We start from the raw sequence: 764,218 nt of genomic DNA, 5'->3' as shown, positions 1-764,218 counted from the left end.
CAAGGCGCGCCCTCGGCGCGGCTGTTTTATTGCCGGCTTCGCGGGGCCGCGGATGGGCCCGGGCTTGGCAACTCCGGCTCGAGGGCAAGGCGCGCCCTCGGCGCGGCTGTTTTATTGCCGGCTTCGCGGGGCCGCGGATGGGCCCGGGCTTGGCAACTCCGGCTCGAGGGCAAGGCGCGCCGTCGGCGCGGCTGTCTTATTGCCGGCACCGCCGGGCCGCGGGACCGGACCGCTGGCGCATGTCCCCGCGTGCGGTTAGCTGTAGTTCGCGGGCAGGGGGCCCGCCGTCGGCGCGGCTGTTTATTGCTGGCTTCGCCGGGTGCCGGGTGCGGCCCACGGCTGCCGCCTCGCCGAGGGCTTCTGCGGTTGGCGAGCAAAGGACGCGTCTGTGGCGCGGCTGTTTGTTGCCGGATTCGCCGGGGCGGGAACTGAGAGTTGCCGCGCTTGGCGGGTGACTGCGGTTTGCGGGGTGTGGCGGGCGAGCTGCGGGCCCTGGACCGAGACTGCGCACAGCTGGTGGGGACTGTGAACAGGTCATAACCTGTTCACAGTCCCCGCGGCTTGTTTACAAGGCCTACGTGGTGTGCGAGGTCGTTAGCCAAGGCGGCTTGGGAAGACTGCAGGTGACGGCGGGCATCTTCGGTGCGGGTCGGCCTATGGCGGGCGTCGGCCGGAGTGCCTTCGGTGGTGCGGGTGGATCCCCCGGCTGCTCGCGCGTCTTGACGCCGTGCGCGAGGCGACGGCGACAGCCGACGTCGGCGTTGGCCAGGTCGCCTGGGTATCGCCTGGGCAGCGGTGCGTCGCCTGGCTGGGGTGGGTCGCCTGCCGCCTGCCGCCTGCCGCCTGCCGCTTGCCGCCTGCCGCCTGCCGCCTGCCGCATGGCGCTTGTTGGTTGTCAGTCGAGGGCGGTGGTGCGGAGGTGGGTCAGGCGGGCTTGGAGGGTGGGGTGGGCGGACAGGACTTCTGCGTTGGCCTCCAGGAGGTCGCGTTCGGCGCGTAGGAGTTCCTTCATCCGGCGTTCGACCTCCTCGAGGTGGGCACGCAGCTCCGTGGCGGTCAGCGTGGAGACGTCGGTGTTGACGAGGCGGTCGGTCTCGGAGGCGTCTGTCATCCGGTGAAGATATCGGTGATCGCGCCCGGAAAAGCAAGCAGCCCTCGGCAACCGGGTGGTTGCCGAGGGCTGCTTGTTCGGAGTTACTCGCCGACGAGTTGGTCGTAGTACGACGTCTCGCGGACGGTGTCGACGCCGTTGAAGACGACGTCGTGGATCGGGCCGTAGCCGGTCAGCGCGGTGGCCGCGCCGTTGGCCTTGCTCATGGCGTAGAGCGTGCCGGTCTGGGTGTTGTTGTCGACGCCCACGATCAGCAGACCGCCACGGTTACCGCAGTTCTCGACGACCAGGGACTCGAAGTTCTGCCAGCCGCCGGTGCGGATCCGCTTGAGAATCGGCTTGGTGGAGGCGGCGGTCGGGATCCGCACGGTCCACAGCGCGCCGGCGGTGGTCGTCATCAGCAGGGTGTCGTACGCCGCGTTCTCGCTGATGACGGTCATCGTCTTGAAGCCCTTGAAGCCCGGGAACGAGCCGTACGACTTGATGCCGGCGCCGACGATCGAGTACCGGTACAGGCTGCCGTTGCTGTTCAGGCCGTACAGGAACGCGTGGCGGGCGTTGTAGGTGTTCAGGTTCGACGTGGCGATCGTCTTGAAGCTCGTCCAGCCACTGCCGACCTTCTTGAAGGTCGCCAGCGGGGCGCGGTCGTCCTCGTAGATGTACGTCGTGTGGCGGTAAAGGTTCCCGCCCTGCAGCAGCAGGCCGTAGTAGTAGAACTGGGTGAGCGCGGCGTTCGACGCCAGGTACCAGGTGGCGTTGGCGCGGGTTCCGACGAACTTGAACGCGTCGTACTGGAGCCCCTGCGCCGGCCGTCCGGCGATCGCGTCGGCCTCTGACACGGTGCCCGCCGCGCTCGGGAAGGCGGTCGAGACCAAGCAGGCCGAGCCGGCTTTGGTGGTGTTCGTCTGCTTGGTCCGGTCGGACCAGGGCTTCGAGTCGGTCGTACCGGCGGTGGCCGGCGCAGACACGACGGACGCAGCGAGCAGGCCCATCCCTGCCATCGCGAGGGCGAGTCGTTGCAGCCTCATGGGCGGATCCTCTTTCAGGAGAAGTCTTTCAGGTCACTTCTCGTCCCATCGCGCCGCGAGTACCCGCCGTTACATCGACCACTGAACGTGACCAGATCGAGATCGCCTTCAGCACCAGCTGAAGGACCCGTCGTAACAAAAGTGCCCCCGGCAACCAATGGTTGCCGGGGGCTACGGAAATCGGAGGGGGTCAGTTGCCGTTCGGGTTCGGCGCGGAGGCGCCTGCGCCGGAGCCGGCCGCCGTGCCGCCGATGGCTACCGGGAGCTCGCCGGTGACGAGGTAGACGACGCGGCGGGCCATGGCGACCGCGTGGTCGGAGATGCGTTCGTAGTAGCGGCTGAGGAGGGCCATGTCGACGGCCACCTCCACGCCGTGCGGCCAGTCCTCGTCCATCATCAGGCGGAACTGGTTGGAGCGGAGCTTGTCCATCTCGTCGTCGCTGGCTTCGAGCTTGCCGGCGGCCTCGACGTCGCGGGTGGCGATCACGTCGCCGGCGGCGTCGACCATCTTGCCTGCGACCGAGCCCATCGACTCGATCACGTCGTGCAGCTCGGCCGGGATCGCCGGGGCCGGATAGCGCATCCGGGCGATCTTCGAGACGTGCGCGGCCAGGTCGCCCATCCGCTCGAGGTCGGCGACCATCCGCAGCGCGGCGACCAGCATCCGCAGTTCGTTGGCGACCGGCGACTGCCGGGCCATCAGCTCGAAGACCTTCTCCTCCACGCCTTCGCCGGCGGCATCGAGCTGGATGTCTGCCGCGATGACCTCCTCGGCCTTGCGGATGTCGGCCTCCAGCAGCGCGGCGGTCGACCGGCGTACGGCGGTGGACACCGTCCGCGTCATCCGTTCCAGTTCGGCGAGGATGTCGTCGAGCTGCTCGTGGTAGGTGTCACGCATGGTGTTCGAATCCGATCTGTGGTGTCCGGTGCCGCGGCCGGGCACCCGCACGGTGCCCGTCCACCGGTGACCGTATGCCGTCGAGGTTGCCGGACGGCGACGAGTGGTGAACGACCGATGAACAGTTAGGTCGTGTCCCGGTCATCCGGTGCTCATTCGGTCTTTCCCTGCTGGTTGCCCGCGTAGCATCGTTGCCGTGGACCCCACGCTGGCTGCGGTGCTGGGCGGCGTCATCGGCGCGGCCCTGGCCCTGCTTTCGCTCGGTGCGATGATGCTTTCGGAGCGGGCCCAGCGCAAGATCCCGGAGACCTCGGACCCGATCGTCCCGGCCGGCGTCGCCACCGTCTTGTCGGTACTGCGTTCGTCGGCGGTCGTGATGGGCCCCGAGGACCAGGTGCTGCAGGCCAGCGCCCCGGCGCACGTGCTCGGCATCGTCCGCGGTGAGCGGCTGGTGGTCGACGACATCCTGACGATGGTCCGCCAGACCCGGCGGGACGGCGAGATCCGCCAGCAGGACCTGGAGATCGTCCGCGGCCGGCTCGGCGCCACGCAGTACGTCAGCGCCCGGGTTGCCCCGCTGGGCAGCCAGCTGGTGCTGGTGCTGGTCGAGGACCGGACCCGCGAGCGCCGGCTCGAGGCGATCCGGCGGGACTTCACCGTCAACGTCAGCCACGAGCTCAAGACCCCGGTCGGCGCGCTGATCCTGCTCGCCGACGCGGTCTCGGAGGCGTCCGACGATCCGGAGGCGGTGCAGCGGTTCTCGGACCGGATGCGGATCGAGGCCTCCCGGCTCAGCCGCCTGGTCAAGGAGATCATCGAGCTGTCCCGGTTGCAGGGCGACGACCCGCTGGAGAACCCGGGCCCGGTCGACGTCAACGCGATCATCGAGACCGCGGTGGACCGCTGCCGGATCGACGCCGACGACCGCGACATCAAGATCGTGGTGAAGACCGAGCCGGACCTCGAGGTGATGGGCAGCGAGGACCAGCTGGCGATGGCGATCGGCAACCTGGTCGAGAACGCCGTCAACTACAGCCCGGACGGCACCCGGGTCGCGGTCGCCGCGCACCCGATCGGCGACCTGGTCGAGCTGACCGTGTCGGACCAGGGCGTGGGCATCCCGAGCAGCGACCTGGAGCGTGTCTTCGAGCGCTTCTACCGGGTCGACCGGGCCCGCAGCCGGGAGACCGGCGGCACCGGCCTGGGCCTGTCCATCGTCAAGCACATCGCCTCCATCCACGGCGGCGACGTACGGGTGTGGAGCGTCGAGGGCCAGGGCTCCACCTTCACCGTGAGACTCCCGCTGCGGCTCGAACCCGCGCCGGGCCAGACCGACTCCTCCAGCCAGGAAGAGCCGGCCGCCTACCTGCCGCCTACCCCCGCAGGTCAGATCGCAAAGGAGACAGCTTCGTGACCCGAGTGCTGGTCGTCGAAGACGAAGAGAGCTACAGCGACGCGCTGTCGTACGTGCTGCGTAAGGAAGGCTTCGAGGTCGCCGTCGCGGAGACCGGGCCGGACGCGCTGGACGAGTACGACCGCGCCGGTGCGGACATCGTCCTGCTCGACCTGATGCTGCCGGGTCTGTCCGGCACGGAGGTCTGCCGGGCGCTCCGCAGCCGGGGCAACGTCCCGGTGATCATCGTGAGCGCCAAGGACACCGAGGTGGACAAGGTCGTCGGGCTCGAGCTGGGCGCGGACGACTACGTGACCAAGCCCTACAGCCCGCGCGAGCTGCTCGCCCGGGTGCGCGCCGTACTGCGGCGTGGGCAGGACGTCGAACTGCTGCCGGACACGCTCGAGGCCGGGCCGGTCCGGATGGACGTCGAGCGGCACGTGGTGACGGTGTCCGGGACCGAGATCCGGTTGCCGCTGAAGGAGTTCGAGCTGCTCGAGATGCTGCTGCGGAACACCGGCCGGGTGCTCACCCGCGGTCAGCTGATCGACCGGATCTGGGGCGCCGACTACGTGGGCGATACCAAAACCCTGGACGTGCACGTGAAGCGGCTGCGCTCGAAGCTCGAGAAGGACCCGTCGAACCCGGCGCATCTGGTCACAGTGCGTGGCCTGGGCTACAAGTTCGAGTCCTGAGTCACATCCCCGCAGGTCGCGACGATCGGCGAGGTTAGCTTAGGCTCTCCTTAGTTGAGGCAATTGGTCTAAGGAGAGTTCATATGTCCTGGTCCCGTACGCGGGTCGCACGAGCTGCCACAGGTGCGGTCGCCGCCGTGCTGCTCGCTACGACCACGCTGGCCGCCTGTGGCAGTGACGGCGACAAGCAGGCCGACACATCGGCCGGTACGGCCGGTTCGTCACAGTCCGGGTTCCCGGTCACGCTGAAGAACACGTTCGGTGACACGACGATCACCAAGAAGCCGGAGCGGATCGTCACGCTCGGCTGGAACGCGCAGGACGTGGTCTACGCGCTCGGCGAGACCCCGGCCGGGATGCCGAAGGTCACCTACGGCCCGACCCCGGACGGTGTCACCGCGTGGGACGCGGACAAGTTCGACAAGTCGAAGACGACGCTGCTCGACACCGGGGACAAGTACCCGTTCGAGAAGATCGCGGCGTTGAAGCCGGACGTCATCCTGGCCCCGTACGAGGGGTTCGACGAGGCGACGTACAAGACCCTGAGCGGGATCGCGCCGACCGTCGCGTACCCGGGAGCTCCGTGGCAGACCACCTGGCAGGACCAGACGCTCCTGGTCGGTGAGGCGCTCGGCAAGAAGGCCGACGCGGAGAAGCTGATCTCCGGCATCGAGGACAAGATCAAGCAGGTCGCCACCGAGCACCCGGAGTTCAAGAACAAGACCATCACGGTCGGCTCGTTCGGCGCGGACAACTACGTCTACATGCCGGGTGACCCGCGCGTGCAGATCCTGAACGAGATGGGCTTCAAGAACGCGCCGGGCGTGGAGGCGCTGGAGAAGACCAACACCAAGAAGGAGTTCTCGCTCGCGATCAGCAAGGAGAAGGTCGCGGACGTCGACGCCGACGTGCTGGTCGCGTACGTCGACGGGATCGGGACGCAGAAGTTCCTCGCCGACCCGGTCTACTCGTCGCTGAAGGCGGTCAAGAGCGGCGGGGCGTACGCGATGCAGGACCAGCAGGTGATCTCCGGGATGAGCGCGGTCAGCGTCCTGAGCGTCCCGTGGGTGCTGGACAAGATCATCCCGGGCCTGTCCAAGGCGGCCTCGGCCGGTAAGAACTGAGCAAGAACTGAGCTTGTACGGCGAGCCTCGGCCACCGGCTCGGCGTACCAAGCAGAACGGGCCGTCCCGCGCCGGGGCGGCCCGTTCTGTCGTGCTGGTGGACTACTCGTTGCCCGCCGGGGAGGGGGAGTAGTGGTCGTCGGTGAGGACCGGGATGTACGTCGAGATCGGCGCCGCGTTGCCGAAGGTGATGGTCACGTTGACCATCTGGCCCGGCTTCGCGCCGGTGACGATGATCGCCGGTCCGCCGTCCTCGGCGCCCGGGCTCGGGGCCGACGGAGTGTCGGTCGGCGCCGCGGTCGGGGTCTCGGAGGGCGTCGCGCTCGGCGTCGCGCTCGGCGTGGCGCCGGCCTCGGCGATCGGCGGCGAGTCGGTGGCCGGCAGCCGGAGCGCGGTGTGCGGCTCGAGCTCGACCGGCTGGGTGAGGCCCTCGAACTTCACGTCGGCCGGCTGGTCGGCGCCCGCCTGGCCGTCCTGCGTCCCGGCCGGAGCCTGCGCGATGCTGACCAGGGTGTCCGCGTCGTCGCTGTTGTTGACGATCACGCTGTGCAGTTCGCCCTTGCCGTCGGCATCGGCCAGCACCAGCATGTTGCGGACCTTGAGCTGCCCGGACTCGACGTTCGTGCCCTCGGCGGCCTGGTAGGGCTGCAGGGTCGGCGCATCGAAGCTCGCGCTACACGCCGCCAGCGCGATACTGAGAGTGGCGGCGGCACCAGCCAGCGCAGTACGCCGGGCGAACCGCGAGGACAACGTGATCGGCACTGGAATCCCTCTCGTGCAAGCTGTTTCGACACTGTCTACGACAGTTCGTGACGCCGTCAGGCGGCCGCCTCCGGCGCCCCACAGCGTAGCCCTCGGGTGTCCAGGCCCTCACGGCGGGATGCCGGCAACGGGGGCAGTAGGCAACTGCTCACGCGCGTACGAGGCACGCAAGAGAGCGTTTGTCAAGGCGAGAAGTGGCCCCTGACCAGCGCAAACGCCAGAACCGGACCACCGACTGCGTGGTAGGATAGATCTTGGAAAGGGGCACTTCACACATGACTTTCACAGTCGGCGAGACGGTTGTTTACCCCAATCACGGAGCGGCCGTCATCGAGGACATCGAGACCCGTCAGATCAAAGGTGAGGACAAGACCTACCTGGTCTTGAGGATCGTCGCTCAGAACGACCTGGTCGTCCGGGTCCCCGCGTGCAACCTCGATCTTGTCGGCGTGCGTGACGTCGTGGATCAGGCCGGCCTGGAGCGCGTCTTCGACGTGCTGCGCGCACCGCACACGGAGGAGCCGACCAACTGGTCGCGTCGCTACAAGGCGAACCTGGAGAAGCTGCACTCCGGTGACGTGCTGAAGGTGGCAGAGGTCGTCCGCGACCTGTGGCGCCGTGAGCGTGACCGCGGTCTGTCCGCCGGTGAGAAGCGGATGCTGGCGAAGGCTCGCCAGATCCTGGTCTCCGAGCTGGCCCTGGCTGAGCACACCAACGAGGACAAGGCCGAGGCCATCCTCGACGAGGTCCTCGCCTCCTAAGACTGTTGACACAGTCTGAAGTTGTAGTCCTGGGATGACTAGCGCGGTCGTGATACCCGCGGCCGGCCTGGGGCTGCGACTTGGTGGAGAGACACCGAAGGCATTTCGAGAGGTCGGTGGCGATTCGCTGCTGGTCCACGCGGTGCGTGGGCTGAAGGCAGCGACCGCCGCCGACCTCAGCTGTTTCGTGGTCGCCGTGCCGCCCGGTGCGGAGGAGGCGGTCGCGAAGGAGCTCGCGCCGTACGTCGGGGACGCGGAGCTCCTCGTCGTCGCGGGCGGCGCCGAGCGACCCGACTCGGTCCGGGCTGCCCTCGAGGTGGTGCCGGTCGACGGGATCGACTGCATCCTGGTGCACGACGCGGCGCGGGCGTTCGTCCCCGCCGACGCCATCGAGCGGGTGGTCGCCGCGGTGCGGTCCGGTGCCGACGCTGTCGTGCCGGTGGTGCCGGTGACGGACACGATCAAGCGGGTCGGGCCGGGCGGCGAAGTCGTCGACACGCCCGACCGTTCGACGTTGGTCGCCGTTCAGACGCCGCAGGGGTTCGCTCCTGAGGTGCTCCGTCGCGCGCATGCCGCCGGCGCCGACGCGGGTGTGACCGACGACGCGATGATGTGCGAGCGGCTCGGCGTGAAGGTGCAGACGGTCGAGGGCTCGCCGGACGCGTTCAAGGTGACCCGCCCGCAGGACCTTCTGCTGGCCGAGGCTCTGTTGGCGGAGAGGCGGCTCGGGTGAAGATCCCGCGAGTCGGCAACGGTGTCGACGTACACCCGTTGGAGGACGGCCGCCCGATGTGGCTGGCCGGTCTGCAGTGGCCGGACGAGCCCGCGGGGCTGTCAGGTCATTCGGACGGCGACGCGGCGGCACATGCCATCTGTACGGCATTGCTCACCGCGGCGAAGCTCGGTGACCTGGGTTCGAACTTCGGCACGGCCGAGCCCGAGTGGGCCGGCGCGGCCGGGGTCGTGCTGGTCGCGGAGGCCGCGCGCCGGGTGCGCGCCGCCGGCTTCGAGATCGGGAACGTCGCAGTACAGATCGTCTGCAACCGGCCGAGAATCGGCGCCCGCCGCGAAGAGGCCGAGAAGGTCCTCTCCGCCGCCTGCGACGCCGACGTATCGGTAAGCGCCGCAACCACCGACGGCCTCGGCTTCCCCGGCCGCGCCGAAGGCATCGTCGCCATCGCAACCGCCCTCATCTACTGATCTTTGGGCACCCGCCAACCGTTTTCAGGCGCTGTCGGTGGTTGGTGGGTGCCCAAAGTCGACCGGATCCGGGGAGAAGCGGGCGGCGCGGGGATCGAGCTCGTTGCCTTGGCGTTCGGTGAGTAGGGAGTAGAGCTCGGGGCGGCGTCCACGGAGCCAGCGGCGGCCCGTTGCCAACGGCACCAGATCCAGGTCGAGATCGGCGACCACCACGGCCTCGGCGGGTACGGGCGTCTCGGCGACGATGCGGCCGTACGGGTCGAGGATCATCGCGTTCCCGGTCCGGAGTTCGTCGTCGTCCCGGCCGACGCCGTTGCTGAACAGGACGAACATCCCGTTGTCGTGCGCCCGCGCCGGCAGCCACCGCATCAACCACCCCCGCCCGCTCGGCCCGTTGAACGCCTCCTCGATCCGCGCGCGATCCCCGCTCTCCCAGACCGACAGCGGGATCGGCTTCATCCCGTGCGGGCTGCGCGAGTTCGTACCGCCGGTCTGGTGCGGAGCGATCAGAACCGTTGCGCCGAGCAACGCGGTGATCCGGACGTTCTCGACCAGGTTGTTGTCCCAGCAGATCAGCACCCCGGCCCGGAAGCCCCACGGCGTGTCGAACACCGTGTACGACGCTCCGCTCGCGATCTCCTCGTGCTCGAACGCATGCAGCTTCCGGTGCACGTGGACGGTCCCGTCCGGCAGGCACACGGCGTACGCGTTGAACAGCGTGCCGTCGGCATCCTCCAGGAACCCGACCCCCAGGCCGGCGCCCAACTCCTTGGCCAGCGCAACGACCCGCCCGATCAGGGCGCCGTCGGCCGGCTCCGCCAACTCGCGCAGCCGCTCCGCGGTCTGCCGCCGAAGGTGCCAGTAGCCGAGCAGACACATCTCCGGGAACACCACCAACCGAGCGCCGTCGGCAACGGCCTGCCGGGCGAGCCGCTCGACGGTGGCGAGATTGACCTCGGGCCGATCCGGGGTCGGCTCGAACTGGACAACGGCAGCGCGGAAGGGCGTCATACCCCTATCGAAACGCCGCGGCATACATGACGTCCAATAGGCACTCGGTGTCATTCCATATCCTGGGGTTATGGATCTCCGTCTGCTCCGGGCGTTCGCCGCCGTGGCCAGGCTGCGAAACTTCGGCGCCGCGGCCGATGAACTGTCGACCAGTCAGCCCGCGTTGACCAAGCAGATCCAGGTGCTCGAACGCCGGCTCGGTTCGGTGCTGTTCGTCCGCGGCCGGCACGGCGCCCGCCTGACCCCGGCCGGCGAGTTGCTCCTTCCTGACGCTCTGGAGTTGCTCGAGCGGTCCGAAGCCTTCGAACGGCGGGCCACGCAGGTCTCGTCCGGGTCCGAGGGATCGCTCGCGATCGGGTTCGGACTGTCCGGGATCGTGCTGGCCCCGCGGGCAGTGGCGCTGTTCCGGAGCCGGTGGCCGGGAGTGACGATCTCGCTCGAGGACATGTCGTCCGCGACCCAGTGCGAACGGTTGCTGGCCGGCAGCCTGCAGATCGGGTTCGTCCGGCTGCCGGTGCCGGCCGGGCTCGAGCACCTTCGGTTACGACGCGACCGCCTCACTCTCGCCGTACCGGCCGCGCTGGAGGTCCCACGCGATCTGGTCAGCTGGATCGACGCCAAGCCGTTGGTCCGCCTGACGCCCGCCCGCGGCCCGGGCCTGACCGCGCAGATCAACAGCCTGTACGCCGAGCTTGGTTGCCATCCGCAAATACTTCAGGAGGCCGGCGATCTGCAGACGGTGCTGGCGCTCACGGCAGCCGGCGCCGGGCCTTCCGTCGTACCGCAGTCTGCCGAGCGGATCGCACCGCCGGAGGTCCGGCTGGTGCCGCTGCCGGGACGGGCGGCGACCTGGTGGATGGGGACCGCCTGGGCGACCCGGACGCCACTCACCGAACGCTTCGTGAAGGCTGCCGCCGAGGTGGCCCGGCAGGGCGGGGTGTGAGGGTGCGGTGTTCCGGCTGAGGCTGCCTAGGGACCGGAGCTGAAGCCGGGATTGACGACGTGCCGGACATTGCCGTGCAAGCGGCGATTGTGGACGGCCGCGGCCGCGATGATGCCGGCGGCAACGAGCAGGCAGAGGATGCCGCCGACCAGGTCCGCCGTCACGTTCTCCTCGCCGGCGAACTCCGGCTGCAGTACGCCGTGCTTGTCGAGGATGACCGGCACCTTGCCGCCGGGGAAGTCGTGCGAGCCGTGCTTGGTGAAGTCGTAGCTGTGGCCGTTCGGGCAGTCGGCGGTGAACTCGTACACCGGGTCGCCGTCGTACCCGCGGACCTGGCAGGTGATCGTCGTACCGACCTGGGAGAGCGCGACCGGCGTCGGCGTCATCACGAACGGCACCGCCGCGAGTCCGCCGGCCAGCGCGCCGAAGTACCCGAAGTTGCCGCCGCCCAGGGTCGCGACGCCCATCACCAGGAAGCCGACGCCCAGCACCAGCACCAGCACCGACAGGACGATGTCGTGCGGCGGGAACGTGTACAGCGCGCCGGCCGCCACCAGCAGCACCCAGCCCAGGACGATGTGATGCCAGGTCGGTCCTTTCGGCGCCCCCGGCCGCCGGAGATGCCGCCCGGCGACGATGACGATCACGATGATCGCCGCCATCCCGCCGAAGAACTCGATCCCGATCCGCATCGACTAGCGCCTCCGGGGCAGTGGGGGGAGTTCGTAGGAGTCGAGCCAGGCGGCGAAGAGGTGGCGGAGGGCCTCCTCGTCGGGGCTGAACGTCATTGCCAGGGCGATGAACTCGGCGGTGGTGACCGAGCCGTGACGATGGACCTTGGTCCAGGTGTGCAGGAGCTCGAAGAACGCGTCGTCGCCGAGGTGCTTGCGCAGTACGTGCAGGGTGATCGCGCCGCGCTTGTAGAGCCGGTCGTCGAACATCAACTCCGGGCCGGGGTCCGACAGCATCAGGTCCTGCGGGAGGCCCTTCAGCCGCGAGTGCGCTTTCGAGACCTGTTGGTCGGCGGTGAGGCCGCGCGACTCCTCCGACCACAGCCACTCGGCGTAGCAGGCGAAGCCTTCGTTCAGCCAGATGTGCTGCCAGCTCGCCGGGGTCAGGCTGTTGCCGAACCACTGGTGCGCCAGCTCGTGCGCGACCAGCCGCTCCGAGCCGCGCCGGCCGTCGACATGGTTGCTGCCGAACACCGAGATGCCCTGCGCCTCGAGCGGGATCTCCAGCGGGTCGTCGGTGACCACGACCGTGTACCCCCCGAACGGGTACGGCCCGAACTGCCGGCAGAACAGCTTCATCATGTCCTGCTGCCGCGCGAAGTCATGCCGGAACTCACGGTGCTGCCGGCCCGGCAGCACGCCCTTGATCGTCACCGGCGACGTGGCCAGATCCACCTCGTCGTACGGCCCGATCTGCACGGTCGCGAGGTACGTCGCCATCCGCGCGGCCTGGTCGAAGACCCACGTGGTGCGGCTCGCCTTCACCCGGCGCGACACCAGCCGCCCGTTCGCCACGACCTGGTACGGCGAATCGGTGGTGATCGCGATCCGGTAGTGAGCCTTGTCGCCGGGGTGGTCGTTGCAGGGGAACCAGGTAGCCGCGCCGCTCGGCTGGCTCGCGACGATCACGCCCTCGGTGAGCTCCTCCCAGCCGAGCTCGCCCCACGGACTGTCCTCGGGCTTCGGGTTCCCGCCGTACTGGATGTCGACGGTGAACTCGGCGCCGTCCGGGAGGTTCGCGGTGATGTAGAGCTTGCCCCCGCGCTGGGTGAAGCGCTGCGGGCGGCGGCCGTTGACCTGCACCTTCGACGCCCTCAGCCCGGAGAGGTCCAAGCTGAACCGGGACAGCGGCTGGGTGGCGAGGGCCGTGATCGTCGCCTTGCCGGTCAGTCTGTTGCTGTTGACCCGGTAGTCGAGCTCCAGGTCGTACGACTCGACCTTGTAGCCGGGGTTTCCGTGGGTGGGCACATACCGGTCAACCATCAGCCCTGCCAGGGAGCGATCGGGTTCCCGGCCCAGCGCGTACCCGCCGGCACACCTTCACCACGCATCACGAGAGACACCGGGCCGATGGTAGCTCCTGCTCCGACCGCGGCGGCCGGGAGGACGATGCCGTGGGGCCCGAGGGTTGCTCCCGGCCCGAAGGTGACTGTGCTCATGGAGAGAACTCGATCATGAAAAAGGTGCGTCTGCAGCACACAGCCGCGATTCACCGTGGCGCCGTCGCCCAGGGTGATCAGATCTGCCTCCGGCAACCAGTACGTCTCGCACCAGACGCCCTTGCCGATCCTGGCGCCGAGCGACCGGAGCCACAGGTTGAGAACCGGGGTGCCGGCGGCGGCGTTCGCGAACCAGGGCGCGGCGACCAGCTCGACGAAGCTGTCGACCACCTCGTTGCGCCAGACGAACGAGCTCCACAACGGGTACTCGACCGCGCGCGTGCGGCCCACGATCAGCCACTTGGCGACCGTCGCCATCCCGCCCGCGACCGCACCGGCGGCCAGGATCACCGCGCCGGACAGCAGCAACGCCGGCAACGGGCCGAGCCAGATGCCGAGCGCCTGCAGCGCGAACAGCACCCCGAGCGCGATCAGCACCGTGCACATCATCGGGACGAAGCGGCACAGCTCGACCAGGGCACGCGCGACCTTGAGCTTGTACGGCGGGTTGAACGTCCGGCTCTGATCGCCCGCAACGGCCTGCCGGCGCAGCTTCACCGGCGGCGAGCCGAGCCACGACGTACCGGCCTTGGACTTCTTCGGGGCCGCGGACAGGACGGCGACCAGCCCGTTCTTCGGGACGCTCCGGCCGGGCGCGGTCATCCCGGAGTTGCCGAGGAACGCGCGCTTGCCGACCTTCGCGCCGGCCACGTGCAGCCAGCCGCCGCCGAGCTCGTACGACGCGATCATCGTGTCGTCGGCGAGGAACGCACCCTCACCGACGGTCGTCATCTTCGGGAGCAGCAGCACGGTCGACGCCTCGACGTCGCGGCCGATCTTCGCTCCGAGGGCGCGTAGCCACCACGGGGTCAGCAGGCTCGCGTACAGCGGGAAGAGCAGCGTGCGTGCCGAGTCGAGGAGCCGCTCGGTCGCCCAGACCTGCCAGCCGATCCGGCTGCGGACGGGGTAGTGCCCGGGCTTGATCCCGATGCCGAGCAGCCGTACGCCGATCAGCGTGAGGATGGCCGTCGTCGCGAAGCCGACGAGCGTCATCAGCGGGGTCGCGGCCAGCGCCTTGAGCGCGGCATCTCCGAGGGTCTGCGTGCCCTTCACATACTGTCCGAGCACGACAAGCGCCGCCGCCGCGGCCGCCACCGGGATCAGCGACATGACGGCGGATTGGACGCCGTACGCCGCGACCCACCACGGTGCGGGGGCAGGTCGATGATCGGGCCACGGGTGCCGGGCGCGACCGATCCGCGCCGCGGGGGAACCGGACCAGCGCTCGTTCGGCGGGACCTTGCCGGAGACCGCCGACCCCGCCACGATCTCGGCGTTGCGGCCGATCTCCGCGCCCGGGAGCAGCGTGCTGCGGGAGCCGACGACGGCCTCCGCGCCGACGCTCACCGGGCCGACGTGCAGCCGGTCGCCGTCGATCCAGTAGCCGGCCAGGTCGACCTCGGGCTCGACCGAGGCGCCCCGGCCCATCGTGAGCATGCCCGTCACCGGCGGCAGCGTGTGCAGGTCGACGCCGCGGCCGACCTTCGCGCCGAGGGCACGGGCGTAGTACGCGATCCAGGGCGCGCCGGCGAGGTTGGCCGCACCGGCGGCGTCGGCGAGGTTCTCGGCGGCCCAGAGGCGGACGTGGACGTTGCCGCCGCGTGGATACGTGCCCGGCTTGAGGTTGCGGAGCAGGATGCGGGCGCCGAGTACTGCGATCCCCATCCGGCCGGCCGGGCTGATGAGGATCAGCCAGCCGGCCAGGATCCACCACCACGACACGGTCCGGGCCCACGGCAGGGGCTCGATCAGCTCGGCGAGCAGGTTGTTCAGCGTGAAGACGTACACCAGCCAGCGGACGCCGACGACTGTCTGGAGGATCAGGGTCAGCGCGGTCTGGAGGAGCTGGGTGCTCTTCGGCGTCGGCCGGATGTCCCGGAGCTCGACCGGCTCGACCGCGGCCGGCTTGAACTCGTCGAGCCGCTCCGCGAGCGCGCCCAGACGTGGGTATTCGTAGATGTCGCCGACGGTGACTTCCGGGTACCCCTCGCGGAGGGCGGAGACCAGTTGGGCCGCGGCGAGGCTGCCGCCGCCATGCAGGAAGAAGTCGTTGTCGGGGCTGGTGACCTTCGCGCCCAGAACTTTGGTCCAGCGCTCGGCCAGCCAGCCTGCGGTGCCGATCAGCTCGGCGGCCGGTCCTTCGCTGTCCATGCCGGGCAGCGGCCAGGGCAGCGCATTGCGGTCGACCTTGCCCGACGTCCTGGTCGGCAGCGTGTCGACGACAGCGAGCAACGGCACCAGCGCCGCCGGCAGTGCTTCCCGCAGCCGCTCGGTCGACTTGGCGTTGTCGAAGGACTCCGGCTCGTCCGGTACGACGTACCCGACGAGGAGCTGATTGCCGGCGGCGCTGTTGCGGACGGCGGCTGCGGCGCCCGAGATGCTGGGGAGCGCCTGGAGCGCGGCATCGACCTCGCCGAGCTCGATCCGCCGGCCGCCGAGCTTGACCTGCTCGTCGGCGCGGCCCTGGAACAGCAGCCCCAACGGGTCGGACCTGACCAGGTCGCCGCTGCGGTACGCGCGCTCCCAGCCCAGGGTCGGCATCGGGGCGAACTTCTCGGCGTCCTTGACCGGGTCGAGGTACCGGGCCAGGCCGACGCCGCCGATGATCAGCTCGCCGATCTCGCCGTCGGCGACTTCGTTGCCTGCGGCATCTACTACGGCGAGGTCCCAGCCGTCCAGGGGAAGCCCGATCCGGACCGGGCCTTCACCGGTGAGCCGCGCGGCGCAGGCCACGACGGTCGCCTCGGTCGGGCCGTAGGTGTTCCAGACCTCGCGGCCGTCGACCGCCAGCCGCTCGGCAAGCTCGGGGGGACAGGCCTCGCCGCCGAAGATCAGCAGCCGGACCTGGTCCAGCGCGTCCGGCGGCCACAGCGCCGCCAGCGTCGGCACGGTGGAGACGATGGTGATGCCTTGGGCAACCAACCACGGGCCGAGGTCCATGCCGGTCCGCACCAGCGAACGCGGAGCCGGCACGAGGCAGGCGCCGTGCCGCCAGGCCAGCCACATCTCCTCGCAGGACGCGTCGAACGCGACCGACAGACCGGCCAGGACCCGGTCGTCAGGACCGATCGGCTCCGCCTGCAGGAACAGCCGGGCCTCGGCGTCGACGAACGCCGCGGCCGAGCGGTGGCTGACGGCGACACCCTTGGGTACACCGGTCGAGCCCGAGGTGAAGATGATCCACGCGTCGTCGGTGGGCTCGGGGCCCGGGGTGCTCCTCGGCGAATCCGTCGTACTCCCGGCGTCCATGCGGGCGGAGTACGGATAGTCGAAGGCGCCGTTGGCTGCGTCGTTGTCGACGATCGGCCGCTGTTGCGGGCGGGTCACCGTCAGCTCCAGCTCGTCGCCGACGGTGGCCGCGACCGCTGCCTCGCCGAACACCAGTTCGGCCCGCTCGTCGGGGTCGTCCGCGTCCACCGGTACGTACGCCGCGCCGGCTTGGAGCGTGCCGAGGATCGCGACGTACAGATCGTTGTGCCCGGACGAGATGCGGACCCCGACCCGGTCGCCCGGGCCGATCCCGGCGGCGGTCAGACGGTTGGCGAACCTGGTCGTCTGCGCCACGAGTTCGCGATAACTCAGGCTGACGCTGCCGTCGTCCAGCGCCGGCTCGTCGGCGTACCTGTCGGCCGTCTCCTCCAGCACATCCCACAGCGTCCGCGCGGCCGTCGCCAACTCCCCGCGTCGCAACGTCACGGGCGGATACTACGCCGCCTGGTTAGCACCTGGATAACTCGAAGGAAACACGTGGGTGTGTCCATCAATCGCTTGTTGCGCTCCAATCCTGCGCGAAAGCCTTGAAAGTACGGGCCGGCCGGCCGAGCGCCTGCTCCACATCCGTGGTCGGTTCGCCCCCGTAGCCGTTGGCGATCGAGGCGAGGATGCTGGTGAGAAGTTCGGCGCCGGCGCGCGGAACGCCTTGTGCTACTTGCTGTTCGGTGTAGTCGGCCGGGGCGACGGCGACGTACTCGACCCGGTGGTTGCCGGCCTCGGTGAGGTGACTGGTGGCTTCGGTGAAGGTGATGGCTTCGGGTCCGGTCAGTTCGTAGGTGCGCCCTCGGTGCTCGCTGGTGGTGAGGGCGGCCGTGGCTACGTCTGCGATGTCGTCGGCGTCGATGAACGGCGTACGGCCGTCGCCGGCAGGCAGGGCGAGAGTGCCTCGGCGGACCGCGTCCTTCCACGGGCCTTCGGTGAAGTTCTGCGCGAACCAGTTGGGGTGCAGGATCGTCCACTCTGCCCCGGAGTTGCGCACGGTCTGTTCGACGGTGTGGAGGGGATGGGCGGGGTCGGAGGCGCGGGAGGCCGACAGGAGTACGAGCCGTCGTACGCCTGTTGACAGCGCCCGCTCGGTGAAGCGGGCCAAGCGGTCGCCGGGGCGGACGGTGGGCTCCATCAGATACGCGGCGGTGATGCCGTCGAGTGCCGGGGTCCACGTGGACGGGTCGTCGAGGTCGAGCCGTACGTCGCTGCCGGTGCGCGACGCCGTACGGACGAAATGGCCGGCGGACCTTAGCCGGTCCGCTACGCGGCGGCCGGTCGTACCGGTGGCGCCGAGGACGAGGAACTTGTGCATGACGTCCAGCCAACCGGAGTTCGTCCAGACGATCCATGGGAGAGCGTCGCCGATCCATTTGTGATCGTCTAGCTTGTACGGGTGGACGTTCTCAGCGACCTACTGCAGCGGGCGCAGGCGACGGATGCGCTGGTCCGGCAGATCATCGCGCGCGGGCCGTGGTCGGTGACGTACGCCGACGCGCCGTCGCTGTCGGTTGTCGCGACGCTTGGCGGCAGTGCGTGCCTGCGGCTGGACGACGGCGTACCTCGTCATTTGGCTGCTGGTGACATCGCGTTGATCACGGGAGTCGGCAGTTACACGATCGCTGACGATCCGGCGACGCCGGCGTACTACGTGATCCGCGGCGGGCAGAAGTACACGATCGACGGCGATCCGGTGGACTGGCAAGGCGAGTACCTCGCGCCGCGGACGTACGGCGACGGGCTGCCGGGCGCGACGACCATGGTGCGTGGAGCGTACGACCTGCGTGGTGACGTCGGCCGGCGGGTGCTCGCGCTGCTGCCGCCGCTGGCGGTGGTGTCTGCGACGCCGCAGACGCGTCCGGCGCTGGATCTCCTCACCACGGAGGTCGCCCGCGAGGAGCCAGGGCAGGACGCCGTACTGCGTCGGCTGCTCGACTTCGTCCTTGTGCTGGCATTGCGCGCGTGGTGCGCCAGTCCGGAGGCGGAGCTGCCGTCCTGGTACCAGGCCCTCACCGCACCCGGCGTCGGCGATGCACTCCGCCACCTCCACGAGGACCCCACGCACCGCTGGTCCGTCGCCGAACTAGCCGCCAAGGTCGGTCTGTCCCGCGCCACCTTCGCCGCCCGCTTCACCAAGCTGGTCGGCCAGCCGCCCCTCACCTACCTCACCGCCTGGCGGATGACGCTGGCAGCCGACCTCCTCCACACCACAACCGCCACCATCGCCACCGTCGCGCACCAAGTCGGCTACGAAGACCCCTTCGCCTTCAGCGTCGCCTTCAAACGCACCCACCACCAGTCACCCACCGAGTGGCGCAACAACCGAAAGGATTGAACGGGTTATCAGGCTGGGTTGGTCTTTCTGGATGTAATGGGCGCCTTGGGTGGCTATCAGGTGGGTGCTGCCGAGGGTGTTGGCCAGGTGGTGGTGGACTTGTTGCCAGCGGGTGCGTAGGTCCTCGAGGGTGAAGGGCTTCCAAGGGGTGGGGTCTTCGAGCTCCAGCCAGGCGTCCGGGCGGCTGGTTACGACGACGCTGGGCATTTCCAGGCGGCGCTGGCTTGCGGTTACGGCGGGGAGGCTGGCGAGGGTGTCGAACGTCGTGCAGTCTTCGCGCTCGCCGTCCCTGAGGAACAGGGTCTGCTGCTCCACGTCCAGGTCCAGCTGAAGGTCGGTCGGGTCGACGAGGACCAGTCCGGCAAGTCCTTCGGGCGGATCCGCGGCGACGATCAGTGCGATCAACGCTCCGATCGAATGGCCGATCACGACGTACGGCGTGGGTACACCCGCCAGCAGACGCCGAAGCTCGTCGGCCGAGGTCCGCGATGACGGCCTCCCACACGTCGCCACCGTCGCCCAGACCGGAGCAGAACACCACCGTGGACGGGCCGTCACCTGCGTGGTCGACTGTCAGTTCGTAACCACCTACGTCAATGCGCATGCCTAGTAGCTATACCGGAACGTTGATGGCGTTGTCTCGGGTCATGGCGGGACGCTAAGTCGGGTCGCCGGGGACCCCTCCCGAGCTCAGTCGTCCAGTATGTCGAGGTCCGCCGGGACCAGGGTGGTTGACAGCAGCAGCGCCCGGAACAGGTTGTCGTTCAGTGCATTGCCGACCGGCTCCCCAACCTCCTCGCGCGTCAGACCCGGTACGCCGTCCCGCGACAGCCGAGTGCGCACATTCGACACCAGGTGCTCGACCCGCTTGGCAGTCCAGCCGTCTGACGGCTGCAGCTCGGCCACCTGGTCCGCGGCCTGTCGCCAGGACAGTGGCAGCGGATGCAGGTCGTGCAGCAGGTAGCGCTGGCCGACGACGGTCAACGCCAGCTTCTCGGCCGGAGACAGCTGCCAGATCCGGGGCGGCTGCGTCGGATCACGTGGCCGCAGTACGGGACGTGCTCCGCTGTCTCCGACGACGTACACCTCCAGCAGGTGCTCACGACCGCTGGAGCCCTGAACGAAGAGCGGCGTGTACCCGGACGCGAGCGGCATCGGATCCTCACCCGCGAACAGCGTCCGCTCGCGTGGGAACCGTACGGGCAGCCGTCCGGTCACTGCGACCCACCACTGCCCGGTCCGGTAGCTGATCGACCCGTGCATCCGGCTGACTCGCGGATCGTCCTCACCGACGCACACATGTACCTCAGGCCGGTTCCGCCCGAACAGGACCGTCCGGTGCGGTCCGGGGTCGACAGCTAGACCACCGCCGACGCTCAGCACGAACATGGTGCCCGGCTGGGCGTCAGGTACGCCGCGTGCCAGGCTCGCCTGGTCCTGGGGAAGTCTCCGGATCGGCTCCATGTCAGGCCTTCGGCAGCTTCGCCCCGGCAGCTTGGCCGAGTTTTGTCACCAATCCGCACAGCGAAGTCTGTGTACCTGGACCTGTCGCCGTCACGGTGACGAGCTCAACCCCATCCTGCCCGTGCGTGTCGACGAAGGTCCGATACACGATCAGCGCGGCGCAGGTCCCCGGACCGTCGTACACACTGGCCACGAACGCGGAGCGCCCGGCGAGCGTCACCCGACGGCCGTCGGAGGCGCCGAGCGGCTGATCCCGGTCGAAACGTATGTACACGGACAGTTCGCTGGTCGTGCTCTCCCAGCCGCACGACCAACCGCCGAACGACGTGTCCGGATCCGCTGCGTCCACGCCGGGGATCAGCTCGAGTTCCTGGTTGTCGAGCAACGCGCAGGCATCGACATGCGCCAGCGATGCCGCCGGCAACGGCTGGGTGCGACGCGGGATCGGGCCGGCCTTCAGTACGCCGATCGCCTTCTGCGTAACGGCTTCCGCCATCGCACACACGTCCATCCCGGACCCGCGGTTGTGCCGCGCCTCGACCTGAACCTGCGTCTGGTCCGACAGCACCAGGACCCGGGAGCAGTCGCCGTCGTCGGCCTTCTGCCGCACCACCGCCATCAGGTTGCCGGTGAACTTCTCCACCACACCCTGCGGCACATCTTCGGGCTCGTTGAGCTCGGCCCGTACGTCGACCTCCTGGTCGCCCTGCCCGGTCACCACGACGTCGCACCGGTCGAAGTTGCCGTACTCCGGTTCTAGCGTGGCGTCTCCGAACCGGCTCAACGTCGCCGCGTCGATCAACGCACACGGGTCCACCGTCAGCGGATCACCGACCGGGCCGGCCTTGGGTGTCGTGGAACTGGACGGCGCCGATGCCGGCACGTCCGACCCGGACAAGACATGCGCCAGCACCAACGCGAGAACGACAGCCCCCACGACTCCGGCAGCTGCGGTCGGGATCAGCCACCGTCTCCGTCGAGGGCGGCGAGGTGGCGCAAGCGCAGCACCACCAAGCTCCTCCACCACGTCGGCAGCGGATGGCCTGTCGCGTGGGTCGATGGCCAGCATGCGCGTGACCAGCGGCGTCAGCTCACCACCCCGGCGGAGCGGCTCGAGCTCACCTCGCGCTGCGCGCCGCAGTACTGCCAGCGGGTTGGGGTCGCTCCCGAACGGCGAGTGGCCCTCCAGCGCTGTGTAGAGCACCGCGCCGAGCGAGAACACGTCGGATGCGGTCGTAGGTTCGTTGCCGTTGGCTACTTCCGGGGCGAGGTGGGCCGGCGTGCCGATCGTTGAGCTGTCGGTGAGCGTGGCATCGGCCCACAGGCGACGGGAGATCCCGAAGTCCGCGAGCTTCGCCGTACCGTCCGCGGTCACGAGGACGTTGGCCGGCTTGAGGTCCCGGTGGATGATGCCGGCCGCATGGACCGCCTGTAGTGCCGAGGCGATCTGTACGCCGATGCGTGCGACCTGATCGGGTGGCAGCGTGCCCAGCGCGTCGAGGCTGCGCGACGGCAGGTACTCCAGCACCAGCCAGTGCTCGTCCCCGTCCGACACCACGTCGAAGATCGTCACCACGTGCGGATCGTGCAGCCGGGCGCCGGTCCGGGCCTCGCGGCGCAGCCGGCGTCCGTCCGGGTCGTCCACACCGGGGTGCGCACGCTTCAGTGCCACCACGCGGTCGAGTTGCTGGTCGTGGGCACGCCAGACCGAGCCCATACCGCCGGATCCGAGCGGTTCCCCCAACTGGTAGCGGCCCCCGATCAGCCGGTCGGTCACTTCACCAGGTCCGCCGATACCGCGAAGGTGTCGCACGCCTTGTTGGCGCCGATGTTGAAGCCGTTCTGGATCCAGAAGCCCTGGCTGGTGGCCAGGCCGTGTGTCCGCTCGTCCTCCGGAGTGTCCGCCGACTCACCGAAGCTGTTGCTGGACTGCTCCTTGAACTCGTCCAGCCGCTTCGTCAACGGATACGACTTCTCCACGGCCTTGCTGAACACACCGCCGAAGCAGGACGCCTGCAACTCGTTCCGCCGCGAGCTCTCCAGCTTCTGGTCCGGGTGGTCCTGCAGATAGACCGCACGGGCGTAGAACAGTCCGGTGACGCCTTGCACGTGGTGCCCGTACTCGTGCGAGATCGTCATCAGGTACGCCAGGTCCTGCTGTGGTCCGAAGGCCCGGTTCATCTGCTTCACGTCGACGTACATGACCTGATTGCCGTAGCAGTAGAACGCGAGGACACGTCCGGACAGCGGCTGGAAGTTGCCGCACGCGGTCTGGACCGGCTGGTCGAACACGACCAGCCCCGGGTCCGGCTTGTCCTGGCCGAGCTCGTGGAAGATCGGCCGCCACGCGTCGTTCAGGCACTTGAAGAGCCGCTGGTAGTAGACCTTCTGCGCGGCCAGGCTGGCGCTACCGAGGTTCGCCGCCGGGCAGTTCTGCTCCGGGAGCGGACCGGTCCGGTAGACGTCGGCGTTCAGCAGGTAGTCCTCGGCGGACCCCTTCTGCGGGTTCGTGGTCGGGGTCGGCACGATCGACGGACCGGTCACGCCGGGGTCCGCGGTGTCGTCCGTGCTTTTGCCCAGCAGGGTGGACGCGACCGCGAACGTGACGCCGAGGAAGATCAGCAGGACGAAGCCGAAGAGGATGAGCCGCAGTGGGCCGCCGCGCTTCCGCGGTGGCTGGAATCCGTTGAAGTGGCCCGGAGGTCCGTAGTACGGCTGCGCCCACTGACCGGGGTACTGCTGTGTCGGAGCGCCCTGGGTCGGGCCGGGCGGGTACTGGCCCTGCTGCGGCGGCCACGGGGCTGCCTGCGGCGGGGGCAGGATGCCGGGCGGCGGGCCGGGTGGCCGGCCCTGCGGCGGGCCGCCGTACCCGTACGGGCTGCTCACTACTCTGGCCTCCAGGCTTGGTCGGTCGAGTTCGCTGCACGAACCGGCACGAGACTACTCTCGACCCATGTCACCGAAGCGCCGCCTCCTCCCGGCTGCCCTGCTGATCTCCCTGACCGCCCCGGTCGCAGGCCTGTTCGTTGCCCTGAGCCCGGTGCCGGCCCAGGCAGCGGGTCGGGCCGACGACCAGATCACGGCGTACAACGCGGACGCGACGCTGACCAAGGACGGTCAGCTCCAGGTCAAGGAGACGGTCGACCTGACCGCCGGCGGTACGACGTTCAGCCGGACGCTGACCACCCGGGTCCGGTCCGACTCCGATCGCGACCGCACGTACGACCTCAAGGACGTCTCGGCGACGGTGAACGGTCAGCCCGCACAGGGCTTCCAGAACCAGAGCACCGACGACGGCCGCAAGCTCACGCTGAACGTCTCCGGTCAGTCGAAGATCGTCTACAGCTACACCGTGGACAACGTGGTCGCCGACTCGACCGAGGGTCGTGAGGTGAGCTGGCCGATCGTGCAGGGCTTCGGTGTGTCGGTCCCGACGGCCAATCTGAGCGTCAGCGTCCCGTTCGCGACCTGGGTGACCTGCTTCGCCGGCCGGACCGGTTCGAGCATGCCGTGTACGTCGTCCCAGCTGGGCGAGTCGGCCGACCTCCAGATCCAGCAGAACGGCGTACCGGCGGGTGGCCGGCTGACCTTCCTGACCGGACTGAGTGACCAGGCGACGGTGAAGGCGAACGCGCAGTTCGCGACCCGCTGGTCGCTCGGCCGCGCGTTCACCGTGGACTCGAGCACGATCGGCCTGGCCGTGATCGTCTTCGGCCTCGGACTGCTCGGCGCGGTCGGCCTGTGGTTCTTCCGTGGCCGCGACGCCGCGAAGGTCGGCGAAGGCGCGCCGGAGCGCCCGGTGCTCGACGGCGCCGACGGGCCGCGGTTCGCCGCGCCGGACGGCATCCGGCCCGGTCAGGTCGGCACGGTCGTGGACGAGACGGCCGACGTCGTCGACATCACCGCCACGCTGCTGGACCTTGCCGTGCGCAACTACCTGACGATCGTCGAGCAGCCGCGCGAGTCGCACTTCGGCAAGCTGGACTGGGAGCTGCAGCGGCTGCACCCGGGCGGTCCGGAGCTGCTGCCGTACGAGAAGGCCTTGCTGGACGCCGTGTTCGCGGACGGCGACTCGGTGCTCGTGTCCGCGCTCGGCCCCTCACTGCGGCCACGGCTCAACCTCGTCCGCGAGCAGCTGTACGCCGACGTCGTGACGCAGGGCTGGTTCAACAACCGCCCGGACGCCGTGCGGAACCGCTGGACCACCGCGGGCGTGGTGCTGCTCGGTGCCGGCGTCATACTGACCATCGTGCTCGCGATCGTCACCAAGTTCGGACTGGTCGGGTTCGCGGTCATGGCTGCCGGTCTGGTGCTCGCACTGGTCGGTCAGGTCGCACCGGCCCGCACTGCGCGCGGTGCAGCGGTACTGGGCCGAGTGGCCGGCCTGCAGCACTACCTGGCCAACGAGTCCTCCGCCAACCTGCCGGAGAGCCACCGGCTCGAGTTCGCGTCCCGCTGCCTGCCGTACGCCGCTGTGCTCGGGCTGACCGAGAAGTGGGCGCTGGAGATCGCAGCCACCGATGACGACGACGACCCCGACGCAGGCATCGGCTGGTACTCCGGTCCGGAGAACTGGCACCTGTCCGACATCGGGGAGTCGCTCAGCAACTTCGTCACCTCGTTCGGCGGCTCGCTGACCACCGCCCGCCGGCTCTTCGGCTGACGGGCGGCGGCCTGCGGCTGCTGCGGGCCTAGTTGAGCCGTACGTCTGCTGCGGCCCACCCGACGGCATTTGAGGGGTTAACCACTCGCGTTGTCCCTTCACCACCCGCACACCGGGGGGTGAAGGGACAACGGCGGAGGTTAACCCCTCAAATGGTTCTAGTTGAGCCGTACGTCGGCTGCGGTGAAGGTGTTGCAGGAGTCCGGCTTCTTGGTGTTGAAGCCGGTGATCGACCACTGGTAGTTGCTCACCCGGTTGCCGTGGTCGTGCACGCGCGGCCGGGCGTAGTCGTCACCGGAGTGGGAGATCAGGAACTTCCAGTTGGCCAGCAGCGGGCCCCGCATCGGAGTGAACGTCGCGTCCGCGCCGAGGTAGACGGCGCCGAGACAGGTCGCCTGCAGCTCACGCCGGCGGCTCTCGAGGAGCTTCTGGTTCGGCGTCATCGACTGCTGCCGGGACATCGACGAGGCGAGGATCCCGCTCAGCTTCTGCACGTGGTGGCCGTACTCGTGGGCGAACGTGTTCAGCATGATCGCGCGCGTGTAGACCGGGTTGGTCTTGTAGTACCGGTTGTCGACGCTGAACGGCAGGTAGATCGTCTCGTTCGCCGCGCAGTACGCCGCGCGGACGCTGCGCTGGATGCCGCACGGTGAGGGCTGCTTGCCGACGTACACGACTGCCTTCGGGTTGCGGAACGGCAGGTTCGCCTTCTTCATCGCCAGCCACCAGGTGCGGTTCAGGCAGGGCAGCAGACGGTTGTAGTACTGCTGTGCTGCGGCGACCGTGACCGGTGCGAACGGCGGCTCCGCGCACTTCGAGGCGGCGACCGGGCCGATCTTGTAGAGCGCGCTGCCCTTCACGACCTCGTCGGCTGTCGGGCCGCGGGGTGTGGACGGGCTCGGCGATGTCGACGGGGACTCGGACGGCGACGAGGACTCCGTCACCGGCGCGGTCGGGCTGTCCTTGGCCTGCGGGTCGTCTCCGCCGCCGACGCTGCGGACCAGCAGGGTGATGCCGCCGCCGACCACGACCACGGCGAGCGCGACCAGAATGATGAGCAGATTGCGGGAGACCTTCTTCTTCCGGCGGCGCCGGCCGCCCGGTGGCTGCGGGATCGGGATCGGCGGGTACTGCCAGGTGGGCGCCTGCTGGACAGGCTGGCCCATCGGACCGGTCTGCCCCGGACCGCCTTGCGGGGCGGCGTGGCGGGGGCCGGACTGCTGTTGCTGTGGGGGGAGCGCGTTGCTCCAGGGGGAGGACGGTTGCTGGCTCTGGTTCGCGGGGCCCCAGAGGTAGGAGTCCTCGGAGCGCGGGCCGCTCTGGTCTCGCTGGGCCGGCTGGGACGGCGCCGATTGCCAGGCACTCGACTCCGACTGACCGGTCGCAGACCACCCTTGCCCGGCGCTGGACTGGTTGGAGTTGTCTGAGTCGGACGGCTGACCCTGGGCGCCGCCGTCGGTCTCAGGGTCCAACGTCCACGACCGCGACGACCAGGTCGGCTCGGACTGGGTGGGGTCGTCGGAGCTCGGCTGGTTAGGACCTGGTTGGCCGGACTGCGACCAGGACGGACCGGACTGCTGTGAGGCGGCCGGCGTCGGACTGGTCTGCCACGGATCGACCACCGGCGGCCCGGACTGCCACGGGCCCTGCTGCCCGGGACCTGACTGCCCGGGACCCACCTGGTGCGAACCGGACTGGTTGGGGCCGGACTGGCTGGAACCGAACTGGCTGGGGCCTGACTGGCCGGGACCCGGCTGGTTGGAACCGGACTGGCCGGGGACTGGCTGGTTGGGGCCGTACTGCTGCGGCGCGGACTGCCACGGCCCTTGCTGGGTGGGACCCGACTGGCTGGGGCCGGACCCGTGCGGGCCGTACTGCGGACCGGACTGCTGGGAACCACGCTGCTGAGGCCCGGCCTGGTTCGGGCCGGGCTGGTTCGGGCCGGCTTGGTCAGGGCCCGCGTAGGTAGGGCCGTACTGCTGCGGGCCGGACTGTGGGCTCGACTGCTGAGGGCCGCGCTGCTGAGCACCGGACTGTGGGCCCGACTGCTGAGGGCCGCGCTGCTGAGCACCGGACTGTGGGCTCGACTGCTGAGGGCCGCGTTGCTGGGGACCGGGGTGGTTCGGGCCGGACTGCTGGGGGCCGCCCTGTCGGGGGCCGCGTTGGTTCGGGCCGGGTTGGGCGGGCTGGTCGGGGTGTTCCCGGCGGTTGGGGTTCCAGCCGCCGGCGAACCAGTTGTTCGCGGGCTGCTCGGTCTGGGACGGGTTCTGGAACTCGCGCTTGGCGTCGGTGTCTCCGCTCCACCAAGACTGCCCCGGACCTCCCTGCCCCTCTTCAGGACCGCCCTGACCGTCGCCGGCACCACGCTGCCCCTGCTGAGAACCAGCCGGACCTGCCCCCTGCCCGGACCGACCGCCCGCCGGACCGGACCGGCCGGAGCCAGGACCGCTCGCACCGCGACCGCCCGCACCTGGACCGTCGGCACTAGAACCGGCAGCACCAGGACCGCCCGCACCGCGACCGCCCGCACCGCGGCCGCCCGCACCTGGACCGCCTGCACCTGGACCGCCTGCACCGCGACCGCCCGCACGCGGACCGCTCGTGCCTGGGCCGCCCGCGGCTTGGTTGCCGGGGGTGGGGTGGGGGTGGTGGTCTGCCCCGGGACGGTGGGGGTTCTGCCCGGGACCGTGCTCCGGTGGGCGGTCCGGCTGATCGTCAGCCGGGTCGCTCCCCGGGGGCTGGTTCCAGTTGTCCGACATCGATACTCCTCACGACCTTGCTGGGTGTAGCTCGCCGGGGGTGCCGAATGCCGCCGCCCCCGGACATACTTTGCGCGATCCGGACCCACCAGGCTAGCTACCCCGGCCAGTCGTCTCGAACTAGTTCCGCCGCTAGCTCACCTGAGCCGCCGATGCCGCCCAGGTGTTGCAGGCGTTCGGGTTGCGTCCGTTCCATCCCCGCAGCGCCCAGAGGTTGTGGATCGCCGGGGCGCCGTGGTCGTGACCGTTGTCGATCGTGTTGGCGATCAGCCACCGCCACTGGACCAGCGACTGCCCGGTGATCGGGTAGCTGCGCCGGTTCGAGCCGATGAAGATGTCGGAGAAGCAGGACGCCTGCAGCTCCAGCCGCCGGCTGTCCTGCAGCTCCTGGGTGTACGTCGCCCGCTCGTACCGGATCCGCGCGTACGCCGCCAGCATTCCGGTCATGCTTTGCACGTGGTGCCCGTACTCGTGGGCGAACTGGTGCAGCATCCACATCCGGGCCCAGACCTTGCTATAGGACTGCGGGTACTTGTTGTAGTTCCCGACGTCCTCGCTGAGGTTCATGTAGATGGTGTCGTTGGTGCCGCAGTAGAACGGCGGCCCGCTGTCGCTGTGCGATCCGCACGGCGACTCGACCGTCCCGCTGAACGTCACCACGGACGGCGACCGGTTCCGGCTACCGGCCTTGGCGATCAGCGGCGACCATGCCTTGTTCAGGCAGCCGAGCAGGTTCTTGTAGTTGGCCCGCGCGCCCGCCGCCGTGGCCGGACGCGACTTGGACTCCTTGCAGCTCACCGAACTCATCGCGCCGGCCTTGTACAGCTTGTTGCGCAGCACCAGGTCGGTGTCGCTCGGGCCGGGGTTGGTCTTCGGCGTGCTGCTGGTCGAGCGGGTCGTCGTCGGCCGCGGCGCCTGTGTGGTCGGCTGGGTCGTGGTCGGCCGGACGGTGGGCCCGGTGGTCGGCTGGCCGGACGGTTCGCTCGACGCCTCGGGCGTGGGGCTGTACGACGACGTCGTGGTCGGCTCGGCGTACGACGGGTCGCCGTCCCCCTTCAGGATCGACGAGACGATCTTCAGCCCGGTCACCCCGACCACGAGCACGCCGAGGATGACGAACACCGCGATGACCCCGCCGCGGCCCTTCTTCTTCGGCGGTCGCGGCCCACCGGGCGGAGCGCCCCAGCCGAACTGCGGCTGCCCGTGGAGCGGCTGCCCCTGGAACGGTTGCCCAGGCCCCTGATAACGCGGCCCCTGGTACGGCGGGCCAGGCTGACCTCGGTACGGCGGGCCAGGCTGACCTTGGTACGGCGGGCCAGGCTGACCTTGGTACGGCGGGCCAGGCTGACCTTGGTACGGCGGACCAGGCGGGCCCTGGGGCGGCCCCTGCTGCCACCCGGGTGGCTGCTGCGGCGGGTACTGCTGCCCGGGCGGAGGACCCCATTGGTTGCCTGACACAGTCGAGACGCTACCGGAGCCCAGGCTCAACTTACCCGGGCGGGTGACGCCGACCAGGTGTTGCAACTGGCCGGGTTGCGACTCGCGAAAGCCGCCCGGCTCCAGGCCCCGTGGTTGGTCGTGCTGCCGTGGTCCCGCGGGTACGGCGGCCGGTCGCCGCTGCCGTTCACGTCGTACAGCCACATCTGGTACGCGTACCCGGTGATGTGGTAGCTGCTCCGGTTGGCGCCGAGGAACACGTTGCCCAGACACGAGGCCTGTAGCTCGAGCCGTCGGCTCAGTTGCAACTGCCCGTCGCTTGACGCGTCGTACCGGAGTTTGTCGTAGGCCTGGCCAATGCCTGTCATCCATTGCACCGAGTGCCCGTACTCGTGCGCCATCGTGAAGCTGTCGGCCATCCTGCCGAAGGTCGGATTCTCCTTGTAGTACGAGACGGCGGAGGGTACTTCCATGTAGATGGTGTGGGTCGCCGAGCAGTAGAACGAACGCCCGGGTCCAGCGCTGCCGCACGGTGTGTCGACCGTGCCGCCCCAGAGAACCAGACCGGGTCGGTCGAACCTACCCCCAGCCGCCGCGACCTGTTTCGGCCAGGCCCGGTCGAGGCACGCCTTGATCGACTTGAAGTACGCCAGAGCCTGCGCGCCGTTGCCCGGACCGGTCTTGGCCTGCTTGCAGTTCACCGTTCGCATCGCCCCGGTCTTGTAGAGGCGGTGCGTCGCGTTGTACGTCGCCGGGTTGACTGTCCGCGCCGGCTTCGTTGGCGTGGTAGTTGTCGTCTTCTTGGTGGGCACAGCACGCGTCGGCCGGGGGGCCGTGGTCCTGGTGGTCGGCGGTGCGGCCGCGGTAGGTATGTGGCCGTTGCTGTGCTTCAGCTTGATCACCGTGAAGACGCCGCCGGTCGCGACCGCGGCGATCAGGGCAACGATCAGGACTGCCGTGCCGCCGGACTTCTTCTTGCGCGGCGGCTGCGGAGGCATCGGCCCCCACCCGAACTGCGGCCCGGGCGGTGGCGGCGGTGCGTAGTACTGCTGGGGCGGGGGAGGAGCGGCGTACCGCTGCTGCGGTGGTGGGCCGAATTGCCCGGGCGGCGGTCCCCATTGGTTGCCTGACACCCCGCAGACGCTATCGTGCCCGGTGTCAACCTCCCCTCTTTCTACGGTGTGATTGGGCGATGCGTCTACGTCTCCTCGGGCTCTCGCTGTGTGCCCTCGGCCTGCTCGGCCTGTCGACTGTCCCGGCGGGCGCGGCCGCAACCAGCGCTGCCGCCGACCCGGTGGTGACCAACTACGACAGTCAGGTCCGGGTCGAACGTGACGGCCTGCTCCGGGTCGCGGAGACCTGGAAGCTCAGCAACGTGAACGGGACCTTCACCCGGTTCATCGTCACGCGGGACCACCTGCCCGACGACATCGACCACGTCCAGGAGATCGGTGACCTGCAGGTCAAGGCCGGCGGCCAGGACAAGAAGGCCGAGGTGAAGACCGACGGCGATGTCACGTCGATCGCCGTCCCGGACGTCAGCAGCGGTACGACGGAGCTCGACTTCTCGTACACGGTCAAGGGCGCGGTGGCCACGGTCCTGGACGGCACCGAGGTGCGGTTCGCGCCGCTGACCGGGATCAGCATCCCGATCCAGCAGGCGAACGTGGTCTACAGCGTCCCTGAGGTTTCGCACGTGTCCTGCTTCGCGGGCCCGATCGACAGCAACATCCCGTGCACCTTGGCGCAGATCGGCGAGACGTCCGGCCCGACCTTCCAGCAGGCGAACCTGCCGCCGGGCAACACGGTCCGGATGGCGGTCGGCTTCCCGAAGGGCCAGATCGCGGCCAACTCGATCGTCGAGTACCGCCACACCTTCAAGCGCGCGTTCTCCACCGACGCCGCGCAGCTGATCACCGCGCTGGCCGTGCTGTTGCTCGGTGCGATCGCCCTGTTCGCCCTGTACCGCCTGCGTGGCCGTGACCAGGTCGACCCGCGCCGCGTCGTACCGGCGTCGCTGTTCAGCCTCGGCACGGACGCGCGGATCAACTTCTCGCCGCCGTCCGACCTGCGGCCCGGCGAGGTGGGCACGCTGATCGACGAGCGGATCGACCCGGTCGACGTGACCGCGACGATCATCGACCTGGCCGTCCGCGGGCACATCACGATCATCGAGCAGGACCACAGCACGGAGTACGCGCGCCCCGACTGGGAGCTGCGCCGCGTCTCGAACGCACCGTCCGAGGAGCTGCAGCGCTACGAGAACGTGCTCATCCGCGCGATCTTCGGCGACGCCGACTCGGTGCTGGTCTCCGAGCTGGGCCGTCAGGTCCGGGCGAATCTCGAGCAGGTTCAGGACGCTCTGTACGACGGTGTGGTCAAGCGCGGCTGGTTCAGCGAGCGCCCGGACCGGACTCGGTCGCTGTGGGCAACTATCGGCATTGCCACCACTGTGATCGGTGTCGTGGCCACCGTCCTGCTGGCGCTGCTGTCGACCTGGGGTCTGCTCGGTGTCGCGATCACCCTGGTCGGTGTTGGCCTGCTCGTCGTCGGTCGCTACATGCCGGCCAAGGCTCCGGCCGCGGGCCGCGTCCTCGGTCAGGTCGCCGCGATCCGCGGTGAGCTGCTGGAGATGGACGTCAGCGAGCTGCCGACCGACCAGCACGCCGAGCTCTGCTCGCGCGCTCTGCCGTACGCCGTCGTACTGGGCGGCTCGGAGCGCTGGATCGACGCCCTGGTCGCGACCGACTCGACGCCGGACGAAGAGGACGAGGGCTTCACCTGGTACCGCGGTCCGCGCGGCTGGCACCTGCAGTACCTGCCGGACTCGCTCCGCAACCTCACCACGAACCTGACGGGCGCACTGTTCGCCCGCTAGCCGTTCAAGGAACAGAGCCCGCCACGCCGCCCCGGCGTGGCGGGCTCTGTCGTTTCTTGGGGCCGTCTACCAGTTGTGCTGCGGACCAGAAGTCGGCGGAAGCGCCAGGCCTTCCGGGTGGATGACGTAGACCAGCCCACCCGAGTGCGGCACCCAGGCGTTCTCGAACGCTGCCCGGTCGTACGTCGTACGCACCTGGTCGTCACTCGCGATCAGATGCGAGGCCGGGTCGTTCACCACCACGTTGCCGGCGGCATCGAAGCCGACGATCACCATCAGGTGCCCGTTGGTCCCGTACCCCGCACCGGGCAGGTCACCCTTCTTGAACGACAGCGAGGCAACCAGCGGGATACCTGCCTTGATGAACTGCTCCGCCTCGGTCAGCGACCGCAGCCGGGTGATGAACCCGTCCACGCCACGACTTCCGGCGTACGCCGTGTTGAACGGCCAGTTGCCCGCGCCGTCGTAGGAGTAGTCGAAGACGGACCGGGCCGAGTTGTCCACCTGTGGATCCGGATCGGACGGATCGACCCACGCCGTCTCGGCCGCGGTCGGACCGGCGCCCCAGTAGTCGAGCACCATCGCGGTCGACGTCGCCGAGCACCAGGCCTCGCCACCGCCGTCCCACTGCGGGTAGTGACCGATGTGCGTCTCCTGCGAGTACGTCGGTACGTCGAGCACCATGCCCTCCGCGCCGCCGAGGGGGCTCGCGGCAACCTTCTTGTCGGACGGCAGCCGGGAGGCCATCGCCCCGACGGACCGGACCACCGGCGTCTGCGTAGTACCACTGAGCCGGTACAGCGTGACCTTCAGCTGCCAGCGATCCAGCCAGTGACCGGTGGCTGCCTGGAAGGTGTCGACGGCAACAGATCCGTTCGCATCACCCTGGCTCGGCACCGACGTCCGGTGGATGTCACCGGCCGCGGTGTCGTCGCCGCTGTTCCAGCGACCCATCACGTACCACTTGGTCGTGGCGCCGGTGTCGGTGACGCCGGCCATCGAGACTTCGATCCAGGTCCCGGGCGGGGTGGTCGCGTTCCAGGACGCGACCAGCTCGGTCAGCCCGAACCCGGTGCTGACGTGGGGCGAGATCCAGCTGGTCTGGTCGTAGGTCTTGGCGGTGCCGTCGCCGAACGGATCGACGTACGACGTGGTACCGGTCGACGTGCCGAAGGTGAGGGCGCCGTCGGTGACGTCGGTGCCGAACCGGTCGCCGGACAGGAAGTCGGTGGTCGACGTCCAGGTGCGATAGGCGATCTCCCGGTCCGGGGCGACCTTGACGGCTTCGCTCGGCAGAGTGCCGGCGCTGAGCACAACCGCCCCGACGATCAGGGCGGTGACGGAACGGGCGCTGGTCATGGGGCCTCCCGGCCTGGACTGAGGAGCGGAGGGAGCGCAGCGACCGGAGCGACGAGGGAAGGCCGGGAGTCACAGCCCCATGACCCGCCGCGCCGGAGGCGTGGCATCAGCACAGTCATATTCCGACGTTAGACCCGACGGCAGTCGTTGTCATCGCGAACGCGCGCCGCGGCAAAATACTTACGAACGCTTGTCCCATTCGTCGTGCAGCATCGCGAAGACGAGTTCGTCGGTCCACTCGCCCTTGAGGTACTCGTTCTGCACGAAATGCGCCTCCTGGCGCAGGCCGAGGCGCTTGAGCAGATTGGCCGAGCCGTCGTTGCGGGCGTCGAGCCGGGCGATGATCCGATGCATGCCGAGCTCGTCGAATCCGATGCGGAGCAGCTCGACCGCGGCCTCGCTGGCGTACCCGTGGCCGTGCGACTCCGGGTGGAAGACGTACCCGAGCTCCCCGGTGCGCTGCTCGACGCTGTTCATGAACAGCACGACCTCGCCGAGGTGCCGGCCGGTGTCGCGGAGGACGACCGCGGCGGTGAGCGCTTGACCGTCGCGGTCCATCGGCACGTCGGCCATCCGGCCGGCGAGCGCCTCCCTGACCTGCTCGGGCGTCCGTGCGTCGTACAGCAGGTAACGGGTGACGTCCGGGTTGGACTGCATCTTCAGCAGGTCGTCGTAGTCGGTCTCGACATAGCGGCGCAGTGTCAGGCGGTCGGTCTCGATCGGCAGCATGGAGCTCACCGATCGAGACTATGCGACCTCCGCAACCGGTTTAGCCGTTGGCGAGTGCCTGCAACCGGGACATGTCGCCGTTGAAGCGGTCCTGGTCGATCGGCGTCGAGCTGTACTGCCAAATGGTGTGGAACGGCCACGCGCCGGGCAGCGTCCCCGGCGAGGACGCGTACTTCGCCACCCACAGCGGGTTGGTGGAGTTGAAGGCGGTGCTGTTGCCGGTGCAGCGGGTCCACCAGTCCAGGTTGGTGTAGATCGGCACGTCCCGGCCGGTGCGCGCCTTGTAGGTGTTGGCGAAGTCGCGGATCCAGCTGACCATGGAGGCCGCGCTCAGCCCGTAGCAGGTGGCGCCGTACGGGTTGTACTCGATGTCGAGCGCGCCCGGCAGCGTCTTGCCGTCCCTGGACCAGCCACCGCCGTGGGCCAGGAAGTACGTCGCCTGGTTCGCGCCGCTGGAGTCGTTCGGAGTGGCGAAGTGGTAGGCGCCGCGGATCATCCCGACGTTGTAGGACCCGTTGTACTGCTGGGCGAAGTACGGGTTCGTGTAGTAGTTGCCTTCGGTCGCCTTCGTGTAGGCGAACCGCCTGCCGGCGTTCCACTGCGCGGCCCAGTCGACGTTGCCCTGGTGGCTGGACACGTCGATGCCCTCGACGGTCGCGTCCGGCGCCATCACGGCCGGAGCGGCGGTGGTCATGGTGGTGTTCTGCACCCAGCCCATGTAGGCGTCGCCGGCTTTCTCGATGCCGTGCTGACGGGCCTGGGCGGTCGGCTGGTGGGACGAGGTGCTGCCATCGGTGTCGATGGTGCTTGCTTGGGCGGAGCCGATCGAGGCCAGGAACAGGCCAAGAGTCACGGCGGCACCCGTGAAAAGGGCGGACTTCACGGTTTCCTCCAGAGCGATGAGGGGCGGACAGAGCGCTCGGAACTCATTCTTACCCGACTCCGGAAAGAATCAACCTTTGAAGCTGTGGTGCAGGTGATTATTTACCTACGTCACCTCCCGTTACCCTTGACCGGTGACACTTCGTTTGTACGACACCGCGACGGCAGCAGTGCGAGATTTCGAGCCGGTCCACCCGGGCAAGGTCGGGATCTACCACTGTGGGCTGACGGTGCAGGGTGCCCCGCACATCGGGCACATCTACAAGGAAGTGGTCTTCGACGTACTGCGGCGCTGGCTGGAGCGCTCCGGCTACGAGGTCACCGTGATCGCCAACGTCACCGACATCGAGGACAAGATCCTGGCCAAGTCGGCCGACCGCGGCGTCCCGTGGTGGGCGCACGCCTACGAGTTCGAGCGCGAGCTGCACTGGGCGTACGACGTGCTCGGCTGCCGCCAGCCGACGTACGAACCGCGCGCGACCGGGCACATCCCCGAGATGCTCGAGCTGATCGAGCAGCTGATCGAGCGCGGTCATGCCTACGTCGCCCCGGACGGATCCGGTGACGTCTACTTCGACGTGAAGTCCTGGCCGTCGTACGGCGCCCTGTCGCACCAGAAGATCGACGACATGGAAGCCGCCGAGGACGCCGACCCGCGCGGCAAGCGGGACCCGCGCGACTTCGCGCTCTGGAAGGGCTGGACCGAGGCCACGCCGCGGACCGCCTCCTGGCCGGCGTCGTGGGGCCGCGGCCGGCCCGGCTGGCACATCGAGTGCTCGGCGATGGCAGGCAAGTACCTCGGCGAGGAGTTCGACATCCACGGCGGCGGGCTCGACCTGCGCTTCCCCCACCACGAGAACGAGCTGGCCCAGTCGACCGCGGTGGGGCAGAAGTTCGCCCGGTTCTGGATGCACAACGCGCTCGTCACCACGGCCGGCGAGAAGATGTCGAAGTCGATGGGCAACGGCGCCGTCGTGCGCAACGTGGTCGAGCGGGTCCGCCCGATCGAGCTGCGCTACTACCTGGTGCAGTCGCACTACCGGTCGGTGGTGGAGTTCTCCTTCGAGGCGCTCGACGAGGCCGCGAAGAGCTTCCAGCGGATCGACGGTTTCGTCACCCGGGCCGTCGAGGTGACCGGCGGGGTCGAGCCGGCCGCCGAGCTGCCGGCGGACTTCGTCACCGCGATGGACGACGACCTGGGTACGCCGGCCGCGGTCGCCGTACTGCACAACACGGTCCGGGACGGCAACAAGCTCGTCGCCGACGGGGACTCGGTCGCGCTGCGCGACGCGCTCGCGTCGGTGCGCGGGATGCTCGCGGTGCTCGGGCTGGACCCACTGTCCGAGCCGTGGGTATCGCGGACCGGCGGCAGCGACGAGCTCACCGAGGTCGTGGACGGGCTGGTGAAGGCTCTGCTCGAGCAACGCCAGTCCGCCCGGGAACGCAAGGACTTTGCCGCCGCGGACGCCGTCCGCGACCGGCTGAAGGCGCTCGGCGTCGTCGTCGAGGACACCCCCCAAGGACCGCGATGGTCCCTTGGGGGTGACTGACGGCGTGCAACCGTCAGTCACCCCCATGCATCTACAGACGAAGGAAGCTGAAGTGCCAGGCAGTAGTCAGCGCAAGGGAGCCATCCGGAAGAAGCCGAAGGGCAACCCGACGGCCGGATCCGGCGGGCGGGTTCGCCGCGGTCTCGAGGGCAGGGGCCCGACGCCGAAGGCGGTGGACCGGGTCAAGCACCCCGCGCACAAGCGGGCGAAGGCGGCCGAGCGGGCCAAGGACCGGGAGCGCAGCCCCCGTCGCCAGGCGCGCAAGGACGGCGACTCCACCGTCGAGTGGGTGTACGGACGCAATCCGGTGGTCGAGGCGCTGCGAGCCGGCGTACCGGCCGCGGCGCTGCACGTTGCCGAGGGCACCGAGCGGGACGCCCGGCTGCGCGAGGCGCTGCTGGTCGCGGTCGAGACCGGTGTCTCGGTGCTCGAGGTGCCGCGGACGGAGCTGGACCGGGTCACCGCGGGTGGTTCGCACCAGGGCGTCGCGCTGCAGATCCCGCCGTACGAATATGCGCACCCGGACGACTTGGTGACCCGGGCGCACGACTTGGGCGAGGTGCCGCTGATCGTCGCGCTGGACGGGGTGACCGACCCGCGCAACCTCGGCGCGATCACCCGCTCGGCGGCTGCGTTCGGCGCACACGGCGTCGTCGTACCCGAGCGTCGTACGGCGTCGATGTCCGCGTCGGCCTGGAAGACGTCCGCCGGCGCCGCGGCCCGCATCCCGGTCGCCCGCGCGGGCAACCTCAACCGGGCGCTGAAGTCGTACAAGGACGCCGGCCTGCTGGTCATCGGCCTCGACATGGACGGCGCCATCGAGCTCCCGGAGTTCGAGGCCGCCACCGAGCCCGTCGTCCTGGTCATCGGCTCCGAAGGCAAGGGCCTGGCCCGCCTGGTCCGCGAGAACTGCGACCTCATCGTCTCGATCCCGATGACCAGCGCGACCGAGTCCCTGAACGCCGGCATCGCCGCCGGCGTGACCCTCTACGAAATCTCCCGCCGCCGCGCGAGCTGAACATGAGTGTGGGGCCGGGAGAGCTTCCCGGCCCCACAGTCATGTCTGGATCAGTAGACGCTCACGCCGTAGCGGGAGAGCGCCTCGGTGACGGGCTGGAAGTAGGTGGTGCCGCCGGAGGAGCAGTTGCCGGAGCCACCGGAGGTGAGACCGAGGGCTACCGAGCCGGCGAACAGCGCGCCGCCGGAGTCGCCGCCTTCGGCGCAGACGTTGGTGCGGATCAGGCCGGTGACGGTGCCCTCGGCGTAGTTCACCGTGGCGTTCACTGCCTGGACCGTGCCGCTGTGCACACCGGTGGTGCTACCGCTGCGCTTGACCGCCTGGCCGACAGACGCGTTGCCGGCGGACGTGATGTCCTGCGAGGAGCCGTTGTACAGATCCACCGTGCCGGGGTGGTTCGTGTACGAGGTGCTGTACTTGACGATCGCGTAGTCGTTACCCGGGAAGCTCGACCCGTACGTCGTACCGAGCAGGGTCGTCTTGCTCGAGTTCGAGTACCAGCTGGATGCGATGTTGCCGCAGTGACCCGCGGTCAGGAAGTAGTACGTGCTGCCACTGCGCACGTTGAAGCCGAGCGAGCAGCGGTACTGCCCGCCGTAGATGGCGTCGCCGCCGGCGATGTACTTCGTCAGCTTGCCGGACATCTTCTCCAGCGTGACCCGGTTGCCGAACTGCTTGGTCACACCGGTCAGCTGTGACAGCTTCGCGCCGGTGACCGTGTCGTCGTAGGACACGATGATCCGGCCGTTCGGGTCGGTCTGCCACGCCGTACCCGGGATCGTCGCGTCCTTGCTCAACGTGGACGTGATCGCGGATGCGGACAGGGTGGCGGGATTGACCGGCGCGGCCGAGGCCTGCGACGCCAGAAGTCCGGCGGCAGCAAGCCCGGCCGCGGCCAGGAGAGCGGTGGTACGGCGGAACGGGGACATGTTCACGGTTTCAGCCTCCTCACGATGAGGACGCCTTCGGGGCGGGGCGTCCTTGACTTCAACCGTGTCCAGTCCTACCCCGTATCTCCCTGAGTATTCAAGAGGTTCCGGAGAGTAGGGGAAACCCGCACTCAGTAGCCCGCACTCAGTAGATCGAGACGCCGTACACGTTGAGGGCCTCCACCACCGGCTGGAAGTAGGTCACTCCACCCGTCTTGCAGTCGCCGGAACCACCGGAGGTCAGGCCGAAGGCCCACTGCCGGTAGAACAGCGGACCGCCGGAGTCGCCCGGCTCGGCGCACACGCTGGTGCGGATCAGGCCGGCCACGCGTCCGTCGCCGTAGTTCACGGTCGCGTTCAAGCCGGTAACTCGGCCGCTGTGCAGGCCACTGGTCGCGCCGGAGCGGTACACCAACTGATTGAGGCCCGGGTTCATCGCGGTGGTGATGTCCTGCGAGTGCCCGTTGTACAGGTACACGCTGCCGCCCGGGGGCTTCATCTTGATGTCGGTGCGGTAGACGACCAGGGAGTAGTCGTTCCACGGGTAGCTGGCGTTGACCACAGCGCCGGTGTACACAGCGTGGTTCTGGTCCTGGTACCAGCGGGCCGCCGCGACCCCACAGTGACCGGCAGTGAGGAAGTAGTACTTACCGCGCCGCTGGACGTTGAAGCCGACGGTGCACTTGTACTCACCGCCGAACGTCGCCATGCCGCCGCTGATGTACTTCTGCAGCTTGCCGGGCAGCTTCTCCATCGTGATGTTCGAGGCGAGCTGCTTGGTCAGGCCGGTCAGCTTGGTCAGCTTCGTGCCGGTGACGGTGGAGTCGTACGAGACCACGACGGTGCCGTCCGGCTTGGTCATCCACGCCGTACCGGGAGTGTTGATCTGGTCGTTCAGCGTTTCGGTGATCGCTTTGGCGGAAAGTCGGGGTGGCTTCACCGGGTCCGCCTTGGCCGGTACGGCGGCGGCCAGGGCGAGCGCGGCGGCCGCTACCACGGCCGCAGTTCGTCGCAGAGTTTTCATAGTCATCAGCCTTCCGGGGCGTACGGCTCTGATGCGCAAGATGGCAGCAAGAGGACGAGCCCCAACCTTAGAGGTGCATGGGTGCGCCCAGTGGTTCAGTCCAGGCGCAGGGAGTGCAGGACGAACGAGGCCAGTTCGCGGTACGCCTCGGCATCGTTCAGGCCGGTCCGGCGGGCGATGTCGCCGCGCTGGATGGCCTGCATCGTGTGCGCGATCATCTCGGCCGCGAACGCGATGTCGACCTGCCGGAAGGTCTTGTGGTTGATGCCGTCCTCGATCAGCTGCCGGACCCGCTCGGCGGCGATCCGGGTGTTCCGCTCGTACACCGACCGGGCCGGCGCGAACGTCGCCACGTCGTCGAGGAATGTCCGGCTGGCCGGCCGCAGCGCGTCCGCGACCGCGTTCAGGTACGCCGCGATCCGCCGGTCGTGCCGGGTCTGGCGGGCGACCGCGGACTCCACCTGGGCGGTGGCGTTCTTGAAGTAGTGCTTGACCACCTCGACGGCGAGCTGTTCCTTGCTCGGCGCCAGCGCGTAGAGGGTCGTCTTGCTGCAGCGCAGCTCGGCGGCCAGGTCATCCAGGGTGAAACGGCTGAACCCCTGCTCGAGGAACAGGGACAGGAGCCGGTCGAGGAGCTCGGACTGACGGCGGGTCCGCCGCCCCGGAACGACTGTTGTCATATTGAGACAGCATAGAACGATACGGGATTATGTGCGCCAGTATCGTCAGTAGTATCATTTCGTCAGCTGTTGAGAGGGGGTTCTGATGGCTGTCGACCGACTTCTGCCCACTGACGAATCCATTGACCTGCTCGCCCTCGTCCGCGACCTGTGCGAGCACGAGCTCGCCCCGCACGCCGCGCAGGCGGAGGAGAGCGAGACCTTCCCGAGGGATGCGTTCCGCACCCTGGGCAAGGCCGGCCTGCTCGGCCTGCCCTACCCGGAGCAGTACGGCGGTGCCGAGCAGCCGTACGAGGTGTACCTGCAGATGCTCGAGGAGATCGCGTCCGCCTGGATGTCGGTCGGCGTCGGCGTCTCCGTGCACACGATGACCAGCTACGGCCTCGCGACGTTCGGATCCGACGAGCAGAGGGCCCGGCTGCTGCCGGACATGATCGGCGGCGAGTTCCTCGGTGCCTACGCGCTGTCCGAGCCGCAGGCCGGCTCCGACATCAGCTCGCTGACCACCAGGGCCGTCCGGGACGGCGACTTCTACGTCCTCAACGGCACGAAGGCGTGGATCAGCCACGGGTCGCACGCCGACTTCTACACCACCTTCGCCCGGACCTCGGAGGACCCGAAGCACGGCATCTCGGCGTTCCACGTGCCCGCCTCGGTCGAGGGGCTGAGCTTCGGCGCGCCCGAGCGGAAGATGGGCCTGACCGGGTCGACCACGACGCTGGTCAACTACGACAACGTGCGGATCCCGGCCGCCAACCTGATCGGCGCCGAGGGCGACGGCATGCGGATCGCGTTGTCCGCGCTCGACTCCGGCCGGCTGGGGATCGCCGCGTGCGCGATCGGCCTGGCGCAGGCGGCGCTCGATGTCGCGGCGTCCTACGCGAAACAGAGGCAGCAGTTCGGGCAGGCGATCGCGGACTTCCAGGGGATGCAGTTCCTGCTCGCCGACATGGCGGCCGCGGTCGAGTCCGGCCGGGCGACGTACCTGCACGCCGCGCGGCGACGTGATCTCGGCCGGACGTTCACCCGCGAGGCGGCGATCGCCAAGCTGATCTGCACGGACGCGGCGATGAAGGTCACCACCGACGCCGTCCAGGTCCTCGGTGGGTACGGTTACACCCGGGAGTTCCCGGCCGAGCGGTACATGCGCGAGGCCAAGGTGACCCAGATCTTCGAAGGCACCAACCAGATCCAGCGACTGGTCATCAGCCGCGAAGTCCTCAGGAGCGTGTAAATGAAGTTGAGCCCGTCCGACGTCGCGCTGGTCACCGGTGGTGGTTCCGGGCTCGGAGAGGCGACGGTGCGACGGCTTGCCGCCGACGGACTGGGTGTCGTGATCGTCGACCTGGCGTCGTCCGCGGGCAAGGCGGTCGCGGACGAGCTGGGCGACCGGGTGGTGTTCGCGCCGACCGACGTCACCGACGAAGCCGGCGTCACGGCCGCGCTCGACACGGCCGGATCGCTCGGCACCCTGCGGGTGGTCGTGAACTGCGCCGGTATCGCCACGCCCGGCCGGGTCGTCGGCCGTAAGGGTTCGTTGCCGCTGGCAACATTCCGGCAGGTGATCGAGGTGAACCTGATCGGCACGTTCAACGTGCTCCGGCTGGCCGCCGAGCGGATGAGCTCCTCGGAGCCCGGCGACGACGGCGATCGCGGCGTCGTGGTGATGACCGCGTCGATCGCGGCGTACGACGGTCAGGTCGGCCAGGCGGCGTACGCGTCGAGCAAGGGCGGCATCGTCGCGCTCACGCTGACGGCCGCGCGAGACCTTGCGGACAAGGGGATCCGGGTCGTCACGATCGCGCCGGGCACGATGGAGACGCCGATGCTGGCCGGTCTTCCCGAGGAGACGCGGACGGTGCTCGAGCAGCAGGTCCCGCACCCGTCGCGCCTCGGCAGGCCGTCGGAGTACGCCGCCCTGGTGCGCCACATCCTCGACAACCAACTGCTGAACGGCGAGGTCATCCGCCTCGACGGCGCCCTCCGGATGCCGCCGCGCTGACGCGCGTGCCCGCGATCCTGCTGCGCGCGGGCTCGCCGTTCGCGCAACTGTGGTTCCGCATCCGCAGACCAACGACGTCCGGCGCGAAGGCCCTGCTGCGCCAGGCGGACGGCCGCTTCCTGGTCGTCCGCCACTCGTACGCCGACACCCGCCGCTGGGCACTTCCGGGCGGCGGTTACAAACCCGCCCGCGAAACCCCGGCCGAGGCAGCCGCCCGCGAGATCCACGAGGAACTCGGTCTCCGTGTGTCAGCTGACGCCTTCACCGAGCTCGACACGACTGTCACCACGTTGGAAGGCAAACACGACACACTGACGATCCTCACCGCATTCGCATCCTCTGACGCGCTGAGCCTGTCCCCGGAGATCGCCGAGGCCCGCTGGGTGACGAGTCTCGAGGAGTTGGGTGATGCCCCGCTCTCCCAGTAGCTGCTCAGAGCGCTGGATCGAACCGCGGCTGGTTGAGGATCGTCACCACTCGGCGAAGGAGCCGTCATCGTGGCGGAGGATGGGGGACCGCCAGCGGTGCGGTTGCGCGGCGGCCGCGCGGACGACGTCCTCGTTGACCTCGATCCCCAGTCCGGGCCCGGTCGGGCGCTCCACATACCCGTCGGTGAAGGCGAAGACGGCCGGATCCACCAGGTAGTCGAGCAGCTTGTTGCCGCCGCCGTACTCGATGCCGAGGCTCTGCTCCTGGATCAGGAAGTTGGGGGTGGAGAAGTCGATCTGCAGGCTCGCCGCCAGCGTGATCGGACCGAGCGGGCAGTGCGGTGCGACGCTCACGTCGTACGCCTCGGCCATGGCGGCGATCCGCCGCACCTCCGAGATGCCGCCGGCATGCGAGATGTCCGGCTGCGCGACCGCGATCCCGGTCGTCAGCACGTCCCGGAAGTCCCAGCGGGAGAACAGCCGCTCGCCGGTCGCGATCGGGATGCTGGTGGACTCGACCACCCGGCGCAGGTCGCGGGCGAACTCCGGGAGCACCGGCTCCTCGATGAACATCGGCAGCAACGGCTCGAGCAACGGCAGGATCTGGCGCGTGGCCGCCGTACTGAACCGGCCGTGGAAATCGAGGGCGATGTCGACACCGTCACCCAGAGCGTCGCGCAGCGCCTCGACTCGGCTCACCGCGGCGCGGAGTTGCGCGGCCGACGGAATCGGCGGAAGTGCCTCGGAGAGATTGAGCTTGAGCGCGGTGAATCCCTTGGCCACCCTGGCGTGTGCCTCGTCGACGAGCTGGGCGTTGTCGCGGCCGTGCACCCACGTGTACATCCGAACCTTGTCCCGCACCGGACCACCGAGCAACTCGTGCACCGGCACCTCGTGGAACCGCCCCTTGATGTCCCACAACGCCTGGTCGATGCCGGCCAAGGCGCTCGAGAGCACCGGCCCGCCGCGGTAGAAGCCGCCCTTGGCCATGACCTGCCAGTGCTCCTCGATCCGCAAGGGATCGGTGCCGATGAGCTGCTCCATCAGTGCTGTGACGGCGCCTTGGACCGCCTCGGCCCGTCCCTCGACGATCGGTTCGCCCCAGCCGCTGAGGCCTTCATCGGTGTCGACGCGCAGGAACTGCCAGCGCGGCGCCACCAGAAACGTCTCGTACCCGACGATCTTCAAACTGCCTCATTTCGGACCTGGGACTGTCGGTCCCGGCTGATTGGGTAGTTGGCATGTCCCGGTTCCGGCTGTACCCGACCGCAAGGCAGCGAGTTGCTTTGCTGGAGCAGTGCGGGCATGCCCGGTACGCGTGGAATCTGGCGCTTGAGCAGTGGTCGATGTGGACCCGCGACAAGGGCCCGACGCCGGGCTTTGCTGAGCAGTGCCGGCAACTGACTCAGGCACGCGCTGCGTTTGGCTGGCTGTGGGCTGGGTCGCAGACCGTGCAGCAACAAGCGCTCCGAGATTTCGACCAGGCCGTCAAGAACTTCTACGCCGGTACTCACGGGCGGCCGACCTGGCGCAGAGCCGGGCGACACGAGGGAGTGCGGATCGTCGGTCCCCAAGCGTCCCGGATCGTCAAGCTCAACCGCAAGTGGTCCGCGGTCAAGGTGCCGAAGGTCGGCTGGGTCCAGTTCCGGCAGTCCCGGGTCGTCCCGAACGCCAAGTCGTACCGCATCACCCGCGACCGCGCGGGCCGTTGGCACATCGCCTTCGCTGTCATCCCAGAGCCGATCCCCGCACCGGGCACGGGGGAGATCGTCGGCGTGGACCGCGGCGTCGTCGTCTCGGCAGCCTTGTCCACCGGCGAGCTCCTGACCTGCCCCGGCCTGTCGGATCGCGAGCAGGTACGGCTCCAGCAGCTGCAGCGTCGCCTGGCCCGGTGCCATCGCGAGTCCAAACGTGGCCTGCAGGTGAAGGCCGCAATAGCCAAGCTGTACGGGCGCGCCGCCGACCGGCGCAAGGACTGGGTGGAGAAGACAAGCACCGACCTGGCGCGGAAGTTCGACGTCGTCCGTGTGGAAGATCTGCGGATCGCCACGATGACCAAGCACCCCAGGCCAAAACTCGACCCTGAAAGACCCGGGAGGTACCTGCCCAACGGTCGCCGTGCCAAGGCCGGACTCAACCGCGCCATCTTGGCCAACGGCTGGGGTGACCTGGTACGTCGTCTGGAGCACAAGGCGCCGGGACGAGTCGATAAAATCAACCCCGCTTACACGTCGCAGACCTGTAGTATCTGCGGGCATTGCGCGCCGGAGAACCGCGAGAACCAAGCGGTCTTCCGGTGCGTCGCCTGTGGACATCAGGCGCACGCGGACGTGAACGCGGCAGTCAACATCGCGGCCGGACGGGCCGTCAGCGCACGCCGAGAGACGCCTGTACCGGTCTCGCTGACGCGTGAACCTCAACTCGCTACCTCCGCGTAGTTGTTGGAATCCCTGTCCGTAAGGGTGGGGAGGACGTCAAACTGCCTCATTCGGTCGAAGGTCCGTGCCGGCCAGGAGCGCGGCGACGAGCTGATCGGTCTGCCGGAGCACCAGGGCGGACGCGCCGGACGCGCCGGCTCGCACGCCGAGATCGAGTTGTGCGGCGACCACCTCGGCGTCGCGGGTCAGCGCCATCGCGGAGCGCCGCAGCGTGGCGCGGATCGGCTCCAGAATGAGATCGCCGGTCCGGGCGAGCTCGCCGCCGATGATGATCAGGCCGGGGTTGAGCAGGTTGCAGATGTTCGCGAGCACCCGGCCGGTCACCTCGCCCGCCGCGCGCAACGCGCGCACGGTGTCCGGGTCGCCGGCCTGCGCCGACGCGAGCAGTTGGTCGATGTCGTCCAGGTGCAGCGTGTCGAGCACGGCGTTCAATGACGCGTACTGCACCAGGCAGCCGCGGTTCCCGCACGGGCACTGCGCGCCGGCCGGGTCCGCCGAGATGTGACCGGCCTCGCCGCCACCGCCGCGCGAGCCGCCGTGATGAAGGTTGCCGCCCACAAGCATTCCGGCGCCGATCCCCGTCGACAACCCGAGGAACAGCACGTCCCGCGCACCGCGCCCGGCGCCCCAGGTGAACTCGGCAACCGCCTCGAGTCGCGTGTTGTTGTCCACCAGCAGCGGCACGTCGAGATGCCGCCCGAACTCGGCCGACACGTTCACTCCCGCCCACGCCTGCCCCGGCAACGACGGGCCGACCACTCCGGTCTGCAGGTCGAGCGGACCCGGTACGCCGACGGCGACGCCGAGCAATGCGCTGCGATCGACCCCGGTCTGCGCGAGCAAGGTGTCGAGCAGACCGACGCCGGCCGTGAGCCGCTCCTGCCAAGGCGTGTCCCGGTCCATGCTGACGCCGTCGCTGGCGAGCGTCCGTCCGGCCAGATCGGTGACGTGGCACCAGACGCGCTCGAGCGTGAAGTCGAGACCGGCAGCAGCACCGGCCGCCGGATTGGCCCGCAGGAACCCGCGGGCGCGGCCGTCCACCTCGGAGGCGTCGATGCCGGCCCGGGCCACCTGGTCGCCGACCGCCTCGATCACGACGCCACCGGTGATCAGGTCGGCCACGATCGTGGACACCGTCGTGCGCGACACCCCGCAGATCCGCGCCAGCTCGGCCCGGTGCAGCGCCCCGTGCTCCATCAGGGCGGCCAGCATCCGTTCCGAGTTGGTACGCCGCAGCGCACGCAGTGATCCGGTGTCCTTCGCAGCCACGAGGACGAGTATCGACGGAACCACGGGCAGCCGTCAACAAAACTGACAGAGTGCGTTCATACTCTTGACACAAACCCGGAAGTGCTCGAACAATTTCGCCCACAGTCCGGGAATCGACCCGGGCCCGGCGACGTGGATCAACGACATGGACGCTGTGGAGAACGAGAGCGCACCGCTGCTGGTGGTCACTGGCGGACTGGGGCGGGTGGCGATGGTTGTGCTGCCCTGGCTGCGCAAGCACTACCGGCTGCGCCTGGTAGATCGAGCACCCGCCGACGGTGTCGTCCAGACCGACATCGGCGATCCCGAGGCGGCGTACCGGGCGCTCGAGGGAGCGGAAGCGGTCCTGCATCTGGCCGGGAACAGCAGCCCCTGGCAGACCTGGGACAGCGTGTACGCCGCCAACGTGCGGACCACCCAGAGCGTGCTCGAGGCGGCCGCGGCACACGCCGTACCCAAGCTGGTCCTCGCCAGCTCGCTGCATGTGATGGGCGAGTACAACCGCCCCGCCTACCGGCCGGTCGATCCGCGGCTGGATCCGCGGCCGTGCTGCCCGTACGGCCTCGGCAAGGTCGTGCTCGAAGCGCTCGGCCGGACGCACGCGGAGCGGACGGGTGCGTCCGTGACCTGTCTGCGGCTCGGTCTGACCGGCTGGCCATTGACCGAGCGGCGCTACCTCGGGCAGTGGCTGTCCGACGACGACGCCGGCCGGCTGGTGCTCGCGGCGCTGCAGGCCAAGGAGCGGTACGGCGTGCATTTCGGGGTGTCGGCGAACACCCGTGACCACTGGGACATCGCCTCGGCCCGGCACGAGCTCGGCTACCGGCCCGAGGACGACAGCGAAGCGTTCGCAGACCGGGCCGGACCCTCCTCCGGCCCGGTCTGCCGGCTCTTCGAAACCGAGACTTCAGATTGAGAGGCTGGCCATGACCACAACGAACTCAGGGCTCTCCCGCCGGCGGTTCCTGGCGCTCGGCGGCGTGGCTGCCGGCGGCGCGCTGACGGTGGGCTGCTCGCCCGCGTCCTCCACGAACACCCCGGTCGCGACCGGCACCGGATCGACGGCCAAGGGCGCCGTCACCGTGATGTCCCAGTCGGGGGAGTTCGGGCCGAAGGAGGCCAAAGCAGCTTCGCAGGCGCTCGGCCTGACCGTGAAGACGGTCGAGTACGACCTGACCAAGCTGACCGCGATGCTTGCCAGCGGCAACCCACCGGACGTGGTCCGGGGCATGGGCGCGACGGACACGGCGTACCTCGCCGCCCGGGAGGTCGCCGAGGACCTCGATCCGTACTTCGCCAAGAGCACGCTGATCAAGGCCGACGACATCGACCCGGTGAACGACCTGTGGCGGTTCGACGGGCAGAAGCAGGGCGCCGGCCCGCGGTACGGGTTCGCGAAGGACTACTCGCAGGACGCCATGCTCTGGTACAACTCCGCCCTCTTCGACGCCGCGAAGGTGGCGCATCCGAGCTCGGCCGAGCCGCTGTCGTTCGACGAGCTGCTCGACCTCGGCAAGCGGCTGACGAAACGGCAGGGCGCCAAGGTGAGCGCCTACGGCCTGAACGCGAACGGTCTGAGCGTCTTCATCACGCTCTGCGGGATGACTGCCTCCGCGGGCGGCAAGGTGCTCGCCGACGACCTCGCATCGGTCGATCTGAGCAGCCCGGAGGCGCTGCGCGCGATCACCTGGTACCTCGACTACGCGAAGGCCGGCATCGGCCCGACCGTGCTCAACCCGGATCCGAACGGTTGGGACGGCCCGACGTTCCAGGCCGGCCGGATGGCGATCGCGACCGACGGCTACTGGTTCGGCGGTGTGTTCAGCGCCGACGCGAAGAACGCCAAGCTGGCGCATCTGCTGCCGGCGCCGCAGTTCGGCACCGGTGCGCGGATCAGTCCGTGCTACGGCGCCACCGGGCTCTGGATGCCGAAGGCCGGCAAGAACAAGGACGCGGCCTGGGCGGTGATGGAGTGGTTCCTGGCCGGCGACCCGGCCAAGGCGCGGGCGAAGGGCGGCTGGGGGATCCCGCCGCTCAAGTCGCTGCAGAAGCTGATGCCGCAGACCCAGCCGTTCCAGAAGGAGGCGTACGAGGTACAGCTGGCCGAGCAGAAGTACTTCTCGGTGATGACGTTCACGCCGTACCTGCGGCTGGACGCGATCGACGGCATCATCGGCCGCGAGTTGCCCAAGGCAATCAAAGGTACGACGACCGCCGCGCAGTTCGCGGACACCGTGATGAGCCAGGTCAACACGCAGCTGGCCGACGGAAAGAAGCGGCTGCGATGAGCTCGGTCCTGACCGAGGTACGCCGCCCGGCCGCGCCGGCTGCCGTGGACCGCCGGAAGAAGCCGCCCGGCCTGCGGAAGGCGCGGACGTTCTACCTGTTCGTCGCCCCGTGGATCATCGGATTCGTCGCGTTGACGGTATTCCCGCTCGGGTACGCGTTCTGGCTCAGCCTGACCGACTCCGACGGGCTGTCACCGCGGACCCATTTCGTCGGCTTCGAGAACTATGTGGCGATCTTCCACGACCCCCTGACGCTGAGTTCGCTGGGCAAGACCGGGCTGTTCGCGCTCGTCACGGTGCCGCTGTCCATCTTCGCCGGGCTGCTGCTCGCGGTGATGCTGAACCAGCCGATCAAGGGCCGTGGACTGCTTCGCGGGCTCATCTATCTGCCGGCCGTGGTCCCGCCGGTGGGCGCGGCGCTGACGTTCCGGTTGATCTTCGACCGGGACGCCGGCGCGGCGAACGGCGTACTGAGCGGCCTCGGGGCGAATCCGATCACCTGGCTGGTCGATCCGAACGTGCGCTACGTGCTGTACGCGCTGGTGTTGTGGGGCTGTGGCGGATCGATGATCATCTCGCTGGCCGGCCTGCAGGACATTCCGCGTGAGCTGCTCGAAGCAGCTCAGGTCGACGGGGCGTCGTACTGGCAGTCGTTCACGCGGATCACGGTGCCGTTGCTGTCGCCGGTCATCCTGTTCCAGGTGATCACCGGGGTGATCGGGTCGCTGCAGTCGTTCGCGCCGTTGCTGTTGTCGTCCGGGTCGCTGAGCGGCGCGGGGACGGTGCCCCAGGGCAACTACCTCTACATGATCCACGTGTTCGCGCAGTACTTCAGCGCATCCCGCTTCGGCTATGCGTCGGCGATGTTGTGGATGCTGTTCGCGGTCATCCTGCTGGTCACGTTGCTGATCATCAAGGTGAGCGCCCGGACCGTCTTCTACACCGTCGAGCCGGAGGGCAAGAAATGACCCGGACCTACCGGTGGGCGCTCTACATCGTGCTGCTGGCCGTCGTCCTGTTGATGCTCAGTCCGATCCTGTGGCTGGTGTCGACGTCGCTGAAGTCACCGGCCGAGATGGCGTCGTTCCCGCCTTCGTGGTGGCCATCGGCACCGCGGTTCGCCAACTACACCGACGCGATCAGCCAGGTGAACTTCGTCGGCGCGACGCAGAACTCGCTGACGATCGCGTTCATCAGCACCACCTTGACCACCTTGAGCTCGGCCTGGGTCGGATTCGGGTTCGCGCGGCTGACCGCGCCTGGGAAGAAGCAGCTGTTCGTCGTGCTGCTCGCGACGATGATGCTGCCGGGGATCGTGACGCTGGTTCCGACGTACCTGATCTTCGCGAAGCTGCACATGGTCAACACGTACTGGCCGTGGGTGGCGTGGGGGCTCGGCGGGAGCGCGTTCCTGATCTTCTTGTTCCGTCAGTTCTTCGCCGGCATCCCGCGGGAGATGGAGGAGGCCGCGATCATCGACGGCTGCGGGTACGTCGGGATCTTCTGGCGGATCTTCCTGCCGCAGTCGTGGCCGGTGATCGCGGCGAGTGTGATCCTCTCGTTCACCCACGCCTGGGGCGACTTCGTCGGACCCGCGATGTTCCTCAGCCAGGACAGCACGACGCTCGCCGTCGCGATGGCCACCGGCTACGTCAACGACAAGGGCCTCCCGATGAACAACCTGGTCGCGGCCGGCGCCGTCATGTACGTCCTGCCGGTCCTGGTCCTCTTCCTGTTCATGCAACGCCGCTTCGTCAGCGGCTTCTCCACGTCCGGCTTCAAATAGCGAGGAAGTCACCGCGGCAGGGAGGGGATCGGCTTGACCGAGTCGAAGAGGTCGGCGCCTTGGATTTGCTGATGGGGGCCCGACCGGATGAGGTCGAGGCCCGGCCAGTTGTCGATGGAGCAGACGGTGTACCGGACGTGGACCGGCCACGACTGGTTGTCGGCGCGGAGGTGGATGACGTACTCGCGGGCCTCGTCCTGGCAGCTGGCTGGTTGGGGGGCCGGACGTGGCGTGGAGGCGTTGAGGAGTTGGTCGGCCAGCGCCAGTGCCTTGTCGGACGGGACGTCCGAGCCGGCGATCAGCGAACCGTTCCAGTACTCGCAGATCGAGGCTGCGGTGATCTGGGCCGTCGGCTTGCCGGTCGGTCCGTCGGCGGGCTGCCGGGCGGTGCAGCCGTAGTAGTCCGTGCCGGTGATGGGTCGGGCCGAGTCGAGGATCGTTCGGCGGAGCGAGTCGTCCTTCGTCAGCACGCTGAGCTTCACGCCGCCGACCATGCGCGTCTCCTCGGTCCAGCCACCGTCGTACCGCTTGATGCCTGGCGCCTGGACGTCGTTGAACCACAGGTATGGCTGCCGCCGAGCCAGCGGGAGTACGGCCGTGTTGCAGGTGTAGACCTTGCTGGCCGGCCAGCCGTTCAGTCGCCCGATGGTGGGAACTGCCGAGTTGCCGAGGAAAGTGCATGGCGCCGGTCCGGACACGTACTGCGTCCAGCGTGCCGGGACTTGTACCTGGACTGTTCTGAAGGACTCCCATCGCCAACCGGGTTGCGGGTTCTGGGCGATCTGCGGATCGGTGCGCAGTTGCAGGTGGGTTGCGGTGATCGCGGTCGCGACGGCAGCCGCGGCGATGACGACTGCGCCGATCGTGCGGCCGGTACGGCGGCGGCGTAGGCGGGCGTGGACTCCCTCCAGGAGGCGGTCGTCCGATGGAGCGTCCGCCGCGTGCTTCGACAGGCTGTTGGCGATGAGTCGTTCGGAGCGGTCCATCAGTGCTTGACCTCCTCGGTAGTGATGGTGGTGCGCAGGCTCGCCAGCGCACGGTGGATCTGCGAGCGGACGGTGCTGGGCGAACAATCCAGGATCACAGCGATGTCCGCGTCCGGGAGATCCTCGTAGTACCGCAGTACGACGGCGGCTCGTTGTTTCGCGGGCAGCGTCGCGCAGAGCGCCCACACCGCGTCGTGTTCGGCCTGTGTGACGGCATGATCCGGCGCGGCGTCGGAGGTATCGACGTCCTCGGCCGGGGTTTCGCGGCGGAAGAAGCGGCGCCAGCGGGAGATGTCGGCGTTGACGATGGAGCGGCGTACGTAGGCCTCCGGATCCTGGACGCGACAGATCTTCGTCCAGCGCGAGTACGCGGCGATCAGTGCGTCCTGGACCGCCTCCTCCGCGCGATTGTGGTCGCGCGTGACCAGGTACGCGAACCGCAGCAGCGCGGCGCCGCGCTGGGTGACCCAGTCGTCGAAGTCTGGCGTCTCCATCCGGCACCTCCCACCCTGATCACGTCAGGGAGGGCCGGAACGTTGCAAACCTCAGTCGGGCTCGGGGAGGGACGGCGTCGGCAGCGCCAGCTTCTCGTCGGGCTTGGCGGCCAGTACGTCGTTCACGTACGAGCGGGCCGCTTCCATCGTGTCGATCTCGTGGCCGGCCTGCTCGGACAGGAACCAGCGGTGCTCGAGGACCTCGTGGAAGACCTCGGCGGGCTCGAGCTTGCGGTTCAAGTTGCGCGGGACCGAGCGGACGACCGGCTCGAAGACGTCGGTCAGCCACTGGTGGGCAACGATCTCCTCGTCCTCGTTCTGCTGGTCGGTGGCGGCGGCGAACGCGTCCAGGTCGTTGAGCAGTCGCCGTGCCTGGTTCTCCTCGACGTCCAGGCCGGTCAGCCGGAGCAGGCGGCGGGAGTGGTGGCCGGCGTCCACGACCTTCGGCTGGATCCGGACCTGGCTGCCGTCCCAGTCGGTGATGATGTCGATCTCGGCGACGTCGAAGCCGAGCTCGTTCAGCCGCCGGATCCGCGAGTCCAGCCGGTGCATCTCGTCGGTGGCGAACTCCTCCGGCGCGGTCAGCTCCGCCCACAGCGCCTCGTACCGCTTCTGGATCGACTCGACCGTCTCCTGCGGGTCGATCGACTCGTCGAGCAGACCGCCCTCCTGCAGGTCGAGCAGCTCACCGAACAGGTTGATCTCCGCGGTGTAGAGATCGTGCGCCCGCTGCCCGTCGGAGATGTCCTGGTGCAGCTCGCCGGTCTCGGCGTCGACCAGGTACGCCGCGAACGCGCCGGCGTCGCGCCGGAACAAGGTGTTCGAAAGCGAGCAGTCGCCCCAGAAGAACCCGAGCAGGTGCAGCCGCACGATCAGCGCGACCAGTGCGTCGATCAGCCGGTTGACCGTGTCGGGCCGGAGCGTGCTGGAGAACAGCGCGCGGTACGGCAGGGAGAACTGCAGGTGCCGGGTGATCAGGATCGAGTCGATCGGCTCGCCGTCGCGGTCGACCCGGTCGGTGATCACGCCGACGGGCTCGACGGACGGGGCCTCCAGGCGTTCGAGGTCGCGGAGCAGGCGGTACTCGTGCATCGCCAGGTGCTCGAGGACCTCCTTGATCGCGTACACCGTGCCGTTGACCCGGACGAAGCGGACCACGTGCCGGGAGATACCGCGCGGCAGCGCGACCAGTTGGTCCTCGGGCCAGTCCTCCAGCGGGACGTCCCAGGGGAGCGACAGCAGGCCGGTGTCCGGGCGGGTGGCGACGAATCGGGGCACGGCCAATAGTCTGTCAGGAATCCTGAGGGTTCAGCTGTCTACTTCCGTCCTTCCTCTCCTTCTCCTCCCGGCCGCGCGAGATTCCGCGCAAGCCGTTGCAAGAACTTGCGTGATAAGGCGTAGAGTTTGCGCCATGACACGACGACTTGCAGAGGTGGCGAAGAAGGTCGGCGTCAGCGAAGCCACCGTCAGCCGCGTCCTGAACGGGAAGCCCGGAGTCTCCGAGGCGACCCGGGAAGCGGTGCTCACCGCACTCGACGTCCTCGGGTACGAGCGTCCCACGCAACTGCGCGGTGATCGCGCCCGGCTCGTCGGTCTGGTCCTGCCGGAATTGCAGAACCCGATCTTCCCGGCGTTCGCCGAGGTCGTCGGCGGCGCGCTCGCGCAGCAAGGTTTCACGTCCTTGCTCTGCACCCGGACGGTCGGCGGGGTGTCCGAGGCCGACTACGTCGATCTGCTCCTGCAGCAACAGGTGTCCGGGGTGGTGTTCGCCGGCGGGTTCTACGCGCAGGCGGACGCGCCGCACCAGCACTACGAGCTGATCCAGGAGCGCAAGCTGCCGACCGTGCTGGTCAACGCGGCAGTGGACCACCTCGGCTTCCCGCAGGTGTCGTCGGACGACTACGTCGCCGCCGAGATGGCGATCGGGCACCTGCGGGCGCTCGGGCATCAGCGGATCGGGATGGTGCTCGGCCCGCGTGACCACATCCCGTCGCGGCGGAAGCTGGAGGCCTACCTGGCCGCGGACGAGGCCGATCCGAAGCTCGTCGAGCACACGATGTTCTCGCTCGAGGGTGGCCACGCCGCCGCGACCCGGCTGGTGAACTCCGGCGTCACCGGCATCGTCTGCGCCAGCGACATCCTCGCGCTCGGTGCGATCCGCGCCGTCCGCCGGGCCGGCCTGAGCGTCCCGGGCGAGGTGTCGGTGATCGGGTACGACGACTCCGCGATGATGAACTGCACCGACCCGCCGCTCACCACCGTCCGCCAGCCGATCGACGCGATGGGCCGCGCCGCCGTCGACATGCTGGTCGCCCTGATCGAGCGCGCCGTCGTACCGGCCGACGAGCTGCTCTTCGAGCCCGAACTCGTCGTCCGCGCCTCGACCGCGAGGGCCCGCATCTAGGGCGTGTCTCAGTACCCCGGCAGCCGCTGACCGATCTGGTCGGCGGCTGCTGTCGTTTGTCCTCCAGCAGGCAATCTCCCATGAGAAGTCACGTTTTTGCAATCTCAGATCGAAGTATTGCGATCATGCGTCCAGTTCCCTACGGTGTCCACACGATCCGAGGGAGAGGGTGGAAATGACGACAACGCGCCGCGGGCTCAGCCTGCTGCTGGTTGCGGGACTCGGGCTGGTGGCCGCGTCCTGCGGGTCGGACGACGGGAACAAACCGGCCGCCGGGGGAGCGTCGGACGGGCCGGTGACGATCACGGTCGGCTGCGAGCCGCCCAAGAGCAATCCGAAGGAGCGCGAGGCCTGGGAGGCGGACGTCGCGACGTTCCAGAAGGCGCACCCGAACATCACCGTCCAGGGCAAGGACGCGTTCCCCTGCATCAACCCCGACACGTTCCAGGCGAAGCTGGCCGGCGGGACGCAGGAGGATCTCTTCTACGTCTATTACACCGACGTCCGGAAGATCATCGAGAAGAAGCAGGCCGCCGACATCAGCCAGTACGTCGGCACCGTCGGCGCGGTCAAGGACCTGCGTCCGGACGTGATGGGCGTGTTCAAGGACGGCGACAAGACGTACGGCCTGCCGCGGAACAACTACAACATGGGCCTGGTCTACAACCGGAAGCTGTTCACCCAGGCCGGCCTCGACCCGGCCAGCCCGCCGAAGACGTGGGACGAGGTCCGCGAGGCGGCGAAGAAGATCGCGGCGCTCGGGCCCGGGTACGTCGGGTACGGCGAGTACTCCGCCGGGAACACCGGTGGCTGGCACTTCGCCGCCGAGCTGTACGCACGCGGCGGGTCGATGGTGAGCGACGACGGCAAGACCGCGGCGTTCAACAGCGACGAGGGCAAGGCCGTCCTGCAGAACCTTAAGCAGATGCGTTGGGACGACAACTCCATGGGCACGAAACAGCTGCTCCAGTGGGAGGACCTGATGCGGATGATGGGCGGCGGCAAGCTCGGGATGATGATCGGCGCACCGGACGTGGTGCAGTCGGTGAACAACGACTTCAAGGGCAAGTTCGAGGACTACGGCGTCACCGCCGTACCGGAGTCGGACGGGAAGTCGTCGCTGAGCGGTGGCGACGGGTACATGTTCAACCCGAAGGCGTCGCCGGAGAAGATCAAGGCGGGGCTGCAGTGGCTGGAGTTCCACGAGCTCACGCCGGGCAAGGGCCAGTTCGACTACGCCCGCTCGAAGGAGCAGGGTCGTCCGGTCGGTCTGCCGATCCCCGATCTCTACGGGACCAGTGCCCCAGGCAACGAGATCACCTCGCTGCGCAAGCAGTACGCGACGGTCCCGGTCGACAACTTCACGCCGTACGTCGCTGCCCAGGGCAACATCACCAACAAACTCGAGCCCCCCAAGGCCCAGGAGCTGTACGCCGTCCTCGACGTCGCGATGTCCGCCGTCCTCACCCGCAAGGACGCCGACATCAACAAACTCCTCAGCGACGCGGAGAGCAAAGCCAACAAGATCCTCGCGAAGAACACGTAATGACGGTGACCGAGGAGCAGGTCCGTCGTCCCCAAGCACTGGGATCGACGGACCCGCGAATCCCAGCTGGCCACGGCGCCCTGCGGCGAGCCTTCGGGCGGAACCTCACGGCGTACGGGTTCTTGTGTGCGGCGCTTGTCTGTTTTGCCTTGTTTTCCTGGTATCCGATGGTTCGGGAAGTTGTGCTGAGCTTTCAGCAGAACAACTTTGTGGATCCGGGGGTGTGGGTAGGGTTCGACAACTTCCGGACGGTGATCGCGGATCCGGCGTTCCGGTCCGCGTGGCTGAACACCGCGGCGTTCAGCGGGCTGGCGCTGGTGATCGGGTACGCCGTCCCGTTCGTACTGGCCGTTGTCCTGAACGAATTGAAGCACGCCAAGGCCTACCTGCGGTTCGTCGTGTACCTGCCGGTGATGCTTCCGCCGGCGGTCGCCGTACTGCTGTTCAAGTGGTTCTACGACCCGGGCGCCGGCTTGTTCAACCAGGCGCTCGACGTCGTGCACATCCCGCCGCTCAGCTGGCTGGATTCGACGAGTACGGCGCTGGTCAGTCTGGTGATCGTGTCGACGTGGATGAACCTCGGCACCGGCACGCTCATCTACCTCGCCGCGCTGCAGAGCATCCCCGGCGATCTGTACGAGTCCGCGGAGCTCGACGGCGCCGGGCTGTTCCGGCGGGTGTGGCACGTGACGGTCCCGCAGACCAAGCTGATCCTGCTGGTGATGCTGCTCCTGCAGGTCGTCGCGACGATGCAGGTCTTCATCGAGCCGTACCTGCTGACCGGCGGCGGCCCGGAGAACGCGACCGTGACGGTCGCCTACCTGATGTACCAGTACGCGTTCAACTTCGGCGACTTCGGCGGCGGCTCCGCCCTCGGGCTGATGCTGATGATCGTGCTGCTGGTCTTCTCGACGATCTACCTGCGTGTATCGCGCGAGGAGGATGCCCGATGAGGACGTTGGTCTCGCCGCTCGCGCTCCGCACCCCGCATGGCCGGATCATCTACTGGACGATCCTGACGGTGACGGTCGTCGGCTTCACCGGCGCGTTCGTGTTCCCGCTCTACTGGATGGTGACGGGCGCGCTGAAGTCCCCCGACGAGCTCGCGCAGATCCCACCCAGCTTCTTCCCGAAGCACTTCGACCTGCACGTGTACGCCGACGCGTGGGAGCAACTCCAGCTCGGCGTCTTCCTGAAGAACACCGTCCTGTACGCCGGTGGCGCGTGGCTGTTCACGCTCGCGGTCGACGTCAGCGCGGCGTACGCGTTGTCGAAGCTGCGCCCGGTCTTCGGCAAGCTGGTGCTCGGCGCGATGCTGGCGACGTTGATGATCCCGCCGATGGTGCTGCTGCTGCCGACGTACCTGGTCGCGAAGGACCTGCCGATCTTTCACGCCAATCTGCTGAACACTCCGTGGGCGATCTGGTTGCCGGCGGCCGCGAACGGGTTCTTCGTGTTCCTGCTGAAGCGGTTCTTCGACTCGATCCCGCGGGAGCTGCTGGAGGCCGCGGAGATCGACGGCGCCTCCCCGGCCCGGATCCTGTGGTCGATCGTGCTGCCGGTGTCGCGGCCGATCATCGGGGTGGTGTCGATCCTGTCGGTGGTGACGGTGTGGAAGGACTTCGTCTGGCCGCTCCTGGTCCTCCCGGAGACGGACAAGATGTCGATCAGCGTCGGCATCGCGTCCCTGTCCGCCCAGATGCCGCAGAACGTCCTCATCGCCTCCCTGGTCATCGCCAGCCTGCCCACCATCCTCGTGTTCTTCATCTTCCAGCGAAGCATCATGGCAGGCCTCACGGCCGGAAGCCTCAAAGGATAAGGAGATTTGATGGTCGACGAGTGGTGGCGTGGTGCTGCGATCTACCAGGTTTATTTGCGGAGTTTCGCTGATGGGAACGGGGACGGGGTTGGGGATCTGGCGGGGTTGCGGGGGAAGCTGGGGTATTTGAGTGAGCTGGGTGTGGATGCGATCTGGTTGAACCCCTGGTATCCGTCGCCGATGGCTGATGGTGGGTACGACGTCGCTGACTATCGGGCGATCGACCCGGCGTTCGGGACGTTGGCGGAGGCTGAGGCGTATATCGCGGAGGCGCACGCACTGAACATCCGCACGATCATCGACATCGTGCCGAACCACGGCTCCGACCGGCAGGAATGGTTCGTGCAAGCGGTCGCCGCCGGCCCGGGGTCGCCCGAGCGCGAGCACTTCGTCTTCAGGCCGGGGCGCGGTGACCAACCGCCCAACGACTGGCAGTCGATCTTCAACGGGCCCGCGTGGACCCAGGTCGAGGACGGTGAGTGGTACTTGCACCTGTTTGCGCCCGAACAGCCCGACTTCAACTGGCGGAACCCGGAGGTTGTCGAGGAATTCCACGACATCCTCAGGTTCTGGCTCGACCGTGGTGTCGACGGCATCCGGATCGACAGCGCCGCCGTACTGTTCAAGGACCTGGACAGCGTCGAGGAGTCGTACACCGACCACGACGAAGTACACGAGGTCTATCGCGGCTGGCGGCATATCACCGACTCGTACGACGACCGGTTCCTGGTCGGTGAGATGTGGATGCCGGACCAGGAACGCTTCGCGCTGTACCTGCGGCCGGACGAGATGCAGACCGCGTTCAACTTCGACTTCCTGTCGCGCCCGTGGGAAGCCGACGAGCTCAAGGCGTCCATCGACCTCACCCTCTCCACCCACGTGCCGATCGGCGCCCCGCCGACCTGGGTCCTGTCGAACCACGACGTCACCCGCCCGGTCACGAAGTACGGCCGCCCCGACACGTCGTTCTCGCACCAGGACCGCAAGCACGGAATGCAGACCGACCTGGTTCTCGGCGAACGCCGCGCCCGCGCCGCCGCGCTGCTCGCTATGGCGCTGCCCGGCAGCCTCTACGTCTACCAGGGCGAGGAACTCGGCCTCCCCGAGGTCGAGGACCTTCCCGACGAGCTGCTCCAGGACCCGATCTTCATCCGTTCCAAGGGAACCGACCGCGGCCGGGATGGTTGCCGTGTGCCCCTACCGTGGACCGGTAAGGAACCACCCTTCGGATTCGGCGACGGTACGCCGTGGCTCCCGCAACCGACCGACTGGAAGAACCTGACGGTCGAATCCCAGCAGCACGACCAGAACTCGATGCTCGCCCTGTACCGGACCGGACTACGGCTTCGGCGTGAGCTGCTGGGCGACGGAACGCTGACCTGGGTGGACTCGCCTGCCGACGTATTGGTCTTCCAGCGCGAAACCCTCACTTGCATCACCAACCTGAGCGACTCGCCGATCGAGCTGCCGTCGCACGAGGAGGTGCTGCTGAGCAGCGTCCCCGTCGACGACGGCAGGCTTCCGACCGACGCGACCGCCTGGATCAGGTGAGTGAACGGAATCGGCGCAACCGCAGGCTGTTCGACACCACGAAGACCGAGCTGAAGGCCATCGCGGCGCCGGCGAGCATGGGGTTCAGCAAGCCGGCGGCGGCGAGCGGCAGGGCCAGGACGTTGTAGGCGAAGGCCCAGAACAGGTTGCCCTTGATCGTGCGCAACGTACTGCGGGACAGCCGAATGGCGTCCACAGCCGCCCGCAAATCGCCGCGTACCAACGTCAGGTCGCTTGCTTCGATCGCCACGTCGGTGCCGGTGCCCATGCTCAGGCCGAGATCGGCCTGAGCGAGGGCGGCCGCGTCGTTGACGCCGTCACCGATCATCGCGACCACGCGCCCCTCGTCCTGCAGCTTCTTCACCACATCGACCTTGCCGGCCGGCAGTACCTCGGCGATCACCTCGTCGATACCGACCTCGCCGGCGACCTTCGACGCAACCGCTTCGTTGTCTCCGGTCAGCAGCACCGGCCGGAGCCCGAGCTCCCGAAGCTCCCGGATCGCCTGCACCGACGTCGGTTTCACCGTGTCCGCAACAACCAGCACAGCCCGCGCAACCCCGTCCCAGCCGACCGCAACCGCCGTACTGCCTTCTGCCTCAGCATGCTCCTTCGCATGCGCGAGCTCGTCAGGCAGGTGCTGGCTCCACTCCTCCAGCAACCGCGTCCGCCCGACGAGGACGGCGTGTCCGTCGACGATCCCTTGCACCCCGAGACCTTCGACGTTCCCGAAGTCCTCGACCTCGGGCAGTTTCCCGGCGGCCGATGCGGCGCGGGCGACGGCCTGCGCGATCGGATGCTCGGACGAGTGCTCCAGCGCGCCGGCCAACCGCAGTACCTCGGCCCGGTCCTGACCGGGAGCCAGCAGTACGTCGACCAGCTCCATCCGGCCCGTGGTGACGGTGCCCGTCTTGTCCAGTACGACGGTGTCGACGCGCCGCGTGGACTCCAGCACCTCCGGGCCCTTGATCAGGATGCCCAGCTGCGCGCCGCGGCCGGTCCCGACCATCAACGCGGTCGGTGTGGCCAGCCCCAACGCACACGGGCAGGCGATGATCAGTACGGCGACCGCCGCCATGAACGCGACCTCCACCGGCGAACCGTTGCCCAGCCAGAAGCCGAGCGTGGCCAGCGCAAGCCCGATCACGATCGGCACGAAGATCCCGGACACCTTGTCGGCAAGGCGTTGTACGGCGGCCTTCCCGTTTTGTGCGTCCTCGACCAGCCGCGCCATCTGCGCCAGCTGAGTATCCGCACCGACGCGCACAGCCCGTACGACGAGCCGGCCGCCCGCATTGATGGTCGCACCAACGACTGCGTCACCAGTGCCGACCTCGACCGGCACGGACTCACCGGTCAGCATCGACGCGTCGACCGCGCTGCTCCCGGTCACGATCACACCGTCGGTCGCGATCTTCTCGCCCGGCCGGACGACGAACTCGTCACCCACGACCAGTTGATCGGCTGGGATCCGGGTCTCCGTACCGTTCCGCAGTACGGCGACGTCCTTCGCGCCGAGCTCCAGCAGAGCGCGCAAGGCGGCGCCGGAGCGACGCTTGGCGCGCGCCTCGAAGTACCGCCCGGACAGGATGAACACGGTGACGGCGGTCGCCACCTCGAGGTAGATCTCCTCGGCCCCGCTGCCCCGGGACGGGATCAGCGTGAACGGCATCTTCATCCCGGGCTCTCCCGCGCTGCCCAGGAAGAGTGCGTACAGCGACCAGAGGAACGAGCTCACCACGCCCAGCGAGATGAGCGTGTCCATCGTCGTGGCGGCGTGCCGCAGGTTCGTCCAGGCTGCCTTGTGGAACGGCCAGGCCGCCCACGTCACCACCGGGAACGCCAGCGTCAGCGACGCCCACTGCCACGAGTCGAACTGCAGCGCGGGGATCATCCCGAACGCGACCACCGGCACCGTGAGCGCGATGCTCGCGATCAGCCGGTCCCGCAGGGGCTTCAGCTCATCAGGCTCCTCGGCATCCGCGGCGACGGCCGGTGTCGGCAGGGCCGCCGTGTAGCCGGTCTTCTCGACCGTGGCGACCAGGTCGTCGGTCGAGACGCCCTCGGGGTACGACACCTTCGCCTTCTCGGTGGCGTAGTTGACGGTCGCCGTGACGCCGTCCATCCGGTTCAGCTTCTTCTCGACGCGGGCGGCGCAGGAGGCGCACGTCATCCCGCCGATGATGAGCTCAACGGACTGGTTGCTCATGTTCGTGTGCCTCCTCCTCGTGCGTCGGTACCGCGGTCGGCGGCACGATCGTCGTACCGGTCGAGCTGACCTTCACCGTGAACTCCGCGGTGTGCACCGCGCCCGCGTGCTGGAAGTCCAGGAACAGGCTGTACGTGCCCGCGGTCGGGAAGGTCGTCATGAAGTCGATCGACGGCCCGCCCTTCATCCCCGGATCGGCGTGCTGCGCCGGATGGTTGTGCAGGTAGGCCAGGTCGCCGCTGCGCAGCGAGACCAGGTGCCCGAAGGCGCCCAGGTACGGCTGCAGATCGGTGACCGGCTTGCCGTCCTTGCTGACCGTGAACGCGAGCTGGGACTCCTTGCCCGCGACCGGCGTGCCGGCCAGCGTCACGTCGTACCCGTCGATGCTGTTGACGGCGGCCGGGTCGTTCAGCGGGACCGGGACATACAGGCCGGTGACGTTGACGTCCGTGCCGAGGGTGATGTTCCTGTCCAGTCCGGCCGGCTGGAAGTCGGCGTACATCCGCCACGTCCCGCCAGCGGTGAACGTGAACGGGATGCTCCACGTCCCGTCGGCGGCCAGTGTCGGATGCACATGGTGGAACCCGGACAGATCCCGCCGGACCACGATCAGATGCAGGTCCTTCTCATGCGTCTTGGTGTACTTCGTGACCGGCTTGCCGTCCGGGCCCTTGATGGTGAAACGCAGTCCGGTCTTCGCGCCGGCGGTGAAGAACGTCGTCGCCGGTGCGAACGTGTACCCGGCGTCGGACACCGCCAGCCCCGGCAGTTGCCCGCCGGCGTCGTGGCCGCCCATCTCGCCCATGCCCATCTCCTGCGACTGCGAAGGTGTGTCGGCCGCCGCGATCGGGTCGACCGCGGAGCCGATGCCGTACGCCGCCCCGAAGGCGAGCGCAATCGCACCGGCGAACGCGCCGAGCCGGAGCGCAGCGGCCCGGCTCACGACGCGGCCAGTTCGTAGCCCGCCTCGTCGACAGCCTCGCGAACGGCGGACTCGTCGAGCGCGGACTCACTCGTCACGTGCACCGCGGAGGTGCCGCCGGCAACGAGGTCGATCTTCACGTCCTGCACACCGACGAGCTTGCTGAGCTCCTCGGTGACGGCGGACGTGCAGTGGGCGCAGGTCATGCCGGCAACGGAGTACGTGGTGGTGGTCATATGAGTGCTCCTTCAGCGACTGGCTGGTGATCAGCCAGGGATTCAGTGACAGGTTGGTGATCAGCTACGAACGAGGCGGGCGATCGCGTCGGAGGCCTCGCGAACCTTCTCCTCGGCCTCGGGACCGCCCTTCTGCGCGGCCTCGACCACGCAGTGTGAGAGGTGCTCGTCGAGCAGCTCCAGCGAGAACGACTGCAACGCCTTGGTGGCCGCCGACACCTGGGTCAGGATGTCGATGCAGTACTTGTCCTCCTCGACCATCCGCTGCAGGCCGCGAATCTGCCCCTCGATCCGACGCAGCCGCTTCAGGTGGCTGGTCTTCTCGGCGGTATATCCGTGTACGTGTTGGTCGGTCATCTCAAGCTCCTCAGCTACCCCTCGGGGGTATGTCGACACCTAAAAAGTACCCCCTCCGGGTATCAGAGGCAAGTCTTGCGCCGATACCCGAAGGGGGTATTTGTGATCAGGTGCCGTCCGGCTGCCGCCGGCGTTGTTTGCGGCCGCCAGGGTGGCGAGCTGCCGCCCGCGGTCGTGGTATGCGGAGACGAGACGTTGTGACTGGGGACCTGTAATAGCAGGTACCCGGTTACCTGTTCAGGTCTCCGGTTCGCCGCCGCCGTCGTCGTACCGCGCCGAGCAGGACGATCCCGAGCGTGAGTACGGCGGCGGCCCCGCCGATCGCGAGCCCGCGCCGCAGCCCTGGGGGCACGAAACTGCAGTCGATCCGATCCGCCGTGCCGGTCAGCGGTACGGCGATCAGTCCGCCGTAGTCGCGCGGGACCTGCGCCTTGCCGCCGCCCACCGAGCACATCCAGCCGTCGATCTTCGGTACGGCGACGACTGCGTACCCCGTGCTGCCCGGACGCAGGGTCGCGTGCAGGGAATGGCCGCCGGCCTCCACGTCGGTCGCGCCGCTCATCCGCAGCCGTCGGACCGCTTTGGCCAGCGCCTGCTGGTCGAGGCAGCCGATGGCGTTGGCCGGCGAGATGCCCTGCGGAGCGTCGCCGAAGTCGAGCTCGATCAGCACGACGCCGGTCTTGGGGACCGTGCCGAGGCTGATCATCGCGCTGCTCGTGTTGATCCCTGGCCGCCGCGTCGCGTTCAGGGCGTGCCACTGCCCGTCGGCGAGCCGGGCCCGGCCGCCGACCCGCGGCATGAACAGGTACGCCGATGTACCGGGCGTGCACGCTGCGACGAGCTTGACGTCACCGGTCGCGAACCGCGTGCCCTTGTACTTCGGGACCTCGTACACCGTGCTCCCGAGCAACCGCTCCTGGATCGCGTACGCGTTCGGGGCATTCGTGTCGACAGCTGTCTCCGCGCCGAGCCGCCGCCGCACCGTGACGAGCGGCGGGGCATCGGACCGGGTGATGCTCGGTGCGCCGTCGGCGACGAGCCGCATCCGGGCGCCGACCGAGAAGATCGCGTCGGTCACCGGGTTGTCGAGGGAGTGCGACGCGCGGCCGTACCCGGACCAGCCGAAACCGAGGCTGGTCAGCATCTCGTTGACCGAGTGCGGAAGCAGGCTGCTGTACAGCCCGGCGCCCTGCCCGCCGAGCAGCATCGGATCGTTCGGCGTGATCGACGTCCCCGGGTCGGTGCGGTACCGCGGCCACTGGCCGGCCGCCTGAAGCGCGTCGTACCGGGCTGTCTGCTTCTCGTCCCACGCCGCGGCCGAGGTACTGAGCACCCGCGCGCGCCGCTCGTCGGTGATCACCGCGGTCCAGGTGGTCTCCACCGCCACGACCACCAGCAGTACGGCGAATGCTGCCGCCACCGGCCACTTGACCCGCCGCGTCCTCGGGATCCGGCGCAACACCCAAATGGTGCCGAACGCAACCACTGTCACGGCCGCGGACCCGATCAGCACGGGCATCCAGTGCTCGGTCAGAAGCGGGCTGCCGTCGGACAGCACGGTGATCACCACCAGCAGGGCAGCCGCGCCCAGCAGGGCGATCGGGCCGGGCAGCTTGTGCGCGACCGAGACCCACGCGATCACCACGATGACGCCGCAGAGCACGAATGCCTCGCGGTACTGGCTGCCGTTCGGGGTGTCGAACGCGTGCCAGAACTTCTGCGTGGGCGGCCATCGGAACGACAGCGCGACCAGGACGGTCGTGATCACCCACACGGTCTTCGTCCGCCACGGCACGAACTTGTTGAACGGCATCGTCAGCGCGAGCAGGAGGGCCGCCGTGCCGACGTACAGGCTGGCGGTCCGGCCGACGCCCTCGCTCAGCGGCAGCAGCCGGGACAGGAAGATGTCCAGCGCGGACGGGTGGAAGATCCCGGACGGAGACGGCGTTGCGGCGCGGTTCGTGGTGATGATCGGTAGCAGGATGGGCGCGACCAAGGCCATGCCGAGCACGAACGAGATGCCGTGCCGCACGATCGCCCGCAGCCGCAGCGACCAGCTGAGGTCGCTGGTCAGCACTCGGGCGAGCAGGTAGATCCCACCCGCGATCGTTGCCATGTAGGCGGTGTAGAAGTTGGACAGCCAGAACAGGCCGACCACCAGCACACTGAGCAGCCGGTTGGTACGGCGCAGTGACCACTCGGCGACGAGGAAGAACATCGGCACCGCGATCAGGCCGTCCAGCCACATCGGCACGTACGACCCGTCGTCGAGCGCCCAGCCGCAGACGCCGTACGAGACGCCGAGCATCGCTGCAACCCAACGGGGGCCCGGACGCATCTTCATCAGTAGGGTCGCCATCGCGGCCGCGGCCAGGCTCAGCTTCAGGGTGGTGATGACGTAGACGGCCAGGTCGATCCGGTCGCGGGGGAACAGACCTACCAGCAGGGACAATGGGCTGCCGAGGTCCACACCGAGGTCGGCCAGGAAGCCGACCCCGAACGCGCTCTGCCAGTTGAACAGCAGGTCGCCCTGGGCCCGGCCGTGCAGGACGTCCCACAGGTGGGCGAAGAAGGGGATGTACTGCGTGCCAAGATCGTTGGTACTGCGCGACAGCGAACCGAAGGGATAGGTACCGCGGATGATGCCGGAGGCGGCGAACACCGCCGCCACCAGGACGAAGGCGACGACGGCGGGCAACAGTGCCGAGCGTCGCCGCTGCGCTCCTGGTGAATCGCCGTCCTCGGAAGCCACCGACCGTCCCCCTGCCCTTCCCGGATGTTGCGCATGAGCCCGATAACGCGCCTGAGCCTAGTGGTGCCGTGTTACAACGAGGTCGAGGTGGTCAGCCGTTTCCACGAGGCGCTCAGCCGTGAACTGACCGCCTCCGGCCGGCCGTACGAGGTCGTGTACGTCGACGACGGCAGCAGTGATGGGACGCTCGAGGCCCTGATCGGGTTGGCAGCCACCGACGACACGGTCCGCTATCTGTCCTTCAGCCGCAACTTCGGCAAGGAATCCGCGATGCTGGCCGGCCTGCGGTACGCCACCGGCGACGCGGTCGTCATCATGGACGCGGACCTGCAGCACCCGCCGGAGCTGATCGGCCGGATGCTGTCGGAGTACGAGCGCGGTTTCGACCAGGTCATCGCCCGGCGGAACCGCACCGGCGACCCGGCCACCCGGACCCTGGCCGCGCGGGCGTACTACTGGCTGATCAACAAGTGGGCCGACGTCGAACTGATGGACGGGGTCGGTGACTTCCGGCTGTTGTCGCGGCGCGCGGTCGACGGCCTGCTCGAGCTGCCCGAGTACAACCGGTTCTCCAAGGGATTGTTCGCCTGGATCGGGTTCGAGTCGATCCTGTTCGAGTACGACAACGTCAAGCCGCCGCCGGACCGCAAGAGCCGCTGGACGTTCCGCCGGCTGCTGGAGTATGGGCTCGACGGGCTGCTGTCGTTCAACAACAAACCGCTCCGGATGGCGATCTACGTCGGCCTGCTGCTGACCGCGGTCGCCGCCGGGTACGCGGTCTGGGTGCTCGTCGCCGCGATCCTGCACGGGGTCGACATGCCGGGGTACGTCACGCTGATCGCGGCGATCACCGGGCTCGGCGGGCTGCAGATGGTGATGCTCGGCGTGATCGGCGAGTACATCGGCCGGATCTACTACGAGACCAAGAAGCGCCCGCACTACCTGCTCAAGCAGACCAACATGGACCCGGCGGACCGGCTGGAAAAGCCACCGGCCCCCGGTGGAAGAACCACCAGGGGCCGGTAGAAACCGCTACTGCGGACGAGATCAGGCGGTCAGCCGCTCGTCGGTGGAGGTGGAGAACAGGTGCAGCTTCTCCGGCACCGCCGCCAGGCGAATCGTGGAGCCCTTCTCGACCGGCATGCGGGCGTCGATGCGGGCGACGATCTGCTGGTGCTCTTCACCGTGCTCCGCGGTGCCGTACAGGTACGCGTCGGCGCCGAGCTCCTCGACCACGGCGACCTTCACCGGCAGGCCCTCGTCGGCGACCTTGAAGGCCTCCGGGCGAACGCCTACGGTCAGGGTCTTGTCGCTGCCGGCCTTGGCCAGCACCGCGCGGTCGATCGGGATGGTGTAGTCGCCGAGCCTGGCGCCACCATCGGTGATGTCCGCGGTGAGCAGGTTCATCGCCGGCGAGCCGATGAAGCCCGCGACGAACTTGTTCTTCGGGTTGTCGTACAGGTTCAGCGGGGTGTCGACCTGCTGGAGCAGACCGTCCTTCAGAACGGCCACCCGGTCGCCCATCGTCATGGCCTCGACCTGGTCGTGCGTGACGTAGACGGTCGTGACACCGAGACGCTGCTGCAGCTCGGCGATCTGCGTACGGGTCTGGACCCGCAGCTTGGCGTCGAGGTTCGACAGCGGCTCGTCCATCAGGAACACCTGCGGGTTACGCACGATCGCGCGGCCCATGGCGACACGCTGACGCTGACCACCGGAGAGGGCCTTCGGCTTGCGCTCGAGGTACTCCTCCAGGCCGAGCAGCTTGGCGGCCTCCATCACGCGCTTGGCGCGGTCCTCCTTGGACACGCCCTGCATCTTCAGCGCGAAGCCCATGTTGTCGGCGACCGACATGTGCGGGTAAAGAGCGTAGTTCTGGAACACCATCGCGATGTCCCGCTCCTTCGGCGGACGGTGCGTGACGTCGCGGTCGCCGATGTAGATGGAGCCCTCGTTGACCTCTTCGAGGCCGGCGAGCATCCGCAGCGAGGTGGACTTGCCACAACCCGACGGGCCGACGAGCACCATGAACTCGCCGTCCTCGATCTCGAGGTTGAGCTTGTCGACAGCGGGGGTGTCGCCGCCCGGGTAGATCCGGGTTGCGGACTTGAACGAAACAGTAGCCATGACGATTTCTTCCCTTCACCGGCAGGAACGTGCCGGACGATCCGAGTAAAGGCCCCCCAAGCCGGGGGAGTGCGCCTATCCTCACCTGGCGCGCTCGTCCTGACAAGGTATGCGGCGTGTGACGTGTCCGTTCTGTTCACGTTGTGGACATCTGTGTGCATAAAACGCCTCACCCCGGGCGGCGTTCTGCAAGTTCTTGCAGGATCTTGCTGAAATGTCAGGCGTGGGCTGGGTACAGTGCCGGGCGTGAGTAGCAGAGCGCGGCTGGCGGACATCGCGGCCAAGGCGGGGGTCAGTGAGGCGACGGTCTCACGGGTGCTGAACGGCAAGCCGGGGGTCGCGGAGGACACGAAACAGTCCGTGCTGACGGCGCTCGACGTACTGGGGTTCGAGCGGCCGACCCGGTTGCGGCGGCGGTCGGCGGGGCTGATCGGGCTGGTGATGCCGGAGCTGATCAACCCGATCTTCCCGGCGTTCGCGCAGGTGATCGAGTCGGCCCTGTCGCAGCGCGGCTTCACGCCGGTGCTGTGTACACAGTCCCCGTCCGGCGCGACGGAGGAGGAGTACGTCGAGATGCTGCTCGAGCGCGGCGTCTCCGGCATCATCTTCGTCTCCGGCCTGCACGCCGACACCGGCGCGGATCACGCCCGGTACCAGGCGCTGGTGGAGCGGCGGCTGCCGGTGGTGTTCGTGAACGGCTGGCTGCCGTCGGTCGAGGCGCCGTTCGTGTCGTCGGACGAGTACGCCGCGATGGAGCTGGCGGTCACCCATCTGGTCGCCCTCGGCCACCGGCGGATCGGGTTCGCGTCCGGGCCGGAGCGGTTCATCGTCGTACAGCGGAAACTGGCCGGCTACCGGACCTCGATGAAGGCGCAGCTGGCGGTGTCGGACGAGGACCTCGACCCGGTGGTCGCGCTGAGCATGTTCGGCGTCGAGGGCGGCGAGGCGGCCGGCCGGCAGTTGCTCGACGCCGGGGTCACGGCGGTGGTGTGCGGCTCCGACATGATGGCGCTCGGCGTCATCCGCGCGGCCCGCCAGCGCGGCCTCGCCGTACCCGGCGACATCTCGGTGGTCGGGTACGACGACGCCCCGATGATGGAGTTCACCGACCCGCCGATGACGACCATCCGCCAGCCGGTCCACGCGATGGGCCTCGCCGCGGTCCAGTCGTTGCTGGAAGAGGTCCGCGGCCACACCACGCCCCACACCGAGTTCTTGTTCCGGCCCGAGTTGGTGGTTCGCGCCTCCACCGGACCCGCCCGCTGAGAAGGGCTCCGGCCCGGGAACCGTCCCCTGCCGGGCGGCTCCGGGCCGGAGGTTCGGGGTTACTTGGAGATGTGGAAGGCGGCCTTGCCTGCTGCAGCGGCGAAGCCGTTGGCCCACAGGGAGTTGACGGTGGAGCGCTCGGTGGCGTCCGGGTAGGGGTTGGTGCAGGACGGGCCGGGGCCGCCACCGGACATCAGCTCGGAGCACGGACCGGAGTAGTGGTCGGGCAGGCCGAGCACGTGGCCGGTCTCGTGGGCGACGATGCGGGTCTTGTCGTACTGCTGGGACTGGGCGTAGTCGATGAAGACGTAGCCGCTGCCGTGGCCGTCGGTGGAGGCGTACGAACCGCGGGGGTCGTTGCCCTCGGTGTAGTAGAAGTCGTAGTTGCTGCCCTCGACGAGCTGCACGTTGCTGACGCTGGAGTTCCAGATCGACGAGCTGGACGCGATCTGGGACGCGAACGTCGGCGCGTCGACGGCGTACGTGACGGTGACCGAGGTGACCTTCTGGCCGGCCTTGGCCTGCTTGGCCATCTTGGCGCGGGCGGACTTCATCACGGCGTCGTAGAACGCCTTGGTGGCGGCTTCGTCCTGCGGCGAGCCGACGTACGCCGCGCGGGTGGCGGCGGTGGAGACGTGCGAGTCGGTGGCCGGCGCGGCAGTCGAGGGGGACGCTGCCAACGCGGGGACAGCCAGTGCCGCGGCGGCAAGCCCCGCGAGACTGGTCAGGATACGGCGATGCGACATGGAGGGCCTCACTCCGGATCGGTGGCGGATAGCGACGGGCGGGTTACCGATCGCCACCATCGGATGCTGCCAAGAGAACCCGGATCTCCGCACCCCGTCAGGAAAAACTGAGGGGATAACCCGCGAATGACCGTCGCCGTTCTATGCCGGACATAACTCCGGGACTATGTGTATTCGAGCAGGAACGCGCGCAGGTCGGCTGCGATCCGATCGGGGTACTCACCGCTGATCGCGTGCGACGCGTCCGGATAGAACGCGACGGTCTTCGTGCGCAACGCCCGCTCCGCCGTACTGCGAGCTGCCGCGGGCCGGTGCATCACCGAGCGACCGGCGATGATCGCGAGTACTGGTGTGGGTAGGCCGGCCAGTTGTTCCTCGGTGATCCGGCGTGGTTGGGGCTGACGCATCGTGTAGTTCTTCATGCCCGACTCGATCATGTCCGCGACCGGCACGTGTTCCACCGGCTTGCCGCCCGCGGTGTAGGAGTTGAAGCTGTCCCGCCACGAACGGGGCAGCCATTTCACCGCGGCCGGGAGCGAACGAAGAATCGTGCCGAGCGGTATTCCGTCGTACACGTTGACGGCGTCCAAGGTGGTGACCGTCGCGATCCGCTCCGGATGCCGGACGGCGAGATTCATCGCGGTCCAGCCGCCGATCGACAGGCCGAGGAGGTTGAATCGCTGCTCCGGCAGGGCTTCGAGCGTCTGCTCCAGCCAGGCCGCCTTGTCCTCGTCGGAGCTGATCGGCTTGGTCTGGACGCTCATCCCCGGCTCGCCGAGCAGGTCGATCGCGTAGACATCCGTGATCGCCAGCAGGTGCTTCAGGAGGTCGGCCCACACCGGAGTCCCCGATGACGTGCCGGGAAGGAGGACGAGCGGATCGAGCTGTCCCTCGGCGCCGGCGAACCTGTACACGCGGACGTCGCCGTACTGCGTGCTCACGTCGCGAACGGCTGCCGGCGTGGGGAGATCCCGCATCGCAGCGTCGTACTTGGCGCGGTAATCGTCGCGGCCGGCCGTGCTGTTCCAGTTGCCGATCTGTGGCATGAGCTGTCTCCTAACCGAGTGGTAGGTAATCCAACCATACGATAAGTTGGAGCCATGCCCTCAGCCCGTGGCCGGAATCTCACCTTCACCGAGGAGGCGCGGCGGGCGCAGCTGATCGACGTCACGACCGAGCTGGTCGCCGACCTCGGGTACGCCGCGACGTCGCTCGGGCGGATCGCGGACAAGGCCGGGATCACCAAGGCCGGTGTGCTGTATCACTTTCCGTCGAAGCAGGCCCTGGTCGAGGCGGCCCACGCGGAGGTGCTCTCGGAGCTCGTGCAGGCGGTCGCGTCGGCCGTCGACGCCGCGGGTCCGGCCGCGGCGCCGGCGGCGTACATCCGGTCGATGATCGGGCATCTGCGCGAGCGGCCCCGGCATGTTCGGATGATCGTCGAGGCGATGACGTCCGTTGCGCCGCTGGCCGATCCGAAGGCGCGCTGGTCGTCGGTCGCCGACCTGCTGTCCGCGGCGCGTGCAGCGCGCGGGATCAGCGGAGAGGTCGATCTCCGGACCGCGGCGCTGGTGATCGGCGGCGGGATCGACGCGATCGTGTCCGAGTCGCTGAGCGATCCGGAGTACGACGCGACCGCCGCGGCCAAGCTGCTCGTCGGCGTCGTCGAGCGTGGGTTGTTATGACTCGCCGGGGATGCCGACGTTGAGGAGGCGGGCGCCCGGGCCGCGGGTGGCCAGGCGGTCCTCCTTGTTGTAGAGGTTGCAGCGCTGGAGGCTGAGACAACCGCAGCCGATACAGGAGTCCAGGTCGTCGCGGAGGCGTTCGAGCTCGGCGATCCGCTCGTCCAGACGGCTGCGCCACGTCTTCGAGAGCTTGCTCCAGTCGGCGCGTGTCGGCGTACGGTCCTCGGGCAGCGAGTCCAGCGCGTGCTTGATCTCCGCGAGTGCGAGGCCGACCCGCTGGGCTGCCTGGACGAATGCGATCCGTCGCAGCGTGCTCCGCTGGTACTGACGCTGGTTGCCGGCCGTGCGCCGGGACGCGATCAGGCCCTGGTCCTCGTAGAACCGCAAGGCCGACGCGGCCACCCCGGACCGATGTGCGATCTCCCCGATCGAGAGCCAGTGCTCCTTGCTCGGGCCGACGTCCCCCTTCAATACTGCCTCCTCCGCCATACCGCCACCCTAGGACGGCGTTCCAAGAACTCAACTGCCCTTGAAGTGTGGAGGGGCGGATCTCCAGCACTCGTCAACTGCCGGATCTGGCCGCCGCTGAGCGGGGCGCGCGGCCGGCGGTGAGGTTGGTGAGTGCTGGAGGTCCGCAAGACCAGTCGGGGCGGTGGTCTTGCAGTCGGGTGGGTGGTCAGGGCAACGGTCACGATCGGTTATACTTTTGTGGTGTCGGTGCGCGCGTCGCGTCACCAGAGATGTTCCCAGGCGCTCCGACCCGTCGGTTTCGGCATCCGCTGAGAGTCCGGCGACATGGGTGCAACGCGATAGCACCCGCAGGTCGATGCCCGTCTCCTGCTGAGCACGTTGTCCGGTCCCGTTTTCGTGACCGGACCTTCGTTGCGGCTGCGATCCGGCGCCATTCGTCCGTGAATCCGAGAGAGAGTTTGCGTGACCCAGCACCACCAGCACGACGAGTCCGCCGACGGGCGGGCCAAGAAGCCCCGGCACAAGAAGTACCAGAACCAGTCGTACGGCGAGCGCCTCGCCGCGAACGCCTCGTACGACGCACCGCGCGAGGACAAGCCGGTCAAGGGCTACCGCTCCGAGCAGCCCCGCCCGGACCGCGGCCAGCGCACCGACGACCGTAGCGACCGCACCGAGCGCCCCCGCTACGAGAACCGCAACCGCGACGACCGTCCGCAGTACAACCGCGACGACCGTCCGGCCCGCCGTGACGACCGCCCGCAGTACGACAACCGCGACGAGCGCCCGCGTTACAACCGGGACGACCGGCCGCAGTACAACAACCGCGACGAGCGTCCGGCGTTCCGTCGCGACGACCGTGCGCAAAGTGACCGGACCGAGCGTCCGCGTTTCAACCGCGACGACCGTGGGTCGTACCGGCGCGACGACCGCGACCGGGGCGACCGGACCGAGCGTCCGCGCTTCAACCGCGACGACAAGCCGTTCGTGCGGCGTCCGTCGCAGGAAGCCCGCCGCGAGGAGCAGCCCCGCCGCGAAGAGCCGGTCGTGGACCTCGGCACTGTTGCCGATGACAACCAGTTCGCCGCGCTCGGGATCGCGCCGCGGCTGGTGCAGCGGCTGGCCCGCGACGGCATCACCGCGCCGTTCCCGATCCAGACCGCGACCATCCCGGACGCGCTGGCCGGCCGGGACGTGCTCGGCCGCGGCCAGACCGGCTCCGGCAAGACCCTCGGCTTCGGTCTCCCGACGCTGATGCGGCTGGCCGGCGGACACACCGAGTCGCGCCGTCCGCGCGGGATGATCCTGGTCCCGACCCGTGAGCTCGCGATGCAGGTGCACGACGCCCTCGAGCCGCTCGCGCACGTGATGAACGTGTCACTCAAGCTGATCGCCGGCGGTCTTCCGTACCCGAAGCAGATCGACGCGCTCCGTCGTGGTGTCGACCTGCTGATCGCCACCCCGGGCCGCCTGATCGACCTGTGCGAGCAGGGTGCGGCCGACCTCGGCGCCGTCGAGGTCGCGGTGCTCGACGAGGCCGACCACATGTGCGACATGGGCTTCATGCCGGCTGTCACCACGCTGCTGGACATGACGCCGCCGGAAGGTCAGCGCCTGCTGTTCTCGGCGACGCTGGACAACGACGTCGACAAGATCGTGAAGACCTACCTGAAGGACCCGGTGCAGCACTCGACCGAGTCCGGCCAGGCGTCGGTGAGCACGATGGAGCACCACCTGTTGGTGATCGAGCCGGGTCACAAGCAGTCGCTGACCGCCGAGCTCGCCAGCCGGGACGGCCGGACCATCGTATTCGTCCGGACCAAACTGGGCGCCGACCGGATCGCGACCCAGCTGCGCGACCGTGGCGTGATGGCCGCGGCGCTGCACGGCGGCCTGACCCAGGGTGTCCGGAACCGGACGCTGGACCAGTTCAAGGACGGTTCGGTACCGGTGCTCGTGGCAACCGATGTCGCGGCCCGCGGCATCCACGTCGACGACGTCGGCCTGGTGGTTCAGGCTGACCCGCCGGCCGAGCACAAGGACTACCTGCACCGCGCCGGTCGTACGGCGCGGGCCGGGGGCAAGGGCGCCGTCGTCACGCTCGTCCTGCCGCACCAGCGGCGCGGGATGATGCGGATGGCCGAGACCGCCGGCGTCAAGGCCGAGCCGGTTCGCGCCCGTCCGGGTGACGAGCTGGTCACTGAGCTGACCGGCGGCACCAAGCCGTCGGGGTACCCGGTGAAGCTGCCGGCCCCGAAGCCGCAGCGGTTCGCCAAGGGCGGCAAGCGGTTCGGCGGCAGCAGCCGTCCGGGTCGCGGTCACGGCGGCAGCGGCGGTCCCCGCCGCAACGGCCCGCGCCGTACCGACGGAAAGTCCTACCAGCACTGAGTGCGGACGGCCCTGATCTCCCTGGAAAACAAGGGGGATCAGGGCCGACTCATGTCAGGACGGCCCACAGCCGCGCCAGGACGGTGGCGATCTCCTCGGCGTCCAGTGGGATCAGCTCGAGCATGAGTTCGCCCTCGGCCATGCGATCTGTCATCACGTAGATCGACGGCGTGCCGGCCTCGAGCTCGGTGGCGACACGCTTCGCGTCGGCCACCTTGAGCAGGACGCGCGAAACCTGCAGGCCGGTCGGGTCCTTGACCACCTCGGCGGTCACGTCCGGGATCCGGGACGCCGCGTCGACGAACGCGTCGACCTTTGCGAGCTCGTCCGCCTCCCACTTGACCCGGTCGAACGCCTGCCACTCCTCCAGCGCCGCGAGTACGCCGACGATCGCTTCCTTCGTCGGCTTCATCACCCGCCCGATGCCCTTCTCCTGGGCCCGAACCGCCTGCACGAGCGGCCAGGTCCCCGCGACCAGTCCGGCCGTCGGCGAGCCGAGGTACTTCTGCCCGCTCACCAGCACCAGATCCGCGCCCGTTGCCAGCAGGTCCGCGATCCGCGGGAACTGCGCGGCCGCGTCGACGATCGCCGGTACGCCGCGACGATGCGCGGCCCGGATCGCGGCGACGAGGTCGATCGGCTCGCCGCGGGTCAGCCGGGACGCGACCAGCATCAGGCACGCCACATCCGGTCCGTCGAGCTCGTCCTCGAGGTCGGCGATGGTGCAGCCGTTCTCGTCGCCGGCCAGGTCGACCTGCGCGCCGGCGAGCCGGATCCCCTGCAGGTTGGTGTGTCCGTAGTCGATCACCTGGCAGGCCGGCAGCACCACCCGGTTGTGCATATCCGTTGCGTCTGGCAACGCTGCGATACGCCGTGGGTCGCCGCCGGTCATCGTTGCCGCGACCGCGAGGGTGATGCCGGCCGCGGTGCAGTGCACGACCGCGCCGGCCTGGGCTCCGGTTACCTGTGCGATGGCCTCGCTGGCGCGGTCGCCGAGCTCGTCCATCACGAAGAATTCGGGCAGTGCCTGTGCGACAGCCTCCGCCACCCCGTCGGAACTCCGGGACACCCCGAGCGGGGTGAACGTCCCCTTGGCGTTGATCACCACACTCAAGCGATAACGCTCGAACAGGCTTCCGCTTCGCTCCAGCCTGCCCTGAGCGTTGTGCGCCCTGTCCCCTTGCATCAACTCGCTCCGCTCGTTGATGGAGAGATTGTCATGGTGAGCTGAGCGTAGTGGTCACGGACAGCAATTGGCGAGAGTGTGGACGTGAGTTCTTGACCCGAATGCTACTGGTGAGTCATTCTCACTTTTACCCGACCTGAGGAGGGAACCGTGCCCCGCCCCGCACTCCGAACCCGCCTTCGCATCACGATCGCCGCCGCTGCCGTCACCGCCGTGTTCGCCGCCCTTCCGGCGCCGACGCAGGCGAGCCCACAAGCCGTTGCCGCGAGCCCGACGGACTATTGCCTCGAGCAATGTCGTGACATCCTGCCGCCGGGTCAGAACGGCAACGCGACCTTCACGGATCTCCTTGCTTTCAAGGCGTTGGGGATCAGACCGGCCCATTTCAGCGACACGGTCAAGCCCTATCAGGACCTGGTCTGGAACTCCCAGGGCATCACCGACGACGGCCTCGCGCCGTACTACGACGACTCGTCGTTCGGGGTGAAACCGGACGACGTGGCAAGCACGATCCATCCGCGCAGCGACGTCACGATCGTGCGGGACAAGTCGCGCGGCATCCCGCACATCACCGGTACCACGCGGCTCGGCACGATGTTCGGCTCCGGGTACGCCGGGGCGCAGGACCGGCTGTTCGTGATGGACGTGTTCCGTCACCTCGGTCGCGGCCAGCTGACCCCGTTCGCGGGTGGCGCGGCGGCGAACCGCGAGTTCGAGCAGGAGTTCTGGCGCACCGCGCCGTACACCGAAGCCGATCTCCAACGGCAGTTCGACGACGCCGACGAGCTGTACGGCGCCGACGGCGTGAAGATGCAGCAGGACATCCAGGCCTGGGTGGACGGCGTCAACCACTACATCGACACGGTCGGCATCGCGTACCCCGGTGAGTACGTCGCGCTCGGTCTGCAGTGGCCGACTCCGCACTGGACGGTGACCGACGTCGTCGCCACCGCGGCCGTTGTCGCCGGCATCTTCGGCACCGGCGGCGGGGCGGAGGTCACGTCCGCGCTCGCATTGCTCGAAGCACAAGCGAAGTACGGCGTTGCCCAAGGCACCAAAGTCTGGGAGTCGTTCCGCTCCCAGAACGACCCCGAGGCCAGTACGACGGTGCACAACGGCACCTCCTTCCCGTACGGCACGACCGGTCCGAGCCCAGCAGGCCGCGCGATGCCCGACCGTGGATCGGTCACGGCCGAGCCCGAGGTGATCGACCAGACCGCGAACAAGACCGCGGCGGCCAAACCCGCGCCCAAGGGCTCGGACTCACTCAAGGGGATCTTCGACGACGGCCTGTTCCCGGAGAGCTTCGGCAAGAAGGCGATGTCGAATGCGCTGGTGGTCTCCGGCGCGCACACGCAGAGCGGCAACCCGATCGCGGTCTACGGCCCGCAGACCGGGTACTTCGCGCCGCAACTGCTGATGCGCCAGGAGCTCCAGGGCCCGGGTGTCAGTTCGCGCGGCATCGCCTTCGCCGGCCTCAACTTCTACACGCTCATCGGCCGCGGCCCCGACTACTCGTGGAGCGCCACGTCGGCGGGCCAGGACATCACCGACACCTTCGCCGTACCGCTGTGTGAGCCGAGCGGCGGGACCCCGACGAAGAACTCGCAGTACTACGAGTTCCGCGGGGAGTGTGTCCCGATCGAGCGGCTCGAGCGGCACAACGCGTGGTACTCCAGCCTCGGCTCGTCGGAGCCGGCCGGGTCGTACACGTTGGTTGCCCTGCGCACCAAGTACGGCATCGTCACCCATCGTGGGACGGTCGGCGGCAAACCGGTGCTGTTCACGAAGAACAGGTCGACGTACGGCAACGAGGCCGGGTCGGCGCTCGGCTTCATGCAGTTGAACGACCCGGACCGGATCCACTCGGCCGCGGACTTCCAGAAGGCCGCCGCGAACATCGGGTACACGTTCAACTGGTTCTACACCGACAAGGACTCGATCGCGTACTTCAACTCCGGCGACAACCCGGTGCGCGCGGCCGGCGCCGACCCGAACCTGCCGACCTGGAGCTCGTACGAGTGGCAGGGCTGGAACCCGGACACGAACCGCGCGACCTACACTCCGCCCGCCCAGCATCCGCAGGTCGTGAACCAGGACTACCTGACCAGCTGGAACAACAAGCAGGCACCGGGGTACTCCGCGTCGGACGGGCAATGGGGGTACAACGCGGTCTACCGCAGCCAGCCGCTCGACGACCGGATCAAGGCGGTCATCAACAGTGGACAGAAGTTCACCCGCGGCAAGCTGGTCGAGGCGATGGAGGACGCGGCCACGGTCGACCTGCGCGGCGACCAGGTTCTGCCCTATCTACTCCGCGTGCTGAAGAGCGCCCCGATCACTGATCCGGCCGTGGCCGACGCCGTCGCCGAGCTGACCGCCTGGCAACAGGCCGGCGCCCACCGCAAGACCCCGAACGCGTCGTCGAAGACCTACGACAACGCCGACGCCATCCGCGTCCTGGATGCCTGGTGGCCGCTGCTCGTTCCCGCCGAGTTCAAGGATCTCGGACCCGATCTCTACGGCGCACTGGTCGCGAACCTCAAGATCGACGAGCGACCGAGCGCCCAGGGCTCGTCGTTCCAGAGCGGCTGGTGGGGTTTCGTCCAGCGGGACATGCGCAAGGTCCTCGGCGACCCGGTGAAGGCATCGCAACCGGTGACCTACTGCGGCAGCGGATCGCTCGCCGCCTGTCGCACGACCTTGACGGAAACATTGCTCGCGGCAACCAAGGCGCCGGCCGCGACGACGTACCCGGCGACCGCGGACTGCGTGGCGGGCGACCAGTTCTGTGCGGACCAGATCGCGCATCAGCCGATGGGCGGCATCACGCAGGACCGGATCGCGTGGGTCAACCGGCCGACGTACCAGCAGGTGGTCGAGTTCCCGGCGCGGCGGGGTGACGACGTCGCCAACCTCGCGGTCGGGAAGACGGCGACGGCGAGCAGTTACGAGACCGGGTGGTACAACTCGCCGCCGGCGCAGGCGGTGGACGGGAAGCCGGACACCAGGTGGGCGAGTGACTGGTCGGATCCGCAGTGGCTGAAGGTTGACCTCGGCAACGAGCAGACGGTACGCCGGGTGGTGCTCGACTGGGAGACGGCGTACGGGAAGTCGTACAAGGTCGAGGTCTCCCGGGACGGGACGACGTGGCAACAGGTCTACGCGACGACGACCGGGAACGGCGGCGAGGACGTGGTGCGGTTCGCGGCCACGCCGGCGCGGTACGTGCGGGTCACCGGGACCCAGCGTGCGACGGCGTACGGGTATTCGCTGTATGAGCTCCAGGTGTTCAGATGGTGATGCCCCCAGGCCTGTCAGGATGAGGGCATGAACCAGAACTTTCCTCCGAACCAGCCGTTCCCGCCGCAGCAGGGCTACCAGCAGGGCCCGCCGCCCGGGTACCAGGGGCCGCCCCCGGGGTACCAGCAGGGACCGCCGCCGCAGGGGTACGGGCAGCAGCCCGGGTACGGCCAGGCGCCGGGCAACTACCAGCCGGCCCAGCAGAGCGCGCCGCATGTCGCGCCGCAGGGTTCGCCGTACCCGGTGCTGGTCTCGACGATGAACGACCTGCCCGGGTACACCGCGGACAAGGTGTTCGGCGAGGTGTTCGGGCTGACCGTACGGAGCCGTGACTTCGGGTCGAACTTCACCGCGAGCTTCCGGTCGCTGGGCGGTGGAGAGGTGCCGGAGTACACCCAGATGCTGGCCGAGTCGCGGCACGTCGCGGTGATGCGGATGTGCCAGATGGCGCAACAGATGGGCGCCAACGCGATCCTCGCGATGCGGTTCGACTGCAACGAGATCGCTCAGACCATGAGCGAGGTGGCGGCGTACGGCACGGCCGTGATCGTGCACAAGGTCGAGGCCCCGCGGCCGCAGGACACCACCCCTGATGAGGATGATGCGAATGACAGCTGAGCTTTCGTTTCCGCCCGGATTCAAGTGGGGGGTCTCGACGTCGGCGTACCAGATCGAGGGCGCCGTGGCCGAGGGCGGTCGCGGCGCTTCCACCTGGGACACGTTCTGCGCCGAGCCCGGCAAGATCCTGAACGGCGACACCGGCGCCCTCGCCTGCGATCACTACCACCGGTACGCCGAGGACGTCGCGCTGATGCGGGAGCTCGGGGTGGACACCTACCGGTTCTCGTTCGCCTGGCCGCGCATCCAGCCGTCGGGGAGCGGACCGGGGAACGCGGCCGGCCTGGACTTCTACGACCGGCTGATCGACACGCTGCTCGGCGCCGGGATCCAGCCGGCGCCGACGCTGTACCACTGGGACACCCCGCAGCCGCTCGAGGACGCCGGCGGTTGGCTGTCGCGCGACATCACCGACCGCTTCGCGGAGTACGCCGCTCTGGTCGGTGCCCGCTTCGCGGACCGGGTGCCGATGTGGATCACGATCAACGAGCCGATGGTGCTGACGCTGATGGGTTACTCGCTCGGCGCCCACGCTCCGGGCAAGGAGTTGCTGTTCGACGCGCTGCCGGTCGCGCATCATCAGCTGCTCGCGCACGGCCGCGCGGTGCAGGCGCTTCGAGCGGCCGGTGCTACGCAGATCGGCATCGCCAGCAACCACGCGCCGACCTGGCCTGCCAGTGACAGCGCGGAGGACAAGGAAGCGGCCGCGCTGTACGACAACCTGATCAACTGGCTGTTCGCCGACCCGATCCTGCTCGGCGAGTACCCGAACGGCATGGGCGACGCGATGCCCGGCCCGGTCGCCGACGACTTGGCGATCATCTCGACGCCGCTGGACTTCTTCGGCATCAACCACTACGCGCCGGCCTCGGTCGGCGTCGCGACCGGTCAGGCCGACACCGCGGCGACCGACGGGGTGTTGCTTCCGCCCGGCCTGCCGTTCGAGCCACGTCAGCTCACCGGCTACCCCACGACCGACTTCGGTTGGCCGGTGGTGCCGGACGCGTTCGGCGAGATCCTGCGGATCTTCAAGGAGCGGTACGGCGACCGGCTGCCACCGATCTACATCACCGAGAACGGCTGCGCGATCAACGACGAGCCGGTCGACGGGGTCGTGGACGATCAGCGGCGGATCTCGTACCTGGACGGATATCTGCGGTCGCTCAAGGCCGCGATCGACGACGGGATCGACGTCCGCGGGTATTTCCAGTGGTCGTTGCTCGACAACTTCGAGTGGGCGGCCGGGTATTCGCAGCGGTTCGGGCTGGTGCACGTCGACTTCGAGACGCAGGAGCGGACGCCGAAAGCGTCGTACCACTGGTTGCGGGACGTGATCTCTCAGAGCCGGCGATGATTCCCGAGCCGGGCGTGGTGCCGTCGGCGCTGGCGGAGCCGACCGTCCGGGTCCGCCCCGGCTGGACCGCGGCCGTCGTACTGGCGAACGTCGGGGTGTTCGCCGCCTGGCTCGGACCGATCCAGGTGCTGCTCGCGAAGCAGTCGGAATCGGTTGCTCCGGGCAACAAGGAGTTCGTGTTCGGGTTGGTGACCGGGGTCGGCGCGGCGGTCTCGGTGTTCGCGAACCCGGCCTTCGGCGCGATCTCCGACCGGACCACGTCACGCTTCGGCCGGCGGGTGCCGTGGGTGGTGGCCGGCGCGCTCGGCGGTGCGGTCGGACTGGGCATCCTGGCCGGTGCGCACCTGATCGCGTTGATGCTGCTCGGGTGGTGCTTGATGCAACTGTTCGGCAACGCGCTGCTCGCGGCGGCCACCGCCGTCGTCCCGGATCGCGTCCCGGTCCTCCAACGCGGCGGTGTCGGCGGCTGGGTGGCAATCTCCCAGGTCCTCGGCGCGCTGGTCGGCACCGCGCTGGCAGCCGCCTTCGACAACTACGCCCTCGGGTACGTCGCCTGCGCGGCGTTCCTGGTGTTGTCGGTCGTGCCGTACCTGTTGCGCAGCCACGACGTACAACTGGCCGAACGGCCGGCGTTCGTGCTGCGCGACTTCCTTCACGGCTTCTGGATCAGCCCGCGGCAGTACCCGGACTTCGGCTGGGCTTGGCTGACCCGGTTCCTGTTCAACGTGGGCAATGCGTTGGGGACGTTGTACCTCTTCTACTACCTGCAGGACGAGGTCGGAGTCGACGATCCGGACACCGGCGTACTGATCCTGACGGCGATCTACAGCGTGTGCGTGCTGGCGACCGCGATCAGCTCCGGCCGCTGGTCGGACCGCTCCGAGCGCCGCAAGGTCTTCGTCACCGCCTCCGGCTGGGTGATGGCGGTCGCCGGTGTCGTGCTGGCGGTCTGGCCGACCTGGCCGGGCGCGATCACCGGCGCGATCATCCTCGGCGCCGGCTTCGGCGTGTACCTGTCCGTCGACTTCGCCCTGCTCACCCAGGTCCTGCCGAGCGCGCGTGACCGCGGGAAGGACCTCGGCGTCATCAACATCGCCAACTCACTGCCACAGGTCCTGGCTCCCGCAATCGCCGCCCCGATCGTCAAACACCTCGGTGGCTACCCAGTCCTCTACCTCCTCGCCTCCGCAGTCACAGTCCTGGCCGGCGTACTTGTCCGCCAGATCCGCTCAGTCGATTGACCGCGGCAACAGTGCGCTGACCAGCGCGATGCCCACCCCGAGCCCGGCAGCGACGAGGAAGACCCGGTCGTACCCCGTCGAACTATTGCCGTTGGCAATGGTCGTGAGCACTGCCAGGCCGACGGATCCGCCGACCTGACTGGCGGTGTTGGCCAGGCCACCGACTATGCCCGCATCTCCTTCGGCTACGTCGGCGGTCACTGCGGCCATGAGGGTTGGAAAGGTCAGCCCGATGCCGATCGCGATGAGCAGCGTCGGCCCGAGCACGTCGGCGACGTACCCGCTGTCGGCGCCGGCCTGGGCGAGCCAGCCGAAGCCGATCAGGAAACAGGTGCTTCCGGCCAGGATCAGCGGGCGTACGCCGGTGCGCGGCAGCAGTGCGGCAGCCAGTCGTGCGACGATCACGAACGTCACCGCCGCGGGAGTCTGCCCGAGCCCGGACCGCAGGGCGCTGTAGCCGAGGATGTCCTGCAGGTACAGCGAGGTGAAGTACCACATGGCGATGGCGATCGCTCCGAACAACAGGAGCATGCCGTTGCCGACGGCTACTTTCCGGATGCTGAACAGGCGCAGCGGCATCATCGGGCGGGTGGCGACCCGTGCCTCGACCCCGATGAAGATCGCGAGCAGGAGCAGACCCACCGCGCCCGGCCCGACGACCCGCAAGGAGGTCCAGCCATGATCGGCGCTCTGCATGACGCCGTAGATCAGGGCCGCCAGCCCCGCGGTGCCGGTGACCGCACCGACGAGGTCGAGCGACTCCCGTCGGCTCGCTCGGGCGCCTGCCAGTGACATCACGGCTGCGCCGATCAGCACCGCGCCGATCGGCACGTTGATCAAGAACACCCAGCGCCAGGAGAGACCGGTTGTGATGGCTCCGCCTGCTACCGCGCCGGCCATCCCGCCCACGCCGCCCGCGGCGGACCAGGCGCCGAACGCCCGGGCCCGCTCGCGCTCGGCAGTGAAGTGGGTGTTGATCACGGCCAGCGTCGCCGGGGCCAGCATCGCGGCCCCAACTCCCTGTACGACCCGGGCAGCCACCAGGACCCCCGGAGTCGAGGCGAGGCCGGCCAGCAGGCTCGACGCCGAGAACAGGAAGAGACCGGCGACCAGCACCCGGCGTTGGCCGAAGAGGTCGGCGGCGCGGCCACCGAGCAGCATGAAGCCGGCGAAGGTCAGCAGGTAGCCGTTCACCACCCAGGCGAGACCGCTGACGGTGAAGCCCAGATCCCGCTGGACCGACGGTAGGGCGACGTTCACGATCGACGCGTCGAGGATCACCATGAACTGGCTGACGCAGGCGAGTGCCAGCACTGCCCAGGTGGATCGCTTGAGTGTCGACGACGAGATTGCAGACATGTCGAAGTACCTTTCGAGCTCAGTGGTCGGCGAGCGTCGGGTAGTCGGTGTAGCCGCGGTGATCGCCGCCGTAGAACGTGGTTCGGTCGGGCCGGTTGTACGGACCCTCAGCGGCGAGGCGGGCGGGTAGGTCGGGGTTGGCGAGGAACAGTGCCCCGAAGGAGATCAGGTCCGCCGTACCGTCGTCGACGAGTCCCAGCGCCTCTGGCCCGGTGGGTTCCGCCGCGGTGTGGGGATTGAGGATGAACGTGGTCGGCCACTGCTTGCGGAGGCGGTTGGTCAGGTCGCGGTCCGGGCCCTCCATGAGGTGCAGGTAGCTCAGCTCCAGCGGGGCGAGCTGCTCGATCAGCGTGTCGTACGTCGTCTCCGCGTCGTCCTCGGCGATGTCGTTGTTCGGAACGCCGGGCGAGATGCGGAACCCGAGCTTGCCGGCGCCGATCGCGTCGGCCACCGCGGTAGCCACCTCGACGCCGAAGCGGACGCGCCCCGTGGCCGGACCGCCCCAGCCGTCGCGCCGTCGGTTGGTGTTCGGCGCCAGGAACTGGTGGATCAGATACCCGTTGCCGCCGTGCAGTTCGACCCCGTCGAATCCGGCCGCCATCGCGTTGCGCGCGGCCGCGGCGAAGTCGTCGATGGTCCGGGAGATCTCCGGTCCGGTCAGTTCCTTCGGTGCGACGAAGTCGTGGGGTCCGTCGTGGGTGAAGACCTGTCCGCGGGCGGCCACCGCGGAGGGAGCGACCGGATGCAGGCCCGCGGGGAGCAAGCTCGGGTGCCCGATGCGGCCGGTGTGCAGGAGTTGTGCGTAGATCACGCCATCGGCCTGGTGTACGGCGTCGGTCACGGTTCGCCAGGCCGCGGTCTGCTCAGCGGTGTGCAGACCGGGAGTGTCGGGATAGCCCTGACCCACGGGCGAAGGCTGAGTGCCTTCAGTGACGATCAGGCCCGCGCCGGCCCGCTGCGCGTAGTACTCCGCGGTCTGTGTCGTCGGGCTGGCGCCGGGCCCGTAGGCACGGCTGCGAGTCATCGGGGCCATCGCGATGCGGTTGGCCAGGCGTTGGCCGCCCAGCTGGTAGGAGTCGAATGCGATTGACATACCTGTTCGAACAGGTAAATGCAGGAAGTGATTCCGGCATTCGCTGTGATTCAGCTCACATGCACGGCTGCTGCCTGCGGAAAGGCCTTTAGTTGGAGGTGGCCCCGCCAGTGGCTGCTTGAACAGCTATACTCGGTGAGGTGAACTCTCAGCCCGCGTCGATGCCGGCCGAACCACTGACCAACGCCATCGTCCGGGTGGCCCGCCTGCACCGGATGATCGCCGCGCAACTGCTGCGCCGCGTCGGCCTGCGCCTCGGGCAGGAGCTGGTGATGATGCAGCTGTGGGAGCGCGGCTCGCAGAGCCAGACGGAGCTCGTCCGGACACTCGGCTCCGACTCCGCCGCGATGACGCGGACCGTCCGGCGCCTCGAGCAGGCCGGCTTCGTGCGGGTCAAGCCGAGCGAGACCGACAAGCGCGCCACCGTCGTCGAACCCACCCCGGCCAGCCAGTCGGTGCGCCACGAGGTCGAACGCATCTGGGCCCAACTGGAAGAGAGTGCGGTCGGCGACCTGACCCCGACCGAACAAGCCGAAGCGCTCGTGGTGCTTCAGCGCATCGAAGACAGCCTCACCCGCGCCGCCGCGCCGCCGGCGTAGTCATCAGCTGGCGACTGCTCGAGCGACGGAGCGGCCGAGAGGGCTGGTGGCGGTCACCTCGATGTGGCCGAGGCCGAGCCAGGTCGCCATCAGGTGGAGCTCGGCCGCCAATGGGGCGGTGCAGTCCGGGGCGTCGGGCTCGAGGGTGAGGGTCGGGACCACGAGGGTGGAGGTTCGGCGATCGGCTTTGAGGTCTACTCGGGCCACGAGGAGGTCGCCCAGCAGGAATGGGAGTACGTAGTACCCGTGGATCCGTTGTGGGGCTGGCGTGTAGATGCTGATCCGGTAGAAGAAGTCGAACAGGTGATGGGTGCGGTCTCGGTTCCAGATCAGTGGATCGAAGGGGGAGAGCAAGGCCTGGGCGTCGACCGGGCGATCCTTCGCCTCATGCCAGCGGTAGCTCTGCCGGCTGATCCCTTCGACGCGCACCGGGATCAGTTCGCCGGTCTCGGTCAGTTCGCCGATCACCTCGCGAGCGGTTGCCGTTGGCAACGGGAAGTGGCCCTGGCCGGAGCCGCAGAGCTCCTTGGCGGTGGCGATGCCGAGCCCGCGCGCCGCGATCCGGACCAGTTCGCGACGAGCTTCGTCGGCCGTGAGCTCGGGTGCGGAGAGTACGTCGGCGGGCAGGACGCGCTCGGTCAGGTCGTAGATCCGCTCGAAGTGCCGACGGCCCGCGATCGTCACCTGGCCCGTGCAGAACAAGTACTCGATCGCGATCTTCGCGTCCTGCCAGTTCCACATCCGGCCAGTGCTCGGATCGGGGTGGGGGTCGGCGCGCTTGCGTCGTACGCCGTCCGGGCTCGCCTCGCCCGCGGTCAACGGGCCTTTCTCGGTGATCAGTTCGAGCACTTGGTCGACGTACCCTGGCCGCTCCGCGGTCAGCCGGCGCATCCCCGCGACGACCGACCAGGGCGCGGTCACCTCCGGGCTCAGTTCCTCGTCCCACACCTGCCGCTCCGCCGCCCGCATCCGCCACCGCATCAACGGGTACGCCGTGAGCGGGATGAGCGCCGCCTTGTGCCCCCAGAAGTACTCGAACAGCTCGCGGTCGTCGCCCCACGCCAACTTGTCGAGCGCCGCCCGCGAATAGTTGCCCACCCGCGCGAACACCGGCAGATAATGCGACCGGCACAGCACGTTGACGGAATCCAGTTGGAGTACGCCGGCCTGCGCGATCGCCCGGCGCATCGCCCGCACGTCACCCCGCTTGGGACGCCCGTCCGCGAACCCCTGCGCATTCAGGGAAAGCCGTCGCGCAACCTCAACCGAGACCTCATCACCCACGGCCGCCATACCCCGAACCATAGCCAGACACTAGGTCGCGACCATCGCGGCGTACGCCGTGCTGAGAGCGTGAAAGACGGCCTTGGGCCTCCAGGCGCCATCCGTGCCGAGGCGGACAACGCCGTACGACGCCAGGTCCAGGTGCTCGGTGAAGTTGTAGCCGGCGTAGGTGAACCAGAAGGCGGTGTCGACACTCTCCTCGTCGAAGACTTCAACGAGTTCACGGAAGTACGTCGCTTGCTCCTCCTCGTCGCGGATGTAGTCGCCGTTGATCGTCCAGGTGCCGCGGTCGACGATCATCCAGCCGCGCCCGCCGTCGGCGGAGGCGCCGCGATACGTGCAGTAGCCGAACTCCGTGATCACCACCGGCAGCCCGTGCCGATGCAGCGCCCGGATCTCCTCCCGGAAGGTCGCCGCGTTGTGCGCGGATCGGTACGCGTCGGACGCGACGTAGTCGAACGGCGTCCAGTCCACCTGCTCGAACGGCAATGACGCGTAGGTGATCGGCCCACCGAACTTCCGGCGTACGGCGTCTGTGGCCTCGCCCAGGAAGGCGTTCAGGCGAGGCGGCACGGCGTTGTGCGACTCGCGGATCGCGGCGCTGCGTTCGAGCAGGTTGTCGCCGGGGAGGAAGCCGTGGGCGAAGATGCTCAGCTCGCCGCCGGCGATCAACCTGACGTCAGCCCCCGTCTGCCGGATGCTCTCGGCGCGCGCGGCGCACTCCTCGAACAACGGCAGCATCTCCGCCGCGGTCAGCTCACAAGGAAAGGGCGAGAGCCAGACCTCGAGACCCAGTGCCGCCGCATGCTCGGCGGCGATCGTCAGCCTGACCGGATCGCTGCCGGAGATGCGTACGGCGGTGCAGTGCAGCTCGTCCGCGATGACGGTCAACTCACGTCGCACGGTCGCGGAGTCGAAGTCGGTCCTGGTCCACCGGGCGGGAAACTGTGCGCCGGTGTCGTAGTTGATGCCCTTACCGCGCATGGGTGCTCTCCGGGAGGTTGCGACGGCGGCCGCGGAGCCAGAAGGCGCAAGCGGCGAGGAGGCCGAGTGCTCCGACGTGAAGGACCGGCGAGAGGTTGGCCATGGTGTCGAGCGGCAGTGAGTAGACCAGCACCAGCCGGACGATCGCGTCGATCAGCAGGACCGTGCCGAACAGTGCTGTCATCAGGGTGAAGTGCTTGCGGAACGACGGGTCGGTTCGCCAGCGGTCGTCCCAGTCGGGAGCCTTGGTGACCTTGCGGGCCAGGGTGAAGACAAGTGGGCGACCGAGCACGCAGGAGCCGACCAGGAGCAGGCCGGCGGCGCCGGAGAGCACGGACTCCTTGGCCAGCAGGATGCGCGGATCGTTGGTGAGCAGCGAGATCGTGAGGAGGAGTGCGAAGGTGCCGCCGACGACGGCCGCGATGGCGTCGAGGCGCCGGTGGACCGCCGCGACGAACGCTACGCGGAGCAGGGCCGCGACTCCGGCGGCGATGAGCGAGGTCTGTACGTCGTACCCGGCGGCGTGCGCGCCGTAGTACACCACGGCCGGCAGCCCGATGTCCCAGAGCAGGCCGATGAGGAGCTTACGCATGATCCGAATCCCTTCAGTTAAGATACTGCTAGTAGCTTAAGAAGGTTTCGGAGCGCTGAAATAGGCCGAATGTCATGGGATACTCTGGGTATCTCTCAGAGGAGGCTGCGTGACACAGGGGACACGCCGGCGGGGCGCCGCGCTGGAGGAGGCGATCCTGCGGGCGGCGGTCGACGAGCTGACCGAGGTCGGGTACCGCGAGCTGACGATGGACAATGTCGCCACCCGGGCCGGCACGGCGAAGAACGTGATCTACCGCCGCTGGCCGAGTCGGGCCGCGCTCTGTATCGCGGCGTACCGGCACATGCTCCCGACCGGTCCCGACCAAACCCCCGACACCGGCTCGCTCCGCGGTGACGCGCTCGCGCTGCTCACGCGCGCCAACGACCGCATGTCCTCGCCGGTCGGTCGCATCCTCCGCCAGCTCCTCGCCGACATCCACTCCGACCCCGAGCGGATGCGTGAGCTCCGCGACCAGGTCGCCCGCGCCGGCGTCTCCCACTGGCTGACCGTCCTGGCCCGCGCCGCGGGCCGCGGTGAGGTCGGCCAGGCGGCGCTGACTCCACGCGTGGCCACGGTCGCCGTCGACCTGCTCCGCAACGAGTACGCCCTCAACGGCGCGACCGCAGTCTCCGCCGACGTCCTCGCCGAGATCGTCGACGAGGTCTTCGTCCCGCTGGCTACGCGGACGTCATGACGGCGCGAAGGGTCTCGAAGTCCTTCGGCGTCAGGGGGACCAGGCCGCGGCGGAGCTGGTAGCCCCAGTTCGGCTGGTCGGTCAGTTCGAGGTCGACCGCGCGGAGATCCGCGCGACGTACGGGCAGGAACTCGATCCGTCGGCGCCACGGCTGGACGGTGCCGTGCGAGCCCATGTCCATCGGTTCAGCCTGGTACGGCTCGGCGTCGGCGACCATGCCGAGGGCGGTGAACGCGCGGAGCGGCTGCTTCTCGCCGTACCGCTCGGACGGGGAGTAGATCGCGAACCCGTCCCCCTGACGCAGTCGCGCGACGCCGTACCGCTTGCCGTGGTTGAGCTGGATGAAACCGCCTTCGACCGCCCGCCGGGTGTGGTCCGCGGAGACCACACCCAGCCAGGCGCGCTGTAGAACCGTCATGCCTCTACTGTCGGCCGGAATATACGACATCTTTCGTCATGATTCTGCGGCGCAGCTTGGCGAGCAACGGCCACGCGATCATCAGCAGGATCGCCGCGTAGATCACGTAGGACACCGGCCCGCCGATCAGCCCGGACGCATCGCCGTTGGACAACTGCAGCGCCATCCGCGCCTGCCGTTCGGCGATCGGGCCGAGGATCACGCCGATGATCAACGGCAGCACCGGCAGACCGAACCGGCGCATCCCGAAACCGAGCAGCCCGAGCATCAGAAGCAGCAACAGGTCGAGCGGCTGCGCGTTCACGGCGTACGCGCCCATCGAGGCGAAGAAGATGATCCCGGCGTACAGGTACGGCCGCGGGATCTGCAGCAGCTTCGCCCACGCCGGCGCCAGCGGCAGGTTGAGCAGCAGCAGCATCAGGTTGCCGATGAACAGGCTGGCGATCAGCGCCCACACCAGCTTCGGCTCGCGCTGGAACAGCAACGGCCCGGGCTGGATGCCGTACGACGTGAACGCGGCCAGCATCACCGCCGCCGTCGCGTTCGTCGGCAGACCGAGGGCGAGCATCGGCACCAACGTCCCGGCGGCCGACGCGTTGTTCGCGGCCTCCGGACCGGCCACGCCCTCGATCGCGCCGTGCCCGAACTCCTCCGGATGCTTGGACAGCTTCTTCTCCGTGGCGTACGACAGGAAGGTCGGGATCTCCGCGCCGCCGGCCGGCAGCGCGCCGATCGGGAACCCGAACGCCGTCCCGCGCAGCCACGGCTTCCACGAACGGCGCCAGTCCGACTTGCCCATCCACGGCCGGCCGACCGGGATCACCGTGCCCGGGTTCCGCCGCAGGTGCGCCGCGACCCAGAGCGCCTCGCCGACCGCGAAGATGCCAACGGCAACCACGACGACATCGATGCCGTCGGCAAGCTGCGGCACGCCGAACGTGAGCCGCTGCTGGCCGGTGACCTTGTCGATCCCGACCAGCCCGATCACGAGCCCGAGCAGTAGCGCCGCGAACCCACGGATCCGGGACGATCCGAGCACCGACGTAGCGCCGGCGAACGCGAGCAGCATGATCGCCAGGTAGTCCGGCGCACCGAGGCTGATCGCGAACTTCACCACCTGCGGCGCGACCAGCACCAGCAGCAACGTCCCGATCGTGCCGGCCACGAACGACCCGATCGCCGCCGTCGCCAGCGCCTGTGCGGCCCTCCCGGCGCGCGCCATCTTGTTGCCCTCGATCGCCGTCACCACCGATGACGACTCGCCTGGCGTGTTCAACAGGATGGACGTGGTCGAGCCGCCGTACATGCCGCCGTAGAAGATGCCGGCGAACATGATGAACGCCTGCACCGGCTCGAGACCGTACGTGATCGGCAACAGCAGCGCGACCGTCATCGCCGGCCCGATCCCCGGCAGCACGCCGACCGCCGTACCGACGGTGACGCCGAGCAACGCAAGCAGCAGATTGATGGGTGTCAGGACATCTGCGAATCCCTGAAGTAGGTCCATCACAAGATCCCTTGCAGTACGCCGGCGGGCAGGCCGACGCCCAGCCCGATCGCGAAGCCGTAGAACGTGATCAGCGCCAGCGCGACGGCGATGAACAGGTTGCGGAAGTGGTGCCGGCTGCCGAGCGCGAACGCGGATCCCCAGAACAGCAGGGTCCCGCTGATCACCCAGCCCAGCGGCTCGATCAGCGCCAGGTTGACCACGAACGCGGCGATCAGCAGCAGCACGGTGCGCCAGTCGACGGCGGACGTCACGTCCACGTCCTCGCCTTCCTCGGCCTCTCCGGTCCCGCCGCGGGCGACGTCCACGGCGTACAGCACGGCGACGACGAGCAGCAGTCCGCCGAGCGCGATCGGCACCGGCTTCGGGCCGATCGGATCGTTGCTGTTGGCAATGTGCTGGAGCCGGGCGGCGTCGACGATCACCAGGACGCCGACCACCGCCAGGAACCCGCACACTCCGTACTGCGCACGATCCGGCCGCCTGACAGCGGCCTCGCTCATGCCGCCAGACCCAGCTTGGTCAGGATGTCGGCGACGGCCTTGTCCTGGTCGGTGAGGAACTTGCCGAACTCGTCACCGGTCACGAACGCGTCCGTCCAGCCGTGCTTGTCCAGCTCGGACTTCCACTCGGCGGAGTCGTGCATCTTGGTCAGCGCGTCGATCCAGACCTTCTTGTCCTCGTCGCTGATCCCCGGCGGCGCGACGATCCCGCGCCAGTTCGTGAACACCAGGTCGATGCCGGAACCCTTCAGCGTCGGCACCTCCTTCAGCGCCTCGATCGGCTTCTCGCTGGTCACCGCGAGCACTCGCACCTGACCGCTCTGGACCTGGTCGAGGAACTCGCCGAATCCGCTGGCCCCGAAGGCGATCTTGCTCCCCAGCAGCGCGGGCAGCAGCTCGCCGCCGCCGTCGTACGAGACGAAGTTGACGTCCTTCGGGTTGATGCCGACCGCCTGCGCGAGCTGCATCGGCAGCAGGTGGTCCGGTCCGCCCGGCGACGAGCCGCCGCCGACCGCCATCCCCTTCGGGTTGGCCTTCCAGGCGGTGACCAGGTCGCCGATCGTCTTGTACGGCGAGTCCTTCGGCACCACGATCGCGCCGGCCTCCTCGATCATCTTGGCGATCGGGGTGGTCTGGGTGAGCGTCGCCTTCGACTTCGAGGTGTACGTCGCCCCGACCACGCCGAGCCCCATCTGCATGGCGAGCTTGCCGTTGCCCTTCTCGTTCACGATCCGCTGCAGGCCGACCGTTCCGCCGGCGCCGGGCAGGTTGAACACCTGCACGCCGGTCGCGATCTTGGCGTCCTCCATCACCTTCGCGGCGACCCGGGCGGTGGTGTCGTACCCGCCGCCGGCCGCGTTCGGCACCATCAGCCGCAGGCCGGTGGCCGGCTTGCCGCTGCCGGAGTTGGACGTGCCGTTCTTCTCCGCGGTCGCACCGCAGGCCGTCAGGCCGAGCACGGCGAGCAGTGCCGTGGCGGCCAGGAGACTGGACCTCATGGCGGAGTCCTTTCGGTGGGGATCAAGTGCCGACGATCGTGGCCCTCCGACGGTTGGCGCGTCTGCGTTGTGGCCGCAGCGGTGGTTGAGTTCATTGTGGTCACAGGCTCAACCTGGGTGAAGTGTGGCACTTGAGGGCCCGACCGGTGATCATGCGGCAAGGCTCGTGGAACCAGAAGGAGGTGAACATGGCGGTACGACTCGGGCGGCGGCCCACGCTCGCCGGGCAGCTGCTGGTGCTGCAGCTGGCGATCGTGGTCGTGGTGCTGGTCGCCGTCGCCGCGGTCTCGCTGGCCCAGTCCGCCGCCACGTTCAACCGGGTCGAGGGCCGTCGGGTGACCGCGCTCGCCGAGCAGCTGTCCGGCAACCAGACGCTGCGGTTCGGCATCCGGCATCCCGCGCCGGCCGAGGTCCTCGCACCGTTGCTCCAGACAACATTGACGCAGTCCGGCATCACCTCGATCACCGTCGCCGACGCCCAGGGCCGGATCATCGCGGCCACGAACCCCACCACCATCGGCAGTTCATTGACGCTCGGTAATCCCTGGGTGGCGCAAGGTCGGGGCTGGTCCGGTGAGTTGCGGCTGGCCGACGGGAAAGAGCTGGTCTCGCAGGTCCCGGTGCTCAGCCAGGGCACCGATTCGGCCGGCCGGCCGGACGGGACCCTCGGCGATCACATCGGCACCGTGATGGTCGGTGAACGGGCCCCGTCGATCTGGCAGCGCTTGCGCGGCGCATCGTCGTACCTGGCCATTTATCTCGGCATCGCCTGTGTGCTCGGGCTGCTCGGGTCGTGGTTGCTGGCCCGCCGGATCAAGCGGCAGACGCTCGGGCTCGAGCCGCGTGAGATCGCGGGGCTGGCCGAGCACCGGGAGGCGATGCTGTACGGGCTGGCCGAGGGAGTCGTTGCCTTGGACCCCCAGCTGCGCGTCACGCTGGTGAACGACGTCGGCCGCCGGCTGCTCGACCTGCCTTCGAGTGCGGTCGGCCGCAGTCTGGACGATCTCGGCATCGAGGGCCGGCTGCGCGAGGTGCTTTCCGGCGAGGACGAGGCGCGCGACGCGGTCGTCGTACGGCGTGGGCGGGTGCTCGTGATGAACCGGATGGAGGTCCTGAAGGACGGACGGTCGCTCGGGTCGGTGACGACGCTGCGGGACCGGACCGAGCTGGCGCAGCTCGAGCGGGAGCTCGGCTCGTTCCGTTCGTCCGCCGAGCTGCTCCGGGCGCAGACGCACGAGTTCGCGAACCAGCTGCACACGATCTCGGGCTTGATCCAGATCGGGGAGTACGACGAGGTCGTCACGTACGTCGGTGCGCTCAACCGTTATCGTGAATCGCTCGACCTGACCGTGACCCGGCGGGTCCACGACACCGCGGTCGCCGCCCTGCTGATGGCGAAGTCCTCGCTCGCGGCCGAACGCCGCGTCGAGCTCCGGGTGTCCGAGCGTACGACCCTGCTCCGGCTCGACCCGGCGCTGTCCGCGGACGTGGCGACCGTGGTCGGCAATCTCGTCGACAACGCGATCGACGCGGCCGCGCAGTCCGGTACGCCGCTGTCGCCCGCCTGGGTCGAGGTCGAACTGCGGCAGGACGCGTCGAGTGTGGAGATCGTGGTCCGCGACTCCGGTCCCGGGGTGGCGCCCGAGCTGGCGCAGGAGGTGTTCGCGCACGGCTTCACCACCAAGGCGGCGGCCGAGGGCGAGCGCGGGATCGGGCTGGCGATGACCCGGCTGATCTGCCGCCGGCGCGGCGGCGAGGTCGCCGTCACCAACATCGCCGACGGCGGCGCGGCGTTCGTCGCCCGGATGTCCGCCCAGCGCACGCCCGAAGGAGCCCGATGATCACGGTCCTCGTCGTCGACGACGACTTCATGGTCGCCCGTATCCACCGCGGATTCGTGGACCGGGTCGACGGCTTCGAAGTCGTCGGTACGGCGAACTCCGGCGACCAGGCCGTCGCGGCGCTGTCCGGGCTCCGCCCCGATCTGGTGCTGCTCGATCTCTATCTTCCGGACGTGTTCGGCATCGAGCTGATCGGCCGCATGCGCGCCGTACAGCCGGACGTCGACATCCTCGTCATCACCGCGGCGCGCGAGGCCGACGCGGTCCGGGGCGCCGTACGCCAAGGGGTCGTGAACTACCTGCTGAAACCCTTCGGCTTCGAGGATCTGCGGGCCCGACTGCAGGAGTACGCCCGCCGCCGCGCCAGCGTCCCAGACCAGGTCACCTCCCAGGCCGACGTCGACCGGGTCCTCGCTCCCGCCCGGCCGAGCGTCAACCGCCTACCCAAGGGCCTCAGTCAGGAGACCACCGACCTGGTCACCGCTGCGCTCCGCACCACACCCGACAACCTCTCCGCGGCCGAATGCGCCGAAAAAGTAGGCATCTCCCGCGTCAGCGCACGCCGCTACCTCGAGTTCCTCTGCACCCAGGGCCAGGCCCAGGTAACCCTGCGGTACGGCACCACCGGCCGCCCCGAACGCCGCTACCACTGGAGAAGCTGACCTGCATCTCGACAAGAGGTATCGTCCCGAGCGGGCGAGCGACACGCTCAACACTTCGACCGCGGCCCCGATCCCGTGGGACACCTCCTGTCGAAATGCAGATCACGCGGCTACTCCTCGACCAGCTCGACCGTGGCGGCGTGGCGCTCGGCGAGGGCGTGGTAGACGGCGGCGTTGTGGTCGACGAAGAGTTTCGCCGTGCCCTCGAGCGGGACGATCTTCTTCGCCGGGCTGCCCATCGCGACCGACTCCGGTGGGATGACCGCGCCCGGGGTGACCGTGGAGCCGGCGGCGACCAGTGAGCGCGGGCCGACGACCGCGCCGTCGAGGACGATCGCGCCGTTGCCGACCAGGGCCTGCGCGCCGATCGTGCAGTCGTGGATCAGGCATTGGTGCCCGACGGTCGCGTTCGGCCCGATCTCGCAGCCGTTGTGGCCGACGTGGATGACGGTGTTGTCCTGGATGTTCGCCCCGGCGCGGATCGTGATCGTGCCCAGATCGGCCCGGATCACCGCGCCGTACCAGACCGAGACCCCGGCCTCCACGACCACGTCTCCCACGAGCGTGGCGGTCGGCGCGATCCACGCGTCCGGGTGCACGGTCGGACGCTTACCTTCGAACGAGTACAACGGCATGCGCCACACCTTAGACGGATCAGCCGACGCCGAACCCGGTGATCGGCGCGAGGCTGGCGTGCGCGGGGGTGAAAGGGATTTGAAAGGACCTCTGGCGAGGCTACGGTGACAAGGTCTAGCTAGGAGGGTGGCATGACGGAGATCGCGAAATCCGGGGCCGCGGTGATCAACCGGGCCGACGGGCGGGACGACGGGGAGGAGTGGACCGAGAACTACACCCAGCTGCCTGGTGGTGCTGGTGTCTCGTTGATTCTCGAGTCGACGACCAAGGAGGGCGCAGGGCCGCGGCTGCACAAGCATCCGTACGCCGAGACGTTCATCATCCGCCGCGGTTCGGCGACGTTCACGGTCGACGGCGAGGAGATCGTCGGCACGGCCGGTCAGATCATCGTCGTTCCGGCGGAGACCCCGCACAAGTTCCGCACCGGCCCGGGTGGCTACGAAGCAGTCCACATCCACGCCAACCCGACGTTCGAGACTGTGTGGCTCGAATAGGCAGGCTGAAATAGTCAGGCTGGAGCGAAGGCGCCCAGCAGCGTCGCGGTGATGTACGGCGCTGCCTGGGCGGATGTGATGCGGCCGGCCTGGAGTTCGCCGGCCGCGCCGTGCATCACGTTGTGCATGACGCTGACCAGCCAGGATGTCGGCAGATCGGTGCGGAAGACTCCTTCGGTACGGCCGCGCTCGAGCAGGCGCTCCACCCGCGTCATCGGATCGGCGTGCAGTTCTTGCACCCGCCCCGGGGGGAGCGCGTCCTGAGCCGCGAGAAGTAGCGCGCGGTACTGATCGACCAGCTGCCAGCTCGACTCGATCAACCGGGCCAGCGCATCGCGCGGATCCCCGGTGAGATCGACCTGCCCGAGCCTGTCCTCGCCGGTCGCGATCGCCTGCACGAACACCGCGTCGACCAACTCGGCCCGGGACGGGAAGTGGCCGTAGAGCGTGACCCGCCCGACTCCGGCCGCCTTCGCGATCTCCGACGTACTCGCGGCCGGATCGCGGCTCAGGCACTCCGCCGCCGCGGTCAGGATCGCCGCGATGTTGCGCTGCGCGTCCGCCCGTCTGGTGGTGACCGCCACATCGGGCCTCCTCATCTTGAACACCGCTGTACGAATTCCTCTTGTCGAACACCAGTGTACGAGTTACGGTACTGGCCTAACCCGTACACACTTGTTCAACTTAAGGATGACGACCCATGGACCAACCAGACCCCCGGCGGTGGCGGCTGCTGGGGCTGCTCGCCGTCGCGCAGTTCATGCTGATCCTCGACGTCACCGTGGTGGCGATCGCGCTGCCCAACATCGAGACCGATCTCCAGCTCGGCCGCGAGACGCTGACCTGGGTGGTCAGTGCGTACACGCTGATGTTCGGTGGCCTGATGCTGCTCGGCGGTCGCGCCGCCGACCTGTTCGGCTCCCGCCGCGTCGTGCTGACCGGCCTGATCGTGTTCACCCTCGCCTCACTCGTCACCGGTCTGGCCGGAGGGCCTGAGCTCCTGCTCGCCGGCCGGGTCGCCCAGGGCATCGGCGCCGCGATGCTGTCGCCGGCCGCGCTGTCCGTCGTCACGAAGACGTTCGACGGCGAGGAGCGCAACAAAGCACTCGGCATCTGGTCCGCGATGGGCGGTGGCGGCGCCGCGATCGGCGTACTGCTCGGCGGCCTGCTCACCGCCGGTCCCGGCTGGCAATGGGTCTTCTACATCAACCTGCCGATCGGCCTGGTCGTGTTCACCTTGCTGATCCGGCTGCTCCCGTCCGACCGCCCGACCGAGCAGCAGGGCCGCCTCGACGTACCCGGCGCCCTGCTCGTCACGGCTGCCACGGGTACGGCGATCTACGCGCTCATCAACGCGGGCGACCGCGGCTGGCTCTCGGCCGCGACTCTCGGCACGCTGGCCGGCGCCCTCGTCCTGTACGGCGTGTTCGCCTGGGTGCAGCGCTCCGTCCGGTCACCGCTGATGGACCTCCGCATCCTCACCCGCCGACCCGTTGCCGCCGGCACCTTCATGCTGCTGGTCGCGACCGCGCTGATGATCTCGATGTTCTTCCTCGGCTCGTTCTACCTCCAGCACTTCGAGCAGTACGGCGCACTGCGCACCGGGCTGTTGTTCCTCCCGGTCGCCGTCGCCGCGATCGCCGGCGCGCATCTGGCCGGTCAGCTCGTCGGACGGATCGGCGCACGGCCGGTCGCTGCCGTCGGGTTCGCGATCACGGCACTGGGCGTCGCTGTCCCCGCGATCTGGGAGGGTGCTGCCGTGATCGTGATCGGGATGACCGTCGGGACGCTCGGACTCGGCGCCGCGTTCGTGGCGGCGTCGACCACGACGTTCGCGCAGATCGATCATCGGGAGGCCGGCCTGGCGTCCGGCATCCTCAGCACGTTCCACGAGTTCGGTGCGTCGCTCGGCGTTGCGGTGGTGTCGAGCGTGGCGGCGGCCAGCCTGGCCGGGACGGTGTCGACCGGGTTCGCTCGTGGGTTCACCTTCGCCGCGATCACGGCCGCGGTGGCGGCTGCACTGGCGCTGATCGTCGTACCGGCGTTCAAGCCTTCGACCGGAGGGGTTCATGTCCATTGAGATCCGCCGCGCGGTGGTCGCGGATGCGGAGACGGTGCTGACCATGCTGGGGGAGCTGGCGACGTACCAGGACCAGCAGCAGTACGTGACAGCAAGCCTGCAGGACTGGCAAGGGTTCCTCGGGCGCGAGGACGTGGTCGTGTTGCTGGCGGAGGTCGACGGCGCCGTCGCGGGGTACGTGTCCGCGCTGCGCCGGGCGTACCTCTGGGTCGGCGGCGATCAGCTCGCGCTGGACGATCTCTACGTCCGCGAGCAGTTCCGCGACGCCGGAGTCGGCCGTCAGCTCATGCTCGGGCTCGCCCGGCACGCATTGCCGGACCGGCTCCCGATCGGCTGGGGGCTGCGGCTCGAGAACACGTCCGGCTACCGGTTCTACGAACGCCTCGGCGCCAACCTGGTCACGAAGACGGCGGCCAGCTGGTCACCGGAGGCGTACGAGCGTCAGCTCAGCGAGTAGGTGGCCGCGACCGGCAGATGGTCGGACGCGAAGCTCACCGGGACGGACACCGCGGTCGGTGCCAGCTGCGCACTGTGCAGCTGGTAGTCGATCCGCTTGGTCGGCAGCGGCACCGGGCTGGTGAGCCCGAGCCCGAAACCCTTCTCCGGCCACGTATCGGTCCAGTGCGTGGTCAGCGTCTTCACCTCGGTCGACGTCGGTACGGCGTTGAAGTCGCCGACCAGCATCGTTGCCTCGGGCGCATCCTTGAGCAAGGCAACGATCGCGTTGACCTGCTCGACCCGCTCGCCGTCGTTGATCGTGGTCAGGTGCGTGTCCGCGAAGCGCAACGGCGTACCGCCGACGTCGATCAGCGTCTCCAGCAGTCCGCGCTGCTCACTGCCCGGGTGCAGCGGCAGCAGACTGTTGCGCGAGTCAACGATCGGGTACTTCGACAGCACCAGCGTCCCGTACTGGCGACGCGGCTTGCCCGGTTCGAGCGGGTCCCAGTCCAGGTTGGCGGCGAACACGTAGTTCATCTTCAACCGGGCCGCGAGCCAGGCCGGCTGGTCGACCCAGTTGCTGCGGGCATCGAAGTACTTGTCGACCTCCTGCAGCCCGACGACTCCCGCGCCGGAGGCCTCGATCGTCTTCGCGACCCGCTCGAGGTCGAGCTTCCCGTCGACACCCGCACCGTGGTGGATGTTGAACGTCAGGGTCTTCACCGTGGTGGCCTCCACCTTCGCTTGGGCGGTGAGTGGCGACACCACGAGGAGCAAGGACCCGGCCAGGGCAGCGAACATCATCGGTCGACGCATTGCCGCAGTATCACATCGGAAAGGATCAGAGGCCGGGACTTACCGAAACGTCATGGTCGCCCGGCGAGCTGCTTTCTACCGTGAACTGATGCGACGGACCGTGCCGCCACAGGCCTATTTCATCGTCAGCGCGGTCTTCCACTACCTGGGGCCGGCGCTGGCGGTGCTGTTGTTCGCGCGGATCGATCCGCTCGGCGTGGCCTGGCTGCGGATCGGGGCGGCCGGGGTGATCTTCTCGGTGTGGCGCCGGCCGTGGCGGGCCTGGCGACTGCTGTCCTGGAGCACACGTCGCCTGGTGATCGGGTGGGGCGCTGTCCTCGCGGTGATGAACTGCTGTTTCTACTTGGCCATCGACCGCATCCCACTGGGCACGGTCGCCGCGGCCGAGTTCGCGCCGGTGATCGTGCTGGCAGCCATCGCGGTGCGCTCGCTGCGGAATCTGCTCGCGCTGGCCCTTGCGGTGATCGGCGTCTACGTACTGACCGACATCCGGCTGTCGCACGACTGGATCGGGCTGGTCTTCACCGCCCTCAACGCGGTGCTGTTCGCGGCGTACGTCGTACTCGGCCATCGGATGTCGCGGGTCGAAGGCCTGCGCCGGATCGACGGTCTCGCCTTGGCGATGGGGGTCGCGACCGTACTCGCGCTGCCGGTCGGTCTGCGCGCGGCCGTCCCCGCGTTCACCGATCCCGGACTGCTCGCCGCAGCAGTCGGAGTCGGCGTCTGCTCGTCGGTGATTCCGTACGTCGCGGACCAGCTGGCGATGGCGCGATTGAAGCGATCCACGTTCGCGCTGATGCTCGCGTTGCTGCCCGCCACGGCGACGGTGATCGGTGCCGTCGTACTGCGGCAGTTCCCGCAGCCGGCCGAACTGGCCGCGGTCGCGATCATCGTCGTCGCGGTCGGGTTGCATCGCGAAGCTAGACAGCCTTGAGGGACAGCTCCTGCCAGTCGGCCCAGGTCTGCAGCCGGTCGGCGTACGCCTGCCGCACGAGCTCGTAGCCCTGGCCGAAGAAGACGTGCAGCGGTGGGTTGGGGGAGTCGGCGAGCTCGAGGATCGCAGGCCCGGCCGCAGCCGGGTCGTCGAAGTCGACCGACGCCACGTAGTCCGTCAGTGCCTTCCGCTGGCCGTCGTACAGCGGGTTCGGCGTGGCGGCCACCCCGCCGGTCAGGCCCTCGGTCGCGTAACCGCCGGGCTCGACCACCGTCACCTTGATGCCGAAGCCCGCGACCTCCTGGGCCAGCGCTTCGCTCAGGCCCTCGAGCGCCCACTTGGACGCGCAGTACCCGCTGCCGAGCAAGAACCCGGTCAGCCCGGCCACCGACGAGATCTGGATGATGTGCCCGCTGCCCTGCTCGCGCAGGTACGGCAGCGCGGCCTGCACCACCCAGACCGGACCGAAGAAGTTCGTCTCGAACTGGTCCCGCAACTGCTGCTCGGTGTACTCCTCGACCGCGCCGGACAGGCCGTAGCCGGCGTTGTTCACGATCACGTCGAGGCGGCCGAAGTGCTCCTTGGCCTGCTCGACAGCCCCGAAGACGGCGGCCTTGTCGGTGACGTCGAGCTCGAGCGGGAGTACTGCGTCGCCGTACGTGCCGACCAACTCGGTCAGGCTCTTGCGGGCCGTCGCGGCCACCCGGTCCCCGCGGGACAGGGCGGCCTCGACGAAGTGACGACCGAGGCCGCGGGACGAGCCCGTGACGAACCAGACCTTGTTGTTCTTCGGGCTCATGCCGGCCTCACGTTGTGGTTGCCGGCGAAGAGGTTCCTCGGGTCGTACTCGCGCTTGACCGCCGCGAGCCGCTCGTACGTCGCCGCCGGGTAGACCGCGGCCACCTCGGCGTCGTCGGCATCGGACAGGAAGTTCGCGTAGGCGCCGGTGACCTGCGGCGTGAGCTTGTCCCAGAGCGCCTGCCGGGCCGGACGGGTCGCCTCGATGACCGGCGGTGGGCCGATCGTGGTCGTGGCGAACATCAACTCCGCCTCGCGGTGCGCGTACGCCGTGGCGTCCGCGGCGACCTCGGACACCGCCCCGCCGACGGTACGGACCGACATGATCGGGGAACCCTGCGAGGCGCCGGTCTCGGCGAGGATCCGCAGTACCTCGGGCACGGAATCCTTGTCGACAAAGGCACTCCGGGTGATCAGCTGGATGCCGGGCGGCGGGACCGCTCCGTCCACCAGCACCTCGGCGTACGGCCGGAGCGCGACCTCGTCGGCGAGCACCGTGCCGAGCTTGCGGATCGGACCGATCGCCCGGGCGGCGAGTTCCGCGTCGTCACCGTCGAACGCGACCTCGATCTCCAGCGGCGCGTCGGGGCCGCCGAGGAACGGGTTGGCGAACGACGCGATCGACGTGAGCTCGGCCGGCGCATCGCGCTGATAGTCCGCCCAGCCCTGGAGCACCTCGGCGATCTCGTTCGCCGGGAAGGCGATCTTGCCGAAGTAGATATCGGTCGTCGGGTGCGCCGCGAACTCGAACGCGGTCACGATGCCGAAGTTCCCGCCGCCGCCACGGACCGCCCAGAACAGCTCGGGGTTCTCGTCCGCCGACGCCCGTACGACGTCACCGGCCGCGGTCACGAGCTCCACCGCGACCAGGCTGTCCAGCGCCAGACCGTATTTGCGGACCTTCCACCCGATCCCGCCGCTCAGCGTCAGGCCGCCGACGCCGACGCTCTTGGTATCGCCCGACGAGATCGCCAGCCCGTGCGGCGCCAGCGCGGCCGCGACCTGCCCCCAGGTGGCGCCGCCGCCGATGCGTACGACGTGGCGCTCCTTGTCGACGAGCTCGATCCCGGCCAGCTTGCCGAGGTCGATCACCACTCCGCCGTCGTTCGTCCCGAACCCGGCGAACGCGTGCCCGCCGCCGCGCACCGCCACCGGCAGCCCGCTCTCGACGGCGTACGCCACCGCCCTCCGGACGTCCTCGACACTCGCCGGCCTGAGGACGTACGCCGGGCTGCCCCCGACCAGCACGGTCCGGCTCGCGGCGTCGTACCCCGCGTCGTCCGGCCCGACGATCTCCCCGCCAAATCCTTCGATTACTGCGCTCATGACGTTCCTTTGCGTTTGTCCTCATCGAACAAACACCTGACGTCGACCGAGCAGGTCATGTGACGTGAACAAACGCACATCACACTTCGCAGGCCTATTTCGTCTGTGGTGTCGAGTCCGCGCGGGGTCGCTCGACGCAGGGGTAATCAGCCTCTTCGCACGGAAGGACCCCTTCGACATGACTACGAACGACTCGACGCTCCCGGCCACCGGCATCTCCACCCGCGCCCTGCTCACCGGCGGTGCCGTCGCCGGTCCGCTGTACGTCGCTGTGTGGCTGGTGCAGGCCTTCACCAGGGAGGGCTTCGACATCACCCGCCACCCCGCCAGCCTCCTCGCCAACGGCGGCCCCGGCTGGATCCAGACCGCCAACTTCATCGTCAGCGGTCTGCTGTCCATCGCGGCCGGGCTTGGCCTTCGCCGGACGATGCGGGGCCGCGGCCGGGTGTGGGGACCCTGGTTGCCGGCACCATCGGTTTCTCCGGGCTGATCGCGGCGTGCCTGGTGATCGCGGCGCACTACCGGTCGCTCGGTCGCCGGACCTACGCGCGCTTGTCACTCGTCACCGGCATCCTGTTCTTCGCCGCCTTCGCTGGGCTCAGCGCCGGCGCCGGTAGTCGCCCCACGATCATCGCGTTCGACATCGCTGTCGTGCTCGGGTGGAGCTGGCTCACCGCGGTCTGCGTCGACAAGCGGGTCTGAAAGCAGCCCTGGGAGCGACGCCGCTCCCAGGGCTGGTTCCTCTCAGTGCAGGCGGATCGTCACCAGGGTCGTCTCGATGTCACTGTCGACCAGGTTGCCCTTGGCATCGAATGCCGCCGGCCCGTCGTGACGTCCTCACCGGGGTCGACCACGCCGACCTTCGGGAAGGCTCAGGCGCGGGAGCGCATTTCCTTGGCGAAGGATTCTTGGAGGTGGTGCATGGTGGCGGCTTCGGTGGGGTCGGCGAAGAGGGCGGGGAGGTCGGCGGGGTCGACGTCGTAGAGGTGGGTCTGGATCCACCAGATGTTGCCGGCCGGGTCTTTGATGCGGGCGCCGCGGTCGCCGACGATCCGGGACGTGGTGAGTTCGGTGATCACGGTCGCGCCGGCGGTGACGGCGCGGTCGACCACGGCGTCCGCGTCGTCGACGTACACGCTCAGGAAGCTCGGGGTGTCCGGCCAGTCGGGTCGGGCGTCGAAGGCCATCACGACAGAGTCGCCGATGGTGATCTCGGCATGGCCGATCGTCCCGTCCTCGTTGGGGACCGCGAAGGCCGGCTTGGTGCCGAAGGCCTCCTGCACGAACTCGAGCCAGGCCGCGGCACCGCGAACGGCGACGTACGGAGTAACGGTCGACTTGCCACCAGGGTTCTTGGTCATGGCTCTACTCTGGCTGCAGTAGCGGCCAGCTTCTGTCCTCTATTCAGGTTGGCGGCGAACAGGCATTCTTTGGCTTCCTGGCGGTAGCAAGCCACGCCTGGATCTTGTGAGATTGCCTCATGACGACGTTCGTGCTGGTTCCTGGCGGTTGGAAGGGCTCGTGGGCTTATGAGGCGGTGATTCCACTGCTGGAGCGGGCTGGGCATGAGGTCCACGCCATGACGCTGACCGGTCTGGGCCCGACTGACGACGCCGCGACGGTGGCGACCGCCAACCTCGACACCCATACCGACGACGTACTGCGACTGCTCGAGCGTGCCGATCTCACCGACGTGACGTTGGTCGGCCACAGCTACGCCGGGATGGTGATCACCGCCGCCGCGGATCGCGCCGCCGGCCGGATCTCGCGACTCGTGCATCTCGATGCCTTCGTACCGCGCGACGGCGAGTCATGGTGGTCCTTGACGAACGACTACTTCCACGAAGTGGCGACGGCGGGCGCCGCAACCACCGGGTACGCCGTACGGCCGCCGGGCGATCGCGATCCGCGTCGCCGTCCTCATCCGCTCGCCTCGTTCATGCAGGGGGTTCGGCTCACCGGCCAGGTCGATCAGATCGCTCGTCGGGAGTTCGTCTACTGCTCGGGTTGGGAGCACCAGACGCCGTTCGCCGAGCTCCACACCCGACTCCAGGCCGATCCCGCCTGGCAGGTCCACGAGATCCCGACCGGCCACAACGTGATGAACGAGGCCCCGGACTTCGTCTGCCAGCTGCTGCTCAGCTAGGGCCGCTCCAAGAAAGTCCGGGTCGGTGCCGGTGGGATCTGCATCTGGACAGGAGGTGTTCGGTGGTCGGGTTTGGTTTCAGGTGTGGGTGAGCGGGTGGTGGCAGGTGGCGGGGGTACACGTCCTGTCGAGTTGCAGTTGGAACCGGTCTGCGGCCGGCCGGACAAGTCGGGGTGGCAGTGACGATCCAACCAACCTGGGCGAAGCACTAGCTCAGGCAGCTGCGAACGGCGTCGACCAGGCGGGTCGATCGGGCGTCGCCATGGCCCACCATTCTGTTCGCGGTGTAGGCGAACGCGATGCCGTGCTCGTCGTCGCCGAATGCGAACTGCCCGCCGGCCCCATCGTTCGCGAGGCTGCGAGGCCCGAGCGTGGGGCGGAAGGGGGAGTCCAGGAGGAAGCCGGATCCCCAACGCGCTCCGGCATCGAAGCCCAGGTAGCTCGTGCCGGCAGACAACTCGCGCGCCGCGTCGGTGACGGTGTCGCGGGACAGCAGCGGATCGGCGCCGTCGAGCCCGGTGATCGCGGCGGCGTACACACCGGCGAGGCCGGTCGCGGAGGCCACGGCTCCTGCGCCGGGCAGCTCCATCGTGAGCAGCGCAGGATCGTTCCAGCCGTGCGGTACGTCGAGCCCGGGGAACACCAAGGACCCGTTCATCGTCACGATGCGCATCAGCAGATGCTCGGGATCCAGCGCCGGCGGCCGGCCCTCGGCCTCCTCCAGCCGGGCCAGGTTCGGCAACTCCGACGTGGGCAACCCGATCCACGCCCGCAGTCCGAGTGGCTCACCGATGACCGAGCGGAAGTATGCCCCCGGCAACTGTCCGGTGATCCGCCGGACGACCTCGCCGAGCACGAACCCGAACACATGCCCGTGGTACTCGTACGTCGTGCCCGGCTCCCACAACGGCTTCTGCTGCTCGATCGCGGTGATCACCGGCGCCCACGCCGCGATCTCCTCGAAGGACGGCGTCCGGTCCAGCACCGGGATCCCGGCCCGATGCCCCAGCACCATCCGGCAGGTGATGGCCTCCTTGCCCTCAGCAACAAAAGAGGGCCAGTACGACCCGATCGGCTCGTCCAGCGACAGCTGCCCCGACTGCGCAAGCAGGTGTACGACGACGCTCACCAGCCCCTTCGCGCAGGAGAACACCGGTACGACGGTCTCCTGCGACCACGGCCGCCCCGGCGCGGCGTCGCCGTCCCACAGCTCGACCACCTTGCGCCCACCGGCGTACACCGTGGCGGCCGCGCCCAGCTCCGGGAACAGCGAGAAGTTCTCCGCGAACGTGTCCGCGACCGCGCCGTACCCCTCGTCCGCCCAACCCTTGCTCATGGGCAAGACGATAGGTCCGGCACGGCCGTCTCAACGACCGAATTACGGCAGCGCCCACCTCTGGTTCGTCGCGCCGGTGCAGGTAGCGAGGATGAGTTTGGTGCCGTTGGCGCTCGCACCACCGGCCGCGTTGAGGCACAGACTGGATGCGGCGTTGACCAAGGTGCCGTTCGCCTGGGGCAGCCAGCGTTGGCCGGGTGAACCGTCGCAGGTCCACAACACCGCCGGGGTGTTGAGCGTGGCGGTGCGGGCCGACAGGCACTTGCCCATCGTGCGCACGGTTCCGTCGTCCGTGGACGGCGTCCACATCTGGTTCACCGACGACTTGCAGGTGTAGAGCGTCGTCGGCGTACCGTCGGCGGTCGCGGCCTGGTACACGTCGATGCACTTGGCGCCGATCCCCGTCGCGAGACCGGTGTCCTGGAAGACCCCGAACTCCCACAGCGAGTAGTAGCTGCCGGCAACAGCACGCTTCGTCGCAGAGATCCGCACGTACCGCGCGTAGTTCGGCGAGAACACGAGGCTGTCCGTCCCGCCGTCGCCACTCACCGTCGACGCAACCGTCTTCCAGGTGCGCCCGCTCCCGGACACCTGGATCTGGTACGACTTCGCGTACGCCGTCGACAGCCAGTTGAGCAACACCCGGTTGACCACCTGCACCGAACCCAGGTCGACGCGGAACCACTGCGGATCGAGCCGCGCGCTCGACCACGCCGTGGTCATCGAGCCGTCGACCGCCTTCGAAGCCTCACGCCCGGCAAGATAGGTGCTAGAGGCAAGGGCCGGCCGACCGCGGGCGAGGTTCCGCTTCACGCCGTACGTCGCCGTGTACGTCGGCGCCGTGCCCGGTGCGACGAGGTTGTGGTTCCGCGCCCCGCCGTCGGACCAGGACGCGAACCGGTACAGCAGATTCGCCGAAGGCTGCACCGGATCCGCCGAGACCGAGACGCTCGACCCGACGATGACCGTGCCCGTGGACGGAGTCTTCACCGTCTTGCCCAGGTACGTCACCGCCAGCCCCGACGGTTGCGTACCGAATCGCAGCCCGACCGTCTTCGGATCGAGCCGCACGCTCTTCGTGTCCGTGAGCCCTTGCGCGTCCGTCGCGGTCAGCTTCAGCTCGAGGTACGACGGATACTCGTGATCCGGCGCCGTGAACGTGCCGCTCGCCCCGGCCATCGACGTGATCGTGTGCGTGTGGCAGTCGCTGGGACAGTGATGCATGATCAGCGTCCAGGTCAGCGCCGACGCCGGCAACGTCCCCTGCTCGGGATCGGTCGCCGACCCCGAGAATCTGATCGTGTCGCCGACCTTCCACGTCGTCGCCGGACCAGGTGAGGTGATCAGCGCTGTCGGCGCCGTGTTCGCCACGTTGATCTGCATCGACGTCGCATTGGTCGTATGACCGTCCGACACCTTCAACCGCGCGACCACTTCTCCCGTCGTCGTATAGGTGTGTTGCACGGTCGCGGCGGTCGAGTCGTCGTACACACCGTCCCCGTCCAGGTCCCAGGCGTACGTCAACGCATCGCCGTCGGCGTCGTTCGAAGCTGTCCCGTCGAACGTCACCGTCAACGGCGTCGGCCCGCTCGACGGGTCCGCGTGGATCACCGCGGTCGGCGGATTGTTCGTCGCGTCGTACACGTAGCGGAGGATCCGCCCGTTGTCGTAGTCGACCGCGAACAGGTCGCCACCCGGACCGGTCTGCAGCTTCGTCGCGCCGTACCCCGAGGCGAACGTCTGGATCTTCGCGGGATCGGGCAGGCCGTTCGCGCCCGGCATCATCGCCCATACGCAGTGCCGGCTGTAGTCCGCGAAGAACAGCGCGCCGTCGTAGTCGGCCGGATAGTTCCCGCCGGCGTAGAACTGCATGCCGGAGATGGACGAGCTGCCGACGGTGCAGGACTCTCCGTCGACGACGTGATCGCTGTGCTTGTACGCGTAGTACGGCGACGCGACCGCGGTCGGGCCGGCGGCGTACAGGTTCTCGCAGAGGTTGACGTTGATCGAGTCGTACCCGGGCTGCCGGCCGGCCCCTTCGTAGCAGGGCCATCCGAGGTTCGTGACCTTGGCGGTCGGATCGACGACCCGGTCGATCTCCTCCCAGGTCGAGTACCCGACGTCGCCGATCCACATCTCCTTTGTTCCCGGCCGGAACGTGAACCGCATCGGGTTGCGCAGGCCGTTCGCGACGATGCGACGGGTGTTGAGGTCCGCGCTGCTCAACGCCGGGTTGCCGGGCGCGGCCTGACCGGTGTCGGGGTCGATGCGGATGATCGAACCGTCCAGGGTGGTCGGATCGCCTGGCGTCCTGACGTCCTGCGCCCGGAGCGCTCCACCTTCGGCGGTCGGCGGCGTCAGCGTCGTACCGACCGCCGCGGGCCCATCACCGCAGGGATTGTCGGGCGTGAGGTCGGACGCCGGGTAGCTGTCCTGGCCGTAGTCGACGTAGTTGAAGCTCGCGCCGTCACCGCCGCCGGCGTACAGCATGCCGTCCGGGCCGAACTCGATCGAGCCGATCGAGTGGCTGGGGTACACCTGGCACCAGTCCTCGACCAGCACCTGCTCGGCGCCGTTCTCGTTGAGCACCGAGAGTCGCGCGCTGGCCTGGCATCCGTCACCGGTCGGCCCCGGTGGCGTCGGACAGGGGTCGTCGGTGGTGTCCGGCGTACCCCACTTCGGCGTCGGCCCGCCGATCAGTCCGTCGTGCGTGTACAGCACGTAGATCCGCGGATCGGTTGGAAAGTTGGGATTCAGCGCCATCCCGAGCAGGCCGCGGTCCCAGTAGTTGTAGACCTCGGTGCGCAGATCGGCGTACACACTCGGCGTCGGATCGTCGAGCGAGTCGAAGACCTTGATCAGTCCGCTCTTCTCGGCGACGAAGACGCGGCCGTCCGGCGAGAACGCGACGTTCGTCGGATTCGTCAGTCCGGTGAACACCGCCTGCTCGCTGAATCCGGTCGGCGCAACAGCAGCCTGTGCCGGTGCGATCACCGCAAGCGGCAGCAACAGCACTACACACAACGCGGGCAGCGCACGACGCAGCCACTTGGCAGAAAACCTCACGAAGCCCCCCAGCCTCCCAAGACCGATGCTCGCCCTCACAGCCCCCTGCGAGCACTCGGATCGCACGCCAGGATGACCTCTGCACACCACCCGCGCAACCCCGGACGTGCATTCGTTTCAAACACTCAACGGATCCATCACTGGTTCGATCCGATCGGGCACACTGGGCTGATGATCAGCGTCCGGGAGTTGCCCACCGGCCCGGGTGTCTACCGCTTCCGCGACGACGCCGGGAAGGTGCTGTACATCGGCCGGGCCCGCAATCTGCGCCGGCGCGCGCAGTCGTACTGGGTGAACGTCGGTGACCGTCCGCATCTGACCCGGATGGTACGGCGGATCGCCCGGGTAGAAGGGGTTTCGTGCGACTCCGAACACGAGGCGGCGTGGCTGGAGCGCAATCTGCTCGAGCATTCCAAGCCACGATGGAACCGCACGGAGGGCGGCCAGGAGGTCGTGGGCTATATCCGGCTCTCCTCCGGATCCAAGCCAGGGTTGAGTTTCTCGCACACAGTCAGCGGTTCGTTACCGCACTTCGGTCCGTACCTCGGTGGGTTGCGGATCCGGCAGGCGATCTCCGGTCTGCACCGGGTGCTGCCGCTGCAGTACACAGTGGAGGGTGACGGGTCGGCCGAGGAGTTCGGTCGGCTGTTCGGGATCGGGCCGGGGGATCGCGCTGCGTTGGCGCGTACTGCGATCGCTGTACTGCAACGGGATCCGGCCGCGGTCGGCACTCTGCGTGAGGAACTCGTCCGTCGGCGGGATCGCGCCGCGGGCGGATTGCGGTACGAGTTCGCGGCCAAGGTGCAGGGGGAGATCGAGGCGCTTGACTGGATCGTCGCGGAGCAGAAGGTTGCTTGGCTCGAGCCGCGGGACGCAGACGTGTACGGGTGGGCGGACGGCGTGCTCGTCCGATTCGAGTTGCGGGCCGGGCGGATGTGCACGTGGACGCAGCGTGCGGTCAGTGAGAGGACGGCTCGGGAGCGGGTCGCGGGGACGCCTGAGCTCTGGCGGGAGTTCGCGCGGCGCAACGCCAAGTTGGCGGCACGTCTGCTCACGGTGACTTCCTGATTACCTAGCATGTCGTTCCATGACCCAGTCGCCTGACCAGCCTGGCCAACCCGGCCAGCCGCAGTACCCGCCGCTCTTCCCGCAGCAGCAGCAACCGCCGAAGCGGTCGCGGGGACCGTTGCTGCTCGTCGGCGGGCTTGTGCTGCTGCTGGTCGCCATCGTCGCGACCGGTGTCGTCCTGGTCATGAAGCGAAGCGACGACAAGCCGGCCGTCGCGCCGGCAGCTCGCACCAAGCCGTCGGATCCGACCGCGGTGGAGTTCCGTCGCGTCCTGTCGGCGAAGCCCGGCACCTGTCCCTCGCCGACGCCTGCAGGAGTCTCGTGCGATGACAAAGGCACTGCCTACACCCTCGGCAAGGTGGAGTTGGACGGCAGTAACGTGTCCGAGGTCAAGGCTGCGATCCAGCAGGACGGAGCCGGCGGTTGGTACGTCGGCCTGACGCTCGACTCGAAAGGCGCCCAGCTGTTCGAGCAGCTCACGGCGACCCTCGCCAAGCAGACCCCACCCGCGAACCAGTTGGCGATTGTGGTTCGCGGGCAGGTCGTCACCGCCCCGACCGTCCAGTCGGCGATCGCCGGTGGCAAGATCGAGATCTCCGGCGGCTACACCCGCGACAGCGCCGAGGGCCTCGCCACCAAGATCACCGGCTAGCCACGTAGTCGCGAGCTTCGGTTGTATCAGCGGTTGGTGACCTCGAAGGCGACGATCGCCGCGGCGACGGCGACGTTCAGGGACTCGACCCCGGCGTGCAGCGGGATCTGCAGGTCGGAGTCCGTCGGCACGGTGATGCCGTTGGTCTCGCCGCCGAGCACGTAGACGGCGCGCGGGGCGAGCTCCGCCTTGAACAGCGAGTCCTGCGAGCGGGCGCTGAGACCGTAGACGTGGTAGCCGGCCGTACGCAGCATGTCGACCGCGGCCTTCGCCGTCGAGGTGTTCACGATCGGTGCCTGAAACGCGATACCGGCCGATGCCTTGATCACGAGCGGCCCGACGTGCGGCGTACCGGCCTTCGGCAGGATCACCCCGTCGAAGCCGGCACCGGTCGCGGTCCGCAGGATCATGCCGACATTGCCCGGGTTGGTGACGCCGTCGAGCAGGAACAGGTTCGTCGGCCGCTTCCCGCGGGTCCGGACGAACTCCTCCAGCGGCGTCATCCGCGGCGCGTTGACATCCGCGACGACGCCCTGGTCGTGCTTGCCGTTCCCGGCCAGCCACTTCACGCGGCTGGCCGTCGCGCGCTCGACGGGTGTCCCGTACTTCTCCGCGGCTCGGAGGATCTCCTGCATCGAGCCGCCGGTCGCGTTGTCCGCGAGCACCACCTTCGCCACCGAGAGCTTCGGATCGTGCAACGCCTCCAGCACAGGCTTCCGCCCGTAGACGGTGATCCACTTGTCCCGCGGCGACTTCTTCGAATCCACCCGCCTACGGTACGCCGAACGCCGTCACGGTCCGGCAACGGCGGGGTGCCGGCATTTTCAAGCAATTGAATGCCGTCACCTAGAGTCGAATTCCAGGCACCTAAAGATTGCTTCGCCGAAATGTCAACTTCTGCTTCCCCGGCTGCATCGAACAGGTGTCTCAAAGGGGGGACAAAATGAAGCTGTTCCATTCGGTCCGAACCACGATCGCCGTACTCGCGGTGGCGGCAGTTCCAGTTGTCGCCGTACCCGCAACAGCCTCGGCAGACACTGGTTGCCAGACCGCCTGGGGTTCTTTGCCGGAGGCAAGCAACAGGGTGAGCAACGCCACGCTGGCCACGGTCCGCGCCGGCCGGCACGCCTGCTTCGACCGCGTCGTCTTCGACGTCACGAGCACACCGACCTCCTACTCCGCGCGGTACGTTCCGGATGTCTACCGCGCCGGCGCCGGCCATCTCGTGCCACTCCGTGGTGGCGCGAAGCTGAAGATCATGCTCGGCGTTCGCGCGTTCGACGACGCCGGCCACTGGGCGTTCCAGCCGCCGAACCAGGAAGAACTGGCGAATGTCGCCGGGTACCGCACGCTCCGCCAGATCTCGTACGCCGGTGACACCGAGGGTGCCGCCTGGGTGGGGATCGGCGTCCGTGCTCGTCTGCCGTTCCGCATGTTCACGCTCGACGGTCCGGGCTCCGGCAGCCGAATCGTCATCGACATCGCCCACCGGTGGTGAGGCGCGATGGCCACCGCTGTACTGCCGGACGGGTACACGGTCCGGCCTCCTGTACCCGCCGATTCCAGGGCGATCTTCGCCCTGGTGTCGGCGTACAACACCGCTGTGATCGGATCCGCCGACTGCACACTGGCCGACATCACCAACGGCATCGTTGACCCAGCCTTCGGCAATGGGTGGCGCGCACGACGGCCGGTTCCGCAGGATCGCGCATGATGTGATGATCGACTGTTTCCGCGGTCAATTCGGTTTTCTCGCCCGCCCGCACGAGGAATGGTTCGAGCCTCGCGCGGCAAACGCCAATTCGGCGCGCGGGCGAGGTCTGGCCACCTACCTGCTCCGCGACTACGCGTTGAGCGGGTTGCTGGCCTTGCCGTCGAGCCAGAGCAGGTTGCTGGGGTCCGAGTGGGTGCCCTTGGTGCCGACGTGCTTGTCGCCGATCTGCGGGCCGTTCTTGATCACGTGCACCAGCGCCATCGCGTGGCCGCGGCCGAGGTCGTAGTCCGCCTTGAGCCAGTCGCAGATCACGCCGGCCTTGACGTCGCTGTATCCCTTGGCTTTCGCCTCGTCGATCAGCTCCCGCGGGGTCCGGCCGGTCTTCTCTTCGATCTTGTCCAAGTACGCCTGGAACGACATGTTTCCTCCTGTGATCGTTCGTACGCCTGTGCGTCGATCGGCTCCGGCGGAAATCGACACGACGCATGGAAGTCGATCCGGTGGGTACCGGTCGCTCGACAATCGAGCGGGTGTTCGACAGGAGGAACGATGACGGTGCACCCAGTCCCGGACAAGGATCCGGAAGAGTGGACGACCGGCGAGGAGCCGATGACAGGGCCGCAGGCGTCGTACCTGCACACGCTCGCGCAGGAGGCGGGCGTCGACGTACCGGACCAACTCTCGAAGGCGGACGCGTCCCGGCTGATCGACGAACTACAGGACCGAACCGGCCGCGGTTAGCACTGCTCCGGCGGAGCGGTCTATGTCGGCCTCGTCGGTGGTCCAGTTGGTCACCGAGATGCGCATGGCGGCCTTGCCCTGCCAGGTGGTCCCGGACATCCAGCAGGTGCCGTCGTTCTGGACTTCCAGGACCACCCGGCGGGTGACGGCGTCGTTGTCGCCGAATCTCACCAGGACCTGGTTGAGGACGACGTCGTTGAGGACCTTTACGCCGTTGGCTTCGAGCCGCTCCGCAAATCGATGTGCCATCGCGTGGCAGCGGTCGACGATCTCAGCGATGCCATCACGCCCCAGCGCGCGAACGGCGGCGTACACCGGGATGCCACGTGCCCTTCGCGAGAACTCGGGGTTGTAATCGAGCGAGTCGCGCTCGCCGTTCTCGTCCTGGATCAGGTACGCGGCCCGGATCGACATCGCGGCCCGGTGCGGCTCGGGATGGGCGCAGAGGACGATGCCCGAGTCGTACGGCACGTTGAGCCACTTGTGCGCGTCGGTCGCCCAGGAATCGGCGCGGTTGATGCCGTCGAGGAGTTGCCTGAGGCCCGGACTGACGGCCGCCCACAACCCGAAGGCTCCGTCCACGTGGACCCACGCGTCGTGCGCGTGCGCGATCTCGCAGATGTCGGCGATCGGGTCGAACGCTCCGGTGTTCACGTTCCCGGCCTGCGCGCAGACGATCGTCGGCCTGTCGATCCCGCTGAGGCCGGTGGTCCGGCCGGGGTCGGCGTCGAGCGCCTCGGCCAGCGCGTCGGCGCGCATCCGGCCTTGGTCGTCGACCGCGATCGGCACGATGCTGTTCGTCCCCAGGCCGAGGAAGCGCAGTGCCCGGTCGATCGTGTCGTGCCGCTCCGCGCCGGCCAGCACCCGGATCGGCGGCGCCCCGATCAATCCGTCCCGCTCCACATCCCAGCCGGCACGTCGCAGTACCTCATGCCTTGCGGCCGCCAATCCGGTGAAGTTGGCCATCTGCGCACCGGTGACGAATCCGACCGAGGTGGTGGGTGGCAGCCCGAACAGCTCGACCAGCCAGCCCGCGGTGATGTCCTCCACCACGGCGGCCGCGGGCGAGGCGGCGTACAGGCCTGCGTTCTGGTCCCAGACCGTCGTCAGCCAGTCCGCGGCGAGCGACGCCGGCGTGGCGCCGCCGAACACGAACCCGAAGAAGCGCCCGCTGCCGCTGGGCAACAGTCCGTCATCGACCCCTTTCGCCAGGTGTTCGACGACCTCGCGCGGATCCGTCGGCCCGGTCGGCAGCGGTCCGCCGAGGGCTCGATGCAGCTCTTCTGCCGTCGCTCGTGGACCGACCTGTCGCTCCGGGAGACCCTTCAGATACGTGAGCGCCCGGTCGTACGCCTCGGACAGCGGCCCCTCCCAATCAACCATTCCTCCTTTGTACGCCAGTCCCGGCGCTACAGTTCGCAGATGCGCATGCGGAGTCAGTGGCCGGCGATCGTCGGCTACTCCCTGGTCGGTGCGGCCACCCAGCTCGTCTGGCTCAACTTCGCCGGCGTCACGACGGTCGCAGCCGCGCGGTACGGCGTCTCCGAGAGCGCGATCGGCTGGCTCGCCCAGGTCTTCCCGCTCCTGTACGTCGTACTCGCGATCCCCTGCGGACTCCTGCTGGACCGCTGGTTCCGCCCCGCCCTGATCGCCGGCGCCGTCCTGACCGCGCTCGGCGCACTCGTACGCCTGATCGGCGACGACTTCACCTGGCTCCTGGCCGGCCAGATCCTCGCCTCGATCGCCCAGCCTCTCGTGTTGAATGCGGTCACCGGCATCACCGGCCGCTACCTCTCCGAGAAGAACCGGCCAACTGGCATCGCCGTCGGCACCGCCAGCATCTTCGCCGGCATGGTGATCGCCTTCCTCCTGTCCGCGATCTTCACCACCGCGTCGTCCCTGCCAACCATGCTGTGGCTCACCGCAATCTTCTGCGTCCTGGCGGCAGCCGTCCTGATCTTCGTCGTACGCCGCCCAGGACCCTTCGAACCCGCCCACCCGGGCGAGTCCGCCTTGCGGCCCGACCGCGGCGCGCTCGCGACCGCGTGGGGTGACCCGCTGATCCGCCGTCTGTGCGTACTCGCGCTGTTCCCGTTCGGCGTATTCGTTGCCATGAGCACCTTCGCCCAGGCCCTCCTCGAACCGGCCGGCGTCAGCGGCGGCACCGCCAGCACCATCCTCCTGGTGAACGTCATCGCCGGCGTCCTCGGCAGCGCGATCATCCCGATCCTCGTCGTACGCCGCCACGCCGAATCCACGCTCCTCGTCGTCAGCCTCACCGCGACCGCTTTGGCCTGCGTTCTGCTCGCGGTCGCTCCCGGCGTCCTGACCGGCTTCGTCGCGATCACCCTGATCGGCCTGCTCCTGCTCCCGGCCCTCCCGATCGTGCTCGAGCTGGTGGAACGCCGTACCGGAGAAGCCGAAGGCACCGCCGCCGGCCTGATCTGGATGGCCGGCAACCTGGGCGGCCTGATCGTTGCAGTCGTCGTCGGCCTGCTGGTCGACCACCCGACCGCAGCATTCCTCGTCATGGCCGCGATCGCGCTCATCGCGGTACCGGGGGCTCGCTCTCTCCGCCGCCCGATCGCCGAACTCCGATCGCAGTCCCAACCGTAGCCAGCAACCCACCAGCGCCCGCGGTGATGAACGTCGTACGCGCGTCTGTGTGCTGGAGGAGCAGACCGCCCAAGACGTACGAGAGCCCCGCCGCCACCCCGATCGCGCCGTACAGATTGCCGAACACCCGACTCCGCAGATGCGCCGGTACGACGCGCTGCAGATGAGTGTTGACCCCGACGTCGATGCCCGCGATCCCGAGCCCGCGGATCACCTGCAACGCGAGCGCCGCCCAGATCGCCCACGCCAGCCCGGTGACCAGGTTCCCCAAGCTGCTCACCGCGAACCCGGCGAGCATCAGTGTCGGCATCTTCATGCTCTTCGCGTACCTCGCCAGGATCATGAACCCGACGATCAGCCCGATCCCCGCCCCGGCGTACAACGTCGCCGCCGCCGAATCGCTCCCGTGCAACTCGTCCTTCGCCAGGAACACCATCGCAACGTCATCCACCCCGTTGAACGCGACCACCGCGAAGAACCCGATCCCGATGACCCGGACCGCCTTGGCTCGCCAGATGTACCCCAGTCCGTCCCGCGCGTCCTTGAGCAGGCTGTGACCCGACGGCACAGCCCGCGGGAGCTGCGGCAAGCGACTCAACAACGTCGCCGAGACGAAGAACGTCGCCGCATCGATCAGCAGAATCCCGCGTACGTCGGTGACGAGAAACAACCCACCGGCGATCAGCGGCCCGATCGCCTCCAGCCCGTTCGTCCCCGCCCCGAGCGCCGAGTTCGCCGCCTCCAGCTCCTCGTCCTTCACCAGCCCAGGCATCGCGTTCCGCGAACTCGCCTGGAACACCGTCGCCGTCACACTCCGGACCGCAACCATGCAGAGCAGGACCGGCAGCGGCGGCAGAACCAACCCCATCACGACCGTCAGCACCCCCTGCACCAGGTCGCAAACCACCATCACCCGCTTGAGATCGAACCGATCCCCGACCGCTCCCGCGAGCGCCCCGAACAGCCCCGGCACAAAGTCCCCCGCCAACAACACCAACGCCACCGCCAGCGCCGCGCCGGTCGACCCCTGCACATACAGCAGCAACGCCACCAGCCCCAGCGAGTCCCCCAGAAACGAGACCGACCGGGCAACCCACAGCCACCGAAACCCCACCGACCCCCGCAGCACCCCCCACACAATCCACTACTATGTACCAACACACCCGCCGGTGTGGCGCAATTGGCAGCGCACCGCTCTTGTAAAGCGGGGGTTAGGGGTTCAAGTCCCCTCACCGGCTCTCTGACCTGGGAAGATAAGTAGCTGCTTATCGTCTGAAGGGCGGCGACTCCAGGTTTACTCGAGGTTTTGCGCCAGAGCGCGCATCGGTTGTCGTCTTCTCGCGTCCTCGATCGCGAGGGCTCGATGGTGCAGGACCTCAGCGGGGCGACGACCTGAGTTGCGTCTCGGCTGCCTGTACTGGTCGCTCAGGCGATAACAGTCAGGGGTCAGTTGGTAACGGATCCGTGCCGGCGACCGATACCCCCAACGGGAGGGAAGCAGACGGGCCGGATACACCAGCCTTCTGCTTGATCGTTGACAGAATCGCGCGCCGCGATTCCACCCGTCTCCGATCGCGCCGGCCGAGAGACCGATCCGCGGTACCCCCAGACAGAGAAGTACTTCTAGCAGGTCTACGGGGAGAGCGCGAAGCGATGCAGGTTCGGCGAGTACGTATCAGGAACTTTCGCGGCATCCAATCGGCTGACATCCGGCTCGATGGACACGCTCTCCTGGTAGGAGGCAACAGCGTCGGAAAATCGACGATCTGCGACGCGCTCGACCTCGCGCTTGGGCCTGAACGCATGTACCGGCGCCCAGTGGTCGATGAGTACGACTTCTACTTGGCGACGTACCTCCCCAGCGAGGAGGGTGCTCGACCTGAGATCAACATCGAGGTTGTGCTAGTCGACCTGTCGGAGACTGCGACGCTACGGTTCGGCGCGCATTTGCGGAAATGGGATGTCGAGAGCGACGACTTTGCCGATGTCGAGGCTGATGCCATCGATGAGGCCGACAACCATCCCTGGTGCTTGCCTGTCCTGTTCGTCGGCCGCTTCAACCCGGCCGAGGACGACTTCGAAGGCGGGACCTTCTTCGCCCACCCGGAGCCCGTCCCGGACGACCTGACGGGCGAGAGTTCCGACCTCGGTGGCGGCAGACGATCGTTTACCCGCGAAGACAAGCGCCATTGCGGATATCTGTATCTCCGCCCGAACCGGACCGGCTCACGTGCCCTCAGCCTCCAGCGGGGATCACTGCTGGACACGATCATCCGCTTGGAGTCGGACACCGAGATCACCCTCTGGGAGAAACTCCGCACGGACCTCGCCGGCGTTGCACTGGTGGGCAAGGACTCCAAGCTCGAGACGATCCTCGGCCAGGTGAAGTCTCGCGTGAGTCAGTTCGTGTCGCTCGGCGGCGCCTCGGATGACGTGCAGTTGCATGCCTCGGAACTCACGCGGGAGAACATCCGCGACGTCCTCCGGGTCTTCATCGCCAACAAGCCAGGTGCGTTCGCAGTTCCGTTCGGCCGCCTCAGCACCGGATCACTCAACCTTCTCGTCTTCGCTCTGTTGACCTACATCGCCGAGCTGAGAGGCGATACATCGGTCATCTTCGCGATGGAGGAACCCGAAATCGCCATCCCGCCGCACGCTCAGCGGCGTCTGGTCGACTTCGTCACCACGCACATGGGGCAAGCGATCGTCACCTCACACTCGCCCTATGTCATCGAGCGATTCGAGCCCGAGAACATCGTGGTCCTGCGACGCGATGACGATGGTGCGCTGGGCAGCGGGCCGATCACCCTGCCTGCGGACTTCAAGTTGAAGCGTTATCGCGAGAATCGGCGTCAGTTCGCTGAGGCCGTTCTCGCCCGAGCCGTCCTCGTCGTCGAAGGCGCCACCGAGGCGTCGCTCATCCCAGTTGCAGCAGACGTCATGGAAGCAGACCCGGCCGTCAAATACACACATATCGACCTGGCCGGTGTCTCGGTGTTCGATGCGCAGAACGACGTCTCGGTGCCGCTTTACGCGCCGCTGTTCAAGAGCATGGGCAAACCCGTCTACGGGATGCATGACACACCGAACCAGCCCTTGAAGCCCGACATCGCCGCGAAGGCACTGGACTTCACGGAGTACAACGTGATTCCGTACTCCGGCGTCGAGGACCTGCTGATCACCGAGATGCCGGTGTCGACCAAGCGACGCTTTCTCGAGAAGGCTGCCAGGCGGAGCGACTATCCGGTCGAATGCGGCGTACTTGGTCCGAGCGCTTCAGACCCGGACGTCGACGCGTTGCTGCGAGAGGTGCTGCTCCATCGCAAAGGCGCCTACTACGGCTATGCAGCGGCTCTGGTCGGGGAGGCGCAGGACACCACGGAGTTGCCTGCGTCCATGGTCAGCCTGCTCAGTCTGATACACCAACACTTGTCAACGCAGCAGTCCAGTCCAGCTGCAGACCGGGCGCCGGATGCTGCTGAGGGTTCTTAAGTGGCCGAAATCGAGTTGAACGAGAAGCGCCGAGCGATTCTGAACTCTCGGGGCCACATCCTCATCGAGGGTGGGCCCGGATGCGGAAAGACGACGATCGCTCTTCTCAAGGCCCGAGCCGCCATCCCACAGCTCAGTCCCGAGCAGCACGTTCTCTTCCTCAGCTTCTCCCGGGCTGCGGTCAGGCAGGTGACCGATCGCATGCCAGGCGTTCTGACTCATGCGGATCGCCGCGTGATCGAGGTGAAGACTTTCCATGCCTTCTTCCTCGACCTCGTACGCAGTCAGGGCCGGTTACTGACCGGCGTGCCGGTCAGGTTCATCACTCCTGAGCGGGAGGCGCAGCGACAAGCAGATCACGATGGTGACTGGCAGGTGGAGATACATCGTCTGGCTCGCGAGGAGTCCGTCTTCGTCTTCGAGACTCTCGCGCCGATCGCCGCAGAACTTCTCGAGCGATCCGCGGATGTGCGGGCGCTGTACAGCGCCAGGTACCCGCTGGTGATTGTCGATGAGTTCCAGGACACGAACCGAGATCAGTGGCGCGTCATCAGAGCTCTGTCAGAACAGAGCACGATCATCTGCCTGGCCGATCCTGATCAACGCATCTTCGATCACCTGCCTGGCGTCGACGAGCACCGAATCCAGGATGTGCGTACTGCACTCGAACCTGACGCATTCGACCTGTCCGAGGACAATCATCGAAGCCCAGGAAGCGGTCTGCTCGACTACGCCAACGCGGTACTGCGGAACCGGCCGTCGGCGCGGTCGGACAATGTCATCGTCAAGTGGTATCGGTACGACAATCTTGAAGCTCTGGCTCATTGGGCTGTGGTAGCGGTCGAACGCAAACTGGTTCAGGAAACAGGCCTCACGCCCACGATCGCCGTTCTTACACGAACGAACGCGCTCGCAGCCCGTGTCTCCGAGGCCCTCGAGCAGGAACGGGCGGCGCCCGACGGCAGCCGACTCGATGCGATCGACCACGTGCTCCAGTTGGATCCGGAGCTGACGGCGGCGGCCGCTCTCGTGGTCGCGAGCGTCCTTGAGTGGCAACTGCTGGATCGGAGCCATGCCGTCATCCACACCTTGCGACTCGTCGCTGACTACTACCGGACCAAGTTGGGCCGCGGGACCAAAGGCGCTCGGCAGACGATCACCACCATCCAGCGTGCAATAGCCGCGATCGAAGCAGGCCGCGGTCCAGTGTCGAAGACAGCAAAGGTGTTGCTCGAGCGGTTCGACACGCCGGCCGAGCTCACCGGACGACCTGTTCGCGACTGGCAGGTCGCACGAGCCAGACTCGCAGGATCCGCAGAGCTGGATGAGATCTTCAAGCAAGTACGGCTGCTTCGGCTGCTTCGTGCCACCGACTCCCTTGCCTCTGCCTTGCAGGGTTCATGGGATGGCGTAGCCGGCTACCAGCAGGCCTCAGACGTCGTGCAGATCTCTCTAGCGCAGGAAACAGTCAACGCCGCGCGGCAGGATCCACCGTTGGTGAGTGTCATGAATATGCACAAATCCAAGGGAAAGGAGTTCGACGCCGTCATCATCGTCGAGGGGCGGCATCAAGGTCAGCTCCTCAGCGACGACCAGAGTGATCAGGACGCGGAGCGCCGCCTGCTCCGCGTGGCCATCACGCGAGCCCGGCGACTCGTCGTCTTCGTGCGCCCTACCGGCGCTCAGCCGTTGACGCCCCAGGCCTGACGAACTGGACCTAAAGGTGCGGGCCCTGTACGTCGTCGGTCCGATCCTGATCATGGACGTGGCGGAGAGCGTCTTCGAGGTGCTTGGCGGCTTCTGGGTTTCGGCGACGGCGCCCGAAGTAGTCGTCGACGGTGGTGGACGTCTGGGCGTGCCCGAGTTGGTCGGCGACCTGGCGTGGTGTTTGGCCCGCGTCTTCCAGGATGGTCGCGGTGGTCTTCCTGAAGGCGTGTGCGGTTACCCAGGCGAGTTCATCTGCCAGTGACTGCAGGCCTGCAAGCTCAGTGAGCTCCAGGAGGGCGGCGCGATCAGCTCTGCTGAGCCCGTAGGCGTCGGCGAGGATGGTCGCCTCGGCGGCTGTCACCTTCACACGTGCCGTTTCGATCAGGCTGATCCGGGTCTTGCGCCATCCGAGCTTGGCGACCGTTTCGGTCTGTGTCAGGCCGGCGTTGCGGCGGTGGCTTCGCAGGAGACTGCCGAGTTCGCGGCGTCGCAGGCTACCGATCGGGCGGCGCGCGTTGCGGATCGCCTTCTGTACGTTGTGCGGATCGCGGAAGCCGCCGTTCGTGTCGGGGAAGATGGGCGCATCCAGTGATGTCTCCGGCACCCACCTGGTGATGAGCATCTCGAAGGCCCAGGGTGGTAGCCCGAGGATGCGGTCGCCTGCGGCGGATTTCACGCGTCGTCGTACGAGTCCCTTGCCCTTGACCCGTTGGATCTGGTGACTGCAGTCGATCTCCGCGGTCCGCCGGTTCAGATCGCGCCAGGTGACGGCGAGCGTCTCCCCGATCCGTTCGCCGGTGGCCAGCATGAACTTACTGACGTCGATCAAATCGGCTCGCACGGCTCGCTCGTCCTTGCGCAGAAGCTCGAACCAGTACTCTCGCTCGGCGTCCTCGAGTGCCCGCGGCGGCTGCTTCTTCGATGTCGCGCGGATGGTGATCTCCCGAATCGGATTCGCCGTCAGCGCGCCGTGCGTCACCGCCAGAGAACAGGTCTTGCTGAGGATGGTCCGGCACGTCTTGGAGGTCGCGGCGCCGACCTCGTCGCGGATCGCTTTGATGACATCGTTCGCGCGCGGCGTGGTCAACTCGTGGAGCCGGAGCTCTGCGACCCGGGGAGCGAGGTTCTTGTCGTATTGGTATCGATAGGTCTGATAGGTGTTGGGCGCGAGAACGTCCTGTTCGATGAGATCGCGGACCTCGGCCAGGAACATCTCAACGGCAGTCGAGACGCGGTCGCTCGACTGGAGTCCGCTCGCCTGGGCCATCCGCCGCTGCCGTGATTTGAGCGCTGTGCGCAGCTTGTTCTCTGCGTCGGTTTTCGAGTTCCCCCACTTCGTTACTGGACGCGTGCGCCCGTCCAGGTCCCGGTACCACGCACGTGCCTCGAACTTCCGCGGTCGCCCCGCCTTGTCGCGACTGACCACGCGCGTCGACACGGATCCCCACGTCCCGAGCGGCAACGCTTCCCGTCCCATCCTGCCTCCTGACGTACGAGCCGTGTCGGGTGACCCGACGTCTGCTCAACGTTTGAGCCAGGGATGTCCCATGTGGGTCCTTCTGGTGGACGATGTCGAGGAGTCCTGGACGTCGAGCTCCGGCAGCCGACTGCCACTCTCATTCCGCCTGGGCAGGGCGTGCTGGTAGTCGCCACGTCGACAAGTCCTGGAATTCGAACTCTGGGTTCATCTCCGTGCTAGCGGGCGTGACGCTCGGACGGGTGAACCGCGTGCGGGTGACGGTAGATGATCTTCGGAGTGCAGCCGAGTCTGACATTCGCCGAAGCTGGTCGGACGGTGCTTGGATCCGATGGCTTGACGCAGCGGCGGATCTTCGGGGCCAGTCGTTCCGGAACGTCGTACTGATCAAGCTACAGATGCCGGAGGCGTTCTGGGTCGACGGACGCCAGGGCTGGCAGCGCCGCGGACGCCGTGTCAGACGTGGCGCATCTGGCATCAGGATTGTTGCCGCCGCAACCGAGGTCGAGCACTCGGCGGATCCGGTCCAGGGGCATGGTGTCACCACGCTTTGGGACGTCAGCCAGACCGACGGTCGGCCACTAGAAGCCTCCGCGAACGTGCGGCCACAAGATGCCTTCGCTGCCTTCGAAGAGATGGCAGTTGCCGGAGGGTATCGGGTTGAGCGCGGGCGAGTTCCGGAGCAGGAGCGTGGTGGGGCGACCGTGCACCGGGCACGGCGGATCGTTGTCGCTGACGATCTCGACGTACCGACGGCCACGATGAGCCTGGCTCACGAACTGGCCCATCTACGGATGCACAAGCACTCTCGCGACTTGCGTTGCCACGGCGTCATCAGAGTCGAAGCTGACGCAGTTGCGTACCTGCTACTGGCGAGGCTCGGCTGTCTGCCTGATCGGCCGTCGGCGGATCTTATAGCCAGGACGTCCGCGGTTGTCGGCAAGAACGCACCAACTCGGATGATCGAGACGCTGGGCGGTCGGGTCGTCTCGACTGGAAATCGGTTGTACGACGCTGCGGACCGGCACCTGTCGGCGAACATTCGTCATGCCGGGCTGGTCGTTGCTTCCAGCGAACTGGCTGTTGACTCAGGTGAACCAGATACTGCCGCCGAGCTTGAACTAGGACCGTAAAGCTGCGCCGTGTCGGCGGCTGATCAGGCGAGCCACGCAGCCGTGCGGGTTCTCGATGACGGATGGGATCGCTCGCGGTTCGACCTGGTCGCATGACGCCATTGCGCTGCGCCCCCATGCGAAGCCGTAGGCGGTCCCCGGCCCGCCGCCTCCGTCCGGTCCGCGGACCGGACGGGACTTGCTCCAACTGGCGACGATCGGGCAGACCCTCGAGATGTCCAGGACTCCTGGACATCTTGTTCTGGGTTCTGACTTCGCCTCCGACGGATGACTGTGGCTCGAGGACGTTGCCGTCAGCAACGCGAGGGAGCGACAACGAGATGCACTGGGCATACGGACCGAGGCCACCAGCAAGCTCATCCGACGGCGAGGCGTCGGATGAGCTCGGACCAGTCAGATGGTCGATCCGGCGCGCTATCGAACTGCTGGACGAAGGAATCGAGCGTGCGGGAGAGCAGCTGATTCGATCGGCCGGTCTCTGGGATGAAGCGCCAGATGAGAAGAAGTCTATGGATGCGGGCGGGATAGGGCGGGTTCGGCGGCGTGATCTAGCCGGTGGCCACGGTCCGCCATTGGAGCACGAGCTCTATAACGCGCCAGGCGGGCCCGAGTTGCCTTGAGGCTCTCGCGGCTGCCGCCCGGCTGAGTCGGCGCTTGCCGTCTGGGACCTCTGGACCTGGAACTCCAGGTTCAACGGCTCTCTGAAGCAACCGACCTTGAACGCGGAGCGGGGTATCGATTCCTGGCGGTGAGTAGCGCGATGAACAGTGAAGACAGCCGGCTAGTAGAGGCAAACCTCGCGGCCGGACACTTCTTTCGTGATCAGCTGCTGGAATCTCCGGCAGGCTGGGCAGCTGGCCACCTCGCAGAGCGTGGCCTTGGGAATGTGCTGAGGACGACTTCACCCTGGAAGATTGGTTACGCTCCAGATGGTTGGTCCTACTTGGTTGATCACCTCAGGTCCCAAGGCTTCGACGACGAAGCTCTGCTGGCTGCAGGGCTGGCGAGTGCGACGAAGACGGGATATCTGATCGATCGGTTCCGTGACCGGATCATGTTCCCTGCCTGGGATGCGGGCCAGGACCTGGTCGGTTTCGTCGGGCGCGGGCGCGGGCGGGGTGGGCGAACGAAATACCTGAACTCGCCGACGACGCGTACCTACCAGAAGTCGCGCACTCTCGTCGGCCTTACGGAGCAGCGTGATCTCTTGGAGGGCGGTGCAGTGCCCGTCTTCGTTGAGGGTCCGATGGACGCGATGGCCGTGGACGAGCTGAGCCGGTCGACGTCTCGCAGCTGGGCGGGCCTTGGTGTGTGCGGGACGGCCCTGTCGCGTCATCAGGTCTCGATGGTCCGCCACTACTCGGATTGCGACACTGTGATCGTAGCAGTGGATGCAGATGGCGCCGGCAGTGTTGCTGGGTCCCGGTGGCTGGATGACTTGTCGGCGTTCTTCAAGCTTGTACAGGTGGCTGAGTTTCCGTTGGGGCAGGACCCGTCCTCGCTGCTTGAGACACCCGCGGGTGCGGATCGGTTGTTCCAGGCCCTCACGTCGCCCAGACCCCTTGCCGAGCTTGCGATTGAGCTCGAGGTAGCTCGATGGTCGCAGGTGCTGGATCACATCAGTGGTCGGGTGAATGCGTTGCGCCGCGTGGCGCCGCTCGTGGCAAGGTTGCCGCAGGGCCACGTGGCAGCCCAGCTGGGTCACCTCGCGAAAGTCTTGCAGCTCGATCAAGCGATCATCTCTCGAGAGGTTCTCGAGTCTCTCGATCGTCGCTCAACGCGCGGGCCCTGGTCCGACTCTCTGCCGGGCCTGGTCGTGAGCGGGGATCCGCCGGACAACGCGCCAACACCCTGACACCTGGACTGCATATTCGGCTAGTCCCCGATGTCGAAAACGGGGTTCATTGCTGAGCCGGCCGAAGCGACCTTCGTAGCCAACGAATGTTGGGTCCACGGAGGTTGGAATGAATGCTGTTTCATCGGATTCCGAGAACACGCTGATCAGTGGTGAGCGCCAGCGCATGATGGTGGCGAACATGGTCGCAGCCAGGTTCTATCGACGAGAGTTGCTCAGGGCAAACGTTGGCTGGCCGGTCGAGCAGGTTCGAGATCGCGGCGTCGGTGGGGTATTGCAGACGGATTCATCGTGGAGGCTCGGCTACGCCCCGGACTCGTTCACGCGGCTCACCGATCACCTGCGGGAGAAGGGTTTCGACTTCCGCACACTGATCCGGGCCGGTCTGTCCGAGTGGACCGAGCAAGGAACTGCGGTCGACGTCTTTCGCGATCAGTTGATGCTCCTTGCGCGGGACGAACGGCTTGACCCGGTCGGCTTCGTCGGCGTCGGCAACGGACCGAAGCCGGCCTACATGGCGTCGCCGACTACGCTGATCCACCGGCCGTCGAACGCACTGGTAGGCATCGAGGAACAGCTCGACATCCTGACTGACGGTGCGTTCGTGGTGGTTGTCAACGACCCCTTGGACGCGGTGGCAGTTGAGAACCTCGGTCGGCTGGCAGGTGAGCGTTGGGCCGGCATTCCGATGTGTGGCGCGCAGATGTCATCGGCACAGGCGAAGACGCTGTACCGCTACACGGTCACCGACACCGTGATCGTCGCTCTGGATGGTGATAAGGACTGGCGTCGTGCCGCGATCGCGTCGCACTCCGACCTGTCCTACTTCTACAAGCGGGTTCGTGCCGTTGAGATTCCGGATGGACAGACGGCGTCGAGCCTGCTGAAGGACGAGGACGGACCGCGGCGTCTGTACGACGCAATGGTGGCGACGCGGCCGTTGGACGACTACAAGTCCGGACGCCAGCAGCTGGCAGAGCTCGACGGTCCGAGTCAGACGCCGACAGGGCCGTCCTTGTGACGAACTCCAGGACTCCAGGACTTCGTACTCCGGGTTCAGATCGGTCCGGCGTTCGCCGAGATTGGTGCCACGAAGCAAGCATCAACTCTCGGGCCGTTGCCCGAGGCATCGGGATTCGGAGAGAGCCCAATGACTGAAGAACTTCAGGCCCTCCTCGCCGACGCAGCGGATTCGGGCTGGGCAGAGGAACCCTCGAAGCGGCTGGCCGCTGCCATCGAGCGTCGCATCGTCGCGGAGTTGCCCGGCCGGCTGCGGGCAGCTCTCGGGAACGATGAGGCAGCGCAGATGGCCAGGGTTGTGGCTTGGGAACGCTGCCGTAAGTTGACCGAGAAGGACGCGGTGAGTCGGGTTACCTGGGGGTACCTGGCGAACATGGTGCGTTGGCGACTGGCCGACGTCGTACGTCAGGAGGCCAGGCGGCGTCAGCGGCATCCGCTGCTGGACTACCTGCCTGAGTCTGTGCAGCCTGGCCTGCTCCCGGAGCTGGGTTTGCTCCTGGACCGCATTGGAGTCCGACTGGAGCTTGCAGGTCTCCCGATCGGTGAGGTGCGGCGCCGCTTGGTTGTCGCGGCCGATGGCCCTGGCTTCTCCAAGCATGCGATCGCGGCACGTGTCCGAGCTGTCGGCGTACCTAGGGATCAGGCTGAGGGCTTGGCCTGGCTCCTGCACAACGGATCGTTCCGGAGATCCGCGTTGTCGCGGCTCGCCGCCGGGCAATCGCCGGATGTGGTCTTCGCGGATCCAACAGTCAGGCAGTGGATCGACCAAGCGGCCGGGAGGTTTCCTGGGCCGGCCTATAGATCGTCCAGGTTCGCTCGGCCGCCGGGCGGGTCGTGGCATGACGGCCTCGGACTGGGACTCGCTCAGGCAGCCTGACCCGAAGTTACTCGGCGGTCACGAGGGCTCGAACGTTGAGCTTCTATGAACAACCTGGACAAGCATCCACGCCGCCGTAACTGGCTGGTTCGGTACTACTTCGCTCAGTTCCGTTTTTACCTGCGCTTGCAGGCGGCGTTCCGAATCATCCCGGCGCCCATCGCGCGCACACTCATCGCTCGGCTCGAGCCAGCGAAATCCCGGAGGGAACACTGACATGCGTCGAGTCACGAACTCGAAGCTCGCCGTACCAATGTCATCCTGATCCTGCTCGTCATCGTGGTCGTGGCATTTGTGATCGGTTGGCGCGACCCGTCTGAAGTGGCTGCGGGCGAACCGGGAAGGTCAAGCCCCAACCAGGTGACTGGCACATCCGCACCGAGCCTGGAGCCGTTGTCGGTCTGGGTGCGGCCGACTACGACGGATCCTGCGCAGTACGCCATCGCCTTTGGCAGGACCATCTGGACCTATGACTCAACCGTTCACACCTACGCTCAGTGGCAAGCGGCAGTCTCGTCATTCGCAGACTCGATGGAGGCGCCCGACTCGGCGGTTGTCGCACGCAGCATGCTGCCGTACGACAGCCAATGGGAGGAGCTGAAGGCTCACGGAGCGCGGGCCACAGTGCGGGACGTGACGGCCAGAACGACACCTGTGCTCGAGGCCCTTGCGCGGGATCCGAGGGCGCCGGAAGGCTGGCACGGTTTCGTCGTCAGCGGAACCCAACTCAGCGTGGTCGATGGCGCATCGACCGAGACTGAACGACAGCTCACAGTCAGCGTCGTCTGCCGGCCGCAATGCTCGTTCTGGTCGGCTTCCAACGAACTACCCCAGTGATCGTCAAGGTCGCGGCGGCCAATGCGCTGCTGGCTACCGCCGCCTGCCTGCTGCCTCCGCTGGCTGCTGCCGGCAGCGGTGCGGACACCTGCACAGCAACGCAAAGCCTGAACGACGTACGCCTTGATGCGGAGCAAGCCTCCAACCTAGCCGTTGTCGCCGGCGTCGGTGATCGATATGCGATGGGCGAGCGAGGCAAGGTCATCGCGGTCATGACAGCCATGACCGAGTCATCGCTGCGGAACACAGATCGCGGAGACGCGGCCGGTCCGGACTCGCGGGGTCTGTTCCAGCAACGTGACAGCTGGGGACCGATCAACGTGCGCATGGACCCTGCAGGTGCCGCGAGCCTGTTCTACACCGCACTCGCCAACGTGCCTGGCTGGGCGTCGATGGAGCCGTGGAAAGCTGCACAAGCGGTTCAACGATCGGCCTTCTCCGACGGCGAGAACTACCGCAACAACTATCAGACGGCGGTCCGACTCGTTCGTGCGACGCCGACCGTTGGTGCCTGCGGAAGTTGGGGAGCCGGAGACACCGAGCAACTACCGGGTGCCGACGAAGCCGTACGTCGAGCGCTCGACCTGGTCGGCAGCCACGGCTACTACCAGCTGTGTGCCCGCCTGGCCTCGAACATCTGGGGTCACCCGCGCTCGGGCTACTACTCCGCGGCCGAGCAATGGGCCCAGATGGTCAGCAGCGGGAACGCCCATCCCGATGATCGCCGGCCGCCGGTCGGCGCGCTGCTGTTCTGGTCGACTGATGGTCCGTATGGACACGTCGCCGTCTACGTCGGCAACGAGCGCATCGTCTCCAACGACATCGGCGATCGCGTTCCTGGTCAAGGCGGCGTGTACCTCGTCGGCGTTGGAGCCGTCGAACAACGTTGGGGTGCCACCTATCTGGGCTGGGCGCCACCGATCTACCCCACCACGTAACTCAACCCGTTGGCGCTGTCCGGCGCCAGGAGGCCAACGCATGCTCAGCTTTTTCTACCTCCAAGACCCCGGCGTGAGTCCGAACTCGAACGGACTCCCGGGCCTCCCCGCATTGCGTCAGATCGTCGGCGCTTTGCAGACGTTCGGTCTCGTCATCTGTGTGGCGGCGTTCGTGATCTCAGCAGTTGCCTGGGCAGTCGGCAGCTTTGGCAGCAACTCGCACTACGCGGGGCGCGGCAAGCTGGGCTGCCTGATAGCCGCAGGCGCGGCCATTTTGATTGCCTCGGCGAACCCGATCATCCGCTTCTTCAGCGGCATTCAGATCGGCTAGGGGACCCGACATGGCTTGGAGTGATTGCCTCCTGAACCCGGTCGGCTGCGCCGTTGGGGACCTGGGCAACAAGGCCGCCAACTCAGCATGGGATTCGTTCCTCAGATGGTCTGCGAACGGTCTGACCGACCTGTCGGTGAGCGTGTTCCAGACGTTCAGTACCAGCACGTCGCCGACGTTCGACCAGGCCTGGTGGAAGGACAACCTTGACCTGATGGTCGAGCTCTCGCTCCCGATCCTCGTTGCGGTCTTCATCCTGCAATGTGTATCGGCTGTGATTCGCCGCGAGCCCTCCCGTCTCGGCCACGCAGTGGTCGGCGCGTTGATCGGGACTGCGGGGGTTCCGCTTGCAGTGGCAGCCATTGCGACCTGTGGCCGCGTCGTCGACGAGATTTCTACGGGCATCCTGGGTGGGAAGGCATCCATGGACGGCATCAAGCGGATGACCGATATCACGGTGTTCCTGACGGCCCCGACCCTGGGGGGAATCCTTCTCCTAGCTGTCCAGCTCGGACTACTCGCCATGTTCTCGTTGTACTTCGTCATGCTCGTCCGCGACGTGGCGTTCATTGCATTCGTTGTCTTTGTCCCGGTTGCGATGGTCAGCTGGACGTGGTCCGCGACGCGGCATTGGCTTCGACGATGGATCGAGATCGTCGGCGCACTGTTGTTCTCGAAGATCCCGATGTCCGTCGTCTTCACCCTTGGGTTCTCTGCAATTGGCGCGCCCGGGCAGGACAAGGCGCCGAACATCGGCACCTTCATCGGCGGCATCCTGCTGGTCGCCATGGCTGCGTTCGCTCCACTGGCTACCTACTCGTTCATTCATTGGGCCGGTGACCAGGGCCAGGCGGCGACGCGGATTCTGCAGCAGGGTGCAGCCGGGGTCGAGGCGGGCAAGGATCAGCTCGAACGGGTCCAGCAATGGGCGGCGGGTGACTTCAGCGGATCGGACAAGGACGATTCATCACCGGTTGTTGGCGGCGACGAGGATCCCGAGGACCCGTCGACTGCCTCGGCTGCCAATGACTCGAGCGAGCAGTCCGACAGGCAAACAGATCCGACCACTGGACGCGAAACTCAAGGCGATTCAGATCCCTCGGCTCAACCCGAACCAGCTGCACCACCGACAGCAGGCTCGGACTCGGGACAAACCAACATTGCGGTCGCCACGAGTGAGGTGTCGATCGACGGTGAGTCAAGCAGCCCAGGAAACGGCCCGAGCCAGGCATCAGAGCAGGGAGATTGACGATGTCGAATGCGCTCTCCGCACGCTTCCCACGACCGCAACGAAACTCGTTGCTGCTCGGTCTGCGACCGATCCAGGTGACACTGGTGATCGTCGGTGTCCTTGTCTCCGTAGTGTCGCTGCTCGCCGGCTGGCCTGTGCCGACGCGCCTCGGAGGAGTGGCCACCACGTTCGTTTGCGGGATCGTCGCATTCGGTCGATTCGAAGGCCTGCCGGCGTACCGGTGGGTTGTCTTACGTGCGGCGCATTTCATCCGCAGCGCACGCAAGAGTCAGTCGTACCGTGCCAATCTGCTTGTTCCTCGACGGCACGGTTATCTGCAGCTGCCCGGAGAAGCAAGTTCCTTACGGATCCTGGACACGCGGTCGTCCATCGGTGCGGTTCACGATCCGCTCCGCCGACGACTGATCGCCGTCGCGAAGATCGAGGGGCCCGCGCATCTGCTCCAGAACTCCGACGAGCAGGAGCGCCGCGTCGCGGCGTACGGCCGCATGATCGCCGGGCTGTGCCAGAGCAATCGGATCGCGCGAGCACAGATTCTCGAACGCACGATCCCGGATCCGGGTGATGGGCTCGGCGAGTGGGCTCGCAAGTGCAACCTGGATGTGTCCACTGCTGCAGGAGCGATCTACCGTGACCTTCTGCAGCACGCGGCCCCTGCGGCAGCCAGGCACGAGACGCTGTTCAGCTTTGCGCTGAACCTCGATGCTGTGTCCAAGGACGTTCGAAAGTACGGCGGCGGACTGGCCGGCGCGATGACAGTCCTTGACTCGGAATCGCGTGCCTTCCAGACGTCGTTCGCGGCCGCCGGGGTAGCTGGTGTCTGGCTCAACGCAGCCGACTTGGCGTCTAGCCTGCGAGTCGCCTTCGACCCTGCGGCGACCCGGACACTCACCGGCGGCATCGATCCGGCAGACGCCGCTCCACTGGCTGTCGATGCCTTCTGGGACCACCTCCGCACCGACTCGTCGTTCCATCGCGTGTACGTCGTCACCGAGTGGCCGCGCCTCCGCGCGATGCCGTCGTTCCTGAGCCCGTTGCTGCTGAGGCCGGGGATCCGCCGGACGTTCTCGCTGGTGCTGCAGCCGGTGCCCATCGGCAAGGCTCTTCGTGATGCCCGTCGCCACCAGGTCGAGCGCGTGACTGACCGCACGACCCGCAAGCGCGTCGGCCAGATGGAGACCGAGGAAGATCGCCAGCTCGACGCTGACGTCGCTCAACAAGAGAAGGACCTGGCTGCAGGCCACGGCGACGTGCGCTGGATCGGCCTGATCGCGGTGTCAGCGGACAGGGAGGACAGTCTCGACGAAGCGTGCACCGAGATCGAGATCGCCGCGTCACAATCGTTGCTCGACGTACGGCGTCTGGTCGGTCAGCAGGTCGAGGGGTTCCTCGCCGCGGCGCTGCCGTTTGGGGTTGGTCTCGGTTGAGGACAACTGCTGGGTGGTTCGAGCCCAATGAGAGCGATCGACGAACCAGGCGCGCCAATCGACGAGCAAGCCGGCCAGTTCGGCGTCGTACACCGTCCACCGGTTCGGCGGATGAACTCGACGAACCAGCGCCGACTGAGACCATCGGCCTACGCCGGCAGCTACCTCTCCTGGTCGACGACCATCGCGCGACCACGAGGATTCTGCGGATCGCCTATCCGTTTCTTGCTGAGGGCGGGCTGGGGGCCGACGGCACCTACATCGGCAACGACGTGTTCAGTGGGGGGTCCTTCGTCTACGACCCCTGGGTCCTCTACCAATCTCGCGTCATTACCAATCCCAACCTGCTTCTGGCAGGAGTCATCGGCAGCGGAAAGTCATCTACCGCCAAGGCTCTGATCACCCGATCGATCGCCCTCGGCCATCGAGCGTATGTGCCGTGCGACCCGAAAGGCGAATGGACCTCGGTCGCAGAGGCAGTGGGCGGTTCGGTCATCAAGCTCGGGCCAGGCTTGTCCACGAGGCTGAATCCACTGGATGCCGGCAGCCGCCCGGGCGGAGTCGCGGACGACGACTGGGACAGGATCGTCAGATCGCGGCGGCGGGCCCTGCTCGGAACTCTCGCCGAGTCGACGCTCGGCCGGCCGATGTCCGCAGTGGAGCACACAGCACTCGATGTATCAATCGACAAGGCAACCCGGATCCCGGTACCGACGATCCCTGACGTCGTCGAAGCATTGTTCTCGCCTGGTCTCGGCGATGGCACGTCAGAGGCTGACAGCCGAGAGCTGGCACACGCGATCCGGCGACTCGTGCACGGCGACCTTGCAGGGATGTTCGACGGCCCATCGACGACGCGGTTCGATCCGTCGCTGCCGATGGTGACGCTCGACTCGTCGTGGATCGGTGCTGGGGGCAATGATCAGGCACTGCGGTTGACGCTGGCGTGTGCCTCTTCCTGGCTCGAGGCAGCGGTGACGGACCCGGCCGGCGGGAAGCGGTTCATCGTGTACGACGAAGGCTGGCGAGTAATGCGGGATCCGGCCCTGCTACGCCGTATGCAGGAACAGTGGAAGCTCTCCCGTGCATGGGGTGTCTCCAACATTCTCATCGTTCATCGCCTGTCGGATCTGGCGGCGGTCGGCGACCTCGGCTCGGAGGCCCGCGCTCTTGCCGAAGGGCTTCTGGCTGACTGCTCCACACGGATCATGCTCCGCCAGGAACCTGACCAACTCGCTCGCACGGCGACACTTCTCGGACTCACCGACGTCGAGATAGCGACCATTGCGAAGCTCCCGAAAGGGCGAGCGCTCTGGCGGCTTCCCAGCCGATCGTTCGTCGTCCAACTTGTTCGTCACGCCCGCGAGGCTCATCTGTTCGACACGGACGGAAGGATGTGACATGGACGGTGGCGGTCGGTCTCCTCGGGACCTGTCGGACCTGATCCTGGCAGGCGGTGTCTTGTTGCTCTGCAGCGATGGGATTCTCTACCTCGCAGGCGGTCTCAGCAGCCTGCTCATGACACACAAGTGGCCGCGTTCCTCGTGGCCCGACGCGCTGAAGGTCGTAGTCGCACCAGGCGACCCCGCGCTGGCATTCGGTCTGCGCAGCGACGCGTTTCACCCGGCCCTGTTCTGGATCGTGCTTGCGGTGCTGCTCGTGATCCCAATCGCCGGTGCAGTTGGTGTCCACGTCCTGTGGACGAGACAGCACGCCAGTGCGGCACGCCGTGCTAGGTCTGTCGGCAAGCGCCCGGGACTCGCTACCGCCGCGGACGTCGACGCCTCCGTTGGACGTGTCCAGGTGCTGCGTCGCGGTCAGTCCGCACGTCCCGCAGTACGCCGACCGAAGCCATCGGAGGTAGGTCGGTACCTCGGACGATCGCGCGGTCGAGAGTGTTGGGCGTCGGTCGAGGATTCCGAGATCGTCCTCGGACCACCTCGCTCCGGTAAGGGCCTTCACCAGGTCGTCGGAGCCATCATCGATGCACCGGGCGCAGTCGTCACTACTTCCACGCGGCCGGACAACCTCGTCGCCACGGTGCGACTGCGTCGGGCCTACGGGCCGGTCGCGATCTTCGACCCACAAGGCCTTGGGCAGATCGAAGGCATTCGGTGGTCGCCTGTTCGTGGCTGCGAGAGTCCCACGACGGCGATCGTCCGTGCCAGCGGACTCGCTGCTGGCGCGGGATTCACCAAGGGCGGTGTCTCCGACGGTGCGTTCTGGCACGGCCAGACCGAAATGGCGCTTCGCGGTCTCCTGCACGCGGCCGCCATCGATGGCGCTGGTGTAGGACAGCTGTACCGGTGGAGCCTCGAACCAGCCTCGGCGATCGAAGCCGTCACCATCCTCAACCGCTCGTCGGACGCCGCCGTAGGCTGGGGCGACACATTGGATGGGATCGTCCGCATGGACGGCCGAACACGAGACGCCGTTTGGGCAGGAGTGCGCTCTGCCCTCTCAGCTCTGGCCGACCCCGCAGTACGAAAGTCGTTCGACCCCGCCGAGGGCGAAGGACTTGACCCGAAGACCTTCATCGCCGAGCGCGGAACGATCTACCTCCTCGGCACGGGTGTCGGGGCGAGTGCCACGTCGGCGTTCATCGCGGCCCTCCTCGAAGACATCACCGAGACCGCCCGGCAACTCGCCGCCGGCAATCCCGGAGGCCGCCTCGAGCCTCCACTCGCGCTGATCCTCGACGAAATCGCCAACCTCTGCGCCGTACCATCGCTGCCCTCATTGATGGCTGACGGCGGAGGATCAGGAATCTCGACACTCGTCGTCATCCAGTCGCTGGCCCAGGCCAGAGACAAATGGGGCGAGCAGGCCGCCGCCGCGATGTGGGACGCCGCAACTCTCCGGCTGATCCTCGGCGGCTCCGCCCAACCCCGAGACCTTCAAGACCTCGCAGCCGTCTGCGGCGATCGCGACGAAGAGATTCGCAACTGGAGCCGCGGCCCTGACGGCAAACGCACCATCTCCACCAGCACACGGAGAATCCCAATCCTCCCGCCTGACGTGATCCGCACCCTCCCACTCGGCACCGGCGTCCTGCTCGCCCGCACGGCCCCGCCGATCCTCCTGAACATGACGCCCTGGCCTGCCCGCGCCGATGCCGATCAGATCCACGCCAGCATCGCCGATGCGACCGGACGTGGAAGGCCCACCGAATGAGCCGCCGCGACGATCTCCTAAGATCCTTCGACCTCGCCACCGAAGATCCGTTCATCATCTGCTGGCGAGACCTGGACGCAACTGCGGCAGCCGACGAGCTCGAGCGACTCAAGACCTGGACCGACTGGCTGGCTGACCGCTACAACATCGACCACAAACAAATCCCGCCCTGCTGGTCCCATCACGGTGCTCTCGTCGAGGAACTCTCCGCCCTCCGCACCCTCTGGGAGGCCTCGTACCTCGAAGACGCCGCCCCCTCCAGCCCACTCGCCTTCCACCGCGAACTAGACCTAGCCCTCCGCCGCCTCCGCGAATGGACCTCCCGCCTAGGCTGCTCTAGAACAGAACATCGCCCCGAAGCCTGAGCGAATCAACCCCTGTTATTAGCTGTGCGACCGTGGTCGACCAGGTGTGTTCGACCCGCTCTCCCGTCATCCACGCCGTCAGCCGAACGGCACCTGTCCTACGGAAACCGTTACGCATCGGGGACGGCAGGACCCGCGGGGGTGGTCTCCGGGGTCGGAAGTGGGAGCCTGGAGCAGTTCCTTCGGCGCATGCTAGTGCTGCGGGTGGTGTGCGGCGGTGCGGGAGATGTGAAGGGCCGAACGTCTCGGCGTCCACACTGGCCCGCCTCCACGACGGGCATGTAATGCCGGGGCGAAGGAATTGCGCAAGGTTCCAACAAGGCCTGCTCACCGTCAGGGACGAGCGTCAGTTCATGACGTCTTAAGGTGTAGCCCCGCGATGCTGCCGATCGCGGTGTCGGCGTAGGTTGCCCAGTATTCTGTCCAGCATCCGGGGATGTCCGGATCGCCGTTGAAAAGTGGGTGTCGCCCGGGCGCACAGTATGGTGAGGTGCCGATGCCCCCCGCGGACAAGAAACCTTGCAGTTCGTAGTAGCTCGATCCGCGAACGATCGGGGATCCGGAGTCTCCGGGCTGAACCCATCCGGTGGCGGGATGGTCGGGGTCGTTACGGTCCGGGTATTCCTCGGCGTAGAAGCCGGGCCCCACCAGGCGGCCGCGGATCGGCCAGAAATCGCCATCGATCGCGACGTACTGGTAGTGCCCGTTCCCTGAGGCTCCACAACTGCAGGCGACCGTGTGGCCGCCTTCGCCGTTTACCGAGGGACGTGCCATTCCGGAAACGCGCAGCGAGGAGGTCGTCTCCCAGTTGCCCGTCCAGATTCTCCCGGTATTGGAGGAGGTCTCGATGAGCATGAAGTCCCTGTAATTCTTGATGTGGTCTGGGGATGCGACAGTTCCGATGACATTCCCGCTGTCGAAGCCGGTGAATGTTCCAGCTCCGTTCGCGCTGCAGTGCCACGCTGTGGTCATGTAGTTATGGGGGCCCGCGTACAGCGAGACACCGGTCGAGCAGTCCCCGACGCCGCGGATTCGGACCAATCCTCCGCCATAGAAGGGAGCCGAGTCTCCACAGCGTGCCGGTACTGGGCAGCCGTTCGTCGATGCCGTTCGGCCGGATTGTGGTGCTCGCGCGTCGAGTGGAGTGGGGTCGCCGGTTCCGCGGAGGATCAGCGGGATGCCGGACTTCGCCTTGAGTTGTGTGAAGGTGCCGGGTGGTGCTTTGGCGCTGATCAAGACGCTGAGGCCGGAGAAGTCGGGGGCACGCCCAACTGCGCCGATCGTGTCGAGGTTGGCGCTCGCGAACGCCTGTGCGGCGGCGAGCAGTTCGGCGCGTGAGTACGCGGCGACCTTGAAGGTCACGGGGACCGCCAGGCTGGCCGCGAGGGTCTGCAGGGCGGCCGGTGCGGAGCCTTTCCAGTAGACCGCGATGGTCTTGTGATCGGGAAGGATTCGAACTCCGCCGGCCGCGGCGTCGTTGGGATGATCCGCGATCCAAGTCCCCAACACATCAGCCGCCTCGCGAACCGTCTGATCGTGGTGTGCGTCCTGCTCCACCAAACCAGACTACAGCCGGCCTCCGGCGCAGGAGCCAGACGACTGCGTCGCTACTCAGGACGGCGCCAAGGGGCACCCGAGTCGGACAGACGCAACTCGGCCTCCGGGATCTAGTTGGCGAGGCTGTCACGGTGACAGAGCCGTCGACCTGCACGGTAGACCCCGACATCCGACTTCCGCAGCGTGAAGTTTGCGGCGACATGAGCGATCAGTGACAGAGGAGACCTTTTGCGGCGACCCGATCTGCCGGTTGCCTTGGTCGCACATTCCAACTCTGCTACCGATGCCACGTTCATTGGTACGGGACCGCTTCAGGAACGATCTCCTTGCTGGGGAGGGAATTTGGAGCTACATCAGGTGTCAGTGGCTTCGAAGCATCGTCACGAAGGACGTCCTGCAATCTCTGCTTGAGGCGGTTGTGATGGCGCAGCTGGACGTGGTCTACGGATGGCGGTGGACCGACGGGATCGGAGCCCTGGACGTGATGGAGCTCGCGGTAAGCAGCGATGTCGCGGATGAGGTGGCGCCGCAGCTCGGTTGGCTCTGAGGCAGAGTCGGCGAGAAGGCAGTACCACGCCTCGTTGGCGGAAGCAGCGTGTTCGAGCAGCCAGTCGGCGCGCTGCAGGATCTGTGACTCGATCTCTTGCAGAACAGCCTTGTAGGTGGGATTGGAGACATAGGTGGAGGGGCTGATCAGGCCGGCGATGAGCGCGGAGGATGTCAGGCGCGTACGTCGTTCGGCTCGCGTGACGAGTCGCTCGACGCGGGCGTGGATCACTGCCGCTATGTCGTTGGCGTTGGTCAGCGATGACTGGGTGACGGCCTCGCGGAGGATGGTCGAGACGTCAAGGCCGGCGTGTTCGGCGCGGCGGAGGGCGGTGATCAGGGGGCCGAAGGCGGCGGAGGACTGGAGGGCGGCTTGGTCGATGGGGTCGAGGCCGCTGTTGGCGATGGCGGGGCGGTAGCGTTCGCGGGCGTCGAGTTGGCAGAGGTGTTCGTGAATCGGGATCAGGCGGTCGAGGCGGGTAGCCTCGTCGAGTTCGTGCGCATGACCTCGTGGGCGGAGCGTTCGATGCCGTCTTGTTCGAGGACGGCCTCGAGGACGTCTTGCATGGTTTGGGGGAACTGGGGTTCGTGCATGTCAGCGGTTGACGTGTGGGTGGCGACGTAGGCGCGGTTGCTGTCGCGGCCGCGGGTCATGCCGACGTACATCAGTGCTCGGGTGAGCTTGTTGGTGATGAGTAGGTGGGCGGTGTCGACGGTGGCACCTTGGGCTCGGTGGGCTGTGGTGGCGTAGGCGAGTTCGACGGATTCTCGGACGTAGGCGCTGGGGAGGGTGACGGTTTGGAGGTCGGCGTCCTGGACGGTGAGAGAACCGTCGTCCCAGCGGTGGATCACAGTCCAGCGGTTGCCGTTTTGAACGAAGCCGCGTTGGCCGATGCGCAGCCGGCGGTTGTTGAGACGTGTGACTATGTGGTCGCCGAGACCGACATGGTTGCCGTCGTGGAGAGCGATGCCGTCTGGCTCGACCTCGCCCGAGTTGAGTCGGTCAAGTCGGGCGCGGGCGTTGAGGCGGGCCACCGTCGCGTTGTCGGCGGCGATGAGCAGGCTGTTCCTACCAGCAGCGATGTCACCCATCCACGCGGTATAGGCGGCGTCCTCCATCTCCTCTAGAGATCCGTGCGAGAGCCGTTCGTGGTCGTCGTACAGGTCAATGACGTTGGATTGTCCCTCGCGGAGTTGCAGGCTGGCGTCGCGTTCCCAGGTTTGGCTGAAGCGCCATACATCGCTGAGTTCGGCCGCCTTGGTGTCGCGCGCAATGAGGCGGAACGCGCCGCCGACGTCCGCGGCGCCGAGCTGCGCGTCGTCGCCGACGAGGAGGAGCTTTGCGCCGGCCTTGTCGGCTTCGCGGGCGAGAGTGGCGAGCTCCATGGTGCCGGCCATCGAGGCCTCGTCGACGATGACGAGTTGGTTCGGGCGGAAGCGCCACCGGTCGCGTTCGGCGTACGCCCGGGCAAGCTCGGCAGTGATCCGCTGGTGACGGCGCCGGCGGCTGGATGCCTCAGCTGCTTGTGCTGCGCGTTCGAGTTCGCCGATCCAGTGGGTGCGCTGATCGGCAGCAACGCCGACCGCCTCGTGGATCCATTTGGCGACGTTGTCTGCAGGAAGCGAGAGAGTGTCGGACAGCACCGTTGCTGCAGCCGACGATGGTGCGAGCGCGACGACGGATCCTTCGCCGTGTTCTGCTTCCCAGCTTGTTCGGAGAGCGGCGAGAAGGCTGGTTTTGCCGGTGCCAGCTGGTCCGACGAGAGCCTCAACCGTTTGGCCGCTCAAGGCTGTTCGGTGGAGTGCTCGGACCTTGTCCTCACTCAGATTCTGAGTTGTTATGCGCCCGCCAGGAACGGTCGGGCCGCCGAACTTCGCTGCGAGATCGAGGAGCAGACGCTCGGCTCCCAAGATGACTGGCGACGTGAAGACTTCACCATTGTGGATCGTGAAGACGCTCTGCCCGTCGGCGCGATCTAGCGGTGAAGTAAAGGTGGCGGGTGGTGTGATGCTGAGCGACTGATGCTCGGCGTCTTGCGCGATTGCCTGGAGGACCTGAAGGCGGTCTTCAGTCGTGGCCAGGCGGAGCAGTCGACTCTGCCGGGATGCCTCAGCGAGGAGATTCCAGCGCGTCCAGGTGGATCGTTTCGTCTGCAGTGCGAGCACGGTCGTGACGCCGTACGCGTGAATCGTCTCGCTGCTCAGGTCGGCGGCGGTGAGTGGACGATCTGTGACCTGGTCGAGGGTCTTCTCGATGATCGCAGCAGCTTGGCCATGCGTTACTCGCTCGGCACGATCGCGCCAGGTACGCATGAGGTCGGCGAGCGGTTTCGCCAAGTGCTTTGCTGGTCTGTTCATCAGGGTTGCTTGTTGTCGTAGGACGTACATCTCGCGCCGGCTGGGTGGATGGATGTGATCGTCACGTTCGGTCAGAAGGTCAGCGAGATTCGCCTCGATCTGGTCGGTCCGTGAGGAGAACTCGCGGATCAGTTCCTCTGGGATCCCGTCTATCTCGAACGCCGGGTTGCGGCGCTGGCCGCGTTCGTGCAGATGCCAAGTCACTCCCAGGCGGCGGCCGAGTTTGTCGGCCAGCAGCGTGTTGTGTACCTCGGACATGGCGACGGCGGCCGCGTACAGGACCCTGCCGTCGATCGTGCGCCACTGGCCGTCCTCGGCGCCTTGGACGCGGTTCGCTACGACGAGATGAGTGTGGAGTTGCGGGTCGCCACTTCTGGTGTCCCAGTGATCGAACGCGGCCGCGACCACGCCGCGAGTGTCGAGTTGCTCGACGCCGTCCCGACCTGAGCGGGTGAAGACCGCCTGCTGTTCGATCAGCCGCAAGACGTCGTCTACAGCCTCGTGGTGGGCTGCGACGACCCGTTCTTGGACGCCGATATCGGCCGTTGCCCACAGAGCCGATACGGACTTAACCGGGGAGAACGTGAGGTCATAGCCGGCCACCGCTTGCCTCGTCTTCTGACGTGCTGCCGCCGCGCGGATCTGCTCGATCGCAAGGTCGCGCTCTGCTGTTGTCATGGCCGGATCAAGTGCGCGCATCTGCTCGGCGACGTAGTCGCTGGTCGTCTTGTAGATGCGGTACGGCTCGCCTAGCGCAGTACCCGTCATCGGGTCTTCTGCTCGCCCGAAGAGCGCCGCCATCTGTTGCTCTTTGACCTCAGCTCCGGCCGTCAACTCACCGCTACCGAGCCCAACCAATCCACGACCGAGCCATCGGCCTGGAGGGTAACCGGATGCTGCGTAGTAGGCCGTCAGCGGTGTAGCCATGCGGCGGTCTACGTCACCAGCGGCAACGTGTTTCAGCAGGTATGTGTAGCCGTCGCCGGCAGTCAATCGGTGAATGCTCAGCACCCGTTGCTACCAACTTCGGCGGCCGCGGCGTGCGGACTTCCGGCCGTGGCGTCCGTTGCTCGACGTGCGGTCTGACGTCGAAGGCGCATGATCTCTCGGTCGAGTTCGGAGAGCCCGGCGATGGCAGTTCGCGCCCGTTCGGCAACAGCGGTTGGCGTCTCAGCGGTCAATAGGTCTAGGAGAATCTCGCGCGCTGTTTGGGTTGGCGACCTGGCCGCAGACTCGTCATCTGCCATCGCGCCAAGGCCCGACTTCAGCAGGCGCCAATGGCGCAAACGACAACGATCCGAGCAGAACCGCCTGTCGGATCGCCGTGCAATGAAGAACGCGGAGCAGTGCTCGCACGCCCTGTCGTGCCCTTGCCCAGATCTGCTCGCTGTGTGCCCCATGAAGGCTCAACGCTGGGGTACCGGCGAGGACGCATCTAGTCGTTTCGGCGACAGAAACGCCTTGGATGCAAGAGGTGTGAACGGTCTGAGGTCCGGCAACCGCGACCCGCCGGCCAGCTGACGTGCGGTCTGGAGTTGGCGCCGAGCTGTAGGTCTGCCTCGAACGTTGAACCTACGGAACGCGTCGCGCCGGCCCCGGATACGGGGCAATTATCCACAGATCTGGTTGCGGGGCGCCAAGAACCGCCAGATCCGGCGCATCTTTCTCTGTGACGGAAGGGATTCCATGAACCAAGTCGAAGTTCCGAGACGTGTGACCGAGCTGGTCGTCCAGGCCGAGGCGATCGTCGAGGCGCTGGAGGCGAGGCGTCCGGGCGAACGCTGGGCTATGACCGCCTTCAGTCGGTTTCGCTGCGTCCAGTTGTTGGGCGCGCCGTACGAGCCGTACGACGGGCAATTGCAGGCCGACCCCGCCGCGCTGTTCGACCAAGCGGCTCGTGTGGTCGACGGGCTCGACGTATCGATCGATCAGTTGAGTTGGCGGCTCGCCTTGGCGGATGCTTTGAGGTCGGCCGCAGCGGACATCCGGATGGTCCAGGATGCGCACGACGTATGAGGACCTGCTTCGAGTCGCGAGACGGGACGCGGTCGTTGCCTACAACCTCGCTGTCGATGACGACACGGACCTAATCGCCGGCTGGCAGGCGACGTTGACCGCGGCTCGCCATCACTTCCGCTGGCTACGGCTCGAGTTGTCGGCAGCCGACTACGCGAGAACCAGTGCCACCAGAGCGGAGGGCCCGTTCGGTGTACTCGCTCGATCGCTCGGTGCTGGGGCCGACCTTCTCGCATCGCAGAACAGAAGCACCAGCGGGGCGTTCGAGGACGAGTGGCTGGTCGCGGCTCGCTCAGAGGTCGCGTCGATCACCGCTCTGGCGGCGCGGGCGGCGGTGACGAGGCTCGCGAGCCAGCGGAGCCGTGATGTTGAGACCAACCGGCGGCTACTCGGACATCTGGTCGATGTGCTCGAAGAACTCGAGTTCCACCGTGTGCCCGGCTCGCCGGGCATAGGCGCGCTGCGTGGGCTGGCCACAACGTTGCCGCAGGCACCTGTCGACGACCAGTCTCGCATTATCCTGCTCGCCGCTCACTGGCAATCGACGCACGACGCAACACACCCTGGCGGTGTGTTGTCGCGCGACCTTCGGTCGACAACAGCACAGCTGCGGACGGTCATCGGATACTGCCTTCACCTCACGGACCTGCTGGATCAGGCGGGTTTACCCATCGAGGCCGTCGGCGATCTGGAGCAGGTCCTGCGTGCGGCGGGCGCAATTACCCAGCGCGTTCCCTACTTATTGCGGACTCGTGTCTCCGACATGGGTGGCCGCAGTGATGCTGCGCCTGAGGCAGCATTCGTCGAACTGCTACAGGCGCTGCGCGGATGGCTGTCCGATGACCAACGGTTGAAGGGACCGAGCGAGATACTCCCCGATTGCCGGGCGGTCGAGACTGCTAGCGACGTGATGGACGAGCTGATGCATGCGGCCGTCCGGGTGGCCGAGGTGCAGCAGAAGTCCGTGGCGTGGCTGATCCTGCATGGCCGGCTCTTCGTCCCGAAGTCCGACCTCGGCAAACGTGATCGTGAGTTTCACACCCGACCTGGTGCGTGGCGGCTCAAGTATCCGCAGCCGTCGTGGGTAAGGACGAATCTGGCGTCGTGCTTCGACCAATTGACGGCAGACATGACGGATCTGACGTATCAACTGTCCGTCGCAGCGCAGGCAGCCCAAAGCATCGCGGGAACATCCTCGCTTCGACGCCCATACGGCCCTGAGCACTTCAGCGCGCCGCCGATCGTACATGCGTCGCGGTGGCGGTGGACGCCGTCGACGTACGACGCACTGTTTTCGGACGTCGGCAGCGATCTGGACGGTCCCGAACGTTGAGCTTTCCCGGACTCAATTTGGAGGATCGATGGAGCGGCCAAGAGTTACCCCCGAGGACCTGCGCGACGCGCTGCACACGCAGATCCGCAAACACAGCTCAGGCGTCGAGTGGGTCCGATGGCTGGATGCTTCAGTTGCTCTACGCAACTACAGCTTCCGGAACGTCGTGCTGATCACGCTGCAGATGCCGTACGCAAGCCAAGTCGCTCGGTCCGACGTTTGGGAGAAGCTCGGGCGATCCGTCCAGAAAGGTCAGCAGGACAAGGAGATCCGCATCCTGGCGCCCGTCATTCTGGAGCGCGGCCGACGACTGACCATCGACGCCGATCAACCGGACGTAGAGCTCGAACGGGCGAAACAAGCTCGTGGTGGCGGACGACTTGTCGGGTTCAGGGTCGCGTCCGTCTGGGACGTATCGCAGACCGATGGCCCATCGCTGCCTCAGCTGACCCCGTCGACCAGCGGCACGTCGACCAGTGAGCTCTGGCAGGCGCTGACACACGAAGTCCGCTCATCGGGCTACTCACTCGTAGAAACCAGACGCGGCAGCGCGAGCCTCGAAGGGTTCACCGACCACCAAGAGCGAACCGTCGTGATCAGGCGCGGCTTGGACGAGGTAACGGCTGTCGCCCGGCTGGCGCACGAAGTGGCTCACTTGCGCATGCACGCCCAGAAGGAGATCGCAGCACCTGGAACCGTCATGTGCCGCGGGATCCGAGAGATCGAAGCGGAGTCTGTTGCTTATCTCCTATTGGCTCACCATGGGTGGTCGACCGGCGGGTCATCCTTCCGCTACATCGCCGCGTGGGCCGCCGAAGTAAACAAGCGCGAGCCAGAGAAGGTCATCGAGAGGACCGGCGCTCGAGTGGTGTCGGTTGCGCGGCGCTTGATCGGGTCGGTCGATGGGCAGCTTCGACGCGGCGGTCTTGGTCACCGACGGCCGGATCTCCGCGCAGTTTCACTTGGCACTCTGACCGACAGCCCCGAAACCGACGGCCGGCCCTTCGAGGGTCCTGAACGGTGATGGAGATCCACGCATGTCGAATACAAGAGTTGCGGCCCTCCGAAGGGCACGACAGCGGCAGGCCCGAATCGAGGCGGCAACAGCTCGCGCGACTCGAGCTCAGGCTGCGCTGGAACGCGCGATCAGTGCGAGGTTACTCGCGGCTGAGCGACACGACGAGAGAGTTCGAGACGCCGAGGAAGTGTCGGCCGCTGAGGCTGCTGAACTTGCCAGGGTGTGTGGTAGCGCTGAAGCAGCAGCCGAGATCCTTGGTTGGACCGGCCGTCACGTCCGCAGCGTCCTCAAGGCCGAGCGGGAGCGGAGTGCCGATCCATCTGGAAAGCAGGAATCCAGGCACATGTCGCGGCCTCATCAGGCGAATCTCCTCTCAGCGGAAGGAGGCGACGATGCCGGCGCCGGAGATGATTGATCCGCTGTGGGACATCGACCAGGTTGCCGCGTACCTCATGGTACCCAAGCGCACTCTCTATCGCTGGCGAACCCACAACTACGGGCCACGAGGAATTCGCGTCGGCCGACATGTGCGCTACCGGCAGAGCATCGTGATCCAGTGGCTCGACTTCATGGAGCACGGAGATGGCCAGTAGACGTTTGATCAGGTGACTCTAGTCGGCCGCCCGTCGACGGTTTTGCGGCGGGTGGAATCCAAGGTCGGTGTCATCTTTTGCGGCGAGGATCAGGCACAGCGCCGCTCGGTACTCCTGGCAGGGCCACCGCACGGCGCCCCGTTCCAGCTTCGCGATGTAATGGCCCGTGATCGGATAAACCTTGGCGTTCACCGCGTACAGCAGTTCGGCCACGCGAAGAGCGAGCTCGCCGCGGCTCATCGGGCGTCCAGGCGCAATACGCGACACTGTCCGCATTCGCGCAGCGGTCAGGAGATGGTTCGCGCCGGGCGGATCTGCAGGCGTCACACTCGGAATCTGCTTGGCTCGCAGTCGGAGAGTTGGAGGCTGGCTCCGTCCTTGGGTTTGGTCCACTCCACTGACGTCCTCCCGAGTTTGTCGGGGCCCTGCCACCGACAGGGGAGACGGTGGCAGGGCCGGGCGCTCGCCGGGTGTACGACGAGCATTGGAAGGGCGTGACCGACGCGGAGGTGAGGACTCGCGCGCCGGCCTCGCCGGTCTACAGGGGTACTTATCCGTGTCGCAGAGTCCGGACCGCCTCAGGGCCTGAGCGGCTACCGGGGTGGCTCGGCGCCGATGTCCGGGCCAATCGCGTTTGGCTCGGGGGTCATCGCTCGGGACTTCGCCGGCGTTGGCTCGGTCGCCGGTACTGGATCCGTAGTCACCCGCAGGCCGGCGAAGCGGCGTTCCATAGAGGCGGCGTACCGGTCGGCGAGGCTGGCAGTCGCGGTGTAGCTGGCAACTACGTGTTGCCCGAACCACACCCTGACGCAGTGGACCGGCTCGAGGCGATCAGGAATCATCATGCGCCCCGAATTTCGTCGTCGATCGCTCGGACGATGTTTACGTAGGTGCTCGCGGCAACGACGGCCATGACCCCGATTGCGAGGGTGCTGTTCCAGCCACGGATGGTGTCCAGCATCGCTGGTAGCGCGTCGAGGTGAACCAGCATGCCCAAGTAGCCTTTCACGTTTGCCTCCCGTGTGAGCCGGGTGGGTTGGCCCGTGAGACGAGCGACATGCCTGGGTCACGGGTAGCGCGGTTCTGCGCTAGGTGACCGAGTGTCGGCGCGTTGACCGTGGTTTGATCAGCCCATCGTGGGGGTTCATCATGGACCCCACGCGATCGCGCCGCCTCGTACAGGCGGACTACTTGAAGCGATGCCAGGTCGCGTCATCTTTCGCGAAGTAGCTGCGCAAGCGATGGCCGAGCTCTTCAGCGACATCTGGTCGGCCCAGCAGTCTCGTGATCACGCTGGTCACCAATTGGAGATCGCGCACGTCACGCAGGACCGGCCAATTGGGGGAGGAGAACAGGTCAAAGCCGTACGCGGACGCGAAGTCGTCGTACTCCCAGCGTGGGTCAGCGAACCGTTCGACCCCGTGCGCCGCCGGAACCAAGTCCCACTCTGGAGGGCCGAAACGAACTGAATCGAGGTCGATCAGAACTACGTGGTCCGGCGCGAGGAGCAGATTTCCAGCATGTGCATCGCCATGGATTACGCCGACTGGCAATGCCCATCGGGCGTCCGCGACGGCGGAGCGCAGCTCGGCAGCGCGCTGCAATAACCGGTCGACAACGTCAAGGATGGGCAGATTCAGCTCACGCTTCGCCCAAGCGTGCAGGTAGTCCATTGACTCGCCAGTTGCATCGGCTACCTTCCGCACGCGGATCTCGCTGCGGTCAATCACGTCCCAATCGGGGATGGAGAGCCCAAGCTGATGGATCGAATGTATGGATAGGAGTGGCGAGGCGAGGTCCACCAGTTGATGCCGATGGCCAGCAGGTTGGGCGAGGTAGGTCCACGCTGTTGCAGCCCATGCCGGGGTTGCGATCGGTTCCTTCAGGCCCGGTGCAAGCCGGACGGTCGGCAGATCCAACTCGGCGAATCGGGTGGCGACCGCAGCGGTTTGACGGACCTCGCCGAGATGGTCGGCCGGTGCGATACGCAGTACGACGTCCGCTGCGGGCACGTAGAAGACTGCGTTCATGGTGTAGCGCAACAGTCTTGCGCCGCTTGGGTCGATGCCTGTGGTGGCAGCAATCTCATGCAGCGCTGTGCCGAGGCGATCGCGTTCGTCGCCGCTGAGAGTGGTCACACCGTAGAAGTTAGCGTTCTGCAGCTTTGAGGGCATGCTCCGCAGAAGATCGGCAGTTCCCATACAGCCTGTGCGACCGCTCCAAAAGCAGACATTTATGTACATTTCCGTGCTACCGTCCAACGGACATCTATAGACATCTGACGGCTGGCAAGGTTGGGCATGGTGAACGAGGCGCTTCGGAAAGCGATGTACGGTGCGAACCTCACTGAGGCGGACGTGGCCACCGAGGTGGCCGTCGACCCGAAGACGGTTCGGAACTGGCTGCGCGGTCAGTTGCCGCACGCCCGGCATCGCGCGAGGCTGACCAAGCTGCTCGGAATCGACGAGGATCTGGCATGGCCTGAGCTGAGTGGAGCACGTCAGCCCGATCTCGTTGCCGTTTACCCTCGTCGGACGGTGCTCCCGTTTGAGTTTTGGCTGTCCCTCTTCGGGTCCGCCGTGTCAGAGATCGGCATTGTCGCCAACGATGCGGCGTTTCTGCTGCAGTATTCGGAGATCCTGCGTTGCCTCCGCGAAAGGTGCGCAACGGGGACCCGAGTTAGGATCGGCCTGCGAGCCCTGGACTTGGCGGCCAGCGCGGTCGGCGACCTCGATGCCGACACTGAGCGGGCAGTCGCGGATCCGCGAAGGGCTCTGGCGCGACTTCAGCCGCTGTTGCCATGCGACGGATTCGAGGTACGCCTGTACAGCATCTCGCTCTACAACTCGCTGTACGTTGCCGATGATCAGCTCTTGGTCAATCAGCACGCCTTCGGTATCGCCGAGGCAGAGTCGCCGGTCTTCCACTACCGTCGTTCGGCGGGCGGCGATCTGTTCCGGTCGTATCTCGCCAGCTTTGAGACGATCTGGTCGCAGGCCGAGTCACCGCGCGCATTCAAGCTCTGAACGCTCAGCCGATGTCGCGGATCTGAGAGTCGGCGCAGGGATCGGCCAGGTCATCCTGGCTGTGCGATCGGCTGGGAACCCTCCCAGACGCGCTCGAAGCTCTCAAGGTAGTGGCTCGCGAGTTGGCCGGCAGGGATCTTACGCAGATGCCACACCGGAGCCTGTGCAGCGGGCAGTCCGTAGACATGAGTGTTGACCAACAGAGCGTCGTCAGCGCGAAAGATCGAGTTGTAGAGAATCGTGCGATGGGTCCGAAACTCGATACCGGGGACCGCGGCTAGGTTGCTGAAGAGGACCATGGAGTTGCGGACCTTTGCAGCTAACGCCTCACCGATGCCCTGCTCGCGCCCACGCTCGGCGACGTGGGAGTCATCAGGATCTCCGAGCAAGATCCGCACCCTCGCGCCGGCCTTGGCCTTCTTGCGGAGGATTCGTTGCAGCTGAGTGCTCTCGGCAACGAACAGACCCGCATATACGAGTATGCCGATGTCGTTGCCGCCGGACTCGAAGAACGTTCGCCACGCGTCCGCCGACACATCGGAGAGTTGCGGGTAGACCCGAACGATCTCGCTCTCGGATACCGCGGCGGCACGCTCGCCTGTCACTGCGGTGGGGAACAGGTAGGACTCGTCCCGTCCGAGCCGGGTGGCCAACCGGTGGCGATTGCGGGGAAACGGGATGTAGTCGTGGGCAACCCATCGCTCGACCGTCTTGACGTTGACGCCCAGTTCCTCGGCGAGCGCCAGGTAGGTGAGGTTGTGCTCGGCGAGCGCGGCGCGCAGTCGTTCGTTAGCCACAGACCAAACCTAGGACATTTCCAGGCATTTCGCCGGGAGGGAAACATCTTCGGACGTCTGTTGATGCCGTGTCGATGTCCTGGACAGTCACGCCATCCTTCCCACGAGAGAAGGAGGAATCAGGTTCATGGCAGATCGGAAGCCGAACAGGCTACTGCGAAAAGCTAGAGGTCCCATGACACAGCGCGAACTGGCTGACCTCGTCAGGGCCGAGATCTACAACGCTACCGGCAAGGAAAGCGTCATCACCGCCAAGTCCATCTCCGACTGGGAGTGTGGCATGTACACCTGGCCGCCGGCGCACGTTCGGCGAGCGCTGTGCCATGTGCTCGAGAAGGCAGACCCCGCCGATCTCGGCTTCTTCAACAGGCGGCGCGTCAGTGAGTCGCGGGGCCCAAATGCCGCCTCGCTTCTCGACCTAACGAACGGCCAACTGCCTCCGGTTGGGTCCAACACCCTGCGTGTCCCAAATGGTCGGTCGTTCTCCGGAGTGGACGTCGAGGCTCACGTTTGCGAGGCAGTGTCGTCAGGGGAGGGATGGTTGATGGTCGACGCCGGGCCTGATGCTGTGCTGAACCGGCCGGATCGTCGTTCCCTTCTCGTGGTCGTTGACGACAAGCAACAGTCGTACATCTTGGATGGGCGCCGGTTCGCTGGCCGTGTCGGAGGCCGTCTCGGCCTGCAACCCGTCTCATCGGCGGTCGCTGTAGATGATCTGACGGTTGGCATCATCTGGGCGGTGACAAATACAGACGTCGCGTTGCTGGCAGACGACGGTCAGATCTCTACTGTTCAGGCGAGGCTCGCGGCGCACGACGGGCGGTACGTGTCGGACGCGTCGTTGACCGAGATGCCTACGCTCACGCCAGTTGCCAGCCACTGGCTGAGGTCGTGGTTCTGCACTCGGTACATCACTTGCAATCTTGAGCGGATGTCTGGTCAGCCGAGCCCGTGGACACGGGAACGGACCGGCGAGGATGCGGCCTCGTGGCTCCTTTGGCGACACAGGTTCGAATACCTCCGACGTAGGTCGCAGTGGTGCCCGGGCCTGCCGCGTGACTTCCACGTCTCGGAGGCGGATGCTTCGAACTCACCGATGTACGAGCGGGTCCTGCTCCTGCTGGCGGTTGCACTGATGGAGGGGTTCGGCATCGCGGCGACCTTGAACTCCGAGTCTGAGCGTTCAGAGCCCGAGCGGACGGCGCTCTGCGATGTAGCTGATCGAGAGCATGGGCTGTCGTCCGTCATCGAGCAGTCCTCGAAACGCAGGCTGGAGACGATCGCGGACCATCTGTACGTGCCTTGGCCGTGGTTCCAGCAGCGATGTGCGGAGCTCGCCGTTCAGGGAGTAGACGACATCGCGCATCCGCGGAGTCGGCTGTTGTCGACACGGGGGTTGAACGCCGCGATTCGCTACGTTGCTCGCACAGCGGACTCCTGAGCAGGCAACGGTGCCTACTTGGTCGGAGCGAAGTAGTCCACGAGCATGTCGGTGGTCCACGCCGGCTGGTGGGTCGCGCCCCTGGGGCCGAACTCGTCGAACCATGGCTTGATGTCCAGAACCGGCGTGCCGTCCACGGCGTCGAGGTCCTCGACGTGGAGGTCGAGTCCGTCGACCTTCAAGAGCCGGCAGCGGGAGATCCCGAGCCAGTTGACCCGGCGCATGTTCCGGTGACCAAATGCGCCGACCTCGGGCCAGGCCGGGTTGTCTCTGGGGCGGCGAGCGCCGAGGTTCAGGTCACTCTGATCGCTGAGGTGGAAGAAGAACACCACTTCAAGGTGAGAGAAGTCCTCCAGCCCGACAGTGGATCGCTCATCGAACAGCTCGCTGTTGATGCGCAAGATGGCGCGCGTGCCGCCCCAGTTGTCGTCGGTTGGTTTGCTCCGGCCGCCGATGACCTGGGCGACGGGCTCGAGCGTGAGGGCGCGGTGCGTCATGGGGGGAGGTCCTTCGATCGACGAGGCTGACGGTGTTGGGGCGACGGGTTCGCTACCTCGCCGCAGAGGCGAGGTAGCGGGAAGCCCGCTGGTCGAGTTCCGTCGCGGTTGGGATGCCGCGAGCTCGGAACGGCGACAGTGCCGCGCGCATATCTACGACGGTTTGACGGGTCCGTCCGGAGTGCACGCCGTCCATCACGTCGAGCGCCGTCGACCAGGTCGAGCAAGCTTCGTCGACAGCGCCCTGACGAGCCTGAACTGCGCCGAGATATCCCAACGTCACGGCGTGCGTGCGGGTGAAGGTCGCGGCCTTGCGAGTTCGGACGCTGTGCCTGAACTGGGACGTCGCCGCGGTCAGATCACCGAGGTCGCGCAGGGTACACGCCGTCTCATGGGCGAGGCTCGCCTCGCCGAAGAAGAACACCCGACCAGGTTCGTCATCGCCCTCGGTTGCGCCGGCAAGATTGTCCTCGGCACGCAGCAAAGCCTGCGCGGCCGCAGTGCCGTCGCCGTTGGCCGCCAGTGCCCTGGCGTGGACGACCTCGAGTAACGCCCGTTCGCGGGCGCTGGCCAGAGCCGATCGCCGCCCGTCCAACGATGCCTTCGCAAGCTGGACGGCTTGGCGTGGGTGGCCGAGATCGACAGCCTGATGAGCCATCGCACGCAGCACGTGGCCGGCCAGCGGTGGGTCGTCAGCCTCGGCCGCGAGCTGTACGGCGACAGTGAAGTACTTTTGTGCGGTCGCGTGCTCGGCATCGTCGAATGCCATCCAGCCGCATAGGTAGGCGAGCTCGCCGGCAACGGAGAACAGGTCGCGGCGAACGGCAGGGCTGGAGTGGCTGGCTCTCAGGGCACTGGAGACATCTGAGCTCAGGTACTGCGCCACGGCGGTACGTGCGTGGCCGCCGCCACGCCGCTGATCGATCCGAGTGAACACGTCCGCCATCTCACGGATCGCTTCGAGATCGCCGGCGCCGATCACCGGGCCTGTCCGGGCAGAGCGCTGGGCTCCCCGGCGCGCCATCGCCTCCCACCAGGTTTGTGACGGTACCGCGAGAGCAGCCACAGAATAGCCAGCGGCTCTCAGCACGGACCTGCGCTCGATGTCCACGTTGCCTCTTCCCAGATCGGCGAGCGTCGTCAGCGTATCTGCGGACCAATCGGGTGCTCCATGCGACACCGGGCCGGACAGGCCGATCTCGTCGACGGTGACGACCCTGCCTAGGCGACGGGAAAGGGTCTCCGCCAAGACGGCTGGCGCGTCACCCGACGGCGTTGATCCCGCGACCCAGTGCGAGACGTGGGATCTGCCCACCGAGACCAGACGTTCGTTGCCGGCCTCAACGGCGACACGACTCACCGCCTGTGCAAGTTGGGCGTGTGACCAACCTGTCTCTGCGATGACGGCCGCGAGCTTGGCGTTGCGGCGTGGTGCAGCGCTCAACTTTCCTGTTCGCTCGTTCACCGCTTTCACCACTCTCGACGTCCGAACTGATGTCCCACCCGAGGGAGCCATGGTTCGCTCATCGTATCCAAACTGAGCAGCAGAGGAGGGCGTGAGAGGTGCACGTGGTACGGCCGGATCCGCAGTGGTGGACCTCGGGAGTGCACGCGGGCCGGCCGCTTCGGGATTGCCTGGCCGAGCAGGACATCAAGACGTTGTTCTTGTTCCTGAGGGACCGCGGTTACAGCAGGAGTGCGCTCGCAGCTGCATCCGGTCTCGCTGAGACCCGAGTGCGGAGCATCTCCCAGGGCAAGCAAGTGGTGACGTCGTACGACGTGCTGGTACGCATCGCGGACGGCTTCGGCATCGACCGCGGTCTGCTGGGCGTCGGATCTCATGTGTCGAGTAGCGAATCCACGGGCGAAACAATGCTGCGAGATCCAGGGGCAGTCCCAGGCTTCGTCGGATCTCTGGCCGCTTTGGCGGTTGGACCGGTTCCGCCTGAGTTGAGCGAATACGCGGCTGCCAAGCATCCCGACGCGTCTGGCCCCCCGGATCGCGTAACTGCAGCCCATGTCGACCTGGTGCGCGCGGTCTGCGATGAACATCGCCAAATCGATGCCACGCGGGGCGGCGGATCCTGCAGAGACTCCGCAGCCAACTACCTGGCGTGGGCGAGCGGCATGCTGAGCAGCCGGTTTGACTCGGATGAGACCGAGGCGGGATTCAAAATCGCGTTGTCCGACATGTACCAGGTCGCCGGGTGGGCCAGTCACGATCTTGGTGACCACGCGGCGGCCCGTCACTACCTGACCGCTGGGCTTGTCCTTGCCCGGGAAGTGAACGAGCTTGCCCTAATTGCCGGTGGTTTCTACCGTCTCGGCCGAGTCTCGATTCACCTGGGCCGGGCGCAGGAGGCCCTGCGGTTATGGCAGCTCGGACAGATCGTTGCTCAGGACAGCGGGAACCTCGCGGCAGTCGCTGTCCTTCATGCCAACGAGGCCTGGGCTTACGCGATGCTCGGTGCTACGAACAGGGTGTCTGACTCGCTCGCACGTGCACAGGACGAACTCGGGCGCGTCGATGAAGGCACGGTCCCGTCGTGGGCGCGGTTCTTCCTCGCGCCGGCGGACTTGGACGGAATCTCCGGCGTGATCTATGGATGCCTTGCCTCACACGTAGAACATCGGCCTCGCTTTGCGGAACGGGCGATCGATCATGCTGAACGCTCGTACGCGACCCGGGGAGCGGGTGAGGAGCGGAGTCGCACGTTCGACGCGATCAGCATCGCTACTGGCTACGTTCTCGATGCACAGTTGGATCGTGCGTCAGCAGCCGCGCATCGGGCTGTTGATATGGCCTTGGCGACCGACTCTGTGCGGGCTGCCGATCGGCTGCATGCAATGGCAGCGCTAGCACGTCCGTACGCAACGCATGACGGGGTGAGCGGGGTGCTCGAGCGCGTCGATGCAATGATCGACTGCTGACCCTGGTGCGAACGCTGAGCCAACCTTCATCATCGCTACTCCAGTCAGCGGGATGTGCATGACGACGCCGCATGACTTCGTTGCTTCGGCCAAGGTTGATCTGTCCTGCCAACCAGATTTCGCAATCGCGGGACTGTTGCCTCATCGTGTGGACTGCGCGGCTGCGATCGGGTCTCAGCGTCCTGCGGCAGTCGGTCCTGAAGTTGGTCACCAGGCATGCGCGACCGTACCGAACTCACCCGCTATGCGATCCGGGCCGGCCTCATCGAGCCTTGACCTCGCGCCCGCACATCGGCGGGACGTTTTGGGTCTATTGGCCCATGGATCAGGGCCGTTCGGTGCGTGGTGGCGGGGAGTGGTGATCGCGAAGACTCGAAGCAACATTCTTCACCACTCTTTGGCCGCGTCGAGCGGCTTGAAAGGAATCGATCATGCGCCGCAAGACGTTCGATGCGTTGCTCACCTCTGCTGGGTTCGTCCTCGCGATCGTTCTGGTCGCGGCCGGCGGTCTGTTGCTGTGGGCCCACAACTTCGTCGACAACCAGGTCCACAGTCAGCTCGCCGCACAGCAGATCTTCTTCCCGAAGGCCGGTAGCGAGTCACTCAACGACCCGGCCGTCAAGCCGTACCTGTCGCAGTACGCCGGCCAGCAGCTGGTGACCGGCGCACAGGCCGAGGCATACGCGAACCACTTCATTGCCGTTCACATCAACGAGATGGCCGGCGGCAAGACGTACTCGCAGCTGTCCCAGCAGTCGCTGGCCAACCCCAACGACGCCAAGCTGGCCGGCCAGGTCCAGACCGTGTTCCGGGGTGAGACGCTGCGCGGCCTGCTGCTGAACGCCTACGCCTTCGGCAAGATGGGACAGATCGCCCTGTACGCCGCCATCACAGCCTTCGCGGCGGCCGGCATCCTGCTGATCCTGTCGGTGCTCGGCTACGCCCACCTGCGCCGGGTCCCCGCCGACGCCGAGGTGATGCCCAAGCTGACGGGCGCGGTACCCCACACCGCCTGACCGCCAACTGGAACCGCCGGCCCGTCCCCGGGCCGGCGGTTCTGCATGTTCCGGCGGCGCGTCCTGGGCTGGACTATCCGGCAGATCGGCTTACCCTGAAGGGAATACCCGACGGTAGCGTCGTCGGTCGTCCGACCTTAGGAGGGCGCGATGCCCACCTCGCCTGCTGAGAACGAGGCGGCTCCTCCCGGCCTGCACTGGTACCTGACCGAGCCAGGCCGCAGCTTCGTGGACTTCGGCCAGCTGGCGGCAGCTCGGTCGGTACTGCGGACTGCGCCGCGTGGCGACGGTCATCCTGTGCTCGTCCTGCCCGGTTTGCTCGCCTCGGACGCGTCGACGACGTCGCTGCGCTGGTTCCTCGGCCGGCTGGGCTATCCCGCCCACCGCTGGAACCTCGGCCGGAATGTCGGTCCGACGCGGGCCGCCGTGGACGGAATCCGGGGCCGGCTTCGAGAGTTGTCGGCGCGGCATGGTCAGGCGGTGAGCCTGATCGGCTGGAGCTTGGGCGGTATCTATGCCCGGGAGCTGGCCAGGGAGATGCCGTTCCTGGTGCGCGATGTGATCACTCTGGGCAGTCCGTACCGGCTGCACGGTCCGGCCGGGACCCCGGCGCACAGGGTGTTCCGATTGTTGTCGCATCTGCACATCCCTGACTCCGAGATGCCACCACCCGAGCACACCAGGCCACCGCTGCTGATGCCCGTCACCTCCGTCTACTCGGAGCGTGACGGAATCGTGCCGTGGCAGGCGTGCATCGAGACCCCTGGTCCGCGCCGCCAGAACGTCGCGGTCACCGGCAGCCATCTCGGGTACGGGCACAATCCCGCCGTGCTCTGGCTGGCCGCCGACCGGCTGGCTCTCGCGCCCGGGCACTGGCAGCCGTTCGTCCCACCGGAGGCGCTGGCCCGTCACTATCCGGCCGACGACACCAGGCGGGTCAGCTGACCGCCGTCAGTTCGTCGAGGCTGCGCTCGATCCCTTCGACGAGTACGGCGAGATCGGACTCGCTGTAATCACCGGTCACACCGAAAGCAATCGAGTCGCAGTAGCTCATGATCGAGACGCCCGTGCGCACGGTCGAGGCGATCGGCACGTACGGGATGATCTCGACGAGCCGGCGTCCCAGCGCGTAGAGCGGCTGCCGAGGACCGGGAACGTTCGTGACGACCGTGACGACGGACTGCTGCGGTGACCGGGCAGCCAGCCGGTAGCCCGACGCGATCAGCGGGAACGGCTCGCGGCCGGCCAGCTCGGTCAGCAGGGCGACGGAGTCGATCTCGTGATCGGACTTCAGCTCGTCCAGCCGAGCCCGGACGGCTGCCAGGCGCTCGACCGGGTCCTCGAGATGCACCGGCAGTTGCGCGAGCATCAGCGAGACGCGGTTGTCTCGGATGCCCTCTTCGCCCGGCGCCCGGAGGTTCACGGGGACGAGTGTCCGGAGCGAGTTCTCCCGCGGGATCTCGCCCCGGGACAGCAGCAGTTCGCGGAAGCCGCCGGCGACGGCCGTCAGTACGACGTCGTTGAACGTACCGCCCAACGCGCGGCGGATCTTCTTGACCTGCGAGACCTTCGCGCGGCCGAAAGCGAACCGGCGGCTCGCGGACAACGAACCCGTCAGCGACGACGGCCAAGCCGGCCAGAGTGCCTCGGACAACGCCCACAGGCCGCGTCCGATGCTCCACGATCGGTAGGCGAGCATCCCGGGCTGTTTCAGGCCGTCGACGGCCAGTCGGACCTGCTGGAGCGGTGTCAGGACGAGCTGACCGAGTGCCGTGGCGGTCAGGCTGATTGTCGTGGGCTGGTGCTGCGGCGCCCAGTCGTCGTGGATCGCCGGCTGTGGCCGCGGCGTGGGATCGAGGACAACGCCGTACAAGTCGGTGCCGGAGACCCCGTCCACCATGCAGTGGTGCACCTTGGAGATGAGTGCCCACCGGCCGTCCCGGAGCCCCTCGACCAGCCAGTACTCCCAGAGCGGGCGGTCACGGTCGAGACGCGCGGACATCAGCCGGGCCATGAGTGCGCTCAGCTCCTCATCGCTGCCGGGCGCCGGCAGCGCCGTGTGGCGGAGGTGGTAGGACAGCTCGAAGTTCTCGTCGTCGTACCAGACCGGCGGCCCGAGATCGAACGGGAGCTGTCGCACCTTCTGCCGATAACGCGGGATCAGTGGCAACCGGCTGGTGAGCAGTTCGGCGAACTCGGCGTACGTCGGTGCGGGGCCTTCGAAGACCGCGATCGAGGAGATCGCCATCGAGACACCGGGCTCTTCGTCCTCGGCCTCGAGGAACAGCGCGTCGAGCGGGGTCATCCGGTCCATGGCTACAGCTCCCGCTTCAGGATCTTGCCCGCCGCCGTGATCGGCAGCTCCGGCCGGATCTCGACCGAGCGCGGGTACTTGTACGGCGCCATCCGTGCCTTCACGTGCGCGATCAGCTCCTCGGGGCTGGTCTCGTGCCCGGGATGCAGCGCCACGAAGGCCTTGACCTCCTGACCGAGACGCTCGTCCGGTACGCCGACGACCGCGGCCTGCGCGACGGCGGGATGGGTGTACATCACGTCCTCCACCTCGCGCGGATAGACGTTGTACCCGCCGCGGATGATCAGTTCCTTCTTGCGGTCGACGATGAAGAAGTAGCCGTCCTCGTCCACGTAGCCCAGGTCCCCGGTGTGGAACCAGCCGCGGGTGAAGGCTTTGGCCGACGCCTCCGGATCACCGCGGTACCCGCGCATCACGTTCACGCCGCGGACCATCAGTTCGCCGATGTTGGTCGCGCCCGGCGGGAGCACGCTGCCCTTGTCGTCCCAGATCTGCACCTGGACGCCCCAGATGGGCCGTCCGACGCTGTAGACCCGGCGGTCGTCGGCGCTGATGTTGAAGGTGGTGGTGGACGCGGTCTCCGACAGTCCGTAGCCCTCCAGGATCACGATCCCGAAGCGCCGTTCGAAGTTGTCGATCACGCTGGCCGGGATCGGCGCTCCGCCGGAGACGCCGACGCGCAACGACGACACGTCGTACCGGCCGAGGTCCGGGTGGGCGAGCAGCGCGATGTACATCGTCGGCACACCTTCGAACACCGTGACGTGGTCGCGCTCGATGGTCGTCAGCACGGTCCCCGGATCGAAACGCGGTACGAGCGTCATCGTCGCCGCGAACCGGACGCACACGTCGAGAATGCTCGACAGCGCGAAGACGTGGAACATCGGCAGTACGACGAGGATGACGTCGTCGTCCTGGACCCCGAACAGCCGGCCCGGGGTGTCTGCGTTCATGAACAGCTGGAAGTGCGTGAGCTCGGCGCCTTTCGGGCGACCCGTGGTGCCCGAGGTGTACACGATCACGGCGGTGTCACCGGGGTCGGACTGATACAGCTCAGGTGTGCTCGGCGCGTCGATCAGCAGTTGCTCGAAGGACGTACCGAAGGCCGGCTGGGGGAGTCCGGGAGTTGTCACCGTCACGAGGTCGTAGACGCCCGCCTCTGCCGCGCCTTTCGCTGCCTCTTCGGCCACTCCGGCCCAGGTGATCAGCATCCGCGCTTGCGCGTCGCGGAGGATGTATGCGACCTCGTCGGCCTTGTAGAGAACGTTCATCGGCACAGTGATCGCGCCCGCCTTCAGCAACCCGAAGTACGCGATGACGAACTGCGGCAGGTTAGGCAACTGGAGGCCGACGGAGTCCCCGGGGTGGATGTCCCGGGCGCGGAGCCCGGCGGCGAACCGGTCGGAGGCCGCGTCGAGTTCGGCGTATGTCATCCGGAAGTCGCCGCTGATCACGGCGATCTTGCCGGCATGCGTACGCGCCGATTCGGACAGGATGGTGGCGAGATTGAAGCTCATGGGAGTGTCTCCGGTTCCGGCCGGGACCAGGCGCCGACCTCGGCCGAGGTGATGGCGTCCGCAACGTCCTGGGCCCAGGCGCCGATCCGGTCCCAGTCGCGGGCGTCGCCTCCGAGTTCGGTGACGGCCATGCGGCGTGCGAGGAAGCCCTTCGCGGTCTCGGGGTCGAGTCGGCCGGCGAAGGTCGTTGCCGGGCCGGCGCCGATGCGATCGGCTAGTAGCCGAACTTTGCGCGGCATCCCCTGCGGCCGGTCGGCGTGTGGTCCGATCGGTCCGCTGTGGAACAGCCACACCTGCCGGTCGTGCAGCGCGGCGGTGTGCTTGTGCAGGAAGTGGACGGCTTCGGAGCGCCACCGCCCCGCGTAGATCGCACTGCCGAGTACGACTGCGTCGTACCCCGCGATCGAGCGAACCTGCGTCACCTCGCGAACGTCCACCAGGTGCCTGTGCTGCCGGATCTCGGCGCCGATTCCTTTCGCGATCTCCGCCGTCGCGCCCATCTTGCTGGCATAGGCGACCAGCACCTTCCGGGACATGACTTCCTCCTCGGTCTAGCGGTCGAGCATGGGGCTGCTGGTGAGCAGCGCGGCGGCGATCTCGCGGGACCAGGCCCGGATCTCTTGCCAGTTGCGGGAGTCGCCGACCAGGCGTTCGAGGTCGCGGTGATGCGTGACCGCGTCGGCCTGGAGCTCACCGGCGAGGGTCTTGACCGGGGCTGCTGCCCCGATCAGACGGACCAAGCGGGCGACGTCGGACGGGACGGTTTGATCCTGGTTCCGGGCGGCGCCCAGTGGGCCGGAGTGGAAGAGCCAGAGCGGACGGGCGCTCAGTTGGCGTTCGTGCCGGCGGAGGAAACGGACCGCCTCCGGCAGCCAGCGGCGCCGGTAGATCGCGCTTCCCAGCACGACGGCGTCGTACGGCGACACCGCCTGGACGGCGCCGAGTTCATGGACGTCGACCTCGCAGCCGGCGTCGCGGAGTTCCGAGCCGATGGCGGCCGCGATGCTCGCGGTCGAACCCATCTTGGTGGCGTAGGCGACGAGAACCTTGACGGTCATCATTCCTCCTTCTGTGGGAGAACGAGCACGCACATCGATCGTCGTTTCGTCGCGTCCGGCGCAGACGATCAAGTGCTCTTGCTTTCATCGTGGCCACGACCCGCGTCGAGTCGCAGAGCCGTCGGACCTGGTTGATCAGGGTCGCGCGGCCCAGGTCCTGCCGAGCGAGGGCCACTGGTCCCGACCGCGTGCGCCGAAGGACCCACGGCGGGTCGCCGGGTGGACCTGTCGGCCGGGGTCCTGTGTCGGCCGGAGACGGGGCTCACGACCGTGGTCCGGCTCACACTCCGCGACAGAGACTCGAACCAATCGAATGGAGGCTGTGATGAGCACGGTGGAGCGGTTGGACGAGGCAGTGCGGTTGACCGGCGTGTCGGCGTACGGCGTGCGGTTCACGGATCTGGTCGTGCGGTACGGCGAGGTTGTCGTCCTGGCCGGTCCGAACGGGTCCGGCAAGAGCACGATCAGCCGGGTGGTCGTCGGTGAGCTGACGTCCGCAGGATCGGTGCAGGTTCTGGGCGCCGACCCGATCACGGCCGACCTGAAGGGGCGGATCGGATATCTGGTGAAGGACCTGGAGACGATGGGTTCGCTGACTTCGCGCGACGTGCTGGACATCTGCGCTGCGGTTCGTGGCTGCGGTACGGCGTACGCGCACCAGCTGGCCGACCGGCTTGGTCTGGAGCTGGATCGTCCGATGGCCACGCTGTGCCGTGGGCAGCTGCGCCGACTGGGCATCGTCCAGGCGCTCATGCACGAACCGGAACTGGTCGTCATGGACGACCCGATGACCGAGCTGGACGACGACGCTCGCAGCGTCGTCCCGGCCGTGCTCCACGAAGCAGCCGAGCGCGGTGCCGCCGTACTGATCACCGCCCAGTCCGAGTCCGACGCCGAGCAGTGCGCCGACCGGATCGTGCCGTTGAGGAGAAACGATGAAGCAGACGCAGAGCCCGACCCGGAACCAGATCTGGAACCAGCTCACCAGGGCATCGTTCGCAGTTCTGAGCTACGTCAGCCCGAATGGTCAGCCGCGGTCGAGTGGCGTGGTGTACACCGCCGGCCACGGCAGGCTGTACGTCGCAGTCGCGCCGACGAGCTGGAAAGCGCTGCACATCCCGGCAACCGACCAGGTAGCGATGACGGTCCCGGTCCGGCGAGGCGGGTTGCTGTCCTTGCTGTTCCCGATTCCTCCGGCCACGATCAGCTTCCATGCCCGGGCGGTGGTGCATCCGGCCGGTCGGCCCGCCGTCGGCTCGCTGCCGCCGGCACTGGCCAGGCTCGTTCCGGCTGAACGACTCGCGGACTGCTGCATCGTCGAGATCTTCCCCGAGGACCAGTTCCTCACCTACGGCATCGGCGTACCGCTCTTGAAGCTCCGCAACCCGGCCGCCTCCCGAGCCCGCATCCCCGTGGCCTAGAAGGTCAGCAGGCGTACGACGGTCAGCGTCACGAAGGCTGCGACCACGGCGATCGCGATGACCCGGATCGCGATCCGCGCCGGACGGCTCCACCACGGTGCGTTCTCGGTGTCGGTATCGGACTTGCGTTCAGTCATCTGACGCTCCTCGATCAGGGCTGAAGTCACCGATCGGTGGATTCGTCGTCGGCCCGTTGTCGGTGGCGGAGGCCTTCTCCGGCGGATGCTCGGCGCGGTGGTGCTCCTTGTAGAGCTCGATGCCGAGGTGGCTGAGGATCGCCTGCTCCGGGTTGGTCGAACCGCGGGAGCGGCGGCTGGCAACGGTACGTCGGGCGTCTCGCTGGACGCGGCCCTTCTCGAGGTCGCTCATGGCCGACTCCTTTCTCACACCTCCAGCACACGCCGTCCCTCGTTCGCCCGACAGGGCAGAAGTTCCCGGGCCCGGTGGACCGGACGGCCCTGGTAGCTGCGCGGCCGGTTTCCGACGATGGCCTCAAGAGCGGAATGCCCAGGGCGGAAGGACGAGACCATGACCACGAGAATCACGAGCCGGCGCTGGCGCGTCGACGTCTTCGTCGACGAGCACGAGGACGACCGGATCACGCACGCCGAGGCACGGCTGCACACCAATGACAAGACCAACCTGATCGGCCGCGGCGCCGCACACCGCAACCCCGACGACAGCGAGATCGCCGAGATCGGCGACGAACTGGCCGTCGCCCGCGCGCTGTCGGACCTCGCCCACCAGTTGCTCCACACCGCCGCATCCGACATCGAAGCGATCACGCACCAGCACGTCCGCCTGCACAGTTGACGACCGTCCCGCTCTGATCGGGACGTAGGTCTCTGGGGAGCGTCGATGATCAGCCGGACCCTCGATTGCACCGCCGCCGTTCGGCGGCAGTGCACAGAGGGGGAGACTGATGCGATTCAATCGAACGGCCGCTGTGACAGTCGGCCTCGCCGTCGTGTTGCTCGGCGCAACCGGGACGGCGACGGGAACGACTCGAGGGCCGGCGGCAGGACCGGGGATCACGATCGTGCCGGCGCCGGCGGATCCGTGGGAGGCGCAGTTCGTGCCGGGTGCGACCAACGTCGTACCGCCGACCGCGCCACCGGCGACGGACATCGGCAAGCAGCCGGTGCAGAGCCTGGCGGCGCTGTTCTATGCGTGCCCGGGTTTCAGTGGGCTGGATGCCCAGAACCCGCTGGCGAATCTCTACCGCGACCAGTTCACCTGGGCGCCGTACGCACCGACCACGGTGGGCAACGGCGGCGGGAACATCAACTGGGCGGCGAATCCGTACAAGAACGCGAGCTGGTACATGTGGTTCCACTCGCTGCGCTGGCTCGGCCAGGGAATCATCGCCGCCGGCAAGGGTGATCTGACCGCGCTGGCCAGGGTGGACACGATCGCGTACGACTGGTACCGCGACAACCCGTACTCCTGGAAGAGCAATGTCGGCGCCTGGGAATCGACCATGCACCGGACCAACGTGCTTATTTGCCTGCGGCAAGCGGTGCTGTCCGGTCTGCAGGTGACGACGCTGCCGGCGCACTACGAATGGATCGACACGGCGCTGCTGAGCCGCGCCCGCTTCCTGACCAACTACTGGAGCGGGGCCTGGAACCACGGCACCGACGAGAGCATCGCGTTGTTCGGTGTCGGCGTGACACTCAACCGGAGCGACTACAGGAATCTTGCCGTCCAGCGTCTGGCGGCCGGTATCACCACGTCGATCGACGCGCAGGGTTCGACGAACGAGCAGTCCTCCGGCTACGCCTCCTTCAACTACTCGCTCTGGGGCCGGGCCATCACCGTGCTGCAGAACGGCGGCGTCGACCCCGGTACGACGATGGCGACCCGGCGGGCGCTGCTCGGAAAATGGCTGGCCCTGGCGACGAACTCGCTCGGCAAGCTGCCGCAGATCGGTGACACCGAGCTGCAAGCGACGTACCCGTGGCCGGGAACGCCGATGGAGTACGCCGGTTCACTCGGCACGAGAGGCACCGTGCCGCCGTGGCGGGTCGGGGTCTACACGGCAGGCTATGTCTTCGGCCGCACCGGCTGGGGATCCGATCCCGCCAGGGGCTTCACGGGCGAGTCGGCGTACAGCATCAGGTTCGGGCCGGCGCGGGCGTATCACGGGCACAGCGACCACATGAGCATCACGTACTCGGCCCGCGGCAGGGACATCATCATCAACGGTGGATATGCGGCCTACTCCGCCGGTGTGTGGCGCACCTGGACGGTCAGCCCGAGTGCGCACAGTGTGTTGACGACCCCGATGTCCACCGACGTCAACCCCGCCACGAAGCTGACGAGCTACTCCGTGAACACGAATTCCGAGGCGTACGCGTTCTCGGACGCCCCCCGCGAGCGGCATCACCCGCGACCGCTCGGTCCTCGTGCTGAACGACCCGGACCTGATCGTGACCTGGGACAGGGGCTCCGCGAAGACGGCGCAGGCGTTCCAGACGTTGTGGCACCTGCCGTCGGACCAGCGCGCGACCGCGTACTCCCGGACCACCGCGGTAGCGGCAGCGCCGGGTGACGCGACTCGAACGGTCGTCTTCCGGGTCCCGTTCCAGCAGGCATTGCCGGCCGGGGCGATCCTCGTGAAGCAGGGGCAGACCAGTCCGATCCAGGGCTGGACCTACCCGACCAGCAACGTTCGCAAGTCGGCGCCGACGATCATGATGGCGCGCTCCGGCAGGACAGCGTCGATCCTGTCGTTCGTCGTACCGGTCCGCGCGTCCGGATCGGTCACGTACACCGCCCGCTACTCCGGTACGACGTTCATCGTCACGCTGAACGTCGGCGGCAAGGTCACCGCGATCGCCATCTCCGGCGGCGGCTCGCTGTACCGTGCCGGCTGAGGTCAGTCGGTCGGCTTGCGGTGTCTGGTGACGATCGTGAGGGCGGGTACGGCGGCGAGCGCGAACGCGATGAGCAGGTCCGCGGGGGACAGCACCGTCAGGCCCAGCAGGCTGCGTAGTGGTCCGACGAAGACCGGGAGGACCTGCAGTGCGAGGGCGCCGGCTATGGCGGTGTCGAGGAACCGGAGCCGGCGGGTGCCGGCGACGCGGGGACGGCGCAGGGCGAGGGCGACGCCGAGTTGGGACAGGCCGAGGACGAGGTAGGCCATGGTCTGCCAGGGCGCGCCGGTGTGGTGTGCCCAGGAGGCGGCGACGAGGGTGACGGCTCCGATCATGGTGCCGGTCACGGCGATCCGTTGCCACAGGCCCGCACCGAGGATCTGTTCCTGCGGCGAGCGGGGCGGGTGCCGCATCGCTCCCGGGTCGGCCGGCTCGGCGCCGATGGCGACGCCGGGCAGCCCGTGGGTGAGCATGTTGATCCAGAGGATCTGGCCGGGAAGCAGCGGTACGGCGAAGCCCAGCAACGGACCGATCAGCATCACCAGGATCTCGGCGAGCCCGCCGCTGAGCGCGTAGCGCAGGAAGGTGCGGATGTTGGTGTAGATCCGTCGGCCTTCCTCGATCGCGGCCTCGACCGTGCCGAGATCGTCGTCGGTGAGGACGAGATCGGCGGCCTGCCGTGCCACCTCGGTTCCGCCGCGGCCCATCGCGACGCCGATGTCGGCCCGGCGCAGCGCCGGGGCGTCGTTGACGCCGTCGCCGGTCATCGCGACGACGTGACCGTCGGCCTGCCAGGCGCCCACGATGTCGAGCTTCTGCTCGGGCCGGATCCGCGCGAACACATGGCCGGTGGTCGGATCGGTCCCGTGGTCGAGGTCCGCGCCGGTGATCACCTGTTCGTCGTGCAGGCCGATCCGCTCCGCGACGGCGAGCGCGGTGCCCGGGGCGTCCCCGGTGATCAGCAGCACGCCGACGCCGGCCCGGTCGAACGACGCGATCACCTGCGCGGCGTTGGGCCGGACGGGATCAGTGATCGCGACCAGGCCGGCCAGGTGCAGCCCGTTCTCGGTCCGGGACGCGCCCGGCGGCAGGAGCTTGTCGGCAACGGCCAGGACGCGGAACCCGGCCGCCGACAGGTCTGCGGCCTCCGCCTTCGCCTGGTCGAGGTCGCCGTACGACGTGACCTCGGGGGTCAGCATCACCTCGGGCGCACCCTTGCCGATCACCAGCAGGTCGTCACAACCGGGTTGCTCGTGGAACGTGGTCATCCGCCTGCGGCTGCTGTCGAAAGGTACTTCGTGCCGCCGCGGGCAGGCCGAGCCGAACTCGTCGGGATCGACTCCACCGCGGTGGGCCAGAGTGAGCAGGGCCGCCTCGGTCGGATCGCCGATCGGCCGCCAGACGGGGTCGTCCCCGGTGGGCGGCCGGAGCGCGGCATCGTTGCATAGGGCAACGTCGCGCAGCAGACGCCGTACGGCCGGGGAGCCGGCGTCCGGTCCGAGCGTTCCGGCCGGGTCGTAGCCAGATCCGGCGGCGGTCGCCTGACCCGACTCGGTCCAGAGCCGCTCGGCCTGCATGATGCCCTCGGTGAGGGTGCCGGTCTTGTCGGTCGCCAGGATGGTCACCGCGCCGAGGGTCTCGACCGCGGGAAGCTTGCGGACCACGGCAGCGCGCTGCGCCATCCGGTGCGCGCCGATGGCCAGTGCGAGTGTGACGACCGCGGGCAGCGACTCGGGTACGGCGGCCACCGTGAGGCTGACCGCTGTGACGACCATCGACGGCAACGGCAGACCGCGGATCAGGCCGGCGACGGCGACGATCGCGGACAGCGCGACGGCCGCGATGCTCAAGCCCCGGCTGAGCGCGGCCAGCCGGCGCTGGAGCGGGGTGGCGCGCGGACGCTGGTTCGACAGCAGCAGAGCGATCTTGCCGAGCGCGCTGCGCGTTGCGGTCCGGGTCACGACGCCGGCTCCGCGACCGCGGGTGACGACGGTACCGGCGTACAGCTCGTCCGTCGGTTCCTTCTCGATCGGAACGGATTCACCGGTGAGTGCGGACTCGTCCGCCTGGAGCCGGATCGCGTCGAAGAGCCGGAGGTCGGCCGGTACGACGTCGCCGGCCTGGAGCAGTACTACGTCGTCTGGCACGACCTCGGCCGAGGGGATGACCATCGTCCGGTCGGCACGCCGTACTGTCGCGTGTGGCGCCGCCAGCCGGTTGAGAGCGGCCAGCGCGTGCTCGGCGCGGATCTCCTGGACGACGCCGACCGTCGTGTTGAGGATGACGACCACCAGGATCACGGTCAGGTCCGTCAGGTCGTGCAGACCGGCCGTGAGCACCGCGGCCGCGATGAGCAGCAGGATCATCGGGTCCCGCAGTTGCGCGAGGACGCGTCGCCAGGCCGACGGCGGCCGGGGCGCTGGAATCGTGTTCGGCCCGTGCTCGGCCAGCGCGAGCGCGGCCTGCCGGGGAGACAGACCGCGCGGTGTCGTGACCTGAACGGTCATCGGAGGGGTGTGGTGTCGCGGTGCGGGCCGCCGCGGTCGAGCAGGTCCAGGGCGAAGATCAGCAGCAGGCTGCAGATGAAGGCGGCGAGCAACAGTTCGGCGGCGGCTGTCTCCGACAGCGCGATCGTCAGCACGTACAGCGCCGCGGCCAGCCCCACCGATCCGCTTTCGGCGCGCCCGAGCCGCGGAGGGCGTCCGCCACCGCGGATCACCACGAACGCGAGTACGCCGAGCAGCAGGCCGGTGGACGCCATTGCGCTCGAGTCGCCGATCAGCGGCATCTCACCGTTCACGAGGTAGCCGACATACGGAACCAGGACGGCGACGACCAGCAGCATCGCCACGACGTCACGGAGACGTAGCTTCATCGCACTCACCTCTGGCCGACCGGCTTGGCCCGGGGGATCGAGACCAGGATCCAGACGATGGCGAACAGCACCACCAGGGTCATCCGGAGGCCCTCGGACCAGTCGCTGGTCCAGACGGCCATGCCCAGGACCCAAGGGAAGAACACCACCCAGGCGAGGATCTCGAGCAGGATCGGCAGGTCGCGGATCCAGGCCGCGACGTCGTCCAGCCGGCCGGCGTTGAGCAGGACGAAGAACGTCACCCACAACCCGACCATCCAGACGAACCAACCGCCCGAAGTGGCCGACGCCCGGCGAACCGGGGGGCTCTGGGTCGATGACTTGGACATGACGACTCCCTTCGCTGGGCCAACGGGGCGGCAGCCGCACGGGACGACGCCGTCCTCGGTTCGAGCATTGCCCGGCACCCGAGTCCGCGCATGGGCCGTTGGCCCCGCTTCGGACAGGTCGTTCAGCCGGTCAGGGCCGCAGTACTCCGAGGTCCTTGCCGATCACCGCGTCGACGCCGAGGCGGCGCGCGTCGGCAATGTCAGCCGCGGTGTCGACAGGCCAGGTGAACACGACGTCCGTGGACCGCCGGAGTTCGGTGACGGTCTCGGGCGTGAGCAGCCGTCGATGGACGCAGGCGCCGTACGCCGGCCGTCGCCGCAGACGGGAACGCAGGCGCCGCAGGCCGCGCCGGCTCCCGGCGGACAGCACCAGCCGGACGTTCGCGGCGTCCTGGAACGCGGCGAGCATCCACCAGTGCTGGGTACAGATGGTCACCCTCAGGTCCGGCACGGCTGTCAGGGCGCGCGCGAGCCGCGGCGCCAGACGTGGATGGATGCCTTTGAGATCGAGCATCAACCGTGGATCACCGCCCGCGGCAGCCAGCAACTGGTCGACCTCGAACACCTCTGCATCGCGGCGCCGGGCGAACTCACCCCGGTCCCACAGCCACCACGGCCCGAGCGTCTTGCGATGACGCACTTCCAGCCGGCCGCGATAGGCGTGGATGTCGGCCTCGACCAGGTCCGCGCCGAGCTCGAGAGCGGCTCGCAAGGTGCCGGGATCGTTGCCGGCACGGTGCGCGACGAGGAGTGGGCCGCTCATGCCGCCGCCGGCCGCCGCTCGGTGAACCAGCCCCGCCAGCGCAGGAAGAGGAACGTGCCGCCGATCAGGAGGGCTGGGATCCAGTACAGCAACGCGGTCAGCGCCACTGCTCCGAAGGCCTCCCGCCACGAGACACCGATCGCGGCGAGCCCCGCCACCAAGGCGCCGTCGCGGGGGCTCGCGCCGTGCACGCCGGGCAGCACACCGGCGATCTGGCTCGCGCCGAAGACCGCGACGAGCTGCAGCCCGGGCACCGGTCCGCCGACCGCGTCGATGGCTCCGATGAGCAGGCCGAGGATCGTCGCCTGGTAGCCGATCGACATCAGCATCCCAAAGGCGAAGACCTTCGGCGACGGCCACGGCCAACGACCCGCGAGGAAGGGCCGGCGACGACGGACGACGAGGGCTGCCACGAGCACCAGTGCGGCAGCGCCGAGCGCGATCGCCAGGACTGTCCCCGGCAGGGTGACGCCGGTGACCACGACGGCGGCGATCAGCCCGACGGCGCCGATGAAACGGTCCAGCGCGACCTCGGCGACTGCGCTGGACCGCCGTACGTCGATGGTCTCGAGCCGGTGCACGCGCCACAGGTCGGCGCCCGCGTGCCAAGGTGTGACCAGACCGAGGATCTCGCTCTCGGCGTACGCCCGCAGGTGCCAGCGCCGGGTCCGGCCACTGGTCGAGATCGCGTGCCAGCGCAGCGGGCACAGGATGTACTTGCCGATCGCGAACGGCAACAGGCCGAGCGCAGCCGGAAGCAGCGCGGTGTGTGGAACGCGGTCGACGTTCCACAGCGACAGCGCGACCGCGGCGATCAGCGCGGCGACGCGCACGCCGCGGTGCCGCGCGATGGTGTGGATGCGGTGCATCGGCCGCACGAGGTGTTTCCGGCCCAAGAGCATGAGGGGGTCCTTCCGGGGGCCTCCGGTCCGGCGCGGTGCGGCGCGCCCTACCGGCGAATCCGATGAATGGACCATAACCGCCCGGTTCAAGCCCCGCACCTCGACGCGGTCCGGACCTTCGTCCCGGCCAGTACGGGTGGTACGGCCCTGGGCGGCTCAGCCCTCCGATTGCGAGCGTGGTGGGCAGGAGGTGGGCCATGGTCGCCGGAAGCGAGACACCAGTGGTGCGAGCGCCGCACCGGACCCAGCAGATCGTCCGCGAGCTGTGCGTGATCGCGACGGCGATCGTGGCGTACTTCGGGGTTCGCGGTCTGATCACGACGCGGATCGACATCGCCTACCGCAACGCCGAACACGTCGTGTCCTGGGAGCGGTCGGCCGGGGTGTTCGTCGAGCCGGAACTGCAACGGACGGTCGCCGGGCACGGCTGGCTGGTCGAGATTCTCGGCGACATCTACATCTTCGGTCACTGGCCGGTGCTGCTCACGACACTGCTCTGGTTGCTGATCCGCCACCGCGAGGCGTACCGCGTGTTCCGCAACGCGATGCTGCTGTCCGGCGCGCTAGGTCTGGTCGTCTTCGCGTTGTTCCCGGTCGCGCCGCCGAGGTTCTTCACCGCGTACGGGTTCGTGGACACGGTCACCGAGCACACCTCGGCGTACCGCGTGCTGCAACCGCCCGCTTTCGTCAACCAGTACGCCGCCGTACCGAGCCTGCACTTCGGCTGGAACCTGCTGATGGGGATCGCGGTGGCGAGTCTGGGCACCCACTGGAGCATTCGTTTGTTCGGCTGGCTGATGCCGGTCCTGATGTTCGCCGCGATCGTGCTGACGGCCAACCACTACATCTTCGACGGGTTCGCCGGCGGAACGATCGCCTTGCTGAGCCTGCTGATCGCCTACCGCCTAGCCAAGAAGCCGCTCTCGGCACGCAGGCTCAGATAGCACAAGCCGGCGACCGGGACCGGCGCCCAGAACTGGATCAGGCGCCACGACAGGACCGCGAGCACTGCCACCTGCCCCGGAACGCCGAAACCGATGAGAGCCGAGATCGCGATTCCTTCGACGACCGCGATGCCGCCGGGGGTGAGCGGTACGACGGCCGCGAGGTTCGCGGCGCAGTACGCGAGCAGCACGGGTACCGGGCCGATCGGTTCGCCGTACGCGGCGAGGAACGTCCAGAGAACCGCGGCGTCGAGAAGCCAGTTCAGCGTTGCCCAGATCAGGAACGCCTTCCGTACCTCGTGCTCGCCCAGGAGGTCGTGAAGACGCTGGGCCACCGTTGCGAGCCATGGACGGACGCGGTGCGGGAGGCGGTGCAGAGCGGCACGGAGCGCGGCCGCGGCGAACCGTTCGAGGGCTGAACGTTCGCGGACGGCGAGGACGCCGCAGGCCACCGCGATCAGGCCGATGACGAACATGGCCAGGTACGCCGGCGTCGCCTGCCGCAGGAACAAGGCTGGGATCGACGTCAGCCAGGCCAGGAGAACCAGCGCGAGCTGCGACCCGATGGCTTCGGCCGTGATGGTCGCCGTGACGTCGGTCGGCCGGGCTCCGCCGTTGGCGAGCAGCCGGAAGCGAAGTGCGGTCGCCGTGGCGGCACCACCCGGTACGACATGGCTCACGCCGTACCCGGTCAGGTCGGAGCGAAGGATCCAGGAGAACCGGACCTGGCTGGCGGCGAGCAGCGCGCGGCTGAACAGCGAGTAGCTGACCAGGCTCGCGGCCTCGAGCATCGCTGCGGCGATGACCCACAGCGGATTGAGCCGGGTGACGCGATCGAGGGACTCGCGGGCAAGGGCGAGCTTCGGGAGTACGACGTACTCGACGAGTGCGAACAGGATCAGCAACGACACAGCTGACCAGGCCCGGCGGTACCAGGCCGGTCGAGTCGTGCCATGCACCGGCCGCACCGCTCGCATCGGTCGCGCTCCCTCCCAGCCCCAGCGTGCTCGGACCGATCGGCGCCCTGGCAGGGCCGAAAGTCAGGGGAGCAGGGTGCGGAGGGCCCTGCTGTCCAGACGTGTCGCGCGCTGAGGTGGAAGTGGAAGGACAACAGGAAGGAGACACCATGGGGACGCTGCAGAGGCGGAACGACCGGCATCAGTTCGCGGACCTGTTCGACTGGGCAGAGGGTTTGCCGAGTCTGTTCACGGTTCCGGCGACGATGCGCGGGGTCCGGATCGAGGAGTTCACCAACGACGACAAGTACATCGTGCGGGCTGAGCTGCCCGGTCTGGATCCGGAGAAGGACATCAAGGTCGAGGTCGCGAACGGGATGCTGACCATCTCGGCGACTCGTCAACAGGAAGAGCGCGACGGAGCCCGCTCGGAGTTCCACTACGGCACGCTCACCCGCCGGGTGCTGCTGCCGGACGGAGCCGACGAGAAGAAGGTCGTCGCGAAGTACGCGGCCGGGATCCTCGAGGTGACCGTGCCGATCTCGGCGAAGCCTGCCGAGACCCGCACCATCACGATCGAGCACACCGACTGACCCTCCACCGGCCCGGCCCGGTGCACCTGGCCGGGCCGGGCCTGAAAGGACAAGAGCATGAGACGGTTGGTGATCCTCGGTGGCGGCACCGCCGGGACGACGGTGGCCAACAAGCTACGGCGCCGGCTGCCGCTCGACGAGTGGCGGATCACGGTGGTCGATCGCGACAGCCACCACGTATACCAGCCCGGTTTGCTGTTCGTACCGTTCGGCGGCGACGAGAAGCATCTGCTCGAGCCGCGCCGGAAGGTACTGCGGAACGGGATCCTGTTGTTGCGGGGCGAGATCGCGAAGGTCGATCCGGAAGCCAAGCAGGTACGGCTCACCGACGGCGACGTGCTTCGTTACGACTACCTCGTGATCGCCACCGGCACCAGCTCGAGGCCGGACGAGACGCCCGGCATGCTCGGTCCGGAGTGGCGCCGCAGCATCCATGACTTCTACACCTACGACGGCGCCTTCGCCCTGCGCGATGCGCTGCAGGGCTTCACCGGTGGTCGAGTCGTCGTGCATGTGGTCGACCAGCCGATCAAGTGTCCGGTGGCTCCGCTGGAGTTCACCTTCCTGACCGAGGAGTTCTTCCGCCGCCGGGGCATGCGGGACCAGGTCGAGCTCGTCTATGTGACGCCGCTGGACGGCGCGTTCACCAAGCCGATCGCCTCGCGGTACCTGGGCCGGCTGCTCGACGAGCGCAAGATCGCGGTCGAGACCGACTTCCTGGTCGAGCGGGTCGACGCGGAGCGCAAGACGCTGGTCAGCTACGACGAGCGCGAGATCGGCTACGACCTGCTGATCACCGTGCCGCTGAACATGGGCGCCGACTTCGTCGCCGCCTCCGGCCTCGGTGACGAGCTGAACTACGTACCGGTCGACAAGCACACCCTGCAGTCGCTCGCGCACGCCGAGATCTTCGCCATTGGCGACGCCAACGATCTGCCGACCTCGAAGGCCGGCTCGGTGGCGCACTTCTCGAGCGAGATCTTCGTCGACAACTTCTGTCGGTACGTCGAAGGCTGCGCGATGACCGGCCGGTTCGACGGGCACGCGAACTGCTTCGTCGAGACCGGCGGCGGCAAGGCGCTGCTGATCGACTTCAACTACGACACCGAACCCCTGCCGGGCCGCTTCCCGCTGGGGCGCTTCGGACCGCTGTCGTTGCTCCACGAAACCAGGGCGAATCACTGGGGAAAGCTCGCTTTCCGCTGGATCTACTGGCACATGCTGCTCCCGGGCCGGCGGCTGCCCGTGCCGACCCTGATGTCCATGAAGGGCAAACACCGACCGGACGAGGAGGTCCGACCATGACCACCGTTCACGTCGATTCCGAAGGTTTCCTCACCGAGTACGACGAGTGGAACGAAGAACTCGGCGTTCAGCTCGCGGCCAAGATCGGGATCGAGCTGACCGACGAGCACTGGAAGGCGATCTGGTTCCTGCGGCAGGACTACCCGAAGCACGGCGAGACCGCCACGCTGCGCCGGGTGTCCACACTGGCAGGCATCCCGATCAAGCAACTGTTCGTCCTGTTTCCGGGCAAGCCGGCCAAGAAGATGGCGTACGTCGCCGGCCTGCCGAAGCCCCGTGGTTGCGTGTGAGAGAGAAGGCACCGACATGACCACCACAGTCCCGCTGGTCGTCCCCGACTTCGGCGACGAGGCAACGCAAGGCCGCAAGCTGGCCATCATCTGCTCGAAGGGCAACCTGGACATGGCCTACCCGGGCCTGATCCTGGCGAACGCGGCCCTCGGCGAGGGCGTGGAGACCCATCTGTTCTTCACATTCTGGGGCTTCGACATGATCACTAAGTCGCGGATGCACGACCTGAAGTTCACGATGCTCGGCAACACCGCGACGCATCTGCCCCAGGGCCTGGGCGGCCTGCCCGGGATGACCGCGATGGCCACCCACCAGATGAAGAAACAGATCGAGGACATCGGCGTCCCCGACGTACCGGACTTCCTCGAGCAGATCGTCGCCTCCGGCGGCCACCTCTGGGCCTGCCGCATGTCGGCCGACATGATGCACCTCGACGAGTCCGACCTCTCCGACGACGTCGAAGGAATCATCAGCGCCGCCGACTTCATCGAAAAGACCGACGGCGCCCAAATCATCTTCATCTGAGTCGACCATGGCCTCGATCGCCCCTCGGGCCTATTGGACTGCATGGTTGTCTCGTGAAGTGTGGGATGCGTGTCGGCGCGTCGATTCCAATATTGTCACGGTCCGCGGGCACACTTGTGGATAAGTCGAGCGACGGTCTCGGCCGTCAGCTCGATCAGCATCACGGGGAAGCATGCGGTTCACCCAGCAGTTCAATATCGCCCAGAGGTTCAGCAACGACGACTGGTTCGACCTCGAAGTCATCGAGGACACGCCCCTGTACGTCGATCCGTTTCTCGTCTTCGAGGATGCCGATCCGTTCTGGTCGGCCTGCCACCAGGACCTGGTCGAGTTCTTCTCGCTCGCGCTTGGGTTCGTACGGCTTGCCGACGGGGACCGGAGTTCGCCCCACTGGCGGAAGGCGTTGCAGATGCTCACCTTCCCTGAGCCGAAGGAGTTCGCCTTCGGTCTGTCGATGGGACATCCCGAGGGCTCCGGTACGGCGGGGGAGTTCGCAGACCGGATGGCCGACGCCCTCGATCTCCTCCGCCGCGACAACGTGGACACGCTGCGATACGTCGAGGTCTTCGTGCTGTTCTGCGACGGCCTCGGTGTCGATCGCATCAGTGACATGTTCTGCAACATCACCAAGGAGCGCTTCATCACCTACACCCAACAGGTGGTTGAGCGGCACGGCATCGCGACGGAGCCGGTCTTGGTGAAGCATCGGCGTTGGAGCAGGCAGTCGGGCCGATGGGACGACGGCCGGGTAGAACTTCCCAGCAGCCCGGCGTTCAAGGGCGGCGTGCTGCTCTGCCCGGACAGGTTCCTCAAGGACATCCCGCGAGTCACGCCGGACGGCTTCTGGTCGTGGGCCGAACTGAACGAGGCCAGCACGCTGCGGTTCGACCTCAACTACGACTTGAGCCTCAGCCTGACGAAGGCGGAGAAGGCGGCAGCCGGGCGCAAGGTCGCGCGGGCACGTCCGAACCTCGCGCTGGCGTATGTCGACAAGGTGGCAGACGAGGACCACCTTCCGTACAACGTGGTTACCGACCAACACCTGCTGGTTGGTTGGGCTGAGGTCGGCCGCGATGCCGCCGGAAGTGCTCCGTTGCTGAAGGCGCCCGAATCGGTGGACGGCTTCTACTCGTGGGTCGGCGGCCTCATGAACGGGTTCAAGCACGCGGTCGAGGAGACGGACCTCTGGAAAGTCCTGTGGAACGAGGGCTTCACCCGCCCCCGGCAGGAAAAGATCGTCCAGGCCATCGCGTCCATGATGTGGCAGACCCAGTGCCAGGCAGCTGGCGTCGACCTGTCACGGGAAGTGAACATCGGACGCGGACCTGTTGACTTCAAGTTCTCCGCTGGCTGGCAGCGGCGCGCGCTCACCGAGGTGAAGCTCATCAAGTCCAGCGGGTTCTTCACGGGTGCGTCGAAGCAGCTGCCGCAGTACCTGGAGTCGGAGCAGATCGACTTCGGGTACTACCTGTGCGTTGGCTTTACGGACCAGGACTTCGGCGATGAGCGTCTCGACCGCGTCCGCAAGACGTGCGCTGCGATTGCGGAGAAGAAGGGAGTGACAATCACGCCTGTCTTCGTGGACGCCCGAGCGTCCAACAAGATCTCGGCGTCAAAGCAAACCGAGTCGGACGACGACTAGATCGGTGTTTTGCGGCTTGCCCAGAACTCGTGTCGGGTGGCCGGCACAGCGAAGGCGAGGGCCGGGATGCACCAGAGCCAGAAGCCCCAGCCGAAGAGCATTAGGGCTAGGTGGAAGGCGATGACGGTGAGGTAGCCGAGGCGGGGGCGCCTGATGAGCAGGATGGCGATGGTGAGCTCGGTGGCGGCGAGGAGGAGGGCCCAGGTGGTTGGGTGGGCCATGAAGATGGTCTGCCAGGCGTCGTGGATCCAGTCGAAGAAGGCCGCGTCGGCGAAGCCGTTGTACGACTGCGGGGTTGTCAGCGCTAGGAGGACGTGTACGGCGGCGCCGGACGCGAACAGCGCGATGAAGCCCCAGTGGATGGCACGCCAGATGGTTGCTGACGGCATCTGAGTGGCGGGCGTGGTCATGTCAGCCTCCGGCTGCGGCGGCGGGGATGACGGCGACGGGGCAGTCGGCGTGGTGGAGGACGGTCTGACTGACGGAGCCGATCAGCATGCCGGCGAAGCCGCCGCGGCCGCGGGCGCCGATGACGATCAGGTTTGCGTCGCCGGACAGGCGGAGGATGTGCTCGGCCGGGTGGCCGGTGATCTGGATCAGCTCGGCGTCGTGGCCGCCGCGTGCGTGGACTGCCTCGCGCAGTTCGTCCTCGGTGATCCGGTGGAGTTCGGTGCCGGTGGGCTGGGCCGCGACGACGCGGACGGGGAGGTTGTGGCGTCGGGCGTAGTCGAGCCCGTAGTCGAGCGCGGTGTCACTGGCCGGTGAACCGTCGTACCCGATGACGACGCGGATGCCGGCCAGGGCTCCGAGGTCGGGGCGTACGACGACGACCGGGCAGTGGGAGTTCGCCGCGAGGTCGAGGCCGGTCGAGCCGACCAGGCCGCCGATCAGGACTCCGAGACCGCGGCTGCCGATCACGACGGCGGCCGCGTCGCAGGACGCCTTCACCAGCGCGGCCGACGGTGAGCCGCTTTGGATCCTGGAGTCGATGACGATCCCGGGCTCCAGCCCACGCGCCTGGGTTACCGCCTCGTAGACGATGTGGCCGGCCTGATCAGGCGATTCACCTGGCGTCATGACACTCACGAGGTGCAGCGGGCTTCGCAGCGCCGCGGCCTCCATGGCGCCCCACTTGACCGCCATGTCGGCGGCCGGTGAGCCGTCGATCCCGACGACAACGGGTTTGTGCTTCACGCGGGTCTCCTCGCGACGACCGGGGACGAGATCCCGTCCCCGGTGACCAGCAGTTCGCGGAGCCGTCCGACGAAGCGGGCGGCAGGGGCGCCGTCGACGACGTCGTGGTCGGCGCTGACGGTCAGCTGCAGGAACTCGCGCTCCACCAGCCGGCCCTGGAAGAGGATCGGCCGTTTGGCGATTCCGCCGATGACGATGCTCAGTGTGTGCAGCTGGAAGCCGATGCCCCAGCCGGCTCCGGCGCCGAACATGCCGACTGCTGTCACGCCCACAGTCCCCGCCAGGGCCCGCTGCCGATGCGGCATCCGGTGCAGCCCGCCGAGCAGCGCGACGCGGACGAAGCCTGGCAGCAAAAGATAGCCACGGGCCCACGGAGCCTTGCGTACCGACGGACTCAGCGACGGGTCGGACTTGACCGCGTGGATCTCCTGGTGCAGATCCTCGACCGTACGCCGGGCCGCATCGCGGAGCACATGAGTGAACGCGAAGGGACTGCCGTCGACGTCGACCTCGACCGGGAGACCGACGTCGACCTCGTCGAAGACGATCTGCCGGCCGCGGAAGTCACGGTAGGCCTGCACACTCGGCTCCTCGGCGACCGCGGTGGCGATGCAATGGATCACGAACGCGGTGAACAGATGAGGGCGCAGAGCCGCTCGTGCCGACGTCACGTCGACCTCGAACAGACCATGGATGGCGTGGCGGCGCTGAGCCGCGCGCCCGGTGTCGATCACGAGCTGCCGAACCCACGGCACCCGTCGTACCTGTCCGTCCCGCACCGGTCCACCTCCTGATCCGAGTTGGCTCAAGCATCCGCGGCGGCACCGGCCGCCCGCATCGGCCGACCGGTCCTCAGACGCGGGTCTTTCGGCCCTACGGGTGTCGGCTTGGCTGTCGTTGGCTCGAAGGGCATGGACTCGTCGAGTCGAAGGAGAAGGATCATGCAGTACGTCGCACCCGGGAAGCCCGGGAGTCCGGTCGAGGTCAAGCCGCGGTACGAGAACTTCATCGGCGGCAGGTGGGTGGAGCCGTCGAAGGGCGAGCATCGGATCGACCTGAGCCCGGCCACCGCCGAGCCGATCACCGAGGTCGCCCACTCGACGCCGGAGGACGTCGAACTGGCGTTGGACGCCGCGCACGCCGCCAAGGATGCCTGGGGCGAGAAGTCCGCGTCCGAGCGCGCCGAGGTTCTGAACGCCGTGGCCGACGCGGTCGAGGCGAACAAGGAGATGCTTGCCGTCGCCGAGAGCTGGGAGAACGGCAAGCCGGTCCGCGAGACGCTGAACGCGGACATCCCGCTGGTCGTCGACCACTTCCGGTACTTCGCCGGCGCGGTGCGGGCCGAGGAGGGCCGGACCACCGAGATCGACAAGGACCTGGTCGCGTACCACTTCCGCGAGCCGCTGGGTGTGGTCGGTCAGATCATCCCGTTCAACTTCCCGCTCCTGATGGCCGCCTGGAAGCTGGCCCCGGCCTGGGCCGCAGGCAACTGCTCGGTGATGAAGCCGGCGTCGCCGACGCCGTGGTCGATCCTGAAGCTGGCCGAGGTCATCGGCGACGTCGTACCGCCCGGTGTACTGAACATCGTCACCGGTCCCGGCGCCGAGATCGGCAAGGCGCTGGCCACCAGCCCGCGGATCGCGAAGATCGGCTTCACCGGTGAGACCGTCACCGGCCGGCTGATCATGCAGTACGCCGCCCAGAACCTGATCCCGTCGACCGTCGAGCTCGGCGGCAAGAGCCCGAACATCTTCTTCGGCGACGTGATGGCACACGACGACAAGTTCCTCGACAAAGCAGTCGAGGGTCTGGTCCTTTACGCGTTCAACAAGGGCGAGGTCTGCACCTGCCCGTCCCGGGCACTGATCCAGGAGGACATCTACGACGAGTTCATGTCCCGCTGCCTGGACCGGATCGCCGCGATCAAGCAGGGCAACCCGCTCGACACGGACACCCAGCTCGGGCCACAGGTGTCGCAGGGCCAGCTGGACAAGATCGCGTCGTACGTCGAGATCGGCCGCGGCGAGGGCGCCGAGGTACTGATCGGCGGCGAGCGCGCCAAGATCGCCGGCGAGTTCGAGCACGGCTACTACTTCCAGCCGACCGTACTGCGCGGCGAGAACAAGATGCGGGTCTTCCAGGAGGAGATCTTCGGCCCGGTCCTCGCGGTCACGACGTTCAAGGACGAGGCCGAGGCGCTGGCGATTGCCAACGACACGCTCTACGGCCTCGGCGCCGGTGTCTGGACGCGGGACGGAAATCGCGCGTACCGGATGGGCCGTGGCATCAAGGCCGGCCGGGTGTGGACGAACTGCTACCACCAGTACCCGGCAGGCGCAGCGTTCGGTGGTTACAAGATCTCCGGCATCGGCCGGGAGAACCACCGGATGATGCTCGACCACTACAGCCAGACCAAGAACCTCCTCGTCAGCTACAGCGACGAGCCGCTCGGTCTGTTCTGATCCCATGTCTGAGACACCTGGCAACCGCATCACCGCCACCGCGGCCGCGCACGATGCGATCCGTCGCCTGTGCGCGGAGCGCGGGCCGGTCATGTTCGTCCAGTCCGGCGGCTGCTGCGCCGGCAGTACGCCGATGTGTTATCCGGCCGGGGAGCTGATCCTCGGCGCGGGCGACGTACTGCTCGGCACCGTCGAGGGCTGCCCGTTCTACATCGACTACGGGCTGGACCAGGCGTGGGGAGAGTCCACGTTCCAGCTCGACGTCGCGCCCGGCGAACCCGAGGGCTTCTCGCTCGCGGCCGGGCCCGGCACTCATTTCGTCACCCGATCCACCAACTGTTCCGTCGAAAGGACCGTCATGAAAGCCGCAGTCGTCACCGACTTCACCAAACCGCTGGAGATCCAGGAAGTTCCGATTCCCGAGCCCGGTCCGGGCGAAGTCCTGGTCCGGATGGAGACCAGCGGGCTCTGCCACACCGACATCCACGCAGCCCACGGCGACTGGCCGGTCAAGCCGACCCCGCCGTTCGTCCCGGGTCACGAGGGCATCGGGATTGTCGAGCAGCTCGGCGCCGGCGTGACCGAGCGGGCCCTCGGCGACCGGGTCGCGATCGCCTGGCTCGGCTATGCCTGCGGCAAGTGCCGGCACTGCATCGGCGGCTGGGAGACCCTTTGCCTGGAGCAACAGAACTCCGGCTACAGCGTCAACGGAAGCTTCGCCGAGTACGCCGTCCTACCTGCGGCCTTCGCGACACCGGTGCCCGACAGCGTGTCGTCCCGCGACGCCGCTCCGCTCACGTGCGCGGGTGTCACGACGTTCAAGGCGATCAAGGTGGCCGGGGTAGCCCCGGCCGAGACGGTGGCGATCTTCGGCGTCGGTGGCCTGGGGCACCTCGCGCTGCAGTACGCACGGATCGCCGGCGGCATCACGATCGGCGTCGACATCGAGGACAGCAAGCTGGAGATGGCCAAGCAGCTCGGTGCGGACCACGTGGTGAATGCCGCCACGACCGATCCGGTGGAGGCGATCCAGGCGCTCGGCGGCGCCGATGTCGCGGTCGCGCTGGCAGCAAACCCGCAATCATTCGACCAGGCATTCCGTTCACTGCGCCGCGGCGGCCGGCTGGTCTGCGTGGCGCTGCCCGGTGACGACGGCGCGCTCAGCCTGCCGATCTTCGACACGGTGCTGAACGGCAAGACCGTGATCGGCTCGATCGTCGGCACCCGCAACGACCTGGCCGACGTCTTTGCGCTGCATGCCGCGGGCCGGACCAGGGTCATCGCCGTCGACCGCAAGCTCGACGACGTGAACCAGTCGATCGCGGACGTGTTGGCCGGCGACGTTCCGGCCCGGATCGTCTTCCAGTTCTGAGAGGTCGAAGTGAACATGCTCGTCGGCTGCCCGGCAGAGACCGCGTGGCACGAGAACCGTGTGGCAGTCACACCCGAGGTCGTAGCGCGGCTCCGCAAGACCGGTCTCGACGTGATCGTCGAGACCGGTGCGGGGCGCGGCGCCTGCTTCCCCGATGAGGCGTACGTCGCGGCCGGGGCACGGATCGCGGATCGGCCGGAGGTGTTCGCGGAGGCGGACATCCTGGCCGTGATCCACCGACCCGATTGCGGCCGGTTGCGGGACGGCCAGGTCCTGATCGGTCTGCTCGAGCCTCAGGAGGCACCGGAGGAACTGGCACACGTCACCGCGCTGAGTTTCGAGGGCTTGCCGCGGACGCTCAGCCGGGCGCAGTCGATGGACGTGCTCACCTCGCAGGCGAATGTTGCCGGTTACAAGGCGGCGATACTCGCCGCGGACACCTTCGGCGGCTTCTTCCCGATGATGATGACCGCGGCCGGGACCGTCCGCCCGGCCAAGGTCCTGGTGCTCGGCGGGGGAGTGGCCGGCCTGCAGGCGATGGGTACGGCGCGGCGCCTGGGCGCACTGGTAACCGGGTACGACGTCCGGGCAGCGGCGCGGGCCGATATCGCGTCGACCGGTGCCTCGGTGCTCGATCTCGGTGTGACAGCCGAAGGGGAGGGTGGCTACGCGCGCACGCTGACAGCCGAGGAACAAGCGGATCAGCAACAGGCGATGGTCGCCGCGATCCGCGACTTCGACGTGGTCATCACGACCGCGCAGGTGCCCGGACACAGTCCGCCGGAACTTGTTCCGGGTGCCGCGCTGGCAGGCATGGCGGCGGGGTCGGTTGTCGTCGATCTGGCGGCGGGTCCACTGGGCGGCAATGTGGCGGGGTCGGTGCCCGACGGGCGCGTCGAGACCGGCAACGGAGTCGTGGTGCTCGGCGCAGGGAACCTGCCGGCGCAGCTGCCTCGGGCCGCCTCGTCCGCCTGGGCGCGCAACGTCGCGGCCTTGCTCGAGTACCTGATCCACGACGGCTCCGTCGTACTCGATCCGGAGGACGAGATCACCGCCGGCCTGCTCGTGCACTCGAAGGAGACAGTGTCATGACACCTGTGCTGCTGGCCGACATCACCGTGTTCGTGCTCAGTGTGCTGGTCGGGTTCGAGGTCATCACCAAGGTCCCGGCCACCCTGCACACGCCGCTGATGTCCGGTGCGAACGCCATCCACGGCGTGGTCGTGGTCGGCGTGATGATCGTTGCCGCGAGCATCGATACGACGGTCGGCTACCTGCTGCTGTTCGTGGCCGCGGTGTTCGCCGCCGCCAACGTGGTCGGCGGTTACGTCGTCACCGACCGGATGCTCGAGATGTTCCGTGCCAAGCCGAAGGACATGTCATGACGACAACGACCCACCTTCTCTACCTGGGTACGGCGGTCTGCTTCGTGCTCGGTCTGCACCTGATGACCTCACCGGCGACGGCGCGCCGGGGCAACCAACTGTCGGCGTTCGGCATGGCGGTAGCCGTCGCGCTCACAGCCGTCGTACTGGTCGACGACGCCGTCATCACCACGACGGCCGCCGTTGTCCTCGCCCTCGGCGTGGCGGCCGGAGCGGGTGCCGGACTGGTCGCCGCGCGGCGCGTGAAGATGACCGCGATGCCGCAATTGGTGAGTCTGTTCAACGCGGTCGGTGGCGGCGCGGCCGCGATCATCGCGTTCACGGACGCACTGCCGGGTTCGGCGGATCAGCCGATCAGCACGACCCTGACTACGTTCCTGGACGTGCTCATCGGCGCCGTGACGTTCTCGGGGTCCTTGGTTGCCGCGGGCAAGCTGGCCGGGCACGTGCCGGGCCGGCCGCTGACCTTTGCCGGTGGACGCGTCCTCAATCTGCTGCTCGCCCTGACCGCTCTCACCGCCGGTGTTCTGTTCACGGCGCACGTCGGCGGGCTGGGGACGCTCGGGGTCGTGACCGGTGCTTCGCTGGCGATCGGCGTACTGATGACGCTGCCGATCGGCGGTGCAGACATGCCGGTCGTGATCTCGCTGCTGAACGCGTGCACCGGTACGGCGGTGGCGATGGCCGGATTCGTGATCGGGAGTACGCCGCTGATCATCGCGGGCGCGCTGGTCGGCGCGGCCGGTGGCATCCTGACGAAGCTGATGGCTGTCGCGATGAACCGCTCCCTGCTGAGCATCGTCGCGGGCGGCTTCGGCACCGGGGACGAGCAGACCACCACCGCGATCGCGGCAACGGGCACGGTCCGATCGGTGAGCGCCGACGACGCCGCCCTGCAGTTGGCGTACGCGAGCAAGGTCGTCATCGTTCCCGGTTACGGACTTGCAGCGGCGCAGGCACAGCACGAGGTCGTCGAGCTCGCGCAGGCCTTGACCGAACACGGCGTCGACGTCAGCTACGGGATCCATCCAGTGGCCGGTCGGATGCCAGGCCATATGAACGTGCTGCTGGCCGAGGCGAATGCGCCGTACCCGCAGCTGAAGGATCTCGACGAGATCAACCCGCAGTTCGCGGCGACCGATGTCGTCCTGGTCGTCGGCGCGAACGACGTCACCAACCCTGCGGCCCGCCGGCCGGGCAACGCCGTGTCCGGGATGCCGATCCTGGACGTCGACAAGGCCCGCAGCGTGATCGTGGTCAAGCGCTCGCTCGGGCACGGCTACGCCGGGATCGACAACGAGCTCTACACCAACGCGCGGACCGCGATGCTGTTCGGCGACGCGAAGGTCGTGCTCACCGCATTGATCAACGAGCTCCAGGCCTACGTCCATTGAGGTGATCAGGATGGAAGACAAGCTGACCCAGGACGATCGCAACGCCCTGCTGTCTGCCGCGGTGGCGGCGCCGTCGATGCACAACACGCAGCCGTGGCGGTTCCGGTTCGTGGGCCGGACGGTCGAGGTGTATCGGGACCGGGAGCGCGAGCTGCCGGCCGAGGATCCGTCCCGGCGGATGTTGTTCGTGTCCCTCGGCGCGGCGATCTTCAACCTGCGGGTGGCGGCCGCGGCTCTGGGGACGGGTTCGGAGGTGCGTCACCTGGTCGATCAGCGGCGGCCGGACCTGGTCGCCGTCGTGGAGCTCGGCGGGCCGCCGAACGGGCCGATGGCCGCGCTCGCGCCGTACCTGACCGAACGCCGGACGAACCGTGAGCCGTTCACCGAGCAGCGTCTGCCGGGACAGCTGCGGGTCCAGCTCGGTCTGTGCGCGCAGGTCGAGGGAGCGGTACTGCAGTGGATCAACAAGCCGACCCGGCGTTGGTGGTTGCGGATAGCAACGAACGAGGCGGCGACAGCCGACGACGAGGATGCGGCCAGGACCGCTGAGCGCCGGCGGTGGATCGGTGGCGACCGGGACGCCGACGGCGTCCCGTCGAGTGCACTGGGCTCGCGCGTTGCGGGTGGGAACCCAGTGGTGCGCGAAATGGCCGCCACCGACGCGGACATGGCCCGCCCGGTGGCCGACTTCGAGCGGGAGCCGCAGCTGGCGGTGCTCGCGACGCGGTACGACGGCCCGATCGAGTGGTTGCGGGCCGGCCAGGCGTTGGAGCACGTGTTGCTCGAGGCGACCGCGCGTGGCGTGTCGACCTCGTTGCTGAACCAGGCGATCGAGCACGAGGAGCTTCGCGGGCAGATCAACGATCCGCTCGGTCCGTGGCAGCGCCCGCAGACGGTGATCCGGTTCGGGTACGGCACACCGGTCCCGCCGACGCCGCGGCGCCCGATCGGCGAAGTGCTGCTCGGCGACTGACGGTGGGCCGAGTGGTCTGCAGGCTCGGGACCTTGGGCCCTGACCACGACCCCGCCGGCTGGGCGAATCTGTAGGTGCAGGGGAGATGACCGGCTCGCCGGAAGCGGACCGACAAAGGTGGCCAGAGGCCACGAGACCCACCGTCGTCAAGACGGACCCGGTCCGGTGAGCCGGTCCCCTGCGTCCAATCGTGAGCGGTATGGGGAGGTCGTCATGAGCACCGTCAAGCAACGTTCCGGGGAGCAGCGGGTGCTCATGCAGGCCCGCCGTCTGAGCTTCGGCCGCAATCCGCTGCGCCGGCCAGTCGACCGGCTCGAAGCAGGTCTGCTGTGGTCGGCGCTCGTCGCCGCGCTGCTGATGGTCGTCGTCGGCGCAGCTGTCGGGACCGGGCTTCGCAACGCGAGTAACGCGTCGGCAGACCAGGAACGTGCGGTGCTGCACGAGACGACGGGCCGCACTCTGCAGAGCACAGAGGGCCAGGTGCCGGCCACTCCGGGCGCCATGGTGACAGTTGTTCAGGTGCGGTACATCGATCAGCAGGGGATCACCCGCGAAGGTATGGCGCCTGTCGTGATCGGCACAAAGGCGGACGTCCCGGTGATGATCTGGCTGGACCGGACCGGAGCCATCGCGTCCGCGCCGCACTCGGCCGCCGACAGCGTGGCCTACGGCGCGACCATCGGATTCATCACCGTCGTCGGGTCCTGGCTTCTGCTCTGGGGCGCGTTCCGCCTGGCCTGCGTACCGCTGAATCGTCGCCGTGCCCGGGCGTGGGAGAGCGAGTGGGACGCCGTCGCTCCCCGTTGGCTCCGCGGCCAGCGCTGACCGTCGTACCCACAGAGAAGGGCCGGCTCGTTCGAGCCGGCCCTTGGGCGTTCGGTCAGCGGCGGCGGGCGATCCGCTCCATCGTGCTGCGGATCGCGGTCTCCGTCGGTTGCGGCCACAGCACGTCCCATGCGTGGAAGACGATGCCGATGCCCCAGGCGAAGATCGGGAAGACCGGCCAGAAGAAGCCGGCTCCGCTGACGTACCAGATGATCACCACGAAGGTGTTCACCAGGACGAACGCGGTCAGGTGACTGGCGAGCTCACGCCGCTTGCGCAGCTCGGTGACGGCCTGTTCGCGCAGCTCGTCGTCGGTCCGCGGGGTCGTGCGATCGACGAGGGTCCTGTCGTCCATGACTGCCTCCTTTCCTCACTCTCACCGTGCGCCGCCGGCGGTCCGCCGGTCAGGGCAGCAAGACGTGCTCCGCGCGGGACCTTCGGCTCTGCTCGAGAGCCCGCTGTGGCTCGAGGCTGGCCTTGAGGAACGAGTGACGGGAGGCTGTGTGATGAGTACGACGACGTACCCCGTCCAGGTGGACGGGAGACTCGACGAGCGGCTGAATCGCTGGCTGTGGTTGGTGAAATGGGTGCTGGTGATCCCGCACCTGTTCGTGCTCGCGGCGTTGTGGATCGCGTTCGCGCTGCTGAGCTTCGTGGCGTTCTTCGCGATCCTGTTCACCGGGCGGTATCCGCGCGGCATCTTCGACTTCAACGTCGGAGTACTGCGCTGGACCTGGCGGGTGCAGTTCTACGCGTACGGCGCGCTCGGTACGGACAAGTATCCGCCGTTCACGTTGCGCGACGTGCCGTCGTACCCGGCGCATCTGGAGGTCAAGTATCCCGAGCACCTGTCCCGCGGACTGGTGCTGGTGAAGTGGTGGCTGCTCGCGATCCCGCACTACATCGTGGTCGGGTTCTTCGTCGGCAGCGGGACCTGGTTCGCGAGTCAGGCGGACAACCAGGCATGGGGCTGGAGCGGCGGGCTCGTTGGTCTGCTGGTCCTGGTGGCGGCGATCGTACTGCTGTTCACCGGGCGGTACCCGCGACCGGTGTTCGACCTGGTGCTCGGGATGAACCGCTGGGCTTTGCGGGTCGCGGCGTACGCCGGGTTGATGGTCGACCAGTACCCGCCGTTCCGCCTGGACATGGGCGGTGACGATCCCGGTACGACGAAGCTGCACGAGCCGCCACCGCCGAGCCGGCCGCCCCGGGAACCGGAGTTGCGGATGTCGGTGGGGCAGACCGTCGCCCTGGTGCTGGGCATCGTGGTGACGCTGGCGTCGGTTGTCGGTCTGACCGTCGGGGGAGCGCTGGCCTGGCTGGACCAGGGCCGTCGGGACGCCGCGGGCTTCGTGACGTCGGACCAGGTGACCCTGAGCACGACGGGATACGCGCTGACGAGTGAGAACCTCACGATCGCCTCGGGCGGCGCCACGCTGCCGCATCGCTGGTTCGGTGACGCACGGGTGCGTGTCAGCGCCACCGACGGCACGCCGGTGTTCGTCGGGCTGGCGAACTCCAGCGATGTGCGCGCCTATCTGGCCGGCGTTGGCTACACGACCGTCAAGGCAGTCGGGCCGCACCGGACGACGTACGACGATCATGGTGGGCAAGCGCCGTCGAGCGCGCCCACCACGCTGAAGATCTGGCGGGTCCAGGCATCCGGCGCAGGCGAGCAGACGATCACGTGGCCGCTGGAGAACGGTGACTGGACCCTGGTCGTCATGGCCGCCGACGGCAGCCCGGACGTCAGTGTGCAGGCGGATGTGGGCGCGACCGCGCCGGCCCTGTCGTGGGCCTGGGTCGCGGTGATCACGAGCGCCGGCATCGTCCTCCTGCTGGGCGTGGCGCTGGTCCTGGTGGCGGCCGTCCGGCAGCCGAAGGCGGGACCTTCGGCCCTGACCGGGCCCCCGCGCCCGCCGGTGGAATGAGTACGACGGACAACACCGACTGAGGGGTCGATCATGAGCGTACGAGTAGGGATCAACGGGTTCGGGCGCATCGGGCGGGACTACCTGCGCTGCGTGCTCGAACGGCGATCCAGCGGCATCGAGGTGGTCGCGATCAACGACGTCGCCGCGCCGGCGACGCTCGCGCACCTGTTGCGCTACGACTCGACGTACGGGCCTCTCAAGGAGGAGGTCGGTCACACCGACGACACGATCACGGTCGGCGGGCACACCCTGCGCGCGACCGCCGAGCGTGATCCGGTCCGGCTCGACTGGAGTGCTGTCGGCGCCGAGGTCGTGATCGAGTCGACCGGCAAGTTCCGCACCCGCGACGCCGCCGGCGCGCACCTGCTCGCGGGAGCCCGCAAGGTGATCCTGTCGGTGCCGGGCAAGGACGTCGACACGACGGTCGTGCTCGGCGTGAACGAGGACGACTACGATCCGGCGCGCCACGACGTGATCTCGAACGCCTCGTGCACGACGAACTGCGTCGCGCCGATGGTGTCGGTGCTGCACCGGGCCTTCGGGATCGAGCGTGGTCTGATGACGACGATCCACAGCTACACCAACGACCAGGTACTGCTCGACTCGCCGCACAAGGACCTCCGGCGTGGCCGCTCGGGTGCCACGAACCTCATCCCGACTAGCACCGGTGCGGCCCGCGCGGTCGGGCTGGTCATCCCCGACCTGGCCGGCAAGATCGACGGCGTCGCCGTACGCGTCCCGGTCGAGGACGGCTCGCTGACCGACTTGTCCGTGCAGCTCGCCGAGGCCGTCACGGTCGAGATCGTCAACGAGGCGTTCGCCGAGGCCGCGGCCGGACGGCTGAAGGGGATCCTGCGCTACACGACCGATCCGATCGTGTCCCGTGACATCGTCGGCGACCCGTCGTCGTGCATCTTCGACGCGCCGCTGACGCAGGTCCAGAACCATCTGGTCAAGGTTTTCGGTTGGTACGACAACGAGTGGGGCTACACGAGCCGCCTGGTCGACCTGACCGAGCTCGTCGCCGCCTCGCTGTGATTCTCGCGGCAACTCTCGCGGTAACAGGAGGAATGATGAACATCGTCTGGCTGTCGGGCGATCTGGATCCGACGCAGGTAGGCGTGAAGACCGCCCGCCTGGCAGAGCTCGCCGACGCCGGGATCAGGATCCCGGAGGGGTTCGTCGTGACCGCGGCGGCGTACGGGGAGTTCGTCCGCGAGGCGAGGCTCGGTCCGTCGATCGCGCAGGCCATCCGTCGGTTCCGGGCCGGTCGCGACCTGGTCGTGGCGGCTGCCGAGATCCGTTCGGCGTTCCGTGACGCGGAGCTGCCGCCTGCTCTGGTCGACGAGATCGTCGCGGGCTACGAGCAGCTCGGCGGGGACGGTGCCGATGTCATCGTGCGCTGCAGTCCGGTCGAGCCGGCCGACGAGCTGCAGGAGGAGGTCTTCCTGCACCTGCGGACGGGTGCTGACGTGGTCGCCGCCGTGCGGCGATGCTTCGCGGCGTTGTTCTCGATGGCTGCTGTCGGCCACCGTGAGGCGACTGGCGACGATCACCTGCGGGCAGCGATGCCGGTGACTGTGCAGACCATGGTGCGTGCCGACATCGGCAGTTCCGGCACCGCCCGTGGCGAGAGCACCTTCGTCCGCGTCCGCGCCCGTTGGGGCCTCGGCGAACCGACGGCGACCGGCGCCGACCAGTACTCCGTGCACCCGGGCTCGCGCCCGCTGATCGTCAAGCACCGCGGCGCCAAACTGACCAAGGTCGTGTACGCCGACCCGCGCGGAACGCAGCGGGTGCCGACCACGCTGGACGAGCGTGGCGGGCTGGTGCTGACCGACGACGAGCTGGTCGAGCTGGCCGATTGGTCCGCGAGAGCTGACAAGCACTTCCGCCGCCCGATGGCCCTCGAATGGGCGAAGGACGGGCGCACCGGCGAGCTCTACACGGTCGAGGTCCGTCCTTGGATGCCGCCGCCGGTGACCATCGCTGCCCGTGGCCGCGCCACAGCCGTCTCCCGGCTCGGGTGACTGCGATGTTCGAGGTGCGGATCCACGGCCGGGGCGGCCAGGGAGTAGTGACGACGGCCGAACTGTTGTCGGTCGCGGCGTTCGCCGAAGGGCGGGAGGCACAGGCGTTTCCGACCTTCGGATCGGAACGAACCGGTGCGCCGGTGGTCGGCTTCTGCCGGATCGACAACCGTCCGATTCGGGCGCATGAGCCGATCGCCGCGCCGGACGCCGTGATTGTGCAGGACGCGACGCTGATCCATCACACCGACGTCTTCGGTGGTCTGAGAAGTGACGGGTACCTCCTGCTGAACACATCACGTTCGCTCGCCGAGCTTGGACTGGACTCGTTCGTGCAGCGGTTCAGGCCGGGGCGGGTGCTGACAGTGCCGGCGACCGAGCTGGCACTGACCCACCTGGGCCGGCCGCTGCCCGGCGCCGTACTGCTGGGCGCCTTCGCGGCGCTGACCGGGCAGGTGCAGGTCGACTCGGTGGTCGCGGTCGTGCAGGACAGATTCTCCGGACCTGTTGCCGCTGGCAACGTCGCGGCCGTGCGCGCCGCCTATGACCGGGCTCGTTCCACCCTCGAGGAGGCCGCTGATGCGCTCACAGATTGCAGGATCGCGGGCCGTCGCCCAGACGGTCGCACGCTGCCGTCCCGAGGTGATCTGCGCCTATCCGATCTCGCCCCAGACGCATATCGTCGAGGCGCTGAGTGTGCTGGTCGCCAACGGCGAGCTTGCGCCGTGCGAGTTCGTGAACGTCGAGTCCGAGTTCGCCGCGATGTCGGTCGCGATCGGCGCGTCGGCGACGGGCGCCCGCGCCTACACCGCAACCGCGAGTCAGGGCCTGCTGTACATGACCGAGGCGCTGTTCAACGCGTCCGGCCTCGGACTTCCGATCGTGATGACGGTCGCCAACCGGGCCATCGGCGCGCCGATCAACATCTGGAACGACCACAGCGATGCGATGTCTCAGCGCGACTCCGGTTGGATCCAGCTGTACGCCGAGAGCAACCAGGAGGCGGCCGACCTGCATGTGCAGGCGTTCCGGATCGCGGAGGAGCTGTCGTTGCCGGTGATGGTGTGTATGGACGGCTTCGTGCTGACCCATGCTGTCGAGGGCATTGACGTACCGTCGCAGGAGCAGGTGGACGCATTCCTCCCGCCGTACCAGCCGCGGCAGGTGCTTGACCCGGACAACCCGATGACTATCGGGGCGATGGTCGGGCCGGACGCCTTCACCGAGGTCCGGTATCTCGCCCACGCGCGGCATCTTGAGGCGCTGAAGGTGATTCCGCGGGTTGCGGACGACTTCGCGCGGGAGTTCTGGCGCAGCTCCGGCGGCCTGGTCACGCCGTATGGATGCCTGGGGGCGGAGACGGTCGTGGTGGCGCTGGGGTCGGTGCTGGGCACGCTGAAGGACACCGTGGACGAGCTGCGGGCCGAGGGCGAGAGCATCGGCGTGCTGGGGGTGACCACGTTCCGGCCGTTCCCCTCAGAGGCCGTCCGGGACGTACTCCGCGGTGCACGACGCATCGTCGTGCTCGAGCGGGCGCTCGCGGTGGGTGTCGGCGGGATCGTGTCGGCAGACGTCCGCGGGAGTTTGCCGGAGGCAACGATTGTCACGGTGGTCGCGGGACTAGGCGGCCGGCCGGTGACCAAGGCTTCGCTGCGCGCGATGCTGACCGAGGCAGTCGCCGATCGGCTCGAGCCGTTGACGTTCCTGGACCTCAAGCACGACGTGGTCGAGCACGAGTTGAGCTGAGAGGACTTCGCCATGCCAGTGCAGCGGATCAAGTTCTACCAGACGGGCAGCTTCGCGGTGGGGAACCGGCTGCTCGATCCTGACCAGCGGGCGGTGCAGGCCGACCCGGAGCGGACGAACTCGCTGACGACGGGCCATCGGGCCTGTCAGGGGTGCGGAGAGGCGCTCGGAGCGCGGTACGTGCTCGACGCGGTGATGCGGGCGGCCGGCAGCCGGGCGGTGACGGTGAATGCGACCGGTTGCCTGGAGGTCTTCTCCACGCCGTACCCGGAGTCCTCGTGGCGGGTTGCCTGGCTGCACTCGCTGTTCGGCAACGCGCCGGCTGTGGCGACCGGTGTCGCCGCGGCGCTGAAGGCCAAAGGACGCACCGACGTTCGCGTGGTCGGGCAGGGCGGTGACGGTGGCACGGTCGACATCGGTCTTGCGTGCCTGTCCGGGATGTTCGAGCGCAACGACGACGTCCTGTACGTCTGCTACGACAACGGCGGCTACATGAATACCGGCGTACAGCGATCGGGAGCGACCCCGCACGGGGCAGTGACGACAACGACGCCGGCCGGGAACTCGTTCGGGCAGGGCAAGAGCCTGCCGCTGATCGCGATGGCCCACCGGATCCCGTACGTCGCCACCGCGACCGTGGCGGACCTGCGCGACCTCGAGTACAAGGCGACCAAGGCGATGGAGTACCACGGCGCGCGATACCTGCATGTGCTGGTGCCGTGCCCACTGGGCTGGCGGACCGCCTCCGACGAGACGATCCGGATCGCGAGGCTGGCGACCGAGACCGGCATTTTCCCGGTCTTCGAGGCGGTCGACGGCGAGGTGACCGACGTGTCCCGGATCCGCCTGGTCCGCCCGGTCGTCGACTATCTGCGACCGCAAGGGCGGTTCGCGCATTTGTTCGGCGACACCCCGCGCGACGACGTGATCAGCAGGATCCAGGCCGAGGCGGACCGCAACATCCGCACCTTCGGCCTGACCGAACCCGACGAGGTGAGTTAGATGCCTGAGGCAAACAAGCACCATCCCTACGCGATCACCCTCGACGTCGGGTCCAGTCTGGCGAACAAGACCGGATCCTGGCGCACCGAGCGGCCGGTCTACTTCGACCGGATGCCGCCGTGCAACGACGCCTGTCCGGCCGGCGAGAATGTGCAGGAGTGGCTGTCGCACGCCGAGGAAGGCGACTACGAGGCCGCGTGGCGTCAGATCATGGTCGACAACCCGTTCCCGGCGATCATGGGCCGGGTCTGCTACCGGCCGTGCGAGACCGCCTGCAACCGGGCCACCCTGGACGAACCGGTCGGGATCAACTCGGTCGAGCGGTTCCTGGGGGACGAGGCGATCAAGCAGGGCTGGTCGATGTCCGTCGAGGGAGCGCCGAGCGGGAAGCGGGTGCTGATCGTCGGTGCGGGTCCTTCCGGGCTGTCCGCGGCGTACCACCTCGCACGGCTCGGCCACGAGGTCACGGTCCGGGACGACTCGCCGCTGGCCGGGGGCATGATGCGCTACGGCATTCCGTCGTACCGGTTGCCGCGGGACGTCGTGGACGCGGAGATCCAGCGGATCGTCGATCTGGGCGTGCGGCTGGAGCTCGGCTCCGCGGTGACCGACCTGAGCGGCGAGCTGGTGGACTTCGACGCGGTGTTCCTGGCCGTCGGTGCGCACGTCGGGCGGCGGGCGGACATCCCGGCCGGCGACTCGGCGCGGATCGTCGACGCCGTCTCGATGCTCGCCGGGCTGGAGAAGGGTGAGCAACCGCTGCTCGGTCGTCGCGTCGCGGTGTACGGCGGCGGCAACACGGCGATGGACGTCGCCCGGACCGCTCGCCGGCTCGGTGCGTCGGATGCGGTCGTGGTGTACCGCCGTACCCGGGAACGGATGCCGGCGCACGACATCGAGGTCCAGGAGGCGCTGGAGGAAGGCGTCCGGATGCGGTGGCTGTCGACCATCGTGTACGCCGGGGCCGACCGCGTGCGGATCGAGAAGATGCGGCTGGACGAGACCGGGTTCCCGCAGCCGACCGGCGAGTTCGAGGAGCTCGACGCCGACTCGGTGGTGCTCGCGCTCGGGCAGCAGGCCGATCTCGAACTGGTGCGGGACCTTGCCGAGGTCACCGTCAGCCATGGCGTGGTCGAGGTCGACCCGGCGATGATGACCGGCCGGCCTGGTCTGTTCGCCGGCGGAGACATGGTGCCCGGCGACCGGACAGTCACGATCGCCGTCGGCCATGGCAAGCAGGCGGCGCGGAACATCGACGCCTGGCTGCGCGGCTCGGGGTACGTGCACCCGGCGCGTCCCGAGCTGGCGACGTACGACCGGCTGAACACCTGGTACTACGCGGACGCGTCGGCGACCATGAGGCCGCAGCTCGACCTGGCCCGCCGGATCACCACCTTCGACGAGGTCACGAACGGGCTGACCGCCGAAAACGCCCTGTTCGAGGCTCGACGGTGTATGTCGTGCGGCAACTGCATGGAGTGCGACAACTGCTTCGGGGTCTGCCCGGACAACGCGATCATCAAACTCGGCCCCGGCAAGGGCTACGAGATCGACCTCGACTTCTGCAAAGGCTGCGGCCTGTGCGCGGCCGAATGCCCCAGCGGCGCGATCACCATGTTCCGCGAGCGCTCCTGACAGCTGCGCCGGTCGCGATGAGGCCGCGGGCGAGGTCATCGACGCGGCCGTCGGCCCCACCGGTGACGGGACGTTCGGCCCTGCTCAACCGTCTGCCCGCGATCGACGGTGGAGATATGAGGGGAGCACGGTTATGAGCGAATCAGGTTCTGGAGGGCGATTCGATCGGGTTGTCCGGGGCGTGCGGGCGCGGTGGGCGATTGCGGTCGCGTGTCTGGCGATTGTGGCGCTGGCTGTGGTGATGGCTGTTGTGGTCAACGATTCGGGTGCGTCGTCCGGCGGATCGCCGGGGCCGACCGTGACTGTTACGGCTACTCCGGAACCGTCGTCGAGCCCGTCTGCGAGTACGCCGGCCCGGCGGATGTTCCGGTACCAGCCGTTGTGGCCGTTCACCTCCGAGGACGCTGCGGCGGCCTGGCAAGAGGCCTACCGCTCCGGCGGCAAACAACCCTGGCACCTCGACCCGGGGCAGACCGCGCTGTCGTTCACCACCGGCTTCCTCCGCTTCGACGAGATCAACCTCGTCGTGTCGCGGTCCGTCCGAGGTGACGAGGCTTTCGTCTCGGTCGGCTACCGGGCCGACACGAACCCGCCATCGGTTGCCGCGGTCATCCACCTCGCCCGGTTCGGCCAGGGGAACGACGCGCCGTGGGAGGTCGTCGGCACCCGCGACACCAGCCTGACGCTGACCCAACCCCGGTACGGCGCGGTGGCGAGCTCGCCGCTCACCGTCGCCGGGCGGATCACCGGCGTCGACGAGGCGATCCGGGTCGACGTACGTCAAGCGTCCACGGCCGATCGGCTCGGCACGTCGTGCTGCGTCGCGGCGGGCGGGCAGAACCAGCCGTGGTCCGCACAGGTGACCTTCCAGGGCGCGACCGATCCGGCCGTGGTGGTCGTCGCCTCCACCGGTGGCCATTACCAGGGCGTCGAGGCGTTCGCGATCACAGCGATCAGCGCGCCCGACTGACCCGACAAGATGAAGGAGAAGTGACATGGATCAGCCCAGGACAGTTTGGCTGACAGACGTGGCCGGCACCGATCTGGCCACTGTCGGCGGAAAGAACGCGTCGCTCGGGATCATGCTGCGGGAGCTCGGTCCGGAAGGCATCAAGGTGCCCGAGGGCCTCGCGACGACCGCTGCGGCGTACCGGGAGTACGTCGACACGAGCGGCCTACGGCCGGTTATCGACCGGCAGATCAGGCGGTATCGCGGCAAGGCGCCGCTGGCTTCGGTCGGATCCGAGATCCGGAGCGCGTTCGCCGCGGCGGAGTTGCCGCCGGAGTTGGTGGCCGAGCTCGGTACGGCGTACGAGCGACTCGGCGGTGACGGAACGGAGGTCGCGGTGCGGAGCAGCGCGACCGCCGAGGACCTGCCGGACGCGAGCTTCGCCGGCCAGCAGGAGACGTTCCTCAACGTCGCGAGCTTCGCGGAACTCCTCGAGTCCTGCAAGCGCTGCTACGCGTCGCTGTTCACCGACCGGGCGATCAGCTACCGCGAGGAGCGGGGCTTCGACCACGCGGCGGTCGCGCTGTCGATCGGCATCCAGCGGATGGTGCGCTCGGACCTCGGCAGCTCCGGTGTGATGTTCACGCTGGACAGTGACAGCGGGTTCCCCGGCGTCGTGCAGATCAGCGCGGCCTGGGGACTGGGCGAGGCCGTGGTTAGCGGCCAGGTCGACCCGGACGAGTACCTGGTCTTCAAACCGCGGATCCTCTGGGACGACCTGCGCCCGATCCTGTCGCGCCGCCTCGGTGCGAAGGAGATCAAGGTCGTGTACGACGACTCCGGCGGCACGAAGACGGTTGCCACCAGCGCGGGCGAACGCAGCCGGTTCGCGCTGGACGACGACGACGTACTGCGCCTGGCCCGGTGGGGGCTCGCGGTGGAGACTCACTACGGGCGGCCAATGGACATCGAGTGGGCGAAGGATGGCCGAACCGGTGAGCTGTTCCTGGTCCAGGCTCGTCCGGAGACCGTGCAGACCCGCCGGGAAGCCGCGTCGCTGCGGTCATACCGGCTGAAGGAGACCGGCCGCCAACTGGTGAGCGGCCTGGCGGTCGGCGAGGCGATTGCCGATGGCAACGTCTGTCTGCTGGACTCCGCCGCGGACATCGGGCGGTTCGTCGACGGTTCGATCCTGGTCACCCGGATCACCGACCCGGACTGGGAGCCGATCATGCGCCGGGCGGCCGCGATCGTCACCGATCACGGCGGGCGGACCTCGCACGCGGCGATCGTCAGCCGTGAGCTCGGCGTACCGGCCATCGTCGGAACCGGGTCGGCCACCAAGGATCTGCGCGACAGCCAGCAGATCACGGTGTCGTGTGCGCAGGGCGAGCGCGGCATCGTCTACGAAGGTCAGCTCGAGTACGACGTTACCGACCTGGACCTCGGCAGCCTGCCGAAGACCAGGACGAAGGTGATGCTCAACCTGGCCGATCCGGCAGCCGCTTTCCGGTGGTGGCGACTGCCGGCCGACGGCGTCGGACTGGTCCGGATCGAGTTCGTGGTGAGCAACCACATCAAGGTGCACCCGATGGCGCTGATCCACTACGACGACCTGGATCCGCAGGAGCAGCGTGCGGTGGACGAGGCCACCGGCGGTGCGGTGGACCGCGAGGCGTACCTGGTCGACAAGCTCGCCCAGGGGATCGCGCGGATCGCGGCGGCCCGCTGGCCCGATCCGGTGATCGTGCGGATGAGCGATTTCAAGACCAACGAGTACGCACGCCTGATCGGCGGCCGGCGGTTCGAGCCGACCGAGGAGAACCCGATGATCGGCTGGCGGGGAGCGAGCCGGTACTACAGCCCGGGCTACCAGGATGGTTTCGCGCTCGAGTGCCGGGCGCTGCGCAAGGTCCGTGACGAAATCGGGCTGACGAACGTGGTCGTGATGATCCCGTTCTGTCGGACGCTCGGCGAGGCGCACCGGGTCCTGACCGTGATGGAGGGCGAGGGCCTGCGCCGCGGCGTGGACGGCCTGCAGGTCTACGTGATGGCGGAGATCCCGGCGAACATCATCCTGGCCGACGAGTTCGCCGAGCGGTTCGACGGGTTCTCGATCGGGAGCAACGACCTGACGCAGCTGACCCTCGGGGTCGACCGCGACTCGGACACGCTGGCGACGCTCTTCGACGAACGCGACCCGGCGGTGACGCGGAGCATCGAGCACCTGATCCGGTCCGCGCACCGACTCGGCCGGAAGGTCGGGCTGTGCGGCCAGCGGCCGAGCGACGACCCCGCGTTCGCGACCTTCCTGGTGCACAGCGGCATTGACTCGATCTCGGTCACGCCGGACAGCTTCTTCGCGGTGAAGACGAACGTGGCCGAGGCCGAACAGTCCAACGGCTTCGTGCCGTTGGCAGCCGAGTTCCCCGGTGATGCGGTCCCGGCGTTCGCGCCGGGCCATTGGTCCAAGGTCCCGGTGGAACCGGGCCGGTCGCCTCTGCACTGAGGGCAGCGACAGGACGAGATTGGAGATGGGCCCCGGGACCACCTGGTCCCGGGGCGTCGAAGGACTGGAGGTGACCATCATGCAGACCCGGCCGTCATTGGGTGAGCTCGGCTTGAACGCCGGCAAGAAGGCACGGTTGCGGCGGATCTTGTTCGACCACGGCCTGCGCAACGGTACGGCGCTGTTCCTGCCGTACGACCAGGGACTCGAGCACGGGCCGCGGGATTTCTTCGCGAACCCGGAGGCCTCGGACCCGGCGTACATCATGAAGCTCGCGATCGCCGGTGAGTTCAACGGGATCGCGATCCAGATCGGGCTGGCGGAGAAGTTCTTCTGGGACTACGCCGGTGAGATCCCGTTAATCCTGAAGCTGAACGGCAAGACCGACATCCCGTCCGACGCAGCGGCGCTGTCGCCGGTGCACGCGAGTGTCGAGGACGCAGTGCGGCTGGGCGCCGACGCGGTCGGCTACACGCTGTACGTCGGATCGCCGGCGCAGGAGACGGACTTCGCGCAGTATCGGAAGATCCGGACTGACGCCGAGCGGCTCGGCATGCCGCTGGTCGTGTGGGCGTATCCGCGCGGCGAGGCGATCGAGGCGAAGGGCGGCAAGGACTCGTTCTACGCCGTCGACTACGCAGCCCGGGTGGCGAGCGAGCTCGGCGCGGACGTGGTCAAGGTCAACTTCCCGCACCCGGACAAACGCGACAACGTGAAGCCGCCGTACGAGGAGATCTTCGCGCCCCAGCAGGCGATCGACGGCGTGGTCCGGTCCGCGAACCGCACGCTGGTGCTCGTCTCGGGCGGCGAGCGGGCCGGCGACGACGCGATGTACCGCAAGGCCGCGCAGGCGATGGACGCCGGCGGTCTGGGCCTGATCTTCGGCCGGAACGTCTGGCAGCGCGGGTACGACGAGTCGCTGGCCTTCGTCGACGGGCTGAAGGAAATCCTCGTCCAGCACCCGAGCTCGTGAAAGGACACAGAGCAATGAAGAAGTACGTGCTTGTGGGTGTGGGGGACACACCCGAGAGCCACATCGCGCTGCGCTGGGCGGTCGAGGCGGCCAAGGCCGCCGAGGCGCCGGTCCGGGTGGTCCGCGCTTACCTCGACGAGGTGAGCCGCTGGCCGGCGATCGGGATGGACGGCTACGTTGCACCGCCGGTGGCGCTGGACAAGTACCAGGGGGAGCTGGACGACGCGGTGCGGTACGCGCGCGACCGGCTCGGGTACGACGGCGGTTCCGGGTGGCTGGCGGACTCCGATCCGACCTCGGCGCTGTTGATCGAGGCGGACAACGCCGAGATGGTCGTCGTCGGAACCCGGTCACGCAACAAGATGTCTGCCGCGGTCCTCGGATCGGTGGCCACCTCGGTGGCGTCGAAGGCGCCGTGCCCGGTGGTCGTCGTCCGGGGCGAACTTCGCGCCGGACCGGTCGTCGTGGGCACCGACGGATCCCCGGACTCCGAGGAGGCCGTGGCCTTCGCCTTCGAGGCGGCCGCCCGGAGCGGTGCGGAATTGGAAGTCGTGCACTGCTGGCATCCGCAGGCCGACCACCACGAGGCGATCGAGAGCACTCACCAGCTGCTGACGGACTGGCTGGCCGAGAGCATCGAGCCGTATCGGGACAAGTGCCCGTCGGTGAAAGTACGCGCGTCGATCCGTGAGGGCCGGGCCAGTACGCAGCTGATCGCGCTGTCGGACACCGCCTCGCTCGTTGTCGTCGGTTCCCGTGGGCGCGGCGGAGTCGCCGGCCTGCTGCTGGGATCCGTCAGCCAGAGCCTTCTCCATCATGCGGACTCGCCTGTTGCGATCGTCCGCCGGCACAAGGAGTCATGATGAGTCACCTACTGACTGTCGCGGACGTGATGACCAAAGAGGTCGTCACGATCGCAGAAGACACGCCGTTCAAGGCGATCGCGGCCGTTCTGGCCGAGCACCACATCAGCGCCGTACCGGTTCGCAGCGTGTATCGCGGCGTCGCCGGTGTCGTCTCCGAGACGGACCTGCTCCGCAAGGAGCAGTACCAGCGGACGACGCGGCGGCCGTGGCTGCACCGCAAGACGCGGGCCAAGGCGGACGCACTGACCGCGCACCTGCTGATGACCAGTCCGGCGGTGACCGTCGAGGGCGGTTGCACGCTTGACGAGGCCGCCCGGCTGATGGCGGCACACGAGATCACCCGGCTGGTCGTGATGGACGGCGACGAGATCGCAGGCATCGTCACGCGGTCGGACCTGCTGCGCGCGTTCCTCGCGCCGGACAAGGAGATTCTGGCCAGGGTACGGCGGGACGTCGTCGACCGGCATCTGTGGGACGACCCGTTCGCCGTGCAGGTCACGGTCCTCGAAGGCGTCGTGACACTGGTCGGCCAGGTCGACAAACGCAGTACGGCCACCTTCGCCGACGAACAGATCTCGGGTGTCGACGGCGTCGTCGGGGTTCGCAACGAGCTGACGTGGCGATTCGACGACACGACCCGCGCCACCGGCGCGACCTTCTACTAGGAGAACAGGCCGGTGACCACGACAGACGTGCCCGCCGCGGATCTGACGAGCGATCCCAGGGAACCGGCCGACCGGCTGTTCCGCGATCTGCGGACCTCCGCGAACGGCCTCACCGGCCGCGAGGCACAGCGCAGGCTCGAGGCCTACGGACCGAACGAGCTGACGCGACGGCGGGGCAATGGCTGGGTGGGTGAGCTGGGGCGGCAGCTCACCCACCCGCTCGCGTTGCTGCTGTGGCTGGCCGCGGTGCTCGCGGCCCTCGGCGGTACCGGCGTACTCGCCGCGGCGATCGTCGTGGTGATCCTGCTCAACGCCGGACTCGCGTTCGCGCAGGAGCGTCAGGCGGAGCGCGCCGTCGAGGCTCTGGCGGCGTACCTGCCGGTGCTGACGACCGTGGTGCGTGACGGCGACGTCCGCACCGTCGAGGCCCGGACGCTGGTACCCGGCGACATCGTGACAATTGCCGAAGGCAACCGGATCTCCGCCGATGTGCGGCTGGTGGCCGGGGCGGTCGAGATCGACAACTCGACGCTGACCGGTGAGTCGGTGCCGGTGGTCCGGTCGGCCGACCAGACAGATGCATCCGGCAACCTTCTGGACGCCTGCGATCTGGTGTTCAGCGGGACGAACTGCACCGCCGGCGATGCCCGCGGGGTCGTGTTCGCGACCGGGATGCACACCGAACTGGGCCGGATCGCGGCGATGTCGCAGCGGGTGACGCGCGAGGACAGCCCGCTGGAGCGGCAGGTCAAGAGGGTCGCCTGGCTGATCGCCGCGGTTGCCGTCGGTGCCGGCGTGTTGTTCCTGGTTCTCGGTACGACGGTCGCTGGGCTGTCGTTGCCGGACGCACTCAACTTCGCGATCGGGCTGCTGGTGGCGAACGTGCCCGAGGGGCTGCTGCCGACGATCACGCTGGCGCTGGCTGTCGGTGTACGGATCCTGGCGCGAGCGGGCGCGGTGGTGAAGCGGCTGTCAGCGGTGGAGACCCTCGGCTCGACGACGGTGATCTGCACGGACAAGACCGGCACGTTGACACAGAACCGGATGCATGTGACGGACGTGTGGACCCCGGCGGGGCCGGTGCCGCTCCGCCCCGCCGAGACGGCTCAGGTACGGCGTCTGGCCGAGGCACTGGCGTTGTGTTCGAACGCGTCCCACGACCCGGCCGGGACCGACAGTGGCGACCCCACCGAGGTGGCGTTGCTTCGGGCCGCGGGCGAGCTAGGCGCGGACCTGGATCCGGCATCGCGGGCCGGCGACGGATCGCCCAGTTCTCGTTCGATCCCGCTCTGCGGTTGATGTCCACGGTCGACGCGGCCGGCGACGACGCAGTGGTCCATGTGAAGGGCGCTCCGGAGGAGGTGCTGGCCCGCTCGACGCAGTATCTGGGGAGCCTCGGGGTCGCCGATGTCACGGACGAGCTCCGGACCGAGTTCGCCCGCAAGTTCGCGGAGTTCGAAGGCCGCGGACTTCGGCTGATCGGCGTCGCCGACCGGCCCGCCGGCCGAACGGCAGCGCGATCCGACGTCGAGCAGGATCTGGTGTTCCTCGGGGTGGTGGCGATGCTCGATCCGCCACGACCCGAGGTGGCGGACGCCGTCCGGCAGTGTCAGGCGGCCGGGATCCGGCTGATCGTCGTGACCGGCGACAACGGCCTGACCGCGGCGGAGATCGCCCGCCAGGTCGGCATCACGCACGACGGCGTCACGGTCGTGACCGGCGCCGAGCTGGACCGGATGAGCGAACGCGAACTGGACGGCCTGCTTGCGTCCGAGCACGAGCTGATCTTCGCGCGCAGTTCTCCCGAGGCGAAGTTGCGGATCGCGGATGCGCTGCAGGCGCAGGGCCACGTGGTCGCGATGACCGGTGACGGTGTCAACGACGCACCGGCGCTGCGCCGGGCCGACATCGGCGTCGCGATGGGTGCCTCGGGCACCGATGTCGCGCGGGAGGCCGCCACGATGGTGCTGACCGACGACAACTTCGCCGACATCGTCACAGCGGTCGAAGCGGGTCGCCGGGTGTACGACAACGTGCGCAAGTTCATCGTCTACATCTTCGCCCACGCGACTCCCGAGGTAGTGCCGTTCCTGATCTACGCACTGTCCGGCGGCCGGGTCCCGTTGCCGCTGACCGTGTTGCAGATCCTGGCCATCGACCTCGGCACCGAGACGCTCCCGGCTCTCGCCCTCGGTCGTGAGCCGGCCGAGCCAGGTCTGATGGACCGGCCGCCGCGGCACCGGACCGACGGGGTGATCGACGGCCCGATGCTGGCCCGCGCGTGGGGCCTGCTCGGCGGCCTGTCGGCAGGGTTGGTCGTCGGCGTCTTCTTTTGGACCCTTCTCGCGGGCGGCTGGCGCCTTGGCGACCCGACGGGCAGCGGCACGGCGTTCCACCATTTGTGGCTTCAGGCAACGACCATGTCCTTCCTCGGCATCGTCGCCTGCCAGCTCGGTACAGCCTTCGCGTCCCGGACCCAGTACGCGTCGCTGCGCTCGATCGGGCTGACGACGAACCGCCTGCTGCTGTGGGGCATCGCGTTCGAAGTGGTCTTCGCTGCCGCGGTAGTGACAGTGCCGGCCCTCCAGAACATCTTCGGCACCGCCGTCCCGCCCGCCTCGCAGCTGTCCGTCCTGGCGGTCTTCCCGTTCGTGGTCTGGGGCGCGGACGAACTCTGGCGCCTGCTCCGCCGCCGACGTACCTGACGTGATCAGGCGAGCGTCGTGCAGACGTACTGTTCGACCAGCTCGAAGGGGTTGTTCTGGATGGAGACCTCGTTGCGCCAGGTCATCGTGTTGTCGTCGACGAGGTGCCACGAGAGCTGGGTGCGGATGGGCGGGCGGCCGATGCTGCGGAAGGTGAGCAGGTCACCCTCGATCCGGCCCGACAGCATCTCGAGGTGTCCGTAGTTGTCGGCGACCGAGGCACGGTACTCACCGGACTGTGGATCCCACCCGGAGACCCAGTGCAACTGCCAGTGCAGGATAAAGGTGCCGTCGGCAAGGAACTGGTCCTGCTGGTAGTCACCGACGATCCACAGCCCCTCCTGGATCGTATGGTGCCGGCCTTCGCCGGTCGCGGTCATCGCCGGGCTGTCGGGCCCCATGGCACCGGCCTCGATCGTCCCAGTCCAACGGACATCGCGCAGGAAGCGCGCGAGCCGCTCCATCTCGTCACCGGCGTGCAGCGGCAGTGGAACCGACAGGGTCATCGTGAGGCTCCTCAGGTGTGGAGAAGGTCAGGTGTTCGGCGAGGCTGACGGACCAGAGAACCACTGCCGCGGCGACGGAGATCGTCGCGAGGACCACCGACGTCGGTAAGGCAATGACGAGGGCACCGGTGGTCGTGGATGCGACCGCAAGGAACGTGATGAGCCAACCTGCGGGATCCGGGCGCAGGGCGGGAGCGAGGACGAGGATGGCAGCGCCGATCAGGAGCAACGACAGGCAGCCCCCCGCTCGGTTGCCTATTGCAACGAAAGGCAGATGGACGGCCAGCAGTGCGACCATCAGGAGCGTGGCCAGCAGGTCGCGGCGGGGCAGTCCGGGCATGGTCAGTGAGCCGTGGAGATGTCGCGGCCGTCGAGTGCCGGGAGGGCGAACAAGGTCAGAACGATCGCGCCGGCGAGGAGCCAGAGGTAGCTGAGTTGGAGGCCGGCGCCGAGGGGGCCGTTGTGGAAGGCCTGGTGGATGGGGGAGTAGGGCTGCCAGGACTCGAAGCGCGGGAGGATCAGGCCGGCGGCGTACACCACGTACGCCGCGGCGGCGGCCGCAGCTGCGATGCCGATCGCCGTGGTACGACGGCCTGTGACGGCGCCGACGGTGAGCGCGAGTACGCCGTACTCGAGGCCGAGCAGCGTCATCGCTAGGGCGCCGCTCGCCGCGGCCGATGCGGAGATCCCGAGACCGAAGATCACGCTGCCGATACTGGTCGCCGCGAAGAGGACGGTGCCCAGGGCAAGGACCGAGACGGCCAGTGCGAGCGCCTTGTCGAGCACGATGCGGGCGCCGGAGACCGGGGTGACGAGTAGCAGCTCGAGGGTGCCGCGTTCTTCTTCACCGGCGACCGTGCGGGCGCCGTGGCCGATGCTGTAGACGAGGAACAGCCCGGGCAGCATCAGCGTGAACAGTTCGGCGTTGAGGAAGCCGTTCCCGGTGGTCATCGCGTCGAGGTTGAAGAACTTGCGCAGCTCCTCGGGGAACGACTGGTACAGCTGCTTCAGGTCCGGCATGTCCCGGACCGACGGCCACAGTGCGCACTCCAGCAGGACCAGGACGGCGATCGCGATCGACCAGCCGATCAGGCCGCGGCGGGCGTCGTACAGCGACTTCAGGAAGACGTTGCGGAACATGGCTTCACCTCTGGCCGTCGTAGTAGTCGAGGAACGCGGCCTCGAGATCGGCCTCGTGGCTGAGCACGTTGGTCACGTCGTACGGCGCGACCGTCCGGATCAGCTCGGCGGTCGAACCGGTCACCGCGACACGAGCGGTGTGCCCGTCGACGGTCACCTCCTGCACACCGGCTACGGCGTGGATCCGGTCAGCCGGCGGGACACCGGCGAAGGTCAGGTCGAGCCGGCGGCGGGCGCGGTCCTTCAACGCCTGCACCGACTGCACAGTGACCAGCCGGCCCGCCCGGAGAATAGCGACCGTGTCGGCAACGGCTTCAACCTCGGACAGCACGTGCGACGACAGGAACACGGTCCGGCCGGCGTCGCGAGTCTCGCGCAGTAGCGCCCGGAACTCACGCTGCATCAGCGGATCGAGGCCGGAGGTCGGTTCGTCAAGGATGAGCAGGTCCGGTTCGTGCATGAACGCCTGCACGATCCCGACCTTCTGCCGGTTGCCGCGCGACAACGCCCGGATGCGTACGCCGAGGTCCAGGTCGAACCGCTTCGCGAGCAGCTTGATGTGCTCCCGGTCGACGTCGCCGTACAGGTGGGCGAAGTACTCCAGGTACTGCGCACCGGTGAGGTCGGGGTAGGGGACGAAATCGCCTGGCAGATAGCCGATCCGCCGCTGCAGCGCGTCGTACTGGTCGGCGGCGTCGAACCCGAACACGACCGCGGATCCGTCGGTGGGCCGGATGAGTCCGGCGAGCAGGCGGATCGTGGTGGTCTTGCCGGCCCCGTTCGGTCCGAGGTAGCCGACGATCGTGCCGGCCGGGACGTCGAGATCCAGCTTGTCGAGAGCGGTCCGGCGGCCGAACCGCTTGGTCAGGCCGCGCGTCTTGATGACGGTCTCCATGTCAGGGTTCCTGGTGGTGTACGACGGCCACCGGGCAGTGCGAGTGGTAGAGCAGCCCGCGCGCCACGGATCCCATCCGCAGTTCGGAGAACGCCGTACGGCCGACACCGCCGACGACCACCAGGTCGGCGTCGTGGGACTCGCGGGCCAGGACGAGAACCGGATGATCGGTGGCGGCGCGGCCGTGGACCGGTACGTCCGGATACTTCGCGGTCCAGCCGTCGAGGGTCTGGGCCAGCAGTTCGTCGGCGGTGTCCATCCATGGCTGCCGCTTCGGGTCGGCCCAGACGTTGGGATCCGGGTAGCTCTCCCGGACCACGATCGCGTGGACGCCGTGGACCTCCGCTCCGGTCTTCTCGGCGAGTTCGAAGGCGAACCGCAGCGCTTCCTGGCCCTCCGAGGAGCCGTCGACGCCGACCACGATCCGCTCGTGGGCGGGCGCCGCCGGGTCCCAGGTGTCCGGGACGACGATCAGCGGCACGTCCGTGGCGAGCGCAGTACAGACCTGCGACGTCGAGCCGAGGACGAGTTCCGCGAAGCCGCCCATGCCGCGCCGGCCGACGACCAGCGCCTGCGATCGGTGCGAGAGTTCGAGAAGCACTTGTGCCGGATGGCCGTGCCGGACCTCGAGTGACGCAGCCTGGAAGCCGAGCTGTTCGAGCTCCTCCAGCGCGTCATCGATCACCTCTGTACCGTCGTCGGGTCCGTCGGGCAGCGCGCCGGTGGACAGGTGCCGTTCGTCGTCGAGGACGTGGACCGCGTGCAGCGGCGCGTCGTGCAGGTGGGCGTACGACGTTGCCCAGGTCAGCGCGATCAGGCCGTCACGGGATCCGTCGATTCCCACCAGGACAGGCAGTTCGGTGGACATGGGACCTCCCGGGGCTCGTACTCCTTGCAGTTCCAGTCAATCCGCCTGTTCGCGTCGCGGGCAGGGCCGAAGGTCCCGCCGAACGGTGATGTTCGGCCGCTGTGGCGCCCGGTCGGGTGGGCCAGTGTCGAAGTGGGAAGTTTCGTCCAGGGAGGTTTGCGATGAAGGCATTGGTCTACAACGGTCCGGGTCAGCGGAGCTGGCGCGAGGTGCCGGATCCGGTGATCCAGGATCCTGAGGACGCGATCGTTCGCGTCGACGCGGTGACGATCTGCGGTACGGATCTGCACATCCTGAAGGGCGACGTGCCGACGGTGCAGCCGGGACGGATTCTCGGGCACGAAGCGGTCGGCACGATCACGGCCGTCGGCAGCGGTGTACGCGGCGTGGCCGTCGGTGACCGGGTGCTGATCTCGTGCATCACGGCCTGCGGGCGGTGCGAGTACTGCCGGCAGGGCCACTACGGCCAGTGCCTCGGCGGTGGCGGCTGGATCCTCGGTCACCTGATCGACGGGACGCAGGCAGAACAGGTCCGGGTTCCGTTCGCGGACCGGTCGGTGTACAAGCTGCCGGACAACGTCAGCAACGAGGAAGCGGTGCTGCTGGCGGACATCCTGCCGACGTCGTTCGAGGTCGGCGTCCTCAACGGCAAGGTCTCGCCCGGTGACACCGTGGTGATCGTCGGTGCGGGCCCGATCGGGCTGGCGGCGCTGGCCACCAGCAAGTTGTTCACGCCGTCGTACGTCGTTGTGGTCGACGCGGCCGACTCGCGGCGCAAGGCCGCACTCGAGCGGGGCGCCGATCTCGCGCTCGGCCCGGACGATGACGTCGTCGCGAAGATCCGCGAGATGACCGGCGGACTCGGCGCGGACGTCGCGATCGAGGCGGTCGGCGTTCCGGCGACGTTCGAGCTGTGCACGCAGGTCGTCCGTCCGGGCGGCACGGTCGCGAACGTCGGTGTCCACGGTGCGCCGGCGACGCTGCACCTCGAGGACCTGTGGATCAAGAACGTCACGATCACGACGGGTCTGGTCGACACGTTCTCCACGCCACGCCTGCTGTCGATGCTGGCCGCCGGCCGGCTGGAGATGCCAGGTCTCATCACCCACCGCTTCGGCCTCGACGAGATGCAGGACGCGTACGACGTCTTCGCCGACCCGGCCACCACCGGCGCCCTGAAAGTCGCACTCTTCGGCGACGAGGGCCTCGAGTAGCACACCCAGAGCCGCGGCCCGCGACAACCTGTCGCGGGCCGCGGCTTCGCATGTCAGGGTCTGTGGAAGCTGATCGGCTGGATGATCTCGATGCGGGTTCCGACCTGGTCGCAGCAGGGCAGGTCGTGGTAAACCTCCCAGCTGTCTCCGGTCGCAACTGCTCCCTCGGCCTGTAACCAGTCCTCGATGGCTTGGTAGGTCGTCGCGAGTTTCTCGTCCGGGTCGGTGTGCCAGGTGGCGAACACCGGACCGCCGGGCAGCACGGACGGCACCACCACTCCGCTGTCCGCGATCGGTGCGGTGACTGGGAAGCCGGCCTCGGCTTCGATCACTCCGTCGGGCAACGGATGGCAACGGGCGAACGGATAACCCGTCGGCGCGATGCCGTGATGCCGTAGATGCTCGGCGACCACGGCACACGCCGACGGCACCCAGTCAGCCAGTTGATCCGGAACGAGCACGGCGCGGCGAACCGCGGTCGCCTGCTCGGTGACGGTTCGGACCTGGGACATGGTGCCTCCAGGGTTGATTCAGCGAACGATGGCGATCGGGCACTGCGTGTGGTGCAGGACGGTCTGGCTCACGGATCCCAGCAGGAGGCCGGTGAAGCCGCCGTGGCCGCGGGAGCCGACGACCATCAGGTCCGCGGTCTCGGAACGGCGCACCAGGGCCTGGCCCGGGGAACCCGACACAAGTTCTGTGGTCCACTCGACATCCGGGTGATCCGCGGCGGCGCCGGCGACGGACTCGGCAACGAGCAGCTCGGACTCGTCCCGCACCTTCTGCTCGTCGAACTGCAGCATCGAACCGCCGTCGTCGTAGGTCAGGAACGGTGAGGTCCAGGCGTGCACCGCGACGACCCTGGCGTGCCGGGCCTCGGCCTGGTCGAAGGCGAAGTCGATGGCCTTGGCCGAGGCCTTCGAGCCGTCCACGCCGACGACGACGGTGGGCTGGTGCTGGGCGTGAGGGCGCGGGTCGTGGGGGATGACCAGCGTCGGGCAGGCCGCGTGGGTGGTGACCTGGACGGCGACGGATCCGACGATCAGTCCGCTCCAGCCGCCGAGGCCGCGCGACCCCAGCACGACGAGGCGCGCGTCCGTCGCGGCGTCGATGAGGGCCTTCGGCGCTTCGCCGCCGACGAGGCTGGTCTCGACGGTGAGGCCCGGGTGATGCAGGCGGATGCTCTCGGCCACGGAGTCGAGGCTTGTCTGGCGAGCGGTCCGCACGGCCTCGAGCGGTACGACGTGTCCGGGCGAAGGGCGGGTGAGGATGACGATCTCGAAGGCCTCGACGATCCGTAACGGTGCCATCGTCCGGACGGCCTCGTCGGTCGCCCAGCGAAGGGCGTCCTGGCTGCCGGTCGAACCGTCGTACCCGATGACGACCGGGGCGGGGTGTGTACTCATGGTTGTCTCCTTGTCTAGAACCATTGGTCGAACGAGTCGCGCCAGTCGCGGCGACCCGGATGTGAGTTGGACTGCGCGGGGTAGCCGATCCGGATGACCAGCTGCGGCCAGGGCCGCCCGCCGATCAGGTCCCGAACCTGATAGCGCGGGCCAGGGTGCTCGAGCAGCTGGTCGAGGAACGACGCGGCCAGGTCGTAGGAGGTGGCCACCAGCAGCGCCCGCTGCAGGGCGGCGCCGGCCTGGACCCAGGCGGTCGCGTCCTCGGCGCGCGTGGTCAGTACGACGATGGCCGGATCGGTCTCGAAGACGGCCTGACTGCGATGTGTTTCGTCGAAGCCCGCGTCGAGATCGCGCACCAGAGCCGGTCGCACGGGGGAAGGGCCCAGAGCGTTCTGGGGGACTCCGTCACGCGATCGGTCGCCTCCGACCCAGCTGTGCCGCTCGTGCAGGCGGTCCTCGTCGTGGAGTTCGAGGTCATCGGTCTGCCGTAACACAGTGCGGAGACTGTTCCTGGCGCCTGCGTCGAGCCATTGCAGCCGCGCGCCTTCGGCGCTTGCTGCGTCGTCGAGTTGACGCCGGACCTGCGGCGGGATCGGATGGTCGAGCAACGGTCCGCGGTACGTGTGCCGCCGGGTGACCTCGCCGTACAGGCTGCTGAGGCCGCAGATCGGCGTATTGCGGTTGGCGAGGAAGATCCGGGCCGTGACTTCTTGCCGCGCCGGATCGGGATGGACCGCCAGGCGCGACTCGTGGCCGAGCATCGCCGCTGCGACCCGGACGTTGAGAGCCGCCGCGCCGACGCCGATGTGGGCGGCGCGCCCGGACGGGTCCTCCACCGAAAGCATCCGCTCCTCGTCGAGCAGGACGTCGATGACCGGCCCGTGCACCTCGAAGCGCCAGGGTTGGGTGTTGTGGATCGAGGGTGCGTGGACGGCGGCGGTCAGCAGGATGCCGATCTCGTCGTCGGTCAGTACAGCGTTCATGGCTTGTCCGTTCCGGTCCGCTCGCCGAAGCGGATCAGTGTGTGGTTCACGCATTCGGCCCGGACGTCGCGCGAGGTGGCGGTGAGCAGGACCCGTTCGAGTGCGATGCCTGCCTGGACCTGGTCCGCGGATTCGCCGCGGTGCGTGACGACGACCGCGAGCGATCCGACCGGGATCCAGGTGAGCTGTGCGTCCTCGATGGCCGCGGCCCGTTCCAGCGCGCGGCGTACCTCCCGGTCCGGGGGAGTCGCGGGCCGGGTGAAGTGCCTGGTCAGGATCGCGACGTACAGCTGCCGCAGCTCCTCGTCGGGCAGCCCTGTCGGTTCGACCAGGATCCGGGCGGCGAGGCCGGGCTCGTCCGGGTAGGGGTAGAGGCTCGCCCAGCTGTCGTAGCTGAGCGAGGCAGCCGCGCAGCGCAGGTTGAAGATCGCCACGCCGGTGGCGATGCGCTGGAGCCTCGCGATCGGGTCGGACCGTGGGCTCTCGTCGAGGTAGACGTCGATCAGGTGACCGTTCGACTCGATGCGCCAGGGGCGCGGGACGTGCAGACCCGGCGCGGCATCGGCAGCGTGCAGCAGCACGCCGAGCTCTGCGGATGTGAGCTGGTCGGTCAGCATCGGCACCTCCTGGGCTGCGGTCCTTCCGATTCCATCGTCTGCCCTGCTGCGCGCGGCGGACAGCGGCATACGTCCCGGAGACGACGGGCCGTTCGGCTCAGGTACGTGGGGTGACAACGGCTCTGACCAGGACGGTCGTGGAACCGCACGATCGAGGTGTCGGAAACCCAGTGAAAGGACGACATCATGACCACCACTCCGAATCGGCAGCACCTGCCGGCTCCGGCGATGGAGCCTGACGGTGATCGGCACCCGATCATCACTACGGCGGCAGGGCGCGCGCTCGCCGTCCTGCGGATCGCGTACGGCCTCACGTTCCTGTGGGCCTTCTTCGACAAGCTCTTCGGCTTCGGCTACGCCACCCCGTCCGGCAAGGGCTGGATCGACGGTGGAGACCCGACCGCCGGATTCCTGGGCAAGGGGACGAGCGGCCCGATGGCCGACTTCTACCACTCGCTGGTCGGTGACTGGTGGGTCACGCCGCTGTTCATGGTCGGCCTGGCCGGCATCGGTCTCGCGCTGACGCTCGGTATCGGGATGCGGATCGCGGCTGTGGCCGGCACGCTCCTTTACGTCCTGATGTGGTCGGCGAACCTGCCGCCGGAGACCAACCCGGTCCTGGACGACCACATCATCGGCGCCATCACGATCATCGCGCTGACACTGGTTGCCGCTGGCAACGTGTGGGGCCTCGGCAAGTGGTGGAGCAGCCTGAACTTCGTCGGCAAGTACCCCTGGCTGCGGTGATCGGGATGAACGTCAAACCGGTCATCCACGTGGGAGTCGACGGCTCCTGGCGTGACACCGGTGCCCTGGAGTGGGCCCTGCAGGAGTCGTTGCTCCGGCAAGAGCCCCTCCAGGTGATGCACGTGATCGACGAGCAGGGCCGGCACGCCCCTGGCTGGGATCCGGACGCCGTGGACGACGCGTCGACGGAACTTGTGAACGACGTCCAGAAGTTCCTGGACGAAAGCCCGGACGCGCTGGACCACGAGGCCGAACTGATGGTCGGCCCACCGGCGCGGACATTGGCCGAGGCAGCCGCGGGCAGCCGGATGCTGGTCGTCGGCCGCCGAGGTCTGGGGGTGTTCAGGCGCCTGCTCATCGGTTCCACCTCGGAGGCGGTCGTGATCCGTGCACAGGTCCCCGTGGTCGTCGTGCCGGCGCATTGGAAGCCGACCGACCATACCGGCCCCGTGCTGGTCGCGCTCGACGATGCCGAGGACAACGCCGCCGTGCTGGAGTTCGCGATCGCCGCGGCTGCTGAGCGGAGCCTGCCGGTCCGAATCTTGCACGTGTGGGACCTGCCGGCCGTCGTCAGCTGGGACGCGATGAACACCGCCGGCGTCGGCGCCGAGTGGGCCGAGAACGCCCAGCGGCACTTCGAGAACGTAGCGGCCGAGTGGCAGGCGAAGTACCCGAACACCACTATCCAGGTCGACGTCCGGCGCGGCCATGCGGTGGACGGCGTCGTCACGGCTGCCGAGGAGTGCGACGCCCAGTTGGTGGTGGTCGGTACCCGTCACCACACGAGGTTGATGTCGGTCTTGCTCGGCTCAGTGACCCGAGGCGTACTGCACCACGCGACGTGCCCGTTGGCCGTCGTGCCAGTTCAAGTGTGAGGTGAAAGAGATGACTGCCTGGAACCGGACCGGATCCGTTGTGGTCGAAGTCGACGGCAGCGCGGAGAACCTGCGAGTGGTGGACTACGCCGCCGTGGAGGCGCTGCAGTCCGGTGCCGGGCTCGTGCTCGTTGCGCCGTACTCGGCACATGGTTCGTACAGTCCGATGGTGCCGGCGTACGCGCCGAAGCCGCCCGCGGAGTTGGCGGATGCCGCCTTGCGGGTCGCGGTCGCGCATGTGCGGCACCATCACGGGTACGGCCTGGAGCTTGCGGCCATCGCCGGTGAGGGGTCGCGGGCCCGAGTGCTCGCGCATGCGGCCCGGACCGCGCGGATGCTGGTGGTCGGCAGATCCCGCAGCCGTGGTCCGCAACGTCTGGTGCACACCCAGGCCAACCTGAACCTGGCGGCACGGGCGGGCTGCCCGGTGGTCGTAGTACCGCTGTCGTGGAAGCCGTCGCTGCTCGACCGGAAGGTTGCCGTCGGCATCGATGGTACGCCGCTGTCGGCCGAGGCGCTGGAGTTCGCGTTCGGGGTGGCGTCCGGGCGGGGCGGCGATCTGACCGTCGTCCATGCCGGACTGCCGGCCGAGCGCCCGTTCAACGACGAGGATGTTGACGGGGCGTGGATCAGCCGGGCGGACTACCTCTTGTCGGAGACGCTCGGCCCGTGGACGAGCCGGTTCCCGAAGGTGACGGTGACCCGGTTCCTGAGCAGCCGGCCACCGGCCGCGGCGCTGGTGCACGAGAGCAGCGACGTCGGGCTGGTCGTCGTAGGCACGCACAGCGGTGCGCTGCCGGTCGACCCGGTCGCGCGGCGTTCGATGGCTGCGATGACCTGCCCGGTGGCGATCGTGCCGCACCACTCGACCGAGACCGGGAAGACGCGTGCCGGCCGGCGCGGCGGCTCCGTCGTACCGGCGCATTGATCGGAGGCAACATCATGTCCGGAAGTGATCGTGCACTCGTGGTGTACGAGTCCATGTTCGGCAACACCGAGCGGATCGCACGGGCGATCCGGGACGGTCTGCGGGACTACCTGCCTGCCGAGACGGTGGCGGTCAACCGCGCGCCGAGCGTCCTGTCCGATGACCTGCGGCTGCTGGTCGTCGGAGGACCGACGCACGCGTTCTCGATGAGCCGCGTGTCGACCAGGCAGGAGGCCTGCAAGCAGGGGGATCTGGTGACGCCGGTCGAGGTCGGCATCCGCGAGTGGCTGGCGGCGCTGGAACCGGCGGAAAGCCGGCCGCGGCCGCCCTCGGTGGCGACCTTCGACACCCGGATCGCCAAGGTACGGCGGCTGCCGGGATCGGCGGCCCGCTCGGCGGCGAAGCTACTGCGGCGCAAGGGCTACCGGATAATCCGGTCGGAGAGCTTCTTCGTCAACGAGTCGACCGGACCGATCCGCGACGTCGAGATCGAGCGCGCGCAGCGCTGGGGCGCCGAACTCGGCCGCCTGCTGACCGGATCCGCCCGGGTCGCGTGAGGAGGACCGATGATGCACTCGATGGCGGGCGCCGCGTTCTGGTCGGTGACCGTGCTCGTCCTGTGGGTCGCGGCAGTCGGCGGTGCGGCCTGGGCGACGGTACGGATGATCAAGCGGCCGCCCGCCCGGCCACCCGCCCTGCCGTCCCCACTGGACATCCTCGAGCGCCGCTTCGCCGCCGGAGAAATCACGCGCGAGGACTTCGACGATGCACGCGCCAGACTGCGCGAGCACGAACTGGATGTCTGACAGCAACGTGGAAGGTCGGCGATTCGAGACCGCCCCTGGCCATCCCCGGTAAGCGTGAACCCGGCCAATCTGGCCTGCGGGCTGGTTCGCATACGTAACGGCTGAGCCGATCTCCCGATTGATCATCAGGGAGAGGGGTGCAGGTGGCAGATCCAGGCCTTGGCAATCAGATCGTTACAACGCTTGGTCCGATCGTTGGTGTTGTGGTGGGCGCCGTTTTCGGTCGGGTCAGTGCCCGTAAGCAGTTCGTCCAGGATCGCTCGATGTCAGAGGTGCAGCATCGCCGAACGGTGTACGCGGACTACCTCCGCGCACTGTGGGCATATCAGTCTCGCGTGTTCCGGGCTAGAGATCTGGCGGCGAGCTTCGAGCGTGCGGAAGCCGAGAATCCAGGTAAGCAACTCACCATCCAGTACAACCTCAACCTCACGATGGAGAAGCAGGCTGAGTGCCGAGATGCACTCGCGAGCATCAATCTGTTCGCGAGTACGCCGGCTCAGAATGCAGCGCGCGACGCGATGACAGCGCTCAGCCTCAGCCACGACGCCATTAGGCAAAGGCTGACGCCTGAATCTGACCGGTACTGGGCGGAGTACGAAGCTGCGCATGAGCGCTTCGCCCTCGCTGTCAATGAGGAGGTCGCGCACATGAACGCCTTGCTGTACGCCTACATGACGCCGGTGTGGCGCGTCGTCGTCGGGAAGGCTCTGCGGAAGCCCTTACCGTTCGAAGTTGGCGGAGCTCCACCCGAGGCACCCACAGATCCACAGCCGAACTCCACTCATGAAGGTGTCGTGGCCCAACCCGGTCAGTGATCGATTCGCGACCTCTTACATCGATGTCCCTAACAGGCACCGTCGTCGGGCTCAGAACCGCCAGCCCTGCACCTGCATCAGGGCCAGTCCCGCACCAGCGAGTGTGATCAAACCTCCAGCGATTGCCCACCACCGCCGCCGCCATGGGCCTTTCTTGTCTCCATCTGCGGCAATCGAGATGTCAGCGCCGGCGTTGTAGATCGTGACGTTCTTGATCTTGCTCCGGTCCCCATAAACCACGAGGGCGACCGATGCTGCGGTCCCCTCTGGGGACGGCAGGTTGGCGGCGGGCGGTGTGACGGCCTCCATCTGTGCCGTCAGGGAGACGAGTGTGGTCCGGACGCCTTCAAGCACCCCAACGAACACCACTGGCGAGACCGACCAGTAGAGGCGCTCGATGTGACCAGTCCACGTCCCCATGCGATTCATGATGGAAACGAGGTCGTCGGCGCCGGGAGGCGACAGTTTCACGACATCACCCCGAGGAGTCTCCTTTGCGAGGTGTTCGATCTCCGAGATGGACATCCGCAACGCGAGGTCGTTTGAGATGTGGTCCTGAGCAACATCGGGTAGGTCGAAAGGGGCCAGTGTTTGCTGCCTGATCTGTGCCGTGGGCGTCATGCCGTCGATCTGTAGAGGCGTGGAGGCCAGCCGGTAGTCGGGCAACGGATCTTCGGGACCGTATCCGTTGAGCTCGCGACGTGCCCAGTCCATAAGCTCCTGGGAGCCAGTGCGTCCACCAAGCGCGATGATTTGTCGGAGCAGGTCAGTGACTGGCTCCCTCCTGTTCATCGCGCCAAGCTGGATCGCACGCAGGGGATGTTTGCGACGACGGTTGAACACAGCGCCAACTTACCGAAGTCGGTGACGGAGCATGTCCGCTATGGCCTCATCGCGGCTACGGCTCGCGCCGAGAATGAGGCAAACCCTTCTCGGTACTCCTGGCACGGGTCACATCGGAAAGGTAGGGGCCGTATCGGGGCCTGCTGTCGCGTTCAGACATGTCGTCACCAGCTGCGGATGCGGCGGCCGGTGATGCGGTGGGGTTCGATGGTCATGTAGGTGTCGCGGGTGCCGCCGGCCCAGGGGTCGACGTGGCCGGTCGCGGTGCGGATCTCCGGCTCGGTGGCGGGGCGGACCAGGCCGTTGACCAGGACGCTCCAGCCGTCCTGCATGCCCTCGTCGAGGCGGTCGACCTCGAACGCGATGGGCGCCAGATCGTACTGCGCTACCGCGCTGTCGGCCGCCGTACGGAAGAGGATCAGCTCGTCGCGATAGCAGTAGTTGACCGGGATCACGACGAGCTCGTCGACGCCGGCGTACGCGATCCGGCCGACGGTGACGGACCGGATCAGGGTGATGCACTCGTCGCTCCGCATCGGCTCGAGGACGGGAGCCAAGGGCGCAGGGTGCGGTGTCGCCGGGCGCTGTGGCCCGGTCAGATCGTCGACCGCGACGCCGAGGGCGTGAGCCAACCGGACCAGCTCCGCGCCGGTGAGCGCGAAGGGACGCGACTCGATGTGGTCGATGCGGGCTGTGGTCAATCCGGTTCGCTCGGCGACTTCGGACGTGCTGAGACCGAGGGCCTGACGGCGATGCCGGATCCGGGTGCCGAGATCGCTCGGCCCGCCTGCGGTCTGTGTGCCCATCGGAGTCTGCCTTCCTGTCGGTCTGTCAGTCCCAGCCAATCAGTCGGACGACTGCGCGGGCAGGGTCCGAGGTCACCGCCGATCGGGCCGGGGTACTTCCTCGGCGGCCGGACGGCCCGGCCGAAGGTCCCGTTGAGGCCGGGACCGTGGTCCCTGGCGAGTAGCGTGGTGGACGCGGGATGCTGAGGGGGCGCCCGGCCGACGGGCCGCGACGCGAGCCAGCCGAAGGAGTCGGTGATGACGATCAAGGTGTTCCTGCTCGACGACCACGAGGTGGTCCGCCTGGGGCTGCACCAGCTGCTGGAGGCGGAGCCGGACATCGAGGTCGTCGGCGACGCGTCGACCGCCGCGGAGGCGATCGCGCGGATCCCCGCCGTACGCCCCGACGTCGCCGTCCTGGACGTCCGCCTGCCCGACGGCGACGGCATCACCGTGTGCCGCGAGGTCCGCTCGCAGATGGAAGAGCCGCCGGCCTGCCTGATGCTGACGTCGTTCTCCGACGACGAGGCACTGTTCACCGCGATCATGGCCGGGGCCTCCGGGTACCTGCTGAAGCAGATCCACGGTCAGGCGCTGGTCGACGCCGTACGCCGCCTCGCGGCCGGCGAATCGCTGCTGGATCCGTCGATGACCGCCAAGGTGCTGGAGCGTCTGCGCCATCCGGCTGAGGCCGAGGATCCCCGCTACGCGTCGCTGACCGAGCAGGAACGTCGCATCCTCGCCGAGATCGCCGAGGGCAAGACCAACCGGCAGATCGCCCAGTCGCTCTACCTGGCCGAGAAGACCGTCAAGAACTACGTCTCGTCGCTGCTGCGCAAGCTCGGCCTCGAGCGTCGCACCGAAGCCGCCGTCTTCGCGATCGAGCACACCAAGAACCATCCGCAGGCGTAGTCAGCCGAGGAAATGCCCGGCCGGGCGATCCGGCGTGGTCGGGCGGTGCCAGCTGCTGCGTTCGATGGCCTCGATGGCAGCGCTGATGTCGGTCGCCCAGGCGCGAACCTCGTCCCAGTCGCGGGAGTCACCGGCGAGATTGCCGGTAGCCATGTGCCGGGCCAGGAACCCCTTCGCAGTGTCCGGTTCGAGGCTGCCGGAGAAGGTGACTGCCGGGGTCGCGCCGATCTCGTGGGCGAGGTGGCGGACAGCCGGCGGCATTGCCTGGTCCTGGTCCTTGTCAGGGCCGACCGGGCCGCTGTGGAAGAGCCAGACCTGGCGCGCACGTAGCTCGTTCACGTTGTGCCGCAGGAACCGGACGGCCTCCCGCCGCCAACGCCGGATGTACAGCGCACTGCCCAGGACGACAGCGTCGTACGGCGCGATGTCCTTGACCTGCTTGACGTCGAGCACGTCGACGTCGTGGTTGTGGGCGCGCAGCTCGGAGCCGATTGCCTGGGCGATCCCGGCGGTCGCGCCTGACTTGGTGGCATAAGCGACCAGTATCTTCTTGGACATCACAGCCTCCCTTCGGGCCGCTTCCAGCACACCAGCTGGACCCGGTGGGATGCAGTGCCGAACGACCCGCCTAGGCGGGACCTTCGATCGCGGCGCGTGGGATGACGGCGACGGGGCAGCCCGCCTGGTGCAGCATGGTCTGGCTCACCGAGCCGAGCAGCAGGCCGGCGAACCCGCCGCGTCCGCGCGAGCCGACCACGAGCAGTTGCGCGTCGGCGGACCAGTCGAGGAGCAGCTCTGACGGATGGCCGGTCACTTCGACGATCTCGGCGTCGGGTGTGTACTGGCGCAGCCCTGCCAGCAGGTCGTGGTCGTCGTCGTCCGCGTCGTCCAGGACCGCGACGATCCTGGCCTGCAGGTCGTGCCTGCGGGCGTAGCCGAGGCCGAAGTCGACCGCGGCGCCGGCCGGCCGCGAGCCGTCGTACCCGATCACGACTTCGTTGCCGAGCAGCGCGTCCTCGGTGGGACGTACGACGACGACCGGGCACTGTGCGTGGGCGGACAGTTCGATCCCCGCGGAGCTGACGACCAGGCTGAGCACGCGTCCGATGAACCGGCTGCCGATCACGACCACCGCGGCAGACCTCGACTCCGCCAGCAGCACGGCGGGCGGGAAGCCGTCGACCCGACGTCCGGTCACCGGCAGGCCGGGCCTGAACTCACGCGCCAGCTCGATCGCGTCAGCGACGATGCGATCGGCGTTGGCCCGAAGTCCGGGCGCCACGTCGCTCGGACCGAGCGGGATCCGGAACTCGGCCCAGACGAACGCGTGCACCAGGTGCAGCTCGGCTCCGCGTGTGGCAGCTTCGGCCGCGCCCCAGCGGATCGCGTTCTCGCAGTCCGGGTGTCCGTCGATGCCGACAACGACTCTCATGGCGTCCTCCGCTGCCCGTTGCGGATGTCGGACAGATCCTCAGCCTCCTGCCGGTCGTCAGTGACGTCCTAGAGGCGAAGGTCCTGCGGGCCGGGACCATCGGCACTGTCCGGCCGTGGGTCTGCCGGGGTGGGCTGGTGGGGTGTCGGAAGGAGACGCGCGATGACGACGATCTATCGGCCGGGAACAGTGCCCGGGGCGGGTTGGGACGTGCTGGCGTCGGATGGATCGGTGGTGCGGATCCGGCCGGTGCGGGAGGACGACGAGCCGGCGCTGGAGGCGATGAACGGCCGGGTGTCGGACGAGTCGATGTACCTGCGGTTCTTCGGCATCAGCCGGACGATGGCCGCCGAGTACACGCATCACCTGGCTTCGGAGCACGACGGCCACGTTGCGCTGGTCGCGGAGTACGGCGGCGACGTCGTCGGGATCGCGAGCTACGAGATCTTGCGGACCGGTGAGGCCGAAATGGCCTTCCTGCTGCAGGACTCGATGCACGGCCGGGGGATCGGCACCCTGCTGCTCGAGCAGCTGGCCGCGACCGCACGGGAGAACGGAATCCAGCGTTTGCGGGCCGACACGCTGGGCGAGAACGCCAAGATGCTCCGGGTGCTCGTCGACTCCGGGTTCGAGCAGGTCCGCAAGCTCGACAGCGGCGTGGTCGAGCTGGTGCTCGACACGGCGTACCATCCGTTGACCCTGGAGCGGATGGCCGACCGCGAGCGGGCGGCCGAGAACCGCTCGCTGCATCGGCTGTTCTCCCCCCAGACGGTCGCCGTGATCGGCGCCGGCCGGACCCCCGGCGGCATCGGCCACGAGGTACTGCGCAACATCGTCAACGGCGGCTTCACCGGCTCGGTGTACGCCGTCAACCCGCACTCCGCGAAGATCGCCGACGTCGCCGCCTACCCCACGATCACGGCGGTGCCGCGCCAGGTCGACCTCGCTGTGATCGCGGTCCCGGCCGAGCAGGTGACCGCCGTGCTGACGAAGTGCGGCGAGGCTGGTGTCGGGGGTGCCGTCGTGCTGACTGCCGGGTTCTCCGAGCTGGGCTCGACCGGTCGGGAGCTGCAGCGGGAGATGTTGGCGGTTGCCCGCCGGCACAGCATCCGCCTGGTCGGCCCGAACTGCCTCGGGCTGGTGAACACGGCTCCCGAGGTTAGCCTGAACGCAACCTTCGCCGAGGTGGCGCCGACGCCCGGAGCGCTCGCGATCGCGGCGCAGTCCGGTGCCGTGGGCATCGCCGTACTGGAGCATGCCGGCCGCACCGGTCTGGGCATCTCCGAATTCGTTTCCCTCGGCAACAAGGTAGATGTCAGCGGCAACGATGTGCTGTTGCACTGGTGGGGCGATCCGCGAACGACCGTGATCGGCCTGTACCTGGAGTCGTTCGGCAACCCGCGCAAGTTCGGCGGGCTGGCCCGGAGGATCGGTCGGACCAAACCGATCCTGGTCGTCAAGGGCGGCCGGTCGGTGGGTGGCCGACGGGCCGGCGCCTCGCATACTGCCGCGGCGGCGACCCCGGAGACCGCTGTGGACGCGCTCTTCGCGCAGTCCGGCGTACTCCGGATGGACACCATCGAAGAGCTTGTCGAGACCGCACGCGTGCTGGCCGTCCCTCCGCTGCCACGCGGCCGCCGGATCGCAGTCGTCGGCAACGCCGGCGGCGCGGGAATCCTCGCGGCGGACGCAGCCGGCCGGCTCGGGCTCGAACTGCCCGAGCTGAGCGACGATGTGCAGCACCGGCTCGAAGTCGCAGGCGCGGTGGGGACGGGGAATCCGGTCGACCTGGGTGCGGCCGCCTCGCCGGCGAGCCTGGCGCAGGCGTTGAAGGCGATCGTGGACAGCGGTGAGGTCGACAGCATCGTCATCAACTACGCCGTGACCCGCGCGGGCAGGGTGGAGGACATCTACGACACGATCGCGACCGCCGCCAACCAGGCCGACCTGCCGATCGTGGTGAACTGCGTCGGTTCGACGCAGGCCACTGCGGAGATCGCGCTGGACGACGGACGCCGGTTGCCGGTGTTCCCGTTCCCGGAGAGTGCGGTTCGCGCCCTGGCCAGCGCCGTTCGGTACGCCGAATGGCGGTCCCGGCCACAGGGCGCCGTACCCGAGCTCGCCCGGGTGGACGCTGCGGGTGCACGAGTAGTGGTCCAGCGGTACTTCAAGCACCAACCCGAGGGCGGCTGGCTCGATCCGCGCCGGGCGTGCCTGCTGTTGCAGTCTGCCGGTGTAGCGGTCATCCCGGTCATCACCGCGCTGAACTGCTCCGAAGCGATCAAGGCCGCGGAGACGGCGGGTTATCCTGTCGCGCTGAAGACCGCGGCGCCCGGCGTGCTGCACAAGACCGACATCGGCGGCGTGCGGGTCGGACTGACCAACGCCGTAGAGGTCGGCATCGCGTACGACGAGGTCACGGCGGCAGCCGGAGACCCGCAGGTCGTGGTTCAGGCGATGGCGCCGGCCGGGACGGAGCTGGTCATCGGCGCGGTGCGGGACCGGCTGTTCGGGCCGCTGCTCATGGCCGGCAGCGGCGGCGTACTCACCGACCTGTTGGCCGACCGGCAATGGCGTGGCCTGCCGCTCACCGATCTCGATGCCGCCGACATGGTCCGTTCGCTCCGGTGCGCGCCGCTACTGGCGGGCTACCGCGGCGCGGACGCCGCAGACCAGGCCGCGGTCCTCGATGTCATCCACCGGATCGCATGGCTGGCAGAGCAGGTCCCGGAACTGGCCGAGCTCGACATCAACCCACTGGTGGCAGGCCCGTCCGGGGCATTCGCGGTCGACGTCCGGATGCGTCTGACCCCCGCCACCCCCGAGCCCGACTGGTACGCCCGCCGGCTGCGCGGCGACTGAGTCCCCGCGGACATCCCTGCTGGACGTCCAGGCCGGACGCCAGAGGGTGGAGGTCACAGGCGGACGCGCTCCTCGTAGGCCGGAGCGACCGCCGTCCAGCCGAGCTCGTCTTCGATGCGCCGGACGAGTTCGGCCCGGGCGTGGTCCTCGCCGTGTACGACGTGGACGACGTCAGGTGCCTGTGCGGACGAGCCGAGCCAGGCGATCAGCTCGTCGGAGTCGGCGTGCGCGGAGAACTCGGACATCCCGACCACCTGCGCCCGGACCGGCACGTAGCGGCCGTGGATCTTGACTGTGCGGGCTCCGTCCAGCAGGGCGCGCCCGCGGGTGCCCGGGACCTGGAAGCCGGGAAGGATCACAGTGTTGCGCTTGCCCGGCAGGAGCCTGGCCAGATGGTGCAGGACACGTCCCCCCGTAGCCATGCCGGACGCCGAGATCACGATCGACGGACGACCGGGGTCGCTGATCCGCATCGACTCCTCGACCGAATGGACCAGGCGCAACGTGCCGGGGTCGAACGGGTCCGGGCCACCCACGATCTCCGCCCGGAGTTCGGGGGACTTCGCGGTGACTGCCGCGCGGTACACGTTCAGCGCGGCCAGGGCCATCGGACTGTTGAGGTACACAGGCAGATGGGGGATCAGGCCGTCGCGCATCAGCCCGGCGAGTTCGTGCAGCAGCACCGCCGAGCGGTCGATCGCGAACGCCGGCATCAGTACTACACCGCCGCGCGCGGCCGTCGAGCTGATTAGACGCCCGAGCTGAGTGTGGTCGAGCGGCTGGTGGTGGCGGTCGCCGTAGGTCGCCTCGATCAGGATCGTGTCGACCGCGGGCCGTGCCTCGGGCGGGCGAAGCAACGGGTGCTCCTGACGGCCGAGGTCGCCGCTGACCAGGAGCCGCCGGTCATCGAGCTCGACCTCGGCGAAGGCCGAGCCGAGGATGTGGCCTGCGCGGTGCAGCGTGATCGCGGCGCCCGGCAGTTCGATCCGGTCGACGGTCGGACGGAACAGCTGGATGGCTCGCTCGGCGTCCTCGGTGTCGAACAGCGGCAGCGGCGGATCGTGCCGCGAGTACCCCTCGGCCCGGGCATGCTGCGCGTCCTCCATCTGCAGGTGGGCCGCGTCGCGCAGCACGATCGCCGCGACGTCCGCCGTACCGGGTGTGCAGACGACCGGGCCACGGAAGCCCTGCCTGACCAGGCCGGGCAGATAGCCGGAGTGGTCAAGGTGTGCGTGTGTTAGTACGACGGCATCGATCGACGCCGGGTCGACCGGGAACGGATCCCAGTTGCGTCGGCGCCACCGGACCTCGCCCTGGAACAGGCCGCAGTCGAGCAGGAACCGTTGCCGGTCCTGCTCGACGAGGAACTTGCTGCCGGTCACCGTCCCGGCAGCGCCGAGGAAGGTGAGCGTGCTCACGACGCGTCTTCGAGGGTGCGATCGAGGCTGGCGGCGACTCGGGCGAGGGCGCGCAGAGCGGTCACCTTCTCCGCGACCTCGAGGTACGAGTTCGGCGGATGGACGGTCCGGTACAGGTCGTCGCGGAGGATTTCGAGGGCGTCCAGGGCCTGCTGGATCTCGGCGACGAGCACGCTGTCGCGCGGTTGCCGAGTGCTCAGCAGCGGGACGATGCGCTCGCGGAAGGCGGCGATCGTGTGCAGAGCTTCGGCCAGGCGCCGCTCCTCCAGGAACCAGTCGTTGCACTGGCTGGCTTCGGCGATGTTCTCGAGGTCGGCCTCCCAACGGTCGATCTCCTGACGCAGTGTGGTCATGATTCCTCCTTGGGAAGGAAGTCGGCGACCGGCCGGCGGGCGGTGCCGCTCTGGTGCCGGCTGCGGCCGAAGCGGATGATCATGTGGGCGTGCCCCGGGCACTGGGTCAGGCGCTGGACCGAGCGGCGCAGGTCGTCGTACTCGAGCGGCTGGTTGAGGAACGACGCGCTGACGCCGGCCCGGGTCGCGGTCAGCAACACACGCTCGAGCGCGGCGCCGGCGGCGACCTGATCGGCGGGCTCGTCGAAGTCGGTGGACAGTACGGCGATGTCCGGGTGGTCCTCGAACCTGGTCTGCCCGCGGATGCGGTCGGCGGGCCGGGTGCCCATGTCGCGGACCGCGGCGGGGTACGTCGCCGAGCGAGGTCCGAGCGCTGCGCTCGGGATCCCGTCCGAGGTGCGTTCGCCGCCGACCCAGTGGGAGCGCTCGGCGCTGCGGTGCCAGTCGCTGATCTCGCGCAGGTCGGTGTCGAGCACGAGGTCGAGAATGGTGCGGATGTCGTCCTCGGCGAGCCACGTCAGCTGGGCGCCCTCGGCGTACGCGGCCCGCAGCAACTCGAGGCGCACGCTCTCGACCAGCGGCTCGGCGTCCGACGGATGGCGATCGGTGTGGCGGTAGGGGATCTGGGCGGCGAGATCCTGCAACTCCTCATCGCAGTCGGCCGTTGGCTCGATCACCACGCGGGCCAGCAGATCGGGCTCCTCCGGGTACGGCGCCAGCCCGAACCAGGTGCCGTACCCGAGGGTCGCCGCCGCGCAGCGCAGGTTGAAGGTCGCGGCGCCGGCCGAGATCCGCATCGCCCGGCCGCTCGGATCCTCGGCGGGCAACGTGCGGGAACCGTCCAGGTACACGTCGATCACGTGGTCCTCGACCTCGAACCGCCAAGGCTGGGTGTTGTGCATGCTCGGCGCGGCCACGGCCGCCGCGAGCAGTACGTCGACGTCTTTCGCCGGCAGCTGATCGGACACTGGGGGCTCCTCCCACTGGTTCTCCTACCTCAGCTTCGCCGCCGGGAGGTGGGCGGCGCTGCGGGCAAGAGTCCCGTTGTGGGAGGCCGTTAGTCAGTAGGTGCGGTGAGCTCGACGATGGTGCCGCGCGGCTCGTTCGGGCCGATCTGCACCGTGCCTCCGAGCGCTTGCGCTCGCTCGGTGAGGTTGCGCAGGCCACTACGGCGGGTGCTCGCACCTATGCCGTCGCCGTCGTCCGAGATACGTGCGACAACCTGCCCGGACCCGACCGTGACTTCGACGGTCGCCCGCGAGGCGTGCGCGTGGCGGACGACGTTCGACAACGACTCCCGGACGGTGGCCAGGATCTGAGGCCGTACGGCAGCCGGAACCGCGGTGTCGATCGGGCCGGTGCAGATCAGCTGCGGGCGGAAGCCGAGCGGTTCGGCGTACTCCGAGACCAATGACTGCAGGTCGCTGCGCAGTGAGCTCGTGTCCGGACCTTGCTGGAGTTCGAAGATCGCAGCGCGGAGGTCGTGAATCGTCGTGTCGATGTCCTCGACCGCGCGGCTGAGGCGCTCCCGGTGCTCGGGCCGGGCCAGTCGGTGCATGCCCTGCAGTTGAAGACCGGTGGCGAACAACCGCTGGATCACCAGGTCGTGCAGGTCGCGGGCGATCCGGTCGCGGTCCTCCAGGACGGCGAGCATGTCCCGGTCGTTCTGTGCCTGGGCGCGCTCGATGGCGAGGGTTGCCTGGCCGGCGAACATCCGGACCAGGTCGGCGCTCTCGCCGACGGGGGCGCTCGATCCCTGTTCCAGCGCAACAACCAGGATGCCCCCGGTGCCGGTCCGGCCGCCCGGCAACGGAGCGATGGTCGTGCGGCCGAGCGCGGCTCCTTCGGGAAAGTCGGTCAGCGCACCGGCGTCCTTGAGAACCTGCGCCAGATCCTCGATGACCACGACCTGCTCGTCGCCGGAGGCGATCCGGCCGAGGACCGGCAGATCGGCAGGAATCCGGCGCCCGAGGTGGCCTGCGAATCCTGCCGGGCCATCGATTGCACGGACGACCAATTCGCCGCCTTCGTCCCCACCGGCGACGAGCACGCCGGACACCTGCGCCCCGGCGATCTCGCGGGCTCGCTGTGCGATCAGCTGCAGGGCCTGATCGGGATCGAATTCGCCGAGCATCAGTTGGGTGATCTCGGCGTTGACCTCGTGCCAGCGGCGCCGTTGCTCGGTGTCGGCGTACAGCCGGGCGTTGTCGATCACGACGCCGGCCGCCGCCGCGAGGGCTGTGACGGTGCGTTCGTCGTCCTCGGTGAAGTCCGCGCCGCCGGTCTTCTCGGTCAGGTAAAGGTTGCCGTAGGCGTGTTCGCGGGTGCGGATCGGGACGCCGAGGAAGCTCTTCATCGGCGGGTGGTTGGCGGGGAAGCCGTACGACCTGGGGTGCTCGGCGAGGTCGTGCATCCGGATCGGCTCGGGGTGTTCGATCAGCAGACCGAGGATGCCGTGCCCCTCGGGGTACGGGCCGATAGCGGAGATCTGGTCGTCGGTCACGCCGCGGGTAATGAAGCGTATGAGTCGTTTGCCGTCCGGGCCGACCACACCCAGGGCGCCGTACTGGGAGCCGGCGAGCTCGCAGGCGGCCGTGACGATGCGGTCCAGGGTGCTGTTCAGGTCGAGATCGGCTCCGATCCCGACGACAGCGTCGAGCAGCGCCCGCAGCCGCTCCTGGTACTCCATGATCTCATCGACCCGGCCGAGGAGCTCCTGCAAGAGGGCATCAAGACGCACCCGGGACAACCCGGCGTATTCAAGCGCCCCCTCATCCCAGGTTCCTCGCTCACTGTGCGAGTCCCCAGTCACGCCCGTCAGCCTACGGGTAACCCCCGCCGATCGGAAGCGCGTTCCGGCGTCAGGCGCCAGCCCGTGGACGCTTGCCCCACGGGACCAGACGCCTCCCGTGCACGGACTCGACGCCCACCCGGACCAGCCGCGGATCGTCCATCGGCAGCCACGAGTGCAACGGCAGAACACGGCGCAGCCCGGCCGCCTCGTCGTGGGTCACGACGGACAGGTGCCCGACCGCGGTGACCGTCCAGCCGTTGTGGCGCTCCAGATCGACCTCGTCGGCCTCGAACGCCACGACATCACCCCGCTCCGCGGCGCGGAACTTGTCACCCTGACCGGAACTGAACACGATCGTGTCCTCGTCCAGGACGAAGTTGACAAGTCGGACCGCGGGCAGGCCACCGATGGTGTAGACCAGGCGACCCAAGGGGGCGGAGCGCAGCAGCCGCAGGCATTCGGCCCGGTCGATGATCTCCAGACGTGAGTGATCGAATCGTTGCGGCATGCTCATGGCGGCCTCCTGACGTGTGCCCCCACTGTCTCCAGTCGTGGCGGTTGCCTGTAGGGCCGAAAGTCCTTGACCGGTGGGAGACTCCGCCCGGGTCGCGGTCTTTGAGCCGAGGGACCTTCGACCTCTGTGCCGGCGACTCGTTGCGGCGCACGCTGGGTGGATGAGTGTAACTGCCGGCAGGCCGGCCGGAGCTCCGCCGGATCCGTGGTTCCGGCAGCACCCCGCAGCCACGCTGACCGTGGCCGGCGGGCTGTTCGCATCGGTGTTCGCGGTACGGCTCTTCGTCGGCGATGCGGTCGATGCGTCGAGTCTGCTGTTCACCCTCCCGGTGGCCCTGATCGCCGTCGCCTTCGGGCTGCGAGCCGGTGTCGCCGCGGGGGCGCTCGCGGTTCTGCTGATCGTGACTTGGGTCGTCGCGACCGACACCACATTCACCCTTGTGGGATGGATATCGCGATGCCTGCCGCAGTTGCTGCTCGGTTGTCTGCTCGGAGACGCCTCGGATCGGCTTCGCCAGGCCGACGAGGAGCGGCGCCGGCTGGAGGCCGGTGCGCTGCTGTACCGCGAGGCGATCGAGATCAACGACTCGCTGGTGCAGGGTATGGCGGCAGCCCGCTGGGCGCTGGAGGCGGGTCGCACCGAGTCCGGCCTGAAGACTCTCGACGACACGATCGGCCACGCGCAGGAGCTCGTGTCCGACCTCATCAGGCAAGCCGGCATGGCCGGACCGACGTCGTCCGCGCCGCCCGATTGAGGTCTTCGGACCCCGCGGACACGCCGTACAAGGCGGTCGTGGCTGTTCCAAGGCTCAGCGCGACTTCCGGTGCCCTGGGACTGGATCGGGCTGGTTGTCACCCGCAACGACACTTTCCGCGGCACGTCGCCGAGGTCCTATCGACAGGCCGTGCCCGCCGATACTTCGGCGAGACGGTGGTAGTACGGATCGGCGGTGTCGTCGGATTCCTCCAGGAGTACGGCGAGTAGGTCGTCAAGGCTCACCGTCCCGACCACCTTGGCTCCATCGATGACCGGCAGGATCGTGGTCGCCGTCGAGCGCATCAGCTCGACCACGGCTGCGATCTCGTCGTCCGGCCGGACGGTGCCCACGTCACGCGCGAGATTCCTCGCGGCGGCAGGTGTCGTCATCACGTCGCGGATCTGGGGTGTCATCGACCGCGTCCCTTCGCTGATCCCCTTGCATCTCCAGCGTTGGCCGGGCGCGTTCGGCGCGGCAGGGCCAGCCGGCCCGTGTGAGCGGCGTAGACGGGGCTGTGCCGCGGGCGGTTCGGCCCTGTGAGCAGGGGTCTTCCGGTCCTAGTGGCGCTCAGGCCGGGTGCGACAGGCTGATGAGCATCAACCGGCTGAGGAACCGCCGAAGCCATGGACCGCGGAGGGGTCGGTCATGAAACGCACCCAGGTGAGAATCCAGCGCCCACAGCGGCCACGCCGGCCGATGACCGTCGACCTGCGGACACCGTCCGGCCGCGTCCTGCGCTTCTGACGCCGGACCGGACCCTGCGGGCCTCGCCGGCACCCGGTCAGCGGCGTACCCGGGACTTTGTCCCTGCCGCCGTACGGGCGGAGAACCACTATCGCCGACCTGGACGCTGCGCACCGACCGGGACCTGACCGCCCAAATTCGCGACCGATCACGACCATCCGCGCGCCGGCACGACGGTCCTCTCTTCGAGAGGGCAAACGGCGGCGATGGCTCACCGGTTTACTCACCGAAATGAACGGGATGTGGTGAGTCATGCCACTGCGCGACGAGCAGTCTCCTTTGGAGAGTGTGCAGGTCAATAGCCACCTTCGACAGCCGATGCGCAATGCCGACAACGATGGCTTGGTAAAGCGGGGGTTAGGGGTTCAAGTCCCCTCACCGGCTCCAAAGATGCGTTGGTGGGGATAGGCCCACGCGCACTACGCGGACGTTCCCCGTCGTTGAAGCTTTCACCGTCTCCCTCGGTCGTACGCCGGTGGCGGGAACCTTTCGGCTTTCTCGGACACAACCCGGATGCAAGCAACCGAGTTCGTCACGAGATGGGAGCGCAAATGCGTGTCGACATGACCGGAACCAGCCTGTGTTAGCCCTGCAGGAGGGGCACGATGGGCAGGCGATGGCGAAGAGTAGCGACCGGAAGCTGTGGGAGCGAGCCGCCGAGGGGGACTCGGCGGCCTTCGCCGAGCTCTACGATCGGCATTCCCGGGCGATCTACAACTTTCTCTACCGCCGCACCGCCTCCTGGAGCGATGCCGAGGACCTGACCTCGGCGGTGTTCCTGCACGCTTGGCGGCGACGTACCGAGGTTGTTCTCGACCGCGAGTCGGCCTTGCCCTGGCTGTACCGGGTCGCGGAGTACACGGCGCGGAACGAATGGCGATCGAAAGCCCGGTATCGCCGGGCGCTCGTGGCGGCCAACCTGCTGGTCGAACATGTTCGCGATCATGCCGACGAGGTGGCCGGGCGGCTCGACGACGACCACCAGCTCAGCGCCGCCCGCGAGGCACTGAAGCGACTGTCCAAGCCGGAGCGCGAGATCGTCGAGCTGTGTTTCTGGGCGGGCCTCGACCAGCAGGCGGCTGCCGTCGCACTGGACGTCCCGATCGGCACGGTCAAGTCCCGCTTGTCCCGAGCCCGCAAGCACCTGCGAGAGCTCAACCTCGTTCCTTTCCTGGAGGCATAGTCATGAACACCCAGCTCACACCCCCACCGGACCACGACCTGCGGCCGGCCACCCGCAGCCGGCAGCGCGACGAGTTGAGCGCCATCATCGATCACGAGTCTGCTCAGGGCGCCCCTCGTCGTCGGCTTGTCCCGCTCGCCGCGGCCGCGGCTGTCGTCGCAGTTACCGCCGGGCTCGCGATCGGCGTACCAGGTCTGCGCGGCGACAAAGGTCAGCCGCCCGCTTCCGGGACGGGCCTTGGCCCGGCGACACCACCTGTCGCGACCCTGACCGCGGCCGAGACGAACAAGTATGGCAAGGCATGTAACGGCGGCAATGCGGCGAATCCCAATCCGGCCGCGCGGGGCTACACCGTGACGGTAGGGTTCAAGTGGGTCAATCCTCCGGCCGGCACCCACGCGCTCGCCTGGGTTGTCATCAAGAACGGCTTCAACAACATGGTCAACGCGTGCGGCTTCGATGCCAAGGGCAAGCAGACCGAGTTCTCCTGGGCGAGCAAGGGCGAGACCAAGATGGACGTGGTCGACAAGACGGCCGCGGGCGGTGGGACATACACGAAGTCCGTTGCCCGCATCACCATCGCCATCGGCACCGGACCGGCCACCGAGGCCGTCCTCCGGAACGGGTTCTTCTTCGCCCCGATGAAGTACGTCGACACCCTGACCCGCCCCGTTCCCAGCGACCCGCCGACGTACACGGTCCGCGCGTACGACGCCACCGGCAAGCTCATCTATTCGAGCCCCAAGACCTACCGGGAACTGAACGCCAAACTCGATGGCTGCTTCACCAACCCCGAGGGCACGAAGGTCGTCTATGTCGGCGGCGGACGGAAGGGTACGCCGCCGGTCAGCCAGTGCCGACGCGGTGTCGCCTGGAACTGGTGAGCTCAGTGCATGTAGAGGCCGCCGTCCACGTTGAGGGTGTGGCCGGTTATGTAGGCGGAGTCTTCCGACATCAGGAAGGCGATGGCGGAGGCTACGTCTTGGGGCTGGCCTAGGTGGTTGATCAGGAGGGTGTCGACCAAGGCCTCGCGGCGTTCGGGGGTCAGGGGGCCGCCCATGATGTCGGTGTCGATGGGACCGGGGGCGATTGCGTTGACGGTGATGCCGTGGGGGCCCAGTTCTCGGGCTAACGCTCTGGTTAGGCCGAGGACGCCGGCCTTGGCTACGGAGTACGGGGTCTTGCTGTAGGTGCCGCCGCCTAGTTGGGCTGAGGTGGAGGAGACGCTGACGATGCGGCCGTAGGCGTGCTTCACCATGGATTGGGCGACCCGGTGAGTGACGTAGTGGACGCCGTTGAGGTTGATGTTGATTACTCGGTGCCACTCGTCGGAGGTCAGTTCCAGGTAGGGGACGGGGGAGGAGACGCCGGCGAGGTTGGCGAGGGCGGCCAGGGGTGGGAGGGCGGCTTCGAGTTCGTCGATCGCGGCGATGACGGCGGGTTCGTTGGAGACGTCGGCGACCACCGCGTGGGCCTTGACGTTGTAGGTCGCAACGATTTCGGAGGCCAGGGAGTCGCCGGGGGTGATGTCGAGGATGCCGATGTTCAGCCTTGGGAGGCGAGGAGCAGGGCGGTGGCGCGGCCGATGCCGCGGGGGGAGGCTGCGCCGGTGACGATTGCGGTGCGGTTCACTTGGCGGCTCCGTAGTCCTGGCCGGGCTTCCAGTCGCTGAAGACGTAGTCGGATTCGGAGACCTTGGCGCCGGCGGCCTTGGCCTTTGTCAGGGCCTGGGCGCGGTCGGCGGACGTGGCGTCGCTGAGCTTCTTCAGTTCGGCCTTGAGGTCCTTGATCGAGCCGGCCAGGTACCCCTGGACGATGTTGCCGACGTGGGGCGTGACCGGCTTGCGGAGGGCGTCGACGCGGGCCTGGGCGGGGTTCTTGACGATGGCCTGCGGCATGAGGAACACGTTCGACTTACAGAACTCGATGCCCTTCTTGTACGCGTCGACCGCGTTCGACGACGCGACCAGATCGAGATTCAGCGGCGGCTGGTCCATCGCCTCGATCATGCCCTTCTGGTAGTCGTCGGTCATGAAGGACGCGATCAGTTGCCCGGCGGCGTCAGGGTTCTTGCTGTCCGCGGACACGAAGTACCCTGAACTCGGCCGGCCGCGGTAACACCACGGGTTGGTACCGGCCGTCGGCACGAGGATCTGGCCGGACGCGAGCTTGTCGACGATCGGCGGTGCGAGTGCCTTCGAGCCGCCGGCGCACCAGACGCCGTCGATGAACGTTCCGACCGCGCCGGAGGCGTACCGGGTCCGGGCGTCGACGACACCGAAGTTGTTCGAGCCGGGCATGATCAGCTTGTCGTCGTTCAGCTCCTTCAAGTACTCGATCACGGTGACGTAGGCGTCATGGTGATAGGCGTACTCGCCGGTGGTGAACTGCAGACCCTGGTACCCCGGGAACCCGGCCGCCTGCGCGAGGTCGTCGACCTGGTCGCGGATCCGTCCGCCGTCCGCGCCGATCGCCAACGTGAGCGGCTGGATCCCGGCCGACTTGAGCTTGCCCAGCGCGTCCTTGAAGGCCCCGAAGTCCTTGGGAATGTTGTTGGGATCGAGCCCGGCCTTGGACCAGTGGTCCTTGTTCGCCCACACCAGCGTCGAGCTCTGCCGCAGGCTGAACATCGGGAACCCGTACAGCTTGCCGTCCAGCTGGGTGATGCCCTCGTTGAAGGCGTCCTTGGGGAGCTTGGCCTTGACGTCTGCCGGAATGTTGACCTCGTGCACCCATTTGCCGCTCACCAGGGCCGGCAACGGCAGCCCGACCACGTTGGAGTAGACGTCCGGCATCTTGTTGGCCTGATGCGCCAACTGCAACGCCTGGGTTGCCTTGGAGGCGTCGTAGTACGTGTGGGCCACGTTTGTCTTCAGTGGCCCTGACTGCTTCTTGGCCCAGTCGTCGTTGAGATGCTTGAACGAACTGAAGTGGTCCCACCAGTCCAGCGTTCCGGTGGCGCCGCTAGTTGTGTTCGAAGTCGAAGAAGAGCTCGAGCATCCGGTCGCCGCCCCGACGGCGGCAAGTACCGATGCGCCGAGCAAACTGCGTCGTGTCATTCCAGGCATGTTTCTACTCCTTAGATCAAGACTTCACTGCTCCGGAGATTCCCTCGACGAAGTAGCGCTGCATGAAGATGAAGAGGACCACCACAGGGACGATCGAGATCACGCCGGCCGCGGCCATTCCGGACCAGTCGGTTGCGGTCTCGCCGACGAAAGCCTGCATGCCGACACTCACCGTCCGGAGATCCGGCCGGCTGAAGGTGAACACCAGCGGCAGGAAGAAGGCGTTCCACGTGGTGATGAAGGTGAGTACTGCGACGGTCGCGGTGACCGGCATTGCCAATGGCAACATCACCGAGAAGAAGGTACGGACGAAGCCGGCGCCGTCGACGAGCGCAGCTTCCTCCAGCTCCCGGGGGATCTGCCGGAAATAGCCGAAGTAGATCAGGATCGCCGATACGTACGCCCCGCCACTGAGCGCCAGGATCATGCCGCTGAGAGAGTCGATGAGGTGCAACTGCATCGAGATCTTGACCACCGGGATGATCGTGTAGCCGGTGGGTACGAACAGCGTCGCGACCAGCACGCCGAGGAAGACCTTGGATCCGCGGAATTTGTAGCGGGCAAGGACGTAACCGGCCGTCGCGCAACGGATCGTGACAATCACGACGGTGATCACGGTGACGACGATGGTGTTGACCAGATACCGGCCGAAGTGGGCGTCGTTCCACGCCCGCGCATAGTTGTCCCACACGAACTTCGACGGCCACAGCTTCAGTCCGCCGCTGAACATCTCCATGTTGTCCTTGAGCGATGCGGACAGCATCCACAGGAACGGGAAGATCCACAGCACCGCGATACCCACCAGGCAGATGGCGGCGATCCACCACGGCAGCCGGTGCAGCACCCGACGGTGCCGGTCCGTGCGTTCGACGACGGCGGTCATCGCTGTTCTCCTCTCAGCCGGCGGCCGGCCCACACGCCCCACAGTTGGACAGCGCCGACGACCACGACCAGCAGCCCGAAGATCACCGCGGCCGCGGACGCGTGCCCGAGCTGCGGGATCGGGGCGGCGAAGGCCCACCGGTAGATGTAGATCTCCACGATCTCGGTGTGGAAGTACGGCCCGCCCGCGGTCAGCGTGTACATCAGATCGAAGTTGTGGAACGTCTCTTCGACCGTCAGCACGGTGATGATGATCAGGAACGGTTTGAGCATCGGCAGCGTGATGTGCCGGAAGAGCTGCCAGGTGCCGGCGCCGTCGATCCGGGCCGCCTCGTACAACTCGTACGGGATCGTCTGCAGCGCCGCGAGCCAGTAGATCATCGTGACGCCGAAGAACTTCCAGATGTACAGCACGGCCGCGGTCGGCAGTGCCAGGTGCTGACCACCCAGGAAGTCGATGCCGCTGCCGCCGAACTTCATCAGCACGGAGTTGATCGGGCCGGTGCTCGGATCCAGGACGAACCGCATCACCACGCCGATGATCGCCGTCGTGGTCACCACCGGGATGAAGAAGGCCGACCGCAGTACGCCGATCAGCGGCAGCTTCGGGGAGTTGAGGACCATTGCCAGCAGCAACGTGAGCAGCACCCGCGCGGGTACGACGAGCAGCATGAAGAGCAACGTGACCTTGAACGAGTTCCAGAACAGCGGGTCCGCGAAGACTTCCCGGTAGTTGCTCAGTCCAACGAACTTCTGTCCGGAGTCGAAGCCGTTCCACTCGACCAGCGAGTACCAGTAGCTCGCGATGATCGGATAGATGGTGTAGACGCCGTAGAGCACCACGGTCGGCAGCAGGAAGATCCAGATCCAGGTGGTCTTCTTCCAGCCGTGGCGGGGCGGTTCGGCCAGGGTCGCGCTCGATCGGCGGGTCTGCCGCCGAGTGAGTTGCACAGATCTGCTCGTCATGGTCCGGCTACCTGATCTGGCTGATGGCCATTGTGCGGGGATCGCTGCCGAGCCGGTTGCCGCTGTCCAGCGCGGTGATCGACGCGAGCTGGTCGTCGGTCAGGGCGAAGCCGTCGAGGTCGAAGTTGGCGCGGATCCGCTCGGGGTTGACCGACTTGGGGATGACGACATGCCCGCGCTGCAGATGCCAACGCAGTACGACCTGCGCCGGCGACACCTGGTGATCGCCCGCGATCGATGCCAGCACAGGATGATCGAGGTCGCCGCCCTGGCCGAGCGGTGAGTACGCCGTGATCGCGATCGAGTGCTCACGGCACAGCTCGGTCAGGTCGTGCTGTTGATAGCTCGGGTGCAGCTCGATCTGGTTGACCGCCGGGACGATCTCGCCCTCCTTGGCCAGCCGGTCGAGGTGTTCGGGAAGGAAGTTGGACACACCGATCGCCCGCACCCGCCCGTCGGTGTAGATCCGCTCCAGGGCACGCCAGCTGTCGACGTACCGATCGGCAGTGGGATTGGGCCAGTGCACGAGATACAGGTCGGCGTACTCCAGCCCGAGACGCTGCAGAGTCTCGTCGTACGCCGTCAGCGCCGACTCGTACCCGTGCTCGCCGTTGCGCAGCTTGGTGGTGACGAACAATTCCTCGCGGGGCAGACCGCCCGCCCGCACCGCCGCACCGACGCCGGCCTCGTTGTTGTACGCCGCCGCGGTGTCGATGTGCCGATAGCCGATCTCGATCGCCTTCTCGACCGCGGCCTGGGTGTCTTCCAGCGGGACCTGGAAGACACCGAAGCCGCGCTGGGGAATCCGTACGCCGTTGTTCAGCGTGATCTCGTCCATCAGCTGCCCGGTTCAAGGATCAGCAACGATGCCGAGGGCAACGGAAGCGTGACGTCGAGGGATACGTCTCCGTCCACCGTGAGGTTGCGCTCGGCATCGAACTCCTCGAGGCCCTGCCGCCCGGTGATCGTGGCCAGCTGCTCGGCGGTCGGGTCCTGGGGCGAGCCGAGCTTCTGCCAGACAGTGAAGGAGTTGCTGTGGTCGGCGTCGATGCGCAGATGCCGCAACCGGTACGACCCGGCCGGCAGGTTGCGCACTGTCACGGTCACCGGCGTCAGGTCCTCGCTGGTCTGATACTGGTCATCGATGTGCCGCCAGATCAGTACAGCGACGCTTCCGTCCTCCGCACGTGAGGCGAGGGCGTCGACCTCCTCGGGCATGCTGCTGCCGTCGGTCTCCTCGAGCTCGCCGACCTGCCAGGCCGCGTCCGAGGTCGCGCGGAGCCGCTCCGGGCCGAGCAGCGACAGCATCCGGTAAGCGTTGAGGAACGGCTTCTCGACACCACCTGCGGTCAGGAAGGACCGTGTGCCTTCGAAGTAGCGTTCGGCCTCGAAATAGAAACTCCAGGACGTTGCGTAGGCGACCTGGGCGGGCTCGGTGGCGTTCAGATCCAGGATCTTCTTCATCAGCTTCGCCTGGAAGACGGGGTAGTACTCGGTGTTCTGGAAGCTGTAGTTGCGGTTGTCGTACCGGCCGAAGTGCGCCGGTACAGCGGCATCGCACTCGTCGACGATCACCGGCAGCTCGGCGTACGCCTCGTACGAACCGATGAGGCGGTTGAACTCGCGCAGGTCGTACAGCATCTTCGTCGACGACGGGCTGAGTTGCTCGGCGGCCTCTTCGGCGAAGGGCTTGTAGTCCCGGGTCGGGAAGTGGCAGCCCTTGGTGTGGTACGAGATGAAGTCCAGCGGCTCGTCGCGCCGCGACGTGTAGTCGAGGAAGCCGCGGAGGAAGTTCAAGCCGCCGCTGGTGACCGCCGGTCCGCCGACCTTTGCCTTGGGCAACACCTCGCGGATCGCTTGCACCGTTGCGGTGTAGAGCTCGTTGTACTGATCGAGGGTGCCGCGCCAATAGCTGATGTCCGGCTCGTTCCACAGCTCCCAGAGCCAGGTCTTCACCTCTGCCTCGCCGTACCGATCGATGCAGTGCCGGACCGTGGCGCCGATGAGACCCGCCCACTTGCCGTAGTCGCTGGGCGGATATCCCCAGGCGCCCGCCTCGTAGTTGGTGTACGCCGTCGGGCTGGGTACGACGGTCAGCTCGGCGGCCTCGGGTGGCAGCAGATCCCGCGGGGTGAAGCCGAGCTCGACCAGGAGGTGATGTCCGGCGCCGACGATCGCGTCGTACGCCTGGTCCAGCAGCGTGAAGTCGTAGTACGGATTGCCGTCCGCGTCTTCGTGGTAGACGTTGCCGGAGCTCCAGTGCGGGATGCCGAAGCCGCTGCCCGAGCAGTACATGTAGTGCGGCCGGACGAAGTAGCCGCCGCCGGAGAAGTCGGTGAAGGTCTGCAGCAGCCGCTTGCCCGTGGGCATGTACGTCCAGTTGAACTCGTCGTAGCCGAAGCTCTCCCAGATGCGCGCGAGCGGGCCCTGGCTCTCCGCGGCGTCGACATCGATCGTCGCCACGGTGACGTGTGGCGCGTCGGGAATCCGGGGAGCGGCCGGCGGGAACGGGCCAAGGGCCGTACGTCCGGTGTGAACCGCTGTGTCGGTGGTCATCGTCGTGACCTCTCTCTGCCCTGGTGATCGGGCTGCCTCACGGGTCGGCCGACTTCGGCGTCGGCGCTGTGCCGCTCTGCCTGAGTGGAGGTTCCGAGTCTGCTTGCAATTGATTTACTGTCAATGACTTACTGTTTACAATCTACAGAGAGACCTGACAGCGGTTAGAGTCGTCCTGCTCGGATACCGGCGGTAACTGCCCTGAGGAGGTGGTCGGCATGATCCCCGACGACGTCGTGTCCCCGCTGCCGTCGCAGCGCGGGCTCGGAGATCTTGTGACTGACGTGCTCCGGGAGATGATCACCGGGGGCAAGTTCCAGCCGGGCCAGCATCTGAAGGAGACCGAGCTGGCGGATGCGCTCAAGGTCAGCCGTGGGCCGATCCGGCAGGCGCTGGCCCGGCTCGAGGAAGAGGGCCACGTCGAGATCCGGCGGCATCGCGGGGCGTTCATCAGCACCCTGACGAAGACCGACGTCGAGGAAGTGCACACGCTTCGCGGCGCCATCGAGAGATTGGCTGCCAGCCGCGCGTGCAGCCGGATGCAGGGCTCGGGATTCGCCGAGATGGATGCGGTCCTGGAGCAGATGAAGAGCGTCGACACCAAGATCGACCCGGAGGACGCCGTCCGGCTGGACCTCCAGTTCCACGACATCATCTACGCCTATTGCGACCACGCCCGGGTGCAGCGGGTCTGGGAGTCCATCCGCGGTCAGGTGACGGTCTTCCTGAGGGCTCGCAACGCGAGCTTCCCGGACTTCCTCGACGTCGGCTACAGCGAGCACAAGGAGTTGAGGGACGCGTTGGCCCTGGGCGATCCGCAGGCCGCCCAGGACGGAATCGACAAGCACATCCTGGGCGCCTACGAACGCCTGAAACGCCTCAACCTGCCCGACCGCTGAGGGCGTTTCGGGTCAGGCCGGTTGGCCGAGCCAGGTTTCGAGGGCCGGCGTCAGGCCGTTGAGGTCCTCGTTGTCGGTGGACCAGGCGATGTGACCGTCCGGGCGGAGCAGGACAGCCGCAGGCGCGCCGGGGGTTGCCGGCTTGGTGCTGACGATGTGCAGGCGGTCGGACCACGGCGTCGCGAGGTCGCGTAGCTGGGTGGAGTCGGTGAGGTTGAAGAGGACGGCTTTGCCGTGGCGGAGGTGATCCCCCAGGCGGGTGCCGTCGGCGAACTCCAGGTCGGTGGCCGAGGTGCCGACGAGGTCGTTGTCGCTGCCGAGGTCGTAGCGTTGCCAGACGCCGGAGAGCTTCGTGCTCAGGTAGGTGGAGCCGTCCGGGGTGCGGAGGAGGGCGTCCACGACCTTGCGGAGGGACCGGGCGTGGCGGTCGGTGCGCATGATGGTGATCTGGGCCCGGGTCCAGTCGAGGACCCATTCGCCGATGGGGTGGCGCTCGGTGGTGTAGGTGTCGAGCAAGCCGTCCGGCGCCCAGCCGTTGATGGTGGCGGCCAGCTTCCAGCCGAGGTTCATCGCGTCGCCGATCCCGAGGTTGAGGCCCTGGCCGCCGAACGGCGAGTGGACGTGGGCGGCGTCGCCGGCGAGGAGGACGCGACCCTTGCGGTACGTCGTTGCTTGGCGGGCGTTGTCGGTGAAGCGGGTCGCGGTGATGACCTTGGTGATCGTGACGTCCGCGCCGGTCACGTTGCGGAGGCTGGTCTGTAGCTCGGCTGCGGTGATCGGTGCGTCGCGGTCGATGGGCGGTCCGTCGAACTCGACGGTGAGGATGCGCCCGGGGAACGGGCCGTACGCGTAGATGCCGGTGCCGGTGCTGTTCCAGCCGAGGGTGAGCTGCTCGGCGCCTTCCAGCTCCACCATCGCCTGGTGGCCGGTGATCTCGGGGTCGGTGCCGACGAAGTCGAACCCGGAGAGTTTGCGAACGACGCTCCGCCCGCCGTCACAGCCCACGAGCCAGCCGGCCGATACCTCGCCGTCGTCCAGAGTGACGCGGACGCCGTCCTCGTCGGCGACGTAATCGGTCAGTTGGACGCCGCGGCGTACCTCGACGCCCAGTTCGGCTGCTCGCTCGGCGAGGACCTGCTCGATGGTCTGCTGGTTGACCAGGAAGATGCTGGAGGCCGGCCCGGCGTCGCGGAACTCCGGGTCGGCGAAGTCGACCTTGTCGGCCCCGACCAGGATGCCGCCGAAGTGCCCGGCGATCGGTGGGCGCTTCGGCAGTGCCGGAGCCGGCGCGCCCGCGGGCCGGGCGAACTGCTCGAGCAGTCGTTGCTGGTGCTCCTGCAGCGCGGGCATCAGGCCCCGGCGGTACAGGGCTTCCGCGGTCGGCAGGTTGATCGAACCAGCCTTGATCGTCAGGTCCGGCTCGGTCAGGCGCTCGACCACCAGAACGCTCACCCCGGCCAGTCGAAGCTCGCAGGCGAGCATCAGTCCTACCGGCCCGGCTCCGGCCACCACTACGTCGTAGTCCATCTCAGCTCCCAGATCGTCGTCATTAAATAGTGTACTCAGTCTAAATTTATGTCCAGTATGCTAAATGTCATGGATCAGCGGCTCGGCCTGCGGGAGCGGAAGAAGCGGGAGAGCCGGCGGCGGATCGCGGACGTGGCGTCGGGGTTGTTCATCGAGCGCGGGTTCGACAACGTGACGATCGCCGAGGTCGCGGAGGCGGCGAACGTCGCGCGGATGACGGTCTTCAACTACTTCCCGCGCAAGGAAGACCTGTTCCTCGATCGGCACGCGGACCTGATCGACGATCTGAGCCGGGCCATCCGCGATCGCACGGCCGGTGAGTCCGTCGTCGCGGCGGTACGGCGTTACCTGCACGAGCTCCTGGCGACACAGCATCCGCTGTCCGGAGCGCGGGACGGGACGGAGTACTTCTACCGGATCGTCGAGGCGAGTCCGGCCCTGGTGCGCCGCACTCTCGAGCACACTCGTGAACTGGCCGAGGCGCTGACCGAGCTGCTGGAGTCCGAGGTGGAGCCGGGGGTCCAGGCCGCCGTCGTCGCCAACCTCCTCGCGACCGCGGTCACGATCGTGCCGCGCGTTGCCGTCGACAAGCTGATCGCCGGTCGGCCGGGTGATCAGGTGCGCCGCGAGCAGGTCGCCGTCATCGATCAGACCTTCGATCTCCTCGAAGACGGCGCCGGCCGCTACGGGAGCTGAGTTGCGGAACCAGTTCCGGAACCGGCAGGGGGTGTTGGTGGGGAACTTCGCAACCTAGAGTCGGCCTGCTTGTAAGGGCTTTCCACTGAGCTTGGAGGGTTTGTGAGGCGGACTCTTGGGTTGGCGGTCGTGGTCGGAGTGGTGGCTGGCGGGTTGGCCGCGGGAGGGACGCCGGCGGTGGCTCACCATGATGCGGGTGCCCGGCACGGGTCGCTGGTGAGCGGGACGTACTCCGGCGGGTCGGCGCAGACGTGGCAACCGTTGCCCGCGACGTACGTCGGGAACGATGACGGTGCGGCCGTGGATGCGACGGTGGTCGTGGATCCGAGCACGCTGCGACAGAAGTACTCCGGTGTCGGGTTCTCGCTGGACGAGACCAGCGTCTCCAACCTGTGGAAGCTGACCCCGGCCGAACGCGAGCGGGCCGTCAAGCTGCTGGTCGATCCGAAGAGCGGCGCCGGCTTCGACCGGTTCCGGCTCACCATCGGGAGCCCTGACCTGATCGAGCACCTGCCGTTCTGGTCGTACGACGACTTGCCGGCCGGCGTGAGCGAGGATCGCAACCTGAAGTACTTCTCGATCAAGCGGGACGTCGATCTGCACATCGTCGACACGGTGAAGCTGATCCAGAAGTACAACCCGCGGGCGACGTTCTTCGCCTCGGCCTGGAGTGCGCCGGCCTGGATGAAGACCAACAACCGGTTCACCGGCGAGGTGGCGTTGAAGCCCGGGAGTACGACGTCGTACTACCAGGTCGGCAAGCTGCGCGACGACTGCATCGACGTGTTCGCGAAGTACTACGTGAAGTACCTGCAGGCGTACGCGCAGCACGGGATCAAGGTCGACGCGCTGACGCTGCTGAACGAGCCGGGGATCGACGTGGTGTACCCGGCGATGGACATCAGCGTCGAGCAGCAGCAGAAGTTGTCGGTGGCAATCAAGCGGGAAGTGCACAGAGCGGGACTGAAGACCGATCTGTACGTGCACGACTTCAACTTCTGGGACTGGCGCGATCCGAACAGCACCGAGACGAAGAACTACTACCGGATCTTCGACGACCCGAAGGCGGAGAAGGCCGCGGATGCGATCGCGTTCCATCCCTACTGGGGCGACCCGACGGTGATGCGGGATGCGTTCGAGGAGTTCGGGAAGCCGGTGCACATGACGGAGACGAGTGACTTGTCCCCGGCAACGATTCTGAACTACTTCCGGCTCGACGCGTCGTCGTACATCATGTGGGCGCAGACGACCGACCAGGACGGCGGCACGCTGCACTGGACGCCGGCGCGGGACAACAACGTCGACTGGGAAGAGGTCGGCCGGACGACGAAGTGGCCGAACCGACTCGTCACCGTCGACACGAACGCGAAGACCTTCACGGTGCGGGACGAGCTGTACGCGATGGGGCAGTTCGCGAAGTACCTCGGGCCGGAGCACACACGGGTCGAGTCGAGTGCGACAGCCGGCGGCATCAGCAACGTGGTGTACAAGGATGCCCAGGACAACTTCGTCGCGATCATTGGGAACGCCAATGTAGCTGCGAGCAAGATCCGGGTGACGATGGCGGGGAAGTCGTTCACCGTGACGGTGCCGGCGAACGCGTACGCGACGTACCGCTGGCATGGTGACGTGCCGCGCCGCGACCACGCGCCGGTGCTGCAGGACGTCCCGGATGTGGTCGCCGACCAGTACGCCACGACTCAGGTCCAGTTGTCTGCGAAGGACCGCGACGGGGATCGGCTGACGTACTACGCGACGGATCTTCCAGCCGGCGTCGCTCTCGACGCGACGAGCGGAGTGCTGAGCATCCATCCGACGGTCGCAGGGGATCAGGACATCAAGGTGCGGGTCACCGATGGCGCGTCGCATGACGAGGCCACGGTGCATGTGACCGTCAAGCCGCACGGGGCGCCGGTCGGCGAGAGGGTGGAGGCGGAGTCGTACGTCGCGCAGCACGGCTGGACCGATGGGGGCGCCAACTTCATCGAGAGCAACCCAGCGGCGAGCGGCGGGAAGAATGTGGGCTGGACCGCGGCCGGGAACTGGTTGCAGTACCGCGTGGACATCGCGCAGGCCGGCACCTACAACCTCGAACTGCGGGTCGCCAACGGCACGGGCGCTCCGGCGCCGGACGCCATCTCGGTCCGCAACGCTGCGGACGAAGTACTCACCAAAGCCACCGTCCCGGATACGGGCGGCTGGGCCAACTACCAATCGACCAGCACCCAACTCACCCTTCCCGCAGGCGACCAGGTCATCACCGTCTACTGCGAGACCGGCGGTTTCAACCTCGACTACCTCCAACTCGACAGCTGACGAACTGGTCAGGAATCGAGAAGCGAGGCGGCTCGCAGGTCCCTAGCTTGGAGGCATGACAAATCTTCAGGGTGTGGTTCTGGAAGTGGCCGACGTTGTGGCGGCCGAGCGATTTCTGACTGATGCCTTCGGGCTGGACGAGCGGGTCCAGGTGCGTGAGTCGGCCGCGGGGACGACCGGTTTCCGCGGCTTCACGTTGTCCTTGACCGTCGGGCAGCCGAGCACGGTGGACAGTCTGTTCGAGACGGCGGTCGGCGCAGGTGCGACGGTGGTGAAGCCGGTGGCCAAGTCGCTCTGGGGGTACGGCGGCACGCTGCAGGCGCCCGACGGGACGATGTGGAAGGTGGCGACCTCGGAGAAGAAGAACACGGGGCCGGCCACGCGGGCGATCGGCTCCGTCGTACTGCTCCTCGGTTGCTCGGATGTGGCCGTGAGCAAGAAGTTCTACGTTGACCACGGGTTGACCGTGGCGAGGAGCTTCGGGCGCAAGTACGTCGAGTTCGACGCCACCGGGCCGGTGAAGCTGGGGCTGTACGGGCGGAAGGCGCTGGCCAAGGACGCCGGCGTACCGGTCGACGGCAGCGGCTCGCACCGGATCGCGTTGAGTGCGGACACCGGGGAATTCGTCGACCCGGACGGATTCACCTGGGAGCCTGCGCAACATCTCGCGGGCCGGTGAGCTACCGAGAGCGTCGTACCCGGTGGTCGGCGGCGGTCATCAGCGCAGCCATCGCGGCGACGGCTGCGGAAGGATCGCCTTGCCCGATGGCGGTGAAGACGGTCTCGTGTTCGGTGAGCGTGGCCTCCATCGTGCCCGGGACGCGGAGGGTTCGCTCGAACCACTCGGTGAGCAGGGACTGCAGGCTCTTCAGGAGGCTCAGCAGTACGTCGTTCTGCGCGATGGTGGCGATCTCCAGGTGGAACGCCAGATCGGCGACCGCGAACGCCTCCACGTTGTTGCCTGCGGCACGCATCTCGTCGACGTGGATCCGGAGACGGTCGACGTCGGTCGAGGTGGCGCGCGTGGCGGCCAGGCGGGCAGCCAACAGCTCGAGATGTTCGCGGACCTCGACGAGATCCGCGACCTCGGGCTCGCCCAGGGCAAGGCTCAGCTCGAGGGCCTTCGTGAGTAGTTGACTGCTGTCCGCGCGGAGATAGGAACCCGAACCAGGCCGTACTTCGACCAGCCCGAGCAGCTCGAGCGCGCTGATCGCCTCGCGCAGCGTCGATCGGCCGACACCGAGCATCTGGGCGAGGTCGCGTTCGGAGGGGAGCCGGGCGCCGACCGGGAAGTCGTCCGCGCCGAGTTGATGGATCAGCTGGCGGGCGACCAGGCTCGCCGTCGACAGCCGCTCGACCGGCCGGAAACGCGTCCGGATGAACGGCGTGTCGGTCACCGCGCCCCCTCAGATCCTCAGCATTCTCGTGATCACCCGATCGAGCTCAGCGTCGTCGAAGATGCGCTTCCAGTCGTCCTTGATGATCGTCTCGCGGCCGTAATCTATCGCGATCTCACACGCCTCCGAGAAGGAATGCGACCCGCGCAACGCGTTCGTCAGCGCGATCTGCACATGCCCGTGGAGGATCGCCCGCGCCGCCGGTTCGGGTACGCCGACCGTATGCACCGTCTCGTGCAACGCATCCCGCAACAGCGTCCCGACCATGCAGGCGACTGTCTCGACGAGAGTCGGCTCGAGCACGGCGAGCTGTTTCACGGTGACCCAATGAACGTCGAGGACCGGGCCGTAGATGACCCGGATCACGGCCTCGACCCGGTCACGACACGAGTCGGCGGCCGCGACGACATCCTGCGGCGCACTGATCCCGCCGAACGTGTCGGCCCACTCCTCCGCACTCGTCCGCTCGAGGAACACGGACGGATGGCACGGATGCGCAACGGCCTGAACGACGCCGGCCCGGGTCGCGAGCAGACCGGCGTACGCCGCGGCCGGGTCGAGGGTGAGGAGAATCGAGCCGTCCCGCATCAACGGAACGAGCTCGTGCGAGACCTGACCGAGCACGGTGTCCGGTGTCGCAAGTACGACGACATCCGCCTGCGGGACCGCCTCGGCGGCGGGGACGACCGTACGGCCGGAGGCGCTCAGCCGCTCGACCGCGGGTGCGGACGTCTCGCAGTACAGAGCGCGGCAGGGGCTGGTGTCGAGATTCGCCGCGACCCGCAGGCCCATCCGGCCGCCCGCTCCGATGACCACGATCGTCTCAGTCATGGCCCGAATGTAGGTGGCCGGTCCGGAACCGGTCAACTGGTTGACCAATTTTGTGAAACGTGTCAATCTGAGCGCTCCTCGAACCCGCCCCCGGGGGTCCTCTTGCCTCAACACGTCACCGCCGTCTACGAGCTCGAGAGCGCGGTCCCGCTGGACCGTGCCGCTGAGGTGATCGCCGGTGAGCAGTCCTGCGGCACCTTCGTCCGGGTCGCCCGGGAGAGCGACGACCTCCGCGCGCGGCACGCGGCGCGTGTCACCGGGATCGAGGAGCTGCCACCCAGCGGACGCCCGCCGCTTCCGGGCATGGCCGGCGATCCCGCGCACGTCAGCCGGGGCCGCGTCACGATCGAGTTCCCGCTGGCGAACTTCGGCCCGTCGATCCCGAATCTCCTCGCGGCCGTCGCGGGCAATCTGTTCGAGTTGCGCGAGGTCGGGGCCCTTCGCCTGGTCGACCTGGAGCTGCCGGGCGCATTCGCCGATCGGTACGCCGGGCCGCGGTTCGGGATCGACGGGACGCGTCATCTGCTCGACCGTCCCGACGGCCCGATGATCGGCACGATCGTCAAGCCCAGCATCGGTCTCAGCGGTGAGCAGCTCGCCCAGCTCGTGACCGAGCTCGGCGACGCCGGCATCGACTTCATCAAGGACGACGAGCTGCAGGGCAATGCGCCGGGCCTGCCGTTGCCGGAGCGGATCCGGGTCGTGACGGACGCCTTGAAGGAGGTTGCCGATCGCAACGGCCGGATGCCGATGTACGCGTTCAACATCACCGACGACATCGATCGCCTGGAGGCGAACCACGACGCGGTGCTCGCAGCCGGCGGGACCTGCGTGATGGTCTGCGTGAACATGGTCGGGCTCGCGGGACTGGAGTACCTGAGCCGCCGTACCCAGCTGCCGATCCACGGGCACCGGGCGATGTACGGCGCGTACGCGCGCTCGCCCCAGCTCGGGATCGACTACAACGTCTGGCAGAAGCTGGCCCGGCTGGCCGGCGCGGATCACCTGCACACCAACGGGTTCGCGAACAAGTTCTACGAGACCGACGACGAGGTACTCGCGTCGATCTCGGCGGTGCGTGCTCCGCTGCTGGGCGGGTACGAAACGCTGCCTGTCCTCTCTTCGGCGCAGACGCCCGGGCTGGCGCATCTGACGTACGAGCGGACGCGGAGCACCGACCTGCTGGTGCTGTCCGGTGGCGGGATTCACGGCCATCCGCAGGGCTCGGCGGCCGGCGTACTGGCGATGCGCGAGGCGTGGGATGCGGCGACGTCGGGTGAGGCGCTTGACGAGCGTGCGATCAAGGTGCCTGCGCTGGCTGCGGCCCTGGACACGTTCGGGAGGCCGACGTGACAGTGGCCGGCTTCTACGGCGACGATTTCACTGGCTCGGTCGATGCGCTGCTGCAGTTCCGGCGCGCCGGGCTGTCCGGCGTTCTGATCACCGGGCCGAACGTCGACGACGAGAGCGCGGATGTGGTCGGGATCGCAGGCACTGCGCGGTCGTTACCGACGGAGCAGATGGCGGACGAGGTCGTGCCTTCGCTGCAAAGGCTTCGCGAGCTGGGGGCGCGGATCGTTCAGTACAAGGCCTGTTCGACGGCCGACTCGGCGCCGCATACGGGCAGCATCGGGCGGGTGCTGGAGTTGGGGGTCGAGCTCTTCCCTGGTGCGCCGGTGCCGATCGTCTTTGCGCAGCCCGATGCCGGCCGGTACACGTTCTTCGGGCATCACTTCGCGCGCGATGACGGCGTCGTCTACCGGCTCGATCGTCAGCCGACGATGAGTTCGCATCCGGTGACGCCGGTGCACGAGTCCGACTTGCGGCTGCATCTGAGCGAGCAGACCGCGTTCGAGTTGGGTGCGTTGCATTGGCCGTCGTACGACGATCTGGGGCGGCTGCTCGACGAGGCGCGCCAGCCGGGTGTGGTCTGTGATGCGGTCAGCGATGCGCAGTTGGACTGTCTGGCGCAGGCGATTCTCGCGAGCCCGGTGCGGCAACGGTTCGTCATCGGGTCGGGTGGGATCAGTGGTGCGCTCGGTCGCTGTGCGGATGTCCCCAGGCGATTGCCGCCTCTTACGTCAGAAGTTGAAGAGCCCGACGGTCCGACGCTTGTTCTGAACGGGAGTCGGTCGAGCCTCACTCGTCGACAGATCGACGCGGCGGCCGAGATCGGATGGGTAGTGCTGGATCTGTTCGCGACTGGCACGCCGGAACGCGTCGAGACCGCGCTGGCGAAAGGCGCAGGGGTCTTGGTGGACTCCTCGATCACCCGGCGAACCGTTCCCAGTGCGGAGGTAGAAGACGAACTCGCCACCATCGCCGACACCGTCCTGCGGCAGCAGAACACCCGCCTCGTGCTGTCCGGTGGGGATACGTCCGGGAACGTGTTGCGGCGACTCGGGATCGAGCGGCTCCGGGTTGTGGCCCAGCCGTGGGGGAATGTCGCGCTTTGTCAGGCCAGCGGTCCGGCGCCGCATCTGCAGAACGTCGAGCTCGTCCTCAAGGGCGGGCAGATGGGACATGTCTCTCTCTTCGACGACATCCGCCTCGGTCGCCCCCTGAAGGAGGCTGCATGCTCACCGACACCGGTGCCAGCGCTCACGCACGAATGACCTCACCGTCCGCCGTGTCACTCGCCGGCGACGGCCCCTTGGCAGCTCTGCACAACCGTGCCCTCGCAGTGACTATCCCCTCGATGGGCGCGATCATGCTCGACCCCGCCACGTCGCACGCGGACGAGAACTTCCGCGTGGCGGCCGGCGACGCACCAGGAGAGCATCAGGGACCGCCGTTCATGGACGGCGACCTCTACAAGTGGCTCGAAGCGGCTGTCGTCACGAAGGATCCTGGGCTGGAGGCGATCGTTGCCGACGCCGCCAAACTCATCGCGCGAGCCCAGCGCGCGGACGGATACCTGCACACCAAGATCCAGATCGCCGGCGTCGAACCGCTTGCTATCGGCACCGACTTCGAGACGTACAACTTCGGTCACCTGATGACGCTGGCCTGCATTCACTACCGCGCCACCGGCGACGACACGCTGCTCGGCGTAGCGACCAGGATCGCCGACTTCCTCGCCGTGCAGAGTCCCGAGAAGGTTGCTGAGTGCAACGTCTGCCCGTCGCACTACATGGGCGTCATCGAGCTGTATCGGGTCACCGGTGAGGCGCGGTACCTCGAGCTCGCAAGGACCCTGCTCGACCTGCACGGCGGCAAGGGCGGCGCGGGTACGGACGACAACCAGGACGTCCTCGCCGTACGCGACCAGCGTCGAGCGGTCGGCCACTCGGTTCGCGCCAACTACCTGTACGCCGGAATGGCCGACTACGCCGTGGAAACAGGTGACGAGGCAATCATCGCGGCGCTGGACGACATCTGGGACGACCTCACCTCGAGCAAGCTCTACGTCACCGGCGGCTGTGGCGCACTGTACGACGGAGCATCGCCCGACGCCGGCCAGGACTACTACTCGGTGACGAAGGTGCACCAGTCGTACGGCCGCCCATATCAGTTGCCTCAGACAACGGCGTACAACGAGTCCTGTGCCTCGCTCGGCCTGGTGTTCTGGGCCTGGCGGATGCTGCTGCGTACCGGCGACGCGAAGTACGCCGACGAGATCGAGCGGGTCCTGTTCAACGCTCTCCCCGCGATGGTCGGGTACGACGGCCAGACATACTTCTACGTCAACCCGCTCCGCCAGGTCCGCGACCTCACGTACCCGCTCCGCCGGCCGGGCGATCCGAAAGACGTGACGCCACCGCCGTCGGACCAGCGCGAGCGCCAGGAGTACATGCAGGCCTGCTTCTGTTGCCCGCCGAACATCGCCCGGGTCAGCGCCGAGCTGCCGTACTACGTCTACGCAGAAGGCGATGACGAACTCTGGATCCACCAGTTCGTCACCAGCGAAGTCCGCACGACCTTCAACGGCGTACCCGTGACTGTGCGGCAGCGGACGGACTACCCGGTGTCGGGTGACATCCAGTTGACCGTCGAGGCAGAGCGTCCCGTGCACGGCCGGCTTCGCATCCGCATACCGGGATGGGCCGACACCATCGAGATCGAGGGGCCGAGGGACCGCGGGTACGTCGTCCTCGACCGCGAATGGCATCGCGACACAGTCACCCTGAAGATCCCGCTCCGCCCCCGCCTGCTGACAGCGCACCATTTCGTGGAGGAGGTCACGAACCAGGTGTGCGTCGTCCGTGGTCCGATCGTCTACTGCCTGGAGTCCGCCGACCTGCCCGACGGCGTCGGTATGGAGGACGTCGCCATCCCGCAGGACGCGAGCATCACGGTCACGCCGGGCAGCGGCATGTTCGCCGGTCACGCCCTGCTGCACGTCGACGCCGCGATCCTCCCGTGCCGTACTCAAGACCTGTACGCCGAGCTCGACCAGACGCCGGCCCGTCCCGCCACCCTGCAGTTCGTCCCGTACGGCCTGTGGGCCAACCGCGGGCACGGCGAGATGACCGTCTGGCTGCCACTCATCCGCACCGTCGAGAGGAGCGTCGCATGACGCGTATCGCCTTCCTGCACACCGGAGCCGTCGTCATCCCCACGTTCGCCGGTCTCGCCGCCGAACTTCTCCCGGACGTCGAGGTGCAGAACCTGCTCGACGACAAGATCGTCGGCGACCTCGGCCGCGGCGTCGCGCCCGAGCAGATCGAGCAGCGGCTGGCCGATCTCGGCGGCGCCGCGGTCGCGGCCGGCGCGGAGGCCGTGCTGTTCACGTGCTCGTCCATCTCGCAGTACGCCGGACCGCTCGCGGATCGTCTCGGCGTCCCGGTGTACCGCGTCGACGAGGCGATGGCGGACGAAGCCGTACAGGCGGGCGAGCGGGTCAGCGTCATCGCCACACTCCAGACCACGATGGCGCCGACTGCCGCGCTCCTGCGCGAGCGGGCCGAATTGCTCGGGCGCACCGTGCAGATCGAGGAGACCGTCGTACCGGATGCCTTCGAGGCCGCCGTTGCGGGTGATCGCGATCGTCACAATGCCCTCATCGCGGCGGCCATCAAGGATCGGGCAGCCGTGAGCGATGTCATCGTGCTCGCCCAGGCCTCTATGGCGTCAGCCGCCGTCGGCCTGGATGTCCAGGTGCCAGTGCTCACGAGCCCGGAGAGCGGAGTACGCCGACTGGCTTCTGCATCTCGACAGGAGGTGTCCGGCGGGCGGGCCAGTTTCGAGGCGTGAGCAGGCGGGCGCAGTAGACAGTGGACGTATACGTCCTGTCGAGATGCAGATGACCGGCCCGGGGCCGGGCTAGCGCCAGTTGGAGCGGTCGGCCGGGCCGCCGGGAACCGGGTCGAAGGAGACGTCCGAGGCCGGCACGCGGGTCCCGGACTCGGTGGTGAAGCTGACGTCGACCAGTTCGCCGGACTTTGCGTGCCGGACGACGGTGGGGCCTTGTTCGCGCGGGACGTGGAGGTCGCCCCACTGCTGAAGCGACGCGAGGACGATCTTGAGATCGTCGCCGGCCTGCGTCAGGTGGTAGTCGGAGCGGGAACGCTCGCCTTCCGCGCGGTACTCGCGCTTCTCCAGCAGGCCGGACTCCACCAGCGAGGTCAGGCGGTTGGTGAGGATGTTCGGCGCGATGCCGAGGTTGTCGCGGAAGGCGGCGAAGCGGGTCGTGCCGAGGTGCGCCTCGCGGAGGATGAGGAAGGTCCAGCGATCGCGCAGCAGTTCGAGAGCCCGGGCGATCGAGCAGTTCGGTCGCGTCGTGGTGTGGGTGGTCATGACACCTCCTTGCGGGTGGCGAGGAGAACGGCCGCCGCCAGGATCAGGATGGCCAGCGTACCGATCACAGTGACGCCGAGGAGCAACGCCGTACTCAGGCCGGAGGCGGTGGCGACCAGGCCGAGGGTGAGGGCGATCGCGCCTTGCAGGATGTACGCGACGAGATAGACGGCCGAGACGGTCGCGCCGCGGTGGTGGGCCGGCGCGTGGGCGGCGACCAGGCCGAGACCGCCGGAGAAGAGCAGGCCGTACGCCGTGCCGCCCGTGATCGTGGTGGCGACGAAGAGCGGGACCGAGTGTGCCGTCGCCGCGAGCTCGAGCAGGCCGAGGTCGACGAGGGTGAGGACCGCGCCGAGCGGGACCAGACGGTGCGCGGGGAACCGGCGGCCGATGATCGCGGTCGTGCCGGTGGCGACCGAGAAGATCGCGAGCAGCAGACCGATCACGAAGATGTTGCCGGTGCCGACCAGGTCACGGACGATCTGGGCGCCGAGCGCGAGGAAGACCGAGCCGAACGCGTACGCGCCGGTGACTGCGAGGGCTGCCGTCAGGTAGAGCACACGGATGCCCTTGGCAACGGTGATGGCGCGCGGGCGCCAGCGGCCCTGCGCTTCGTCCTTGGTGTGCCGCGGCATCCGCCAGACGGCGCCGAAGACGCCCATGATGACTGCGACGAGCACCCAGAAGTCCAGGTGCAACGGAGCGGGTGCGTACTCGATCAGCCCGCCGCCGACGATCGTCGCCAAGGCCAGTCCCGCGGCCGTCGCCACCGTCGTGACCGACGCCGCTCGGTGCGCCTTGCCCCGGGCGCTGAATTCGACCGCGGCTGCAGTCGCTGGGGTCAACGCCAGGCCAACGCCCGCTCCCATGAGTGCTCGGCCCGCGTACACCCAGCCGACCGAGGGGGCGATCGCGAACAGCAGCACGCCGGCGAGCATGGCGCCGACGCCGTACAGCATCGTGGTCCGGCGGCCGATGTAGTCCGAGATCTGGCCGAAGATCAGCAGGAACGCGACCAGCACCACCGGGTAGACCGCGAAGATCGCCGTCGTCGCCGTGGGGGTGAGGTGCCAGGTCGAGGCATAGAGCGGGTACGTCGTGGTCGGGGCCGCGCTGGTCCACAGGCTGATGCCCGCGACGGCGGCCGCCGTCCAGAAACTGCCGCGCCGGCTCAGGACGCGGCGTGACCGCGGAGCGGCTGAGACGGGGAGTTCGAGGGTGCTCACGTGGTGTCCTTCCAAGGACAGCTGAGTTGCTCGGTGAAAGTCAGAACATCTGAGTTGTGCTGAGCAATCCAGATCTGGACGTGATGCCCGTCACATCACTGCGGACCCTTGACGGATCGAGGCCGCTTGCGCCAAGGTTTACAGCGCTGCAATACAGCGCTGTAAAAGCGCAGACCCGCCCCTCGCGTCGCCCGGGGCGGGGTGGTGGGCCGAGCCGAAGGCAGGTAGATGCGTCCCGACATCGTCATTGTGATGACCGATCAGCAGCGGGTGGGGCTGACTCGGCGGAGTGGGTATCCGGTCGACACCATGCCGTTCGTCGACGGTCTGGCGGCCGGCGGGACCGACTTCCGGCAGGCGTATACCGCGGCGCCGGCCTGCGTGCCGGCGCGGACGAGTCTGCTCACCGGGCGGTTCCCGAGCGCGCATCAGGTCCGGCAGAACAGCAACGCCGAGCACGCCCGGTTCTCGCAGGACCTGGTCGACGTACTGCGGGCCGCCGACTACCAGCTGCACTTCGCCGGCAAGCCGCACATGCCGCGCGGCGCAGCCGACTTCGACACCTTCGCCGGTCCCTACTTCCACACCCAAGGACCCGAGCGGGACGCGGAGGAGAAGGCCTTCGACGAGTGGTTGGAGCACCTCGACCACGGTGTCTCCGACGAGCCCACGCCGTACGACGTGCGTTGCCAACTGCCCTACCGGATCACCACCGACGCACTCAAGGCCATGGACGAGGCTGACCCCGACAAGCCCGGCCTGTTCTGGGTCTCGTACCCCGAGCCGCACAACCCGTACCAGGTCCCGCAGCCGTACTTCGACCTGTTCGCGCCGGCCGACATCCCCGAGCGCATCAGCGGGCCCGAGGCAACCGACATCAAAGGCGGCACCTACGCCTGGCTGCGCAAACTCCAGGAAGAGAAGCGCCCTGGGTACGACGACAACTGGCGTCGGTACGCCGCCAACTACCTCGGCATGCTGCGCCTCCTCGATGACCAGATCCGCCGCCTGCACGGGGGCCTGAGGCAACGACCGCGCTTGACGATCGTGCTCGCCGACCACGGCGATTACGTCGGCGAGTACGGCCTGCAACGCAAGGGCGCCGGCCTGAACGACTTCCTCATGCGGATCCCGCTGATCATCACCGGCGACGGCATCGCCGTCCAGCAGCGCGACGAGCCGGTGTCGATCGTCGACGTACTTCCGACGGTCTGCGAGGCCCTCGGCCAACCGATCCCCGACGGCGTCCAGGGCCGCAGCCTGCTCCCACTCGCGCAGGGCGAGGCGGCTCCGGCGGAAGAATTCGGCAGCATCATCGCCGAGCAGGGCTTCGGTGGACGCGCGTACGACGCGACGGCCCGGCCGCCTCTGCACTTCGCGTACGACGGCCCGACCTTCGACGAGCTCAACACAGTCACCCAGTCCGGCGCCGCCCGGATGCTCCGCAGCGGCAATTGGAAGCTCATCGTCCACGCCGACCTCGCCGGCGAGCTGTACGACCTTTCAAGAGACCCGGCCGAGCTCGACAACCTCTTCGACCACGACCGTCACCTAGCCGTCCGGGCTCGGCTGCTGCACCAGCTCGCCCGCTGGCAGGCGCGGCTGACCGACGACCTTCCCAACGGCAACTACGTCCCGCTCCGCCTGCCCCACAACTGGCGCTGGGCCCAACGCAGGGAGAACCAAGCATGACCACATTGACCCGCCGGACCCTGCTGGGTCTCGGCGCCGCGACCGCCGCCGCCACAGTCCTGCCCGGTTGCTCGGGAGGCAAGAGCCCGATGCGAGTCTCCTGGTACGGGCCTGACCCGGTCACGAAGGCGCTCAACACCGCACTGACCGCGTGGAAGTCGAGCGGGGGCGTCGAGTACTCCGCGGAGAGCGCGCCGTTCGACGACTACTGGGACAAGCTGGCCACGCAAACCTCCGGCAACAACGCTCCCGACGTACTGCGGATGTCGATGAGCTACTTCAGCGACTACGCCGGCCGGAGCGCGCTGAAGGACCTTGGCTCGTTGGGGATCGACACCTCGAACCTCGACAAGGACGTCGCCGACAGTGGTGTTGCTGACGGCAAGAACTACGGCATCGGGCAGAGCTCGATCAGCTATGCGATGTACGTCGACGAGGCCGCCGTCAAGCGCGCCGGGGGTACGGTCCCGGCGCAGGGCTGGACGTGGGACGCGTTCGCCGAATTCGCCCGCGACTACAGCGGATCCATCCAAGGCTCCTACGGATCAACCGACCAGGCCGGGAACTTCCAGCTGTTCGAGGTGTTCGCCCGCCAGCACGGCACCGAGCTGTTCTCCGACGACGGCGGAAAGCTCGCCACCAGCAAAGACACGGTCCAGGAATGGTTCCAGTACTGGGCGGATCTGCGCACCGCCAAGGCCGCGCCGCCGCAGAACGTCAGCGCCGAGACGACCGCGATCGAGAAGTCACTGGTTGCCAAGGGCAAGGCTCCGTTGCAGTTCGGCTGGGTTCAGCAGGTCACCTTCTACCAGCCGCTGGTGAAGAGCCCGCTGTCAGTGCTGCCGGTGCCGCAGGACAAGGCCGGCGACCTCAAGGGCCAGTTCGTCAAGGGCCTCGACCTGTGGTGCATCTCGGCTGCGAGCAAGCATCCCGAGGACGCGGCCAAGCTGATCGGGTTCCTGCTGAACGACGAGAAGGCGATCAAGTCGATCGGCATCCTGCTCGGCGTACCGCCGTCCAAGAAGGCGCGTGACCTGGTCTCGGCAGACGCGGGCTCGGCCGGCGCCCGGGCGATCAAGTACGTCGAGGACATCGCCGGCAAGGTCGGTCCTTCGCCGAAGCCGTGGCCGAAGGGGTACGGCGAGCTGCTGACCGGGTTCGGCCGGATCGCCGAGAACATCGGCTTCGGCAAGACCAAGGCGGACGCCGGCGCCCAGGAGTTCGTGGAGCTGGCCAGAAAGACTCTCGGTCAGTGATGGCTCGTCTCCGCCAGGGCCTCCCGGCGTACCTGTTCCTGTTGCCGTGGTTGATCGGCGTACTCGGGCTGACCATCGGCCCGATGCTGTTGTCGCTGTACTACTCGTTCACCGACTACGCGCTGCTCAACACCCCTGAGTGGACCGGGCTGCACAACTACACAGCGCTGTTCCAGGACCCGCGGTACCTGCACTCGTTGCGCGTGACCTTCATCTACGTCGGGGTGTCGGTGCCGCTCGAGATGACGTTCGCGCTCGCAGTCGCCGTACTGCTCAATCGGGGTCTCAAAGGTCTCGCCGTCTACCGGGCGCTGTACTACGTGCCGAGCCTGCTCGGCGGCAGTGTCGCGATCGCCCTGCTCTGGCAGCAGATCTTCGGTAGCGACGGTTTGCTCAACGACATCCTCGGCGTCTTCGGCATCCAGGGCCGTGGCTGGATCTCCGAGCCGGGTACGGCGTTGTGGACGCTGATCGTGCTCCGGGTCTGGCAGTTCGGCGCGCCGATGGTGATCTTCCTGGCCGGGCTACGGCAGATCCCGGACGACGTACTCGAAGCGGCAGAGGTCGACGGTGCGGGCCGATGGCAACGATTCTGGCGGGTCACGTTGCCGCTGCTGTCGCCGGTCGTGTTCTTCAACCTGGTGCTGCAGATCATCGGCGCGTTCCAGGCGTTCACCCCGGCGTTCGTGATCAGCGGCGGCAAGGGCGGTCCGTCGGACTCGACGCTGTTCTACACGCTGTACCTGTACCAGCAGGCGTTCGGCAACTTCCGGATGGGGTACGCCGCCGCGATGGCCTGGGTGCTGCTGCTGATCATCGCGGTCTTCACCGGACTGAACTTCGTCCTCGGCCGCACCTGGGTGTTCTACGGAGACGAAGGGGTACGCCGATGAAGCGCGTGCTTGCGCATGCCGGACTGTCCGTCGGGGCACTGATCATGCTCTACCCGCTGCTCTGGATGGTCAGCGCCTCGCTGCGCAAGAACACCGACATCTTCGAGCACCCGGGCCTGATCCCGGAGCACCCGACGCTCGGCAACTACGCCCTGGGATGGTCGTCGACCGGGACCAACTTCGGCGTCTACATCATGAACTCGCTGATCATCTGCGCCGCGGTCGTGATCGGGAACGTGCTGACCTGCTCGCTGACCGCGTACGCCTTCGCCCGGATGCGGTTCGTCGGCCGGAAGGCGTTGTTCGCGCTGATGCTCGGCACGATCATGCTGCCCGCGCACGTCACGCTGATCGCGCAGTACTCGATCTTCCGGAAGCTGAACTGGATCGACACGTTCTGGCCGATGATCGTGCCGAGCTTCCTGGCGACCGACGCGTTCTTCGTGTTCCTGATGGTGCAGTTCATCCGGTCGATCCCGGTCGAGCTGGACGACGCCGCGCGGATCGACGGCTGCGGGTACTGGGGCATCTACCGGCGGATCATCCTGCCGCTGTTGTCGCCGGCGCTGGTGACGACGGCGATCTTCTCGTTCATCTGGACCTGGAACAACTTCTTCAGCCAGCTGATCTACCTGTCGACCAGGACCAAGCTGACCGTGCCGGTCGCGCTGCGCGGGTTCCTCGACGCCACCGGCAGCTCGGAGTGGGGCGGGCTGTTCGCGATGAGCGTCGTCACGCTGGTCCCCGTGGTGGTGGTTTTCGTGGTCTTCCAGCGCCGCATCCTGGCCGGCATGGCCCAGACCGGTCTCAAATGACAGCATTGCTCCCATGAGACCCCGTTTGACCGATGTCGCCGCGGCGGCCGGGGTGTCGATGAAGACGGTGTCGAACGTCGTCAACGGTGCCGAGCACGTCCGCGAGGAGACCCGCCAGCGGGTGCTCGCCGCGATCGACAAGCTCGGGTACCGGCCGAACATCGCGGCCCGCAACCTGGCCCAGGGCCGCAGCGGGGTGATCGCGCTCGCCGTACCGCAGCTCGACCGGCCGTACTTCGCCTCGCTCGCGGCGCGGATGCTGGACGAGGCGGAGTCGTTCGGCTGGATCGTGCAGTTCCACCAGACCGGCGGGCGCCGGGAGGCGGAGCTCGCGCTGCTCAACGAGCGGCATCCGGCCCGGCTCGACGGGATCGTGATGAGCCCGCTCGGCCTCACGCCGGAGGACGTGCAGAGTCGCGATCAGGCGTTGCCGCTGGTCCTGCTGGGGGAGAAGGCCGGTGCGGAGCATCACGCCGACCATGTCGGGATAGACAACCGGGACGCGGGCCGGGTGGCGACCGAGCATCTGCTGTCGCTCGGACGGCAGACGGTGATGGCGTTGGCGCCGGGGCCGGGCATGGAGGACGAGCGCATCAACGGGTACCGCGACGCGCTCGGCGCGGCCGGGCTGCCCGTCAACGAGGACATCGTGCTGCCGACCGGTGGGCTGCGTGGTCAGGATGCCGAGCGGACTCTTGGCGAGTGGCTGGACTCGGGTCATCCGGCGCCGGATGCGATCTTCGCGGCCACCGACTGGCTGGCAATGGGTGCGATCCGGGCGCTGGTGCTGCGCGGCCTGAAGGTCCCGCAGGACGTCGCGGTGGTCGGCTTCGACGACATCCCGTACGACCTCGCGACCCTGCCCACGCTCACCACAGTCGCGCCGGATCGTGTCGCAATCGCTCGGCTCGCGTTGCAGGCCCTCCGCGACCAGCGGCCGGACGGTGAACCGGTCCGCCTACAGGCCCCCTTCAGCCTTGTGGTTCGCGAGAGCACCACCGGTATCGGTTAGCGCACGCCAAGCGACCGCCAGCAGGACCGCGACCGCCGTGCCGACCAGGCCGAACCAGCCGACGGCCTGAGTCGCGGAGGTCTGATCGGCGATCACCCCGGCGATCAGCGGGCTGATGCCGGTCGCGGTCGTGAGGCCCGCGTTGCCCATCCCGATCGCCTGGCCGCGGCGGGCGTCCGGCAGGCGGGTCGTCAACGCGGTGGTCGTCACCATCACGACGATCGTTCCGAACGCGCCGGCAATGACGAACAGGCCGATCGAGACGACCAGCCCCGGATGCAGCAGACAGATCGCGACCGGTATCGCCGCGGCGATCGACAGCGGTCCGAGCAGACCCTGCCGTCGCGACTCCGGCACGAGCTTGGTGAACACGAACACCCCGACCACGCTGCCGAACGGATCCGCCGCCAGGATCAGCCCGACGACGGTCGCCCCGCCCCCGAACGCAGCGGCGTACGGCGCGGCCATGCCCTCGTAGACGGCGACCAACGCCATCAACCACATCATCAGCACCAGCGTCCGCGTCGTGCGATCCGCGAAGAGCAGCCCCCACGACGGCTGCCTCTTGGTGCTCGGCGATACCGATGCGGAGGCCGGCCGCGCCCGCAGCCGGGAGCGGATGAGTACGGCGGACCCGAAGAACGTCAGCGCATCGAGCGCGAGGACGACGTACGGATCGAACACCGCGATCAGCAGCCCGCCGCCGGCGAACCCGGCCAGCTGCGCGGACTGGATGGTGATGCTGCGGATCGCCATCCCGGTGCCGAACTTCTCCTCGCCGAGCACCTCGGGTAGCAACGCGAGCTGCGCCGACTTGAAGACCGGCTGCAGCAGCGACACGATCCCGACCAGCACACACAGCACGGCGAACGGCATCCCGCGGATCGCAACCAGCAGGACCAGGCAGCCACGCAGTACGTCGACGCAGAAGATCAGTTCGCGCCGCGGGAACCGGTCCGCCAGGCCGCTCAGGAAGAGTCCGCCGAGCAGCGACGGGACGAACGTCAACGCGTACGTCAACCCGGTGAGCGCCGCTGACCCGGTGTCGCTGAACACGAGCACCGACAGCGCGACCCGGGCCAGCTGATCGCCGGCCACCGACTGCAGCTCGGCCAGCCACATCGCCCGGAACTCGGGGACCCGGAACGCATCCCGGTAGGTCGTCGCCATAAGGCGGACCCTAGAGCGCCGTTGCGCTCCAGGGCCCGCCTTCGAAAGTGGTCGAAGCGTTGCTCAGCCGGCCAGCGCCAGCGACAGCGTCGCGTAGTTGATGACCGCGCCGAGCACCTTGCTGTCGGCGGGCGAGCCGGCCGTCGAGATCTCGACATCGGCAGTCTTGCGGCCCTGCTGGCCGACGTAGCGGGTCGCGACCCAGCGGGTGGTGTTGCCGCTCTTGTAGGTGTAGACGACCGTGCTCACGGTCAGCCGGCCCTGGTGGTTGGTCGAGTTCATCCCGACCGTCGAGGTGCCGACGATGTGCAGACCGCGGGTGCCCTTGAGCGCGGCGATCTTCCGGTTCAGGGCCGTCACGGTGCTGATGTTGTAGTCGTAGTTGGTGTCGAACCGGATCATCCGGTTGTTCGCGCTGTCGTCGAAGCGCGTCTGCCAGTTGCCGAGCTCGACCGCCCGCCAGGTGGACGGCAGCACCGCCATGGCGTGGTTGCCCTCGCTGTAGTGCTCGAAGAACCGGGTCTTGTACCGCACCGGCGTCGAGGCCGTGCTGTTGCTCGCGGCAACCGTCCTGATCTGCTCGGTGGCGGCGTTGCTCGGCACCGCCCCGCCCAGCAGCATTGCGCCCGCCCCGGCCAGCGCAGCCACTCCGGAGACAGCCCCCGCAACGATTCCGAACCGCTTCATCTTTCTTTACCCCCAGCTCCTGTCGCTGCCTCCCTGGCCGCGCACCGGATGAGACACCGGTTCGTCGGCAAAAGTTGCCGCCAACTCTCGACGTTCTCCTGCGAGTTGTTGAGACTGGCCGCATGGGTGGGGGAATGGTGTCGATGGTGTTCACCGACATCGAGGGGTCGACGGTGCTGCTGCGCCGCCTGGGGGATCGGTACCTCGATGCGCTGGAAGGACATCGCCGGATCCTGCGGGCGGTCTGGGCGACGTACGGCGGGACGGAGATGGGGACCGAGGGCGACAGCTTCTTCGTCGTGTTCCCGACAGCCGACGACGCGGTACGGGCGGCGGTCGACGGGCAGCGCGGTCTGGCAGAGCACCGCTGGCCGGGCGGCGAGCGGCTGCGGGTGCGGATGGGCATCCACACCGGTACGCCGGGCGTGTACGACGGCGACTACTGGGGCATGGACGTCCACCTCGCAGCGCGTATCGGCGCGGCCGCGCAGGGTGGCCAGATCGTGGTCTCGGCGATCACGGCTCAGCTGGCCCAACTGTCCGACGGTGTGACGCTGCGCGACCTGGGAACCCATCATTTGAAGGACATTCCGGAGCCCGAGCATCTGTTCCAGGTCACGATCGACGGTCTGCAGGCCGACTTCCCGCCACCCCGCTCCCTCGGTACGTCGACCAGCCTCCCGACGCCGGCGACCCCGTTGCTCGGACGGGAGCAGGACCTCGAACGCATCCTCGATCTGCTCGGTCAGCCCGACGTACGGCTTGTCACGCTGACCGGTCCGGGCGGCTCCGGCAAGACCCGCCTCGCGATCGGTGCGGCGTCCAAGGTCCCCGGCGCGGTGTATTTCGTTCCGCTCGCGGCCGCCACGTCCGAGTCGGTGATGTGGTCGACGATCGCCGAAGTACTCGACGTCCCGCCGCGGGAGCGCGGGCGAATCGTCGCGTACCTGGCCCAGCGGACGCTGCTGCTCGTCCTCGACAACCTCGAGCAGCTCCCGGAGGCGGACAAGGTCGTTGCCGAGATCATCGAAGGCGCCGGGCACGTGAAGATCGTCGCCACCTCCCGGCGGGCGCTCGGTCTGGTCGGCGAGTACCAGCACCCCGTGGGGCCGCTCCCCGTCGCGGACGAGGAGTCGGCCGCCGTACAACTCTTCATGGAGCGCGCCCGCGCGGTGCAGCCCGCCTTCGAACTGACCCCCGACGTCGTGGCGATCTGCCGGCGGCTCGACGGGCTTGCCCTCGCGATCGAGCTGTGCGCGCCGCGAGTCCGGCTACTCAGTGCGAAGGAGCTGCTGGCCCGGGTCGGCCAGTCGCTCGACATCGCATCGACGAGCAGCGTGACGCCGGAGCGGCAACGCACCCTGCGGGCCACGATCGCCTGGTCATACGAGCTGCTCGGCCCGGAGCATCGCCGTACGTTCCGTCGCCTGTCGGTCTTCTCTGGCGGCGCCGACCTCGCCGCGATCCAAGAAGTTGCCACCGGCGTCGATCCGCTCGATGCCGTCGCGGAGCTGCACGACGCCAACCTGATCACCCTCGCCGAAGGACCGGAAGGCACCCGGGTCGAGCTGCTGGAGACCATCCATCGGTACGCCACCGACGAGCTGCAGATCACCGACGAGGCCGAAGCCATCCACCGCCATCACGCCGGCTACTACGCGGACCTGGCCGAACGACTCGAGATCCAGAAGAAGACCATGGCCGAGCCGCCTGTCGAGCACGCCCGGATCGATCTCGACAACTTCCGCGCCGCGCTCGACTGGGCGACCGACCACGACCTCCGGACGGCGTTGCGGCTGTGCTCGGACATTGGCTGGGTCTGGCAACTCGGTGCGTACCACGCCGAGAGCCGCCACTGGCACGAACAAGTCGTGGCAGCCGCGGGTACGACGCCCTCGCCCGAGCTGGCCGCCTGTCTTCGTGGATTGAGCAATCTCCTTCTTATGCAGGGCGAAACCGACCGCGGCTACGAGGTTGCCGCCCGCAGCCTGGCCATGGCGCGCGAACTCGATGACGCGGCCGGCATCGCGTTCGGGATGACGGTGCTCGGCTCGGCGCAACGCCAGCAGGGAGAGCTCGACGCGGCCAGGGAGACGCTGACCGAGGCCGTCGAGCGGCTCCGCAACCTTGACGACTCCTGGCGACTGGCTCGGGTCCTGGGACATCTCGGCGGCATCGAGGAGGCGCTCGGACACCTCGATCGGGCCGAGGAGCTGCTCCGCGAATCCCTGAGCATCAGCGAATCTCTCGGGGACGCGTTCGAGGTCACCATCCACGGACAGAACCTGGCCTACCTACTCGCCCTCGCCGACCGCGTCGAGGATGCCGCCGAGCTGGCCCGGCGTCTGACGCCGACCGTGGTGGCGCTCGCCAGCCCGACTCTGACCATGGCGTTCTCGAACACCGCGATGAACATTCTGCTGCGGCTCGGCGATCCGGCCGGCGCGGCGGAGCTGTTCGGCGCGGAGGAAGCGATGGGCGAGCGGCTGGAGATACCGAATCCCTACGCGGAGGAGGAGCTCGCGGAGGCACTTGAATTGGCCGGCGATGCACTTTCCCGCCCGGACTGGGAGCGCCACCGCCTGGCGGGCCGCACCGAACGCCTCGAGGACCTGCTCCTGAGACTGGATTTCTGAGGCGCGCGGTTGTACAAGGCAACGGCGAGTGGTTGACCGCCGTGAAGGTCCCTACCATACTGCTTGCACCGCCATCGGCGGTCTGTGGGGGCAGTTGTTACTGGGGTTCAAATGGGGATGGGGGGCTATTGCTTATGCATGCCTTGAAGTTGTTTCGTGCTGCGCTGGTGACGGCAGTCGCCGGCGCGACACTCGTGACGGTCCCGGTGACCGCGCACGCGGCGCCGCCGACGAGCGCGATCGAGGTCAGTACGACGTCGGTCGCCCGTGGACAGACCTTTACGATCAAGCAAACCGTGTACAACTCGGACTCGTCCACAGTCACGGGCGGCAAGGCGACGTTGTACGCCAAGGACGCGACACTCCCGGACATGGTCGACCTGGTCTCGTGCCCGGAGGCCACGGCGTGTGACACGCTCGGGACCAGCGTCCGGGCCGGAGTCGGCGACGTACCGTCGGGTGAGTCCAGGACCGTGACCTTCACCTTCCGGGTCAAGGACGACGCGCCACTCGGGACGATCCAGCTGCAGCACCAGTTCGTCGGCGAGAACTTCTCGTTCGAGGTCATCGACGGGCCGTCGCTGACCATCAAGGAAGAGCCGGCTGACGTCGCCGTGTCGGTGACCGGGAAGGCCACCGGAGCTCGGATCACCTACACGATCGGCGTGAAGAACAACGGACCGAGCACGGCGACCGGGATCCGCGTGGTCGGCGGCTACCCGCTGAGCACGGCCTTCGTCAGCTCGACCTGCACGCGGGTCGGGACGACGCGGACGGTGAACTGTGACATCGCCTCACTCGGCAGCGGCGAGAGTACGACGCGCACGCTGATCGTGTCCGCGGGGATGCTGACGATCGGCAACGTGACCGGGACCGCGCAGCGGACGGCGAGTTCGCCGATCGACCCGGTCGCCACGAACGACAAGGCGAGCAAGACCTGCCGGGCGCTGACCTGGCTGGTCGTCACGTGCTAGCCACGCGCTGAAACACCTATGACGGCCGGCGGCCGCGGGTTCTCGAGCCCGCGGCCGCCGGCTTCATTTTTGTCTCACGCCTTGCATCCGGTGGTGGCAGAGGTTTACGGTCCAGGTTAACGTTTAAGTGAGTGTTAGTGAGCACTTCTTCGAAACTTGGAGCAACTATGATCAGTCGGCGACGGTTTCTGCAGGTGACCGGTGCGGCGATTGCCACCTCGACGCTGGCGGCCTGTGGTGACGGCGGCACGTCGAGCGGTGGCGCGAAGGCCTCGGGTGAGCTCACGCTCCCGACGTACAAGCCGTTCGAGGGGCCGCACCCGGACTTCCCGGGGGCCGAGTCCGGCCTGGAGCCCGGGTTCCTGAAGTTCCCCGCGGACGCCATCTCGAGCGTGAAGGCGCCGCCGCTGAAGAGCGCGGTGACCGCGCTGACCGAGACGTTCGCGACGCCTCCGCCGCCGATGGGCAGCAACCCGATGTGGCAGGCGCTGAACTCCGCCCTCGGCGGCGAGCTCAAGCTGACCATCGGCACCGACCCGGGCTACCCGGAGAAGTTCGCCACGCTGCTGGCCAGCGACTCGCTGCCGGACCTGATGTGGCTGCCGCCGAACCAGGGCATCCCGAACATCGGCCCGATGCTCGAGGCCAAGTTCCAGGATCTGACGAAGTACCTGTCCGGCGACGCGGTGCTGGAGTACCCGAACCTGGCAGCGCTGAAGCCGGCCTCCTGGCGGACCGCGGTGGTGAACGGGAAGATCTGGGGCGCGCCGATCCCGTCGACGCCGTTCGGCCAGGTGATGATGGGCAACCCCAAGACCTGGGCGAAGGTCGGCGGACTGCAGTGCTCCACGGCCGACGAGTTCTTTGCCAAGTGCAAGGAGCTGACCAACGGCACGAACTACGCGCTCGAGCCGGCGATCATCAACATGCTGCACATGTTCGGCGAATGGTTCGGCGCCCCGAACGGCTGGCGGGTGAACCAGGACCGGTCGCTCACGTACCTCTACGAGACCGACAACTACAAGGCCGCGGTCGAGTACGCCGCCAAGCTGTGGGCGGCCAAGGTGTTCTACCCGGACCTCAACCTGGCCGACGCCACCCCGAAGACCGTGAACGGCCAGATCGCCGCGCAGGTCACGGTCGGCCCGCGGGCGACCGCCGACTTCCGGAACCTGGATCCGACGCTGTTCGTGGACACGATGATCCCGTTCGGCCACGACGGCAAGGCGAAGCCGACCTACGACATGGGCTACGGCACGGTCGGGTTCACGCCGTTCAAGAAGACCGACGAGGGACGGATCCGCGAGCTGCTCGCGCTGATGGACTACCTGTCCGCACCGTTCGGCACCAAGGAGTACCTGGTCAAGAACTTCGGCGTCGAGGGGCAGCAGTACGCCTTGGACGCGGCCAAGAACCCTGTGCTCACCAAGGCCGGCAACCAGCAGGCGCCCGGGCTGGTCAGTGCGCTGCAGATCATGAACTCGCCGGAGAGCGTCATCTTCAACCCGGCGTACCCCGACGACACGCGCAAGATCTACGAGACGGAACAGAAGCTGCTGAAGTACGCGATGCGGAACCCGACCGCGGGCACGTACTCCGACACGTCGAGCAAGCTCGGCCCGAAGCTGACCGCGGCGTTCCGGGACACGATCGTCGACATCGTCACCGGCCGGCAGAAGATGGACGCGTACGACGCGGCGCTGAAGCGCTGGAAGTCCGGTGGCGGTGACAAGATGCGCGACGAGTTCGCGGCCGTGCTGCCGTCGAGCGTGCCGGTCACCGGGTCCTGATCGATGCTGAAATCGAGCTCACGCCGGCGGCAGGTCAAGGCGGGCCTGCCGCTCGCGGCCAAGTGGCGCCGGGACTGGCAGATGGTGCTGCTGATGATCCCCGGCGTCGTCTTCCTGCTGGTGTTCTTCTACCTGCCGGTGCTGGGCAACGTGGTCGCGTTCCAGGACTTCCAGCCGTACCTCGGCATCATGCACAGCGAGTGGAACGGCCTGCAGAACTTCGTCAGCCTCTACGACAACCCGGACTTCTGGGACGCGTTGCGGAACACGTTGCTGCTGGCCGCCGTACAGCTGCTGCTGTTCTTCCCGGTGCCGATCGGGCTGGCGCTGATCGTCGATTCGCTGATCAGCAACCGGATCCGGCGGTGGTTCCAGACGATCGCGTACCTGCCGCACTTCCTGTCCTGGGTGCTGGTCGTGACCCTGTTCCAGCAGTCGCTCGGCGGGGCCGGGTTCGTCAACAACCTGCTGCGGCACGCGGGGCTGGACCCGATCCCGTTCATGACCAACCCGGACACCTTCCCGTTGCTCGTGGTCGCGCAGCTGGTCTGGAAGGACGCGGGCTGGGCGATGATCATCTTCCTCGCGGCGCTGACCACTGTGGATGTGTCTTTGTACGAAGCCGCAGCGGCGGACGGCGCCGGGCGGTGGCGACGGCTGTGGCACATCACGCTGCCCGCGCTGCGGACCGTCATCGTGCTGCTGCTGATCCTGCGGATCGGTGACATCCTCAGCGTCGGGTTCGAGCAGTTCATCCTGCAACGCGACTCGGTCGGGCCGGGCGCCGCCGAAGTACTGGACACGTTCACGTACTACGCGGGCGTGGTCGGCGGCGACTGGAGCAGTGGCGCGGCAGCCGGTTTGGCCAAGGGCGTGGTCGGCGCATTGCTGCTGTGGGGCGCGAACACCCTCGCCCACCGCCTCGGCGAACCGGGCATCTTCCAGAAGCGAGGCGCCTCATGAGGCCAGTGTGGAAAGAGAACCCGTCTCCTGGCTACCAGGCGATCAAGGCCGTCATCCTCGGCGGCTTCGCACTTGTCATCGTCATCCCGATCCTGGTCGTCATCTCGACCTCCCTGGCCAGTGACCGCGACATCATCGATGCGGGCGGGTACGTCCTGTGGCCGTCACATCCGACACTGAAGGCGTACCAAACGCTCTTCGGCGGCGGCCTGATGGGCCGGGCGATCCTGGTCAGCGTCTTCGTCACGGTCGTGGGTACGGCGATCGCGCTGGCCGTCACGATCGCACTGGCCTACGCCACGTCGCGGCCGGTGCTGTTCGGACGGCCGGTGCTGCTGATGGTGCTGTTCACGTTGCTGTTCGCGCCCGGCATCATCCCGATGTTCCTGGTGGTGAAGCAGTTCGGGCTGCTCGACAGCCTCTGGTCGCTGATCCTGCCCGGGGCGCTGGGCGCCTTCAACTTCGTTGTCCTGCGCACCTTCTTCATGAATGTGCCGGGTGAGCTGCTCGAGAGTGCGCGGATCGACGGGGCCAGCGACTTCACCATCCTGCGGCGGATCGTGATGCCGCTGTCGAAGGCGGTGATCGCGGTTGTCGGGCTGTTCTACGCGGTCGGGTTCTGGAACGCGTTCTTCAACGCGTTGCTCTACCTCAACGACACGTCGAAGTGGCCGGTCCAGGTGATTCTGCGGACCTACGTCCTGCAGGGCAAGTCGCTGTCGGCCGATCAGCTCGGCGTACATCCGCCGTCGCAGCCGCAATCCCTGCAGATGGCCGTCGTCGTGGTCGCGCTGGTGCCGATCGCCATGGTGTACCCGTTCCTGCAGCGGCACTTCACCAAGGGCGTCATCACCGGCGCGGTCAAAGGTTAGGCCGTGGCCGAAGATCTCACCTTCGGCGAAGGCTCGATCTGCGACAATCGTCCTATGTCCTCACCTGCGGCCGATCGGCCGACGCTGCGTATGGTGGCGAAGGAGGCAGGTGTCTCGGTCGCGACCGTGTCCTACGTGCTGTCCGGACGCCATCGCAGCCACACGATCAAGGACACGACCGCGGACCGGGTCCGCGAGGCGGCCAGCCGGCTCGGGTACCGCCGCAACGACGCGGCCCGCGCGATCCGCACCGGGAAGTCGGACCTGGTCCTGCTGTCGCTCAATGTGCTCGCGGACCCGTGGTCGCAGGCTGTCGCGGCCACGGTCAGTACGGCGGTGACTCCGCTCGGCAAGACTGCTCTGATCGTGGCCGACGGCGACTGGCGGACCCTGCTGGCGAACCGGACGCCGGACGTCATCTTCATCGACAGCATCAAGCCAGATCCCTCGCAGATCGCCGAACTGGAAGCGTTCGCGGCCCAGGGCGTGCAGATCGTGGTGTTCAGCGAGACGCTCGAGCCGGAGGGCTTCGACGTGATCCGGTCGGGCGCCGAGCCACGCTGCCATCTCGCGGTGGAGCACCTGCTCGAGCATCACGACCGGGTCGGCGCGCTGACCTCCCGGACGATCGGCTTCGCGCGCTTCGACGCTTATCTGAACACGTTGCGCGCGGCAGGCAAGCCGATCCGGGACGAGGACATCGAGGTCTTCGAGCAGCACCCCGAGGGTGCGTACCGGGCCGCGATGGCCTTGCTGTCCAGGCCGGATCGGCCGACCGCGATCTACTGCACGACGGACTTCGCCGCGATTGCCGCCGTACGGGCAGCGCATCGGCTGCGGATCGACGTACCGAGCGAGCTGGCCATCGTCGGCGTCGGCAACACGCTGGAGGGCGAGCACCTCGACCCGTCGCTGTCCACCGTCGGACCGGTCGAGTTCAACGATGCATTGGCACAGATCATCGTGAGCAGGTTGACCGATCGTGAGGGCGCTCCAGGTGAGGTGTTCGACTTCCCATGGCAGCTGATCGTGCGCGAGTCGTCCCGGGTATGACGTGACGCGGCCGAACGTCGTACTGATCTGTGTCGACGAATGGCGGGGCGACGCGTTGTCGTGCGCCGGCCATCCGTACGTCGAGACGCCGCATCTGGACGAGCTCGCGCGGGCGGGGGTGCGGTTCAGCCGGGGCTATTCGGCGACGCCGACGTGTGTGCCGGCTCGGGTCGCGCTGTTCACGGGGCAGTCGCAGGAGCGGCACGGGCGGGTCGGGTACACCGACGGGGTCCCTTTTGACGTTGCGCATCCGGTGACGATCCAGGGCGAGTTCCGTCGGGCCGGGTATCACACGCAGGCGATCGGAAAGATGCACGTGTGGCCGGAGCGGGCGCGGCTCGGGTTCGACGACGTCGTACTGCATGACGGGTTTCTGCATCACTCTCGGCGGAAGTATCGGCAGCAGTTCGGGTTCTTCGACGACTACGTGCCATGGTTGCGTCGGCAGCCGGGGGTGTCGCCGGATGCGGAGTACTTCGATCACGGTGTGAACTGCAATTCGGTGGTTGCGCGGCCGTGGGACAAGGCGGAGTCACTTCATCCGACTTCATGGATCGGGACTTCTACGATCGACTGGTTGTACAGGCGGGATCCGACCCGGCCGTTCTTCTTGTACTTGTCGTTCCATCGGCCGCATCCGCCGTACGACCCGCCGGCCTGGGCCTTTGACCGGTACGACGCGTTGCCGCCGTACGAACGGTCGTTGGGTGATTGGGAGAGCGACTGGGACGAGTTCCGGCGCGACGGGGACTACCAGGCGTCGATCGGGGATCTGCCGGACCGGGTCGTGCATCGGGCACGGGCCGGGTACTACGGGCTGATGGCGCAGATCGACTTGCAGATCAACCGGATCCGCGAGGCGCTGGTCGACTTCGGGGTGTACGACGACACGATCATCGCGTTCACCTCCGACCACGGCGAGATGATGGGCGACCATCGGATGTTCCGGAAGTCGGTGCCTTATGAGGGATCGGCGCACGTTCCGTTCATCGTTGCTGATCGCGCTTCGGCCGGTGATGCCGTTCGTGGCGGGGTGGTTGATCAGGTTGTTGAGCTGCGGGATGTGATGCCGACGTTGCTCGATCTGGCCGGTGTTGCGATCCCTTCGTCGGTGGATGGGTGTTCGTTGGCGCCGTTCCTGCGCGGGTCATCTGTGCCGGTGCGCGAGTGGCTGCATGGGGAGCATCTGCATTTCGGGCAGTCGATCCAGTGGGTGACGGATGGCCGGATCAAGTACGTGTGGGGTTCGGCGCGCGGGGTGGAGCAGCTGTTCGACCTGGATTCGGATCCGGGTGAGTTGCGGAATCTGGTTGCCTCCCGCCCTGATCTGCTCGACTTGTGGCGGTCGCGGCTGATTCAGGATCTGACCGGACGCGAGGAAGGGTTCGTTGCTGAGGGCAAGCTGGTTACCGGGCGACCGGTGACCGCGATTCTTGGTCACACGAGGGAGAGAGTTGCTGCCGCCACTGTCTGACTGGATCCTGGTGGACGTCGGCGAGTCGGATGCGACGGTCTATCGACGTGGGGACGTGTTCGCGAAGTGCTGCGACGCTTCTGGTGTTGCCGAGTTGGCCGCTGAGCGTGATCGGGTGGTGTGGCTCTCCGGAACGGGATTGCCCAGTGCAACGGTTGTGGACTGGATCTCTTCTGCTGATGGTGCCTGCCTGCTGACGTCGGCTGTGCCTGGAGTGTCTGGTGACTCGCTGCCGGCGGACGCACACGAGCGGGCGATGCGGAGTCTGGGTGTGGTGCTGCGCGAGCTTCATGCGTTGACCGATTGCCCCTTCGAGCGGCCGCTGGCGAAGGTGATCGAGACGGCGGCGGACGTCGTACGCCGGGACGCGGTGAACCCGAACTTCCTCACCGACGAGTGGCGCCTGCGGCGGCCGGCCGAGCTGCTCGCCGAAGTTGTTGCTGAGAGCGCCTACATCGAGAGCGTCCTGGAGCCGGTCGTGTGCCACGGCGACGCCTGCTTGCCGAATTTTCTCTTTGATCCGCTGACGCTTGAGGTCACCGGTTTGATCGACCTTGGCCGCTTAGGTGTCGCCGATCGGTACTCGGATCTGGCGCTGACGACCATCCAACTCCACGACGAGTGGTCCGCGGACCCGGCTCCGTTCCTTGATGCCTACGGTCTGGCGGAGGTCGATCCCCGCCGGCTCCACTTCTTCCGCCTTCTCGATCCGCTTACCTGGGGGTGATTCATGGGCATCTCGGTCGAGATCCTCGCGCTTGTCGTGTCCGCTCGGCACGCCTTTGAGGGGCGACCGCAGGACGGACCTCGGGCTGATCCCGAGCCGGTCGCGCGCACTGAGATCGAGGTACGCGCCGGTCTTGGCATCGTTGGCGACAGGTACTACGCCCAGAAGATCCACAAGAACGCCGCCGTCACGCTGATCGATGCAGCGTCGCTCGATGAGGTCGTCCGGGTGCTTGGGCTGCCCGGGCCGCTCGACCCACACCTCACTCGCCGCAACATCACCCTCCGCGGGTACCCGATCGACGAGCTCGCTTCCCGCCGCGCTGCCGACGGCACACGCGTCGACGGCCGCCGGTTCACGCTCGACTCCGGCGCCGGGCCAATCACCTTCCAGTCCAACCGCCCAGCAAACCCCTGCGCCTGGATGGACCAAGTCCTCGCCCCCGGCGCCATGAAAGCACTACGTGGGCACGGAGGCATCCGAGCGACACCCCTGACCTCCGGCACCCTCCACCTCGGCCCAGCCGAACTCACCGTGCTGGACTAACCTCCCCACGCCCTTCACGCTCGCCCCGCCTGCCGCCTGCCGCCTGCCGCCTGCCGCCTGCCGCGTGCCGCGTGCCGCGTGCCGCGTGCCGCGTGCCGCGTGCCGCGTGCCGCGTGCCGCGTGCCGCGTGCCGCGTGCCGCGTGCCGCGTGCCGCCTGCTTTCCGTGGGTGGGCTTATCTTCGGAGGGTGAGGCGGTGGGGTGTGGTTGTGTTGTTGGCCGCGCTGGTTGGGTGTAGTGACACAGCTCCGGCCGGCGGGTCTTCGTTGTCGCCAGCGCCCTCGGCGTCAACCGCCACGAAGTTGCCCACGCCTTCCCCGACGGAGCGGTCGAGTACGCCGCCGTCCAGTCCGACGCCAACGCCGACTTCGACGCCAACACCAACGCCATCCGTGCCGGTTGGGCCGGTGAGTATGACGATTCCGGTGGTTGGGGTGCGGGGGTTGCGGGTGGTGGCGTATGTGGGTACGGCAGACGATCGAGCTGGGACGAAGATTCAGGATCGGGGAGTTGCGGCTAGCCCGCGCGGAAAGGCCGGCGGTGTCGGCCCTGGGGAGATCGGGAACTTCATCATTACCGGGCATCGCGTCAGTCACGGACGGCCGTTGGAGCGAGTGCCTGAGTTGCGGAACGGTGACCACGTCCTGATCGCTGTCGGCAAGACCGTGTACGACTATGCGGTGAGCCGGACGATGACGATCTCGTTTCGCAAATCGGCTGAGAAGGCGCAGCAGAACGCCGCTGTGCCAGGGCAACCGGGGGCCAGCCCGACCCGGGCGATGATCACCATCTCAACCTGCGCCACGATCGAGGACCACGCCGCCGGCAACTATTGGCACGACGAGCTCGGTAACCCCGAACACCGGATCAACAAGATCGGCGTCCTCGTCTCTACTCGTCCGATCTGATCCGATGGGTGCCGGTGGGATCGACCTGGAAGCGGAAGCCGTGGGGTGTGGTCCATTCGAGCGTCTTGCGGTCGGTGCGGCGTACGTCCCAGCCGTGGGCGTGGGTCTTCACCCGGTGGGCGTATCGGCCCAACGGTGCAAGGTTGGTGGTGGCGGTTTGGCCTGGTGGCCCGAGAGGGTCGTAGGGCTCGAGGTGGTCGAGGTCCATCGAGCGGCAGGTTTCCCGGGTGCCGAACGGGAACAACTCGACCGGATGCGCGAGCTTGACCCGTTCGCGGATGCGGTCGGGGATCTCGTAGGCATCGACGCTGACGGCGTCGTTGAGGTCGATGATCGGCTTGACGGTGTAGGGGCCGTGGCCGATGAGTTCAGTGAGCTGGTCGGCGAGCACGGGGCCGAGGGTTTCTGCGCGCAGGACGCCGGTGCCGGTGGCGAGGGTGTGGTCGGTGAGGTGGATGTAGAGCTCGGTCCGGCTGGGGCGTACCTGTGCGCCGGTGCTGGGATTGGTGTAGGCGTCGTTTCTGATCTGGGTCAGGCGCGTGTGCAGCGCCTGTTGGGCGGCAGGGTCTATGGGCTCGCCGTCGTCAGGATCGATAGCCGCGCTGTGGTCGCTCGGGTCATGAGGGTCGAAGGATTCGGCCGGCTGGACGCGTTCGTCAGGCCCGATCGGCTCGATGGCCTCGCCGAGAAGTGGAGTGGGCGGCGTTGGCAGGTCGATGATGCTTGGGTTGGGTGCCCTGTGGTCGGCGCCCGTGGCTCCGGTCGACGTCGATGCTGAGGCGCGTTCCGCGGTACTCATCCCTGTGGTACTCATCCCCGCGGCGTTCGACCCGGCGGCGTCCTCGCTATCAGGCGTGCTGGGGTTGGTGAGGCCGTGTAGGCGGGCCTGCGCGAGCAGCTCCTGGGTGTAGAGGGGATCGGCGATGATGCCGACTGCTTCGGCGCGGCGAGCTTGGACGCCACGCGTGTCGCCGAAGGTCCGGAGGGCGTCGGCGATGGCGGTGATCGTCGCGTTGTTGCGGATGACCGCGCCGGCAGCGGCCTTGATGTACATGGTCTTGGTGCCGTGCTCGTTGGACTGGCCAACGAACACCCCTCTTTCGCGGGCCTTCTCCGCGGCTTCGGCGCGCGCCTGGTCGGGGTCGGCGTGCATCTTCGCGGCCTTGATGATCTTCTCCAGCCGGTACGGCGTGATCGAGTCGATCAGCGGCGCGACGCGACGATCGACGTACGCGGCGGCTTCTTCGGACAGCTTGGCGCAGTCGTCGACGAATCGGCGGGCTTTCCAAGGGGTGGCCTCGCCGGATAGGACCCGGGCCCAGGTGAACGGGAACCGGTGCCGCAGCGCCAAGGCCTGGCCCAGGTAGCCACGAGCCACACCCGGCGAGATCCCGAGCATGACCCCGAACTCGGCGATCGAGAACTCCAGGATCTCCGGGCAGCCGTCGCCGCCGAGCACAACCGCGCGCTCCCGCCCGTCGCACACGCGGCGATCGACGCGGCCGGGGTGAGCCGAGGGATGGAAGCGATCGGCGTATTCCAGGGCGACCTCGAGCAGCCGCGTGTCGGCCCGCTGAGCCACCGCGCGGTACTCGGCGGCCGACTCCAGTAGGTCGACCGTCGACAACAAGCTGAGATCACCTTCGAACATGTGTTCGACAGTACGCCGCGCCAGCATCACGCGCAAACGCGGCAGTGGTCGAGAACTCCTTATCCACAAGGGGAAACGTCACATCAGCATAGTGAGGCAAACGGTGTAGGCGACTCAACGAGCCGGCTGAAGATCCCGGATCAGCGTGCTCGGCTTCCCCGCCAGAGCAGCCGGCAGAAGACTCCGCAAGAGAGGCAGCCGAAGCACTCTCAGCACCCCCCGACGGACGAGCAACTCCGCCCGCGATCCAGGCAGGAACCAGCGAGCCGCCGACCGCCCGACCTTCTGCTTCTCCTCGACCACCGGCCGCCAGACCCGCTCATACTCAGCCAACCCGGCCTCGATCGATGCCGCGCCGACAACCTTCTCCGCCAGCACGAACGCCCCCGCGATCCCGAGCGACGCCCCCTGCCCCGCCAGCAGCGACACCGCACCACAAGCATCACCGACCAGCGCCACCCGCCCCGAGCTCCACCGCGGCATCACGATCTGCGCGACCTGGTCGTAGTAGATCTCGTCGTCGTCCGGACACAACGCCAGCGCCTCCGGCACAACCCACCCCAGCCCGGCGTACGTCGACCTGATCGCCTCCCGCACGTCCTCCGGCACCACGGGATCAGCCGTCCGATGCACCGCGAACGACGCCACCCGCCCGTCCCGCAACGCATAGAACCCGAACTGCTGCCCGATCGTGTCCGTCAGGCAGAACCGCCCGCCTACCTCGTCATGGATCCCCGCAGCGTCGAAGCTGTACGCCGCCGTATGGAACCCCAGGAACCGCAAGTACGACGACCCGAACACCTCCCGCCGTACGACGGAATGGATGCCATCGGCACCGATCAGCAAATCCCCGTCCACCGTCGACCCGTCCGCCAACCCGACCCGCACCCCGTCGTCCCGGTTCGTGACATCGACGAGAGCCGCCCCGTACCGCAGATCAACCGCCGCCGGGAGATGCTCACGTAGCACCCGCTCGAGATCCGGGCGCATCAGACTGAGCAGATCCCCTTCGGCGAACTGCAGGATGTCGATCCCGGCCCGCCGCCGGCCGTGATCGTCCACGAGGACGGCTTCGTCGATGTGGTACGCGACCTCCTCCAATGCCGGCAGGAGCCCCATCGCGCGCATCGCGTCGTACCCCGGCCCGAAGAAGTCGATCATGTAGCCCTGTGTGCGTGGGCCTGGGCTGCGTTCGAGGACGGTGACGTCCTGGCCGAGCGCGGAGAACCGGTTCGCCAGCGCGAGCCCGGCGATCCCGGCTCCACAGATGATGACGTGCATTTCAACTCACCAGCCTTTGCAGAACTGTCGTCAGGGCAGGGGATTCCGGCCCGAGGCTTCGATGCAGCAGGAGACCGTCGATGGCCGCCGCGAGTACGGCGGCGGTCGCGGCCGGCTCGGCGACCTGATGGATAGCGAGCCAATCGCTCAACCGGGTGCGGAACTCGATCATCAGCGAGGCGATCCGCGCGCGGAGGTGCTCGTCCCGGGTCGCGGCCAGGTAGGTCTCGGTGAAGAGCAACGACATCGGATCGGTCCCGTCATACTGCTCGACCGACGCCAGCATCGCGTCGATGGCCGAGGTCGGCGTCGTCGCGGTGGTGAAGTCGGTCGCCGCGAGCACCTGGCGCATCGCTGTGATGGCGGCCTCGGACAGCACGTCCTGGATCGACCTGAAGTGGTAGTGCACGACGCTCGGCGTGACGCCGGCCCGGTCGGCCAGGATCCGCGTGCTGACCGCGGACCAGCCGCGCTCAGGGATCAACTCGGCCGCGGCGGCCAGCAGCCGCTGGCGCACCTCCTGCCCATGGCTGGCAGTCGGGGTCATGTGAAATCCTCCAGGGCGATCGTCCTGTACGATCGCCCTGATTCTAGGGCAGGTCAAACAGCGGTGGCAAGCAGGGGCCGGATCTACTTCCGGCCGAACTTCCACCACTTCGGCTTGTTCATCTTGATCTCGTCCGGCGTCATCGGCGGCGGGACGGGCGGCCGCGACTCCTCGGTGAGGAAGTCACCGGACTCGGTGTCGTACGGCGTGACCCCGAGCTTGCGGCTGATCTCCATCACGATCGGGATCGACCGCGGGCCGTCGTTCAGATAGAACGTGATGTCGCGGACCTCGACGCCCTTGCCGATGGTCATCTCGACGTCGTACTCCGGACTTCGCAGCGCCAGCCAGGACGGCTTGCTCGCGTCGACGTCCGGCACCACTTCCCGGACCGCGGCCACCACGTCGGTCGCCGTACCGACCGATGGTGGCTCGTAGTCGACCGGCATGTCGTCGAGGCGACGTACGCCTCCTGGCCCGCGTAGCGCATAGACAGCCCAGCTCATGCCCCCAGCATGCCAGGTGTCAGCGCTTGCGGGCCGCCAGGATGGCGAACGTCAGATACTCGCCCTGGTCCGCCTCGAGCATTTCGAGCCCACCGTCGCGTCGCTCGTCCCTGTACTCCAAGACCGCGCGCGACCATCTGAGCCAGTCCGACCAGCCGTTCTCCTGGAGCCGGGCCGCGGTGACGTCGACCAGTTCGGTGATCTCCCACTGGAACCGCCACCAGTCCGCAGTGTGCCAGGCGAGCGCCTCCCACCCGACCACCTTCTTGATGTGCTCCGGGATCTGGCCGAGCTCGCGGACCTCCTTCGTCAACGCCGGGGTCGCGACGCCGAACTGCCCGCCCGGCTTGAGGAAGCTGGTGATGTAGGCGAGGTAGTGGTCCGCGGTCCCGAAATACTCGTAGGCGTCGATGCAGACGATCGCGTCGAAGAACTCCTTGGCGAACGGCAGCGTGTGGGCCTCCGCCTTGAGCGTCACCACCCCGTCCTGGGGTGCGATGTAGGCGGCGGCCTCCGTTGGATCGACCCAGAGGTCCGCGGCCCACACCTGTACGCCGTACTCCTTGGCCAGGAAGACCGCGGTGGCGCCCTTCCCGGAGCCCAGGTCGAGCACGCGCATGCCGGGTCGCAGGTCCAGGTCGCGGGCGAGATCCTCCAGCAGCCACAGCGGATTCGGGCCCATGTCGCGGGCCAGCAGCCACTCGGCGTCGTAGGAGTTGGCTCGCGGGTAGTCCTCGTGCTTCAGCTCCGTCACGCGCACAGAGTAGCCGGGGCAAAACGGGATGTGCCTGGGGTTTTTCGCCCGGCACAGTACCCCGCCAAGTCGAGTCCGACCCCAACCTCCGGGCCGCCAGCCTCCACTTCCTGGCCCGTGGCCGGCGTTAGCGCGGCATCCACGGCTCCCACAGCGGCCAGTGCCCTTTCGGGCAGGAGGTGGCTCGCGGGTCCAGGGCGTGTCGGTCGCGAAACGATGTCAATAGCTGCAACCTGGTTTCGGTCAGGCGGTCCAGGCCGTAATATCGGCGGTCGGCCGGCACTGGGGGTGTTCCGGCCGCTCTGGTGGATGGGTGGGACCGGCGTGAGTCCGGTACTGGGGAGAAGCGGGGAAGTCATGGCCGACAAGCCGGCACCCAAGCCTGGTCATTTTCTGCCTGGCGGCGAGGGTGAGCAGGGGGCGACGGACGCTCAGCGACCGATCGCAGCGCCAACCGTGCCGACCACGCCGCTCGGCGGTTCGGCACCGCTGGCCGCGCCGACGCCGCGACTGGGCGGCGAGGCCCCGGCGACACCGCCTCAGCTGCAGGGCACCCGGATCGATTCCCGCCGTACGACGCTGTCCGGCAGCCGGCTCGGCCCGCCGCCGGCCGACGACCGGGCGGCCGCCGCGTACCGGGAGGTCTTCCACCCGCAGCCGATCCCGTTCGAACCGAAGAAGCGGTCCAAGGGCCTGATCGCCCTGGTAGTGATCGCCGCGCTGCTCGTCGTCGGCGGCGGCGTGACGTTCGCGGTCAAGGTGATCGGGTCCGGCGACTTCTCCGTGAACCCGATGGTGACGCCGTCGGTGAAGCCGACCAGCGGGTCGTCGACCAGAGAGCCGATCGGCAAGGGTACGCCGGACGCCGACATCGTCGGCAAGAACGCGATCTACGCCGCCGGGACGATGCCGGTGGTGAAGTGCCAGGAGCCCGCGTTCCGGCCGACGTCGATGGAGAACGTCCGCTCGTACTACCAGGCCGTGATCGCATGTATGGACAAGGCCTGGAAACCGATCGTGACCAAGGCCGGTTTCGAGTTCCACTCGCCGCGGCTGATCATCTATGCCGAGGGCGACGAGACGGCCTGCGGCGTACAGAAGGATCTCGCGCTGTACTGCCAGGACGAGGAGGGCGGCAGCGCCACCATGCCGTGGCAGGAGATCGTCGAGGCCTACCCGAGGAACAAGGCCCAGGTCCGCGCCGCGATGGCGCAGGCGATCGCCTTCGTGTACGGCGTACACGTGCAGAACCTGACCGGCATGGCCGAGGCGTCCGACAACCTGGCCGACACGGCCGCGAACAAGGCCGGCGAGCAGGAGCAGAAGCGGCGCGCCACACTGCAGGCGTACTGCTTCGGCGGGGTGTTCTTCGGGGCGGCCCGGGCGAGCTTCCCGCTCCGTGGTGAGCTCCTGGCGCAATGGAACCAGCTCATCCAGCGCGGCGGCGACGACGTACGCAAGGACAAGGCGCGTGAGCACGGCACCAGCAAGAGCCTGGCGCTGTGGATCAACCAGGGTCTCGCGACAACCAATCCCGGTAGCTGCAACACTTTCGTCGCAGCATCCGCGAAGGTCAGCTGAGCGAGATGGGAATGGCCGATGTCTGACTCCGACGAAGGTACGCCGAAGCCGGGACACTTCCTGCCCGGCGGCAGCGACGAGCCCGCCGCCGGCAGCCGCCCGCTGACCCTGCGGAGCTCACCGCCCGGCGGTCTGGGCAAGGCGCGCTCGGTCGCGCTGGAGGACTCCCCGGTACGCCGGAAGGCCCGCCCGATCCCGACCGAACCGGGCACCACGAGCGAGTACAGCGGCCCGCCGGTCGCTCCGCTCACCGGGGTTCCCGCGCAGCCCCTCACCGGCACCCGCCGCGTCGGCGGCCCGCGCTCGACCGGCTGGCACAAGAATCCGTCCCGCGGCGTTCCGCAGTTCTCGTCCGAGCCACCGCCGGTCAAACCCCCGCGCCACTACTCGCACCGAGTCATCGCGGGCCTGTCGGTCATTGTCCTCGTCATGCTCACCGGCGCCACCGTCGCCGGCTTCAAACTCATCGACTCCTACGACACGAGGGTCGACAACCCGCTCTCCCAACCCTCGGTCAAGAAGTCCCAGGCTCCGCTCCCCGTCCCACCGGACCCGACCGTGACGGTCACCGCCACCACGGTCCCGGACCTGCAGCGGCTCCGGCAGAACGAGGTGTACAAGGCCGGCACGGTCGCGGCTGTGAGTTGCAAGGAGCCGGCGATCAAGCCGGACTCCCAGTCGGCGATCCTGCGCTACTACAAGGCGCTCCTTCCCTGTCTGGACAAGGCATGGGCGCCGGTGATCAAGCGGTCCGGGTACGAGTTCCGATCTCCGAAGGTGCAACTGCAGACCAAGCAGCCGAACTCGACGACCGGCTGCACCGGCGAGGAGGACGTCGCCTACTACTGCGACGCCGACGAGAGCATCAACATCAGCTGGAAGAACGACCTGAAGTTCTACAAGGACGATCCGGTCGCGGCGCGGGTGTGGATGATGGACACGATGGCGCACGAGTACGGCCACCACGTGCAGAACATGACCGAGATGCTCACCGCGGCATGGTCGCGGGAAGGCTGGGCGAAGACCAAGACCGAGGAACTCGAGTGGACCCGCCGCAAGGAGCTGCAGGCGACCTGCTTCGGCGCCGCCTTCCTCGGCGCGAACAAGAGGTCGCTCGGGCTGTCCGGTGAGAAGCTCCGGCTCTGGCAGTGGGAAGCCCAGCACTCCGGCGACGAGTACAACCCGAAGAAGGTCCGCGACCACGGCTCCCGCAAGTCCAACTGGGCCTGGTCCGAGCCCGCCTTCAAATCCACCAACCCGGCCTCCTGCAACACCTTCACGGCCTCTGCCGCCAAGGTGAGCTGATGCCGCGCTCGGCGGCTCTGGTCGGGGTCGTCGGGCTGGCCGTCGCACTTCTGCCGGGTGTGCTCCGTCGGGTCAGCCGTCGGCTGGATCGACAACGTCCGTGGCGACCCCGACGGCGACGCCGAACCACACGCCCAGCCCCATACCCAGGTCGACGCCAAGTCCGGCACCACGTCCCACACCACCTCCCACACGACCTCCCACACCGAGTCCCAAGCCCAGGCCGAAGCCGAAGGTGAAGCCGGTGCCGACGTTGCCGTTCGGGCCGTTGGAGAAGACGTATCTGCAGCGGAACAAGATCTACTCCGCGGGGGCGGTGCCGGCGGTGGTGTGCCGGTTGGCCGACGTCGCGCTGAAGTCGCGCCAGGCGGTGGCGCAGTACGCGAAGGCGGTCCTGGACTGTCTGCGGCGTGCCTGGGCGCCTGTCGTCAAACGTGCCGATGCCGAGTTCTTCCCGGTCGTTCTGCACGCCGTCAAGCGGGGCGACGAGTCACCGTGCGGCACCTTCGGCGCGAACAACGACGCGTTCTACTGCGCGGACGGCTGGGGGATCTACATCGACTGGCAGGACTTCGTCGAGAACAAGGAGTACGACAGGGCGCAGACGGCCGGATGGATCCGGTACACGATGGCGCACGAGTTCGGGCACCACGTGCAGCAGCTGGTCGGGATCTCGACATACTTCGACGAGCGCTCGGGGCGGGCCCGCGGCCAGGTCGCCCTCCAGGAGACCCGGCGGCACGAACTGCAGGCGTCCTGCTTCGCCTCCGCCTTCTTCGGCGCCAACCAGGAGACCCTCGGCCTGTACGGCGACAAGCTCGACGACTACGAGTGGAACGCACACTCCGGCGACGACGATCCGCCCGCGAGCACGCACGACCACGGATCACACCAGAGCAGCACGTACTGGGCCGACACCGCCTTCAAAGCCAAATCCCCGTCCGCCTGCAACACCTGGACAGCCCCACCCACCAAGGTCAGCTGACATGCCCCGTACGCCGAAACACGTGGCCCTCGCAACCGCCGCCACACTCATCGCGCTCCTCACCACCGCCTGCGCGCCGAACACCACCCCCGTAGCCGCGACCCCCACCCCTATCCCGACGCTGACAACAACCAGCACGCCGACCCCGTCGAAGATCAGGACGACACCGACTTCGACGTACACCCCCGAAGACGACGACCTCCTGGTGAGGAATGGGTTGTACACGGTAGGCAAGGTTCCAGCCGTGCACTGCCCGCTCCCGGACGTTGTATCGGCGAAGAGCGCCGACATACTTCGGTACGCCCGGACGGTCGTTGATTGCCTCAATCGTGCCTGGGGGCCGTTGATTCCGCGTGCGGACGCCGTGTTCGTCCCGGCTGAGCTCGTCGCCTTCGGGAGCGGCGGATGCGATCCCGCGGTGGACAGCGACGATCGCGGGGCGTACTACGATTCGGGCGCGGACGCCGTCTGTCTGGGCTGGCACACGTTCGCAGCCGACGAGGCGGCCTGGAGAACCATCTGGCTCCTGTACACGCTCGCACATGAGTACGGTCACCACCTGCAGTTGCTGACCGGGATCTTGACGACCTACGACATGGGTCAATTGCCCTTCAAGTCCGATGAGCTGGAGCGCAACCGCAGGATGGAACTCCAGGCGAGCTGCTTTGCCGCGGCCTTCCTTGGAGCCCAGAGGAAGCCTCTGGGCCTGACCGGCGACCACCTCGACACCTTCAACTACTACGTCACGCACGCAGGCGACGAGAACGCCCCCGAACACGTCCGCGACCACGGCAGCCGCAAGAACCACGGCTACTGGACCCTGCGAGCCTTTCGTTCCACCAACCCCGCGTCCTGCAACACCTTCACGGCACCGGCCAAGCGGGTCAGCTGAGTTTGAGTTTGAAGCCTTCGTGGGAGTTGGTGAAGCCCAGGGTGGCGTAGAAGCGGTGGGCGTCGGTGCGGGTTTTGTCCGAGGTGAGTTGGACCAGGGTGCAGCCTCGGGTACGGGATTCCTCGATGGCCCACTGGATCAGGGTGGTGCCGAGGCCGGCGCCGCGGGCGGAGGCTGCTACCCGGACGGCCTCGATCAGGCCGCGGGTGGAGCCGCGCCGGGACAGGCCGGGGATGATCGTCAGCTGGAGTGTGCCGATCACCTCATCGTTGCGTTCGGCAATTACCAGTAGCTGGTTGGGGTCGCCGTCGATCCGCTCGAAGGCGGCCAGGTACGGCGTGAGGTCGTCGGCGGACTCGCGGGTGGCGCCGAGCTGGTCGTCGGCGATCATCGTGACGATGGGGCCGACATCGGCGGCGGTGGCACGGCGGATCAGGATGTCGTTCATGGTCGCAGCATCTCAAACTTATGCAAACACTTTTCCTAGTGGGACCCGCCGTACCCGGCTGTTTGCCCTACGCAACCAAGGGTACGAGTGATACTGGACACCACTGCATCCGCCCGTGTGCCGGGGTCGTGTGCAGTGCTGCGCGACAGCGGATGCGGGCCAATTCGGAAGGAAGTCCCGATGTCCGCATTAGCGATCGACTTCACCGGGCCGTTCGAAGATGCCTTCAGCAAATTGCTGTCGTTCATCCCGAACCTGCTCGGCGGTCTGGTCATCCTGGTGGTCGGCTACTTCGTCGCCAAGGTGCTAGGCAAACTCGTCGGCAAGTTGCTCGGCCGGGTCGGGTTCGACCAGTGGATGGAAAGAGCCGGCGTTTCCGGTGTGCTGCAACGGTCGGGCACGGGGCTGACCGCTTCGGCGATGCTGGGCAAGGTCGTGTTCTGGTTCGTGTTCCTGATCAGCTTCACGATGTTCGCCTCGGCACTCGGCGTGCCGGAGATCAGCAACTTCATGAGCAACATGCTCGGCTACATCCCGCGGATCTTCGCCGCGATCGTGATCATCTGCCTGGCGGCGCTGTTCGCGAACTTCCTGGCCGCGATCATCCGCGGTGCCACCGGCAACGAGACGCTCGCCAAGGTGGGCAAGTACGCGATCCTCGTGTACGCCGCGTTCGCCGCGCTGACCCAGCTCGGTATCGCGGTCCAGCTGACCGGCAACACGCTGCTGATCGTCCTCGGCGGCGCCGCGCTTGCCCTCGGTCTTGCTTTCGGCCTCGGGGGCCGCGAGATGGCCGGCCGTGCGCTCGCCAACCTGTTCGACCGCGACAAGATGATGAAGCCGGCCGCGGACCCGAACGGGATGAACGGCACGACGGCGTACCCGAATCAGGGCGGCTACGACAACGGCTACCAGCAGCAGCCGACCCAGCCGACCCAGCAGCAGCCCACGCAGCCCGAGCAGCACCCGGCGGCACACAGCGCCGGCTGGTCCAACGGCACCCAGCCGAGCGGCAACTGGCAGTCCGGGCAGTAGGAAGGCAAAGAAATAGAGGGGAGCAAAACCGAGCTCCCCTCTATTTCCAATCTATAACCGAAGACCGGGCTTGCCGCAAGCCCCACCTGATGCCTCACAATCGTCCGCCGTAGCCCTTTCCACGGACTTGTCGAGGTGAAGAAACCCTGTCCACCAGTGCGTTCGACCTTCCCGAACACCTTGCCGCCAAGGCAGATCCGGCGCTGATCGCCGGTGACGAGAAACATTTCGCGGCCATCGCCGAGACCCTCGAGCAAACGATCCGCGAGCTGACCGACCGACTCGAGACCACCCGTAAGGCACCCGGCGGAATCGGCCAGGAAGCAATGGACCGGGATCTGGAGGTCCACCGGCTGACCACCCGCCTCCGCGTCCTCGGCCGCTTCGGGCTCGACCTGTGTCTGGGGCACGTCGTCAGCGCCGACGACCCCGAACAGCCGGTGTACGTCGGACGCCTCGGCCTCACCGACAGCGAGGGCCGCCGCCTCATGATCGACTGGCGTTCCCCGGCGGCCGAGCCGTTCTTCGGGGCGACGCACGGCAACCCGATGGGGCTGGTCAGCCGTCGCAGGTACCGCTGGACGCGCGGCCGGATCAGCGACTACTGGGACGAGGTGTTCAACGCCGACGAGTTCGCGGGGCACGCCGCTGCGCTCGACGACCAGTCCGCGTTCATCGCGAGTCTCGGCAGCAGCCGATCGCCTCGCATGCGCGACGTGCTCGGCACGATCCAGGCTGACCAGGACGCGATCATCCGTGCGAGCTCCCGCGGTGCGCTCGTCGTCGACGGCGGTCCCGGCACCGGGAAGACCGTTGTCGCGCTCCACCGCTCCGCCTACCTGCTGTACTCGGACCCACGGCTCGGTGAGCGGCGCGGCGGCGTACTGTTCGTCGGTCCGCACCAGCCATACCTCGCGTATGTCGCCGACGTACTGCCGAGCCTGGGCGAAGAAGGCGTGCAGACGTGCACCCTCCGGGATCTCGTTCCCGAAGGTGCCACGGCGCAGCCCGAGTCCGACCCGGACGTCGCGCGACTGAAGTCGTCCGCCGAACTGGTGACCGCCATCGAACCAGCCGTGAGGCTCTACGAGGAAGCGCCCACCAAGCGCCTGATCGTCGAGACCCACTGGTCCGAACTCGAGCTCACCAAGGCCGACTGGACCGAGGCGTTCGAGGCGCCAGATCCCGGTACGCCGCACAACGAAGCACGCGACCTGGTCTGGGAAGAGCTGCTGACGATCCTGATCGACAAAGAGGAGGACGAGGACGTCCCGGAAGAGATGCTGCGCAGATCGCTCGAGCAGAACGACGACCTGCGTACCACCTTCGACAAAGCGTGGCCGCTGATCGAACCGAACGACGTTGTCGCGGATCTGTGGTCCGTCCCGGCGTACCTGCGCAGGTGCGCGCCCTGGCTCGAACCCGGGGAGGTCAAGCAGTTGCAGCGCGAGGACCCGTATGCGTTCACGCTGCAGGACCTGCCGTTTCTCGATGCCGCCCGGCTGCGGGTCGGCGATCCCGAGGCATCGCGGCGCGCGCGCCGGCGGAAGGCGACTGCCGCGGCCGAGCGGAAACGTATGGCCGAGGTCGTCGACGACCTGATCGAGGCCGGCGACGACGCGTACGGCGGGGGACTGGTGTCGATGCTGCGCGGTGAGGACTTCACCGAGGCGCTGGTCGACCAGGCCGGGTTGATCACCAAAGACCCGGATCAGCTGGCCGGACCGTTCGCGCATGTCGTGCTCGACGAGGCCCAGGAGTTGACCGACGCCGAGTGGCAGATGCTGCTGCTTCGCTGCCCGTCGCGGAGCTTCACGATCGTCGGCGACCGGGCCCAGGCCAGGCACGGCTTCACCGAGACCTGGCAGGAACGGCTCGAGCGGGTCGGCGTCGACCAGATCAACCTGGCGACCCTGACCGTCAACTACCGGACGCCGGAGCAGGTGATGGCAGCGGCCGAGCCGGTCATCCGCGCTGTTCTCCCGGACGCGAACGTACCGACCTCGATCCGTACGGGTGATCGTCCAGTGGTCCACGGATCGGTTGACGAACTGCCCCCGATCCTCGATGCCTGGCTCGCCGAAGAGGGAGATGGGATCGCCTGTGTCGTCAGCGCCACCGGGGACGCAGTGCCGACGACCTCGCGCGTCCGGTCGCTCACCCCGGAGTTGTCGAAGGGCCTCGAGTTCGACCTCGTCGTACTCATCAACCCGGACGAGTTCGGCGAGGGCATCGAAGGAGCCGTCGACCGATACGTCGCCATGACCCGCGCGACGCAGCAACTGGTGATCCTGACGGCCCCGTGACTACATGGTAGTGGGGAAGCGGCCGCCCAGCAGGCGAGTGGCCTGTTCGGCGGCCTCGATCAGGAGGTCCAGCCAGTCGAGGCAGCGGTCGAGCGGCATGCGGATCGTGGGGCCGCTGATGGTGATACAGCCGGCGAGTTCGCCGTTCGCCTTGAAGACGGGCGCGGACAGGCCGGACGCGCCCTGTTCGCGCTCGCCGATGGTGATCGCATAGCCGTCGGCGCGGGTCTGCTTGAGTACCGCGGCGAGCTCTTCCGCGCTGGTGATGGTGCTGTCGGTGATCGGGCCGAGCGGTTGCGCCAGGATCTCCTCGGCGAGTACGTCGTCCCATGCCAGCAGGACCCGGCTGGCCGACCCCGCGTGCAGCGGCATGATCTTGCCGACGTGCATCTCCCGGCGCAGTGCGTGGTGGGTCTCGGCGAGCGCGACGCAGACCCGATGGCCCTGCTCGGCCCGGAAGAACGCAGCCGTCTCGCCGGTGGCGTCGCGCAGTTGACGCAGGACCGGCACGATCAGGTCGAGTACGTCGACGCCCTTGACCGCGGGCGCCGCCCAGTACGCCATCTTCACGCCGACCCGGACCTGGTCACCCTGCCGGTCGAGAAAGCCGAGCGCGACCATGTTCGTGACGAGGCGTTGCACCGTGGAGACCGGGAACCCGGTGGCGTCGCGGATCTCGCTGAGGGTCAGTGACGGTCGGGCCAGCGAGAACGCGTCGAGAATCCCCCCGATCTTGCCGAGCACCAGTAGAGGCTGCCCATTCCCGCCACCCGGATCCGCTGTCGCCATACGTTCAGCGTAGGCGACCGTGCCGGTCGCGAAATCGTCGCCGTTCATGATGCCCAGGGAAAGGACGTCGTACTGGCGTTGGCCCCGTCGGCCGCCCGGGAGCGGTTCGGTTCACCGAGGTCGGCGAGTACGTCGCTGCCCAGCCGGACGAGCCTGCTGAACTTCGCCGGCGTCAACCACTCCGGCCGCAGCGCGAAGACCAGGTCCTCGGTGGCCGTGTTCCCGGCCGCGCCCGGAGCGAACGGGCACCCACCGAGTCCACCGAGGGAGCCGTCGACCGTGGTCGCACCGGCGTCGAGCGCGGCCAGACTGTTCGCCACGCCCAGCCCCCAGGTGTCGTGTCCGTGGTACACGATCGGGCGGTCGTCGACGGACGCAGTACGACCGACGAGGTGGCGAACCTGCGTGGGGATCGCCTGCCCGAGCGTGTCGCACAGCACGACTTCACTCGTCCCGTCCGTGCGCGGATCGAGCACGATGTCCAGCACCCGATCCGTCGGCACCTCGCCTTCGAAGGGGCACGTGAAGGCCGTCGCGATGCACAACTGCACCTCGCCCGAGACCAGCTCGGCAGCTTCGAGAGCGGCCGGCAACGCGGCCAGGCTGTCCTCGGTGGACCGGCCGATGTTCGCCTGGTTGTGCTTGTCCGAGGCGGACAGGCAGTACTGGAAGTTCCGCGCCCCCGCCTCGGCAGCGCGAGCCACGTGCCGGGGGGTTGCGACCCAGATCCAGCACTTCGCGAGCTCCGCGGGTGTCAGCGCGCGGATGACGTCCAGCGTGTCGGCCACTGCCGGCACCAGGTCCGGCCGGGCCATCGACCCGATCTCGATCGCCGGAACGCCCAGCTCCAGCAGCGACCTGACCAACCAGATCTTCTTTGCCGTGGGCAACGGTTTCCCGGTGAGCTGCAGACCGTCCCGCAGCGTGACATCGCGCAGGACCGTCATGACGCCTCCTCCAGGTGGTCGGGGGACAGGCCGAGCAGCTCGCTCAGCACCTGCTGGGTGTGCTCGCCGAGCTCCGGTCCGAGGCTCCGGATCGGCAGCGACTTCTCTCCGATCACCGGTACGACGCCCGGGAAGCCCACGTTCTTCAGTACGTCGACGCCGTTCGACACGTCGAAGCGCTGGATCATCGCGCGGGCGGCGTACTGCTCGTCCTGGCTGATCTCGCGGGCGGTGTAGATCGGCCCGCACGGTACGCCGGCGTCCTCGAGCTGCTCGATCGCCGTGGCTGCCGGCCGGCCCGCGGTCCAGGCGCCGATCGCCTCGTCGAGCTCGTCGCGGCGCGCCCACCGGCCGGCGTTGGAGCGCAGTTCCGGGTCGGCCGCGAGGTCGACGCGACCGATCAGGGTCATCAGCCGCTGGAAGATCCGGTCGCCGTTGCCGGCCACGATGATGCTGTCGCCGTCCTCGCACAGGTACGCGTTCGACGGCGCGATACCTTCCATCCGGCCGCCGATCCGCTCGCGCAGGACGTCGTACGCCTCGTAGTCGGGGATCAGTGACTCCATCATCGACAGCATCGACTCGTTCAGCGCCACGTCGATGATCCGCTCCGCCAGTGACGCCGGCGGGAGCCCAGCGGTACGGCGTACGTCGCGCTGGTACAGCGCCATCACCGATCCGAACCCGGCATACAGGCCGGCGATCGAGTCGCCGATCGAGATCCCCACCCGGGCCGGCGGCCGGTCAGGGTGGCCGACGAGTTCGCGGAAGCCGCCATGGGCCTCGGCGACCGCCGCGAAGCCTGGCCGGTCCGACATCGGGCCGGTCTGGCCGAACGCCGAGATGCGGGTGAACACGAGCTCCGGGCTCGCAGCCGTCAGCACCTCCGGCCCGATGCCCCAGTCCTCCAGCGTGCCGGGCCGGAAGTTCTCCAGGACGACGTCGCAGTGCCGGACCAGGTCGATCACCGTCCGGCGGCCGAACTCGCTGCGCAGGTCGAGCTCGATCGACTTCTTGTTCCGGTTGATCGTCCGGAAGAGCATCGACGTGGTCCCGGCGTACAACCGCCAGTTGCGGAGCTCGTCGCCGGTGCCGGGGCGTTCGACCTTGATCACCTCGGCGCCGAAGTCGGCCAGCAGACGGCCGGCCGTGGGCGCGGCGATGTAGTTGCCCAGTTCAAGGACCCGGACACCGGCCAGTGGCGTGATCATATCAGCAGTTCTCCAAGGGTTGGTGGATCAGAACAGCAGGCTGAGCGGCATCAGCAGGACGATCGCGACCACCGACGCGACGGACACGCCGATCGTGCAGCTCTTCAACGTGCCGCGGGTGGTCTGTCCCATCAGTGACTGCAGCAACCAGAACGTGTTGCTGGTGACGTGTACGGCGAACAGCGAGCCGGCGCCGGCCGCGAGCGCGATCAGGACCGGATCGAGTCCGAGCGCGGGGGCTACCGGAGCGAGGATGCCGGCGGCGGTGATCGCGGAGATCGTGACCGACCCGACGGCGATGTGCAGGGCTGCGGCCATCACCCAGACCACCAGGAGCGGGGCGACGTGGTTCGCGCTGAAGTATCCGCGCAGGATGTCGCCGAGCCCGCCGGCCGCGACCACCGCCGCGAGCGAACCGCCGACCGCGGTGAGGATCAGGATCTGACCGCTCTCCTTGAACCCGCGGGCGATCGCCTTCTCGACCCGCGGCTGACCCATCGCGAACCGGCCGACCAGGCAGGTGCCGACCAGACCGACCAGCAGTGCGACCACCGGGTCGGAGATCAGCGCGACGACCTTGTTGCTCCAGTCGGCGGCCTCGGCGATGGCGCCGAACCCGATCAGCAGCAGCGCGGACAACAGCGGCACGAACAGCACGAACAGCGGCGGCTGTCCGTTCTCGTCGAACTCCGCGGTGTCACCAGCACCGCCGGTCTTCTCGAGCTGGGCAGTGGTTCCGCCGCCGACGGTGGCAGCTTCCCTGACCGCGACGGTCTCGGCGACTGCCCCTGTGACGGCCTCCGCGACGACGACCTGCTGCTCGTCGACGGCCTCGTTCCAGAAGCCGCGGCGGAACAGGAACGTCATGATCGTGATCGCGATCAGCACGGTCGGAACGATCAGCACCAGACCCCACAGCAGCATCTTCCCGAGCGGCACGTGCAGCAGCGCGGACAACGCCAGCGCGCCGACGCCGGGCACCATCAAGACGATGCCGCACTCCAGGCCGATCGCGAGCGCGGTGGCCATCCGGGCGGTGCCGAGCGGGCCGATCCGCTTCGCCGCGGACTTGGCCAGCGGCGCGGAGATCACCAGCAGCACGTCGAGATAGATCGACTGCAGCAGCGTCGCGATCGTGATCGCCAGCGAGTACGGCAGTCGTTTGGGTCCGAAGAGCTGGAGCAGGTGCTTGACCAGACGCTCGATCGCGCCCAGCTCCTGCAGGATCGAGCCCATCAGGACACCGAAGGCGATCAGCAGGCCGACCTCGGCCATGATGTCGCCGAAGCCCTTGGTGATGGTCTCGGCGGTCTTGTCGAGGCCGAGCTTGGTGGCCAGGCCGAGGTACAGCGAGCCGACCACGAGAGAGATGACCGGGTTCACCCGGAACCGGACGATGAGGACCACGATGGCGAGGATCGCCGCCGCGGTGTTGACGAGGATGCCGACGTCAGAAGTCATGGGCTGAAGTCCTTCGAGGGGGGTCGAGGGGCCGGTACTGGAACCCGTGTGCCCATAATGTGAGCACAGACCCACGATGTAGGCAAGAGGTTGAAGTCGGTACGTTTTGTAGACAGTGGCCACTGAGCGGGAGCGGGCAGAAAAAGCCGCACCCCTCACGCAGGCGTGAAGGGTGCGGCTGGTCAGAGCACAGAAAGTGCGTGCCGGGTGATTCAGCTCTCGGTGTCGGGGCCCGCCTCGCGGACGTCCTCGACCTTGCGCATGGCCTCGCGCAGGTCGGACAGCCAGGTTTCGCTGTGCTGGGCGACCAGCTTGACGCACCACCCGAGGGCGTCGCTGCGGGAGCGCGCCACGCCGGCGTCGACGAGGGTGTCGAGGACCTGGCGTTCGGGCTGGCGGAGCCGGGTCATCACCGGCGCGGACAGTGAGGTGAAGATCGTCCTGGTCTCGCCGCAGCGGACGCCCCAGGCGACCTTGCGGCGGGTGGCCTGCTCGAGCTCGCGGGCGATCTCGATCCGGTGGTCGCGGGTGTCTTCGCGGAACTGCTTCACCCGGCCCGCCTCGGCGGCGGAGCGCTCGGAGTCGCTCACGTCCTTGCTCTGCTCGGGTGCGGGGATCCGGCCGACGATCAGGATCTCGTCCCGGTCGATCGACAGCTCGGTCTCACCCTCGAACCAGTCGCCCGGCAGCCTGCCGGTCAGCCAGCCCCGCACCTTCTCCTGCTCAGTCTGTGTACTCATGTAATCATGATTACACTTCAACAGAAGCGGCTCAAGCAATCAGTGATACTGCACCGTGTACGCCGCGTGCGCGTCGCCCTGTGACAGGCCGACGTTCGACACACCGATCGCCAGCGTGTGCCGGGTGACGTCGTTCCGGTACGTCACGTACGTCGTACCGGCCGCGCCTTCGGTGGCGATGCGCGTCCAGTGCGCTCCGCCCTTCGCGGCGACCTTGTGCAGCTGCGCAGCCGCGGTCGGTGTCGCGTAGTAGGCCGTCCACTTCGTGTCGCCGCGTCCCCAGGCCCGGACCAGGTTGTCCGACCACTGGACCGCGTTCCACGCCTGCGGCTCGCCGCTGAACCTGGCGGTGTACGCCGCGTGCCAGCCGTTCGCCGCGCGCAGACCGACGTTCTGTACGCCGATCGTGAGGTTCCCGCCGCGAGCGTCGTCGTGGTAGGTCACGTAGATCGTCCCTGCGGCGCCTTCGGTGGAGACGCGGCGCCAGTGGATCCCGCCAGGCAACGCCTGTCCGTAGAGCGTGCGGGTGACGGTTGTCGACGCGTAGCAGTTGGCTGTCGCGGTCGAACCGCTGCCCCAGGCTCGCACCAAGCGGTCGGCGTAGGTCGCCGCGGAAATGTTCGTTGCGGACGCCAGTTGGCTGCAGCTCGCAGTCGCCGTCGTCGTGCTTGCATTGACCGGCGCTCCGGCCGCGGTGAGAACGAATGGCGCGCTCACCGCGAGTGCCGTCGTGCCGCCCAGACCTATGATCCTTCGAATCATCATCGACCTCCCGAGTGGATGTGGTCCTATTCGTGGGACGCCACATCGCACCCGGGAGTTTGCATCAGCTGCCAATGAAACATGGCTGCAATATCCCGTCCTCGCTCCGCTCGGGCCGGGGACGGCGGGATCAGGCAGCTGGTGGCGGTGCGAACGCTGCGCGTAAACGCTCCTGGGCGCTCGCCCCGGCGGCCGTGTGGTCAAGTCCGAGCAACGCCGCACCCACGACCGGCGGTACGTCGACCACACGCGGGACTGCCTTCGGAGCGAGGTCGGCGAGCAGCCGCGTCACGCGATCGAGCAGGACGGAGTGGCCCGCGGTCAGAACGCCACCGCCGAGGACGACGGTGACGCGTTCGCCGAGCAGGTCGAGCCGGCGGAGGGCGCTGAGCGCCATCGCGACGATCTCCTCGGCCTGTTGCTGAATGATGCCCAAGGCAACGGTATCGCCGGCGGCCGCGACCCGGAACAGCACCGGCCCGGCCTCCAGTTGCCGCTCGGCCGGGAACTCGCCGAAGTGGAACGCCTCGATCACCGCCGCCAGCGACGGCAGGCTGTAGTGCATCGGCAGCGCGCTGAGCAGTGCGGTCGCCGGACCACGGCCGTCCTCTGCCCGTGACGCCGACCAGAACGCCTCCTCGGCCAGCTGCGCACCACCGCCCCAGTCGCCGGTCAGCTTCCCCAGCGCCGTGAACCGCGCGGTCCGCCCGTCCGGCAACATCCCGGAGCAGTTGATCCCCGCCCCGCACACCACAGCCACGCCACGAGGCTCGTCCACACCTGACCGCAGCAGCGCGAACGTGTCGTTGGTGACGTACACCGACTCCGCCCAGCCGCGGTCCTCGAACACAGCGGTCAGCTGCTCGACTTCGATGGGCAGGTCAGCGTTCGCCAGGCACGCCGAGATTTGCTGCACCAGCGGTACGTCGCCCAGTCGCAGTCCGGCATCAGCCGCCGCAGCACGTACAAGCGGCTCCAGTCCGGCGACTGCGGCGGATGCCCCGAGCTTCTGTGGTTCGAACCCGCCGCCACGCGCCGTACCGAGCACCGTCCCGTCTGCGGCGACGAGTGCGACGTCGGTCTTGCTGTTGCCGGCGTCGAAGGCGAGGACTCCGCCGGGGACTAGCGCGCCCACGGCAGGTACGCCTTGTTGTGCGCCAGCAGTTTGTCGGTCAGCTCCTGTGCGAGGGAGATCTGCCCAACGAGAGGGTGCGCCAGCAGTGCCTTGAACACGCGCTCGGATCCGCCCTTCACAGCGGCCTCGAGTGCGAGGTCCTCGTACGCCGTGACGTGTGCGACCAGTCCGGCGTACAAGGGCTCCAGCGGGGCGACGGGCTCCGGCGTCGTACCTTCGGCGCCCACTGTGGCCGGTACTTCGATGACTGCATCGTCGGCGAGGAAGGGGAGCGTGCCGTTGTTGAGGGTGTTCACCACCTGGACGTCGCCCGTGTTGTTGAGCAGGGACGACGCCAGTGCGACTGCGGCCTCGGAGTAGTACGCGCCGCCGCGCTTCTCGAGCAGGGCGGGCTTCTCGTCGAGCTTCGGGTCGGCGTACATGCCCAGCAGCTCTTTCTCGAGCGCGGCGACCTCAGCCGCCCGAGACGGCTTGGTGAGCAGCTGCTTCACCACTGCGTCGTGTGCGTAGTAGTAGCGCAGGTAGTACGACGGCACGACGCCCAGCTCGCGTACGACGTCGGCCGGAAGGATCAGGTCCTCGGACAGCTCGTCCAGGTGCTCGGCGAGCAGTTTCGGCAGCATGTCCTCGCCGTTGACGCGGACCGCGCGCTCCCAGGTCAGGTGGTTCAACCCCACGTGGTCCAGCGACACCTCCTCCGGCGTCACGCCGAGCATGGCCGCGAACCGTCGCTGGAAGCCGATCGCTACGTTGCAGAGCCCGACGGCCTTGTGTCCGTGGGACAGCAGTGCACGCGTCACGATCCCCACCGGGTTGGTGAAGTCGATGATCCACGCGTCCGGATTGGTACGCCGTACTCGCTCAGCAATGTCCAGCACCACCGGTACGGTCCGCAGCGCCTTCGCGAGACCGCCGGCGCCGGTCGTCTCCTGACCGACACAGCCGCATTCCAGCGGCCACGTCTCGTCCTCGTTGCGTGCCGCCTGACCACCAACCCGCAGCTGGAGCAGTACGGCGTCCGCGCCCTCAATGCCCGCGTCCAGGTCGGACGTGGTGATCACACGGCCGGCATGCCCTTGTTTTGCGAAGATGCGCCGGGCCAGACCACCGACGAGCTCCAGCCGATCCGCCGCTGGATCGACAAGCACCAGCTCCGACACAGGCAACGTGTCCCGCAACCGGGCGAAGCCGTCGACGAGCTCGGGCGTGTAGGTGGATCCGCCACCAACGACTGTGAGTTTCATGCTGTGGCTCCTAGGTGACAGGTGGACCAGCGGTGTCGAAGACCTCGTCGCGGGTTGTGCTCAGTGCGGACTGCAATGCTCCGGAGAGCACGGGATCGGTGCTGATCGCGGTCATCAGCAACTGCGGCCTCGGTACGGTCAGATCGGCGAGCTCGTCCTGGACGAGGCCGCGCAGGCGTTCGCCGCCGGCGGTGATGACGCCACCGGCCAGCACGATCAGCTCGGGATCGACGACCGCGACGATGGCGGCCAGACCGACGGCCAGCCGGTGCGCGAACTCCGTCAGTACGGCGTCGCCGGCGCCCTCGGTCTGCAGCGCGACGGCGATGGCGGCTTCCGGCGTACGGGCCTTCAGGCCGTGTTCGCGGGCGAGGTCCAGGACCGGTTCGCCACCGGCGAGCTCCTGGAAGCCGCCGGCGTTGTTCCGGCCGACGTTGCGGACCAGCGGCGTACCCGGCAGCGGCAGGAACGCGACCTCACCCGCGCCGCCCGTCGCGCCGCGGTGCAGCCGGCCGTTGATCACGATCGCTGCGCCGATGCCTTCCTCGCCCCAGAGCAGCACGAAGTTGTCGTGCTCGCGGGCGTGGCCGACGCGCTGCTCGGCGATCGCGGCCAGGTTGACGTCGTTCTCGACCTCCAGCGGTACGGCGATCGCCGCGGCCAGCTCCTCGAGCAGATGCGGCGCGTGCCAACCGGGCAGGTGGGTCGCGTACCGCAGCCGGCCGGTCGTCGGGTCGAAACCTCCCGGTGTGCCGATCGAGACCCGGTGCAGGCGTTCGCGGTTCAGTCCGGCCTCGCCGGCCGCGCCCTCGATCGCCTTGACCACGCGGTCGACCGTGCCCTTGGCGCTGCGGCCAGGGGTGGCCAGCTCGTACTCGCCGACCACCTTGCCGGTGAGATCCGCGACCGCGGCCCGGATCCGGGCCGGCGTCACGTCCAGGCCCGCGACGTACGCGATGCCGCCGTTGATCTCGTACAGCTGCGCGTTCGGACCGGGGCGCCCGGCGGTGGTGCCGCTCGGACGGACCAGGTGGGCTGCCTCCAGCCGCGCGAGCAGCTGGGACGCGGTCGGCTTGGACAGACCGGTCAGGTTGCCCAGCGTGGTGCGGGAGAGCGGCCCCTGGCTCAGCAGCAGATCCAGGGCGGCGCGGTCGTTCATCGCGCGCAGCAGGCGCGGGGTTCCGGGTGTTGTTGCCATGAGCCAACCCTGCCTCCCTTCGCCGCTCGCGGGTACTCGCCGCGCTGATCGCGCGAACTGTTAGGAAAGTTTCCTATTAACGCGAGACCGTACGGCGGACTTCGGCGGGTGTCAATCGGCGGCGACCGATCGGGGTTGTGCGCCGGCCTTCGCGGGACCGGGACGTCTACGCCTGATCAGCCAGGAGAGCGAACGACACCAGCCAGTGCGTCGACATGAAGTCCCCACCGATGACAGTCGGCAGCACTGACTCGACCTGGCGATCCGCGCCAGCCTTCAGTACGTCGGCAATCTCAGGCAGCGCCGGTGCGATCGTCCGCAACTGCCAAGCCCTGCTCAGCGCCAAGCCGGACAAGTGCGCCAGTTGCCCGTCGCCCGTGGTGTCGGTGATCGGTACCTCGAGCAGGTGCCGGTGCGCATCCTTGCCCAGCCCGGGTAGGAACGCGATCAGCCAGTCCGCGAATTCCGCGTCCGGCAGCACCCGACGCATCAGCTCGGCCTCCGTCAACGCCGGCGACAAGAAGTCCGTACCGGAGGGCTCGAACCGCGTGTCGTACGCCGTGTCCTCCCCGAACCACTCCAGCGCCCGAGACCGGATCGCGTCGACCACGTCGGTGCGGCCCAGCTCGTCGTACGCCTCGAACAACAATGCGAGCGCAAACGCGGTGTTGAGATGTATGCCGTGCCGCACCGGATAGGCCTGCTTCGGCAACCACGCGAGTACCAGGTCCGCGATGGCGTCGCCCAGCGGAGGGAGTGCATCCGCCCACTGCGTCTGACGGCCGGCGGCGACCAGCATCGCCGCCCATGCCCAGCCGTACGGACGTTCGTACCAGGTGGTCCGCCGCAGGTACGCCGCCTCGGTGACGATCGCGTCAGGGGTGAGTCGCTTGTCGAGTACTTCGACCGGGCGGTGGCCGACCTGGTCCGGTGCGAGCGTGAGCAACCGGATCAGGGACCACTGCATGTGTGCGCTGGAGTGCCAGTCGTAGGACCCGTGGAACGCAGGGTGCAGGCGATCCGGGGTCACGTCGACGTCGTCCGGGCCGGTCGACGCATGCGTGGCGCTGTACGGGTACGGCGTTTCGAGCACCGTGCAGGCGATGTCGGCCCAGGCGGCGGCGTACTTCATAGCACTCCTTAGAACGCGAAGATGTACATGATGGCGATGTTGCAAGCCAGCAAGGGGATTGCTGTCGGGATCTGAGCCTTGATCGGTCCGTACTGGTCCTTCATCTCCAACAGCGCTGCTGGAACGAGGTTGAAGTTGGCGGCCATCGGCGTGCAGAGCGTGCCGCAGAAGCCGGCGAGCATGCCGACCGCGAACACCACTGCCGGCGTGCCGTGGAACTGCTGCACCAGCAGCGGCCAGCCGACCGCGGCCGTCATCACCGGGAAGGCTGCGAACGCGTTGCCCATGATGATCGTGAAGATCGCCATCCCGATGCAGTACAGCGCGACGGCAGCGATCAGCGAGCCCTTCGGGATCACGTGATCGGTGACACGGCCGACCGCCTTGCCGACACCGGACGCGGTGAACAGCAGGCCCAGCGTGGCGAGCATCTGCGGCAGGATGGCGGCCCAGCCGATGTGCTCGAGCAGCCGTCGGCCCTCGTGCAGCGGTACGGCCGGAGATTTCGGCCGGAACAGGACCATGCCGACGATCAGCGCCAGGATCGAGGCGACGCCGAGACCGATGATGGTGGCCGAGCCGGTCTCGAGCAGGGGCTTGCCGTTGCCGAGCTTCACCTTGGCGAGCCAGGCGCCGAAGATCGCCGCGACCACCGGGATCACCAGCGCCGGCAGGAACAGCTTGTTGCCGAACTTGTCGGCAAAGCGCGCGCGCTGCTCCGGCGTCGTCGTACGTTCCTGACCGCGGCCGGGGAAGCCCGCGCCGGCGAGGACCGCGATACCGATCACCGCGATGCCGAGGAGCCAGGACGGCGCCTGCTTGTGCACCACGAACGTGCCGTAGCAGAACGACAGTCCGAGGATGCCCCAGAACGCCGCGCTGCCGAGGCGCTTGCGGTTGGTCCGGTCGTTGAAGGCCTGCATCGCGATCAGCAGGAAGAAGATCCCGCACAGCCAGTAGAACCACTCGACCTTGATCACCGGGCCGCCTCCTCGTCTGCGGCCTCGGCGTCGGCCTGAGCGGCCATCTTGTCGAGCGTGCGATCCAGCAACCACAGCCGCGAGCCGTGGATGAGCAGCGCGCAGATGGCGGTCGGGATCGCCCAGACGGCGATGTCGATCGCTTCGAGTTTGAGGCCGTACGTCGTGTCGACGAAGCCGGTGATCAGCAGGATCGAGCCGACCGCGACGAAGATGTCCTCACCGAAGAAGACCCCGACGGTGTCGGAGCTGGCCGCGAAGCCCTTGATCTTCTCCTGCATCTTCTCCGGCAACTTGCCGTACTTGCGCTCGGCCGCACCGGCGGCCATCGGATGGATCAGCGGCCGGACTGCCTGCGCGTAGCCGCCGATGCTGGTCAGGCCGACCGCGGCGGTGCCTTGCCGGATCAGCATGTAGAGGGCCAACAGCCGGCCCGTGGTGAGGACCTTGAGTTTGCTGATCAGCTTGCGGGCCTGGTGTTGCAGGCCGTAGCGCTCGATCAGACCGATGACGGGCAGAGTGACGATGAAGACGGTGACGGAACGGCTACCGGCGAAGCCGTCGCCGAACGCGTTCAGGATCTTGACCGGAGACAGGCCGCCGATGAGGCCGGCCACGATCCCGGCCGCGGTGACGACCAGCATCGAGTTGATCCGGAGCGCGAACCCGACGACCACCACCGCAATGGCGAGCAGAACCCACATGGTTCCTCCCGGAGGGACAGGGCGATTCCGCTCACCATAGGAGATTGTTGAACGATCCTGCAATGCATCATTCGAACAAGTTCGCTACCGGTTCGACCGCGACCATCCCTTCGGCCTTCGCCGCGAGCTCCGGATCGACCGTCACCAGGGCATCCGCCTGCAGCTTCGCGACTGCCAGGTACTCGGCGTCGCGGAGGGTGTTCCAGTCCTGGTCGCGGGCGATCTTCCACGCCGTCCAGCGCGACACCCGGTCGCCCAGCACGCGGATCTTCACCTCGGTCATCCGCGTGTGCAGCCGCCGGGCGTCCTTCTCGGTCCGGGTGCCCTGGCGGACGTCGTGCAGCAGCCGCTCGAGCGCTTCGGAGCGGATCGAGCTAGGAGCCACGAGTTGGTGGGTCGGCCCGACGGTCAGGTCGGCGTCGACCAGGTGCAGAAGTGTGGGTGCATCGATCACAAAGCGGGTCATGCACCTCAGAGTGCCCCTAGGGCAGGCGCCAGTCGACCGGGGTCGCGCCTTGCTGTTCGAGGAGGGCGTTGACGCGGCTGAAGGGGCGCGAGCCGAAGAAGCCGCGGTCGGCGGACATGGGGCTCGGGTGGGCGCTTTCGACGTACGGCGTGGTGCCCAGCATCGGCTTAAGCGTCTGGGCGTCGCGGCCCCAGAGGATCGCGACCAGGGGGCCATCGCGGTCGACCAGTGCATGGATGGCCTGCTCGGTGACGCTCTCCCAGCCCTTGCCGCGGTGCGCACCGGACTTGCCCGGCTGCACGGTCAGCACTCTGTTGAGCATCAGCACGCCCTGCTCGGCCCACGGCGTCAGGTCACCGTTGGACGGGGCCGGTACGCCGACGTCCGCCATCAGTTCGCGGTAGATGTTCGCCAGGCTCCGCGGAATCGGCCGTACGTCGGGTGCCACCGAGAAACTGAGCCCTACGGGGTGTCCGGGCGTCGGGTACGGATCCTGGCCGACGACCAGCACCTTCACCTGCTCCAGCGGCTGCTTGAACGCGCGCAGCACGTTCTCACCCGCCGGCAGATACGGCCGCCCCGCAGCGATCTCGCCGCGCAGGAACTCACCCATCTTCGCGACCGTGTCCTCGACCGGCGCCAAAGCCTCGGCCCAGTCCGGCGCCACCAGATCCGTCAACGTCTTGGGACTCACCCGCCACAGCATTCCAGTTCCGGCAACCGCCGTGCACCCCGGGTTGTCGCCCACTGTTCGCGTGTCGCTCAACCCACGCTTTGCCCGCCCGGGGTAAAAAGGTCGCGGCCCCGCAAAGGTATGAGCTTGCGGGGCCTTTGCTATGGGGTTGCCAGGCGTTGCAGGGCCTTGGTGTAGCGGTGGGCGGCGTACTGCTGGGCCTTGCGGGCGAGCGGGCCGGCCAAGCGGGTGTACCAGGTGGCGCCGCGGCTGTACGCGCGGATGGTGAAGTAGATGCCGTCCGGGTCGCGGGTGATGACGAAGGACTCCTCGCCGGCCTCCGGGTGGCCTTGCAGCGAGCCGTACGCGAAGCCGATGCGGTCCGGCTCGTTGACGATCCAGACGACTCGGCAGGGGACCGGGAGGCCGATGCGTGCGAGCGGCGACCGGCCGATCAGCAGGCCCGGTCCGAGGCGGCCGAGGGAGTTGGTGCCGATCTGTGCGGGGACGTCGGTCGCGGTCGTCGGCAATCCGGCCGCGGGCTGCATCCGCCAGCCCAGCAACGCGTCCGCCGCCCGCCGGAACACCTCGTCCCCGCGGCCGATCCGCTCCCGGTGGTCCAAACGGTGATACCCCTCAGGCGTTTCGTCGTACCGCGTCGACCCCACGGCGTCGTACGACAGCCGCAACCCGGCCAGGTCCTCCAGCTTCATCCATCCACTCCAAGGGCAGGTACGGCGTGTTCACCACATGTCCCAGTGCGTCCCCAGGCTTACCACCGCGTGGACCAGGAGGGTCAGCTGCTCTTCAGGCCGGAGGTGTTGTCCTCCTTGATCGCGTTGAAGAGCGCCTTCGCCTTGGCGGTGTCCCACTTCACGGCGTCGCCCCGGTTGCAGCACAGCTGGTAGTTGTCGTCGCTGACCGGCACGGTCAGTGTGATCCCACCGCTGCCGGAGATCGCCCGCATACCCCGCGCGAACCGGATGAAGTCCAGCAGGCCCATGTCCTTGTCCACGGTGAGCGCGTCGACGCCCTTGGTCGCGACGTTGTAGTACCGGACCGGGTTGAGGAACGTCGAAGGCGAGCTCGCCTTCTTCGCGATCGCGCCGACCATCTGCCGCTGCCGCTCGACCCGGCCGAAGTCGTTCTGGTTGTCGGCGTGACGGGACCGCACGTACCCGAGCGCTTTGACGCCGTCGAGCTTCTGGCACCCGGCCGGCAGGTTGATGTGCGCCTTGTCGTCGCTCATTGCCTTCGGCAAGCACATCTTGATCCCGCCGATGCTGTCGATCACCGACGCGAAGCCGCCGAAGCCGACCTCGACGTAGTGGTCGATGCGCAGCCCGGTGACGTTCTCGATGGTCTGGATCAGCAGCGCCGGGCTCTTGTTGAACGCGGCGTTGATCTTCTGCTTGCCGTCCACGCCCGGGATGTTGACCGCGCTGTCGCGCGGGATGCTGATCAGCACGGTCGGCCCGGACTCCGGGACGTGCATCAGCATGATCGAGTCGGTCCGCGCCGGCCCGGCGTCGCCGCCGGTGTGCAGCCGGGCGCGCTCGGCCCGGCTGAGGTCCTCGCGGGCGTCCGACCCGACCATCAGGTACGTCGTACCGGGTGTGTCGGCCGGCCGCGTGCCGGTGGGCATCGCCTCGATCTTGTCGATCCGGCCCCACGCGTACAGCGGGACCGCGATCAGCATGAGAACGAACAGCAGGACGATCAGTCCGACGGTGCGGAGGAACCAGTTGCGCCGCTTCTTCGGCCTGCCGGCCGACTTGGGCGACCGGTTCGCGTATCGCGGGTCGATGGGCTGCGTTTCACTCATAGCCACGACCGTATCGGTGTCCGGCCCCCGAACACGTCACCCCCCTGAATGGTTTTACACGTCGGAAAGTAGGTCCCGCCTCCCTCAAAGGGAGGAAATCCGCCCCGAGAGCGAACCAGAACGCCGGAACGCGCCCGGCGGCATCCCAACCCTGGCGGTGAAGAGGCGGGTGAAGTACGCCGGGTCGTCGTATCCGACCCGTCTGGCGACCACTGCAACGGGCAGGTCCTCCTCGGCGAGCAAAACCTTTGCATTGCTCAGTCTTGTGGTCAATACCAGTTCATGTGGGGTTGAGCCAGTCGTACGGCGCACTGCATCGCGCAGCTCCTTCACGGTGAGGCCGAGCTCACTGGCGTAGTCCTGAACGCTCATCGGCGTACACGCGAGCTCGGCGAGCCGTGTGGCCACGTCGTCGCCCGTAGCGGTCGCAGCCGCAGCGAGCAGGTCGTAGAGAGCGCCTGTGAGCTGCACGGGGTTGTGTTGCGTGCTGACGCGCAGCAGTCGGCTGAATGCGCGGTCTACAGGCCTGGCGTCTGCGAAGCGACGGACTGGTCGGTTGACGTCCACATGGCCGAGTGTGGTGAGCGCTTCGACAGCTGACCCGCTGAACAGAGTCCACGCCTGGCGCCAGCTTGTTGCCGGTTGGTAGCCGTGGAGGACGCCTGGGAAGAGCCAGAGCATCGCAGGTGCGCGTACCTCGTGCAGCTGCCGATCTGGCCCGTGCAGGAGCTGCCCGCGGCCCTCCTTGAGCCACACGAGGGCGTGGCAACCGAGAGCGCGTTCTCTGGTGTTCTCCGAGCCGTGCGTCTGCTCGCCGGCACCGAGGCAGAAGAGTCCAAGTCGGCGCTCGATAGCTCCCGGAGTCAGGTAGATCGACCAGTCTGGCACGTCACAAGAGTCCAAGAAGGTCCACAGTGTTGTCCATTCCGCTCCTGGCTGGGCACCGGGTGGAATGGACATGTGCTGACGTCTAACGGATACGTGCTGGATGAGCGGCGACTGGGTGAACTGGTCGCTGCGCCCGCGGAAGAGCGTGGCGATCGGGCGAGGCTGCGGTCCCGGTTGCAGCGCGACGGGTACCTGTTCCTGACCGGGTTGCTCGACCCTGCGGTCGTGCAGGAGTTCCGCGAGTACTACTTCGCGCTGACACAGGCTGCGACGGACAGGGCGTCGTACCGGAAGGTGCTGTTCGAGGAGATCGTGCCGGGGCCGGAGTACGCGGCCTTCTGTGCGCAGCCGGCGTTGAAGGGCTGGTTCGAGTGGTTCCTCGGCGGTGAGCCGTTCCTGCACCGCCGGAAGATCATCCGGCAGACAGCGCCGGGGGAGAACGGGATCGGTACGGCGACGCAGGCGCACTACGACCTGGTGTACCTGCGGGACGGGACCGACCAGGTGCTGTCCGCGTGGATCCCGCTGGGCGACTGCCCGGTCAGCCGCGGCGGACTGGCCTATCTCCAGGGCAGTCACCACCGCGTGCTCGAGGAGGAGGCCGCAGGGCGGCTCAAGCGGCCGGCGGCGTCCATCACCGCGGACCTGCCCGCTCTCGCCGCGGAGTACGACGCCGACTGGCTGGTCACCGACTACGCGGCCGGAGACGTGGTCATCCACACCGCGCACACGGTCCACGCCGCCTTGGACAACGTGTCGAGCGAGCTACGGTTGTCCACGGACATCCGGTACCAGCTCGCCGGCGACGCCATCGACGCCCGCTGGCAGAACCACTGGCACGACCGCGACGGTCTCTGACGGCCCTGTGACGGCCCTGTGACGACGCTCCGACGGCGGTCTGACCGGTATGCGGATGACTTCTCGCTAACGACAATCATTTCGGTTAAGGTGCCGCTCGGAAGTGAATCGAGTCGGAGGAGAGCCGTGAACCGGAATGAACTGATCGCCGGCGTGGCACACAAGGCAGGCATCCCGCGGAACCAGGCCGAGAAGGTCCTCGACGCCCTGGGCGACGTCGTCACCGAGGCTGTGCAGCGCGGCGACAAGGTGTCGCTGACCGGTCTGCTCAGCATCGAGCGCGTCCTGCGTGCGCCGCGCACCGGCCGCAACCCGCAGACCGGTGAGCCGCTGTCGATCCCGGCCGGGTACTCCGTGCGTCTGTCGTGCGGAAGCCGCCTCAAGGCCGCCGCCCGGGGCAGCCTCCGCACAGCCGGCTGAGCTACTGCTTCTGCGGCGTCAGGAAGCGGATCTGGTCGCAGTGGCCGTCGTCGACGGAGTGCTTGACGACAGTAGGACCTGACGCCGGCGGTGTGGCGGCAGCCGCGCTCGACGTGGTGATGCCGCCCAGCAGGAGTGCCGACAGCCCGATGACAGCCGTGATGGTGCGTTTGTTCATGTTGCCTCCCCAATCAAGGTAGGACGATCTACCGCACTCGGGAACGGCTCACCGCGGTAACCCAGTACGGCGTGGTAGGAGTTGGTGGCGTCGAGAAGCGGGCGTTCGGCAGGTACAGGCGGTTCCCGAAGGCGGCGACCGTCGTGGGTACGTCGAAGTCCGGGCTGGTGAGCTGGTCGACCACCGTGCCCCTAGTGCCGGACTTGTTCAGCGTGATGACCGAGATCTGGTTCGAGAGGTTCTGGACGACGTACAGCGTGCGGCCGATCAGCAGCAGACCGTCGCCGTTGGTCATCAGTGCGTCGCCGATGTCGATCCGCCTGGCCACGCCGGTGCGCGGGTCGACCCGGAGCAGGAAGCCGGTCGACGACTGAACCATGATCAGGGCGCGGCCGTCCGGCGTGAGTGAGATGCCGTTCGCGTTGTTGCCGGGCAGGTGCTGGTAGTCGCCGCTGAGCGGGACGGTCCGGGGCTTCGCGTTCAGCCGGTGGAGCGACACCTTGTAGAAGACGGGCTGCTGCGAGTCGGTGAAGTACGCCGCATCCTTGCCGAGGATGACGTCGTTGACGAACGTCGGTGTCGCGGTGGTGAACGTGTAGCTCGCCAGGACCTTGCCGGTGCGGGTGTCGATCACCCGGCCGTTCCCGCCGGCGGCGCCGGCGACGAACAGCCGGCCGAAGCGGTCCACCTTCATCCCGAGCGAGCCGGTGCCCGGGCCCTGGCTGATCACCTTGCCGCGTCCGGTCCGCAGATCGGCGGCGTAGATGTCCCCGTCGGCACGTGAGCCGAAGTACGCCGTACCGCGCGCGATCGCGATGCCTTCGGGCTGGAACCCGTCGGGCAGTTCGATCCGGGTGGGGAAGGAGGTTGGAGCAGCGGTCGCTGCCGGGGCACTGACGAGCCCGAGCAGTAAGGCGGGGGCGATGAGCATTGTGGTGAGTCGACGGACGAGGTGTGGCATTTGGCGGGGTCCTCCCTGATCCGTGTTCTTACCTGGGAGAACGGCTGGATCCTGTGGATAGTTCAGACCGGCCTGATCGCGAACCGGGTATGTTCGCTGACAGCAACTGGACATGGGACAAAAGGGGTCAGGGATGACAGCAGGAATCGACAGCTCGGGGCCGGCCGCCGCGGTGCGGCCGCAGGACGACCTGTACCGGTTCGTCAACGGGACGTGGCTGGCGGAGCACGAGATTCCCGCGGACAAGGCGATCCACGGCGCGTTCCACGCGCTCTGGGACACCGCCGAGCAGGACGTCCGCGCGATCGTCGAGAAGACCGCCGCGGCCGGCCACCCCGAGGGCAGCGAGCCGCGCAAGATCGCCGACCTCTACACCAGCTTCATGGACACCGAGACGATCGAGCGGCTGGGTGCCGATCCGATCGCCGAGCAGCTCGCGCTGGTCGGCGACGCCAAGGATCTGGCCGGGCTGGTCTCGGTCCTCGGGCAGCTCGAGCTGCAGGGCGTGCCGGGCGTCTTCCACTACTGGGTCGACGCCGACGCGAAGAAGTCCGACGAGAACATCGTCCACCTCACCCAGGGCGGCCTCAGCCTCCCCGACGAGTCGTACTACCACGACGACAACTTCGCCGAGATCCGTACGGCGTATGTCGCACACGTGGCGAAGCTGCTCGAGCTGGCCGGACTGGCTGACCCGGCCGGGGCCGCGGGGCGGATCCTTGAGCTGGAGACCCGGATCGCCGACGGCCACTGGGACCGGGTGAAGGACCGGGACGTGCAGCTGACGTACAACAAGCTCGACCGGGCCGGGCTGGAGGAGCTCACGCCGGGCTTCGACTGGGCGACCTGGCTGGCCGGCGCGGGTGTGCCGGAGAGCGCGTTCGCACAGGTCGTCGTGCGCGAGCCGGACTTCCTCACCGCCGCAGCGGCAGCGCTGCAGGAGGTCGAGCTGGACCGGTGGAAGGAGTGGCTGAGCTGGCGGGTCGTGCACAGCGCGGCGCCATTGCTGAGCCAGGCGTTCGTCGACGAGAACTTCGCCTTCTACGGCAAGACCCTGACCGGTGCGCCCGAGCTGCGCGAGCGCTGGAAGCGCGGGGTCGGCGCGGTCGAGCAGTCGCTGGGAGAAGCCCTCGGCAGGCTGTATGTCGCCGAGCACTTCCCGCCGTCCGCGAAGGCCCGCATGGTCGACCTCGTGCAGAACCTCGTGGCCGCGTACCGGCAGCGGATCGAGGCGCTGGACTGGATGGGCCCGGAGACCCGGCAGCGGGCGCTCGACAAGCTCGGCACCTTCGTGCCGAAGATCGGGTATCCGGACGAGTGGAAGGACTACTCGGCCCTGGACGTCGACCCGACCGACCTGTTCGGCAACGTCCGCCGCTCGATCGCGGTGGAGACCGCACGGGACCTGGCCAAGCTCGGTCAGCCGGTCGATCGCAACGAGTGGAAGATGACGCCGCAGACGGTCAACGCGTACTACAACCCGCGGATGAACGAGATCGTCTTCCCGGCCGGCATCCTGCAGCCGCCGTTCTTCGACCTGGACGCCGACGACGCGACCAACTACGGCGCGATCGGCGCGGTGATCGGGCACGAGATCGGCCACGGCTTCGACGACCAGGGCTCGCGGTACGACGGCGACGGCAACCTGAACGACTGGTGGACCGACGAGGACCGCGCCGCCTTCGAGCAGCGCACCGACAAGCTCGTCGCGCAGTACAACGCCCTGGAGCCGGCCGAGACCCCTGGCCAGAAGGTCAACGGCAAGCTCACCCTCGGCGAGAACATCGGCGACCTGGGCGGGCTGTCGATCGCCTACGTAGCCTACGAGCTGTCCCGAGCTGGGGCCGAGGCTGATGGCGCGGCCGACGCTGCGGGCAGTGAGAGGTTCTTCGCCGCGTGGGCGCATGCCTGGGCCACGAAGACCCGGCCGGAGGAAGCGGCTCGCCGGCTCACCATCGACCCGCACTCCCCGCCGGAGTTCCGCTGCAACGCAGTCGTGAAGAACATCGACGCCTTCCACAACACCTACCGGACGGCGGACTCGGACGGCATGTGGCTCGCGCCCGAGGACCGCGTCCGCATCTGGTGATCGTGCCCTGCCGACCGGCGCTCTCGTGCCGGTCGGTGGGTCAGCACTTCAACGCGGTCTGGTTGAAGACGTTCTCCGGGTCGTAGGTGTCCTTGAGTTGGTGCAGGCGGGCGAGCTTCTCCGGGGAGTACGCGCGGTGCACGGCGGCCGGGTCCTCGTCGGCGATGGTGTTGACGTAGCTGCCGCTGGTGTAGGGCTCGAGCGCGGCGGCGTAGGTTCGGGCCGCGGCGACGCGGGTCGCGTCCTCGCCGGGATCGGTCCAGTCGTCCCCGGTGGTGAACTCGACCAGCGCATCGCGATGGCTGTACGCCGTCGCGCTGTCCGGCACGTCACCGATGGCGCCGCCGTTCAGCGTCAGCCGTGCGCCCGGGTTGTTGTCCCAGGCAAGGAAAGCGTCGATGGCCGCGTCCGGCAGGGACTGTAGGTAGTGGCCCTTGCAGTAGCGACGCCGGGCGTGGCGCTCGTCGTCGTCGGACTCCGTCTGCAGGTCCAGATAGCTGAGCTCCCGGACCCGCTGTCCGGCCGGCTTGCCGATCCCCTCGTACGACGGGAGCAGCCGGAGCCCTTCCTCCACATCGCCGACCCACACGTATCCGATGCTCGCCATCGGGCGACCGCCGTACTCCTCCCGTCGGCCGACCCGGGCCACCGGCGTCGCCTGCCGCGGCGCGTCCGCGAACAGGTCCCGCCAGCCGCGTAACGCCGTACCGGCATCGTCGAGGTCGTAGAACAGGTCGACGGTCAACGCCTGCGTGCCGACCGGATGCAGACGGAACTCGAACGCAGTCACGACGCCGAAGCTCCCGCCTCCACCGCGCAGTCCCCAGAACAGGTCCGCGTGCTCGGTCTCGGTGACCCGCAGTACGGCGCCGTTCGCGGTGACCAGCTCGTACGACGTGACGTTGTCGCAGGTCAGGGCATGGGCTCGGGCCAGCCAGCCGACCCCACCGCCCAGGGTCAGTCCGCCTACGCCAGTGTGCGAGACGTTCCCGGCGGTGGTGGCCAGCCCGTACCGCTGACTGGCCAGGTCGAGGGCGCCCAGCAATGCGCCGCCACCGACCCGGGCCCGGCGGCTGACCGGATCCACCTGCACTGAGTTCAGCGCAGACAGGTCAAGCAGCAGACCGCCCTCCACCACAGGGAGCCCGAGGAAGCTGTGCCCGCCGCCCCGGACCCCGATCTCCAGCCCGGCCGCCCGTCCGTAGCGGAGCGCGGCCACCACGTCCGCTGTGCTCGCACACCGCGCGATCAGGGCCGGCCGGCGGTCGACCATCGCGTTCCAGACCGCCCGGCCGGCGTCGTAGGCCGGATCCCCGGGCCGGGTCAGCAGCCCGTCGAACGCCGCGATCGTCATCGCCGGACCGCCACTCGGATCGACGCCCGCCGGAACCACGCGATGGCGGCCGCGACCAGCAGATAGCCGATCGGAATGGCCGGCGACGCACCTAGCGCGAAGATGTTGGTGAGACTCGCGCCGACGAGCAGCAGCGCCAAACCGCCTGCGGCCAGACCACACAGCCGCGGCACCAGTAGTCCGATCGCCCCGGCCAGTTCCAGCACACCGACCACGTACCGCAGCCACTGACCGGCACCCACCGCGCCGAACATGTCGACCATCACCGGGTCCCCCGACAGTTTCGGCAGGGCCGCCATCACGAACATCGCCGCCAGGACCACCTGCACCACCCACAGCGCAACCGTGCCGGGCCGGACCCTTCGCGTCACCGTCGTTGTCCTGGTCATCGCTGTACTCATCGCTGCCTCCAAAGAGTTGTTCTGGTACGACGACCTTCGCGCCGGCGACCCGCGGCCCACATCCGTGCTGACCACGGATCCACCACGCAAAGCCCCACGGATCGGTCATGATGGGCGCGTGAACGAGGTGTCCGCGCGGGAGGCCGAAGTACTGGAGGCTGTGGCCGAGCACCGGTCGAACGCGCAGATCGCCCGCGCCCTGCACATCTCCGTCCGGACGGTCGAGAGCCACGTCTCGTCGTTGCTCCGCAAGTACGGCGTGACCGACCGGCGCGAGCTGGCCGACCTGGCGGGACCACAGCGCGGTGCGGGCAGTCAGGGCGGTCAGGGCGGTGCGGGCGGTGCGGGCGGTGCGGGGATGAGTGGGCTGCCGGCCGGTCGGACCAGCTTCGTCGGGCGGTCCAGCGAGACCACGGCGGTGCGAACCGCGCTCGGCCAGTCCCGCCTGGTGAGCCTGCTCGGCCCTGGTGGCATGGGCAAGACGCGGTTGGCAGCCGTCGTGGGGGCCGAGCTGGGCGCCGGCGGCGCGTTCGTGGACCTGGTTCCGGTCCGGGACGGGTTGGTGACCCGGGCGGTGGCGACCGCTGTCGGGCTCAGCGAACGCCCGCCGCAAAGTCTGGAACAAGTCCTGATCGAGCACCTGCAGCAGCGCCGGTCGCTCCTGGTCCTGGACAACTGCGAGCACGTGGTCGACGAGGTCGCCGCACTGGCCGAACAACTGCTCCGCACCTGTCCCGAGGTGACGATCCTCGCGACCAGCCGTGAGCGGCTGGGTGTACCGGCCGAGACGACCGTGCTGCTACCGCCGTTGGACGACGCGACGAAGCTGTTCGCGGATCGGGCCCGTGCCGTCGATCCGGACTTCACCGCGCCGGACGACGACCTCGCCGAGATCTGTGCGCGACTGGACGGCATGCCGCTGGCCATCGAACTCGCCGCGGCCAGGATCGGCTCGCTCGGAGCCGACGGAGTGCGGGCGGCGCTCGACGACAGACTCCGGCTCCTGGCCGGCGGGCGTGGCATGGACGCTCGGCACCGGTCGCTCGGCGCCGTGATCGGATGGAGCCACGATCTGCTGGACGATCAGGAGCGGCTGCTGTTCCGGCGGCTGTCCATCTATGTCGGCGGCTTCGACCTGGATGCCGCCAGTGTGACCAGCCCGGAGCTCAGCCGCGGTGAGGTCGCCGATCTGCTCGGAAGGCTGACGGACAAGAGTCTCGCCGTCCGCCGGGGAACGCGTTGGCGTCTGCTCGAGACCATCCGGGAGTTCGCGCGCGAGCAACTCACCGAGGACGAACTGGCGACCGCTCAGGACCGCTGTCTGCACTGGGCCGCGGACACGGCCGCCGCGCTGGAGAGCAGGCTGGACGACTCCGACTGGCAGCCGCTGTACGACGAGGTGGCCGGTGACCTGCGGGCCGCACTCGCTGCGACCTCTGCCGGGCCCGATCCGACGGCGCACCGGCTCGCGCGCTCGCTCGGCCATCTCGGCTTCGCCCGGCGGGAGTTCCTGGAGTCTGTCGGCCACTACCGGTCGGCGGCCGAACGCGCCGCGGACGGCGTCGGCGCCGCGCTGGACCTCCGGTCGGCCGCCGATGCCACGCTCGCGATCTCGGACGCGGAGACCGGGGTACGGCTGCTGCTGGACGCGGCCGACCGAGCGGTTGCCGATGGCAACGTTCGGGCGACGATGCTCGCGCTGGCCGTGATCGCGGTGAACCGCTACCCGACCGGCTCGCTGTACGACGTACCTGCCGAGCGCAGCGAGCAGTTGCTCCGGCAGGCTGTGGACAGCGCGCGACCCGGCGACGCACAGGTGACCGCGCTGCTCGCGACCGCCAAGGCCTGGGAGCACGGCGGCCGGCGGATCGGCGCCGATCCGGAGCTTGCCGGCGAGGCCGTCGAGGCGGCCCGGCGGACCGGTGATCCGGTCCTGATCGCGGGAGCACTCGACGCGTCGACCGTGGCCGCCGGGAATGCGGGACGGCTGCGCGAGGCCCGCTCGTACGCGGTGGAACGGATGCGGCTGGTCGGGCCGCTCCCGCGGCACGAACCGTACGCCGCGGCCGAGATCATCGACGCCTTCCATGTCGCGCCGACGACGGCGACCGCGGTGGGTGATCTGCCCGCGGCGCTCGCGGCCGTGGGGTCGCCGGACGATCCGGTCGGCGATCATCCGTACATCTCACTGCCGCGACTGATCCGGGTCTGCGCGCTGACCGGGCAGTTCGACGCCTGCGTGGAGCACGCGGACGCACTCTGGGAGCGATGGCAACGCGCCGGCGCTCCGCCGATCGAGTGGATGGCGTCCGCGCTGTCGGCGGCCGCGATGGTGCACGGACTGCGCGACGACGGTCTGTTCGAGGTCTGGCAGGCTCGTGCGCTCGAGGTCGCCCAGTGTGCGGACCTGGAGGATGCGCCATGGCTGGCCGCCCCGTACACGTTCGCGCGGGCGCGGGTCGCCGTACAACTGGGCGCCGTCGAGCAGGCGACTGATGTCGTCCGGCGGGCGTTCGCGGAGTTCGGCGAACGCTGGTGGGCGCCGTACGCGCGCACCGCCGCGGCGGAGCTGGCCGTGGTCGCGGGCCTGCCCGACGCACCCGACCTCCTCGCCTCGGCCGCGGCGGAGGCCGCCGAGAACGACTGGGCCGCGGCCTGCCTCGCCCGGGCCACGGCCCGATCGACGGGCGACCTCGATGCCTTGGGCTCGGCCGCCGAGGCCTTCGATCGCATCGGCGCGCGCTTCGAGTGGGCCTGCACCCTCGCGCTGCTGCCCGACCGCGCCGCCGAGGGCCGTACCGAACTCGCGCTTCTGCAAGTTCCGTAGCGCGGATGCCGGCCGGACGCCTCTGGAGCCAGGCTTGGGACAGGTTGACGTCCCGTGTTTCGTCCTGACCCATCAGCCGCCGGCCGATGCGCCGAAGGTGAAGGCTGTCGCCGGGGACCGTACGGTCCGCATCCACGGCGCGACCGCGTTGTCGAGGCGGGCAGCGGCGTCACTCACCTGCGGTTCCGGGTCGCCCGGTAGTACATCGCACCGGACGACCCGGCAGGTCAGGAGGCCATCCAGCTCTGCAGGCCCTCGACGGTGCGGGGCATGGCGTCGGAGAGGTTCTCGGCGCCGTCGGCGGTGATGAGGACGTCGTCCTCGATGCGGATGCCGATGCCGCGGAGGTCCTCGGGCACGGTGAGGTCGTCGGACTGGAAGTACAGGCCGGGCTCCACGGTGAGGACGTAGCCGGGCTGAACGGCGCCTTGGCGGTAGGTCTCGTTGCGGGCCGAGGCGCAGTCGTGGACGTCGAGGCCGAGCATGTGGCTGACGCCGTGCAGCGTGTAGCGCTGGTACAGGCGGCTCTGGGGATCGAGCGCCTCCTCGGCAGACACGGGCAGCAGCTCCATCGCGTCGAGACCGCGCACGATCACCTCCATCGCCGCCTCGTGGCCGGCGCGGAAGGCCGCACCCGGCTTGAGCGCGTCGATCCCGGCGTTCTGCGCGTCCAGCACCAGCTGGTACAGGTCCCGCTGGCGCGGCGTGAACTCGCCGCTCACCGGCAGGGTGCGGGTGATGTCGGCGGTGTACAGCTGCCGGTTCTCCACGCCCATGTCGAGCAGCATCAGCGTGCCGTCGTTCACCGGGCCGTCGTTCTCGATCCAGTGCAGCGTCGTCGCGTGCGGGCCGGCCGCGGCGATCGACGTGTAGCCGACATCGTTGCCCTCGGCCCGTGCCCGGCGCCAGAACGTGCCCTCGATCCAGCGCTCGCCGTACTGCCGGACCTTGTCCATCTCCGCGAGTACGTCGGAGAACCCGCGGTGCGTGATCGCGACCGCGTCCCGCAGCTGATCGAGCTCGTACGCGTCCTTGACCAGCCGCAGCTCCGACAGGGTCGCCGCGAACTCGCCGTCCTTCAGCTGATCCGTCCGGGCGCCGCTCAGCAGCGCGGCGATCGACTCGTCCTCGTCGCGGCGGACACGGGTCGGTACGTCGCCCTTGAGCGCGTCGGCGAGCTGGTCGACGTGGCGCGTCTCGAGGCCGAACTCCTTGGCGGTCTCCGTCAGCGAAGGACGCCGGCCGGCCCAGAGCTCGCCGTACATCCGGTCGCGCCAGAATTCCTCGCCCTGGGCGCGGTCGGCGCGCGGGCGGAAGTACAGGACCGCGTCGTGTCCGGTGGTGCCGTTCGGCTCGAGGACGAGGACGGCGTCGGAGGTCTGGTTGCCGGTCAGCCAGACGTAGTCGGTGTGCGGGCGGAAGACGTAGTCGGTGTCGTTGGAACGAACCTTGTACGTGCCGGCCGGGATGACGAGCCGCTCGCCCGGGAACGCCTGCGACAGCGCGTCCCGCCGCTTCGCCGCCCACACGCCGACATCGCTCAGCTCCAGGTCGTGCCGCTCGGAGTCGGCCCACCCCGAGTTCATGAAGGCCCGCAGCTTCGGACTCGGCTCGTTGTCGTGCGAGGCGGTCTTCGGCGCTGCCGCGTCGGTGGTCTCGGTGGTCTCAGCGGTGTTCTCGGTCATCCTCGACCAGTCCTCATCTCAACGCGGGGTGTGCAGTTGGTCGCCGCGGAGCGTGCCGCTGTCGGGAAGCGCCTCGGCGGGGTCGGAGCCGATGCGGGTGATCGCATTGTGCTCGTCCACGAAGACTACGCTCGGCTCGAAGACCTTGGCCTCCGCGGTGTCGAACATCCCGTACGCGATCAGGATGACCAGATCACCCGGATGGATCAGGTGCGCCGCGGCCCCGTTGATCCCCACCACCCCGGACCCGCGCGGCCCCTCGATCAGGTACGTCGACAGCCGCTGCCCGTTGGTGACATCGACGATGTCAACCTTCTCGCCGGGCAGCAGATCCGCCGCGTCCATCAGATCCGCGTCGAGCGTGCACGATCCGACATAGTGCAGGTCCGCCTGCGTCACCGTCGCCCGGTGGACCTTGGACTTCATGATCTCGCGCCACATGCCGGTCATGATCCGGTCCCGGCGGCGCGTTGTCAGTGGCCGCGATCACGGCTGGCCAGTTCGGGTTCGCGCGGCTCGGGGGCGGGCGGGAGGTGACGGCGCAGCGTCTCGCCCTCGATGTCGACGTTCGGGAGGAGGCGGTCGAGCCGGCGCGGGAGGTACCAGGCGCGGCGGCCGAGGAGGGCCATCACGGCGGGGACGATGGTCATCCGGACGACGAAGGCGTCGATCGCGACGGCGAGCGCGAGGCCGAACCCCATCTCCCGGATCAGCGTCTGGCCGGACAGGATGAAGCCGGAGAAGACCGCCGTCATGATCACGGCCGCCGCGGTGACCACCCGGGCGCCGTGGGCGAACCCGTCGACGACGGCGGCTCGCGGCTCGCCGCCGTGAACGTGTTCCTCCCGCATCCGGGTGACCAGGAAGATCTGGTAGTCCATCGCGAGCCCGAAGACCACGCCGATGAGGAAGATCGGCAGCATGCTGATCACCGGACCGGTCTGCCCCTCGATCCCGAACAGCCCGGCCAGCCGGCCCCACTGGAACACCGCGACCACCGCACCGAACGTCGCCGCGACGGTCAGCAGGAACCCGAGCGTCGCCTTCAACGGCACCAGCACCGACCGGAACACCAGCATCAGCAGCAGGAACGCCAACCCGATGATCAGCGACAGATAGGGCACCAGCGCACCGCCGAGCTTGTCCGAGATGTCGATGTTGACCGCGGTCGCACCCGTGACGGACACCTCCGCGCCGCCGGCGTCGGGCAGCGCCCGGATCGCCTTGACCAGCTCGTGCGTCTGCGTCGCGCTCGGACCGGTCGCGGGAATGACCGTCAGCAAAGCCGTGTTCCCAGCCGGGTTGAAGGTCGGCGGCGTCACCAAGGTCACATCCGGCAGCCCGCGTACGGCGGTCGCCGTTGCCCCCGCCGCAGCGGCAGGGTCGGCGGATGCGCCGGCGTCGACCACGACCATCAGCGGACCGTTGAATCCGGCGCCGAAGCCCTCGGAGAGCAGCTCGTACGCCTTGCGCTGGGTGGAATCAGGGGCCGCGGTGCTGTCGTCGGGCAGCCCGAGCTCGAGATCGGTCGCCGGGAGTGCCAGCGCGCCGAGACCGATCACCGTTACCAGCAGCACCGCGACCGGCCGTCGGGTGACGAGCCGGCCCCACCGCCGTCCGGCCGAAACCCGGCCCGCGGCCTCGGGATCGCCGGCCCGCAGCCCTGGGATCCGGCCGCCGAGCACCCGGCGCCCCGCGAATCCCAGCAGCGCGGGCAGCAGGGTCAGCGCGATCGCCACCGCGAGTACGACGGTGAACGCGGCGGCCAGCCCCATCTGGGTCAGGAACGGGATGTCGACCACGAACAGCCCGGCCAGCGCGATCACCACGGTGAGTCCCGCGAACACCACCGCGGATCCGGCCGTGCCGACCGCGCGACCGGCCGCCTCGTCCGGCTCCAGTCCGGTGCTCAGCTCGTGCCGGTACCGCGACATGATGAAGAGCGAGTAGTCGATCGACACGGCCAGCCCGATCATCAACGCCAGGATCGGCGTGCCCGAACCGATGTCGATGAACCCGCTGGCGGCCGAGATCGCGGTCACGCCGATGCCTACGCCGATGATTGCCGACAGCAACGGTAGGCCGGCCGCGATCAGCGAGCCGAAGGTGATCAGCAGGACGACGGCGGCCACCCCGATCCCGATCACCTCGGTCAGGCTCTGGCTGTCCTGCGCCTGCATGGCGTCGCCGCCGTACTCGACCGTGAGTCCGGTCGCACGTGCCGGCTCCACCGCGGTGGCTACCGCGTCCTGCGCCTCCGGGCTGACCTCCTGCGCCGTGACGTCGTACGTCACCTGGGCGTAGCCCGTCCGGCCGTCGGCGGAGATCGCCTTTGCGGCAAAGGGGTCCACGACCCTGGCGACCTGGGGCGCGTGGTCGATCCGGCCGAGGGTCTGCTGCACCTGCGCGGTGTTCGCGGCGTCGGTCAGCTTCTGGCCGGGTGGCGCCTGGAAGACGATGCGGGCGGTCGCGCTGTCGGCACCGGCCTGCGGGAACCGGTCCTGGAGCAGGTCGGCCGCCCGCTGCGACTCGGTGCCCGGGATCGAGAAGCCGTTGGCAGTCGGGCCGGACAGTGCGGCCGCGCCGGCGATGCCGGCGGCGAGGAGCCCCAGCCACACCAGAACCACCAGCCGGCGACGGCGGAACGCGAACCGGCCGAGCCGGTACAGATAGGTAGCCATGCGGCCGATGCTTCCGGCCGCGCTCCGTCACGCGCGTCGGCCAGCCGCGGGCATCTCGCCGTACTGCGTCCGCCGTACGGGCTACTGCGCTCGCGGTACGACGGCGCCCGGCCGAACCAGTCCGGTCTGGTAGGCGAGCACGACCAACTGCGCACGGTCACGGCAATCGAGCTTCACCATGGCGCGATTGACGTGCGTCTTCGCGGTCGACGGCGAGAGGACGAGGCGCACGGCGATCTCGTCGTTGGACAGACCCAGCGCGACCAGGCCGACGATCTCGCGTTCGCGCTCGGTCAGTACGTCGAGCACCGACGGGCCGATGGTCTGGCTGGTCTGCGGCTCGGCCAGGAAGCGGTTCATCAGGCCGCGGACCGCCTTCGGGGAGAGCAGAGCGTCACCGCGGGCGACCACGCGGATGGCGTCGATCAGCTCGGCCGGCTCGACGCTCTTGCCGAGGAAGCCGCTGGCGCCGGCGCGGATCGCGTCGAACACGTATTCGTCCACCTCGAACGTGGTCAGGATCAGCACCTTCACGCCCGCGAGCGCCTCGTCCTCACTGATCATCCGGGTCGCCGCGAGGCCGTCGACCTCCGGCATCCGGATGTCCATCAGCACCACGTCGGCCCGCTCGGTCCGGGCCAGCTCGACCGCCTCCCGGCCGTTCGCCGCCTCAGCAACAACCTCCAGATCGGGTGCTGAATTCACCAGCACCCGGAACCCGCTGCGGATCAGCGTCTGGTCGTCGGCCAGCAGTACCCGGATCGTCACCCACAACTCCCGTCTCGAGAGGAAGAACCGCATGGACACCGAACCCGCCACCCGGCTCCGGCCCTGTCGTCAGCTGACCGCCCACGGCGGCCACGCGCTCTCGCATGCCGACAAGTCCGTGACCCGCGCCCAGGTGGGAGGCGGTGGGGTGGAGCGGGTGCCCCCAGCCTGCTGAGGCGGCTGCTGCGCTCTGCGTCGCCGCTTCGCCGGCGTGCGCCGTTCGGCCGGCGTCGGCTACGTCGATCGTGAGGGCGTCGGTGGAGCGGGTGAGGCGGACTCTGGCAGCCGCTCCGGTCGCGTGTTTCAGCACGTTGGTGAGGGACTCCTGGACGATGCGGTACGCAGTCAGCTCTATGACGTCCGGAAGGTCGCCGATGGAGTCGGGCGGGACCCAGTCGACCTTCACACCTGCTGCGGTGAAGGAATCGACCAGGGCGCCTAGCTCGTGCAGGGACGGCGTCGGCGCTGTCGGCAGGGGAGAGCCAGAGCGGCGGAGCACGCCGAGTAGGACGGTGAGCTCCTGCAGCACCGTGCGGCCGCCGGATCGAACCAGCGCCAGGGCTCGCTCGGCCTCGTCCGGCTGAGTACGCAGTACGTGCGCAGCGACACCGGACTGCACGTTCATCAGTGCGATGTGGTGAGCGATCACGTCGTGCAGCTCGTGCGCGATCCGCAGTCGTTCCTCGATCACCCGGCGCTGCGCTTCCTCGTCACGGGACTGCTCGGCACGCAGAGCCCGCTCCTCCAGCTCCCGCAGGTACGCGCGCCGGTACTGCGTCGCCTCACCGATGCATGCGCCGACCAGCACGACCAGCCCGTTCACCAGGTTCGCGAACAGCTCGCCGTCGGTGTACACGGCCGCCGCGACCACCGTCACCGCCACCACCGACACGATCGCGGCCGCCCGGGTACGACGTTCGGTCCGCTGGACCACCATGTACGCCGCGCACGCCATGAACAGCCCGATCGGGCTCTTGGCCTGCTGCGTGATCGTGTACGTGACCCCGACCAGCGTTGTCAGCGCCAACGCGACCACAGGCGCCCGCCGCCGCAGCAGCATGAACACAGCGCCCGCAATCGCCAGCACCGCCCCGGACAGGGTCAGCTCGGTGTGGCCGTGCTGCCGCTGCCCCAGCGCGACCCCGTTGAGCACGAGAATCGTGGCCGCCAGCACGCTGTCCAGCACCAGCGGGGGCACCCGGAGCTCCCGCCACCGCCGTGACACCGCGTCCATGCCTTCACAGTACGTGGCGACCAACCCGCCGGCGTCGTCCTCAGGCTGTATCCACGCCGTACCGCGAACGCAGTACGACCAGAGCGTCAGGCCGGGTCTTTGGACGCTTGTACGGCGAGGTCCCGCAGCGCCTCGTAGCGCGGGCGCATGGCTGCGACTCTGGCGACCTCGGCATCGACCGGCGTCAGATGTTCCCCGCCTGGCGACGGGGAGAGCCCCAGTGCCACGGCCGCAGCACCACGGGCGCCGACCTCGGCCTCCGCACACACAGTGGTCGGGCGGGCGAACGTCGCGGTCAGGCAGCGTCGCCACCACTCGGACGCGTCGATGCCGCCACCACCCAGTACGACGTCCAGCTGCCGGCCGAACAGCGTGTCGAGCCTGCGCAGCCCGAGATCGACCTCCAGCGACGCACCCTGCAACGACGCCGCCAGCAGGTCCGCGGCCGTGTCGTCGAACGACAAGCCGAAGAACACCCCGGACCCGCTCGGCACGGTCGCCGGCGGCCTGGTCCCGGCCATGAACGGGATCGCGATCGCCCGCGACGCCCCGACCTCCACGCCCGCCAGCTCGTCGGACTCCAGCCGCAGTACGCCGGTCAGCCACGCGTGCAGGTTCCCAGCCGCGGAGAACGCCATCCCGGTCACCGCGCGCTTGTCGTCGACCCGGTACCGCCACAGCTCCCACGGCAGCTCGGGTGCGTCGTCGATCGGATGCACGACGCGTACCGCGGCCGACGTCCCGACGGTCACCGCCGCGGTACCCACGTCGTACCCGCCCGTCCCCACATTGGACGCCGCACCATCACCCGTCGGCGGATGCACGGGTACGCCGACCAGCCCGGGCCAGCGGCGCGAGTACTCCGCGGACAACGACCCGGTCCACCCGGTCGGCACGATCGACGGCAGGCGGTCCGCGTGTACACCGGCGATGTCCAGCGCCTCGTCGTCGTACGTGCCGGTGGCCAGATCGAGCGTCCCGGTTCCGGAGGCGATCGAAACCGAGGTGACCCGCTCGCCGGTCAATCGCTCGAGCACGAGATCGGGCAGCCCGGCGAACTCGGCCGGTGAGCCGGTCGCCAGCAGCCACGGGATCCGGCGCGTCCAGTACAGCCGGTGCAGCCACGTGCCGGTGCGGGCGTGGAAGGCGCGCTCGTCGAACGACGGATCCAGGTCCGGGTCGACCGAGCGCGTGTCGGCCCAGGTGACCACCGGCGTCAGCGCGTCGCCCTTGTTGTCCAGGGCAACGATCGAGTGCCACTGCGAGGACAGCACGATCGCGCCGATGTCCTCGAGATGGCCGTTCTGCTGCAGCTCGTCCAGGCAGCCGAGCAGCCCTTCGACGTACTCGTGCAGGTCGAGCGTCGCGGATCCGTCCGAGCCGTACGCCGGCGCGATCTTGTGCCGGGCCAATGCGCCTGGGATCGGCGACGCATCGTCGTCGGACAGCACCAGTGCGCGCGCCGACGACGTACCGAGATCGAGAGCGAGGACGCGCCCCTCAGTCTTCGTCATGGAGGGCCTTGAGGAACGTCTGGGCCCAGACATTCACGTCGTGCGCGGCGAGGTGCTTGCGCATCGCCTTCATCCGCCGGCCGAGCTGGCGGTCATCGGTGTTCATCGCGTCGACGATCGTGTCCTTCATCCCGTTGATGTCGTGCGGGTTCACCAGGAACGCCTGCCGGAACTCGTCCGCGGCGCCGGCGAACTCGCTCAGCACGAGCGCGCCCGTGTCGTCGTACCGCGTCGACACGTACTCCTTCGCGACCAGGTTCATGCCGTCCCGCAGCGGCGTCACCACCGCCACGTCGGCGGCCCGGAACAGCGCCGCCATCTCGGTCCGCGAGTACGACGTGTGCAGGTAGTTGATCGCCGGCGTGCCGATCCGGCCGTGCTCCCCGTTGATCCGGCCGACGAGCAGCTCGATCTCGTCGCGGAGCACGCGGTACTGCTCGACCCGCTCGCGGGACGGCGTCGCCACCTGGATGAACACCGCGTCGTCGACGGAGATCCGCTTCTCGTCCAGGAGCTCGCCGAACGCCCGCAGCCGCTGCCGGATGCCCTTGGTGTAGTCGAGCCGGTCGACCCCGAGCAGGATGTGCGTCGGGTTGCCGACCTCTTGGCGCATCTCGGCCGCGCGGGCCGTGGTCTCGGGCTGACGGGCCAGGTTCTCCAGCTCGTTGACGTCGATCGAGATCGGGAAGGCCTTCGCGCGGACGATCCGGTCGTCCGGCAGGTGGATGCGGTCGCCGCGGGTCCGCAGGCCCATCCGGTTGCGGGCCAGCCGGGCGAAGTTGGAGGCGGCCCCCGGTCTTTGGAAGCCGACCAGGTCCGCGCCCATCAGCCCGTCCAGGATCTGCCGCCGCCACGGCATCTGCGCGAACAGCTCGGTCGGTGGGAAGGGGATGTGCAGGAAGAACCCGATCCGTACGTCGGGGCGCAGCCGGCGCAGCATCGCGGGGACGAGCTGCAGCTGGTAGTCATGCACCCAGACGTCGGCGTTGTCGTCGGCGGCGTCAGCGGCCGCCTCCGCGAACCTGCGATTCACCGCGACATACGACTCCCACCACTCGCGGTGGAACTCCGGCGCCACGATCACGTCGTGGTACAGCGGCCAGAGCGTCGCGTTGGAGAAACCTTCGTAGTACAGCTGGACGTCCTCGGCCGACAGCATCACCGGGACCAGGTGCATGCCGTCGTTGTCGAACGGATCCACCTTCTCGTCCGGGCTGCCGGTCCAGCCGATCCACGCGCCGTGGTGGTTCTGCATCACCGGGGCCAGTGCGGTGACCAGGCCGCCTGGGCTGCGGCGCCACGCCGTACTGCCGTCGGGCATCTCGATCCGGTCGACCGGCAGCCGGTTGGCCACCACTACGAAGGAACTCCTACCGTTCGGCATCTTCAGCGTCATCCACTCAGGTCGTCGTCGTCACCGGGGTAGCGGACCCCGATCTGTCTCCGGGTCTCGTCGAGCAGGTCGAGAATCTCGAGGGTGGCGGCGTGGGGCAACGCAGCTACTTCGATCGCCCCCGCACGCAGCGCATCCATCACCGCGCTTGCCTCGTAGTGGTACCCACGCCCATGCGTCGGTACGTCGATCCGCTCCGCTCCGGCAGCGGTCGTACGCACGTAGTACTCGGGGTGGTGGAAGCGGTGCGGCAGCTGCAGACTGCCCTCCGGACCGCTGATCGAGGCGACCCACGGGTTCTGCGAACGCAGACCGCAGGTGAGCGCCGCGACCGCGCCGGAGTCGTACCGCCAGGCCATGGCGACGTTCAGGTCGACGCCGTCTTCGTTGAGCGAGCCGACGGCCTTCAGCTCGGCCGGACGGCCCAGTGCCAGATAGGCGAACGTCATCGGGTAGATGCCGCCGTCCATCAGCGAGCCGCCGCCGAGTGCCGGGTCGAGCAGCCGCGACGGCAGGGACGGTTTGTGGAACGCGAAGTCCGCAACGACCTGCTGCGGCTCGCCGATCACGCCGCCGGCGAGGTCCTCGAAGACGGCCTCGATCACCGGGTTGGTCCGCATCCACATCGCCTCGGCGAACAGCGTCTTGTGCTCGGCCGCGACCGCGACCAGATCCCGCGCCTGCTTCGCCGTCAGTGTGACCGGCTTCTCACACAGCACGGCGACACCGGCCTGCAACGCGGTCCGCGCGATCGCGTAGTGCTGCGGATGCGGCGTACCGATGTAGATGACGTCGACGTCGCCGGAGTCGATCAGCTTGCGGTAGTCGTCGTACGCGCCCGGAATGCCGAACTCGGCGGCGAAACGGTTCGCGCTGTCCTGGGACCTGGACGCGACCGCCGTGGCGACGGCGTCGTCGGGGAGCAGCCCCAGATCGTGCGTGAACTGGGTCGAGATGTTGCCAGTAGCAACGATGCCCCATCTGACACGGTCTATACCCACTGGGTTAACTCCGGGGTCGGGAACGGTCCGTCTGCTGCGATTCTCGCGGTTTCGAACGCGTGAGCCAAGCGAATGAGCGTGACCTCACTCCGCGCGGTACCGCTGAACGTGAGCCCGACCGGCAGTCCGGAGACCATCCCGGACGGCATCGAGAGCAGCGGATAGCCGGCCAGGGCGGCGTGCGAGGACGAGCCGCCGAGGACGTGGTCGCCGTTGACCAGGTCGATGGCCCAGGCCGGGGAGTACGACGGACTGACCAGCGCGTCGAGCTGGTTGTCGCGGAGGAGGTCGTCGATACCGTCCCGGCCGGCGCGGAGCGCGGTCAGGCGCGCGGCGACGTACACCGGGGAGCTGAGGCCCTCCGTGGTCGCGGCCCGTTCGAACAGCTCCTGCCCGAACCACTGCAGCTCCTGGTCTGCATGCTCCTTATTGAAGGCAATCAGGTCGTCCAGCGTGCGCGGGCCGCCGGGAGCGCGGGTGGCCAGGTACGCGGCCAGGTCGACCTTCAGCTCATGCGCCAGCACCTGCAGCTGGTCCTCGTCGCCACCGGGCGTCGGCAGGGACAGGTGGTCGACCAGAGTGGCCCCGCAGCGGCTGAGGATCTCCAGCGCGTGTTCGGTGGCCTGGTCGAGTCCGGTCGAATAGCCCCACAGCGGACCCCGCGGTACGCCGATGCGCACGTTGCTGAGGTCTGTGCCGCGACAGTGCTCGGTGTAATCGATCTGCCCGCCGGTGAGGACCGTCAGCAGTGCTGCCGCCTGGGTGACGGTCCTGGTCATCGGACCGGCGGTGTCCTGCGAGTGCGAGATCGGGACGATGCCCTGCTGTGGGATCAGGCCCACGGTGGGCTTCAGGCCGACGATGCCGTTCAGTGCGGCCGGGCAGACGATCGAGCCGTTGGTCTCGGTGCCGATCGCGTAGTCCGCCAGCCCGGCGGCGACCGCGGCGCCGGAACCGGACGAGGAGCCGCCCGCGGAGCGGTTCAGGGCGTACGGGTTGCGGGTCAGGCCGCCGTACGCGCTCCAGCCGGAGGAGGACGCCGCGCCGCGGAAGTTGGCCCACTCGCTCAGGTTGGTCTTGCCCAGGATCACGCAGCCGGCCTCGCGGAGCCGCCGTACCAGCGGGGCGTCGTCCGGCGGCGGTGGCTGGTCGGCCAGGGCCAGCGAGCCGGCTGTGGTCGGCAGGTCGGCGGTGTCGATGTTGTCCTTGACCAGGACCGGTACGCCGTGCAGCGGGCCACGGACACGCCCCTCGTCACGCTCGGTGTCGAGGCGGGCGGCTTCGGTGAGAGCGGCGGGGTTGGGCGTGCAGATGGCGTTGACCAGCGGGTCCACCTCACGAATCCGGGTCTGCAGCTCGTCCACCAGCGCCACTGACTTGAATTCCTTGCCCGCCCCACCGCCCCGGTCGGAAAGAGTTGAGCTCACTCCGCTGATCCTGCCAGAGTTGGTGACACCCGGCCGTCCCCGTACGACACGCTCCGTGTCGTGTCACGGGTGAATGACATCGCTGTTGTTCAACACGTACAGTGGAGCGCGGACGGACGATCACCGACCGCACAGGAGTTACCAGCAGATGGACAGCGCCAACGCCAGCTCTTCCGGCCCCGCCGAAGCTGCGCAGCCGGCCGTTGCCGGGCTCTCCGAACGGGACGGAGCCATCCTCGCGTTCGAGCGGCACTGGTGGAAGTACGCCGGTGCCAAGGAGCAGGCGATCCGGGATCAGTTCCAGATGTCGGCGACCCGGTACTACCAGGTTCTGAACGCACTCATCGACCGGCCCGAGGCCCTCGCGCACGACCCGCTGCTGGTCAAGCGCCTGCGCCGCCTCCGTGCCGCCCGCCAGCGCGCCCGCTCCGCACGCCGACTGGGCATCGAGGTCTGACCATGTCCCGCCCACGTGGCGACCGGGGTCAAGTGCTGTCTTCCCTCGTCGCGGTGGCTGCCGTCGTCGCGATCGTCGCCGGCCTGCTGGTGCTGTTCGGGACACGCGGGCACGACGACAAGGCCGACGAGCCGAACGGCGCGGCGTCGAAGCCGAGCACCAAGCCGCCGGCCAAACCGTCGGTCAAACCGTCGGAGGGCCCTTCCACGGTCGCAGCGAGCATCCCGCGGCCCTCGACGCAGACCACGACGCCGCCGGAGGTCACGCCGTCGAAGGCGCCGACGAGCGCACCGTCGTCGACCGCGCCCACCGAGCCGACGTCGCAACCCACGCAGCCGCCCGGGACCCAGCCGGTGACCATTCCGGTGGAGGAGCGGCCGGCGATCGAGGTGTACAACAACACGCCGCGCAAGGGCCTGGCCGACGAGGTCGCGGGCCGCGCCCGGCAGGCCGGGTGGACGGTGGCCGGCTCGCCGGACAACTGGCACGGCAAGGTCGCCGAAAGCACCGTGTACTACCCGCCCGGCATGCTCGAAGCCGCGAACCAGCTCGCCCACGACATCGGCGTCGGCCGGAGCAAGGGCGCCCTGGACAACATGAAGAAGGATCGCCTGACCGTGATCCTCACCTCGGACTACGCCGGATGAGTACTCCGGTCATCCAGACCGACTCCGGACGCGCAGGCTGGGAAGCCATCGTCGCCGATCCGGCCACCGCAGTGATCTCGACCGACTTCGACGGTGTGCTCTCGCCGCTCGTCGAGGACCCGGCACGGGCCCGGCCGGTCGAGGGTGCGCTGGACGCGCTGGCGCGGCTGGCCCGCTCGGTCGGCCAGGTGGCGATCGTGACCGGGCGCCCCGCCCTGGTGGCCACGGAGCTGTCCGGCGTCACCGCTCACCCCGGACTGGGCAGGCTCGTGGTGCTCGGCCACTACGGGCTGGAGCGGTGGGACGCGACGACCGGCAAGGTGACGACCGCCCCGGTGCCGGCGGGGGTCTCGACGGCTCGGGATCGCCTGCCGGGTCTGCTGAGCGAGGCCGGCGTGCCGGATGCGTTCGTGGAGGACAAGGCCAGCTCGCTGGCTGTGCACACGCGTCGGCTGGACGATCCTGCTGGGGCGTTCAACCTGCTCAAGGGCCCGATGACCGCGCTGGCCGAGGAGACCGAGTTGCGGCTGGAGCCGGGCAACCTCGTCCTCGAACTACGACCGCCGGGTATCGACAAGGGCGTCGCGATCCGCAGCCTGATCGAGTCGGCCGGGGCCCGGTCGATCCTGTACGCCGGGGACGACCTGGGCGACCTCGCCGCATTCCAGGCGATCAACGAGCAGCGCGGGAGCGGGCTGAACGCGGTACTGCTGGCGACGCGGTCGTCGAACGCGACCGAGCTGATCGAGGCCGCGGACATCGTCGTCGACGATCCCAGCGGCGTGGTCACCGTCCTCACGGCCCTTTCGGACGCGATCTCAGCACGCTGAACGCCTGCGTGACGGTCTTGCCGAGCGGCTGGATCGGCCGTTCGACGTACCCGCCCTCCTTCAGGTTGGCGAGCCGCTCGAACGGGTTCCGCGACGCCGGATCGCCGGTCAGCAGGAACGAGATCACCACGCCGACGACGTACAGCGGCAGCATCGGCAGGCCGATCAGGCAGAAGTACTGCCAGGAGTGCCGCTCCTCGTGCCGCACGAGAGCCGGGTCGTCGAAGTAGGAACGGTCGTGCTTGCTCAGGATGACGTTCCCGATCGTGAACGCGCCCGCGACCGGGAAGCCGAGCTTGTAGCCGTTGGCGAAGAACAGGCCGCGCGGGCCGCGGGTGAATCTGGCACGCCCCAGCACGCCGACGAGAACGCCGGCGAGGGTCGACAAGTTGAGGAAATTCCCCACAAGCTTCACCCTCTGCCAGCCGGTCATGGGGCTCAGTATCGGCGTGCGGGCCGCGTTTGTCTCGATGTCGCAATCATCAGGACATCGCAGTAAGATGTCCTAAGAATTGCGACATTAGGACATGGGGTCGATGACTACTTTCAGTACACCGGAGCCGGACGTCGAGGACCGACAGGTTCTCGAGCAGATTCACGCGTTCCGGTCCGAGCTGACCGACGTACTGCGTGTGCCCCGGCGATGGGCGGGCGGCCTGCGGCGGAGCATGCTGGCGCGGGCGATCCAGGGGTCGAACAGCATCGAGGGGTACGACGTCAAGCTCGACGACGCCGCGGCTGCGCTGGACGACGAGGAAGCACTGAGTGCCGACGAGCGTACGTTCGCCGAGATCCGCGGGTACCGGCAGGCGCTCGGTTATGTGCTGGCAATGGCCAAGGATGCGGACTTCAGGCTCGATGTCTCGGCCGTTCGCGGGATGCATTTCATGATGCTCAGCCACGACCTGTCGAAGAGCCCGGGGAGCTACCGGCCCGGTGTGGTCTACGTGCATGACGAGGCAACAGGTGAGAACGTCTATCAAGGTCCGCCGGCCGAGGACGTCCCTGCGCTTGTCGCCGAACTGATGGACGATCTGGCGGCCGACACCTCAACCGATCCGCTGGTCCAAGCGGCGATGGCCCACCTGAACCTGGTCATGATCCACCCGTTCCGCGACGGGAACGGCCGGATGGCCCGCGCCCTCCAGACCCTCGTGCTGTCGCGCGGCGGTATCGGTGAGCCTGCGTTCTCCAGCATCGAGGAGTGGCTGGGCGGCAACACCGAGGAGTACTACCGGGTGCTGGCAGCCACCGGCGCCGGGGCATGGCATCCCGACCGATCGGCGGCGCTCTGGCTGAAGTTCAATCTGCGCGCACATCACATTCAGGCGCAGACGGTACGGCGCCGGTATCGCGAAGCCGGCCGGCTGTGGCTGGCGTTCGACGAGCTGATCGAGAAGCACGGCCTGGCCGATCGCGTCGCCGACGAGCTGTTCGACGCGTCCTTGGGATTCCGCATGCGTCGAGCGACCTACGTGCGCCGTGCCGGGATCGAGGAGCGGACCGCGTCCCGCGACCTTGCCCGGCTGACTGACCTGGAGCTGTTCCGTGCGGTCGGCGAGACGAAGGGCCGGCACTACGTGATGGGCGATCGGCTCGCCGAGGTTGTTCAGGAGGTCCTCTCCACCCGAGATCAGTTGGTCGATCCGTATCCCTGGATGCCTGAGAGGTTGGCAACAGCGCCGAGGCCGGTCCGCTAGTTGTCGGTGGGGTGGGTAAGACTTGGCGCGTGAGTTCGGTGGTGCGGGTCTGGCGCGCGGGGCGGGTGGTGGATCCGCATTCGGTGATCGGTGGGCTGCGCAAGGGGCCGGGCGATCCGGCGTACGTGTTCGATGCGGCGCGGCGGACGGTCTGGCGGGCTACCCGGACGCCGGACGGGCCGGTGCTGTTGCGGTTGACGCCGCACGCCGGCGGTGTGGAGGCCGAGGCGTGGGGAGCTGGGGCCGGGTGGGCGCTCGACGGGGTGCCGGAGTTGCTGGGGGATCGCGACAGCTGGGACGGGTTCGAGCCACTGCCGGAGCATCGGGCGTTGGTGGATGCGGCGCGACGGTTCCCGCATGTGCGCGTGCCGCGGACGCGGGCGGTGTTCGAGGCGCTCGCGGCGGCGGGGATTGAGCAGGTGGTGACCGGCAAGGAGGCGTTCCGGGCGTGGCGGTTGCTGCTGCGTGAGTACGGCGAGCCCGCGCCGGGGCCGCATCAGCAGGGCAACCGGGTGATGATGGTGCCACCGGCGCCGGAGGAGTGGCGGCTGATCCCGTCGTGGCAGTTCTTGCGGGCCGGAGTCGAGAACCGGCGGTCGCGGGTCGTGCTGACGGCGGCTTCCCGGGCGAAGGCGCTCGAGCGGACGCTGGAGCTGACGGACGGGGCAGAGATCGAGCAACGGCTGCGATCCCTTCCGGGGGTCGGGGTGTGGACGGCGGCCGAAGTACGGCAGCGGGCTCATGGGGACGCGGATGCGTTCTCGTTCGCGGACTACCACGTGTCGCGGAACGTTTCGTACGCCTTGATCGGCGAGGAGCTGGACGACGACGGCTGTGCGGAGCTGATCGAGCCGTACCGCGGCCATCGCTTCCGGGTGCAACGGCTGTTGGAGCTGGCCGGCATCGGTCATCCCCGGTACGGCCCGCGCATGGCGCTGCCTACCCACACTCCGGGCGCGACGCATCGGCTGCGCTAGCCCGGGCACTGGGTTCCCACCATGACCATCAACGGGGACGGCCTGTATCTCGTGGCGGGCCTGGCGCTGCTGCTCGGCGCCGTTCTGCCCCGCCTGCTCCGCCGGTACGCCGTGTCCGCGCCGATCGGCTTCCTCGGCGCCGGCCTGCTCCTCGGACTCGCGGTCGACCAGTCCCACCTCAGCCCGATCGTCGAGTCCGGCCTGACCGAGCACCTCGCCGAGCTGACGATCCTGGTCGCCCTGATGGGCGTCGGCCTGGCGATCGACCGCCCGATCGGGTGGCACCGGTGGAAGGTGACCTGGCGGCTCCTGCTGGTCGGAATGCCCGCTTGTATCGCCGCCGTCGCCGGTGCGGGCTGGCTGCTCGGCCTGGCTCCGGCGACCGCCCTGCTGCTCGGCGCCGTCCTCGCGCCGACCGATCCGGTCCTCGCCTCGGACGTACAGGTACAGGGGCCGTCGACCGGTGCGGAGGCCGAGCCGGAGGAGGACGACGAGGTCCGCTTCGCGCTGACCTCGGAAGCCGGCCTGAACGACGGCCTGGCCTTTCCTTTCGTCTATGCGGCGGTGTTCGGGGCCACCAAGGGTGCGGTGGGCGGCTGGGCGCTCGAATGGTTCGCCTGGGATCTGGTCGGGCGGACCGTGATCGGCGTGCTCGTCGGCCTTGGCGTCGGCTGGCTGCTCGGCAAGATGGCCTTCTCCGCGCCGTCGCGCACCTTCCGCCTGGCCGACTCGCGTGAACCCGTGCTGGCGCTAGCGATGACGCTGGGCGTCTACGGGCTCGCCCAGGTGCTGCACGGGTACGGGTTCGTCGCCGTGTTCATCGCCGCACTGACGCTCCGCGCGGCCGAGCGGCATCACGACTTCCACGAGGACCTGCACGGGTTCGTCGAGCAGCTCGAACACATCCTGACCTGGGGGATCCTGCTGCTCCTCGGATCCGCGATCACCGCCGGGCTGCTCCGGCCGCTGACCGTCGCCGGTGCCGCGCTGGGCGTCCTGCTGGTGCTGGTGATCCGTCCCCTGACCGCCTGGGTCGCCTTGGCCGGTACGCCGCTGCGTCGCTCCGAGCGCTGGGTGACTGCCGCGTTCGGTATCCGCGGCGTCGGATCGGTGTTCTACCTGGCGTACGCCGGTGCCGATTTCGGCGCCGACCTACCGTGGTTGTGGGCGACCGTCGGCTTCACCGTCGTGCTGAGTGTGGTGGTCCACGGCGTCGCCGCGACGCCCCTGATGCGGATGCTCGACGTACGCCGGGACCGGGCCGCCTGAGCGCTCCGCAACTGAGATCGACCGTCTCGGATGGTGGGATCACAAGACACAATATGGACCCGATTGGGTAATCTCGGGGGCAGCTCATCCAGAGGGACTGAGGGAAACGGCCCGTTGACGTCCCGGCAACCCTCCCCGCCGTACGCCCGTCCGGGCCGAAAGCGAGGGAACGGTGCCAAATCCGTCCCGCGCCGAGATCCGGCTCCCGGGGAAGATGAGAGGGGAACCTCACTCATGAGCCTGACCGCCACCCACACGATCCGTGAAGGTGCCTTCGGCAACGGTACGCACCTGAGCTGTCGCGCCTGTGGGGCGAAGTCGCCGCTCGGCCCGTTCTACGCCTGTATGGAGTGCTTCGGTCCGCTCGAGGTCGGGTACGACTACCCGACCATCACCCGGGCGCAGATCGAGGCCGGTCCGAAGAACATCTGGCGCTACCAGCCGCTGCTGCCCGTCCCGGTCGACGTGGCCAGCTACCCGAACACCGAGCCGGGGTACACGCGGCTCATCGACGCCCGCAACCTGGCCCGTGAGCTCGGCCTCCGCAAGCTGTGGGTGAAGGACGACTCCGGGAACCCGACGCACTCCTTCAAGGACCGCGTCGTGGCCTCCGCGCTGAGCGCGACCCGCGAGCTGGGTATGAAGGTCTTCGCCTGCCCCTCCACCGGCAACCTGGCCAACGCCGTCGCCGCGGCCGCCGCCCGGGCCGGGATCCGCTCGGTCGTGTTCATCCCCAAGGACCTGGAGCGGCCGAAGATCATCACCACCGCCGTGTACGGCGGGACGCTGGTCGCGGTCGACGGCAACTACGACGACGTGAACAAGCTGGCCTCCGAGATCGCCGGCGAGGAGGAGGGCTGGGCCTTCGTCAACGTCAACGTCCGGCCGTACTACTCCGAGGGCTCCAAGACGCTGGCCTTCGAGATCGCCGAGCAGCTCGGCTGGCGGCTGCCGCAGCAGATCGTGATCCCGGTCGCGTCCGGTTCGCAGCTCACCAAGATCGACAAGGGCTTCACCGAGCTCGGCAAGCTCGGGCTCGTCGACGCCACCGACTACAAGGTGTACGGCGCGCAGGCGACCGGCTGCTCGCCGGTGGCGCAGGCGTTCCGTGACGGCCACGACGTGGTCAAGCCGGTCAAGCCGGACACCATCGCGAAGTCGCTGGCGATCGGCAACCCGGCCGACGGGCCGTACGTCCTGGATGTCGCCCGCCGGACCGGTGGCGCGATCGAGGACGTCAGCGACGAAGAGGTCGTCGAGGGCATCCAGCTGCTGGCCCGGACCGAGGGCGTCTTCGCCGAGACCGCGGGCGGGGTGACCGTCGCGACGCTGAAGAAGCTGATCGCGACCGGCCGGCTCGACCCCGAGGCCGAGACCGTCATCATCAACTCCGGCGACGGGCTGAAGACGCTCGACGCCGTGGCCGACCGGGTCGGCCCCAAGGTGACCATCCCCGCGTCGTACGACGCCTTCGTGAAGGCAGGCCTGCAGTGAGTGTGAGCGTTCGGGTTCCGACCATCCTGCGTCCGTACACCCAGGGCGTGTCCGAGGTGTCCGCGGAGGGCTCGACGCTGACCGAGGTGCTCGACTCGCTGGACGCGTCGTACCCCGGGATCAAGGGGCGCGTCCTGGACGAGTCGGGTGCGCTCCGCCGGTTCGTGAACGTGTATGTCGACGACGACGACGTCCGCTTCGCCGACGGCCTGCAGACTTCGATCAAGGACGGCGGCCAGGTCTCGATCATCCCGGCGGTCGCGGGCGGCTGATTAAGCTGCGGTAATGCGCGCGGTTGTGGTGGAGCAGTACGGCGTCGTGCCTGTCGTACGGGAGGTTCCGCAGCCTGAGCCGGCATCCGGTGCGGTCGTCCTGCGGGTCGAGGCGACCGGCCTGTGCCGCAGCGACTGGCATGGGTGGATGGGGCACGACCCCGACATCGTGCTGCCGCACGTCCCCGGCCACGAGCTGGCCGGGACGATCGCGGCGGTCGGTGCCGGGGTGACCGGCTGGCGGGTCGGCGATCGGGTGACGACCCCGTTCATCTGCGCGTGCGGCGAGTGTGAGCAGTGCCTGGAGGGCAACCAGCAGGTCTGTCCGAACCAGCTCCAGCCTGGGTTCAACTACTGGGGCTCGTTCGCCGAGTACGTCGCCGTACCGTATGCGTCGGTGAACCTCGTCCGCCTTCCCGACGAGATGGACTTCGCCACCGCCGCGGGATTGGGGTGCCGGTTCGCCACGTCCTTCCGTGCCGTTCACCAGGTCGGCCAGGTTGTCGGGGGCGAACGTGTGGCCGTCTTCGGGTGCGGCGGGGTTGGCCTGTCCGCGGTGATGATCGCTACTGCTCTGGGTGCTTCAGTTGTCGCGATCGACACCAACCCGGCCGCGCTTGGGTTGGCCCGCGAGTACGGCGCCACGCACACCCTTCAGGCCTCGGACCAGGTCGCCGCCCAGATCCACGATCTCGGCGGGGCTCACGTCACCGTCGACGCCCTGGGCTCCAGCGAGATCGTCCAGCAAGCCCTCTCGTCCCTGCGCCCCCGAGGCCGCCACGTCCAGGTCGGCCTGCTCCCGTCCGGCGTCCAGCTCGACGTGGGCCGCCTGATCGGCCAGGAACTGTCCTGGCTGGGCAGCCACGGCATGCCCGCCCACGCCTACCCCGAAATGCTCGCATTAGTTGCTTCCGGCAACCTCCAGCCGGCCGAGCTCATCACCCGCACCATCACCCTCGCCGAAACCCCCGCCGCCCTTGCAGCTATGACCAACGGCACTCCGGCAGGCATCACGGTCATCACCCCGGGCGTTGCCTGACGAGAGCCGGGCAAGCGGATTGCCTACAGGCGGATCAGGTAGACCGTGGGTGGGCGGCCTGTTCGGCCGTGTTGTTGGGTGCCGGTCGGGGCGGCCAGGCCGGCTCGTTCGAGGCGTTTGAGGACTCGGCGGGCGGTGCGGAGTTGGACGGCCAGGTGGTCGGCTACGTCTTGGGTGGTCAGGCCGTCGGGGAGGGTAGCGGTGAGTTCGCGCATGCGGGCGAGGGTTTGGGTGTTGAGGCCTACCCGGCGGGCGAGCAGGGGAAGGCTTTCGGTGCCGCGGGCGGCGGTGGGTTGCTCGCCGGAGGGTTCGATGACGATCTCGACGTCGTCGGACATGGAGACGACACCGGCGACCGCACCGATCGACGCGGCGCGGCCGACGGCTCGACGGGCGAGGGCCTCGGCTTCCGCGGCGGTGCGGCCGACTCCGAAGCCGACGTACGCCGTGCTGTGCCGCGCCGCGAGGTGGTCGAGCAGCGGCATCCGGGAGAACTGCTCGGTCGCCTGCTCCAGCAGCCCGCGCGTGGTGACGACCAGGTGCCGGCCGTCGGGCAGGGCGGCCAGGCTGCCGCCCAGCGTGATGAGATCCGCGGCGAGCGCTTCGTCGGGCTCGGGTAGATCGATCACCCCGAGCGCGACCTGGGCGTCGCCGACGTGCTGACCGGTGGTGGTGAGGATCAGTGCCTGCAGTGTGGAGCGGATCGAATACCGCGACGGTGCGAGCCGGACCGACGGCATCTCGTTCTCGATCAGGTGGAACGCCGAACCCAGGCAGCTGATCGCGACCTTCGTGTCGTGCTTCTCGCGCGCGGTGCGGTGGAACTCGACGATGTCGTCCGACGTCAGCCCGGGCCGGTACGGCAGGACGTGGATGTGCTCGGTCGGCAGCTTCGCCTCGATCAGGGTCTCGATGACCTCGGACCGACGCAGCGTGTCGATCGAGAACTGCGTGACGTTGTGCCCGAGCCGCAGCAGCTCGACAAGTGCGCGCAGCAGCGTCGCGCCGTCGTACGACACGTACATCGCGGGCCGGTCGATCACCCCGGCCTCGGTGGCGATCGTGTACGGGACGACGCCGGTGAACAGGAACGCGTCGACGTCGGAGTGCGCCTGCGAGACCAGCTCGACCGCCTCGGTCTCGTGCCGGTAGGCGAGCGGGAGGAGGGTGGTCCCGCTCGGTGCGCCGACCGCGGTCACGCGCTGGACCAGATCCTCCGGTCCGACGACGCCGACCGTGAGCGCCATCAGGTCACCGGGCCCGAAGCTGAGCAGATCCTCACGGCATCCTCCGACGACTTCTGGTCTGGCCCTCAACTCGCAGAATAGCGCAGCGGAGCCCTGGACTCTTGACGTTCAGGTCTACCTCTCCTAGTTTCGGTCAAGACCACAATTGCCGCTACCCCCTGAGCGGCCCGCAGGCGGTAGCGGTGTGGTGGAGCGTAGGAGGGAGCGCGCCACCCCACTGCCCGTGCTAGGCGTGGAGCTCCTCGAGGCAGCGGATCACCAGTTCGCGCTCGCCCGGCGGCAGATCGGGGCCGTAGGGATCGTGCGCGGCCTCGGCCGGCACCAGGCCCTCCCATTCGGCCGCCCACAGCATCCGCTGCACGTACCCCTCGATCGGCGCATAGAACGTGGCCGCCGCGAACCGGTCCAGCCGGTCCGACGCGGACAGGAAGCCGGAGTGGTCCCCGGCCGTCCAAGCCCGCAGTACGGCGGCTGACAGCTCTACCTGCGCCGACGCGATCCCGACGAGGGCCGTGTCCGCACCCCACATGAACGACGGCCCGTACATCCGGTCCTCGCCGGTGATCAGCAGCTTGCCGGTGTCACGCCCGGCCCAGATCGCGTCCTGGCAGCCGATCGCCCGGTCCAGCGTCGCCGTCTTCACTCCGAGCATCGCGTCCAGCGCCAGCAGCTCGCGGATCAGCGAAGGCGAGTACGGGTACCCGCCGGCCTCGCCATGCAGATAGAACCCGACCAGCGGCAGCCCGCTCTCGGCCGCGACCCGCTCGTGCAACGCCACCGCCTGTGCGTCCCCGTCCGGCAGATCGCCGAGCGCTGCCAGCGGGTAGACCATCACTGCATCGGCCCCACCCGCCGCGGCGGCCAGCGCCATCTCCACAGTGGCATCGGCCGCGTCCTGCAAGCCGTCAGCGTCAGCAGAGCGAGGTACGCCCACGCCTGCGACGATCGGCACGTCGGTGGACTGCCGCCACGTCTCCAGCACCTTCGCGCGGTCACCGGGTGACAGGTACAGTCCGCGCCCGGTGTGGGCCCACACCGCGATCCCGCCGACGGACTGCGTCGTCAGCGCACCGGCGTACGCGGTTAAAGCGTCGTACGCGACGACGCCGTCGGAGTCCATCGGAGTCACGACCGCCGGGAGCAGCGTGCCGCGCAGTCGCGAGACGAGTGGATGCATCATGACCTTTCAGACAGCGTCAGACGGAGTGCCCGAGACCGGGCCCCTGCGGTACGTCGATCCAGCCGTCGCAGTCGGCGAACACACTCGGGGCCAGCGGGTCCTCGTCGACCATCAACGGCCCCACCAGGTCGGCCGCGACGGTTGCGCCCGGCACGGCGGCGGCCAGGTGTACTGCGGCCAGCGTGGCCACGCCCAGCTCTGGCATCGAGCCTACCTTCACCGCCAGCCCGGCGGCCTCGGCCACGTTCGCGATCTGCAGCGCGCGATGGAGTCCGCCGACCTTGAGGATCTTGATGTTGAGTACGTCGGCCGCACCGCGCCGTGCGATCTCCATGGCGTCGTGGAGCGAGTGCATGCTCTCGTCGACCATCACCCGTACGTCGAGGCGCTCCCGCAGCCGCACGAGTCCAGCGAGGTCCCAGCGCGGCAGGGGCTGCTCCAGCAGGGTCAGACCGGCTGTGCTCATCTTGGCGAGGTACGGAAGGGCTGTGGTCGCGTCGTACCCCTCGTTGGCGTCCAGGCACAGCTCGGCGTCGGCGGGGATCGCGGCGCGGACCGCGCGGATCAGCTCGAGGTCCTTGGCCGGGTCCTGGCCGCCCTTGACCTTCAGGTGCGTGAATCCGCGATCGGCGTACTCCGCTGCCTCGGCGGCCATCTCGTCGAGCGTGCCGAGGCCGACGACCCACGTGGTCTGGACGCGGTCGCGGACGCTGCCGCCGAGGATGGCGTGCACCGGCCAGCCGCTCAGCCGGCCGGCCAGGTCGTAGAGCGCGATGTCGAGGCCCGACTTGGCGACCTGCTGGCCGCGCAGTACGCCGTCCATCACGACGTGCGCACCGGCCCGGTCGAGCGGGTCGCGGCCGATCAGGGCCCGGGCGAGGTGCTCCTCGATGGCGGCCTGTACGCCGGCCAGCGTCTCGCCGGTGTACGCGGTCATCGGTGAGGTCTCGCCGATCCCGACCGCTCCGTCGGCGGTGTGCACCTCGACGACCAGGCTGACGAGCTCGGTGCTGATCCCGCTGCTGATCTGGAACGGGCGGCGGTACGGCGCGCTGACCACCCGGGTCTTGATCGCGCTGATCGGCGCCGAGGACGCCGGGGACGCCGTCCCGGCCGGGCCGGATGCCGCTGGTGCCCCGGCCGCCAACCCTGCCGGTTCTGCTGCAAGACTCATTCCGGCTCCTAGGGTCGCAATCTCGGCGGAAAGCATTTACGGTCAAGACCGTAAATACCCTGAGCGCTCTCTGTCAACGGAAGGTGGCACCCCGATGCGGCTGGGTCTGTATCTGAACCTCTACGGCACCCCGGGCGAACGGCCCCGACTGGCCGACGCGGTCGAGCAGGCGCGGCTCGCCGAACAGGCCGGTTTCGAGTGGGTCGTGCTCGGCGAACGGCACCTGCACCGGCCCGGGTACCACGAGATCCTCACGTCGATGACGTGGCTGGCCGCGCACACCGAGCGGATCGGGATCGCGACGGCCGGGATCGTGGCCCCGCTGTACGACCCCGTCGTACTCGCGGAGACGCTGGCGCACATCGACGTACTGTCGGGCGGGCGGCTGACGGCCGGATTCGTGCTCGGGTACCGGCCGGAAGAGTTCGCGCTGTACGGCGTGACGCAGTCCGAGCGGGTGGCGCGGTTCGAGGAGGGACTGGAGATCCTGACGCGGCTGTGGACGTCCGACGGGGTCACGTACGACGGCAAGTTCACGAGCATCCAGGACGCGTACCTGTCGCCGCGCCCGGTCCAGTCGCCTCGGCCCCGGTTGTGGAACGGCGGGCGGGTGTCCGCGGTGCTGGAGCGTACTGCGCGCATGTGCGACGGGTGGACCACGTCCTTCAACGAGCTGGACGCGGACCTTCCGGCGAAGATCGCGGAGTACCTGTCGTATCCGCGCGGCGCGGAGACGCTGGGGCAGGAGGTCATCCTCTGCCGGGAGGGGTACTGCGCTCCCACGTCGCAGGACGCCCGCACGGCGCTGGAGGAGCCCCTGCGGGACCTGTACGACGCCTACACCGGCTGGAAGCGCACCTCGACGGACGTCAGCCGCTACACCCAGGGCTGGGACGACATCGTCGACCGCAGCGTGATCGGCTCCCCGAGCCAATGCGCCGACCGCCTGGCCCACTACGAGCAGATGGGCGCCGACGGCATCATCCTGCGCATCCAGCCGCCCGGCATGCCCCAATCCGATGCCCTCAAGTCCATCGAAGCCTTCGGCGAGCTCATCGGCTAGTCGCCGTTCGGGACGAGCCCGTTCACCCGGCGGCATCACGCGTCCTGGAGGAGGCGGCGGCGGGCGTCGTACGTCAAGGGTGAGCCGGTCCTGCCGGCGGCGCAGACCGGCCGTTGGGAAGGGTGAAGCCCGCGGGGCGGTTGCGGTCGTAGCCTGAGCGGACGGAGCGGGGCGGATGGACGTCCACGTGGTGTTCTGGGCCATCGCGTTCTTCCTGGTGCTGAACTCCGCGATCAAAGCCGTGAGCTAAGGAGAGCGCCATGCCTGAGCCCGAGGAAGCCGCCGGCGGAAGCCATCGACGGCCCGGAGAGGTCGAGGTCCCGGAGTGGCCGAGCCGCTGGGTCGGCTGGACCCTGTTCGCCGGGGTGATGATGATCGTGCTCGGGATGGTCCACGGGTTCCAGGGTTTCGTGGCGATCTTCGACGACACGTACTTCCTGGTCCGCCCGTCCCGCCTGACGATCCACCTCGCCTACGACACCTGGGGCTGGATCCACCTGGGCGTCGCCGTCTTGGTCCTGATCGCCGGCATCGCCCTCCTCAACGGCCGGGTCTGGGGCCGCGTCGTCGGGGTGATCGTCGCGATCGCGAGCATCCTGCTCAACATGGCGTTCCTGGCGGCGTACCCGATCTGGTCCACGATCACCATCGCCGTCGACGTCCTCATCATCTGGTCGCTGACGGTCCACGGCGACGAACTACGTCAGATGCTCAACCGCGAGTAGCCCTCAGACTTTCAGGCCCGACATGGCTATCGAGTCGGTCAGGTAGCGCTGCAGCAGGCCGAAGACGAGCAGGCTGGGGACCACCGTGATGGTCGCGCCGGCCATGATCTGGTTGATCGGGACCGCTTGGGTCTGGAGGGTGGCCAGGCCGACGGTGAGGGTCTGCATCTTGCCGGACTGGCCGATGACGAGTGGCCAGAGGAAGTCGTTCCAGTGCCACAGGAAGACGAAGATCCCGAGCGTCGCCAGGACCGGCCGGATCAGCGGTACGACGATCGTGGTGAAGATGCGCCACTCGGACGCCCCGTCGATCTCAGCGGCCTCGAAGAGCTCGTCGGGGAGTTGCCCGATGAACTGGCGCATCAGGAAGACGGCCTGCGAGTTCGCCAGCGTGGGGACGATCAGGCCCCAGTAGCTGTCCACCCAGTCCAGCCGCGAGACCAGGATGTACGACGGGATCAGCGTCGCCTGGAACGGCACCATCAGCGTCGCGAGGAACGCCCAGAACATGATCTCCCGCCCCGGGAACTTTTTCTTCGCGAACGCGTACCCGGCCATCGACGCGAACAGCAGTACGCAGACGACCGAGATCAGCGAGTAGAGCAGCGAGTTCACCGTCCACCGCGGGATATCCGAGCTGGAGAGCACCCGCGAGAAGTTCTGCAGGGTGAAGTTCGCCGGGTTCAGCGCGTCGGGGAAGGTCCGTCCGCTCGGCGGTGCGAACGCGACGAGCACCATCGCGGCGAACGGCACGATCGTGACGATCGCGGTCAGCGTGAGCAGCGTCGGCAACGTCAACCGGGCCGCCGTACGCCGGCCCGCCGCCGGGGACTCGCTGACCGCCCGGACCGGTGGGCGTTCGAGCACGTTCACCATCAGTCGTCCCTCCCGACGAGCCGGCGCTGTACGAGCGAGACGATCAGCACGATCAGGAACAGCACCAGACCGATCGCGCTGGCGTAACCGAAGTCGAAGTACTTGAAACCGCTGTCGTACAGGAAGTAGACGAGCGAGTAGCTGGAGCGCACCGGGCCGCCGCCGGTCATCACGTACATCGCGTCGAAGACCTGGAACGACCCGATGGTCTCGATCACCAGTACGAAGAACAGCACCGGCCGGAGCTGCGGCAGCGTCACGTAGCGGAACCGCTGCCAGGTGCCGGCGCCGTCGATCATCGCGGCCTCGAGGTACGACTTCGGGACCGCCTGCAGGCCCGCGAGCAGGATCAGCATCGAGTACCCGAAGCCCTTCCAGGCCGAGGTGACGGCGATCGACGGGAGGACGGTGCTGGACTGGCTGAGGAAGTCGAACGGGCCGATGTTCACCAGCCCGAGTACAGCGTTGAGCAGGCCGTCCTGGGCGTCGTAGATCCACTTCCAGATGACCGCGGCGAGCACGATGCTGGTGACGTACGGCAGGAAGAAGACGCCGCGGAAGAAGCCGCGCTTCCAGACCACCTGATGCAGGAGTACGGCGGTGCCGAGCGAGAGCAGGACTGTCAGCGGTACGAAGATCACTGTGTAGGTCACGGTGACCAGCAGGGCTTCGTGGAAGATGCCGTCCGACAACAGGCGCGTGTAGTTGTCGAGGGCAATGAAGTCCCACTTGCCGCTGAGCCGGTAGTCGGTCAGCGAGAGCAGGAACGCTCCGACGGCCGGCAAGAACCGGAACAACAAGAACAGCACGAGCATCGGGGCGACGAACAGCAGGCCGACCCACGGCCGCCGGATCGACCTGCGCCGACCGGACACGGGTCCCGCCCGACCCGTGCCCGGCACCTGGCGTGCCTCCGTCAACGCTGTCTCGACAGGAGGTCGTTGGCTTGTTTGGCGGCGTCGTCGAGGGCCTGCTGCGGCTGCTTCTTGCCGGTGAGGACGGCCTGGATCTCGGTGCTCAGGAAGGACATCACCTGTCGCGCCGACGCGTTCGGCTCGCCCGGTACGGCGTACTGCAGGGCGTCACGGAACTTGGCCGCGTTCGGGTCGGTCGACTCGGACTTGGCGTCGGTCCGCGGCGAGTAGAACCCGGACGCCTTGCTCAGCGGGTCCAGCTGCGCCGCCTGCATCATGAACGACAGGAACTTCTTCGACGCGTCGACGTTCTCCGACGCGGCGTTCAGCACCAGGCCGCCCGGCAGCCCGAACCCGACCTGCTTCTTGCCGGTCAGCGGTGAGCCGATCTCGACGTTCGCCGCGCCCCAGGTCTTGGTCACCGTCGCGACGTCGGCCGGCACGCTCGTCATCGCCATCGCGACCTGACCCTTGCCGAACGGCGAGTCGGCAACCACGTTGCCCGCGTTGATCGCGGTCTTCGGGATCGCGCCCTCGTCCCACAGCGACTTCAGGAAGGTCAGCGCCTCCAGGCCCGGAGCCTGGTTGAACGTCACGGACTTCCCGTCGTCGGCGAACACCTTGCCGCCGGCCTGCCACAGCAGCGGGTAGAAGTTCAGGTTCAGCGTCGCCGCCGGCGAGGCGGAGTAGTCCAGCGTGGAGAAGCCGGCCGCCTTGAGCTTCGGCGCGGCCGCCTTGATCTCGTCCCAGGTCTCCGGCGGCTTGCTGATCCCGGCCTTGGTCAGCACCGCCTTGTTGTACATCGTCGAGGTGACGGTGTGGTAGATCGGTGCGCCGTACACCTTGCCGTCGACGCTCAGCCCCGGGATCGCGGCCGGCAGGAATTTGTCCTTCTCCGGCGCGACCACGTCGTCGATCGGCTCCAGCGAGCCGCTCTTGACGTACTGCGGGATCTGGTCCGGGATCATCAGCAGGACGTCCGGGCCCTTCTTGCCGGAGAACGCCGCCGCGACCTTCTCCTCGCGGTTCGCCCAGGGCTGCATCTCCAGCTTCAGGTCGATCCCGGAGTTCGCCGCCTCGAAGTCGGTCTCGACCTTCTTCCAGTAGGCGTCGCTGGCCGCCTGGTCGGCGATCACCGGGTACATCCAGAGCGTGACGCTCTTCTTCGAGTCCGAGGAGCCCGAGTCGCCTCCGCCGCAGGAACTGAGCGCGGCGGCGAGAACGAGCGCCGTGAGTGGTGCCGCGATGCGGCGGACGGTGGAAATCATCGCACCCCCAGGGTGTCCGGAAGTCAGGGCCGGAAGTAGTTGCACCGAATAACGGTCAGGACCGAAAGTAGCCGGGGTGAATTTCCGCTGTCAACGGCTGATATCAATCCGGAACAGCTCGGAACCGCTCGTCATCAGCAGTTGGTGGTCTCCCCGGACGCCGAGCCGCCGGTGCGCGTGCTCGACGAACAGCGTCGGGACCGCCTTCTTCCCGGGCTCGATCCGGTAGATCTTGTTCAGGTCGATGCTCACGTACACCGCCTCCCGGGTGGACACGATGTCCCCGCTGGAGGTCGTCGTACCGAGCGTGAAGGACTTCTTCAGCTTGCCGCTGTCCGGGGCCACCGCGAAGACCGTCTTCCCGGCCACGCCCCAGAGCAGGCCGTCCGGGCCGATCGTGACCGACGACACAGTCGCCGCACCGGGCACCGGCACGGTCTCCCAGAGCTTCTTCTTCTTGGCCACGTCCCACGCGAATACTGTGCCCGCCTCCCGGGTCGGCGGTGTGGTGGTCAGCCCGCCGGCGATCGACGTGCCGCCGTACACGATGCCGCAGTTGGCGGTCAGGCCGAAGACCGACTCGTCCTGTACGACGTTGCGGTACTTCTCCGCCGTACCGGTCTTCGGGTCGTAGATCACCAGTGCGCCGCCCAGCCGGTCGCCGTCCGGGACGGTGCCGACCGCGATCTTGCCGTTCACCTCGGCCAGCGCCCGGGCGCGGGTCTGGAACAGGTCCGGCTTGAGGTTGAGCGCCTGCACGGGGTTGTCCGGCGTCCCGGGCGGGCCGGGGGAGTACTCCGGGCTGCTCCACGGCTTCGACGTGTCGTAGGAGTAGAGGCGGGCCTCCGGATAGGCGCCGATCCAGACCTTCCCGTCGGAGCCCTCCATCAGCGCCTCGACCTGCGAGAACCGGTTGAACGTCGTCGCGCCGGTGTCCGGGTTGACGACGGACACGCCGCCGTTGAGGAAGCCGCCGGCGTAGATGTTGTTCTTGCCGCCGGCGACGGACAGGATCTCGATCGGCTCCCGCCGTACCTTGGTCTGGAAGATCTCGGACTTGCCGGTCTGCGGGTTGTACCGGAACTCCTCGCCGCGCCACAGGGTGCCGACGACGCTGGTCCCGGGGTAGTCGGGCAGGTCGAGGTCGGCGTACCCGATCGAGCGGGCGTTCTGGATCCGGCCGGTGAAGGTCAGGCCGGTCCCGGTCAGGGTCTTGGTGGCCGGGTCGTACTTCTTCAGCTCACTCGCCTGGATCATGTAGAGCGAGCCGTCGGCGCCGATCGGCGAGATGTCCAGGCCGTGCTCGTTCTGGATCTCGTCGACCCAGGTCCTGGACGCGATGTCCCAGACGTACATCGGGCCGGGGAACGCGGTGCTGACCCGGGTGTACACACGGCCGCCGCGGACGTTGAGGTCGTACACGACCTTGTCCTTCGGGTCGCCCATCGTGGGCGGCGCCGGTATCTCGGTGACCGCGCCGGTGGCCACGTCGACCTCGGAGAAGTACGCGTCCGGCTCGGTGCCCGTGTAGAGCTTGCCGTTCGCGTAGTCGATGCTCTTCACATAGCCCTGGCCGGCCTTGATCGTGCCGTAGTCGCGCACCGCGCCGGTCTGGTGGTCGTAACTGAACACCCTCCCGTGCGGGTACGTGCCGCCGTACACGTTGCCCTGCTCGTCGACGGTGATCCGCAGGATGAACGTCTCGGAGGCGAGCGGCCGGCCGAGGTCCTCCGCGGTGGTCGCGCCGGGCTTCAGCCGGTACAGGTGGCCGTTGTTGTAGGTGCCGGCGTAGATGGTGCCGTCCGGCGCGGCGGCGACCGCGTAGCTGCCGTCGGCCCCGGGCAGCGCCGCGGACAGCAGGCTGTCGCCGGTGGCCGGGTCGATGGCGTTCAGGTACGCCGGGCTGCCGCTGGACACGTTCCAGATCGCGGTCTTGCCGTTCGGGCCGGGTGCGACGGTGCCGCCGATCAGCAGTACGTCGGACAGCGGAACGCCCAACGAGGTCACGGTGGCTGTCGGCGGGTGATGGCCGGCCTGGGCGGCGGGAGTGGTCAGAGTGGTGACGAGTACGGCGGCGAGTGCCACCGCGATGAGCGAGCGGGCTGATCGCATGCGATGCCTCCGGGGTGCCGTATTTACGGTCCTGTCCGAAAGTGAAGCGCTGACGGCATCGGGAAGTCAACGCTTCGCCGCAATTTGCCACTTCTGGCAGCAGAAGCTCCGGTTTCGGCCTCAGCCGTTAAGCCGGCGGGAGGTTCGCGAGCAGGTGCTGCAGCTTCTCCCGAGTGGCGGCGAAGTAGCTGTTCTCGCGGTGCAGCGCGCGGTGGAAGGCGGCCAGCTCGGCCGGTGAGATCGTGTTCGAGAAGGTGCTGATCTCGGTCAGGTCGAGTCTGCGGTTGAACAGGTGGACGGTGTCCCGCCAGCGGTGCAGCAGTCCGACCAGGTCGGCGTCCCGGCGCAGTCCGAGTGCGCCGGACACCAGCGCGAGGTCGACCGCGGACACGACCAGCCGCGGATACACCTGCCGCGAGGTCGGCGCGTCCGGCGAGAACCGGTCGTCGTTGAGCAGCCTGGTGTTCTCCTGCAGCTCGTCCACGACGGCCCGCAGTACTTCGGTACGCCGCTCCGCCTCCGCCGTGAGGCGCTCGACGAAGATCCCGGTCAGCCCCGCGACGAGAGTGAGTGAGTTGACGGCCGGCTCCCAGTGCGAGTTCTCCGGCCAGAAGAACCAGATCACGCCGAGCACGAACGCCACCCCGAGCAGCCCGTACGTCACCACGCTGACGACGGTCCGCCGGTACGCCGTCCAGAACGGACGGGTCATGTCGCCCAGATGTCGTCGGCGAGGCTGTGCGCCGTCTGGCCGGCCGCCTCCGGGGCGAGCAGCAGGAGCTCGAGGCCGAACGGGTTCGGACGGCGGGTGTACCGGAACTGGGACTGGATCGCCTCGACCGGGGTGAGCTGGCAGGCCTCGGTGAGCCGCTTCAGCCGGTTGGTGGAGTACTTGCGGGTGGTATAGAGCCGGATCGTGTCGCCGATCGGCAGCACGACCTCGGTGTGGTCCGGCAGCTCCATCCGGATCTCGTCGTCGGTGTCGTTCTGCCAGAGGATCTTCACCAGCAGCGCGTCGTCGTCCTCGACCTGGCCGATGAACTTGACCCGGTCGTTGTTGATCTTGAGGTCGGTGTTGTAGCGCAGGGCGCTGGTGACGAACTCCGCGAACGCCCGGGTCTGGTGGTACTCGTCGGCGGCCGCGTCCGCCGACGCCTGGTCCAGCCGGGTGGTGCTGGCCACCTCGAGCAGCAGCCGGTCCTGCGGCCGCAGCACCCGGGTGAGAGTGCTGAGCAGCTCCTCGTCGCTCTCGAAGTTGGCCAGCGTGTTGCCGGTGAGGGTGAACAGGATCGGGTCGTCGCCGACCAGCCGGGCCAGCATCTGCGCCAGCTCGTCCATGTTGTCGGTGATCGAAAAGTCCAGTTGCACCGGCAGCACCTGGGACACCGGGAACCGGGCGCTGCGGACGGGCTCCAGGGTGCCCATCCGCAGCATCTCCGAGCTCATGTCGACCGGGATGTAGTACATGTCCCGGTTCTGCCGGCGCATGTCGCTGAGGATCGTGCGGTCCTTCACGCCGGTGCCGACGCCGAGGCTGACCAGGTGGAAGCCGCCGTTCTCGACGTGCGGGCGGACCTTGCGCCAGTGCCGCAGGAACGACTCCGCGCCCGCCTTCATGACCAGGTAGAACGGGTCGTTGGTGGCGTTCGCCCAGGCGATGGTCGGGCCGATGCCCCAGTACGAGAAGCCGGAGGTGATCTGCTTGCCGTCCCCGGAGTCGGAGAACGGGCCGCGTAGATCGCCGGTCAGGGTCGCGAGCTTGTCGGTCTGATCCTCGCCGACGAGCAGCAGGGACCAGGCGAAGTCGTCGTCGGCCAGCGCATGCTCGAGCTTGCGGATCACGGGTACCGGCTCTGTCACGTCTCAACCCCTCACCTGGTGAGACGTCAGGTTATCGGTTGGCGGACCGGACCGCCGGTCAGATCGGGGTGACGGCGTCGGCTTCCCGGCCCTTCGGCCCGTCGACGATCTGGAACTCGACCGGCTGGCCGTCCTCGAGGGTCTTGTACCCGTCGGAGACGATCTTGCTCCAGTGCACGAACACGTCGTCGACGTCGTTGCCGTCGCCGCCGGTCTCGACGGCAAGAAAGCCGTAGCCCTTGTCGGCGTTGAACCACTTCACGGTGCCGCGCACCATCAGAACTCCTCGACCACGGGACCGCTTATCCAGGCCCCTCGCGGTGAACAAGCCTAACCGAGCCGCCCGCCACACATACCGCCGTGCCCACGAGCGTTGCGCTGACCCACAGCGGCCCGCGGTACCCGGCCGCCCCGATCGCGAGCCCGCCGAGGACGGGCCCGGCAGCGGCTCCGACGTTCAGCGCCGCGGTGGCGAGTCCACCTGTCAGGACGGGTGACTCGGCCCCGGCGTACAGCGCGTACGCGATCAGCGTCGAGCCGACCGCGAAGGACAGCGCGCCTTGCAGGAAGGCCAGAACCACGGTCGGTACGACGTGTGCGGCGGTCAGCGCGAACGCGCACCATCCGAGCAGCAAGATGCCACCGGCAACCAGTGTGAGGAGCCGGCTGCCGCGATCGGCGTACCGGCCGGCGACGGTCACGCCGGCGAACGAGCCGAGCCCGAAGACCGCGAGCATGGGTGGCACCCAGCCCACGCCGAGACCGGTCACCTCGGTGAGCACCGGCGCCAGGTACGTGAACGAGCAGAACGTCGCCCCGTTGACGAGGGCGCCGAGGAGCAGCACTACGCCGAGCCGCGGACCGATCCGGAACCGCCCGATCGTGGTCGGGCCGGTGCCGCGGGCCGGGACCGAACGCCGGATCGCGATCAGCGTCGGCAGCGAGATGATCGCCACCGCCCAGAACGCGGATCGCCAGCCGAGATGCGCGCCGAGCAGGGCGCCCGCCGGTACGCCGACGATGCACGCGAGCGTCGTACCGCCGAGCAGGACCGACGTCGCGCGACCCTTGGCGTCCGGACGGACCAGGCCGGTCGCGGTGGCGAGTGCGATGGCCAGGAATCCCGCGTTCGCCAGAGCGGCCAGGACCCGGGTGATGAGGAGAACCGTGAAGCTGGTGGTCAGCGCGCCGATCACGTGGACCGCGAGGAACACGGTCAGCGTCACCAGCAACGTCCGTCGGCGAGGCCAGCGGGCGCCGAGGAGGGCGATCGCCGGGGCGCCGACGATCATGCCGAGCGCGAACGCGGACGTCAGCCAGCCTGCAGCCGGGATCGAGACGCCCAGGTCCTGGGCGATGTCCGGGCCGAGCCCGGAGAGCATGAATTCAGAGGTTGCCTGGGCGAACACGGCCAGGCCGAGCAGGTACAGCACGAAAGGCATGGAAATACTCCCGTGAACCATCGATGGAACAAGTCATCGGTGGTTACGGTCTGTCGGCCTCCGGGCTGGTCATGGCGGTGAGCCTAGGCAACGGCGTACGCGCCGTCGATCGAATTAGTTGCGGTGGGAGGCGGCCAGGCCGAGCAGGCCCGCGGTGACCAGGAGCAGGGCGCTGGTGACGCCGAGGTCGTCGGTCTGCAGGACGCCGTTCTCGGTCAGCATCCAGATCGTGGCGGCGCCGGTCAGGACGGTCCCGGCCACCACGCCGGGCACATCCGCCTTGGTCTTTCGTGGCTGCTGGCTCATCCGCGCTCCACCTTGATACTGCCCAGCCTGACGTCCAGGTCCAGGGTGACCTGCTGCGGGCCGGCCTTGCCGTCCGTGCCGAGGTCGTTGAGGTTCAGCTCGGCATTATGGCCGTCCTGGTTCTGGTCGAGGAAGGCCACGTCTCCCATTTCGGCCGACAGGTTGCCGGTCACGTCGACGTTCGGGGGCAGCTTGACGATCACTTCGCCGGCGCCGCCGTGCACGTCGACCTTCGCGCCCGGGCCGAACTTCGCCTGGGTCAGGTCCAGGTGCACCGACCCGGCGTCGAACTGGTAGCTCGTCCCGGTCGCGGTGATGGTCTGGCTGGCGGGCGCGACGTAGTTGGTGTCGGCGAAGTTGCGTGGCACGTTCGGGAACACCGTGCTCGCCACCGCGCCGACCGCGAGCAGGATGCCCAGCGGTAGCAGCGCCAGCGTGCGGCCGACGAAACCGCCGAGCAGCATGCCCGCGCCGAGGGTGGCCAGGCCGATCACCAGCATCGTCGCCGTGGAGGCGCCCGCCAGCGCGGCGATGCCGATGGCGAGACCCGTCAGCACGACGACGATCGACTTGATCCCGCGCATGCCCTTGGCGGGCGGTCCGCTGGGCTTGGTGCCGACCGGCGAGGTGGCGCCGGCCGGCTCGTCGACGTACAGGCCGAGAGGGTCGTCCTCGGTCCACACAGGCTGGACCGGTTCGACGGTGCGGTCCTGGGGTCGCTGTGTGGCCGAGGACGACGGACCCGTCGGGGGAGCTGACGGGTCGTACCGGGGCGCCTCGGGAGGCGTGTACGCCGTGGTGGTCTGCTGACCGGCGTCGGCCGGGGGCGTGGTGTCCTGCGGGCGACCGGTCCAGTTCGTGCCCTGGCCGGTCCAGTTGGCGTTCGGGCCGCCCGTCCACTGCTGGCTCCGGCGGCCGCGACCGCCGTTCTTGCGCTGCTTGGCGATCACCCAGATCACCGCGAGCACGATCAGCGGCCCGGGCACGAACCGGCCGAAGTCGAACGACGACATCATCGCGATCGCGGCGAAGATGCAGGCCCCGATGACGACCGGCCACAGCCACGGGTGGTCGGGCCGGATCCGGTCACCGAGCAGACCCTGCGCGGCGGAGCGGTCGCTGCCCTCGTCCGGCATCAGGACCCAGGCGGCGATGTAGAAGATGATCCCGGGGCCGCTGATGATCAGTACGGCCATCACCACGCGGATCAGCACGGGGTCGATGTTCAGCGCGCGGCCGATGCCGCCGCAGACACCGGCGACCCAGCGGTCCGACCTGCTGCGCCGCCAGGTCTGCGGGTTCTGCAGGCGGTCGCGGTCGAACCCACCGGGTCCACTCTGGTTCTGCTCCATGTCATCGATACTCACACCCCGGTCCGGCGCGGAACATCGGGATGCACCCTGACGGCCCCCCGAGTCCGGCCGGGGCCGGACGGGGTTTCGGGGTTCTCCCCGAGCCGACCCTGAGCCAAGCGGGCGGTCGCTGAGGAGGCGGCCCGGGACAAGCCTGCTGGTGTGCGGCCCGTCCACATGTGACGATCGTGGTGATGAGCCAACCAGCAGCCGCGCCGCCGGGCGGGACCTCCACGAACGGAGGCCGGCCCGAGCCGACGCCTGCGCAGGCGGGTCAGGCGGGGCAGGCGGGTGAGTCCGGGCAGCCTGGGCAGTCTGGACAGTCCGGTCAGGAGTCGTGGCGCTACAAAGGCTGGGGTCCGGAGGGCCCGGGGCAGTACCAAGGCCCGTACGCCGCCTACGCCGCGCGGATGGCCGCGGAGTATGCCGCCCGTGGCCCATGGACGCCGCCTCCCAACGGCCAGTCCCATCAGCCCGGTCCGACGTATCCGCCCCGGCAGCCCGCCGACCCGCCGCGCCGGGCGTACCGGCGTACCGAGGGTCGTGTCGTCGCCGGTGTGGCAGGCGGGATCGCGGACCACCTGGGCGTGTCGGACACCGTCGTACGGCTGGTGCTGATCGCGACCACGGTGTTCGGCGGCTTCGGCGTACTGATCTATGCGGCGTTGTGGTTCCTGATGCCGCTGGCGCCGGAGACCATGCCGGCCGCGCCCGGCCTGGCCGCGCACACGCGCAGCGGAATGCGCTCCGACGAGCCGCCCGCGCCGGTGACCGAGGCGAAGGAGCGGAAGCGGGAGAAGAGCCGCGGCCAGCTCCCCGCGCTCGTAGCCATCGGGATCGGGCTGCTGATCCTCCTGCAGGTGGCCGGGTTCGGGATCGCCGGCAAGCTGTTCTGGCCGCTGGTGTTCGCCGCGACCGGTCTCGCGCTGATCTGGCGGCAGGCGGACGAGAACCAGAAGGACAAGTGGACGCAGGACATCCGGGTCCCGATCCTCGGCCTGGTGCTCGGCAAGGGCGGCTGGAAGTCGCTGATCCGGATCGCCGTCGGCCTGATCCTGATCGGCACCGCGGTCACCCTGTTCCTGGTCCAGAACGGCCGGCTCTCGATGGTCGGCGACGTACTGATCGCGCTGCTGCTCGCCGTCGTCGGTATCGGCGTCATCGCCGGGCCGTGGGTGCACCGGCTGAGCCGCGACCTGAACTCGGAGCGCGCCGAGCGCGTCCGCTCCCAGGAGCGCGCCGACATGGCAGCGCACCTGCACGACTCGGTGCTGCAGACGCTGGCGCTGATCCAGAAGCAGGCCGACGACCCGAAGGCAGTGGCCCGGCTGGCGCGCTCGCAGGAGCGCGAGCTGCGGTCCTGGTTGTACGACGAGGACGACACGGCCGACCAGACCATCGCCGGCGCGGCGAAGCGGGCCGCGGCCGAGGTCGAGGACTCGCACGGCGTGCCGATCGAGGTGATCACGGTCGGCGACTGCGACCTGACCGAGCCGCTGTCGTCGATGGTGCGGGCCGCGCGCGAGTCGATGGTGAACGCGGCCAAGCACTCGGGCGCCGCCAAGATCGACGTGTTCGTCGAGGTGGACGGCGACCGGGTGGAGATGTTCGTCCGCGACCGGGGCAAGGGGTTCGTCGTCGACGAGGTGCCGGACGACCGGCTCGGCTTGCGGCACAGTGTGATGGGCAGGATGGAACGGCACGGCGGCCGCGCAACAGTGCGGTCCGATCCGGAGACTGGCACCGAAGTGCGACTGGAGATGGACAGATGAGCAGCAGGCGCGTTGTCGTCGTCGACGATCACGACATGTTCCGGGCCGGGGTACGCAGCGAGATCGGCGCCTCGGTCGACATCGTCGGGGAGGGATCCGACGTCGACACCGCGGTCAAGGCGATCGTCGGCGCCGAGCCGGACGTCGTGCTGCTCGACGTCCACCTGCCCGGCGGCGGTGGCACCGAGGTGATGAAGCAGGTGCACCAGCGGCACCCGGACATCAAGTTCCTCGCGCTGTCGGTCTCGGACGCGGCCGAGGACGTGATCGGGGTGATCCGGGCCGGCGCTCGCGGGTACGTCACCAAGAACATCTCCGGCACCGAGCTGATCGACGCGATCAACCGGGTCGCCGACGGCGACGCGGTCTTCTCGCCGCGGCTGGCCGGCTTCGTGCTGGACGCCTTCTCGGGCGCGATCGACATCGCCTCGGTCGACGAGGACCTGGACCGCCTGTCGCAGCGCGAGCGCGAGGTACTGCGCCTGATCGCGCGCGGCTACGCGTACAAGGAAGTCGCCCGGGAGCTGTTCATCTCGGTGAAGACGGTCGAGACCCACGTCTCCTCGGTACTGCGCAAGCTGCAGCTGTCCAACCGCCACGAACTGACCCGCTGGGCAACCGACCGCCGCCTGGTCTGATCCGCGGTCCGGCTGAACCAGGGGTCAGCGGCCGGCGGAGGTGTAGGGCAGGAGGGCCATCTCGCGGGCGTTCTTGATCGCGCGGGCGACCTGCTTCTGCTGCTGGACCGACAGTCCGGTGACCCGGCGGGAGCGGATCTTGCCGCGGTCGGAGATGAATTTGCGCAGCAGCGCGGTGTCCTTGTAGTCGATGTAGGTGATGCCGTCGCGGTCCAGCGGATTCTGCTTCGGCTTGCGCTTGCCGGTCGGGGCCGGGCGTCGGGCCATCGCGCTGCTCCTTTGTTGAATGTCGTTTTCAACTAGCGTAGCGCAAGCGTCCAGCGGTGGCGTGTTTCGGCCAGGGCATGGATTCGCCACCCCGGTTCCGGCGGTCCCGGCTTGGCGGCTGTTATACCGTCGACTCTTATGGAGCGGAATCTCACAGCCGATCAGCTCGCGCTCTTCGAGAAGGAGTTCGCGTCGAACCCGCAATACCGGGTGATGCAGAACGCCGTCACGCAGACGCCGGTCAACAGCATCGCCCTCGACCGTCAGGTCGTCACCTCGATCGACCATTCGGTGTCGAATCTTCTCGACGACTGGAAGGTCACGAACCAGAAGAAGAGCGGCCGGTGCTGGATGTTCGCCGGGCTGAATCTGCTCCGGGTCGGCGCGGCCGGGAAGCTCGGGGTCAAGGACTTCGAGTTCTCGCAGAACTACGTGCTGTTCTGGGACAAGTTCGAGCGGGCCAACTTCTTCCTCGAGGCGATGATCGAGACCGCCGGCCGGGACGCCGACGACCGGACGGTGGCGCACCTGCTGTCCGACCCGATCAGCGACGGCGGCCAGTGGAACATGTTCATCGCCATCGTCCGCAAGCACGGCCTGGTGCCGAAGGCGGCGATGCCCGAGACCGAGAGCTCGTCGGCGACCGGCCAGCTCAACGACGCCCTGCGCAAGGTGCTCCGCCAGGGCGCGCGCGACCTGCGGGCGCTGGAGGGTGACGAGGCGCGCCGCGAGCGCAAGCGGGAGATCCTGACCACCGTGCACCGGGTGCTGAGCATCCACCTCGGTACGCCGCCGCAGAAGTTCCTGTGGCAGTGGAAGGACTCCGACAAGGGCTTCCACCGCGACGGGTGGACCACGCCGCTCGAGTTCGCGGCGGCGTACGTGCAGCTGCCGGTCGACGACTACGTCTGCCTCGTGCACGACCCGCGCTCGACCAGCCCGGCCGGCAAGACCTTCACGGTCGACTACCTCGGCAACGTCGTCGACGCCCCGCCGGTGGTGTACCTGAACGTCGAGATCGACCTGATGAAGCAGCTCACCCAGGACGCGATCGTCGGCGGCGAGCCGGTCTGGTTCGGGTGCGACGTCGGCAAGCAGATGAACTCCGACCTGGGCTTCTGGGACGCCAAGCTGTACGACTACGGCTCGGTCTACGACACCGAGTTCACGCTGGACAAGGCCGAGCGCCTGGTGCACCACGAGACGCTGATGACCCACGCGATGCTGTTCACCGGTGTCGACCTGGTCGACGGCAAGCCGCGGCGCTGGCGGGTCGAGAACAGCTGGGGCGACGAGAAGGCCGACAGCGGCTTCTGGACCATGAACGACTCCTGGTTCGGCGAGCACGTCTTCGAAATCGCCGTCCGCCGCTCCGCGCTGCCTGCCGAGCTCCAGGCCCGCCTGGACGACGAGCCCATCGTCCTCCCGGCCTGGGACCCGATGGGCGCCCTGGCCGACTGACCAACCACTCAACAGACGGACCCCGGCCCTCGGCCGGGGTCCGTCTTACATTCAGACCTCTTCGGTGAGGGCTGTTCGGATGAGGGTGGTGGTTTCGGTGGGGCGTTCCAGGAGGGGGAGGTGGCCTGCCCACGGGAGGTCGATGCGTTCTGAGGTGGGGAGGCGCTCGGCGAGGTAGTCGGCGCTGTCGGTGAAGAAGCGGAAGTCGTGGGAGCCGGTGACGAGCCAGACGGGAGCGGTGATCCGCTCGGGCTCGACCGGCCACTCCTCGTTGTCGACGTCCCCGGCGGGGATCTGCACGTCGTACGCATGGCGTTGCATGGTGCGGAGGAGGTTGCGGGCGTCGGCAGTGGCGTCGGGGCCGATCCAGCGATTTACGGTCAGCTCGGTGGCGGCGGCTACGTCGCCGGCGTCGATCAGGGCGTTCTCCTCGGCCCAGAGGGCGCGGAGCTCCTCGTCCGGCTCGACGTTGTCGGTGGGTGCGCACAGGAGGACGACGCGGGCGAACCGCTTCGGTTCCCGGCTCGCCACCTGCTGCACGACGTATCCGCCGTACGACGCCCCGACGGCAGACACCGCGCCGGCGCCGACCTCGTCCAGGACCGCGAGCACGTCACTCGCATCGGAGTACTTCGCTCCCGCCTCGAGCGGCGTCTCGCCGTACCCACGCAGGTCGAGCGTGATCACCTGGTGGTCGTCGCGGAGGTCTTCCACCAGGGCGGACCACATGCGGGCGTCGGCGACCCCGGCGTGCACCAGCAGGACCGCCGGCCCGTCGCCGACCACGGTGTAGGAGATAGTCATGGTCGAACCATCCCGGCTGGAACCGGCCCCGGCAACCGATTAGCGCATCCGGATGACGGTGAACGCTTCGGCGTAGTGGTTGGGCGGGAAGCCGGCGGCGGCGGCGACGCGGGCGAAGTTGGCCCGGATCCCCGTCAGCAGGCCCTCGGGGTCGCGGTGCTGGCTGGTGTGGGACATCAGCGCGGCCAGCTTCTGGTCGAACGTGTCGGTGATGTCGACGTGGTGATTGATGTCCGGGTGGTCCATCATCCACAGCTCGCCGACGTCCCAGGCCTCTTCGGCCAGATCGGTGTACGCGTACGGGTTGCCGGCCGCCGGGTAGAACGCCCGCACCGCCGCCTCGGCCGCGGCCAGGTGGTCCGGGTGGGAGACCTGGAGACGGGACCACACGCGCTCCGGCGACTGCGTGAGCAGCCGCTGCGGACGGACTGTGCGGATCACCCGGCTGATGTCGCGCACCAGCTCGGCCGTCGGCTCGACCGAGCCGTCGATGTGCCCGAGGAAGTGCAGGTCGTGAACCCCCACATGCTCCGCGGCGGCCGTCTGCTCGGCCCGTCGGACGGCGGGAATCTCGGCGCGATCGCGCTCCGGCTCGAAGCCACCCGCCTGCCCGTCGGTGACGATGCAGTAGTGCACCTCGATACCGGCCTTGGTCCACAACGCGACCGTCCCGGCCCCGCCGAAGTCGATGTCGTCCGGGTGCGCGACGACCACCAGCACCCGCTCGATCTCACTGTCCGGCCGCGGATTCGCCTCAGGCACTGTCACGTTCACGACCCTAACCGTTTGCCCGGACGGGCACAGTTGAATTCATGGAGTTCGGTGGCACGTGCGATCCGCAGGACGCCGGCCTCGATCCCGCCGGGCTGATACAAGCGATTGAGTTGATCGAGGCTCGCGGCGCTGTTGGGCAGCTGTGCGTCGTTCGCCATGGTCAGGTGGTCGTCGACCGGTCCTTCGGATGTGCACCGAGCGCATTGTTCTGGCTCTTCTCCGCGAGCAAGCCGTACCTCGCGGTGGTGATCCACCAGCTCGTCGAGTCCGGGCGGCTCCACCTCGACGACGCGGTCGCGGCGTACTGGCCGGAGTTCGGGGAGAACGGGAAGCGGGAGATCACCGTCCGCCATGTACTGCGGCACCGGTCCGGAGTCTCGCACGCCGGCTCGTACGTCGGTGAGGCCCGCGCGATGACGGACTGGAACCGTTCGCTCCGGCGGATCGAGGAGGCCAAGCCCCGCTGGCCGCTCGGCACCGTCGCGTACAGCCCGCTCGCGTTCGGGTTCATCCTCGGCGAGGTCGCGCGGCGTTGCAGCGGGGTCCCGATCCACGAGCTGGTAGGACGATTCGTCCTGGAGCCGCTCGGCGTCAGCGACACGTACCTCGGACTGCCCGCCGACGGCTGGGACCGGTACGTGCCGATCCGGGCCGCCGGTCCGCTCGGGCCGTTCATCCAGTCCGTCGTGAATCGGCGCAGCACGCGCGAGGCCGTCGTACCCGCTGCCGGGATCTCGACCACCGCGCGCGACCTGGCCACGTTCTACCAGGCCTTGCTCGGCGGCGGACTGCTGAGGCCGGAGACGCTCGCGGTGGCGTGCGAGCCGAGCAGCGAAGGCGATGTCGACCGGACGGCGCGGGCGCCGATCCGTTGGTCGCAAGGGTTCCAGCTAGGCGGACCGCGGTGGATCGAAGGCGCGTCGACGTCGCTCGGCTCGCTGAGCAGCCCGCGGACGTTCGGTCACAACGGAAGCAACTGCTGCATCGGGTGGGCCGACCCGGATCGCCAGATCACGTACGCGTACCTGACCAACCGGGTCGGCCGTCCCACCGCCGACCAAGCCCACCACGCCGCCGTCGCCGACAAGGTGCTCGAGGCCGCCGGCTAGGCGAGCGCGGGGACCGCGAGCCGCTCGCTGATCACGTGATCGACGAGCCCGTACGACTTGGCGCCTTCCGCGGTCAGCACGTGGTCGCGATCGGTGTCGTGGCGCAGTTGCTCGATCGTCTGCCCGGTGTGCCGCGCGAGGATCGTCTCGACCTGGCTGCGGACCCGCACCACCTCGTCGGCCTGCAGGATCAGGTCCGGGATCGTGCCCTGACCACGCGCGGCCGGCTGGTGCAGTACGACCCGGGCATGCGGCAGTACGGCGCGACGCCCGGCGGCGCCTCCGGCCAGCAGCACCGCCCCGGCCGAGATCGCCTGGCCGACGCAGAACGTCGCGACCGGCGACTGGATGTACTGCATGGTGTCGTAGATCGCGAGCATCGCGGTCATGTCGCCGCCCTCGCAGTTGATGTACAGGTTGATCTCCTGCTCCGGCTTGTCGACCTCGAGGTGCAGGAGCTGTGCGATCAGCGCGTTCGCGACGCCGGCGTCGATCGCCGTACCCAGGTAGATGATGCGCTCGCTGAGCAGGTGCGAGTAGACGTCCATGATCCGCTCGCCGCGCGGATGCTGGGCGATCACGTTCGGGATCGTGTAGCTGCTCATGCCGCCACCTCCTCCTTCTTCTTGGGCATGACCTGCTCGAACGACTCGACGACGTGGTCGATGAAGCCGTACTCGCGGGCCTGCTCAGAGGTGTACCAGTGGTCGTGCAGCGAATCCTCGTGCACCGTCTCGAACGGCTGGCCGGTGTCGTCGGCGATCAGCCCGAGCACGGTGTCGCGGATGTGCCGCAGGTCGTTGGCCTGGATCTCGATCTCCACCGCGGAGCCGCCGATCCCGGCCGAGCCCTGGTGCATCAGCACGCGCGCATGCCGTAGCGCGTAGCGCTTGCCCGGCGTACCGGCGGACAGCAGGAACTGCCCCGCGCTGCAGGCCAGCCCGATCGCCAGCGTCGACACGTCGCACGGCACCATCCGCATCACGTCGCGGATCGCGAGCATCGACGGCACCGAGCCGCCGGGCGAGTGGATCCAGAACGCGATGTCGGTCTCGGGGTCCTCGGCCGCCAGCGTCATGATCTGGGTGGCCAGCAGGGTCCCGATGTCGTCGTCGAGGACTCTGTCCAGGACGACGATCCGCTGCCCGAGCAGCCGCTGCCGGGCGGTCTCGTTGAACATCGGCGGTTTCATGTCTTCTGCCATGCCATCAACAGTGACCCGGGCGGAACGCCGAACCCCAGCTTTTCTGCTCACGGCAAGTCTGCCCACAGCAAAGCTGATCCTGTGGCAATCTCCTGCGGGTGATTCTGACTGACGACCTGACCGCGCAGGAGCGCACCCTGCTGGAACTGACGGCGACCCCGGCGGCGACGCTGCTCGGCGCGGCGTCGATGATCCTGCGTACGACGCTGTTCAGCGAGGATCCGGCCGCCTGGGTCGACATGTGGCAGGCACGCCCCGACCTCGCCCGGATCGAGTGGATGGACGGCCCGGAGCTGGCCGACGTCGTCGCCCACCTGGCGGCGAAGGACCACGAAGGCCAGATCGAGGGCGTCCCGGGTCTGCGCATCACGACGTACGACGACCACAACGCCAAGCTGCTCTGGATCGGCGGGCCTACACCCGTGGTGCTACATCTGACCCGCCAGGCCTCTTAACCGGTCGTCGAAGTCGGCCGGGAACGAGTGTCCCAGTCCCGGTATCCGTTCGATCGTGCAGCCGAAGCCTTCGAGCTGCCCGGCCGCGCCTTCGACGACCTCGCGCAGGTCGTCGTCGTCCCCGATCCAGATCGTTGCTGGCGACAACGTTCCGGCCGCGGTGGCCGGTAGCTCACGCAGAGCGGGCGCGAGCACGAGCACCCCGGCGACCGGCGTCGGCTGCGCGGTCAGCGCCCAGTTCAGCGCGGCCCGTCCGCCGGCCGAGAACCCGGCCGCGATCATCGGGACGTCGTGCAGCTCGACGGGCAGCACGTCCAACGCGTGGCTGATGTCGGCTACGGCCCGCTCCTGGTCCGGCCACGACCGGTAGTTCGACGACATCCGCTGCGACGACTGCACACAAACCAGCGCGTAGCCGCGGTCCAGCACACCGGCCCAGTCCTGCCGGGCGTGGACAGCCGTCTGCCCGGCCCCATGCAGCGCCACCACCACGCCCAGCGCCGGCCGGTCGGGTACGGCGATCAGCGCCGGCTCCGGATCGTCGGCGACCCGCGCCCCGGACACCGCGACCAACTCGTCGAACTCCGGTCGACCGCGCAGCCCGGCCAGGTCGTCGTCCTCGAGGAGGATCCCCGGCAGCCACCACGCGCCCGCCGCGCTCGCCTCCTGCAGCGTCCGCAGCGCCCCGTCGGCATCACCGCCCGCGCCCAGCAGGCAGGCCTTCAAATGCCCTAGCTCGGCCACCCACGCCTCGAGTCCGCCGCTGCCGGCGTCGAGCACCTCGGCCGCCTCGTGGAACCTGTCCTCTTCGTACAGTGCTTCCACCCGGTTGAGGAGGTCGTCGTACCTGCCGGTCAGATCCATGCCGAGCACCCTAGGTCCCGGGGGAACCGGTGTCAGGTGGGTTACCCGACGAGCTGTGTTCGGAAAGTGTCGGGCGGAGCGCCTAAGGTGTTGAGTGATGACCACATTGTTCTCGCCTGATGAGCTTCCAGTGCCGCTGGAGGAGCCGAAGACGTCCCGGACCGACCCGGATTCGCTGCTCGAGGGGCTGAATCCGCAGCAGCGCGCGGCCGTGGTGCACGCCGGCAAGCCGCTGCTGGTGGTGGCCGGTGCGGGCTCGGGCAAGACGCGGGTGCTGACCCGCCGGATCGCCTACCTGCTGGCGGCCCGCGACGTGCACCCCGGTTCGATCCTGGCGATCACGTTCACCAACAAGGCCGCCGCGGAGATGCGCGAGCGGGTGGTCGAGCTGGTCGGGCCGCGGGCGAAGCTGATGTGGGTCTCGACGTTCCACTCCTCGTGTGTGCGGATCCTGCGCCGCGACATCAAGCGGTTCGGGATCAGCTCGACGTTCTCGATCTACGACGACACCGACTCGCGCCGGCTGATGACGCTGGTCTGCCGCGAGCTCGACCTCGACGTCAAGCGGTACAACCCGCGCGCCGTGCTGAACTGGATCAGCACCCAGAAGAACGAGCTGATCGACCACGAGACGGCGGCGGCGAAGGCCGAGAACCATCTCGAGGAGACCTACGCCGAGTGCTACCGGACGTACCAGGAGCGCCTGGCCCAGGCCAATGCGCTCGACTTCGACGACCTGCTGATGACCACGGTCAACCTGTTGCAGGCCTTCCCCGAGGTCCGTGAGTACTATCGCCGCCGGTTCCGTCACGTGCTCGTCGACGAGTACCAGGACACCAACCACGCGCAGTACACGTTGATCCGCGAGCTCTGCGGCGAGGACCCGGCCGCCATCAACAATTCAGATGGCAACGGCCCGACGGCGCCGCCGGCCGAGCTGATGGTGGTCGGCGACTCGGACCAGTCGATCTACGCGTTCCGCGGCGCCACCATCCGCAACATCCTCGCCTTCGAGGAGGACTTCACCGGCGCCGAGACGATCCTGCTCGAGCAGAACTACCGCTCCACCCAGACGATCCTGACCGCGGCCAACGCGGTGATCGCCCGCAACGAGGGCCGGATGGCGAAGAACCTCTGGTCAGACCAGGGCCAGGGCGAGCAGATCGCGGTGTACGTCGCCGACAACGAGCACGACGAGGCGCAGTTCGTCGCGGACGAGATCGACCGGCTGACCGACGCCGACGGGATCAAGCCGTCCGACGTGGCGGTCTTCTACCGAACCAACGCGCAGTCCAGGGTCTTCGAGGAAGTCTTCATCCGGACCGGCCATCCGTACAAGGTGGTCGGCGGCGTCCGGTTCTACGAGCGCAAGGAGGTCCGCGACGCGCTCGCGTACCTGCGCGTGCTGGTGAACCCGGAGGACACCGTCTCGCTCCGCCGGATCATGAACGAGCCGAAGCGCGGGATCGGCGACCGCGCCGAGGCGGCGATCGAAGCGCTGGCCCAGCGGGACCGGATCTCGTTCGCGGCCGCGATGCGCCGGGCCCAGGACGCGCCGGCGATGGCGTCCCGCTCGGCGAACGCCGTCCAGGCCTTCGTCGACATCCTCGACGAGCTGACCGCGATGGTCGACTCGGGAGCGCCGCCGGACGACATCCTCGACGTCGCGCTGCACCGCTCGGGGTACTACGAGACGCTGCAGAAGTCGCCGGACCCGCAGGACGAGACCCGCCTGGAGAACCTGGACGAGTTCATCTCGGTCGCCCGCGAATTCGTCGAGGAGCGGACCGCGGCCGGTGAAGCCGCCGACCTGCAGGCCTTCCTGGAGCGGGTCGCGCTGGTCGCCGACGCGGACCAGATCCCCGACGCGGCCACCGACGGCGTGGTCACGCTGATGACGCTGCACACCGCGAAGGGTCTGGAGTTCCCGGTCGTGTTCCTGACCGGCATGGAGGACGGCGTCTTCCCGCACTCCCGTTCGCTGACCGACCTGAAGGAGCTCGAGGAGGAGCGCCGGCTCGCGTACGTCGGCATCACCCGGGCCCGGCAGCGGCTGGCGATCTCGCGGGCCGCGGTGCGTTCGGCGTACGGCGCTCCGCAGCACAACCCGCCGTCGCGGTTCCTGGAGGAGATCCCGGCCGAGCTGCTCGACTGGCGGCGCGACGAGTCCGCGATCACCCGCTGGTCCGGCACCGGGACGGTCCGCGGCAGCGGCATCCCGAGCCGGTACGAGCCGGCCCGCCGGACCGCCTCCGACAAGCCGGTGATCAGCCTCAATCCGGGCGATCGGGTGGTGCACGACACCTTCGGGATGGGCACCGTCGTGGTGGTCCGCGGCGAGGGCCAACAGGCTCAGGCCGACATCGACTTCGGATCCGAAGGGGTGAAGCGGCTGCTGCTCCGCTACGCCCCGGTCGAGAAGATCTGAGTCTGCCGTCCGGCGTGGCGGAGCGCGGGTAGCGGCAACTCCGCGTCAAGCATTCGGACGTTTGCGTTGCATCTGGGCCGGAGATTGAGACAATCAAGGATCTTCGCCCTCCTCCCGGAAGCGTCCTCCCTCATGTCCAAGTCGTCTGGCAACAGCCGCCGGATCATTCTGGCGGGGGCCAATCCTGGGCTGCGGCTGTTCGACGAGAACGGCAAGGTGACGGCGTACGCGTCGATCTGGATGGTCGACTGGTCGATCCGCGGCTCGGGTACGGCGGTCGTGCTCTGGTTCGACGGGATCGTCCGGGTGGTCTCCGAGGACGTCGACCTCGCGTCGTGGCTGGAGCGGTACTTCGTCCGCTCGTTCCTCGAGGTCCAGGGCCTGCCGTGGCACGAGCCGGCCGTCGAGCGGGACCTGGTCCAGGTCTCGATGAACCTCGCCGACGGGCTGAGCGCGAAGGCGGCCGACATCCAGATCGAGATGGGCGGTGTACTCGACCGGAGGCTGTTCGCGACCGACAACTTCCAGCTCGCCGAGGGCAACCACAGCCTCAGCCTGGTGATCGCCCCGGTCCGGTCGGCGACGGTCTCGATCGGCGGGGCGTCGGTGCCGGGATTCGTCCAGGTCGACGGTTCCCCGGACAAGCCCGGGTCGTCCGCGTTCCTCACCACCGCCGAGGTCTGGCAGCGCTGACCCTTACGCGGTCCGGATCAGCGTTTGCGAGTTTGCCGAGGCCCGGACGGTCGCCGTCACCGTCTGAGCGTCCACCAGTTGTCCATCCGCTCGACCGCGCGCTGATCGCCGCCCAGCACCCGCTGCAGTCGGAACAGGTACGCCGCGATACCGGCCGCACCCTGCATCCACCCGACCCCGGGCGGCAGCAGCGGATCGTCATTGCGATGCTCGATGAACCGCCAGTACGCGTGACTGCCCTCGTGATGCGCATGGTCGAGCAACGTGTCACCCATCAGTACGGCGAACTCCAGGTCGCGGCCGTCGCCGGTGTCCAGGAACGCGTCGCCGACTCCCGCGGTACCGCAGCAGCGCCCGTCGTTGTCCCAGAAGCCCGGGTGCAGTCGCTCGGGGATCCCGGAGTACCGGACGCTGTCGAGACAACGCCGATGCCACGTCGCTGGCGTTTCGCTCGCCACCTCTTTCACGTCGGCGTACTCGAGCGCGCTGAACAGCAGCGCCGTCCCGGCCCCGCCGTGACACCAGTTGTAGGTGAACTCGTCGCCGTGCCGCTCGGCCCATGGGATCACCCGTGCGACCCGGAAACCCTTGTCGTCGTTGATTCCGATGCTGACCAGATGCTCGGCCCCGCGCCGTGCCACGTCGATGAGTTCGGGCCGGCCGACGTCCATGCCCGCGACTGCCAACGCCGTCGCGATCCCGGCCAGGCCGTGCGTGAAGTTCGGCATCTCGGTCGGCTCGTCGCTCCGGAACCGCCGCGACACGAACTGCCAGTTCACGCCGGTAGGGGTCTCCTCCTTCTCGCCCAGCACGACGTCGGCGGCCTGCGAGGCCAGCGCCGAGGCGTCCGCGCCACGGTGCATCGCCCACACCGCGCCGAGGAGGACCGCAGCGCTGCCGAGGGTGACGTCGTTCGCGAACGCCCCGGGCTCGTACCGCGGCTCGTCGAGGAAGCTCTCCGGCCAGCCGTCATCGGTCGCGAGGTCCCGGATCCGTTGCAGCGCGGTGTCCGTACCCGGCTCGTCGAGAGCGCTCAGGATCCCGATCGAGCTGACCTGGCCGTCGAAGAACGTGGTCGAGCTGTCGTTCGGAACGAGGGCACGGATGCGGTCGGCGATCCCCGTCGCCAGGTCCTGTTCGGCGGTCGTCCACGGCCGGGTCAGACGGATCTCCGCCAACGTGTACGCGAGCCCGCCGATACCGCTGTGCATGCCGTCGACGTACTCGACGGGCTTCTCGCCGCCTCCGGCCTCGGGGATCCACGGCCCGTCGTCGTCCCACCGGACCTGATTCCGTACCCAGGCCCAGGCCGCCTCGGCCACCTCGCCGTACGTCATGGCTTGGCGTTCCGCATCCGGATGCCACTCCACTCGAGGGTGCTGGCCACGGCCTGGGCCCAGAAGTCGTGCAGTCGCCGCAGGACCCGCAGCTGGATGCCGGCCTCCTCGTGCAGCGCGAACAGGTCGCCGACACGTTCGGCCGGGCCGAGCGGGCGGACCTCGGTCGTGGCGACGACCGCGGCGTCGTGCTCGACGAACTCGCCGGCCGGCAGCCGGTACGCGTACAGCTCGACCGAGCGGATCGCGTCCAGCCAGCCGTACTCGACGGCGTGCACGCGGGTGCCGGAGCCGGCGCCGATGATGCGGTCGCGGTCCTCGGGAGTCGTCGCGGGGCCCACCCACGCCATCGCGCGAGGGCACTGCCGCGGGAACCAGTAGTCCGGGGAGCGGTCGTAGCCGACAGCCCAGACGTACGGCGTGACCTTGTCGCCGGCCGTAGAAATCGTGCCGGGCGCGACGTGCGGACGGAAGGTCGTGATCGTCGGATCTTCGGAGAAGTGCAGAACCTCACCAGCAGCCGGGCGCATGCGCCGCAGCTTAGCCGCGAGGCCAGGCCGGTGCTCGGGTTGACCGGCCCGGAGGTGCTACTAGCCGGCGGTGTAGGGGTTCAGACCACAGTGGTTCCGCAGCCACGGGTCCGGGTCGACCGCCTCGCCGCCGTTGGGGTGTACTTCGAGGTGCATGTGCGGGCCGGTGGTGTTGCCGGTCATGCCGACCGCGCCGACCTGGTCACCGGCGTACACGGTCTCGCCGACCGAGACGCTGAACTTCGACATGTGGTTGTACCAGGTGACGGTGCCGTCCTCGTGCCGGACCCGGACCTGGCGCCCGTACGGACCGGCCCAGTCGGCGAAGATCACCACACCCTTCATCACGGAGCTGACCCGGGTGCCGATCGGGGCGGCGAAGTCGAGGCCGGTGTGGTTGTGGGCCCAGCGGCTGCCGCCCTGGCCGAAGGTCGCGGTGATCTGGTAGCCGGTGAGCGGGATCTGGCAGCGGGTGGCCGACTCGCGGGACGTTTTCGCGGCTTCGTCGGCCTTGGCCTTGGCGAGGGCCAGCGCGTTCGCGCGCTTGGCGGTGAGGGCCTGGGTGGCGGTCAGCTTCGCGGCGCGGGCCTTGGCCAGCTGCGCGGCGGCGGACTGCTTCTTGGTGGTCGTGTCGGCCAGCTGGACCCGGGAGGAGTCGCGGGTGGCGAGCTGGCGCGCCTGGATGCGGGCTGTGGTGATGCCGGACAGCTGCTGACCGCTGTCCAGGCTCAGCGCGGCAAGGTTCACCGCGGAGTTCGCCTGGGTCGGCGATGCCAGCGTGCTGGCGCTGAATCCGACAGCTCCGGCTGCCGCGGCGAGCGCGGCGGTCAGACCGACGATCTGGGTACTGCTGGGGGTGTTACGCCTGGCGACGCGATGCTTGGCACTGTGACGTCCTGCGCCGGGTTTGCGCGCAGCGTTGCCGGGCGTGACGCGGTCTCCCGCGGCACGGTGCTGGGACACAACGTGGCCTTTCGGTCACAGGGGAGGGGCTTGTGAGAGGAGCTGGGGAGCTCTTCCCGTCCCTGGCCGGGGGTTTATTCCCGCCGGGGACCTGACGCACGATAACGGATCAGTCACGGGGCCACAAACCCCCTCCCCGCGTTTTCTCCCTCTCCTTCACGAAACTTTTGCATGAGCGGCTGCACGTGCATCAGCGCGGAGCGCCCAGAAGGCTTCCCGGTCAGGCAGTTCTCGGCTGTTCGTCGAGGTGGGCCAGCATTCCGGTGATCCGGTGCACCACGTCGCCGTGGAACGGCAGCGACAGGTGGCCCACCCCGTGCACCCGCACATTGCTCGCCTGCAGGTCGGGATGGCGGATCCGGGCTCGCCGCTGCGGCACGATCAGCTGGTCGACGTCGCTGTAGAACGCGACGAACCGCGTCCGGCAGTCCGGTGCGGGCTCGGCCAGCTCGGCCATCAGGTCACTGTCCGGCCGGACCTGCTTGACCAGCGGCCACGGCAGCAGCTTCGCCGCGACCGTGCCCTGGTGCGGCGTCCCGAGCGTGACGCAGGTGTGCACCCGCTCGTCCCCGCCGAGTCGTTGGACGTAGTACCGCGCGATCAGCCCGCCGAGGCTGTGGCCGATGACGTGGATCTGGTCCGACCCGGACTCCTCGCAGATCGCCTCGATCTCCCGGCCCATCCGCTCGGCGGTACGACGTACGTCGAGCGTCAGCGGTGAGTACGAGAACGTATGGATGCTGCTGAACCCACGGCGGACCAGGTGCCGCCGCATCAGCGCGAAGATCGTGTGGTTGTCGATGATCCCGTGCGCGAGCAGGATCGGCGTACCGGCGGCGCGGACGTCGCTGACCAGCAGGCCGCGCTGCGCGGGACCGAGGCCGGCCAGGTTCAGCCGGGCCGGGAGTGCGCGCGACGTGCCGCCGGCCATGCCGATCACGCCGAGCGGATACATCGCCAGGTGGGTGGTGAGCCAGCCGATCTCGACGGCGGCGCCGTGCAGCACGCTGGGCGAGAGTGCGGAGCGAGCGCCGTACGCGAGTCCGTCCAGCGCGCCGCGGAGGTCGTCCTGCCAGGAACTCATGGGCGACTCCTCACAAAACCAGACCCCCCGATTGGTCCGATCTCTTCAACGGTAACCGGTTCCCATCGTGCGTGGCGGGGAACACACAGCTCCGTGTCTTATCCGTGAGGTTCTCACCGGTTAGCCTGCGAGCATGCCTGCTACGAGCCCGTTGCGTGTCGTCGTCGCCAAGCCCGGTCTGGACGGTCACGACCGCGGCGCCAAGGTCGTGGCCCGCGCGCTGCGCGACGCCGGCATGGAGGTCATCTACACCGGCCTGCACCAGACCCCGGAGCAGATCGTCGAGACGGCGATCGCCGAGGACGCGGACGCGATCGGGCTGTCGGTGCTGTCCGGCGCGCACATGACGCTGTTCAAGCGGGTGCGCGAGCTGCTGGGCGAGCGGGACGCCGAGGACATCGTGGTGTTCGGCGGCGGGATCATCCCGGACGCGGACCTGCAACCGCTGGCCGAGCTCGGCGTACACAAGATCTTCACCCCCGGCGCGACCACCACCGAGATCGTCGAGTGGGTCCGCGGCAACGTCGGCGACGCGTCGGCGTCTCCTGCCTGAGGTCCTACCGGAGTCGCGAATCCGCTCCGGAGCGTGATGACGACTGCCCGGAGTCGTTCTGAACAGTCCTGCCCGGTTCAGCCAGGTTACTAATCGGTAATACCGAATCGTTAGGAAATGCCCGGTTGTGCGGGCTTCCCAAACGCGGTCGCATACAGCCATGCGGCTGTCCGTTTCAGAGACTGTCGAATGGGACTGTGTGTGGCTCAGAACACATCGGCCCCGTTCTCGGTTACTGTCCGGACATGGCGGATCGCAGTGCGGTGGGGGTCTGCGATCATCCGGCGCCGGACCAAGCGATACGTCCCATCGGGAGAGGGCAGGTAAACGATGAGGTTTGAACGATCACACGCACGCAGGACGGCCTTCGTGGCCGTGGCAGGCAGCCTCGCGCTGCTCGCCACCGCGTGTGGTAGTGGCGATGACGGAAGCAGCAGCAGCGGCAGCGGGGGCGGGTCGGCCGATGCGCTCGAGGGTCGGGGGCCGATCACCCTTGCCACCGGCAAGGACACCTCCGGAAACCTGCAGAACCAGCTCGACGCGTGGAACTCGTCGCACCCGAACGAGAAGGTCGAGCTGAAGGAGCTGCCCGAGGACGCCGACGCCCAGCGTCAGCAGATGGTGCAGAACGCCACGGCCAAGTCCGACGCGTACAGCGTGCTGGTGATGGACGTGGTCTGGACGTCGGAGTTCGCGGCGAACCAGTGGATCACCCAGATCCCCGAGGACAAGGTGCCCGACCTGGGCAAGCTGATCCCGGCGACGGTGGAGACCGCCAAGTACCGCGACAAGCTGTACGGCGTGCCGATCACCTCCGACGGCGGCCTGCTGTACTACCGCAAGGACCTGCTGACCAAGGCCGGTGTCACCGACGCCCCGAAGACGTGGGACGAGATGACCGCGGACTGCACCAAAGTGGCCGCGCTGCCCGAGGCCAAGGGGATGAGCTGCTACGCCGGCCAGTTCGAGAAGTACGAGGGCCTGACGGTCAACTTCTCCGAGGCGGTCAACTCCGCGGGCGGTGTCGTCGTCGACAAGGACGGCAAGCCGAACGTGAACACCCCGGAGGCCAAGGCCGGGCTGGAGGAGCTGGTGAACGGCCTCAAGACCGGCGCCATCCCGAAGGCCGCGATCACCTACAAGGAGGAAGAGAGCCGGCGCGCGTTCCAGGACGGCAAGCTGCTCTTCCTGCGTAACTGGCCGTACGTCTACGGCCTGGCGAGCAAGACCGACGGCTCCTCGAAGGTGGCCGGCAAGTTCGCGGTCGCCCCGCTGCCGGGCAAGACCGGCGCCGGCGTCTCGTCGCTGGGCGGTCACGACTACGCGATCAGCTCCTTCGCCAAGAACAAGGCGACCGCGATCGACTTCATCAACTTCATGGCGAGCGAAGCCCGCCAGAAGGCGAACATCGAGAAGACGTCGCAGGCGCCGACCTGGCAGTCGCTGTACGACGACCCGACGCTGAACAAGCAGTTCCCGTACCTCGCGCCGCTCAAGGCCTCGATCCTCGGCGCTCAGCCGCGGCCGCGAGTGGTCAAGTACGGCGACGTGACGGCGGCCATCCAGGAAGCGGCGTACAACGCGCTGAACGGTAAGACGACGCCGGATCAGGCGTTGTCCGACCTGCAGACCAAGCTGCAGTCGCTCATCACGCAATGACCGTCGTGCCGGGGCCGGTGCGTGGGGAGGTAATGACCACGCACCGGCCCCGGCCAGTCCCTGCCCGGGTCCGCCCGGGAAGCAAAGGAGGCGCAGGTGACTGCAACCACGCCGGTCCTCGAACGGCCGGCCAAGGAGCCGAAGAAGCAGCAACGGTTCAACGAGGGCACCGGCCGGCTGGCCGCGATCCTGCTCTCGCCGACGCTGCTCGTACTCGGCGTCGTCGTCTTGTTCCCGATCATGTCGGCGCTGCGGGAATCGCTGTTCACGAGCGGCCAGCACCTCGACGCGAACGGGTTCATCGTCAAGGGCTCTACCTTCGTCGGGCTCGACAACTACACCGCCATCTTCAAGGGCGACACCGGACACCGGTTCTGGAACGCGTTCTACAACACGACGTTCTTCACCGTGGTCTGCATCGTCCTGGAGACCGTTCTCGGCGTCGCGATGGCGCTGATCATGCACAAGGCCTTCAAGGGCCGCGGCATCGTCCGGGCCAGCATCCTGGTGCCGTGGGCGATCCCGACCGTCATCTCGGCGCTGCTGTGGAAGTGGATCTTCCAGGCCGACGGCATCGCCAACACCCTGATCGGTACCCAGATCCTGTGGTCGACCGAAGGCTGGCAGTCGAAGCTGTCCGTCGTCATCGCCGACACCTGGAAGACCGCACCGTTCATCGGCCTCCTGGTCCTGGCCGGGCTGCAGACCATCCCGGCCGAGGTCTACGAGGCCGCGAAGGTGGACGGGGCGACCGCGTGGAAGACCTTCACCCGGATCACGCTGCCGCTGGTGAAGCCGGCGCTGCTGGTCGCAGTGCTGTTCCGGATCCTCGACACACTGCGGATCTTCGACCTGCCGTTCGTCCTGGTCGGTGCGCACAAGGACTCGGTCGAGACGCTGTCGATGCTGGCGTACGACGAAGCGTTCAACACCAGATACGGGCCGGCGGCCGCCTACGCGACAGTGCTGTTCGTCTACGTCGCCGTGGTCGCGTACCTGTTCGTGAAGATTCTCGGAGCAGATGTGATCGGTGAGGCCAGAGCCAAGAAGCCTGGCGGTGGCAACGGCAAGCGCTGGCGGAAGAAGAACGCGGTCCAGGCCGCGCCGAACACCGCGGTCGGCGCCGTCGCTTCTTCGGGTGGAGGTGGACAGTAATGGCTGCCGTAGCTCCCCAGCCGGCCGAGGCCGGTCCGCTGCGCCGGTGGGCGCCGCTCATCGGCGTCGCGATCATCGTGATCTACTGCCTGGCGCCGTTCTACTGGATGGTCGTCTCGGCGTTCCGTAAGCCGTCCGACCAGTTCTCGAACAAGCTCATCCCGGCGCCGTTCTCGATCCAGAACTTCAAGGACGTGTTCAGCGGCTCCAACGGCTTCGGCCGGGGTCTGCTGAACAGCCTGATCGTGGCCGGGTCGGTGACGATCCTGACGCTGATCATCGGCATGGTGGCGGCCTACACACTGGCCCGGCTGGACTTCCGCGGCAAGAACATCGTGCTGGCGATCATCATCACCACGTCGATGTTCCCGGGCATCTCGCTGGTGGTGCCGCTGCTGAAGCTGTTCGTCGACATCAAGTGGATCAACACCTACCAGGCGATGATCGTGCCGAGCCTGTCGTTCGCACTGCCGCTGGCGGTGTGGAACCTGACCTCGTTCTTCCGGCAGATGCCCCAGGAGCTCGAGCAGGCGGCGATGGTCGACGGCTGTACGCCGGCCCAGGCGTTCCGCAAGATCATCATCCCGCTGGCGGCGCCCGGTGTGTTCACCACCGCGATCATCACGTTCATCGCGGCCTGGAACGAGTTCCTGATCGCGCTGAGCATGACCAACAAGAAGTCGATCCAGACGGCGAACGTGATCGTCTCGCAGTTCACCGGTACGACCGGCCGGGACCAGCCGTTCGGCAGCCAGATGGCCGCCGGTGTGGTGGTCACCATCCCGCTCGTGATCGCCGTACTGCTGTTCCAGCGCCGTATCGTCGCCGGCCTCACGGCAGGTGGCGTGAAGTGAGCCCGTTCCGTCGTGACCAGGCCGACCGGGACCGCCGGGACCGCGACGACCGGGACCGGCGGGACCGCGACGATCGCGACCGCCGCGATCGGGAGGACCGGGACCGGCGGGACCGGGAGGACCGCGATCGTCGCGACCGCGAGGATCGCCTGAGATACCGCTAGCCAGCAAGCAACGAGAAACGGCCGGAGCCTTGTGCTCCGGCCGTTTCTCGTTGAATCAGACCTCGAGCCAGACGGTGGTGTCCACGGGGAGTACGCCGTCCGCCAGCGGCTCACTGGCGAGCAGGACCCGCTGGTGCGGCGGCAGGGTGACCGCGGTGTCGCTGATGTTCACCACGCAGCGGAAGCCCGGGTCGCGAGTGAAGGACAGCACACCGGCCGGGGCGTCGGCGTCCCAGACCAGGCGGCCTTCGCCGAGGGCAGGGTGGTCGCGGCGGATCCGCAGCGCCGCCTTGTACAGACTCAGGTGGCTGCCGGGGTCCCTGGCCTCCGAATCGGCGGTCAGACCGGACCAGTCCGCGGGCTGCGGGAGCCAGGGCTGGCCGGTGCCGGGACCGAAGCCGTACGGCGGCTCCGAACCGGACCACGGGATCGGGACACGGCACCCGTCGCGGCCGCGGACCGTGTGGCCGGAACGCTCCCAGGTGGGGTCGTCGAGCACGTCTTCGGGCAGGTCCTCGACCTCGGGCAGCCCGAGCTCGTCGCCCTGGTAGATGTACGCGCCGCCAGGAAGCGCCAGCTCCAGCAGCGCGGCCGCGCGCGCCCGGCGCAGTCCGAGCCGCAGATCGGTCGGTACGACGCCGGCACCCGCCAGGGCGTCCCGCTTGTCCCGGCCGAACCGCGTGCGGTGCCGGATCGTGTCGTGGTTGCTCAGGACCCACGTCGCCGGCGCCCCGACCGCCCATAGGTTCTCCGTGGTGTGGTCGATCACCTCACGCAACTCCTTCGCGTCCCACGCGGCGCGCAGGGCGTCGAAGTTGAAGGCGGAGTGCAACTCGTTCGGCCGCACGTACTGCGCCAGCCGCTCCGCCGGGGAGAGCCACGCCTCCGCCACGAAGACGCGGGGCCCCTGCGGCGTATCGGCGTACTCGTCGGCGATGGACCGCCAGCGCTGGTGGATGGTGTGCACGCCGGGCTGGTCGTAGAACGGGTTCCCGACGTACTTCTCCCGCGTCGGCTCGCCGTTGTGCAGCGGTACGTCGGGGAGGGCCGGGTCCTTGGCCATCGAGTCGGCCACGTCGATCCGGAATCCGTCGACGCCGCGGTCGAACCAGAACCGCAGGATCGCGTCGAACTCCTCGATCACCTTCGGGTGGTCCCAGTTCCAGTCCGGCTGGGAGATGTCGAACAGGTGCAGGTACCACTGCCCGTCCTCGATCTGCTGCCAGGCGCCGCCGCCGAACGCGGCCGGCCAGTTGGTCGGCGGGCCGCCGTCCTTGGTGTCGCGGAACCAGAACAGGTCGCGCTCCGGCGAGCCTTTGCCGGCCTTGAGCGCGGCCTGGAACCAGGGGTGCTCCCAGGAGCAGTGGTTCGGCACCAGGTCGATCAGGATCCGCAGCCCGAGCGCGTGCGCCTCGGCGATCAGCGCGTCGGCGTCGGCGAGGGTGCCGAACTCCGGGTTGATGTCGCGGTAGTCGGCCACGTCGTACCCGCCGTCGAGCAGCGGGGACGGGTACCAGGGGCTGATCCAGATGGCGTCGACCCCCAGGTCGGCGAGGTACGGCAGCTGGGCGCGGATGCCGTTCACGTCGCCGGTCCCGTCGCCGTCCGCGTCGGCGAACGAGCGCGGGTACACCTGGTAGACGACGGCGCTACGCCACCAGTCGTCAGCTGGTCTGGTCCCGGAGTCGGGTGCAGGATCGGTCATGTGACCTAGCCTGACATGAGGCGCGGGGGATGCTGTGACAGTCGTCTCAGCGGCGACCCCGGCTGTCGCCCCGACTCCGAGGGTGGCTAGTGTCAGGAGCCCGTACAGGCGAGAGAGGGACCACACTCGTGGATCTGATGGAATTCCAGGCGAAGACGGTCTTCGCCAAGCACGGAGTGCGGACGACCGTGGGTGCGGTTGTCACGACTCCGGAGGAAGCCCGCGCGGCAGCCGAGAAGATCGGCGGCCGGGTGGTCGTGAAGGCCCAGGTCAAGACCGGTGGGCGCGGCAAGGCCGGCGGCGTCAAGCTGGCCTCGAGCCCGGACGAGGCCGAGGAGAAGGCCCGCGAGATCCTCGGGCTGGACATCAAGGGTCACGTCGTCAAGATCCTGAACATCGTCCCGGCCGCGGCGATCGCCGAGGAGTACTACTTCTCGTTCCTGGTCGACCGGGCCAACCGCAACTACCTCTGCATCGCCTCCGCCGCCGGCGGTATGGAGATCGAAGAGGTCGCGCACACCAACCCGGACGCGGTCGCGCAGATCTCGATCGACCCGGCCACCGGCGTCGACGAGGCGAAGGCCCGCGAGATCGCCGAGGCCGCGAAGTACCCGGCCGACGTGATCGACGCCGTCGTACCCGAGATCGTCAAGCTGTACGACGTCTTCATCGCCGAGGACGCCTCGCTGGTCGAGGTGAACCCGCTGGTCAAGCTCGAGGACGGGAACGTCGAAGCGCTCGACGGCAAGGTCACCCTGGACGAGAACGCGGACTTCCGGCACCCGGACCACGCCGAGTTCGAGGACGTCTCCGCGGCCGACCCGCTGGAGGCGGCGGCCAAGGCCAAGGGCCTGAACTACGTGAAGCTGGACGGCTCCGTCGGCATCATCGGCAACGGCGCCGGCCTGGTCATGTCCACGCTGGACGTCGTCGCGTACGCCGGTGAGGCCTATCCCACCGACAAATACAGTGGTGGCCAGAAGCCGGCCAACTTCCTCGACATTGGAGGCGGAGCCTCCGCCGAGGTGATGGCCAACGGTCTGGAGATCATCATCTCCGACCCGCAGGTGGAGAGCGTGTTCGTCAACGTCTTCGGCGGCATCACCGCCTGTGACGCGGTCGCCAACGGCATCGTGCAGGCGTTCGAGCTGCTCGCCAGCCGCGGCGAGGCCGTCACCAAGCCGCTGGTCGTCCGGCTGGACGGCAACAACGCCGAGGAGGGCCGCCGGATCCTCGACGAGGCGGGCCTCGCCGGTCTGGAGCGGGTCGACACGATGGACGGCGCCGCCAAGCGCGCCGCCGAGCTGGCTGCGAAGTAAGGGATCGCCGAACAATGTCTATCTTCCTGACCAAGGACAGCAAGGTCATCGTCCAGGGCATGACCGGCTCCGAGGGCACCAAGCACACCACCCGGATGCTCGCCTCGGGCACCAACATCGTCGGCGGCGTGAACCCGCGCAAGGCCGGGCAGAGCCAGGACTTCGACGGTAAGTCGGTCGCGGTGTTCGGCACTGTCGGGGACGCGGTCAAGGAGACCGGCGCGAACGTGTCGGTCATCTTCGTCCCGCCGAAGTTCACCAAGGACGCCGTACTGGAGGCCGTCGAGGCCGAGGTGCCGCTGGTCGTGGTGATCACCGAGGGCGTGCCGGTGCACGACACCGCCGCGTTCTTCGCCGCCGCGCAGGCGACCGGCAAGACCCGGATCATCGGCCCGAACTGCCCCGGCATCATCACCCCGGGTGAGGCGAACGCCGGCATCATCCCGGCCGACATCGCCGGCCAGGGCCGGATCGGTCTGGTGTCGAAGTCGGGCACGCTGACCTACCAGATGATGTACGAGCTGCGCGACTTCGGGTTCTCGTCGGCGATCGGGATCGGCGGCGACCCGATCATCGGGACCACGCACATCGATGCGTTGCAGGCGTTCCAGGACGACCCGGACACCGACGCGATCGTGATGATCGGTGAGATCGGTGGCGACGCCGAGGAGCGGGCGGCCGCGTTCATCAAGGAGAACGTGACCAAGCCGGTCGTCGGTTACGTGGCCGGCTTCACCGCGCCGGAGGGCAAGACGATGGGCCACGCCGGCGCCATCGTGTCCGGCTCGTCCGGTACGGCGGCCGCCAAGAAGGAGGCCCTCGAGGCCGTCGGTGTGAAGGTGGGCAAGACGCCGACCGAGACCGCCAACCTGATGCGCGAGATCATGCAGGGGCTGAGCAAGTAGTACTGCGTTCGTCCTGCCGAGACGGGACCTGTTCCTTCGGGAGCAGGTCCCGTTTCTTTGTGCAGGTGCCGCTATTTGTAGGCGGCCGAGCGGTCGACGGCGCGGGCGACGGTCTCGTTGAACGTCGAGTCGCTGATGTCGAGGTCCTTCAGCACCGGGAACAGCACGTAGACGGCCCGGTCCCCGGAGCCGGCGATACCGATCCGGTAGATGAACTTCTTCCCGTCACCGGAGTCGTACGTCGCCTTCCAGCTCTTGCCCTTGATCGTGCTGGTCTGCAGGGTGCCGGTCGACTCGACCTTGGCGTTCGAGACGTTCTTCTCGCAGGCGTCGACGTTCTTGCGGATCTGGGTGACGAAGTTCGCCGCCGCGGTCGTGGTGGCGAACTTGGCGACGGTGTCGTCCAGACCGAACTCGGTCGGCACCTTCGCCTCCGGCGTCACGTACGTGACGGTGCCGAACTTCGTCGCCTTGGCCTTCTTGAAGTCGATCTTCTCGCAGCCGCCGCTGCTGTTGCCCTTGGCCGCCGGAGCGCTGACCCACGGCTTGTTGATCTCGGTCAGCAGCGGCAGGTCGACCGAGGCCATGAAACCGGGTGCGTCGACGTTCGGCAGCAGGGCCGGCTTCGCGACCGGGGCGCCGGTGCCGCAGCCGCCGGACTGCGCGCAGATCTTCTTCGCCGCGGTGTTCGCGGTGGCCAGCACGACGTCCGGCTTCGGCGGCGCGGCGGCGACGCTGTCGTGCTCGACCACGATCGTGGCCTGGCCGGCCAGCGTGACCGCGACGGTCTTGTACTTCGTCTTGGACCCGGGCACCTGGCCGAACACGGCGATCACACCGCGCTCGCCGACGCCGGTCGTCACATAGCCCGACGACAACCGCGTCTGCGGGGAGGTGCACTGACTCAGCCAGTGGACGACGGCGTTGTACGTGTTGGTCGCGGCGTTCTTGTCGTTCGACACCTCGACGTACTGGACGGCGGTTTCCTTGGTCGTCACGTTCTGGAAGGTGCGGACCCAGGTCCGTAGTCCGGCCGGGTCGGCGAACCGCTGCGCCTGGCAGACGAACGCGGTCTCCGGCGCCGAGTCGCCGTCCATGGTCTTGGCGATCGCCCAGGCGCCGGTGGCGCCGAGCGACTTCGCGCCGACGGCGTCCAGCAGTGCCTTGTCATCAGTCAGCACGTTCGAGTTGGAGGGCTTGTCGTCGGACGCGCTGGCACCGGCCTTGGGGTCGGGCGCCTTGTCGCCGCCGAAGGCGTTCAGCGCGGCGATACCGCCGCCGCCGACCAGCACCACGACCGCGACGCCGGCGGCGATCGTCTGGTTCCTTTTGCGCGCCTTCTGGCGACGCGCTTCCCGGGCAGCGGCGCGACCGCCGCCGCGTGATGCACGGTGGGAACCGGCCAAAGCTCGACCTCCTGACTGATTCCACCCGACAGTACCGGGTGGACCAACGCTGCTCCCACTCCGCTACCACCAGGCGAGCAGGTCGGGACTCAGCGTGAGCAAGCGGGCTGAAGTCTCCCACATCCGGCGTGTCAGGACGAGTGCCGTCCGTGCCCGGGGAGACGATGGGAGTCAGATGACCGACATGCTGAGTCGCCCGGGCGCCCGGGACGGCGAATCGAGCGCTACGCCCACGTCGGAGGTCGCCGCCCAGACCAAGCCTTTGGTCGTGTCGGCAGTGATCTCCGCCGGAGCCTGCCTGCTCACGGGTCTGCTCACCTGTGCCGCGGTCGCGGTGATCGGCTGGCTTGGCGCGACCTTCGGCGGCGCCTCGGGAGCGGTGCGGGCCGGGGCATCGGCCTGGCTGGTCGCGCACAAGGCCGGTGTGACGATCGGCACGGGCCGGATCAGCATCGCGCCGCTCGGTCTGACCCTGTTCTTCGCCTGGTGCCTGTACCGCGGCGGCAAGTCCGCGGCCCGCTCCAGCGCGGCCGACCGGACCAAGGACCTGATCTCGCTGACCGGAGCGTTCGCGCTCGTCTACGGCCTGGGCGGGCTGGTCGTGGCGTTGCTCACGGCGGACGGTGCGCTCAAGGTGTCACCGCTGTCCGCGTTCCTCGGCACTTTCTCGCTGGCGTTGGTCGCCGGGGCCGCCGGGATTCTGGTCGAGTCCGGTGCGGCGGAGGATCTCGCCGATGCGACCCCGGCCGGTCTGCGCGACGTGGTTCCGGCCGCTTGGGCCGCAGTACTGACCGTGATCGCGATCGCCGCGCTGCTGTACGCCGTACTGCTCGCGGTCCATTTCTCCCGGATCACCGGGATGTTGGAGCTCCTCGACGCCGGTGTGATCGGCTCCATCGTGCTGTTCGCGATCTGCCTGATGCTGGTGCCGAACATGGTGCTGTACGCCGTCGCGTTCCTGGCCGGACCCGGGTTCCAGCTCGGGACCGGGACCACGATCGCACCGACCGGCGTGGACGTCGGGAACCTGCCGGCGTTTCCGCTGCTGGCCGCGGTGCCTGCCGACGGCGCGACTCCGTCGTACCTGCTGGTGCTGACGGCCCTGGTGCCACTGGTGGCCGGTGCGGTCGCGGGGCTGGTCGTCGTACGGCGAGGGCTCGGCGAGCGGGACGAGAACGGGCTCGGCTGGGACGCGTTCGCGCTGCGCGGCGCGATGGCGGCGCTGCTCGCCGGGATCATCGTGTTCGCGCTGCTGGCGATGTCGGGCGGATCGGCCGGGCCGGGGCGGATGTCGGCGGTCGGGGTTCCGGGAGCGCTGCCGGCGGCCGGCGTACTGGCCGCGGGGATGGCGATCGGGGCCGCGATCACGGCCGCCGTGGCCGCCTCCCGCCGACCGGCTGACAGCGAGGCCGACGCCGAGCGATAGGCTTCCCGCCGTGACTTCTGCTTCTGATCCCGGCGTGCTTGATCATGCGCGGGCACGCCTCGTCGTGCTCGTCTCGGGATCGGGATCGAACCTGCAGGCCCTGCTCGACGCCTGCGCCGACCCGGCGTACGGCGCCGAGGTCGTTGCCGTCGGCGCGGACCGCGAGGGGATCGCCGGGCTGGACCGGGCCGCGGCCGCCGGCGTGCCGACGTTCGTGCACAAGGTGAAGGCGTACGCCGAGCGGGCCGACTGGGACCGGGCGCTGACCTCGTCGGTCGCGGAGTACAAGCCGGACCTGGTCGTGTCGGCCGGCTTCCTCAAACTCGTCGGCGACGACTTCCTCGAGTCGTTCGGCGACCGGTACATCAACACCCACAACGCGCTGCTGCCGGCGTTCCCCGGGATCCACGGTCCGCGGGACGCACTGGAGTACGGCGTGAAGGTCGCCGGGGCGACGCTGTTCTTCGTGGACGGCGGCGTCGACACCGGGCCGATCATCGCGCAGGTCGTCGTACCTGTTCTCGATGACGACAGCGAAGAAGACCTGACCGAGCGGATCAAGGAGGTCGAACGCCGCCAGCTGGTGGAGTGGGTCGGCCGCCTCGTCCGCGACGGCTGGACCATCACCGGACGAAAGGTTCGACTGAAGTGAGCACCGACCGCAGGCCGATCCGCCGGGCGCTGATCAGCGTCTACGACAAGACCGGTCTGGAGGAGCTCGCGACGGCGCTGTCCAAGGCCGGTGTGCAGATCGTGTCCACCGGTTCGACCGCGGCGCGGATCGCGGCAGCCGGCGTACCGGTGACGAAGGTCGAGGAGCTGACCGGGTTCCCGGAGTGCCTGGACGGGCGGGTCAAGACGCTGCACCCGATGGTGCACGCCGGTCTGCTGGCCGACGTACGTCGGGAGGAGCACGTCGAGCAGCTGCGCGAGATGCGGGTCGAGCCGTTCGACCTGCTGGTGAGCAACCTGTACCCGTTCACCGAGACGGTCGCGTCCGGCGCGTCGGTCGACGAGTGCATCGAGCAGATCGACATCGGCGGTCCGTCGATGGTGCGCGGCGCGGCGAAGAACCACGCGAACGTGGCAGTGGTGACGTCGGCTGCGCAGTACGCCTCGGTTTATGCGTCGCTGGACGAGGGCGGGTTCACGCTCGAGGACCGTGCCCGGTTGGCGGCTGCCGCCTTCGTGCACACGGCGGAGTACGACATCGCGGTCGCGTCGTGGATGGGCAACGTGCTCACGGACACCAGCGAGGGGTCAGGCTTCCCGGCGTGGGTGGGCGCCTCGTGGGAGAAGTCCGCCGTACTGCGTTATGGCGAGAACCCGCACCAGCCGGCAGCCCTGTACCTGAACGGCCGGGGTGGGCTGGCCGGCGCGGAGCAGCTGCACGGCAAGGAGATGTCGTACAACAACTACGTCGATGCTGATGCGGCCCGGCGTACCGCTTATGACTTCAGTGAGCCCGCGGTCGCGATCATCAAGCACGCGAACCCGTGCGGGATTGCCGTGGGCAAGGACATCGCCGAGGCACACCGGCGAGCGCACGAGTGCGACCCGGTGTCGGCGTACGGCGGTGTGATCGCGACGAACGCGCCGGTGTCGGTCGAGATGGCCAAGCAGGTCGCGGAGATCTTCACCGAGGTGCTGGTGGCGCCTGCGTTCGAGGACGGCGCGGTCGAGATCCTGCAGGGTAAGAAGAACATCCGTCTGCTGGTGGCGCCGGCTGTGGCTGCGGACGAAACCGTCGAGATGCGTGCGATCAGCGGTGGGTTGCTGCTGCAGCACCGAGACCGCTTCCAGGCAGCTGGTGACGATCCTGCCAACTGGACGCTGGCTGCCGGGTCCGCCGCCTCGCCGGAGGTGCTCGCCGATCTGGCCTTTGCCTGGAAGGCGTGCCGCGCGGTCAAGTCCAACGCGATCCTGCTGGCCGCTGACGGAGCTTCGGTCGGCGTTGGCATGGGTCAGGTCAACCGGGTGGACTCTTGCCGCTTGGCGGTGTCGCGGGCCGGCGAACGCGCTACCGGATCGGTCGCTGCTTCCGACGCCTTCTTCCCGTTCCCGGACGGGCTCGAGGTCCTCATCGAGGGCGGCGTCAAGGCGGTCGTCCAGCCCGGCGGCTCCATCCGAGACGAAGCCGCCATCGAAGCCGCCACCAAGGCCGGCATCACCATGTACTTCACCGGAACCCGCCACTTCTTCCACTAGGTCCTGAGGTCGACCGCGATCGTGTCGAGCTCGCCCAGCTCGGGGCCGCGAGCGCTTGTCATTCCGTGCTGAGGAGTCGTACGCCGATCGCGGCCACCAGCAGGTCGGCCAGCGCGATCGCGGTGTAGGTGAGCATGCTGGTGAAGCTGACTCCGATGGCGAGCGGCGTGACGACCAGCAGTTGGAAGGCTCCCAGGACCAGCGGCAGCGCGGCCCAACCTCGGGGCCAGCGACGGGCGCGGAGGGCGGCGACGCCGTACCCGATGAGGCCCACGTCCGCGATCAGCAACCCGATGCCGAAGAGGGTGCTCGCTGCGTTGACCGCGGTGGAGTCGAATGGCTTGTCGGCTACCAGGATCAGCACCAGTTCGCCTGGCACGGTGATCGCGAAGCCGATGACTGCCAGCGCGGCGAAGACCTTCGTCGACCGGGTACGCCGTGCCGCGTCGGAGCGGACCAGTGCGTAGATGCCGACCGCCATCAGCGCCTGGGTGAGGGCGAAGAAGAGCTGCCCCCAGCGGAACTGGGCCAGCGTGACCGGATAGCTGAGGTAGTCCTCGCTGACCACCGGGTTGATGAAGAGCAGCGTCGTGTTCCCCACGATCGCCAGGAGCGCGCCGGCGATGGCCGCGACTCCGCCGTACCTCCGGCTGCTGAGCCCGACTGCGTGATCGATCGAGTCGATTGCCATGAGTCCCCCTCGCTGGTGATTTCACTAGAAGACTCACTAGTGATGCATCCAGTAGAGTGTTCGCCCGTGGGAGATGTCAAGCAGTCGCGGCGGGAACGCGCGCAGGAGACGCGTCAGCGGATGGTGGCGGCGGCGTACCGGCGGTTCACCGAGGAGGGGTACGCCGCGACGCCGATGGACGCGATCGCCCGCGATGCCGGGGTCGCCGTACAGACGCTGTACTTCACGTTCCGTACCAAGGGCGAGTTGCTGCAGGCGGCGTACGAGCATGCCGTCGAGGGGGCGGACCGGGTGCCGCCGCACCTGTCCGAGTGGTGGCGCGCCGCGGAGGAGGCGCCGGACATCGGGACGGCTGTCCGGCTCTTCGTGGCGGGGACGATCACCGTGTTCGAGCGCGCGGCCCCGTTGGTGTGGGCCGTGCTCGGCGATGAGAACGCGCGGAAGAGCTACGAGTACAACGACGGCCTGCGGCGGGCTGGGTACGAGCGTGCGATCGCGTTCCTCACCGCCAAACACCCACTTCGCGACGGCCTGTCCAGCACCCGGGCGCGCGACATCCTGCTGGTTGTGATCGGGCCACAGCTCTACAGCCAGTTCACCCGGGATCTCGCGTGGACGCCGCAAGAGGTCGCCGACTGGATGACAGTCGCTGTCCTGGAACAGCTGTTCGGCGTGTCAGTTGGGGATGATCAGGCCGAGTAGGGCGATCGCGGCAGCGGTCAGGAACAGGAACATGGTGTCGAACATGCGGCCGCGGACGTGCAGCAGGCCGGCGGCCGTGTCGGTGAGGGCCGCGCGGAGGAGGCCGGCGAGGCCTACGCTGCCGGCGAAGATGAGTACGCCGTTGCGCCAGTCGTAGAACCAGAGCACGACCAGGCCGGTGAGGGCGACCAGGAGTGACAACGCGAGTGGCCATTGGCTGCGGCGCTGGGCCTCTCCTGCCATCAGCACGTCACTCTCACCTTCAGAACAGGTGCCGTGGTCACTGGGCGAGGCTCGCTTCGGCGGCTTCGACGACGTTGGTGAGGAGCATGGCGCGCGTCATCGGGCCGATACCGCCAGGCATCGGCGCGATCCAGGCGGCCTGCTCACGGGCGGCCGGGTCGATGTCGCCGAGGATCTTGCCCTCTGCGCTGCGGCTGGTGCCGACGTCGAGCAGTACGGCGCCGGGCTTGACCATGTCGGCGGTGATCAGGCCGGCCGAGCCGGCGGCTGCGATCACGATGTCGCCGGTGCCAACCACGGCGGCGAGGTCCTTCGTGCCGGTGTGGCACTGGGTCACGGTCGCGTTCTCGGACTTCCGGGTGAACAGCAAGCCCATCGGCCGGCCCGCGGTCACGCCACGGCCGACGACGACCACGTGGGCGCCGGCGATCGGTACGTCGTACCGGCGCAGGATCTCGACGCAGCCCTTCGGAGTGCACGGGAGCGGGCCGTCCTGGCCGAGGACGAGCTTGCCGAGGCTCATCGGGTGCAGGCCGTCGGCGTCCTTCAGGGGGTCGATCAGCTCGAGGATCGCGTTGGTGTCGACGTGCTTCGGGAGCGGGAGCTGGACGATGAAGCCGGTGCAGTCCGGGTTCTCGTTGAGCTCACGGACCTTCGCGGCGATCTCGTCCTGGGTCGTGGTCTCGGGCAGCTCGACCTGGATCGAGGAGATCCCGACCGCCGCGCAGTCGCGGTGCTTGCCGGCCACGTACGCCCGGCTGCCCGGGTCGTCACCGACCAGAATCGTGCCGAGCCCGGGCACCACACCCTGCTCGGCCAGCTTCGCCACCCGGACCTTCAACTCGTCCTTGATCGCCGCCGCCGTCGCCTTGCCGTCCAGAATCTGAGCCGTCACGCCAGCAGAGTCTGCCATGCGCCTCTGGGCACCGGACCTCCACCACTCACCAACCGCGGTCCGGCGGCCGGCGCTGAGCGTGAACGCGGCCGACGTCGAAGGTTCAGTGGGGTTGGTGAGTGGTGGAGGTGCGGATCGCCAGGCCATCACAATTGGTGCAGGACCGCGGTGCCAGGCGGTGGCTCGTCCGCTGCGGGCGATTGTGATGGCCTGGGGATCCTCAGGTCGTGAGCTTGTACACCGTGGTGCTCCCGACCGTCGTGGCTGTGTAGTTGGAGGTGACCCAGGACTGGATCTCGGAGGCCGCGGAGGAGTTGCCGCCACCACCGCCCTGGCCGCCGGAGATGTAGTAGGCGATCTTCCCCTCGGCCACCCAGTCCTTGAACTGCGCCAGGGTCGGCGCGTCGTCGGTGCCGCTGAAGCCACCGATGGCGATGACGGACTTCCCGGTCGCCAGCTCGATCGACGCCGCCGACTGGGACCCACTCACCGCCGCCGCCCACGTAGTAGTCGTCTTCGACAGCAGAGCAGTCAGTTCGCTGCTTGCCTCACCACCCAGCCCACCTTGCGCGCCGACTCCGCCGGCGCTGGAGGACGTGGAGGAGCCAGAGGTCCCGGTGCTGCCGGAGGTGCCGGACGTGCCCGAGGTGCCGGACGTGCCTGAGCGGTTTGGCGGGGCTCCGCCGGGGCCGCCGCCCGAGCCGCCAGGCCCGCCGGACCCGCCCATTCCGCCTCCGCCGATCGCGCTGGTGCCAGGCCCCGAGGTCGGGATCGAGCCGTTGTGTGTGTGCGACGCCGTCGACACCGCGTACGCCGTACTCCCGAGCCCCAGCGACACCACCAGCGCCAGCACCACAGCAGGCAACGCCCGGCGAGCGCGCCGCCCGACAAGCGTCAGCGCGGCGCCAACCACACCGGCGACCAGGACGACGTACTTCGCCCACGGCACGAAGTCCGCCGTACGGCCGAGCAGCACGTAGTCCCAGCCGCCCGTCGCCAGCACCATCGCGGCCAACGTGACCCGCGCCGCGACCGAGGACCGTCGCTGCCACGCGAGCCGAACACCCATCGCGACCAGCCCGGCGATCGCCGGCGCCAACGCGACCGCATAGTACGGATGCACCGTCCCGCTCATGAAGCTGAACACCGCGGTCGTTACCAGCAGCCACCCGCCCCACAGCACGAACCCGACCCGCGTCAGATCCGTCCGTGGCGCACGCCGCGTCAGCCACAATCCACCGACCAACGCGATCAATGCCGCAGGCAACAACCACGAGATCTCGGTCCCGAAGGCAGAGCCGAACATCCGGGTAAGACCCGTACGCCCGCCGAACCCTGTGTTCCCGCCACCGCCACCGCCGCCGCCACCGCCACCGCCACCGTTGCCCTGACCACCGAACAACCGCCCGAGCCCGTTGTACCCGAGCGCAAGCTCCAGCAGCGAGTTGTTGGTCGACCCACCGATATACGGCCGACTCGACGCCGGCCAAAGCTCAACCAGCGCGACGTACCAACCAGCACTGACGATGACCGCACCCAGCGCGCCCAGCAGGTGCACCACCCGCCGCCACAACGACGTCGGCGCCGCGATCAGATAGACCAGCCCGAACGCCGGCACCACCAGGAGCGCCTGCCCCATCTTCGTCAGGAACGCGAACCCGATCGCGACCCCGGCCAGCGCCAACCACCGCGTCGACGCCTTCTCCAGCGAACGGACGACGAAGTACGCCGCCGCGACCATCAACAACACCAGCAACGCATCCGGGTTGTTGAACCGGAACATCAGTACGGCGACCGGCGTCAACGCGAGCGCGCTCCCGGCGACCAACCCCGCCGCCGGACCGGCCAGACGCTTGACCGTCAGATACAGCAGTCCGACGGCAGCGATCCCCATCAACGCCTGCGGTGCGAGCACGGTGAAGCTGTTGAACCCGAACACCCGCGCAAACGCCGTCGCCACCCACAGCGCGCCCGGCGGCTTGTCGACCGTGATCGCGTTCCCCGCGTCGAGCGACCCGAACAGCCAGGCCTTCCAACTCTGCGTCCCGGCCAGCTCGGCGGCAGCGTAGAAGCTGTTCCCGTACCCCGAGGCCGTCAGGTTCCACAGGTACAGGAACGCGGTCCCGACGAGCATCGCGAGCGCGGCCGGCCGGATGTACGCCGCCTGCGAGGCCGGCCCGCGGGTAAGTCGCCGCAACCTGCCCGGCGGTGGTTCGGCGGGGCGTTCGAGGCGGGGGCGGTCGAGCAGCGTCGTCATGATCGTCTCCAGTTCACGGATTGGGTTCACTGGCGACGATCGCAAGTGGGTCTTCGGCGTCCCTGGACGGCGGCTGGGAGGTTCCTGTGAGCCGGGAATGCCCGCGCTCTTGCCGTGGTTCGGGCAGATAGTTTATTCTTGAACTATCAACCACCGAGGAGCGCCACCATGCCCGCCGTGACCGTCAGCGACATCACCGTCCTGCCCCGCATCAATACGCCGGAGCGAGCAGCCGACCGTCCGGTGAAGTCGGTGACGTCCGCGCCGAGCGGCTTCGAGGGCGAGGGCTTCCCGGTACGGCGTGCGTTCGCCGGCGTGGACCTGCGCGACCTGGACCCGTTCATCCACATGGACCAGATGGGTGAGGTCGAGTACGCGCCGGGCGAGCCGAAGGGCACGCCGTGGCACCCGCGCCGCGGCTTCGAGACCGTCACGTACATGCTCGACGGGATCATGGAGCACCAGGACTCCAACGGCGGTGGCGGCATCATCTCCAACGGCGACACCCAGTGGATGACGGCCGGCAGCGGCCTGCTGCACATCGAGACTCCGCCGGAGCACCTGGTGCTGAGTGGCGGCCTCTTCCACGGCATCCAGCTCTGGGTGAACCTGCCGAAGGCGATGAAGTGGGCGCCGCCGCGCTACCAGGACATCCGCGGCGGCGACGCAGCCCTGCTCTCTACGCAGGACGGCGGCGCGCTGATCCGCGTGATCGCCGGCTCGGTCGACGGCCACGACGGCCCTGGCTCGACCCACACCCCGATCACCCTCGTCCATGCGACCGTCAGCCCGGGCGCGGAGTTGGTCCTGCCCTGGCAGCCGGACTACAACGCGCTCGTGTACGTCCTCGCCGGCCAGGGCACGGTCGGCGCCGAGCGGCGTCCGTTCCGCAAGGGCCAGCTCGCCGTCTTCGGTCCAGGTGACACGATCCGCACCCAGGCCGGTACGACGCAACCGCAGGCCGAGCCGAACCTCGACGTACTGATCATCGGCGGCCGCCCGATCCGCGAGCCGATCGCGATGGCCGGGCCGTTCGTGATGAACACCCGGGCCGAGGTTATCCAGGCCTTCGAGGACTTCCAGGCCGGCAAGCTCGGCAGCATCCCCGCCGTCCACGGCGCCCCGACGGAGCTCCGCAGTACCGACTAACCCTCGGGGTAGAACAGGAACAGCGTGCAGCCCTTCGCGGACTGCGGAACGTGCGACGACCCGGCCGGGGCGTGGATGAACGAACCGGCGGGGTAATCGCGGGTCCCGTCGTTGAACACGCCGTCGACGACGAACACCTCCTCAGGTCCTGGGTCGTGTACGTCGATGCCTTCCCAGCAGGAGCCTGGCTCCATCTGCAACACAAAGGCTTTCGCGACGTCGCCCGACCACAGCGGGCGCAGGGTGATGCCGGGAAAGAGTTCGCGGACCGGTGCGTCGTCGACGGACGCCCACTCGTAGTTCTGCATGCCTCTGATCCTCTGCGGTCCAGGGCCTGGGACCCAGTGTCTGAATTGTCCCGATCAGGTACTTTCTTGCCATGCACCGTGTTGTCGCGATGGTCAGCGCACCGCAGGCGAGCTTCGAGCTCGGTTGTGCGGCGGCCGTGTTCCGCGAGGCGCCGTACCGCTTCAGCGTCTGCACCGAACAGCCCGGACCGATCCGCACCACCGAAGGCTTCGACATGGTGGTCACGTCCGGTCTGCGCGCGCTCGACCGCGCTGACACGATCGTCGTGCCGGGCTGGTTGCCGATCAACCGCGAGCCCACCGACCAGGTACTGCGGGCCCTAGGCCGGGCGCATCGCCGGGGCGCTCGCCTCGTCAGCATCTGCTCCGGCGCGTACGTGCTCGCCGCGGCCGGGCTGCTCGACGGGCGCCGTGCCGCGACCCATTGGCGGTACGCCGAGGAGCTGCAGCGCCGGTTCCCCGCCGTACAGGTGGATCCGGACGTTCTGTACATCGACCACGGCGATGTGGCGACGAGCGGCGGGTCGGGGTCGGGGATCGACCTCTGCCTGCAGTTGGTGCGGCGCGATCAGGGTGCTGCTCACGCGGCGCGGGTGGCGAGGCAGATGGTGATGCCGCCGCATCGCGAAGGCGGCCAGGTCCAGTACCGCACGGAGGATCAAGTACCCGTGGAGTCGCTGGGTGAGCTCCTCGACTGGGCCAACGATCGTCTTGGCGAGCCGCTCACGCTCCAGGATCTCGCCGGCCAGGCCAACGTGTCACCGCGGACGCTCGCGCGGCGGTTCGCCGAGCAACTCGGCGTTGCGCCGGGGCAGTGGTTGCTCGCGCAACGGATCGCGAAGACCCGGGTCCTGCTGGAGGAAACGGACCTCCCGGTCGAGACGATCGCCACGAAGGTCGGCCTGTCGTCGGCGACCAATCTCCGCAGGCGGTTCAAAACCGCTCTGCAAACAACCCCGAGCGCCTACCGCAGGGCGTATCAGGGCAGGTAGTCGCCGGTGTCGTCCAGCGTGATGTAGTGCTCGATCCGCGGATCGCCGGGATCCCCGCCGTACAGCTCGACGAAGCGCCGCGCAGCAGGCGGACCGCCGTACTGCGGGTTCAGCCCACCGCGCAGACTCTTGAACATCAGGGCGAGGTCCAGGTATCGATCGCCGGTGCCGAGCCGGCTGAGGTCGAGGATGCCCGTGAACCGCAGCGTCGCCGGGTCGATGAAGACGTTGGGCGCCGCGTAGTCCCCATGCGTGACCGCGTCGCCGGTGCCGGGGAACGGCGAAGAGAACGGGCAGCCGGACAACTGGTCCAGCGCGCGGAGACCGTCCGCGATCGCGGCGAGCACGGCGGGACGATCGGCGGCCGGCCAGTCCTGGGACGCATCCCGGCCGGGCAACTCGGTGGTCACCAGCCAATTGTTGCCACGATCAACGATCAGAGGGCACGGGAATCCGGTCGAGCCGAGCCAGGCCAGGCGGTCCGCTTCATCCGTGACGCCAGGTCCGGACTTGTAATAAAGGCGTTCCGGCCCACGGTCGAGTCGCACGACCGTGGCACCGGAGCAGCCGACGTGAACAGGCTCGGCGCTACCCGCGCCGAACCTGTCCAGCAGAGCATTCAGATCCACTCACCGAAGGTTACGGTGCAATGCCGAGATCAGCTCCCCATTTGATGTGTCGCCGTCGAGGGACCAGATCATCGCGCCGCCCAGGTCGCGGTGCGAGATGTACTGCGCCTTGCGGGCCATCTCGACCGGGTCGTCCCAGGTCCAGAACGTCGTACCGTCGAAGAGCCAGGCGAATCCGGCCCTGTTGTCGCGGTAGACCGTGTAGTCGGACAGCTGAGCCTTGAGCAGGCGGTAGTCCTCGGTGCCCGCCTCGTACGTCGCCGGCGCCGGGCCGGTCGACGGCTGGAACAGGCCGTGGTTCGCGTTCGTCACGCCGGTCCAGCCGTGTGAGTAGAACGGCACGCCCATGACCAGTTTGCTGCGCGGTGCGCCGCGGGACAGGTACGCGTCGATCGTGACCTGCGAACTGAACTCCGGAGTGGTCGGGTCACCCTTCGGCCCGTCGATCGCGGACTGCTGGTTGGTGAGCGTCTCCCACGGCCCGTGGTAGTCGTACCCCTGGGTCGTGCCGAAGGTCAGGTCCTTGAACAGCTTGCGGACCTCGAACCCCTTGTCGATCATCGTCGGGTTGGCGGGCAGGAACGCGGTCAGGTTGTAGCGACCGGGGCGGCCGGACAGCCGGTCCAGCTGCTTGCGGTACTCGTGGACCAGGGCGGTGAAGTTCTGCTTGTCCTCGGGCCGGATGACGTTGCCCGGGTTGCCTTCGCTGGCGGGCCACTCCCAGTCGAGGTCGACGCCGTCGAAGATCCCCTTCGCCGCACCCGCGGGCAGACCGGGCAGGTTGCCCTTCAGCCACATGTCCAGGCAGGACTTCACGTGCGCGGCCCGGGAGGCCGGCGTGAGGGCCGCGTCGGAGAAGTGCGCCGAGCCGGTCCAGCCGCCGAGCGAGATGCTGATCCGGAGCTTCGGGTACTTCTCCTTCAGTTCCCTGAACTGGTTGAGGTTGCCGTTGAGCACCTGTCCGGGCTCGTCGGCCTTGCCGTCCACACTCTGCTCGGCGGTGAACGGCCGCTGGTAGTCGGCCCACGGATCGCTGCTGACGCAGTTCCCCTGGGCGTCGAGGAAGCCGAACGCGTAGTTGATCTGGGTCAGCCGCGCCGCGGCCCCGCTCTTCACCAGATCGCTGACCAGGTAGTTCCGGTCGTACCCACTCCAGTTGGTGTAATACCCGACCACACGCTTGCTGTCACTGTGGGCCTCCGCAGGCACGGCGACAATCGTTGGCACGACCATCGCAGCCGCCACCAGCAGCCCCACACTCCGACGCTTCATTGCACCCCCATCGGATGAGTTGATGCGCACACAGTAGGACCGCCCACCGACTTACACAATGTCTCTGCAAAAAACTCTCGATAGCTCCTGCCCGGACCGGGATAGGGTCGCGCGTATGACGACTGTGCAGGCGGATCTCGCGCCGACCGGTGTACTGCGGGCCTCGATCAACCTCGGCAACCCGGTTCTGGCGAACGGTACGCCGGATCAGCCGGGCGGGGTGACGGTGGACATCGCGCGGGAGCTCGCGAAGCGCCTCGACCTGCCCCTGGAGCTGGTGTGTTTCGACGCGGCGCGGAAGTCGTTCGAGGCGATGACGAGCGGACAGGCGGACATCTGTTTCCTCGCGATCGAGCCGGCCCGGGCGGAGGAGGTCGCGTTCACGGCGCCGTACGTCCTGATCGAGGGCGTGTACGCAGTACCGCGGGACTCGGCGCTGACCACGGTGGCCGACGTGGACGCCGACGGGGTGCGGATCGGCGTGAAGCGCGGGTCGGCGTACGACCTGTACCTGACCCGAACGTTGCAGCAGGCAACGGTTGTGCGCGGTGACGAGGGCGTCGACGTGTTCCGCGCCGAGGGGCTGGAGGCGGCGGCCGGCATCCGGCAGCCGATCACGTCGTACGTCGCCGACCACCCCGACCTACGACTGATCGACGAGCGGTTCATGCAGATCCAGCAGGCCGTCGGCACCGCGAAGTCGAAGCAGCCCGACACCGTTGCCTACCTCCGCGACCTGATCGAGGACCTGAAGTCCTCCGGCTTCATCGCCGCCTCCCTCACGGCTTCCGGTCAATCCGGCGCCCTGGTGGCCCCGCCGGCCTGAGCGGCCCTCACAGGCAGTAGTCAGGCAGGAACCTGCCGTGGCAGGTCGTTGAGGCAACCTTTCGGTCTGGTCCAGCCATCTACCGTTGAGTGGCCGCGCGACTCCGCCCCGTGACAGACGGCCGGCGGCGACGAGCGGCCCGATGTGAGGACAAACGATCGGGAGGGACTCATCGTGGTATTCACACCACGATCGAGGCGCCTCGGCGTAGCCGCCGTCGCCTCGATCGCCGCTTTGGGGCTCGGGTTGTCCGCCCCGGGCCACGCATCCGCCGTACCGCAAGCGCAACCTCAACCGCGTCCGTCGGCCGCGCCGCCGGCCAAGCCCAAGGACCAGAGCGTCACGCTGATCACCGGTGACCGGATCACGCTGAAGGGCGGCGACCCGGCCAAGCCCTCGGTGCGCCCGGGCGCAGGCCGGACCGGCGTCGCGTTCAGCTCGTACCGGTTGAAGGACCACCTGTACGTCGTGCCGTCGGACGTCCGCGAGCAACTGTCCACCGGCAAGCTCGACCGGCGGCTGTTCGACGTGACCGGCCTGATCGAGGACGGGTACGACGACAGGTCGAGCGCCACCCTCCCGCTGATCGTCACCTACAGCGGCAAGGCCCAGAAGCGCGCCGCGATCCCCGGAGCGAGGGTCTCCCGTCAGCTGCCCGTCATCAACGGCGCCGCGTTGCAGGTCACCAAGCCCGCTCGCGTGCAGACCGGCGCCGGGATCGACAAGATCTGGCTCGACGGCAAGCGCAAGGTCACGCTGGACCAGTCGGTCCCGCAGATCGGCGCGCCGACCGCGTGGCAGGCCGGCTACACCGGCAAGGGCGTCCCGGTCGCCGTTCTCGACACCGGCATCGACAAGTCGCACCCGGACCTCGCGACCCAGGTGGTCGGCGAGAAGAACTTCACCGACGCACCCGACGGCGACCACTTCGGCCACGGCACCCACGTCGCCTCGACGATCGCCGGTACGGCGGCCGCGTCGAACGGCAAGTACAAGGGCGTGGCCCCGGACGCGCGGCTGTACGACGGCAAGGTCTGCGACGACTTCGGCAGCTGCCCGGACTCCGCGATCCTGGCCGGCATGGAGTGGGCCGCGACCGAGATCAAGGCCAGGGTCGTCAACCTCAGCCTGGGCGGCACCGACACGCCGGACATCGACCCGCTCGAGGAGGCCGTCAACCGGCTGACCGCCGAGACCGGCACGCTGTTCGTGATCGCGGCCGGCAACGACGGGCCGGCCGAGCGCACCATCGGTTCGCCGGGCAGCGCGGACTCCGCGCTCACCGTCGGCGCCGTCGACAAGCAGAACGGGCTGGCCGACTTCTCCAGCCGCGGACCGCGCGTCGGTGACGGCGCCGTGAAGCCGGACATCAGCGCACCGGGTGTGTCGATCGTCGCGGCCAAGGCGAAGGACTCGATCATCGGCGAGCCGGTCGGCGACGACTACCTGCGCCTGGACGGGACGTCGATGGCGACGCCGCACGTGGCCGGATCGGCCGCGATCCTGGCCCAAGAGCACCCGGACTGGAAGGCCACCGAGCTCAAGGGCGCGCTGATGGGTTCGGCCAAGCCGGCCGACGGCCAGACCGCGTTCGAGCAGGGCGCCGGCCGGGTCGATGTGGCCAAGGGCATCAAGCAGACCGTGATCGCCGAGCCGGGCAACGTCTCGTTCGGTACCGCGGCCTGGCCGCACGACGACGACACCCCGGTCACGAAGACACTGACCTACCGCAACCTCGGCGACCAGCCCGTCACGCTGGACCTGGCCGCCTCGCTCAACGGCCCTGACGGCAGCCCGGCCCCGGCCGATGCGCTGAAGCTGAGCGCAACCTCCGTTACCGTCCCCGCCGGTGGCACGGCCTCCGTGCAGGCGACCTCGAACACCAAGCACGACGGCCCGGACGGCCTGTACTCCGGCCGCGTCACCGCAACCAGTGGCGACACCGCGGTCACCAGTGCGATCGGCGTGGAGAAGGAGAAGGAGAGCTACACGCTGACGCTGAAGGCGATCGGTGTGGACGGCAAGCCGGCTCCGGTCGACGGCGTCATCACCGCGATGGAGCGGAACTTCTTCCAGTTCCTCGGTGACGGCAGCGACACGCTCACCATGCGGCTGCTGAAGGGCGAGTACCTGGTGCAGGCCAGCCAGTTCGTCGAGCAGCCGGACGGCAGCTTCGCCAGCTACGGTCTGGTCCAGCCGTCGATCCAGCTGACCAAGGACACCACGGTGGTGTTCGACGCGCGCGCAACCAAGCAGGTCAAGGTGACCGTGCCGCAGCCCGATGCGAAGGTCGCGCTCGCCGACGTCGGGTTCGATCGCACGTCCGCCGACGGCACCTACGGATTCGGCTACGCGGGTCTGTCGTTCGACGTCAACGCCGTCTACAGCGCCCAGCTCGGTCCCGCACTACCGCCCGAGCAGCTCACCGGCCACGTCTCGTCGCAGTGGGCGAAGCCGGACGCCAACGGCTCGTTCAACAACTCGCCGTACGTCGTCGGTCAGTTGAACACGTTCCCCGGGGTGTTCCCGACCGGGTTCGTGCGCGCGGTGAAGGTGAAGGAGCAGGCCGTCGTCAAGCAGACCACCAACGCCACGAGTGATCGAGCCATCGAGCGGGTCGTGCTGGCCAACGGTCCTGGTATGAACGGCGGCTGGTCGCCGGTCCTCGACTACGGCAAGGCCCCGCTGACCACGACGCTGTACGCCGACGGCAAGCCGGCCACCTGGCAGGTCGAGACGGACGAGATCATCCCGAGCACCGACCCGAACGACCCGTTCCCGCAGACGATCACCCGGCTGATGTCGCCGGTGAAGTCGTACCGGGCGGGCCAGTCGTACCGGGAGCGGTTCAACACCGCCGCCTTCACGACGGCGCCGGCGATCGCGGCCCGGGTGCAGAACGACCTGGTCGTGTCCGCCTCCGGTCTGGCCGACGCGGACGGGAACAACGGCTACGGCGCCACCGACGCCGAGTCCAGCAAGCTGATCCAGGGCGGGAAGGTCGTCGCCGAGTCGCCGTACTTCGGGTATGTCGAGGCGACCGGGCTGCCCGCGGACAAGTCGACGTACACGCTGGAATCGACGCAGACGCGGCAGTCGTTCAGCACGTTCAGCACGCGGATGGATCTGCGCTGGACGTTCTCCTCGGCAGCGACCACTGAGCAGACGGCGCTGCCGTTGCTCGGGATTCGCTACCGGCCGACGGTGGACAGCCACAACGTGGCGGTGCGCAAGCCGGTCACCGTGCTGCCCGTCGTGGTCGAGGCGCAGCCCGGTCAGACGCTGCCCGCGATCCGGAAGCTGACGATCCAGGTCTCCGGTGACGACGGCAAGACCTGGCACGGCGCCGCGGTCGCGCCGACCGGGCACGGTACGTACAAGGCCATCTTCGTGACCCCGAAGACCGCCAAGACCATCTCGCTCAAGTCCCAGCTGGTCGACGCGGCCGGGAACATTACGGAACTGACCGTTATCGGCGCCTATCCGTTGGGCTGAGCACGCAACCCCGGAGATCGGTTGTCGCGTTTACACCGGTGCGCAGACAACCGATTTCTGGGGAGGCCCTGTGAGATTCACCCGCAGACGAACGCCCGCGATCGCCGTCCTGGCGGTCGCGGGTCTGGCCGCCGGACTGGCCGGACCCGCCCATGCGGTTCCGTCCGGCCCGGCAGCCACCGCCCGTTCGACAGGCGGCAAAGACGTCAGCGTCACGCTGATCACCGGCGACCGGGTCGTGCTGCCCGGCGGCGACCTGACCAAGGCGTCGATCGAGCCCGGCGCGGGCCGGCAGCACGTCGGCTTCAACACCTACCGGATCAAGGACCACTCGTACGTGATCCCGGCCGACGTCACCAAAGCCGTCGGCGACGGGAAGATCGACCGCCGGCTCTTCGACGTCGCCGAGCTGGTCAAGGACGGGTACGACGACGCGTCGACAAGCACGATCCCGGTCCTGACGACCTACTCCGGCACGGCGAAGCGCGCCGTACCGGCCGGGACGAGAGTCACCCGGCAGCTGCCGTCGATCGGCGGCGCGGCGATGAAGGTCGGCAAGTCCGACGCGAAGACGTTCCTGTCCGCGGGCGGATTCTCCAAGGTGTGGCTGGACGGCAAGCGGAAGATCCTGCTGGACCAGTCGGTGCCGCAGATCGGTGGCCCGGTCGCGTGGCAGGCCGGCTATACCGGAAAGGGCATTTCGGTCGCGGTGCTCGACACCGGCGTCGACGCGACCCATCCCGACCTCGCGACCCAGGTCGTGGGGGAGAAGAACTTCACCACCGAGTCCGCCGACGACCTGGTCGGGCACGGCACCCATGTCGCGTCGACGATCGCCGGTACCGGTGCGGCGTCGGACGGCCGCTACAAGGGTGTGGCGCCGGATGCGCGGATCTACGACGGCAAGGTCTGCGAGGTCTGGGGCTGTGACGAGTCCGCGATCCTGGCCGGGATGGACTGGGCCGCGAACGACGTCAAGGCGAAGATCGTCAACCTGAGCCTCGGCGGCCTGGACACGCCCGACCTCGACCCGCTCGAGGAGGCCGTGAACCGGCTGACCGCGCAGACCGGCACCTTGTTCGTCATTGCTGCCGGTAACGACGGGCCGGGCGACGGCACGATCGCCTCGCCGGGCAGCGCGGACGCTGCGCTGACCGTCGGGAACGTGACGAAGCAGGACCAGCTCAACGAGCTGTCCAGCCGCGGCCCGCGCATCGGTGACAGCGCCGTCAAGCCCGACGTGACCGCGCCCGGCACGGACATCGTCGCCGCAAAGTCGAAGGACTCCTCGATCGGTGAGCCGGTCGGCGACAAGTACCTGCGGCTGTCGGGTACGTCGATGGCGACGCCGCACACCGCCGGCGCGGCCGCGATCCTGCTGCAGGAGCACCCATCCTGGACGCCGGCCGAGTTGAAGGCCACGCTGATGGGTTCGGCGAAGGTCGCGGCGGATCAGACGTCCTTCCAGCAAGGCGCGGGCCGGATCGACCTGACCACGGCGATCAAGGCGAGCGTGGTTTCCGAGCCGGGGAGCGTCTCGTTCGGCAAGGCGTCGTACCCGCACACCGACGACGAGCCCGTCACGCGCGACGTCACCTATCGCAACCTCGGCGACGCGGCAGTCACGCTGTCGCTGTCGTCGGTGCTCAACGGGCCCGGCGGTACGGCGGCCCCGGCCGGTGCGCTGAAGCTGAGCGCCGACTCGGTGACCGTCCCGGCCGGCGGTACGGCGTCTGTGCAGGCGACGTCCGACACCAGCCTCGGTGGAGCGGACGGGCTGTACAGCGGGCGCATCACCGCGACCGGGGGCGGCCAGACGGTCGTCGTACCGGTGGGGGTGGAGAAGGAAGTCCCGACGTACACGCTCACCGTCAAGCTGATCAAGCCGAACGGCGCACCGGATCCGGACTACCCGGTGCTGCTCGTGGGCGTCGATAACGATGCCTTCGGCAACTACTCGCCCGACGCGGACGGGACGGTCTCGATCCGGCTGCCGAAGGGCGAGTACCTGCTCGACCAGTTCCAGGAGTTCGAGCGTGCGCCGGAGGACTGGATCTTCTTCAAGCTGGCGGCGCCGAGTGTGAAGCTGACCGCGGACCAGACCGTGATCCTCGACGCGCGCAAGGCGAAGGTCGTGACCACGTCGGTCCCGAAGGCCGATGCCAAGCAGGCGAACGCGGACATCGGGTACGACCGGGCCGTCCCGGGCGGCCTGTTCTACAGCGGATCGGCCGGCTTCCTGTCCGGCGAGATGTACACGTACAGCACCGGTCCGAAGCTGTCGCCGGCCGAGCTGACCGGGCACATCACGTCACAATGGGGTGTGCCGGGCGCGGACGGGCTGTTCACGAACACGCCGTACCTCTACGGGATCGCCAACTACCAGCCGGGCGAGTTCGTCACCGGCTTCGACCGGAAGGTGAAGCAGTCCGACCTCGCGGTGGTGGATCACGCCGTGAACGCGACGAACGGCGTACAGGTGGAGACGACGATCGCTCCGCAGGCGCCGGGCAGTAGCGGCGTGTTCGCCCGGATCGTCCGTCTCGACACGCCTCGGACGATCCGGTACTACCTCGATCAGACGCCAGGCGGATGGACCAGCGAGGTCCAGCAGCCCGACCAAGACCTGCCGGTCGGGGTCTGGTCACTCGACAGTGATCCCGTTGTCTACGAGACCGGGCGGCACTACCAGGAGCGCTGGAACGCCGCAGCCTTCGTGCCGTCACTGCGGTCGGTGACGCGAACAGCTGACGGTCTGCAGTTGGGGGTGTCCAATTACACGGACGCGGACGGTCATACCGGCCGGATGAACACGACCTCTGCGAGTACGACGCTCTACCGCGACGGGACGTCGATTGCGACCTCGCCGTACTTCGGCTTCGTCGAAGCGACGGGTCTGCCGGCCGGCAAGGCGTCGTACAAGCTGGTCACCACCGGCACGCAGGCGCTGACGCCGTTCTCGACGCGGATCGATCTGGAGGCGACGTTCACGTCGTCCGCGGACCAGCCGAGCGTCGCGATCCACACGGTGGCGTTCCAGCCGGTCGTGGACGTGAAGAACACGATGGTCCGCAAACCGGTCACGGTCCTGCCGTTCAAGGTCCAGGGCGGCCCGGTGAAGAAGGTGCAGATCCAGTACTCCGACGACGGCGGAGCTACCTGGAAGCAGGCGCCGGTCGCCGGCAACCAGGCGATCTTCCCGACGCCCGCAGGCAACACCATCTCGCTGCGCACGACGGCAACGGATGCGGCGGGCAACAGCACCACGCAGACAGTGATCGCCGCCTACATGATGCGGTGACCGCACCAGAATGAAGGAGCAGAACGTCCCCGCCGACGGCGGGGACGTTCTGTCATTTGCGCCGATTTGCGCCGCAACGGCAACCTTCGCGATCGGCCGGACATTCAACAGGTGCGCCAACAGTCGATTTCTGGGAGGCCCTGAGTGGCTGTTCATTCGAGAATCACAGGCAGAGGTGGGCCCGCGACCGCCTTGGTGGCGGTTGCGGGCCTGGTGGCCGCTTCGATCACCGGTCCGGCCGCCGCGGCGGGGCCCGCCGCCCCGGCGATCCCGCGGAAGGGCGGGAAGGACGTCAGCGTCACGCTGATCACCGGTGACCGCGTCCTGTGGCCCGGGGGTGATCCGTCCAGGGCGACGATCGAGCCAGGCGCCGGGCGGCGGCAGGTCGGGTTCAAGACGTATCGGCTCAAGGGCCATTCGTATGTGTTCCCGGCCGACAGCATCAAGGCAGTCGCCGACGGTCGGCTGGATCGCCGGCTCTTCGATGTCACCGAGCTGGTCGAGGACGGGTACGACGACGCGTCGACAAGCAGCATCCCGGTCCTGACGACGTACGCCGGTACCGCGAAGCGCGCCGTACCGGCCGAGGCAAGTATCACGCGTCAGCTGCCGTCGATCAGTGGCGCGGCGATGAAGGTGAGCAAGAAGAACACCAGTTCGTTCCTGGCCTCGGGCAGTTTCGCGAAGGTCTGGCTGGACGGCAGGCGGCACCTCACGCTGGACCAGTCCGTGCCGCAGATCGGCGGACCGGTCGCGTGGCAGGCCGGGTACACCGGCAAGGGCGTCCCTGTCGCGGTCCTGGACAGCGGCATCGATGCGACGCATCCGGATCTGGCGACTCAGGTGGTGGGGGAGAAGAACTTCACGACCGAGTCGGCCGAGGACCTGGTCGGTCACGGTACGCATGTCGCGTCGACGATCGCCGGTACCGGTGCGGCGTCGGACGGCCGCTACAAGGGTGTGGCGCCGGATGCGCGGATCTACGACGGCAAGGTCTGTGAGGTCTGGGGCTGTGACGAGTCCGCGATCCTGGCCGGGATGGAGTGGGCCACGACCGAGGTGAAGGCGAAGATCGTGAATCTCAGCCTCGGTGGGACCGACACTCCGGAGCTGGATCCGCTCGAGGAGGCCGTGAACCGGCTGACCGCGCAGACCGGCACGCTGTTTGTGATTGCTGCAGGCAATGAAGGGCCGGGGGACGGGACGATCGGGTCGCCGGGCAGTGCGGATGCTGCGTTGACGGTCGGGAACGTGACCAAGCAGGACCAGCTCAACGAGCTGTCCAGCCGCGGCCCGCGCATCGGTGACAGTGCGGTGAAGCCGGATGTGACCGCGCCGGGGACGGACATTGTGGCGGCAAAGTCGAAGGACTCCTCGATCGGTGAGCCAGTAGGCGACAAGTATCTGCGGCTGTCGGGTACGTCGATGGCGACGCCGCACACGGCCGGTGCGGCGGCGATCCTGTTGCAGGAGCATCCGTCCTGGACGCCGGCCGAGTTGAAGGCCGCGCTGATGGGCTCGGCGAAAGTGGACGCGGATCTGACCGCGTTCCAGCAGGGTGCCGGCCGGATCGACCTGACCACCGCGATCAAGGCGAGCGTGGTCGCGGAGCCGGGCAGTGTGTCGTTCGGCAAGGCTTCGTACCCGCATTCAGATGATGAACCGGTGACTCGCCCGGTGACCTTTCGCAACCTGGGTGACGTGGATGTGACCTTGGCGCTCTCGTCGGTGCTGACCGGTCCTGATGGTGCGGCCGCGCCGTCCGGTGCGCTGAAGCTGAGTGCTGACTCGGTGGTCGTGCCGGCCGGCGGTACGGCCTCCGTGCAGGCGACCTCGGACACCAGCGTCGGTGGAGCGGACGGGCTGTACAGCGGTCGCATCACCGCGACCGGCGGCGGCCAGACGGTCGTCGTACCTGTCGGAGTCGAGCGCGAAGGCGAGACGTACACGCTGACCGTGAAACCGATCCGGGCCGACGGCTCACCGGACTCGGCCGATCCGGTGCTCGTGGTCGGTGTCGACAACGACGAGTTCGCCCACTACGCGCCGGATGTGAGCGGTACCGTCTCGGTTCGGCTGCCGAAGGGCGAGTATTTGCTGGAGGACCATCAAGTGGTCGAACCCGGCTCTGGGGAGAGGACCAATTACGAACTGGTCGCGCCGAGCGTGCAGCTCGCCACCGACCAGACCGTCGTCCTCGACGCGCGCAAGGCAAAGGTCGTCACGACAACTGTCCCACAGGCCGGCGCACAGCAGGCGAGCGAGGACGTGGGCTACGACCGGATCCTCGCGAGCGGTGACTTCTCGAGCTCGGACGTCGGCTTCCAGTTCGGTCACCTGTATACCTACAGCACCGGACCGAAGCTGCCGGCGAGCCGGCTGATCGGGCACGTGACTTCGCAATGGGGCGACCCGGGTGCGGACGGGTCGTTCACGAACACGCCGTACCTCTACGGGATCGCGAACTATCAGCCGGGCGAGTTCGTCACCGGCTTCGATCGGGCCGTGAAGCAGTCCGACCTCGCGGCGGTGGACAGCACGGTGAACGCGACTGACGGCGGACGAGTGTCGAAGCTGATCTACCCGTTGACGCAGGCCGGCGTCGAGACCGGATTCGCGGCGCTGATCCAGCTGGATACGCCGCGGACGATCCGCTACTACCTCGACCAGTCGCCGGGCGGCTGGTCGGGCGACCTCCTGAGTCCCGACTGGACGTGGACGATGTCGGGCGATCCGGTGAGCTACCAGGCCGGACGGCAGTATCAGGAGCGGTGGAACGCCGCAGTCTTCGCGCCTTCGCTGTCGTTGGTCGTGCGGACCCCGACCGAACTGGGGATCCTCCTGTCCAACCGCACCGACGGCGACGGTCACGGCGGCTCGGTCCCGGCGAAATCCGCGAGTACGACGCTGTACCGCGACGGGACCGAGGTCGGGTCCTGGGCCAGGTTCGGCTCGGTCGACGCTACCGGGCTGCCGACCGGTTCCGCGTCGTACCGGCTGGTGACCACCGGCACGCAGGACCTGCTGCCGTTCTCGACACGGATCGATCTGGACGCCACGTTCACGTCGTCCGCGGATCAGCCGAGCGTGGCCATTCATACGGTCGCTTTCCAGCCGGACGTGGACGCGAACAACCTGATGGTGCGTAAGCCCGTGACGGTGCTGCCGTTCAAGGTCGAGGGTGCGAAGCAGGTGAAGATTCAGTACTCCGACGACGGCGGAGTGACTTGGAAGCAGGCGCCGGTGGCCGGTGACAAGGCGATCTTCCCGACGCCTGCCGGTGACACCATCTCGCTTCGTTCGACAGCGACGGATGCCGCAGGCAACAGCACGACGCAGACGGTGATCGCCGCCTACCGCATGCGGTGAGAACAGCAGAAGGCCCCCGGGACGAGTGTCCCGGGGGCCTTCTGTCTGCTGCAGGTGGTCAGCCGATCAGGCCGAGGGCCTTCACTGCGTCGCGCTCCTCGCCGAGCTCGGCGGTCGAGGCGTCGATCTTGCCGCGGGAGAAGTCGTTGATCTCCAGGCCCTGGACGATCTCCCAGTTGCGGTCCTTGACGGTCACCGGGAACGACGAGATCAGGCCCTCCGGGACGTCGTACGAACCGTCGGAGACGACCGCCATCGACAGCCAGTCGCCGTCGGCCGAGCCGGCCAGCCAGTCGCGGGTGTGGTCGATGGTGGCGGCCGCGGCGGAGGCGGCCGACGACGCGCCCCGGGCCTCGATGATCGCGGCGCCGCGCTTCTGCACGGTCGGGAGGAAGTCGTTCTCCAGCCAGGCCTGGTCGTTGACGACCTCGGCGGCGTTCTTGCCGGCCACCTCCGCGTGGAAGATGTCCGGGTACTGCGTCGCGGAGTGGTTGCCCCAGATCGTCAGCTTCTTCAGGTCGGTGACGTGCACGCCGGCCTTCTTCGCCAGCTGCGCCAGCGCCCGGTTGTGGTCCAGCCGGGTCAGCGCCGAGAACCGCTCGGCCGGGATGTCGGGCGCGTTGCTCTTCGCGATCAGCGCGTTCGTGTTGGCCGGGTTGCCGGTGACGGTGATCCGGACGTCGTCGGCGGCGTGGTCGTTGAGCGCCTTGCCCTGGACGGTGAAGATCGCGCCGTTCGCCTCGAGCAGGTCACCGCGCTCCATGCCCTTGGTCCGCGGCCGCGCACCCACCAGCAGCGCGACGTTGACGCCGTCGAAGACCACGTTCGGGTCGTCGCCGATCTCGATCCCTGCCAGCGCCGGGAAGGCGGAGTCCTCGAGCTCCATCACGACACCCTCGAGTGCCTTCAGCGCCGGGGTGATCTCCAGCAGCCGCAGCTCCACCGGGGTGTCCGGCCCGAGCAGGGCCCCGCTCGCGATCCGGAACAGCAGGCTGTAACCGATATTCCCTGCGGCCCCGGTAACGGCCACCTTCACCGGTGTAGTGCTCACGACACGCTCCTTTGTGCTTTGTGGTCCTTCGGACGCTAGCAAGCCACCTGTCGCAGCCCAACGCTGGGGCACCACGTTCTTCCTCACACTTTGAGCACCCACCAACCGTTTCCCGCGCACCGAAACGGTTGGTGGGTGCTCAAGGTCGCGGACGTCAGGGCTGAGAGGATGGCGGAGTGGAGCGGAGGGTCGGGTCGGGGGTCGCGAGTGTCGAGGTGCAGGCCGATGGGACGTTCGTGCTGCGGATCGACGGGTCGCCGCAGTCGCAGGTCGACCTGGCGGACCCGGCGCACCTGCCGTTCGAGTACATGCGCCGGATCGGCGACGTCGTGGACGCGGTCGCGCCGCGGCGTCAGCCGGTCGCGGTGCTGCATGTCGGCGGGGCCGCGCTGAGCATCCCGAGGTACGTCGCTGTCACGCGGCCGCGATCCCGGCAGATCGTGCTGGAGCCCGACGAGGATCTGACCGAGTTCGTCCGGGAGGCGCTGCCGCTGCCGAAACGGTCGGGGATCAAGGTGCGGCCGGTGACCGGGCGGGCCGGCATCGGCGAGGTGTACGACGACTCGATGGACGTGGTGATCCTGGACGCGTTCGAGCACGAGGCCGTGCCGGCGAATCTGGTGACGGCGGAGTTCTTCGCCGAGTGCGCCCGGGTGTTGCGGCCGACCGGCGTACTGGTCGCGAACCTGATCGACGGGAAGGCCGGGTTGCCGTTCATCCGGCGTACTGCGGCGACCGTGCAGGCGGCGATCGGTGCGGGGGTGGTGCTCGCGGAGCGGAAGATCCTGCGTGGCAAGGGATTCGGGAACGTCATCATGGTCGCGTCACCCCAGCCCGTCCCGGACCTGACCGATGCCGGTCGCCGGGCGCAACCGCCGTACGACGTGATGCCGCTGGGCGAGCTGGCCGGGAAGGCGTCGCCGCTCACCGACGCCGAAGGCTTCGTCACCCCGCGGGCGCCGGCCTCGGTCTTCCGGAGCTGACCCAGGCGCACCGGCCGGCCGAAGGCTTTTACCGGCCGGAGCCGAGTCGCTCGCGGTTGGTGCTCAGTCGTTCGATGGCGTCGGTCGCCGCGGTTCGCTCGGCGGGCGATCCGCCGACCGACCGGACCAGGTGATCGAGCCGGTCTTGTCCGGCCAGGCGGGCCCCACGGAACCATGCCTGGATCGTGGCCCGCGGGATACCGGTCTGTTGCTCCAGAGTCCGCAACGAGCGCGGACGGGCGAGTGCAGCGAGAGCGGCTCCGAGCTCCTCCAGGCTTCGGGCAGCCTCCAGCAGCCCGACGATGTCCCGTGGATCGCGGCTCGCCTCCTCCCACCGTCGGCGCCAGACCGGCATCAGATCGCCGGGCACACCGCAGCCGGTCAGGAACGCAGCGGCCACCTCCCAGGCCGGCAGCTGCTTCCCGCTCGTCGCGCGGATCAGATGTGGATGCGAGTAGTGCGCCCGGTCGGCCAGTTGCCGGTAGCTCAGCCCGGCATGGCGTCGTACCCGCTGCAATGCACTCGCGAATGCCTCGACATCCTCCACGTGTTCAAACATAACTCAACATGTTCGAACAGATCAAGCGCCGGTTAGGCTTGACCCTGTGTCCGTCGCGAAGGTTGCTGCCCTGGCCTACTACCCGGTGAAAGGTCTTGCCGGGATCCCCGTCGAGTCTGCTGAGGTCGGCCCGACCGGCCTGCTGAACGATCGCCTGTTCATGCTGGTCGAGCCGGACGGCAGTTTCCTCAGCCAGCGCAAGCTGCCGGCGATGGCGACCCTCCACGCCGAGATCGCCGGCGACCGTCTGCGGCTGTCCGCCGCCGGCGTCCCGGACCTCGACCTCGAGATCCAGTACGACGGGAAGCGGCGCGACGTCAGCCTGTTCGGGAAATGGTTCGGCCAGGGTGTCGTCCAGGATCCGGCCGCGGACGAGTGGTTCACCGACCGCCTCGGCACCTCGGCCTCGCTCGTCCGCGTCACGCCCGAGCACGAGCGGCCCGGCTGGGGCGCCCACCGGGGCCTCACCGGGTACGGCGACGCGCACGCGCTGATGGTCACGTCGCAGTCGTCACTCGACGGACTGAACCAGCGCATCCTCGAGCGCGGCGGCGACGCGATCCCGATGAACCGCTTCCGGCCGAACCTCGTGGTGTCCGGCTGGTCCGAGCCGCACACCGAGGACAAGGTGCTCCGGATGACCGCCGGCGCGGTCGAGATCGGCTACTCGGCGCGCGGCATCCGGTGTGCGGTTCCGACGGTGGATCAGTCGACCGGCGCCAAGTCCGGTCCGGAGCCGACCAGGACGCTGGCGACGTACCGGCGTGAGGCAGCGTACGGCGGTGGCGTCAGCTTCGGCGTCAAGGCCGCAGTACTTGCCGGCGGCACCATTCGGGTCGGCGACGAGATCGCCGTCCGGGAATGGATCCCGGACGGCACTGATCCCGCGCAGGACTAGCGCATGACTACCGGTCGGACGGCGTCCGACCGGGAGTCCTGCCCTAGCAGCCGACCCGCGAGCGGCCGGTGACGGCCTTGTAGGTGCAGGTGTCGAAGGTCTTGCCGGCCGGGGTCTGGAAGCGGGCGGTGTCGCCGGTGTTGTTCCAGACGTACCAGCTCTGGTTCCAATAGAGCGTCAGCGCCCGGTTCCGGTTCTTGCCGGTGCGGACGATGACCGTCGACCGCCCCGGCAGCACATAGCCGCGCGGGAACACGTACACATGGTTCGCGACGTCCGCGACCCGGAAGCCGGACAGGTTGATCGGCCGGGTACTGATGTTGCGGACCGTGAAGAACTCGTTGTTGATCTGTGCGTTGGTGCGGACATCGGTACCTGGCGGGTCGTACTGGATCCCGCTGAGTACGGCGGTGATGGCCGCGTTGGCCGTCAACGGTGCGAGGACCGCCGTACCCGCCAGCACCACGGCGGCCGTCGCAGCGGACAAGAGCATGCGGAAGCGTCGTGCGAACAAAGGAATTCCCCTTCGGCAGTGGGCCGATCTCCCCCCGGCCCGGTGACCACAGCTGCCGGTTCCCCCCGGCGGTCGCACACGCTAGTTGTTACGCTCCGTGCTCGTCAAGGGCTCAACCAACCGGCGTGGCGACTCCGTGCTCGAGCAGTTTCACCCGGTCGGCCAGCCCTGCCTCGCGGAACGCGGCGACGAACTCGTCGGGGCCTTCGGTGAAGTGCGCCCAGCCCTCGGTGTGCACCGGGACGATGGTCGCCGTACCGAGTAAGCGCGCCGCCTCGACCGCTTCGGCCGACGTCAGCGTGAGGTTGGCGCCGTCGAGCAGCGGGGTCCGCGCGGCGCCCGCGAACAGGACCGCGACGTCGATCGGCGCGAACCGATCCGCGATCTCCTTCACCAGGCCGACCGACGCGTTGTCGCCGGCGACGTACACGGTCGGAAGGCCTTCGCCCCGCAGGACGAACCCGGTCACCACCCCGAGCACCTTCTCGGCGCCTTCCGGGCCGTGCAGCGCCGGTACGCCGGTCACCGTCAGGATGCCGCCATCCGGCCGGGGCAGGTCGATCGACTCCCAGTTCGCCAGCCCGCGTACGCCGGGGATGCGAGTCGCCGCGTCGGGGGTCGACAGGACGGTCGGGATCGCCGGCAGCAGCCCGCGGCCGGCGTCGTCGAGGTTGTCCTTGTGCTGGTCGTGCGAGACCAGCGCGACGTCGATCGGGCCGAGTTCGGCGGCCGGGATCGCCGGGCCGATCAGCTTGCTCATCACCCGGCCCGGCAGCTCGTAGTCGCGGGGCTCGTCGAACGCGGGATCGATCAGGAACTTCAGGCCACCAAGGTTCAGGACGGCGGTCGGGCCGCCGATGTGCGTGATCTCCATGACCACGATCCTCGGCCCTCGCGGACCGTCTCACCATTGGCCCGGGAGCCATAGTTGCCGAAGATCGGGCCATACTGTTCTCATGCGCACAGTGGCGGTCTTCGCGTACGACGGGATGAGCCCGTTCCACCTGTCCGTGCCCTGCCTGGTCCTCGGCGAGCGGCGGGGCCGTCCGACGCGGTACGACGTACTCGTCTGCGCGGAGGAGCCGGGGTCGATGCGGACCAACGCCGGGTTCGGGATCAGTGTGGATCACGGGCTCGAGGTGATGGAGCGGGCCGATGTCGTGGTGCTGCCCAGCTGGGAGCCCGGCCGGCAGGCCTCCGCCGTACTGCTGGACGCGATCCGGCGTGCGCATGCGCGCGGCGCGACCGTGGTCGGGTTGTGCATCGGGGCGTTCCTGGTGGCGGAGAGCGGGATCGCCGCGGGGCGTGAGGTCGTGACGCACTGGCGCTGGGCGGACGAGCTGCGGGACCTGCATCCGGAGTTGGACGTGCGCGCGGACGTGCTGTGGTCGGATCTCGGCGACGTGATCACCTCGGCGGGTACGGCGGCGTCGTTGGACTGCTGTCTGCACCTGGTCCGGATGCACCACGGGGTCGAGGAGGCCGAGAAGGTTGCCCGCGACATCGTCGTCGCGCCGCACCGGAGCGGGTCGCAGGCGCAGTACATCCCGGTGCCGGTGCCGCCCGACCCGGGCGACGACGTGATCGAGAAGGCGATGGTCTGGGCGCGCGGGCGGCTCGATCAGCCCGTGTCGCTGGACGAGTGGGCGGGGGCGGTGGCGCTGTCGCGGCGTACGTTCACGCGGCAGTTCCGGGCGCGGACCGGGAGCTCGGGGCAGGCCTGGTTGCTGCGGCAACGGCTGGACCGGGCGCGGTTGTTGCTGGAGACAACCGATCTGCCGGTCGAGCGGATCGCGGCGTCGAGCGGGTTCGGCAGCAGTGACGCGCTGCGGCACCACTTCCACACGCTGCTCGGGACGACGCCGCAGCGGCATCGGCAGGAGTTCTACAGCAGCACGAGCAGGATGTAGACCACGGGCGCGGCGAACGTGACGAGCAGGATCCAGGCCATCATCCGGTGCCCGGTCTTGCCGCGGTCGAGCGACGAGGCGAAGTACAGCACGGCGCCTTCCTCGGTGTGCCGGCTCAGGCCCATCCGCCTGGCCTCCTCGGGGCGCGGATCCGGGCGCTCCTCGGCGAACGCGTCCGGATGGATCCCGTAGTGCGCCGGCCCGGCCCGATCCACGTCGTCACGCTCGGAAAACATCCAGCCTCCCCCGGGTTGGTGGACCAGGTCGCCCAACCATGGTCGCACCAACCGGAGGGAATCGTGCCGTGGTTACTACGAGAAGTCGGCCACCCACGCGTAGCGCGTCGGCTTCGAGCCGATGCAGAGGCCGAGCAGGTCGATCGCCGTGCAGTGCGCGTAGCCCTTGCGCCCGACGCCCAGGGTGGTCAGGCCGCAGTTCATGATCGTGCCGCGGCTCTGCGCCATCATCTGGTCGTACGCCTGCTGCGCGGTCCAGTTGTCGCCGCCGGCGGACGACTTCGAGGAGCCGCTGCTGTTCGTCGAGCCGGACCTGGCGCGGCTGCTCGCGTCCGAGCGGGCGTTCCCGGTCAGGCCCGGGTCCTGCTCGAGCGGCTGGCAGCCGCTGTTCCTGCGGGCGCTGTCGATCATGTCGAACAGTTGCGACTCGTTGGCGTCCATGCCGCCGTCGCGTGCCGGCGGCGGCGGTGGCGGCGGGGTGGTGGTCGGGGTCTGGGTCGGACCGCCGGTGGAGGTTGTGCGACCCGGTGTGGTCGGGGAGTTGGTGGCCTTCTCCGAAGTCGGGCTGTCGGTCGGCTCGATGCGGCTCGGGGTGTCCGTCGGGACGGTGGTCGGGGAGGCGGAATCCGTCGGGGTGTCCGTCGGGCTCGCCGTGGGGGTGGTGGTCGGGGTGACCGTCGGCGTACTCGTCGGTCTCGCCGTCGGCGGGACCGTGGCCCGCGCCGACGGGGTCGCGACGGCGGGCTTCGTGGTCGGGGTGATGTACGTGTCGTCGGTCCGCGTCACCATCGGCACCGAGGCGTCCGCGTCGTCGTTCTGCGGCTGGTGCAACAGGATCCACGAGATCGGCGTGATCACCAGCACCACCGAAGCCATGGCAATAATCGACCGCCGCCCCCGAGCTCCCCGCTCACCCGAAGCCGCCCGCCGACCCCCACGCCCGGAACCTCCGGACCCGCTACCGCCGGGCCCAGAACCCCTACGTTGCCCAACACCAGCAGCACCGATCCCGGCGCCACCAACATGAGCCCCCTCAAGCCCATCCCCACCAGCCGAACCGGCACCATCCGGACCCGGCCCAGCACCGTACGAGCGCGCACCAGCCGCCTCAGCACCATCCACACCGAGGCCCGCCGCACCGAGGCCGGTCGCGTCTGCGCTGTACGAGCGGGCGCTGGTCGTGTCGGCGCTGTACGTGTCGGCGCTGTACGTGTCGGCGCTGTACGAGGGGGCGCTGGATGTGCCGGCGCCGGTTGCACCGAGGCCGGCTGCTCCGGTTGTGCCGGCGTCTGCTGCTCGGGTGGAGCGGGTCCGGCTGGAGCGGGCGGTGGCTGCCAGGTCGTCGGCTGCTGACGCGGCCGGCGTGGTTGGGCGCGGGGTGGTGTCCGGTGAAGCAGTGCCCAGGGAAGCCCAGTCGTCGGCTGCGCGCCGGACGGACCAAGTGCCGGCGGTTTCGCCCAGGCCCCTCGGCTCCGGCTCCTCCGCCCGGCGGGCCGCCCGTCGCGCCCGGCCCGGCGACTCCGGCTCCGGTTCGCTCCCGGCGATCGACTGCTCGACCCACGACGGAGTACCAGCAGGCTTCCGCCCGGCGGCGGACCCGTAGGAGTCCTCGGACCGGGTCGGCAGCCCGGACGAAGCGTCCTCGGGGGCGGTGTAGCTGGGCATGCCGCCGCGCGGGGCGTACTGCGGGGTGGCCGGGCGGGATTGGTTGCCGCCGGCCCAGAACGGGGACTCGTTGGACGCGCCGGCGTTCTGCGCGGTGGCCCAGAAGGGCGACTCGTCGCTGGAGCGCGGCGCGTACCGCGGTGGTTCTGGTGGTGCGGGCGGGGTGGTTTCCGCGGGCGGGGTGGACCGGTTGCCGGAACGCGACGAGCGTGATGCCGCTCGGGTCGCCTTCCTGCGCGGTTTGTACCGGCCGTTGCCGGACTCGGGCATTATTTCGTTGTTCCCTTCAAAGTCGCGCCCCCAAGACGTGCCTCATCAGCCGTCTCACCGGAGCCCCCCAGGAACGCCCGGCGACATGACAAGGTCGGATCTACCCGCGGCGACCGACCGTGAACCGGCCGGACATTGTGGGCCTGAGACAACGTCTCGGCCGCACTCGGTGATCTCCACACAATGACAACCACAACCCGGCCTCAGCTCCGGCCGAAGTCCTGGACCCAACTGCCCGGTCCGTAGTCGGACTTGACCTTCCCCGGGTCGTATCCGATGCCGATCGTCGTGAACCGGCAGTTCAAGATGTTCTTGCGGTGACCGTCGCTCTGCATCCAGGCCGCGACCACCTTCTGGGCGCTGTCGTAGCCGGCCGCGATGTTCTCGCCCCAGGTCGACCCGCGGTACCCGGCGGCCGCCATCCGGTCGCCGGGGTCCTGGCCGTCAGGGCTGGTGTGGTCCATGTAGTGCCGCCGGACCATGTCCGAGGCGTGCTCCCCGGCAGCCTCGACGAGTGCGCTGTCCAGCCGCAGCGGGCCACAGCCCTGCTGCTGGCGGATCTGGTTCGTGTAGTCGAGGACCTGCCGCTCCTGCGTGTTCGTCCCGCCACCACTCGGCGGCGGAGGAGTGTCCGTCGGCTCGGTGGACCGCGTCTTCGTCGGCTTCGGCGTACTCGAGGTCTTCGTCGGGTACGACGGCTTCGGCCGCCCGCCGCCGGTGGTCGTCCGCGTGCTGCCCGGCGAGGCCGGCGGCACGGTCACGGTCGTCACGCCGACGGTCGGAGCCGTCGGGGTGGTGAGTATGTCGGTGGGCGTGACACTCGGCGTACCGGCACTGGTCGGAGTGGTCGACGTCGACGTCGTGGCCGCGCCGAGTGCCGGCGTACCGACGACGGCCGTCGTGGTGCGGCCGTTCGGCAGGGTCTTGGTGATCGTGACGAGTGGGGTCCCGGCTGTCGTGCCGTCGGAGGATCCGCCGTCGACGCGGGAGTTCTCGGAGACGTTGAGGACCTTGGTGGCGTCGTCGACCGACGAGTTGTCGCGGGACATCAACCACACGACCGGTCCGATCGCGAGCAGGACCGACAACGCGCTGACGACAGGGCCGACCAGGCCACGGCTCCGCCGGGGAGCTCGTCTACTGCCGCGGTGCCGCCGGGGGGTAGGCGAATCCGTCATGGGATGGGCGAATCCTCTTCGTTTTTCGTCGTGCCGAGTGTCGCGTCGTTCCCCGTTGGTCCAGCCAGGTCCCCCCTGGTTACCGAACAGCGACCTTAACGGACCCGCGAGGTCATCGTTACAGGTCTGCGACGCCTCTTAACGATTCCCGAAGGTTCTTCGCCAACGATTGACGAACCTGCCTGGACCGGCGATCACCCGCCGAAGTCCTGCACCCAGCTGCCGTTGCCCCAGTCCGGCTTGACCTGACCGTTGTCGTACCCGATGCCGATCATCGTGTAGGTGCAGTTGAGGATGTTCGCGCGGTGGCCCGGGCTGTTCATCCAGCCGGTCACGACCGAGGACGGGCTCGAGTAGCCGACGGCAATGTTCTCGGCCATCGCGCCGCCCGTGAACCCGGCCGCCTTCATCCGGTCGAACGGGCTGCGGCCGTCCAGACTGTCGTGCGCGAAGTAGTGCTGGTCGACCATGTCGGCGGCGTGCGCCTGGGCGGCCTTGGTCAGTGCGCTGTTCGTGCGCAGCGGTCCACAGCCGGCCTTGGCCCGCTCCTGGTTGGTCAAGGCAAGCACCTGGGCCGCGGATCCGCCACTGGGCTTGGTGGTTGCCGTCGGCTTGGGTGTGGCGGTGTGGCTCGGCTTGGGTGTCGGCCTCGTCGTCGACTTCGTGGGTCTGGGCGTCGGCGTCCGTGTGCTGCCGCGGCTCGGAGCCGTGGTCGACCGCGTCGGCGTCGGGGTCGGTGTCTTCGTCGTGGAACGGGTCGGTGTCGGCGTCGTACGGCTGGGTGTGTACGACGGACTCGTCGGACGGATCGGAGTCGCGGCCGGCGCATCGTCGCTGGCCGGTGCGACGGATGTGACCGGGGTCTCCTGGCTCGTCACCTTGCTCGAGCCGGTCTGACGTACGACGAACCACCCGACGCCGACCAGCAGGACCAGAGCGGACAGCGACGCGATGAGAGGACCGGCCACGCCACTGCCGAGTGACCGTTTGTGGTTCGTCATGGTGAGCACCCTTGCCCAGGCCGACGTTCGCCGACCCTAACCCCGACCGCCCTTGACGAACCTTTGACTATCGCAGTCGTTTCAAACGGTTGAGCGTGCTATGACGATGTCGGCGATGACCTTCCAGCCCAGGCTTCGGTAGAGGCGCAGGCCGTCGATGGAGGCGATCAGGATGCCGCGTTTGGCGCCCTTCGCCGCGGCCGCCTCGACCAGGGACGCCATCACTGCGCTGCCGAGTCCGCGCCGCCGGTGGGCCGGGTCGGTCTCGATCCGGTCCGCGACCGCGTCCTCTCCGACGACCGCCATCCGCCCGCTCGACACCACCCCGCCGTGCAGGGTGGCGCGGGTGATGATCAGGTCGTCCTCGAGCTCGGTGTGCAACGCATAGCGCTCGTGCAGCTTCAGGGCCGGCTGCTCCGAGAGCTGGATCGTCATCAGCCAGTCCTGGTCCTGCTGGACCTCGAGGCCGAGGTCCTCCAGCTGCTCGATCCGGGCTTCCTTGTCGTCGGTGGCCAGGGTGATCCACCCCGCGCCGCGCCCGCCGCCGTCGGCCGAGGCCAGTTGGGCGGCTCGCTCCACGCGCTCCGGTTTGCCGTCGGCATCCAGTACGACGTACTCCGTCGGTCTGCTCTCCTCACCCGCACGGACGATCAGGATGCCGTCGTTGTCGTCCTCCACTGTGGTCCAGCCCCGCGAGACGGACCACCCGGCCTGCCAGCGGCGGACGAGCTCCTCACGATCTCTCACCCGTCGATTCAAGCAGCCCGCACCCGTCACGGCGAGGGGAACCGGTGTCGCATGACACCAACTGGCCGTGAATTACCGCCTGCAGCCTGTCACCACTACCGCGCGGCCGCTCGCAGCGCAACCCCTGGCGGCCCCTGTCTGACCGTGCCTGGGGCTGTCTGCTGCTGACGGGTCAGCGACCGGCGTACTCGTCGGCGAGCAGGTCGAAGGTCATCAGGTTGTCGTACCTGTCGTCCCGACGAGGGCTGGCCGCGCGCTCGGTGCCGACCAGGGTGAACCCGTTGGCCTCGGCAACGTGCGCGGACGCACTGTTGCCCTCGGCAGCCTTCAGCACCAGCCGGCGGCGGCCGAGACCGCCTTCGGCGACAGGCGTGAACGCGTACGGGATCAGCAGCTCGACCGCCGACGACATCACCTTGCGGCCGCGCGCGTCCGGGTGCATCCAGTACCCGATCTCGCCCACGGTCTTGTCGATCCGGTTGTTCAGATCGAAGACGCTGACGTTGCCGAGCAGCTGGTCGGTGCCGGGATCGGCGATCGCCCACGCGACGGCCTCGCCGCTGGCCATCGCGTGCAGCCGGGTCTTGATGAACCCCTCCGCGTCCTCCAGCCGGTACGGGTCGGGCATGCCGGACAGCCAGTGCTGCGTTCGCTCGTCGCTGCAGGCCTCCTGCACCCGCTGCGCATCCGAGTCCCGCAGTCCGCGCAACCGGATCCCGCCGCCCTCGAGCTCGCGCGCCGACCACCAGTTGCCCTGCGGCTCGAGCTCGTCCTCGCGCCCGAGCGTGGCGACCCACTCGTTCTTCCGGACGCCACGCGTCCGTCCGGCGCCCTGCACCCGGACCAGCCCGCGGAAGCCCGCCTTCCAGGCGACCCGCCGGCTGGCGTAGTTCCCGACGAAGGCGCGCCAGATCACCCGGTCCCAGCCGAGGCTGTCGAACGCGTACCGTACGGCGAGTTTGAGCGCCCGCGTCATCACCCCGTTGCCGCGGACCTCCGGCGTCACCGCGAACCCGACCTCGCCGACCCCGCCCTCCCCGTCACCGAGGTCGATGGTCCCGGCGTAGCGGCCGTCGTACTCGATCGCCCAGGCCCACATCGTGTTCTGGCGCCAGCCGTTCGGGATCACGTCGGTGAGGAAATTGACCGCGTGCTCGCGCAGGTAGGGGACCGGGATGGTGGTCCACTCCTGCATGACCGGGTCCTGGCACATCCGGTAGGCGGGCTCGACATCGTCGGCGGTGTGCGCACGCAGTGTCACCACGCCGTCGGTCAGCACCGGCACGTCCTCGGGAAATCGCATGCTTCAGGGTGACGCGCTGCCACCGCGTCGGCAACGCATTTCACTGACACGAAGACAATTCGACACTAGGCTGTGGGCGTGAACGCAGCCGGAGCAGAGCCGCCACGCGGCCGGGGTGGGCAGCTGGCCGCTCAGCGACAGGCCACGATCGTTGCCGAGGTCAACAGTCGGGGCGCGATCACGGTGGCCGAGCTGGTCGATCGGTTCGGTGTCTCGGACATGACGATCCGTCGCGACCTGGACGCCCTGGACTCCAGCGGCCTGCTGCACAAGGTGCACGGCGGCGCGACCTCCGTCGGGCTGCGCAGCGCGCACGAGCCGGGCTTCGACGCCAAGCTGACGCAGGAGTCCGCCGCCAAGCAGGCGATCGCGGCCGAGGCGGCGACGAGGGTCCAGCCGGACAGCGCGATCGGCATCGGCGCGGGTACGACGACGTACGCGCTGGCTCGTCAGTTGCTCCGGGTGGAGAACCTCACCGTCGTGACGAACTCCGCGCGGATCGCGGACGTGTTCCACGGCAACGGGCGCTCCGACCGCACGGTCGTACTGATCGGCGGCATCCGTACGCCCTCGGACGCGCTGGTCGGGCCGATCGCCACCGCGGCGCTGGCGTCCTTGCACCTCGATCTGCTGTTCCTCGGCGCCCACGGCGTCGACGCCGAGCACGGATTGAGCACGCCGAACCTGATGGAGGCCGAGACCAACCGGTCGTTCATCGCCGCCAGCCGGGAGATCGTCGTGGTCGCGGACCACACCAAGTGGGGGACCATCGGCCTGAGCACGTTCGCCACCTGGTCGGACCTGGACGTCATCGTCACCGACAACGGCCTGTCGACCGCCGCCCGCAAGGCCATGCGCGACACCGGATGCGACCTCGTCATCGCTTCATGACGGGCCGCAGCAGGGTCGGCGTGAGGTGCTAGCCCAGGCGGGACGCACCGGCTGACGGGGTCGCGGCGAGTGCGTTGGGCGCGCTGAAACCGCGCTCCGCAAAGGCCTTCTCGATCGCCGCCAGCACTGACTCGGCCGCATCCGCCTCCACCAGCGCGATGATGCAGCCGCCGAATCCGCCACCGGTCATCCGCGCGCCGAGCGCACCCGCCTCGAGCGCCGTGTCGACCGCCACGTCCAGCTCCGGCACGGTGATCTCGAAGTCGTCGCGGAGCGAGACGTGCGACGCGGTGAACAGCGGGCCGACCTCGCGCAGCTTGCCGGCATGCATCAACGCGACCGCGTCCTCGACCCGGCGGATCTCGGTCACCACATGCCGCACCCGACGCCGTACGACGTCGTCCGGCAACCGCGACAGCGCATCGTCGAGGTCCTCGAGGGCGATCGAACGCAGCGCGGGTACGCCGAGCTCGGCGGCCGCCTGCTCGCACATCTGCCGGCGGGCCGCGTACTCACCGTCGACGTGCCGGTGGGGCGCCTTCACGTCGACGACCAGCAGCGCGAGGCCGTCTGCCGCCGGGTTGAACGGGATCTGCTCGGTGGACATCGCGCGGATGTCGAAGTACAGCGCGTGGCCCTCGGTGCAGCACATCGACGCCATCTGGTCCATCAGGCCGACCGGCGCACCGACGTAGTTGTTCTCGGCGCGCTGCGCGAGGCGGGCGACCTCGGCCGGGTCGACCTCGATGTCGCGCAGACCGAGCAGGGCGACCAGCGCCGCGCAGAGCAGGGCCGCGGACGAGGACAGGCCGGCGCCGGACGGGATGTCGGACTCGAACCGCAGGTTCGCGCCGCCGATCGGGTAGCCGGACTCGCGCAGGATCCAGGCCGCGCCGGCCGGGTACGCCGCCCAGTCGCCGACCGATGCCGGAGCGAGCTCGTCGATCGCGAACTCGGTGATGCCCTTGTGTCCGGCCGACGCGACCGCGACCCGGCCGTCGTCGCGCTTCGAGGCGGTGACCACGATCCGGTTCGGCAGGGCGATCGGCAGCACCAGGCCGTCGTTGTAGTCGGTGTGCTCGCCGATCAGGTTGACCCGCCCCGGGGCCCGCCAGCTGCCGTCGGGCGCCGTACCGAAAACATTCTGGAAGCTCACTGGCCAACCTTCCGCAGGGTCTCGGCCACGTCCTCGGGCCGGGTGTCGCTGATGAACGCACCCATGCCGGACTCCGAGCCGGCCAGGTACTTGATCTTGTCCTTCGCCCGGCGGATCGACAACACCTCTAGATGCAGGTAGCCGAGCTCACGGTCGATGCGGACCGGGGCCTGGTGCCAGGCGGCGATGTAGGGCAGCGGCTCGCCGTACAGGCCGTCGAGTCGCTGCAGGACCTCGAGGTACAGCTCGGCGAAGTCGTCGCGCTCGCCGACCGACAGCTCGTCGATGCCGAACACCTGGCGATGCGGGTACAGGTGCACCTCGACCGGCCAGCGGGCCGCCTCGGGGACGAACGCGGTCCAGTTGCCGTTCTCGGCGACGACCCGGGTGCCCTCCTTGCGTTCGGCGGCCAGGACGTCGGCGAACAAGTTGCTGCCGGCAACCTCTTGGTGTTCGCGGGCGCGCGCCATCAGGGTCCGCATCCGCGGCGGCAGGAACGGGTAGGCGTAGATCTGGCCGTGCGGGTGGCTGAGCGTCACGCCGATCTCGCGGCCGCGGTTCTCGAACGGGAAGACCAGCTCGACGTCGTCGCGGGCGCCGAGCTCGGCGGTGCGGTCGGCCCAGGTGTCGACCACCAGCCGGGCCTGGCCCTGGGACAGGTTGGTGAACGACTGGTTGTGGTCGCTGGTGAAGCAGACCACCTCGGTCCGTCCGGGGCCGGCGAAGGACGGGAACCGGTTCTCGAAGACGGCGACGTTGTAGTCGTGGTCCGGGATCTCGGTCGGGTTGCCCGGTTTGCTCGCGCAAAGCGGGCACTGGTCCGCCGGCGGCAGGTACGTCCGGGTGTTGCGGTGGGTCGCGTAGGTGATCACGTCGCCGGTCAACGGGTCCGTGCGCAGGTCCACCTGCGGCTGCGGGGCGGGCAGCCCGCGGGTGTCCTCGAGCGGCACCCGGACCGGCGTGTCGGCCGGGTCGTAGTAGAACAGCTCGCGTCCGTCCGACAGTTTGGTGTCGGTACGGCGAACGCCGCGGGGTGTTTTCATCGTGTGGCCCTCCCGGCCGTACGACGCGTCCGGCCAGGAATCATCGTAAACCAACAAACTCGAACACGCACGATGGATCCCTGCCCCGGTAGGCTTGGTAGATGGACGACTACGCCCAACGCCCGCCCTCTCGTGGATCGACGAGAGGGCGCTAGGACACCCGACCCATGAACGCCACCCTGCTCAACATCATTCTGATTCTGGTTTTCGTGCTGATCGGTGGGGTCTTCGCCGCCGCCGAGATGGCCCTGGTCTCGCTGCGGGAGAGCCAGCTGAAGTCGCTCTCGCACCGTGGCAAGCGCGGCGAGACGGTGGCCCGAGTGGCCGCCAACCCGAACCGGTTCCTGTCCGCCGTCCAGATCGGCGTGACCCTGATGGGCTTCCTGTCCGCCGCCTTCGGTGGCGCGACGCTGGCCGATGGCCTCACGCCCCACCTGCAGAAGCTTGGTCTGCCCGACGGCCTGGCCAGCACGGTCGCCCTGGTGCTGATCACCATCTGCATCTCCTACGTCTCCATCGTGATCGGCGAGCTCGCGGCCAAGCGGCTCGCGCTGCAGCGCGCCGAGACGTTCGCGCTCGGCCTGGCGCCGCTGGTCGACAAGATCGCCTCCGGCGCCCGGCCGGTGATCTGGCTGCTGTCGAGGTCGACCGACCTGGTGGTCCGGGCGCTCGGCGGCGACCCGAACGCGAACCGCGAGGTGATGACCGACGAGGAGCTCCGCGACCTGGTCTCGGCGCACGAGTCGCTCGGCGAGGAGGAGCGCAGGATCGTCGACGACGTCTTCGAGGCGGGCAGCCGGCAGTTGCGCGAGGTGATGCTGCCGCGGACCGAGGTGGACTTCCTCGACGGCGAGATGCCGGCGTACAAGGCGGTCAAGTTCGCCGCCGAGCGGCCGCACTCGCGATACCCGGTGATGAACGGCTCGGCCGACGACATCGTCGGGTTCGTCCACGTCCGCGACCTGTTCGACCCGGCGGTCGCGTCCCGCTCGGTGCGGGTCGGCGACCTCGCGCGCGACGTACTGATGCTGCCCGACACCGCGAAGCTGCTGCCGACGCTGACCGAGATGCGCCGCCGCAGTACACACCTCGCGATCGTCCTCGACGAGTACGGCGGCACGGCCGGCATCGTCACGCTCGAGGACCTGGTCGAGGAGCTGATCGGCGACATCAAGGACGAGTACGACGAGGAGGCGGCCGAGACCACCCGCCTGGGCGGTGGCGACATCGTCGTCGACGGCCTGCTGAACCTCGACGACTTCGCCGACGCCACCATGATCGAGCTACCCGACGGCCCCTACGAGACCGTCGGCGGGTTCCTCGCCGCCCGCCTCGGGAAGGTCCCGTCGACCGGCGACGAGGTCCCTCTCGACACCCACACCCTCACGGTCACCGAGATGGACGGCCGCCGGGTCGCCCGGGTCCGGCTGCACCCCGTCAAGCCGGAAGCGGAACTGGCCGACTCTCCAGCACCCGCTGCCGAATAAGGACGACCACGCCGCCGACGACGTACCCGAGGCCCTGGAAGACGAGGACCGGGATGATGCCGACGGCGTCGCCGAGGAAGCCGGCCGCGGCGATGCCGATCAGGACCGCGACGCTCTCGGCGGCGCCGACCGCGCCGTAGATGCGGCCGCGGGTGCCGTCGACGGTGAGGTTCTGGAAGACGGTCATCATCCCGGCGATGGTGAGCGCGCCGGGCAGCCCGACGACGATCATGCAGACGAACGCGGGGATCACGCTGTCCGACGCCAGCGGGTAGAGGAACAGCGTGGTGTCGATCAGGCCGAACGCGAGCGCGCCGATGCCCCACAACCGCGCCGCGGGCCAGCGCGAGCCGATCGCCGCGGCGACCAGGCCGCCGACGATCCCGCCGACTGCCTGGGACGAGACGATCAGGCCGTACACCTGCCCGTTGCCGCCGATCTGGGAGCTGACGAACGGCGCGAAGAGCGTGCTCATGATGCCTTCGCCGACACCGGTGACCATGCAGAACACGAAGAACAGGCGGATCGCCGGGCCTGCGACACACAGCCGCAAACCTTCGGTCCACTCCGCTTTGAGGCGCTTGATCGCGCCGCCGGCGGTCTGATCCGGGTTCTCCGGCCGCACCTGCCGGTGCCGCATCCGCGCGACCAGTACGACCGCGATCAGGAACGTCGCGGCATCCCCGAGCGCGAGCAACGTGAGTCCACCTGCCGCTGCCAGGACACCACCGAGCGCTGCGCCGATGAGTCGCGCGAGGTCGCGGATCTGGCTGTTCAGCGCGTTCGCCGTCACCAGTTGCTCGTCGTTGACCAGTACGGGGACCAGCGACTGCTCGGCCGGCTGGAAGAACTGCTGCAGACAGCTCTGCGCGAGGACGACGCCGTACACGATCCAGATCTTGCTCTCGTCGTTCACGGCGATCAGTGGCAGGAGCACCACGGCGTTGAGGACGTTGGTCACGATCATCGTGGTCCGCTGGTTCCAGCGGTCGACGAAGACGCCGGCCAGCGAGCCGAGTACGACGGCCGGCAGGAACGACGCCAGCAGCAGGCCACCGCTTGCCAGCGTGGAGCCGGTCAGCACGTACACCTGGAACGCGAGCCCGGTCCGCAGCAGCCAGTCGCCGATCAGCGAGATCAGGCCGGCGCTCAACATCAGGCGGTAGTCGCGCTGCCGGGCAAGGACGCCCCACAAGTCCTTCATCTGCCTGCTCCGCTCTGCTGTTCGGGGGAGATCGTGACGATCTGGGTGAATGAGACGTGCCGGCTGCCCGGCGGCCGGGTGGACTTGTCGTCGATCGGCCGTTCGTCGACCCAGCGCTGCAGCAACGCGTCGACCTGTGTGACGAGCTCGGTCAGCTCGTCGGCGGTCAGGTAGAACCCGCTCTGCCCGATGCCGGAGTTGTCCCGCCAGGCCGCGTCCTCGGTCTGCCGCTGTTGCTGCCACTGGCTCAGCCGCTCGAGTGCCCGCTCGGCCAGCAACTGCTCGAGTACGTCGGCCGCCGCGGCGCCTTCCGGGGTCTGCGCCGCGTCGCGCCACGACTGCGACGTCGACACCAACCGCCACGGCCGCTCGCGGTTGTCCTTCCCCGGAGCCGGCTCGACGAAGTCGTACTTCGCCAGCTGCCGCAGGTGATGCGACGCCAGCGCCTGACTGATCCCAAGCTCCCGCGCCGCATCGGCCGCGGTCATCGGCCCCTCCCGCCCCAGCAGCGACTGCAGGTCCAGCCGCACCGGATGCGCCATCGCCCTGATGGCCAACGGATCATCCAGCAACCGGGACCGCCGCGGATCCTTCTCCAAAGACATGCTTGGAATATGCGCCGGCGCGAATCCGATGTCAAGCCGTTGCTTGGAATGTGGAGTGGTACCGACGAACGGGTAGTGGTCGGTGTCGGCGGCCGCCCGCGGGGTGCTGCCCGCGGGAGTGGTTGGCGCGGCGGGGACCACTACCCGTTCGTCGGTCCACCAGCACGTCGACGCCCACTCCCCACCGGACGCCTCAGGGGCCGACCCCTCGGCTTGTGGGTTGCGGACCCGGGTTCTGGGTCCGCAACCCACCAACTCAGGGGTCAACCCCTGAGACGTTGGTGTGTTAGCCGGTTTGTTCGCGGATCCACTCGAGGGCGGGCTCGGCGTGGGCCAGGATCGAGATGTGGCTGAGGCCTTCGTGGAGGTCCAGCTCGGCGGTGGGGAGGTTGGCGGCGAGCCAGTGGCCGTGGGTGCAGGGGATGATGCGGTCGGCGGTGCCGTGGAGGAGGAGGGTGGGGGCGGTGATCGTGGTCGGGTCGCAGCCCCAGTCGACGACGTAGGAGCAGTCGTCGTCGATGACGCCGTCGGGGCCGTTGGGCATGGCGTTGGCGCCGGCGATCGAGCCGAGCCAGCCCCACGGGCCGTCGAACATGGCCAGGTCTGTCGGCGAGAACTCCGGGTCGTACTCGACGCCGGAGGTCTCGTGGCGGACCTTCGCCTCCGGGCCGGCGGCCGCCGCGCGGAGGGAGGCGAGGCCGGACGGGATCATGCCGTCGTACCAGTCGAGACCGGGAGCGTCGTACGGCGCGATGGCGGCGAGGGTGGCGACTGCTTCGACCCGTTCGCCGAGGACCGCGGCGGCGCCGAGCGCGTACGAGCCGCCGCCGGAGTACCCCATCAGGGCGCAGGTGCCGATCCCGAGCCTGTCCAGGACCGTGGTCAGGTCGGCCGCGATCGACGCCATCGTGCGGCCCGGCGCCGTGGTCGACCCGCCGTACCCGGGCCGGTCGAACGAGATCCACCGGATGCCGAGCCAGTCACCCGCCTCGTATAGCGGCTCGGGCGGGGTGCCGAGGTTCGGCGTGCCGTGGTGCCAGACGACCGCGAGCCGTCCGTCGTCGCCCGGCGCGCTGTCGTACCCGTGCAGGATCCGCCCGTCGGCCAGCTGGAAGTCGGTCTCGTTCATGTCGCTCACCCTAAAACGGCGAAATGTCGAGTGCTCCGGATCGTGTCCGACCTCTGCTGCGAAGATCCCCTTCAGATCCCGAAAGGATGCCCGACCATGAAGTACCTGCTGCTGATTCACAGCAACCCGATCACCTGGGGCCACCCGTCGTTCCTGAACACCGAGGAAGGCAAGCGCCTCCCGAAGAAGGCCCGCGACGCGCTGGCCGCCCAGCTCGACAACCTGCTCGACGAGATCCACGCCTCCGGTGAACTGATCAACGCGGTCCCGCTCGACCCACCGTCGAAGACCCGCGTGGTCCGCGTCCGCGAAGGCGTCCGCGCCACCACCGACGGCCCGTACTCCGAAGCCAAGGAGCAACTGGCCGGCGTCTTCCTCATCGACGTCGCCACTCCGGAGCGTGCCGAGGAGATCGCCGCCACCATCCCGGAAGCCGAGTTCGTCGCGGTCGAGGTCCGCCCGGTCTCCGTCTTCGACTGACACCGAGAGCCCCCGCGGGTACGCCGCGGGGGCTTGTTCAGCGCTCGACGAGGCGGGAGTGGTTCTGGTGAGTGGCCAGGGCGGGGTCGAGGGTGCCCAGGGCCAGCCAGGTGGCGCCGCCGACGCCGTCGCGAGCGGTGAGGACTTCGCCGGCGAAGTGTTTCCGGATGAGTTGGCCGACCGGAGAGGATTCACCCGCGACGCTTCCCGCGAGCACCATCGGGCCCTGGTCCGACGTGGTCTTCAACCGGGAGACTGTTTCTGTGAGCAGCTCGGCTGCGCGTTTCACCAGGGACCGGGCGGTTTCGTCGTTCTGTGCGTACGCCGCGATGACGGCCGGCGCCAACTCGGCGAGCAGGACCGGTGGCCGGCTGTTGACCGTCCTCACCAGATCGTCGCGCAGGGCGTCGTATCCTTCACGTTGTGCAACGGACTGCTGGTCCCGATCGGGCAGCACCGTCTGCACAACGGTCTGCTCGAGCAGGCCCAGCGGCTCGCGAAGGTCGAGAGCTTGCAACACACTGCGCACAGCCTCCCGGCCGAGCCAGAAGCCGGACCCCTCGTCGCCGAGCAGCCAGCCGTGCCCGCCGACGGTCCGCACTAGCTGATGATCGCGGACCAGTCCGACGTTGCTGCCGGTGCCCGCGATCAGCACGATTCCGTCCGGCTGCGGCGTACCCGAGGCGAAGGCGACCTCGAGATCGCCGATGTAGTCGGGGGCGATGGTGAGGCCGGCGCCGGTCCAGGCGGCGTCGAACCGGGCTGCCACGTCGGGCCGCCCCAGTGCCGAGCCGCCGGCCATGCCGACCACGGCGGCCTTGACCTCGGACGGGTCCAGACCGGCGAGGGCGGCGTGAAGCGCCTGACCGAAGTTGGCCGCCGCGCTTGCGGGATGACTTGTCGGGTTTCCGCCCGCGGCGGCGCCGCGACCGACTACGTTGCCCTCGGAGTCCGCGATCACGATCCGGGTCGAGGTTCCACCGAGGTCACCGCCCAGAACCAGCGGTCCGGCCGGCATCAGGACCGCTTCGTCGACAGGTGGAGCGGAAGGTTCCGGCAGGGGGCGTTCGACCGACATACGCAATGCTCCAAACTGCTCAAAAGAGCCTCTTTACAAGCACAAGGGATTCACGCGACGGTCCCGATCCGGGGAGATCACAGAGATGAGCCTTGACTTTAGCTGCCAGTTGAGAAAAGTTCTGTCCAGCAAACCGTAAACTTGCGCACTTGTCGGCACCACGAGTGTCGCTGCGAGCAGATTAGTCGAGGGGTGGGCCGCTGATGGCCAGCAGTAAGCACGGGGGAGCCGGGGAGACGGGCGGCGTCAGCGCGCAGTCCTATGTGCACACCCTGACTCCGATTCTGGCAGCGGTGACCGAGCAGATCGAGGGGCCGATCCAGCAGGCCGCCGACCTGATGACGGAGTCCCTGCGCGCGGACGGCGTCATCCAGGCGTTCGGCTCCGGGCACTCCGAGGCGCTCGCGATGGAGATCGCCGGCCGCGCCGGCGGCCTGATCGCGAGCAACCGGATCGCGCTGCGCGACCTGGTCCTGCTCGGTGGCGAGCCGCCGGAGCTGCTGCGCAGTGCGGAGCTCGAGCGCGACCCGAAGTACTCGCGCAAGCTGTACGAGCTGTCCGCCGCGCGGCCTGGCGACCTGTTCGTGATCGCCTCCAACTCCGGCGTGAACGGCTCGATCGTGGAGCTCGCGAGTGTGGCGAAGGAGATGGGCCACCCGCTGATCGCGATCACCTCGATGCAGCACACCAGTGGGATGGACTCCCGGCACCCGTCCGGCAAGAAGCTGATCGACTTCGCGGACGTGGTGCTCGACAACCATGCGCCGTACGGCGACTCCGTGCTCGACCTGCCCGACGGCGGGGGCAAGGTCTGCGCGGTCTCGTCCATCACTGCCGCCCTGATCGCGCAGATGCTGGTCGCCGAGGTGCTGCGCCGGATGACCGAGGCCGGCGAGACCCCGCCGGTCTACCTGTCCGCGAACATCCCCGGCGGCGACGAGCACAACCACGCTCTCGAGGCCCGGTACGCGGGTCGCATCCGTCGGACCGCGTGAATCGTCCGGCCGGAGCCACCCCGAAGTACTAGCCTGCCGGAATGCTGAGACGGCGGACCTTGCTGCAGGGAGCGCTGGCCGGCGCGGTCGTGAGCGGATGCTCGTCGGCCCCGCCGGCCCGGACCGTTTCCCCGGAGAACCCGTTCAGCGTCGACGGGAACGCTCCCGTCGACGTGGTCATCGGCGAGGAGTACGGCGGGTTCGCCGCAGCGGCGTACCGGAAGAGGTATGCGAGCGCCGTCGTCACGCCGAAGGTGACGGCTCAGCTGTCGGATGCCCTGCTGCCCCGGTTCGCGGCCGGCGACCCGCCTGACGTGGTGCTCAGCACCGGCGATCAGGAGCTCGAGCTCGGCCGGCTGGTCAAGGACGGCCAGTTGACCGACCTGCAGCAGGTCCTGGACGCGCCGTCGTGGGACAACAAGGCCGCGAAGGTCAAGGATCAACTGCTGTCGGACCTGCTCGACATCGGCCGGTACGACGGGACGCAGCGCACGCTCAACTACGTCGCGACCGTCTACGGGCTGTGGTACTCGGCCAGCCTGTTCCAGAGCAACGGCTGGGACGTGCCGCACACCTGGCCGGATTTACTTGCCCTCGGCACCGATATGAAGGCGGCCGGCCTCGGCCCGTTCATCTACGCCGGCGCGCACCCGTACTACGTCCTCGAGCTCGTGCTCACACTGGCCGCCAAGACCGGCGGAGCCGACGTCCTGAGGCGGATCGACAACCTCGACGACGGCGCCTGGAAGGACGAGAGCGTCACCCGGTCGATCGCCGCGGTCGGCGAGCTGACCAAGCGCGGCCTGATCGCCGCCGGGAGCGCGAAGTACGACCACATCGGCTCGCAGAAGCGGTTCCTCGCCTCGAAGGCCGGGATGCTGCCGTGCGGGAACTGGCTCGAGAACGAGATGAAGGGGCTGGTGCCCGAGCGCTTCGGGCTGACGATGTTCGCCGTACCGGCGCTGGATGCCTCGCCGGCGCTCGCGAGTGGGCTGCACGTCGCGGCGACCGCGCCGTTCATGGTGCCGGAGAAGGCGAAGAACAAGGCCGGCGGGCTCGAGTACCTGCGGGCGCTGCTCTCCCAGGACGTCGCGGCGCAGGTCAGCTCGGAGTCCAACCAGCTGACGATCGTCCGCGGCGCGGCCGACGGGCTGGAGATGGGTACGGCGCTCCGCTCGGCCCGCGACCTGCTGACGGCGGCCGGCGACCAGGTCATCACCTGGTGCTTCGACAGCTGGTACCCGGACTTCGCGAACGCGGCGGCCGCGGCGACCGGGCAGTTCATGGCCGGCGGGCTGCAGCAGTCGGAGTGGACCGCGCGGATCCAGGCCGCCGCGGACAAGCTCAAACAGGACAACGCGGTGACGAAGTACCACCGGGACTGAGCTGGCGCCCGCCGCAGACGGGAAGCCGGCGACGAACGCGTAAACCCTATCGCCGTCGGGCGCCGGCCGCCGTACGCTCTTGCTGAGGAGTGGCGATATGGCATGGCTCGGCGCGGCGGTTCTGTTCTTGATGCTCTGCGCCCTGCTCAACCTCCTGCTCCCCAATCCGCCGCCGAGCCGCTGGCGGCGCCGGCTCCAGCGGCTGACCGCCCGGGCCAGGGCTCGCATCCGCAAGCGTCCGGTCCCGGTGCCGGACCCGTTCGACACGCTCCGCCTGCAGACCCGGCTCGGGACGTTGTCCACCAAGATCCGGCTGGTCGAGTCCGATCGGCGCGTGTACGCCCGCGCCCACCGCCTGATGGCGCTGGAGGCGGCCTACGACGACCTCCTCGACGAAGCCTGCCGCCTGGCCGGCGTCCCCGACCCCGACGCCAAACAACCCGAAGAAAAACGCTGGCAGGAAGAACAGGAACTAGCCTCCCGCGGCTGGTCCTGGTGAGTCAGGCCCACACCACCTGATCGAGAAAGTCCTCCACCGCGGTCGCAACCTGCCCGAGAACCGCGGCCGACGCCGCGAGCCGTCCCGGCACGTACATCCCGTGGTCGGCCTCGGGCACTTCCAGCACGTACGGCGTCAGCTCGCGAGCCAGGGCGGAGTCCCACAACGAGTCCGCCGTACCGCCGATCAGCAGGAACGGCGCGGTCGCCCGACGCAAGCCGTCGACCACCCAGGCGCTGGTCAGTACCGGCGTCAGCCAGACCGCGGGCAGTCCGCGTTCCGCGGCCAGTGGGGCGCCGTAGGTGCCGAGTGACCTCCCGATCAGCAGGATGTCGCCGGTCAGGTCGCGCAGAGCGTTCACAGCCTGGGGAAGCACCCATGGACCGCGTTCGGACTCGGTCAGGCTGAGCGGGCGGTCGGGCTCGTCCCACCAGACCGGCACCACGCCGGCGCCTCGCCGTGCGGCCGCCTCGGCGGCGTACATCGGCAGCGGAGCCGCCGGACCGTTCTGGCCGCCCGGCAGGACGACCGCCGTCCGCGCAGTCATAGCGCGGAGTCTATGACCAGACGGGACCCGACCGGACCCGCCCGGGTGACGACTGCGCCAGGGACGCTGGCAGAATCGGGGCTATGTCCCAAGCTGCGTCTGACCCCTCCGCAGCCGGTTCCCAGCGGCGCCCTCGGGTGCTTTCCGGGATCCAGCCGACGGCGGACTCCTTCCACTTCGGCAACTACCTCGGCGCGGTGCGGCAGTGGGTGGCCCTGCAGGAGGACCACGAGGCGTTCTACTGCGTCGTCGACCTGCACGCGATCACCGTGGAGTACGAGCCGAAGGCCCTGCGCGAGCGCACCCGCCGGTCGGCGGCGCAGCTGCTCGCGGCCGGTATCGACCCGGAGCGGTCCACGCTCTTCGTCCAGTCGCAGGTGCCTGAGCACGCCCAGCTGAGCTGGGTGCTCGGCTGCATCACGGGCTTCGGCGAGGCCAGCCGGATGACGCAGTTCAAGGACAAGTCCGCCAAGGGCGGCGCCGACCGCGCCACCGTCGGCCTGTTCACGTACCCGATCCTGCAGGCCGCGGACATCCTGATCTACCAGGCCGACCGCGTCCCGGTCGGCGAGGACCAGCGCCAGCACCTCGAGCTGACCCGCGACCTCGCCCAGCGGTTCAACCACCGCTTCGGCAAGACCTTCCGGCTGCCCGAGCCGTACATCGTCAAGGAGACCGCGAAGATCTCCGACCTGCAGGACCCGTCGGCGAAGATGAGCAAGTCCAGCTCGTCCCCGGCCGGCATCATCGACCTGCTCGACGACCCCAAGGTGAGCGCGAAGAAAATCCGCTCCGCGGTCACCGATTCCGGCCGGGACGTGATCTTCGACCAGGAGAACAAGCCCGGCGTCGCGAACCTGCTGACGATCTACTCCGCGCTGACCGGCCGCAAGATCAGCGAGCTCGAGGACGAGTACGCCGGCCGCGGGTACGGCGACTTGAAGAAGGACCTGGCCGACGTCGTGGTCGAGTTCGTCACGCCGTTCCGGGAGAAGACGCTGGGCTACCTCGACGACAAGGCGCAGCTGGACGCGATCCTCGCCGCCGGCGCCGAGCGGGCCCGCGCGGTCACCGAGCCGACCCTGGCCCGGGTCTACGACCGGCTCGGTTTCGTCGCCGGCCCGCCGCAGGGCCGGTAGGCCCCGGATGACTGTGCTGATGCCGCGACTCCGTCGCGGCGGGTCATGGGGCTGTCGCTCCCGGTCTTCCCTCGTCGCTCTGGTCGCTTCGCTCCCGCCGCTCCTCAGTCCAGACCGGGAGGCCCCATGACCACGATCGGTGTCGCGATCCCGATCGCGGAGCCGTACGGCTCGGAGCTGCAGAAGTTCCGGGCCGAGTTCGGCGATCCGATGGCCGCGTCGATCCCGACCCACGTGACGCTGCTGCCGCCGACCGACATCGAGGCGACCGACCTGGACGTGATCGACGAGCACCTGCTCGCGGTGGCGGCCCGGTTCCCCCGGTTCCGGATCCGCCTGCGCGGTACGGCGACGTTCCGGCCGATCTCGCCGGTGGTGTTCGTGCCGCTGGCCGAGGGCATCTCGTCGTGCGAGGTGCTGCAGTCGCAGGTTCGGTCCGGGCCGCTGCAGGTCGACCTGCGGTTCCCGTACCACCCGCACGTCACGGTCGCGCACGACCTGGACAAGGACGCCCTCGACCGCGCGTACGACGCCCTGTCGGAGTACGACTGCGCCTTCGACGTCGAGTATTTCAGTCGTTACGAACACGGCGCGGACGGCGTGTGGCGGCCGCAGCGGTCCTTCCCCCTGGCAGGCTGAGCCTCCTCGTCACGGGTACAGGAGACTCATGAAAAAGCTCAAGGCCGCCTGGAAACGGTTCAGCCGGAGCCAGTTGTGGCGAGCCTGGCAGCGCTACGGCAACCGGCGCGGCAACCGGCTGGCCGGGGCGACGAGCTTCTTCGGGTTCCTGTCGCTGTTCCCGCTGATCGTGCTGGCCGCGGCGATCATCGGGCCGCTGCTCGGCGACAAGGCCGTCCAGACCCTGAAGGACACTCTCGAGAAGAACCTGCCCGGTATCGGCGACAAGATCGACATCGACAGCCTGATCAGCCACGCCGGAACCATCGGGCTGATCTCCGCGGTGTCACTGCTGCTGACCGGACTGGGGTGGATCGACTCCCTGCGGGCCTCGATCCGCTCGATGCACGAGCTGGACGACGAGCCGGGCAACGCGGTCAAGCTCAAGATCGTCGATCTCGGTGCGCTGCTCGGCCTCGGCCTGATCGGCCTGATCGCCACCGGCGCCTCGTCGATCCTGACCGGGCTGTCGCAGCGGATCGTCGATGCCACCGGCCTCGAAGACACCTGGTTGGGGCAGTGGGGTCTCGGACTGACCAGCGTAGTGCTGGGGATCGCTGCGGGCGCCGTGCTGTTCCTGTACATGCAGACCGCGCTGCCCCGGATCCTGCTGCCGCGCAAGGTGGCGCTGATCGCCGCGCTGGCCGGCGGCATCCTCTTCTACCTCGCACAGCGGCTCGGCAACCTCTACGTGGACCACGTGATCGGCGCGAACGCGGCGTACGGCGCGCTGGCGTTGCCGCTGGCGCTGCTGGTGTGGATCTACCTGATGACACGGGCGATCATGCTGATCGCGGCCTGGACGAAGGAAGCGAGCGTCAAGCCGGAGGTCGTGGCGGAGAGCCCCGAGCCGGTCGAAGAAACCGAGCCGGTCGAAGACACCGAGCCGTTGCTGCCCGGTCCGCCCGGCAAGCGGTACAAGGTGGTGCCGGTCCCGCAGCGGAAGGCAGACACGGTCGCGGTGGCCGCAGGAGCGGTGGTGGGCGCGACACTCACCACGGTCGCCGTGCAACTTGTGCGAGCGGTGCGCTCGGTCCGTCGTTAGTGCCGGCGCCGGCGGAGAGTGCGCGGTCGGCGCAGGAAGAGGCCGAGGAGCAGTACGGGCGGTCCGGCGTACGCCCAGGCGGGGACGCGGAAGGCGAGGGACTGGACGGCCTGGCCGGGGCTGAGGACGGTTCGGCTGCGTTGCGGGCGTGCGGTGCCCGAGGCCGGCTTGTCGGCGGGCTTGCCTTCCGGCTGGGTCTTCGGCGGGGCCTCGGCCTTCACCAGCGTGCCGACGGGCTTGAGCTTGGCGTAGTTGGTGAACGTCCAGGTCAGCAGGCCGCTGGCGTCCTCGGTGATGCCGTGCGGGGCGTTCATCATCGTCACCACCAGCGTGTGGCCGTTGCGGCGGGCGGCGCCGACGAACGTGTTGCGGGCCAGCGTGGTGTAGCCGGTCTTGACGCCGAGCGCGCCGTCGTAGTTGAACAGCAGCTTGTTCTGGTTCGCGACCTGGTAGGTGCCCTTGTTGCCGACGTTCGGGAAGTTCGTGAACTTGGTGGACGCGTACTTCGCGAAGTCCTGCCGGGACAGCCCCGCCTGCGCGAACAGGGCCAGATCGTAGGCGCTGGAGTACTGCCCGTCGGCGTCCAGGCCGGTCGGGTCGGTCACATGGGTGTCGAGCGCGCCGAGATCCTTGGCCTTCGCGTTCATCCGCTGGATGGTCGCGGGGATGCCGCCCTGGTCGTGCGCGCAGAGGGCGTGGACGGCGTCGTTCCCCGACGCCAGGAACATGCCCTGGAAGAGCTGGTCGACGGTGTAGTGCAGGCCGGGGTACACGCCGACCTTGCTGCCGATGATCCCGGCGTCGGCATCGGATCCGATCACCGGATCGGTCTTCTTCAGTCGCGGCAGCAGGACGAGGGCCGTCAGCGTCTTGAGCGTGCTCGCCGGGCGGAGCTTGGCGTGCGGGGCCTTCGCCGCGAGGACCTGGCCGGTGTCCAGGTCGGCCACGACATACGCCGATGCCTGGACAGCCGGCGGTGCCGCCCCGTTGGCGATCACCGTCGGCTTCGCCGTCAGCAGGTCGCCGCCGACCGGGCCTTGTCGGCCCTGATCGGCGGCGGTCGCTGTCAGAGGTCCGGCAACCGCCAGTGCGGTGGTCGCGCAGGCCGTCAGAAGCAAACGCATCGCGGGCACTCTAGTTGCCCTACGGTGCAGATGTCACAGTCGGGTCTCTGTCCTTGATCAGGCGCGGTAGGCAGTCCACATGTTGCTCATCCGGGTTGACTGGCCGGGCGTGAACTGGTTGTAGCAGGAGTCGTAGGAGTAGTCCATGTAGTTGTGGATCGGGTCCAGCCCGGGCAGCGAGCAGGAGTCCCGGCCGGTCGGGCAGCCGCTGGAGGCGCTGCTCTGGGCCGGCGTGTCGGACACCGAGTCGTTCGTGCTCGTGCAGCCGCCCTGGAACGTGTGGTACAGCCCGAACCAGTGGCCGGCCTCGTGGGACGCGGTCTTGCCGAGGTTGTAGTTGGTCGCCGAGCCGCCGGGCAGCGAGCTGTACTGGACCCGGATGCCGTCGATCTTCGGGTTGCTCGCGTAGTCCCACGGGAAGGTCGCGATCCCGAGGTACGAGAAGTCGACCAGCCAGATGTTCAGGGCGTTCTTGCCACCCTTGCGCGTTTGTGAGCGGTACTGCGTGCTCTGGCGGTCGTTGTGCCACTGGTTGTTCTTGTAGCGGTCGGTGCCGGCCAGGTAGAACGTGAAGCCGGTGTTCGCGGCCTGCGACGACTCGCCGCCGGCGTAGTCCTGGTTCAGCTCGGTGATCTGCTGGTTGATCTGGGTCGAGGTGACGTCACCGGCGCCGGAGGTGCTGAGCATGACGTGCACGTACACCGGGACGCTGGCTGCGGCCAGCTTGCCGGCCGTGGGTGCGAGACCACGGGCCCGCTTGGCCTTGAGGATCGCCGCCGTCTTCGCGTCGATGGCCTTCTGCTCGGCCACCGACAGGTCGCGGTGGTCAGCACCGAAGCCACCGCGGGCGGCGGCGCCGTCTTCCGGCGTGAAACACGCCGGGTTCCCGGTCTGATCGACGGGCAACTTGGCAGTCGCCTGTCCACCGAGCGGGCTGAAAGCAAGCGCCGTACCGGCCAGCAGAACAGCCAGGGCGCGGGGACGAGTTACGAAAGATCGCATCGCGGTCCTCCAGAATCGGGCCGCTTGGGCGGTGCGGCCGAATTCGCCGATTTTCCCCACGATCCCGCCCCCCGCCAACCCATTCTCTGACCGCTTGGTGCCACGGCACCGCATTGACACTGCGGGCTAGGCTTGAGTCAATGGACTGGAGATAGACCAATAGACTCCGGGAGTGGCCGTGTTGGGTGTGGAGAAGTTGCGGAGGCTGGTCGAGGCCGGTGAGGTCGACACCGTGCTGGTTGCGATCACCGACATGCAGGGCCGGTTGCAGGGGAAGCGCTGCGGGGCCCGGTACTTCCTGGAGGAGGTGCTGAAGCACGGGACCGAGGGCTGCAACTACCTACTGGCCGTCGACGTGGACATGAACACCGTGGACGGCTACGCGATGTCGTCCTGGGAGCGTGGGTACGGCGACATGGTGATGGCGCCCGACCTGGACACACTCCGGCTGGTCCCGTGGCTCGAAGGTACGGCGATGGTGCTGTGCGACGTGCAGTGGCTTGACGGCCGGCCCGTCGTCGCCTCGCCGCGGCAAGTACTGCGCAAGCAGCTCGACCGGCTGGCGGAGAGGAACCTCAAGGCCTACGTCGGGACTGAGCTCGAGTTCATCGTGTTCGACGACACGTTCGAGACCGCCTGGGACAAGCGGTACCGCGACCTCACCCCGGCGAACCAGTACAACGTCGACTACTCCCTGCTCGGCACCTCCCGGATCGAGCCGCTGCTGCGCGACATCCGCAACGGCATGACGGGGGCAGGCCTGTACGTCGAGTCCGCGAAGGGCGAGTGCAACCTCGGCCAGCACGAGATCGCCTTCCGGTACGACGAGGCGCTCGCCACCTGCGACAACCACTCGATCTACAAGACCGGTGCGAAGGAGATCGCCGCCAAGCACGGCAAGAGCCTCACGTTCATGGCGAAGTACGACGAACGCGAAGGCAACTCCTGTCACATCCACCTGAGCTTCCGCGCGGAGGACGGCGACGCGGTGCTGGCGGGGGACCATGACCACGGGTTCTCGCAGCTGATGGAGTACTTCATCGCCGGTCAGCTCGCCTGCCTGTCGGAGTTCACCTACCTGCTCGCCCCGAACATCAACTCCTACAAGCGATTCGTTCGCGGCAGCTTCGCGCCGACCGCGGTCGCGTGGGGTCTCGACAACCGCACCTGCTCGCTCCGCGTGGTCGGTCACGGCGACTCGCTCCGGGTCGAGAACCGCCTCCCCGGCGGCGACGTGAACCCGTACCTCGCGGTCGCCGCGATCATCGCCGCCGGCCTGCACGGCATCGAGAACGAACTGGAGCTCGAGCCGCTGCTGGAAGGCAACGCGTACGAGTCCGACAAGGAGCACGTCCCGTCCACCCTGCGCGAGGCCGCGGCGCTGTTCACCGGCTCGAAGCAGGCCCGCGAGGCGTTCGGCGACGAGATGGTCGACCACTACACCAACACCGCGCGCATCGAGCTGGACGCGTACGACGCCGCCGTCACCGACTGGGAGCGGGTCCGTGGCTTCGAACGGCTCTAGACGACCGCGCATCGGCATCACGACGTACCTCGAGCCGTCCACCTGGGGCATCTGGCAGCGGGAGGCGGCCATCCTCCCGCGCGTCTACCTCGACGCTGTGGCCATGGCCGGCGGTACGCCGATCCTCCTGCCGCCCGTCGGGACCGACGTCACGGTCCTCGACATCCTCGACGGACTGGTCGTATCGGGCGGCTGTGACGTCGACCCGGGCGCGTACGGCGAGGACGCACACCCCGAAACCGTCGACACCCGACCGGGACGTGACGAGCACGAGCGGGTGCTGATCCACGGCGCGCTGGAGCGGGACCTCCCGTTGCTGGCGGTCTGCCGGGGTTTGCAGATGCTGAACGTCACGCTCGGCGGCACACTTCACCAGCACCTGCCCGACGTCGTCACCAACGACCATCGTGGCGGTCCGGGGGTCTTCGCGACCACCGAGATCAAAGTCGAGCCCGACTCGTTGGCCGCCCGGATCCTCGGCGAGCGCGCGAGCGGCAGTTGCTACCACCACCAGGCGCTCGACGTCGTCGCGCCGGGCTTGAAGGTCACCGCACGCTCCGGTGACGGGACGATCGAAGCGGCCGAGGTGGAGGGCCGCGACTTCGCCCTCGGTGTGCAGTGGCACCCGGAGGAGACCCCCGACGACCTGAGACTGTTCACCGCTCTCATCAGGAGTGCTTCATGACTTACGACGTGATCAACCCGGCCACCGAGAAGGTGGTCCGGACGATCTCCCTTGCCACCCAGGACGATGCGGACGCCGCCATCGCCCGGGCCGCGAAGGCCTTCGAGACCTGGCGGGACGTCGCGCCGGCCGATCGCGGCCGGCTGCTGAGGAGGTTCGCCGACGCGGTCGACGCGGACCTGGAGAACCTGGCCGCGCTCGAGGTCGAGAACGCCGGCCACACGATCGGGAACGCCCGCTGGGAGGCGGGCAACGTCCGGGACGTGCTGACGTACTACTCGGCCGCGCCGGAACGCCTGTTCGGCAAGCAGATTCCTGTTGCCGGAGGCATCAATATCACCTTCCAGGAGCCGCTCGGCGTGGTCGGCGTGATCGTCCCGTGGAACTTCCCGATGCCCATCGCCGGCTGGGGTTTCGCCCCGGCCCTTGCCGCCGGCAACACCGTCGTCCTCAAGCCCGCCGAGCTCACCCCGCTCACCGCGATCCGCCTCGGCGAGCTGGCGCTGGACGCCGGAATCCCGCCGGGAGTCTTCGAAGTTGTCCCCGGTCCCGGGTCGGTGGTCGGCCGGCGTTTCGTGACACATCCGTCGGTCCGCAAGATCGTCTTCACCGGCTCCACCACGGTCGGCAAGCAGATCATGGCCGGGTGCTCGGACCAGGTGAAGCGGGTGACCCTCGAGCTGGGTGGCAAGTCCGCGAACGTCGTCTTCGCCGACGCCGATCTCGAGAAGGCGGCAGCGCAGGCGCCGTACGGCGTGTTCGACAACGCCGGGCAGGACTGCTGCGCGCGGTCGCGGATCCTGGTCGAGCGGACGGCGTACGACCGCTTCATGGAGCTGCTCGAGCCGGCGGTGAAGAACTTCAAGGTCGGTGATCCAGGTGATCCGGCGACCGAGATGGGACCGCTGATCTCGAAGGCCCAACTCGAGCGGGTCGCTTCGTATGCCCAGGAGCCGGCCTTCCAGGGGACGGCGCCGGCCGGGCCTGGGTTCTGGTTCCCGCCGACGGTGCTGGCGCCTCCGGACGAGCGGGCGCTGCGGGAGGAGATCTTCGGGCCGGTGGTCGCGGTGGTTCCGTTCGAGGACGAGGCGGATGCGCTGCGGATCGCGAACGACAGCGAGTACGGCCTGTCCGGCTCGATCTGGACGCGGGACGTCGGTCGGGCGATCCGCGTCGGCCGCGGCGTAGAAGCGGGCAACCTCTCGATCAACTCGAACTCGTCGGTGCGGTACTCGACGCCGTTCGGCGGTTACAAGCAGTCCGGCCTCGGCCGGGAGCTCGGCCCGGACGCGCTGGACGCGTTCACCGAGACCAAGAACATCTTCATCAGCACGGAGGACTGAATGGACGTGAAGGCGCATCGGCTCGAGGGCCGTGTCGCGGTGGTGACCGGGGGGGCCAGTGGGATCGGCCTGGCCACGGTACGGCGGCTCGCCGCGGAAGGCGCACACGTCGTGATCGGCGACCTCGACCCGGCCGCGGGCAAGACGGCCGCCGACGAGGTCGGGGGGCTGTTCATCTCGACCGACGTCACGGACCCGGCCGCCGTCGAGAATCTGTTCAAGCAGGCGTTCGACACCTACGGCAGCGTGGACATCGCGTTCAACAACGCGGGCATCTCGCCGCCCGACGACGCATCGATCCTGGACACCGGGCTGGAGGCGTGGCGGAAGGTCCAGGAGGTCAACCTGACCTCCGTGTACCTGTGCTGCAAGGCCGCGATCCCTTACATGCAACGGCAGAACAAGGGCTCGATCATCAACACCGCGTCGTTCGTCGCGGTGATGGGCGCGGCCACCTCGCAGATCTCGTACTCCGCTTCGAAGGGCGGCGTACTCGCGATGAGCCGGGAGCTCGGGGTGGAGTTCGCCCGCCAGGGGATCCGGGTGAACGCGCTCTGCCCGGGCCCGGTGAACACGCCGCTGCTGACCGAGCTGTTCGCCAAGGACCCGGAGCGGGCCCAGCGCCGACTCGTCCACGTCCCGATGGGCCGCTTCGGCGAACCCGACGAGATCGCCGCCGCGGTCGCCTTCCTGGCCAGCGACGACTCGTCCTTCATCACCGCCAACACTTTTCTCGTCGACGGGGGAATCTCCGGCGCTTACGTCACCCCGATCTAGTCTGGGGGCATGGTCGTTCAGGCAGACGAGGCGGTGTTCCGGCCGGTCCGGGCCGGGAACCCGTTCGAGGAGACGGTCGAGCGGTTGCTGCAGGCAATCAAGCTCGGCGTCGTCGTGCCCGGCGACCGGTTGCCGCCGGAGCGCGAGCTCGCGGCCCGGCTGAGCGTCAGCCGGGTCACGCTCCGGGAGGCGATCCACGCCCTCACCGAGGCCGGGTACGTCGAGTCCCGCCGCGGCCGGTACGGCGGCACGTTCGTCAACGAGCAGTTGCCGAAACCCCGCCGTACGCCGGCCAAACGGATCGCCCGCGACCTGGCCGACGGACTCGACGACGCCCTGACGCTGCGCTTCGTGCTGGAGACCGGCGCCGCGGAAGCCGCCGCGTCCCGGGAGCTGAGCGGCGCCGAACGCGACCACCTCGAACGCTGCCTCGCCGACACCTCCGCGGCCCGGCTGGCCGACTACCGCCGCCTGGACTCCCGTCTGCACCTCGCGATCGCCGAGGTGACCGGCTCGCCGTCGCTGACGTCTGCGATGGCCGACGTCCGGATGCGGCTGAACGAACTCCTCGACGCGATCCCCCTGCTCGAGCGCAACATCCAGCACTCGAACGAGCAGCACCAGGCGATCGTCGACGCCATCCTCGCCGGCCGTGCCGATGCCGCCCGGCAAGCGATGCAGGAGCACCTCTCGGGCACCGCGGTGCTGCTGCACGGCTTTCTCGCCTGACTTCTTGACACCCCGGACGCCGGGTGCCTCAATTGCGTAAAGGTCTAGGGGGAGACCATTGGCGCGGCTAGGAGGCTCGATGACCGACGACGAGGATCGCCTGCACCAACTGGGTTACGCACAAGAGCTGAACCGGACGATGTCCGGGTTCTCGAACTTCGCGGTGTCGTTCACGATCATCTCGATCCTGTCCGGCTGCCTGACCCTGTACGGGTTCGGGATGAACACCGGCGGCCCGGTGATGATCGTCTGGGGCTGGCCGATCGTCGGCCTGATGACCTTGTTCGTCGGCCTCTCGATGGCGGAGGTGTGCTCGAGCTTCCCGACCGCCGGCGGGCTGTACTACTGGTCCGCGAAACTCGCGCCGTCCAACGGCGCGGCCTGGTCCTGGTTCACCGGATGGTTCAACTTCCTCGGCCAGGTCGCGGTGACGGCCGGCATCGACTTCGGCGCGGCGTTCTTCCTGAACGCGTTCCTGGATCTGCAGTTCGGTTTCAGTGCGACGCCGGGGCACACGATCCTGCTGTTCGGGATCATCCTGCTGGTGCACGCGTTGCTGAACTCGTTCGGCGTGAAGCTGGTCGCGAGGCTGAACGACATCAGCGTCTGGTGGCACATCATCGGTGTGCTGTTCATCGTCGGCGCGCTGGTGTTCGTGCCGGACAAGCACCAGTCGGCGTCGTTCGTGTTCGGCCACTTCGTGAACAACACCGGGTGGGGATCCACCTTCTACGTCGCACTGCTCGGCCTGCTGCTGGCGCAGTACACCTTCACCGGGTACGACGCGTCCGCGCACATGACCGAGGAGACGCACGATGCGGCGCGCTCCGGCCCACGGGGGATCGTGATGTCGATCCTCGTCTCGCTCGCGGCCGGCTGGGTCCTGCTGATCGGGCTGACGTTCGCGATCCAGAACTACGACGGCTCGCTGCACAGCTCCACCGGCGTACCGCCCGCGCAGATCTTCATCGACGCGGTCGGCGCCGTCACGGGCAAGATCCTCCTGCTGGTCGTGATCGGGGCGCAGTTGTTCTGTGGGATGTCGTCGGTGACGGCGAACTCGCGGATGATCTACGCGTTCTCCCGCGACGGCGCGCTGCCGGGGTCGGCGTTGTGGCACAAGATCAACCACCGCACCCGGACGCCCACCAACGCGATCTGGCTCGCCGCCGCCGGCGCGTTCGTCCTCGGCCTGCCGTACCTGTGGAACGCGACGGCGTACGCCGCGGTGACGTCGATCGCGGTGATCGGCCTCTACATCGCCTACGTCCTGCCCACGCTGCTCCGGCTCCTGCAGGGTGACCGTTTCCAGCCCGGCCCGTGGAACCTGGGTCGTTGGAGCCGGCCGATCGGCATCGTGGCGATCGTCTGGGTCGCGTTCATCACGATCCTGTTCATGCTGCCCCAGGTCAGCCCGGTCACCGGCAGCACCTTCAACTACACCCCGGTGGCCGTTCTGGTCGTGCTGGGCTTCGCGGCGGCGTACTGGTTCCTGTCGGCCCGCCGCTGGTTCACCGGGCCCAAGGTCCAGGGCAGCGAGGAAGAACTGGCTGCCATCGAACGCGATCTGGAATCGATTTAGTCGTGTATTCAACCGCCTGTCGCGCAAGAGCGCGGCAGGCGGTTGCACTTTGTCTACAGGCCGTAGACCATCCGGTGCCCCGGCACGATCGTGCCGTCGCGACTGCTCGGATCTGGGCAGTTCCGGGTGTCAGGATGGTGACCACCAAATTTCCTCATGTGACACTTGCCGTGTCGGATGGTCGTTTCCTGTGATAATCAGCGAAGGGAATCCTTCGGGGAGCTGAATGACTGACGACGAGCTGGTCGGGCGTACGGGACTGGTCGAGCGTGCTACCAAGCAGCTCGAGACCAGTGGCAGCGTGCTGCTGTACGGTCCGACCGGTATCGGCAAGTCCGCTCTCGGGCGGGCCCTGGTCGCCGACCGCGGCCGGAAGGGCTGCCGGATCCTCAGCGCGGCCCCGTCCAACTCCGAGGCCGGCCTTCCGTACGTCACGCTCCTCGACCTGCTGTCCAACCAGCTCGAGTTCGCCTGGCAGGTGCTGCCGGATCACCTCCGCCAGCCGCTGGAGGTCGCGCTGCTGAAGGCGAGCGCCCCCGACACGGTGCGGGACGAGCTCGCCGTGCGCCTCGCCGTACTGCATGTCCTGCGTCGCCTGGCCACCACCGGCCCGGTCCTGCTGGTCGTCGACGACATCCAGTGGGTCGACCCGTCCAGCCTCGAGGTGCTCACCTTCTGCGCCCGCCGGCTGTCCGAGGGCGTGCATCTGCTCGCCACCGAGCAGGTGGCCGACGGGGACCTGCCGATGATGGTCGACGCGTGCCCGGAGCCCGTTCTCCAGCTCGAGGTCCCGCCGCTCACCGAGCCGGACGTCCTCGGTCTGCTCCGTCAGCGGCTGTCCAGCCCGCTCCCGGTCCGCACTGCCCGCCGCATCTTCACCGCGAGCGCCGGCAACCCGTTCATGGCCCTCGAGCTCGGCCGCGCCGTACTGCGGCATCCGAAGAGCGTCTCGCCCAACGACCCGCTCCCCGTGTCCAGCCGGCTCAAGACGCTGCTCGGCGACCGCTTGTCCACCCTGGAGCCCGGCGCCCACGAGCTGCTCCTGTACGCAGCGTCCTCGCCGCGCCCGACGACGACCCAGCTCGCGCGCGCCCTCGACCGTCCGATCGAGGCCGACCTGGCCGAGGCCGAGAGCCTCGGCCTGATCGACATCGCCGCCGAGCGCCTGCGCTTCACCCACCCGCTGCTGCGTGAGTTCGTGTATGCCGAGGCGACGTCGGCCGCCCGCCGTCAGGCCCACGCCCAACTCGCGGCCGTGGTCGACGAACCGGTCGAGAACGCGACCCACCGCGCCCTGGCGACCCAGGAGGCCGACCCGGAGCTGGCCGCCGCCATCGAGGAGGCAGCCACTGTCGCGGCGGGCCGTGGCGCGCCCGGTGCCGCCGCGACCCTGTGGCGGCTGAGCGCGGAGCGTACGCCGATCACGCGGCCCGACGACCGCGCCCGGCGCCTGACCCGAGCTGCCGATGACGCCGCGGCCGCTGGTCACCTGGCGGAGTCGGCCGACATGGCGCGCTTCGCCGTACAGGCCGCGACGAAGCCGGAGACCAAGGTGCCCGCGCTGTTGCTGTGCGCGGACGCGGTCTGGCCGGAGCGGGACCGCCGGGTCGAGCTGCTCGCGGAGGCGTTCGCGGCGGCAGAGGGCGACAAGCGGCTGGAGGCGCGGGTCCGGATCGAGCGCAGCCACAGCCACTACTTCGATCGCAGTCTGGACGACGCGCAGGAGGACGCCCGCGTCGCCGAGGCGCTGGCGCGCGAGGCGGGTGACACCGAGGCGGTCGTCGACGCGTTGAGCGCGGCGAGCTCGGTGCTGATGGCACGTGATGCCGAGGAGTCCTCGGACGCCGTGCTCGAGCAGGCCGCCGAGCTGGCCGAGGGACTGCCGCTGACCAGGACAGTGGTGAACGCTCGTCAGATGGCCGCGATGCGGGAGCTGTTCCGCGGCCGCACCGACGAGGCGATCACCGCGATCACCGCGCTGGTCGACGAGGTCCGCGACCACGGCGCGATGCGCTGGCTGGCGTCCGCGCTGATCTCGGCGACCGCGATCTACGAGCGCAGCGGCCGCGGCGCCGACGCGTTGGCCGCGGGTCACGAGTGCTACCAGTTGATGCAGGACATCGGCGACGAGGCCGAGGTCGGCATGATCATCGCCAGCCGGGCCGAGTGGGTCGGCGGTTCGGCGGCCATGGGCCGGCAGCTCGCCGAGGCCGCGCTGGAGGGCGTCCGCCTGGTCGGGAACGACGAGTGGACCGGCCCGGCGCTGGCCAGCCTCGGGCAGATGGCCGTGCTGACCGGCGACCCGCAGCGGGCGGTCGAGTCGTTCGACGCGATCGCCGGGTCGGGTGAGGCCGCGATGCCGTACGACCCGGCCGTGATCCCGTGGCACGCGGACTACGCGGAGGCGCTGGTCGCGGCCGGCCGGCTCGACGACGCGGCGGACTTGATCGCCGAGATCCGGACCCGCGCGGAGAACCTCGACCGCGAGGTCGTCATGATCGGCCTGGCCCGGTCCGAGGCGTTGCTGATCGCCAAGCAGGGCGACCCGGCCGCCGCGCTGGACCTGCTCGAGAAGACGATCAGCACGGCGGGGGACCGGGTCTACCCGCTCGACGTCGCCCGCTGCGAGCTCACCCGTGGCAGGGTCGCGCGGCAGGCCCGTCGCCGGTCGGTCGCGCGGACGGCGTTCCTGGACGCGATCGAGCAGTTCGAGGCCCACGGCGCGCCCGCCTGGCGGGAGGTCGCCGAGACCGAGCTCGCGCGCCTCGACGTGCCGAGCCGGAGCCGACAGCCGTCGGAGCTGACCGACAACGAGCAGCAGATCGTCTCGATGGTCCGCGACGGCTCCACCAACCGCGAGATCGCCGCGGCGCTGTACCTGTCGGTGAAGGCCGTCGAGTCGCAGCTGACCCGCCTGTACCGGCGCTTCGGGGTCGCCAACCGCACCCAGCTGCTCCGGATGGTGGATCGCCCCAGTCACAATGGCTGAGTGAAGCTCGAACGCAAACACGCCGTCGTCCTGCTCGCCATCGCAGCCTGGAACGTCATCACCTATCTGCGCTTCATCAAGGCGCTGGTCGACACCGAGGGCCGCCCGACCGGGTACTACGTGGCGCACACGATCCTGGTGATCGTGAACCTGCTGATCGCCGCCCTGCTCGGGACCTGGGGTGTGCGCGCGTACAAGGCCTCGCGCGTCAACGCTTCAGAAAACTCGCAGGTGTGACACCGAGCAGTTTCCGGAAGTGCCGGTTGAGGTGCGACTGGTCGTAGAAGCCGGCCAGCGTCGCCACCTCCGCGGCCGGGCGGCCGTCGAGCAGGTACCGCCGGGCCAGGTCGACCCGGCGGCCGGTCAGGTACCGGTGCGGCGGCATGCCGAACTCCCGGCTGAACGCCCGGACCAGATGCGCCGGATGCGCATGCACCACCTTCGCCGCATCCTCCAGCGTGATCCCGTCCGGCACATGCGCGTCCAGTAGGTCGCGCAAGTCCGCGGCCACGCCGAGGTTGTACTTCTCCGGCGGGCCGGTCACGTGATGCCGGAGATGCTGGCCCAGCCGCTCCTCGATCAGCGTCAACCGGCTCTGAGCCTCCAGGTCCTCGCGGCCGTCCTCGAGTACGCCGTGCAGTTGGTGGATCCGGTGCCGCAGCAGCGGGTCGACGTACTCGGGCTGGTCGACGGCGGCGCCGATCAGGCCGTCGCCCAGCCGATCAGGCGCCAGGTAGAGCACCCGCTTCCGGAAGCCCTGCGGCAGCACCGACCGCCCGTCGTGCGGCACGTTCGGGGGCAACAGCGAGACCTGCGCCTGGGCGAGCCCGTGCTCGCGATGATCCAGGTCGTACCGCACCGCGCCTTCGTCGACGATCAGCACGGTCCACGCGTCGTGCGTGTGAGTCGGGTACGCATGCGACGGGAAGTGGGCGTGCAGTACCTCGACGACCCCGGCCAGCCCGGGCCGCCACGCCCGGACCACGGCGCCGCTGCTCATAGTCAGAACATACGCTTCTGGGCGTGAAGGTATACGTGAGCGCGGACATGGAAGGCATCACCGGACTGGTCGACGCGGAGGACGTCCAGCCGCCGGGCCGGGACTACGAGCGCAGCCGGGTGATGATGACGGAGGACGTGAACGCGGCCGTCCGTGGTGCGTACGCCGCGGGGGCGACGGCCGTCCTGGTCAACGACGCGCACGGCCCGATGCGCAATCTCCTGCCCGACCTCCTCGACCCGCGGGTCCGCCTGATCAAGGGCCGCCCGAAGCCGATGGGCATGATCGAGGGCCTGTCGTCGGAGTACGACGCCGTGCTCTGCGTCGGCTTTCACGCCCGCGCCGGCGTCCTCGGCGTACTGAGTCACAGCTTCATGGGCCACGAGATCGAGGACATCTGGCTCGACGACCGCCCCACCGGCGAGATCGGCCTCCTGCACGCGGCGGCAGCGGCGTACGGCGTACCCGTGGCCCTGCTCACCGGCGACGACACCGCCTGCGAGGAAACCAAGTCCTGGGACCCCAGCGTCACCACCGTCCCGGTCAAATTCGCCAAGGACCGCTTCGCCGCCCAGCTCGTCCCGGTCGCCGAGGCCCGCCAGTCCATCGAGACCACCACCACCGAGGCCCTGACCAACCTGTCCACACCGGCCGCTGATCACGCCCCCCACCGCCTGACCGTCCGCTGGCAATCCGCCTCGGTCGCTTTGCATCTTGCTGCAATCCCCGGCGTCGAACGCCAGGACGACCGCACGGTGACCCTCGAGGCCGAGATGCTCCACCTCTACCGACTGTTCAACCTGTTCCTGCGGGTCTGCACCGCCGTGACCTCGAACCCGCCGTACTGCTGAAAACTGTCGGAGCTCGTCGGTAGCTTTCGGGACTCGACGACCTGGGGGTGGGGGATGAGGGAGACAGCAGTTCCGGCCGATCTCGCGGCGGCCTTGCGGACAGGGTTGGAGCCGCTCGCCGCGGGGGACGACCTGGTCTCTTATGTACTGACCGGGGCGCCGCAGGACGCGCTGGGCCGCGTCGGCGGGTACCACGCGGCCTGGGACCTGGCGGTGATCGGGCACGCCTACGACCCGTCACCGGCGCGCGAGGCGCTGAAACACTTCGTCTGCGGGCTGTCCGAGTTGCCGGTCGACGTGTTGGGGCGCTGGGTCAAGGTCCTGGGGGCCGCGCTGACGAACACGCCGGAGTACTTTCCGCGCGACATGGCCGGTCAGCCGGCGTGGATCGGTGCACTGCTGTTCCAGCTGGGCAATGTGTCGGCGCGGACGTTCAGCCACGCGCGCTTCGAGGAGTTGCTGGTCGCGGAGGGGCTCGATCCCGCCACGATGCTGCTGATCGCTTTCGAGATCCCGACCGGCCACACCGGCTACTTCCCGGAGTACCGGGTCCACGCCGTCCACAGCATGGACGGTTTCGACGACGCCGTACGCCGGCACACCGCGGCGCTGAGATCCGGGCTGACGCTGGACAAAATCACCCATCAGCAGTCCGCGCTCGCCCTGCTGAAGCACCTGCCGATGGAGACGTTGCAAGGCCTGACGCCGGAGCTGGCGTCCATCGCCGCCTCGTCCAATCGGGAGGTGCGCGCCGCAGCCCGGCCGTTCCTGACCATCGAGGGCGTGCCGGCCGAGCTGCGGGCGCTCGCAGAGAAAGGCAGGCCCGACCAGCGCGTCGAAGCGCTAAAGTTGCTCTGGGCAACAGAAGGGCATCGCGAGTGGGCGCTGGAGCATGCCGCCGCGGACCGCGCGGCGAGCGTCCGCGAGCTGCTCGACGTCTGGCGGCCGGTGGCCGCACCGGCAGAGCCGCCGCCGCTCGAGATCCCGAAGGTCTTCCTGCGCATGCCGGTGACCGAGGACCTGCGCGCACTGCTGCGGAAGGTCTGGGACGAAGACACCCGCTTCCTCCACCCGTCCAGCGGCTCGGAGCACAAGGACAAGCTGACCGAGGACGATCTGGTCAAGGTGCTGGAGGCGCTCCAGACCGGGAATCCGTGCCAGCTCTCCAGCCGCCAGATGCCGTACCGGTGGTCGTGGTGGGTACTCGGCAAGTACGCGAGCCAGTTGGGCCCGGTCGTCACCACGCTGGTGCTCGCTCGCTCCGGTGAGCTGATGTCGAGCCGGACCGGCCTCCTGACCGAGCAAGCCACCGAGATCTACAACAGCCTGTTCAGACAGACAGGTCATCCGACGCTGATCGAGCTGGCGCTCATCCTTCGGGCGATGGACCTCGATGGACGCGAGCTGGTCGCAGATCGGTACAAACGCTCGTACAACGCGCTTGCCACTGGTTGGCCGGACGAGGCCATCGCGCCGTTCGTGCAGTACGCGTTGCCGCAGTTCCTGGAGATGCTGGCCACCACCGGTGACCACTACGCAGCCGACGACGCGCCGTTCCGGGCCCTGGCGACGCTGCCGGTTCTGCCGGCCGATGCGATCGAGGCGCTGATGACGATCGCGCTGCGACCGCAGAAGGCGAAGCGCCGGGCCGCGCAGGACGCGTTGATCCGCGTCGACGGGTTCGAGCAGCGCCCGGTCGCGGCCCTGCAGGACACCAAGGCCGAAGTGCGAACCGTCGCCGCGCAATGGCTGCAACGGCTGGGATACGAGCCGGCGGTCCCCGCGCTGGAAGCCGCCCTCGCCAAGGAGAAGAACGACGTCGCGATGGGCGCTCTGCTGGATGCGCTGGAGAGCTTCGGCCTGCCGGTCGAGAACTACGTCCATCGCGACGGTCTTCGCAAAGAGGCAGAGGCTGGGCTGGCCAAGGGGCTGCCCAAGGGTGTCGAGTGGATGCGTTGGGACTTGCTTCCGGAGGTGCACTGGGCCGACAACGGCGAGGTCGTGCCGCCGGAGGTGTTGAAGTGGCTCATCGCCCAGGCGGTCAAGGCGAAGTCTCCGGAGCCGAATGCGCTGCTGCGCAAGTACTGCGGGATGTTCGAGGCGAGTGAGCGCGAAGAGTTCGGCCAGCACCTGTTGGAGGCGTGGCTGGCGCAGGACGTCCTCCCGATCAGCGAGGAGGCGGCGCTCAAGCTGGCTTCGGACGAGGCGACCGTGCAATACGGCTACCTGACCAGATTTCCGCAGCACAATGTGAAGAGCCCGCTCGCGGGCATGAGCCTGACGCAGATCACGGCGTACTACCTGCCGAGGTACAGCGATCGGCTGGCCGGGTCGGCTGCCGCTGCCAAGGGCATGCTGGCGGTCGTGGCCGCGTGTGCGGGCGAGCGGGCCGCGGCGCCGGTCGGTCGGTACCTGAAGCAGTGGTTCGGGAGCCGCGCCGCACAGGGCAAGGCGCTGATCGCGATGCTGGCCTGGATCGACCACCCGAGCGCGATCCAGCTGATGCTGTCGGTGGGTTCCCGGTTCCGGACGAAGAGCTTCCAGGACGAGGCGACCCGGCAGGCCGAGGCGCTGGCCGAGCGCAAGGGCTGGACGATCAACGAGCTCGCCGACCGGAGCGTGCCACTGGCCGGTTTCGACGACGACGGACAGATCGAGTTGTCGTACGGCGGTCGCGCGTTCACCGCCGCACTCACGCCGGAGCTGACCGTCGAGCTGCTGTCACCCGAGGGCAAGAAGGTCAAGGCTCTGCCCGCGGCTCGGCAGACCGACGACGCCGATGCGGTGAAGGCAGCCAAGAAGGCGTTCTCGACCGCGAAGCGCGAGCTGAAGGCAGTCGTCGAGCTGCAGACCAACCGGTTGTACGAGGCGTTGTGCACCGAGCGGACGTGGCCCGCCGGCGACTGGCAGCTGTACTTGAACGGCCACCCGATCATGCGCCGGCTGGTGCAAAGGCTCGCGTGGGTCGCCGACGATACGACGGTCTTCCGGTCGCTCGACGACGGGACGCTGACCGATGCCGACGACAACGAGGTGAAGCTCGCCCCGGACGCGGTGGTGCGGATCGCGCACGACACGGTGCTCGACGAGGAGGCCGTGCGCAGTTGGCAGCAACACTTCGACGACTACGAGGTCGTGCCGCTGTTCCAGCAGTTCGGCAAAGGGATCTTCCGGCTACCGGCGGAGCGGGCCGACGACCCGGCGCTGGGCGACTTCGAGGGGCACCTGGTCGAGGCGTTCGCGTTGCGTGGCCGGACCGGCAAGCTCGGCTACACCCGTGGTACGCCGCAGGACGCCGGCTGGTTCTACGAGTACGAGAAGCGCTTCCCGACGCTCGGGCTGACCGTCGTCGTCAACTTCACCGGCAATACGCTGCCCGAGCAGAACCGGACCGTCGCGCTCGGCCCGGTCCGGGTGATCCGGGCGGCGGAAGACCCGGGGATCGGTTCGGTCGTCCAGCTCGCCGACGTACCGGCGGTGCTGTTGTCGGAGGCGTACAACGATGTCCGGCTGATGGCCTCGGACGGGTCCGGATTCGATCCGGACTGGGAGAAGAAGACGAGGTACTGATGCGTAAGGCAACGATTCTGCGAGAGCCGGCCGAGGTCATGCACGCCGCGGAGCTGCAGCGGCTGCGGGCGGCGGACCAGGGGTCGCGGCCGGCCGGCTGGCGGTTGTCGCCGCGGGCGGTCCGGGCGTTCGTCCTCGGCGACCCCGCGCTCGACGTACGGCAGAAGTTCTACGGCGACGACGCGCTGGTGGACCGGTGCGTGGTCACGCTGATGAGCAACCGCGGCCTGCTCCTGGTCGGTGAGCCGGGGACGGCGAAGTCGATGCTGTCGGAGTTGTTCGCGGCGGCGATCGGTGGCGATTCGACCTGCACGATCCAGGGGTCGTCCGGCACCACCGGCGACCAGATCACCTACTCGTGGAACTACGCCCTGCTGCTCGCCGAAGGCCCGACCCAGCGTGCGCTGGTGAAGGGCCCGCTGTACGACGCGGCCGAGCAGGGCAAGCTGTGCCGGTTCGAGGAGGTGACGCGGGTCCAGCCAGAGATCCAGGACGTGCTGATCGGCATGCTGTCGGACAAGGTGATCCATGTCCCGGAGCTGACCGGCGACGAGGCGACGGTGTTCGCCGAACGCGGGTTCAACGTGCTGGCCACGGCGAACCTGCGCGACCGCGGGGTGCACGAGATGTCCAGCGCGCTGAAGCGCCGGTTCAACTTCGAGACGGTGCGACCGATCGCGGACCGGCGGCTGGAGGAGTCGCTGATCAAGGAGCAGACGGCAACCCTGCTCGCGCAGTCCGAAGTCGGGACCCGGCTCACCGACGACGTGGTGACGTTGCTGGTCACGGCGTTCCACGACCTGCGTGACGGTGTCACCGCGGAGGGCACGGTGATCGAGCGACCGAGCGCGGTGCTGTCGTCGGCGGAGGCCGTCGCGGTCGGGTACGCGGCCGGCCTCGACGCGCAGTACTTCGGTGACGGGACGGTCGGGGGTGAGCATGTCGCGCGGCAGTTGATCGGGACAGTGCTGAAGGACAATCCGGACGACGGGAAGAAGCTGCGGCACTACTTCGACGTCGTGGTCAGGCAGCGCGCGAAGTCCGACGATCAATGGCGCCGGGTCCTCGACGCGCGCCGCGAGCTCGATCGCTGAGGTCCGCTGTGGATGCGGGGAATGTCCGGGAGTTGGCTGCCGAGCTGGTCCGCGACGATCTCGTCGTCGTACCGGTCCGGCACCACAGTCCAGCCTGTGCGCTGCTGGTGCGCCGTCTCATCCGGCAGCGCCGACCGAGTGCCGTCCTGGTCGAAGGTCCGCGCGCGTTCACACCGATCATCCCGCTGCTGACTCATCAGGACGCCCAGATGCCCTTGGCGGTCTACACGTATGCGGCGCGGGGCGCCGACCGCTGGGCGGCGTACTACCCGTTCTGTGACTACTCGCCCGAGTTGGTCGCGCTCCGGGACGCAGCCGCAGCCGGCATCCCGAGTCGCTTCATCGACCTGGATCTCGCCGAGCAGGCGCCGCAGGATCGCGGTGAGGAGGGCGCATCGCTCCTCGACGAACGTCACTTCCGGCACAGCGAGAGTCTGCGGCTCCTGGCCAAGCGTCTCGGCTGCGCGGACGACGAGGACCTCTGGGAGCTGCTGTTCGAGTCTGACGCGCCGACGGCCAGCACGACCGAGCAGATCGCCCGGATGGCGGCGTACTGCTTGACGGCCCGTGCCGACCGGAGTGAGGAGGACCTCGCCGCCGACGGTACGACGTCGCGCGAAGCGGAGATGGTCTGGCAGATCCGGGCGGCGTTGGCGGATCGAAGGCCGAGTGACGGGCCGGTGCTCGCGGTCGTCGGCGGCTTCCACGCGGTTGCCTTCCCTGCCCTGCTGGCAGATCCACCTCCACGCCCGAGCATCGGTACGAAGGATGTGACGGGCGACTCGGCCTTGATTCGCTACACGTTCGAGCGACTGGAGCGGTTGAACGGCTACAGCGCCGGGATGACGTCGCCGGCCTGGCACCAACGACTCTGGACGAATCTGAACGATCCGCCGCCAGGCCAGGATCCGCGCGTCGCGGCGACCTTGACCGCACTGCTGGATATCAGCACCGAGCTGCGCGAGCGGCATCGGTTGCCGTTGCCGCTGCCGTCCGTGGCTGCCGCGTTCGAGCACGCGGTGCGGTTGGCCGCCTTGCGCGAGCACCCGGCGCCGCTGCGCAGCGATCTTCTCGACGCCGTCCAGAGCTGTTTTGTGAAAGGCGATATCGACGTCGAGGGCGTGCTTGTCCGGGCGGCGAGCACGTACACGCTGACGGGCGACGCGATGGGCCGGCTGCCGCCTGGCGCGGGTCGGACGCCGCTCGTCGAGGACACGTTGCAGCGCCTGCGGCGACAACGGCTGCGGGTCGACGAGCCCGGCCGGCAGTCGACCTCGCTCGATCTCTACCGCAACGCCGCCCATCGCGAGACGTCCCGGTTGCTGCACGGGATGGCACTTCTCCGGGTGCCGTTCGCGCACCGGACCGCCGGGCCTGACTTCGTGCACGGTTCAGGATTGGCCCGCCTGCACGAGAAATGGGACTACAGCTGGACGCCGGTCGTCGAAGGCTCGTTGGTCGAGGCATCGATCTACGGAACGACGATGCAGACCGCAGTGACGACGCGATTCGCCGAGATCCTGGCCGAACGACGTACGGCGGGCGTCGGCGCGTCGGAGGCGGTCGCGCTGCTCGCACAGGCCTGCGTGCTCGGGCTGCACGGACAGGTCGGGGAGACGCTCGAGCTGGTCGGGTCGAGCATCGCAGCGGATGCGGCGTTCCCGGCTGTCGGTGTGGCGGTCACCCAGCTCGCCTTGCTGTGGGAGGCCCGCGAGCCACTGGAGGCGCGCAAACTCGCGGAGCTTCCGGCTTTGGTGCGTACGGCGTACCAGCGGGCCATCTACCTCGGCCGGCAGCTGACCGGGGATGCTCGCCCGACCGCGGAGGCCCTCGTGCGGCTCCGGGATCTCGTCGTCGCCGAGACCGGCGGTGAGCTCGATGGAGCGCTGTACTGGGACCTCGTGGACAGGATCTCCGATGGACACGCAGAGCCGTTCGTCCAGGGCGCTGCGACCGGGATCGCCTATTCGGCGGGCCGATCCGGGACGGACGAGGTGGTTACTCGGGTCGCCGGACACCTGGCCGGTGGGGTGTCGCCCGTGGCCGGGGTCGCGTTCGTGTCCGGTCTCCTGATGACGGCTCGCGAGGCGGCGTGGCAGGAGCACGGTCTGCTCGTCGAGCTCGATCGCCGGCTGTCCGGCTGGGACCAGGCGACCTTCGTCCGGCACCTGCCTGACCTGCGCCTCGCATTCGCCGATCTGACCCCGGCGGAAACCGATCGCGTCGCGAAGCTCGTGGCTGCGCTGAAGGGACTGTCAGACCTGGGTTCGATGACGATCCCGAGTGTCAGTGCCGAAGAAGTCCAACGTCACCTGCACGTGTCCGAGCAAGCCCGCGGACTGCTGGAGCGCGACGGCCTCGCCGGCTGGCTGACCGGCGGAGGTGCGGCATGAGCGAATCCGAGGTTGAGCGGTGGCGGCTCGTCCTGGGGCGGTACTCCGACGGCCAGCTCGGTTCCGCGCCCGACGGCAGTCCGCAAGCGCGGATGGAGGCGGCGCTGGACTACCTGTACGGGCGTGAGTACGGCGGTCGCGGCGTACGCGAACAGGAGGGCTCCGGGGACGGACAGCCCACGGACCGGATTCAGCCCGGCGGCAGCGGCCCTTCGGCGCCGGCGCTGGTGACCTGGCTGTCGGAGGTCCGCGAGCTGTTCCCACGCGAGACCGTAGAGATCGTCGAGCGTCACGCCCTGGACCGGTACGGCCTGACCGAGCTGATCTCCGATCCCGACCTGCTCGCGCGGCTCGAGCCGGACGAGGACCTGCTGAAGACGCTGCTCGCCCTCAAGGGCCACCTCGGCGAGGAGACCCTGGTCGTCGCGCGCCGGATCATCCGGCAGGTCGTCGAAGAGCTGCGCCGGCGGCTCGAGATGGAGGTGCGCGCCGCGCTGGCCGGCCGGCTCAATCAGCACCGGCACTCGCCGCTCCAGGTCGCCGCGAACTTCGATCCGCACGGCACCATCCGCCGCAACCTGAAGAACTACGACCCCGAAGGCCAACGGCTGGTGCTCGCCGACGTGCTGTTCTTCGAGCGCAACGCCCGCCGGTTGCCGTGGGACATCATCGTCTGCGTCGACCAGAGCGGCAGCATGGCCGGCTCGGTCATCCACAGCGCGGTGATGGCCGGCATCCTCGCCGGGCTGCCCGCGTTCCGCATCCGGCTGGTCGTGTTCGACACCTCGGTCGTCGATCTGTCCGCGCACGCGGACGATCCGGTCGAGGTGCTGATGCGAGTACAGCTCGGCGGCGGCACCAACATCGCCAAAGCCGTCCGGTACTGCGCCCAACTCGTCGAGAACCCGCACCGCACCGTGCTCGTCCTCGTCACCGACTTCTGTGAGGGCGGTTCGCCGACCGATCTGGTCCGGGCCGTGCGCGACCTGGCCGAGGCGCGGGTGAAGCTGCTCGGCCTGGCCTCGCTCGACGGAGCCGCGGAGCCCTTCTACGACAAGGCGATCGCGGGCCGGCTCGCTGACGAGGGCTTGCAGATCGCGGCCCTCACGCCGGGACAGCTGGCGTCCTGGCTGGTCGAGGCGACCGGATGAGCATCCGGCCCGAGCTGGTCGGGGTGCTCCGCCGGTACGACGACGACGCGTGGGCCGCGCTTGCGTCGAAGGGTCTGCTGCGCCGGGCCCGGAAGGACCTCGAGCGGACAGCGCCGTCGATTGTTGCTGAGGGCACGGATTCGCTGGAGGTGGCGGTTGGAGCCGCGACCGTCACGTTCGGCGCGGTGGGACCGACCGCGGCGACCTGCAGCTGTCCGAGTGGCTCGACCTGTCAGCACGTGATCGCTGCCGGCCTGTGGCTGGCCGCGGTGGACAACAGCCCTGGGGATGAGCAGGTCGGTGCGGAGCTGCTGCGGCTGACCGCGGCCGAGCTGCGCGAGTTCGCGGGGACGACGGCGTACCGCTGGGCGCGGGAGTACGTCGAGGACGTCGAGGACGGGATCCGGATCGAGGTGGGGCGTCATCTCGTGCTGACGTTGCTGAGTCCGCGGATCAGCTTCCACTGGATGGGCGGCGGGATCGCCGGACTGGTTGCCGATGGCAAGCTGCCGTCGATCGAGAAGTACCAGGTTGCTGCCGTCCTCGCTTACCAACTGGCCGCTGGCGTGGAACTGGAGCCGTTCGAGCGTCGTACGCCGGTGGTCAAGGCCGCCAACGAGAATCGTGCCATGCTCCGGGTCGCCGTCGAGCAGTTGCTGCGCGACACGATCCAGCTCGGGATCGCCCATCTGTCGGAGTCGCTCTTCCAGCGGTACGAGACGCTGGCGGTGTCGGCCCGAGGCGCGGAGTACTACCGGCTGGCCGGCGTACTGCGTAGTCTCGCCGGGCAGATCGAGCTGGCCCTGGCGCGCTCGGCCCAGGCCGACGAGCATCAGTTGCTCGACCAGCTCGCCACGGCGTACGCATTGGTCAGCGCGCTCGGCGTACTCGGTGATGTTCCGCGGCTGGTCGGATCCGCGCGCGGGCGGTTCGAGCTGGCAGGGAGGCTCGAGCTGATTGGTCTCGGCGCATTCCCGTGGCGGTCTGCGTCCGGGTTCGCCGGTCTGACGGTGGTGTTCTGGTCCGTCGACGAGAGCCGGCCGGTGACCTGGACGGACACACGGCCGGGCAGCCTGATCTTCGATCCGCGCTCGCGGTACACGATGCCCGGTCCGTGGGTCGGTCTGAACAGTCCCTCGGATGCGACCGGCGCGCGGGTCAAGCTGACCGGTGCGCGGCTGACCGCGAGCGGCCGCCTGTCCGGCGTCGACAGTACGCACGCCTTCGACGATCCGATGTCCGGTGCCGCGATCGCAGCCGCCGTACCGATCGCCGACCGCTGGGCCGAGCTGCTTGGCGGACGAATGCTGAGCCTCTTGGAGCAGGACGGTCCGCAGCGCGAGTGGGCTGTACTGCGCCCTGCCGAGTTCGGGTCCGCGCACTTCGACGAGGCTCTGCAGCGGATCGAGTGGCCGGTCACTGATGCGGCCGGCGACGCACTTCCGTTGCGCGTGCCCTATTCGGCCGAGACTTCGCAGGCGGTCGCCCGCATCGAGGCGCTGCCGCGGCCGGCGCCCGGGACGCTGGTCGTGGCCAGGATCAAGCGCGCCGCCGAGGGGCTGGTCGGCGAACCGCTGAGCCTGATCGATCCAGCTCGCCGGGCCGGGGACGCTGTCGATGCGCTTCACTTCGGCGCCGTCGCACCAGATCGGCGGCGGTTGTCCAGGATCGCTCCGACCCAGACGACCCAGACGACCCTGACAACAGCGCCACCTCCACGTCAGTTGCTCGACCTCCGCAGCTGGCTGATCCAGCAGGCCGAGCGCGGCACCGGCGCGGTCTCCGCGGGAGCCTTCAACCATGAGCTGGACAGGCGTCACCAAGCGCTGCGGTCGGCCGGATTCGACGTCTTCCCGGACGGTCTCGGCGCTGCCCCGCCGATCGGGTTGCTGCGGTCCTTCTACCTGACCCTGCAGGTCACGCAGCTCCTCACCGGCTGAGCGCCTCGAGGAGAGACGCTGCGCAAGCTGTTGAGCGAGATCGGAGAGGCTTAAAACGTACAAGACCGCCGCCGGGGCCGGCCGCGACCATCGGTGGTGTGGATGAGCCGATCAGATTCGATACGAAGATCGCCGTACTGCTACGCGACGACCTGGCGGTGTGGCAGCGGTTGAACGTGACTGCGTTCCTGGTCAGTGGGATCGCGGCCACGCACCCGGAGGTCGTGGGCGAGCCCTACGAGGACGCCGACGACGTCCAGTACCTGCCGATGTTTCGTCAGCCGGTGATGGTGTTCGAGGGCAGCAAGGAGTTCATGGCCGTGGCCCACGACCGCGCGCTCCGTCGCGAGCTCGAGCACGCGGTGTTCACCCAGGACTTGTTTACTACCGGCAACGACCGGGACAACCGGGCCGCGGTGAAGGCGGTCACCACCGCGGACCTCGACCTGGTCGGGATCGCCTGCTACGGCCCGAAGAACGCGGTCGACAAGGTGCTCAAGGGCGCCGCCATGCACCACTGAGCAGGTACCGCTCCGGAGCGACGGCCTCGCCTGCCTGGCGTCCCAGCTCGACTAGCGCGGCGCGAACTTCGTCCAGGTAGCGCCTTCGTCCGTGCTGAGCACGACCTCCGTCGTACGCCGCTTCGGCACCTCGAACCCGTACATCAGATGCGCGTCGCCGGACAGGTCGGCCAGGTCCCCCGGATACCCGCGGTCCAGGTCGGCCGCGCCGTTCCGCACGCGGTACAGCCGCGGCCGGTCGTTCATCCGTCCGCCGAGCATCAGCGCCGTACCGTCGTCGAACGCGAGCGGCGGCGTGTTCAGACTCTGCGGCGGGTGCTGGACATCCGTCCAGGTCACCCCGCGGTCGGTCGAGATGCGCATCTTCGCGACCGCCTGGCCGCTGTCACCGACGACCACCGAGGTCGTCACCAGCGTCTTGCCGTCCGGGCTGACCGCGAGCTGCCCGAGCTGGTTGTGGCTGTCGAGCGCCTGCGAGCGCCACGTCTTGCCGCCGTCGTCGGTCCAGATCATGTCCGTCCGGCCGACCCCGGTCAGGGCCCAGCACCGGCCGCTGGCGTCGCAGACCGGCGAGCGGGTACCGCGGGTGTCGAGCATCCGGACCGTCGACTCCGTCGGATTCACCACCACGATCCGGCCCGGGACGATCTGGTCGCTGAGGATCTCGCCGGGCGCGAACGTCGAGGTGGACAGCCGGTACCGGAGCCGGGTCAGCACCGGGCCGTCGTACGTCATCCGGAACATCATCGACGTGTCGCCGGTCAGCGTGCCCTCGCGCGGCGGGGCGACCGCGATCGCCTCGTCACCCGTCCGCAGGGTCGCGTACGGCACCGGCCACTCCGGGGAGGTGGCGCGCTCGCCGTCGCGGTCGAGCACCGCGGCGTACCGGCAGTTCGGGCTGGTGGTGCAGTCGGACCAGCCGGCCGCCCACCGGTTCCGGGTCACCATCGTCATCGACAGCACCTGCGCCCGCTCGGCGTTCACCACCTCCGTGCCGGCCCGCCCGGCGGCCGCGGGCTCGATCGCCACCGGCCCCGAGTCGCCCGCGGTCCGGTGCGAGACCCAGATCGCTGACGCGACGACGACCGACGTCGTGGCGGCCAGCACACCGAGGACCAGCAGCGGCGGTTTGCTCCGGGGTACGCCGCAGCGCTCCAGCAGCTCCACCAGCCGGGGGTAGTAGCGGTCGAAGAACTCACGGACACGCTGCTGCACGATCACCCCCCGGGCTGACGAGCAGCCTCTGTCCTCGCGAGGGCAGAGGCTGCGTGGCACACGATTCGGCCGGGATGAAGTTTAGGCGACGGCAGGCGCAACCGAGCACGCCGCCCGCTCACACCCGGCGGAAGATGAGCGCTCGCTTCACTTCCTGGATCGCCTTGGTGACCTCGATCCCGCGGGGGCAGGCGTCGGTGCAGTTGAAGGTGGTCCGGCAGCGCCAGACACCTTCCTTGTCGTTGAGGATCTCCAGCCGCTGCTCGGTGCCTTCGTCGCGGCTGTCGAAGATGAACCGGTGCGCGCCGACGATCGCCTGCGGGCCGAAGTACTGGCCGTCGGACCAGAACACCGGGCAGGACGTCGTACAGGCGGCGCACAGGATGCACTTGGTGGTGTCGTCGAACCGGGCCCGGTCCTCCGGCGACTGGATCCGCTCCCGGGTCGGCTCGTGACCGCTGGTGACCAGGAACGGCATCACCGAGCGGTACGCCTCGAAGAACGGGTCCATGTCGACGACCAGGTCCTTGAGCACCGCCAGGCCCTTGATCGGCTCGACGGTGATCTCCTTGTCCGGATTCAGGTCCTTGATCAGCGTCTTGCAGGCGAGCCGGTTCCGGCCGTTGATCCGCATCGCGTCCGAGCCGCAGACGCCGTGCGCGCAGGACCGCCGGAAGGTCAGCGTGCCGTCCTGCTCCCACTTGATCTGGTGCAGCGCGTCCAGCACCCGGTCGGTCGGCTGGAGCGTGACGGAGTACGTCTTCCACTCGGCCTCGTCGACGACCTCGGGGTTGTACCGCAGGATCTTGACCTTGACGTCCATCAGTACTTGCGCTCCATCGGCTTGTAACGGGTCTGCACGACCGGTTTGTAGTCGAGCCGGATGTTCACGTTGCCCTCGGCATCGACCTCGCGGTACGCCATGGTGTGCCGCATGAAGTTCACGTCGTCGCGCTTGTCGTAGTCCTCGCGGAAGTGCCCGCCGCGGGACTCTGTGCGGGCCAGCGCGCCCGCCACCAGCACCTCGGCCAGGTCGATCAGGAAGCCGAGCTCGACCGCCTCGAGCAGGTCGGTGTTGAACCGCTTGCCCTTGTCCTGGACGGCGACCTTCGCGAAGCGGACCTTGAGCGCCTCGATGTCGATCAGCGCCTGCTTCAGCGAGCCCTCGGTCCGGTACACCTGCGCGTTCAGGTCCATCGTGGCCTGCAGATCGGACCGGATCGCCGCGATCCGCTCCTCGCCGGTCGAGTTGCGCAGCCCCTCGACGAGCTCCACGACGTACGCCGACGGGTCGTCGGGCAGGTCCTCGAAGACCGCCGCCTCGGCGTACTCCGCGGCGGCGATCCCCGCTCGCCGGCCGAACACGTTGATGTCGAGCAGCGAGTTGGTACCCAGGCGGTTCGCACCGTGCACCGAGACGCACGCGACCTCGCCGGCGGCGTACAGGCCCGGGATCACGTCGTCGTTGTTGGCCAGCGCCTCGCCCCTGATGTTGGTCGGGATGCCGCCCATCGCGTAGTGCGCGGTCGGGAACACCGGGATCTGCTCGGTGTACGGCTCCACGCCCAGGTACGTGCGCGCGAACTCGGTGATGTCCGGCAGCTTCGCGTCGATGTGGGCGGGCTCGAGGTGGGTCAGGTCGAGCATCACGTACGCGCCGTCCGGACCGCAGCCGCGGCCCTCGCGGACCTCGTTCGCCATCGCGCGGGCGACCATGTCGCGCGGCGCCAGGTCCTTCACGGTCGGCGCGTACCGCTCCATGAAGCGTTCGTTGTCCTTGTTCCGCAGGATGCCGCCCTCGCCGCGGGCCGCCTCCGACAGCAGTACGCCGAGACCGGCCAGGCCGGTCGGGTGGAACTGGAAGAACTCCATGTCCTCCAGCGGCAGGCCCTTGCGCCACACGATGCCCATCCCGTCGCCGGTGAGCGTGTGCGCGTTGGACGTCGTCCGGAAGACCTTGCCGAACCCGCCGGAGGCGAAGATCACCGACTTGGCCGAGAAGACGTGCAATTCGCCGGTGGCCAGCTCGTACGCGACCACGCCGCTGGCCTTGCCATCGGTCATCAGCAGGTCGAGAACGTAGTACTCGTTGAAGAACTCGACGTTCTGCTTGATGCACTGCTGGTACAGCGTCTGCAGGATCATGTGGCCGGTGCGGTCCGCCGCGAAGCAGGACCGGCGTACGACGGCCTCGCCGTGGTTGCGGGTGTGTCCGCCGAAGAACCGCTGGTCGATCTTGCCCTCGGCGGTCCGGTTGAACGGCAGGCCCATCTTCTCCAGGTCGAGGACCGCGTCGACGGCCTCCCGGCACATCACCTCGGCCGCGTCCTGGTCGACCAGGAAGTCACCGCCCTTGACCGTGTCGAAGGTGTGCCACTCCCAGTTGTCCTCCTCGACGTTCGCCAGCGCGGCGCACATGCCGCCCTGGGCCGCACCCGTGTGCGATCGAGTCGGATAGAGCTTGGTGAGTACCGCGGTGCGCGTGCGCTTGCTGGATTCGAGAGCCGCGCGCATTCCGGCACCACCTGCGCCGACGATGATGACGTCGTACTGATGCTGCTGCATGACTTCCTTACCTACAGACAGACAATGTGGAGTTGGGGTCCAGGCACGGGTCGAAGGTGAAGATCACCAGGGTGCCGAGGACGACGATCACGATCGCGGCCGTGATCAGCAGGGCCTTCAGCCAGAACCGGGTCTGGTCCTTCTCGGCGTAGTCGTTGATGATCGTGCGCAGGCCGTTGGAGCCGTGCAGCATCGCCAGCCACAGCATCAGCAGGTCCCAGACCTGCCAGAGCGGGTTGGCCCACTTGCCGGCCACGAAGCCGAAGTCCAGCGCGGTGATGCCGCCGCCGAGCATCAGGTTCACGAAGAGGTGCCCGAGTACGAGGATCACCAGCGCCAGGCCGGACAGCCGCATGAACAGCCAGCTGTACAGCTCGAAGTTGGTCTGGCCCGAGCGGTTCCGGCCGCCGCCCTTCAGGTTCCGCGACCGGCTGCTCGACCGGGGCGCCGCGATGTCACTCATCTCAGCCTCCGAACACGTGGGTCAGATGGCGGATGACGAACGGGACGAACAGGACCACCCAGATCACTCCGACGACGATCATCAGCTGCCGCTGGTAGCGCGGGCCCTTGGCCCAGAAGTCGACCAGGATCAGCCGGATGCCGTTGAACGCGTGGAACAGGATCGCGGCGACCAGCCCGACCTCGAGCAGGCCCACGATCGGGTTCTTGTAGGTGCCGATGACCTCGTTGTACGCGTGCGGGGAGACCCGGACCAGCGCGGTGTCCAGCACGTGCACCAGCAGGAAGAAGAAGATGCCGACACCGGTGATGCGGTGCGCGACCCATGACCACATGCCCTCCCGGCCGCGGTACAGCGTGCCGGCTGGTTTGCTGGGCACCAGATCCTCCTCGAACGAGTTTCGCCGAATCGTCTTTGATGCTAGACCCGCACGCTGCGGTGAAATGTCCTGACAGCTGTGACATCGATCGCGGAGCATGTGATCTCGGTCGCGTCGTAGCTTGACTTCAACCGAGCTTGAACGCGTTGGCTGACGGCACATCAGAACCGAAGGGGAGAACTACAGTGAGTTTCTGGATCTGTGCAACCTGTGCGGTCGAGCACTCCGAGCAGGTGGACGTGTGCGCGATCTGCGCCGACGAGCGGCAGTGGGTGCCCGCCGACGGGCAGCACTGGACCACGCTCGAGGAGCTGGCCGGGACCGAGGTGACCATCGACGAGGTGGAGCCGAACCTGTACGGCGTGCGCTCGAAGCCGCCGATCGGGATCGGGCAGCAGTCGATGCTGGTCGTCACCGACGAGGGCAACCTGCTCTGGGACCCGATCGGCTACGTGGACGACGACGCCGTACGCCGCGTCCGTGAGCTCGGCGAGGTGGTGGGGATCATCGCCAGCCACCCGCACATGTACGGCGTCCAGGTCGAGTGGAGCCACCGCCTCGGCGACGTACCGGTGTACGTCTCGGAGCCGGACAAGGAGTGGGTCGCCCGCCAGGACCCGGTCATCGAGACCTGGTCGGGCACGCTGACGCCGCTACCCGGAGTGACCGTTCTCCAACCCGGCGGTCATTTCCCCGGCAGCGCGGTCGTCCACTGGCAGAACGGTGCCGAAGGCAAGGGTGTGATCCTGTCGGGCGACACCATCTTCGCCAACCCCGACCGGACGTCGGTGAGCTTCATGCGCAGCTACCCGAACCGCATCCCGCTGTCCGGCGCCGTCGTCGACCGGGTCGCCCGCTCCCTGGACCCCTACGAGTACGACCGCCTCTACAACAACTTCGGCGCCTCGATCCCGACCGACGCCAAGGCCGTCGTACGCCGCTCCGCCGACCGCCACGCCGCCTGGACCCGGGGCGACTACGACCACCTGACCTAGGCGGCGATGCGGGTCCGGGCGAGGCGGGTGTGCAGGGCGAGCAGGCGGTCGACGCAGTTCTGCCAGGTGTAGAGCTCGGCCCGTCGGCGGGCCGCGGTGCGACGGCCGGGCAGGTCGGCGAGGGAGAGCGTGGCGTCGGCCAGTGCGGAAGGGTTGGCCGGGGCCCAACGGGCGCAGGTTTCGTCGACCAGTTCGCGGGCGCCGCCGGTGTTGGCGGTGACGACCGGGGTGCCGGCGGCGAGGGCTTCGAGGACGGCCAGGCCGAAGGTTTCGCCGGGGCAGACGGACAGTGCGATATCGGCCTCGGCGAGGTGTTCGGCGAGGGCCCGGCGGCCGTCGACGTACCCGTGGAAGGTGATCGGCGCGTCGCCCGCGATCTCGATCAGCTCGTCGAGGTGCGGGCCCGTGCCGTACACGTCCATCCGCAGCTTCACGCCGCGCCGGTGCAGCTCGGCCGCGGTGGCGACCGCGAGGTGCGGGCTCTTCTCGCGCGACAGCCGGCCCGCGTGCACCAGCTTGAGTACGCCGTCGTCGACCGGCTCGGCCAGCGACGGGTGGAAGGTGTCCAGGTCGACCCCGAGCGGGATCCGGACCAGCGGGGTGGTCACCTCGTCGAACTCCGCGGCGGCGTACCTGGACGTGACCACGACCGCGTCGTACGTGCGGCTGAGGATCCGGTAGAGCGCGGCGACGGTCGCGACCACGTGGAGCTGGCTCGCCTTCACGCCCTCGGCGCGGCGCTGCACGCTCTCACCGGTCCAGCGGCTGGTGCGCTGGCTGACCTCACCGAGCATCCGGCCGGGCCGCAGTACGTCGTGGCCGCCTAGCTGACCGGGACGGGCCGAACCGAGCGCAAGCATCGCGTCCAGACGCTCGTGGCTGAACAGGATCGTGCCGACGTCGTTGCGGCGGGCCCAGCGCGCGACCGGGAGCAGCGTCGACTTGTCCGAGATCTCGACCGTGGTCGGCCCGAACTTCTTCAGTACGTCGATCACGTTCCACGGGTTGGTGATGAGGCGGTAGCCGCCGCTCACCTTCGGCGCCTTCACCCGGACGACGGTGCCGAACTCGGTCTCGGTCACCTCGTCGCGCTCGCCCGGTGTGATCACGATCCGCTCGGCACCGGCCTCGACGTACCCCCGGCCGATCTGCTCGATCGCGGTGCGCATGCCACCGGAGGTCGGGCCGACGAAGTTCGCCAGCTGGGCGATTCGCAGCCCCGTCATGCGGCCCGCCGGATCGCCGCTGCTTCACGCAGGACCTCGGCGTAGTGGCGGTCGACCAGGTCGTCGACGACCGCCGGCCAGGTCCGGGACTGGACCCGTTCCAATCCGCTCGCGGCCATCCGGCTGCGGGCCTGCGGGTGGTCGAGCATGATCTTGACCTGGTCGCGCAGCGATCCCGGCTTGCCCGGCTCGAACAGCAGGCCGTTCTCGCCCGGGTGGATCAGGTCGAGCGGGCCGCCCGCGGCCGGGCCGACGGTGGCCACGCCGGAGGCCTGCGCCTCCTGGATCGTCTGGCAGAACGTCTCGTGCTCACCGGTGTGCACGAACACGTCCAGCCCGGCGAAGATCGAGGCGAGGTCGGCGCCCCGGCGCATCCCGAGGAAGGTTGCCGTCGGCAACGCGTTCTCCAGCGAGGCGCGGTCCGGTCCGTCGCCGACGACCACGATCCGGCAGTCCAGCTCGGTCAGCTCGGCGAGCCGGCGGACCTTCTTCTCCGCGGCCAGCCGGCCGACGTACCCGACGATCGGCTTGCCGTCCGGCGAGATCTCCCGGCGCCACTGCTCGCTGCGGTTCGTGGGGTCGAAGAGGTCGAGGTTCACGCCACGACCCCACAGGTGGACCCGGGGTACGCCGCGCTGCACCAGCGCATCGACGGCCGAGGACGACGGGGCGAGAGTGCGGTCGGCCCGCGAGTGCGTCCGCCGTACCCAGCGCCAGATGCCGCGGTCGGCAGCGGCGTACCAGGGGTACTGACGGGCGAAGCCGGCGATGTCGGTCTGGAAGATCGCGACCGTCGGCAGCCCGAGCTTGCGGGCCGCGCGCAGGCCGTACGCGCCGATGATGAACGGTGAGGCGAGGTGCACCAGGTCGGGCTTGAAGTCGGCCATCGCGCGCTCGATCGACGGATCGGGCAGGCCGACCGGGTACTCCTTGTAGCCGGGCGTCCGGAAGCTGCGGGCCCGGATCACCGGTACGTCGCCGTACGCGTCGGGGCCCGGCCCGGGGGCGATGATCAGCAGCGCGTGCCCCCGGGCGCGCAGCCGGTCGGCGACGTGGCGAGCCGTGTTCGCCACGCCATTGATCTGCGGCAGGAAGGTCTCGGCCACCATCACGATTCGCACACGTCGAAGGTTCCTCACCGCGCATGAACCCTGGGCGACGCTCTCGTGACACGGCGTCGATGCCCTGTCGACGGGTGGGCGTCGTCACCGCGCGTGCTCGATGTCACCCTGATCGTACATACCAGTGCGGCGGTGGTTCGGCCTACGGTGGGGGGATGAGTCATCGCAGCGAGTCAGGGTTCGAGTTCGCGCCGGTGTACGAACCGCTGGACGGGTTCGACCCGGCTGCGAAGCTGGGTGAGCCGGGGCAGTTCCCCTACACCCGGGGCGTCTACCCGACGATGTACACGCAGCGGCCGTGGACGATGCGGCAGTACGCCGGGTTCGGGACCGCGGCGGAGTCGAACCAGCGGTACCACCAGCTGATCGACCACGGAACGATGGGCCTGTCGGTCGCGTTCGACCTGCCGACCCAGATGGGGTACGACTCCGACGCCACCATCGCGCACGGCGAGGTCGGCAAGGTCGGTGTGGCGATCGACTCGATCGATGACATGCGGGTGCTGTTCGACAAGATCCCGCTGGACCAGGTGTCCACCTCGATGACGATCAACGCGCCGGGATCGGTGCTGCTCCTGCTGTACCAGTTGGTGGCCGAGGAGCAGGGCGTTGCCGCCGGCAAGCTCACCGGCACGATCCAGAACGACGTACTGAAGGAGTACATCGCCCGCGGGACCTACATCTACCCGCCGAAGGAGTCGCTGCGGCTGATCAGCGACATCTTCGCATACTGCCAGGCGGAGCTGCCGCGCTGGAACACGATCTCGATCTCCGGCTACCACATGGCCGAGGCGGGGGCGACACCCGCGCAGGAGATCGCCTTCACGCTGGCGAACGGGATCGAGTACGTCCGGGCCGCGGTCGCGTCCGGGCTCGACGTGGACGAGTTCGCACCGCGGCTGTCGTTCTTCTTCGTCGCGCGGACGACGCTGCTCGAGGAGGTCGCGAAGTTCCGGGCGGCGCGGCGGATCTGGGCTCGCGTGATGCGGGACTCGTTCGGCGCCAAGAACCCCAAGTCGTTGATGCTGCGATTCCACACCCAGACGGCCGGCGTACAGCTGACCGCGCAGCAGCCCGAGGTCAACCTCGTCCGGGTCGCGATCCAGGGCCTCGCCGCCGTGCTCGGTGGGACGCAGTCGCTGCACACGAACTCGTACGACGAGGCGATCGCGCTTCCCACCGAGAAGGCCGCCCGCCTCGCGCTGCGCACCCAGCAGGTCCTCGCGTACGAAACCGACATCACCGCCACCGTCGACCCGTTCGCCGGCTCGTACGTCGTCGAGTCGCTCACCGACGAGGTCGAACAGGCCGCCGTCGAGCTGATGGACCAGGTCGAGGAGTACGGCGGGGCCGTCGCCGCGATCGAGAAGGGCTTCCAGAAGCAGGAGATCGAACGCTCGGCGTACCAGATCGCCCAGGAGATCGACTCCGCAGAACGCGTCGTCGTCGGCATGAACAAGTTCAAGATCGCCGAGGAGGAGCCCTACGAGCCGCTCCGCGTAGACCCCACCATCGAAGCCCAGCAAACCGCCCGCCTGGCCGACCTCCGCGCCAACCGCGACCAATCGGCCGTAGACAAAGCCCTCGCTGCCCTGAAACTAGCCGCCCAAGGCAACGACAACTGCCTCTACCCCATGAAGGAAGCGTTGAAGGCCCGGGCCACAGTAGGCGAAGTCTGCAACACCCTCCGGGAAGTCTGGGGCGTCTACGTTCCCGCTGACACCTTCTGAACGCCACCGCTTGACCCCCACCTCGGGACGTTGGACAAGCTATTGCTTGTTCAAAGTCCCCACGGGGTGTCCGCGGAACGGGCCACCACAGCTCCCCGCTGAGCCTCAGTCGAGCAACGCGGTTGAGGTCAGGACGGTGGTGCCCAGGGTTATGGCTTCTTCGGAGGGGGTGAAGCCGGGGGTGTGGAGGTCGGCGGCTGATTCTTGGGTGGGTGGGCGGACGCCTAGGCGGGCCATGGCACCCGGGACGTGTTCGAGGTACCAGGCGAAGTCTTCGCCGCCGAGGCTCTGGTCGGTCGGGGCGATCGCGCTCGAGCCGAGCGTCTGATGTACGGCGTTCTGGAGGACGGTGATCGCCGTCGAGTCGTTCATGACCGGCGGTACGCCGTGGGTGATCTCCGTGTCGACCTCGACGCCGTACGGGCGGACGATCTGCTCGGCCAGTGACGGGATCAGCTCCTCGGCCAGGCGCCAGGCGTTGACGTCGAGGCAGCGCAGGGTGCCTTCGGCCTCGCCGCGGGACGGGATCGCGTTGGCGGCCGAGCCGGAGGTGATGCGGCCCCAGACCAGCGACATGCCGGCGCGCGGGTCGACTCGCCGGGAGAGCGCGGCGGGGAGCTCGGACACCAAAGTGGCGAGCGCATAGACGAGGTCCGCGGTCAGATGAGGACGCGAGGTGTGACCACCCGGCCCGGTCAGCCGTACCAGGACCCGATCGGCCGCGGCCGTCAGCGCACCGACCCGGAGCCCGACCTGACCCACCTGCAGTCGCGGATCGCAGTGCACCCCATAAATACGGCGGACCCCGTCGAGTCCGCCGGCCGCGATGACGCCGAGAGCACCGCCCGGCATCACTTCCTCGGCCGGTTGGAAGATCACCCGCACCCGCCGGTCCAGCTGCCCGTCGCGCGCCATCCCGGCGAGCACGAGCGCCGCACCGAGCAGCGCCGACGTGTGTACGTCGTGACCGCACGCGTGAGCCACCCCGTCGATGGTCGACCGCCACGGCACGTCGACAGCGTCCGGCACCGGCAGCGCGTCGATGTCCGCCCGCAGCGCCACGCACGAGTCGCCGGAGCCGATGTCGCAGATCAGCCCGGTCCCCGTCGGCAGCACCCGCGGCGACAACCCGGCCTCGACCAGCTGCTTCTCGAGGAGCTCGGTCGTGCGCACCTCGTGCCACCCGAGCTCCGGGTGGGCGTGCAGGTCGCGCCGTACCTGGACCATCTCCTCGCGTACCGCCTCGACCCGGGCGAGCACGTCCGCGACCAGCAACTGATGAGTCATCCGGCGATTGTGGCACCTCGCGGTACGGCGAACTGCGCCGGTCACCGGTCGTGACGACCACTCACGGTGAAAGCAGCCACGGAGCGTGCACACTGTGACGCGGGCGGCGCAGCGGGTGACCGCGCCGGAGAAGTTGTCGAAATGTGACGGATCTGCCGGTCACTTTCCGGTATCGAGGCCTGCTCGACGTTCAAAGAAAGACGGCAGGCACCCTATAGTCTGCGGATGCGGCACGTGGGGGTAGGCGTGCCGGAGTGGAAAGTATCTGGTCGACGAAGGAGACGTCCGGTGAAGAAGTACGTGCGGGGAACGGCGATCGTGGGCGTGCTGACGCTTGCCGTCGCCGCTTGTGGCAGCAAGCCGAGCGACAGCGGCTCCGGCAGTAGCGCCAACAAGGACTTCAAGGCCTGCATGGTCTCCGACTCGGGGGGTTTCGACGACAAGTCGTTCAACCAGACCTCGTACAAGGGGCTGCAGGACGCGGTGAAGGAGAAGGGGCTCACCGAGGTCAAGGCCGAGTCGAAGTCCGACAACGACTACACGACGAACATGACCGCGATGGTCAGCGCCAAGTGCAACGTCATCGTCGCCGTCGGCTTCAAGCTCGAGGACGCCACCGAGGCCGCGGCCAAGGCGAACCCGGACATCAAGTTCGCGATCGTCGACTCCGCGCCGAAGGCACCCATCGCGAACCTGAAGCCGCTGCTGTTCAACACCGCGCAGTCCAGCTTCCAGGCCGGTTACCTGGCCGCCGCGATGACGCAGTCCGGCAAGGTCGGCACGTTCGGCGGTCTGCAGATCCCGACCGTGACCATCTTCATGGACGGCTTCGCCCAGGGCGTGCGCTACTACAACACGCAGAAGAGCAAGAACGTCCAGGTGCTCGGCTGGGACGACCAGAAGCAGAAGGGCCTGTTCACAGGCGACTTCGAGGACAAGGCCAAGGGCCAGAACAACGCACAGAACCTGATCACCCAGGGTGCGGACGTCCTGTTCCCGGTCGCCGGCCCGTCGGGTCTGGGCGGTCTGCAGGCGGCCAAGGCCAGCAACGGCAAGGTCAACGCGATCTGGGTGGACACCGACGGCTGCGTGAGCGCCGAGGAGTACTGCTCGGTGCTGATGAGCAGCGTCGAGAAGGGTATGGACGTCGCCGTGAAGGACGCGGTGATCTCGGTCGTCGACAACAAGTTCGACAACACCCAGTTCACCGGCACGCTGCAGAACGGCGGTACGGCGATCGCGCCGTTCCACGACTTCGACAGCAAGGTCCCGGCCGACCTGAAGTCCGAGCTGGACACGATCAAGGCCGACATCATCAGCGGCAAGATCACGATCGAGTCGAAGGTTCAGCCCAAGGCGTCCTGAACCACCGCGTAGTTGCGTAGTACGGTGCGAGCCAGGAAGGCAGACCTACAGGTTCTGCCCTCCTGGCTCGCCGTATGAAGAGTCTGGCTCGCCGTCTGGAAGGGGAGGCTCCCGTATGCACCTCGAGCTGTCCGGGCTGACCAAGAGCTTCGGCTCGCTGGTCGCCAACGACCACATCGACCTGGTGATCGAGCCGGGCGAGATCCACTGCCTGCTCGGTGAGAACGGCGCCGGCAAGAGCACCCTGATGAATATGCTCTACGGCCTGCTGCAGCCCGACTCCGGCGAGATCGTGATCGACGGCCAGAAGGTGCGGATCACCTCGCCGAGCGACGCGATCCGGCACGGCATCGGCATGGTGCACCAGCACTTCATGCTGGTCCCGGTGTTCACGGTCGCCGAGAACATCATGCTCGGCCGGGAGAACACCCGGGCCGGCGGCGTACTGGACCGGAAGAAGGCGCACGCGCTCGTCACCGAGCTGTCCGACCGGTACGGGTTCGAGGTCAACCCCGAGGCCCTGGTCGAGGACATCCCGGTCGGCGTCCAGCAGCGGGTGGAGATCATCAAGGCCCTCGCCAACGACGCCAGCGTGCTGATCCTGGACGAGCCGACCGCGGTGCTCACCCCGGCCGAGATCGACGAGCTGATCGGCGTGATGCGCCAGCTCAAGGAGAACGGCACCTCGATCGTCTTCATCACCCACAAGCTCAAAGAGGTCAAGGCGATCGCGGACAAGATCACCGTGATCCGCCGCGGCAAAGTGGTCGGCGAGGCCGAGCCGTCGGAGACCGAGGAGCAACTCGCCGAGCTGATGGTCGGCCGCGCGGTGGATCTGGTCGTCGACAAGGAGCCGGCCCAGCCGAAGGACGTCGTACTGCGGGTCGAAGGGCTGACCGTGATCGACGAGCGCGGGTTCACCGCCGTCGACGACGTGGACCTGGAGGTCCGGGCCGGCGAGATCCTCGCCGTGGCCGGTGTCCAGGGCAACGGTCAGACCGAGCTCGCCGAAGCGCTGCTGGGGCTGACGCAGATCGCGGCCGGGAAGATCTCGCTGGACGGCGAGGACCTGACCGGCAGGACGACCAGACAGCGGCTCGAGGCCGGTATCGGGTACGTCCCGGAGGACCGCGCCCACGACGGCTTCGTCGGCTCGTTCACGGTCGCCGAGAACCTGATCCTCGACCTGTTCCGCGAGGCGCCGTTCGGCAACGGGCTGGCGCTGCGGACCGACGAGATCGACAAGAACGCCGAGGCCCGGGTGGTGGAGTTCGACATCCGCACCCAGGGCATCGACCAGCCGGTGTCGTCGCTGTCCGGTGGTAACCAGCAGAAGGTCGTGCTCGCCCGCGAGTTGTCCCGGCCGCTGAAGCTGCTGGTCGCTTCGCAGCCGACCCGTGGTGTCGACGTCGGCTCGATCGAGTTCCTGCACAGCCGGATCGTCGAGGAACGCGACAACGGCACCGCCGTCCTGATCGTGTCCACCGAGCTGGACGAGATCGCCGCCCTGACCGACCGGGTCGCGGTGATGTATCGCGGCAAGGTGGTCGGTGTCGTACCGGCCGACACCCCGCGCGACGAGCTCGGCCTGATGATGGCCGGCGCCTCCAAGTCCGAGGCGCACGACGTCGCGATCGAGAACCCGACCACGTTGGGAACCATCTAGATGAGCACAGACGAAATGGTCGAGCCGGCCCCCGCCGCGCCCGTACCGGCCAAGGAACCACAGCGCTCCGGCCTGCCGTCGTGGGCGATCCAGGGCCTGGTCTCGCTCAGCGCGATCGTGCTGGCCCTGGTGGTCGGCGCGATCCTGATCATCGTCAGCGACGAGCAGGTGAAGACCGCGATGGGGTACTTCGGCGCCGCGCCGATGGACACCGTCTCCGCGGCCGCGAGTGCCGTCGGTGAGGCCTACAAGGCGCTCGCCCTCGGTGCGTTCGGCTCGGTCACCGCGATCACCGAATCGTTGACCCAGGCAACTCCACTGATCTGCGGCGGCCTGGCGGTCTCGCTCGCGTTCCGCACCGGCCTGTTCAACATCGGCGCCCAGGGGCAGCTGATCGCCGGCGCGATCCTGGCGGCGTACGTCGGGTTCGCCTGGCACCTGCCGCCCGGTCTGCACCTGATCGTGGCGATCCTCGCCGGGCTGCTCGGCGGCGCGTTGTGGGGCGGCGTCGTCGGGCTGCTGAAGGCCCGCACCGGCGCGCACGAGGTGATCGTGACGATCATGCTCAACTACGTCGCGATCTACCTGCTCGCCTGGCTGCTGACCACGTCGGCGTTCCAGCGGCCCGGGCGGACCGACCCGATCTCGCCGATCGTCGACGCGAACGCGCAGTACCCGCAGTTCGGCGACACCCGGCTGCACGGCGGCTTCATCCTCTCGGTGCTCGCCGCGATCTTCGTCTGGTGGCTGCTGAACCGGTCGACGATCGGCTTCGAGCTGCGCGCCGTCGGAGCGAACGCCGACGCCTCGCGGACGGCGGGAATGTCGGTCGGCCGTGCGTACATCATCGCGATGGTCGTCGCCGGCGCGCTCGCCGGTCTGGCCGGGACCCAGCAGGTGCTCGGGACGGACCTGCCGTTGACCGACGGCGTCGCGGCATCGGTCGGCTTCGACGCGATCACGGTCGCGCTGCTCGGTCGCGGCACACCGCTCGGCACCGTCCTGGCCGGGCTGTTGTTCGGCGCCCTGAACGCGGGCGGTCTGCAGATGCAGCTGATCACGCAGACCCCGTTGACGCTGACCACGGTCCTGCAGGCCGTGATCGTGCTGTTCGTGGCGGCTCCGGCGCTGGTGCGCTCGATCTTCCGCTTCCTGCCCAAGGAACGCGGCACCGGCACCGTCCTCGCGAAAGGCTGGAACGGATGACCGAGACGACCCCCGACGCGGTGCCCGCGGCACCCGCGAAGCCCCACGTCATCGAGGCGCCGGCCGATCGGACCCGGCGGATGCGGGTCGGCGGCCTGATGCTGGTGTTCGCGCTGATCGGCCTGCTGCTGGCGATCTTCACCAAGAGCGGCAAGGCGACGTTCCAGCTGGTCTCCGGCGATCTGCAGAACAACCTGCTGCATCTGCCCGCGCAGGCGGTCGGTCTGCTGCTCGGCATCCTCGGCGTCGCCGCGGCCGCGGCGTACATCGTCCGGCGGGTCCCGCAGCGGTACGCCGGCTGGCTGGCCGCACTGCTCGGCATCTGCTTCATCGGCGCGTTCCTGTGCTGGGCCTCGGCGGGCAAGACGTTCCCGCTGGCGAACCAGTTCCAGGGCACGCTGAACTTCGCCACCCCGCTGATCCTGGGCGCGCTCGCCGGTGTGTTGTCCGAGCGGGCCGGCGTCATCAACATCGCGATCGAGGGACAGTTCCTGACCGGCGCGTTCACCGCGGCCGTCGTTTCGAGTACGACGGGCAGCGCCGCGGCGGCGCTGATCGCAGCGGCCGCGACCGGCGTACTGATGGCTGCGCTGCTCGCCGTGTTCTCGATCAAGTACCTGGTCAACCAGGTCGTGCTCGGTGTCGTGCTGGTGGTCTTCGCGACCGGTATCACCGGCTTCCTCTTCGACGAGTTCCTGCAGCCGGACGCGAACAAACTGAACACTCCGGAAGTGCTGTCGGCGGTGAAGATCCCGGGTCTGGCCAGCATCCCGTTCTTCGGCCCGATCCTGTTCAACCAGACGATCCTGGTGTACCTGACCTACCTCGCGGTCGCGGTCGTCACGTTCGTGCTGTTCCAGACCCGGTGGGGCCTGCGGATCCGTGCGGTCGGCGAGCACCCGAAGGCCGCCGACACGGTCGGCATCAGGGTCAAGCGGATCCGGTACTCCGCGGTGCTCTCGGCCGGCATCCTCGCGGGTCTGGGCGGAGCGTTCTTCACCGTCGGGTACGCCGGTTCGTTCAGCAAGGAGATGACCGCGGGCAACGGGTTCATCGCCCTGGCCGCACTGATCATGGGCCGCTGGCACCCGATCGGCGCGACGGTCGCCGCCCTGTTCTTCGGCTTCGCCACCCAGCTGCAGTCCCAACTCCAGATCATCCAGACCCCGATCCCCGGCCAGCTCCTCCTGATGGCGCCGTACCTGGCCACCATCATCGCGGTGGCAGGCCTGGTCGGCCGAGTCAGAGCACCGAAGGCCGACGGTGAGCCCTACGTCACCGAGTAACGTCGACTGGGAAGCCTTGCGGGCCGTCGCCCGCGAGGTGATGGGCCGGGCCTACGCGCCGTACTCCGGCTTCCCGGTCGGTGCGGCCGCGCTGGTCGACGACGGGCGGATCGTTGCCGGGTGCAACGTGGAGAACGCGTCCTTCGGGCTGACCCTGTGCGCCGAGTGCGGGTTGGTGTCCGAGCTGCACCGGACAGGTGGTGGGCGTCTCGTGGCGTTCACCTGCGTGGACCAGCACGGCGATCTGCTGACGCCGTGTGGGCGGTGCCGGCAGTTGTTGCACGAGAACGGCGGGCCTGGACTGCTGCTGGAGACGCCGACCGGGCCGCGGCCGTTGCGGGAGTTGTTGCCCGACGCGTTCGGGCCGGAGGACTTGGAGAACTGATGAGTTTCGACGCGGTGGATGTCATCCGGGCCAAGCGGGACAAGGGCGAGCTGTCCGACGGGCAGATCGACTGGGTGATCGACGCCTACACCAAGGGCGACGTCGCCGACGAGCAGATGTCCGCGCTCGCGATGGCGATCCTGCTGAACGGGATGAACCGGCGCGAGATCGCCCGCTGGACCGCGGCGATGATCGCCTCCGGCGAGCGGATGGACTTCGGCAAGCTGTCCCGGCCGACCGCGGACAAGCACTCGACCGGCGGCGTCGGCGACAAGATCACGTTGCCGTTGGCACCTTTGGTCGCGGCCTGCGGGGTCGCCGTACCGCAGCTGTCGGGTCGCGGCCTCGGCCACACCGGCGGGACGCTGGACAAACTCGAGTCTGTCCCCGGCTGGCGAGCGGCACTCTCGAACGAAGAGATGATGCAGCAGTTGGAGGATGTCGGCGCGGTGATCTGCGCGGCCGGCGACGGCCTGGCTCCGGCCGACAAGAAGCTGTACGCGCTGCGCGACGTGACCGGCACGGTCGAGGCGATCCCGCTGATCGCCAGCTCGATCATGAGCAAGAAGATTGCCGAGGGCACCGGTGCGCTGGTGCTCGACGTGAAGGTCGGCTCCGGCGCGTTCATGAAGGAGCTCGCCGATGCCCGTGAGCTCGCGGAGACCATGGTTGCGCTGGGCACCGATGCCGGGGTGAAGACCGTTGCCCTCCTCACCGACATGTCGGTCCCACTCGGCCTGACCGCGGGTAACGCACTCGAGGTCCGTGAGTCGGTCGAGGTACTCGCCGGCGGCGGCCCTGCGGACGTGATCGAGCTGACCGTTGCCCTGGCCAGCGAGATGCTCGCCGCGGCCGGCGTCACCGGCGTCGACCCGGCCGAGAAGCTCCGGGACGGTACGGCGATGGACGCCTGGCGCGCGACGATCTCGGCCCAGGGCGGCGACCCGTCCGCCGAGCTACCCGTTGCACCCGAGCAGCACGTCGTACCGGCTCCCGCCTCCGGCACCCTCTCGAAGCTCGACGCTCTCGCTGTCGGCGTGGCTGCTTGGCGCCTCGGCGCCGGCCGTGCGCGCAAGGAGGACCCGGTGTCCGCGGTGGCCGGCGTGGAGATGCACGCCAAGCCGGGCGATCAGATCCAGGAAGGCCAGCCCCTGCTGACCCTCCACACCGACGACCCGACCCGCATCGACCGTGCGCTGGAGTCCCTGGCCGACGCGGTAGCTGTCGCGGACTCCTACCAGCCCGGTCCGCTGGTGATCGACCGCATCGGCTGAGGCTGTCAGCTGGAGGTCGCGGTGAGGCGGGCTCGCTGTTGCTTCGCGAGTGCAGTCACGAGCGCGGTGTCCGGGGTGAGATTGCTGCCCAGGGCACCTACCTCGCGGACGCTGATCTCGACCACCATCGGCCCGACGGCGAGGCTGACCTCGGCGGTGGCGGTGGACTGATCGGTGCCGCCGTCGAACTCGACCCGGGCGTCGGACAGGGCTCCGGGGAGGCTGAACGGGTGCTCGTGGGTGTCCTGTCTCCAGAAGCCCCGCTGGAGAACCGCTGCCTTGCCGGCTGACCCGGTCTTGAACAGTTGCAGCGTGTAGCGCTTCTTCTTGTCGGGGCTGAGCCGGGTCGCGCGGTACCCCTCGACGAAGCTTGCGTTGAGCAGCAAGGCGCGGTCCAGCGCGGGGTCGGCGGACCAGTTGTCCAGGAACGCCGTTGCGGTGAACGGGCCGGTGCCGTTGCGGGCGTCGGCGACATAGCCGCGGGGCAGGACGACGAGTCCGGCGAGCGTGCTCTTCGACTTCTGGGCCGGACCCGACAGCGCCGAATGCTTGGCGGCGGGGGTCTGAGCGGCGCCGGCCGACGTACCGTCCTCGTTGCCGCAGGCGGCGACGCCCAGCAGCAGGGCGGTCACCACAACGGCAACGCCCGAGGCATGTTTCCGCGCAGTCCGCTTCACGGTCCCTCTCCGTCCGGCCACTCGCCCCCGAGCGCATCCGACAGTTCCGAGGCCGATGCCATCAGAAGTTGGTTAACTCCAGGCGAACAGGCTTGTCTTATTGGGACGCGGACGACGTGACAAGCGTCTCGATCCGGCGGCGGGCGGCCTTCGGGTGCAGGGGTTCGCAGCCGGCTTCGACGCAGCGGCGGACGACCTGGGGGTCGTCGCGGAGCAGCAGCAGTCCGCGCCGGAGCAGGGTCAGCGGGGGCTTGCGGTGCTCGCGGAGATCGCGCTGGAAGCGGCGGAAGAACGTGACGAGCCGATGGTGGCGGACGCAGATCGCGGCGGCGAGCAGGCCGCGGTCACGCAGCGCACCGGTGATCCGGTCGGCGAAGATGCCCTCAGCAACGATCAGCGCGGAGCCCTCGGTGCTGACCGGCCGGTGGCCGACGGTGCCGTCGGCGGCGATGTCGTAGATCGGAAGGTCCGCGGCGCCCGTCGTACACAACTGCTCGAGGGCCGCGACCGCGCGGTCACCGTCCCAGGATCGCGGGTCGTCCCAATCGACGATGCCGAGCGGCGAGCGCGGCATCGCCGCGTCGTCCCCGTCGCGGTAGAAGTCGTCCAGCCGCACCACCGGCAGCCCCACCACCTCCGCCAGCCGCGACTTCCCGGCTCCCGACGGTCCGGCCAGCAACACCACCCGTGAACCCACCGGCACATTCTCCACTAGCCGAGGAGGGCGCGGTGCAGGGCCTCGGCCTGTTCCTTGAACCACGTGTTGGTGCGGTTGGTCAGTTCGGATTCGCCGGTGGTCCAGCGTTGGTAGAACCAGGGGTGGCCGGTTTCGGCGCCGCGGCGGACGTACTCCATACACCAGATGTGGTTGTCGGCGGCCGCGTCGGCCAGGCGGAGGCGGTCCGCGTCGGTCAGGGCGTAGGCGTCGGCGAAACGGCGGAAGCGGGCGAGGGATCGGCCTCGGCGTAGGTCGTGGATGTCTGCGTCGGGGCGGAGCGGGGCCCACAGCCGGACCGCCGTCGCGACGTCCCAGAGCGCTGACCCGGGGGCGGCGAGGTCGAAGTCGATCAGCGCGACCGCGAGGCCGTCCCGGAAGACGACGTTGTCCAGGTTCGGGTCGTTGTGGCTGATCAAGCCCGTGACGTACGCGGGCGGCACCGGCTCGGCCCACTTCAGGCCGACAGGCCGGAAGTCCGCGACCGCCTCGTGGTACGCCCGCAGCAACCGCGCCACGCTGTCCAGCGCCGCGTCCGTCATCGACCAGTCCGGGTACGGCGATGTCACGGTCGCGCCGGGCACGTAGGACAGGACTTCCCGCCCCTGGGAGTCGATCCCGAGCAGCCGCGGCGCGCCCTCGAACCCGACCCGCTCCAGGTGTTCGAGTAAGGCATGCGTGGCCAGGCTGCTGGGGCGCAACGGACGGCGGACGGTGTCCCCGACCCGCACGACCAGCCCACGGTTCGCAGTACCGCCGAGCAACTGGGTCTCAACCTCAGCAGGCATCGCGGGCTAGTGTGTCTCGCCGAGCAGGGCCTTCGCCAGAGGTGCGTGGGTAACGATCCCGTTGACCAGTCCACTGCGTACCGCGGCGCGCACCGCGGGAACCTTCGCCAGCCCGTACGGGATCGCGATCACCTCGTCGATCTTGTCCATCTGCTCCGCGTTGATCGCGATCACCCGGTCGGTGACCCGGCTCTGCACCGCCTCGCCGTCGGCGTCCACGAACACCCCGGAGATGTCCGCGACGACCCCGCGTTTGTCCAGCTGTTCGCAGGCCTTCTCGTCCATTGCGTCGTACAGCGTCGACTGGCCGGCGGCCCACGATCCGAGCCCGACCACGGCCTTGGAGACCGAATCGAAGTGGCTGATCGCCTCCGCGACCTCTGGCTGCTGCCGCAGCGCCCGCGCCGTCGCCGCGTCCGGCACGACGAGCGGCGCATAGAACAGGTACGCCGGGCCGCCCGACAGGCGTGCCGTGTGGCGGACGAGCTCCACGGAGTTGGCCTCGACATCCGGCCGGGTCAATGCTCCGGTCAGCTGGACGACCGGAACCGGAGCGAGTGAGGACAGCTGCTCGGTCATCGCGGTCACCGCCCGGGCCCACGCCAGGCCGAGGACGTCCTCGGGCGTGACGATCTCCGACAGCAGATCCGCGGCCGCCTTCCCGAGTTGGGTCCGCAAGGCGGGCTCGTCGACCTCGGGGGTGTCGACGACGATCGCGCGCCGCAGGCCGAGGGACTCCTGCAGGCGTGCGGACAGGTCGAGGTCGATGGCGCCGGGGTGGCTGATCTCGATCCGCACCAGCCCACTGCTGCGCGCGTGGTCGAGCAATCGCGCGACTTTGAACCGGCTGAGCCGGAACTCGTCCGCGATCTCCACCTTCGACCGGCCGTCGACGTAGTACCGCCGTGCGATCGACGCGGTGAGCACCAGCTGTGCCGGCCCGAAGGACTCCATCAAAGCCTCCCGCTCATATGAGCACCATCGGACCCAAGTGTTGCACAGACCCTTGACAGGTCAAGTCCCTTCCCGGTTCACTCGTGGCTGTGAGCAGACGCCTGCTCAAATGAGCAAACCCAAAGAACCGCCTCGCTTCGTTCGGCGGGGTGTGAGATGAGGGAGCGGCTAGTGCCCGGAAGAAGGCTTACGGCGGTCGGGGTCGCGCTGGTGTTGGGCGCGGTCAGTGGCTGTGCCGGCTGGGGCGGTGGTGCGGGCGGCGGTGGGGCCGACAGCATCAACGTGCTGATGGTGAACAACCCGCAGATGGTCGACCTGCAGAAGCTCACCGCCGACAACTTCACCAAGCAGACCGGCATCCACGTGAACTTCACCGTGCTCCCGGAGAACGACGTCCGGGACAAGATCAGCCAGGAGTTCTCCAGCCAGGCCGGTCAGTACGACGTGGCGTCGGTCAGCAACTTCGAGATCCCGATCTATGCCAAGAGCAAATGGATCGCACCGCTGTCGGACTACATCGACAAGGACTCGTCGTTCGACCAGGACGACATCCTCAAGCCGATGACGCAGTCGATGACCGCGGACGACGGCAAGATCTACGGCGAACCGTTCTACGGCGAGTCGTCGTTCCTGATGTACCGCAAGGACATCCTGGCGGCCAAGGGCGTCGAGATGCCGGCCAAGCCGACCTGGCAGCAGGTCGCGGACATCGCGGCCAAGGTCGACAACGCCCAGCCCGGGATGCGCGGCATCTGCCTGCGCGGCCAGCCCGGCTGGGGCCAGATCTTCGCGCCGCTCACCACCGTCGTGAACACCTTCGGCGGCACCTGGTTCACCCAGGACTGGCAGGCGCAGGTCGACTCGCCGGCGTTCACCGAGGCGACCAAGTTCTACGTCGACCTGGTCCGCGCGCACGGCGAGGCCGGCGCGCCGCAGGCCGGGTTCACCGAGTGCCTGAACAACACCATCCAGAGCAACGTCGCGATGTGGTACGACGCGACGTCGGCGGCCGGATCCCTCGAGGCCCCGAACTCGCCCGTGAAGGGCAAGATGGGCTACGCCCCGGCGCCGGTCGTGAAGACCGACAGCTCCGGCTGGCTGTACGCGTGGGCCTGGGGTATCCAGGAAGCCTCGAAGAAGAAGGACAACGCCTGGAAGTTCATCTCCTGGGCCTCCGGCAAGGACTACGAGAAGCTCGTCGGTCAGAAGGTCGGCTGGTCCAACGTCCCGGCCGGCAAGCGCGCGTCGACGTACGAGATCCCGGACTACGTCAAGGAGGCGGCCGCCTTCGCGCAGCCGACCAAGACGGCGATCGAGAACGCCGACCCGAAGAACCCGGGCGTCCAGCCGCGGCCGGCGCCGGGGATCCAGTTCATCGACATCCCGGAGTTCCCGGACCTCGGGACCCAGGTCAGTCAGGACGTGAGCTCGGCGATCGCCGGGCGGATGAGCGTCGACAAAGCCTTGAAACGCGGGCAGGAGCTCGCCGACGACGTCGCCGAGCGGTACCGCTCGCGACAGGCGAAGTGAGGGGAGCGGACATGTCCGTCGACGCCAAGTCTGAGACCAGCACCAAGCCGCGGCGCCATGCCGCGCCGCCCGAGGGAACGGTGATGCGCAAGGCCGGCGACTGGGCCCGGCGCGGCCCGTTGCTGCCGGCCTTGATCTTCATGGTCATCGTGACCCAGCTGCCGTTCGTGGTCACGATCGTCGTGTCCTTCATGGACTGGAACGCGTACTACCCCGACGAGCGCGGGTTCGCCGGGTTCGACAACTTCCGCCGGGTGCTGACCGACGCGAACACCCGGCACGCGATCTGGGTGACGATCGTGCTCACCGCGGGCGTCGTGCTGATCAGCCTCGTGTTCGGTCTGCTGATCGCGCTGCTGCTGGACCGCAAGTTCCGCGGCCGCGGCGCGGTCCGGACGATGATGATCACGCCGTTCCTGATCGTGCCCGTCGCCGCGGCCCTGCTGTGGAAGCACGCGCTGTACAACCCGACGTACGGCTTGTTCAACGGCGTGCTGAAGTGGATCTTCGGCGACAACGCGCCGCAGCCGGACTGGATCAGCAACCAGCCGTTGTGGTCGATCATCTTCGCGCTGGTCTGGCAGTGGACGCCGTTCATGATGCTGATCCTGCTGGCCGGCCTGCAGAGCCGTCCGCTCGACGTGATCGAGGCGGCCGGGATCGACGGCGCGAACCAGTGGGAGATCTTCCGCTACATGACGCTCCCGCACCTGCGGCAGTACCTCGAGCTGTCCGCCCTGCTCGGCTCGATCTACGTCGTACAGAACTTCGACGCGGTCTTCACGATCACATCTGGCGGTCTCGGTACGGCGAACCTGCCGTACACGATCTACCAGACCTTCTACACCGCGCACGACTACGGCCGCGCCTCGGCCGCCGGCGTGATCGTGGTGATCGGCACGATCGCGATCGCGACCTTCGCGCTGCGGTCGGTGTCCACGCTGTTCCGAGAGGAGACCGGTCGATGAGCGGGCAAGTCACGATCGTGACGGGGAAGAAGAACCGCGGTGGCGGGTTCGTCCTGAGCGGGGTGGCCTGGATCGTCGGGATCCTGTTCGTGCTGCCGGTGCTGTGGATGCTGCTGACGTCGTTCCACTCCGAGGAGGACGCGGCGAAGAACCCGCCGGACATCGCGGCGCCGCTGACGCTCGACGGCTACCGGTCGTTCTTCGACAGTGGCCCGTGGCCGTCGATCGCGAACTCGCTGACCGCGAGCATCCTGTCCACCGCGCTGGTGATCCTGCTCGCGTTCCCGGCGGCGTACGCGCTGTCGATCCGGCCGGTGAAGAAGTGGACGGACGTGCTGTTCTTCTTCCTGTCCACGAAGATGCTGCCGGTGGTCGCCGGTCTGCTGCCGATCTATCTGTTCGCGCAGTCGGTCGGATTCCTGGACAACATCTGGCTGCTGATCATCCTGTACACGTCGATGAACCTGCCGATCGCGGTCTGGATGCTGCGCAGCTTCCTCTCCGAGGTGCCGGTCGAGATCCTCGAGGCCGCATCGGTGGACGGCGCGTCGCTGACCCGCACGCTGCGGTCCGTGGTCGCACCGGTCGTCACGCCCGGTATCGCGTCCGCGGCGCTGATCTGCTTCATCTTCAGCTGGAACGAGTTGCTGTTTGCCCGAGTGCTGACCGGCACAGTGGCGCAGACGGCTCCGGTGTTCTTGACTGGGTTCGTGACCAGTCAAGGATTGTTCCTCGCCAAAGTCTGTGCCGCGTCGATCGTGGTGTCGCTGCCGGTGCTGATCGCCGGGTTCGCCGCACAGGACAAGCTCGTCCAGGGTCTGTCGCTGGGGGCGGTCAAGTGAAACTGACCACCGCTGCTCTCGATGCCCTGGGCAATGACATCGGCGTGCCGTCGTACGACCGTACGGCGGTGACGCCAGGGATCGTGCACTTCGGGGTGGGCGGCTTCCACCGCGCCCATCAGGCGATGTACCTCGACCGGTTGATGAGCGACGGCAAGGCGCTCGACTGGGGGATCGTCGGGGTCGGGGTGCTGCCCCAGGACCGGCGGATGTACGACGTCCTGTCGGCGCAGGACCACCTGTACACGCTGGTCATCAAGCATCCGGACGGGCAGTTGGAGCCGCGCGTGATCGGGTCGATCGTCGACTATCTGTTCGCGCCGGACGATCCGGAGGCGGTGCTCGCGCGGATGACCGATCCTGCCACGCGGATCGTGTCGTTGACGATCACCGAGGGCGGGTACCACGTGAACCAGGTGACGGGGGAGCTGGACGCGTCCGATCCCTCGCTGGCCGCGGACCTGGAGCCGGGGGCGACGCCGGGGAGCGCGTTCGGGTTCATCGTGGAGGCGCTGCGGCGGCGCCGGGAGGCCGGCGTACCGCCGTTCACCGTGATGTCCTGCGACAACATCCCGGGCAACGGGCACGTCGCGCGCAAGATGATCGCCGGCTTCGCGCGGCTGAAGGATCCGGAGGTCGCGGACTTCCTGGAGACCGAGGTGCGGTTCCCGAACTGCATGGTCGACCGGATCACGCCGGTGACGACGGACGCGGACCGGGAGGCGCTGGCCGAGCGGTTCGGGGTCGAGGACGGCTGGCCGGTGGTGTGCGAGCCGTTCACGCAGTGGGTGCTCGAGGACGACTTCGGCGGCGAGCGGCCGGCGTACGAGGATGTCGGCGTCCAGATCGTCGAGGACGTCGAGCCGTACGAGTTCATGAAGCTGCGGTTGCTCAACGCGAGTCATCAGGCGTTGTGCTATCTCGGGTATCTGGCCGGGTACCGCTACGCGCACGAGGTGTGCCAGGACAAGCTGTTCATCGACTTCCTGCTCGGCTACATGGACAACGAAGGTACGCCGACGTTGCCGCCGGTGCCCGGGGTCGATCTGGACCGCTACAAGCACCAGCTGATCGAGCGGTTCGCGAACCCGGAGGTGCGGGACACGCTGGCGCGGCTGTGCGCGGAGAGTTCGGACCGGATCCCGAAGTGGCTGTTGCCGGTGGTCCGCGAGCAGTTGGCGGCCGATCGCGAGATCAAGCGCTCGGTGCTGGTCGTGGCCTCCTGGGCGCGGTACGCCGAGGGCACGGACGAGCAGGGCGGGTCGATCGAGGTCGTCGACCGGTTGCGCGACAAGCTGGTCGAGCGGGCGCAGCACAACACCGACGATCCGCTGGTGTTCATCTCGGATCCGGATCTGTTCGGTGAGCTGGCGTCGGACGAGCGGTTCGTCACGCAGTACAAGGCGGCGCTGAAGTCGCTCCACGAGATCGGAGCGCGCGCCACTCTCGAAGCCCTGTAGCGTCGGAGCATGACTGAGCTGAGGCTGGTTGCCGGGGTGGACTGCTCCACCCAGGCAACCAAGGTTCTGGTGTGCGACGCTGAGACCGGAGCGGTGGTCCGCGAGGGCCGGGCGCCGCACCCCGACGCCACCCAGGTGGACCCGGGCGAGTGGTGGAAGGCGTGGGAGATCGCCTCCGACGGTCTGCTCGACGGCGTCGAGGCGATCGCGGTCGGCGGCCAGCAACACGGCATGGTCCTGCTGGACGACGCCGGCGAGGTCGTCCACCCCGCCGTCCTCTGGAACGACACCAGCTCAGCCGACGCCACCACCGAACTGATCGCCGAGCTAGGCGGCCCCGAGGCGTGGGCCGAAGCGATCGGCTCCGTCCCGGTCCCGTCGTTCACCGTCACCAAACTGCGGTGGGTACGGTCCAAGGAGGCTGCAGCCCGTGCGACAGCGGTCGTGCTGCCGCACGACTGGATGACGCAGCAGTTGGCGGCGGATCGGCAAGGGATTGACGGGATCACCACCGATCGCGGAGACGCTTCCGGGACCGGCTGGTGGTCGGCGGCGACGAACAGCTACCGCACCGACCTCGTGGAGCTCGCCTTCGGTCGTCAGCTCGCCCTGCCTCGCGTCGCCGGTCCCGGCGAGATCGTCGGCCAGACCGCGTTCGGCGCGGCCATCGCCGCCGGCACCGGGGACAACGCTGCCGCTGCGCTCGGGCTTGACCTGCAGCCGGGTGATGTCGCCGTCTCCCTCGGAACCAGCGGTACGGCGTTCGCGCGCTCGGCCCACCCGACAGCGGACCCGACCGGCCTGGTCGCCGGTTTCGCCGACGCCACCGGGGAGTACCTTCCGCTCGTCTGCACCCTGAACGCGGCCCGCGTCATGTCCGCGACCGCGCAGATGCTCGGTCTCGACCTGGCCGCCTTCGACGAGGCCGCCATCACCTCGCCCGGCAGCGACGGCCTGGTTCTGCTCCCGTTCCTGGACGGCGAGCGTACGCCGGACCTCCCGCACTCCACCGGCCTGATCTACGGCCTCACCCGGGCGACCATGCAGCCGGCAACGATGGCCCGCGCCGCGGTCGAGGGCCTCCTGTGCGGTCTCGCCGACGCCGTTGACGCCCTCCGGGCCCAGGGCCTCCCCGTCCATCGGGTCCTGCTCCTGGGCGGCGGCGCCCGCTCCCGCGCCGTACAAGCCCTGGCCCCAGCGCTCCTCGGCGCCGAGGTTGTCCTCCCCGAACCAGCCGAGTACGTCGCCCTGGGCGCGGCCCGGCAAGCAGCCTGGGCCCTGTCCGGCGCCGACACCCCGCCCACCTGGCAGGTCCCCCTCGGCAAGCCAGAGCCGGCCATCACCGTCGACGCCGCCCAGGTCCGCGCCAACTACGAGCAGGTCCTCACCAACACCCGCCCGCTCCTGTCCCAGCCCTACAACCGCTGACTTGGATGCGCCTACAGTTGGTGAATGGTGTACTTCGGTGGGTTGCTCGGACTGATCGGGCTGCTGACCCTGATCTTCCGCGACGGCGACGTGGCCGGCATGCCCGCGGCACTGGCCGGGGGCGTGCTGCTCGTGCTGGGCGTGGCGGTCGGCGTGTTCGGCGTCGTCCGGCGGCGTCGCGTGCGCCGGCGCAAGATCGCCCGCGGCGAACCGGTGCCGGTCGGGGACATCTTCCAGCGGGCCCGCGCGCTGCCGAAACTGCTCCGCGAGGTCCGTCAGGGCACGTACGCCGACCTGCCGAGGAGCCGGCCGTTCATCTGGGTCCTGGCACTCGTCTACCTGATCTCGCCGATCGACATCCTGCCCGACCTGCTGCCGGTGATCGGTGTCACCGACGACGCCGGCGTGGCCGTCTGGCTGCTCACGAGCGTGTCGACGGCCACCGGCCTCTACCTCAACCGCCAGCGCGAGCGTCAGCGCCTTCCGGGCCGCGACCTCGGCAGCGGCGGAGCCACTCGCTGATGTCGGCCGCCGCCTCCTCGGGATGCTGATAGGCGAACAATTGCAGGGAGTCCGTCGGGACGCTCGGGTCGGCGATCCGCTCGGCGGCCGCAAGTAACTGGTGTGCGGCCGCGAGCACGCGGGCGGCCTGCTCGACCGCCTCGACCGGGTCGTCCATCGTGACCGCGGCGGTCGCCAGGTCGGCGACCTCGCACGCCTGGTAGCCCATGGCCAGTTGGGCGCGGGTCATCCGAACGCCCGCACGAAGAAGATGGCCGTCATCGCGATCGCGGTGGTGAGGACCAGCACGCGCAGTACGGCCGGCGGCAGGCGGCGGACCAGATGGGCGCCGAAGTAGCCGCCGACGATCGCACCCGCGAGCAGGGCGACCAGGCGGATCGGCTGGGAGAGCACGTCGGCGGCGAAGACGAAGATGACCGCGGCGGTCAGGTAGACGGCCGCGACCTGGATCACCCGCAGCGGGTTGCCGCGCGCCGGGTCGAGCGAGGTCGTCGCGGTCCAGAACGCGAGCATCATCAGCCCGACCGCGCCGCCGAAGTACCCGCCGTAGATCGCCAGCACGAACTGGCCGATCAGGATCGCCGCCGGCCCGGGGCGACCGAGCCGCAGCGCCGCCGTCAACCGCCGGCCGAACGCGAGGACGACGGTCGCGAACGCCAGCAACCACGGCACCGCCGCGTCGAAAGATGCCGACGGCAACAACAAGAGCAGGCCGGCGCCGATCGCACCGCCGCAGACACTGGCAAGCGTGAGCCGGGCCGGAGACGGACGGACCAAGCCCTCGAACTCCCGGCGGTAGACCCACGCGCTGGTCGCATTGCCGGGCAGCAGCGCGACGGTCGTGGTCGCGTTGGCGGTGACCGGCGGCAGGCCGGCCGCGACCAGCGCGGTGAGTGCCACGAAGCTCCCGCCACCGCCGACGGCGTTCAGCGCGCCGGCTGCGACGCCGGCCAGGAGGATCAGTAGCACCCTTCGAGGATCCGGCTTCGACCCGCGCTCCACAATGCGCGATCTCCGTAGCCAGCCTTAGCCTGAGACGTAGGCTGGTCTGATGCGGTACGACCTCGACGATCTCCGGCTGTTCACCTATGTCGCGGCGGAGGGCTCGATCACCGGCGGCGCGCGGGTGATGCACCTCAGTCTGCCTTCGGCCAGTGCGCGGGTCAGGGCGCTCGAAGCGCAGGCCGGGGTACCGCTCCTGATCCGCGAGCGACGCGGCGTCCGGCTGACTCCCGCCGGCGCCACGCTGGCCCGGCACGCCCGCGAGGTCCTCGCCGAGACCACCAGGCTGGACAGCGCGGTCGCGTCGTACGCCGTCTCCAGGACCGCGCCGATCCGGCTCGTCGCCGGCGGCTCCGCGATGCACCAACTCGTCCCGGTCGCGCTGGCCACGTTCCTCCGCGACCATCCGGAGTACGACGTCAACGTGAGCGAGCGCCGAACCGTCCGCAGCGTCCGCCTGCTCGCCGCCGGGGAGGCCGACCTCGGCGTGATCCTGGACGACGAGCCGACCCCGCTGCGCACAGAGCCGCTTGCCGACGACTCGCTGGTCGTGATCGGCCAGGCCGGCGGCACGCTCGCCGGCCGCACCTCGATCGCGTACGCCGAGGTCGCCGAACATCCCCTGGTCGGCCTCGACCGCAACTCCCCGCTCACGCAGTGGATGGACGACCGCCTCGGCCCGCACGCGCCGGCGCCGCGCTACCGCACCGTCGTACCGACCCTGCACACCCTCATCACGCTCGCCGCTGCCGGCGCCGGTCTCGCGATCGTCCCGCGCCGGGCCGTCGACGCGATCGCGGCGCTGGACATCTGCCCGCTGCAGGACGCGTGGTCGACCCGGAGTCACCTGCTCTGCTACGCCGCCAACGCCCCCGAGTCGGCCCACCTGCTGGCCGGTCACCTGCACGCGGCGGCCGGCCACTAGATGGGCAGGCTGGCCCTGATGCCTTCCAGCAGGTAGGTCAGGCCGAGCTCGAACACCTCGTCGGCTTGCAGATGCGGCGCCTCGTGGACCCATTCCTTCATGGCCGGATAGTCACCGGTGGCGAACATCCGGAGGAGGTACGGCGCAGTCGCGTGCTGCCATTGCCGTTGGTCGAGGCCGCTGGCGCGCTGGGCCTGGCGCTCGGCGACCTCCTTGCGGACCGCGCCGATGACGTAGATGTTCAACGTGGCAAGGGCGCCGGTGACGGTGCCGAGATCGTCGAGTCCGGCGGCGCGCAACGCGGTCAGGGACGCCTCCCCGTGGGCGAGGGTCGCCGGACCGAGATGCGGCCGGCCGCCGAGCAGTTCCGCGAACCATTCGTGCCGCAGGGCGACGCCCCGGATCCCGGTCGCGATCGATCTGAGGACGGCGTCCCAGGTCGCTCCGGTGGGCTCGGGAACCTCGGCGTACGCCGCGTCGACCATCAGCGTGAGCAGCTCGTCCTTGGTGTCGACGTACCGGTAGAGGCGCATCGGGCCGGCGTCGAGCGCGCCGCCGACCTTCCGCAGTGACACGGCGTCCAGGCCGGCGGTGTCGGCCAGCTCGATCGCGGCCCGCACGATCCGCTGCCGGCTGAGCGGGCTCGGCGTCCGTCGCTCGGACGGCTCGGGCCGGTCCCAGATCAGGTCTGTCACGTCACACCTCCGTGCCCGGAACAATACACTGCCTCGACTGATACAGTGTATCGAAAGCTACGCTGTATCGGACGGGAGTCCTCACATGATCGCGATCATCGGCGGCGGCCCGGGCGGCCTCACCCTCGCGCGGATCCTGCACGTCCACGGCATCGACTCCGTCGTGTTCGAGCGCGACGCATCCGGCGCCGCCCGCAAGCAGGGCAGCATGCTCGACCTGCACACCGACACCGGCCAGGCGGCCCTCAGCGCAGCCGGCCTCGAGCGGGAGTTCCTCGCTGCCGCGCGCCGCGAAGGTCAGGACCTGCGCATGCTCGACCACACCGGCACGATGCTGCTCCAGGAGGACACCCCGGACGACGCGCCGATGCTGCGCCCGGAGATCGACCGCGCCGACCTGCGGGACATCCTGCTCGACTCCCTCCCGGCCTCCACGGTCCGCTGGGGGAGCGCCTTCACCCATGCCGAAGCACACGACGGCGGATACGTCCTGCACTTCTCCGATGGGAGCACCGCGACAACGGACCTGCTCGTCGGCGCGGACGGCGCGAACTCCCGGGTGCGTCCGCTGCTCACCGGCATCGAGCCGACGTACGGCGGCAAGGCCGTGGTGCAGAGTGCGATCCACGATGCCGATCGCACCCGGCCCGAACTGGCCGAGATGGTTGGTCGCGGCAACTACTGGGTGTTCGGCCCGGACCGGATGCTGGGCGCGCAACGCAACGGCAACGGCGTGATCCAGGTGAGTATCTCGATCCAAGCGCCGCCCGACGTCGACCCGGCGTGGGTGACCGATCTTCCCGACGGGTGGGCGCCGCAGTTCCGTCGCCTGCTGGCCGCCTGCGACGAGCCGTTCGTCGTGCGTCCGGCGTACCTGCTGCCGATCGGGATGACCTGGCCGCGCCGGTCGGGTCTCACTCTGCTCGGGGACGCTGCGCACCTGATGCCGTCGCACGGCGAGGGCGCGAACCAGGCCATGCTGGACGCCGCGGAGCTCGCCCAGGCGATCGCCGCACATCCGCACGACCTGGACGCCGCACTGGAGCAGTACGAGCCGGCCATGTTCGCGCGCACCGCCAAGATCGCGCAGATGTCGGCCGAGGTCGCGGAGATGATGACCGGGCCTGATGCCGCCCAGAAGGTGCTCCGGTTCTTCGGGGCGGTCGGCTAGCGTGCAGGCATGGACGAGGTCGGCATTCCCCTGCAGGCGTTCGGTGCATTGCTGCACAGCCAGAACATCGGCATGGTGTGCCGGGCGTTGAACATGTACCAGGTGGCCGCGGCGTACACGCAGGTCAGCGGCGGCAACCCGCTCGAGCCGATGGCCGACGAGGTGCGGCAGGTCGCGCGCGAGATCCTGTCCCGGCCGCCGGCCGAAGCGGACGAGGAGATCCGGGCCGGCTTCGACCACGTAAGCGCCTTGAACGTGCTCACCGTGCTGGCCGAGCCTGCGGATGCGCCGTTGATCGCAACGGTGCTGGAGAACACGACCAGCGACGATGTTCGAGCAGTGGCCAACCTGGCGGCCGCGACTGCTCGCGCAGGTGTCCGTGGGCCGGGATAGCGTGCTGTTCATGCGCGCACTGACGGTAGAAGAGGCCCGGCAACGGGCGGCGGACGTGGACCTGCGGTCGTACGAGGTGGCGTTCGACCTCACCGGCTCGGGGGACACGTTCGTCACCACCAGCCGGATCCGGTTCGGAGCAACCAGCACCACCAGTTGGGTGGACGTGAAGCCCGAGCGGCTGATCGGCGTCGAGCTCAACGGGCAGGCGCTCGATCCAGGTGCGCTCGACGGCGGCCGGTTCCCGCTCACCGGGCTGACGGCCGAGAACGAGCTCGTCGTGACCGCCGAGCTGAAGTACTCCGCCGACGGCGAGGGACTCGTGCGCTCCGTCGACGCCGCGGACGGGCGCGTCTACACCTACGGCATGTCGTCGCTGGAGTCCGCCCCGCGGTACTTCCCCTGCTTCGACCAGCCTGACCTCAAGGCGCCGTACTCGGTCACGGTGAAATGCCCGGAGGACTGGGTCGTGCTGGGCAACGGCGCCGCCACCCGGATCGCGGCAGGGGAGTGGTCGCTCGCCGAGACCAAGCCGCTGTCGACGTACTTCGTCACTCTCGTCGCCGGCCCGTACCACCTGATCCGCAGCGAGCACGACGGGATCCCGCTCGGACTCGCCTGCCGGCAATCGCTCAAGGAGCACCTCGAGCGGGACGCCGAGGACCTGTTCCGGACCACCCGTGAGGCGCTCGACGAGTACCACCGCATGTTCCGGCAGCGGTACCCGTTCGGCGAGTACTGGCAGGCGTTCGTGCCGGACTTCAACCTCGGCGCGATGGAGAACCCGGGCTGCGTGACGTTCACCGACAGCCTGGTGTACCGCGGGCAGGCGACCGAGGCGGAACGCAGTACCCGCGCGCGGATCGTCGTGCACGAGATGGCGCACATGTGGTTCGGCGACCTGGTCACGATGAAGTGGTGGAACGACATGTGGCTGAACGAGTCGTTCGCCGAGTACATGGCCCACCGCGTGTCCGAGGACGCGACCAGCTACGGCGGCAACTGGACCGACTTCGCGTTCGTGCGGAAGTGGTGGGGGCTGCAGACCGACCAGAGCAGCTCGACGCACCCGGTCGCGCCGGACAGCCTGAAGGACGCGCGGCAGTCGCTCGACGACTTCGACGGGATCTCGTACGCCAAGGGCGCGGCGGTGCTCAAGCAGTTGGCGAAGTACCTCGGTGACGACGTTTTCCTCAAGGGCGTGAACGCGCATCTCGAGGCGCACGAGTACGGCAACGCGGACCTCCAGGAGTTCATCGCGAAGCTGACCGAGGCCGGCGCGCGGGATCTCGATGCCTGGTCGGACCAGTGGCTGCGGACGTCGGGGCTGGACACGATCACGGTCGAGCGGACGGACGCCGGAGTCGTCCTGCACCGGAAGAGTCCGGACAGCTCGCGCCGCCTGCACAAGTTGAGCGTCGGTGGGTACTCCGGCGACGGGTCGGCGACGTTGGTCGATGTGGTGCTGGCGCAGGACTCCGCAGAAGTTGCGTTGAGCAACGACGTGGTGGTCGCGGACGGGAACGACGACACCTGGGCGAAGATCCGGCTGGACGCTGCCAGCCTGGACAACCTGGCGGACGTACTGCCGAAGATCGCCGACAGCACCACCCGGGCGGTCGTCTGGAACTCGATCCGGGACGCCGTCGCCGACGCCGAGCTGGATCCTCGGCGGGCGATCGAGCTGTTCACCACGGCGCTGCCGCACGAGGACAGCGACATCGCGGTCGGCTCGCTCGCGCAATGGCTCGAGGGCCGGGTGCTCGGCCGCTACCTGGACTACGACCAGTACCGCGGCCCGGTTGCCGACGCGCTCGGAGCCAAGCTCGCAACCACGCAGCCGGCGAGCAGCCTGCAGCTCATCACCGCGAGGACCTTCGTCGCGACCACCGACGATGCCAAGCTGCTGACCTCCTGGCTCAACGGTGACGAGGCTCCCGACGGTCTGGTCGTCGACGCGGACCTGCGCTGGTCGATCGTTCTCCGGCTCGTCCGTCTCGGCACGTTCGGCGCGGCCGAGATCGACGCGGAGCTGGCCCGCGACAAGTCGACCGAAGGCGTGACGCAGGCCGCCCGCTGCCGGGCCGCGCTGCCCGACGGCAAGGAAGCGGCCTGGACCCGGATCATGACCGATCCGTCGATCGGCGTGCAGGAGCTCCTCGCCACCGCCGAAGGTTTCTGGCACCCGGGCCAGGACGCCGTCACCGCGCCGTACGTGCAGCGGTTCTTCACCGACATCCCGCGGACCGCGGAGATCCGGGCCGGCATGGTCGTCGGCCTGACCGCTACGCGGATCGCCCCGACGTACGCGATCGACGCGGCGCTGATCGCGCCGGCCGAGGCGCTGATCGCGGACGACAGTGTGGACTCGGGCATCCGCCGGAGGACCGCCAACTTCCTCGACGACCTGCGCCGGGCCGTGGCGGTGCGCCAGGCCTTCGGAGCTAACGGACGGTGAGACGTTCCGCGACGGCCTTGCGGGCCTGGTGGATCCGGGCCTTCACGGTCCCGAGCGGTACGTCGAGCTCGTCGGCGATCTCGGCGTACGACAGCGCGCCGAGATCGCGCAGCACGAGCGGCTGGACGAGCTGCGGGTGGCTGGACTCGAGCGCCTCCAGGGCCTCGAGCAGGTCGAGCCGGGAGCCGGCGATCACCGACGTGGTGCGTGGGTCGACCGACTCCGGCAGCACCTCGGCGGACTGCTCGACCGAGCGGCGCTTCAGCGACCGGTAGGTCTGGCGGGCCTGGTTGGTGGCCACGATCGTCACCCAGCCGGCGAAGCTGCCGGTGCCCTTGAAGGTGTGCACCTTGTTCGCGACCTGGAGCAGGGTGTCCTGGACCGCCTCCTCGGCGTCCTCCCGGTACGGCAGGAATTTCGCCACGCGACGCTGCACCTGGGGCCGGATCGCCTGTAGGAGTCGCGGAAGCACCGTCTGGTCACCCCCGGCTGCACGGGCCGCCAGCTCTTCCAGCTCCTCGTTCATCGTCCCCCAGTCACGGTTGAGCTCACCTGTGGTCGACAATAGCCGGGATGGATGTCATCGGGCGGTACCGGTTGCAGGACAAAATCGGCGCAGGCGCGTTCGCGACCGTCTGGCGGGGGTACGACGACGACCTTGATGTCGACGTCGCCGTCAAGATCCTCGCGGACAACTGGGCGTCGCGCGCCGACGTGCGCGAACGCTTCCTGTCCGAGGCGCGGCTGATGCGCCGGATCAGCAGCGACCGGGTCGTGCGCGTCTTCGACCTGGGCAAGCTCGACGACGGCCGCCCGTACTTCGTGATGGACTACGTCGGCGGCGGCACCCTGGGCGACGTACTGCGGCAGGGCCCGCTCGACGCGGTGGATGCGCTGTGGTGGGGCGCGGATCTGGCGCGGGCGGTGGCGGCCCTGCACAACGAGGGCGTCGTGCACCGCGACGTCACCCCGGCGAACCTGCTGCTGCGAGCCGGCGACGAGTCCGGGGGCGGCACTCACCGGATCGTGCTCGCCGACCTGGGCCTGGCGAAACGGGCCGCGGAGGCCTCAGGGCTCACGCAGGCCGTCGGCACACCGTCGTACATGGCGCCCGAGCAGGGGCGCGGCGACGGTGGGTTCGACGAGCGCGCGGACATCTACGCGATCGGCGCGGTCACGTACGCGCTGCTCACCGGGCATCCGCCGTACGTCGCGGGCTCGATCGGCGACGTGCTGAACCGCGACCCGGACCTGCCGCCGCCGAGTCTGCGCTCGGTGCTGCACGACTCCATCGGCCAGCTCGACGACATCTTCGGGCGGGCGCTGGCCTATCGCGTCGCGGACCGCTGGGAACGCGCGGACTCGCTGGCCGAGCGGCTCGAGGCGGAGGCGTACCGGCTGGAGCAGGAGGCCCCGCTGCGCGCCGAGGAGCGGACGGCGATCACCGACGACGACCTGGACACGACGGTCGCGACGGACGCACCGGTACGACGACGTCGCCGGACGCGGATGTGGTTCCTGCTCGCCCTGCCGGTCGTCTTCGCGGCAGCCGGGGTCGGCGGATGGTTCCTCTTCGGCCGGTGATTTCTTAGAGTAGTTGTGTGACTACTTTCTGCAGTCTCCTGGTGGCGCTTGCCTTGCTCACACCGGCCAATGCGCAGCCGGTCGCCAGCTATGCCTGCCGGGCGAACACCAAGTTCGGCCAGCACACCCTGTCCCTGCGGCAGGGCGTCGACGCGACGGCGCCGGCGACCGTACGCCCCAACACCCGCTTCACGATCGCCGTCGATCCGCAGCCGGGGACACTTCCGAGCGAGGTCAAAGGCTTCAAGCTCCAGGAAGTCCGCGACCTGGCCCTCCGCATCCCGGTCCCCGCCAACACGTCCTACGTCAGCGCACAGCTGACCGGCGGTTCAGGCCTCAACTCCAGCCCGTCCGTGCAGCTGGACGGAAACGTGGCCGTCGTCAAAGTGGCCGGTCCGATCCCGGGCGGCGCCGGCTATCAGCTACCGACCCTCAGCGTCCGCCTCAAGTCCGGGCGCCGCGGCACCACGGTCGAGACCAAGCTCAAAGGCACCAGCTACGACGACCCCGGGCTGACTTTCCAAGCCAAGATCAAGTGGAAGTTCATCACCATCACCGCACCGGTTGCCTGCTACCCCGATCCGAACCCGGCCCTGACCAGGACCAGCGTTCAGTAGACGACCGTGATCCGTTCCGCGGCCGGGTCGATCCGGATCTGGCCGCCGTACGGGAGGATCAGCTGGGGATCGGTGTGACCGATGTCCAGCCCCTTCACGACAACGGCATTCGGGTTGTACTCCGCGAGCGCCCGGTCGACGGCGAGGTACTGGCCGGTGACGTATTCGACCGACTCCTCGGGAGTGACGTCCCGGAACAGTGTGGACGACTTGGGGCGGCCCCACAGGACGGCGTCGAAACGCTCGAGCAGGCCGCGTTCGCCGAGGTTGCGCAGCATCCGGTAGACGGCGTCGGACGGCGGCATCTCCTCGCTGGTCTCGCCGAACAGCACCCCGCCGTACGACTCGGTCGGAAGCATCCAGCGGTTCGCGGCCAGCTGCCAGTCGAGAATCTCGATGCAGCCACCCCAGAGCTTCCCGCTGACCGCCTTAGTGCCGCTCCAGGTCCAGCCGGTGCCGGGGAACAGCGGCGGCTCGGTCTCGAGGTTCGCCGGGACCGCCCAGTCGTGGTCGACGTCGGTCCACTCCTTGGCCGGCGTCAGCTCGAACTCGCCGCCGGTGAACAGCGCGGCCCGCAGCGACCGCTCGGTGTCCGGGTGCAGCGCGCCGCCGCGGCCGAACTGCACCATCACGCTGCCGCCGTGGAAGGCCGGCAGACCCAGCGTGTGCAGGAAGTTCAGCAGGTTCGTGTTGTCGCTGTAGCCGAAGAACGGCTTCGGGTTCGCGCGGAACACCTCCGGGTCCAGATGCTTCAGCACGGTGACCTGGTCCTCGCCGCCGATCGTCGCGATCACCGCGCCGATCGACGGATCGGACCAGGCCGCATGGAGGTCATCGGCACGCTCGGCCGGCGTGCTCTGGAGCTTCCGGGTGGTCGGATACTCGACCGGATCCAGCCCGAAGTCGTCGCGCAGCCGGCGCAGGCCCAACTCGTACGGGCCGGGGAAGATCTCCGGCAGTCCGCGCGACGGCGAAACGATGGCTACCCGGTCACCTGGCTTCAGCACGTTCCTTAAACTCCGATCGGGTGCCAGACGGTCTTCAGTTCGAGGTACTGCGTGAGTCGCGACAGGCCCTGGTCCGCGGACCAGTCCTCGTCCGCGGGACGGCGTACGCGCTTGAGGTTGTCGGCCGCGGCGATCTCCAGGTCGCGCGCCTCGTCCTCGGACTCGATGCCGCACAGGTCGATCGCGTTCACGTCCATGTGCGACGCCAGCCACGGACCGACCTCGGACGCCGACCCGGTCAGGATGTTGACGACCCCACCCGGTACGTCGGAGGTCGCCATCACCTCGCCGAGCGTGATGGCCGGCAACGGGCGCTCGTACGACGACACGGCGACGACCGTGTTGCCGGAGACGATCGCCGGCGCGATGACACTGGTCAGGCCGAGCAGGCTGGAGTCCTGCGGCGCGAGCACCGCGACCACACCAGTTGCCTCAGGCAACGAGAAGTCGAAGTACGGCCCGGCCACGGGGTTGCTCGAGCCGACCACCTGGGCGAGCTTGTCGGCCCACCCGGCGTACCAGACCCAGCGGTCGATCGACTCGTCCACGACCGCGCGGGCCTTGGAGATCGACAGCCCTTCGGAGGCGGCCACCTCGGCGCTGAACTGCTGGTGCCGGCCCTCCATCACCTCGGCGATCCGGTAGAGCACCTGACCCCGGTTGTACGCCGTCCGCGCGTGCCAGCCGCTGAACGCCTTGCGGGCCGCGACGACGGCGTCCCTCGCGTCCTTGCGGGAGGCCTGTGACGCGTTCGCCAGGAACTTGCCCTTGGCATCGGTCACGACGTACGACCGGCCGGACTCGCTGCGCGGGAAGGTGCCGCCGACGTACAGCTTGTAGGTCTTTCGCACCTCTAGCCTCTGCGGTTCCTTAGTGGGCAAGGTAGGCCTCCAGACCGTGGCGACCGCCCTCGCGGCCGTAGCCCGACTCCTTGTACCCGCCGAACGGCGAGGTCGGGTCGAAGCGGTTGAACGTGTTCGCCCAGACCACGCCGGCGCGCAGCTGGTTCGCCATCCAGAGGATCCGGGAGCCCTTGTCGGTCCAGATCCCCGCGGACAGGCCGAACGGGGTGTTGTTCGCCTTCTCGACCGCCTCGGCCGGGGTGCGGAAGGTCAGCACGGACAGGACCGGGCCGAAGATCTCCTCGCGGGCGATCCGGTGCGCCTGGGACACCCCGGTGAAGACGGTCGGCGGGAACCAGTAGCCGTTGGCCGGCAGCTCACACTCGGGCGACCAGCGCTCGGCGCCCTCGTCCTCGCCGATCTGCGACAGCTCGCGGATCTTCGCCAGCTGGGCGGCCGAGTTGATCGCGCCGATGTCGGTGTTCTTGTCCAGCGGGTCGCCGACGCGCAGTGTGCCCATCCGGCGCTTCAGTCGCGCCAGCACCTCGTCGTACACGCTCTCCTGGACCAGCAGCCGCGAGCCCGCGCAGCAGACGTGGCCCTGGTTGAAGAAGATGCCGTTGACGATGCCCTCGATGGTCTGGTCGATCGGCGCGTCCTCGAAGACGATGTTCGCCGCCTTGCCGCCGAGCTCGAGCGTGACCGCCTTGTCCGTGCCGGCGACCGACTTCGCGATCGCGCGGCCGACGGCGGTCGACCCGGTGAACGCGACCTTGTTCACGTCCGGGTGCTCGACCAGGGCCTGACCGGTCCGCCCGGCGCCGGTGACGATGTTGACCACGCCGGGCGGCAGATCCGCCTGCTGGCAGATCTCCGCGAACGCCAGCGCGGTCAGCGGAGTCGTCTCGGCCGGCTTGAGTACGACGGTGTTGCCGGCGGCCAGCGCCGGGGCGATCTTCCACGCCAGCATCAGCATCGGGAAGTTCCACGGGATCACCTGGCCCGCAACGCCCCACGGCTGCGGGTCGTCGCCGACACCGGCGTACTCGAGCTTGTCCGCCCAGCCCGCGTAGTAGAAGAAGTGCGCGGCCACCAGCGGGATGTCGACGTCGCGGGACTCGCGGATCGGCTTGCCGTTGTCGAGCGACTCCAGCACCGCGAGCTCACGCGAGCGCTCCTGGATCAGCCGCGCGATCCGGAACAGGTACTTGGCCCGGTCCTTGCCGCTCATCGGGCCCCAGACCTTCTCGAACGCCTTGCGGGCCGCGCGAACGGCCTTGTCGACGTCGGCCGGTCCGGCCTCACTGACCTCGGCCAGCACCTCTTCGGAGGCAGGAGAGACGGTCTTGAACGGCTTCCCGTCCGTGGCGTCGGTGAACTGCCCGTTGATGAACAGGCCGTACGACGACTTGATGTCGACGATGGCCCGCGACTCGGGGGCCGGTGCGTACTCGAATCTGCTCATGCCTGTCAGTCCAAGGTGAAGTAGTCGGGGCCCGGGTAGTGCCCGGTGGCCAGCTTGGTGCGTTGCATCAGCAGGTCGTTCAGCAGGCTGGACGCGCCGAAGCGGAACAGCTCCGGGTCCAGCCAGTCCGGGCCGGCGGTCTCGTTGACCGTGACCAGGTACTTGATCGCGTCCTTCGCGGTCCGGATCCCGCCGGCCGGCTTGACGCCGATGTGCAGCCCGGTGGCCTCGTGGTAGTCGCGGACCGCCTCCAGCATCACCAGCGTCACCGGCAGCGTCGCGGCCGGTGACACCTTGCCGGTGGAGGTCTTGATGAAGTCGGCACCGGCCAGCATCGCCAGCCAGGACGCCCGGCGGACGTTGTCGTAGGTCGCGAGCTCGCCGGTCTCGAGGATCACCTTCAGGTGCGCGTCGCCGGCGGCCTCGCGGATCGCGACGATCTCGTCGAAGACCATGCCGTACCGCCCGGACAGGAACGCGCCGCGGTCGATCACCATGTCGACGTCGTCGGCGCCGGCCGCGACCGCGTCCTTGGTGTCCTGGACCTTGATCGCGAGGCTGGAACGCCCACTGGGAAAGGCGGTCGCGACACTCGCGACGCCGACCCCGGAGCCCTTCAGCTCATGCTTGGCGGTGGCGACCAGGTCCGGGTAGACACAGACGGCGGCCACCTGCGGAGTGGTCGGGTCGGCCGGGTCGGGCCGTTTCGCCTTCGCACACAGGGCCCGCACCTTGCCGGGGGTGTCCTGCCCCTCCAGCGTGGTCAGGTCGATCATCGAGATCGCCAGGTCGAGTGCGTAGGCCTTGGCGGTGGTCTTGATCGACCGGGTGCTCAGGGTGGCGGCCCGGGCCTCGGCGCCGACCTGGTCGACGCCCGGCAGCCCGAGCAGGAACCGGCGCAGGCGGTCCTCGGACGAGGTCACGTCGGCCAAGCTGTCGACGCCGCTGTCGAGTGTGGTCACCTGTCGCAGTCTAGCCGTGGGCGGCGGCCCCGCGGCCCACGGCTAGTGCTGTTCCGGACAGCCAGTTACTTTGTCCGGGTGAAGTCGAAGTCGCCCGAGAGCGAGCAGTACCTGTCCGCGTCGAACCGGATCACCGGGGCCATCGTGCTGGTGATCGGGGTGCTCGGCCTGGTCGACGTGGTCCTGGAGTGGCGGACCGCCACCGGACTGCTGGTCGGCAGCATCATCGCGATCTTCATGGTGCTGGCCTACGTCGGCCTGATGCGTCCCTCGGTGACGCTCAGCCCCGAGAATCTACTGCTGCGTAACCACCTGCGCGACCGGCTGATCCCGTGGTCGAAGGTGACCGGCGTCGATGTGACCGACATCCTCCGCGTGCACACCGAGGCGGAGCGCTTCCGGGCGCCGGGTGTCCAGCTGATCATGCGCGACCTTCGCAAGCAGCGCGTCGGCGGCCGCAAGCTGGCGGCGGACAGCTCGATCTCCAAGGCCGACTTCGTGGTCAACCGGATCGAGACCCTCCAGGGCCAGTACGCCGGGCAGTCGCAGGGTGACGTCGTCACCAGCTGGGCCAAGCCCGAGCTGATCGCCCTCGGTGTCCTGGTCGTGGTAGCCATCGTGGCGGCCCTGGTCCGCTGAGCGTGCTCACCCGCCGCGTACTGCTTCGCACCGGTGTAGCGGCAGGGGTGGCGGGAGTCGCCGCGGTCGCAGCTCTGGAGACGGGAGCGATTCCGGGCCGCGCGCGGGTGCACGACGTACTCGGTCTCACCGGTCCGGACGGCGTCGTGCCCGACGTACCGGCTGGTCCGGTGGTGTCCGGCACGTTCGAGTCCTTCGGACGCCGGACGAAGGTCGGCTACAGCGTCATCTACCCGGACGGGTACGACGCGTCGGCGGAGCTGCCCGTCGTACTCGTCCTGCACGGTCGTGGGGGCGACCACACCTCGGCGATCAACGACCTCGGCATCGACCGGTACCTGACCGCGATCGTCCAGGAAGGTACGCCGCCCTTCGCGCTCGCGACCGCGGACGGCGGCCGGAACAGCTACTGGCATCGACGGGCCGACGGCAACGATCCCGGGTACATGCTGGACCAGGAATTCCTTCCCCTGTTGGCCGATCGCGGTCTGCGCACTGCCCGGTACGGCGTACTCGGCTGGTCGATGGGCGGGTACGGCGCACTGCTCTGGGTGGCCTTGCAGTACTGGCAGCGGCAGGTCCGGCCGGCCTCGCGGGCGGTCGCGGTCGGGGCGCTCAGCCCGGCGCTGTACCGCGAGTACGACGAGGCGCAGCCGGGGGCCTTCGACGGGCCCGAGGACTTCGGCCAGAGCCAGGTGTTCGGCCGGCCGGTCGGCTTCCGGGATGTTGCCGTCCGCATCGACTGCGGGCGGGACGATCCGTTCGCGCCGGCCGCGAACGAGCTCCGGGAGCAACTGCGCGCGGCCGGCGGGCAGCAGGCCGGGGCACACACCGCCGGTTACTGGCGGCGTATGCTCCCTGACCAGTTGCGATTCCTGGGCGGAAAACTGGGGCAGTGAGGGGAACTGTGGCGCGAATCGCCGCGTCAGAGCCCGTGTTCAAGCTCGGGTGAACCCCTGTGCACCCCAGGATTGGTCCGACAGGTCCCTAGACACATCGAGAGTGGAGCTCATGGTCAACCTCTCCCGCATCACCCTGCGTGGCGTGGCCACGGTCGGTGCCCTGGCCGGCTTCGCCGCGCTGGCGCTGCCCAACGCCCAGGCCGCGCAGACCTCCAGCACGACGACGGCTGCCGCTACGCAGGCCGCCGACACGAAGCCGATCGAGATCGGCACCGGCCTGGTCGCCGGACCGCCGCCGGCTGGAGACGCACTCACCACGAAGTCGTCGCTGACGAACGTCGTGCGCTACAACCGCCTGTACAAGACGGGCGCGATCCCCACCTCGAAGTGCAAGCAGCTCAACGTCTCGCTGCGCACGTTCGCGGGAGTCGTCGCCTACGAGAACAACCTGTACAAGTGCCTCTACGGCTCCTGGGCGCTGCCGCTGAAGCAGGCGGGTGCGGCGTACAAGGTTGCTCCGAAGCTGGTCGTCCACAACTCCAGCGCGGTCAACTCGCCCTGTGGCGTGGTCAGGGGCGGTACCGCGTTCTTCTGCGGTGTCGACCGCGGGTACATCTACGTCCCGGCGTACGTGATCATCAACTACTGGAAGCAGAGCCCGACGATGGCTCAGGCTTACGCGACGTTCACGCTGTCGCACGAGTACGGTCACCACGTCCAGTGGCTCACCGGCATCCTGAACGCGTCCTGGGCGCGGCAGCGGGCCTTCAGCACCTACGCCGCGCAGCTCGAGGAGAGCCGTCGTCGTGAGCTGCAGGCGTCCTGCCTCGGTGGCGCGGTGGACGGCGCGAACAAGCGCAACTACCCGTTCAGCGGCGGTTTCATGACCCAGTACAACTGGGTGATCAGCAACAGCGGCGACCAGCCGGGCGGCGTGCGGGACCACGGTTCGATCAAGAACCACGCGTTCTGGGTGACCGCCGGCTTCAACGCGCGGCACAGCTACACGGTCGCGGGCAACTGCAACACCTTCAACTCGTCTTCCGCGTACGTCGCCTGACACCAGGTAGGCACTGAAGTCCCGTAAGACGTAACTCAGCCGCCCGGTACGCGTTGGCGTACCGGGCGGCTGTTGCGTTTTGGCGACACCCGCACGATCTGCGATCGTGTGGTTACTTGTTTCGGGTGCGGACGCCCTAGAGTTTCTGAGTCGAGCCTCGAACGGCAGGAGTCAAGGACAGTGAACTACGACGAGTTCAACACCGAGTACGCCAAGGTGCTGGACAAGATCAAGAGCGGTCGTTCCACCTGGTCGGAGCTGTCCGGGCACGTCACCCGGCTCCGGCAGGCGACGACCGGCATCACCTCGCCGGTGGAGCGCACCCAGGTCGATCACGACCTCGCGGCGCTGAGCCAGATGGTGGACATGTCGCGGCGGACCAACGACAAGGAAGACGTCTGGACGGTCACGTCCGACGCGATCCGCAAGGCCAGCAGCCAGGAGGGTTCGGTCGCCGACCGGATCGCCCGGATCGAGGCCAGCATCAACGAGATCACCGCCCTCGCCAACCGGAACCCGGACGAGCGGGACGCGCTGATGCAGTCCACCAGCACGCTCCGCATCCTGCACTCGTCGCTGCAGAGCTCTCTGCACGCCGAGGAAGCCGAAGCCGCCGCGGCCGCACGCTGAGTCTGCGAGCCACCCGCCAGGTGCTCACAGACCCAACGCGGTCGACAGCGTTCGCTTGATGCCGGACAGGTTCTCGCCTGCCCGGCGCCGAGCATCGGCGACATCCGTGCTGACCGGCACGACCACTTCCAGGTAGCACTTCAGCTTGGGCTCGGTGCCGGACGGCCGCACGACCACGCGGGCCCCGTCGGACAGCGTGTACCGCAGACCGTCCGTCGGAGGCAGCGATTCGGATCCCTGGCTGAGGTCGTCGATCCGCTCGACGGTGTAGTCGCCCATGGTCGCGGGCGGCGTGGAGCGAAGCCCGTCCATGGCCCGCGCGATCAGCGACAGGTCGTCGACCCGCACCGAGAGCTGGTCGGTCGCGTGCAGGCCGTGCTTGACCGCGAGATCGTCCAGCAGGTCGAGCAACGTGCGCCCCGCGGCCTTTGCCTGCGCGGCCAGTTGCAGCACCCGGACCAGCGTCGACACGCCGTCCTTGTCCTTCACGGCCGCCGGGTCCACGCAGTACCCGAGCGCTTCCTCGTAGCCGAACACCAGCTCCGGCACCCGCCCGATCCACTTGAACCCGGTGAGCGTCTCGACGTACCGGACGCCGTACGACGCGGCGATCTTGCCGAGCAGCGACGACGACACGATCGAGCACGCGGCGACGCCGTCCGGCCGGGGCGCCAGCAGGAACTCACCGAGCAGCGCGCCGAGCTCGTCGCCGCGCAGCATCCGCCAGCCGCCTGCAACTGACGCGTCCGGGATCGCCACCGCGCACCGGTCCGCGTCCGGGTCGTTCGCCACCGCGATGTCCGCTCCCATCGACCGCGCCAGCTCCAGCGCCGCGTCGATCGCGCCCGGCTCCTCCGGGTTCGGGAACGAGACGGTCGGGAAGTCGGGGTCCGGGTCGGCCTGGGACGCCACCACCTGCGGTACGGCGAACCCGGCACGGGCGACCGCTGCCTCGACCAGGTCCCGCCCGACGCCGTGCAGCGGCGTGTAGGCGACCTTCAGGTCGCGCGGCGCACCGGCCGGCACGAGGTCGGCGATGCGGTCCAGGTACGCGTTCAGCAGGTCGTCGCCGGTCGTCTGCCAGTCGTCGCCGCGGGGCACCCCGGCCAGCGGACCGACGGTGGCGATGGCGGCCGCGATCTCCGCGTCGGCGGGCGGCACGATCTGCGACCCGTCGCCCAGGTAGACCTTGTAGCCGTTGTCCTGCGGCGGGTTGTGCGACGCGGTCACGACCACGCCGGCCACCGCCCGCAGATGGTTGATGCCGAAGGCGATCACCGGGGTCGGCGTCGGCCGGTCCAGCAGTACGGCGTCCAACCCGGCGCCGCGCATCACGGCCGCGGTGTCCCGGGCGAAGACGTCGGACTTGTGACGGGCGTCGTACCCGATCAGGACCGGACCGTCCGTCAGGCCCTTGGCCTTGAGGTACGCCGCGAGTCCGGCGGCGGCGCGGATCACGACGACGCGGTTCATCCGGTTCGGGCCGGCGGCGACGGCTCCGCGCAGACCCGCCGTACCGAACTCGAGGGTGCCGGCGAAGCGGTCGGCCAGCTCGGTGGTGTCCCCGGAGTCCAGCAGCGCCCGCAGCTCGGCGCGGGTGTCAGGGTCAGGGTCTTCGCTCAGCCACGCGTCGGCGGCGGCCTTCAGATCTACAGTCACATGCGAACTTTAGGCCCTGTCTGGTGATCCATCGCCTACTGCGGGGCACTCGGCACGGCACCTCGCCGCACGGGTGCAAAGGCCACGATGCTCCGCATCGAGACCTTCGCCCCCGCGCGCCGAGCTACCGCACCGAGCACCTCCTCGCTACGGCGCTGGATCACCAGACAGGACCTAATGACCAGACGACTGACAAGGGCGTGAACGCAGGTCGGCCACGTAGTCGTCCGGGGCGCCGGCGGCCTCGGCGGCCTCGGCGAGGATGCCCAGGTAGCGGGCCGAGGGCAGGCCGCCCTCGTAGGCGTTCAGCACGTACATCCAGGCCAGCTGCTCGCCGTCCAGGGTCTGCACCCGGACCTGGATCTTGCTGTAGACGTCCTGGTCGATCCATTCCCACTCGTCCAGCCGCTCGACGTCCTTCGGGTGGACGTCGTACAGCGCGACGAAGACCTGGTTGGCCGGGTCGGACGGGTCCTCGACCACGGTGGCCATCGAGCCCTCCCAGCCGAGCTCTTCGCCGCCGAAGGTGAGTCGCCAGCCGTGGATCCACCCGGTCCCGCGCAGGGGGGAGTACGGGCACCGGTCGGCCATCAGGTTCGGGTCCAGATTCGACGCAAACGCGGCGTACAGGGTCACGGAAAAAGAGGATACGGAAGAATGGACTCCCGTGGCGCGAGTTGTGATCATCGGAGGCGGTCCAGGCGGGTACGAAGCGGCCAGTGCGGCCGCCCAGCTGGGCGGGGAGGTGACAGTCGTCGATTCCGGCGGGATCGGCGGCTCGGGCGTGCGTACCGACGCCGTGCCGAGCAAGACCTTGATCGCCACCGCCGAGGTGATGACCGAGGTGGAGGAGGCGGGCGAGCTCGGCGTCCGGCTGGACGACGGCGACGACGATCCGGCGAACTCCGTGCGTGTCGATCTCTCCGTCGTCAACAAACGCGTCAAGGCGCTGGCGACGGCCCAGTCCGAGGGCATCGAGCGCCGGCTGGAGTCCGACAAGGTCCGGATCATCAAGGGCCGCGGCCGGCTCGACGGACCGCAGGCCGTGGTCGTCGGCGAGGAGCGGCTGGACGCCGACGTGGTCCTGATCGCCACCGGGGCAAGGCCTCGCATCCTCAAGGGGTCCGAGCCGGACGGCGAGCGGATCCTGACCTGGGAGCAGGTCTACGAGCTCGAGGAGCTGCCGGAGCGGCTGATCGTGGTCGGGTCCGGCGTCACCGGTGCGGAGTTCGCCAGCGCGTACGACGCGCTCGGCAGCGACGTCGTGCTGGTGTCGTCGCGTGACCGGGTCCTGCCGGGGGAGGATGCTGACGCGGCAGCGGTCCTGGAGGACGTGTTCAAGCGGCGCGGGCTGACGGTCCTGAGCAAGTCGCGGGCCGGGTCGGTGCAGCGGCAGGGCGACGGGGTCGTGGTGACGCTGACCGACGGCCGGAAGGTCGAGGGCTCGCACGCGCTGCTCGCGGTCGGATCGCTGCCGAACACCGATGACATGAATCTGGTCGAGTCGGGCGTGTCGCTGACCGACGGCGGGTTCGTGCAGGTCGACCGGGTGTCGCGGACGACCGCCCGCGGCGTCTACGCGGCCGGCGACTGCACCGGCGTACTCATGCTCGCGTCGGTGGCCGCCATGCAGGGCCGGATCGCGATGGCGCACGCGCTCGGCGACGCCGTCACGCCGTTGGACCAGTCAACGGTCTCCGCGAACGTGTTCACCGCTCCCGAGATCGCCACCGTCGGCCTGTCCCAGGCGGTCGTCGACGCCGGCGGCAGCACGGCCCTGGTCGTCAAGGTCCCGCTCGCCGACAACGCCCGCGCCAAGATGCAGGGCGTCCGGGACGGCTTCGTCAAACTCTTCTGCCTGCCCAACACCGGCATCGTCGTCGGCGGGGTCGTCGTAGCCCCCCGGGCCAGCGAACTCATCCACCCCATCTCCCTGGCCGTCGGCGCCCGCCTCACCGTCGACCAGGTCGCCCAGTCCTTCACGGTCTACCCCTCCATCTCCGGCTCGGTAGCCGAAGCCGCCCGAAGACTCCACCTGCGAAACTGAGCGACAAAGCCGGCTATCCAAACCTCGCCGAGTCGTGGCGAATGGTTCCGACCCCGCTCGCCGAGTCGTGGATCACGGCAGATTTTCTGAACCACTCTCCACGACTCGGCGGAAGGCCCGGAGCCGGTTGCCACGACTCGTCGAGTCGTGGAGAGTGGCTTGGGGTCGCGGGGTGGGCTGGGGGCATTTAGTGTCCGGGTATGAAGTTTCTGGTGTTGTGGCAGATGGAGCTGAGCCTGCTCTCGCCGGAGATGGCCCGCGCGGTCGGGGCCATGCCCGAGTACGGCGCGCGGCTGGAGCGGGACGGGAAGGTTCTGGCCAGGTACCACGTGGTCGGATCGCACGGCGGGGCGTGGATCTACGAGGTGGACTCGCACGAGGAGTTCGAACGATTGCTGGGACGCGCCCCGGTCTTCAACTTCGCGCGGTACACGGTGCACGCCCTGGCAGAGATGGAATCCAGGCCGCCGGGCGATTGACGCGCCTCTAGCCGCACGAGAGGCTGGCTGCAGGGGGTAGGTGGCATGTTCGAAGATCGCAGCGAGGTCGCTGTTGACCGGCATCTGGTGGTCAGCCATCGGTTGCGTGCGCGGCGGTTGCAGCTCGGGCTGACGCAGAAGCAACTGGTCAGCCGGCTGGCGCGGCGCGGGATCCGGACCACCAACAAGACGTTGTCGAGCTTCGAGCACGGCGCCGGGGTCGATGTGGTGCGGTTGCCGGAGCTGGCCGGTGCGCTCGACTGCACGGTCACCTACCTGCTCGGCCTGACCGAGGATCCGGCTCAGTGGGAGCCGGATCGGTCCGGTCCGCCGGAGTACCGGCCGGCGTCCCGGCCCGCGGTGCTGAACTCACCCGGCGTGGTGAGCCAGCCGGTCGGTCACGGGATCCTCGGCCCGGACATCCCGGTACGGCCGCCGAGGCGCTGATTGACCAGGTCCAGGTGGTACGCCGAATAGTGGCGTAAGGCAACCAACTGCGGCGGTGACAGCAGGTCGCAGACCCAGCCCCAGTGCAGCGAGACCCAGTCACCCGGCCGCAGCGGCTCGATCAGCTCCACGTTGCCGAGGCCGAGCGTCGCGGTGTCCCGGCCGGGCAGGCCGAGCGCCAGGCGGACGCCGTCCCAGACCAGCGGTCGCGACTCGACGACGACCTGGCCGCCGGCGGCCGAGATCACCTTGCCCCACCGGATCCGGCACTGGTCGAGCACCTGGAGTGCCTGCTCGGTACGGCGTTCGTCGTGCAGCAGGCTCGCCCACGGGTAATGACAGAACACCTGGAAGCTGTGGTGCGGCAGCCCGTCGTCGGCGCCGCCGGCCCGGTCGAGCAAGCGATTGCCGACCCAGTACGCCTCGACCACCTCGCGGTCGAGCGGGTCCGCCGTACCGGTGGCCGCGGCGATCACCCGCAGCTGTGGCCAGGCACCCTCGAACTGTTTCGCCAGCGCGCGGAACCTGACGCCGGTCCGGCCCTCGAGCAGGGCGCCGGCGTCGGCGGGACCGCAGTACCCGAGCTGGTTGGGTGCGAACGCGTACCGCGCGAACATCGCCGGCCCGTTCACAGCTCGGCCCCGAAGAACGCGAACGCGTCGGCGGCCCGCTCCGGCGACATCCGCTCCAGCGCGAACCCGCTGTGGATCAGCACGTACTCACCGGGAACGAACGGCCCGTCGAGCAGCGACATGTTGATGTCGCGGACGACTCCGGCGACCTCGACCCGGCCGAGGGCGGCGCCGTCCGGACAGTCGACCACGCGGCCCGGGATGCCCAGGCACATCGCGCTACATGTCCCTCAGCCGGAGGTAGCGACGGACGTCTTCCAGTCCGTAGTAGCCCAACCCGACGAGCATCAGCAGTACGACGGCCACCAGCATCCAGCGCATCACAACGTCCCCTCCGCCACACCGGGCCGGGATGCCGGTCCGGCGACCTGCCCGGTGACCAGGTCGACCACCAGTTGCGCCGCGGTCCCGACTGCGTCCTGGACGGCCTCCGACAGTCCGATCCCGGCGTCGACGGCGGCCGGTTCGCAGCCGATCACGACCACAGGACCTACAGTGCCACCGAGTCGCGGCACAAGCGAGAGCACAGCGTCCGGTCCGAGATCGTGGGCGTCCATGCTCACTTCCGGACCCGGCTCCGCGCCGGGCTCGGCCTCGATCACGTAGACCGTCCCCGGCGGCCCGCCGCGCTGGACCGTGTCGACGAACACGACCAGGTCGTACGGTTCAAGCAGTTGATAGGCGAGATGGATCCCGCGGATTCCGAAGTCCCGCACCTCCACGCCGTCCGGCAGACTGCGCTCCGACAGCTCCGCGACCACCGCCACCCCGAAGGCGTCGTCGCTGCAGAACAGGTTGCCCAGGCCGGCCACCAGAACGGTCATTTCATCGGCTCCAGTTCGTCCGGGCTGAAATACAGGTACCTGCCGTGCGAGCGCTGCACCTCGCCTTCCTCACCGTCCAGCGCGACCGCGACGTGGGTCTCCCCGTCCACGTCGGACAGTACGGCGACCACCGTGCCGAGCCGTCCGGTGAGGAACATGTCCTGCGCGTCGGCCCGCCGGACCCCGGGCCGCAGCCGGACCTTCGTACCGTTGCCAACGGCAACATCACCGACCTGGACGGTGTCGGTCGACGGCGAGACGGCCGCGTCGTTGCCGGGATCCCACCAGGGTTTGCTGACCGGCTCCGGTTCGGTCACCTTGCGCAGGTAGCGGATGGTGCCGTGCAACCGGTCCTGGAACTCCGGCGGCATCGAGTCGATCCGTTCGAGCAGCTCGGCCGTGCGCGGGTCGGTGCCGCGGGCCTCGCGTTTCTCCTCGTCGGTCAGCGTCATCGTGCGCAGGCTGAGGATCTCGTCGATCTCGGTCGCGTCGTACAGATCGCCCTGGCTCTCCGGCGCGATCCTCGGGTGGTCGTAAAGAATGATCGGCGACGACAACAGCAGGTCGCCGGCCAGCACCGGGTAGAGGCCGACGTTCTCGCAGCCGACCGCGTAGGCACTGGCCCACTCGGGCGGCTCCAGCAGCGAGATGAACCGGCAGCCGTCGGCGGCCACCAGGACGTGATGGGCGATCAACGCCTGGCGGAGCGCGCCGACGCGCTCGGAGCTGCCGTTCGCGGTGGTGTTCTCGACCCGGATCCGCAGCCGGGTGACGCCGTACGGGCCGGGGAGTTTCTTGAGGCTCAGGGCAACGGTCCCGGTGATCGGCTGCCGGGTCCGGCGGAGGAAGCCGGCCGTGCCGATCGCCTCGGTCTCGGTGCCGCCGGGCAGCTGGAACGGCACCTCGCGGGGGAACCTGTGCAAGCGCGTGGTGATGTCGACGGTGCGCACCACCGCCTCGTCCCACGGTCGGTACGTCGCCTCGTCGGTCGCCAGGACGGTGACCTCGGCCTTGTCGGCATCGAGGACGTGCCGCCACTGCGCCTGCAGGAAGCGCAACCGCACAGTGAGCACCGCGTCGTCGCCGTCGAGCAGGCACTCGGTCTGCGACCAGGACCGCTCGGACGGGTCCACCACCGAGTAGTCCGGCGGCATCAGGACGCCGAACTGCCAGCGGACCCGGTTCTTCCCGTCCGACGCCCGGTACGGGTAGAGGACGTAGCCCTCGAACAACAGCGCGTCCGCGAGCTCCTGGACGGCGTCGAACTCGTTCATTCCAGCTGTTCCTTCAGGAGTCGCTCGATCGCGTCGTCCCAGCCGGGCAGGGCTTCCCGCGTGCGGTACCGGTACAACCGGTCGAAGGTGTCCTGCCGCAGCCGTAGCCACGCGGCACCCGGGAAGTGCTGGTCCATCGCCTCACGCCACACCGCGACCGGCAGTTCGTACGTCGTCTCTTTCTGCCAGGCGACCGGTGTCACCGAGAGGGTGCCGGGACGGCCGGTGAAGATCGTCCCGTTGAACAACAGCAGCAGCGGTACGGCGTCCTCGCGCACCGCGTACAGGTACTTGTGGGCGGCGACGTCGAAGTCGTAGCTGCACGGCAACTGCAGGTCGACCTCGGTCGCGCCGGTGAAGCCGGGCACCATCTGGGTGACGAACGCCAGTTGCAGCGGCTTCAACGTCTCGCCCCAGCGCGCTCGCTCGCCGAACAGGTCGGCCAGCCCTTCGGCCTCCTCGTCGGTGTAGCGGCGCCGGATCGGCTCGATCCGGATCTGGCAGCGCATCGCCAGCGCGTGCACGGGCGTGCCGGTCGTCTCCTCGATCCGCAGCCGCATCCGGATCGACGGCGCGGCGGCGTACCGATCGGACTCGGCGCCGGTACAGCTGAAGTCGAGGTCAACCACGGTCGCGCTCCCGGATCGCCGCGAAGAACTCGTCGATCCGCTGCCAGACGTCCTCGCCGCCGGCGAAGCCTTCCCAGTACTGGCGGACGATGCCGACCAGCTGGTAGCACGCGTCGATCGGCACCAGGTGGCACTCGAACCCGCTGTCGAGCCGCCGCAGCAGCACGGCCTCCAGATCCGGGACGAGCTCCTGCAGCCGGGGATCGCCGGCCACGACCTCGTTCCAGGCGGTCAGGTCGAGCAGCGACTCGGTAGCGCCGCCCGGGCTCGGGTAGAAGGCGACGTACCGGCCCTGGTCGGACTGGTAGAAGAGGAAAGCCAGGTTGACCGGGATCCCCATCGCGTCCCACTGCGCCGCGGACATGGCGAACCCGGTGTCGGCCCGATAGCGCTCGGGCACCGCTCGGTAGTGCCCGTGCGACGCGGCCTCGCCGGTGAACAACAGATAGCAGGACCGGCACGTGCACAGCAGCCGATGCCCTTGGACGTCGGCCAGATGCGAGTGCCGGAGCCCGATCGGTACGGCGCACATCTCGCACTGCTCACCCGGCGCCGACTGCTCGCGGACCCCACCCGTGAACTCGCGCAGGACCGCCACCGGATCGACGGCCGGACGGGGCTTGTTCCGCGCGAGTGAGCGAAGGGTGGGCGGGGGTTTCACGCCGGTTGCACCCCCGGGATCGCAACCTTCCACCCCGAGCCTTCGGGCAGGAGTGGCAGCGCTTCGAGCGGTGCGCCCTCGACAGCCCGCCCGGCCAGACGGACGTCGTACTCCGCTGCGCAGCGTGGACAGGTGAGCTGATCGCCGTCCAGCCGGGCGTGGTGCAGGGCCGACGAGCACGCCGGGCAGTTGTTCCGGTAGGCGAACAACGTGCCGGCCAGGTTGGCCAGCAGCACGTCGAGGCCGCCGACAGTTCGGTGCTGGACCTGGCCGGGGGGTGGGGCCAGGTCCAGCTGGTGCCAGCCGTCCCGATGGGGGCGGAACGGCTCGATGGTCAACAGGGACTGCTTGTCCTTCACCATGCCCTCGACGTCGACCGCGATCGCCTCCGGGGCCGCGTCGAGGACCGCGTTCTCGACGGTCATGCGAACCGTGGCGGTCGAGCCCGGGCAGCCGTCACAACTGCCTTGCAGCCGCAGGTGTACGACGCCGTCGTCGTCGATGCCGAGGTAGTCGATCCCGCCCGCGTGCGAGCCCAGGTACGGCCGGACCGAGTCGAGCGCGTGCTGGATCCGGGTCGCGATGTCGTCGGGATGCAGGTCGTGCAGCAGGAGCAGGCCGGCGACCAGGTCGTCCCCGGCCAGCTGCCGGACCTGCGGCTCGTCGAGCAGGCTCAGCAGCTGTCCGAGGCCGGCGCCGTGCAGAGTCAGCACCGCGCGGACCAGTTCCTCCACCTGCCCGGCGAGCTTGGGGTCGGCGCGCCGCTGAACCTCGTCCAGCAGTACGTCGATCCGTTCGCTCAGGGCCTGGACGTCGTGCCTGTCCATCTCAGTACGGCGCTACCGCGACGGACGGTGAATGCAGGTGCGTCTTCTCCTGCCCGTTGCCGACGTACATGTGCACGCCGCACGGCAGGCAGGGGTCGAAGCTGCGGACCGCCCGCATGATGTCGATGCCTTTGAACCGCTCCGGTGGATTCTCCTCGAAGATCGGGGTGTTCTGTACGGCGTCCTCGTACGGGCCGGGGGTGCCGTAACTGTCCCGGACGCTGCCGTTCCACGGGGTCGGCGGGTACGGGTGGTAGTTCGCGATCTTGCCGTCGCGGATCACCAGGTGGTGGGACAGCACGCCGCGGACCGCCTCGGTGAAGCCGCACGAGATCGCCTCGTCCGGGACCTTGAACGGCGTCCAGGTCTCGGTCCGGCCGGCTCTGACCTCGGCCATCGCCTTTTCGCAGAAGTGCAGCGCGAGTGCCGCGGCGTACGCCTGGAAGTAGGTCCGGGCCCGGTTCCGCTCGATCGCGTTGCTCCACTGCGGGATCTTCCACTCGTACTCCGTGGCCGGTTTGAGCGCGGTCCGCGGGAGCTGGATCTTCACGCTGTGCCCGGTGGCCTGGATGTAGTCGGTGTTGACCAGGCCGGACAACGCGGTCGACCAGAGCCGGGCGATCGGTCCGCCGCCGGTGTCGAGGGCGAGATGGTCCGTGCCGTCGAACCAGCGCGGCGACATGGTCCAGCTGTAGGCGTTGGAGAAGTCACGCTTCTGCGGCTTGGGCAGCGTGTGCTGGTTCCACGGGTGCCGCACGTCGATCGGATTGCCGAGCGGGTCGACGTCGACGAACTTCTCGTGCGATCCGTCGGCCCAGTCGTCGTAGTACGAGCTGCCGAGCAGGATGCGCAGGCCGAGGTTGATGTCGACGAGGCTGTTGGTGACCAGTTGGCCGTCCACGATCACGCCCGGGGTGACGAACATCCGCCGGCCCCAGGCCTCCATGTTCCGGTAGCTGAAGTCGCAGATCGCCGGGTCCTGCAGACTGCCCCAGCAGCCGAGCAGGATCCGCCGCTCGCCGACGTGCTCGTAGCCGGGCAGCGCCTCGTAGAAGAAGTCGAACAGGTCGTCGTGCAGCGGCACGACCTTCTTCATGAATTCGATGTAGCGCATCAGCCGGGTCAGGTAATCGGTGAACAGCTGAATCGTCGCGACCGTGCCGACGCCGCCTGGGTAGAGCGTGGACGGGTGGACGTGCCGGCCCTCCATCAGGCAGAACATCTCGCGGGTGTAGCGGCTGACGTGCAGCGCCTCGCGGTAGAACTCGCCCTCCAGCGGGTTCAGCGAGCGCATGATGTCGCCGATCGTCCGGTAGCCGTGGTCGCCGGCGTGCGGCGCCTCGGTCCGGTTCGCCAGCTCGAGGACGCCGGGGTTGGTCTCCTTGACCATCCGCTCGCAGTAGTCCACCCCGACCAGGTTCTCCTGGAAGATGTTGTGGTCGAACATGTACTCCGCTGCCTCGCCGAGGTTGACGATCCACTCGCCGAGGTGTGGCGGCGCGACGCCGTACGCCATGTTCTGCGCGTAGACCGAGCAGGTGGCGTGGTTGTCACCGCAGATCCCGCAGATCCGGCTGGTGATGAAGTGCGCGTCGCGCGGGTCCTTGCCCTTCATGAAGATGCTGTAGCCGCGGAAGATCGACGACGTGCTGTGGCACTCCTCCACGGTCTTCGACTTGAAGTTCACGTTCGCGTAGATGCCGAGGCTGCCGACGATGCGGGTGATCGGGTCCCAGGCCATCTCGACGACGTCGGAGCTCTTCGCGCCGGTCGTCTCGGGCCTGACCTTGGGATCGGTGGTCGTCATGGCCTACCACACCTTCTCGTAGCCGGTGGCGAGTTCGGAGCCCTTGCGCCGCCACTTCGGTTCCTTGTTGCCGGCGTTCTGGGTGTACTTGCGGAGCCGGCGGATGACGGTGCCGTAGACCATCGTCGCGGTGGTGGAGATCTTGCTGCCCGGCGGTTCGTCCATGAACGGCATGAACTTGTCCGGGAAGCCGGGCATCGTGCAGGCGATGCAGATCCCGCCGACGTTCGGGCAACCGCCGACGCCGTTGATCCAGCCGCGCTTGGGCACGTTGCAGTTGACGACCGGACCCCAGCAGCCCAGCTTCACCAGGCACTTGGGCGAGCCGTACTCCTTGGCGAAGTCGCCCTGCTCGTAGTACCCGGCCCGGTCGCACCCCTCGTGCACCGTCCGGCCGAACAGCCACTGCGGCCGCAGCTCGGCGTCGAGCGGGATCATCGGGGCCTGGCCGGCGACCTGGTACAGCAGGTAGACGAGCGTCTCGGACAGGTTGTCGGGGTGGATCGGGCAACCTGGCACGCAGACGATCGGCAGACCGGCCTTGGACTTCCAGCTCCAGCCGAGGTAGTCGGGCACGCCCATCGCGCCGGTGGGGTTGCCGGCCATCGCGTGGATCCCGCCGTACGTCGCACACGTGCCGACGGCCACCACCGCAGTGGCCTTCGGGGCCAGCCGGTCCAGCCACTCCGACGTCTTCATCGGCTGTCCGGTGGCCGGGTTGTTGCCGAAGCCGGCCCAGTAGCCGTCGCCGTGGATCGCCTCGTTCGGGATCGAGCCCTCGACCACCAGGACGAACGGCTCGAGCTCACCGCGGTCGGCCTTGTGCCACCAGGCGATGAAGTTGTCCGCGCCGGTCTCGGGGCCGCACTCGAAGTCGATCAGCGGCCAGTGCACCGCGATCCGCGGCAGCCCGGGCAGGGCGCCGAGGACGATCTCCTCGATACTGGGCTGGGTGGCCGCCGTCAGCGCGACGGAGTCACCGTCGCAGCTCAGCCCGCCGTTCATCCAGAGGATGTGGACGACACCCTCGTCGGTCTCCTGCTTCCCCTGCTCCGGTTCCAGTGCCGTGGACACGACGCCGCCCTTCCCTCACCCCAGGAATGCCGATCCTTTCGACCGTACGACGGTCGTGGGCGCACGGACAGACACTTGTGTCAGCTATTAATGGCGGTGTCCGGAAATCCGGGATTCGGCGATTCCAGGACAATCCGGAGCGGCTTCTTTCCAGGCTTCCACCGATATTCTCGGGCAATGGACGACGATTCCGGGCGCGAGGTCTTCGTCTCGCCCGTGGTCGTGGCCTCGCAGGTCTTCCCGGCCCGGCCGGGATCGCTGCCGGACGCCGAGCAGTTCGTCCGCGAGGCACTCGAGCCGATCCGCCTGGAGACCGAGGAGCGGCAGGCGCTGTACCAGGCCATCACGGCCGCGTTGCTGGCCGCCGCCGGGGCGAAGGACAACGTCTTCGACGTGACCGTGCGGATCTTCCCCGACGGTGTGGAGGTCGAGGTGCTGCACGGCGCCGGGGTCCACCGGGTGCAGCCGGCGGCCGAGCCGTTCGCCGACTGGCTGACCGGCGTACTGCGTGGTCAGGGCCTGTCGCAGGAGGCAGCCGCCCAGCGGATCGGGGTGTCGGTGCGGACCATCAGCCGCTGGCTGCGCGGCGACACCGAACCGCGCCTGCGGGACCTCCGCAAGGTGCACGAGATCTTCGGTCCGTGATCTCTGGCATGCGACCGGGAGCGGGTTTAGTGTGCGAATTGTCCGCTGATCGCGGAATTCGCCATTCCTTTTCGCCCGGCGGGGTGAGCATCACGAACGAACCGGAACGGGTACGCAGCCGGATGCTGGTCACGGGCGTCGTCCAGGGCGTCGGATTCCGCCCGTTCGTGTACGCCCTGGCCCGCGAGCTCGGCCTGTCGGGCCAGGTCGGCAACACCGCGGCCGGAGTCGTCGCCGAGGTCGAGGGACCGGATGGGGCCGTGACCGCGTTCGCGGACCGTATCCGCACCGACGCGCCGCCGCTGGCGGTCGTCTCGACCGTTGCCGCGGAGTCGCTGCCGACGCTGGGCGGGACCGAGTTCACCATCCTCGACTCCACCGCCGGAGCGGGCCGCACGCTGGTCTCGCCCGATGTCGCGACCTGCGCGGACTGCTGGTCCGAATTCGCCGATCCGTCCGACCGGCGCTACCGGCATCCGTTCATCACCTGCACCAACTGCGGACCGCGCTTCACGATCATCACCGGTCTGCCCTACGACCGGCCCGCCACCACGATGGCGGGATTCCCGCTCTGCGCCGACTGCGCCCGCGAGTACGCCGATCCCGCCGACCGCAGGTTCCACGCGCAGCCGATCGCCTGCCCGGCCTGCGGCCCGCGGCTGCAGCTTGTCCAGCCCGGCCTCGAGACGGCGTACGACGAGGACGCGCTGGCGTCGGCGCACGCGCTGCTGGTCGACGGCGCGATCCTCGCGGTCAAGGGGATCGGCGGCTTCCATCTGGTCTGCGACGCCGCCGATCAGGCGGTCGTGACCACCCTGCGCAAGCGCAAGGACCGTGGTGACAAGCCGTTCGCCGTGATGGCCGCCGATCTCGACGCGGCCCGCCGGATCGCCTCGGTCGACGCCGACCAAGAGGCTCTCCTCACCGGCAGTCGGCACCCGATCGTACTGCTCCGGCGCCGGCCGGGCGCGGCCGTTGCCGAAGCCGTTGCCCCCGGCAACCCTGATCTCGGCGTGATGCTGCCGTACACGCCGCTGCACCAGCTCTTGTTCGACCAGCCCGGCCCCGGCGTGCTGGTGATGACCAGCGGCAACCTGTCCGGCGAGCCGATCGTGACCGCCGACGACGACGCGATGACCCGGCTGGCCGGTCTGGCCGACGCGTGGCTCGGTCACGACCGCCCGATCCACGTGCCGTGCGACGACTCGGTCGTACGGATCGTCGACGGGACCGAGCTGCCGGTCCGGCGGTCTCGTGGGTACGCGCCGTTCCCGGTCGACCTGCCCGTCCCGGTCCGGCCCGCGCTGGCGGTCGGCGGTGACCTGAAGAACACGTTCTGCCTCGGCGAGGGGCGCTACGCCTGGCTCTCGGCACACGTCGGCGACATGGACGATCTCGCGACGTTACAGGCGTTCGAGCGCGCCGAGCAGCACCTCGAGGAGTTGACCGGGGTCCGGCCCGAGGTGCTCGTGACGGACAAGCACCCGTCGTACCGTTCGCGGCAGTGGGCCGAGCGGCACGCCGACGGCCGCCCGGTCATCGGCGTACAGCATCACCATGCGCACCTCGCGTCGGTGATGGCGGAGCACCGGTACGACGGCGAGATCATCGGGTTCGCGTTCGACGGGACCGGGTACGGCGACGACGGTGCGGTGTGGGGCGGTGAGGTGCTGCTGGCCGGGTACGACGGCTTCGAACGGTATGCACATCTGAAGTACGTGCCCCTGCCCGGCGGCGACGCCGGGGTTCGCAACCCGTGCCGGATGGCGTTGTCGCACCTGCGAGCCGCGGGACTGCGCTGGGATCCACGCTTGCCGTCCGTCCAGGCGTGCCGCGAGCTGGACCTGCTCGAGGCTCAGTTGGACCACGACATCGCGTGTGCGCCGACGTCCAGCATGGGCAGGTTGTTCGATGCGGTCTCGTCGCTGGCCGGGGTGTGTCACCGGGCCGGATACGAGGCGCAGGCGGCGATCGAGCTGGAGGGACTGGCCGCGTCCGGTCGAGGACTCGGCGCGTACGAGTTCGAGGTCGAGGCAGAGCAGATCGATCCGGCGCCGGTGCTCGCCGCGGTCGTGCGGGACGTGCTGGCCGGGGTGGCGCCGAGCGTGATGAGCGCGCGGTTCCACCGGGGTCTGGCCGAACTGATGGTGACGCTGGCCGAACGGGTTCGCGCCGCCGAAGGATTGACCACCGTCGGGCTGTCCGGCGGCGTGTTCGTCAACGAAGTGTTGCTATCGGCAACTACCAGGGCGTTGACCGGCGCCGGGTTCACCGTACTGCGGCATCTGCGGGTGCCGCCGACGGACGCCGGGCTCGCCCTCGGGCAGCTGGCCGTGGCAGCTCGGGTCGGGTAGGGGAGGGAACAATCATGTGTCTGGCCGTGCCGGGAAAGGTCGTGGAGATCCGGGAGGAAGACGGCACCCGGATGGGGCAGGTCGACTTCGGTGGTGTGCTGAAGGACGTCTGTCTGGAGTACCTGCCTGATCTGCAGGTGGGTGAGTACACCATCGTGCATGTCGGCTTCGCGTTGCAGCGACTCGACGAGGAGTCCGCCATGCAGTCACTCGCGCTGTACCGCAAGCTCGGTGCGCTCGAGGAGGAGTTCGGGGACCAGTGGGGTCTGGCCGCCCGGCAAGCCGGTGAGCGCCGCCCGCCCGGCACGGAATGGGCTGCGACGAATCCTGGAGGCGAGCCGCGATGAAGTATCTCGAGGAGTTCAGCGATCCGGCACTGGCCCGCAAGCTGGTCGACCAGATCGAGGCCACCGCGACGAAGCCGTGGGCGATGATGGAGGTCTGCGGCGGGCAGACGCACACGATCGTCCGGCACGGCATCGACCAGTTGCTGCCGGACGGCGTCGAGATGATCCACGGCCCCGGCTGCCCGGTCTGCGTGACGCCGCTGGAGACGATCGACAAGGCGCTCGAGATCGCCGCCCAGCCGGGCGTGATCTTCTGCTCGTTCGGCGACATGCTGCGCGTGCCCGGCAGCGGTCGCGACCTGTTCCGGATCAAGAGCGAGGGCGGTGACGTCCGGGTCGTCTACTCGCCGCTGGACGCGCTGCGGCTGGCGCAGCAGAACCCGGACAAGCAGGTCGTCTTCTTCGGCATCGGGTTCGAGACCACCGCCCCGCCGAACGCGATGACCGTCTACCAGGCCAAGAAGCTCGGCATCCCGAACTTCAGCCTGCTCGTCTCCCACGTCCGGGTGCCGCCCGCGATCGAGGCGATCATGCAGTCGCCGAGCTGCCGGGTCCAGGGTTTCCTCGCCGCCGGTCATGTCTGCAGCGTGATGGGCACGGCGGAGTACCCGGAACTCGCGGACAGGTACGGCGTACCGATCGTGGTGACCGGCTTCGAACCGCTGGACATCCTGGCCGGGATCCTGCGCACGGTCAGCCAGCTCGAGAAGGGCGAGCACGTGGTCGAGAACGCGTACCGGCGGGCGGTCCGCGACGAGGGCAACCCGGCCGCGAAGGCGATGCTGGCCGACGTCTTCGAGACCACCGACCGGGCCTGGCGGGGAATCGGGATGATTCCGCAGAGCGGCTGGCGACTGTCCGAGCGTTATCGCGAGTACGACGCGGAGTACCGCTTCCAGGTCCGCGACATCGCGACGCAGGAGTCGACGGTGTGCCGCAGCGGCGAGGTGCTGCAGGGGTTGATCAAGCCGCACGAGTGCTCCGCCTTCGGGACGCTCTGTACGCCGCGCAACCCGCTCGGGGCCACGATGGTGTCGAGTGAGGGCGCGTGTGCGGCGTACTACCTGTATCGCCGGCTGGAGACGCCGACCGAGGTGGTGACGACCGGTGGCTGAACCGGTGCTCGACTTCGACGGCTGGACCTGCCCGCTGCCGTTGCGCGATCACCCGAACGTCGTGATGGGGCACGGCGGCGGCGGGCAGATGTCGGCCGAGCTGATCGAGCACCTCTTCGTGCCCGCCTTCGCGAACCCGCTGCTCGACGGCCTGACGGACTCGGCGGTGTTCACCCTCGGGGACGCGCGGCTGGCGTTCTCGACGGACTCGTTCGTCGTCCAGCCGTTGTTCTTCCCCGGCGGCAGCATCGGGCACCTGGCCGTGAACGGCACGGTCAACGATCTGGCGATGAGCGGCGCGCAGGCGGCGTACCTGTCCTGCGGCTTCATCCTCGAAGAAGGGGTCGAGCTGTCCGTGGTCGGCCGGATCGCGGTGGACCTCGGGGACGCGGCGCGGCGGGCCGGGGTGACCGTCGCGACCGGCGACACCAAGGTGGTGGACGCGGGGCACGGCGACGGCGTGTACATCAACACCGCCGGCGTCGGGCTGGTGCCGGCCGGTGTCGACATCCGTCCGCAGCGCGCGGCGCCGGGGGATGTCGTCATCGTCAGCGGTCAGATCGGGGTGCACGGAATCGCGATCATGAGTGTGCGGGAGGGCATCTCGTTCGGCACCGAGGTGGTCAGCGACTGCGCGCCGCTGAACGACCTGGTCGCGACGATGCTCGCGGCGTGCGCCGACCTGCATGTCCTCCGCGACCCGACCCGCGGTGGCGTGGCGACCTCGCTCAACGAGATCGCCAAGTCGGCCGGCGTCGGCATCGAGCTGATCGAGAGCGCCTTGCCGGTACCGGAGACGGTCGCGAACGCCTGCTCGTTCCTCGGGCTCGATCCGCTGTACGTCGCCAACGAGGGCAAGCTGCTCGCGATCGTGTCGCGCGACGACGCGGACGCCGTACTCGCGGCGATGCGGGCGGATCCACTGGGCACGGACGCCGCGATCATCGGCGAATGCGTCGAGGCGCATCCGGGCATGGTCGTGACCCGCACGGCCTTCGGCGCTACCCGAGTGGTTGATACCCCGATCGGAGAGCAGCTGCCCCGGATCTGTTAGCGAGCCATTCGTGCCAGGCATCGAGTCCGTCGCCGCGGGTCGCGGAGACGGGCAGCAGTTCGACGTCCGGCTTGACCCGGTGGATCAGCTCCAGGCACAGGTCGGTGTCGAAGTCGACGTACGGGAGCAGGTCGATCTTGTTCAGCAGGACGAGGTCGGCGGTGCGGAACATGTACGGGTACTTGGCGGGTTTGTCCGCGCCCTCGGTGACCGAGATGATCACCACCCGGGCCGACTCGCCGAGGTCGAACAGGGCCGGGCAGACCAGGTTGCCGACGTTCTCGACGAACACCAGCGAGCCGTCGGGTGGGGCGAGTTCGGCCAGGCCGCGGTCGAGCATCTCCGCGTCCAGGTGGCAGCCGGCGCCGGTGTTGATCTGGACGACCTTGCTGCCGGTGGACCGGATCCGCTGGGCGTCCAGCCAGGTCTCCTGGTCGCCCTCGATCACGAGGGTCTCGCGGCGGCCGTCGAGGTCGGTGATGGTGCGCTCGAGCAGCGTGGTCTTGCCGGAGCCGGGGGAGCTCATCAGGTTGACCGCGGTGATCGCGTGCTCGGTCAGCCGGTGCCTGGTGGCCGCGGCGAGCAGGTCGTTCTTCGCCAGGATGTCCTGCTCGAGCAGCACGGTCCGGTGCTCGTGCTCGTGCTCATGCGGGTGGGGGTGGTCGTGCTCGTGATCGTGGGTGTGCCCATCGACCAGCGTCACGCGGGTCGTGCCGTCCTCGCCCCCACAGCCACACGTGCTGCACATGTCAACACACCTCCACCGAGACGATCCGCAGCTCGCGGCCGGCCAGCACGTCGAGATCGGCGCTGCCGCAGTCGCACAGCATGATCGGATCCTCGAGCGTGAACTCCCGCCCGCAGTCCCGACAGTACGCGCGCCCCGGCGGCTCGTCGATGTCCAGCCGCGCCCCTTCCAGCCCGGTCCCGCCGGTGACGATCTCGAAGCAGAACCGGATCGAATCGGTCACCACTCCGGACAGCCGCCCGATCTCGAGCCGGACGGCTGCCACCGGTCCGTCGCCGATCTTCTCGACGATCGCATCGACGATGCTCTCCGTGATGGCGAGCTCATGCACCTTCCCGACGCTAGGCGCGCCGCCCGGTGGCGGCAAGAGGCTGGAAACCTGCACGCGCGGCGGCAACCATCGAAGACGTCCCGGCTGATCGCTACCGCGAACGAAGCGGTCGACCTGGTCAACCCGCCCGACCGCGCTGTCGGTCCCCATAAAGATCACCAGGTAACGCAACTTCGACGGCGGAGGCCGCATCGGGTAGGTGTGAACAACCTCCTGAAACGAGCCTCCGCCGCCGCGGCGTCCGCCGTGCTGCTCGGCGGTCTGACGGCTGCCTCCGGCAGTACCGCGAACGCCGCTCCGGCGGCTGCCACCGCAGCCTGCAGCATGTCCGTCGGTTCGATCACGGCCGGCGGTGACATCGCCAACACCTCGGTCACCGCGGGGTCGCCGATCACGTCGAAGCGGGCGGCCGGCCCGCACCTGTTCGGTCCAGGGCTCGCGAAGATCGCGTCGACCTGGACCACCACGGTCGGTGTCGCGGGCGAGGACACGACGTACGGCCAGGTGGTCGTGAACGGCACGCTGTACTACGGCGAATACGGCCACTCCTCGACCGGCGCGCCGACCAGCAGCCTGAAGTCCCTCGGCGTCGGGTACCAGGGCTACAAGGCGATCGAGTCGTCGTTCTACTGGGGCAAGACCGTGCGTGGGGCGGACTACCGGCTGCGTGGCGACGGGGTGCTGTACCGGTACGGTCCGAACAAGCAGGTCACGCGCTACACCGGCTACTCGGCCGTCAAGACGATGGCGCTGATCAGCGAGACGCAGACGTACGACACCTTCCTGGCACTCACCACCGGCGGCGCGCTGTACACCATCCACATCCCGACGAGCACGGTGGCGCCGACCGTCAAGAAGGTCCGCACGTCGACCTGGCAGAAATTCGACTTCCTGGTCGCGGAGAAGTGCGGCACCCAGAGCACGTTGCTGACGGCAATCGACAAGGACAGCGGCTCGGCCTACCTGTACGCCGTTGGTCACGCCAACGGAGCCGCGACCGTCATCCAAGGCCTCGGCAAGGTCCCCGGCACCTTCAGCGACCCCGTCTACTACCTCCACACCGCAGAGGGCAACCCGTCGCTTTTCGGCGAGTGAGAAACTTTTTCGGCCTGGACCGTATCAAGCTGACCAAGTGACTCACGAAAGGACCTTCTTGATGAGCCTGAAGCGAACCTCCGCGGCCGCGGCTTCCGCCGTGCTGCTGGGGTCCTTGGCAACTCTCCCAGCCACGACGGCGAGCGCGTCCGCGACCGCCGCCTGCACGATGACCGCGGGCTCGATCACCCCGGGCGGCAACTTCGCCGACGCCACCGTCACGGCGTCGGCCCCGCCTGCCGCTCAGCAGAGCACCGGACCACACGTCTTCACCGCGGGGATCACGAAGGCGAGCTCGACCTGGACCAACAGCGGGGCCGGTCCGGACGGCACCGCGGCGTCGACCGCACTGGTCATCCTGAACGACTCGATGTACGAGGCCACGTATACGACAGGCTCGACCGAGCCGCCACTCCGGCTGGACAAGGTCGGGTCGGGCTGGGGCAACTTCACCATGGTCGAGCAGTCCCTCTGGCAGAAGGCGCCCGGCTCCGGTGAGTCTGCCCTCGCCTGGTACGGCCTGGTCGGCGGGACCGGCGTCCTCAACCGTTGGGCCGGGGGCCCGGACGACATCTACCGCCACGAGACCGCGGGCGGTTTCGCGTCCGTCAAGGCGATGGCGCTGATCAGCGAAACGAAGGCCTACGACACCTTCCTCGCGAACACGCGCGGCGGTGGCCTCTACACGATCCGGATCCCGCGGACCTCGCCGCTGAAGCCGATCGTCACGCCGATCCGGACCTCCACCTGGCAGGGCTTCGAGGCGCTGGTCGCCGAGAAGTGCGGGAACCAGAGCACGCTGCTGACCGCGATCGACAAGGACACCGGTTCGGCGTACCTCTACGCGGTCGGCCACACCAACGGCACGGCCACCGCGATCAAGGGCCTCGGCAAACTGCCGGGCACCTACAAGGACCCCGTCTACTTCCTCGACACCGCTGAGGGCAACCCGCCCCTCAACGGCGACTGAGACTGACGCGACAGAGCCTCGGTGACCTGGTCACCGGGGCTCTGTTCACGTACTAGAAGTCGCCGCCGAAGTCTCCGCCGCCGAAGTCGAAGCCGCCGCCGTCTCCACCGAAGTCTCCGCCGCCGAAGTCTCCGCCGTCGCCGCCGCCATCTCCACCGCCATCTCCGCCGCCGTCGCCGTCGCCACCATCTCCGCCGTCGGCCTGGCCGTCCTGGTAGCCGGCGGCGTAGTCGCCGTACCCGCCGCCGGCGAACATGCCGCCGAGAGCGGTGCCGATGAACATGCCGGTCAGCACACCGCCGACGCCACCGAACAGGCCCTGCGCGTACGGCGAGTAGGCCGGGCCGGCCTCCCAGTACGGCACGCGCTGCGGGCCGACCATGACCTTGCGGACGTCCGGCTCGGCGCCGGCGCGGACCCGCTCGGCGTCGGCCGCACAGGCCGGCACCTCACGCGGAGCGCCGCCGGGCGGCGACCACATCACGTCGACCACGGACGGGCCGTGCTGCGGATTGAAGAAGCAGGCGGGCCGGCGCTGCGGCAGCGGCTCGCCGTTCACCCGGGCCTTCACACAGGCGGCGGCGTACCGGCCGTCCTCGAGGATCTCGACCACGTGCTTGATCTGGTCGGCCTGGGTCACCTGGCCGATCGCCTGCTTGGCGGACTCGTAGGAGTCCAGCGCGCGCTGGTAGTCCTGCCGGGCACCATCGCCGAGGTCCTTGCCGACCATCTCCAGGTCGAGGTCCTGCAGCTCCTCGCCGAAGCGAGTGATGTCTTCGTCAGCGGTGCGCTTCACCGACTCCAGCTCGGCGGCCGTGATCTCGTGCTGCTTCTTGTTCTGCAGCTGGGTCCGACGGTACGAGCGGTACGCCAGAACCGCGATCACCACAACAGCGATGATCAGGATGAAGTCCATGTCGGGCCTCTCTCGGGGGCTTTACGCAGAGCCTATCGAATGCTTCAAGACACCGACGCCACGCACGGTGACGCAATCCCGGGAAAACGGTCACCGACCGCGCATAATCGGTGACACCGCCCAGCGCCCGTCGTACACCGCCGGAAGGCTGGCTCATGCGCAGGACTGCCCGACTACTCCCTCTGGTGCTGACCGCGGCCACCCTGATTCCTCTGCAGCACAACGATTCCACGGCTGACTACCAGGAGATCCCGCTCGACGGTCCGACTGTCCAGGCCCGTACCAAACCGTTTGGTATGGTCGCCGTCACCTGGCCGGAGGGCGAACAGAACGTCACCGCGAAGGTCCGCGTCGAGCAGAACGGACAATGGACCGACTGGCAATCGTTATCGGTTGAAGACGATCACGGCCCAGATCCATTGGTACCTGAAGGAATTCAGCGCGGCGGCACCGAACCTTTATGGGTCGGTAATGCATCCGGCGTCCAGGCGAGTGCCGTGACCGACGCCGGTACGACGATCGCCGGCGCCAAGGTCGTGCTGATCCAGCCGGGTGTGCTCGCCTCGGACGCCGATGAGCCGTCCGCGCAGTCGATCGAGCCGGCTGCCTCGCGAGCGCCGTACCCGATGCCGTTGATGGTGAGCCGCAGACGATGGGGCGCGGACGAACGACTCCGCGGTCACAACGGGGCCGCGTGCGCGCGACCGAAGTACACGACGACCGTGCTCGCGGCGTTCGTGCACCACACCGCGGATCGCAACGACTACACGCGGACGCAGGTCCCGGCGATGGTGCGGGCGATGTACGCGTACCACGTGAAGAGTCGCGGCTGGTGCGACCTCGGGTACAACTTCCTCGTCGACCGCTTCGGCCGCGTCTTCGAGGGCAGGTTCGGCGGGGCGCAGCTGCCGGTCCTCGGCGCGCACACGGCTTCGTTCAACTCGAACTCGTTCGGCGTCGCGGTCATCGGCAACTTCGAGCAGGCCGCGCCGCCGGCGGCGATGCTGGAGTCCACCGCCCGTGTGATCGCCTGGAAGCTGGACGCCAACTATCGGTCGCCGCAGGCAACGATCCGGCTCGACGGCAGCAGTCTGCACACGGTCTCCGGACATCGCGACACCAAGGCGACCGCATGCCCGGGGACGCAGCTGTACAACAAACTCGGCTGGTTGCGGCAACGGGTGAACACGCTGATGAGCGGCAGTTTCTCGACGCCGATCTACCAGTACGCGCGCAAGCTCGGGTTCCGCACCATCGGCCAGCCGTTCTGGGGCGAGCACCGGACCCGGACCGGCTGGGCGACGTACTTCGCCACCCGCGACGTCTTCTATTCCGTTGCCAGTGGCACTCATTCGACGGCCGGCGCGTTCCGGACCCGCTTCCGCCGGCTGGGCGCCGGCAGTGCGCGGCTCGGGCTGCCGGTCACCGACGCCTACCGCGTGCCGGGCGGCTCCCGGCAGAAGTTCCAGCGCGGCTGGCTCGTCTGGGACCGCCGCACACGTCAGGTCAATCTTGTGTACGGGAGAGCTTCATGAGGAAACGTGCGATCGCGGCCGTCGTCCTGTCGTCCACGGTGATCAGCGCGACCGCGCAGGCCCGCCAGATCGTGCCCACGGCAACGGTGCCGGACACGACGATCATGGGTCGCGGGTTCGGGCACGGCCGCGGGCTGTCGCAGTACGGCGCCCAGGGCGCGGCGCTGGCCGGGAAGTCGGTGAAGCAGATCCTCGACTTCTACTATCCGGGTACGACGACCGGGAGGGCGACCGGGAGCATCCGGGTCCGGGTCAGCGCCGACACCACCGACGGCGTACGGGTCGGAGCAGTCAACAAGCTCAGCGTCCGGTCCTTTGCCACTGGCAAGGTCTATGTGTTGCCCAAGGCATCGAATCGGAACCAGTGGTCGATCGACCCGAACGGCGAGCACGGGACGAAGCTCAGCTCGTACGACGCGAAGACGAAGAAGTGGACGTTGTACAAGACGTTCACCGGCATGGCGCAGTTCGAAGGGCCCGCCGTGATCGGGCTGATCCTGCCGAGCGGCGCCGTACGCCGGTATCGCGGCGCGCTGCGGGCGATCGACGTGTCCGGGACTCACCTGGACACGGTGAACGTCGTACCCCTGGAGTACTACCTGCGCGGCGTCGTACCGCGGGAGGCCGTCTCCAGTTGGAGGCCGGCCGCGCTGCAGGCCCAGGCCGTTGCCGCGCGCACCTACTCGGTCTTCCATCGCGATCGCGCGACTCGGAAGGCGTACGACCTGTGCGACACGACGTCGTGCCAGGTGTACGGCGGGTACGACTCGGAGGAGACGTCGACGAACAACGCGATCGCGGCCACCGTGGGGCAGATCCGGTTGTACAAGGGGAAGCCGATCATCGCCGAGTTCTCGTCCTCGAACGGTGGGGCGACCGCGACCGGTGAGGTGCCGTACCAGTTGGCGAAGGCGGACAGCTGGGACGCGTACCCGAAGAACGGGAACCCGAACGTGACGTGGACCGTGACGCGGTCGGCCGCCGACATGCAGTCTGTCTTCGCCGTCGGGTCGATCCGGTACGTGCGGGTGCTGAAGCGGTCCGGCATCGGGCCGGGCGGCGGGCGGGCGCTGACCGTCGAGGCCGTCGGGTCGAAGGGGAAGCGGGTGCTGACCGCCGACCAGGTGCGGATCCGGCTGCATCTGAAGTCCGGCTGGATCAGCTTCCCGGCCAAGCCTCTTGATATACCAACCAATGTTGCCGAAGAGCCTGGTCGCTGAGCCATTGACGCGGTGTCCGTGCGCCGGTTAGAACGTGACATCGATGTCAACCGCCACCGCCCAGGAGGAATCGGTCGATGCGCAGGAAATTTGGTATATCAACCCGTCTGGCCGCCGGGGTACTCGCGGTCACCGTCGTCTCCTCGCTCGGCATGACCACGGCCGACGCGGGGACCGACCACAGCTCGGCAGTCCGGGCGCGCGCGTCGTACGACGCGATCAACAAGTACTTCGACGCCGGCAAGGGTGGTCTGCTGCTCGAGGAGTACCCGAACACGCAGACCAACGCCTATTCGTACGTCTGGCCGTACTCGCAGGCGGCGATCGCGGCCGAGGACCTGGCCGGCGTGCCGGGTGCGGGCCGGAAGGGCTCCGCGGAGGCCGACCGGCGGATCGCGGCGTACGAGTACTACTGGAACGCCGGGACCACGCCGACCGGGTACGACTCCTACGTCCGGCCGCCGAACGGTCAGGGCGGGGACAAGTTCTACGACGACAACGAATGGATCGGGCTGAACCTGATCCAGCGGTACAAGCGGACCGGTGACCGCGCCGCGCTCGCCCGCGCCAAGGACATCTTCGCGCTCGTCGTCCACGGCTGGGACACCGATCCGTCGCACCCGTGCGCAGGCGGCGTCTACTGGACCCAGGCCCCGTGGAGCCAGGACCGCAACACGATCTCGAACGGACCGGGCGCGGAGCTCGGCGCGCACCTGTACCTGCTGACGCGGGACCGGTCGTACCTGACCTGGTCGCAGCGGATGTACAAGTGGGCGCAGGACTGCATGCTCGCGCCGAACGGCCTGTACTGGGACCACATCGACCTGGCCGGCAACGTCGAGAAGACCCAGTGGAGCTACAACCAGGGCGTCATGCTCGGCGCCGGGGTGTTGTTGTTCAAGGCAACTGGTAATCCGCAGTACCTGAGGGACGCGAAGTCGGTCGCTTCCGCCTCGCTGGCGTTCTACAACACGCCCGAGATCCTGGCGAAGCAGGGCGCTGCGTTCAACTCGATCTGGTTCAAGAACCTGCTGATCCTGGACTCGGTCGCCCCCGATCCCCGCTACCGCAAGGCTATGCAGTCGTACGCCGACTACAACTGGACCACCACCCGGGACCCCGCCACCAACCTCTACAACTTCGGTGAAGGCTCGGTCGAGCTGCTCCAGCAGTCCGGCATAACCCAGATCCACGCCCTCTTGGCCTGGCCCCGCTCGAGATACGGCCTACTCGCCTGACTCCTACAAACACCGCGCCGCCCGCCCCCTGCAGGGGACGGGCGGCGCAATCGTTCTGAATCAGGCTGCCGCAGTTGCTGTCTTGATCTCCACCGGTGTGATCGGCGTGCCGTCCTGCGGCCCGTTCTGCGGTGTCACACCTGTCTCCGCGACCTTGTCGATCAGCTTCAGGCTCGGCTCGTCGATCGTCCCGAACGCCGTGTACTGCGGCGTCAAACCCGACGCATCGCCGTACACGATAAAGAACTGGCTCCCGTTCGTGTTCGCCCCGGAGTTCGCCATCGCGAGAATGCCCCGCCCGTACTTCAGCGTCGGATAGACCTCGTCCGCGAAGCTGTACCCCGGACCGCCGGACCCGCTCCCGGTCGGGTCGCCGCACTGCAGCACCTGCAGACCTTCGCCAACGGTCAGCCGATGACACTTGGTGTTGTCGAAGTACTTCTGCCCGACCAGGCTCAGGAAGTTCTTCACCGTGCACGGCGCCAGCGCACTGTCGAGCGTGAGCTGCAGGTCGCCGATCGACGTGTTCAGGCTGACCTTCGACGTACCCGTTGCCTTGGTCTTCCCGTCGGCAGGCGGGTTCACCTTCTTGCTGGCCGGCTCGGTGCTCTTCTTGTACGTGCAGCTCACCTCGGAGGCGAGGGGCGTCGCCCGCTTCGGCGCAGCGGCCATCGCGGTCGGAATGCTCGTCGCCTTGTTCTCCGGCGCGGCGGCCGGCTGGTCGCCCGCTGCCGGCTTGTCGTCACCGCCGACCCCGAACACCACGAAGACCCCGACGATGACCACGACCACCGTCGCGACCGAGGCGACCGTGATCGCCAGGTTCCGCCGCTGCCGTCGCCGCTCGGCGTCCCGCTCGGCCTGCCGCTTCGCCTTCCGCACCGCCAGCTGCTGCTGATGGGTCTTCTTGGACATGCAGTAACCCTCCTCACCAGAATGCCTGCACGGAACCTACAGCGAAAACCTGAGAACTGTCTGTCAATCCGTCCAGGACGCCACCGAATCGACATCAGGACAGAGCCAGGTCAGCGGAAACAAATCGGCGCCAGATGACCAATTCTTTCCGCAGACTGGGCGGGTTCGTGGTGGTTGAGCGGAAGGGTCCGCAGGCAGGCGAGATCCTCTGGGCGGCGGTTTGTTCACCGGGAGCGGCGGGGCTAGTCCTTGATTTCGCAGATGGGGGCGCCGGCGGAGACTGTGGCGCCTACTTCGGCCGAGAGGCCGGTGACGGTGCCGGATTTGTGGGCGTTGAGGGGTTGTTCCATCTTCATGGCCTCGAGGACGACGATCAGGTCGCCCTCGGCGACGGTGGCGCCTTCCTCGACGGCGATCTTGACGATGGTGCCCTGCATCGGTGAGGTGAGCGAGTCACCGGAGGCGGCGGAGTTCTTGGTTCCGCCGGCGCGCCGGGATGGCTTCTTCTTGGAGGCAGTAGCAACGGCGCCCCCAACAGCGCCGAGCCCAGCTGGCAGTACGACCTCGAGTCGCTTGCCGCCGACCTCGACCGTCACCTTCTCGCGTTCGCCGTCCTCGGACGGTTCGCCGAGCGGACCCTCGTACGGCGTGAGCTGGTTGTCGTACTCCGTCTCGATCCACCGGGTGTGCACCTTGAACCCGTCGGTGCCGACGAACGCAGGATCCGACACCACAGCCTGATGGAACGGGATGACCGTAGGCATCCCCTCCACGACGAACTCACGCAACGCCCGCCGCGAACGCTCCAGCGCCTGCTGGCGATCGCGACCGCTGACGATCAGCTTCGCGACCAGCGAGTCGAATGCGCCCGGCACCGTCTCGCCTTGGTCGTACCCACCGTCGAGCCGCACCCCGGGACCCGACGGCGCGTGCCACCGCGTCAGCGTCCCCGGCGCCGGCAGGAACCCGCGCCCGCCGTCCTCCGCGTTGATCCGGAACTCGATCGAGTGCCCCGACACCACCGGGTCGTCGTACCCGAGCTCTTCGCCGTTCGCGATCCGGAACATCTCCCGCACCAGATCCAGCCCGGTGACCTCCTCGGAGACCGGGTGCTCGACCTGGAGCCGCGTGTTCACCTCGAGGAACGAGATCAGGCCGTCCTGCCCGACCAGGAACTCGCACGTCCCCGCCCCGACGTACCCCGCCTCGCGCAGGATCTTCTTCGACGACGAGTACAGGATCGACAGCTGCTCATCGGAGAGGTACGGCGCCGGTGCTTCCTCGACGAGCTTCTGGTACCGCCGCTGCAGCGAGCAGTCCCGCGTCGACACGACGACAACGTTGCCGTGGGCATCGGCCAGGCACTGGGTCTCGACGTGCCGCGGCTTGTCCAGGTACCGCTCGACGAAGCACTCGCCGCGCCCGAACGCGCTGGTCGCCTCGCGGGTCGCGGACTCGAACAGCTCCGGGATCTCCTCCATCGTCCGGGCGACCTTCATCCCGCGACCGCCACCGCCGTACGCCGCCTTGATCGCGATCGGCAGCCCGTACTCCGCGGCGAAGGCGACGACGTCATCAGCACCACTGACCGGATCCGGCGTGCCAGGCACCTGCGGGGCGCCGACCTTCTCCGCGATGTGCCGCGCCTTGACCTTGTCGCCGAGCGAGTCGATCGCCGACGGCGGCGGCCCGATCCAGATCAGCCCGGCGTCGAGCACGGCCTGGGCGAACTCGGCGTTCTCGGCCAGGAACCCGTAGCCGGGATGCACGGCGTCCGCGCCGGAACGCGCCGCCACGTCCAGGATCTTGGCGATGTTCAGGTAGGAGTCGGCCGGTGTCGACCCGTCCAGCGCGTACGCCTCGTCGGCCAGCCGGACGAACAGCGCGTCCCGGTCCTGGTCGGCGTACATCGCGACGCTGCCCAGCCCCGCGTCGGCGGCGGCCCGGACGACCCGGACGGCGATCTCGCCCCGGTTGGCGACCAGGACCTTGGTGATCTGCTTGCTGTCGGTCACAGCTGACTCCCTTCGGCTGGCCCGAGTCTAGGGTCAACCACCCTCTCAGGGAGTACGGCGTTGCTCACATCCCGTCGACCGAAGTGTCCGGCCGGCCGATCGGGTAGTCGCGCTCGAAGTACGACTCGAGGACGACGATCGTCTGGGTGCTGGTGACGCCGTCGAGCTGGTGGAGGGCGCGCAGCGTCGCCTGCAGGTCCTCGGTGGTCGTCGTCCGGACCTTCACCAGCACGGACGCCGGCCCCGCGATGATGTGCGCCTCCTCGACCGCCGGGATGTCGCGCAACGCCTGCTGGGTCGGCTCGTCGCCCATCCACGCGTTCGCCTCGAGCATGACGAACGCCAGGACGCCGCGGCCGAGCGCGGCCGGGTCGACGTCGATCGTCGTACGGCGGATCACGCCCGCCGCCTTCAGCTTGCGGACCCGCTCGTGGGCCGATCCGGCCGACAACCCGGCGATCTGCCCGAGCGCGGCATACGACTGGCCGGCGTCCTCCTGGAGCGCCGCCAGGAGTTTGTGATCCACATCATCTATGGTCATTTGCACTCAAATCCATATCTGGTTCTGTTGAAGTCGATGATAGCAGGATATGGTTCGGTCATGACGATCACCCTGACCAACACCTTGCCGCGGATCCGGGCCGAGTTGGTGGTGCTCGACGAGCGCTTCGCCCGGATCGCCGGCGACGAGTACGTCGAGTGCCTGTACGACGGCGGTCGCTGGCTCGAAGGACCGGCGTACTCGCCCGCCTGGCGCTGCCTGATCTTCAGCGACATCCCGAACGACCGGATGCTCCGCTGGGACGAGATCTCCGGACACGTCAGCGTGTTCCGCGAACCGTCCGGCTACGTCAACGGCAATACCATCGATCGCGCCGGCCGCCTGATCAGCTGCTCGCAGGGCGATCGCCAGGTCGTCCGGACGGAGCACGACGGCAGCCGGACGATGCTCGCGTCGCACCTGGACGGACGCCGGCTGAACAGCCCGAACGACGTGGTCGAACACAGCGACGGATCGATCTGGTTCACCGATCCGCCGTACGGGATCACCTCGAACTACGAGGGTCACGCGGCCGAGCAGGAGCTCGACGGTTGCCACGTCTACCGGATCGCGCCGGACGGCGTGCTGACCGTGGTCGCGGACGACTTCACCCGCCCGAACGGCCTCGCGTTCACGCGCGACGAGCAGCAGTTGTACGTCGTCGACACGCCGGGGAAGCACATCCGGCGGTTCGGCGTCGAGGGCGAGAAGCTGACCGGCGGTGAGGTGTTCGCGCCCTGCGAGGCCGGGATGTTCGACGGGATCCGGGTGGACATCGCTGGCCGGGTCTGGGCGGCGACGCACGAGGGCGTGCATTGCTTCGACCCGGACGGCACTCTGATCGGCAAGCTGCTGCTGCCCAACGTCGTGTCCAACCTGACTTTCGGCGGCCCCAAGGGCAACCGCCTCTTCATCACCGCGACCACGTCCGTCTGGTCGTGGTTGTCCACCGTTCAAGGCGCACAGCGGTAGGACCCCGGATAGGCTCAGCTGAAAGCGTTTGCAGCCGAGTTTGTGAGGAGTCGTGATGACGGGAATTCTCGAGCCGTCGGCAGGGATCGCGCCGGCCGTCTGGGAGCAGCTCGACGACCGGTTCGCCGGGACCCGTGGGGACAGCCGGCTCGAGCGGCTGTGGACCGGCGGGCGCTGGGTCGAGGGCCCGGTGTACTCCGCCGCGGGCCGGTACCTGCTCTGGAGCGACATCCCGAACGACCGCATCCTGCGCTGGGACGAGACGTCGTACCAGGTCTCCGTCTTCCGGCACCCGGCCGGCAACACCAACGGCCACACCCGCGACACCGAGGGCCGCCTGGTGAGCTGCGAGCACGGCAACCGGCGCGTCACGCGGACCGAGCACCACGGCGGCATCACCGTCCTCGCCCATGAGTACGACGGCAAGCGGCTGAACAGCCCGAACGACGTCGTGGTCAAGCGCGACGGCTCGGTGTGGTTCACGGATCCGGCGTACGGGATCGACAGCGACTACGAGGGCTACAAGGGCGAGATCGAGACCGGCGGCTGCCATGTGTACCGCGTCGGGACGGACGGTGCGCTGACCCGCGTGGCCGACGACTTCAACCGGCCGAACGGGATCGCGTTCTCGCCGGACGAGTCGTTGCTCTACATCTCCGACTCGGAGGAGGGCACGATGCGTGTCTTCACCGTCGATGGCGACAAGCTGTCCGGCGGCGAACTGTTCGCCGAGTGCGGCAACGGCATCTTCGACGGCTTCCGCCTCGACACGGCAGGCCGGGTCTGGGCGAGCGCGGCCGACGGCATCCACATCTACCACCCCGACGGCACTCTCCTCGGCAAGCTCCTGGTCCCCGAGACCGTCTCCAACCTCACCTGGGGCGGCCCCAAGCGCAACCGCCTCTTCATCACCGCCACAACCTCGGTCTACTCACTCTTCACCACCGCCAACGGCACCCCGGAGGCATACGGGCCGCGTGTCTAATTCGGTGGCCTCCTGGGTGGGTGGTGGGTGATGATGGCCTGCTGACCTGATTGAGGAGGAAGTGTGGAGCTGGTCGGCGTACCGGAGCACCTGCGGGGGCTTGCGGAGAGGGTTGTGGCGGAGGCTGCTGCCGATGCGAGGATGCTCGCGGTGGTGGTGGGCGGATCGGTTGCCTCGGGCACCAGTGATGAGTATTCGGATCTGGATCTCGTGCTGGTGTGTACGCCGGAGGGGCAGCCGGAGTGCCTGGCCGAGGCGAAGAAGTTCGCGGGACGGGTCGGGCCGTTGCTGTCCAGCTTCACCGGGGAGCATGTGGGTGAGCCGCGGTTGCTGATCGCGTTGCTCGGGCCGCCGCTGGTGCATGTCGACCTGAAGTTCGTCACGCCTGACGGTTATCGGTCCCGGGTAGAGAACGGGCTCGTGTTGTGGCAGCGCGACGACACTGTCGATGGGGTGCTCGCGGAGTCCGCGCCGAGCTGGCCGCAGCCCGACGCACAGTTGATCGAGGACCGCGTCTGGGTCTGGGTGCACTACACCGCCGTCAAGATCGCCCGGGGCGAGCTGTTCGAGGCGATCGAAGCGCTCGGCATGATCCGTGCAGCCGCGATCGCGCCCTTGGCCGGGATCGGGCGGACCACGCGGCCGGCCGGCGTACGACGGCTGGAAACGATCGCGCCGGAGCTCCTGCCGGCGCTGCGGGAGACCGTCGCGACGGCAGATCGCGAGGACTGTCTGCGCGCCCTGAAGGCGTCGGTCGAGGTCTACCGCACGGTCCGCGAGCGCAGCGGCGTCCAGGTGGTACGACGTACCGCAGCCGAGGAAGCCGCCGTGGCCTTCCTCGGCTGACGGCCGACCTAGAGCTTCTTGACCTGGTCGATGATGGTGAAGACGGCAAGGAATCCGAATGCCAGGAACGAGAACGCCAGTACCGCGGTGCGCAACGTGGTGATGCGGATGGCGCGGGGGAGGGCCCGCGAGTTCATCCACCAGAGCAGACCGGAGTACACGAACATCATGGTGCCGGCGGTGCAGGCGGAGATGACCAGGAGCACCAGCGGCTGCGTCAGGCCGGCCAGCAGGACGATGATGCCGAAGGCAACCAGTCCCCAGACCAGCCAGAAGTACAGCTTGGACTCGCTGATCCTGGACTCGCGCAGGTAGCGGGCCTTGATCATGTCGGACGACAGGCGCGACGTGTAGTCCACGATGCCCGCCGCCGCGGCGAACAGGGAGAACGCGCCGATCGCCCAGAACAGGTAGCCGAACCACCCGCCGACGAGCGTCTGCAGCGTCGTGCCCTCGATCTTCAGGAAGCTGATGTTGTTCTTGACGTCCGGGTTCCCGAAGAGGGTGGCGTGGGCGAGCATCGACGTGAACACGATCGTGACCACGGTGATCGCGACGAACGTCGCGGCCTGCTCGATGTTCGCGAACTTCCACCAGCGCTTCCAGCGGGCCAGGTTCGCCTCGTCCGGCGTGAACGTGTACCCGTTGGCGGTCGGATCGGCCTCGTTCTCACCTGTCACCGGCGAGGTCAGCCGCGGCACGTGCACGCCTTGGCCGAATCCCTTGTCCCGGATCCAGTTGCTCTGGACAAGGTTCTGCCCGCCGCCCGCACCGGCGTACGCGATCGCGCCCATCACCAGCGCGAATCCGAGCTGCTCGGCCGGGAACTGCGGGTGCGTGACCGCGTCGCCGAGCGCGCCGTACGTCTTGGCCCGGATCGCGAACACCAGCGCGAGGATCACCAGCAGCGCGACGGCCGCGATCTTCACCGCGATCAGCCGCTCCAGCATCACGTAGACGACCGGCGCGAAGGTCAGGATCGCGCCGATCAGCAGCAGCATGCCGATCGCGATCCAGCGCGGGTCGCCGGCGCCGAACAGATACGTGAGCATCGACGCCGAGCTGGTCGCCCAGCCGGGCCACATGTTCGCGAAGTACGTCATGATCGCGAAGAACAGGCCCCAGTGCTTGCCGTACCGGTTGAAGCCGGTCAACGCCGTCTCACCAGTTGCCAGCGTGTACCGCTCGATCTCCATGTTCAGGAACCACTGGACCACCACGCCGACGACGGCGCCCCAGAGGAACACCAGGCCGATCTGGCTGGAGATGTACGGCCAGAGGATGAACTCACCCGAGGCCAGCCCCACCCCGGCCCCGACCATGCCGGGGCCGATGATCTTCCAGGTGTTGGTGGGCGGCTCGGGAAGGTCGCGGACTTGCGGTGCGGGCAGATTCTTGGTCGGTAGTGCGAATCGTCCGTGGTCAGTCGATGTGGTGTCTGCCATCAGGCTCCTCACTCTCCTCGACCCCCTGCCGGGAGGGTAACGAATACCGTCGACAACGGCGACCCGACACAGTGAAATGGCAGACTGACCGGCATGGGTGGGGTGACCGTTCTTGCTGCGTCGTACGCCGGTGCCACGAGCGCGCCCGCCTACGCACGCCTGGCCGGACTGGCCGCGGAGCTGCCGGGGGAGCTGGTCGTACGCCGCGACGCCGGCTGGCCCGTCCTTGTGTACGACGAGGCCGGCGACGCGATCGCTGCGGCGCAGGAGCTCCGGGAGGCAGCGTCGCGGGGGCCGGCGGGTGAGCTGCTCCGCATCGCCCTGCACTCTGCGTCAACGACCGCGGTGGCTGTCCGACACGCTGAGCAACTGCTGGCAATCGCCAATCCCGGGCAGACATTGCTGACGGCAACAACAGCGATCGGCGTCGGTGGCGTTGCTGATCTCGGCGTACATCGGCTGCGTGATCTTGGCTCGCCCGAGCGGATCCTCGAGCTGACGGCGACGACCGAGCCGTTGCGCTCGCTCGATCAGGTGCCGAACAACCTCCCGGTGATGTTCACCAGCTTCGTCGGCCGTCTGACCCAGGTCGCCGCGCTCCGGAACCAGCTTTCCGGCAGCAGACTCGTCACTCTGACCGGCCCGGGCGGAAGCGGAAAGACCCGGTTGGCTGCCCAGACGGCAGCTCAACTGGCCGAACGCTGGCCGGACGGCGTCTGGTGGGTCGACCTGTCCGCGGTCACCGACAGTGGGCAGATCCCGGAGGCAGTCGCTGCTGCGATCGGTCTGCTCGTAGAGTCCGGGGACCGCCTGCTGCTCGGGCAGTTGCGGAACAAGCGGGCGCTGATCTGCTTGGACAACTGCGAGCAGATCATCGACGCGGTGGCGGAGTTCGTCCTCGCGCTGCACACCGGGTGTCCGGAGGTGTCGGTCCTCGCGACCAGCCGGGAGCCGCTCGACCTGCCCGGTGAGGCGATCTGGCGGGTGCCTGCGCTTGCTCCGGATGAGGCACGGGCCCTGTTTCTCGAGCGCGCCGGCGGGGAGTTTCCTGAGTCGGAGCAGGCGATCCGATCCATCTGTGTCCGCTTGGACGGCATGCCCTTGGCGCTCGAGCTCGCCGCCGCCTGGCTTCGCACGCTGACTCCGGAGCAGATCGAGGCGGGTCTGAGCGATCGGTTCGGCCTGCTGACGAAGAACGTTCGCGGCGTCGCGGCCCGCCAGCAGACGCTGGCCGCTTCCATCGATTGGAGTTACGACCTGCTCTCTGCGGGCGAGCGCGAGGTGTTCCGGCGGCTCGCGGTCTTCGCCAGCGGATTCGACCTCGACGCGGCCACCGCTGTGTGCGGCGTCGTACTCGAGGATTTCGCGCGGCTTGTCGACAAATCGCTTGTCGTGGCGGAGGACGGGCGTTATCGCCTGCTGGAGACGATCCGTGAGTATGCCTCAGCGCGCCTGGTCGAGGCCGGCGAGGCCGAGGCGACACGCGACCGTCACCTCGAGCACTACCTCGCTGTCGCGGAGACCGCGGAGCCCTTGCTGGACGTGGATCGCGAGGCCTGGCGGGCGCGGATCGAGCCTGATCGGGAGAACTACCGCACCGCTCTGGAGCACGGTCTGTCGGCGGCGGATCCCGACCGTGGTCGTCGCCTTGCCGCCGCTTTGCGCTGGTTGTGGAACCTGCAGGCGACCGGTACCGAGGGCATCGGCTACCTGCGCCGCGCGATCGAGCTGGCGCCGGACGACCGGTCGTTGCTCCAGGCCCGTTTGCTGTACGGCTACGCGACGGTTGCCGACACGGTCGATCCGTTCGGGTACGACGCGGCGGGGCGCGGGCTGGCGCTCGCCACCGAGTTGGGTGACGATCGGCTGCGGTCGCTGTTCCTGGCGCTGGTGGCGGTCGGCGAGTTCTTCACCGACTTCCAGAAGGCGTGGGATCTGACCGCCGAGGGGGTGCGGCTGGCCGGGGACGACGAGCCGGCGCGGAACGCGAACATCGCCCTGCAGTGCGTGCTGCTTTCGTTGTGGGACCGGCATGACGAGCTGCGGCCGCTGCTCGATCTGGCTGCCGACAGCCTGATCAGCAGCGGCGAGCGTGGCATCGCCTCGACCGTGCTGACGGTGTGGTCGGAGAGCCTGATGTCGACCGGCGAACCCGTGAAGGCCGTCGAACTCGCCGAACGCGCCCTCGCCGCGGCCGAACCGCTCGCCGACTTCCACCGCGTCGGGACCGCGCGAGGACAACTGGCGAGCCTGCTGGTGCGGACCGGTCGGCTCGACGAAGCGCGCTCGCTGATGCAGCCGCTCCTCGAGTTGGCCGAGACCGCGGGCGCCGTCGTATCGAATCTCGGGCAGGTGATGGGGCTGATCTCGTACTGGAGCGGCGAGTACGACGCTGCCGTCGAGTGGACGGCCCGTGAGACCGCGGAGGACAGTCCGCTCGCCGACACGTTCGTACCTGCGATGCTGCTGCCGTCGGTGGCGGCGGCTCTGCGCGCGAATGGCCGGGACCCTTCTGGGGTGCTTGAACGTGCCGTCGTACTGGCTCGTCGCTACAACTTGCCGCGGATCCTCGCTGATGCGCTCGACCAACTCGGCCGGGTCGCGATCACCGCGGAGCCGGATAAGGCGGCGGACCTGTTGCACCAGGCGTTGACGATCCGGGTCGACCATCGGCTACGCACGTACATCATCGAGAGCCTGGAATCCCTTGCTCTGCTGGCAAACCACACCAATCGGGTCGCCGACGCTGGCCGCCTGGCCACAGCTGCGTCCGCTGCCCGCGTGGACCTAGGCCTGGCCACACCGCCTGACCATCCTGACCTGCCATTATCGGACGAGCCGCCGCTGTCGTTGGACGAGGCTGTCGCGTATGTACGCCGTACGCGCGGAGCCCGTGGACGGCCGTCCTCCGGCTGGGGGAGCCTCACGCCGACCGAGCAACAGGTCGTCGACCTCGCCGTTGAAGGTCTCAGCAACCCCGAGATCGGCGAACGCCTGTTCATGAGCCGCGGGACGGTGAAGACCCACCTGGCCCATGTGTACGCCAAGCTCGGCGTCTCCAACCGGACCGAACTCGCCTCGCTCAAGAAGTCCTGAGCATCTCCAGTGCTTTGTCGATCCGGCGCTGGCGCGTCTCGGGCCGCTTCGCGTCGTTGATCGCGTTTACATGCTCGCGCCGGTGGCTGTAGGAAAGCTTGTCGAACGCCTCCCGCAAGCCCTCCTTGGCCAGCGCGGCCGCGAGGTCCTTCGGTACCTCGATCGTCCGCTCAGCCGTGTCCTGCTCCACAGTCACGCTCACGGTGTCCCCGTCACCTTTGCCCAACTCGCTCCGGATGCTCTTCAACATCCCGAGCGCCATACATCCGCCCATCGACGCGATCGATCCCCGATACTCGACCCCGTCGAACGCCGCCCGCACCGGGATCCGCCCACCCCCACCCAACGCAAGAATCACCTCGCCGGGCACCTCAACCCAGGCTCCGCCACCGTCGTTGACCACGATCCGCCCCTCGAACGTCTGCATGCCGCCCACGCTAATACGAAGGACAGCGGAAGATCGCGCGTGTAGCTTGGCCAGTCATGGAGATGCCTGAGCTCACCCGTGCGATCGCGGCTGCGGCTTCGGTCGCCGCATCGCTCGACCTGGCAGCCGACGACGCGATCGTTCTCCACAACTCGAACAAGCTGGCGCTGCGTCTGACGCCATGCGACGTCTTCGCCCGGGTCGCACCTGAGGGGCAAGAGGTTGCACAGCGCGAGATCGAGCTCGCTCAGCGGCTCGCCGAGGTCGGATCCCCGGTGGCCGCCTTGGAGCCTCGGGTGGATCCGCTTGTGTACAAGCGCGATGGGTTCGCGATCACGCTGTGGGTCTACTACGAACCGGCGGCACCTGACATCTCGCCGGCCGACTTTGCCAACGCGCTGGAGCAGCTGCATGTCGGGATGCGCAAGGTCGATGTGCCGATCCCACGCTTCACGGACCGAATCGCGGAGGCACAAGAGCTCGTTGCCAACCCGTCACTCTCACCGGAGCTCGCCGAGGCGGACCGCGCGTTCCTCCGTAGCAGACTAGAAAGCCTCCGCCAGGCGATCGAGGACCGCGGCGCTCCGGAGCAACTGCTCCACGGCGAACCACACCCGGGCAACCTCCTCAGCACGAACGACGGCCCACTCTTCATCGACTTCGAGACCTGCTGCCGCGGGCCTGTCGAGTTCGACCTCGCCCACGTCCCCGAAGCAGTCTGCGACCACTACCCGAACATCGACCAAGCACTCCTGGACGACTGCCGCCAACTGGTCCTCGCCATGGTCGCCGCCTGGCGCTGGGACATCAACGACCAGTTCCCGAACCGCACGCACTACGGCGAGGAGTTCCTGCGCCTCCTCCGCGCAGGCCCGCCCTGGCCAACCCTCGACGCCATCGCCTAGCAAAGGAATGGCCGCTACCTGGGCCTAAGCCCGCTATCGCCTTCTTCTTGGCTCGCCTTGGAGAGTTTGCTGGGCCACCAGACTCGGGGGCCCAGGTCGTGGGCCAGGGAGGGGACGAGGAGAGAGCGGACGACGGTGGTGTCCAGGAGGACGCCGAAGGCGACCATGAAGGCTATTTGGACGAGGAAGAGGATGGGGAGGACGGCTAGGGCGGAGAAGGTGGCGGCCAGGACTACGCCGGCTGAGGTGATGACGCCGCCGGTGACAGCGAGGCCTACCAGGATGCCGGGTCTGGTGCCGTGGTCGTGGGATTCCTCGCGGACGCGGGTCATCAGGAAGATCGAGTAGTCGATGCCTAAGGCAACCAAGAAGACGAACGCGTAGAGCGGGATACCCGGATCCGCGCCGGGGAACTTGAAGACGTGGTTGAACATCAGCGCGCTCACCCCGACCGTCGCGCCGAAGGACAGCACGTTCGCGATCACCAGCAGTACGGCGGCGACCAGCGACCGCAGCAGCAGCATCAGTACGACGAAGATCACCGCGAGGATCGTCGGGATGATGACGCGAAGATCGCGCTGCGCGGCGTCGAGTACGTCGAGGTTGATCGCGGTGTTGCCGCCGACCAGGATGTCCGGGCTGACCGAGTCCAACGAGGACCGCAGATGCTTGACGACCTTCGTCGCTTCCGGTGAATCGGCCTGGACCTTGAGAGTGGCCTGCACCAGCACCTTGCCGTCGACGACCTTCGGCGGTACGCCAGGAGCGGTCGACGCGGATGCCGCGCTGATGCCGTCGACCTTGAGAGTGGTCTGCACGACCCGATCTACTTCACCGACCGGCGTGAGGATCTGCACCGGCGTACCGGCGCCCGCATCGAAGTGCTTGGCCAGTTGCTGCTGGCCGGTGACAGACTCCACCGTGTTCAGGAACAGGTCCTCCTGCGACGTACCGCTGGCCTTGAACGTCGGCAGGAACGCCGCGCACGCCAGCAAGGCCAGCGCGGTGATCGCCCAGACCCGGCGCGAACGCCGGCCGACCAGCCCGGAGATGCGTCCCCAGAGCCGCCGCCCGCCGACCTGGTCGCGGGAGTGGACGTGGTCGACGCGCGGGATCGAGGGCCAGAAGATCCGCCGGCCGAAGGCGAGCAGGATCGCGGGCAGGAACGTCATCGCCGCGACGAACGCGCCGCCGATGCCGAGCGCGCCGACCGGGCCGAGGCCCTTCGTGCTGCCGAGCTGGGAGAGCAGCAGGCAGAGCAGACCGAGGATGACGGTGGCCGCGCTGGCCGCGATCGGCTCGATCGAGGCCCGCCACGCGACCCGCATCGCCTTGTACTTGTTCTCGTAGTCGTGCAACTCCTCTTTGTAACGAGAGACGAGCAGCAACGAGTAGTCGGTCGACGCTCCGACGACCAGGATGAACAGGATGCCCTGGCTCTGGCCGTTCAGCTGGAGTACGCCGTTCTTGGCGAGCGGATACACCACGGACGCGGCCAGTGCGAGGCCGAAGACCGCGGTGAGCAGGACGGCGATCGGCAGGATCGGACTGCGGTAGACGATCAGCAGGATCACGAACACGACCGCCAGCGCGACTCCGAGCAGGATCCCGTCGATCCCGCTGAACGCGACCACGAAGTCCGCGAAAACCCCGCCCGGACCGGTCACGTACACCTGCAGACCGGTCGGTGTGAGGTGCTGCTTGATATCGGTCCGCAGCGTGTCGGCGACCGCGAACAGCACGGTGGTTCCCTGCTTGACCACCTCGTCGGCGCGGTCGCCGTTCGTCTGGACGGTGATCAGCAGCGCCTTGTGATCCGCAGACGGGATCGGAGCGGCGACCGGAGCAGTCAGATAGGAACCCAGCTTCTTGCCCTCGCCGATGTCCAGCGACGGGATCCGGGCGATGAACGCCTCGGCCGCCTCCAGGTCCGCCGGGGTGATCCCCGATTCACGCTCGATCAGCACGAAGTAAGGCAGCGCCTTGGAGTCGACGAACTTGGCCGACTCGTTGGCCACCAACGTCGACTCGGCCTGCTTCGGGAGGAAGTTTGCGTTGTCGTTCTGCTGGACCTCGCTCAGTTTCCCCACCGCCGGGCCGCCCACGGCGCCCAGCACGAGCCAGCCGATCAGTACCGCGGCAATCGCCGCCCGCCACGCCCACCGGTTCACGCTGGCACAGTACCCGCGATCTCTCACCACCCGGCAGTGGGTGTGCGGGAGCCGTTTCGGCGGCGTAACAACAAGATGACTACGCGGAAACACCCCGGTCATAACGTCCAGGCCTAATCAGTGAGGTCGGATGATCGGAGACTTGCGATGACGCTCGAGGCACGACCAGAGGCCGTCGCCACCCGCGACGGGAGCGGCGCGGTGGGCACGGTCGAGGCGCCGCGGCGCGGGCGCTGGATCGACGTCTGGGATCCCGAGGACGCCACGTTCTGGGCCGGGAAGGGCCGTGCGATCGCGCGGCGGAACCTGTGGCCCTCGATCTTCGCCGAGTTCCTCGGCTTCTCGGTCTGGCAGCTGTGGAGCATCGTCGTGGTGTCGATGCCCAAGGCCGGCTTCGGCTACGACACGAACCAGTTGTTCTGGCTGGTCGCGCTGCCGAGCCTGGTCGGCGCGACGCTGCGGTTGCCGTACACGTTCGCCGTACCGCGGTTCGGCGGGCGGAACTGGACGATCTTCTCCGCGCTGCTCCTGCTGATCCCGACCGCGGGCCTGTCGTACTTCATGACCCGGCCGGACACGCCGTTCTGGCTGATGGCCCTGGTCGCGGCGACCGCGGGCGTCGGCGGCGGCAACTTCGCCAGCAGTATGACGAACATCTCGTTCTTCTACCCGGAGAAGGAGAAGGGCTTCGCGCTCGGCATCAACGCGGCCGGCGGCAACCTCGGCGTCGCCGTCGTCCAGCTGCTGGTGCCGATCGTGATCGTCGCCGGCGCGGGCCTGTCGCTGAACCGGGCGGGCCTGATCTGGCTGCCGCTGGTCCTCCTGGCCGCGTTCTGGGCCTGGAAGGTGATGGCCAACCTGTCGGTGGCGAACTCGTCGTTCCGTACGTCGATCGCCGCTGCGAAGCGCCCGCACACGTGGGTGATCTCGTTCCTGTACATCGGCACCTTCGGGTCGTTCATCGGCTTCGGGGCGGCGTTCCCGCTGCTGATCAAGACCACGTACCCGGACATCACGCCGGCGCATTTCGCGTTCCTCGGCGCGCTGGTCGGGTCGGTGGCGCGGCCGTTCGGCGGCAAGCTGGCCGACCGGGTCGGCGGCGCGTGGATCACGGTCTGCTCGTTCGTGGTGATGGGGCTCGGCATCCTGGCGGCGATCGTGTCGGTCAAGTCCGGGAGCTTCGCGGCGTTCCTGATCAGCTTCCTGGTCCTGTTCGTGGCGAGCGGCGCGGCCAACGGGTCGACGTACCGGATGATCCCGGCGGTGTTCCGGCTGACGACGCCGGACGACCCGGGCCGGGCGCGGCGGGAGGCGGCGGCCTGTATCGGGATCGCGTCCGCGGTCGGCGCGTACGGCGGGTTCCTGGTACCGCGCGGGTTCGCGATGTCGACGAGCACCTTCGGTTCGCTGATCCCGGCGCTGTACGTGTTCTGCGGGTTCTACGTGCTCTGCCTGGCGGTGACGTACTTCTGCTACCTGCGCAAGGGTGGCCCGCTCAGCCAGGAGCGCGTGTGAGCGCTATCTCCACTCACTGTCCGTACTGCGCTCTGCAGTGCGCCACCACGCTGCACCCGGTCGCGCGACCGGGTGCCGTGGAGGTGCGCCCCGCCGGGGAAGGCGGGCTGTGTCGCAAGGGCTGGACGGCTCCTGAGGTACTCACGGCGCCGGATCGGCTCACCATGCCGCTCGTCCGGGACGCTGCGGGCGAGCTGGTGGAGACGAGCTGGGATGCCGCACTGGACTTCGTCGCCGACCGGATCCGGGCGCTGCAGTCGGCACACGGTCATGATGCGGTGGCCGTGTTCGGCGGTGGCGGGCTGACGAACGAGAAGGCGTACGCGCTCGGGAAGTTCGCCCGGGTGGCGTTGAAGACGGCGAACGTGGACTACAACGGGCGGTTCTGCATGTCGTCGGCAGCGGCCGCGACGAACCGCGCGTTCGGGATCGACCGAGGGCTGCCGTTCCCGCTGGCGGATCTGGGCGGCGCAGGGGCGGTGCTGCTGGTCGGCAGCAACATCGCGGAGACGATGCCGCCGGCGGTCGCGCATCTGCAAGGGGCGAGGGACGCGGGTGGACTTCTGGTCGTCGACCCGCGCCGCTCGGCCACGGCAGGACTGACCTCCGATGACGGCGGCATTCATCTGCAGCCCACGCCCGGCACCGATCTCGCGTTGGTGCTCGCGCTGACACATGTGGTCTTCCAGGAAGGCCTTGCTGACTCTGCCTTCCTGGGCGAGAGGGTCGAGGATCCGGACCTGTTGATCCGCTCCACGGCTTCCTGGTGGCCGGAGCGGGCCGAGCGGGTAACCGGTGTGCCGGCCGCGACGATCCGCCGGGCCGCGCGGGTGCTGGCGGCCGCTGCACCGGTACACGGCGGCGCTGGCGCGTTCATCCTGACCGGGCGCGGGGCTGAGCAGCACAGCAAGGGCACTGACACTGTCACTGCCTGTATCAACCTTGCGTTGGCGCTGGGGCTGCCGGGGCGGCTCGGGAGCGGGTACGGGTGCATCACGGGACAGGGGAACGGGCAGGGCGGTCGCGAGCACGGGCAGAAGGCGGATCAGTTGCCTGGCTACCGCAGCATTACCGACCCGGCGGCTCGTGCGCACCTGATGCGTGTCTGGGGCGTGGACGACCTGCCCGGCCCCGGGAAGAGTGCGGTCGAGCTGATCGACTCGTTGGGTACGGCGGATGGCCCGCGCGCGCTGCTCGTCCACGGGAGCAACCTGCTCGTGTCGGCGCCGAATCTCCGGTCGGTAAGGGATCGGCTGGCCGCACTGGACCTGCTGGTGGTCGCGGACGTCGTGCCGTCCGAGACGGCGCTGCTGGCGGATGTGGTGTTTCCGGTGACGCAGTGGGCCGAAGAGGACGGAACGATGACGTCGCTCGAGGGCCGGGTACTGCGTCGACGTACGGCGGTCGCGCCGCCGGGTGAGGTCCGGAGCGATCTTGCGGTCTTCGCGGGGCTGGCCGAGCGGCTGGGCGTCGCAGGCTTCTCGACCGATCCGGCCGAGGTCTTCGAGGAGTTGCGGCGGGCGAGTGCGGGCGGGAGGGCCGACTACTCGGGGATCACCTGGGCTCGGCTGGACGCTGGTGAGGCGTTGTTCTGGCCGGTGCCCGAGGAAGGCCACCCGGGGACGCCGCGGCTGTTCGCGGACGGGTTCGCGACGGCGGACGGACGGGCGCACGTCGTGGCGGTCGATCATCGACCCGTCGCGGATGACCTGTCCTCGGATGCGCCGATATATCTGGTGACCGGGCGCTTGCTGCAGCACTACCAGAGCGGTGCGCAGACGCGTCGCGTGCGCGAGCTGGCCGAGGCGGAGCCGGAGGTGTACGCGGAGATTCACCCGCGAGTGGCCGCACAGCTGGGGATCGGTGACGGGCGTCCGGTGCGGTTGCGTACTGCGCGTGGGTCAATGGTGCTGACGGCGCGGCTGACGACCGACGTACGGCCGGACACGGTGTTCGTGCCGTTCCACTTCGGTGGGGTCGAGGCGGTCAACGAGCTGACCAACGATGCCCTCGATCCGGTGTCGCGAATGCCCGAATTCAAGGCGTGTGCCGTCGAAGTCACCGCCGCTGCTCTGCCGGCGACGGGAGTGTCCGCATGAAGGTGGTGATCATCGGCGGTGGCATGGCCGGGCGCAGGCTGGCCGAACTGCTGCCGTCGTACGACGTGACGGTGCTCGGCGACGAGCCGTCGTACAACCGGAGCCGGCTGACGGAGTACGTCGCCGGCCGCGCAGAGGTTGCCGTTGGCGACGAAATGGTGGTCGGCGCGGTCGCGGTGGATCGCGCGCGGCGGGTTGTCACGGACTCCGATGGTCATCAGCACACGTACGACCGGTTGGTGTTCGCGACCGGCGCGATGCCGGTCGTCCCGGATGGCGTCGTCGGTGGGCAGCTGCTGAGGTCCGTCGACGATGCGCGGGCGGTGGTCGAGGTGGCGGGATCGGCGCGGCGGGCGGTGGTGCTGGGCGGCGGTGTGCTCGGCGTCGAGACCGCTTGTGCGCTGCGTGAGCGCGGAGTCGCGGTGACGCTGGTCCACGACGGGGAAACCCTGCTGGACAAGACGATCCGGGCGTCTGCCGGTCGACGGGTCACGCGGGCGGTGCGGGAGCTCGGCGTCGAAGTACTCCTCAACGCCACGCTCGACGGCACCGAGCTGAAGGACGGCCGGTTCCGATCGCTGCGGTTGCGCAACGGACGCCAGGTCTTCGGCGAACTCCTGGTAGTCGCCTGCGGCGTCCGTCCACGGACCGAACTGGCTACTGGACTGTCCGTCCGCAGCGGAATCGTCGTCGACCGAACGCTGACCAGTCCCGACGACCCGAACGTCCATGCGATCGGGGACTGCGCAGAGATCGAGGGTCGCCTCACCGGCACCGTGGCGTCTGCGTGGGTGCACGCTGGAGCGCTCGCCACCACGCTGGCTGGTCCAGGTGTCGCACCGGCCGCGCCGGACTTCGACGTGGTGCGCGTGACCGCGGGTGGGCTGGACGTGCTTGGTCTGGGAGACAAGGACGAGGACGGCGAGGTCGTTCGGCTCGAGGACGGCAGTCGGTACGTGCGGGCCGTTCTACGGGACGGCGTGGTGCGGTCGGCGGTGGTGGTAGGCGCCCCGGACGTGGCTGCGGAATTGGTTCTACTGGCGGACCGCGGGACGCCGGTGGTCGCGGACGGGTTGCTTGCAGCGCCCGCCGTACCGGACAAGAAGGTGCCGACGGTGTGTCGGTGCAACGGGGTTACCAGGGCCGCGATCGAGGCGGCCTGGCGTGGGGGTGCCGACAGTGTCGACGGCATCGCCGCCACGACGCGGGCGACGACCGGGTGCGGCAGTTGCACCGGCGCCGTCGGCGAACTGCTCGACCGCCTCCGGCGCGGCGAGACCGAACCAGTCCCGAGCAGGAGGGCGACGATGGCAGAGCTCAAGAAGGCCAAGCACGTTGTGGTGGTCGGCGGTGGCATGGTCGCCCACCGGCTGGTGGAGGCACTGCGGCAGCGCGACACCGAGATCACCTATCGCATCACGGTGTTCGCGGAGGAGCCGCGGCTGCCGTACGACCGGGTCGCGCTGACCAGCTACTTCTCCGGCCGCGACCCACACGACCTCTCGCTCGGCGACCCCGAGCTCTGGGACGACCCGGCCGTGAACCTGCGCAAGGGCGTGCAGATCACCTCGATCGACACCACGGCGAGGACCGTCACGACCGCGCGCGGCGAGCAGGTCGGGTACGACGAACTCGTCCTGGCGACCGGCTCCGCGGCCTTCGTCCCGCCCGTGAAGAACAACGATGCGCAAGGCTGCTTCGTCTACCGGACCATCGACGACGTCGCCGCGCTCCGCGTGTATGTCGAGCGCCTCAAGTCCGAAGGAAAGCAGGTCAACGGTGTCGTCGTCGGTGGCGGTCTGCTCGGGCTGGAGGCGGCCGGTGCGCTGCGGGCGCTGGACGCGGCGACGAAGGTCGTCGAGTTCGCACCGCGGTTGATGCCGTTACAGGTCGACGAGGGCGGCGGTGCCGCACTGTCCCGCTTGATCGAGGACCTCGACGTCGAAGTACTGACCGAGACGCAGTGCCAGCGCGTGAAGCTGACCTCGCAAGGCGCGGCGCGGGCCATGGCTGTTGCCGACGGCCCCGATCTGCCGGCGGACGTGGTGGTGTTCGCAACCGGCGTCCGTCCGCGCGACGAACTCGGTCGCGAAGCAGGTCTGGCGATCGGCGAACGCGGCGGTGTCGTCGTGGACGAAGCCTGCCGTACGTCGGTGCCCGGAGTGTGGGCGATCGGTGAAGTCGCCTGTATCGAAGGCCGGGTCTGGGGACTGATTGCCCCCGGCTACACGATGGCCGAGATCGTTGCCGACCACCTACTAGGTGGCGAGGCAACCTTCCCGGGCGCGGACACGTCCACCAAGCTGAAGCTGCTCGGTGTCGACGTCGCGAGCTTCGGTGACGCGTTCGGCGCGACCGAGGGCGCGCTCGACATCGTGTACGCCGACCCGGTGGCCGGCGTCTACAAGAAGCTCGTGCTGTCCGACGACGCCCGTACCCTGCTCGGAGGCATCCTGGTCGGGGACGCGTCGGCGTACTCCGGGCTGCGCCCGATGGTCGGCCGGGAGCTCGGGGAGGACCCGGCCGCGTTCCTGCTGCCCGAAGGTGCCGGACCGGTGCAGCTCGAGCTGCCGGACGAGGCACCGGTGTGCTCGTGCAACAACGTGTCGGCCGGGACGATCCGGTGCGCCGTACGCGACGAGGGCTGTACCGACATCAAGTCGGTGTGCGGGAAGACCCGCGCGGGCACCAGTTGCGGTTCCTGCCTGCCGATCGTGAAGAACCTGCTGAACACCGAGCTCACCAAGGCCGGCGTCGAGGTCAGCAAGTCGCTGTGCGAGCACTTCGCCCTGAGCCGGGCCGAGCTGTTCGACGTCGTCCGGATCACCGAGCTGCGGACGTTCAGCGAGATCGTCGAGCGGCACGGGACCGGGCGCGGGTGCGACATCTGCAAGCCAGTGGTGGCGTCGATCCTGGCCAGCGTCGACCCCGCCGGTCACGTCCTCGAGGGTGAGCGCGCGACGCTGCAGGACACGAACGACCATGTGATGGCGAACATGCAGAAGGACGGCACGTACTCCGTCGTACCGCGCATCCCCGGCGGTGAGATCATGCCCGAGGGCCTGATCACGATCGGGGAGGTGGCTCGCGACTTCGGGCTGTACACGAAGATCACCGGCGGCCAGCGGGTCGACCTGTTCGGCGCGCGGATCGAGCAGCTGCCGGCGATCTGGAAGCGGCTGGTCGACGCCGGGTTCGAGTCGGGGCATGCGTACGGCAAGGCGCTGCGGACGGTGAAGTCGTGCGTCGGATCCACCTGGTGCAGGTACGGCGTACAGGACTCGGTCGGGATGGCGATCGCGCTGGAGTTGCGGTACCGCGGGCTGCGGTCGCCGCACAAGCTCAAGCTCGGCGTGTCCGGGTGTGCGCGCGAGTGCGCCGAGGCACGCGGCAAGGACGTCGGCGTGATCGCCACCGAGAAGGGCTGGAACCTGTACGTCGGGGGCAACGGCGGGATGACGCCCCGGCACGCGGAGCTGCTCGCGTCGGACCTGTCGGACGAGGAGCTGTTCCAGGCGATCGACCGGTTCCTCATGTACTACGTCCGCACCGGCGACCGGCTGCAGCGGACGGCGGTGTGGATGCGCGAGCTCGAGGGCGGACTCGATCACGTGCGGGACGTCGTACTGAACGACAGCCTCGGGATCGCCGCCGACCTGGATGCCGCCATGGCCCGTCACGTCGACTCGTATGTCGACGAGTGGCAGGCGACGCTCAACGATCCCGGCAAGCTGGCCCGGTTCGTGTCGTTCGTGAACGCGCCGGACCAGCCCGACGCCGACCTGCGCTACGTGGTCGAGCGCAACCAGCCGCGGCCCGCCACGCCGGCCGAACGCGGACAGCTGGAGCCGGTGCTGCTGGCCGGCCCCCGATTGGAGGTACGCCGATGAATGTCTGTGCTTTCGACGTCCTGCTGCCCGAGCGTGGCGTGGCCGCGCTGCTCGGGGACGCGCAGATCGCGTTGTTCCGCACGCACGACGGCAAGGTGTTTGCCATCGGCAACCAGGATCCGTACAGCGGGGCGAACGTGATGTCGCGGGGCATCGTCGGCAGCCGCGGCGATGTGCCGACGGTGGCGTCGCCGATGTTCAAGCAGGTCTTCGATCTGCGCACCGGGGTGTGCCTGGACGATCCGTCGGTGTCGTTGCCGGTCTATCCGGTAACAGTGCTGGACGGTCAGGTCGTGGTGGGCCCGGGTGAGCACTAGGACCGGGCCGCTGAGCGGCTGCACGATCGCGATCACCGCGCATCGGCGCGCGGAGGATCTGATCGCGTCGTTCGAGCGGCGCGGCGCGAAGGTGCTGCACGCGCCGACGCTGCAGATCGTGCCGGTGGCCGACGACCACGCGCTGATCGAGGCGACCCGGCGGGTGATCGCGAACCCACCGGACGACGTCGTGGTCACCACCGCGGTCGGGTTCCGCGGCTGGGTCGAGGCGGCGGACACCGCCGGGCTGGCCGCGGACCTGTTGGGCACGCTGGAGCAGTCGCGCATCCTGGCGCGTGGTCCGAAGGCGCGCGGCGCGATCCGGGCCGCGGGTTTGGTGGAGCATTGGTCGGCGCGGTCGGAGACGACGGTCGAGGTGGTGGAGTGGCTGCGTACGCAGGGCGTCCACGGCCGGAAGATCGTCGTCCAGCTGCACGGCTTGTCGGAACCGTCGCTGCAGGAGAATCTGCGGTCGGCCGGAGCATCGGTGCGTGGGCTGGAGGTGTACCGGTGGGGGCCGGCGCCCGATGCGGTCGTGGTCGAGCGGATGGTCTCGCAGATCTGCGCGGGGACGGTGGATGCTGTCGTACACACGTCGGCGCCGGGTGCGCAGGCGATGCTGGACGCGGCGGCGCTGGCCGGACAGTACGACGGGCTGGTGACGGCGCTGCGGACGGGACGTGTGCTGAACGCATGCGTCGGGCCGGTGACCGCGGGGCCGTTTGTGGCGTTGGGATTGGAGCCGTTGGTACCGGATCGCTTCCGGTTGGGCGCGCTGATCCGCATCGTCACCGATCGGCTCACCGACGACAACGCGCGTTCGATCGAGACGGCGTTCGGTCAACTGGTGATCCGTGGTGGCGCGGCGGTGCTGGACGGCGTCGTACTCCCGCTCGGTCCCGGACCTCGTGCAGTGCTGGCTGCTCTGGTTGCCGCCGGTGGGGACGTGGTGTCGCGTCCGGAGTTGCTGGCGGTGCTTCCTGGCGCGGAGGACGTGCATGCCGTCGAGGTGACGGTCAACCGGCTGCGGACGGCTGTGGGGCGTCCGGAGTTGGTTCGTACTGTCGTCCGGCGCGGTTACCGCCTCGCTGTCGAGCCGGCCGGGGTGGCGTCGTGACCGACCTTGTCGCAGTGGCCCACGGTACGGCGAACCCGCGCGGTATCCGGGTCGTCCACGGCCTGGTGCGGGAGATGGCCCGCCAACGTCCTGACCTGCCGATCTCGCTCGGCTTCGTGGACCTCAACCTCCCCGCCCTGCCCGAGCTGATGCGCCGGGTGGTTGCCGACAGCAACCAGGCTGTCGCGGTGCCGTTGCTGCTGAGCTCGGGCTACCACGTGTACGTCGACGTCGCCGCCGAGGCGGAGCGCTATCCGGGACAGGTGCACGCGGCGGCCGCGCTCGGGCCCGATCCCGTGCTCGCCGAGATCCTGGCCGACCGGCTCGGCGACCTGTCTCGCGTCGACCACGTCGTACTGGCCGCCGCCGGCTCCTCCGACCCGCGCGCCCTCCTCGACTGCGAGGAAACCGCGGATCTGCTGTCCCGCCGCATCGGCCGTCCGGTGCAGATCGGCTACCTCTCCGGCGCCGGCGAGCGCCTGCCAGCCGTCCTCGCCCGAACCCCCGGCCGGGTCGCCGTCGCGACGTACCTGCTGGCCCCGGGGTTCTTCGAGACCCTCGTACGACGGCACGCCCGCGGCCACGCCGTCAGCCCGCCCCTGGGCGCCGACCCCCGCCTGGCGGCCCTTGCCCTCCACCGTTTCACCTGCAGTTCGACAGGAGGTGTCGACCGCGGAAGCGTCCGGCAAGCGCTTGTCCCCGGCGTGTCGCGGCCGTTCATCCCCACACCTCCTGTCGAGCCGCGGATTTGCCGAGGCTCCTTGCCTGCGTGATGCGCCCGGCGCATGGTGGAGGCGTGAGCGGAAAGGAATGGGCCGACCTGAGCCCGCGATACCGGCGACTGATCATGATCGGCGCAGCCATAGAGGGGCTGATGAAGGCCGTCGCCCTGGCCGACCTCGCCCGCCGCCCCGCCACCCAGATCCGAGGCCCCAAGCCCCTCTGGGCCCTGGCACTCACCGTCTTCAACTCGCTAGGCACCGCGCCCATCGCCTACTGGCTCTACGGCCGCAAAACCAAGTAGTCAGGGCGCATCCAGGGCCGGGCCCAGGTGCGCTTCCTCGTAGGCGTAGTGCGCCTCGAGGTCGGTGGTCAGCTGGGCCAGGGTGGCGCGTAGTTCATGGGCGTGGGCCGGGTTGGCGATGAGTTGGTCGAGGGTGGCGGTCAGTTCTTTGTTGAGGGCGGCGACCGCGGCGTGCTCCTGGGTGAGGCGGTCGAGGGCGGGCTTGAGTTCTGGGAAGTCTGCGGCGAGGCGAGGGAAGACGCCGTCCTCGCGTGAGTGGTGCGCATGCAGTGAACCGCAGAACGACAGACAGTGCTGGTGGAGGGTCTTGAGCTGGACCGGGGCGGGTCCGGAGCCGGAGAGGTAGGCGTCGACCGCGGCGAGGGTGGTCGACAGTTGTTCGCGCAGGCCGGCGTGGATCTCCTTCAGTTGCGCGGTCGCCGCGCCCACGCCGGCCGGCGTCAGGGCGACGACCTGGATCACGCGGGACGTGCTCGCCTGGTACGCCGCGAAGGCCGGATCGCGCTCGGCCTGCCGGCCGTACAAGCGGTCGCGTTCGATGCCGGTGATCTCCTCGGCGATCTCGTCGTACCGGGTGCCGTCGACCTCGACGGTGACGAGCGGGTTGGTGCGGAGGTTGTGCAGCCAGGCGGGGGACCGCGGGCGGCCGGCGTTGCTGGCGAAGACGAGGAGGCGGCCGGCGTCCTCGGCGTACGCGACGGTGACCGTGCGCGGTACGCCGGACCGCGCGCCGGTGGTGGTGAGCTGGAGCAGCATGCGCATACCTTTGGCTCGAGAAGTGGTTTAGCTTTGCAAGCAAAGTAGTTTTGAGGACAAAGGTATGTCAAGCGTCGACGACAGCATTCGCACACTTCTGCTGCTGATGCCCCGGATGGTGGGCCGCACGAAGCGCCTGAAGGTGCCCGAAGAACTGGCCGGCCTCAACCTCGCGCCGCGCCACCTCAGCCTGTTCGCCTACCTGCTCTTCGACGGCCCCCTGGGCGTCAACGAACTGGCCGAACGCCTGGAGGTGACCCCCGCCACCGTCAGCCTGATGGTCACCGAGCTCACCCGCAAAGGCATCCTCACCCGCACCGAGGATCCCACCGATCGCCGGCGCGCAATCATCACCCTCGCGGCCCCCCACCGGCCCTCCATAGACGCCTGGCTGGCTCGCGGCGCCCGAGCCTGGCGCACCGCCCTCGAACCCCTGAGCGATGAGCAGCGAACGCTCTTCGTCAAAACCCTGAAAGCCTACGAAGAGGCCCTTTGACCGGCAGCGCTTGGACCCTGCCCGGAACCACCCAAGGCATCTGACCTTCGGGCGGTGCGTCAGGCCTGCGTGTCGCGGAGGGCTCTCAGGTCGGCGTGGCAGCGGGTTTCTACTTCGGCGAGGTCGGTCAGGGTTTCTTCGATGTCGCGGCGGCGTTGTTCGAGTTCGGCTCGGCGGTGGGTTATCTGGTCGAGCAGGTAGACGAGTTGACCTTCTTCGCCGGGTTCGGCGTCGTACATGTCGACGATCTTGGCGATCTCGTCGAGGGAGAAGCCGAGGCGTTTGCCGCGGAGGATGAGGCCGAGGCGGACCTTGTCGCGCGGGTGGTAGACGCGGGCGGTGCCGCGGCGCTCGGGAGTGAGCAGGCCGCGGTCCTCGTAGAACCGGATCGTTCGCAGCGTGACGGCGTACTCGGCGGCGAGCTCGGCGATGGACCAGGTCTCAGCGGACACCCGGCTATTGTGCATGTACCCCAGCGTGCTTTACGTTTACGTAAGCGTCAAGCACGAAGGGGTGCCGCATGTTCGAGCTGTCCGAGGAACACCGGGAGTTCCGCCAGAGCGTTCGCGACTTCGCCGAGGCGGAGATCGCGCCGCATGCGGCCGAGTGGGACCGCAAGCACTACTTCCCGGTGGAGGTCGTGCAGAAGATGGGGAAGCTCGGCCTGTTCGGGCTGACCGCGCCGGAGGAGTACGGCGGCGCCGGCGGTGACTTCACCAGCCTGTGCGTGGCGATCGAGGAGATCTCCCGGGTCGACCAGTCGATGGGTATCACGCTCGAGGCCGCGGTCGGGCTCGGCATCAACCCGATCCTGACGTACGGCACCGACGAGCAGAAGGCGACCTGGCTGCCCGACCTGGTGGCCGGTCAGAAGCTGGCCGGGTTCGGCCTGACCGAGCCGGAGTCGGGCTCGGACGCCGGCGCGACCAAGACCCGCGCGGTGCTCGACGGCGGCGAGTGGGTCATCGACGGCTCCAAGCAGTTCATCACCAACTCCGGCTCGTCCATCACCTCGTGCGTGACGGTCACCGCGCGGACCGGTGAGCGCGCGGACGGCAAGCCGGAGATCTCCACCATCATCGTCCCGAGCGGTACGCCGGGCTTCGTGGCGGAGGCGGCGTACGACAAGCTCGGCTGGCATGCGAGCGACACCCATCCGCTGTCGCTGAGCGGCGTACGGGTGCCGGAGGCCAACCTGCTCGGTCAGCGCGGGAAGGGTTTCGGCCAGTTCCTCGCGACGCTCGACGACGGGCGGGTCGCGATCGCCGCGGTCGCGCTGGGATGCATCCGGGCCTGCCTCGAGTTGTCGGTGCAGTACGCCGGTGAGCGGCAGACGTTCGGCGGCCCGATCGGGCGCAAGCAGGGGGTCGCGTTCCAGATCGCCGACCTGAAGGTGATGGCCGACGCGGCCGAGCTGCTGGTGTACCGGGCGGCGGCGTTGAAGGATGCCGGAGCGTCGATGCCGGAGTTCAAGCAGGCTGCGTCGGTCGCCAAGCTGTACGCGACCGAGTCGGCCGTGACGGCTACCAGGATCGCCACCCAGGTCTTCGGCGGCTACGGCTTCATGGAGGAGTACCCGGTCACCCGCTTCTACCGCGACGCCAAGATCCTCGAGATCGGCGAAGGTACGTCGGAGGTCCAGCGCATGCTCATCGCCCGGAGTCTCGGGCTCCCGGTGGAATGATGCCTGCATGACTGTATTGATGCCACGCCTCCGGCGCGGCGGGTCATGGGGCTGTGACTCCCTGCCTTCCCTCGTCGCTCCAGTCGCTTCGCTCCCTCCGCTCCTCAGTCCAGGCCGGGAGGCCCCATGACCCACGATCACTGGACTGAGGTCAAGGTTGCCCGCGAAGCGACGCTGGCGCCGCCGGAGAAGGCCAAAGCCAAGCTCGACAGCCAGAACAAGCTCTACGTCCGCGACCGGATCGCCCTGCTCGTCGACGAGGGCAGCTTCGTCGAGGAAGCGCAGTTGGCCAACGCCCTCAAGCCCGGGCTGCCTGCCGACGGCGTGGTCACCGGCCGCGCGCTGGTCGACGGCCGGCCGGCGCTGATCGTCGCCAACGACCCGACCGTCAAGGCCGGCTCGTGGGGTGCGCGCACGGTCGAGAAGATCGTCCGGATCACCGAGGTGGCCCTCCGCGACGAGCTGCCGATCTTCTGGCTGATCGACTCCGCCGGCGCCCGCATCACAGACCAGGTCGAGCTGTTCCCGGGGCGTCGCGGCGCGGGCCGGATCTTCCACAACCAGGTCGCGCTGTCCGGCAAGGTCCCGCAGATCTGCTGCCTGTTCGGGCCGTCCGCGGCGGGCGGCGCGTACATCCCGGCGTTCTGCGACATCGTGATCATGGTCGACGGCAATGCCTCGATGTACCTGGGCTCACCCCGGATGGCCGAGATGGTCGTCGGCGAGAAGGTGACGCTGGAGGAGATGGGTGGCGCCCGGATGCACACCAGCGTGTCCGGCTGCGGCGACCTGCTCGCGTCCGACGACACCGAGGCGATCGAGCTCGCCAAGCAGTACTTCTCGTACTTGCCCGGTTCGTGGCGCTCGCGGCCCCCGTCGTACGACGCCTCGGACGCCGGCCGTGACTTCACCCGGGATCTCGTCCCGGCCGAGGAGAGTGTCGGGTTCGACATCCACGACGTGATCGATGCGGTCGTCGATGCGGACACCTTCTTCGAGATCAAGCCGGCGTACGCGCCTGAGCTGGTGGTCGGGTTCGGCCTGCTGGCCGGTCAGGTCGTCGGGATCGTGGCGAACCAGCCCGCCGTGAAGGGCGGGGTGCTGTTCGTCGACTCGGCGGACAAGGCGGCGCGGTTCATCTGGCTGTGCGACGCGTTCAACGTGCCGCTCATCTATCTGTGCGACGTGCCCGGGTTCATGATCGGCAGCGAGGTCGAGCGCGCCGGGATCATCCGGCACGGCGCCAAGATGATCACCGCCGTGTCCGAGGCGACCGTGCCGACGGTGTCCGTGATCGTGCGCAAGGCGTACGGCGCCGGCCTGTACGCGATGTGCGGACCGGGCTTCTCGCCGGACGCGTGTGTCGCGCTCCCGACCGCGAAGATCGCCGTGATGGGTCCGGAGGCGGCCATCAACGCCGTGTACTACAACAAGATCCAGGAGATCGCCGACGACGGCGAACGGGTCGAGTACGTCGCCAAGCTCCGCGAGGAGTACGAGACCGACATCGACATCCTCCGCCTGGCCGCCGACCTGGTCATCGACGCCATCGTCGAGCCCGAGGACCTCCGCACCGACCTGATCGCCCGTCTCGCCGCCGCCCAGTCCAAGGACCGGACTTTCTCCCACCGCCGCCACGGCGTACCGCCGGTGTAGATAGTCTGCATCCGTGAGTGCAAACGATTTCGCGGGCCGCGTCCGCTCTCGGGAGAAGCTGGTTGGTTACTGGATCACGCTCGACGTGCCGCCGGCGGCCGAGCGTATTGCCAGGTTGGGGTACGACTATGTGGTGCTCGACGGGCAGCATGGGCTGATCGGGTACCAGGGGTTGATGACCGGGCTGCTTGCCATCGATGCGGGGGCCTCGATCGGGCCGCGGGCGACAGCGGGGCTGGTGCGGGTCGAGGCTAACGATCCGACGCCGATCGGGCGGGCGCTGGACGCCGGCGCGACCGGGGTGATCGTGCCGCTGGTCGACACCGCGGAGGACGTGGCGCGGGCGGTCCGCGCGGCGAAGTACCCGCCGGTGGGGGTGCGCTCGTTCGGGCCGATGCGGGCGTCGTTGCGGATCGGCCCGGTGCCGGCCGACAGCAACGCGCAGACCGTCGTACTGGCGATGATCGAGACGCCGCTCGGGCTGAAGAACGTCGCCGAGATCTGCGCGACGCCCGGGCTCGACGGCGTGTACGTCGGCCCGTCGGACCTCAGCCTCGCGCTGGGCGCCCGGTTCCCGGGTGATCCGGAGCTCGCGGGGCCGTTCGAGGAGGCGGTCGAGCTGATCGCCCGCACCGCCGAGGAGGCCGGGATCGCCGCGGGCATCCACACCTTCGACGGAGACTCCGCGCACCGCCGGCTGGAGCAGGGCTACAGCTTCGCGACCGTTGCCTCCGACCTCAGCCACCTCGAGGCGATCGCCGCCGCCCACCTCGAGACTGCACGGGCGAGCTTCCCGAGCTAAGTTCGGAGCAGCACACCGAGGAGGCCGGGGATGAAGGCACCCGATCGCGGCGCGTTGCCGCTGGGACTGGCGGCGACGCTGGGGCGGACGTACGGGCGGCTGACCGAGACGGTGCAGGGGCTGAGTGACGCGGACTTCCGGCGCGACACCCGGTGCCCCGGCATGCCTGTCGGTCCGCTGCTCGTCCATCTGCTGTACGACGCCCAGCGGGCGTTGATCGCGTTCGCCAGCCCGGCCGTGGTCGAGCCCGATCGGGACTTCGTCACCTACTGGAAGGACTTCCCGCCGCAACCCGACGGGGACACCAGCTTCGTCCAGGGCATCGCGGCGTCGTACCGCAAGCCCGGCATGCTCGTGCAGCACTGGCGCGAGGTGTCGGAGGCGGCGGTCCGGGCGGCCGCGCGCGGAATGGCCACGAAGGGCCATCGGATCGAGACCCAGGGTCATGTGCTGCAGGCCGGCGACTTCGTCGCGACATTGGTGCTTGAGGCAACGGTCCATCACCTCGACCTGATCGTCGGGCTGCAGGAGGCGCCGGAGCCGGACCCCGAGGCGCTGCAGGTGACCGCGCGCACGCTGGACGGGCTGTTCGGGCCGGACGCGTGGGACGTGATCGGCTGGGACACGACGACGTACGTGCTGAAGGCAACCGGTCGGCTGCCGCTCGACGAGGACGACCTCGACATGCTCGGCCCGTACGCGAGCCGCCTACCGCTGCTCGGCTAGAACACCCCGGCGAACGGGTCCTCCAGCTCCTGCCAGTCCAGGTTGGCCAGCTCGGACTCGGTGAGCAGGCACGCGTCCAGGATCGCCTGCAACCGCGCCGGGTCGAGGCCCATGCCAGTCGCGACCACCGTGCACTCCGCGAGGTGCTCGGTCTCGGACCACTCGCCCAGCATCCCGAGCGACGCGCTGTAGCCGGCGGACTCCCATCGGACGCGCTGGGTCGGCCGGTTCGCCAGCCAGACCACTCCGCGGCTCCGGACGACTCCATCGACGATGTCCTCGAGCGCGTCGTTCAGCCGGGACGGGTGCAGCGGGCGCGTCGACGTCCACAGCACAGTCGTCACCCCGTCGCCGCTCGGCTGGACCCGGTCAGAGGAGGCAAGCTCACCGGCCCACGCTTCGGCCGCGTCGAAGTCGAACCGCCCGGTCCGCGCAACCGGTCCGGTCGGCACGCCGGCAACGTCGGCAGTCACCACGGACGTCCGCGGGTTCAGATGCTCCAGCAGATGCACCAACCGCTCAGGCGCCGTACTGCGGTGTGCGTTGGCCAGCAGGCACACGTCCGCGTACTCGATCTGTCGCGCCGTCAGCTCCGCAACGTTGCGCCGATCGGGCAGACCGAGGGCGAGACCGCGCTCCGCGAGCAGCTCATCACCGGACAGCTGCTCGACCAGCAGTACGGCGTCGACGACGCAGGTGACCGTGTCGACAACGACCTCCGGCAGCGCGGACATCAGTGTGGCGACCAGCGGACGCGCCTCCATCGCAGGCGGGGTGGCGAGCACGACGTGGTCCCACTGCTGACGCGCCACGAGTGCCTCCAGCAACGGTACGAGCGACTCGATCAGCTGGCACGCGCCGCAGTCGTCCCCGACGGTGAACTCACCGGCGTCGATCGGTCCGGACGCGTCGCTCACCCGCCAGGACAGCACGCCCCGCCCGGGTAGCTCGTCCTGGTCGACGACCGCGACCACTGTGGTGGCGTCGGTCATCGCATCGAGGACAGGCTCCCGCAACGTCGTGGAGAGCCCCACCAGCAAGGACAACGGAGTCTGCGCTCGGGCGGTCATCTCCTCAGTATATGAAAACGGTTTTCATCAGTCCAGAGGCCCGATCGTCTGGTAGGTAAAGGACATGGCGATCGAGATCGGGCGGTTCAGCGGTGAATGGGACGAGCTCCTGGAGCTCCTGGACATGGCGTTCTCCTCGCCGTGGACCGACGCGCAGTACGAGTCGGAGCGGAAGATCTGGGAGCGCGAGCGGACGACGGTCGCGACCGACGACGGGCAGCTGGTCGGGCACACCGGGACGGTCTCGCACCGGATGACGGTGCCCGGCGGGCAGCTGCCGGTGGCGGGCGTGACGATGGTCGGGGTGCGGCCGACGCACCGGCGGCGCGGCATCCTGCGCGATCTGATGCTGGCCCAGCTGACCGACATTCACGAGGCCGGCACGGAGCCGCTGGCCGCGCTGACCGCGAGCGAGCCGGTCATCTACCCGCGGTTCGGGTACGGGCTCGCGTCGGATCACCAGGAGATCGTCGTACCGAAGGCGTCGCGCACGCTGCGCCCGGTGGCCGGCATCGACGACGTGCGGATCCGGTACGTCGACGTACGCGAAAGCCTCGCCCGGTGCGCGGTACTGCGGAACAAGCTGGCGCTCGAGCGGCCGGGGATGTTCCAGCACGACGAACGCTGGCAGGAGTTCGTCATCAGCAACAACCTGCTGAGCAACACGTCGAACGCGTCGAAACTCCGGTGCGTGCTGGCCGAGCGGGACGGCGAGCTGACCGGGTTCGCGTACTACCGGACGAAGCGGGCCGAGAAGGGGTACGTCGACGTGCTGCGGGTGCACGCGGTCGACCTCGCGTCCCATGCGGCGCTGTGGCGGTACCTGCTCGAGCCGGACCTGCTCAGCGAGACGCACTGCGAGATGGTCGCGTCCGACGACCCGCTGCTGGACCTGCTGCTCGACCCGCGGGCGCCGTCGCCGATCACCCGCGACGGTGTATGGGTCCGGCCGGTCGACGTCGGTACGGCGCTCGCCGGGCGGACGTACGCGCGGGACGTCGACGTCGTGATCGAGGTGATCGACGACTTCCTCCCGTGGAACGCGGGCCGCTGGCACCTCGACGGCGGGCCGGCAGGGGCCGCCTGCGAGTCGACGTCCCGGGATGCGGACCTCACGCTGCAGGTGCGTGATCTCGGCGCCGTCTACCTCGGCCGTCCGTCGCTGGCCAGGCTCGGTCGCGCCGGTCTGGTCGAGGAGCACACCGCCGGTGCACTGTCCGCAACCGCGGAAGCGTTTTCCACAACTCGACTACCGTTCCTCGATACGGGCTTTTGACGAGGTAGCCTGCCCAGATGCAGACGCAGCGTCGGGGTGCGCTCGCCGTGGCCGCCGTGGTGCTCGTGGGAGTTGTGGCGGCCGGGTTCGTCGTGCTCGCGTCGGCGAGCGGGCCGGTCCGGCCGGTCAGCGACAGCACGCTGAAGGCGACCCCGCGGCCGTTGCCGACGTACCTGCAGTCCGACACCGCGGCGCCTCCGCCGACCGCGACGCCGACGCCGCGCGACATCAAACCGGTCGAGATGCCGGCCTGGCTGAAGGCGTTGTGGCAGGCCCTGATCTACCTGGCGATCGCGGCATTGGCCGTGTTCATCGGGCTGGTCCTCTACCGGATCATCAGCAAGGTGCGGCTGCCGCAGGCGGAGCCTGAGGACCCGGACTGGGAGCGGGTGAAGACGGAGCGCCTCGCCGAGGCGGTCGACGTCGGCCTGGCCCGCATCGACTCCGGCCGCGCGACCGATGCGGTGATCGCGTGCTGGGTGGCCTTGGAGGAGGCGGCCGCATCGGCCGGGGTGCCGCGGGATCCGTCCGAGACGCCGGCCGAGTTCACCGTGCGGGTGCTCGGGATCGGCGGGATCTCCGAGGGGCAGCTGGTCCGCCTCGGTGCGCTGTACCGCGAGGCGAGGTATTCCACGCACGGTTCGAGCGAGGAAGCGCGGACCGAGGCGCGGGCAGCGCTCCTGCGGTTGCGTGACGAGCTCGCCGCGGCTCATCCCGACACGGCGGAGGTCCCCGGATGACGTCGTACCGCTGGACGCCGTTGGAGGAGAAAGGGCCGCCGCAGGAGGTCAAGAAGCGCCGGTCGCTGCGGCCCAACAAACTGCTGCTGCAGCATGTCGGCATCGCGGTGCTGGCGAGCCTGCTGCTGGTCGCGGTCTTCGGCGCCGCGGGGATGGCGCCACGGCCGCTCTGGTTCGTCGGGACCGCGCTCGCGATCGGGATCGGGTCGCTGGCGATCCGGCTCGTGATGCCGCAGGTGCTGGAGACGAGCTGGCCCGGTCAGCACGACGAGAAGCTCGCCGCACTGCGGACGCGGACCAACGACAACCGGACCCAGTTCATCGCCACCTGGTTGCAGGAGTCGAGCCGTGAGCGGCGTGCCGGTGAAGGCTCGCAGACCTTCGTACGCCGGGTCCGGCCGATGCTGCTCGAGCTGACCGTCGACTGCCTGGTGCACCGGCACGGCATCGACCCTGATCGGGAGCCGGACCGGGCCCGCGAGATCACCGGCGACCGGCTCTGGGAGCTGGTCACCGGCGAGGACAAGCGCACCGCGTCCCTCGACGAGATCGAGTACGCGATCCACACCATCGAGAACCTGTGAGGGATACCTGTGACTGATGGCGAGCTGACGCTCGGTGAGGTTTCCGAGCTGAGCCGGCAGGTGCTGGAGCGAGTCAGCCAGGCCGTGGTCGGGAAGGCCGACGCGCTCGAGCTGGTGCTGGCGGGTGTCCTGGCCGGCGGGCACGTGCTGCTCGAGGACTACCCGGGCCTGGCGAAGACGCTGGCCGCGCGGTCGTTCGCGCAGGCGCTCGGGCTGGAGTTCCGGCGGGTGCAGTTCACGCCGGACCTGCTGCCGTCGGACGTCACCGGCGGGTTCGTGTACGACCAGAAGGAGTCCGAGTTCGTCTTCCGGCCCGGTCCGATCTTCACGGGTCTGCTGCTGGCCGACGAGATCAACCGGACGCCTCCGAAGACGCAGGCTGCCCTGCTGGAGTCGATGCAGGAGCACCAGGTCACCGTCGAGGGGCAGACGTTCCCGCTGCCGACTCCGTTCCACGTGCTCGCGACCGCGAACCCGGTGGAGTACGAGGGCACCTATCCGCTGCCGGAGGCGCAGCTCGACCGCTTCATGCTGCGGATCGGCTTCGGCTACCCGAGTCCCGCGGAGGAGTGGGAGGTACTGCGGCGTCGGATGAGCCGTCGTAGCGAGGACCAGACCGTCGACGCCGTGACCGACGCGGCTGGTCTGCGCGCCGCACAACGTGCCGTCGAGACGGTGACTGTCGACGACACCGTCGGCCAGTACTGCGTCGACCTGGCAGCGGCGACCCGTCGTGACTCGCAGGTGCTGGTCGGCGCGTCGCCGCGTGGTTCGCTGGCGCTGCTGCTGACGGCTCGGGCGTACGCGGTGATCCAGGGCCGGGACTACGTCGTACCGGAGGATGTGAAGACGGTGGCCGTGGCTGCGCTGGCACACCGGATCACGGTGCGGCCGGAGCTGTGGCTGCACGAGGTGACTGGGGCGACCGTCGTGCGGACCGTGCTCGGATCGGTCGCGGCGCCGCCTACCGTGGTCGCCGCTAGATGAGATGGCGGCCGACGCACGCGCAGATCCGGGCCATCTGCGTGGCCGCGGTGCTGCTGGCGGCCGCCGTACTGCTGCGACGGCCGGATGCGGCCGTGTTCGGGTTGCCGTTGGCGTTCCTGGCCGCGTGGGGCCGGTTCTTCCGGCCGCGGGAGCGTCCGCAGGTGCACACCGAGCTGGACGCGGACGTGCTGTTCGAAGGGCAGGCGACGACGTACCGGTTGCGGGTGCCGGACGGGGTCGATCCGGACATCGACCTGATCGTGGCGGCGCTGCCGCGGACGGCCTGGTTCCAGTACGACCCGCCGCAGGCGGCGGTCGCGGAGCCGGTCTCGCACGGTGAAGTGACGCTGGAGGTCGGCGTACGGTCGAAGCGGTGGGGCCTGCGGTCGTTGGAGCGGCCAACGGTCACGGCGACGTCGACGGCCGGGGCGTACCGGATCCAGGTGACGTCGGTGGAGTCCCAGGCGGTGACGACGCTGCCGCTCCGGGAAGGTTTCGAAGCGGTCGACGCCGTACCGCGGCCGGCCGGTCTGGTCGGGTTGCACCGATCGCGGCGGCCGGGCGAGGGGACGGAGCTGGCCGGCGTGCGGCCGTTCCGGACCGGTGACCGGCTGCGGCGGATCAACTGGGCGGTGTCGGCGCGGACGCAGGAGCTGCACGTCACGTCGACGTGGTCCGACCGGGACACCGAGGTCGTGATCATGGTGGACACCGGCGGCGAGATCGGCGTCAGCGAAGGGATCGACGGGCGGTCCTCGAGCCTCGACACCGCTGTGCGAGCAGCCGCGGCGGTCGCCGAGCACTATCTGCGCAACGGTGACCGGGTGCGGTTGATCGACACGGGCAGCCTGTTCCGCGGCGTGCGGTCGGGGAGCGGGCGCGCGCATCTGCGCCGGATCCTGGACACCCTCGTCCACGCGGACCGGCGCGGCCGGCAACAGGACGAGGAACAGCTCGCACGCCGGAACCGGGTCCGGTCGGACAGTTTGGTGCTCGTCCTCAGCCCGCTCCTGCGCCCGACGATGCTCGGCTACATCGTCACGCTCGTCCACTCGGGCTGCACGGTGATCGCTATCGACACGTTGCCGCCGGACGTCGCGTCGATCATCGACCTCGACACCCACGACACCCGATCCTGGCCACTCGCCTGGCGTTTGCGGCTGCTGGAACGCCGCCGCGATCTCGATCGTCTCAGCGACCTCGGCGTGCCGACCGTCCCGTGGCGCGGCTCCGGCACGCTGGACGAGGTACTGCGCGACGCCGCGCGACTGTCGGCGGCTCCAAGGATCCGCTCATGAACACCTCGGAAAAGATCACGCTCTGGCTGGCGCAGCTTCGTGCGTCCGGGCGGGCTGTCGTGTTTGCCCGGCTGGCGATTGCGGTCACGGGGACCGTCGCGCTCGTCGTGCCGGCTGTTCAGTCGTGGGACCAGCTGGATCTGATCCCGATCGTCGCTGTGCCGGTGCTGCTGGCAACTGTCGTGCTGCCGGATTCGCCGGCGGGCTTCGTGTTCGTGCTGGTCGTCACCCTCGGCTGGTTGATGCGGGCGCCGGCCGAGATCAGTTGGAGCCTGGTGCTGACCGCGCTGGTGCTGGTGGTGCTGCATCTCGCTACCGCGTTCGCCGCGCAGATCCCGTCGTACGCCCGCGTGCACCCGGCCGCGCTCCGGCGATGGTGGTTGCCTACGGCAATCGCCTTGCTGCTGGTGCTGGTGGTCGCCTTGGCCGCCGGCCTGATCCAGGGCGCAGATGTCGCGGGCTCGCTCGTGGTGACCGTGGTCGCGATGGCGCTGGCGACGGGGACGATCTGGTTCGCCGCCGGGCAGAAGCTCGATCGGGACTAGCCGAGCGTGTCCGCGATCTCCTCGGCCCAGGGCATCGGGATCGCGTTCGGGCCGATGACCTGCATCGCGGACATGACGGTCAGCAGCATGCCGGCGGAGAGGAACTCCCGGGCTTCCTGCGGTGATGCGCCGGTCAGCTCCCGGATCAGGGCGTAGATGCTGCCGAAGCGCTCCCGCACGCAGTCGCCGATCACCGGATCGCCGCTGGCGGAGAAGCCGTGCAGCAGGACGAGGAGCAACTCGCGCTCGCCGAGCAGCCGCTTGTAGTTGCGGCCCAGCGCGCCGAGCTCCGGCGTCTCGTCGGCCGCCTCGCGGAAGATCTCCTCGATGCGGCGGCACACGCTGTCGACGGCGGCCAGGAACAGCTGCTGCTTGGTCCCGAACAGGCGGATCACGTAGGGCTGCGACACCCCAGCCATCCGGGCGATCTCGTCGGTCTTGGTGCCCTCGTACCCCGACGCCGCGAACGCGCGCACCGCGGCCTCCAGGACCTCCTCGCCGCGCTCTTTGGCCGTCAACCGAACCCTCGTCATCCCAGCTCCTCCAGCATCCCTCGACGATCTGCTTGACATGTTATCAGTGGATGCATACTCTCGTCGCAGGCTTGTTATCAGTCAATTACAACTTGGAGTTCGTGATGACCGCTCTTGCGGACAGGGAAGTGGTGGGGACCCGGAGCCGTGGGCTCGGGGTGGTGCTGGCCGCGGTGGGGATTCCCACCTTCATGGTCACGCTGGACAACCTGGTGGTGACGAACGCGCTGCCGGTGATCAAGTCCGAGCTGGGCGCGTCGCTGTCCGACCTGCAGTGGTTCGTGAACGCCTACACGCTGGCCTTCGCGGCGCTGCTGCTGACCGCGGCCGCGATCGGCGACCGGCTCGGCCGGCGGCGGGTGTTCCTGGCCGGGATCGCGCTGTTCACGCTCGCCTCGGCAACCTGCGCGCTGGCGACGGAGCCGTGGATGCTGATCGGCGCCCGCGCGATCCAGGGCATCGGCGCCGCGGCCGTGATGCCGCTGTCGCTGACGTTGCTCGCGGGCGCAGTACCGGAGAAGCAGCGGAGCGCGGCGATCGGCATCTGGGGCGGCATCTCGGGCCTCGGCATCGCGGTCGGGCCGGTGGTCGGCGGAGCTGTTGTCGACGGCCTGAACTGGCAGTGGATCTTCTGGCTCAACGTCCCGGTCGGCGTGGTCGCAGTACTGCTCGCGGCCCGTGTCCTGACCGAGTCCAGGGGTACGGCGAAGCGGCTCGACCTGCTCGGCCTGGTCCTCGCGACGGCCGGCGTGTTGTCGATCGTGTGGGGTGTCGTGCACGGCGCCGATGACGGTTGGACGTCGGGTAGCGTGCTCGGCTCGCTGATCGCGGGCGGCGTGCTGCTGGCTGCATTCATCGGCTGGGAGAGCCGGACGAGCGCTCCGATGTTGCCGCTGCGGTTGTTCTCGGTCCGCTCGTTCAGCGTGGTGAACGTGGTCGCGTTCACCTTCGCGGTCGGCGTGTTCGGGTCGGTGTTCCTGCTGGCCCAGTTCTTCCAGGTCGTGCAGCACTACACGCCCTTCCAGTCCGGCGTCCGCACCTTGCCGTGGACCGCGGCGCCGCTGGTGGTCGCACCGATCGCCGGTCTGATCGTGGACCGGGTCGGCGCACGGGTGCTGATCGTCGTGGGGCAGCTGTTCCTGGCCGGTGCGCTCGGGTGGATCGCACTGATCACCACGGCGACGACGCAGTACGGCGATCTCGTCGTACCGTTCGTGCTCGCCGGGATCGGGATGGGGCTGACCTTCGCGCCGTCCGCGAGCGTGGTGATGAACAGCGCGTCCGACGCGGACCGGGGCGTGGCGTCCGGTACGAACAACACCATCCGCGAGGTCGGCGTCGCGATGGGTGTCGCTGTATTGGCCTCGGTGTTCGCGTCGGCCGGGTCGTACGAATCGCCGACCAGTTACGCCGCCGGCCTGGTGCCTGCGGTCTGGACGGGTGCCGCGATCGTCGCGGCCGGTGCGCTGGTCGCCTTCCTGCTGCCGGGTCGCTCTAAAGTGTGACCGTGCTGGACGCTGACGACGTACGCCGGATCGCGCTGTCCTTCCCGGAGACGGTGGAGAAGAAGCGCTGGGGACACCCGACGTTCGACGTGGCCGGGCGGATGTTCGTCACGGTGCCGGACGACCAGACGTCGTTCGCGGTCCGGTGTCCCCGGCTGGAACGCGAAGAGCTGATCGCGGCGGAACCCGAGAAGTTCTGGGTGCCGAAGCACGAGGCGGGCTCGAACTGGGTTCGGGCCCGCCTCGCCGCGCTCGAGGACGCCGACGAGCTGCACGACATCCTGATCGACTCGTGGCGGCAGGTCGCGCCGCCGGGGCTAGCTGACGTATCTGGATGACACCGCGAACGTGTTGCAGCTGGCCGGGTTGCCGGTCTTGAACGACGTACCCATGAACCGCTGCTGACTCGCCACGCTGCCGTGGTCGCCTTCCTCCGGCTTGTCGCCGGCCGTGACGACCCACTTGTTCCAGACGTAGAGCATCTCGCCGCTGATCGGGTAGCTGCGCTTGTTGACCGCGAGGAAGACGCCGGCGAAGCAGTTCGCCTGCAGTTCCATCCGGCGGGTCTGCCGCGTCCGGTCGTCGTAGTTCGTCAGCTCGTAGCGGATGTTGTCGGAGGCCTGCAGGATGCCGGTCATGTTCTGTACGCCGTGCCCGTACTCGTGCGCGACCGACCGGGTGTACCACATCCGCGAGTACGCCTTGGATTCCGCGTCGGGGTACTCCAGGTACGTCTTCACGAAGACGTCGACCTTCATGTACAGGTTGTTGTTGGCCGAGCAGTAGTACGGCACGTCGACCGGACCGGTGCCGCACGGGCCGGTCGCGTTCGTGCCGGCCCAGAACGTCATCGTCGGCGCCTTGAACTTGTAGCCGGCCTTCGCGACCAGGGGCGCCCACGACTTGTCCAGGCAGGGCTTGATCGCGGTCCAGTAGGCCGCCGCGTTGCGGGCGTTGGTCGGGCGGACCGAGGGCTCCTTGCAGTTGACGGTCCGCATCTGGCCGACCTTGTAGATCGCGTTCTTGGCCACGACGGCCGAGTCCGACACCTTCGGCGTGCCTGTGGTGGTCGTCTCCGTGCTGGTCGGCTGCTCGGTCGGCTGCTCCGTGGGCGCCTCGGTCGGGGCGCCCGTCGGCTCCGGGGTGTACCGGGTCGGGCTGACCGGCGGGGTGGTGACGTCGTTGGCGCTCTTCTTGATGACGCCGATGATCCACCCGCCGACGATCGCGACGCCGACGATCGACAGCAGCACGATCAGCGGCGCCTTCGACTTCTTCCGCGGCCGCTGCGGCTGCCAGCCCGGACCGGGACCGCCAGGACCGCCGGGACCGGGCGGCCCGAAGTTGGGACCCCAGCCGAAGCCGGGGCCCTGGGGCGGCGGTCCGCCGTACTGACCTGGTGGCGGTCCGTACATGGGCCGCTGAGGCTGGTACTGGGGCTGGGGCTGGGGCTGGGGCTGAGCTTGGTACTGGGGCTGGTACTGGGGCTGGTTAGGTGGATACGGCGCGTTCTGGCCGGGCGGCCCGTAGGGTGGCTGGCTCAACGCCGTTCCTCTCCTGTATGGCAGACAGCAACCGCCACAGTATCGGCAACAAACAGGTCAGTACGGCGCGCCCCCGGACGGTAGGGTCGGCAGCGTGACAGATGCCCGCACACCGAACAGTCCGATCGACCAGCTGGCTGAACGCCACCTCGAGCAGGAGATCCTGCTCGACCCGATCACGGCGACCGAGCTGGGGATCGCCGGCCACGACCACGAGCTGCCGGACTTCACGCCGGCCGGGTTCGAGGCGCGGGTCGAGCTGACCCGGCGGACCGTCGAGCAGGCACGGGCGATCGAGCCCTCGAGCCCGCGCGAGGAGGTCGCCAAGGACGCGCTGGTGGAGCGCCTCGGGCTGGAGCTCGAGCGCTACGAGGCCGGTGTGCCGCAGCACCAGCTGAACGCGATCTCGTCGGTCCCGGCGACGCTGCGGCAGGTGTTCGACCTGATGCCGACCGAGACCGAGCAGGACTGGGAGACGGTCGCGATCCGGCTCAACCAGATCGGTACGACGCTCGACGGGTACCGTGACACGCTGCTCGAGCAGGCTGCGCTCGGCCGGATCTCGGCGGTGCGACAGGTGAACGGGCTGGCCGAGCGGATCGCCAGCTGGACCGGTGCCGAGGGCGACGACTTCTTCGCCGGGCTGGCCGCGCAGGCTCCGGAGAGCGCGGTGAAGTCGACGGTCGAGGCCGCGGCGGCTTCGGCACGGAAGGCGTTCGACCAGTTCGGCGCCTGGCTGACGAGCGACCTCGCACCGCGGGCACCGCAGCGGGACGCGTGCGGCCGGGAGGTGTACGAGCTGGCCTCGCGCAGCTTCCTCGGCGCGGCGGTCGACCTCGAGGAGACGTACGCCTGGGGCTGGGCCGAGCTGGCCCGGATCGAGACCGGCATGCAGGAGATCGCCGCCGGTCTGAACGGCGGCGACCGGAACATCGAGGCGACAGCCGCGTTGCTGGACGACGATCCGGCGCGGACGATCCATGGCAAGGACGCGTTCCGGGACTGGATGCAGCAGATGTCCGACGCGGCCGTCAGCGAGCTGGCCGGCACGCACTTCGACATCGCCGACGAGATCCGCACGCTGGAGTGCATGATCGCGCCGACCTCCGACGGTTCCATCTACTACACGCAGCCGAGCGAGGACCTGACCGCCCGCCCGGGCCGGATGTGGTGGGCGGTGCCGAACGGCATCGAGCAGTTCGCCACCTGGCGCGAGGTCACGACCGTGTACCACGAGGGTGTGCCCGGGCATCACCTCCAGGTCGCGCAGACGATGCTGCGGACCGACCTGCTGAACCGTTGGCAGCGGATCGCCTGCTGGGTGTCCGGTCACGGCGAGGGCTGGGCGTTGTACGCCGAGCGCCTGATGGAGGAGCTGGGCTACCTGGAGGATCCGGGCGCACGGTTCGGCATGCTGGACTCGCAGGGGTTCCGCGCGGCGCGGGTGATCGTTGACATCGGCATGCATCTGGAGCTGGAAGTCCCGTCCGACAACCCGTTCGGCTGGCGGCCGGGGGAGCGGTGGAACGCGGAGCTCGGGTTCGAGTTCCTGCGGGCGCATTGCCGGATGGAGACCGAGTTCCTGCAGGCCGAGCTCAACAGGTACCTCGGGTGGCCGGGCCAGGCGCCGTCGTACAAGGTCGGTGAGCGGATCTGGCTGCAGGCGCGGGAGGAGGCCAAGCAGCGCAAGGGATCCGCGTTCGACCTGCGGACGTTCCACTCCGACGCGCTGAACCTCGGCTCGATCGGCCTGGACCCGCTTCGCCGGGCGCTGGCGAAGCTATGACCGTCCGGTTCGTCCTGGCGTCGGCATCACCGGCGCGGCTGAAGACTCTGCGCGGCGCGGGCATCGAGCCGGAGGTGATCGTCTCCGGCGTCGACGAGGACCACATCACCGCGGAGAGCCCCGGCGAGCTGGCCCGGTTGTTGGCGACGCTGAAGGCGCGGGCGGTGATGGCGACGCTGACCGATCACGCGACGATCCTCGGCTGCGACTCGGTGCTCGAGCTCGACGGGGTAGCGTACGGCAAGCCCGGCAGCCCCGACGTCGCTCGTGAGCGGTTGCGGATGATGCGCGGTCGCACCGGCGTACTGCACACCGGGCACTGCCTGATCGACACGTCGGCCAAGCAGGAACTGCGGGAGCTGGCGTCGACCACGGTCCACTTCGCGGACCTGACCGACGAAGAGATCGACGCGTACGTCGCGACCGGCGAGCCGCTCGTGGTGGCCGGCTCGTTCACCGTCGACGGCCTCGGCGGGCCGTTCGTCACGGGCGTCGACGGCGATTACCACAACGTGGTGGGCCTGTCGCTGCCGCTGCTGCGCCGGATGCTGATCGAGATCGGCATCTCCTGGCCCCAGCTGTGGAAGTCGCAGATGCCGTACCGCTACGACGAGACCGTTGCCTCGACGTACGACGAGACGCGCGGCGGTCCCGCCCGTGCGGAGGCGGCGGCGCGCGCGGTCGACTCGCTGCTCCCGAAGGGCGGCCGGGTGCTCGAGCTCGCCGTCGGCACCGGCATCGTCGGCGCCGAGCTGGTTGCTCTGGGCAACCTGGTGCACGGCGTCGATCTGTCCGAGCCGATGCTTCGCCATGCCCGGATCCGCCTGCCCGGGCACGTCGCGGCCGCTGATGCGGCCCACCTGCCGGTCGGCGATCGCAGGTGCGACGCCGTCGTGGCGGTCTGGCTGCTGCACCTGCTCGACAACAGCGAGCCGGTGATCGCGGAGGTCGCGCGCGTCCTGCGCACCGACGGCGTCTTCATCACCACCACCGAGAAGACCGACGCGAGCCGGTACGCCGACGGCCGCGGCCCGAACGAACTCCGCACCCAGGACGCCTTGTCGCACCTCGCCGCGGTCGCCGCCCGGTACGGCCTCGTGCTGGACGGCGCCACAGCCTTCCCCGGCCCACGCCGCAACACCGGCCAGGCCCCGACGTACCCCTTGGTCCGCTTCCGCCGGACCTGATCAGGGCGTCAGGCCGGTCTTCTCGTCGAGGTGTTGCAGGAGGTCGTGGGCTGCGAGTTCGACGGCCTTGTGGCGCCACTCGGAGGCCCGGTAGACGCAGGCGATCAGCGCGGTGCGGTCGATACGGCGGAAATCGCCGAGCACGAACGCGAAGCGCGCCTTGGTCTCCTCGCCGGCGCCGTCGGTGAGCCCGAGGTGCCACGCGCCGTACTCGGCCCAGCTGTGCTTGTCCAGGTACGAGTTCTGGTCGTCGGCTCGCGGCTGCACCTCGCCCCAGTCGCTGTCCAGCACGTACTGCCGCGCGTCGATCAGCTTCCGCGCGTTGTCTACCGCCTCGGGATTGACCGCGTACTTAGCCATAGCGCCAGTGTTTACGGATGAGCGCTGGCGCGCCACTGTCCGGGGCCGGGGTGGAACGGCGTACGGGCATTGCGCCAGTACGTCGCCCAGTTGCCGGCACGTTGCCGGTGGTCCGGCGCGGGCGTGGGGGCGGCGGCGCGGGCGGCCAGGACGGTGACCAGGGCGGCGAGCTCTTCCGGCGTCGGGTTGCCTTTGGTGATCTGCAGAGTGGTCACAGTGGGATGTTCCCATGCTTCTTCGGGGGCAGGGTGTCTCGCTTGGTGCGGAGCAGGCGGAGGGCGCGGACGATCTCGGCGCGGGTCTCGCTGGGCTTGATCACGGCGTCGATGTAGCCGCGCTCGGCCGCGATGTACGGGTTCGCCAGGTGGTCCTCGTACTCCGTGATCAGCTCCTGCCGGCGGGCCTCGACGTCCTCCGCGGAGGCGAGCTCACGGCGGTGCAGGATGTTGACCGCGCCCTGTGCGCCCATCACCGCGATCTGCGCGGTCGGCCAGGCGATGTTCATGTCCGCGCCGAGATGCTTCGAGCCCATCACGTCGTACGCGCCGCCGTACGCCTTGCGGGTGATGACAGTGATCATCGGGACGGTTGCCTCGGCGTACGCGTAGATCAGCTTGGCGCCACGGCGGATGATGCCGTTCCACTCCTGGTCCGTGCCGGGCAGGAAGCCGGGCACGTCGACGAAGGTCAGGATCGGCAGGTTGAACGCGTCGCAGGTGCGGACGAAGCGGGCGGCCTTCTCGGACGCGTCGATGTCGAGTGTGCCGGCGAACTGCATCGGCTGGTTCGCGACCACGCCGACCGGGCGGCCCTCGACCCGGCCGAAGCCGACGATCAGGTTCGGCGCGAACAGCGCGTGCACCTCGAGGAATTCGCCGTCGTCGACGACCGCCTCGATCGCGGTGTGCATGTCGTACGGCTGGTTCGGCGAGTCCGGGACGAGCGTGTCGAGCGCCAGGTCGGTCTCGGTCGGCTCGAGGTCCGCCGGTGCGTCGTACACCGGCGGGTCCTCGAGGTTGTTCTGCGGAAGGTGACCGACGAGCGCCTTCACCCACTCGATCGCGTCCTCCTCGTCGCTGCCGAGGTAGTGCGCGTTGCCGGACTTGGTGTTGTGCGTCCGCGCGCCGCCGAGCTCCTCCTGGCTGACGTCCTCGCCGGTGACGGTCTTGATCACGTCCGGGCCGGTGATGAACATGTACGACGACTCGTCGACCATGACCGTGAAGTCGGTGACCGCGGGGGAGTAGACCGCGCCGCCCGCGCACGGGCCCATGATCAGGGAGATCTGCGGGATGACGCCCGACGCGCGGACGTTGCGGCGGAAGATCTCGCCGTACAGCCCGAGGCTTACGACGCCTTCCTGGATCCGGGCGCCGCCGGAGTCGTTGATGCCGATCAGCGGGCAGCCGATCTTCATCGCCAGGTCCATCACCTTGACGATCTTCTCGCCGAAGACCTCGCCCAGGCTGCCGCCGAAGACGGTGAAGTCCTGCGCGAACACGCACACCTGGCGGCCGTCGATGGTGCCGAAGCCGGTCACCACGCCGTCGCCGTACGGGCGGTTGCCGTCCAGGCCGAAGCTCGTCGACCGGTGCCGGGCGAACTCGTCCAGCTCGGAGAACGAGCCCTCGTCGAGCAGCAGTTCGATCCGCTCGCGGGCGGTCTTCTTGCCGCGCGCGTGCTGCTTCTCCACCGCGCGCTCGGACCCGGCATGCACGGCCTCGTCCAGCCGGTGCTCGAGGTCCGCGAGCTTCCCGGCGGTGGTGTGGATGTTCACCGTCTCTCCCATGAACGGGCAGCCTACGCGCCAGTACGCCCCACCGCCTGTGACGTCCGCCGCAACGCCGGTGTGAACCCGGCCGGGCCGGACTCAGCGAACCGGTGCTCGAGGCGGTACGTGCCGGCGGCAAGGGCCTTCGCGCGGACCATCGACGATCTGAAGGACCGCGACCCGGGTCGACGCCGCGTTCGCCATGGTCCGCGATCGCCGAACCGAACCCCCTGGGTGCCACGATGGTGGGGTGGAGTACGCCGAGTTCGAAGCCGCACGCCGCCGCATCATCCACGCCTGGGGCAACGAGATCTCCGACCCCGGACAACTCGCCGCAGCAGTCGCCGACCTGCGCGAACAGGCGACGAGTCTCACCAGCGGGTCCGATCGCGCGCTGCGCTACCTGGCCGCGATGGACGAACTGGTCGCCGAGGCCTCGGAAACCGAGAGCGAGTACGTCCGCAGGGCCTCCGACGTCATGATGCGGTCGAGCGCGCCGGAAGGTACGCCGGCCGAGCAACGGGCGCGGGCCGAGGCGGGGATGGCCGAGATCGCGCGGATCGCCGAGGAGGCCCCGACCGCCGGCGAGCGGGACGCCGTACTCGAGATGAACGAACCGCTGGCCGTGATCGCGGCGTCGGACACCGACCGTGGCGTCGACGACCGGGCGGCGAGATTCGCCGTCGATCCGGCGATGGCGCCCGCGGGCCGGATCGGTGCCCCGAAGGCCGCGCCCGGATCGCGTTCGACCACCGCGGCCTCCTCGACCGGACCCAAGGCGCCCGATCGCGATCTCTGACCATGCGATGATGACCCGATGGAGTACGGGGACTTCGATGCCGCACGCCGTCAGGTCGTGCGTGCCTGGGGCACGGAGCTCACCGACCCCGACGAACTCGCCGCCGCCGTCGAGCGGCTCCGGGAACAGGCTGCGACCGTCGACGGTGACGCCGACCGGGCGAAGGCGATCCGCTACCTGGCCACGCTGGACAACCTCGTCCTCGAAGCCCGCACGCCGGACAGCGTTCCGGTCCGGCAGGCGTCCGACGTGATGATGCGGGCCTCGAGCCCGGAAGGTACGGCGGCCGAGCGGCGGGCCCGGGCCGAAGCCGGGATGGCCGAGATCGCGCGGATCGCGTACGCCGCCCCGACCGCCGGCGAGCGGGACGCCGCGCTCGAGATGAACGAGACCCTGGTGCAGATCATCTCGATGATCGACCTGGGGTCCACGGAGCAGTAGATGGCCGGCGGGATGGTCCGCAGCGCGGACAGCCAGATCCCGGACCTCGACAACGGGCTGTGGGAACGCGTCCGGGACGCGGTGGCGGCCGAGTCGGGCTCCAAGGTGTCGCTGTGGAACGGGAAGCTGAACTACACCGACAACCCGGCGTACCGCGGTGCGGCGTACCCCGACGGCACCATCGAGCTCAACCGCACACTGGTGGTCGAACCGCTGCAGGAGATGTACGCCACGCGTGGGCAGCCGGCCACGCTGGAGCAGTGGAGCATCCGGCGGAACGCGCTGAAGACAGCCGCCCACGAATTCGACCACCTTGCCGGACCGGAGGACTTCACCCACGAGCGGTGGCTGAGCGACCTCCGGCCGATGGAGTACCGGCCGCTCGAGGAAGGCGTCACCGAGGCCTGGAGCCAGGCGCAGCTCGACTCGATCGCCGATCGCACGCTGCCGCCGGACCTGGCCGAGCAGGTGAAGGCGGTGCGGGCGCCGCACTCGTACCCCGGGTACGAACCCGCGGCCCGTGCGTTCGCCGACGAGGTCGGCGCCGAGGCGAACCTGTCCGGCAACGAGGTGCTGAGCCGGATGGCGAGCCAGCCGCCGATGTCCAAGGCGCGCGCGGCGGCCGACGTGCTGTTCGACAGCTCGGACCTGCCGAACCTCGTTCCCGCCGAGGAGCAGGAGGCCGTCCGCGAACGCCTGGCCGCGCAGATCAACGAGGACTTCGGCAAACTCCAGTCGCTCAACGAGAGCACCGCCCCGAACCTCCGCGCCATCTCCCACGCCCGCGGCATGGAAATCGCCGACCACGCCACCGACACCGTCCGCACCACCGAGTCGCAGTACCGCGCCCAACTGGGCCTCCAGCAAACCCAGCAACTACAGCAATCCACCACCCGCGAACACCCCACCATCGAGCTCCCCCGCCCCAACCCCCAACAACAACCCCAGCCCCAGCCTGTCCAGCCCCAGCCCGTCCAGCCGCCCCAGCCTCAGCCGGTCCAGCCGCAGCCGGTCCAGCCGACTCAGCCACAGCCGGTGCAGCCGCAGCCGGTCCAGCCGACTCAGCCCCAGCCGGTCCAGCCGACTCAGCCGCAGCCGGTCCAGCCGCAGCAGCAACCCGGACAGCAAGCCGCGCGCCCCCAGCCCCAGTTCCCGAGGCTCCAGCCGCTCCCGCCAAGGCCCCAGCAGCCACCTGTCTACCCGCAGCCACAGCAGGCGCCAGGCCAGCAGGCCCAGTGGTGGCCGCAGCAGCAGCCGGTGCAGCCGCAGCAGCCTCCCGGCCAGCCCCAGCAGCAACAACCCTGGCAGCAGCCGGCGTACCCGCAGCAAACTCCTGGGCAGCAGCAACCGCAGCAGCCTGCGCAACCCCGGCAGCCGCAATACGCACAGCCGCAATACGCACAGCCGCGACAGCCGCAGCAAGCGCCCGCCTACCCGCCGCCACCGCAGGTACGCCCGCAGTACGCCCAGCCGCAGCAAGCGTCGGCCCAGCAGCAGACCCGACGCCGGTGGTGGCAGAGGCGCCGCCCGCAACAACAATCGCCGCAGCAGCAGCCGCGCAACCCCCAACAGCAGCAGCAACGCGGACAGCAACCGCCCCCGCAAGCTCCCGCGTATCCGCAAGCTCCGGCCTACCCGCAGCCGCAAGCTCCCGCGTACCCACAGTCGCAGCAAACTCCAGGTCAGCAGCAGTCCGCAGGCCAGTGGCAGCAGCAGCCGCAACACCCCGCTCCGCCACAGCCTCCTGGCCAGTGGCAGCCTCCGCGCGGTCCGCAGCATGCGCAGTTCCAGTCGCAGCCGCAGCAGCAGCAACCGCAGCAGCAGCACCAACCGCAGCAGCAGCACCAACCGCAGCAGGGTCAGCAGCAGCCGGGCCAGTGGCAGCCTCCGCGCGGTCCGCAGCATGAGCAGTTCCGCGTGCCGACGCAGCCACATGGGCAGCCACAGCAGCCACAGCAGGGTCATGTGCCGACGCAGCCGTATGGGCAGCCGCACCAGAGCCAGCAGCCGGTGCAGCCTGGCCAGCAGCAGTGGCAGCAACCACAGCAGGGTCAGCAGCCGGTGCAGCCCGGCCAGCAGCAGTGGCAGCCTGGGCAGCAGCAGTGGCAGCCTGGGCAGCAGGGTGCGGGGCAGTGGCAGCAGCCGCAGGGGACGCAGTATCCGCAGTACCCGCAGGGGACTCCGCAGCCGGTGGCTGGGCAGTGGCCGGCGCCGCAGGCTTCGCAGCGACAGCAGTTCCCGCCACCGACGCAGTACGCGCAGCCGCAGCAGGCTCCCCAACAGCAGGCGCACCAGCAGCAGGCCCACCAGCAGCAGGCGCAAGGCGGGCAGCAGCAGTGGTCGCAGCAGGGGTGGCAGCAGGGGTCTGGCTCGGGGGCGGCGCAGGATGTGGCGGCCTTGCGGGATGTGCTGGATCACCAAGCGCCGGCAGCAGGAGCTACGCGAATGGCGAGGGGACAGGCGGCCTCGGCCCATCGCGGTGGTGCACACCAGACCGAGCAGTCCGCCGGCCGGGCTACGGACAGCCCCAGCCGCTGAGCAGCGTCAGGCAGGCCCGACGGCGAAGAGTTTGGTGAGACGCGCAGCCTGCGCCAGGTCACCGCGAACCGAGAGCCGTTGCTTGAGGACCGCCACGATCGGATCCTCGTTGCCGGTCACGATCCGGAGCAGGGTGGCGGGATCGGTGCGGATAGAGATGTCCGCCGGAGCAGGCTGCGTCGACAGCACGGTGCAGCGGCCGTCATGGACGTGGATCCAGTACTCGTCGATCGCGTGACCGTCCCCGCCCGCGCCGGTGATCTGCCAACTGATCACAGCGTCGAACCCGGCGGCCCGGGCGGGTCGGAGGTACTCCGGCATCCGGCGAAAGATCTCGCGCAACGCGACCTGTCGCACTCCCCCGATGAGATGATGCCGAAGCTCCCGCTCCGACGTCCGGTCGACCAACCGGGCCAACTCGCTCGCATCCAGGGTGGTGATGCCCTCGGAGTCGAGCCAGCCGGCACTGCCTCGCTCGGTCATCGACCACCCCCGCGGCAGTTCCTACCGGACTGTAGGAATTTCCTACGATGCGGTAGGTTTGTCAAGTGGTGGAGGACGCTGAACGACGTCGGCGCGCGCGTCATCTCGGTCCGGAGCGCCGCCGCCCGCTGATCCTGGACGCCGCCCTCGAGGTCTTCTCGGCGAACGGCTTCGCCGGTACGACGATGCAGTCCGTGGCGGACGCGGCCGGCGTGACCAAGCCGGTCGTCTACGACTCCTTCGCGAACCGCGACGAGCTCCTGCTGGCCCTGCTCGCCCGCGAGGAGCAGCACCTGGTCATCTCGATCGTCGCCGCGCTGCCTGCGGACCCGAGCATCGGGACCCCGGAGGAGCATGTCGTCGAGGGCCTCACCGCGTTCCTGACCGCCGTCTCCAAGCAGCCGCAGTCGTGGCGCATAGTGTTCGGCGCGCAGTACGGCGCCGCGCCGGCCGTCGCCGAGCGGGTCCGCGCCGCCCGCGCGTTCCTGGTCGAGAGCCTGCGCCTGACCCTGCTCAAGTCACTCCCGGGCGTCACCGACCCCGACGCGAACCTGCCGGTCCTCGCCGAGATGCTGGCCGCGATGACCGAGGCCTGTGCCCGCATGCTCGTTGTCGACGGCACCGACCGCACCCCGGCCGAGCTGGCCACAACCGTCTCCCAGATCGTCGGCGGCGGCTTCAACAAGGTCTGAAGCCCGCACATACTGTGAAGTAGCTGACGGTTTCATCCTCGAGCGGTCACGATCGGCTTCCAGGTGCTGGACTCTGCGGCATCGACGGGCGTCCGCCGATAGGGTGGGCGAACGTGAGCGAGACCGGAAGTGAGACCCGTACCCGCGCGCGGTTCGAGGTGCCTGAAGAACTCAGGGCCGACGTCCGCCTGCTCGGCGAGATCCTCGGCAAAGTTCTGGTCGAGTATGCCGGTCAGCCGCTGCTCGACGACGTCGAAGAACTGCGCGAGCTGACCATCGCCGGAGACGGCGCGGCGGCCGAGGACCTGGTGGCCTCGTGGCCACACGAGCGCGCCGAGGATGTGGCCCGGGCCTTCACCTGCTACTTCCATCTGACCAACCTCAGCGAGGAGCTGCACCGCGCCCGCGTACTGCGGGAGCGTGACCGCGCCGGCAGCGAGGCCGTGGTGTCCGAGCTGGCCCAGGCCGTCGAGCAGATCTCCCGCGACAGTGGCGAGCAGCAGGCCCGCGCCCTGCTGAACGGACTGGAGTTCCGGCCCGTACTGACCGCGCACCCGACCGAGGCCCGGCGCCGCGCTGTGCTGGCGACGATCCGGCGCATCTCCTCGCTGCTGGACGAGCGGCACGACCCGCGGGCCGGCGACAGCGACCTGGCGGAGAACCGTCGCCGCCTGGTCGAGCAGGTCGACGTCCTCTGGCGGACGTCGCAGCTCCGCACCAGCCGGCCGTCTCCGCTGGACGAGGTGCGGTCGGCGATGGCTGTTTTCGAAGAGACCCTGTTCGACGTCGTGGGCAACGTGTACCGGCGCCTCGACGACGCACTGGCCGGTGACGCGGCAGGGACGCGTACGCCGGTCGTGGCGCCGTTCGTGCACCTGGGGTCGTGGATCGGCGGCGACCGGGACGGCAACCCGAACGTCACCGCGGCGATCACGCGGGAGGCCATGCAGATCCAGGCCGACCACGTGCTCCGCGCGCTCGAGCAGGCCACTGAAGCCCTGGGCCGAGCGCTCACGCTGGACGCCGCGACCACTCCGCCGTCCGCACCGGTTCGCCGCATCCTGGAGGACGCCCGAGCGGTCAACCCCGAGCTGATCACCGACATCGAGACGCGCTCGCCGGCTGAGCCGCACCGGCAGCTCCTGCTGCTCGCTGCGCGCCGCCTGGCCGCGACCCGGTCCCGCGACGCCGACTTCGGCTACCCGCGGGCCGCTGACTTCCTGCACGAGCTCAAGGTGCTGCAGGACTCGCTGGTGACTGCCGGCGCACCCCGCCAGGCGTTCGGCGAGCTGCAGCAGCTCATCTGGCAGGTGAACTCGTTCGGCTTCCACCTGGCCGAGCTGGAGATCCGCCAGCACTCCTCGGTGCACGCCAAGGCCCTCGAAGAGGTGCTGGGCGGCGGCGAGCTGTCCGATCAGACAGAGGAAGTGCTGGCGACGCTCCGGGTCATCGGTCAGATCCAGCAGCGCTTCGGCCCCGAGGCCTGCCGTCGGTATGTCGTGTCGTTCACCCGCAACGCCGGCGACCTGGCTGCCGTCTACGAGCTGGCCGACGCCGCGCTGGACGGCCGCCCGATCGAGCTGGACGTAGTACCGCTGTTCGAGACCGGCGAAGACCTGCAGAACTCGGTAGAGGTGCTGGACAACGCGATCCAGCTCACCCGGGTGCGGCACCGGCTCACGGCGAACGACCGGCGCTTCGAGGTCATGCTCGGGTACTCCGACTCCGCAAAGGACGTCGGACCCGTATCGGCGACGCTGGCGCTGTACGACGCGCAGGCGCGGATCACCGCGTGGGCGCAGCGCAACGCGATCCGGCTGACCCTGTTCCACGGCCGCGGCGGTGCACTCGGCCGTGGCGGTGGTCCGGCGAACCGCGCCGTACTCGCGCAGGCTCCTGGCTCGGTGGCCGGCCGGTTCAAGCTCACCGAGCAGGGCGAGGCGATCCCGGCGCGGTACGGCAACGCGGCGATCGCTCAGCGGCACATCGAGCAGGTGACCGCGGCGACGTTGCTGGCATCCACTCCGGCGATCGAGGAGCGGGCCGCGGTGGCGGCGGAGCGGTTCTCGGTGATGGAGAAGACGCTCGACGAGGCCGCGCGTACGGCGTACCACCGGCTGGTGAAGGCGGACGGCTTCGCGGAGTGGTTCGGCCGCGTGACTCCGCTGGAGGAGCTGGGGCAGCTGCCGCTCGGTTCGCGGCCGGCCCGGCGTGGTGTGGCGGTGTCGTCGCTGGAGGACCTGCGGGCGATCCCGTGGGTGTTCGCCTGGTCGCAGGCCCGCGTGAACGCCCCAGGCTGGTACGGCCTCGGTACGGCGCTCGCCGCGGTCGGGGACGTCGCGCTGCTGCAGGACGCGAACCAGAACTGGCCGCTGTTCCAGGTGATGCTGGAGAACGCGGAGATGTCGCTGGCGAAGACAGACAGCCGCATCCTCGGCCGCTACCTGGAGCTGGGCGACCGGCCGGAGCTGACGCGCCAGATGCTCGACGAGCACTCGCTGACCACGGAGTGGGTGCTGAAGGTTCTCGACCAGGAGCGGTTGCTCCAGGGAAGGCGTGTGCTGGGCCGTGCGGTCGAGCTGCGCAACCCGTACGTCGACGCCCTCAGCTACCTGCAGTTGCGGGCGCTGCGGACGCTGCGTACCGACGACTCGCTGGACGAGGAGCAAATCGTCCGCACCCGACGGCTGCTGTTGCTGACCGTCTCGGGCGTTGCCGCCGGCCTGCAGAACACCGGCTGATGTTCAGTGACCTGGAGCGGCCCCCGCTGGACGAGAAGTTCCTGCGGGGGCGGCTGGTGCGTCCCGGAGCGCTGTGGACGCAGATCGACGTACTCGCGGACACGCCGTCGACCAATGCGGTCGTGGCGGCCGCGGCCGCAGGTGGCCAGCCCGAGGGGCTGATCGTCGCTGCGGAGCATCAGTCGTCCGGTCGCGGGCGGCTCGGGCGGACGTGGACCACGCCACCGCGGTCCGCGTTGCTCATGTCTGTTTTGCTGCGTCCGGTGACTGTTGAGGCAGCTCGGTGGCCGTGGCTGGGTCTGCTGGTGCCGTTGGCCGTTGCAGCTGCTGTGCGCGCGGTGGCGGAGGTGCCGGCGCAGGTGAAGTGGCCGAACGACGTACTGGTCGAGGACCGCAAGCTGGCGGGCATCCTGCTCGAGCGGATCGAGGGACCGGCCGCGGTGGTCGGCATCGGGCTCAACGTGACCCTGCGCTCCGACGAGAAGCCGCACGCGGCCGCCACTTCGCTCGCGATGGAGAAGGCAGTGACCACCGACCGAGCCACGGTCATGGCAGCCATCCTGCGAGAGCTCGCTTCTCGTTATCAGTCGTGGGTGGCCGCCGACGGTGATCCGTCCATGGTGCTGCCGGAGTACCGCGAGCTGTCCGCGACTCTCGGGCAGGCGGTGCGCGTGGAGCTTCCGGACGGCACGGTCCTGGAGGGTAAGGCGCGTGACCTGGCCGACGACGGGCGACTCATCGTGGACACACCTGATGGGCCTCGGCCGTTGGCCGCGGGCGATGTCACGCACCTGAGGACAGCCGACCAATAGTTGGTCCGTGGTCGGGTTTGTGGACCACCGTGATGCGGTTGCCTTCGCGCAGCGAGCCGGTCTCGAGCACCTTCAAGTAAGCGCCTACTCGACCGGTCTTCGCGAAGCGGTGGTGGAACCGGTGGATCCCCATCCGACCGGACAGGTTCCCGCACGGCGTCCGCGGGGACCGTACCTCGACCAGGATCCCGTGCTTCGGGCCGCCGATCCGCCACTGCTCGCCGATCACAGCTCCGGTGATGTCCAGCCCGGACGTCGTCAGGTTCTCGCCGAACAGCCCGGGCGGGATGTCCCGGTCCAGTTCAGCGGCCCACCACTCCGCATCCTCCGAGGCGTACGCGTAGAGCGCTTTGTCCGGCCCGCCGTGGTACCGCGTGTCGCACTGCCGATCGCCGATCAGCCCCAGCTCGCCGACCTCGACCGCGCCGTGCATCGGCCGCTTGTCGATCGCCGTCCACCGCGTCGGCCCACGGATCAGCTCGTGGACGACGTTGACCGCCACCACCCGCGCAGTCATCAGCTGATCCAGCGGATCGGATCGCCGCTGTCAAGGTCGTCGCATCCGGTGTCGTGCAGCGCGCCGGCGACGAGCGTACGGCGGTACGACCCGAACGTGAGCACATGCGCGATCATTGCGCCGGCCGTGTACACCTCGACGTTCTCGCCGGGACACACGATCAGCTCGTCGAGTCGATTCGCCGTACACAACTCACCGACCTCACCCGCGAAGGCCGGCCCGACCACGTCGAGCCGGCGCCTCATGCTCTGCACACTCTCGCCCTGCTCGACGGAGAAGTCGTACTCCTGACCGACGAGGTTCGCGTGCCACATGCCGAGCTGGCCGATCAGCCGGGACATCATCGAGCGCAGCGTCGGTTGGTCGTCGATCCCTTCGACCGAGATCTCGATCGGCTGGTCGAGTTGCCCGTCGGTCAGCGTCGCCGCCTGTCCGAGCATCTCGCCGAGCAGCCAGACATGGTGATCAACCATCGTCCGCACCAGATCCATCGAACTCACCTCGTCCCTGGCCGCCACCCGCAACCCGTTCGGCGGGTGGAAGTGGATACCGCTCGGCGCGTCCAGGCGGATCCGGTCCGGCCGGCCCCGCCACTTCGCCGGCGGTACGCCGTACGCCCGGCTGAACGCACGCGTGAACGCCTCATGCGACCCGTACCCAGCCTCGACCGCGACATCGAGGATGTGGCCGGGCCCGATCAACAGCCGGTACGCCGACCGCTCGAGCAGGACCCGCCGCCGCAGCGCTCCGGGGCGCTCGCCCGCCGCGGCCGCGACCATCCGGTCCAGATGCGACCGCGACAGCTTCAGACGCGCCGCCAGGTCGGCGCCGGTCACCGCGCGATCGTCCAATGCCTCGGCGAGAGCCAGGACGAAGGCGGCGAACACGTCGGTCATAGGACCATCGTGCCGCCGCCGGGCTCGTCGTACTTGATCGTTTTCGCTTTACTCGGTAAAGATTTTTACCGCGGTGATCAGGGTTTCGATGACGCCGTACCCGAGCAGGACGGCGACCAGCAGCCAGGAGATCACCAGGCGTGGGGTCTGGTTCATCGGGCTGCCTCCACCGTCGTGTCTGACTTCTCGTGGAATCGCTCGGCGACCGAGCGGATCAGCAGGTTCGCGACGAACCCGACCGCCAGCACCCCGACCATCGTGAACAGCGCCGGCCGGTACGCCGACGCGGTCAGCGTGCCCGGTTTGCCTTCGTGGTCGAGGAATCCGTTGATGATGAGCGGCCCGGCGATCCCGGCCGCCGACCAGGCGGTCAGCAGCCGCCCGTGGATGGCCCCGACCTGATACGTGCCGAACAGGTCCCGCAGGTACGCCGGAACCGTCGCGAACCCACCGCCGTAGAAGGAGATGATGATCGCGGCGAGCAGGACGAACACCACCGTGCTGGTGTGGCCGACGGTGGCGAGCAGCGTGTACGCGATGATCCCGACGCCGAGGTACATCGCGTAGATCGGCTTGCGGCCGATCACGTCCGACGTCGTCGACCAGCCGAAACGCCCGCCCATGTTGAAGATCGACAGCAGCCCGACGAACCCGGCCGCCGCCGCGACCGCGACGCTCGACTTGCCGTCGTCACCGCGGAAGAAGTCCTGGATCATCGGGCTCGCCTGCTCGAGAATGCCGATGCCGGCGGTCACGTTGCAGAACAGCACGACCCAGAGCAACCAGAACTGCGGCGTCTTGATCGCGTTCGCCGCCGACACGTTCGCGGTGGTGACGAGCGCCTTCTGCTGCACGGTCTTCGGGTCGAAGCCCTCCGGCGTCCAGCCCTCGGCGGGCACGCGGATGTTGAAGACGCCGAACATCATGATGACGAAGTAGCCGATGCCCAGCGTGACGAACAGCCCGACCAGGGCGCCGCCGCCTGCGACCGACGTACTGACGTTCGGGTCGTAGTTGGAGTCGTAGACGCCGAGCAGTTGGCGCGACAGCGGGCTGGCGACGAGCGCGCCGCCGCCGAAGCCCATGATCGCCAGGCCGGTGGCCAGACCAGGGCGGTCCGGGAACCACTTGATCAGCGTCGACACCGGCGAGATGTAGCCGATGCCCAGACCGATGCCGCCGATCACGCCGTACCCGAGGTAGACCAGCCAGAGTTGGCCGGTGCCGATGCCGAGGGCGCCGACGAGGAACCCGGTGGCCCAGAAGCAGGCGGCGACGAACATCGCTTTGCGTGGGCCGTTGCGTTCGACCCAGGTGCCGCCGACCGCCGCGGACAGGCCGAGCATCACGATCGCGATGCTGAACACCACGCCGACCGCGGTCTGACTGCTGTCGAAGTGCTTCACCATCGACGTCTTGTAGACGCTGGTCGCGTACGCCTGCCCGATGCAGAGGTGAACGGCCAGCGCCGCCGGCGGGATCAGCCAGCGGCTGTACCCCGGCGGGGCGATGGTGTGCTCCCGGTCGAGTATCGACAAGACTGCCATCACGGCTCCTTCTCGTCCCCCAGTTGGTAACCCCTCGCGCATCTTGGCTCACTGTATGCACTTTGTGAAGTGTTAAACCAGTTTGTCGCCCGATCGTGTCGGGCGGACTGCCCTCGATCGTGTCGAGTCGGGACATTCGGCCCCGCTAGCTGTGAGACTGGGGATATGGCGATCTCGGCGAAGTTGTTGGGTGAGGACGAGTACGTCGTCGTCAGCACCCGGACGCACTGGAAGGCGCTGATCGGGCCGGTGCTTCTGCTGCTCGTGGTGGCGGGCGCGGGCGGCTTCCTGGCCGCGGTCGTGCCGTCCGGGTCGTTGCAGACCCCGGCGCGGATCGCGATCCTCGCGGTCGGCGTGGTGATCCTGGCCGCGTTCGCGCTGAAGCCGTTCCTGAACTGGTTCTTCTCGACGTACACGATCACGAACCGGCGGCTGATCACCCGGCACGGCATCCTCACCCGGACCGGCCGCGACATCCCGCTGATGCGGGTCAACGACGTGTCGTACGAGCACGGCCTGATCGACCGCCTCCTCGGCTGCGGCACGCTGCACATCGAGTCGGCCGGCGAGCGCGGTCAGGTCGTACTCCCCGACGTACCGCACGTCGAGCACGTCCACCTGCAGATGTCCGACCTGCTCTTCGGCGGCCCGGACGGCAAGCCCGGCGACGGCATCCTCGAGGACGAGCAGCCCCCGGAGCACATGCGCCGCCGCCCGCAGCAACCACAGCAGCAGCAACAGCCACCGCGGACCGACGACGGCGAAACCCTCTTCAGCTCAGACGACGACCGCTAGAACACCTCCAGGCTGACCGGGGCGAGCGGGCAGCGGAGGGCTGCGGTTGCTTGGTCGAGGGTGCCTGGGGTGTGTTCGGTGACGCGGCCGGTGGTGGCGAACTCGGCGAGTGGGCGGCCGCCCAGGTAGGTCGCGCCGAGTTCCCTGATCGAGACGCTCAGGTCGGCCGGGTCCTCGGTGCGCGAGCAGGTCACCGACGAGCCGTCGGCGGTCAGGCGGAAGCGGCCGGTGTTCGCCGCGATCAGGTCGTCCGTCACGTCGAGAACGACGTCGAGCGGAACGGCGTACCGGCGTTGCTCGAGGGCCCGTTGTACGTCGGTGATGCGCAACCAGAGGGACTCGCTGACCCGGCGGTCGAGAGCGGTCGGGGTGCTCACGAGTTGCACCAACGGCTCGTCGATCGCGGCGTAGCCGTAGCTGAGCTTGGCGCTGAGGTCCATCGTCAGCAGGTGCTGCCAGAGCACCCGGTACGCCGTCGGTGCCGGGGCGACCAGCTCCTCGACGAGCACCTCGTACGCCGGGCCGGTCGGATTCCAGACCATCTTGCCGCGCCAGAGCGCATATCCGTCGACGCTCCCGGCCTCGTCGCGGTGGACCAGGATCCGCAGCGCGGTCCGCCCGCCACGGTCGTCGGGCTTGTCCTCGAGGTGCTTCTGCCAGCGCAGCTCCGACCGGCCGGACACCCCTGCCCGCTGCTCCTGCAGCCGTAGTAGCAGCTGCGGCAGCTCCTTGAGCGCGTCGTCCGCGGTCAGCTCACCGAGCTCACCCGGACGGATCGGCCCGGTCGGCGGTCCGACCCGATGCAGGTCGACCTCGTACGCCGTACCCCAGGCGGCCGCGCCGTACCCGAACCGGCCGTAGATCGCCGGCTCGCTGGCCCACAGCACCGCGATCGCCTCCGGCACCTCGCGCAACTGCCGCCCGATCAGCCCCGACATCACCCCACGCCGCCGGTACGTCGCCATCACGCCGACTCCGGTCACATGCGCCGCGGGCACGACACCACCCGGCACGGACAGGTCGCGCGTCAGGGCCCGCGTCGTCCCGATGATCTCCGCGCCGTCGGTCGCCACCAGCGCCCGCTCCGGCTCGAACAGCTGCTGCCCGAGCTCGTTCGGCGACGCCTCGAACATCATCGCCGCGCCGAACACCCCCTGCAGCGCGTCGTACTCGTCCGCCTGCGCCGTACGCACCTCGATATCGCTCACGTATCGCATCTTCACACGCCCTACCGACAACCACAGCCCTTCCGCGAGCATCGAGCCAACTGAGGGGTGGTGCAGATGATCAAGATTCTCGGAGCGACGACGGCGGCCCTGCTGGTCGCAGGCCTGATCCCTGGGACGGCAGTGGCGAGGCAGAGTGCGGTAGCGACATCTGCCGCGGCGTCCGCGGGGGGCTGCGGGGTTTTGGTTGGGTCCGTGACGGCCGCGGGTGATCACGCCTACAAGAGCGTCGTCGCGGGGTCACCGTCCGGAGTGGTGGCCAGCGGCACCCTCGGACGCGGGGTGTATCCCGCCGGCGCGGCCCGGATCAGCGCTTCGATGACGTGGGGCGACGACGGGATCAGCATCTCCTTCGTGTCCGGTGACACCGTCCTGGGGGATGCGCTGTATTACACCCAGTACTCGACCGCCAGTGATGGCGTCGTCGACGGAACGGTGAAGCGGGTCGGCGGCGGCTGGGGCAATTTCGTCGCGATCGAGGGCACGTCGTACTTCGACTCCGTGGTCAGGCGGCGCAATGCGTACGGACTCACCAGCGACGGGACGCTTTACCGCTGGACCGTCGACAACAACGGTGTCTGGCGGAGTAAGGTCTCCGCACCCGGATTCGCTTCGGTGAAGGCGATGACGCTGATCAGCTCCACCCTGACCTACGACACGTTCCTGGCGAACACCCGCGGCGGGGCGCTGTACACGATCCACATCCCGTCCGGCGCGCCGATGAAGCCGATCGTCAAGCAGGTCCGGAGTTCGACCTGGCAGGGCTTCGAGACGTTGATCGCGCAGCAGTGCGGCCAGTACGGCTCACTCCTGCTCGGCATCGACCGCGACACCCATCTCGGCTACCTGTACGCCGTCGGCCATGCCACCGGCCCGACCACCGTCATCCAGTCCTTCGGCAAGGTCACCACCACCTTCACCGACCCTGTCTACTTCCACTGGGAAGACGGCAACGCGACCGCCAAACCGCCCTTCGGCGAATGACAGCTCAGATGGCTTCGACGTTGTCGATCAGCCAGTGACCGGCTACTGACTGCAGGGTGAGCAGTACCCGGGTCCGCTGGAGGCTCGGCGTTTTCAGGGCTGTGGTCGTTGTGGTGGTGTCGACGAACAGGAGGACGTGCGCCGTGGTGCCGGTCGCGTCCTGGACCGCGGCCTCCTTGACGGCGGCCTTGGCGACGGCGTGCTGGCTCAGTTGCTGCGCACGGATGGCGGTCACGGTCTGGGCGAACTCGGACCCGAACTTGTCCGTCGTGACCTTCCGCGTCGCTGCTGCGTAGTCGTCGAGCTTGCGGTAGTCGTAGCTGAACAGGACGCCGACATCGGTCTGCGCGGCGGCGAGGACGTCCTTCCGGACCTGCTCGCCCGGCCCGGCGGCGTCGAGCTTCTGCTGCAGGTCGTCGGCGCGCTCCTGCTGCGTGTGCGCGTCGGCCCGCACGATGCCGACAGCAGCGATCCCGGAGCCGACGGCGACCAGCAGCAGGACGGCGAGAACGATGCTGACGACAACCGCCGGATGCAGCCGCGACCGCTGGGACGATGGGGGGTTGGACATCCGGCCGGGGTCAGCGGACGACGGGCAGATCGCCGGTGTTCTCGTTGTCCAGAGCGGCGGGGGAGTCCGGCGCCGGGGTGTGCTCGGCCTCGTCGAGCTCGATCTCTTCCTTGAAGACGAACTTGCGGTAGGACCAGAAGCGGAAGAGGGTGCCGAGTCCGAGGCCGATGAAGTTCGCGGCGATGTTGTCGGACAGCCAGGTGTGCAGGTCCAGCACGTAGCGCGAGAAGGCCAGACAGCCGGCCGCGATCAGCAGGCCGATCCCGTTCAGCACGAAGAACAGCACGTACTCACGGTGCAGGCCGCTGCGCTCACGGTGCCGCCACGTCCAGTACCGGTTGCCGAAGTACGTCACGACCGTCGCGACCGTGGTCGAGATCAGCTTCGCGGTCAGCGGCTTGTGGTGCAGCATGCCCTCGCCGGAGTCGGCGAGCACCAGCGGGTTGTTGAACACGAGCCAGTTGTAGATCGGCAGGTCGACGACGAGACCGAGCAGACCGACCAGACCGAACTTGGCCACTTCGTGCACCAGATGCTGGAACTGGCGGTACAACGTGGTGACGAGTTTCAACGGTGTTCGGCACCTTCTGTGATCACGCGCGACGGGAGGGGAGCTTCCCACGGTACCCGGCGACCGGTCCGAGGTCGAAATCGACGGAGGAGCCCGGGTGTGGCGCGGTGGCCGCCGACCGGCTGATGTTGTATGGACATTAGGCTCCGGTCTGTGAAGTTCGATCGAGAAGACCTCCCTGTCGGCACGCCGGTGGTCGGCATGGTCGGAGGCGGCCAGCTGGCCCGGATGACGCAGGAAACGGCCATCGCCCTGGGCGTCCAGCTCCGCGTGCTCGCCGAGGGCGAGACCGTCTCGGCCGCCCAGGCGGTCGCGGACGCTCCCGTCGGCGACTACAAGGACCTCGAGACGGTACGGCGGTTCGCCGCCGGGTGTGATGTGGTCACGTTCGACCACGAGCACGTGCCGACCGAGATCCTGCGCACGCTCGAGGCGGAAGGGGTGCGGGTGCACCCCGGCCCGGACGCGCTGGTGCACGCCCAGGACAAGGCCGTGATGCGCGCCCGGCTCGACACGTTCGACGCGCCGGCGCCGGCGCACCAGGTGGTCCAGACCCCCGCCGAGGTCGAGGACTTCGCCAAGCGGGTCGGCGGGTTCCCGATCATCCTCAAGACCACCCGCGGCGGGTACGACGGCAAGGGCGTCTGGTTCGTCGACGGGCCGGACGACGAGGCCGTCGCGACGGCATTCGCGAGCGGCGTGCCGATCCTGGCCGAGGAGAAGGTCGACTTCGTCCGCGAGCTGTCCGCGATCGTGGCCCGTTCGCCGCACGGCCAGGCGGTCGCGTACCCGATCGTCGAGTCGGTGCAGAAGGACGGCATCTGCGTCGAGGTCACCGCGCCCGCGCCGGGTCTGGCGCCGGAGAAGGCTGCGCAGGCTCAGCAGACCGCGCTGCGGATCGCCGGTGAGCTCGGCGTGGTCGGCGTACTCGCGGTCGAGATGTTCGAGGCGCGCGACGGACGCCTGCTGGTGAACGAGCTGGCGATGCGTCCGCACAACACCGGGCACTGGTCGATCGACGGCGCGGTGACGTCCCAGTTCGAGAACCACCTGCGCGCCGTGCTCGATCTGCCGCTCGGATCGCCGGCCGCCCGAGCGCCGTACACCGTGATGGTCAACGTGCTCGGCGGGGACGTCGACGACATGCACCGCGGTCTGCTGCACTGCATGGCCCGCGACCCGGGGCTGAAGGTCCATTTCTACGGGAAGTCGGTGAAGCCGGGCCGCAAGATCGGCCACGTCACGGCGTACGGCGACGATCTCGAGCAGACCCGCGAACGCGCGCGGCACGCCGCGGCGTACCTGACCGGCACCATCGACGAATAGGACACACGCACAGTGATCGGCATTGTGATGGGGTCGGACAGCGACTGGCCGACGATGAAGGCGGCGGCCGAGGTGTGTGCCGAGTTCGGCGTGCCCTTTGAGGCAGACGTCGTGTCGGCGCACCGGATGCCGGCCGAGATGATCGACTACGGACGGTCAGCCCACGAGCGGGGGCTGAAGGTGCTGATCGCCGGCGCCGGCGGGGCCGCGCACCTGCCGGGCATGCTCGCGTCGGTGACACCGTTGCCGGTGATCGGGGTACCGGTTCCGCTGAAATACCTGGACGGAATGGACTCTCTGCTCTCGATCGTGCAGATGCCGGCCGGAGTCCCGGTTGCGACGGTGTCAATCGGGAACGCTCGGAATGCGGGGCTGCTGGCGGTGCGGATCCTGGCCGCGTCCGACGAGAAGTTGCGGGACCGGATGATCGCGTTCCAGGAATCTCTCGCCGAAGTGGCACGCGGTAAGGGCAGCACGGTGCGTGACGGGGCGGCAGAGTTGCGTAAAGGCTGAGGCAGTCGCTGGTTTCCACAGGATGGGGGCGGGTAGTCGTGAGATCCCATTGGTTGTCGTCTAAGGTCGTCGATCGTGACTCCGCCCACTGATTCGGATACGCAGCGCATACCGGTCCGGTATTGGATCTGGTTGTTCGGCGCCGCCGTATCTCTGCTCGGCGACCTGACGATGACGTTCGCCATCGGATGGTCGGCCACCCGTCACGGCGGCGGTGTCGCCGGGCTGATCCTGCTGCTCGCGGCCGCGCCCCGGGCCGTCCTCCTGCTGATCGGCGGCGCCATCGGCGACCGGTACGGCGCGCCCCGGGTGCTGCTGGTCAGCTGCGTGGCGATGTTCCTGGTGACCGCGGCACTGGTCCCGGCGACCCAGGCCGTCGGGGAGCCCGTCTGGCTCCTGGTGATCCTTGCGCTGGTGGTCGGAGTCATCGACGCGTTCTTCCTGCCCTCGTCGCGGGCGATGCCGCGCCTGCTGGTGCCGGCCGAGCAGGTGCCCAGGGCACTGGCGAGCTTCCAGGTGACGGGGGTCGTCTTCGCGGTCAGCGGTACGGCGGTCGGCGGCGTGCTGGTCAACTGGGCCGGACTGTCGGCCGCGGCCGGCTTCGACGCGATCACCTTCGGCATCATGATCGTGGTGCTGTACCTGTTGCGCGGCACCACCGCCCAGCACGGGTCGCGCACGACCAGCATGTTGCGCTCGATCGCCGACGGGGTCCGCGCGGCGTTCGGCCGGCCGCTCACGCGCGCGCTGCTGATCACGATGACGATCGCCGCCGGCCTGCTGATGCCGATGGACGCCCTGCTGCTGCCGCTGCTCGCGCGCGACCACCACTGGGACGCCCGAACGGCGGCCATCCTGATCGCGACCCGGAGCATCGGAGTCGGTGTCGTGTCGATCCGGATCCTGGTGCGCGGCGCGTTCCAGCGCCCGGGGACGGTGGCGATGTTGGGGTTGCTGCTCGCCGCGGTCGGCTTCATCGGCCTGTCCCAGGTCACCCCGCTACCGCTCACCATCGCGGCGGCGGTGATCAGCGGCATCGGCGTCGGCACCTTCACCGGGCACGTGCTGCCACTGCTGATGAACTCGGTCGAGCGCGAGTACCAGTCCCGGCTGCAGTCGGTCATCGTGCTCTGCCAGAGCCTGGCGCTCGTCGTGATGAACCCGGTGCTCGGCAGCCTGGCCGACGTCGACAGCATCCGGATCACCGGAGTCTGCCTCGGTATCGGCGTCGCGATCGCGCTGATCGGCCTGGTGGCGCTCAGCCGGCCGGTCATCCGCAACGCGCGGGTCGCGTAACTCCTACGGCTTGCCCGGCGCCCGGTAGGTCCAGCCGGCCGCGCGCCAGGCGTCGGCGTCCATGTTCAGGCGGGCGTCGACGAGGACCGGGCTGCTGACGATCTCCCTCAGGGCGGCCGGGTCGAGCTTGCGGAACTCGGGCCACTCGGTGAGGTGCAGTACGGCGTGGGCGTCGCGGCAGGCCTCGACCGCGGTGGGGGCGTACCGCAACGTCGGGCGGACCCGCCGGGCGTTCTCCATCGCCTCCGGGTCGTAGACGGTGACGTTCGCGCCGTGCAGCTGGATCCGGCCGGCCACGTCGAGCGCGGGCGAGTCGCGGACGTCGTCCGTGCCCGCCTTGAACGCCGCGCCGAGGACGGTGACGTTCTTGCCGACCCACTCGCCGCCGAGCATCTCGTGGGTCAGGTCCACGATTCCGGCGCGGCGGTGCTGGTTGATGTCGTCGACCTCGCGCAGGAACGTGATGACCTCTTCGACGCCGAGCTCGCCGGCCCGGTGCATGAACGCGCGCAGGTCCTTCGGCAGGCAGCCGCCGCCGTACCCGGGGCCGGCGTTCAGCATGCCGCGGCCGATCCGCTTGTCGTGGCCGAGCGCGTCGGCCAGCAGCGTCACGTCGGCGCCGGTCGCGTCGGCCATCTCGGCGAGCGCGTTGATGAACGAGATCTTCGTGGCCAGGAAGGCGTTCGCGCCGCCCTTCACCAGCTCCGCGGTCGGCAGGTTGCACACGACGACCGGCGTACCCTCGCCGATCGGGGTGGCGAACACCTGGCGGAGGCGGGTCTCCGCGGCCTCGGACTGTACGCCGAACACCAGCCGGTCCGGGTGCAGCGTGTCGTCCACGCCGTGCGCCTCGCGCAGGAACTCGGGCTGCCAGGCGATCTCGATCGCCGTACCGGCCGGGGCCTCGGCGTGGAAGCGGGCCTCGACGATCTTCGACGTACCCACCGGGACCGTGGAGCGGCCGACGACCAGCGCCGGCTTCGTCAGCAGTGGGGCAAGCATGTCGACGACGGAGTGCACCTGGGCCAGGTCGGCCGCCTCGCTGCCCTCGAGCTGCGGCGTGCCGACGCAGACGAAGTGCACGTCGGCCCAGTCCGCGATCTCGTGGTAGTCCTTGGTGAACCGCAGCCGGCCGGAGTCCACGTGCTTCTTCAGCAGCGGGTCCAGGCCTGGTTCGTACAGCGGGGCCTTGCCGTCGTTCAGCAACTTCAGCCGGTGCTCGTCGATCTCGACCCCGATGACGTCGAAACCGAACTCGGCCATCCCGGCGGCGGTGTTCGCGCCGAGGTAGTTCGTGCCGATCACGGCGATCCGCAGGGGGCGGGAGGTCGCTTCACTCATGTCGGGGACTCTACCCATCGTGGTTATCAGCGGGTGACCGGTTCATGTCCGGCCCGTGCGGAGTTGGTCACTTTCGGCGTACGACGCTCTCCCCGGGCGGGTTGTTCGTCGTACTGTGTGACTCGTGAGTAACTCATTCGAGCTGTACGCGCTGCCGGAGGAGCACCAGGCGATCCGGGAGGCCGTCCGGGACGTCTGCGACGCCAAGGTCGCCCCGCACGCCGGGGACGTCGACGAGCTGGCCGAGTTCCCGAAGGCGTCGTACGACGCGCTGAAGGCGTCGGACTTCCACGCGCCGCACATCCCGGAGCAGTACGGCGGCGCCGGGGCGGACGCGCTCGCCACGGTGATCGTGATCGAGGAGGTCGCCCGGGCCTGCGCCTCGACCTCGCTGATCCCGGCCGTGAACAAGCTCGGCTCGCTGCCGCTGCTGCTGTCCGCCTCGGAGGAGGTCAAGCAGCGCTACCTGCCGCCGGTCGCCGCGGGCGACTCGATGTTCTCGTACTGCCTGTCCGAGCCCGAGGCCGGTTCGGACGCCGCCTCGATGAAGACGCGGGCGGTCCTCGACGGTGACTCGTACGTGCTGAACGGCGTGAAGCGGTGGATCACGAACGCCGGGGTCTCGGACTTCTACACGGTGTTCGCGGTGACGGATGCCTCGGCGCGCTCGCGCGGGATCTCTGCCTTCGTGGTGGAGAAGTCCGACGACGGTGTCTCGTTCGGTGCGCCGGAGAAGAAGCTCGGCATCAAGGGCTCACCGACCCGCGAGGTGTACTTCGACAACGTCCGGATCCCGGTTGCGCGGATGATCGGCGCCGAGGGCACCGGATTCGCCACCGCGATGGCGACGCTGGACCACACCCGGGTGACGATCGCCGCGCAGGCGCTCGGCATCGCGCAGGGCGCGCTGGACTATGCGCTCGGGTACGTGAAGGAGCGCAAGCAGTTCGGCAAGGCGATCGCGGAGTTCCAGGGCCTGCAGTTCATGCTCGCCGACATGGGGATGAAGATCGAGGCGGCCCGGCAGCTCACGTACTCCGCGGCCGCGCGGTCCGAACGCGGCGACGCCGACCTGACGTACTTCGGCGCCGCCGCCAAGTGCTTCGCCTCGGACGTGGCGATGGCCGTCACCACCGACGCCGTACAACTCCTCGGCGGCTACGGCTACACCCACGACTACCCGGTCGAACGCATGATGCGCGACGCCAAGATCACCCAGATCTACGAAGGCACCAACCAGGTCCAACGCATCGTCATGGCCCGCCAGCTCCTGAAGGGCCTGGGCTGACCGGCCGTTGCTTTTGGCAAGTAGTTTGGTGGACTTGGGGGGTTGCTACGGTCCGGGAATGGTGGTGGGTCGGCGAGTTGTGCTCGGGGGGATCATCTCGGCGCCGGCGGATCACAGCGACCTGAGTCCGCTACGGGAGCGTGTGGCCGGCGGATGTGAAGAGGTGGTACCACTCCTCGCGGGTGAGGCGGATCGCCGCGCCGGTGGCGGCGTCCTGGACGCGGCTCGGAGTGGTGGTGCCGATGACGATCTGCATGTTGGCGGGGTGGCGGGCGATCCAGGCGATGGCGATCGCGTCCGGCGTGACGCCGTACTTCCCGGCCAGGTCGTCGAGAGCCTCGTTCAGCGGGCCGTAGGTCTCCCGGTCGCCGATGAAGACGCCTCCGGGCGGCGGCTTCTGGACGCTGCCCCAGGTCTGGATGGTCATGCCGTTGAGGCGGCTGTAGTCGAGGACGCCGAGGTCGCGGTCGGCGGACTGCTCCAGGCCCATGATGTTGGCGGCCAGGCCCTGCGCGACCAGCGCGGCGTTCGCGATGCTGAACTGGAGCTGGTTGGCGACCAGCGGCTGACGCACCGACCTGGCGAGGAGCTCGATCTGGCCGGGCGTGTGGTTGGAGACCCCGAACGCCGCAACCTTGCCGGCCGAGTGCAGCTCGTCGAACGCGGCAGCGACCTCGTCGGGCTCCATCAGGGTGTCCGGGCGGTGCAGCAGCAGAATGTCGAGGTGGTCGGTCCGGAGCGCGGTCAGCGACTGCTCGACGCTCGAGATGATGTGCTCACGGGAGAAGTCGAAGTACCCGGAGCGGATGCCGACCTTGGACTGGATCGTGATCTGGTCGCGTTCGGATTCGGGCACGGCCTGCGCGTCGCCGTACCGCTGCTCGCAGCCGTGGGAGCCGCCGTAGATGTCGGCGTGGTCGAACATCGTCACGCCGGCATCGCGCGCCGTCCCGACCAGCTCGCGGATCTCGGCGTCGCTGAGGTTCTTGATCCGCATCAGCCCCAGCACGACCCGCGACACGGACATCCCGGCTTTGGTCAACTCAACCGTCTCCATGACAGCTGGTTGTATCACCTGTCGCCGAACACGGCCCGGATCATCTCGAGAAAGCCGTAGCCGTTGTGGTTGTCGGGGAGCAGGGCCGAGCCCTCCGTCCACTCGTTCCATGCGTTCACGGTGATGATCGGATGCGGTTGACCGTGCCGTTCGAGGAACGACTTCGCCATCAGCAGCCCCTCCCTGAACTCCTCGGGCGACGGATCGAACGTCGTCGTCCACGGGTACCGCCCGCGGACGAACTCGCGATCCTGAGCGGTCCGCGGCGACGCGTCCCACCCGACAGTCACATTCGGATAGAACGGTACGTCGAGCTCCGCGGCGTACCGCCCGTACTCCGCGAACGCGGCCGCCCGCAGCGGGCCGACGTCGGCGCGCGGGAATTCGAACCGGCCCAGGTCGGCGTGGTGGACCCAGACGTACGACGTCGCGGACCGGAACCCGAGCTTCCGTACCAGCTCGGAGGGATTGTCGAGCGTGATCGCGACTGGGAGTACGCCGATGCCCCAGACAACCGCATCCAGATGAAGCCCTTCGAAGCCCGCCTGCCGCGTCTGCTCGTCGAACCACCGCAGCGCATCGGCCGTCTCCTCGACGCCGCCGAGCCCGACGACGAGGTTGCCGAGCTCGTAGATCGTCAGCCACGGCCGGCCGTCGATGGTCAGGTAGTTCGGGCGGGCGAAGTACGTGTCGATGACGTGCCTGGCGAGCTTCTCGAAGGCGGCGCGATCGATCGCACCGTTCTTGAGCCGTTGCGGCGAGTCGTCGGCCGGATCGTCGTGCGGGAAGATGTTGACCAGCTCGTGGTTCGCCCACATCAGCGCGAACTTGATGTCGTCGCTGTTCCGCGCGGCGAGCAGTCCGTCGTCGAGGGCGCCCTGGAGATAGGGCCCGTCGTCGTACCAGTAGTAGTCGACGAGAAAGCCGTCGACGCCGTACTCCTTGGCGATGCGGATCTGATGCTCTGCCGAGGCCGGGGTCGCCTCGTCGAAACGCCCATCAAGAGGAATGCGTGGTTGCCGGTGCCCGTCGAAGCGTGGCTTCGCGGCCTCGAGCAGTTTCCACTCGTCCCAGTCCTGGCCGAACCACTTCGCGTTCCGCGGATCGGCGTGCCAATCCGGGAAGTAGTACGCCAGGACCTTCGGCCGCTCAGCCACGCCGCGGGTCCGCGCCGGCTTCCTTGCTCACCCGGTCGCCGACCTCGAGCTGCTTCCACAGCTCTCGCGGCACCTTGACCTTCTGTTTCTCGCCGCCGTCGAGCTGGACCTCGAGTCTGCGGTAGAGATTCGAGCCGTCGAACATCGCCCGCGACTTCTTCACGACGACCCCGCTCCAAGCATCCGCGTTGGCCATCAGTACTCCTTCGATCACGGTGAGTGGTCGAGTTGAGCCTAGCTCGCGGCGCGGTTCAGGAGTCGGTCGGGCCAGCCTGCGTCGGTGGCCTGGGCGATGGGGTAGCCCGAGGCCCAACGGCCTTCCCAGTGGACGTCGATGCCGGGGTTGTGGACGGAACTGCCGTCGGGAAGGAAGAGATGCGGACTGCCTTGTACTGCGTCCGTGACGGCGATGGCGTGGTCGGCCATGACTGCGCCGCGCGCTCGTCCGTCGTCCAACGCGGCGGCCAAGGCGGAGGCGTCGACGGACTCGACCTCGGCGGCGACCTCGAGGATCACCTGGCGATGGCCGATCGGGCGCGAGTCGAACCAGAACGCCCGGCGGAGCGCCGCATCCAGATCCTCGGACGCGCGCAGATCCTGCGCCTTCGCCGCATGCACGGCCTCGGCAGCGAGCAGCACGGTCGACGGATAGGTCCAGTCCGGCTGCGTCCACAGCCGGAACCCGATCTCCGGCGCCAGCTGCCCGAGCCCGACCGCCTCGCTGTCCGTCCCGGGCCGCGAGTGCGGTCCGTTGAAGAGCTCGAGCGCGAACGTGTGGTGATCGAGCCGAACCACATCGTCCAATCCGAGCTTGGTCCGCGCGGTCCGGAGCCGATGGATCGCGACATGCGCGAACGGGCAGAGCAGATCCGACCACACCTGGATCGTCCCGGCTGCGATGTTCACGCGTCCTCCTGGTGATCGGCGCCGGCCGGGTTGTTCGTGAAGTGCTCCGGCCGGATCAACACCGCCGTACGCCGATCGGCGACCATCTCGCGGTCGTACTCGTCCAGGTCCGGATGCACCCCGCCGGCCGCGGCGTAGATGTCCCGCAGCAACACCCGCAACCGCTCCGCGTCGATCCCCGGCAGCGGATCGTCCGGCCCGGCCAGCTCGACCGGTCCGGTGACGCCGATCCACTCCCAGTGCGCGCGGAACACCAGCGTCGCCCGCGGGGTCCGCCGCAGATGATTGAGCTTCGCCGTATGCCCGCGCGCGACGAACGCCACGACCGGCTCGCCCGTCAATGGGTGGTCGAGCACGCCCGCGTTCACCACCGAGGCGGCCGGCTCGCCGGACCGTCGCTGCGTGATCGCTACCGCCAGAAAATGATCCTGCCGCCCGAGTTCGTTGATCCGCTCAAGTCCTTGCATGCCACGAAGCTAACGGACCGTGGTCCGGTTATCAAGTGGCCAGAGCGTCGGCTGGATCGCCGGGTCCGTGTAATCCGGATCGGGGTTCTGCCGGACGAGCGTGTCGTTCGGATGGGCCGAGCCGGGACGCCAGCGGTTGCTCGCCGGCTGCAGGTGAATCGCGATCGATCGGCGCGGCGCCGTACTCAGGTTCGCCGAGCTCCCGTGCACCGTCCGGCAGTGATGGAAGCTGACCTGCCCACGCTTCATCCGCGGTACGACGGGGGTCGGGTCGAACCCCTGCGCCGCGATCGACGCCTCCAGGCCGGCGTTGTCCTGCGAGAAGAAGTCGAGCCCGGTCAGGGACCACCGATGGCTCCCGGGCAGGAACCCCACGGCCCCGTTCACCTCATCCACGTCGTGGAACCCGACCCACGCGGTGAGCATGTCGTCCGACGTACACGACTGCCAGTACTGCCGGTCCGTGTGCCATCCGACCTTCGCAGAACCACCCGGCGGCTTGAACAACAGCTGGTCGTGCCACAACCGGATCCCGTCCGCACCGGACAATGCGGCCGCGGTCGCACCGATCGCCGGGTGCCGGACCAAGGCGGCCAGCTCGTCGACCCGCAAGGACGAATAGTCGTTCTTCCGCAGTACGTCGCCATCCGCCGCCTGCCATCCCCAGGTCGCGGGCAGATTGGGCACCGTGTGGTCGTGGTCGCCGGCGTAGAACCGCTCCATCCCACGCTCAGCCGCATCGAGTACGTCGGACGGCACGATCACCGGCGAGATCCAGTAGCCGTGCTCATGGAAGAAGGCGAGGTCGTCTGCTCCAGGTAGCTCCATGCGGACCAATCTAGGAACCCACAGATCAGTACGGCGTTGCCGATGTTCAGGCGACTGGACACAATCTTCAGGTGTCCTTACATCGGCCCAGCGGGCTCCGCGCCGGATTCCACGCCGAGGGGTTCGCCGGGGACAGCGGTCTGCTGCACGCGGGCGAGCAGTGGGTGCCGGAGCAGTTCCTGATCCAGCCGCACGAGCATCCGGTCTGGGAGATCTACCTGCAGCAGCACGGCAGCACACACTGGGTCGCCGGCGGCGAGAGCTACGTCCTCCACCCCGGCCACCTCTTCGCCGTACCGCCCGGTGTCATCCACCATCTGGCCGGCCGCTCCGGCAACCATCACTTCTACTTCGCCGCGATCGACCGCGAACCCGTCGTACGGCGCCAGCCCGCGCTCGCCGTGCGCTGGCCGAACGGCGTCGTACACCGTGAGGCGGGAGAACTCACGCACGCATTCGCCCAACTGGTCCGCGAGGTCACCACGCGCTACGAGTACGCCGACATCGGGCTGACACTCGCCGTCGATCACCTGATGCTGGCAGTCTCCCGGCGTCTCGCGCCGGCCGCCGTACCGCAGTTGGCGATGCATCCGGCGGTGCGGACCGTGAAACGCCTGCTGGACCAGGAGTTCCACGAACGCTGGACCCTGCGCGAGCTGGGCGATCGCACCGGTCTCGCACCCGCGTACCTGGCCGAGCTGTTCACCACCGAGCTCGGCCAGCCACCCCATCGGTACCTCAACGAACGCCGGATCGACCGCGCCCGCCAGCTCCTCGAGACCAGCGACATCACGATCACCGCACTGGCCGTCAGTCTCGGCTTCAGCTCCAGCCAGCACTTCGCCCGCGTGTTCCGTCAGCTCACCGGGACCACTCCGACGGCGTTCAGATCGTCACCAGCGCGGTGACGCCGAGCGCGATGCCGACGAGGTAGGTGCCCATGGCACCGACATCGCGGAGCGGACCGTGGGTTGCGAGGTTGCGCGAAGTCAGCATTCCGAACGCGTGCACGTACCGGACGAACACGGCGGCGATCGCGAGGACGTCGACCGCCCAGCTGTCGGACAGCACCGAACAGACGAGCAGCAGCACGATCATCGTCGGGATGTACTCGGCGGCGTTGCCGTGCGCGCGGATTGCGATCAAGAGCTTGTCGGACGGGTCGCTCGGCAGTTGGTTTCCCGCGCCGCGGAGGGCCCGGTTCCGGCTGACGTTGGCGCCGAGCACGAAGAGCAGGATGCCCATCAGGGCGATGCAGACGATGGTGACGGTGTCGAGGTTCATACGAGTGCTCCTTCGAACAAGCGGCTCACGATGGTTTGACTGAGTTGGGTTCCGAGCAGGGCGTCGGTCTTGTGCATGCCGCCCGGGCAGGTGACGTTGACCTCGATCAGCCGGCCGCCGATCACGTCTAGACCGGCGATGGCGAGGCCGTGCTTACGCAGTACGGGGCCGAGCGCGGCGACGATCGCGTGATCGTGCTCGTCGGGTTCGGCCGGTGCGATCGGTGGCCCGATCCGGAAGTCGTCGACGGCGGGGCGGCGCAGTACCGCGCCGACGATCTCGCCGTCGAGCAGGAACAACCGTTTGTTGCCGTGTGCAACAGCAGGTAGGTACTGCTGGGCGATCACCTGCCGCTGCCCGCCGTGGCTCGCCGACTCCAGCAGCGCGACGGCGCCCTGGTCGTCGTGCACCAGCCACACGTCGAGTCCGGCGAACCCGTCGACCGGCTTGACCACCGCCGCGCCGACACAAGCGACGAACGACCGCAGCTCGACCGGATCCGCGCCGACGTACGTCGGTGGACAGAGTTCGGGGAAGTGCAGCGCGACGAGCTTCTCGTGCATGGCGCGGATGCCTTCCGGCCGGTTGATCACCCGCGTGCCGGCCCGCTCGACCAGATCCAGCAGGTACGTCGTGTGCAGGTACCGCGCATCGACGGGCGGATCGATCCGCAGGTGAACCAGGTCCAGCGACGCGACGTCGACGATCCCGGTCTCGAGCTCGTCCCACCAGGTCGCATCGACGATCCAGCGGTGGTCGCCGCCGGATGCCTGCCGCGGCCGGAGCCGGATCCGGCGGGCGTGAGCACGTACCCGCCCGTCGACGACGGCGAGCTCTTCCGGTCCGCAACACCAGATGTCGCTGCCCAGGTCCTGGGTCGCGCTCATCAGGCCGATGCTGGCGTCGATATCGCCGGCCAGGCCGGTCAGCGGATCGGTGACGAACAGAACGCCGCTCATGCTGCCACCTCCTCGGATGCCGCCAGATCCCCGGCGGCAGCCGCGCGCCAGAGGTCGGCGAGGTGCGGTTGCTCGGGTTCGAGCGCCCGGAGTACGTCGCGGCGGCGCACATCGTCGTACATCAGCTGCCTGAGGACGGAGACGATGCGACCGACCGCCACAGGTTCCTGTGCATCGAGGAAGCGGACCTCGAGGTAGCTCCGGCGCGGCCGAACCGGTGGGAACAACGTGCTCAGATGGGCTTCGACCCCGTCCACGAACCGCGCAGCGCCCGCAGCGAAGGCGGTGTACGACGCGACCGGATCGTCGCCGCGGAGCACCCGGTCATCGAAGCCGGTCCGGGCTGGATCGACGTCCAGCCAGGTGTTCAGCCAGCCGCCCTCGCGTGCGTGGGCCGCGGCCAGGAACGGTCCGGCCAGGTTGAGTACCCGCCACTGCTCGAACCCGGCGTGACCGGGCCACCAATCCAGGCAGACCTGCGTGGACGCGGTCCGTCGCATCATCCGGCGGCCGGCCGGTCCGATGGTGTCGAAGTGCCGCTGCATCGCGACGTACCGCGCAGAGGTCAGCTGCAGCGGCACGTCCGCTCGCGGATCGACCGGGATCGTCAGCAGGCTGATCCCGGCCCGGCCCAGGTGGCGCCGCAGGTCCGCGGTCAGCGCACCGAGGTCGCCCACCGGATCCAGCGACGGCGGCAGGCTCAGCTCGAGCTGGCCGCCCGGTTCGAACGTGATGTAAGGCGCCGCGATCGCTCCCGCGGCGGCCCGGCGTACCTGGTCGATCAGGACCACGCCGCCGTCCGCGTCGGCGACCACGTACTCCTGCTCGATCGCGACCCGGACCGTCCGCCGGCGCCCCCGCGCGAACAGGCCCGCGATCACCGGGTGAAGTTCCATGGCATCCATCGGGCCCTCCCTGATACCGTAAGGTTTCCTGTCGAAATATTGGAAGGTATCCTTACGACATGTCAAGAGGTCAGCCCGAACCGCGGCTCGATCGCAAGCCGCTGATCGCTCTGGTCGAGCGGGCCAGCCGGGCAATGCAGGCCGATATGGTCCGCCGCGCCCACGCCGACGGGCACGCGGAGGTGAAGATGGCGCACAACTCGGTGTTCGGCACGCTGCACGCCGAGGGCGCCCGGGCCGCCGACATGGCCGTCCGGGCCGGGATCACGCGGCAGTCGATGGGTGAGGTGATCCGCGACATGGTCGGGCTCGATCTGCTGGAGATGCAGTCCGACCCCGCCGACGGCCGGGCCAAGGTCGTCAAGTACTCCGATCACGGTCTGGCCGTGGCGGGCGACGGCTTCCGGTACCTAGGTCAGCTCGAGCGCCGCTTCGCCGAGGAGTTCGGTGAGCAGGAGTACGAGGTCGCCCGGGACGTGCTCGCCCGGCTGGTCGACGTGCTCGCCCGCTTCGCCGCCGAGGAGACTCAGACCTCGTCCTCGGTCGGTGGCAGCGTCGGATAGTCGACGATCGGGTAGAGGCCGACGGTCAGGCCGTACGTCGTGTCGCCGGCGCGGGGGAGCTGGTCGAAGTCGTGCACCAGCGCGGCGACCTGCTGCCAGAACTCGCTCGCACGGTCCGCGGGGATCCGGGCGTGCCGGATCAGCGAGAACATCTCACCCGCGTCGTACGCCGGTTTGGACTCCTCGGCCGCGACCTCGAAGTCGTTGAAGTCCTGCGGCAACTGCCCGTCCTGGCGGCCGAGCCCGACGTAGAACATCCGGGCCGCGCGCCCGTAGAAGCGCTCCTCGATCGCCCGCACCCGCCGGGTGCGGACCACCCGCAGGATGCCTGCCTCGGTCAGCACCTTCACATGGTGCGCGACCGTGCTCTTCGGCCGGCCGACCGCGGTCGCCAGCTCAGTCACCGTCGCGGCCCGCTCGTGCAGCAGCCCGAGGATCGTCGTCCGCAATGGGTCGCTGATCGCCCGGACCTGCTCGGCGGTAGTCAGCTCGACGGTGTCCGCGAGGTCGTAATCGGGGACCGAACTGTTGATCGACATAGTCCGAATAGACTAGCATCGCGGATTGTTCGAGATATCTGGATCATTGGAGCCGACGATGGCTGAGATCGTTCTGTACCACCACTCGCAGGGCCTGACCGACGGGGTGAAGGCGTTCGCCGAGGAGCTCCGGCAGGCGGGGCACACCGTCCACACGCCCGACCTGTACGAAGGCAACACGTACGCGACCATCGACGAGGGCATGGAGTACGCGCGGGCCACGGGCTTCGGCAAGATCGCGGAGTGCGGCGTCGAGGCGGCGCAGAAGCTGCCGGCGAATGTCGTGTACGCCGGCTTCTCGCTCGGCGTCGTACCTGCCCAGCAGCTCGCGCAGACCCGTCCGGGAGCCGTCGGCGGGTTGTTCTACTACTCGTGCCTGCCGGCGGAGGAGTTCGGCGCCTGGCCGGAGGGCCTGCGGGCGCAGGTGCACGCGATGGAGGAGGACCCGTTCTTCGCCGAGGAAGGCGGCGACATCGACGCCGCTCGCGCCCTGGTCGCCGCCAACAGCTCCGTGGAGCTGTTCCTCTACCCCGGCAAGGAGCACCTCTTCGCCGACTCGTCCCTCCCCGGCTACGACGAGCCCGCGGCCAAGCTCCTGCTGGAGCGCACCCTCGCTTTCCTCGCCTAGCCCTTTCTGCATCTCGACAGTACGTATATGTCCACTTCGCCGGATCGACCGCGCGGTTGAGCGTGGTCGATCCGGCAGCGGACGTATACGTACTGTCGAGATGCTGGTGATCAGGCCTGTGCCACCGCGACTGCGACCGGAGCCTCGGCGCGGCGGGTGGGGATGAAGGACGCGATGGCCAGTGCGGTCAGGGCGGCGCCCGCGCCGATCAGCAGGACGGTGCGGAAGCCGGTCTGCGAGGGCAGCGTGTAGCCGCCGAGGTTGATGGTCAGGTTGGCCAGGATCACACCGGCGACCGCGCTGGAGACAGACGTCCCGATCGACCGCATCAGCGTGTTGAAGCTGTTCGCGGCCGCGGTCTCCGAGACCGGTACGGCGGCCATGATCAGCGCCGGCATCGCGCCGTACGCCAGGCCGATGCCGGCGCCGATCAGCAGTGAGACCAGCACGAGCTCCCAGACCGATGCCATCAGCACGCTGCCCACGGCGTATCCGGCGGCGACCACGACCGCGCCGAGCATCAGCGTGACCTTGGGCCCGCGGGTCTTCGAGATCTTCGCCGAGAACGGCGCGGCGATCAGCATGACCAGGCCCGACGGGCCCATCACCAGACCGGACGCCAGCATCGATTGCCCGAGTCCGAAACCAGTTGCCTTGGGCATCTGGAGCAGCTGCGGCAGCACCAGCGACATCGCGAACATCGCGAACCCGAACACCATCGACGCGAGGTTCGTCAGCAGCACCTGCGGGCGCGCCGTCGTGCGCAGATCGACGAGCGGCTCGCTGGTACGGCGTTCCCACCAGCCCCACGCGAGCAGCGCGACGACGCCAAGGGCGAACAGGCCGAGCGTCCGGCCGCCGGTCCAGCCCCAGCTCGCGCCCTGGGATATCGCCAGCAGCAACGAGATCAGACCGATCGACAACCCGACCCCGCCGAGTACGTCGAACCGGCCGCCGGAGCGCACCGACGACTCCGGGACGAAGCGCAGCACCAGCCCGAACACGATCACGCCGAGCGCGGCCGACAGCCAGAAGAGCGTGTGCCAATTGAAGTTCTCGGCGAGCAGGGCTGCCAGCGGCAAGCCGAGTGCGCCGCCGACGCCGAGGGACGCACTCATCTGCGCGACCGCCGTACCGACCTTGTCGGACGGCAGCTCGTCGCGCATGATGCTGATCCCGAGCGGGATCACGCCGGCGGCGAACCCCTGCAGGGCGCGGCCGGCGATCATCGGCACCAGCGAGCTGCTCAGCGCGGCGACGACCGAGCCGGCCACCAGCAGGCCGATGCTGATCAGCAGCATCCGGCGCTTGCCGTACATGTCGCCGAGGCGGCCCATGATCGGGGTCGCGACCGCGGCCGCGAGCAGGGTGGCGGTGATCGCCCACGCGGTCCCGGCGGCCGAGGCGTTCAGCAGACGTGGCAGCTCCGGGACGAGCGGGATCACCAGGGTCTGCATCAGGGCGACCGTGATACCGGCCGAGGCGAGCACCGGCACGACGGCGCCGGTGCGCACGGATGGAGTTGCGGACATCAGCAGCCTCCGGGCTGTGAAGAAGATAGTTGGTTTGCGCAACCATTACGATAAGTCAGGCAGTTGACTTAAACAAGTCGGCGAGGCAAGCTGGGAGGGAAACCACACGGAGGTGATGGTCAGTGACCGCCAGTGACATTGTTGCGGATCAGGTTGTCGACTACCCGATCCCGCCCGTCGATGCGATCGAGCCGCCGCCCGAGTGGGAGCGGCTGCGTCAGCAGTGCCCGGTGGCGCATGTCCGGCTGCCCAGCGGCGACGAGGCCGCCCTGCTCACGCGGTACGACGATGTTCGCCAGGTGCTCGCCGACGAGCGGTTCGCCCGGACGGCGGAGGGGTCCGCGCGGGTGTCGGCCGAAGGCGCCGGGGTGTTCGACCGGCGGCGTTCCGCCGTACCGCAGTCGGGCGACGGTCATCAGCGCTGGCGGCGGATGCTGACCAAGTGGTTCACCGCCAAGCGGATGGCGGCGCTGCGGCCCTCGATCGAGGCGATGGCGGATCAGCTCGTCGACGAGATGGTCGCGAGCGGTCAGCCGGCCGATCTGAAGGCGGGGCTGGCCTTCCCGCTGCCGGTGTGGGTGATCTGCGAGTTGCTCGGCGTACCGGCCTCGGACCGGGAGCGGTTCTCGTACTGGTCCGACACCTTCCTGAACCTGAGTCGCTACTCGGCGGCCGACATGGAGGCCGCGCAGGCGGAGTTCGCGGCGTACATGAGCGGCCACATCGAGGCCAAGCGCGCCGAACCGGGCACCGATCTGCTGAGCGAGCTGATCGTCGGCACCGACTCGGCGGGGGAGCGGCTGAGCGACGACGTGCTCGTTTCCACGGGGATGGGGCTGCTGATCGCCGGTCACGAGACCACGACCAACATGATCGGCAAGATGATGGCGATGCTGCTCGCCGACCGGGGTCGCTGGGAGCAGCTGCTCGCGGATCCGGGTCTGGTCCGCACCGCCGTCGAGGAAGTCCTGCGGTACGACGCGAACGCCGGGTTCGGCATGCTCCGGTTCGTCTCCGAGGAGCTCGAGCTCACGGACGGCGTACTGCCCGCGGGGACGACGGCGGTCTGCAGCATGGCGTCCGCGAACCGGGACGAGCGGGTGTTCGAGGACGCCGGGGAGATGGACCTGACCCGGAGTCCGAACGTCCATCTGGCGTTCGGGGCCGGGCCGCACTCGTGCGTCGGTCAGTCGCTGGCGCGGACCGAGCTGCAAGTGGTTCTGGAAGTGTTGTTGCGGAGCCTGCCGACGTTGGAGTTGGCGGTGCCGTCTGCGGAGTTGCCGCTGGTCGAAGGGCTGCTCGTCGGCGGGCTGCGGGAGGTAAGGGTGATGTGGTGATGATGATGTCGAAGACGGTGAGGTCCGCACGGGTGAACGCGACCCGGGAGCTCATCCTGGCCACGGCCGAGCGGATGTTCGCCGAGCGTGGTGTGCACGAAGTGTCGAACCGGCAGATCAGCGAGGCGGCCGGACAGGGCAACAACACCGCGGTCGGGTACCACTTCGGGACCAAGACCGACCTGGTCCGGGCGATCGTTCGCAAACACGCCGAGCCGGTCGAGGAGCGTCGCCGCGAGCTGCTCGCGGAGCTCGGCGAGCACCCGTCGGTGCGCGACTACGTGACGGTGCTGGTCCGGTCGGCGACCGATCACATGGGCAGCCTGGGTACACCGAGCTGGTTCGCGCGGTTCAGCGCCCAGCTGATGAACGACCCGTCGCTGCGCGAGATCCAGCTGCAGGAGTCGCTGAACTCGCCGACGCTGAGCCGGCTGGTCGACGGTCTCGCCGATCACCTCGCGGACCTGCCACCCGCGGTCCGGATCGAGCGTGGCGACATGGCCAGGCACCTGATCATCCAGATGACGGCCGAGTTCGAGCTGGCGCTCGCCGAGGGTACGCCGACCGCACGGGCCACGTGGGCCGAGATGACCGGCGGTCTGATCGACGGGCTGGTCGGGCTGCTGACCGCACCGGTGACTTCGTGAGTGTGCTCGTGGTAGGTGCTTCCGCAGCCGGCCTGACGACCGTGGAAGCCCTGCGACGGAAGGGGTATCGGGAACCGATCACTGTGCTCGGCGCCGAGTGGCACCCGCCGTACGACCGGCCGCCGCTGTCCAAACAGTTCCTCTGCGGCGACTGGGACGAAGCCCGGACCCGCCTACGTCCGGACACCATGCTGTCGGCACTGGACGCGGAGTTCGTCCTGGGTGACTCAGCCGTCTCACTGGACGTCGACCGCAAGCTGGTGCGTACCGCGGCGGGCCGTGTGCTGACGGGTGACGCGGTGGTCATCGCGACCGGACTCACACCGCGGCACCTGCCGGGCGCGGATCTCGCGACCGGCCGGTCGGACGCCGCTCTCGGGGGCGTGCACGTCCTCAGGACCCTCGACGATGCAGCCGCCCTCCGCAAGGACCTCGCCGACGCCGGCCGTCTGGTGGTTGTCGGCGACGGCGTGCTCGGCGCCGAGATCGCGGCGACCGCCCGCAAGCTCGGCCTCGTCGTTACGCTCGCCGGCCCCCAGGCCACACCCCTGCAGGCCCAGCTCGGTCCTGTCGTCGGAGGATTGCTCGGCGAACTGCACAGGTCCCAAGGCGTCGACCTCCGTCTAGGTGCGGCGGTGACCGGGATGACCGCGGTCGATGGCCGGGTGAGCGGCGTACGACTGGCGAACGGCGACGTGCTGCCGGCGGACGTGGTCGTCGTGGCGTTGGGCGCGGTCCCGGCGACCGAGTGGCTGGAAGGCAGCGGGCTCAGCCTCGACAACGGCGTGGTGTGCGACGAGTACTGCCGCGCCGCCGACGGGATCTACGCGGCCGGCGACGTGGCGCGCTGGCAGCACGAGGATTCCCTACTCCGGTTGGAGAATCGGACCAACGCGACCGAGCAGGCCCTCTGCGTCGCCGCCAACATTCTCGGCGAGCCGCAGCCCTACCGGCCGATCCCGTACTTCTGGACCGATCACTTCACGACCAAGATCCAGGTCCACGGCCGCCCGTCCGCCGACGCCGACGTAACCATTGCCGAAGGCAACATCACCGACGGTCGCTTCGTCGCCCACTACCACCGTGACGATCGGCTCGTCGCGGTGCTCGGCTGGAACATGCCGAAACAGACCCGCGCGCACCGGGAGCACCTCGTGCGCGCGTAAGAAGCCTCTCTGGGGAAGGATTTCTATGAGTACTCCGGTCTATCCGATGACCCGAGCAACGGGTTGCCCGTTCGACCCGCCGCCGCAACTGCGCGAACTGCAGGAGCAGGCGCCGCTGGTCAAGGTCGACATCTTCGGCAAGCCGGCCTGGCTGGTGACGCGGTACGCCGACCAGCGTGCCCTGCTCGCCGATCCGCGACTGAGCGCCGACGTCACCACGCCGGGGTACCCGAGTCCGACCGGGCAGCCGCCGCGCAAGGACGGTGTCGGCATCGGGTTCATCCTGATGGACGACCCGGAGCACGCGCGGCTGCGGCGGATGGTGACCGCGCCGTTCATGATCAAGCGGATCGAGGCGATGCGGCCCGGCGTACAGAAGATCGTCGACGGGCTGATCGACGACCTGCTGGCCGGTCCGAAGCCGGTCGACCTCGTGGAGGCGTTCGCGTTGCCGGTGCCGTCGCTGGTGATCTGCCAGCTGCTCGGTGTCCCGTACGCGGACCACGACTTCTTCCAGCAGAACAGCAAGACGCTGATCCGGATGACCGCCTCTCCGGAGGAGCGGGCCGCGGCGCACGGCAACCTCGCGTCGTACCTGGACAACCTGGTCGGCGAGAAGCTGGAGAATCCGGGCGACGACCTGCTGTCCGGGCTGACCGAGCGGGTCAGGTCGGGCGAGATCACCCGGCAGGACGCGGCCGGGATCGGCGTGCTGCTGCTGATCGCGGGGCACGAGACCACCGCGAACATGATTGCCCTCGGCACCCTCGCGCTGCTGGAGCATCCGGAGCAACTCGCCGTCCTGCGGGAGACCGACGACCCGAAGGTTGTCGCGAGCGCCGTCGAGGAGCTGCTGCGGTACCTGAACATCACGCACAACGGGCGACGGCGTGCGGTGCTCGAGGACGTCGAGCTGCACGGGCAGGTGATCAAGGCCGGCGAGGGTGTGATCTTCCCGAACGACATCGCGAACCGGGACGCGTCGGTGTTCGACGACCCGGACACGTTGGACGTGCACCGCGATGCGCGCCGGCACGTCGCGTTCGGCTTCGGCGTCCATCAGTGCCTTGGGCAACCGTTGGCGCGGCTGGAGCTGCAGGTCGTGTACAGCACGCTCTACCGCCGGATCCCGACGCTGCGCCGGGCCGTCGAGCTGGACGAGATCCCGTTCAAGCACGACGGCGCCGTGTACGGCGTCTACTCGCTCCCCGTCACGTGGTGAAAGGACCAAGCTCATGAAGATCATCGTCGACCAGGACAAGTGCGTCGCCTCCGGCCAGTGCGTCACGGCAGCCGCCGACGTGTTCGACCAGCGGGACGAGGACGGCATCGTCGTGCTCCTCACCGACAACCCACCGGCGGACCTCGCCGCCGACGTTCACCAGGCCGCGGCCGTCTGCCCGGCGCTGGCGATCGTCGTCGAGGACTGATCAGCTGAAGAAGGCCGCGTTCCGGTCGGCCCACGCACGGAAACCGCGTGCGGGCCGGCCGGTCAGGTCCTGCACCGTGGTGGTGATCAGGTCGGACCGGGGGCGACGCTCCGCACTCCCGATCAACGCCTCCACCAGCGCGGCCGGCCTGCCGTCGGCGGTCAGCTGCGCGCGGGCCTCGTCGTACGGCGTCGGCTCGAAGGTCAGTTGCCGCCCGAGCGCCGCACCCAGGATCGCGACCTGGTCCGCCCGGGCAAGCACCTCCGGCCCGGTCACGGTCTGCGTGGTCCCGGGGCGCGGATCCGTCAGCAGGCGTACGGCGGACGCCGCGACATCGGCTGGATCGATCACGGCCGTCGCGGCGCTGTCGGGTCCGCGAACGGTGTCGCCGGCGCGCAGCTGACCGGCCCAGCCGAGCGCGTTGGACGCGAACGTGTCGGCCCGGAGGATCGTCCAGTCGAGACCGGACCCGCGTACGGCGGCTTCGAGGTCGGCGTGCAGGCGGGTGATCGGGTCGGTGTCCGCTCCGAACCGCACTGCCGATGAGGACAGATAGACAACTCGGCGGGCGTGCTCCGCGATCTTGGCGAGGGTCGCCCCGGCGCCGTCCGACGTGAGGAACGGCCAGATCAGGAAGACGGTCTCGACGTCCTGGAGCGCCTCGGTCAGGGTGTCCGGTCGAGCGAGATCGGCGCCCGATCGACGGTCGAGAGGTCGTGCGTCCGGAAGCAGGGCGGCCACTGCACGGCCGACGTTCCCGCCGGCGCCTGTCACGAGGATCATGCTTGCGGCAACTCGACCCGGTGGTGCCGGTATTCCCGGGTATCGTGTCGGAGATGATCGATGGAGCGCACGTGATCATCTACAGCACCGATGCCGAGGCGGATCGGGCGTTCTTCACCGACGTGCTGGCGTATCCGTCGGTGGACGCCGGGCACGGGTGGCTGATCTTCAAGTTGCCGCCGGCCGAGGTGGCGGTGCATCCGGCGGAGGCCGCGTCGCACGAGCTGCTGCTGATGTGTGACGACCTCGAGGCGACGATGGCCGACCTGACCGGCCGCGGCGTGGAGTTCGAGCCGGTCGAGCGGATGCGGTGGGGTGTGCTGACCTCGTTCCGGCTGCCGGGTGGGGGCCGGGTCGGGTTGTACGAGCCGTTGCACCCGCGAGCGAATGATCTCTGAGTTCCGGATCCAGGTGCCGCAGGCGGAGCTGGACGATCTGCGCGCCCGGCTCGAGCGGGTTCGTTGGCCTCGGCAACTACCTGGCGACGGGTGGGACCGGGGAGTGCCCGTTGAGTATCTGCGGCGGGCGGCGAAGCGATGGGCGGCGTACGACTGGCGGTTGTGGGAGGCGCGTCTCAACGAGTACCCGCAGTTCACGACCGAGATCGACGGGCAGACGATTCACTTCCTGCACGTTCGGTCGCGCGAGCCCGATGCGCTGCCGCTGGTGCTGACGCATGGCTGGCCGGGATCGGTCGCGGAGTTCCTCGAAGTGCTCGGGCCGCTCACCGATCCAGCGTCGTACGGCGGCGATCCGCGGGACGCCTTCCACGTCGTCGCGCCGTCCGTGCCGGGGCATGGATTCTCGCTGCCACTGCAGCAGGGCTGGGACCACGGGCGGATCGCCCGCGCCTGGGTGGAGTTGATGGCCCGACTCGGATACGAGCGGTACGGCGCACAAGGCGGCGACACGGGATCAGTGGTGTCGCCACTCGTCGGGCAGCTCGACCCGGCACACGTGGTCGGCGTACACATCAACGGCGGGCTGGCGTTTCCGGAGGTCGAGCCAGGCGATGTGGTGGCCGACGTCGAGCGAGAGCGGTTGGCGGCGGCCGAGCGGTTGCGTGCGGTCGGGACCGGGTACGCCGATCTGCAAGGGACGCGGCCGCAGACTGTCTCGTTCGGGCTGAGCGATTCGCCGGTCGGGCAGCTGGCGTGGATCCTGGAGAAGTTCTGGGAGTGGACCGATCCGGACCGCGCGCTGCCGGAGGATGCGGTCGATCTCGACCATCTGCTCACGGACGTCTCGATCTACTGGTTCACCAACAGCAGTGCGACTTCCGCCAACCTGTACTACGAGAATCGCCGAGCCGCCGACGACCTCGAGCCGGGCGTGCCGACCGGCGTGGCGGTCTTCCCGACGGATCCCGCGATCCGCCGGGCGCTAGACCGCCGGCACCGCATCGTCCACTGGTCGGAGTTCACCCGCGGTGGGCATTTCGCCGCGCTGGAGGCTCCCGGCCTGCTCGTCGACGACATCCGGGCGTTCTTCCGGCTCGTCCGGTAGGCGGGCCGGCGCGACGAACGTGAGCTGCGTGCCGTCGCGCTCCACGGACGCGTCCGGCCAGCGGCGGCGGACCATCCGGATCGAACGCTCGTTGGCCGCGCTCACGACGAACAGGAACCGTTTCGCACCTGCCGCGATCGCGTCCGCCGCGGCGATGGCGAGCATCCGGATCCCGAGGCCGCGATGCTGGTCGGCCTCACCGATCACGGCGGCCAGCTCCGCGGTCGACTCGCCCGGCGCCCACGCCCACATCGCGTGGCCGACGATCGCGTCGTCCCGGGTGGCGACGAAGGATGCGCCGGTCGGGCACAACATGCGCAACAGCAGCGCCGCGCGGGGCGGGTTCCCGATCGCGGTCTGGAAGCGGAAGTAGCGGCTGAGGTCGGTCAGCCCCATCAGCATCCGGGCCAGCTCGTCCGCGTCGGGTTCGCCGGCGCGACGGACGAGTGGCGGTCTCGCCTGAGTCTGGTTCACGGATTCAGCGTTCCCTGCTTGGCTGAGTCTGTCAAGCGGACTTATCATGAACCCATGAGTACTGTCGTCAGTGAGCGGATGCCCGAGGCGATGAACTGGTCCACGGAGAACTGCACGATCTCGCGGGTGATGGAGATCCTCGGCGACAAGTGGACTTTTCACGTCCTCCGCGAGATCTTCGTCGGCGTCCGCCGGTTCGAGGACATCCGCGCGCGGGCCGGCGTCCCGCGCCAGGTCCTCACCGAGCGGCTCGCGGCCCTGATCGAGCGCGGCCTGATTCGCCGCCATCCGTACCGGCTGCCCGGCCAGCGGGAGCGCTCGGAGTACCGGCTCACCGAGGCCGGGCTGGACCTCTACCCGGTGCTGGTGGCAATGATCCAGTGGGGCGACCAGTACCTACCACTCGCCGCCGGCGCACCGATCGAGCCACGCCACCGCGGCGACTGCGGCGAGCGCGTCACCGTGACCATGCACTGCGACGGCGGCCATGAGCCCACCCCGCGAGAAGTTGCCTTCCGCCCGGGCCCCGGCGCCCAGCGGCGTTAAGGCAAGCGTTCGATCGCCTGACGGATCAGGTTTTCGGTCTCGCGTGGCTGGGCCGCGGTGATCGAGACGGCGTCCATCGTGACGACGTACGTGTCGAGTTCGTCGCGCTTGTCGAGGTAGACCGCACTGGTGAGGTGCTCGATGTAGACGATGTCCGGAAGGTCGCCGTCGTTGAAGCGGAGCAGGGTGAACGCGCCACCGGTCGCGGTGTAACCGCCCTGGGAGAACGGGATGATCTGCAGCGTGACGTTGTGCCGCCGCGACGCCTCGATCAAGTGCTCCAGCTGGGCTCTGAGGATCTTCGGGCTGCCGATCGGGCGCCGCAGTACCGCTTCGTCGACGACCGCCCACAACCGCGCGGGTCGTTGCCGCGTCAGCACGTCCTGGCGGCTCATCCGCAACGAGACCAGGCGATCCTGCTCCGCGCGTGACAACGGCAGGTCCTGCCGGCCGAGCTGTACGACGGCGCGCGCGTACTCCGGCGTCTGCAGCAGCCCCGGCACGAACTGCAACTCGAACGTACGAATGAGATCCGCCGCCATCTCGAGGCCGAGATACGAGTGGAACCACTGCGGCGTGAGGTCGTCGTAGCGTTGCCACCAGCCCGGGTTGTTGGCCTCGCGGGCCAGCGTCAGCAGGCGATCGCGCTCTTCCTCGTCGTCGACCTTGTAGAGCGTCAGCAGGTCGTCGACGTCGCGCACCTTGAAACCGACCCGGCCGAGCTCCAGCCGGCTGATCTTCGACTCCGAGCCGCGGATCGCCCAGCCCGCGTCGGTCCGGCTGATCTGGGCTTGTTCGCGCAGCCGGCGCAGGTGGACGCCAAGCATGATGCGCAGAGCGGTCGGACCGCCGTACGCGCCCGGCTCGGTCACCTCATGCCTCCCAGCTGTCCCCGTGGTGTCCCGATGCAACAGCTGATCATTTCACAACAGAACGTGACCTCGTCCACCCCGACGCGCAGATACGGTGTGTCCACCGCGCCCTACGGTCAGTAGAGTCGGCTCCACACACTCCGACCACTCTCTGCGAGGTCCACGCGATGCCCGATGCCAAACAGGCGCCCAGTTCGATCCCGGTCGGCGTCGACACCAGCCGGGCCAGCATCGCCCGGGTGTACGACGCCTTCTTGGGCGGTAAGGACAACTTCGATGTCGACCGCGAGGTACTGCGCCGGGTCGCCGCCGTGGCGCCGCAGGCCAAGGACCTCGCCTGGTCGAACCGGAACTTCCTGATCCGCGCCTGCCGGTTCCTGGCCGGCCAGGCGGGTATCACGCAGTACCTCGACTGCGGGTCCGGTCTGCCGACCGCAGAGAACACCCACCAGGTCGTGCAGCGGATCCAGCCCGAGGCCAAGGTGCTCTACATCGACAACGACCCGGTCGTGCTCGCGCACGGCCGCGCGCTGCTCGAGGAGAACGAGAACACGCTGTTCGTCAGCGCCGACATCTTCGATCCGGACGAGGTGCTGAGCAAGCCCGAGGTGCGTGCCTTCCTCGACTTCAGCGAGCCGATCGCCGTGATGCAGGCCGGCACGCTGCACCACTACATCGGCACCGAGGGTGCGGAGATCATGCAGAAGTACGTCGACGCGGTGGTGCCCGGGTCGTACACGGCGATCTCGCATTTCTACGACCCGGAGACTCCGGAGCACTCCGCGGTCGCCCAGAAGATGGAAGAGGTGTTCATCCACAGCCCGATGGGCAGCGGCCGGTTCCGCACCCGCAAGGAGCTGATGGAGTTCTTCCCCGATCAGGAGCTCGTCGACCCGGGCCTGGTGCTCTGCGACGACTGGTGGCCGGACGGCCCACGGCTCAAGCCGCTGAACCAGGTCGAGGAGTGCATCGTCGGCGGGGTCGGCCGCAAGGTCTGAGTCCGGGTACTCCGACGCCCGGGACCCGTTGCGGTCCCGGGCGTCGTGCTGTTTCAGAACGTCCAGCGCTGCGCCGCCGAGTTGTTGCACGTGGCAACGGTTACCGGGTTGCCGAGGGCAGCTGGTGCGGTGAGGCAGAGACCTCCTGCGCGAATGGTGCCGTCGCCGGGTTGCGTCCATTGCTGATTGGCGCCGCCGTGGCAGCTGTAGAGAACCACCGAGCCCGCCTGCGTTGCGCTCGCGTCGAGGCAGCTGAACTGGGCGTGGAACGTCTTGTTCTCCGCGTGCACCCAGTTCTGGTTGTCGCCGCCGGTGCAGGTGTACAGCAGGATCGTCGTACCGTCCGAGCCGGACACGTCGAGGCAACCGCCGCTGCCGCGGATGTCGCCGGACGCCGAGTTGCCGATGCCGTTCTCCTGGACGGCCGTCGATCCGTTGAGCGTGACCTGGCTGTCGGCCGCGCAGCCGGTGCTTTCCGAGCTGCCGGTGAAGTGCGCGGTCAGGCTCCCGCTCGTCGGCGCGCTCATCGTGAGCTTCGAGTACGGCTCGTCGTCGCAGGTGGCCTTGTCGTTGTTCCAGTCGAAGTACTCGGTCCAGCTCACCATGCCCGACGTGCTGATGGTGTTGCCGGCGCCGGTCTGCAGGCTGCCGAGTTTGAACGACGTACCGGCGGTGAGGTCGCGGACGGTCACGCCGTACCAACCGCTGCCCTCGCTCGCGACCGCGAACGCGTAGGTGTGGCCGGGGGTGGGTGCCCGGTCGAGGCGGCAGCTCCCGCCGGTGCCGTCCTCCTGGAACTTGATGCAGTACGTGCCGGCGTCGCCGACGCGCATGTCGGTGGAGTTCCAGAGCGAGTAAAGGAACATGCCGCCGCCGTCGCGGTGGGTCTGCATACCGGTGTAGCCACCGACGTCGCCGCCGGTGAAGTCGAACTGGTTGGACCAGTAGACGTTCGCGCGGCCGGGCGAGTTGTTGATCGTCATCCGGAACTCGGCCTGGGAGAGCGACGTGGTGTCGAAGGTGTAGTTGACGTAGGTGCCGGGCGTGACGCCGATCGCCGACGCACTGCCGGGCACGAGAGCGGCGGCGAGGCCGAGAAGGGCGCAGAGCAGTACGGACTTGAGTCTCATCGGGGTGCTACCTCCAAGCGAAGCGGGGCGGACTTCGACCAGAGAGCTCTCTCGACCTGATGATGCGCAGAGTTGCGTGAAGATGTCCAGAGGTGAGCGGTTAACGTTACAGATAGTCGGAAATGAGCGTCGGTTCGCAAGTGGGTACAGCCGACGCGACGACTGGTCATGGCGCTCGCCGTGGCGCGTCTTCCATGCGAGCCGGTCAGCGGTCGTTGGCGGCCCCAACGACCGTCTGTCCCGGCCAGGATCCGGACGCGCTGCTGGGAGCTGTTTCGGCGTTGATGCTGGCCGTCGCGTGCGCGGTCCAGGCGGTCTCTGTCCGGGTGCAGCTTGCCCCGCGGCATGCCCAGCCGGCCGGTCTCGCGTCGCTGATGCGCAATCGCTGACTCAGACGTGCTCAGACACAAGCGTCGCTGCCGTGCCCTCCTCGAGGGCCTGGAAGACGTGGGGGAGGTCGCCGGGGTAGGCGATGTAGTCGCCGGGGAAGAGTTCGATCGGGTCGTCGGTCGGGCCGACGAGAGCTCGTCCGGAGCCGAGGATCACGTGTTCGACGACGCCGGGCATGTGCGGCTCGGACTTCCGGCCCGGGCCGGGGGAGGCGACGATCCGGTAGATGTCGCGGCGGGCGTTCGGCGGGCTGGAGGCGACCAGGGTGGCGCTGTAGTCCGCCTGGTCGGAGTAGATGGCCGGACCCTCGCCGGCGCGGATGATCTGGACCTTCGGGCGCGGTGGGTCGAGCAGCGCCGCGAACGGCGTGTCGAGGGCAACGGCCAACGCCCACAGGGTTTCCACGCTCGGGTTGCCCGTGCCTGACTCGAGTTGGGACAGCGTGGACTTGGCGACGCCGGCGCGTTTCGCGACCTCGGTCAGGGACAGGCCGGTCCGGGCCCGGTGCCGGCGCAGGGAGGCCGCGATCACGTCCAGTGGTGCCCTGTTGTCCATTGCGTGTTCGCTCCATCGGTCTGCTTGTTCGGCTTGACGAACGAGTGGCGAGGCGTTCATCATAATGCCCATGCGTTCGATTTGGCGAACACTCGACCGGGGCCTCGCCCGCGACATCGCCCTGGTCTGCCTGGCCGACGGTGTCGTCGGGCTCTCGTACGGCGCGATCAGCGTCGGCGGCGGGCTGCCGTTGTGGGTGCCGATCCTGCTGTCGATCGTGGTGTTCGCGGGTGCGTCGCAGTTCCTCTTCGTCGGCATCGTCGTGGCCGGCGGCAGCCCGATCGCGGCGATGATCGCGGGCCTGCTGGTGAACACCCGGCACATCCCGTTCGGCCTGGCCGTCAGTGACGTGATCGGCGGCGGGTGGCGGCGGTTCGCGGGCAGTCACGTGATGACCGACGAGAACGTCGCGTTCGCGATGGGGCAGGACGAGTTGGAGCAGAAGCGAGCGGCGTACTGGGCCGGTGGCATCGGCATCTTCGTCTGCTGGAACATCGGGGTCGTGGTGGGCGGCTTGGCCGGCTCGGTCATCACCGACACGGATGCGTTCGGGCTGGATGCGGCGTTCCCGGCGGTGCTGCTCGCGTTGGTGTTGCCGTCGTTGCGGGATCGGTCGACGCGTACGGCGGCTCTTGCCGGGCTCGTGATCGCCTTGGCTACGACGCCGTTCTTGCCGGCTGGGCTTCCCGTGCTGTGTGCGTTGGTGGGACTGCTCTTCTATCGGGCGCCGAAAAGAGCGTTGGAGGTGAGTCGATGAACACCCCGGTGCTGTTGGTGGGGATCATGGTGCTTGCTGTGGGCACCTTTTCGCTCAGGTTCGCCGGACCTGCGTTGCGGAGTCGGTTCGAGATGCCTGAGCGGGCGCAGCAGGTGCTGGCGGTCGCGGCGATCGTGTTGCTGACCGCGTTGGTCGCGACATCGGCGCTGATGGACGGGCACGGACCGGCGGGAGTTGCGCGGCCGGCGGGAGTGCTGGTCGGAGGCGTGCTCGCCTGGCGCAAGGCGCCGTTCGTCCTGGTGGTGGTGGCCGCCGCCGCGACCGCTGCCGGGCTCAGGCTGCTCGGCGTGCCGTAGCCGTCGTTGCTCTCTGGTGCAGGCGCGGCACGATGGCGAGCTTGGTGGGTGGATGGGCATCGTGGGTGTGCTGTCCCCGGCTGCAGAGGCGGTCGATGATCATCTCGACGGCGCGTCGGCCGAGCGCGACCCGATCCGGAGCGATCGCGCTCAGGCCACTGGCCCGGTTGCTCGGCAGCCCGTCGTCGTACGACAGGATCGACACGTCGCCGGGGACGTCGACGTCGCGGACGTGCAGGAACTCCTGAGCGACGACCGCATCTTCGTCGGTGTGTACGAAGAGGGCGGTCGGCGACTGGTCCTCGAAGACGTGTCCCAGAGCCTCGGTCAGCACGCGTCTTTGGTCGGGTGATCGCTGTAACCGGGTGATCCCGAGGGCCAGGTCGCGGGCCGGTGCGATGCTCTCGGCGTATGCCGATGCCGTTCGGAGCAAGGCGGGAGCGGTCGGGGTGTCGCGGATCAGGCAGTGGATCCTGCGGTGTCCGAGGGCGGCGAGGTGATCGAGACCCAGAACCGCTCCGGCCTCATGGTCGGTGAACACGTGGTCCACGGGCGAGCGGGCGGCGGCAACGGACGTCGCAGGGTCGAGGTCCCGGACCCAGCCGAGCTCCCAGGGCCGCTCGATCAGCACGACCGGCACGTCGGTGCGGCACAGCTGACCCCAGGTGGCTGCCGGCAGATGCGGCGTGACGAGGAGTCCGTCGAGCTTGAGGCTGGTGATCCGCGCGTACCGCGCCGCCTCGAGCTCGTCGGTGTAGTCGTAGTCCGCTTCCACCAAGGTGCTGCCACTCGCGGCCGCGGCTTGTTCCGCACCGGCGAGTACGGCGTCGAAGCAGTAGCCCCGCGTCGGTACCAAGATCCCCAGCCGCAGCTGCGCACGGATGGGTTCGCGCCGGCCAACCCCGACAGCGCCGCCGTGGACGCGGGTCAGCCGTCCGGAGGTGGACAGCTCGTCGATGTCCCGCTGGATTGTCCGGACGCTCGCGCCCAGCGCGGCTGCGGCCTCGAGGGCGGACACGGAGCCGGTCCGCTCGATCCACTTGATCAGAAGCTCTCTGCGCTGTGACCCGAGAAGCTGCCTCATGCTCCCAGGACGATACGGGAGGACGTTGTCGTCTTTTGTCCGAATCGGCGCGCCGTCGTCGGCCGCCGTGGTGACCTTTCAGGATGAGACTGAAGCTCGCGCTGGCCTTCGTGGTGCTGTTCGTCGCCTCGGCGCTCATCTGCGCCAGTGCGTCGGCGGCAGGATCCTCGTACTACGTCGACTGTTCGGCTGCCACAGGCGGCAGCGGCGGTCAATCGTCGCCGTGGAACTCGCTCGCAGCCGTCAACGCGCACACCTTCGCCGGTGGGGACAAGTTGCTCTTCGCCCGGGGCGTTTCGTGCGCAGGCCAGCTGAAGCCGTCCGGCTCGGGAACTGCCGCGGCGCCGATCACGGTCGACGCCTACGGTGCGGGAAGCGCCCGCCCGGTCATCGCCGGCGGCGGAACCGTCTACGCGGCGGTCCACCTCTACAACGTCCAGTACTGGGAGATCCGCACCCTCGAGGTCACCAACCAGGGCGCCTCCGCGGTCGAACGGAACGGGATCCTGGTCGAGCTGGCCGACTTCGGCACCGGCTCGCACTACGTGGTCGACAACGTCTACGTGCACGACGTCAACGGCGGCGACACCAAGAACAGCAACGGCATCCAGTTCCGGGTGAGCGGTACGACGACGCCGACGCACTTCAACGGGGTGTCCGTCCAGAACTCCGAGATCTACCACGTCGACCGCGAGGGCCTCACGACCTCGTCGAGCTGGGGATGTCGCGCGATCTACGCCTGTACGTCGGGTCCGGCCTGGACCGCCAACACCGGCATCGTCTTCCGGAACAATCTCGTCCACGACATCGGGGGAGACGGGATCGTTCTGCGGATCGGGGCGGACGCGGTCGTCGAGCACAACACGGCGTACGACATCTGGATGCGCTCGGCCGGCAACAACGCGGGTATCTGGACCATCAACAGCGACCGGACCGTCGTGCAGTACAACGAGGTCTACCGCGTCCGCCGGCCGTGCTGCAACGACGGGATGGCGTTCGACTCCGACGGCGGGAACCGGGGCGTGATCTTCCAGTACAACTTCAGCCACGACAACGAGGGCGGATTCGTCTTGTTCTGTGGGTGTTCCAGCGGCTGGAGCACGTCCGGAACGATCGTGCGGTACAACCTCTCGATCAACGACAAGTCCCGCATCCTGTACGCCGCCGGCGAGAGCGCGGCGCAGATCTACGGCAACACGTTCTACATCCCGAGCGGATCGTCGACGAAAGTCATCGAGGACAACGGCTCGAGCTCTACCAAGGCGACCTGGACGAACAACCTCATCTACAACCTCGGCGGCGGAGGCTACGACCAGGCGGCGAACTACGTGTTCCGCGGGAACCTCTACTACGGCAGCCATCCCGCGTCGGAGCCGGCGGATCCGTACAAGTCGACGGCGAACCCGCTGCTCGTCGCGCCCGGCAGCCCGGCGCCGGCCGGATACCAACTAGCGCCGGGCTCGCCGGCCTTGCGCACCGGGCTCAACCTGGTGGGTTCGAGTCCCAAGGACTACTTCGGCGCTTCCGTGCCGGCGAACTGCCGGCCGGACATCGGATTCCATCAGCGCTCGACCTTCGACGACGCGGCCTGCGCCGCCGCGAACATGGTCCAGAACGGCGGGTTCGAATCCGGCAGCACGTCGGGCTGGAGCACGACCTCGGGGCGCGCGTTCGTCGCCACGGACACGCCGCACAGCGGCGCGGACAGCCTGAAGCTCGGTCCTTCCCAGGCGAGCGCCGAGCAGGTGGTCCCGGTGCAGCCCAACACGACGTACGTGGTCTCCGGGTGGGGGTGGGTCTCGGCGTACGACACGGAGCTCGTGATCGGCGCGAAGGCCTTCAACGGTACGTCGGAGGTGCGGGCGCCGGCGTTCGTCAACACCACCTGGCGCGGCGGAAGCGCCACCTTCACCACCGGTCCGGGTGCGGCGACGGCGACGGTCTACTGCTTCACCCGGGCGGGCGCCGGATTCGGTTACTGCGACGATCTGAGCGTCACCCGGCAGTCCCCGTAACAGGTAGCGTGCGGGCCATGACCATGCAGCCCGGCTTGCCTGTGCCAGCGCCGAAGAAGTCGATACTGCCCAGGATCGCGATCGCCTGCTTCGTGATCGGTGCGCTCCTGGTCGGGTTCTTCGCGTGGCGGATCGTCGTGACAGCGCCGCACACGCCGCAGCCGATCGAGTCCGGGCGGGTCGAGCTGAAGCGGGAGGGGCTGACGATCTACTCGTCCGTCCCGGTGCTGACCCCGCCGTGCAAGGCGCAGGACGCCGACGGCAACGACGTACCGCTCGAGCGCGAGACCGGGTCGGAGACGATCACGATCAACGGCAACAGCTGGTACGTCGTCGCCCGGTCTGCCGAGCCCGTTCCGGCCGGGGTCTACAGCATCTCGTGCACCGACGACGAGACGAGCGCGACGTACGCCGCCGGCCCGAAGTCGTCCCTGGTCGCGTTCGTGGTGGCGATCCTCGGCGCCATCTTCTCCCTCCTGGTCTTCCTCGGCCTCGGCATCGTCTTCCTGGTCATCTGGGCGATCCGCAAGAGCCGGCGCAACCGGCCCGGCCAACCAGGTGCCCCAGGCAACTACCCACCACCCGGCCACCCCCAGCCCGGCTACCCCCAGCCCGGCTATCCACAGTCCGCCTATCCACAACAGCCGAGCCAGACCTTCCCACCACCCCCGCCCTACAACCCGGGCCCGAACCCCGACCGCCCCCAGGACCGCTGACGCCACCCCATTCGGACCAGACCGAAAGGCTGGGGCCGCGCCTCGATCACCCGTAGCGTCACACCAAACGAGTGAAAGAGGTGGAGCATGCAGGAACGAGTACGACGGTCCGTCAACGCGGCCGCTGTCGCAGGCATCCTGGCAGCGGGAGCGCTCGCGGTGCCTGCCCACGCCGAGGCTGCGGCGCCGGCGGGGTACGAGAGCTGTCCGTACGGGAAGGTCTGCTTGTTCGAGGGGTGGGGCGGGACCGGTGCGCGGTGGGATGTACCGGGGTGCGGCAACTGGACAGTCCCGCAGTGGATGCAGAACCTCGGGGTTTCGTCGGTGAAGACGTACGGCAACGCCGTCGACCTGTCGATCACCATCCCGTACACGCTGGGCTACGTAGGCCCGTGGACCGGCACCAACCTGTCGGCTCAGGAGAACGACCGGGTCTTCGCGGTGCACGTTCGCTGCTGAGGATGATCTGTTTGGATGGGCCCATGGATCTTGAGTGGGCCGGGTGCCGCAACGTTCGTGATGTGGGTGGGCTGCCTACCGCTGACGGCCGGGTGATTCGTGACGGGGTGCTGATCCGGGCGGACAGCCTGCAGTACCTGACCGACGACGGGATCCAGGCGGTACGGCGTTCCGGGGTCGGGCGGATTCTCGATCTGCGCGGCGACGGCGAGGTTGCGGCGTACCCGACTCCGTTCACCGGGACGCCCTTGGCGGTGCGGCAGGCGTTGCAGGATCCGGCCGATCCGGAGCACGGGCAGCCGACCATCGTCGAGGCGTGCACGTGGATGCTCGACCGGCGGCCGGAGTTGTTCGCGGCGGCCGTCAAGGCGATCGCGGACGAGGAGGACGGCGCGGTGGTCGTGCATTGTCACGGCGGCAAGGACCGCACCGGCATGGTCGTCGCGCTGGCGCTCAGCGTCGCCGGGGTGCCGGAGGAGGACATCGTCGCCGACTACTTCCTCACCCAGGAGCGGCTCGCGATCTGGCTGGACGAGCAGCTGGCCGAGGAGCCCGACGCGTCCAAGCATCCGGAGATGATCGAGTTCCGCGACACCCGGGCCGAGTCGATCGTCGCGATCCTGCGCCACCTGGACACGAAGTACGGCGGCCCGGAGGCATACCTGCGACACGGTGGTCTGACCGACGCGGATCTGGCCAGGCTGAGAGCCCGCTTGGTCGACTGACCTGCGTCACGACCGGATCACACAGCGCAGTACATTGGCGCAATGCCGACCGCCGCAGTGTTGAATGCCGCGCCCCCGGCGCGGCGGCTCATGGGGCCTGATTCCCCGGCCTTCCCTCGTCACTCCGGTCGCTTCGCTCCCTGCGTTCCTCAGTCCAGGCCGGGGGCCCCATGAGCGGGCCGATCGGGGCGACGTCCCCGGCCGCGCTGGCCGAACGCTACGGACTCTCCAAGAGCTCGATCCGCCCGCCGCTCGGCTCGTACCTTCGCGAGCTGTGGAGCCGTCGCCAGTTCGTCCTCAGCTACGCCACCGCACGCACCTACGCCATGTACGCCGGAGCTCGCCTGGGCTCGATCTGGCAGGTGCTGACGCCGCTGCTCAACGCCGCGGTCTACTACCTCGCCTTCGGTGTCCTGCTCGGCACCAAGAACGGGATCGACAACTACGTCGCGTTCCTGCTCAGCGGGATCTTCGTCTTCACGTTCACGCAGCGCTGCATGACCGAGGGCTCGCGTTCACTCGCGCTGAACCTCTCGCTGATCCGCACGCTGCACTTCCCCCGCGCGACCCTGCCGCTCGCCTACGTGCTGAACGAGCTGAACCAGATGCTGGTGTCGCTGGCGATCCTGTTCGTGGTCGTCGGCTTCACCGACGGGCCGGCCTGGCGCTGGTTCCTGATCGCTCCCGCGATGGTGCTGCAGATGATGTTCAACATCGGCATCACGCTGGTCTTCGCGCGGATCGGGACGTTCGTCTCCGACATCACCCAGCTGCTGCCGTTCGTCACCCGGACCTGGCTGTACGCGTCCGGGATCTTCTTCTCGCTGCCGTCCAAGCTGGAGCAGCTGGACGCTCCGAGCTGGGTGGTCCAGGTGCTCGCGTTCAACCCGATCTCGGCGTACATCGACATCGTCCGGCGATCGCTGCTCCAGGAGCACAAGCAGAACGAGCTGCCGCACGCCTGGACGATCGCGATCGTCTGGTCGTTCGTGATGCTCGCTGCCGGCTTCTGGTACTTCTGGCGGGCGGAGGACCGTTATGGCCGCGGCTGAGCCCACAGTCATCGCAGACAAGCTCGACATCATCTACAAGGTGATCGCCGGCCAGGGCGGCAAGGGTACGGCGGCCACCGCGTTCCGGCGGATCCTGAAACGGCAGGACCGGCCGACGATCCGCGAGGTCCACGCGGTCAAGAGCATGAGCTTCACCGCGAACAAGGGCGACGCGATCGGCGTGATCGGCCGCAACGGGTCCGGCAAGTCGACGCTGCTGCGCGCGATCGCCGGCCTGCTGCCGCCCGCGTCCGGAGCCGTCTACACCAGCGGGCAGCCGTCGCTGCTGGGCGTGAACGCGGCGATGATGAACGACCTCACCGGCGACCGCAACGTCGTCCTCGGCTGCCTCGCGATGGGCATGTCCCCGGCCGAGGTCCAGCGCCGGTACGACGAGATCGTCGAGTTCTCCGGGATCGGCGATTTCATCGACCTGCCGATGTCGACGTACTCCTCGGGGATGGCGGCGCGGCTGAAGTTCGCGATCGCGTCCGCGAAGACACACGACATCCTGCTCGTCGACGAGGCGCTGGCCACCGGCGACGCCGAGTTCCGGGTGCGGTCCGAGCGCAAGATCAAGGAGCTCCGCGACCAGGCCGGCACGGTCTTCCTGGTCAGCCACAGCCTCGACGTGGTCCAGGACACGTGCAACCGCGCCATCTGGCTCGACGCCGGCGTACTCCGCCTCGACGGCCCCGTCCAGGAGGTCGTCGCCGCCTACATCAAGTCAACCCGCGCCGGCTAGCACGTGCATCCCAGTGGATATCCACTCGTGTTGAGCGTTCTCCACTGGTAGTCGGAGGAAGAACCCCCAACACGAGTGGACATCCCCGTTGTCCACAGATGTGCGGCAGGGAGCCCCGGGCGATGCTCGGTTGCAGGATGCTTGGCGGGTGAACCAGCGGCTCAGACTGATCGCGCAGCGACAGGGCGGCGTCTTCAGCCGCCGCCAGGCCCTCGCCAGTGGCTGCACCCACGAGCAGATCGTCCGCTGTCTGCGGGACGGTCGCTGGGAACAGATCCGACGCGGTCAGTACGCCGAGAGACTCGACCTGACTGTGCTCCCACCGTGGGAACGCGCCCGTACGACGCACCTCCGGCAGGTGCACGCGGTGATCAACGCGATGCGGCCGGGCTCCGTCGCCGTCAGCCATCAGTCGGCGCTGGTCCTGCACGGTCTGCCGATCTGGGGCCTCGACCTCAGCCGCGTGCACGTCACCCGGGTGGACGGGCGATCCGGTGGCGTCGTCGCCGGGGTACAGCACCACCTCGGGGTGCTGACCGACGACGACCTCGGTGTCGTTGACGGCGTGCTCGCGACGACGATCGCGCGCGCGACCCTCGAATCTGCGTGTACGGCGTCGTTCGAGGTGGCCGTGGTCGGTGTCGACGCTGCGCTGCGCGCCGGCCAGCTCGGCGAGGACGACGTACGGCGCCTGCGGTCCGTGATGGCGTTCTGGCCCGGATCCGTCGCGGCCCGGGAAGCGTTGCGGTTCGGAAACGGGCTGTCCGAGTCGGTCGGCGAGTCACGGCTCCGGGTCCTGATGTACGAGCACGGGCTGCCGCGACCTCACTTGCAGACCGAGTTCCGCGATCGTCTCGGGCTCATCGGGCGGGTCGACTTCGCCTTCGACGCGTACCAGACGGTGGTCGAGTTCGACGGCGCGCTCAAGTACGGTGGCGGATCACCCGAGGTCCTGATCCGGGAGAAGCGGCGCGAGGACCGGCTCCGTGCTCTCGGCCTCACCGTGATCCGCACCGACTGGTCCGACTTCGACCGGCCCGCCGGGCTCGCTGCCGACATGCTCCGAGTCCTGAACCGCCACCGTCGCCTGGCCTGACACCGCCGCGTGTGTCGGCCACACCCAGTTCAGGAGATATCCACCCGCTCTGGGGGTTCTTCTCTCGTGTACCAGCAGAGAACCCCGAAGACGAAGGGATCTCCCCTCGTGTTGGCCGGGCGGGCTAGACGGTCTTGGGCTTCTCGCGGAGGCCGATGAGGAAGCCTAGGCCCCAGGAGACGTGCATGGTTGCGCAGACCAGGGGCATCCAGAACAGGGCCTTCCAGGGCAGGTAGCGGCCCTCCATCGCGGAGCCGAAGATGAGCAGCAGTGCGTACCCGAGCAGGGCGATGAAGCCGACATCCAGCCAGCTGACGTCGGTGGCCAGGCCGACGATGCCGAGGATCGTGCCGACCGCGAGCAGGATCACGGCGACCGGCGGCGCCAGGTATCGCCTGCTGGCGGTCTCGGGGTGCCGGCGGATCACCTCGCGGCGCCACTGACCGGTGTGGAAGAACTGCTTGGCCACCGCCGACAGCGACGAGCGGGGCCGGTAGGTGACCGAGAGGTCCGGGGTGAACCAGATCAGCCCGCCGGTCTTGCGGATCCGGTAGTTGAGCTCCCAGTCCTGGGCCCGGTGCATGGTCTCGTCGAAACCGCCGACCCGCTCCAGTGCGGCCCGCCGGAACACACCGAGGTACACGGTGTCGGCCGGCCCGGCCTTGCCGCCCTGGTGGAACGTGGACGCGCCCAGACCCAGCCGGGAGCGGTACGCGCAGGCGACGGCCATCTCCGTCGGGGTCCGGCCCTCGGCCGCCATCACGCCGCCGACGTTGTCCGCGCCGCTCTCCTCCAGCACCTCGACCGCGCGGGTGACGTAGCCGTCGGTGAGCGCGCCGTGGCCGTCGACCCGGACCAGGATGTCGTGCTTGGCGTGCGCGATGCCCACGTTCAGCGCGGCCGGGGTCTTGCCGGTCGGGTTCGGCACGATGCTGATCCGGTGATCCTTCTCGGCCAGCTTGTCCGCGATCTCCTGGGTCCGGTCCTTGCTCGGGCCGATCGCGAGGACGACCTCCAGATCACCGGGGTAGTCCTGCTCCAGGACGCGGCCGACCGCCTCCTCGAGATGGCGTTCCTCGTTCAGCACGGGCATCACGACGGATACGGGTGGCCAGTGGGACAGCGGCATATCAGGTCAGGCCTTACAGATCGATGCGACGTCGTCGACGCCGGTGGCGGGTGTGGTCGGAGAGGTGGTGGGTTTCTTCGTGGAGCTCGGCTTCTTCGTCGTACTACTACTCGGGTTGCTCGTGGTACTACGCGGAGTGGTCGAAGTCTTACCGTCTCCTCCTGAGCCGCCCTTGTCCAGCGATTCGGACTTCGCGATGGCCTCGGCGACCTTCGTCCGGATCAGCGCGAAGTCCGGGTCGCCGGTGTGGATCAACGGCGGGACCGCGGAGAAGCTTGACACCGGGAGCTTCTTCGCGTCCAGCGCGAGGTCTGTGAAAGTGCCCAGCTCACCGGCCGGAATGTCGGTCTTGACGACCTGTTTGCTGGCCGACGCGATGCCCTGGAACTTGGTCAGCACGGTCTGCGGCGACAGCTGGTTGAGCATCGCCGACATCACACATTTCTGCCGGGCCATCCGCTCGTAGTCCGACGACTCGGCCCGGGACCGGGCGAACCACAGCGCGTGGTACCCGTCCAGGTGCTGGTTCTTGCCGGTCTCGATGTAGCCCTTGATCGGGGAGCTGCCGCCGCCGATCGGGACCCGCTTGCCGATGTCCAGCGTGATCCCGCCGACCGCGTTGAGCAGGTCGCGGAAGCCGGCCAGGTCGATCAGCACGAAGTAGTTGATCTTCAGCCCGGTGACGGCCTCGATCGCCTGCGTCGTGGCGGTCTCGCCCGGGTTCGGGTCGCCGGGGAACAGGGCCTTGTGGTTGGCGGCGTAGGTGTAGACGGCGTTCAGCAGGCACTCGGCGGCGCACTTGTTCCACTCGAACCCGTGCGGGAACTGCTTCGCCATCGCCGTACCGGCGGGGAACGGCACCTTGGCCAGGTTGCGCGGGAGGCCGATCAGGACGGTCCGGCCGGTGTCCGCGTCGACGCTGGCGACCGTCATGCTGTCCGGCCGGGTGCCGATCCGGTCCGCGCCGGAGTCGCCGCCCATCAGCAGGACGTTGTAGCGGCCCTTCTCGGCCTTCGACGACTTGCCGCTGCCGAACACGCTGGCGACGAAGTCGCGCTGGGTGTTCACGATCACGCTGGCGTAGATCAGCGCGCCGACGACCACGAAGATCATCACGCCGTCGAGGATGCTGGTGATGAGGCGGTGGTTGCGCTCCAGGGTCAGCGGCTGAGAGATCCGGTACGCGTCGATGAACAGTACGGCCCAGCCGACCGCGAGCACGATCAGGATGATCTGCACCAGCCGCAGCGTCCCGGGCCGGGCCAGGAAGTTGATCGTCCCCGAGCGCCAGATCAGGCCGAGGACGATCAGGAAGACGATGATCGCGATCAGGCCGAAGACCACCCGCCAGGCCCAGCGGCCGGCGCGGCGGCTGCCCGCCACGATCTGCGCCGACCCGGGCAGGATCAGCGTCATCAACAGCAGTGTCAGCGCCCGCTTGAACCGGACCGGCTCGCGGAGATTGCGCAGGTCTGGCTTCTCCTGCGGCATAACGTCCTTCCGTTCTCCAACCGGGCGGTCTGATGCCGACCGTACCTTGTCCTCACCTGTCACTCGGTACGACGTGCCGCGGGACGAACTGGTTCGGGCGGAGGCGGATCCGGAGACGAAGAGTAGCAGTGTCTTCACTCAGCGCAGGAAAACCCGTGCGCTCACCCTGTGGACACCTGGTTTCACGCAGTTGTGATGGAGCCTGGCCAGTGGATGCGTTACGAAGTCCTCCAAGTACAACCAGTGAGGACACCGCCCCATGAAACTGTTCCGCACGTTCCTGGCCGCCACCGCGGTCGCGACCACCACCCTGCTCGGCACCACCGCGGCACAGGCCGCCGCGCCCGGTACCGACTTCACCGGGATCGCCGCGCTGAGCAACTGCTCCGCGTCCCTCGTCCGGTACGCCGAATCGGTCAGCACCGACAAGGCGCTCGTACTCACCAACGGGCACTGCTACGAGGGCGGGTTCCTGCAACCCGGCCAGGTGCTGGTGAACAAGGCGTCGACGCGCTCGATCACCCTGCTCAAGCCGGATTCGAGCCGGGCCGGCACGGTCCGCGCCGACAAGATCCTGTTCGGCACGATGACCAAGACCGACATGATCGTGTACGAGGTCAACGAGACGTACGCGTCGATCAAGAGCCGGCTCAACGTCACCCCGCTGACCCTGGCCAAGCAGGGCCCGGCCGACGGCGCCGGGATGGCGGTCGTGTCCGGTTACTGGAAGCGCATCTACACCTGCTCGGTGCAGGCCACCATCCCGCAACTGCGTGAGGGCGACTGGACCTGGCAGAACTCGATCAAGTACCAGCAGCCCGGTTGCGAGACGATCGGCGGTACGTCGGGATCACCCGTGGTCAGCACCACGACCGGCGAGATGATCGGCATCAACAACACCGGCAACGAGGACGGCGAGCGCTGCACGGTCAACAACCCGTGCGAGGTCGACGCCGACGGCAACGTCACCGTCGAGCAGGGCGCGGCGTACGGCCAGCAGACCTGGTGGCTCTACACCTGCCTGACCGCGAACCGCGCCATCGACCTGAACAAGTCCGGCTGCGAGCTGCCGAAGCCGGCCCGCCGCCGCTGACTGTCCGTAATGAGGACGTGCGGGGTGACGCAGACCACTTGGATATCCGGTAACGTCGCCCCGCATGGCAGTCGACTCCTCCACTGATCACGTCACGACGACCAGTTGGCCGAGCCCGTTCGGAGTTCGGACACGGCTGGTCGCGTCGAGTGCGTTGATGCTGTTCACCGAGCTCGCGCTGATCCGGTGGACCGGCTCGAACGTGGTCCACCTCAGCTACTTCTCGAACTTCGTGCTCCTCGGCTCCTTCCTCGGCATCGGGATCGGCGTACTGCGATCCGGCCGTGCGAAGCGGCTGCCGTACTACTCGCCGATCATGCTCGGCCTGCTGGTCCTGGTGATCGCGTGGAAGCCGGTGACGGTCGACCGGGGCAGTTCGTCGAGCGTCATCTACTTCACCAGCCTGAACACCACCGGACCGCCGGTCTGGGTGATCCTGCCGATCATCTTCGTCGCGGCCGCGGTAGTGCTCGCCGGTCCCGCCGAGCTGGTCGGCCGGTGTTTCGCGGAGTTGCCGCGACTGACGGCGTACCGCTTCGACCTGATCGGGAGCCTGGCCGGGATCGTGGCGTTCACCGCCCTGTCGTTCCTGGGTGCGCCGCCGATCTGGTGGGGTCTCGTCGTCACGGTCGTGTTCGGTCTGCTGATGATCCCGCGGTCGGCCGGATCCGGCCGCCGTGCTGTCGCCACCGGGCTGAGTGCCGCGATGGTGCTTGCGCCGCTGCTGGTGATGCTCGGGGTGCTCTTCCACGAGTCGACCCGGCCCGACCTCAGTTGGTCGCCGTACTACAAGGTGAAGACCAAGCAGTACACCTATGAGGGCGTGCCGCTGCTGACGATCACGGTGAACGGCGTACCGCATCAGCAGGCGATCCCTGCCGACGCACGGTTGCAGTGGGAGCCGCAGTACGGGCTGCCGTACGAGCGGGCCAACGTCGGCAAGACGCCGAAGAACGTGCTGATCATCGGCGCCGGCTCCGGTTCGGACGTGGCGATCGCGCTGAAGAAGGGCGCGACGCACGTCGACGCGGTCGAGATCGACCCGCGGATCCGCGACCTCGGCAAGGCGCTGAACCCGGACCGGCCGTACCAGGACCCGCGGGTGACGTCGCACATCGACGACGGGCGGGCGTATCTGTCCCGGACCGACAAGAAGTACGACCTGATCCTGCTGGCGTTGCCGGACTCGCTGACGCTGGTGAACGGCGCGAGCTCGCTGCGGCTGGAGAGCTACCTGTTCACCAAGCAGGCGTTCGAGTCGGCGAAGGACCACCTGAACCCGGGTGGGGCGTTTGCCATGTACAACTACTACCGCGAGACCTGGCTGATCGACCGGCTCGCGTCGACGGCGCAGGAGGCCTTCGGGCACAAGCCGTGTGTGGACAAGATCGGCGACGGTCTGCAGCAGGCGGTCGTGACGGTCGGCCTGACGGAGCAGGACCAGACGTGCGCCGCGGAGTGGCCCGGTCCGACTGCGATCACCCCGCCACCGGCTACGGACAACCGGCCGTTCCTGTATCTGTTCACGGACCGGATTCCGGCGCTCTACCTGGTCACGCTCGGACTGGTCCTGGTCGCGGGTCTGGTCGGTGTCGGGATCGCCGGCGGCGGGTCGTCGTACCGGCGGATGCGGCCGTACGCGGACCTGTTCCTGCTCGGCGCGGGCTTCATGTTGCTGGAGACGAAGAGCATCACCGGGTTCGCGTTGCTGTTCGGTACGACGTGGGTCGTGAACGCGATCGTCTTCGCCGGGGTGCTGGTGGCGGTGCTCGCCGCGGTCGAAGTGACGAGGCGGTTCAAGACACCACCGATCAAGGTGATGTTCGCCGTACTGTTCGGCGGGCTCGCGCTGGCGTGGGTCTTCCCGGACAGCTGGCTGCTCGGGATGCCGGTCGGGTTGCGGGCGATCGTCGCCGTCCTGATCGCGTTCATGCCGATCTTCGCCGCGAACGTGATCTTCGCCAAACGCTTCACCGACACCGCCGACGCGACGGCGTCGTTCGGCGCCAACCTGCTGGGCGCGATGCTCGGCGGCTGCCTGGAGTACGCCGACCTGATCATCGGCTTCCACGGCCTGCTGATCATCGCCGCGCTGCTGTACGCCGGGGCGTTCCTGCTCACCCCCAGAAACCGGACCCTCGTCCGATGAGCGAGTTGGCGGGCTACTACCGCGATCGCGCCGGCGAGTACGACGCGGTCTACGACAAGCCGGAACGGCAGGAGGACCTGGCCCGCCTGCGGGCCCTCCTGCCGCCGCTCGTCCGCGGCCGCTCCGTCCTGGAAGTTGCCGCCGGCACCGGTTACTGGACGACCGCGCTGTCGACGACGGCCGAGTCGGTGCTCGCCACGGACGTGAACGAGGAGACGCTGGCCATTGCCCGGACGCGGTCGTACGGCTCCGGCGACGTGCGCTTCCAGACGGCGGATGCGTACGACCTCGGGGCGATCCCAGGCCGGTTCGACGCGATCTTCGCGGGCTTCTTCTGGTCCCACGTGCCGCGCGCCGACGTTCGACGGTTCGCGCGCGGGCTGCTGGACCGGGTCGAGCCGGGTGGCGTGGTGATCCTGGCGGACAACCGCTATGTGGAGGGAAGCAACTATCCGATCACCCGGACGACGGACGACGGCGACACCTACCAGACCCGGCAGTTGTCGGACGGGCGGTCGTACGAGGTGCTGAAGAACTTCCCGTCCCGCGAGGAGCTGGCCGCGGACCTGGCGCCGGCTCAGGTCGAGTGGACCGAGTTGTCTTACTTCTGGCTGGCAACTGTCTGCTGATTGGTACAGGTTCGGCCCGTTTGCGGGGGGCCGGGCGGATCCGGATGGCAGTATCTGAGACATGACGTGGCTCGTGACTGGTGGTGCTGGGTACATCGGTGCGCATGTGGTGCGTGCGTTCCGCAACGACGGGATCGACGTGGTCGTGATCGACGACCTGTCGAGCGGGAAGGCGGAGTTCGTACCGGACGGCGTGCCGTTCGTGCGCGCGAACCTGCTGGACGGCACGGCGGTCCGTGAGGCGCTGGACGGCGTCGACGGTGTCGTACATCTCGCCGGCTTCAAGTACGCCGGGGTGTCGGTGGAGCGGCCGCTGCACACCTACACCCAGAACGTGACCGCGATGGTGTCGCTGCTCGAGGCGATGGCGGAGAAGTCGGTGCCCAACATCGTCTTCTCGTCGAGCGCCGGCGTGTACGGGACGCCCGAGGTCGAGGTGGTCACCGAGGACACCGAGCCTGACCCGCAGTCGCCGTACGGCGAGTCGAAGCTGATCGGCGAGTGGCTGCTCCGCGACCAGGCCGCCGCTGCCGAGCTGCACTACACCTCGCTGCGGTACTTCAACGTCGTCGGGTCCGGCGATCCGACGGTGTACGACGCCAGCCCGTACAACCTGTTCCCGATCGTCTGCAACCTGCTGACGCAGGGGAAGGTGCCGCAGATCTACGGCACCGACCACCCGACCCCCGACGGCACGTCGGTCAAGGACTACGTCCACGTCGCCGACCTGGCCCGCGCCCACGTCGCCGCCGCCCGCGCACTCGAGTCGGGCAAGACCCTCGAGCGTGTGTACAACCTGGGCAGCGGCACGGGTACGTCGGTCCGCGAGATCATGGACGCCGCCCGCCGGGTCACCGGCATCGACTTCACTCCGGGCGAGGGTCCGCGTCGTCCCGGCGACCCGTCCCGCGTCGTTGCGAACGGCGACCTCGCGGCGCGCGACCTGGCCTGGAAGAACACCTACACGGTCGACGAGATGTTCGCGACCGCGTGGGAAGCCTGGCCGAAGGGCTAGTACTCCTTCTTGAAGGGGCCGTTCGTCGTCAGGTCCATCCCGCCTGGTCCGGTGAGGACGCCGCCTTCGACCGGGAGCGTGTGGCCGGTGATCCAGGACGCGTCGCCGGAGGCGAGGAACGCGACCGCGGCGGCGATGTCCTCGGGCTCGCCGACGCGGCCGAGCGGGTACATCTTGCCGAAGAGCTCCAGCGTGCCGGGCTGGCTGTCCCAGTTCGGCGTCCGAATGGTGCCGGGGGCAACGACGTTGAAGCGGACGCCGAGGTCGCCGTACCGCGCGGCATAGTTGACCGTCATCGCGATCTGGCCGGCCTTGGCCGCGGCGTACTCGATGTTGCCGAAGGCAGCGAGCCCGTTGACCGAGCTGATCGTGACGACGTTGCCGCGGTTCTTCACCAGCTGCGGGAGCGCCGCCTGGATGCAGCGCGATGCACCGACCAGGGTCAGGTCGAGTTGCGCGTGCCATTCCTCGGCGGACGTGTCCTCCGGCACCGTTGACACGATGCAGCCGCCGGCGTTGTTCACCACTACGTCGAGCCGGCCGAACCGCTCGACCGCGGCCGCGACAGCCGCATCCACATCGCCCCGGTCCGTCACGTCGACGCGCAGCGGCAGCGCCTGCTCGCCGATCCCGGCCGCGACCTCGCTGACCTTCTCCTCCTGGAGGTCGGTCACCACGACCGAGGCGCCCTCGTCGGCCAGCCGCCGCGCGACCGCGGACCCGATGCCCTGTGCCGCCGCCGTGACCAGCGCGACCTTTCCTTCGAACCGACGCACGCTATGCCTCCGTTGTTACTCGAGTACTTGGTCGACCTTCTCGTCCGCGACCCGGCGCTCCAGCTTGGCAGCGTCCAGGTTGCGGCAGAGAACGATCGAACCACCTCCGGAGATCACGCCGACCAGCAGTCCCAGGCCGTCGCGGTCCGTGAGCGTCCGCCGGACCAGGATCCGGTCGCCGATCGGCTCCGCCGTACCGATCAGATCCGCATGGGTGAGGTCGTCGTACGCCGGGGAATCCGCCGTCGGCGGGTCGAACGGGACGAAGACGTCGGGGTGGTTGTAGACCTCGGCGCCGTAGTCCTGGATGCCGTCCGGGAGCGGTTCGCGGAAGCGGCCGCCGAGCGGGAGGAGGGCGGAGGCGACGGTCTCGCGGTCGCCGCGGACGGCGAAGTCGGGACCGGTGATCGCGAGGGTGCCGGTCCCGCTGGTCAAGGAGGCACCGACGGACCAGGTGGAGAGCGCCCAGACGACGCCGAGCCAGTGCGGTGGGAGGCCGATCGCAACGGTCTCGCCGGACTCCAGGTCGTACTCGTCGGCCAGCAGGTTCGCGGTCTTGGCGACCCAGTTCGCGGTGGTGACCGCGCTCAGCTCGATCCGCTCGCCGGTCGCGTCGTCGTAGTAGGTGAGGAACGGGGCGCCGCCGTCCCGGCGGACCGCGGCCGCGAACAGCTCGGGGAGGACTCGTGACATATGGCCCACCCTACGGTTCGGACTCCGGCGTACCGTGGTGGGGGATTTTGTCGAAAGAAGGCTTGTCATGGTGCCACTGCTCGCGCTGCCCGAAGGCGGCGAATGGATAGTCATCCTGGTCATCGTCGTTCTGCTGTTCGGCGCGAAGAAGCTGCCGGAACTGACGAAGAACGCCGCCCGCGCGATGAAGGAGTTCGAGAAGGCGCGGCACAGCGACGACGACGAGACACCGGCCCAGGTGACCGCTCCCCAGGCCCAGGCTCAAGCCCAGGCCCAGGCGGCTCCTGCTCAGGGCCAGGCAGCCCCCGCGCCGGCTCAGCCGGTCCAGCCGGTTCAGCCGCCGGTGGAGGGTGGCTCAGCTCGGCAGGTTGACCTCGAGGGCGGCGGTTCGCAGGGCGGCGGCCAGTAGGGCGGTCGGTTCCGGGATCCGGCCGGGTAGGCGGGCCAGGATCGTGCGGCGGAGCTCCTGAGGGCCACCGCGGACGGTGACGACCCGGACGCCTGGCGGGACCGCTGACGCCATCGAGGCGGAGATCGTGGTCAGCCCGGCGCCGGCGGCTACCAGGTGGAGTTTGGCCAGCCAGTCACGGACGGTATGGGCGATCACCGGGCGTTCGTCCAGGCCCGGCCAGACACCCATCCACAGTTCGCTGGACGACGTCGGCCCGGCGATCCAGCGCTGACCGCGGAGGTCGGCGACGTCCACCGAGTCGTGCGCGGCGAGCGGATGACCGGTCGGGACGGCCAGTCGAAGGCTCCGCTCGGCCAGCGTCTCCAGCTTCAGGGCGGGCGACTCCGCGTCCGGCGGGCGGAACGGCGGCGCCGACGCGATCAGCGCGAGGTCGATCGTTCCGGCCCGGAGCGCCCGGACCAGGTTGGGCGTCGATCCTTCCCTGGTCGTCACGGTGATCGCGGGGTGCGTACGCCGGACCGCGCTGATTGCCCGCGGCAACAAAACTGCGCCGGCGCTGGGGAACCAGCCGAGGCGTACGGTGCCGCCGGCGACGGGTAGGCCGGCGAGTTCGCGGGCGGTCGCGTCGAGCTGGTCCAGGACGGCGGCGGCGTTCCGCAGTACCACCTGGCCTGCCGCGGTGAGCGCGACGCCTTCACGACGGCGCTCCAGCAGCTGGTTGCCGGCGGCACGTTCGAGGGAGGCGATCTGGCGGGAGACGGCCGATTGGGTGTACCCGAGGGCCGAGGCGGCGGCGGTGAAGGTACCGCGCTCGGCCACCTCCCGGAACACCCGCAGCGCGACCAGCGAGACGTCGGTGAAGTCCATGACATCTACGCATACCACCTGTGCCGAACTTTCGCTGGAGTCATGCCGATCCCGGACCTACGGTGGCCACATGACAGACCAACGCATCGCAGTAGTAACCGGCGCCAACCAAGGCATCGGATATGCCCTCGTAGAAGAACTAGCCAACCGCATGAACCCCGAAGACCTGGTCGTCCTCACAGGAAGAAACCCCGAACGAGTCGCCGCAGCCGTCGCCCAGCTCAACCGCCGCGCAAACCAGGCTCGGGTTGAGGGGCGGGTGCTGGATGTGACTGATGGGGAGGCGGTGGCTCGGTTGGCGGGGGAACTGGGGGTGGTGGACATTGTGGTGTCCAACGCGGTGGGGCCGTTGGAGCCGGGGACGGCCGCGGGGGAGCAGGTGGATGAGTTTGTGGATGTGGCGAACCTCGGGGCGCAGTACATGTTGCGGGCGTTCGGGCCCAGGCTGCGGGCCGGTGGGCGGTTGATTGTGGTGGCCAGTTCGCTGGGGACGTTGGAGCAGTTGCCGGAGGAGTTGTGGGGCCGGTTCGACGGGGTCTCGTTGGAGGACGTCGAGAAGGTTGTGGAGGAGTGGCGGGCGGCGGTGCACGACGGTACGGCGGCGGCGCAGGGCTGGCCGGAGTGGATCAACCTTCCGTCGAAGGTGGCGCAGGTCGCGGCGGTTCGCGCGGTGGCCGCCGAACGGCGGGAACGGGACCTGGCGGAGAGCACCCTCGTCGCGTCGGTCTGCCCAGGGCTTGTCGACACCCGCGCCTCCCGGCCGTGGTTCGACGACTTCAGCCAGGCCAAGTCGCCGGCCGACGCGGTGCAGCCCATCGTCGACCTGATCCTGTCCGACCGCGTCGACCCGGCGCAGTACGGCGAACTGATCCGCGACGGCAAGGTCGTCGACTGGAAGCCATCCACCCCTCTGTAGGCGCCTCGCCCGCACAGACTAGTTAGGCTAGCCTAACTTCCGTGAGGGGTACGACGATACGCGGCGAGATCAGGCGCTTGACGCGATCCGGCGACTCCCGGGGTGATCGCCCGTACCTGGTGGACGACCCCGGGGTGAGTCGCGACGGTCTGCGCACGGTCGCTTACTGGATCGCCGGCGAGCCCTCCGAGGGCGGGGACGCCGTCCGGATGCGGACGGTCGCGGAGGCCACCGAAGAAGGCCTCGACGTCACGGACCCCGCAGTACTGCAATCGCTGGAGTTCTCATAAGGTCGTCCCATGCTGATCCTGGCCGGTCTGGGCCTGATCCTGGTGCTGACCGTTGCCACCGGCTACTTCGTTTCGCAGGAATTCGCGTACGTCGCCGTCGACCGGAGCCGCCTGCGCACGCGGGCCGAGCACGGTGACGCGGCCGCCGCGCGGGCGCTGCGGGTCACGTCACGGCTGTCGTTCGTCCTGTCCGGCGCGCAGGTCGGCATCACCATCACAGCACTGCTGGCCGGGTACTTCGCGGAGCCGTATCTCGGTGCGGGCCTGGACGACGTGTTCGGCGCGGCCGGTGTGCCGGATGCCGTGAGCATGTCGATCTCGGTGATCCTGGCGTTGCTATTGGCAACGATCATCCAGATGGTGCTGGGCGAGCTGGCGCCGAAGAACCTCGCGATCGCGAAGGCCGAGGCGATCGCGCTGCGGCTGTCCCGGTCGACCCTGTGGTACCTGACGATCGCGGGCCCGGTGATCCACCTGTTCGACTCGGCGTCGAACCGGATCCTCCGCCGCGTGGGGATCGAGCCGGTCGAGGAGTTGCCGCAGGGCGCGACACCGCAGGAGCTCGACCGGATCATCGAGACGTCGTACGAGCAGGGCCTGCTGGACCAGGACACCATGCGGCTGCTCGATCGCGGCCTGGACTTCCGCGGCCGGACCGCGGGCGAGGCGATGGTCCCGCGCGTGGACGTGGTGACGATGCATCGCGACGAGCCTCTGACCCATGTGGTCGAGCTGCAGGACACCGGGCACAGCAGGTTCCCGGTGATCGGCGACTCGGTCGACGAAGTGGTCGGCGTGGTCGCGATCGGCGACGTGGTCGAGCTGGAGCCGGCCGACCGCGCCGCGATCGCTGTCGGTTCGCTGGCGTCGCCCGCGGTCGCCGTACCGACCACGCTGCCGCTGCCCGGCGTACTCGAGCGCCTCCGTGTCGCGCGACGCCAGTTGGCGATCGTCGTCGACGAGTACGGCGGGTTCGCCGGGATCGTTTCGCTCGAGGACATCGCGGAGGAGCTGGTCGGCGAGATCCGCGACGAGGACGACCTGCCGGAGACCGGTCTGGTGCAGGGCGGTGACGGGTCGTGGGTGGTGCCGGCCAGATGGCGGCTCGACCAGATCGACGAGGCGACCGGCGTACAGCTGCCCGAAGGCGACGACTACGAGACGGTGTCCGGTCTGGTGATGGCGCGGCTCGGTCGCATCCCGCTCGTCGGTGACGAGGTCGTGGTGGAGCTGACGCAGCGGATCGACCACGACGGCCGGTCGGTACCGGCCGAGTTCGTGCGGCTGACCGTGCAGACCATCGAGCGTCGGGTGCCGGGCATCGTGCTGATGGAGCGGATCGCATGAGTACGACGTGGGCGCTGATCATCTCCGCCGTACTGCTCGCGCTGAACGGGTTCTTCGTCGCGGCCGAGTTCGCACTGGTCGCGTCGAAGCGGCACCGGCTGGAGGAGGCGGCGGCGTCGGGCAGCCGGTCGGCGCGCGCCGCGATCGCCGGGGTCAGCGAGTTGTCGCTGATGCTGGCGGGCGCGCAGCTCGGGATCACGTTGTGCACGTTGGGTCTCGGCTCGCTCAGTGAGCCGGCGGTCGCGCATCTGCTGCATCCGCTGTTCGAGCTGGCGAACGTACCCGAGGGCGTCGGGCATGTCGTCGCCCTCATCATCGCGGTCGGCGGGATCGGTCTGCTGCACGTACTGCTCGGCGAGATGGCGCCGAAGTCCTGGGCGATCAGCGATCCCGAACGGTCGGCGTTGATACTGGCGATGCCGTTCCGCGCGTTCACGTGGGTCTTCCGCCCGCTGCTGAGCGTGCTCAACTGGATCGCCAACCTGTGCGTCCGGCTGGTCGGAGTGACCCCGCAGAACGAGATCGCCAACGCGCACGGCCCGGACGAACTCCGGCTGCTGATCGAGTCCTCGCGCGAGCACGGGACGCTGGAGGAGCCCGAGCACGAGCTGCTGACCGCGATGCTCGCACTGCAGAACACGACGGTCGGTCAGGTGATGACGCCGATCCTCGAGCTTTCGACGGTTCCTGCGTCGGCCTCGGCCCGGGAGGTGGAGCTGATGAGCCGGCGCGAGGGGCATTCCCGGCTCGCGGTCGTCAGCTCAGGTCCCGATGATGCTCCGGGGATCTGCGGCATCGTGCACGTCCGCGACGCCGCCCGCGCGACCACCGCCGGCGACACCGCCAGCCGCGCCTCGGACCTGATGACGGCGGCCCTCGAACTCGGCGAGAACACCCCGGTCGCGAAGGCGATCCGCACGATGCGCGACGAACGCTCGCAGCTCGCCGTCGTCTGCGGCGGCGACCAGGCGATCGGCGTCGTGGCCCTCGAGGACCTCCTCGAAGAGGTCATCGGCGAGTTCGACGACGAGACCGACCCCATCGTGTCCGCCACCACCCCACCCCCCACCCCCTCCTAACCCCCACCCACGCCCCGCCCACCCCCCGCCCTCGCCCGCCCTCGCCGTACCGATTCGCACTTTGTGCACCCACCAACCATCGCGGGCCGGTCAGAATGGTTGGTGGGTGCACAAAGTTGCTGGTGAGAGGAAGAGGGAGCGTCGTGCCGATCAGCCGGATTGGGCTTGTGGTTCATCAGGGGCGGCCGGTTGCCGTGGAGACTGCGGGGACCGTGCGGAGGTGGGCGGCCGAGCATGGGATCGGCTGCACGGACATCGACGTCTGGAAGGACCACCAGGAACGGCGTACCGGGACCGAGGAGCTGCATCACGCCGGTGACCCGGACCTCGTCGTCACGCTCGGCGGCGACGGCACCTTCCTGCGCGGGGCGCGGATCGCGGCGAAGAACAACGCGGCCGTCCTCGGCGTCGATCTCGGCAAGGTCGGGTTCCTGACCGAGGTGGCGTGCCGAGACGTCGAGGCCGCGCTCGAGGCGGTGCTCCACGGCGGAGCGACGTACGAGGAACGGATGACGCTGACGATGCGGGCGTCGCGGCCGCTGGAGATCCCCCACGGGATCGAGTCCTTGCTGCGGTACGGGCACGGTCCGGCGCTGCCGCCACCGCCGGTACGGCACGAGATGGCCGAGGGTGACGGCTGGGGGATGGCGCTCGACGTCACCGCGTTGAACGACGTCGTGGTGGAGAAGCTGGCGCGGGACCACCAGGTGGCGTTGGGCGTTTACCTGTCGGGGCGGTTGCTGGCGTCGTACTCCGCCGATGCGGTGATCGTCGCGACGCCGACCGGCTCGACGGCGTACAGCTTTGCCGCGGGTGGGCCGATCCTGTCGCCGAACACCGAGGCGATCGTGTTCACTCCGGTTGCGCCGCACATGACCTTCAACCGAACGGTTGTCGCGGCGCCGGACGAGCCGATCGCGCTGCGCGTGCTCCCGCATTCGGGGCAGGCCGCGGTGAGTATCGACGGGCAGCTGCGCGGCGTACTCGATCCGGGGGACTGGATCGGGGTGTACGGGTCGCCGCAGCGGTTGCGGCTGGTGCGGCTGCGTCCGACGGACTTCTACGGCCGGCTGCGCGACCGCTTCAACCTCACCGACGCACCCGCCACGGCACTCGACGGCGAACCCGAACTGTTCTGGCAACCGGCCGATTCACCGATTCCCCCGGACCTCAAGCACCTCCGGATTCCGCAAGCACCTGGTGATCCGTAAGCGGCGTGGCTTGGCGCTGCTGAACCACGCCGCTCACGGATCACCGTGACGACCGGTAGGGTCTTTCCTCATGCGAAACGTGGTGATCCTGGCGGGTGGTTCGGGGACGCGGTTGTGGCCGATGTCGAGAGACGACAGGCCGAAGCAGGTGCTGCCGCTGGCGGCGGGACAGTCGTTGCTGCGGGTGGCGTTCAACCGGCTCCGCGGACTGGTCGAGCCGGAGAACATCTACGTCTGCACGGTCGGCGCCTACACCGACGTCGTACGCAAGGAGCTGCCCGAGCTCGGCGAACACAACATCATCGGCGAGCCGGCCCGCCGGGACACCGCGAACGCCGTCGGGCTCGCCTCCGCGGTGGTGGCGCGGAACGATCCGGACGCGGTGGTCGCGTTCGTCGGGTCGGATCACCTGATCAGTCCCGAGGCGGAGTTCCGGGCGGCGATCGAGCACGGGTTCGAGGTGGTCGAGGCTCGCGGGCGGTCGCTGGTGACGTTCGGGATCGAGCCGACGCATCCGCACACCGGGCTCGGGTACATCGAGCGCGGCGCCGCTCTCGAGGGGACGCACGCTTTTGTCGTCGACCGGTTCCGGGAGAAGCCGGATCGGGCGACCGCCGAGGAGTACCTCGCGACCGGGCGGTTCTGGTGGAACTCCGGGATGTTCGTCTGGCAGGCGTCGACGGTGCTCTCGGTCCTCGACTCGTTGCTGCCGGAGTCGGCGGCGAAGCTGCGCGAGGTCGCGTCGGTGTGGGACTCGCCCGAGCGGGAGGACACGCTGGCCGAGATCTACCCGAACCTGCAGAAGATCTCGGTCGACTACGCGGTGATGGAGCCTGCGTCCCAGGGCAAGGTCGATGCCGACGTGGTCGTCGTACCGATGCCGGTGCACTGGCTGGACGTCGGCTCGTGGGCCGCGCTGGCCGACACGTACGACGCCGACCCGAACGGCAACCGCACCGACAGCATCACGCTGAGCTGCCTACTCGACTCCCACGACAACATCATCGTCACCGACGACCCGGACCACCTGGTCGCAGCAGTCGGCCTCCGCAGCCACATCATCGTCCACACCCAGGACGTAACCATGGTCTGCCCGCTGTCCGACGGCGAGCGCGTAAAGGATCTGGTCGCCCGCGTCCAGTCGGACCACGCCAACTACATCTAGCCGCCGTTGGGCTCCTGGGCGTCCGCGGCCGGGTACTTCTCCATGAACTGCTTGAGGGCGTCGCCGCTGACCGAGCCGCAGAACTGGCGGTGGCCGAAGGACTTCTGGGCGTCGTTGGGGGCGCTCCAGTGGGCGAAGGCGAGGTTCTTGCCGTCGGGCCAGCCCTTACCCTCGGACTGCTTGTACGGCGCGGCGATGAACTTGCCGACCGAGCTGTCCGGCAGCTTGGACTTGGAGAGCTTCTCGATCTGGTCGATCTGGTCCTTGGGCAGCGTGTCGCGGTACCACAGGATCGTGTAGCCGTGCTCCAGGTTGTGGACCAGGTTCTCCACCGGCGGGCGGTCGCCCATCGAGTAGAACTTCTTGTCGAACGGCGCCCAGACCGCGTAGTGCGGGCCGGACGACGGCGGCGACACGGAGTACAGGATCTTCTCGCCGTCTGGGCGGTGGTCCAGGGTGCCGGCGGCTTCGTCGTTGGTGATCGCGTCGCAGGACGCGGCGGACGCGGCGACGCCGAACTCGGTGAGCGCCTGGTTCTTGGTCCGGGAGTCCTGGACAAGCTTGATCGCCGGGTAGGCGATGATCGCCAGGCCGACCACGATCGAGCACACCACGATGATCATCGTGCGGCGGCGGTCCGAGCGGGACTGCTCGCGCTGCATCTTCTCGATCATCTCGCGGCGCGACTGCTTCTGCGACGACGCTTTACCCACAGTGTTGGTCTTCCCGGCTAAGGGCGGCCACCGCGCCGCCATGCGAAGGCAGTGTACGAGGCGACCCTAAGAAGTTGCCTAGAAAACTACCGCGACCGTGAGCCGAACGTGACCGTCGCCTCGCTGCCCGGTCCCGGCCGTACGGTGACGCCGAAACCCTCCGCGTGCAGCAGTACGGCGAGCTTCTCCGCGACCACGCCCACCGTCACCGGCTCCGAGCCGAACACCGTGACAGCGTTATCACCAACCTCGAGCCGTACTCCGTCGACGTCCCGCAGCACCCCGGTCCACACCGCCGGATCGACCTCGCGCGGCCCGGCCGGCGCCTGGCGCGACAGTACGGCGGCCCGCGCGGCCTCCCGCGTCCCGAGGCTGAACATGTCGAACTCCGCGTCCCGCACCAGCGCTCGCGCACCCGGTCCGTGCTCGCCGACCGGCAGTACGGCGTCCTGCAGCCCACGCAGTACGGCGACCGGCACCCCGTCCGCCTTGCCCTTGACCAGCTCGCCCGCACTGGCGATCTCGTCCGCCAGCGCCGGCTCCGTCACGGCGAGGACGTTCCCGTGGCTGTCCGTCGTACCGCGCAGGTCCTCGATGACCCGCACTCCGGCGGCTCCGATGGCCAGGTCGGTCTGACCGTTGCGCCACGGGCGGCCCAGCGTGTCGGTGACCACGATGCCGACGTTGACGTCGTACCGCTCCTTCAGCGCGGTCCGCAGCAGCCGGGCCGACTCGTCGGGGTCGACCGGGAGCAGCAGGACCGTGCCGGGCGCCGTGTTCGACGTGTCGGTGCCCGCGGCGGCCATCACCAGGCCGTGGCGGGTCTGGACGATCCGCGTCTCGCCGCGCTGCGCGACGACCCGCACGAGCTCGGCGTCGACGGCCTCCTGACGGGTGCCGTACGTCAGCCGGCCCTCCGCCTTGCTGACGATCTTCGACGTGACCGCGACGACGTCGCCGTCGCGCAGGTCGGCGCCGTCGGCGATCAGCGCGGCCAGGTCCGCCCCGGCCGCCACCTCCGGCAGTCCGGTCACCGGGAAGATCTCCAGGTGCTTCCTCATCGCCGTACGGCCTCCGCGAGGTTCAGTGCCGCGTCAGCCATCGCGGCGGTCGTGGTCTCGTCCGTCATCCACAACGGGACGGCCTGGACGTGAATTCCGGCGCCGGCGATCGAGTCGGCCTGCATCGCGTCCGACCTGTCGATCAGCCAGCCGTCGAGGACGCCGCCCGACGCGCGCGAACCGTAGTACCGCGCGACCGCCGACGCTGTGGACGCTACACCCACCGCGGCGAGCACCTTGTCGGCCATTCCGCGGACCGGACCGCTGCCGATGATCGGCGACAGCCCGATGACCGGAGCGGCCGTCTCGCGGACCGCGTCGCGGATGCCCGGCACGCCGAGGATCGTGCCGACCGACACCACCGGGTTGGACGGCGGGATGATCAGCACGTCGCAGTCCGCGATCGCTTCCAGTACGCCGGGCGCCGGCTTGGCCTTGTCCTGGCCGACGGCAATGATCTGGTGTGCCGGGATCTCCGCCTGCAGGCGGACCCAGTACTCCTGGAAGTGGATCGCCTTGCGCCGCCCGGGTTGCTCCGGGTCGTCCACCACGACGTGCGTCTCGATCCGGTCGTCACTCATCGGCAGCAGCCGCACCGGGAGCTTCCAGCGGGTGCAGAGCGCCTCGGTGACCGCACTGAGGCTGAAGCCGGCGTCCAGCATCTGGGTGCGCACCAGGTGCGTCGCAACGTCGCGGTCGCCGAGCCCGAACCAGGTCGGCTCCACGCCGTACGCCGCGAGCTCCTCCTTGATCACCCAGGTCTCGTCCTCGCGGCCCCACTTGCGTTCCTCCGAGATGCCGCCGCCCAGGGTGTACATCACGGTGTCGAGGTCGGGGCAGACCCGCAGCCCGAACAGGGTGATGTCGTCGGCGGTGTTCCCCACGACGGTGATCTCGGCGTCCGGCCGGGCCTTGAGCAGCCCGCGCAGGAAGGTGGAACCGCCGATGCCACCGGCCAGCACTGTCAATCGCATGGGAAGAGTCTGCACGAGTCGTCAATGCGTCGAACCACCGCGGGACTATGCTGCGGTGGGTCCGAACCATCCGCACAGCTCAGTTGTACGGCCCCCCAACATCCGAGGAGCCCTCGTGGTCACCGACGCAACCAAGAAGCTCAGAGAGCCGGTCGCGTACATCCTGCTCGCATTCGCCGGCCTGCTCGCGCTGGCCTCGCTGATCCGGCTGTTCGTCGGCGGAGCCGGCTTCGTCGCCGCCTCCACCTTCGTGTCGAACCTGCTGTCCCCACTCGGCTTCACCGGGGTGCTGAGCATCCTCGCCGTGGTCGCCGCGGTGTGGCTGGTGAACGAAGGGGAGCGGACCCCGAACGCACGGACCGTCGCGCTGGCCGCGCTCGTCATCACGGGCGTGACCGCGCTGATCGTCCTGGTCACGGCGTTCGCCGGGTTCAACGACGGCAACACCGCCGGGATGAAGATCTTCAACTTCCTCGCGGCACTCGCCGGCCTGGCGCTGTACGCCGCCGCCGGCTTCTACATCCTGAAGACCTTCCAGTCGCTGCCCGCGCCGGTGCGTGCGCCGAAGCCGGGCCAGTTCCAGCAGGGCCAGCAGGGCCAGCAGTACGGCCAGACCGCTCCGTACGGTCAGCAGCAGGGGTACGGCCAGCAGGGCTACGGCCAGCAGCAGGGCCAGCAGGGCCAGTACGGCGGTCAGTACGACCAGGGCCAGGGTCAGGGTCAGGGCCAGTACGGCGGTTACGCGGCGGCCGGTGCTGCCGGTGGGTACGCCGCGGGCCAGGGCGAGCAGCAGCAGTGGCCGCAGGAGCAGGGCTGGAACCAGGGCGAGCAGCAGGCCTGGTCGGCCGGTGACGCCGAGGCGCAGCACTCCGCTCAGCACTCCGCCGGTCAGCCGCAGGGCGACCAGCCGGCCTGGACCGCCGAGGGCCAGGGCGCCGAGGCGACGCAGCCGTGGAGCTCCGAGGGCCAGCAGCAGTGGGGTGGCCAGGACCAGGCCCAGCAGGGCCAGCAGTGGCCGCAGGAGCAGCAGTGGGGCGGCGCCGAGGCCGGCCAGCAGCAGTGGGCCGGCCAGGAGTACAGCGGCCAGGCCCAGCCGGCTCCGCAGGAGTGGGGCCAGCCAGAGCAGGGCGCCGCTGTCGAGGAGGGCTCGCACGAGCAGTCCGACGCCCAGCCCGCGCAGCCGGCCTGGCAGCAGGAGCAGGCCTGGCAGGCCGACGAGACCCCGGCCGCGGAGCAGCAGCCGAGTGCTTCGGAGCCCGCGCCGACCGAGCCCGCCGACGAGACCCGGGTCGACCCGCGCGTCGACCCGGACAAGGACGACCAGAACCAGCAGGGCCAGAACCAGCAGGGCTGGTGGTCCCAGCCTTCCTGACCAGGAAGGGATCTAGGGCGGCAAGCCCTTGCCGAGCTAGCAGGAAAATCCCGGCATCATGAGTTTGAGCCCGGGCACACGGAGCGAGAGGCCTGTATCCGCAGGCCTCTCGTTCTTTTGCGGGCATGTTGCGGATGATCCCAATAGCAGAGCACGGCTTGACTTTCGTGGATTGCAGGAATGTAATTTCAACCGTGTCGTTCGTTGGACACTCGGTATCGGGGACCGTTGCAGAGCGCAGGACGGACGAGGTCAGGCATGTGGACCGCAAACCCACATGTACAGGGGAACGAACAGGGTCGAGGAGGTCGTACCGTGACAGAGCTGATGGCGATTGTCGACGGTGAGGCGATCGAGGAGGAGCCGAACTGGCAGGAACGGGCGCTGTGCGCCCAGACCGATCCAGAGGCTTTCTTCCCGGAGAAGGGCGGTTCCACCCGCGAGGCCAAGAAGGTGTGCCTCGGTTGCGACGTCCGGGGCGAGTGCCTCGAGTACGCATTGCAGAACGACGAGCGCTTCGGAATCTGGGGCGGCCTGTCGGAGCGGGAACGCCGCAAGCTGAAGAAGAGGGCCGTCTGACCGTCGGTAACCAGAGCACAACAACATCAGGACTTCCGCGAGGCCCCGGGCGAACGTCGCCCGGGGCCCGCGGCTTTCCGGGCACCGCGTAGGCGGCTGTATGGTGAGTCCTCGCCGGGACCTGCGGTCACGGTGACCGTCCGCAAGCATCGAGGTGTCACAGCTCCGCATGGAACAAGAAGCTCCGGCCGGCTGGGAATTCTTCGACTCCGTCGACTTCCCGACCGATCACATCGACGACCCGATGGGTCGTCCGCGGGTCCGCCACGTCGTCACCGCGGTGGTGGTCGGGCACGAGGGCGCGGCCTGGCTGCCGCGGTTGTCCGAGGCGCTGTGGGCGCTCAACCCGCGACCGGACCGGCTGATCGCGGTCGACACCGGTTCGACCGACGAGACCGCGGAGCTGCTCGCCGCGATGCCGGGCGTCGAGCCCGTCGTCAGCGTCTCGGCCCGGACCGGTTTCGGTCTGGCGGTTGCCCGCGGCCTGGAGACGCACGGTTTCGCGCCGATCCCGAGCGCCGTCGGCCCGTACGGCGATGACGGGCACATGCCGGTGGTCGAGTGGCTGTGGCTGCTGCACGACGACTGCGCGCCGGCGCCGAAGGCCCTGGAGAAATTGTTGCTCCAGGCCACAATGTCGCCGAACACCGGTGTCTGGGGCCCGAAGCTGCGACTGTGGCCGCGCGACCGCGAGCTGCTCGAGGTCGGCGTCACCACGTCGCTCGGCGGCCGTCGCGACACCGGCATCGAGACCGGTGAGCTCGACCAGGGCCAGCACGACCAGCCGCGGAACGTGCTCGCCGTCAGCTCGGCCGGCATGCTCGTACGTCGCGACGTCTGGGAGGCGCTGCACGGGTTCGACCCGCGGCTGCCGATGTTCCGCGACGACATCGACTTCGGCTGGCGCGCCAGCCGCGCGGGGTACCAGGTAGGTGTCGCGCCGGACGCGGTCATCTACCACGCACAGGCCGCCGCGACCGGCGAGCGTGCGCTGGCCGGCACCAGGCGGCACGCGTACCAGCTGGACCGTGCACACGCCTACTACACCGTTCTCGCGAACGCACCGGGCAAGCTGCTGCCGCTCCTGATCCTGCGGTTCTTGTTCGGCGCGGTGCTCCGCTCGATCTGGTTCCTGCTCGGCAAGACGCCATCCGGTGCGGTCGACGAGTGGACCGCACTGCTCGGCACGCTGCTGGCCGGTGGCTGGACGCAAGCCCGCAAGAACCGCCGAAGTCTCGACCAGGTCCCGTACGACGACATCAAGGGCCTGTTCTCCCGGTCGGTGCACGCACTGCGGCACAACCTGGAGGAAACGACCGGCACGATCTCCGAGCGGATCCGTGAGGCATGGGCGGACGAGCCGGAAGAGCAGGTCGTCACCACTGCCCGGCGAGCCAAATCGACTGCCCGGGTGGCGGTCGACCAGCCGCGGTGGCGTCGTCAGCTGATCCGCCGGCCGTTCCTCGGCGCCTGGGTCGTGCTGGCGATCGGTGCGCTGATCGCAGCTCGCGATCTGATCGGGGGCGGATTCCTCCGGTCCAACCTGCTCCTCCCGGCCCACGAGAACCTCGCAGCGCTCTGGCACGCGGCAGCCTCGGCTCCAGCCGGAGTGACTCCGCCTGCTTGGCTGGCACAGCTGTGGGCGTTCTCGACGGTCATGTTCGGTCCGGGCGGCGCGACGAACCTGCTGCTGCTGGGTGCGGTTCCGCTGGCCGCTCTGGCTGCGTGGGCGATGCTTCGATCGTTCGTGGTCGACCGTGCCGCGCGCGCCTGGGGCGCCTCGGCGTACGGGCTGGCCGTGTTCACGAACGGCGCCATCTCGCAAGGACGGCTCGGGACGTGTGTGGCGGCGATCGTGCTGCCGCTGCTCGGTGCCGCCGTACACACTGTCGCCCGGCGTCGCCGTGTGATCGTTCAGGGCAGCTGGCGGGCCGCGTGGTTCGCCGGGATCTGCTTGGCCGTGCTGTTCGCGTTCACGCCGGCTCTTGGTCTGCTGATCGCCGTCATCCTTGTCCTCGGCGCGGTGTTCGGGCTCGGCTGGCGGCGGCAGGGCCGGCAGTTGGTGTTCTCCGTCGTACTGGGTCTGCTGCTCGTTCTGCCGTGGACGCTCGAGTTGATCCAGCACCCGTCGAAGCTGGGGCAGGAGGCGGGTGGTCCGCCGACCGCTGCGGTCGGCCCGGGCGACAGCCTGCCGCATCTGCTCACCGGTACGCCGCTCGGTGCACCGGCTCCGTGGTGGTTCGTCGTACCGCTGATTCTGGTGGCGTTGGCCAGCCTGCTGCGCGAGTCCCGGCAGCGGTACGAGCTGCTCGGTTGGTTCGCCGCACTGGCCGGTCTGGCCGGGACGCTGGTCGCCAGCCGGCTGGGTGGTGGCAGCGGGCCGTTGATGTTCCTGATGACCGCCGGCTGGATCATCTCCGTGACGGTCGCTTGGGACTCGGTCGGCAAGTCCACCGAGCTCATCGTCCAAGGCGTGCTCGGTGTCGTGTTGCTGACGACGGTCGTGACGGCCGGCTTCTGGCTGGTGCGTGGGACCGACGGTCCGTTGTGGAGCGGCCCTGCGCAGGACCTCCCGGCGTACCTCGTGTCGTCGCAGGACCCGCCGGAGAACCAGTCGATCCTGGTCGTGCGGAAGGCGCCGGGCGGTGAGATGCGGTTCTCGCTGGTCAAGGACGGCGGGCCGCGGATGGGTGCGCTGGAGGCAGCACCGACCGCAGCGCAGACCAAGCCGATCACTGACGTGCTGGCGACCCTCGGCGGTGGCGGCAGCGGTGAGGAAGGCCGGCAGTTGGCCGGGCTTGCCATCGACTACGTGTACCTGCCCGGTCCGGTCGACCCGACGCTGCAGGCCACGCTCGACTCGTTGCCCGGCCTGACCAGAGCCAGCGCGAACGACGGCGACGCCTCGTGGCTGGTGGACCGGTCGAAGATCGAGGGCAAGACGCCGTTGACCGACCAGACGCACACGGTCTGGCGCATCCTCGGTCTGATCGGCTGGATCATCGCGCTGGTGTTCTGTCTACCGACCGTCCGCCGGACAGTCGCCGTACCGCATGGCACCCACGCGAGGAGGGATCCCCGGTGAGCAGGTTGCTGTCCGACCCGCGTCTCCGGATCGGAGCCGTCGTTGCCGCCATGGCCGTGCTGGCCGGACTCGGAGTGGTCACACACCCCGAGAAGGCCGACACCCGCGCGGAAGCCGCCGCTACCGAGCCCGCTCGCACAGTGGTGAACCGTACGGCGCTGTCGTGCCCGGCGCTCGCAGCCGGCGGCAAGATGGCCAGCGTGGTGAACGGCGTGTCACCGACGCTGCCCGACGGCACGCCGACCGCTGAGGGTAGTGCGCAGCCCCTGACGATCGCTCCGCTGCCGACTACCTCCAACCCGGTCGGCTCGATCCTGAAGCGCGGCTTCATCGGCTCGAGTGCCGTGGTCACGAAGCCGGAGCCGCTGTCCATCGAGGGCACCGGTCCGCTCGCCGCCGGCACGGTCGGCACGAGCACGACGACCTCCGAGGACGGCGTGAACTCCGGTATGGCCAGCGTGCCGTGCCAGCAGCCCGGATCGGACTTCTGGTTCGTCGGAGCATCCGGCGCGAGCGACCGGCGCGACGTGCTCGTCCTGTCGAACCTGGACAGTGTCAACGCCGAGGTGAACGTCACGGTGTACGCGCGGACCGGTCAGCAGGACCTGCCGGCTACCCGCGGCATCGTCGTACCGGCGCATGGCACGTCCTACCTGTTCCTCAAGCAGGCGGCGCCGAATCTGCGGGACATCGCCCTGCACGTGGAGTCGACCGGCGGGCGCGTGTCGGCCGCCGTACGCTCCAACGCGTCCACCGGCGACAGCGTGCCTGCCGGCGTGGACTGGCTGAACACGTCGGCGGCTCCCGCGACCAAAGTCTTCGTGCCCGCGGTGGCACCCGGCGGCGGGCTGCGGATCCTGTCACTGGCGAACCCGACAGACCTGCAGGCGACCGCCAGCCTCACCGTGAACGGGCCGAACGGGCCCTTCAAGCCCGCCGGTCTGGAGACCGTGCAGATCGCGGCCGGCTCGGTGAAGACGATCATGCTCGACCCGGTGCTGCACGGTGACCCCAGTGCGGTCACGGTGACGTCGGATCAGCCGGTGACCGCGTCGATGCGGATGACGGACGCGGCGCGGACCGAGTTCGCGTCGATCGGGTCGGCGGACGCGCTGACCGGTCCGGCGTACCTCGTCCTGCCGGCGCACAAGCAGCCGGCCGTGCTGCAGGTGACCGCCCCGGGGAAGAACGGGAGCGTGAAGTTCGAGCTGCGGGACGCGGCCGGGCGGGTGCTCAGCACGCGGGCTCTGGACGTGGTCGGTGGTGCGACGACGCAGATCCCGTTCCCGGCGCAGCCGCGACCGACGTACCTGATGGTGCAGCAGACGCGGGGGACTGTCGTCGCGGGCGTCACGCTGATGCCGGCGGCGAAGCCGGACAAGGACGATGTGGCGCAGGTGGCCGCGTGGCCGTTGACGACGTCACTGGTGTTCCGGGCTCAGCTGGGTGCGCAGCCTGACGTCAGCGCCGCCCTGCGGTAGCTCAGCCTTCAGAGGTGTTGGCGCCCGGGTCCTGGAGCATCCGGAGGTGGCCGCGGCGGGCTACCTCGACCGGTGCGCCGGGGGTGCCGGTGCGGGGCTCACGCGGGGGCAGCGGACGGGCTGCTTCGCGAACTGCGTTCGCCAGAGCTTCCAGGTCGTCGGAGGACGGTCCGGCGGCTGCGGGGTCCGGAGCGAGCCGGATGACTTCCCAGCCGTTCGGAGCGGTCAGTCGGTCGGCGTGGTCGGCGCACAGGTCGTAGCAGTGCGGCTCGGCGTACGTCGCCAACGGCCCGAGGACACAGGTCGAGTCCGCGTAGACGTAGGTGAGCGTCGACACAGCAGGCTTCTGACATCCGGCGCGCGAACAGATCCTGGCGATGCTCACGGACAGACGTTACCCCCACTAGGCTGAGCGCGTGACCGAGGCTCGCCGTCATCGCAGGCACATCGACCGCCACGGCCGCGGCATGCTCGGCCCGATCAGCCGGCCGAGCAAGTTCGCGCCGCGCGGTCTGCCGTTGCAGCGGTCCGCCGCGGCCCAGTTCGACGAGGTGGTCGCGATCGAGGTGACCCGGCTCGAGAAGCGGCTGCCGCAGGTGGTCGCGCGGGTCGAGTTCGCGATCGAGGACGTGCCGAACCTCGAGCTGGACGCCACCGAGATCCCGCTCACCCACGCCACCGGCGGCACGTCCCACGAGCCCTACCGGATCGTCGTCTTCCGCCGCCCGATCGAGCTCCGCGCCGAACGCTCCGGCTCCGGCCTGTCCTGGCTGGTCCGCTCCGCCCTCGTCCTCGAGCTGGCCGACGTCCTCGCCCTCTCCCCGGAACAGATCGACCCCGACTTCGACACCGACGAGGACTGAACCGCCTACCTGCCTGCCCACCCGCCTGCTGCCTGTCTGCTGCCCGGCAATTTCAGGGGTGAACCCCTCAAGTTGCCCGTTCACCCGCCGCATACGAGGGGCGAAGCGGCAACTTTAGGGGTTAACCCCTCGAATGCGACACGGCGTGGGCGTGGCACGGCGTGGGGTGGGGGTGGGTGGGGGTGGGTGGGGTGTTCGAAGTTGTTCCGTAGTGTGGGAAGGGGTTTGTGTCCGTCGTTGTCATCGGGAGAGGATCGTATTTGTGAACGATCAAAGACTGCGGGTCGGAGTTGTCGGGCTGGGCTTCGCCGGGCGGACGGCGCTGGAGGCGTTCTCCGAGCTGCCCGATGTCGAGGTGGTCGCGCTCGCCGGGCTGGAGAAGGACCTCCTGACCAGCCTGGGTGAGAAGCACGGCGTGCCGCATCTCTACGAGAAGTGGGAGGACCTGCTCGAGACCGAAGGCCTGGAAGCGGTCAGCATCGGTACGCCGACGCAGCTGCACGCCCCGATCGCGCTCGAGGCGCTGGCGAAGGGCCTGCACGTCCTGTCCGAGAAGCCGCTGGCGCGGACCGTGGCCGAGGGCACCGCGATGGTCGAGGCCTCGAAGAAGGCCGGCCGGGTGCTGAAGGTCGTGTTCAACCACCGCGAGCGCGGTGACGTCGCGGCGCTGAAGCACCAGATCGACGAGGGCCAGCTGGGCCGGATCTACTACGCGAAGGCGCACTGGATGCGCCGCAACGGCATCCCGGGCATGGGCGGCTGGTTCACCAACCGCGAGCTGTCCGGTGGCGGTCCGCTGATCGACCTCGGCGTACACATCCTCGACCTCGCGCTGCACCTGCTGGGTGAGCCGCAGGTGACGACGGTCTCGGCGGACACGTTCGCCGAGCTCGGTCCGCGCGGCAAGGGCAGTGTGAGCAGCGTGGAGCGGCCGACCGTCGACACGCTCGGGTCGAAGTTCGAGGTGGAGGACCTGGCGACGGCGTACCTGCGGCTGGCAGGTGGCGGCGCGCTGCAGCTGGAGACCAGCTGGGCGACGTTCCGGGCGCCGGGCGACAACTTCGGGATCGAGCTGTTCGGCACCGAGGGCGGCGCCAAGATCGAGGTACAGAACTACACCACCGTCGACACGCTGCGGATCTTCACCGACGTCGCCGGTGTGCCGGCCGAGGTGAAGCCGGCGACCGGGGCCGGGCTCGGCCACCGGGCGGTGGTGCGGGAGTTCGTCCGGATCGTCAAGAGCGGCGACTGGGACGGTCAGAACGGGTCCGAGGCGCTGCTGCGGACCGAGGTCATCGACGCCTGCTACGCCTCGGCGAAGGCGGGACGAGAGGTTGTGCTGCATGACTAGGACAGCTCAAGGTCCGATTCGCGTCACCGTCTGGGGCGAGAACGTCCACGAGGGCCGGGACGAGTCCGTACGCAAGGTCTACCCCGACACCATGCACGGGACCATCGCGGCCGCGCTGCGCGCCAAGCTGGGCGACGACGTCGTCGTGCGCACCGCCACGCTGCAGGACCCCGAGCACGGTCTGACCGAGGAGGTGCTCGCCGACACCGACGTACTCACCTGGTGGGGGCACGCCGCGCACGGTGACGTCGACGACGCGATCGTCGAGCGGGTACAGCAGCACGTGCTGTCCGGGATGGGCCTGATCGCGCTGCACTCGGCGCACTTCAGCAAGATCTTCATCAAGCTGATGGGTACGACGTGCTCGCTGGACTGGCGCGCCGAGAACGACCGCGAGCTGATCTGGACGGTCGCGGCCGGCCACCCGATCGCGCAGGGCATCCCGCACCCGCTGGTGATCGAGCGCGAGGAGATGTACGGCGAGCTGTTCGACATCCCGCAGCCGGACGAGCTGGTCTTCGTCAGCTCGTTCACCGGCGGCGAGGTGTTCCGCTCCGGCTGCTGCTACCGCCGCGGCCAGGGCCGGGTCTTCTACTTCCGCCCCGGCGACCAGGAGTACCCGACCTACCACCAGCCCGAGATCCAGCAGATCCTCGCCAACGCCGCGCAGTGGGCGGCCCCGGTGGTGCCCCGCCAACTCCCCACCGTCCACCACCGCAAGGACATCGGCTGGTTCGACAAGGCCTGAAATACAACTTGGTGCGTGGGCCGGATAGGGTCCACGCATGGTGGATGTGGCAGCGATCTTCAAGGCGTACGACGTGCGGGGGGTCGTCCCGGACCAGTTGGACGAGTCGGTCGCCCGGGCAACGGGGGCTGCGTTCGTCGAGGTCCTGGACGTCCTCTCCGGGCCGGGAGCGGTCGTGATCGGGTACGACATGCGGCCGTCCAGCCCGGCCCTGGCGGCCGCGTTCGCCGAGGGAGTGACCAGCACCGGCGCGGATGTGATCGACATCGGCCTGGCGTCCACCGACCAGCTGTACTTCGCGTCCGGCCGGCTCGACCTGCCCGGCGCGATGTTCACCGCCAGCCACAACCCGGCGCAGTACAACGGCATCAAGATGTGCCGCGCGGGCGCCGCCCCGGTCGGCGCCGACTCGGGTCTGCGCGACATCGCCGACCTGGTCGCGAAGGCGCTGACCGAGGTCCCGGCGACCGGCGCCACCCCGGGACACGTCACCCGCAAGGACCTGCTGACGGCGTACGCCGACCACCTGCACGACCTGGTCGACCTGAGCGGCATCCGTCCGCTCACCGTGGTCGTCGACGCCGGCAACGGCATGGGCGGCCACACCGTCCCGGCCGTCTTCGCCGAGGGCCCGGTGACGATCGTCCCGATGTACTTCGAGCTCGACGGCAACTTCCCGAACCACGAGGCCAACCCGCTCGACCCGAAGAACCTGGTCGACCTGCAGGCCAGGGTCCGCGAGACCGGGGCCGACCTCGGGCTCGCGTTCGACGGCGACGCCGACCGCTGCTTCGTGGTCGACGAGTCGGGCGACCCGATCTCGCCGAGCGCGATCACCGGCGCGGTCGCCGTCCGCGAGCTGGCCAAGCACCCCGGCGCCACGATCCTGCACAACCTGATCACCTCCAAGGCGGTTCCGGAGCTGGTCACCGAGCACGGCGGCGTCCCGGTCCGGACCCGGGTCGGGCACTCGAACATCAAGCAGAAGATGGCCGAGACCGACGCGGTCTTCGGCGGCGAGCACTCCGCGCACTACTACTTCCGCGAGTTCTGGCGGGCCGACACCGGCATGCTGGCCGCGCTGCACGTGCTGGCCGCGCTCGGCGAGCAGGACAAGCCGGCCAGCGAACTGTTCGCCGAGTACGAGCGGTACGTGGCGTCCGGCGAGATCAACAACACGGTCGACGACGCGGCGGCGACCGTCGCGGCGATCGAAGATACGTATTCTGGCGTGGACGGCGTGACCGTCGACCATCTGGACGGGTTGACCGTGTCGGCGGGACAGTGGTGGTTCAACGTCCGTGCGTCGAACACGGAACCGTTGCTGCGGCTCAACGTCGAGGCTGCGGACCGGTCCGAGATGGAGCGTGTCCGTGACGAAGTACTGGCCCTGATCACCGGTGCATCGGTGGAGGAGAACTGAATGGCAGTCAATCTGGACCCGGACCTGTTGAGCATCCTGGTCTGCCCGAAGTGCCGCTCCGAGTTCCGCGTGGACGACGAGGCGAGCGAACTCGTCTGCACGAACGCGTCGTGCGCGCTGGCCTACCCGGTGCGCGACGACATCCCGGTGCTGCTGATCGACGAAGCCCGGGACACCAGGGAAACGGCCGCGACAGAGAGCTGACGGAGAGCTGATGAGCGTCTTCGACGACACCCGGCTGGACGACCCGGCCGCGCTGCAGGCGGCAGACCACCTGCTCCGCCGCCTGGCCATGGCCGGGGCCCGGATCCGGGCCGAGCTGGAGGCGTCCGCCGACGTGCTGGCCGCGGTGGAGTCCGACGGCTTCCGGCCGCGGGCCGTGGTCGCGGCCGGCCGGGACGCGCGACTGGTGCGGGCTGTGCTCGAGCCGGTCTGCCCGGTGCCTTTCCTGGCCTGGCCTGGTCCGGGGCTGCCCGGCTGGGCCGGTCCGCTGGACCTGGTCGTCGTGCTGGGCGGTGCCGCCGAGGACTCGGACGCGGTGTCGGCCGCCGGCGAAGCGGTCCGCCGCGGTTGCGGGCTGATGGTGGCCGCGCCGGAGGACTCCCCGGTGGCGATCGCGTCGGCCGGTCTGCGGCACGCGATCCGGCTGCCGTCGCAGTCCGACGACCAGTTGGCCGCGGCCGTCGCCGTACTGCAGGCGCTGCACCAGATGGAGCTGGGGCCGGAGGTGGACTACAAGGCGGTTGCGTCGCTGCTGGACGACGTAGCGATCGACTGCTCGCCCAACAACGACGTGGCCTCCAACCCGGCCAAGGATCTGGCCCTGGTGCTGGCGGACGCGTTGCCGCTGGTCTGGGGTGGCTCTGTGCTGGCCGCGCGTGCTGCTCGCCGCGTGGTCGAGGCGCTGCGGCTGGCCAGTGGCCGGCCGGCGCTGGCTGCTGACGCGGGCCATCTGCTGCCGGTGCTCAACCAGCCGCCGCGGGACCTGTTCGCGGATCCGTTCGACAAGCCGGCCGAGCTCCGGCCGGCGCTGATCATCCTCGACGACGGTATCGAGGAGGCCGGCGTCGCCGAGCACCGCCGCAAGCTGGAGTCCAAGGCGGAGGCACACGACGTTCGCGTGCACACGATCACGCAGGCCAACGGCACGGACGTGGCCCGGTACGCCGCTCTGACCCAGCAGGGCCGGTACGCCGCGGCGTACCTCGGGATCGGCCTCGGCCGGCACGGTATGGCGACCGTGGACGACCCGGTCGGCTCGGGGAATCCTTCGGAGGACCTGGCGTGGTAGTGCGGCTGCAGAACACCATCCGCGACTACGCGTGGGGGTCGCCGACCGCGCTCCCCGAGCTGCTCGGGGTGGAGCCGGACGGCAAGCCGCAGGCCGAGATGTGGATGGGCGCGCACGAGTCCGCGCCGTCGGTCCTGCCGAACGGCGACACGCTGTACGACGTGGTGTCGGACGACCCGGCCGCGGTGCTGGGGGAGGAGACGGCCGAGCGGTTCGAGGGGCGGTTCCCGTTCCTGGCCAAGCTGCTGGCGGCCGGGCAGCCGTTGTCGATCCAGGCGCATCCCTCGCGGGACCAGGCGATCGACGGGTACGAGCGGGACGAGGCGGCCGGGATTCCCCGCGACGCCGCGGACCGGAACTACAAGGACGCCTGGCCGAAGCCGGAGATCCTGATCGCGCTCGAGCCGTTCGACGCGCTGGTCGGCTTCCGGCCGCTGGACCGGACGGTCGCGCTGCTCGACGCGTTGGCGCCGGCCGGGTTCGAGGCTCTCACCAACCAGCTTCGCGACGGGAAGCTCCGCGAGGCCTTCACCGACTTCATGAGCACCGACCGGGACACCATCCGGCCGCTGGTCGGTGCGCTCGGCGAGGCGGTCGCGCAGTACGTCGGGGACGCGTTCGAGCTGGAGCGGGAGACGCTCGCGAAGCTGTGCGCGGACTTCCCGGACGATCCCGGCGTACTCGCGGCCCTGCTGCTGAACCGGATCCGCCTGGAGCGGTTCGACGCGGTGTACCTGCCGGCGGGGAACGTGCACGCGTACCTGCGCGGGCTCGGGTTCGAGGTGATGGCGAACTCCGACAACGTGCTGCGCGGTGGCCTGACGAGCAAGTACGTCGACGTACCGGAGCTGGTCTCGGTGGTCGACTTCGAACCGCTGACGGACCCGGTGCTGACTGCTGAGGCCGACGGGGTTTATGAGACGGGGTGTCCGTACTTCGCCATCCGGCGGGTCGATCTGGACGGTGGCGAGCGGGTCGTGGAGGGTGCCGGGCCGCGGATCGTGTGCTGTGTGGCTGGGACGATCGATGCTGGGGGCAAAGAATCTGTTGTGACGTTGTCCGCAGGTCAGTCCGCGTTCGCCGCGGGACCCGAAGGACCCTGTATCTTGCGTGGTTCCGGCGCGGCGTTCGTCGTGTCCGCACGCTGATTTCGCGGCATCGTTTTCTGGGAGGACCTGAACAACCATGGCTGGTGGCGGAAACAAGGCCGTTGTCGCGGCTTTGCTGGCGAACACCGGGATCGCGGTCACCAAGTTCGCCGCCTGGGCCCTGACCCAGTCGGCGTCGATGCTGGCCGAGGCGATCCACTCGCTCGCCGACGCGGGCAACCAGGTGTTGCTGCTGGTCGGCGGGCAGCGCGCCAAGCGGGCGGCCGACGAGCTGCACCAGTTCGGGTTCGGCCGGGAGCGCTACGTCTACTCGTTCATCGTGTCGATCGTGCTGTTCAGCGTCGGCGGTCTGTTCGCGCTGTACGAGGGCTACCACAAGGTGCACGACCCGCACGGGATCGACAACTGGAAGTGGGTCCCGGTCGCGGTGCTGGTGCTCGCGATCCTGATGGAGGGCTTCTCGTTCCGGACCGCGATCATGGAGGCGAACAAGATCCGCGGGCAGGTGCCCTGGGTCCGTTTCGTCCGCAACGCCCGCGCCCCGGAGCTGCCGGTCATCCTGCTGGAGGACTTCGCCGCGCTCACCGGTCTGCTGCTGGCGCTGATCGGCGTCGTCCTGACGCTTGCCACTGGCAACGGTGTGTTCGACGGCCTGGGTTCGATGGCGATCGGCGCGCTGCTGGTCTGCGTGGCGGTCTTCCTGGCGATCGAGATGAAGTCGCTGCTGCTCGGCGAGTCGGCGACCCGCGAGTCCCAGGACAAGATCGTCGCGGCGATCGAGAACACCGCGGGAGTGCAGCGGCTGATCCACATCAAGACCCTGCATCTCGGCCCGGAGGAGGTCCTGGTCGCCGCCAAGGTCGGCGTCGAGCCGACCACCGACGCGGCGGTCGTGGCCGAGACCATCGACGCGGCCGAACGCGCGATCCGTGCCGCCGAGCCGATGAGTCAGCACATCTACCTCGAGCCCGACGTCTACGACGAGAACCACGTCCCCGACGAGCGTCCCGCCGTACCCGAGGCTCCTTCGCACTAACGAGGTTTGGGTGGGAGTACGCCGGAGCGACCCAGCCACCTGAGCGCGCGGTCGCGGTCGATCTGGGCCTGGGTCGGGGGCGCGGTGAGGCGGCCGGTGCGGTAGCCGAGGTTGCGGATGTCAGCGGCCACGGACGGCTCCGCGAGGGCCCGGAGCGCGAACGCGAGCGCGGCCGGCGTCACGTCGTAGCGGCGTTCGAGGTCGAGCGCGAGGCGTACGGCGGCCAGGTCGCGGTCGTCGTACTGGCGCTGGGCGGTGTGCTCGGATCGGGACCGGGGCAGCAGCCCGAGTGCCTCCCGGTAGCGCAACATGCGTGGAGTGGTACCCAGCTGGCGAGCGGCCTCGGTGATGCGCATACTCCAATCTTGACATTTCGGTGTCAAAATCGCGCCTGGAGCGATCAAACCGCGTGGCTCGCACCTCTAGGCTCAGGCAGGTACCAATCACAGTCTTCAGGGGAGCGGCATGACCTTCGACTACAAGGTGGCGGATCTCGGCCTGGCCGAGTTCGGGCGCAAGGAGATCCGGCTGGCCGAGCACGAGATGCCCGGCCTGATGGCGATGCGCAAGCAGTACGGCGACAGCAAGCCGCTGTCCGGGGCCCGGATCATGGGTTCGCTGCACATGACGATCCAGACCGCGGTGCTGATCGAGACGCTGGTCGCGCTCGGCGCGGAGGTCCGCTGGGTCTCCTGCAACATCTTCTCCACCCAGGACCACGCCGCGGCCGCGGTGGTCGTCGGCCCGAACGGCTCGGCCGACGCCCCCGCCGGTGTCCCGGTGTTCGCCTGGAAGGGCGAGACGCTGGAGGAGTACTGGTGGTGCACCGAGCAGGCGCTGACCTGGCCGGGTGAAGGCCCGAACATGATCCTCGACGACGGCGGCGACGCCACGATGCTCGTCCACAAGGGCACCGAGTTCGAGAAGGCGGGCGCCGTACCGGACCCGGCAACCGCGGACTCCGAGGAGTACGGCGTCGTCCTGAAGCTGCTGACCCGCACGCTGACCGAGTCGCCGTCGAAGTGGACCACGATCGGGCAGGGCATCAAGGGCGTCACCGAGGAGACCACCACCGGCGTGCACCGGCTGTACGAGATGCACAAGGCCGGCGCGCTGCTGTTCCCGGCGATCAACGTGAACGACTCGGTGACCAAGTCGAAGTTCGACAACAAGTACGGCTGCCGGCACTCGCTGATCGACGGCATCAACCGCGCCACCGACGTGCTGATCGGCGGCAAGGTCGCGGTCGTCTGCGGGTACGGCGACGTCGGCAAGGGCTGCTCGGAGTCGCTGCGCGGCCAGGGCGCCCGGGTGATCGTCACCGAGATCGACCCGATCTGCGCGCTGCAGGCCGCGATGGACGGCTACCAGGTGAGCACGATGGACGACGTGGTCGGGATCGGCGACATCTTCGTCACCACCACCGGCAACAAGGACGTCATCACCGCCGACCACATGGCGGCGATGAAGCACCAGGCCATCGTCGGCAACATCGGCCACTTCGACAACGAGATCGACATGGCCGGGCTGTACAAGACCGCCGGTGTCGAGCGGATCAACATCAAGCCGCAGGTCGACGAGTTCCGGTTCCCCGACGGCCACACGATCATCGTGCTGTCCGAGGGCCGCCTGCTGAACCTGGGCAACGCGACCGGCCACCCGTCGTTCGTGATGTCGAACTCGTTCACCAACCAGGTCCTGGCCCAGATCGAGCTCTTCGTGAAGACCGCGGAGTACCCGACCGACGTCTACGTCCTGCCCAAGCACCTGGACGAGATGGTCGCCCGCCTCCACCTGGACGCGCTCGGCGTGAAGCTGACCGAGCTCTCCAAGGAGCAGGCGGCGTACCTCGGCGTACCGGTCGAGGGCCCGTACAAGTCGGAGCACTACCGCTACTGATTCCCCCCACAGCGAGCGCCCCACAGTCTTCCTGTGGGGCGCTTTGCTTTGTCAGAACCACCCGGCTTCGTTGCTGCCCGGGGTGGCCCAGCCTTGGGGGTTGACCGTGACTGGGCGTGGTCCTGGGGGCGGCGGGGGCGGGATGAAGGGGCTCGGCGTCGGAATGGGCGCTTGGGCGCCGTACGGGCTGGGTGGGGCGAAGGGCCCGGCGGGGACGGCGTACGACGGGTTCGCGAACGGGCCGGTCTGGGTGGGGCGGTGGGTCGAGAGGCGGATGAGTTCGCGGCGGCGGCGTTCGGCCAGGATCGCGGAGAGGTAGGCGGGGGCGATGATCGGGACTGGTGGGGCCGGGGCCGTGACGGCGACCATGCGGGCGGCGAGCGCCTGGCCGAGGGCGATCTGGGCTCCGGGCAGGAGCTCGGTGTAGCGGGCCAGGTAGTCGCGAGCCGCGTTCGCCAGGTCGTCGGACAGGCGGGAGAGCTCCAGCGACTGCGCCCACTGGACCAGGTGGCCGGGGACGAACAGCGGCGGTGACGCCATCGGCTGGTGGCGTTCGCGGATGACGACCGTACCGGCGACCATGTCACCGATCCGCTTGCCCTGCTTGTTCATCAGGCTCGCCACGATCCCGGGACACGCCGCGAACCAGGGCGCGAAGTCGACGAAGCACCACATCAGCGTCCGCACCAGCGCGTGCCGGAAGCGGATCGAGCTGCCGTCGTCGCGGACCACCTTCAGCCCGAGCACCAGCTTCCCCACGGTCCGCCCACGGGTCAGCGTCTCCATCACCACCCGGTAGCCGACCACCACGAGCAGTACGACGATGAAGATCAGCGCGACCGCCAGCGCCTCACTGGACTCGCTCCCGAGCAGGAACCCGGCCAGCAGCGAGACCATCACCAGCAGTACGACGCCTTGCAGCGCTACGTCGATCGCGCAGGCCAGTGCCCGCGTCGGCATCCGGGCGATCCGCACCTGGAGGACGACTGCTTCACCTGTGACCAGCTGAGACACGCTGTCGCCCCCTCCTGCCTAGACACTGCGTCCGGCTAGTCTGCCAGCAGTCGGGTGGAAGGAGGGGGCAGCGATGGACGTCGAAGCGTTTGTATCGGTGCACCAGCCGCAGTGGGACCGCCTGGCGTACCTGACCCGCCGCCAGCGCCGCCTGTCCGGTGCTGAGGCCGAGGAGCTCGTCGTCCTCTACCAGCGCGTCGGCACCCACCTGGCCGCGCTCCGAGCCGCCGGCGCCGACCCGGTGTCGATCGGGCGGCTGTCCGGTCTGATCGCCGACGCCCGTGGTGCGGTGACCGGTGCGCAAGCACCCGTCTGGCGCGACATCTCGAAGTACTTCCTGGTCAGCTTCCCGGCTGCGCTCTACGCCTCCAGACGCTGGTGGCTCACCATCGGTCTGCTGTTCTACCTGGTCGCGGCCTGGACCGCCTGGCGAGTGCTGGCTCACCCAGAGGTGATCGGCTCCATCGGTACGCCGGACCAGATCAAGCAACTGGTCGAGCACGACTTCGAGTCGTACTACTCCGACAACCCCGCCCAGGACTTCGCGCTCCGAGTCTGGATCAACAACGCGACCATCAGTGCCGCCGTGCTCGCACTGGGCATCCTCCTGGTCCCGTCGGTCTTCATCCTGTGGGACAACGCGGTCAACCTCGGCCTGAGCGCCGGTCTGATGATCGGCCACGACAGGGGCGGCCTGTTCTTCAGTCTGATCACGCCACACGGTCTGCTCGAGCTGACCGCAGTGTTCGTCGCCACCGCGGCAGGACTGCGCCTCGGCTGGTCCTGGGTAGTGCCGGGCGCCCGCACTCGGATGCAGGCCGTCGCTCAGACCGGCCGCGCGACGGTCGGGATGGCGATCGGCCTGGCCGCCGTACTCCTGGTCACCGGGCTGATCGAGGGCTTCGTGACCCCGTTCCTGCCGGCGCCGGTGCGCGTGACGATCGGCATCCTCGCCGAGCTGGCCTTCTTCACCTACGTCTGGACCCTCGGCCGCCGCGCCTACCGTCACGGTGAGTACGGCGATGTCGACGAAGCGGATCGGGAAGCCAGCGCACCTGTCTCCGCCTGACTGGTTTCCGGTGTGGGCACAGGTAGACGGTGAGGATGGAGCAGGAAGTGAGGCACAGCCGTGCGTACGGCGTGGCGATCACCGTCGGCCTGATGGCCTACGGGGTCGTTTATCTGCTGATCGCATGGATCGCGCTGCAACTCGCGTGGGGCCAATCGTCCCAGGAAGCGTCGCAGCAAGGAGCGCTCCAGGAGCTGGCCGGCAAACCGCTCGGCGGGGTTCTGCTGTGGGTTGTCGCGATCGGATTGTTCGTGCTGGTGATCTGGCGCGTGCTGCAGCTGGCGTACGGCCACCTGGACCTCGAGAACAAGGTGTCAGCGATCGGCCGGGCGGCCGTCTACCTCGTGCTCGGCATCAGTGCGGTCAAGGTGGCCATCGGCTCCGGGAGTTCCAGCACGAGCCAGCAGCAGTCCCTGTCCGCTCGCATCATGCAGCACGGAGCGGGCCGGGTGCTGATCGTCGTGGTCGGGATCGCGATCATCGCCGTCGGCGCGCGTCAGATGCACAAGGCGATCACGAAGAAGTTCACCGAGGACCTGATCGGCGGCGTCTCCGAGGTCACGATCCTGCTCGGCCGGATCGGGTATGCCGCGAAGGGCGTGGCGTTCGCGGTCGTCGGCGTACTGTTCGGCTGGGCGGCGATCAGCTACGACCCGAAGAAGGCGGGCGGTCTCGATACCGCTCTGCGCACGATCAAGGACCAGCCGTTCGGCTCGATCCTGCTGACCGTTCTGGCCCTCGGGCTGGCCGCCTTCGGCCTGTACTGCTTCAGCTGGTCCCGCAACGCCAAGAAGTGAGCTCGTCGGAGCGGCCGGCCTCGATCCGCGACCGCTGCGAGATCGGCCGGCCGTCCGGTGAGTTCTCGACAGGGTCAGGCAGGAAGATCCCGCCTGCGCAGCCCGACCAGGCCGGCGAAACCGACTACGACGGCGATCGCGAGCAGGGCGATCAACGGGCCGGCCGACACCGATCCGCCCGGCAGTGACGGGAGATGGCTGAACGGCGAGATGTCGCGGATCCAGCCGGCCGTGGCGACACCTGCGCTCACCAGACCGATCAGAATGCAGACAGCCGGTCCGGCCCACGAGGCCATCGAGGCCTGCGGGAAGAACCCGAAGATCGCGATCGCAATCGCCGCCAGCACCCAGACGGCCGGCAACTGCGCGAGCGCTGCGCCGACCAGCCGCGGCAGTTGCCCGCCGACATCGCCGATCGCGATGCCGTACGCGAGCCCTTCGGCCACACCAGCCGCCAGCAAGGCGACCGCCGGACCGAGCAGACTGAAGACGAGGTGGCTCGCGGCCCACTGCCACCGGCTCGTCGCGGTCGCCAGCACCGGCTCGACCCGCCCGCTGCTCTCCTCGACCCGCATCCGCAGCGTCGCCTGCACGGCGTACGCCGACGCGATCAACCCGACCAGCGTCATCACCCCGGCCAGGAACGAATCGATCAGTCCGGCCGACCCGCCCATCCGCTGGAACATCTCCTGGATGCTCGGATCGTCCTTCATCATGTCGCCGACACCTTCGGCGACCCCGCCGAACAACAAGCCCAGCAAGGCGAATCCGGTCGTCCAGGCGACGAGCAGCCCGCGATGCAACCGCCACGCGAGCGCCAGGGGCGAGCCGAGGTCGCCGTCGGCCGGGCCGAGTTTGTCCGGCAGCAGTCCGGCTCCCACATCCCGCTGCTTGGCGAGGCCGACAGCGGTGACGACCAGGGCGATGGTTGCTGCCAGCAACACGGCGGCCAACCACCAGCGGTTCTCGGCGTACGGGTGGATCTGCTGGGCCCAGCCGATCGGTGACAGGTACGACAACCATGCCAGCGGTCCGTCCGTGTGCGCACTGGTGTCGCCGGCGGCCCGCAGTACATAGGCTCCGCCGAGTACTCCGATCGCGATGCCACGTGCGGTCCCGGCACTCGCCGTCAGCTGAGCCGCCACGGCTCCTACTGCAGCGAAGAACCAGCCGGTGCCGGCGTACACGAGGCCGATGGCAACGGATCCGGCCATCGGCAGGTCCTGGCTGTGCATGCCGAGGGCAAGCAGTACGCCGAGGGCGAGGTTGGCGCCGAAGACCGTCAGGAGGGCGGCCGCGAGCTGTGCGTGCCGGCCGATGACGGTCGCCCCGAGCAACTCACGGCGGCCGGTCTCCTCCTCGACGCGGGTGTGCCGGATCACCGTGAGCAGGCTGATCAGCCCGACCATCACCGGCACGAACCCGAGCCGCCAGGTGACGAATTCGCCCAGGCTGGGGCCGGACAGTTCGCCGTACAGGGTGATGAAGCCGGCGTTGCCCGCATACTTGACGCGGGCGTCCGGCGTCGGGAACAGGTCCCCGTACTGCTTCACGTAGCTGACCGAGATCGCCACCAGCAACACGATCCACAACGGCAGCACGATCCGGTCGCGGCGCAGGATCAGGCGGATCAATCCGCGGGTGCCGGCGAGGCTCTTCACTTCACGGCCTCCGGCTCGTACAGCCGCAGGAACAGCTCCTCCAGCGAGGGCGGCTGGCTGACCAGGCTCCGTACGCCGATCTCGGTCAGGCGTCGCAGTACCGGGTTGATCTCGTCGGTGTCGACGTCGAACTGGACCTTCCCGTCGTTCTCCTTGAGATCGTGTACGCCGCTCAGCTGGGCCAGACCGTCCATCGGTCCGGCCAGCTCGGCCTGGATCGACGTACGGGTCAGATGCCGCAGCTCGGACAGCGTGCCGCTCTCGACCGCGCGGCCGGCCCGGATGATCGTGACCCGGTCGCAGAGCGCCTCGACCTCGGACAGGATGTGGCTGGACAGCAGCACGGTCCGGCCGTCGCGGTCGCTGATCTCCTGCACGACCTCGCGGAACACTTCCTCCATCAACGGGTCCAGTCCACTCGTCGGCTCGTCGAGCAGCAGCAGTTCGACGTCCGACGCGAACGCCGCTACGAGGGCGACCTTCTGGCGATTGCCCTTCGAGTACGCACGGGCCTTCTTCCGCGGGTCCAGGTCGAAGCGCTCGAGCAGCTCGGCCTTGCGCGCCTTGTCGATACCGCCGCGCATCCGGCCGAGCAGGTCGATCGCCTCGCCGCCGGACAGGTTCGGCCACAGCGTCACGTCGCCCGGAACGTAGGCCAGCCGGCGGTGCAGGTCGGTCGCGTCCGACCAGGGATCGCCGTCCAGGACCCGCGCGGTCCCCTCGTCCGCGCGGGTCATCCCGAGCAGAATGCGGATCGTGGTCGTCTTCCCCGCGCCGTTCGGGCCGAGGAACCCGTGCACCTCACCGGTTCGCACCGTGAGATCGAGACCGTCCAGGGCATAGGTCCGCCCGAACGACTTGACCAGACCTTCCGTGCTGATCGCAGCCGGCATGATCACATCTCCTGTTTCCGAATCTTGTCGATCTGTTCCGGGGTGAGTAGCGGGATCGCGAAGACCTCCATCAAGGCCTGACCGATCCGGTTGTAGCCCGCCGGTGTGGTGATGTCCTCGCCGAGCGCCTTCGAGACCTGCTCGCGGAAGACGAAGACGCTGAGCTTGATCGCGGTCAGCGCAGCGGCGTACCCGCGCAGGTCCTTCGGCTTGATGCCGTAACCCGTGGACCACGCCTCGACCGCGTCGACCCCTTCGAGGAACAGCGCGGTGGCGGTCTCCGAGCCGTCCATCATCGACCGGACGATGTACAGCTGCAGCGGGAAAGCGACGGGGTGGAGCGCCAGCGGATCGAGCCCGGCGAGATCACCCTGCTCGGTGAGCTCGGCGCCGATCTGGAGCATCCGCTCCTTCGCGTACCGGTCGCACGCCTCCCGCAGCTCCTCCTTCGACCCGAAGTGATGCCGCACCAGCCCCGACGACACCCCCGCCTCGGCAGCGATGTCCCGGATCGAGGCGCCCTCGATCCCACGCTCGCCGAACAGCTTGACCGCCGCATCCCGGATCCGGGCCCGGGCCGTCAGATCCTCCACCGACCGATCCATCCGCACTCCCTCCTACACAAAACAGCAAACTACTACACGATCGTGTAGTCAAGTCGAATCCAGAGGAAGCGGGATGCGCGGGAGTGGACCACAGCGAGACCGGTAAGAAGGTTACTTAAATGTGACAATGCCTCGTAGCTTGTTGACAGGAGAGCGCTTGCTGGTGTGGGTTCGTCCACAAACACCAAGACCGGCTGGGGAAGGTTGGGCGGGCCATGAGGAAGCTGTTGGCGGTGCTGGCGGCGTTGTGCTTGCTGGCTGTGGTGCCTGGAACGGCGTACGCACGGCAGCAGGAAGACGCGCCGGCGAAGAAGGTCATCAAGATCGGGGTGACGCAGTCGGTCGACTCGATGAATCCGTTCCTGGCGGTGCGGCTGGTGACCGGCTCGATCCAGCGGATGATCTACGGTTTCCTGACCGTGCCGGACTCGAAGACGCTGCAACCCAGCCCGGATCTGGCCGAGTCCTGGACGACGTCGCCGGACGGGCTGACCTGGACGTTCAAGATCCGGCAGGCGAAGTGGTCCGACGGCCAGCCGATCACGGCCGACGACGCGGCCTGGACGTTCAACAAGATGATGACCGACGACGGCGCCAAGACCGGCAACGGTCCCGCGGTCGCGAACTTCCAGAGTGTCAGCGCGAACGGTCAGGAGCTGACCATCAAGCTCAAGACCCCGCAGGCGTCGATGCTCGACAACCCGGTGCCGATCATGCCGAAGCACGTCTGGGAGAAGGTCAAGGACATCTCGAAGTTCGACGACGAGGTGTACCCGACCGTCGGCAGCGGGCCGTACGTCGCGGTCGAGCACAAGAAGGACCAGTTCGTCCGCCTCGAGGCGAACCCGACGTACTGGCGCGGCCGTCCGAAGATCGACGAGCTGCAGGTGATCTTCTACGACAACCCCGCGGCCTCGATCGTCGGGCTGAAGAAGGGCGACATCGACCTGATCGGCCGGCTGAACCCGCCGGACTTCGAGTCGTTGAAGGGTGACGACAACATCGTCCAGTGGAACACGCAGGGCCGGCGGGCGGCGTACCTGCAGATCAACCACGGCGCGACGACCAGCGACAACAAGCCGATCGGGGACGGCCACCCGGCGCTCAAGGACCCCAAGGTCCGCACCGCGCTGCACTACGCGATCGACAAGCAGAAGCTGGTCGACGAGGTCCAGGGCGGCCTCGCCACGCCGGCTGACGGGTCGATCATTCCGCCGCTGTACAAGGACTTCTTCTGGCAGGCCCAGGGCGACGAGAAGGTCACGTTCGACCTGGCCAAGGCCAACAAGATCCTCGACGACGCCGGCTACAAGAAGGGGCCGGACGGCGTACGGACGATGCCCGACGGGTCGCGCAAGCTGCAGTTCCGGTTCAGCATCCACACCGATACGCCGATCGAGGACAAGCTCGCGGAGTACCTGACGGGCTGGTTCAAGGAGATCGGCATCACGCTGACGACCAAGCGGCTCGACTCCAGCAAGTTCACCGAGGAGACCGGTACGACGGCGCTCTTCGACATCGCGATCAGCGGCTGGTCGGTGAACCCGGACCCGGAGGAGGTCCTCGGCACGCACCTGTGCAGCCGGCGTCCGACCGCATCCGGTCAGGGCGGCGGGACCGAGTCGTTCTACTGCGACCCGCAGTACGAAAGCCTGTACCTGCAGCAGCAGAAGGAGCTCGACCGGACCAAGCGCGCCGACATCATCAAGAAGATGGAGGAGCGGCTCTACACCGACGCCCCGGTCATCGCGCTCTACTACCCGAACGACCTCGAGGGCTACCGCAAGGACCGGATCGCCAGCATCACGCCGATCCCGGAGGACAAGGGCCTGCTGTACGGCGGGTCCGGGTACTGGCCGTTCTATACGCTGGAGGCGGTGTCGAAGGACGGCGCATCGACTGACAGCGGCGGTATGAGCGGCGGCGTCATCGCGGGCATCGCGGCGGCCGTGGTCGTCGTACTGATCGGCGGTTTCCTCGTACTGCGACGCCGTCAGGGCGCGGCTGACGAGCGCGAGTGAGCGCCGTCGAAGCGGTTGAGGGGACCCCGGTCGACCAGGTCCGCCAGATCCGGCATGGTCTGCTCCGGTACGCCGTCACCAAGGCGGGCGGGGCCCTGCTCAGCATCGCGATGGTGATCGTCGCGACGTTCTTCCTGTTCCGGCTGCTGCCGGGCGATCCGGTCCGGGCGCTGGCCCAGGGCCGGAACATGACGCCCGAGCAGCTGGATCTGGAACGGGCGCGGCTCGGGCTGGACAAGCCGATCCCAGAGCAGTTCGTGCATTTCGTGACGCAGACGCTGCGGTTCGACCTCGGCGTTTCGTACGAGTACAAGCGTCCGGTGGTGGATCTGATCGGTGAGCGGATCGGGTCCACGCTGCTGCTCACCGGTACGGCGCTGGTGATGGCGGTCAGCCTCGGTCTCTGGCAGGGCGCTCGCGCCGGATGGAAGCCGGGCAGCCGGTTCGACAAGATCTCGACCGCGATCTCGCTGGTGCTGTGGTCGGTGCCGACGTTCTGGCTCGGGCTGTTGCTGCTGATGGTGTTCGCGGCCGGGAACGGGCCGATTCCGGGGATCTTCCCGACGCGGGGGAGTTCGAGCGTCGACAAGCCCGACGGGTTCGCGGGCGTGCTGGACGTGGGCGTGCACATGGTGTTGCCGTGCCTGACGCTGGTGGCCGTCGTCTATGCGCAGTACCTGCTGGTGATGCGGTCGTCGGTGCTCGACGAGGTCGGGCAGGACTACATCACGACCGCGCGGGCGAAGGGTTTGCGCGATGACGACGTACGGCGCAAGCACGCCGTACCGAATGCGCTGCTGCCGACCGTGACGCTGGTGTTCATGCGGATCGGATTCGTGGTCGGGGGTGCGGTGACGGTCGAGGCGATCTTCAGCTGGCCGGGCCTCGGGCAGTTGTTCTACGAGGCGATCCGGGTGCCGGACTTCACGTTGATGCAAGGGACGTTCCTGCTGATCACGGTGTCGGTGATCCTGATGAACACGTTGGCGGACGTGGTGTACCACCTGCTGGATCCGCGGGTGAGGTCGGCATGAGCACCGTTGCCTGGGTACGGCGGCGTCGCGCCGTGGACCGTTTCTGGTCGGACTTCCGGACCCGTCCCGCCGGGATGGCCGGACTGGCGATCCTTGCGGTTGCCGTCGTACTGGCGTTGGCCGCGCCGATCTTCATCTCCGCGGACGTGACGAACGTGGTGAACGGGACGGGCGCGAAGATGGCGCCGCCGGGTCTCGACCACCCGCTGGGGACAGACGAGTCGGGACGCTCGGTGTTGTTGATGATCTGGTGGGGTTCGCGTACCTCACTGCTGATCGGGTTTCTGGCGGCGCTGTTGAGCATGGTGATCGGCACGGTGCTGGGAATCGCGGCCGGGCACTTCCGGCGGTGGACCGGTGCGGTGATCCTGCGGGTGACCGACTGGTTCCTGGTGCTGCCGTCGCTGGTGACCGCGTTGGTGCTGGCGGCGATCCTGGGCGGTTCGACCGCGACGATCATCGTGGCGATCGGGGTGACCTCGTGGCCGTCGACCGCGCGGCTGATCCGGGCGCAGACGCTGGCCGTCGAGGCGCGCCCGTACATCGAGAGATCGCTGGCGCTCGGCGGCGGGCACTGGCACATCACCACGCGGCACGTCCTGCCGAACGTCGCACCGTTGCTGTTGGCAAGCACCACGCTGGAGGTGGCGAGCGCGATCGTGACCGAGTCGACGCTGGCGTTCCTCGGAGTGAGCGCGAACAAGACCTCCTGGGGGACGATGTTGCGCGGCTCGTACGACTGGGGCGCGGCGACCGCCGGAGCCTGGTGGTACATCCTCGTGCCGGGTCTGTGCATCGTCATCGTGGTGATGGCTTTCACCTTGTGCGGAAGGGCTCTGGAGAGCGTCCTCAATCCCCGGCTACGAACTCGGGCGGTCTGATGCTGGAACTCGAAGACCTGTCCGTGACCTACCGCATCGCATCCGGCGATGTGCCCGCGGTGCGAGGCGTCTCGCTGTCGATCGCCGCGGGAGAGGCCGTCGGACTGGCGGGCGAATCGGGCTCGGGGAAGTCCTCGGTGGCGCTGGCGTTGCTGCGGTTGCTGCCGCGCTCGGCTGTCGTCGGTGGACGGATCCTGCTCGACGGCGAGGACGTCGTGACGATGAAGTGGGGCCGGTTGCGCGCCGTACGGTGGTCGTCGGCGTCCATCGTGTTCCAGGGTGCGCAGCACGGTCTCAACCCGGTGCAGCGGATCGGCGACCAGATCGCCGAGCCTCTGGTCGTACATCGGCTGGCATCGGGCTCCGCGGTTGACGCGCGGGTCCGCGAGTTGCTCGAACAGGTCGGACTGCCGGCCTGGCGAGCGCGCAGCTACCCGCACGAGCTGAGTGGTGGCCAACGGCAACGAGTGATGATCGCGATGGCGCTGGCCTGCTCGCCGCAGCTGATCATCGCGGACGAGCCGACGACCGCGCTCGACCTGATGGTCCAGGCGCAGGTGCTCACCCTGATCCGGGAGCTGATCGCCTCGCACGGGATCTCGCTCCTGATGATCTCCCACGATCTGTCCGTGCTGGCCGACGTCTGCGACCGGCTCGCGGTCATGTACGCCGGCCGGCTGGTCGAGATCGGCCCGTCGTCGGGTACGTTCAGCCACCCGTACAGTCAGGCGCTCGCGGCCGCGTTCCCGACCGTCGGCGATCCGGCGTCGCGGCTTGCTCCTCGGGGACTGGCCGGTGATCCGCCTGATCCGCAGCAGTTGCCGGGCGGTTGTTCGTTCCATCCGCGGTGTCCGGTCGCACTCGAGTCGTGCGCGACGGCCGACGTACAGCTCCGTCCGGTCGGCGACCGAGCCGCCGCCTGTGTCCTGGTGGGAGTGGATCTTGCTAGAGGCAACTGATCTGCACGTCGAGTTCTCCGGCCGCGGCGGACGCCGGGCCCGCGCCGTCGACGGCGTCAACCTGTCCATCGGCGCCGGCGAGATCGTGGCCCTGGTCGGCGAATCCGGCTGCGGCAAAACGACGCTCGCGCGCACCCTCCTCGGCCTGGAACGCCCCACCTCGGGCCAGATCGGGTACGACGGCACGCCGCTGAGCTACTCCGGCCGCGCGTTGAAGGCCTTCCGGCGCCAGGTCCAACTCGTCCTCCAGGACCCGATGGGCTCGCTCAACCCCCGCCATACCGTCTACGAGGCAGTTGCCGAAGGCCCCCGCATCCACGGACTCCCCGACGAGGAATCCATCGTCTCGTCGGCCCTTTCCCGCGCCGGCCTACGCCCGCCGGAGCGCTTCTTCCACCGCTACCCGCACGAACTCTCCGGGGGACAACGCCAACGCGTCGTCATCGCCGGCGCGCTCGCGCTCGATCCCAAGGTCCTGATCGCCGACGAACCCGTCGCCTCCCTGGACGCCTCGGTCCGCGGCGAGATCCTCTCCCTGATCCTCCGCCTCCGCGACGACCTGGGCCTGTCCGCCCTGGTCGTTACCCACGACCTCGGCCTCGCCTGGAACATCGCCGACCGGGTAGCCGTCATGTACCTGGGCCGCATCGTCGAGTCCGGCCCCACCGAAACCGTCCTCACCAACCCCCAGCACCCCTACACCCAGGCCCTCCTCTCCGTCCTCCCCGACTCCCCCCAACGCATCGTCCTCACCGGCGAACCGCCCGACCCCACCCACATCCCCACCGGCTGCCGCTTCCACCCCCGCTGCCAACTGGTAGCCGCCAACAAAGGCACCCCCGCCTGCACCTCAACCCCCCTCAAAATCCTCCCCGCCACCCTGAAACCCCAGGTCGCCTGCCACGTAGCCACCGACTAGCTCGACGCCGCGCACGCAAGGTCAGGTGGTTCTCGTGCTTGACAATAGTTAACGACTGATAGAACTATTGCGGGATGGTGGAAGATGCGGTGGATCGGTTCTTCGAGGTTCTGGCGGATCCGACTCGGCGGCAGGTCGTGCGGTTGCTGGGGGAGGGGCCGCGGCGGGCCGGGCAGTTGGCGATGGCGACGGGGGCGTCTTCGCCGGCTATGAGCCGGCATCTGCGGATCTTGCTGGAGGCCGGTCTGGTTGCCGATGAGCGGGTTCCGGACGATGCCCGGGTTCGTGTCTTCCGGCTCAATCCTGAGCCCGTTGTCGCCGTACAGGCCTGGCTCGATCAGGTCCAGGCGCACTGGCGTGACCAGTTGGGCTCGTTCAAACGCCACGTCGAGCAGAGGGAGTCCTGATGACCGAGCAGTCAGCCACTGTGTCCGTCGAGGTTGCGGTCGAGCCACCGACGGCGTTCAAGATCTTCACCGAGGAGATCGACCTGTGGTGGGTGCGTGGGCCGATCAACTTCTGGGACTCCGCCCGCGCGACCGAAGTACGGATCGAACCAGGCGTCGGCGGTCGCATCCTCGAGATGTACGCCGATGATGACGCGCTGGAGCGCGGCGTGATCACAACCTGGGAGCCGGGCGAACGGCTGGAGTACCGCAGTTCGGTCGACGACACCGAGACCACGATCACCTTCGATCCCGTCGACGGCGGCACTCGCGTCACCGTGGTCGAAGCGCTGGTCGACGGCGGTACCCGGGCCGACTACTCGTGGCAGAACGTCCTGTACTGGTTCCCGGCCTGGCTCACCCGCCGGGACACGGCGCCGGCGACGCCGCGCGAGGTCGGCCGGCTCGCAATCGCCTTGTCCTACGAGGATCCCGCCGCCGCGGCGCGCTGGCTGCACTCGGTCTTCGGCCTGGAGACGTGGGACCGCATCCCGGAGGAGGGCCGGCAGCCGACCTGGATCGAGCTCCACGCCGGCGTCTGCTCGATCATCCTCCTGCAGCGAGCCGAGAAGGGCGCTCCAGCCACGGATCACGCCGCCTGGGTGTACGTCGACGACCTCGACGCGCACTTCGCGCACAGCCAGGAAGGCGGGGCCAAGATCCTGCAGGAGATCCACCAGTACGGCTTCCGCTCGTACGAGGCCGAGGACCTCGAGGGGCACCGCTGGACCTTCCTCCAGGCCCGTCCGACGCAGCCATGACCGAACCATCCGCGACCGCATCCGTCGAGGTCGCTGTCGATCCGGGTACCGCGTTCAAGGTCTTCACCGAGGAGATCGACCTGTGGTGGGTACGCGGCCCGATCAACTTCTTCGACGCGGCCCGCGCCACCGCGATGCAGATCGAGCCCGGGGTGGGCGGTCGCGTCCTCGAGGTGTACTCGCTGCCGGACGACGTGCTCGAGATCGGCAAGATCACCGACTGGGAGCCCGGTGCGGTGTTCGCGTACCGCAGTTCGGTCGACGACACCGAGACCCGGATCGACTTCGAACCGATCGACGACGGCTGCCGCGTCACCGTCGTACAGTCGCTGCTCCCCGACGGCGAGAAGGCGTTCTACTTCTGGCGAAACGTCATCCACTGGTTCGTGGCCCGGGCGAACGCATGACCGAAACCCCACTCACCGGCGGCCGCCTCACGCCCGGGGTGGTGCGGGTCGGCAACACAGTACGCCGGCCCGCATCGAGCGCATCGCCTGGTCCTACCGTGAACACGCCTTCACCACAATCAACCGGCAAATTTTCGAGGCTGCGCTTTAGCTACAGGCGGCCGGCTTTTTTCAGGGACAGGTAGGTGTCGGCGAGGGCGGGGGCTATGTGATCGGGGGGTTCGTCGATGACTGTGGCGCCGGCTCGGGTGAGGGTGGCGGTCAGGCGGTCTCGGTCGAGGCGGGTGCGGGCGGCGGAGGCTGCGGCGTAGACGTCCGGTAGGTCGGTGCGGGTGGACTCGAGTTCGGTGAGGCGAGGGTCGGCGACAGACGCCAGGAGTACGACGTGGCGGCGGAGCAGGGGGCCGATGACAGGCAGGAGGGACTCCTCGATCACCGCGGGATCCAGACCGGTCAGCAAGACCACCAGAGAGCGTTGACCCAGCCGCTCCAGCACCTGCGACACCACGATCCGGAAGTCTGTCTGCACCAGCTCGGCCTCGACGTTCGCCAGTGCGTTGACGAACGACGGCAGTACGTCCTGCGGCGCCGGACGTCGTACGTCGGCACGCACCGCGGAATCGCAAGCCAGCAAGGAAACCCGGTCCCCGGCACGCGTAGCCAACGCAGCCAGCAGCAACGCCGCGTCCATCGCATGGTCCAGCCGCGGCGCATCACCGACACGCCCAGCGGTCAGCCGGCCGGAGTCGATCACGATGACGACCTGCCGATCCCGCTCCGGCCGCCAAGTGCGCAGTACTACGTTCCCGCGCCGGGCAGTAGCCCGCCAGTCGATGCTCCGTACGTCGTCACCAGGTACGTAGTCCCGCAGCGAGTCGAACTCAGTGCCCTGCCCGCGCACCAGCAGCGCAGTACGCCCGTCCAGCTCCCGCAGCCGAGCCAACCGCGACGGCAGGTGCTTCCGGCTGTTGAACGGCGGCAGTGCCCGCACCGTCCACGGCACCTCATGCGACCCCTGCCGCCCCGCAAACCCCAACGGACCAAAGGCCCGCACAGTCACCCGCACCGCGTGCCGGTCACCACGCCGCGTCGGCACCAGATGGCTCACGAGCCGCCGACGTTCACCAGACGGCAGATCCAGCTTGTGCGGTGGGTCCTGTACGCCGGCAGAAGGCGGCCAGGCGTCCCGCAGCCACCCGCGCACCCGGCGTCCCGGGTTGGTGATCAGCAACTGCACAACAGCCTGCTCACCGAGCCGCACGGCGTTGTCGCCGTCCCGACTGAACTGCAGCCGCCGCGGCGACCCAGCCAGCAGCATGTCGACCAAGCACACCAGCAGCACGACAGCAACGACCAGACCGACCCCAGCCCACGACGGCATCACCAGGGCGACGAACACCACGCCGGCCCCAGCCAGCACCCCAGTCCGCCCGGTGAGCACCATCAGCGTGGGACCGGCACCGTAGCGAGCACGCTCTCCAGTACTGCGTCCGCGCTGACACCCTCGAGCTCCGCCTCCGGCCGCACCTGGACTCGGTGCCGAAGGCAAGGACGCGCCATCGCCTTCACATCGTCCGGAATCACGTAGTCCCGTCCGGACAGCCACGCCCATGCCCGCGACACCGCCAGCAACGCGGTCGCGCCACGCGGCGACACCCCGAGCTGCAGCGACGGCGACTGCCGCGTCGCCCGGCACAGGTCCACCACATACGCCAGTACGTCGTCCCGCACCGCAACCCGCCGTACTGCGTTCTGTCCGGCCAGCAGATCCTCCGGACCGGCGACAGGCCGCAGTCCAGCCGCCTCCAGGTCCCGTGGATCGAACCCCTGTGCATGGCGAGCGAGTACTGCGATCTCCGCGTCGCGCGGCGGGATGTCCAGCGTGACCTTCAGCAGGAACCGGTCCAGCTGGGCCTCCGGCAACGGATAGGTGCCCTCGTACTCGATCGGGTTCTGCGTGGCCGCCACCACGAAGGGCACGGGGAGCTTGCGTGGCACACCGTCCACGGTGACCTGCCGCTCTTCCATTGCCTCCAGCAACGCCGCCTGCGTCTTCGGGGGCGTCCGGTTGATCTCGTCCGCCAGCATGATGTTCGTGAACACCGGCCCCTGCCGGAACTCGAACTCCGACGTCTTCGCGTCGTACACCAGCGAGCCGGTGACATCACCCGGCATCAGGTCCGGCGTGAACTGCACGCGCTTGGTGTCCAGCCGCATCGCCATCGACAGTGCCCGCACCATCAGCGTCTTCGCCGTCCCAGGCACGCCTTCCAGCAACACGTGGCCGCGGCAGAGGAGAGCGAGCACCAGCGCGGTCACTGCGGTGTCCTGACCGACCACCGCCTTGCCGATCTCGGTCCGCAGCGCGACCAGCGCCTGCCGGGCCTGGTCGGCGGTGACCTCGGTAGTCGTCACGGGTGTCGTACCTCCTGCGTCAGTACGTCTAGTTCCTGGGACAAGGACATCAGCGCGGCGTCTGTGAGTGGCGGCAGGCCGTAGAGCAGTTCGTACAGCATGACCGGGTCCCGCCCGGTCCGTGCGGCCACCGTCGCTACCACTGCGGATGGGTCGGCCCGCCGGGGGATGCCGTGCGCCTTGTGCAGCTGGCCGAGCGCCGACTCGCGTAGTGCCGCGGCAGCGCGGTCGCGGGCTCGTGAGCGCCGGTAGAGCCTCGCCCGGCCCTCAGTGGTCTCAGCCGCATGCACGATCACCGGCAACCGCTCCGCCACCACAGGGCCGAGCCGCCGCCCACGCCAGATCGCCACGACCAGTACTGCGAAGGCCAAAGCCCATCCGATGTAGCGAACATCCGGCGGGATCAGCGGAGCACTATCGGAGTCATCCGTACCGGTGTTGGTCGACTCCCACTGAGGCAGGTACCAGGTCAGATCGTGGTGGGTGCCGATCAGGTTGAGCGCCAGCGCTGCATTGCCGTCATCGGCGAGCTGAGCATTGGTGAACGACCCCGGCGTACCGACGACATCGACGATCCGGTCGCCGACCGCCAACCGGATCACCGTGCTGTTGATGCCGTCGCCGTAGCAGGCCGAAGCCCCTGAAGGCGCGGTGTACGTCGGGCCGCCGACAGTGGCTGTGCCCGCCCGGACGGCAGCCGGCAGATCGCACCCGGCCTCACGGCTACGTGACGTCAGCACGTCGCCCGTCTGCTGCACACCGGGCGCGAGAATCTCCAAAGCGCGGCTAGCGGGGCGGATGAGCACCAGGTGGCTCCAGCGAGCCTGAGCGATCCGCTCCAGATCGGGGCGACCGAGCGACCCGGCCGGGCCGATGATGAGCGCCTTGCCCTCTCCTGCCGGTACGGCGTCGTCCAACGTCTCCGTGCTGTGTACGTCGACGCCGTGGTTCTTCAGCAACGCTGCCAGCGCCCGGGCCCCGTCCGACTCGGTCGAGTCCGGACTGAACGGCCCCGAGGTCCGCGCCGACGTAGCGATCAGGAGGACGATCGCCGCCAGCACGATGAGCCCTGTAACGAGCAGTGGTGTCCGCAAGGCCCGCCAGCTCTCGCCGACGTTCCGCCCGAGCGGCGTGCTCATACAGCCACCCGTGCGGTCCGTGCAGCCTCGTCGGCAGCCACGACAGCGGCATACCGCTCCGGTGTCCCCGGACGGTTGCCGTAGACAACCTCTGTGAACACCAGTGCGGCGGGTTGCAACGGATCACGCAGTACGGGCGCGATACGCGACGCATCGGCAACCACCTCGTACGCCGTACGCCCCGCCCGCTCGTCCAGCACGGTCCGCTCGGTCAGCTCCGCCACACACGCCCGGAACCGGCTGCGGATCGCCAACGCGTAGTCCCCGGACGCAGCCTCCCGCTCCGCCAGTGCGCGGTACTCCGCGGCGCTCTGCGGCCGGGCCGTGTCGAAAACGGCCTGCGACTTCACTCTGCGACTGGTCCGCAGTACGCCGGCCCGCCACAGCACCACGAGCACCACCAGCACGAGCAAACCGATCAGCATGGCCAGACCGGCGTGCCCGTTGGGCGATGAGCCGGTCAAGCTGTCCAGGAGATCGCGGATCCAGTCCAGCACCTTTCCGATCGCCTTCTGGATCAGCGAGCCGCCGGAGTCCCGGTACGTCGACTTGGAGAGCTCCTCGGCGGCCTCACGGGCGGCCCGCTCCCGGTCGATGTCGACGGGCGGCTCCTGCAGGAAGAGGATCACGCGGTCTCCTCAGGTCGCAGTGCGGGACGCATCCACAGGTCGAGACCTTCCCGACGTACCCGAAGGTCCAGGTAGATCAGGGCCTGTACGGCGGACATGAACGCCAGGCTCGCGATCAGTGTCATCAGCGTGGCGAACCCCACCGCCAGACCCAGCACGACTGTCACCACGGTTGCCCCACTGCTGTCGCTGCTGTCGGCCCACGACCCGACGGTGATCACCAGCGACGTGATCCCGAACTGCAGCGCGTAGCCGATGATGTTCACCACCAGCCCGCCGAACAGCAGGATCCCGAACACCCGCCAGAACTTCCCCCGCACCAGCTGCCAGGACCGCCGCAGCGCTCCCCAGACGCCGACGCGGACGGGAATGTAGAGGCCGATCTGCGGCGCGTGCCGGCCCTCCATCAGTACGACGGTCCCGGCCAGGACGAGCCTGATCCCGAAGATCAGCACGAGTACGCCGCCGACGATCATCATCACGACCGCCACCGCCCCGGCCGCATCGGAGGAGATGGCAGCGTCCGCTCCGGCGCCGATCCCGAGCACTGCGAGCCCCCAGCCGCCGATGAGCAGCATGAACGACAGCGACTGCATCAGACCGACAACAGCCAGTGCGGGCAGCGCAGGCCGGACCAGCCGCATCAGCTCGCGCGGACCGACCCGATGCGCCAGCTGACTCCGCACCGCGGCCAGGGCGATGATTCCGGACAACATGCTCGACACGACCGAGAACAGCACCACCTGTACGCCGTACGTGAGCAGCAGGGCCGCACCGGCCTGTCCGAACGGGTCGTCAGCCCCGAAGAACCCGGGCAGCCCACCCGGTACGGCGACCTCGGTCAGAACGGCCTGCACCGCCACCAGGGCGATCCCGGCCAGCACCGGCAGGCCGAGCATGATCGTCTTGTTGTCGGAGATGGTCCGGGCGGCGTTGTCGAGCAGATCCGCCGGCAGCCACGGCCGCAGCGGCTCAGTGGCCACGTCGTCGTGCAGGTGCATGTTCTGGTCGGCCACTGCGTACCTCCTCCCCGCCTGACTCCCCGGCTGAACCGTCGTGCCGGCCGGCACGTGAGTTGTGGTGAACCCCGGCAGTGCACCATGATCCCGGATGATCACAGCCCAACTCGGGGTCATACGGCGATCCGGCGTGTGCACTACCGGGGGAATGGGACACTATCCGTAGTGCGTACGGTCTGGGACCCGCCGGGCGCACACCGATCGGACGGCAAGGAGTAGGGCGTGGCAGACGGTAACCGGACGATGCGGGGCCGCATCCTCATCGTCGACGACGACACTGCGTTGTCGGAGATGCTCAGCATCGTGTTGCGCAACGAGGGCTACGACACCTATCTGGTCGCAACCGGTGACAAGGCCGTGCCGGCCTTCCGGGAGTTCAAGCCCGACCTGCTGCTGCTCGACCTGATGCTGCCCGGCATGGACGGGATCGACGTCTGCCGTGCGATCCGGGCCGAGTCCGGCGTGCCGATCGTGATGCTGACCGCCAAGAGCGACACCGTGGACGTCGTGCTCGGCCTGGAGTCGGGCGCCGACGACTATGTCGTCAAGCCGTTCAAGCCGAAGGAGCTGGTGGCCCGGATCCGGGCCCGGCTGCGCCGGATGGACGAGCCCGGTCCGGAGTCGCTGACCATCGGCGACCTGACCATCGACGTGGCCGGCCACTCGGTGAAGCGGGCCGGCGAGACGATCCAGCTGACGCCGCTGGAGTTCGACCTGCTGGTCTGCCTGGCGTCGAAGCCCTGGCAGGTGTTCACCCGCGAGGTGCTGCTGGAGCAGGTCTGGGGCTACCGGCACGCGGCCGACACCCGCCTGGTGAACGTGCACGTCCAGCGACTGCGCTCCAAGATCGAGAAGGACCCGGAGCACCCGGAGATCGTGGTCACGGTCCGCGGGGTCGGATACAAGGCGGGTGCGGACTGATCGAGTACGGACGCGGCCAAGAGTCGCAGGCTGTCACTGGTGACTCGGCAACCGGACCGGTGGTCGAGGACCACGCCGGCCACCAGCAGGGACAGCCGACGGCACCGCCCGAGAAGGAGGTGGCCGAGTCCCGCGGGACGGAGCTGGAGCTGACCGCCGCCGCGGCGGACTGGTCTGCCCAGCCACAGCCGATCTGGCGGACACACCCCAAGCACTGGCCGGATATCTGGCGCCGCTCCATCCAGGCCCGGATCGTCACCGGCACCCTGCTGATGTCGACGCTGGTCCTGATCCTGGTCGGCTGGGTGATGATGAGCCAGGTCACAGACGGCGTCCTGGAGTCACGCCGGACCAGCGCACAGGCCGAGGTGCGGGCGCAGCTCGCCCAGCTGTCCATCACGATCGACGCCGCGAACCGCAACACCATCAACCAGCAGCTGTCCGAGCTGGTCCTCGGCTCCAACCGCCCGGGCCTGTACGACGTCCTGCTGGTGCCGACCGACCAGGCGGCGTCCAACGCGATCCGCTACACCGGTCTGGTCGACAGCGACTCGATCCCGCAGGCGCTGGCGTCCTCGGTGATGAGCGACGACTCCAAGCTGTACGACACCTACACCGAGATCAACTACCGCGACGCCCCCGGCGTACCGGGGCTGGTGATCGGCTCGCAGATCCGGATCAACTCCACCGGCGACCGGTACGCGATCTACTTCCTCTTCCCGCTCACCGCGCAGCAGGAGACGCTCGACGTCGTCCAGCGCGCCCTGGTGACCGCAGGTCTGTTGCTGATCGTCCTGCTCGGTGCGGTGGCCTGGCTGGTCACCCGTCAGGTCGTCACGCCGGTCCGGATGGCCCGGCGGATCGCCGAGCGGCTCGCGGCCGGCAAGCTCGAGGAGCGGATGCAGGTCCGGGGTACCGACGACCTGGCCCGCCTGGCGGTGTCGTTCAACAAGATGGCGTCCAACCTGCAGCGGCAGATCCGCCGGCTGGAGGAGCTGTCCCGCCTGCAGCGCCGATTCGTGTCCGACGTCTCGCACGAGCTGCGCACGCCGCTGACCACCGTCCGGATGGCCGCCGACCTGCTGCACGAGAGCCGCGACCAGTTCGACCCGATCAGCCGCCGCTCGGTCGAACTGCTGCAGAACGAGCTCAACCGCTTCGAGGAGCTGCTCGCCGACCTGCTGGAGATCAGCAGGTTCGACGCCGGCGCCGCCGCGCTCGACCTCGAGGACGTCGACCTGCGCGACATCGTCAGCCGAGTGCTGGAGAACCACGAGACCCTGCTGCACCGCAAGGGCTGCGAGGTCCAGCTGGACATGCCGGCGCCCTGCCGCGCCAAGGTGGACTCGCGCCGGATCGAGCGGATCCTGCGCAACCTGATCGGCAACGCCATCGAGCACAGCGAGGGCCTGCCGATCCGGATCAGCACGGCGTACGACGACGACGCCGCAGCGGTGGCCGTCCGCGACCACGGGGTCGGGTTCCGCGCGGAGGAGGCGGAGATGGTGTTCAGCCGGTTCTGGCGGGCCGACCCGGCCCGGGCCCGGACCACCGGCGGCACCGGCCTCGGCCTGTCGATCGCGCTCGAGGACGCCCGGCTGCACGGCGGCCGGCTGGACGCCTGGGGCTCGCCCGGCGACGGTGCGTACTTCCGGCTGACGCTGCCCCGCCGCCCGGACGTGTCGCTCACGGGCTCGCCGCTGCCGCCCCGGCCGGCCGACGCGACCCGGGTCGTGACCGAGCTCGTCGACGTCGGAGCGCCGTACCAGAAGCTGAACGGCGGTGAGGACCGGTGAGGCGCAGGTTGCTGGTGGTCCTGCTGGCTGCCGTGACGCTGCTTGCCGGCTGCGCGGCAGTGCCGACCAAGGGCACGATCCGCAGCGGAGAGCGGCAGGGTCGCGCGCAGGACCTGGGCGGCGTCGGTGTCGAGGCGAAGCCGCCGCGGCCGAATGTCAGCGCGCTGGCCATCGTGAGCGGGTTCCTGGAAGCCATGTCGGACTCGCAGGCGTACGACGTCGCGCGGCAGTACATGACGCCGGATGCCGCGGCGAAGTGGCAGCCCGAGAAGCAGACCGTGGTGTACGACCAGAGCCCGGACTCCCTCACCGAGAAGGGCAACGGGATCCAGCTGACCGCGCAGAAGATCGCCACCATCGGCGAGCGCGGTGAGTGGATCCCGGCGGCGGCGACCGACCGGGCCGACTTCTTGTTCAAGCTGAAGAAGATCAACGGACAGTTCCGGGTCGACAGCGTGCCGAACGGCGCCTACCTCGGCAGCAACCAGGTCGACCTGAAGCTCGCACCCCGCGACCTCTACTTCTTCAACCAGACCCGCAACGTCCTGGTGCCCGACCCGGTCTACCTGCCGCAGAACCTCTCTCCGGGGCAGGGAGCGACGCAGCTGATCCAGGAGCTGCTGAAGGGCCCGACCAGCCGGCTCGGCAACGGCGTGGTCACTCTGGCTCCCCCGGGGACCGAGGTGCAGGTGTCCGTGCCGGTCGACTTCGGCGTGGCCACAGTGGCGCTCAACGACAGCGCCGGCGCGCTGCGGGATCCGGACAGACGATTGCTGGCCGCTCAGATCGTCTGGACGCTCAACCAGCTCAATCTGCGGGCCAAGATCACCGTCGGCGGCGCACCGTTGCTCCCGGACGACCCGGATGTGCTGCCGTTCGCCAACTTCAGTCAGTTCGACCCGCAGGTGTCGGTCGGGTCCCAGACCAAGCTCTACGCCCTGCAGCGCCAGAAGGTGCAGCGCATAGCCGGGATGGACGGGGCCACGGAGATCTCCGCCCAGCCGTTGAACTCCAGCCCGCTGTGGGCGCACAAGGCCGACTCGTTCGCGGTCAGTCTGCGCGGCGAGGCCGGGGCGATCGTCACAGCCGGCGGTAAGGAGGTTCTGTACGCGCCGCTGGAGCCGACCGACAAGGACGCCGACGCCGTCTCGATCGCGGTCGAGGGGAAGACGCTGCAGCCGAGCTTCGACAACCAGGACAACCTGTGGATCCTGGACCGGGCCGACAACCCGCACCCGCGGTTGCGGGTCCGCAACCACGACGGCCGTCTCACCCAGGTGGCGGTCAACTTCAACGGGGACACCCCGCTGGACCTGCGGATGGCGCCGGACGGCGTCCGGGCGCTCCTGGTGATGAAGCCGAAGTCCGGCGGCCAGAACGAGGTGGAGACCGGCGCGATCCAGACCACCGGCAGCGGCAAGCAACTGGTGCTCGCGCAGCTCCAGCCGTTGCGGCTGCAGCTCACCAACATCACCGACGCGGCCTGGAACAAGCAGGGCATCGTCGTCATCGGGGCGAGCAGCTCGGTCAGCAACTCGGCCCAGCAGGCCTGGCTGGTCAACACCGACGGGTCCAGCCTGCAGCTGCTGCCGGGTTCGACGCCGGACTTCCGCCCGCTGTACGTCGCCTCGAACGCGAACAAGGACACCCTGCCGGTGATCGAGGACGACGCGGGCCGGATCCACTGGCTCAACAAGGAACTCACCTGGGTGACCATGGACGCCGACAACGCCTCCGTACCCGCCACGCCCGTCTACCCGGGCTAGCCCGCGGTTGTCCACAGGCCGGCGACCGCCCGGTTGCGGGCAGAGGGCCGGGTCGCCGATGGTGGTCCGGTGCCGGTCCGGGACGCGTTCGTGGATCTCGTCCTGGGCGGCCGGTGCGCGGGTTGCGACCGGCCTGGCGTGACTCTCTGTGATGGTTGCCGTCGGCTAGTGACGACGTTGACTCCGTTCCGTACATGGCCCGACCCGTGCCCGCCCGGGCTCCCGCCGCCGACCGCCGCCGCGCCGTACGCCGGGGAGCTCCGCGGGCTGATCCTGGCGCACAAGGAGCACGCGCGGTACGCGCTGGCCAGGCCGCTGGGGCAGGTGCTGGCAAACGCCGTCCGGACGGCGCTGGGGGACCGGCGGGCCGGCTGGTTGTGCCCGGTGCCGTCGTCGCCGGCAACGGTTCGGCAGCGCGGGCACGATCCGCTCCGCCGGATTACGAAGGCTGCCGTCAGATCCCTGCGCAGGCAGGGAATCGACGCGCGGCTGGCCGGCGCGCTGCGCGTCGTACGGCGTCCCGACGACCAGGCCGGGCTGTCCGCGGAACGCCGTACCGCCAACCTGGACGGGGCTTTCGGCCTGCGTTCGCGCTGGGCTGAAACGCTGATCGATCAACCGGTCTTGCTGGTGGACGACGTGATCACCACCGGTTCCACGCTCAGCGAAGCCTGTCGCGCCTTGGAATCCCGGGGTGTTCCGGTCCTCGGCTGTGCCGTCCTGGCTGCGACGCAACGGCGTTCACCGTCTGGTTCATGAGAACTTCCCTACCGGTTTTCGCCGAAGCCGACTAGCGTTGGCCTATGACACCCGCACGGGCTTGTCGGGCAGTGGAGTGGCGCAGGACCGGATCAGCCGGATTCCTGGCCGCGGAGTCCGACCGGCGCGATCGCGGGTGTTCTCGTTTCGGGCGCCCCAATCGCCACCGACAGAGCGAGGACACGAAAGCTGGGGGCCCGGAGACGTAACAGAGAGTCGCCGATCGATGGAGGTTTCCGTGGACGTCGTTGTCAAGGGTCATCACTGCGAGGTCAGTGACCGCTTCCGGCAGTACGTCGAGGAAAAACTCGAGCGGATCGAGAAGGTCGATCACCGGGTACTGCGGTGCGAGGTGGAAGTCAGCCAGGAAAAGAACCCGCGACAGCACGATCGGGCGATGCGTGTCGAGCTCACCATGTACACCAAGGGTCCGGTGGTTCGCGCCGAAGCCTGCGGCGAGACCAAGCAGGCGGCGTTCGACGTCTGCCTGGACCGGCTCCGGTCCCAGGTCCGCAAGGCGGCCGACCGGCGCCGGGTGCACCGCGGTGAGCGCGGTCCGGAGGGTCTGCGGCACGTGAACGCGAAGCAGCCGCTCAACGGCAACGCACCGGTAGTGGAGGAATCAGTCGCCGAGGACGAAGTGGCGACACACAAGTACGGATCTGTCCTGGTCACCGGCGATGGGCCGCTGGTGATGCGGGAGAAGACCCACACCGCCAAGCCGATGACCCTGGACCAGGCGCTCTACGAGCTCGAACTGGTCGGGCACGACTTCTACCTGTACGTCGACGCCGACGAGAACCAGCCGAGTGTCGTCTACCGCCGTCGCGGTTACGACTACGGCGTGATCCGTCTGGCCAACTAGACCTCGGGAGGAGCACGACGGAGGGGCCGGGCGATCGCCCGGCCCCTCCACTTCGCCTCAAGCCCGAAGGCTCAGCTGTCGATCTGCTGCTGCAGCTCCGCCGCGTACGTCGCGACCTCGGCGTACACACCGGGGTTGCCGGCGTCCGCGCAGCCGACGCCCCAGGAGACGACGCCGAACAGGCGGCCGTTCAGGACCAGCGGGCCGCCCGAGTCACCCTGGCAGGAGTCCTTGCCGCCGTCCTCGTAGCCGGCGCAGATCTCGCCGTCGGGGGTGTAGCCCTCACTCGCGTACGCCTGCGAGCAGTAGTCGTCGCCCAGCACCGGCACGTCGACCTTCTGGAAGACGTCCTCCGGTCCGGTGCCCTCGGTGGCGCCCCAGCCGTAGACGACGGATGCCGCCCCCGCCGCGTCCGCTGCCTTGTCGGTGTTCAGCGCCAGCGTCGGTACGCCGTCGAACGGCGTGGCCAGCGTCAGCACGGCGACATCGTGGCCCGGCGACTTGCCGTACTCCGGGTCCACCCAGATGTTGCTGATCTTGGACTCCTTGCCGGTGGACTTGTCGCTCAGGTCGTCCCGGCCCTGGACCGCGGTATAGGTCGACACCGGCTCGGTGGTGCAGTGCGCCGCGGTGACGATCTTGTTCGCCGCGACCAGCGTCGAGCCGCAGTACTCACCGGTGGCGTCGGGGGAGCCGCTGTTCGACAGTTGGATGGCCCAGGGCGTGTCCGCGGTATGGGCGATCGTGCCGCCGACGATCCGGGTCTTTGGTCCGTCGGGCGACTGCGCGGCCGACGCGGAGCCGGCTACGGCCACCGCACCGAGGGACGCCGCGGTCAGTACGCCGGCCGCCAGGGCAGCGCGGACCACATGCTTCTTTCCTGTCATGCCTCACTCCAGGGAGGTAGGGGCCACGCGGGCGGGTGGCCTCCTCGCAGGTTCTCCCGAACACCATCCGTAGCGCACCTCCCACTTTCGGTAACTCCGGAGTTATGCCCGCACGTCCCAAGGCCGCTTTGAGCACCCACCAACCGTTTTCGAGCAGCCGAGATGGTTGGCCGGTGCTCAAAGACTGTCCGTGGGGACCGGCAGAATTCGGGTATGACGACGGAGTTGCAGCTCTCGACGGCTCAGGCGCGCCGGGTGGCGCTGGCGGCCCAGGGATTCACCGATCCCCGGCCGAGGGGCGTTCCCGACATGCGAGCGCTCAGCCGGGTGCTGGGCCGCATCGGGCTGATCCAGATCGACTCGGTCAACGTGCTGAGCAGGACGCAGTACCTGCCGCTCTACTCCCGCCTCGGTCCCTATCCGCGCGACCTGCTCGACCGGGCCGCCGGGAAGGCGCCGCGCCGGCTGGTGGAGTACTGGGCGCACGAGGCCTCGCTGATCCCGGTCGAGACGCACCCGCTGATGCGCTGGCGGATGGCGCGGGCGACGACCGAGGCCTGGGGCGGCCCGCGGTCGATCGCGAAGGAGCGGCCGGATCTGCTGAAGCAGGTGCTGGCCGACGTCCGCGACCACGGTCCGTTGACGGCCCGCGAGATCGACGACGACGTCGAGCGCACCAAGGACAACTGGGGCTGGAACTGGTCCGACGTGAAGCGCGCGCTCGAGTTCCTCTTCTTCGCCGGTGACATCACGGTGGCCCGTCGCAACCAGCAGTTCGAGCGGCTGTACGACGTGCCCGAGCGGGTGCTGCCCCGCGATGTCGTGGAGACGCCGACGCCGACCGTGGCGGAGGCGCACCGGGGACTGGTCTCGATCGCGGCCCGGGCGCACGGGGTCGCGACGGCGCAGTGCCTGCGGGACTACTTCCGGACCTCGCCGGAGCCGACCCTGCAGGCGATCGCCGAGCTGGTCGAGTCCGGCGAGCTGGTTCCGGTCCGGATCGACGGCTGGAAGCGCCCGGCGTACCTGCACCGCGATGCCCGGCTGCCGCGCCGGGTGAACGCGCGGGCCCTGGTCAGCCCGTTCGACTCGCTGGTCTTCGAGCGCACCCGGACCGAAGTGCTCTTCGACTTCCGGTACCGGATCGAGATCTACGTCCCGGCCGAGAAGCGCATCCACGGGTACTACGTGCTGCCCTTCCTGCTCGGTGACCGGCTGGTCGCCCGGGTGGACCTCAAGGCCGACCGCGCCGGCGGCGTACTGCTGGTCCAGTCGGCCCACGCCGAGCCGAAGGCGCCGGTGGAGACCGCCGAGGAGCTGGCCGCCGAGCTGGTCCAGCTGGCCGGATGGCTCGGGCTGGAGCAGGTCCGGGTGGCCGGTGGCGGTGACCTGTCGCCAGCACTCAGTGACGCCCTGCGAGGATTCTGAGAGCGGGCTGGGAACTTTCCGGCCCGCCCGAGCGTGGGTCGGATGGGGCGCCGACAGTCGCTGGGGCACGCTGCGGGCGTGGCTTGGCACACCCGGCCCCGTACGATGGGGGACGCACGCCTTCCTGATGGGTCGGTCGTGCCCTGTCGGCGTTCGGCCGCAACCCAGGTTTCTGCAGCAAGGAGTGAACTCCCCACCATGAAGGTTGTCGACAAGGTCCTGCGGATCGGCGAGGGCAAGATCCTCCGCCAGCTCCAGGGCATCGCGAAGATGGTCAACTCCATCGAGGACGACTTCAAGACGATGTCCGACGAGGAGCTCCGTGGCCAGACCGCGGAGTTCAAGCAGCGGCACGAGAACGGGGAGTCGCTCGACGCGCTGCTGCCGGAAGCGTTCGCGGTGGTGCGGGAGGCCGCCCAGCGGACCCTGCACCAGCGCCACTACGACGTCCAGATCATGGGCGGCGCGGCGCTGCACCTGGGCAACATCGCCGAGATGAAGACCGGTGAGGGCAAGACCCTCGTCGGCACCCTCCCGACGTACCTGAACGCGTTGTCCGGCAAGGGCGTGCACGTGGTCACGGTGAACGACTACCTGGCCAAGTACCAGGCGGAGTGGATGGGCCGGGTGTACCACTTCCTCGGCCTCGACTACGGCGTGATCCTGCCGGAGATGACGCCGGCCGAGCGCCGGGTCGCCTACGCCAAGGACATCACCTACGGCACCAACAACGAGTTCGGCTTCGACTACCTGCGCGACAACATGGCGGGCAGCATCGAGGACTGCGTCCAGCGCGAGCACAACTACGCGATCGTGGACGAGGTGGACTCGATCCTGGTCGACGAGGCCCGGACCCCGCTGATCATTTCCGGCCCGGCCGAGGACTCCCAGCGCTGGTACGTCGAGATGGCCCGGATCGCGAACGTGCTGAAGGCCTGGACGCTGGCCGACGAGGCGGAGCTGAAGCGGAAGAACCCCCGCGTCACCGACCTGGAGATCGACGAGACCAAGCGCCGGGTCGCCGACTACGACGTCGACGAGAAGAAGCGCACGGTCGCGATCCTCGAGCGCGGCATCGAGAAGGTCGAGGACCGGCTCGGCATCGACAACCTGTACGAGTCGGCCAACACCCCGCTGATCAGCTACCTGAACAACGCGCTGAAGGCCAAGGACCTGTTCCACCGGGACAAGGACTACGTGGTGGTCGGCAGCCAGGGCCAGGAAGAGGTCCTGATCGTCGACGAGCACACCGGCCGCACGCTGCACGGCCGCCGCTACAACGAGGGTCTGCACCAGGCGATCGAGGCCAAGGAAGGCGTCGAGATCAAGGAGGAGTACCAGACCCTCGCGACGATCACGCTGCAGAACTACTTCCGCCTCTACTCCAAGCTGGCCGGCATGACCGGTACGGCGATGACCGAGGCGAACGAGTTCTCCAAGGTCTACAAGCTCGGCGTCGTCCCGATCCCGACGAACAAGCCGATGATCCGGGTCGAGGAGCGGGACCTGATCTACCGCACCGAGGACGCCAAGTTCGACGCCGTGGTCAAGGACATCGTCGACGTGCACGCGACCGGGCAGCCGATCCTGGTCGGCACCACCTCGGTGGAGAAGTCCGAGCGGCTGTCCCGGCAGCTGCTCAAGGAGAACATCGCCCACGAGGTGCTGAACGCGAAGCAGCACGAGCGTGAGGCCGCGATCGTGGCCGAGGCCGGTCGCCGCGGCGCCGTCACGGTGGCCACTAACATGGCCGGTCGTGGTACCGACATCATCCTCGGCGGCAACCCGGAATTCCTGGCCGACAAGGAGTTGCGGGCCCGCGGCCTGGACCCGGCGGACGACATCGAGCAGTACGAGTCGGAGTACCCGTCGCTGCTGGAGCAGTTCGAGAAGCAGGTGAAGGAGGAGCAGGAAGAGGTCCGCGAGCTCGGCGGCCTCTACGTCCTCGGCACCGAGCGGCACGAGTCCCGCCGGATCGACAACCAGCTGCGCGGTCGCGCCGGCCGGCAGGGTGACCCGGGCAAGTCCCGGTTCTACCTGTCGCTGGAGGACGACCTGATGCGGCTGTTCAAGCGCGAGATGGTCGACTGGGCGATGTCGCGCAACAACGACGACAGCCAGCCGCTGGAGAACAAGGTCGTCACCAAGGCGATCGCGTCCGCGCAGGGCCAGGTCGAGGCGCAGAACTTCGAGACCCGGAAGAACATCCTCAAGTACGACGACGTGATGAACCGGCAGCGCCACGTCGTGTACGACGAGCGCCGCCGCGTGCTCGAGGGCGCCGACATGCGCGACCAGGTGCAGGACATGCTCGAGGAGACCGTCACCGGCTACGTGCAGGGCGCGACCGCCGACGGGTTCGCCGAGGACTGGGACCTGGACGCGCTGTTCACCGCGATGCGGACGCTGTACCAGACCGAGCTGACCGAGGACATCCTGATCGAGGAGGCCGGCGGCGAGAAGGCCGGCCTGACCCAGGACTTCCTGATCGAGCGGTTCCTCGAGGACGCCACCGCGGCGTACGAGCGGCGCGAGGAGCTCCTCGGCGAGGAGGCGATGCGCGAGCTGGAGCGGCGCGTCGTGCTGAGCGTGCTGGACCGCAAGTGGCGCGAGCACCTGTACGAGATGGACTACCTGCGCGAGGGCATCGGCCTGCGCGCGATGGCGCAGCGCGACCCGCTGGTCGAGTACCAGCGCGAGGGCTACGACATGTTCGCCTCGATGATGGAGTCGATCAAGGAGGAATCGGTCGGCTTCATCTTCAACGTCGAGGTCGACATCGAGGCGATGCGCGCCGAGATCGAGCTCGCCAACGAGGCGCAGCTGGCCGACGAGGAGAGCCTGGCCGGCCGCCGGATCGAGGACATCCTCACCCCGGGCGCGCCGGTCGCGGAGTTCGCCGGCCGGGGCGAGGGCGACGAGGAGCGGCCGCAGGACACCCCGCGCCCGCGCGACACGCCGCGCCTGCGGGCCAAGGGCCTGACGACCGAGAGCCGCCCGCAGCGGCTGTCGTACTCCGCGCCGACGATCGACGGCGACGACGAGGTCGCCCGGCACGAGGACGCGGTCGAGGACGGCAAGCTCGAGTACGCCGGCACCCCGCGCAACGCGGCCTGCCCGTGCGGCTCCGGCAAGAAGTACAAGCGCTGCCACGGCGACCCGCAGTCGGACGTCTACAAGTTCTGAGCAGCACGTAAAGAAAGGGCCGGTCCGCGCGGACCGGCCCTTTCGCTGTGCTCAGAGAGTCTTGAGGTCGACCGCGTCGGCCATCACTCGGTAGCCGGCCTCGTTGGGGTGCAGGTGATCGCCGCTGTCGTACTGCGGCGCCAGGCGGGTCGGATCGGCGCGATCGGCGAGCGCCTTGGCGAAGTCGGCGACGGCGTCGAACTCGCCGCTCGTGGTGATCCAGGTGTTGACGGCAGTCCTGATCTGCGCGCTGTGGGCGGTGTAGACCGAGGCGCCGCGGAAGGGCGTCAAGGTCACCCCGACGATGCGGATCCCGCGAGCGTGGGCATCCCGGATCAGCGCGCGGTAGCCGGCGACGAGCTGCGCGGGAGTGATCGCCGGGTTCGGCGTCGTACAGCTCGTCGGTGGGAGTTCGGGGTAGCCGAGATCGTTGACGCCGATCAGGACGAGCGCAGTCTTGGTCCCGGGCTGGTCCAGTACGTCGCGGTGAAACCGGGTCAGGCCGTTCTCGCCGTAGCAGGCGGAGTTCGCCAGCAGCCGGTTGCCGCCGAGCCCGGCGTTCAGCACCGGGCGGCCAAGGCGCGCTGCCAGCAGGTCTGGGTACCGCGACCCGGGTGCGGCGGTGTAGCCGTTGGTGATCGAGTCCCCGAAGGCGACCACCGAGCCGCCGTCCGCAGGGTTCACATCGACGCCGGCCAGGAAGTACCAGCTGCTACTCGCCTCCCGGTACGCCGTGCCGCTGGTGTCCCTGCGCTGGTCGCCGGCCGCCCGGTACGACGCTCCCGTTGCGCCGAACTCGTGGAAAGTGGCCGGTCCGGTCGCGTCGGCGAAGTACAAAGTGACGGCGAGTTGGGTCCCGCTGCTCAGGCCGGGCAGCGTGATGGCGTCGCCGGCGACCTGGCCGCCGGTGGGAATGCTGACCGACTCGGCGCCCCCGAACCGCACCGGCTGGACCGATCCCGGCACGACGGCCGCGCCCTTGGCCGCCTTGGCGACGGTTGCCCCGGTCAGCTCGAGCGGTCGTACGCCGTACTGGTTGGTGATCCGGATCCGCACCTCGGATCCGCCGGAGCTCAGCCGGACCACCTGGCGCACCGATTGGGCGGCGAATCCCTGCTGGGACCAGTTCTGGTTCGTGTTGGGCTGCTGCATCGCCGTCATCCACGCGGCGCGCCACGCCGGTGGTGCCGCGGGCGGAGTCTGCCGAGCCGTGGCCGGGGCAAGGGAGGTGTGCGCCGCCACCACCAGCAGCACGGCCAGCGCTCCGGCCAGAGCGCACCAACTCCGCAGTACCCGCACTTCAGCTTCCTCTCGTCAGGCTGGACTCCTGTTCCTAGTGCTCGATGCGCGCGGGTGTGCCGAGGTTGCGATGGGCGATGATGATCACATGTGGCTGACGGAGAGGTTCGGGTTGTCGGTGCCGGTGATCGGTGCGCCGATGGCGAATGTGAGCGGTGGACTGCTGACCGCGGCGATTTCGGCCGCCGGCGGCCTGGGGATGCTCGGGGCGGGCTCGGCTGTCACGCCTGACTGGATCCGGACCGAGGGTGCGATCGCCGCGGCGAGCGGGAAGCCGTACGGGATCGGGCTGATGGCCTGGTCGGTCAAGGAGCGCCCGGAGCACCTCGACGCCGTGCGCGAGCTGAAGCCCGCTCTCGTCTCGCTGAGCTTCGGGGACGTCGCGCCGTACGTCGGCCCGCTGCAGGCGGCTGGGATCGTGGTCGCGACGCAAGCCGGCACAGTCGCCGACGCGCGTGAGGCAATCGATGCCGGCGTGGACGTGATCGTGGCTCGCGGCGCCGAGGCGGGCGGCCACGGGCGGAACGCAGTGTCGACGTTGCCGCTCCTGCAGGCGATCCTCGACCTCACCGATCTGCCGGTGCTCGCGGCCGGTGGGATCTCCGGTCCGCGCGGCCTGGCTGCTGTGCTCGCGGCAGGTGCTGCCGGCGGCTGGATCGGGACGGCATTCCTCACCAGCGTCGAGGCTCAGACCAAGGAGCGGGTCCGGCAGCGGATCATCGAGGCGGACGAGACCGAGACCGTGTACGGCACCGTCTTCGACGCCGCCTCCCGGGCCGGCTGGCCGGACGAGTTCGGCGGCCGTGCCCTGCGGAACGCGTACTTCGACAGCTGGGAAGGGCGTGAGGCCGAGCTGAAGTCGGACGACAGCGGCCACGCCGAGTACGTCGACGGTACGAAGGCCGCCGACCCGGCCCGCGCCTCGATCTACGCGGGCCAGGGCGTCGGCGCACTGACCGGTCGGCCGACGGCCGCCGAGGTGCTCGCCGGCTTCGCGACGTACCGGACCTACTTGAGCGCCGCCCTCAACGACGGGTCCAAGTAGTTGTGATGGGCAACTACGAGGTCGTTGCACAGGGCCCAGATCTGCTCGACCGGTAGCGTCCCGGCAGTTGCCGGATCGACCATGACGGCCTGGCGGATCGCGCGCGGGTCTTGGGTGATCGCGGCCTGAACAGTTAGCTCGGCGACGTTGAGATACGAGCGGTTGAGCGCGGCGCACTGGGGTGGGAGCTCGCCGACCGCGGTGGGCTGGACGCCCGAAGCGTCTACCAGGCTGGGGACCTCGACGACGGCTCCGGACGGCAGATTGGGGATCAGGCCTGTGTTGGGGACGTTGGCGTAGACGGTGCGTGGGGTGCCGGTCACGATGCTGTGGATGATCTGGGGGGCGTACTCCATCGTGGGGTCGACGCTCAGTGGCTCGCCGGCTTTCAGAGCGCTGCGGGTCTGCTCGTACGACGCGAGGTTCTCGGCGACGATCTCGAGGTAGGCGCCGATCGGCAATCGGAGGCGGTCGACTTCCGAAGCATGGCCGAGATACCACGGGACGTACTCCGAGGAGTGCTCGCTCGTCTCCGTCGGGTAGAACCCCAGCCGCCGGTACATGTCCACGCGCACCCGTCGCAACAGTTCCGGATCCGCCGCGATCGCCTCGTCCAGCCGGTCGTACAGGTTCTCGGCGCCACGCTCGAACCGCAGTACCCACGACTGGTGGTTCACCCCGGCGGCCAGGTAGGTCACGTCCTCGTACGGCACGCCGACCAGTTCGGACAGGCCCTGCATCGTCCAGTACACCGAGTGGCAGAGGCCGACGACGTTCTTCACGCCGAGCGCCTTCAGGTACCAGACGTTCATCACCATCGGGTTGGTGTAGTTGAGCAGCCACGCGTCGGGGCAGACGTCCGCGATATCGGCGGCGAGTCCACGCAGTACCGGGAAGGTCCGCAGTGCCCGGAACACGCCACCGACGCCGAGCGTGTCCCCGATCGTCTGCCGGATCCCGTACCGCGCGGGGATCTCGAAGTCGGCCCGGGTCGCCTCGTTCATCCCGACCTGGACGATGTTGATCACGAAGTCCGCGTCCGCGAGGGCCGCGCGTCGCTCGAGGTGCGCGGTGATCCGCACCGGCCGGTCCTTGGCCAGGTACGACGCTGCCGCGGCGGCCGTGTCGAGCCGCTCGGGGTCGATGTCGTGCAGAGCGATGTGCAACGGTCCGAGGTCGAGGTCGAACAGATCCGCCAGCAAGCCCTGCGTGAACACCACGCTGCCCGCGCCGATGAAAGCAATCCTCGTCATGCTGTCACTTCTTCCCAGGTCGGTTGGGCTGCGGTGCCTCCGGCGGCTCTGGTGCTCAACGATCCACAGGCGGCGGCGATGGTCAGTGCGCGATCGGGTTTGAAGCCGTTGAGTACGGCGGCCACCCAGCCCGCATCGAAGCTGTCACCGGCGCCGACGGCGTCGACTGTCTCTACCTTCAGCGCCGGTGCGGTGACGACCCTGGAACCGTTGTGGGCGAGCGCGCCCTCAGCCCCGTTCTTCACGACGACGAGAGGGCCGCGGCGGGCCAGGATGCCGGCGGCATCCACGACCGAGTGATGGCCGGTCAGCGCGAGCGCCTCCGCCGCATTGGGAAGGAAGTAGTCGGTGACGCGCAGGATCGGGTCGAGAGCCGTCCGGTCCCACTTGCCCGCCGGGTCGTCGTTGGGGTCGAGCGAGGTGGTCGCCTTCGCGGCCTTGGCCTCCTTGAAGATCCTCGCCAACCCGACCGCCAACTCGGGCAGCAGATAGAACGAGCCCGCATGCACATGCCGCGCCGAGCAGACCATACGGTTTGGTATGTCGGCCGCCGTGACGGCCGGCAGGCAGCCGGGGGAGGTGAGGATCGCGCGATCGTCGCCCGACGTGAGGATGGTGGTGAGCGGTGTCGGGAGCGACGGGTCGGTCACCAGCGCGGACACGTCGACCCCGCGCTCGGCAAGCGTCGTACGGACGAAGGCCCCGGCCGCGTCATCCCCGACCCGGCCTGCGAACGCCACGCTCAGCCCGAGTCGCGCCGCACCACACGCCATGATCGAAGCCGAGCCCCCGAGAACCAGGGAACCGGACGGAACCAGCCGCTCCCGCTGCCCGAAGAGAATCGGCTGCGCGACCGGCCCGACCACCACGTCAGGATTCGCGTCGCCGATCACCAGAAGGTCAAATGTCATAGCTCAGCCCTTGAGTCCGGTGGAAGCCAGCGAGCGGATGAACGCCTTCTGGGCAAGGAGAAAGCCCAGCAGGACGGGCAGTACGGTGATGACGTTGCCGGCCATCACCGCGGACCACTGGGTGTGGTGCTGGCCCTGGAAGGTGGTCAGTCCGAGCTGGAGCGTGTACGTCGAGTCGGTGTTGATCGCGATCAACGGCCAGGTCAGGTCGTTCCAGGTCGCGAGGAACGTCAGTACGGCGACCGTGCTCAATGCCGGCCGGGCCAACGGCAGCACGATCGAGATCAGGATCCGCAGCCGTCCGCAGCCGTCGATCCACGCCGCCTCCTCGAGCTCGCGCGGCAGCGAGACGAAGAACTGCCGGAACAGGAACACCGACAGCGGCGTCACCAGCGACGGCACGATCAGCGCGCCGAGCGTGTCGATCAGCCCGAGCTCCTTCATCACCAGGAAGGTCGGGATCATCGTCAGCTGGAACGGGATCACCATCGTCGCCAGCATCAGCCCGAGCACGATCTTCGACCCGGCGAACCGGATCCGCGCGAACGCGTACCCGCCGAGCGTGCCGAGCACCAGGTTCGCCGTCACCGCCACAGCCGAGACGATGAACGAGTTCAGGAACCACCGCGGGAACAACGCGTTGCCGAGCACGTACCTGTACCCGTCCAGCTTGATCCCGTGCGGCCACAGCGCCGGCGGGAACCGGTTGATCTCGGCGTTGCTCATCACCGAGCTCACCAGCAACCACACCAACGGCAACGCGAACAGCAACGCCAACGGCGCCAGTACGAAATGCCAGGCAGAGAAGGGCAATCGCTTCATCGAGCAGCCACCCTCCGCCGGTACACCTGCAGGATCACACCGACCACCAGCAGCGCGACCGCCAAGGTGTACGCCGCGGCCGCGCTGTACCCGGCCGTGAACGTCTTGAACGCCTTCTCCCAGATGAAGTACACGATCACCGTCGTCGATCCGAGCGGCCCGCCCTTCGTCGTCACGAAGACCAGGTCGAACACCTGCAACGCATTGATGGTCTGGAACAGCAACAGGAAGATCGACACGGGCGTCAACGCCGGCAGCGTCACATGCCGCAGTACGCCCCAACGCCCGGCGCCGTCGATCCGCGCCGCTTCGACCAGATCGCTCGAAACCCCTTGCAGACCGGCCAGGTAGACGATGACGCAGAACCCGGTCCCACTCCACAACGAGATCGCGACCAGGAGGTACAGCGCCTGACCCGGATCGCTGAAGAACCCCTGCGCCGGCAACCCGACCTTGTGCAGCACCGAGTTCGCGACGCCGAACTCCGGGTCGAGTACGAACGAGAACAGCACGCCCTGCGCCGCCGCCGACACCACGAACGGCACGAACACCAACGTCCGGTACAGCCCGATGAACGCGATCTTCCGATCCAGCGCGATCGCGATCGCCAACCCCGCGACCACGCTCAACGGCACATAGAGAACCGTGTAGATCAGGGTGTGCGAGACCGCCGACCCGAACGCCGGATCCTTCAGCAACGCCTTGTAGTTCGCGAGTCCGACCCACTCCGAAGGCGACACCAGGTCGTTGATCTGGAACGACAACAGCAACGACCACAACACCGGTACGACGCTGAGCCCGAGGATGATCACCACCGACGGACTGACGAACGCCCAGCCGGTCGCCCCTTCGGTCCGGGCCCGCCGTTTCGCGGCCGCCCGGCTGCGCGGGTCGACCGTGAACGTACCGACCACACTGGCCATCAGTTCGGCACCGCCAGCACCTGGTTGCACTGGTCAACGGCCTGCTTCAACGCATCGCCAGGACTCTGCTTCCCGAGCAGTACGGCGGAGATCGCCTCGCCGAGGTGCTGCGAGATCTGCGGGTACGCCGTGATCGTCGGCCGCACTTTCGCCGTGTCGAGTGCCTTGACGAACACGTCCAGACCGTTCGTCTCGGTCGAGTGCTTCTTCCACGCCGGAAGGTCCGCGGTCGCCTTCGTGATCGGCAGGCTGCCGCCCTTCATGTCCCACTGGATGTCCTGCGCCGGCTCGGCCAGCCAGGCGACGAACTCGGTGGCCGCCTTCACCTTCGCCTTGCCGTTGTCGAAGACCGTCCAGGTGTCCGGACCCGAGATCGTCACGGCCTTCCCGGAGTACGACGGCAGCGGTACGACGCCGTACTCGAGGCCGGCGTCGTTCAGCTCGGGGAGCTGCCAGGGGCCGGTGGCAACCATTCCCATCCGGCCGGCGAGGAAGACCTGGTAGAGCTGCTCGCTGCCCGGCTTCGGGTCGACGTACAGCGACTTGTCGGTCCGCAGCCGGTCCAGCGTGCCAAGGGCCTGTGCGCCGACCGCGTCGAAGCCGACCTTCTTGCCGTCGCCGCTGACGACGTCACCGCCGAGGTCCCAGATCATCGGCCAGATCCGCCAGACCGTGTCCTCGTCGCCGACGCCCGGCCAGCCGGTGCCGAAGACGCCCTTGGCCGGGTTGGTCAGCTGCTTCGACATCGCGGTGAAGTCGTCCCAGGTCCAGCCGGTCTTCGGCGCCGGCAGGCCGGCCGCGGCGAACAGTTTCTTGTTGTAGACCACGCAGAGCGAATCGAGCAGCGCCGGCGCGGCTCGGACCTTGCCTTTCACGCTGACCGCGTCCTTGGCGGCCGGCCAGTAGTCGTCGATCTTCAGCGCGCCGGTCAGGTCGGCGACCTTCGGGCTCTTGGTCAGGCTGGCGAGGTCCGACCCGAAGATGTACGCGATGTCCGGGTAGGACCCCGCCGCCAGACCGGCGGTGACCTTCTGCAGCATGCTGTCCGCGGTGACGCCGCCACCGCCGCCGACCACCTTGATCTTCGGATGACTCTTGTTGAACTCGGTGATCAAGGCATCGATCGCGGCCTTGCCGGTGTCGACCTGACCGTGCCAGAGGTCGAGCGTCACGACACCGTTCGCATCGGCCCCTTCGTCGTCGTTCTTACCGCAGGCGGCAAGGGAGCCGGCCAGGGTCGCGGCGGCCGCGGCCCTCAGGACGTCGCGGCGGGACAGGTTTCGAGCAGGCATGAGGGTCTCCAGAGCGATGGAGGAAGGGATTCAGCAGGTCTTGCGGACGTAGCCGGGGTCGCCGGGGACGGAGACGTCCACGTCGCGCTGCACGATCGTCAGCGTCCCGCCGTACTGCGAGCAGGCCGTGGAGCGGCCGCTGTTGGTGTACTCGATCACGATCACGTTGTTGCCGAAGGCATCGACGTAGTCGCCGCACTCGTCGTACTGGCCGCACTCCTCGGCGACGGCGAAGTCCAGGCCGACTGCCTGCCGGTCCCCGGCGAGCTCGACCGTGTTCTTCTGCGCGATGGCCAGGTTCTCGGCGTGCGCGTGGGTGGCGAGCAGCGTCAGGTATGCCTTCGCATTGGCCGCGGTGAGGAGCTTCTTCGAGCGGGTATAGCTGTCGTAGTTGTCCGGCTCGATCGCCTGGTACCCCTTGGCCGCGCAGCCGTCGATCCAGCCGTTGACCTTGGACGCGATCCGGCTCCGCTTGTCCGCCGTACGGAAGTCGAGCAGCGGTTCGCCCCAGTCCTCGTCGATCACGAGCCTGCCCTTGGCGTCGCGGAGCAGCAGGTCGGAGTCCCACTGTCCTTTTTCGCCGGGCTGAACCTGGAAGGCGTTGACGTAGCAGATGTTGTAGAGCCCCGCCGCCGGTGCGGCGGTCCGGTCGCGGGTGACCACCTTGACGCCGGCGGGCGGCGTGTAGGCCCCGCCGATCTGGTAGTCGAACTTGGCGTGCGTCGGCGGCAGGGTGACGGCCGCGTCGGCGGAGGTGCGGGTGAGGACGGTTGCGGTGACTGCGAGGGCCGGCGTCAACATGGCCGCGACTCCGGCGAGGAGGCGGCGAGAGAGTCTGGACACGATTTGCTCCATCGGTCCCGGGGACGCGACCCCGCCTCGGGCCTCACCTGAACCCTGGCGCCGGAAAACCGGACTTCAGGCCCTCGGCCTGGTACCGGCTGGGTGCGTCACTGCCGATCAAGTTAAGCGACGAAGGCACCGTGCGGTCAAGGGAAAGCTGCAAACAAGTGCGCGAATGCCGCCGGATAAAGCGGCACTGCGCATGCCGTCAGGCGCTGCCGAGCGCCTCGGTGGCGGTGCGGCCGGCGCTGGTCGTGCGCTGCAGGAACTCGACGAGGAGCTTCAGCTCGGCCTCGGAGTAGTCGGCGAGGAGCTCGTCCATCGTGCTGTTCATCCCCGAGTAGAGCTGGAAGACCTCCGCGTTGCGGTCGCGCAGGGCGCGGACCGTCACCGCGCGCCGATCGGTCGCCTCCGGGTCGCGTTCGCGGACGATCCAGCCGCTCTTCTGCAGGCGGTCGAGAACGCCGGTCATCGTCGCGGGATGAAGTCCGGCCCGCCGGGCGAGGGCGCTCGGGCTGACCGGCCCGTGCCGGGTGATGAGCTCCAGGCAGTCCAGGTCGACGTCCTTCAGCTCGAGGTGCCCGCTGACCTGGTGGTTGAGCAGTGACAACTGATTGCTCAGTTCGCGCAGCGAGTCCTTGATCTCGTTGGCGAACCGGCGGCCGCGTCGCGCCGGTTCGCCCGAAGATGCGGGACTCATATGATCTGCTCCTCGTGTCGTACGGTTCCCGCACAACATGGTACTCACTCCGCGCCGACGAACTCCGCGACCACGGCGGCGAACTCGGCACTGCGGTCCTCGATGCCGAAATGACCGGCGTTCTCGAGGATCGCCTCCTGGGCCCCAGGAATCGCTTCGCCCAGCGTCGCCCTGCCCTCGCCGACCCCGAAGTCGTGGTCGGCATGCACGTACAGGAAAGGGATGGACAAGGTCCGCAGCACGGACCACGCCTTGCGATTCGGCACGGTCGCGTCGTCGTACGGCGTGAGCGGGATGAGCAGCGGGAACTGCCGGGCACCCTGCAGGTAGCTCTCGTCCGGGAACGGAGCGTCGTACGCCGCCCGGACAGCGGGATCGAGCTCGGTGACGGTACCTCGGTCGACGACCTGGCTGGCCACGAACGGGTTCGATCGCTGGCTCAGTTGCAGCCAGATGGACAGCAGAGCGCTTGGCTCGCGGTCCCCGGTCGGCATCGAGGTGCTCGTCGCGACGACGCGGCGGAACCTGTCCGGGTGTTCGGCGAGCAAACGCAGGCCCAGCAGGCCGCCCCAGTCGTGGCAAACCATGGTGACGTCGGACAGCTCGAGCCTGTCGAAGACGACCTGGCGGAGCCAGTCGAGATGGGACTGGTACGTGTAGTCGAATCGGTCGGCCGGCTTGTCGGACTTGCCGAAACCGACGAGATCAGGGGCGATGCAGCGGTGTCCGGCAGCGACCAGCGGTGGGATGACGTGGCGGTACAGGTAGCTCCAGGTCGGCTCGCCGTGCAGGAGCAGTACGGTCTCGCCGGACGCGGCGGCCGGATCAGGCTGTTCGTCGACGTAGTGCACACGCAGGCCGGAGCCATCGCCGGCATCGATGTCCACGTAGTGCGGTTCGAACGGGTAGTCGCGGAGTCCGTCGAACCTGGCGTCCGGAGTACGGCGAACCTCGATCGTCACGATGCCACCGCCCGGAAGCTGTCGGCGTGGTCCGCGACCCACTGGGCGAAGGTGCGAGCCGGTCGGCCGAGGACGCGCTCCACCTGGTCGGTGACCGGGGCGGGCTTTCCGGCGTCTCGTGCGTACCTGGCCATCAGTGCGTCGACGAATCCTTCCGGCAGTCCGTTCGCGGCCAGTCCGCGAGCTGCGATTTGCGGTGGGACCTCCTCGAACCGCAGGGGGCGGCCGATCACCTCACCGATGATGGTGACCAACTCCTGGTGGGTCAGCGACTGCGGACCGGTCACCGGGATCCGCTGACCATCGAGGTCGGCGTGGGTCAGTGCGTGCGCGATCACCGCGGCCAGATCCGACTCGTGGATCGGCGACTCGGCGAAGTTCGCATAAGGGGCTCGAACGACGTCGCCGGCGCGCGCCTGGGCGCCGAACATGCCGATCGTGTTCGTGGCGAACGTGCTGGCGCGCACCGCCACCCAGGGCAGTCCAGCCGTGGTGACGGCGTCCTCCACCTCTTTGTTGCGATCACCGTTGAATCGCGACGGCTGGTGCGCGGGGTCGTCGTCGACGTTGATCGCCGACAAGGCCACCACTCGCCGCACCCCCTTCTCGGCCGCGAGCGCGAGCAACTTCGACGCGTTCTCACCGACGGCCCGCGGATGCACGAACAGGGCTTCGGCGCCCTCCAAGTCCGGCGCAGACCTGGAGACGGCCTGGACGGCAACGCCTTGGTCCTCCAGCAACTTCACCAGCGGACGACCGACAGTCCCGGTCGCTCCAGTGACCACGATCATGAGCAGCTCCCTCTGAGGTTTGTATGACATTCATATCGTATGAATTTCGTACGATATGTCAAACCTGACCTCTGTCCTGATGCCGCCTCAGGGTCTTGACGGATGTGGTTTTAACCGGTTTAGTGATCGTTTAAACCGGTTAAATAACGTCTCTTGAGGTGTTTTCGGATGAGTAAGCGACCGACGATTGCGGATGTGGCTCGGCGGGCCGGTGTGTCCAAGGGGTCGGTGTCGTTCGCGCTCAATGGGCGGCCCGGGCTGGCGCAGGCGACGGTGGACAAAATCCTCGCCGCGGCCGACGATCTCGGCTGGAGGCCGAGCAACCGGGCCCGTTCGCTGTCGGTCTCCAAGGCGTTCGCGCTCGGCCTGGTGATCACCCGGGACCCGGCCGTGCTGACGTCCGACCCGTTCTTCCCGGCGTTCATCGCAGGTGTCGAGAGCGTCCTGTCCACCCGGGGCCAGGCGCTGGTCCTGCAGGTCGTCACGGCCGGCGAGTCCGAGGAGGATGGCTACCGCCGGCTCGCGCGGGACGGGCGGGTCGACGGGGTGTTCCTGTCCGACCTCCGTCATGACGATCCCCGCATCGACCTGCTGGTCGAGCTGGGCCTGCCCGCAGTCACTCTGAACCGGCCGGACGGTACGTCGCCGTTCCCGGCCGTCACCCTGGACGACCGCCCGGGGACGAGCGCAGTGGTGCAGCATCTACTCGAGCTCGGGCACACCCGGATCGCCCAGGTCGCCGGCCCGCCCGCCTTCGTGCACGCGACCGCCCGGACCACTGCCTTCGTCGAGACCCTGGCGGCTGCCGGCCTGGAGCCGCTGACCGAGACCGGCGACTTCACCGCCGCGGGCGGGATCGAGGCCACCCGTCGGCTGCTCGAGCTCCCGAAGCCGCCGACCGCGATCTTCTTTGCCAACGACCGGATGGCGATCGCCGGTCTCGGCGCCGCCCAGGCCGCCGGGCTGACCGTGCCCGACGACCTGAGCATCGCCGGCTTCGACGACAGTGAGCTCGCCGAGTACGTCCATCCCGGCCTGACCACCGTCCGCGCCGACCCGTTCGCCTTCGGCGAGGCGGCGGCCCTGACCCTCAACCAGCTCGTCGACGGTGCGGCCGACGTACCCGACACCGAGCTCCCGCCCGCCCGGCTCGTCGTCCGCGGCTCCACCGCGCCCCCGGCGTAGTCCCGCGGCCCCCGCAATGTCCCCCCGCGTAGTCCCTGCGTTGCCCCTGGAGGAATCATGAAGTTGCAAGCTGGACTGCTGGCCGTCGTCCTGGCCGGCTCGCTCGTCGCGTGCGGCGACAGTGGCGGCGGCTCCGGTGACGCCGACGCCGCGGCCAAGGCGCGCGGACCGATCACGATCTGGTACTCGAACAACGCCGAGGAAGTGGCCTGGGGCAAGCAGATGGTCGCGGCCTGGAACGCCGAGCACGCGGACCAGAAGATCACCGCCCAGGAGATCCCGACCGGGAAGAGCTCCGAGGAGGTCATCGGCGCCGCGATCACGGCCGGCAACGCGCCGTGCCTGATCTTCAACACCTCGCCGGCCTCGGTCTCGCAGTTCCAGAAGCAGGGCGGTCTGGTGCCGCTCGACAGCTTCAGCGACGGCAAGTCGTACATCGAGGACCGGTCGGGCGACGTCGCGCAGCAGTACAAGTCCGCCGACGGGAAGTACTACCAGCTGCCCTGGAAGTCGAACCCGGTGATGATCTTCTACAACAAGAAGGCGTTCGCGAAGGCCGGCATCGACACCACCAACCCGCCGCTGAAGACGTACGACGAGTTCCTCGCGACGTCGCGCAAGGTGGTCAGCTCGAAGGCCGCGAAGTTCGCCATCTACCCGGCGCCGAGCAACGAGTTCTACCAGTCCTGGTTCGACTTCTACCCGCTGTACGCGGCCGAGACCGGCGGCAAGCAGTTGGTTGCCGATGGCAAGTCGACGTTCGCCTCCGACGAGGGCAAGAAGGTCGCCGGCTTCTGGCGGACCATGTACCAGGACAAGCTGGCCTCGCCGGAGAAGTACACCGGTGACGCGTTCGTCGACGGGACGTCCGCGATGGCGGTCGTGGGTCCGTGGGCGATCGCGACGTACAAGGGCAAGGTCGACTGGGGCGTCGTACCGGTGCCGACCTCGTCCGGCAAGGCGGCCAACGAGATCCACACCTTCAGTGATGCGAAGAACGTCGCGATGTACTCCGCGTGCAAGAACCGCGGGACGGCGTGGGACGTGCTGAAGTTCGCCACCAGCAAGGACCAGGACGGCAAGTTCCTGGCCGGGACCGGGCAGATGCCGCTGCGCAAGGACGTGGCGACGACGTACGCCGACTACTTCGCGAAGAACCCGGACTACAAGGTCTTCGCCGACCAGGCGTCGCGCACGGTCGAGGTGCCGAACGTGCCGAACTCGATCGCGATCTGGCAGACCTTCCGCGACGCCTACTCGAAGTCGGTGATCTTCGGCCAGCAGGACGTCGGTTCGGCCCTGGACGGCGCCGCGCAGAAGATCGATCAACTCGCCAAGCAGTCATGAGGCGGGGGTTCCTCGGCCGGATCCTCGGTGATCATCCGGCCGGAACCGCGTTCGTCACGCCGTACGTCGTGTTCCTGTTCGCGGTGTTCGCGTATCCGCTCGGGTTCGCCGTGTACATGTCGTTCCACGACTACTTCTTCGCGGCGCCGGGCGCGATCGTGGAGCGGCCGTTCGTAGGGTTCGACAACTACGTGACGGTGCTGTCGGACCCGGCGATCCGGCGCGCGTTCGGCAACGTGCTGATCTTCCTGGTGATCAACGTCCCGCTCACGGTCGTACTGTCACTGGGACTGGCCAACGCCCTGAACGCCGCGATCCGCTGGCGCACGTTCTTCCGCGTCTCGTACTACGTCCCGTACGTCACCGCCAGCGTCGCGGTCGTCGGGGTCTGGCTGTTCCTCTTCAACTCCAACGGCCTGGTCAACTCGGTCCTGGGGCCGCTCGCCCCGGATCCGTCGTGGCTGGTCAACTCCAGGCTCGCGATGCCAACGGTCGCCATCTACGTCACGTGGAAACAGCTCGGCTTCTTCATCCTGCTCTACCTCGCCGCGCTGCAGAATGTGTCCAAGGACCTGTACGAAGCGGCATCGATGGACGGCGCCGGCCGCTGGAAGTCGTTCCTCAACGTCACTGTGCCGGGCGTTCGGCCCGCGACCACCTTGGTCGTGCTGGTCGCCACGGTGACCGGAGCGAACCTGTTCACCGAGCCGTACCTGTTGACCGGAGGCGGTGGACCGGACGGAGCATCCGCATCGCCGGTCCTGATCATGTACCAGCGCGGCATCGAGCAGGGGAACCCGGACGTGGGATCGGCGATCGGGGTGCTGCTGGTGATCGGCGTACTGCTGCTCGCGCTGATCGAGCGGCGGTTCGTGGGGAGGGAGGAGGACTGATGAAGGTCAAGTTCGTCGCGCTGCTCGTCGGCGCCTTCGTGTTCCTCTTTCCCTTCTACTACATGCTGATCGGCTCGCTGCAGAGCGAACCGGATCCGTCCGTCGCCGGGGCGTTCCCGTCACCGGGCAACCTGACGTTGCACAACTACGGCGAGATCAACAAGGCGATCCACCTCGGCCGGTCGTTGATCAACTCCGGCATCTTCACCGGCGGCGTGATCCTCGGAACGCTGGTCTTCGGCGTGCTCGCGGGCTATGCGCTGGCGCGGTTGCAGTTCCGTGGGCGCGCGCTGGTGTTCAACCTGATGCTGCTGATCCAGGTCGTGCCGTTCCAGTTGCTGACGATCCCGCTGTACGTGCTGATCGTGCGCAGTTACGGGCTCGCGGACTCGTACCTCGGGATGATCCTGCCGTTCCTGATCAACTCGACCGCGGTGTTCGTGTTCCGGCAGTACTTCCTGCAGTTGCCGGCCGAGCTGTTCGACGCGGCCCGGATCGACGGGGCGTCGGAGTTGAGCATCCTGTGGCGGGTCGCCGTACCGCTGGTCCGGCCGGCGCTGCTGACCGGTGTGCTGCTGACGTTCATCGGGCCGTGGAACGAGTTCCTCTGGCCGTTCCTGATCACCAAGCAGCAGGACCTGCAGCCGTTGGCGGTCTCGCTGTCGAACTACCTGACCACGGTGTCGGCGCGGGCGGCGAACCCGTTCGGCGCGGTGCTGGCCGGAGCGTGTGTACTCGCGGCGCCGGCGGTCACCTTGTTCATCATCTTCCAGCGCCGGTTCATCTCGACGAACCTGTCATCCGGCGTCAAAGGCTAACTCTTGCTGCGCTAATTCCTGAAGGGCTTCTCGTGACTGTTCCCTATACCCTGACCCGTGTCGGTGTACTCATGACCGCCGAGCCGGGCAACGAACTCGAGGCCGAAGGGGTGCTGAACCCGGCGACCGGTCACACCCCGGACGGAGCGCTGTACCTGCTTCCCCGTCTGGTTGCCACCGGCAACATCTCGCGGGTCGGCCTGGCCCGGGTCGAAGTGAAGGACGGCGTACCGGTCGGGGTCGAGCGCGAGGGCGTCGTACTCGCACCGGACGAGGGCTGGGAGCGCGGCAAGAACAACGCCGGCGTGGAGGATCCCCGCGTCACCTTCGTCCCGTCCTTGGGCCTGCATGTGATGACGTACGTCGCGTACGGCCCGCTCGGCCCGAAGCCTGCGCTCGCGGTTTCGGAGGATCTCCGCGAGTGGCGCCGGCTCGGCCCGCTGCACTTCGAGTACCAGCCTGACCTCGACACCGACCTCAACCTGTTCCCCAACAAGGACACGGTGTTCTTCCCCGAGCCGGTGCCCGGTCCGGACGGCGCGCCGTCGTACGCGATGCTCCATCGTCCGATGTGGGATCTCGGCTGGTTTCGCGAGGGCGAAGGCGTGCACCTGCCGGCCGGCGTGACCGACGACCGGCCGGGGATCTGGGTGTCGTTCGTGCCCGTGGCCGCGGTCGAGACCGACGTGCGGAACCTTGTCCATCTGCGCAACCACCGGCTGGTCGCGATGTCGGAGTACCCGTTCGAGGAGCTGAAGATCGGGGCCGGCCCGGCGCCGCTGCGGATCCCCGAGGGCTGGCTCGTCATCCACCACGGCGTCACCGGCGAGCAGCCGGAAGGCTTCGATCCCACCACCCAGAAGGTCTGCTACGCCGCGGGCGCGCTCATCCTCGACCCCGAGGACGTGACCCGCGTCATCGCCCGGACCACCGAACCCCTCATGGTGCCCGAGACCGACGAGGAGAAGATCGGCACGGTCGGCAATGTCGTCTTCCCGACGGCGATCGAGCAGGTGGACGGCAACCAGTACGTCTTCTACGGCATGGCCGACGCCGCGATCGGCGTGGCCAGATTGGACCGGCTGCCATGAACCCGACCCGCCGCACCGTCATCGGCGGAGCCCTTGCAGTAGCCGCCGCGTCAACCGTCGCCCTCCCCGCGTCGGCGGCCGGCCGACTCTCCAACCTCGCGCACCTCGACTTCCTCCGCACCTCGGTGACCCCGCCGGCCGCAGCGGGCCACACCACCTTCGGGAGCGGACCGGTCGGCGTGCTGTGGACGTACGCCGACCGGCAGCCGGACGGCTCGTACAAACGCATCGGCGGGGGTGCCTACGACGCTGCGACGAACACCTATGGGCAAGGTGCTTTCAACGCCGACGACATTGCCCGGGCCGCGGTGGTCTACCTGCGGCACTGGAAGCTGTTCCACTCCGCGGCTTCATTGGACGCCGCCCGCGGGCTGCTTCGCAGTCTCACCTTCCTCCAGTCGCCCAACGGCAACGTCGTCCTCTGGATGCAGCCCGACGGCACACTGAACCCGAGCGCCGATCCCGTTGAACTTCCGGATCCGTCCGACTCCGGCCCGTCGTACTGGCTGGCTCGCACGGTCTGGGCGCTGGGGGAGGGGTACGCCGTCTTCCGCCGTACCGACCGCGCCTTTGCGGCGTTCCTTCGCGACCGGCTCGAGCGTGCGATCTCGGCGCTCGATCGTCAGGTCCTGGTCCGCTACGGGCAGTACAACGTGGTCGACGGGCGCCGGCTGCCCGCCTGGCTGATCGTCAACGGTGCGGACGCCACAAGCGAAGCCGTGCTTGGACTCTCAGCCTACGTCGCGGCGGGCGGCTCAGCTGCGGCGCGGCGGACGCTGGCCCGCTTTGCTGAGGGCATGGGGGAGATGGCGGCCGGTTCGAGGCGCGAGTGGCCGTTCCGTGCGTTGATGCCGTGGGGCGAGTCGATCTCGGACTGGCACGCGTGGGGCGCGCAGATGCCTTCCGGACTCGCGGCCGCGTCGAAGGCTCTCGGCGTACCCAAGCTGCTGGCCCCGGCGATCGGCGACACCGCGGGCTTCACCCCGCTCCTGATGACGGCCGGCGGTCCGGACAACGGCTGGCTCCCGACGCCGATCGACCGCACTCAGATCGCGTACGGCGTCGACGCCCGGCTGCAAGGCCTCCTCGCCGTTGGGCTTCCCGGCCTGAAGCAGGTCGCTGCCTTCGTCGCCGCCTGGTACTTCGGCGCCAACCGGGCCGGTGAGCCGATGTACGACGCCGCGACCGGCCGAACCTACGACGGGATCTCCGGCGATGGGGTGATCAACCGCAACTCCGGTGCAGAGTCCTCGATCCACGGTCAGCTGTCGATGCTCGCCCTCGACGCCCACCGAGACGTCGCCCGCCTCACAGGCACGCCGTCGTACGACGGCCTGCAGATCATCGAGGCGGAGTCCGCCACCGGCGGTCAGGTCGTCACGCCACCATCGGCGTGGACCGGGGAATCCCAATGGAGCAACGGCTCCTACCTTTCCCTCGACGGTACGGCGGCCTGGACCGTGCCGGCGTCATCGCAGCAGCGGCTGGTCCTCCCGGTCGTCAACCTCATCGACACGCCGACCCCGGCTCGCACCACCTGGACCACCGGCACCCGAGCGCTAGGCACCCTCACCCACGTCTGCGGACCGCAAGGTATCTCCGCCGCGCCCGGTGCGCTCCGGCCTCTGACACTCGCCAACCCGCTCCCGGCCGGCGCGACCACCCTCACCGTCACGTCCACGGGCACTGCTCAGCTGGACGCTGTACTCCTTCTTCCGACGGTCAGCAGTCTGCGCATCGGAGCCAGCACATTGCTGGCGAGTGTGGACGATCACGCTCGTGTGGTGAGTGTTCCGGGCAGGCACTCCTACACCTATGATGCGACGGGCAAACTAGTTGCTCGGGGCCACGCTTCGCGCACGCTCGTCGTACCTGGTGGGTTTACCGTCGTGCTCGGCTGAGGGCCTCGGCGCACCAGTCCGCCACGAACATGAGCGCCTGCCCGCGTTGGTGGAACAGGTGCCGGCTGTCGACCTGGCGGTGATAGGCGTTGTGGGCGGGGTCGGCGGCGCGGCCGAGCAGACCGGGTAGGAGCCAGGCGTACTTCACTCCGGACGCCATCACCGCCAGGCGCACCTCGTCCGGGTTGCCTCGCCTGCCGGCCTCGCGCAGGCCGTCGAGATAGTTGGCGATGCACGTCTCGGCGAGCTCGGGAAGACGCGAGGCCGGCCAGAACAGGTCGAAGACCGCGTCCGGGATGTAGTTGCCGATGTCCTCGCCGAGTGCACCGTCGCCGGTGAACGCCCAGTCGAAGAGCGCGAGTTCGCCGCTCGGCCGCTGGACCACGTTCGAGACCCAGAAGTCCAGGTGGCAGGTGGCGCGGGGGAGACTCGCGACGAGATCGAGCAGGGCGTCGCGTTCAACCATGAGTCGGGTCCAGGCTGCCCGGAGTTCGCCCGGCCAGGTCTCGCGGATGAGTGGCTGCTGCCAGGCGGCATCGTCGCTCAGCAACTGCCAGGGCACCTCGCGGGTCGTCGAGTAGTCGCGCAGGAAGCCCGTCGACGTCCACGGCCGAACGGAGGCCGGCTGTGCCTGCCAGCGGCCGAAGGCCCGCGTGAGCGCCGCGTGCTCGGCCAGGCTGAACTGAGTTCCTGAGGTCCCGCCGATGTCTTCCATCATCAGTACGGCGCCGTCCGGCCACTCCTCGACCTCGGCCTCGGGCAGCACGAGCCCGGCGTCGGCGAGCCGGCCGCGGAGTTCGTCGTCCTGGTACACCTCGAGCTCTCGGCGCCAGTAGTTCCAGTGCCGCGGGTCGGTGGACGCGGCCCACGGACCGGTGGAGTCCCGTGGACTCTGGAGCTGCTTGCGTACGGCGGTGCGGCCGTCGGCGTACGTGATGCGCTCCACGGTCGCCGTCACCGCGTTGAGCGGGTTGTGGCGCAGAGTCGCCGTACCGACTTCCGGGTGACCGGTCATGAGAAGTAATGCTGACATGCGTCAGCGGCTCAGCCCAGCAGCGTCTTAGGTGGTAGACCGGTCAGTGCTTTGACGTCGCGAGTGAAGTGGGCCTGATCGGCATACCCGGTCAAGGTGGCGACGTCGGCGAGGGCAAGGCCGGTGCGGGCGTGGTCGAGAGCAACGTTCATCCAGAGCACGCGGTCGAGCATCTTCGGGCCGTACCCGAACGCGTCCAGGCAGCGTCGGTGCAGTTGGCGCTCGCTCAGCCCGATCGTCTCCGCCAACCGGGAGACTCCGGCTGTGCCGCGGAGCAGTCCGCCGCGGACGTTGCGCAGTACGTAGCCGATCAGTCGGTCCGGCGGCTCGTCGACCAGCTTGGCGACCTCCGCATCCAGCGCCACGGCCGGGTCGGGGGACGACTTGATCCGGTCCAGCAGCTGCCTGCTCCGGGTCGGTGACCACAGGTCGGCCAGCGGGACGCGCTCGTTCAGCAGTTCGCGGGCCGGTACGCCGAGGAAGCCTGGCGCGGCACCGGGCGCGAACCGGATCCCGGCGTACTGCGTGCCGCGGGAGGCGCTGCCCGTCCACGCGTGACTGTCCGGCCCCGCGACGACCAGGTCGCCGTCGATCAGCAGCAGATCCATGCAGCCGTCGGGCAGGATCCGATACTCCCCACCCTCGGCCGTCCGGGTCCACAGGTCGGCGCCCGGGATGAGCGCGGCACGCTCCCGGTACGGCTCGACGGCTACAGTCACAGTTCCAGTCTGCAACGCCGCACCGACAGTCCTGGACCCGCGGAGGAGATGCCGATGTCACGACGCGACGATCTGTCAGGGGTTCCGCTGCTCGGGCGGACGGTTGCACCGGAGGGATCCGGGCTCGTGCTCGCGGAGTGGGAGGCCGCGGGTCGTACGTCGGACGAGGTCGCATGGCAGGCGCCGCTGCATGTTCACCACGCCGACGACGAGGCGTGGTACGTGCTGTCCGGGACGCTGCGGCTGAACATCGACGGCGAGGACTACGACGTACCGGCCGGTTCCGGAATCGTCGGTCCACGGGGCGTGCCGCACACGTTCGGGAATCCGTCCGAGGAGCCGGCGCGGTACGTGCTCGTCATGTCGGCGACCACCAAGGCCCTGCTCGCGGAGTTGCACGGCGGGTTCTCCGGTGATGTGGCGGCGCTGTTCGAGAAGTACGGGTGCTCGTTGCTCGGATGATCAGTGCGGGAGGACGACGTCCAGGACCGGTACGTCGACGGGCAGGTACTTGACCAGGGCAACGTTCTCGCGGATCAGCTCGTCGCGCAGCGCCGTACCCGTGCGGCGGTCGATCACCGTCCGCCAGATCTCGTTCCGCCGGAAGTAGTCGGCGCCGACGCGGAGGAACCGCTCCTCCTTGGCGAACACCCGGTACGACGACTCGGCCGGCACGTCGGCGAGGATCTCGCCCTCGAGGTAGCGGTCGCCGACGCCGACGTGCAGCTGGAACGTCTGGTCGGTGTCGTTGCGGAACTGCAGATCCACGTAGTTGTAGACGATGCTGCAGCCCACTCCCCACGGCAGCACCCGGCCGTTGTCCGGGAACGGGTCGAAGCTGTGCGTCGACCGCTGCGTCACGGTCAACGGCGAATGCAGCACCATCCAGTGCAGCAGGTTGGCGAGCTGGCAGATGCCACCGCCGATGCCCGGCCGGGCCTGTCCGTTCGACAGCCGCATGCCCTGCATGTATCCCTTGCGCCGGGTCGCGTTGCCGACCAGCTTGTTGAAGGAGAACGTCTCACCCGGCCGGATCAGCAGCCCGTCGACCTGTGCGCAGGCAAGCTTCAGGTTGGTCACCTTGTTGTGCTGCATCCACATCTCGGTCTCGCCGAGCTGACGCAGCAGCAGCGACTTGTGCCGCTTGATCCGCACCGGAAGGTCGCCTGTCTGCCGGATCGCGGCGTACGGCGTGCTGGACCTCATCCACTCGAGCCGCTTGAGCACACGGTGGTACCGCACCGCCAGCGGGTAGAGCAGCGGCATCCGCTCGCTCCACCGGCGATGGTGGACCGCGGGCAGCACACGGGCCCGCTCCGCTTCACTCAGCTCCCGCACCTCGACCCGCCACGGCGTACCCGGCGTCACCCCAGCCGACGCCGATTCGTGCAGTGGTGTGGCGATTGTGGTCTCAGACATCATTCCCCCGAACGAGTTGGCCGGCCTCGCGACCGACCTCGGTTACCGTACGCCGCCGCAGGCCCATTCAGATGACAGCAACCGCACGATCCGATTGCGCTCCCTATGACGCCGGGTGGGTGGCAAGAGTTCGGATGCGTGGTGTTTTCAGCCGATCTCGAGGGCGGTGCACACCCAGCGGTTGCGGCGGATCTCCATCCGCAACGCGATCGCCCGCGACCGGCCGCCACGACGTACATGCGCCGCCACCTCGGCGATGAACGGCTTCGGCATGAACACCCGCACCGACTGCACCGCGCTCTTCTCCTTCGCGCCGCGAGTGCCGGCGGTCGTGTTCAACCCGAGCAGCCGAACGCGCCGGTTCAACTCCATGAACACCACGTCATCGGTGAACCGCACCAGTTGCGAGATCGGCCGATCCCCGGCCAGCACCTCCGAAACCGCCTGAGCCAACCGCCCACCCCAAACCCGAGCCTCCGGCACCACCGGCAACTCACCACAACGACCCCGCGCCTGCCCGACGTACGTCTGCTCGCCCTGCGTTTGCTGGGACGCCTTACTGGGCTGCGCGGTCGCGACTCGCTGTGCCACGTGCCGAACCCGGCCACCCCGCACAGCTCCCGCGCCCGGAGCATGCTGGTCACCTGCCAGCGCGTCAGCGCGCTCCTCAGCGTGTGCCCCGGTCTCCGCATCTACTCGCGCTGCGCCCGCGTCCGGTACTGCCGACAGACCACTGGGCGCATCGGTGCGGGAGGCGTGCGGCGGCTGGGCTCCGTCAGGTTGCCCAGCCGCCTGCTCTGCACCATCCGGAACCAGCGCGAGCTTGCGAGCCTGCGGCTGGTGAGTGGTGTACGCCGCGATGCTCGACAGCCGGTGCGGCGCCGACTCGACCCCGAGTCGCGTGATCGCCTGCAACCGAAGGGCCAGGGCGCCGTCCGTCAGCTCAGCCGCGTACCGCGCAGTCGCCGGCACCGTGTGGCTCCCACCCACCGACCACAAACGCGGCCTGGTCACAGAAGCGAGCACATCCGGCGCCGGCGCGGGGACTGCGGTGAGGGTGACTGAGTCCGCCGGCGAGGTCGGGTCGGTGACGGCCATGAGAGCCTCCGTTGATTCCGGTGCCGAGGTGAGGTTGGTCGTACGGGAGGTGAGCGGGAGATCGTCCGCGCGGAGGTTCTGTGGCTGGCTCATGTCACGGCTCCTGATGGGTGGGCGGGAGGTGGCCGGTGGATGCGGGCGGCACGCGGAGTACCTGCCCGGGAAGAATCAGGTCGGGGTCGTCCCCGATCACATGCCGATTAGCGGCGTACCACTCCGGCCACCGCGCCGCGATCGCCTCGTCCGTCGCACCCGGCCCGAGCTCCCGAGCAGCAATCGCCCAGAGCGAGTCCCCTTCCCGCACAACAACCCGCACCGTCACCCCCGCCCGCAACTCCGTATACCGAGTAGCAGCCCCCTCAGTAGGCCGATCCGGCACCCCCACCCGCCCCCACCCAGCCCCGCCCCGACCCCCCGACCCGGCCGAGCGCTCCGACCCGGCCGGGCGCTCAGAGGCAACTGGGTGGTCTGAGGTGGCCTGGTTACCTGTGCTGGCCGGGCGGTCAGAGGTGACTTGGCGCTCAGGACGGCCCTCGCGCTCAGCTGCGGTCGGACGTTCAGACGTGGTCGGACGGCCAGTGGTGGTCGGGCGCTCAGAGGTGGTTGGACGGTCAGAGACGGTTGGATGGTCGGAGCCGGGCCGGCGGTCAGTGCCGACCTGGGACTCCGAGGTCACCGGATGCTTAGAGCCGGCCGCACGCTCTGAGGCGTTCGGGCGGTCCGACGTAGTTGGGCGACCGCTCGTGTCGGCGGCTGAGCCACCCAGACGCAGGGTGGACGCCGGCTCGTTCGCCCGCCAGTCGGCAGAGGCCTTGGCATCCTGCCGCGGCTCCTCGTCCCCACCAATCTCCACCTTGGAAGCAGGCTCAGTAGCCCGCCACGCCTCAGCCGACTCCCGCTGCGACCTAGCAGTCGGCTGAGCTGCAGTTCTAGCTGCGGCTGCAGCGGATTGCGCGCTGGCGTCGGTGCCACCGATCCGGACGCTGGAGGCGGGCTCGGTAGCCCGCCAGGTGTTAACGGACTCCTGCTGCGACCTGGTGGGCGGCTTGGTGGCCGACTGAGCTGCGGTGCTGGCTGCTGCGGCGGACTGCTCGTTGCTGTCGGGACCGCTGATCTCCACGGTGGAGGCCGGCTCGGTAGCGCGCCAGGTGTTGGCGGAGCCCTCCTGCGACCTCGTGGCCGGCCGAGATGTCGTGTTGTCCGCGGCTGCCCGGTGGACGTTGGTGTCGGTGCCGCTGATCTGGATGGTGGAGGCGGGGTCGGTGGTTCGCCGGGTGGTGGCGGACTTGTGCTGCGAGCTGGTGGGCGGGTGGGTGGTGCCGGGTTGGAGGGTGGAGCGGGGTTCGGTGGTGCGCCAGTCGGAGTCGGTCAGGTGGATGGTGGAGGGGGTGGACTGGGGCCACTGGAGGACTTGGGTGGTGGGGGCGGGGGTTGCGTTGGCGGCGCCGACGGTGAGGGGGGTGACGGCTGCTACGCCCAGGCCGGAGCGGAGGAGGGTGCGGGCTGTCTTGGTGGTGATTCGGCCGGCGACGGCGCCGGCCAGCTCGCCGACGACGCCGGGGATCTGCTCGAGGACGGTCGTGAGGACCGCCAGGACCAGCCAGCCGTACGCGATCCAGGCGACCGTCCCGACCGCGAGGACGGTCAGTGAATCCAGGTCGTACGTCCGCGCGCCGGTGATCGACCCGGCGGTCATCCACCGCAGCAGCAGGCCGAGACCGACCAGCGCCAGCACCGCGAGGGTGCCCTTCAGCGCCCGGATCATCGCGTTCATCCCGCTTCGCTCCCGACCTATGAGTTTGCGCTAGTTTGCTTTGGCTTGATCACTATAGACCGGTCCTGGGCCAGCTTTGCAAGTCCTTAACGCACACAGCGTCGGTTTCCGACGCGCAGAGTGACGGGCGACCGCCGCCGGAGCACCCCGGACCGGTAGGTTCGCGGTCATGCGGTGGGATGCGTTGTTCGCGGACCTGGAGTCGCAGTTCGAGGCGCTCCAGGAGTCAGATCTGTACGGCGAAGTCGCCGATCGGATCCGCGCCGAGGTCGGGAAGATCACCGTCCTCGACCGGCTCCGCGGCGCGGTCAACACCGTCGTACGCGTCGAAGTGAACGACGCCGAGCCCGTCCGCGGCATGCTCAGCCGGGTCGGGAAGGACTGCCTGCTGCTCGAGACCGAGCGCTACGAGGAGTGGCTGATCCCGGTCACCGCACTCGTCGCCGTACACCGCCTGGGCCCCTGGGCCGAGCCGGCCGGAGCGGTCGAAGGCAAGCTCGGGCTCGCCCATCTGCTCCGGGGAATTGCCCGCGACCGCTCGCCGGTCACCCTGTTCTGCAGCGGCGGCGGCCCGGTCACCGGGACCATCGACCGCGTCGGCGCCGACTTCCTGGAGCTCGCCGAGCACCCGCTCGACGCCCCGCGGCGCCGCACCGAGGTCAACAGCGTCCGCCTCGTCCCCACCCAGGCCCTCCGAGCCCTCCGCCGCCGCTGAACCAAGGCGGCGCAAGCAGCAGTCGCTCCAGCGCCAGCCCGCTGGTGCGACCAAGGGGAACTACTACAGCTGTGCGTCCTCGGTGGTCTCGGCTTCCTCGCCGAAGGGATGGGCGTCGATGAAGTCCTTGGTCTCGGTGTAGAGCCGCTCGATGTACTTCTCCAGCTCGGTCGACTCGACCCGCCACTGACCGCGGCCGCCGATCTTGACCGCGGGAATGTCACCGCGGCGGACCAGGGCGTAGACCTGGTTGGCGGAGATGTTGAGCACCTCGGCGACATCGGCGAGCTGGAGGAAGCGGGGACCCGGCATCCGTCGTACTCCTTCACATAGTGGCTGGTTGTTTCAGTTTGCCACGGTTGGCGGGTGGACGGCCGGGTTTGTCCCCAGCCTGTGACTGCCTGTGGATGACCGTTCACGCCGCGATCCGGGACCAGGCAGAATGTCGCCCGAGAACGATCGATTGACTGGGGAGACGACGTGGTCGAGACAGCCGTGCGAAGCGGATTCGGGGCGCCGTCCGCGCCGGCCCAGCGCAACCGCAAGGCCCGGTGGAAGGACGGCCGCCTGGTCCTCGGCGTGCTGCTCGTCGCCGTCACCGCGCTGGCCGGCGCGAAGCTGCTGTCGTCGGCCGACGACACCACGACGATCTGGGCCGCCAAGCACGACCTCAAGGTCGGGGTCCCGTTGACCGACGACGACCTGACCACGGTCCGGGTCCGCTTCACCAGCACCAACGACTCCGAGCGGTACCTCGCGGCCGATGCCGACGTGAAGGGCCTGGTCGCCGGCCGCGCGATCGACCAGGGCGAGTTCCTGCCGAAGGACGCGGCCGTCGCCAAGTCCGACCAGGACCGCACCGAGCTGCCCCTCTCCGTCGCGACCGGCCGTCTGCCGTCCGACACCGCGGTCGGCGACATTGTGGACGTCTGGGTGGTGCCGAAGGAGGAGACCCAGTCGGCGAGACCGTTGTGGAGCAGCGTCCGTGTGCTGCAGATCGACTCGGTGAAGGGTGTCGCGGGTAGTACTGCCCGGCGCCAGGTCCTGATCGGGCTCACCACGGCCGACCTGCCCCGCATCCCAGCTGCACTGAGCGCGATCAGCGCAGGCGAGCCGACCCTGGTCCGGAAGGCCGGCTGATATGGCGATCCCAGTCCTGCTGGCCGTCACCGGCGCGCCCTGGGAGGCGGACGTCGTGCAGCGGACCGAGCGGGCGCCGGGCATCAAGGTCGTACGGCGTTGCGTCGATATCGCCGACGTGATGGCCGCCGCCGCGAGCGGTCAGGCCCGCGCCGTGCTGCTCGCCGACGCCCTGGCCCGGCTGTCCGCCGACGCCGTCGCCGCGTTGCACGCCCGCGGGATCGCGGTGCTCGCCCTCGTCGACCCGACCGAGACCGGCGCCCCGTTCGGCGCCGAGGACCGATTGAGCCGGATGGGGATCGAGCGGATCCTGCCCGCCGACGTCAGCCCGACCGACCTCGGTCGCGCGGTGACCGACGCGGTCGAGTCGGGTCCCGCTGTGTCGAGCTCGCACTTCTCCGGCGGATTCGTCCCGCTCAGCCCCGAGTCGACGATCAACTACGAGCCGGCGGCGTACCCGCAGGGCACCGGCCGGCTGATCGCGGTCTGGGGTCCGACCGGTGCGCCGGGCCGGACGACGGTCGCGGTCAACCTCGCCTGCGAGCTGGCCGCGAAGGGCGTGCCGACGCTGCTCGCCGACGCGGATGTGTACGGCGGGACCGTGGCGCAGATGCTCGGCATGCTCGACGAGACGTCCGGGCTGGCCGCCGCAGCGCGCTCGGCGTCGAACGGTTCGCTCGACATGGGCACGCTCGCGAAGCACGCGCGGCAGGTCGAGGCGCGGCTGCTGGTGCTGACCGGGCTCAGCCGGGCCGATCGATGGACCGAGCTGCGACCGGCGGCGATCGAGGCGATCTGGTCGACGGCCCGGGAGCTGGCTCCGGTCACGGTGGCCGACGTCGGGTTCTGCATCGAGACCGACGAGGAGATCTCGTTCGACTCGCTCGCCCCACGCCGCAACGGCGCGACCGTGGCGACGCTGGAGGCGGCCGACGAGGTGATGATCGTCGGCACGGCGGATCCGGTCGGGCTGACGCGGTTGATCCGGGCGGTCCACGAGGTGCGCGCCGTCGTGCCCTCGGCGGCCGTGCGCGTCGTGGTGAACCGGCTCCGGTCCGGTGCCCTCGGCGGCTCACCGGGCGACACGGTGGCCGAGGCCCTCGGTCAGTACGCCGGCATCGAGCCGACCGCCCTCCTGCCGTACGACTTGAGCGCGGTCGACGCCGCCATGTCCCACGGCCGCAGCCTCGCGGAGGCGGCGAAGTCCAGCAAGCTCCGCAAGTCCTTCCAGCAGCTGGCCGCCGCGGTCGTCAAGGAGCTCGTGCCCGCCTGATCCGACCCCTCGGGAAGTCAGGGTCGGATCGGTGGGGAACTGGGGGACAACCCCGCCGACAGCCCGCCCGCGATGTGCCAGGGTGGCAGTACTTCGACCCGCAGGGAGTGTCATGTCCGATGTCCAGGGCCCGCCGCAGAGCTCGATGAGCACGAACCGGCGGTACGGGATTGCCATCTCGGTCGCCCTCATCCTCGGTGGTGCGTACTGGGCGCTCACCGGGCTGACCGAGGGCACCAAGAGCGGCCAGGAGAGCTATGCGCTGCAGGGCGACTCGCTGCTGGTGAGGAGCGGGGCCGCGACGCTCGAAGTACGGCCTGGGGACGGCACCGAGCTGAAGGTCGAGCGGCAGTCCGAGCGGAACGTGTTCGGCTCGGATCCGAAGGAGAAGTACGACGAGGGCGGCGGCAAGCTCGAGCTGGACAGCGGCGGATGCGGGTTCCTGTCGTTCGGGTGCAAGACCAGCTATGTGCTCACCGTGCCGCGGGACGTCAAGCTGACGGTCGACAGCAGCAGTGGGGACGTGACGGTTTCGGGGTTCTCCGGCGGGGCGGAAGTGAAGACCAGCTCCGGGGACATCCAGGTGCACGACGTCGGCGGCCCGTTGCGGCTGGAGTCGAGTTCAGGTGACGTCGACGCCGACGGACTCACCGCGACGTCGGTGATCACGCGCAGCAGCTCCGGCAGCGCGTCCCTCGACTTCACTGTCGCGCCGCAGTCGGTCGAGTCGAAGTCGAGCTCGGGCGACGTGTCGATCCGGATCCCGTCCGGCGACGAGTCGTACAAGGTCGACACCGACACCTCCTCCGGCGACGAGTCCGCGAACGTGAAGATCGACCCGAACGCCACCCGCACCATCCAGGCGAAGACCTCCTCCGGCGACGTCACCATCGAGTACAACCACTGACCACTGGGAGTGAGGGCCGGGGCCGGAAGGGTGATGACGGCCCCGGTCTGAGTAGGCTTGCGGGCATGGTCGAGGTGCGAGTGATACCGCGTGGTCTCTTGGTGGACTGGGGCGGAGTGCTCACCTCAGGGCTCGAGGCGGCGTTGCGTCGCTGGGCCGAGCTCGACGATTTCGACTTCGACTCGTACCTCGAAGCAGTGCTCAAATGGCTGCCCGCGGCGTCCCCCGAGGACGCGGCCGCGGAGGCCGAGCTCAACCCGGTGCACGCGCTCGAGCGCGGCCAGATCGCCGTGCCCGACTTCGAGCGGAAGCTCGCCTCGATGCTGGTCCGCCGCGACGGTACGCCGGTGCCGGCCGAGGGCCTGATCGAGCGGATGTTCGCCCACTTCGAGCACCAGCCGGCGATGGCCGCGCTGGTCCGCCGGGCCAACGAACGCGGTATCAAGACCGCCCTGCTGTCGAACTCCTGGGGGAACACGTACCCGCGCGACACCTGGGCGGGCATGTTCGACGACATCGTCATCTCCGGTGAGGTCGGCCTGCGCAAACCCGAGCCGGAGATCTTTCTGCTCGCGGCCCGCCGGCTGAACCTCGAGCCGTCGGAGTGCGTCTTCATCGACGACCTGCAACTCAACGTCGACGGCGCCCGCGCGGTCGGTATGACCGCGATTCTTCACACCGAGTACGACGAGACCCGGCGAGCGCTGGAAACCCTGTTCGGAGCCGACCTGACGTGACCGTGACCACCCCTCCCTCCTCCCCAGCTCGTTCGGCCCGCAGTCGTCGCGTCGTCATCGCGATCGTCGGCTGCGCCGTCCTCGTCGCGCTCGGCGCCTGGGCCGCCAGCCTGTTCGGCGGCATGATCGACCTGCGCGTCTACCGGATGGGCGGCTCGGTGCTCCTGCACGGCAAGTCGCTGTACGACGCGCAGCTGGCCGGCTCCGGTCTGCCGTTCACCTACCCGCCGTTCGCCGCGATCGCGATGGTCCCGCTGGCCGCCGTGCCATGGGGCGTCGCGCTGGTGACCTGGACGACCATCTCGGTGCTGTGCATCACCGCGCTCTGGCGGACCAGCCTGCCGAAGACGTTCTGGTCGTTCGTCACCCAGCGCAAGCGCACCGCCGCGCTGGTCGCGCTCACCGTGCTGTCGCTGCTGCTCGAGCCGGTCTGGCAGACGATCCAGTTCGGCCAGATCAACCTGTTGCTGACGGCAATGATCCTGCTGGACCTGGTCCGGCCGAACGACACGCGCCTGCGTGGCTTCTGGGTCGGCGTGACGATCGGCGTCAAGCTGACCCCGCTGCCGTTCCTGGCGTTGCTCGTCGTGACGAAGCAGTGGCGGGCGCTGCGCAACGCCGTACTGGGGCTGCTGGCGACGATGGCGATCGGGTTCGCGATCGTGCCGCACCAGTCGTGGCGGTACTGGACCGACGTGATCCTCGACGCGAACCGGGTCGGCGGGATCGCGTACACCGGCAACCAGTCGTTCAACGGCTTCCTGCACCGGATCGGAAACGACGCGAGCTGGGTGCAGCCCACGTGGTTCGTGGTCTCGGTCGTCTTCGGCCTGCTCGTGCTCTGGCTGGCGCGACGCTACTGGCTCGCGGACGAGCGTGTCACGGCGATCTCGGTGATGGCCCTGGCGGTTCTCTACGCGTCGCCGATCTCGTGGAGCCACCACTGGGTCTGGATCATCCCACTCGGCGTCAGCCTGATCCGCGGCATCAACCGCGTCTGGGGCCTCAACCCGGCCGTGGTCACCGGCGTCCTGTTCTACGGCCTGTTCGTGCTGCGTTCGATCTGGTGGGTCCCGTACCGCGACGACCGTGAGCTCAACTGGACGTTCTGGCAGTCGATCCCCGGGAACTCGCACCTGATCGTCGGCATGATCGCGTTCATCCTGCTCCTCGTCACGAGCCGCAGTCTGCCTAAGCCGTCAGCTCCCGAAGCGTCCGAGTCAGCCTGACGGCCAGGTCGGCGTCGACCTGAGCCACCTCGTCCAGCAGTACGTCGACACTCGCGCGGAACGCCCGCCGCAACTCGTCGGCGTCCAGCGATCGCACCAGCGTCGGCTCGACCGTCGCAGTAGTGGCTGCAGGCAACAAATGCAGTCCGCGACCCTGTGAGTGCGGTACGCCGTGGCGCAGGCACATCAGCATGAGCACGTGATCGCGTACTCCGCTGATCATGTACTCCGCCTGCCACGCCTTGCCGCGGGCGATGCTCGAGCGCGCGTGCAACGCGTACAGCCAGCCCATACCGATCAGGTCGACCGGGTTCGGCGTACTGCCGGCCGGCTGTTCGGCGGCCTCGCCGAAGAGCAGTTGGAAGGTGGGGCCCAGGGCTCCGAATGCTCCGCTCGGCGCGAAGGCGATGTCTACCTGGAGCGTGGAGTCGAGCAGGAAGACTCGGTAGATGGTTCGGCCGGACCACACGTCCGTGTGGTGGATGGCGCCGTGCTCGGCGTACATCGTCGAGGTCCAGTCGGCGACTGTGCTGGACTGGTCCGCGTCGGCGGCGAGGCCGAGCGCCAGATCGATGTCCGACCACTCGTCCTCCGCGCCGATCGCGGCGGATCCGGTCAGTGCGGCGCCGGTGATACGTGCGTCTGCTCGGGCCTCCGCGACAAGCGCGTCGCGGAGGGTGGAGCGTTCCGTGGGCGTGTACGTCACGAAGAGAACAGTAGGAGCAAGCCGGCGCAGGTGTAGCCGACCATGACGACCAGTAGCGGGATCTGACCGGCAAGAGCCTTTGCGCGCGGGAACAGTGCGACCGCGCGGTCGTGTGCCGAGACAACGCCGAGCAGGTGACCGCAGACGACCGCCAGCACCTGGATGACCGCGATCGCTGTGCTGTGGTTGGTGATGCCGGTGTTCACCGCGAGGAGTCCGGTGCCGAAGATGTTGGCGCCGTTGCTGAGCGGGTCGCTCAAGTAGATGAGCGTCCGCTGCCCTTCCAGGATGAACAGCGTCAGGTAGTGCGCGACGACGTACCCGAGGGCGATCGGCACGACGGAGTGCGCGAACAGTCCTGGCAGTGAAGTCCGCGAGCTGTCCGACAGCCGCCCCGCCAGCACAGTGGCGCCGGAGTACGTGCCCAGCACGACCAGGATGAAGACGATCAGCGCGGCGGTCCCGAGCCACGTCATCGAGATGTCCTGGTTCTGCGCCCAGCCGATCCAGGTCGACGAGTTCGAGAATCCGTCGTACGCCGTGGAGCCGAGCAGGGCCGCGACCATGCCGACGAGGCCCGGCTGCGGCTTCAGTCCGTCGAGGTTCTCCAGCGGACGACGTACCACCAAGGCGCCATCGGTACGACGACCCCACGGCGACAGCCTGGACATCAACGTGGCGTAGACCTCGAACGGGTCGCCCTGCGAGAACCACCGGTCGCCGAACAGGATCGCCCCGAACATCGTGATCACGACGTACAGCGCGATCCAGGCCTGCAGCACCGGGATCGTCGCGCGGTCCGGAGCGACCAGCTCGAGCCAGGTGAACGCGAAGATGCCGAGCGCGGCCGGCCAGAGCCCCACCCACGCGGGGAGCTCGAGCAGCCCCTTCGACGGCGGCTGGCGGAGCAGCTTCGAGAGGAGGAGATGGATGGTGCGCAGCGGGTTCAGCGTCCGCCACACCGGGCCGAACGCGATCGAGATCGGCACCAGCCCGACCCAGACCAGGATGTAGATGAACCCGAAGATCGGGTTCGTCAGCCGGTCCACGCCGAACATCAGCGACACCATCGCGTACAGGAAGATCGCCAGCCCGACCACGCGGACGACCCACCGGAACCAGCCCGCGTCGACCGTCCGGGTGATTGCGGCAGGCAACGGCTTGCCGGAGGCGTTGCCACGGTACTTCGGACTCCGCCACGCCAGCCCGAGCACGACGAACGAGAGCGTCACCGCGACCGCGGCGCCGGCCACCGCCAACCCGAACGGAACCGGCAGATCCTGCCGCCCGCCGATCCCGTGAAGAGGAAGCATCAGGACACTACGAGCTTGGCGACCAGCTTGCCGCTCTTGTGCGTCTCGACCTCGAAGGTGCCCTTCATGTTCGCGGTGAACTTGACCGAGGCGGGCTTGCCCGGGGTCAGCTCGAGCTCCTTGTCGTAGCCGTGGATGTGGACCTCCTCCGCGGCGTCGCTGATCGCCTTGACCAGGACCGTCTGGCCGGCCTTCACCTTGATGGTCGCGCCGCTCGGGTTGACCTTGCCGTTGGCAACGGTGACGTCGATGGTCACGTCGGCCTGCTCGCCGGACGGGTCCGCGGTGTTCGACGGGGAGCTGGGGTTCGGCGAGCCCGGGGTCGGGGTGTTGGTCGGCAGGCTCGAGGTCGGCGTACTCGCCGGGGCGCTCGGTGACGGGGTGCTCGAGCCACTGCCGGAGTCGCCTCCACCACAACCTGCCAGGACCAGCATGCCGAGGGTGGGCAGGAGAGCGGTGGCGGCACCGCGAGTGAGCGTCGAACGCATCGGTCCAGAAGCCTTTCGAGGGGGTGGTGAACTTCTCAGGGTGCGGACACACCCTCTTGCCTGACGAACACCAATGACTCAGTGTTCCCGTACGGCCAGTGTCGCAGCCCACTGTCGGTGGCGGCCGCTAGGGTGAAGCAATCCGTACAGATCCGTACAGAGAGGAAGGTGCACCGGATGCCTGACCGGCTGACGTCGCTTGATCTCACCTTCCTGAAGGCCGAGTCGCCGGCCACGCCGATGCATGTCGGGACGGTCGACATCTTCGAGCCGCCGGTGCACGGCGACGAGGGGTTCGACTACGAGAGCCTGGTCGCGCTGATCCGGGACCGGATCGCGTTCGTGCCGCGGTACCGGCAGCGGGTGCAGCAAGTGCCCGGCCGGTTCGCGGGACCGGTCTGGGTGGACGACGAAGAGTTCGACATCACCTTCCACGTCCGGCGCTCCGCCCTGCCCCGGCCCGGCACCCACGCGCAGCTGCTCGAGCTGGTCGCCCGGATCATGTCCCGGCGGCTGGACCGGGCCCGCCCGCTGTGGGAGATGTACCTGGTCGAGGGCCTCCAAGGTGACCGGTTCGCGATCATCGCGAAGTCCCACCAGGCGCTTGTCGACGGCAACAGCACGGTCGACATCGGCCAGGTCGTCCTGGACTCGACCGCACACCCGCGCGAAACACCGACCGACACCTGGCAGCCCGACCACCCGCCGTCCGCTCTGGAGTTGCTCGCCGGCGTGTTCTCCGACGCCACCAAGCACCCGACCGCGGTGCTCGAGCTGGCCCGCGCCGAGATGACCAGCCTGACCGGCTCCATGTCTGTGCGTGAGGTGCTCGGCGACGTGGTCGGCTCGCTGGTCGCGCAGCGTCACGCGCAGGAGAGCTCACTGCACGTGAAGACCTCCGGCCAGCGCCGCTTCACCACCGTGCAGACCGACCTGGAGGACTACCGGACCGTCCGCGCTGCCCACGGCGGCACGGTCAACGACGTGATCCTGGCGGTGGTCGCCGGTGCGTTCCGGGCCTGGATGATGACCCGCGGTGAGGGTGTCGGGCCCACCCGGAGTGTGCGCGCGGTGATCCCCGTCAGCATCCGCGACGACGAGGACGAGGAGCCGACGTCGCTCGGCTCCCGCGTGATCGCCTCGACCGTGAACCTCCCGGTCGGTGAGAACTCCCCGGTCATGCGGCTGCACCAGATCTCGTACCAGACCAAGGTGCACAAGGACACCGGTCGCGCGGTCAGCGCCCGGTCGCTGGTCGGTATCGCGGGGTTCGCCCCGACGACACTGCACGCGCTGGCCGCCAGGGTCGCGACCACGACGGTCCGCCCGATCGACGACGTCGTGATCACCAACGTCCCGGGCCCACAGTTCCCGCTGTATGCGCAGGGCGCCCCGATGCTCGCGTCGTACCCGGTCGTCCCGTTGATGCCCGGGCAGGGCCTGTCCGTCGGCGTCACGTCGTACGACGGCAAGGTGTACTACGGTCTGAATGCGGACCGGACCGCCATGCCGGACCTCGCCGTTTTCGCCCAATGTGTGACCGATGCGCTCGACGAACTGCTGGACACCACCAAGGGCAGCCGGAACCGGGCCTCCCGGGGCCGGAAGAAGACCCGCGGCCAGACACCGAAAAACGCACAGCCCAAGAAGGCGGGTTCATGAGGGTCTACATCCCATCCACGCTCCAGTTGCTGAGCGCGGCGTGCAACGCGGGGGAGATCGGGCCGGCCCCGCTGCCGGCGTACGCCGTGACGCCGGCCTTGCGGGAGTGGTACGCCGAGGGCGACGACGAGGAGCTGGAGTACGCCGCGATGGCGCAGGCGGGCCGCGCCTCCGTGGGACTGCTTTCGGCGGATCCGACGACAGCCCGCAGACGCGTGGTGATCGCGGCCGAGGTGAGCGCCGTGCCACCGGCGGACGGATCGGTCGAGCTCGGTGACGCGCGCCTGGAGCTGCACGTGGTGATTCCGTGGCGGGCGGTGGCCGCTGTCCACGTGGATGCGACCGACGCGATCCCGGTGATCAGGAAGGCGGCCGACCTCTGGGAGGCCGCACAGAACGGTGACGACGACGCAGTGTTCGCCCTGGATTCGTGCGAGGGTGAAGACCTGCTGTGGTACGCGACGCAAGAGATTCCCGACCTGCTCGCGGCGGAGGGGCCGCGGGGCCGAAACGGGTCGAACGGATCGAACTGACGGGAGCTGATGGCGATGCAGGCGATCTGGAAGGGGGCCATCTCGTTCGGGATGGTGACGATCCCCATCAAGGTGTTCTCGGCGACGGAGGAGAAGGACATCTCGTTCCGTCAGGTGCACGTCGCCGACGGGGGCCGGATCAAGTACAAGCGGGTCTGCTCGGTCGACGGCGAAGAGGTGCCGTACTCCGATATCGGCAAGGGCTACGAGATGCCCGACGGCCGGATGATCGTGCTCGAGTCCGACGACTTCGCCGACCTGCCGCTGTCCAGCAAGAAGGTCATCGACGTCCTCGAGTTCGTGCCGGCCGACCAGGTCGACCCGCTGTACCTGGGCAAGTCGTATTACCTCGCGGCCGACGGTGGCCCGGGCGCCAAGCCGTACGTGCTGCTCCGCGACGCGCTCGACGGCTCCGAGCTGTATGCGCTGGTCAAGGTCGCGCTCCGGTCGCGGGAGAGCCTCGGACTGCTGCGGACCGTTGACGACGTCCTGGTGCTCCAGGTGATGCTGTGGCCGGACGAGATCCGGGACAAGTCGTTCGCGGCGCCGCCGGAGGATGTCGAGATCCGGTCGCAGGAGAAGGCGATGGCGTCGTCGTACATCGACACGCTGCGAGGCGAGTTCGACCCGGAGCAGTACCACGACGACTACCGCGAGGCGCTGGAGAAGGTCGTCCAGGCGAAGGCCGAAGGCGTGCCGCTGCCGGAGTCCGAGGACGAGGAGACCGAGGGCGCCGAGGTCGTCGACCTGGTCGCCGCGCTGCGGGCGTCCGTCGAGGCGGCCAAGGCCCGGCGTGCGGGCGGTGGCGCCGGCGAGTCCGAGCCGGCCAAGAAGGCGCCGGCGAAGAAGGCCGCCGCCAAGAAAGCCCCGGCCAAGAAGGCGGCCGCGGCCAAGAAGGCCCCCGCCAAGAAGACGGCCAAGAAAGCTGCGAAGAAGTCGGCATGACCGAGCGCACCGAAGTCCCGGCCGACGAGTCCGAGATCCCGGTCGACCCGGCGCACCCCTTGGTCGCGCCGGGTTCGTACCTGCTCGAGCTGATCCCGATCCCCGTCACCGACGTCGACCGGGCCAAGCAGTTCTACGTGGAACAGTGCGGGTTCGTCGCGGACGTCGATGTCAGCCCGGCCGAAGGCGTCCGGATCGTGCAGCTCACCCCACCGGGTTCGTACTGCTCGATCAGCCTCACCACCGGCCTGGCGCAGATGGCGATGGAGCCCGGCTCCCAGCGCGGTCTGCACTCGTCGTGAAGGACATCGAGGCGTCCCGCGCCGAGCTGATCGGCCGGGGCGTCGAGGTGAGTGAAACCGAGGACCTCGGCGGCGTGTTCTACGCGTGGTTCAAGGACCCGGACGGCAACACCTGGGCCCTGCAACACATGCCCTGGCGGCGCTGAGTCGCTCAGCGCCCGAGTGGCCGGCGGCGGGGAATCACTTTGCGGTGGCTGATCCGCCAGCCGGCCGGCGTCCGGACGACGGTGTCCTTGTAGGTGGCGCTGCCACAGCTGCCGTCCGCCATCACGCCGAGCCCCTTGGAGAGGCTCGCGACCTCGTCCGGCCCGACCTCGGTCAGCACGATGTTCGTGACGTGATGCCCGACCGGATTGCCGTCGCCGAGGGCCAGTCCGGCCTCCCACAGCGCCTGCGGCCCGATCAGTACGCCGCCGCCGAGGTCCGACACGTCGTACCTGACATCCGGGGTGAACAACCGGTCCGGCGGCTCGCCCGCGTCGACCAGATGGCCGTGCATGGAGATCAGCTCGGTGATCGCGATGCGGTCGTCGAGATCCATCGGCGCTCCTAACTGGGGAGATCCCCGTTTTCGCGTTAGCCTAGCAGGAATGTCCACGTCCAAGCCGCTGCGAGCCGATGCCCGGCGCAACCGCGACCAGCTCGTCGCGACCGCCCGGGCCGTCTTCGCCGAGCTCGGCACCCAGGCGGCGCTGGACGAGATCGCGCGGCGGGCCCGGATCGGCAACGCCACCCTCTACCGGCATTTCCCGACCCGCGACGACCTGATCGTCGCGGTCTACGCCGAGGAGGTGGCTGAGCTGTGTGCGGTCGACGACGGCGTGGACCTGTTCGACTGGCTGGAGCGCTTCATCCGGCACGTGGCCGAGAAGGGTGATCTGGCTCGCAACCTGGAGCCGTCCGCGCGGCGGTCGGAGCTTCACGATGCGTGGCACGAGTCGATGGTGGAGACAGCTGGGCGCCTGGTCGGACGAGCCCAGCGGGACGGTCGCCTGCGGCCGGATGTGGACCCCCTCGACCTGCTGGTCCTCAGCGCGGGCATGGCGACGGCCGAGCCCGCTCGAGTGAAACGTATGCTACAGATGCTGCAGCACGGAGTAGTTACCCCCTGAGCGGACCAGTAGGCCTCGTGGTCAGGTCTGTAGTCAGGTTCGTTTCCGGTGGTCAGTCATGGCACCATGCTTGTGTCATCGATGGGCAGGCCGGCCACCTACACCGGCCCCCAGCCAGCAGAGGAGCTTCGCAGAATGGATGCTGTCACCGTCGTCCCGACGCCCGCCAACGAGCCCGTCAAGGGGTATGCGCCCGGTTCGGCCGAGCGCGCGAGCGTGGAGGCGAAGCTCAAGGAGTTCAACGCCGCGGGTGCGATCGACCTGACCTGCACGATCGGTGGCGAGCAGAAGCTGGGCGGCGGTGCGCCGGTCGAGGTGGTGCAGCCGCACAAGCACGCGCACGTGCTCGGCACGCTCGGCAACGCGACCGAGGCGGACGGCCGAGCGGCCGTCGTCGCAGCGCTCGCGGCCGCACCGTCCTGGCGTTCGCTCTCGTTCGACGACCGCGCCGCGATCTTCCTGAAGGCCGCCGACCTGCTGGCCGGCCCCTGGCGCGACACCCTGAACGCGGCCACCATGCTCGGCCAGTCGAAGACGATCCAGCAGGCCGAGATCGACGCCGCCTGCGAGCTGATCGACTTCCTCCGGTTCAACGTGGCGTTCGCGCGGCAGATCGTCAGCGACCAGCCGATCTCGTCCCCGGGCGTGTGGAACCGGGTCGACTACCGGCCGCTGGAGGGGTTCGTCTACGCGATCACGCCGTTCAACTTCACCGCGATCGCCGGCAACCTGCCGACCGCGCCGGCGCTGATGGGCAACACCGTGGTCTGGAAGCCGTCGCCGACGCAGCAGTTCGCGGCGCACTGGACGATGCGGCTGCTCGAGGCCGCGGGCCTGCCGGCCGGTGTGATCAACCTCGTCACCGGTGACGGCATCGAGGTGAGCAAGGCCGCGCTCACCCACCCGGATCTGGCCGGCATCCACTTCACCGGCTCGACCAAGACGTTCCAGTCCCTGTGGGGCACCGTCGGCACGAACATCGCGGCGTACAAGACCTACCCGCGGCTGGTCGGCGAGACCGGCGGCAAGGACTTCATCCTGGCGCACCCCTCGGCGGACCCAGCGGTGCTGAAGACGGCGATGGTCCGCGGCGCGTTCGAGTACCAGGGCCAGAAGTGCTCGGCGGCGTCACGCTCCTACGTCCCGCGCTCGGTCTGGAACCTGATCAAGGACGACATCGTGGCGGAGACCGACTCGCTGACCATGGGCGACGTCTCCGACCTGTCGAACTTCATCGGCGCTGTGATCGACGACCGCGCGTTCGCCAAGCACAAGGCGGCGCTGGACCGGGCGGCGGCGACCGACTCGATCCAGGTCGTTGCCGGCGGCACCTATGACGACAGTGAGGGGTACTTCGTCCGCCCGACGCTGCTGGTCTCCGACGACCCGACCGACGAGATCTTCACGACCGAGTACTTCGGCCCGATCCTCGGCGTGCATGTGTACGACGACGCGGACTACGACTCGGTGCTGCGGGGCATGGAGCACTCGGCGCCGTACGGGCTGACCGGTGCGGTCATCGCGCAGGACCGGCACGCGGTCGCGGAGGCCTCGGAGTACCTGCGGTTCGCCGCCGGGAACTTCTACGTCAACGACAAGCCGACCGGCGCGGTGGTCGGGCAGCAGCCGTTCGGTGGAGCGCGTGCGTCCGGGACGAACGACAAGGCCGGCTCGATGTGGAACCTGATCCGCTGGGCCAGCCCACGGTCGATGAAGGAGACCTTCGCTCCGCCGACCGACTACCGCTACCCCCACCAGGGTTGAGCCCACCCGTCCATTTGAGTGGTGAACCTCTGAACTCGCCCCCTCCCCTCTCGCATCCGGGGGAGGAGAGGTGCATTTGAGTGGTTAACCACTCAAATGGCCCAGGGGCGGGGCGAGGGCGAGGGCGAGGGCGAGGGGGATGGGCGTTAGCGGGCCAGGCCTCGGCGGACGGTGATGTAGAAGGTTGTCAGGTCGTCGACCAGGGTCTCGATCTGGTCCTGGTCGGCGAGATTCGCCTCCAGCAGCCAGTCCGAGATCAGGTCGAACATGCCGCCGACCAGACCGATCGCGACGCTGTGCCGGACGGTGCGCTGCTCGTCCGGCTGCGGGCCGTCGTACCGGTCCCAGAGTTGCACCAGGAAGCCGGCGGCCCAGCGGCGGTTGGTACGGCGTTGCCTCTCGACCGCCGCCGAGATGCCGGAGGCCATGCCGAAGGTGACCTTCGTGATCCGCGGGTCGTCGACCAGCGCGTGCACGAAGGTCGCCAGCAGCCGCGGCGCTTCCTGCCGCTCGTTGCCGGTGGCCTGCGCGGCGGCGCCGGCCACCTGTTCCTCCAGCCGCTCGGACGTCCGCTGGAGTAGGGCGAGATAGCACTCCTCCCGGCTGGCGAAGAGCTCGTAGAAGCTCTTCGTCCCGATGAACGCGGTACTGCAGATCTGCTCGATCGACGTACCGAGATAGCCCTCGGCGGCGAAGAGCTTGAGCGCTGCGTCCAGCAGCTGCTCGCGTCGTTCCGCCCGGCGTTGCTCGGCGTCGAGTCCCCGTATGGTCCTGCTCATGCGCTGGACACTACCCCCGGTACGCGCGTCGTAACCGAGGAGAACATGTTTCGAACCCGAGCTCTTGTTTGTAACTGGCGAGCATGCTCCACTGACCGTGGTTCACTGGTCACCGACTGAAACCATCACGGGGAGCTTGTCATGCGCAATCGCTTCCGGCGGACGGCCGCCGGCCTGTTCGCCGCCGCTCTGCTGGCCGCCTCGGTCACCTCCGCGACCACGGCCAGTGCCGCACCGTCGTCGGGGTTCGACAACTGGTCCTGCAAGCCGTCGGCCGCACACCCCGACCCGCTCGTCCTGCTCCACGGGCTCGGCGGCAACGGTCCCGGCAACTACTCGTACCTCGGCCCGTTCCTGGCCGCGAAGGGGTACTGCGCCTTCACGCTCACGTACGGTCAGGCCGACCCGAGCATCCCGGTCGGCGGCACGGTCTCGATCGCCCGCTCGTCCGCCGAGATCGAGGCGTTCGTGCAGCGGGTCCGCACCGCGACCGGCGCCGCGAAGGTGGACCTCGTCGGTCATTCCGAGGGCGCGTTCCAGAGCATCTACGGTCCGAAGGTCCGCGGGTACGCCGGCCAGGTCGGCAAGGTGGTCGCGCTGGCACCGCCGACGCACGGTACGACGTTCGGCGGGCTGGTCAGCGTCGGCGACTATCTCGGTCTCGGGCCGCTCGTCGACCAGGTGCTGCAGCGGTTCGGCTGCGCGGCATGCGTCGAGCTCATCGTCGGCGGATCGGCCGTGCAGACGTTGACCGCCGGGCCGATCGCTCAGCCGGGGACGAAGTACACAGTGATCGCGTCGCGCTTCGACGCGCTGGTGACGCCGCACGAGACGTCGTTCATCCGCGAGCCCGGCGTGACGAACGAGTACGTCCAGGACACGTGTCCGCTGGACCCGGTCGGCCATGTCGGGCTGGCCTTCGACCCGACGGTCGCTCAGCTCGTCGCCAACGCCCTGGACCCGGCCCACGCGAGCCGGGTGGTCTGCGCGTTCGGTCCGCCGCTCTAGGTCACGCCGTGCGGCTGCTCTGCTGGAGTGGCGGATCGACCAGGAGCGCGGAGCCGCACTTGATGCAGATCCACTCGTCCGGCTCGTCGACCAGGTGGTCCGCGGCTTCGATGCGCTCGAACGGCATCGTGGTCGCGCAGAACACGCAGAACTGCTCGACATCGGTGGCAGGCGCGGTCAACTTCGGCTTGAAACTTCGCATGGAACGAGTCACCTCCGGTGCAGCCTTCTTCTCAGGTTGCCACCGGAGGTGACGCGCTCAGCGCAGCGACACGGCTACTTGGCGCTCCACTCGCGGCCGAGGTCGTGTTCCTTCACCAGGCCGGAGCGGATGGCGTCGACGACGATCGGCTCCAGCTTCCTCCCGATCAGTGGTACGGCCACCTTCACGTCCAGGTCGATCGCCTGGACGGTCTGAGCCCCGGACCTGGCGATGCTTGCCTTGCCCTTCAGCGTGACCGGCGTGTTCGAGATCTCGCCGGACACGTCCGCCGTCCGCGAACCGTCGGCCGCGGCGGGGTGCCAGGTCTCGGTCTGCACGACGGTGAGCGTCTCGCCGACGAACTTCTTGGCCATGTCGGGGATGTCGGTGGCCGGCATCTTCCGGCTGACCCGGACGACCGTGTCGCCGCCGGACGTGCTCACCTGGACGTCGTACGACAGCGCCTTGGTCTTCTCGCAGGCCTGCTCACGGAAGGTGGTGTCCGTGACGATCGCGAACACTTCCTCGGGGGTGGCGTCGTACGACGCCGACAGCTTCAGCTCCATGCGCTCATCATGGCATTGCCGGTCGGTCACCGGGGCCTACGCAGGCTTCAGGGGGCGGCGTTGAGGAGGTCGAGGGTGGACTGTTGCCGGGCCGCGTCGAGTTTGTCGACGGGGCCGTACCAGTGCAGGCCGTACTGGTCCATCGGCGTACGGTCGGTCGCGAAGGCGCGGTCGGCCTGGCGTTGCAGGTAGGACGTGTACGGGTGATCGGCGAGCACGGCGTTCAGCTTGCCGAGGCCGCGGACGTGCGCGCCCTTGAACGACGGGCCGTCGCCGCCGCAGTCGCCGTCCTCGCACGGCTCGCGCAGGATGCCGTCCGCGGTGTGCAGCGACGCCGCGGTGGTCGATGCGTCGGCGAGCTGCCGCGCAGAGGCCAGGTACGCCGAGTTGTTCGTTGCCTTGGACAACTCGGTGAGCGCGCCGATCAGCACGCCTTGGTTGTACGTCCACGCGGTGTCGCCGTTGTTCTTGCAGGTGGACAGGTCGATGCCGTCGTTGACCAGCCCCGAGCCGTTGATCATCCCGGTCTGCTGGAACCACGTCCACCCAGCCTGGGCGCGTTGCAGGTATGTCGTGTCACCCGCGACCCGGGTGTGAAGTTGCGCGTTGAGCTGGATGTACAGCGAGTTCGAGATCGCGTTCTTGTACGTCTTCGCCTCGCTCCACCACACCCCGCCGCCGCAGGTGTTGTCCCAGTACGCCGCCATGTGGTCGGCGTCGGCGCGTGCGGTCTGGAGATAGCGGGCGTCGCCGGTCAGGTCGTACGCCGCGACCCACGCGAGGCCCCACCAGCCGGTGTCGTCGATGTAGTCGTTGCGGAACTGCCCTTCGGCATGGCCGAGGTTGAGGTCGTACGTGCGGGCGATCGCGTACTCGTAGCTGTGCATGCCGCTGACGCGGATGTTGTCGATCAGCGCGTTGAGGGCGTTGGCCGAGTTCCACCAGCCGGTGGTGTCGAACAGGCCGGTGGACAAGTTGTAGTCCTGCATGAGTGCGGTGGCGGCCGCCGTACGACGGTCCCAGGCGTTCCAGGTCGGCCGCGCCCACGGCGTACAGGCGATGTCGGCGCGGTCGCCGGCCTTGCCGCAGGCGCGGACGGCGCCGACGCCGAGGTTGTTCCAGTCGTCGACGTTGTACATCAAGGTGCGCCAACCTCGTTGCCCGCTGGGGATCGCGGCGTTGCCGAGGCGGCTGCCGCCGGACCAGGTGCGGCCGCCGTCCATCGAGCGATCCAGCCAGACTTCGTCGCCGGGGTTGCCGTTGTCGATCGAGGCCCAGCCCATCGCGTCGTCATCGTCGAGGTGCAGGGTGATCGTCCGGCCGAAGAGCGTGGTGGAGACGGGGGTGCGGTCCTTCGGAGCGAGGCCGGGGTCGCGCGCGTCGCAGTACTTGTTGCAGATCGTCGCCTGCGTGGACATGTTCACCTCCGGCGTTGCCGGCGCCGGTGGGGGCGCGCCGAGGGGTGCGATGAGCAGGGCAAGGCTGGAAACGATTCCAACGGACATCACGGATCTCCCTGGGGCGGTAGGAAGAATGCGGTGTCACCGAAGGTAGGTGGGGGGCGACAGCTCGTCAAGGTGTAGGGCGGATCGCCAGGCCATCACAATCACCCCCGACGGGTGGCAGTGCGCTCGAAGCTGGCGGCGACGGACGATTGTGATGGCCTGGAGATCCGGCCGATCAAGATGTGAGCAGGGCAACCAGGATGCCGGCGGTCAGGACGAGCGTGGCGGCGATTGCCACCCGGCGGCCGCGGGCGCAGCGACGATGGATCGCGGTGCGGTCCGGCCGGATCGTGCAGGGGTCGAACTCGAGGCCGTCGGCCGGGGCGATCACGCTGCCGAGCCGCGCGACGAACGAACGCTCGGCCGCTTGCCGGGTCGCCTCCTGCACGACGCGGCGGCGCAGGAATTCCCGGTGCCTGGTCGCGGGCACGGCGAGGTCCGACGAGGCCATGAGGCTGTACGGGAGCTCGCGGGGGAGCGCGAGTCCCGGCGGGAGCGCTCGCTGGACCACCGCGTGCGCCGCCGCCACCCGCCTCGCCCGGCTGATCGCAGGCGGGAGGATCAGATAGGCGAGGTGGACCAGAGAGCGGTAGTCGTCGAGTAGCAGCGCCTCGACCAACGGCTCTTCCCTGGTAGGGCCCTGAATCGGACCCGGAACGATCGGGGTCTCGATCGTGGCGGTCATACAGCTCCTCAACTCGGCGTACCCCAGGTCCAACGAACGAATCACTGACCAGTCACGAACTAAGGAAGGGTCTGGCGAGTTAGTCTCCGTGTCATGAGCACTGGTGACGGGGTTGCGGGGCAGTGGGGCGGTTCCGACGTGCATTTCGGTGAGGACGGCGGGCGGCTCACGTACGGCAGTTATCTGCGCCTGACCGAGCTGCTCGACCAGCAGCGGCTCGAGTCCGATCCGCCGGCGCACGACGAGCTGCTGTTCATCACGATTCACCAGGTGTACGAGCTGTGGTTCAAGCAGGTCCTGCACGAGCTGACCGCCTCGCGGGACGCGATGCTGGCCGGTGAGCTCTGGCTGGCAGAGCACCTGCTTCGGCGGGTGCACACGATCGAGCGTGTGCAGACCCAGCAGGTCGACATCCTGGAGACGATGACCCCGCAGGACTTCGGCGAGTTCCGGCACCGGTTGTCGCCGGCGTCCGGGTTCCAGTCGGTGCAGTTCCGGGAGATCGAGTTCCTGTCCGGCGCGAAGGACCCCTCGTTCGTACGGCGCTTCCGCGGGCTGACCGCGGCGGAGCAGGAGCGCCTGCGCCGGCGGCTGGAGGAGCCGACGCTGTGGGACGCGTACCTCGAAGTACTTCGCAAGGCCGGCTTCGACACCGACTCCGAGGACGCCGTCCGCCATGCCCTGCGGAAGGTGGCCGGCGATCGCTCGCAGTACGCCGCCATCTGGGAACTGGCCGAGGCCCTCCTCCAGCACGACGAGTTGGCCGCCGCCTGGCGAGCCCGCCACGTCGTCATGGTCGAACGCATGATCGGCACCAAACCGGGCACCGGCGGCTCCTCCGGCGCCAACTACCTCCGAAGCCGCCTGGACCTCCGCTACTACCCCCTCCTCTGGAATCTCCGCACCGCTCTCTGAGCTTTCCGGAAACAAATGGGCACCTGGTGACGAAAAGTGTTCGCAGACCTCGTCGGCTGTCACCTCCACCGCTAGGGTCGCGTCGCACGGGTGTGTGGGTTGGCTCGGAGGAGAGGTTTGGGTGTGAAGCTCTACTCGGATGTAGGGGTGCAGCGGGTTGGGCAGCTGGTGGGGGATCTGGTGTTCGTCGCGTGGGTTCTGGTGTGTGTGGAACTCGGGCTGATCGTCTTCAAGATCACCAACGCGTTGGGGTTGCCGGGGCGGAAGGCTGCTTCGGCGGGCGACGGGTTGGCGGGGCAGTTGCGGCGGTTGTCGGAGCCGATCGGGAAGGTGCCGGCGGTGGGGGATCAGCTGCGGTCGCCGATCGACGGCGCCGCGGGTGCCGCGGGGCAGATGGCGCAGGCGGGGCGGGACATGGCGCACGCGGTGGAGCAGCTGGCCTACGTACTCGCCGGCGTGACGATCGCGTTACCCGTACTGTTCGCGGTACTGATCTGGCTTCCGCGGCGGATCCGGTTCTCCCGCCGGGCGACGGCGGCGCAGCGGTTCATCGACAGTGCGGCCGACCTGGACCTGTTCGCCCTGCGTGCCATGGCCAACCAGCCGATGCACAAACTCGCAAAGATCTCCGACGACCCGGTCACCGCCTGGCGTGATCGCGACCAGACGGTCATCGCCCAGCTGGCCACCCTCGAACTCCGCTCCAATGGCATCAAACCACCCACTTAACTGCCGCTTGACGCTGTCTTGACGGGCCTGAAGCTACGCTCAGTGGCATGGCGCGGGTGCTGCTGGTCGAGGACGACGATGCGATTCGGACGTCGCTGGGGAAGGCCCTGACCGCGGCCGGACATGTCGTCTCCGCGGTCTCGGCCGGCGCCGACGGGGTGGCTGCCGTCGCCCGCGACAAGCCCGAAGTGCTGTTGCTCGACCTCGGCCTGCCCGATCTGGACGGGCGGGACGTGCTCGCGATGGTGCGATCCGTCAGCGACGTACCGGTCATCGTTGCGACGGCGCGGGACGACGACGCGAGTGTCGTACGACTGCTGGACGCGGGCGCGGACGACTACGTGATCAAGCCGTTCAGCGCGGCGCAGATGGATGCGCGGATTCGCGCCGTACTGCGAAGGCTCGGTCCGGACCAGCAAGGCGAGTCGACCGTCGAGGTCGGCGGACTGCGGATCGATCCGCGCAGCCGCGAGGTGACCGTGGACGGGGCCGCGGTGGAGCTGACCCGGAAGGAGTTCGATCTGCTGCTGGCGTTGTCGCGGCGGCCGGGTGCGGTGGTGACCAAGCGGGAGCTGCTTGCGGAGGTCTGGGGTTTGCCGTGGGGCGGCGGCGACCGGACCGTCGACGTACATCTGTCGTGGTTGCGGCGCAAGCTCGGGGAGACGGCGGCCGAGCCCCGGTTCCTGCACAGCGTGCGCGGGGTCGGGATCAAGCTCGCGGCGGACGGGTGAGCATGCGCCGTCGGATCCTGCTGCTCTCGGTGGGGATGACCACGTTGGTCGTGCTCGCGTTCGCCGTACCGCTGGTGATCCTGCTGCGCAGTACGACGGCCAGCGAGGCGAGGGACAAGGCGCTGTACCGGGCCGAGACGGTGGCGTACTACGTCGGCGACAAGGACCACACGGCCGACGACATCACGGCGTACATCAACGGCCTGAAGGACGGACCGGGGAACATCTCGGTGCGGATGGCGGACGGTACGACGCTGGGCGACCCGCCGCCGGGCGGGGTGCCGACGCCGAAGTCGATGCCGCCGGACTACGGCGACGACGGCGACGACAAGGGGCCGCCGAAGCTCGGGGACGCGGACTATCGCGACGTCAACGGCGGGCTGGCGGTTGATCTCGCCGTTGACACTCCTGCCGGGTCTGCTTCGGTTTGTCTTTATCTGACCGCGGACGAGCTGTACGACGGGTTGGTGCCGCGGCTGCTGATTCTCATCGGCGGGAGCCTGCTCGTGCTCCTGCTCAGCATCGTCGGCGCGGAGTTGGTGTCGCGGCGGCTGGCGCGTCCGCTGGAGGAGACCGCGAGTACGGCGGAACGCCTGGCTGCTGGTGACATGGAAGCGCGAGCGCCGACGACTGGTCCAGCCGAGGTGGCGAAGGTCGGCGCCGCGCTGAACGGACTTGCGGACCGGATCGACGAGGTGATCGCGGTCGAGCGGGAGGCGGTGGCGGATCTGTCGCACCGCTTGCGTACGCCGCTGACCGCGCTCCGGCTGCAGGTCGAGGCGCTGGCTGATCGCGAGAGTGCCGAGGAGCTGAACACGCAGGTCACGAGCTTGGAGCGGACGCTGACCGCGGTGATCAGCGCGGCGAGGCGTCCGCAGCGGGAGGGGCGGGTCCCGCACTGCGACGCCGTCGAGGTGACGCGCGCGCGGGCCGCCTTCTGGGAGCCCTTGTTCGAGGACCAGGGACGCGAGCTGACGTTGGATCTGCCAACGAATGCTGCGATGGTCCGCTCGTCCGCCGAGGACCTCGCCGCAGCCCTCGACGCACTGGTGGAGAACGTCGTCGCGCACACACCCGATGGCACTCCCGCACACATCACGCTGACCCGCGAGACGTCCCACATCCACATCACCGTCGCCGATGAAGGCCCTGGAATCCCCTTGGGAGCAGGCGAACGCGGCCGCTCCGACCGAGGCTCCACCGGTCTCGGCCTGGACATAGCCCGCCGCTACGCCGAAGCCACCGGCGGCCACCTGACCATCCGCCGCAACCAGGTAGAACTAACCCTGTCCTCCAGCTGATCTGGCTCCCCACGCGTGCTGCGTCCCGTATGACGGACTAGATCTTCGACGGGTGCTTGGCCAGTGGGGTGACGTGGATCTTCATGTAGGGGAAGAGGGGGAGGCTCGACAGGAGGTCGTGGAGGTCGTCGTTGGACGGTACGTCGAGGATGCTGATGTTGGCGTACTCGCCGACGATTCGCCACAGGCCGGGCCACACGCCGGACTGCTGCAGTTCGATTGCGCGGTCTCGTTCGCGAGTGAGGAGGTCGGCGCGGACGGCGGGGTCCAGGTCGGGTGGTAGGTCGACGTCCATGCGGACATGGAAGAGCATCAAGTCTCCTTGGTCAGCTGGGCCCGGCGGAGGGCGGCGACCGCGTCGAGTTCGACGCCGAGGCCTGGTCCGTCGGGGAGTTGCAGTGCACCGTCAACCTACGTCAGCGGCGTACGCAGGATCTCCTCGGTGAACAGCAACGGCCCGAAAGTTCGCCCGGACGTACAGGCTCGCGACGGCTTCTACTGAACCAGTCCGGCCAGGACGGTGATCGCGCGTTGCAGGTGCGGCGCCTCGTCGCCGACCCTGGTCGCGGCCGCCAGCTCGACTGTCGCCTGCCCGCTGAGCGCCCGGTAGGCGACGCCCGGGACCATCAGCTCCGCCACCGGCGCCGGCACCACCGCGATCCCGAGACCTGCCGCCACGAAGGTCACCAACGTCGACGTCTCCGCCACCTCGTGCCGAACGCGCGGCTCGAACCCGGCCGCCCGGCACCGCGCGAGCACGGTGTCGTGCATCACCGACCGACCCCCGCCGGCATGGATCACGAAGTCCTCGTCGGCCAGCTCTTTCAGCCGCACCCGGCGTCGCGCAGCTAGGCGATGCCCGTCCGGCACCGCCACGATCAGCCGATCGGCCCGCAGTACCTCGACCTGCAGCGAATCGTCGTCGACCGGCGGCCGGAGCAGTCCGAGGTCGATCCGCCCGTCCACCAGCGCCCGGGCCTGGTCGGGCGCGAGCATCTCGCCTTGCACCGCCACCTCGACGTCCGGCAGCTCCTCCCGCAGCGTCCGCACCAGCTGCGGCAGCAGGCTGTACGTCGCCGAGCCCACGCACCCGATCACCAAGCGCCCCTGCAGCCCGGCTGCCACCCGCTGGGCCTCACCCGCAGCCGACGACACCGCCCTGATGATCTGCCGGGCCCTGACCAGGTACGCCTCACCGGCAGGCGTGAGCTCGACCCGCCGCGTCGTACGGCGAAGGAGTTGCAGGCCGAGCTCGCTCTCCAGCTGACGGATCTGCTGCGACAGCGGCGGCTGGGCCATGTGCAGGCGGGCCGCCGCGCGACCGAAGTGCCGCTCCTCGGCGACGGCGACGAAGTACCGCAGGTGACGCAGCTCCACGCATTCATATTCGCAGAGTCTCGATCCAGCGTAAATGAGTATTTCTCCATATCGGTCCGCACGGCCTACCGTCGAGGGCATGAGCGATGTGGTGATCTGCGAGCCGATCCGTACTCCGGTGGGCCGGTTCGGCGGCGCACTGTCCGCGCTGTCGGCCGCCGACCTCGCCACCGCCGCGCTGACGGAGCTGGTACGGCGTACCGGTCTGGGCGAAGGTGATGTCGACGACGTGATCCTCGGCCAGTGCTATCCGAACGGCGAGGCGCCGGCGATCGGCCGGATCGCCGCGCTGGATGCCGGGCTCGGAGTCTCGGTGCCTGGTGTCCAGATCGACCGGCGATGTGGGTCGGGTCTGCAGGCCGTGCTGTCCGCGGCCGGGATGGTCGCCACCGGAGCGGCGCGCCTGGTCGTTGCTGGAGGCACCGAATCCATGTCGCAGGTCGAGCACTACACGCTCGGTCTGCGCACCGGCGTCCGCGGCAATGTCGAACTGAAGGACAGGCTGATCCGCGCTCGCGAGACCGCCGGCGGCAAGTACCACCCCGTCCCGGGCGGAATGCTCGAGACCGCCGAGAACCTACGCCGCGAGTACGGCATCACCCGCGAGGAACAGGACGAGTTCGCCCTCCGCTCCCACCGGCGCGCCGTAGCCGCCCAGACCGAAGGCCGCTTCACCGACGAACTGGTCCCACTGGAAGTCCCAAGTCGCGGCCGCTCGGCCGCTGGCGCATCTACGGTCGTCTCCGTCGATGAGCATCCACGGGCCGACACCTCCCTCGAGGGCCTCGCCGCTCTCCGTCCGGTGATGCTGAAGAGCGACCCCGACGCCACCGTCACCGCCGGAAACGCGAGCGGTCAGAACGACGGCGCCGCACTCTGCGTGGTCACCACCCGCGACGAGGCCGAGCGCCGTGGCCTCCGCCCGCTCGTAGCGCTGCGCTCCTGGGCCGTCGCCGGCGTCGGCCCCGAGGTGATGGGCATCGGCCCGGTCCCCGCCACGGCAGCGGCTCTCGCCCGCGCCGACCTCACCCTCGACGACCTCGACCTGATCGAGCTCAACGAAGCCTTCGCGGCCCAGGTCCTGGCCTGCTTGCGCGAGTGGAAGGTCGACCCGACCGACGAGCGCCTCAACCCCAACGGCTCGGGCATCTCCCTCGGCCACCCGCTGGGCGCCACCGGCGCCCGCATCCTCGCCACGCTCTCCCACGAACTCCACCGCCGCAACGGCCGCTACGCCCTGGAAACCATCTGCATCGGCGGCGGCCAAGGCATCGCCGCGATCTTCGAGGCCGTCAGATGACGGTGGCCCAGCTCGTCAGCGAGGCGATCGCGACGAGGTACCTCGCCCGCCTTCAGGAGGACGACGCATGAGTGTGGACAAGGTCGTCGCGACCCCGGCGGACGCGGTCGCCGACATCCCCGACGGGAGCAGTCTGGCGGTCGGCGGGTTCGGTCTGGCCGGCATCCCGTGGTTCCTCATCGCTGCGTTGCTCGAGCAGGGCGCCGGCAATCTGACCGTGGTGTCGAACAACTGCGGCGTCGACGGCGCGGGTCTCGGACTGCTCCTGGAGCAGGGGCGGATCAGCCGGGTGATCGCGTCGTACGTCGGGGAGAACAAGGAGTTCGCCCGTCAGTACCTCGCGGGGGAATTGACGGTTGAGCTGACTCCACAGGGCACGCTGGCCGAGCGGTTGCGCGCTGGTGGGTCTGGGATCGGCGCCTTCTTTACCCCGACCGGCGTTGGGACGCTGGTGTCAGAGGGTGGCTTGCCGTGGCGCTATGCCCCGGACGGCACGGTCGCGGTCGCATCGCCGGCCAAGGAGGTCCGCACCATCCAGGGACGTGAGATGGTGCTGGAGGAGGCGATCGTCACCGACATCGCGCTGGTCCGGGCCGCGGTCGCCGATCGGGCCGGGAACTGCGTGTTCCACGCCGCCGCGCGCAACTTCAACCCGGTCGCCGCGATGGCGGGCCGGCTGACGATCGTGGAGGCGGAGCAGGTCGTGGAGGTCGGCGCGCTCGAACCCGATGCGATCCACCTGCCGGGTGTCTTCGTGCAACGCGTAGTACCGCTCACTCCTGAGCAGGCCGGACAGAAGAGCATCGAGAAGCGCACGACCCGGGAGGCCTGACGTGCCTTGGAACCGGGACGAGATGGCCGCCCGCGCGGCCGCGGAGCTGAACGACGGCGAGTACGTGAACCTCGGCATCGGACTGCCGACCCTCATCCCCAACCACCTGCCGCCGGGCTCGTCCGTCACGTTGCAGGCCGAGAACGGGGTGCTCGGCGTCGGGCCGTTTCCGTACGACGACGAGGTCGATCCGGACCTGATCGACGCCGGCAAGCAGACCGTGACCGTCCTACCGGGAGCGTCGTACTTCGATTCCGCGACGAGCTTCGCCATGATCCGCGGCGGCCACGTCGACGTCGCCGTCCTCGGCGGCATGCAGGTCTCCGCCCATGGTGACCTCGCGAACTGGATGGTCCCCGGCTCGGTCGTGAAAGGTATGGGCGGGGCGATGGACCTGGTCTCCGGCGCCCGCCGCGTGGTCGTCGTGATGGAACACCGAACCCGCAAAGGCGACCCCAAACTCCTGACCTCCTGCACCCTCCCTCTCACCGGCCGAGCCGTGGTCCACCGGGTAATCACCGACCTGGCCGTCCTGGACGTTGCCCAAGGCACCTTCCACCTGGTCGAACTGGCTCCCGGCGTGAAACCCCACGAAGTCGAACAATCCACGGCAGCCCTCATCACCTACTGATCCCGCACGAGGCAGCACTGACGGTGATCGCACGGTCTACCCTCCGTTACATCATTGCCATACACCACTGGCCCGTTGCACCAATGGGCAGAAAATCACCCGTGCGGTAGGCCGTATCGATGGCCGGGAGGGCGTCGGCACCTAACGATTTGCATCAAGCTGCAATCTGTGTCGTGCTGCTCCTCTACCTCGGTTATAGTCAGCGCGATCTCGAGATGATCGGGACAAAAATGGAGGGGGAACTCCGATGAAGCTGCAGCGCTATGCGCTCGCGTTGGCCGGTATCGGCCTGATTGCCACGTCTGCCGCGTCGGTTCCGGCCGTCGCCGCAAAGCCTGACCCGAAGCCCTACACGTCGAACAAGGTCGCCCACCCGACCCCGGTGAAGGCGCTCGCCGCCGGCGGTCCCTGCATCAACTACGTCGGCGTCCCGACCGCCGCCGGCACCATGCAGGAGATCGACGCCACGCCCGGCACGCACCCGACCGCCGTGTCGTACGAGCCGTTCAACTACGTCTCCACCCGCACGAACGCGACCTGGTACGGCGCGGTCAACGCGGCCGGCACGCAGTTCTACTACTACGGCCTGTTGCTGCAGGGCTCGAACCTGTACCGCCACACGACGTACCTGCCGGCCGACGAGACCCAGCCGCCGGTACCGACGTTCAAGAAGGTCGGCACGGGATGGAGCAGCTTCAAGTCCATCGCCACGTCGAACTACAGCGTCGCGCAACCCCGGCACGCGTACCTGTACGGCCTGAACACCAACGGCAGCCTGTACCGCTACCAGATCGTCGGCGCCGGCTTCAAGGCACTCGGCCCCCTCCCGGGCTTCCGTGGCTTCAAGGCGATGACGGTGGTCAGCGAGTCCGCGACGTACGACACGCTGCTGATGAGCACGACGGCCGGTGCGCTCTACACCGTGCACATCCCGATCGCGGCCGGCGCCAAGCCGGTGCTGAAGCTGATCCGGTCCACGGGCTTCTCGTCGTACGACTCGCTGGTCGCCCAGGGCTGCGGCACCCGCGGCGGCACTCTGGTCGTCGGCGTCAACCACGCCGCGCAGACCGGCAGCCAGTACGCGTTCAGCAAGTTCAACGGCACCGCGACCGCCATGACGCCGTACGGCACGATCCCGGCCGTCTTCAACGGTGTGAACGAGGTCTCGATCACCACGCACTACGACCAGTTGGTCGGCGAGTAGTCCCGCAAGACCCTCGACGCACCCTCGGCCGGCTCACGAACGAGCTGACCGGGGGTGCGTTGCCAGTTCCCAGCACTCTGTGCCGACGGGGCCCTCGACCCTCCATGGTGGTGGGGTGGTCGGGTAGACGCGGGTGCTGAGCACGCGGCCCGCGCGGGTGAAGGCCTCGACAACCGAGCCATCAAGGAAGATCCGGACCGCGGGGCGGCCCGACGCGGGGTCGAAGGCGTCGGTGGCCTGCATCCGTCCGCCGTGGGCGTGCGGCGCGAGGCTGGCGTGGCTGCGATCGATGGTGATGGTGTCGGCGTCCAGCTCGATCTCGAGCCGCTCCTGCTCGCCGAAGTGGATGACGACGCGTCCGGGGCCTTCCGGAACGACGATCTCGCACTGGCCGGTGATCTCGCCGGTCGACGCCGCCCCGGTCCGAAGGGTGTCGATCGTCGGCACGGGCGCGCTGCGTAGCGACGAGTCCGGCCCGAGCCAGACCACGCGGGGGAGCGAGATCACCCCGGCCCAGCCGTCGTTCCAGCCGGGGCGGTCGCGTCCTTCCGGCAGCCAGCCGAACAACAGCGGGCCGAACCGGCTTTCGCGCAACGCCGACGCCGCGTAGAAGTCGGTCCCGTAGTCCACCCGCCGCGGATCCAGCGGTACGTCGACGTCGAACGACAAGATCTCACCCGGTCCGCCCTCGGGCGACCACGACGCCACCACGGCGACCCGCCGGCCGTCGATCGTCAGCAGCTGTGGGCATTCCCATGCGGAGCCGGTGTCCTCCCCGCCCACGCGGGTGCGGGGGAGCTCGGCCAGCGGACCGGCTTCCGTCCACTGCGACAGATCCGGTGATCGATACAGCGCGATGCTCGCGCCGCGGTCGACGTACCCCGCTCCGACCACCATCCACCAGGTCCCGTTCTCCTTCCAGACAAAGGGATCGCGAAACATGATCGCCTCGGCCGGATCCGGGACCACCTGGTGCGCCGGCCCGAACGACGCGCCGCCGTCGTCGGAGACGGCCGTGAGGATCGACTGGAACGGGTTGTCCTCCACCCGCCCCGAGTAGAAGGCCCGGATCCGGCCGTCGTCCAGCACCGTGTTGCCGGACCAGCAGCCGTCGGTGTCCGGCCCGCCCGGCTGTGGCGCCATCGCGGGCCGATGCAAGGTCCAGTTCACGTAGTCCGGCGAGGTTGCGTGCCCCCATTCGACCGGTACGTGCATGTCGAGCGTCGGCCGCGACTGGAAGAACAGGTGTACGTCGCTGCCGAGCTCGATCGGCCCGTTCGGGTCGTTGAGGTACCCGCTGGGCGGCCGGACGTGGTACGCGGGGCGGAGGTGTGCCACCGTCCCGGCGGACCGGTCCGCACGCTGGGTCTCGGGCTGGGTCTGGGTCACCGGGAAGCTCCTGCCGTGATGCCTGCGATGAAGTACCTCTGGGCGAAGATGAACAGCACTACGCTCGGCAGGATGGCCAGCACCACGCCCGCCAGCACCACCGAGATCGAACCGGTGCCGAGGTTCCCCTGGAGGCCGACCAGGCCCAGCGGCAGGGTGAAGTTGTCCTGGGTCTGCAGGAAGATCAGCGGCCGGTAGAACTCCGCCCAGAAGCCGGAGAAGTTCAGGATCGCGAGCGTGGCGATCGCCGGACCGGCCATCTTGGCGTAGATCAGCAGGAAGGTCTGGAAATGGCCGGCGCCGTCGATCCGGGCCGCCTCTCCCAGTTCCTTCGGCATCTGCATGAAGTACTGGCGCATCAGGAACGTGCCGAACGCGCTGCCCAGCGCCGAGACCACCAGCGACAACGGGCTGTCCGACAGACCGAGGTACCGGATGATCACGAACACCGGGATGATGATCGTCTGCAGCGGCACCATCATCGTGGCCAGGAAGATCCCGAAGATCACCGAGCGGCCAGGGAAGTCGACCATCGCGAACGCGTAGCCGGACAGCGTGCAGGTGATGGTCTGGCCGATCACGATCAGCCCGGTCACGACCACGCTGTTGAAGAAGAACCGGCCGATCGGGATCCGGTCGAACACCGCGCTGTAGTTCGAGAAGTCCGGGTGCAACGGGATCCACTGCGGTGGGTTGCTGAACGCCTCGGCCGGCGTCCGCAACGACGTGGTGACCGTCCAGAGAAGCGGGCCGAGGGCAACCATCGCGGCGAGGACGAGCACCACGACGCCGGTGATCCGGCCGATCCGCGCCAGGGTTCCGGTGGAGTACGTCATTGGTAGAACACCAGCTTTCGTGCCGCGAGGAACTGCAGCCCGGTGATGACCAGGATCGCCACCAGCAGCACGATGGCGATCGCCGAGCCGTACCCGAACTGCAGGTTCTGGAAGCCCTTCTGGTACATCGAGATCGTCACCGTCGTGGTCGCCGATCCCGGGCCGCCCTTGGTCATGATGTACGGCTGGTCGAACAGCTGCATCGCGTTGATCAAGGCAACGACCGCGGCGAACAGGATGGTCGGACTGATCAACGGGACCTTGATCCGGAACAGCGTCCGCAACGGCCCGGCCCCGTCGATCTGTGCGGCCTCGAGTACGTCGGTGGGCACAGACATCAACGAGGCGACGAACAGGACGAACGTGAAGCCCACCTGCTGCCACACGGCGATCAGCACGATCGTCGCAGCCGCTCCGAACCCGCTCGTCAGCCACGGCACGTTCGGAATGCCGAGCAGCCCGAGGTAGTAGTTCACGACACCGAACTTGTAGTCGAACAGGTAGCCCATGAAGATCGACACGGCGGCCGTCGACGCCAGCAGCGGCAGGTAGAACGCAGTACGGAACAGCGTCCGGATCCACACCAGCTTGCGCTGGTTGACCAGGACCGCCAGCGCCAGGCCGAGCGTCAGCTGCAGTACGACGATCGCCAGCGCCATGCCCAGCGTGACGCCGAACGACTTGAGCACCGGACCGTCGGTGAACAGCCGCTGGTAGTTCTCCACTCCGACGAACTGCGGACTCGAGATGACGTCCCAGGAGAAGAATGACAGCCCCAGCGACGCGACGATCGGGATCGCGGTGAACACCGCGACGAACAGACACGACACTCCGATCATCGCGAAGCCGAACGGAGCCTCCCGATGCGACGACGGATGCCGGCGGCGCTTGGTGATGGTCGCCGGCACCTCAGCGGTGGCGGCCGACATCAGCTGGCCCCCGCTGCCTTCTCGAGGTCGGACTGCAATCCGTCCAGCGCGGCCTTCGCGTTCCCGGACGAGATCGCCTGCGTCGTGCGCTGGTTGAGCGCGGTCGCGAGCGCGTTGTAGTACGGCGGGGCCGGGATCGGAGCCGTCTCCGGGTGCTTGGTCAGGGTGTCGTAGAAGACCGACCAGTGCTTCGGTCCGGTCTTCGCGTAGCGCGCCGCCGTCATCAGGGACTTGCGGCCTGGCGTGGTCACGTTGCCGGGGAAGACCACGTCGAACGTCTCCGGCTTCACCAACAGCTTCAGCACCTCCCAGGCGAGATCCTTCTTCTTCGATGACTTGAAGATGGCGTACCCGCCGGCGCCGAACAGGTGCCGCTGGCTCTTCCACTTCGGGAACAGCTGTACGTCGAAGCTGCCGTTCTTCATCCCGGCGTTGGTCAGGCCGCCGGCCCAGAACCCGCCGCCGATCGACATGCCGATCCGGTTCGAGGCGAACAGACCCTGGAGCGTGCCGCCACCGCCGACGTCGGGTGAGGGTGACAACCCCTTCTTGGTCAGCTCGATCATGTAGTTCAGGGCCTCGACGGTGCCCTCGGAGTTCGCGGTCGGCGCGCCCCATTTCCAGCCACCCTTGCGGCCCGTCGCGGCCGGGTCACCGGCGTACGCCTTGTTCCACAGCCAGTCGCCGCCGTCGTACTTGCCCTCTTCGAGCAGGTTCGCGTTGTTGGCGTACATGAACGACGTCCAGCTGCCCCAGAGGCGGACCACCCAGCCGAACGCGTTGATTCCCTTGAACTTGGCGATCTTGGTCGCCGCGGACTCGAAGTCGTCGAGGGTCCAGTCCTCGCTCGGCGGTACGACGCCCGCGCGCTGGAAGAGCTCGGTGCTGTAGAACATGTTCCCGGCGTTGAAGCTGTCGGGCAGCTCCCACAGGTGGCCCTGGTACATCATCGACTCGACCAGCGCGGGGTGGATGTCGGCGAAGTACTCCTTCAGCGCGGACAGGTCCTTGGTGACGTAGTCGTCCAACGGGACCGCGAGTTCCTTGGACGCCATCAGTTGCAGGCCCTCGGTGGCGACGCTGATGATGTCGGGCGGGGTCCCGGCCGCGATCTGGGTCAGTACCTTGGCCAGGAAGTCGTTCCAGTCGGTGCCGTTGATGGCCGAGATCTCGAACTTGATGCTCGCGTCGAGCTTGGAGATCTGCGGCTGCAACCGGTTCTGCAGCTGGGTCGCCGCCGCCTGCTCTCCGAAGTACAGCATCTTGAGTGACTTCGACGACGAGCCGCCGCCGCTGTTGCCGCAGGCGGCCAGGTCGGCCAGCGCCGCCAGCCCGAGTCCACCGGCCGCCCCGGCCTTCAGGACGGTACGGCGAGCGATCGGGCCACCGGGGGGATGGATGCCTGTCATGGGGTTCCTCCTTGGCCGCTCAGGTGGCCCGGCATTGCCACCCAATACGTATTGACTCGGGACGGTAGCAGCGGTGTACGGTAGGGCGCAATACGTATTGGGTTCAGCTGTGATAGAAAATTGGCGGCGGCGACCAGGTCGGTTCCTGCCGCTGACCGTGAAGGGGGACCATGGCGAAGCAGCCGGCCGGCCGGCCGAAGCGCGTCACGATGACCGACGTCGCCCGGCGCGCGGGGGTGTCCCAACCCACCGTCTCGTTCGTCCTCAACGACCGCCGCGACGTCGCGGTCGCGGCGGAGACCCGGCGGCGCGTGCTCGAGGCCGCGGCCGAGCTCGACTTCGTCCCGAACCGCGCAGCCCAGCTGCTGCGGTCGAACAAGTCGTTCACCGTCGGCGTCGTGACCAGCGGGATCGTCTCCCAGCCGTACGCCGGTCTGATCGTGCTCGGTCTGCAGCAGGTCGTCCAGCCCGCGGGGTACGTGTGCATGGTCGTCGACACGACCGGTGACCCCGGCGAGGGCGACGACGCGGTGGCGAGCCTGGTCGGGCAGGGAGTCGCCGCGATCGTGTACGCGTCCCTCGCGCCCAAGCCGCTGCATCGCAGCCCCCGGCTCGACGGGATCCGGACGATCTTCGTCAACTGCTGGCCCGAGGAGGGCAAGGCCGACACGGTCCTGCTGGCCGACGAGTACGCCGGCGGGCGCGCCGCCGCGGCCTCGGTGTTCGAGCGCGGGCATCGCGACGTCGCCTTCCTGGGCGGCATGCGCAACGACTACGCCTGCAAGGAGCGTCGGCGCGGGTTCGACGACGCCGCCCGCGCGGCCGGTCTCCGTCCGGCTGACCTCGTCCATCGGTACGGCAACTACCAGATCGGGTCAGGCTACGACCTCGCCACCGAGGTGGTGTCCGAGCACGCCTCGACCGCTCTGGTCTGTGGGAACGACCGGATGGCGATCGGCGCGATGCTTGCCCTGCACACTCTCGGACTGGACTGCCCGCAGGATGTCAGCATCGTCGGCTTCGACGATCAGCCCGATGTCGCCGACCAGGTCCGTCCGGGGTTGACCACGGCGGCGCTGCCGCACCTGATGCTCGGCCGCAGGGCCGGTGAACTCGTGCTGGGTGAGCCGGACGATGCCCCGGAGCGGATCATCGTCGACTGCGAATTGGTCGAGCGCGAGTCGGTCGGCGCCCCACCACGCCGCCGGCCGAGGCGTCGTTCATGAGCGGGTACGTCGGTGACGTCATCCCGTTCAGCTACGACGGCCGGGTCTGGTTGTTCTACTTGCTGGACGAGCGTCCGGAGGATCCGGCCGCGGGTCCGGGCGGCATGCCGTGGGCGTTGGTGTCGACGACCGACTTCGTGGACTACGCCGACCATGGCGTCGTACTGCCTGCTGGTGATCGGGATGCGGTCGACTTCGACTGCTACACGGGATGTGTGATTGCGGACGGGTCCGAGTTGCACCTGTTCTACACGGGCCACAATCCGCGGCGCGGGGATGCGGACGGCTCGTACCAGGTGGTTTGTCACGCCGTCAGCGACGGGGATCCGACTCGCTGGACCAAGCGGCCCGACCTCACGTTCGGCGCGCCCGCGGGCTATGTGCCGCAGGACTGGCGAGACCCCTTTGTCTATCGGGTCGCATCCGATCAGCCTTGGCAGATGGTGCTTGCGGCACGGTATGACGGTGGGCCGGATCGCCGGTGCGGCGTCGTTGCCCGCTTGACGTCGTCCGACCTGGAGCGATGGACGCTGGCGCCGCCGCTGTGGGAGCCGCATCGGTTCATCACGCAGGAATGCCCGGATGTCTTCCGGTGGGGCCACTGGTGGTACTTGGTGTACTCCGAGTTCAGCGACGCCTTCCAGACGCGCTACCGGATCGCGCGCGGACCGGACGGTCCGTGGCTGGCACCCGCCCGCGACACTGTCGACGGGCGTGCGTTCTACGCGGCCAAGTCGGTCGAGCACGACGGACGACGCTTCTTCATCGGCTGGATCCCCACAAAACAAGGAGATGCGTGGCAGTGGGCTGGTGATCTCGCCGTACTCGAAGCCCGTCAGGACGACGACGGCACGCTCGCGTTCACACTGCCGGCGGAGATCATCGCGGCGTACGCCGACCTACAGCAGGTCAAGCTGTCGCCGGTCGACGGCGCGGCGACCGAGCCGGGCCAAGGCGCGACCGATCGGTACGCCGCGTGGATCGCCGACCCCGTCCCCGGCCGTTGCGTCATCGACCTCACTGTGGACGTTGCCCCAGGCACCCAATCGCTCGGCCTTCTCCTGCACGCCGGCGCCGACGGCGAACAAGCCACGATCCTCCGTCTCGAGCCCCAACGCGATCGGGTCGTGCTCGACAACTGGCCGCGCGGACGCACCGGTCCCGCCCAGTGGCAGATCAAGGGCGATGTCCCGCACGTCGTCGAGCTCGAGCGCCCCTGCCCGCTCCCACCCGGCCGCCGTACCATCCGGGTTCTCCTCGACGGCACGACCGGCCAGGCGATCATCGACAACCGCGTCGCCCTGTCCTTCCGCTGCTCCAACCTCGGCGCGGGGCATGTCGGCTTCTTCGTCACCGACGGCAGCGCCGAGATCATCAGTTTCACCGTCAACCTCTGAGGTATCACGGTTGGCCGGCCTGCGGTCCGAGGTAGAGAGCATCTTTCTCGACCGCAGGAGGCAACGTGAATACCGAACAACCCCGGCGCGGTGACGAGCGGCCGGAGGGGCTGTGGAGCCGGTTGGGGACGCTGGGCCAGGTCCTGGCCGCGGTGCTCGGCCTGGTGACCGCTCTGGTGCCGGTGCTGGTGGCAACCGACGCGTTCGACGCCGGTGGCGCCGACAAGATCATCCAGGTCAGCCCGACCCAGCAACCGACCGCGCCGCCGACCCGGTCGTCGAGCACGCCGACCCAGGAGAGCACGAAGTCGTCGTCCACGCCGGTTGTGGACGACATCGCCCTCACGGTGTCCGACCAGCTCACCGATGGTGCGCTGGAGGAGAGGATCGACGTCGTACTCGAGGGATCGAGGGTCGCGTCGCTGTACGCGAGCATCGACGATCCGATCGTGACCCAGCAGGTGACGGCGACGTCGGCCGGGAACTACGACTACGTGCTGGACGGCACGATCGCCTGGATCGACGACGACGGGATCCGCCAGGAGGCGAGCGCCACCGGGCACGGCAGCGTGTACGTCGACGAGGGTATGCGGCTCGATGTGTACGTACACGTCGAGGGCGGCGAGATGAGTCTGTCGCTCCGGTCCGCCCGCCAGTCGTGAAGGTGTCAGTCGATGCTCGCCGACGTGAGTCTGGCGCCTCCGCTCGACCCCTGGTGCGGCGCCGTCCGGTCGCCGTGGTCGACGATGGTGAGCTCTCCGCTCACCCCGTCGACCACGACGCGACGGCCGCAGCCGTCAAGACACTCGAACAGCAGGCCGGCTGGGCTTGCCGTGCATTCCATCCGATGCGTTCTGGCCATACCTCATGACAACACCGCTCACCGGCACGCGCAATCGCAGCGGTGGTGGCACGGTTCGCGCGGCGTACCGCACACCTGGTGGGGCAACAGAACCGATCCGACTCCACGGACAGCCTGGCTGCCGGCGAACCGCAGCAGGGCCGCTGCTGCCTGTGGCGCGTTCTCACCGGTCGCGGACATCCGGGCCGCGATCATCCCGGCCACCAACGGAGCCGAGAACGACGTCCCGCTCCAGTTGACGATGCCGTCGAACTCACGTTCCTGCTTCGGGTGCTCGTGGATGGTCTCGTACTTGCCGGCCGCGTAGGCGTTGACGAGATCCACACCGGGTGCGTACACGTCCACCCAGCCGCCGTAGTTGGAGAAGTCCGCTCGGTAGGTCCCGTTCGCCGACAGGGCGCCGACGCCGACCACCCACGAGTACGCCGCGGGGTACGTCGGCAGATGGCTCGTGTCGTTGCCGGCCGGCGCGACCACGACGACGTTCACGTGCCGCAGATACTCGTCGTAGAAGGCGCTGAAGGTGAGCATCGGCAGGTGCAGCCGGGTGATCCCGTCGAACTCGCAGACGATGACGTCGGCGCCACGGTCCAGCGTGTCGTTCATCTTCTGGATGATCTCGTCCTCGTACGCCAGCCCGGCGAGCTCCTCCGCCCTCTTGACGTAGACCTCCGCCCGTGGCGCGACGCACCGCACGCAGCCGGCCACGAAGGTCCCATGACCGGCGTACGGCTTGATGAACCCCGTCGCAGGATCGAACGGGTCTTCGAAGTCGCCGTACACACCCGCCATCCACGGCCAGGTCTTCGGCGCGTCCTCGATGAGACCGCCGTCGACGACACCCACAACGACGCCGTCACCGTCCCAGCCGTACGTCCCGCAACAGATCCCGTCGCTCACCGGCGGCACTGGACCCATGGTCCTGGTCGGGACGACTGCGGGCTCGGTCGCCGGACAGGGGTGACCGCTGTTGGGACACACCGACAGTCCGTGGACCGGAGTCGCCGTCCCGACCCCGAGCATCTCGTCCAGTTGTTGGAGAACCTCCGGCGTCCCCAACCCGTTGTCAGGCCACTCGAGCTTGACGACCCCGGCGATCACCGGCAGGTGACTGATCCTGGCTCGCTCGTCCTCGCCGGCACTCTGATCTCCCCGGCGGAGAATGGAGTTCAGAGATTCGTGGACCTGGTCCGCGTCTTTCGTCCGGGTCAGGATGCTGTTGCGCCGGTAGAAGTACTGGACGCGCCCCTCTGCTCGCCAGTTCTCCGGGTACGCGACCGCCCTGTCATCCTGTCGCAGAATGAGGTCGACAGCTTCCTCGAGACGTTCTTGCTCCGACATCTTGCGCCCTCCCTTGCAGTGGCGATTGCCGTATTACGATCGGACTTGTCCGCGTTTGGGGAGGGCGGGTGCTGCGATGGACGCAGACGACTTGCATGCGCTTGCTTTGTCGCGGCCGGCCGACGCCCTCAGGATCGCTCGTGAGGTGCTGGCGGGGAAGCCGTCCGACGCCGAGGCCGCGGCGGCCCACCACGCGGCGGGTGTCGTCCATCGCGACTTCGGCGACATCCGCGAGGCAGTGGCGGAGCTGAAGGCCGGGTACCGGTCGATCCGCAGGACCGACGATCGCGACCGGGAGGCCGAGATTCTGGCGACCCTCGGCGTCGCGCTGGTGATGGGTGGTGAGACCAACCGTGGGCTGGCCGCGCTCGATTCCGTCGTACCAGGGCGGACCGGCGTGCTCGCCGGCCGGCTGCTGATCCGCCGGGCCTGGGTTCTCGGAGCGTTGCTCGGGCGGTACGCCGAGGCGCTCGCGGATGCCGAGGCGGCGGTCGCGTCGCTGGCCGATACCGGCGACCTCGTCTGGGCGGCTCGGGCGTTCCAGATGCGGGCGATGGTGCTGCTCGCGATGGGTGTCATCGATCGCGCCGACGAGGACTTCGTCCGCAGCGAGGAGCTGTTCCTGAAGGCCGGTCAGGAGATCGAGTACGCCGACGCGCGGCAGGCGCGTGGCGCCGCGGCCCTTGCCCGTGGTGACCTGCCGGCCGCGCTGCAGATTTTCGACGAGGCGCAGCGGCTGGTCGAGGAGCTCGGCGTACTCGAGCCCGATCTGTACGCCAACAAGTGCTTGATGCTGCTGGCGGCCGGCCTGACCCATGAGGCCCTGGTCGAGATCAACAGCGCAGTAGAGCGGAACGAGCAGCAGCGCGGTTCGGGCGCGCGGCACGCGGAGCTGTTGCTGTGCGCGGGACTGGCGGCGCACGCGGCCGGCGTATACGACCTGGCCGAGCGCCGCAGCCGCGATGCACTGAAGCTGTTCCGCCGGCAACAGCGCCCATGGTGGGCGGCGCGGGCCGAGCTTGCGTTGCTGGAGACCCGTTTCGCGAGTGGCCGTCGGACGGCGCCGCTCCTGCAGGCCTGCCGACGCGTCAGCGCGGAGCTCGACGGACTCGATGTGGACCTCGCCGCCGAGGCCCATCTGCTGACTGGCCGGATCGCGCTCGCCCGGCATGACAGCGCCGAGGCGATGCGCCACCTGAGCGTCGCGGCCAGAGCGCGGAAGCGCGGTCTGCGGGCGCGCGGCGCCGGCTGGCTCGCGCAAGCCCTGCTGTACCAGGACAACGGCAGGTCGCGCGGCATGCTTGCCGCCTGCCGGCAGGGCCTGAGCCTGATCGAGATCTACATCCGCACCTTGGGCGCCACCGAGCTGCGCGCGCTCGCCACAGCTCAGGGCGCCGAGCTCGCAGCTATCGGTCTTCGCTTCGCAGTCGAGAAAGGCAGCGCTCGCCAGGTGCTGGACTGGAGCGAGCGATGGCGTGCGACGGTCCTCGCGATTCCACCGGTGCGGCCGCAAGCGGACGACGGGCTGGTCGCAGACCTCGCCGCCCTGCGAAACCTCACTGCGCGGATGGAGATGAGCCACGATCGCGGGCCCGGCCGCAGTCAGCTGTATCGGGAGCGCGAGCGGCTCGAATCCGCCGTCCGCCGACGGGTCCTGCTGACGCCTGGGGAGCTCGACGAACGGCGCGAGCGGCTTCGGATCACCGATCTGCTGGACCAACTCGGCGACCGGACCCTGGTGGAGCTTGTCGACCTCGAAGACCAGCTGTACGCCGTGGTGGCGTCGCGCGGCCAGGTCCGTCTCCGGTCGATCGGCCCCACCTCGGTGGCCACTCACAACTTGTCCCACGCCTTGTTCGCCCTCCGCCGCGAAAACGCCAAGCGTGGCAAGCACGAGCTCATGCTCGACACGATCGGGGCGCGGCTCGAATCGGCCCTACTGGGCGACACGCTCGAGCACCTGGGCGACGGCTCGGTAGTCGTCGTACCGACCGGCCGGCTCCATGCGGTTCCGTGGAGCCTTCTACCGTCGCTGCGGACCCGGCCGACCTCGGTGGTTCCCTCGGCTGCAGCGTGGATGCGCGCGACGCGGGCTGAGCCGCCTCCCGAGGACAGAGTCGTACTGGTCGGCGGACCGCACCTTTCGACCGGACGGGAGGAGGTACGGCGGCTTGCCGAGCGGTATCCGCATGCCATCGTGCTTGCGGATGGCAGCGCGACCGCCGAAGCCGTCCTGGATGCGATTGATGGAGCATCGCTGGTACACGTGGCCGCGCACGGTACGTTCCGCGCGGACAGTCCATTGTTCTCAGCTATCGAACTCGACGACGGTCCGCTGACCGTGTACGACCTGGAACGTTTGAAGCGGGCACCACACCGAATGGTCTTGTCCAGCTGCAGTTCCGCGCTCGGTGGGCCGAGTGGCGCGGACGAGCTGGTGGGTTTGGTCAGCGCGTTGGTGGCGCTGGGCTCGGCCGGAGTGGTGGCGAGTGTCGTGCCGGTGTCGGACCCGGCGACAGTCCCGCTGATGCTGCACCTGCACGAGCAGCTGCGGGCCGGCGACGGTCTCGCCGAGGCGCTCGCGCGAACCCATATGGCGGGTGTGGCTGACACGGCCGCGCAGTCGTTCATCGCCCTCGGAGCGTGAGCGCCGGTCACAACTGCACCCAGTCCGTGACGACCCGGCCGGTGGCCGTGTCACACCGCAGCCGCATGGAGCCGGCGGGGAGCGCCGGCAGCTCGAAGAAGCCGGATTCGTCGACGACGACGTCGTACGTCGTGCCGTCCGACGTTTCGACCCGGATCTCGCCCGCGCCGGCCGGCAGGATCTGACCGACGACTTCGGAATGCAGCACCTCCAACTCCACCGACAGTGGCGTGGAGGTGAACACCAGCACCCGGGCCGCGTCCGACTCGGCCCGGACTTCGGCGGCCGCCGCCAGCGACGAGTCGAAGGTCAGGCCGGCGCGGAGCAGGTCGTCGTCGATCGTGCGCCACGACAGGGCGCCTTCGGCGTGCTCGGCAATGGTCTGCGCCAACGGTTCGGTGGCACGCAGGGCGGCCGCAAGATCCTCGAGAAGGCGGTCGTCGTCATCCCAGCGATGCTGCGTCATGCCGATCACCTTCTGTCGGTCCGGAGGCGACGTACCCCCTGACGGCTGGAGTTGTGCGGAGCCGCGCGAGCGCGCGGGACCGCGTCGGCCCGATGCTGCCTACCGGTATCCCGGTGCGTCGCCTGATCTCGGCGTACGACGGCTGCGGGTCCTGCATGAGCAGCAACAGCAGTTCGCGTTGCCGGCTCGGTAGCTCGGCCAGCCCGGCGAGCAGCACCTGGTGCCGCTCGGAGCGGACCAGTTCCTCGTCCGGACCGGGAGCATCGGCCGCGATCGGTAGCTGATCGGCGTTCAACGGATCACTCGTGCTTCGGTGCCGTTGCGACGACAGGTAGCGGATCGCTTCGCGCCGCGCTGTCGTCACGAGCCAGCCGGGGATGGCTCGCGGTTCCTGGAGGCTGTCCAGGTGCTCCACGAGTCGCAGCCAGACGGTCTGCGCGACGTCCTCGGTCTCGGCCGGCGTCAACCGGAAGCCGCGAATGACCGACACGAGCAAGGGCGCATAGCGGTCGACGAGCTCGCGCCAGGCCAGTTGATCGCCGGCGGCCGCGGCGACTACAAGTGCGGTGACTGGTGAGACATCCTGTTCCATTCCCGCTCCCGGGTTGGTACGTGATGCTTCGAGCGAGGGTGCACGCCACCGACCCCCCTGCGATGGCGTGCGCTCGTGGTGCTCCGCAGGCTCAGGGCTCCCGGAGCAGGAACGTCGGCCCCTCACTGAAGGCGGCCATCTCCGTCAGCACGTTCAGTGCGGTGCGGTACGTGATGACCACGACGAGCTTGTACACACCGGAGTCCGGTGCCTGGTCCGGCGGCAGGGTGCCCGCCGGCACGGTGATCTTCGCGTCGTACGCCGGACCGCCGTTCGCCGGCACGAGCTTGCTGCCGATGAGCACCTCGGGACCGGGGCCCATCGACTCCGCGTACGCCTTGACGGTCCAGTTGCCGTCCAGCAGCACCGCCGTGGCCGGCGGCTCCACCGTCCACTTGATGGTGACGTCGAACGGGAACTCGTCGTCGAGGACCCGGTTCGGGTTGCCGTCGTGATCGATGATCGCCACGGCGGTCACCGAGCCTTCGAGACCCGCAAGGCCGTCGAAGTTTGGATCTGCAGTCATCTCGGGTTCCCCCCAAGTTGGCGCCCCACTGACAGGGGCTCTCAACTGGACGGACCACTCCTCGGGCCGATCAGATACATCCACTTCGCGACTGTGCAATACTACATGCCACAGTAATATGCTACATGCCACTGAGGTGAGGGACGCATGGACGCTGTGAGCGTGACCGACTACCACACGGCCGGTGAGCCGTTCCGGATCGTGACGGGCGGGCTGCCGGAGATTCCCGGGTCGACCGTGCTCGATCGCCGCTCGTACGCGCAGCAGTCGGCCGCGGTCGACGCCGTCCGGCAGATGCTGGTCAACGAACCTCGCGGACATGCCGACATGTACGGCGGATTCCTGGTGCCGCCCGATGACGACGGCGCCGATCTGGGGGTGCTGTTCTGGCACAAGGACGGCTACTCGACGGCGTGCGGGCACGGCACGATCGCGCTCGGCGCGTGGGCGGTCCGGACCGGGCTGGTGACCGCAGCCGCGGACGGTGACACGGAGATCGTCATCGACGTTCCTTCCGGCCGGGTCGCCGCACGGGTCACCTGCGCGGGCGGCGAGGTCCAGCAGGTCGCGTTCCGCAACATCCCGTCGTACGTCGTGGCCCGCGACGTGGAGGTGAAGACCAGCCGGGGCCGGCTGCGCGCCGACATCAGCTACGGCGGCGCGCTGTACGCGTTCGTCCCAGCGGGATCCGTCGGTCTCACCGTGGCGCCCGAGCACACCGCCGACCTGATCTCCGTCGGCCGCGAGATCAAGTGGGCCCTCAACGACACCGAGTGGGCACGCCATCCCAGCGACAGCCGCCTCGACGGCATCTACGGCACGATCCTGTACGACGACCTCGGCGACGGCGCCGATAGTGCCGGCGGTGCCGATAGTGCCGGCGGGCCGCACCAGCGCAACGTCACGATCTTCGCGGACGGCGAGCTGGACCGGTCGCCGTGCGGTTCCGGCACCTCCGCGCGGATCGCGTTGCTGGCCCAGGACGGCCGGCTGCCGATCGGGCGCACCCTGCGGCACGAGTCGATCGTCGGTACGACGTTCCTCGGCCGGGTGACCGAGGAAGTCCGGGCCGACGGCCACGATGCGGTCGTCACCGAGGTGGCGGGCATGGCCTACGAGACCGGCCGGGCGACGTTCACGCTGGATCCGCGCGATCCGCTCGGCACCGGGTTCGTGCTGCGATGACGGGATCGATGATCGACACCGGGTCGGACCGGCTGCGCGCGCAGATGGGGATCCCGTACCTCGGCGGTGGCCAGAATCTCCGCCAGCAGATCGCGGACGCGCTCCGGGCGTCGGTGATCGCGGGCCGGCTGCACGTCGGTGTCGTGTACTCGGCGCCGGCGCTCGCACAGCAGTTCGGGGTCTCGTCGACGCCGGTTCGCGAGGCGTTGCTCGACCTGGTGGCCGAAGGCCTCGTCGAACCCGTTCGGAACAAGGGATTCCGCGTCTCGGAGCTGACGGACCGGCAGCTCGACGAGATCACGGCCGTCCGGTTGCTGCTCGAGGTTCCGACCGTCGCGGCGCTGGCCGGGTCCGAGCAACTGCCCGGCGAACTGCCCGGCGAACTGCGCGGCGAACTGCGCGGCGAACTGCGCGGCCGGCTCGAGGAGCTGTACCCCGTCGCTCACGAGCTGGTCGAGCTGACGCGGCGGCGCGATCTGGTCGCGTTCGTCGGCCTGGACCGCGAGTTCCACCTGGCGCTGCTGGGTCTGGCGGCGAACCCGACACTGGTCGAGATCGTCGGCAACCTGCGGGCGCGCAGCCGGCTGACCGGGATGGCCGAGCTGGACCACGACCTGCTGATCGCGTCCGCCGAGGAACACGTCGAGCTCCTCGACCGCCTGATCGCCGGCGACGAGGCCGGTGTGACCCAGTTGATGAAGCAGCACATCAGTCACGTTCGCGGGTCCTGGGCCGGTCGTCCGGACCGCGAGCACCAGGGAAGGTGAGGACCGACATGGCAGACCTGCCGGCACGGCTCGCGATCGTTGGCGGCGGCAACATCTGCGCGGCGCTCCTGTCCGGGCTGCTCGACGGTGAGACTCCGTTGCTGGAGCGGGGCCGGATCGCGGTGGTGGAGCAGTTGCCCGAGCGCGCGGCGTACCTGCGCGAGCGTTTCGGTGTTGCGACGCCGAGCCTCGCGGACGCCGTACGAGCGGCTGACACCGTCGTACTGATGGTGAAGCCGTACCACGTCGAAGCTCTGCTGCCGCAGCTCGCCGGGCATCTGACCGTCGACCATCTGGTCATCTCGACGGTCGGAGGGATCAGCACCACCCAGATCGAGAGCGGTCTGGCGCCCAACACACCCGCCGTACGGGCGATGCCCAACACGGCGGCGTCGGTCGGCCAGGCGATGACGGCGATCAGCGCGGGCTCGTCCGCCGCGGAGATTCACCTGGAGCGCGCCGAGGCGCTCCTTCGCGCGGTGGGCAAGGTCGTCCGGGTGCCCGAGGGCCAGATGAGCGCGATCACCGCGTTCTCCGGCAGCGGACCGGCGTTCTTCTTCTACTTCGCGGAGGCGTTGATCGACGCCGGCGTACTGCTCGGACTGCCGCGTGCCCTGTCCGAGGAGATGGTCGTCCAGACGGCCGTAGGCGCGGCCACGATGCTCCGCGACTCGGGCCAGGACCCGGTCGCCTTACGCGCGGCGGTCAGCAGCCCCGGCGGCACCACCATCACAGCCATCCGCGAACTCGAGAAGGCGGGCCTGCGCGGGACCGTCATGGTCGCCACCGAGGCCGGCCGCGACCGAACCGTACAGATGGGCGCCGCGTCCGCATCCACCGAAGGACGTCTATGACCGACACCTCGACCGTCTACCAGCGTGGCAAGACTCCGATCTTCGCCTCCCGGGTCGACCCGCGGCTGCACTACTGCCTGTACGTGCCGCGTGGGCTGACCGGCGCCGACCGCGCCCCGCTGGTGGTGATCCAGCACGGTACGGCGCGGTCGGCGGTGGAGTACCGCAACCTGTCGGCGGAGTTCGCGGAGGAGCAGGGCGTCGTCGTACTGACGCCGATCTTCCCGGCCGGGCTCGTCGACCCGAACGACCTGCACAACTTCAAGTTCATCGAGTACCGGGGGATCCGGTTCGACCGGATGCTGCTGGCGATCGTGGACGAGGTGGCCGAACGGTTCCCGGTCGAGCCCGAGCGGTTCTACCTGCACGGCTTCTCCGGTGGCGGGCAGTTCGCCCACCGGTTCCTTTACCTGCACCCGGACCGCCTGGCCGCCGTCTCGATCGGCGCACCCGGCCGGATCACCCAGCTGGACGACAGCCTGCCGTGGTGGCTCGGGACGAAGGGCTTCGAGGAGCGATTCGGCCGGCCGATCGACTTCGACGCCCTCCGCCGGGTCCCGATCCAACTGGTGGTCGGCTCGGAGGACGTCGAGACCTGGGAGATCATGAACCGCGGCGAGTCCAACTGGATGGACGGCGCCGAGCTCACCGGCACCACCCGGATCGAACGCCTCCGCACCCTCGAACGCAACTACCGCTCCCACGGCCTCGACATCACCTTCGACCTCGTCCCCGACACCGCCCACTCAGGCCGAAGAGTCCTCCCCACCGCCCAGCACTTCTTCACCACCCACCTGCACAGCCGGCCCCGACTCTGAGGCGGCCGGCTCGTCAGCGGGGAAGGGTCCGGGTGTTGATGAGTTCTTGCGCGACGTCCCGGAGCTTGATGTTGGTGTCCTGGGAGTAGCGCTTGAGGACGGCGAAGGCTCGGTCGCCGTCGATCTCGAAGCGTTCCATCAGGATCCCCATCGCTTGGCCGACGACCTTGCGGGCATCGACGGCCGCCACGAGGTTCTGCTGGTTCCGCGCGTTCGCAACGGCGACCGAAGCATGCCGCGCGAGGATGTGGGCGATCGCTTCGTCATCCGCGCTGAAACCGTCGGGGATACGGCTGTAGAGGCCGAGCACGCCGACCGTGGACGTGTCGGGACCGAGCAGCAACGGCACATCCAGCACACTGCGCACGCCGAGTTGGTGGACCTTGGCGGCCCAGGTCGGCCACCGTGATTCGGTGATCGTGTCGCGGATGGAGATCGTGACCTGGTCGCGCATCGTCGCCGCCAACGGTCCGTCGCCGGTGTCGAGCTGTATTTGGTAGATCTCTGCGACGACAGGGTCGGTCACGGCCGGAATCTCGGGCCGGCCGCGGGTGGAGAGGGCGACGCCGGCATAGCTGCAGTCCAGCGCCTGGAGTGCGAACTGCACAACCGAGTCGATGGTTTCCTCGAGTCCTTCGGCGTCGTGCATCTCGACCGCGAGCCGTGCGAAAACCTCGGCATGCGTCACGTCGACTGGACCGAGCGCGGGCAGCGGCTCCGGAGTGCCGCCGGCGGCCACGTCGTCGGTGCGATCTATGTGCGCCATGTCCCTCTCCTCCTCTTGGCGGCGTCGCTCTCGCGTGGTTCAGGTGTTGATCTCGCGGCGTGAATCAACGCCGCTGATGGCGATCTTGCGCGGTTTCGCCTTCTCGGCGATCGGGATCCGCAGCGTCAGCACGCCGGCGTCGTACGTCGCTTCGATCCGCTCGGTGTCGAGGGTCTCGCCCAGGAACAGCTGCCGCGAGAACACCCCGAAGGACCGCTCGGCGACCTGCATCTCGACGTCGTCGGAGACGCGCGGTGGCCGGCGCTCCGCCTTGACGGTCAGCACGTTCCGCTCGACGTCGAGCTCGATCGCGTCCGGGGTCACGCCGGGAAGATCGAATGCGACGACGTACTGGTCGCCGGACCTGTACGCGTCCAGCGGCATGGAGCTCGGCCTCGACCAGGTGCCCTGGTGGGCGGAGCCGTTGAGGAGCTGCTGGGTCAGTTGGTCCAGCTCGCGGAAGGGGTCGGTGCGCATCAACATCGTCGTACACCTCCTGATGTCAGCTCTAGTGGTGTCAACACGCGCCACTGTTGTAGCATGTCATCGAATCGATGACAAGCCGGAGTGTCATCTAGTAGATGACGGATGGTGTGACGTGAGCTGGAGTGAGCAGCGGCAGGCCTTGATCGACGGCATCAAGCTCCTCGAGACGTCCGATCGTCTCGACGACGCGGACGCGCCGGAGTTGCTGGCGGCCCTGGAGGCGCTGGCCCGGCTGCGCGGCAGCCTCGACCAGTGGGAGCCGATGCTCATCGACGCGGCGCGGGCAAGCGGCCTGACGTGGGCGCAGCTCGCGCCGGCGCTCGGGGTCGGCAGCCGGCAGGCCGCCGAGCGACGGTATCTACGGCTCAAGCCGCAGGCCGTCGAGCACGCTGGTACGACCCGCGAACACCGCGTCGACGCGGCGCGCAATCAGCGCTCCGGTGAGCGGGCCGTTGCCGACTGGGCTCGTGTCAACGCTGCCAGACTTCGTCAGCTTGCCGGCCAGCTCACGGCCCTGTCCGCTGACGCCGCGAGGTCCGTCTCCGCCGACGCGCGTACCGCGATCGATCGGGTGCGGGACGTTCTCGGCAGTGACGATGCCGCGCGGCTGGTCGAGCCCCTGTCGGACGCGGCCCGGTCGCTTCGGGCCAGCCACCCGGATCTGGCCGACCAGATCCGCACGCTGACCCGGACCACCGACGAGATCCGCGACGCCGACCTCGCCCGCCGGACGCTGCCAGAAGGTGAGGCGTGATTCAGCGGGGGAGTTTGCGGGTGTCGACGAGTTTCTGGGCGACGTCGCGCAGTTTGGTGTTCGTGTCCTGGGAGTAGCGCTTGAGGATGGCGAAGGCCCGGTCGCCGTCGACGTCGAAGCGTTCCATCAGGATGCCCATCGCCTGCCCGACCAGCTTTCGGGCATCCACGGCGGCAGCCATGGTTGCTTCCTCGCGCGCGGTGCCGACGGCGACCGACGCGTGCCTGGCCAGGATGTGCGCGATTGCTTCGTCGTCGGCGGAGAAGCCGTCCGGGTAGCGGCTGTACAGGCCGAGCACGCCGACGGTCCGGCCGAGCATCAGCGGTACGTCGAGGACGCTGCGTACTCCGAGGCTGCCGACCAGGAGCGACCACTCGGGCCAACGCTCGTCGCAGGCGGTGTCCCGGACGAGGATCGGCGTCCGCTCCTGCATGGCGGCCATCAGCGGGCCGTCCTGGCTGCCCAGCTGGAACTTGTAGATCTCGGCGACCACCGGGTCCGTGACCGCGGGAATCTCCGGCTGGCCGCCTCTGGTGTAGAGCGCGACGCCGGCGTGGCTGCAGTCCAGCGCCTGCAAGGCGAACTGGACCACCGCGTCGATCGTCTCCTCCACACCGGCAGCGTCATGCATCTCCACGGCCAGTTCCGCGAAGCGATCAGCTCGCACCGCGGTGCCACGATCGAGGAGCGCCTCGTCGTGGGCGCCCGGCTGTTCGGCATGATCCACGCCACCATGATGCCCCGCACCCGCTGAGAAAACGCGCGCAAAAATCGCACTACTGTTCGTGATCGAATCGCCACCCGAACGGGATGAGTCGGCGGCGTACTCACGCCTACCGAACCGTAACTGGCTGAGTCCGCCGGGTTCGTTTGGGTACATGCTCGGCATGAGATTGTGGGCTGGTTGCGTCGTTTTGGGCATGGTCGTGGTTGCGGCCACGTCGTGTGGCTCGCGGCTGCCTGCTGCTTCGGCCGGTGCAGCGGAGCGGTTCTACCACGCGATCGAGCTTCACGACGGTGCTGCGGCGTGCGAGTTGCTGGCGCCGCAGACTGTGCACGAGGTCGAGCAGTCGGAGCAGGCCAAGTGCGCCTCGGCGATCCTCGACGAAGACATCCCGGCCGGTGGCGCCGTGGTCGAAGCACGGCAGTACGGCACGGAGGCCCAGGCGCGGACGGGGCGGGACACTGCTTTTCTCGCCGAGTTCGACGACGGCTGGAAGGTCGTGGCAGCCGCGTGTACCGAGCAGGGGCAGTTGCCGTACGACTGCAAGGTCAAGGGGTGAATGGCGGGTGCGCGCGATCTTTGTCGTCTATCTGGCCGTCATCGTGATCGGTCTGGCGTACTTCCTCAGCTTGGGGCTGATCCAGCGATGAGTCGGGTACGGCGTTTCCTGCGCGGCAACTCGCTCAGTCTCGTCTTCGGCGGGCTGTTCCTTGCCGCGCTGGTCGGTCAGGCGTTCGCCGGTCTGGCGGAGTACAACAATCAGCAGATCACCGACGGCCTGGCGACGGTGACCTTCGGCCGGTACGTCACGTCGGCCGACTTCGCCGTGGACGTTACCGAGAACTGGCAGAGCGAGTATCTGCAGTTCTTGCTCTACATCGTGTTGACCGTGTGGCTGGTGCAACGCGGTTCACCGGAGTCCAAGCCGCTGGACAAGGCGGGGCGGGAGTCCGACGAGGAGCAGAAGGTCGGCGCCCATGCCGGCCCTGACTCGCCGCGTTGGGCGCGCGTGGGTGGTTGGCGGACCAAGGTGTTCTCGTCGTCGCTGGGTCTGGTGATGGGGTCGGTGTTCCTGGCCTGTTGGCTGGTGCAGTCGGTCGCGGGCTGGTCGACGTTCAACGAGGACCAGTTGAGGCAGCTCCAGGATCCGGTGTCGTGGCTGTCCTATGCCGGCTCGGCCGACTTCTGGAGCCGAAGCCTGCAGAACTGGCAGTCGGAGTTCCTCGCGGTCGGATCGATGGCCGTGCTGAGCATCTACCTACGCGAGCGCGGCTCGCCCGAGAGCAAGCCGGTAGGCACGCCACACAACTCGACCGGCGTCGAAGGCTGATCGAGCTTGTTCCAGGCGGTCCCTGCGCTGCTGGTCTGAACGCTGGGACCTGGGAACCACCGGTCTCTCGAGGGACCGGTACTCCTTACAGTGTGCGGTGCCCCGGCTCTCAGCTGTTACACATCTTCGGTGGTTCTCGGATCGAGCCAATCAAGCGTCGGGGAATGACTGTGTGTGACTGTGGGTACCGGATGAGTGACAGCTCTATCGGGTCCTGGAGGCAACATGAGTATCGGGGCAGGGATCTTCTTGATCGTCGTCGGCGCGATTCTTGCCTTCGGCATCAAGGATCGGAGCGGGGCAGTCGATCTGTCCGTGGTCGGCGTGATCATCATGCTGGCCGGCGCGGCCGGGATCTGGCTCTCCTACAACATCACCAGGAAACGCCAGCAGGCGGTGGAGACGCAGGCTGTGGATCCCGCCGTCGAGGAGGAGTACCGCACGATTCAGGGCAATCCTGGCGTGCAGGCACCTGCCGACCCGCAGCACCGCACGGACAACTCGGAGCCGGACTCCGCGGTCGTCCGCAACATCGAGCTGGACCCGGCCGCGAGCGGGCTGCGGCCGCGCCTCGCCAATCGCAGGGCCCGGGCGGCGAACCGATTACGAGGAAGGCGTTGACGCAACGAAGTCCTGTTATCGGCGGCGGCCTCTTGTGATGTGTTCGGGGGCGGCGGTGTCCAGGGGGACGCTTTCGGCTGGGATGACGCCGAGTTGTGTGGTCTGGCGGGGAAGTACGGCGTCGTACAGCCACTCGGTCGCGGTGCGGATGCGGTTGCCCGGCATGGACAGCAGGTGGTAGCCGCGGGTGACTGCCTTCGCCGGTAGGCCGGCGAGCGGGACGTGGAGGGGATTGGCTGCCGCCTGCGTGCCGCCTAGGTCGACGACGAAGCCGAGGTCGTGGTGCTTGTAAGGCCGCAGTTCACCGGTCCCGAAGCTGGCCGCCACGTTGTCCGCAGCCTGCTTGCCCTGGCGCTCTGCGTGCTGCGCGGTCATCGGCGTGACCTCGCCGGGACGCGTCAGGTCTGGTACGGCGGCCGCATCACCGCAGGCGAAGACCTCGGGGTGTCCCGGCACCTGCAGGTACTCGTCGACAACGAGCCGGCCCTTGTCGGTCTTCAGCCCGAGTCCGTCGACCACGGGGTCCGGTCGTACGCCGACGCACCAGATCAGCGAGCGCGTCGGTACGAAGGAGTCGTCAGTGAGGCGCACGCCGGACTCCGCAGCCTCCTCGACCGAAACACCCATCCGTACGTCGACGCCGCGCTCACGCAGTACCGCGTCCGCCGTACGGGACAGCCGCTCGTCCAGCTCGGGGAGGACGCGGTCGGCGACGTCGAGGAGCATCCAGCGCATGCGTTGCTCGCTCAGCCGTGGGTGACGCTTCTGGAGCAGCGCGGTGTAAAGGACGCCGTGTGCGGCGACCTCCGTGCCGGTGTAGCCGGCGCCGACGACCACGAAGGTGCACAGTGCGTCGCGTTCGGCCTGGTCGTCGGTGGCGTCCGCCAGTTCGATCTGCTGCGTGAGGTGATCGCGGAGGAAGACCGCCTCGGGAATGCCGCGGAACCCGTGCGCGTACTCGGCGACGCCCGGGATGGGCAGCAGTTTGTTCACACTGCCGGCGGCGATGACGAGCCGGTCGTACCCGAGCTCACCCGGCGCGCCGGTCGGATCGGCGTACCGCACGGTCTTGCTCTCGAGGTCGAGCCCGTCGACCTCGCCGAGCACCAGCCGCACGCCTGGCAGCTCCTCGGCGAGCGATACGGTCACGTGCCGCGGCTCGAGGATGCCGCTGGCGACCTCGGGCAGGAGAGGTACGTAGAGGAAGTAGTCGGTCGGATTCACGACCACCACCTCGGCCCGCCCTCTCGCCACCCGGCTGAGCCGCCGCGCGGCGTGGAACCCGGCAAACCCGGCCCCGACGATGACAACCCTCGGCTTAACCATGCGCCCCCTGTACCAGCCCACCCACTTCGCAAACCGCACCCCAGCCCGCAACGCCACGCTGACGGCGGGGTTCGTGAACATCGCTCGAGTCTGGATGGATACAAGTCCGGGCGGTGGGCACCGAGAAGACTTGTCCAGTTTCAGGAGGCAGGGAGATATGAGCACGATCACGCAGTCGATCGATGTCGATGTGCCGGTGACGACGGCGTACAACCAGTGGACGCAGTTCGAGTCCTTCCCGCAGTTCATGGAAGGTGTGGAAGAGATTCGCCAGTTGGACGCGACGCACAACCACTGGGTGGTGAAGGTCGGCGGTGCGACACGGGAGTTCGACGCCACGGTGACCGAGCAGCACCCGGACGAACGGGTTGCCTGGAAGTCCGACTCGGGGCCCAACCATGCCGGTGTCGTCACGTTTCACAAACTGTCCGACAGCACCAGCCGGGTGACCGCTCAGATGGACATCGACCCCGAGGGTTTCCTGGAGAAGGTCGGTGACAAGTTCGGCGTGGTGGAGGGCCGGGTGAAGGGCGATCTCCAGCGGTTCAAGGAGTTCATCGAGAGCCGCGGTACCGAGACCGGCACCTGGCGCGGGGACGTACCCCGGTAGTCCCGGCTACAGGAAGGTGCGCAGGGCCCGGATCAGGTCGTGGGGGTTGCGTTCGGCGATGTGGTGGGTGCTCTTGATGCCGTAGCCGTCGACCTCGCGGCACCAAGGCCGCCACACATCGACGACGTCGCCGTAGATCTGTTCCATGTCGTCGTCGGTCGACCACAGAGCCAGGGTGGGACATTCGATCCGGCGGCCGGCGGCTCGGTCGAGTTCGTCGTTGTGGCGGTCGATGGTCAGGCCGGCTCGGTAGTCCTCGAGCATCGCGTGCACGGTCGCCGGGTTGCGGATCGCGGCCAGGAAGTCAGCGTGGTTCTCCGGTCCGAGAGCCTGGGGCGAGTTCTTGGTCCAGGCGTCGTACCAGGTGTCGGGATCGGCGCAGATCACGCGCTCGGCGGGCTTCTCCTGCTGGGCGAAGAACCACCAATGCCACCAGGCGGCCGCGAACTCGGCGCCGCAGCGCTCCAGCGCCTCGACGACCGGGACGCTGTCCATCACGACGAGCTTGCTGACGCGGTCGGGGTGGTCGAGTGCGGTGCGATAGGCGACGTACGAGCCGCGGTCGTGACCGGTGACGGCGAACTGTTCGTGGCCGAGCGCGTCCATCAGGCCGACGATGTCGCGTGCCATCGCGCGCTTGGAGTACGGCGTGTGGTCGGCGTCGGTGACGGGTTTGCCGGATTGCCCGTAGCCGCGCAGGTCCGGGCACACCACGGTGAACCCCGCCGCTGCCAGCTCCGGCGCGACGGCGTACCAGGTCGTGTGCGTCCGCGGATGCCCATGAAGCAGTACGACGGCCGGCCCCCGCCCGCCGTACCGAACCCGGATCCGCTGCCCGTCGATCTCCAACTGCTCCAGCACGAAGTCCTCGAACACCCCCGGCCAGTACCCACCCCGAACCACCCGGCGGACCACCCGTTCCCATCGAGTGTCCGCGGCGTTTCGTGGCCCATGGACAGGGGAACTCAGGACCGATGAAGGCGCTGACGTGGCAGGGGAAGCGGAAGATCGAGTACGGCGAGGTGCCGGATCCGCGGATCGAGGAGCCTACCGATGCCATCGTGCGGGTCACCTCGTCGGGGATCTGTGGGTCCGACCTGCATCTGTACGAGGTGATGGGCCCCTTCCTGGATGCCGGTGACGTGCTCGGGCACGAGGTGATCGGCGTCGTGGAGGAGACGGGGTCCGAGGTAGGAGGGTTGCACGCGGGGGATCGCGTCGTCGTACCGTTCCAGATCGCTTGCGGGTCGTGCTTCATGTGCGATCAAGGACTGCAGACGCAGTGCGAGACGACACAGGTCCGCGAGCAAGGGATGGGCGCGGCGCTGTTCGGCTACACCAAGCTCTACGGGCAGGTGCCGGGCGGCCAGGCGGAGTACCTGCGGGTGCCCCAGGCGCAGTACGGCCCGATCAAGGTGCCGGACGGGCCGCCCGACGACCGGTTCGTCTACCTCTCCGATGTGCTCCCGACCGCCTGGCAGGCAGTCGAGTACGCCGGGATCCCGGACGGCGGCACGGTCGTCGTGCTCGGTCTCGGCCCGATCGGCGACATGGCCTGCCGGATCGCGAAGCACCGCGGTCATCGGGTGATCGGCGTCGACCTCGTCCCGGCGCGACTCGAACGGGCCCAGGGCAACGGAATCGAGACGGTCGAGTACGCCGCCGACGTCGCCGACACGATCCGCGACCGGACCGCCGGTCGCGGATCGGACTCGGTGATCGACGCGGTCGGGATGGAGGCCCACGGCTCGCCGGTCGCGCGGATCACGCAGCAGGTCGCCGGTCTGCTTCCGGACACGGTCCAGCGCACGTTCATGCAGAAGGCTGGGGTCGATCGCCTCGCGGCGTTGTTGCTTGCCGTGGACACCGTTCGCCGCGGCGGCACGATCTCGCTGGTAGGTGTGTACGGCGGAGCAGCGGATCCGTTGCCGATGCTGACGATGTTCGACAAGCAGGTCCAGCTCCGCATGGGGCAGGCGAACGTCCGCCGGTGGAGCGGCCAGATCCTCCCGCTCCTCACCGACGACGATCCGTTGGGGGTCGACGGTTTCGCGACCCACCACGTGCCGCTGGCAGACGGCCCCGCGGCGTACCAGATGTTCCAGCAGAAGGCCGACGGCGCAGTCAAGATTCTGCTCACCCCGTGAAACCGGGGCAGGTGGGTACCGGTCGGTCATGGCTGATCGTGTGCAGGATGTTTGGGGGCCGCGGACGCCGCACGGGCGAGACACGGAATGGCCCGTGCGGGTCGATCAAGAACTCGCGGTGGCCGAGGACGAGGTGGACCGCTGGGTGCAGTCGGCGTGCGTGCTGTGCAGCAACGGCTGTGGCTGCGACATCGCGGTCAAGGACGGGCGGATGGTCGGCGTACGCGGACGAGCAGGAGACCGCATCAACCACGGCCGCCTCGGTCCGAAGGGGCTGTACGCGTCCTGGCAGTGGAGCGATCAGGACCGTTTGACTCGACCGCTGGTTCGCCACAACAGCGCGCTGATCGAGACGAGCTGGGACGCCGCGATGGACCGGATCGTTGCCGAGTCGAAGCGCCGTCAACCGCTGCAGCACGGCTTCTACACCAGTGGTCAGCTCTTCCTCGAGGAGTACTACACGCTCGCCGTGATCGGGAAGGCCGGTCTCGGTACGCCGCACATGGACGGCAACACCCGGCTGTGTACGGCGACGGCGGCCGCGTCCCTCAAGGAGACATTCGGCTCGGACGGTCAGCCGGGGAGCTACGACGACATCGAGGCCTGTGACGCGATCTTCCTGTTCGGCCACAACATGGCCGCGACGCAGACCGTGCTCTGGTCCCGCGTCCTCGACCGGATCGAGGGCCCTGACACGCCCGCGATCGTTGCCGTCGACCCGCGGATGACGCCGGTCGCCGAGACCGCGCTACGCACCGGTGGAGTGCACCTCCGCCCACTCCCGGGGACGAACCAGGCGCTGATGAACGGCCTGGTCCACGAGCTCATCGCTCACGACTGGATCGATCGTGCCTGGGTCGATCAACACACCCTCGGGTACGACGACCTCGCGCAGACCGTCGAGCCGTACACCCCGGAGAAGGTCGCCGAGATCTGCGACGTACCCGCCGGTGATCTGCGCCGGGCGGCCGAGATCTTCGGCACCAGCGATCGAGTCCTGTCCACTGTCCTGCAGGGCTTCTACCAGTCGCATCAGGCGACGGCCGCCTCGTGCCAGGTCAACAACCTGCACCTGCTGCGCGGCCTGATCGGCAAGCCGGGCTGCGGCGTACTGCAGATGAACGGTCAGCCGACCGCCGAGAACACCCGGGAGTGCGGCGCGGACGGCGACCTGCCCGGCTTCCGGAACTGGGCGAACCCCGACCACATCGACGAGCTTGCCCAGCTGTGGAACGTCGACCGGCAGGTGATCCCGCACTGGGCGCCGCCGACGCACGCGATGCAGCTGTGGCGGTACGTCGAGCAGGGCTCGATCGACTTCCTGTGGATCTCTGCCACCAATCCGGCCGTGTCGTTGCCCGAGCTCGGCCGGATCCGCAAGATCCTCGACAAGGAGGACCTGTTCCTCGTCGTCCAGGACGGCTTCCTGACCGAGACAGCGGCGTACGCCGACGTGGTCCTGCCGGCCGCGCTGTGGGGCGAGAAGCAGGGCACGTTCACCAACGCCAGCCGGACCGTGCATCTGTCCGAGCAGGCCGTCCGACCGCCAGGAGAAGCCAGGAGCGACCTGGAGATCTTCCTCGACTACGCGGACCGGATGGACTTCCGCGACAGCGACGGTCGTCGTCTGATCAGCTGGAGGACGCCGGAGGACGCGTTCGACGCGTGGAAGGAGTGCAGCCGCGGGCGGCCCTGCGACTACTCCGGTCTGACGTACGACGCCCTTCGCGGAGACAGCGGGATCCCGTGGCCGTGTACGCCGGATCAGCCCGAGGGCACCGATCGCCTGTACGCGGATGCGGTGTTCCCGACCGATCCGGCGGTCTGCGAGGACTATGGGCACGACCTGATCACCGGTGGCGCGACGACGCCCGAGAAGTACAAGGCCCAGCAGCCGGCGGGACGAGCGTTCCTGAAGGCGGTCGACTTCACGCCGCCGCCGGAGACGACCTCGGCGGATTTCCCGCTGATCGGGACGACCGGGCGGTCGCCGTACCACTTCCACACGCGGACGAAGACAGGCCGATCGCCGAGGCTGCGCCGTGCCGAGCCGCGGATGTGGGTCGAGCTCTCCGAGGAAGACGCCGGCGAGCTGCGGGTGAAGGCGGGCGAGACGGTGGTGGTCGAGTCGGCTCGCGGCCGCGTCGAGGCCGAATGCCGGGTCGGTACGCCGCGTTCTGGAGTCGTGTTCCTGCCCTTCCACTTCGGCTACTGGGACAACGCGGACGGACCGCCGACCGCGGCGAACGAAGTGACGATCACGGAGTGGGACCCGGTGTCGAAGCAGCCGCTTTTCAAGGTGGCCGCGGTGCGCGTACGGAAGGTGGAGCGCTGATGCACGTGTCGACGTACCTCGGACTGCTGCGGCACGCGGAAGGCGCGTTGGCCGACGCGTTCGACCAGATCGGGGAGGGGCACGGGGACGAGCCGGACATCGTGCAACTGTGCGAGCTGCTCGCGGGCAAGTCACGTGCGCACGTGGAGCGGTTGCAAGGGGCTGCCCACCGCTATGGCGAAGACGCGGACAACGAACCGGAGCGCTTGAAGGCCGCGGAGTTCGGCGGTGCGCGCTCGGGCGGGGTCGGTCTGCTGCGCGATCTCCAGGACCTGTACGCACTCGCGTCCTTCGTCGACGTCACCTGGACCGTGATCGCCCAAGCCGCCCAGGGCCTCCGGGACCCCGACCTACTCGAAGCCGCGACCGCCTGCCAAACCGAGACCAGCCAGCAACTCACCTGGCTCAACACCCGCATCAAACAGGCTGCACCTCAGGCCCTGATCGCTGCGAGCTGAAAGTCAGTCGGGCTGCGTGCGGCGGTGGTGGAAGGCGATGCTGAGCAGGAAGGCGAACAGGATCTGGGTGCCGGTCTGGGCGAGCCGCAGTTCCTGCAGCAGTTCGTCCCAGTGGCGGTCGAGTCGTTCGCCGGAGTCTTCTTCCTCGCGGTTGTACATCGTCGTCGCCTAGGGGAGCGGTCGGCCGCCGGTGGCGCCGATACGTTCGCCGGTGATGTAGGTCGAGTCGTCGGAGGCGAGGAAGACGTAGACCGGCGCGAGTTCGGCCGGCTGTCCGGCGCGACCGAGCGGGGTGTCGGCCCCGAACTCGCCGACCTTCTCCGCGGGCATCGTGGCCGGGATCAACGGTGTCCAGATCGGGCCAGGGGCCACGGCGTTCACCCTGATCCCCTTGGGACCGAGCTCTTGGGCGAGACCTTTGGTGAAGTTGAGGATCGCCGCCTTGCTGGTGGCGTAGTCGAGCAGATTGGGCGACGGTTCGTACGCTTGGATCGAGGTCGTGTTGATGATCGACGAGCCGGGCGTGAGGTGCGGGAGAGCGGCCTTGGACAGCCAGAACATCGCGTAGACGTTGGTCTTGAGCACGCGGTCGAACTGCTCGGTGGTGATGTCCGCGATGCTGTCCTGCGACATCTGGTACGCGGCGTTGTTGACCAAGATGTCCAGCCCGCCGAACTCCTCGACGCAGTGGTCGACGAGCTGCCGGCAATGCTGCTCGTCCTGGATGTCACCGGCCAGGGAGGCTGCCTTGCGGCCGGAGTCCCGGACCAGGCGGCAGGTCTCCCGGGCATCGGTCTCTTCGGACTCGAGGTGCGAGATCATCACGTCGGCGCCTTCCCGGGCGAACGCGAGCGCCACCGCACGCCCGATCCCGGAGTCGCCACCGGTGATGAGCGCCCGCTTGTCCGTCAGCTTCCCGGTGCCGCGGTACGACGCTTCGCCGTAGTCCGGCTCCGGATCCATGGCGCCGCTGTGCCCCGGGTGCTCCTGGTTCTGCGGCTCCTGCTCATCAGGCCCGGCGTACCGGGTCCTCGGATCGCTGCTCATCCTCGTCCTCTCGCTCGTCCTCTGCCCTGCGGTACCCGCCCGCCAACAGCCGACACTCCTCAGGCAACCGTGCTCGGCCGCGCCCTAGGATGCGGCGAGACGAAGTGCCGGCGCCTGGAGTGGCGCCTCGGCCGGATGAGGAGACATGACTGACGGAGACCTGACGAGGATCGCGGCCGAGATCGCGGAGCGCATCGGCAGTACGGCGCTCGCGCAGGGGCTGAGTGTTGCCGTTGCGGAGTCCTTGACCAGCGGGGCGATCGCCTCTCGGCTCGGCGCCGCGGCGGATTCGAGTGTGTGGTTCGCCGGCGGGGTTGTCGCGTATGCGTCCGAAACGAAGTTCCGCGTCCTGAGCGTCGATCCCGGACCAGTCGTGAACGCGCGCTGCGCCGTACAGATGGCCAAAGGCTGCGCTGACCTGCTCGGCGCAGACGTCGCCGTCGCAGTGACGGGAGTGGGCGGACCGGATCCCGAGGAGGGGCACCCACCCGGGACCGTTTATGTCGCGCTCAGCTCGTCGGACGGTGAGATCGTCGACCAGCACAAGTTCGACGGCGACCCGTCCGAGGTCGTCGCCCTGGCCACCCTGACCACCCTGCAAACGCTCCTAACTTCCCTCACCAAGCGCTGACACCCCGCTACCCCGCCGAATCTCCTCGCGGGGATTGTCGGATCCGGAACGTAGTGTTCGGCGTGTCTGCGGTGTGCCCATGGCGCACGAATCCGTCGTACTCGACTCGGGAGGTGTTGTGAAGCTTCTTCTCACGTCCGGCGGCATCACGAACGAGAGCATCCGCGATGCGCTGGTCGATCTGTTGGGCAAGCCGATCTCCGAGTCCGCTGCGCTCTGCATCCCCACGGCACAGTGGGGTCACCCGATGCTTGGGCCCGCCTCGGTGCGGAGGTCCATCGCAGGCGAGCCTCCGTTCCACATGCTGACCAGTCTGGGCTGGGCGTCCTTGGGCGTCCTGGAGCTCACCGCGCTGCCCAGCATCGGCGAGGAGCGGTGGCTGCCGTGGGTCCGAGACGCCGACGTACTGCTGGTGGACGGCGGCGACGCGACGTACCTGTGTCACTGGATGCGGGAGTCAGGGCTGTCGGACGTCATCTCGTCGCTGCCCGAGACGGTCTGGGTAGGGCTCAGTGCCGGCAGCATGGTGATGACGCCCCGGATCGGTAAGGACTTCGTCAACTGGCCTGCTGCGCCGGACGACCGCATGCTCGGGGTCGTCGACTTCTCGATCTACCCGCACCTGGACCACGAGCAGATGCCGCAGAACACCATGGCCGATGCGGAGAGATGGGCCGCCGACATCGCAGCCCCGGCCTACGCCATCGACGACCAGACCGCCATCAAGGTGACCGACGGCACCGTCGAAGTCATCTCCGAAGGACACTGGAAGGCCTTCCCCGCATAGCCACTGACTGCTATCGGCTGGACCATCCCGGCGTGCGGCGGAGGCGGGCGTCGGCGATGCTGTGGGTGTGGAGTACGTGTCCAGAGTGCCGCGACCGCCGCTGGACGGGCTGATCGACGACCTTTACTACCTGGAGGGTACGGCGCCGTACGCCCGGCTGACCCTGCCGCCGGCGCCGTCGGCGTTGCTCATCGTCAACCTCGGGGCGCCGTTCCACATCCGTGGCGGCAGCGACATCGAGACGG

Annotated in this window: 740 protein-coding genes, 1 tRNA gene, 3 pseudogenes and 1 riboswitch (1 of these 745 cut by a window edge); of the genes and pseudogenes, 403 read left to right on the top strand and 341 right to left on the bottom strand. The window is 68.6% G+C overall.

The window, feature by feature from the left end; all coding sequences use genetic code 11:
* Nucleotides 1-895: 895 nt before the first annotated feature.
* The 3 genes from ACIA58_RS32370 to phoU all read right to left on the bottom strand — a co-directional run bounded on the left by ACIA58_RS32370 (nucleotide 896) and on the right by phoU (nucleotide 3,037).
* The gene (locus tag ACIA58_RS32370) at nucleotides 896-1,111 is read right to left on the bottom strand and encodes a hypothetical protein (protein ID WP_396407605.1); all 216 of its coding nucleotides are present in this window, start codon (nucleotides 1,109-1,111) and stop codon (nucleotides 896-898) included.
* A gap of 83 nt (nucleotides 1,112-1,194) precedes the next feature.
* On the bottom strand, nucleotides 1,195-2,139 hold the full coding sequence (locus tag ACIA58_RS32365; RefSeq protein WP_396407604.1) for a hypothetical protein: 945 nt from the start codon (nucleotides 2,137-2,139) through the stop codon (nucleotides 1,195-1,197).
* Between the two features lie 190 nt (nucleotides 2,140-2,329).
* Nucleotides 2,330-3,037: a phosphate signaling complex protein PhoU gene (gene phoU, locus ACIA58_RS32360; RefSeq protein WP_396407603.1), complete on the bottom strand. Its 708-nt coding sequence runs from the start codon at nucleotides 3,035-3,037 to the stop codon at nucleotides 2,330-2,332.
* 196 nt (nucleotides 3,038-3,233) lie between these two features.
* Here phoU and ACIA58_RS32355 point away from each other — a divergent pair, with 196 nt between their 5' ends.
* From ACIA58_RS32355 to ACIA58_RS32345, 3 genes are all read left to right on the top strand, one after another.
* Entirely contained in the window at nucleotides 3,234-4,451 is a 1,218-nt protein-coding gene (locus ACIA58_RS32355; protein ID WP_396407602.1) for a sensor histidine kinase, read from the top strand.
* On the top strand, nucleotides 4,448-5,125 hold the full coding sequence (locus tag ACIA58_RS32350) for a response regulator transcription factor (RefSeq protein ID WP_130383318.1): 678 nt from the start codon (nucleotides 4,448-4,450) through the stop codon (nucleotides 5,123-5,125). Before ACIA58_RS32355 ends, ACIA58_RS32350 begins: the two co-directional genes overlap by 4 nt.
* An 83-nt stretch (nucleotides 5,126-5,208) precedes the next feature.
* Nucleotides 5,209-6,249 carry an iron-siderophore ABC transporter substrate-binding protein gene (locus ACIA58_RS32345; RefSeq protein WP_396407601.1) on the top strand — a complete coding sequence of 347 codons (1,041 nt, stop codon included), beginning with the start codon at nucleotides 5,209-5,211 and terminating at the stop codon, nucleotides 6,247-6,249.
* Nucleotides 6,250-6,351: 102 nt separating this feature from the next.
* Here the strand turns inward: ACIA58_RS32345 and ACIA58_RS32340 are convergent, their stop codons facing one another.
* Nucleotides 6,352-7,011: a hypothetical protein gene (locus tag ACIA58_RS32340; protein ID WP_396407600.1), complete on the bottom strand. Its 660-nt coding sequence runs from the start codon at nucleotides 7,009-7,011 to the stop codon at nucleotides 6,352-6,354.
* 275 nt (nucleotides 7,012-7,286) lie between these two features.
* Here ACIA58_RS32340 and ACIA58_RS32335 point away from each other — a divergent pair, with 275 nt between their 5' ends.
* The 3 genes from ACIA58_RS32335 to ispF are packed head-to-tail and all read left to right on the top strand — an operon-like array spanning nucleotide 7,287 to nucleotide 8,972.
* The gene (locus ACIA58_RS32335; RefSeq protein ID WP_130446326.1) at nucleotides 7,287-7,772 is read left to right on the top strand and encodes a CarD family transcriptional regulator; all 486 of its coding nucleotides are present in this window, start codon (nucleotides 7,287-7,289) and stop codon (nucleotides 7,770-7,772) included.
* Between the two features lie 34 nt (nucleotides 7,773-7,806).
* Nucleotides 7,807-8,505, top strand: coding sequence for a 2-C-methyl-D-erythritol 4-phosphate cytidylyltransferase (gene ispD, locus ACIA58_RS32330; RefSeq protein ID WP_396407599.1), 699 nt, complete (start codon nucleotides 7,807-7,809; stop codon nucleotides 8,503-8,505).
* Nucleotides 8,502-8,972 (top strand): 2-C-methyl-D-erythritol 2,4-cyclodiphosphate synthase, encoded by a 471-nt coding sequence (ispF, locus tag ACIA58_RS32325; protein WP_396407598.1) that lies wholly within the window; start codon nucleotides 8,502-8,504, stop codon nucleotides 8,970-8,972. Before ispD ends, ispF begins: the two co-directional genes overlap by 4 nt.
* Nucleotides 8,973-8,996: 24 nt before the next feature.
* Here ispF and ACIA58_RS32320 read toward each other — a convergent pair whose 3' ends face one another.
* Entirely contained in the window at nucleotides 8,997-9,983 is a 987-nt protein-coding gene (locus tag ACIA58_RS32320) for a nitrilase family protein (protein WP_396407597.1), read from the bottom strand.
* A 70-nt stretch (nucleotides 9,984-10,053) separates the two neighbouring features.
* Between ACIA58_RS32320 and ACIA58_RS32315 the strand changes: the two genes are divergently transcribed.
* The gene (locus ACIA58_RS32315) at nucleotides 10,054-10,926 is read left to right on the top strand and encodes a LysR family transcriptional regulator (protein ID WP_396407596.1); all 873 of its coding nucleotides are present in this window, start codon (nucleotides 10,054-10,056) and stop codon (nucleotides 10,924-10,926) included.
* A gap of 26 nt (nucleotides 10,927-10,952) precedes the next feature.
* Here ACIA58_RS32315 and ACIA58_RS32310 read toward each other — a convergent pair whose 3' ends face one another.
* The 4 genes from ACIA58_RS32310 to ACIA58_RS32295 form a co-directional block, all read right to left on the bottom strand.
* On the bottom strand, nucleotides 10,953-11,618 hold the full coding sequence (locus ACIA58_RS32310) for a hypothetical protein (protein ID WP_396407595.1): 666 nt from the start codon (nucleotides 11,616-11,618) through the stop codon (nucleotides 10,953-10,955).
* A 3-nt stretch (nucleotides 11,619-11,621) separates the two neighbouring features.
* Nucleotides 11,622-12,920 (bottom strand): M1 family metallopeptidase, encoded by a 1,299-nt coding sequence (locus ACIA58_RS32305; RefSeq protein ID WP_396407594.1) that lies wholly within the window; start codon nucleotides 12,918-12,920, stop codon nucleotides 11,622-11,624.
* Entirely contained in the window at nucleotides 12,920-16,852 is a 3,933-nt protein-coding gene (locus tag ACIA58_RS32300) for a Pls/PosA family non-ribosomal peptide synthetase (RefSeq protein WP_396407593.1), read from the bottom strand. The genes ACIA58_RS32305 and ACIA58_RS32300 overlap by 1 nt, the downstream gene beginning before the upstream one ends.
* A gap of 64 nt (nucleotides 16,853-16,916) precedes the next feature.
* Nucleotides 16,917-17,729, bottom strand: a complete 813-nt coding sequence (locus tag ACIA58_RS32295) for an NAD(P)H-binding protein (protein WP_396407592.1) — start codon at nucleotides 17,727-17,729, stop codon at nucleotides 16,917-16,919.
* An 81-nt stretch (nucleotides 17,730-17,810) separates the two neighbouring features.
* Here ACIA58_RS32295 and ACIA58_RS32290 point away from each other — a divergent pair, with 81 nt between their 5' ends.
* Nucleotides 17,811-18,749, top strand: a complete 939-nt coding sequence (locus ACIA58_RS32290; RefSeq protein ID WP_396407591.1) for an AraC family transcriptional regulator — start codon at nucleotides 17,811-17,813, stop codon at nucleotides 18,747-18,749.
* On the opposite strand, the gene ACIA58_RS32285 is transcribed toward ACIA58_RS32290, so the two are convergent.
* The 4 genes from ACIA58_RS32285 to ACIA58_RS32270 all read right to left on the bottom strand — a co-directional run bounded on the left by ACIA58_RS32285 (nucleotide 18,714) and on the right by ACIA58_RS32270 (nucleotide 23,099).
* Entirely contained in the window at nucleotides 18,714-19,262 is a 549-nt protein-coding gene (locus ACIA58_RS32285; protein ID WP_396407842.1) for an alpha/beta fold hydrolase, read from the bottom strand. The two genes, ACIA58_RS32290 and ACIA58_RS32285, sit on opposite strands and share 36 nt — an antisense overlap.
* Before the next feature lie 177 nt (nucleotides 19,263-19,439).
* Nucleotides 19,440-20,213, bottom strand: a complete 774-nt coding sequence (locus ACIA58_RS32280) for an FHA domain-containing protein (protein ID WP_396407590.1) — start codon at nucleotides 20,211-20,213, stop codon at nucleotides 19,440-19,442.
* A 1-nt stretch (nucleotide 20,214) separates the two neighbouring features.
* Nucleotides 20,215-21,990, bottom strand: a complete 1,776-nt coding sequence (locus ACIA58_RS32275) for a protein kinase (RefSeq protein ID WP_396407589.1) — start codon at nucleotides 21,988-21,990, stop codon at nucleotides 20,215-20,217.
* Entirely contained in the window at nucleotides 21,987-23,099 is a 1,113-nt protein-coding gene (locus ACIA58_RS32270) for a neutral zinc metallopeptidase (protein ID WP_396407588.1), read from the bottom strand. The genes ACIA58_RS32275 and ACIA58_RS32270 overlap by 4 nt, the downstream gene beginning before the upstream one ends.
* A 67-nt stretch (nucleotides 23,100-23,166) precedes the next feature.
* On the opposite strand from ACIA58_RS32270, the gene ACIA58_RS32265 reads away from it, so the two are divergent.
* Nucleotides 23,167-24,876: a DUF2207 domain-containing protein gene (locus tag ACIA58_RS32265; protein WP_396407587.1), complete on the top strand. Its 1,710-nt coding sequence runs from the start codon at nucleotides 23,167-23,169 to the stop codon at nucleotides 24,874-24,876.
* A 158-nt stretch (nucleotides 24,877-25,034) separates the two neighbouring features.
* Here the strand turns inward: ACIA58_RS32265 and ACIA58_RS32260 are convergent, their stop codons facing one another.
* The gene (locus ACIA58_RS32260) at nucleotides 25,035-26,555 is read right to left on the bottom strand and encodes a neutral zinc metallopeptidase (protein WP_396407586.1); all 1,521 of its coding nucleotides are present in this window, start codon (nucleotides 26,553-26,555) and stop codon (nucleotides 25,035-25,037) included.
* Nucleotides 26,556-26,738: 183 nt separating this feature from the next.
* Between ACIA58_RS32260 and ACIA58_RS32255 the strand changes: the two genes are divergently transcribed.
* Nucleotides 26,739-27,665, top strand: a complete 927-nt coding sequence (locus ACIA58_RS32255; RefSeq protein WP_396407585.1) for a hypothetical protein — start codon at nucleotides 26,739-26,741, stop codon at nucleotides 27,663-27,665.
* A gap of 102 nt (nucleotides 27,666-27,767) precedes the next feature.
* Here ACIA58_RS32255 and ACIA58_RS32250 read toward each other — a convergent pair whose 3' ends face one another.
* Both ACIA58_RS32250 and ACIA58_RS32245 read right to left on the bottom strand, forming a co-directional pair.
* Nucleotides 27,768-29,093, bottom strand: a complete 1,326-nt coding sequence (locus tag ACIA58_RS32250) for a neutral zinc metallopeptidase (protein WP_396407584.1) — start codon at nucleotides 29,091-29,093, stop codon at nucleotides 27,768-27,770.
* A gap of 26 nt (nucleotides 29,094-29,119) precedes the next feature.
* Nucleotides 29,120-30,205 (bottom strand): neutral zinc metallopeptidase, encoded by a 1,086-nt coding sequence (locus tag ACIA58_RS32245; protein ID WP_396407583.1) that lies wholly within the window; start codon nucleotides 30,203-30,205, stop codon nucleotides 29,120-29,122.
* Nucleotides 30,206-30,264: 59 nt separating this feature from the next.
* Here ACIA58_RS32245 and ACIA58_RS32240 point away from each other — a divergent pair, with 59 nt between their 5' ends.
* A complete protein-coding gene (locus tag ACIA58_RS32240; protein WP_396407582.1) occupies nucleotides 30,265-31,950 on the top strand; it encodes a DUF2207 domain-containing protein in 1,686 nt (561 codons plus the stop codon).
* A 66-nt stretch (nucleotides 31,951-32,016) separates the two neighbouring features.
* On the opposite strand, the gene ACIA58_RS32235 is transcribed toward ACIA58_RS32240, so the two are convergent.
* From ACIA58_RS32235 to ACIA58_RS32225, 3 genes are all read right to left on the bottom strand, one after another.
* Nucleotides 32,017-33,309 carry a peptidase C39 family protein gene (locus ACIA58_RS32235; protein ID WP_396407581.1) on the bottom strand — a complete coding sequence of 431 codons (1,293 nt, stop codon included), beginning with the start codon at nucleotides 33,307-33,309 and terminating at the stop codon, nucleotides 32,017-32,019.
* Between the two features lie 180 nt (nucleotides 33,310-33,489).
* The gene (locus ACIA58_RS32230; RefSeq protein ID WP_396407841.1) at nucleotides 33,490-34,038 is read right to left on the bottom strand and encodes a GNAT family N-acetyltransferase; all 549 of its coding nucleotides are present in this window, start codon (nucleotides 34,036-34,038) and stop codon (nucleotides 33,490-33,492) included.
* Nucleotides 34,039-34,078: 40 nt separating this feature from the next.
* Nucleotides 34,079-34,921 carry a lysozyme gene (locus tag ACIA58_RS32225; protein WP_396407580.1) on the bottom strand — a complete coding sequence of 281 codons (843 nt, stop codon included), beginning with the start codon at nucleotides 34,919-34,921 and terminating at the stop codon, nucleotides 34,079-34,081.
* A 133-nt stretch (nucleotides 34,922-35,054) separates the two neighbouring features.
* On the opposite strand from ACIA58_RS32225, the gene cysS reads away from it, so the two are divergent.
* On the top strand, nucleotides 35,055-36,470 hold the full coding sequence (cysS, locus tag ACIA58_RS32220) for a cysteine--tRNA ligase (RefSeq protein ID WP_396407579.1): 1,416 nt from the start codon (nucleotides 35,055-35,057) through the stop codon (nucleotides 36,468-36,470).
* A gap of 52 nt (nucleotides 36,471-36,522) precedes the next feature.
* Nucleotides 36,523-37,488, top strand: coding sequence for a 23S rRNA (guanosine(2251)-2'-O)-methyltransferase RlmB (rlmB, locus tag ACIA58_RS32215; RefSeq protein ID WP_396407578.1), 966 nt, complete (start codon nucleotides 36,523-36,525; stop codon nucleotides 37,486-37,488).
* 50 nt (nucleotides 37,489-37,538) lie between these two features.
* On the opposite strand, the gene ACIA58_RS32210 is transcribed toward rlmB, so the two are convergent.
* The 3 genes from ACIA58_RS32210 to ACIA58_RS32200 all read right to left on the bottom strand — a co-directional run bounded on the left by ACIA58_RS32210 (nucleotide 37,539) and on the right by ACIA58_RS32200 (nucleotide 40,121).
* Nucleotides 37,539-38,417 carry a S1 family peptidase gene (locus ACIA58_RS32210; protein ID WP_396407840.1) on the bottom strand — a complete coding sequence of 293 codons (879 nt, stop codon included), beginning with the start codon at nucleotides 38,415-38,417 and terminating at the stop codon, nucleotides 37,539-37,541.
* A gap of 145 nt (nucleotides 38,418-38,562) precedes the next feature.
* Nucleotides 38,563-39,441 (bottom strand): S1 family peptidase, encoded by an 879-nt coding sequence (locus tag ACIA58_RS32205; RefSeq protein WP_396407577.1) that lies wholly within the window; start codon nucleotides 39,439-39,441, stop codon nucleotides 38,563-38,565.
* 95 nt (nucleotides 39,442-39,536) lie between these two features.
* A complete protein-coding gene (locus tag ACIA58_RS32200) occupies nucleotides 39,537-40,121 on the bottom strand; it encodes a TetR/AcrR family transcriptional regulator (RefSeq protein WP_131460575.1) in 585 nt (194 codons plus the stop codon).
* A gap of 85 nt (nucleotides 40,122-40,206) precedes the next feature.
* Between ACIA58_RS32200 and ACIA58_RS32195 the strand changes: the two genes are divergently transcribed.
* From ACIA58_RS32195 to ACIA58_RS32185, 3 genes are read left to right on the top strand one after another with little or no spacing between them, the layout of a single operon-like run.
* Nucleotides 40,207-41,355, top strand: a complete 1,149-nt coding sequence (locus tag ACIA58_RS32195) for an acyl-CoA dehydrogenase family protein (RefSeq protein WP_396407576.1) — start codon at nucleotides 40,207-40,209, stop codon at nucleotides 41,353-41,355.
* On the top strand, nucleotides 41,356-42,123 hold the full coding sequence (locus tag ACIA58_RS32190) for a 3-hydroxyacyl-CoA dehydrogenase (RefSeq protein ID WP_396407575.1): 768 nt from the start codon (nucleotides 41,356-41,358) through the stop codon (nucleotides 42,121-42,123). It abuts the gene before it with no gap.
* Between the two features lie 5 nt (nucleotides 42,124-42,128).
* Nucleotides 42,129-42,551, top strand: a complete 423-nt coding sequence (locus ACIA58_RS32185) for an NUDIX domain-containing protein (RefSeq protein WP_396407574.1) — start codon at nucleotides 42,129-42,131, stop codon at nucleotides 42,549-42,551.
* A gap of 42 nt (nucleotides 42,552-42,593) precedes the next feature.
* Here ACIA58_RS32185 and dgoD read toward each other — a convergent pair whose 3' ends face one another.
* A complete protein-coding gene (dgoD, locus tag ACIA58_RS32180) occupies nucleotides 42,594-43,739 on the bottom strand; it encodes a galactonate dehydratase (protein WP_396407573.1) in 1,146 nt (381 codons plus the stop codon).
* A gap of 53 nt (nucleotides 43,740-43,792) precedes the next feature.
* Here dgoD and ACIA58_RS32175 point away from each other — a divergent pair, with 53 nt between their 5' ends.
* Complete coding sequence (locus tag ACIA58_RS32175) at nucleotides 43,793-44,989, top strand: RNA-guided endonuclease InsQ/TnpB family protein (RefSeq protein ID WP_396407572.1); 1,197 nt, start codon at nucleotides 43,793-43,795, stop codon at nucleotides 44,987-44,989.
* Nucleotides 44,990-45,025: 36 nt separating this feature from the next.
* On the opposite strand, the gene ACIA58_RS32170 is transcribed toward ACIA58_RS32175, so the two are convergent.
* A complete protein-coding gene (locus tag ACIA58_RS32170; protein ID WP_396407571.1) occupies nucleotides 45,026-46,258 on the bottom strand; it encodes an ROK family protein in 1,233 nt (410 codons plus the stop codon).
* Nucleotides 46,259-46,403: 145 nt separating this feature from the next.
* Between ACIA58_RS32170 and ACIA58_RS32165 the strand changes: the two genes are divergently transcribed.
* The 4 genes from ACIA58_RS32165 to ACIA58_RS32150 are packed head-to-tail and all read left to right on the top strand — an operon-like array spanning nucleotide 46,404 to nucleotide 50,332.
* Nucleotides 46,404-47,174, top strand: coding sequence for an NAD-dependent epimerase/dehydratase family protein (locus ACIA58_RS32165; protein ID WP_396407570.1), 771 nt, complete (start codon nucleotides 46,404-46,406; stop codon nucleotides 47,172-47,174).
* A 10-nt stretch (nucleotides 47,175-47,184) separates the two neighbouring features.
* Complete coding sequence (locus ACIA58_RS32160; protein WP_396407569.1) at nucleotides 47,185-48,546, top strand: extracellular solute-binding protein; 1,362 nt, start codon at nucleotides 47,185-47,187, stop codon at nucleotides 48,544-48,546.
* A complete protein-coding gene (locus tag ACIA58_RS32155) occupies nucleotides 48,543-49,514 on the top strand; it encodes a carbohydrate ABC transporter permease (RefSeq protein WP_396407568.1) in 972 nt (323 codons plus the stop codon). Before ACIA58_RS32160 ends, ACIA58_RS32155 begins: the two co-directional genes overlap by 4 nt.
* Nucleotides 49,511-50,332, top strand: coding sequence for a carbohydrate ABC transporter permease (locus ACIA58_RS32150; RefSeq protein WP_396407567.1), 822 nt, complete (start codon nucleotides 49,511-49,513; stop codon nucleotides 50,330-50,332). The genes ACIA58_RS32155 and ACIA58_RS32150 overlap by 4 nt, the downstream gene beginning before the upstream one ends.
* A gap of 8 nt (nucleotides 50,333-50,340) precedes the next feature.
* Here the strand turns inward: ACIA58_RS32150 and ACIA58_RS32145 are convergent, their stop codons facing one another.
* From ACIA58_RS32145 to ACIA58_RS32135, 3 genes are read right to left on the bottom strand one after another with little or no spacing between them, the layout of a single operon-like run.
* Nucleotides 50,341-51,318, bottom strand: a complete 978-nt coding sequence (locus tag ACIA58_RS32145; RefSeq protein WP_396407566.1) for a hypothetical protein — start codon at nucleotides 51,316-51,318, stop codon at nucleotides 50,341-50,343.
* Nucleotides 51,318-51,812 carry a SigE family RNA polymerase sigma factor gene (locus ACIA58_RS32140; protein ID WP_396407565.1) on the bottom strand — a complete coding sequence of 165 codons (495 nt, stop codon included), beginning with the start codon at nucleotides 51,810-51,812 and terminating at the stop codon, nucleotides 51,318-51,320. The genes ACIA58_RS32145 and ACIA58_RS32140 overlap by 1 nt, the downstream gene beginning before the upstream one ends.
* Nucleotides 51,813-51,863: 51 nt before the next feature.
* A complete protein-coding gene (locus tag ACIA58_RS32135; protein WP_396407839.1) occupies nucleotides 51,864-53,111 on the bottom strand; it encodes a DUF4032 domain-containing protein in 1,248 nt (415 codons plus the stop codon).
* A 112-nt stretch (nucleotides 53,112-53,223) separates the two neighbouring features.
* Between ACIA58_RS32135 and ACIA58_RS32130 the strand changes: the two genes are divergently transcribed.
* The 5 genes from ACIA58_RS32130 (at nucleotide 53,224) to ACIA58_RS32110 (ending at nucleotide 59,132) form a co-directional block, all read left to right on the top strand.
* Nucleotides 53,224-54,216 carry a LacI family DNA-binding transcriptional regulator gene (locus ACIA58_RS32130; RefSeq protein WP_396407564.1) on the top strand — a complete coding sequence of 331 codons (993 nt, stop codon included), beginning with the start codon at nucleotides 53,224-53,226 and terminating at the stop codon, nucleotides 54,214-54,216.
* A gap of 175 nt (nucleotides 54,217-54,391) precedes the next feature.
* A complete protein-coding gene (locus ACIA58_RS32125; protein ID WP_396407563.1) occupies nucleotides 54,392-55,762 on the top strand; it encodes an ABC transporter substrate-binding protein in 1,371 nt (456 codons plus the stop codon).
* Nucleotides 55,763-55,929: 167 nt separating this feature from the next.
* A complete protein-coding gene (locus tag ACIA58_RS32120; protein WP_396407562.1) occupies nucleotides 55,930-56,715 on the top strand; it encodes a carbohydrate ABC transporter permease in 786 nt (261 codons plus the stop codon).
* Nucleotides 56,712-57,581, top strand: a complete 870-nt coding sequence (locus ACIA58_RS32115) for a carbohydrate ABC transporter permease (protein WP_396407561.1) — start codon at nucleotides 56,712-56,714, stop codon at nucleotides 57,579-57,581. Before ACIA58_RS32120 ends, ACIA58_RS32115 begins: the two co-directional genes overlap by 4 nt.
* Nucleotides 57,582-57,590: 9 nt before the next feature.
* Entirely contained in the window at nucleotides 57,591-59,132 is a 1,542-nt protein-coding gene (locus tag ACIA58_RS32110; RefSeq protein WP_396407560.1) for a glycoside hydrolase family 13 protein, read from the top strand.
* Here ACIA58_RS32110 and ACIA58_RS32105 read toward each other — a convergent pair.
* The 5 genes from ACIA58_RS32105 to ACIA58_RS32085 form a co-directional block, all read right to left on the bottom strand.
* A complete protein-coding gene (locus ACIA58_RS32105) occupies nucleotides 59,125-61,341 on the bottom strand; it encodes a heavy metal translocating P-type ATPase (protein ID WP_396407559.1) in 2,217 nt (738 codons plus the stop codon). The two genes, ACIA58_RS32110 and ACIA58_RS32105, sit on opposite strands and share 8 nt — an antisense overlap.
* The gene (locus ACIA58_RS32100; RefSeq protein ID WP_396407558.1) at nucleotides 61,322-62,284 is read right to left on the bottom strand and encodes a hypothetical protein; all 963 of its coding nucleotides are present in this window, start codon (nucleotides 62,282-62,284) and stop codon (nucleotides 61,322-61,324) included. The genes ACIA58_RS32105 and ACIA58_RS32100 overlap by 20 nt, the downstream gene beginning before the upstream one ends.
* A complete protein-coding gene (locus tag ACIA58_RS32095) occupies nucleotides 62,281-62,499 on the bottom strand; it encodes a heavy-metal-associated domain-containing protein (protein ID WP_396407557.1) in 219 nt (72 codons plus the stop codon). The genes ACIA58_RS32100 and ACIA58_RS32095 overlap by 4 nt, the downstream gene beginning before the upstream one ends.
* A gap of 60 nt (nucleotides 62,500-62,559) precedes the next feature.
* Nucleotides 62,560-62,856: a metal-sensitive transcriptional regulator gene (locus ACIA58_RS32090; RefSeq protein ID WP_396407556.1), complete on the bottom strand. Its 297-nt coding sequence runs from the start codon at nucleotides 62,854-62,856 to the stop codon at nucleotides 62,560-62,562.
* 229 nt (nucleotides 62,857-63,085) lie between these two features.
* Nucleotides 63,086-65,608, bottom strand: coding sequence for a YfhO family protein (locus ACIA58_RS32085; protein WP_396407555.1), 2,523 nt, complete (start codon nucleotides 65,606-65,608; stop codon nucleotides 63,086-63,088).
* A gap of 33 nt (nucleotides 65,609-65,641) precedes the next feature.
* On the opposite strand from ACIA58_RS32085, the gene ACIA58_RS32080 reads away from it, so the two are divergent.
* Nucleotides 65,642-66,634, top strand: coding sequence for a glycosyltransferase family 2 protein (locus tag ACIA58_RS32080; protein WP_396407554.1), 993 nt, complete (start codon nucleotides 65,642-65,644; stop codon nucleotides 66,632-66,634).
* Between the two features lie 21 nt (nucleotides 66,635-66,655).
* Here the strand turns inward: ACIA58_RS32080 and ACIA58_RS32075 are convergent, their stop codons facing one another.
* Nucleotides 66,656-67,735, bottom strand: a complete 1,080-nt coding sequence (locus ACIA58_RS32075; RefSeq protein WP_396407553.1) for an ABC transporter ATP-binding protein — start codon at nucleotides 67,733-67,735, stop codon at nucleotides 66,656-66,658.
* A gap of 246 nt (nucleotides 67,736-67,981) precedes the next feature.
* Here ACIA58_RS32075 and ACIA58_RS32070 point away from each other — a divergent pair, with 246 nt between their 5' ends.
* The gene (locus ACIA58_RS32070) at nucleotides 67,982-69,001 is read left to right on the top strand and encodes a LacI family DNA-binding transcriptional regulator (RefSeq protein WP_396407552.1); all 1,020 of its coding nucleotides are present in this window, start codon (nucleotides 67,982-67,984) and stop codon (nucleotides 68,999-69,001) included.
* Nucleotides 69,002-69,060: 59 nt separating this feature from the next.
* Here the strand turns inward: ACIA58_RS32070 and snpA are convergent, their stop codons facing one another.
* Together snpA and ACIA58_RS32060 are read right to left on the bottom strand one after the other, a co-directional pair.
* Nucleotides 69,061-69,747 (bottom strand): snapalysin, encoded by a 687-nt coding sequence (gene snpA / locus ACIA58_RS32065; protein WP_396407551.1) that lies wholly within the window; start codon nucleotides 69,745-69,747, stop codon nucleotides 69,061-69,063.
* 164 nt (nucleotides 69,748-69,911) lie between these two features.
* The gene (locus tag ACIA58_RS32060; RefSeq protein ID WP_396407550.1) at nucleotides 69,912-70,793 is read right to left on the bottom strand and encodes an alpha/beta fold hydrolase; all 882 of its coding nucleotides are present in this window, start codon (nucleotides 70,791-70,793) and stop codon (nucleotides 69,912-69,914) included.
* A 54-nt stretch (nucleotides 70,794-70,847) separates the two neighbouring features.
* Here ACIA58_RS32060 and ACIA58_RS32055 point away from each other — a divergent pair, with 54 nt between their 5' ends.
* Nucleotides 70,848-71,429: a TetR/AcrR family transcriptional regulator gene (locus ACIA58_RS32055; RefSeq protein WP_396407549.1), complete on the top strand. Its 582-nt coding sequence runs from the start codon at nucleotides 70,848-70,850 to the stop codon at nucleotides 71,427-71,429.
* Here the strand turns inward: ACIA58_RS32055 and soxR are convergent.
* Entirely contained in the window at nucleotides 71,424-71,918 is a 495-nt protein-coding gene (gene soxR, locus ACIA58_RS32050) for a redox-sensitive transcriptional activator SoxR (RefSeq protein WP_396407548.1), read from the bottom strand. The two genes, ACIA58_RS32055 and soxR, sit on opposite strands and share 6 nt — an antisense overlap.
* Nucleotides 71,919-72,362: 444 nt before the next feature.
* Between soxR and ACIA58_RS32045 the strand changes: the two genes are divergently transcribed.
* Nucleotides 72,363-74,285 (top strand): DEAD/DEAH box helicase, encoded by a 1,923-nt coding sequence (locus tag ACIA58_RS32045; RefSeq protein WP_396407547.1) that lies wholly within the window; start codon nucleotides 72,363-72,365, stop codon nucleotides 74,283-74,285.
* A 49-nt stretch (nucleotides 74,286-74,334) separates the two neighbouring features.
* On the opposite strand, the gene ACIA58_RS32040 is transcribed toward ACIA58_RS32045, so the two are convergent.
* Nucleotides 74,335-75,393 (bottom strand): aminotransferase class V-fold PLP-dependent enzyme, encoded by a 1,059-nt coding sequence (locus ACIA58_RS32040; RefSeq protein WP_396407838.1) that lies wholly within the window; start codon nucleotides 75,391-75,393, stop codon nucleotides 74,335-74,337.
* Nucleotides 75,394-75,621: 228 nt separating this feature from the next.
* Here ACIA58_RS32040 and ACIA58_RS32035 point away from each other — a divergent pair, with 228 nt between their 5' ends.
* The 4 genes from ACIA58_RS32035 to ACIA58_RS32020 are packed head-to-tail and all read left to right on the top strand — an operon-like array spanning nucleotide 75,622 to nucleotide 81,987.
* A complete protein-coding gene (locus ACIA58_RS32035; protein ID WP_396407546.1) occupies nucleotides 75,622-78,774 on the top strand; it encodes a penicillin acylase family protein in 3,153 nt (1,050 codons plus the stop codon).
* A gap of 27 nt (nucleotides 78,775-78,801) precedes the next feature.
* The gene (locus tag ACIA58_RS32030) at nucleotides 78,802-79,392 is read left to right on the top strand and encodes a YbjQ family protein (RefSeq protein WP_396407545.1); all 591 of its coding nucleotides are present in this window, start codon (nucleotides 78,802-78,804) and stop codon (nucleotides 79,390-79,392) included.
* Nucleotides 79,382-80,746, top strand: a complete 1,365-nt coding sequence (locus ACIA58_RS32025; RefSeq protein ID WP_396407544.1) for a GH1 family beta-glucosidase — start codon at nucleotides 79,382-79,384, stop codon at nucleotides 80,744-80,746. Before ACIA58_RS32030 ends, ACIA58_RS32025 begins: the two co-directional genes overlap by 11 nt.
* Complete coding sequence (locus ACIA58_RS32020) at nucleotides 80,743-81,987, top strand: MFS transporter (RefSeq protein ID WP_396407543.1); 1,245 nt, start codon at nucleotides 80,743-80,745, stop codon at nucleotides 81,985-81,987. The genes ACIA58_RS32025 and ACIA58_RS32020 overlap by 4 nt, the downstream gene beginning before the upstream one ends.
* Here ACIA58_RS32020 and ACIA58_RS32015 read toward each other — a convergent pair.
* Complete coding sequence (locus ACIA58_RS32015) at nucleotides 81,976-83,346, bottom strand: MFS transporter (protein WP_396407542.1); 1,371 nt, start codon at nucleotides 83,344-83,346, stop codon at nucleotides 81,976-81,978. The two genes, ACIA58_RS32020 and ACIA58_RS32015, sit on opposite strands and share 12 nt — an antisense overlap.
* Nucleotides 83,347-83,365: 19 nt before the next feature.
* Nucleotides 83,366-84,439 carry an alkene reductase gene (locus tag ACIA58_RS32010; protein ID WP_396407541.1) on the bottom strand — a complete coding sequence of 358 codons (1,074 nt, stop codon included), beginning with the start codon at nucleotides 84,437-84,439 and terminating at the stop codon, nucleotides 83,366-83,368.
* Between the two features lie 140 nt (nucleotides 84,440-84,579).
* Between ACIA58_RS32010 and ACIA58_RS32005 the strand changes: the two genes are divergently transcribed.
* The gene (locus tag ACIA58_RS32005; RefSeq protein WP_396407540.1) at nucleotides 84,580-85,038 is read left to right on the top strand and encodes a MarR family winged helix-turn-helix transcriptional regulator; all 459 of its coding nucleotides are present in this window, start codon (nucleotides 84,580-84,582) and stop codon (nucleotides 85,036-85,038) included.
* A gap of 3 nt (nucleotides 85,039-85,041) precedes the next feature.
* Here ACIA58_RS32005 and ACIA58_RS32000 read toward each other — a convergent pair whose 3' ends face one another.
* Genes ACIA58_RS32000 through ACIA58_RS31990 form a run of 3 tightly spaced genes read right to left on the bottom strand, consistent with a single transcriptional unit; the run spans nucleotide 85,042 to nucleotide 87,898 of the window.
* A complete protein-coding gene (locus ACIA58_RS32000; RefSeq protein WP_396407539.1) occupies nucleotides 85,042-86,331 on the bottom strand; it encodes a winged helix-turn-helix domain-containing protein in 1,290 nt (429 codons plus the stop codon).
* A gap of 21 nt (nucleotides 86,332-86,352) precedes the next feature.
* Nucleotides 86,353-87,306, bottom strand: a complete 954-nt coding sequence (locus ACIA58_RS31995) for a hypothetical protein (protein WP_396407538.1) — start codon at nucleotides 87,304-87,306, stop codon at nucleotides 86,353-86,355.
* Nucleotides 87,296-87,898: a VC0807 family protein gene (locus tag ACIA58_RS31990; protein ID WP_396407537.1), complete on the bottom strand. Its 603-nt coding sequence runs from the start codon at nucleotides 87,896-87,898 to the stop codon at nucleotides 87,296-87,298. Before ACIA58_RS31990 ends, ACIA58_RS31995 begins: the two co-directional genes overlap by 11 nt.
* A gap of 109 nt (nucleotides 87,899-88,007) precedes the next feature.
* Between ACIA58_RS31990 and ACIA58_RS31985 the strand changes: the two genes are divergently transcribed.
* Complete coding sequence (locus ACIA58_RS31985; RefSeq protein ID WP_396407536.1) at nucleotides 88,008-88,595, top strand: TetR/AcrR family transcriptional regulator; 588 nt, start codon at nucleotides 88,008-88,010, stop codon at nucleotides 88,593-88,595.
* On the opposite strand, the gene ACIA58_RS31980 is transcribed toward ACIA58_RS31985, so the two are convergent.
* Genes ACIA58_RS31980 through ACIA58_RS31965 form a run of 4 tightly spaced genes read right to left on the bottom strand, consistent with a single transcriptional unit; the run spans nucleotide 88,579 to nucleotide 92,021 of the window.
* Nucleotides 88,579-89,013, bottom strand: a complete 435-nt coding sequence (locus tag ACIA58_RS31980; protein WP_396407535.1) for an EVE domain-containing protein — start codon at nucleotides 89,011-89,013, stop codon at nucleotides 88,579-88,581. The genes ACIA58_RS31985 and ACIA58_RS31980 overlap by 17 nt on opposite strands.
* Nucleotides 89,014-89,017: 4 nt before the next feature.
* Nucleotides 89,018-90,520, bottom strand: a complete 1,503-nt coding sequence (locus tag ACIA58_RS31975; protein ID WP_396407534.1) for a tripartite tricarboxylate transporter permease — start codon at nucleotides 90,518-90,520, stop codon at nucleotides 89,018-89,020.
* Entirely contained in the window at nucleotides 90,520-91,023 is a 504-nt protein-coding gene (locus ACIA58_RS31970) for a tripartite tricarboxylate transporter TctB family protein (protein WP_396407533.1), read from the bottom strand. The genes ACIA58_RS31975 and ACIA58_RS31970 overlap by 1 nt, the downstream gene beginning before the upstream one ends.
* Nucleotides 91,020-92,021 (bottom strand): Bug family tripartite tricarboxylate transporter substrate binding protein, encoded by a 1,002-nt coding sequence (locus ACIA58_RS31965; RefSeq protein WP_396407532.1) that lies wholly within the window; start codon nucleotides 92,019-92,021, stop codon nucleotides 91,020-91,022. Before ACIA58_RS31965 ends, ACIA58_RS31970 begins: the two co-directional genes overlap by 4 nt.
* Nucleotides 92,022-92,209: 188 nt before the next feature.
* Here ACIA58_RS31965 and ACIA58_RS31960 point away from each other — a divergent pair, with 188 nt between their 5' ends.
* A complete protein-coding gene (locus tag ACIA58_RS31960) occupies nucleotides 92,210-93,862 on the top strand; it encodes an ATP-binding protein (protein WP_396407531.1) in 1,653 nt (550 codons plus the stop codon).
* The gene (locus ACIA58_RS31955) at nucleotides 93,859-94,524 is read left to right on the top strand and encodes a response regulator (RefSeq protein ID WP_396407530.1); all 666 of its coding nucleotides are present in this window, start codon (nucleotides 93,859-93,861) and stop codon (nucleotides 94,522-94,524) included. Before ACIA58_RS31960 ends, ACIA58_RS31955 begins: the two co-directional genes overlap by 4 nt.
* Nucleotides 94,525-94,634: 110 nt before the next feature.
* On the opposite strand, the gene ACIA58_RS31950 is transcribed toward ACIA58_RS31955, so the two are convergent.
* The gene (locus ACIA58_RS31950) at nucleotides 94,635-95,159 is read right to left on the bottom strand and encodes a gamma carbonic anhydrase family protein (protein ID WP_396407529.1); all 525 of its coding nucleotides are present in this window, start codon (nucleotides 95,157-95,159) and stop codon (nucleotides 94,635-94,637) included.
* A gap of 132 nt (nucleotides 95,160-95,291) precedes the next feature.
* Here ACIA58_RS31950 and ACIA58_RS31945 point away from each other — a divergent pair, with 132 nt between their 5' ends.
* Nucleotides 95,292-95,654, top strand: a complete 363-nt coding sequence (locus ACIA58_RS31945) for a cupin domain-containing protein (protein WP_396407528.1) — start codon at nucleotides 95,292-95,294, stop codon at nucleotides 95,652-95,654.
* A gap of 14 nt (nucleotides 95,655-95,668) precedes the next feature.
* On the opposite strand, the gene ACIA58_RS31940 is transcribed toward ACIA58_RS31945, so the two are convergent.
* The gene (locus ACIA58_RS31940; protein WP_396407527.1) at nucleotides 95,669-96,253 is read right to left on the bottom strand and encodes a TetR/AcrR family transcriptional regulator; all 585 of its coding nucleotides are present in this window, start codon (nucleotides 96,251-96,253) and stop codon (nucleotides 95,669-95,671) included.
* A 101-nt stretch (nucleotides 96,254-96,354) separates the two neighbouring features.
* On the opposite strand from ACIA58_RS31940, the gene ACIA58_RS31935 reads away from it, so the two are divergent.
* Both ACIA58_RS31935 and ACIA58_RS31930 read left to right on the top strand, forming a co-directional pair.
* Entirely contained in the window at nucleotides 96,355-97,734 is a 1,380-nt protein-coding gene (locus ACIA58_RS31935) for an MFS transporter (RefSeq protein WP_396407526.1), read from the top strand.
* The gene (locus tag ACIA58_RS31930; RefSeq protein ID WP_396407525.1) at nucleotides 97,724-98,191 is read left to right on the top strand and encodes a GNAT family N-acetyltransferase; all 468 of its coding nucleotides are present in this window, start codon (nucleotides 97,724-97,726) and stop codon (nucleotides 98,189-98,191) included. The genes ACIA58_RS31935 and ACIA58_RS31930 overlap by 11 nt, the downstream gene beginning before the upstream one ends.
* On the opposite strand, the gene ACIA58_RS31925 is transcribed toward ACIA58_RS31930, so the two are convergent.
* Entirely contained in the window at nucleotides 98,176-98,988 is an 813-nt protein-coding gene (locus ACIA58_RS31925; protein ID WP_396407524.1) for an endonuclease/exonuclease/phosphatase family protein, read from the bottom strand. The genes ACIA58_RS31930 and ACIA58_RS31925 overlap by 16 nt on opposite strands.
* An 88-nt stretch (nucleotides 98,989-99,076) precedes the next feature.
* Between ACIA58_RS31925 and ACIA58_RS31920 the strand changes: the two genes are divergently transcribed.
* On the top strand, nucleotides 99,077-99,922 hold the full coding sequence (locus ACIA58_RS31920; RefSeq protein WP_396407523.1) for an EamA family transporter: 846 nt from the start codon (nucleotides 99,077-99,079) through the stop codon (nucleotides 99,920-99,922).
* On the opposite strand, the gene ACIA58_RS31915 is transcribed toward ACIA58_RS31920, so the two are convergent.
* Both ACIA58_RS31915 and ACIA58_RS31910 read right to left on the bottom strand, forming a co-directional pair.
* Entirely contained in the window at nucleotides 99,909-100,721 is an 813-nt protein-coding gene (locus tag ACIA58_RS31915) for an SDR family NAD(P)-dependent oxidoreductase (RefSeq protein WP_396407522.1), read from the bottom strand. The genes ACIA58_RS31920 and ACIA58_RS31915 overlap by 14 nt on opposite strands.
* Nucleotides 100,718-102,046 carry an FAD-binding oxidoreductase gene (locus ACIA58_RS31910; RefSeq protein ID WP_396407521.1) on the bottom strand — a complete coding sequence of 443 codons (1,329 nt, stop codon included), beginning with the start codon at nucleotides 102,044-102,046 and terminating at the stop codon, nucleotides 100,718-100,720. The genes ACIA58_RS31915 and ACIA58_RS31910 overlap by 4 nt, the downstream gene beginning before the upstream one ends.
* A 178-nt stretch (nucleotides 102,047-102,224) precedes the next feature.
* Between ACIA58_RS31910 and ACIA58_RS31905 the strand changes: the two genes are divergently transcribed.
* Both ACIA58_RS31905 and ACIA58_RS31900 read left to right on the top strand, forming a co-directional pair.
* On the top strand, nucleotides 102,225-102,536 hold the full coding sequence (locus tag ACIA58_RS31905; protein WP_396407520.1) for a DUF998 domain-containing protein: 312 nt from the start codon (nucleotides 102,225-102,227) through the stop codon (nucleotides 102,534-102,536).
* A complete protein-coding gene (locus ACIA58_RS31900) occupies nucleotides 102,494-102,748 on the top strand; it encodes a hypothetical protein (protein ID WP_396407519.1) in 255 nt (84 codons plus the stop codon). Before ACIA58_RS31905 ends, ACIA58_RS31900 begins: the two co-directional genes overlap by 43 nt.
* Before the next feature lie 170 nt (nucleotides 102,749-102,918).
* On the opposite strand, the gene ACIA58_RS31895 is transcribed toward ACIA58_RS31900, so the two are convergent.
* Nucleotides 102,919-103,407, bottom strand: a complete 489-nt coding sequence (locus tag ACIA58_RS31895; RefSeq protein ID WP_396407518.1) for a VOC family protein — start codon at nucleotides 103,405-103,407, stop codon at nucleotides 102,919-102,921.
* A 119-nt stretch (nucleotides 103,408-103,526) separates the two neighbouring features.
* Here ACIA58_RS31895 and ACIA58_RS31890 point away from each other — a divergent pair, with 119 nt between their 5' ends.
* Nucleotides 103,527-104,192, top strand: coding sequence for an alpha/beta fold hydrolase (locus ACIA58_RS31890; RefSeq protein WP_396407517.1), 666 nt, complete (start codon nucleotides 103,527-103,529; stop codon nucleotides 104,190-104,192).
* A gap of 208 nt (nucleotides 104,193-104,400) precedes the next feature.
* Here the strand turns inward: ACIA58_RS31890 and ACIA58_RS31885 are convergent, their stop codons facing one another.
* Both ACIA58_RS31885 and ACIA58_RS31880 read right to left on the bottom strand, forming a co-directional pair.
* Nucleotides 104,401-105,528 (bottom strand): serine hydrolase domain-containing protein, encoded by a 1,128-nt coding sequence (locus ACIA58_RS31885; protein WP_396407516.1) that lies wholly within the window; start codon nucleotides 105,526-105,528, stop codon nucleotides 104,401-104,403.
* A gap of 42 nt (nucleotides 105,529-105,570) precedes the next feature.
* Complete coding sequence (locus ACIA58_RS31880) at nucleotides 105,571-108,594, bottom strand: PQQ-dependent sugar dehydrogenase (RefSeq protein WP_396407515.1); 3,024 nt, start codon at nucleotides 108,592-108,594, stop codon at nucleotides 105,571-105,573.
* Between the two features lie 171 nt (nucleotides 108,595-108,765).
* Here ACIA58_RS31880 and ACIA58_RS31875 point away from each other — a divergent pair, with 171 nt between their 5' ends.
* Together ACIA58_RS31875 and ACIA58_RS31870 are read left to right on the top strand one after the other, a co-directional pair.
* The gene (locus ACIA58_RS31875) at nucleotides 108,766-109,662 is read left to right on the top strand and encodes a GIY-YIG nuclease family protein (protein WP_396407514.1); all 897 of its coding nucleotides are present in this window, start codon (nucleotides 108,766-108,768) and stop codon (nucleotides 109,660-109,662) included.
* Between the two features lie 19 nt (nucleotides 109,663-109,681).
* Nucleotides 109,682-110,314, top strand: a complete 633-nt coding sequence (locus ACIA58_RS31870) for a SecDF P1 head subdomain-containing protein (protein ID WP_396407513.1) — start codon at nucleotides 109,682-109,684, stop codon at nucleotides 110,312-110,314.
* A gap of 26 nt (nucleotides 110,315-110,340) precedes the next feature.
* Here ACIA58_RS31870 and ACIA58_RS31865 read toward each other — a convergent pair whose 3' ends face one another.
* Nucleotides 110,341-111,081, bottom strand: coding sequence for a TrmH family RNA methyltransferase (locus ACIA58_RS31865; RefSeq protein ID WP_396407512.1), 741 nt, complete (start codon nucleotides 111,079-111,081; stop codon nucleotides 110,341-110,343).
* Between the two features lie 176 nt (nucleotides 111,082-111,257).
* Between ACIA58_RS31865 and ACIA58_RS31860 the strand changes: the two genes are divergently transcribed.
* Both ACIA58_RS31860 and ACIA58_RS31855 read left to right on the top strand, forming a co-directional pair.
* A complete protein-coding gene (locus ACIA58_RS31860; protein ID WP_396407511.1) occupies nucleotides 111,258-111,812 on the top strand; it encodes a hypothetical protein in 555 nt (184 codons plus the stop codon).
* A gap of 6 nt (nucleotides 111,813-111,818) precedes the next feature.
* On the top strand, nucleotides 111,819-112,028 hold the full coding sequence (locus ACIA58_RS31855; protein WP_396407510.1) for a hypothetical protein: 210 nt from the start codon (nucleotides 111,819-111,821) through the stop codon (nucleotides 112,026-112,028).
* Between the two features lie 129 nt (nucleotides 112,029-112,157).
* Here ACIA58_RS31855 and ACIA58_RS31850 read toward each other — a convergent pair whose 3' ends face one another.
* A complete protein-coding gene (locus ACIA58_RS31850) occupies nucleotides 112,158-112,448 on the bottom strand; it encodes a DUF4287 domain-containing protein (protein WP_396407509.1) in 291 nt (96 codons plus the stop codon).
* Between the two features lie 129 nt (nucleotides 112,449-112,577).
* On the opposite strand from ACIA58_RS31850, the gene ACIA58_RS31845 reads away from it, so the two are divergent.
* The gene (locus tag ACIA58_RS31845; protein ID WP_396407508.1) at nucleotides 112,578-112,769 is read left to right on the top strand and encodes a DUF3072 domain-containing protein; all 192 of its coding nucleotides are present in this window, start codon (nucleotides 112,578-112,580) and stop codon (nucleotides 112,767-112,769) included.
* On the opposite strand, the gene ACIA58_RS31840 is transcribed toward ACIA58_RS31845, so the two are convergent.
* Nucleotides 112,743-114,152 (bottom strand): pyridoxal phosphate-dependent decarboxylase family protein, encoded by a 1,410-nt coding sequence (locus tag ACIA58_RS31840; RefSeq protein ID WP_396407507.1) that lies wholly within the window; start codon nucleotides 114,150-114,152, stop codon nucleotides 112,743-112,745. The genes ACIA58_RS31845 and ACIA58_RS31840 overlap by 27 nt on opposite strands.
* A gap of 39 nt (nucleotides 114,153-114,191) precedes the next feature.
* Between ACIA58_RS31840 and ACIA58_RS31835 the strand changes: the two genes are divergently transcribed.
* Nucleotides 114,192-115,385 (top strand): MFS transporter, encoded by a 1,194-nt coding sequence (locus ACIA58_RS31835; RefSeq protein ID WP_396407506.1) that lies wholly within the window; start codon nucleotides 114,192-114,194, stop codon nucleotides 115,383-115,385.
* Here ACIA58_RS31835 and ACIA58_RS31830 read toward each other — a convergent pair.
* A complete protein-coding gene (locus ACIA58_RS31830; RefSeq protein ID WP_396407505.1) occupies nucleotides 115,315-116,499 on the bottom strand; it encodes an MFS transporter in 1,185 nt (394 codons plus the stop codon). The genes ACIA58_RS31835 and ACIA58_RS31830 overlap by 71 nt on opposite strands.
* Before the next feature lie 51 nt (nucleotides 116,500-116,550).
* Here ACIA58_RS31830 and ACIA58_RS31825 point away from each other — a divergent pair.
* The 3 genes from ACIA58_RS31825 to ACIA58_RS31815 all read left to right on the top strand — a co-directional run bounded on the left by ACIA58_RS31825 (nucleotide 116,551) and on the right by ACIA58_RS31815 (nucleotide 120,584).
* Nucleotides 116,551-116,623, top strand: a tRNA-Thr gene (locus tag ACIA58_RS31825).
* Between the two features lie 415 nt (nucleotides 116,624-117,038).
* Entirely contained in the window at nucleotides 117,039-118,877 is a 1,839-nt protein-coding gene (locus ACIA58_RS31820; RefSeq protein ID WP_396407504.1) for an ATP-dependent nuclease, read from the top strand.
* Nucleotides 118,878-120,584 carry a UvrD-helicase domain-containing protein gene (locus ACIA58_RS31815; protein WP_396407503.1) on the top strand — a complete coding sequence of 569 codons (1,707 nt, stop codon included), beginning with the start codon at nucleotides 118,878-118,880 and terminating at the stop codon, nucleotides 120,582-120,584.
* Nucleotides 120,585-120,594: 10 nt separating this feature from the next.
* Here ACIA58_RS31815 and ACIA58_RS31810 read toward each other — a convergent pair whose 3' ends face one another.
* A complete protein-coding gene (locus ACIA58_RS31810) occupies nucleotides 120,595-122,022 on the bottom strand; it encodes a helix-turn-helix domain-containing protein (protein WP_396407502.1) in 1,428 nt (475 codons plus the stop codon).
* A 281-nt stretch (nucleotides 122,023-122,303) separates the two neighbouring features.
* Here ACIA58_RS31810 and ACIA58_RS31805 point away from each other — a divergent pair, with 281 nt between their 5' ends.
* The 12 genes from ACIA58_RS31805 (at nucleotide 122,304) to ACIA58_RS31750 (ending at nucleotide 135,270) form a co-directional block, all read left to right on the top strand.
* The gene (locus tag ACIA58_RS31805) at nucleotides 122,304-123,194 is read left to right on the top strand and encodes an ImmA/IrrE family metallo-endopeptidase (protein ID WP_396407501.1); all 891 of its coding nucleotides are present in this window, start codon (nucleotides 122,304-122,306) and stop codon (nucleotides 123,192-123,194) included.
* 760 nt (nucleotides 123,195-123,954) lie between these two features.
* Entirely contained in the window at nucleotides 123,955-125,049 is a 1,095-nt protein-coding gene (locus ACIA58_RS31800) for a toprim domain-containing protein (RefSeq protein ID WP_396407500.1), read from the top strand.
* Nucleotides 125,050-125,158: 109 nt separating this feature from the next.
* Nucleotides 125,159-126,070 (top strand): hypothetical protein, encoded by a 912-nt coding sequence (locus tag ACIA58_RS31795; protein WP_396407499.1) that lies wholly within the window; start codon nucleotides 125,159-125,161, stop codon nucleotides 126,068-126,070.
* A gap of 129 nt (nucleotides 126,071-126,199) precedes the next feature.
* Complete coding sequence (locus tag ACIA58_RS31790) at nucleotides 126,200-126,946, top strand: hypothetical protein (protein WP_396407498.1); 747 nt, start codon at nucleotides 126,200-126,202, stop codon at nucleotides 126,944-126,946.
* A gap of 285 nt (nucleotides 126,947-127,231) precedes the next feature.
* Entirely contained in the window at nucleotides 127,232-127,783 is a 552-nt protein-coding gene (locus ACIA58_RS31785) for a hypothetical protein (RefSeq protein WP_396407497.1), read from the top strand.
* Nucleotides 127,780-128,721 carry a CHAP domain-containing protein gene (locus ACIA58_RS31780; protein WP_396407496.1) on the top strand — a complete coding sequence of 314 codons (942 nt, stop codon included), beginning with the start codon at nucleotides 127,780-127,782 and terminating at the stop codon, nucleotides 128,719-128,721. Before ACIA58_RS31785 ends, ACIA58_RS31780 begins: the two co-directional genes overlap by 4 nt.
* 40 nt (nucleotides 128,722-128,761) lie before the next feature.
* On the top strand, nucleotides 128,762-129,052 hold the full coding sequence (locus ACIA58_RS31775) for a DUF6112 family protein (RefSeq protein ID WP_360145814.1): 291 nt from the start codon (nucleotides 128,762-128,764) through the stop codon (nucleotides 129,050-129,052).
* A gap of 10 nt (nucleotides 129,053-129,062) precedes the next feature.
* Nucleotides 129,063-130,301 (top strand): hypothetical protein, encoded by a 1,239-nt coding sequence (locus ACIA58_RS31770; protein ID WP_396407495.1) that lies wholly within the window; start codon nucleotides 129,063-129,065, stop codon nucleotides 130,299-130,301.
* Between the two features lie 2 nt (nucleotides 130,302-130,303).
* On the top strand, nucleotides 130,304-131,731 hold the full coding sequence (locus ACIA58_RS31765) for an SCO6880 family protein (RefSeq protein ID WP_396407494.1): 1,428 nt from the start codon (nucleotides 130,304-130,306) through the stop codon (nucleotides 131,729-131,731).
* A 512-nt stretch (nucleotides 131,732-132,243) separates the two neighbouring features.
* Complete coding sequence (locus tag ACIA58_RS31760; protein ID WP_396407493.1) at nucleotides 132,244-133,131, top strand: ATP-binding protein; 888 nt, start codon at nucleotides 132,244-132,246, stop codon at nucleotides 133,129-133,131.
* Between the two features lies 1 nt (nucleotide 133,132).
* Entirely contained in the window at nucleotides 133,133-134,905 is a 1,773-nt protein-coding gene (locus ACIA58_RS31755) for a type IV secretory system conjugative DNA transfer family protein (RefSeq protein ID WP_396407492.1), read from the top strand.
* Nucleotides 134,902-135,270 (top strand): hypothetical protein, encoded by a 369-nt coding sequence (locus tag ACIA58_RS31750; protein WP_396407491.1) that lies wholly within the window; start codon nucleotides 134,902-134,904, stop codon nucleotides 135,268-135,270. The genes ACIA58_RS31755 and ACIA58_RS31750 overlap by 4 nt, the downstream gene beginning before the upstream one ends.
* 351 nt (nucleotides 135,271-135,621) lie before the next feature.
* Here the strand turns inward: ACIA58_RS31750 and ACIA58_RS31745 are convergent, their stop codons facing one another.
* From ACIA58_RS31745 to mobF, 3 genes are all read right to left on the bottom strand, one after another.
* Complete coding sequence (locus ACIA58_RS31745) at nucleotides 135,622-136,827, bottom strand: hypothetical protein (protein ID WP_396407490.1); 1,206 nt, start codon at nucleotides 136,825-136,827, stop codon at nucleotides 135,622-135,624.
* 292 nt (nucleotides 136,828-137,119) lie between these two features.
* Nucleotides 137,120-137,605, bottom strand: a complete 486-nt coding sequence (locus tag ACIA58_RS31740; RefSeq protein ID WP_396407489.1) for a hypothetical protein — start codon at nucleotides 137,603-137,605, stop codon at nucleotides 137,120-137,122.
* Nucleotides 137,606-137,835: 230 nt separating this feature from the next.
* Nucleotides 137,836-140,742: a MobF family relaxase gene (mobF, locus tag ACIA58_RS31735; RefSeq protein ID WP_396407488.1), complete on the bottom strand. Its 2,907-nt coding sequence runs from the start codon at nucleotides 140,740-140,742 to the stop codon at nucleotides 137,836-137,838.
* 702 nt (nucleotides 140,743-141,444) lie between these two features.
* Here mobF and ACIA58_RS31730 point away from each other — a divergent pair.
* The 4 genes from ACIA58_RS31730 (at nucleotide 141,445) to ACIA58_RS31715 (ending at nucleotide 144,691) form a co-directional block, all read left to right on the top strand.
* Nucleotides 141,445-141,747 (top strand): hypothetical protein, encoded by a 303-nt coding sequence (locus tag ACIA58_RS31730; RefSeq protein WP_396407487.1) that lies wholly within the window; start codon nucleotides 141,445-141,447, stop codon nucleotides 141,745-141,747.
* Complete coding sequence (locus ACIA58_RS31725) at nucleotides 141,731-143,080, top strand: hypothetical protein (protein WP_396407486.1); 1,350 nt, start codon at nucleotides 141,731-141,733, stop codon at nucleotides 143,078-143,080. The genes ACIA58_RS31730 and ACIA58_RS31725 overlap by 17 nt, the downstream gene beginning before the upstream one ends.
* Nucleotides 143,081-143,108: 28 nt before the next feature.
* Nucleotides 143,109-144,104 carry a hypothetical protein gene (locus tag ACIA58_RS31720; protein ID WP_396407485.1) on the top strand — a complete coding sequence of 332 codons (996 nt, stop codon included), beginning with the start codon at nucleotides 143,109-143,111 and terminating at the stop codon, nucleotides 144,102-144,104.
* 386 nt (nucleotides 144,105-144,490) lie between these two features.
* Nucleotides 144,491-144,691 (top strand): helix-turn-helix transcriptional regulator, encoded by a 201-nt coding sequence (locus ACIA58_RS31715; RefSeq protein ID WP_396407484.1) that lies wholly within the window; start codon nucleotides 144,491-144,493, stop codon nucleotides 144,689-144,691.
* A gap of 18 nt (nucleotides 144,692-144,709) precedes the next feature.
* Here the strand turns inward: ACIA58_RS31715 and ACIA58_RS31710 are convergent, their stop codons facing one another.
* The 3 genes from ACIA58_RS31710 to ACIA58_RS31700 form a co-directional block, all read right to left on the bottom strand.
* The gene (locus ACIA58_RS31710) at nucleotides 144,710-144,904 is read right to left on the bottom strand and encodes a hypothetical protein (RefSeq protein ID WP_396407483.1); all 195 of its coding nucleotides are present in this window, start codon (nucleotides 144,902-144,904) and stop codon (nucleotides 144,710-144,712) included.
* A 628-nt stretch (nucleotides 144,905-145,532) separates the two neighbouring features.
* Nucleotides 145,533-145,700 carry a hypothetical protein gene (locus ACIA58_RS31705; RefSeq protein WP_396407482.1) on the bottom strand — a complete coding sequence of 56 codons (168 nt, stop codon included), beginning with the start codon at nucleotides 145,698-145,700 and terminating at the stop codon, nucleotides 145,533-145,535.
* Nucleotides 145,701-145,878: 178 nt separating this feature from the next.
* The gene (locus ACIA58_RS31700) at nucleotides 145,879-146,865 is read right to left on the bottom strand and encodes a phosphotransferase family protein (RefSeq protein ID WP_396407481.1); all 987 of its coding nucleotides are present in this window, start codon (nucleotides 146,863-146,865) and stop codon (nucleotides 145,879-145,881) included.
* A gap of 126 nt (nucleotides 146,866-146,991) precedes the next feature.
* Here ACIA58_RS31700 and ACIA58_RS31695 point away from each other — a divergent pair, with 126 nt between their 5' ends.
* Nucleotides 146,992-147,717, top strand: coding sequence for a multiprotein-bridging factor 1 family protein (locus ACIA58_RS31695; RefSeq protein ID WP_396407480.1), 726 nt, complete (start codon nucleotides 146,992-146,994; stop codon nucleotides 147,715-147,717).
* A 50-nt stretch (nucleotides 147,718-147,767) separates the two neighbouring features.
* Here ACIA58_RS31695 and ACIA58_RS31690 read toward each other — a convergent pair whose 3' ends face one another.
* Nucleotides 147,768-148,514, bottom strand: coding sequence for a helix-turn-helix transcriptional regulator (locus ACIA58_RS31690; RefSeq protein WP_396407479.1), 747 nt, complete (start codon nucleotides 148,512-148,514; stop codon nucleotides 147,768-147,770).
* 127 nt (nucleotides 148,515-148,641) lie between these two features.
* Between ACIA58_RS31690 and ACIA58_RS31685 the strand changes: the two genes are divergently transcribed.
* Entirely contained in the window at nucleotides 148,642-149,955 is a 1,314-nt protein-coding gene (locus ACIA58_RS31685; protein WP_396407478.1) for a hypothetical protein, read from the top strand.
* Between the two features lie 14 nt (nucleotides 149,956-149,969).
* Here ACIA58_RS31685 and ACIA58_RS31680 read toward each other — a convergent pair whose 3' ends face one another.
* Nucleotides 149,970-150,452, bottom strand: coding sequence for an SAM-dependent methyltransferase (locus ACIA58_RS31680; RefSeq protein WP_396407477.1), 483 nt, complete (start codon nucleotides 150,450-150,452; stop codon nucleotides 149,970-149,972).
* A gap of 52 nt (nucleotides 150,453-150,504) precedes the next feature.
* Entirely contained in the window at nucleotides 150,505-151,917 is a 1,413-nt protein-coding gene (locus ACIA58_RS31675; RefSeq protein ID WP_396407476.1) for a hypothetical protein, read from the bottom strand.
* A 98-nt stretch (nucleotides 151,918-152,015) separates the two neighbouring features.
* Between ACIA58_RS31675 and ACIA58_RS31670 the strand changes: the two genes are divergently transcribed.
* From ACIA58_RS31670 to ACIA58_RS31660, 3 genes are all read left to right on the top strand, one after another.
* Nucleotides 152,016-153,383 carry a hypothetical protein gene (locus ACIA58_RS31670; protein ID WP_396407475.1) on the top strand — a complete coding sequence of 456 codons (1,368 nt, stop codon included), beginning with the start codon at nucleotides 152,016-152,018 and terminating at the stop codon, nucleotides 153,381-153,383.
* Between the two features lie 431 nt (nucleotides 153,384-153,814).
* Nucleotides 153,815-154,399: a hypothetical protein gene (locus ACIA58_RS31665; RefSeq protein WP_396407474.1), complete on the top strand. Its 585-nt coding sequence runs from the start codon at nucleotides 153,815-153,817 to the stop codon at nucleotides 154,397-154,399.
* 150 nt (nucleotides 154,400-154,549) lie between these two features.
* Nucleotides 154,550-155,344, top strand: coding sequence for an esterase/lipase family protein (locus tag ACIA58_RS31660; RefSeq protein ID WP_396407473.1), 795 nt, complete (start codon nucleotides 154,550-154,552; stop codon nucleotides 155,342-155,344).
* Here ACIA58_RS31660 and ACIA58_RS31655 read toward each other — a convergent pair.
* The 4 genes from ACIA58_RS31655 to ACIA58_RS31640 are packed head-to-tail and all read right to left on the bottom strand — an operon-like array spanning nucleotide 155,337 to nucleotide 159,288.
* Nucleotides 155,337-156,713: a wax ester/triacylglycerol synthase family O-acyltransferase gene (locus ACIA58_RS31655; RefSeq protein ID WP_396407472.1), complete on the bottom strand. Its 1,377-nt coding sequence runs from the start codon at nucleotides 156,711-156,713 to the stop codon at nucleotides 155,337-155,339. The genes ACIA58_RS31660 and ACIA58_RS31655 overlap by 8 nt on opposite strands.
* A gap of 2 nt (nucleotides 156,714-156,715) precedes the next feature.
* The gene (locus tag ACIA58_RS31650) at nucleotides 156,716-158,230 is read right to left on the bottom strand and encodes a long-chain fatty acid--CoA ligase (protein ID WP_396407471.1); all 1,515 of its coding nucleotides are present in this window, start codon (nucleotides 158,228-158,230) and stop codon (nucleotides 156,716-156,718) included.
* Nucleotides 158,227-158,766: a flavodoxin domain-containing protein gene (locus ACIA58_RS31645; protein ID WP_396407470.1), complete on the bottom strand. Its 540-nt coding sequence runs from the start codon at nucleotides 158,764-158,766 to the stop codon at nucleotides 158,227-158,229. Before ACIA58_RS31645 ends, ACIA58_RS31650 begins: the two co-directional genes overlap by 4 nt.
* 15 nt (nucleotides 158,767-158,781) lie before the next feature.
* Complete coding sequence (locus ACIA58_RS31640; protein ID WP_396407469.1) at nucleotides 158,782-159,288, bottom strand: flavodoxin domain-containing protein; 507 nt, start codon at nucleotides 159,286-159,288, stop codon at nucleotides 158,782-158,784.
* A gap of 313 nt (nucleotides 159,289-159,601) precedes the next feature.
* Here ACIA58_RS31640 and ACIA58_RS31635 point away from each other — a divergent pair.
* Nucleotides 159,602-160,066 (top strand): annotated as a pseudogene (locus tag ACIA58_RS31635) (ATP-binding cassette domain-containing protein); the annotation flags it as partial.
* A gap of 157 nt (nucleotides 160,067-160,223) precedes the next feature.
* A complete protein-coding gene (locus ACIA58_RS31630) occupies nucleotides 160,224-160,709 on the top strand; it encodes a pyridoxamine 5'-phosphate oxidase family protein (protein WP_396407837.1) in 486 nt (161 codons plus the stop codon).
* On the opposite strand, the gene ACIA58_RS31625 is transcribed toward ACIA58_RS31630, so the two are convergent.
* Together ACIA58_RS31625 and ACIA58_RS31620 are read right to left on the bottom strand one after the other, a co-directional pair.
* Nucleotides 160,706-160,846 (bottom strand): hypothetical protein, encoded by a 141-nt coding sequence (locus ACIA58_RS31625; RefSeq protein WP_396407468.1) that lies wholly within the window; start codon nucleotides 160,844-160,846, stop codon nucleotides 160,706-160,708. The genes ACIA58_RS31630 and ACIA58_RS31625 overlap by 4 nt on opposite strands.
* A complete protein-coding gene (locus tag ACIA58_RS31620) occupies nucleotides 160,839-161,078 on the bottom strand; it encodes a hypothetical protein (protein WP_396407467.1) in 240 nt (79 codons plus the stop codon). Before ACIA58_RS31620 ends, ACIA58_RS31625 begins: the two co-directional genes overlap by 8 nt.
* A 159-nt stretch (nucleotides 161,079-161,237) precedes the next feature.
* Here ACIA58_RS31620 and ACIA58_RS31615 point away from each other — a divergent pair, with 159 nt between their 5' ends.
* Nucleotides 161,238-161,522, top strand: coding sequence for a DUF1876 domain-containing protein (locus ACIA58_RS31615; protein WP_396407466.1), 285 nt, complete (start codon nucleotides 161,238-161,240; stop codon nucleotides 161,520-161,522).
* A gap of 109 nt (nucleotides 161,523-161,631) precedes the next feature.
* Nucleotides 161,632-163,263, top strand: a complete 1,632-nt coding sequence (locus ACIA58_RS31610) for a heparinase II/III family protein (RefSeq protein ID WP_396407465.1) — start codon at nucleotides 161,632-161,634, stop codon at nucleotides 163,261-163,263.
* A gap of 327 nt (nucleotides 163,264-163,590) precedes the next feature.
* Here the strand turns inward: ACIA58_RS31610 and ACIA58_RS31605 are convergent, their stop codons facing one another.
* The 5 genes from ACIA58_RS31605 to ACIA58_RS31585 form a co-directional block, all read right to left on the bottom strand.
* Complete coding sequence (locus tag ACIA58_RS31605) at nucleotides 163,591-166,095, bottom strand: cation-translocating P-type ATPase (RefSeq protein WP_396407464.1); 2,505 nt, start codon at nucleotides 166,093-166,095, stop codon at nucleotides 163,591-163,593.
* A complete protein-coding gene (locus ACIA58_RS31600; RefSeq protein WP_396407463.1) occupies nucleotides 166,092-166,463 on the bottom strand; it encodes a hypothetical protein in 372 nt (123 codons plus the stop codon). The genes ACIA58_RS31605 and ACIA58_RS31600 overlap by 4 nt, the downstream gene beginning before the upstream one ends.
* A gap of 5 nt (nucleotides 166,464-166,468) precedes the next feature.
* Nucleotides 166,469-166,792, bottom strand: a complete 324-nt coding sequence (locus tag ACIA58_RS31595; protein WP_396407462.1) for a hypothetical protein — start codon at nucleotides 166,790-166,792, stop codon at nucleotides 166,469-166,471.
* 130 nt (nucleotides 166,793-166,922) lie between these two features.
* Nucleotides 166,923-167,555, bottom strand: a complete 633-nt coding sequence (locus tag ACIA58_RS31590; RefSeq protein WP_396407461.1) for a glycerophosphodiester phosphodiesterase — start codon at nucleotides 167,553-167,555, stop codon at nucleotides 166,923-166,925.
* Nucleotides 167,552-168,457: a lysylphosphatidylglycerol synthase domain-containing protein gene (locus tag ACIA58_RS31585; protein ID WP_396407460.1), complete on the bottom strand. Its 906-nt coding sequence runs from the start codon at nucleotides 168,455-168,457 to the stop codon at nucleotides 167,552-167,554. Before ACIA58_RS31585 ends, ACIA58_RS31590 begins: the two co-directional genes overlap by 4 nt.
* Before the next feature lie 197 nt (nucleotides 168,458-168,654).
* Between ACIA58_RS31585 and ACIA58_RS31580 the strand changes: the two genes are divergently transcribed.
* Entirely contained in the window at nucleotides 168,655-169,401 is a 747-nt protein-coding gene (locus ACIA58_RS31580; RefSeq protein WP_396407459.1) for a phosphatase PAP2 family protein, read from the top strand.
* On the opposite strand, the gene ACIA58_RS31575 is transcribed toward ACIA58_RS31580, so the two are convergent.
* Nucleotides 169,356-170,378 carry a YbhN family protein gene (locus tag ACIA58_RS31575; protein WP_396407458.1) on the bottom strand — a complete coding sequence of 341 codons (1,023 nt, stop codon included), beginning with the start codon at nucleotides 170,376-170,378 and terminating at the stop codon, nucleotides 169,356-169,358. The two genes, ACIA58_RS31580 and ACIA58_RS31575, sit on opposite strands and share 46 nt — an antisense overlap.
* 149 nt (nucleotides 170,379-170,527) lie before the next feature.
* Between ACIA58_RS31575 and ACIA58_RS31570 the strand changes: the two genes are divergently transcribed.
* The 5 genes from ACIA58_RS31570 (at nucleotide 170,528) to ACIA58_RS31550 (ending at nucleotide 174,713) form a co-directional block, all read left to right on the top strand.
* The gene (locus tag ACIA58_RS31570) at nucleotides 170,528-170,950 is read left to right on the top strand and encodes an Hsp20/alpha crystallin family protein (protein WP_396407457.1); all 423 of its coding nucleotides are present in this window, start codon (nucleotides 170,528-170,530) and stop codon (nucleotides 170,948-170,950) included.
* Between the two features lie 57 nt (nucleotides 170,951-171,007).
* Nucleotides 171,008-172,255 (top strand): NAD(P)/FAD-dependent oxidoreductase, encoded by a 1,248-nt coding sequence (locus tag ACIA58_RS31565; RefSeq protein ID WP_396407456.1) that lies wholly within the window; start codon nucleotides 171,008-171,010, stop codon nucleotides 172,253-172,255.
* Nucleotides 172,252-172,545, top strand: coding sequence for a TusE/DsrC/DsvC family sulfur relay protein (locus ACIA58_RS31560; protein ID WP_396407455.1), 294 nt, complete (start codon nucleotides 172,252-172,254; stop codon nucleotides 172,543-172,545). The genes ACIA58_RS31565 and ACIA58_RS31560 overlap by 4 nt, the downstream gene beginning before the upstream one ends.
* 16 nt (nucleotides 172,546-172,561) lie before the next feature.
* The gene (locus tag ACIA58_RS31555) at nucleotides 172,562-173,071 is read left to right on the top strand and encodes a DsrE/DsrF/DrsH-like family protein (RefSeq protein ID WP_396407454.1); all 510 of its coding nucleotides are present in this window, start codon (nucleotides 172,562-172,564) and stop codon (nucleotides 173,069-173,071) included.
* A 172-nt stretch (nucleotides 173,072-173,243) separates the two neighbouring features.
* The gene (locus ACIA58_RS31550; protein WP_396407453.1) at nucleotides 173,244-174,713 is read left to right on the top strand and encodes a hypothetical protein; all 1,470 of its coding nucleotides are present in this window, start codon (nucleotides 173,244-173,246) and stop codon (nucleotides 174,711-174,713) included.
* Here the strand turns inward: ACIA58_RS31550 and ACIA58_RS31545 are convergent.
* The 3 genes from ACIA58_RS31545 to ACIA58_RS31535 are packed head-to-tail and all read right to left on the bottom strand — an operon-like array spanning nucleotide 174,710 to nucleotide 176,686.
* Nucleotides 174,710-175,123 carry a hypothetical protein gene (locus ACIA58_RS31545; protein ID WP_396407452.1) on the bottom strand — a complete coding sequence of 138 codons (414 nt, stop codon included), beginning with the start codon at nucleotides 175,121-175,123 and terminating at the stop codon, nucleotides 174,710-174,712. The genes ACIA58_RS31550 and ACIA58_RS31545 overlap by 4 nt on opposite strands.
* A 1-nt stretch (nucleotide 175,124) precedes the next feature.
* Nucleotides 175,125-175,907: a universal stress protein gene (locus ACIA58_RS31540; protein WP_396407451.1), complete on the bottom strand. Its 783-nt coding sequence runs from the start codon at nucleotides 175,905-175,907 to the stop codon at nucleotides 175,125-175,127.
* The gene (locus ACIA58_RS31535) at nucleotides 175,904-176,686 is read right to left on the bottom strand and encodes a 2-oxo acid dehydrogenase subunit E2 (RefSeq protein WP_396407450.1); all 783 of its coding nucleotides are present in this window, start codon (nucleotides 176,684-176,686) and stop codon (nucleotides 175,904-175,906) included. The genes ACIA58_RS31540 and ACIA58_RS31535 overlap by 4 nt, the downstream gene beginning before the upstream one ends.
* Nucleotides 176,687-176,848: 162 nt before the next feature.
* Here ACIA58_RS31535 and ACIA58_RS31530 point away from each other — a divergent pair, with 162 nt between their 5' ends.
* From ACIA58_RS31530 to ACIA58_RS31500, 7 genes are all read left to right on the top strand, one after another.
* On the top strand, nucleotides 176,849-178,369 hold the full coding sequence (locus tag ACIA58_RS31530) for an aldehyde dehydrogenase family protein (RefSeq protein ID WP_396407449.1): 1,521 nt from the start codon (nucleotides 176,849-176,851) through the stop codon (nucleotides 178,367-178,369).
* 4 nt (nucleotides 178,370-178,373) lie between these two features.
* A complete protein-coding gene (locus ACIA58_RS31525; protein WP_396407448.1) occupies nucleotides 178,374-179,741 on the top strand; it encodes a DUF779 domain-containing protein in 1,368 nt (455 codons plus the stop codon).
* Between the two features lie 15 nt (nucleotides 179,742-179,756).
* Complete coding sequence (locus ACIA58_RS31520) at nucleotides 179,757-180,833, top strand: NAD(P) transhydrogenase subunit alpha (protein WP_396407836.1); 1,077 nt, start codon at nucleotides 179,757-179,759, stop codon at nucleotides 180,831-180,833.
* Nucleotides 180,830-181,126, top strand: coding sequence for an NAD(P) transhydrogenase subunit alpha (locus ACIA58_RS31515; protein WP_396407447.1), 297 nt, complete (start codon nucleotides 180,830-180,832; stop codon nucleotides 181,124-181,126). The genes ACIA58_RS31520 and ACIA58_RS31515 overlap by 4 nt, the downstream gene beginning before the upstream one ends.
* Nucleotides 181,123-182,520: an NAD(P)(+) transhydrogenase (Re/Si-specific) subunit beta gene (locus tag ACIA58_RS31510; RefSeq protein WP_396407446.1), complete on the top strand. Its 1,398-nt coding sequence runs from the start codon at nucleotides 181,123-181,125 to the stop codon at nucleotides 182,518-182,520. The genes ACIA58_RS31515 and ACIA58_RS31510 overlap by 4 nt, the downstream gene beginning before the upstream one ends.
* Nucleotides 182,521-182,530: 10 nt before the next feature.
* A complete protein-coding gene (locus ACIA58_RS31505; RefSeq protein ID WP_396407445.1) occupies nucleotides 182,531-183,493 on the top strand; it encodes an Acg family FMN-binding oxidoreductase in 963 nt (320 codons plus the stop codon).
* Between the two features lie 213 nt (nucleotides 183,494-183,706).
* Nucleotides 183,707-184,318: a hypothetical protein gene (locus ACIA58_RS31500; protein WP_396407444.1), complete on the top strand. Its 612-nt coding sequence runs from the start codon at nucleotides 183,707-183,709 to the stop codon at nucleotides 184,316-184,318.
* Nucleotides 184,319-184,373: 55 nt separating this feature from the next.
* Here ACIA58_RS31500 and ACIA58_RS31495 read toward each other — a convergent pair whose 3' ends face one another.
* The gene (locus tag ACIA58_RS31495; protein WP_396407443.1) at nucleotides 184,374-184,673 is read right to left on the bottom strand and encodes a 2TM domain-containing protein; all 300 of its coding nucleotides are present in this window, start codon (nucleotides 184,671-184,673) and stop codon (nucleotides 184,374-184,376) included.
* A gap of 151 nt (nucleotides 184,674-184,824) precedes the next feature.
* Here ACIA58_RS31495 and ACIA58_RS31490 point away from each other — a divergent pair, with 151 nt between their 5' ends.
* From ACIA58_RS31490 to ACIA58_RS31425, 14 genes and pseudogenes are all read left to right on the top strand, one after another.
* Nucleotides 184,825-186,249, top strand: coding sequence for a DUF4389 domain-containing protein (locus tag ACIA58_RS31490; protein ID WP_396407442.1), 1,425 nt, complete (start codon nucleotides 184,825-184,827; stop codon nucleotides 186,247-186,249).
* Between the two features lie 33 nt (nucleotides 186,250-186,282).
* Complete coding sequence (gap, locus tag ACIA58_RS31485; protein WP_396407441.1) at nucleotides 186,283-187,290, top strand: type I glyceraldehyde-3-phosphate dehydrogenase; 1,008 nt, start codon at nucleotides 186,283-186,285, stop codon at nucleotides 187,288-187,290.
* A 35-nt stretch (nucleotides 187,291-187,325) separates the two neighbouring features.
* Nucleotides 187,326-188,282: a PEP/pyruvate-binding domain-containing protein gene (locus ACIA58_RS31480; RefSeq protein WP_396407440.1), complete on the top strand. Its 957-nt coding sequence runs from the start codon at nucleotides 187,326-187,328 to the stop codon at nucleotides 188,280-188,282.
* Nucleotides 188,165-188,821 (top strand): annotated as a pseudogene (locus ACIA58_RS31475) (2-oxoacid:acceptor oxidoreductase family protein); the annotation flags it as partial. The gene ACIA58_RS31480 and the pseudogene ACIA58_RS31475, both read left to right, overlap by 118 nt.
* A gap of 40 nt (nucleotides 188,822-188,861) precedes the next feature.
* Complete coding sequence (locus tag ACIA58_RS31470) at nucleotides 188,862-190,028, top strand: transketolase C-terminal domain-containing protein (RefSeq protein ID WP_396407439.1); 1,167 nt, start codon at nucleotides 188,862-188,864, stop codon at nucleotides 190,026-190,028.
* Nucleotides 190,029-190,040: 12 nt separating this feature from the next.
* Nucleotides 190,041-191,030 (top strand): thiamine pyrophosphate-dependent enzyme, encoded by a 990-nt coding sequence (locus tag ACIA58_RS31465; protein WP_396407438.1) that lies wholly within the window; start codon nucleotides 190,041-190,043, stop codon nucleotides 191,028-191,030.
* Nucleotides 191,031-192,665 (top strand): NAD(P)-binding protein, encoded by a 1,635-nt coding sequence (locus ACIA58_RS31460; RefSeq protein ID WP_396407437.1) that lies wholly within the window; start codon nucleotides 191,031-191,033, stop codon nucleotides 192,663-192,665.
* Nucleotides 192,666-192,906: 241 nt separating this feature from the next.
* The gene (locus ACIA58_RS31455) at nucleotides 192,907-193,635 is read left to right on the top strand and encodes a hypothetical protein (RefSeq protein WP_396407436.1); all 729 of its coding nucleotides are present in this window, start codon (nucleotides 192,907-192,909) and stop codon (nucleotides 193,633-193,635) included.
* A gap of 25 nt (nucleotides 193,636-193,660) precedes the next feature.
* A complete protein-coding gene (gene ppsA / locus ACIA58_RS31450) occupies nucleotides 193,661-196,123 on the top strand; it encodes a phosphoenolpyruvate synthase (protein WP_396407435.1) in 2,463 nt (820 codons plus the stop codon).
* 79 nt (nucleotides 196,124-196,202) lie between these two features.
* Nucleotides 196,203-197,096, top strand: a complete 894-nt coding sequence (locus tag ACIA58_RS31445) for a class I fructose-bisphosphate aldolase (RefSeq protein ID WP_396407835.1) — start codon at nucleotides 196,203-196,205, stop codon at nucleotides 197,094-197,096.
* 14 nt (nucleotides 197,097-197,110) lie between these two features.
* On the top strand, nucleotides 197,111-197,959 hold the full coding sequence (locus ACIA58_RS31440) for a universal stress protein (protein ID WP_396407434.1): 849 nt from the start codon (nucleotides 197,111-197,113) through the stop codon (nucleotides 197,957-197,959).
* On the top strand, nucleotides 197,959-198,627 hold the full coding sequence (locus ACIA58_RS31435; RefSeq protein ID WP_396407433.1) for a CBS domain-containing protein: 669 nt from the start codon (nucleotides 197,959-197,961) through the stop codon (nucleotides 198,625-198,627). The genes ACIA58_RS31440 and ACIA58_RS31435 overlap by 1 nt, the downstream gene beginning before the upstream one ends.
* 12 nt (nucleotides 198,628-198,639) lie before the next feature.
* Complete coding sequence (locus tag ACIA58_RS31430; protein ID WP_396407432.1) at nucleotides 198,640-199,926, top strand: HAD-IC family P-type ATPase; 1,287 nt, start codon at nucleotides 198,640-198,642, stop codon at nucleotides 199,924-199,926.
* On the top strand, nucleotides 199,926-201,332 hold the full coding sequence (locus tag ACIA58_RS31425; protein WP_396407431.1) for a cation-translocating P-type ATPase: 1,407 nt from the start codon (nucleotides 199,926-199,928) through the stop codon (nucleotides 201,330-201,332). The genes ACIA58_RS31430 and ACIA58_RS31425 overlap by 1 nt, the downstream gene beginning before the upstream one ends.
* Nucleotides 201,333-201,337: 5 nt before the next feature.
* Here the strand turns inward: ACIA58_RS31425 and ACIA58_RS31420 are convergent, their stop codons facing one another.
* The 5 genes from ACIA58_RS31420 to ACIA58_RS31400 are packed head-to-tail and all read right to left on the bottom strand — an operon-like array spanning nucleotide 201,338 to nucleotide 204,741.
* A complete protein-coding gene (locus tag ACIA58_RS31420) occupies nucleotides 201,338-201,838 on the bottom strand; it encodes a DUF1579 family protein (protein WP_396407430.1) in 501 nt (166 codons plus the stop codon).
* On the bottom strand, nucleotides 201,801-202,178 hold the full coding sequence (locus ACIA58_RS31415) for a hypothetical protein (protein ID WP_396407429.1): 378 nt from the start codon (nucleotides 202,176-202,178) through the stop codon (nucleotides 201,801-201,803). The genes ACIA58_RS31420 and ACIA58_RS31415 overlap by 38 nt, the downstream gene beginning before the upstream one ends.
* A gap of 2 nt (nucleotides 202,179-202,180) precedes the next feature.
* Nucleotides 202,181-202,978, bottom strand: coding sequence for an ABC transporter permease subunit (locus ACIA58_RS31410; RefSeq protein WP_396407428.1), 798 nt, complete (start codon nucleotides 202,976-202,978; stop codon nucleotides 202,181-202,183).
* Nucleotides 202,979-202,982: 4 nt separating this feature from the next.
* Entirely contained in the window at nucleotides 202,983-203,873 is an 891-nt protein-coding gene (locus ACIA58_RS31405; protein WP_396407427.1) for an ABC transporter ATP-binding protein, read from the bottom strand.
* A gap of 1 nt (nucleotide 203,874) precedes the next feature.
* Nucleotides 203,875-204,741, bottom strand: a complete 867-nt coding sequence (locus tag ACIA58_RS31400; RefSeq protein ID WP_396407426.1) for a universal stress protein — start codon at nucleotides 204,739-204,741, stop codon at nucleotides 203,875-203,877.
* 161 nt (nucleotides 204,742-204,902) lie between these two features.
* Here ACIA58_RS31400 and ACIA58_RS31395 point away from each other — a divergent pair, with 161 nt between their 5' ends.
* A complete protein-coding gene (locus ACIA58_RS31395) occupies nucleotides 204,903-205,955 on the top strand; it encodes a zinc-dependent alcohol dehydrogenase family protein (protein ID WP_396407425.1) in 1,053 nt (350 codons plus the stop codon).
* Nucleotides 205,956-206,008: 53 nt separating this feature from the next.
* On the opposite strand, the gene ACIA58_RS31390 is transcribed toward ACIA58_RS31395, so the two are convergent.
* Genes ACIA58_RS31390 through ACIA58_RS31375 form a run of 4 tightly spaced genes read right to left on the bottom strand, consistent with a single transcriptional unit; the run spans nucleotide 206,009 to nucleotide 208,961 of the window.
* Nucleotides 206,009-206,467 carry a hypothetical protein gene (locus ACIA58_RS31390; RefSeq protein WP_396407424.1) on the bottom strand — a complete coding sequence of 153 codons (459 nt, stop codon included), beginning with the start codon at nucleotides 206,465-206,467 and terminating at the stop codon, nucleotides 206,009-206,011.
* Between the two features lie 18 nt (nucleotides 206,468-206,485).
* On the bottom strand, nucleotides 206,486-207,361 hold the full coding sequence (locus ACIA58_RS31385; RefSeq protein ID WP_396407423.1) for a universal stress protein: 876 nt from the start codon (nucleotides 207,359-207,361) through the stop codon (nucleotides 206,486-206,488).
* A 14-nt stretch (nucleotides 207,362-207,375) separates the two neighbouring features.
* Nucleotides 207,376-208,344, bottom strand: a complete 969-nt coding sequence (locus ACIA58_RS31380; protein ID WP_396407422.1) for an Acg family FMN-binding oxidoreductase — start codon at nucleotides 208,342-208,344, stop codon at nucleotides 207,376-207,378.
* Nucleotides 208,341-208,961, bottom strand: a complete 621-nt coding sequence (locus ACIA58_RS31375; protein WP_396407421.1) for a hypothetical protein — start codon at nucleotides 208,959-208,961, stop codon at nucleotides 208,341-208,343. Before ACIA58_RS31375 ends, ACIA58_RS31380 begins: the two co-directional genes overlap by 4 nt.
* A 186-nt stretch (nucleotides 208,962-209,147) precedes the next feature.
* Between ACIA58_RS31375 and ACIA58_RS31370 the strand changes: the two genes are divergently transcribed.
* From ACIA58_RS31370 to ACIA58_RS31345, 6 genes are all read left to right on the top strand, one after another.
* Nucleotides 209,148-209,708 carry a hypothetical protein gene (locus ACIA58_RS31370; protein ID WP_396407420.1) on the top strand — a complete coding sequence of 187 codons (561 nt, stop codon included), beginning with the start codon at nucleotides 209,148-209,150 and terminating at the stop codon, nucleotides 209,706-209,708.
* A 5-nt stretch (nucleotides 209,709-209,713) separates the two neighbouring features.
* Complete coding sequence (locus ACIA58_RS31365) at nucleotides 209,714-210,583, top strand: universal stress protein (protein WP_396407419.1); 870 nt, start codon at nucleotides 209,714-209,716, stop codon at nucleotides 210,581-210,583.
* A gap of 10 nt (nucleotides 210,584-210,593) precedes the next feature.
* Nucleotides 210,594-211,511 (top strand): universal stress protein, encoded by a 918-nt coding sequence (locus ACIA58_RS31360; protein ID WP_396407418.1) that lies wholly within the window; start codon nucleotides 210,594-210,596, stop codon nucleotides 211,509-211,511.
* 14 nt (nucleotides 211,512-211,525) lie between these two features.
* Nucleotides 211,526-212,068: a flavodoxin family protein gene (locus ACIA58_RS31355; RefSeq protein WP_396407417.1), complete on the top strand. Its 543-nt coding sequence runs from the start codon at nucleotides 211,526-211,528 to the stop codon at nucleotides 212,066-212,068.
* 9 nt (nucleotides 212,069-212,077) lie between these two features.
* Complete coding sequence (locus ACIA58_RS31350; RefSeq protein ID WP_396407416.1) at nucleotides 212,078-212,317, top strand: SHOCT domain-containing protein; 240 nt, start codon at nucleotides 212,078-212,080, stop codon at nucleotides 212,315-212,317.
* Between the two features lie 143 nt (nucleotides 212,318-212,460).
* Nucleotides 212,461-213,132 (top strand): hypothetical protein, encoded by a 672-nt coding sequence (locus tag ACIA58_RS31345; protein WP_396407415.1) that lies wholly within the window; start codon nucleotides 212,461-212,463, stop codon nucleotides 213,130-213,132.
* A 51-nt stretch (nucleotides 213,133-213,183) separates the two neighbouring features.
* Here ACIA58_RS31345 and ACIA58_RS31340 read toward each other — a convergent pair whose 3' ends face one another.
* Both ACIA58_RS31340 and ACIA58_RS31335 read right to left on the bottom strand, forming a co-directional pair.
* The gene (locus ACIA58_RS31340; protein WP_396407414.1) at nucleotides 213,184-213,975 is read right to left on the bottom strand and encodes a hypothetical protein; all 792 of its coding nucleotides are present in this window, start codon (nucleotides 213,973-213,975) and stop codon (nucleotides 213,184-213,186) included.
* A gap of 164 nt (nucleotides 213,976-214,139) precedes the next feature.
* Nucleotides 214,140-214,781 carry a helix-turn-helix domain-containing protein gene (locus tag ACIA58_RS31335; protein ID WP_396407413.1) on the bottom strand — a complete coding sequence of 214 codons (642 nt, stop codon included), beginning with the start codon at nucleotides 214,779-214,781 and terminating at the stop codon, nucleotides 214,140-214,142.
* A gap of 237 nt (nucleotides 214,782-215,018) precedes the next feature.
* Here ACIA58_RS31335 and ACIA58_RS31330 point away from each other — a divergent pair, with 237 nt between their 5' ends.
* Nucleotides 215,019-215,672: a response regulator gene (locus tag ACIA58_RS31330; protein ID WP_396407412.1), complete on the top strand. Its 654-nt coding sequence runs from the start codon at nucleotides 215,019-215,021 to the stop codon at nucleotides 215,670-215,672.
* Here ACIA58_RS31330 and ACIA58_RS31325 read toward each other — a convergent pair whose 3' ends face one another.
* Both ACIA58_RS31325 and ACIA58_RS31320 read right to left on the bottom strand, forming a co-directional pair.
* Complete coding sequence (locus ACIA58_RS31325; protein ID WP_396407411.1) at nucleotides 215,673-216,230, bottom strand: flavodoxin domain-containing protein; 558 nt, start codon at nucleotides 216,228-216,230, stop codon at nucleotides 215,673-215,675.
* Between the two features lie 70 nt (nucleotides 216,231-216,300).
* Nucleotides 216,301-217,104, bottom strand: coding sequence for a universal stress protein (locus ACIA58_RS31320; RefSeq protein WP_396407410.1), 804 nt, complete (start codon nucleotides 217,102-217,104; stop codon nucleotides 216,301-216,303).
* Nucleotides 217,105-217,266: 162 nt separating this feature from the next.
* Between ACIA58_RS31320 and ACIA58_RS31315 the strand changes: the two genes are divergently transcribed.
* Nucleotides 217,267-219,966 carry a GNAT family N-acetyltransferase gene (locus ACIA58_RS31315; protein WP_396407409.1) on the top strand — a complete coding sequence of 900 codons (2,700 nt, stop codon included), beginning with the start codon at nucleotides 217,267-217,269 and terminating at the stop codon, nucleotides 219,964-219,966.
* A gap of 53 nt (nucleotides 219,967-220,019) precedes the next feature.
* On the opposite strand, the gene ACIA58_RS31310 is transcribed toward ACIA58_RS31315, so the two are convergent.
* From ACIA58_RS31310 to ACIA58_RS31290, 5 genes are all read right to left on the bottom strand, one after another.
* Nucleotides 220,020-221,384 (bottom strand): MBL fold metallo-hydrolase RNA specificity domain-containing protein, encoded by a 1,365-nt coding sequence (locus ACIA58_RS31310; RefSeq protein ID WP_396407408.1) that lies wholly within the window; start codon nucleotides 221,382-221,384, stop codon nucleotides 220,020-220,022.
* Nucleotides 221,381-221,737, bottom strand: coding sequence for a hypothetical protein (locus tag ACIA58_RS31305; RefSeq protein ID WP_396407407.1), 357 nt, complete (start codon nucleotides 221,735-221,737; stop codon nucleotides 221,381-221,383). Before ACIA58_RS31305 ends, ACIA58_RS31310 begins: the two co-directional genes overlap by 4 nt.
* Nucleotides 221,734-222,705, bottom strand: a complete 972-nt coding sequence (locus tag ACIA58_RS31300) for an Acg family FMN-binding oxidoreductase (RefSeq protein ID WP_396407406.1) — start codon at nucleotides 222,703-222,705, stop codon at nucleotides 221,734-221,736. Before ACIA58_RS31300 ends, ACIA58_RS31305 begins: the two co-directional genes overlap by 4 nt.
* Before the next feature lie 89 nt (nucleotides 222,706-222,794).
* Nucleotides 222,795-224,477 carry a GAF domain-containing protein gene (locus ACIA58_RS31295; RefSeq protein WP_396407405.1) on the bottom strand — a complete coding sequence of 561 codons (1,683 nt, stop codon included), beginning with the start codon at nucleotides 224,475-224,477 and terminating at the stop codon, nucleotides 222,795-222,797.
* Nucleotides 224,478-224,598: 121 nt separating this feature from the next.
* On the bottom strand, nucleotides 224,599-225,045 hold the full coding sequence (locus tag ACIA58_RS31290) for a pyridoxamine 5'-phosphate oxidase family protein (protein WP_396407404.1): 447 nt from the start codon (nucleotides 225,043-225,045) through the stop codon (nucleotides 224,599-224,601).
* A 160-nt stretch (nucleotides 225,046-225,205) separates the two neighbouring features.
* Here ACIA58_RS31290 and ACIA58_RS31285 point away from each other — a divergent pair, with 160 nt between their 5' ends.
* On the top strand, nucleotides 225,206-225,799 hold the full coding sequence (locus tag ACIA58_RS31285) for a hypothetical protein (protein ID WP_396407403.1): 594 nt from the start codon (nucleotides 225,206-225,208) through the stop codon (nucleotides 225,797-225,799).
* A gap of 137 nt (nucleotides 225,800-225,936) precedes the next feature.
* Here the strand turns inward: ACIA58_RS31285 and ACIA58_RS31280 are convergent, their stop codons facing one another.
* On the bottom strand, nucleotides 225,937-226,215 hold the full coding sequence (locus ACIA58_RS31280) for a CBS domain-containing protein (protein WP_396407402.1): 279 nt from the start codon (nucleotides 226,213-226,215) through the stop codon (nucleotides 225,937-225,939).
* 947 nt (nucleotides 226,216-227,162) lie between these two features.
* On the opposite strand from ACIA58_RS31280, the gene ACIA58_RS31275 reads away from it, so the two are divergent.
* Complete coding sequence (locus tag ACIA58_RS31275; RefSeq protein WP_396407401.1) at nucleotides 227,163-227,729, top strand: RNA polymerase sigma factor; 567 nt, start codon at nucleotides 227,163-227,165, stop codon at nucleotides 227,727-227,729.
* A 2-nt stretch (nucleotides 227,730-227,731) separates the two neighbouring features.
* A complete protein-coding gene (locus ACIA58_RS31270) occupies nucleotides 227,732-228,613 on the top strand; it encodes a hypothetical protein (RefSeq protein ID WP_396407400.1) in 882 nt (293 codons plus the stop codon).
* Between the two features lie 2 nt (nucleotides 228,614-228,615).
* Here ACIA58_RS31270 and ACIA58_RS31265 read toward each other — a convergent pair whose 3' ends face one another.
* The 6 genes from ACIA58_RS31265 to ACIA58_RS31240 all read right to left on the bottom strand — a co-directional run bounded on the left by ACIA58_RS31265 (nucleotide 228,616) and on the right by ACIA58_RS31240 (nucleotide 235,201).
* Complete coding sequence (locus ACIA58_RS31265; protein WP_396407399.1) at nucleotides 228,616-229,194, bottom strand: SDR family NAD(P)-dependent oxidoreductase; 579 nt, start codon at nucleotides 229,192-229,194, stop codon at nucleotides 228,616-228,618.
* Between the two features lie 163 nt (nucleotides 229,195-229,357).
* Nucleotides 229,358-230,797 carry an ABC transporter substrate-binding protein gene (locus tag ACIA58_RS31260; RefSeq protein WP_396407398.1) on the bottom strand — a complete coding sequence of 480 codons (1,440 nt, stop codon included), beginning with the start codon at nucleotides 230,795-230,797 and terminating at the stop codon, nucleotides 229,358-229,360.
* A 16-nt stretch (nucleotides 230,798-230,813) separates the two neighbouring features.
* Nucleotides 230,814-231,680, bottom strand: coding sequence for a carbohydrate ABC transporter permease (locus ACIA58_RS31255; RefSeq protein ID WP_396407397.1), 867 nt, complete (start codon nucleotides 231,678-231,680; stop codon nucleotides 230,814-230,816).
* Nucleotides 231,677-232,645, bottom strand: a complete 969-nt coding sequence (locus ACIA58_RS31250) for a carbohydrate ABC transporter permease (RefSeq protein WP_396407396.1) — start codon at nucleotides 232,643-232,645, stop codon at nucleotides 231,677-231,679. Before ACIA58_RS31250 ends, ACIA58_RS31255 begins: the two co-directional genes overlap by 4 nt.
* A gap of 7 nt (nucleotides 232,646-232,652) precedes the next feature.
* On the bottom strand, nucleotides 232,653-233,483 hold the full coding sequence (locus tag ACIA58_RS31245) for an aldo/keto reductase (protein WP_396407395.1): 831 nt from the start codon (nucleotides 233,481-233,483) through the stop codon (nucleotides 232,653-232,655).
* Nucleotides 233,483-235,201 carry a glycoside hydrolase gene (locus tag ACIA58_RS31240; protein ID WP_396407394.1) on the bottom strand — a complete coding sequence of 573 codons (1,719 nt, stop codon included), beginning with the start codon at nucleotides 235,199-235,201 and terminating at the stop codon, nucleotides 233,483-233,485. Before ACIA58_RS31240 ends, ACIA58_RS31245 begins: the two co-directional genes overlap by 1 nt.
* A gap of 218 nt (nucleotides 235,202-235,419) precedes the next feature.
* Here ACIA58_RS31240 and ACIA58_RS31235 point away from each other — a divergent pair, with 218 nt between their 5' ends.
* On the top strand, nucleotides 235,420-236,100 hold the full coding sequence (locus ACIA58_RS31235; RefSeq protein ID WP_396407393.1) for a GntR family transcriptional regulator: 681 nt from the start codon (nucleotides 235,420-235,422) through the stop codon (nucleotides 236,098-236,100).
* A 12-nt stretch (nucleotides 236,101-236,112) separates the two neighbouring features.
* On the opposite strand, the gene ACIA58_RS31230 is transcribed toward ACIA58_RS31235, so the two are convergent.
* Nucleotides 236,113-237,627 (bottom strand): FAD-dependent monooxygenase, encoded by a 1,515-nt coding sequence (locus ACIA58_RS31230; protein ID WP_396407392.1) that lies wholly within the window; start codon nucleotides 237,625-237,627, stop codon nucleotides 236,113-236,115.
* A gap of 69 nt (nucleotides 237,628-237,696) precedes the next feature.
* Here ACIA58_RS31230 and ACIA58_RS31225 point away from each other — a divergent pair, with 69 nt between their 5' ends.
* The 3 genes from ACIA58_RS31225 (at nucleotide 237,697) to ACIA58_RS31215 (ending at nucleotide 241,318) form a co-directional block, all read left to right on the top strand.
* On the top strand, nucleotides 237,697-238,323 hold the full coding sequence (locus ACIA58_RS31225; RefSeq protein WP_396407391.1) for a TetR/AcrR family transcriptional regulator: 627 nt from the start codon (nucleotides 237,697-237,699) through the stop codon (nucleotides 238,321-238,323).
* 177 nt (nucleotides 238,324-238,500) lie between these two features.
* A complete protein-coding gene (locus tag ACIA58_RS31220; protein WP_396407390.1) occupies nucleotides 238,501-240,639 on the top strand; it encodes a carbohydrate-binding protein in 2,139 nt (712 codons plus the stop codon).
* 55 nt (nucleotides 240,640-240,694) lie between these two features.
* A complete protein-coding gene (locus ACIA58_RS31215) occupies nucleotides 240,695-241,318 on the top strand; it encodes a glyoxalase (protein WP_396407389.1) in 624 nt (207 codons plus the stop codon).
* A gap of 1 nt (nucleotide 241,319) precedes the next feature.
* On the opposite strand, the gene ACIA58_RS31210 is transcribed toward ACIA58_RS31215, so the two are convergent.
* Together ACIA58_RS31210 and ACIA58_RS31205 are read right to left on the bottom strand one after the other, a co-directional pair.
* On the bottom strand, nucleotides 241,320-242,036 hold the full coding sequence (locus tag ACIA58_RS31210; protein ID WP_396407388.1) for a FadR/GntR family transcriptional regulator: 717 nt from the start codon (nucleotides 242,034-242,036) through the stop codon (nucleotides 241,320-241,322).
* Between the two features lie 9 nt (nucleotides 242,037-242,045).
* On the bottom strand, nucleotides 242,046-242,867 hold the full coding sequence (locus ACIA58_RS31205) for a phosphogluconate dehydrogenase C-terminal domain-containing protein (RefSeq protein WP_396407387.1): 822 nt from the start codon (nucleotides 242,865-242,867) through the stop codon (nucleotides 242,046-242,048).
* A 102-nt stretch (nucleotides 242,868-242,969) separates the two neighbouring features.
* Between ACIA58_RS31205 and ACIA58_RS31200 the strand changes: the two genes are divergently transcribed.
* From ACIA58_RS31200 to ACIA58_RS31185, 4 genes are read left to right on the top strand one after another with little or no spacing between them, the layout of a single operon-like run.
* Nucleotides 242,970-244,220, top strand: a complete 1,251-nt coding sequence (locus tag ACIA58_RS31200; protein WP_396407386.1) for a RuBisCO large subunit C-terminal-like domain-containing protein — start codon at nucleotides 242,970-242,972, stop codon at nucleotides 244,218-244,220.
* Nucleotides 244,217-245,482, top strand: coding sequence for a four-carbon acid sugar kinase family protein (locus tag ACIA58_RS31195; protein ID WP_396407385.1), 1,266 nt, complete (start codon nucleotides 244,217-244,219; stop codon nucleotides 245,480-245,482). The genes ACIA58_RS31200 and ACIA58_RS31195 overlap by 4 nt, the downstream gene beginning before the upstream one ends.
* Nucleotides 245,443-247,386, top strand: a complete 1,944-nt coding sequence (locus tag ACIA58_RS31190) for a glycoside hydrolase family 127 protein (protein ID WP_396407384.1) — start codon at nucleotides 245,443-245,445, stop codon at nucleotides 247,384-247,386. The genes ACIA58_RS31195 and ACIA58_RS31190 overlap by 40 nt, the downstream gene beginning before the upstream one ends.
* The gene (locus tag ACIA58_RS31185) at nucleotides 247,383-248,063 is read left to right on the top strand and encodes an aspartate/glutamate racemase family protein (protein ID WP_396407383.1); all 681 of its coding nucleotides are present in this window, start codon (nucleotides 247,383-247,385) and stop codon (nucleotides 248,061-248,063) included. The genes ACIA58_RS31190 and ACIA58_RS31185 overlap by 4 nt, the downstream gene beginning before the upstream one ends.
* Nucleotides 248,064-248,132: 69 nt before the next feature.
* On the opposite strand, the gene ACIA58_RS31180 is transcribed toward ACIA58_RS31185, so the two are convergent.
* Both ACIA58_RS31180 and ACIA58_RS31175 read right to left on the bottom strand, forming a co-directional pair.
* Nucleotides 248,133-248,606 (bottom strand): winged helix-turn-helix transcriptional regulator, encoded by a 474-nt coding sequence (locus tag ACIA58_RS31180; RefSeq protein WP_396407382.1) that lies wholly within the window; start codon nucleotides 248,604-248,606, stop codon nucleotides 248,133-248,135.
* Entirely contained in the window at nucleotides 248,603-249,832 is a 1,230-nt protein-coding gene (locus tag ACIA58_RS31175; RefSeq protein WP_396407381.1) for an MFS transporter, read from the bottom strand. Before ACIA58_RS31175 ends, ACIA58_RS31180 begins: the two co-directional genes overlap by 4 nt.
* Nucleotides 249,833-250,060: 228 nt before the next feature.
* On the opposite strand from ACIA58_RS31175, the gene ACIA58_RS31170 reads away from it, so the two are divergent.
* From ACIA58_RS31170 to ACIA58_RS31150, 5 genes are read left to right on the top strand one after another with little or no spacing between them, the layout of a single operon-like run.
* Nucleotides 250,061-251,524 (top strand): sulfatase-like hydrolase/transferase, encoded by a 1,464-nt coding sequence (locus ACIA58_RS31170; RefSeq protein ID WP_396407380.1) that lies wholly within the window; start codon nucleotides 250,061-250,063, stop codon nucleotides 251,522-251,524.
* Nucleotides 251,521-252,780, top strand: coding sequence for an ABC transporter substrate-binding protein (locus ACIA58_RS31165; RefSeq protein ID WP_396407379.1), 1,260 nt, complete (start codon nucleotides 251,521-251,523; stop codon nucleotides 252,778-252,780). The genes ACIA58_RS31170 and ACIA58_RS31165 overlap by 4 nt, the downstream gene beginning before the upstream one ends.
* Nucleotides 252,780-253,673, top strand: a complete 894-nt coding sequence (locus tag ACIA58_RS31160) for a carbohydrate ABC transporter permease (RefSeq protein ID WP_396407378.1) — start codon at nucleotides 252,780-252,782, stop codon at nucleotides 253,671-253,673. Before ACIA58_RS31165 ends, ACIA58_RS31160 begins: the two co-directional genes overlap by 1 nt.
* Nucleotides 253,670-254,488 carry a carbohydrate ABC transporter permease gene (locus ACIA58_RS31155; protein ID WP_396407377.1) on the top strand — a complete coding sequence of 273 codons (819 nt, stop codon included), beginning with the start codon at nucleotides 253,670-253,672 and terminating at the stop codon, nucleotides 254,486-254,488. Before ACIA58_RS31160 ends, ACIA58_RS31155 begins: the two co-directional genes overlap by 4 nt.
* A gap of 13 nt (nucleotides 254,489-254,501) precedes the next feature.
* Complete coding sequence (locus tag ACIA58_RS31150; RefSeq protein WP_396407376.1) at nucleotides 254,502-255,500, top strand: LacI family DNA-binding transcriptional regulator; 999 nt, start codon at nucleotides 254,502-254,504, stop codon at nucleotides 255,498-255,500.
* Here ACIA58_RS31150 and ACIA58_RS31145 read toward each other — a convergent pair.
* Both ACIA58_RS31145 and ACIA58_RS31140 read right to left on the bottom strand, forming a co-directional pair.
* Nucleotides 255,447-256,670: an MFS transporter gene (locus ACIA58_RS31145; RefSeq protein ID WP_396407375.1), complete on the bottom strand. Its 1,224-nt coding sequence runs from the start codon at nucleotides 256,668-256,670 to the stop codon at nucleotides 255,447-255,449. The genes ACIA58_RS31150 and ACIA58_RS31145 overlap by 54 nt on opposite strands.
* Nucleotides 256,671-256,733: 63 nt before the next feature.
* Nucleotides 256,734-257,357: a hypothetical protein gene (locus ACIA58_RS31140; protein ID WP_396407374.1), complete on the bottom strand. Its 624-nt coding sequence runs from the start codon at nucleotides 257,355-257,357 to the stop codon at nucleotides 256,734-256,736.
* Nucleotides 257,358-257,479: 122 nt separating this feature from the next.
* Here ACIA58_RS31140 and ACIA58_RS31135 point away from each other — a divergent pair, with 122 nt between their 5' ends.
* The 10 genes from ACIA58_RS31135 to ACIA58_RS31090 all read left to right on the top strand — a co-directional run bounded on the left by ACIA58_RS31135 (nucleotide 257,480) and on the right by ACIA58_RS31090 (nucleotide 269,299).
* Nucleotides 257,480-259,993 carry an ATP-binding protein gene (locus ACIA58_RS31135; RefSeq protein WP_396407373.1) on the top strand — a complete coding sequence of 838 codons (2,514 nt, stop codon included), beginning with the start codon at nucleotides 257,480-257,482 and terminating at the stop codon, nucleotides 259,991-259,993.
* Between the two features lie 167 nt (nucleotides 259,994-260,160).
* A complete protein-coding gene (locus ACIA58_RS31130) occupies nucleotides 260,161-260,967 on the top strand; it encodes a hypothetical protein (protein ID WP_396407372.1) in 807 nt (268 codons plus the stop codon).
* Nucleotides 260,968-261,134: 167 nt separating this feature from the next.
* Complete coding sequence (locus tag ACIA58_RS31125) at nucleotides 261,135-262,757, top strand: substrate-binding domain-containing protein (RefSeq protein WP_396407371.1); 1,623 nt, start codon at nucleotides 261,135-261,137, stop codon at nucleotides 262,755-262,757.
* A 3-nt stretch (nucleotides 262,758-262,760) separates the two neighbouring features.
* On the top strand, nucleotides 262,761-263,720 hold the full coding sequence (locus ACIA58_RS31120; RefSeq protein ID WP_396407370.1) for an ABC transporter permease: 960 nt from the start codon (nucleotides 262,761-262,763) through the stop codon (nucleotides 263,718-263,720).
* Nucleotides 263,717-264,592, top strand: coding sequence for a carbohydrate ABC transporter permease (locus ACIA58_RS31115; protein ID WP_396407369.1), 876 nt, complete (start codon nucleotides 263,717-263,719; stop codon nucleotides 264,590-264,592). The genes ACIA58_RS31120 and ACIA58_RS31115 overlap by 4 nt, the downstream gene beginning before the upstream one ends.
* Nucleotides 264,593-264,646: 54 nt before the next feature.
* Nucleotides 264,647-265,645 carry a LacI family DNA-binding transcriptional regulator gene (locus ACIA58_RS31110; RefSeq protein ID WP_396407368.1) on the top strand — a complete coding sequence of 333 codons (999 nt, stop codon included), beginning with the start codon at nucleotides 264,647-264,649 and terminating at the stop codon, nucleotides 265,643-265,645.
* A gap of 1 nt (nucleotide 265,646) precedes the next feature.
* Nucleotides 265,647-267,119: an arylsulfatase gene (locus tag ACIA58_RS31105; protein WP_396407367.1), complete on the top strand. Its 1,473-nt coding sequence runs from the start codon at nucleotides 265,647-265,649 to the stop codon at nucleotides 267,117-267,119.
* Nucleotides 267,120-267,129: 10 nt separating this feature from the next.
* Nucleotides 267,130-267,846 (top strand): phosphotransferase, encoded by a 717-nt coding sequence (locus tag ACIA58_RS31100; RefSeq protein WP_396407834.1) that lies wholly within the window; start codon nucleotides 267,130-267,132, stop codon nucleotides 267,844-267,846.
* Between the two features lie 3 nt (nucleotides 267,847-267,849).
* Nucleotides 267,850-268,392 carry a molybdenum cofactor biosysynthesis protein gene (locus ACIA58_RS31095; protein ID WP_396407366.1) on the top strand — a complete coding sequence of 181 codons (543 nt, stop codon included), beginning with the start codon at nucleotides 267,850-267,852 and terminating at the stop codon, nucleotides 268,390-268,392.
* A gap of 412 nt (nucleotides 268,393-268,804) precedes the next feature.
* Nucleotides 268,805-269,299 carry a class E sortase gene (locus ACIA58_RS31090; protein ID WP_396407833.1) on the top strand — a complete coding sequence of 165 codons (495 nt, stop codon included), beginning with the start codon at nucleotides 268,805-268,807 and terminating at the stop codon, nucleotides 269,297-269,299.
* On the opposite strand, the gene ACIA58_RS31085 is transcribed toward ACIA58_RS31090, so the two are convergent.
* From ACIA58_RS31085 to ACIA58_RS31065, 5 genes are all read right to left on the bottom strand, one after another.
* Nucleotides 269,283-270,950 carry a hypothetical protein gene (locus ACIA58_RS31085; RefSeq protein WP_396407365.1) on the bottom strand — a complete coding sequence of 556 codons (1,668 nt, stop codon included), beginning with the start codon at nucleotides 270,948-270,950 and terminating at the stop codon, nucleotides 269,283-269,285. The two genes, ACIA58_RS31090 and ACIA58_RS31085, sit on opposite strands and share 17 nt — an antisense overlap.
* A gap of 114 nt (nucleotides 270,951-271,064) precedes the next feature.
* A complete protein-coding gene (locus tag ACIA58_RS31080) occupies nucleotides 271,065-272,231 on the bottom strand; it encodes an FAD-dependent monooxygenase (protein WP_396407364.1) in 1,167 nt (388 codons plus the stop codon).
* Nucleotide 272,232: 1 nt separating this feature from the next.
* Entirely contained in the window at nucleotides 272,233-272,778 is a 546-nt protein-coding gene (locus ACIA58_RS31075; RefSeq protein ID WP_396407363.1) for a TetR/AcrR family transcriptional regulator, read from the bottom strand.
* Between the two features lie 83 nt (nucleotides 272,779-272,861).
* Complete coding sequence (locus ACIA58_RS31070) at nucleotides 272,862-273,284, bottom strand: hypothetical protein (RefSeq protein WP_396407362.1); 423 nt, start codon at nucleotides 273,282-273,284, stop codon at nucleotides 272,862-272,864.
* Nucleotides 273,285-273,303: 19 nt separating this feature from the next.
* Nucleotides 273,304-274,038, bottom strand: a complete 735-nt coding sequence (locus ACIA58_RS31065) for an SAM-dependent methyltransferase (RefSeq protein WP_396407361.1) — start codon at nucleotides 274,036-274,038, stop codon at nucleotides 273,304-273,306.
* Between the two features lie 357 nt (nucleotides 274,039-274,395).
* On the opposite strand from ACIA58_RS31065, the gene ACIA58_RS31060 reads away from it, so the two are divergent.
* The 4 genes from ACIA58_RS31060 (at nucleotide 274,396) to ACIA58_RS31045 (ending at nucleotide 278,801) form a co-directional block, all read left to right on the top strand.
* Nucleotides 274,396-275,619: a neutral zinc metallopeptidase gene (locus ACIA58_RS31060; RefSeq protein ID WP_396407360.1), complete on the top strand. Its 1,224-nt coding sequence runs from the start codon at nucleotides 274,396-274,398 to the stop codon at nucleotides 275,617-275,619.
* Nucleotides 275,620-275,637: 18 nt separating this feature from the next.
* Entirely contained in the window at nucleotides 275,638-276,924 is a 1,287-nt protein-coding gene (locus tag ACIA58_RS31055) for a neutral zinc metallopeptidase (protein ID WP_396407359.1), read from the top strand.
* 244 nt (nucleotides 276,925-277,168) lie between these two features.
* The gene (locus ACIA58_RS31050) at nucleotides 277,169-277,909 is read left to right on the top strand and encodes a neutral zinc metallopeptidase (protein ID WP_396407358.1); all 741 of its coding nucleotides are present in this window, start codon (nucleotides 277,169-277,171) and stop codon (nucleotides 277,907-277,909) included.
* Between the two features lies 1 nt (nucleotide 277,910).
* Nucleotides 277,911-278,801: a neutral zinc metallopeptidase gene (locus ACIA58_RS31045; protein ID WP_396407357.1), complete on the top strand. Its 891-nt coding sequence runs from the start codon at nucleotides 277,911-277,913 to the stop codon at nucleotides 278,799-278,801.
* Here the strand turns inward: ACIA58_RS31045 and ACIA58_RS31040 are convergent.
* Nucleotides 278,794-279,249: a GNAT family N-acetyltransferase gene (locus ACIA58_RS31040; RefSeq protein ID WP_396407356.1), complete on the bottom strand. Its 456-nt coding sequence runs from the start codon at nucleotides 279,247-279,249 to the stop codon at nucleotides 278,794-278,796. The two genes, ACIA58_RS31045 and ACIA58_RS31040, sit on opposite strands and share 8 nt — an antisense overlap.
* Before the next feature lie 180 nt (nucleotides 279,250-279,429).
* Between ACIA58_RS31040 and ACIA58_RS31035 the strand changes: the two genes are divergently transcribed.
* On the top strand, nucleotides 279,430-280,284 hold the full coding sequence (locus ACIA58_RS31035; RefSeq protein WP_396407355.1) for a hypothetical protein: 855 nt from the start codon (nucleotides 279,430-279,432) through the stop codon (nucleotides 280,282-280,284).
* Nucleotides 280,285-280,430: 146 nt separating this feature from the next.
* Complete coding sequence (gene helR / locus ACIA58_RS31030) at nucleotides 280,431-282,590, top strand: RNA polymerase recycling motor ATPase HelR (RefSeq protein ID WP_396407832.1); 2,160 nt, start codon at nucleotides 280,431-280,433, stop codon at nucleotides 282,588-282,590.
* Here the strand turns inward: helR and ACIA58_RS31025 are convergent, their stop codons facing one another.
* The 17 genes from ACIA58_RS31025 to ACIA58_RS30945 form a co-directional block, all read right to left on the bottom strand.
* Nucleotides 282,591-283,379, bottom strand: a complete 789-nt coding sequence (locus tag ACIA58_RS31025) for an IclR family transcriptional regulator (protein ID WP_396407354.1) — start codon at nucleotides 283,377-283,379, stop codon at nucleotides 282,591-282,593.
* A 44-nt stretch (nucleotides 283,380-283,423) separates the two neighbouring features.
* Nucleotides 283,424-284,326, bottom strand: coding sequence for a hypothetical protein (locus tag ACIA58_RS31020; protein ID WP_396407353.1), 903 nt, complete (start codon nucleotides 284,324-284,326; stop codon nucleotides 283,424-283,426).
* On the bottom strand, nucleotides 284,323-285,537 hold the full coding sequence (locus ACIA58_RS31015; protein WP_396407352.1) for a CaiB/BaiF CoA transferase family protein: 1,215 nt from the start codon (nucleotides 285,535-285,537) through the stop codon (nucleotides 284,323-284,325). The genes ACIA58_RS31020 and ACIA58_RS31015 overlap by 4 nt, the downstream gene beginning before the upstream one ends.
* 27 nt (nucleotides 285,538-285,564) lie before the next feature.
* Nucleotides 285,565-286,998, bottom strand: coding sequence for a GntP family permease (locus ACIA58_RS31010; protein WP_396407351.1), 1,434 nt, complete (start codon nucleotides 286,996-286,998; stop codon nucleotides 285,565-285,567).
* Between the two features lie 212 nt (nucleotides 286,999-287,210).
* Nucleotides 287,211-287,738, bottom strand: coding sequence for a hypothetical protein (locus ACIA58_RS31005; protein ID WP_396407350.1), 528 nt, complete (start codon nucleotides 287,736-287,738; stop codon nucleotides 287,211-287,213).
* A gap of 39 nt (nucleotides 287,739-287,777) precedes the next feature.
* Nucleotides 287,778-288,500, bottom strand: coding sequence for a hypothetical protein (locus ACIA58_RS31000; protein WP_396407349.1), 723 nt, complete (start codon nucleotides 288,498-288,500; stop codon nucleotides 287,778-287,780).
* 130 nt (nucleotides 288,501-288,630) lie between these two features.
* A complete protein-coding gene (locus tag ACIA58_RS30995) occupies nucleotides 288,631-289,635 on the bottom strand; it encodes an N-acetylglucosamine kinase (RefSeq protein WP_396407348.1) in 1,005 nt (334 codons plus the stop codon).
* Nucleotides 289,623-290,879, bottom strand: a complete 1,257-nt coding sequence (locus tag ACIA58_RS30990; RefSeq protein WP_396407347.1) for a 6-phospho-beta-glucosidase — start codon at nucleotides 290,877-290,879, stop codon at nucleotides 289,623-289,625. The genes ACIA58_RS30995 and ACIA58_RS30990 overlap by 13 nt, the downstream gene beginning before the upstream one ends.
* Nucleotides 290,880-290,889: 10 nt before the next feature.
* Nucleotides 290,890-292,077 carry an ROK family transcriptional regulator gene (locus ACIA58_RS30985; RefSeq protein WP_396407346.1) on the bottom strand — a complete coding sequence of 396 codons (1,188 nt, stop codon included), beginning with the start codon at nucleotides 292,075-292,077 and terminating at the stop codon, nucleotides 290,890-290,892.
* Nucleotides 292,078-292,243: 166 nt separating this feature from the next.
* Complete coding sequence (locus tag ACIA58_RS30980; protein ID WP_396407345.1) at nucleotides 292,244-293,209, bottom strand: DUF2891 family protein; 966 nt, start codon at nucleotides 293,207-293,209, stop codon at nucleotides 292,244-292,246.
* 8 nt (nucleotides 293,210-293,217) lie between these two features.
* Nucleotides 293,218-294,189, bottom strand: a complete 972-nt coding sequence (locus tag ACIA58_RS30975) for a DUF979 domain-containing protein (protein ID WP_396407344.1) — start codon at nucleotides 294,187-294,189, stop codon at nucleotides 293,218-293,220.
* A complete protein-coding gene (locus ACIA58_RS30970) occupies nucleotides 294,186-294,893 on the bottom strand; it encodes a DUF969 domain-containing protein (RefSeq protein ID WP_396407343.1) in 708 nt (235 codons plus the stop codon). The genes ACIA58_RS30975 and ACIA58_RS30970 overlap by 4 nt, the downstream gene beginning before the upstream one ends.
* Nucleotides 294,894-294,960: 67 nt before the next feature.
* Nucleotides 294,961-295,359 (bottom strand): type II toxin-antitoxin system VapC family toxin, encoded by a 399-nt coding sequence (locus tag ACIA58_RS30965; protein ID WP_396407342.1) that lies wholly within the window; start codon nucleotides 295,357-295,359, stop codon nucleotides 294,961-294,963.
* 16 nt (nucleotides 295,360-295,375) lie between these two features.
* Entirely contained in the window at nucleotides 295,376-296,065 is a 690-nt protein-coding gene (locus tag ACIA58_RS30960) for a uracil-DNA glycosylase (RefSeq protein ID WP_396407341.1), read from the bottom strand.
* A gap of 128 nt (nucleotides 296,066-296,193) precedes the next feature.
* Nucleotides 296,194-296,745: a DUF1990 family protein gene (locus ACIA58_RS30955; protein ID WP_396407340.1), complete on the bottom strand. Its 552-nt coding sequence runs from the start codon at nucleotides 296,743-296,745 to the stop codon at nucleotides 296,194-296,196.
* Nucleotides 296,746-296,828: 83 nt separating this feature from the next.
* Entirely contained in the window at nucleotides 296,829-297,857 is a 1,029-nt protein-coding gene (locus ACIA58_RS30950; RefSeq protein ID WP_396407339.1) for an LCP family protein, read from the bottom strand.
* Nucleotides 297,858-297,941: 84 nt separating this feature from the next.
* On the bottom strand, nucleotides 297,942-298,817 hold the full coding sequence (locus ACIA58_RS30945) for a helix-turn-helix domain-containing protein (protein WP_396407338.1): 876 nt from the start codon (nucleotides 298,815-298,817) through the stop codon (nucleotides 297,942-297,944).
* On the opposite strand from ACIA58_RS30945, the gene ACIA58_RS30940 reads away from it, so the two are divergent.
* Both ACIA58_RS30940 and ACIA58_RS30935 read left to right on the top strand, forming a co-directional pair.
* The gene (locus ACIA58_RS30940) at nucleotides 298,818-299,603 is read left to right on the top strand and encodes a phytanoyl-CoA dioxygenase family protein (RefSeq protein WP_396407337.1); all 786 of its coding nucleotides are present in this window, start codon (nucleotides 298,818-298,820) and stop codon (nucleotides 299,601-299,603) included.
* Nucleotides 299,604-299,729: 126 nt separating this feature from the next.
* Entirely contained in the window at nucleotides 299,730-300,023 is a 294-nt protein-coding gene (locus ACIA58_RS30935; protein ID WP_396407336.1) for an HU family DNA-binding protein, read from the top strand.
* 1 nt (nucleotide 300,024) lies between these two features.
* Here ACIA58_RS30935 and ACIA58_RS30930 read toward each other — a convergent pair whose 3' ends face one another.
* Together ACIA58_RS30930 and ACIA58_RS30925 are read right to left on the bottom strand one after the other, a co-directional pair.
* Entirely contained in the window at nucleotides 300,025-300,201 is a 177-nt protein-coding gene (locus tag ACIA58_RS30930) for a hypothetical protein (RefSeq protein WP_396407335.1), read from the bottom strand.
* Nucleotides 300,202-300,229: 28 nt separating this feature from the next.
* Nucleotides 300,230-301,132, bottom strand: a complete 903-nt coding sequence (locus ACIA58_RS30925) for an SMP-30/gluconolactonase/LRE family protein (RefSeq protein WP_396407334.1) — start codon at nucleotides 301,130-301,132, stop codon at nucleotides 300,230-300,232.
* A 163-nt stretch (nucleotides 301,133-301,295) separates the two neighbouring features.
* Between ACIA58_RS30925 and ACIA58_RS30920 the strand changes: the two genes are divergently transcribed.
* Nucleotides 301,296-303,251 (top strand): M13 family metallopeptidase, encoded by a 1,956-nt coding sequence (locus tag ACIA58_RS30920; protein ID WP_396407333.1) that lies wholly within the window; start codon nucleotides 301,296-301,298, stop codon nucleotides 303,249-303,251.
* A gap of 40 nt (nucleotides 303,252-303,291) precedes the next feature.
* Here the strand turns inward: ACIA58_RS30920 and ACIA58_RS30915 are convergent, their stop codons facing one another.
* Both ACIA58_RS30915 and ACIA58_RS30910 read right to left on the bottom strand, forming a co-directional pair.
* Entirely contained in the window at nucleotides 303,292-304,605 is a 1,314-nt protein-coding gene (locus ACIA58_RS30915) for an FAD-binding oxidoreductase (protein WP_396407332.1), read from the bottom strand.
* Nucleotides 304,602-305,006: a DoxX family protein gene (locus tag ACIA58_RS30910; protein WP_396407331.1), complete on the bottom strand. Its 405-nt coding sequence runs from the start codon at nucleotides 305,004-305,006 to the stop codon at nucleotides 304,602-304,604. The genes ACIA58_RS30915 and ACIA58_RS30910 overlap by 4 nt, the downstream gene beginning before the upstream one ends.
* Nucleotides 305,007-305,124: 118 nt before the next feature.
* On the opposite strand from ACIA58_RS30910, the gene ACIA58_RS30905 reads away from it, so the two are divergent.
* Nucleotides 305,125-307,833, top strand: a complete 2,709-nt coding sequence (locus ACIA58_RS30905; protein ID WP_396407330.1) for an ATP-binding protein — start codon at nucleotides 305,125-305,127, stop codon at nucleotides 307,831-307,833.
* Nucleotides 307,834-308,060: 227 nt separating this feature from the next.
* On the opposite strand, the gene ACIA58_RS30900 is transcribed toward ACIA58_RS30905, so the two are convergent.
* The 9 genes from ACIA58_RS30900 to ACIA58_RS30860 form a co-directional block, all read right to left on the bottom strand.
* A complete protein-coding gene (locus tag ACIA58_RS30900; protein WP_396407329.1) occupies nucleotides 308,061-309,518 on the bottom strand; it encodes an aminopeptidase P family protein in 1,458 nt (485 codons plus the stop codon).
* Between the two features lie 18 nt (nucleotides 309,519-309,536).
* Nucleotides 309,537-309,959 (bottom strand): aspartate 1-decarboxylase, encoded by a 423-nt coding sequence (panD, locus tag ACIA58_RS30895; RefSeq protein ID WP_396407831.1) that lies wholly within the window; start codon nucleotides 309,957-309,959, stop codon nucleotides 309,537-309,539.
* Nucleotides 309,960-309,991: 32 nt separating this feature from the next.
* A complete protein-coding gene (locus ACIA58_RS30890) occupies nucleotides 309,992-312,199 on the bottom strand; it encodes an MMPL family transporter (protein WP_396407328.1) in 2,208 nt (735 codons plus the stop codon).
* 81 nt (nucleotides 312,200-312,280) lie between these two features.
* Nucleotides 312,281-312,967, bottom strand: a complete 687-nt coding sequence (locus tag ACIA58_RS30885; RefSeq protein WP_396407327.1) for a response regulator — start codon at nucleotides 312,965-312,967, stop codon at nucleotides 312,281-312,283.
* Complete coding sequence (locus tag ACIA58_RS30880) at nucleotides 312,870-314,201, bottom strand: sensor histidine kinase (RefSeq protein WP_396407326.1); 1,332 nt, start codon at nucleotides 314,199-314,201, stop codon at nucleotides 312,870-312,872. Before ACIA58_RS30880 ends, ACIA58_RS30885 begins: the two co-directional genes overlap by 98 nt.
* 86 nt (nucleotides 314,202-314,287) lie before the next feature.
* Nucleotides 314,288-315,715, bottom strand: a complete 1,428-nt coding sequence (locus ACIA58_RS30875; protein ID WP_396407325.1) for an FGGY family carbohydrate kinase — start codon at nucleotides 315,713-315,715, stop codon at nucleotides 314,288-314,290.
* The gene (locus ACIA58_RS30870) at nucleotides 315,702-317,099 is read right to left on the bottom strand and encodes a trehalose-6-phosphate synthase (protein ID WP_396407324.1); all 1,398 of its coding nucleotides are present in this window, start codon (nucleotides 317,097-317,099) and stop codon (nucleotides 315,702-315,704) included. The genes ACIA58_RS30875 and ACIA58_RS30870 overlap by 14 nt, the downstream gene beginning before the upstream one ends.
* 8 nt (nucleotides 317,100-317,107) lie before the next feature.
* The gene (locus ACIA58_RS30865) at nucleotides 317,108-318,109 is read right to left on the bottom strand and encodes a Gfo/Idh/MocA family protein (RefSeq protein WP_396407323.1); all 1,002 of its coding nucleotides are present in this window, start codon (nucleotides 318,107-318,109) and stop codon (nucleotides 317,108-317,110) included.
* Entirely contained in the window at nucleotides 318,100-319,536 is a 1,437-nt protein-coding gene (locus tag ACIA58_RS30860; RefSeq protein ID WP_396407322.1) for an amidase, read from the bottom strand. Before ACIA58_RS30860 ends, ACIA58_RS30865 begins: the two co-directional genes overlap by 10 nt.
* A 148-nt stretch (nucleotides 319,537-319,684) precedes the next feature.
* Between ACIA58_RS30860 and ACIA58_RS30855 the strand changes: the two genes are divergently transcribed.
* From ACIA58_RS30855 to otsB, 3 genes are read left to right on the top strand one after another with little or no spacing between them, the layout of a single operon-like run.
* On the top strand, nucleotides 319,685-319,993 hold the full coding sequence (locus ACIA58_RS30855; RefSeq protein ID WP_350849296.1) for a DUF3263 domain-containing protein: 309 nt from the start codon (nucleotides 319,685-319,687) through the stop codon (nucleotides 319,991-319,993).
* Between the two features lie 2 nt (nucleotides 319,994-319,995).
* The gene (locus ACIA58_RS30850; protein WP_396407321.1) at nucleotides 319,996-320,640 is read left to right on the top strand and encodes a LytR C-terminal domain-containing protein; all 645 of its coding nucleotides are present in this window, start codon (nucleotides 319,996-319,998) and stop codon (nucleotides 320,638-320,640) included.
* Nucleotides 320,637-321,470, top strand: a complete 834-nt coding sequence (gene otsB / locus ACIA58_RS30845; protein WP_396407320.1) for a trehalose-phosphatase — start codon at nucleotides 320,637-320,639, stop codon at nucleotides 321,468-321,470. Before ACIA58_RS30850 ends, otsB begins: the two co-directional genes overlap by 4 nt.
* Here otsB and ACIA58_RS30840 read toward each other — a convergent pair.
* Entirely contained in the window at nucleotides 321,436-321,903 is a 468-nt protein-coding gene (locus ACIA58_RS30840) for a hypothetical protein (RefSeq protein WP_396407319.1), read from the bottom strand. The two genes, otsB and ACIA58_RS30840, sit on opposite strands and share 35 nt — an antisense overlap.
* Before the next feature lie 103 nt (nucleotides 321,904-322,006).
* Here ACIA58_RS30840 and ACIA58_RS30835 point away from each other — a divergent pair, with 103 nt between their 5' ends.
* From ACIA58_RS30835 to ACIA58_RS30810, 6 genes are all read left to right on the top strand, one after another.
* On the top strand, nucleotides 322,007-323,170 hold the full coding sequence (locus ACIA58_RS30835; protein WP_396407318.1) for a Fic family protein: 1,164 nt from the start codon (nucleotides 322,007-322,009) through the stop codon (nucleotides 323,168-323,170).
* Nucleotides 323,171-323,199: 29 nt separating this feature from the next.
* Nucleotides 323,200-324,147 (top strand): DNA-3-methyladenine glycosylase family protein, encoded by a 948-nt coding sequence (locus ACIA58_RS30830; protein WP_396407317.1) that lies wholly within the window; start codon nucleotides 323,200-323,202, stop codon nucleotides 324,145-324,147.
* 21 nt (nucleotides 324,148-324,168) lie between these two features.
* Nucleotides 324,169-325,416 (top strand): cation:proton antiporter, encoded by a 1,248-nt coding sequence (locus ACIA58_RS30825; RefSeq protein WP_396407316.1) that lies wholly within the window; start codon nucleotides 324,169-324,171, stop codon nucleotides 325,414-325,416.
* Nucleotides 325,417-325,497: 81 nt separating this feature from the next.
* Nucleotides 325,498-325,637, top strand: a riboswitch (SAM riboswitch).
* Between the two features lie 13 nt (nucleotides 325,638-325,650).
* Nucleotides 325,651-326,910 (top strand): threonine synthase, encoded by a 1,260-nt coding sequence (gene thrC, locus ACIA58_RS30820; protein ID WP_396407315.1) that lies wholly within the window; start codon nucleotides 325,651-325,653, stop codon nucleotides 326,908-326,910.
* Nucleotides 326,907-327,182: a ubiquitin-like small modifier protein 1 gene (locus tag ACIA58_RS30815; RefSeq protein ID WP_396407314.1), complete on the top strand. Its 276-nt coding sequence runs from the start codon at nucleotides 326,907-326,909 to the stop codon at nucleotides 327,180-327,182. Before thrC ends, ACIA58_RS30815 begins: the two co-directional genes overlap by 4 nt.
* A 13-nt stretch (nucleotides 327,183-327,195) precedes the next feature.
* Nucleotides 327,196-328,221 (top strand): zinc-dependent alcohol dehydrogenase family protein, encoded by a 1,026-nt coding sequence (locus ACIA58_RS30810; protein ID WP_396407313.1) that lies wholly within the window; start codon nucleotides 327,196-327,198, stop codon nucleotides 328,219-328,221.
* Between the two features lie 23 nt (nucleotides 328,222-328,244).
* Here the strand turns inward: ACIA58_RS30810 and ACIA58_RS30805 are convergent, their stop codons facing one another.
* The 3 genes from ACIA58_RS30805 to ACIA58_RS30795 form a co-directional block, all read right to left on the bottom strand.
* Complete coding sequence (locus ACIA58_RS30805; protein ID WP_396407312.1) at nucleotides 328,245-329,468, bottom strand: hypothetical protein; 1,224 nt, start codon at nucleotides 329,466-329,468, stop codon at nucleotides 328,245-328,247.
* A 226-nt stretch (nucleotides 329,469-329,694) separates the two neighbouring features.
* Nucleotides 329,695-330,648, bottom strand: coding sequence for a dihydrodipicolinate synthase family protein (locus ACIA58_RS30800; protein ID WP_396407311.1), 954 nt, complete (start codon nucleotides 330,646-330,648; stop codon nucleotides 329,695-329,697).
* Between the two features lie 16 nt (nucleotides 330,649-330,664).
* Nucleotides 330,665-331,822, bottom strand: a complete 1,158-nt coding sequence (locus tag ACIA58_RS30795; protein ID WP_396407310.1) for a mandelate racemase/muconate lactonizing enzyme family protein — start codon at nucleotides 331,820-331,822, stop codon at nucleotides 330,665-330,667.
* A gap of 94 nt (nucleotides 331,823-331,916) precedes the next feature.
* Between ACIA58_RS30795 and ACIA58_RS30790 the strand changes: the two genes are divergently transcribed.
* Both ACIA58_RS30790 and ACIA58_RS30785 read left to right on the top strand, forming a co-directional pair.
* Nucleotides 331,917-332,885, top strand: a complete 969-nt coding sequence (locus ACIA58_RS30790) for an LLM class flavin-dependent oxidoreductase (RefSeq protein ID WP_396407309.1) — start codon at nucleotides 331,917-331,919, stop codon at nucleotides 332,883-332,885.
* 260 nt (nucleotides 332,886-333,145) lie between these two features.
* Nucleotides 333,146-333,610 (top strand): hypothetical protein, encoded by a 465-nt coding sequence (locus ACIA58_RS30785; RefSeq protein WP_396407308.1) that lies wholly within the window; start codon nucleotides 333,146-333,148, stop codon nucleotides 333,608-333,610.
* 3 nt (nucleotides 333,611-333,613) lie between these two features.
* On the opposite strand, the gene ACIA58_RS30780 is transcribed toward ACIA58_RS30785, so the two are convergent.
* The 10 genes from ACIA58_RS30780 to ACIA58_RS30735 form a co-directional block, all read right to left on the bottom strand.
* The gene (locus tag ACIA58_RS30780; protein ID WP_396407307.1) at nucleotides 333,614-334,486 is read right to left on the bottom strand and encodes a carbohydrate ABC transporter permease; all 873 of its coding nucleotides are present in this window, start codon (nucleotides 334,484-334,486) and stop codon (nucleotides 333,614-333,616) included.
* Entirely contained in the window at nucleotides 334,486-335,361 is an 876-nt protein-coding gene (locus ACIA58_RS30775) for a carbohydrate ABC transporter permease (protein ID WP_396407306.1), read from the bottom strand. The genes ACIA58_RS30780 and ACIA58_RS30775 overlap by 1 nt, the downstream gene beginning before the upstream one ends.
* A 41-nt stretch (nucleotides 335,362-335,402) precedes the next feature.
* On the bottom strand, nucleotides 335,403-336,668 hold the full coding sequence (locus tag ACIA58_RS30770) for an extracellular solute-binding protein (protein WP_396407305.1): 1,266 nt from the start codon (nucleotides 336,666-336,668) through the stop codon (nucleotides 335,403-335,405).
* A gap of 90 nt (nucleotides 336,669-336,758) precedes the next feature.
* Nucleotides 336,759-338,780, bottom strand: a complete 2,022-nt coding sequence (locus tag ACIA58_RS30765; protein WP_396407304.1) for a hypothetical protein — start codon at nucleotides 338,778-338,780, stop codon at nucleotides 336,759-336,761.
* Nucleotides 338,781-338,907: 127 nt separating this feature from the next.
* Nucleotides 338,908-339,492 carry a hypothetical protein gene (locus ACIA58_RS30760; protein ID WP_396407303.1) on the bottom strand — a complete coding sequence of 195 codons (585 nt, stop codon included), beginning with the start codon at nucleotides 339,490-339,492 and terminating at the stop codon, nucleotides 338,908-338,910.
* Nucleotides 339,489-340,640 (bottom strand): L-histidine N(alpha)-methyltransferase, encoded by a 1,152-nt coding sequence (locus ACIA58_RS30755; RefSeq protein ID WP_396407302.1) that lies wholly within the window; start codon nucleotides 340,638-340,640, stop codon nucleotides 339,489-339,491. The genes ACIA58_RS30760 and ACIA58_RS30755 overlap by 4 nt, the downstream gene beginning before the upstream one ends.
* Nucleotides 340,641-340,698: 58 nt before the next feature.
* A complete protein-coding gene (locus tag ACIA58_RS30750; RefSeq protein WP_396407301.1) occupies nucleotides 340,699-340,917 on the bottom strand; it encodes a cold-shock protein in 219 nt (72 codons plus the stop codon).
* A 25-nt stretch (nucleotides 340,918-340,942) separates the two neighbouring features.
* On the bottom strand, nucleotides 340,943-342,082 hold the full coding sequence (locus tag ACIA58_RS30745; RefSeq protein WP_396407300.1) for a Cmx/CmrA family chloramphenicol efflux MFS transporter: 1,140 nt from the start codon (nucleotides 342,080-342,082) through the stop codon (nucleotides 340,943-340,945).
* 114 nt (nucleotides 342,083-342,196) lie between these two features.
* Complete coding sequence (locus tag ACIA58_RS30740; RefSeq protein ID WP_396407299.1) at nucleotides 342,197-342,388, bottom strand: hypothetical protein; 192 nt, start codon at nucleotides 342,386-342,388, stop codon at nucleotides 342,197-342,199.
* A complete protein-coding gene (locus tag ACIA58_RS30735) occupies nucleotides 342,385-343,755 on the bottom strand; it encodes a PspC domain-containing protein (RefSeq protein ID WP_396407298.1) in 1,371 nt (456 codons plus the stop codon). The genes ACIA58_RS30740 and ACIA58_RS30735 overlap by 4 nt, the downstream gene beginning before the upstream one ends.
* A gap of 179 nt (nucleotides 343,756-343,934) precedes the next feature.
* Here ACIA58_RS30735 and ACIA58_RS30730 point away from each other — a divergent pair, with 179 nt between their 5' ends.
* The gene (locus ACIA58_RS30730) at nucleotides 343,935-345,512 is read left to right on the top strand and encodes a PspC domain-containing protein (protein WP_396407297.1); all 1,578 of its coding nucleotides are present in this window, start codon (nucleotides 343,935-343,937) and stop codon (nucleotides 345,510-345,512) included.
* Entirely contained in the window at nucleotides 345,509-346,150 is a 642-nt protein-coding gene (locus ACIA58_RS30725) for a response regulator (protein WP_396407296.1), read from the top strand. The genes ACIA58_RS30730 and ACIA58_RS30725 overlap by 4 nt, the downstream gene beginning before the upstream one ends.
* A 24-nt stretch (nucleotides 346,151-346,174) precedes the next feature.
* Here ACIA58_RS30725 and rpsR read toward each other — a convergent pair whose 3' ends face one another.
* Nucleotides 346,175-346,417 carry a 30S ribosomal protein S18 gene (gene rpsR / locus ACIA58_RS30720; protein ID WP_130443954.1) on the bottom strand — a complete coding sequence of 81 codons (243 nt, stop codon included), beginning with the start codon at nucleotides 346,415-346,417 and terminating at the stop codon, nucleotides 346,175-346,177.
* A 138-nt stretch (nucleotides 346,418-346,555) separates the two neighbouring features.
* Between rpsR and ACIA58_RS30715 the strand changes: the two genes are divergently transcribed.
* Nucleotides 346,556-347,878 carry an aminopeptidase C gene (locus ACIA58_RS30715; RefSeq protein ID WP_396407295.1) on the top strand — a complete coding sequence of 441 codons (1,323 nt, stop codon included), beginning with the start codon at nucleotides 346,556-346,558 and terminating at the stop codon, nucleotides 347,876-347,878.
* Between the two features lie 51 nt (nucleotides 347,879-347,929).
* On the opposite strand, the gene ACIA58_RS30710 is transcribed toward ACIA58_RS30715, so the two are convergent.
* Together ACIA58_RS30710 and ACIA58_RS30705 are read right to left on the bottom strand one after the other, a co-directional pair.
* Nucleotides 347,930-348,682 carry an alpha/beta fold hydrolase gene (locus ACIA58_RS30710; RefSeq protein ID WP_396407294.1) on the bottom strand — a complete coding sequence of 251 codons (753 nt, stop codon included), beginning with the start codon at nucleotides 348,680-348,682 and terminating at the stop codon, nucleotides 347,930-347,932.
* 39 nt (nucleotides 348,683-348,721) lie between these two features.
* Nucleotides 348,722-349,450: a PIG-L deacetylase family protein gene (locus tag ACIA58_RS30705; RefSeq protein ID WP_396407293.1), complete on the bottom strand. Its 729-nt coding sequence runs from the start codon at nucleotides 349,448-349,450 to the stop codon at nucleotides 348,722-348,724.
* 44 nt (nucleotides 349,451-349,494) lie between these two features.
* On the opposite strand from ACIA58_RS30705, the gene ACIA58_RS30700 reads away from it, so the two are divergent.
* On the top strand, nucleotides 349,495-350,565 hold the full coding sequence (locus ACIA58_RS30700) for a serine hydrolase domain-containing protein (RefSeq protein ID WP_396407292.1): 1,071 nt from the start codon (nucleotides 349,495-349,497) through the stop codon (nucleotides 350,563-350,565).
* On the opposite strand, the gene ACIA58_RS30695 is transcribed toward ACIA58_RS30700, so the two are convergent.
* Together ACIA58_RS30695 and ACIA58_RS30690 are read right to left on the bottom strand one after the other, a co-directional pair.
* Nucleotides 350,562-351,170 carry a ClpP family protease gene (locus ACIA58_RS30695; RefSeq protein WP_396407291.1) on the bottom strand — a complete coding sequence of 203 codons (609 nt, stop codon included), beginning with the start codon at nucleotides 351,168-351,170 and terminating at the stop codon, nucleotides 350,562-350,564. The two genes, ACIA58_RS30700 and ACIA58_RS30695, sit on opposite strands and share 4 nt — an antisense overlap.
* Nucleotides 351,167-351,769: a ClpP family protease gene (locus ACIA58_RS30690; protein WP_396407290.1), complete on the bottom strand. Its 603-nt coding sequence runs from the start codon at nucleotides 351,767-351,769 to the stop codon at nucleotides 351,167-351,169. Before ACIA58_RS30690 ends, ACIA58_RS30695 begins: the two co-directional genes overlap by 4 nt.
* A 98-nt stretch (nucleotides 351,770-351,867) precedes the next feature.
* On the opposite strand from ACIA58_RS30690, the gene ACIA58_RS30685 reads away from it, so the two are divergent.
* Complete coding sequence (locus ACIA58_RS30685) at nucleotides 351,868-352,224, top strand: hypothetical protein (RefSeq protein WP_396407289.1); 357 nt, start codon at nucleotides 351,868-351,870, stop codon at nucleotides 352,222-352,224.
* Here ACIA58_RS30685 and ACIA58_RS30680 read toward each other — a convergent pair.
* Nucleotides 352,198-353,088, bottom strand: coding sequence for a serine aminopeptidase domain-containing protein (locus tag ACIA58_RS30680; protein ID WP_396407288.1), 891 nt, complete (start codon nucleotides 353,086-353,088; stop codon nucleotides 352,198-352,200). The genes ACIA58_RS30685 and ACIA58_RS30680 overlap by 27 nt on opposite strands.
* Before the next feature lie 97 nt (nucleotides 353,089-353,185).
* Here ACIA58_RS30680 and pcrA point away from each other — a divergent pair, with 97 nt between their 5' ends.
* Together pcrA and ACIA58_RS30670 are read left to right on the top strand one after the other, a co-directional pair.
* A complete protein-coding gene (gene pcrA, locus ACIA58_RS30675; RefSeq protein ID WP_396407287.1) occupies nucleotides 353,186-355,516 on the top strand; it encodes a DNA helicase PcrA in 2,331 nt (776 codons plus the stop codon).
* A gap of 132 nt (nucleotides 355,517-355,648) precedes the next feature.
* The gene (locus tag ACIA58_RS30670; RefSeq protein ID WP_396407286.1) at nucleotides 355,649-356,209 is read left to right on the top strand and encodes a hypothetical protein; all 561 of its coding nucleotides are present in this window, start codon (nucleotides 355,649-355,651) and stop codon (nucleotides 356,207-356,209) included.
* Nucleotides 356,210-356,265: 56 nt separating this feature from the next.
* Here the strand turns inward: ACIA58_RS30670 and ACIA58_RS30665 are convergent, their stop codons facing one another.
* The 4 genes from ACIA58_RS30665 to ACIA58_RS30650 all read right to left on the bottom strand — a co-directional run bounded on the left by ACIA58_RS30665 (nucleotide 356,266) and on the right by ACIA58_RS30650 (nucleotide 360,123).
* Nucleotides 356,266-357,579 carry a lanthionine synthetase LanC family protein gene (locus tag ACIA58_RS30665; RefSeq protein ID WP_396407285.1) on the bottom strand — a complete coding sequence of 438 codons (1,314 nt, stop codon included), beginning with the start codon at nucleotides 357,577-357,579 and terminating at the stop codon, nucleotides 356,266-356,268.
* Nucleotides 357,543-358,076 (bottom strand): DUF6886 family protein, encoded by a 534-nt coding sequence (locus ACIA58_RS30660; protein WP_396407284.1) that lies wholly within the window; start codon nucleotides 358,074-358,076, stop codon nucleotides 357,543-357,545. Before ACIA58_RS30660 ends, ACIA58_RS30665 begins: the two co-directional genes overlap by 37 nt.
* Before the next feature lie 60 nt (nucleotides 358,077-358,136).
* On the bottom strand, nucleotides 358,137-359,039 hold the full coding sequence (locus ACIA58_RS30655; protein ID WP_396407283.1) for a M23 family metallopeptidase: 903 nt from the start codon (nucleotides 359,037-359,039) through the stop codon (nucleotides 358,137-358,139).
* A gap of 220 nt (nucleotides 359,040-359,259) precedes the next feature.
* Nucleotides 359,260-360,123 (bottom strand): esterase/lipase family protein, encoded by an 864-nt coding sequence (locus ACIA58_RS30650; RefSeq protein ID WP_396407282.1) that lies wholly within the window; start codon nucleotides 360,121-360,123, stop codon nucleotides 359,260-359,262.
* Between the two features lie 133 nt (nucleotides 360,124-360,256).
* On the opposite strand from ACIA58_RS30650, the gene ACIA58_RS30645 reads away from it, so the two are divergent.
* The 5 genes from ACIA58_RS30645 to ACIA58_RS30625 all read left to right on the top strand — a co-directional run bounded on the left by ACIA58_RS30645 (nucleotide 360,257) and on the right by ACIA58_RS30625 (nucleotide 364,497).
* Complete coding sequence (locus tag ACIA58_RS30645) at nucleotides 360,257-360,676, top strand: cobalamin B12-binding domain-containing protein (protein ID WP_396407281.1); 420 nt, start codon at nucleotides 360,257-360,259, stop codon at nucleotides 360,674-360,676.
* A gap of 369 nt (nucleotides 360,677-361,045) precedes the next feature.
* Nucleotides 361,046-362,335 (top strand): ABC transporter substrate-binding protein, encoded by a 1,290-nt coding sequence (locus ACIA58_RS30640; RefSeq protein ID WP_396407280.1) that lies wholly within the window; start codon nucleotides 361,046-361,048, stop codon nucleotides 362,333-362,335.
* 96 nt (nucleotides 362,336-362,431) lie between these two features.
* On the top strand, nucleotides 362,432-363,490 hold the full coding sequence (locus ACIA58_RS30635) for a carbohydrate ABC transporter permease (protein ID WP_396407279.1): 1,059 nt from the start codon (nucleotides 362,432-362,434) through the stop codon (nucleotides 363,488-363,490).
* On the top strand, nucleotides 363,490-364,344 hold the full coding sequence (locus ACIA58_RS30630) for a carbohydrate ABC transporter permease (RefSeq protein WP_396407278.1): 855 nt from the start codon (nucleotides 363,490-363,492) through the stop codon (nucleotides 364,342-364,344). The genes ACIA58_RS30635 and ACIA58_RS30630 overlap by 1 nt, the downstream gene beginning before the upstream one ends.
* 12 nt (nucleotides 364,345-364,356) lie before the next feature.
* Nucleotides 364,357-364,497 (top strand): hypothetical protein, encoded by a 141-nt coding sequence (locus ACIA58_RS30625; protein ID WP_396407277.1) that lies wholly within the window; start codon nucleotides 364,357-364,359, stop codon nucleotides 364,495-364,497.
* A gap of 66 nt (nucleotides 364,498-364,563) precedes the next feature.
* Here the strand turns inward: ACIA58_RS30625 and ACIA58_RS30620 are convergent, their stop codons facing one another.
* The gene (locus ACIA58_RS30620; RefSeq protein WP_396407276.1) at nucleotides 364,564-366,213 is read right to left on the bottom strand and encodes a glycoside hydrolase family 13 protein; all 1,650 of its coding nucleotides are present in this window, start codon (nucleotides 366,211-366,213) and stop codon (nucleotides 364,564-364,566) included.
* Between the two features lie 128 nt (nucleotides 366,214-366,341).
* On the opposite strand from ACIA58_RS30620, the gene sucC reads away from it, so the two are divergent.
* Both sucC and sucD read left to right on the top strand, forming a co-directional pair.
* On the top strand, nucleotides 366,342-367,532 hold the full coding sequence (gene sucC / locus ACIA58_RS30615; protein WP_396407275.1) for an ADP-forming succinate--CoA ligase subunit beta: 1,191 nt from the start codon (nucleotides 366,342-366,344) through the stop codon (nucleotides 367,530-367,532).
* A 14-nt stretch (nucleotides 367,533-367,546) separates the two neighbouring features.
* A complete protein-coding gene (gene sucD / locus ACIA58_RS30610; protein WP_396407274.1) occupies nucleotides 367,547-368,437 on the top strand; it encodes a succinate--CoA ligase subunit alpha in 891 nt (296 codons plus the stop codon).
* Between the two features lie 71 nt (nucleotides 368,438-368,508).
* Here the strand turns inward: sucD and ACIA58_RS30605 are convergent, their stop codons facing one another.
* Complete coding sequence (locus tag ACIA58_RS30605) at nucleotides 368,509-369,843, bottom strand: hypothetical protein (protein ID WP_396407273.1); 1,335 nt, start codon at nucleotides 369,841-369,843, stop codon at nucleotides 368,509-368,511.
* A 175-nt stretch (nucleotides 369,844-370,018) separates the two neighbouring features.
* Between ACIA58_RS30605 and ACIA58_RS30600 the strand changes: the two genes are divergently transcribed.
* From ACIA58_RS30600 to purH, 3 genes are read left to right on the top strand one after another with little or no spacing between them, the layout of a single operon-like run.
* Nucleotides 370,019-371,269: a DUF6350 family protein gene (locus ACIA58_RS30600; protein ID WP_396407272.1), complete on the top strand. Its 1,251-nt coding sequence runs from the start codon at nucleotides 370,019-370,021 to the stop codon at nucleotides 371,267-371,269.
* A gap of 10 nt (nucleotides 371,270-371,279) precedes the next feature.
* Nucleotides 371,280-371,921, top strand: a complete 642-nt coding sequence (gene purN / locus ACIA58_RS30595; protein WP_396407271.1) for a phosphoribosylglycinamide formyltransferase — start codon at nucleotides 371,280-371,282, stop codon at nucleotides 371,919-371,921.
* Nucleotides 371,918-373,477, top strand: a complete 1,560-nt coding sequence (gene purH / locus ACIA58_RS30590; protein WP_396407270.1) for a bifunctional phosphoribosylaminoimidazolecarboxamide formyltransferase/IMP cyclohydrolase — start codon at nucleotides 371,918-371,920, stop codon at nucleotides 373,475-373,477. Before purN ends, purH begins: the two co-directional genes overlap by 4 nt.
* A 58-nt stretch (nucleotides 373,478-373,535) precedes the next feature.
* Here the strand turns inward: purH and ACIA58_RS30585 are convergent, their stop codons facing one another.
* Nucleotides 373,536-374,168 (bottom strand): hypothetical protein, encoded by a 633-nt coding sequence (locus tag ACIA58_RS30585; protein WP_396407269.1) that lies wholly within the window; start codon nucleotides 374,166-374,168, stop codon nucleotides 373,536-373,538.
* Nucleotides 374,169-374,234: 66 nt separating this feature from the next.
* Between ACIA58_RS30585 and ACIA58_RS30580 the strand changes: the two genes are divergently transcribed.
* A complete protein-coding gene (locus ACIA58_RS30580; protein ID WP_396407268.1) occupies nucleotides 374,235-374,870 on the top strand; it encodes a TetR/AcrR family transcriptional regulator in 636 nt (211 codons plus the stop codon).
* On the opposite strand, the gene ACIA58_RS30575 is transcribed toward ACIA58_RS30580, so the two are convergent.
* From ACIA58_RS30575 to ACIA58_RS30565, 3 genes are all read right to left on the bottom strand, one after another.
* On the bottom strand, nucleotides 374,844-375,113 hold the full coding sequence (locus tag ACIA58_RS30575; RefSeq protein ID WP_396407830.1) for a DUF3017 domain-containing protein: 270 nt from the start codon (nucleotides 375,111-375,113) through the stop codon (nucleotides 374,844-374,846). The two genes, ACIA58_RS30580 and ACIA58_RS30575, sit on opposite strands and share 27 nt — an antisense overlap.
* A 37-nt stretch (nucleotides 375,114-375,150) precedes the next feature.
* Complete coding sequence (locus tag ACIA58_RS30570) at nucleotides 375,151-376,008, bottom strand: bifunctional methylenetetrahydrofolate dehydrogenase/methenyltetrahydrofolate cyclohydrolase (protein ID WP_396407267.1); 858 nt, start codon at nucleotides 376,006-376,008, stop codon at nucleotides 375,151-375,153.
* 220 nt (nucleotides 376,009-376,228) lie between these two features.
* Nucleotides 376,229-378,265, bottom strand: a complete 2,037-nt coding sequence (locus tag ACIA58_RS30565) for a glycosyltransferase family 39 protein (protein WP_396407266.1) — start codon at nucleotides 378,263-378,265, stop codon at nucleotides 376,229-376,231.
* Between the two features lie 168 nt (nucleotides 378,266-378,433).
* Here ACIA58_RS30565 and ACIA58_RS30560 point away from each other — a divergent pair, with 168 nt between their 5' ends.
* Nucleotides 378,434-379,414, top strand: a complete 981-nt coding sequence (locus ACIA58_RS30560; RefSeq protein WP_396407265.1) for a pirin family protein — start codon at nucleotides 378,434-378,436, stop codon at nucleotides 379,412-379,414.
* Here the strand turns inward: ACIA58_RS30560 and ACIA58_RS30555 are convergent.
* The gene (locus ACIA58_RS30555; protein WP_396407264.1) at nucleotides 379,411-379,722 is read right to left on the bottom strand and encodes a cupin domain-containing protein; all 312 of its coding nucleotides are present in this window, start codon (nucleotides 379,720-379,722) and stop codon (nucleotides 379,411-379,413) included. The genes ACIA58_RS30560 and ACIA58_RS30555 overlap by 4 nt on opposite strands.
* Nucleotides 379,723-379,793: 71 nt before the next feature.
* Here ACIA58_RS30555 and ACIA58_RS30550 point away from each other — a divergent pair, with 71 nt between their 5' ends.
* Nucleotides 379,794-380,714 carry a helix-turn-helix domain-containing protein gene (locus ACIA58_RS30550; RefSeq protein WP_396407263.1) on the top strand — a complete coding sequence of 307 codons (921 nt, stop codon included), beginning with the start codon at nucleotides 379,794-379,796 and terminating at the stop codon, nucleotides 380,712-380,714.
* On the opposite strand, the gene ACIA58_RS30545 is transcribed toward ACIA58_RS30550, so the two are convergent.
* Nucleotides 380,702-381,343, bottom strand: a complete 642-nt coding sequence (locus ACIA58_RS30545; RefSeq protein ID WP_396407262.1) for a phosphotransferase — start codon at nucleotides 381,341-381,343, stop codon at nucleotides 380,702-380,704. The two genes, ACIA58_RS30550 and ACIA58_RS30545, sit on opposite strands and share 13 nt — an antisense overlap.
* The gene (locus tag ACIA58_RS30540) at nucleotides 381,344-382,615 is read right to left on the bottom strand and encodes a glycoside hydrolase family 18 protein (protein WP_396407261.1); all 1,272 of its coding nucleotides are present in this window, start codon (nucleotides 382,613-382,615) and stop codon (nucleotides 381,344-381,346) included.
* A gap of 115 nt (nucleotides 382,616-382,730) precedes the next feature.
* Here ACIA58_RS30540 and ACIA58_RS30535 point away from each other — a divergent pair, with 115 nt between their 5' ends.
* From ACIA58_RS30535 to ACIA58_RS30520, 4 genes are all read left to right on the top strand, one after another.
* Nucleotides 382,731-383,441, top strand: coding sequence for a transporter substrate-binding domain-containing protein (locus tag ACIA58_RS30535; RefSeq protein WP_396407260.1), 711 nt, complete (start codon nucleotides 382,731-382,733; stop codon nucleotides 383,439-383,441).
* 174 nt (nucleotides 383,442-383,615) lie between these two features.
* Nucleotides 383,616-386,936 carry a S8 family serine peptidase gene (locus tag ACIA58_RS30530; RefSeq protein WP_396407259.1) on the top strand — a complete coding sequence of 1,107 codons (3,321 nt, stop codon included), beginning with the start codon at nucleotides 383,616-383,618 and terminating at the stop codon, nucleotides 386,934-386,936.
* Between the two features lie 70 nt (nucleotides 386,937-387,006).
* The gene (locus tag ACIA58_RS30525) at nucleotides 387,007-390,237 is read left to right on the top strand and encodes a S8 family serine peptidase (protein WP_396407258.1); all 3,231 of its coding nucleotides are present in this window, start codon (nucleotides 387,007-387,009) and stop codon (nucleotides 390,235-390,237) included.
* 213 nt (nucleotides 390,238-390,450) lie between these two features.
* The gene (locus tag ACIA58_RS30520; RefSeq protein ID WP_396407257.1) at nucleotides 390,451-393,606 is read left to right on the top strand and encodes a S8 family peptidase; all 3,156 of its coding nucleotides are present in this window, start codon (nucleotides 390,451-390,453) and stop codon (nucleotides 393,604-393,606) included.
* A 58-nt stretch (nucleotides 393,607-393,664) separates the two neighbouring features.
* Here the strand turns inward: ACIA58_RS30520 and ACIA58_RS30515 are convergent, their stop codons facing one another.
* Nucleotides 393,665-394,657, bottom strand: a complete 993-nt coding sequence (locus ACIA58_RS30515) for a malate dehydrogenase (protein WP_396407256.1) — start codon at nucleotides 394,655-394,657, stop codon at nucleotides 393,665-393,667.
* Between the two features lie 176 nt (nucleotides 394,658-394,833).
* Here ACIA58_RS30515 and ACIA58_RS30510 point away from each other — a divergent pair, with 176 nt between their 5' ends.
* Nucleotides 394,834-395,640, top strand: coding sequence for a spermidine synthase (locus tag ACIA58_RS30510; RefSeq protein WP_396407255.1), 807 nt, complete (start codon nucleotides 394,834-394,836; stop codon nucleotides 395,638-395,640).
* A gap of 28 nt (nucleotides 395,641-395,668) precedes the next feature.
* Here ACIA58_RS30510 and ACIA58_RS30505 read toward each other — a convergent pair whose 3' ends face one another.
* Nucleotides 395,669-396,187, bottom strand: a complete 519-nt coding sequence (locus tag ACIA58_RS30505; protein ID WP_396407254.1) for a helix-turn-helix domain-containing protein — start codon at nucleotides 396,185-396,187, stop codon at nucleotides 395,669-395,671.
* Between the two features lie 58 nt (nucleotides 396,188-396,245).
* On the opposite strand from ACIA58_RS30505, the gene ACIA58_RS30500 reads away from it, so the two are divergent.
* Nucleotides 396,246-397,097: an MOSC domain-containing protein gene (locus ACIA58_RS30500; RefSeq protein ID WP_396407253.1), complete on the top strand. Its 852-nt coding sequence runs from the start codon at nucleotides 396,246-396,248 to the stop codon at nucleotides 397,095-397,097.
* Nucleotides 397,098-397,140: 43 nt separating this feature from the next.
* Here the strand turns inward: ACIA58_RS30500 and ACIA58_RS30495 are convergent, their stop codons facing one another.
* Both ACIA58_RS30495 and ACIA58_RS30490 read right to left on the bottom strand, forming a co-directional pair.
* Nucleotides 397,141-397,590: a lamin tail domain-containing protein gene (locus tag ACIA58_RS30495; RefSeq protein WP_396407252.1), complete on the bottom strand. Its 450-nt coding sequence runs from the start codon at nucleotides 397,588-397,590 to the stop codon at nucleotides 397,141-397,143.
* Nucleotides 397,591-397,723: 133 nt separating this feature from the next.
* Nucleotides 397,724-398,485 (bottom strand): MBL fold metallo-hydrolase, encoded by a 762-nt coding sequence (locus ACIA58_RS30490; RefSeq protein WP_396407251.1) that lies wholly within the window; start codon nucleotides 398,483-398,485, stop codon nucleotides 397,724-397,726.
* 82 nt (nucleotides 398,486-398,567) lie between these two features.
* Between ACIA58_RS30490 and ACIA58_RS30485 the strand changes: the two genes are divergently transcribed.
* Entirely contained in the window at nucleotides 398,568-399,521 is a 954-nt protein-coding gene (locus ACIA58_RS30485; RefSeq protein ID WP_396407250.1) for a GlxA family transcriptional regulator, read from the top strand.
* Here the strand turns inward: ACIA58_RS30485 and ACIA58_RS30480 are convergent.
* Nucleotides 399,497-399,757, bottom strand: a complete 261-nt coding sequence (locus ACIA58_RS30480; protein WP_396407249.1) for a hypothetical protein — start codon at nucleotides 399,755-399,757, stop codon at nucleotides 399,497-399,499. The two genes, ACIA58_RS30485 and ACIA58_RS30480, sit on opposite strands and share 25 nt — an antisense overlap.
* Nucleotides 399,758-399,832: 75 nt before the next feature.
* The gene (locus ACIA58_RS30475; RefSeq protein ID WP_396407248.1) at nucleotides 399,833-400,633 is read right to left on the bottom strand and encodes a hypothetical protein; all 801 of its coding nucleotides are present in this window, start codon (nucleotides 400,631-400,633) and stop codon (nucleotides 399,833-399,835) included.
* A gap of 304 nt (nucleotides 400,634-400,937) precedes the next feature.
* Here ACIA58_RS30475 and ACIA58_RS30470 point away from each other — a divergent pair, with 304 nt between their 5' ends.
* On the top strand, nucleotides 400,938-401,360 hold the full coding sequence (locus tag ACIA58_RS30470) for a hypothetical protein (protein ID WP_396407247.1): 423 nt from the start codon (nucleotides 400,938-400,940) through the stop codon (nucleotides 401,358-401,360).
* A gap of 535 nt (nucleotides 401,361-401,895) precedes the next feature.
* Here ACIA58_RS30470 and ACIA58_RS30465 read toward each other — a convergent pair.
* Both ACIA58_RS30465 and ACIA58_RS30460 read right to left on the bottom strand, forming a co-directional pair.
* On the bottom strand, nucleotides 401,896-402,870 hold the full coding sequence (locus ACIA58_RS30465) for a CAP domain-containing protein (RefSeq protein WP_396407246.1): 975 nt from the start codon (nucleotides 402,868-402,870) through the stop codon (nucleotides 401,896-401,898).
* Nucleotides 402,871-403,064: 194 nt separating this feature from the next.
* Nucleotides 403,065-403,430: a CAP domain-containing protein gene (locus ACIA58_RS30460; RefSeq protein WP_396407245.1), complete on the bottom strand. Its 366-nt coding sequence runs from the start codon at nucleotides 403,428-403,430 to the stop codon at nucleotides 403,065-403,067.
* A 64-nt stretch (nucleotides 403,431-403,494) separates the two neighbouring features.
* Between ACIA58_RS30460 and ACIA58_RS30455 the strand changes: the two genes are divergently transcribed.
* Nucleotides 403,495-403,767 carry a hypothetical protein gene (locus tag ACIA58_RS30455; protein ID WP_396407244.1) on the top strand — a complete coding sequence of 91 codons (273 nt, stop codon included), beginning with the start codon at nucleotides 403,495-403,497 and terminating at the stop codon, nucleotides 403,765-403,767.
* Between the two features lie 185 nt (nucleotides 403,768-403,952).
* Here ACIA58_RS30455 and ACIA58_RS30450 read toward each other — a convergent pair whose 3' ends face one another.
* A complete protein-coding gene (locus ACIA58_RS30450; RefSeq protein ID WP_396407243.1) occupies nucleotides 403,953-404,618 on the bottom strand; it encodes a GNAT family N-acetyltransferase in 666 nt (221 codons plus the stop codon).
* Between the two features lie 172 nt (nucleotides 404,619-404,790).
* Nucleotides 404,791-405,921 carry a GNAT family N-acetyltransferase gene (locus ACIA58_RS30445; protein WP_396407242.1) on the bottom strand — a complete coding sequence of 377 codons (1,131 nt, stop codon included), beginning with the start codon at nucleotides 405,919-405,921 and terminating at the stop codon, nucleotides 404,791-404,793.
* A 78-nt stretch (nucleotides 405,922-405,999) separates the two neighbouring features.
* Here ACIA58_RS30445 and ACIA58_RS30440 point away from each other — a divergent pair, with 78 nt between their 5' ends.
* Entirely contained in the window at nucleotides 406,000-406,812 is an 813-nt protein-coding gene (locus ACIA58_RS30440) for a DeoR/GlpR family DNA-binding transcription regulator (RefSeq protein WP_396407241.1), read from the top strand.
* Nucleotides 406,813-406,840: 28 nt separating this feature from the next.
* Here the strand turns inward: ACIA58_RS30440 and galK are convergent, their stop codons facing one another.
* On the bottom strand, nucleotides 406,841-407,968 hold the full coding sequence (galK, locus tag ACIA58_RS30435; protein ID WP_396407240.1) for a galactokinase: 1,128 nt from the start codon (nucleotides 407,966-407,968) through the stop codon (nucleotides 406,841-406,843).
* A complete protein-coding gene (gene galT, locus ACIA58_RS30430; RefSeq protein WP_396407239.1) occupies nucleotides 407,965-409,011 on the bottom strand; it encodes a galactose-1-phosphate uridylyltransferase in 1,047 nt (348 codons plus the stop codon). Before galT ends, galK begins: the two co-directional genes overlap by 4 nt.
* A 167-nt stretch (nucleotides 409,012-409,178) precedes the next feature.
* On the opposite strand from galT, the gene ACIA58_RS30425 reads away from it, so the two are divergent.
* Nucleotides 409,179-410,498: a hemolysin family protein gene (locus ACIA58_RS30425; RefSeq protein WP_396407238.1), complete on the top strand. Its 1,320-nt coding sequence runs from the start codon at nucleotides 409,179-409,181 to the stop codon at nucleotides 410,496-410,498.
* On the opposite strand, the gene ACIA58_RS30420 is transcribed toward ACIA58_RS30425, so the two are convergent.
* The 3 genes from ACIA58_RS30420 to ACIA58_RS30410 form a co-directional block, all read right to left on the bottom strand.
* On the bottom strand, nucleotides 410,449-411,702 hold the full coding sequence (locus ACIA58_RS30420) for an MFS transporter (protein ID WP_396407237.1): 1,254 nt from the start codon (nucleotides 411,700-411,702) through the stop codon (nucleotides 410,449-410,451). The two genes, ACIA58_RS30425 and ACIA58_RS30420, sit on opposite strands and share 50 nt — an antisense overlap.
* Entirely contained in the window at nucleotides 411,699-412,307 is a 609-nt protein-coding gene (locus tag ACIA58_RS30415; protein WP_396407236.1) for a helix-turn-helix domain-containing protein, read from the bottom strand. Before ACIA58_RS30415 ends, ACIA58_RS30420 begins: the two co-directional genes overlap by 4 nt.
* A gap of 286 nt (nucleotides 412,308-412,593) precedes the next feature.
* Nucleotides 412,594-413,436 carry an alpha/beta fold hydrolase gene (locus tag ACIA58_RS30410; protein WP_396407235.1) on the bottom strand — a complete coding sequence of 281 codons (843 nt, stop codon included), beginning with the start codon at nucleotides 413,434-413,436 and terminating at the stop codon, nucleotides 412,594-412,596.
* Between the two features lie 96 nt (nucleotides 413,437-413,532).
* Between ACIA58_RS30410 and ACIA58_RS30405 the strand changes: the two genes are divergently transcribed.
* Nucleotides 413,533-413,916 (top strand): YciI family protein, encoded by a 384-nt coding sequence (locus tag ACIA58_RS30405; RefSeq protein WP_396407234.1) that lies wholly within the window; start codon nucleotides 413,533-413,535, stop codon nucleotides 413,914-413,916.
* Between the two features lie 37 nt (nucleotides 413,917-413,953).
* Here the strand turns inward: ACIA58_RS30405 and ACIA58_RS30400 are convergent, their stop codons facing one another.
* On the bottom strand, nucleotides 413,954-414,994 hold the full coding sequence (locus ACIA58_RS30400; RefSeq protein ID WP_396407233.1) for an N-acetylglucosamine kinase: 1,041 nt from the start codon (nucleotides 414,992-414,994) through the stop codon (nucleotides 413,954-413,956).
* Between the two features lie 203 nt (nucleotides 414,995-415,197).
* On the opposite strand from ACIA58_RS30400, the gene ACIA58_RS30395 reads away from it, so the two are divergent.
* The 3 genes from ACIA58_RS30395 (at nucleotide 415,198) to ACIA58_RS30385 (ending at nucleotide 417,873) form a co-directional block, all read left to right on the top strand.
* Nucleotides 415,198-415,989 (top strand): sugar isomerase domain-containing protein, encoded by a 792-nt coding sequence (locus tag ACIA58_RS30395; RefSeq protein ID WP_396407232.1) that lies wholly within the window; start codon nucleotides 415,198-415,200, stop codon nucleotides 415,987-415,989.
* Between the two features lie 41 nt (nucleotides 415,990-416,030).
* Nucleotides 416,031-417,374 (top strand): N-acetylglucosamine/diacetylchitobiose ABC transporter substrate-binding protein, encoded by a 1,344-nt coding sequence (ngcE, locus tag ACIA58_RS30390; RefSeq protein WP_396407231.1) that lies wholly within the window; start codon nucleotides 416,031-416,033, stop codon nucleotides 417,372-417,374.
* A gap of 97 nt (nucleotides 417,375-417,471) precedes the next feature.
* On the top strand, nucleotides 417,472-417,873 hold the full coding sequence (locus ACIA58_RS30385; protein WP_396407230.1) for a hypothetical protein: 402 nt from the start codon (nucleotides 417,472-417,474) through the stop codon (nucleotides 417,871-417,873).
* Nucleotide 417,874: 1 nt separating this feature from the next.
* Here the strand turns inward: ACIA58_RS30385 and ACIA58_RS30380 are convergent, their stop codons facing one another.
* Nucleotides 417,875-418,420 carry an alpha/beta hydrolase gene (locus ACIA58_RS30380; RefSeq protein WP_396407229.1) on the bottom strand — a complete coding sequence of 182 codons (546 nt, stop codon included), beginning with the start codon at nucleotides 418,418-418,420 and terminating at the stop codon, nucleotides 417,875-417,877.
* 83 nt (nucleotides 418,421-418,503) lie between these two features.
* On the opposite strand from ACIA58_RS30380, the gene trpS reads away from it, so the two are divergent.
* From trpS to ACIA58_RS30365, 3 genes are all read left to right on the top strand, one after another.
* Complete coding sequence (trpS, locus tag ACIA58_RS30375) at nucleotides 418,504-419,559, top strand: tryptophan--tRNA ligase (RefSeq protein WP_396407228.1); 1,056 nt, start codon at nucleotides 418,504-418,506, stop codon at nucleotides 419,557-419,559.
* A gap of 126 nt (nucleotides 419,560-419,685) precedes the next feature.
* On the top strand, nucleotides 419,686-420,198 hold the full coding sequence (locus ACIA58_RS30370; protein WP_396407227.1) for a 2'-5' RNA ligase family protein: 513 nt from the start codon (nucleotides 419,686-419,688) through the stop codon (nucleotides 420,196-420,198).
* 28 nt (nucleotides 420,199-420,226) lie between these two features.
* On the top strand, nucleotides 420,227-421,282 hold the full coding sequence (locus ACIA58_RS30365) for a YihY/virulence factor BrkB family protein (RefSeq protein WP_396407226.1): 1,056 nt from the start codon (nucleotides 420,227-420,229) through the stop codon (nucleotides 421,280-421,282).
* On the opposite strand, the gene ACIA58_RS30360 is transcribed toward ACIA58_RS30365, so the two are convergent.
* Nucleotides 421,279-422,406, bottom strand: a complete 1,128-nt coding sequence (locus tag ACIA58_RS30360) for a D-alanyl-D-alanine carboxypeptidase family protein (protein ID WP_396407225.1) — start codon at nucleotides 422,404-422,406, stop codon at nucleotides 421,279-421,281. The two genes, ACIA58_RS30365 and ACIA58_RS30360, sit on opposite strands and share 4 nt — an antisense overlap.
* A 57-nt stretch (nucleotides 422,407-422,463) precedes the next feature.
* A complete protein-coding gene (locus tag ACIA58_RS30355; protein WP_396407224.1) occupies nucleotides 422,464-423,408 on the bottom strand; it encodes a zinc metalloprotease in 945 nt (314 codons plus the stop codon).
* Nucleotides 423,409-423,580: 172 nt separating this feature from the next.
* Between ACIA58_RS30355 and ACIA58_RS30350 the strand changes: the two genes are divergently transcribed.
* The 8 genes from ACIA58_RS30350 (at nucleotide 423,581) to ACIA58_RS30315 (ending at nucleotide 433,275) form a co-directional block, all read left to right on the top strand.
* On the top strand, nucleotides 423,581-424,933 hold the full coding sequence (locus ACIA58_RS30350; RefSeq protein ID WP_396407223.1) for a glutamine synthetase family protein: 1,353 nt from the start codon (nucleotides 423,581-423,583) through the stop codon (nucleotides 424,931-424,933).
* Nucleotides 424,914-425,618: a gamma-glutamyl-gamma-aminobutyrate hydrolase family protein gene (locus tag ACIA58_RS30345; protein ID WP_396407222.1), complete on the top strand. Its 705-nt coding sequence runs from the start codon at nucleotides 424,914-424,916 to the stop codon at nucleotides 425,616-425,618. The genes ACIA58_RS30350 and ACIA58_RS30345 overlap by 20 nt, the downstream gene beginning before the upstream one ends.
* Entirely contained in the window at nucleotides 425,615-426,961 is a 1,347-nt protein-coding gene (locus ACIA58_RS30340; protein ID WP_396407221.1) for an aldehyde dehydrogenase family protein, read from the top strand. The genes ACIA58_RS30345 and ACIA58_RS30340 overlap by 4 nt, the downstream gene beginning before the upstream one ends.
* Complete coding sequence (locus ACIA58_RS30335; protein ID WP_396407220.1) at nucleotides 426,962-427,738, top strand: 3-oxoacyl-ACP reductase; 777 nt, start codon at nucleotides 426,962-426,964, stop codon at nucleotides 427,736-427,738. It abuts the gene before it with no gap.
* Nucleotides 427,739-427,747: 9 nt separating this feature from the next.
* Nucleotides 427,748-428,467: a FadR/GntR family transcriptional regulator gene (locus ACIA58_RS30330; protein WP_396407219.1), complete on the top strand. Its 720-nt coding sequence runs from the start codon at nucleotides 427,748-427,750 to the stop codon at nucleotides 428,465-428,467.
* Nucleotides 428,468-428,546: 79 nt separating this feature from the next.
* A complete protein-coding gene (locus ACIA58_RS30325) occupies nucleotides 428,547-430,049 on the top strand; it encodes an amino acid permease (RefSeq protein WP_396407218.1) in 1,503 nt (500 codons plus the stop codon).
* A 226-nt stretch (nucleotides 430,050-430,275) separates the two neighbouring features.
* Nucleotides 430,276-433,038 carry an AAA family ATPase gene (locus ACIA58_RS30320; RefSeq protein ID WP_396407217.1) on the top strand — a complete coding sequence of 921 codons (2,763 nt, stop codon included), beginning with the start codon at nucleotides 430,276-430,278 and terminating at the stop codon, nucleotides 433,036-433,038.
* Nucleotides 433,039-433,275 carry an SCO4848 family membrane protein gene (locus ACIA58_RS30315; RefSeq protein ID WP_396407216.1) on the top strand — a complete coding sequence of 79 codons (237 nt, stop codon included), beginning with the start codon at nucleotides 433,039-433,041 and terminating at the stop codon, nucleotides 433,273-433,275.
* Here ACIA58_RS30315 and ACIA58_RS30310 read toward each other — a convergent pair.
* The gene (locus tag ACIA58_RS30310) at nucleotides 433,247-434,038 is read right to left on the bottom strand and encodes an AraC family transcriptional regulator (RefSeq protein ID WP_396407215.1); all 792 of its coding nucleotides are present in this window, start codon (nucleotides 434,036-434,038) and stop codon (nucleotides 433,247-433,249) included. The genes ACIA58_RS30315 and ACIA58_RS30310 overlap by 29 nt on opposite strands.
* Before the next feature lie 23 nt (nucleotides 434,039-434,061).
* Here ACIA58_RS30310 and ACIA58_RS30305 point away from each other — a divergent pair, with 23 nt between their 5' ends.
* The 7 genes from ACIA58_RS30305 to ACIA58_RS30275 all read left to right on the top strand — a co-directional run bounded on the left by ACIA58_RS30305 (nucleotide 434,062) and on the right by ACIA58_RS30275 (nucleotide 445,558).
* Nucleotides 434,062-434,889 (top strand): M55 family metallopeptidase, encoded by an 828-nt coding sequence (locus ACIA58_RS30305; protein ID WP_396407214.1) that lies wholly within the window; start codon nucleotides 434,062-434,064, stop codon nucleotides 434,887-434,889.
* Between the two features lie 54 nt (nucleotides 434,890-434,943).
* Complete coding sequence (locus ACIA58_RS30300) at nucleotides 434,944-438,459, top strand: DUF4132 domain-containing protein (RefSeq protein WP_396407213.1); 3,516 nt, start codon at nucleotides 434,944-434,946, stop codon at nucleotides 438,457-438,459.
* Complete coding sequence (locus ACIA58_RS30295; protein ID WP_396407212.1) at nucleotides 438,459-439,553, top strand: AAA family ATPase; 1,095 nt, start codon at nucleotides 438,459-438,461, stop codon at nucleotides 439,551-439,553. The genes ACIA58_RS30300 and ACIA58_RS30295 overlap by 1 nt, the downstream gene beginning before the upstream one ends.
* A gap of 8 nt (nucleotides 439,554-439,561) precedes the next feature.
* The gene (locus tag ACIA58_RS30290) at nucleotides 439,562-441,946 is read left to right on the top strand and encodes a DUF5682 family protein (RefSeq protein ID WP_396407211.1); all 2,385 of its coding nucleotides are present in this window, start codon (nucleotides 439,562-439,564) and stop codon (nucleotides 441,944-441,946) included.
* Nucleotides 441,943-443,097: a VWA domain-containing protein gene (locus ACIA58_RS30285; RefSeq protein WP_396407210.1), complete on the top strand. Its 1,155-nt coding sequence runs from the start codon at nucleotides 441,943-441,945 to the stop codon at nucleotides 443,095-443,097. The genes ACIA58_RS30290 and ACIA58_RS30285 overlap by 4 nt, the downstream gene beginning before the upstream one ends.
* Nucleotides 443,094-445,037 carry a hypothetical protein gene (locus ACIA58_RS30280; RefSeq protein WP_396407209.1) on the top strand — a complete coding sequence of 648 codons (1,944 nt, stop codon included), beginning with the start codon at nucleotides 443,094-443,096 and terminating at the stop codon, nucleotides 445,035-445,037. The genes ACIA58_RS30285 and ACIA58_RS30280 overlap by 4 nt, the downstream gene beginning before the upstream one ends.
* 98 nt (nucleotides 445,038-445,135) lie before the next feature.
* Complete coding sequence (locus tag ACIA58_RS30275) at nucleotides 445,136-445,558, top strand: DUF2000 family protein (RefSeq protein WP_396407208.1); 423 nt, start codon at nucleotides 445,136-445,138, stop codon at nucleotides 445,556-445,558.
* A gap of 51 nt (nucleotides 445,559-445,609) precedes the next feature.
* On the opposite strand, the gene ACIA58_RS30270 is transcribed toward ACIA58_RS30275, so the two are convergent.
* The 5 genes from ACIA58_RS30270 to sdhC form a co-directional block, all read right to left on the bottom strand.
* Entirely contained in the window at nucleotides 445,610-446,773 is a 1,164-nt protein-coding gene (locus ACIA58_RS30270) for a WD40/YVTN/BNR-like repeat-containing protein (protein WP_396407207.1), read from the bottom strand.
* A gap of 118 nt (nucleotides 446,774-446,891) precedes the next feature.
* Nucleotides 446,892-447,596, bottom strand: a complete 705-nt coding sequence (locus ACIA58_RS30265) for a succinate dehydrogenase iron-sulfur subunit (RefSeq protein WP_396407206.1) — start codon at nucleotides 447,594-447,596, stop codon at nucleotides 446,892-446,894.
* Nucleotides 447,596-449,338 carry a succinate dehydrogenase flavoprotein subunit gene (gene sdhA, locus ACIA58_RS30260; protein WP_396407205.1) on the bottom strand — a complete coding sequence of 581 codons (1,743 nt, stop codon included), beginning with the start codon at nucleotides 449,336-449,338 and terminating at the stop codon, nucleotides 447,596-447,598. Before sdhA ends, ACIA58_RS30265 begins: the two co-directional genes overlap by 1 nt.
* A 7-nt stretch (nucleotides 449,339-449,345) precedes the next feature.
* Nucleotides 449,346-449,801: a succinate dehydrogenase hydrophobic membrane anchor subunit gene (locus tag ACIA58_RS30255; RefSeq protein WP_396407204.1), complete on the bottom strand. Its 456-nt coding sequence runs from the start codon at nucleotides 449,799-449,801 to the stop codon at nucleotides 449,346-449,348.
* Between the two features lies 1 nt (nucleotide 449,802).
* On the bottom strand, nucleotides 449,803-450,135 hold the full coding sequence (sdhC, locus tag ACIA58_RS30250; RefSeq protein ID WP_396407829.1) for a succinate dehydrogenase, cytochrome b556 subunit: 333 nt from the start codon (nucleotides 450,133-450,135) through the stop codon (nucleotides 449,803-449,805).
* 230 nt (nucleotides 450,136-450,365) lie between these two features.
* Between sdhC and ACIA58_RS30245 the strand changes: the two genes are divergently transcribed.
* On the top strand, nucleotides 450,366-451,175 hold the full coding sequence (locus ACIA58_RS30245) for an MBL fold metallo-hydrolase (RefSeq protein ID WP_396407203.1): 810 nt from the start codon (nucleotides 450,366-450,368) through the stop codon (nucleotides 451,173-451,175).
* Here ACIA58_RS30245 and ACIA58_RS30240 read toward each other — a convergent pair.
* Complete coding sequence (locus ACIA58_RS30240) at nucleotides 451,172-452,401, bottom strand: glycosyltransferase (RefSeq protein WP_396407202.1); 1,230 nt, start codon at nucleotides 452,399-452,401, stop codon at nucleotides 451,172-451,174. The two genes, ACIA58_RS30245 and ACIA58_RS30240, sit on opposite strands and share 4 nt — an antisense overlap.
* A complete protein-coding gene (locus ACIA58_RS30235) occupies nucleotides 452,398-453,522 on the bottom strand; it encodes a glycosyltransferase family 4 protein (RefSeq protein ID WP_396407201.1) in 1,125 nt (374 codons plus the stop codon). Before ACIA58_RS30235 ends, ACIA58_RS30240 begins: the two co-directional genes overlap by 4 nt.
* Nucleotides 453,523-453,677: 155 nt before the next feature.
* On the opposite strand from ACIA58_RS30235, the gene ACIA58_RS30230 reads away from it, so the two are divergent.
* The gene (locus tag ACIA58_RS30230) at nucleotides 453,678-455,252 is read left to right on the top strand and encodes a methylmalonyl-CoA mutase (RefSeq protein ID WP_396407200.1); all 1,575 of its coding nucleotides are present in this window, start codon (nucleotides 453,678-453,680) and stop codon (nucleotides 455,250-455,252) included.
* A 105-nt stretch (nucleotides 455,253-455,357) separates the two neighbouring features.
* Here the strand turns inward: ACIA58_RS30230 and ACIA58_RS30225 are convergent, their stop codons facing one another.
* Nucleotides 455,358-456,539, bottom strand: a complete 1,182-nt coding sequence (locus ACIA58_RS30225) for an amidohydrolase (RefSeq protein WP_396407199.1) — start codon at nucleotides 456,537-456,539, stop codon at nucleotides 455,358-455,360.
* A gap of 288 nt (nucleotides 456,540-456,827) precedes the next feature.
* Between ACIA58_RS30225 and ACIA58_RS30220 the strand changes: the two genes are divergently transcribed.
* The 6 genes from ACIA58_RS30220 (at nucleotide 456,828) to ACIA58_RS30195 (ending at nucleotide 463,721) form a co-directional block, all read left to right on the top strand.
* A complete protein-coding gene (locus ACIA58_RS30220; protein ID WP_396407198.1) occupies nucleotides 456,828-457,904 on the top strand; it encodes a BMP family protein in 1,077 nt (358 codons plus the stop codon).
* 115 nt (nucleotides 457,905-458,019) lie between these two features.
* On the top strand, nucleotides 458,020-459,570 hold the full coding sequence (locus ACIA58_RS30215; RefSeq protein WP_396407197.1) for an ABC transporter ATP-binding protein: 1,551 nt from the start codon (nucleotides 458,020-458,022) through the stop codon (nucleotides 459,568-459,570).
* Nucleotides 459,571-460,776 (top strand): ABC transporter permease, encoded by a 1,206-nt coding sequence (locus tag ACIA58_RS30210; protein ID WP_396407196.1) that lies wholly within the window; start codon nucleotides 459,571-459,573, stop codon nucleotides 460,774-460,776.
* Nucleotides 460,773-462,062 (top strand): ABC transporter permease, encoded by a 1,290-nt coding sequence (locus ACIA58_RS30205; RefSeq protein ID WP_396407195.1) that lies wholly within the window; start codon nucleotides 460,773-460,775, stop codon nucleotides 462,060-462,062. The genes ACIA58_RS30210 and ACIA58_RS30205 overlap by 4 nt, the downstream gene beginning before the upstream one ends.
* Complete coding sequence (locus ACIA58_RS30200; RefSeq protein WP_396407194.1) at nucleotides 462,040-462,447, top strand: cytidine deaminase; 408 nt, start codon at nucleotides 462,040-462,042, stop codon at nucleotides 462,445-462,447. The genes ACIA58_RS30205 and ACIA58_RS30200 overlap by 23 nt, the downstream gene beginning before the upstream one ends.
* The gene (locus ACIA58_RS30195) at nucleotides 462,447-463,721 is read left to right on the top strand and encodes a thymidine phosphorylase (RefSeq protein WP_396407193.1); all 1,275 of its coding nucleotides are present in this window, start codon (nucleotides 462,447-462,449) and stop codon (nucleotides 463,719-463,721) included. The genes ACIA58_RS30200 and ACIA58_RS30195 overlap by 1 nt, the downstream gene beginning before the upstream one ends.
* A 5-nt stretch (nucleotides 463,722-463,726) precedes the next feature.
* Here ACIA58_RS30195 and ACIA58_RS30190 read toward each other — a convergent pair whose 3' ends face one another.
* From ACIA58_RS30190 to ACIA58_RS30175, 4 genes are all read right to left on the bottom strand, one after another.
* Complete coding sequence (locus ACIA58_RS30190) at nucleotides 463,727-464,398, bottom strand: hypothetical protein (RefSeq protein ID WP_396407192.1); 672 nt, start codon at nucleotides 464,396-464,398, stop codon at nucleotides 463,727-463,729.
* A gap of 97 nt (nucleotides 464,399-464,495) precedes the next feature.
* On the bottom strand, nucleotides 464,496-465,095 hold the full coding sequence (locus ACIA58_RS30185) for a uridine kinase (protein ID WP_396407191.1): 600 nt from the start codon (nucleotides 465,093-465,095) through the stop codon (nucleotides 464,496-464,498).
* A 14-nt stretch (nucleotides 465,096-465,109) separates the two neighbouring features.
* A complete protein-coding gene (locus tag ACIA58_RS30180) occupies nucleotides 465,110-465,901 on the bottom strand; it encodes a phosphotransferase (protein ID WP_396407190.1) in 792 nt (263 codons plus the stop codon).
* 6 nt (nucleotides 465,902-465,907) lie between these two features.
* Complete coding sequence (locus ACIA58_RS30175) at nucleotides 465,908-466,855, bottom strand: sugar-binding transcriptional regulator (protein WP_396407189.1); 948 nt, start codon at nucleotides 466,853-466,855, stop codon at nucleotides 465,908-465,910.
* Nucleotides 466,856-467,011: 156 nt separating this feature from the next.
* Here ACIA58_RS30175 and ACIA58_RS30170 point away from each other — a divergent pair, with 156 nt between their 5' ends.
* Genes ACIA58_RS30170 through ACIA58_RS30145 form a run of 6 tightly spaced genes read left to right on the top strand, consistent with a single transcriptional unit; the run spans nucleotide 467,012 to nucleotide 473,605 of the window.
* Nucleotides 467,012-468,385 (top strand): ABC transporter substrate-binding protein, encoded by a 1,374-nt coding sequence (locus ACIA58_RS30170; RefSeq protein ID WP_396407188.1) that lies wholly within the window; start codon nucleotides 467,012-467,014, stop codon nucleotides 468,383-468,385.
* Between the two features lie 11 nt (nucleotides 468,386-468,396).
* A complete protein-coding gene (locus ACIA58_RS30165) occupies nucleotides 468,397-469,353 on the top strand; it encodes a carbohydrate ABC transporter permease (protein ID WP_396407187.1) in 957 nt (318 codons plus the stop codon).
* Nucleotides 469,350-470,195 (top strand): carbohydrate ABC transporter permease, encoded by an 846-nt coding sequence (locus tag ACIA58_RS30160; RefSeq protein WP_396407186.1) that lies wholly within the window; start codon nucleotides 469,350-469,352, stop codon nucleotides 470,193-470,195. Before ACIA58_RS30165 ends, ACIA58_RS30160 begins: the two co-directional genes overlap by 4 nt.
* A complete protein-coding gene (locus ACIA58_RS30155; RefSeq protein WP_396407185.1) occupies nucleotides 470,192-471,655 on the top strand; it encodes a mannitol dehydrogenase family protein in 1,464 nt (487 codons plus the stop codon). The genes ACIA58_RS30160 and ACIA58_RS30155 overlap by 4 nt, the downstream gene beginning before the upstream one ends.
* Before the next feature lie 9 nt (nucleotides 471,656-471,664).
* The gene (gene xylB / locus ACIA58_RS30150) at nucleotides 471,665-473,083 is read left to right on the top strand and encodes a xylulokinase (RefSeq protein WP_396407184.1); all 1,419 of its coding nucleotides are present in this window, start codon (nucleotides 471,665-471,667) and stop codon (nucleotides 473,081-473,083) included.
* Nucleotides 473,084-473,107: 24 nt separating this feature from the next.
* The gene (locus tag ACIA58_RS30145; protein WP_396407183.1) at nucleotides 473,108-473,605 is read left to right on the top strand and encodes a YkvA family protein; all 498 of its coding nucleotides are present in this window, start codon (nucleotides 473,108-473,110) and stop codon (nucleotides 473,603-473,605) included.
* Here the strand turns inward: ACIA58_RS30145 and ACIA58_RS30140 are convergent.
* A complete protein-coding gene (locus ACIA58_RS30140; protein WP_396407182.1) occupies nucleotides 473,538-473,834 on the bottom strand; it encodes a hypothetical protein in 297 nt (98 codons plus the stop codon). The genes ACIA58_RS30145 and ACIA58_RS30140 overlap by 68 nt on opposite strands.
* Nucleotides 473,831-474,574, bottom strand: a complete 744-nt coding sequence (locus ACIA58_RS30135; RefSeq protein ID WP_396407181.1) for a sulfite exporter TauE/SafE family protein — start codon at nucleotides 474,572-474,574, stop codon at nucleotides 473,831-473,833. Before ACIA58_RS30135 ends, ACIA58_RS30140 begins: the two co-directional genes overlap by 4 nt.
* An 82-nt stretch (nucleotides 474,575-474,656) precedes the next feature.
* Here ACIA58_RS30135 and ACIA58_RS30130 point away from each other — a divergent pair, with 82 nt between their 5' ends.
* Nucleotides 474,657-475,532 carry a LysR family transcriptional regulator gene (locus tag ACIA58_RS30130; protein ID WP_396407180.1) on the top strand — a complete coding sequence of 292 codons (876 nt, stop codon included), beginning with the start codon at nucleotides 474,657-474,659 and terminating at the stop codon, nucleotides 475,530-475,532.
* Here ACIA58_RS30130 and ACIA58_RS30125 read toward each other — a convergent pair.
* Nucleotides 475,529-476,227, bottom strand: coding sequence for a TetR/AcrR family transcriptional regulator (locus tag ACIA58_RS30125; RefSeq protein WP_396407179.1), 699 nt, complete (start codon nucleotides 476,225-476,227; stop codon nucleotides 475,529-475,531). The two genes, ACIA58_RS30130 and ACIA58_RS30125, sit on opposite strands and share 4 nt — an antisense overlap.
* Before the next feature lie 85 nt (nucleotides 476,228-476,312).
* Between ACIA58_RS30125 and ACIA58_RS30120 the strand changes: the two genes are divergently transcribed.
* From ACIA58_RS30120 to pepN, 3 genes are read left to right on the top strand one after another with little or no spacing between them, the layout of a single operon-like run.
* Nucleotides 476,313-477,398: an FAD-dependent oxidoreductase gene (locus ACIA58_RS30120; protein WP_396407178.1), complete on the top strand. Its 1,086-nt coding sequence runs from the start codon at nucleotides 476,313-476,315 to the stop codon at nucleotides 477,396-477,398.
* A gap of 9 nt (nucleotides 477,399-477,407) precedes the next feature.
* Nucleotides 477,408-477,791, top strand: a complete 384-nt coding sequence (locus ACIA58_RS30115; RefSeq protein WP_396407177.1) for a hypothetical protein — start codon at nucleotides 477,408-477,410, stop codon at nucleotides 477,789-477,791.
* Nucleotides 477,792-477,801: 10 nt separating this feature from the next.
* Nucleotides 477,802-480,249, top strand: a complete 2,448-nt coding sequence (gene pepN, locus ACIA58_RS30110) for an aminopeptidase N (RefSeq protein WP_396407176.1) — start codon at nucleotides 477,802-477,804, stop codon at nucleotides 480,247-480,249.
* Here pepN and ACIA58_RS30105 read toward each other — a convergent pair.
* Nucleotides 480,236-480,775, bottom strand: coding sequence for an RNA polymerase sigma factor (locus ACIA58_RS30105; RefSeq protein WP_137252825.1), 540 nt, complete (start codon nucleotides 480,773-480,775; stop codon nucleotides 480,236-480,238). The two genes, pepN and ACIA58_RS30105, sit on opposite strands and share 14 nt — an antisense overlap.
* Nucleotides 480,776-480,822: 47 nt before the next feature.
* Here ACIA58_RS30105 and ACIA58_RS30100 point away from each other — a divergent pair, with 47 nt between their 5' ends.
* Nucleotides 480,823-481,833 carry a serine/threonine-protein kinase gene (locus ACIA58_RS30100; protein ID WP_396407175.1) on the top strand — a complete coding sequence of 337 codons (1,011 nt, stop codon included), beginning with the start codon at nucleotides 480,823-480,825 and terminating at the stop codon, nucleotides 481,831-481,833.
* A gap of 17 nt (nucleotides 481,834-481,850) precedes the next feature.
* A complete protein-coding gene (locus ACIA58_RS30095; protein WP_396407174.1) occupies nucleotides 481,851-482,450 on the top strand; it encodes a hypothetical protein in 600 nt (199 codons plus the stop codon).
* Here ACIA58_RS30095 and ACIA58_RS30090 read toward each other — a convergent pair.
* From ACIA58_RS30090 to deoC, 4 genes are read right to left on the bottom strand one after another with little or no spacing between them, the layout of a single operon-like run.
* Nucleotides 482,444-483,457 (bottom strand): S66 peptidase family protein, encoded by a 1,014-nt coding sequence (locus ACIA58_RS30090; RefSeq protein ID WP_396407173.1) that lies wholly within the window; start codon nucleotides 483,455-483,457, stop codon nucleotides 482,444-482,446. The two genes, ACIA58_RS30095 and ACIA58_RS30090, sit on opposite strands and share 7 nt — an antisense overlap.
* 5 nt (nucleotides 483,458-483,462) lie before the next feature.
* Nucleotides 483,463-484,308, bottom strand: a complete 846-nt coding sequence (locus ACIA58_RS30085) for an aldehyde dehydrogenase family protein (protein WP_396407172.1) — start codon at nucleotides 484,306-484,308, stop codon at nucleotides 483,463-483,465.
* A 19-nt stretch (nucleotides 484,309-484,327) separates the two neighbouring features.
* Complete coding sequence (locus ACIA58_RS30080; RefSeq protein ID WP_396407171.1) at nucleotides 484,328-485,764, bottom strand: aldehyde dehydrogenase family protein; 1,437 nt, start codon at nucleotides 485,762-485,764, stop codon at nucleotides 484,328-484,330.
* Between the two features lie 5 nt (nucleotides 485,765-485,769).
* Nucleotides 485,770-486,726 carry a deoxyribose-phosphate aldolase gene (deoC, locus tag ACIA58_RS30075; protein ID WP_396407170.1) on the bottom strand — a complete coding sequence of 319 codons (957 nt, stop codon included), beginning with the start codon at nucleotides 486,724-486,726 and terminating at the stop codon, nucleotides 485,770-485,772.
* Between the two features lie 78 nt (nucleotides 486,727-486,804).
* On the opposite strand from deoC, the gene ACIA58_RS30070 reads away from it, so the two are divergent.
* The 4 genes from ACIA58_RS30070 to ACIA58_RS30055 all read left to right on the top strand — a co-directional run bounded on the left by ACIA58_RS30070 (nucleotide 486,805) and on the right by ACIA58_RS30055 (nucleotide 489,957).
* The gene (locus ACIA58_RS30070; protein ID WP_396407169.1) at nucleotides 486,805-487,365 is read left to right on the top strand and encodes a PH domain-containing protein; all 561 of its coding nucleotides are present in this window, start codon (nucleotides 486,805-486,807) and stop codon (nucleotides 487,363-487,365) included.
* Between the two features lie 2 nt (nucleotides 487,366-487,367).
* Nucleotides 487,368-488,264, top strand: coding sequence for an alpha/beta hydrolase (locus ACIA58_RS30065; protein WP_396407168.1), 897 nt, complete (start codon nucleotides 487,368-487,370; stop codon nucleotides 488,262-488,264).
* Between the two features lie 112 nt (nucleotides 488,265-488,376).
* Nucleotides 488,377-489,327: a neutral zinc metallopeptidase gene (locus tag ACIA58_RS30060; protein ID WP_396407167.1), complete on the top strand. Its 951-nt coding sequence runs from the start codon at nucleotides 488,377-488,379 to the stop codon at nucleotides 489,325-489,327.
* Nucleotides 489,328-489,507: 180 nt separating this feature from the next.
* Nucleotides 489,508-489,957 carry a hypothetical protein gene (locus ACIA58_RS30055; protein WP_396407166.1) on the top strand — a complete coding sequence of 150 codons (450 nt, stop codon included), beginning with the start codon at nucleotides 489,508-489,510 and terminating at the stop codon, nucleotides 489,955-489,957.
* 24 nt (nucleotides 489,958-489,981) lie between these two features.
* Here ACIA58_RS30055 and ACIA58_RS30050 read toward each other — a convergent pair whose 3' ends face one another.
* Together ACIA58_RS30050 and ACIA58_RS30045 are read right to left on the bottom strand one after the other, a co-directional pair.
* Nucleotides 489,982-491,616, bottom strand: coding sequence for a phospho-sugar mutase (locus tag ACIA58_RS30050; RefSeq protein WP_396407165.1), 1,635 nt, complete (start codon nucleotides 491,614-491,616; stop codon nucleotides 489,982-489,984).
* A gap of 174 nt (nucleotides 491,617-491,790) precedes the next feature.
* Nucleotides 491,791-492,252 carry a gamma-glutamylcyclotransferase gene (locus tag ACIA58_RS30045; protein ID WP_371407343.1) on the bottom strand — a complete coding sequence of 154 codons (462 nt, stop codon included), beginning with the start codon at nucleotides 492,250-492,252 and terminating at the stop codon, nucleotides 491,791-491,793.
* 31 nt (nucleotides 492,253-492,283) lie between these two features.
* On the opposite strand from ACIA58_RS30045, the gene ACIA58_RS30040 reads away from it, so the two are divergent.
* From ACIA58_RS30040 to ACIA58_RS30030, 3 genes are all read left to right on the top strand, one after another.
* Nucleotides 492,284-493,663, top strand: a complete 1,380-nt coding sequence (locus ACIA58_RS30040) for an NAD(P)H-quinone dehydrogenase (RefSeq protein ID WP_396407164.1) — start codon at nucleotides 492,284-492,286, stop codon at nucleotides 493,661-493,663.
* 200 nt (nucleotides 493,664-493,863) lie between these two features.
* Entirely contained in the window at nucleotides 493,864-494,142 is a 279-nt protein-coding gene (locus ACIA58_RS30035; RefSeq protein WP_396407163.1) for a muconolactone Delta-isomerase family protein, read from the top strand.
* Nucleotides 494,143-494,187: 45 nt separating this feature from the next.
* Nucleotides 494,188-494,589, top strand: coding sequence for a helix-turn-helix domain-containing protein (locus tag ACIA58_RS30030; protein ID WP_396407162.1), 402 nt, complete (start codon nucleotides 494,188-494,190; stop codon nucleotides 494,587-494,589).
* Here ACIA58_RS30030 and ACIA58_RS30025 read toward each other — a convergent pair.
* The 9 genes from ACIA58_RS30025 to ACIA58_RS29985 all read right to left on the bottom strand — a co-directional run bounded on the left by ACIA58_RS30025 (nucleotide 494,541) and on the right by ACIA58_RS29985 (nucleotide 502,317).
* Nucleotides 494,541-495,206 carry a DUF6390 family protein gene (locus ACIA58_RS30025; RefSeq protein ID WP_396407161.1) on the bottom strand — a complete coding sequence of 222 codons (666 nt, stop codon included), beginning with the start codon at nucleotides 495,204-495,206 and terminating at the stop codon, nucleotides 494,541-494,543. The two genes, ACIA58_RS30030 and ACIA58_RS30025, sit on opposite strands and share 49 nt — an antisense overlap.
* 11 nt (nucleotides 495,207-495,217) lie before the next feature.
* Nucleotides 495,218-495,436, bottom strand: coding sequence for a HypC/HybG/HupF family hydrogenase formation chaperone (locus ACIA58_RS30020; RefSeq protein WP_396407160.1), 219 nt, complete (start codon nucleotides 495,434-495,436; stop codon nucleotides 495,218-495,220).
* Between the two features lie 105 nt (nucleotides 495,437-495,541).
* Complete coding sequence (locus ACIA58_RS30015) at nucleotides 495,542-496,045, bottom strand: hydrogenase maturation protease (protein ID WP_396407159.1); 504 nt, start codon at nucleotides 496,043-496,045, stop codon at nucleotides 495,542-495,544.
* Nucleotides 496,042-497,319 carry a hypothetical protein gene (locus ACIA58_RS30010; RefSeq protein WP_396407158.1) on the bottom strand — a complete coding sequence of 426 codons (1,278 nt, stop codon included), beginning with the start codon at nucleotides 497,317-497,319 and terminating at the stop codon, nucleotides 496,042-496,044. Before ACIA58_RS30010 ends, ACIA58_RS30015 begins: the two co-directional genes overlap by 4 nt.
* Nucleotides 497,316-497,948, bottom strand: coding sequence for a DUF6084 family protein (locus ACIA58_RS30005; protein ID WP_396407157.1), 633 nt, complete (start codon nucleotides 497,946-497,948; stop codon nucleotides 497,316-497,318). Before ACIA58_RS30005 ends, ACIA58_RS30010 begins: the two co-directional genes overlap by 4 nt.
* On the bottom strand, nucleotides 497,941-498,609 hold the full coding sequence (locus ACIA58_RS30000; protein ID WP_396407156.1) for a DUF5947 family protein: 669 nt from the start codon (nucleotides 498,607-498,609) through the stop codon (nucleotides 497,941-497,943). Before ACIA58_RS30000 ends, ACIA58_RS30005 begins: the two co-directional genes overlap by 8 nt.
* Complete coding sequence (locus ACIA58_RS29995; protein WP_396407155.1) at nucleotides 498,606-499,436, bottom strand: NifU family protein; 831 nt, start codon at nucleotides 499,434-499,436, stop codon at nucleotides 498,606-498,608. Before ACIA58_RS29995 ends, ACIA58_RS30000 begins: the two co-directional genes overlap by 4 nt.
* A gap of 1 nt (nucleotide 499,437) precedes the next feature.
* Complete coding sequence (locus ACIA58_RS29990) at nucleotides 499,438-501,243, bottom strand: nickel-dependent hydrogenase large subunit (RefSeq protein WP_396407154.1); 1,806 nt, start codon at nucleotides 501,241-501,243, stop codon at nucleotides 499,438-499,440.
* A gap of 3 nt (nucleotides 501,244-501,246) precedes the next feature.
* Nucleotides 501,247-502,317: a hypothetical protein gene (locus ACIA58_RS29985; protein WP_396407153.1), complete on the bottom strand. Its 1,071-nt coding sequence runs from the start codon at nucleotides 502,315-502,317 to the stop codon at nucleotides 501,247-501,249.
* Nucleotides 502,318-502,494: 177 nt separating this feature from the next.
* Between ACIA58_RS29985 and ACIA58_RS29980 the strand changes: the two genes are divergently transcribed.
* From ACIA58_RS29980 to hypE, 5 genes are all read left to right on the top strand, one after another.
* Nucleotides 502,495-502,962: a helix-turn-helix domain-containing protein gene (locus ACIA58_RS29980; RefSeq protein ID WP_396407152.1), complete on the top strand. Its 468-nt coding sequence runs from the start codon at nucleotides 502,495-502,497 to the stop codon at nucleotides 502,960-502,962.
* An 83-nt stretch (nucleotides 502,963-503,045) separates the two neighbouring features.
* On the top strand, nucleotides 503,046-505,316 hold the full coding sequence (gene hypF, locus ACIA58_RS29975) for a carbamoyltransferase HypF (protein WP_396407151.1): 2,271 nt from the start codon (nucleotides 503,046-503,048) through the stop codon (nucleotides 505,314-505,316).
* A gap of 14 nt (nucleotides 505,317-505,330) precedes the next feature.
* On the top strand, nucleotides 505,331-505,663 hold the full coding sequence (locus ACIA58_RS29970) for a HypC/HybG/HupF family hydrogenase formation chaperone (RefSeq protein WP_396407150.1): 333 nt from the start codon (nucleotides 505,331-505,333) through the stop codon (nucleotides 505,661-505,663).
* Nucleotides 505,660-506,778: a hydrogenase formation protein HypD gene (gene hypD / locus ACIA58_RS29965; RefSeq protein WP_396407149.1), complete on the top strand. Its 1,119-nt coding sequence runs from the start codon at nucleotides 505,660-505,662 to the stop codon at nucleotides 506,776-506,778. The genes ACIA58_RS29970 and hypD overlap by 4 nt, the downstream gene beginning before the upstream one ends.
* The gene (gene hypE / locus ACIA58_RS29960) at nucleotides 506,771-507,832 is read left to right on the top strand and encodes a hydrogenase expression/formation protein HypE (RefSeq protein WP_396407148.1); all 1,062 of its coding nucleotides are present in this window, start codon (nucleotides 506,771-506,773) and stop codon (nucleotides 507,830-507,832) included. The genes hypD and hypE overlap by 8 nt, the downstream gene beginning before the upstream one ends.
* Here hypE and hypB read toward each other — a convergent pair.
* Nucleotides 507,780-508,580 (bottom strand): hydrogenase nickel incorporation protein HypB, encoded by an 801-nt coding sequence (gene hypB, locus ACIA58_RS29955; RefSeq protein ID WP_396407147.1) that lies wholly within the window; start codon nucleotides 508,578-508,580, stop codon nucleotides 507,780-507,782. The two genes, hypE and hypB, sit on opposite strands and share 53 nt — an antisense overlap.
* A gap of 1 nt (nucleotide 508,581) precedes the next feature.
* Complete coding sequence (locus ACIA58_RS29950; RefSeq protein ID WP_396407146.1) at nucleotides 508,582-508,911, bottom strand: hydrogenase maturation nickel metallochaperone HypA; 330 nt, start codon at nucleotides 508,909-508,911, stop codon at nucleotides 508,582-508,584.
* 201 nt (nucleotides 508,912-509,112) lie between these two features.
* Here ACIA58_RS29950 and ACIA58_RS29945 point away from each other — a divergent pair, with 201 nt between their 5' ends.
* Together ACIA58_RS29945 and ACIA58_RS29940 are read left to right on the top strand one after the other, a co-directional pair.
* Nucleotides 509,113-510,006: a hypothetical protein gene (locus ACIA58_RS29945; RefSeq protein ID WP_396407145.1), complete on the top strand. Its 894-nt coding sequence runs from the start codon at nucleotides 509,113-509,115 to the stop codon at nucleotides 510,004-510,006.
* Nucleotides 510,007-510,067: 61 nt separating this feature from the next.
* Nucleotides 510,068-510,976: a hypothetical protein gene (locus ACIA58_RS29940; RefSeq protein ID WP_396407144.1), complete on the top strand. Its 909-nt coding sequence runs from the start codon at nucleotides 510,068-510,070 to the stop codon at nucleotides 510,974-510,976.
* A 52-nt stretch (nucleotides 510,977-511,028) separates the two neighbouring features.
* Here ACIA58_RS29940 and ACIA58_RS29935 read toward each other — a convergent pair whose 3' ends face one another.
* On the bottom strand, nucleotides 511,029-511,892 hold the full coding sequence (locus ACIA58_RS29935; RefSeq protein WP_396407143.1) for a hypothetical protein: 864 nt from the start codon (nucleotides 511,890-511,892) through the stop codon (nucleotides 511,029-511,031).
* Nucleotides 511,893-512,047: 155 nt separating this feature from the next.
* Between ACIA58_RS29935 and ACIA58_RS29930 the strand changes: the two genes are divergently transcribed.
* From ACIA58_RS29930 to ACIA58_RS29920, 3 genes are all read left to right on the top strand, one after another.
* Complete coding sequence (locus ACIA58_RS29930; RefSeq protein ID WP_396407142.1) at nucleotides 512,048-513,427, top strand: N-acetylmuramoyl-L-alanine amidase; 1,380 nt, start codon at nucleotides 512,048-512,050, stop codon at nucleotides 513,425-513,427.
* Complete coding sequence (locus ACIA58_RS29925; protein ID WP_396407141.1) at nucleotides 513,424-514,647, top strand: SpoIID/LytB domain-containing protein; 1,224 nt, start codon at nucleotides 513,424-513,426, stop codon at nucleotides 514,645-514,647. Before ACIA58_RS29930 ends, ACIA58_RS29925 begins: the two co-directional genes overlap by 4 nt.
* A gap of 77 nt (nucleotides 514,648-514,724) precedes the next feature.
* The gene (locus ACIA58_RS29920; protein WP_396407140.1) at nucleotides 514,725-515,885 is read left to right on the top strand and encodes a glycoside hydrolase family 76 protein; all 1,161 of its coding nucleotides are present in this window, start codon (nucleotides 514,725-514,727) and stop codon (nucleotides 515,883-515,885) included.
* A 60-nt stretch (nucleotides 515,886-515,945) separates the two neighbouring features.
* Here ACIA58_RS29920 and ACIA58_RS29915 read toward each other — a convergent pair whose 3' ends face one another.
* From ACIA58_RS29915 to ACIA58_RS29905, 3 genes are all read right to left on the bottom strand, one after another.
* Entirely contained in the window at nucleotides 515,946-516,800 is an 855-nt protein-coding gene (locus tag ACIA58_RS29915; RefSeq protein ID WP_396407139.1) for a peptidylprolyl isomerase, read from the bottom strand.
* A 242-nt stretch (nucleotides 516,801-517,042) separates the two neighbouring features.
* Entirely contained in the window at nucleotides 517,043-518,797 is a 1,755-nt protein-coding gene (locus tag ACIA58_RS29910; protein WP_396407828.1) for an acetyl/propionyl/methylcrotonyl-CoA carboxylase subunit alpha, read from the bottom strand.
* Between the two features lie 82 nt (nucleotides 518,798-518,879).
* The gene (locus ACIA58_RS29905) at nucleotides 518,880-519,356 is read right to left on the bottom strand and encodes an Lrp/AsnC family transcriptional regulator (protein WP_396407138.1); all 477 of its coding nucleotides are present in this window, start codon (nucleotides 519,354-519,356) and stop codon (nucleotides 518,880-518,882) included.
* Nucleotides 519,357-519,416: 60 nt separating this feature from the next.
* Between ACIA58_RS29905 and ACIA58_RS29900 the strand changes: the two genes are divergently transcribed.
* The 3 genes from ACIA58_RS29900 (at nucleotide 519,417) to ACIA58_RS29890 (ending at nucleotide 522,159) form a co-directional block, all read left to right on the top strand.
* Nucleotides 519,417-520,328, top strand: coding sequence for an SMP-30/gluconolactonase/LRE family protein (locus tag ACIA58_RS29900; RefSeq protein WP_396407137.1), 912 nt, complete (start codon nucleotides 519,417-519,419; stop codon nucleotides 520,326-520,328).
* A 55-nt stretch (nucleotides 520,329-520,383) separates the two neighbouring features.
* Entirely contained in the window at nucleotides 520,384-521,313 is a 930-nt protein-coding gene (locus ACIA58_RS29895) for an SMP-30/gluconolactonase/LRE family protein (protein WP_396407136.1), read from the top strand.
* A gap of 63 nt (nucleotides 521,314-521,376) precedes the next feature.
* Nucleotides 521,377-522,159: a hypothetical protein gene (locus ACIA58_RS29890; RefSeq protein ID WP_396407135.1), complete on the top strand. Its 783-nt coding sequence runs from the start codon at nucleotides 521,377-521,379 to the stop codon at nucleotides 522,157-522,159.
* A gap of 8 nt (nucleotides 522,160-522,167) precedes the next feature.
* Here ACIA58_RS29890 and ACIA58_RS29885 read toward each other — a convergent pair whose 3' ends face one another.
* Complete coding sequence (locus tag ACIA58_RS29885; RefSeq protein ID WP_396407134.1) at nucleotides 522,168-523,604, bottom strand: Nramp family divalent metal transporter; 1,437 nt, start codon at nucleotides 523,602-523,604, stop codon at nucleotides 522,168-522,170.
* Between the two features lie 93 nt (nucleotides 523,605-523,697).
* On the opposite strand from ACIA58_RS29885, the gene ACIA58_RS29880 reads away from it, so the two are divergent.
* The gene (locus tag ACIA58_RS29880) at nucleotides 523,698-526,700 is read left to right on the top strand and encodes a LuxR C-terminal-related transcriptional regulator (RefSeq protein ID WP_396407133.1); all 3,003 of its coding nucleotides are present in this window, start codon (nucleotides 523,698-523,700) and stop codon (nucleotides 526,698-526,700) included.
* On the opposite strand, the gene ACIA58_RS29875 is transcribed toward ACIA58_RS29880, so the two are convergent.
* Entirely contained in the window at nucleotides 526,687-527,127 is a 441-nt protein-coding gene (locus tag ACIA58_RS29875; RefSeq protein WP_396407132.1) for a YdeI/OmpD-associated family protein, read from the bottom strand. The genes ACIA58_RS29880 and ACIA58_RS29875 overlap by 14 nt on opposite strands.
* 56 nt (nucleotides 527,128-527,183) lie before the next feature.
* Here ACIA58_RS29875 and ACIA58_RS29870 point away from each other — a divergent pair, with 56 nt between their 5' ends.
* Nucleotides 527,184-528,032 (top strand): phosphotransferase, encoded by an 849-nt coding sequence (locus ACIA58_RS29870; RefSeq protein ID WP_396407131.1) that lies wholly within the window; start codon nucleotides 527,184-527,186, stop codon nucleotides 528,030-528,032.
* A 14-nt stretch (nucleotides 528,033-528,046) separates the two neighbouring features.
* Here the strand turns inward: ACIA58_RS29870 and ACIA58_RS29865 are convergent, their stop codons facing one another.
* Nucleotides 528,047-530,203, bottom strand: a complete 2,157-nt coding sequence (locus ACIA58_RS29865) for an MMPL family transporter (RefSeq protein ID WP_396407130.1) — start codon at nucleotides 530,201-530,203, stop codon at nucleotides 528,047-528,049.
* A 147-nt stretch (nucleotides 530,204-530,350) separates the two neighbouring features.
* Between ACIA58_RS29865 and ACIA58_RS29860 the strand changes: the two genes are divergently transcribed.
* From ACIA58_RS29860 to ACIA58_RS29830, 7 genes are read left to right on the top strand one after another with little or no spacing between them, the layout of a single operon-like run.
* Nucleotides 530,351-531,718, top strand: a complete 1,368-nt coding sequence (locus tag ACIA58_RS29860) for an MFS transporter (protein WP_396407129.1) — start codon at nucleotides 530,351-530,353, stop codon at nucleotides 531,716-531,718.
* Complete coding sequence (locus ACIA58_RS29855) at nucleotides 531,715-533,817, top strand: molybdopterin oxidoreductase family protein (RefSeq protein ID WP_396407128.1); 2,103 nt, start codon at nucleotides 531,715-531,717, stop codon at nucleotides 533,815-533,817. Before ACIA58_RS29860 ends, ACIA58_RS29855 begins: the two co-directional genes overlap by 4 nt.
* Nucleotides 533,814-537,707, top strand: a complete 3,894-nt coding sequence (nirB, locus tag ACIA58_RS29850; protein WP_396407127.1) for a nitrite reductase large subunit NirB — start codon at nucleotides 533,814-533,816, stop codon at nucleotides 537,705-537,707. The genes ACIA58_RS29855 and nirB overlap by 4 nt, the downstream gene beginning before the upstream one ends.
* The gene (nirD, locus tag ACIA58_RS29845; protein WP_396407126.1) at nucleotides 537,704-538,024 is read left to right on the top strand and encodes a nitrite reductase small subunit NirD; all 321 of its coding nucleotides are present in this window, start codon (nucleotides 537,704-537,706) and stop codon (nucleotides 538,022-538,024) included. The genes nirB and nirD overlap by 4 nt, the downstream gene beginning before the upstream one ends.
* Nucleotides 538,014-539,141, top strand: a complete 1,128-nt coding sequence (locus ACIA58_RS29840) for a uroporphyrinogen-III synthase (protein WP_396407125.1) — start codon at nucleotides 538,014-538,016, stop codon at nucleotides 539,139-539,141. The genes nirD and ACIA58_RS29840 overlap by 11 nt, the downstream gene beginning before the upstream one ends.
* Entirely contained in the window at nucleotides 539,138-539,914 is a 777-nt protein-coding gene (locus tag ACIA58_RS29835) for a sirohydrochlorin chelatase (protein ID WP_396407124.1), read from the top strand. Before ACIA58_RS29840 ends, ACIA58_RS29835 begins: the two co-directional genes overlap by 4 nt.
* 23 nt (nucleotides 539,915-539,937) lie before the next feature.
* The gene (locus ACIA58_RS29830; protein WP_396407123.1) at nucleotides 539,938-540,165 is read left to right on the top strand and encodes a hypothetical protein; all 228 of its coding nucleotides are present in this window, start codon (nucleotides 539,938-539,940) and stop codon (nucleotides 540,163-540,165) included.
* On the opposite strand, the gene ACIA58_RS29825 is transcribed toward ACIA58_RS29830, so the two are convergent.
* The gene (locus tag ACIA58_RS29825) at nucleotides 540,166-540,927 is read right to left on the bottom strand and encodes a nitroreductase/quinone reductase family protein (protein WP_396407122.1); all 762 of its coding nucleotides are present in this window, start codon (nucleotides 540,925-540,927) and stop codon (nucleotides 540,166-540,168) included.
* Nucleotides 540,928-540,985: 58 nt separating this feature from the next.
* Here ACIA58_RS29825 and ACIA58_RS29820 point away from each other — a divergent pair, with 58 nt between their 5' ends.
* A complete protein-coding gene (locus tag ACIA58_RS29820) occupies nucleotides 540,986-541,417 on the top strand; it encodes a MarR family winged helix-turn-helix transcriptional regulator (RefSeq protein ID WP_396407121.1) in 432 nt (143 codons plus the stop codon).
* A gap of 59 nt (nucleotides 541,418-541,476) precedes the next feature.
* Here the strand turns inward: ACIA58_RS29820 and ACIA58_RS29815 are convergent, their stop codons facing one another.
* Complete coding sequence (locus ACIA58_RS29815) at nucleotides 541,477-541,869, bottom strand: MerR family DNA-binding transcriptional regulator (protein ID WP_396407120.1); 393 nt, start codon at nucleotides 541,867-541,869, stop codon at nucleotides 541,477-541,479.
* Nucleotides 541,870-541,937: 68 nt separating this feature from the next.
* On the opposite strand from ACIA58_RS29815, the gene ACIA58_RS29810 reads away from it, so the two are divergent.
* The 4 genes from ACIA58_RS29810 (at nucleotide 541,938) to ACIA58_RS29795 (ending at nucleotide 546,285) form a co-directional block, all read left to right on the top strand.
* Nucleotides 541,938-543,101, top strand: coding sequence for an acyl-CoA dehydrogenase family protein (locus tag ACIA58_RS29810; protein ID WP_396407119.1), 1,164 nt, complete (start codon nucleotides 541,938-541,940; stop codon nucleotides 543,099-543,101).
* A gap of 126 nt (nucleotides 543,102-543,227) precedes the next feature.
* Entirely contained in the window at nucleotides 543,228-544,757 is a 1,530-nt protein-coding gene (locus ACIA58_RS29805; protein WP_396407118.1) for an acyl-CoA carboxylase subunit beta, read from the top strand.
* A gap of 13 nt (nucleotides 544,758-544,770) precedes the next feature.
* Nucleotides 544,771-545,559 carry an HpcH/HpaI aldolase/citrate lyase family protein gene (locus tag ACIA58_RS29800; protein WP_396407117.1) on the top strand — a complete coding sequence of 263 codons (789 nt, stop codon included), beginning with the start codon at nucleotides 544,771-544,773 and terminating at the stop codon, nucleotides 545,557-545,559.
* 30 nt (nucleotides 545,560-545,589) lie between these two features.
* Entirely contained in the window at nucleotides 545,590-546,285 is a 696-nt protein-coding gene (locus ACIA58_RS29795; protein WP_396407116.1) for a maleylpyruvate isomerase N-terminal domain-containing protein, read from the top strand.
* Here the strand turns inward: ACIA58_RS29795 and ACIA58_RS29790 are convergent.
* Complete coding sequence (locus ACIA58_RS29790; RefSeq protein WP_396407115.1) at nucleotides 546,282-547,355, bottom strand: CobW family GTP-binding protein; 1,074 nt, start codon at nucleotides 547,353-547,355, stop codon at nucleotides 546,282-546,284. The two genes, ACIA58_RS29795 and ACIA58_RS29790, sit on opposite strands and share 4 nt — an antisense overlap.
* A gap of 64 nt (nucleotides 547,356-547,419) precedes the next feature.
* Here ACIA58_RS29790 and ACIA58_RS29785 point away from each other — a divergent pair, with 64 nt between their 5' ends.
* The 6 genes from ACIA58_RS29785 to ACIA58_RS29760 are packed head-to-tail and all read left to right on the top strand — an operon-like array spanning nucleotide 547,420 to nucleotide 552,785.
* Nucleotides 547,420-548,631, top strand: a complete 1,212-nt coding sequence (locus tag ACIA58_RS29785) for a GNAT family N-acetyltransferase (protein ID WP_396407114.1) — start codon at nucleotides 547,420-547,422, stop codon at nucleotides 548,629-548,631.
* A gap of 17 nt (nucleotides 548,632-548,648) precedes the next feature.
* Complete coding sequence (locus ACIA58_RS29780) at nucleotides 548,649-549,371, top strand: DUF4129 domain-containing protein (RefSeq protein WP_396407113.1); 723 nt, start codon at nucleotides 548,649-548,651, stop codon at nucleotides 549,369-549,371.
* Nucleotides 549,368-549,955 carry a hypothetical protein gene (locus tag ACIA58_RS29775; protein ID WP_396407112.1) on the top strand — a complete coding sequence of 196 codons (588 nt, stop codon included), beginning with the start codon at nucleotides 549,368-549,370 and terminating at the stop codon, nucleotides 549,953-549,955. The genes ACIA58_RS29780 and ACIA58_RS29775 overlap by 4 nt, the downstream gene beginning before the upstream one ends.
* Before the next feature lie 9 nt (nucleotides 549,956-549,964).
* Nucleotides 549,965-550,942 (top strand): AAA family ATPase, encoded by a 978-nt coding sequence (locus ACIA58_RS29770; RefSeq protein WP_396407111.1) that lies wholly within the window; start codon nucleotides 549,965-549,967, stop codon nucleotides 550,940-550,942.
* Nucleotides 550,939-552,240, top strand: a complete 1,302-nt coding sequence (locus tag ACIA58_RS29765) for a DUF58 domain-containing protein (RefSeq protein WP_396407110.1) — start codon at nucleotides 550,939-550,941, stop codon at nucleotides 552,238-552,240. Before ACIA58_RS29770 ends, ACIA58_RS29765 begins: the two co-directional genes overlap by 4 nt.
* On the top strand, nucleotides 552,237-552,785 hold the full coding sequence (locus ACIA58_RS29760) for a hypothetical protein (RefSeq protein ID WP_396407109.1): 549 nt from the start codon (nucleotides 552,237-552,239) through the stop codon (nucleotides 552,783-552,785). The genes ACIA58_RS29765 and ACIA58_RS29760 overlap by 4 nt, the downstream gene beginning before the upstream one ends.
* Here ACIA58_RS29760 and ACIA58_RS29755 read toward each other — a convergent pair.
* Nucleotides 552,782-553,318, bottom strand: coding sequence for a TetR/AcrR family transcriptional regulator (locus ACIA58_RS29755; RefSeq protein ID WP_396407108.1), 537 nt, complete (start codon nucleotides 553,316-553,318; stop codon nucleotides 552,782-552,784). The genes ACIA58_RS29760 and ACIA58_RS29755 overlap by 4 nt on opposite strands.
* A gap of 104 nt (nucleotides 553,319-553,422) precedes the next feature.
* On the opposite strand from ACIA58_RS29755, the gene ACIA58_RS29750 reads away from it, so the two are divergent.
* A complete protein-coding gene (locus ACIA58_RS29750) occupies nucleotides 553,423-554,823 on the top strand; it encodes a DHA2 family efflux MFS transporter permease subunit (RefSeq protein WP_396407107.1) in 1,401 nt (466 codons plus the stop codon).
* Between the two features lie 2 nt (nucleotides 554,824-554,825).
* Nucleotides 554,826-555,161, top strand: coding sequence for an MmcQ/YjbR family DNA-binding protein (locus ACIA58_RS29745; RefSeq protein WP_396407106.1), 336 nt, complete (start codon nucleotides 554,826-554,828; stop codon nucleotides 555,159-555,161).
* Here ACIA58_RS29745 and ACIA58_RS29740 read toward each other — a convergent pair.
* Entirely contained in the window at nucleotides 555,141-556,238 is a 1,098-nt protein-coding gene (locus ACIA58_RS29740) for a neutral zinc metallopeptidase (protein WP_396407105.1), read from the bottom strand. The genes ACIA58_RS29745 and ACIA58_RS29740 overlap by 21 nt on opposite strands.
* Before the next feature lie 223 nt (nucleotides 556,239-556,461).
* Here ACIA58_RS29740 and ACIA58_RS29735 point away from each other — a divergent pair, with 223 nt between their 5' ends.
* Together ACIA58_RS29735 and ACIA58_RS29730 are read left to right on the top strand one after the other, a co-directional pair.
* Nucleotides 556,462-558,153, top strand: coding sequence for a DUF885 domain-containing protein (locus tag ACIA58_RS29735; protein ID WP_396407104.1), 1,692 nt, complete (start codon nucleotides 556,462-556,464; stop codon nucleotides 558,151-558,153).
* Nucleotides 558,150-559,340: a Maf family nucleotide pyrophosphatase gene (locus ACIA58_RS29730; RefSeq protein ID WP_396407103.1), complete on the top strand. Its 1,191-nt coding sequence runs from the start codon at nucleotides 558,150-558,152 to the stop codon at nucleotides 559,338-559,340. Before ACIA58_RS29735 ends, ACIA58_RS29730 begins: the two co-directional genes overlap by 4 nt.
* Here the strand turns inward: ACIA58_RS29730 and ACIA58_RS29725 are convergent, their stop codons facing one another.
* From ACIA58_RS29725 to ACIA58_RS29715, 3 genes are read right to left on the bottom strand one after another with little or no spacing between them, the layout of a single operon-like run.
* The gene (locus tag ACIA58_RS29725) at nucleotides 559,341-559,700 is read right to left on the bottom strand and encodes a hypothetical protein (protein WP_396407102.1); all 360 of its coding nucleotides are present in this window, start codon (nucleotides 559,698-559,700) and stop codon (nucleotides 559,341-559,343) included.
* Between the two features lie 11 nt (nucleotides 559,701-559,711).
* Complete coding sequence (locus ACIA58_RS29720) at nucleotides 559,712-559,915, bottom strand: acyl-CoA carboxylase subunit epsilon (protein ID WP_396407101.1); 204 nt, start codon at nucleotides 559,913-559,915, stop codon at nucleotides 559,712-559,714.
* Complete coding sequence (locus ACIA58_RS29715; RefSeq protein WP_396407100.1) at nucleotides 559,912-561,489, bottom strand: acyl-CoA carboxylase subunit beta; 1,578 nt, start codon at nucleotides 561,487-561,489, stop codon at nucleotides 559,912-559,914. Before ACIA58_RS29715 ends, ACIA58_RS29720 begins: the two co-directional genes overlap by 4 nt.
* Before the next feature lie 232 nt (nucleotides 561,490-561,721).
* Here ACIA58_RS29715 and ACIA58_RS29710 point away from each other — a divergent pair, with 232 nt between their 5' ends.
* Genes ACIA58_RS29710 through ACIA58_RS29700 form a run of 3 tightly spaced genes read left to right on the top strand, consistent with a single transcriptional unit; the run spans nucleotide 561,722 to nucleotide 565,249 of the window.
* A complete protein-coding gene (locus ACIA58_RS29710) occupies nucleotides 561,722-562,270 on the top strand; it encodes a hypothetical protein (protein ID WP_396407099.1) in 549 nt (182 codons plus the stop codon).
* A gap of 18 nt (nucleotides 562,271-562,288) precedes the next feature.
* Nucleotides 562,289-562,711 (top strand): hypothetical protein, encoded by a 423-nt coding sequence (locus ACIA58_RS29705; RefSeq protein WP_396407098.1) that lies wholly within the window; start codon nucleotides 562,289-562,291, stop codon nucleotides 562,709-562,711.
* On the top strand, nucleotides 562,712-565,249 hold the full coding sequence (locus ACIA58_RS29700) for a hypothetical protein (protein ID WP_396407097.1): 2,538 nt from the start codon (nucleotides 562,712-562,714) through the stop codon (nucleotides 565,247-565,249).
* A gap of 6 nt (nucleotides 565,250-565,255) precedes the next feature.
* Here ACIA58_RS29700 and ACIA58_RS29695 read toward each other — a convergent pair whose 3' ends face one another.
* Nucleotides 565,256-565,732 carry an SCP2 sterol-binding domain-containing protein gene (locus tag ACIA58_RS29695; RefSeq protein WP_396407096.1) on the bottom strand — a complete coding sequence of 159 codons (477 nt, stop codon included), beginning with the start codon at nucleotides 565,730-565,732 and terminating at the stop codon, nucleotides 565,256-565,258.
* 65 nt (nucleotides 565,733-565,797) lie between these two features.
* On the opposite strand from ACIA58_RS29695, the gene ACIA58_RS29690 reads away from it, so the two are divergent.
* The 3 genes from ACIA58_RS29690 to ACIA58_RS29680 all read left to right on the top strand — a co-directional run bounded on the left by ACIA58_RS29690 (nucleotide 565,798) and on the right by ACIA58_RS29680 (nucleotide 569,977).
* Complete coding sequence (locus ACIA58_RS29690) at nucleotides 565,798-566,424, top strand: TetR/AcrR family transcriptional regulator (RefSeq protein WP_396407095.1); 627 nt, start codon at nucleotides 565,798-565,800, stop codon at nucleotides 566,422-566,424.
* 113 nt (nucleotides 566,425-566,537) lie between these two features.
* Nucleotides 566,538-569,165 (top strand): phosphoenolpyruvate carboxylase, encoded by a 2,628-nt coding sequence (locus ACIA58_RS29685; RefSeq protein WP_396407094.1) that lies wholly within the window; start codon nucleotides 566,538-566,540, stop codon nucleotides 569,163-569,165.
* Nucleotides 569,165-569,977 carry a biotin--[acetyl-CoA-carboxylase] ligase gene (locus ACIA58_RS29680; RefSeq protein WP_396407093.1) on the top strand — a complete coding sequence of 271 codons (813 nt, stop codon included), beginning with the start codon at nucleotides 569,165-569,167 and terminating at the stop codon, nucleotides 569,975-569,977. The genes ACIA58_RS29685 and ACIA58_RS29680 overlap by 1 nt, the downstream gene beginning before the upstream one ends.
* On the opposite strand, the gene ACIA58_RS29675 is transcribed toward ACIA58_RS29680, so the two are convergent.
* From ACIA58_RS29675 to ACIA58_RS29665, 3 genes are all read right to left on the bottom strand, one after another.
* The gene (locus tag ACIA58_RS29675) at nucleotides 569,949-570,494 is read right to left on the bottom strand and encodes an MOSC domain-containing protein (RefSeq protein ID WP_396407092.1); all 546 of its coding nucleotides are present in this window, start codon (nucleotides 570,492-570,494) and stop codon (nucleotides 569,949-569,951) included. The two genes, ACIA58_RS29680 and ACIA58_RS29675, sit on opposite strands and share 29 nt — an antisense overlap.
* Nucleotides 570,494-571,390 carry a helix-turn-helix transcriptional regulator gene (locus ACIA58_RS29670; RefSeq protein WP_396407091.1) on the bottom strand — a complete coding sequence of 299 codons (897 nt, stop codon included), beginning with the start codon at nucleotides 571,388-571,390 and terminating at the stop codon, nucleotides 570,494-570,496. The genes ACIA58_RS29675 and ACIA58_RS29670 overlap by 1 nt, the downstream gene beginning before the upstream one ends.
* Nucleotides 571,391-571,542: 152 nt before the next feature.
* Nucleotides 571,543-572,937 (bottom strand): OFA family MFS transporter, encoded by a 1,395-nt coding sequence (locus tag ACIA58_RS29665; protein ID WP_396407090.1) that lies wholly within the window; start codon nucleotides 572,935-572,937, stop codon nucleotides 571,543-571,545.
* Nucleotides 572,938-573,102: 165 nt separating this feature from the next.
* On the opposite strand from ACIA58_RS29665, the gene ACIA58_RS29660 reads away from it, so the two are divergent.
* Complete coding sequence (locus tag ACIA58_RS29660; RefSeq protein WP_396407089.1) at nucleotides 573,103-573,732, top strand: PH domain-containing protein; 630 nt, start codon at nucleotides 573,103-573,105, stop codon at nucleotides 573,730-573,732.
* Here the strand turns inward: ACIA58_RS29660 and ACIA58_RS29655 are convergent.
* Nucleotides 573,729-574,940 carry a GNAT family N-acetyltransferase gene (locus tag ACIA58_RS29655; RefSeq protein WP_396407088.1) on the bottom strand — a complete coding sequence of 404 codons (1,212 nt, stop codon included), beginning with the start codon at nucleotides 574,938-574,940 and terminating at the stop codon, nucleotides 573,729-573,731. The genes ACIA58_RS29660 and ACIA58_RS29655 overlap by 4 nt on opposite strands.
* A 213-nt stretch (nucleotides 574,941-575,153) precedes the next feature.
* Here ACIA58_RS29655 and ACIA58_RS29650 point away from each other — a divergent pair, with 213 nt between their 5' ends.
* Nucleotides 575,154-575,942, top strand: a complete 789-nt coding sequence (locus ACIA58_RS29650) for a hypothetical protein (protein WP_396407087.1) — start codon at nucleotides 575,154-575,156, stop codon at nucleotides 575,940-575,942.
* 4 nt (nucleotides 575,943-575,946) lie between these two features.
* On the opposite strand, the gene ACIA58_RS29645 is transcribed toward ACIA58_RS29650, so the two are convergent.
* Together ACIA58_RS29645 and ACIA58_RS29640 are read right to left on the bottom strand one after the other, a co-directional pair.
* Entirely contained in the window at nucleotides 575,947-576,513 is a 567-nt protein-coding gene (locus ACIA58_RS29645) for a hypothetical protein (protein ID WP_396407086.1), read from the bottom strand.
* A gap of 10 nt (nucleotides 576,514-576,523) precedes the next feature.
* The gene (locus ACIA58_RS29640) at nucleotides 576,524-577,084 is read right to left on the bottom strand and encodes a GtrA family protein (RefSeq protein ID WP_396407085.1); all 561 of its coding nucleotides are present in this window, start codon (nucleotides 577,082-577,084) and stop codon (nucleotides 576,524-576,526) included.
* Between the two features lie 153 nt (nucleotides 577,085-577,237).
* Here ACIA58_RS29640 and ACIA58_RS29635 point away from each other — a divergent pair, with 153 nt between their 5' ends.
* From ACIA58_RS29635 to ACIA58_RS29625, 3 genes are all read left to right on the top strand, one after another.
* Entirely contained in the window at nucleotides 577,238-578,410 is a 1,173-nt protein-coding gene (locus ACIA58_RS29635; protein WP_396407084.1) for a 5-(carboxyamino)imidazole ribonucleotide synthase, read from the top strand.
* Nucleotides 578,411-578,437: 27 nt separating this feature from the next.
* Nucleotides 578,438-578,923 carry a 5-(carboxyamino)imidazole ribonucleotide mutase gene (purE, locus tag ACIA58_RS29630; RefSeq protein ID WP_396407827.1) on the top strand — a complete coding sequence of 162 codons (486 nt, stop codon included), beginning with the start codon at nucleotides 578,438-578,440 and terminating at the stop codon, nucleotides 578,921-578,923.
* Between the two features lie 75 nt (nucleotides 578,924-578,998).
* Nucleotides 578,999-580,219 carry an MFS transporter gene (locus ACIA58_RS29625; protein ID WP_396407083.1) on the top strand — a complete coding sequence of 407 codons (1,221 nt, stop codon included), beginning with the start codon at nucleotides 578,999-579,001 and terminating at the stop codon, nucleotides 580,217-580,219.
* A gap of 3 nt (nucleotides 580,220-580,222) precedes the next feature.
* Here ACIA58_RS29625 and ACIA58_RS29620 read toward each other — a convergent pair whose 3' ends face one another.
* Complete coding sequence (locus ACIA58_RS29620; protein ID WP_396407082.1) at nucleotides 580,223-581,560, bottom strand: UDP-glucose dehydrogenase family protein; 1,338 nt, start codon at nucleotides 581,558-581,560, stop codon at nucleotides 580,223-580,225.
* A gap of 124 nt (nucleotides 581,561-581,684) precedes the next feature.
* On the opposite strand from ACIA58_RS29620, the gene ACIA58_RS29615 reads away from it, so the two are divergent.
* A complete protein-coding gene (locus ACIA58_RS29615; protein ID WP_396407081.1) occupies nucleotides 581,685-582,848 on the top strand; it encodes an acyl-CoA dehydrogenase family protein in 1,164 nt (387 codons plus the stop codon).
* Between the two features lie 130 nt (nucleotides 582,849-582,978).
* Here ACIA58_RS29615 and ACIA58_RS29610 read toward each other — a convergent pair whose 3' ends face one another.
* From ACIA58_RS29610 to ACIA58_RS29585, 6 genes are read right to left on the bottom strand one after another with little or no spacing between them, the layout of a single operon-like run.
* Nucleotides 582,979-583,905: an aldo/keto reductase family oxidoreductase gene (locus ACIA58_RS29610; protein WP_396407080.1), complete on the bottom strand. Its 927-nt coding sequence runs from the start codon at nucleotides 583,903-583,905 to the stop codon at nucleotides 582,979-582,981.
* Between the two features lie 14 nt (nucleotides 583,906-583,919).
* Nucleotides 583,920-585,062: a glycoside hydrolase family 99-like domain-containing protein gene (locus tag ACIA58_RS29605; RefSeq protein ID WP_396407079.1), complete on the bottom strand. Its 1,143-nt coding sequence runs from the start codon at nucleotides 585,060-585,062 to the stop codon at nucleotides 583,920-583,922.
* Nucleotides 585,055-585,258, bottom strand: coding sequence for a hypothetical protein (locus ACIA58_RS29600; RefSeq protein WP_396407078.1), 204 nt, complete (start codon nucleotides 585,256-585,258; stop codon nucleotides 585,055-585,057). The genes ACIA58_RS29605 and ACIA58_RS29600 overlap by 8 nt, the downstream gene beginning before the upstream one ends.
* A gap of 38 nt (nucleotides 585,259-585,296) precedes the next feature.
* Nucleotides 585,297-585,968 (bottom strand): DsbA family protein, encoded by a 672-nt coding sequence (locus tag ACIA58_RS29595; protein ID WP_396407077.1) that lies wholly within the window; start codon nucleotides 585,966-585,968, stop codon nucleotides 585,297-585,299.
* Nucleotides 585,965-586,435 (bottom strand): pyridoxamine 5'-phosphate oxidase, encoded by a 471-nt coding sequence (locus ACIA58_RS29590; protein ID WP_396407076.1) that lies wholly within the window; start codon nucleotides 586,433-586,435, stop codon nucleotides 585,965-585,967. The genes ACIA58_RS29595 and ACIA58_RS29590 overlap by 4 nt, the downstream gene beginning before the upstream one ends.
* Before the next feature lie 9 nt (nucleotides 586,436-586,444).
* The gene (locus ACIA58_RS29585) at nucleotides 586,445-587,263 is read right to left on the bottom strand and encodes a phytanoyl-CoA dioxygenase family protein (protein ID WP_396407075.1); all 819 of its coding nucleotides are present in this window, start codon (nucleotides 587,261-587,263) and stop codon (nucleotides 586,445-586,447) included.
* Nucleotides 587,264-587,334: 71 nt separating this feature from the next.
* Here ACIA58_RS29585 and ACIA58_RS29580 point away from each other — a divergent pair, with 71 nt between their 5' ends.
* Nucleotides 587,335-588,171: a helix-turn-helix domain-containing protein gene (locus tag ACIA58_RS29580; RefSeq protein ID WP_396407074.1), complete on the top strand. Its 837-nt coding sequence runs from the start codon at nucleotides 587,335-587,337 to the stop codon at nucleotides 588,169-588,171.
* Here the strand turns inward: ACIA58_RS29580 and ACIA58_RS29575 are convergent.
* From ACIA58_RS29575 to ACIA58_RS29565, 3 genes are read right to left on the bottom strand one after another with little or no spacing between them, the layout of a single operon-like run.
* Nucleotides 588,149-588,547 carry an MAPEG family protein gene (locus ACIA58_RS29575; protein WP_396407073.1) on the bottom strand — a complete coding sequence of 133 codons (399 nt, stop codon included), beginning with the start codon at nucleotides 588,545-588,547 and terminating at the stop codon, nucleotides 588,149-588,151. The two genes, ACIA58_RS29580 and ACIA58_RS29575, sit on opposite strands and share 23 nt — an antisense overlap.
* Nucleotides 588,544-589,506, bottom strand: coding sequence for a hypothetical protein (locus tag ACIA58_RS29570; protein ID WP_396407072.1), 963 nt, complete (start codon nucleotides 589,504-589,506; stop codon nucleotides 588,544-588,546). The genes ACIA58_RS29575 and ACIA58_RS29570 overlap by 4 nt, the downstream gene beginning before the upstream one ends.
* Complete coding sequence (locus tag ACIA58_RS29565; protein ID WP_396407071.1) at nucleotides 589,503-590,411, bottom strand: glutamate-cysteine ligase family protein; 909 nt, start codon at nucleotides 590,409-590,411, stop codon at nucleotides 589,503-589,505. The genes ACIA58_RS29570 and ACIA58_RS29565 overlap by 4 nt, the downstream gene beginning before the upstream one ends.
* A gap of 59 nt (nucleotides 590,412-590,470) precedes the next feature.
* On the opposite strand from ACIA58_RS29565, the gene ACIA58_RS29560 reads away from it, so the two are divergent.
* The gene (locus tag ACIA58_RS29560) at nucleotides 590,471-590,974 is read left to right on the top strand and encodes a MarR family winged helix-turn-helix transcriptional regulator (RefSeq protein WP_396407070.1); all 504 of its coding nucleotides are present in this window, start codon (nucleotides 590,471-590,473) and stop codon (nucleotides 590,972-590,974) included.
* Here the strand turns inward: ACIA58_RS29560 and ACIA58_RS29555 are convergent.
* Nucleotides 590,938-591,513 carry an ArsR/SmtB family transcription factor gene (locus ACIA58_RS29555; protein WP_396407069.1) on the bottom strand — a complete coding sequence of 192 codons (576 nt, stop codon included), beginning with the start codon at nucleotides 591,511-591,513 and terminating at the stop codon, nucleotides 590,938-590,940. The two genes, ACIA58_RS29560 and ACIA58_RS29555, sit on opposite strands and share 37 nt — an antisense overlap.
* A gap of 58 nt (nucleotides 591,514-591,571) precedes the next feature.
* Between ACIA58_RS29555 and ACIA58_RS29550 the strand changes: the two genes are divergently transcribed.
* Nucleotides 591,572-592,141: a dienelactone hydrolase family protein gene (locus ACIA58_RS29550; RefSeq protein WP_396407068.1), complete on the top strand. Its 570-nt coding sequence runs from the start codon at nucleotides 591,572-591,574 to the stop codon at nucleotides 592,139-592,141.
* Nucleotides 592,142-592,251: 110 nt separating this feature from the next.
* On the opposite strand, the gene ACIA58_RS29545 is transcribed toward ACIA58_RS29550, so the two are convergent.
* On the bottom strand, nucleotides 592,252-593,673 hold the full coding sequence (locus ACIA58_RS29545) for an MFS transporter (protein ID WP_396407067.1): 1,422 nt from the start codon (nucleotides 593,671-593,673) through the stop codon (nucleotides 592,252-592,254).
* A 122-nt stretch (nucleotides 593,674-593,795) separates the two neighbouring features.
* Here ACIA58_RS29545 and ACIA58_RS29540 point away from each other — a divergent pair, with 122 nt between their 5' ends.
* The 5 genes from ACIA58_RS29540 to ACIA58_RS29520 are packed head-to-tail and all read left to right on the top strand — an operon-like array spanning nucleotide 593,796 to nucleotide 598,253.
* Nucleotides 593,796-595,010 (top strand): cytochrome P450, encoded by a 1,215-nt coding sequence (locus ACIA58_RS29540; protein WP_396407066.1) that lies wholly within the window; start codon nucleotides 593,796-593,798, stop codon nucleotides 595,008-595,010.
* Between the two features lie 5 nt (nucleotides 595,011-595,015).
* On the top strand, nucleotides 595,016-595,657 hold the full coding sequence (locus ACIA58_RS29535) for a TetR/AcrR family transcriptional regulator (protein ID WP_396407065.1): 642 nt from the start codon (nucleotides 595,016-595,018) through the stop codon (nucleotides 595,655-595,657).
* Complete coding sequence (locus tag ACIA58_RS29530) at nucleotides 595,654-596,823, top strand: NAD(P)/FAD-dependent oxidoreductase (protein ID WP_396407064.1); 1,170 nt, start codon at nucleotides 595,654-595,656, stop codon at nucleotides 596,821-596,823. Before ACIA58_RS29535 ends, ACIA58_RS29530 begins: the two co-directional genes overlap by 4 nt.
* A 25-nt stretch (nucleotides 596,824-596,848) precedes the next feature.
* On the top strand, nucleotides 596,849-598,045 hold the full coding sequence (locus ACIA58_RS29525; RefSeq protein ID WP_396407063.1) for a cytochrome P450: 1,197 nt from the start codon (nucleotides 596,849-596,851) through the stop codon (nucleotides 598,043-598,045).
* A 13-nt stretch (nucleotides 598,046-598,058) separates the two neighbouring features.
* On the top strand, nucleotides 598,059-598,253 hold the full coding sequence (locus ACIA58_RS29520) for a ferredoxin (protein ID WP_396407062.1): 195 nt from the start codon (nucleotides 598,059-598,061) through the stop codon (nucleotides 598,251-598,253).
* On the opposite strand, the gene ACIA58_RS29515 is transcribed toward ACIA58_RS29520, so the two are convergent.
* Entirely contained in the window at nucleotides 598,254-599,036 is a 783-nt protein-coding gene (locus ACIA58_RS29515; RefSeq protein ID WP_396407061.1) for an NAD(P)H-binding protein, read from the bottom strand. It abuts the gene before it with no gap.
* A gap of 53 nt (nucleotides 599,037-599,089) precedes the next feature.
* Between ACIA58_RS29515 and ACIA58_RS29510 the strand changes: the two genes are divergently transcribed.
* Both ACIA58_RS29510 and ACIA58_RS29505 read left to right on the top strand, forming a co-directional pair.
* Nucleotides 599,090-599,434, top strand: coding sequence for a VOC family protein (locus ACIA58_RS29510; protein ID WP_396407060.1), 345 nt, complete (start codon nucleotides 599,090-599,092; stop codon nucleotides 599,432-599,434).
* Entirely contained in the window at nucleotides 599,424-600,542 is a 1,119-nt protein-coding gene (locus ACIA58_RS29505; protein ID WP_396407059.1) for an epoxide hydrolase family protein, read from the top strand. The genes ACIA58_RS29510 and ACIA58_RS29505 overlap by 11 nt, the downstream gene beginning before the upstream one ends.
* A 78-nt stretch (nucleotides 600,543-600,620) precedes the next feature.
* Here ACIA58_RS29505 and ACIA58_RS29500 read toward each other — a convergent pair.
* Nucleotides 600,621-600,857: pseudogene (locus ACIA58_RS29500) on the bottom strand (GNAT family N-acetyltransferase); the annotation flags it as partial.
* 213 nt (nucleotides 600,858-601,070) lie between these two features.
* On the opposite strand from ACIA58_RS29500, the gene ACIA58_RS29495 reads away from it, so the two are divergent.
* The gene (locus ACIA58_RS29495; RefSeq protein ID WP_396407058.1) at nucleotides 601,071-601,562 is read left to right on the top strand and encodes a winged helix-turn-helix transcriptional regulator; all 492 of its coding nucleotides are present in this window, start codon (nucleotides 601,071-601,073) and stop codon (nucleotides 601,560-601,562) included.
* On the opposite strand, the gene ACIA58_RS29490 is transcribed toward ACIA58_RS29495, so the two are convergent.
* Nucleotides 601,559-602,434, bottom strand: a complete 876-nt coding sequence (locus tag ACIA58_RS29490) for a helix-turn-helix domain-containing protein (protein ID WP_396407057.1) — start codon at nucleotides 602,432-602,434, stop codon at nucleotides 601,559-601,561. The genes ACIA58_RS29495 and ACIA58_RS29490 overlap by 4 nt on opposite strands.
* Nucleotides 602,435-602,601: 167 nt before the next feature.
* Between ACIA58_RS29490 and ACIA58_RS29485 the strand changes: the two genes are divergently transcribed.
* Nucleotides 602,602-603,432 (top strand): SAM-dependent methyltransferase, encoded by an 831-nt coding sequence (locus ACIA58_RS29485; protein ID WP_396407056.1) that lies wholly within the window; start codon nucleotides 602,602-602,604, stop codon nucleotides 603,430-603,432.
* A 53-nt stretch (nucleotides 603,433-603,485) separates the two neighbouring features.
* On the opposite strand, the gene ACIA58_RS29480 is transcribed toward ACIA58_RS29485, so the two are convergent.
* A complete protein-coding gene (locus tag ACIA58_RS29480) occupies nucleotides 603,486-604,562 on the bottom strand; it encodes a ricin-type beta-trefoil lectin domain protein (RefSeq protein ID WP_396407055.1) in 1,077 nt (358 codons plus the stop codon).
* 194 nt (nucleotides 604,563-604,756) lie between these two features.
* Between ACIA58_RS29480 and ACIA58_RS29475 the strand changes: the two genes are divergently transcribed.
* Nucleotides 604,757-604,951, top strand: a complete 195-nt coding sequence (locus tag ACIA58_RS29475) for a hypothetical protein (protein ID WP_396407054.1) — start codon at nucleotides 604,757-604,759, stop codon at nucleotides 604,949-604,951.
* A gap of 1 nt (nucleotide 604,952) precedes the next feature.
* On the opposite strand, the gene ACIA58_RS29470 is transcribed toward ACIA58_RS29475, so the two are convergent.
* The gene (locus tag ACIA58_RS29470) at nucleotides 604,953-605,507 is read right to left on the bottom strand and encodes a helix-turn-helix domain-containing protein (protein WP_396407053.1); all 555 of its coding nucleotides are present in this window, start codon (nucleotides 605,505-605,507) and stop codon (nucleotides 604,953-604,955) included.
* Nucleotides 605,508-605,577: 70 nt separating this feature from the next.
* Here ACIA58_RS29470 and ACIA58_RS29465 point away from each other — a divergent pair, with 70 nt between their 5' ends.
* Nucleotides 605,578-606,264: an AzlC family ABC transporter permease gene (locus ACIA58_RS29465; protein ID WP_396407052.1), complete on the top strand. Its 687-nt coding sequence runs from the start codon at nucleotides 605,578-605,580 to the stop codon at nucleotides 606,262-606,264.
* Nucleotides 606,261-606,581 (top strand): AzlD domain-containing protein, encoded by a 321-nt coding sequence (locus ACIA58_RS29460; RefSeq protein WP_396407051.1) that lies wholly within the window; start codon nucleotides 606,261-606,263, stop codon nucleotides 606,579-606,581. Before ACIA58_RS29465 ends, ACIA58_RS29460 begins: the two co-directional genes overlap by 4 nt.
* On the opposite strand, the gene ACIA58_RS29455 is transcribed toward ACIA58_RS29460, so the two are convergent.
* A complete protein-coding gene (locus ACIA58_RS29455) occupies nucleotides 606,559-607,665 on the bottom strand; it encodes a substrate-binding domain-containing protein (protein WP_396407050.1) in 1,107 nt (368 codons plus the stop codon). The genes ACIA58_RS29460 and ACIA58_RS29455 overlap by 23 nt on opposite strands.
* A gap of 83 nt (nucleotides 607,666-607,748) precedes the next feature.
* Here ACIA58_RS29455 and ACIA58_RS29450 point away from each other — a divergent pair, with 83 nt between their 5' ends.
* The 7 genes from ACIA58_RS29450 (at nucleotide 607,749) to ACIA58_RS29420 (ending at nucleotide 614,473) form a co-directional block, all read left to right on the top strand.
* Nucleotides 607,749-609,680, top strand: a complete 1,932-nt coding sequence (locus tag ACIA58_RS29450) for a carbohydrate binding domain-containing protein (protein WP_396407049.1) — start codon at nucleotides 607,749-607,751, stop codon at nucleotides 609,678-609,680.
* A gap of 17 nt (nucleotides 609,681-609,697) precedes the next feature.
* A complete protein-coding gene (locus tag ACIA58_RS29445) occupies nucleotides 609,698-610,396 on the top strand; it encodes a hypothetical protein (protein ID WP_396407048.1) in 699 nt (232 codons plus the stop codon).
* A gap of 87 nt (nucleotides 610,397-610,483) precedes the next feature.
* Nucleotides 610,484-610,855 (top strand): peptidase inhibitor family I36 protein, encoded by a 372-nt coding sequence (locus ACIA58_RS29440; RefSeq protein WP_396407047.1) that lies wholly within the window; start codon nucleotides 610,484-610,486, stop codon nucleotides 610,853-610,855.
* Between the two features lie 23 nt (nucleotides 610,856-610,878).
* Entirely contained in the window at nucleotides 610,879-611,580 is a 702-nt protein-coding gene (locus ACIA58_RS29435; protein WP_396407046.1) for a tyrosine-protein phosphatase, read from the top strand.
* Between the two features lie 170 nt (nucleotides 611,581-611,750).
* Nucleotides 611,751-612,632 (top strand): ABC transporter permease, encoded by an 882-nt coding sequence (locus ACIA58_RS29430; RefSeq protein WP_396407045.1) that lies wholly within the window; start codon nucleotides 611,751-611,753, stop codon nucleotides 612,630-612,632.
* On the top strand, nucleotides 612,619-613,377 hold the full coding sequence (locus tag ACIA58_RS29425) for an ABC transporter ATP-binding protein (RefSeq protein ID WP_396407044.1): 759 nt from the start codon (nucleotides 612,619-612,621) through the stop codon (nucleotides 613,375-613,377). The genes ACIA58_RS29430 and ACIA58_RS29425 overlap by 14 nt, the downstream gene beginning before the upstream one ends.
* Nucleotides 613,378-613,525: 148 nt before the next feature.
* Nucleotides 613,526-614,473, top strand: a complete 948-nt coding sequence (locus ACIA58_RS29420; protein ID WP_396407043.1) for a type IV toxin-antitoxin system AbiEi family antitoxin domain-containing protein — start codon at nucleotides 613,526-613,528, stop codon at nucleotides 614,471-614,473.
* A 124-nt stretch (nucleotides 614,474-614,597) separates the two neighbouring features.
* Here ACIA58_RS29420 and ACIA58_RS29415 read toward each other — a convergent pair whose 3' ends face one another.
* Complete coding sequence (locus tag ACIA58_RS29415) at nucleotides 614,598-615,602, bottom strand: glycosyltransferase family 2 protein (protein ID WP_396407042.1); 1,005 nt, start codon at nucleotides 615,600-615,602, stop codon at nucleotides 614,598-614,600.
* Between the two features lie 6 nt (nucleotides 615,603-615,608).
* Nucleotides 615,609-617,093, bottom strand: a complete 1,485-nt coding sequence (locus ACIA58_RS29410) for an LCP family protein (RefSeq protein WP_396407041.1) — start codon at nucleotides 617,091-617,093, stop codon at nucleotides 615,609-615,611.
* Between the two features lie 259 nt (nucleotides 617,094-617,352).
* On the opposite strand from ACIA58_RS29410, the gene ACIA58_RS29405 reads away from it, so the two are divergent.
* The 4 genes from ACIA58_RS29405 to galE all read left to right on the top strand — a co-directional run bounded on the left by ACIA58_RS29405 (nucleotide 617,353) and on the right by galE (nucleotide 621,979).
* Nucleotides 617,353-618,186, top strand: a complete 834-nt coding sequence (locus ACIA58_RS29405; protein WP_396407040.1) for a serine protease — start codon at nucleotides 617,353-617,355, stop codon at nucleotides 618,184-618,186.
* Between the two features lie 64 nt (nucleotides 618,187-618,250).
* The gene (locus ACIA58_RS29400; RefSeq protein WP_396407039.1) at nucleotides 618,251-620,335 is read left to right on the top strand and encodes a spermidine synthase; all 2,085 of its coding nucleotides are present in this window, start codon (nucleotides 618,251-618,253) and stop codon (nucleotides 620,333-620,335) included.
* Nucleotides 620,332-620,964 (top strand): class I SAM-dependent methyltransferase, encoded by a 633-nt coding sequence (locus ACIA58_RS29395; protein ID WP_396407038.1) that lies wholly within the window; start codon nucleotides 620,332-620,334, stop codon nucleotides 620,962-620,964. Before ACIA58_RS29400 ends, ACIA58_RS29395 begins: the two co-directional genes overlap by 4 nt.
* A gap of 61 nt (nucleotides 620,965-621,025) precedes the next feature.
* Entirely contained in the window at nucleotides 621,026-621,979 is a 954-nt protein-coding gene (galE, locus tag ACIA58_RS29390) for a UDP-glucose 4-epimerase GalE (protein WP_396407037.1), read from the top strand.
* Here galE and ACIA58_RS29385 read toward each other — a convergent pair.
* Together ACIA58_RS29385 and ACIA58_RS29380 are read right to left on the bottom strand one after the other, a co-directional pair.
* The gene (locus tag ACIA58_RS29385) at nucleotides 621,976-622,755 is read right to left on the bottom strand and encodes an SDR family NAD(P)-dependent oxidoreductase (protein WP_396407036.1); all 780 of its coding nucleotides are present in this window, start codon (nucleotides 622,753-622,755) and stop codon (nucleotides 621,976-621,978) included. The two genes, galE and ACIA58_RS29385, sit on opposite strands and share 4 nt — an antisense overlap.
* Nucleotides 622,756-622,770: 15 nt before the next feature.
* Nucleotides 622,771-623,448 (bottom strand): TIGR03089 family protein, encoded by a 678-nt coding sequence (locus ACIA58_RS29380; RefSeq protein WP_396407035.1) that lies wholly within the window; start codon nucleotides 623,446-623,448, stop codon nucleotides 622,771-622,773.
* 67 nt (nucleotides 623,449-623,515) lie between these two features.
* On the opposite strand from ACIA58_RS29380, the gene ACIA58_RS29375 reads away from it, so the two are divergent.
* Nucleotides 623,516-623,857, top strand: a complete 342-nt coding sequence (locus ACIA58_RS29375) for a twin-arginine translocase TatA/TatE family subunit (RefSeq protein WP_396407034.1) — start codon at nucleotides 623,516-623,518, stop codon at nucleotides 623,855-623,857.
* Here the strand turns inward: ACIA58_RS29375 and ACIA58_RS29370 are convergent.
* Nucleotides 623,804-624,727 (bottom strand): LysR family transcriptional regulator, encoded by a 924-nt coding sequence (locus tag ACIA58_RS29370; protein ID WP_396407033.1) that lies wholly within the window; start codon nucleotides 624,725-624,727, stop codon nucleotides 623,804-623,806. The genes ACIA58_RS29375 and ACIA58_RS29370 overlap by 54 nt on opposite strands.
* A 70-nt stretch (nucleotides 624,728-624,797) precedes the next feature.
* Between ACIA58_RS29370 and ACIA58_RS29365 the strand changes: the two genes are divergently transcribed.
* From ACIA58_RS29365 to ACIA58_RS29340, 6 genes are all read left to right on the top strand, one after another.
* A complete protein-coding gene (locus tag ACIA58_RS29365; RefSeq protein ID WP_396407032.1) occupies nucleotides 624,798-625,643 on the top strand; it encodes an SDR family NAD(P)-dependent oxidoreductase in 846 nt (281 codons plus the stop codon).
* Between the two features lie 41 nt (nucleotides 625,644-625,684).
* The gene (locus ACIA58_RS29360; protein WP_396407031.1) at nucleotides 625,685-625,933 is read left to right on the top strand and encodes a hypothetical protein; all 249 of its coding nucleotides are present in this window, start codon (nucleotides 625,685-625,687) and stop codon (nucleotides 625,931-625,933) included.
* 9 nt (nucleotides 625,934-625,942) lie between these two features.
* A complete protein-coding gene (locus ACIA58_RS29355) occupies nucleotides 625,943-627,280 on the top strand; it encodes a hemolysin family protein (protein ID WP_396407030.1) in 1,338 nt (445 codons plus the stop codon).
* Nucleotides 627,277-628,359: a hemolysin family protein gene (locus tag ACIA58_RS29350; protein ID WP_396407029.1), complete on the top strand. Its 1,083-nt coding sequence runs from the start codon at nucleotides 627,277-627,279 to the stop codon at nucleotides 628,357-628,359. Before ACIA58_RS29355 ends, ACIA58_RS29350 begins: the two co-directional genes overlap by 4 nt.
* Before the next feature lie 212 nt (nucleotides 628,360-628,571).
* Nucleotides 628,572-629,570 carry an NAD(+)/NADH kinase gene (locus ACIA58_RS29345; RefSeq protein WP_396407028.1) on the top strand — a complete coding sequence of 333 codons (999 nt, stop codon included), beginning with the start codon at nucleotides 628,572-628,574 and terminating at the stop codon, nucleotides 629,568-629,570.
* 70 nt (nucleotides 629,571-629,640) lie between these two features.
* Nucleotides 629,641-630,735: a mannose-1-phosphate guanylyltransferase gene (locus ACIA58_RS29340; protein ID WP_396407027.1), complete on the top strand. Its 1,095-nt coding sequence runs from the start codon at nucleotides 629,641-629,643 to the stop codon at nucleotides 630,733-630,735.
* Here the strand turns inward: ACIA58_RS29340 and ACIA58_RS29335 are convergent.
* From ACIA58_RS29335 to cofD, 3 genes are read right to left on the bottom strand one after another with little or no spacing between them, the layout of a single operon-like run.
* Entirely contained in the window at nucleotides 630,732-631,490 is a 759-nt protein-coding gene (locus ACIA58_RS29335) for a DUF3105 domain-containing protein (protein ID WP_396407026.1), read from the bottom strand. The genes ACIA58_RS29340 and ACIA58_RS29335 overlap by 4 nt on opposite strands.
* Before the next feature lie 44 nt (nucleotides 631,491-631,534).
* A complete protein-coding gene (locus ACIA58_RS29330) occupies nucleotides 631,535-632,509 on the bottom strand; it encodes a coenzyme F420-0:L-glutamate ligase (protein ID WP_396407025.1) in 975 nt (324 codons plus the stop codon).
* Nucleotides 632,506-633,483, bottom strand: coding sequence for a 2-phospho-L-lactate transferase (cofD, locus tag ACIA58_RS29325; protein WP_396407024.1), 978 nt, complete (start codon nucleotides 633,481-633,483; stop codon nucleotides 632,506-632,508). The genes ACIA58_RS29330 and cofD overlap by 4 nt, the downstream gene beginning before the upstream one ends.
* A gap of 115 nt (nucleotides 633,484-633,598) precedes the next feature.
* Between cofD and ACIA58_RS29320 the strand changes: the two genes are divergently transcribed.
* The 4 genes from ACIA58_RS29320 to ACIA58_RS29305 all read left to right on the top strand — a co-directional run bounded on the left by ACIA58_RS29320 (nucleotide 633,599) and on the right by ACIA58_RS29305 (nucleotide 640,000).
* Complete coding sequence (locus tag ACIA58_RS29320) at nucleotides 633,599-634,855, top strand: hypothetical protein (RefSeq protein WP_396407023.1); 1,257 nt, start codon at nucleotides 633,599-633,601, stop codon at nucleotides 634,853-634,855.
* 327 nt (nucleotides 634,856-635,182) lie between these two features.
* Nucleotides 635,183-635,434 carry a WhiB family transcriptional regulator gene (locus ACIA58_RS29315; RefSeq protein WP_012919241.1) on the top strand — a complete coding sequence of 84 codons (252 nt, stop codon included), beginning with the start codon at nucleotides 635,183-635,185 and terminating at the stop codon, nucleotides 635,432-635,434.
* Between the two features lie 169 nt (nucleotides 635,435-635,603).
* On the top strand, nucleotides 635,604-638,519 hold the full coding sequence (locus tag ACIA58_RS29310; protein WP_396407022.1) for a glycosyltransferase: 2,916 nt from the start codon (nucleotides 635,604-635,606) through the stop codon (nucleotides 638,517-638,519).
* A complete protein-coding gene (locus tag ACIA58_RS29305; RefSeq protein WP_396407021.1) occupies nucleotides 638,516-640,000 on the top strand; it encodes a DUF5719 family protein in 1,485 nt (494 codons plus the stop codon). The genes ACIA58_RS29310 and ACIA58_RS29305 overlap by 4 nt, the downstream gene beginning before the upstream one ends.
* A 1-nt stretch (nucleotide 640,001) precedes the next feature.
* Here ACIA58_RS29305 and ACIA58_RS29300 read toward each other — a convergent pair whose 3' ends face one another.
* Nucleotides 640,002-640,385: a DUF3499 domain-containing protein gene (locus ACIA58_RS29300; protein ID WP_396407020.1), complete on the bottom strand. Its 384-nt coding sequence runs from the start codon at nucleotides 640,383-640,385 to the stop codon at nucleotides 640,002-640,004.
* A 31-nt stretch (nucleotides 640,386-640,416) separates the two neighbouring features.
* On the opposite strand from ACIA58_RS29300, the gene ACIA58_RS29295 reads away from it, so the two are divergent.
* The 8 genes from ACIA58_RS29295 (at nucleotide 640,417) to ACIA58_RS29260 (ending at nucleotide 647,821) form a co-directional block, all read left to right on the top strand.
* Entirely contained in the window at nucleotides 640,417-640,863 is a 447-nt protein-coding gene (locus tag ACIA58_RS29295) for a metallopeptidase family protein (RefSeq protein ID WP_328997221.1), read from the top strand.
* Nucleotides 640,864-641,125: 262 nt separating this feature from the next.
* Nucleotides 641,126-642,214 carry a Gfo/Idh/MocA family protein gene (locus ACIA58_RS29290; RefSeq protein ID WP_396407019.1) on the top strand — a complete coding sequence of 363 codons (1,089 nt, stop codon included), beginning with the start codon at nucleotides 641,126-641,128 and terminating at the stop codon, nucleotides 642,212-642,214.
* Nucleotides 642,207-642,962, top strand: a complete 756-nt coding sequence (locus ACIA58_RS29285; RefSeq protein WP_396407018.1) for a ThuA domain-containing protein — start codon at nucleotides 642,207-642,209, stop codon at nucleotides 642,960-642,962. Before ACIA58_RS29290 ends, ACIA58_RS29285 begins: the two co-directional genes overlap by 8 nt.
* A 37-nt stretch (nucleotides 642,963-642,999) precedes the next feature.
* The gene (locus tag ACIA58_RS29280) at nucleotides 643,000-644,385 is read left to right on the top strand and encodes a phosphomannomutase/phosphoglucomutase (protein ID WP_396407017.1); all 1,386 of its coding nucleotides are present in this window, start codon (nucleotides 643,000-643,002) and stop codon (nucleotides 644,383-644,385) included.
* Nucleotides 644,386-644,589: a Trm112 family protein gene (locus ACIA58_RS29275; protein ID WP_328997225.1), complete on the top strand. Its 204-nt coding sequence runs from the start codon at nucleotides 644,386-644,388 to the stop codon at nucleotides 644,587-644,589.
* Nucleotides 644,590-644,599: 10 nt separating this feature from the next.
* Complete coding sequence (locus tag ACIA58_RS29270) at nucleotides 644,600-645,676, top strand: SIS domain-containing protein (RefSeq protein ID WP_396407016.1); 1,077 nt, start codon at nucleotides 644,600-644,602, stop codon at nucleotides 645,674-645,676.
* The gene (gene manA / locus ACIA58_RS29265) at nucleotides 645,670-646,824 is read left to right on the top strand and encodes a mannose-6-phosphate isomerase, class I (RefSeq protein ID WP_396407015.1); all 1,155 of its coding nucleotides are present in this window, start codon (nucleotides 645,670-645,672) and stop codon (nucleotides 646,822-646,824) included. The genes ACIA58_RS29270 and manA overlap by 7 nt, the downstream gene beginning before the upstream one ends.
* A gap of 37 nt (nucleotides 646,825-646,861) precedes the next feature.
* Nucleotides 646,862-647,821: a cation diffusion facilitator family transporter gene (locus tag ACIA58_RS29260; RefSeq protein ID WP_396407014.1), complete on the top strand. Its 960-nt coding sequence runs from the start codon at nucleotides 646,862-646,864 to the stop codon at nucleotides 647,819-647,821.
* On the opposite strand, the gene ACIA58_RS29255 is transcribed toward ACIA58_RS29260, so the two are convergent.
* Nucleotides 647,818-648,177 carry a MerR family transcriptional regulator gene (locus tag ACIA58_RS29255; RefSeq protein WP_131460138.1) on the bottom strand — a complete coding sequence of 120 codons (360 nt, stop codon included), beginning with the start codon at nucleotides 648,175-648,177 and terminating at the stop codon, nucleotides 647,818-647,820. The two genes, ACIA58_RS29260 and ACIA58_RS29255, sit on opposite strands and share 4 nt — an antisense overlap.
* Nucleotides 648,178-648,286: 109 nt before the next feature.
* Between ACIA58_RS29255 and ahcY the strand changes: the two genes are divergently transcribed.
* Complete coding sequence (ahcY, locus tag ACIA58_RS29250) at nucleotides 648,287-649,720, top strand: adenosylhomocysteinase (protein ID WP_396407013.1); 1,434 nt, start codon at nucleotides 648,287-648,289, stop codon at nucleotides 649,718-649,720.
* Nucleotides 649,721-649,771: 51 nt separating this feature from the next.
* Here the strand turns inward: ahcY and ACIA58_RS29245 are convergent, their stop codons facing one another.
* Nucleotides 649,772-650,734, bottom strand: coding sequence for an RDD family protein (locus ACIA58_RS29245; protein WP_396407012.1), 963 nt, complete (start codon nucleotides 650,732-650,734; stop codon nucleotides 649,772-649,774).
* A gap of 73 nt (nucleotides 650,735-650,807) precedes the next feature.
* Between ACIA58_RS29245 and ACIA58_RS29240 the strand changes: the two genes are divergently transcribed.
* Both ACIA58_RS29240 and ACIA58_RS29235 read left to right on the top strand, forming a co-directional pair.
* Nucleotides 650,808-651,803 (top strand): stage II sporulation protein M, encoded by a 996-nt coding sequence (locus ACIA58_RS29240; RefSeq protein ID WP_396407011.1) that lies wholly within the window; start codon nucleotides 650,808-650,810, stop codon nucleotides 651,801-651,803.
* A 47-nt stretch (nucleotides 651,804-651,850) separates the two neighbouring features.
* Nucleotides 651,851-652,600 (top strand): DUF1206 domain-containing protein, encoded by a 750-nt coding sequence (locus ACIA58_RS29235; protein WP_396407010.1) that lies wholly within the window; start codon nucleotides 651,851-651,853, stop codon nucleotides 652,598-652,600.
* A 74-nt stretch (nucleotides 652,601-652,674) separates the two neighbouring features.
* Here ACIA58_RS29235 and ACIA58_RS29230 read toward each other — a convergent pair whose 3' ends face one another.
* The 3 genes from ACIA58_RS29230 to ACIA58_RS29220 are packed head-to-tail and all read right to left on the bottom strand — an operon-like array spanning nucleotide 652,675 to nucleotide 655,759.
* Entirely contained in the window at nucleotides 652,675-654,261 is a 1,587-nt protein-coding gene (locus ACIA58_RS29230; RefSeq protein ID WP_396407009.1) for an ABC transporter permease, read from the bottom strand.
* On the bottom strand, nucleotides 654,258-655,154 hold the full coding sequence (locus ACIA58_RS29225) for an ATP-binding cassette domain-containing protein (protein ID WP_396407008.1): 897 nt from the start codon (nucleotides 655,152-655,154) through the stop codon (nucleotides 654,258-654,260). The genes ACIA58_RS29230 and ACIA58_RS29225 overlap by 4 nt, the downstream gene beginning before the upstream one ends.
* Before the next feature lie 2 nt (nucleotides 655,155-655,156).
* Entirely contained in the window at nucleotides 655,157-655,759 is a 603-nt protein-coding gene (locus ACIA58_RS29220; protein ID WP_396407007.1) for a TetR/AcrR family transcriptional regulator, read from the bottom strand.
* Nucleotides 655,760-655,974: 215 nt separating this feature from the next.
* Here ACIA58_RS29220 and ACIA58_RS29215 point away from each other — a divergent pair, with 215 nt between their 5' ends.
* The 8 genes from ACIA58_RS29215 to ACIA58_RS29180 all read left to right on the top strand — a co-directional run bounded on the left by ACIA58_RS29215 (nucleotide 655,975) and on the right by ACIA58_RS29180 (nucleotide 663,187).
* On the top strand, nucleotides 655,975-657,780 hold the full coding sequence (locus ACIA58_RS29215) for an ABC transporter substrate-binding protein (RefSeq protein ID WP_396407006.1): 1,806 nt from the start codon (nucleotides 655,975-655,977) through the stop codon (nucleotides 657,778-657,780).
* Entirely contained in the window at nucleotides 657,777-658,814 is a 1,038-nt protein-coding gene (locus ACIA58_RS29210; RefSeq protein ID WP_396407005.1) for an ABC transporter permease, read from the top strand. The genes ACIA58_RS29215 and ACIA58_RS29210 overlap by 4 nt, the downstream gene beginning before the upstream one ends.
* Complete coding sequence (locus ACIA58_RS29205; RefSeq protein WP_396407004.1) at nucleotides 658,811-659,695, top strand: ABC transporter permease; 885 nt, start codon at nucleotides 658,811-658,813, stop codon at nucleotides 659,693-659,695. Before ACIA58_RS29210 ends, ACIA58_RS29205 begins: the two co-directional genes overlap by 4 nt.
* Nucleotides 659,695-660,654 (top strand): ABC transporter ATP-binding protein, encoded by a 960-nt coding sequence (locus tag ACIA58_RS29200; RefSeq protein ID WP_396407003.1) that lies wholly within the window; start codon nucleotides 659,695-659,697, stop codon nucleotides 660,652-660,654. The genes ACIA58_RS29205 and ACIA58_RS29200 overlap by 1 nt, the downstream gene beginning before the upstream one ends.
* Nucleotides 660,638-661,573 carry an ABC transporter ATP-binding protein gene (locus ACIA58_RS29195; RefSeq protein WP_396407002.1) on the top strand — a complete coding sequence of 312 codons (936 nt, stop codon included), beginning with the start codon at nucleotides 660,638-660,640 and terminating at the stop codon, nucleotides 661,571-661,573. The genes ACIA58_RS29200 and ACIA58_RS29195 overlap by 17 nt, the downstream gene beginning before the upstream one ends.
* A gap of 74 nt (nucleotides 661,574-661,647) precedes the next feature.
* Nucleotides 661,648-661,980, top strand: coding sequence for an ArsR/SmtB family transcription factor (locus ACIA58_RS29190; RefSeq protein ID WP_396407001.1), 333 nt, complete (start codon nucleotides 661,648-661,650; stop codon nucleotides 661,978-661,980).
* On the top strand, nucleotides 661,980-662,780 hold the full coding sequence (locus tag ACIA58_RS29185; protein WP_396407000.1) for a VOC family protein: 801 nt from the start codon (nucleotides 661,980-661,982) through the stop codon (nucleotides 662,778-662,780). Before ACIA58_RS29190 ends, ACIA58_RS29185 begins: the two co-directional genes overlap by 1 nt.
* A complete protein-coding gene (locus tag ACIA58_RS29180; protein ID WP_396406999.1) occupies nucleotides 662,777-663,187 on the top strand; it encodes a hypothetical protein in 411 nt (136 codons plus the stop codon). The genes ACIA58_RS29185 and ACIA58_RS29180 overlap by 4 nt, the downstream gene beginning before the upstream one ends.
* 151 nt (nucleotides 663,188-663,338) lie before the next feature.
* Here the strand turns inward: ACIA58_RS29180 and ACIA58_RS29175 are convergent, their stop codons facing one another.
* Genes ACIA58_RS29175 through ACIA58_RS29155 form a run of 5 tightly spaced genes read right to left on the bottom strand, consistent with a single transcriptional unit; the run spans nucleotide 663,339 to nucleotide 668,386 of the window.
* A complete protein-coding gene (locus ACIA58_RS29175) occupies nucleotides 663,339-664,631 on the bottom strand; it encodes a DUF58 domain-containing protein (RefSeq protein ID WP_396406998.1) in 1,293 nt (430 codons plus the stop codon).
* Nucleotides 664,631-665,602 (bottom strand): AAA family ATPase, encoded by a 972-nt coding sequence (locus tag ACIA58_RS29170; RefSeq protein WP_396406997.1) that lies wholly within the window; start codon nucleotides 665,600-665,602, stop codon nucleotides 664,631-664,633. The genes ACIA58_RS29175 and ACIA58_RS29170 overlap by 1 nt, the downstream gene beginning before the upstream one ends.
* Nucleotides 665,599-666,741 (bottom strand): DUF4350 domain-containing protein, encoded by a 1,143-nt coding sequence (locus ACIA58_RS29165; RefSeq protein ID WP_396406996.1) that lies wholly within the window; start codon nucleotides 666,739-666,741, stop codon nucleotides 665,599-665,601. Before ACIA58_RS29165 ends, ACIA58_RS29170 begins: the two co-directional genes overlap by 4 nt.
* Nucleotides 666,738-667,370 carry a DUF4129 domain-containing protein gene (locus ACIA58_RS29160; RefSeq protein WP_396406995.1) on the bottom strand — a complete coding sequence of 211 codons (633 nt, stop codon included), beginning with the start codon at nucleotides 667,368-667,370 and terminating at the stop codon, nucleotides 666,738-666,740. Before ACIA58_RS29160 ends, ACIA58_RS29165 begins: the two co-directional genes overlap by 4 nt.
* Nucleotides 667,367-668,386 carry a hypothetical protein gene (locus tag ACIA58_RS29155; protein ID WP_396406994.1) on the bottom strand — a complete coding sequence of 340 codons (1,020 nt, stop codon included), beginning with the start codon at nucleotides 668,384-668,386 and terminating at the stop codon, nucleotides 667,367-667,369. The genes ACIA58_RS29160 and ACIA58_RS29155 overlap by 4 nt, the downstream gene beginning before the upstream one ends.
* Nucleotides 668,387-668,632: 246 nt before the next feature.
* Here ACIA58_RS29155 and mtrA point away from each other — a divergent pair, with 246 nt between their 5' ends.
* The 5 genes from mtrA (at nucleotide 668,633) to hpf (ending at nucleotide 674,496) form a co-directional block, all read left to right on the top strand.
* Nucleotides 668,633-669,310 (top strand): MtrAB system response regulator MtrA, encoded by a 678-nt coding sequence (gene mtrA / locus ACIA58_RS29150; protein WP_130445425.1) that lies wholly within the window; start codon nucleotides 668,633-668,635, stop codon nucleotides 669,308-669,310.
* Between the two features lie 59 nt (nucleotides 669,311-669,369).
* Nucleotides 669,370-671,106 carry an MtrAB system histidine kinase MtrB gene (mtrB, locus tag ACIA58_RS29145; RefSeq protein ID WP_396406993.1) on the top strand — a complete coding sequence of 579 codons (1,737 nt, stop codon included), beginning with the start codon at nucleotides 669,370-669,372 and terminating at the stop codon, nucleotides 671,104-671,106.
* Entirely contained in the window at nucleotides 671,103-672,872 is a 1,770-nt protein-coding gene (locus ACIA58_RS29140; RefSeq protein WP_396406992.1) for an LpqB family beta-propeller domain-containing protein, read from the top strand. Before mtrB ends, ACIA58_RS29140 begins: the two co-directional genes overlap by 4 nt.
* Nucleotides 672,873-673,040: 168 nt before the next feature.
* Nucleotides 673,041-673,631, top strand: a complete 591-nt coding sequence (locus ACIA58_RS29135; RefSeq protein ID WP_396406991.1) for a ComF family protein — start codon at nucleotides 673,041-673,043, stop codon at nucleotides 673,629-673,631.
* A gap of 238 nt (nucleotides 673,632-673,869) precedes the next feature.
* Nucleotides 673,870-674,496, top strand: a complete 627-nt coding sequence (hpf, locus tag ACIA58_RS29130; RefSeq protein ID WP_396406990.1) for a ribosome hibernation-promoting factor, HPF/YfiA family — start codon at nucleotides 673,870-673,872, stop codon at nucleotides 674,494-674,496.
* Between the two features lie 71 nt (nucleotides 674,497-674,567).
* On the opposite strand, the gene ACIA58_RS29125 is transcribed toward hpf, so the two are convergent.
* Nucleotides 674,568-675,383, bottom strand: coding sequence for a S1 family peptidase (locus ACIA58_RS29125; RefSeq protein WP_396406989.1), 816 nt, complete (start codon nucleotides 675,381-675,383; stop codon nucleotides 674,568-674,570).
* Between the two features lie 213 nt (nucleotides 675,384-675,596).
* Here ACIA58_RS29125 and ACIA58_RS29120 point away from each other — a divergent pair, with 213 nt between their 5' ends.
* Together ACIA58_RS29120 and secA are read left to right on the top strand one after the other, a co-directional pair.
* On the top strand, nucleotides 675,597-676,811 hold the full coding sequence (locus ACIA58_RS29120) for a winged helix-turn-helix domain-containing protein (protein ID WP_396406988.1): 1,215 nt from the start codon (nucleotides 675,597-675,599) through the stop codon (nucleotides 676,809-676,811).
* 198 nt (nucleotides 676,812-677,009) lie between these two features.
* The gene (secA, locus tag ACIA58_RS29115; RefSeq protein ID WP_396406987.1) at nucleotides 677,010-679,997 is read left to right on the top strand and encodes a preprotein translocase subunit SecA; all 2,988 of its coding nucleotides are present in this window, start codon (nucleotides 677,010-677,012) and stop codon (nucleotides 679,995-679,997) included.
* A gap of 51 nt (nucleotides 679,998-680,048) precedes the next feature.
* Here secA and ACIA58_RS29110 read toward each other — a convergent pair whose 3' ends face one another.
* A complete protein-coding gene (locus ACIA58_RS29110) occupies nucleotides 680,049-681,296 on the bottom strand; it encodes an SGNH/GDSL hydrolase family protein (RefSeq protein WP_396406986.1) in 1,248 nt (415 codons plus the stop codon).
* An 88-nt stretch (nucleotides 681,297-681,384) separates the two neighbouring features.
* Here ACIA58_RS29110 and ACIA58_RS29105 point away from each other — a divergent pair, with 88 nt between their 5' ends.
* Nucleotides 681,385-682,341 (top strand): NAD(P)H-dependent flavin oxidoreductase, encoded by a 957-nt coding sequence (locus ACIA58_RS29105; RefSeq protein WP_396406985.1) that lies wholly within the window; start codon nucleotides 681,385-681,387, stop codon nucleotides 682,339-682,341.
* Here the strand turns inward: ACIA58_RS29105 and ACIA58_RS29100 are convergent.
* From ACIA58_RS29100 to ACIA58_RS29060, 9 genes are all read right to left on the bottom strand, one after another.
* The gene (locus tag ACIA58_RS29100) at nucleotides 682,305-683,594 is read right to left on the bottom strand and encodes an alpha-glucosidase/alpha-galactosidase (RefSeq protein WP_396406984.1); all 1,290 of its coding nucleotides are present in this window, start codon (nucleotides 683,592-683,594) and stop codon (nucleotides 682,305-682,307) included. The two genes, ACIA58_RS29105 and ACIA58_RS29100, sit on opposite strands and share 37 nt — an antisense overlap.
* Nucleotides 683,591-684,505 carry a carbohydrate kinase family protein gene (locus ACIA58_RS29095; RefSeq protein ID WP_396406983.1) on the bottom strand — a complete coding sequence of 305 codons (915 nt, stop codon included), beginning with the start codon at nucleotides 684,503-684,505 and terminating at the stop codon, nucleotides 683,591-683,593. The genes ACIA58_RS29100 and ACIA58_RS29095 overlap by 4 nt, the downstream gene beginning before the upstream one ends.
* 3 nt (nucleotides 684,506-684,508) lie before the next feature.
* Nucleotides 684,509-685,327 carry a carbohydrate ABC transporter permease gene (locus ACIA58_RS29090; protein WP_396406982.1) on the bottom strand — a complete coding sequence of 273 codons (819 nt, stop codon included), beginning with the start codon at nucleotides 685,325-685,327 and terminating at the stop codon, nucleotides 684,509-684,511.
* Nucleotides 685,324-686,250, bottom strand: a complete 927-nt coding sequence (locus tag ACIA58_RS29085) for a carbohydrate ABC transporter permease (protein WP_396406981.1) — start codon at nucleotides 686,248-686,250, stop codon at nucleotides 685,324-685,326. Before ACIA58_RS29085 ends, ACIA58_RS29090 begins: the two co-directional genes overlap by 4 nt.
* A complete protein-coding gene (locus ACIA58_RS29080; RefSeq protein WP_396406980.1) occupies nucleotides 686,250-687,542 on the bottom strand; it encodes an ABC transporter substrate-binding protein in 1,293 nt (430 codons plus the stop codon). The genes ACIA58_RS29085 and ACIA58_RS29080 overlap by 1 nt, the downstream gene beginning before the upstream one ends.
* Nucleotides 687,543-687,572: 30 nt before the next feature.
* Nucleotides 687,573-688,385, bottom strand: a complete 813-nt coding sequence (locus tag ACIA58_RS29075) for an endo alpha-1,4 polygalactosaminidase (RefSeq protein ID WP_396406979.1) — start codon at nucleotides 688,383-688,385, stop codon at nucleotides 687,573-687,575.
* A gap of 208 nt (nucleotides 688,386-688,593) precedes the next feature.
* Nucleotides 688,594-689,085, bottom strand: coding sequence for a MarR family transcriptional regulator (locus ACIA58_RS29070; protein ID WP_396406978.1), 492 nt, complete (start codon nucleotides 689,083-689,085; stop codon nucleotides 688,594-688,596).
* 44 nt (nucleotides 689,086-689,129) lie between these two features.
* Complete coding sequence (locus ACIA58_RS29065; RefSeq protein ID WP_396406977.1) at nucleotides 689,130-690,047, bottom strand: haloalkane dehalogenase; 918 nt, start codon at nucleotides 690,045-690,047, stop codon at nucleotides 689,130-689,132.
* A complete protein-coding gene (locus ACIA58_RS29060) occupies nucleotides 690,044-690,838 on the bottom strand; it encodes an NAD(P)H-binding protein (RefSeq protein ID WP_396406976.1) in 795 nt (264 codons plus the stop codon). Before ACIA58_RS29060 ends, ACIA58_RS29065 begins: the two co-directional genes overlap by 4 nt.
* A gap of 168 nt (nucleotides 690,839-691,006) precedes the next feature.
* On the opposite strand from ACIA58_RS29060, the gene ACIA58_RS29055 reads away from it, so the two are divergent.
* From ACIA58_RS29055 to ACIA58_RS29030, 6 genes are all read left to right on the top strand, one after another.
* Nucleotides 691,007-692,023, top strand: coding sequence for a LacI family DNA-binding transcriptional regulator (locus ACIA58_RS29055; protein WP_396406975.1), 1,017 nt, complete (start codon nucleotides 691,007-691,009; stop codon nucleotides 692,021-692,023).
* Between the two features lie 57 nt (nucleotides 692,024-692,080).
* On the top strand, nucleotides 692,081-693,370 hold the full coding sequence (locus tag ACIA58_RS29050) for an extracellular solute-binding protein (protein WP_396406974.1): 1,290 nt from the start codon (nucleotides 692,081-692,083) through the stop codon (nucleotides 693,368-693,370).
* On the top strand, nucleotides 693,367-694,263 hold the full coding sequence (locus ACIA58_RS29045; protein WP_396406973.1) for a carbohydrate ABC transporter permease: 897 nt from the start codon (nucleotides 693,367-693,369) through the stop codon (nucleotides 694,261-694,263). The genes ACIA58_RS29050 and ACIA58_RS29045 overlap by 4 nt, the downstream gene beginning before the upstream one ends.
* Nucleotides 694,263-695,081: a carbohydrate ABC transporter permease gene (locus ACIA58_RS29040; protein ID WP_396406972.1), complete on the top strand. Its 819-nt coding sequence runs from the start codon at nucleotides 694,263-694,265 to the stop codon at nucleotides 695,079-695,081. Before ACIA58_RS29045 ends, ACIA58_RS29040 begins: the two co-directional genes overlap by 1 nt.
* Before the next feature lie 71 nt (nucleotides 695,082-695,152).
* Nucleotides 695,153-696,172: a glycosidase gene (locus ACIA58_RS29035; protein ID WP_396406971.1), complete on the top strand. Its 1,020-nt coding sequence runs from the start codon at nucleotides 695,153-695,155 to the stop codon at nucleotides 696,170-696,172.
* Complete coding sequence (locus ACIA58_RS29030; protein ID WP_396406970.1) at nucleotides 696,169-698,073, top strand: hypothetical protein; 1,905 nt, start codon at nucleotides 696,169-696,171, stop codon at nucleotides 698,071-698,073. The genes ACIA58_RS29035 and ACIA58_RS29030 overlap by 4 nt, the downstream gene beginning before the upstream one ends.
* Here the strand turns inward: ACIA58_RS29030 and ACIA58_RS29025 are convergent.
* Both ACIA58_RS29025 and ACIA58_RS29020 read right to left on the bottom strand, forming a co-directional pair.
* Complete coding sequence (locus ACIA58_RS29025; protein ID WP_396406969.1) at nucleotides 698,054-699,088, bottom strand: aminoglycoside phosphotransferase; 1,035 nt, start codon at nucleotides 699,086-699,088, stop codon at nucleotides 698,054-698,056. The two genes, ACIA58_RS29030 and ACIA58_RS29025, sit on opposite strands and share 20 nt — an antisense overlap.
* Before the next feature lie 29 nt (nucleotides 699,089-699,117).
* Nucleotides 699,118-699,825 (bottom strand): helix-turn-helix domain-containing protein, encoded by a 708-nt coding sequence (locus tag ACIA58_RS29020; RefSeq protein WP_396406968.1) that lies wholly within the window; start codon nucleotides 699,823-699,825, stop codon nucleotides 699,118-699,120.
* Between the two features lie 54 nt (nucleotides 699,826-699,879).
* On the opposite strand from ACIA58_RS29020, the gene ACIA58_RS29015 reads away from it, so the two are divergent.
* Complete coding sequence (locus ACIA58_RS29015) at nucleotides 699,880-700,287, top strand: cupin domain-containing protein (RefSeq protein ID WP_396406967.1); 408 nt, start codon at nucleotides 699,880-699,882, stop codon at nucleotides 700,285-700,287.
* On the opposite strand, the gene ACIA58_RS29010 is transcribed toward ACIA58_RS29015, so the two are convergent.
* The 3 genes from ACIA58_RS29010 to ACIA58_RS29000 form a co-directional block, all read right to left on the bottom strand.
* Nucleotides 700,288-701,244 (bottom strand): VanW family protein, encoded by a 957-nt coding sequence (locus ACIA58_RS29010; RefSeq protein ID WP_396406966.1) that lies wholly within the window; start codon nucleotides 701,242-701,244, stop codon nucleotides 700,288-700,290.
* A gap of 147 nt (nucleotides 701,245-701,391) precedes the next feature.
* On the bottom strand, nucleotides 701,392-702,435 hold the full coding sequence (locus ACIA58_RS29005) for an Rv3235 family protein (RefSeq protein WP_396406965.1): 1,044 nt from the start codon (nucleotides 702,433-702,435) through the stop codon (nucleotides 701,392-701,394).
* Nucleotide 702,436: 1 nt separating this feature from the next.
* Nucleotides 702,437-704,116, bottom strand: a complete 1,680-nt coding sequence (locus ACIA58_RS29000) for a LysM peptidoglycan-binding domain-containing protein (RefSeq protein ID WP_396406964.1) — start codon at nucleotides 704,114-704,116, stop codon at nucleotides 702,437-702,439.
* Nucleotides 704,117-704,285: 169 nt separating this feature from the next.
* On the opposite strand from ACIA58_RS29000, the gene ACIA58_RS28995 reads away from it, so the two are divergent.
* Nucleotides 704,286-704,831 (top strand): hypothetical protein, encoded by a 546-nt coding sequence (locus ACIA58_RS28995; protein ID WP_396406963.1) that lies wholly within the window; start codon nucleotides 704,286-704,288, stop codon nucleotides 704,829-704,831.
* A gap of 63 nt (nucleotides 704,832-704,894) precedes the next feature.
* Here the strand turns inward: ACIA58_RS28995 and ACIA58_RS28990 are convergent, their stop codons facing one another.
* Nucleotides 704,895-705,143, bottom strand: coding sequence for a helix-turn-helix domain-containing protein (locus tag ACIA58_RS28990; RefSeq protein ID WP_396406962.1), 249 nt, complete (start codon nucleotides 705,141-705,143; stop codon nucleotides 704,895-704,897).
* A gap of 168 nt (nucleotides 705,144-705,311) precedes the next feature.
* Here ACIA58_RS28990 and ACIA58_RS28985 point away from each other — a divergent pair, with 168 nt between their 5' ends.
* The 5 genes from ACIA58_RS28985 (at nucleotide 705,312) to ACIA58_RS28965 (ending at nucleotide 710,117) form a co-directional block, all read left to right on the top strand.
* Nucleotides 705,312-705,971: a hypothetical protein gene (locus ACIA58_RS28985; RefSeq protein ID WP_396406961.1), complete on the top strand. Its 660-nt coding sequence runs from the start codon at nucleotides 705,312-705,314 to the stop codon at nucleotides 705,969-705,971.
* 1 nt (nucleotide 705,972) lies between these two features.
* The gene (locus ACIA58_RS28980; RefSeq protein WP_396406960.1) at nucleotides 705,973-707,244 is read left to right on the top strand and encodes a CpaE family protein; all 1,272 of its coding nucleotides are present in this window, start codon (nucleotides 705,973-705,975) and stop codon (nucleotides 707,242-707,244) included.
* 112 nt (nucleotides 707,245-707,356) lie between these two features.
* Complete coding sequence (locus tag ACIA58_RS28975; RefSeq protein ID WP_396406959.1) at nucleotides 707,357-708,151, top strand: DUF4097 family beta strand repeat-containing protein; 795 nt, start codon at nucleotides 707,357-707,359, stop codon at nucleotides 708,149-708,151.
* 65 nt (nucleotides 708,152-708,216) lie between these two features.
* Nucleotides 708,217-708,888 carry an HAD family hydrolase gene (locus tag ACIA58_RS28970; RefSeq protein ID WP_396406958.1) on the top strand — a complete coding sequence of 224 codons (672 nt, stop codon included), beginning with the start codon at nucleotides 708,217-708,219 and terminating at the stop codon, nucleotides 708,886-708,888.
* A complete protein-coding gene (locus tag ACIA58_RS28965; RefSeq protein WP_396406957.1) occupies nucleotides 708,885-710,117 on the top strand; it encodes a glycosyltransferase 87 family protein in 1,233 nt (410 codons plus the stop codon). The genes ACIA58_RS28970 and ACIA58_RS28965 overlap by 4 nt, the downstream gene beginning before the upstream one ends.
* Here the strand turns inward: ACIA58_RS28965 and ACIA58_RS28960 are convergent.
* Genes ACIA58_RS28960 through ACIA58_RS28950 form a run of 3 tightly spaced genes read right to left on the bottom strand, consistent with a single transcriptional unit; the run spans nucleotide 710,080 to nucleotide 712,624 of the window.
* A complete protein-coding gene (locus tag ACIA58_RS28960; protein WP_396406956.1) occupies nucleotides 710,080-710,823 on the bottom strand; it encodes a nucleotidyltransferase domain-containing protein in 744 nt (247 codons plus the stop codon). The two genes, ACIA58_RS28965 and ACIA58_RS28960, sit on opposite strands and share 38 nt — an antisense overlap.
* Nucleotides 710,820-712,136 carry a hypothetical protein gene (locus tag ACIA58_RS28955; RefSeq protein ID WP_396406955.1) on the bottom strand — a complete coding sequence of 439 codons (1,317 nt, stop codon included), beginning with the start codon at nucleotides 712,134-712,136 and terminating at the stop codon, nucleotides 710,820-710,822. Before ACIA58_RS28955 ends, ACIA58_RS28960 begins: the two co-directional genes overlap by 4 nt.
* Nucleotides 712,136-712,624 carry a cupredoxin domain-containing protein gene (locus ACIA58_RS28950; protein ID WP_396406954.1) on the bottom strand — a complete coding sequence of 163 codons (489 nt, stop codon included), beginning with the start codon at nucleotides 712,622-712,624 and terminating at the stop codon, nucleotides 712,136-712,138. Before ACIA58_RS28950 ends, ACIA58_RS28955 begins: the two co-directional genes overlap by 1 nt.
* A gap of 177 nt (nucleotides 712,625-712,801) precedes the next feature.
* On the opposite strand from ACIA58_RS28950, the gene ACIA58_RS28945 reads away from it, so the two are divergent.
* The 5 genes from ACIA58_RS28945 to ACIA58_RS28925 are packed head-to-tail and all read left to right on the top strand — an operon-like array spanning nucleotide 712,802 to nucleotide 716,212.
* Nucleotides 712,802-714,286 carry a wax ester/triacylglycerol synthase family O-acyltransferase gene (locus ACIA58_RS28945; protein WP_396406953.1) on the top strand — a complete coding sequence of 495 codons (1,485 nt, stop codon included), beginning with the start codon at nucleotides 712,802-712,804 and terminating at the stop codon, nucleotides 714,284-714,286.
* Nucleotides 714,283-714,819, top strand: coding sequence for a DUF6912 family protein (locus tag ACIA58_RS28940; protein ID WP_396406952.1), 537 nt, complete (start codon nucleotides 714,283-714,285; stop codon nucleotides 714,817-714,819). Before ACIA58_RS28945 ends, ACIA58_RS28940 begins: the two co-directional genes overlap by 4 nt.
* 15 nt (nucleotides 714,820-714,834) lie before the next feature.
* On the top strand, nucleotides 714,835-715,764 hold the full coding sequence (locus ACIA58_RS28935; protein WP_396406951.1) for a Ku protein: 930 nt from the start codon (nucleotides 714,835-714,837) through the stop codon (nucleotides 715,762-715,764).
* Nucleotides 715,761-716,066 carry a hypothetical protein gene (locus ACIA58_RS28930; protein ID WP_396406950.1) on the top strand — a complete coding sequence of 102 codons (306 nt, stop codon included), beginning with the start codon at nucleotides 715,761-715,763 and terminating at the stop codon, nucleotides 716,064-716,066. The genes ACIA58_RS28935 and ACIA58_RS28930 overlap by 4 nt, the downstream gene beginning before the upstream one ends.
* Nucleotides 716,063-716,212, top strand: a complete 150-nt coding sequence (locus ACIA58_RS28925; RefSeq protein ID WP_396406949.1) for a hypothetical protein — start codon at nucleotides 716,063-716,065, stop codon at nucleotides 716,210-716,212. The genes ACIA58_RS28930 and ACIA58_RS28925 overlap by 4 nt, the downstream gene beginning before the upstream one ends.
* 5 nt (nucleotides 716,213-716,217) lie before the next feature.
* Here the strand turns inward: ACIA58_RS28925 and ACIA58_RS28920 are convergent, their stop codons facing one another.
* Nucleotides 716,218-716,607: a nuclear transport factor 2 family protein gene (locus ACIA58_RS28920; RefSeq protein ID WP_396406948.1), complete on the bottom strand. Its 390-nt coding sequence runs from the start codon at nucleotides 716,605-716,607 to the stop codon at nucleotides 716,218-716,220.
* Nucleotides 716,608-716,656: 49 nt separating this feature from the next.
* On the opposite strand from ACIA58_RS28920, the gene ACIA58_RS28915 reads away from it, so the two are divergent.
* Together ACIA58_RS28915 and pruA are read left to right on the top strand one after the other, a co-directional pair.
* Nucleotides 716,657-717,178 carry a TetR/AcrR family transcriptional regulator gene (locus ACIA58_RS28915; RefSeq protein WP_396406947.1) on the top strand — a complete coding sequence of 174 codons (522 nt, stop codon included), beginning with the start codon at nucleotides 716,657-716,659 and terminating at the stop codon, nucleotides 717,176-717,178.
* A gap of 135 nt (nucleotides 717,179-717,313) precedes the next feature.
* Nucleotides 717,314-718,942: an L-glutamate gamma-semialdehyde dehydrogenase gene (gene pruA, locus ACIA58_RS28910; protein WP_396406946.1), complete on the top strand. Its 1,629-nt coding sequence runs from the start codon at nucleotides 717,314-717,316 to the stop codon at nucleotides 718,940-718,942.
* A 146-nt stretch (nucleotides 718,943-719,088) separates the two neighbouring features.
* On the opposite strand, the gene ACIA58_RS28905 is transcribed toward pruA, so the two are convergent.
* Nucleotides 719,089-719,721, bottom strand: a complete 633-nt coding sequence (locus ACIA58_RS28905; RefSeq protein WP_396406945.1) for a TetR/AcrR family transcriptional regulator — start codon at nucleotides 719,719-719,721, stop codon at nucleotides 719,089-719,091.
* Between the two features lie 141 nt (nucleotides 719,722-719,862).
* Here ACIA58_RS28905 and ACIA58_RS28900 point away from each other — a divergent pair, with 141 nt between their 5' ends.
* The gene (locus ACIA58_RS28900) at nucleotides 719,863-720,729 is read left to right on the top strand and encodes an esterase/lipase family protein (protein WP_396406944.1); all 867 of its coding nucleotides are present in this window, start codon (nucleotides 719,863-719,865) and stop codon (nucleotides 720,727-720,729) included.
* Nucleotide 720,730: 1 nt separating this feature from the next.
* On the opposite strand, the gene ACIA58_RS28895 is transcribed toward ACIA58_RS28900, so the two are convergent.
* The 4 genes from ACIA58_RS28895 to ACIA58_RS28880 all read right to left on the bottom strand — a co-directional run bounded on the left by ACIA58_RS28895 (nucleotide 720,731) and on the right by ACIA58_RS28880 (nucleotide 723,687).
* Nucleotides 720,731-720,931, bottom strand: a complete 201-nt coding sequence (locus ACIA58_RS28895; protein ID WP_396406943.1) for a hypothetical protein — start codon at nucleotides 720,929-720,931, stop codon at nucleotides 720,731-720,733.
* A gap of 74 nt (nucleotides 720,932-721,005) precedes the next feature.
* Entirely contained in the window at nucleotides 721,006-721,497 is a 492-nt protein-coding gene (locus ACIA58_RS28890) for a DUF2505 domain-containing protein (RefSeq protein WP_396406942.1), read from the bottom strand.
* A gap of 47 nt (nucleotides 721,498-721,544) precedes the next feature.
* A complete protein-coding gene (locus tag ACIA58_RS28885; RefSeq protein ID WP_396406941.1) occupies nucleotides 721,545-723,002 on the bottom strand; it encodes a glycoside hydrolase family 76 protein in 1,458 nt (485 codons plus the stop codon).
* A gap of 175 nt (nucleotides 723,003-723,177) precedes the next feature.
* On the bottom strand, nucleotides 723,178-723,687 hold the full coding sequence (locus ACIA58_RS28880) for a hypothetical protein (protein ID WP_396406940.1): 510 nt from the start codon (nucleotides 723,685-723,687) through the stop codon (nucleotides 723,178-723,180).
* Between the two features lie 93 nt (nucleotides 723,688-723,780).
* Here ACIA58_RS28880 and ACIA58_RS28875 point away from each other — a divergent pair, with 93 nt between their 5' ends.
* The 4 genes from ACIA58_RS28875 to ACIA58_RS28860 all read left to right on the top strand — a co-directional run bounded on the left by ACIA58_RS28875 (nucleotide 723,781) and on the right by ACIA58_RS28860 (nucleotide 727,363).
* Nucleotides 723,781-724,602 carry a tryptophan 2,3-dioxygenase gene (locus ACIA58_RS28875; protein WP_396406939.1) on the top strand — a complete coding sequence of 274 codons (822 nt, stop codon included), beginning with the start codon at nucleotides 723,781-723,783 and terminating at the stop codon, nucleotides 724,600-724,602.
* A gap of 123 nt (nucleotides 724,603-724,725) precedes the next feature.
* Complete coding sequence (locus ACIA58_RS28870) at nucleotides 724,726-725,331, top strand: hypothetical protein (RefSeq protein WP_134105110.1); 606 nt, start codon at nucleotides 724,726-724,728, stop codon at nucleotides 725,329-725,331.
* Between the two features lie 47 nt (nucleotides 725,332-725,378).
* Nucleotides 725,379-726,062: a response regulator transcription factor gene (locus ACIA58_RS28865; RefSeq protein WP_396406938.1), complete on the top strand. Its 684-nt coding sequence runs from the start codon at nucleotides 725,379-725,381 to the stop codon at nucleotides 726,060-726,062.
* 2 nt (nucleotides 726,063-726,064) lie between these two features.
* Nucleotides 726,065-727,363 carry a sensor histidine kinase gene (locus ACIA58_RS28860; protein ID WP_396406937.1) on the top strand — a complete coding sequence of 433 codons (1,299 nt, stop codon included), beginning with the start codon at nucleotides 726,065-726,067 and terminating at the stop codon, nucleotides 727,361-727,363.
* 37 nt (nucleotides 727,364-727,400) lie between these two features.
* Here ACIA58_RS28860 and catC read toward each other — a convergent pair whose 3' ends face one another.
* Nucleotides 727,401-727,676: a muconolactone Delta-isomerase gene (gene catC / locus ACIA58_RS28855; RefSeq protein ID WP_396406936.1), complete on the bottom strand. Its 276-nt coding sequence runs from the start codon at nucleotides 727,674-727,676 to the stop codon at nucleotides 727,401-727,403.
* A 182-nt stretch (nucleotides 727,677-727,858) separates the two neighbouring features.
* On the bottom strand, nucleotides 727,859-728,740 hold the full coding sequence (locus ACIA58_RS28850; RefSeq protein WP_396406935.1) for a LysR substrate-binding domain-containing protein: 882 nt from the start codon (nucleotides 728,738-728,740) through the stop codon (nucleotides 727,859-727,861).
* Between the two features lie 79 nt (nucleotides 728,741-728,819).
* Between ACIA58_RS28850 and ACIA58_RS28845 the strand changes: the two genes are divergently transcribed.
* The 4 genes from ACIA58_RS28845 (at nucleotide 728,820) to ACIA58_RS28830 (ending at nucleotide 732,707) form a co-directional block, all read left to right on the top strand.
* Nucleotides 728,820-730,040, top strand: coding sequence for an acetyl-CoA C-acetyltransferase (locus ACIA58_RS28845; protein WP_396406934.1), 1,221 nt, complete (start codon nucleotides 728,820-728,822; stop codon nucleotides 730,038-730,040).
* 67 nt (nucleotides 730,041-730,107) lie between these two features.
* On the top strand, nucleotides 730,108-730,872 hold the full coding sequence (locus ACIA58_RS28840) for a CoA transferase subunit A (protein WP_396406933.1): 765 nt from the start codon (nucleotides 730,108-730,110) through the stop codon (nucleotides 730,870-730,872).
* 1 nt (nucleotide 730,873) lies between these two features.
* Nucleotides 730,874-731,503 (top strand): CoA transferase subunit B, encoded by a 630-nt coding sequence (locus tag ACIA58_RS28835; protein ID WP_396406932.1) that lies wholly within the window; start codon nucleotides 730,874-730,876, stop codon nucleotides 731,501-731,503.
* Between the two features lie 247 nt (nucleotides 731,504-731,750).
* Entirely contained in the window at nucleotides 731,751-732,707 is a 957-nt protein-coding gene (locus ACIA58_RS28830) for a hypothetical protein (RefSeq protein ID WP_396406931.1), read from the top strand.
* A gap of 33 nt (nucleotides 732,708-732,740) precedes the next feature.
* On the opposite strand, the gene ACIA58_RS28825 is transcribed toward ACIA58_RS28830, so the two are convergent.
* Genes ACIA58_RS28825 through ACIA58_RS28810 form a run of 4 tightly spaced genes read right to left on the bottom strand, consistent with a single transcriptional unit; the run spans nucleotide 732,741 to nucleotide 737,270 of the window.
* Nucleotides 732,741-734,096, bottom strand: a complete 1,356-nt coding sequence (locus ACIA58_RS28825; RefSeq protein ID WP_396406930.1) for a glycoside hydrolase family 32 protein — start codon at nucleotides 734,094-734,096, stop codon at nucleotides 732,741-732,743.
* Nucleotides 734,093-734,932, bottom strand: a complete 840-nt coding sequence (locus ACIA58_RS28820) for a carbohydrate ABC transporter permease (RefSeq protein WP_396406929.1) — start codon at nucleotides 734,930-734,932, stop codon at nucleotides 734,093-734,095. The genes ACIA58_RS28825 and ACIA58_RS28820 overlap by 4 nt, the downstream gene beginning before the upstream one ends.
* Complete coding sequence (locus ACIA58_RS28815; RefSeq protein ID WP_396406928.1) at nucleotides 734,929-735,861, bottom strand: carbohydrate ABC transporter permease; 933 nt, start codon at nucleotides 735,859-735,861, stop codon at nucleotides 734,929-734,931. The genes ACIA58_RS28820 and ACIA58_RS28815 overlap by 4 nt, the downstream gene beginning before the upstream one ends.
* Nucleotides 735,861-737,270 carry an ABC transporter substrate-binding protein gene (locus ACIA58_RS28810; RefSeq protein WP_396406927.1) on the bottom strand — a complete coding sequence of 470 codons (1,410 nt, stop codon included), beginning with the start codon at nucleotides 737,268-737,270 and terminating at the stop codon, nucleotides 735,861-735,863. The genes ACIA58_RS28815 and ACIA58_RS28810 overlap by 1 nt, the downstream gene beginning before the upstream one ends.
* A gap of 170 nt (nucleotides 737,271-737,440) precedes the next feature.
* Between ACIA58_RS28810 and ACIA58_RS28805 the strand changes: the two genes are divergently transcribed.
* From ACIA58_RS28805 to ACIA58_RS28795, 3 genes are all read left to right on the top strand, one after another.
* Complete coding sequence (locus tag ACIA58_RS28805) at nucleotides 737,441-738,496, top strand: LacI family DNA-binding transcriptional regulator (protein WP_396406926.1); 1,056 nt, start codon at nucleotides 737,441-737,443, stop codon at nucleotides 738,494-738,496.
* Nucleotides 738,493-739,893, top strand: a complete 1,401-nt coding sequence (locus ACIA58_RS28800) for a glycoside hydrolase (RefSeq protein WP_396406925.1) — start codon at nucleotides 738,493-738,495, stop codon at nucleotides 739,891-739,893. The genes ACIA58_RS28805 and ACIA58_RS28800 overlap by 4 nt, the downstream gene beginning before the upstream one ends.
* Before the next feature lie 65 nt (nucleotides 739,894-739,958).
* The gene (locus tag ACIA58_RS28795) at nucleotides 739,959-740,555 is read left to right on the top strand and encodes a hypothetical protein (RefSeq protein WP_396406924.1); all 597 of its coding nucleotides are present in this window, start codon (nucleotides 739,959-739,961) and stop codon (nucleotides 740,553-740,555) included.
* 5 nt (nucleotides 740,556-740,560) lie between these two features.
* Here ACIA58_RS28795 and ACIA58_RS28790 read toward each other — a convergent pair whose 3' ends face one another.
* Both ACIA58_RS28790 and ACIA58_RS28785 read right to left on the bottom strand, forming a co-directional pair.
* Nucleotides 740,561-740,755 carry a hypothetical protein gene (locus ACIA58_RS28790; RefSeq protein WP_396406923.1) on the bottom strand — a complete coding sequence of 65 codons (195 nt, stop codon included), beginning with the start codon at nucleotides 740,753-740,755 and terminating at the stop codon, nucleotides 740,561-740,563.
* Nucleotides 740,756-740,773: 18 nt separating this feature from the next.
* Nucleotides 740,774-742,096, bottom strand: a complete 1,323-nt coding sequence (locus ACIA58_RS28785) for a S8 family peptidase (RefSeq protein ID WP_396406922.1) — start codon at nucleotides 742,094-742,096, stop codon at nucleotides 740,774-740,776.
* 76 nt (nucleotides 742,097-742,172) lie between these two features.
* Here ACIA58_RS28785 and ACIA58_RS28780 point away from each other — a divergent pair, with 76 nt between their 5' ends.
* Nucleotides 742,173-744,743: a CHAT domain-containing protein gene (locus ACIA58_RS28780; protein WP_396406921.1), complete on the top strand. Its 2,571-nt coding sequence runs from the start codon at nucleotides 742,173-742,175 to the stop codon at nucleotides 744,741-744,743.
* A 7-nt stretch (nucleotides 744,744-744,750) separates the two neighbouring features.
* On the opposite strand, the gene ACIA58_RS28775 is transcribed toward ACIA58_RS28780, so the two are convergent.
* The 3 genes from ACIA58_RS28775 to ACIA58_RS28765 all read right to left on the bottom strand — a co-directional run bounded on the left by ACIA58_RS28775 (nucleotide 744,751) and on the right by ACIA58_RS28765 (nucleotide 746,327).
* Nucleotides 744,751-745,209 (bottom strand): hypothetical protein, encoded by a 459-nt coding sequence (locus ACIA58_RS28775; protein ID WP_396406920.1) that lies wholly within the window; start codon nucleotides 745,207-745,209, stop codon nucleotides 744,751-744,753.
* A complete protein-coding gene (locus ACIA58_RS28770) occupies nucleotides 745,187-745,801 on the bottom strand; it encodes an RNA polymerase sigma factor (protein WP_396406919.1) in 615 nt (204 codons plus the stop codon). The genes ACIA58_RS28775 and ACIA58_RS28770 overlap by 23 nt, the downstream gene beginning before the upstream one ends.
* 91 nt (nucleotides 745,802-745,892) lie before the next feature.
* Nucleotides 745,893-746,327: a hypothetical protein gene (locus ACIA58_RS28765; protein ID WP_396406918.1), complete on the bottom strand. Its 435-nt coding sequence runs from the start codon at nucleotides 746,325-746,327 to the stop codon at nucleotides 745,893-745,895.
* 147 nt (nucleotides 746,328-746,474) lie between these two features.
* Here ACIA58_RS28765 and ACIA58_RS28760 point away from each other — a divergent pair, with 147 nt between their 5' ends.
* Genes ACIA58_RS28760 through ACIA58_RS28745 form a run of 4 tightly spaced genes read left to right on the top strand, consistent with a single transcriptional unit; the run spans nucleotide 746,475 to nucleotide 749,951 of the window.
* Nucleotides 746,475-747,512 (top strand): proline racemase family protein, encoded by a 1,038-nt coding sequence (locus ACIA58_RS28760; protein ID WP_396406917.1) that lies wholly within the window; start codon nucleotides 746,475-746,477, stop codon nucleotides 747,510-747,512.
* The gene (locus ACIA58_RS28755; RefSeq protein ID WP_396406916.1) at nucleotides 747,509-748,279 is read left to right on the top strand and encodes a GntR family transcriptional regulator; all 771 of its coding nucleotides are present in this window, start codon (nucleotides 747,509-747,511) and stop codon (nucleotides 748,277-748,279) included. The genes ACIA58_RS28760 and ACIA58_RS28755 overlap by 4 nt, the downstream gene beginning before the upstream one ends.
* A gap of 8 nt (nucleotides 748,280-748,287) precedes the next feature.
* Nucleotides 748,288-749,133 carry a pyrroline-5-carboxylate reductase gene (gene proC, locus ACIA58_RS28750; protein ID WP_396406915.1) on the top strand — a complete coding sequence of 282 codons (846 nt, stop codon included), beginning with the start codon at nucleotides 748,288-748,290 and terminating at the stop codon, nucleotides 749,131-749,133.
* The gene (locus ACIA58_RS28745) at nucleotides 749,130-749,951 is read left to right on the top strand and encodes an alpha/beta hydrolase (RefSeq protein ID WP_396406914.1); all 822 of its coding nucleotides are present in this window, start codon (nucleotides 749,130-749,132) and stop codon (nucleotides 749,949-749,951) included. The genes proC and ACIA58_RS28745 overlap by 4 nt, the downstream gene beginning before the upstream one ends.
* A 13-nt stretch (nucleotides 749,952-749,964) precedes the next feature.
* On the opposite strand, the gene ACIA58_RS28740 is transcribed toward ACIA58_RS28745, so the two are convergent.
* Together ACIA58_RS28740 and ACIA58_RS28735 are read right to left on the bottom strand one after the other, a co-directional pair.
* On the bottom strand, nucleotides 749,965-750,717 hold the full coding sequence (locus ACIA58_RS28740; protein ID WP_396406913.1) for an ANTAR domain-containing protein: 753 nt from the start codon (nucleotides 750,715-750,717) through the stop codon (nucleotides 749,965-749,967).
* Between the two features lie 39 nt (nucleotides 750,718-750,756).
* Nucleotides 750,757-751,200 carry an Hsp20/alpha crystallin family protein gene (locus ACIA58_RS28735; protein ID WP_396406912.1) on the bottom strand — a complete coding sequence of 148 codons (444 nt, stop codon included), beginning with the start codon at nucleotides 751,198-751,200 and terminating at the stop codon, nucleotides 750,757-750,759.
* Nucleotides 751,201-751,315: 115 nt separating this feature from the next.
* On the opposite strand from ACIA58_RS28735, the gene ACIA58_RS28730 reads away from it, so the two are divergent.
* Nucleotides 751,316-751,957, top strand: a complete 642-nt coding sequence (locus ACIA58_RS28730; RefSeq protein ID WP_396406911.1) for a hypothetical protein — start codon at nucleotides 751,316-751,318, stop codon at nucleotides 751,955-751,957.
* 1 nt (nucleotide 751,958) lies between these two features.
* Here ACIA58_RS28730 and ACIA58_RS28725 read toward each other — a convergent pair whose 3' ends face one another.
* Nucleotides 751,959-752,684: a GAF and ANTAR domain-containing protein gene (locus ACIA58_RS28725; RefSeq protein WP_396406910.1), complete on the bottom strand. Its 726-nt coding sequence runs from the start codon at nucleotides 752,682-752,684 to the stop codon at nucleotides 751,959-751,961.
* 193 nt (nucleotides 752,685-752,877) lie between these two features.
* On the opposite strand from ACIA58_RS28725, the gene ACIA58_RS28720 reads away from it, so the two are divergent.
* From ACIA58_RS28720 to ACIA58_RS28710, 3 genes are all read left to right on the top strand, one after another.
* Nucleotides 752,878-753,240 (top strand): hypothetical protein, encoded by a 363-nt coding sequence (locus ACIA58_RS28720; RefSeq protein WP_396406909.1) that lies wholly within the window; start codon nucleotides 752,878-752,880, stop codon nucleotides 753,238-753,240.
* Nucleotides 753,241-753,327: 87 nt separating this feature from the next.
* Complete coding sequence (locus tag ACIA58_RS28715; RefSeq protein WP_396406908.1) at nucleotides 753,328-754,011, top strand: DUF6766 family protein; 684 nt, start codon at nucleotides 753,328-753,330, stop codon at nucleotides 754,009-754,011.
* Nucleotides 754,012-754,236: 225 nt separating this feature from the next.
* Nucleotides 754,237-754,632, top strand: coding sequence for a DUF6458 family protein (locus tag ACIA58_RS28710; protein WP_396406907.1), 396 nt, complete (start codon nucleotides 754,237-754,239; stop codon nucleotides 754,630-754,632).
* Between the two features lie 15 nt (nucleotides 754,633-754,647).
* On the opposite strand, the gene ACIA58_RS28705 is transcribed toward ACIA58_RS28710, so the two are convergent.
* On the bottom strand, nucleotides 754,648-755,958 hold the full coding sequence (locus tag ACIA58_RS28705; protein WP_396406906.1) for an NAD(P)/FAD-dependent oxidoreductase: 1,311 nt from the start codon (nucleotides 755,956-755,958) through the stop codon (nucleotides 754,648-754,650).
* A gap of 157 nt (nucleotides 755,959-756,115) precedes the next feature.
* Between ACIA58_RS28705 and ACIA58_RS28700 the strand changes: the two genes are divergently transcribed.
* Nucleotides 756,116-756,568, top strand: coding sequence for an SRPBCC family protein (locus ACIA58_RS28700; protein ID WP_396406905.1), 453 nt, complete (start codon nucleotides 756,116-756,118; stop codon nucleotides 756,566-756,568).
* Between the two features lie 6 nt (nucleotides 756,569-756,574).
* Here the strand turns inward: ACIA58_RS28700 and ACIA58_RS28695 are convergent, their stop codons facing one another.
* Nucleotides 756,575-757,471, bottom strand: coding sequence for an alpha/beta fold hydrolase (locus ACIA58_RS28695; protein WP_396406904.1), 897 nt, complete (start codon nucleotides 757,469-757,471; stop codon nucleotides 756,575-756,577).
* Nucleotides 757,472-757,542: 71 nt separating this feature from the next.
* Here ACIA58_RS28695 and ACIA58_RS28690 point away from each other — a divergent pair, with 71 nt between their 5' ends.
* The 3 genes from ACIA58_RS28690 to ACIA58_RS28680 all read left to right on the top strand — a co-directional run bounded on the left by ACIA58_RS28690 (nucleotide 757,543) and on the right by ACIA58_RS28680 (nucleotide 761,508).
* Entirely contained in the window at nucleotides 757,543-758,715 is a 1,173-nt protein-coding gene (locus ACIA58_RS28690) for an alcohol dehydrogenase catalytic domain-containing protein (protein WP_396406903.1), read from the top strand.
* A 94-nt stretch (nucleotides 758,716-758,809) separates the two neighbouring features.
* Complete coding sequence (locus ACIA58_RS28685; RefSeq protein WP_396406902.1) at nucleotides 758,810-761,050, top strand: molybdopterin oxidoreductase family protein; 2,241 nt, start codon at nucleotides 758,810-758,812, stop codon at nucleotides 761,048-761,050.
* Entirely contained in the window at nucleotides 761,050-761,508 is a 459-nt protein-coding gene (locus ACIA58_RS28680) for a hypothetical protein (RefSeq protein WP_396406901.1), read from the top strand. The genes ACIA58_RS28685 and ACIA58_RS28680 overlap by 1 nt, the downstream gene beginning before the upstream one ends.
* A 3-nt stretch (nucleotides 761,509-761,511) precedes the next feature.
* Here the strand turns inward: ACIA58_RS28680 and ACIA58_RS28675 are convergent, their stop codons facing one another.
* The gene (locus ACIA58_RS28675; RefSeq protein ID WP_396406900.1) at nucleotides 761,512-761,667 is read right to left on the bottom strand and encodes a DUF6328 family protein; all 156 of its coding nucleotides are present in this window, start codon (nucleotides 761,665-761,667) and stop codon (nucleotides 761,512-761,514) included.
* A 9-nt stretch (nucleotides 761,668-761,676) separates the two neighbouring features.
* Nucleotides 761,677-762,555 carry an SDR family oxidoreductase gene (locus ACIA58_RS28670; RefSeq protein WP_396406899.1) on the bottom strand — a complete coding sequence of 293 codons (879 nt, stop codon included), beginning with the start codon at nucleotides 762,553-762,555 and terminating at the stop codon, nucleotides 761,677-761,679.
* A gap of 145 nt (nucleotides 762,556-762,700) precedes the next feature.
* On the opposite strand from ACIA58_RS28670, the gene ACIA58_RS28665 reads away from it, so the two are divergent.
* The 3 genes from ACIA58_RS28665 to ACIA58_RS28655 all read left to right on the top strand — a co-directional run.
* Nucleotides 762,701-763,186: a CinA family protein gene (locus ACIA58_RS28665; RefSeq protein WP_396406898.1), complete on the top strand. Its 486-nt coding sequence runs from the start codon at nucleotides 762,701-762,703 to the stop codon at nucleotides 763,184-763,186.
* Between the two features lie 118 nt (nucleotides 763,187-763,304).
* Nucleotides 763,305-763,973 carry a Type 1 glutamine amidotransferase-like domain-containing protein gene (locus tag ACIA58_RS28660; protein WP_396406897.1) on the top strand — a complete coding sequence of 223 codons (669 nt, stop codon included), beginning with the start codon at nucleotides 763,305-763,307 and terminating at the stop codon, nucleotides 763,971-763,973.
* A 67-nt stretch (nucleotides 763,974-764,040) separates the two neighbouring features.
* On the top strand, nucleotides 764,041-764,218 hold the 5' portion of the coding sequence (locus ACIA58_RS28655; protein ID WP_396406896.1) for a helix-turn-helix domain-containing protein. 662 nt of this gene lie beyond the right edge of the window; the window shows 178 of its 840 coding nt (coding positions 1-178); its start codon is at nucleotides 764,041-764,043; its stop codon lies off the right edge, out of view.

Source organism: Kribbella sp. NPDC051586 (assembly GCF_044453965.1).
Classification (GTDB): domain Bacteria; phylum Actinomycetota; class Actinomycetes; order Propionibacteriales; family Kribbellaceae; genus Kribbella.
The sequence above is the reverse complement of the archived record's forward strand: the minus strand, read 5'-3'. Positions and strand labels throughout refer to the sequence as shown.

Bases quoted from the DNA above. Each gene is read 5' to 3' on its own strand.
- ACIA58_RS32365 (WP_396407604.1), bottom strand. From the start codon at position 2,139: ATGAGGCTGCAACGACTCGCCCTCGCGATGGCAGGGATGGGCCTGCTC.
- ACIA58_RS32295 (WP_396407592.1), bottom strand. From the start codon at position 17,729: ATGCACAAGTTCCTCGTCCTCGGCGCCACCGGTACGACCGGCCGCCGC.
- ACIA58_RS31890 (WP_396407517.1), top strand. From the start codon at position 103,527: ATGACGACGTTCGTGCTGGTTCCTGGCGGTTGGAAGGGCTCGTGGGCT.
- phoU (WP_396407603.1), bottom strand. From the start codon at position 3,037: ATGCGTGACACCTACCACGAGCAGCTCGACGACATCCTCGCCGAACTG.
- soxR (WP_396407548.1), bottom strand. From the start codon at position 71,918: ATGGCGGAGGAGGCAGTATTGAAGGGGGACGTCGGCCCGAGCAAGGAG.
- ACIA58_RS29425 (WP_396407044.1), top strand. From the start codon at position 612,619: ATGGCCGCGGCTGAGCCCACAGTCATCGCAGACAAGCTCGACATCATC.
- ACIA58_RS31500 (WP_396407444.1), top strand. From the start codon at position 183,707: ATGAGCACCGTCAAGCAACGTTCCGGGGAGCAGCGGGTGCTCATGCAG.
- ACIA58_RS29035 (WP_396406971.1), top strand. From the start codon at position 695,153: ATGACCGCCGAGCCGGGCAACGAACTCGAGGCCGAAGGGGTGCTGAAC.
- ACIA58_RS31020 (WP_396407353.1), bottom strand. From the start codon at position 284,326: ATGACGGTCCTGCGCGATGTCACGCTGCGGGACGGTCTGCAGCTCACC.
- ACIA58_RS29805 (WP_396407118.1), top strand. From the start codon at position 543,228: ATGACCCACGATCACTGGACTGAGGTCAAGGTTGCCCGCGAAGCGACG.
- ACIA58_RS31860 (WP_396407511.1), top strand. From the start codon at position 111,258: ATGAAGCTGTTCCATTCGGTCCGAACCACGATCGCCGTACTCGCGGTG.
- ACIA58_RS29935 (WP_396407143.1), bottom strand. From the start codon at position 511,892: ATGGACTTCATCCTGATCATCGCTGTTGTGGTGATCGCGGTTCTGGCG.
- ACIA58_RS32145 (WP_396407566.1), bottom strand. From the start codon at position 51,318: ATGGACCGCTCCGAACGACTCATCGCCAACAGCCTGTCGAAGCACGCG.
- ACIA58_RS28860 (WP_396406937.1), top strand. From the start codon at position 726,065: ATGCGCCGTCGGATCCTGCTGCTCTCGGTGGGGATGACCACGTTGGTC.
- ACIA58_RS30020 (WP_396407160.1), bottom strand. From the start codon at position 495,436: ATGTGCCTGGGCATCCCGGGCCGCGTGGTCGACTGTCCGGACGGCGCC.
- ACIA58_RS29175 (WP_396406998.1), bottom strand. From the start codon at position 664,631: ATGGTGCTCACCGGGCGGACTGGGGTGCTGGCTGGGGCCGGCGTGGTG.
- ACIA58_RS30855 (WP_350849296.1), top strand. From the start codon at position 319,685: ATGGACAGCGCCAACGCCAGCTCTTCCGGCCCCGCCGAAGCTGCGCAG.
- purE (WP_396407827.1), top strand. From the start codon at position 578,438: ATGGGGTCGGACAGCGACTGGCCGACGATGAAGGCGGCGGCCGAGGTG.
- ACIA58_RS31290 (WP_396407404.1), bottom strand. From the start codon at position 225,045: ATGAGCATGCCGCAACGATTCGATCACTCACGTCTGGAGATCATCGAC.
- ACIA58_RS31230 (WP_396407392.1), bottom strand. From the start codon at position 237,627: ATGGACTACGACGTAGTGGTGGCCGGAGCCGGGCCGGTAGGACTGATG.
- ACIA58_RS31260 (WP_396407398.1), bottom strand. From the start codon at position 230,797: ATGCCTGGAATGACACGACGCAGTTTGCTCGGCGCATCGGTACTTGCC.
- ACIA58_RS29460 (WP_396407051.1), top strand. From the start codon at position 606,261: ATGAACACCCCGGTGCTGTTGGTGGGGATCATGGTGCTTGCTGTGGGC.
- ACIA58_RS31355 (WP_396407417.1), top strand. From the start codon at position 211,526: ATGTCCGGAAGTGATCGTGCACTCGTGGTGTACGAGTCCATGTTCGGC.
- ACIA58_RS28740 (WP_396406913.1), bottom strand. From the start codon at position 750,717: ATGGCGCACATAGATCGCACCGACGACGTGGCCGCCGGCGGCACTCCG.
- ACIA58_RS29680 (WP_396407093.1), top strand. From the start codon at position 569,165: ATGTTCAGTGACCTGGAGCGGCCCCCGCTGGACGAGAAGTTCCTGCGG.
- ACIA58_RS30465 (WP_396407246.1), bottom strand. From the start codon at position 402,870: ATGACGGATTCGCCTACCCCCCGGCGGCACCGCGGCAGTAGACGAGCT.
- ACIA58_RS30415 (WP_396407236.1), bottom strand. From the start codon at position 412,307: ATGTCTTTGGAGAAGGATCCGCGGCGGTCCCGGTTGCTGGATGATCCG.
- ACIA58_RS30770 (WP_396407305.1), bottom strand. From the start codon at position 336,668: ATGATTTCCACCGTCCGCCGCATCGCGGCACCACTCACGGCGCTCGTT.
- ACIA58_RS30715 (WP_396407295.1), top strand. From the start codon at position 346,556: ATGGAGCGGAATCTCACAGCCGATCAGCTCGCGCTCTTCGAGAAGGAG.
- ACIA58_RS30840 (WP_396407319.1), bottom strand. From the start codon at position 321,903: ATGACCGGCTGGCAGAGGGTGAAGCTTGTGGGGAATTTCCTCAACTTG.
- ACIA58_RS31850 (WP_396407509.1), bottom strand. From the start codon at position 112,448: ATGTCGTTCCAGGCGTACTTGGACAAGATCGAAGAGAAGACCGGCCGG.
- galT (WP_396407239.1), bottom strand. From the start codon at position 409,011: ATGAAAACACCCCGCGGCGTTCGCCGTACCGACACCAAACTGTCGGAC.
- ACIA58_RS29920 (WP_396407140.1), top strand. From the start codon at position 514,725: ATGCGCAGGAAATTTGGTATATCAACCCGTCTGGCCGCCGGGGTACTC.
- ACIA58_RS30965 (WP_396407342.1), bottom strand. From the start codon at position 295,359: ATGACCCGCTTTGTGATCGATGCACCCACACTTCTGCACCTGGTCGAC.
- ACIA58_RS29255 (WP_131460138.1), bottom strand. From the start codon at position 648,177: ATGCGCATCACCGAGGCCGCTCGCCAGCTGGGTACCACTCCACGCATG.
- ACIA58_RS28780 (WP_396406921.1), top strand. From the start codon at position 742,173: ATGGACGCAGACGACTTGCATGCGCTTGCTTTGTCGCGGCCGGCCGAC.
- ACIA58_RS31085 (WP_396407365.1), bottom strand. From the start codon at position 270,950: ATGTTCGAAGGTGATCTCAGCTTGTTGTCGACGGTCGACCTACTGGAG.
- ACIA58_RS28805 (WP_396406926.1), top strand. From the start codon at position 737,441: ATGGCGAAGCAGCCGGCCGGCCGGCCGAAGCGCGTCACGATGACCGAC.
- ACIA58_RS31590 (WP_396407461.1), bottom strand. From the start codon at position 167,555: ATGAGCGGCCCACTCCTCGTCGCGCACCGTGCCGGCAACGATCCCGGC.
- ACIA58_RS31235 (WP_396407393.1), top strand. From the start codon at position 235,420: ATGATCCCCGACGACGTCGTGTCCCCGCTGCCGTCGCAGCGCGGGCTC.
- ACIA58_RS32140 (WP_396407565.1), bottom strand. From the start codon at position 51,812: ATGGAGACGCCAGACTTCGACGACTGGGTCACCCAGCGCGGCGCCGCG.
- ACIA58_RS29215 (WP_396407006.1), top strand. From the start codon at position 655,975: ATGAGGAAGCTGTTGGCGGTGCTGGCGGCGTTGTGCTTGCTGGCTGTG.
- ACIA58_RS31560 (WP_396407455.1), top strand. From the start codon at position 172,252: ATGACCACCGTTCACGTCGATTCCGAAGGTTTCCTCACCGAGTACGAC.
- ACIA58_RS29585 (WP_396407075.1), bottom strand. From the start codon at position 587,263: ATGGAGCTACCTGGAGCAGACGACCTCGCCTTCTTCCATGAGCACGGC.
- ACIA58_RS31055 (WP_396407359.1), top strand. From the start codon at position 275,638: ATGTCTGACTCCGACGAAGGTACGCCGAAGCCGGGACACTTCCTGCCC.
- ACIA58_RS28880 (WP_396406940.1), bottom strand. From the start codon at position 723,687: ATGACCGCCACGATCGAGACCCCGATCGTTCCGGGTCCGATTCAGGGC.
- ACIA58_RS29000 (WP_396406964.1), bottom strand. From the start codon at position 704,116: ATGAACGCGATGATCCGGGCGCTGAAGGGCACCCTCGCGGTGCTGGCG.
- ACIA58_RS29310 (WP_396407022.1), top strand. From the start codon at position 635,604: ATGGAACAAGAAGCTCCGGCCGGCTGGGAATTCTTCGACTCCGTCGAC.
- nirD (WP_396407126.1), top strand. From the start codon at position 537,704: ATGAATGTCTGTGCTTTCGACGTCCTGCTGCCCGAGCGTGGCGTGGCC.
- ACIA58_RS30175 (WP_396407189.1), bottom strand. From the start codon at position 466,855: ATGGAGTCCTTCGGGCCGGCACAGCTGGTGCTCACCGCGTCGATCGCA.
- ACIA58_RS28990 (WP_396406962.1), bottom strand. From the start codon at position 705,143: ATGCCGGGTCCCCGCTTCCTCCAGCTCGCCGATGTCGCCGAGGTGCTC.
- ACIA58_RS28770 (WP_396406919.1), bottom strand. From the start codon at position 745,801: ATGGAACAGGATGTCTCACCAGTCACCGCACTTGTAGTCGCCGCGGCC.
- ACIA58_RS31905 (WP_396407520.1), top strand. From the start codon at position 102,225: ATGACTACGAACGACTCGACGCTCCCGGCCACCGGCATCTCCACCCGC.
- ACIA58_RS31720 (WP_396407485.1), top strand. From the start codon at position 143,109: ATGGAGCGGCCAAGAGTTACCCCCGAGGACCTGCGCGACGCGCTGCAC.
- ACIA58_RS30030 (WP_396407162.1), top strand. From the start codon at position 494,188: ATGTTCGAAGATCGCAGCGAGGTCGCTGTTGACCGGCATCTGGTGGTC.
- ACIA58_RS32240 (WP_396407582.1), top strand. From the start codon at position 30,265: ATGCGTCTACGTCTCCTCGGGCTCTCGCTGTGTGCCCTCGGCCTGCTC.
- ACIA58_RS31375 (WP_396407421.1), bottom strand. From the start codon at position 208,961: ATGCTGACCGACCAGCTCACATCCGCAGAGCTCGGCGTGCTGCTGCAC.
- ACIA58_RS29755 (WP_396407108.1), bottom strand. From the start codon at position 553,318: ATGACGAGGGTTCGGTTGACGGCCAAAGAGCGCGGCGAGGAGGTCCTG.
- ACIA58_RS31960 (WP_396407531.1), top strand. From the start codon at position 92,210: ATGGCGGTACGACTCGGGCGGCGGCCCACGCTCGCCGGGCAGCTGCTG.
- ACIA58_RS31370 (WP_396407420.1), top strand. From the start codon at position 209,148: ATGACCACCACTCCGAATCGGCAGCACCTGCCGGCTCCGGCGATGGAG.
- ACIA58_RS29470 (WP_396407053.1), bottom strand. From the start codon at position 605,507: ATGGACAACAGGGCACCACTGGACGTGATCGCGGCCTCCCTGCGCCGG.
- ACIA58_RS31320 (WP_396407410.1), bottom strand. From the start codon at position 217,104: ATGAGAGTCGTTGTCGGCATCGACGGACACCCGGACTGCGAGAACGCG.
- ACIA58_RS28890 (WP_396406942.1), bottom strand. From the start codon at position 721,497: ATGGAGCTGAAGCTGTCGGCGTCGTACGACGCCACCCCCGAGGAAGTG.
- ACIA58_RS29080 (WP_396406980.1), bottom strand. From the start codon at position 687,542: ATGCCTGCTCGAAACCTGTCCCGCCGCGACGTCCTGAGGGCCGCGGCC.
- ACIA58_RS29340 (WP_396407027.1), top strand. From the start codon at position 629,641: ATGCGAAACGTGGTGATCCTGGCGGGTGGTTCGGGGACGCGGTTGTGG.
- ACIA58_RS29100 (WP_396406984.1), bottom strand. From the start codon at position 683,594: ATGACGAGGATTGCTTTCATCGGCGCGGGCAGCGTGGTGTTCACGCAG.
- ACIA58_RS30335 (WP_396407220.1), top strand. From the start codon at position 426,962: ATGGACGTGAAGGCGCATCGGCTCGAGGGCCGTGTCGCGGTGGTGACC.
- ACIA58_RS30760 (WP_396407303.1), bottom strand. From the start codon at position 339,492: ATGACCCGTCCGTTCTGGACGGCGTACCGGCGGACCGTCGTCAGCGTG.
- ACIA58_RS30660 (WP_396407284.1), bottom strand. From the start codon at position 358,076: ATGCGCCCGGCTGCTGGTGAGGTTCTGCACTTCTCCGAAGATCCGACG.
- ACIA58_RS32315 (WP_396407596.1), top strand. From the start codon at position 10,054: ATGGATCTCCGTCTGCTCCGGGCGTTCGCCGCCGTGGCCAGGCTGCGA.
- ACIA58_RS29220 (WP_396407007.1), bottom strand. From the start codon at position 655,759: ATGGATCGGTCGGTGGAGGATCTGACGGCCCGGGCCCGGATCCGGGAT.
- ACIA58_RS32130 (WP_396407564.1), top strand. From the start codon at position 53,224: ATGACACGACGACTTGCAGAGGTGGCGAAGAAGGTCGGCGTCAGCGAA.
- ACIA58_RS28970 (WP_396406958.1), top strand. From the start codon at position 708,217: ATGGTCGAGGTGCGAGTGATACCGCGTGGTCTCTTGGTGGACTGGGGC.
- ACIA58_RS31645 (WP_396407470.1), bottom strand. From the start codon at position 158,766: ATGTCCCGGAAGGTGCTGGTCGCCTATGCCAGCAAGATGGGCGCGACG.
- ACIA58_RS30130 (WP_396407180.1), top strand. From the start codon at position 474,657: ATGCGGTACGACCTCGACGATCTCCGGCTGTTCACCTATGTCGCGGCG.
- ACIA58_RS28950 (WP_396406954.1), bottom strand. From the start codon at position 712,624: ATGCGTTCGACGCTCACTCGCGGTGCCGCCACCGCTCTCCTGCCCACC.
- ACIA58_RS29370 (WP_396407033.1), bottom strand. From the start codon at position 624,727: ATGGACTTCACCGACGTCTCGCTGGTCGCGCTGCGGGTGTTCCGGGAG.
- ACIA58_RS31630 (WP_396407837.1), top strand. From the start codon at position 160,224: ATGAAGCAGACGCAGAGCCCGACCCGGAACCAGATCTGGAACCAGCTC.
- ACIA58_RS31845 (WP_396407508.1), top strand. From the start codon at position 112,578: ATGACGGTGCACCCAGTCCCGGACAAGGATCCGGAAGAGTGGACGACC.
- ACIA58_RS29705 (WP_396407098.1), top strand. From the start codon at position 562,289: ATGGAGTACGGGGACTTCGATGCCGCACGCCGTCAGGTCGTGCGTGCC.
- ACIA58_RS32175 (WP_396407572.1), top strand. From the start codon at position 43,793: ATGTCCCGGTTCCGGCTGTACCCGACCGCAAGGCAGCGAGTTGCTTTG.
- ACIA58_RS30225 (WP_396407199.1), bottom strand. From the start codon at position 456,539: ATGACTCATCAGTTGCTGGTCGCGGACGTGCTCGCCCGGGTCGAGGCG.
- ACIA58_RS31820 (WP_396407504.1), top strand. From the start codon at position 117,039: ATGCAGGTTCGGCGAGTACGTATCAGGAACTTTCGCGGCATCCAATCG.
- ACIA58_RS31920 (WP_396407523.1), top strand. From the start codon at position 99,077: ATGCGACGGACCGTGCCGCCACAGGCCTATTTCATCGTCAGCGCGGTC.
- xylB (WP_396407184.1), top strand. From the start codon at position 471,665: ATGACTGAGCTGAGGCTGGTTGCCGGGGTGGACTGCTCCACCCAGGCA.
- ACIA58_RS30330 (WP_396407219.1), top strand. From the start codon at position 427,748: ATGGTCGTTCAGGCAGACGAGGCGGTGTTCCGGCCGGTCCGGGCCGGG.
- ACIA58_RS30015 (WP_396407159.1), bottom strand. From the start codon at position 496,045: ATGACCGTTCTGGTGGCCGGCCTGGGCAACCTGTTCTGCAGCGACGAC.
- ACIA58_RS31550 (WP_396407453.1), top strand. From the start codon at position 173,244: ATGCGGTTCACCCAGCAGTTCAATATCGCCCAGAGGTTCAGCAACGAC.
- ACIA58_RS29260 (WP_396407014.1), top strand. From the start codon at position 646,862: ATGGCTGGTGGCGGAAACAAGGCCGTTGTCGCGGCTTTGCTGGCGAAC.
- ACIA58_RS31150 (WP_396407376.1), top strand. From the start codon at position 254,502: ATGAGACCCCGTTTGACCGATGTCGCCGCGGCGGCCGGGGTGTCGATG.
- ACIA58_RS30165 (WP_396407187.1), top strand. From the start codon at position 468,397: ATGTCCGTCGACGCCAAGTCTGAGACCAGCACCAAGCCGCGGCGCCAT.
- ACIA58_RS31455 (WP_396407436.1), top strand. From the start codon at position 192,907: ATGGCTGTTGTGGTCAACGATTCGGGTGCGTCGTCCGGCGGATCGCCG.
- ACIA58_RS31605 (WP_396407464.1), bottom strand. From the start codon at position 166,095: ATGACCGTTCAGGTCACGACACCGCGCGGTCTGTCTCCCCGGCAGGCC.
- ACIA58_RS29590 (WP_396407076.1), bottom strand. From the start codon at position 586,435: ATGCAAGGACTTGAGCGGATCAACGAACTCGGGCGGCAGGATCATTTT.
- ACIA58_RS32320 (WP_396407597.1), bottom strand. From the start codon at position 9,983: ATGACGCCCTTCCGCGCTGCCGTTGTCCAGTTCGAGCCGACCCCGGAT.
- ACIA58_RS31930 (WP_396407525.1), top strand. From the start codon at position 97,724: ATGTCCATTGAGATCCGCCGCGCGGTGGTCGCGGATGCGGAGACGGTG.
- ACIA58_RS31510 (WP_396407446.1), top strand. From the start codon at position 181,123: ATGACGACAACGACCCACCTTCTCTACCTGGGTACGGCGGTCTGCTTC.
- ACIA58_RS30725 (WP_396407296.1), top strand. From the start codon at position 345,509: ATGAGCAGCAGGCGCGTTGTCGTCGTCGACGATCACGACATGTTCCGG.
- ACIA58_RS28905 (WP_396406945.1), bottom strand. From the start codon at position 719,721: ATGAGCAGGACCATACGGGGACTCGACGCCGAGCAACGCCGGGCGGAA.
- ACIA58_RS30210 (WP_396407196.1), top strand. From the start codon at position 459,571: ATGAGCACAGACGAAATGGTCGAGCCGGCCCCCGCCGCGCCCGTACCG.
- ACIA58_RS29790 (WP_396407115.1), bottom strand. From the start codon at position 547,355: ATGACCGCCCGAGCGCAGACTCCGTTGTCCTTGCTGGTGGGGCTCTCC.
- ACIA58_RS29270 (WP_396407016.1), top strand. From the start codon at position 644,600: ATGAGCGTCTTCGACGACACCCGGCTGGACGACCCGGCCGCGCTGCAG.
- ACIA58_RS29275 (WP_328997225.1), top strand. From the start codon at position 644,386: ATGGCAGTCAATCTGGACCCGGACCTGTTGAGCATCCTGGTCTGCCCG.
- ACIA58_RS28690 (WP_396406903.1), top strand. From the start codon at position 757,543: ATGAAGGCGCTGACGTGGCAGGGGAAGCGGAAGATCGAGTACGGCGAG.
- ACIA58_RS31440 (WP_396407434.1), top strand. From the start codon at position 197,111: ATGAAGAAGTACGTGCTTGTGGGTGTGGGGGACACACCCGAGAGCCAC.
- ACIA58_RS29365 (WP_396407032.1), top strand. From the start codon at position 624,798: ATGACAGACCAACGCATCGCAGTAGTAACCGGCGCCAACCAAGGCATC.
- ACIA58_RS29005 (WP_396406965.1), bottom strand. From the start codon at position 702,435: ATGAGCCAGCCACAGAACCTCCGCGCGGACGATCTCCCGCTCACCTCC.
- ACIA58_RS31110 (WP_396407368.1), top strand. From the start codon at position 264,647: ATGTCCTCACCTGCGGCCGATCGGCCGACGCTGCGTATGGTGGCGAAG.
- ACIA58_RS30810 (WP_396407313.1), top strand. From the start codon at position 327,196: ATGCGCGCGGTTGTGGTGGAGCAGTACGGCGTCGTGCCTGTCGTACGG.
- ACIA58_RS30795 (WP_396407310.1), bottom strand. From the start codon at position 331,822: ATGAGTCTTGCAGCAGAACCGGCAGGGTTGGCGGCCGGGGCACCAGCG.
- ACIA58_RS29660 (WP_396407089.1), top strand. From the start codon at position 573,103: ATGGCGATCTCGGCGAAGTTGTTGGGTGAGGACGAGTACGTCGTCGTC.
- ACIA58_RS29575 (WP_396407073.1), bottom strand. From the start codon at position 588,547: ATGAACCTCGACACCGTCACCATCGTCTGCATCGCCCTGATGGGCATC.
- ACIA58_RS30680 (WP_396407288.1), bottom strand. From the start codon at position 353,088: ATGGATCTGACCGGCAGGTACGACGACCTCCTCAACCGGGTGGAAGCA.
- ACIA58_RS31465 (WP_396407438.1), top strand. From the start codon at position 190,041: ATGCCAGTGCAGCGGATCAAGTTCTACCAGACGGGCAGCTTCGCGGTG.
- ACIA58_RS29780 (WP_396407113.1), top strand. From the start codon at position 548,649: ATGCAGACGCAGCGTCGGGGTGCGCTCGCCGTGGCCGCCGTGGTGCTC.
- ACIA58_RS31685 (WP_396407478.1), top strand. From the start codon at position 148,642: ATGGCAGATCGGAAGCCGAACAGGCTACTGCGAAAAGCTAGAGGTCCC.
- ACIA58_RS30140 (WP_396407182.1), bottom strand. From the start codon at position 473,834: ATGACCCGCGCCCAACTGGCCATGGGCTACCAGGCGTGCGAGGTCGCC.
- ACIA58_RS31395 (WP_396407425.1), top strand. From the start codon at position 204,903: ATGAAGGCATTGGTCTACAACGGTCCGGGTCAGCGGAGCTGGCGCGAG.
- ACIA58_RS31755 (WP_396407492.1), top strand. From the start codon at position 133,133: ATGGACGGTGGCGGTCGGTCTCCTCGGGACCTGTCGGACCTGATCCTG.
- ACIA58_RS31435 (WP_396407433.1), top strand. From the start codon at position 197,959: ATGAGTCACCTACTGACTGTCGCGGACGTGATGACCAAAGAGGTCGTC.
- ACIA58_RS29415 (WP_396407042.1), bottom strand. From the start codon at position 615,602: ATGCCGCTGTCCCACTGGCCACCCGTATCCGTCGTGATGCCCGTGCTG.
- ACIA58_RS31360 (WP_396407418.1), top strand. From the start codon at position 210,594: ATGACTGCCTGGAACCGGACCGGATCCGTTGTGGTCGAAGTCGACGGC.
- ACIA58_RS30645 (WP_396407281.1), top strand. From the start codon at position 360,257: ATGCCTGCTACGAGCCCGTTGCGTGTCGTCGTCGCCAAGCCCGGTCTG.
- ACIA58_RS29450 (WP_396407049.1), top strand. From the start codon at position 607,749: ATGAGACTGAAGCTCGCGCTGGCCTTCGTGGTGCTGTTCGTCGCCTCG.
- ACIA58_RS28865 (WP_396406938.1), top strand. From the start codon at position 725,379: ATGGCGCGGGTGCTGCTGGTCGAGGACGACGATGCGATTCGGACGTCG.
- ACIA58_RS29375 (WP_396407034.1), top strand. From the start codon at position 623,516: ATGGTGCCACTGCTCGCGCTGCCCGAAGGCGGCGAATGGATAGTCATC.
- ACIA58_RS31045 (WP_396407357.1), top strand. From the start codon at position 277,911: ATGCCCCGTACGCCGAAACACGTGGCCCTCGCAACCGCCGCCACACTC.
- ACIA58_RS32105 (WP_396407559.1), bottom strand. From the start codon at position 61,341: ATGAGCAACCAGTCCGTTGAGCTCATCATCGGCGGGATGACGTGCGCC.
- ACIA58_RS30560 (WP_396407265.1), top strand. From the start codon at position 378,434: ATGCCCGCCGTGACCGTCAGCGACATCACCGTCCTGCCCCGCATCAAT.
- ACIA58_RS29930 (WP_396407142.1), top strand. From the start codon at position 512,048: ATGCGCAGGACTGCCCGACTACTCCCTCTGGTGCTGACCGCGGCCACC.
- ACIA58_RS29015 (WP_396406967.1), top strand. From the start codon at position 699,880: ATGTCACGACGCGACGATCTGTCAGGGGTTCCGCTGCTCGGGCGGACG.
- ACIA58_RS32090 (WP_396407556.1), bottom strand. From the start codon at position 62,856: ATGACCGACCAACACGTACACGGATATACCGCCGAGAAGACCAGCCAC.
- ACIA58_RS29900 (WP_396407137.1), top strand. From the start codon at position 519,417: ATGACGATCACCCTGACCAACACCTTGCCGCGGATCCGGGCCGAGTTG.
- ACIA58_RS31665 (WP_396407474.1), top strand. From the start codon at position 153,815: ATGCGCCGCAAGACGTTCGATGCGTTGCTCACCTCTGCTGGGTTCGTC.
- ACIA58_RS30490 (WP_396407251.1), bottom strand. From the start codon at position 398,485: ATGGAGATCACGCACATCGGCGGCCCGACCGCCGTCCTGAACCTTGGT.
- ACIA58_RS31145 (WP_396407375.1), bottom strand. From the start codon at position 256,670: ATGGCGACGACCTACCGGGATGCGTTCCGGGTCCCCGAGTTCCGGGCG.
- ACIA58_RS31090 (WP_396407833.1), top strand. From the start codon at position 268,805: ATGACGATTCCGGTGGTTGGGGTGCGGGGGTTGCGGGTGGTGGCGTAT.
- ACIA58_RS31365 (WP_396407419.1), top strand. From the start codon at position 209,714: ATGAACGTCAAACCGGTCATCCACGTGGGAGTCGACGGCTCCTGGCGT.
- ACIA58_RS32110 (WP_396407560.1), top strand. From the start codon at position 57,591: ATGGTCGACGAGTGGTGGCGTGGTGCTGCGATCTACCAGGTTTATTTG.
- ACIA58_RS30950 (WP_396407339.1), bottom strand. From the start codon at position 297,857: ATGAGTGAAACGCAGCCCATCGACCCGCGATACGCGAACCGGTCGCCC.
- ACIA58_RS29560 (WP_396407070.1), top strand. From the start codon at position 590,471: ATGTCAAGAGGTCAGCCCGAACCGCGGCTCGATCGCAAGCCGCTGATC.
- ACIA58_RS32280 (WP_396407590.1), bottom strand. From the start codon at position 20,213: ATGGAGCCGATCCGGAGACTTCCCCAGGACCAGGCGAGCCTGGCACGC.
- ACIA58_RS31515 (WP_396407447.1), top strand. From the start codon at position 180,830: ATGACACCTGTGCTGCTGGCCGACATCACCGTGTTCGTGCTCAGTGTG.
- ACIA58_RS31225 (WP_396407391.1), top strand. From the start codon at position 237,697: ATGGATCAGCGGCTCGGCCTGCGGGAGCGGAAGAAGCGGGAGAGCCGG.
- ACIA58_RS29070 (WP_396406978.1), bottom strand. From the start codon at position 689,085: ATGAGTCCCGCATCTTCGGGCGAACCGGCGCGACGCGGCCGCCGGTTC.
- ACIA58_RS29280 (WP_396407017.1), top strand. From the start codon at position 643,000: ATGGTGGATGTGGCAGCGATCTTCAAGGCGTACGACGTGCGGGGGGTC.
- ACIA58_RS29465 (WP_396407052.1), top strand. From the start codon at position 605,578: ATGCGTTCGATTTGGCGAACACTCGACCGGGGCCTCGCCCGCGACATC.
- ACIA58_RS29695 (WP_396407096.1), bottom strand. From the start codon at position 565,732: ATGACCGAGCGAGGCAGTGCCGGCTGGCTCGACTCCGAGGGCATCACC.
- ACIA58_RS29740 (WP_396407105.1), bottom strand. From the start codon at position 556,238: ATGTACGGACCGCCACCAGGTCAGTACGGCGGACCGCCGCCCCAGGGC.
- ACIA58_RS30740 (WP_396407299.1), bottom strand. From the start codon at position 342,388: ATGAGCCAGCAGCCACGAAAGACCAAGGCGGATGTGCCCGGCGTGGTG.
- ACIA58_RS29430 (WP_396407045.1), top strand. From the start codon at position 611,751: ATGAGCGGGCCGATCGGGGCGACGTCCCCGGCCGCGCTGGCCGAACGC.
- ACIA58_RS29600 (WP_396407078.1), bottom strand. From the start codon at position 585,258: ATGGCCAACGCGGATGCTTGGAGCGGGGTCGTCGTGAAGAAGTCGCGG.
- ACIA58_RS32015 (WP_396407542.1), bottom strand. From the start codon at position 83,346: ATGTCTGCAATCTCGTCGTCGACACTCAAGCGATCCACCTGGGCAGTG.
- ACIA58_RS30930 (WP_396407335.1), bottom strand. From the start codon at position 300,201: ATGAACAAACGCACCATCACGGCTGTCATCGGGCTGTCGGCACTCCTG.
- ACIA58_RS32010 (WP_396407541.1), bottom strand. From the start codon at position 84,439: ATGTCAATCGCATTCGACTCCTACCAGCTGGGCGGCCAACGCCTGGCC.
- ACIA58_RS30145 (WP_396407183.1), top strand. From the start codon at position 473,108: ATGGTGTACTTCGGTGGGTTGCTCGGACTGATCGGGCTGCTGACCCTG.
- ACIA58_RS29355 (WP_396407030.1), top strand. From the start codon at position 625,943: ATGCTGATCCTGGCCGGTCTGGGCCTGATCCTGGTGCTGACCGTTGCC.
- ACIA58_RS31585 (WP_396407460.1), bottom strand. From the start codon at position 168,457: ATGCTCTTGGGCCGGAAACACCTCGTGCGGCCGATGCACCGCATCCAC.
- ACIA58_RS30215 (WP_396407197.1), top strand. From the start codon at position 458,020: ATGCACCTCGAGCTGTCCGGGCTGACCAAGAGCTTCGGCTCGCTGGTC.
- ACIA58_RS31060 (WP_396407360.1), top strand. From the start codon at position 274,396: ATGGCCGACAAGCCGGCACCCAAGCCTGGTCATTTTCTGCCTGGCGGC.
- sucD (WP_396407274.1), top strand. From the start codon at position 367,547: ATGTCTATCTTCCTGACCAAGGACAGCAAGGTCATCGTCCAGGGCATG.
- ACIA58_RS31350 (WP_396407416.1), top strand. From the start codon at position 212,078: ATGATGCACTCGATGGCGGGCGCCGCGTTCTGGTCGGTGACCGTGCTC.
- ACIA58_RS30730 (WP_396407297.1), top strand. From the start codon at position 343,935: ATGAGCCAACCAGCAGCCGCGCCGCCGGGCGGGACCTCCACGAACGGA.
- ACIA58_RS32115 (WP_396407561.1), top strand. From the start codon at position 56,712: ATGAGGACGTTGGTCTCGCCGCTCGCGCTCCGCACCCCGCATGGCCGG.
- ACIA58_RS29475 (WP_396407054.1), top strand. From the start codon at position 604,757: ATGCGAGCCGGTCAGCGGTCGTTGGCGGCCCCAACGACCGTCTGTCCC.
- ACIA58_RS30180 (WP_396407190.1), bottom strand. From the start codon at position 465,901: ATGCCTGCTGAGGTTGAGACCCAGTTGCTCGGCGGTACTGCGAACCGT.
- ACIA58_RS30395 (WP_396407232.1), top strand. From the start codon at position 415,198: ATGGCCAGCAGTAAGCACGGGGGAGCCGGGGAGACGGGCGGCGTCAGC.
- ACIA58_RS29090 (WP_396406982.1), bottom strand. From the start codon at position 685,327: ATGAAGCGATTGCCCTTCTCTGCCTGGCATTTCGTACTGGCGCCGTTG.
- ACIA58_RS29555 (WP_396407069.1), bottom strand. From the start codon at position 591,513: ATGTCGATCAACAGTTCGGTCCCCGATTACGACCTCGCGGACACCGTC.
- ACIA58_RS29565 (WP_396407071.1), bottom strand. From the start codon at position 590,411: ATGGATGCCATGGAACTTCACCCGGTGATCGCGGGCCTGTTCGCGCGG.
- ACIA58_RS32265 (WP_396407587.1), top strand. From the start codon at position 23,167: ATGTCACCGAAGCGCCGCCTCCTCCCGGCTGCCCTGCTGATCTCCCTG.
- ACIA58_RS31010 (WP_396407351.1), bottom strand. From the start codon at position 286,998: ATGACTTCTGACGTCGGCATCCTCGTCAACACCGCGGCGGCGATCCTC.
- ACIA58_RS29510 (WP_396407060.1), top strand. From the start codon at position 599,090: ATGATCGATGGAGCGCACGTGATCATCTACAGCACCGATGCCGAGGCG.
- ACIA58_RS28790 (WP_396406923.1), bottom strand. From the start codon at position 740,755: ATGGCCAGAACGCATCGGATGGAATGCACGGCAAGCCCAGCCGGCCTG.
- ACIA58_RS30060 (WP_396407167.1), top strand. From the start codon at position 488,377: ATGGTCAACCTCTCCCGCATCACCCTGCGTGGCGTGGCCACGGTCGGT.
- ACIA58_RS28735 (WP_396406912.1), bottom strand. From the start codon at position 751,200: ATGTTGATGCGCACCGACCCCTTCCGCGAGCTGGACCAACTGACCCAG.
- ACIA58_RS31935 (WP_396407526.1), top strand. From the start codon at position 96,355: ATGGACCAACCAGACCCCCGGCGGTGGCGGCTGCTGGGGCTGCTCGCC.
- ACIA58_RS30380 (WP_396407229.1), bottom strand. From the start codon at position 418,420: ATGACTGCGCGGACGGCGGTCGTCCTGCCGGGCGGCCAGAACGGTCCG.
- ACIA58_RS29820 (WP_396407121.1), top strand. From the start codon at position 540,986: ATGTCAAGCGTCGACGACAGCATTCGCACACTTCTGCTGCTGATGCCC.
- ACIA58_RS32125 (WP_396407563.1), top strand. From the start codon at position 54,392: ATGACGACAACGCGCCGCGGGCTCAGCCTGCTGCTGGTTGCGGGACTC.
- pcrA (WP_396407287.1), top strand. From the start codon at position 353,186: ATGACCACATTGTTCTCGCCTGATGAGCTTCCAGTGCCGCTGGAGGAG.
- ACIA58_RS29495 (WP_396407058.1), top strand. From the start codon at position 601,071: ATGAGTACTGTCGTCAGTGAGCGGATGCCCGAGGCGATGAACTGGTCC.
- ACIA58_RS31940 (WP_396407527.1), bottom strand. From the start codon at position 96,253: ATGAGGAGGCCCGATGTGGCGGTCACCACCAGACGGGCGGACGCGCAG.
- ACIA58_RS30355 (WP_396407224.1), bottom strand. From the start codon at position 423,408: ATGCGATCTTTCGTAACTCGTCCCCGCGCCCTGGCTGTTCTGCTGGCC.
- ACIA58_RS29905 (WP_396407138.1), bottom strand. From the start codon at position 519,356: ATGACCATAGATGATGTGGATCACAAACTCCTGGCGGCGCTCCAGGAG.
- ACIA58_RS32345 (WP_396407601.1), top strand. From the start codon at position 5,209: ATGTCCTGGTCCCGTACGCGGGTCGCACGAGCTGCCACAGGTGCGGTC.
- ACIA58_RS31575 (WP_396407458.1), bottom strand. From the start codon at position 170,378: ATGCGAGCGGTGCGGCCGGTGCATGGCACGACTCGACCGGCCTGGTAC.
- ACIA58_RS31840 (WP_396407507.1), bottom strand. From the start codon at position 114,152: ATGGTTGATTGGGAGGGGCCGCTGTCCGAGGCGTACGACCGGGCGCTC.
- ACIA58_RS29785 (WP_396407114.1), top strand. From the start codon at position 547,420: ATGGCGATCGAGATCGGGCGGTTCAGCGGTGAATGGGACGAGCTCCTG.
- ACIA58_RS32230 (WP_396407841.1), bottom strand. From the start codon at position 34,038: ATGCTGCCGATCGAGACCGACCGCCTGACACTGCGCCGCTATGTCGAG.
- ACIA58_RS31855 (WP_396407510.1), top strand. From the start codon at position 111,819: ATGGCCACCGCTGTACTGCCGGACGGGTACACGGTCCGGCCTCCTGTA.
- ACIA58_RS31545 (WP_396407452.1), bottom strand. From the start codon at position 175,123: ATGACCACGCCCGCCACTCAGATGCCGTCAGCAACCATCTGGCGTGCC.
- ACIA58_RS31700 (WP_396407481.1), bottom strand. From the start codon at position 146,865: ATGCCCTCAAAGCTGCAGAACGCTAACTTCTACGGTGTGACCACTCTC.
- ACIA58_RS31950 (WP_396407529.1), bottom strand. From the start codon at position 95,159: ATGCCGTTGTACTCGTTCGAAGGTAAGCGTCCGACCGTGCACCCGGAC.
- ACIA58_RS29980 (WP_396407152.1), top strand. From the start codon at position 502,495: ATGGACGACGATTCCGGGCGCGAGGTCTTCGTCTCGCCCGTGGTCGTG.
- ACIA58_RS31025 (WP_396407354.1), bottom strand. From the start codon at position 283,379: ATGGCGACAGCGGATCCGGGTGGCGGGAATGGGCAGCCTCTACTGGTG.
- ACIA58_RS31185 (WP_396407383.1), top strand. From the start codon at position 247,383: ATGACGCGTATCGCCTTCCTGCACACCGGAGCCGTCGTCATCCCCACG.
- ispD (WP_396407599.1), top strand. From the start codon at position 7,807: ATGACTAGCGCGGTCGTGATACCCGCGGCCGGCCTGGGGCTGCGACTT.
- ACIA58_RS31135 (WP_396407373.1), top strand. From the start codon at position 257,480: ATGGGTGGGGGAATGGTGTCGATGGTGTTCACCGACATCGAGGGGTCG.
- ACIA58_RS31330 (WP_396407412.1), top strand. From the start codon at position 215,019: ATGACGATCAAGGTGTTCCTGCTCGACGACCACGAGGTGGTCCGCCTG.
- ACIA58_RS29970 (WP_396407150.1), top strand. From the start codon at position 505,331: ATGTGTCTGGCCGTGCCGGGAAAGGTCGTGGAGATCCGGGAGGAAGAC.
- ACIA58_RS31915 (WP_396407522.1), bottom strand. From the start codon at position 100,721: ATGAGCCCGAAGAACAACAAGGTCTGGTTCGTCACGGGCTCGTCCCGC.
- ACIA58_RS29885 (WP_396407134.1), bottom strand. From the start codon at position 523,604: ATGGCAGACACCACATCGACTGACCACGGACGATTCGCACTACCGACC.
- ACIA58_RS30600 (WP_396407272.1), top strand. From the start codon at position 370,019: ATGACCGACATGCTGAGTCGCCCGGGCGCCCGGGACGGCGAATCGAGC.
- ACIA58_RS28980 (WP_396406960.1), top strand. From the start codon at position 705,973: ATGGCGATCCCAGTCCTGCTGGCCGTCACCGGCGCGCCCTGGGAGGCG.
- ACIA58_RS31990 (WP_396407537.1), bottom strand. From the start codon at position 87,898: ATGCGTAAGCTCCTCATCGGCCTGCTCTGGGACATCGGGCTGCCGGCC.
- ACIA58_RS31385 (WP_396407423.1), bottom strand. From the start codon at position 207,361: ATGAGTACACACCCCGCCCCGGTCGTCATCGGGTACGACGGTTCGACC.
- ACIA58_RS30540 (WP_396407261.1), bottom strand. From the start codon at position 382,615: ATGAAGCGTCGGAGTGTGGGGCTGCTGGTGGCGGCTGCGATGGTCGTG.
- ACIA58_RS30745 (WP_396407300.1), bottom strand. From the start codon at position 342,082: ATGCCTTTCGTGCTGTACCTGCTCGGCCTGGCCGTGTTCGCCCAGGCA.
- ACIA58_RS31095 (WP_396407366.1), top strand. From the start codon at position 267,850: ATGGGCATCTCGGTCGAGATCCTCGCGCTTGTCGTGTCCGCTCGGCAC.
- ACIA58_RS28700 (WP_396406905.1), top strand. From the start codon at position 756,116: ATGAGCACGATCACGCAGTCGATCGATGTCGATGTGCCGGTGACGACG.
- ACIA58_RS28765 (WP_396406918.1), bottom strand. From the start codon at position 746,327: ATGACTGCAGATCCAAACTTCGACGGCCTTGCGGGTCTCGAAGGCTCG.
- ACIA58_RS28975 (WP_396406959.1), top strand. From the start codon at position 707,357: ATGTCCGATGTCCAGGGCCCGCCGCAGAGCTCGATGAGCACGAACCGG.
- ACIA58_RS29180 (WP_396406999.1), top strand. From the start codon at position 662,777: ATGACCGAACCATCCGCGACCGCATCCGTCGAGGTCGCTGTCGATCCG.
- ACIA58_RS30405 (WP_396407234.1), top strand. From the start codon at position 413,533: ATGAAGTACCTGCTGCTGATTCACAGCAACCCGATCACCTGGGGCCAC.
- ACIA58_RS31315 (WP_396407409.1), top strand. From the start codon at position 217,267: ATGACGACGATCTATCGGCCGGGAACAGTGCCCGGGGCGGGTTGGGAC.
- ACIA58_RS29200 (WP_396407003.1), top strand. From the start codon at position 659,695: ATGCTGGAACTCGAAGACCTGTCCGTGACCTACCGCATCGCATCCGGC.
- ACIA58_RS30100 (WP_396407175.1), top strand. From the start codon at position 480,823: ATGGATGTCATCGGGCGGTACCGGTTGCAGGACAAAATCGGCGCAGGC.
- ahcY (WP_396407013.1), top strand. From the start codon at position 648,287: ATGACCTTCGACTACAAGGTGGCGGATCTCGGCCTGGCCGAGTTCGGG.
- ACIA58_RS29700 (WP_396407097.1), top strand. From the start codon at position 562,712: ATGGCCGGCGGGATGGTCCGCAGCGCGGACAGCCAGATCCCGGACCTC.
- ACIA58_RS29025 (WP_396406969.1), bottom strand. From the start codon at position 699,088: ATGACCGGTCACCCGGAAGTCGGTACGGCGACTCTGCGCCACAACCCG.
- ACIA58_RS30365 (WP_396407226.1), top strand. From the start codon at position 420,227: ATGAAAAAGCTCAAGGCCGCCTGGAAACGGTTCAGCCGGAGCCAGTTG.
- cofD (WP_396407024.1), bottom strand. From the start codon at position 633,483: ATGCGATTGACAGTGCTGGCCGGTGGCATCGGCGGTTCCACCTTCCTG.
- ACIA58_RS29665 (WP_396407090.1), bottom strand. From the start codon at position 572,937: ATGGCAGTCTTGTCGATACTCGACCGGGAGCACACCATCGCCCCGCCG.
- ACIA58_RS29730 (WP_396407103.1), top strand. From the start codon at position 558,150: ATGACCGTCCGGTTCGTCCTGGCGTCGGCATCACCGGCGCGGCTGAAG.
- ACIA58_RS31445 (WP_396407835.1), top strand. From the start codon at position 196,203: ATGCAGACCCGGCCGTCATTGGGTGAGCTCGGCTTGAACGCCGGCAAG.
- ACIA58_RS28665 (WP_396406898.1), top strand. From the start codon at position 762,701: ATGACTGACGGAGACCTGACGAGGATCGCGGCCGAGATCGCGGAGCGC.
- ACIA58_RS29335 (WP_396407026.1), bottom strand. From the start codon at position 631,490: ATGGCGGCGCGGTGGCCGCCCTTAGCCGGGAAGACCAACACTGTGGGT.
- ACIA58_RS31245 (WP_396407395.1), bottom strand. From the start codon at position 233,483: ATGGACGAGATCACGCTGAACAACGGCGTACGGATTCCCCAGCGCGGC.
- ACIA58_RS32200 (WP_131460575.1), bottom strand. From the start codon at position 40,121: ATGACAACAGTCGTTCCGGGGCGGCGGACCCGCCGTCAGTCCGAGCTC.
- ACIA58_RS28945 (WP_396406953.1), top strand. From the start codon at position 712,802: ATGCCTGACCGGCTGACGTCGCTTGATCTCACCTTCCTGAAGGCCGAG.
- gap (WP_396407441.1), top strand. From the start codon at position 186,283: ATGAGCGTACGAGTAGGGATCAACGGGTTCGGGCGCATCGGGCGGGAC.
- ACIA58_RS31660 (WP_396407473.1), top strand. From the start codon at position 154,550: ATGCCCACCTCGCCTGCTGAGAACGAGGCGGCTCCTCCCGGCCTGCAC.
- ACIA58_RS30915 (WP_396407332.1), bottom strand. From the start codon at position 304,605: ATGACGATCGCGGCGTTCGACGGGCTGCTGACCCGGCCCGGGGATCCG.
- ACIA58_RS29860 (WP_396407129.1), top strand. From the start codon at position 530,351: ATGACGCTCGAGGCACGACCAGAGGCCGTCGCCACCCGCGACGGGAGC.
- ACIA58_RS28820 (WP_396406929.1), bottom strand. From the start codon at position 734,932: ATGACGTACTCCACCGGAACCCTGGCGCGGATCGGCCGGATCACCGGC.
- ACIA58_RS30295 (WP_396407212.1), top strand. From the start codon at position 438,459: ATGCGTAAGGCAACGATTCTGCGAGAGCCGGCCGAGGTCATGCACGCC.
- ACIA58_RS28680 (WP_396406901.1), top strand. From the start codon at position 761,050: ATGCACGTGTCGACGTACCTCGGACTGCTGCGGCACGCGGAAGGCGCG.
- ACIA58_RS30115 (WP_396407177.1), top strand. From the start codon at position 477,408: ATGGACGAGGTCGGCATTCCCCTGCAGGCGTTCGGTGCATTGCTGCAC.
- ACIA58_RS31775 (WP_360145814.1), top strand. From the start codon at position 128,762: ATGCTCAGCTTTTTCTACCTCCAAGACCCCGGCGTGAGTCCGAACTCG.
- ACIA58_RS28760 (WP_396406917.1), top strand. From the start codon at position 746,475: ATGGACGCTGTGAGCGTGACCGACTACCACACGGCCGGTGAGCCGTTC.
- ACIA58_RS31425 (WP_396407431.1), top strand. From the start codon at position 199,926: ATGTCCACGGTCGACGCGGCCGGCGACGACGCAGTGGTCCATGTGAAG.
- ACIA58_RS31165 (WP_396407379.1), top strand. From the start codon at position 251,521: ATGACCACATTGACCCGCCGGACCCTGCTGGGTCTCGGCGCCGCGACC.
- ACIA58_RS30035 (WP_396407163.1), top strand. From the start codon at position 493,864: ATGAAGTTTCTGGTGTTGTGGCAGATGGAGCTGAGCCTGCTCTCGCCG.
- otsB (WP_396407320.1), top strand. From the start codon at position 320,637: ATGAGTACTCCGGTCATCCAGACCGACTCCGGACGCGCAGGCTGGGAA.
- ACIA58_RS30970 (WP_396407343.1), bottom strand. From the start codon at position 294,893: ATGTGGGTTCTGCTCGCCATTGCGGTGGTGGTCGTCGGGTTCGCGCTC.
- ACIA58_RS32235 (WP_396407581.1), bottom strand. From the start codon at position 33,309: ATGACCAGCGCCCGTTCCGTCACCGCCCTGATCGTCGGGGCGGTTGTG.
- thrC (WP_396407315.1), top strand. From the start codon at position 325,651: ATGAGCCTGACCGCCACCCACACGATCCGTGAAGGTGCCTTCGGCAAC.
- ACIA58_RS28830 (WP_396406931.1), top strand. From the start codon at position 731,751: ATGAAGCTGCAGCGCTATGCGCTCGCGTTGGCCGGTATCGGCCTGATT.
- ACIA58_RS30310 (WP_396407215.1), bottom strand. From the start codon at position 434,038: ATGAGCAGCGGCGCCGTGGTCCGGGCGTGGCGGCCCGGGCTGGCCGGG.
- ACIA58_RS31750 (WP_396407491.1), top strand. From the start codon at position 134,902: ATGAGCCGCCGCGACGATCTCCTAAGATCCTTCGACCTCGCCACCGAA.
- ACIA58_RS28670 (WP_396406899.1), bottom strand. From the start codon at position 762,555: ATGAGCAGCGATCCGAGGACCCGGTACGCCGGGCCTGATGAGCAGGAG.
- ACIA58_RS29765 (WP_396407110.1), top strand. From the start codon at position 550,939: ATGAGATGGCGGCCGACGCACGCGCAGATCCGGGCCATCTGCGTGGCC.
- ACIA58_RS31555 (WP_396407454.1), top strand. From the start codon at position 172,562: ATGACCACCACAGTCCCGCTGGTCGTCCCCGACTTCGGCGACGAGGCA.
- ACIA58_RS30910 (WP_396407331.1), bottom strand. From the start codon at position 305,006: ATGAGTACAGCGATGACCAGGACAACGACGGTGACGCGAAGGGTCCGG.
- ACIA58_RS30320 (WP_396407217.1), top strand. From the start codon at position 430,276: ATGACTGACGACGAGCTGGTCGGGCGTACGGGACTGGTCGAGCGTGCT.
- ACIA58_RS32165 (WP_396407570.1), top strand. From the start codon at position 46,404: ATGGACGCTGTGGAGAACGAGAGCGCACCGCTGCTGGTGGTCACTGGC.
- ACIA58_RS30900 (WP_396407329.1), bottom strand. From the start codon at position 309,518: ATGACCGAGAACACCGCTGAGACCACCGAGACCACCGACGCGGCAGCG.
- ACIA58_RS30990 (WP_396407347.1), bottom strand. From the start codon at position 290,879: ATGAAACTCACAGTCGTTGGTGGCGGATCCACCTACACGCCCGAGCTC.
- ACIA58_RS29050 (WP_396406974.1), top strand. From the start codon at position 692,081: ATGAAGTTGCAAGCTGGACTGCTGGCCGTCGTCCTGGCCGGCTCGCTC.
- ACIA58_RS31120 (WP_396407370.1), top strand. From the start codon at position 262,761: ATGCTGAAATCGAGCTCACGCCGGCGGCAGGTCAAGGCGGGCCTGCCG.
- ACIA58_RS30805 (WP_396407312.1), bottom strand. From the start codon at position 329,468: ATGGCGCTCACGGTCGGCGTCGTCGGACCGGAGGATCTGGTCCAGCGC.
- ACIA58_RS32150 (WP_396407567.1), top strand. From the start codon at position 49,511: ATGACCCGGACCTACCGGTGGGCGCTCTACATCGTGCTGCTGGCCGTC.
- ACIA58_RS30240 (WP_396407202.1), bottom strand. From the start codon at position 452,401: ATGACGGGGCTGCGAATCGCCCAGCTGGCGAACTTCGTCGGCCCGACC.
- ACIA58_RS31005 (WP_396407350.1), bottom strand. From the start codon at position 287,738: ATGAGTACACAGACTGAGCAGGAGAAGGTGCGGGGCTGGCTGACCGGC.
- ACIA58_RS30750 (WP_396407301.1), bottom strand. From the start codon at position 340,917: ATGGTGCGCGGCACCGTGAAGTGGTTCAACGCCGACAAGGGCTACGGC.
- secA (WP_396406987.1), top strand. From the start codon at position 677,010: ATGAAGGTTGTCGACAAGGTCCTGCGGATCGGCGAGGGCAAGATCCTC.
- ACIA58_RS29165 (WP_396406996.1), bottom strand. From the start codon at position 666,741: ATGAGCACGCCGCTCGGGCGGAACGTCGGCGAGAGCTGGCGGGCCTTG.
- ACIA58_RS30980 (WP_396407345.1), bottom strand. From the start codon at position 293,209: ATGAAGTACGCCGCCGCCTGGGCCGACATCGCCTGCACGGTGCTCGAA.
- ACIA58_RS30425 (WP_396407238.1), top strand. From the start codon at position 409,179: ATGAACGCCACCCTGCTCAACATCATTCTGATTCTGGTTTTCGTGCTG.
- ACIA58_RS31035 (WP_396407355.1), top strand. From the start codon at position 279,430: ATGTCCGCATTAGCGATCGACTTCACCGGGCCGTTCGAAGATGCCTTC.
- ACIA58_RS30985 (WP_396407346.1), bottom strand. From the start codon at position 292,077: ATGGCAACAACACCCGGAACCCCGCGCCTGCTGCGCGCGATGAACGAC.
- ACIA58_RS32190 (WP_396407575.1), top strand. From the start codon at position 41,356: ATGAAGTTGAGCCCGTCCGACGTCGCGCTGGTCACCGGTGGTGGTTCC.
- rpsR (WP_130443954.1), bottom strand. From the start codon at position 346,417: ATGGCCCGACGCCCGGCCCCGACCGGCAAGCGCAAGCCGAAGCAGAAT.
- ACIA58_RS32080 (WP_396407554.1), top strand. From the start codon at position 65,642: ATGAGCCCGATAACGCGCCTGAGCCTAGTGGTGCCGTGTTACAACGAG.
- ACIA58_RS30565 (WP_396407266.1), bottom strand. From the start codon at position 378,265: ATGACGACGCTGCTCGACCGCCCCCGCCTCGAACGCCCCGCCGAACCA.
- ACIA58_RS32205 (WP_396407577.1), bottom strand. From the start codon at position 39,441: ATGAAAACTCTGCGACGAACTGCGGCCGTGGTAGCGGCCGCCGCGCTC.
- ACIA58_RS31870 (WP_396407513.1), top strand. From the start codon at position 109,682: ATGACCCAGTCGCCTGACCAGCCTGGCCAACCCGGCCAGCCGCAGTAC.
- ACIA58_RS29550 (WP_396407068.1), top strand. From the start codon at position 591,572: ATGGCTGAGATCGTTCTGTACCACCACTCGCAGGGCCTGACCGACGGG.
- ACIA58_RS31000 (WP_396407349.1), bottom strand. From the start codon at position 288,500: ATGATTCGAAGGATCATAGGTCTGGGCGGCACGACGGCACTCGCGGTG.
- ngcE (WP_396407231.1), top strand. From the start codon at position 416,031: ATGCTGAGACGGCGGACCTTGCTGCAGGGAGCGCTGGCCGGCGCGGTC.
- ACIA58_RS28715 (WP_396406908.1), top strand. From the start codon at position 753,328: ATGAGTCGGGTACGGCGTTTCCTGCGCGGCAACTCGCTCAGTCTCGTC.
- ACIA58_RS30475 (WP_396407248.1), bottom strand. From the start codon at position 400,633: ATGGCTTCGGTGGTGCTGGTGATCACGCCGATCTCGTGGATCCTGTTG.
- ACIA58_RS28915 (WP_396406947.1), top strand. From the start codon at position 716,657: ATGTCCACGTCCAAGCCGCTGCGAGCCGATGCCCGGCGCAACCGCGAC.
- ACIA58_RS30360 (WP_396407225.1), bottom strand. From the start codon at position 422,406: ATGCGTTTGCTTCTGACGGCCTGCGCGACCACCGCACTGGCGGTTGCC.
- ACIA58_RS30340 (WP_396407221.1), top strand. From the start codon at position 425,615: ATGACTTACGACGTGATCAACCCGGCCACCGAGAAGGTGGTCCGGACG.
- ACIA58_RS31285 (WP_396407403.1), top strand. From the start codon at position 225,206: ATGAGTGTAACTGCCGGCAGGCCGGCCGGAGCTCCGCCGGATCCGTGG.
- ACIA58_RS32195 (WP_396407576.1), top strand. From the start codon at position 40,207: ATGGCTGTCGACCGACTTCTGCCCACTGACGAATCCATTGACCTGCTC.
- ACIA58_RS32020 (WP_396407543.1), top strand. From the start codon at position 80,743: ATGATTCCCGAGCCGGGCGTGGTGCCGTCGGCGCTGGCGGAGCCGACC.
- ACIA58_RS30195 (WP_396407193.1), top strand. From the start codon at position 462,447: ATGAGTTTCGACGCGGTGGATGTCATCCGGGCCAAGCGGGACAAGGGC.
- ACIA58_RS30585 (WP_396407269.1), bottom strand. From the start codon at position 374,168: ATGGCAATCGACTCGATCGATCACGCAGTCGGGCTCAGCAGCCGGAGG.
- ACIA58_RS29645 (WP_396407086.1), bottom strand. From the start codon at position 576,513: ATGTCCAACCCCCCATCGTCCCAGCGGTCGCGGCTGCATCCGGCGGTT.
- ACIA58_RS29940 (WP_396407144.1), top strand. From the start codon at position 510,068: ATGAGCCTGAAGCGAACCTCCGCGGCCGCGGCTTCCGCCGTGCTGCTG.
- proC (WP_396406915.1), top strand. From the start codon at position 748,288: ATGGCAGACCTGCCGGCACGGCTCGCGATCGTTGGCGGCGGCAACATC.
- ACIA58_RS29095 (WP_396406983.1), bottom strand. From the start codon at position 684,505: ATGACATTTGACCTTCTGGTGATCGGCGACGCGAATCCTGACGTGGTG.
- ACIA58_RS29880 (WP_396407133.1), top strand. From the start codon at position 523,698: ATGGGTGGGGTGACCGTTCTTGCTGCGTCGTACGCCGGTGCCACGAGC.
- ACIA58_RS30790 (WP_396407309.1), top strand. From the start codon at position 331,917: ATGCGGCTGGGTCTGTATCTGAACCTCTACGGCACCCCGGGCGAACGG.
- ACIA58_RS30255 (WP_396407204.1), bottom strand. From the start codon at position 449,801: ATGAGTGACATCGCGGCGCCCCGGTCGAGCAGCCGGTCGCGGAACCTG.
- ACIA58_RS30370 (WP_396407227.1), top strand. From the start codon at position 419,686: ATGACCACGATCGGTGTCGCGATCCCGATCGCGGAGCCGTACGGCTCG.
- ACIA58_RS28710 (WP_396406907.1), top strand. From the start codon at position 754,237: ATGAGTATCGGGGCAGGGATCTTCTTGATCGTCGTCGGCGCGATTCTT.
- ACIA58_RS31640 (WP_396407469.1), bottom strand. From the start codon at position 159,288: ATGACCGTCAAGGTTCTCGTCGCCTACGCCACCAAGATGGGTTCGACC.
- ACIA58_RS29285 (WP_396407018.1), top strand. From the start codon at position 642,207: ATGACTAGGACAGCTCAAGGTCCGATTCGCGTCACCGTCTGGGGCGAG.
- ACIA58_RS31715 (WP_396407484.1), top strand. From the start codon at position 144,491: ATGCCGGCGCCGGAGATGATTGATCCGCTGTGGGACATCGACCAGGTT.
- ACIA58_RS29105 (WP_396406985.1), top strand. From the start codon at position 681,385: ATGTGGCTGACGGAGAGGTTCGGGTTGTCGGTGCCGGTGATCGGTGCG.
- ACIA58_RS32095 (WP_396407557.1), bottom strand. From the start codon at position 62,499: ATGACCACCACCACGTACTCCGTTGCCGGCATGACCTGCGCCCACTGC.
- ACIA58_RS31565 (WP_396407456.1), top strand. From the start codon at position 171,008: ATGAGACGGTTGGTGATCCTCGGTGGCGGCACCGCCGGGACGACGGTG.
- ACIA58_RS30925 (WP_396407334.1), bottom strand. From the start codon at position 301,132: ATGCTCATCGCCCCCGCCTTACTGCTCGGGCTCGTCAGTGCCCCGGCA.
- ACIA58_RS30285 (WP_396407210.1), top strand. From the start codon at position 441,943: ATGAGCGAATCCGAGGTTGAGCGGTGGCGGCTCGTCCTGGGGCGGTAC.
- ACIA58_RS29350 (WP_396407029.1), top strand. From the start codon at position 627,277: ATGAGTACGACGTGGGCGCTGATCATCTCCGCCGTACTGCTCGCGCTG.
- ACIA58_RS32305 (WP_396407594.1), bottom strand. From the start codon at position 12,920: ATGGTTGACCGGTATGTGCCCACCCACGGAAACCCCGGCTACAAGGTC.
- ACIA58_RS31925 (WP_396407524.1), bottom strand. From the start codon at position 98,988: ATGCGTCGACCGATGATGTTCGCTGCCCTGGCCGGGTCCTTGCTCCTC.
- ACIA58_RS29520 (WP_396407062.1), top strand. From the start codon at position 598,059: ATGAAGATCATCGTCGACCAGGACAAGTGCGTCGCCTCCGGCCAGTGC.
- ACIA58_RS30700 (WP_396407292.1), top strand. From the start codon at position 349,495: ATGGAGTTCGGTGGCACGTGCGATCCGCAGGACGCCGGCCTCGATCCC.
- ACIA58_RS32000 (WP_396407539.1), bottom strand. From the start codon at position 86,331: ATGGCGGCCGTGGGTGATGAGGTCTCGGTTGAGGTTGCGCGACGGCTT.
- ACIA58_RS30410 (WP_396407235.1), bottom strand. From the start codon at position 413,436: ATGAACGAGACCGACTTCCAGCTGGCCGACGGGCGGATCCTGCACGGG.
- ACIA58_RS30300 (WP_396407213.1), top strand. From the start codon at position 434,944: ATGAGGGAGACAGCAGTTCCGGCCGATCTCGCGGCGGCCTTGCGGACA.
- ACIA58_RS31075 (WP_396407363.1), bottom strand. From the start codon at position 272,778: ATGACCCCGACTGCCAGCCATGGGCAGGAGGTGCGCCAGCGGCTGCTG.
- ACIA58_RS31980 (WP_396407535.1), bottom strand. From the start codon at position 89,013: ATGACGGTTCTACAGCGCGCCTGGCTGGGTGTGGTCTCCGCGGACCAC.
- ACIA58_RS29750 (WP_396407107.1), top strand. From the start codon at position 553,423: ATGACCGCTCTTGCGGACAGGGAAGTGGTGGGGACCCGGAGCCGTGGG.
- ACIA58_RS31335 (WP_396407413.1), bottom strand. From the start codon at position 214,781: ATGGGCACACAGACCGCAGGCGGGCCGAGCGATCTCGGCACCCGGATC.
- ACIA58_RS30875 (WP_396407325.1), bottom strand. From the start codon at position 315,715: ATGACGAAGACTGAGGGGCGCGTCCTCGCTCTCGATCTCGGTACGTCG.
- ACIA58_RS31250 (WP_396407396.1), bottom strand. From the start codon at position 232,645: ATGACGAGCAGATCTGTGCAACTCACTCGGCGGCAGACCCGCCGATCG.
- ACIA58_RS31480 (WP_396407440.1), top strand. From the start codon at position 187,326: ATGAACATCGTCTGGCTGTCGGGCGATCTGGATCCGACGCAGGTAGGC.
- ACIA58_RS31945 (WP_396407528.1), top strand. From the start codon at position 95,292: ATGACGGAGATCGCGAAATCCGGGGCCGCGGTGATCAACCGGGCCGAC.
- ACIA58_RS29775 (WP_396407112.1), top strand. From the start codon at position 549,368: ATGACGTCGTACCGCTGGACGCCGTTGGAGGAGAAAGGGCCGCCGCAG.
- ACIA58_RS31885 (WP_396407516.1), bottom strand. From the start codon at position 105,528: ATGAGCAAGGGTTGGGCGGACGAGGGGTACGGCGCGGTCGCGGACACG.
- hypD (WP_396407149.1), top strand. From the start codon at position 505,660: ATGAAGTATCTCGAGGAGTTCAGCGATCCGGCACTGGCCCGCAAGCTG.
- ACIA58_RS29725 (WP_396407102.1), bottom strand. From the start codon at position 559,700: ATGGCTAAGTACGCGGTCAATCCCGAGGCGGTAGACAACGCGCGGAAG.
- ACIA58_RS30230 (WP_396407200.1), top strand. From the start codon at position 453,678: ATGAGTCATCGCAGCGAGTCAGGGTTCGAGTTCGCGCCGGTGTACGAA.
- ACIA58_RS31835 (WP_396407506.1), top strand. From the start codon at position 114,192: ATGCGCATGCGGAGTCAGTGGCCGGCGATCGTCGGCTACTCCCTGGTC.
- ACIA58_RS28885 (WP_396406941.1), bottom strand. From the start codon at position 723,002: ATGTCCGTTGGAATCGTTTCCAGCCTTGCCCTGCTCATCGCACCCCTC.
- ACIA58_RS29715 (WP_396407100.1), bottom strand. From the start codon at position 561,489: ATGGGAGAGACGGTGAACATCCACACCACCGCCGGGAAGCTCGCGGAC.
- pruA (WP_396406946.1), top strand. From the start codon at position 717,314: ATGGATGCTGTCACCGTCGTCCCGACGCCCGCCAACGAGCCCGTCAAG.
- ACIA58_RS29915 (WP_396407139.1), bottom strand. From the start codon at position 516,800: ATGTCCAAGAAGACCCATCAGCAGCAGCTGGCGGTGCGGAAGGCGAAG.
- ACIA58_RS30420 (WP_396407237.1), bottom strand. From the start codon at position 411,702: ATGAAGGACTTGTGGGGCGTCCTTGCCCGGCAGCGCGACTACCGCCTG.
- nirB (WP_396407127.1), top strand. From the start codon at position 533,814: ATGAAGGTGGTGATCATCGGCGGTGGCATGGCCGGGCGCAGGCTGGCC.
- ACIA58_RS31080 (WP_396407364.1), bottom strand. From the start codon at position 272,231: ATGCACGTCATCATCTGTGGAGCCGGGATCGCCGGGCTCGCGCTGGCG.
- ACIA58_RS28755 (WP_396406916.1), top strand. From the start codon at position 747,509: ATGACGGGATCGATGATCGACACCGGGTCGGACCGGCTGCGCGCGCAG.
- ACIA58_RS30835 (WP_396407318.1), top strand. From the start codon at position 322,007: ATGACTACTTTCAGTACACCGGAGCCGGACGTCGAGGACCGACAGGTT.
- ACIA58_RS31995 (WP_396407538.1), bottom strand. From the start codon at position 87,306: ATGCGCGGTAAGGGCATCAACTACGACACCGGCGCACAGTTTCCCGCC.
- ACIA58_RS30890 (WP_396407328.1), bottom strand. From the start codon at position 312,199: ATGGCTACCTATCTGTACCGGCTCGGCCGGTTCGCGTTCCGCCGTCGC.
- ACIA58_RS30280 (WP_396407209.1), top strand. From the start codon at position 443,094: ATGAGCATCCGGCCCGAGCTGGTCGGGGTGCTCCGCCGGTACGACGAC.
- ACIA58_RS28815 (WP_396406928.1), bottom strand. From the start codon at position 735,861: ATGTCGGCCGCCACCGCTGAGGTGCCGGCGACCATCACCAAGCGCCGC.
- ACIA58_RS30485 (WP_396407250.1), top strand. From the start codon at position 398,568: ATGCGCACAGTGGCGGTCTTCGCGTACGACGGGATGAGCCCGTTCCAC.
- ACIA58_RS31180 (WP_396407382.1), bottom strand. From the start codon at position 248,606: ATGACCACCCACACCACGACGCGACCGAACTGCTCGATCGCCCGGGCT.
- ACIA58_RS31965 (WP_396407532.1), bottom strand. From the start codon at position 92,021: ATGAGGTCCAGTCTCCTGGCCGCCACGGCACTGCTCGCCGTGCTCGGC.
- ACIA58_RS30480 (WP_396407249.1), bottom strand. From the start codon at position 399,757: ATGTTTTCCGAGCGTGACGACGTGGATCGGGCCGGGCCGGCGCACTAC.
- ACIA58_RS29380 (WP_396407035.1), bottom strand. From the start codon at position 623,448: ATGTCACGAGTCCTCCCCGAGCTGTTCGCGGCCGCGGTCCGCCGGGAC.
- ACIA58_RS29440 (WP_396407047.1), top strand. From the start codon at position 610,484: ATGCAGGAACGAGTACGACGGTCCGTCAACGCGGCCGCTGTCGCAGGC.
- ACIA58_RS30535 (WP_396407260.1), top strand. From the start codon at position 382,731: ATGACGACTGTGCAGGCGGATCTCGCGCCGACCGGTGTACTGCGGGCC.
- ACIA58_RS31790 (WP_396407498.1), top strand. From the start codon at position 126,200: ATGACTGAAGAACTTCAGGCCCTCCTCGCCGACGCAGCGGATTCGGGC.
- ACIA58_RS31955 (WP_396407530.1), top strand. From the start codon at position 93,859: ATGATCACGGTCCTCGTCGTCGACGACGACTTCATGGTCGCCCGTATC.
- ACIA58_RS30025 (WP_396407161.1), bottom strand. From the start codon at position 495,206: ATGTTCGCGCGGTACGCGTTCGCACCCAACCAGCTCGGGTACTGCGGT.
- sdhA (WP_396407205.1), bottom strand. From the start codon at position 449,338: ATGCAGCAGCATCAGTACGACGTCATCATCGTCGGCGCAGGTGGTGCC.
- ACIA58_RS32370 (WP_396407605.1), bottom strand. From the start codon at position 1,111: ATGACAGACGCCTCCGAGACCGACCGCCTCGTCAACACCGACGTCTCC.
- ACIA58_RS29045 (WP_396406973.1), top strand. From the start codon at position 693,367: ATGAGGCGGGGGTTCCTCGGCCGGATCCTCGGTGATCATCCGGCCGGA.
- ACIA58_RS28995 (WP_396406963.1), top strand. From the start codon at position 704,286: ATGCGGTGGGATGCGTTGTTCGCGGACCTGGAGTCGCAGTTCGAGGCG.
- ACIA58_RS29610 (WP_396407080.1), bottom strand. From the start codon at position 583,905: ATGGAGACGGTTGAGTTGACCAAAGCCGGGATGTCCGTGTCGCGGGTC.
- ACIA58_RS30765 (WP_396407304.1), bottom strand. From the start codon at position 338,780: ATGCGATCAGCCCGCTCGCTCATCGCGGTGGCACTCGCCGCCGTACTC.
- ACIA58_RS31580 (WP_396407459.1), top strand. From the start codon at position 168,655: ATGGTCGCCGGAAGCGAGACACCAGTGGTGCGAGCGCCGCACCGGACC.
- ACIA58_RS29205 (WP_396407004.1), top strand. From the start codon at position 658,811: ATGAGCACCGTTGCCTGGGTACGGCGGCGTCGCGCCGTGGACCGTTTC.
- ACIA58_RS29455 (WP_396407050.1), bottom strand. From the start codon at position 607,665: ATGAGGCAGCTTCTCGGGTCACAGCGCAGAGAGCTTCTGATCAAGTGG.
- ACIA58_RS31795 (WP_396407499.1), top strand. From the start codon at position 125,159: ATGAATGCTGTTTCATCGGATTCCGAGAACACGCTGATCAGTGGTGAG.
- ACIA58_RS31015 (WP_396407352.1), bottom strand. From the start codon at position 285,537: ATGATCACGCCACTGGCCGGTGTCCGGGTCCTTGAACTGGGCAACTAC.
- snpA (WP_396407551.1), bottom strand. From the start codon at position 69,747: ATGTCGCATCGCCGTATCCTGACCAGTCTCGCGGGGCTTGCCGCCGCG.
- ACIA58_RS29410 (WP_396407041.1), bottom strand. From the start codon at position 617,093: ATGCCGCAGGAGAAGCCAGACCTGCGCAATCTCCGCGAGCCGGTCCGG.
- ACIA58_RS31650 (WP_396407471.1), bottom strand. From the start codon at position 158,230: ATGAGCTTCAATCTCGCCACCATCCTGTCCGAATCGGCGCGTACGCAT.
- ACIA58_RS30920 (WP_396407333.1), top strand. From the start codon at position 301,296: ATGACAGCAGGAATCGACAGCTCGGGGCCGGCCGCCGCGGTGCGGCCG.
- ACIA58_RS29010 (WP_396406966.1), bottom strand. From the start codon at position 701,244: ATGTCTGAGACCACAATCGCCACACCACTGCACGAATCGGCGTCGGCT.
- ppsA (WP_396407435.1), top strand. From the start codon at position 193,661: ATGGATCAGCCCAGGACAGTTTGGCTGACAGACGTGGCCGGCACCGAT.
- ACIA58_RS30870 (WP_396407324.1), bottom strand. From the start codon at position 317,099: ATGCCGAACGGTAGGAGTTCCTTCGTAGTGGTGGCCAACCGGCTGCCG.
- mtrA (WP_130445425.1), top strand. From the start codon at position 668,633: ATGCGGGGCCGCATCCTCATCGTCGACGACGACACTGCGTTGTCGGAG.
- ACIA58_RS28785 (WP_396406922.1), bottom strand. From the start codon at position 742,096: ATGTCGGAGCAAGAACGTCTCGAGGAAGCTGTCGACCTCATTCTGCGA.
- ACIA58_RS29085 (WP_396406981.1), bottom strand. From the start codon at position 686,250: ATGGCCAGTGTGGTCGGTACGTTCACGGTCGACCCGCGCAGCCGGGCG.
- ACIA58_RS30205 (WP_396407195.1), top strand. From the start codon at position 460,773: ATGACCGAGACGACCCCCGACGCGGTGCCCGCGGCACCCGCGAAGCCC.
- ACIA58_RS32310 (WP_396407595.1), bottom strand. From the start codon at position 11,618: ATGCGGATCGGGATCGAGTTCTTCGGCGGGATGGCGGCGATCATCGTG.
- ACIA58_RS30445 (WP_396407242.1), bottom strand. From the start codon at position 405,921: ATGCGATTTCCCGAGGACGTGCCGGTGCTGACCGACGGCGTGGTGACA.
- ACIA58_RS29570 (WP_396407072.1), bottom strand. From the start codon at position 589,506: ATGAGCGGCGTTCTGTTCGTCACCGATCCGCTGACCGGCCTGGCCGGC.
- ACIA58_RS31520 (WP_396407836.1), top strand. From the start codon at position 179,757: ATGCTCGTCGGCTGCCCGGCAGAGACCGCGTGGCACGAGAACCGTGTG.
- ACIA58_RS32155 (WP_396407568.1), top strand. From the start codon at position 48,543: ATGAGCTCGGTCCTGACCGAGGTACGCCGCCCGGCCGCGCCGGCTGCC.
- ACIA58_RS30880 (WP_396407326.1), bottom strand. From the start codon at position 314,201: ATGGACGCGGTGTCACGGCGGTGGCGGGAGCTCCGGGTGCCCCCGCTG.
- ACIA58_RS31615 (WP_396407466.1), top strand. From the start codon at position 161,238: ATGACCACGAGAATCACGAGCCGGCGCTGGCGCGTCGACGTCTTCGTC.
- ACIA58_RS28930 (WP_396406950.1), top strand. From the start codon at position 715,761: ATGACCGAGCGCACCGAAGTCCCGGCCGACGAGTCCGAGATCCCGGTC.
- trpS (WP_396407228.1), top strand. From the start codon at position 418,504: ATGTCCCAAGCTGCGTCTGACCCCTCCGCAGCCGGTTCCCAGCGGCGC.
- ACIA58_RS30400 (WP_396407233.1), bottom strand. From the start codon at position 414,994: ATGTCGGTCGAACGCCCCCTGCCGGAACCTTCCGCTCCACCTGTCGAC.
- ACIA58_RS31895 (WP_396407518.1), bottom strand. From the start codon at position 103,407: ATGACCAAGAACCCTGGTGGCAAGTCGACCGTTACTCCGTACGTCGCC.
- ACIA58_RS31975 (WP_396407534.1), bottom strand. From the start codon at position 90,520: ATGGACCTACTTCAGGGATTCGCAGATGTCCTGACACCCATCAATCTG.
- ACIA58_RS29875 (WP_396407132.1), bottom strand. From the start codon at position 527,127: ATGCAGACGTTCGAGGGGCGGATCGTGGTCAACGACGGTGGCGGAGCC.
- ACIA58_RS31155 (WP_396407377.1), top strand. From the start codon at position 253,670: ATGAAGCGCGTGCTTGCGCATGCCGGACTGTCCGTCGGGGCACTGATC.
- ACIA58_RS30690 (WP_396407290.1), bottom strand. From the start codon at position 351,769: ATGGCAGAAGACATGAAACCGCCGATGTTCAACGAGACCGCCCGGCAG.
- ACIA58_RS29535 (WP_396407065.1), top strand. From the start codon at position 595,016: ATGTCGAAGACGGTGAGGTCCGCACGGGTGAACGCGACCCGGGAGCTC.
- ACIA58_RS30550 (WP_396407263.1), top strand. From the start codon at position 379,794: ATGCACCGTGTTGTCGCGATGGTCAGCGCACCGCAGGCGAGCTTCGAG.
- ACIA58_RS28900 (WP_396406944.1), top strand. From the start codon at position 719,863: ATGCGCAATCGCTTCCGGCGGACGGCCGCCGGCCTGTTCGCCGCCGCT.
- ACIA58_RS29435 (WP_396407046.1), top strand. From the start codon at position 610,879: ATGGATCTTGAGTGGGCCGGGTGCCGCAACGTTCGTGATGTGGGTGGG.
- ACIA58_RS30120 (WP_396407178.1), top strand. From the start codon at position 476,313: ATGATCGCGATCATCGGCGGCGGCCCGGGCGGCCTCACCCTCGCGCGG.
- ACIA58_RS29760 (WP_396407109.1), top strand. From the start codon at position 552,237: ATGAACACCTCGGAAAAGATCACGCTCTGGCTGGCGCAGCTTCGTGCG.
- ACIA58_RS31325 (WP_396407411.1), bottom strand. From the start codon at position 216,230: ATGTCCAAGAAGATACTGGTCGCTTATGCCACCAAGTCAGGCGCGACC.
- ACIA58_RS30695 (WP_396407291.1), bottom strand. From the start codon at position 351,170: ATGAGCAGCTACACGATCCCGAACGTGATCGCCCAGCATCCGCGCGGC.
- ACIA58_RS32060 (WP_396407550.1), bottom strand. From the start codon at position 70,793: ATGCCACAGATCGGCAACTGGAACAGCACGGCCGGCCGCGACGATTAC.
- ACIA58_RS30800 (WP_396407311.1), bottom strand. From the start codon at position 330,648: ATGATGCATCCACTCGTCTCGCGACTGCGCGGCACGCTGCTCCCGGCG.
- ACIA58_RS31390 (WP_396407424.1), bottom strand. From the start codon at position 206,467: ATGTCCCAGGTCCGAACCGTCACCGAGCAGGCGACCGCGGTTCGCCGC.
- ACIA58_RS31570 (WP_396407457.1), top strand. From the start codon at position 170,528: ATGGGGACGCTGCAGAGGCGGAACGACCGGCATCAGTTCGCGGACCTG.
- ACIA58_RS29030 (WP_396406970.1), top strand. From the start codon at position 696,169: ATGAACCCGACCCGCCGCACCGTCATCGGCGGAGCCCTTGCAGTAGCC.
- ACIA58_RS29810 (WP_396407119.1), top strand. From the start codon at position 541,938: ATGTTCGAGCTGTCCGAGGAACACCGGGAGTTCCGCCAGAGCGTTCGC.
- ACIA58_RS31725 (WP_396407486.1), top strand. From the start codon at position 141,731: ATGCGCACGACGTATGAGGACCTGCTTCGAGTCGCGAGACGGGACGCG.
- ACIA58_RS28720 (WP_396406909.1), top strand. From the start codon at position 752,878: ATGGTCGTGGTTGCGGCCACGTCGTGTGGCTCGCGGCTGCCTGCTGCT.
- ACIA58_RS29485 (WP_396407056.1), top strand. From the start codon at position 602,602: ATGCCCGATGCCAAACAGGCGCCCAGTTCGATCCCGGTCGGCGTCGAC.
- ACIA58_RS32075 (WP_396407553.1), bottom strand. From the start codon at position 67,735: ATGGCTACTGTTTCGTTCAAGTCCGCAACCCGGATCTACCCGGGCGGC.
- ACIA58_RS29240 (WP_396407011.1), top strand. From the start codon at position 650,808: ATGGACGTCGAAGCGTTTGTATCGGTGCACCAGCCGCAGTGGGACCGC.
- ACIA58_RS28895 (WP_396406943.1), bottom strand. From the start codon at position 720,931: ATGCGAAGTTTCAAGCCGAAGTTGACCGCGCCTGCCACCGATGTCGAG.
- ACIA58_RS32030 (WP_396407545.1), top strand. From the start codon at position 78,802: ATGAACCAGAACTTTCCTCCGAACCAGCCGTTCCCGCCGCAGCAGGGC.
- ACIA58_RS29445 (WP_396407048.1), top strand. From the start codon at position 609,698: ATGACCATGCAGCCCGGCTTGCCTGTGCCAGCGCCGAAGAAGTCGATA.
- ACIA58_RS31800 (WP_396407500.1), top strand. From the start codon at position 123,955: ATGAACAGTGAAGACAGCCGGCTAGTAGAGGCAAACCTCGCGGCCGGA.
- ACIA58_RS28745 (WP_396406914.1), top strand. From the start codon at position 749,130: ATGACCGACACCTCGACCGTCTACCAGCGTGGCAAGACTCCGATCTTC.
- ACIA58_RS32025 (WP_396407544.1), top strand. From the start codon at position 79,382: ATGACAGCTGAGCTTTCGTTTCCGCCCGGATTCAAGTGGGGGGTCTCG.
- ACIA58_RS29670 (WP_396407091.1), bottom strand. From the start codon at position 571,390: ATGACCGACGTGTTCGCCGCCTTCGTCCTGGCTCTCGCCGAGGCATTG.
- panD (WP_396407831.1), bottom strand. From the start codon at position 309,959: ATGTGGCGCGAGATCATGAAGTCCAAGGTCCACCGGGCGACGGTGACG.
- ACIA58_RS29055 (WP_396406975.1), top strand. From the start codon at position 691,007: ATGAGTAAGCGACCGACGATTGCGGATGTGGCTCGGCGGGCCGGTGTG.
- ACIA58_RS30385 (WP_396407230.1), top strand. From the start codon at position 417,472: ATGGCATGGCTCGGCGCGGCGGTTCTGTTCTTGATGCTCTGCGCCCTG.
- ACIA58_RS29545 (WP_396407067.1), bottom strand. From the start codon at position 593,673: ATGTCCGCAACTCCATCCGTGCGCACCGGCGCCGTCGTGCCGGTGCTC.
- ACIA58_RS30850 (WP_396407321.1), top strand. From the start codon at position 319,996: ATGTCCCGCCCACGTGGCGACCGGGGTCAAGTGCTGTCTTCCCTCGTC.
- ACIA58_RS31420 (WP_396407430.1), bottom strand. From the start codon at position 201,838: ATGACCCTGTCGGTTCCACTGCCGCTGCACGCCGGTGACGAGATGGAG.
- ACIA58_RS30325 (WP_396407218.1), top strand. From the start codon at position 428,547: ATGACCGACGACGAGGATCGCCTGCACCAACTGGGTTACGCACAAGAG.
- ACIA58_RS29925 (WP_396407141.1), top strand. From the start codon at position 513,424: ATGAGGAAACGTGCGATCGCGGCCGTCGTCCTGTCGTCCACGGTGATC.
- ACIA58_RS29825 (WP_396407122.1), bottom strand. From the start codon at position 540,927: ATGCGCATGCTGCTCCAGCTCACCACCACCGGCGCGCGGTCCGGCGTA.
- ACIA58_RS31610 (WP_396407465.1), top strand. From the start codon at position 161,632: ATGCGATTCAATCGAACGGCCGCTGTGACAGTCGGCCTCGCCGTCGTG.
- ACIA58_RS28705 (WP_396406906.1), bottom strand. From the start codon at position 755,958: ATGGTTAAGCCGAGGGTTGTCATCGTCGGGGCCGGGTTTGCCGGGTTC.
- ACIA58_RS30630 (WP_396407278.1), top strand. From the start codon at position 363,490: ATGGCTGCCGTAGCTCCCCAGCCGGCCGAGGCCGGTCCGCTGCGCCGG.
- ACIA58_RS30555 (WP_396407264.1), bottom strand. From the start codon at position 379,722: ATGCAGAACTACGAGTGGGCGTCCGTCGACGACGCACCGGTCCGCGAA.
- ACIA58_RS31190 (WP_396407384.1), top strand. From the start codon at position 245,443: ATGCTCACCGACACCGGTGCCAGCGCTCACGCACGAATGACCTCACCG.
- ACIA58_RS31215 (WP_396407389.1), top strand. From the start codon at position 240,695: ATGACAAATCTTCAGGGTGTGGTTCTGGAAGTGGCCGACGTTGTGGCG.
- ACIA58_RS28845 (WP_396406934.1), top strand. From the start codon at position 728,820: ATGAGCGATGTGGTGATCTGCGAGCCGATCCGTACTCCGGTGGGCCGG.
- ACIA58_RS30010 (WP_396407158.1), bottom strand. From the start codon at position 497,319: ATGAACGAGTTCGACGCCGTCCAGGAGCTCGCGGACGCGCTGTTGTTC.
- ACIA58_RS32120 (WP_396407562.1), top strand. From the start codon at position 55,930: ATGGTTCGGGAAGTTGTGCTGAGCTTTCAGCAGAACAACTTTGTGGAT.
- ACIA58_RS31255 (WP_396407397.1), bottom strand. From the start codon at position 231,680: ATGACCGCCGTCGTCGAACGCACGGACCGGCACCGTCGGGTGCTGCAC.
- ACIA58_RS28810 (WP_396406927.1), bottom strand. From the start codon at position 737,270: ATGACAGGCATCCATCCCCCCGGTGGCCCGATCGCTCGCCGTACCGTC.
- ACIA58_RS28875 (WP_396406939.1), top strand. From the start codon at position 723,781: ATGAGCACTGGTGACGGGGTTGCGGGGCAGTGGGGCGGTTCCGACGTG.
- ACIA58_RS29675 (WP_396407092.1), bottom strand. From the start codon at position 570,494: ATGACTGCGCGGGTGGTGGCGGTCAACGTCGTCCACGAGCTGATCCGT.
- ACIA58_RS31270 (WP_396407400.1), top strand. From the start codon at position 227,732: ATGAACACCCAGCTCACACCCCCACCGGACCACGACCTGCGGCCGGCC.
- ACIA58_RS29120 (WP_396406988.1), top strand. From the start codon at position 675,597: ATGACGACGGAGTTGCAGCTCTCGACGGCTCAGGCGCGCCGGGTGGCG.
- ACIA58_RS29620 (WP_396407082.1), bottom strand. From the start codon at position 581,560: ATGAGTGAAGCGACCTCCCGCCCCCTGCGGATCGCCGTGATCGGCACG.
- catC (WP_396406936.1), bottom strand. From the start codon at position 727,676: ATGCTCTTCCATGTCCGCATGGACGTCGACCTACCACCCGACCTGGAC.
- ACIA58_RS31765 (WP_396407494.1), top strand. From the start codon at position 130,304: ATGTCGAATGCGCTCTCCGCACGCTTCCCACGACCGCAACGAAACTCG.
- ACIA58_RS31280 (WP_396407402.1), bottom strand. From the start codon at position 226,215: ATGACACCCCAGATCCGCGACGTGATGACGACACCTGCCGCCGCGAGG.
- galE (WP_396407037.1), top strand. From the start codon at position 621,026: ATGACGTGGCTCGTGACTGGTGGTGCTGGGTACATCGGTGCGCATGTG.
- ACIA58_RS29330 (WP_396407025.1), bottom strand. From the start codon at position 632,509: ATGAGGAAGCACCTGGAGATCTTCCCGGTGACCGGACTGCCGGAGGTG.
- ACIA58_RS31470 (WP_396407439.1), top strand. From the start codon at position 188,862: ATGCGCTCACAGATTGCAGGATCGCGGGCCGTCGCCCAGACGGTCGCA.
- ACIA58_RS28800 (WP_396406925.1), top strand. From the start codon at position 738,493: ATGAGCGGGTACGTCGGTGACGTCATCCCGTTCAGCTACGACGGCCGG.
- ACIA58_RS32160 (WP_396407569.1), top strand. From the start codon at position 47,185: ATGACCACAACGAACTCAGGGCTCTCCCGCCGGCGGTTCCTGGCGCTC.
- ACIA58_RS30650 (WP_396407282.1), bottom strand. From the start codon at position 360,123: ATGAGTTCCTGGCAGGACGACCTCCGCGGCGCGCTGGACGGACTCGCG.
- ACIA58_RS31380 (WP_396407422.1), bottom strand. From the start codon at position 208,344: ATGAACGCTGTACTGACCGACGACGAGATCGGCATCCTGCTGACCGCC.
- hypB (WP_396407147.1), bottom strand. From the start codon at position 508,580: ATGTGCAGCACGTGTGGCTGTGGGGGCGAGGACGGCACGACCCGCGTG.
- ACIA58_RS31625 (WP_396407468.1), bottom strand. From the start codon at position 160,846: ATGACTGAACGCAAGTCCGATACCGACACCGAGAACGCACCGTGGTGG.
- ACIA58_RS29190 (WP_396407001.1), top strand. From the start codon at position 661,648: ATGGTGGAAGATGCGGTGGATCGGTTCTTCGAGGTTCTGGCGGATCCG.
- ACIA58_RS30955 (WP_396407340.1), bottom strand. From the start codon at position 296,745: ATGAAGCTGGAGGACCTGGCCGGGTTGCGGCTGTCGTACGACGCCGTG.
- ACIA58_RS28775 (WP_396406920.1), bottom strand. From the start codon at position 745,209: ATGACGCAGCATCGCTGGGATGACGACGACCGCCTTCTCGAGGATCTT.
- ACIA58_RS31140 (WP_396407374.1), bottom strand. From the start codon at position 257,357: ATGAAGCGGTTCGGAATCGTTGCGGGGGCTGTCTCCGGAGTGGCTGCG.
- ACIA58_RS31405 (WP_396407427.1), bottom strand. From the start codon at position 203,873: ATGGAGACCGTCATCAAGACGCGCGGCCTGACCAAGCGGTTCGGCCGC.
- ACIA58_RS28920 (WP_396406948.1), bottom strand. From the start codon at position 716,607: ATGGATCTCGACGACCGCATCGCGATCACCGAGCTGATCTCCATGCAC.
- ACIA58_RS31205 (WP_396407387.1), bottom strand. From the start codon at position 242,867: ATGACTGAGACGATCGTGGTCATCGGAGCGGGCGGCCGGATGGGCCTG.
- ACIA58_RS31305 (WP_396407407.1), bottom strand. From the start codon at position 221,737: ATGACCACACTGCGTCAGGAGATCGACCGTTGGGAGGCCGACCTCGAG.
- ACIA58_RS31040 (WP_396407356.1), bottom strand. From the start codon at position 279,249: ATGAACGACATCCTGATCCGCCGTGCCACCGCCGCCGATGTCGGCCCC.
- ACIA58_RS30780 (WP_396407307.1), bottom strand. From the start codon at position 334,486: ATGGTGAACGTGCTCGAACGCCCACCGGTCCGGGCGGTCAGCGAGTCC.
- ACIA58_RS28935 (WP_396406951.1), top strand. From the start codon at position 714,835: ATGCAGGCGATCTGGAAGGGGGCCATCTCGTTCGGGATGGTGACGATC.
- ACIA58_RS31695 (WP_396407480.1), top strand. From the start codon at position 146,992: ATGGTGAACGAGGCGCTTCGGAAAGCGATGTACGGTGCGAACCTCACT.
- ACIA58_RS31275 (WP_396407401.1), top strand. From the start codon at position 227,163: ATGGCGAAGAGTAGCGACCGGAAGCTGTGGGAGCGAGCCGCCGAGGGG.
- ACIA58_RS31495 (WP_396407443.1), bottom strand. From the start codon at position 184,673: ATGGACGACAGGACCCTCGTCGATCGCACGACCCCGCGGACCGACGAC.
- ACIA58_RS31415 (WP_396407429.1), bottom strand. From the start codon at position 202,178: ATGCCCGGACTGCCCCGCCGCGACCTGCTGGCCACGCTCCTGATGGTC.
- ACIA58_RS30710 (WP_396407294.1), bottom strand. From the start codon at position 348,682: ATGACTATCTCCTACACCGTGGTCGGCGACGGGCCGGCGGTCCTGCTG.
- ACIA58_RS29995 (WP_396407155.1), bottom strand. From the start codon at position 499,436: ATGGACAGGCACGACGTCCAGGCCCTGAGCGAACGGATCGACGTACTG.
- ACIA58_RS29125 (WP_396406989.1), bottom strand. From the start codon at position 675,383: ATGACAGGAAAGAAGCATGTGGTCCGCGCTGCCCTGGCGGCCGGCGTA.
- ACIA58_RS29315 (WP_012919241.1), top strand. From the start codon at position 635,183: ATGGCGATTGTCGACGGTGAGGCGATCGAGGAGGAGCCGAACTGGCAG.
- pepN (WP_396407176.1), top strand. From the start codon at position 477,802: ATGCGCGCACTGACGGTAGAAGAGGCCCGGCAACGGGCGGCGGACGTG.
- ACIA58_RS31600 (WP_396407463.1), bottom strand. From the start codon at position 166,463: ATGAAGCTACGTCTCCGTGACGTCGTGGCGATGCTGCTGGTCGTCGCC.
- ACIA58_RS31875 (WP_396407514.1), top strand. From the start codon at position 108,766: ATGATCAGCGTCCGGGAGTTGCCCACCGGCCCGGGTGTCTACCGCTTC.
- ACIA58_RS28955 (WP_396406955.1), bottom strand. From the start codon at position 712,136: ATGCTTCCTCTTCACGGGATCGGCGGGCGGCAGGATCTGCCGGTTCCG.
- ACIA58_RS29060 (WP_396406976.1), bottom strand. From the start codon at position 690,838: ATGATCGTGGTCACTGGAGCGACCGGGACTGTCGGTCGTCCGCTGGTG.
- ACIA58_RS30785 (WP_396407308.1), top strand. From the start codon at position 333,146: ATGCCTGAGCCCGAGGAAGCCGCCGGCGGAAGCCATCGACGGCCCGGA.
- ACIA58_RS31125 (WP_396407371.1), top strand. From the start codon at position 261,135: ATGATCAGTCGGCGACGGTTTCTGCAGGTGACCGGTGCGGCGATTGCC.
- ACIA58_RS31620 (WP_396407467.1), bottom strand. From the start codon at position 161,078: ATGAGCGACCTCGAGAAGGGCCGCGTCCAGCGAGACGCCCGACGTACC.
- ACIA58_RS30170 (WP_396407188.1), top strand. From the start codon at position 467,012: ATGAGGGAGCGGCTAGTGCCCGGAAGAAGGCTTACGGCGGTCGGGGTC.
- ACIA58_RS31530 (WP_396407449.1), top strand. From the start codon at position 176,849: ATGCAGTACGTCGCACCCGGGAAGCCCGGGAGTCCGGTCGAGGTCAAG.
- ACIA58_RS30080 (WP_396407171.1), bottom strand. From the start codon at position 485,764: ATGAGCAGATTCGAGTACGCACCGGCCCCCGAGTCGCGGGCCATCGTC.
- ACIA58_RS29525 (WP_396407063.1), top strand. From the start codon at position 596,849: ATGAGTACTCCGGTCTATCCGATGACCCGAGCAACGGGTTGCCCGTTC.
- ACIA58_RS32055 (WP_396407549.1), top strand. From the start codon at position 70,848: ATGCCCTCAGCCCGTGGCCGGAATCTCACCTTCACCGAGGAGGCGCGG.
- ACIA58_RS31970 (WP_396407533.1), bottom strand. From the start codon at position 91,023: ATGAGCGAGGCCGCTGTCAGGCGGCCGGATCGTGCGCAGTACGGAGTG.
- ACIA58_RS29870 (WP_396407131.1), top strand. From the start codon at position 527,184: ATGGAGATGCCTGAGCTCACCCGTGCGATCGCGGCTGCGGCTTCGGTC.
- ACIA58_RS29395 (WP_396407038.1), top strand. From the start codon at position 620,332: ATGAGCGAGTTGGCGGGCTACTACCGCGATCGCGCCGGCGAGTACGAC.
- ACIA58_RS29040 (WP_396406972.1), top strand. From the start codon at position 694,263: ATGAAGGTCAAGTTCGTCGCGCTGCTCGTCGGCGCCTTCGTGTTCCTC.
- ACIA58_RS30160 (WP_396407186.1), top strand. From the start codon at position 469,350: ATGAGCGGGCAAGTCACGATCGTGACGGGGAAGAAGAACCGCGGTGGC.
- ACIA58_RS28940 (WP_396406952.1), top strand. From the start codon at position 714,283: ATGAGGGTCTACATCCCATCCACGCTCCAGTTGCTGAGCGCGGCGTGC.
- ACIA58_RS30495 (WP_396407252.1), bottom strand. From the start codon at position 397,590: ATGCTCTTGTCCGCTGCGACGGCCGCCGTGGTGCTGGCGGGTACGGCG.
- ACIA58_RS31490 (WP_396407442.1), top strand. From the start codon at position 184,825: ATGAGTACGACGACGTACCCCGTCCAGGTGGACGGGAGACTCGACGAG.
- ACIA58_RS31160 (WP_396407378.1), top strand. From the start codon at position 252,780: ATGGCTCGTCTCCGCCAGGGCCTCCCGGCGTACCTGTTCCTGTTGCCG.
- ACIA58_RS31680 (WP_396407477.1), bottom strand. From the start codon at position 150,452: ATGACGCACCGCGCCCTCACGCTCGAGCCCGTCGCCCAGGTCATCGGC.
- ACIA58_RS31595 (WP_396407462.1), bottom strand. From the start codon at position 166,792: ATGTCCAAGTCATCGACCCAGAGCCCCCCGGTTCGCCGGGCGTCGGCC.
- ACIA58_RS31115 (WP_396407369.1), top strand. From the start codon at position 263,717: ATGAGGCCAGTGTGGAAAGAGAACCCGTCTCCTGGCTACCAGGCGATC.
- ACIA58_RS29505 (WP_396407059.1), top strand. From the start codon at position 599,424: ATGATCTCTGAGTTCCGGATCCAGGTGCCGCAGGCGGAGCTGGACGAT.
- ACIA58_RS30105 (WP_137252825.1), bottom strand. From the start codon at position 480,775: ATGAACGAGGAGCTGGAAGAGCTGGCGGCCCGTGCAGCCGGGGGTGAC.
- ACIA58_RS29225 (WP_396407008.1), bottom strand. From the start codon at position 655,154: ATGCCGGCTGCGATCAGCACGGAAGGTCTGGTCAAGTCGTTCGGGCGG.
- ACIA58_RS30265 (WP_396407206.1), bottom strand. From the start codon at position 447,596: ATGGACGTCAAGGTCAAGATCCTGCGGTACAACCCCGAGGTCGTCGAC.
- ACIA58_RS28840 (WP_396406933.1), top strand. From the start codon at position 730,108: ATGAGTGTGGACAAGGTCGTCGCGACCCCGGCGGACGCGGTCGCCGAC.
- ACIA58_RS31410 (WP_396407428.1), bottom strand. From the start codon at position 202,978: ATGTTCCGCAACGTCTTCCTGAAGTCGCTGTACGACGCCCGCCGCGGC.
- ACIA58_RS30825 (WP_396407316.1), top strand. From the start codon at position 324,169: ATGACCATCAACGGGGACGGCCTGTATCTCGTGGCGGGCCTGGCGCTG.
- ACIA58_RS29795 (WP_396407116.1), top strand. From the start codon at position 545,590: ATGAAGGCACCCGATCGCGGCGCGTTGCCGCTGGGACTGGCGGCGACG.
- ACIA58_RS31525 (WP_396407448.1), top strand. From the start codon at position 178,374: ATGTCTGAGACACCTGGCAACCGCATCACCGCCACCGCGGCCGCGCAC.
- ACIA58_RS29400 (WP_396407039.1), top strand. From the start codon at position 618,251: ATGGCAGTCGACTCCTCCACTGATCACGTCACGACGACCAGTTGGCCG.
- ACIA58_RS32335 (WP_130446326.1), top strand. From the start codon at position 7,287: ATGACTTTCACAGTCGGCGAGACGGTTGTTTACCCCAATCACGGAGCG.
- sdhC (WP_396407829.1), bottom strand. From the start codon at position 450,135: ATGTGGTCATGGGTCGCGCACCGCATCACCGGTGTCGGCATCTTCTTC.
- ACIA58_RS29990 (WP_396407154.1), bottom strand. From the start codon at position 501,243: ATGACGACCACCGATCCCAAGGTCAGGCCCGAGACGACCGGCGCGAAG.
- ACIA58_RS29515 (WP_396407061.1), bottom strand. From the start codon at position 599,036: ATGATCCTCGTGACAGGCGCCGGCGGGAACGTCGGCCGTGCAGTGGCC.
- ACIA58_RS32210 (WP_396407840.1), bottom strand. From the start codon at position 38,417: ATGTCCCCGTTCCGCCGTACCACCGCTCTCCTGGCCGCGGCCGGGCTT.
- ACIA58_RS31400 (WP_396407426.1), bottom strand. From the start codon at position 204,741: ATGTCCACCGAACTGCCTGTCCTGGTGGGAATCGACGGATCCCGTGAC.
- ACIA58_RS29185 (WP_396407000.1), top strand. From the start codon at position 661,980: ATGACCGAGCAGTCAGCCACTGTGTCCGTCGAGGTTGCGGTCGAGCCA.
- ACIA58_RS30575 (WP_396407830.1), bottom strand. From the start codon at position 375,113: ATGGCAGGAGAGGCCCAGCGCCGCAGCCAATGGCCACTCGCGTTGTCA.
- ACIA58_RS31910 (WP_396407521.1), bottom strand. From the start codon at position 102,046: ATGAGCGCAGTAATCGAAGGATTTGGCGGGGAGATCGTCGGGCCGGAC.
- ACIA58_RS29895 (WP_396407136.1), top strand. From the start codon at position 520,384: ATGACGGGAATTCTCGAGCCGTCGGCAGGGATCGCGCCGGCCGTCTGG.
- ACIA58_RS29405 (WP_396407040.1), top strand. From the start codon at position 617,353: ATGAAACTGTTCCGCACGTTCCTGGCCGCCACCGCGGTCGCGACCACC.
- ACIA58_RS31655 (WP_396407472.1), bottom strand. From the start codon at position 156,713: ATGGACCGGATGACCCCGCTCGACGCGCTGTTCCTCGAGGCCGAGGAC.
- ACIA58_RS31070 (WP_396407362.1), bottom strand. From the start codon at position 273,284: ATGAGCTGGGCTGTCTATGCGCTACGCGGGCCAGGAGGCGTACGTCGC.
- ACIA58_RS31240 (WP_396407394.1), bottom strand. From the start codon at position 235,201: ATGACCACCGACACAGCGGTTCACACCGGACGTACGGCCCTTGGCCCG.
- ACIA58_RS29480 (WP_396407055.1), bottom strand. From the start codon at position 604,562: ATGAGACTCAAGTCCGTACTGCTCTGCGCCCTTCTCGGCCTCGCCGCC.
- ACIA58_RS31170 (WP_396407380.1), top strand. From the start codon at position 250,061: ATGCGTCCCGACATCGTCATTGTGATGACCGATCAGCAGCGGGTGGGG.
- ACIA58_RS31460 (WP_396407437.1), top strand. From the start codon at position 191,031: ATGCCTGAGGCAAACAAGCACCATCCCTACGCGATCACCCTCGACGTC.
- ACIA58_RS30670 (WP_396407286.1), top strand. From the start codon at position 355,649: ATGTCCAAGTCGTCTGGCAACAGCCGCCGGATCATTCTGGCGGGGGCC.
- ACIA58_RS30945 (WP_396407338.1), bottom strand. From the start codon at position 298,817: ATGTCCATTCCACCCGGTGCCCAGCCAGGAGCGGAATGGACAACACTG.
- ACIA58_RS28675 (WP_396406900.1), bottom strand. From the start codon at position 761,667: ATGTACAACCGCGAGGAAGAAGACTCCGGCGAACGACTCGACCGCCAC.
- ACIA58_RS30960 (WP_396407341.1), bottom strand. From the start codon at position 296,065: ATGCTGTGGCGGGTGAGTCCCAAGACGTTGACGGATCTGGTGGCGCCG.
- ACIA58_RS31770 (WP_396407495.1), top strand. From the start codon at position 129,063: ATGGCTTGGAGTGATTGCCTCCTGAACCCGGTCGGCTGCGCCGTTGGG.
- ACIA58_RS30620 (WP_396407276.1), bottom strand. From the start codon at position 366,213: ATGACCGATCCTGCACCCGACTCCGGGACCAGACCAGCTGACGACTGG.
- ACIA58_RS31505 (WP_396407445.1), top strand. From the start codon at position 182,531: ATGGAAGACAAGCTGACCCAGGACGATCGCAACGCCCTGCTGTCTGCC.